Raw genomic sequence first — 887,006 nt, 5'->3', positions numbered from 1 at the left:
CCTCTACGGAACCCCTCCGACCCCGCACGAGATCGAAGACCGACTGCTCGCTCACCTGCAGACGGTCATCTTCACGAAGTTCCGACGCAACGAGAGCTTCGCGTTCCACCTCGAAGCCGTCCCCGGTCGTGGGACCGGACGTCAGTCGCTCTGGCTGAACCCGATGATCCCCCTCCAGTTCTCGTTCTACGGCAGCCGTGCCCCCGAGCTCAACCGTGAGTGGTTGGCCGCGCTCCTCGAGCAGGCCAACAGCGCCAAGGGCATGCGCGTCGTCCCCGAGCCGGCAGCCGGCGCCGCGAAGCGCGTCGAGTCCGCGGCCTAGGTCCGAGCATCCGCTCCGGCGGATCGATCAACGCCACGACGAGCTCCGGCCGTCGGGCATTTGCGAAACACCAGTTGGGGGTGGGACCGTGACGACCTGGACTCCCAGCGCGCCCGACTTTCTCGCCCTGGACGATGCGCGCACCACCGGGCGACTCCTCGACCGCACCGACATCGTCTTCGAGACCTCGCACGTCAGTGCCGAGTCGGGCGGCGGCCTGTCACTCAGCCGGGCAGCCATCGCCCTGGACGTCGACGGCGACACCGTCCACGTCCTGACGCGACACATCGTCGCGTGGACACTCCGAGCAGAGGGTGGACTGATCGTCGTGACCGTCTGGTCCGAGCGACCGACCGCCGTCCACGAGACGACGGTCCTGCCGCGCTTCGCCCGCATCACGTCGTCGGCGATGACCGACGTCCTGGGCGCGGAGCACGGCTTCCTGCAAGGGACCGCCTGACATCGAGTGGACTGCTCCACGTCCGGACGCCCCCGCCGAGGGTGACAGCCCGGCATCGTCGTGAGATTCTATGAGCGATGAGCGAACACACGGGACCCGCCGAGCGGTCCGAGATCGCAGGTCGCGACGTCGATGAGGCCCGCGACCTGTTCGCCGGTGCGTACAACGCCGGCGAGATGGTCATCGAGCCCACGGAATCGGAGTTCACCTTCCGGTACACCGCCATCGGCGACGACGAATTGACCCTGCGCGGCACCCAGTTCGACGGCCATGTCACGGGTACGGTCCTGACACAGGGCGAGTACATCGTCTCGTGGTTGACCGCGGGTAGCGGAGCCACCGACCTCGCCGGCGACCCGGTGCGACTCGTCCATGGGCAGCCGGCGATGTTCGCGAACAACCGGCTGGCCGAATTCGACTTCACGGACTACCGGCAGAACCTCATGCACTTCGACGGGACATTCCTCGAGCGGGTGGCCGGCGAGGTGGAGGGCACGAGCGGCCCGATCCTCTTCGACACGACGGCCCGCCCGACCGGCGAACAACTCCGTCGCTGGGCCGCCTCGGTGACGTCCGTCGCGCGGGTCATCTATGACGACGCGAGTCCAGCGCTCCTGCGGGCCGAGGCGAACCGTGCGGCGGCGGTCGCGCTCCTGGAGACGTTCCCGCACACGGCGCTCCACGCGCCGGTCGAGATCGGGCTGCCGAGCGGTGGCAAGACACGCGCCGCCGTCGAGTTCATGATCGCCAACGCGCACCTCCCCATCCGCACGGAGGACGTGGCCGAAGCGAGCGGCATGAGTCAGCGCAGTCTCCAGAGCGCCTTCCGCAAGGAGCACGACATCACCGCGATCGACTACCTCAGGCGCGTCCGGCTCGACCGGGTGCAGGAGGAGCTTCGCAAAGCCGACCCAGGGCGTGCCACGGTCGCCGAGATCGCCAACCGATGGGGGTTCGCCCACCTCGGACGCTTCTCCGCCTCGTACACCAACCGCTTCGGTGAGTACCCGAGCACGACGCTCGGCTCATAGCCGTCGAGGCCGGTCAGGTCAGAACTCGCCGAACTCGTCGTACTCGTCGAGACCGGACAGGGTTCCCGTCTCGATCGTGGGGACGATCTCCAGGGCACGGTTCGCGAACGACTCCACCGTGATGTGCAGGCCGGGGCTGACGAGCACGTCGATGGTCCGGTCGGAGGAGAGCGGGACGCGGACGAATCGGCCACCGGCTTGGACGGCGGATTCGATCTCGGACATGAGCGTGGGCAGGTCGACACCCGGTTCGATGTCGTAGGTGGCGCGGCCGATGGCGATGCTGTACTGCAGGACCATCACCTCCGAGCTCGGGTTGTTGATGCAAGCGTAGGGAACGGTCCTGAGTACGGCGGTGGGTTGACCAAGTCGGCGACTCATGCAGGGGGGTGTCGCCTCAGTCTTCCTCCTGGGTGGTGAAACTGCGGCGACACCCGCTACCGCGCACGGTCGACGCGCGTCTCCTCCCAGACGGGCTCGTCGGAGGCCTGCACCCGGCCGTCGGAGCCGAAGACGAGGAAGCGGTCGAAGCCTCGCGCGAACCAGCGGTCGTGGGTGACCGCGATCACGGTGCCCTCGAAACCCGCCAGACCCTGCTCGAGCGCCTCCGCCGAGACGAGGTCGAGGTTGTCGGTCGGCTCGTCGAGCAGGAGCAGCGTGGCGCCGGACAGTTCGAGCAGGAGGATCTGCAGGCGCGCCTGTTGCCCGCCGGAGAGGGACTCGAACGGCTGCTCGGCCGCACCCGCCAGCCCGTAGCGGTCGAGCACGCGGCTGGCGGCCTCGCGGGGGAGACCCGACCGGTGCTCGTCGCCGCGGTGCAGGATGTCGAGCAGGGTCCGGCCGACGAGTTCGGGGTGCCGGTGCGACTGTGCGAACCACCCCGGCTGCACGCGCGCGCCGAGCTTGGCGTCGCCGTCGTGCTCGACGGGGACGAGCGCGTCGCCCGCTGCGGCGAGGTGCCCCGCGCCCGGATCGGGATCCGTCCCGCCGCCGGCGAGCAGCCGGAGGAAGTGCGACTTGCCCGAACCGTTCGAACCGAGGACGCCGATGCGCTCGCCGAACCAGATCTCCGCGTCGAACGGCTGCATGAGGCCGGTCAGTTCCAGCCCCGTGCAGACGATCGCGCGGCGGCCCGTGCGTGCGCCGCGGAGGCGCATCGTGACCTGCTGGTCCTTCGGCCGCTCCTCGGGCGGACCGGCCTCCTCGAACTTGGCGAGTCGGGTCTGCGCGGCCCGGTAGCGGGAGGCCATGGAGTCGTTGAACTTGGCCTGCTCGCGCAGACGCAGCACGAGGGCGCGCAGCTTCACGCGGTCCTCGTCCCAGCGCCGGCGGAGTTCGTCGAGTCGGTCGAGGCGGGCGTCGCGGGCCTCGTGGTAGCTGCGGAAGCTCGCGCCGTGGGTCCACGTCGTGCTGCCGGCCGCACCGACCTCGAGGGTGATGATGCGGGTCGCCGCCTGCGCCAGGAGCTCGCGGTCGTGCGAGACGAGGAGGACCGTCTTCCGGGTCTCGGCGAGCATCCCCTCGAGCCAGCGCTTCGTCGGGACGTCGAGGGAGTTGTCGGGCTCGTCGAGGAGGAGGACCTGCTCGGGGCCGCGGAACAGGGCCTCCAGGACGAGCCGCTTCTGCTCGCCGCCGGACAACGTGCCGAGCGTCCGCCACTGCGCGCGGTCGTAGGGCACCCCGAGTGCCGCCTCGCAGCAGCTGTCCCAGAGCACCTCCTGGTCGTACCCGCCGGCGTCGGCGTACTCGGCGAGCGTCGTCGCGTAGGCCATCTGCGTCGCCTCGACGTCGTCCTCCATGAGGGCGAGCTCGGCGCGGTCGACCGCCTCGGCCGCCGCACGCACCCGCGGAGGCGCGACCTGGACGAGGAGGTCACGGACCGTCCGGTCGTCGTCACCGCGACCGACGAACTGGTCCATCACACCGAGACCGCCGTCGATGGAGACGACCCCGGAGTCGGGCTGGAGTTCGCCGCGGATGATCCGCAGGAGCGTCGTCTTCCCGGCGCCGTTCGCTCCGATGAGCGCGGCGATCGCCCCTTCGCCGACGCGGAACGAGACCTCGTCCAGCAGGGTCCGTCCGTCGCTCAGCGTGTAACTGAGGTCGCTGACGTCGATGTAGCCCATGGTGCGCACTCCCCAGGGAGCTGATCGCTCCCGAACGGGCCCGCGCTGGTTCGCGCCGGGCCGCCCACCGCCTGGCGAGCCGACCAGTCTAGCCGCGCCGGTACGGCCGCGCGCAACCGCCGCTGCGCACAACTCCTGCTGGACACGGCAACATGGCCACCTCACCGACGCATCCCCGCGAGGGTGCGTTGCTGGGTCTGCGAGCTGCAGGAGTTATGCGCAGTGACACCTGGTCCGCGCTCAGTCGAGCGAGGCCGCGATGTCACCGATCCACGTGCGCACCGACGCGTCGTGCTCGTCGAACCAGTCGCCCTCGTAGCCGCGCGGGACGCCTTCGACCACCATGACGAGCGCGAGGTACAGGGACCACAGGCGCGCGCGGGTCCGGGTGTCCTCGTCGGGGAGGAGCTCGCGGCCGGAGGTCTCGCGGTAGGCACGGAGGAGTTCCGAGTCGGCGGCGACCGTCTCCGGCACGTCGGTGAAGAGCGCCAGGGAGACGAGGTCGGCGGTGGGGTCGGCCCAGTGCGCGCGCTCATGGTCGATGACGCCGGTCAGTTGGGCGGCCTCCGCCCCGTGCTCGGGCATGACGAGGAGGTTGCCCTCCCAGAGGTCGAAGTGGACGAGCGTCGGCTCCGTCACGGTGTCGAAGGCCGGCAGCGCGGTGTCGATCAGGTGTCGGATCTCGTCCGCCGCGACCGGGAGGTCGACCTCGAACCGCAGGGCGTCGGCGAGGACGGCCTCCACGACGAGTCGGTAGGCGTCGGCGGCGGTCGCCGCCTGGAGCTCCGGGCGGAAGGGGTAGCCGAATCGGTTCCCCTCGGCGAGGCCGGTCGCCGGATCGGTGGACGCGGCCTCCGCCGGGATGTCGACGTCGTCTGGTTCCACGTGGAACGGCGTGCGTCCTGCCTCGTGCAGGCGGGCGAGCGTGCGGCCGAGGACGTCGCGGGCGAGGGGGACGGTCTCGGTGCTGTTCGCCGGCCGGCCGGTGAGCTCGGTCATCACGAGGGCGTCGCGTCCGTCGAGCGTCGCCTCGAAGACGATCTCCGGCTGCGGCACCTCCGCACGGCCGAGGATGCGGAGGGCGAGCGCCTCGGTCGCCATGAGGGACCGCTCGTAGGTGAGGCCGGCCGCGTCCGCGGGGGAGAGCTTCACGATGACGCGCTCGCCGCCGTCGAGTTCGACCGCTGCGACCTCGTTCGCCGTGCCCGCTCCGAGCATCGTGATGGTCGGGCTGCCGGGCTGCATCGCCGGTCGCTCGGCCGCCCAGTGCTCGGCGACCGCGATCATGGTGCCACTGGGGCGAGGGGTTCGGCTCATCCGCCCACGGTAGCGTGCTCGCCGCTCGCCGCTCGCCGCTCGCCGCTGTCCCGGTCACCGAGCACCCCTACCCCGGTCACCGAGCTTGTCGAGGTGCGCAGCCCAGACCGTTCACAACTCCTGCTGGAGTCGCGGGCGGCTCACGCGGGGTGCGGGATCTCCGCGCGGGCGGCGTCGGCGGGCTCATCCTGCAGGAGTTGTGGACGACGACGGGAGCGCTTCGCGGCGGTGGACGCACCGATGATGACGATCAGGCCGAGCAGGGTGATGGCCGCTCCGGCCCAGATCGGCGAGGTGTAGCCGAGGCCGGCGGTGATCGTGACGCCGCCGAGCCAGGCGCCGAGCGCGTTGCCGAGGTTGAACGCGGCGATGTTCGCGCCCGAGGCGAGCGTGGGAGCGGCGTACCGCATGACCCGCATCTGCAGCGCGGGGACGGTCGCGAATCCGAAGCCGCCCATGAGGACGAGGGCGATCACGGTGGCGACGGGCGACTGAGCGGTCGCGGCGAACGCGACCAGGATCACGGTCAGCATCGCGATCACGACGATGAGCGTCCGGTCGATGTTCCGGTCGGCCGCCTTGCCACCCACGATGTTGCCGACCAGGAGTCCGACGCCGAAGAGGATGAGCAGCCACGGCACCGTGGTCGACGCGAAGCCGCTGACTTCCGTGAGCGTGTAGGCGATGTAGGTGAACGCGCCGAACATGCCGCCGTAGCCGAGGACCGTGACAGCGATCGAGAGCCAGACCTGGCCGGAGCGGAACGCGCGCAGCTCGGCGAGGAGCGACGCCGGGGCTTCGTCACGCTTCGGCTTGGGCACGAGTGTCAGGATGCCGACGAAGGCGACGACCCCGATCACCGTGATGGCCCAGAAGGTCGAGCGCCAGCCGAAGTGCTGGCCGAGCAGCGTGCCGAAGGGGACACCGAGCACGTTCGCCGCGGTGAGGCCGGTGAACATGATCGCGATCGCGCCGGCCTGTTTGTGGGCGGGGACCATCGCCGCCGCCAGGACCGAGCCGATGCCGAAGAACGCTCCGTGGCTGAGGGCGGCGATGATGCGGCCGGCGAGCATGACCTGGTAGTCACCGGCGAGTGCGGAGACGAGGTTTCCGGCGATGAAGAGCACCATCAGGGCCAGCAGGACGGGCTTCTTCGGCAGTCGGGTGACCGCCGCGGTGAGGGCGAGCGCCCCGACGACGACGGCCAGGGCGTAGCCGGAGATGAGCCAGCCGGCGGCGGCCTCCGAGACGCCGAAGTCGGCCGCCACCTCGGGCAGCAGCCCCATGATGACGAACTCCGTGAGGCCGATGCCGAAGCCGCCGAGGGCGAGGGCGATGAGACCGAGTGGCATGACGATTCCTGCGATTCCTGGGGGTCGTGGGGTGAGTACTGGTGGCCGGTAGGCCGGACGCGTACGCTGATAGTTGCAGACGCGCGATAGATATCGTTGCACGCGCTAGGTAATAGCGCAAGCAACTATCTGCGTCTGCAATCAATTATTCGATGTTCGAACCGAGGAGTCCCGATGGGCATCGCCGACGACGCTGTTGAGATCCGCGCGCAGGGGTGGCGGACGCTCGCTGCCCTGTACGGGTCGATCGAGTCCGATCTGGAACGTGCGCTGCAGGCCGAGGCCCGGCTCTCGGTGGTCGAGTACACCGTGCTCGACGCCCTGGGGCGCCAGGACGGCTGGCACATGCGCATGCAGCAGCTCGCCCGCGCGACGGCCCTGTCGCCGAGCGCCACCACCCGGCTCGTCAACCGCCTCGAGGACCGCGCGCTCCTCACCCGCGTGCTGTGCGCCGACGATCGCCGAGGGGTCTACACCGAGCTCACGGCGGCCGGGAAGGCGCTGCTCGAGGAGGCCCGACCGGTGCACGACCGCGCCCTCGAGGAGTCGCTCACCACAGCCGAGTCGCTCCCGGAACTCGCGCCGCTCGTGGAGGCGATCCACCGGCTGGAGCCCGTCACCACCACCGCTTGACCCGTTCGCAATTCAGGAAGCCCTCCGGCGTGTCCGTGCTGCGGCGCGGCGGAGCGGGCGAGACACGCGGGTGCGTCCTGAATTGCGAACACGGCGTCGGTGGGTGATGCCAAGCTGAGTCGTCCGACTCGAGGGAGCACGATGAGCGCCGCAGCACCGAACACCCGTGTCACCGCGCTCGTCGCACCAGGGTCCCGCAGGGTGCTGGGCGCCTATCTCGGCGCTGCGCTCATCTGGGGCGCCAGCTTCCTCTTCATGAAGACCGGCCTGACCGGACTCGCTCCGGCGCAGGTCGCGCTGTCCCGCGTGGTGCTCGGTGCCCTGACGCTCTGCATCATCATGCTCGTCACCCGACGCCGCTGGCCGCGGGAGCGTCGGCTCTGGGCGCACCTCGCCGTCGTCTCCGTCTTCCTCTGCGTCGCCCCGTTCCTCCTGTTTTCCTGGGCGGGACAGTTCCTGCCGTCCGGCCTGTCGAGCATCCTCAACGCGACCACGCCGATCATGACGCTCGCCGTCGGCGCGGTGTTCCTCCCGAAGGAACGGCTGAACGGCCTGCAGGTGTTCGGCATCTTCGTCGGCGCCCTCGGCGTCGCGATCGTCGTCGGCCCCTGGCGCGTCCTGGCCGACCCGGCGATCCTCGAGTCCATCCCGGCTCAGCTCGCCTGCCTCGGCGCGACCCTCTGCTACGGCATCGCCTTCGTCTACCTCCGGAAGTTCGTCCTCGGCACCCACAGCTACGACGCGGTCGTCATCTCGGCCGTGGAGATCTCACTCGCCGCCGTCATCATGCTCGTGCTCTCCCCGTTCATCGCGATGCAGCCCGTGTCGCTCGACGCCCCGGTCGTCCTCAGCATGCTCGCGCTGGGAGCACTCGGTACCGGCGTCGCCTACATCTGGATGACGACGATCGTCGACTCCTGGGGCCCGACGGCGGCGTCCACCGTCACGTACCTCACGCCCCTCGTCGGTGTCGTCCTCGGCATCCTCGTGCTCGGTGAGATCCTGCACTGGAATGAGCCGGTGGGCGGCGTGATCGTCGTGCTCGGCATCCTCGTGAGCCAGGGCCGGCTCCGGTTCCGGCGGCGCACGCCCCCACTCTCGGCATAGGGTGGCTGGACGGCCACGCGCCGACGGTCGCGGCCCTTCCCACGGAACGAGGTTTCACATGCGCATCGCATCCGGGCAGTTCTCCGCCGGAACGGACATCGACGAGAACCTCGCCAGCGTGGTCGCCCTGCTCGGTGAGGCAGCGGCGGGCGGCGCCGAACTGCTCGTACTGCCGGAGATGAGCAGCTACGCCACCTCGGAACCGCCGAGCGCGCTCGCCGCGATCGCCCAACCACTCGACGGCCCATTCATCACGGGTGTCGCCGCCGCAGCTGCCGCGCGCTCCCTCCCGACGGTCGTCGGCACCATCGAGGAGAACCCCGGTGGGTTGCCCTACAACACGCTCGTGGCGATCGACGCCGAGGGCAACATCACCGCGACGTACCGGAAGGTGCACCTCTACGACGCCTTCGGATACGCGGAGAGCGACGGCATCTCGGCCGGCGAGCTCACCGAACCGTTCGTCCTCGAGCTCGGCGACCTCCGCATCGGGGCCTTCACCTGCTACGACCTCCGCTTCCCGGAGAGCGCGCGGCGTCTCATCGACGCCGGCGCCAACGTCATCCTGCTGCCCGCGATGTGGATCGTCGGTCCCGGCAAGGAGGACGCCTGGACCACCCTCGTGCGCGCCCGGGCCATCGAGAACACCGCCTACGTCGTGAGCGCCAACCAGACCGGCCCGCTCGCCACCGGCAACTCGATCATCGTCGACCCTGCCGGCGTCGTCATCGCCGCCGCCGGCGAGGCACCAGGGGTCGTCTTCGCCGAGCTCGATCCGGCGCGACTCGACACCGTGCGGGCGCGGGTTCCCTCGCTCGCCAACCGCCGGTTCACCGTGGTCCCGCGGACCGCCGAATGAGCGTGGGCGAGCGCGTGAGCGACCCGGTCGGTCTCTCGGAGGTCGTCTCCATCACGCGCGACCTCATCCGGATCGACACCTCGAACTACGGCGGCGGGCGTGCCGTCGGCGAGTCCCGCGCGGCGGACCTCGTCGAACGCCTCCTTGGTGAGGTCGGGATCGTGTGCGAGCGCTTCGAGGCCGAGCCCGGCAGGACGAACCTCGTCGCGCGGTGGCCAGGTCGCGACCGCACCCTGCCCGGCCTCCTGCTGCACGGGCACCTCGACGTCGTCCCGGTCGACGCGGCCGCATGGACGGTCGACCCGTTCGGTGGCGAGATCGCCGACGGCATGCTGTGGGGCCGCGGCGCCGTCGACATGAAGAACATGGTGGCGATGATCGTCGCGTCGGTCCGGCGCATGGTGACGGCGGGGGAGCAGCCCGAGCGCGACGTCGTCCTGGCGTTCTTCGCCGATGAGGAGGCCGGGTGCGTCCTCGGCTCGCAGTGGATGGTCGAGCACCACCCGGAGCAGTTCGCCGGCGTCCGCGACGCGATCAGCGAGGGCGGCGGGTACAGCGTGACCCTCGGCGAACGAGCCGACACCCGTGCGTATCTGCTCAACACCGGCGAGAAGGGCGTGCTCTGGTTGCGGCTGACCGCCCACGGTGCCGCCGGTCACGCCTCGCTCGCGAGCCAGGATTCGGCGATCGTCAAGCTCGCCGCCGCGGTCGGCCGGATCGGCGCGCTCGACTGGCCGGTGTCGTTCACCGAGACGACGACGCACCTGTTCCAGCGGCTGCGCGAACTGACCGGAGCCTCCTCCGAGCTCTCGCCGTTCGAACTCGCCGCGCTCGTCGGTCCCAGCGCATCGCGGCTGCGCGCCGGCCTGCAGAACGTGGCGAACGTCACCATGATCACCGGCGGGTACAAGGAGAACGTGATCCCCGAATCCGCGACCGCGACGGTCGACGCCCGGTTCCTGCCCGGCCAGCGGGACGAGGTCATCGCGCGCATCCGTGAAGCGGCGGGCGAGGGGGTCGACGTCGAGGTCCAGCTGGAGCTCATCGCGATGGAGTCCCCGAACGACGGCGAGCTGGTCTCGGTGATCGAGGCGGTCATCGAGCGTCACGATCCCGGTGCGACCGTGCTCCCACATCTCATCCCCGGCGGCACCGACGCGAAGGCGCTCAGCCGACTCGGCATCACGGGGTACGGGTTCATCCCGCTCAGGTTGCCGGCGGACTTCGACTTCCCCGGGATGTTCCACGGTGTCGACGAACGCGTGCCGCTCGACGCGCTCGACTTCGGCTGCGCGGTGCTCACGGACATCATCCGCTCGGCCTGACGGGCAGATGACCGGGTGGCCGACCGGTGTTCGGGTTCGCCGATCGGCCACCCGGAGACGGGTGGCACGGTGTTCTGGCGAGCTCGGGGTCCGGGAGTCTCGGCGGTACTAGCGTGCGGGTGGTGCAGGCGGAACGGGCGTCGGTGCCGTCGCGAACGGGCCGGAGAGCCTCGCCCACTGCAGCAGCATGATGGTCTTCGCGTCGATGATGTCGTCGCCGATGCGCGCGATCGCGTCGTCGATGTCGAGTTCGAGGAGTTCGATCTCCTCGCCCTCCTCGGCGAGTCCGCCCCAGTCGCCGCGACGCGCAGCGGGGTCGTACTCCGCCGCGTAGAAGTGCAGGCGCTCGGTCACGGAGCCGGGGCTCATGAACGCGTCGAACACATGCTGGACGGCCTCGACCGCGAACCCCGTCTCCTCGCGGGCCTCGCGGGCGACAGCCGTCTCGGGATCGTCGTCGTCGAGCAGGCCGGCGGCGGTCTCGATGAGCTCGCCGGTCGGGTGTCCGTTGACGTAGGCCGGGTAGCGGAACTGCCTGGTGAGCAGGACCTTCCGGGAGTCACCGTGGTAGAGCAGGATGGTCGCACCGTTGCCGCGGTCGTAGGTCTCGCGCTGCTGCGTCGTCCAGGCGCCTGAGCGGTCCTGGACCCGCAGGGTCGTCCGTCGGAGGACGTGCCAGGCGGCGGCGACCAGTTCCACGTCGGTCACCTGGACACGCGGGTTGCCGGTGAGGTCGAGGCCGGTACGGTGCAGGCCGGTGCGCCCGCGGGCGTCGGGGAGGTCTGCTCCGGGTTGCGGCTCCCGGACCGTCGTGGAATCGGCCATCCATCGAGTGTACGACCGCCTGCGAACGGCATGCCAGCGGGGTGTCCCGGGTGCGCCGCTCGGGTGAGCCCTGCTGCGCGCCGCGCCCGATCGTGAATGGCGACTGATCTTCGGTTTTCGCGGGTTCTGCAACATACTGGTGGGAGCACCGGTCGCGGTCCACGGAGGACCCCCGTCGAAAGGCACTCGATGACGAGCAGCATTCCCGCCAGCAGCCCCGTCGCCAGCGGAGGCACCACGCCTTCAGCGCGGTCGGTCAGCTGGGTCGTGACCACCCAGGACGCACCCTGGCAGGAGCAGGAGCCCCTCGGGTTCGGACGACTCGCGGGGATGCCGAACGTCATGGTCGACGTGACGAACCCGCAGCAGACCGTCGACGGTATCGGCGGATGCTTCAACGAACTCGGCTGGACGGCGCTGGGTCTCCTGCCCGAAGCGGACCGCGAGGGCATCCTGTCCGACCTCTTCACGCCGGGCGCGGGACTGAACCTCTCGCTCTGCCGCATGCCCGTCGGCGCCAACGACTTCTCCACCGACTGGTACTCCTACGACGAGGTCGACGGCGACTTCGACCTCGAGCACTTCAGCATCGACCACGACCGCGCGACGCTCGTCCCCTTCATCCAGGCGGCGCAGCGGTACCAGGGCGACCTGCGTCTCTGGGCGTCGCCGTGGAGCCCGCCCACCTGGATGAAGACGAACGGGCACTACGCGGCCGCGCGCCCCTGGCCGGGGTCCGGCGTCGACAACGGCATCCGCGACGATCAACTCGGTGCCGAGGGGACCGATCTCTTCATCCTCGAAGACCGCTACCTCGAGACCTACGCCCGGTACTTCGCCCGCTTCGTCGAGGCCTACGGCGAGGAGGGTATCCGCGTCGAAATGGTCATGCCGCAGAACGAGTTCAACTCGGCGCAGGTGTTCCCGAGCTGTGTGTGGACGGCCGAGGGGCTCGCTCGGTTCATCGCCGTCCTCGGGCCGGAGATGGACCGTCTCGGAGTGCGGGTCTTCCTCGGCACGCAGGAGCGGCCGCACGACGCGCAGATCGAGACCGTGCTCCGGGATCCGGCGGCCGGTCCCTGGGTCGCCGGAGTCGGATTCCAGTGGGCCGGCAAGGGCGCGATCGCTGCCGTGCATCACGCCCACCCGGACCTCGCGCTGTACCAGACCGAGCAGGAGTGTGGCGACGGACGGAACGACTGGCGCTTCGTGCGGCACACCTGGGGACTCATGCGCCACTTCTTCACACACGGCGCGCAGGCCTACACGTACTGGAACCTCGCGCTCACGGAGGGTGGGGTCAGCCGATGGGGCTGGGCGCAGAACTCCCTCGTCGTCGTGGACCCCGAGGCCCGGACCTTCCGCTACACCCACGAGTACTTCCTCATGCGGCACCTGGGGCACTTCCTGCAGCCGGGTGCGCAGCGGCTCGCGACGATGAGCTGGACCGGGCACGAGAACCTGCTCGCCTTCCGCAACCCGGACGGCGGCGTCGTGCTCGTGATGCAGAACGACCTCGGCGAACCGCTCCCCGTGCAGATCGTGGTGGGCGACGACGTCATCACGCCGACCCTGCCGGCGGACTCCTTCGCGACGCTCGTCATCCCGCCCGCCTGACCGTCGGTGCCGGAGCCGGCCCTTGTGGGCGGTCGCCTCTGCGGCCTAGCCTCTCGCGTACCGGCACTGGCGACGGAGGACACATGGGCAGGCTCATCTATTCGGCGATCAGCTCGCTCGACGGCTACCTCGCCGATGAGGAGGGCCGCTTCGACTGGAGCGCACCGGACGCCGAGGTGCACGCCTTCGTGAACGAGCTCTCCCGGCCGATCGGCACCTACCTGTTCGGCCGACGCATGTACGAGATCATGACGTTCTGGGAGACGGCGGACGAGCTGCCGGACGAGCCTCGCGAGATCGCCGACTTCGCGGCTCTGTGGCTCGCGGCCGACAAGGTCGTGTACTCGACGTCGCTCGATGCGGTCTCGACGGCCCGGACGACGCTCGAGCGATCGTTCGACCCGGAGGCCGTACGCCGGTGGAAGGCGGAATCGGACCGCGACCTCAGCGTCGGCGGCCCGCACCTCGCAGCCGAGGCGATGGCCGCGGGGCTCGTCGACGAGGTGCAGTTGTTCCTCTCACCGGTGATCGTCGGCGGCGGCTTGCGGGCGCTGCCGGCCAACCTCCGGCGACGTCTGGAACTCGTCGACGAGCGTCGCTTCGAGGCCGGTGTCGTCCACCTCCGCTACACCGTCACCGGCGAGCCCGTCTGAGTCGGCAGCGCGGCCAGCTCGCCCCGCGCACAACTCCTGCTCCTCCAAGGCGGTGATCCCCGCCCGTGCGCACAACTCCTGCTTGGAGTCCTGCGGCTCACCCGACACGCCGGGGCGTGAGGCGACGCGGCGCGATCAGCAGGAGTTGCGCACGGGCGGGGATCGGCGCCGAGCGTCCAGCAGGAGTTACGGACGGATCAGACGGCCTCGAGGATGATCGCGGAGCCCTGGCCGCCACCACCGCAGATGCCGGCGGCGCCGATCGAACCCGGGCCGGCGGCGGCGAGACGGCGGGCGAGGTGCCCGACGATCCGGGTGCCGGAGGCGCCGATCGGGTGACCGAGGGCGATCGCGCCGCCGTTCGCGTTGACGATCGCGGGATCCACTCCGAGTTCGTCGGTCGAGTGGACCGACACGGCGGCGAACGCCTCGTTGATCTCGACCGCTGCGAGATCACCCGTGGTGTGGGAGGTCTTCGCGAGTGCGGCGGCGATCGCGTTGGAGGGCTGGGCGTGCAGGCTGACGTCGGGTCCGGCGACGAGCGCGTGCGCGACGACGCGGGCGATCGGGGTGAGTCCCCGGGCCGCAGCGGCTTCCTCGCTCATGAGCACGACCGCGGCCGCTCCGTCGGTGATCTGGGAGGAGTTACCCGCGGTGATCGTGCCCTCGCCGCCGAACGCGGGACGCAGCCCGGCCAGCGACTCGGCGGTGGTGTCGGCGCGGAGTCCGTCGTCGGCGCTCACGACCGTCGGGCCCTTGCGCCCCGGCACCGAGAAGGGTTCGATCTCCTCGGCTTGGACGTCCGCAGCTGCGGCGAGCCGCTGGTGCGAGCCGGCCGCCCAGGCGTCCTGCTCCGGGCGTGCGATGCCGAGTGAGCCGTTGCGCTCCTCGGTGGACGACCCCATCGACCGGTGCTCGAACGCATCGGTCAGGCCGTCGTGGTCGAGGGTGTCGACGAGCTCGATGGCGCCGTAGCGCTTGCCGGCGCGCGAGCCCGACCAGGCGTGCGGGGCGAGGCTCATCGACTCCTGGCCGAGCGCGACGACCACGTCCACCTCGCCGGCGTCGATGAGACGTGTACCGGTGACGATCGCCTCCATGCCGGAGAGGCACACCGCGTTGACGGTGATGGCGGGGACGGTGAAGGGGATGTCGGCCCCGACGGCGGACTGCCGGGCGGGGTTCTGGCCGGTGGCGCCCTGCAACACCTGGCCGGCGATGACCTGCTGCACGTCGGCGGCGTCGACCCCCGCCCGGGACAGGGCCGCGCGGATGGCGTGGGCGCCGAGCTCGGTGGCCGGCACGGACGCGAACGCCCCGTTGAACTTCACGAACGGGGTACGGGCGTACCCGACGATGACGGTGCTCATGCGTGTGCCTCCTGAGGCGTGGCGGGTGCGGTCGGCACCTCGCCGGTGGTGGTGGGGTCGAGTTCGACGGAGAACTCCGCGCCCGTCAGGGTGCGCAGTTCGGCGACGCTCGTGTCGGGCTCGAAGGCCCGGAGGACGAGCGCCCCCTCGACGATATCGAAGACGGCGCGGTCGCTGATGATGCGGTCGACGACACCGACGCCGGTGAGCGGCAGATCGCACCGCTCGACGATCTTCGGGCTGCCGTCCTTCGCGACGTGCTCGGTGACGACCACCACCCGCGGGGTTCCGGCGACGAGGTCCATCGCTCCGCCCATGCCCTTGACGAGCTTGCCTGGGATCGTCCAGTTCGCGAGGTCGCCCGCACCCGAGACCTGGAGCGCGCCGAGGATGGCCAGCTGCACGTGGCCGCCGCGGATCATGCCGAACGACATCGCCGAGTCGAAGTAGCTCCCGCCCTCGAGGAGCGTGACCGTCTGCTTCCCGGCGTTGATGAGGTCGGCGTCCTCCTCGCCCTCGATCGGGAACGGACCCATGCCGAGCAGGCCGTTCTCGCTCTGCAGCGTGACGTGGACGCCCGGCGGGACGTGGTTCGCGACGAGCGTGGGGATGCCGATGCCGAGGTTCACGTACTCGCCGTCGCGGAGTTCGGTCGCCGCGATCGCGGCCATGTCGTCTCTCGTCCACATGATGATCAGGCTCCTGCCGGTGTCGTGGTGGCGGCCGCCGGACGGACGGTGCGCTGTTCGATGTCCTTCACCCGCGGCGTCGCCGTGACGAGGCGCTGGACGAAGATGCCGGGGGTGACGACGGTGTTCGGATCGAGGTAGCCATCCTCGACGACCTCCTCGGCCTCGGCGATCGTCAGCCGGCCGGCGGTCGCGACGATCGGGTTGAAGTTCCGGGCGGTGTGCCGGAAGACGAGGTTGCCCTCGCGGTCGGCGCGGAACGCGTGCACGAGGGCCACGTCGGCGACGATGCCGCGCTCGAGGACGTAGGTCTCCCCGTCGAACACCTCCGTCGGCTTGCCCTCCGCGACCGGGGTGCCGACGCCGGTCTTCGTGTAGAACCCGGCGATACCGGCGCCGCCCGCGCGCAGCCGCTCGGCGAGCGTGCCCTGCGGCGTGAACTCGACCTCGAGCTCGCCGTCGAGGAACTGCTTGGCGAAGAGTTTGTTCTCGCCCACGTACGACGCGACGACCTTCCGCACCTGTCGGTTCTCGAGGAGGATGCCGAGGCCCTTGCCGTCGACGCCCATGTTGTTGGAGACGATCGTGAGGTCGGTGGCACCCGTGTCCCGCAGGGCCTCGATGAGGTCGGTCGGGTTGCCGCTCAGGCCGAACCCGCCGACCGCGATGGTCGCTCCGTCCCGGACGACCTCGTGCAACGCTTCGGCGGCGCTCGACCAGTGTTTCGTCATGTCACTCCCTTGTGGATGGCGGGCCGACCTGACCACATGGTGGCGTAGGCCGTTCGTCTCTCCTGTAGTCAGTCACAGCCGTCGTGCGGTGTCAAAGGTGGCGTGGAGCCCAGTCCCCGATTCACTCATGACGTGGTCCCGGCTGCGGCGTAGGCTCACCATGTGGACAAACCGGGAGTGCGACGTGGCTGAGGGGATGCGTGGCGCCCAGGTCGTCTCGCGCGTGAGCCGGATCCTCAAGATCGTGTCGGAGCACCCCGGTGGTGCGTCGTCTTCGGCGGTGGCCGCGGCCGCCGGGCTCACCCGGCCGACGGCGCACCGCCTGCTCGCCTCGCTCGCCGCCGAGGGCTTCCTCGACCACGACGTCCGCGCCGCCCGGTGGCACCTCGGCCCCGAGCTGTTCCTCCTCGGATCGCTCGCGGCGGAGCGGTACGACGTCGCCGAGCTCGCCCGGGAGAGCGTGCGGATCCTCGCGCACGAAAGTGGCGAGAGCGCCTTCCTGTCGGTGCGTCGCGGGTTCGAGACCGTGTGTCTGCTGCGCGAGGAGGGGAGTTTCCCGGTGCGGTCGTTCGTCCTGACCGAGGGTGTCCGCTTCCCCCTGGGGGTTGCGTCGGCGGGGCTGGCGATCCTCGCGTTCTCGAGCGACGAGGAGATCGACGACTACCTGGGTCGCGCCGACCTCGTCGAGCGATGGGGCGAGGCCCACACCGCCGACCGCGTGCGCGAGCGGATCCGCGAGACGCGCGAGCGCGGGTACGCGGTGAACCCGGCGCTCATCCTCGAGGGCAGCTGGGGCATGGGCGCGGCGGTCTTCGATGCGGCGGGGAAGCCCGCCTGGGCGCTCAGTCTCACCGGGATCGAATCCCGGTTCCGGCCTGAGCGCCAGGCGTTCCTCGGCGGCCTGCTCCTGGAGCAGGCGCACGAGCTGTCGAAGCGGCTCCGCTGAGCCGGGTGGTCGGTCCCTGAGCTGCGCTGCACTTCGACAAGCTCAGTGACCGGGTGGCCGCTCAGTGATCAGCGGTCCGGTCCCTGAGCCTGTCGAAGGGCGGTGGGAGCGTTACTCCGAGACGGCGGACAGCTCCTCGAACTCGTCGTCGGTGAGCTCGATCGTCGCACCCTGCAGGTTGTCCTCGAGGTGCTCGATGCTCGACGTCCCCGGGATCGGGAGCATGACGGGCGAGCGCTTGAGCAGCCAGGCCAGCGCGAGCTGCGACGGGGTCGCGTCGTGTCGCTCGGCGAGGTGCGTGAGCGGGCCGTGCTCCTTGCTGAGGGCGCCGGTCGCCAGCGGGAACCACGGGATGAAGGCGACGCCGTGCTCGGTCGACCAGTCGAGGAGGTCCTCCGAGGAGCGGTCGGTGAGGTTGTAGAGGTTCTGCACCGACGCGATCGGAGCGATCTGCTGGGCCGCTTCGACCTCGGCGACGCTGACCTGGCTGAGGCCGATGTGTCTGATCTTGCCCTCGTCCTGCAGCTTGCGCAGTTCGCCGATCTGGTCCTCGAACGGCACCGTCGGGTCGATCCGGTGCAACTGCAGGAGGTCGATGCGGTCGACGGCGAGACGGCGGAGGCCGAGCTCGACCTGCTGGCGGAGGTAGGCGGGCACGCCGGTGGGCGTCCACTCGCCGGGACCCTGTCGGGTCTGGCCGACCTTCGTCGCGATCACGATGTCGTCGTAGGGGTGCAGCGCTTCGCGGAGGAGGGTGTCGGTGACGTCGGGGCCGTAGGCGTCGGCGCTGTCGAAGAAGTTCACGCCGAGTTCGGCGGCGCGCTTGATCAGGCGGATGGCGCCGTCGCGGTCGTCGGGCTCGCCCCAGACGCCCTCGCCGGTCAGCTGCATCGTGCCGTAGCCGAGTCGGTTGACGGTGAGGTCGCCGCCGAGCGAGAAGGTGCCGGCGGCGGTTGCGGGGCGTGTGGTGGTGTCGGTCATGCGGGTGCTCCTTCGGAGGAATGCGGAAATTCCAGCCAAGCACCGGCGGCTGGGAGGCGCACCCCCCTTGCATTCGGTCCCTGAGCCTGTCGAAGGGTGGTCTCGGCTAGGCCGCTGCGGCCTCGAGGGCGGCGCGGAAGGCGACGATCGCCGGGCGGGTGACGCCGGCCTCGCGCGCGGAGGTGAAGATGGTGCGTCGCGGGAGGTCGGGCAGGTCGACGAGGCGACAGCTGGCCGGCTCGCCCGCCCACTGGAGGTCGGGGATGAGGGCGACCGCGTTGCCGGACTCGATCAACCGGATCTGCGCCTGGAGGTCGGCGGTCTGGTAGCGGACGTCAGGCTCAAACCCGGCGCGGCGGCACAACTGCTCGGCGAAGTGTCGCGACGCCGCTCCGTGCGGCTCCATCACCCAGGGGAGGTCGGCCGCATCCTCGATGCGCAGCACCGGGTGGATCTCGTTCGCGACCGGCGGGCACGCGAGTCGGATCGGGTCGGTGGCGAGCTGGCGGCGGTCGAGTCCGGGGTGCCGCGGGGCGGCGTGGGCGGGGTACTGCTCCGCGACGACGACGTCGAAGTCGCGCGCCCAGGTCTCGGCCAGGGCGGTCTCCGGTTCGTGCTGCACCATCTCGACGCGGACGTCCGGGTGGTCGCGTCGCATGGCGCTGAGGGCAGCCGGCATGAGTGCGAGCGCCGCCGACTGGAACACCGCGACACGGATGGTGCCCGACACGGTCGTGAGGGACGCCCCGAGGTCGGCCTCGGCGCGCTCGAGCGTGTCGAGGAGGGCGTCTGTGTGCCCCACCAGGATCTCGGCCTGCGGGGTGAGCTGCACCCGTCGACCGACCTTCCGCAGGAGCTCGACACCGGTCTCCTGCTCGAGGACGGAGAGCTGCTGCGACACGGAGGAGGGGCTGAAGTTGAGGGCTGCGGCGACCTCGGCGATCGTCCCGCGGATCTTGAGTTCGCGCAGGAGGCGGAGCCGTCGGACGTCCAGCACGGTGCCCTCCAAAACCATCGGCTCAACCGATGAATATCATTCGAAAACCTTCGCTGTATCTTATTGGTCCCGACGCCGATACTGGCACCATGACCGACACTCTTGCATCGACGCAGCAGCTCGACCGCGACGCCCTCGCCACCGAGGCCATCGCCCTCGTCCGCCGCTGGCTCCAGACGGCCTCGACGATCCCCGCCGACGCCTCCGCGCAGCAGCTCGCCGGTGTGTTGAAGGACCCGACCGGCCTCGAGTTCACGGTCGGCTTCGTCGACGGCGTCGTGCGTCCGGAGGACCTCCGCGTCGCGGCCCGCACCCTGCAGACGATCGCCCCGAAGGTGCCCGCGTTCCTGCCCTGGTACTTGAAGGCAGCGGTCCGCTGCGGCGGTGCGTTCGCCCCGATCCTGCCCGGCGTCGTCATCCCGATCTCCCGCAAGGTGCTCCGCAACATGGTCGGCCACCTCGTCGTCGACGCCACCGACAAGAAGCTCGGCCCCGCGATCGCGAAGATCAAGACGCCCGGCACGCGGCTCAACGTCAACCTGCTCGGCGAGGCCGTCCTCGGCACGGGTGAGGCGGCACGTCGTCTCGAGGGCACGCACAAGCTGCTCGCGCGCCCCGACGTCGACTACGTCTCCATCAAGGTGTCGTCGACCGTCAGCCCCCACTCGGTCTGGGCGTTCGACGAAGCCGTCGAGCACGTCGTCACGAGCCTCACCCCGCTGTTCGAGCGTGCCGCCAAGGCGACACCTGCGAAGTTCATCAACCTCGACATGGAGGAGTACAAGGACCTCGACCTCACCATCGCGGTCTTCACCAAGCTCCTCGACCTCCCGCAGTTCCACGACCTCGAGGCCGGCATCGTCCTGCAGGCCTACCTGCCCGACGCGCTCTCCGCGATGATCCGTCTCCAGGAGTGGTCGGCCGGTCGCCGTGCCGCGGGCGGCGCCGGCATCAAGGTGCGCATCGTCAAGGGCGCCAACCTCCCCATGGAGCAGGTCGAGTCGTCCCTCCATGACTGGCCGCTCGCCACCTGGTCGACCAAGCAGGACTCCGACACCAACTACAAGCGCGTCGTCGAGTACGCCCTGCACCCCGACCGCATCGACAACGTGCGCATCGGCGTCGCGGGCCACAACCTCTTCGACATCGCCTTCGCCTGGCTGCTCGCCAAGCAGCGGGGCGTCGAGCGCGGCGTCGAGTTCGAGATGCTGCTCGGCATGGCCCAGGGGCAGGCCGAGGCCGTGAAGCGCGACGTCGGCGAGCTCCTGCTCTACACGCCGGTCGTGCACCCGCAGGAGTTCGACGTCGCCATCGCGTACCTCATCCGCCGCCTGGAGGAGGGCGCGAGCCAGGACAACTTCATGTCCGCCGTGTTCGAGCTGAGCGAGAACGAGACCCTCTTCGCCCGTGAGGAGCAGCGGTTCCTCGCGTCGCTCGCCGAGCTGGACACCACCGTCCCCGCGCCGAACCGGCAGCAGGACCGCACGAAGCCCGCCGAGGCCTCCCCGGTCGACGCGTTCGAGAACACCCCCGACACCGACCCCTCGCTCCCCGCGAACCGGGTGTGGGGACGCGACATCCTCACCCGCGTCACGGAGTCGCGGCTCGGGAACGACACCGTCGCCGCGTCCATCCTCGACAGCGTCGAAGCCCTCGACGCCGTGATCGACGGAGCGACTGCAGCGGGCGCCTCGTGGGGCTCGCTCTCCGGCGCCGAGCGTGCGGTCATCCTGCACCGCGCCGGCGACGTCCTCGAGCAGCGTCGCGCCGACCTCATGGAGGTCATGGCGTCCGAGACCGGGAAGACCCTCGACCAGTCCGACCCCGAGGTGTCCGAGGCGATCGACTTCGCCCACTACTACGCTGAGCGCGCCCGCGAGCTCGACCACGTGGACGGCGCGACGTTCAGCCCCGCGAAGCTCACCGTCGTCACCCCGCCGTGGAACTTCCCCGTCGCCATCCCCGCCGGCTCGACCCTCGCGGCACTCGCCGCCGGGTCGCCCGTCATCATCAAGCCCGCCCGTCAGGCACGCCGCAGCGGTGCCGTCATGATCGAGGCGCTGTGGGAGGCCGGTGTGCCGCGCGAGGTGCTCCGTTTCGCGCAGCTGGCCGACAACTCGCTCGGTGAGCGCCTGATCGCCCACCCGACGGTGGAGCGCGTCATCCTCACCGGTGGCTACGAGACGGCGGAGCTGTTCCGTTCCTTCCGCCCCGAGCTGCCGCTCCTCGCCGAGACGTCCGGCAAGAACGCGATCATCGTCACCCCGAGCGCCGACCTCGACCTCGCGGTGAAGGACGTCGTCGCGTCGGCCTTCGGTCACGCCGGCCAGAAGTGCTCGGCCGCGTCGCTCGTGATCCTCGTCGGATCCGTCGCGTCCTCGCGCCGCTTCCGTCACCAGCTCGTCGACGCCGTCACCTCGCTCAAGGTCGGCTACCCGGTCGACCCGACCACGCAGATGGGCCCGATCATCGAGCCGGCGAAGGGCAAGCTGCTCGGCGGCCTGACGACGCTCGGCTCCGGTGAGTCGTGGCTGGTCGAGCCGAAGCAGCTCGACGACAGCGGCAAGCTGTGGAGCCCCGGCGTGCGTGCCGGCGTCGCCCGCGGTTCCGAGTACCACCTCACCGAATACTTCGGCCCGATCCTTGGGATCATGACGGCCGAGACCCTCGAGGAGGCCATCGCCATCCAGAACGAGATCGACTACGGACTCACCGCCGGGCTGCACTCCCTGAACCCGGCCGAGCTGCGTCTCTGGCTCGACGGCATCCAGGCCGGCAACCTGTACGTGAACCGCGGCATCACCGGCGCGATCGTGCAGCGTCAGCCGTTCGGCGGTTGGAAGAAGTCCGCGGTCGGCGCGGGGACGAAGGCCGGTGGCCCGAACTACCTCATCGGCCTCGGCTCGTGGTCGAGCGCCGAGAGCACGGCTGAGCGCACCGTCGGTCGGTCGGCGGAGCGCCGTGGGCCGAAGCCCGCCGTCGCCTCGTTGCTGCGTGCCGCCGACGCGGTGCTCACCGCCGACGAGTTCGCGTTCCTGCGCCGGTCGGTCGCGAGCGACGCTGCAGCGTGGGCGGACGAGTTCGGGGTCGCGAAGGACGTCTCGAAGCTGACCGCCGAGCGCAACGTGTTCCGGTACGTGCCGCGTGAGGTCCACGTGCGTCTCGTGGACGGCGGTTCGGTCGCGGAACTCCTCCGCGTCGTCGCCGCCGGTGCGACCGCGGGCGCGACCGTGCACGTGTCGTCCGCCGTCGCGCTGCCGCCGAAGCTCGTCCCGGCCGTCGAGGCCATCGCCGGTGGGATCACCGTCGAGAGCGAGGACCGCTGGTACGTCACCGCCGCCTCGCTCGTCGGGACGAAGGCCGGCGCGCGCGTCCGGATCATCGGTGGGACGACCGAGGGTGTCGCCCACGCGACCTCCGGCAGCCCCGACGTCGCGATCTACGCGGGCGACGTCACCGAGGCCGGCCGCATCGAGCTGCTGCCGTTCCTCCAGGAGCAGGCGGTCTCGATCACGGCGCACCGCTTCGGCACGCCGAACCACCTCTCGGACGACCTCATCTGATCCGACTCCGCTCGGTTCGCAACTCAGGAACGCCCCGGCGTGTCATTCCGACACGCCGGGGCGTTCTGCGCGACGCGCCGACGTCCTCCTGAGTTGTGAACCTGTCTCAGGAGAACTCCGGCGGGTCGGGTGGGTGCGGGGGCGACGCGCCGGAGCTGTCCTGAGTCAGGGACAAGGTGAAGGGGGCAGGGGAGGGGTTCTGGCGTCAGCGGAGGGTGCCGTGGACGGCGAACTCGTCGATGCGCGCGAGCTCGGCGTCGTCGAAGTCCAAGCGGTGGATCGCCGCGTAGTTGCCCTCGAGCTGCTCGACCGAGCTGGCACCGATGATCGCGGACGTGACCGTGTCGCGACGCAGCACCCACGAGAGCGCCAGCTGCGCGAGCGTCTGGCCGCGTTCTTCGGCGATCGCCTGCAGGCCGCGGGCGCGCTCGAGGTAGGTGTCCGTGATCGACTCCTCGTTGAGGAAGTGGCTCGTCGCCGCACGCGAGTCCGACGGGACCGTTCCGCCGAGGTAGCGGTCGGTCAGCATGCCCTGCGCGAGCGGGCTGAACACGACGGCACCGAGACCGAGGTCGTCGAGGGTGTCGAGCAGACCGTCCTCGACCTCGCGGGAGAACATCGAGTAGCGCGGCTGGTGCACGAGCAGCGGGACGCCGTGCTCACGAAGCGCGGCCGACGCGGCGATGGTCTGCTCGGGGGAGTAGTTCGAGATGCCGGCGTACAGCGCCTTGCCCTGCTTGACCGCCGTCGCGAGCGCACCCATCGTCTCCTCGATCGGGGTCTCCGGGTCGGGGCGGTGCGAGTAGAAGACGTCGACGTACTCGACGCCGATACGGCCGAGGCTCTGGTCGAGCGAGGACAGCATGGTCTTGCGCGAGCCCCACTCGCCGTAGGGCCCCTGCCACATGTAGTAGCCGGCCTTCGAGGTGATGATGATCTCGTCGCGGTGGGCCGCGAGGTCCTCCGCGAAGATGCGGCCGAAGGCGGTCTCGGCGGAACCCGCGGGCGGGCCGTAGTTGTTGGCGAGGTCGAAGTGGGTGATCCCGAGGTCGAAGGCGCGGCGCACGATGGCCCGCTGGACCTCGATGCTGCGGCCTTCGCCGAAGTTGTGCCAGAGACCGAGGGACAGCGCGGGGAGGCGCAGTCCGCTGCGGCCCACGCGGCGGTAGGTCATGTCGTCGTAACGGGTTTCGGCTGCTTCGTAGGGCATGGTCTGCGCTTTCATCATCGAATCGTCGTGGTGCCGGGAGCAAGCGTACCGTGATCGTTCACGGCCGAGCCGGTGCAGCGTCGAGTAACGTGAGCACGTGTCGTCCACCACGCTTCCACCCGCTGGAGAGCCCATGCCGCACCCGCGCTCCGGATGCGGCGTCGCGATCGTCCGCGAGGGTCGGATCCTCCTGCTCGAGCGCCTCCGCGAGCCCGAGGTCGGTTCCTGGGGCATCCCCGGTGGGAAGGTCGACTGGATGGAGCGCCTCGAGGACGCCGTCCGCAGGGAGGCCCTGGAGGAGACCGGGCTCGAGCTCGGCTCGATCGAGCTCTTGTGCGTCGTCGACCATTTCGAGGAGGCACTGCAGCAGCACTGGATCTCGCCGGTGTACCTCGCGGAGGACACCGTCGGCGAGCCAGAACTCCGAGAGCCGGAGAAGCACGGCGGTCTCCGGTGGTTCCCGCTCGACGCGTTGCCGGAACGGGTGACCGTGTCCACGGTGGCGGCGGTCGAAGCGATCGCGCGGTCTCGCGGATCCAGACGCCCGGACGGCGCCGACTCGTAGACTCGGGCGCGTGACCGATCACCCGTCGTCCGACGCCCGCAACGACTTCGTCACCTTCGACGCGCTCCGGGCGGAGGCCGTCGAGCAGCCGGTCCGACGTGGAGCGGGCGCATGGGGCTTCTTCGGCACGGTGGCGATCGTGATCGGCGCCCTGTTGATCCCGGTCGCGCTCGTCAGCACCTGGGCGGACACGATGCTCCGCGACACCGACGCGTTCGTCGACACCCTCGCCCCACTGGCCACGGACCCCGCCGTCCAAGCCTTCGTGGGGGACCAGGCACTCGCCGCGCTGGAGAGTCAGGTCGACCTCGATGCGGCGGCTGCAGCGCCGGCCGACCTCGCGGCGACCCTCGCGCTCCCGCCGGCGATCTCGGAGGTGCTCGGCGCGATCGGTGGTGACACCGCGGATGCACTGCGCGAGGTCCTGCGTCGGAACGTCGCCGAGTTCGCGGCCTCGCCCGCCTTCGCGACCGCCTGGACCGAAGCCCTCCGCGTCACGCATGAGCAGCTCGTCGCGGGCGTCTCCGGTTCCCAGGGCGCGGTCATCGACGTCTCGGCTGAGCAGGGCCTTGGCGTGCAGTTGGGACCGATCGTCTCCGCGACCCGCACGTGGCTGGTCGACGCGGGGTTCGGCTTCGCGGCCGTCATCCCGGACGTCGACCGCGTGGTCGACGTCGTCCCGGCAGCGCAGGTCGCGCCGGTGCTCGATGGTATCCGCGTGATCGAGACGGCGGCTGGTTGGTCGCCCTGGCTCTCGATCGGGCTCCTCGTGCTCGGGGTGATCCTGCTCTGGCTGGGGCGCCGCAACCCGAGCCGGACCGTCGCCGGAGCCGCGATCGGCGTGCTGCTCGCGGCGGGCCTGACGCTCATCCTGCTCGGCACTGCTCGGCTCGCCCTCGTGTTCGCGGTGTCGGTCGCGATCCCCGGCGGCGTCGGGGACGCGGCGGCGTCACTGCTGCTGGGCCCGCCGACCGATGCAGCCTGGTCCGTGCTCTGGGTGTCGCTCGCCGTGGCCGTACTCGCCTTCGTCAGCGCCGCGTTGCGGCTCCCCGAGCGCATCGGGCAGGGCGTTCGGTCGGCGCGGGGTCCGCTGTCGGGCACGAACGCCTAAGCGCCCGTCGCCGATCCGTCGGCATGGACGGCCCGGCTCGTGCGCGGTGCTGCGAGTCTCCGATGCCACGGCACCTCCACGAGCGTGTGGAGCAGCCAGGACGCGGCGAGGATCGAGCCGAACCAGGCCAGGATGATCGGCGCCCGGAGGAAGAGCGGCATGCCGTCGACGGCGTTCGGCGTGATCGCCTTCGACAGCAGGATGAGTACGAAGACGTGCACGAGGTACGTGGAGAACGAGAGCTGCCCCAGGACGCGCGCGGGGCGACTGCGCAGCACCGCGGTGGAGCGCGGGCTCGCGACCGCCAGGCCTCCGACGATGATCCCCGCGAAGGTGATCGCGGCCCAGGCTCGTGGTGCTCCCGGCTCGAGTGCGATCGCCGCCACCACCAGGCCGGCGGCGCCTCCCGCAGCGACCCATGCCGCTCGCTGGGTGGCCGGGAGGGTCGCCGTCCACTCCGCCACGCAGATGCCGAGCGCGAAACAGCACAGCACTCGGACAGCAGGGGTGGCCATGCCGTTCATGGCCGATGGGGCGAGGGCGGCGGCGATCGTCGTCGTGGAGACGAGCCCGACAGAGAGGGCGATCATCGGGACCGGGCCGCGCATCCGGCCGCGGAAGGCGAGGGCGAACACCGGGAACAGGATGAACGCGAGGAACTGGGCCGACAGTGACCATGCGGGCGGGTTCCACCACAGTGCTTCGCCGAACCACGCGCGGGTGAGGGTGAGTTCGGCGAGGAGGCCGATGGGCGGGAACGCCCCGTCGTCCGTTGGGACACCGACCATCGCCCCGCCGACACAGAGCAGCGCGAAGGCGAGGAGCACGGCCACGTGTGCCGGGTAGAGGCGCGCCACGCGGTTCCGGAGGTAGCGACCGTAGGCAGGCCAGGTCCAGCGCCGATCCAGGTAGGCCCGGGCGATCGTGTACCCGCTCAGGACGAAGAAGACGTCCACGGCGAGTCCGGTGTGGGCCATCGGCGCGAGCCACGAGAGCTCGGGGAGCACGGAGAACAGCCAGTCCGCGGAGTGTGAGCACACCACCCACCAGGCGGCGATGGCGCGGGCACCGGCGAAGGCGGTGTGGTCGATGCGAGGTGCCGGTCGGCGGCCCGGTCCGGTCGCGCGGTTCGCGGGTGACGGCATGATGCTCCTGAGTGGTCGGGCGGCGGTGAACGCCCCGGACTCTCATCCTAAGATGCTTTTGTACCTCATGCTTCTGTACTGTATGGATTGTGGACAAGACATCACGACGCGACGGGACAGCTCGGTGGCGGAGGACCGGAGCGGGAGCCGACCCGACCCCGGAACCCGAACCGACGGCCGTCGAGCCCGAGCCCGAGCCCGATCCCGATCCGGACCCCGAGGCCCCGTCGTCACCACCCGACCCCGACCCCGCGCCGTCGGCGCCGACCGGGAGCGCGGACGCCCAGGCCGCCCCGCCCGTCGAACTCGTGCTCGAAGGTCCCGGAATCGACCCGACCGGCGCCTCCGTCAGCACCACTGCGGTCCTCGCCTGGTTCGCGGCCGTCCCGGCCGGCAGTACCGTGATCGTCCGCGGCGGCGACGTCATCGCCGTGGACGCGACGATCAGGATCGACCGTCGCGTCCATCTCCGCGGGCGCGGCGAGCTGCGGTTCGTCGGAGGTGTCGAGGCGGCCCCGGCGCTGAAGCTCATCGTGTCGGGCAGCTCGGTGACCGGTGTCCGGGTCAGCTACGCGGGCCCGCCGGCGTCGAGCACGGGTGAGCGCAACACCGGGATCAGCATCTGGGCGAGCGAGGTCCTGATCGACGGCGTCATCGTCGACGGGTTCCAGAACGGCATCGCCGTGCAACCGTCAGGCGAGTTCGAGGGCGTCGTCATCTCCGCGTGCCATGTCCTGAACATCGTCGGCTCGGGCGGAGGGCGAGGCTCCGCCTCCTCCGCGGGCGAGGATCGCGGCGACGGCATCACCGTCTGGGGTGCGCGATCGGCGATCGTGGGCAACATCGTCTCGGCCGCCCCCGGCACCGACGCACGGGTCGGCATCCATGCCGAGAACCTGCCCGACTACGCGGTCGACCCCGGGTCCTGGGCCGACTCGATGGTCGCGATCGAGGGCAATGTCGTCACCGGGCCGTTCCGCCGGTCCATCGCCGTCGAGGGCATGGCCCACACCGTCGTGACCGGCAACACCGTGTCCGACGCGACCTGGTGGGGACTCGCCGTCATCGACACCCGATCCGTCGCCCTGGTCGCGAACACGGTGCGCTGGACACGCACGACCGACGACGACCAGGGGTCCGCCTGGGGGCCGAAGCGCTGCCCGGTGATGATCTACCGCGACGCGCAGGGAACCGTGGTCTCCGGGAACGTCATCGAGATCCGCGGCGTCGCGGCGGCGGGCATCATGGCCCAGGCGGCGACACCGCCCCGCGGTTCGACCACCGTCATCGGTGCCGTCGACGCGCTCATCACCGAAAACGTGGTCCGCATCGCCGGCGGCACCTGCCCGATCGGGATCGCGCTCGATCGGACGAGACAACCCGTCGTCTCAGGCAACCGCGTCGCCGTCACGCTCGCATCGGGCTCGGTGGGCGGTGTCGTGTCGTATCTCGCCGAGGATGCGGTGGTCTCCGACAACTCCATCACCGGGGCCGCGACCTCCAACGGGTTCGGGGTGCTCCATCAGGGTGCCGGCTCGATCGTGGTCATGGGGAACCGCATCGACCGCATCCGGGTGGCGGTCGCCGTGAGCAACTGCACCGGTGGCGCGACGATCATCGGCAACACGGGACGCGAATGCGAGTACGGCCTCGACACCTTCGGCACGACCGGGCATTCGGTGGTGCAGGGCAACCGTTGGGAGACGACCAACACGGCGCACGCGAACGCGCAGCCGAACACGAGCTACCTCTCCACGCGCCACATGGGGCTCGCGCGGCCGTACGGCGGTCGCTCCGGCGACATCCTCGTGGGGAACGGACGACTGTGGGTGAACGATCAGGGCACCTGGCGGTCGACCACCCTCAGCTGAACCGACGGGCGGGCGCTCGGGAATCGAGTGCCCGCCCGTCGTGGCGTCGGTGTCGGATCAGCTGCGTGGTGCGTGCGCCGTGTCGGACCCGCTGGCGACGGCTGCCTCGTCGATCGCCGACTGCTCCTCGCCGCCGCGGAACTGCGTGCGGTAGAGCTCGGCGTACGCGCCGTCGACCTCGAGGAGCTGCGCGTGCGAGCCTTGTTCGACGATCCGTCCGTTCTCCATGACGAGGATCGTGTCCGCGTCGCGGATGGTCGACAAGCGGTGGGCGATGACGAACGAGGTGCGGTCGGAGCGCAGTGCGGCCATCGCGTGTTGCACGAGGAGTTCCGTCCGGGTGTCGACGGAGGACGTCGCCTCGTCGAGGATGAGCAGCTTCGGCTTCGCGATGAACGCGCGGGCGATCGTGATGAGCTGGCGTTCACCGGCCGAGACGCTGCCGCCGTCCGCGTCGAGCACGGTGTCGTACCCGTCGGGCAGCTGCCGCACGAAGCGGTCGACCATCGTCGCCTCAGCCGCCTCGACGACCTCAGCGTCGCTCGCGCCCAGTCGGCCGTACCGGATGTTCTCGCGGATCGTCCCCTCGAACAGCCAGGCGTCCTGCAGCACCATCCCGACCTGCGACCGCAGCTCGGCGCGGGTCAGGGCGGTGATGTCGACGCCGTCGAGCAGGATGCGACCGCCGGTGAGTTCGTAGAACCGCATGACGAGGTTCACGAGGGTCGTCTTGCCGGCCCCGGTCGGGCCGACGATCGCGACGGTCTGACCCGGCTGCGCGGAGAAGGAGAGATCCTCGATGAGCGGCTTCTCGGGGTCGTAGCTGAAGGAGACGCCGTCGAACTCGACGTGGCCGTCGGTGTGCTCGGGCAGGTGTGCGTCCGCGGTCTCCGGGTCCTGTTCCTCGGCGTCGAGCAGCTCGAAGGTGCGCTCGGCGGATGCGACGCCCGACTGCAGCTGGTTCGCCATCCCGGCGATCTGGCTGAGCGGCTGCGAGAACTCACGCGAGTACTGGATGAACGCGGTCGCGTCGCCGAGGGTCATCTGGCCGGAGGCGACCCGGAGGCCGCCCACGACGGCGATGAGCACGTAGGACAGGTACGACACGAAGGTCATCGCCGGCATGATCATGCCGGACACGAACTGCGCGCCGAACGCCGCCGTGTAGAGCTTCTCGTTGCGCTCGTCGAACTCGGCGAGCATCTCCTTGTCGCGACCGAAGACCCGCACGAGCTCGAGGCCCGAGAACGACTCCTCGATGTGCCCGTTGAGCGAGCCGGTGTTCTTCCACTGCGCGGTGAAGAGCTTCTGCGAGCGGGAGCCGATGACCCCGGCGATCAGCGCGGACAACGGCAGCGCGATCAGCGCGATGAGTGCGAGCTGCCACGACACGATGAACATCATCGCCGTGATGCCGAGCACCGTGAGGGCCGACTGCACGAGTTGCGAGAACGCCTGTTGGAGGGCGGTCTGGATGTTGTCGACGTCGTTCGTGACGCGCGACATGAGGTCGCCGCGCTGACGGGTGTCGAAGTAGCTCAGGGGGAGGCGGTTGAGCTTGCGCTCGATGTCGCGGCGGAGCGTGTAGACCACGCGCATGACGAGCCCGTTGAGGATGTACCCCTGCGCCCAGTTGAGGATCGACGCGACGATGTACATGCCGAGCACGATGATGATCAGGCGGCCCAGCAGGGTGAAGTCGATGCCCTGACCCGGGGTGATGTCCGACTTCTCGAGCATGTCCGCGTACTGGTCGTTGCCGGCTGCCCGTGCCTGGTCGACGACCTGGTCGAGCGTCGCGCCGGCCGGGAGCTGCGACCCCATCACGCCGTTGAAGATCGCGTCCATCGCGAGACCGAGGATCTTCGGGGCGATGACCGTGAGCACGACCGAGAGCACGACGAGTCCGACGACGATGCTCATCTTGACCTTCTCGGGGGCGAGGAGACCGACGAGTCGCTTCGCGGAGGGCCAGAACTGCTCGGCCTTCTTCGACGGTGTGCCGCCGAACATGTCGCCGTCGGACTCACCCGGGGTGAACTCCGGTGCGAGCGCCTCCTCCTCAACCGCGTTCAGCTCGGGAGCCTGAGCGGTGTCCTTCGAGGCGCCGGAGGAGCGCTTGTCACGTGGTGAACGGGCCATGGTCACGCCACCCCTTCCACAGCGAGCTGCGATTGGACGATCTCGCGATACGTCTCGTTGGATTCCAGGAGTTCGTCGTGGGTGCCGCGGCCGACGATGCCGCCGTCGTTCATGACGATGATGTGGTCGGCCTCGCGGATCGTCGCGATGCGCTGCGCGACGATGATGACGGTCGCGTCGGCGGTGCTGTCGCCGAGGGCTGCCCGGAGTCGGGCGTCGGTGGCGACGTCGAGGGCCGAGAACGAGTCGTCGAAGAGGTAGACCAGGGGCTTCGCGACGAGGGCCCTGGCGATGCACAGGCGCTGACGCTGGCCGCCGGAGACGTTCGTGCCACCCTGGGCGACGCCGTCGTTCAGCATCTTCGGCTTCGCGCGGACGAAGTCCTCAGCCTGCGCGACGTCGAGGGCGCTCCACAGCTCGTCGTCGGTGGCGTCGGGACGTCCGAATCGGAGGTTCGAGGCGATCGTGCCCGAGAACAGGTACGGCTTCTGCGGCACGATCCCGACGACCCCGGCGATCTGCTGCCGGGTGAGCTGCGAGACGGGGACGCCGTCGATGGTGACGTGGCCCTGCTGCGGGTCGTAGAGGCGCGGGATGAGCGAGAGGAGCGTCGTCTTGCCGGAGCCGGTCGAGCCGACGATCGCGGTGGTCTTGCCGGGCTCCGCCGTGAACGTCACGTCCGACAGGACCGGTCGCTCCGCGCCGGGGTAGCCGAAGGTGACGCCGGTGAACTCGACCCGTCCGACCGACGGCACGCGGATGTCGGTGCTCGTCGGCACGGTGAGGCTCGGCTCGGTGTCGAGGACGCTCTGGATGCGCTCGGCGCACACGACCGCGCGAGGGATCATCATGACCATGAAGACGCCCATCATCACCGAGGTGAGGATCTGGAGCAGGTACTGGAGGAACGCGGTGAGTGAACCGATCTGCATCTGTCCGGCGTCCACCCGCTGGCCCCCGAACCAGAGCACGGCAGCCGTCGCCAGGTGCAGGACCATCATGATGACCGGGAACATGAGGACGAAGATGTTGCCGACCTTGATCGACACCCGGGTGAGCGCCTCGTTCGCGCGGTCGTACCGCTCCGACTCGAACGGCTCGCGGACGAACGCCCGGACGACGCGGATGCCGATGATCTGCTCGCGCAGCACGCTGTTGATGCCGTCGATGCGGTCCTGCATCTGGCGGAACAGCGGCATGAGGAGGTAGACCAGGAACCCGACGATGATGAACAGCACCGGCACGGAGACCCACACGAGCCACGACAGCCCCGCGTCCTCGCGGAGCGCCATGATGATGCCGCCGACGCACATGATGGGCGCGGACACCATGAAGTTGAGGGTCATGAGGACGAGCATCTGGACCTGCTGGACGTCGTTCGTGCCGCGCGTGATGAGCGTCGCGCTGCCGAAGCCGCCGATCTCGAGGGCGCCGAGCGAGTCGACCTTCCGGTAGAACTCCCGGCGCAGGTCGCGGCCGATGGCCATGGCGGTGCGTGCGCCGAAGTAGACCCCGCCGATGGCTGCGGCCACCTGGACGAGGCAGACGAGCAGCATGGTTATGCCGGTGGACCAGATGAAGTCCGTGTCGCCCCGGGAGACGCCCTGGTCGATGATCTGGGCGTTCAGGCTGGGGAGGTAGAGGGCTGCGATCGTCGAGACGAGCTGCAGCACGAACACCGCGACCACCCAGGCCGCGTACGGCTTGGCGTGTCGGAGGGCGAGGGCGAGGAGGGCCACGTGAGGTCCTTAGACGGTTCGTGTCCGGCGCGGGGCATCGCGCGGACGGGTGAAGAGGTGGAGCGGGCCTGGCGCGAGACCAGTGCTCCGGTCGGCGGCGCAGCCGGACGGGAGCGTGAGGGACGTGCCCGAGTGACGATACTCCGCGCCGGTGACACGGTGGTGTCCCGGTTCGGAATCGTGATGATCTCGGGTCAGTCGACGCCGACGGAGATGGTGTGCCAGCCCTCCGCGCCGTCGGGGACGACGTCGACGGGGGTCTCGCTCTGCGTCTTCCCGGCGGCATCGGTCGCGCGCACGGCGATGGTGTGGTCGCCGGCCGGGGCGTCCCACTGGAGGACCCACTGCACCCAGGTGTCGTCGGAGATGGCGGTCGCGAGCGTCGTGTCGAGCCAGTCGCCGTCGTCGATCCGGACCTGGACCCGGTTCACGCCCGTGTGCTGCGCCCAGGCGACGCCGGCGATCGCGACGTTCCCCGCCGCGACACGTCCACCGTTGCGCGGCACGTCGATGCGCGACTCCGTCTTGATGGGCCCGCGCTCGGACCAACCGCGGTCGGTCCAATAGGCCCGGGCGTCCGCATAGCGGGTCACTTCCAGCTCGACGACCCACTTCGTGGCGGAGACGTAGCCGTACAGGCCCGGGACGACCATGCGCACCGGGAAGCCGTGCTGCAGGGGGAGGGGTTGTCCGTTCATCCCGACGGCGAGAAGGCTGTCGCGGTCCTCGTCCTGCAGGACCTCGAGCGGAGTGCCGGCGGTGAACCCGTCGATGCTCCGCGACAGGACCATGTCGGCTCCGGCCTTGGGCTTCGCGCGGGCGAGCAACTCGCGGATCGGATACCCGAGCCAGAGCGCATTGCCGATGAGGTCGCCGCCGACGGGGTTCGAGACGCAGGTCAGCGTGATGATCGACTCCTGGAGTGGGAGGGCGAGGAGTTCCTCGAACCCGATCTCGACCTCCTGCTCGACCATGCCGGTGATCTTGAGGCTCCAGGTCGAGGGGTCGATGTTCGGCACCTGGAGGGCGGTGTCGATGCGGTAGAAGGAGTCGTTCGCGGAGACGACCGGGGTGAGTCCGTCGATACCGAGTTCGGCTCCGGCCGGGACCGGCGGTGCGGCGACGGCGGCCGTCGGGAGCTTGAGCGCCTTCCGGATGGTCTCCACGGCGACCGCTCCGGCCGAGGCGACGCGCGCGCCGACGCCGACGACGAGGGCGCCGACCGCGGTGCCGCCGAGCAGGACGAGGAAGGAGCGCCGGGGGAGTTCGGCCCGCGAGGCGCCGACGACCGGCCGGGCTTCGTCCGCGACCGTCGCGTCGTCCCAGGTGCGGAGCCGGGTCACGAGCAGTCGCAGGACGAGGATGCCGACCGCGGTACCGACGACGCTCGGGAACGCCCAGTCGAGGCCCGCGTCGGCGCGGGTGATCGTTGCGACGACTGCGACGACGCCGACGAGCGCGAGCGCGATGCTGCCGACCACCGGTCGACGCTCCTCGAGGATCCCGATCCCGACGGCGAGGGCCGCGACCAGGACGCCGAGCACGATGAGCAGCACGAGCTTGTCGTTGGTGCCGAACAGGGCGATGACGAGGTCCTTCACCCAGCCGGGCACGAGGTCGATCACGAGGGAGCCGACAGCGAGCAGCGGCGAGCTCGCGGGGGCGACGAAGGCCGCGACGGCCTCGGCCGAGCCGAGGGTGGCGACGGCTGCGACGACGCCGGACGCGCCGGCGAGCAGGGTGCGGCGGCGGGGCTCCATGTCCGTCATGCTACGCGCGCCCACTGGGCGTTCCTCCCCGAAGCGGCTCTAGAGGGGCGAGTCGGCCGTCCATCCCCGTACCCTGGGGGGATGACCACAGTCGGGCTCGGAATCCCACGCATCGGGTCGCCGCTCAGGCACATCCCGGACGCTGCCGGGCGCCCCGACGTCGACGGCCTCATCGACCGCTTCGGCCGGGTCGCCCGCGACCTCCGGGTGTCGATCACGGAGAAGTGCTCCCTGCGCTGCACGTACTGCATGCCCGAGCAGGGTCTCCCGGCGATCGCTCGCGACGATTTGTTGACGCCCACCGAGATCGGTCGCCTCGTCGAGATCGCCGTCCGCGACCTCGGCGTGCACGACATCCGCTTCACGGGCGGCGAGCCGCTCATGCGCCCCGACCTCGCGGAGATCATCGCCCGCAGCTCGGCTGTCGCCGGCGACGCCTCGATCTCCATGACGACGAACGGCATCGGACTCGACAAGCGCGTCGACGAGCTCGTGGCCGCCGGGCTCACCCGCGTCAACATCTCCCTCGACACCGTCGACCGCGACCATTTCGCGCGGCTCACGCGTCGCGACCGCCTCCCCGCCGTCCTGGCCGGCATCGAGGCCGCCAAGCGCGCCGGGCTGACGCCGCTGAAGATCAACGCCGTCCTCATGCGCGACACGCTCGACGGCGCGGTCGCCCTCCTGTCCTGGGCGATCGAGAACGGTTGCCGCCTCCGGTTCATCGAGCAGATGCCGCTCGACGCCGACGAGGCCTGGGTGCGCGAGAACATGGTCGACGCGGCCGAATTGCTCGACGTCCTCGGCTCCCGCTTCACGCTCACGGCTCCGCATCGCGAGGACCCGTCCGCTCCCGCCGAGGAGTGGCTCGTCGACGGCGGCCCGGCGACGGTCGGCATCATCGCCTCGGTCACGCGCTCGTTCTGCGACGACTGCGACCGCACGCGGCTCACGGCCGAGGGGACGATCCGCTCCTGCCTCTTCGGCGACGACGAGACCGACCTCCGGGGCATGTTGCGTTCGGGTGTCGAGGACGTCGAGATCGCGGACCGCTGGCGCGCGGCGATGTGGCACAAGCAGGCCGGGCACCGCATCGCGTCGCCCGACTTCGTCCGTCCGGAGCGGAGCATGGGAGCGATCGGTGGCTGAGACGACGACCCTGCAGGTGCTCGTGCGCTACTTCGCCGCTGCCGAGGAGGCCGCCGGCGTCCCCGAGGAGTCCTTGCCGGCGGTCGCGACGGTGGGTGAACTGAAGTCCGTGCTGCTGGAGCGCTACGGCGACGCGATGGCCAAGGTGCTCGCTTCAGGCTCGTTCCTCGTCGACGGCGTCGTCAGTCGCGACGACGCCCGTCCGCTCGGCGCCCGCGTCGACGTCCTCCCACCCTTCGCCGGCGGCTAGGACGGCGACGTCGCCGAGCGACCACGCTCGGCCAGGGCGCGGGTGGCGCGGTGTTGGAACCATCGAACGAGGTCCAGGATGCGATGGCGCCGTGCGTCCGATTCGTCCTCGTGCGACGCCCGGTAGCCGGGGATCGAATCGATCGGGTAGTCGTCGAGGTTCTCGCAGCGCATGGTCCAGTCGGGGAACCGCCGGTACTCGATCTCCTCCTCGACCAGGACCCGTAGCCCGCTGTGTCGGGTGTCCTCGTGCAACCGCTGCAGCACATGGCGAACGACCGCAGGGGGCCCTTCGATCACCTGGAAGAAGTCGTCGCCTCGCACGGCGAGCATGCCGGTGAGGCCCGAGCGTCCGTTGTTGTCGCGGGACTGCCGGAGGATCGCTTCGAGTGCGGTCTGGGTCAGCGGTTCAGCGGACGTGCTCACGTAGGTCACGGAGAGGAACGCGGATTCGGGCTGCGTCATACTCCGTGACCTTACACGTCAGGTGTCGGATAGGTGCTCATCGCGAGGCCTGCCAAGCGCGACGGGCCACCCCGGCCGACCGGAACATCAGGATCAGCGAGGAGATCGCACCGACGGCGGTCGCCAGGAACGCCACGAGTGCGAGCATCTGGAGCAGTTCGCCGATCGACGACGACCGGCCGACGTACGGCGGGATCTCGTCGGACACGGTGTTCCCGACGCCGAAACCGGCGACGAACATGGCGAGGAGACCGAGCCAGACGAGCATGGATCCGAGGGTCGCGACGTGGACCCAGTGCGTGCCGAGCCGTCCGCGCCACCCGAAGGAGGTGAACACCAGGATGGCCGTGAGACCGAGCAGGAACGCGATCGCGACTCCGACGAGCCCGACGGCCAGGGTGGTGGGCGTGAACACCCCGTAGATCGCCTCGAGGCCGTAGGAGTCGTCCGTCATCGCGAGCGGTGCCCAGATGAGTTCCTCGATGGGAGCGAGCACCAGCATCACTGTCGCGGCGACCGCCCAGACGACGACGGCGATGCGCTGGGCGCGGAGGTCACGGTGTGCATCGGTCGTCTGCATGGACTCCACGCTAGGCGCTCGGCGTCGGCGGGATGTCATCCCGCCGACGCGTCCTCCGGTGACGGTGCGGCACCGAGCATCGCCAGTCGCTTCGCCAGGTAGGGCGCGGTGCGGCTGTCGGGGTCTGCGGCGACGGCGTCCGGGGTGCCTGCGGCCACGATGCGCCCACCCGCGTCGCCGCCGGACGGTCCGAGGTCGATCACCCAGTCGGCCGCCGCGACGACGTCCATCTCGTGCTCGACCACGACGACGGTGTCACCGGAGTCGACGAGCGCGTTCAGCTGCGCCAGCAGACGACGGACGTCGGCCGGGTGGAGGCCGGTCGTCGGCTCGTCGAGGAGGTAGAGGGTGTGACCGCGTCGCACCCGCTGGAGTTCCGTCGCGAGCTTGATGCGCTGCGCCTCGCCGCCCGACAGCTCGGTGGCCGGCTGGCCGAGCCGCAGGTATCCCAGGCCGACCTCGAGCAGGGTGCGGAGGCTGCGCGCCGCCGCCGGGACGGCCGCGAGGAACTCGGCCGCCTGCTCGACGGTGAGTGCGAGGACGTCTGCGATCGACTTCCCGTCGTAGGTGACCTCGAGGGTCTCGGCGTTGTACCGAGCGCCGTCACAGGTCGGGCACTTCCCGTAGCTGCCGGGCAGGAACAGCAGCTCGACCGACACGAAGCCCTCACCGAGGCAGGTCTCGCACCGGCCTCCCGCGACGTTGAACGAGAACCGGCCGGCCGTGTAGCCGCGTTCGCGGGCGAGGTCCGTGGCGGCGAAAGCCGCGCGGACGGCGTCGAACAATCCGGTGTAGGTCGCGAGGTTCGACCGCGGCGTTCGACCGATGGGCTTCTGGTCGACCCGGACGAGGCGGTCCACGTGCTCGAGCCCTCGCGCCCGGCGGACGGTGAGCGTGTCCGCGTGGCCGTCCGGCACCGTCGCCTCCGCCAGGCCGGAACCCTCGGTCGCATCCGGATCGGTGGGCACCTCGTCGTCATCGTCTGCGACGTCGTCCGCACCCCGACCGTCTGCCCGCAGGTGATCGCGCACGACGTCGCGGAGGACCCGGCTCACGAGGGTCGACTTGCCGGAACCGGAGACACCGGTGACGGCGACGAAGGTCCCGAGGGGGATCGAGGCGTCGACGCCGGCGAGGTTGTGGAGCGTGATGCCCTCCACCTCGAGCCAGTCGCGCGCCTCACGGAGTGCTCGACGCTCGGGAGCCGGACCGTGCTGTTCGGGGAAGAGGAACGGACGGGTCGCCGAGGCCTCGACCTCGGCGAGACCCTCGACGGCCCCGCTGTAGAGCACGTCGCCGCCACCCTCGCCTGCACCGGGGCCGACGTCGACGATCCAGTCCGCGTTCCGGACGACGTCCATGTTGTGCTCGACGACGTAGACCGAGTTGCCCGAGCGCTTCAGCTGCTCCAGCACCTCGAGGAGGGGCTCCGCATCGGCCGGGTGCAGACCCGCTGACGGTTCGTCGAGGACGTAGACCACGCCGAAGAGCCCGGAGCGCAGCTGGGTCGCGAGCCGGAGCCGTTGCATCTCGCCGGGGGAGAGCGTCGTCGTCACGCGCCCGAGCCCGAGGTAGCCGAGTCCGAGGTCGGTGAGCACGCGGATGCGCGCGAGGAGATCGGTCGTGATGGCGACGGCGACGTCGGTGCGCTCGCCGGAGAGCGTGGTCGGGAGCGCGGGCGCCGCGTCCTTCAGCTCCGTGGTGGGGCGGATGACCTCGGCGAGCTCCGTCATCGGCAAGGCGTTGAGCTCGGCGATGGTGCGGCCGGCGAAGGTGACCGCGAGCGCCTCGCGGCGGAGTCCCGTGCCGTGGCAGAGCGGGCACGGACCCGAGCGCACGAACTGCAGCACCTTGTTCCGCATCATCTGACTCTTCGAGTCGGAGAGGGTGTGGAAGACGTACTGCTTGGCGCTCCAGAACATCCCGTTGTACGGCTTCGCGACGCGGTCTCGTTGCGGCGTGATCTGCACGACCGGCTGCTCCTCGGTGAAGAGGATCCAGTCGCGGTCCTCCTGGTCGAGCTCCCGCCAGGGGCGGTCGACGTCGTATCCGAGGGCGATGGTGATGTCGCGGAGGTTCTTCGCCTGCCAGGCGCCCGGCCACGCGGCGATCGCGCCCTCGCGGATGCTCAGCGAGGGGTCGGGCACGAGGGAGTCCTCGGTGACCGTGTGTGCGACGCCGATGCCGTGGCACTCCGGGCAGGCGCCGACGGCGGTGTTGGGGGAGAAGGCGTCCGAGTCGAGTCGGGTCGTGAACCCCTCGGGGAAGGTGCCGGCGCGCGAGAAGAGCATGCGGAGCGAGTTCGAGAGGGTCGTCACCGTGCCGACGCTGGAGCGCGAGCTGGGGGCGCCGCGTCGCTGCTGCAGGGCGACCGCCGGTGGCAGGCCGGAGATCGAGTCGACGTGCGGGTCGTGACCCTGCTGGATCAACCGTCTGGCGTACGGGGCGACGGACTCGAGGTACCGTCGCTGCGCCTCGGTGAAGATGGTGCCGAACGCGAGCGACGACTTGCCCGAGCCGGAGACACCGGTGAAGGCGACGATCGCATCGCGCGGTACGTCGACGTCCACGTTGCGGAGGTTGTTCTCGTTGGCTCCCCGGACGCGGACGAACGGGTCGGATGCTTCGGGAGCGTGTTCGGGCATCAGATCACCCTACGTCGCCGCGGTCCGGTGGGCGACCGGTTGACGTGCCCCGCCCGATGCGCGATGTCGGTGGTGGACGGCAGGATCAACCTCATGACTCGTGAACGTTCCTGGCACGGCTGTGTCTTCATCGGCGTGAGCCTCGACGGGTTCATCGCGGGGCCCGACGGCGACCTCGGCTGGCTCACGGAGCTCGAGCCGCGGGAGCATGCCGCGGATGCGCCGGGGAAGCACCCGGCGCTCGACTGGGATTCGTTCTTCCCGACGATCGACACCCTCGTGATGGGTCGCACCACCTACGACACCGTCCTCGGCTTCGGTGAGTGGCCGTTCGAGGGCAAGCGCGTCGTCGTGCTGAGCACCACGCTCGAGGCAGGGGACGACCGCATCACGGTCGCCGGGTCGGTCGACGAGGCGGCCGCCCTGCTCGACGAGGCCGGGGCCGGCCGCGTCTACATCGACGGCGGCAGGACCATCCAGGCGTTCCTCGGTGCTGGCCTCGTCGACGAGATCACCGTGTCGGTCGCGCCGGTGCTCATCGGCTCGGGCGCCCGCCTCTTCGGCGACCTCGACGCCGACGTCCGCCTGCGGCTCCGCGGCACCCACGCGACGCCCGAGGACGGACTCGTGCGCATCACCTACGACGTGCTGCCACGCTGACAGCTCGCTTCGCCCCGAATGGTCGCCCACGCTTCGTGCGAGTGACCACTCGGGGCGAACCGAGGGTGGGCCGCTACAGGCCGACCCACTCCGTCTCGCCGTCGGTCAGGTGCTGGCGCTTCCAGATGGGGACGGTGCGCTTGATCTCCTCGACCAGCCGCTCGCAGGCGGCGAACGCCTCGGCCCGGTGCGCAGCGGCGACGGCGGCCACGAGGGCCAGGTCGCCGACGACGAGCGACCCGACGCGGTGCGCTGCTGCCACTCGAAGCCCGGTCTCCGCGGCGACCGTCCGGCAGCAGTCCTCCAGGAACCGTTGGGCGTCGGGGTGGGCCCGGTAGTCGAGGGCGTCGACAGCCTCGCCGTGGTCGTGGTCGCGCACGATGCCTCGGAAGGCGACGAGTGCGCCGTTGGCGGGCGCAGCGACGAAGTCCTCGATCGCATGCGCATCGAGGGGCGACTCGGAGATGAAGGCGAGGACCTCGGGAACCGTCGACTCACTCATGCGAGCCACCTCCGGCGATCTGGGCGACGAGGTGGTCGAGCAGGCCGTCGAGGACCGCGAGTCCGTCCTTCACGCCACCGGTCGACCCGGGCAGGTTCACCACGACGGTGCCGCCGGAGACTCCCGCGAGCCCGCGACTGAGCGCCGCGGTCGGGGTCTTGGTCGACCCGAGGGTGCGGATCGCCTCCGAGATGCCGGGCAGCTCGCGGTCGAGGTGGGGCTGCGTCGCCTCCGGGGTGCGGTCGCTCGGCGAGAGGCCGGTGCCGCCCGTCGTGATGAGCACCGCGGGCGCGGCGTCCAGGGCTGCCGTGATCGCGAGGTGCACGTCGGCGTCGGACACGACCGTCACCGCATCCACCGCGTAGTCGTGCTCGGACAACCAGGCGGAGATGCGCGGCCCCGTGAGGTCTTCGCGCGTGCCCGCCGCGCCGGCGGTCGACGCGACGATGACGGCCGCGGTTCGCGGACGGACCGTTCGCGCCACAGGTGCTTCGATCGGCTCCGACGTCTCCGGCGTCCAGTTCCCGCGCTTGCCGCCGGACTTCTCCAGCAGCCGGATGTCGCAGAGGACCGATGCCGGGTCGACGGCCTTGACCATGTCGTGCAGGGTCAGGCCGGCGATCGACGCGGCCGTCAGGGCCTCCATCTCGACCCCGGTCTGGCCGGTGGTCTTCGCCGTCGCGGTGATGACGATGGAGTCCTCGGTGAAGGCGAAGTCGAGGCTCACGGACGACAGCGCGAGCTGGTGGCAGAGCGGAATGAGTTCGCTCGTCCGCTTGGCTCCCGCGATCCCCGCGATGCGGGCGGTCGCGATGACGTCCGCCTTCGGCAGGCCGTCCGCTTGAACGAGCGCGATCACGTCTGGTCGGGTGGTGAAGGTCGCGGTCGCCGTCGCGACCCGCTTCGTGGTGGCCTTGTCGCCGACATCGACCATGCGTGCGCGGCCGTCGTCGTCGAGGTGTGTGAGCCCGGTCATAGTGCCCATGCTTCCACAGCGTCACCGGCGTCGAGCTCGAGCGTGTCCTCAGGGATCACGATCAGCACGTCGGAGGCCGCGAGCCCGGCGACCAGGTGCGAGCCGGGGCCCGCGACCGGTTCGACCCGACCATCGTCTCGGCGGCGTCCGCGGAGGAACTGGCGCTTGCCGGGCACCGAACGCACGGCGACCGCGAGTCCGGCCGGCACACGCGACGCCTGCGGCAGGCCGGCGACCCGGCGGAGGACCGGAGCGACGAAGACCTCGAACGAGAGCTGAGTGCTCACCGGGTTGCCGGGGAACGCGATGATCGGGACGCCCCGGTGGGCACCGAGCGCCTGTGGTCCGCCGGGCTGCATCGCGACCGAACCGATCCAACCACCCAGCGGCCCGAGGACGTCACGGACGACCTCGTGCTCGCCCATCGAGATCCCGCCGGAGGTGAGGATGAGATCGACCTCGCCGTGGAGGTCGTCGAGCAGGGCGAGCAGGACGCCGGCGTCGTCGACGACGCGCGCACGGGCGGCGACCTCGGCCCCGGCAGCGACGACGGCGGCCGCCAGCGCGGTCCCGTTGGAGTCGAAGGTCTGGCCGAGCGTCGGTGTCTCGCCGGGTTCGACGAGTTCGGCACCGGTCGTGACGATCGCGACCCGCACCCGCCGACGCACCTCGACGGTCGTGATCCCGGCCGCAGCCAACACGGCGAGGTGTCGTGAAGCGAGGCGTACGCCGGCCGGCAGCAGCTCTTCACCGGCGCGGACGTCGCTCCCGCGCTCCCGGACGAACAGTCCCACCGGGCGCTCGCCGCCGTTGCGCGGACGACCGAGGACGACGGTCTCGACACCGTGGGAATCCGTCTCGACCTCGCTCTCCTCGACGGGCACGACGACGTCCGCTCCCGGCGGCACGACCGCGCCGGTCATGATGCGTACCGAGGTCCCCGGTTCGAGCGGCGCGGGGTCGATCGGGCGCGCGGCGATCTCGCCCACCACTCGCAGTCGCGTCTCGTCGCCCGTGAGGTCTGTCGCCCGAACTGCGAAGCCGTCCATCTGCGAGTTGCGGAACAGCGGCAGGTCGACCGGCGACGGCACCGCCACGGCTGTCACCCGAGCTGCGGCCTCGTCGATCGGCACGTGCTCGGCGCCGGTGTCGGTCACGTCGTCGAGGAGGGCGGCGACGTCGGAGGCGTGCTGCTCGACGGTCTTCCGACTCGTGGGCGCTGGCGTCGTCATGGTGGTTCCCGTCGTCGAGGTCGGTCGGTGGGGCTGCACGGGGTGTTCGGAGCCGCGGTCAGTAGCGGGGGACGGACGGATCCACGAGGCGCGACCATGCGTCGATGCCGCCCTCGAGATGGACGGCGGAGTAGCCGCGCTCGAGGAGCAGGCGGAGCGCCGACTCCGACCGGATGCCATGGTGGCAGTAGACGACCACGGGCGTCTCGGGGTCGAGCCCGTGGAGCGTCTCGGGGAGCGAGCCGAGCGGCATCAGGGTCGAACCGGGCAACCGGGCGATCTCCGCCTCCCACGGCTCCCGGACGTCGAGCAGCACGGCTTCGTCCTCGCTCGCCGCGAGCTGCGGTGCGGTGATCGTGCGGCCGCCGTGTCGCGGCTCGTGCGGGGCTGCTGCGGCTGCGGCGCTCGCCGCGTCCCCTCCTGGGGTCCGATGCAGATGCTCATCGAGCGACACCTGCCGGCCCCCCGCGGGGTCGCGCTCGTACCGGAGTTCGCGGAACCCGCCGCTCAGCCCGTCGAACATCGTCACCCGGCCGAGCGAGAGGGTCCCGACCCCGGTGAGCACCTTGATCGCCTCGGTCGCCATGATGGACCCGATGACCCCGACCGTGGTGGGCAGGACGCCGCCGGCCTCGCAGGAGAGCACCGAACCGTCCGTCGGCGGGTGGGGGAAGAGGTCGCGGTAGCGCGGGCCGCGAGACGACCAGCTGAGCCCGGCCTGCCCGCCGTACTGCGAGACGGCACCCCAGACGAGTGGGACGTCGGCGAGCGTCGCGGCGTCGTCGACCAGGTAACGGGTCTCGAAGTTGTCGCTGCCGTCGATGACGAGGTCGATCTCCGCGTCGGCCAGGAGGCCCATGATCTCGCCGGGTCCGAGGCGGAGGCGGTGCCTGAGGATCGTCGCATCGGTGTTGACGGCGAGGGCGCGGTCGGCGGCGGAGTCGACTTTCGGACGGCCGACGTCCGCGGTGCTGTGGACGGTCTGCCGGTGCAGGTTGCTGAGCTCGACCGTGTCGTCGTCCACCAGGTGGATCGCGCCGTCACCGGAACCGACACCGGCAGCGGCGAGCGCCGGGATGACGATGCTGCCGAGGCCGCCGGCGCCGACGATCAGCACCCGCGCGTCGGCGAGGCGCTGCTGCGCCGCTGGTCCGAACCCGGGGAGGGCGAGCTGCCTGGCGTACCGCGCGGTCGAGGACATGCGCCGATTATCCCACCGGCACCGTGCCCGCCGGCCCTCAGACCGGCTTGACCGGCGTGCGCAGGAGGCAGAAGGCGTTGCCCTCGGGATCGGCGAGGACGTGCCACGACTCGTCGCCCGTCTGCCCGATGTCCGTCGGGCGCGCACCGAGGGCCAGCAGGCGTTCGAGCTCGGCGTCCTGGTCGCCGTCGGTCGGGCTGACGTCGATGTGGAGCTTCGACTTCGGCTGCGGCGGGTCGTCGCTGCGGCTGAGGATGATGGTCGGCTGCGATCCACCGAAGCCGTCCCGCGCTCCGATCTCCACCCCGTCCTCGTCTCGGTCGAGCACGACGAAGTCGAGGACCTCGCACCAGAAGCGGGCGAGCGCTTCCGGATCGCGGCAGTCCAGGACGAGTTCACTGATGCGACATGACATGACGGCAATGTACCGGCGCGATCCTCGTGGCGGAAGCCGTTGCGGAGCTACGAGGATGCGCCACCGTTCGTCTCGGCCCAGTTGGTCAGGGTGATCACGAAGCCACGGACGAGGCGGTCGAAGCTGCGGTCGAGGTCTCGGTCGAGGCCGAAGGAGCCCGCCGCCTCGAGCGAGACGAAGCCGTGCAGGGTGGAGCGGAACGCGCGGATCGCGTCGATGGCGTCGTCGCCGCGGAGTTCGTAGGCCGTGAGGACGTCGGAGATGACCTGGATGGTGCCGAGCGACGCCGCCGTGTCCTCCTCGTCCTCCGGCCCGGCGATCCACTGCGCGGCCGTATAGCGTGCCGGGTGCTCCAGTGCCCACTCCCGGTAGGCCCCGGCCATCACCGTGATCGCGTCCGCACCAGAACGGCCGACGGCCGCGCGCAGCAGGACGTCGCCGAGCTCCCCCTTGGCCTGGAGGGAGATGCTCCGGCGGAGTCCGGCGAGCGAGTCGAGGTGCTTGTAGAGCGAGGGCTGCCGGACGCCGAGCCGTTCGGCGAGGGCGGCGAGGGTCAGCCCCTCGAGCCCGACTTCGTCGGCGAGTTCAGCCGCTTCGTCCACCACGCGCGCGCGGCTGAGTCCCGCCCTAGGCACGGTGCAGCGCCGACTGGAGGAAGCCGAGGACGGCCTGCGAGGTGACCTCGGGCTGCTGGGCCTGCGGGTAGTGGCCGGCGTCCTCGACGAGGACGACCTCGGCCTGCAGGGTGTCGCCGATCCAGCGGGCCTCTGCCGCGGGGTCGGGGAAGTCGGGGTCTCTCGTGCCCATGATCACGAGCGTCGGAGCGCTCACGCCGGGGAGCGCAGCCTCGGCCGGGGCGTGGTCGGTCTGTCTCGTCGTCTGCGAGAAGGCCTTGCCGTAGGCGGGTCGACGCAGGCTCGCGAAGACGTCGGCGAGGTGGTCGTCGAAGTCGACCGGCTTCCGGCCCGCGTTCAGCGTGGGGAGGTAAGCCTTCCAGACCCGTGCGATCCACAGCGGAGCCATCATGGCGCGGAAGACCGCCTGCATGACGGCGCCCGCCTTCGGGTTGCGGACGAACGGTCCGACGAGCACGAGACCGGACACGTCGTCGGGGTGCTCTGCAGCGACGATCACGCCCGCGCCGGCAGCGAGGGAGTTGCCGACGATGACGGCCGGGGCGCCCAGGTCGCGGATGAGGGCGTGGACGTCCGAGGCGGTCGCGACGTCGCCGTACGAGGAGAACGTCGTGTCGCTGTCGCCGTGACCACGGAGGTCGGTGGAGGCGACGCGGTACCCAGCCTGGACGAGCGCGGGAGCGAGGAAGCGGTAGGAGGAGCGGAGCTCGCCCATTCCCGGGACGAGGACGACGAGCGGGCCGTCTCCCTGGATCTCGTAGGCGATCTTGCCCTCGGGACGGTCGAGGTAGCGGGTGGCAGGCCCTGTCGATGCCGGGTTCGTGTTCATGAAGCTAGTCTGCATCGCCGTTTGGCTAATGTCAATAGCTTTTACGGGCGAGTGTGGGGGCGTCAGCCGAGGTCCGTCCACCAGCGGACGCCGTCGAGGGTGACGCGCGTGGTCTCCTCGTGATGGAGGACGACGAGCAGGACGTCGTCGCAGTGGCGGCAGCGCACCACCCACGCCTCCGGGGTGCCGAACACCAGCTCCGCGGCGAGGGGTGAGACGTCGCGGCACCCGAGGCACTGCGACATCGTGCCGCTCGGGTCGGTGCCGGTCAGCTCCGACAGGGTTCCGGCGAGGACGTTCCCGTCCAGATGCGAGGTCATCACGCGCCTCCGAACCGTTCGGTCTTGATGCGGGCGGGATCATGGCCGATCGCGACCAGGGTGTCGGCGACCGCCTCGACGAAGCCGGTCGGTCCGCAGACGAACACCGACGGGGCCTCGCCGCCGGTGACCTCGAGCGCCTGCAGGTCGGCCGCGACCAGGCGGCCGGCGGGACGAGGCCAGCCATCGGGCGCTCGCCGGGTGTAGATCCAGGTGACCTCGACTCCGGTCGCCGCAGCGAGCTCATCGGCGAAGAAGGCGTCCTGCGGTGAGCGGACCGAGTACACGAGTCGGAACGGCGTCGTGCTCCCGGCCGCCTCGTGCGCTCGCACCATCGCCATGAGCGGCACGATGCCCGAACCTCCGCCGATCAGGAGGACCGGCTCCGTGTCCTCGGGGCGCCAGACGAACCAGCCGCCCAGTGGGCCACGCACCTCGACCTGGTCGCCGACCTCGATCGCGTCGACGAGGAACGGGGAGACCTCGCCGTCGGGGACCCGGTCGACGGCGATCTCGATGCGGTCACCGGCGTCCGCCGAGGCGATCGAGTAGGAGCGCACCGCCTGGTAGCCGTCGGGCGCCGTGAGGCGGACGTCGGCGTGCTGCCCGGCGAGGTTCCCGCCCCAGCCGGGAGCGTCCAGGATGAGGCTCCGCCCCGATGGGGTCAGCTGCGTCGCCGTGACCACGGTGGCCGCCTTCCAGACGTCGACATGGCCCGTGCGCCTCACGAGTACCGCTGTTCGAGCCAGGGATCACCGTAGGCGTGGTATCCGTTCTGCTCCCAGAACCCCGGTTCGTCGTCCTGCTGCATGACGAGGCCGCGGATCCACTTCGCGCTCTTCCAGAAGTAGAGGTGCGGGATGAGGAGCCTCGCCGGGCCGCCGTGCTCCGCGGCGAGTGGCTCGCCGTCGAAGCCGGTGGCGATCCAGGCCTTGCCGTCCAGGAGGTCGTCGAGTGGGACGTTGGTCGTGTAACCGCCGTAGGAGTGGGCCATCACGAAGTCGTAACCGCTCTCGACCTCGGCGAAGAGCGTGTCGAGGGAGACGCCCTGCCAGCTCGTGCCGAGTTTCGTCCAGCGGGTCACGCAGTGGATGTCGCGGGTGATGTCGTCCTGCTGGAGGGCCTGCATGGCCGCCCAGTCCCAGCGGTGGGTCTCGCCCGTCTCCGTGCGGATCTGGAACTCCCACTCATCGGTGTCGATCCGTGGCGTGGGCCCGGCGGACAGCACCGGGAAGTCCTCGGTGAGGAACTGACCGGGCGGGAGTCGATCGTCCTGCTCCCGTGCCCGTCCTCCGAAACCGCGTGTGAACACCGCCATGTCGACCTCCTCAGGATGGTCATCACCCTAGTGAGCAGGTGTCGGTGAAGCCAGGCCCTCCTGGGGTCACCAAGTGGTTCCGGCCTCGCTCAGCCGGTGATGAGGTTCGACAGCGCGTCGATCGAGTGGACGACGGCGAGGGCGCCGGTGGCCTCCGCCGGTGAGCCGTAGCCCCACTCGACGAGGATCGTCGGGATCCCGTGCGCCGCTGCACCCTCGATGTCGTGGAGGCGGTCGCCGACCAGTACGGTGCGGGACGTGTCGACGCCGGCGGCCGTGAGGCGCCGGAGGGCCTCGCCGACGACGTCGGCCTTGCTGCTGCGGACCTCGTCCTCGGAGGCGCCCGTGACGACGGTGAAGTACTGGCTCAGGCCGAAGTGGTCGAGGATCGTGTTCGCCTGCGACTCGGGCTTCGAGGTCGCGAGCCCGATCGGGATCCCGGCCTCGGAGATGCGCGCGAGCAGCCCGGCGACGCCTGGGAACACCGCGGTGCCGACCTCGGCGCCCTCGATGGCGACCTGGCGACGGTACTCGGTGAGGGCGAGCTGCGACTGCAGGGGGTCCATGTCCGCGAAGTCGCGGAAGGAGTCGAGCAGCGGCGGCCCGACCCAACGCAGCAGCGATTCGTCGGACGGGACGACGGCACCGACGTTCGCCAGGGTCGTCTTCATGCGCGAGATGATGCCGGGCGCCGAGTCCACGATCGTGCCGTCGAGGTCGAACAGCACGCAGGACCAGCTGCGGTGGAAGGACACGGTCGTACTCGCGAGGTAGAGATCGGTCACACGCTACATCCTAGGGCGACCCCTCCCGTCGGGAAGGGTTGTCAACCGGTTGCCAGAGCCGTAGGCTGACAGGGCCGGCAGCCCGACTGTCTGGTTCCCGATGACGAGAACGAACGCGAAGGCGGAAGCGCACGTGAATGCACAACACCCGGTGAGCTGGACCCTGTCGGGCTTCGGCGACGAGATCGACGCCGACCCGACGACGCAGATCGCCGTGCTGGAGGCGCTCGGGGCATCGCACATCGAGGTCCGGAGCGCGTGGGGCGTCAACATCATCGACCTCGACGCCGACCAGCTCGCCCGACTCGGCGCGCAGCTGCAGCGGTCGGGCATGGGCGTGTCCGCCATCGGGTCGCCGATCGGCAAGGTCGACGTGGCTCTCGACGCCGAGCTGGAGGTCGCCCGCCTCGCGCGAGCGATCGCGGCTGCACACGCCCTCGGAACGCCGAACATCCGCATCTTCTCCTTCTTCCGCGGCGAGGGCGTGCCGGTTGAGGCCACCCGCGACGACGTCCTGGTCCGCATGCGCCTGCTCGCCGACCTGGCTGAGCGTGAGGGGGTCGTGCTCCTGCACGAGAACGAGAAGGACATCTACGGCGACGTCCCGGAGCGCATCCTCGACCTCGTCGAGTCGGTCGGATCACCCGCGCTGCGGCTCGCCTGGGACAACGCGAACTTCGTCCAGGTGGGTGTGGCGCCGTTCGACGACGGCTACGCGATGCTGCGCCCGTACCTCGACTACCTGCAGGTCAAGGACGCGGTCGCCGAGAGCGGCCAGGTCGTACCGTCCGGCGAGGGCGACGGGCAACTGCGTGAAACGCTCACGGCGTTGCGCGACGACGGCTACGCCGGGTTCGCCTCGCTCGAGCCGCACCTCGCCGACACCCACGCGCTCGGCGGCTTCTCGGGTCCCGCCTCGTTCGGCGTGGCCGCCCGGGCCTTCCGGAGGCTCACCGACGAGCTGGGGATCGAGCTGCGATGAGCAGGGAGCCGGAGCCCACCATCCGTCGCGTCGCCGTGATCGGGTGCGGCGACATCGCAGCCCTCCACCTCGCGGCTATCGGGACGGTCCCCGGTGCGCAGCTCGTGGCGGTGTGCGACGTCGACGCCGGCCGGCTCGATGCGGCGACGGCTGCGACGGGTGCCCAGGGATTCACCGACCTCGATCGACTGTTCGACGAGGCGCGACCCGACGTCGTCCACATCTGCACCCCGCACCACCTGCACGCCGACCAGGCGATCCGGGCGCTCGAGCGCGGGATCAACGTCATCCTCGAGAAGCCCCTCGCCCACACACGCGAGGAGGCCGAACGGCTCCTGGCTGCGGCCGAGCACAGTCGAGCGAAGATCGCGGTGTGCTTCCAGAACCGCTACAACCAGCCCGCGGAGCGCGCGAAGGAACTGCTCGACTCGGGTGAGCTCGGCGCCGTTCTCGGCGCCTCGGCGGTCGTGCCGTGGCATCGGACGGCGGCCTACTACGAGGATCGCCCGTGGCGCGGCCGCTGGGACACCGGCGGCGGCGGACTCCTCATGAACCAGGCGATCCATACGATCGACCTCGTGCAGTGGTTGGTCGGCGACCCGCTCGAGGCGACGGGGTCGATCGCCACGCGCGCGCTCGCCGAGGTGATCGAGGTCGAGGACACGGCCGAGCTGCGCATCGTGCACGCGGGTGGCGCGACGAGCACGGTCTACGCGACGGTCGCCGGGGTCGCGAACCTGCCGGTGACGATCGACGTCGTCTGCGAGCGGGGCACGCTGAGCCTCGGCGCCGAACTCACCGCACGCTTCGCCGATGGGCGCGTCGAGACCACCGTCGAGCGGGTGACGGCCAGCGGAGCGCGTGCCTACTGGGGCGTGTCCCATGAACGGCTGATCCAGGACTTCTACGCGGGGCTCGACGAGCCGGGCGCCTTCTGGCTCCACCCTGCAGAAGCACGCAAGGCGTTCGACGTGGTCCAGGACGTCTACGACGCGGCGATCCCCGAGCGACGGTCGTCGGTCCTCGCCGCGCAGCTCGGCGGTCGCTGAGCCACGACCGGTCGCGGGAGGCGACGGCTCAGGACGCTGCGGTCTGCCTGACGAGCCGCAGCGCTCCGGCCGGGTCGGGGAACCGCTCCACGTTTCGGACCGCCGCCTCCAGGACGGTGTCGAGGTGCTGGGAGGCCAGGCTGACGCCACCCATCGCCACCGCCTCCGAACCGAGCGAGGAGACGACCACGTCCGGCGGCAGCGGGCAGATCCCACCGAGGGTGCGGATGAAGCGCGGCAGGAAGACGTCCGCGCCCGGAGCGCTTCCGCCGCCGACCACGAGGAGCTCCGGATCGAGTGCGAGGACCATGGCCGCCGCGCCGGTGGCCAGGTCGTCCGCGAACTCGTCCATCGCCGCCAGGGCGATCCGATCACCGGCGCGAGCCGCATCGAAGATCTCCTCGCGGGACGGCCGTGGTGAGCCGAGGACCGACTCGCCGTACCGCTCGTTCAGACGTGACCACCGGAGTTCGGGCATCTCGCCGACGATCCCTGCCGCACCGTGCACGCCGCGATGCACCTTGCCGTCGACGACGGAGGCCGCGCTGGTGCGCACGCCGCAGAGGAGGTAGACGACGTCGCCGTGGCCCTGTGCCGCGCCGACGGTCAGTTCCGCGCGGGCGCCGAGCGCGACGTCGCCCTCCACCAGGACGGCTCCGTCGAACTCCCGCTCGAACCGCGCGCGCAGATTCAGCCCGACCCAGCCCGGGAGCCCCGTCCCGCCGAAGTGCAGCACCTCGCCGTCCCGGCCGATCGCGCCCGGGGATCCCACGGCGACGATCCACACCGACCCGCGGGTGAGGCCGAGGGAGCTGAGCACCGCATCGCCGGTCGCCAGCGCCAGGGTGATGCGCTCGGTCGCGCCCGTGTCCTCGGGCAGGCGAGCCGTGCGCTGGCCCAGGACGGCACCGGCGAGGTCGGTCACGACGGCGTGGATGTGGTTCGCGCCGATGTCGAGCGACAGGAGGTGGCCGAGTCCGGCCCGCACGCTGAAGGCGGTGGCGGGTCTGCCGATCCGGGACGCCGAGGCGCGTTCGGCGGATTCGAGCCAGCCCATCGCGACGAGGTCCGTGACGATCGCGTCGATGGCCGTCCGAGACAGCCCGGACGCGTTCGCCAGCTCCCGCAGGGTGAGCGGCTGCGGGAGCAGGGCGCGCAGCACACCGAGCGAGTTCATCCTCCGGAGCAACGAACGACTGCCCATCGATCCGCCGGACGGCTCCACCATCGCCTCTCGAGGCATTCCCATTCCCCTCTTGCGACTTTTCACGGCACGTTGCAGTATTAACTCCGCCTCCTCGACTCTACCCGCGGCAGCCCCGTGGTGGCAGTCGGGAAACCCGCGTCGATTCCGAGCGCGCACCCACCCAGAGAGAAAGCCGGCCATGCTGCACACCTTCACCTTCGGTGACCTCCGCATCCCCGCGAACCTCGCCGGCGAACCGACGGCCACGAGCACGGGGTTCGTCGTGCCCGCCGGTCCGGTCGCGCTCCTCCACCCCTTCGGCGACACCGGCTTCTACCGGCACGGCTGGAACTCGTGGAGCCCGAGCGGGTGGACCACCACCGACGGCGAGACCATCGGCATCAAGGACAACCCCGACCGGCTGCTCACCGCCGACGACGCGGTCAACGAGACCCCGCACCTCCACTCCGGCAGTGGCGTCGGGGCCATCGAGGGACCGGACGGCACCGTGCTGCTCATCGGGACCCTCGGGCTCGGCAACCCCCGGGTCGGTGCCGACCGCAACACGATCTGGGCGCGGAGCGAGACCGACGAAGCCGAGTGGTTCGTCACGTTCGGACCGGAGCAGCAGGCCTTCGCCGACTACGCGGCGATCCTGTCCGAACGGCTGGGGCGGCGCTCGCAGCGAGCCGGTCGCGTCTGGAGCAGTTGGTACTCCTACTACGAGGGCATCGACGAGGAGCTGGTCGCCCGCACCGTGGCCGACCTCGCCGGGTACCCCTTCGACGTGTTCCAGCTCGACGACGGCTGGGAGCCGATCGTGGGCGATTGGACGGCCGGCCCGGACTTCCCGTCGGGTATGCAGGCGACCGCCGGTCGCATCGCCGAAGCCGGGTTCCGCCCGGGGCTCTGGCTCGCTCCCATGATCGCGCTTCCCGAGTCCACGATCGCGCGGGAGCGCCCCGACCTCCTCGTGCAAGACGACGCCGGGCGCCCGCTGGCGACCGGCTACAACTGGAACTCCCACTACTACTCGCTCGACACCACGCAGCGGGAGGTGCAGGACCACCTCCGCGAGGTCTTCGAGCGCGTCACCGGGTGGGGCTTCAGCTACCTCAAGCTCGACTTCATGTACGCGGGGGCCGTCACCGGTCGGCGGCACCAGGACGTCCACCGCGAGACCGCCTACCGGGATGCGATCTCGTTCATCAGGGAGGTGGTCGGCGACGACGTGTACCTGCTCGGCTGCGGCGTCCCGATGATCCCGTCCATCGGGGTGTTCGACGGCGCGCGCGTGGGGCCGGATGTCGGTCCGTTCTGGGACAACGCCGAACGGGTCGGCGACCCGTCGGGCGTCGGGGCGTGGAACTCCATCGTCGACTCCGTCAACCGCGTCTGGCTCAAGGACGTCTACGAGGTCGACCCCGATGCCGTCTACTTCCGCAGCGCCCGGAACCTCCTCGACCCCGTCGAACGTCGCATGCTCCAGGACGTCGCCGCCATCCTCGAGTTCAAGTCGACCTCCGACCCGGTGGTCTGGCTGCACGAGAGCGAACGCGTCGAACTCCGCCAGTACCTCACGGAGACGCCGACGGTGGAGCAGACGGGGCGGTTCACCTTCCGGCTCGACGGCCGCGAGGTCGACCTGACGGCCGTCGTGGCGGGAGAGGCCCGCTCCGACACCTCGTACATCGGGTGACGCCTGGCGCTCGGTGGCGAACCGGCGTTATCCGATAAACGAACGCCGGCCGCCCGGAAGTGGAGCTTTGGCACAGTCGTGGGATTCTGAGCAGGATGAGCGTGAATGCTGGGCCCGCGGAGCGGTTCGAGGCCGCGGGGGGCGACGTCGACGACGCGCGCGAGCTCTACCGCGAGGCGTACCGGATCGGCGGGATGACCGTCGAGCCGACGGCCGCCGACTTCCGATACCGCTTCACCTCCATCGGCGACGCCGACCTCTCGCTGCGTGCATCGCAGGTCGAGGGCCGCATCACGGGCGCTTCCTTCACCCAGGACGAGTACGTGGTGTCGTGGCTCACGCGCGGTGAGGGTGTCCTCGACCTGCTCGGCTCGCCGATGAAGCTGCACCAGGGCGCACCATCGATGTTCGCGAATGATCGGCCCTCGCAGTTCGACCTGATCGATTATCGGCTCAACATGATGCACTTCGGCGGTGCCTACCTGGAGGGCGTCGCGGCGGAGACCGAGGGGTCGGTGGGTCCGATCCGGTTCGACACGACGTTCCGTCCGTCCGGCGACGCCCTGCGGCGCTGGACCGAGACGGTGGCGACCGTCGCCCGGGTGGTCTACGACGACGGGAGTTCCGCGGTCCTGCGCGCCGAGGCGAACCGAGCGGCCGCGGTCACGCTGCTCGAGGTCTTCCCGCATCTCGCCCTCCAGCCGCGGATCGACCTGGCGGTGTCGGCGGCCGGCAAGACCCGCGCCGCGGTCGAGTTCATGGTCGCGAACGCCCACCGGCCTCTGGGCACCGACGAGGTCGCCGCTGCCGCGGGGATCAGCCTGCGCAGTCTGCAGGCGGCGTTCCGCCGCGAGTACGACGTCACCGCCACCGACTACCTGCGGTCGATCCGGCTCGATCGCGTCCGACAGGAGTTGCGGGACGCGGAACCGGGCCTCGCGACGGTCGCCGAGGTCGCCAGGCGGTGGGGGTTCACCCACCTCGGGCGGTTCGCCGCGTCGTACACGAGCCGCTTCGGTGAGTATCCGAGTGTCACCCTCGCGTCGAGCCGCGGCGGAACCCACAAGCGTTCCCTAGGCTGAGGCCATGACGCGATCCACGGTGAACGACCCGCACGCTCCGAAGCCCGTCGGGCCGTATTCGCACGCCGCGGTCGCCCCGACCGGAGCGCTGTACCTGTCCGGGCAGACGCCCATCGAGCCGGTCACCGGAGCCCTCGTCGACGGTGATGTCGCCGAGCAGACCCGCCGGGTGTTCGCCAACCTCGAGTCGGTGCTGACGGCCGCCGGTCGTGGGTTCGGCGACGTGGTCAAGGTGAACGTCTACCTCGTCGACATGGCCGACTTCGCGTCGATGAACAGCGTCTACGAGACGGTCTTCTCGGCGCCCTATCCTGCGCGCACCACAGTCGCGGTCGTCGGGCTGCCGCTCGGCGCGCGCGTCGAGATCGAACTGGTCGCCTGAGGACCACGCGAGGGGCGGCCCTACTTGTCCCAGGCCGCGGTCGGCGGCAGGCAGCGCGCTGTGCGCTCCTCGTTCAGCAGCTCTTCGATGAGCGGGGACTTCGCCGCCGTGTAGGCGCGGCCGTCGTCGGTCCTGGCGAGCTCCAGCTTGAGCTCCTGGTAGCGGCGCCGAGCGGATGCGTCGTGCAGCAGCTTGTCCCGGAACAGCCGCTGGTTGCAGTGCTCCCACGCGTCTGATCCGAACACGTGGAGGATGTGCGTGCGACGGACTCCCTCCGAACGGACGTACACGGCATGCGTCTTCGGTCCGGCGGCGTTCGGCTCGTACCCGAGCCCGGCCAGGAGCGGGCCGAGGGCGAACGGGTCGCCGGCTGCCGTCGCTCTCGCGGCGAGGTCGATGATCGGCTTGGCGACGAGGCCCGGGACGGCGGTGCTCCCGATGTGCTCGATCGCGTCGACGCGTCCGTGGAGGACGTCCGAGAGCCGCGCCGCCTCGTGTCGGAACGCCGCCGCCCACTCCGTCCGGTGCAGGCTCAGCTCGATCATCGGATCGAGCGTACCCCGCGGTCGGTCCCTGGGCGACGGGCCATCCCGGTCCCCGAGCCTGTCGAAGGGCTGGGCGACGGCGGGGATCAGTCCGTGGGCGGCGGGGCGGTCGACTCGCGCATGATGAGCGTGGTCGCGAGGTCGGTGATGGTCGGGACGTCGGTGCCCCCGAGGTGCGCGAAGAGGGTCTGCACGGCGTAGGAGCCGGAGGCGATGTGCGGGCTGCGGATCGACGTGAGTGCCGGTGTCGTGAAGTCCGAACCGAAGATGTCGTCGAAGCCGATGAGGCTCAGCTGGGTGGGCATCTCGACACCACGTGAGCGCAGCTCCAGCATGATGCCGATGGCCAGGAGGTCGTTGTACGCGAGGACCGCGGTGGCACCCGTCTCGAGCACGGCCGTGGCCGCCGCCCTGCCCGCGGCCATGTCGGGCTGCGTCGACGGCACCCGCACCGTCTCGATGCCGCGCTCCGTGCACAACGCGCGCGTGCGGTCCCAACGATGGCGGGACATCCACGAGCGCGACGGCCCGGAGACGAACGCGAGGCGGCGGTGCCCGAGGGCTGCGAGATGGTCGATCGCCTCGGTGAGGCCGGGGTCGACGTCGGCGACGATGCTGTCGACGTCGTCGACCTGACGGTTGATCACGACGACGGGCTTCTCCTGGCCCAGCGCGCGCACGTCGTCGGGCAGGAGCCTCGAGGTCGCGAGGATGAGACCGTCGACCGACGGCATGAGCCGCCTGGCGGTCAGCAGCTCCATCTCCGCCGACTCCTTGAACTCCGCGAGCACGAGCGTGTAGTTGCGCTCGGCGGCCTCGCGCTCCGCACCGCGGACGACGTCGAAGAACATCGGGTTCGTGATGTCGGCGACGATGAGGCCGAGCGTGCCGGTGCGCCCGGTGGGGAGCGCCCGGGCGGCGGGGTTCGCCACGTAGTTGAGCTGTTTGGCGGCGTCGTGGATCTTCTGCGCCGTCTTCTCGTTGATGCGGCCGGGGCGGCTCAGCGCCCGCGACACGGTCGACGGGTTGACGCCGGCGAGCCGCGCGATGTCGTAGATCGTCGCGGCGCGTTTCGTCTTCACGACCCCGGCCGTGGGTTCGGGCGTCCCGGGCTCGGGAGCGACCATCTCGGCGGATGCGTCAGAGGTGCTCATGGGGCTCGCTCCTCTCGATCGCCGCCCTCGGCGACCTGAGCCATCGTACTGCCGCGGCCTCCGCGGGATGGCTCAGGCCGGCCTGGTCAGCGGGTCGCGACATCGAGCGCGTGGCTGGCCCACTCGTACGACAGGCGGTGCGACTCGTAGACGCTCTCGACGCTCGGGAAGTCGACCTCGATCATGTAGTCGCCGTCGTAGTCCGCGGGCATCGCCGCGACGATCGCGTCGAAGTCGAGCACGCCGAGCCCGGGTTCCGCCCACAGCCGCTTCGTCTGCGACGTCTCGTGGTAGTTCAGCGCGCCGTCCGCCGCGCCGTCGAGGTGATCGGCGTAGACGTCCTTGATGTGGATGCCGCCGACGCGGTCGCGGTAGTCGGTGATCATGGCGACCGGGTCCGCTCCCGCCCAGCGGAGGTGTCCGGTGTCGGGCCCGAACCCGATGAGGTCCGGTCCGAGGGTGTCGAGCAGACTGCGGATCTCGTGCTCGGTCTCGAAGACACCACCGACGTGCGAATGGTGCAGGGGGCGGATCCCCTCGGCGAGCAGGACCTCGCAGGTCCGGCCGGCGTTCTCGATGGCCAGGTCGAGACGCTCCTGGGAGAAGTCGGCGCCGATCGCCGGCGTCGCCATGCGCGCCGGGATCGCCATCGAGGAGATCATCGTGCGGTCGAGTCCGAGGGAGGCCTGCGCCGCCCCGAACGCCTTCGCCGCCTCGAGGACCTCGGCCAGGACGACCGTCTCGTCGAACGCGCTGCTGAACAGGCTGAGCGATGGTGCGAGGCCGTAGCCGCCGATCCACGTGCGGTACTCGTCCGCGGTCATGCCCTCGGGGATGTCGGCCTTCACCGCGGTGAACCCGATGCGCTGGAAGTCGGCGAAGGCCTCCTCGAACACCTCGCGGGTCTTGCCGCGGGCACTCCAGTACGGGATGGGGTTCGCCGCCACCCGGTTCGTCCGCTGCGCGCTCATCGGGCCACCGCCGCAACGGCGTCGAGCCGGACCGGCTGGCCCGTGCGTGCGGATTCGTAGAGCCCGGTGATGATCGAGATCGCCTGGCGGTTCTCGGCCAGCGTCACGCGGAGCGGCTCCTCCCCGCGGATCGCGGCGAGCACGTTCCGGTACTGGTGCAGGTGCGCGTCCGACATCTGTCCGGCGACGCTCGAGCCCGCCTGCGTCTCGTCGGCGAATTGCGCCGCCTGGTTCGTGTCCTTGCCCTGCGAGCCGAAGAAGGCCTCTGCGCGCTCCATCCCCGCGGGGGTGGAGTGGAAGTACGTCAGCTGGTCGTTCTCGATGACCGCCGAGCCGCGGTCGCCGTGGACCTGCAGCCGCGCGACGAGGCCCGGGTAGACGGCCGTCGAGCCGTGGATGACACCGAGCGCGCCGGATGCGAAGCGGACGACACCGACCGCGACGTCCTCGGTCTCGATGCGCTCGTGGGCGAGGAGCGCGGTGTAGCCGAAGACCTCGACGGGGCGTCCGAGGAGCGCGACCAGCAGGTCGACCGTGTGCACGCCCTGGTTCATGAGCGCGCCGCCGCCGTCGAGCGCCCAGGTGCCGCGCCAGTCGCCGGAGTCGTAGTAGCTCTGCCCGCGCCACCAGTCGACCGAGGCGATGCCCGAGGTGATGCGCCCGAGGTCTCCGCGCTCGGCTGCGGCGAGGACGATCTCCGTGGAGGGGTCGAAGCGGTGCTGGGAGATGACGGTCACGACGGTACCGGCGCGCTCCTGCGCGGCGATGATGTCGTCCGTCCGCGAGACGGTGACGTCGGCCGGCTTCTCGATGATGACGTGCTTGCCGGCCTCCAGTGCTTCGATGGCGAGGTCGGCGTGCAGACCGGTGGGGGTGCAGACGACGACGATGTCGGGGTCGGTCTGCGCCAGCGCCTCCGCGAGGGTCGTGAACGCCCGTCCGCCGCGCTCGGCGACGAGGGCCTCCGCCTTCGCGAGCTCCGGGTCGGCGACGGCGACGAGTTCCAACTCGTCGCGCAGCTGGTCGATGACGATGCCGTGCTGCTTCGAGATGATGCCGGCGCCGGCGATGGCGATGCGGTGCGGTCGGGACATGCGGGGGTTCGCTCCAGTTCTGTGCGTGGGGTGGGTCGGTGTCCGTGCCGGCTCAGGCGAGCTGGCGGAGGTGCGCGAGGGCGGCTTCGAGCTCCGGTTCGAAGTCCTCGAAGAGGCACTCGACGGTGATGGGGCCGTCGTAGCCGCCGTCACGCAGGGCCGTGATGAACTCGGTGAGCGGCCAGTCGCCCTGGCCGGGCGGCCGTCGTCCGGCGTCGGCGATGTGGGCGTGTCCGATGCGGGCGCCCAGGGCCTGGACGACGGCGAGTGGCTCCTCCTCCAGCATGATGTGGAAGAGGTCGGCGACGACGGGCACGCGGTCGATCCCGAACTCGTCGAGGAAGGCGACCGTCTCCTCGAGCGAGTTGAGCAGGTTCGTCTCGTCCCGGTTCAACGGCTCGAGGACGATCTGCAGTCCGTTCCGCTCCGCCGTGTCGCGCGTCTCGACGACGACCTCTGCGAACCTCGCACGGGCGGCCGCGACGTCCACCCCGGCGGGGATGGTGCGCGCCGTCCCGCTTCCGAACACGATCTTCGCGCCGGGCTCCGAGACCGAACCGATGATCGGCATGACGGCGTCGAGGTACGCCGTGACGCGTTCCGCCGGGAAGCCGGGGTCGGCGAGCGACAGGTCGCCGGGGAACAGGATGGCGAACGAGCCGCGTCGGACGCTCGCGTCGTAGTCGGGATGGCGCGTCCACCCGGCTCCGTCGGCGACGACGAGGTTGCCGACGATGGTCGGTTCGGCGTAGTCGGCTCCGGACGCGAACGCACCGGGGATGCGTTCGGAGGGGACGATCACGCCGTACCCGGTGAGCGGGTGCCGCTGGGTGGTCGGGTTCGTGTCGGACATGTGGTTCCGTTCCGTCGTCGGTGGAATGGTCATCGCTACTTCAGGCTCCCCGAGATGAGGTCGAGGCGCCAGAACCGCTGGAGGACGAGCACGAAGATCACCACGGGGATGACGGCGACGAGCGCCCCGGCGATGGCGACCGAGTAGAGCACCGGTTCGCTACCGCCACGGTTGAGCATGAGGAACATGGCGACCGTGATGGGCGACAGCTCCGACTTCGACTGCATGATGTACGGCAGCAGGAAGTTGTTCCAGGCGCCGATGAACTGCAACAGGAACACGGTCACGAGACCGGGGAAGAGCAGCGGGAGTCCGATCGAGACGAAGGTGCGTCCCTCGTTCGACCCGTCCACCCGAGCCGCCTCGAGGAGTTCCTGCGGCACCGAGCCTCGCGCGAACACGTAGGAGAGGTAGATCCCGAACGGGGTGATCGAGATCGGGATGAGCACCGCCCAGTAGGTGTTTGTGAGGTTCAGCTGCGCGAAGAGCATGTACTGCGGGATCGCGAGCGTGATCGTCGGGAGCAGCACGCCGGCGAGCAGTCCGACCATGACGGCCTTCTTGCCCGGGAACCGGTAGAGCGCGAGCGCGTAGCCGGCGGCGGCCGAGACGGCGGTCGACAGGAGAGCGCCGCCGATCGAGTAGATGAAGCTGTTGCCCAACCAGCGCGCGAAGGAGCCGTTCTCGTAGGCGAACAGGTCGGTCATGTTGTCGACGAGGCTCGACCCGAAGGTGAACGCGCTTGTGGAGAACAGCTCGCCGGTGCTCTTGGTGGCGGCGAACACGACCCACACCATCGGGAGCAGGAAGTAGAGGACGGCGATCAGGAGGACGATCGTCGGGAGGATCCCGCCGAGCTTGTGGACGAGGCTGACGGATTCCTTCGGCTTGCGGATGCGGCCGCGATCGGCGCGGACGACGGTCTCGCGAGCGCGACGGTCCTCCTCCGCGTGTTCCGCGGTGCGTGCGGTGGTGGTCATGCGTTCCTCCGAGCTGCGAGGCGTTGCCCGCCGAGCACCAGGAGCGACAGCAGCACCGTGGCGAGGGCGAGGATGATGGATGCCGCCGACGCCGAGTTGAGGTCGTCGTGGGCGAAGGCGTCCCGGTACACCCGCATCAGCGGGAAGTAGGTCGAGCTGATGGCCGGGGTGAGGCTCGAGAGCATCTGCGGCTCGCTGTACACCTGGAGGGCGCCGATGATCGAGAAGAGCCCGGTGAGGATCGTGGCCGGCACGATGTGCGGCAGCTTGATGTACCAGGCGATGCGCGGTTCGTTGCAGCCGTCGATCCTGGCGGCGTCGATCTGCTCCTTCGGCAGCGACTGCAGTGAGGTGTACAGGATGATCGTGTTGAAGCCGATCCCGCCCCACAGCACGACGTTGATGATCGCCGTCATGACGAGGTCGCCGCGCAGCAGCGTCGGGAACTGCAGGCCGAAGGTCTCGGCGAGCTGGTAGATCGGGCTGATCTCTGGCACGTACAGGAAGCCCCACATGAGTGCTGCGATGACGCTCGGCACGCCGTACGGCAGGAAGATCGCCATCCGGCTGAAGGCACGGAGGCGGGCTCTCGGGAGGTCGAGCAGCAGCGCGAACAGCATCGCCGTGAGCATCATGATCGGCACGAGGAAGAGTGCATACACGGCGAGGTTGCCGAGGCTCGTCCAGAACGTCGGGTCCTGGAGCACCTTGGTGTAGTTGCCGAGGCCGACGAACACCTCCTCGCGCACGCCGTAGGCGCTCGCGCCGGCCGCGGTGCCCATGAGGCTGAGGCCCCCGGAGTACACGATCGGGATGACGAACACGAAGACGAACAGGACCACCGCGGGGGCGATGAGCACCCAGGCGAACAGGTGGTGCGGGCGGGTCAGCGAGACGCGCCGTCTGGTGGGGACCGCGGTCGGATCGTCCTCCGTCCGACCGCGGTACCGCTCGATGGTCGGCGCGGTCATCAGCCCGCCAGGTCCTTCTCGACGATGTCCTGCACCTTCGGGAGCACGTCGGCCCACGGGCTCGTCCCCTCGATGGCGTTGCCGAGCTCGTCGGTGATGGCGGTGAAGGCCACCTGCGTGTTCGGGCCCCACTGCACGGTGACGAGCTTCGACGCCGCTTCCGTGGCGCTCGGCCAGTAGGTGGTGTCCTCGGGCATGAGCTCCGGCGGCGTGCGGTCGATCTCCTGGCCGTGCAGGGCACCGGTGAACTTGTTGACCTCGACGAGCCCCTCGGCGCCCTCATCGGACGCGTTCAGCCAGGTGATGAACTCGAGCGCCTGATCGTAGTGCGGGCTCTCCTTGAGGATGACGTTGGCCGAACCGCCGCGGGCGAAGACCCGCGGATCGGCGGCGTCCCACTGCGGGATCTGCGCGGCCGACCAGAGCCCGACCGTGTCGGGGTACTGGTTGAGCAGCGGACCGGGAGCCCAGGCGCCGGCGATCGTGCCGAGCACCCGGCCACTCGCGGTCGCCTCGATCTGCTCGGGGCTGCCGGTCTGGTAGGTGCTCACGAGATCGTCCTCGACCATGCCCTGCCAGAAGTCCAGGACCTCCTGCGTCTCGGCGCTGTCGATGTCGACACCCCATTGCTCGTCGGAGTAGTCCCACCACTGGGCGCCGTTCTGCAGGGCGAGCCCCATGAACTGGTCGGCGTCGATCGAGCTGAAGTTGAAGAGGTAGCGGTCACCGTCGAGGGTGCGGACCTGCTCCGCGAGGGCCCGGAAGTCGTCCCAGCTCGCGGCCGGGGTGAGGCCGTACTGCGCGAAGAGGTCGTTCCGGTAGACGAAGAGCGCCGGTCCGAGATCCTGCGGGACGCCGTAGACCGTGTCGTCGAAGGACACGCTCTCGAGCACCGTGGGGGAGTAGGCCTCCTCGAGGTCCTGCTTCGCGCTGTCGAGTGGGGCGAGGACGCCGGCCGACACGTAGGTCGGCAACTGCGTGTACTCGGCCTGCGCGATGTCGGGGCCGTCACCGGCACGTACCGCGCTCAGGACGCGGACCGGCATGTCCGCTCCGCTCGCGGGTTGTGAGATGTTGACCTGGATGTCGGGGTTGGCCTGGTTCCACACCTCGACGCGCTTGTCGATGTTCGAGCCCCAGGCCCAGAACTCGAGCGTCACCGGGCCGTCGGCCGAGTCGTCGCCACCCGGTCCCGAGCACGCGGTCAGTGCGAGGGCGAGGATTCCCGCGGTCGCGATTCCGATACGAACGCTGTTTGCCACTGCAATCTCCTTTGATAGCGGGGTCTGCTCCTCGCGTCGCTGAAGCGTTTCAGTGGTGCTGGACCACGACGGTTCCGGGCGGAAGCGGGATCAGTCTCGCAGACGGTCGTCGTTCTGGCAAGCGATTGCCAGAACGGAGTGGCAATCGGTTGACAGACCGCGGTCCCCCGGTTTCAATGGAGGCGTGCCAATGACGCTGCAGAACGATCCAGACCGCCTCCTCCCCGCCGACCCGGGGACGCGCGACGTCGCCAGGGCGCTCTACCGGTCGGTCGAGGCCCTGCCGATCATCTCGCCGCACGGACACGTGGATCCGGCCATCCTCGTCGAGGACACCCCGTTCGCGAACGCTACCGAGCTGTTCCTCCGGCACGACCACTACGTCACCCGCCTGCTGCACGCCGCCGGGTTCTCCCTCGCGGACGTCGGCGTGCCCGACCTCGCGGAGGGTGGTGCCGTCGCCGCGCCGAGGGACGCCTGGCGACGGTTCTGCGAACACTGGCACCTGTACGCCGGCACCGCCTCCGGGTACTGGCTGAGCTCGATCCTCGGTGAGCAGTTCGGTGTCACGGAGCAGCCGGACGGAGCGAACGCCGACCGGCTCTTCGACACGATCCACGAGGCGCTCCAAGCGCCGGCGTTCCGTCCGCGTGCGCTGTTCGACCGCTTCCGCATCGAGGTGCTCGCGACCACCGACGACCCGATGGACGACCTCGCTGCGCATGCCGCCCTCGCGGCGGACCCAACCTTCAGCGGGCGCGTCCTGCCGACCTTCCGGCCCGACGCGTACCTCGATCCGGCGAAGGCCGGGTGGGCGGAGCGGGTCGCTTCGCTCGCCGCCTGGAACGGGACGCCGGAGGGCAGCTACCGCGGCTACCTCGACGCGCTCGCCGGGCGCCGTCGCCACTTCATCGAACACGGGGCGGTGTCGGCCGACCACGGTGTCCCGCAGCCCCTCACGCTCGAACTCGAGGAGGCGGATGCCGCAGCACTGTTCGACCGGGCGCTGTCGGGGACCGCCGACGCCGCCGACCTCGAACGGTTCGCCGCGCACATGCTGTTCGAGAGCGCGCGGATGAGCGTCGAGGACGGCCTCGTCATGACGGTGCACCCCGGCGTCCACCGCAACCACCACGCGCCGACGCTCGCCCGCTTCGGGCCGGACACTGGGCACGACCTCCCGGTCCGCACCGACTACGTCCGCCCCCTGCGCCCGTTGCTGGAGCGGTTCGGCACGGCTCCGGGGTTCCACCTCGTCCTCTTCAGCGTCGACGAGACGAGCTACTCGCGGGAGATCGCACCGCTCGCCGGATTCTACCCGAGTGTCTTCGTCGGCGCACCGTGGTGGTTCCTCGACGCGCCCGACGCCGTCCTGCGCTTCCGGTCCGCCGTGACGGAGACGGCCGGGTTCTCACGCGGATCGGGCTTCATCGACGACACCCGGGCGTTCCTCTCGATACCCGCCCGACACGACATGTCCCGACGCCTCGACGCGTCCTTCCTCGCGCGACTCGTGCGGGAGGGGCGCATCGACGAGGCGACGGCCGAACGCATCATCCTCGACCTCGTCGTCGACCAGCCGCGACGGGTGTTCAAGCTGTGAGCACCGTGACGGACGTGGCCGGTGCCGCCGCAGGGCCGGGGGAGGATGCGGTCCCGCGTCTGACCCGAGCGCGGCTGCCCGAGTTCCCATCGGCGCCGGTCCGGATCGTCCACCTCGGACTCGGCGCCTTCCACCGCGCCCATCAGGCCTGGTACACCCAGCTCGCCGACCCCGATCACGAGTGGGGCATCGCCGCCTTCACCGGCCGGAGTCCGCAGGCCGCAGTCGACCTGGACGCTCAGGACTGCCTCTACACGGTCGTCGAGCGCTCGGCGGACGGCGACTCGGCCACGATCGTCGGTTCGATCGTCGAAGCGAGGGACGGCGCCGACGTGGCACGGCTCCACGACCTCCTCGCCGCCGAGACGACGGCCATCGTCACGCTCACCGTCACCGAGTCCGGGTACCGGCTCGATGCCGAGGGGAGGCCGGACACGTCGGATCCGACGGTCGAGCACGACATCGCTCTGCTGTCGGACGCCTTGGACGGCGGGGCGGAACTCCGCGATGCCCGACCGACGACGACGCTCGGCAGACTGCTCCTCGGCCTCGAAGCCCGTCGTCGCGCCGGGGCCGGTCCGATCGCGATCGTGCCGTGCGACAACATCGCTGACGGCGGAGCGCTCGTCCGTCGCGCGATGCTCGCCCTCGCCGACCGGGTCCACCCGGAGACCGCTCGGTGGATCGCCGACGAGGTCTCGTTCGTCTCGTCCTCGGTCGACCGCATCACGCCGCGTCCCACGCCTGCCGACGAAGCGACGGCCGCGACGCTCACCGGGTTCGCCGATGCCGCTCCCGTCGTCACCGAGCCCTTCACCGACTGGGTGCTGAGCGGCGACTTCCCCGCCGGGCGACCGGCGTGGGAGTCGGCGGGTGCCTGGTTCGTCGGCGACCTCGAGCCCTACGAGCAACGCAAACTGCGGCTGCTGAACGGCGCCCACAGCCTCCTCGCCTATGCGGGCCCGCTGCGCGGTCATGCGACGGTCGCCGAGGCGGTCGGCGACGATCAGTGCCGGGCCTGGGTCGAGGAGTACTGGGACGAGACGGAGCGCCACCTGCCGGACGACCTCGGGCTGACGGCGTATCGCACCGCGCTCCTGGAGCGCTTCGACAACGCGCGCATCGAGCATCGGCTGCAGCAGATCGCGCTCGAGGGGGTCACCAAGCTGCGCGTGCGGATCGTGTCGACCCTCCTCGCGGAACGGGCCGCCGGTCGGCCGGGAACCGGGTCCCTGCGCGTGATCGCCGCGTGGGCGGCGGCCGTCCAGGGCGACGACCGCCCGGGCGACGCGAGCGGTGCCGCCGTCGCCGAGGCGCTCCGGTTCCAGGGTCGGGAGCGGACCGCGGCGCTCGTACGCCTGATCGATCCCCGCCTCCTCGACTCGGAGCCGGATGACGGTTCCGCGCTCGTCACCGAGCTGGAGCACTTGGTCGACGAGCTGACCGGACGCCCACGGAACCCCTGACACCCGCCACTGCAGCCGACCCGCAGTCCGTCGGAACCACCTCGGCCACATCGGCCGCAACGCACGAAGGAGTAGCACCCATGAACATCGACAAGGCCGAGGTCATCGTCACGAGTCCCGACCGGAACTTCGTGACGTTGAAGCTCACGACCGACGACGGCCTCACCGGCCTGGGCGATGCGACGCTGAACGGGCGCGAGCTCGCGGTGGTGGCGTATCTGACCGAGCACGTCGTGCCGCTGCTGCTCGGGCGCGATGCGTCGCGGATCGAGGACACCTGGCAGTTCCTGTACCGCTCGGCGTACTGGCGGCGGGGTCCCGTGACGATGGCGGCGATCGCGGCGGTCGACATGGCGCTGTGGGACATCAAGGGCAAGGCTGCGGGCATGCCGGTGTACCAGTTGCTGGGCGGGGCGTCCCGGACGGGGCTCCTCGCCTACGGGCACGCGTCGGGGAAGACGAACGAGGAGCTGTTCGACAGCGTGCGCGAGCACCAGGCGCAGGGCTACAAGGCCATCCGTATCCAGACGGCGGTGCCGGGTCTGAAGTCGATCTACGGCATCGCCTCCAACGCGACGTTCGAGGGCAACACCGGTGTCCGGTACGACCACGAGCCGGCGCAGCGCGGTGGCCTGCCGAACGAGGAGGACTGGGACACCCGGTCGTACCTGCGTCACCTGCCGACGGTGTTCGAGGCGGTGCGGAACGAGTTCGGTCCGGAGCTGCCGTTGCTGCACGACGGGCACCACCGGATGACGCCGATCCAGGCCGCGAAGCTCGGCAAGAGCCTCGAACCCTACGACCTGTTCTGGCTCGAGGACTGCACGCCGGCGGAGAACCCGGAGGCGTTGCGTCTCGTGCGGCAGCACACCACGACGCCGCTGGCGATCGGTGAGATCTTCAACACGGTGTGGGACTACCAGCAGATCATCCGCGAGCAGCTCATCGACTACGTCCGCAGTGCGGTCACGCACACCGGCGGGATCACGCATCTGAAGAAGGTCCTCGACTACGCCTCGCAATACCAGATCAAGTCGGGCATGCACGGGCCGACGGACATCTCGCCGGTCGGGATGGCGGCCGCGATGCACCTGGGCTTGTCGATCCACAACTTCGGCATCCAGGAGTACATGAAGCACGGCGAGAAGACCGACGCGGTGTTCCAGCAGTCCTACACCTGGGAGAACGGCATGCTGCACCCGGGAGAAGCACCGGGGCTCGGTGTCGAGTTGGACGTCGACGAGGCGGGGAAGTACCCGTACCAGCGCGCCTACCTGCCCTACAACCGTCTCGCCGACGGCACCGTCCACGACTGGTGATCGCTGCGGCCAGCGCGGTGCGCTGACCCGACCGCGCCCCTGTGGCGTGAGTGCGCCCCTCCGGAGGCCCGCGCTCACGTCACAGCGGCGCGCTCAGGAAACGTGTCGGAGCCAGGTCACCCCGCGAGGAGGGCGACGCCGATCACGACGACGGTCGCCGCGGCGATCCGGCGCACGGGTCGGCCCTCGCGGAGCACGAGCGCACCGAACAGGCTGACGAGGATGACGCTCACCTCGCGCATCGGTGCGACGAGCGCGACCGGTGCCATGGTGATGGCGACGAGCACGAGGATGTACGACATCGGCGAGAGCACTCCGAAGGCGAGGATGCGCGGCCAGTGTGCGCGCAGGACCGCCGGCAGCTCGCGTGCCCGGTGCCCGAGCGATCCCGAGAACAGGACGACCTCGACCGCGGTGCAGCCGACCATGTACGCGACGGGCGAGGCGCCCCACGTGCGGACGGCGTGCGCGTCCCAGATCGTGTAGGCCGCGATCGCGACCCCGGTGAGGAGCCCGAATGCGACTGCGGGGTCGATGCGTCGTCGCGTGGCGCGCACCTCGACGGCGACCGGTGACGGGTCGCTCCCGCGGTCGACGAACCCGATCGCGACGACGCCGACGACGATCGCAGCGACGCCGAGGAGCGCGAGCAGCGATGGGCGCTCGCCGAGGACGAGGACCGCGATGATCACGCTGATCGTCGGGCCGGTGCCGCGCGCCGTGGCGTAGACGGTGGAGAGGCGTCCGCTGGCGTAGCCGCGTTGCAGCACGAGCATGTAGACGTAGTGCAGCACGGCGGAGACGACGACGCCGATGGTGAAGCCGGTGAGGTCGCCCGTACCGAGCCCGCCCGTGAACGGGACGACGATCGCCCACAACACGGTGCTCGCCACCGCGCCCCACCAGAGGAAGGGCATGCCGATCCGGCTGACGCCGTGGGCGATGATGTTCCACGCCGCGTGGCAGACCGCGGCGGCGAGGACGATGGTGACGGCGAGCAGAGACACGTGAGACCCTTCCGATCCTCGCGGGCGCGACGATCAGGGTCCTCCGGGCTTTTGTCCTGTCAGATGACGGTCGCCGGCTGGCCGCCGACCGTGGCGCCGCTCGGACCAGTCGAGCTGTCGCTCCGGAACCCTAGGCGCTATCGCGCACCACGCTACCAGCCTCCGGCGAGGTGTGTTCGTTCGCCCGAAGATGAGCGAACGAACACTCGCTCGCCCGAACTTGGGCGAACGGACGTGCGTCAGTCGACGATGGCGATGGCGTCGATCTCGACGAGCATCTCCTCGCGGGGGAGGCCCGTGAAGACCGTGGTGCGCGACGGCAGGACGCCACCCTTGACGCGCGAGCCGACGAACTCGCCGTAGGCGTCGTTCATGGTCGCGAAGTCCTCGCGCTTCGTGAGGTAGACGCGCAGCATCATGACGTCGTCGAAGGTCGCGCCGCCGGCCGCGAGGATCGCCTCGACGTTCTGGAGCGTGCGGGTGGTCTGCGCGGCGACGTCGCCCGGGAACAGGTACTCGTTCGTCGCGGGGTCGACGGGGCCCTGGCCGGAGACCTGGACGAAGTTGCCCTTGCGGACGCCCTGGGAGAAGGTGTGCGCGGGAGCCGGGGCGTCGGTGGTGGAGATGGCGGTGCGTTCGGTCATGGGGGTGTGTCCTTCGGTTGATGGCCCTTCGACAAGCTCAGGGACCGGATGGTGGGGCTCAGGGGCCGGGGGAGGTAGTCAGGGACCGGGGTTGGTGGGGGCTCAGGAACGGGACGGACGGGAGGTCAGGCGGTGGCGGGGGCCTCAGCGGGCGCCGGCGGCGCGTAGCCGAGTTCGGCGGAGATCGCGGTGGTCGCGGCGAGGAGCTGCGGCAGGAGCGCCCGGACGCCGCTGTGGGGGAGCACCATCGTCGGGACCGAGATCGACACCGCCGCGGTGACCCGGCCGTCGGGCCCGAAGACCGGCGCGGCCACGCAGTTCATGAAGCTCTCGTGCTCCTCGTGGTCCTCGGCCCATCCGCGTTCGGTCGAACGCTCGATCTCGGCGAGCAGGGCGTCGGCGTCGGTGATGGTCTTGTCGGTGTACCGCTCGAACACGATGCCCGTGACGACGCGTCGACGCTCCGCCTCGTCGAGTCCGCCGAGGAGGACCTTCGCGACCCCCGTCGCGTACAGGGAGGCGGGCAGGCCGACGCGCGAGTACATGCGGAGGGGCTGACGGGACTCGACCTTGTCGATGTAGAAGACGGAGCCGCCCTCATAGGCGGCGAGGTGCACCGTCTGGCCTGTGGCCGCTCCGAGCGCCCGGATGTGCGGAGCGGCGACGCCGCGGACGTCCTGGTCGTCGAGCGCGGTCTGGGTCAGCTCGAACATCGCCCGCCCGAGGTGGTACCGGAACGACGCGTCGCGCGTGACGAAGTCGTGCTCCTCGAGCGTGTTGAGCAGGCGCAGCACCGTGGTCTTGTGCACGCCGGCCGTCGCCGCGAGCGCGTCGAGGGAGTTGGTGCCCGAGACGATCTCGCGGAGGAGGTCGAGCGCGCGGGACAGCGATTGACTCATGCGTCGATCATCCCGTGCGCTCCGACGGTGGTCCACGGCAGCGGGTGGTCCGCGGTGATGCGCCACGACGCCCACTCCTCATCGGCCGCCTCGACGATGGTGCTGACGCCCTGCGCGTCGGGTACGAGCTCGGGGCGGTCGCCGTGGCAGATGAGCGTCGACGCCGCGACCGCGTGGCCGAGCCGCGTGCAGGCGGTGTCGGAGCGACCCGAGGCCAGCCCGGCGAGGTAGCCGGCGGCGAACGCGTCTCCGGCGCCGACCGTCTCGACGACGTCGACCGACAACGACCGCACTTCGATGCCCGCCTCGGAGCCGCGGTGGAGGGTGGTCGCGGCGTTCTCCTCGTCCTTGAGCACGATGCGCTGCAGGGTCGGCAGCTCGGCGAAGAGGCGGGCGGCGTCCGTGTGGCCGAAGAACAGCTCAGCTTCGTCGACGCCGAGGAACAGGACGGACGCCTGGTCGAGGAGGCGGTGCAGCGGGGCGGTCGAGCGACGCTCCCAGAGTCGCGGCCGGAAGTTGAGGTCGACGCTCAGGACGGTGTCTCGGGGGAGTGCGTCGCCCAGCTCGCCCACGAGCAGCGCGGTCGAGTCGGAGAGGGCCGGGGTGATGCCGGAGGTGTGCACGATGGCCGAGGCGGTGATGGCCGCCCGGGTCGCCTCATGTCGCAGGGTGTCGGCGCCGAGCTGCGACGCGGCGGACTCGCTGCGGTAGTAGTGCATCCGCGGCCGACGGTCGCCGTCGGCGCTCACGACCGTCTCCTTGACGTAGAGGCCGGTGGGTCGGTGGTCGTCGCGTTCGACGGCGTCGGTGAGGACGCCGTCGTGCCGGGCAGTCTCGAGGATGTAGTCGCCGAACCCGTCGTCGCCGAGGCGCGAGATCCAGTGGGTGGGGACGCCCAGGCGCGCGAGGCTGGAGGCGACGTTGAACTCGGCACCCCCGACGCCCGTCCGGTATTCGCGGGCTTCGGCTACCGGGAGCTGGCCCTCGGGCAGGAGGACGACCATCGCTTCGCCGATCGTGCTCACGGTGGACGGTGACGTCGTCATCACGGTTCCCCTCGCGTCTCGGCCGGGTCCGGTTGACGGCCTGTGGACGCAATGCTAGAACAGACGTAGCGCCGGATGCAATGTACGTTGCAATATGCGCAACGCCGGATGCTCACGACGTCGGCGGGTGCAGCGCTCGATCGCGAAACGAGGAGACGATGACGGACGAGTTCGATGCCGGCGCGCTGGGCGTGCTCGACGGCAGCCTCAAGGGCTTCCCGCCGGCGTCCGTCGGAACCGACGCCGCCACGTTCCTCGCCGGTCGACCGGCGCTCGCCGACTTCACGACGCCGCTCGTCACGCTCGACCGCTCGGCGGTCACCGACAACGTCGAGACCATGCGGCAGTGGTGCGACCGCGCAGGGGTGGGCCTCGCACCGCACGGCAAGACGACGATGAACCGAGCCCTATGGCAGCGTCAGCTCGACGCGGGTGCCTGGGGCATCACCGTCGCGACCCCGTGGCAGCTCTCCGTCGCGCTCGACTGGTCGATCCCCCGCGTGATGCTCGCCAACGCCCTCGTGCAGCCCGAACACCTGCGCGCCGTCGCGCGGTCCCTCGACAGCGGCGACGCCGAGATCGTCGTGTGGGCCGACTCCGTCCGCGCGGTGCAGATCATGTCGCGCGTGCTGGCTGAGCAGCCGCCCCGTCGCCCCCTCCACGTGCTCGTGGAACTCGGTGCGCCGGGCGGCCGCACCGGAGCCCGAGACCGGGCCACCGCGCTCGAGATCGCCGAGGCCGTCGTCGCCTCGCCCGAGCTCGCGCTCGCCGGCGTCAGCGGCTACGAGGGGGCCCTCGCGCACCACGGCGACGACGGTTCGCTGCAGATCGTCCGCGACTACCTGGAGTCGCTCGCAGCTCTCCACGACGAGCTCCTCGCAGGCGGCCGGTACGACGAACGTGTCCGGACGCTCATCGTGACCGCCGGGGGCAGCGCCTACTTCGACGTGGTCGCCGAGGTCCTCGCCGGACTGCGCGACCTCGACGGTGCTCACGGACGCGCCGTCGACGTGCTGCTGCGCTCCGGCGCGTACGTCACCCACGACGACGGCTTCTACCGCGGGATCACCCCGCTCGGCCGCCACGAGGGTACCGGCGACTTCCGCTCCGCGATCCACGGCTGGGCGACGATCGTCTCCCGCCCCGAGCCCGGCCTCGCGCTCGTCGACGGCGGCAAGCGCGACTTCCCCTTCGACGAGGGGCTTCCCGAGGTGCAGGGCGTCCGCCGCGCCGGATCCGCCACCGTCGAACCGCTCCCGGGCGCGACGACCACGGCCATGAACGATCAGCACACCTTCGTCTCCCTGCCGCCCGGTAGCGACGTCGAGGTCGGCGACGTCATCCGCCTGGGCCTCTCGCACCCGTGCACCACCTTCGACAAGTGGCGCGCCCTCGTGGTCATCGACGACGTCCGTCTCGCCGAACCGAGCGCCGTCGACGCCGTCACCACCACCTTCGGCTGAGCCGAACCGAACAGGAGCCCCGCATGACGATCGAGACCCCTCCCTCGACGCCGCACGCCCTCGACGCCCTGTACGCCGACCGCGCCATCGCCGTCGTCCGCGTACCCGTCATCCCCGACCCGGTCGAACTCTGTCGGGCGCTCGCCGCGGGCGGGATCCGCAGTGTCGAGTTCACCTTCACCACGCCGGGCGTCGAAGCCCTGATCCGTGCCGCGGCCGACGCGATCGGCGACCACGGGGCCGTGATCGGCGCGGGGACGGTCGTGGATCGCGACACCGCGCAGCGCGCCATCGACAGCGGTGCGCAGTTCCTGGTCACGCCCGGTCTGAGCGAGGAGGTGGCCGAGGTCGCCACCGCCGCCGGCATCCCGTTCCTGCTCGGTGCGATGACGCCGAGCGAGGTCATGCGCGCCGCGTCGCTCGGTTCCCACGCGGTGAAGATCTTCCCGGCCGCCGCCATGGGGTCCGGCTTCCTCAAGGACCTCAAGGGTCCGTTCCCGGGTCTCCGGCTCGTGCCGTCGGGCGGACTGCACGCCGGCAACGCGCGGGAGTACATCCAGGCCGGCGCGGCTGCCGTGACAGCGGGGTCGAGCGTGGTCGGCGCCGCCGACGTCGCCGCCGCCGACTGGGCCGGGGTCACCGAGCGTGCGACCGCCTTCACCACGGCGGCCCTCCTGCCGTGACATCGCGACCGACGGACGGAGCGCGCGCGGTGGTCATCCGCGGCGCTCGCATCGTCGACGGCACCGGCGGACCGAGCGTGCACGGGTCGCTCCTCATCGACGGGGGCCGCATCATCGCGATCGGGGCGTCCGCCGAGGCCGACGCACCCGCTGACGCCCTGATCATCGACGCCGACGGTCTCGTCGCGTCGCCAGGCTTCATCGACATGCACGCCCACTCCGACCTCGCCGTCCTCCGCGACCACGAGCACCTCGCCAAGGTCTCGCAGGGCGTCACCACGGAGGTCCTCGGACAGGACGGGCTCTCCTACGCCCCGACGGACGACCGCACCATGGCGATCGTCCGGCAGCAGATCGCCGGCTGGAACGGGCAACCCGACGACGTCGACTTCGCGTGGCGGACCGTCGGCGAGTACCTCGACCGGGTCGACCGCGGGGCCGCGCTGAACGTCGCCTACCTGGTGCCGCAGGGCTCCGTCCGGATGCTCGTGGTCGGCACCGAGAATCGGGCTGCGACCGCTGACGAGATCGCTCGCATGCAGGAGCTCGTCGCGGCGGGTCTGCGGGAGGGGGCCGTCGGCATGTCCTCCGGGCTCACCTACGTGCCCGGCATGTTCGCCGACACCGAGGAGCTCGTCGCGCTGTGCCGCACCGTCGCGGAGCACGGCGGCTTCTACGCACCCCACCAGCGCTCGTACGGCAAGGGTGCACTCGAGGCCTACGCGGAGATGATCGACATCAGTCGTCGTTCCGGCTGCGCGCTGCACCTCACGCACGCGACGATGAACTTCGGCGTCAACGCCGGCCGGGCCGCCGAGCTCGTGGCCCTCATCGACGCCGCCATCGCGGACGGGGTCGACATCACGCTCGACACCTACCCGTACCTCCCGGGGTCCACGACGCTGTCGGCGTTGCTGCCGAGCTGGGCGGCGGTCGGCGGGCCGGACGCGACGATCGAGCGTCTGGGCGACGACGACGTCCGTGCGCGGATCCGATACGAGCTCGAGGTGCTCGGGACGGACGGCTGTCACGGTGTCGTCACCGACTGGGCCACGATCGAGATCTCCGGCGTCGCGAACCCCGAGCTCGCCGGCTTCGTCGGGCGGACCGTCGCCGACATCGCCGCCGAGGATGCGGGACACGCGTGGTCGGGCGACCCGACGGCCCTGTTCTTCGCGCTGCTCGAAGCCGACCGGCTCGCGACCGGCATCCTCCAGCACGTCGGCGACGAGGCCAACGTCCGCACGATGATGGTGCACCCGGCCCACACGGGCGGGAGCGACGGGATCCTCATCGGCGCGAAGCCACACCCGCGTGCCTGGGGCACGTTCCCGCGCTACCTCGGCCACTACGTCCGCGAAGAGGGGGTGCTCGGGCTCGAAGACGCCGTCGCTCACCTCACCTCGCGCCCGGCCGCACGTCTCGGTCTCAGCGACCGCGGCGTGCTCCGCGTCGGAGCCGTCGCCGACGTCGTCCTCTTCGACCCCGCGACCATCGCCGACCGCGCGACGTTCGCCGAGCCCCGGCAGCAGGCCGCCGGCATCCCGTGGGTCTTCGTGAACGGTGCCGCCGTCATCGCCGACGGTCGACGCACCGACGCCGTCCCCGGTCGTTCGCTCCGCCGACGCCCGGCCTGATCGCTTCCCCTTCCTCACCGCCGACACAGAAGGTCCTCCCATGCCCATCACCGCCCTCGCGCGCAGCGTCGTCGTCGCCGCACCAGCCCCGAGCGATCCCATCGGATGGCTGCAGCAGACCACCCCCGGCCTGCTCATCCTCTGCGCCGTCGCCATCGCGGTGCTGCTGTTCCTCATCATCCGGGTGAAGCTCGAACCGTTCATCTCGCTCTTCATCGTCGGCATCGGCCTGGCGCTCGCGACGGGGACGAGCATCTACCAGATCGTCGGCGTGGCCGTGCCGGACCCCTTCGACGACGAGCAGATCAAGCCGGGGGCGTCGCTCCTCGAGACCGGCTTCGGCGGCATCCTCGGGCACATCACGATCATCATCGGTCTCGGCACCGTGCTCGGCGCGATCCTCGAGCGCTCCGGCGGTGCTGACGTCCTCATCCGGAAGCTGCTCGGTCGATTCGGGGAACGCGGCGCTCCGATCGCGATGGGGCTCACCGGTCTCATCTTCGGCATCCCCGTGTTCTTCGACGTCGGCATCTTCGTCCTCGCGCCCCTCGTCTACATCACCGCGCGTCGCGGCGGGAAGTCGCTCGTGCTCTACGCGCTCCCGATGCTCGCCGGCCTCTCGATGACGCACGCGTTCCTGCCGCCGCACCCGGGACCGACGGCGCTCGCCGGCACCTTCGAGGTCGGGCTCGGCTGGCTCATCCTCATGGGCTTCCTCTGCGGCATCCCCGCCTTCATCGCGTCGGGCATCGCCTGGCCGCTCTGGATCGGGAAGCGCGTCATGGTCTCGGTTCCCGAGGAGTACGTGCTGGAGCCCGAGGACGACGCCCCCGAGCGCAAGGACGTCTCGCTCTGGAGCGTCGGTCTCATCATCATCACGCCGATCCTGCTGATCCTCGCCGCCACCTTCGGTGCCCTCGCCCTGCCGAACGGCCCGGTCCTCGAAGCGCTCACGCTCATCGGCAACCCGGCGGTCGCGCTCACGATCGCCGTCTGCCTCGCGTACTACGTGCTGGGGGTGCGGCGCGGCATGACGCTCGCCGAGCTGGGCGAGCTCTCCGGTCAGTCGCTCCGGCCGATCGGCATGATCCTGCTCGTCGTCGGTGCGGGTGCGTTCTTCGGCGCGGTCATCTCGGCGACGGGTGTTGGCGCGGCACTGGCCGAGGTGCTCGGTTCGCTCGGCCTGCCGATCATCGTGTCCGCGTACCTCATCAGCTCCGGCCTCCGCATCGCGCAGGGCTCGGCGACCGCGGCCATCGTGATCACGGCGGGGATCCTGCAGCCGGTCGTGCTCGCGGGTGACTACTCCCAGCCGCAGCTGGCGCTCATCGGCATCGCGATCGCCGCGGGTTCGATCACGCTCTCGCACGTCAACGACGGTGGGTTCTGGATCATCGCGAAGTACTTCAACATGTCGGTGAAGCAGACGCTCGCGACCTGGACCGTGCTCGAGACGATCCTCTCGGTCGTCGGCTTCGGGATGGTCGCCCTCATCTGGCTGTTCGTCTAGCCCGAGTCATGACCGTCGGTCCAGTGCCTTTCTCAGGAGTGTCAGGGCGTGTCGGTGCCTGGTGAAGCCGGCGCGCCGGAGGACTCCTGAGAAAGGGAGTCAGTCGACGTCAGAAGAGGCGGGAGTCGCTGTCGTCGAGGCCGCGCATCGCGTCGTAGTCGAGGACGACGCAGCGGATCCCGCGGTCCTGGGCGAGGGTGCGCGCCTGCGGCTTGATCTCCTGTGCGGCGAACACGCCCTGCACGGGGGCGAGGAGCGGGTCGCGGTTCATGAGCTCGAGGTAGCGGGTGAGCTGCTCGACGCCGTCGATGTCGCCGCGGCGCTTCAGCTCGACCGCTACGGACGCCCCGGTGGCGTCGGTGGCGAGGATGTCGACCGGGCCGATCGCGGTCATGTACTCGCGGCGGATGAGTCGGTAGCCGTCGCCGAGGAGTTCGATCTGCTCGGCGAGGAGCTTCTGCAGGTGCGCCTCGACGCCGTCCTTCTGGAGGCCCGGGTCGACGCCGAGTTCGTGCGCGCTGTCGTGGTGGACCTCGTGGATCGACACGATGAGGGCGTCACCGGTCTTCTTGTGCGTGACCTTCCACAGCTCGGTGATCCCGGCCGCCGCCTGCGTCTCGTCGGGCTCGACCGTCGTGAGCACGCAGGGCGGGCTCATCCAGTTGAGCGGCTTGTAGGAGCCGCCGTCGGAGTGGACGAGCAGGCTGCCGTCGTTCTTCACCATGAGCAGTCGCTTGGCGAGCGGCAAGTGAGCCGACAACCGTCCGGCATAGTCGACCGAGCACTCCGCAATCACCAAACGCACGACGACGAGCCTACCCTCCGCGCCTGGCTGTCCGACGCGCACTCGGACCCAGGCGGGTGTGCACAACTCCTGCCGTCCGTTGAGAGCGGCCGCTCCCCTCGCGACAGTTCCGCCCGCAACTCCTGCTGATCTTCCCTCCGTCGGGGCCTGAGTCCCCTGTTCTCGGCTCGACGGGGTTGTAGGTAATGCGAGGAGCAGGAGTTGCGAACCGTGCGTGGGCGGCGGACTGGCCGCAAGCAGGAGTTGTGAACCCTCGCCGGGCGGGGCGTGCCGGCGAACGACCGGGGCTCAGCGCTTGCGGCGGCTGCTCTCGCGGGCGGCCGGCGACGCGAGGCCGGCGAACACGATGAGCACGAGTACGACGAACAGGGCATTCAGCAGACCGATCGCGTCGCCGAGGATGCCGATGAGCGGCGGACCGACGAGGAACGCGCAGTAGCCGATCATCGCGACGGCGCTCACCCGTGCCGCAGCACGCTTGGAGTCGTCGGCCGCGGCGGACATGCCCACCGGGAACCCGAGCGAGGCGCCGAGTCCCCACAGCACGGTTCCGAGGACCATGAGTCCGGTGACCGGCGTGAGGATGAACAGCACGAGTCCGGCGATCGCCGCGCCGGCCGACACCTGCAGCACCGGCACCCGGCCGAAGCGGTCGATGAGCGGCCCGCCGACGATGCGACCGACGGTCATCGCGGTGACGAACACGCCGTAGACGAGCGCGCCGGTCGTGTTGCTCTGCTCATGGCCGTCGACCACGGCGAGTGCGAGCCAGTCGTTGGCGCTGCCCTCGGCGAACGCCATGCCGAGCATGATGACGCCGATGAGGATGAGTCGGCCGTCGGCCCAGACCGAGAGACTCTCGCGGAGACGGTCCTGCCAAGGCGCCTTCGGTGCGTCGTCGAGTTCGTCGGCGACGACCTGCTCTGCCGGGACGAAGCGCACCGCGACGACGGCGACGATCGCGATGACGACCGCCATGACGAGCGCGTGCCAGAAGACCTCGAGGCCGGCTGCGGACGCGAGTGCGCCGAGCCCCGCTCCGGCGACCGTGCCGAAGCTGAAGCACGCGTGCATCAGCGGCATCACCGTCTTGCCGAGCTCTTGCTCGGCCGCGGCGCCCTCGACGTTCATCATGACGTCGAGCGCGCCGTTCCCGAAGCCGAAGATGATGAGCCCGACGAGGACGATGCCCTCGAGCGGCACGAGGCTCGCGCCGACCCCGATGAGGAGCAAGCCGGTCGCGACGAGCCCGAGCGTGAGCTGCATACCGTGTCGCGGGCCGAGACGCGCGAGGAGGTGCTGGGAGGCGACGAGGCCGAGGATCGATCCGATCGACATGCCGAGGATGAGCAGCCCGACGGCGCCGGTGGTCAGTTCGAGGTTGTCGCGGATGGCGGGGATGCGCGCCACCCACGTCGCGATGCTGAGGCCGCTCAGGGCGAAGATCACGAAGATCGCGTTGCGCCAGGCGAGGAGTTCGCGGCGTGGGCGCTGGGCGACGGGGGCGGTGTGCGGGTCGGTCGGCTCTGACACAGGGTCCTCGGGATCGGTGCTGGTGCGCCTGGGCGCTCGGTGCTGGTGCGCCTGGGCGCTCGGTGCTGGTGCGCCTGGGCGCTCGGTGGAGCGGGGTGGTGAGGCCCGTGCATCCGGGTGGATCTAGGGAGAATCGAATCGATTCGATTCCGTCGACTAAGCTAGCAGATCGTGGACCAGGAATCACGCCCCTCGCGACCGACGCTCGCCGATGTCGCCGAGCGCGCGGGGGTGTCGCCGTCGACCGCCTCGCTCGCGTTCAGCGGCGCCGGGCCCGTGTCCGAAGCGACCAAGCAGCGGGTGCTGCAGGCTGCTGCCGACCTCGACTACGCCGGCCCCGACCCCCGGGCCCGCTCCCTCCGCCAGGGACGCAGCGGCATCGTCGGAGCCGTCGTCGCCGGCCGCATCGGGCACTCCTTCCGCGACCCGGTGATGGTCCAGACCCTCGACGGACTCGCCGACGAACTCGGCGCGGTCGGTGCCGGTCTGCTGCTCCTGAACGACGCGCAGGAGGGCACCCTGCAGCTGAGCAACGCGCCGATGGACGGCGTCGTCCTCATCGGCTGCAGCCCGAACCTCGACAGCTCGGTCGCGATCCTCAGCCGACGGGGGATGCCGATCGTCTCGATCGAGGGACTCGCAGCCCTCGGCGTCCCCGACATCGCCGTCGACAACCGCGGCGGTGTGCGTGAGGAGGCGCGACACCTCGCCGACCTCGGCCACGAGCGCGTCGCCGTCGTCACCCTCAACCTCGACCCGACAGAACGCCGCGGCCCGCTCACGCCCGAGTGGGAGCGATCCGCCACGACGGTCCCGGCGATCGAACGCCTGCAGGGCCTCCGCGACGTCTTCCCCGACGCGCAGGGGTTCGTCACCACGGGCTCGTCCCTCGAGGAGGGCCGGGTCGCCGGACACGCCATCCTCGACGTCCCGGCGGATGAACGCCCGACGGCGATCGCCGCACAGAGCGACCTCCTGGCCGCCGGCGTCATCCGCGCAGCCGAGGAACTCGGCATCTCCGTCCCCGCGGAGCTCAGCGTCGTCGGGTTCGACGGCATCCGTGTCGAGGGGCTCGACTACGACCTCACGACGGTGTGGCAGCCCTCCCGGGAGAAGGGGTCGGCCGCCGGCCGGGCGATCGTCGCCATGCTCGACGGCCGCGATCCGGAGTGCGAGCAGTTCGCGGTCCGGTTCCACCCTGGCGCGACCACGGCACCGGCGCGCCGGGCCCGGTGATGCGACCGACCACCCTCTCGTCCATCGCTGACCTGGGGGAGCTGGCCGAGGCGCTCACGGGGTTGCGCGCGGCGGCCGGTGCGCCGTCGTTCGCCGAGCTGGCCCGGCGGGTCGGTGCCCTCCGGCTCAGACGAGGTTCCCGCGACGCCCCCGGCAAGGTGACGGTCTACGACTGCTTCCGCACCGACCGGCATCGGGTCGACGCCGAACTCATCCACGACCTCGTCCTCGCCCTCGGAGCCTCAGCGTCAGCGGCCGCCGAGTGGCGCACCACTGCTGCGCGCCTGAACGGTGCGACGCTCGGGGGCCCGGTGTCCGCCTCCGTCCTACCGGCAGCCGAGGGATCGACGTCCACCGGTGTGGAGCCCGCTGCCGCACCCGTCGTCGTCCTCACCGGGCTCCCCGGGGTCGGCAAAGCCGAGGTCGCGAGGCGGCTCGCCGAGGTCGAACGCCGCCGTACCCCCGGTGCGGTGGTGCTCCTCGTCCGGTTGCACGGATTCGAAGACGGGCAGCGTCCGGCGGAAGCGGACGAGGTGCTGCGTGAACTGGTGCGCGCCGTCGGAGGTCGGTCCGATCGTCGCCTCGACACCGCAGCGCTGCGCGAGACCCTCCGAACGGCGGCGCGCGACCGCCGGATCGTCGTCCTGCTCGAGGACGCGTTCTCCGCAGCGCAGCTCGCTCCACTTCTGATCGCCGACCACGCCCGGGGTCCCGCCGGGTGCGGTCTCCATCTGATCGTGACCTCGCGAGCCCGGCTCGACGGCCTCGAGGCACTGGCGGCTGCGGAGGGACTCGCGGTGGACCGTCGGACCGTCCTGCCGCTCGAGACCGAGGAGACGGTCCGGCGGCTCTCGGCCGCGACCGCCTCGCGGCGTCCGACGTCCTCCTCGGCCGACGACGCGGCGGTCCGCCGGCTCGCGAAGGCGATCAGCGGGATCCGCCTCGACCTCGACCTCGTGCTGCGCTTCATCGAAGACCACCCGGACTGGTCGCTCGCCGATGTGGCCGAGCGCTTCGGCGACCGCCCGCGGCGCGACCACGCGGTGCCGCTCCTGGAACCCTCGGTCGCCGCCGTCGGACCGGCCGCCGCAGCCCTGTTCCGGCGGCTCGGCCTGCTCCGCGGCCCAGTACGGCTGGACGTCGTCGGGACACTGCTGGACGACGCCGGCGCGGGTGCGCCGACCTCGGTGAGCCTGCTCCGTCGCCTGGCGGACATGCACCTGGCCACCGTCTCGGAGCGGACCGTCGAACTGCACCCGCTCGTCCACACCGCGGCCCACCGGCTCGCGGTCGAGCAGGAGCGCCCGTCGGTCCTCGTGGTGCTGGCCGAGCGTGTGTTGGACCGGTTCCGCGAGTTGGTCGGCTCCGTCCGCGTCGACGCGTCCCTCGCCGACGGGCTGGTGGCCGCCGCAGCGCTCGCGGTCGACCAGCGGGCGGGCGACGCACTCGCCGCGCTCGTCTTCGACGTGGTGGAGCCGGTGGGTGATGCTGGCTACTGGAGCCATGCGGCCGAACTCCTCCAGCTCGCCGCGCCGTTCGTGCCGCGGGACCGACGAGGCACGAGCGCGGAGCTCCTCGCCCGCGCCTTCGAGAAGCTCGGTCGGTACGACGACGCCCTCGACCACCTGCATCGGGCGAGTCGTCTCCTCACCGAGGAGCAGCCGGGTCGCACGATGAACGTGATCGCCAATGTGGAACGCCAACTGGGACGGATGGCGGAAGCCGAGCAGTCGTATCTCCGCGCCGCTCGGATCGCGGCCGCGGCCGGCAATCCGATCACGCGAGGGCGCGCGCTCGGCAACCTCGGCAATCTGGCGCGCATCACGAGCCGGTATCGCCGGTCGGAGCGGTTGTTCGATCTGGCCGAGGCGGTGAGCACTCGAGCCGGGGATGACGTCAATCTGACGATCGTCGAGTCGAACCGTGTGCTCCTGCTCCAGGCGCAGGGCCGGTTCGACGAGGCGCTCCGGCGCTGCGCGACCCTGCTCGAGCACGGCGGTGCCGGCGTCAACCGCGGATACCTCCTCACCCAGCGCGCCATGATCCTGCTGGACCTCGACCGTGTGGCCGAGGCGGAGGCGGCCCTGCTCGCGGCAGGGGCGGACGACGGCGGTCCGACGACGTTCGACGAGGACGCCGAGATCGCCATCCAGCTCGCCCAGGTCGCTCGTCGACGCGGAGACCTCGTCGAGGCCGCGCGTCTGGCGGACACCGCCCTGGCCTCGGCCGAGCGTGTCGGCTACCCACTCCTCCGCTCCGACGCTTGCAGCACCCTCGGCGAGATCGCCGCCGATGCCGACGACGCCGGGACCGCCGAGCGCTGGGCGCGATGCTCGCTCGAGCTCGCCGAACTGCTCGGTGACCGGGTCGAGCAGGCGCGGGCGTTCGAGACGATGGGGAGGGCGGCGGTGATCCGCGGCGACCGGGCGGCGGCCGACGCCGCGTACACCGCCGCAGCCGACCTCCTCAGCGCGGTCGGCCACTGGCGAGCCACGGCCGTCCAGACGATGCGCGCGGCTTCCCTCCGACCCTGACGGCGGAAACCCGTGGACACGCGGCAATCGGCGGTCCTCGGCGCCCGGACGTTCGGGCTCGTTCGGGTGACTGGTCCGCGGTCGCCTCGATCCGCCACGATCATGCCGGAGCGAGCCGTGCGGCGAGCCCGAGACAGACCGACATCCGGCCGGACGACGCAGCTCGTCGGCCCATGCCAGCAGAAGGACGAACACCCCATGACGCGACACCGACCATCGACGAACCGGCTCAGACGACTTGCCGCTGGAGGCGGGCTGTTCGTGCTCGCCGCCACCCTCGCAGGGTGCTCCGGAGGTGACGTCTCGGTCGGAGACACGGCGACGGTCACCCTGCCGGCGAAGACCGCGGGGAACGGTGATCAGGACTTCGCCGTCACGGTCGCCTCGGTCGACGAGGCTCCGGCCGAGGTGGCCGATCAGATCGAGGGTGACGAGGACGTCTACTTCGCGTCCATCGAGTTCGCCTACACGGGCGATGCTGCCGCCGAGGTGCTCGCCGTGCCGTGGAACAACGTCTTCGCACGGCTGTCGGACGGGAGCCTCCTCGAGGCCTCGTTCATCGGGCTCACCGAGTGCAGCGGCACACCGGAGGATCCGGTCGCCGCCGCCGACGACCTGGTCGCCGGTGAGACGGTCACCGTCTGCGTGCCACTGTCGTCGACCGACGGTCTGGAGGTGACCGGCGTCTACGTCGGCACCTCCGACGGTGGCTCGGGCGGGACGGTGTGGAAGCGATGACCGGCGTGCGCGAGCCCGGGCGGGAACCTGTGCGCGAACCGGATCGATCCGGCCAGGAGGAGCCGCCATCCCAGTGGTCCGTGGAGGAGTGGGGGAGTTCACCGTTCGGCTGGTTCGTCGGCGCGGGGATCGGTCTCCTCGCTGCGATCCTGTGCTTCACCCCGATCTGGGACGAGGTCGCCGGGCGGAGCACCGGACGCCGCGCCGGGTTCGGTGCGCTGCTCGCGGCGATCGGACCGTTCGGTGTCGCGGCGATCGCCCTGGCGGTCGCGGTCGTGTTCGTCGTGGTCGGCCTCCGGAAGCGTCGCGCCGGCGAACGGAGCTGAGCGGCCGGTTCGACGCGCTCCCGGTGCATCGCGAGCCCCAGGTCGTAGGGTGGAGGAGACGCTCGAAGGAGACCCATGACCGACCAGCCCATCGCCACCGCAGCACTCGTCCAGCAGGAGGCGGCCGCGCTCGCCGTGTCGCTCGCACCGGTGTACCAGGATCTGCACGCGAATCCGGAGCTCTCCTTCGCGGAGCACCGGACGGCCGCCCTGGTCGCGGATCGCATCACCGGCCTCGGGTACGGGGTCGCGACGGGGATCGGCGGCACCGGCGTCGTCGGCGTCCTGGAGAACGGTGAGGGACCGACGGTCCTGCTGCGGGCCGACATGGACGGCCTGCCCGTCCTGGAGGAGACGGGCCTCGACTACGCGAGCGTCGCGCGCGGGGTCGACCCGGAGGGCAACGACGTCCCGGTCATGCACGCCTGCGGCCACGACGTCCACGTCACCTGTCTGCTGGGTGCCGCCGAACTGCTCGCCGCACGGCGCGACACCTGGTCCGGGACGCTCGTCGTCCTGTTCCAGCCGGCCGAGGAGGCCGGGGGCGGCGCGCAGGCGATGATCGACGACGACCTCTACGCACGCGTCCCGAAGCCCGACATCGTGTTCGGCCAGCACGTCGGTCCACTGCCGGCCGGTGTCGTCGGCACGCATGCCGGGCCGTCGTTCGCCGCGACCGACGCCTACCGCGTCACCTTCCACGGCCGCGGCGGGCACGGCTCCCGCCCGCAGTCGACGATCGACCCGATCGTGATGGCGGCGTCGGCGGTCGTCCGCCTCCAGAGCATCGTGTCCCGCGAGGTCGCCGGAACCGACACCGCGGTGCTCACCGTCGGCACGATGCACGCCGGCACCAAGAACAACATCATCCCCGACACCGCGCAGATCGGCGTCAACATCCGCAGCTACGAACCGCACGTGCGCGACCGCGTCGTCGGCTCCATGGAGCGCATCATCCGGGCCGAGGCCGCAGCGTCGGGCGCCGAGCGGGAACCGGTGATCGAACACACCGAGGCCTTCCCGGTGCTCGTGAACGATCCCGCGGCGACCGGCGCGGTGACGGCGGTGTTCGCCGACGCGTTCGGGGCCAACCGCGTCGTCGACCCCGGTCTCGTCACGGGGAGTGAAGACGTCGGCATGCTCGCGACGGCCGCCGACGCTCCCATCGTCTACTGGATCCTCGGTGGCGCCGATCCACAGGCGTTCGCGGCGGCCTACGCCTCGGGCCGCATGGAGCAGGACCTCCCCGGCAACCACTCCTCGAAGTTCGCTCCGCTCATCCACCCCACCCTCGACACCGGCATCGCAGCGCTCTCGCTCGCCGCGCTGTCGCGTCTGACCGGAACGGCGGCCTCCGCATGATCGTCGTGACGACGGACACCGTCGCCGGACACCGCATCGACGCCGTCCTCGGCGAGGTCGTCGGGCTCACCGTGCGGGCTCGCGACTGGGGCTCCTCGATGTCGATCGGCTTCTCGGCGCTCGGCGGCGGCGAGGTCCCGGGGATGACCCAGCTGCTGTTCGAGTCCCGCCAGGAGGTCATGCGACGCCTGGTGGCCGACGCGGAACAGCGCGGCGCGAACGCGGTCCTCGCGATGCGTCTCGAGACCACCGACATCGGCGGTGCGTGGACGCAGCTGACCGCCTACGGCACCGCGGCGTACCTCGTCCCGATCCCCGCCGGGGAGCCCGGAGCCACCGGCCAGTCCGCCTACGCGGCGGAACAGCCGGACGCCCCGAAACCACGCGGCGACGTCTGATCGCGGGCGGGTGACGGTTGCGCTCTGGTTCCGACCTGCGCTGACCTGCCCGACCTGATCCGTCCCACCGCGCCGCCACCGACGGAGTATCCCCATGACCGCTTGGATCGACGAACTCATCACCGAGGTGACGACGGCTGTGCGGGAGCGCAGTGACGAACGGGTTGCCGAGATGTTCGAGCGCTGCTTCGCCGACACGCTGCACAGCACGATGACGCCCATGCCGGACGGCACCGTCTTCATGCTCACTGGCGACATCCCGGCGATGTGGTTGCGCGACTCGAGCGCCCAGCTCGCCCCCTATCTCCATTTCGCAGCCGACCACCCCGAGTTGGCGGAGCTGCTCGTCGCCGTCAACCGCCGACAGCTCGACGCGATCGCGCTCAACCCCTACGCGAACGCGTTCAACGCCGAGCCGAACGGATACGGCCACCGTGACGACCGCACCGACGCGTCGCCCTGGGTGTGGGAACGCAAGTACGAGATCGACTCGCTCTGCTACCCGCTCCAGCTGGCACACGACATCTGGCTGGCGACGGGGCGCCGCGACCACCTGGATGCGCGGTACCGCTCCGCCGTCGTCGCGGCGATGGAGGTCTGGCGCGTCGAGCAGCACCACGAGGAGCGCTCGCCGTACCGGTTCCAGCGGTTCGACGCGCCGCTCTCAGACACGCTCGTCCGCGATGGACTCGGGCCGGAGACGGCGTGGACCGGGCTCTCATGGTCGGGGTTCCGGCCGAGCGACGACGCAGGGCGGTACGGCTACAACGTTCCCGGCAACCTCTTCGCCGCGGTGACGCTCGCCGGGGTCGAATCGATCGCCACCGATGTGCTCGACGACGCGGCACTCGCCGCGGAGGCCGGTGCGCTCCGACGCGAGCTCGAGACCGCGATCGACGCCTACGGTGTCGTGACGACCGATCAGTACGGCGACGTCTACGCCTACGAGGTCGACGGGTTCGGCAATGCGCTCCTGATGGACGACGCCAACGTACCGAGTCTGCTCTCGCTGCCGTTCCTCGGTTGGTGCCCGCCCGACGACGCCCGGTACCTCGCCACCAGACGGTTCCTGCTCAGCGAGGACGACCCGAGCTACTTCGTCGGGTCCGCCGCCCGTGGCATCGGGAGCCCGCACACACCCCACGACCACATCTGGCCGATCGCCCTGTCCATCGAGGGTCTCACCTCGCAGGACGAGCAGGAACGCGCCCGCCTGCTCGACACGCTGCTGCGGACCGACGCCGGCACGGGGGTCATGCACGAGTCGTTCCACAAGGACGACCCCGACACCTTCACCCGCCCCTGGTTCTCCTGGGCGAACGCGATGTTCTGCGAGTTCGTCCTCGACGTGGTGGGTCTGCGCACGCACGTGCGGCGTGCTGTGCCCCGAGGGGACTGAACGGACCCGCCTCCTCGTGCGCCGGCTCAGAGCAGCCGCAGCTCCTGTGCACGGGTGACGGCCCGTGTCCGGTCGGCCACCTCGAGCTTCTCGAACACGTGCAGCAGGTGCGTCTTCACCGTCGACTCCGAGATGAAGAGTGCCGCCGCGATCGCCCGGTTGCTGTTGCCGGCGGCGACGAGCGCGAGGACCTCGAGCTCGCGAGCGCTGAGCTGCGGGCGGGCTGGGGTCCCACCCTGCATGCGGCCGACGAGCGTCGCCGCGATCGTGGGCGCGAGCACCGTCTGACCGGCGACCACCGAACGGATGCCGGCCAGGATCTCCTGCTCGGGCGCCGCCTTCAACAGGTAGCCGCCGGCTCCGGCCTCGATCGCGCCGAGGATGTCGTCGTCGGTCTCGTAGGTCGTCAGCACGAGCACCCGGACGCCTGGCACGCGCTGCACGATGCGCGCCGTCGCCTCCGCGCCGCCGAGGATTGGCATGCGCAGGTCCATGAGCACGAGGTCCGGCCGGTGCTCCTCGGCCGCCGCGACCGCCGCAGCGCCGTCCGCCACCTCGGCGACGACCTCGAGGTCGTCCGCACGCCCGAGTAGCGCGACGATGCCCGACCGCACGATGGGGTGGTCGTCCGCGACGACGATCCTGATCCGTGTCATCGTCCCTCCTCCCTGGTCCCTGAGCTTGTCGAAGGGCCACCGGCCGAGACGCCGTCCGTGGTCCCTGAGCTTGTCGAAGGGCCCGCCTCGATCGTCACCGGTACTCGCACCCGCACGGTCGTCCCCGCTCCGGCGGCACTCGTGAGTTCCACCGTTCCGCCGAGCAGCGTCACCCGGTCGTGCATGCCGTGCAACCCGAAGCCCGCGCCCGGACTGGTCCCGAGCAGTGCGCCGTCCGGGTCCGCGATCCCGACTCCGTCGTCGGAGATCCGCAGTTCGGCCCAGCCGTCGTCGACGGCGAGCACCAGCTCGACGCGGTCGGCGGCGGCGTGTTTCCGGATGTTCGCGAGACCTTCCTGCGCACTCCGGAGCAGCACGACCTCGGGCGCCCGCTGGAACCGTTCGGAGGGAGCGTCGATGTCGACGGACACACCCGTCTCGCGGGCGAACCGCTCGCCCAAGCGGCGGAGGCTGTCACCGAGCGTCGTGTCGGCGGCCGGCATCGCCGCCGTCGTGGCCACGAGGGATCTCGCCTCGCGGAGGGCGTCGCGTGCCGTGCTCTCGATGAGGTCGATGCTGTCGAGGGCGGCGATCGGTCGACCGTCCAGCGGGGAGGCGTCCGGCGTGCCCGCGACGGTCTCGCCGACCTCGGAACGGGCGCGTTGCGCGAGCAGCACCACACTCGTGAGGCTCTGCGCGATGGTGTCGTGGATGTCGCGAGCCATGCGTTCGCGTTCGGCGGCAGCCCCGGCCTCCCGGCTCGCCCGCTCCGATTCGGCCTGAGCGGTCTGCAGACTCACCAGGAGTCGTGCCTTCTCGTCGCCGTGCTCAGCGATCCTGGTGATCCACAGACCGAGGGACAGCGCGAAGACGAGCGAGACGCTCTGGATCGCGAGCCCCTGCAGGATCACGTCGGGGGTGGCGCCCAGCCCGACGATGAAGCCGACGGCCAAGGTCGCTGCGCTCGCGATGTTGAGGACGATCGCGTTCCGCGTCTTCGGCGTCAGCACCCACAGCAGCGGGAACACGAGGCACTGCAGCGTCAGGACGTTCGGGGAGAACGCCGTCCCGACGGCGGTGAGGGCGATGAGGGTGATCGCGAACCAAAGCCCACCCTGCGGACGCTCGAGGGTGCGGCGCCCGGCCGTGTAGTAGACGAGGCAGAGCGCCGCCAGCACGATCCAGACGCCGACGACCCGCTCCGGTGCCCCGGCCGCGCTGACGCTCACGAGCGCGCCCACGATCACGCACCCCGCGCCGAACGCGACATCCCACCACCGTCGTCCGTCCATGTCCCAACCCTCCCATCCCTGCTCGCGAACTGTCACTTCCTGCTCGTTCCGGCGGCGTACACCCACCGGAACTGACAGTTCGCGGGCTAGGAGCGGCGGACCCAGCGGAAGGTGAGGCGGGTGAGGACGAGGCCGACGACCGCCCAGACGACGAGGACGAGCGCGACCATCGGGAGGTCCCAGCCACCGGACGGCTCCTGCGAGGCGAACCCCTCCGGCAGGAAGACGGAACGCATGCCCTGCGCGATCCACTTCAGCGGGAAGACACTCGCGACGCTCTGCAGCCACTCGGGGAGCATCGTGAACGAGAGGTAGACGCCGGAGATGAACTGGAGGACCAGCACGATCGGGATGATGACGGCCGTCGCGCTCTTGCCCGTGCGGGGGAGCGCCGACAGGGCGATGCCGAGGACGGCCGACGTGGCGATGCCGAGCAGGTAGATCCAGGCGAAGGTGAGCCACCGCTCGGGCTCGGTCGGCAGGGCGACGTCGAACAGGAACCGGGCGACGAGCAGCAGCAGCGCGATCTGGAGGACCGAGGTGACGAGGACCTGCCCCATCTTCCCGAGGAAGTAGGAGATGACCGGGAGCGGGCTGCCGCCGAGGCGCTTGAGCGTGCCGTCGCTCTTCTCCGTCGTGATGTCGGTCGCGAGGTTCTGGACGCCCGAGAGGAGGATGCCCGCGGCGATCATGCCGGGGAGGTAGAAGGCGGCCTGGCTGACCCCGCCGGTGCCGTCGGGTGCCTCGCCCACGTTCCCCATCGCGCTGAACGCGGTCGAGAAGATCGCGAGCATCACGACGGGGAAGAGGAAGGTGAAGAACACCTGGTCGCCGGAGCGGAAGTAGATGCGGGTCTCGTAGCCGATCCGGCTCGCTCCGAGCCGGAGGGTGCGTCCGCGGGGGAGTGCCGGGACGAGCGCGTTGGTGGTGCGGTCGATGGTGGTCATGCGCCGACTCCTGTCGTGGTGACCTGTGTGGTCGGTGACGGTGCTGCTGATGGGGTGGTTGACGACGCAGCGCCGTCGGCCGCGTGGACGAGCCCGAGGTAGATGTCCTCGAGGCTCGGACGGATGACCTCCAGGTCGCGCGGCTCTCCGCCCAGCGTCGCGGTGAGATCGGCGACCCGTGCGGCCGGCGCCTCGGTCCGTTCCTCGTGGAGGCCGTGCTCGTCGCGCCAGCGCACCACGGGGATCCGGGCCTCGGCGCCGCCGATCTCGTCGACCGCGCCGATCTCCACGAGTCGACCCGCCGCGATGACGGCGACGCGGTCGGCGAGCTGGGCGGCTTCGTCGAGGTAGTGGGTGGTGAGGAGGATGGTCGTGCCGTCGCGTTTGAGCGAGCGGATGAGTTCCCAGAACTGCCGACGTGCCTCGGGGTCGAACCCGGTCGTCGGCTCGTCGAGGAAGAGGAGGGCTGGGCGGCCGACCACCCCGAGCGCGACGTCCACCCGCCGACGCTGGCCGCCCGAGAGCTTGCCGATGCGCGTGCCCGCCTTGCTCGTGAGCCCGACCGCCTCGATGACCTCGTCCACGTCCCGCGGGTCCGCGTAGTACCGGGCGAACTGCGTGAGCTGCTCCCGGACCGTGACGTTGGCGGCCTCGGCGCTCGACTGGAGGACGATGCCGAGGCGGGCCTTCCAGTCGAGACCACCCTTCGCCGGGTCGACACCGAGGACGCACGCCTCACCGCCGGTGCGGTGCCGGTAGCCCTCGAGGATCTCGATCGTGGTGCTCTTCCCGGCACCGTTCGGGCCGAGGAGGGCGAAGGTCTCGCCCGGGTGGATGTCGAAGGAGACCCCGTCGACGGCGGTGAAGTCGCCGTACTGCTTGCGCAGCCCGCGGACCTCGATGATCGGTCGTGTGCTCATGGTGTCCATGCTCGTCCGCTGCGGCGCGCACCGGTAGCGGTGGAGGGGCTGATCCTCCTATCCACCGATCGGTTGATGCGCGAGCGGCCTGATGCCCCGCCGCTCCGGCTCGGTCTGCCGACACGCACGAACGCCCACCCGCCCGACGAGGGCGGATGGGCGCTGGCGGGACGCTGCGGCGCCCTAGCCGAGTGCTGCGGTGGAGACGACGACGACGAGGTCCTCGACGTTCTCGAACCCGGCGGTCTCCTGGGTGAGCTGGGTGAACGGGATGCCGATGATCGTCAGCCCGTCGAGCGATCCGGTGAACGTACCGGCGGCTTCGGTCACGCTCGCGCCACCGGCCGTCGCGTTCGCGGCCGCTGCGGTGAGGGAGGCAGCGCCGCCGGAGAGGACGGCGTAGCTGCCCGAGGCGGCACCCGCTTCGTAGCTGAGGATGCACACCGTCGGCAGGTCGCCGAGGACCGCGGCCGGAGCGAAGGTGGCCTTCGCGGCGGCGACAGCGGCCGCCGGGACCGCGACGCCGCTGGCTGCGCTGAGCGTGTTGACCTGCTCTTCGGTGCACTTCGTCGCGCCCGATGCCGGCTCTTCCTGGGCAGCGTCCTCCGTGGCCTCGGGCGCGGTCGTGGCGCTCGTCGAGGGTTCGGAGTCTGCCGGTGCGTCGCCACTACTGCAGGCGGCGAGCCCGAAGAGCCCGATGACGGCGACGGCGGTCACCGCGGAGACGCGGAGACGGTGGTGAGCGGAGCGAAGTGACATGGTGGTTCCCCCTGGAATCGTGAGCGTTGACGGATGCTCACCTCCAGGATGGGGGACCGAGGCGGCAGCCTCAATGGGGACAACTCCCCAGTTGTCGGTCAGGCCCCGGTGCGCATCCACGCCGTCGTGCGGGCTCGGAGCCCGAGGGTGGTCGCACGCGCACCGAGGTAGCCGACGAAGAAGGTGAGCGCCAACCAGGTGAGCCCGGTCTGCCCGCCGGGTGCCCAGGCGAGGACCGCGAGCGCGAACGGCAGGAAGACGAGCGTGTTGAGCAGCCCGGTGATCGCGAGGTACTTCGCGTCGCCGGCGCCGATGAGGACGCCGTCGAGGACGAAGACGACGCCACCGAGCGGGGTGGTGACGGCGAGCACGATGATGGCGGGCACGATGAGCGCCGCGAGGTCGGGGTCGCTCGTGAAGAGCAGGCCGATGACCGGGCTCGCGAGCGCGATGACCAGGCCGAGCACGATCCCCGAGCCGACGCCCCACTGCAGGCAGCGGACGAGGACGGCACGCACCCCTGCCACGTCGCCGGCCCCGAGCCCCTTGCCGACGAGCGCCTGCGCGGCGATCGCGAGGGCGTCGAGTGCGAAGGCGAGGGTGGCGAAGAGGGTCATGACGAGCTGGAACCCGGCGAGTTCGTCGGTGCCGAGGTCGGTCGCGACGAACACGGCGATGAGCATCGCGGCGCGGAGGCTGACCGTACGGAGGAACAACCACCCACCGGAACGGGCCGCGCCACCGAGGCCGGCGCGGTGCGGGCGGAGACTCGCTCCCGTCCGACGTACGTGGCGCAGGACGACGACGAGATAGGCGACGACCATGCCCCACTGCGCGATGACGGTGCCGATGGCGGATCCCGCGATGCCGAGTCCGAGGCCGTAGATGAAGAGGAAGTTGAGGCCGATGTTCGCGGCGAACCCGGCGCCGGCGACCACGAGGGGCGTGGTGGTGTCCTGCAGGCCGCGGAGGAGCCCGGTCGCACCGAAGACGAGCAGCATGGCGGGGATGCCGAGCATCGAGATGCCGAGGTAGGTGTCGGCCTGCTGGGCGACGGCGTCGGTCGCGCCGAACAGCCCGACGAGCGTGGGGGAGAGGAACCATCCGGCCGCACCGATCACGACGCCGAGCCCGAGCGACAACCAGAGCCCGTCCACCCCGAGCGACACCGCGCCGCGTTCGTCGCCGTGTCCGAGGCGCCGGGCGACCGCGGGCGTCGTCGCGTAGGCGAGGAACACCATGAGACCGATGACCGTCTGCAGGACCGCGCTCGCAACCCCGAGGCCAGCGAGCGGCACGACGCCGAGGTGGCCGATCATCGCGGAGTCGGCGAGCAGGAACAGCGGCTCCGCCATCAGCGCCCCGAGCGCCGGGACCGCGAGCCGGAGGATGTCGCGATCGACGGGCCGCAGCCGTCGCCTGTCCTGTCCCGTGGTCACCCGCCGAGCCTAGCCGCGGGTGGTGACACGCCGCGTCGCCGTCCGAGGCGGGACGAGTCGACGGCCTACCGCGCGAGCAGCGATCCGCTCAGGCGGGGGAGGTCGCGCAGGCGGATGCCCGTGAGGAAGCCGGCCGCGGCGGCGTAGGCCACCCGCGGTTGGTCGGCGTCCTCGCGGCAGGCGAGGAACAGCGGCACGGCGGTGGCGCCCAGGCGCTCGGCGACGTCGGCGATCTCCGCGAAGCCGAAGAGCGGGTCGACCCGGTGGGCGATGCCGGCCATCGTGCGCACGGCGACGCCGTCGGGCTCGGTGCCGTCCTGTGCCAGCCCGGAAGCAGCGAACGAGACCATGGACGCACTTTCGGACGAGAATCGTCGGCAGGCGTCGGTCAGGGCCTGCTCGACGGCTCGGCTGGTGTGTTCCCCCGACGCTGCACCCACACCCGTTGTCGTTCCGGCGTCGTCCTTCAGCAGCGCGCGCCGGACTGCATCGAGCGCCCACCCGTGCACGATGCCTCCGGCCCCGGGGATCGGCAACCAGGACACCGCCGCGAGCACGGCGCCTGCGGCGTCGGTCACGACGGAGACCCGGACCGCGGCAGTCGGCTCCCGGTCGTCGTCATCGGGGGCGTCGATGCTCGAACCCACGGTGAGACCGAGCTCGGGCACGTGCCGGTCGGACACCCACACCGACGACAGCGCGCGGATCTGGCTGCGGAGCTCCCACGGCAGTTCGCGAGCGGGCAGCAGGATCGAGGTCGTCGGATCCGCGCCGATGGCTCCCGTCGCATCGTCCGGACCAGCGGGTTCTGATGCCTCCGCCCCGCTGAGGTCGAGCACGAGGTCTCGGCCGAGCGGCGACACCCGCCACCCCTCGGGCACGATGCGCGCGTCGCGGGTGGCGAAGACCGCCGGTGTGAGCCCCTCCTGCTCGGCCGCCGTCGCGAACGCCGACACCGCGGCGACTGCACCGCCGGGGTCGCCGATCGGCTCGCCGAGGGCCAGCGCGACGCCGGCATGTTGCTGGTAGGCGACCGCGTGTCCACCGTCGGCGGTGACGAACACCCGGTTCTCGGGGCGGAGCGCCGAGGCCGCCAGCGGTCCGCCGCCGTGTTCGCGCAGCAGCTGCGCCGCCCTGATGCGTGCTCGCCGCGCACCAGGACCGATCGCCCCGGGCAGGCGTCGCCTGGTCTGGTTCGCCGCGACCCGGAACGCGTGGCGCGACAGCACGAGGACCACCGCCTGTCCCACCCACAGGACGCTCGCGGAGATCCAGATGGTCGACGCCACGAGCGGCACCTGGGCCAGCCAGGCGAGGGCGATGAGGGCGAGCGTGACCAGCAGGTTGCCGACGGTGAGCACCATCGCCGCCCACCAGGCCCAGCGATGACCACGACGGAGCCAGTTCGCGATCACCAGGATCGCGACGGTGTCGACCCCGACGTCGAGGATGGAGCCCTGCGTCAGGGCGGTCGAACCGAGCGGCCCGTCGAGCGGCACGAGGGTGACGAGCAGCTGCACCGCACCGATCACGAGCAGCCCGGAAACGGCGAAGAGTCGCCAGTCGCGCATGGTCGGTCGTGGGGTCGACCGGTGCTCGCCGAGGAGGAGGCGGGCCGCGATCACGAAGACGACGGTCGTGATGAAGTGCTCGAGGTCGTCGATCTTCCCGACGTAGAGGAGTGCGATCGACACCCATGACAGGAGCAGCAGCCGCCAGCGCAGCCGGTAGGGGGAACGCATGAACGCGGTCGCGGTCGCGACGCAGGCGAGGATGCCGCAGCTCGGACCGACGTCGAGTGTCGTCACGAGGGACTGCGCCCACGGCCAGTCGAGCCGAGCCAACGCCAAGGCCGCACCGAGGGCTCCCAGGACGCCGATGAGATGGCCGGTCACGAAGATCGCCGACGCCCGCAGCGTGCCGAAACGGACCTCGACCCACCCGCCGAACACGGCCGCGCCGACGATCGCGATGAGGTAGGCGAGCGGGTCGGCGGTGATGAACATGCCCGTCAGGACCGTCCACCAGCGCCCGGCTTCGAGGCTCGGCACCCCGTACGCGAACGCCGGGTACCAGGCGGCCTGGTCGATCGGGCGCCACAGGCCACCGGTCACGACGCCGAGGGCGACGAAGACGGTGACGAAGGCGGTGGTCGCGGGAGTCGTCCGCAGGGCCCAGCGCAGCGGCGTCAGGACGACGGCGATCGCGGCGCGTAGATCGGTGCGGACGGGGGCCGAGCTGGCGGCCCGGGTGGTCGGCGTGTCCATTCGGGCGTCGGCGTCGGTCGTGGCCTGGACCGACCCGGATGGCGACAGCAGTTCGTCGAGCTCCGCCTCGGTCATCGACACGGGCGCGCGATCAGCGGCCGGCTGGGCAGCACGACGACGGATCCGGAACACGACGACCACGGCGATCACGAGCGCCGCGGCACCGGCCAGTGCGAGCGCCGCCCAGGAGAAGCGGTGCAGGAACTCGGTCGCGGCACTCCCCAGGACGGTGACGACCGTCACCACGAGCGAGGCCCAGGCGATGCCACCCGCCGCGTTGGCGACGAGGAAGTGCGGGTACGTCATGCGGAACATGCCCGCGAGCGGTCCGGAGAAGATGCGGAGGACGGCGATGAACCGTCCGACGAACACCGCCCACGGCCCCCACCGCCGCATGAGGTGCACCGCGGCGCCCAGCCGCTTCGGCCCCACATGCTTCGGGAACCTGCGGTTCAGCACCGACAGGAGCCGTCGGCCGTACCGCTTGCCGATCCAGTACCCGATCGAGTCGCCGAGGATCGCACCACCGGCGGCCGCAGCGGCGACGAACACGGGGTTCAGGCCGCTCGACGCGGCGAGGAGGGTCGCCCCGATGAGCACGGTCTCTCCCGGCAACGGCACGCCGAGGCTCTCGACCGCGACGACCAGGAAGACGACGAGGAGCAGGACGCCGGGCGGGAAGTCGGCCAACCAGTCCACGCGGGCTCCTTCCGGCCGGGTGGGTCAACGGTAGTCCCTCGTTCCCCGAAGCGCTCGCGACGCTCCTCCACAGGACTCGGTCCAGAGCGATACGCCCGCTCTGAGAGAACACCCGAGCCGTGGTCAGGTGCCGTCGCTAGGCTGATCCGCATGACTGACGCGCAGCTCGCCTCCGGCATCGACCGCTCCGAACTCGACCCGGCCGTGCGGCCGCAGGACGACCTCTTCCGCCACGTGAACGGCAAGTGGATGGACCGCACCGAGATCCCCGACGACAAAGCTCGCTGGGGCTCCTTCCACCAGCTGGCGGAAGACGCCGAGAACGCCGTCCGCGACATCATCGAAGAGTCGCAGACGAACCCCGACGGCGAGGAGGGCGTGAAGATCGGCGCCCTGTACGCCAGCTTCATGGACGTCGATCGGGCCAACGCCCTCGGAGCGACCCCGCTCGCCGACCAGCTCGCCCGCGTCGCAGCGGTCGACTCCATCGAGTCCTTCCTCCGCCTGTCCGGCGAGTTCGAGGCCGAGGGGGTCGGCGGCTTCCTGCAGCTCTTCGTCGACAACGACCCGGGCAACCCCGAGCGCTACCTCGTCTTCGCCGAACAGGGCGGCATCACGCTGCCCGACGAGTCCTACTTCCGTGAAGACACCTTCGCCGAGATCCGCGAGGCCTACCGCGCACACCTCCAGACGATGTTCGAGCTCGCCGGCATCGACGACGCTGCCGCACGTGCCGACCGCGTGTTCGCCCTCGAGACGGCGATCGCGTCCAAGCACTGGGACAACGTCGCCACCCGCGACAGCGAGAAGACGTACAACCTGTACTCGTGGGACGAAGCGGCGGCGCTCGCCGCGGGCGCCGACCTCGACGGCCCGAACCTCGCCGTCTGGCGCGATGCAATCGGCGCCGCCGACGCGGTGTTCGCCGAGATCGTCGTGCGCGAGCCGAGCTTCCTCGAGGGCCTCGGGGAGCTCCTCGTCGACGAGCAGCTCGAGTCCTGGAAGGACTGGCTGGCCTGGAAGGTCGTCCACGGTGCCGCACCGTACCTCTCCGAGGAGTTCGGTCGCGCCAACTTCGACTTCTACGGCAAGACCCTCACCGGCACGCCGCAGCAGCGCGAGCGCTGGAAGCGCGGCGTCTCGCTCGTCGAGGGCATGCTCGGCGAGGCCGTCGGGCGTATCTACGTCGACCGGCACTTCGGCGCCACGTCGAAGGACGAGATGGACGTCCTCGTCGGCTTCCTCGTCGAGGCGTACCGCGACAGCATCGAGAACCTCGAGTGGATGAGCCCCGAGACCCGCACGCGGGCGTTGGAGAAGCTCGACAAGTTCACGCCCAAGATCGGTTTCCCCGTGAAGTGGCGCGACTACTCGGCGCTGGAGCTCGAGGCCGACGACCTGCTCGGCAACGTCCGTCGTGCCAGCCGGTTCGAGATGGACCGCGAACTGGGCAAGATCGGCAAGCCGCTCGACCGCGACGAGTGGTTCATGACGCCGCAGACGATCAACGCCTACTACAACCCCGGCTTCAACGAGATCGTGTTCCCCGCCGCCATCCTCCAGTACCCGTTCTTCGACGCCGGTCGCGACGCCGCCGCGAACTACGGGGCGATCGGCGCGGTCATCGGTCACGAGATCGGGCACGGCTTCGACGACCAGGGGTCGAAGTTCGACGGCGACGGCCGACTCACCGACTGGTGGACCGAGGCCGACCGCGCGGCGTTCGAGGAGCGCACCGCGTCGCTCATCGAGCAGTACAACGCGCTGGCTCCCGCCCAGGTGCCCGACCACCACGTGAACGGCGCCCTGACGATCGGCGAGAACATCGGCGACCTCGGCGGGCTCGGCATCGCCTGGAAGGCCTACCTGCTGTCGCTCGAAGGCGCCGAGCCGCCGGTCATCGACGGCCTCACCGGCGCGGAGCGGTTCTTCCTCTCCTGGGCGCAGGCTTGGCAGCAGAAGGGACGCGACGCAGAGGTCATCCGACTGCTGTCGATCGACCCGCACTCGCCGAACGAGTTCCGCTGCAACCAGATCGTCCGGAACATCGACGCCTTCTACGAGGCGTTCGGCGTGACCGAGTCCGACGCGGCATGGCTCGCCCCCGAGGAGCGCGTCACCATCTGGTAGCGCCGCGTCTCGCGGAGCCTGTCGCCCCCTGCCGATGACCCCAGTAGTGGGACATGTGGGAGTGCGGTCGACGCTGCGAGAATCACTCTGGAGTCGACGAATCGTCATCCCGATGCACTCGAGAAGCTCATGGCGCGAGACCCGAACAGCGCCTGAGCGGACCTGGTCCGATCCGTCCGGTTCACAGCAGCGTCGCCGTCGATATCGCCACAGCCCCCGCCGTCCCCCGGCCCGGGCGAGGCGGTACCGGCGGCGACGTGCTCCACTCCCCGCGAACCCGTAGAATCGCAGGCGTGTCTAAAGTCTTGAGCAGCCTCCCCGTCGGCGAGCGCGTCGGCATCGCCTTCTCCGGAGGTCTCGACACCTCCGTCGCCGTCGCCTGGATGCGCGAGAAGGGTGCCGTCCCGTGCACCTACACCGCCGACATCGGCCAGGCGGACGAACCGAACATCGGCGCGGTCCCCGACCGCGCCAAGGAGTACGGTGCCGAGATCGCGCGCCTCGTCGACGCGAAGTCGGCGCTCGTCGAGGAGGGCCTCGTCGCCCTCCAGTGCGGTGCGTTCCACATCCGCAACGCCGGCAAGACCTACTTCAACACGACGCCGCTCGGTCGCGCCGTGACGGGCACCATGCTCGTCCGCGCGATGAAGGAGGACGGCGTCGACATCTGGGGCGACGGCTCCACCTACAAGGGCAACGACATCGAGCGGTTCTACCGCTACGGTCTGCTCGCCAACCCGCGCCTGCGCATCTACAAGCCGTGGCTCGACGTCGACTTCGTCAACGAGCTCGGTGGCCGCAAGGAGATGAGCGAGTGGCTCGTCGCCCGCGACTTCCCGTACCGCGACTCCACCGAGAAGGCGTACAGCACCGACGCCAACATCTGGGGCGCCACCCACGAGGCCAAGCGCCTCGAGGAGCTCAGCTCCGGCATGGAACTCGTCGAGCCGATCATGGGCGTGCCGTTCTGGCGTGAAGACGTCGCGATCGCCTCCGAGGTCGTCACCGTCACCTTCGAGGCCGGTCGCCCGGTCGCGCTCAACGGCGTCGAGTACGCCGACGCGGTCGCGCTGGTCCTCGAGGCCAACGCCATCGGTGGTCGTCACGGCCTCGGCATGAGCGACCAGATCGAGAACCGCATCATCGAGGCGAAGAGCCGCGGCATCTACGAGGCCCCCGGTATGGCGCTCCTCCACATCGCGTACGAGCGTCTGCTCAACGCGATCCACAACGAGGACACGGTCGCCAACTACCACAACGAGGGTCGCCGACTCGGCCGCCTCATGTACGAGGGCCGCTGGCTCGACCCGCAGTCGCTCATGCTCCGCGAGTCCATCCAGCGCTGGGTCGGCTCCGCCGTCTCGGGTGAGGTCTCCATCCGTCTGCGCCGTGGCGACGACTACACGATCCTCGACACCTCGGGCCCGGGCCTCAGCTACCACCCCGACAAGCTCTCGATGGAGCGCGTCGGCGACGCGGCGTTCGGCCCCGACGACCGCATCGGTCAGCTCACCATGCGCAACCTCGACATCGCGGACTCGCGCTCGCGGCTCGAGCAGTACGCAGCGGCCGGCATCGTCGGCGGCGCGACCGCGGACCTCGTCGGCAAGCTCGAGCAGGGTGAGGCGCAGGAGATCCTCGGCGGCGAACTCCTCGACCCGACCGCCGACGCCCTCGAGCGCGCGACCGACCTCGCTTCCGAGGGCGCCGCGTTCGACTCCGGCACCGACTAGTCGCACCCCGCAACGCCGAACGCCCGCCGCACTCCAGGAGTGCGGCGGGCGTTTCGCGTCGGCGCTACCTGCCCCAACTCAGGAAGGACGCGGCGTGTCGATCTGCAACCCCGCCGACACGCCGGACGACTCCTGAGTTGGGGACGGCAGGGGTTCACAACTCAGGACCGGTGCGGCGCGTCCCGCCGGACACGCCGGGTGGCCGATGCGACCCGCCGGGGCCGTCCTGAGTTGTGAACCGACCAGGCCTACGCGGGGACGGGCGACTCCGCGTACCGCTCGGGCCGGAAGGTCGCGAGCAGCGGCGAGGGTTCACCGTCGACGATCTCGTCCGCGAGGAGTTCACCGGCGATGAGCCCGAGTGTCGCACCGCTGTGGCTGAAGGCCGTGAAGAGGCCCGGCAGCTGCGGGACCGCACCGAAGACCGGCTCGCCGTCCCCGGGGATCGGCTTGTAGCCGGCCCCGATGTGGTTGAGTTCGAGGGTCGGGTTGCCGGCGAGCACCCGCGATCCCTCGGCCAACAGCCGCTCCACGGTCGAGTCCGAGATGTGCAGCGAGCCGTCGTCGCGGACCTCGATCTCCTCCTCCGACCACGCGGAGTCCAGCGCGAAGCCGCCCTCCCTGGTGCGACGGACGGCCACCTTCGGCGTGTTGAGGACGGCGACGAGCTCGGATGCGACGGGCGTCGTGAACGCGACGAACGCGGCCGGGCTCTGGTCGCCGATCGTGATGCCGAGTGCGGCGAGCTGGGCCGGGACGTCGGGACCCGTGGCCAACAGGACCGCGTCGGCCTCGATGCGGTCGCCGTTCGCGAGCACCGCACCCACGGCACGTCCGCCGGACGAGGCGATCTCGGCGCCGGCGTCCGTCACGATCCGTCCGCCGCGGGCGACGAACTCGCGGGACAGCACCTCGATCACGGACGGCAGCTCGACCCAGCCCTCGCCCGGGTTGAAGATCGCGCCCTCCGCAGCCACGGCGGCCGGATCGACACCCGGCGTGACCGAGGCGACCTCCTCCGGAGCCAGCCACCGGGCGTCGTAGCCGATGCCGCGCTCGTAGGCGAAGGTCTCCGCGTAGGACTCGCCCTCCGGTGCCCACATCAGTCCGCCGTCGAAGCGGAGGAAGTCGGCGCTCGGGATCTGCGCGGCGAAGGTCCGCCAGCGGTCGATCCCGAGGACACGGAGCGCGTGGTACTCGCTCGACCGCTGGGCTGCGGAGTTCAGCCAGGCGAGCGATCGTCCCGAGGCGCCGCTGGCGAGGGAGCGGTCGGTCACGAGGGTCACGTCGGCACCTCGGCGGGCGAGGGCGACGGCGCTGGACGTTCCGAGGATGCCGCCGCCGATCACGACGACGCGTCGGCTGGTCTGGGTGCTGCTGCTCATGCTGTCTGCTCTTTCTGTTCTGGAGTGGTGCGTTCGTGAGGTGCTGCGGCCGCGTGGACGGCCTCGATGATCTCGAGGACGGTGATCGCGTCGGCCGGATCGACCGGTGGAGGACCGCCGTCGTGCAGGGCGGTCGCCAGGAGGCGGGTGAAGGCGGCGTAGTCGCCGTCGGCCATCGGGACGGGCTCCGTGGCGCCGTCGACGCCGATCGAGCCCCAGCCGGACGGGTCGCGCCGGCCGAACCCCTCGTCCCGAGGATCGGCACCGGCTTTGAGCGCGGGTTCCTGGCCGTCGAGTCCCCACGAGGTGTAGCCGCCGGAGGAGCCGAGGATGCGGAACCGTGGGCCGGCCTGAGCGACGAGCGACCCCATCCACAGGTGCGACCGGACCCCCGAACGGTGACGGAACGCCACGAAGGCGTCGTCGTCCGCGACCGCTCCGGGCCGGACGACACCGAGTTCCGCCTGGACGTCCTCGACCTCGCCGAACAGCTGGATGGCCTGATCGATCACGTGCGTGCCGAGGTCGTAGAGGATGCCACCGCCCTCCGCGGCGGTCGCGGCCGTCTTCCACGATGCGGGCGGATCGGGCTTCCACCACTCGAAGCGTGACTCGAAGCGATGGACGTGCCCGAGCGCGCCCTCGTCGAGCAGCCGCCGAACGGTCAGGAAGTCACCGTCCCAGCGGCGGTTCTGGAAGACCGGGACGAGGCGGTCGGCGGCTGCAGCACGATCGACGACCGCCCGGCCCTCGGCCGCGGTGACGGCGAACGGCTTGTCGACCACGACGTGCAGGCCGGCGTCCAGGGCGGCTGTCGCGAGCGCGGCGTGCGTGCCGGACGGCGAGCCGATGACCACGAGGTCGAGTTCGTCGGCTCGGCCGTAGAGCTCCTCGACGGTCGACACCACCTGGACACCCGGGTACCGGCCGAGCGCCTCGGCCCGTCGATCCGGGTCGGAGGTCACGACGAGGTCAAGCGAGTAGTCGGGATCCGCGGCGAGGAACGGCGCGTGGAACACCGCGCCGGAGGTGCCGAAGCCGATGACGCCCGTCCTGATCGTGCCGGACACGCGCGCCGCCATCAGAGGACCTCGGAGAGGAAGCGCTGCAGGCGGGGGCTCTGCGGTGCGTCGAACAGCTGCGACGGGGTCCCCGCCTCGACCACGCGGCCCTCGTCCATGAACACGACCTGGTCGGCGACCTTGCGGGCGAAGCCCATCTCGTGGGTCACGACGAGCATCGTCATGCCGCGCTGCGCCAGGCCGGCCATGAGGTTGAGGACGCCTTTCACGAGTTCGGGGTCGAGGGCGCTCGTGGCCTCGTCGAACAGCATGACCTCGGGCTCCATCGCGAGCGCTCTGGCGATTGCGACGCGCTGCTGCTGGCCGCCCGAGAGGTCGCGGGGTCGGTGGTCCGACCGCTCGCCGAGTCCGACGTCGTCGAGGCGTGCTGCCGCGACCCGCAGCGACTCGCTCTTCGACATGCCCTTCACGTTGCGGAGCGCGAGGGCCACGTTCTCGAGCGCGGTGTGGTCGGGGAAGAGGTTGAAGTGCTGGAAGACGAGGCCGACCCGCGTCCGGAGCCGCTCGGGCTTCATCTTCAGGGCGCTCTCGCCGGCGAGGAGGACGTCGCCGGAGGTGGGCTCGTGCAGGCGGTTCACCCCGCGGAGCAGCGTCGACTTTCCTGAACCGGACGGGCCGATGATGCACGTCGTGGTGCCGGGCTCGACGTCGATGCTCACCTCGCGGATGACCTCGATGTCGCCGTAGGCCATCGAGACGTCGCGCAGCTCCAGGCTCGAGCCGCGGTAGAAGTGTCCGTCGGTGACGGGCAGGGGAGAGGTGTAGGTCATGTGTTGCTCCCGGTGGTGACTGGCAGGGGTGGCTGCACCTCGTCGAGTTCGTCGAGGCCGCTCTTCGGCGGGGTGGCCTTCCGGCGTCCCGTCCGGAAGCGGTTGTCGAAGAAGTTGACGAGGTGGGTGAGGGGCACGGTGATGACGAGGTAGAACAGCCCCGCCATGACGAGCGGCGAGAGGTTGCCGGTGAGGACCGCGGCGTCCTGACCGACCCGGAACAGCTCGCGTTCGCTCACGAGGAGCCCGAGGAAGTAGACGAGGCTCGAGTCCTTCACGATGGCGATGAACTGGTTGACGAGCGCGGGGAGGACCCGGCGGATGCCCTGCGGCACCACGACGAGTCGCATCGCCTTGCCGTAGCTCATGCCGAGCGCCCGGCAGGCCTCGAGCTGGCCGCGGTCGACGCTCTGGATGCCGGCGCGGAAGATCTCGCCGATGTAGGCGGAGGCGATGAGGCTGAGGGCGAGGATGCCCAGCGGATAGGGCGAGGGGCCGAACAGCTGCTGGCTGAAGCGGGCGAAGCCCTGGCCGATGAGGAGGATGGTGAGGATCGCCGGCAGGCCGCGGAACACGTCGGTGTAGATCCGCGCGGGCACTCGGAGCCAGCGTGAGGGCGAGATGCCCATGATGGCGATGATCATGCCGAGGACGACGCCGATCACCGTGGCGGCGATCGAGATGACGAGGGTGTTCACGAGCCCGGTGCCGAGCAGCTGCGGGAACACCTGCCACATCGCGTCGAAGTCGAAGAAGGTCTTGATGATGCTGTCGAGCCAGTCCATGCTGTCTGCTCCTGAGGGGTGGGATGGTGTGGTGCGGGCCGGTGTTCGGCCCGCACCACGAGACGGGGACTACTCGGTCGACGAGGTCGGGCTGGGGCTGGAGGTCTGCTCCGCCTTCGGCAGGTACTGCTCGGGCATCGGGGAGCCCGGGAACCACTTCTGGTAGAGCTTCTTCCAGGTGCCGTCCTCCATCGCCTCGGCGAGGGCCTTGTCGAGGGCCTTCTTGAACTCGGGCTTGTCCTTCGCGATCGCGAACCCGGCCGGTGCGTCGAAGGACGGGATGTCGATGGCGTTCACGAGCCCGTACTGGGCCGCGTACTCCTTCGCCGCTTCGTAGTCGAGGAAGTGGGCGTCGATGCTGCCGCTGTTGACGGCCGAGATCGCCGAGTTGTTGTCGGGGAAGCGCACGAGCTCGGTGTCGGTGAAGTGCTTGACCGCGTAGGCCTCCTGGAGGGTTCCCTGGACGACGCCGAGGCGCTTGCCGGCGAGGCTGTCCGCGTCGGTGATGCCGGAGTCCTTCGCCGCCATGACCGTGAGGTACCCGGCGAGGTAGCCGTCGGAGAAGTCGACCGTCTGCTCGCGCTCCTTGGTGATGCCGATGGCCGCGACACCGACGTCGAACTGTCCGTTCGCGACGGCGGAGAGCAGACCGGAGAAGTCCTGACCGGTGAACACGACGTCGTCGATCCCGATCCGCTTGGCGACGTCGGTGAAGAGCTCGACGTCGAAGCCGGTGAACGTCCCGTCGGCGTCGGTGAAGGTGTACGGCTTCGAGTCGCCGAGGCTGGCGACGCGGATCTGTCCGGGGGTGATGAGTCCGTAGGGGTTGTCCTCGGTGCTGCTCGCGGTTCCGGCACCACCGGAGCACGCGGAGAGGATGAGAGCGGTCGCCGCAGCGACGGCGAGGAGGGCCGTCCTGCGGAGGGTGAAGCGATTCGTCACGGCGAGTCCAATCGTGGGGAGGAGTTCGTGGTGCGTGGAGGGAACCGTCGGCTCGTGTCTTGTGGACGCCGCCAGCTCCATTGCTGTCGTTCTGCTGGTGAGACCGGTCTCAATGTCATAGGTTGAGACCGGTCTCAACAGGTTGTCCAGGACAGTACCCTGGTTCTCGGACAACGTCAACGACGCAGCAGACCCCATCGGAGGGCACATGGCAACGGATCCGGGTACCGGCAGACGCGAGGCGACGGTGTCGGACGTCGCGAAGGCGGCTCGGGTCTCGAAGGCCACGGCGGCCCGCGCGCTCGGTGATTACGGGGCCGTGAGCGACGACGTGCGGGACCGCGTGCAGGCCGCCGCGGAACGCCTCGGTTACCGCCCGAACGCCCTCGCGAAGAGCATGAACACGGGGAAGTCCAACACCATCGGGGTGGTCATCGGTGATATCGAGAACCCGTTCTTCGCTCGCGCGACCCGGGGGATCTCCGACGTCGCGCAGGCCGCCGGATTCGACCTCATCCTCGCCAATTCCGACGAGGAGGTCGACGCCGAGACGGCCGCGATCGAGCTCCTCCTCGACAAGCGCGTGGACGGGTTCATCGTCACGCCGGCCTCCTCGATCGAAACGAGAAGTTTACAAACGGCGCTCGCCGAGGGGCGTCCCGTCGTGCTCCTCGACCGCCGTGCGGCCGGTATGGAGGCCGACACGGTCGTCGCCGACAACACCTCCGGGGCGGCCGTGGCCACCCGGCACCTCCTCGCCGCCGGACACCGTCGGATCGCGTTCATCTCGACGCTCGGGCACGGGGAGCCGTATGCCTCAGGGGACGATGTCGGCTCCTCCTCGGTCGGCGATCGCATCGACGGGTTCACGGATGCCCTCCGTGAGGCCGGCGTCGAGGATCCGGCCGCGTCCGTCCACCTCAACGCGCGTGCGGAGGGGATCGACGTCATCACCCGGAAGGTCCTCGGCGACCCGGACCCCGTGACCGCGATCATCGCCTCCGACAGCCTGGTCGGCTCCGCGGTCTTCCGGACCATCCGCGAACTCGGCCTCGCGATCCCCGACGACGTGTCGCTCATCGCCTTCGACGACGCCGACTGGACGAGCCTCACCACGCCGCCGATCACTGTCGTGTCGCAGCCGATCTACGAACTCGGGGCCGAGTCCGCACGCCGGTTGATCGCCCGGATCGGTGGGGCGGGGGCCGTCGCGGAGGAGTTCGTGCTCGCCCAGACGCTCATCGAGCGCGGCTCCGTGGGTGCGCCCCCGACCCGCTGACCCGCCGACCGCGGTTCGTAACTCAGGACGGCTGCGGCGTGTCGGGCGCGACACGCCGGGCGGACGGCGCGACGCGCCGGGACACTCCTGAGTTAGGGACGGAGGGAAGGCCGTCAGTCCGGGATGCGCGGCGGGTGTTGTTGTGTCCCTAACTCAGGACCGCTGCGGCGTGTCGGGTGCGACACGCCGGCCGGACGGCGCGACGCGCCGAGACGCTCCTGAGTTAGGGACGGCGGCGGAGGACGAGGACGCTGTCGTCGAGCTCGGCGGGCTCGCCGTCTGGCCCGATCGCGGCGCGCGCGACGAGCCCTGCGGTGACGACCTCCCACTCGGTCGCCTCCAGCTCCAGCGAGGCGTGGACCTCGTCGGGCGTCGGGAAGTGCACGTGTGCGATGTGCTCGGTCGCCCAGGGCGGCGGACCGGCGTGGCCGACGACGAGGAGCGTGCCGCCGGGAGCGACCGCGGACGCTGCACGGCGCAGCACGGCCTCCCGGGGGAACTCGACGGGGGAGTGCAGGAAGGTCGCGGTGACGAGATCGAACGACGCCGACGGTTCCCACTCGACGAGGTCGGCCTGCACCCAGGTGATGCGATCGGCGACCCCCGCCTCGCTCGCGGTCGATGCTCCGAGGGCGAGCGCGCTCGGGGAGATGTCGACCGCGGTCACGGACCAGCCCTGCCGGGCGAGCCAGACGGCGTCGGCGCCCTCTCCACTGCCGAGTTCGAGCGCGGTCCCGGGCACCAATCCGCCCACCTCTCGCTCGAGGGCGGCGTTCGGTTTGCCGCTCCACACCTGGCCGCGGCTGCTGTAGCGGTGCTCCCAGAAGGCGGCGGGATCGGTGATGGCGGGCTCGTGCTCGGAGGTCATGGCATCAGCCTGCCGTGACACCGGCTGCGAACAGCCGTTTCTTGCCGGAACGGCAACGGAGGTTGTCACCGGGTGGTCTTCGACGCTTCTACAGGCTCAGTGACCGGATCGCGGCTCAGTGACCGGGTTACGGTTCAGGGAGCGGATCGCGGCTCAGGGACCGGGCGCATCGACGCCGGGTCCGACGCGGCGCAACTCGGGCACAGCCGAGGTGCGCCGCGTCCTGCGTCAGGCGCGGAAGTTGAGCGCCAGGTCGATCAGGAGGCGCGTGCCGTACCCGGTCGCACCCTTCGACCGCCAGGACTCGTCCGACTCCACGAGCATGGTGCCGGCGATGTCGAGGTGCGCCCACGGGATGTCGCCGACGAACTCCGCGAGGAACAGCGCGGCGAGCGTCGAACCGGCGAACCGGCCGCCGATGTTGGCGAGGTCCGCGACGTCCGAGTCGAGCTGCTTCCGGTAGCTGCGTTCGAGCGGCAGCTGCCACAGCTGCTCGTCGGTGGCCTTCGACGACGCGAGCGTCTGGTCGACGATGCCCTGGTCGGTGCCGTGCACGGCCGCCGTCTTCGTGCCGAGCGCCATGATCGCGGCACCGGTCAGCGTCGCGATGTCGACGATCGCGTCGGGCTCCTCCTCGACGGCGAGGCTCAGGCCGTCGGCGAGGACGAGACGACCCTCGGCGTCGGTGTTCTTGATCTCCACGGTGGTGCCGTTGCGGAACGTCAGCACGTCGCCGAGCATCGTGGCCGAGCCCGAGGGCATGTTGTCCGTGCACATGAGGAACGCCGTGACGCTGCTCGTGCAGTGCAACTCCTCCAGCGCCGTCATGGCGGACAGGATCGCTCCGGCGCCCGCCATGTCCATCTTCATCGCCGCGTGGGACGGGTCGGACGGCTTGAGCGAGATGCCGCCCGAGTCGTACATGATGCCCTTGCCGACGAGCGCGAGGTGTCCTGCGGCTTCGATCGGCGAGCCGTCGTCGTCCTTCGGCGTGTACCGGAGCTTGATCATGCGCGGTTCCTCGACGCTGCCGGCGTTGACCCCGAGCAGGCCGCCGAGACCGAGCTCGATGAGCGCGTCCTTGTCGAAGACCTCGACGTCGAGCCCGTTCGCGGCACCGAGCGTCTCGGCCACCTCGGCGAGGTCGGTCGCCGTGAGGTGTCCGGGAGGCGTGTTCGCGAGGTCGCGCGCGAGGTTCGCCGAACGGGCGAGGACCTCGCCACGGTGCGCGCCGGTCGCGGTCTCGGGCAGGTCTTCAGCACCGGCGACGAGGTGGAGCGCGACGAGCGGGGTGCGCTTCGTCTCGCGCTTCAGCTCGGTGTAGCGGTACCGGGCGAGGAGCGCGCCCTCGACGACGAGCTGGCCGGCGGATGCCGGGTCGAGGTCGAACGACCGCGCCACGTCGAGGCCGATGCTGGCGAAGGAGGAGGCCGCACGGGCGAAGGCCGCAGCGATGTCGCGGAGGGCTGCCGGGGTGCGCTTCTCGGGGGCACCGACGCCGACCGCGATGTGCGTCGGGGCGTCCTGGCTGGGGATGACGAGCGTCTGGCCGACCTCACCGGTGAACCCGGCGCGGGTCAGGGCCGCACGGTCGAGTCCGAGCGCGGCGGGGATGTCGTCGCCGGCGCCGTCGGCTGCGGGGGCGACGGCCAGGCCGATCGCCTCGACGCCCTCGGGGAGTTCGATCGCGACGCTCAGCTCGACCGCCTCGGCGTCGAGTGAGGGGGTGCGGGAGAAGGTCGGCGGGATCAGCTTGGTGGGGCGGGATGGCATGCAGCGTCCTTCGTCTCGGAGTCGGGCTGGATCCATCGTATGGGCCTCACCTGGCCGCTGACGCGAGAGGTCTGGCAGGATGCCGGGATGGGTGCATGGGGAACGGCGATCTTCTCGAACGACACGGCGTCGGACATCCGCATCGAGTACCGCGAGTACGTGCAGGACCGGGTGCCGGACGACGAGGCGACGCGACGGACCATCGCGTCGTTCGCCCACCTGGTGGAGCGCGAGGACGGCGAGCTGTGGATCCCGCTCGCGGCCGCGCAGAGCGAGGTCGGCCGGCTCGATGCCGACGTGCGGACGCGGGCGATCGCGGCGATCGATCGCGGTGCCGACCTCGAGCTCTGGGCCGAAGCAGGCCCGGGGGAGGTCGCCAAGCGGACCGCGGCCCTCGATCGCCTCCGCGAGAAGCTCCTCGGCCCGCAGCCCGCACCGAAGCGCCTCCGTCGATCGTGGCGCCACGTGGAGGACGACCTGGCGCCGGGCGACGTCCTCGCGTTCACGGCGCCGAACGGACGTACAGCCCTGTTCCGGGTCGCCGGCATTCATCGGTCCCGATACGGCGACTCACCCGAGCTCGACGTGCTCGACTGGGTGGGCGAGCAGGTCCCCGGGCCGGAGGCCCTGGCGACGCTGCGAGCGAAGCGCGAGCCGGCGTCGTTCAGCCTGCCGGAGCGCCCGGTGGTCTGGCGGCCGGATCGGTTCCGCAAGACGGACCCCGTGTGGCACGAGGTCGGCTTCGTCCGTGTGGCACGTTTCGAGGGGTGGCCGAACCGGCCGGGCCAGACGCCTGGCCACTCCGGCCTCTGGCGTGTGCTCAACCTGGTCGTGACCCGCGACCTCCTCGACGGGACCTGGTGAGATGAGGCGGATCGTCGCTCGCGGGGTGCGCGGGCGACGATCCGCCTCACCTCAGCGGGAGGCGACGAGCGCGCCCCGGACGTCTTCGCGCGTCTCGGCCCCGATCGCCTGCGTGTGCGCCTGGGCGAGCACGTCCGCGATGACCACGCGCTCGCCGGACTCGGCGGACCGCACGGCGGCCTCCACCATCGCGAGGCTCAGCACGTTCGCGTGCACCTCGCCCGACGGGACACGGCCCGTGCGCAGGGCGTCGACGAACTCGACGAGCGAACCGGCGATCTCCTCCGGCACGTCCGGCTCGAGCTCGGCGGTCTCGACCGCCGACGGTGATCCGCCCTGCGGCGCGAGCTGCCGCTGCGGAGCGGAGTCGCCGTCCCAGACGGCCGTGCCGCGCTCGCCGTTCACCCGCCAGCTGCCGTTCCACGAGGTCTCCACGCCGTCCGCACACCAGCTGCCGCTGTAGGTGTAGCGGACTCCTCCGGCGAACTCGAAGACCGCAGTCGCGGCGGCGTCGGCGGAGAACCAGCTCCACCCGGGGTTGTACTCCTCGCAGTACACGGCGATCGGGTCGCTGCCGAGGACGTAGCGGGCGGCGTCGAAGGCATGGATCGCCATGTCGACGAGCAGCACGTGCGCCATCTCCTCGCGGAAGCCGCCGAAGTGCGGTGCCTTGAAGAACTCAGTCGTCGCGGACCCGAGCCGACCGAGCGTGGCGACCTGCTCCCGGAAAGCGGCGATCGACGCGTAGTAGCGACGCGACTGGCTGGTCATGAGCAGTTGCCCGCTGGCCTCGGCAGTCGCCGCCAACGAGAGGGCCTGCGCCACCGTCGGTGCGATCGGCTTCTCGCAGAGCACCGGCAACCCGGCGAAGAGCGCCTCGGTGTTCACCGGGTGGTGCGCGGCGGGCACGGTGACGTTGACGACCGCGTCCGCCCCCGTCGCCTCGGCGACGACCGACACGCTGGTGCCGACGACGACACCCTCGGGGCCCACGCCGAGCCCCGCCTCGGTCACCGCCGACTCCGCGAGGGCCGTGTCGAGGTCGACGACGCCGACGAGTTCCGTGTCCGGGTTCACGAGGATCGTCCGCAACCACGCCCGTCCCATCCCGCCCGCACCGACGAGCACGAGCCGGACCGGCCTGGTGGCGTCCGCGAGCGTCGCGAAGCCACCGTCGACAGGAGCACTCATCGCGCGAGCGCCCCTTCGTATCCGCGGCCGTTGTAGAAGTCCTCGGTCTCGTACCGCAGCAGGACCGGCACCGCGCGTTCCGGACGCAGCGTCTGCGCCCACCGGACGCCGTTCGCGAGGACGCGACGGACGTGCTCGTGGTGGTAGACCGGGTAGTCCTGGTCGCCGGGAGAGAAGAAGAAGATCTTGCCGAAGCCGCGCTTGTAGGTCATGCCGGAACGGAAGACCTCGCCACCGGTGAAGGTCGACAGGAAGACGAGCTCGTCGGGTGCGGGGACGTCGAAGAACTCGCCGTACATCTCCTGGGCCGGGATGATGAACGGGTGCGGGATCCCCTGGGCGATCGGGTGGGTGGGGTCGACGGTCCAGACGATCTCGCGGTCCTCCTCCGACCGCCACCGGAGCGTGCACGAGGTGCCCATGAGCTTGCCGAAGATCTTCGACCAGTGGCCGGAGTGCAGCACGAGCAGACCCATACCGGCGAGTACGTGCTGGTGCACGCGCTCGACGACCTCGTCGGCGACCTCGCCGTGAGCCGCGTGGCCCCACCAGACGAGCACGTCGGTCGCGGCGAGCACCTCCTCGGTGAGCCCGTGCTCCGGTTCGTCGAGCGTGGTCGTGGTGACCACGGCGTCGGCGCCGAGGTGCTCTTCGATGCCCTCCTTGATGGTCGTGTGCATGCCGTCCGGGTAGATGGCGCGGACCTTCTCCTCGATCTGCTCGTGGCGGTTCTCGCCCCAGACGAGGACGCGGATGGGGGTGCTGCTGTCGGACATGGTGGTGCTCCTTCGAGGATGCGTTGCGTGGTCGGAGAGGGTGTCGGAGTGGTCGTCGGTCACTTCACGGCGCCGCCTGTCGCGCCCGCGGCGATGAACCGCTGGGCGATGACGAGCAGCAGGATCGCGGGCAGGGAGGAGAGGACGGCGGTCGCCATCACCGCGCTCCAGTTCGAGACCTGCGAGCCGAGGTACTGGTAGATGCCGAGCGTCACTGGCCGGACGTCCTCCGTCGTCGTCAGCGTCAGCGCGAAGAGGAAGTCGCTCCAGGAGAAGAGGAAGGCGAACAGGCCGGCGGTGATGAGCACGTTGCGGCTCACCGGGAGGACGATCGAGACGAAGGCCCGCACGTGCCCCGCGCCGTCGACCCGTGCCGCCTCCACGATCGACGGCGGGATGGTCTGCATCGACGCCCGCAGGATGAGGATCGCGAACGGGATGGCGTGCGAGGCGTCGGCGAGGATCAGCCCGGGGATCGAGTTGAGCAGGCCGAGGTCGTTGTACGCCGAATAGAGGGCGTTCGCGATCACGATGCCCGGGATCATCTGGGCGATCAGGATCACGAGGAGGGCGATGCTGATCCACCGGAACCGGAACTGCGCGAGGGCGTAGGCCGCCGGGGCCGCGATCGCCAGGGTCAGGACGACGGTCCCGAGTGAGATGGCGAGGCTCGTGACGAGGTGCCCGCCCTGGTCGGCGATCGCCTTCTCGTACCCGGCGAAGCTCGGGTTGACCGGGAAGAAGTCCCCCGTGAGCGTGTTTCCGGAGGGTTGCAGGGACGCGTTCACCATCCAGTAGACGGGGAAGAGCATGATCGCGAGGATGATGACGCCGAGGACGGTGTAACCGAGGTGGCGCCGGTCGCCGCGGTGGCGCCGTGGGCCGACCGGGGCGAAGCGGCGCGTCTGCCGGCCGCCGGTCACGATGCTGGTCGTGGTCATGAGGGTCCGTGTCCTTACTCGTCGACCGCGCGTCGGTTCACGCGCAGGTAGACGATGGCGAAGAGGAGCGAGATGACGATGAGGATGTTGCTGAAGGCCGCACCGACACCGAACTCGAAGTTCACGAACGACTCCTGGTACGACCGCACCGCGAGGGTCTGGGTGGCGTTCGCCGGCCCGCCGTTCGTGAGACCGAGGATGATGTCGAGCACCTTGATCGTGTAGACGACGCCGAGCACGAGCACGACGCTGACCACGGGGCGGAGGTTCGGCCAGGTGATGTGGCGGAACGCCTTCCAGCCGGTCGCGCCGTCGAGCGCTCCCGCCTCGTAGAGCTCGTCGGGGATGTCCTGGAGGCCGCCGTAGAGGATCGTGACGTTGAACGGGATGCCGATCCAGATGTTGACGAGGACGACCGCGAACAGGGCCACCGACGGGCTCGTCAGCCAGGGGACGCCTGACAGGCCGATGGATCCGAGGGCGGCGTTCAGGACGCCGCTGTCCTGGTCGAGGATCGACCGCCAGGTGGCGCTCGACACGATCAGGGGGAGGAGCCAGGGGAGCAGCAGCATCGCGCGGAGGAACGAGCTCAGGGGGAAGCGTCGCTTGAAGAACACGGCGAGCGCGAGCCCGATCACGAACTGCCCGGCGATCGACCCGATCGTGAACAGTGCCGTGTTGAGCAGTGCCGACGTGAACAGCTGGGAGCTGAACACGGTCACGTAGTTCGTGAACCCGACCCACGGCGCCTCGCCCGTGAAGAACGTCTTCGTCGTGTACTCCTGGAAGCTCATCGTGACGTTCTTGACGACCGGATAGCCGAAGAACAGCACGATGTAGAGCGCTGCTGGAAGGACGAAGCCGAGCTTGATCAGGTCTTCCCGGCGGAAGCGTCGGGACCGACGGCCGGCCCCGGCGGGGGTGCGCTTGGTCGGCGCACCCCCGTCGGTGCCGTTGGACCGCTGGTCGGTCTTCCGGTCCTGGAGCGATGCTCCGGCGATGCCACTGCTCATCGGGATCAGCCCGCGGCCGCCTGCTTGAACGCCTCTTCAGGCGTCGCCTGCCCGGTCAGGGCGAGCTGGATGGCGGTGTAGATCTCGGTCGCGGCCTCGGGCCACTCCTCGCCGAGCTCGCCGGTGCGCGAGCGGGCGTTGGCGACCTGCTCCGTGAACGCGGCCATCTCGGGGACCTTGGCGACATACTGCTCGGCCAGGGCCGTCTTCGTCGGGACGGTGAAGCGGGCCTCCGCGAGGGCCAGCTGGTTCTCGTCGCTCGAGATGCACTCGACGAACTTCGCCGCCTTCGCCTGCTTGTCCTTGTCGCCGGTCACGGGGACGGTCCAGACCTCGCCACCGAGCGGGGCGACGGGCGTCTGGCCGGCCTTGTTGACCGGAACCTGCACGCTGCCGTACTTGAGGTTGGTGTCGGCGCTGAGGGCCGGGATCTGCCACGGACCGTTGATCATCATCGCGGCCTTGCCGGCCATGAACTGGTCGTTCACGTCGGCCTGCGACCAGTTGATGACGCTCTTCGACGCCGAACCCGAGTTCACGAGGTCGACCTGCAGCTGGAGGGCCTCCGCGACGGCGGGCGTCGTGAGGTCGGCCTCGTCGCCGCCGTTGGTCCACATGAACGGTAGGAACTGCCAGCTGCCCTCGTAGGTGGCGATGGAGCTGAAGGCCAGCCCGTAGGTGTCGCCCTCGGTCAGGGCAGCGGCGGCCGTCTTGAGTTCGTCCCACGTGGTCGGCGGGGTGATGCCCTTCGCCGCGAGGAGGTCCTCGTTGTAGAAGAGGCCGAGGGTGTTGACCGTCGGCGCCAGGCCGTAGACCTCGCCCTCGTAGCTCGCCGCGTCGAGGATGCCCTTCGCGAAGCCCGAGGTGTCGACGCCGTAGTCGCTGAGTGGCGAGAGCCCGCCGGTCGCGGCGATCTCCTGCACGTCCGGGTTGTCGAGCATGAGGACGTCGGGCAGCGTCTTGGACGACGACTGCTGGAGCACCTTCTGGATGAGGTCCTTGCCGGGGACGGTCTCGCGCTTGATCTTCACGCCGACGTCGTCCGCGCACCGGTCGAGGGCGTCGCCCACGAGGGTCTTGTCGGGTTCGTTGTTGTAGTAGTCGAGGATCGTGAGGGTGCCGGCGTCGCCTCCGGCCGCCGCGCCACCGCCACCGCTGCACGCGGTGAGTGCGAACGGGGTGATCGCGAGGATCGCGAGCGATCCGAGCACGTGCGGCCGACGGATGATGCGTGGCTGGGTGTCGCGGGCGGTCGTGGATCTCATGTCATGGCTCCTTTGCCTGGTGAGTGGTGTTCGTGATGCGGTGGTGATCGTGGTGCGGTGGGTGGTGCGGTCAGTGGTCGAGGGGGATCCAGGCGGCGCCTGCGTCGGCGCTCGCCGAGACCGCGGTGAGCACGCGCTGCACCAGGAGGCCGTCGGCGAAGCCCGGTTCGGGCGCCCGGCCCGCGGCGAGGTCGCGGGCGAGGTCGGCGACCTCGTGGACGAAGGTGTGCTCGTAGCCGAGGCCGTGGCCGGCCGGCCACCAGGCGTCCGCATACGGGTGGCCGGGTTCGGTGACGAGGATGCGCCGGAAGCCCGCCTCCTCGGCCGGGAGGGTGTGGTCGTGGAACTGCAGCTCGTTCATGCGCTCGAAGTCGAAGACGAGCGATCCGTCGGATCCGTCGACCTCGAGCCGCATCGCGTTCTTGCGGCCGGTGGCGAAGCGGGTGGCCTCGAAGGTCGCCAGGGCGCCGCCGTCGGTGCGGGCGATGAACACGACCGCGTCGTCGACGGTCACCCGGCCGGTGAGGGATTCCGCCGCGTCGCCATCCTCAGGATCGTCGCCCGCGGTGGCGCTGAGGCCGCTCGACGAGGTGGGGAGCGGCCGCTCGGTGACGAAGGTCGAGGTCAGGGCGCTCACGCCGGTCAGCTCCTGCCCGGTGACGAACCGTGCGATATCGATGATGTGGGCGCCGAGGTCTCCGAGCGCACCGGAGCCGGCCTGGTCGGCGTCGAGTCGCCAGACGAGCGGGAAGGTGGGATCCGCGATCCAGTCCTGCAGGTACTGGGCCCGGATGTGACGGATGGTCCCGAGGCGGCCATCGGTGACGAGCCGCCGCGCGTAGGCGAGCGCGGGGGTGCGTCGGTAGCTGAAGCCGACCATCGCGCGCACGCCGCGCGCCGCCGCTCGTTCGGCCGCGGCGTTCATCCGCTCGGCCTCCTCCAGCGTGTTCGCGAGCGGCTTCTCGCACAGGACGTGGATACCGGCGTCGAGCGCGGCGATCGCGATCTCGGCGTGGAGGTGGCCCGGGGTGCAGATGTCGATCACGTCGATGTCGCCACGGGTGAGGAGCGCTCGCCAGTGGGTCTCGACGTCGGCGATCCCGAACCGGTCGGCGAACGCGCGGGCGGCGTCGGCATCGCGACCGCTGACGGCGACGAGGTCGACCCCGCGGCCGAGGTCGAAGAAGCGGGGAGCGGTGGTCCAGGCCTGCGCGTGGATGGTGCCCATGAAGCTGTACCCGACGATCGCGACGCGCAGTGGCTGCTCGGACCGGTTGTCGTCCGTGGTCGTCGGTACAGGCATCAGCACGGCTCCTTCGCCGGTCGAGGTCGGATCGCGCAGACCAGAAAGTTAACCGGTTTACTGCGCGCTTCGGAAACCAGCATGCACCGCGTCGCCGGAGTCGTCAAGAAGAAATTTAACCGGTTTACCGAATCGTGATCCGTGAGAGACTGACCGGACAGCACCGCACCTGAACGGGGATCCATGGCAACGATGCGTGACGTCGCGCGACTCGCAGGGGTCTCGGTCGCCACGGTGTCGTTCGTCGTCAACGATTCGAAGCCGGTGTCCCCGGCCACTCGACTGCGGGTGGAGTCGGCGATGGTCGAACTGGACTTCCGCCGGAACGCGGTCGCCCGCGCGCTCGCGAGCCGTCGGACCCGCATCATCGCACTGCTGTTCCCGGTGCTCCAGCATCGACTGTCCGACAATGCTGCCCGCTTCTTCACCGGTGCTGCGGAGGCTGCCGCCGAGCTCGGGTACACCGTCGTCCTCTGGCCGGAACCGAGCGACCCCGAGGCGCTTCGCGAGTTCACCTCCGATGGCCTCATCGACGGCGTCATCCTCATGGAGGTGCGGCTCGACGACCATCGGGTCGACCGTCTGCTCGCGGCCGGGACGCCGCTGACGCTCATCGGTCGGACGCGCGATCCCTCCGGTCTCGACTACGTCGACGTCGACTTCGAGGGGATGGTCGAGCTGTCCATCGACCGCCTGCAGGCCCTCGGTCATCGGGAGTTCGCCCTGCTCGAGGAGGTCGAGCGGGCCGATCTCGACGGTTACGGCCCGGTGGTCCGCGTGCAGGAGACCTTCCACGCCGTGTGCGCGGCCCGTGGACTCCGCGCTCGGACGCTCCAGTGCACTCCCGATCCGGCCGGTGGTCGCGAGATCGCGGCGACCCTCCAGGAGGAGGCGCCCGAGGTGACCGCCGTCCTCGTGCTCAACGATCGGGCGGCCCTCGGTTTCGTGAGCGAGCTCGGCAGGCGCGGCGTCTCGGTCCCCGACGACCTGTCCGTCGTCCTCGTCGCCTCCACACGAGAGGTGTCAGAGGCGGCCGACCCGGCGCTCGCCGTCACGTTGCTTCCCGCCGCCCAGCTCGGCCGGATGGGCGTCGAGACCCTCGTCGGCCGTCTCGACGGCACCCTCGGTGAACTGCGTCACGAACTCGTCATGGGGGCCTTCCTCGAGGGCGCGTCCCTCGCGCCGCCGCCGCGCTGACCGTCGATCGAGCGATCGCCGGAGCCCCGTCCCCGTCACGGTCGTTGGAGGCCGATTCGCGGGTAGAGCGCGCGGAGCGTCTGGTCGAGCCCGCCCGTGAGCGAGCTGGCGCCGTGGTCGCCGCCCGGTATCGCGAAGGTCTGGACCTTCCAGCCGGCCGCCGTCGCGGTGGCTGCGGCGCGCCGCATCATGTCGGTGTAGACCGCGTCCGCCGTCCCGGCGGAGAAGAACGCCTCCGTGTCGGCGTAGTTCGTCTTCGCCATGATGGTCGCCGGTTTGATCGCGTCGTACGCGTTCTGGTCGCCGTTGAACATCACGCGCAGGTTGTCCGCCGGGAGGCCGGCTCCGGGATACTCCTCACCCGAGACACTGACGACGTTGCCGAAGGTCTGCGGGTACTTGGCTCCGTAGTAGATCGCACAGCTGCCGCCGGCCGAGTATCCGGCCACCGTCCAATCCTTCGGCGACTGGAGGATGTGCAGGTTCGCCTTCGCCCACGGGAGGACGTCCTGCGTGACGTACGTCTCCACCTTCCCGTACCGCCCGTCGATGCACAGCGGATCCACGGAAGGGTCGCCGAGCTGATCCACGACGAGCGCGATGGGGGCGAGCCCCTGGTGGTCGGCGGCGATCGCGTCGAGCGCCTCGCCGATCCACTTCGCGTCGGGGTCACCCGGTTGTCCCATCATCATGAGGACGAACGGGAGCGCCGGGGGATCCTTCACGAGCGCGGCGGGTGGGTAGTAGACCTGCGCCGGGCGGGCGTTGAACCCGGAGTTCGTGTTCGGGATCCGGTCGCCCGTGGGAAGCGGGCCGAACCTGCCCGTCTTCGGCAGATCGGCCGGCGGCTTCCACGTCTCGTACAGCGGACGGGCCGGATCGCCGGTGGGCGTGCTCGTCGGCGTCACGAGGGTGATCGGCTTGCGGTTCTGGACGTGGAACATCGACCCGAGGGTGGTCTGGACGCCGTACGCGCCGTTGACGCCCAGCGCCGCGGTCGCGCCGAAGACGAGGATGCACGCGACGGCGATGACGCGCCGCTGCCACGAGACGCGCCAGCAGATCGTGAGGACGGCGAGCGCGAGGCCGGCGAAGGCGCCGATCAACCAGGGCTCCGCGGAGCGGATCAACGGCCCGCCGAAGACGTCGAGCACGTCGAAGACCAGCCACACCGTCCCCAGGGCGAGGAGCGCGCCGGCCAGGAGGGCGATGAGGGCGCTCAGGTACCACAGCAGCCCGGACCGACGGATGACGAGGTACAGCAGGCCGGCGATGCTGAGCCCGTCGAGCACCCAGACGAGTGGGCCGTCGATGACGTCGAGGTTCCACAGCCAGTCCATCGATGCTCCATCCTGCGTACCGCGATGGTTGTCAGGCTAAGCGGCCGCCCTGAGCGGGACAAGGGCTGTTGGGCGTCCTCACGGGCTCGCCCATAGGATTGAGGGGTTCCGGGAGCGGGCGCCAGCCAGGCGTCAGCACCGGAAGGTACCGCCGCGTGGCAAGCGGCACGGAGGATCCACACCCATGGCAGAGCAGTCCCATCTCGAGTCCGTCATCACCCTGGCCCAGCACCGCGGCTTCGTCTTCCCGTCGGGAGACATCTACGGCGGCACGCGGTCTGCGTGGGATTACGGGCCCCTGGGTGTCGAGCTCAAGGAGAACATCAAGCGCCAGTGGTGGAACGCGTTCGTCCGCGGCCGCGGCGACATGGTCGGTCTCGACTCCGCCGTCATCCTGCCCACCCCGGTCTGGGAGGCGTCCGGTCACGTCAAGGTCTTCAGCGACCCGCTGACCGAATCGCTCATCACCCACAAGCGGTACCGGGCCGACCACCTCTTCGAGGCGTACGAGGCCGAGCACGGCCACCCGCCGGAGAACGGCCTCGCCGACATCCCCGACCCCGAGCACCCCTCGAAGGTCGGCCAGTGGACCGAGATCCGCCAGATGTCCGGCCTCCTGAAGACCTTCCTCGGCGTCGTCGACGACGAGTCTGGTCTCCACTACCTGCGTCCCGAGACCGCGCAGGGCATCTTCACGAACTTCGCGAACGTGCTGCAGACGGCCCGCAAGAAGCCGCCGTTCGGCATCGGCCAGATCGGCAAGGCGTTCCGCAACGAGATCACGCCCGGCAACTTCATCTTCCGCACCCGCGAGTTCGAGCAGATGGAGATCGAGTTCTTCGTCGAGCCCGGCACGGACGACGAGTGGCAGCAGACCTGGATGGACCTCTGCTGGGCCTGGTTCATCGACCTCGGCATGACGCCCGACAACATCCGTTGGTTCGAGCACCCGCAGGAGAAGCTGGCGCACTACTCGAAGCGCACCGTCGACATCGAGTACAAGTTCGGCTTCGCCGGCAGCGAGTGGGGCGAGCTCATGGGCGTCGCGAACCGCACCGACTACGACCTCAAGGTGCACGCGGAGCAGTCCGGCAAGGACCTCAGCTACTTCGACCAGGCCAAGAACGAGCGGTACATGCCGTACGTCATCGAGCCCTCGTTCGGTCTGACCCGTGCGCTCATGGCCTTCCTCGTCGACGCGTACGAGGAGCAGGAGCTGCCGCCGAACGCCAAGGGCAAGATCGAGAAGCGCACCGTGCTGCACCTCGACCCGCGTCTCGCGCCCGTCAAGGTCGCCGTGCTGCCGCTGTCCCGCAACGAGGCGCTGTCGCCGCTCGCCCGCCAGATCGGCGACGAGCTGCGCGGCTCGTGGAACATCGACTTCGACGACTCGGGCGCGATCGGCCGCCGCTACCGTCGTCAGGACGAGATCGGCACCCCGTACTGCGTGACGGTCGACTTCGACTCGCTCGAGGACAACGCCGTGACGGTCCGTGACCGCGACAGCATGCAGCAGGAGCGTGTCGCCATCGACGAGCTGTACGCCTACCTCGCCACCCGCCTCAAGGGCGCGTAGGCCTCCGCCGCTCCACCCGAACGCCCGCTCGCCCATGTTTGGGCGAGCGGGCGTTCGTTCGCCCAAAAACGGGCGAACGGACGCGATCGCGCACGTATCCACAACCTCCGACGACTTTGGAATTTCAGATTCCAGCGTTTGTAACATCGAACCCATGCGTGCGATCGACCACACCGTCGCTCCGCCGGACCTCGACCTCCTCGTCGACACGGTCGTCACCATGGGCGATCTCATCGCTGCCGGGGAGCGCGAGTGACTCGCGGCCCGGCCGCTCTCACGGGAGTGGCATGGGCGGTGCTCGCCACCGCGCTCTGGGGCTCGACGTTCCTCGGTCCGGCGCTAGCCGAACCGGTCGGTCCACTGACACTCGTGTTCGGCAGGTACGCGGTGTTCGGCCTGCTGTCCATCGGCGTGCTGATCATGCGCAGGCGAGTGGCCTCGGCGATCGGCACTCGCAGGATCCTCGTCGCGCTGCACCTCGGCGCTGTGGGATACCTCGGGTTCTACCTCTGCTTCTCGCTCGCGGCCGACATCGGCGGCGGGGTCCTCGCGTCGATGGCGACGGGCGTCATGCCCGCAGCCGTCACGGTCGGCGCGAACCTTGTGCACCGGGAGACCCCGTGGCGCCGGCTCATCTGGCCGATCATGATCTCCACGGCCGGCCTCGTCGTCCTGAACTGGCAGCGCCCCGAGGCCGGTCCAGCGGTCGACGGATCCGGGGCGGGGATGATCCCGGCGACCCTCCTGGCGCTCGCGGCCTGCCTGTTGTGGTCCTACTTCGTGGTCACGAACGGCGCGATCCTGCGCCGGAGCGGTGTGGGATCGGTCGACGGCACGTCATGGACCGCACTGCTGGGTCTCGGAGCCTTCATTGCCTCGTTCGTCCTGCCGCCACTGGCGGTGCTGAGCGGCGAGGTCTCGCTCCTGGACGTCGGCGAGGCTCAGCTGATCCGCTTCCTCGTGTTGAGTGTCCTGCTGGCGACGCTCGGGTCGTGGTGCGCGTCCTGGTGCTGGAACCGCGCCTCCGGGCGAGTCTCGACCGTGGTGCTCGGCCAGCTGATCGCGCTCGAGACCCTGTTCGGAGCGGTCTTCAACCTGCTCCTCGAGCAGCGCCCGCCATACGTGAACGAGGCGGTGGGTGCCGTCCTGGTGACCACCGGCGTGCTGCTCTGCGTGCGATCGAGACAGGAAAGGGAAGCCCGCTCGCCCAAGAATGGGCGAGCGGGCGTTCGTTCGCCCGAGGATGGGCGAAGGGATCGGCGTCAGGCGTTGCCGAGTGAGGTGTCGAGGAACGCGAGCGTCTTCACCCAGGCGTCGGCGGCCGCGTCCTCGCGGTAGGTGATCGTGTTGGTGTCGTTGAAGAAGGCGTGACCGGCGTCGGGGTAGACGGTCGCGGTGAACTCGACCCGTGCGTCCTCCATCGTCGTGGTCAGCTCGGGCAGGCTCTGCATGAGGCCCTCGTCCTGGTCGCCGTAGAAGGCGAGGACGGGGCAGGCGATGCTCGTCACGGCCTCGGGCTCGGGCGGGTAGCCGTAGAACGGGACGGCGGCGCGGATGCGGCGGTCGGCCGCGGCGAGCGCGAAGCTGTAGCCGCCACCGAAGCAGAAGCCGACGACGGCGACGCGGCCGTCGATCCCCTCCTCGTCGAACAGGGCGTCGACGGCCTTCCCCAGGTACCCGAGCGCCTCCTCGGCGTACTCGGGCGACTTCGAGACCGAGAGCTTCTCGCGCAGCTTCGGCTGTGCCGCGGTCCTCGTCGCCTCGTCACTGTTGAAGACGAGGCTCTCCAGCTCCGCACCGATCTCGGGCGTGACGCCGGCACCACTCAGGATGTCGGGCGCGATGACGAGGTAGCCCTCCGCGGCGAAGCGATCAGCGACGTCGGTGATGTGCGGGACGAGGCCCCAGATCTCATGGATGAGCACGAGCCCGCCGCGGAGCTCGACGCCCTTCGGCGGGTCGGCGCGGTAGGCGGTCAGGCCCTTGGTCAGCGTGATGGTCGTCATATCGCCAGTGTTCCAGCCGACCCTCCGCTCCGGCTGGGGGTTGCGCCGGCCCCATGAGTTATCCACAGATCGCTTTCCGGAGCACCAACTGATGTACCAGATGACTACAGTCGACCCGTGGCGTGCCTACAGGCCTGCTCGCTTCACTGCGAGCCGGTCCAGGGGCCTCGACACACTCCGCTCGGCGTCATCGACCTGCCGACGTGCCCCCTCGTTCCATCCGCGATCAACACCCTCGGAGGTTCCCTCGTCGTGCCCAATCGACCCCTCGCCATCGTCGGTCTGTCCGCCCGCTTCGGTGGCGCAGCAGACGCACACCAGTACTGGCGCAACATCCTGGCAGCCCGGCGCAGCGGTTCCACCGTCCCCCGGTCGAGATGGGACCACGCCACGTTCTTCGCACCGCACGACCCCCGAGCGGTGCATCACGCCTACTCCGACCAGGGCTCCTTCATCGACGACGTCGAGCGGTTCGCCGCGCGCCACTTCCGCATCCCACCCAGTCGCGCGCACGCGATGGACCCGCAACATCGCCTGCTCCTCGAGGCAGCGCGAGCCGCGTGGATCGACGCCGGGTTCGAACGTCGTCGCATCGACCGGTCGTCCATCGGCGTCTTCGTCGGGATGGCGGCGAACGACTACCGCGAACTCTCCTCGCTCCGCATCCGGGCGCACCTCCTCGGCGACGACTCGGTCCACGCGGAACACGCCGGCCCCGACCTCACGGCGGCGATGGGCGCGCGCGTCGCGGGTGTGCGGCCGTTCCACGCGTTCTCGATGCCGGGATGTCTGCCGAACATGGGGCCGGCACTGGTGAGCAGCACGCTCGACCTGGGTGGCCCGAGCTTCGCCGTCGACGCCGCGTGCTCCAGCAGCCTCGTCGCGCTGCACCAGGCGATCGCCGCCATCCGGTCCGGGCAGTGCTCGGCGGCGCTCGTCGGTGGCGTCAACCTCAGCCTCGTCCCGGACGCGATGGTCGCCTTCTCGCGGATCGGCGCGCTGTCACGGAGCGGGGTGTGCCGGCCGTTCGACGGCGACGCCGACGGATTCCTCCTGGGCGAGGGCGTCGGCATGATCGTCGTCAAACCGCTCGAGGCCGCCATCGACGACCACGACGACGTCTACGCGGTCATCCACGGCTCCGGGGTGTCCAACGACGGCCGGGCCGAAGGGCCGATGACGCCGACGACGGACGGACAGCTGGCGGCGCTCCGCCGGGCCTACGAGGACGCCGCGGCCGACCCCGCCGACCTGGGCGTCGTCGAGGCGCACGGCACGGCCACCCCGGTGGGTGACCGCACCGAGCTGGAATCGCTGGCGGGGCTGCGGCGTCTCGGGGAGCCGCCGAAACGGACCGCCACGGTCACGGCGGTGAAAGCGCTCGTCGGGCACACGATGGCGGCGGCCGGGATCGCCAGCGTCGTCAAAGCGGCACTCATGGCGAGGCATCGGGTCGTCCCCGGGCAGCCCAGCCTGCGTTCGGAAGCGCACACCGAGGCCCTCCGAGACGGCCGCCTGGCGCTCGCCTCCCGCACCATCGACCCGGGCGACGACGGTCTTGGCCTCATCGGCGTCAGCTCGTTCGGGTTCGGCGGCACCAACGCGCACGTGGTGCTCGAATCACCGCCGACGCGAGCAGGTCGAGTCCGTCGGCGTGCCGCTGGGGGACCGGCCGACGAAACGCTCCCGCACCTCCTCGTGTTCTCGGCCGCCGACCCCACGCTGCTCGGCGAGCACCTCCGTGCGGTCCTCGCCGTCCTCGAGGCCGCCGACGCACCGTCCATCGCCGGCCTCGCGCGGACGTTGGGTTCGCGGTCGCTCGCGAGCACCCGGCTGGCGATCGTGTGTCGCACCCCTGCCGAGCTGGTCTCCGGGCTGTCGGCCGCCGTGGAGCAGCTCGCCGACGGCGTCACCGGGGTGATCTCAGCGGACGTCTGCACCGGCGCCCGTGTCGACGGGGCCACTCCGCGGATCGCGTTCGTCTTCCCCGGGCAGGGCAGCCAGACCCCGCGGATGCAGTCGGACCTCCTCGATCGATTCCCCGCCTTCCGTGCAGCGGCCGAGACCTTGAACGAGCAGGTGCTCGACGAGACCGGGGTCGATGTGCTCGCGGCGCTCTCCGCGGCCGACGCCGACACCCCCTCCGGGATCGAACGCCTCACGTCCACGGAGGTCTGCCAACCCGCGCTCGCGGTGACGGCGCTCGCCACCGTGGCGCTGTTGCGGGAGATCGGCGTGGAGCCCGACCTCGTCATCGGGCACAGCGTCGGCGAGCTTCCCGCCATGGCGACGGCGGTCGCGCTCGATGCGCCCGCCGCAGTGCGGCTCGCCGCGGTCCGCGGACACCACATGCGGTCGGCTGCGACGCGATCCGGCGACGGCATGACGGCCCTCGGCTGCGACGCCGAGCAGGCCGCAGCGCTCCTCAGCGGCATCGACGACGCGTGGATCGCGGCCGCCAACGATCCCCGGCAGACGGTGGTGAGTGGAACCGGCGAGGCCCTGCGCACCGTCGCGGAACGGTGCGTCGAGCATGGGGTGTCTACCCAACCGCTGCGCGTCGCCACCGGGTTCCACTCGCCCCTGCTCGAGCCGATCCGGCCGGCCCTCGTGGCGGACCTGTCGCGGTTCCGGCCTCGTGCGCCGCAGGTGCAGCTCGTGTCGACCGTGACGGGCCGCACGGTCGAGACGGGCGAGGAGCTGGGTCGTCAGCTCGAGGAGAACGTCTTCTCCACGGTGCGGTTCCGCGACGCGATCGAGTCGGCGTCCGCATCCGACGTCGGCGTCTACGTCCAGATCGGTGGGGGGTCGGCACTGCTCGGGTCCATCCGACGCTCCCTGGGCGATGCGCCCGACGTGCATGTCATCCCGTGCAGCGCGTCGTCGCCCGACGACGCGGCGACCTTCCTCCGACTCCTCGGTCGGCTGACGGTGCTGGGCGCCGACCTCGACCTGGCATCGCTCGTCCCGCCAGACACCGCGGGTGTGGCGCTGCCGATCGCGCCGCTGCCGACCGAGCCGTACTGGGTCGTCCGACCGGACGCCACCGACCCGACGACACCCCGAGAACCCACATCCGAACCGCACCGACCACCCTCCCCCGTCGAACAGGATCCCCACTCCATGCACCACGACCCCCGCGATCTGCCGTCCTCCCCGCTCGCCGGACGACCGTCGGCAGGACCGTCGATCCAGCCGGGAGCAGCCGACGCCCAGGCCGACCACCTGCCCGGACTGCTCGCCCTCATGAACCGCCAGCTGAGCCTCATCGAGGGTTCCGGGCAGGCCGGACATGCGCCCGCGTCGACGGATCCGTTCCGTTGGTCAACGGAACCCGGCTCGCCGCAGGCGGAGGTGGTCGCCCGGATGGGCCTCGCAGCCTCCCGGTCCCATCGTGCCGAATCCGACGCGGTCATCCTCGGCATGGTGTCGCGCATCAGCGGGTTCCCGCTGGACCTGATCCGGCCCGACATGCACCTCGTCGAGCAGCTCGGATTCGATTCGCTGATGATGCGTGAGCTGATCACCCAGCTGCACACGGAGTGGCCATCGTTGCCGACCCCGGCGCAGCTCGGCGAGCGCTTCGCCGGACGGCCCACGGTGGAGCAGGTGCTGGACGGCGTCGGCTCCCTGCTGCACCCGTTCGCCGCGGAGCCGCAGCACCGGCTTCCGCGGGTCGAGACGAACCCGGTGGCTGCCGCTTCCCCGGCGCCGGCCGACCGCCCGAGCCGATGGACCGAGGCCGACGCCCGCATCGAGTGCTTCCCGGAGGCGGTCGCCATGCGGGAACGCCGGCAGCAGACGGACCGCAACCCCTACTTCCTGCTGCATGAGGGGATCATCGACGCGACGACGACGATCGGCGACGCCCAGCTCGTGAGCTTCTCGAGTTACAACTACCTCGGTGTCACCGGCCACCCCGTGGTCGCCGAGACGATCGCCGACGCCGTGGCCCGATACGGCAGCTCGGTGTCCGCCAGTCGGTTCCTGTCCGGTGAGCGCCCGATCCATGCCGAGCTCGAGCAGGAGCTCGCCGACCTCCTGCAGGTGGAGTCCGCGCTCACCATGGTGAGCGGCCACGCGACGAACGTGAGCGTCATCGGGCACCTGGTGGAACCGGGCGACCTCATCGTCCACGACAGCCTCGCTCACGACAGCATCATTCAGGGGGCGAAGCTCTCCGGAGCCACGCGACGGTCCTTCCCCCACAACGACCTGCGCGCGCTCGACGAGCTCCTCGGTGCGATCCGCGGCGGGTTCCGGCGGGTCCTCATCGTCGTGGAGGGCGTCTACAGCATGGACGGCGACCTCGTACCGCTCCCGCAGCTCATCGACCTGAAGCGACGGCACGGGGCACTGGTCCTCGTCGACGAGGCGCACAGCATCGGAACGGTCGGTGCCACCGGGGGCGGAGTCGGTGAGTTCTTCGGGGTCGACCGCTCGGACATCGACCTCTGGTCCGGCACGATGTCGAAGTCGCTCGCCGGATGCGGCGGTTACGTCGGTGGCACCGCCGCCGCGATCGACTACCTCAAGTACTCCGTGCCCGGGTTCGTGTACAGCGTCGGCATCACCCCGGCGAACGCGGCCGCGTCGCTCGCCGCCCTCCGGCTCATGCGCGATGAGCCCGAGCGCCTCAGCCGCCTGCGGCAGAACGCCGACCGCTTCCGCGAGACGGCCCGGGCCGCCGGCATCGACATCGGCGACAGTGCCGACTCGCCTGTCGTGCCGTGCATCGTCGGCAGCTCGGAACGGGCACTCGCCCTGGCGACGGCGCTCTTCGACCACGGCTTCAGCGTCAACCCGATCCTGTACCCGGCCGTGCCCGACGACCAGGCGCGGCTCCGCTTCTTCATCACCGCGGAGCACACCGCCGAGCAGATCCAGCGGGTCGTGGACATCACGGCATCCGAACTCAACCGCATCACCCACGACATCGAGGTATCCGCATGACGCACCACTCCGGAACGACCCCCAGACGACGGGCGGTGATCACGCTCCTGATCGGCCTGGTGTTCGCGATCGTGGCGGGCATCGCGGGGGCCGACGTCCTCGACAATCTCAAGACGGGCGGGTTCGACGACCCGCAGTCCGACTCCGTGGCAGCAGCGGACGTGCTCACCGACCGGTTCCCCGGCAGCGACCCGAAACTCGTGCTCGTCGTGGACGTCTCCGACGGACTCGACAGCGCCGCAGGCAGGGAGGCGCTCGACGACATCGTCGGCGCTGTGGACCACGTGGACGGCGCCAGCGTCACCGGCTCCTACGCCGATGCGGAGCAGCTGCGGAGCGGCACCGATCGCGGCGTCGTGCTCGTGGCGCTCGCCGGAGACGAGGACACCGTGCAGCGGGCGACCACCGCGCTCCGCGGGACGATCACCGAGGAGGTGACGTCGGCCACGGTGCGGTTCGGCGGCATCGCGGGGATCAACGACGATCTGAACGCGCAGGTCAAGACGGACATCATCGTCGCGGAGACGATCGCCATCCCGATCACCCTCGTGCTCCTGTTCTTCGCGTTCCGTGGCGTGGTGGCCGCACTGCTGCCCGTCGGCGTCGCGGGCGTCACGATCCTCGGCTCCCTCGGTCTGCTGAACGTGGTCGCGCAGCTCACCTCGGTCTCCCTGTTCGCGGTCAACCTGGTCACCGCGTTAGGCCTCGGACTCGCCATCGACTACTGCCTGCTGTTCCTCACCCGCTATCGGGACGAACGCTCGGGCGGATCGACCGACGAGGAGGCGTTGCGGACCGCCCGGCGGACGACCGGCCGGACCATCGTGTTCAGCGGTGTCGTCGTCGCCGCGGCGCTCGCCACGCTGATGCTGTTCGACCAGTACTTCCTGCGCTCGTTCGCCATCGCGGGACTCGTCATCGTGGCCTGCTCCGTGGTGGGCGCGGTCGTCCTGCTCCCCGCCGCCCTCACCCTCCTGGGTCGCCGGATCGACTGGGGCCGACTGCGCTCCCGGCGCCAGGTCGGGGCCGAGGGCCGGTTCTGGTATCGGGTGGGCGACCACGCGTATCGCCGTCCGTGGTTGGCGGTGCCCGTGATCGCGCTCCTCATCGCCATGGCCGCGCCGTTCACGCACGCGGAGTTCGGGGTGCCCGACGAACGAGTGCTCCCCGCCGACGCGGAGAGCCGTGTCGTGGCGGACATCATGCGGTCCGACTTCGACGTCGCCGAGGCGGACGCCGTCTCCGTCGTCACCGAGGACTGGGCGGGGACGGACCGCGAGCTCGACGAGTACGCCGCCGAACTCTCCTCGATCACGGGCGTCGAGGCCGTCACGACGTCCCTCGGCAGCTTCGTCGACGGACGACTCGTCGTCCCGGCCGACGCGCGGACGGAGCAGCACTTCCGCGACGGTTCGGCGCTCTGGCTGCAGGTCGCGACCGACGTCGTCCCGTACTCGCCCGAGGGCTCGGAGTTCGTCCGCGACGTCCGCGCGGTGGACCCGGGAGCCGGCTCGACCGTCCTGGTCGGTGGCCTCGCGGCGCAGATGATCGACATCGGTGACTCCATCTCGGCGCGTCTGCCGTTCGCCGCCGCGGCCATCGCGCTCATGACGCTGATCATCCTCTTCCTGTTCACGGGGAGCGTGCTGCTCCCGATCAAGGCACTGGTGCTGAACGTGGTCGGGCTGGTCGGCATCCTGGGCGTCATCGTGTTCCTCTTCCAGGACGGCAACCTGTCGGACGCGCTCGGCTTCACCCCGTCGCCCATCGCCATCTCGATCCCGATCCTGCTGTTCTGCATCGCCTTCGGGCTCTCGATGGACTACGAGGTGTTCCTCCTCGCTCGGATCCAGGAACGGTTCCGTGCCACGAATGATCTCGCGGAGGCGGTGCGGAGCGGGCTCGGAGCGAGCGGCCCGATCATCACGGCCGCTGCGGCGATCCTCGCGGTGTCGTTCTTCGCCATGGCGACCTCCGGGGTGTCGATCATCAAGATGCTCGGCATCGGTACCGGCATCGCGATCCTCATCGACGCCATCCTGATCCGCGGCGTGCTCGTCCCGGTCTTCATGCGCGTCGCCGGTCGATACAACTGGTGGGCGCCGCGGTGGCTCGCGGCGATCCACCGCCGCATCGGGATCACGGAGGGCTGAATGGACGCACGGTTCAGCGGCCCGTCGGCCGATGACGACCTCTCGGCGCTCGTGTCCGAGGCGGCTCGTGCGGCGAACGCCCACAACACGCAGCCGTGGCTCGTGGACCGTCAGGGCGATGGACTCGTCCTCCGCCGGGATCGCACTCGCACCCTCGGCGCGAGCGATCCGCGAGGACGCGACACGATGCTGTCGTTCGGGGCGTTCGTCGAGTCACTCCTCATCTGCGCGGCGTCGGCCGGTGTCGGACTGCGGTTCGAGGCTTCAACCGGCGGTGACGCGGAGACCGATGAGGTCGGCCGGTTCTCGCGCCACCCGGAGGGCTACCAGACGAGGTTCTCCTCGGCGGACGTCCGTGGACGACGCGTCTGGCGAGGGCGATGGCGGGACGGCACTCCCGGACCGGACCTCCTCCAGGAGGCCGCGGTGGAGGCGGAGCGCATGGGTTTCCGGCTCGTCTCCATGCCGACGCGGGACGCGCGCCCGATCCTCGTGCGAGCCAACCGGTGGTTCTTCGGCGAGCAGGCGATCGTCGCCGAGCTCGATCAGTGGACCAGGCTCTCACCAAGACATCCGCGGTACGACGAGGACGGCCTCAACGACGCGATGCTCGTGCTGTCGACGGTCGAACGAGCCGGCCTGCGGACGCTGATCAGCCCGCGGGTGTTCCGCGCGCTTCGCGGGCTCGGTCTGCCCGGCTTGTTGGCACGGATGTCGGCCACCGCGACCCAGGGCTCCGGTACCGTCCTCGGCGTGGTCGGGCCTGCCGGGACACCACAGGAACTCGCCGCGGGGCGACTGCTCACCCGGCTCTGGCTCGGGTTTCAGCGCCACGGCCTGTACGTGCACCCGCAGAGCGCACCGCTCGACTGCCCGGAGACCAGGGCCATGCTCGACGAACGGTGGCAGGTCGCCCCGGACGAGCAGCTCGTCGCCTGGTTCCGGGTCGGCATCCCCGCCTCCGACCCAGCGGCGCGCGTGGCGTCCCCGCGTCGGTCGGGTGGCTGAATCCGCAGCCGCGGTGGTCGACGCTCTCCGGATACAGGTGCCGCCGGGCGTCGTCGTCTCGGCGTCCGTCGGCACCGCATCCGGGCCGTTCCGGGCCCGTCCGACCTCGGCTGGTCGCAGCGCCGAATCCCGCTCGGCGCGCGACTGCGCCGGGGCGGCACTCGCGATGCTCGGCCAGCGCTCCACGGACATCCCGACGGGGGAGGGCGGGCAACCGGTCTGGCCGAACGGCTTCGTCGGGAGCCTCTCGCACTGCCCGGGTTTCACGGTCGCAGCCGTCGGTCACGTCGGTGTCGCGAGCGCCATCGGGATCGACGTCGAGGTGCACCGGCCCATCCGTCCCGCCGTCGCGGCGACGGTCGTCTGCGGGGATGAGGCGTCCATGCTCACGCGGCTCGTCTCGAGCCATCCGGCCGTCGCGTGGAGCGCCGTGTTGTGGAGCGTCAAGGAGAGCGTCTTCAAGGCGTGGTACCCGCTCACCGGGCGATGGGTCGACTACACGTCATGTGAGGTGGTGATCCACCCGGATCGGGGCTCGTTCGATGCACGGGTCGTCGCGCCGGCTGGCCCGACCACGCCGCGCTCCTTCGCCGGCCGATGGTCGGTGGTGGGCACCCACCTCTGCAGCGTCGTCATCGTCCCGGTCTCGCGGCGACAGGACGGGGATCGGCTGATCCGGTCCACGCGGGTACCGTTGAGGACGATGTCGTAGACCGCAGGAGGAGGGGCCATGCCGGACGAGGATCAGACGACGACGGACTGGCGCGCGCTGGCCGCCGCCCTCGCGAACGACGACACCCGGACGGTGTACGCGCAACTCGTCCTCGGGCAGGAGCCCGACCTCGGCGGCACCCAGCGTGCTGTGCGGCGAGCCGAGCAGAGCGTCCAGACGTTGTCCCGGGCGGGCCTGTTGGATGTTGACGGACGTGCTTCGGGCAGGGTGTTCCGGGACTTCCTCGCAGCCGCCGCACCGCCGAAGCGCGAAGGGATCGACCGCTTCCTGGTCGACGGTCGGATCGTGCGGTACCCGTCGAATCCGGACGAGCGGCAGGCGCTGTTGCAGCGCGTCGCGGCATCAGCGCTCCAGCCGGGTGAGGTGGTCGACGAAACCGAGATCAACGAGCGACTGACTGCCTTCCACGACGACGTGGCCGTGCTCCGGCGGTACCTCGTCGATGCGCAGCTCGTGGAGCGCACGCGCTCGGGGACCGAGTACGCGCTCGTCACCTGAGTCGGCCGCCCTTCGACAGGCTCAGGTGACCGGGTTGGGGGCTCGGGTACCAGGCGGGAGGCTGAGGGACCGACGGGACGCTCCGGGACCGGGCGGCAGGCTCAAGGCCCGCCGCCGGCGTCAGGCGCGGATGTCCTTCGTGAGTTCGGCGACGAGGGCGGCCCGCTGCTCGCGAGTGGACGGTCGACCTTCGGCGTCGGGACGCTCCTGCCACGGGAACGGTCCCGTGGCGCGGCGGTACTCGACCCCGAGGGCGTCGAGGCGGGCGAGGTGCTGCTGCAGCCGCGCCTCGAAGCCGGCGAGGTCGCGCTCGCGGCCGACCCAGGCGACCTCGGCGAGGGCACACAGTCGCGGATACGCCTGGTAGTCGATGACGCGGGCGGAGTCCATGTGCTCGGTCCAGATGTTCGCCTGCACCCCGATGATGTGCTCGGCCTGCGCCTCCGTCAGCTCAGCCGGCACCGGCTCGAAGGTGTACACCTCCGCGACCGTCAGCGGCGGGCCGACCGGGATCGGCTCACCCGGCAGCTCCGACTCGCGGTAGTCGAGGTAGACGCGGTCGTCCGGGCAGGCGATGACGTCGTACCCCTGGCGTGCGGCGGCGACCGCACCGAACTCGCCGCGCCATGAGGCGACGGTCGCGTCCTTCGGCAATCCGCCGCCCTCGAGGATCTCGTCCCAGCCGTACAGGCGCCGGCCTGCGGCGGACAGGTGCGCCTCGAGCTGGCGGATGAACCACGCCTGCAGCGCTTCGACGGAGTCGAGCCCACGCTCGGCCATGAGGGCTTGTGTCCGAGCGCTCGCCGCCCAGCGGGTCTTCTTCGCCTCGTCGCCACCGACGCCGATGAAGGTCGACGGGAAGAGCTCCATGACCTCGTCGAACACGGTGCGGAAGAACGCGACCGTATCCTCGCCCATGTCGAGGATCGCCTCGTTGATGCCCCACCGTGTCCACACCGACGGCTCGTCCACGTCCTGCGCCACGTCCGGCACACCCAGCTCGGGGTACGCGGCGATGATCGCTCGCGCATGGCCGGGCAGGTCGATCTCGGGGACGACCGTGATGGACCGCTCAGCGGCGTAGGCGACGATCTCGCGCAGGTCGTCCTTCGTGTAGAAGCCGCCGTGCGGGCGGCCGTCGCCGGGAGCGTGCCGCGCTGCACCGTGCTGGCTCTCGGTCCGCCACCCGCCGACCTCGGTCAGCTTCGGGAAGGCGTCGATCTGGATGCGCCAGCCCTGGTCGTCGGTGAGGTGGAAGTGGAGGACGTTGAGCTTGTGGCGTGCGGCGAGGTCGATGAACCGCAGCACGTCGGACGTGGGGAGGAAGTGCCGTGCCACGTCGAGCATGACGCCGCGCCAGCCGAAGCGCGGGGCGTCGTCGATGGTCGTCGCCGGGACGGTCCAGTCGACGCCGGGGACGAGCGCACGGCGGTTGACCGCCGGGGGGAGGAGCTGGGTCAGGGTCACCGCACCGGAGAACGCGCCGGAGGCGTCGGCGGCGACGATGCGCACACCGTCCGCGTCCACCACGAGCCGGTAGCCGCCGGCCGCGACGGTGTCGTCGTGGATGAACGCGATGCTGTCGGTCCGCAGGTCGATCCGTGCGTCGAGGTCGAACCCGGTCGACGTCTGCAGCACCCCGCGCAACCAGCGGGTCGCAGCCGTGAAGCGGCGGTCACCGCCGAGCCCGGTCGTCTCGCTCAGCGTGAAGGCGCCGTCGTGCTGCTGGATGGACACGGGCAGTGGAAGCATCGGTGGTTCTCTCCTCGAGTGCTGATGGGCCGTTCTCAGGACATCTGCGGCGCGGCTGGCCGGGAACCCGGTGACACGCCGGAGGACTCCTGAGAACGGTCCCGGATGGTGGAGGTCAGTGCGGGTGGTCGACGAGGGTGGTGAGCCGGTCGGCGATCAGCGTATCCGAGACGACGGTGAGCGGCGACTGTCCGGCCTCGGCGGCGAGCTCGGCGATGCTGCGGCCGACGAGCTCGCGGAGGTCGGGGTGCGACACCTGCGCGATGCGCACGGCCGACCAGTCGACCCGCTCGTCGAACGGCGGCTCGGCGAAGGCGCGTTCGAGTTCGTCGACGACGGCGTCGTCTCGGAGACGGTCGATGACGGCCTCGCCGCCACCGCCGGTCACCCAGGTGGGCAGCAGGGCGGTGAGGGCGGTGCCGCGGAGGACGCCGCCCGGGAGGATGGTGCCGGTGCCGTGATCCATGGGCCGCTCTCCAGTCGTCGGGCGATTGCGCATGTTGCAACGGGGGTTGCGTCAATGTCCGACAACTGTAAAGGGTCCGAACAAACGTGTCAACGGCGTGGAGACGGGGTTGCGGAGGAGGGTTGCTCGGCACTTCGACAGGCTCAGTGACCGGGGAAGGGTGGGCCCAGTGACCGGGGAAGGGTGGGCCCAGTGACCGGGGAAGGGTGGGCCCAGTGACCGGACAAGCGGGCCCGGCGGCCGGGGCGGCTACTCCACGATGCGGAGGCGGACCGCCATGAACTGGCGGCCGGGCAGGTCGACCCGGACGGTACCGGTGTGGGTGCCGGGCAGGGTCTCGACCGTCATGTTCCAGGTGTCGAGCACGTCGACGTGGAACTCGCCCTCGGGGAGGAAGACGTTGCGGAACCGCGGCCGGTTGAAGCCGAAGTAGCCGATGACGTAGCGGCCGGCGACTCCGCCCCACGGCACGTCCCAGTCGCCGGGGAGCGGGTCGAGGACGCCCGTCGGAGACTCCGCCGAGATGCGCTCCAGGAACGCGATGCGATCGGGACTCGAACCGATGAGCGGCCCGCCCTTCGACCAGAACAGCTCCTCCCGGTCGTTGAGGTAGGTCTCGCCGTGGCCGACGTAGCCGCCGCGGATCGCGCCTTCCCAGAACCGTCGCACCATCTCCTCGCCGGTGATGTTGCCCCAGCCCTGGTCGATGTCGCCCTCGTAGGCGCACTCGTCGATGACGATCGGCTTGCCCCACTGCTCGCGCCAGGCGTCGGTGTTCTCCGCGGTCCGGTAGACGTCGACGCGCTGCACGCTGCAGTGCGTGATCCAGGGCTTCGCGTAATCGTAGAACCCCTGGCAGTTGTGGATGGAGTTGAGGTGGCCGTGCGGATCCTCCGCGCCGACGACCGCCGCGAGTCGCTCCCAGTCGTCGTTCGTCTTCGCCCAGAGCAGGTCGTACTCGTTCGCCATCGACCACCACACGTTCGCGAACGCGGCGAGCCGGCGGACGGCGTAGCGGAGGTACCGTTCGTCGACGGCCGGACCGAGGTCCGCGAAGCCCCAGCGGTCGTAGGCGTGGAAGAGGATGAGGTCCGCTTCGATGTCGAGCGCGCCGAGCTGGGTGATGCGCCGCTCGAGGTTCGCCCAGTACGCCGGGTCGAAGCGCTCGTGGTCGAACCCGTCGGCGAGCGAGCCGACGAAGGGGAACGTCTCCGGCTCGTTCGCGTTGTAGAGGTACGACTTCGGGAACACGCACATGCGGATCTTCGTGAACGGCGCGGTCTCCAGGGCGCGCAGCGTCTGCTCCTGCAGCTCCTCGGGCTGGTGCGTCCAGGCGTAGGCGGTCGTGCCGAGCGGGCGGTGGCGGGTGCCGTCGGCGTGGGCGAAGTGGAAGCCGTCGACGCGCACCGGTCCGTGGCTGCCTGTCGCCGCGGCCGACACGGTGAACGCGCCGGCGACGCCGTCGAGTGACCGGGCGGTCGAGCTCGTGGTGAACGACCACTCGCCCTGCTCCTCGGCGAGCAGCCGCACCAGGTACCGGCCGTCGCCGTCGTAGAACCCGCCGACGGTGAGCTCGCGTGCACCGTCCGTGAAGGTCGCGCTCAGCTCGACGTCGACGAAGGGGTTGCCGTGCGACGGCCCGTCCAGCCGGATCTCCACGACGCCGTACTGCGGGACGTCGCCGGAAACCGTCAGGGTCGCCGAGCCGCGCGGGACGTCCTCTCCCTCGTAGTCGGGAGCGGGCTCGATCGCGGCGCCGTAGGGTGCGCGGGCGTCGGGACCGTCGTCGACCTGTGCGAGCGCCGCCCAGAGACGATCCTTCGCCGCGTCGTCCTGCAGTTCCGGCACGATCGCCGACAGCTGCCCGAGACGGATGCTGCGGAACTGTTTGGCCATCGGCGACGCGGCGATGCCGGGCAGGAACTGCTCGAGGACGGTGCGACCCGCGGGGCTCTCGATGACGTCTCCGAAGGCGGAACTGCGGTCGAACATGGATCTCCTGTGATCAGCCGAGCGGGTCGGCGGCGGATGCTACTGGTGCAGGCGGTGCGAGTGTTGCACGTGGAACGGTCGAGTGGGGGTTATCGCGCAACTCCTGGTGCCGGAGTGGCTGCAGCCAGTGCCGCGTCCACCTCGTCGAGCATCGACGGCGGCGTGAACATGAGGAGCTGACGGACGGTCCGGCCTCGACTCCACTGGGTGCCGCGGCGGATGTCGTCGGCCTTGGCCTGATCGTGGGCACCCACCGAGCTGAGGAGGGCGTCGTACGCGGCCGGTCGGTCGATGATCTCGGAGAGTGGCGAGTCGAGGCCGAGCGTGATGTCGTCATCGGCACTCGAGCCGGCGTCCGTGACCTCGACCGTCCAGTCGTGGCGACCGGACCCGACCGTCTCCTCCGGGGCACCCGGCAGTGCGACCGTCGCCGTCGTGTTCGGGGGCACGACCGCCGACACCCGGAGTGACGACCCGTCGCGCCGCCACGCCACCGATGCCTCGCCGTAGGGCGTGACATGTCGGGCCTCGGCGTGGTCGAGTCCGTCGATCGGCCGCGGTGCGATCCGGAGTTCGCGGTAGCCGGGAGCTGCGGGGGCGAGTCCGGCCACGGTGCGGTGCAGCCAGTCGGCGACGGCGCCGAGCGCGTAGTGGTTGAACGAGGTCATCTCGCCCGGGTTGACCGAGCCGTCCTCGAGCAGGCTGTCCCAACGCTCCCAGATCGTGGTCGCGCCCTTGGTGACGGGCGAGAGCCAGGAGGGGTTCTCGGTCTGGAGCATGAGGCGGCCGGCCGCGCGGAGGTGTCCGCCGTCGGCGAGTGCGTCGGTGATGAGCGGCGTCCCCACGAAGCCGGTGCCGATGCGGTAGCCGTCGGCACGGACGAGGTCGGCGAGGCGGTCCGCGAGGCGTTGCCGCAGGGCGGGGTCGTCGACGAGGTCGAACCGCAGGGCGAGGGCGTACGCGGTCGGCGCGTCGGACATCATCCGGCCGGCGGGCGTCACGTACTCGGCGGTGAAGGCCGCCCGACTCCGCTCGGCCAGTTCGCCGTACCGCTCGGCGTCCGCCGTCTCCCCGAGGAGCCCGGCGGTGTCGGCGAGGATCCGGAGGGATCGCGCGTGATAGGCGCTCGCGACGATGTCCGAGTCGACCCTGGCCTTCGCCGGCTGGTCCGGCGGCGCGCTCGGGTCGAGCCAGTCGCCGAGCTGGAAGGTGTTCGACCAGAGACCGTCGGTGCTCACCCGGAGGACGGCCTCCACCCAGGAGCGCATCGACGGATACTGCTCGCGCAGGATCCCGAGGTCGCCGTAGCGCTCGTGGAGCACCCACGGCACGACGGTCGCGGCGTCGCCCCAGGCCGCGGTCGGGCCGCCACCGGCGAATCCGGACAGCGCGGCCGGGACCACCATCGGGACGACACCGTCCTGGTGTCCCTGCTCGAGCGCGAGGTCGCGCAGCCAGGAGTCGAGGAAGGCGGAGCTGTCGTAGAGGAAGCTCGCGGTCGGTGCGAAGACCTGCAGGTCACCCGTCCAGCCGAGCCGCTCGTCGCGCTGCGGGCAGTCGGTCGGGATGCTCAGGAAGTTGCCGCGCATGCCCCAGACGACGTTCTCGTGGAGGCGGTCGAGCAGCGCGTGCGAGGAGGAGAACCAACCCGTGCGCGTGAGGTCGCTGTGGAGGACGACGGCGGTGACCGACGCCGGGTCGAACGCGCCCGGCCAGCCGTCGATCTGCGCGTAGCGGAAGCCGTGGAAGGTGAAGCGGGGCTCGATCGTCTGCTCGCCGTCGCCCGAGAGCGTGACGTGGTCGGTGGCCGCGGCGTTGCGGAGGGGACGCAGGGCGAGTTCGCCCTCGTCGAGGACCTCCGCGTGCCGGAGCGTGAGCGTCGTGCCCCGCGGGCCGGCGACGGTGAGCCGGAGGCGGCCGACGAGGTTCTGGCCGAAGTCGAGGATGGTCGCGCCCGACGGCGAGGTGAGCACCTCCGCCACCGCGCGCTCCTCGATGCGACGGACGGGCGCGGCGATGCGGGCCTCCGGCACCGGGTGCGCAGCGTCGTCGACGAGGGCCGGGGCCCAGGTGGACGCGTCGAACGCCGTCGTCGACCAGCCGGGTTCGGCCAGGGTGGTGTCGATCGCCTCGCCGGCGTAGATGCCGCTGTCGACGAGCTCGGCACCGTCGGCCGCCGACCAGCTCGCATCGGTGACGAGCGTCTCCGTCGTCCCGTCGACGTAGTCGAGCTGCAGCTGGGCGGCGAAGCGTGGCTGGTCGCCGTAGATCCGCTCGGCGAACTGGAAGAACCCGTAGCGCTCGGTGTACCAGGCACCGGCGACGGTCGCGGCGAGGACGTTCTCGCCCGGCTCGACGAGCGCGGTGACGTCGACGGTCTCGTGCACGAGGCGGTCGCCGTAGGCGGTCCAGCCGGGGGAGAGGACGTCCTCCGAGGCAGGAATCCCGTTGAGCTGCGGTTCGGCGGCACCGAGCGCGGTCCAGAACAGCCGGGCGCGACGGATGGGCCGGTCGACGGTGAAGGTGCGGCGCACCCGGATCGGTTGCGCCGGACGCTCGGGCGCCGCGAGACCGATGAAACGGGCGGCCCAGGCTCCGTCGGCCAGGAACGCGGCCTCGACGACGGTCGGCTCGCTCCAGGGTGTCTCCTCACCCGCGGTCGACGCGGCACGGACCTCGACGGTGCGCACCTCGTCCGGCGCGAGCGGCGGGAACGGCCAGGAGACGAGGACGGAGTCGCGGCCCTCGACACGCACCCTGGCGCCACTGCCGTCCCGGAGCTCGGCCCAGGCCTGCGCCCAGTCGGAGCCAGCGGTCTCGACGGTCCAGCTCAACCGAGGCGTCGGCGTCGCGACCGCGGGGCTGTCATCCCGGGTCTCCGCCCGCAGCCGACCGATCCGCGCGACGTGCGCGGTCATCGGGAGGTCCCTGCCGCGATGGTGACGACGTGCTCGTCCGCGAGGTCGACGACGGACGATCCGATCCGGATGGTGACGTCGCCTGGCTCGACCTGCCAGCCGTCCGCCCAGTGGGCGAAGGCGCGGGCCGGCAGCGCGACCTCCCAGGCGACCGATTCGCCGGCGCCCGCGCGGACGACGGCCGATCCGACGAGCCAGCGCACGGGGCGGTCGACCGAGGAGTCCGGTCGCTCCGCGTACACCTGCACGACGTGCTTGCCGGCGCGGTCGCCGGTGTTCGTCGCGGTCCCGGAGACGCGGGCATCACCGGAGGCGACGTCGCCCGAGACCTCGCCACCGTCGATGGACCAGCTCGTGTACCCGAGCCCGTGGCCGAACCAGTAGGCGGGCGTGGCACCCGAGCGGAGCCACGCGCGGTAGCCGATGTGGATGCCCTCCTCGTAGCGGAGCACGCCGTCCACCGGGGTGACGTCGAGCACCGGGACGTCGTCGAGCGCCGCAGCCCAGGTGGTGCTCAGACGGCCACCGGGTTCGGCGACACCGAGGAGCACGTCGGCCAGGGCGTTGCCCATCTCCTGTCCGCCGAACCAGCCGAGGAGCACGGCGGCGACCTCGTCGCTCCAGGGGAGCAGGACCGGGGCGCCGGAGTTGACGATCACGACGGTGCGCGGGTTCACGGTGGCGACAGCCCGGACGAGCTCGTCCTGACGGCCGGGGAGGGTGAGGTCGCTGCGGTCCCAGCCCTCCGATTCGACCTTCGAGTTCGTGCCGACGACCACGACGGCGACATCGGCCGCGCGGGCCGCCTCGGCCGCCTGGGCGATGAGGGCGTCGGGGTCGGAGTCGTCGGGAGCGCGACCGACGGTGACGCTGATCGCGCCGAGACCGTTCTCGCTCGGGGAGAGGTCGAACTCCGCGCGGAGTTCGACGGCGACGTCGGCCTGGGCGGCGAACGCCCCGGTCGCCGACGGCGGGGCGAGCAGCGCCGCGCCGAGGTCGTTCCCGACGACCACGGGTTGCTCGTCGACGAGGAGGACGCCGTCGACGAAGAGCCGGCCGTGGAGCCCCGTGGCGAAGCCGAGTCGCAGCTGCTCGGTGGCCTCCGGTGTGTACGTGGTGGTGAGCACGAGCTGCGACGCCGTGGTGACCGGGGCGTCGCCGCCGAACCAGACGAGCGCGGTGGACCGGCGGTCCTCGGTGAAGAGTTCCGCGCCGTCGGCGTCGAGGAACGTGGCGACGAGACCGGGGTCACCCGTGCGCGGGTTGGTGAGGCGCTCGAGCGGGAGTTCGGCGACGCCCTCCTGCACGATCGCGCCGACGGCGTAGTCGATCGTCGCCTCGGGGAGCGCGAGTCGGAGTCCCTCCAGCGGGCTGACGGTGTGCTCGGGGAGGACCGTCGCACTGCCACCGCCCTGGGTGCGCGAGTCGCGGGCGTTGTGCCCGATGACGGCGACGCGGGTGAGCGCGGCGGCGTCGAGGGGGAGCGTGCCGTCGTTGTCGAGCAGCACGACGCCCTCGGTCTCTGCCTCGCGGGAGAAGGCGACCCCGTCGACCGGGGCCGGCGTCAGCGCCTCGTCACCGAGGGCACCGACACGGACCGCGAGGGCGAGGAGCCGGGCGACCTTGCGGTCGACGTCGGCTTCGGCGACGCGGCCCTCGCGGACGGCCTCGACGAGGGCCGCGCTCCATGCGGGAGCGGGGCCGGGCATCGCTAGGTCCTGCGACGCCGGTGCCGAGCCGAGGCTGCGGACGCCGGTCCAGTCGCTGACGACGATGCCGTCGAAGCCCCACTCCGAGTTGAGCGGCGTCTCCAGGAGGTCGTTCTCGCTCATCGTGACGCCGTCGACGGAGTTGTAGGCGCTCATGATCGCCCAGGTGCCGGCCTCGGTCACCGTGCGCTCGAACGGTGCGAGGTAGAGCTCGCGGAGGGCGCGCTCGCTCGCATGCACGTCGACCGTGAAGCGGTCGGTCTCGGAGTCGTTGGCGACGTAGTGCTTGGGCGTCGCGGCGACACCGTTGTCCTGCAGGCCGCTGACGTAGGCGGCCGCGAGCGAACCGGTCAGTTCCGGATCCTCGCTGAACGCCTCGAAGTGTCGCCCGCCGAGCGGGGAACGGTGGAGGTTGATGGTCGGGCCGAGGACGACGTCGACACCCTTGCGGCGGGCCTCGGCCGCGGCGACTGCGCCGTATCGGTAGGCGAGCGACGGATCCCACGATGACGCCAGAGCGGTCGCTGACGGGAGGTTGATCGACGGCGAGCGCTCGTCCCACAGCGGACCGCGGACGCCGGCCGGGCCGTCGGACAGGACCATGGCGCGGAGACCGATCTTCTCGAGCGGGACCGTGGTCCAGAAGTCGGCGCCGGAGACGAGCGCGACCTTCTCCTCGAGGTCGAGCCGGGCGACGAGGGCGTCGATCGCCGCGGTGTCGACGGACTTCGTGGCGGCGGCGTGCCGGGGAGTGGTGATGGTCATGCGATGTGGGTCCGTTCTGGGGTGGCCCTTCGACAAGCTCAGGGACCGGATGGTGGGTCTCGGGGACCGGATGTGGGTCTCGGGGACCGGATGTTGGCCCTTCGACGAGCTCGGGGACCGATGGTGCGCCCGGCCGGCCAGGTTCCTGGCCCCGGCCGACCGGGCGGTCGAAGCGACGGTCAGGCGGCGGACTCCGCCGCACGCTGCTCGTCGATGAGGCGGCGGCGCTCCACCCGGCGGTCCTCCTGGCGGTCCGGGTCGGGGATCGGTGCCGCCATGAACAGGCGCTGCGTGTAGGGGTGGGCCGGGTGCGCCGTCACCTGATCGCCGTCGCCGGACTCGACGATCTCGCCGTGGTACATGACCGCCACACGGTGGCTGATGTGCCGGACGACCGCGAGGTCGTGCGAGATGAACAGGTAGGCGACGCCCGTCTGTTCCTGGATGTCGATGAAGAGGTCGAGGACCCGCGCCTGCGTCGACAGGTCGAGGGCCGACACGGGCTCGTCGCACACGATGAGCTTCGGATCGAGGGCGAGCGCCCGGGCGATCGCGATGCGCTGCCGCTGCCCGCCCGAGAACTCGCGGGGGAGCCGTGAGGCCGCGCCGGTCGGCAGCTGCACCTGGTCGAGCAGGGATCCGACGCGCTTGCGGGCGTCGGCACCGGAGACGCCGCGGACGGTGAGCGGCTCGGTGAGGATCTGCTCGATGGTGAGCGAGGGGTTGAGCGAGGAGTACGGGTCCTGGAACACGACCTGGATCTCCGAGCTGAGTGCCCGGCGCTCCTTGCGCTTCAGGTGCCCGATCTCCTGGTCGCGGTAGCGGATGCTGCCGCCGGTGACCGGGGCGAGGCCCAGCACGGCGCGACCGAGCGTGGTCTTGCCGGAGCCGGACTCGCCGACGAGGCCGACGGTCTCACCGGGCTTGATGTCGATCGACACGCCCTTGAGGGCCTTGAACGACTGGGCACGGAACCCCTTGCCCGGGTACTCGACTTCGAGGTCCTTCACCTCGAGCAGTGACGACGTCATCGGGTCTCTCCTGTCAGGTTCGTCGCGAGTGCCGGTCGGGCGGGACCCTCGTCGAGGATCGCGCCGAGCAGCGACTGCGTGTACGGGTGCTGTGCGTGGTTGAAGATCGAGCGCACCGGCCCGGTCTCCACGATGAGGCCGTTCTGCATGACCGAGACGCGGTCGCAGAGGTCGGCGACCACACCGAAGTTGTGCGTCACGAGGAGCATCGCCATGTGGCGCTCCGCCTGGAGGTCGCGCAGCAGGTCGAGGACCTCCGCCTGCACGGTCACGTCGAGCGCGGTGGTGGGCTCGTCGGCGATGATGATGTCCGGGTCCGTGGAGACGGCGCCGGCGATGAGCACACGCTGCGCCATACCGCCCGAGACCTCGTGCGGGAACGCGGCGAAGGTGCGCTTGGGGTTCGGGATGCCGACCCGCTCGAGCAGGGCGAGTGCCTTGTCCGTCGCCTCCTTCTTGCTCAGGCCGAGGGTGACGCGCAGGGGTTCGACGAGCTGGCTGCCGATCGTGAACGCCGGGTCGAGGTTCGACATCGGCTCCTGCGGGATGTAGCCGATGCGCTTGCCGCGGATGGCCGTGTACTCGCGCTCCCCGAGGGTGTCGAGTCGGGTGCCCTCGTAGCGGATCGTGCCGTCGGTGACCCGCCCGCCGCGCGGCAGGAGCCCGAGGACGCCCCATGCGGTCTGGGTCTTGCCCGAGCCGGACTCACCGATGAGGCCGTGGACCTCGCCCTTGCGGATGTCGAGGTCGACGCCGTGGACGACCTCGGTGACCCGGCCGCCCTCCTGGTCGTAGCCGACGCGGAGGTCGCGGACGCTGAGAACGAGCTCCTCGGCGCGAGCGGAGGCGCGGGCGTCGTCGTCGTGGCGGATGGGCGGGACACCGACGATCTCGTCCTCGCTGATCCCGGAGGTGCTGATCGACTGCGTGACGATCGTGTTCGAGCCCGTCTTCGACGTCGTCACGATCTTGCGACGGCGCCGACGGACGGACACGGTGCGCTCGAGCTCGTCGCGCATCGCGTTGGCGAGCAGGGTGAGCGCGATGCAGGTGAGTGCGATCGCGAGCGACGGCCAGACCATGAGGATCGGTGCCTTGTAGATGTTCGTGAAGCCGTCGTTGAGCATCGACCCCCAGGTCGGCACCGACAGGTCGCCGAGACCGAGGAACTCGAGGCCGGACTGGATCGCGATGGCGATGCCCGCGATGATCGCCGACTGGATGATGATCGGCGCGCGGACGACGGAGAGGATGTGCTTGCCGATGATGCGCGGGTCGCTGAGGCCGGAGACCCGGGCGGCGTCCACGTAGAGCTCCGAGCGGACGGCCGTGACCGCCGCGTAGACGAGGCGGAAGTAGGAGGGCGAGAGCAGGATGCCGAAGATCGCCATCGAGATCCAGACCGACGGGCCGAGGACGGCGCGGGCGGCGAGCAGGACGACGATGCCGGGCAGGGCCATGATCAGGCCCGTGAACCAGGACGACACGGAGTCGAACCAGCCCTGGTAGTACCCGGCGATCAGCCCGGCGACGACCCCGATGACGATCGCGACGACGAGGGCGAGGAGCGCTGCGGCGACGCTGATCTGGGTGGCGGCGAGCAGGCGGGAGAACACGTCGCGCCCGGCGCTGTCCGCTCAGAGGAGGTGGTCGGCGCTCGGTGGCGCCAGGACCTGCTGCAGGGACGCGAGGTTCGGGTCCTGCGGGGCGATGAGCGGTCCGAAGATCGCGACGACCCCGATGAGCGCGAGGAACACGAGCGACGCGGCGCCGATCGGACGCTTGAGGAGCCGACGCAGGAGGTTGACGCGGACCTGCGGGGTCGGGACGGTGAGCGGGGTTTCGATGGCGGTCATGACAGTCGCACCTTCGGGTTGAGCGCAGCCTGCGCGAGGTCGATGAGCAGGTTGACGACGACGACGATGATGGCCGTCGCGATGACGACCCCCATGACGATGGGGATGTCGCCCTGGGTCGTGGCCTGCACGGCGAGCTGACCGATGCCAGGCAAGGCGAAGATCTGCTCGATGATGACGGCGCCGCCGAGGAGGCCGATGAACTGCACGGCGAGGACGGCGAGGGCCGGGCCGCCGGCGTTCCGCAGCACGTGCTTGTAGATGACGCGGCCCGTGCCGAGCCCGCGACTGCGGAGCGTCCGGACGTAGTCCTTCGACATCGCGTCGACGACGGAACCGCGCACCTGCTGCGAGACCGTCGCGATGGCGCCGATCGCGAGGGCGATGATCGGCAATGTCACCGAGGCGACCCAGCCGGAGAAGGACGTGGTGATCGGGATGTACCCGGTGGCTTTGAACAGGCGCAGGTTGATCGCGAAGGTGATGACGAGCACGAGCGCGATGAGGAAGCTGGGGATCGCGAACCCGATGACGGAGATGAACTGGACGACGTTGTCGATCCATCCACCGCGACGGGCGGCGAGGACACCGAGGATGACGGACACGATCGCGGCGATGATGGTCGCCCCGAGCACGATCGAGAGGGTGACGGCGAGGCGGCCGGTGACGCCGGAGGAGACGAGCTGGCCGGTGAACCACGAGCGGCCGAGGTCGCCCTGGAAGGCGGAGGTGATCCAGTCGAAGTACTGCACCGGAAGCGGGCGGTCGAGGCCGAGTTCGGCGGCCTTCTTCGCGACGGTCTCGGTGGTGGCGCTCTGGCCGAGGATCCGGCGGGCGATGTCGCCGCCGCCGAGGTAGAGGAGGGAGTACGCGATCACGGAGATCACGAAGATGAGGACGACGCCGGACACCAGGCGCCTGAGGATGAATCCGAGCATGGGTCACTCCAGGAAGTGGGTGAGTGAGGGGTGTTGGGGCCGGCCCGTCCGAGCGCTGGGCACTCGGGCGGGCCGGGATCGATACGACACGTGCGACCGGTCGGTTCCGGTCCCTGAGCCTGTCGACGGGCGAACCCCTCGACAGGCTCCGGGATCAGCGGACTACTTCGGCTGGATGTCGTAGATGGACGGGTACGCGTTCGTCGGGATCATCTTGACGGTCGTGTTGGCGTCCGTCGCGAAGCTGCCCTGCACCCGGTAGAAGGGGGCGAACCAGGCCTGCTCGACGATGTAGGCGTTGAGCTCCTTGGCGACCTTGCCCTGCGTCGCCTCGTCGCCGTACTGGATCTGCTTGATGTACTCGTCGACCTTCGGGTCGTCGTACTTGAAGGGGTTGAAGACGGCGTTCGGGGCGATCATGAACTGGATGAGCTGCCAGTCCGGGTTCTGCTCCAGCGCCATGAAGGAGACGGGGAACTTCGGGGCCAGGAGGTCGGCGATGAAGTTGTTGCCCGGGTCCGTGTACTCGGCGGTGATCCCGACGTCGGCCAGCTGCTGCGAGATCAGCGTGTAGGTGGTGGCGCCGAGCACCGTGGAGGACGGCATCGAGAGCGTCAGGCCGTCGGCGTAACCCGCCTCGGCGAGCAGCTCCTTGGCCTTCTCGGGGTCGTAGCCGTAACGGTCGTCGAGCGACTTGTCGTAGGCGGGGGAGTTCTCCGGGAAGACCTGACCCGTGACCGTGCCGTTGTCGTTCTGCAGTGCCTTGAGCAGCGCCGGGCGGTCGAACGCGTAGTTGATGGCCTGGCGGACGCGGACGTCGGCGATCGCCGGGTTCATCGTGCCGGCGCGGTCGAGCAGGAGCATGCCCTGGAAGTCGAGCTCGTTGGCGTTGACGGTCCAGCCGGCACCCTCGACCTCGGCGAGGTTGTCGTTGTTGGCGAGCTTGATGCCGTTGACCTCGCCCGACTTGACCGCGTTGAGGCCGGCGGTCGCGTCCTGGAGGACGTTGATGGTCAGCTTGTCGTAGTGCTGCCAGTCCTTGTTCCAGTAGTCGGGGTTCGCGGTGTAGCTGTAGCTCGTGCCGGTGACGGTCGCGGCCGTGTCGAGCACGTACGGTCCGGAGCCGACCGGGTTGGTGGCGAGGTCGGGGCTGTCGAACGACTCGGCACTGGCGATCAGGCCGGGGTCGCGGGTGAGGTAGTTGAGCATGGCCGGGTCCGGCGCGCTCAGGGTGATGACGACGGTGGTGTCGTCGGGTGCCTCGACGGAGGCGACGCCGGCGAAGTAGCCGGCGTCGGGGGAGGTGCCGGTCTTGAAGCGCTCGAGGTTCTGCTTGACGACGTCGGCGGTGAGCTTCGACTTGTCGGTGAAGGTGACGTCGTCGCGGATCTTGAGCGTCAGGACGGTGTTGTCGTCGTTGTACTCGTAGGAGGTCGCGAGCGACGGGACGATCTCGCCGTCGGCGGTGGCGACGAGCAGGGTGTCGAAGACGGCCTGGTAGAAGGGCGAGCGGTTGCCCCATTCGGAGCCGGCCGGGTCGAACGTGGTGGGGGGAGTGATCGCACCCAGGATCAGGGTGCCACCGGAGCCGCTGTCAGAGCCGGAGGTGCTACCGGAGCATCCGGTGAGCACGAGTGCAGCAGCGGTGACCGCGACGGCTGCGGTCGTCTTCCATCGGAACATCTTTGTCCATTCGCTGTGAGCAATCCCTCATCGGATCGCTGGTGATTGAGGACGCTAGCACGAAAGCCGAGTGGTCACTAGCTTTTTGTTTTCGACCATGTCACAGTTGGATCACGACCAGGCCGCGGCGTTCGAAGGGGAACGCGCTATCGTGAAGCCGTCCGAAGGGGGAGGTCGTCCGATGACATCGGTCAAGACCGGGAACAAGCCGCAGGGGAAGCCCCGCGGTGCATATGCGAAAACCGGTATGAAGCGCGTCGCGATCCTCGACGCCGCGCTCGCCGTCTTCGCCAACGGGGGATATCGCGCGGGTTCGCTTCGGGAGGTGGCCGCGCAGGTGGGGATGAGCGAGGCAGGACTCCTGCACCACTTCCCGAACAAGAGCGCGCTGCTCGCCGCCGTGCTCTCCCACCGCGACGACCTCTCGGCGACGCTCGTGCCGATGGACGGCGACGACCCGATCGAGACGCTCCGGGGGTTGGTCGCACTCGCCCGGTACAACGCTTCCGTGCCCGGCGTGGTCGCGCTCTACTGCACGCTCTCGGCGGAGGCGACCTCGCCCGACCACCCGGCGCACGACTACTTCGTCGAGCGCTACGAGGGCACACGCGCGCGGCTCGAGCGCACCTTCGGGCTGCTCGTCTCCGCAGGACGCGTGCGGGCCGGCTTCCCCACCACCAGCGCGGCCTTCATGACCCTCGCGCTCATGGACGGCCTGCAGGTGCAGTGGCTGCTCGCACCGGAGTCGGTCGACATGGCGGACGAGCTCCACGCCTTCCTGTCGGGGCTCCTCGGCGCCGAGCTGTAGCGGCCGAGCGGCCGGCGCGGTAGGAGATCCGCGCGGTGGCAGGAGCCTCTGGGCGAGTGCGTCCTGCTCCGGCGTTGATCTCCTGCTGTCGCGCTACGGCGTGGTCGTGCGGGCGTCGCGGAGGTCCGCGCCGACGGAGGCGTACGAGACGCCGCGGCGATGCCGGGTGAACGGTATGGAGACGACGGCCGTGGTGACGATGATGAAGCTGAGGATCCCGATGATCCCGACGATCGTCTGCGTGAGGCCGCTGGTGGCGTCGGGTATCTGCGCGGCGGTCGTCGTGGCGATGTACGGCAGGGCCACGACGGACCCGCGGTAGAGGCGGCGTGCCACCGAGCCGCGTCCGTCCGGCCACCGCGGGGCGAGCCAGACGAGGCGTTGCCCGAGCGACGCACCGCTCCCGATGAGCGCCGGCAGCACGATCACGAGGACGACCGTGCCCGCACCGATGCTGAGCACCTCGGGCAGCGTCGGGTCGTTGGCGGTCCCGGTCGCACCCGTGAGCAGGACGCGTGGGACGACGAACACGAGCGACAGCACCGTGATCGACAGGTTCACGGCGAACGCGTCGAGCACCATGCCGAACCAGCGTCGCCAGACGGTGATGGGTCGCGCCCGGTCGCGGGTGGCGCGCAGGGCTCGCGCGCTCGGCATCCACCCGAGGACGATCGGGGCGATGAGTGCTCCGATCGCGGCGCCCGCCGTGTTCGTGATCACGTCGTCGACGTCCGCCACCCGGTAGGCGCATTCGTACAAGCCCCAGATGCCCGTGTACTGCGTCGACTCGATCAGGAGGGAGACGAGCGCCCCGAGCAGGATGGAGACACCGAGCCCGCGGTTCCAGTACCGCCGCGCGATGGCGCCGAACGGGATGAAGAGGATCACGTTCAGGACGACCTGGAGGAACGCGTGGCTCGTCAGGGTGCTCAGCACCGAGAGCCCGGCGGTCTCCCGTGCGATGTCCCCGATCGAATGGCCGGGGATCAGCTCGAGCGCCCCGTGGGCCGTGCTGCAGTTCGCGCGCTCATCGGGCAGCGGCAGCAGGGTGTACGCCACGAGGGCCACCGCGTAGACGCTGACCGCCGCAGCACCGATCACGCGGGGGAGTGACATCTGGCCGTAGCGACGGAGCTGCACGAGCAGGATCGGACCGAGGACGGCGAAGAAGATCACCGTGCCGCCGACGAGTCCGACCCACGCCTGCCATGTCCATCCGCTCATTCCGACAACTGTAGGGCGCTGGCCGCGGCCTTGGCATCAGTCGTCGGACGGACCCCGGTCATCCTGCGGAGGGTGCCGAACGGCTGATCCCGCGTCCGTTGCAGGCGATGATGGAGTGTGCCGACGCTCATCGTGACCACCCATCCCGACCCCGACTCCCTCACCCACCACCTCGCCCAGCGGCTCGCGCAGGAGCTGCGACCGCCCGCCGGCTCGATCAGCGTCGAGGTCGCGGACCTGGCTGCGGAGGGCTTCGACCCGCGGTACACGCTCGCCGACCGCCACACCTACCGCGTCGGCGGGGACTTCACCCCGGACGTGGCCGCCGAGCAGGAGCGGCTCGACCGGGCCACCGACCTCGTGCTCGTGTTCCCGGTGTACTGGTGGTCGGCGCCCGCACTCCTCAAGGGCTGGTTCGACCGCGTGTTCGTCAACGGCTGGGCGTTCGGCCTCGACGCGGACGGCGGGATCGTCCGGAAACTCGACCGCCTGCGCGTGCACCTCGTACCGATCGCGGGCGACGACGCCGGGGTCTACGACCGCCACGGCTACGAGCAGGCGATGCGGACGCAGCTCGAACACGGCATCGTCGACTTCTGCGGCGCTCGCCGCGGCATGACGGCCTTCGTCCACGACTCGGAGGGCGAGGACGCCGCCGCCCGGACGCGTGCTGTCGAGACTGCGGTGGACGCGGTCGTCGGAGCGATCCGCGCCTGACCGCCCTTCGACAAGCTCAGGGACCGGGACTCAGTCACTGACCCGAACCTCCGGCCGCTGAGCCTGTCGAAGTGCTACGCCGTGAGGGTGCGGTTGAGCCGCTCGGTCGCGGTGTCCATGTGGTGCTGCATCGCGGCCGTCGCGGCGGCGGGGTCGCCCGACATGATCGCCTCGTAGACGGCCTCGTGCTCCTCGAAGGCGCGCTGGGCGTCGACGTCCTCGTGGATGCCGCGCTCCACCCAGATGCGGAGCAGCGAGCGGATGCTCTGCAGGAGGTCGGACAGCACGCGGTTCCCGGTGGCTGAGGCGAGCTCCAGGTGGAACTTGAGGTCGGCCTCGATGAACTTGGTGCGGTTGGCACCGGCCTCGCTCATCGCGGTGAGGTGGTTGCGCAGTCGGTTGCGCGCCATGTCGTCCATGCGCGTCGCGGCGAGGCCGGCGGCGAAGACCTCGAGTTGGCCGCGCACCTCGATGAGTTCGCGGGTCCGCGGCTCGCCGAGCATGAGGCCCCAGCTGAGCGTCTCGGGCAGGAGCTCGGAGACGCTGCCGCGGAGGTAGGTGCCGCTGCCCGGGCGGACGTCGACGACGCCGAGGATCTCGAGCGCCGCGAGGGCCTCTCGGACGGCGGACCGCCCGATGCCGAGCGACGCGGCGAGCTGGCGTTCCGGTGGGAGGCGGGTCCCCGGGGCGATCTCACCGCTCGTGAAGTGGTCGAGCAGGCGCTTCGCGACGGCGGAGACGGCGGATCCCACGGCGACCGGTCCGAGGCTGGACGAGATGTCGTCGGTCGGCCGATCCGGGAACGCAGGCATGGGTTCACTGTATCGCGGCGGGTCGGCATGCCCGGAGCCCACTGCTTGAATTGGTCAACCGGTTGATGTATCGTTCATTCCGGTCCGGCCCGGACCACGCCCTGCCCGCGGCATCGATGCCGCCCACCCGAGGAGTCATAGTGGACACCACCGCCCCCGCGGCCAATCCGGCTGTCGAGCGATCAGCCATCCGGAAGGTCTCGATCCGTCTCGTGCCGTTCGTGGCGCTGATGTTCTTCATCAACTACCTGGACCGCACCGCGATCGGCTTCGCCGCCCCCAACGGCATGAACGAGGACCTCGCGCTCTCCGCCGCCCAGTTCGGCTTCGCATCCGGCGTCTTCTTCATCGGCTACATCCTGCTCGAGGTGCCCAGCAACCTCGCGCTCAACAAGTTCGGTGCCCGCCGCTGGCTCGCCCGCATCATGGTCACCTGGGGCATCGTCGCGGTCCTGTTCACCTGGGTCGCCAACTTCGAGCAGCTCGCGATCCTCCGCTTCGTGCTCGGTGTCGCCGAAGCCGGCTTCTTCCCCGGCGCGATCCTCTTCCTGAGCCTCTGGGTCCCGGCCAAGCACCGCAGCAAGATCCTCGCCCTCTTCTACCTGGCGCAGCCGCTCACCACCGTCATCGGCGCACCTCTCGCCGGATGGCTCATCGGCCAGCACGGCGTGTTCTTCGGTCTCGAGGGCTGGCGCTTCATGTTCCTCGGCGTCGGACTCCCGGCCATCCTCATCGGTGTCATCGCCTGGTTCTACCTGAAGGACCGCCCCGCGGACGCCAAGTGGCTCACCACCGAGGAGCAGGTCTGGCTCACGGCGGCCCTCGCACACGAGAAGGCCACCACCGAGCAGAAGCAGGGCCACGTCAGCCTCAAGCACGCGTTCACGAGCGGTCGCGTCTGGATGCTCGCGTTCATCTACTTCGGCTTCATCTACGGCCTCTACGCGCTCGGCTTCTTCCTCCCCACGATCATCGAGGGCTTCCAGGAGACGTTCGGGACCGAGTTCAACGTCATGCAGAAGGGCCTCATCACGGCGATCCCGTACGTGCCGGCCGCCATCGCCCTGTACTTCTGGTCTCGTGACGCGACGCGCCGTGGCCTCAAGACCTGGCATATCGTGATCCCCGCGATCGTCGGTGCCGTGAGCATCCCGCTCGCGCTCTTCGCCAACTCGCCCGCCCTCACCATCGCGATCATCGCGGTCACCGCCATGGCGATCTTCGCCGCGCTGCCCAACTTCTGGACGCTGCCCACGCAGTTCCTCACCGGTGCGGCAGCGGCTGCCGGCATCGCGCTCATCAACACGGTCGGCAACCTCGCCGGGTTCTCGGCGCCGTACATCACGGGTGCCGTCGCGGACCTCACCAAGGTCGGCGACACCCCGCAGTACGTCGTCCCGATGTTCATCGTCGGTGGCTTCATGATGATCTCCGCCACGCTCATGGTCATCCTCTCGAAGCAGCGGAGCTCTCGCGAGCTGCGCGTCTCGCACGACGACCTCACGGGTAAGACCCGATGACGCGCCTCTTCAACGACCCGGCGGACTTCGCCGACGAGATGATCGACGGCTTCGTCGCCGCGAACCGCAACCAGGTCCGGCGCGTGACCGGCGGCGTCGTCCGGAGCACCCGGACGCCCGAGGGCACGGTCGCGCTCGTCGTCGGCGGTGGCTCCGGCCACTACCCGGCGTTCGGCGGCATCGTCGGCCAGGGCCTCGCGCACGGTGCGGCGATGGGCAACCTGTTCGCCTCGCCGTCCGCCCACCAGGTCGAGTCGGTCGCGAAGGCCGCGCAGCGTGGCGGTGGCGTGCTCCTCAGCTACGGCAACTACGCGGGCGACGTGCTCCACTTCACCCAGGCGCAGGACGCGCTGAACGCGGCGGGCATCCCCACCCGCAGCGTCGCCGTCACCGACGACATCTCGAGCGCGCCCCTCGCCGAGAAGCACAAGCGTCGGGGGATCGCCGGTGACCTCACCGTCTTCAAGTCGGCCGCCGCCGCAGCCGAGGCGGGCTACGACCTCGACGAGGTCGTCCGCGTCGCCACCCACGCGAACGAGCGCACCCGGTCCTTCGGCGTCGCGTTCAGCGGCTGCACCCTGCCGGGCGCGACCGAGCCGCTGTTCACCGTGCCCGAGGGGCGCATGGCGGTCGGCATGGGCATCCACGGCGAGCCCGGCATCGACGAGACCGACGTGCCGACGGCCGACGAGCTCGCCACGCTGCTCGTCTCCTCGCTGCTCGCGGAACTGCCCGAGGGCGTCTCCGAAGCGACGGGCGCTCGCGTCGGGGTCATCCTCAACGGGCTCGGCTCCGTGAAGTACGAGGAACTGTTCGTCGTCTACCGTGCGGTCGCCGCGCAGCTCGAGGCCGCAGGGGTGGAGATCGTCGACCCCGAGGTCGGCGAGCTCGTCACGAGCTTCGACATGGCCGGCGTCTCGCTGACCCTCTTCTGGTTGGACGAGGAGCTCGAGGGCTTCTGGGCTGCCGGCGCCGACACCCCCGCCTACCGCAAGGGCGTCGTCGCAGCGGCCGAGCAGCTCGGCCCCTCGGAGCTCGTCGTCGAGACGGCAGCCGAGATCCCCGAGTCCACCGACGAGTCGCGGGCCGCCGCCGCGGTCGTGGTCGAGGCTCTCGACGCGCTCGTCCAGGTCATCGACACGAACGTCGAGGAGCTCGGACGGATCGACGCCGTCGCGGGTGACGGCGACCACGGCATCGGCATGCAGCGCGGTGCTCGTGCCGCCGTCACCGCCGCACACGCCGCCGCCGATGCCGGGGCCGGTGCCCATACCGTCCTGCACCTGGCCGGCGACGCCTGGGCGGACCGCGCTGGCGGCACGTCCGGCGCCCTGTGGGGCCTCGCGCTCCGCTCGGTCGGAACCGCCCTCGGCGACGAGGTCGCACCAGGCCGCACCGCCGTCGCGACCGGCGTGCAGGCCGCGGTCGACGGCATCATGTCGTTCGGCAAGGCCGAGGTCGGACAGAAGACGATGGTCGACGCGCTCGTGCCGTTCACCACCACGTTGCGTGCAGCCGTCGCCGACGGTTCCGACCTCGTCGCCGCCTGGACGACCGCCGCTGCGGCTGCCTCCACCGCTGCCGCTGAGACCGCGGACCTCCTGCCGAAGATGGGCCGCGCCCGTCCGCACGCCGAGAAGAGTCTCGGTACCGTCGACGCCGGTGCCTACTCGTTCGGCCTGATCGTCACGGCGATCGTCCCCGTCCTCGAGCGCGCCGCCGGCACCACCGCACCGGACGGCTCCACCAGCACCACCACCAACGAAGGAGTACACGCATGACCGATCAGCTGCGCATCGTCATCGGCTCGGATGACGCCGGGTTCGACTACAAGGAGATCGTCAAGCGCGACCTCGAGCAGCACGACGGCGTCGCCTCGCTCGTCGACGTGGGCGTGGACGCCGATGGCCACACCGCCTACCCGCGGGTCGCGATCGCCGCCGCGGAACTCGTCGCGTCCGGCCAGGCCGACCGCGCGCTCCTCTTCTGCGGCACCGGCCTGGGCGTCGCGATCGCCGCCAACAAGGTCGCCGGCATCCGCGCCGTCACGGCACACGACAGCTTCTCCGTCGAGCGCGGTGTCCTCAGCAACAACGCGCAGGTCCTGACGATGGGTCAGCGCGTCATCGGCATCGAGCTCGCCCGCCGCCTCGTCCGCGAGTGGCTCACCTACCGCTTCGACGAGACCAGCGCGAGTGCCGAGAAGGTCGCCGTCATCGGTGAGTACGAGGCGACGGGCTCCTGCTGATGACCACCCCGTCCCCGTCGGCCGTGCCCACGTCGACCGCGCCCCGCGTGGTCGGCGTGAGCCTGAAGATGTACTTCGGCCACGCGCAGACCCTCGAGTGGATCGAGCAGGTGGGCGCCTTGGCCCGTCGGCACGAGGCCGTGGTCGACGGTCGCGTGCGACTGTTCGTCATCCCCGGCTACCTCGCGGTCGCGCCGTCGGTGGCGGCCCTCGCCGGGACGGGCGTGCTGGTCGGAGCACAGGACCTCGCGAGCGCGGACCGTGGCGCGTTCACCGGTGAGGTCGGCGGCCCCGAGCTCGCCGAGGTCGGCGTCACCGTGGTCGAGGTCGGCCACGCGGAGCGCCGCTCCCTCTTCGGCGAGACCGACGAGGTCGTCGCAGAGAAGACCGCGGCGGCCCTCCGCAACGGCCTCTCGCCGGTCCTCTGCATCGGCGAGGTCGAGCGCACGACGCCCGAGGCGGCTGCGACGGAGTGCGTGCGCCAGCTGGACTCCGCGCTCGCCGATGCCGTGGCGGGACCGGTGATCGTCGCGTACGAGCCCGTGTGGGCGATCGGTGCGGCTGAACCCGCGTCTGCCGAGTACGTGCGAGCCGTCGGCGCCATCCTGAAGCAATCGATCGCCGAGCGGCCCGACCGGGTCGGCAGTTCCGTCATCTACGGCGGCAGTGCGGGTCCCGGTCTGCTGACCGCCCTCGGTGACGACGTCGACGGCGTGTTCCTCGGACGCTTCGCCCACGACGTCGCGGCGCTCGAGGCCGTGCTCGACGAGGCCCTTCGACAGGCTCAGGGACCGAGGACAGCATGATCGGCTTCGGCACCTACACCTTCTTCTGGGAGGGCTCCGAGCTCGCTCCCGAGCGCTTGAGCGTCATCGGCATGATCGAGCGCACGGCCGACGCCGGCGTCGAGCTCTTCCAGATCTGCGACGATGCCCGCATCGAGTCGATGTCCGACGACGAGCTGCGTGGGATCGCCGAGGTCGCCCGCGAGCGCGGGGTCACCCTCGAACTCGGGACGAAGGGGATCGCGGTCGCGCACCTCGAACGCTTCCTCCACATCGCCACCCTGCTGGGCGCGAAGCTCCTGCGCAGCATGGCCACCTCCGGCGACGACCGGCCCTCCCACGCCGACGCCGTCGATCGACTCCGCGCGGTGCTCCCGGCGTTCGAGGCGGCCGGCGTGACGATCGCGCTCGAGACCTACGAGCAGCTGTCGTCGCAGGAGCTCGTCGACCTCGTGACCGCCGTCGACCACCCGAACCTCGGCATCTGCCTCGACCCGGCCAACACCGTGGCCCGGCTCGAGCACCCGAATGACGTCATCGAGCGCACCGCTCCGTACGTCCGCAACATCCACGTCAAGGACTTCGCGTTCACCCGGCGGGGTGGCTGGGTCGGCTTCACCCTCGAGGGTGCCCCGCTCGGCACCGGCCTGCTCGACTACCCCGCCCTCACCGCCGTCGTCCGACCGGACGAGCGCGGTGTGAACCAGATCATCGAACACTGGCTCCCGCTCGGCGACTCCATCACGGAGACGATCGAGCTCGAGCGCACGTGGACCGCACACAACCTGCAGTACCTGAGAGAAGGAAGATCATGACCGACACCACCACCGTCGCGGACCAGCTCACCATCGCCGTCATCGGCGCGGGCGGCAAGATGGGCATGCGCGTCTCCAACAACCTCGTGAAGACCAGCCACACCGTCTTCTACAGCGAGGTCTCGCCCGCCGGCCAGGAGCGTGTGACCGAGGCCGGTCGCCAGCTCACCGAGACCGACGCGGCCGTCACCGACGCCGACGTCGTCATCCTCGCCGTCCCGGACCTCGCCCTGAAGGCCGTGTCCGCCGGCGTCGTCCCGCTCATGAAGTCGGGCGCCGTGCTCCTCACGCTCGACCCGGCCGCCGCGTACGCGGGTCTGCTGACCCGTCGCGACGACGTCATCCAGGCCGTCACGCACCCCTGCCACCCCTCCGTCTTCGTCGAGCGCCACACGCCCGAGGAGTACGCGGACACCTTCGGTGGCATCGCCGCCCTCCAGGACGCCATCGCGGCGATCGAGTCCGACGACGCTGAGAAGCAGGCGCAGGTCGAGGCCGTCGTCCGGGCGATCTTCGCCCCCGTCGGCGAGGTCCACTGGGTCACGGTCAAGCAGCTCGCGCAGCTCGAGCCGACCCTCGTGGAGACGATCGCCTGCATGATCGGTGCGCTCCTCAAGGAGTCGCTCGACGAGGCCGTCAACACCATGGGCGTGCCGGAGCCGGCCGCTCGTGCGATCCTGCTCGGCCACACGCAGGTCGCCCTCGCGAACTCGCTCAAGGGCGACAACCCGTTCTCCGACGCGTGCCTCATCGCGATGGACTACGGCCGCAGCGCGATCATCAAGGACGACTGGAAGAAGGTCTTCCAGGACGACGAGCTCGACAAGAACCTCGCCGCCATGCTCCACCTCGACAAGATCGAGCGGTAGCCCACTTCCCCAACTGTTCGCAATTCAGGACGTGCCCGGCGCGTCGGCCCGCTCCACCCCCGATCCGGGTCGGCGCGCCGCGGCCGTCCTGAATTGCGAACGCCACATGCGGTCAACCGGTTGTGCCGGATATGCTGCAGACGCCCCGATGCACCACCCACGACAACCACTGCGACACCCGCGACACCACCCCCGCAACACCGCACGAGAGACAGGCGACGATGACTGGACGACTTGCAGGAAAGACCGCGCTCGTGACGGGCGCCGGATCGGGGATCGGACGCTCGGTCGCCGAACGGTTCGCGCGGGAGGACGCCGCCGTCGTCTTCTCCGACCGCGACATCCAGGCCGCCCGCGATGCGGCGGCACCCTTCCCGACCGCCATCGCCGTGCGACTCGACATCGCCGACGAAGCGAGCGTCGAGGCTGCGTTCGCGGTCATGGACGCAGCCGGCAAGACCCCGGACGTCGTCGTCGCGAACGCCGGCGTACAGCTCTTCGGCCAGGACGCGAAGATCGCCGACCTCGACCTCGAGGTCTGGCAGCGCACGGTCGACATCAACCTCACCGGCACCTTCCTCACGACGAAGCACGCCGTCCGCGCCATGCTCGGCCGCGGCGGCTCGATCATCCTCACGGGCAGCCCGACCGGTCTCAACGGCGAGGGCGCCGACTTCACGGCGTACAGCTCCACCAAGGCCGGGATCCACGGCCTCGGCCGGACCGTCGCCGCGGCCTACGCCGATCAGGGGATCCGCGTGAACACCGTCGTCCCCGGCTACACGGAGACCCCGCTCGTCACCGCGATCTCCGGCGACCCCGAGTCCCGCGCCGCGATCGTCGGGCGCATCCCGCTCGGTCGCCCCGGCCAGGCCTCGGACGTCGAGGGCATCATGGTGTACCTCGCCAGCGACGAGTCGAGCTTCGCCACCGGAGCGACCTTCCGGGTCGACGGCGGCATGACGAGCCTCTGAGCCGACGATCATGACCTCGCGTTCGGGAACCGCCTTCCGCGTCGCATCCGACCTCCTGCTCGACCGCGAGCGCGACGCCCTCGCCGTCGGACGGGGGCCCTGGTCGGCCTCGCTTCGCGGCTCGGAGCTGGACGACATCGCCTTCGACGGCGAGCTCGTGCTGCGCAGCATCCGCTTCGTCGTCCGCGACCAGGACTGGAAGACGCTGCCCGTCATCGTCGACGCGGTCGACCACACGACGAGCGGCCTGGCCCTGCGCGGCCGGGTCGGCGACGACGGCGAGGTCGTCGCCTGGTCCTTGTCGGTCGACCTCGGAGCGTCGACACTGCGGGTCGCCGTCCGGGCCGAGGTGACCGCCGCGTTCCGGCGCGCGCGCATCGGTCTCATCGTGCTGCAGTCGCCGGCCCTCGCAGGCACCGAGCTCGTCGTCGGCCACCCGGAGGGGTCCACGACGACCACGCGCCTCCCGGAGCACGTCGCTCCGCATCAGCCGGCGATCCGCATCCAATCCCTCGCCTGGACCGGCGACCGCATCGCGACCACGGCCCGCTTCAGCGGTGACGTGTTCGAGATGGAGGACCAGCGCAACTGGACCGACGCCTCGTTCAAGACCTACTCGACGCCGCTCTCGTTGCCGTTCCCCGTCGCGCTGGCGGTCGGTGACGTCGTGGAGCAGTCCGTCGAGGTCGGCTGTGCGCGGGTCGACGCTGCCGAGCGCGCCGACGCCCCACTGGCGACGCCGCTCACCGTGACCGTCGTGCCCGAGACGAAGCTCGCGGGGCGCGGAGAAGACCCGGTCCCTGAGCCTGTCGACGGGCGGATCGGCGCGCCGCTCGACAGCGTCGTCCCCACGATCTCGACCTCGGTGTCGAGCGACCCGGACGGTGGACGCGCTGGTGCGGTGGTCCCGGACACGATCACCGGGATCCTCGTGGAGATCGACCCGACGAACCCGGACTGGCCGGCCATCCTCGACCGCGCCGTGCACCAGGCCGGCGCCAGGCCCCTCGACCTCCGACTCGTGCTCGGGACGGGTGAGGAGGCCGAGCCGGTGCTGCGACGGCTCCGCGACGCGGCCGTGCCCGTCGTGCGCGTCGGGGCGTTCCATCGCCGCACCCACCTCTCGGAGGTCACGATGCTGACCGCGCTCGGCGAGGTCCTGCGTACCCTGTGGGTTGAGGGCCCGACGCCGCACCCGGAGCTCGTCGGCGGCACGCGCGCGCACTTCACGGAGCTCAACCGCAACCACGCGCGCCTCGAGCGCTGGACGGGCCCCGTGGCCTTCAGCATCACGCCGTTCATGCACGACCGCGGCGGGCACCAGCTCGTCGAGTCGCTCGGGATGCAGGCGGTCGTCGTGGCGGACGCTGTCAGGATCGCCGACGGCCGCCCGCTGCACGTCGGGCCGGTCACGCTCGGCGCCCGCTACAACGCGGTCGCCACCACCCGGGCGAGCGCGGGTGACTCCCGTGACGCGGAACTCCGCGCGGGCTTCGGCGCGGAGCACGTGCCCGGCGCGACGGACGACCGGCAGTCGGCGGAGGCGCTCGGCGCCTGGGTCGTCGGCAGTGTCGCGGCCCTGGCCGTCGCCGGTGTCGAGTCGCTGTCGTACTTCGAGGCGACCGGACCGCGTGGGATCGTCGCGGCCGACGGGACGCTCACGGCCGCGGGCCGGGCGCTCGGGTGGATCGCCGAGCTCAGCGGCCGACAGCGCGTCGCGGTCGAGATCGGCGGGGTGTCGCTCGGTGCCGGGTCGCCCGTCGCCGGGTCGCCCGTCTCGTCGGCCGGTGTGACCGCGATCGCCGCCGTCGATGCCGCAGGCGAGACCGTCGTGATCCTCGGCAACCTCGGCGAGACACCGGTCCGGGTCATCCTGACCGGCGCGTCCGAGCCGCGCGCCGTGGAACTCGCTGCGGGTGCGGTCGCCCGGGTGGTCGTCTCGGGTCCCGTCCCCGGTTCGTAACTCCTGCATCCCGGGCGCGTACCCGGAGCCGGGCCGCTCCTGGGCGGTGTTCTGCCCGACCAGCAGGAGTTGTGCGCAGCGCATCCGGGTCGGAGCTCCTCAGCCGGCAGGATGCCTCGCCGAGCTTCCCGTCGGTTCACAACTCCTGCACTTCGTCGCGGGAGCGCAGCGGCACGCCGGGGCTGAGCCGATCTGCGAATGTGCGACCGATGCGAGCAGGAGTTGTGAACCAGCGGGATGGCTCAGGCGAGCGTGCGGCGCAGGATGGCGAGGTCGAGCCAGCGGCCGAACTTCGTCCCGACCTCCGGCAGCAGGCCGACCTGCTCGAACCCGAGCTTCGTGTGCAGGGCGATCGATGCGGTGTTCTCGGCCTCGATGAGGGCGAGCATGACGTGGTGGCCGTCGGCCGTGGCGCGTTCCAGCAACTCGACCATGAGCGCCTTGCCGAGGCCGCGCCCCTGTGCGTCCGGGTGCACGTACACGGAGTTCTCGACGGTGTGGCGGTACCCGTCCTTCGCGGCGTACGGACCGTAACTGCCGTAGGCGAGGACGTCACCCTCGGGGAGCGCGTCGTCAGGGCCGTCGGCGATGGCGACGAGTGCGACCCGGCCCGGCTCCTGGTGGCGGGCGAGCCATGCCTCGCGCTCGGCGAGGTCGGGTGTGACCTCGGTCCAGATCGCGACACCGTTCGCGACGGCGTCGGTGTGGATGGCGAGGACGCCAGGCAGGTCGGCGGGTTCGGCGAGACGGATGCGCATACATCGATCGTAGAGCGCCCTTCGACGAGCTCAGGGACCGACGGTGTCGGGCTCAGGGGCCTGTTGCCCGCGACGGGTAGATTCGAGGCATGTCCTCCTCCACTCCGCTCCCGATGGAGCAGCTCACCGCCGTCCTGAACGCCGAAGTCGCCCGCTACGCCGCGCGCGGTTGGACGGTGTCGTCGGTGCAGGGCCAGCAGGCCGTGCTGCAGCGGCAGAAGCGCATCGGCTGGTTCTGGAACCTGATCCTGACGCTCATCACCGGCGGGCTCTGGCTCATCGTCGTGATCATCCGCGTCGTGAACCGCAAGGTCGAGTCGCTCATCGTGACGGTCGACGCCTACGGTCGCATCTCCACGCGACGCTGACGAGCATGAGCCAGCGCGGCGAGAGCGATTCCCGGGAGACCGACGCCAGAGCTGCCATCGCCGCCGAGCGCGCCCGCGTCCAGCGGCGGACGCTCACGGTCGTCGTCATCAGCCAGGTCCTCGGCGGCGCCGGTCTCGCCGCCGGGGTGACGGTCGGGGCGCTCCTCGTGCAGGACGTCCTCGGCAGCATGAGCCTCGCGGGCGTCGCAGCCGCGCTCCTGACCCTCGGCTCCGCGCTCACCGCCTTCCTCGTCGGGCGCGTCACCCAGCGGCTCGGCCGGCGCATCGGGCTCGGACTCGGATTCGCGGCGGGTGGCGTCGGCGCGATCGGTGTGGTGGTGGCCGCCACCACCGCCCTGGTGCCGCTCCTCTTCCTGTCGCTCTTCGTCTACGGCGCGGGCACGGCCACGAACCTCCAGGCGCGCTACGCCGGGACCGATCTCGCGACCCCGGCCCGACGTGGTTCGGCGATCAGCGTCGCGATGGTGTCGACCACGCTCGGCGCCGTCGCCGGGCCCAACCTCGTCGAACCGTTGGGAGCGTTCGCGACCGGCCTCGGGCTGCCATCGCTCGCCGGGCCGTTCCTCCTCGCCGCGGTCGCCTACCTGGCGGCCGGGACGGCGTTCCTCGTGCTGCTCCGACCCGACCCGTTCCTCCTCGCCCGCCGTCTCGACGCCGAGCTCGCGCAGCTGGAGGTGGAGCGGACCGCCGCGGAGCAGACCGGCGCGGAGCAGGTGGGGTCGAAGCAGGCATCGCCGGCGACCGCCGCACGCCCACGCCCCGGCGTCGGCGCCTACGTCGGCGCCGCGGTCATGGTGGTCACGCAGATCGCCATGGTGGCGGTGATGACCATGACGCCGGTGCACATGCGGGCCCACCACCACGGCCTCGGCGAGGTCGGGCTCGTGATCGGGATCCACATCGCCGCGATGTACCTCCCCTCGCTCGTGACCGGCGTCCTCGTCGACCGGATCGGCCGCACCCCGATGGCGATCGCCGCCGGCGTGACCCTCCTGCTCGCCGGTGTCACGGGAGCACTCGCGCCGGCGGACTCGCTCGGCCTGCTCATCCTGGCGCTCGCCCTCCTCGGACTCGGCTGGAACTTCGGGCTCATCGCGGGCACCGCGCTCGTCGTCGACCACACCGTGCCCGCCAACCGGGCCCGCACCCAGGGCACGCTCGACGTCCTCATCGCGCTCGCCGGTGCTGGAGCCGGTGTCATGTCCGGCGTCGTGATGGCCGGTGTCGGCTACGGCGCGCTGTCGATCGCGGGCGGTGTGCTCGCCCTCCTGCTCATCCCCGTGCTGCTCTGGGCCCGGCGGGTCACCCCGCGCCCATCGGTGAGCTGAGGGCGCGCGAGCTACTCCGCCGCAGCCGGAACGCGGACGGTGAGGGCACCCGGCTCGATCCAGGTGTTGATCGCAATGGCCTTGCCGAAGCCGTCGCCGTCGAGTTCGATCTCCTCCGGCTTCGACATCCGGGCGACGAACCGCTTCGCCGTGCCGTACTGGAGGTCGTCGTCGTCCTTCTTCTTGCCGGCCAGCGCCCGGCCGGTCTTCGTCCGTCGCAGGACACCGTTCACCCACGCGACCTTCGCCCAGATCCGGATCCAGCCGAGGATCCCACCGGGGCGCATGAACATGAGGTCGAACAGTCCGTCGTCGACGACCGCGTCCGGCAGCAGCAGGATGTTGGCGGGCAGCGAGCCGCAGTTGCCGATGATGACGGTGTGCACGGTGGCGCGGACCTGCGGCTCGTCGTCGATCCGGAACCGCAGGTGCAGCTCGTCCGGATCGCGCAGCGACTTCACGATCGCGTCGACGTAGGCGGCCCAGCCGGCCTTCGCCTTGAGGTCGTCGTCGGTGTTCTTGATCATCTTCGCGTCGATGCCCATGCCGGCCATGACGACGAACACGTGGCGGTCGCGCGAGTGGTCGGCACGCTCGATGTCGATGACACCGAGGTCGATCGCCTTGTCGTCGCCGGTGAACGCCGCGACGACGGATCCGGGCAGGTCGTTGAGGGTGAGGTTCAGGTTGCGCGCGAGCAGGTTGCCGGTGCCGGACGGCAACAACGCGAGGGGGATGTCGCTCCCGCGCATGGCCTCGGAGACCGCACGCACCGTGCCGTCGCCGCCGGCCGCGATGATGAGGTCGACCTTCGCGGCGATCGCCTCGGCGGTGACGCCCTGGCCGACATCCTCCACCGACGTCTCGAACCAGAGCGACTCGCCCCAGCCAGCGTCGGCGGCGGAGCGGTCGACCGACTCCCGGAGTGCGTCGAGGTCGACCTTCACGGGGTTGTAGATGACGGCGGCGGTCTTGGTCGCCGTGGTGTCGCTCGGCGCGGTCGTGCTCTCAGGAGTCGTCATCCGATCAGCATAGGAGCGGAGACGCGGGCGAGGGGGATCCCGCTCACGGGTTGACGCGGCACGTGGGTTCTGTAGGCGGCGGAAGAGTATCGTTGAGTCCTTGCAGGCACCGTCCATGCCCGCCACGAACGCAGTGTCCGCGGCGGCCTCCCCATCATGATTGCGACATCGTGAAGATCCTCTCCATCCAGTCAGCCGTGGCCTACGGGCACGTCGGCAACTCCGCGGCCGTGTTCCCCCTCCAGCGCATCGGCGTCGAGGTGATCCCGGTCAACACGGTGAACTTCTCGAACCACACCGGGTACGGCGCGTGGCGCGGGCCGCTCATCTCGCCCGAGCAGGTCGGCGAGGTCATCACCGGTGTCGAGGAGCGCGGTGCGTTCCCGCAGATCGACGTCGTGCTCTCGGGCTACCAGGGCGGCGTCGGCATCGGCGACGTCATCGTGGACGCGGTGCAGCGGGTCAAGGCGGCGAACCCCGACGCGCTGTACGCGTGCGACCCGGTCATGGGCAACGCGAAGTCCGGGTGCTTCGTCGCCCCGGAGATCCCCGACCTGCTGCGCGACCGCGTCGTGCCGAACGCCGACATCATCACGCCGAACCAGTTCGAGCTGGGCTTCCTCACGGGCACCGAGCCCGCCTCGCTCGAGTCCACGTTGGCGTCGGTCGAACTCGCGCGCGCGATGGGCCCGTCGGTCGTCCTGGTGACGAGCGTCGAGCGTCCCGACCGAGACCCCGAGACGATCGAGATGCTCGTCGTGGACGACGCCGGTCGGTGGATCGTCCAGACGCCGCTGCTGCCGTTCAAGGCGAACGGTTCCGGCGACGTGACGGCCGCCCTGTTCGCCGCGCACTACGGCGAGACCCGCGACGCGAAGCTCGCCCTCGAGCGCACGGCGTCGAGTGTGTTCGACCTCGTCGAGCTCACGTACCGCTCCGGCCAGCGCGAGCTGCAGCTCGTGGAGGCGCAGGACTGCTACGCGAGCCCACGGATGCAGTTCACCGCGACGGCGGTCTGAGCCGCTGAGTCGCCCGGATCCGTTCGGATCCGGGCGATTTCCGTGCAGTTCTGGGCGACGCAGCGACCCACACTCATCGCACGGCGCGGCAGGCCAGGTGGAGCGCGAGGCGCACCTCCGGGTCCGCCATGTCGACGCCGAGGAGCTCCTGCGCGCGGGTGATCCGCGTCGCGACGGTGTTGCGGTGCAGTCCGAGCGCGGCGGCCGTCGGCGCGACCGCGGACTCGTGGTCGAGGTAGGCGGACAGCGTCGTCAGCAGCTCGCCGTTGCCGGTCTGCAACGGTGCGAGGAGCGACCGCGCAGCCGGGACGAAGGTGTCGTTGCCGGTCCAGGCGAGCAGCAGCTGCTCCAGGCCGAGGCCGTCGACTCGCACGAACCAGCCCGTCGTGGACCGGTTCGCGGCGATGCGCACCGCGTCGGACGCCTCGCCGAGCGATGACGTCAAGCCCGCCGATCCGCTCGCCAGCGACCCGACGGCCGTCGCGACGTTGAACGAGCGCCGCGCCTCGACGTGCAGGTCGCGGAGGGCGGCGATGTACCGCTCGACCTGTGGCGGCTCCGGCGGTTCGGCGAAGGTCAGCCAACCGCTCACCCCGCGTCCGCTCGTCGTCGCGTGGGAGTCCACGGCGATCCGCCCGAGCGCGCCGGTCACGAAGCGGAGGAGTTGCAGGGCGTCCACCCGGCTCCGGCCGACGATGCGGAACGCGAGGTGGTAGCCGGTCGTCCGCCAGCCCCGCTCGAGCATGCGGCGTTCGACGTCGGGATCGGGGCGGCCTCGGAGGTCCACGAAGTCCCGCAGGACGCCGGACGACACGGACGCGTCACTGACCTCGGCCACCTCGTCGATGAGGATCCGCGCCGCGACGGCGGGCATGGCGACCTCGGCGGCGACCGCGAGCGCGCTCAGTTGTCGGTCGTCGAGGCCGTCCCCGAAGAACGCGACCCTGAGGCCCTCCCGACTCGGGCTGTCCACCCGGACCGATGCCGCCGCGCCGCGCCCGGCCTTCGTCAGGTCGACCCAGGGGCCGAAGTCGATCGCCGCGTGCACCTCGGACGGCAACCGCCCGCCGGCCTCGAGCAGGACCCCTTCGCTGTCGATGAGGGCGATCCCGTGGCCGATACTCGTCGAGAGGTGGCGGAGGAGGTCGGCCAGGCCCTCGGCGTGGTACTCGATGGACTGCGCGACCTTGCGGACGTACCCGAGGGTCAGGGAGTCGCGGGCCTCGACGAGCTGCCAGCACGCCTTGGCGAGCAGCATCGGTCGGTCGACGTGCAGGAGCGAGAAGCCGAGTCGGTCGGCGAGCGCGCGTGTCCCCGCGCCGAAGCCGTCGGCCTCCGGGATCGCCAGGGCGAGGAAGCCGCGATCCCGGGTGCGACGGACGAGTGCGTCCTGCTGCCACGGCCTCGTGGGCGGGACGCCGGTCACCACGGCGAGTCGACCGGCGCCGTCCTCGGGGAGGGCCGCCTCGTTCGTCTCGACCACCACGCCGGCCCAATTGGCGTCGGCCGGGCCGGCGACGAGCCGCACGCCGCCGTTGTCGGGGTGCGCGAGGAGCGCGCCCAACTGCAGGCGATCGCTCATGCCGGGACCTCGTCGGTTCGGACCTCGTCGAGCTCGTCCAGGCCGTAGGCGGACGGGAGCACATGGCGGAGTCGCTCCGGGGAGCCGGACCACCAGTCCGGACCGTCGACCCGGATGACGGCGACGTGTCTCGCCATCGAGATCGCCGTGACCTCGAGGATGTCCCGGGAGACCGCGTCGACCACGACGATGAGGTCCGGCGCGGCGGCTTCGAGTCGTCCGTCGGTCATGAACGCGAGCGTCTCGGAGCGGGCGACGAGACGGTGCAGCGCGCCACTGCTCCCGTCGATCCCGAAGGTGAGCACGTGCGGGTCCCGTGAGTCCGGTTCGACGCTGCTGACCCGTCCCTCCGCGAGGAGCCGTCCGCCCAGCGACTCGGCCAGGGCGGTCAGCGGGCCGTCGATCCGTGCGAGGAACGCCCCGCCCAGCTCGAGTGCCCGAGCGGCGTTCCCGACGATGGCGTGCGCTCGGAGGTCGCCGACGGTGAAGCCAGCGAACACCATGCCGCCACTGCCGCCGGCCTGCACGATCGCCGCGCGGACGACGCGTTCGATGTCGAGGGCCCGCTCGGTCTCGACGAGTGCGACCCCGCCGGCACCGGTGTCGCAGGTGACGACGATGCCCGGGACCTCGTCCACGAGGATCGACATCTGGTCGAGCGAGGGGACGGCGCGTCCGGTCAGATCGGCGTCGACGATGGTCCTCCCCGCGGCGAACGCGAAGGGGGTGAGCCCGTTGACCCCGCCACCCTCCAACGAACAGATGGCCGGGATGCGGTGTCCGAGCCAGCGTTCCGCAGCTCCGATCAGCCGCCCGAACGGATCAGTGCCGGGGAGGCGCTCGCTGAGCAACATCGTCGAGCCGACGAAGCCGACGGCGAGACACGGCGTCTCCGGGTCGAGGTCGTCGACGCTGTGGAGGTCGAACGGCCAGGCGCGCTCGTCGCGGAGCGCCAGCTCGAGCATCGTCGTCGCGCCGCCACCTCCCGAGCCCAGGATCGCGAACCCCGTCGCCAGGGCGGGGAGGCGATCGCGCTCGAGGAGGGTCGGCATGCCCTCAGCCTAGGCTCGGACCGCCTGACCAGCGGCGAACGCATCCGCGGCTTCCGCGGCCATCGCCTCGCCCTCGACCGGGACGAACGGCTCCGTCAGCCCGAACGCGGTCGGCCCGAAGGCGCGCAGTGCGTCCGGCGTGCGCATGAGTGCCGGCGTCGAGATCCCGAGGACCCGGACCCGTTGGCCGTAGCGGAGGCCCTCCGTGGTGATCGGCTCGGCGGTCTCGTGGTCGACGATGCAGATGAGGTCCGGCACGATCGCGACGACCTCACCGTTCCACCGTGCGATGAGGTTCTCGTTCTGGAACGAGATCTCGAGGCGTTCGGAGCTCGACGGGTCGGCCGACCAGATGACGGCCGTGCCCTTGGCGAAGCCCTCGGTGGTGCGACGCTCCACGTCGGCCACCTTCCCGACGAACAGCTCCCGCACGTGGGAGTAGAGCGTCGTGGAGAGCGTGTCGGCGATGGCGGTGAACGGTGAACGGTGCTCCTCGCGCGCGACCCGGATCGCCCGGCCGAGGGCCAGCGCCATGGAGATCGTCCGCGGCACCGCGGTGCGACGCACGTCCGCCCCGCTCATCGCGTACTCGGCGATGTGGGCGACACCGCCGAGTCGGATCGCGATGCCGCGCGCCAACCACTCCATCTGTCGGTCGTCGTCGCCGGTGTCGATGATCACGCGCTCGCCGCGTTCCCCGGCGATGGCGAGCGGCGAACCGTGCACGCCGTACACCGCGAAGGTCTCCATGGAGAGTTCCGGGAAGGCGCGTCCCATGCCGTCGGCGTCGACGACCGGCAGCCCGGTCTCGGCGGCGACGATGAGCGGGATCATCGAGTTGATGCCACCGCACTCGATGGGCATGGTCGCGTCGGCGGTGCGCCCGAGGTGCTCCTCGAGGGTCCGCAGAGCGAGTGTCGGTTCGAACCCGGCCGGGATCTTCTCGACCATGACCGTCGGAGCGCCCATCTGCGCGGTGGGGATGACGAAGAGGTCGTCGTCCAGGTCGTCGGGGTCGAGGATCGTGATGGATCGGTCGCCGAGCACCTGCTTCACGAGCATCATGCCGATGTACGGGTCGCCGCCGCCGCCGGTCCCGAGGAGCGTGGCGCCTCGGGCGAGGTCGGGCAGGTCGTCCGCGGTCAGGGTCCAGCTCATGCGGCGACCTCCGGCGCGTCCGGCGCAGGCGTCTCGGCCGTGCCGTCGAAGCGGTGCGACGGCACCTCGTACCCGAAGTACCTCGGCCCGACCATCGCGAGCGCCTCGGGGCTGTGCCAGCGGTCGTCGCTCGGCGCCGAGATCACGCGGACGCGCTGTCCGTAGCGGAGCCCCTCGGTGGTGATGGGCTCGCCGGAGTCGTGCTCGAGCACCATGATCAGGTCGGGCGTCGTCACGAGCGTGACGCCGTCGAGCGCCGCCATGAGGTGCTCGTTCTGGAACGACAGCTCGAGGCTCGCGTCGACCCCGTCGATCCGTGCGCGACCTCGGGCGAACCCGGTGGTGGTCGCGCGCTCGACGTCGACGACCTTGCCGGAGAACAGCTCGCGACCGCCGAGCAGCTGCACGGTCCGCTCCACGGGGTCGGCCTTCTCGGCTCGGGCCGCTTCGATGCCGTCGCCGATCTCGCGGCACAGCGACAGCGAGTCGGCGACGAGCGCCTCGCGTGCCTGCGCGCCGGACATCGGGAAGCCGGAGATCATGACCGAGCAGCCCATCTCGACACAGGCGACGCGGGCGATGCGTTCCGTCCAGCTGTTGTCGACGGTCGTGAGGACGCCGGTGTTGCCCTTCTCGTCGCTGAACGCGAGCGGGGAGGCGTCGATGCCGTACAGGGTCGGGAGCACCATCTGCAGCTCGGGGAAGGCCCGCCCCATCCCGTCGGCGTCGATGAGGGGGAGTCCGAGCGCTGCGGCTGCGGCGATCGGGATGGTCGAGTTCACGCCGCCGACCTCGGCGCACGCGATGTGCGTGACCGGGCGACCGAGAGAGGCACTGAGGGCGTGGACCGGTGCGACGACCTCGGTGAGGCTCGGCAGCTTCTCGACCATGACGGTCGGGGCGCCCATCATCGCGACGGTGAGGACGAGCGCGTCGTCGGGGACCTCGTCGAGGGTGACGACGGTGACGTCGCCGTGCTCGCGGAGCGCCTGCGCGGCGAGGAGCGCGCCGATGTACGGGTCACCGCCGCCGCCGGTCCCGAGGACGGCCGCACCGCGGGCGAGGCCGGGGATGAGCTCGGCCGAGATGGTCCAGCTCATCGGAGGCCTCCCATGTCGAGGTCGCCGACGGCCTTCACCCGGATGCGCGTGGCGTTCCCGGGGAGATAGGGGATCGGGACCTCGTCGAAATCGACGATCGCGACCGACGCGGGGGAGGCGCCGGCCGCGATCGCCTTGTCGATCGCCTCGGCACGGACCTCGGCGATCGCCTCCTCACGCCGGCCGGGTTCGATGGCGTAGACCTTATCGATCTCGCCCCCGACCTGCGCGATGGAAGCACCGATGGCATTCGCCACGGCGTAGTTGTCGGGCCGGTGGACGGCGCCGAAGATGGGGAGTTCGTCTGAGAGCAGGATCGACCCGCCGCCGACCGCCACCACGGGGATCGGCTCGGGGGAGGTGCGCATGCGGTCGACGGCCTCGGCGATGCGTTCGCCGATCCGCTCGAGGACGCGCTCCACGAAGACCGGGTCGAGGTGGGCGACCTTCGACGCGTCGCCGATCGACGCGCGACCGGCGGCCACGGCGATGTCCGTCGCGGTGAGGGTGCTGCCGCCGAAGACGAGGGCTTCGGTCATGAGCTTGTACCCGACGGATGCCGGGCCGACCTCGGCGGTCTCCTCGTCGACGATGCTGCCGCCGCCGATGCCGATGGACAGGACGTCGGGCATGCGGAAGTTGGTGCGGATGCCGGCGACCTTGACCTCGTTCGCCGTCTCGCGGGGGAAGCCGTTGATGAGCAGGCCGATGTCCGCCGTCGTGCCGCCGATGTCGACGACCGCGCAGGTCGCCAGTCCGCTCGTCAGTGCCGCCCCGCGCATCGAGTTGGTGGGGCCGGAGGCGAACGTCGCGACGGGGTAGAGGCGCACGTAGTCCTCGTCCATGAGCGTGCCGTCGTTCTGGCTGAGGAAGATGGGCGCCTCGATGCCCTGCTTCCGGACGGCGGCGGTGAGCCCGTCGACGATCTCCGAGGCGAGCTCGCGCAGGGCTGCGTTGATGATCGTCGCGTTCTCGCGTTCCAGGAGGCCGATGCGCCCGATCTCGTGCGAGAGCGAGATGGCGACGTCCGGGCCGAGGACCTCGCCGACGATCCGCGCCGCCTCGACCTCGAGGTCATGGTTGACGGGGCTGAAGACGGAGGAGATCGCGACGGAACGGATGCCGTTCGTACGCATGTCCTCGGCGTGTGCCCGCAGTTCGTCGGGGTCGATCGGCGAGATGGGGCGTCCGTCGAACTCGTAGCCGCCGTGCGCGAGGTAGCTGCGTGCGCTGATCGCCTCGACGAGCTCCGCCGGCCAATCGACGAGCGGCGGCAGTGCGCGGGTCGCCGGGAGGCCGAGGCGCAGTGCCGCGGTGGGTGCGAGCCGCTTGGCCTGCACGAGGGCGTTGATGAAGTGCGTCGTGCCGATCATCACCGCGGTGATCTGGTCGCCGTCGAAGTGGTGTCCGCTCCGCAGTTCGCCGATCGCCTGGACGATCCCGTCGGTCACGTCCGGGGTGGTCGCGTGCTTGACGGCCGCCAGGGTGGTGGTGCCGTCCATGAGCACGGCGTCGGTGTTGGTGCCGCCGACATCGATACCGATGTGCATATGAGGGGTTCGCTTTCTGTTGGTGCGGTGGAGCGGTGTGCGGTGGAACGGTCTGGCGGGACGGAACGGGCGTCCCGCGGATCAGCTCGAGGCGGTGGCGGGGCTGTCCGTCGTCACGTCCGCCTCGATCTGCGAGGTGTGGGCGACGCCGACACCTCGGACCAGGCCGAGCTTGCCGGCGGCGACGTACAGCACCATCGAGAGGATGAGCGACAGGACGGCCGGGATGCCCCAGGTGACGAAGTAGCCGGTGATCGCGGACACGGCCCAGATGATGATGGTCGCCGGGACGATGCGCGGGGCGGTCGTGGGCAGGCGCCCCGAGGCGCGCGTCTCGTCGAGCTCACCGCGCCAGCGCTTCACGATGAAGTACTCGGCGACCATGATGCCGGCGATGGGCGGGAAGGCGACGCCGAGGATGATGAGGAAGCCGGAGAACTGCCCGAGGATGCCGACCGCCGCGAGGATGGAGCCGACCACACCGAGCACGATGGTGGTGGTCACGCGGTTGAGGTTCTTGCCGAACGCGGTCGAGATGAAGTTGACCAGTCCGAGCGTCGACGAGTACAGGTTCCAGTCGTTGATCTTGAGCGTGCCGGTGATGACGATGATGAGGCCGATGAGCCCGACCGACGACGTGACGATCGCGACGACGTTGCCCGAGGCCGCGGCGTGGGCGAGCAGGACGCCCGAGAGGCCGATGACGAACTCACCGAGCGAGACGCCGACGACGGTCTGCTTGATGACGTCGGCGCGGGACCGGTTGAAGCGGGTCATGTCGGCGGTGATGATGGCGCCGACGATGAGGCCGCCCGCGACGATGCCGGTGCCGGCCCAGACGCTCATGGTGGGGCCGGGTGCCGGGCCGGTGACGAGTTCCATGAAGTCGTGCTGGGTGAGTTCGCTGATGATCGACCAGCCGACGAGGATGAGGAACAGCGGGACCGTGATGTTCGCGAGCCACTGCATGCCCTTGAAGCCGTAGGCGACGATGGCGGTGACGGCGAGGCCGAAGATGAGGCTCCAGGCCCACACCGGCATGAAGCCGGGGAGGAGGGCGTCGAGCGACTCGGCGGAGATCGCGCTCTGGATGCCGAACCAGCCGATGAGGCTGATGCCGATCGCGAGTCCGACGAGTGACGCGCCGATCTCGCCGAAGCCGGTCCAGCGGGCGAGGAGCGCGGTGTTGAGGCCCTCCTTCTGGCCGATGATGCCGACGATGCACATGATCACCTCGAGGATGATCGAGCCGAGGAGCAGGGCGAGGAAGGCCTCGCCGAAGGTCATGCTGTAGCCGAGGGTGGCGCCGAGGAGGAACTGGGACAGGGCCGACACCTGTCCGAAGCGCTGGACGGCGATGCCGAACCAGGGCTTCTGTGCGTCGGGACGGACGCGGGACAGGGCGAAGTCGTCTGCGTGTGCCATGCGAGCCATGCTGGTCTCCAGAAGTGGGGGAGGGAGCGGTGCGGGTGGCGGCAACGTTACTGACGGCCCGCCCGCAGCAGAATGTGCATGATGCAGGAATCCGATCCTCGAACCAGCACTCTGCACAAGCGCTCCGGTCCGCTGGCGCTCAGAGCGACGCCTGGATCACCTCGAAGGTCCGTGCTCCGTCAAGCGCCGCCATGTCGTGGCGGATCCCCGGGAACCGCGTGACGGTCCAGCCGAACCGTTCGTAGCGCTCGACGTCGGCTCTCGGAAGGACGAGCTTCGCGTCGTCCGACAGCACCAGCGTCGATGGGACGGTCGGCGCCGACGGCGTCACGGGGTTCGCTGCGACGTCCTGCAGCACCTCCGCGACCATCGAGCGGTCCCACGCGGCATGGGCGGCCTCGGCGAGCGCGACGTTCGCGGGACCCGTCGCGGGGTCCGTGCGGTCGTAGAGCCAGGCCAGGAGCCGTGGTAGCCCCGGGATGGCCCAGAACAGTCGTGCGCCGAGGCCGCGGCCGGGGAGTTTCAGCCCGAACCCGGGATCGAGGTAGATCGCGTGCGCCGGCCGGAGCGGCCCCACGATGTCGATGAGGAGCCGCCCGCCGAGGGAGTGGCCCACGATCGCGTCGAGGCCGGTCGGCAGCGTGTCGACGAGGTCGGCCACGAGTGAGGCGATGTCGTAGCGCTCGCCCCGGGTCCGATCGGCGCGTGGGCTGGAGCCGTGACCGCGCAGGTCGACGAGCAGGAACGTGTACCGCTCCGGGTCGGACGCTGCGACGACGTCGGTCCATGCGGCTCCGTCGGCCAGGAACCCGTGGATGAGGGCGATCCGGACCGGGCCGTGCCCGCGTTCCTCGACGTGCAGTCGCATGGCCCTCCTCCGTCGGTGCTGGGGACGACTCTACGCGGCGACGCCGCGCTGCGAGGCGTGTCGCCCCAGAGAGCAGAATGGAAGGCATGACCGACGCGCCGCCGACCCTGACGGAACGACTGACGCTCGCGCGTCCCACCGAGCGCGATCTGCCGGAGCTCCACGAGCTCCATGCCGACCCCGCGGTCTGGGCGCACCTGCCGTCCGCCCGACACACGGCGCTCGACGAGACCCGCGCGTTGATCGAGCGGTACCAGGCCGGCTGGGAGGCGAACGGACTCGACGTGTGGGTGGCGCGCGACACCGCGACGGGTGCCTTGGTCGGCATCGGTGGCCCGAGCCTGCGGGGAGGGCTCGCCTGGAACCTGTACTACCGTCTGGCGCCCGCGGCCTGGGGGCGCGGATACGCGCAGGAGCTCATCGCGGCCGCGCGAGCCGCGGCGTCGGCGTCGGCACCGGATCTGCCCGTGGTGGCGTTCCTCCTGGAGCACAACGAGGGATCACGACGGGCTGCCGAACGCGCAGGGTTGGAGGTCGTCTGGCGTGGCCCCGACGCGGGCAACCCGGATCCCGATGCCGTGCGCCTCGTGTTCGCCGACCGGGCGCTCAGTGACGAGGCGCTCCGCGTGTTCGTGGGCTGAACGACCGCTGCGCTCGATCTCCGAGCTCGTCGAAGGACGTCGCTTCCGGGCGCGACCGGGTATTTTCGGGCAACCGGCCGCGAAACGCAAGCAGTCTGTTCACCGACGACGTTCCTCGATACGGTTGGAAGATATGTCAGCCACGGTCGAGATGGAACACATGAGTCAGGTAGAACGCGAACGCCCGCTCCTGCGCAAGGGGAGCGAGGCGAGTTTCGTCCGGTGGGCCTTCGACGGTCGCTCCTGGTGTGCCGACCTCGTGAGCGGACAGTACCGAGGCGCGACGAAGACCGGTTGGCTCCTCCAGACCGAGAACGAGCAGCGGGAACTGTCCAATCAGGAGTGGGCTCCCTGCATGGCGTGAGCGTGCCGTCCACATCCACCTGCGCCACGCACCGAGGAGCTCTCGCATGACCGACCGCATCCTGACCACGCACGCCGGGAGCCTGCCGCGCACGCCCGAGTTGACCCGGTTGCTCGTGGCGCGCGACCAGCGGCGGCCGTTCGACGTGGCCGAGCTCGAAGAGGTCACGGCGGATGCGGTGGCAGCGACGGTCGCCGCACAGCTCGCCACCGGTCTCGATCTCATCAACGACGGCGAGGTCCCGCGCGTCGGGTTCTCGACGTACGTCCTCGAACGCATCGAGGGGTTCGGTGGAGCCGGACACCGCAAGCCGACGCTCGACTCCGTGCGATTCCCGGACTACGCAGCGTTCCAGGCGAAGCAGATCGTCGAGGGTGCGGACGTCGCACGGGTGTGGGATCCGCCGATGGCCCAGGGGCAGCTCGTGTACGACCCCACACTGTCCGGCATCACCGCCGATCTGGACGGCTTCGAGCGGGAGCTCGCCGTGCAGGCGGACCAGGGACGCACACCTGCCGGCACCTTCTTCTCCGCGGCGACGCCGGGGATCGTGTCGACGACGCTGCTGCTCGACGCCGCGAACCCTTTCTACGGCGACGACCGGGCGTACGTGTTCGCGCTCGCCGAGCAACTGCGGATCGAGTACGAGGCGATCGTCGCCCGGGGTCACGTCCTGCAGCTCGACGCCCCGGACCTCGCCATGGAGCGGGTCATCCAGTTCGGTGACGCGACGCTCGAGGATTTCCTCGCGGCCGTGGACCTGCACGTCGACGCCCTCAACCACGCCATCCGGAACATCCCCCGCGAGCAGGTCCGGCTCCACGTCTGCTGGGGCAACTGGCAGGGGCCGCACCAGGACGACGTCCCGGTCGACGTGCTCCTCCCGCACCTCTACCGGGCGCGGGTCGGTGCGTTCAGCATCCCGCTCGGCAACCCACGGCACCAGCACGAGGCGCCCGCGTTCCGTGACCACCCGCTCCCCGAGGGGGCGCTCCTCATCCCGGGGGTCGTCGACGTGACCACCAACTACCTGGAGCACCCGCAGGTCATCGCGAACCGCATCGTCGAGGTCGCCGAAGCGGTCGGTGATCCGACGCGCGTCATCGCGGGCACCGACTGCGGGCTCTCCACCTTCGCGAGTTACGAGTTCGTCGCGACCGATGTCGCGTGGGCGAAGCTCGGTGCGCTCGTCGAGGGTGCTGCGATCGCGTCGAAGCGGCTGTTCGGCGCCTGAGTCCTCGGCTGGGCGTCGCGCTCAGACGGTGATCGACGGCTCGTCGCTCACCGAGAGCGTGAGCACGGCCTTGCCGATGAGGTCGTCCTGCTCGAGGTCGCCTTCGAGCCGGCGGAGCTGACGCGCGACGTCGTTCTCGCGGTCGTCCCCGACGAGGTCGACCGACGCGACGAGGAAGAGACGTTCCGGTCCGCTGAACTCGAGGTACAGCGCCGTGACCCGCTCGATCTCCGGGTGCGACAGGAGCGCGGTGATGGTCTGCGCGCGGTAGGCGGGGCTCGGCGAGGCTCCGAGGAGATAGCGCCGGTTGCGGTTGATGAGCAGCAGCGCGACCCCGCCGAGCAGGACGCCGATCGCGATCGAGCCGATCGCATCCCACACCGGGTCGCCGGTCACCTGGTGGAGGCCGATGCCGGCCCCGGCGATGATGAGGCCGAGCAGTGCTGCGGAGTCCTCGAAGAACACCGAGCGGAGCGTCGTGTTGGATCCGTTCACGATGTAGTCGAAGAAGCCGCGGCCGTACTTCTTCGCCGTGCGCCGACCCTCGAGGATCGACTGAGTGAAGGAGAAGCCCTCCAGGAGGAAGGCGACGCCGAGCACGAGGTAGCTGAGGGCGTAGTTCTCCATCGCCTCCGGTGCGGTGAGGCTCTGGATGCCGTGCTGGATCGAGACGACCGCACCGACGGTGAAGATCCCGAAGGCGGCGAACAGCGAGAAGATGTACGCGTCACGGCCATAGCCGAGTGGATGTGCGGCGTCTCGTTGCTTGTCGGCCCGTTTGTCGGCGATGAGGAGGAAGATCTCGTTCCCCGCGTCGGCCCACGAGTGCGCGGCCTCGGCCAGCATCGACGCCGACCCGGTGAGCGCGGCGACGATGGACTTGGCGATGGCGACGATGACGTTGGCCAGGAAGGCGATCACGACGGTCATGCGCCAACGCTACGCCCAGCCGGGGTGCGCCGCGTACGCCCGGACGTCCGGACGACAGCGGTCAGGGCCTCAGGATTTCAGGACGCGTAGCGCGGAGCCCTTGTGTGCGGCCTTCGCGCCGGTCTTCTCGGACTCCACGATGAACGCGGGCTCGTCCTTCGACGCCGTGAAGTGCTGGCCGTCGAACTGGAAGTCCGCGGTCTTCCGCTCGACGACCTTCCCCTGCGTCCGCCCCTGCGAGGTGCCCCAGGACACGCGGTCACCCACTCGTACGTCTGCCATGCTGCCTCCTCGGCGCTCCACGCCGCGCGCGCGACGTGACAGCGACGATGCCAGCGTGTCGGCGGCCGGACAAGCGCTTGCGCCGCGCGAGCGCAGGGGATATCCCCCGAGGCCCAGGGGCTCCGCGGGCATAGCGTGTCCCCATGGCCTCGTTCACTCCGGGAAGACCCCGACTCGCGCTCGGCATCGGCATCGTGGGAGTCGTACTCGGGGTGGCGCTCATCCCGGTCGCCATCGCGAACGCCCACGGCGACTTCGGCTTCCATTTCTGGTGGATCGTCATCGTCCCGATCCTCGCCGGCCTGTACTTCGGTGTGGCCGGAGCCGTCGCCCTCCGCAACCGCCGCTGAGGCCTGCGGCAGCCGCGGGCGCTCCTCGAATCTCGCGTACCGTTGGCGGGATGAGTGACGACGCCGCGACCGATGAGCACCGCAGGACCGCTGCGCACGCCTACAGCGCGCTCGGCTGCCTGCTCCTCGACGCCGGCACCTCCGTCACCGACGTCCGCGACTCCCTGGAGCGCGCCACGGTCGCATCGGGCGACGAGGGCCTGGCCTTCTCGGTGCTGCCGCAGCTCATCATCGTGAACGACGTACGCACCGGCGCGGTGCTCGCTGCCGGCAACACGCACGGCGAGCTGTCGTTCCGCGGGGCTGCCCGGGCGAACCGGCTCATGCGCGAACTCGAGCTCGGACACTGGCCGGTCGGTGACCTGCCGGCCCGTATCCAGTCGATCCGGGAGACGCCACGACCGCATGCGTCGATGCACTGGGTGGTCGGGAACCTGCTGCTCGCCGGAGGGCTCGCGCTGCTGTTCCGCTGCCCATGGTGGGCGATCGTCGCATCCATGCTCGTCGGTGCCTTCGTCGGCCTCGTCATCACCCTGCTGGCGCGGTGGCGGGGAGCGGTCGCGATCGCCCCGTTCGTGACGGCGTTCGTGTCGACGACGCTCGTCGGGACGCTCGCATCGGCGATGGATCTCGGCCCCGTGCCGCTGTTCGCCGTCTGCGCGCCGATCGCGATCCTCGTGCCCGGCGCGCTCATCACCAACGCCCTGCTGGAGTTGACGGCGACGGACATCGTGACGGGCTCGGCGCGCCTGATGTACGGGCTCATCGTGCTCGCCTTCATGGCGGCCGGGATCTCGGCCGGGGCGCTGCTCACCGGCCTGTCGATCGACCCCGACTCGACGGCGCTCGTCGGTCAGGTCGTCCGCGGGAGTTCGGACCTGGTCGGGTGGGAGTCGGTCCCGCCCCTCTGGTTCACGTGGATCGGCGTCGTGATGCTCGCGGCCGGGATCGGGATCGCGTTCGGCTCGGGCCGCTCCCTGACGCTGCTGACCATCTGCGTGATGGCGCTGACCTATGCGGGCATCGTCCTGTTCGCCCCGCTCGTGGGGAACGCGGTCGCGACGGGCCTCACCGCCGGGCTCGTGTTCGTCGTCGCTCGCATCGTCGAGCGGTACTCGGCGGCGGTGCCGTCCAACGTCACGTTCCAGCCGGCCCTGCTCATGCTCGTGCCGGGCACCGTGGGACTGGTCTCCCTCGCGACGCTCGAAGGCTCAGCGGTCACAGCGGCGCTGACGGTCTTCATCAGCCTCTGCGTCGGCGTCAAGACGGCGGCGGTCCTGACGGGGGTCGTCATCCCGCCGGTGCGTGCGACCGCCCGTCCCTGAGTCGCCCGGAATGGTCCGAAACGGTGCCGAGTTCGTGCGGATTCGGGCGACTCAGCGGTTCAGCGCGGCCCGCGCTCGCGCCTTGATCGCGAGGATGACCTCGGTCTTCGCGTCGGCGTAGTCGTTCATGTCGTCCCAGGACCTCCCGAGCAGCTCCCGCTTGGTGCGCTCGTACAGCGCGCGGTCGTCGGCGTCGGAACGCAGGTGGTCGCGGAGGAGGAGGTACTCGTCGATCTCCGGCGCGCCCTGTTCATAGAGGTGCACGTGGACGTCGCGCCCCGGCGTCCGGACCATCCGATGACGGGGTTCGCGGACGCGCAGCACGTAGCCAGCGGCCAGCAGGGGGTCGAGGTAGTCCTCCTCTGCCGTGATGTCCTCCACGGCGACCACGATGTCGACGATCGGCTTCGCCGCGAGTCCGGGCACCGAGGTCGATCCGATGTGCTCGATCGCGACGGCGCTGGGTCCGCCCGCGCTCGTTCCGAGGGCGTCGATGATCCGCTGTCGGTGCTCCCGGTACCGCTCGGGCCACTCCGGGTCGGCGTCGTGCAGCTCGACCCGGACCGGCTCGGGGCCTCCGACCAGCTCGAGTGTCGTGACGTCCGGGCGGTGGGGGCGTCGGCGCAAGCCGTTCTGGATGGCGCGGATGTTGTCTCCGAGCACCCCCGATGCCAGCAGCCCGCTGCCGAGCGGCCCTGACGGATCGGTGCCGAGTGCCGGCAGGAGCCGGAGTGCCGACCGGACCGGGGCACTCACGTGTTCGAGCTGCCAGGCGATCTCGGCCGTGCCTGCTCCGGCCCGGTGCAACTCGGCGGCCTTCGCCGCGTAGGCGGCGGCACCGAGCGCGTGGGCGCCCATGTGCGCGACACCTGCTGCCTGCCCCGCCGACCACGCGGCGGCCTTGGCTGCGGACGAGGGCACTACCTGCGAGGCCCGGTTGGCGACGAAGCGTCGGCGGATCTCACCGGCGGTGTCGAGCTCGCCACTCGCGTATGCCCGCGCGCGGGCGATCGCGTCACGCGGACGATCGTCGTCCGGGGCCTCCGCTTCGAACAGCGGCAGCACCCGCTCGGCGCAATCGGCGGCCCACGAGGCGACGAGACGGCGGTCGGCTTCACTGAGTGACTGCGGCGAGAGCATGCTCCACCCTCGCACACCGGTCATGCGCACCGCGTCGGCTGCCGGGCTAGCGTAGAGGGATGGCCGCCCTGAACCTGCCCGTGATCTCCTGCAGCCTCGATCCGGCGAGCCGGAGCCGGACCCTCGCTTCGGCGAGCAGCGAGCTGCTGCGCGAGCAGGGTCATGACTCGTCCGTCATCGACCTGGCCGAGATGGAACTGCCGCCGTTCGACAACGACCGGGTCTTCGAGAGCCCTGCGTTCCGTCGGCTGCATGCGTCGATCACGGCTGCCGACGGCGTCGTCCTCGCCTTCCCGGTCTACAACTGGGCACCGGCCGCGACGGTGAAGTCGCTCATCGAGGCGACCGGCGCGACCGGTGAGGACGGCAGGCTCGCCGCCTGGTTCGACAAGGTCGTGACCTTCGTCTGCGCCGCCGGCCTGCCGCACAGCTACATGGCGACCGCCGCGCTCGGGCAGTCGCTCATGCTGGACTTCAAGTGCGTCATCAACCCGTACACGGCCTACCTGTCGGAGCGGGACTGGGAGCGTCCCGAGGTGCTGAGGGCAGACCGCGCCGAACGTCTCGCGAAGACGATGAGCGTGCACGCGGAGCTGTCGGCGCTCCTCGCCGAGCGGAGCTACCGCTCGGTCTGGGAGGTGTGAGGGCGGAGCGTCACGGTCCCGCGCCTCACAACCGCACGACGAGCTTGCGGGCTGAGACGCCGCCGTGGAGTCGGTCGAGGGCCGGCTGGATCGCTTCGAGGCCGTCGCCGACCACCTCGGGGGCTGGCGCGCAGACGTGTCGTCCGCCGGCGAGCGCGCCCGGCAGGTAGTCCTCCCACAGCATCGGCCCGACCTCGTTGGTCATGAGCGAGCTGCCCCACACGTACCGCGCCGAGATCCCCGCCCGACGGGCACGGATCTGGAGCGCGACGTTGGCCGCCACGAGCCGGGTCATGGTGCGGACGAACGTCAGACTCGGGCCGGCCCGACGCGGCAACGACCCGAACGACACCGACGGGCTCGCGAGTGCGACGCGGCGTGCCCCGGTGGCGGCGGCGACGGCGACGGCTGGTTCTGCGGAGCCGGTCCCGACGGCGAGGACGCCGACGACCGAGGAGCCGCGGAGGGCGCTGACCAGATCCGTCACGACGGTCGGGCTGCGGTAGTCGAGCACGATGTCGGCGCCGAGCTCGCGCATCCGGTCGTGGTTGTGCGGCGAGGCGGTGGTCGCGACCCGGTGGCCGGAGGCGACCGCGAGCTGGATGGCGTTGCTGCCGACGCTCGTGGCGCCGCCCCAGACGACGACGGTCGTCCCGGTGGGGGTGGGGTGCTCCGAGGGGTGGGGGAGCGCGAGGTGGTCGCGCTGGAAGAGGGCGGTCGCGGCCGTGGAGATCCCGAGCGGCAGGACGACCGCGTCCTCGTCTCGCAGACCGTCCGGGATCGGGGCAGCGAGGTCCGCCCGCGCGACGGTGAACTGCTGGAACCCGCCCTCGGCGTCATGGCGCCGACCGCGCTCCATGCCGACCGCGTAGGCCACGACGCGGTCGCCCACGGCGAAGCGACGGACGTCCCGCCCGACGGCCACGACCTCGCCTGCAACGTCCTCACCGAGCACTGCGGGCGAGGGGAGCCACCGGTACATGAGGTTCCCGGTCTGCTGCTTGACGTCGTCGAGCGGGTTCACCGCGACCGCACGGTTCCGGATGAGGAGTTCGCCCGGGCCGGGTTCGTGCATCGCGGCGGGACCGACGACGAGGTCCGCGCGGGGTGCTGGCAGCCAGGCTGCGGTGTTCGTCGGCATGAGGTCTCCAAGGGTGTTGCGGATTGGCGTGGCGATGATGACACGATGTGCCATCACTCTACACCTGACGACACGACGTGTCATCGGCTATCCTGATCGCATGGCACGCTGGGCACCCGACGCCGCTCTCCGACTCGAGAGCGCTGCGATGGCGCTGTTCGCCGAGCGGGGCTTCACGGCGACGACCGTCCCGGAGATCGCCGAAGCCGCCGGGCTCACCACCCGCACGTTCTTCCGTCACTTCGCCGACAAGCGCGACGTGCTCTTCCTCCGCGAGCGCGAGCTCCCGACCGTGGTCGGACGGCTGGTCGCCGCGGCGCCACCAGGACTCGACGCGCTCGCGCTGGTGATGTCCGGCCTCGAGACCGTGGCCGCCGGTGAACTGCAGCGCTGGCGGGACGACATCGCCGCCCGCCGCGCCGTCGTCCGGTCGGAACCGCAGCTGCGCGAGCGGGAACGGCTGAAGTCGGCGGTCCTCACCGACGCGATGCGCGATGGACTCATGGAGGTTGGTGTCACATCAGCCGACGCGGCGCTCGCCGCGTCCATCGGTTCGGCACTCTTCGACGCCTCCCTCGAGCAGTGGCTCGCCGGACCGGACGACGTGCTCCTCGTCGACGTGCTCCGCGCGATGCGTCAGCGGCTCGGCGACCTAGCGGGGAGCTAAAGCCGATCCCGGCTCCGCGTCTGCTGCTCCGGGAGCCCGACCTGCCACAGGATGAACGCCACCGCGCTGCAGACCGCGAGCGCGGCGCCGATGATCAGTGCAGCCGTGCCGGTGGAGGCGAGCCAGTCGTGGTGGCTGATCCAGCCGGGATCGTCCTGCGGGAAGTCGAGGAACGAAGCGTAGGTCGAGATACTCACGACGCCTGCCCCCAGGAACGCCGCGGCCAAGACTGATGCGCACCAGGACAGGGTCAGCCAGCCTCGGGAACGGGTCGCGTTTCGGGTCATCGGTAGCTCCTCACTCGTGCCGACCGACACCCGGGCAGGCTGGCGCCTGGGCCAGCCACCAGGCTGCGATCGCCCGATCGGCCTCGCTGGGGTCGCGCGGTGGGTCCAGCTCGTCGTCGGCGGTGCCGCACGGCTGGGCCGTGAAGCCGGCGATCCGCGGATTGTCGGCGCTCATCGTGAACGAGATGGCCGTCTCCGAGGTGTTCGCGAGCTTCGTCACCTGCTGGTAGGCCGCCCACTGCGGACTCGCCTGCAGCTCCGCGAGGGGCACTCCTCCGAGTCGCGTGTCCTCGGCGAACGCGACCGCGAGGCGGAGCTCATCGGGCCGGTCGAGGCCGCGATCATGCTGCTCCCCGTACCAGTCGATGGCTGCCACCGAGCCCCCGAGGGGCCCGAGGGCGGCGGTCGTCCCCTCGATCGTCGCGATGGTCTCCAGCACGGATGCCGGCACCGGCAGGCCCCATGCCAGAACGTGCACGCCTGCGGATCCGGGGTCGGGGTTGGTCAACACGAGCGAGATCTCCGCCGACGCCAGCGGCTTCGGGAGCTCTGCCTGGAATCCGCCCACCAGTCGCGCGGCATCCGTCGGCGTCAGCGGGTCGGCGTACAGGAACAACACCTTGAGCTCGGACGATGCCGGCCGGTTCTCTCGGGCGGAGATCGCGATGAGCTCGACCTCGACGGACGCGACCCGGACCGCATCGACCGCGACCGGGTCGGTGTCGGCCGCCCAGTCGCGCCAGGTCGTCACGGTCGCGTCGATCGTCTTTGATGGTGCACCGGTGTCGTAGGTCACCGAACCGCCCACGGCGTCCTCGATGATCACCCCGCCGGATTCCTTGCCGTCGGTCGCCTGGGTGGTCGCCGTCGCGACCCGCGAGTAGGACTCAGGCGGAGCGCCTTCGTCCATTTCGACGGTGATCCTGGCGTTGTAATACGTCTCCAGCCCGCCGCCGTTCGACGCTTCGACCGTTCCGGTGACGTCCGCCACATCGGGGAGGCCCTCGACGGCCTCGATGATCGACGCTCGTGCCGCGTCGGCGCCGGCGCTCGAACCGCATCCGGTGAGCAGGACGGCGGCCGTGACCGCGCCGACTCCGACAGCGATCGCCCGGCGTGCGTTCCGGCGCGCGCGGGTGCCTCGTGATTCCCCCATGCAGGGAGGCTACCGTGACGCCGCGCTCGCCGTCCGGCGGGCGGCGGGGTCTCTGATGGTCGAGGATGGAGCCATGCCGAACCTGGAGTCGTCCACCACCAACCCGTACCGGATGAGTCGACGGCGCATCACGACGTGGACTGGCGCGCTCATCGCCTCCGTGGTGCTGCTCGTCGTCGTCGCGATCGTCTTGGCCGCCATCGGCGGCGACAGCGCAGAGTCCTGGGTCGCGATCGTCCTGTTCGTGGCGTTCGGCGTGCCCGTCGCTGCGGCAGCGGTTCTGGGCGGGTTGGCGATCGCCTCGTGGGGCTGGGTGGCTGGCACGGTGTTCGGTGTGGGGTGGCTGACGCTGCTCGTCGTCGTCGTGAACAACGGTTTCCATCTGCTCTTCGACGGTCAGGCCGTGGGGCCCGTGATCTATGACGAGGCGATCTGGCAGGTCGTCGGGGTCGCCGGCCTGGTCGTTGGCGGGGTGCTGTTCTTCGTCGCCGGCTGGGGGAGTGGGGTGCCGATGTGGATCGGTGGACCGGCAGGCGGCGTCGACGTCTCGCGCCGGAAGCGCTCGGGCGAGGGGGACGCGGTTGTGCCGCCATCGAAGCGCAAGCCGCGCACGAAGCCGAAGCGCCGCTCGAAGCAGCAGCGACGCCGCTGATCAGCCGAGGTGATCACGGAGTCGACCGGTCAGTCGCCTCCGCCTCCGCCGCCCCCGTCTCCACCACCGCCGGAGTCGCCACCGCCGCCACCGTCCCAACCGCCGGAGTCGCTTCCGCCGTGGTGGCCACCACCATGGTGACCGTCGCTGTCGACGATGAACGGCGTGCCGGAGTCAGAGGTCGTACCACCGCGATGCTTCGAGGCGCCGGCACGTCGTCTGGTCTGCACGGTGATCGTGACGACGATGACCGCGACGACGGCGAGGACCACGATCATGATGACGGTTGAGCTGTCCATGGCTCGACCGTAGCGATGTCCGACGGCTGTCGCATCACCCGCGCGACGAGTATCGGCGTCCGACCGGACCTCAGCGCCTCGGGATCGTGGAACCGCGGAGGACGAGGCGGCCCGGCAGGTACTCGACACCCGGCGCGACCTCCGTGCCCTCGATCGCCTCGAAGATGCGGGTGGCGGCGAGCCGGCCGAGCTGTTGCAGGTTGGCGTCGATCGACGACAGTTCCGGGCGCGAGTTGGTGGCCAGGATCTCCCAGTTGTCGAAGCTGACGACCGCGACGTCGCTCGGGACGTCGCGCCCGAGGTCGCGGACGGTGTCGAGGACGCCGCGGGCGATCTGGTCGGAACCGGCGACGATGCCGTCGATCTCCGGGTGCTGTGCGAGCAGCATCGCCGCCGCATCGCGACCCCAGTGCTCCGTCCACTCCGAGAACATCGGCGTGCCGACGAGGTCCAGACCCGCTGCGGCGAGGGCGTTCTGCACGCCCGTCACGCGGTCCCTGGCCGCCGCGTACTGCGGTTCACCCGTGATCATCGCGATCCGGGAACGCCCGCACGCGATCAGGTGCTCGACGGCGAGGCGCCCGCCGTCGCGGTTGTCGGGGGTGATCGACACGTCGGTCGGGTCGTCGGACGGCGCGTAGGCGTAGACGACCGGGACGGGCAGTTTGTGGCCGAGCGAGGGGCGTGGGTCCGTCGTGCGGCCCACCACGATGATGCCGTCGACGCGCCGGGTGAGCAGTGCGTTGAGGTGGTGCTGCTCGCGGATCGCGTCGCCGCGGGCGTCGCAGAGGAACACGTTCACCTGGCCAGCACCGAACGCGTCCTCGGCACCCATGAGGATGGGGATCACGAACCGGCCTTCGAGGTCGCTCGTGAGGAGGCCGACGGTGCCCGTCCGGCCGTTGATGAGGCTGCGGGCGAGTTCGTTGGGGGTGAAGGCGACTTCCTTCGCGGCGTCGAGCACCCGCTGACGGGTCTTCGGTGCGACCTCGCTCCGTCCGTTGATGGCTTTCGAGGCGGTGGCCATCGAGACGCCTGCGATCCGGGCGACGTCGCCCAAGGTCGCCGCTCGGCCGGGGGTACCGGTCACCGAAGCACCGACATCACTGTCTGGCATTGCTCCCCCTCTTCGTTTCCGAAACGTTACCGGACTTCGCTCTTGACGCTACACCGATCCCAGGCTAGCTTTACCGAAAGGCGTTTCGACAGTTTCGAAAACCTCCCATGCACCGCCGGGCCCGACCGGTCCGCTCAACGATGAGTCAGAGGAGTCACCATGCGCAGCACGCACACCAGACGGATGCAGCGGGTCGGAGGGGTGTTGGCCGCCAGCGCCCTCCTCGTCGGCCTCGCCGCCTGTTCCTCCGGGGGCGGCGGGAGTTCCCCACTCGCCAGCGCCGGACCCGAGGGGGTGGACGACGGCTCCGAGCTCACGCTCTGGACCCGCGCCCCGCTCGAGAAGCAGGCGAAGCTCCTCGTCGAGGCCTACAACGCCTCGCACGAGAACCAGGTGAAGCTCACCGTCGTCCCGAACGACGACTACGTCGCGAAGGTCGGTGCGGCGGCCGGCTCCGACAGCCTCCCCGACCTGTTCGCCGCCGACATCGTGTACGTCCCGAACTGGGTCGAACAGGGCCTGTTCCAGGACCTCACCGCGAACATCGACGGGCTCGACTTCAAGGACGAGATCAACCAGGGCCACCTCGCCGCCGGCACCGCGGACGGCAAGGAGCACGTGCTCCCGTTCGTCCTCGACCTCTCGATGCTGTTCTGGAACAAGGAGCTCTACAAGGAAGCCGGGCTCGACCCCGAGCAGGGCCCGACCACGCTGGCCGAGTTCGCCGAGGACGCGAAGGCCGTCCAGGCCCTGAACAAGCCCGACACCTACGGCACCGCGACCGGCCTCAACTGCGGCGGTTGCCTCGTCTTCACCTGGTTCCCCAGTGTCTGGGCCGACGGCGAGCAGGTCATGAACGAGGAGGGCACCGAGTCGCTCCTCGCCGAGGACGGCGCCAAGGAGGTCTACAGCACGTGGGCCGACCTCTGGAAGTCGGGCGCCGTGCTCCCGTCATCGAAGGACGAGGCCGGACCCACCTGGACCGCCGGCTTCACCGAAGGCAAGGTCGGCGTCATGCCGTACCCGGCGACGCTGCTCTCCTCCACCCCGTTCGACGTGGGCGTGTCCGGCATCCCGGGCCCGAAGGGCGGTGACTCGACCTTCGTCGGTGGCGACGGGATCGGCGTCTCGAAGGACAGCAAGAAGGCCGCACAGTCGTGGAACTTCCTCAGCTGGCTGATGTCCGAGGACGCGCAGGTCGGTGTCCTCGCGAAGGACAACGACGTCGTCTCCCGCTCCGACCTCGCCGAGAACGAGTACTCGAGCAAGGACCCGCGCCTCGTCACGATCAACGAGGTCGCCTCGAAGGGCGACACCCCGTACTCGCTGAACTTCCAGGAGGCCTTCAACTCGCCGACCAGCCCGTGGCTGACGCTCGTGCGGAACGCCGTCCTCGAGGGCACCGACACGGTCGACGCCGACAACGACGCCATCACGGACGTGCTCTCGCAGTAGTCCGACCAGCGGGTGCGTCGCCGCTTCCCCCGCTGCGGCGGCGCACCCGCTCCCAACGTCTTGAAAGGTCCACCCATGAGTACCACCCTCGCCAGACGAGGCCCGACGGACTCGGTCGGCGCCCGGAAGCGTCGAGCCGTGCACGCCCGCACCGGCTGGTTGTTCGCGCTCCCCACGGCCGTGTTCGTCATCCTCCTGTTCCTCGTCCCGCTGGGGCTCGTGTTCCAGATGGCGGCCTCCGACTGGCCGCTCCTCGGTGGCAACCAGGGTGTGAACTTCCCCGAGAACTTCCCGAAGGCCATCGACAACCGGTTCTTCCTCGACTCGGTGGTCTTCACGCTCAAGTACACGGCCATCGCGACCGTCCTGCTCATCGGCCTCGGCCTCGGTCTCGCGCTCCTCGTGCAGGAGTCCAGCCGGTGGAAGGGGTTCCTCCGCACCGCGTTCCTCATCCCGAGCGCCCTCGGCCTCGCCTCGGCGTCGCTCCTCTTCTACGTCCTGTACTCGCCGATCGCGGGGCCGTTCGCCGACCTCACGAAGGCCATGGGCTTCACCTTCCTGGGGACCCCGGACGCGGCGCTCTGGTCGACGGTGTTCCTCATCGTCTGGCGCTTCGCCGGCTTCTACATGCTGCTCATGCTCGTGGGCCTGCAGGGCATCCCGGAGGAGGTCTACGAGGCGGCGCGCATCGACGGCGCGTCACGCTGGCAGACCTTCCGTGACATCACCGTCCCGCTGCTGAAGCCGACCCTCGCGCTCACGACGGTGATGTGCGTCACCGGCTCACTCCTCGCGTTCGAGCAGTTCTACATCCTCACCAAGGGCGGGCCTGACAACAGCACGATCACCATCGTCCAGCTCATCTACAACGTGGCGTTCCAGGGCCCGAACAACCTCGGCGTCGCCGGCGCGCTGTCGGTCATCGTGCTCGCCGCGCTCATCGTCATCAACATCGTGCAGATCCGCGCGTTCAGCAAGAAGGTCGAGGACTGAGCATGACCATCACCCGAAAGGAACCGGCCACCGTCACCTCGACGATGCCCGACGTCCGTGGTCACGGACGCACGCGCGGACGCGGACGCGACGGGAAGCCGACGAACTTCTTCGGTATCGCCATCCGGATGCCGTTCTGGATCTTCACCGCGGCGCTCGCCGTGATCTTCCTCTACCCGCTCGTCTGGACCGCCGTCCGCTCGGTGTCGCCGCTCGCCGGTACGAACCAGACCGAGGGGTGGGGGCTCGGCAACTACATCACCCTCGCCGGGTACCAGGACGGCATCCTGCAGTACATCGGCAACTCGCTGTTCGTCTCGCTGCTGACCGTGATCCTCACGCTCGTCATCTCGCTCTTCGGCGGGTACGCGTTCGCGAGGTTCCAGTTCTGCGGCAAGAACGCCCTGTTCCTCGCGACCATCGCTATCCTCATGGTCCCGTACGCGACGCTGCTCATCCCGCTGTACGTGCTCCTCAACCTGGTCGGGCTGTCGAACTCGCTCGTCGGCGTGGCGCTCGTGCTCACCATGTTCCAATTGCCGTTCTCGACCTTCATGATGCGCATCGCGTTCGAGTCGATCCCGAAGGAGCTCGACGAGGCTGCGATGGTCGACGGCTGCACGTCCTGGAGCGTGCTGTGGAAGGTCCTCGTGCCGGCCGTGAAGCCGGGGCTGATCACGGTCGGCCTGTTCGCGTTCCTCGCGGCGTGGAACGACTTCATGGCGCCACTCATCCTCATCAACGACTCGGCGAAGATGACCCTGCCGCTCGCGGTCTCGAACCTGCGCGGCCAGGTCCAGGGCGTCGTCGACTACGGCGCGACCGAAGCCGGCGTCGTGGTCCTCGCGCTGCCGTGCATCCTCCTCTTCCTCATCCTCCAACGTCACTACGTGCGCGGCTTCATGTCCGGCGCCTTCAAGGGGTAACCATGAGCACCACCACCAGGACCACATCCACTACGTCCACGACGCCGACGACGTCGGTGACCGTCGCAGCCCCGGTCGTCCCCACCGCCGGTGCGCTCACACCGCTCGGCCTCGACGAGGTGCGCATCACCGACGGCTTCTGGGCCGACCGTCAGCGGGTCAACGGCACGGCGACGCTGCCGCACGTCGAGCACTGGCTCGAGCGGGAGGGCTGGCTCCGCAACTTCGACCTCGCCGCCGCCGGGACGCTTCCCGAGGGCCGTCGCGGACGCGAGTTCGCCGACTCCGAGGTCTACAAGTACCTCGAGGCCGTCGCGTGGGAGCTCGGACGGCTCGGCGGTGACGAAGCGCTCGAGTCGCGGTTCCGCGCGATCGTCGACCGGGTCGCCGCCGCGCAGGAGGCCGACGGCTACGTCAACACCCGCTTCGGTCGCCCGGGTCAGGGTGAGCGCTGGTCGGACCTCGAGTGGGGGCACGAGCTGTACTGCCTCGGTCATCTCTTCCAGGCGGCCGTCGCCCGGGAGCGGACGAGCCCCGGCTCCGACGACGGGCTCCTCGGGATCGCGACCCGGGCCGCGGACCTCATCTGCGAGGTCTTCGGCACCGACGGCATCCAGTCGGTGTGCGGGCACGCCGAGGTCGAAGTGGGCCTCGCGGAGCTGTCGCGCGTGACGGGCGAGCCGCGCTACCTCGAACTCGCGTCGCTGTTCGTCGAGCGTCGCGGCACCGGCGTGCTCCAGGACATCGAGTGGGGCCGCGCGTACTTCCAGGACGACGTGCCCATCCGCGAGGCGGAGGCGTTGCGGGGCCACGCGGTCCGCGCGAACTACCTCGCGGCCGGCGCCACCGACATCGCGGTGGAGCACGGCGACGCCGGCCTCCTCGACGCCCTCCGCGGCCAGTGGGACCGGACGATCGCGCGCCGCACCTACCTGACCGGCGGACAGGGCTCGCACCACCAGGACGAGGCGTTCGGCGAGGACTTCGAGCTGCCGTCCGACCGCGCGTACTCCGAGACCTGTGCGGGCATCGCATCGATCATGTTCAGTTGGCGGCTGCTGCTCGAGGACCGCGACGTCCGCTACGCCGACCACATCGAGCGCGTCCTCTACAACGTCGTCGCGACCTCGCCGTCGGCCGCCGGCACCGCGTTCTTCTACGCCAACACCCTCCACCAGCGCACGCCGGGGGAGTCGAGCCCAGACGACGAGGTGTCGCCGCGGGCGTCGTCCTCCGAGCGTGCGCCCTGGTTCGACGTGTCCTGCTGTCCACCGAACGTGGCGCGGACGCTCGCGAGCCTGGCGGCGTTCCTCGCCACGAGCGACGACCACGGCGTGCAGATCCATCAGTTCGCATCGGCGGCGATCGACACGGTCATCGGCGGCGAGCACGGCGGGCGGTTCCGGGCCGAGCTCGTGACCGACTACCCGCGCTCCGGTGTCGTCACCATGCGGATCGTGGAGGCGCCGAGTGGACCGGTGACCGTCTCGCTCCGGGTGCCGTCGTGGGCTGATGACGCGGTGGTGACCGTCCGACCCGTCGACGGTGCCTCCGTGGATCGTGCCGTCACCCCTGGCTACGCCGACGTCGAGCGGTCCTTCGTCCCCGGTGACGTCGTGGAGCTCACGTTCAGCGTCCGTCCGCGGGTCACCCTGCCGGATCCCCGCGTGGACGCCATCCGTGGCAGCCTCGCGATCGAGCGCGGACCCGAGGTCTACTGCGTCGAGTCGGTGGACCTCCCGGGCGGCGACGAGGCGATCGCCCGCATCGAGGTGGGGGAGGGTGTCGTCCCCGTCGAGGACGCGGGCGGTCGACTGTCGATCGAGCTGCGCACCCGGAGTCTTGCCGACACCGCCTGGCCGTACGGCGACGCCTTCGTCGCGACGGGTGCCGACGAGACGTTCACCGCGAGCATTGCGCCGTACCATTCCTGGGCCGAGCGCGGACCGTCCACGATGCGTGTCTGGATCCCGATCACCCGGGCGTGAGGGCGGAGCGCGTCATACTGGTGTCTCGTCGACCAGCGATCCGGAAGCAGCCATGACGTATCCTCCGAACCCTCAGGTGCCGAACCCCCAGTCGTCGTACGGCCAGGCTCCCTACGGCCAGTCTCAGTATGGCCAGCCGCAGTACGGCCAGGCCCCCTACGGCCAGCCTCAGTACGGTCAGCTGCAGTACGTCGCGCCCCCTCCCCGGGGCGCCAGCTCACCGGACGACCTGTCCCTCCCGCTCTACGGGGCGACATTCGGCCAAGCCAGGAAGCGCTTCTTCAAGCAGTACGCGAACTTCTCGGGTCGCGCGTCGCTCAGTGAGTACTGGTGGAGTTCCTTGTTCACCACCATCGTCATGCTCGTCCCGACGCTGTTGGTCACCATCGGCGCGATTCTCGTCACGGTCACCGCCACGACGACGGCCGTGCAGCAGCAGGCTCGGTACGACAACGGGTACGTCGGCGAGTTCGACGGGGTCGACCTGGGTGCCACGGGCATCGGCGTCAGCGTGGTCGTCCTCATCATCGGGGTGGTTCTGACGCTCATCGCCTGGGTTGCGCTCTTCGTGCCGAGCCTCGCGATCACGTGGAGGCGCCTGCACGACGCCGGCTTCCCCGGCACCTACTACTTCCTCACCCTCGTGCCGTCGGTGGGCAGCGTGATCCTGCTCGTCCTCGTGCTGTTGCCGTCGAAGCCGGAAGGCCAGCGGTTCGACGTGCCGGCCCAGGTGCCGGCCAAGCGCTGAGCCGCACCTCACGCCGGCAGTTCGGCGGCCTTCCGCAGCAGGACGTCGCGCTCACGGTCGTTCGCTGCGAGGTGCGCGGCGGTCAGGAGTTCCGAGCGGGCCTCCTCGGTGCGCCCCAGCCGTGCGAGCAGTTCGCCGCGGACGCTCGGGACGAGATGCGACCCCCGGAGCGACGCATCGTCGGCGAGGCCGTCGACGATGCGGAGCGCCGTCGCCGGGCCGGTCGCCATCGACACCGCGATCGCGCGGTTGAGTTCGACGACCGGATTGGGGGCGATCCGTCCGAGCGCCTCATAGAGGATCACGATCCCTTCCCAGTCCGTCGCCTCCACGCTGGGCGCGACCGAGTGGCACTGCGCGATGGCCGCCTGGAGCGCGTAAGCGCCGCGTCCCCGGCCGAGGGCGTCGGCGCGGCTGAGTGCCGCCGTCCCACGGACGATCTGCGCCCGATCCCAGCGCTCGCGGTGTTGGTCGGCGAGCAGGATCGCGGAGCCGTCGGGTGCGACGCGCGCGGCGAAGCGTGAGGCCTGGAACTCCATGAGGGCGACGAGCGCGTGCGCCTCCGGTTCGCGGGGGACGAGCGCGACGAGGCGTCGGCCCAGCCGCAGTGCCTCGTTCGCGAGTTCGGCGCGGATCCAGGTCGGCCCGCTCGTCGCCGCGTACCCCTCGGTGAAGAGCAGGTAGACGACGCCGAGGACGGCCGACAGGCGCCGGGGCCACTCGGCCGGGTCCGGCGCCTCGAAGTGGACGTTCGCCGCGGCGAGCGTCTTCTTGGCGCGGGTGATCCTCGCCTGCACCGTCGGCACCGGGACGAGGAGCATCCGGGCGATCTCCTGGGTGGTGAGCCCGCTGACGACCCGCAGCGTCAGCGCCACCTGCGACTCCCGCGACAGCACCGGGTGGCAGGCGGTGAAGACGAGCCGCAGGACGTCGTCCCCGATCGGCTCCCAGTCGAGGTCGCTCGCCTGCTCCAGGTCCCTGGCGAGCGAGCGGTACCGCTCGTCCAATGCCGCCCGGCGTCGCCAGCCGTCGATCGCGCGACGCTTCGCCACCATCGTCAGCCACGCACCCGGGTTGCGCGGCACGCCGTCGCGCGGCCACTGCTCGAGGGCGTCCAGCAGCGCCTCCTGGGCGAGATCCTCCGCCAGACCGAGGTCGCCGGTCAGCTTCGTGAGGGTGGCGACGATCTGCGCGCTCTCGATCCGCCAGACGCCGTCGACCACGCGGCGGGCGGCCTCGTCGCCGTCCGCCGCGCCGCTGTCGGTCAGGTCGGCGTCGGTCATGTCCGTCTCGCGTCGGTCGTGCTCAGGCCGGGTCGGCCGCCGGCTTCGCCACACCTTCCTGCGCCCGCCACTCCTTCTCCTTCTGGAGGTACTCGTTGTCGGCGTGGTCGGCGAAGTCCGTCTCGTCGGTCACGCGGCGCACCTCGATCTTGTTGCCGGGGCCGAGCGGCGCCCGGCCGGCCCATTCGATGGCCTCCTCGCGGGTGGCGACCTCGATGGTCCAGAACCCGTTGAAGAGTTCGTGGAGTTCGCCGTAAGGGCCGTCGGTGACGATCGGGGCCTCGGTCGTGAACTCGACCACGGCTCCCTGTGCGGCGTCGGTGAGGCCATCACCGCCGACCATCACGCCGGCGTTGATCATCGACTCGTTGTAGGCGCCCATCGCGTTGATGACCGCTTCGAAGTCCATGTCCTCGAGCTTCTCGACGGACCCGCTGTTGCGCATGATGAGCATGTATTTCGACATCGTCTTCTCCTGTCGTCAGGGGCGCTGATCGCCCGCCTCACTCTGACGTCGAACGGCGAACACGGAAATCGACATCGCGGTCAGAATATCCTCGGCGGGTGCCCGATGGGGAGGGTGAACGGATCGCGGCGCCCAGGTGACCGGCGGGAGAACAGCGGCGGACGGAAGCCGCGATTCACAGCCCAGGCAACAACTGTGGGTTGATACTGAGTCCATGGCAACTGAGATCGATCACGAAGAGATCATCCGTCAGCTCACTGCGAAGCTGAGCGAGAAGTACTCGGGGGTCGATTCCGCCCGGATCGGCGAGCTCGTGCGCGAAGAGGTCAGCGCGCTCGCCGAACGCCCGGTCCAGGATTACGTGACCGTCCTCGCCGAGCGAGCGGTCAAGAAGTCCCTCAAGCGCTCCGAGAAGTAACGGTCCAGCCACCGGTCGGGCTACGGCCGGTCGGGTCTGCTCGTCAGCGCCTCGACCGAGACCACGATCACGATGCAGATGACGAGCAGGGTGAACACGTTCGGGTTCAGGGTCAGTCCGTAGACGACCACGGCGATCAGGATCAGGACGCCGCTGATGACGATCGCGCGCAGTGGTGATCTCCGCTTCGTCCGGTTCAGGTCTGACATGGAGCCCCCCCGCTCATGACTGATGTGGGGCTCCAGCCTACGCGCGGCCGGTCGCTCGATCCGGGACGCATGTGACCGGCCGACCGACCGGCAGTTGTTCCCTCCTGTCCAGGCACAGTCGATAGACTCACCTCGGGTACTTTTGTCGACGAGTCGACAGAAGCGGTTCCGTGCTGTGGGAGACACGTGCGGAAGCGCCCGTCGGTGCCCGCCCGAAGCTACGAAGGAGTACCCATGAGCGCACCGTCCGTGCAGCTGTACACCGTCCGCGACGCCATCGCCGAGGACCTGCAGGGCGCCGTCGCCCGCATCGCCGAGATCGGTTTCACGAAGGTCGAGCCCTACGCGTTCGTCGAGCGCGCGGCCGAGTTCGAGACCGCCTTCGCCGCCGCTGGTGTCACGGCCCCGTCCGGTCACGCGCCCGTCATCGACGCCGCCGACCCGGCGGTCGCGTTCGACGCGGCGTCGCGGCTCGGGATCGGGACGGTCATCGATCCGTTCATCCCCACCGATCGCTGGCAGACCGCCGACGACGCGGCACGTCTCGCCGAGCGCGTCAACGAGCTCGCCGTCCAGGCAGCGGCGTCCGGTCTGAAGTTCGGTTACCACAACCACAACTGGGAGTTCTCGACCCACGTCGACGGGCGCCCGATCTTCGAGCTCTTCGTCGAGCAGCTGTCGCCCGAGGTCGTCCTCGAGATCGACACCTTCTGGTCGACGGTCGGCGGTGCTGACACCCCGGCGTTCCTCCGTTCGCTCGGGGACCGCGTGCAGTTCCTGCACATCAAGGACGGCATCATCTCCGGTGACATCGCCACCGCACTGCCGAGCAGCGAGAGTGCGCTCGTCGTGCCCGACGCGCTCGCCCAGGCGTTCGCGAACCAGCAGCCCGCGGGCCAGGGCCAGGTCGACATCCCGGCCATCCTCGCTGCCGCACCGCACGCGACCCGCGTCGTGGAGTTCGACGGCTACAGCAAGGAGATCTTCGGCGGCGTCGCCGAGTCCTACGCCTGGCTCGCCGAGAACGACAAGTAGGCGCGCACTTCGACAGGCTCGGTGACCGGGCTGGGCTCGGCGACCGGGGAACTCGGTCGCCGAGCCTGCACGGAAGCTCGGCATCGGCCGTGGGTGCAGGGGCGGCACGCACTCAGAACGGCGGGACCGCTTCCGGTTCCGTGCGGTGTCGCCTGCCGTCAGGTGTGGTCCAGTCGAGGACCCCATCGGGCCGGTGGTCGAGCGACCACCCCGGTAGATGCTTCAGTCGGTGGTGATGTCGGCAGACGCACGCCAGATTGCCGACACTCGTCGTGCCGCCGTCGGCCCAGGCGACGGAATGGTCGAGATCGCAGGCCCGAGCCCGTCTCCCGCAACCCGGTGCGCGACACGTGACGTCGCGGAGACGGACCGCTCGTTGCAGATCCGCCGGCACGCGGTACTGCTGCCGCCCGACCGAGACGACCGCACTCGTCTCCGGGTGGGTGAGCACCCTCGTCATCGAGGGGGCGTTGACCGCGAGCCGCGCCGCGGTCTCGGGGTCGATCGGGCCGTAGCCGTCGAGGATCGCCGGGGCCTCGCTGACCCCCAGGAGGCTGAGCACGGGCACGGTGAGGTTCACCGTGGGCTGGATGTCGTCGAGCACCTCCACCGGCCGGGCGATCGGCGACCGCCGGCCCTGGTGGTCGGTCTGGTCGGCCGTGGTGACGCCGCTGATGCAGAGCGAGCCGAGCGCGTCGGCGCGCAGCTGCTGACAGGTGCGGTCGTCGTCCGTCAGGTGGGCTGCACCGACGAGCGCGTCGAGGCGTTCTCCGATCGCGATGGCGACGGGTGCCGTGGTGAACAGGTGTACCCATGCCATGCCGTCTGCCGCGGGCTCGATCTCCACCCGTCGGTCGGCCTCCGACCGGGCCGCCCGCACGGTGATGGACTCCGGGTGCAGTCGCTCGCGGAGGGTGCGGGCCTGGTGCTGCAGCCGTGCGACGGTCGACTGCTCCGCGATGGGGAGGACCGTCTCGAGGAACGCGGCTCGCCCGTGCGCCGGGATGTCTTGGAGCTGATCGGTGATGGTCCGTGCGTGCCGGCTCGAGATGCGGCCGTCCTCCAGCGAGCGGAGGACATCCGGAGCATCGGCGACGAGTCGTTCGGCATCGCCGGTGGCTCGTTGCAGGGTCGGCTCGGAGGCGCGTGTCGCCATGGCGAGCGTCGCGCAGGTGGAACGACGGATGAGCGCCTTCCGCTGCGCGGGCGTCTCGTCGTGTGACACGAGGCTGTCCGCCATGGCGTCGGCCAGGGCTGCCGACCTGGCGAGGAGACGAGCCTCCCGGGCGTCGAGTGCGGCACGCTCACGCGCGATGCCGGCGAACTCGTCCGACAGTTCCGCGAGACGCTCTTCGAAGACGTCCACCGCGCGCAGCGGGAGCGCGGTGGAGGTCTCGGTCATGACTTTAGTCCATCACGGACCACTGACATTCGAGATGCTCAGTTACCGCGCCTCGACGAACCCGGCGAGCGGTCGGGATGTGGAGCGGGGTCGCACTTCGACAAGCTCAATGACCGGGTGTGTGGCTCAGTGACCGGGATGGCTCAGTGACCGGGTGTGACTCAGTGACCGGGGTATCGGTCCCTGCACTTCGACAGGCTCAATGACCGGGGCGCGGGCGTGCGCAACCCCATGACGATCATTCGACGCTCGGTCAGGATGGAATCATGAGCGAGCAGTCCGACACCACCACCCAGCCCGATCCCGACACCGTACCCGGCATCCCGGACGCGGAGTCGCTGGAACCGACGAAGCGCACCATCGCGATCCTCGGCGCCAACGGCGACCTGGCCAAGCGGCTCCTGATCCCCGGCCTCGGCGAGGTCGTCGACGCCGCCCGCGACATCTCGCTGCAGATCATCGGTGCCGCCCGCACGCCGCAGCCGAACGAGGAGTGGCGTGCGACCGTCCGCGCCAGCCTCGAGGACGCCGGCATCGGGGCCCGGACCGTCGACGCGCTGGTGTCGACGACGGAGTTCATCCCGACCGACGCCTCCGACCCCGACGAACTGCGTGCGCTGCTCGACGCGTGCACCGGCTCGCCGATCCTCTACATCGCGCTCCCGCCGTCCGCCGGGCGCAAGGTCGCCGAGGCGCTCGCGCAGATCGACCTGCCCGACGACCTCCTCATCGCCATCGAGAAGCCCTTCGGTGACGACCTCGCCGACGCCCAGGCGCTCAACGCGGCGCTCGCCGATGTCGTGCCGGAGGAGCGTCTGTGGCGCATCGACCACTTCCTCGGCAACGCGACCGTCCTCGGGATGCTCGGCCTCCGCTTCAGCAACCGACTCCTCGAGGCGGGCTGGAACGCGGAGCAGATCGAGAAGGTGGAGATCCTCTACGACGAGGAGCTGGGGCTCGAGGGGCGTGCAGCGTTCTACGACCAGACCGGCGCGCTCCGCGACATGCTGCAGAGCCACCTGTTGATGGTCCTCGCCCTCACCGCGATGGAGCGGCCGGACGCGGTGACGCCGACCGACGTCCACGACCGCATCGCCGAGGTCCTCGGCGCCGTCCGGCTGTGGAAGGACGACCCGTCGACCGCCCGACGCGCGCGCTACACCGAGGGCCGGGTCGGCGACCGGCTCTTCCCCTCCTATGTGGACGAGCCCGACGTCGACGCCTCCCGCGAGACGGAGACGCTCGCACAGCTCCTGCTCCAGGTCGACACCCCGCGCTGGCAGGGGGTGCCGTTCGTCCTGCGCTCCGGCAAGGGCATCGGCGACCCGCGCCGCGAGGTCGCCGTCCACTTCCGACGCTCGGCCGCGCCGAGGGGGCTCGACGCTCCCGACGGGCACGCCGACACCGTCCTCCGGATGTCGCTCAAGGGCGGTGCGGTGCACCTCGACCTCATCGTGACCGGAGCCGACGACGTCGACGGCCTGCGCCGGGTCGAGCTCGAGGCGGACCCTGGAGCCGCGACCCTCAGCGCCTACGCGCAGGTGCTCGCCGGCCTCCTGCAGGAGAACACGCTGCTGTCGGTGCGCGGTGACATCGCCGAGCAGTGCTGGCGCATCGTCACCCCCGTCGTCACCGCGTGGGCCGCGGGCGAGACGCCGCTCGAGGAGTACGAGGCGGGGAGTGCCGGTCCGACGGACTGGTGACCGGGTCCTGACGCACTGCTGACCGCCTGACACGGAACGACCCGCGCCGAATGATCGGCGCGGGTCGTTTCGTACAGTGGGCAGCTACGCCGACGGCTTCAGGACGACCTTGATGCAGCCGTCCTCCTTCTTCTGGAACGTCTCGTACATCGCCGGTGCCTCGGCGAGCGGCACCCGGTGGGTGGCGAGGTCGAGGACGCCGAGCGGGTCGGTGCTGTCCTCGACGAGGGGGAGCAGCGTCGGGATCCAGCGGGCGACGTTGCACTGACCCATCCGGAGCGACACCTGCTTGTCGAACATCGACTTCATCGGCATGATGTCGGCCTCACCGGCGTAGACGCCGCTCAGGGAAACGACACCGCCGCGGCGCACGAGATCGAGCGCGGTGTGCAGGGCGGCGAGCCGGTCGATGCCGGCGTGCTCCATGGCCGGTCGCGCGATCGCGTCGGGCAGCACGCCGACGGCCGTCTGTGCCGCAGCCGCGATCGGTGAGCCGTGGGCCTCCATGCCGACGGCGTCGACGACCCCGTCCGGGCCGCGTCCACCGGTGGCGTCGCGGAGCTCAGCGACCACGTCGTCCGAGAGGTCGAGGGCTCGGATGCCGTAGCGCTCGGCGAGGGCACGGCGCTCGGGCACCGGGTCCACGGCGAAGACCTCGAGACCGCGGTGCTTGGCGATGCGAGCCGCGAGCTGGCCGACCGGGCCCAGGCCGAGCACGGTGATCGAGCCGCCGTCCGGCACCTCGGCGTACTCGACGCCCTGCCAGGCGGTCGGGAGGATGTCGCTCAGGTAGAGGTAGGACTCGTCGGGCAGGTCGCGACCGACGACGATGCAGTTCGCGTCGGCGAGTCGGACCTGCAGGAACTCGGCCTGTCCGCCCGGCACCTGGCCGTAGAGCTTCGTGTAGCCGTACAGGGAGGCGCCGCTGCCGTGCTCCTTCACCTGGGTCGTCTCGCACTGCGACTGCAGCCCGTTGCGACACATGAAGCACTCGCCGCACGCGATGGTGAACGGGATGACGACCCGGTCGCCGACCGCGACGCGGGTGACCTCGGAGCCGACGGCTTCGACGACACCCATCGTCTCGTGGCCGAGGACGTCGCCGCGGTCGAGGAACGGGCCGAACAGTTCGTAGAGGTGGAGGTCGGAGCCGCAGATGGCTGCCGAGGTGACACGGATGATCGCATCGGTGGGGGCGGTGATCGCGGGGTCCGGGACGGTCTCGACCGACACCGACCGGCGACCCTGGTACGTGAGTGCGCGCATGGATGCTCCTTCGTCGTTGTCCATCCACCCTGCGCCTCCCGGGCGTCGGGCGACTGGGGGTGGACGTCTCGTCGGAGGGCTGATACGAGCTCAGCCTGCCGCGTCGGCGGCCACGCGCTGGAGGCTGGCGAGCACCGACCGGACCGCGGATCGCGCCATCGCCTCCGGTCTCGCCAGGACGTCGACGTGCCGGACGAGGACCGCGCCGGCGACCGGTCGGAGGACCATGCCGTCGACGGCCAACGGTGCCGCCGTGGTGCGCGGCATGACGGCGATCGCAGCCCCGGTGCGGACGACCTGGGCGGCGACCGAGAACTCGTTGATGCGGTGGTCGATCCGCGGCGCCTCGCCGCTCAGCGCTCCCAGGTGGTGGAGGACGCCGGCGAGCGGGAACCCCTCGTGCGTGGAGATCCAGCGTTCGTCGCGCAGATCCTCCGGTCGCAGCTCCGACCGCGCCGCGAGCGGATGCGCCTCGTGCATCGCGATGTCGAGGGGTTCGACGAGCAGCGGTGTCACGACGAGGCGGTCGAGCGGCCACGCCGGTTCGTGCGGGAGGCGGTGGGCGATCACGAGGTCGTAGTCGGCGGTGAGCCCGGCGAACCGGTCCTGCGCGACGTCGGCGTCGGCGAGGAGGAGCCGCGGAACCGGACCGGTCGCATCGGCTCCGGGAATGGGGCCGCTCGCGAGCAGCGGTCCGAAGAACGCCAGCCCCGCGCTGTGGAACGCGGAGACGCTCACGGGGCGCTGCTCGTGTTGGAGGAAGGAGTCCACGGCGTCCCTGGCCTCGGCGAGAGCCTCCTCGACGCGCGCGGCGGCGACCGCGAGGGCTTCGCCGGCCTCCGTGAGGACGAGGCGGCGCCCGTGCTTCTCGGTGAGCGGCACCGGCATGGTGGCCTGCAGTGCGGCGAGCTGCTGCGACACGGCCGAGGCGCTGACGTGCATGGCTGCGGCGACCGCGGCGACGCTGCCACGGTCGCCGAGTTCGCGGAGGAGGCGGAGGCGCGCGGGATCCATAAGCTTTTCCTTCATCGTCGATCCAGACACTGCCTGTTGTTCTGTCGTGTCCGTCTCCAGGAGAGTAGCGGCATGGCCCGCCGCGCACCCTCCGAACTCATCGTCGACGTGCTGCTCGTCGGGGTCGCGGCGGTGTGGGGCGCCAGCTTCCTCGCGGCGAAGGACCTCGCCGCCGTCACCGGCGTGCCGGCCGCGGTCGCCCTGCGGTTCCTGGTGGCGGTGATCGCCATCGGGCTCATCTGTCTCGTGCGACGGGAGCGGCTCCCTCGCGGACGGGGCCTGCTGATCGCGGCGGCACTCGGCTGCTCGCAGGCCGCGATCATCGGCCTCGAGACGTGGGGCGTGCACCTGACCTCGGCGACGAACGCCGGGCTGCTGATCAGCCTCGCGCTCGTCATGACGCCGGTGCTCGACGGTGTCGCGTCGCGGTCCTGGCTCCCGAGGTCCTACTTCGTCGCCGCGGTCGCAGCCGTGGTCGGTGTCGCGCTGCTCGTGTCGGACGGCGGTCTCCGCGCACCCACCGCGGGCGACGCGCTCGTGATCGCCGCCGCCGTCGTCCGCGCGGTGCACGTGACGTCGAGTGCGCACCTGACGCGAGGTCGAACCGACAGCACGCTCGGCGTCGTCTTCGTCCAGATGCTCGTGTGCGCCGGGGCGTTCAGCCTCATCGCCGGTGACGGACTCGCCGCAGCCGTCACCCTGCTCGATCTGCGCGGCTGGCTCGACGTGCTGTTCCTCGGTCTGCTGTGCTCCGTGTTCGCGTTCGTCGTCCAGCTGTGGGCGGTGCGGCGGACCTCGGCCTCGCGCGCGAGCATCCTCATGGGGACGGAACCCGTCTGGGCGCTCCTCGTCGGCGTGCTCATCGCGGGGGAGGCGATCGGCCCGCTGGGTGCGCTCGGTGCGGCGCTGATCATCGTGGCGAGCTATGTCGGCCAGGCGATCGAACGCCGCCACCGCGCGCGGACGACCGGCACGGCACCCACGGTGCAGCAGGAGCCGGCGCCCGTCTGACGGGGTCTACAGCGTGGTCGCCGCGCCCGTGAGCGGCGTTCCCAGCGGTGCTGCGTCTTCGATCCGGCACACGCGGACGTCGATCTCGCGGATCGGCGTCCCCTCCATCGACGTCGCGAGCACCCCGCGGATCGCATCGCCGACGAGACGGAGGGTCGCCGGGACCGGAGCCCCGTCGGTCACGCCGATGGTCACGCCGATCGTCAGCGCACCGTCGGCTCCGCGACGGACGGCGACCTTCGTCGGCTCCTCGTCGTCGCGGCCGACCGCGTCGGCGACGGTCCGCAGGACCGCACGGATCGGCGACCCGGACGCGTAGACCGTCGTGACCCCCGGTGTCGCGGCGACGACGGCGGTGAGCTGCTGCGAGAGTGCGGCATCGGTGTCCATCAGGAGTCCTCCGGCCGGGCGACGCGCTGCGTGTGGATGTCGATGATCGTGACGTCGACGGCGACCACGTTGAGCTCGGTGTGCGTGGCCAGTTCCGCGACGACGCGATCCCGGATGAGCTGCGACAGCCGTTCGAGGTTGTTGCCGAACGCGGCGGAGGCGGTGATCGCCACTGTGATGGGCGCGTCCAGGGTCGTCACATCGCCGTCGAGCCGGACCCGACCGACGATGACCCCGCCGACGCTGTCGCCCACCCCGCGGATCAGGGTGCGGACGGAGCCCTCCGTGATGCGCAGGTGCACCTCGGGGTCCGCGTGCCTGAGCGGGATGTCCCGACCGGCGTGCGCCTCGAGCGAGATGTTCTGGAGGACCGCGTGCATCCAGGAGCGGTCCTGCTCTGAGTGCGTCGCCGCCTCCGACTTGAGCAGCGCCCAGGTCTGGGTGCGCAGCCGGAGCAGGGCGTCGAGGGCGAGTTGGCAACCGGGGGAGGCTTCGATGTCGGGGTCGAGGGGCTCACGGCCGCTGTCCAGGTAGTCGGAGAGCTCGTCGATGGTGTGCCCGTCGAGGTCGGCGCCGGCCAGGCCGTCGAGCATGGACTCGTGGTCGTCGTCGTTCATCGCCACACCTCCATCTCCCGCAGGACGGTCTGTCTGGCCCGCGCGAGCTGGCCGCGCACCGTCGACGTCGGGACCCCGAGCGACTCGGCGATCTCGACGTACGACAGACCGCCCGTCTCCTTGAGCATCCAGCACTCGCGCTGCATGGCGGGGAGTCGGTCGAGGATCGAAGCGAGCGCGCTCATCTGCATGCGCACCTCGACGACCCGTTCCGGGGACTGATGGGACGGCGCGGGGGCATTCCAATCCTCGATCTCGCTGTGTTCGCGGCGGCGTCTGATGCGGTCGATCGCCCGGTTCGAGACCATACGCATCAGCCAGGACTTCACCGCATTCGGGTCGTTCAGTCGGTCCAGCTGGCCCCACGCCTGGATGAGGACGTCCTGCACGACGTCCTCCGCCTCCGACTGGTTCCCCAGCACGCGGACGGCGTAGGCGCGCATGAGGGAACCGTGCCGGAAGACGAGGACCTCGAAGGCGGTGGCGTCTCCGTCGGCTGCGCGCTCGGCGAGGATGCCGTCCGGGAGGACCTCGAGCGAGCGCTTCACGGTGTGGCTAGAGGACGGCGAACGCGGTGAAGGCGACGGCGGTCGCGGACACGATCGCGGACGCGGCGACAGCGGCGACGTACGGAAACTGGAGCGTCTTCGTCGGGCCGTTCTCCACCGCCTCCTTGGCGCGGAGCAGCGAGACGAAGACCCCGAGGTCCTTGCCGGTGCTCGAGGCGGCGACGAAGCGGCCGTCCCGGAACTCGACCATGCCGGCGTACTCGCCGTCGACCGAGGCGACCCAGAGGGTCGCATCCGGCTCAGCCCAGGCGACCGTGGTCCCTGTGCCTCGCTCCAACACCGTGCTCATGACTGCTCCTTGCTCAACGTTCGTGTTGTTAGAGAATCTAGTTATTCATGCGTCTGCATGTACCCCACTTGACATCGCGATCCGGACTCCGCTAGACAATCTCGTTACGAGAACCACTACTGTTGGACTTCATGACCGCCCAAGCCGTTGACGCCCAGCACTACTGGTACGAACAGGACGAGCACGAGCGCGGCCGCCGCATGCTCGAGGCCATGCGTCTGTACCGCGCCGCCGAGGCGGCCATGCGTCGTCGGACGCGCGACGAGATGCACATGGGGGAGAACGACCTCCTCGCGCTGCGGTTCATGCTGCGCGCCAAGCAGGAGCACCGCCTGGTCAGCCCCACGGATCTCGGTGCCTACCTCGGCATCAAGACCTCATCGGTCACGGTCATGCTCGACCGCCTGGAGGCGGCGGGCCACGTCGTCCGTCGGCCGAGCGAGACCGACCGCCGCCGCGTCACCGTCTCGACCACCGACGTCGCCGACTCGGAGGTCCGCAAGACGCTCAGCCACATGCACCACCGCATGATGGAGGCGACCACCGGGATCGAACCGGAGATCGCTGCGGGCATCGTCGACTTCCTCGACCGCATGCGCGAGGCCGTCGACTCGATCGACCGCACCGAGCCCGAGGGGCAGCCGCAGCACTGAGCCGCGGCTCTGAGGCGGCGATGGGCCGGGAGGTCGCTCGGTCTTCCCCACCTGGTCTGAAGGGAAACAGCGAGGCGGGCCGCACGGTCTGATCCGTGTGGCCCGCCTCCGAATGTCTTCGACGATTTCGACCGCGCGCTGCGGGCCCTCCAGGCACCGCTCGAGCCGACTCTCAGAAGTCCCCGACCTTCGATGATCCGATCGTAATCGAGCACGTGTCGGACGGCCGATGCTTGAACGGTCGGATCGCTTGTGCTATTCGGGATCGTGCCGGTTGCCGCGCCTCAGTTGTCGGCGGACAGCTCCGGGTAGTCGGTCTCCGGCATGAGCTCGAGCCCCGCCGGCGTGTAGGTGCGGTCGAGCATGGCCTGCAACCAGGCGCGGTTGAGCGCGACCGGGCGGGAGCCGGTGAACCGGAAGACGATGGGGACGCCGGTCTCGATCCAGATCGCGTAGCGGCCCGAGCCGTGAGCGGGGTCGATGGTCCACGAGAGGAGGAACGCCTCACCCTTGCGGAGCTTGGAGACGACGACCATCTGCACGTGGGCGAGGGTCCGGTCCTCGAGTTCGAGTGCTTCGTTCCCGTACCGCAGCGTTCCCATGTTCCCCAGCCCCCTGTCGTCGTGTGCGCGGTGGATCACCGCGCCGATAATTCTGGCAGCTCCCGTCCACGAGCGGCGAACCCGAGGGGTGGGAGCGCCGGTCAGTCGGCGTCGAGGACGGCGTCGAGGAGGCCCGGGAACCGGGTGTCGAGGTCGTCACGCCGCAGGGTGAGTGTGCGGTGGCGACCGTTCGGCTCGTTCCGGATGACGCCGGCCTCGCGGAGCACCTTCATGAGGTGGGACTTCGTCGACTTCGGGATCGTGGGGTCGAGGGCGGTGCAGTTCGCCGCGTCCATCGGGCCGTCCCGGAGTTGCCGCACCATCTCGAGTCGGTCGGGATCACTGAGCGCGAAGAGCACGGCCGGCAGCTCGATCGCCTCGCGGTCGGGGTGCGTGAGATCGGCGGGTGCGGGCATGGTTCGATAATAGTTGAACAATCGGCGGGAAGCGCGTATCGTCCAATCGTTCGATATTTTTGGAACCAAAGGATGCCGCCCCGTGCAGACGACGACCCCGTCACCCTCGACCCGACCCGTGCCCACCGCGGCCACCGGTGTGCCCGCGATTCCGCGGCGCCCCTTCGGCTTCATCCTCGCGGGGCTCGGCAGCACGCTCATGCTCGCCGGCGCCAGCGCTCCGTCACCGTTCTACCCGGAGCTCCAGGAACGGCTCGGCATCGGCCCGATCGGCGTCACCATCGCCTTCTCGGCCTACGCGCTCGCCCTGCTGGTCGCACTCCTCACGATCGGCTCGGTCTCGGACCACCTCGGACGCCGCCCGGTGATCACCGCAGGGTTCGTCGTGCTCGCCGCGAGCATGCTGCTCCTCTGGCACGTCGACTCCGGAGCACTGCTGTACCTCGCGCGCGTGCTCCAAGGGCTCGCCAGTGGGGCGCTGCTCTCCACACTGTCGGCGACCATCATCGATCTGGCCCCGCCCGAGCGGCCGCGAGCGGCGACCCTGCTGAACGCCATCGCACCGATGATCGGTCTCGCCGCCGGCACGATCCTCGCGGGCGTCCTGCTGCAGACGGTCGCCGATCCGTCGAGCTGGACGTTCCTGCCGCTGGCGGTCGCCTACCTGCTCATCGCGGTGTCCATCTGGATCGTGCCGGAGACCTCCGCCCGCGCTCCCGGATGGGCCCGTGCCATCCGACCCCGCGCAGCCGTCCCCGTCGACGCCCGACGGTTGTTCGTCGTGAGCATCCCGATCGTCCTCGGCGGGTGGGCGACCGGTGGCCTGTTCCTCTCCCTCGGGCCGAGCATCATGCACACGGAACTCGGCGTCGACGGACAGCTCGGGGGTGCGCTGCTCATCGGGCTGCTGCCGGCCGCGGGGGCCGTCGCCGCCGCGGTGCTGCACCGTCGCCGACCCGTCGTCGCGGCCGTCTACGGGGCGTCCGCGCTGTCCGCCGGGACCGTGCTCCTCCTCGTCGCGCTGATCCTCGGGTCGCTCCCGATCGCGGTGGTCGCCGTTGTGATCGCCGGTACCGGGTTCGGCACGGCGTTCATGGGCACGATCGCCTCGCTCGTCCCGCTCGCGCCGGCCGACGAGCGCGCTGAGCTGTTCGCCGCGCTGTACATCGTCGCCTACCTGTCCTTCGGGGTCCCGGCCGTCATCGCGGGTCTCCTCGCTTCGGCCATCGGGCTCCACGCCACGGTCCTCGGCTACGGCACGGTCGTCGCGATCGCCGCGGGCACCGCCGCCGTGGTGCGTGCCCGATCAGCGCACTGACGGCTTCAGCGCACTGACGGCCCCTCGGCGAGGCGATCGAGGAGGGTCGACGCGCGGTAGGGGATGACCTCGATGAGTGAGACCTTCGTGTTCGTCCGGACCACGCCCGGAGCCGCGAGCAGCACCCCGGCGATGCGGTGCAGGTCCTCCGTGTCGTGCGCGACGACCTTCGCGAAGAGGTCGGCGTCGCCGGTGGTCGCGTGCACTTCGACGATCTCCGGGATCGACTCGAGGGCCGCGTAGGCCTCGGTCGCGAGGTCCTGCCGGATGGAGATCTCGATGAACGCGGTGAGGGGGTAGCCCAGCGCCGACAGTCGCACCCGGCGACTCGGGGCGCCGAGTGCGCCGCTCGTCTCGAGTCGACGCAGGCGGGCGTGGACGGTGTTCCTCGCGACGCCGAGGGTGCGTGAGAGGGCGAGCGCCGTCATGGACGGGTCGTCGTCGAGCGCGGTCAGGATGCGCGCGTCGAGGTGGTCGATGGTCGCGGGATGAGGCATGTTGCTCACTCTCGGGCTGGGAATCGAGCACGATGACCACTGCACTCTACTCGTGTTGCGCAAGACGATGAGCTGACGCATCGTTGGCGGAATGAGCACCCAGCAGCCGAGTGCCGCGCCGTCGAGCGCGCAGCAGGCTCCCTCCACACCTGCCCCGGCACCGTCTCCGGTCCGACACGGGGTGGTCGAGGACATCCTCGGCCTGCTCGTCGGCGTCACGGTGGTGTCGTTCGGGCTGTTCATCCTGAAGGCGGGGTCGGCGGTGACCGGCGGGACGGCCGGCTTGTCGCTTCTCGTCAGCTACCTCGCGCCCGTGCCGTTCCCGGTGCTGTTCATCGCGATCAACCTGCCGTTCTTCCTGCTCGCGATCCGCGGCAAGGGCTGGGTGTTCACGTTGCGGAGCGGCGGCGCGATCGTGCTCGTGTCCGTCCTGTCGGGGGTGCACCCGCTGTTCCTGCCGGTCGGGCACATCGACCCGTTCTACGCGGCCGTGGTCGGCAACGTGCTCTGCGGCGTCGGCATCCTCATCCTGTTCCGACACCGAGCCAGTCTCGGTGGGTTCAACATCGTCGCGCTGATCCTCCAGGACCGGTTCGGCATCCGCGCGGGCTACGTCCTCATGGCCGTCGACACCGTGGTGGTGCTCGTGTCGCTCGTGGCCGTGCCGCCGCTCAACGTGCTCGTCTCGGCGCTCGGTGCGGTCCTCCTGAACCTCATCCTCGCGCTGAACCACCGGCCGGGCCGGTACCTGGGGGTGTAGGGCAGGAGATCCGCCCGGCAGCAGGAAACTCCTCTGGAGAATGTCCTGCTACCGCGCTGATGTCGTGCTGTCGAGCGCCTACTGCTTGTAGGAGGACAGGAAGTTGCCGAGACGCTCGATCGCGTCGGTGAGGACGCGCTCCTCCGGCAGGGTGACGACCCGCAGGTGGTCGGGGTCCGGCCAGTTGAAGCCCGTGCCCTGGACGAGCAGGATGTGCTCCGCCACGAGCAGATCGTGGACGAACAGCTCGTCGTCGTGGATCTCGTGGACCTCGGGGTCGAGGCGCGGGAAGGCGTAGAGGGCACCCATGGGCTTGGTGCAGGAGACGCCGGGGATCGAGTTGAGGCCGGCCCAGGTGGCGTCGCGCTGCTCGAGCAGGCGACCACTCGGTGCGATGAGGGCGTCGATCGACTGCACGCCGGAGAGCGCCGCCTGCACGGCGTGCTGCGCCGGCACGTTCGGGCACAGACGCGTGGACGCGAGGAGGTTGATGCCCTCGAGGAAGCCGCGCGCATGGTCACGCGGTCCCGTGATCACGAGCCAGCCGGACCGGTAGCCGGCGACCCGGTAGGTCTTCGACAGGCCGTTGAACGTGAGGCAGAGCAGATCGGGGGCGACGGTCGCCATCGGGATGTGGACGGCGTCGTCGTACAGGATGCGGTCGTAGATCTCGTCGGCGAGCAGGAGGAGCCCGTGTTCGCGCGCGACCCCGGCGATCTGCTCCAGCACCTCGCGGGAGTACACCGCACCCGTGGGGTTGTTCGGGTTGATGACGACGATCGCCTTGGTGTTCGGCGTGATCTTGGAGCGGATGTCCTCGATGTCGGGCGCCCAGTCCGCCTCTTCGTCGCAGCGGTAGTGCACGGGCGTGCCACCCGCGAGGCTCGTCATCGCGGTCCACAGCGGGTAGTCGGGCGCGGGGATGAGGACCTCGTCGCCGTCGTCGAGCAGGGCCTGCATCGTCATCGTGATGAGCTCGGAGACGCCGTTGCCGAGGAACACCCACTCCGGGTCGACCCGGGGGAACCCCTCCATCTCCTCGTAGCGGTAGGAGACGGCCTGGCGCGCGGAGAGGATGCCGCGGCTGTCGCTGTACCCGTGGGAGTGGGGGAGCGCGGCGATCATGTCGCGCACGATCTGGTGCGGTGCCTCGAAGTCGAAGATGGCGGGATTGCCGGTGTTGAGCTTGAGGATGCGGTGCCCGTCGGCCTCGAGTCGCACGGCCTCGACGAGGGCCTTCCCCCGGATCTCATAGAGGACGCTTTTCAGCTTGGAGGACTGGTCGAGGGTGCGGCGGGTGGTCATCCCCACAGGCTACTGCGGCGACCTGCGCGCGTGGCAGTGCCACTGCCAACTGCATGGCTCGTGACGCATTCGCGCGGGATGGTCACGCGTCGCTGGGATCCGAGACCCCCTGCCAGTACAAGGAGTTGCTCGTCACCAAGCGGTGAACCGCGTCCGCGAACGTGGTGTCGTTGCGGACCTGCATGACCATGTGCCCGAGGACGGAGATGACGCCCCACGGTGCGCCGACGAAGTCGCGAGGCCTCACTCCAGGTGCGAACGCTCCGGAGAACAATCGTGGCTGATCCTGTTGGACAGGCCGGTTCCAGATGCGGCTGTGGTGCGCGCACACGTTCCTGAACACGGCAACCGCACGAAGGTTGGACGGGGCCGAAGAGAAGAGCCCGTCGTCGTAACCGAAGCGCTTCGCCACCCGCCGCTGGGTCTCCCGGTCGGCGAGAAGCCCGAACATCCGGGACAGCGTCCCGAACGACATCGCCTCGGTCGCGACCCAGAGCGGTACCGAACCGTCTCCCGTCAAGCGATGATGCCTGACGTGACGCTCCTTCGACCGCGCGATGTCGTCGCGAATGTCTGAGAGTAGTTTCGCTCGGTGGCTTCTTCCGCTGGCATCGGCTCTGTCCGAGTAGATCGTCTCGTGGAGATACCTGGTCCCCAGGCCACCCGGTGTACACAGATTTGCGATCAACGACGCCCGGAGCGCCACTTCGACCTCGGAGATGCCTTCGAGCAGGAGATTCCGAAGCTCAGAGTCGAGGCGGTAGATGTCGAGGACCTCCAAGAACTCCGTTCCATGAAGGAATGCGTTCCTCCCTGCACTCGGATCAATCTGGAAATACCGCCAGTACCCAGAGAGCCGGAAGTAGCCGTGTGTCATGAGTGCACGGGGGAGATGGCCCGCCTCGTCGACGAGTCCCCGGGCTTCGAGCAACCCGACTTGCTCAGAGATCGAAAGTGAGCGCTTACCCCCGCCCGCCGCGTGCGTCGCCAATGGCCCCCCGACCGATACAAAAAGGCCCCCCGACCGATCCCGGCATCCGCTGAAGGACACTGCAGGATCCCCGGGGGGAACTGTTAGAACGATCGTAACAGGCCCATCCCGTGGCGAACATGCTTGTGGACAGTTCGCGATGGCGCTGTCCCGCTGGGCACCCGCTGTCAACAACGGGGACACGATTCGTCCACGTTCAGGGTAGAGGAGTACCGTCAGACGCTGGCGGTCAAGACTGCCTGGTCAGAGGCACGGAGGAATCGTGACCGGAAACGCAACTACCCGATTCGACAATGTGGCCATGTTGTCGGTGGCGAGCACGCTGCCGTCCGCAGTGGTGACCTCGGTCGAGATCGAAGAGGGCCTCGCGGCCGCGATGAAACGCGCCCGCCTCCCGAAGGGCATCCTGCGACGCGTCGCCGGTGTGGTCGAGCGACGACACTGGGGACCCGGCGAGAACTCGGACGACGCCACGGTGTCGGCCGGTCGCCGAGCGCTCGCCGAGGCCGGCATCTCGCCCTCGCAGATCGGGCTCATGATCAACACCTCGGTGACGCGGCAGCACCTCGAGCCCTCCGTCGCCGTCCGCATCCACGACGGCCTCGGCCTGCCGAGCTCGGCCATCAACTTCGACATCGCCAACGCCTGTCTCGGCTTCGTGACCGGCATGACCATGGCGGCCGCGATGATCGAGTCCGGCCAGATCGAGTACGCGCTCATCGTCAACGGCGAGGACGCGAGCGAGGTGCACGCCAACACCATCGAGCGCCTCAGCGGCAGCACCATCGACCGCGACGACTTCATGAGCGAGTTCGCCTCCCTCACCCTCGGCTCCGGGGCCGCCGCCGCCGTCATCGGGCCGGCCGACCGTCACCCCGAGGGACACCGCATCCTCGGTGGCGTCACCCGCGCTGCGACGGAGTTCAACCACCTCTGCGTCGGCAGCGTCGACGGCATGTTCACCGATGCCCGAGCACTCCTCAAGGGCGGGCTCGACCTCGTCGTCTCCGCGTGGAAGGAAGCCGCCGGCGACTCGTGGCGGTGGTCGAAAATGGACCGCTACATCACCCACCAGGTGTCGTCCATCCACACGGACTCCATGGTGAAAGCCGCCTCGCTCGACCGCAGTCGCGTCCCGGTCACCTATCCCTACCTCGGCAACGTCGGACCGGCCTCCATCCCGATCACCCTCGCCGACCAGCAGTCGACCCTGAACAAGGGCGACCGCGTCCTCCTCATGGGCGTCGGCTCGGGGTTGAACACCGGCCTCATGGAACTCGCGTGGTAGCGGGCACGGTCGCCGCGAACGTCGGCCTGCGGACCATGGGCGTGCGCGCCGCCGGTCTGCCCGGCCTGCCTGCGCGGTACTCGCACCGCATCGACGTCCCCGGTCGTCTGGCCGACGACGGCGTGACGAGGAACTGGCACTACCTCGACACCGCCGACGCGCTCAGCGAAGCCGGTGTCGAGCCGGTGGGCACCGTCCTCGCCGTCCACGGCAACCCGACCTGGTCGTACCTCTGGCGCTCGCTCATCACCCGGTCCGTCGAGCAGGCCCACGCCGGCGGGACCGCCTGGCGCGTCGTCGCCGTCGACCAGCTCGAGATGGGCTGGTCCGAGCGGACCGAGGTCACCCGCACGCTCGAACAGCGGATCGCCGACCTCGCAGCCTTCTCCGACGCACTCGGCCTGACCGGTCCCGTCGTCACCCTCGGTCACGACTGGGGCGGCGTCATCTCCCTCGGCTGGGCCACCGAGCACCCTGAGCTCCTCGTCGGGTCGATGCTGCTCAACACGGCCGTGCACCACCCGGAGGGCACCCCGATCCCGGCACCCCTGCGGCTCGCCGGCGCTCGCGGCATGCTCGGCGCCGGCTCGGTGCAGACCACCGCCTTCCTCGACACGACGTTGTCGCTCGCGTCCCCGCCGCTCGACCGCGACGTCCGCGACGCGTACCGCAGCCCGTACTCCGCTCCTGCGCGCCGTCGCGGCATCGGCGCGTTCGTCGCCGACATCCCGGCGACCCCGGAGCACGTCAGCTTCCCGCGTCTCGAGCGCCTCGCCGACGACGTCGCCCAGCTCCGCGTCCCGGCCGTCATGCTGTGGGGTCCGCGCGACCCGATCTTCAGCGACCGCTACCTCGACGACCTCGCCGACCGCCTCCCGCACGCGGAGGTCCACCGCTTCGCCGGCGCGGGTCACCTCGTCATCGAGGACGCCCCGGTCGCCGAGTCGTTGCTCACCTGGCTCGACGACCGGCTGCCGCAGGGCGCGCCGGTCGAGGAGGCGCCGACGGAGTCCGCCGCCGCCGCGACCGAGCAGCCCGACTTCGAACCGCTCTGGCGGCGACTGGACGAGCGACGCACCGACGACAGCGATGCGATCGTCGAACAGCGCGGTTCGGGTGCGGCTCGTCGCGTCAGCTGGCGGCAACTCGACGACCGCGTGACACGCCTGGCCGCCGGCCTGCACCGCATCGGTGTCCGGCGCGGCGACCGCGTCTCGCTGCTCGTCACGCCCGGCGCCACGCTCACCGCCGTGATCTACGCCTGCCTGCGCATCGGTGCGGTCGTGGTCGTCGCCGACGCCGGTCTCGGCGTCAAGGGCCTCCACCGTGCGGTCCGAGGCGCGTGGCCCGCGTACGTCATCGGCGAGACCAAGGGGCTCGCCGCCGCTCGTGCGCTCGGTTGGCCGGGCGTGAAGATCTCCGCCGCCCGCCTCCCCGGCGCGACCGCGACGGCCCTCGGCGTCTCGCACAGCCTCAAGGACCTGCTCGACGCCCGTACGACGCCTGAGCTGCCCGGCGAACCCGGCCCGACCGACCTCGCGGCGATCCTCTACACCTCGGGATCGACCGGCCCGGCGAAGGGCGTGAAGTACACCCACGCTCAGCTGTCGTCGCTGCGCGAAGTCCTCTCCGAGCACTTCGCGATCACCGCCGACTCGGGACTCGTCACCGGGTTCGCGCCGTTCGCGCTGCTCGGCCCGGCGCTCGGAGCCCGTTCCTCGACGCCGGAGATGGACATCTCGGCGCCCCGGACGCTCACCGCCCGAGCGGTCGCTGCCGCCGTGGCCGAGACGGACGCCGACATCGTGTTCCTCTCGCCGGCCGCGATCCTGAACGTGGTCGCGACGGCCGACGCGCTCGACGGTGCGGATCGTCAGGCGCTCCAAGGCGTCAGGACCGTGCTCTCGACGGGCGCGCCCGTCAGCCGACAGCTCCTGACGGCACTCGTGGGCGTCCTGCCCAACGCGTCCGCGCACGCGGTGTACGGCATGACCGAGTGTCTGCTCGTCTCGGACATCACCCTCGACACGCTGCCCGACGAGGACACCGAACACGCGGGTGTGTGCGTCGGGACGCCCATCGGCGGCGTCGACGTGCGCATCAGCCCGCTCGACGAGGCCGGACGCGCCACGGGTGCGCCGACGCAGGACGCGGACCGCCTGGGCGAGGTCATCATCTCGGCCGAGCACCTCAAGTCGCAGTACGACCGGCTCTGGCTGACCGACCGGGCCGCCGTCCGCGAGGTCGCCGATGACGGACGCTGGCACCGCACCGGCGATGTCGGGCATCTCGACGCCGATGGCCGCCTCTGGATCGAGGGCCGTCTGCCGCACGTGATCGCGACCCAGGACGGACCGATCGCTCCGGTCGGACCGGAGCAGGCGATCGAGACGGTGCCGCTCGTTCGCCGCGCCGCCGTCGTGGGCGTCGGCCCCGAGGGCCTCCGCCAGTGCGTCGCGATCGTCGAGACGACCGCGGGCACGAAGCGGGTCCAGCTCGCCGAGGCCCAGCTCGCAGCACAGGTGCGGGACGCCTCACCGCAGCCGCTCGTCGCCGTCTTCGTGGTCCCCGAGCTGCCGACGGACATCCGCCACAACTCCAAGATCGACCGCACCCGCCTGTCGGTGTGGGCGGAAGGCATCCTGGCCGGTGAACGGCTGAGCACCCCGTGACCGTCCTCGTCACCGGCGCGAGCGGCATGCTCGGCCGCGAGGTCGCCCTCGAGCTGCTCCGCGGTGGGCATCGCGTCCGGGTGCTGCAGCGTGGACCGTCGGCACTCACCGACGTCGAGGAGGTGCGCGGATCCATCACCGACGCATCAGTCGTCGAGTCGGCGATGGACGGTGTCGACGCGGTCGTGCATTTGGCCGCGAAGGTCTCGTTGGCGGGTGACCCGGCGGAGTTCGAGCGGGTCAACGTCGCCGGGGCCGAGGTCGTCCTCGACGCGGCCGAGACCGCGGGCGTCTCGCGGTTCGTCCACATCTCCTCGCCGTCCGTCGCGCACGGTGGCTCTGCGCTCGTGGGTGTCGGTGCGGAACCGGCCGATCCCGGCGCGGCTCGCGGTGAGTACGCGCGCACGAAGGCGCAGGGCGAGCTGCTCGCCCTCGCGCGGGACCGCCGCGGCTTCGCGGTCGTCGTCGTACGGCCGCACCTGGTCTGGGGTCCAGGCGATCCGCAGCTCGTCGAGCGCATCGTCGACCGTGCGCGCCGCGGCCGGTTGCCCCTGCTCGACGACGGCACCGCGCTCATCGACAGCACGTACGTCGCGAACGCGGCGTCGGCCATCGCGGCGGCGCTCGAACACGCCGAGACGGCACACGGTCGTGCGTTCGTGGTGACGAACGGTGAGCCGCGTCCGGTCGGCGAGCTGCTGGCAGGCATCTGCCGTGCTGCCGGCGTGAAGCCGCCCGCCTTCAGCGTCCCCGCCGGTGTCGCCCGAGCTGCCGGTGGGCTCGTCGAGCGCCTGTGGAGCATCCGCCCCGGCGCCGATGAGCCGCCGATGACACGCTTCCTCGCGGAGCAGTTGTCGACCGCGCACTGGTTCGACCAGCGACAGACCCGCGCGGCATTGCACTGGACGCCGGCGGTCTCGATCGACGAGGGTCTCGAGCGCCTGGCGGCCCACTACCGCGCCTGAATCAGACGCCGGGCAGGTGTTCCTGCAGTCGGTCGCCGACGCACAGACCCAGCCCCGCCGCAGCGTGCCAGACACCCGAATGCCGACTCAAGCGGCGGCGGGGTCTGGGCCACACCCGGGCGAGGGAGCCCGGTACCGATGATGTTACGCGCCTGATCCGGTCGTTTCGGCGGAACGCCCGATCCGTTCGCAAGATGGCTATCCGAACCTGGGTGTTTGAACCCAGCCCCGCCGCTGCGATCCAGACATTCGGGTGCCGATTCGAGCGGCGGCGGGGTCTGGGCCACAACCGGGCGAGGGAGCCCGGTACCGGCGATGCTACCGGTCGCGACGGGCGGTGTCATCAGTTGACCCGCGCCAATACCCGGCGATGCGGGTGCTGCCAGACTGTGCGCATGGTCGATACGTTCTTGCGTCTGTGGGACGCCGACGACGCGCAATCCCTCCAAGCCGCCTACGTCGAGAACGTCGACCTGGCTCCGCAATTCGGCGACGCGGACCTGTCGACGGTCCAGGACGCCGTCCACTTCATCGAGCGCGCGCTGACCTCTTCCGAGTCCCGACTCAGCTGGGCGATCGTTCGCAACGGTTCGGTGGTCGGCAACGTCGGTGTCTCCGCGATCGACCGTCGGCACTCCACAGCTTGGCTGTCCTACTGGCTGATCACGGGTGCGCGGGGTGGCGGTCTCGCGACGCGAGCGGTCAGGACGGTCGCCGATCACGCATTCCGCGAGGGGCTGTTCCGCTTGGAACTAGGACATCGGGTCAACAACCCTCCCTCCTGCGGGGTCGCGACACGGGCCGGCTTCCTCGCCGAGGGCATCGAACGGCAGAAGCTCGCGTACGGCGCCGATCGCTTCGATGTCGAGCTGCACGCCCGCTTGGCGACGGACCCGGTGCCTGACGGCGATCTGCTTCTTCCGGTTCGTTAGGAGGTCCGGTCTGGCGGCGTCGATCTGCCTGTCGCACGCGTTGCCGCGGCCATGACATCGACGGCGAGGCGGTACACGTCTTCTCGGCTGTCCGTCAGACTCATCGATTCCTCGCCATAGATGTCGAAGGCGATGTCGACGAGGGTTTCCGCAGCGGTGATCCCCAGGTGTCTCACCAGCAAGACGAGGTCGCTGAGATCCTGTTCCCGAGCGCTCGCGAGCTTCATCGCGACGAGCACTTTCGGATCTGCAAGAGCGACGACGAAGCCTTCGGAGTGTGCTTTGACGTCTCCTCGGCCGTCGGGGATGAACGGCCTTGCATTCGAGTTCAACCAGGTCGGCGAAAGTGAATAGCGCTCCGCCAGCCTCGCTGCTTCTTCTCGCACTTCAATGTCTGGCCAGAAGACCGCGTCGACATCGGTCGTCACACGTATGTCGTGATCGTCCGGGTACTGCAAAGCCAGTGCAGCCCCTCCGACCACGTACATTCGTCCGTTCACCTTCCGCTCGGTCAAAGCGCCTTCGAGCTCCCGCATCAACTGGCGGACGAAACCTGGATCCAACTGCGGCTCACGGCTCACGCGCGGCTCAGGCTCTGCTCGTCGATGAAGATGTTGAGGCGCCGCAAGTGCTCCGGCGAGCGGGTGCGCGCACGCTCCCGCAGGCTGTCGAACTGGGAGACGAACCATGGCTCGGGCAGCGGCGTCAGCTCGGGCCATCGTGCGGTGAGCGCATCAGGCAGTGCTCGGCCGTAATGGGCCCGGAACAGGGTGTCCCATCCGGTGTCCGGGAGTTGCTCTGGAGGTCTGGCGAACAGCGGATCAGTCGCAAGGTCGGGCTCGACTGCGACTTTCTGCGCCGCTTGCGTCAGCAGGCGGAGGGCGAAGGTGCGATCTCCCTCGATGAGTGCGTCGCTCATCGCCTGGGAGACCCCGGCGGGCGAGAACCGAGCGGCGGGTGATGAAGACTCGACCGCGTTGATGACGATGTCCTTCCCCAGGGCGCGCAGTGCCCGCTCGAGCGATGCCAGCTTGATCGTCGCGTCCTCCTCGGACTTCAAGAGCTGCGAGATCGCCCCAGGCGTGACGTGCAGGCGCCGAGCCAGTTCGGCCCCGCTCGTCCCCGCAGCGCTCATCGTGTCCCGAATCAGCGTACTCATCGACTCCCCCGATCATTAGCTATAGCTAAATGATACCAGGGCGTCGTGGTCACACACCGTCGCTGCGCATCGTTCATCCCTGTCGGACGTCTGCTCTAGCGTCGAGCGCATGCGTTCGTTCCGGATCCAAGTGCCCGATGCCGACCTCGAAGACCTGCGGCGGCGACTCGACGCGGTTCGCCTCCCCGCCGCGATCGGCGACGCCGGCGAGGAGAGCGCCCTCTCGCTCGACCGGTTGCGGTCGCTCGTCGACCACTGGCGGGACGGCTTCGACTGGCGGCGCATCGAACGCGAACTTCAGGATGTGCCGCAGTTCGAGGCGGAGGTCGACGGGCAGCGGCTGCATGTCGCGCGGCTGATGGCGCCGGACGGCGTCACGGTGACGGTCCCGGTGATCGCGTTCCACGGCTGGCCGTACTCCTTCATCGAGATGCTGCCGCTCGCGAGGGAACTCGCAGGACGCACCGTCGACCTCGGCGACGGCCGGACACTCGGCTTCGAGGTCGTCGTCCCCTCGCTGCCCGGGTACGGGTTCTCGGCGCCTCTCGTGGACCGGCCGTTCACCGGCCCGGTGGTCGCCGAACTCATGCACGTACTCATGACCGAGGTGCTGGGGCACGCGAGCTACCTCACCTACGGCGAGGATGTCGGGTCGACGACGAGCGACTGGCTCGCGGCGCTGTATCCCCAATCGGTCATCGGGCAGTTCGCGACGCACGCCGCCTTCCCGTCGGCGTCCCGAGCGCGCGACCTCACCGCCGAGGAGCAGGACTGGCTCGATCGACACGACCAGGAGTGGGCTCGCGGTCTCGCCTATGCCCGGGTGCAGGCCACCAGGCCCGAGATCCTCGCGACGGCCCTGAACGATTCGCCCGTGGGCCTCGCCGCATGGATCGCGGAGAAGCTCCTCGCGTGGGCGGGCGACGGCACCTGGTGGACCGACGACGCGCTGCTCACCACGGTCTCGCTGTACTGGTTCACGCAGAGCATCGGATCATCGTTCCGGCCGTATCGCGACCATCCGAAGCAGCCCGAACTCCCCTTGATCGAGGTGCCCGTGGCCGTCGCCGTGCAGACGGGCGAACGCGGACTCCCGCGCTCCTACGCGGCACGGGCGTACAGCGACATCCGGAGCTGGACGGAACTGGATCGCGGGGCGCACTTCACGGCCTGGCAGGTCCCGGTCACGGTTGCGGACCGGATCCAGGCCTTCGTCGAGACGCTTCCCATCACCGACTGACGGCTGCTTCAGTGCTCGTCGTCGCGAAGTGATCGGATCATGCTGCGCAGGACGACGAGTGCCTCCCGCTGCTGATCAGCGGTCAGGCCGCTCAGCATCCGGACCTCCACCGATCGCACGGCAGCGGTCGCCTGTGCGAGGTGCTCGCGACCGAGCGGCGTGAGTCGGGTCGGCAGTGCCTTGCCGACGGGAGCCTGTTCGGGGCGGCTGACGAAGCCGTCGCGCTCGAGGGCCTGCAGAAGCACGTTCATCGATTGTCGGGTGACGAAGGCGCCGCGGGCCAGTTCGGAGTTCGACAGCCCAGGTCGCTGGGCGAGGAGTTCGAGGCAGGAGTAGTGCGTGATCGTCATGCCGAGTGGTCGCAACACCGCCTCCATCGCTGAGCGGAGCGCGCTCGACGCCTCCTTCAGGAGATACCCCAACGAGGTGTCCAGTTCGATCCCGTCTTGACTCATGTCAGTATTCTGACATAGGCTGAGCGTGTCAGATAACTGACACGACAGAAATGGACGCACATCATGCCCGTCACCGGACCGGACTTCATCTCCCTCCAGGTCACCGACCTCGACGCCTCGCAGGCCTTCTACGAGCAGTACCTCGGCCTCGTCCGCTCGCCGGCCGGCCCGCCGCACGCGGTCGTCTTCGAGACGACGCCGACCGCCTTCGCCCTGCGCGACATCGTCCCCGGAACCGATCTCGCCTCCGCGCCCCAGCCTGGGATCGGCGCGGCGATCTGGCTGCACGCCACGGACGTCCAGGAGATCCACGACGCCCTCGTCGCCGACGGGCACATGATCGTCTCGGCGCCGATCGACGGCCCGTTCGGTCGCACCTTCACCTTCGCCGACCCGGACGGCTACCAGCTGACCCTCCACGACCGCGCCTGAGCTCGTCCGGGTCCGACCGGTCAGAATGGACGGATGCGACGATCGAGAGTGCACGTGATGGGTGCGAGTGGCAGTGGCGTGACGACGCTCGGGCGGGCGCTCGCCGACCACTGGTCCGTCCCGCATGCCGACGCCGACGACTACTTCTGGGTGCCGACCGACCCGCCCTACGTCACCAAGCGTTCGGACGCGGAGCGGGTGCGGCTCATGCGCGAGCTGTTCGTGCCGCGGGAGGCCTGGGTCCTGTCGGGCTCGATGCCCGGCTGGGGTGACGAGATCGTCGCCGAGTGCGATGCGGTCGTCTTCGTGACCCTCGACCCGGCGGAACGGCTGCGGCGTCTGGAGGCCCGAGAGATCGAGCGGCGGGCAGGCGAGCCGCACGACGACCGTGCGTGGCGGGAGTTCCGTGCCTGGGCGAGCGGCTACGACGACCCCGCGTTCGACGGCCGGAGTCGGGCGTCGCACGAGGCCTGGCTCGCGACCCTGTCGCAGCCGGTCATCCAGGTCGACAGCGGGCTGTCTCGTGCTGAGCTCCTCGAGGTCGTCCTGGCCTGGGAGCCACACTGACGAGGGTTGGCGCCAGGGCCCTGTCAACGGGGTGCCGGCCGCCGGATCGAGGCGCATACTGGAACCGTCAGACTTATCTGACACACGTCGCTTAGTGAGCGACTGCGGCGTGCGGTTCCGACGCTCGAGGAGGATGTCCCACCATGAAGGCACTGCGGTACACGAAGATCGGCTCGGCCCCCGAGGTCGTCGAGATCGAGAAGCCGACACCGGGGCCGGGTGAGATCCTGCTGAAGGTCACCGCCGCCGGTGTCTGCCACTCCGACGACTACGTCATGAGCCTCCCCGACGAGGACTACCTCGCGCAGCAGTACCCGCTGCCGCTCACGCTCGGACACGAGGGCGCCGGCGTCATCGAGTCGTTCGGTGAGGGGGTCGAGACCGGCCTGCAGATCGGAGACGCGGTCGCCGTCTACGGACCGTGGGGCTGTGGTCACTGCCTGAACTGCTCGCAGGGCAAGGAGAACTACTGCACGAACGCCGTCGCCGAGGGGATCCGTCCTCCCGGACTCGGCAGCCAGGGCTCGATGGCCGAGTACATGATCGTCGACGACGTGCGTCATCTGGTGCCGATCGGCGACCTCGACCCCGTGAAGAACGTGTCCCTCACCGATGCCGGCCTCACGCCGTACCACGCGATCAAGCGCAGCCTGCCGAAGCTCGGAGCCGGCACCTTCGCCGTCGTCATCGGATCCGGTGGCCTCGGTCACGTCGGCATCCAGATGCTCAAGGCGCTCTCCGGTGCGACGGTCATCGTCCTCGACGTGAGCGACGAGAAGCTCGAGCTGGCGAAGCACGTCGGCGCCGATGTCACGCTCATCAGCGACGAGTCGGCCGCGGGCAAGATCCGCGAGCTGACCGGTGGCGTCGGGGTCGACGCGGTGTTCGACTTCGTCGGCGCCAACCCGACGATCGCCACGGCCACCGCGGTCGCCGCCATGGAGGCCGACGTGACGATCGTGGGCATCGGCGGCGGATCGGCGACCGTCGGCTTCGGGTCGATCGCGTACGACGCCGCCGTCCGGGTGCCGTACTGGGGTTCGCGGAGCGAGCTCATCGAGGTCTTCGAGCTCGCGAAGGCGGGCAAGGTCGACGTCGAGGTGCAGCCGTACTCGCTCGACGACGCGCCGAAGGCCTACGAGGATCTGCACGCGGGCACGATCCGCGGGCGTGCGGTCATCGTTCCGTAACCACGATTCCCGGAACCGGCGTCCGTCGCACTCGCGGCGGGCGCCGGTTCTGCGTTCCAGCGCACCTCGGCGCAGGGTTCACACCCCGGAAACACTTTCGACACTGCATCGAAACTCCAGCCGCGCATACTTTCAATACAGTATCGAAATGAGTCGCGGCGAGGGCAGCGACGCAACCGGAGGAGCATCCCATGACCGTCGTCGAGACCGTTACCACCGTGGAGTCCGTCCGCGCCCGACTGCAGGAGGCCGGCGTCAAGTACGCGATGGCGAGCTTCGTGGACATGCACGGCAGCATCAAGACCAAGTTCGTCCCGCTGTCGCACCTCGAGCGCATGGCCGGGGGATCGGAGCTCTTCACGGGGGCCGCGCTCGACGGCCTCCCGCAGGCGATCAGCGACGAGGAGCTCTCCGCCCGTCCCGACCTCGACAGCGCCGTGCAGTTGCCGTGGCGGAAGGACGTCGCCTTCTTCGCGAGCGACCTCTACACGAAGGGCGAGCCGTTCGAGGCGGCGTCGCGCAACATCCTCAAGCGCCAGCTCGATGCCGCGGCCGAGATGGGCTTCACCTTCAACCTCGGGATCGAGACCGAGTTCTTCGTCCTCAAGGACACCCCGGAGGGTGTGACCGAGGTCAGCGACCGCGACGACCTCGCGAAGCCCTGCTACACGGCGACCGCCGCGCTCGACAACCTCGATTGGCTCACCGAGCTGGTCGAGGCGATGACCGAGATGGGCTGGGGCGTGTACTCGTTCGACCACGAGGACGCCCCGGGGCAGTTCGAGATCGACTTCAACTACTCCGACGCGCTCACCATGGCGGACCGCGCCGTCTTCTTCCGCCTCATGGCCAACGAGATCGTCCGCAAGCACGGCTACTTCGCGACCTTCATGCCGAAGCCCTTCGCCGACCGGAGCGGCTCGGGTGCGCACTTCAACATGTCGCTCGCCGACATCGAGACCGGTGAGAACCTCTTCGAGACCGATGACGACCCGCGTGGTTGCGGCATCTCGGAGCTCGGCTACAAGTTCATCGCCGGTGTCCTCAAGCACGCGCCGGCACTCTCGGCGGTCATCGCGCCGACGGTCAACAGCTACAAGCGGCTCGTGCGTCAGGGCAGCATGTCGGGCTCCACCTGGGCTCCGGTCTTCGTGAGCTACGGCAACAACAACCGGACGAACATGCTCCGCGTGCCGCTCCAGGGCGGGCGCGTGGAGTGCCGGGCGGCCGACATCAGCTGCAACCCGTACCTCGGGGCGGCGCTCATCCTCGCCGCAGGCCTCGAGGGCATCCGTGAGGACCTCGACCCGGGAGCGCCGCACACCGAGAACATGTACGACTACACCGAGGCGCAGGTCGCGCAGCTCGGCATCGGCATGCTGCCTCGCAGCCTCGGCGAGGCGGTCGACGAATTCGCCAGGGACTCGCTGTCGCGTGCCGTGTTCGGCGAGGCGATGTACGACGCGTTCATCGACTACAAGCGCCAGGAGTGGAACGAGTACCAGGCGCACGTGTCGGACTGGGAGACCGCCCGCTACCTGAAGTTCTTCTGATCCCGATGCACCAGGTCCTCGACCTCGGGAGGTTCGCGCTGGAGTCCGGCGCGGACCTCCCGGAGGCGCGGCTCGCGTACACGACGCAGGGCGCGCTGAACGCCGACGGCGACAACGCCGTCCTGCTTCCGAGCTACTACACCGGGACGCACGCGAGCTACGAGCCGTGGATCGGGCCGGGCCGGGCGCTCGACCCGGCCCGCTGGTTCATCGTCTCGGTGAACCTGTTCGGCAACGGCGTCTCGACGTCACCGTCGAACGCGGCTGAGGAGGTGCGCGGCGCTGTGTTCCCCGAGGTCTCGATCGGCGACGACGTCCGTGCGCAACGGCAGCTCGCCGAGCACCTCGGTGTCCGCCGCTGGCGGCTGATCGCCGGCTGGTCGATGGGCGCGCTGCAGGCGTACGAGTGGGCGGTGCGGTACCCGGAGCTCGTCGAGGCATTCCTCCCCGTCGCCGGTGCCGCGCGGTGTTCCCCCCACAACGCCGTCTTCCTGGCTGGCGTCGAGGCGGCGCTCCGGGCGGATCCGGCGTTCGACGGTGGGCGCTACACGACACCGCCGCGGGCCGGACTCCGCGCATTCGGGACGGTGTACGCAGGGTGGGCCTACTCGCAGGCGTTCTTCCGCGACGGCGCCTACCGCGAGCTCGGGTACACCGACGTCGCAGACCTCCTCGAGGACTGGGCGGCCGACCACGAGCGGTGGGACGCGAACGACCTGCTCGCGATGCTGCGCACCTGGCAGCGGGCGGATCCCGGGCGAGGGGTCGAGGGCGGGTTGGCCGCGGCGCTCGGCGGCGTGCGCGCGCGGAGCATCGTCATGCCGTCGTCGACCGACCTCTACTTCACCGTCGAGGACAACGTCCTGGAGTCGGCGATGATGCCTCGGAGCGAGGTGCGGGTCATCGAGTCCGACCTCGGCCATGTCGCGGGGCGGCCTGGCGTGCGTGCCGCCGAGACCGCCGTGATCGAGGCGGCCATGCGGGAGCTGCTGGGCGAGAGCTGAGCCGTCGTGCCCGCCCGTAGGATTGGCGGAGGTGTCCGCGAGCAGGGAGTGGTGATCGATGGCCGGCCGCACAGGAGCATCGCCCGGTCGTCCTCGCGCGAGCGGGATCGCCGCCGAGGATCCTCGTGAGGAGATCATCCAGGTCGCGACCAGGCTGTTCGCGGAGCGCGGGTACGAGCGCACGAGCATGACGATGCTGGCCGAGGCATGCGGGATGAAGCAGTCCTCGCTCTACTACTGGTTCGCGAACAAGCGCGAGGTGCTGCGGGCGACCGCCGCCTCGAACCGCCAGTCGGTCGGCGCCGCGGAGGCCCTCGGTTCGATCGAGGCTGACGTTCCCACGAAGCTCTACCGCGTCCTCTACGAGGACGGCGTCGCGATCTGCGAGGCGCCCTTCGACTACAACGAGATCGAGCGGCTCGCAGCGGAGCATCCCGACGACCTCGCGTCGTTCTGGGCCGACTACCGCACGCTGTTCACGTTCATCGCCGGACTCATCCGCGATGGGGTGGAGCAGGGATCCCTCGTCCTCGGCGGCAGTGAGACGCCGGAGTGGGCGGCAGCGGCCGCGCTCCACGCCAACGAGGGCATGCAGAAGGCCTACCGCTATGGCTCCGGCGACATCGCCGCCCAGTACCCGCCGGTCGAGGCCGCCGAAGGTGCGAGCGAGGCCGACCGCATCAGGGCCTTCGCGCGGCGCACCGCCTCCGCCACCCTCCACAGCCTCCTTGTCGACCGCGCTGCGCTCGCCGACGTCGAGCGGGCTGCCCTCGCGCTCGACCTCGCGGCCGGCTAACCCGCCGGAGACTCGTCCTCAGATGGGGCGTTCGTCGAGTGGGTCCGACGTCCCGACCGCAGGCTCGATGTGATGACGGTCAGCGCGAGCGAGACCTGCACCAGTGCGAGCACGATCTGGAACCAGTCTCGACTCGTCCCCGACCAGTTCGAGACGATGATCCAGAGTTGCACGGCCACGAGCGCCAAGAAGAGGACGGCCGCCACGAGCCACAGCTTGCGGGAGCGGGTCATTGCCCGTCTCCGGCGTCGGTCCGGGCTGCGTCGATGGATGGGCGTTTCGGGAGCCGCCACGCCTGGACCAACACAACCGCGCCGAGGACGATTTGCGCGGCACCCAGGATGACCCCGAACAGATAGCCCTGACTGTCAGCGCCGGCGGGCAACCTGAACGCGAGTTGCACGACACCGAGGGTCGCCCACGTCCATCCCAGAATCAGCCGTGGCGTCCGGTACTGGGGATCGTTCGCCTTGACCATGCGAGCAGCCTATGCCGTGCCTGCCGGTGCACTCGTGCTCCCGCATACAGTCGAGGAATGTTCGTTCGCTTCCAGAGTGCCGTTCCGAATCGAAACGGCCGGTTCCCCGGTGTGTTCGCCATGGCGAACGGGCTGCACGCGACCGCGCGGTTGTCTGAAGAGGACACCGCATGGTGGCGTCAGAACAACGACCGGCTGAATGCCGCATACGCGAACCCGTCCGTTGCCTCACCGGGTAGTTACGAACACCCTGGCGCACGATCGTGGTTCAAGGAGACGGCGATCGATCTCCTCACGCTCACCGGTGGCTATCTCGCACTCCTCGATCGATACGACATCCCCTGGGTCGAGCTCCGAACGATGACGCCGGGCCGTCTCACCTATGAGGACGACGCACAGGTCGTCGCCGTTCCGTTCCGGTACTCCGACGACTGGCCTCTGTGACGTACATCTCCTTGTCTCGATTGTCGGGTCAGGGAGATGTGTGCCTCGCGACGACCTCTCGGATGAACGACTCCTTGCCGCGGTTGTAGTCGGCACGTTCCGAAACGGTCGCTGCCAATCCTCGTTTGATCCGCTCGTACTCGCGTGCCAGGCCAGGATTCCCTCGAAGAGCGTCTCGGAAGGCGAGGTGTTCCTCGGCCCAGACCGAGCCCATTCCGCAGACGTGGATGTGCACATTCCGTGGGCGTCCCGCGGGCGGTCGCAGGAAGCGGAAGTTCGCACCGCGAGCGCGGAGAACCATCCCCAGTTCTTCCAGGGCGGGTAGGTAGGAGGGTTCATCTGCGATGTCCGGCACTTGGATCTGCATGTCGATGACCGGTTTGGCGGCAAGCCCGGGGACCGCGGTCGAACCGACGTGATCGACGCGGGCTGGGAGGGGGTGGAGCGAGTCCTTGAGCAGGTCTTCCCAGTGTCTGCCGATGTCGGCCCAATCGTCGGATGCGTCGTGGATCTCGACCGCTTCCTCGATCGGCTGATCGAACCACTCAACGTCGACGTCGCCCATCTTTCAAGTCTGCCGAGGGGTAAACGCCGACCGGACTCGACACGCGATCCCGTAACGAACACGAAACGGATTCGATACTGCATTGAAACCGGTCGTCACGACAATTGGATGACCTATTGAAAATGCGGTCGTCCGTTTCGGATCCCGCGCGAACCCTGGAGGTCCGGATGGACACGGCTGCAATCGCGGGCAACACGGCATGGCTCCTGACGGCGGTGGTGGCCGTGGCGCTGATGCTGCCCGGCCTGGCGATGTTCTATGGCGGCATGGTCAGCCGTCGCGTCACCATGAACATGATGATGATGATCTTCGCGTCGTTCTGCCTCGTCGGGATCCTCTGGGTCGCGTTCGGCTACTCGATGGTCTTCGGCGACAGCCTCGGTGGCCTCGGACTCGTCGGCGACCCCACCGAGTACCCGGGCCTCGGTCAGTTGCTCGTCGCCCCCGAGGGAAGCGCGCTCCCGCCGCTGGCGCTCGCCGCACTCCACCTGATGTTCGCCGGTCTCACGATCGGGATCGTCGCCGGAGCGGCCGCCGGTCGGATGAAGTTCAGCGCGTGGATGGTCTTCGCCGGTGTCTGGTCGACGCTCGTCTACTTCCCGGTCGCGCACTGGGTCTTCGCCTTCGACTCCGCTGACGGCAGCGTGCAGGGCGGGTGGCTCGCCAACACGATCGGCTCGATCGACTACGCCGGCAGCACCGCGATCCACGTCAACTCCGGGGTCGCCGCCCTCGCCCTCGCCATCGTCCTCGGCAAGCGCAACGGCTTCCCGTCGCAGCCGAAGGCGCACAGCCTCCCGCTCACGATCCTCGGCGCCGGCCTGCTCTTCGTCGGCTGGATCGGCTTCGACGGCAGCGCCCTCGGTGCCGCCGACAACAACGCCGCCGTCGCCGTCTTCAACACCGTCGCCGCGACCTGCGCGGGCGTCATCGTCTGGCTCGTCGTCGAGAAGCTGCGCGACGGTCACCCCACCACCCTCGGTGCCTGCTCGGGCGCGATCGCCGCACTCGTCGCCATCACGCCGTCCTGCGGTGCGGTCACCCCGCTCGGCTCGCTCGCGATCGGTGCCGCTGCGGCGGTCGTCTGCTACTTCGCGGTCAGCCTCAAGGTCCGCCTCGGTTTCGACGACGCCCTCGACGTCACCGCGCTGCACTTCGTCGGTGGCGTCGTCGGTGGCCTCCTCATCGGCGTCCTCGCGGTGCCGCTCGCGCCGAGTGGTGGAGAGGGGCTCCTCGCGGGTGGCGGCTTCCTGCTCCTGGGCAAGCAGGCGCTCGCGATCGTCGCCGTCTTCGTCTACACCTTCTCCATCACCTGGGTGCTCGCGAAGGTGCTCGACAAGACGATGGGCATCCGAGTCTCGGCCGAGACGGAGGCGCAGGGCCTCGACGTCGTCCTCCACGCCGAGAACGCCTACGAGATCAGCACGCACGAAGCGCTCGCCCCGCGTGGGCACGCCGAACCGAAGGTCCCGGCCGTCGTCGACTAGGACCGGCACCGGCGAGGACCGGCACCGGCGGCGCCGCAGAACACCACCGGGGTAGGGGGTCCGCGATACCCCAGGGTGATGCTGCGGCGCCGTCCGCTTCGTAGCGTCGGAGCATGGACGTCATCAACGAGCTCATCCTCAACGCAGTGACCTCACCGTGGCTGTACGCGGTGATGTTCGCGACCGCCGTCATCGACGGGTTCTTCCCGCCGATCCCGAGCGAGACGGTACTCGTCGCCGCAGCGGCCGTCGCGGTCTCGACCGGCGGATCGAACCTCCTGCTCCTCTGCGCCGTCGCGGCCGTGGGTGCGGCGATCGGCGACAACATCGCCTACCTCATCGGCCGCGGGGTCGGCACGACCCGCTTCGCGTGGATGCGGCGTCCCCGGATCGCGGCGGCCTTCGACCGGGCTGGGCGCACGCTCGGGCGTCGCGGCGCCCCGCTGATCCTCGGGGCGCGGTACATCCCGGTCGGCCGCGTCGTGGTCAACATGTCCGCCGGTGCCCTCCGATACCCGTGGCGACGGTTCCTGCCGCTCAGTGCCATCGGGGGAGCGACCTGGGCCGCCTACAGCGCGATCATCGGCGTCGTCGCCGGCAAGCTCTTCGAGGACCAGCCGTTCCTCAGCTCCGTGCTCGGTGTGGGCGTCGCGCTCGTCCTCGGTCTGGTCGTCGACCGGGTCGCAGCCATCCGTCGTCGTCGCCGTGAGCGGTCCGATGCGGCCGGCGACGGGACGCCGGCGGGATCAGACGCCGAGGAGCACCCGCCGGCCCTGGCGCTGATGGGACAATGACCCTCATGGATCGGACGGCGCGCGGCACCTCCCGCCGCACCGTCGGACTCTTCGTCCTCGCGGGCGTCGGCGTCGTCCTGCTGAGCGTCCTCGTTCCGATCCAGAGCCTCCTCTACGGCACCGTGCTCCCGGCGTCGTTCCTCCTCGGAGCCGCGGTCTGCGGCGCGCCGCTCCTGTCCGTCGTGCTCCCACGCGTCGCGATCGTGCTGTTCTCCGCTGCGGCCTTCGTGCTCCCGCTGGTCGCCTCGCCCGACCACGACCCGGTCTGGCCGTGGCCGTGGTCGGTGCCCGCGCTCATCGCCTTCGCCGTGTTCGTCGGCGTCGTCACCTTCCTTCACGGCTGGCTGCTGGGACTCATCCCGTTGCTCGTCGGCATCGCGGGCTCGCTCGTCGCGGCACTCGTCGTTCCGACCGCCGCCGACGCGACCGCCATGGCCGCGGACCTCATCGTCGCGTCCTCCGTCGCGGGGGTGGCGTACCTCGTGGCGCTGCTCGTCTCGGGACGCGTCCGGGTGGGTGAGGAGCTGACCCGGGAGCGTGAGATCTCCGCCGCCGAGCAGTCCCGGCGCGTGCTCGTCGAGGAGCGCACCCGGATCGCCCGCGAGCTCCACGACGTGGTCGCGCACAGCATGGCCGTGATCCAGGTGCAGGCCTCGACGGCGAAGTACCGCGTGCCCGGCCTCGCCGAGGACGCCGCGGCGGAGTTCGACGACATCGCCGCCACCGCTCGGGGCTCGCTCGTCGAGATGCGGCGTCTGCTCGGCGTCCTGCGCACCGAGGACCAGGTCGCAGAACTCGCTCCGCAACAGGGCCTGGACGACCTCCCTGCGCTCGCCGACGGCCTGCGCCGCGTGGGTGCCGACATCACCCTCTCGATGGACCGCGGCGACGAGGGCGCCCTGCCCGTCCCGCCGACCGTGCAGATCGCGGCGTTCCGCATCGTGCAGGAGGCGATGAGCAACGCCGTCCGACACGCACCGGGCGCGCCCATCGTCGTCGACGTCCGGGTCGACGCGACCGCGGTGCAGCTGCGTATCCACAACGGCCCTGCGCAGAGCCCCGGGGAGCACGGCGCCGGACACGGCCTCCGCGGCATGCTCGAACGCGCCGCCCTCCTCGACGGCACCCTCGACGCCGGCCCCGACGGTGTCGGCGGTTGGCTCGTGACGGCCGTATTGCCCACCGGCGAGCCGACCTCGACGCCATCCCGCCCCCGATCCAGCTCGACGAAGGACCGCCAATGACCATCGACGTCCTCATCGCCGACGACCAGGCCATGGTCCGAGCCGGGTTCGCCGCGCTCCTCGACGCCCACGACGGGATCCGGGTGACGGGGCAGGCCGCGAACGGAGCCGAAGCGGTCACGCTGTCGGCGCGGCTCGACCCCGACGTCATCCTCATGGACGTCCGCATGCCCGAGCTCGACGGTATCGAGGCGGCGAAGCGCATCCTCGGCCCGGGCTACCCGGCGGCGAAGGTCCCTCGCATCATCATGCTCACCACCTTCGACATCGACGACTACGTCTACGACGCCCTGCAGGCCGGGGCGAGCGGCTTCCTCCTCAAGGACGCGCTGCCCGAGGACCTCGTGCACGCCGTGCGGGTGGTGGCGGCCGGTGACGCACTGCTGGCCCCGAGCGTCACCCGGCGGATGATCGCGCAGTTCGCCGCACAGAAGCCCCGTGCTTCGCATGGCGCCGCGCGCCTGGCGGAGCTCACCGAGCGCGAGCGCGAGGTGCTCGTCCTCATCGGCCATGGGCGGTCGAACAGCGAGATCGCCGCGACCCTGTTCATCGCGGAACAAACCGTGAAGACCCATGTCGGCAAGGTCCTCGCCAAGGTCGGGGCGCGCGACCGCGTGCAGGCCGTCATCTTCGCCTACGACACCGGAATCGTCGCCCCGTCCTGACTCGGACTCCGCACGTCGGCGCCTCACCCCTGGGTACGGGGCGCGACGACCCCGCCGGGTGATGTGCCCTCGGGTGCCGCGTTCGTAACCTCCTCGGACATCACCGAGGAGGACCGTCATGGCCATCACCCACGCAGCACCGATCGACGCCAGAACCGATCGCGCCAGACCGGTCCGCACCGGGCCCGATCGCACCCGGGGCGAACGCGACCGCGGCATCGACCTCGTGCGTGCCTGCTGCATCGTCGGGGTCGTCGTCCTGCACGCGATGATGGTCGGCGTGACGGTGACCTCCGCCGGTCCCGTGTTCGAGAACGCGAGTGACGGCACCGCCTGGATCGCCCCGCTCAGCTGGATCCTGCAGGTCATGCCGCTGTTCTTCGTCATCGGCGGGTTCGCCGGCCTGCTCGCGTATCGACGCCACCGGTCGAACGGTGCGCCGGCCTCGGCGTTCGTCGCCGCGCGGCTCCATCGCCTGTTGCTCCCCGCGATCGTCACCATCAGCTGTGTGGGTGCTGCCCTCACGATGCTGACCGTGGCCGGTGTCCCCGCCGACCTCGTCGCCATGGCCGGCTTCCGGTTCGGCCAGCCACTCTGGTTCCTCGGCGTCTTCCTGCTCTGCCAGGCACTGCTGCCTGCGCTCGCCGCCGCCCACGAGCGCGCACCGCTCCGGTCGATCGTGTCGCTCGCCACCGCGGCCGTGCTGGTCGACGTCCTGCGTGCGACCACCGGTGTCGACGCCCTCGGATTCATCAACCTCGTCCTCGTCTGGACCGCGCTCCAGCAACTCGGGTTCTTCCTGGCGGACGGCTCGATCGGCGCGCTCAGCAGGCGTGTCCGGGCGCTCGCCGGTCTCGGGGCGGTCGTCGTCCTCGTGCTCACCTGGTGGGCCGGCGTCTACTCCAGCGACCTCATCGCGAACATCAACCCGCCCACCGCGGCGCTGCTCCTCGTCGGCGTCGCCCACACGGCACTGCTGTCGCTCGTCCGCGAACGACTCACTCGGCTGAGCGCGCGTCGCCGGGTCGCGTTCGTGACCGACTTCGTCACCCGTCGCGCCATGACGATCTACCTCTGGCACATGCCGGTACTCCTCGCCATGGCCGGTGCGTCCGCCGTGTTCGCGCTTCTGACCGGCATCGCCCTCCCCGCGCCGGACAGCCTCGGGTGGTGGTTCGGACGGCCCCTCTGGCTGGCGGTGGCACTGACACTGACCGCACTGGTCGCGATGGTGTTCGCCCGTGTCGAGGCGGTTCCGCCTCCGGTCGCGACCGGTGCACGACGGCGACTCGCGATCGCCGTCCTACTGGGGCTGGGCGCGATCGCGGCGCTCCTCGTGATCGGTACGACGGTGCTCAGCGCGGCACTCGCCGTGGTGTTGATCCTCGCCGCGCTACTCCTGAGCGCAGAGACCGTCGCGGATCGTCGCAGCCAGTGCCGCGCGCCGGCGCTGGTGCACCTCGGGTGAGTCGGCGGACGTGGCGACGACCGTCATGGACGCCTGGGCCCACGTCGCCGCGGTCGAGATGAGCAGTGCCCACACGTCGGTCGGGTCGAGGTCGGCGCGGATCGACCCGGCTCGTTGCTCGGCCTCGATGTCTTGGAGGTGGCGGAGGTCGTGGTCCTCGAGGCCGCTGTAGAGGTACCCGGTGCTCTCGCGCTCGAGCCGCTTCCACATGACGAGGCGGGCGAGCGCGGGATCGGCGAGGTAGTCGTCGTACAGCCGGGCCGCGTACTCGGGGAGCTCGGCCGCCGTGAACGGCACGCGATCGCCGTTGCCGATGACATGCGCGTCGAAGACGGCGTCGAACAGCTGGTCCTTGGCGCCGTAATAGGCGTAGATCATCGGCTTGCTCATGCCTGAGCGCTGGGCGATCCTGTCCACCCGCGCACCGGCGATGCCGTGCGTGGCGAACTCCTCGGTCGCGGCGTCGAGGATGCGCTGACGAGTCTGTTCTGCGGTGTTCATCGATCGAGTGTATCGATACTACCAACTAGTAGGTAGTATCGACCGCATGCGCACAACCGCCCTCATGTCCACGGCCGCCCCTCGGTCGCTCCAGCAGACCGTCATCGAACGCCGCGAGCTCCGACCGGACGACGTCGATGTCCGCGTCACGCACTGCGGCGTCTGTCACAGCGACCTGCACGCGCTCGCCTCCGCGGGCCCGGAGGCGGGACTCGTGCCCGGTCACGAGTTCGTCGGCGAAGTCGTCGCCGTCGGCTCGGACGTGACGTCCTTCGCGCCCGGCGACGCCGTCGCCGTTGGCAACATCGTGGACTCGTGCGGAACCTGCACGATGTGTCTGCGCGACCAGGAGAACTTCTGCGTCGAGTTCCCGACGCTCACGTATGCCGGCCGCGACCGCGTCGACGGCAGCACGACGCTCGGCGGGTACTCCGGGCGCTACGTCGTGCGCGACAGCTTCGTCTACCACCGCCCGACCTCCCTCGACCCGGCCGGTGTCGCACCCCTGATGTGTGCGGGCATCACCGTCTGGGAGCCACTCCGCACCAACGGCGTCGGGGAGGGGACGCGACTCGGCGTCGTCGGCCTCGGCGGTCTCGGTCATCTCGCCGTCCGGCTCGGTCATGCGCTCGGTGCCGAGGTCACCGTCTTCACCACGTCCGAGGGCAAGGCGACCGACGCGCTGCGGCTCGGGGCGTCCCGAGTGGTGGTCTCGACCGATGCCGACGCCATGGCTGCGGCGGCCGGCAGCCTCGACCTCGTCATCGACACGGTCTCGGTGGAACACGATCTCGCGCCGTATCTCCGCGTCCTCGACCTCGACGGGACGCTCTGCTCGCTCGGTTACCTCGGCCCGATCGACATCCAGACCATGGACCTGCTCCTCGGCCGGAAGCGTCTCACGTCGGCCGGGAGCGGTGGTCGCCGGTGGACGCAGGACCTCCTCGACTTCTGCGGCACCCACGGCGTGACGGCGGACGTCGAGGTGGTCTCGGCTGCGGACGTGGACGTCGCGCTCGATCGGCTGGCCCGCAACGACGTCCGCTACCGCTTCGTGCTGGACCTCGCCGACATCGACGCCGAGCTCGCCTGACGATCAGGCGTTCGCGGTCGTCGCCTGCCGTCCCATCGCGCCGTCGAAGAACGCCGCGAGCTCCGCGGTGGCCGTGAGTGGGAGCACGTGGGCGACGTACTGGTCCGGACGCACGACGACGACGGCACCCGCTCGGTCGATGCCGCGCTCGGCGAAGATGTCGACGTCGGGATGGCGGGCGTAGACCTTCTCGTAGTCGACGAGGTCGAACGGGCCGACGCGCGGCAGGAACACCGGCGGAACGGTGCCGAGGTCGATGTCGGTGTGGCGTTGCTGGTAGACGATCTTCACGTCGAACCAGTCGTCGGCCCGCACGCCGTCGGGCACCACGCGGAGCGGTGACTCCGGTGCGTCCTGCAGCCAGGCCGCGAGCTCCGCCGATCGGCCCGATGCCGGCGAAGCGGCATCCGCGAAGACGTAGATCCGCCAGCGCCCGTCAGCCGTTGCGTGGTGTCCGAGATGGATGTGGTTGGCGTCCGCGACGCGCGAGGTGAGGGCGGACTTGAACCGCTTGCCGATCGGGAAGCCGCTCGCGAGGTGCTGGTGGGTCGCCTCGCCGACGATCGCCGACGGGCTGTACTCCGTCATGAAGCCGGCCGGGAACTCCGCCGTCCGCACGTAGAAGTCGGCGAGCTCGGAGGGGTCCTCGAACTCCTCCGGCCGCTTGGCCATGAGGCTCGACCACTCGCGGTCGAAGTCGATGAGCTCCCGGGCGACGACCTGACGCTCGGCCGAATACGTCGCCAGCAGGCTCTCGGGGCTCCGGCCCTCGAGCACGTGGCCGAGCTTCCACGCCAGGTTGAAGCCGTCCTGCATCGACACGTTCATCCCCTGCCCGGCCTTCGCGCTGTGGGTGTGGCAGGCGTCACCGGTGATGAAGACGCGCGGCGTGCGCGAGCCGAGTTCGTCGATCGGGACGTCGTCGAAGCGGTCCGTCAGGCGATGGCCGACCTCGTAGACGCTGTGCCAGGCGACGTGCTTCACGTCGAGCCGATAGGGACTCAGGATGGTGTTCGCGTGGTCGATGATCTGCTCGATCGAGGTCGACCGCACGGCTTCGCTTCCGCCCGACGGCACCTCGCCGAGATCGACGTACATGCGGAAGAGGTGTCCACCCTCGCGGGGGATGAGCAGGATGCTGCCGCCGGAACCCGACTGGATGGCGCACTTCGTGCGGATGTCGGGGAAGTCGGTGACGGCGAGGGCGTCCATGACGCCCCATGCGTGGTTCGCCTGGTCACCGGCCAAGGTGCAGCCGATCGCCTGGCGGACGGCACTCCGGGCGCCGTCGGCTCCGATGACGTACTTCGCGCGGACGGTCCTGGTCTCTCCTGAGGGCTCGTCACTCGTGTCGAGCAGCGTGACCGCGACGGGGTACTCCGCGTCGTCGTCGATCTCGAGTCCCTGGAACGCCCACCCGTAGTCGGGGCGCATCCGGGTCGGGGCGTTCGCCATGTACTCGGCGAAGTAGTCGAGCACGCGGGCCTGGTTCACGATGAGGTGCGGGTACTCGCTGACGCCCGTGGTGTCGTCGAGTGGCCGGGCGCCGCGGACGATCCGGCCCGGGTCCTCGGCGTCGGGCTGCCAGAACGCCATCTCGGTGATGCGATACGCCTCGGCGGTGATGCGCTCGGCGAAGCCGAAGGCGTCGAAGGTCTCGACACTGCGGGCCTGGATGCCGTCCGCCTGACCGATCGCGAGGCGTCCCGGTCGGCGCTCGACGATACGGGTGGTGATGGTCGCGAAGCGGGACAGCTGGGCGGCCGCGATCATGCCGGCCGGCCCGCTGCCGACGATGAGCACGTCCATCTCGTCCGGGAGGTCGTCGGGCCGATCGACCCCGACACCTGCTGCGGGCAGGACCCGCGGATCACCGGAGACATAGCCGTGGTGGTGGAACTGCATCGATTCCTCACTTCATCGTCAAGAATTCGATAATGGAACACGCTGTTCGCTTATCGCACGGCAGACACTACCCTGCACCGGCGCACGGTGGAAGACCGTTCGCCGGTGCAGGTGCAGCGCGAGTCGCGGGAGCTCAGTCCTTCGTCGCCCAGGTGCCGAGGTCCTTGACCTCGACGGCCGTCGGCAGGGCGTCCTTGTCGCCGAGGAAGGCCTGGCAGGCGACGAGCGGGGCGTCGGGGGACACCCCGGCCGTCGCGTTGCCGTCCGGAGTGCAGTCGAACTGCCCCAGGACCTTGATGGGCTGGTAGGTGCCCGTGCCGCTGAGCTTCCATTCGTCCGTCGTCGGCACGGGGAGTGCGGAGCGGTCGGCGTCCTTGATGTCGCCGTCCGTCAGCGTGACCGAGTAGGTGACGAAGTACGGGGTCTTCCCCTCGTCCGACGGCGTCGACTGCACGCCCATCTCGGCGAGGTCGCTGAGCTTCCCCTCCCGGACGTCGTCGATGGCGAACGACATCTCGACGCCCGTCCCGACCTCGACGGCCACACCTGTGCCGAGTGCCAGGGCGTCGTCGGGTGCCTGCTGCGGGCTCGAGCACCCGGTCAGCGCGATCCCGGCGGTCGCTGCGACGAGGGCGGTCAGGGCGAGGGTGCGGTGCATGCGGATCATGTCATCGACGGTATCGGGGACTGCCGCCCGAGGCCTACGGGGACAACTCCCCATCTGTCGGGGAAGAAGCTCGACTCGCCGTCGTCCAGTGCCCCGGTCGGTCGAGCGCGGTCGGCAGAAGCGCCGCCTCGTCACCTCGTGCCGCGTCGAGCTGCATCTGGGTGAGGAACAGGGCGTCCGAGAGGTCGGCCCCGTCGAGTCGTGCGCCGCGGAGATCGGCACCGAGCAGGTCCACGCCTGCCAGGTCCGCTCCGCGGAGGTCCGCGCCGATCAGGATCGCCCCGCGTAGATCGGCTCCGCACAGTCGACGGGCGCGCAGGTCGCGTCCGGCGAGGTCCGCCGAGGAGTGGAGGTCGTCGTCCGGCGCGGTGTCGGCGCCGGCCAGGTACCCGCCCCGCGCCTCCTCGCTGACGTCGATCAGCACACTTCGGATGTCAGCGCGGAGGGACTCGACGTCGCAGGCGAGGATCTGGGAGGTGCCGCTGTCGAGGATCCGCTGGATCCCGGTGCGGAGTCGGCCGATGTGCACCACCAGGTCTGACGCGGCCGTCCGCTCGGCGGCTTCGACGAGGTACCAGCGCATCTCCTGCAGTTGGCGCACCACGGAGAACGTGGCGAACATCTCGGCGCTCGTCTCGGGGCGTTCCCGCCAGCTCGTGCCGCCGAAGAGCTCCTGCGAGACGAGTTGGCCCGCGCCGAAGCAGTCGAAGACGGTGCATCCGCGGAACCCTCGCGGGCGCAGGGATTCATGGATGGTGCAAGAGAAGTCGTCTGCGAGATTGAGGCAGGGCGTGCCTGCCGGTTTGTCGATCGGGAAGTCGGTCGATCGTTGGAACCCGAAGGCGGTGCAGCAGAGCGCGAAGCAGTCAGCGCAGTTCGCGCGAAGAGCCGAGCGGTCGTCGGACGGGGTGGAGGAAGCGTCGATGGACGTCATGCGTGGGTGTTCTTTCCGGAGTGGTTTCGAGTGGGGGCCGGGGTGCAGGGGAACTCCGCAGGGAGCTCCCGTTCCGGGCGCACGAAATCACCGCCCCTCGTGGGAGGAGCGAACGGGTGTCGCTGAAAGGCCTCTGGGTCACAGAGCGAAAGAACGGTTCACTGCCCTCAGGGTATCGCGCAGGTCCGAAGCTGCTCTAGGTGCGTCTGCGTCGTGCCGATCATGTCAGGGGCCTCTCTTACGGTAATGCCGTGAAGATCCTCCTGCTCTCCCGTCAACCGGGTGCCATGGTCCCCTTCCTTGCCGAGTCGATCGATGCGGCGGGTCGTCGGCTGCGACTCGGGTACATCGACGACGCGCAGGTGGCGTTCGCCGAGGCGCCCTTCGTCCGCGCCGAACGCGAGTCGGTGGAGGCCCTCGGACACGAGGTCGTGCGGATCACCGTCCGCGACATCGCCCCTGCAGACCTCGACCGCATGCTGGCGGACCTCGATGGAGTGTATGTCGCAAGCGGGAGCACCTTCGCCCTGCTCGAGGCGTTGCGGAGCTCCGGGAACGACACGGTGATCACCAGGCACGTGCAGGCGGGCCTGCCGTACATCGGTTCCAGCGCTGGATCGATCATCGCCGGACCGGACGCCACCCCCGCTTCACTCCTGGACGACCCTGCAGACGGCCCGACGCTCACCGGCTTCGCCGGCCTCGCGCTGGTCGACCGAACGGTGATCCCGCACGCCGACGGCCAGTTGCCTCCGTACCCGCCGGAGCTCATCAGCCGGACGGTCGAGCGGTACGCCGACGACTATCCGCTGGTCCCGCTCCGCGACGATCAGGCCCTGCTGATCGACGGCGCGACAGCGACGGTGATCCCGTCCAGCCCGTGAGGGTATCGCGCGGCGTCGGATCGGCATGCTTGATCGGGTTGCCCTGAGAACTCAAGCATTCTAAAATGAGGTGGTGGAGAACACCTGGGACATTCGACTTTGGCCTGACGTGGAGGCGCAGATCCTTGCTTTGGCCGAGTCCGATCCTGATCTCTGCGATCAGATCATCGCTCGTATCGACATGCTGTCCGAATATGGCCCGTCGCTGGGGCGTCCCATCGTGGATCGGATCAAGGGCAGCACGATCCACAACATGAAGGAGCTTCGCGCGGATTCGATTCGGATCCTCTTCGTGTTCGATCCGAAGAGTCGTGGGATTCTCTTGGTGATGGGTGACAAGCGCGGCGACTGGAGAGGCTGGTATCCGCCAGCGATCAAGACCGCAGAACAGCGATTTCGTGAATGGCAGAAGGGTGATGACGATGAGTGAGAAGCCAGTGAGTTGGGGGAGCGCGCGCGCGAAGTTGGGCCGAGATCCGGAGCGCGTCGCCGCCGCTCGCCATGCCGCCGAGTCAGAAATCCTCGCTTATCAACTGGTCACGCTGCGGAAGGAAGCTGATCTGACGCAGACGGAGCTCAGTAAGACGATGGGCGTATCGCAGCGTCGTGTGTCGGCCATCGAACACGGGCAGCTTGAGTCGTTCGAACTCGACACCATCAGGAAGTACGTCGCCGCGTTGGGTGGTCAGGTCCGGGTTGTCGCCGACTTCGGGGATCGCAGCGTCACCCTTGCGAGTTGACCTTCTCGCAGGCCCGTGATCGCATCGAGCAGATGAGTATGCGTCCATTGGTGCTCTCGGGTGGTCCTGCGGTCGGGAAGTCGACCTGCGGCAGGCGCCTGGCCGAAGAGCGTGAACGAGCGGCGTTCATCGATGCGGATGACGTTCGGCAGTTGATCGTGGCCGGTGACGCGACGCTCTGGAGCGGTCCGGAGGGGCGAGCACAGCACCTGCTCGCGGTCCGGAACGCGGCGGCGCTCGCCCGCAATCTCGCTGCCGCCGGCTTCGACGTGGTCATCGCGGATGTCGTGCCGGCTGACGCGCTCGCGACCTACCGTGCCGAACTCCCCGACTGCCTCGTGGTCCAGCTCGCACTCCCGGTGGAGGAAGCGCGAGCACGTGCCGCGACGCGCCCCGCGTATCTGACGGACGCCGAGTTCGATCTGTTGCACGACCTGCTTGCGTCGTCACCGGAGGTCGACGTCGTCCTGGACGTCTCCGGCTTCACGATCGACCGACAGCTCGAAGCGATCCGCGACGTGTGGTCGGTGTCCCGCTGACCCCGCCGGGAGTTCAGTCCCGGATGAGCTGGTTCAGTGCGGCCCAGCCGAGCGTGGGCGGTGATGGGGGAGCTGCATCGGGCGTCTCGAGCATCGCCGTCGCCCACTGCTGCGCGAGGCTGTAGGCGGCCTCCGCGATCGACGAACCCGCGCTGATACGACTCGCGCCGGCTCTCGCGAGCTCACTGATCGTCAGCGTTCCCGGACCGAAGGCGACGTTGAGCGGCAGGGTCGCATCGGCGAGCCGCTCGATCGTGTCGGCTCGGAGGGCACCGAGCACGAAGATCCCGCTCGCGCCGGCCCGTGCATATGCAGCGGCACGCGTCACCGTCTCCTCGAACCAACGGTCGCCTCCGATGTCGCCGAGTCGATGCGTGTCGATCCGGGCGTTGATGAAGAGGGGGATCCCGGCGTCGTCAGCGGCAGACCGTGCTGCCGCGATCCGTCGTTCCTGTTCCGCGATCGGGCGGAGGGAGTCCTCGAGGTTCACCCCGGAGGCGCCCGCGTCGATGCAGGAGGCGATCGTGCCGGCGACCTCGTCCGGTGTCTCTCCGTAGCCGCCCTCGATGTCCGCGGTGAGCGGGACGGGCACCGACGATGCGATCCGTCGGACGGTATCGAGGGCGACGTCGCGAGTCAGCTCGTTCCCGTCGCGGTGCCCGAGCGACCAGGCGACCCCGGCACTCGTCGTCGCGATGGCGCGGGCGCCGGACGCGAGGACGGTGCGGGCGGAGGCGACGTCCCAGGCGTTCGGCAGGATCAGCGGGTCTCCGGGTACGTGCATCGCCTGCAGGGCGAGCGCGCGTTCGAGCGGTGTGGTCATCAGACAAGTCCAGCACATCTCGCCTGGCCGTTCGACCGCGTGGGTGGCTGAGACCCAGGGGGTCAGCGGACGGAAGGCGTGAGGGCTGAGCTCAAGCGGGACATCGGGATCGCGCCGGGGAACGGCTCGCGCTTCGGCTCCCAGCCCGGTTCGGTGAGACGCCGCTCGGTGACGTTCTTCGTCTGCCCGTCCCAGATCCTTGTGAGGACATTGCCGGTGCGCCGGCTCAACATCGTGATGATCAGGTTGAGCGGCGAGATCGGGACGGGCATCTCGACGTCGAGCAGAATGCAGAGCCGACCCGAGTACAAAAACTTCGGATCGTGGTTCACGAACCACCCGCCCCCGGCGATCCGCAGGTAGGTCTCGCCGATGTATCGCGTGGCACCGTCGTTGAAATCGGTGTCCTGCTCCTGCGCGAAGGCGTGGCGGTCCGGCCAACGGTGGAGGATGAGCCGCTCGAGGGAGACGAGCGAGTCCCGCGAGTAATCGGTGACGACCTCGCGCGGTGTGAGGAAGTCCTCGAATCGTGCGAGGCGCGGGTGCATGATCTCCAGCCACTCGATCAGCAGCTTGTCCTGCTCCGGTGCGTGTGGTTGCTCACCGGTCTCGGTGCGTCCGTCGTCGTCCATCCCTCGAACGTACGCGGTGCGCGACGGGCAGGGAATGGGGACATCTCCCCTCGGTGTGGTTGGCTGGGCCGCACCTGATTGAATTCGTCACCCTAGGAGGTAGCCGTGCGTGTCTTCGGTGTCTTTGCCCTCGTGCTCGCCGCCGTCGGCCTCGTGGTCGCTTCGCTGGTCGTGATCGGCAATCCGGATCTGGCCGCACCCGGTCCGCAACTCCTGCCGTACCAGGCGTACGACTCCTGGCGCTTCACCCTCGGGCTCCTGCTCTGGGGTGCGGGTGTCTGGCTCGCGGTCGGCATCCTCGCGGTGTCGCGTCAGCCGGGGCTCGCCTGGCTCGTGCTGCTGGCGTTCATCCCGCTGCTCGTGGTCGACCTCATCGGCGGTGGGCTGATGCCGAGCTTCGTCCTGGCGCTCCTCGCTGTCGTCGTCCTCGGGCTGGTCGTCCCGGTGATCGTCGGGATCGTCGGCGTCGCGATCGGCGGGGCTGTCCGCCGTCGGAAGCTGCGGACGGCACCGACGGCCTGAACCGCTCGGCCGGCGCTTCCGCTACCGCGCACCCTCGAAGGTCTGGGTGCCGAGGACGGCGAGGAGCTTGAGCTTGCCTGCGGCCTCGGTGTGCGGTGCGGCCGTGAGGACGAGGAGCGCCTGCGATTGGTCCTCGGTGAACAGCGCCTGGCAGTCCAGCTCGATGGGGCCGATCTCGGGGTGGATGAGCACCTTGTGGTCCTCGAACCGCCGCCCGACCTCGTGCGTCGCCCACAGTCGCCGGAACTCCTCACTGTGCCCGGTGAGCGCCTCGACGATCTCGCCCGCCGGCGACTGCGCCCCCAGCGAGCCGTAGGCCGCACGGAGCGACGCGACCTGCGCTCGGCTCTGCCGGTCCCGGTCCTCGGCCGGGTATCGCTCGCGCTCCTCCGGGTGCAGGAACCAGCGGTAGATCGCGCTGCGCTCCAGGCCCCGGTAGCGGCTCGCATCACCGAAGAGCGCCCGGGCAGGATCGTTCTGGACGAGCGTCTCGCCGAGCGCCGAGAGGATGAGCGCGGGCGCGTCGGTGAGCCGGTCGAGGACGCGCAGAAGCGCCGGCGCGACGTAGTCGGTCGCTGCGAGGCGGGTCGGCGCGTTGTGCCCGGCGATCCGATACAGGTAGTCGCGTTCCTCGGTACTCAGCCGGAGCGCCCGCGCGAGTGAACCCAGCATCTGCGTGCTCGGCTGCGGACCCCGCTGCTGCTCGAGCCGCGCGTAGTAGTCGGTCGACATCGCTGCGAGCTGTGCGACCTCCTCGCGTCGGAGCCCCGCCGTCCGTCGCCGAGGTCCGCTGCTCAGACCGACGTCCGCGGGCTGCAACGTCGATCGGTGTCGGAGGAGGAAGTCGGCGAGCGCTGGGCGATCCATCCCGCCAGTATCCGCCTCCACGGCCAGGCGATCCAGGGATCGCGGATCCATGGATCGCCGGACCCTGGTGCGGCCGTCGTCACCGACGGAGACTCGATGCATGCAGATCACCGGAAACACCGTCTTCATCCCCGGCGCGACGAGCGGCATCGGCCTCGCTCTCGCACGACGCCTCCACGCAGCCGGCAACACCGTCATCATCGGCGGGCGACGCACCGAACTCCTCGAGTCGATCGCCGCCGACGAGCCCGGTCTCCACACCGTGCGGATCGACACAGCCGATCCTGCGAGCATCGAAGCCGCGGCGAAGCAGGTCATCGCGGAGCACCCGGAGCTGAACGTGCTCATCACGATGGCCGGCGTCATGCGCGGGGAGGACTGGACCGGTTCCGACTTCGTCGCGACCGCTGAGGAGATCATCACGACGAACGTCCTCGGGCCCATCCGGCTCATCGGCGCGTTCCTCGAGCAGCTCCGCAGCCGGCCGGACGCGACGATCATGACCGTCTCGTCCGGGCTCGCCTTCACCCCGCTGCGGGTGACGCCGACCTACAACGCGAGCAAGGCTGCCATCCACATGCTGAGCGAGTCGATCCGACTCCAGCTGGCGGCCACGGGCGTCCGCGTCGTCGAGCTCGTCCCGCCGGCCGTCCGCACCTCGCTCATGCCCGGCCAGGAGGAGAGCGACTTCGCGATGCCACTCGACGCGTTCGCCGACGAGGTCATGGGCCTCATCGAGTCGCAGCCCGACGCCACGGAGATCCAGGTCGAGAACGTCAAGTTCCTGCGCTACGCCGAGGTCCGCGGCGAGTACGACCAGACGGTCGCGATGCTCAACCGCCTCGACCCGCACTAGGCGCGCTCATCCGCCCGGATCTGCACGATCTCCGCCTGATCCCGTGCAGATCCGGGCGACTCAGCCGAGGTCAGACGCACGGATGATCCGGGCAAGTGCGGGGAGGACCCGCGTCATACTGTGCTCGTGCGCCTCGATCGTATTGTCCGTGACGGCGTCCTCGACGATGACGACGTCGTACCCGAGGTCGTACGCCTGGCGCGCCGTCGACTCGACGCCGAAGCTCGTCGCGATACCGACGATGACGACCTCGGTGATGCCGACCTCTCGGAGTTCGTGGTCGACGTCGGGCGCAGCGAGGGCGCTCCAGCTGCGGCGGACGAGGTGGCGGTCACCATCCTGGGCGCCGAGGCCGTCGACCAGCTGCGCGAATCCGTCGGGGAACATCCGTCCACCGGCTCCGTGGCTCGTGCGTCCCGCAGGCGTGCCGTCGACGGTGGCCCACACCACCGGCAGGCCGCGGGACCGGAAGAGGTCGGCGAGTTCACGGACCCGTGGCACGATCTCGTCGATCGCGTGCGCCTTCGGCCCCACTGTGGTGCCGAGCTGGAGATCGAGGACGACCAGGGCGGAGCGGCTCGTGGTTCGCGCGTCGGTGCTCACTCCGCATCGCCGAACGTCACGACGACCTTGTCCGCGGCACCCGGGGTCGTCGCGAGGGCGATCGCCTCGGCGACGCGCTCGAACGGCACCAGGTCGCTGATGATGCGGCCGTAGCGCTCCCAGGCGGTGACGATGTCGTCGGTGACCTCGAAGATCTCCGTCGGGTACCCCATCGCCATCGTGATGGTGAGCTCCGTCGACAGCAGTGCTCCGAAGTCCACCTCGACCGGCCGCTTGTGCACCGCGACGATGCTGAGTCGCGCACCACGCTTCGCGAGCCGTTGGACGGATTCGATGACCGCGCCGACACCGGCGGCGTCGATGTAGACGTCCGAGCCGGGACGCGAATCGCCGGGCCGGAGCGGCGCGTCACCGTGGAGCTCGATGAGTCGGGCGGCGACGTCCTCCTGCGACGAGTCGATGACCGCGTCGGCGCCGATCTCGAGTGCCTTCTGCAGTCGGCCCGGTTGCACGTCGACCACGACGACGCTTGCGACGCCGCGCAGGGTCAGGTCGATGAGGGCGCCGAGGCCGATGGGCCCGGCGCCGAAGATGACGACGCGGTCCTGCGGTCGCGGGTCCGCGCGGTTCACTGCGTGGCGGGCGACGGCCATCGGTTCGTTGAGGGCCGCGACCTCGAAGGGGATGTGGGGTGGGACGACCGCGAGGCTCGTGCCGAGGACGGCCTCCTCGATGAGCAGGTACTCGGAGAGCCCGCCCGTCGCGCCGCCGTTGCCGATGATGCCGGTCGGTGCCGCCATGGGGTTCACGACGACGTGGTCGCCCACGGCGATCCCCCTGACCTCGGATCCGACCTCGGCGACCTCACCGGCGACCTCGTGCCCGAGCGGGGTCGCGCCCTGTCGAGGCGGAATGCCCCCGATCGACACGTAGAAGCCGTCGGATCCGCAGATGCCGCACGCGCGCACGTGCACAAGGACGTCCCGTGGGCCGGGCGTCGGGCGGTCGATCGTCTGTACCTCGTACGCCCCGGGCCCGGTCACCACGACCGATTGCATCTCCACCATCTCGTCTCCTTCATCGACCGCGGTCGTTCGCCGCGACATCGTGTCCGACCCACTCGGGTCGATGAGAACAAACTAGCCGATCGGCTACTTAGTGCAACACCAGCCGGCGAATTCTCGGCTACCGTCGAGGGACGAGCTCTCGACCGGACCCGGAGGTGGACCATGGCGGCTCCGAGTGATGCGGACGGCTCCGCGCCCCCTCCGCGCCGTCGCTCACCCCGGGGGCAGGGGCGTGCGCGACTCCTCGACGCGGCGACAGGCCTGTTCGCCGAGCAGGGGGTGAGCGCGACGTCGCTGCAGGCGATCGCGGACCGTCTCGGGGTCACGAAAGCGGCGGTCTACCACCAGTTCTCTTCGAAGGAGGCGATCGTCCTCGCGGTCGCCGAGCCGATCATCGAGCGACTGCGATCCATCGCCGACCGGGCGGAGGCGCTCGATGAGCCGGCGTCCGTGGCCGCGGTCATCGAGGGGCTGGTCGATTTGGTGATCGACGAGCGCGGTATCGCCGCCGTCGTCCGGCTCGATCCGGCGATGGTCCGTACGCTCGACGACCACGAGCCCTACCGACGGCAGATCGCGCGGATCGACCGCCTCCTGCTGGGGCCCGATCCGACCGTCGGGCGTCGCATCGCCTTCGGCTTCGCGGGTGGCGGCATCATGGCGGCCGGGTCCCTCGCCGCGCTCGACGAGGTGCCCACCGATGTGCTGCGCGCCGAACTCATCGACGCCATGACCCGCGCACTGAACCTCGACGACGGCTCGGCGGCGTCCTGAGGTCCGCGATGACGCGGTATCAGCAGGTCGCCGCTTCGAGGTCGACGACGACGTCGTCGAGGCCGGCACCGCTCACCGTCACCGTGATGGCGCCGGCCCCGCTCGGCCGGACGATCGCCAGCGCCCGTCCGTCGAAGGTGGTGCGCGTGGTCGCGTCGAAGCGCTCGGTCGTCTTCGGGGTGCCGCTTCCGAAGCCCGCGAGCCGACCCGCCCCCGCGACGCTGACCGAGACCTCGCGGTCGGGGCCGGTGACCAGGACGCCGGCCGCATCACGCAGCTCGATCGCGATGAAGGCGAGATCGGTGTCGTCGGCGCGGAGCGTGGTCCGGTCGGCGGTCACCACGAGCCTGGTCGGGCCGGTGGCGGAGTCGAGCGCAGTGCGGCCGACCTCCGCGCCCGAGCGGAACGCGACCGCCTCGAGCGTGCCCGGCCGGTAGACGGTCTCGAACTCGGCGAGCTTCGGCCGGCGTCCACCTACCGGCCCGCGCGCCACCTCGACACCGTCGAGCAGCAGGGCCACTTCGTCGGCGTCGGCGGCCACCTCGACCGTCACCGGCGCGCCCTCGAAGCCGGGCCACGTCCAGGAGTCGACCGAGTCGCTCCATGCCCACGGCGACTGCATCGTGATCGTGTGCCCGTGGTGTTCCGGTCGGAGCACCGCGATCGCCGGCTCGCACCGCAGGCCGAAGACGATCTCCCGGTAGTACGACACCGGCCGCCGCCAGCCGGTGATGTCGAAGTCGCCGCACCACGCGGTGAGGTACGGGAACTCGCGCTCGAGTGCACCGTTCGCCTCCGGGTCTTCAGCGTAAGAGGTCGCACCGATGCCGACCTCGCCGAGGTAGTCCCAGCCGGTCCAGGTGAAGTCGCCGATCACGTTCGGGTTCGCCTCGACGAGCGGCCAGAGGTCGCCGATCTGGGTCGGGAAGGTCTCCGAGCCGACGATCACGCGGTGCGGGAACCGCTCGGCATCGCTCGCGTAGCGGCCGTCCGCGTAGTTGAGACCCAGGACGTCGAGCGCCGCACTGGACTCCTCCGTCCTCGTCGTGACGGCGTCGGAGGAACCGATGAGGCTCATCATGTTCGCGCCCGCTTCGCCCATCAGCTCGTTCAACCCCTGGTCCGACGCCATGATGCCGTCCAGATCGTCGAGCACGGCCAGGGTCGCGTTCACGCCGTTCGTCACGAGTCGTGTCGGATCCAACGAGCGCACGTGCTCGGCGAGTTCCCGCGCCTGGATCGCACCGTGAGGGGTGCCGACCTCGACGATCTCGTTGCCGATCGAGTACATGATCACGCTCGGATGGTTCATGTCCTTCGCCACCATCGACTCCAGATCGGCCCGCCACCACTGCGCGAAGTCGAGGGAGTAGTCGTTGTCCGTCTTGCCCCGGCCCCACATGTCGAAGGCCTCGTCCATGACGAGCATGCCGATGCGGTCGCAGGCGTCGAGCATGGCGGGCGACGCCGGATTGTGGGCCGCGCGGATCGCGTTGAAGCCGGCGTCCTTGAGGAGCTGGACACGCCGTTCCTCGGCGCGCGCGATCGACGCTGCGCCGAGCGGACCGTTGTCGCTGTGAATGCAGGCCCCGCGCAGGAGTACCGGCTCACCGTTGATGCGGAGACCCTTGCGCGGGTCGACGGTGACCGTGCGGATGCCGTGGACCGTGTGGACGACGGCTGTCTCGTCGGCGGGTCGGTCGTCGACCTCGAGCGAGGTTCTCGCCGAGTACAGCGCCGGTGAGTCGACGCTCCACAGGGCTGCGTCCGGCACGTACAGGCGCTGGCGGATGAGCGCGCTACCGCCTGGCGCGACGGTGACCGGCGTGCGCTCGCCCTCGACCACGCTCCCGTCAGGGCCGGCGAGTTCCGTCGCGAGGATGCGTGCACTCCTGGTGAGACCCCGGTTGACGACGGTCGTCGCCACCTCGAGCACCGCCTGGTCGTCCTCGACCCGGATCGTCGTGATGCGGACACCGTCGGGCTCGACGTGCGTGGGTTCGTCGACGTGCAGGAGGACCGGCCGGTGCAGGCCGGCTCCGGCGTACCAGCGGGAGTCCTGCCCTGCGCGGGTCTCGATGCGCAGCGTGTTCGTCTCGCCGAAGCGGAGGAACGGGGTGAGCTCGACGAAGAAGCGCGCGAAGCCGTCGGCACGATTGCCGGCGAACTCGTCGTTGAGATACACCATCGCGTGTCGGAACACGCCCTGGATCTCGAGCCGGACGATGCGACCGGACCACTCGGCGGGGACTTCGAAGGTCTTCACCTGGCTGAACGCGCCGGCGGGGAAGTAGGCGGCCCCGCCCTTGGCGACTGCATTCGGCGAACGTTCGGCATCGCGCAGGGCGTCGTGCGGGAGGGTCACGGCTCGCGAGTCGTCCACACCGCCCTGGACGGCGGCGAACGGGCCTCGGGGTGCGCGGACGATCCAGTCGCCGGTGAACGGGATGGTGGTCATGACGTGCTCCAGTGCAGATCGGGGTGGCGAAAGTCTTTCGGCGTCGTGCGCCGCGATCCCGAAGGTAAGCGAGGCAACGGGACGTCGTCAACGCGTCGTCTCGAAACTGTTTCGCTAGGCTGGGCGCGACCGACGGCTGCCCGCTGCGGGACGAGGGAGGGGACTCCATGGCACGAACGCCGATGACTGGTCCGACGCTGGCGTCGATCGCAGAGCGCGCCGGAGTCTCGATCGCGACCGTCTCGAAGGTGGTCAACGGTCGATCGGGCATGTCCGAGGCGACCCGTGCCCGGGTCGAGACGGCCGTGCGCGAGCTCGGGTACCGCCCGACATCCCGGTCGATCCCCGGTGCTCCGCGAACCATCCACGTCGTGTTCGACACCCTGCACAGCGTCTACTCCCTCCGTGTCCTCGACGGCATGGTCGCAGCGGCACAGCGGTCGGACATCGACCTCGTGACGCGGGTGCTGTCGCCCGGCTCCGGCTTCGGTTCCACGGATGCGACCGGAGACGAAGTGGCGCTCGACCGCAGCTTCGTCGACGGCGTCGCGGCGCGAGGTGCGATCGGCATGATCGTCGTCACGACCCCCATCGCCGCCGACGTCGTCGACGCCTGCCTCGACGCGGGCATCGCGCTCGTCGCGGTCGACTCGCCTGATCCGCTCGACCGCTCGGTCGCGAGTATCGGCTCGAGCCACGCCGCCGGCGGGCAGCAGGCGGTCGAGCACCTGCTCGATCTCGGCCACCGGCGGATCGCCTTCGTCGGAGGGAACCCGGCGAATCCAGGCCTGCGGGCGCGCGCCGTCGGCTACCGCGAAGCACTTCGCGGGGCCGGTATCCCGCTCGATCCGGACCTCGTCTCCGAGGAGGGGATGGGTACTGCCGGGGACGCCGTCGCGCGCATGCTGGCCAGCGCGGATTCACCGACCGCCGTGTTCGCGACCAACGACGCCGACGCCTTCGCGGTCGTGCGCACCGTCCTGCGGGCCGGGCTTCGCGTCCCCGAGGACGTGAGCGTCGTCGGCTACGACGACACCTATTCGGCCATGCTGACCGTTCCCCGCCTCACCACGGTCCACACGTCCATGCACGACATCGGACGCGCAGCGGTCGACACCCTGCTGCGGCTGCACGCGGGGGAGAAGCCCTTCTCGCACCACCTCGAGCTCGCGACCACACTCATCGAACGTGAGTCGACGGGGCCGCGCCCCACAGTCGGCGCCTGATCAGGGGAACCTCCGCAGGTCGGCCAGGGTGAACCGACCGACGGGGAGCGCGGCGCGGATCCGGGACTCGTCGAAGCGGCGTGACGGACGGAGGTCCGCAGGGAGTTCCGGTGCCGGTGGGGCCGCCTCGCTCACTCCTTCCGCCAGCATCTGCGCCTGCGCCTTCGCCACGAGCGGCGTCTTCATGAGGCGTTCCGTCGCGCGCGCGAGCAGGCGGATCGTCCACACGGGGACCGGGACGTACAGCGGGCGGCGTCCGGCCACGTGCGCGATCCGGCGCACGGCCGCACCCAGCTCGAGTTCCTCAGCGCCCATGACCGCGACGGTCGGCTCCGACACCCGGCCCTCGAGTGCTGCGACGAGGACGTCGACGGCGTCCGCGACCGGCACCGGACGCACGCGGCGCTCGCGGTAGCCGACGGTCGCGAACACCGGGAAGGTGCGGACGGCCTTGGTGACGTGATCGACCATGTGGTCGCCGGCGCCGTAGATCATGCCGAACTTGAGGACGGTGTGCGCGATGCCCGAGCCCCGCACGATCTCCTCGGCAGCCCACTTCGTCTCGTGGTACCCGGAGCCGCAGTCGGGGCGAGCGCGGAGGAAGCTGACCAGCACGATGCGACCGACACCGGCGCGGCGGGCCGCATCCACGACCGCCCGGGTGCCGTCGACGTGCACACGCTGGAAGGTCTGATCACCGAGCTCGCGGTTGATCCCGGCGCAGTGCGCGACCGCGTCGCAGTCGGCGAACGCGGCGGCCAACGCTTCGACATCGTCGATCTCCACGCCGGTTCGTCGGGAGACGACGACGATCTCGTGTCCGTCGTGCTGCAGCCGCTCGGCGAGGTGCCGTCCGACGAACCCGGTCCCACCGGTGATGGCCACTCGCATGCTGTCTCCTTCGCTTGTTAGCAATATAGCGAAACTGTATATCGCAATTGTGCTAGATTGCAAACATGGCAGATACAGCGTCGGACATCTTCGCCGCGCTCGCTCATCCGACGCGGCGGCAGATCCTGCAGGACCTCAAAGACGGCGAGCTCGCCGCGGGGGAGATCGCCGCACGCTTCGACGCCACCGGTCCGACCATCTCGCGGCACCTGAGCGTGCTGCGCCAGGCCGGCCTCGTCTCCGAGCGCCGCGACGCGAACCGCATCCTCTACTCACTCGTCGGTGAGCGCCTCGCGCTGTCGGTGGGCGACTTCCTGTCCACCGTCTGTCCGGAGCAGATGGTCCTGCGTGAGGTCCGCAAGCGCCGGACCTCGTAGCTCGATCTCGATCCGGCCCTGAGCCGCCCGAACGTGTTCGATTCCGCCGCGATCTCGAGCCGTTTCGGGCGACTCAGCGCAGCCCGCGCGTGACGCTGCGGACGATCGTCTGCGTGGCGGCCTGTCCGGCGCGGGTCGGCAGCAGTGCCCAGACGTGGAACTGTCCGGTGCCCTCGTGGTAGTCGACCGTGACGCCGGCCGCTTCGGCTCGTTCGACGTGCAACTCGGCGTCGGGGTTGAGGACGTCGCGGGTCCCGCTCAAGACCGTGAGCGGCCCGAGCCCGGCGAAGTCGCCGAAGAGTGGGCTCACCACCGGATCGGTGATGTCCAGGTCGCCGCGCCAGTGCTCCGCGAACACGCGTCCGCCCGGCGTCGCCAGCCAGGGGTCACTCGGCTGCACGAGGGGGATCCGTGGGTTGCTCCAGGTGAGGTCGAGTGCTGGTGACAGCAGGGTGGTCATCGGCAGGACGACGCCCTCGTCCCTGAGTCGGAGCGCGGCCGACAGGGCGATCTGACCGCCGGCCGAGTCGCCCGCGAGGACGGTCTGCCCGTGCCGCTCGATGCTGCGCCGGACCAGCTCGACGACGCCGTTCTGCGCCACGGCCGCGGTGCCGTAGGGCACGAGCGGGTAGATCGGCAGCGTGACCACGGCGCCGGTCTCCACCGCGAGGGTGGCGGCCAGTGTCCAGTGCTGCGGTGCGATCTCGCCGACCCAGCCGCCGCCGTGCGCGTACACGACCCCGCCGATCGCCGGTCGTCGCGTGGGGGACACGGTGTACACAGGCCAGTCTCCGAAACGTTCGACGTCGACCCGGACGTCGCTGCGGAGGGTGCCGGGCGGACCGTAGGACACCGGCCGGAGGGTGCGCTCCCGGATCCGGCGGCGAGCGCCGGCCTCGCTGACGAAGGCGCGGTTCGCGCGGATGAGTCGGAGCGCGGGGCCGACGACGACGCCTGGGATGGTGAGCACGGTGCCTCCGCGGTTGACGGGTTCCTGGGGCTCGCCACGCTAGCAGCGCAGGCTGGGCAGGAGTCCCCATCGCCCGGTCTCCTCCGCACCGCCATACTGACGGCATGACCCGTCGCCGCCTGCTGCCCATCGGTGCCCTCGTGGCGCTCCCCGCTTCGCTCCTGCTCGCCGGTTGCAGTTTCAGCGCCAGTGCCAGTGCCAGCCTCACGGTGCCGGCCTCGGACATCGAGGACACGGCCGCCGGCGCGCTGGAGGAGCAGGTCGGTACCCGTCCCGACCTCGACTGCGGCGACGAGCGCGTGAAGCTCATCGACGACACCACCGTCGACTGCACGCTGACCGATCCGTCGAGCGGCTCCGAGTACGACGCCGTCGTCACGATCAGCGACGTCGAGGGCACGAAGTACCACGTGGCGGTCCAGGTCGCCGACACCGCGAACTGATCCCGGTCGGTGCGCTCGGACCCTTCCTTGACGGCTCGGGCGACCGTTCGTCGTGGGACACTGGCAGACGGTGTCGACGTGCCGATCGCGCCGCAGCAGCCCGTCCAGAAGGAACCGCATGCCCGAGCTGAACCCCGTCGTCATCGAGCGAGTCGCCTGGGACGACGAGCGGGCCGTGCGGCTCCGCGCCGCGATGGACGAGGAGATGGACGCCCGGTACGCGTCGGCCTGGGAGGACTGGGACCCGGCGGACGCCGAGCGGGCGCTGACCGCGTTCACCGTCGATCCAGCCGACATCAGCGCGACCTTCCTCGCCCTCATCGACGGCGAGCCGGTCGGCCACGCGGCCCTGCGCCGACTGCACGGCGAATGGGAGCTCAAGCGCGTCGTCACCCTCCCGAGCCACCGCGGCCGGGGCGTCTCGAAGCAGCTGATCTCAGCCGTCGAGGACACCGCACGTGCCGAGGGGGCGTCCCGCCTCATCCTGCAGACCGGCGACCGCCAGCCCGAGGCCGTGCGGCTCTACGAGTGGCTCGGGTACGAACCCATCCCGATCTACTCGCCGTACGAGGTCATCCCGATGTCGCTCTGCTACGCCCGCCCGCTCCGCTGACGCTCGGCAGCGCGGCTGTCTCCGCTAGTGGGCAGCTTTCGCGGGCTGGTTCCGTGACCGCAGGCGCGAGATCCCGGTCACGATCGCGACGACGATCAGGCCGAGGACGAGTCCGAACACGGCGGACATCGCGGTGTCGGCGATCCAGACGACGACCGGTCCGGCGGCCTCGATCGCGTGGGTGACGACGTGCAGGAGGTCGTACGGGCCGTGCCAGAACGTCTCGGCGAGGTTCGCGATCACGAGGTGGCCGCCGACCCAGAGCATCGCGACCGTGCCGACGATGCTGATGACGCGGAAGACCGCGGGCATCGACGCGACGATCCGTGCGCCGGTGCGGCGGACGCCGCGTGACGGGTTCTTCATGAGCCGGAGTCCGATGTCGTCGATCTTCACGAGCAGGGCGACCGCGCCGTAGACGACCGCGGTCATGACGAGGCCGATGACCAGGAGGGCGCCCAGCGTCATCCAGATGCCGAGCCCCGAGTCGAGGCTGGCGAGGGAGATGAGCATGATCTCCGTGCTGAGGATGAGGTCGGTGCGGACGGCCCCGGAGACGAGCTTCTTCTCGTCGCGGACGTCCTGCTCCGCCTCGGCGTGGTGCATGCCGAACCACTCCATGACCTTCTCCGCGCCCTCGAAGCAGAGGTAGGTGCCTCCGATGATGAGGAGGAACGGCAGCACCCAGGGGGCGAACGCCGTGAGCAGCAGGGCGATCGGGATGATGATGACGAACTTGTTGATGAGGCTGCCGCGGGCGATCCGCCACACGACCGGCAGCTCCCGAGCGGGGGTGAGCCCCTGCACGTACTGCGGGGTGACGGCCGCATCGTCGATGACGACGCCGGCGGTCTTCGCACTCGCCTTGAGGGCTGCGCTGAGGATGTCATCGACAACGGCGAGCAGGCCGACCGACATGTGCTTCTCCTTGGCTCGGGGTCACACCGCTGCGGGCTCGGCGGGGACGGAGTCCACAGTACTGTCGCGATCGCCGAAGGGTGTACTGCTGGACACTCCCTCGCCGACGTGCACGGCCGTAGCGTCGTCCGTATGCAGATCCAACCGAAACCCGCGACGATCAAGAACCCCGCCGAGCAGTTCACCGGCGACGTCTACCTCGACCTGCTGGCCGCGCCACAGCAGGACGGCCAGCACATGATGGTCGCGAAGGTGCGGTTCCTCCCCGGCGCCCGCACCGCATGGCACTCCCATGCCAACGGGCAGACCCTCCACGTCACCGAGGGAGTCGCCCTCATGGGCACGCGCGACGGCGCCGTTCTCGTCGTCCGGCCGGGTCAGACGGTCTACACCCCACCCGGCGAGGAGCACTGGCACGGAGCCACGCCCGACGACTACATGGAGCACCTCGCGATGTTCGAACAGGCGGACGACCCGGCGATGAGCACCACCTGGCTCGAGCACGTCGCCGAAGCCGACTACCACCGCCCCTGACCGACTGCCCGACCGCGACCCCGCTTCTCCGCTGTGGAGAAGCGGGAGTCCTCCCCAGAGGTAGGGAGGCCTCCCTTCCACGAGGTTGCCACCCCGGTACTGTTGGCACTCACGACAGATTGGGGATTTCGAATGGTCGAGACCACACCGCGCCGCTCACGGTCGGCCGTGCTCGCGCTGACCTTGACGATCGGAACGCTCGTCGCGGCGGCGATCATCGGCGGATACTTCATCATCGTCGGCGATCAGGCCGACATCGCCGGGCGGGTCTGGCTCACGCTGCTGCTGCTCGCGGCCTTCGTCGGTGCCGTGTCGCTCGACGCCGCAGCCGGCCACGGACCCAACAAGTGGTACCTCGCGGTGTCGACGTTGGTGAACATCTTCCTCGTCACCGTCGGCCTCCTGAAGCTGTGGAACGGATGGCTCCAGCCGCCGAACACCTCCGACGGGTTCGTCTGGTCCACGCAGATCATGCTGTTCCTCGGCATCCTCATCATCGTGCGTCTGGCGCTCATCATCATCCAGGTGTACTTCCTCCACTTCGTCACCCGCGCCACGTCCACCGTGGTCAGGGCCACCGGCATCGTGACGATCGCGCTCATCATCGCCACGGTCCTTGTGCTCGTGCTGCCCATGGCGTTCCCCGAGGGCACCTGGGCGGACTGGTGGTGGCGCATCGCCGCGGCCACGACACTCGCTGCGGCGATCTCCGCCGTGATCCCCGTAATCGTGCGGGCGTTCTCGCCGAAGCCGGAGGGTGAGCGGGTGTCCTACGGGCAGCAGCCGTACCGTCCGGAGGTCTACCAGCAGGCCGCACCCGGCTACCCGGTTCAGAGCTTCCCAGGGCAGCAGGGCTACCCGGGACAGCAGAGCTACCCGGGACAGCAGAGCTACCCGGGACAGCAACCGCAGCAGCCCTACCAGGGGCAGCCGTACCCGCAGCAGCCGCACCAGGGGCAGCAGCAGCCGTATGGCGGCCAGCTGAACCCCGGCCAGCTGAACCCCGGCCAGCTGAACCCCGGCCAGTATGGGCAGGGGCACCCCGGGCAGGGCTACCAGGGGCAGCCGTACCAGGGGCAGCCCGCCCCGCAGCAGCCGGGCCAGCAGTGGCCCACGCCGTCCTGGCAGGGCTCCGCGCCCGGGCAGCCTGCTCCGGCACAGCCCGCGCCGCAGCAGTGGGGGCCTCCGCAGCCGCAGGTCCCGTCGTCGCCGGTTCCGCCCGTGCCTCAACAGCAGGACCAGCAGCGTCCGCAGGAGTCCCGTCCTCCGCAGGAACCGAAGCAGCCGACGGAGCCGCAGCAGCCGCAGAGCCCGCCGCCCGCCGAGTAGACGAACCGACCACGAGCCGGCTGGAAGTCGACCGCTTCCAGCCGGCTCCGTCGTCGGTCGCACTCGAAGCCTCGCTTCGCTTGCGCACAACTGCGTAGCCACGTCGGGGACGTCCTCGCCCAGCGGCGGATGTGGCGATGCGCTCGCTCCGTGAGTATGGAATCGGCGCGGTGCGACCGCCCGCCGCCGACTCCTCACGATGGGTGACGATGCGCAAGCTCCTGAAGGTTCCACTGATCTCGATCGCCACGATCGCCGGCCTCGTCGCGGCGGCCCTCGCGACGACGACCATCGTGAACGCCGTCGCGAGTTCGTCGGAAGCGAGCGAACTGCAGCCCTACGGGCAGTTGGTCGACGTCGACGGCAAGGACATGAACGTCGTCATCAGTGGTTCCGGCGCCGAGACGATCGTCCTGCTGCCCGGGCAGGGAACCGCGGCACCCGGCCTCGACTTCGAGCCGCTCGTCGACGAGCTCCGCGACCAGTACCGGGTGGTGGTCGTCGAGCCGTTCGGCTACGGCCTCAGCGATCAGACGGACGTGCCCCGGACCTCGGCCAACATCGCCGGCGAGGTGCACGCCGCCCTGCAGCACCTCGGCATCGACCGTTACGTCCTCGCCGGACACTCGATCGCCGGCATCTACGCCCTCGAGTATCTGGAGCGGTTCCGCGCCGAGGTGACGGCGTTCATCGGGATCGACACGAGCGTCCCGACCCAGCCCGGAAGCGACGAGCCGACGCCGACCGACGGCGTCGACACGCTGAAGGCGCTCGGCATCCTCCGCCTCCTCACCGCCATCGCGCCCGGCCCGTACGAGTGCCTCCCGTACGACGACGCCACGAAGCGCCAACTCGCGATCCTGACGAACCGCAACGCGATGTCGCCGACGCTGCTCGACGAGATCGCCCACACGCCCGGCAACTTCCAGACGGCCCGGTCCCAAGCGTTCCCGGCCGACCTGCCGATCCTCATGTTCGTCGTCGGCGACGACCCGGAACTCTCCGACTGGGTGCCCCTCCACGAGGAGCAGCTCGCCGGAGTCGACCGGGGTGAACTCGTCCGCCTCGACGGCGGCCACTACCTGCACCACACCGAGGCGACGGTGATGGGCGAGGACATCAAGCGGTTCCTCGCCGACACGCCGGGAGACTGAATCCCCGGCCGATCCGGGCTGGCGTGTCGTCGGATGTCGGGTTAGGCTCACTCTCTATCGAACGTATGTTCGAACGATGGGAGGCCACGCATGTTGATCACGAGCACCGAGATCGCGGTCTGGACGACGCCGGCAGGCGTGCCGGAGCGACTGTTCTGGGATGGAGCCCGGTACCTCGTCACCGACACCCCGACCCCGCTCGAGCCGAACGTCTCGTTCGTCACCCATCCGCCCGCGGCGACCCCCGCCTGGCGGTTCCAGGCGACCGCTGCAGACGGCCGGTCCTTCGTCTTCGACATCCGACTCGACGCCGCGCGCGGACGCTGGCAGCTCCTCCGAGCGTACGAATGAGCCGCTCAGACCATCGCCCGGGCCGACGTCGCTCCGGCTGTCAGGCGGCCGGCTGCAACCGTACGACGATCGCCTTCGAGACCGGGGTGTTGCTGCGGTCGGCCGTCGAGTCGAGCGGGACGAGGACGTTCGCCTCGGGGAAGTACGCCGCGGCGCATCCACGAGCGGTCGGGTAGGAGACGACGCGGAAACCGCGGAGCTCCCGATCCGGCTGCCCGGCCCACTCGCTGAAGACGTCCACCGTCTGCCCGTCCTCCAAGCCGAGGTCGCGGAGGTCGTCCGGGTTGACGAAGACGACGTTCCGGCCTTTCTTGATGCCGCGGTACCGGTCGTTCAGGCTGTAGATCGTCGTGTTGAACTGGTCGTGTGAGCGCAGGGTCTGCAGGAGCAGCCGACCGGGCGGGCAGTGGATCGGTTCGAGCTCGTTGACCGTCAGCAGGGCGCGACCCTCGGGGTTCGTGAACGTGCGGGAGTCCCGCGGTCCGTTCGGCAGGACGAAGCCGTCCTCGCGGCGGATCTGCTCGTTGTACCCCTCGCAGCCCGGCACGACCCGTCCGATGTGTTCGCGGATCGTGTCGTAGTCGTCCTCGAACGCCTGCCAGGCGATGCCCGAGTCCTCACCGAGCGTCGCACGCGCGAGTCGGGTGATGATGGCGACCTCGGAGAGCAGACCGGGCGCTGCCGGCGGGATGCGGCCGTGCGAGGCGTGGACCGCGCACACCGAGTCCTCCACGCTGACCATCTGCGGTCCGCTCACCTGCAGGTCGATCTCGGTCCGCCCGAGGGTCGGCAGGATGATCGCCGCCTCGCCCGTGACCGCGTGTGAGCGGTTGAGCTTCGTGGAGATCTGCACGGACAGCTGCGTTCCGCGGATCGCGGCCTCGGCGGCGGCGGTGTCGGAGATCGCCGCGACGAAGTTGCCGCCGAGCGAGATCCAGGTGCGGACCTCGCCCCGCTGCATCGCTCGGATCGCGTTCACCGCGTCGACCCCGTGCTCCCGCGGCATCGGGACCGCGAACTCGCGCTCCATTGCAGCGAGGAAGGATTCGGGCATCTGCTCCCAGATACCCATCGTCCGGTCGCCCTGCACGTTGCTGTGCCCGCGGATCGGCGACGCACCGGCGCCCGGCTTGCCGATGTTCCCGCGGAGGAGGAGCAGGTTGATGATCTCCTTGATCCCGTTGACCGCCGCCTTGTGCTGGGTCAGACCCATCGCCCAGGTGACGATCGTCGCGTTCGACGCGATGTAGCGCTCGGCGAGTTCGTCGATCTGCTCGCTCGAGAGGCCGGTCGCCTCGAGCACCGCCGCCTCGTCGAGGTCGGCCAGGTGGGCCGTCAGCTCCTCGAGTCCGAGGCAGTGCTCGGCGAGGAACGCGTGGTCGAGGATCGTCCCCGGAGCTGCCGCCTCGGCCTCCAGGACCCGCTTCGAGACCGCCTGCAGCAGCGCCATGTCGCCGCCGAGCCGGATCTGCAGGAACTGGTCGGAGATGACCGTGCCGCGCCCGACCATGCCACGGACCGTCTGCGGGTTCTTGTACCGCTCGAGCGCCGCCTCGGGGAGCGGGTTCACCGAGACGATCGTCGCGCCCGCCTGCTTCGCGTCCTCGAGCGCCGTGAGCATGCGCGGATGGTTCGTGCCCGGGTTCTGGCCCATGACGATGATGAGGTCGGCCTGCTCGAAGTCCTCGTACCGGATGGTCGACTTCCCGACCCCGATGACCTCGCCGAGCGCCGTGCCGGTGGACTCGTGGCACATGTTCGAACAGTCGGGGAGGTTGTTGGTCCCGAAGGCGCGAACGAAGAGCTGGTAGACGAAGGCCGCCTCGTTCGACGCGCGGCCGCTCGTGTAGAAGACGGCTTCGTCAGGGGACTCCTGACCGCGCAGCTGCTCGCCGACGATGGCGAACGCCTCGTCCCAGCTCACCGGCCGGTAGTGGTCCGAACCGGCCGGCTTGTAGACGGGTTCCGACAGCCGACCCTGCATGCCGAGCCAGTACTCCGACTTGTCGGCGAGATCGGTGAGCGAATGTTCGGCCCAGAAGGCGCTCGGGATGACGACCGGCGTCGCCTCCCAGATGACGGCCTTCGCGCCGTTCTCGCAGAACTCGAGCTTCTTGCGGTCGTCCGGGTCGGGCCAGGCGCAGCTCATGCAGTCGAAGCCGCCGCGCTGGTTGATCGAGGTGAACAGCTCCGCGGTCCGCTTCGGCCCGAGTTGCCGGAGGGCGGGCTCCATCGAATGCAGGATGCCGGGCAGGCCGACGGCGACGTGCTTCGGGTGGGTGACCTCGATGTCGGCGTCCGTGACGTCCTCGACGGGCGGTTCGGCGCTCATGCGCTCGCTCCGGTCCGGAGTGCTGCTGGTGCCGAGCCTTCGGCCGGGTCGTCAAGGCGATGCGCTCCGCTGTAGACGACCATCGAGTCGCCACGGAGGAAGCCGACGAGCGTCATCCCGAGTTCGGTGGCCAGTTCGGCGGCGAGCGACGACGGCGCGGAGACGGCGGCGAGCATCGGGATGCCGGCCATCGAGGCCTTCTGCGTGAGCTCGAAACTCGCGCGCCCCGACACCATCAGGACCATGGAGCGGAGCGGGAGCAACCCCTCCTTCGCCGCCCATCCGACCACCTTGTCGACGGCGTTGTGTCGGCCGACATCCTCGCGGAGCACGAGCATCTCGCCGGTGCGTGCATCGAACAGGCCGGCCGCGTGCAGACCGCCGGTGCGCTCGAAGACCGCCTGCCGTGCGCGGAGGCGGTCGGGGAAGGTCACGAGGAGCGCCGGGTCGAGGCGGAAGTCGTCGTCCGCGACGGAGTACCGCGAACTCGTCCGGACGGCGTCGATGCTCGCCTTGCCGCAGAGGCCGCACGAGCTGGTGGTGAAGAAGTTCCGTTCCAGGCTCGGATCCGGGGCGGGGACGCCGGGCGACAGGGCGACGTCGAGCACGTTGTAGGTGTTGACGCCCTCGTCCGTCGCGCCGGCGCAGTACCGCGCGGTCCGGACGTCGTCACCCCGACCGATGACGCCCTCCGAGACGAGGAAGCCGATCGCGAGGTCGACGTCGTGGCCGGGCGTCCGCATCGTGATGGCGAGCGAACGACCACCGACGCGGATCTCGAGCGGCTCCTCGACGGCGAGGACGTCCTCGCGGGTGCGTGCGGGCTGTCCCACCGTGATGCGGGTGACGCGTCTACGCGCCGTGATGCGAGTCATGGCTCATGGCTATCACCACCATCGGACGAGGGCAAGGTGCCTCACCGGATCCGCAGCCGCCTCGGGGGCTGGATCGCGGCTTAGGCTGGTGCCATGTCCGTCGACGCGATCATCCTCGCGGGAGGGCGGTCCTCCCGCCTCGGCGGCGTCGCGAAGGCGTCGTTGCTCCGCGACGGCCGGACGCTCCTCCAGCTCGCGATCGATGCTGCGCGGGCGGCCGGCGGCCGTGTCGTCGTGGTCGGCCCCGAGGTCCGGACGACCGCTCCGGTCCGCTTCGTCCGCGAGCGCCCCGTCTTCGGTGGCCCTGCCGCGGCCATCGCCGCGGGCCTGGACGCCCTGCGTGATGGCGTCGCGGCCGAGGGTCCCACGCAGGTCGCCGTCCTCGCCTGCGATATGCCGGATGCCGCGCCGGCGCTCGCCGTGGTGCTCGACGCAGCGACAGACACCGCCACAGCCACAGCCGGGACCGACACCGACGGCTGGGTCGCGGTGGACGACTCCGGTCGTGAGCAGTCGCTGCTCGCCGTGTACCGCCGGGAGGCCCTGGAAGGCCGGGTCGCCGCACTCCGGGCGTCACAACCGAGCGGTGACCTCGCGGGGGTCTCCGTCCGCCAGCTGCTCGCCGGACTCGTCCTCCGCCAGGTGCCCGTACCCGAGGGCGGTTCCGCCGACGTCGATACCTGGGCCGACGCCACCGAACTCGGGGTCGTCACCGCCGTCGAGTCGACGGCGCCGACCGCGTCCACCACGCCGACCGCCGACCCTGAGGAGCGTCTCCCATGACCGATGACCTGCATGCCGTCCTCGCCGACTGGACCGACCGGGTGTCCGCCGAGCTGGAGCTCGGCGACGTCGCGGTCGACATCGACGCCGTCCTCGGACTCGCGGGCACGGCCGCGCACGCCGTGCTGCGTCCGGCCGCCCCGCTGACCACCTACCTCGTCGGCATCGCCGTCGGGAAGGCGCTCGCGAGCGGGGCGGATCCGGTCGCCGCCGCCGAGGCTGCGACCGCGGCCGTCGAGCGGCTGGTCGCCTCGGACCAGACCGCATGACGAGGTCCTCCTGGTCGGACGCCCGCAGCATCGCGCATGCGGCGGGTGCCACGCAGCGATCCGACGTCGCCGACACGCTCGCGCTCACCGAGGCCCTCGGACACGTCCTCGCGGCGCCGCTCGTCTCGCCCATAGCGATCCCGCACTACGCCTCCTCGGCGATGGACGGCTGGGCGGTGGCCGGGAGCGGCCCGTGGACCCTGCTGACCGGCGGCGACGCCGAATGCGCACGGTCGGTCGGACTCGGCGACGGTGTCGCGGTCGACGTCCTGACCGGAGGGCTGATCCCGGCGGGCGCCGAGGCGGTCCTCCAGCTCGAGCACGGCGTGGTCGAGCGCGGCTCGGGATCAGCTCGCCTCCACCTCGCACCGTCCGCTCCGAGCGGTGAGCCGCGGTCGGGGCGGCACATCCGACCCGCCGGAACCGAGTCACCCGCGGGGTCGACCGTCCTCGACGCCGGCACGCGTCTCGGTCCCGTCCACCTCGCGGTCGCCGCCGGCGCCGGCTTCGACCGCGTGTTCGTCGTACCGACCCCGCGCGTCCGCCTGGTCCTCACGGGCGACGAGGTCGTCACGAGCGGCGTGCCCGGCCCGGGGTTCGTCCGCGACAGCTTCGGTCCATCGCTCCCGGGAGTGATCGCCTCGCTCGGCGGCGTCGTCACGTCCAGTGTCCGTGTCGGCGATGACGCGTCCACCACGGCGGACGCCCTCGGGCTGACGAGTGCGGTCGGCGCTCCTGCCCGCCAGCAGCGGGACCTCGTCGTGACCACGGGTGGTACCGGCGACTCCCGCGCCGATCATGTCCGAGCGCTGCTCCGCGACGCCGGAGCGGACTTCCTCGTGGACGGCGTCGACGTCCGCCCGGGTGGCCCTGCGCTGCTCGCGCGGCTGCCGGACGGCCGCCTGTTCGTCGGGCTGCCCGGCAACCCGCTCGCCGCACTGCTCAGCGTCCTCACGCTCGTGCACCCGGTGCTCGCCGGCCTCCAGGGACTCGAGCTCCCGGCCCTGCGACCGGCGGTGCTCGCCTCGCCCGTCGACGGGGTCCGTTCCGGGACGGTCCTGCGTCCGTACCGCTCGGTGCACGATCCCGACTCGGCCACGGCGCATGCGGAGCCGACGCCATGGCACGGGGCAGCCATGCTCCGCGGGCTCGCCGACGCCGACGGCGTGCTCGTGTGCCCGGGCTCCGGCGCGGCCGCGGGCGGCCTGGTACCGAGTCTCGACCTGCCCTGGTGATCGGGCCTCGGGTCAGCGGCCCCGGACGGCTGCCGCCGTCATCAGCTGCAGCAGTTCCTCGCCGGCGAGGATGCCGCGCCGCTCGGTGACCGTCAGCGTGTCGATCGTGAAGCCCTCGTCGTCGAGCTCGCCATGTGCAGGCCGGAACGCGAGGTCGGCGGTCTCCAGCATCGACTGGTCGAGGAGCGAGTCGCCGGCCGCGAGCACGAGTGGGCCGTCGAGGCGGCGGGCTACCTCACTGACGGCATCGTGCTTCGTGAGCGTCCGGGGTACGCAGTAGAGCTTGCGTCCCTGCAGGGAGACCGTCCACCCGAGCCGTTCGCACTCCTGCTCGACCTGTTCGAGCCAGCCCGCCGGGATCGCGTCGCGCTCGACGATCGAGTAGAAGAACAGCGCGTCCGCGACGTTCGTCTTGAGGATCCAGGTCGGCGACGCCAACTCCTCGAAGCGCGCGAGTGCCTCGTCGAGCGGAGCGGTGTGGTCGGTGAGGTGCGCTCGCACCCGGTCGCGCCAGTCGGCGTCCGGGACGCCGTCGACGAGGATCTCGCCGCCGTTGCTCGTGATCGCGTACGCGGGTGCGCCGCCCGGCAGCTGGACCCGCTGATACTGCGCCACCGTGCGCGTCGTGACCGGCATGAACACGGCCTGCGAGCGCAGCTCGATCAGCAGGCGCTCCGACTCGCGCGTCATGAACGAGATCGGCACACCGTTCCAGAGCTCCGAGACGATGATCGACGGCGCCTCGGGGTCTGGCGTCTCGAGCCAGAACGCCTTCGGTGAGTAGATGAGGGTGCGGTCGAGGTCGCAGGCGACGAGGGCGCTCACTGGGCGTCTCCCGCCGCGGCGTCGCTCAACGGGTTGATGAGCCCGACACAGCTGTAGGGCAACCCGGGCACGACCTCGACCGGCACACCGCGCTGCTCGGCGAGCAGGAGCACGTGCGCGACGTCGTCGAGGGCGTCCGGCGACACGAGCACCTTCCACGGCACCCGGCGGAGCAGGACGCGGGTGGTCTCGCCGACACCGGGCTTCACGAGGTTCACGGTCGGGATGTCGTACTGTTCCCGGATCCGCTCGACGGCCTCCCAGCCGATCCAGCTCGGTTCGCGATCGGCCGCCGAGGCCTCCTCCACACCCGCGGCGACGTCGTCGACCACCTCGGCGAAGCGGCTGGAGACCGCGTCGAGGAAGGCGCCGGAGACGTCGTGACTGCTCAGCTCGCGGTAGAACTTGGCGCCGTGGAACTGGTCGTCGGAGAGCAGCTCGCGGTTGTACACCGTGCGGGACACGAGGCCGGAGACGGTGGAGTTCAGGCACGCGGAGGGGATGAGGTAGTCGTCGCGGGTGCCGTAGACGGGCACACAGTGTCCGGGGTCGGCGAGGACCGCCAGCTCGTCGGAGAAGCGGATGCCGTCGGTCTCGGCGAAGAGTTCCAGCGCCGCCGTCAGTTCGCGCGCGATGGCGCCCTTACCGGTCCAGCCGTCGACGAACGCGATCTGCTCCGGGTCGTGGTGCGCCGCAAGGTAGCGCAGCGCGGTCCCGTCGACGCCGACCCCACGCACGATGCTCATCGTGTAGTGCGGCACGTCGATCCCACGGACCTCCTTCGCCCAGCGACGCATGAGGATCCCGATGGGTGTTCCGGCGCGGGCGAGGGAGACCAGCACCGGCCGGTTCGCGCGGGAGGCCAGGACGAGGTCGGTGACGACGCCGACGGCCACCGCGAGGCGTCGGCTCGAGCGCGCGAGGGCGTCGCGGTAGAGCTCCTCGTACTCGGGGGAGGGCAGGTACTCGATGGGCAGCGACTCGGCGTAGTGCGCGCGACCGCTCTGGATCGCGGCCTCGCGTTCGGAGGCGTCGGCCTCGAGGCGGGTGTCGCCGAGGTCGGTCAGGAGCCAGCGCACCTCCGAGGCGTCGTAGGACCCGAAGTCCGGTCCGGTGAGCGGCTCGGGGAGGGCGGCGGCGTCGATGGTCACGGTGCGGGGTTCCATTCGGCTGGGGTCGGGACGGATTCGGAGAGGAGGACGACGATGACGTGGTCGGTGGCGGTCCGCAGCGCCTCGACGACGCCGTCGGGCCGGAGCAGGAGCTCGCGGTCGGCGCCCGGCTCCGGGAACAGGACCACCGCCGCGAACCGTGAGCCACCGCGGGAGAGGTTGTAGGCGAAGCGGGGTCCGAAGCCGTCGATCGTGCGGTCGTGGCTGGTGAAGGACACCGCGCTCGCGATGGCGTAGTCGTCACGGTCGATGACGGCGATGGGGGATCGCGTGGTGGTGGAGAAGCGCGTCGCTCCGCGCGTGCGGTCGAGGTGGTCGGCGACGGCCAGCGGTACCGCGATGAACTCCTCGGAGCCGAGCACCACGACCTCGCCGTCCGGCAGCTCCGGAAGGACCCGGTCGGCGATCGCGGCGGTCACCGCGTCGTCCAGGCGTCCTGGCGCACCGAAGCGCGCGCTCCGCACGGGCGGCAGGCCGGAGGCGTCCACGACGACGACGTCGCCGGCAGCGGTCGATCCCGCGACCGATGCGGCCGGTGCAGCGTCGATGACCGCTCGCGCGCGGGCGAGGACGTCCTCCGGAAGGTCGACGGCACCCACGCCGAGCGCCACGACGGTGATCCGCGTGCCGAGGCGGTCGGCGAGGTCGTCGAAGCGCTGCCGGTCCGCATCCGAACGGAGGTCGATGAGGCCCGCGACCACCCAGTGCGCCTGCGGCGTGGTGGCGTGCAGCGCGGTGATCGTGTTGCGCACGGTGCGTCCGGTGCTCAGCTCGTCGTCGACGAGCACCGTGGTGCCGCCGACCATGGCCCACGCGGGGTCGCTCGGGTACAGGCGGTGGTCGCTCGCGTGCGAGTGCTCTTCCTCGAACGGCGTGAAGGGCACGTCCGCCTCGTGCCTCGTGGAGTGGAGGTAGGGCGAGCCGAGCGCGTCGGCGACGATGTGGCCGAGCCCGGTCGCCGTCTCGGCATAACCGACGGTCACGAGCTCCGGGCCGGCCGCTGGGGCTGCATCGCGGAGCTGGGCGAGGTGCTCGCGCACGGCGGTGAGGGCGACAAGACCCTCAGCATCCGGCCGTTCCCGACGGGCCAGGAGCTGCGCCACCGTGTCGAACGGAGCCGTCTCCGGATCGCTGCCGTCGAGCGCGCTCCGCACCAGCAGTCCGAGCAGTTCGCCGGCGGCGAGTGCCAGTCCGGGCACGGTCGGCACGTGTTTGGCGAGGACGGTCGACACGAGCAGCTGCGCGCGTTTGGGGTTGTCGCGGAGCGCCAGACCGACGAGGTCCTCCACCGGGATCAGGCTCCGGGACGCGTCCGAGCGCAGGCCGATGCCGACGGCGTTGCGCACGAAACCGCCTGTCCATGCGCCTGTCCATACGGTCACCGCATGCTCGTCTCGAGGAGGTCGACGAAGGTCGTCTCCTCCGCAGCCACCCCGAAGGCATCCGCGCGGAGCAGGGTCTTGCGCGCCCACGCCTGGTGCGGTTTCATCTCGTTCATCTTGTTCCGGTAGGGGGAGGCGTTGGCGCCACCGCCCACGTCGCCGACGACCGAGAGGGCGTCGACGTACTCCTCGTGGCTCACGACCGACATCGCGTGGACGACCGGTACGTGGCTCGGGTGGATGACCGTCTTGCCGAGCAGTCCGTTCGCCTGGTCGAGCGCGATCTCGCGGATGAGGCCGTCGAGTCCCTTGAGGAGGAGCTTCTGACGCAGCTGCGCCTCGTTCGCGTCCTGGAACGGCGTCATGCGCAGCTGCGGGCGCATGAGCCGCTCCGCGTTGTGGAAGTGTTCCCAGACCGTGCCGGTGATGACGAAGTCGTCGCCCGGTCGACCGAAGACGTTGACGACGTCGGCGATGACCGAGGAGACGAGTTTCACGTCGTACACGGTGAGGTCGCGGGAGCGCCGGAGCGAGAAGGCGCTCGAGAGGTCGGTGGCGCCGATCCGGACCGCCAGGACGTCCTCGCGGTGGGCCTTGGTGACGTCGACGATCCCGGAGAGGGTGTCGTCGCGGGTCTCGCGGTGGATCATCCGCGGCGACTCGAGGATCGGCATGACCCGGAGGCGACGCGCGCCGTTCGACCCGTCCTGCCCGTAGTCGCGCTGCACGCGGCCGAGTGCTTCGAAGAAGCGGTCCGCCACCCCGTCGCTGTTCTCGTACTTGGGGATGACGAAGCCGCTCAGGAGGTCGAGTCCCGGACCGAGGAGCCCGGCGACCCGCTCGAGCTGCTCGGGCGTGCGGACGCGGATGAAGAGCAGCGGCAGCACGGGCCGTTTGGACCCCGAGCTCTTGGTGGCGAGCTGCTGCATCGCCTCCGCGACGTTCGTCTCGGCGAACTCGACCGCGTCGTCGGGGACCGAGTCCTCGAGGCACAGCACCATGCTCAGGCAGCCGTGCTTCGCCTGCTTCACGACGTCCTTCGCGAGCGTCGGGCGCGTGCCGGGACTGTAGAGCGTCGCGCCGAGTGCCGCCGCCACGTGTTCGGGTGGGGAGTCGATGCTGATGGGGCTCGGGAGCTTGTGGAACAACCGCGACGCGCGCTTGTCGTCGACGTAACTGAAGTGGCGCATGGTCATCGTCTCCGGGGTTCGCGGGCGACGACGTACGGCGTCGGCTCGAAGCCGAACTGCTGCAAGAGCGTCTGGAGGGGGATCTCGGCGGGAAGGGGTTCGAGGCGGAGTTCGAGTCTCGACCCGATGCGCAGCAGCGAGACGACCGGCGGTGCGCCGGTGTCGTCAGCGGCGGCGAAGCTCTCGCCGTCGAAGAGCTGCACCGTCAGCGGGTGACCGGCTGTGCCGACGAACAACGCCCGCCGGATGAGGTGCACGTGCCGGAGCGCGAGGATCGCGTCGCCGCCGTCGAAGCCGAGCAGCGGCCGGTTGCCGGGCGTCGTCACCGGCGTGCCGTCGACACCGTCGGCGGTCGCGACCCCCGTCACGAGTTCGACGGTCTCCCACGCGATCGCCGTCGCTCCGCCGACGATGAGACTGCCGATCGCGGACTGACGCGGGTCGAGCCGGACCAGCGGGGTCTCGTCGTCGAGGACGCGGACCTCCTCGGCCGTCGGGGCGGGGAAGGGCTGTGGGGTGCTGGGCGTCGACGGGGGCGGCGACGCCGCGTTCACCGAGGGGGTCACCACGGCGGGCGTCGAGGGCCCGCCAAGCGTGAGTCCCGTCGACGGTGCCGACGGTGCCGACGGTGCCGACGGTGCCGACGGTGCCGACGGTGCCGACGGTGCCGACGGCGCTGCCGATGCCACCGGGGCAGGGCGTGCGGCGGCGGGCGTCGACGGCCCGCCCAGCGTGAGTCCTGTCGACGGTGCTGGCGACGCGGCGGGCGCCGCGGGGGCAGGCGCCGCAGGGGTGCTCGCCACCGGCTCGACCTGCGCGACCGGCTCAGGCCTCGGCTTCACCCGACGACGGAGGTAGTCGATGTCCCGTCGCACCGGGGAGGTGTTGAGCGGCACGGCTCAGAGGTCGATTCTGAAGTCGCGTGCCACGCCGGCGAGCCCGCCGGCGTACCCCTGCCCGAGGGCACGGAACTTCCAGTCCGAGCGGTGCCGGTACAGCTCGGCGAGGAGCAGCGCCTGGCTGCTGCGGACCTCGGCGATCGGCACGTCGAAGCGCACGAGCTCCCGACCGTCGGGCGTAGCGACGCGGACGAACGCCGAGCGCACGGGCGAGAAGTCGCCGGGGCCGCGGACGTCGGGGTCGATGTAGAGCAGGAAGGCGATCTTCGACACGGCGTCCGGCACGCGCGACAGCTCGACGTCGATCTCCTCGTCGTCGGCCTCGGACGAGAAGGTGACCGCGCCGTCCTGGCTCTCGACCTGGTTGAAGAACACGAGGTGGTCGTCGGACAGCGCCTTGCCGTCGTCGCCGCACATGATCGCCAGCGGCACGGGTTCGCTCTGCGGCCCACGGCTCGCGATGACGTCCCAGCCGAACCCGATGAGCACCGCGTCGAGACCGGGGTTCTCGGCGGTGAGCGCGGCGTTCGCGCCCGCGATCAGTGACGCCATCAGTGCGCACCCAGCACGAGACCGGCGTCGGGCTCCTGGAACTTGTCGGAGAGGAACCGACCGTGCGTCGAGAGTTCGGCGATCGCGCCGATGCGGATCTGGTTGAGGAGGTCGCGGATGGTCTCCTCGATGAGCTCCAGCTGACGTGCGAAGACGATCGTGCTGCGGGAGTCGTCGGTGCGGTCCGCGGCCGGCAGTGCGAGGAAGGAGCGCAGTGGGCTCGGGAGGTAGTCCGTCACCATCGCGGCGAGGAGCACGCGCTGCTCGGTCGACGCACCCTGGTCGGCGATCGTCGCGACGACGAGGCGCAACTGGTCGTCGATCTGTCGGAGCTGCGAGGTGAGCAGCGTGGGGAGGTCGCGCCCCACGGAGCGTACCGAGTCGCGGAGTTCGTCGAGGTGCCGGGCCGTCTGCTCGTCCTCGGTCTCACCGACGGGCGCCGGCGTGGCGTCGACGACGCCGAGCGGCTCGGCCCCGCCGGTCCGCAGTGCGTTCAGCAGTCGTCCGAATGCCATCCCTCGTCCCCTTCGTCCTCAGCGACCCGTGCGCCCGGTCACCCGAGCGTGAGGCTACCGCAGTTCGCGCTGCTCGGCCTGACGGCTGCGCTCGAGGTACGGCTTCGCCTTCTCGAGGCCCGACTCGAGCGCGTTGACGGTGCCCTCCATGTTCTTGGCGGCTTCGGCACGGAAGGTGTCGATCGCGTCCATGGTCTGGAAGACGTTGTCGAACGCGCGCTGCAGGGTCTCGACGCTGACACCCGCTGTGGAGGCCTGCTGGTGGATGCGCGTGGTCTGGTCCTTCAGCATCTCGCTCGTCTGCAGGATCATGTTGTTCGTCGTGGTGTTGATCGCGTCGATCTGGTCGAGGACCATCTTCTGGTTCGCGAGGGCCTGCGCGACGACGACGGCGGTCCGCAGGGCGGCGATCGTCGTGGTGCGAGCGCGGTCGACGCCCTTGATGAGCTCGAGGTTGTTCTTGCGGATGAGGTCCATCGCGAGATAGCCCTGCACCGAGACGGCGAGCTGCGTGAGGATGTCCTGGTGGCGCTGGCGCACGGGGAAGAGGACGTCGGCCTCGAGCTTCTGGGCTTCCTCGATGCGTCCGGAGGAGCGGGCTTCGTCGATCTTGGCGACGCAGGCGGCGTCGAGCGCCTTCGCGAAGACGGCGTACTCACTGAGCGCCTGCATCGTCTCCCAGAGCTGGACCTTCTCGCCGGCGAGGGCGGCGTTGTCCTTCAGGAGTTCGTCCTGGCCGGCCATGAGCGACTTGATGATCTTGTCGAGCTGGGTCTGCGCGGACTCGTACTTCTGGAAGTACTTGGCGAGCTTGTTGCCGCCCGGGATGAACCCGAGGATCTTGCGGCCGACGCCGAGGTCCGCCTGGTTCGGCGTGAGGTCCTCGACGGTGCTGCGGAGGTCGCCGAGCGTGGTCGCGACCTTGATCTGCGCGCTGTCACCCGAACGCTTCGCGCCGGCGACCGAGGTCGACGAGCGGTCGAGCATGCGGGAGGAGTACCCGCTCGACTGCACCATCTCCTTGCCGCCGATCTGGGAGATGCCCTCGATCTTCTGCGTGAACTCGGGCGAGCGCGGGTCGAGCGTCGCGACCTCCGTCACGAAGGAGCGGGCCTGCTGCTGGATCTCCGTCTGGCGCTCTGCCGGGACCGGGACCATGCCCGGTGCCTCTTCGGCCTGCACGACGTCCGGTGCATCCGGAGCGTGCAGCACGAGGGAGGCTGCTGCCTGTTCGTTGGCGTCTGGCGGAGTGAGTGGCGTGCTCATGCGGTCGACCTTGCTCTCGTGTGTGGCTTGCTCGTGGTGGAGGCGTCGGTGCTCAGCCGAGCGGGACGCCGAAGTCGCCGGCGATGCCGGCGAGACCGGTGGTGTAGCCCTGGCCGACGGCCTTGAACTTCCACTCGGATCCGTTGCGGTAGAGCTCCGAGAACAGCATGGCGGTCTCGGGGGCGGCGTCCTCGCTGAGGTCGAAGCGGACGATCTCGGTGCCGTCCTGGTCGACGATGCGGCAGTACGCTCCGCGGACCTGGCCGAAGTTCTGGCGTCGCTCGTCGGCCTTGTCGATCGACACGGCGATGATCACGCGCTCGACGTCTGCCCCGACCGCGTTCAGATCGACCGAGATCTGCTCGTCGTCGCCCTCGCCGTCGCCGGTGCGGTTGTCGCCGAGGTGCTTGACGGAGCCGTCCGCTGAGGCGGGCTGGTTGTAGAAGATGAAGTCGGCGGAGGAGCGCACCTTGCCGTTCGCGCCGACGAGCAGTGCCGAGGCGTCGAGGTCGAACGCCTCACCGCTCGTGGTGCGCGGGTCCCACCCGAGACCGACCGTCGCGACGGTCAGGCCGGGGCTGGTCTTCGTGAGCGAGAGGTTGTTGCCCTTTTCGAGGGTGAGTCCTGCCATGGTGATCGCTTCTCCTTCGGAACTGCGCTGTCGCGCGGGGGACTGCTGCGGGTGGTGCTCAGAGCGCCTGGGCGGCCGGGCCGAGGAGGTCCATGACGGAACGCCCGTTGGCGCGCTCGCCGATCGCCTTGAAGGTCCAGCCGTTGCCCTCGCGTGAGACCTTCGACATGATCATCGCGGTGTGCGGACCGGAGTCGGTGAGCTGGTAGCGGGCGACCTCGGGGGAGCCCGGGGTCGAGTCGTCGATGATCCGGCTGAAGGCGTTCTGCACGGTGTCGAAGGTCTGGCGGCTGTAGCTGCTGATCACGAAGACGATCTGCTGGACGGACGGGGCGACCTTCGAGAGGTCGACGAGGATCGTCTCGTCATCACCGTCGCCGGCGCCCGTGAGGTTGTCGCCGGTGTGGCTGGCCGAGCCGTCCTTGCTCGCGAGCTGCTGGAACCAGATGGTGTCGAGCACCTTGCCGGTGGCGTCGAAGAAGATCGCCGAGGCGTCCAGGTCGATGTCGGGTGCGGACGAGCGGCCGAAGAAGCCGCGCTTCACCGGTGCGACGCCGTCCCAGCCGAGGCCGAGGCGGATCCGCGTGAGCGAACCGCCGTCCTGCTTCGTCAGCGAGAGCGACTGGCCCTTTTCCAGACTCAGACCCATGGTTCCGTCTCCTAGATGCTTCGTCGTGTTGCTGGTGGTGAGGTGTGGGACGTGCGCCCCCGGCCGAAGCTGGGAGCGCACGTCCACGTTATCGGTTCAGCCGGGCGAGCGCCCGGATTCCCGGTCCGTTCAGAGCAGGCCGCGTGAGTCGGAGCTCTTCGCCTGCAGCTCGTGGGCCCGGGCGAGCAGCCGCTGGAGCTCCTCGTCGTCGGCCGCTTTCGCCTGGTGCTTGGGCTTCAGGTTCGCGAACGACTTCTGGCGCTCGACCATGCGGGTGTAGCTCGTCTCGAGTTCGACCTCGTCCACGTGGTGACCGTCCGGGATGTCCTCCGGGGAGTCGGCGTGGTCGACGATCTTCTTCGCCTGGGTGCGGGCGTCGCTGATGATCGTGTGCGCACGACCGGCCGGGCTGAGGAGCGAGGCGAGGACCGTGACGGTCAGGATGCCGATGATGACGATGAGCGACAGACCCGTGCTGATCTCGAACACCGGGATGTGCTCGCCACCGTTGAGGAACGGCAGGGTGTTCTCGTGCAGCGCGTGCAGGACGAGCTTCACACCGATGAATCCGAGGATCGCCGCCAGGCCGTAGCTCAGGAAGATGAGGCGGTCGAGCAGGCCGTCGATGAGGAAGTAGAGCTGACGGAGGCCGAGCAGCGAGAACGCCGTCGCGGTGAAGACGATGTACGGGTTCTGCGTGAGGCCGAAGATCGCGGGGATCGAGTCGAGTGCGAAGAGCAGGTCGGTGCCGCCGATGGCGACCATGACGAGCAGCATCGGCGTGAGGACCTTCTTGCCGTTCTCGATGGTGACGAGCTTGTCGCCGTCGTAGCGGTCGGTCGTCTTGAAGAGCCGCTTGGCGAGACGGATGACGAAGTTGTTCGCGTCGTCGCTCTCCTCCTCCGGGCGGAGGAGCTTGATCGCCGTGAAGATGAGGAACGCGCCGAAGATGTAGAACAGCCAGGACCAGGCGTTGACCGCGGCGGCACCGAGGAAGATGAAGCCGGTGCGGGCGATCAGGGCGAAGACGATGCCGAAGAGGAGCACCTTCTGCTGGTCGGCCCGCGGCACGCGGAAGCTCGACATGATGATGAGGAAGACGAAGAGGTTGTCGACCGACAGGGCCTTCTCCGTGATGTAGCCGGCGAAGTACTCGGATCCGAGTGTGCCACCGCCGAAGAAGAGGACGCCGAGGCCGAAGACGATGGCGATACCGACGTAGAGGGCCGACCACTTCGCGGCTTCCGGCAGCGTCGGCTCGTGGGCCTTGCGCACGTGGAAGATGAAGTCGAAGGCGAGGAGGGCCAGAATGCCGACGATCGTCAGCAGCCAGACGTATCCGGGGATTTCCATGGGCTGTGTTCTCCGCAGCGCTCGAGGTGGGGGACGGGTGATGTTTAGTTGGTGCCGTCCCACTATATAGTTGGTATGGTCGAACCAACACCCGAACGCACGTATTCAGAAAGAATTCAGCTATGAGCGATGACGTCGACCCCGCCGAGGCGGGAGCCGTCATCCAGGCGTCCCTCGCGACGGTGCTCCGCTGGTCCACCAGGGCCGACAACCGGCGGTCGCTGCACGATGCCGAAGGTGCCGCCCTCACCGCCACTGACGCGTGGCTCCTCGAGTACGTCATCACCGCCGGACCGATCCGCATGTCCACGGTCGCGGGCTGGATGGACGTCGACAAGTCGACCGCGACGGCCGAGGTGCGCCGTCTCGAGGAGGGTGGTCTCGTCGTCCGGGAGACGGATCCGAGTGATCGCCGCGCGGTGCTCGTGAGCGCGACGGAGGAGGGACGGACCGCCCTCGAACGACACCGGCAGGCGGCGCAGCAGGTCTACAACACGCTCGTCGGCAAGTGGAGCGAGCGCGATCGAGCGGAACTCGCCCGGCTGCTCTCGCGGTTCGTCGACGAGTTCTCCTGGGTCAGCGACGCCGTCTCGCAGCACAACGCGAGTCGCTGACCGGACGGCCTCACGGGTCGACGCGCACCGGGATCGGTCCAGTCCGCTCCGCCCGCGGCCCGTACACCCAGAAGCGGTAGAGCACGAAGCGGAACGCGGAACCGAGCGCCAGCCCGACGATGTTCGCAGACACGTTGTCCGCCAGCGGCGTCGTCAGGTGCATCGCGTCGTGGGAGACCCAGAGGCAGGCCAGGGCGATCGCGCCGCCCGCGAGACTCACCAGACCGAACTCGAGCGCTTCGCGGGCGACGTCCGAGCGCCGATGCGCGCGGAAGGTGAGGAGCCGGTTGCCCACCCAGTTGGCCACGATGGCGAGTGTCGTTGAGATGCCCTTCGCCACGAGCAGCCCGGAGGTGCCGGTGTGGAGGAACACGGTGTACGCGAGCAGGTTGAAGACCCCGACGTCGACGAGGAAGCCGGCGCCGCCGACGAGGCCGAAGGCGGCGACCTCGCGGACGATCGGTCGCCGGAGCAGTGCGCGCGGGTCGGGAAGAGGTCGGATCACCACCGCGTCACGACCTGACCAGCTCGAAGACGATGCTGCGGTGGACGGGGATCCGCTGCTCGACGTGGTAGCCGAGCGCCTCCAGATCCGCCACGTTCGGAGAGGTGCTCGAGCCCTCGACGACCCAGACGGTGTCGTGGCCGATGAGCCGGTCGTGGATCTCCGACAGCGGCGCGGCCAGGTCCCAGAGCTCGGGGCGGTCGCGGTAGCTCGTCTCGAGCGCCACGTCGTCGAGGCCGGCGAAAGCCTGCGGGTAGAGGTCGATCGCGAGCCGTGACTTCCGCGAGGGCTTCACCGACTGGTCGAAGACGACCGCGTCGCCTGGCGAGGCATGGGCCTGGACGACCTCCGCGGTCTGCCGGAGGTCGCTGCCGTCGTCCTTCGCGAACGGGCCGCGCTGTTCCGCGAGGACCGGGATCGCGAGCGCCAGCACGAGCGCGACACCGACCGCGGTCGCCACCGCGCGGTCCACCTGCGTCGGCAGGAGGTCGACGATCGTCCGGAGTCCGAGCGCCATCATGATGGCGACGGCCGGGACGCAGAAGGTGACGTAGCGGAGGTTGTACATCGGCGTCACGAGGGTGTTGCCGATGATGAGCAGCGCGGTCGGTGCGAGCGCCCAGACGGCGATCATCGCGAGGGCGCGACGCTGCCGGGACGATCGGCGCACCACGAGGACGCCGATGGGGGCGAGCACGATGAGCAGCCACGCGAGGACGGCGAAGGCCGGCGTCTGGAACCACTGGCCGACGAGTACCGATTCCGGCGTCGCGTAGTCCCGCCTACCGAGGAACGCGATCTGCTCGCGCTGCGCGATGCCCGCGATCACGATCGGAGCGCCGAGGACCAGTGCGCCGACGAGGGACCAGCCCCACGCTCGCATCACTCGCCGCCCGGGGCGTTGGAGCACCATCCACGTGGCGTGCACGAGGAGGAGCATCGCGAGGTACAGGAACAGGTACATCGAGGCGGCGCTCGCGATGGCGAAGAGTGCCCAGCTGCGGCGTGATGTGGAACGGCGCCGCACGAGCGACACGAACCAGACCGTCAGCCACACGACCGCGGCCATGCCCAGCGCATAGGAGCGCGTCTCGGCGCCCATCCTCGTGACCTGGGGGATGACGGCGAACACGAGGCCCGCCGTGATGCCGATCGCCGGGGTGAAGATGGACCGCGCGAGCACGACCGTGCCGGCCGCGGCCAGACCGACGCCGATCGCGCTCGGGAACCGTGTGACGGCCTCGGCGGTCCCGAAGGCGCCGGTCCAGACGTGCAGGAACGCGTAGTACAGGCCGTGGACGGCGTCGATGTGGCCGACCATCCCGAACAGGACGGGGAGGGGGCGTTCGGCGGCGAGGACGCTCGCCGCCTCGTCACCCCAGTACGACGGCGTGCCGATGCCGATGAGCGAGACGACGGTGGCGAACAGGCCGACGACCCATGGTGCGGCGCGGCCGCCGAGGAGGGTGTGGAGGGCGTCCCACCGACGGCGCGAGGGCGCGGTCGGGACGGTGATCGTCGCAGTCATGGGTTCCCCTCGGACGCGACAACCTGGCGCGTCGTCTCATCGTCCGCCGCTCGGATGAACGCCAGCAGAGAGATTCCTGAGAGGGCGCGGGGGATCCCGCCCGGACCCGACGGCAGGTGGCCGGCCGCCCCGGTGGGGAGTTGTCCCCATCGCGCGGCAACGGCGCGCGGGACAGACTGCTGGAGTCCGCCGCCGAAAGGAATCCCGATGCAGCTCTCCCGCGTCACCGCCCTGATCACCGTCCCCGTTGCAGCCATGCTCGTGCTGGCCGGGTGCTCCACGCCGTCGGCCCCCGACGCGAAGCCGACGGAGAAGGCCTCATCGTCCGCGACGTCGAAGCCGACCTCGACCGGATCGGCTGACGGTGAGGTCACCGAGCCTGGAGCGCAGGTCGGGATCGATGAGCCGATCGTCTACGAGTCGCAGGGCACCGACGGCGTCACCGCGCTCATCAGCGCGAAGCTGACCGAGGTCACCCCCGCGACGGCCGACCAGGTCGCGTTCCTCAAGACGCAGTTCGACGGCGGGGAGCTCGACGGCTACGACATCACGCTCATCCGGCTCGAGATGAGCAAGGTGTCGGGCGACCCGGTGGCGTTCAACAGCGACGCGACCTCCTTCTCGCCTGTCGACGCCGATGGTGAGAAGGTCCAGGAGGCCACGCTCATCGGGTGGGACGAGTGCGGATCCGAGTCGTTCACCGAGGAGTTCGACGCTGGCGCGCCGATCACGCAGTGCTACGTCGCGGCGGCTCCCGCCGGTGGCAAGGCTCCAGCCGGCCTCATGTACGACGGCGGCTTCACCGACCCGAACCCGTACGACTCCTTCGACGGCGACCCGATCCTGCTCATCAAGGACTAGCTGTACTGCAGGCCTGAGTGCCCTTCGACAGGCTCAGGGGCCGAGGGAGGTCCACCGGGTTGGCGGGGTTTCTCCGTGTGCCCTTCGACAGGCTCAGGGGCCGGGGGAGGGAGGTCAGGGACCGGGGGAGGTGAGCCGCGTCGGCGTCACTGCGGACAGACGAACGCCGGTGACCCGAGCGGGTCACCGGCGTTCGTGTGATCAGGAGGTCAGTTCTTGAACGCGTCCTTCACGTTCTCACCGGCCTGCTTCACGTCGGACTTGGCCTGGTCGGCCTTGCCCTCCGCGACGAGCTTGTCGTTGTCGGTCGCCTTGCCGACGGCCTCTTTGGCCTTGCCCGCGAGGTCTTCGGCGGCGTTCTTGATCTTGTCTGCTGCGCTCATATGGTGCTCCTCACATGTTCTTCGGGCTGTCGATCCGCATTGATCGAATCCGACAGGGCGACCTGGTGGACGCCCTTCACTTCTACACCCGCGACCTCCACGTCCGCACGGGGTCCAGCAGACTCCCAGAGAACTCGGGTGCCGATGACGCTCAGTGGATAGGATGGAGGCTGGTGCGCCGGGAAGTCTGGTCGGCGGGCGATCGATCGGGATCGCTCTGCTGCTCGACCGAACCCTCCCCCGAAGGATCCGTATGCCCGACGCTCACCGCTCCCACGACCTGCCGGCCGACCAGGCCCCGCACTCGATCTGGCGTGGCATCCACCAGACGCTCCAACAGGACACCGTCGGTGGTGCCCTCCTCGTCGTCGCCACCGCACTCGCGCTCGTGCTCGCCAACACCGGTGCCTCCGAGTTCTACCTGAGCGTCCGCGACTTCACGTTCGGTCCGGAGGCGCTCCATCTGAACCTCTCCGTCGGTGCCTGGGCGGCCGACGGGCTCCTCGCGATCTTCTTCTTCGTCGTCGGTCTGGAGCTCAAGGAGGAGTTCGTCGCCGGCAAGCTCCGGAACCCCAAGACCGCGGTACTCCCCATCGCCGCTGCGGTCGGCGGAGTGGCCGTGCCCGCCGTCATCTACGTCCTCATGAACCTGAGCGCAGGGCCCGACGCGCTGCAGGGATGGGCGATCCCGGCCGCCACGGACATCGCGTTCGCCGTCGCCGTGATCGCGGTGGTCGGCAAGTTCCTGCCGCCGGCACTGCGGACCTTCCTGCTCACACTCGCCGTGGTGGACGACCTCATCGCCATCAGCATCATCGCGATCTTCTACACCGACCACATCGAGTTCCTGCCGCTGGCGCTCGCCGCGGTGCCGCTCGTCGTCTTCGCTGTGCTCGTCCAGCGTGGCGTGCGGGCCTGGTGGGTGCTCATCCCGCTCGGTCTGTGCACCTGGGCGCTCATCCACGCGTCCGGTATCCACGCCACGGTGGCCGGCGTGCTGCTCGGCTTCATGGTGCCGGTCATCGCGACGAAGCGCGCGCGCGTGCAGGTGGGGACCACCGCTGAGGGACGACCGGTCTACGACGGGCTCGCCGCGCACTTCGCCGACCGCTGGAGCGTCGTGTCGACGGCTGTCGCGGTCCCGATCTTCGCGTTCTTCTCCGCGGGCGTGGTCATCGGCGGGATCTCGGGGCTCGTCGAGTCGTTCCAGGACACCATCGCACTCGGGATCATCGCCGGGCTCGTCCTCGGCAAGCCGATCGGCATCACGGTGACGACGTTCCTCGTCACGCGCCTGCCCGGGCTCAGGCTCGACCCCTCGATCCGCTGGGTCGACCTCGTCGGCATGGCGTTCGTCGCGGGCATCGGCTTCACCGTCTCGCTCCTCGTCGGTGAGCTGTCCTTCGGTGTCGGCAGCGCGTCCGACGACCACGTCAAGGTCGGTGTGCTCGCCGGCTCACTCATCGCCGCCACCATCGGTGCCGCGATCCTCGCCGCCCGCAACCGCGTCTACCGGCGCGCGGTCACGGCTGGAAGTAGTACGCCGAGTGGAGGCGGCAGCCCGGATTGAACCGGGCCTCGCAGTTCGGACACGCGTCGACCTGCAGATAGCGGTCGATCGTCAGTTCCGTCGAGCACACGCCGCACAGGATCGCCTCGCGGTCGCGCTGCTCGCGCGGCCACTGCTCGGCTGGGTGGTCGGCGCACTCCGCGTGGCACAGGTGGCACGGGTAGTACTCACCGCAGCAGGCGAAGCGGATCGCGATGACGTCGAGCGGGGTCGCGTAGTGCACGCAGCGCGTCTCGTCGTCGACCGTCTTGCCGAGGACGCGCACGGTGTCGCCGCCGCTCACCGGACGCCCCGGGCGGTGAGGGCCTCACCGAGCTCGTCGGCGTGCTTCAGCGACACCACGAGGAACGGCACGACGAAGGTCACGAGGTTCGACCCGGCCCCACGCGCCCGCTGCGCTTCCCGGACGCTCGTCGCCAGGCGGGCGAGGACCGGCACCGTGTTGATCGCGACGGCGAGCATCAGGGCGATGCGCGAGGGGTCGACACCGAAGCGACCCAGGGGCTGGAGGACGCGCTCGAAGGCGTCGAGCAGGTCGGCGACCCGCGTGCTCAGCACGAGGAGCGCCGCGAGCAGGATGGCGGCGACGATGCGGGAGGTGTTCGACACGGCGGACTCGACGTCGAGGAACAGCAGTTGGCCGGCCACCGTGATGGTGATGATCCAGCGGATGAGCAGGAGCTGCCGTCCGAGCTCGCCGAGGCCGAGGCCCGAGACGAGGTAGGCGAGGACGGTCACCGTGGTGGCGATGCCCGCGGTCCACCAACTCGTCGGCAGGAGCGAGATCGCGAGCACCACGATGAGGATGCCGAGCGCCTTCGGGCCGGCCGGCGCGCGATGGAGCCAGCCGGAGCCAGGGCGGTAGAGGGTGATCACGCCGTCACGACCGCAGGCTCGCGCGGTAGGCCGCGACCACGTCGTCCGGTGCACCCTGGGCGACGACCCGCCCGCCGTCGAAGAGCAACGCGGTGTCGCAGCGGGCGGCGAGCTCCAGGTCGTGGGTGACGAGGAGGAGCTGATGGCCCGCCTCGGGGTGCAGGAGGTGGTCGGCGACGGCGGCGCTGTTGCGGGCGTCGAGGTAGGCGGTGGGTTCATCGGCGATGAGCAGCGCCGGCCGCCGGATCACGGCCCCGCAGAGCGCCAACAGCTGCTTCTGGCCACCGGAGAGTTCGTAGGCGGACCGGTCGGCGAGCGTCGTCAGACCGAACTCGTCGAGCGCGTCGGCGACCTGGGCGGCGATGTCGGCCTTCGACGCCTTCGTGCCCCGGAGGGAGAACGCGACGTCCTCCGCCACCGTCGGCATGACGATCTGTGCGTCCGGGTTGCTGAACACGATGCTGACGAGCCGTCGAAGGGTCGCCGTGTCCTTGGCTGCATCGACCCCGTGGACCTGGACACTGCCGGCGGTCGCTCGCGTGAGGCCGCCGACGAGCCGGGCGAAGGTGGACTTGCCAGAGCCGTTCGCGCCGATGACCGCGATGCGCGCGTCGTCGAGGTGGAGCGTCACGTCGTCGAGTGCGACGGTGTCGCCGAGACGTGCGGTGACGCGGTCGAGACGGATGGCGGATGACTGGTCGATGTCCCCGATCATCGCACGACCTCGAACACCGCGGCGACGCCGAGACCGCCGCCGACCGAGGCCGCCGCCACCCCGATCGTGCCCGCCGGAGCGCCGCCGCGGACGAGCCGCGAGAACAGGCGGACCACGGCGACCGCACCGCTCGCGCCCCACGGGTGACCGAGCGCGAGGGCGCCGCCGTCGGCGCAGAGACGTTCGTCGTCCTCGGCGACACCGAGTCGGTCGAGCACGGCGAGCGTCTGGGCCGCGAACGCCTCCACGATCTCGAACGCGGCGACCTGCGCGAGGTCCACGCCGGCCCGATCGAGGGCGTCGAGGATCGCCGGCGCGGCCCCGATCCCCGGCAGTGCCGGGTCGCAGCCGACGACGGCGTGCGCCCGGACGGCGAGACCGGGCGTCGCACTCCCGTGGGCGGGCCCGCCGGGTCCGCCAGGTCCGCCGGGCACGACGAGCACGGCAGCCGCACCGTCGCTCACCCGGCAGGTGTTGCCTGCGGTGAGGGAGCCGTCGGTGAAGAGCGGCGTGAACCGGGGGAGCAGACGCTCGATCCCGCGGCGCGGCGCCTCGTCCTGCTCCGCCGCCCCGACCAGCGGCACGAGCTCGTCGGTGAACCGTCCGGCGGCGACGGCGCTCGCCGCACGGTGCGTGCTCCGCGCCGCGTAGGCGTCCTGGCGTTCGCGGGAGATCCCGTCGTGCGCGGCGAGGTCCTCCGCGGCGCGGGTCATGTCGGGGTCGTTCCAACCCGCCGGCGCGAACGGTGCGCGTGCGTAGGCGACGCCGTCGACGGAACGGGTCGGCGCGGTCGAAGCGCTCTCGACCCCGCCGGCGATCCGTGGCCGATGGTCGCCGGCGCTGATCGCCGTGGACGCCTCGATGATCGCCGCGAGGCCGCTGCCGCACTGCCGATCGACGGTGAGCCCGGGCACGGTGAAGCCGAGTCCGGCCCCGAGTGCCGCGACACGGGCCGGGTTGCCGCCAGGCCCCATGCAGTTGCCGAGGACGACGTCCGCGACCACCGGCGGCAGACCCAGTACGTGCGTCGCGTCGTCGTGCACGGCGCGGACGACGGGGACCGCCAGTTGCTCGACCGTGAGCGCGGCGAGGGCGCGCCCGCGCGTCGCGATCGGTGTCCGGCGGGCCGCGACGATGCGCGGGAGGGCGTGCGACTCAGTCAAGGGACGCCACCGTCCCTGCCGCGAGACGGTCGGCGAGCTCCGCGCGGGCGGCCTTGCCGGTGACGGTGCGGGGCAGCTCGTCGACGACGAACCAGCGTCGGGGCCGATGGGTCGGCGACAACAGCGGTGCGAGGGCGTCGCGGAGCATCGCGCGGGTCGGACGCGCGCCCGGGTGCAGTTCCAAGACGGCCGTCACGAGCGATCCGACCCCGGCGTTCGGCAGGCCGAGCACGACGGCGTCGTCCACCTCGTCGAGTCGGCGCAGGGCCCCCTCGACGTCGGCGGGGATGACGGTCGCCGCGGCCGTGAGGATCGCGTCGTCGGATCGGCCGAGGAGCGTGACGATCCCGTCATCGATCCGTGCGCGGTCGCCGACGGTGGACCAGTCGCCGTCGCGTCGGAGCGGTCCCGAGCCCCCGAGGTACCCGGTCGCGACGAACGGCGATCGGACCCAGAGGACGTCGTCGTCCCGGACCTCGAGCTCGACGCCGGGGAAGGCACGGAGGCCCGGTCGATCCGGATCGTCGCCGTCGTCGACCGCCACGAAGGAGAGCTCGGCGGCACCGTAGTAGGACACGACACGGATGCCGAGGTCCTCCGCCCTGGTGCGGAGCCCGGGGTCGAGTGCGGCGCCGCCGATCAACGCCACCCGCAGGCGGGGCGGCACCTCGCCGTCGAGCAGTGCCCGGAGGCTGTTCGGGGTCCCGTGGAACCGCGTCGCGTCACGGGCGTCGTCGGGGGTGAGCGCGTGGGTGGTCGGGAGGGCGAGCGAGCAACCGACGGCGGCCGCATGGGCGACCGAGAACAGGGACAGCGACGACGCGGGCGGCGACGACAGCGCGAGGACGTCGTCCGGCCCGAGGTCGAGCAGCGCGCCGACGGCCGGGAAGGAGTCCACCCACGACTCTGCGGTCCTGAGCACGATGCGCGGCTCGCCGGTGGTGCCGGAGGTCAGCGTCGCCCAGCCCTGGGCCGGCTGTGGACCGGCCGCGGTGGTGCGGTCGCGGACGGAACGCCAGTACGACTCGCTCCACCGGTCGTCGCCGATCAGTGGCACGCCGCCGGCCGCCCGCACCTCGAGCGCCCGGCGGACGAGGTCGGTCGGCGCCCCGCCGCGCAGCGGGACGAGGTGCCCTGCACGCACGGTCATCCGATCCGGGCGGGCTCGCCGGGACGCGTGGAGCCGGCGCCGGCCGCGTTGCGGAACGCGCGTGGGTAGGCGCGGGCGAGCGTCATCGTGATCACCGTCGCGAGCACGACCTTCACGAGGTCGCCCGGTACGAAGACGAGACTCTGCAGGGCGGTCTCGCCGAGCGACAGGCGCGTGACGAGCGACTGCACCGGGATGCCGAACGCGTAGATGACGCCGATGCCGCCGACGAACACCCCGAGCGCGGTGCGCCACCAACGCAGCCGACGCCCACCGGCGTGCACGATGAGCCCGATGACGAAGACGCCGACGATCCAGCCGAGGAGGTACCCCCCGCTCGGTCCGACGAAGACACCGATCCCGCCGCGACCGCCGGACAGGAGAGGCAGGCCGATGGCGACGAGGGCCAGCAGCACCAGCATGGAGAGCATGCCGCGCCACGGGCCGAGGATCGCGCCGGCGAGCATGACGCCGAGGGTCTGCGCCGTGATGGGCACCGCGCCGAGCACCGAGAACGCGCCGGGCAGGCCGAGGGCGGCCACGATGGCGGCGAACACGGCGATGCGTGCGATGTCGGTCGCGTCGATCCGGAGTCTGCTCATGCTGGGTCCTTCGTCGGGATGGTCGGTTCGCCTAGGGCGGATGGATCGCACCTGAACGGTGTTCACTTGAACAGCGTTCACTATAGTGGTGCTCATGTCCGGTCCCGCAACAGCGCGCCATCGGCGCGACGACGTCGCTCAGGTGGCCCTTCGCATCCTCGACGATCACGGCCTGGCCGACCTCACGATGCGCCGCCTCGCCGCGTCGCTCGACGTCCAGCCGAGCGCGCTGTACTGGCACTTCGAGAACAAGCAGACCCTCATCGCCGAGCTCGCCGACCGGATCGTCGACGCCCACCCGGCACCGGTCGATGCCGTGTCCGAGGCCGGTTCCGACTGGCGCGAGCGGACGCGCGTGGAGGCGGAGGCGCTGCGTGACGCCCTCCTCGCCTATCGAGACGGCGCCGAGGTGGTGTCGAGCACCTACGCGCTCGGGCTCGGTTCCGGACGTGCGCTCACCCGGCTGACGGACGCGGTGTCGGTGGCCGGGTTCGACGAGGCCACGAGTCGACGTGCGGGCACGGTGCTGCTCCACTTCATCCTCGGGCACGTGTCGCACGAGCAGCAACGGATGCAGTACGACAGCGTCGGTGTGCTGGCCGACGGTGCGACGGATCCGCTCGGCCAGGAGGACCAGGCACAGGCGTTCGCCTTCGGGGTCGGTCTGCTCGTCGACGGCCTGGCGGCGCTCTCCGTCCGCTGACGGCCCTGGTTCCATCGACCGCTCCGGGTCCGCCGATAGCACAGCGTCGATGGAACCGCCCACCGTCTGGATCGGTGGCAGCCCACGGTAGCGTTGGTGCAGGCAGGACGTGAGGGAGGCCGGTGATGGCGAAGGGTGATGACGACGACGTCGACATCGTCATCGACGCCTGGGCGAACGCACTGCCCGACGTGGACTTCGCACCGCTCGACGTGGTGTCCCGTCTCCGTCGGCTCGTGCCGCACCTCCAGGAGGTCCGACGACTGTCGTTCGCCGCGAGCAACCTGCGGCCGTGGGAGTTCGAGTTCCTCTCCATCCTCCGCCAGCACGGAGCGGACGGGCTGACGCCGTCCATGCTCGCCACCCGACTGGGTATCACGAGCGGCAACCTCGCGAGTCAGCTCGATCGCCTGGCCGCTCGCTCGCTCGTCGCCCGACAGAAGAACGAGGCCGACGGCCGGAGCAAGATCGTCGTCCTGACGACCCTCGGTCAGCAGCGGGTCGACGAGGCGATGCGTCGGCTGGTGGACGACGAGAACGCGATGCTCGCCGACCTCAGCCACGAGCAGGTGGCCGTGCTCATCGAGAGCCTGCGGGTCATCGGCGCGGCGCTCGAGCGTCGGTAGGGCTCTGTTCCCCTGCCCTCCGACAGGTTCAGGGACCGGAGCCGCCTCAGAACCGCAGGTCGGACGGGTCGCTCAGCTCGATCCAGGTGTCGGTGTCGGGGCGCACCGTCGCGGGAGCCGGCTCGAGGACGTCGGCGGAGGCGAGGGCACCGAAGTCGAGACCGGTGAGGCCCGCGAGGTCGAGGATCGGCAGCTGGAAGGTCCGGAACGGGCCGAGTGGGGGCACGGCGGTGGCGTTTTGCGTGTCATCGATCGCACTGGACCGGCCGAGGTCGATGTCGTCGAGCTGCGCCGACTGGTCGAGGAGGTAGCCGCTCGCCGCGAGCGCTCCGCCGTTCGACCACGCCGCCACCTTCCAGAACCGCCGCGGGATCTGTACGCCGCGGTACAGCGGGTCCGTGTCGGCGAACACCGGCCCGGTGAAGACCGACAGCCGCCGACGTCCGGCCGAGGCGTACTCGAGGACGAGGTCCTCCAGGCCGTTCCAGAGCTCGAGTGACTGGTTGAAGTCCGCAGCCTGCGGTGCGGCGTTCGTGTAGCAGAAGGTGTCGACGTTGGCCTGCCGGGCGATCTCGACGGGCCCCCAGACCGGGTCCCTCCGGCGCACGAGGTGGCCGCGGTCGAGGTCGTTGCGGGCGTAGAGCTCAGGGCCGGCCTGCTCCTCGTCCGGCACGCGGTCGTCGAGGTGCCAATCGTCTCCGCGCCCGAGGTCGAGGAGGGCGGCGCCGTCGATGTCGACGGCGGTGGCGGCTGCCAGCCGACGATCGGGGTCGAGCAGCACGGAGAAGTGCGTGTAGTCGAGGGCCCGGAGTCGCGCATTGGCCGTCGGGTCGGCTGGAGCGGGGATGGCGAGTGGATCGGCGAGGCCGAGGAAGCCTGAATCGAAGCCAGTCATGAACATGAGTCGATCATGGTTTTGGGTCGAAAGAAAGTGCGGAGCGATGGCGCGTTCGTCGTCGACATGGAAGCTACCGTTCTCATACTTCTGTTTCAGTATGAAGTTTGATATATTACAACCATGACCACGATCTACCAGAACCCGCACCGAACCAGCGACGCCCGCATCCTCGCGGCGCTCGTGTCGGCGACCTTCCTCGTCGACGCCCTGATCGTGTTCGGCATCGGATTCCTCCCCGGCGTCTCGGGGATGGACGGCGGAGCCACCGTGGCGACGGCGACGATCCTGACCGCGGTCCTCTTCGCGGTGCAGGTCGTGGTCGTCGTCGTGCTCGCGCGCCTCGCACGAGCATCCATCGCCTGACCCGACTCAGAAGCGGATCTGTGTCTTCGGTCCGCCGCCGGGCGCGCGGGGGAGGCCTGCGGTCAACACCCGTGGCACGTCGTCCAGGCCGATGACCGTGCCGATCAATCGCCGGACCGTGTCACCCATGGAGGCGAAGCGTCGCGCCGCCTCATCGATGCAGTCGGATCCGCCGAGCACCGCGTGGAGTGTGGCGTCGAGGGCGATGAGTCTGCCTGAGGGCAGCCCCACGTCGCCGCCGGGCACGCCGAGCAGGGCGATGCGGGCGCCGGCGGTGGCGTTGTCGAGGAGGCGACGTGTGACCTCGGCCGAACCCGTCGCCTCGATGATCACGTCGAAGCGCTCGTCACCGAGGTCGGCCGGATCGCGCGTGGCCAGGCCGAACTCCGCGGCGAACCGCCGATCGGACTCGCGGCGGGCCACGACGGTGACGGATGCCCCGGAATCCGCGGCGAAGAGCGCGGCGAACATGCCGAGGGTTCCGGCGCCCCAGACGAGCACACGGTCGCCGGGCCCCACCGCCGTGAGTCGGACGCCACGGAGTGAACAGGAGGCGGGCTCGACCATCGCGCCGAGGTCCGCGTCGACCCCGGCCGGGAGGCGATGGACCGCGCGTTCGGGGACGACGAGGAGTTCTGCGAGGGCGCCGTCCAGTTGCCCGAGGACGCCGAGTTCGAGATGGTCGGGACAGAGGTGGTGTCGGCCCGAGGTGCAGAGCGTGCAGACGCCGCACCCGATGAAGGTGTCGCCGGTGACGAGGTCTCCCGCTGCAGTCGAGGTGACACCCTCGCCCACCGAGGCCACCCGACCGGCCCACTCGTGGCCGGGTTGGAGCGGCAGGGTCGTGCGTCCGTCGGCGAGGTACGGCATGGTGCCTCGGAAGAGCGCGACATCCGTGCCGCAGAGTCCTGCGCGTTCGATGTGGATGAGGACCTCACCCGGTCCGGCCTGTGGATCCGGTCGATCGAGGACGGTGGCCTCGTTCGGTGCGGTGATGCGTACGGCTCTCATCCGGTCTCCTCGTCGTGACGGCGCTGGTCGGAGCGTCGTGGGGGTATGCCGCCGTCTCAGCTCACCAGGACGACTTGCCTCCGCCTGCGACGACCGCGCTGGGCCGCTGCACCTCGGTGAGACGGGAGGTCCGGAGCGGCGTCGTCTCCCACCAGGCGTCGAAGGTGCCGGCAGCCGGGTCGATCTCGACGTGCATGCGGTGGGGGGTCTCGATGAAGATCGCGTCGACGCGGAGAACCCGAGCTCCGTCTTCGCCGCCGGTGCCCCAGGCGGCACTCGCCGTGATCGGTCCGTGCGTCCGCCAGGCGCCGACGCCGGGGATGATCTCCACCCGGTCGTCGCCCTCGTGCACGACCAGCACGGTGTCGTCACCCTCGCCCGCCGTCATCTCGAGCGCCGTCAGCTGCGCCAGGCCGGTATCGGCCGCAGCAGCGAACGTCCGCCCGGCGAGCTCGCGCAGTGACCCGGACGAGTCGGTCTCGTCCGACGCGTCGAGCGGTGGCAGGGCGAGCCCTGCCAGGCGTTCGAGCAACGCCTGATCAGCGGTTGTGCTCGCACCGCGCTCCGCGTCGGAGACCTCGCCGGTCCCGAACGCCGGCAGCAGGTGCTCCCACGCGGCGTTCAGCACGGCCTGCATGTCGAGACTCTGACCCGTGATCGCCAGGACGACGTCGTGCTTCGGCAGGACGACGCAGTACTGACCGTAGGCGCCGTCGCCACGGAATCCGTGCCGGGCCATCCAGAACTGGAACCCGTACCCCTGCGCCCAGTCCGACTCCGGGTCGTCGCCGTTCGCGATGTGCGATCGTGTCGCCTCGGCGACCCACTCCGACGGCAGGAGCTGCCGCCCCTCCCACTCGCCACCCTGCAGATAGAGCTGCCCGAGTGCGGCGATCGCCTCCGTCGTCGCGTGCAGCCCGCTGTACCCGAGCTCGAAGCCCTCGTCGTCACGCTGCCAGTCGAACTCGCCGATACCCAGCGGCTCGAGCAACCGCGGTCGCAGGTAGTCGGTGAGCGTCCCGCCCGTGACGCGCTGGACGATCGCCGCGGCCGTGTACGTGCAGGGCTGGTTGTACGCGAAAACGGTTCCCGGGTCCTCGTCGGGCGGGAGGAGCAGGAAGCCGCGGACGAGGTTCGTCGGGTCGATCGCAGCGGCCCGCATGATCGTCTCCTCGCGGTGGCCGCTCGCCATCGCGAGCACGTGTCGCACGCGCATGGCGCGGCTGCGGGGGTCGGTGATCTCGGCGTCGAGCTCCGGGAAGTGGCTGATGATCGTGTCGTCGAGTCCGAGCAGACCCTCCTCGACGGCGAAGCCGACGGCGGTCGAGGTGAAGCTCTTGCTCAGCGAGTACAGCAGGTGCACCCGATCGGCCGAGTACGGCGCCCACCAGCCCTCGGCGACGACGTTCCCGCCGCGCAGGAGCATCAGGCTGTGTGGTTCGACGTTCGGCGTGTGCTCGAGGGCCGTGATGAACGCCTCGATCCCGGCGGCGTCGACGTGCTGGGCGGACGGAGTGCTTCGCTGCAGGCTCATCCCTCCATGCTGCCACCTGCCGGCGGTCGGATCGACCCGACCCTCAGTCCTGGTCGGCGTCGAGCTGGTCGCGGAGCCCCTGGTTGATGTCCTCGAGGTCCAGCACGCGAGCGATACCGGCGAGGTTGACGCCGTCGTCGCGGAGATCGGTGACGCGCTTGAGTCGCTCGATGTCGTCCTCGCTGTAGCGACGGGTGCCACCTTCGGTCCGGGACGGGGTGAGGAGGCCTTTGCTCTCGAAGAGCCGCAGGGAAGCCTCCGGGACGCCGGCGAGCTGGGCCGCGACGGCGATGCCGTACACGGGTGTCGTGCCGTCACGTTCGGCCATGCTTGAGATTTCCTTTGAACGGGTTGCACTGGATCAGGTTTCGGATGTATAAAAAATCTACACCACGAAGTACAGATCCGAAGCCCCGGATCTGAAACTTCCGGGCACTGACAATCGATGAGCCCGATCCGTCATCGGGCGACAGGGAAGGAGAACACCCATGGCAATGACCCTCGATCCCATCAGCCAGCTCGACCGCTTCGCGGCCTCCGTACTGGACTCCGTGCGCGCACCCCGGCCCATGCCGGTGGACCTCTTCCGCGACGGCGACCGGTACATGATGGTCGCCGACCTCCCCGGCATCGACCCCGGATCCATCGACGTCGACGTCGACGGTGGTCAGCTCACCATCCGTGCCCAGCGCACGGCCGACAGCCGCGAGGGTGTCCGCTGGCTCGCACGCGAGCGCGGTGGCGGCCACTTCCTGCGGCAGTTCACCCTCGGCGAGGGAGTCGACCTCGACGGCATCACCGCGTCCTATGACAGCGGTGTGCTCTCCGTGATCATCCCGGTGAGCGAGCGTGCGAAGCCGCGGAAGATCACCGTCGACTCCACGACCGACCACCCGCAGTCGATCAACGCCTGAACCGGGATGAACGCCTGAGCCGCGATCCACACTCGTCCGAATCGAACGAACCGAACGCCCCGCCCACGATCCGTGGGTGGGGCGTTCGCCTGTGGGCGACCGGCGGTCGGCATACTGGGGGCATGTCCCGCGTCCAACGCATCCTCGTAGCGTCTGCCCTGCTCGTGATCGCCGCGTTCGGGCTCTTGGTCGCGGCGACGCAGACCACGATGATCTGGTACCAGGCGCCGGGCGCTGACGGCATCGCGACCGAGCAGGTCGCGGTGTTCGAACCGGCGGTGGTCGGCACCGTCATCGCCGCCGTGGCGGTGCTGGCGCTCCTGGTCCACCTGATCCTCGTGATCCGCCGCGCGGTGCCCCGGTTGCAGTGGGTCGTCGCCGTCGCGCTCACGGTCGCCACCGTGATCGCCGCGGTCCTCGTGTCCATCGCGGACCGGCCGGTGTTCTAGCGCACGTCGACCTCAGCCGAGCAGCTCGGCCAGCAGGGCCTGAGTGCTCTCCTCGCTCGCCCCGGGGGCCTGCAGACGCACCCAGTCGTCGCCACGTCGAGCGTGCGCCGAGTGCTCGCCCGCATCCACGGCGCCGGCCGGACTGTCCTCGCGAAGCACCCACGCGCCTCCAGGGAGCACCGTGAACCCGACCAGCTCGCGGGAGTCCGCGGACAGCAGTCGGCAGTCGAGTCCGCCGACCCGCTGGAGTGAGTCCTGCACGAGGTGGTAGCTCGGTGTCGCGGTGCTCACGTAGCTCGCGCCGGTGGCGGCTGCGCCGAGGTGTGCCGCCGCGGTGTCCACCGGCAGCGCCGTGGCGCAGGAGCGCGAGGCGGGTGCCGACGACGACGGGGGCGCGGCGGGCGCCGGAACCGGGGCTGCCGCAAGCGCCGTCCGAGCCAGTTCCTCCGTGCGCGTCCCAGCCGGGTCGTCGATCCCTGCCGCATCGACCTCGATGAACCGCTCGCCGTCGAGGGCGTGGACGGAGCAGGCGCCGTCCGAGCACATCGTCCCGTTGATCTCGCCGACGCTGTCGCTCCAGTCGGTGTGCTCGTACCAGTGGTTGAAGGTGGCCCAGTGGTCGACGCCGTCTCCGACGAGTCGGACGGTCAGCGAGGTGCCGGCCGCCTCGTCGGCCCAGGCGCAGACGGTCCCGCCGTCCTGCAGGACCGGGGCGTCGTCGACGGTGAGCGGTTGCGGCGCGGCTGCGGCGCCCAGGAACGATGCGACGCTCGCGGGTGGGACGAGCGCGTCGCAGGCGAGCCCCGGGAAGGCGGACGTCGGCGAGGGTGGGAGCGCCGCCGACGCATTCGGTGCGGATCCGGCCGGAGTCTCGGTGGGCACCCCCGACAGTGGCACGCTACACGCTGTGAGGACGCCCAGCAGCGCGGCGATCGAGAGGACGCGCGCGCCACGTGCGATCGCGGGCACCGTTCGACTCAGCCCACTGCTCATCGTCGCCGGAACAGCCCTCGCTTGCGGCGGTGGAACGGCGGGACACTGGTCAGGAGATGCTTCGCACCCGGTGCCACGTACATGACGTCGATCGGCACGCTGGCCGAGTACGTCGCGAGGGCCCGTGCGAGGGGCCCGCTGATCGTCTCACGGGCGGTCGGGGCGCCGACGATGACGAGGAGGTAGCACTCGTCGAACGTCCCACCCTCCTGCGGGGTGACCTTCCAGCCCAACACCGCTTCGTCGACCTCGCTGTGCTCGGCGAGGACCGCCGTCAGCGTCTCGGTCATCCCCGGTGGGATGCGAGCCGGCTGTCCCACCATGACCTCGGTCTCGCGCTCGACGACGCGTGGTGTGAGCACCGCCTCGCCGTCGAGCAGTTGGGCGATCTCGCCGGGGAGGAACTCCTTGCCGTGCGTGGAATGCGGGTTCAGGACCAGCCTCGCGCCTCGGGTCATCTGCCACAGGACGCGGCAGGGGAGGGCGAGGAGGTGCTGCTCGAACGACGGGACGACCTGGAGCGTCTCCTGGAAGCGCGCCTTCGAGGTGTAGAACGGCTGCACCGAGCTGCCGTCCGAGTCGAGGAGGTCCGCCAGGGTCGCCAGGCCGTCGTCGGTCACGGTCCCCGCCACGATCACGGTGCTCTCGAGGAGCGCTGTCAGGAACGCGGGTGCGTTCGAGCGGTCGTTCGCGGCTGCGGCGAGGAGGGCTTCGATCTCGGGAGCGTCGGGTGCGTCATCGGCGGCAGGCATGCCAGCAGCGTATCCCGGCCATGTGGGAGGGTGCGCGCGCTCAGCAGCAGTCGCAGGTGTCCGTGTTCTCCGAGGTGAGCGATGAGACCGGCCGCTTGCACGAGTCTCCACGCCAGGCTTCGACGCCCTCACGGACCGCGAAGCCGGCGATGACGAGGGCGGCGACGCCGTCCGCCCAGGCCCAACCGAGGGTGCTGTTGAGGACCAGCCCGATGAGGACCGCGGCCGACAGGTAGGAGCAGATGAGCGTCTGCTTCGAGTCGGCGACGGCGGAGGCGGATCCGAGCTCCTTCCCGGTCCGGCGCTCGAAGAGCGAGAACGCCGGCATGATCACGACGCTGACCGCCGCGAGGACGATGCCGACGGTCGAGTGCTGGACCTCGGCGAACCCGAGCAGCGAGCGGGCGGCGTCGACGCTCACGAACGCGGCGAGGCCGAAGAACGACAGGGCGATGACCCGGAGGGCGACCCGTTCCCGGCGATGGGGATCGGGGCTCGAGAACTGCCAGGCGACCGCGGCGGCGGACAGGACCTCGACGATCGAGTCGAGACCGAAGCCGACGAGGGCCGCTGATGAGGCGACGGTCCCGGCCGAGAGGGCGATGATGGCCTCGACGACGTTGTAGGCGATGGTCGCCGCGACGATCCAGCGGATGCGGCGCTGCAGCGTCGCGCGTCTGGCGGGGCTCAGCCCTGCGCGGAGGCGGGGGCTCGGCAGGCCGACGGTGCTCATGCGCAGGTGCAGCTCTCACCCGAGCAGCAGGCGGGATCGACGACCAGGACGAGCCGGAGGAGGTCGTCGAGCGCCGGCGCCAGGTGGCTGTCCGCCAGGCGGTACCAGGTGTTGCGTCCTTCCTTGACGCCTTCGACGAGGCCGCAGCCGCGGAGACAGGCGAGCTGGTTCGACATGACCTGTCGGGAGACGCCGAGTGCGTCCGCGAGGTCGGAGGGGAAGGCCGGTGCCTCGCGCAGGGTCAGGAGGATCCGGGCCCGGGTCTCGTCCGACAGGGCGTGTCCCAGCCTCGCGAGCGCAGCGGTGTGCGTCAGGGTCGCGGTCGGCGTCATGGTGTCGGTCACGCGAACGACAGTACACGAAACGCTGTATCGAGCAAGCCTCGCGGTCGCCCGAACAGCCGCGTTAGGCGAGGCGAAACGCTGGCAATCGGGCGTCTCGGCTTGCCGCCGCCGCACCGCGCTGGCAACGTTGACGGGTCCTCGCGGCACGGCGCCCGAACGCATCTCCGCGTCCAGGACGCATCACAGGAAGACCTCGCGACATGACGTTCTGGCCGCTGCTCCTCATCGCGCTCGGCGTCTCCGCCGACGCCTTCGCCGTCGCCCTCACCAAGGGCTTGCACATGCGGCGGTTCAACGTGCGTCACGCGCTCGTGATCGCCGGCACCTTCGGACTGTTCCAAGCGGTCATGCCGCTCATCGGCTGGTTCCTCGGCACGCAGTTCGCGCGGTACATCACGGAGGTCGACCACTGGGTCGCCTTCGGCCTGCTCGCCCTCGTCGGCGGCAAGATGCTCTGGGAGGCGTTCTCGAGCCACGAGGACACCGAGGTCGACTCCGACCGCCTCGACGTCCGGCGACTCCTCATCCTCGCGCTCGCCACGAGCATCGACGCGCTGGCCATCGGCATCACGCTCGCGTTCCTGCCCGGCTCCATCGTCGAAGCCGTCGTCCTCATCGGACTGACGACGTTCGTGCTCGCGTTCCTGGGCGTCTTCATCGGCCGTCGCGTCGGTCAGCGTTTCGGCAAGCCGGCGGAGATCGCCGGTGGAGTCATCCTGATCCTCATCGGTGTCAAGATCCTCATCGACCACCTCACCGGCTAGTCGGAGGTCACCGCTTCCGGGTGAAGATGGCGCCGGTCGACACGTCCTCGCCGAGCGCCTCGAGGCTCCGCCCACGCGTCTCGGGCACCTGGGTGGCGACGAACAGGAGCGCGAGCGCGCCGACACCCGCGAACACGAAGAAGGTCCCGGTGATGCCGAGGCCGTCGACCAGGGACGGGAAGTACAGCGCCAGGAACCCGTTGGCGACCCAGAGCATGAAGATCGAGACCCCCATGCCGAGGCCGCGCATCTGGAGCGGGAAGACCTCGGCGAGGTAGACCCAGACCGCCACGTTGAGGAACGTCTGCATGGAGCCGACGAACACGACCACGAGGACCAGGATGACCCAGGGACGCATCGGGTCGCCGGGTTCGAGCACCATCGACGAGAAGCCGATGAGCAGATGGCACGCGGTCGTGAGCGAGAAGCCGATGACGAACGTCTTCCGTCGGTCGAGTCGGTCCATGTAGGTGAGGGCGATGAAGCCGCCGACGACGGCGATGATGCCGGGCGCGATGTTGGCGATGAGTGCGGCACTCTCGTCGAAGCCCGACTCCACGAGCACGGTCTGCCCGTAATACATGATCGAGTTGATCCCGGTGAGCTGCTGGGCGATCCCGACGCCGACACCGACGAGCAGGATGCGCACGAGCCACGGGTTGCGGAGGACGGCCCCGAGTCCGATCCGGTGTTCGTCGCGCTGCGCGGTGATGGACGCCTCCACCTCCGCGAGTTCGGCGACGGCGCGGTCCTCGGAGCGGACGGTCCGCAGCACGTCGAGGGCGTCATCTCGGCGACCGTGGTCGACGAGCCAGCGCGGTGACTCGGGCATCCGCAGCATGCCGACGAACAGCGCGACCGCGGGCAGGGCGCAGACGGCGAACATGATGCGCCACACGCTCGTGTGCTCGCTGAACACGTTGCCGATGACCGCGTTGATCACGAACGCCGACAACTGTCCGAGGACGATCGCGACCTCGTTCCGGCCGGTGATCGACCCTCGGATCTCGTACGGGGCGAGTTCCGCCAGGTAGACCGGGACGACGGCGGAGGCACCGCCGACGGCCAGTCCGAGCAGCACGCGACCGGCCACGAGCAGCTCGACGTTCGGTGAGCAGACGACCACGAGCGTCCCGACGAAGAAGAGCACCGCCAGCAGGATGATGCTCCGACGCCGACCCCACGCGTCCGACACCCGGCCGCCGAGCAGTGCACCGACGGCGGCCGCGAAGACGAGGGAACTCGTGACGATGCCCTCGGTGAACGGGGTGAGCCCGAGTTCGGCGGTCATCGGACGCAGCGCCCCGTTGATCACGCCGGTGTCGTAGCCGAAGAGCAATCCGCCGAAACAGGCGACGATCGAGATCAGGCCGAGGTGGCGGCGGTGCGGCCCGGACGTGAGAGTCGGCAGCGCGCTCGCCGTCTGTCGGGCTGTGGGGGATCCGGCCATCGCACTTCCTCGTCTGCTGGGCCCGCGCGCCGGACGGCGTCGTGGACAGGACGACAGTACCGGTTCAGTCGTCGGCGCCCGGCTGCAGCAGGCCGCTCTCGTACGCGAGGATGACGAGCTGGGCGCGGTCATGGGCGGCGACCTTGGTCATGATGCGGTTCACGTGGGTCTTCGAGGTGTGCGGTGAGATCACGAGGTCGTCGGCGATCTGCTGGTTGGAGCGTCCGCGGGCCACGAGGAGCAGCACCTCGAGTTCCCGCTCGGTGAGCAGCGCGAGCTCGGTGGGGACCGCGCGTGGACTCGTCGGTTCATCCGCAGCGACGACGTACTTCGTGATGAGACTCCGGGTCGCCGCGGGGGACAGGAGTGCGTCGCCGGCGTGCACCGCGCGTACGGCGCGGACGATCTCCTCGGGCTCCGAGCCCTTGCCGATGAAGCCGCTCGCGCCGGCTCGCAGGGTCGCGATGAGGTTCTCGTCCTCCTCGAACGTGGTGAGGATGAGGACCCGCGTGTCCGCGAGGTCGGGGTCGGCGCAGATCGCCGAGGTTGCACCGATGCCGTCGAGCACGGGCATGCGGATGTCCATGAGCACGACGTCCGGTCGCAACTCGCGGGCGAGCGACACCGCCTGCGCGCCGTCGACGGCTTCGCCCACGACCTCGAGGTCGGCCTCGGACGAGAGGATGTCGGCGACGGCCTGGCGGATGAGTGACTGGTCGTCGACGACGAGCACGGTGGTCATGCGGGGGACTCCTCGGGGTGCGTCGGGGTGCGGTGTGTCGGACCGGAGTGTGTCGGCGCGCCGGTCGGGAGGCTCGCGGACAGCCGCCAGCCGCCCGGGGTCGCGCCGACGTCGACGGTCCCGCGGACGGCGGCGACGCGCTCACGGATGCCAAGGAGTCCGTGCCCGGTGGTCGGTGGCGCGTCGGCCTGCTCACGCGGGACGCCGGGTGCCGTCGGATTGCTCACGCTGACGACGATCCTCCCGTCGCCGCCCTCGACGAGCACGTGCGCGCGACGCTCGGGACCGTGCTTCAGTGCGTTCGTCAGCCCCTCCTGGACGACGCGGTACGCGACCATGTCCGTGGCGGTCGACAGCTCCGGTGCGTCGGGGTCGATCCGTGTCGTGATGTCGAGGCCTGCGGCGGTGAACTCGGCGATCAATGCGTCGAGTCGGTCGAGTCCCGGCTGCGGCAGCGTTCCCCGGGAGCCCGCGCCGGCGCCGTCGCTGTCGCTGCGCAGGACCTCGAGCAGATCGCCGATCTCGCCGAGCACCGTCCGCGACGCCCGGCGGATCGAGACGAGCGCCTCCTTCGCCTTCTCCGGCCGCGACTCCAGGGAGCTCGACGCCACCCCGGCGTTCAGGCTGATCACCGAGATCTGATGGGCGACGGTGTCGTGGAGGTCGCGCGCGATCCGGAGCCGCTCCTCGGTCACCCGACGCCTCGCCTCGGCCTCGCGGGTCTGCTCGGCCCGTTCCGCGCGTTCGGTGATCGCGAGGATGTACGCGCGGCGGGACCGCGTCCCGTCTCCGGCTGCGGCGGCGAACGCGATCAGCACCGCGAACTGGACCGTGCGCGGATCGAAGCTGCCGATCGACGCGAGGAGGCTGAGGAGGGCGACGGCGACCATCGTCGCGACGGCCGTGATGAGGGTCGTCCTCCGCGCGGAGCGCACGGCCACCCCGAACATCGCGATGGCGGCCGCGATCACGACGCCGGGAGCGAGGGTCCCCGTGATCGCCGCCGCGCCGTAACAGGCGATGGCGGCCGCGAGCACCGGGATGGGCCAGCGTCGGCGGAGCGGGAGCAGGAGCGCGGGCGCGACGACCAGGGCGACGACGAGCGGGCTGCCGGGCCGGAACTCCGCATTGGGGAAGGGTATGAACGCCGAGGCGATGATGAGGACCGCGGCGACCACATCGCCCACCCACGCCGGGGGTCTCGGATGCGGATCGCGCACCCGGTGATCCTGCGTCGCGGAGGTCATGGGCCCAGTCTGCCGGGAACCCGCGCCCGGCGACTCCTCCGCACGTGGCATTCCGCGGTACCACGGACGCGGTACACGGGTGTCCGCCGGTGGGGGACGCGTCGGACGGTCGTCGCCGCGAGTCTGGACTGGTGCCGGAGCACCCGGCCCCAGACGAGGAGACACCATGCAGAGCACCACAGCGCCGCCGATCATCTCGGTCCGGGACGTCCGGCGTTCCTACGGTCGCGGTCAGAACCGGTTCGACGCGCTGAAAGGGGTGAGCTTCGACATCCACGCCGGCGAGAGCGTCGCGATCGTCGGGAAGAGCGGCTCCGGCAAGTCCACGCTCATGCACGTGCTCGCGCTCCTCGACGCACCGAGTTCCGGCACCGTCGAGCTCGAGGGGGTCGACACGAGCACCCTCCGTGGTCGCCGTCTCAACACGACCAGGAACAAGACCTTCGGGTTCGTGTTCCAGCAGTTCTTCCTCACCGCCAACGCGACGGTGCTCGAGAACGTCCTGCTCCCGATGAAGATCGCCGGCGTCCGCCGAGGTGACCGACGTCGCCGGGCGCTCGCCGCACTCGCGCAGCTCCAGCTCGAGGACAAGGCGCGGAACCGCGCGGTGAACCTCTCGGGCGGGCAGAAGCAGCGGACGGTCATCGCCCGCGCGCTCGTCAACAACCCGCGGATCATCTTCGCCGACGAACCGACCGGCAACCTCGACACGGCGACCGGCGCCGTTGTGGAGGACATCCTGTTCTCCCTCAACCGGGAGAGCGGCATCACCCTCATCGTCGTCACACACGACGAGGAGCTGGCGGCACGCTGCGATCGGCGGATCCTCATCCGCGACGGACTGCTCGTCGAGGACGAGGCGGTGGCCGCATGAGAACCGTCGACCTCATCGGGACCGCCGTCGCGAACACGTTCCGGTCCAAGACCCGCACCATCCTGACCATCCTGGCGATCTTCGTCGGAGCGTTCACCCTCACGCTGACGAACGGGCTCGGCACCGGCATCAACGCCTACATCGACGACACGGTGTCGAGCGTCGGCGCGTCCGACACGATGACCGTCACCAAGACGGCCGACACCGGCGGCGGGTTGGGTGCGGCGACGAGCGGGCCGAAGGAGTACGACCCGGACGCGGTCGCCTCCACCGGTGCCGGCGCGCCGGGATCGACCGTCGTCGCCCTGACACCGACCGATCTCGACGAGCTCGGTGGGATCGACGGCGTCCTCGACGTGCAGGCCGTGAAGTCGATCTCGACCGACTACATCGAGGCGGGCGGCGGCACGAAGTACGTCGTCGGTGTCGGTGGACTCATCTCCGGACAGAGCGTCACGCTGTTGGACGGTGCACAGCCCGACGACGACACCGACACGCTCCAGCTCGTGCTCCCCACGTCCTATGTGGAACCGCTCGGCTTCGGAAGCGACGCCGACGCGGTCGGGCAGACGGTCACGGTCGCGATCACTGATGCGCAGCGCACGCAGCACACCGTGGACGCGACCGTCGTCGGAGTCGCCGAGGAGAGCCTCGCTTCGCCCACCGGCGCCTCGATCGTGCCGAACGCCGCGCTCACCGACCTCCTGTACGAGACGCAGAACATCGGCGTACCGTCCGACCAGGTCGAGCGGTACGCGCAGGCGTCCATCCGGTTCAGCGCGGACGCCACCGACGAGCAGATCACGGCGTTGAAGGACCGACTGGCCGACGCGGGCTACACCGGCACGACCGTCGCGGACCAGCTCGGCACCATCAAGACGGTGATCGACGGGATCGTCCTCGTCCTCAACGCCTTCGCGATCATCGCGCTCCTCGCGGCCAGCTTCGGGATCGTGAACACGCTGCTCATGTCCGTGCAGGAGCGCACCCGCGAGATCGGTCTGATGAAGGCCATGGGGATGGGTAGCGGGAAGGTCTTCGGGTTGTTCAGCCTCGAGGCCGCGTTCATCGGCTTCCTCGGCAGTGCGATCGGCGTCGGTATCGCGGTGCTCGCCGGCACCGGCATCAGTGCCGCGCTGTCGGGATCGCTCCTCGCCGACCTGCCGGGCCTCGACCTCATCGCGTTCGACCCGGTGTCACTCGGGATCATCGTGCTGGTCGTCATGGTGATCGCGTTCCTCGCCGGCACGCTGCCCGCCGCCCGTGCCGCCAAGGCCGATCCGGTGGAGTCGCTCCGCTACGAGTGAGGTGCAGCGGAAGGTCCGTGGTGGCGGCTGTGGGGCGCGGCGGAAGCGGCGCCCCACAGCCGCGCCGGCGCCAGGTTGAGGAGCAGCGCCGGCGCAGACGCTCAGGTCGCGTCTGCGGCGTCCACGTTACGACAAGCGGCCGTCCCGTCGTCGGAGGTTGAGGCTCCGTACCTGCTCTTCTGCGCTTCGCGCTCGCGCTTCTCCGCTTCGCGCTGTGGGGTGGTGACGTGCTCGGGCCTGAGCCCGATCCCGATGAACCTCGCCGCAAGCGGTCGGATGACGGGTCCGCCGAGCCGCATGAGGCGGATCACCCACCGCGGCGCGATGTGGGCGCCGGTGGTCGTGCGGGAGATCACCCGATGCCCCGCTCGCTGGATGCGCTGCATGATCCTGACCGGCCGCTCACGTCGACGTTGGACGGCCGCGAGGACCCCGGACGGTGCGTCCCCCGCGGCGAGGTGGCCGGCGATCGCGTTGGACAGGGCGACCGCGTCCTGGATCGCGTAGTTGACCCCGACGCCGAACATCGGTGACATCGCGTGCGCGGCGTCGCCGATGGCGATGAAGCCCGGGCGGTGCCAGCGGTCGAGGCGGTTGAGCTGGACCGAGAGGAGTTTGACCTGGTCCCAGTCGGTCAGGGTGTCGACCACCGGACGCAGGACGGGCGCGGCATCCACGATCCTCTGGCGGAGCGCCGGCAAGCCCTCGGCTTGGAGCTGCTCCGCGCCGCCCTTCCGAATGACCATGCCTGACTGGTACCGGTCACCCCGGTCGATCGTGAGGACCATGCCGCGCGGCGAGAGGTAGGCGAGGGTCGGGGGTGGAGGGTCGGCCGGCTTCGGCAGGCTGAACCACAGGACGTCGATCGGGACGCCGCTCTCGTCGGGGATGAGTCCGGCCGCGTCGCGGAGGGCAGAGGTGCGTCCGTCCGCCGCGACCGTGAGGGTGGCTCGGATCTCGATGTCGGTGGAGGAGCTGGTCGCCGGGTCGATGTCGGTCGCTGGGTCGTCGGCGGTCGTCGTGGTCGCGTGCAGGCCACGCACCCGGCCCTGCTCCACGATCAGGCTGGTCGCCTCGGTGCGGAGACGCAGCTCGAAGTTCTGCAGCGCGGCGGCCTCCTCGGCGAGGAAGTTCAGGAAGTCCCACTGTGGCGCGAGGACGAGGAAGCGGTCGGGTGCTGGCAGGGTGCGGAAGTCGACCATCGTCATCCGCATGCCGTCGATCACGGCGTCCATCGTCTGCAGCCGGTTGAGCGGCAGCCGGAGGAACCGCTCGCGCAGGCCGAGCTCACCGAGCAACGTGATGGTCGACGGGTGGATCGTGTCGCCGCGGAAGTCCCGGAAGAAGTCGGCGTGTTTCTCGAGCACGGTCACGCGGAGGCCGGCCCGGGCGAGAAGGTAGCCGAGCACCATGCCGGCCGGGCCGCCACCCGCGATGACGCAGTCGCGGTCGGCGGTGTGGTCGGCGGTGTGGTCGCCGTGATCACTGTCGGTGCGGGTCGTCGGTTTCATCGCGCTGCTCCCGTCGGTCTCTTCCGGACACTACTCCGGAACCCATATCGTCGACATCATGCGTGTGTTGCAGCGGACAGGACTGCCGCTTCTCGTCTCCGGAACGATCGTGCTCGCGCTGGCGGCGTGCACTGGTGGGAGTGGGCCCGGCGGTGGCTCCGCCGGCAGTGCGTCGCCCGCTGCGTCGGTGTCGGCGGAGACGTCGAGCGGGGGCTCGGGAGACGGATCGTCCCTGCAGGTCGACTGCGCGGCGGTGGAGGCGGCCGTCGCGCCGTACATCGACGGACTCGTCGCGCGGGAGGACAACGGGGCGGACGAGTACGGGACCATCTGCGGCTGGGAGGCGCCGGAGGGGACGATCGATGCGGCGGACATCCGGTCGGTGGAGGTCGTCGTCTCGCCCGAGTCGAGCGAGGCGCTGTCGGCCGATGAGCTCGCCGCCGCCGGGCTCACGCCGATCCCGGATGCGACCATCGAGGCTGCCGGAGGGACCGCTTACAGCGCGACGGTCGAGACCCGTGTCGCCGCGGTGATCGTCACGACGGTGGTGCTGCCGGAGACGGAGATATCCGTCACCGGTGGGCAGTGGGCGGGCCATCCGTCGCTCGACGGGCCGGCCGCGGTCGAGGTCGTGAAGGCGCTCATGGGCCGGTGAGTGCCCTGGGAGCTGCGGAGCCCCCCCCGTCCCTGAGTAACCCTCTCCGGTCCCTGAGCCTGTCGAAGGGCGCTCGAGGAGACTTCCACATCGGAGACCACTCAGCATCTGGAATGTCAGTGGTTCATGGTGGACTTGTTCCATGACCGAGACCACCGCCTCCGCAGTTCGAGCTGGTGACGAATACGCCGCGCAGCTCGCGGAGTTCTCGGACCACTATGCGGACATCCAGCGTCGGCGTGCTGCTCTGGCCGCCGAGGAGGCCCGGCTGCTCGCCCGCTCTGCAGCGTACGCGGACGCCTTCGCAGACGTCACGGTCCCGGTGATCTTCCCGCCGGCTGAACGTCAGGCCCTCTCCCGCCGGTCGACCTGTGCGGCGCTCGCGATGGCGACACGGACGCCGGAACGGACGGTTCAGCGTGCGACCAACGATGCCGAACTGCTCGTGAACGAAGCGCCGGCTGTGCTTGCCTCACTTGAGGCCGGTCGTATCTCCGCCCGGCATGCGCAGACCATCACGGACCAGCTCTGCGACATCCCGACCGCAGGGCGAGCGGTGTTCCTCGCCGAGGTCCTGCCGGTCGCCGAACAATCCACCAATGCGTACCTCCGGAAGCGTGCCCGCGTTCTGCGCGAGCGCCTCCACCCGGAATCGATCACCGCACGCGCAACCCGTTCGGAGGCTGACCGTCGGGTCGAGTTCGAACCTGCCGCCGATGGCATGGCGTGGGTGCACCTGTTCACGACGGCACCGATCGCGCAAGGCATCATCGAGCGGGTCGAGATGGCCGCCGCGGAATCGCGCAACGCCGGTGACACCCGCACCTGCGCACAACTCCAGGCGGACGCCCTCGCGGCGCTCGCGCTCACCGGCGTAACCCCGGAAGACGTCATGTCCAGCCCAGTCCTCCCGCACCCGATCGAGGTGCAGGAGCACATCACGCCGACCGTGCAGATCACCGTCCCGGCACTCACCATGGCCGGCGTCTCCGACGCACCCGGCATGCTCGATGGCTACGGCCCGATCGACCCGGAGACCGCAGCCCGTATCGCCGTGAACGCCCCAAGCTTGACCCGGATCCTCGTCCAGCCGGAAACCGGCGCGGTCCTTTCCGTCGGGCGCAATCAGTACCGGGTTCCGGCCGACCTGCAGCGCGCGGTGCGGCTTCGGGACGGCACCTGTCGGGCGCCCGGTTGCGGTCGACGCGCCAGGGCTTGTGACCTCGACCATTCGGTCGCGTGGGAAGACGGCGGCACGACGGATGTCGGCAATCTCGCCTGCCTGTGCCGACATCACCACCGGATGAAGCACCTCCCCGGATGGAACCTCGACCACGGGCCCGGCGGGGTCCTCGAGTGGACAACGCCCGACGGCAAACACCATCGGACTGAACCCGATCCCGCGCCGTTCTGACCATTTGCGGTCACTGCGCTGTGCCTATCGACGTGTCGGAAGGGTTCCTCGTGGGCACTTCGACAGGCTCAGTGACCGGGAGAGGTCCACCCGTATGGACCCGGTCCCTGAGCCTGTCGAAGGGCTTCCGGGACCGCCCCCGCACCTCGCCGGGTAGGCTCCAAACGTGGGCACCGACGAAGACCAGATGCTGTCACTCGTGTACGCGAGCACGGCGACACAGCCGTTCAGCGACGACGACCTCACCACCCTGCTCGCCGTCTGCCGCGACAACAACGCCCGCGCACAGCTCACCGGCATGCTCGTCCATCGCGACGGCCGGTTCCTCCAGGTCCTTGAGGGCCCCGAGGCCGCCGTCCGCGAGCTGATGGTCACCCTCGCCGCCGACCCACGCCACACCGGCATCCGCGTGATGTTCGAGGAGCCCATCCGCGAACGCCAGTTCGCCGCCTGGACGATGGGCTTCGAACGCGCCGACACCGGCTCCGCCGCAGACCTCGACGGGTACCGCGACACCTTCGACGACCTCGACCGCGACGACCCGACCGCCACCATGCGCGCCCTGCAGGAACTCGCCCGCTGGTTCCGCAGCCGCGTCACGCGGAGCTGAGCCGCGCTCAAGCCCGCGGTCCAACCCGCGCTCAAGCCCGCGCTCACGCCCGCAGTCAGCCTGCGAGCTTGCCGATCGGGCTGTCCGCGAGGTTCGCGAGCAGCTCGGCGACGTCGCCGTAGACCGCGACCGCACCGGCGTCACGGAGCTCCTGCTCGCCGAACCCGCCGCTTCGCACGCCGATGCACTCCACACCGGCCCGCGCGGCCGCCTCGATGTCCCAGACGGCATCGCCGACCATGACGGCCCGCGACGCCGGCACGCCCGCACGATCGAGCGCGACCTCGACGATGTCGGGCTCCGGCTTGGCGGTCTCGACGTCACCGGAGGAGGTCGCTGCGAAGATCGCATCGTCGACGTCGAGCAGGTCGCGCAGGATCTCGAGTTCGTTCTCCGGAGCCGAAGTCGCCAGGACGACCGCGATCCCACGCCCCGCTAACTCGCCGAGCAGCTCGCGCGCACCACCGATCACCCGCAATCGTGAGGTGTTCTGGAGGTAGTACTCGCTGTGCAACTCTTTCGCCCGCTCGCCGTACTGCTCGACCTCGTCGGACCCGTCCAGGAGCGATTCGAGCAGCTCGCCGCCGTCCTTGCCGATCGAGCGATGGATGCGCCACGCGTCGACCGGCCTGCCGGCATCGGCGAACGCGCGATCCCACGCGTCGACGTGCAGGTAGTTCGAGTCGACGAGCGTTCCGTCGATGTCGAAGAGCACCGCGATGCGGTCGTCGGAGTTCTCGGGGACGTTGGTGTCAGCTGGTTCGGACATGCGTCCAGTCAAACCCGCGAGCCCGCGATTGTGAAGCGGTGGTCATTCGCCGCAGAACGTGCGAGCCCGCGGACGCGGCAGCGCGCCCGCTACTGGAACCGGCTGGTGAGGATCACCGAGCTGGTCGCGTCGTCGAGGAACACCTGTGTCACGCGGCCGTCCTGCGAGAAGGTGTCGTCGAGCGCAGACGAACGCACGAACGGTCCCGGCGGGAGTGCGTCGTCGAGTCCGGCGTCGAGGTCCGGAAGCTCCGCCTCCGCGTCCGAGCCCGCCTCCCCTGGAGCGAGTGCCCGCAGTTCCGTGTAGCCGGCCTCATCCAGGACGACGACCGCGTCGATCCAGTACGTGCTCGGGCCTGGAACCCGCTCGTCGCCCATGGTCCCCGACATCCAGGTCGCCGAGATCGCGCTGGCAAGTTGTGGGAATCGGTCGGTGAGTGGGCCGAGCTCGTGCCGGATCTCACCGGTGCCCGAGCGGGTGGCGGAGTCCGATGCCGATGTGGATGCCGCTGTCGTCCGGTCCGGCGCGGGTGATGACGCGCAGCCGGCGAGCAGGCCGGCGACCACCGTGACCGCCGTGGCCACGACGGTCGCGCGCGGCGCGAGACGGTGACGTCGATCATGCATCCGAGCAGTCGTGTCCATGCCAGCAGCCTAGAGGTCGTCGATCACTGTCCGTTCGGCCAGCCCGGGACTGTGCGGCAGGCGGGGGTGCCCGGCGCGGCTTGCGCCGAGGCTGGAGCCATGAACCTCTCCACCGCCCATCCCATCGAGGCTCGCGGGCTCCGCAAGACCTTCCACGGTCGCCCGCGCGTCGATGACGTGTCCTTCACCGTCGACCCCGGCCGGGTCGTCGGACTCCTCGGCCCCAACGGTGCCGGGAAGACCACCACCATCCGTCTGCTGCTGGGACTCGCCCGTCCCGACGCGGGGGACGGCCTCATCCTCGGCCGCCCGTACCGCGAGCTCGAGCAGCCGGCGCGCACCGTCGGCGCCGTCCTCGACGCGGGCGGACTCCACCCGGCCCGCACCGGGCGGCAGCACCTCCGCATCGCCGCCGCGCGGGTCGGGGTCGACGCAGCCCGGATCGACGCGGTCCTCACCGAGGTCGGCATGGCACGCGACGCCGACCGCCCCGCCGGTGGGTACTCGCTCGGGATGCGTCAGCGCATCGCGATCGCCGCCGCCCTCCTCGGCGAGCCGGCCGTGCTCATCCTCGACGAGCCGTCGAACGGCCTGGACCCGGCAGGCATGCAGTGGCTGCGACTCCGGCTGCGTGCGTTCGCCGACGCGGGTGGAACGGTGCTGCTCTCGTCCCATCTGCTCTCCGACGTCCAGGACATCGCGGACGACGTGGTCGTCATCACCGACGGGCGCGTGCTGGCCCAGTCGTCGATGGGCGACATCCTCGCCGCATCGGGCGGCGACCTCGAGGCGTACTACCTCCAGGTCACCGGAACCGCCCAGCTCATCGAGAACAGGGAGGTGCGCTGATGTTCCGCGCTGAACTCATCGGGCTCGTCACCACGACCGCGACGAAGGTCACCGCGGCGGTCGCCGTCGTGGGACTCATCGTCACGCAACTCGCCTTCGTCACCCTCATGCCGGCCCTCGCCGACGGCGACATCGGTCCTGGACTCGACGCTCTCGGCAGCGACTTCCCCGTCCTGGACCTCGCCACCCGCGCCGTCCAACTCGACGCGCTCAACCCCCTCGGTGCGTCGATGGGCAGCGGCTCCATCGGCGTCGCACTCCTGGCGATCACTTTGCTCGGTGTGCTCGCCGGCACGAGTGACGACCGCTACGGCGGCATCGTCGGCGCCGTCCTCGCCTCGCCGAAGCGGTTCCGCATCGTCGTCGCCAAGGCGGGCGCCGTCGCACTCGTCGGCGCAGCCCTCGGTGTCGTGCTCGCCCTCGTCAGCCTGGTCACGCTCGTGATCACCCTGGCAGCCACCGGGACGCCGTTCGTACTCGGTCTCCCGGACCTCGCAGCCCGGTTCGGGCTCGGTGTCCTCGCGGTCACCGCCCTGTCGGTCATCGGTCTCGCGGTCGGACTCATCGTCCGCACCCAGCTCGCCGGCGTCCTGACGATGATCGGGATCCTCATCCTCGAACCGATCGTCGTCTCTTCGATCCAGCTGATCACCGGCGGCATCGTGCCGGCCTGGACCCAGTTCCTGCCCGTCGCCCTCGCCCAGGGCGTCATCCACGGCGGAACGGACGGGCTCGGACCGTCCGTCGTCATCCTCGCCCTCGTGGCCCTCACCGCCGCCCTCACTGCGGCCGCATCCGCTGCGCTCGCGCGCCGCGACATCTGAAAGGAATCACCCACATGAACGACCAGACCCAGACCGAGACCAAGACGCAGCACCAGACCCGTCACCGCACGATCATCGCCGTCTCGGCCGCCGCCGCGCTGCTCGCCGGGACCGTCTCCCTCAGCGCCTGTTCCAGCGCCACGGAGCAGACCGCTGGGCCCGGCTCCGAATCCGGCCCGCTGCAGGACCGGATGCAGTCGCTCGTCGACGCCGGCTACCCCGCGGCACTCGCCTCGGTGATCGGACCGGACGGCGAGGCGATCGACGTCGCGGCCGGCATCGGCGACCTCGCGACCGACGAGCCGGCCCCGGTCGACGGCGAGGTGCGGATCGCGAGCAACACGAAGATGTTCGTCTCGACCGTCGTCCTGCAGCTCGTCCAGGAGGGGAAGGTCGCGCTCGATACCCCGATCGACACCTACCTCCCTGGGCTCATCACCAGCGACGGCATCGACGGCGCCCGCATCACGGTCCGTCAGCTGCTCCAGCACACGGCGGGGCTCCCTGAGTACGCCGACCAGATCGCCGCCGACGCGTTCGCGGCACAGGAGCGCTACACCTCGCCCCGCGACATGCTCGACATCGCCCTCGCCAAGCCGGCCGTGTTCGCGCCGGGGGAGCGGTGGGCGTACAGCAACACGAACTACCTCGTGCTGGGGCTCATGGTCGAGAGCGTCACCGATCGGGCACTCGCCCAGCAGATCGACGAGCGCATCGTCAAGCCGCTCGACCTCGAGCACACGTACTTCCCGGCGCCGGGCGAACGCGAGCTGCGCGGTGAGCACCCGCACGGGTACCACGCGAAGACCGTCGGCGACCTTCTGGACATCACGGCCCTCGACACCTCGTTCGCCTGGTCCGCCGGTGCGCTTGTCTCGACGCCGCACGAGCTCAACGTCTTCATGAAGGCCCTGCTCGACGGCGAACTCCTGAACGAGGAGACCCTCGCCGAGATGCAGACCACGGTTCCGGCTGGTGACGAGCTGTGGCCGGGAGCGGGCTACGGGCTGGGCCTGCAGAGCTACCCGCTGAGCTGCGGCGGTGTGGCGTGGGGCCATGGCGGCGACATCCCCGGAACCCAGACGCGCAACGCGGTCGGCCCCGACGGCACGGCCGTCACCATCGCCGTCACGTCGCTGCCGTGGGCGGTCGTGTCGCCCGACGACAACGAGCGGTTGATGAAGCAGTACCGGATCGTCGTCGACGCCCTCGACGCGACCCTCTGCGAGCGATGATCACTTCCCACCGGACGCCGAGCGCCGGCCCCATCCGGGGTCGGCGCTCGGCGTGGTTGACTCGACCCATGTCCTCTCCCGCACGGCCCGCCCCTGTCGCGGCCCGTCTGCGCTCGGCGCTCCCGCCGGTCCTGGTCCTCGCCGGTTCGGTGGGGTACCTCGGGGTCGTCCCGTGGGTCGACGAGCTGCACGCCGTGCCTGGTCGGATCCCGCCGTGGGTGCACGCGGCCCTGGTCGTGCTTCAGGCCGTCGCACTGCTGCTGCGGGTCCGGTACCCGGTGGTCGTGTTCGGGGTCGTGGTCACGCTCGACCTCGTGATCCTCGGCAGCACCGGCGGTGAGCTCGGGATCGGCTCGTTCGGGGTGATCCTCGCCACCTACGCGCTCGCTCGTCGCGCGGAGCGGCGGACGGTCATCCGCGCGCTGGTGGCCGGCGCGGTCGCGACGACGGTCATCGGCGGCATCGCGATGGCCTTCGGGTCATCCGAGCAGCCGCTCATCCTCGTGTTCGCGGCCGTCGCGCGCATCGTGCTGCAGTACGTGCTCCCGGCCGGTGTCGCCGAGTACGCCAGGGGTCGCGAGCGCTTGCTGTCGGCGATCGAGGACCAGGCGCGCATGGCCGAGAACGAGCGTCGGATCAGTGTGCAGAACGACCTGCGCGCGGAACGCACCGCCCTCGCGCGGGAGCTGCATGACATCGCCGGACATCACCTGTCGGGGATCATCGTCAGTGCGCAGGCGGCCAGCGCTCTGGTGGAGCGCGACCCGGAACGTGCTCGGGAGATGCTCCAGACGGTGCAGTCGGACGCACGGACGACGCTCGTGGACCTGCGTCGGACGGTCGGCTTGCTGCGCAGCGACGACGCGGACGCCCAGGGTGGTGGAGGCGGATCGACGCTCGGGCCGGCGACCACTCCGACGATCGCGGCGATCCCGGAACTCGTCGAGGCGGCGCGTTCGCGGGGGCAGCACGTCGCGTACACCGTGACCGGTGAGCCTCGTGTGCTGGGTCCGTTGGCGGAGACGGCCGCGTATCGGACCGTCCAGGAGTCGCTGGCGAACGCCGCCCGGCACGCGCCCGGAGCCGTCTGCCGCGTGGTGGTGCGGTTCGAGGCGGACGCGATCGAGCTCACTGTGACCAACGCAGCGTCGTCGCAGCGGCCTGCTTCGCCGTCGCGCGACGGCTACGGTCTCTGGGGCATGCGCGAGCGCGCCGAGCTCATCGGAGCGCGTTTGACCGCGGGGCCGACGGACGACGGCGGGTGGCGGAACCGTCTCACCATCCCCGACGAGCACCGACCCGACCAGCAGGGTCCCGACCAGCATCGGAGTGACGCATGATCCGCCTTCTCATCGCCGACGACCAGGCGGTCGTCCGCGCCGGCCTCTCGGTGATCCTCGGTGCCGAGCCCGACATCGAGGTCGTCGGTGAGGCGATCGACGGTGCCGACGCGGTGCGGTTGGCGAAAGAACTGCGACCGGACCTGATCTGCATGGACATCCGGATGCCGGGCACAGACGGGATCGCGGCGACCCGCACGATCACGGCGGACCCGGAACTCGACGCCGACGTCCTCATCCTGACGACCTTCGACGTCGACGCGGACGTGTTCGCCGCCCTCGAGGCCGGTGCGGCAGGCTTCCTCCTCAAGGGTGCCGATGAGGCGACGCTGCTCGCCGCGATCCGTTCCGTCGCAGCGGGGGAGGGGACGCTCGACCAACGCCTCACCCGTCGCATCCTCCGCGAGTTCTCGGAGCGCCGACGCGAGGCCCCGGTTGTGACGTCAGCGGTCGAGTCGCCGCTCACTGATCGCGAATTCGAGGTCCTGGACCTGCTGGCGCAGGGACTCTCCAACGCGGAGATCGCCGACCGCCTGTTCGTCGAACCCACGACGGTGAAGTACCACCTCGCCGGTCTGCTGCAGAAGACGGGAGCGCGCGACCGCCTGCAGGCCGTGCTCTGGGGCATCCGCGCGGGACTCGTCGACCCGCGCTAATCCGAGTGCAAACGAAATGATATATATTATTGGCTCTTCTTCTACGTGTGTTTTTGAGCCCTACACGGCATGCGATGTTGGACGCGAAGGGACCGGATGGCTGTCGCTACCCAGCGGACGTGTCGTTACACGCGTTCCTTGCTGGAGCTCGTGGAGCGAAGAGCGGACGTGGGTGGGCCGACCTGGGCAGACTGCGCTGCCTGCGGGCTCGAAGCGCCGGAAGCCCTGGGGGCCATCGGGCACGCGGGGGACTGTCTCGTCGTGCTGATGCCCGGCTGATCTCGTCGCAAGGGTGGTCGTCGGGACGTGCTCGGGCGCCGCGCTCTATCGGTGGCGACACCGATCGTCTTGCTCCACAAGGTGCGTTGGCCGCACACGGACACCGGTCGACACATCGTGACGCCGCACGCGTCGACGTCGCCGATAGAGTGCGGTGACGGGTCGCGGACCGGTCTGAGCCTAGGGAGCGCCGATGGTGGTTCGTGTTGAGTGCTCTCCAACGACTGGCCAGGCTCCATGGCTGACCGCTTGCTGTCCTGTGGAACGAGCAGGACATCACTGCAGGTTCATCCAAAAGCATAATATTGCCTTTATTGGCAAACTCTCAGGATATTGCTATCTTCCGCGCCAGGTCGCCGATCTTTGGGGCCGGTGTTGAATGATCGAGGAGGTTGAGCGGTTGCGAGAATGCGACTTGGGGACGAAGCCTAAAGTGTCCCCGCAGATGAATTTTGTAGTAATGACGAAAATCGGGATGGACTGATATGGGTTGGCAGAAGAAGCAAATTTTGCGAGACATCTTGATTGGTTCGGCTTCTGTGATTGTCTGCGTGGGGATATCGTTCCTTCTCGTCTCTAGCTGGCTTCCGGGGCTTCCGATAGGGGTGCTGCTGGGATTGGTGCTACAGCTGATCTTTAGGTACCGGTCGACGAAAAAGTCCCAGCGGTCAGAATAGTTCACACTCAAAGGAGAATGTTGTGTTCACAACTCTGAAAGGCAAGCTCGCGGGATTCGCGCTCGTTGCCGCTCTTGGCGTAGCTGCACCCGTCGCCGTGGCTTCATCTGCCTCGGCAGAAGACTGTGATCCTGGCGCCCGACACGACATCTGGGCGACTCCTGATGCCGCGTACGATGCTGTCACGCTCAACGCATGCTCGGCTCGAATCCTCTCCGATGAGTACGGGGCGAGCAGCGGCTACACGGGAGTCGTGGGGCTCATCACTTCATGGATTCCGGGGATCCCTGCGAAGACGGCCTCCGGACTCTTCGGCGTCAAGTCTGTCTCTGATTTCTTCGTCGGGAACGGGCTCGCTTCCTGCTCGAACAATTTCACGACGACTGTCAAGGTGACATTCGCAAATGGCTCGTTTGCCGGCTGTGAAGCTGGTTCTCTGGGCAATGGTGGCGGGATGCGGTAGATATCACCGGACTGGAAATGTTGTCTCTGCCGTAACTGAGCTTCTCAGAGGGGCGTCGTGGAATCTCCGCGGCGTCCCTCCAGCTTTGTTCAGGTCGCCCAGCAAGCGAGGCGTTGCGTTGCTCGAGGTAGCGGTCGATCGAGTTTCGACTGAACGAGCCGATGGGGGCTCGGTCGTTGAGTTCGGGCCAAGCGTTCGGGTTCGTAGCAGCGATCTCGTGGAGACCTTTACGTACGGACAACTCGTCGAGCACCCGACGCAACCATGAAGTCATCGTCCGCGGCGAGCATGGCGAAGATCTCTTCTGGGGGGCTCGCGAGAAGTCAGGTTCCAGCGGACGCTGGGGTCTGGGTCGCGCGCTTGGCGGCGCCACTCTTCAAGTTGCTCTGGGTTAGTCATACTTCGCGCTTTCAGAAGGAACGTACTGGGTCTGCAATTACTTCGATGATGCGCCGTCCGGAAGTGTCTCGCGCACTTTCCCTTCCATGAGCTGCCGAAGCGACGCGATCTCGGTCGTGAGTGCTTCGATGTGCGCAGTGGTGATCGCTTCGGATACGGCCTCCCTTTGCTCGACGCGTTCGACGATCCATGAGGCAAGGGTGGCAGTGACGACACCGATAAGGGCGATCCCGCCGATCATGACTCCGACGGCAACGAGCTGTCCGGTGTACGTCACGGGGAAGTAGTCGCCGTAGCCGACGGTGGTGATGGTGACGAATGCCCACCAGAGGGCTTGGCCAAGTGTCTGGATCGAGCCGTCGCCGCCGCGTTCAGCATCAAGGACCGCAAGACCTGCGACGTACACCAGGAGCGTGGATGCGCCGGCGGCATAGATGATGACCCGTCCTCGGAAGGCGGCGCCGGCGGTCCGGTTCAGGATCGCCAGGAGCGTGACGAGCCGGAGCAGGCGCAACGGCCGGAGCATCGGGAGGACGACGATCGCGAGGTCGAGAAGGTGGGTGTAGAACCATCGCCATCGCGGCCTCGCGAGCACGAGATTGACGACGTAGTCGGCCACGAAGACAACCCACGTCGCCGCGATGATGGCCTCGGCGACGCTTCCGCCGGGTTCGGCGATCACCTCGTATGAGTACGCCGCGAGGAAGACGACCGCAGCGATCGCGAGGGGCCATTCAGTGAGCTTCTGCCAACGTGCCTGGGTCATGCCGTGAGCGTATCTGGAGTAGCGGTCGGCGTTGAGGTGTCCGGCGGACTGTACTGGCGCCGAGCCTTCTTGATAGCGCGCCCGCTGAAGGCTCTCTCACCGGGACAGACGAAGAGTGAGCGGTAGCCGGTTATCGCTAACGGGTCGGCTTCGTCCACACGAGCGCATACCTCCACAGCGGCAGCCGTCGCCATGTTGCTCCCGGCAGGACTCGGGCGGCGCTCCTTCGTACGTCGGCGTAGGTATGCAGTGGTGGTGCAGTCGGCGCGGAGTGTTCCCAGACGCCGAACCGTCGAGCGAGACGTCGATGCTGAATGAGTCCCGCAATGTCGTAAGCATGGTCGAGCAGCCGGGATGATCGGGCCAGACCGATGACAGCGACGGTGCCACCCGGGGCGGTGAGTTCGGCGAGCCGAGTCAGTGTTCTATCGAGGTCGGGCAGGTGGTGGATCGTCGCGACGGAAGCCACCACGTCGAACGAAGCGGGCGTGAGCGGATAGGTCATGACGTCACCCTCGACCCAGGTGACGTCCGACTGCTGGCGACGAGCTGATTCGAGTACCTGAGCGTCAGGATCGATCCCGGTCACCTGAGGCACGAGCTCACGCAGCTCCATCGCCAGGAGTCCGTCTCCGGTACCGACGTCGAGCGCGATGCGTGCTCCGTCCGGCACGACGTCGAGGATGTGCCGGTGGTAGTGGATGTTGTGGTTCCAGCGGACCGCCGGCTCATCTTCCATCGGTCAAGACTGCCCGGTCTCCAGCGACGGCTGCAATCGGTCATTTACCGTGGAAGCCATGTGGTGGTCGGATGGCGAATGGGATGCGCTGACGGCGGCCGAGCAATGCGGCATGTGTGCGGACGCACACTTGCCGACGAACGAGCACAGTGCCCTCATCGCGACAACCGGCACGAGTCACGTACGGCTCGCTCGAAATCAACATCACGCCGGATACAGCCTCGTGATCCTTCGAGAACATGTCGTCGACATGTCGGAACTCCCTCCAGACCAACTCGCGAGGTTTTGGGCAGATGTGCGACGTGCGGCACGAGTCATCGATGAGGTCTCCCGACCGAAGAAGATCGACTATCTCGTCATGGGCCACCGGATGCCCCACCTGCACTGTCACCTGCTCCCTCAGCACGCGCACGACGATCCCCTCAGGAATGTGAACATCGCAGACGGCCCGACGTACCTTTCTCCGGAGGCGTTCGATGCCACGATCGCCGCGCTCCAGCGAGCGTGGGAGTCGTCGGAACCTCCACTCGGTAGATAGCCCTCGACTGCCGCATAACATCGTGGAGTGATCGTTGCGGTTGAGGGTCCGAGTGCTGCCGGCAAGACGACCTGGTGTCGAGCGGCAGCGACGGAGTTCGTCGCTGAGTACCTGCCCACGGGCGACGAACCTGATGGACACGACCCGGAGGCCCAAGCGAGGTACTGGACCGGAGTGAACTGGGATCGCTGGTCGCAAGCGATCGCTCTCGAGCGCCGAGCCGGAGTGGCTCTGTGTGACAGCGATCCCCTCAAGCTGCACTACTCATGGTGCCTGGCTCGCATCGGCGAGGCTTCCGCTACGCGCTTCCTCGCTGAATTGGGTGCTGTCCGTGAGGCGATGCGGCGGCGACAGATCGGATTCGCTGACGCCGTCTTCCTGACCCTTCCTGAGGAAGGAGTCTTGCGGCGCCAGAAGGACAGCGACACGACACGGTCCCGGCGCACCTTCGAGCTGCATGTCCGGCTACGCGGGCCCCTCGAGGAGTGGTATCGCACGGTGGACTACCTCCGTCCCGGCAGCGTGGTCTGGGAGCTACCGCCAACTGGGGTGGCGGATCTCGTGCCAGCGCTGCAGCCCGACGACCGCTACGACGTTGACCTGCTCGATGCGCTCGCATCCCGACTGCCGCAGACCGGCTGACAGCAGACCCTAGTTTCCGATTGTCGATCGTCGCTCGGTGAGCGCGGCCGTCCGATGAGTCGACCGGCGGTGACCGGTCGACGATTCGCGCCTCCAGTCAGGTAAGGCTATCCTTCCTAGGTCCCACCCCCTCGAATGAAGGAGACGACGTGCACCAGCGCGCCGCCATCAGCCTCGTCCTCGCCGCGGCGCTCGCCGTCGGACTGTCCGCCTGCGGCGCGTCCGAAGCGGTGGAGCCCGAATCGACCGCTGCCGCAGGGCAGGGCGCGACCGAATACCCGCTCACGCTCGACAACTGCGGCACCGAGGTCACGATCGACGCCGCACCACAGCGGGTCGTCTCCCTCGACCAGAACTCGACCGAGATCCTGCTGTCCCTCGGTCTCGAGGACCGCATCGTCGGCACCGCCTCCTGGACGGACCCCGTCCTCGACTCACTCGCCGACGCGAACGCCGACGTCCCGCGCCTGGCCGACAACGCGCCCACCTACGAGGTCGTCCTCGGAGCCGACCCGGACTTCGTCACCGCCTCGTTCGGCCGTCACTTCAACGAGGGCGGCGTCGCACCACGCGAGCGGTTCGCCGAGACCGGTGTCGCCAGCTACCTCTCGCCCACCGACTGCGACAACGGGACGAGCATCAACGGTGGCGGAACGCGCACGACGCCGCTCACCATCGACGCGCTCTACCAGGAGATCACCGAGATGGGAGAGGTCTTCGACGTCTCCGACCGTGCTGCCGCGCTCGTCGCCGAGCTGCAGGGTCGCGCCGCGAAGGCGACCGAGGGTGTCGACTTCGACGGCACAACGGTCGCGTTCTGGTTCGCCGACACGAAGACCCCGTACGTCGGCGGCGGGCTCGGATCCGCCGCGCTGCTCGCCTCGACCACCGGGCTCGACAACGTCTTCGGCGAGCTCGAGGACGACTGGCCGGCCACCACCTGGGAGGACCTGGTCGACCGCGACCCGCAGGTCCTCATCCTCGGCGACCTGCAGCGCGACCGGTTCCCCGGCGACCGCCTCGACGACAAGGTCGCGTTCCTGGAGTCCGACCCGCTCACGAAGACCATGGACGCGGTCCGCAACCAGCGGTACATCGCCCTGCACGGCGCCGAGCTGAACCCCTCCATCCGCTTCGTCGACGGCCTCGAGAAGATCAAGGCGTGGTGGGTCGAGCACGAGGACGAGCTCTGAACCCCGACACGGTGACGAGCTCCGAACCGGCGACGAACGGCGACACGGCGCGGCGACCCGCCTCACGCGCACGCCGCGCGACGATCACCGGCCTGCTCGTCCTCGCCGGCGTGGTCCTGCTCCTCGTCTCGGTCGGCGTGGCGATCACGCTCGGACCCGCGGACATCCTGCTCGTGAACGTCCGGGACATCGTCGCGAACCACCTCGGTCTCACCGACATCCCGGTGAAGCTGTCGAAGGACGCGATCGTCTGGGAGGAACGCCTGCCGCGAGCCTTCGTCGCGGCCGCCTGCGGTGCCGGGCTCGGACTCTGCGGCGTCATCATGCAGTCGCTCCTCCGCAATCCGCTGGCCGATCCCTTCATCCTCGGCATCTCCTCCGGTGCGTCGACCGGTGCCGTCGCGATCGGGATCCTCGGACTCGGCGGTGCGTCGATCGGGCTCTCCGGCGGCGCGTTCATCGGCGCGCTCGTCGCCTTCGGACTCGTGCTCCTGCTCTCCCGTCTGTCGGGCGGCGGGACCGACCGGGTCGTGCTGGCGGGCGTCGCCAGCACGCAACTCTTCTCCGCGCTGACCTCGCTGATCATCTTCGCGTTCGCCGACTCGGACGAGACGCGCGGCGTGATGTTCTGGCTGCTCGGCTCGCTCGAGGGCGTGCGCTGGGACGACGTGGCACTCTGTGCGATCGTCGTCGTCGCCGGGTCGGTCCTGTGCCTGCGGTACGCCCATGCGCTCGACGCGTTCGCCTTCGGTGAGGACGTCGCGGCATCGCTCGGCATCCACGTCGCAAGGACGCGGGCGATCCTGCTCATCGCGACGGCGCTCATCACGGCGACGCTGGTGAGCGTCGCGGGGGCGATCGGCTTCGTCGGACTCGTGCTGCCCCACGCCGCCCGCCTGCTCGTCGGGCCCCGTCACGGTCGGCTCATCCCGGCCACGGCGATCATCGGTGCGATCTTCATGGTCTGGGTGGATGCCGGCTCGCGCGTCGCGTTCTCACCGACGCCGCTGCCGGTCGGCGTCGGGACCGCGCTCGTCGGGGTGCCGGTCTTCATCGCACTGCTGGCCCGGAGGAGGAAACGGGCATGAGGTGTTGTAGTGCGGCGGCGCGACGGAACCAGGTCGAGACGTGTGGGAGGCGGGCATGACACTTCACGCCGAGAACGTGTCCTGGAACCGCGGCGGCGCGCTCGTCGTCGACGGCGTGACGCTGCACCCCGAACCGGGACAGACCGTCGGTCTCCTCGGACCGAACGGGTCGGGCAAGTCGTCGCTCCTGCGGGTGCTCCACGGCCTCGTGAAGCCGACCGCCGGACTCGTGACGCTCGACGGTGTCGACCTGGCGTCGGTCGGTCGGCGGCGGATCGCGCGTTCGGTCGCGTCGGTGACGCAGCACGCCGACACCGACGTCGACATCACGGTGCGCGACATCGTTCGCCTCGGCCGGATCCCGCACCGCTCGGGACTCGGCGGTGACACCGCAGCCGACGAGACCGCCGTCGACCGCACCCTCGCCCATGTCGGCCTGCTCGACCAGGCCGGCCGCCTCTGGCGCACCCTCTCCGGAGGCGAACGTCAGCGGGCACAGATCGCGCGGGCCCTCGCTCAGGAGCCACGCGAGCTCCTCCTCGACGAACCGACCAACCACCTCGACATCAGACACCAGCTGGAGCTGCTGGATCTCGTCTGCGCGCTCCCGGTCACGACCGTGATCGCCATCCACGACCTCAACCTCGCCGCGATGTACTGCGACACGGTCGTCGTACTGGGCGCCGGTCGGGTGGTGGCTGCCGGGGCGCCGAGCGAGGTGCTGACCGCGGCGCTCATCGCAGACGTCTACGGCGTGGCGGCCGAGGTGACGCTGGACCCCCGTCGTGGGCATCCCGTCGTCACGTTCACGCGATGATCCCACCCGCTCTGGGCGCCACCTGGCCCGAGCACCGCGGGCTCCCTCACTCCGAGCGCTCGAGCGTCCCGATCTCCGTGCCGCTCTCGTCGAGGACGACGAGGCTCGTGTCGGTCCAGGTGCCGGACGCTCCGCCCGACAACCAGGTGTCGACCCCCTCGCAGGCCATCCGCGTGGACACCAGCGGCGCGAACTCGACCGTGTCGCCGTCGGCCGTCCACGAGCCCATGAGACGGTTGCAGCCGTCGGTCCCCGTCACCTTGCCGTCCTCCGCGAACACCAGTGACGGGGTGTTCTGTGCGTCGGCGTCTCCCCAGACGCCGACGATGCCGACCGCGTCGCCCGACTCGGTGCCAGGCGTGGTGGTCGAGGCGTCGACGCCGCTCTCGGTTCCGGATGCACATCCCGAGAAGGTGAGCGCGAGCACCGCTGCGCCGATGGCAGCGAGGGCCGCGGCGCGCCCCCGGTTCGACCCGTTGCCTGTGAACATGTCCATCCCCTCCGGTGGCCGCCCGGCCGCGACTGGCTCGATGCTAGCGTGTCGGCTCGGGACCGGCGATGGCCGTTTCCCGTGTGGCCGCGTTTAAGCATTAATTTATGAAAGTCCTTGACGGCCGGTGTCCCCGGCCGCGATCCTGGGGTCGCCGCCCTCCGACGACGCAGGGCGAAAGGGAGATGAACATGACATCGCACACCCGTAGGACGCGCATCGCATTGGGCGCCGCACTCGTCCTCGGCCTCGTCGGCTCGGCCGTCGCGCAACCGGTGGACGCCGAGGCGTTCCCGGCGAAGAACAAGGCCACGGTGATCCAATACCTCAAGACGATCGCGGGCACGAGCATCGTTTCGGGCCAACACAACAAGGAACCGGCGAGCCTGCCGGGTCAGTACACCCAGCAGGTGAAGGACATCACCGGACAGTATCCCGGGCTCTGGGGCGGTGACCTCATGTTCCGCGGCCAGGACGCCGCGAACCGCCAGCGCGTGGTCGACCAGGCGAAGACGGAGTGGGCGAACGGTTCGCTCGTCGCCCTCACCTGGCACGCCTGCTCACCGACCGGACCCTCCACCTGCGAGTTCGACGGCGGGGTGAAGACCCAGATCTCGAACGCCCAGTTCACCCAGATCGTGACCGGAGGCACCGCGCTCAACACGACCTGGCGGCAGCGGATGGCCGAGGTGGTGCCCTACCTGCGGCAGCTCAAGGACGCCGGGATCCCCGTCCTCTTCCGTCCCTTCCACGAGATGAACGAGACCTGGAACTGGTGGGGTGGCCGCTCAGGCGCGAACGGTGGCGCGAAGATCTTCCAGCAGATGCGCGACTACTTCGACGCCCAAGGCCTCGACAACCTCATCTGGGTCTGGAACGTCCAGGACAACCCGCAGGGAGGGTGGTCGGGCTACTACCCCGGGAACTCCTACGTCGATGTCGTCTCGCTCGACGTCTGGTACAAGAACTACCCGAGCACCGCCGACTACCAGCAGCTGCAGGCGATCGCCGGGACGAAGCCGATCGCCATCGCGGAGATGGGCAAGGTGCCCGACGCGAACCTGTTGCAGTCCCAGACGCGCTGGTCGTACTTCATGATCTGGTCCGAGCAGTTGCGCGGCAACAACTCGAACACCGAGATCCAGAACACGTACTTCCACCCACGGGTGCTCAACCAGGGCGAGGTGGTGCTGCCCTAGTCGGCGGCGGCGCGAGAAGCTGTCCTGAGTGGGGTGCGGGCGGGTCCGACGATCCGCCCGCATCAGCCGATCGGGCGGGCGGTCCCCGTCACGGTGATGCCGCCGGTTGCCGGGACGTCGACCGTCAGCAGGCTGGGTGCACCGACGTGGTGGCCCTGCCGGATGAGGATCCGAGCCGGCGGGGCGAGGAGACCGAGCGCCCGCAGGTAGCCGCCGAGGGAAGCGGCTGCTGAGCCGGTCGCCGGATCCTCGGTGATGGCACCGACGGGGAAGAGGTTGCGGGCCTCGACGAGCAGGTGGCCGTCCGCGTCGAGGCCGTGATCGTGCACGACCGTGGCGGTCCCCGCCCAACCCTGCTCGTCCATCAGCGTGCGCAGGGCGGTCGGGTCGAAGGTGAAGGCGTCGAAGACCTCCTGCTCCCGGACCGCGACGACCGGGTGCCGGTTACCGGCGAACGACTCACGGAGCGGCCACCGCTCGTCGAGGTCGGAACGCTCGAGCCCGAGCAGTGACAGCAGGCGATCGGCGACCTCGGCGTCGAGCTCGCGCACGGTGGGTTCGACGCTCGTGAACGACGCGGTGATCGAGCGGGTGCCGCCGTTCGTGTCGGCGTCGGCGTCCGCGTCGGACGCGGTCTCGACGACGAGGGGGCCGACGTTCGTCTCCAGCGTGAAGCGTCCGACGCCACGGCGCTCGGCGAGGGCGACGGCTGTCGCGATGGTCGCGTGACCGCAGAACGGCACCTCGGCACCGGGGGAGAAGTAGCGCAGGCGCACGTGGCGGTCGTCGCCACCGATGCCCGGGTCGACCACGAACGCCGTCTCCGGATACGCGACCTCGGTGGCGATCGCCTGCATCTCGGCGTCGGTGAGCGCAGAAGCGTCGAGGACGACACCCGCGGGATTGCCGCCTCCGGGTTCGGCGGCGAAGGCCGTGAGGCGGAGGATCTCGAGAGGTCGCGTGTTCGACATCCGACGATGCTATCCCGCGAGGTCGTCTTCGCCGACGGCGGTGACCTCGACCATCCACGTACGTTCCGGGTGGGACGAAGGGGTCTGGAGACCGGCATGGAGGAGCGACCTGCCGGACGCGACGACGCCGGTCCAGCCCGCGAGCGGACCGTCGACGTCGTCCTCGCCACCGAACCAGGCGGGGACGGTGCGACCACCGGCCGGTTCGCCGATGTGCAGCGGTCGCACCCGGTAGCGGCGCTCCGGGTCGAGACCGCGCAGGGTGAACCGTCCGATCCTGGCCACGTCCGAGCGCCCGAGGAAGGCGAGCGCGTAGAGGGCGCTCGAGCCGTCCGCGGCGACCACGCCGGTGATCTGCAGCGCGTCGTCGACCACGTCCTCACGGATGAGGCGTCCCGTATGCAGCAGCGCGCGCGTCGACCGGTACAGGACGAACCACTCGCGCAGCTCATCGATCTCCGCCGGGGACGCCTGCCGCAGGTCCCACTCGACCCCGAGGTGTCCGAACAGCGCCGTCGCGGCACGGAACGACAGCTCGTGGGACCGGCCCGTCGTGTGCGACCGTCCGGACGCGATGTGCGCACCGAGCCGTTCGAGCGGGACGAGCTGGGCGGTCCAACGGTTGATCTGCTGCCGTTCGAGCGGGTCGCTGCAATCGGAGGCCCAGACCCGGTGGGTCCGTTCGAGGACGCCGAGGTCGACCCGCGAGCCGCCCGAGGAGCATGACTCGATCTCGAGCCCGGGGAAGCGGTTCGCGAGTTCGTCCATCAACCGGTACACGGCCGCGGTCTGGCGATGCACGCCGGCCTGGCCGCCGGGCGCGGAGCCGGCGTCGACGAGGTCGCGGTTCTGGTCCCACTTGACGTAGGCGATGTCGACCTCGCGGAGGATCGCCGTCATCCGCTCCAGGACGTACGCGAACGCCTCGGGCCGACCGAGGTCGAGGACGTACTGGTTCCTGGCTGGGACCGGCAGCCGACCGCCGGTCCGCATGACCCAGTCCGGGTGTTCCCGAGCGAGGTCGGAGTCGAGGTTGACCATCTCCGGTTCGAACCACAGACCGAACTCCATCCCGAGTGCGCGGACCCGATCAACGAGCGGTTGCAACCCATCAGGCCACACTTCCTCGTCGACGAACCAGTCACCGAGCCCGGCCCGGTCGTGCCGTCGACCGCGGAACCAGCCGTCGTCGAGGACGAATCGCTCGATCCCGAGCGACGCGGCGACCTCCGCCAACTCGGTCAGGGCTGCGGCGTCGTGATCGAAGTAGACCGCCTCCCACACGTTGAGGGTGATGGGGCGATCCCGGACCGGATGGCTCGGCAGCGCGCGCAGGTGCTCGTGGAAGAGCGCGGCCTGCGCGTCCAACCCGTCACCGTACGCGCCGTACACCCACGGGCTCGTGTAGGTCTCGCCCGGACCGAGGCGTACCTCGTCGGGCAGGAGCAACTCGCCGCCCCCGATCACCTGGTCGCCGGTCGAGAGCCGTTCCGCGAGGTGCCGCTGGTTGCCACTCCACCCCACGTGGACGCCCCACACCTCACCGCTGGCGAAGCCGAACCCGGGGACGCCCACGTTCAGGACGAGCGGCGCGTCGGGGCCGGTCCGTCCGCGTCGGTCCTCGCGCACCCAGGCGCCGACCCGGAGCGGCGAGCGCTGCGGCGTCCGCTCCTTCCCCCACCTGCCGGCGAGGTCGAGGACCTCGCGGGCGCGAGCCGGTATCGGCAGGGCGAGATGCAGGTCGTCGAGCCGGTAGACGCCGTCGGCGACGTTGCGGAGCGTCGCTCGGACGCGCAGCAGACCGGCCTCGCTCAGCTCGAACTCGATCCGGATCGCCAGTCCCGCCTCGGCGTCCTCGCCGTCGACGGTGACCGTGCGCGAGGTCACCCGTGCCGGCTCCATCGTGAACAGCGGCGACCAGTCGCGTCCATCGCGGCTGCCGGTGATGCCCGGTCGGCCGAGCCAGGCCTCGCTCTGCTCCGGGAGGACCGCGAGGCGGGTCGGGCGGTCGGGTGCGTTCTCCGTGACGAACCGCTCCGCTCCGCGCACGACATCGGCGAGCTCTACATCGTCGAGCGGACCGAGGTCGGCTCCCCAGTGCGCGATCGACGGCAGGTGGCCCTCGCGCAGGTCGATCACGACGCTCACGGCGCGCGATCGCAGGTGGATCAGGTCGTCGGTGGTCATCGTCCGACCTCCGTGTGCGAAGCGGGGCCGAGTCGCAGCGCGTGCACCCCGGCCACCGTCGGGTCCCGTTGCACGAGGCGGATGCGGAAGACGGCGGACCCCCAGACCTCGTGGAGCTTCGGGTCATCGATGTCGATCCGGTCCACCGCCACGTCGAACGCGGGGTCGGTCTCCAGGCGGGCGTCGCCGACCAGGACACCGCGACCATCGGCGACCGGCTCGGTGGCCGTGAGGAACGTCAGCGTCATCCGCAGCGGTTCGGTGAACGCCCAGCGGTCTTCGACGCGGACGGCACCGGCCGCACGGTCGAGCGTCACCGTGCGGTCCAGAGCCGTGAGGTGGGCCTCGGGCGGATACGCACCCAGAAGGGACGTGGTCAGGGCGGAGCGGTCGCCCTCGTCGGAGAACCGTGTCCCGCTCGCCGTGAAGGCACGACCATAGGGTTGCTCGACCCCGGCAGGGAGCGGGACGTTGTGGAAGGCGCTCCGCATGGTCCAGATGCCGTAGCGGGTGTCCGGCATGAAGGTGTCGCGGTGGTACACCCCGACGCCCACGTCGATGAGGACGGGGTCGCCGTCGAGCGAGACGATGACCCCGCCGACGTCGTTGTGGTTGTGGCTGACGTCGTTGTGACCGCCCTTCGCCGCGACCGCCCAGCCGTCCACGCGCCCGGCGTGCTCACGGAACACCGCCACCTCCGTGCCCGGCGCGTACCAGGAGGATGGCATCCCGGGCCGGGCATCACCGGCCGCGGTCCACGCCGGGTCGAGCAGCTCCGCGAGCGTGCGGCGGAACAACGGAGCCAACTGCCCTGAGAAGCCGAGCGGATGCGAGCGTCCCATCCAACGAGCGTGCGCCGCCACCTCGTCGTCGCCCACGCGCTCGCCGAAGCGGGCGAGCAGGTTCCAGGTCGCGTTCGCCGGCAGGCTCGCGGATCCGTCCGAGAAGTTGACCTGCGACGTGGCCGACAGCTGCATGACCATCGGGAACCGGGCCATCGCAGCGATCGGTGGGACCGCGAAGCCGTCGAAGGCACCGTCGGTGAGGTCGCCGAGCAGGTCGAGGGCCTCGAACAGGGTCGCGCCCGCCCACCACCAGTACGTCGCACCCTCGTCGCAGCTCCCGTCCTCGGCGTATCCGGCTCGGAAGCGGTCCAGGACTGCGACCGCTCGGTCCACCGACGCCGCCAGCTCGAGCCGATCGGTCTCGACCACGGCGGAGCACACGAGCACGTTCGAGACGATCCACGGGGCCCAGTTGTTCGGCGGCCCGTCGAGCCCGTGCCAGAAGTCCACCTCGTCGCGCCAGGGGTCCAGGACCCGCCGACGGATCTCGGCATGCACCCGCGCGCGCAGTCCCGGGACGGCGCGCTCCAGGCGCTCCCCGGCGATCGTGTCGATCGCGGCGAGCATCCCGCCGATGTAGGCGTCGGAGAGGTCGAGCACGTCACGGCCGGGGATCGGGAGGAAGGGGCGTTCGCCGGACTCGGGCAGCGCGTAGTGCGAGGGCAGACACCAGGCCGTCAGTTCGCAGAGCCGCCAGACGCGATCACCGAGCTCGCCGACCCAGGCATCGTCTCCGGTGGCGCCGAGCGCGAGCGCCGAGGCTGCGACCGACCCGAGGAGGGCCTGCTGCGCCGTCTCGTACGGGGTCCGGTCGCCCTCCGCGCTATACCTGGCCCAGAGCGACAGGGTCGGCGGGTTGCGGTCCGCCTCCGCGCACCAGCGGTGGGCCGCGTCGACGAGAGACAGGCGGTCGCGCTCAGCGACGCGGCCCCAGGCCTCACGATCGTCGACCGAGGGTCCGACGCTCCAATCCCCGACCCGTAGGGCGCGGCGGGCTCGGTCGTCGAATCGCCCGGCGAAGCTCGTCGTCGGCGTGCTGCGGTCTGTCTCGAGGGTCATGGTCTGGCCTCTGGTGCTCGGGGGTCGGTTCACGCCTGCAGCGCAAGGGCGGCGAGGGTGATCGGTCGCTGGAAGGTGCCGAACCGGACGAAGTGCAGAGCCTCGTCGACCGCGTTGGCGGCGAGACGCGCGAGCTCATTCCCGGCCGAGCCGGCGATGTGCGGCGTGATGACCGTGTTGGGGGTCGACCACAGCCGTGAGGAGCGCGGCAGGATCTCCGGCGAGGTGACGTCGAGGATCGCGACCAGGTCGCCGCGGTCGAGTCGGTCGGCGAGCGCGTCGTGGTCGATGAGGTCGCCTCGGGCGGTGTTGATGACCGTGGTCCCGGGCCGCATCAGCTGGAGGAGGGACCGGTCGACGAGGTGCCTGGTGGAGGGGAGCGCCGGGGCGTGGAGCGTGACGATGTCGCTGTGCGCTGCCAGCTCGTCGAGCGTGACGCAGGGCACCCCGAGGGCCGCCTGTTCCTCGTGGTCGAGGGTCGGATCGGCGACGAGCACCCGGACGTCCAGGGAGGCGAGGCGGTCGACGACGAGTCGGCCGATCCGGGAGGCGCCGACGACGCCCACCGTGATCCCGTGGTTGCCGACCGTCGGCCATGCGCGCTCCGCGTCGACGGGGGCCCGAGAGGTTCGGAGCGTCTCCGCGGCCCAGAACGTGCGCTTCGCCGCGAGGATCACCATCGCGATGGTGAACTCGGCGACCGGGACCGCGTTGGCCGTCGCACTGGAGGTGAGGGCGATCCGGCGTTCGAGGAGGGCGTCGGTGACGATGCCGCGCATACTGCCCGCCGAGTGCGCCACGGCCCGCAGTGACGGCAGGGATCGCAGGAGCGTCTCGTCGAGCAGGGGGGAGCCCCAGCCCGTCACGAGCACCTCGACCGCGGCCAGCCGGGCCCGGTCCTCGGCGCGCTCGAGCCGGAGCGGCCGGTCCGACGGAAGCCTGGCGTGCGGCTCCGACCGCAGCCGGGCGAGGTCCGGCTTGGAGAACACCCGGTCGAAGGTGCCGTCCGGCATGAGGAAGCCGATCGTGCCCGTCGGGGCGCTCTCGCTCTGCGGCATCGTCGCCTCCTGGTCGTCTCGGCAGCAGGCTCAATCCCAATCGGAGCCGCCCGATCGTGTCAAGCACGTCCGTTCAAACGAACAGGAATCGAACAGTGCGCCTATCGCGGTGGCGCGGTGGACTCGCGGAGGCTCAGGCTCGGCCGCAGGCTCATGTGGCGTGCGGAGAAGCCCTGCTGGGCCGCGGCCGAGATGCGCTCGAAGCACATCGTCGCCGCGAACCGGCCGATGTCCCGCTTGGGCGGTGCGACCGCCGTGAGCGGCACCCGGGCGAGCCCGGCCACCTCGTCGTCGTACGCCACGATCGACAGATCGTCGGGGATCGAGAGCCCGAAGTCGAGCGCCGCGTCCGCGAACTCGACGGCGTAGTGGTCCGAGTGCATGAACACCGCGGTCGTCCCGGACGCCACGCATGCCTCGAGGTACCGCCTCGTCTGCTCGCCGACGCCGTGCTGGTCGTCGATGATCGCGGTGCTGGCATCATCGCGGAGCCCGAGCTGGCGCACGGCGCGCTCGTAGCCAAGACGCAGCGACGGCGTCGTCGGCGTGTCGAAGGCCGCCATGCCGATGCGTTCGTGACCGAGCTCGGACAGGTGCCGGAGGGCCATGACCGCTCCCGCCGCATGGTCCGTGCGCACGAACTCGAGGCCGTCACCGACCTGGGATTCCGCGACCGAGCGCTCCACGAGGACGACGGGGACCGGTGCGCGCTCGAGGAGTTCGAGCGTCGCGAAGGCGTCGAGGACCGAGGTGGTCACGAGGAGGCCGTCCACGCCGCCGGCCAGCAACCGCTCGATCTGGTCGCGTTCGCGGGCCGGGTCGTAGCGCGAGACGCCGAGCACGATCCGACCGCCGAGCGACTGGGCTCGCTCCACCGCACCGGCCACGATCGTGGGGAAGTAGTAGCTCGGATCGGGGACGACGAACCCGAAGGTGAACAGGGTGTCGGCCGCACCAGGGGCCGGCGTGGGGCGGGCACCCGGCCGGTGCGGGATGCCCGTGGTCGGCTGCGTGTCGATCGAGACGGCACCGCCGTGCACCCGACGGAGGCGGCCCTGCTCCCCGAGCTCGCGGAGGTCTCGCCGGACGGTCATCGCGGAGATGCCCATACGCTCGGCGAAGTCGGCCGCGGAGAGGCTGCCGTGGATCCGCAGTTCGGCGAGGATGCGGTCGTGTCGTTGCGAGAGCTCCATGATCGACTCCGATGTTCGATATCTGTTCGGATGATTGGATGATCTTGACTTTACTCAACGGCCCCGCGAAAGATTGCCAACGTTCGAGAGAACGACGCGGAAGCACCCGACGGGGCTTCCGCTGCGAGCAAGGGAGCTGCTGTGAGCGCGACGACGACCGATCGGCCGGAGACCATCCGACCACCGATCGCCCCAGCGGGGTCCGGAGGCCAGCCGACGAGGCGGAAGGTGCCCTTCCGGATGCAGTTCCGCCGTGACTCCCCACTGCTGATCATGGTGACCCCGGCGGTCGTGCTCCTGCTCCTGTTCGTGTACATCCCGTTGCTCGGGAACGTCATCGCGTTCATGGATTACCAGCCTTACATCCCGATCCCGGACAGCCCGTGGGTGGGCTTCGCCAACTTCACGGCGCTCTTCGGTGATCCGGCGTTCTGGAACGCGGTCTCCAACACCCTCCAGATCACGTTCATCCAGCTGATCCTCTTCTTCCCCGTCCCCATCGCGCTGGCCATCTTCATCCACTCGTTGACCTGGCCATGGCTGCGCTCCATCGTGCAGTCGGTGCTCTACCTGCCGCACTTCCTCTCCTGGGTCATCGTCGTCGGCTTCTTCCAGCAGAGCCTCGGCTCCGGAGGGGTGCTCAACACCTGGCTGCGGCAGCTCGACCTCGGCACGATCTCCGTCATGTCGGACCCGGCCACCTTCAAGCTCCTGCTGTCCTCGCAGGTGATCTGGAAGGACGCCGGCTGGGGCACGATCATCTTCCTCGCGGCACTCGCGGCGATCGACGATTCGCTCTACGAGGCTGCCGCCATCGACGGCGCGGGCGCGTGGAGTCGGTTCTGGCACATCACCCTGCCCGGGATCAGACCCATCATCGTGCTCCTGCTGATCCTCCGATTGGGTGAGGCGCTGTCCGTCGGCTTCGAGCAGATCATCCTGCAACGCAACGCCGTCGGCCCCGGAGCCGCTGAAGTGCTCGACACCTACGTCTACTACCACGGCGTCATCGACGGGAACTGGAGCACCGGCATCGCCGCCGGCCTCATCAAGGGTCTCGTCGGTCTCATCCTCATCCTCGTCGCCAATAAGGCGGCGCACATGCTCGGCGAGCAGGGAGTGTATTCCAAATCATGAGCACCATCGTCCGACCGGTCTGGGCTGGGAAACCGAAGCCCGTCGTCCTCGCCCTCAAGGCACTCGCGATCGTCATGATCCTCGCCGTCATCCTGTTCCCGTTCCTCATCGTGGTCTCCACGAGCGTCTCGACCGCCGAGGACGTCACGGCCGCCGGTGGCTACGTCGTGTGGCCTAAGTCCTTCACGCTCGATGCGTACCAGCAGATCCTCGCCGGGGGCGTGGTCACCCGCGCGATCCTGGTGACGCTGTTCGTGACCGTCGTCGGCACGCTCATCAGCCTCGTCTGCACCGTGTCGGCGGCTTGGGCCCTCAGTCGGCGCTCCTTCTTCCAGCGCCCCGTGCTCATGATCGTGCTCGCCACGTTCCTCTTCACCCCGGGGCTCATCCCGCTGTACCTGATGGTGAAGCAGCTCGGTCTGCTCGACAACGTCTGGGCGCTCATCCTGCCCGGTGCGTTCAGCGTGTTCAACATGGTGGTCGTCCGCGGCTTCATGATGGGCATCCCGCAGGAGCTCATCGACAGTGCGAAGATCGACGGCGCCGGGGAGTTCCGAATCCTCGGGACGATCGTCCTGCCGCTATCCCGCGCGGTGATCGCCGTCGTCGCCCTCTTCTACGCGGTCGGGTACTGGAACGCGTTCTTCAACGCGCTGCTCTACATCAACGACACCTCCAAGTGGACACTTCAGCTCGTCCTGCGCACCTACGTGCTGCAAGGGTCCTCGCTCGTCGGGGGAGCCTCGGACGCCTCGGTGCTGCCGCCGGCCGAGTCCCTGCAGATGGCCGTCGTGCTCATCGCCATCGTCCCGATCCTCATCGCCTACCCACTCGTACAACGCCACCTCACGAAGGGCGTGCTGACCGGCGCCGTCAAGGGCTGACCGGTCCACGCACCCGCACCCGGCACCGTCGCCGGGCCTCACTCGCGCCCCTGGCGCCCGCCCCACCTCGAAGGAGATCACGATGAACGACACCACCCCCGGCCTGTCACGCCGCACCTTCCTCACCGCGGCCGGCGTCGGCCTCGCCGTCCTCGGCCTCGGTTCCGCGCTCGCCGGCTGCACGCCAGGCGGCGCGACGTCCGGTGCCGCGGGTTCCGGAGCCCTCGTCCCGCTGCCCACGTACGTGCCGATCACGAAGGGGCCGACGCCCGACCTCGCCGGCTCGGCGACGGTCCAGCCCGTCTACCTCTCGGCACCGAAGGAGGCCGAGCTCTTCACCTCGGTGTCGGGGAAGGCCGCCGTGAGCGGGACGGTGTCGGGCTTCGTCATCTCGTACAGCCCGCCGGCCCCGGCGTCGAACAGCTACCTCCAGGCGGCCGAACAGGAACTCGGCTGCAAGCTCGACCTGCAGGTGGTCCCCGCCGACTCCTTCGCACCGAAGTTCGCCACGGTCATGGCCGGCGGCAGTGTGCCCGACCTCGTCGAGTTCCTCGCGTTCCAGCTGCCGCCGTCCTACCCGCAGCTGCTGAAGGCCCAGTTCGCGGACCTGTCCGACCACCTCGCGGGCGACAACGTGAAGACCTACCCGAACCTCGCGAACCTGCCCACCCCGTCCTGGGAGGGCTGCAGGATCAACGGTCGCATCTACGGCGTCCCGGTGAACCGCCCGCCGTTCGGCAACATGCTCATCTCCCGACCGGACGTCATCAAGGACCTCACCGGGGCGGAACCGGCTCCCAAGACGAAGGACGAGTTCACCGAGCTGTGCAAGGCAGTCACCGACGCCAAGCGCAACCGGTACGCGATCAGCGGGCAGAGCAACGGCGACAGCGTCGACTGGGGTTACGACTTCATGGGCGCGATGTTCGGGGTGCCGAACGGTTGGGAGCTGAAGGGCTCGAAACTCGTCCACAAGTGGGAGTCGGATCGCTGGCTCGAGACACTGTCGTACATCAAGGAGTTGAAGGACGCCGGGTACTACCACCCGGACACCCCGAGCATCTCCGGCTCCCAGGCGAAGACCTACATGGCCAACGGCACGGTCTTGATGCACCAGGACGGCATCTCGGCGATCATCGACCCCAGTGCCCCCGAGGGCGTGGTCTACGACGCGATCCTGCCGTTCGCGGCGGACGGCGGCGCCGGCATCGTCTACCAGGGCTCGTCGATGTTCTCCTTCACCGCCATCAAGCAGGCGGACGACGTTCGGGTGAAGGAACTGCTGACGCTGCTCAACCACCTCGCGGCGCCCTACGGCAGCACCGAGGGGTTCTTCCTCCAGTACGGCCGGGCCGGCGAGCACCACACGCGTGAAGCGGACGGTCGCGTCGTCCTGACCGAGGCGGGATCGGCACAGATCGGCCCCACCTCGTTGAACCGACTCGCCGCTGCACCGCAGATCCTCGCGAGCGCGGTGCCGATGGAGGAACGGCTGCGTCGCTCGCACGCGTGGCAGGAGCAGGCCTCCCCGATGCTGCAGAAGAGCCCGATCACCGGGCTGTACTCGGAGACCGCCGGCAAGACGTCGTCGGCGACGAACGCCCTGTCGTCGACGATGAACGAGTACATCCTCGGCCGCACCGGTTTCGACGCCGTGAAGTCGGGCATCGCCTCGTGGAAGAAATCGACGAACGACAAGGTCCGGGCCGAGTACCAGGAGCAGCTCGAGAAGCTGTCCTGACGGCGGACGGCGGTCAGGCGCGCGGCCTGGCCCACATGGCGATGATGTACCGGGCGAGGATGGCCACGAGGCCGGCGACCAGCGCGCCGAGTACGAGGTCGCCGAACGGGTCGTCGCCCGCGACGCCGTTCAGGGTCCAGACGCCGAGCACGACCGCCGCGATGAACGTCGCCGGGGTCAGCCAGCGCACCGCATCGCGGAACGGCCCCGGTTTCGGGGCCCGGCGCCGGGCTGTCCCGAGGGTGCCGATCACGGAACCGAGGATGGCCAGCCCGGCCAAGCCCGCCGTGAGGAGCCCCGGTGCTTGCGCCGCCGTCCGAGCCCAGGCTGCGGCATCGGCGTCGGTCCCGGCGACCGTCCCGGCCGGGAGGTCGAGGACCACACCGAGGTCGTCGCCGCGGACGTCGAGTGACCACCGGCCGTCGTCGTCCGGCGCGAGGACGAGCTGCGCCGTCGAGCGGCCGGAACCGTCCTCGGATGCCGCCGGTCGCCAAGCCCCTGCCTCGGCGGGAGTCCACCCGGCGTCGACAGCATCGTCGAGGAGCTCGTCGTCGGCAGTGAAGCTGAGTCGGAACGGTTCGGGCGGGGAATCGCGGTCCCACGGGACGCTGTTCGACCAGCCGTCGAGGAGCGCGACCCACCTGACCTGGTCGACGTCCCGACCATCGACGGACGTGGCGACGGCCGGCCTTGTGGCGGTCGTCTCGATCACGACGTCGTGCAGGCCGGTGCGCACGTCGGCGAAGGTCGTGCGGAGCAGCAGCCGACCCTCCGCGCGTTCCGTCGTGAAGGGTGCGTCATCACCGTCGATCGTCACCCGGTCGACGGTGAGGCCCAGGTCCTGGCCGTCGACCACGGCCGGCCATTCGCGCACGACCTGTGCGGGCACCGAGCCCTCGTTGGAGAAGTCCACACCGAGGCGTTCGGTCACGCTCAGTCGTGCACCGTCGCCGTCGGTCCGCGTGAGCTCCGCGTCGAGGTCGGCTGTCGCGATCGTCGTGAGGGTCGATCCGGGGATGTCGCCCGTGTAGGAACGGGGTGTCTCGGACTCCAGCGACGGTGCCGGGAGGACGTTCACAGCGACGATCGCGCCGACGACGAGCAGCACGGCGAGCACCCGGACGGCGATGCGCGGACCGGTCAGGAAGCCCGCTCTCGACCCGTCGGCGCGCGAGGCGCGATCGGCCGCGGCTGCCGGCATCGTGATCTCCGGCGCGATCAGGTCCGCCACCTGCCGGCCGGTCGCCCGAGGTGGGGCGCCGAGCACGGCATAGGGCAGGAGGCGATCGCGCAGGGTGGCGCGATCGAGCAGCTGCGTCCGCTCGGCGAACACCCGGATGCCGAGCAGGTGCTGCTTCACGAGCGCACCCTTGCGGGTCAGCGGCCGGGCGGTCAGGGCGATCGCGAGCACGATGACGGCGAAGACGGTCGAGAGGGCGACGAAGGCGAGCGGCCACCACACCACCGCGAGCACGGTCTGGTGGGAGAGCTGCCGGACGATGCCCCACTGGAGAAGCGTCAGCGCGATCGGCGCGGCGATGAACCAGTCGCGGACGAAGCCTTTCGGCACGCGGCGGAGGCCCGCCTGGATCTGACCGGCGCGTTCCGGTCCGGTCAGGTATCGCCGCAGAGCACGGGGTCGGTCGCCCAGACGGCCGGCCCGCTTGGCGGCACCCGCCGCCGCGATCAGGCGCGCCTGTCGCTTCGCCTGCTGCTTCGTGCCGCTGATCGCGGCGTCCTTGAGGCGTTCGGCGAGCTCCATCGTCGCGGGCGACCGGAGGATGTGGGCGGCAGTGCGCGGCGTGACACCCTTCGGTGGGTCCCATTGGGCGACGTACCACGGGCGTCCACGGGCGTCACCCCAGGCGACCGCACGGGCCGCGAACGACAGCAGGAGCGTCGCAGCGAGGACGAGCATCGGCAGGACGGGCCCGAAGGTCTGGACCCAGAAGATCCAGGACTGCGGGGGCATCGTGATCGAGCCCGGCTCGAACGGCATGGCGAACCGCGCCTGCGCGTGCGGTGGGGCCGCGTCCTCGCTCGTGAACGCATAGGCGACCTCGCCGGGAGGCGAGTCGGGCTCCGGGCTGAGCCACTGCCCGGCACCGATGAGGGTCCAGGCGAGGGAGCCGTACGGCTGCCGGACGAGGCGGTCGTCGAGCTCCTGCGGGATGGTCACCCGTACGTCGAGCTTCGCCACGGCCTGCTGCAGGTCGGGCCCGAAGACGTCCCAGCGGAGGAGGTCGACGGGTCGCCCGGTCGCCGGGTCGGTGTTGACGTAGGCGAGATCGGAGAGCCGGTAGCGGATGACGAGCTCGTGGTCGCCCGTGAGCTGCTCGCCGGGATCGACGACGAGCCTGAGGAAGACCGCGGCCCGCTCCCGGGTCACGTCCTGCTTCACGCCGTCCAACGTCACCGTGATCCCCGACGGGTCGAGGGCGTGCCCCTGGTACTCGGTCGCGAGCACCCGCTCGATGGTCCGGTCGTCGAGGTCCTTCGGGAAGAACGCGTCGATGCGTTCCTCGACGTCGGTGACGAGCCGGCCGTCCTCATCCGTCGTCACGCGGTAGTCGGCATCGAAGGAGCGGGCGATCCAGGTGTCGGTGACGTCGGATGCCTCGTCGGTGAGGTCGTCGAGGGTGAGGGGCGGGTTGATGACCGGACCGACGAGGAGGAGGATCCCGCCGACGGCGACGAGCCCCCAGAGCTGCCACAGCCCACCACGGAGGCGGGAGCCGCCGCGCGATTGCAGCCATCGCTCGACCCGCAGGAGCCAGGCGGAGAGGACGGTCCACAGCGGCGTGTGCCGTGGTGCGGGGTCCGGGATGCGGGTGTCCGGTTCGACGGCGTCTGTTCCGCTCGCCTCGTCCGATCCGATCACGTCGTCGAGTGTAATCGTGTGGCGTCGCGCTGCTGAGCGCCAGCCGTCGCTCAGCGTTGCCGGGAGCTCAGCGTCGCCGAGAACTGAAGGCGACCGCCTGGTGACCCGTCTCGGTGACGTCGCGTTCCGCCGCGGCCCGCTCTCGGCCCAGGTCGAGCGACCGTGAGAGGAGCACATAGGCGATCGCGGAGGCGGCGAGACCGATGAACAGGGCCAGGTCCGCCCCGCCGAGCAGCTGGGCGATCGGGCCGGTGAACCACACCGTCACGACGAACGGGATCATGGCGACGATCCCGATCGCGTAGGCGAGGAGGCCACGCCAGCCCCACGCGCCGTAGACGCCGTTCGGGGTGAAGATGTCGCGGACGACGTAGTGGCCCTTCCGCACGAGGTAGTAGTCGACGAGGTTGATCGACGTCCACGGCACGAGGACGTAGAGCAGGACGACGAGGAAGCTGCTGAAGTTCGCCAGGAACTCGCCGGTGCTCAGCAGCGAGCCGATGACGGCGGCCGTGGCGATCGCGAGGCAGGTGACGACCCGCAGGGTGCGCGTCGGCCGGACCGGTCGGATGGAGTCGATGATCGTGATCGTCTCGATCGACGCCGCGTAGATGTTGACGGTGATGACGCTGATCAACCCGGGCAACGCGGCCACGAGCAGCCAGGTCCCGGAACCCGGCAGGATCGCGTCGGCGGCGTCACGGACGCCCTCGAGCGGGTCGGCGCCCTGGAACGCGCTGGCGACGAACGCACCGAGCCCCATCAGCCAGACCGCGCCGACGAACACGCCGCCGTAGGTGTAGAAGAGGGCCCGCCCGGGGTTCGTCTGCGGCGGGAGGTACCGCGAGTAGTCGGAGACGTACGGTGCCCAACCGAGCGCGTAGGCCGCGGCGCCACCGAACTGCACGAGGAACGCGACCCAGCTGAAGTTCGCGAGCGACAGCGCGTCGGCCGGCAGCGGCACGACGAAGGGGACGACGACCGTGAACAGTCCGAAGGTGATGAGGAACAGCGCGGTGAGCCACGACTGCGTCCGGTGGATCCAGGAGTAGCCGAAGATCGCGAGGAGGACGGCGACACCGCTGATGAGCACGTACCAGCCCGCACCGGCGTCGACTCCGGTCGTCATGGTGAGGACGTCCGCGCCGAGCATCTGGTTGAACATGTTGAAGCCCACGAGGCTGAAGACGACGATCGCGCAGATGAGGACCACGCCGCGGTAGCCGAACTGGGCGCGCGACTGGATCATCTGCGGGAGTCCCAGCTGCGGCCCCTGCGCCGAGTGGAAGGCCGTGAACACGGTGCCGACGGCCACGCCGAGGACGATCGCGAGGAGGGACGTCGCGAGGTTCGCTCCGAGCGCCGCGCCGAGCATGCCGGTCGCCAGGGTCGTCACCTGCGCGTTCGACATGAACCAGAGCGAGAACAGCGACCGTGGGCGACCGTGACGCTCGTCGAGCGGGACCCAGTCGATGGAGCGGGATTCGACGAGGGACGGCTGGGTGTCACCCGCTCCGGCGGCGGAACCGGACGGGGACGTGGGGGCGGCGGGTGTCGCCATGGCTGGCCTCCAGGGCTCGGGCGGTCGACGAGTGCGACGGGCAGCGGGGGTCTGCCTCGGATCGGGGACTCGCTCGTGCCGACGACGGTATCCGCAGGCCACGGACGGGCACAATCGGCCATGCCCCGATCCCAGCCATCGGGGAACACGATGGTCCCGTCTGCGAGGGCTTCGTATGATCGCTGGATGACCAGCACCGACCCCACGGGGGCCATCGACCACAGCGACCCCGACGCGCGGAGCATCCGGGTCCGTGCCCAGGAACTCGCCCCCGTCCTCGGCGACCTCGACGGCAACCTGCGCACGATCGAGGCGGCCATCCGGGACGCCGTCGCCGACGGGGTGCAGCTCCTCGTGCTGCCCGAACTCGCGACGAGCGGTTACTACCTGGGCAGCCCGGAGGCGGCCCGCGCGGTCGCGCTCCCGAGCGACGCGTCGGTGTTCAGTGACTGGGCGTCGCTGCTCCCCGAGGACGCCGTGGCGGTCGTCGGGTTCTGCGAGCTGGACGGCGAGGAGATCCGCAACAGCGCCCTCGTCCTCGGCGCCTCGGGTGTGCTCGGTGTCTACCGGAAGGTGCACCTGTGGGACGAGGAGCAGTCCGTCTTCGTGGCGGGTCGCGAGACCCAGCCGGTGGTCGATACGCCGCTCGGCCGGCTCGGCGTCCTCGTCTGCTACGACCTCGAGTTCCCCGAGGTGCCGCGGGGGCTGGCGCTCCGGGGCGCGGACCTCCTCGTCGTCCCGACGAACTGGCCGCTGGTCGAGCGGCCGGACGGCGAGCGAGCACCCGAGGTCGTCCAGGCGATGGCGGCGGCGCGCGCGTCCGCGATCCCGATCGTCTGCTGCGACCGCTCCGGCACCGAGGCTGGCAAGCCGTGGACCGAGGGGACCACGATCATCCCGGCCGACGGCTGGCCCGTCGGGCGGAAGGACGAGCGCGGGCGGGTGGACGCGACCGTCCGCATCGACCGGGGCGCGACCCGGATCGGTCCGCGCAACGACGTGCTCGCCGACCGGCGGCCCGAGCTGTACGGTGCGGTGACGGGAGAACGCTCCTCGCTAGGCTGACCGCATGACCCTCGCGCAACTCCGCGCCTTCCTCGCCGCCTATGAGAGCGGGTCCTTCACCGCCGCGGCCGCCGAACTCGACAGCAGCCAGGCCTCCGTGTCCGAGCTCGTCAGCCGTCTCGAACGCGAGATCGGCCTGCAGTTGTTCGCCCGCGGTGCGCGTCGGCTCGTCCCGACGGCTGCCGCCGAAGAGCTCCGTGAACACGCCAGGCGAGCGGTCGCCGCGATCGACGGCGGACTCGACGCGCTGTCCGCGATCACCTCGCTCGACGGCGGCGTGTGCACCTTCGGCGTCCTCCGCAACGCCGCCTACTACGAGCTCTCAGACCTCGTGCAGCGCTTCCACCAGCGCTACCCCAACGTGCGCGTGCGACTCGTGGGGCTGAACTCGGCACTCGTCGCGGACTCCGTGGCGAGCGGCGAGATCGAGGCAGGGCTCGTCGTCCTCCCGGTGCCCCTCGGGGGCCTCGCCATCAGGCCCCTCTTCCGCGACGAGGTCTTCTACGCCTCCACCACCAGGGATCCCGCCGCGGGCCCGGTCGGGATCGACGAGTTCGCGGACGCCAAGCTCGTGCTCTACGACGCCTACGCCGGGTGGCGGGACCCCACGCGGCTCCAACTGCTGGAGCGCGCTCGCCTGCAGGGGCGGTCGATCGAACCGGCCGTCGAGGTCGAGCACGTGGAGACCGCCCTGAGCCTCGCCGCGACCGGGGCCGCGGACACGATCGTCTCCGGCACGGTCGCCCGCACCGGCGGATTCCCGGAGCAGTTGACGCTCACCCCCTTCGCCGAGCCGCTCTACGACACGATCGCGCTCGTGCAGCGCGAGGGCGCCTACCTGTCGCCGGCCACCGCGCGGATCGCCGAACTCGCCGAGCACACCCTGCTCGCGGCGGCGGAGCCCGACCAGGTGATCGCGACCACCCCGAGACGCTGAGCGTCGCCCGCGGACCGGCGTATCGGGTGACCCGATGGCTCGCGCAGGCACGTCCCCCGTTGTCGCCCCCGCGCCGCATTCGTACGCTCGCACCATGCGATTCAGCCCTCCCGTGCTCCAGTCCCTCGACGGCTCCTTCCGTCACCTCAAGACCCCGCTCGTCGACGCTCCTCCGGCGCAGCGCGACCCGGCCGTCATCGAGACCGTCTCCGCGATGCTCCTCGACATCGAGCGGCGCGGCATGGACGCCGTGCTCGACGCCGCGCGACGGCTCGACCGGTACGAGGGCGGCGACGTCGAGCTGACGCCCGAGCAGATCGCGACCAGCGGCGACCGCCTCCCCGCGGACCTCCGCGCAGCCATCGACCTCGGTGGCGAGCGCACCCGTGCTTTCGCCCAGGAGCAGCGCTCCCACCTGCAGGACTTCGAGACCGAGCTCGTGCCCGGACTCGTCACGGGGGTGAAGTACGTGCCCGTCTCCCGCGTGGGCGCCTACCTCCCGGCCGGTCGTTTCCCGCTCACCGCCAGTGCGTTCATGACGGTCGGCGTCGCCAAGCAGGCCGGTGTGCCGACGGTCATCGCGTGCACCCCGCCGCAGCCGAACGGGGGTGCGAACGACGCGGTCGTCTACGCCGCGCACGTCTCCGGTGTCGACCGGGTCTTCGTCCTCGGCGGTGTCCAGGCGCTCGCCGCCATGGCCTACGGTCTGCTCGGCGAGCTGCCGATCGACATGCTCGTCGGTGCGGGCAACGCCTTCGTCGCCGAGGCGAAGCGACAGTTGTTCGGCACGGTCGCGATCGACCTCCTCGCCGGTCCGTCCGAGGTGGCCGTCCTCGCGGACGAGACCGCGGACCCGATCCTGGTGGCCGCGGACCTGCTCGGCCAGGCCGAGCACGGTCCGAACTCGCCGGCCGCGCTCGTGACGACGTCGGAGGAGCTCGGCCGCGCGGTCATCGCCGAGGTCGAACGCCAACTCCCGACGCTCTCGACCGAGTCGATCTGCGGGCCGGCCTGGCGCGACTATGGCTCCGTGACCGTGGCCGACGACCGCGAGACCGCCGCGGCGCTGATGGACGACCTCGCCCCGGAGCACCTCGAGGTCATCACGGCCGACGACGCCTGGTACCACGAGCGGTTGCTCAACTACGGGTCGATCTTCCTCGGCGCGTGGAGCACCGTCGCCTACTCGGACAAGGGCATGGCCGGGACGAACCACGTCCTCCCGACCGCCGGCGGCGCCAAGCACAGCGCCGGGCTCTCGGTGTCGCGCTTCCTGAAGCCGCTCACCTACCAGCGGATCGCCGAGTCGGCGACACCCGAGCTCGCCGACGCGGTGCAGGTCATCTCCGATTCGGAGGGCATGGCGGCGCACAGCGCGACCGCGTCGCTCCGCACGGCCCGGCTCAGCTGAGTCAGGCCCGGCCCCTTCTGGTCAGGAGGCGCTCGGCGCACGCGCTTCGTCAGTCACCGCGGAGCGCGTGCTGTGCCTCCTGCATCGCCTCGTCGAAGTCCGTCTCGGGGTCGTGGAGGATCCTGGCGGTCGCGCGAGCGTGCGCACGGGCCTCTCGCTCGAACGCCTCGGATGCGGCCGTCTGCTCGACGGGTTCGATCGAGGGCTCGCCGATCGTGGCGAACGCACGGGTGAGGCTGAGCTGCACCTCGCGGTCGCCGCGGCCGAACTGCTTCGCCAGCAGCTCCGCGAGCGCCGACGCCTCGCGCTCCGGGACGACCCCTGCGGCGGTGCGCCAGGCGGCTCGGGCGACCTGATCCTCCTCGTCCTCCAGCAGCGCCAGGGTGATGGCCGACCAGGTGCGTGGGTCTCCGGTCTTGGAGAGGGTGTGCAGCGCCTGGCTGCGAGCCTGTGGGAAGACCGACCCGAGTTCCTCCATCAGGCGAGGGACGGTCACCTCGGGGTCGTGCCGCACGAGCGCCCAGGTGAGCATGTCGCGCACGAAGAAGTCGGGCTCGACGGCGCAGCGGTCGACGAGGACCTCGATGTAGGTGGTCTTCGGGCTGGTGCCCGCCGCGAGTGCGGCCTGGAGCCGGTCCGAGGGCACGGGCGCGCGGAGGGCGATCGCCAGACCGTTCGCCGCAGCGGCGTCGTGTTCCCGGCTCATCGCGTGACCTCCCAGGGCTGTGTCGGTTCCCATCCAGCGTAAGCGCACGGCGCCGGCGGGGTTCCCCGAAGCGGGCGGGAGTCGTTCCGCCCGCGACGCATCGATGCGCTGTCAGCGGGTGAGTGCCGGCCCGTGTCCTGGTGCGATGGTGCCCTGCAGGACGAGTGATGCGGCACCGATCGCGGCCGCATCGCGCGGGTTGGCGGAGAGCTCGACCATGATCGGGTGGGCCCGTCGCGCGAAGAACCGTTGGTCGAGGCGTTCGCGGATCGCACGCGCATAGAGCGAACCGGCGACCGCCATCCCGGGGCCGGCGAGGACGAGTCGATCGAGGTCGAGCAGGTTCGCGAGCGTCACCGTGGCGGCAGCGACGCGGTCGGCGGAGAACCGGATGAGGTCGAGCGCCACCTCATGACCGCTGACAGCGGCTCGGGCGAGCTGGTCGAAGTCGCGACTGAGTGTGTCCGGTGCGAAACCGAGGCCCAGGTCGCCGAGTCGGTCCCGTGCAGCCGCTGCCGCCGCCATCACGGCTGCCGGTGCGGCGTAGCGCTCCAAGCACCCGCGGTTGCCGCAGTGGCAGGGGACACCGTCGACCTCGATGCTGATGTGGCCGAGTTCCCCGGCGTTCGAGCTCGCCCCACGGTAGAGCGCGCCACCCAGCACCATGCCCGCCCCGATCCCGGTGCCCATGTAGACGCAGGCGAAGGACTCCGTGCGCGACACCTGGCGACTCCAGAACTCGCCGACGGCCGCTGCGGCGGCGTCGTTGTCGACGACCACCGGCACGTCGAGGCTGTCCTGCAACGCCTGCTGCAGTGGGAAGTCGTCCCACCGGACGAGCGTCGGCGGTCCGAGCAGCACGCCGCCGAGTTGGGCGATCGGGCCGGGAGCGACGACGGCGACGCCCGCGATCGACGGGGCCGCGAGACCGACGCCGGCGACGAAGTCACGATAGAGCGTGACGAGTCGGTCGGTCACCTGCTCCGGGGTGGCCGAACCCGCCCCGTCGACGAGCTGCCGGCCGACCACACCACCACGGACGTCGGTTGCGACGAGCGTGATCGACTCGAACCCGAGCTGGATCCCGACGCCGTACTTGGCGCTCGCGTTGATCTCGAGGAGGGTCCGTGGCTTGCCACCCCGGGGTGCCGCCCGTCCGGTCTCGCGGACGAGTCCGTCCTCGATGAGCCGACGCACGATGTTGGAGATCGAGGGCTGGGTGAGGCCGGTCGCCTCCGTGAGCTCGGTGCGGCTGATCGTGCCCGCGGAGCGGATGAGGTCGACGATGAGCGCCTGGCTCCCGGGGCCCGACTGCACGGACTCTCGTCTGGCCAACTGTCCCTCCCGACGATGTTCGAGCGCGTAGTGTGAGGGCCACACAACCACTCCTCACGAAAGGCCGCGTCCCGATGGGTCTCGACGCCGAACAGACTATCGCGCAGCCCCGGCCGATCGGCCTCACGCTGTTCCGGGCCTCGGAGATCTACGGCGCGGAGCCGTTCTACCACGAGCTCATCGCCGGCATCGATCGTGTCGTCCGCCCGCACGGTCTGTCCGTCTTGCTCCGAGTCCTGCCGACGCGGGAGGAGGAGCTGCTGCAGCTCGGACGCTGGCAGCAGGACGGCACGGTGAGCGCCGTCATCCTGGTGGACCTCATCGACGACGACGAGCGGGTGGCCTTCGTCGAGCGGTCCGGGATCCCGGCGATCGTGATCGGCGCACCGACGACGGCGCAGGGTCTCCCGGCGGTCTGGACCAACGACGCGGTCACGATGCACGAGGCCGTCGACCACCTCGTCTCGCTCGGGCACCGTCGGCTCGCACACGTCACGGGTCCGCGCGAACTCACCCACACGCTGTCCCGGATGGAGGCGTTCACCCTCGCCTCCGACCGGCCCGACGTGGAGACGGTGTCGATCGGCGGCGACTACTCCCGGGCGTCCGGCCTCCAGGCCATGCAGGTGTTGCTCGCGCGCGACCCCAGGCCGACGGCGGTCGTCTTCGACAGCGACGTGATGGCGCTCGGCGGGCTGCAGGCGGTGCAGGAAGCGGGGCTGCGCGTCCCCGGCGACCTCTCGATCGTGGCCTGGGACGATTCGGCGCAGTGCCAGCTGTCGGACCCGCCGATGTCGGCGCTGAGCCACGACGTGCAACGCATCGGCGAGATGGCGGGCGAGGAGCTGCTCGAGCTGTTGGCGGGTCGCCCAGGCGCCACCCGGGAAGCGCCGCACGCCGTGGTCATCGAGCGCTCCACCTCTGGTCCCGTCCCCGTCGCCTGAGGCTTCGAGGGTGACCGGAGGCGGATTTCCTGTGACCGATTTGTTATATAAATTAATAATGTTTACTCTTGACGGGTGCTGGGCGGCAGACGATGCTGGACAGCGAGCGACGAGGCGACCCGGCCCTTCGCCCCCCGAACGAAGGAGTTCCCATGTCCCGGAGACCGATCATCGGCCTCGCCGCAACGGCTGCGGCCGCGGCACTCGTCCTCAGTGGCTGCTCCGGCGGAGCCGCCAACGACGACGGCGACCCGAGCGGCGAGATCACCGTCCTCACGAACCGCACCGACCTCGTCGACACCACCTTCAAGGACTACGCGACCGAGTTCGAGAAGCAGTACCCCGGCACCACCGTGAAGTTCGAGGCCCTGACCGACTACGAGGGCGACGCCAAGATCCGCCTCAACTCGAAGGACTACGGCGACGTGCTGCTCATCCCGTCCTCGAACGTCACCAAGGACCAGTACGCGAACTTCTTCGAGCCGCTCGGCAGCACCGAGGAGCAGTCCAAGACCTACCGCTTCGCGAACGAGGCCTCCTTCGACGGCACGGCCTATGGCGTCTCGACCTTCGGTTCCGCCATGGGCTACGTCTTCAACCGCGACGTGTGGACTAAAGCCGGGATCACCGAGCCTCCGGCCACCGAGGAGGAGTACCTCGCCGCACTCGAGAAGATCAAGGCGACCGGTTCGATCCCGTACTACACGAACTACAAGGACGGCTGGCCGCTCGCGACGCTCGAGGGCAACCTCGGAGCCGTGCAGGGCCCGAAGGTGCGCACCGAGATGATCGCGACCGACAGCCCGTGGACCGAGGGCAACGACCAGTACAACATCGACGGTCTCCTCTTCGACACCGTCGCCGCCGGCCTGAGCGAGCCCGACCCCACCACCACCAACTGGGAGGAGTCGAAGAACCTCCTCGCCTCCGGTGAGATCAGCTCGATGGTGCTCGGCTCCTGGGCCGTCTCGCAGATGCAGGACGCCGCCGAGAAGGCCGGCGAGTCCCGCGACGTGATCGGCTTCTGGCCGATGCCGTGGAAGACCGACGACGGCTTCACCTCCGTCACCGCCTCCGACAAGTTCCTGGCGGTCAGCAAGTACTCGAAGAACAAGGCGACCGCGAAGGCCTGGATCGACTGGTTCACGAACGAGTCCGGGTTCGCCGCGAGCCAGGGTGCCATCAGCCCCGTCATCAGCGACCCGGCGCCCGACACGCTGGCCGACTTCTCCGACCTCGGCGTCACCTACCTGGAGCTCGCTCCGGACCCGGTGGGCAAGGAGGCCGTGATCAACGACATCGCGAACGCCGCTGAGATCGACCTCTTCGGCAACACCTACCGCCAGAAGCTCATCGACATCGCCCGCGGCGCAGCCGACGGCGACAAGGAGAGCGCCTTCGCCGACCTCAACGAGCGCTGGGCAGCCGCCCGCGCCGACGTCGCCGAGTAGCACCCATCCGATCGACACCCGGGCCCGTCCCCACGGCGGGCCCGGGTGTCCTCCACCCCGCGCAGCGAAGAAGGCAACCAGCATGGTCACAGTCCAGGGAGCGTCACCCGCCACCCGAGCGGTGGTGACGAACCATCCACGCCCTCCGCGCACCCTGCGCCCCGGCAGGCCCCCGAAGGCCACCGGGTCGCGTGTCACCCCCTGGCTCTTCCTCGTGGTGCCGCTCGCCTTCCTGATCGTGCTCACCTACGTGCCGGTCGCGAACATGTTCTGGTACAGCCTCACCTCGTGGGACGGACTGGAGCCCGAGCAGGAGTTCATCGGCATCGACAACTTCGTGCAGATCTTCACGAAGCCGGAGATCTTCCAGGTCTTCTTCGTGAGCCTGTACTACCTCGTCGGGGCCGTCGCCCAGCTCGTCCTGGCGCTGTACCTCGCCACGCTGCTGAGCTTCCGCACCCGCTTCAAGAACCTCTTCAAGGGCGTCATCTTCTTCCCCTACCTCATCAACGGGGTCGCGATCGGGCTCGTCTTCCTCTATTTCCTCCGCCCCGGCGGCACCCTCGACGCCCTGCTCGCGGCGGTCGGCGTGCAGGACACCCCGCAGTGGCTGGGTGATCCGTCCTTCGTGAACGCGTCCCTCGCCGCCACGTCCGTCTGGCGGTACATGGGCCTCAACTTCGTCCTGTTCCTCGGCGCGATCCAGTCGGTCCCGTCCGAGCAGTACGAGGCCGCGGACCTCGACGGTGCCAACTCGTGGCACAAGTTCCGGTTCATCATCCTGCCGAGCATCCGGCGCATCCTCGGCCTCTCGTTCATCCTGGCCATCGCCGGAGCACTGTCCGCCTTCGAGATGCCGTACGTCATGACCGGCGGTGCCAACGGCTCCGAGACCTTCGTGATCCAGACCGTGAACACGGCGTTCAAGTTCTCGAAGGTGGGTCTGGCGTCCGCGATGGCCGTCGTCCTGCTGCTGATCGTCCTGATCATCACCTTCGTCCAACGCCGGGTCTTCCCCGACGAGAAGGGAGGCGAATCGTGACCGCCACCGCCGACCGACCGGTCTCCGCTGCCACCCCCGAGCCCCGACGCGCACTGCGACGGACGCGGCGCGGGCCGAAGCGTCCGCAGGGCGCCGCCGCCCTCACTGCGACGACGATCAAGTACGCCTCGCTCATCATCGCGAGCCTCTTCGCCGTCGTGCCCCTCGCCACGATCTTCATGCTCGCGTTCAAGACCGACCGCGAGCAGCGGACGACCGGTCCGCTCACCCCGCCGTCGAACTGGTTCAATTTCGACAACTTCGTCGTCGCGTTCGATCAGGGCGGCATGGTCACCGGCTTCCTGAACACCGCGATCATCCTGCTCGTGTCCGTCGCCGGGACGATCCTGATCGGCACCATGTCGGCCTACGCACTCGACCGGTTCCGGTTCCGCGGCCGGAAGCTCGTCATGGGCCTGTTCCTGCTCGCGACGCTCGTGCCGTCGGTCACGACCCAGGTGGCCACGTTCCAGGTGGTGTCCGCACTCGAGCTGTTCAACACCCGTGGCGCCGCGATCCTCCTCTTCATGGGGACCGACATCGTCGCGATCTACATCTTCCTGCAGTTCATGCAGTCGATCCCCGTCTCCCTCGACGAGGCCGCGATGCTCGACGGCGCGAACCGCTTCACGATCTACTGGCGCATCATCCTCCCGCTGCTGAAGCCCGCCGTCGCGACGGTGGTCATCATCAAGGGCATCGCCATCTACAACGAGTTCTACATCCCCTTCCTGTACATGCCGTCGCAGGACCTGGGGGTGATCTCCACCTCGCTGTTCCGGTTCATGGGACCGTTCGGCGCCCAGTGGCAGATCATCGCGGCCGGGACGATCCTCGTGATCATCCCGACGCTCGTCGCCTTCCTCTTCCTGCAGCGATACATCTACAACGGCCTGACCTCTGGAGCAACCAAGTGAGCATCATCGACACCGCCACCGTCCGTCCCCTGACCACCCGCCTCCTGCACGAGGGGTGGAGTCTGCGTGCGGTCGGCGGTGCCGTCCCCGAGGCCTTCGTCGGGACGAGCGTCCCCGCGACGGTGCCCGGCCTCGTGCACACGGACCTCCTCGACGCCGGGCTCATCCCCGACCCCTTCCTCGACCGCAACGAACACCTCGTGACGTGGATAGGATCGACGGACTGGGAGTACCGCACCACCTTCACGTGGGAGCCGGACGGCCACGAGCGGCACGACCTCGTGTTCGAGGGACTCGACACCGTGGCGACGGTGACCGTGAACGGCTCGGTCGTCGCGACCACGCGGAACCAGCACCGCACGTACCGCATCGACGTCGGTGCCGTCCTGCGCGAGGGCGAGAACGAACTCGTCGTCCACTTCGCCTCGCCCGTCGCCGCGGCGGACCTGGCCAGCCTCGAGATCGGCTATCGCCCCCACACCTACTCCCACCCGTTCAACGCCATCCGCAAAGCCGCCTGCAACTTCGGCTGGGACTGGGGACTCGACGCCGCCTCGTCGGGACTCTGGAAGCCCGTGAGTCTGCAGTCCTGGTCGACGGCCCGGCTCGCCTCGGTGCGTCCGGTCGTGACCGTCGACGGCGGCGAGGGCCGGGTCGCGGTGCACGTCGACGTGGAACGCGCCGGCGACGGTGACGTCGCCCTGGCGCTCTCGGCCACGGTCGCCGGCGCGAACGCCGACCTCGTGTTCCCGGCCGGCGCGGACTCCGCCGTGGTCGAGCTCGCCGTGCCGGACGTCGGACTCTGGTGGCCTCGCGGGTACGGCGAGCAGCCGCTGTACGACCTCGACGTCGTGCTCGGGCAGGACCAGGCACGCCTCGGCGAATGGTCGAAGCGGATCGGGTTCCGGACCGTCGCCGTCGAACTCGAACCAGACGCGGAGGGCACCTCGTTCCGTTTCGTCGTGAACGGTGAGGCCGTCTGGGTGCGCGGCGCCAACTGGATCCCCGACGACGCCTTCGTGACCCGCGTCGACCGCGCCCGGCTCGCGCGCCGGATGGACCAGGCCGAGTTCGCGAACCTCAACCTGCTCCGCATCTGGGGTGGCGGCTACTACGAGTCCGACGACTTCTACGAGCTCTGCGATGAGCGCGGGATCATGGTGTGGCAGGACTTCCTCTTCGCCTGCGCGGCCTATGCCGAGGAGGAGCCGCTGTGGAGCGAGGTCGAGGCTGAGGCGCGCGACAACATCACGCGCATCATGCCGCACGCGAGCCTCGTGCTCTGGAACGGCAACAACGAGAACATCTGGGGCTTCGAGGAGTGGGGCTGGGAGAAGCGCGTCCAGGGCCGTACCTGGGGCATGGGCTACTACCTCGACCTGCTGCCTCGGCTCGTCGCCGAGCTCGACCCGGCCGGCAACTACACCGCGGGCAGCCCCTGGTCGGGCACGCCGGACATCCCGGCCAACGACCCGGACCACGGATCCGTGCACCTCTGGGAGCTGTGGAACCGCGTCGACTACCCCGCCTACCGCGAGGTCTCGCCGCGCTTCGTGGCCGAATTCGGTTGGCAGGGCCCGGCGACGTGGTCGACGATCGACCGCGCCATCTCGGACTCCCCGCTCACGCCGGAGTCGCCCGGCATGATCCACCACCAGAAGGCGACGGACGGGAACGACAAGCTGACCGACGGACTCGTCGCGCACCTGCCGCTGCCGGACGACACCGAGGACTGGCACTGGGCGATGTCACTCAACCAGGCGAACGCGGTGACCGTCGCGATCGAGCACTTCCGGTCGTGGAGCCCACGCTGCATGGGGTCGATCGTCTGGCAGCTGAACGACTGCTGGCCCGTCACCTCCTGGGCGGCCGTCGACGGCGACGAGCTCGCGAAGCCGCTGCTCTACGCCCTGCGGCACGTCTACGCCGACCGGCTCGTGACCGTCCAGCCGCGTGGGGAGTCCCTCGTGGTCGCCGTACTCAACGACGGCCCGGACGCCTGGGCGGACGACCTCGTCATCCGACGCCTCCGGTTCGACGGGGCCGAACTCGCCGCAGTCCGCGTCCCGGTCGACCTGGACCGACGCTCCTCGACGCTCGTCGACATCCCCGAAGCGGTCGCGGTCGCGGGCTCGGCGCCCGACGAGGTGCTCGTCGCCACGCTCGGGGCGGAACGCGGCTTCTGGTCCTTCACCGAGGCACGTGATTCGACGATCCCCGCCCCGCGGTTCAGTGCCGAGGTCGCCCGCGAGGAGGACGGTTACGCCGTGACCATCACGGCCGAGTCGTTCCTCCGCGACCTCACGCTGCTCGTCGACAAGCTGGACCCGGCGGCCGTCGTCGACGACCAGCTCGTGACCCTGCTGCCGGGAGAGCGCGTGACGTTCCACGTGCGGACCGAGGCCGAACTCGGCGAGGACGAGCTCCGGTCGACCCGGGTCGTGCGCACCGCGAACCAACTGGTCGAGGACTGGGCGCGGTGACCCTGGCGGACCTGACCGGGAGGCAGGACCCGTCGAGGTCGATCGCGCTCGCGGTCGACCTCGGTGGCACCAAGGTGGAGGCGGCGCTCGTCACGGCCGAAGGCGTCGTGGTCGAGGGCAGCGCGCATCGGGCGCCGACGGGGCCCGAGGCCGGGCGCCGTGCACTGGAGGACGCCGTCGACCGAGTGGTCCTCGCTTCGGTCGCACACCTGCCGGACGGTTCCGCGCTCGTCGGCGTCGGCATCGGTTCCGCGGGTCCCGTCGACCTCGGCCGCGGCACCGTGAGCCCGAAGAACCTCCCGCGACTGCACGGCTTCGACCTCCGGACCCATGTCGCGCGGCTGTTGCCGGACGCCCCGGTGGTGGTCCGTCTCGACGGTACCTGCATCGCGCTCGCGGAGCACTGGCTCGGAGCGACCCGCGGCACCGAGAACTCGATGGCGATGATCGTCTCGACCGGTATCGGCGGTGGTGTCATCCTGCACGGCCGGTTGATCGCCGGCCGGAGCGGGAACGCCGGCCACATCGGTCAGGTGCAGATCGCCTCGCGCGTGCCGGGGGAGTCGGCCGACGACGCGACGCTCGAGCGCATCGCCTCCGGACCACGGAGCGTCGCCTGGGCGCGGGCCCGCGGCTGGGACGGGCACACCGGCGAGGCGCTCGCCGTCGACGCCGCGGCAGGGGATCCGGTCGCACGGTCCGCCGTCGTCCGTTCGGCCACCGCGGTCGGCCAGGCGATCGCGAGCGCCGCGACCCTCCTCGACCTCGAAGCGGTCGCCGTCGGCGGTGGGTTCACCGCCGTCAGCACCGACTACCTCGACCTCGTCCGTGCCGCCGTGCAGGACGCCATCGTCCTCGACTACGCGGCCGGCGTGGTCGTCACCGGTTCCGCGCTCGACGGCGCAGGTCCGATCCTCGGCGCCGCAGCACTCATCCACCGACCGGAGGCACTCGGCCTCCCACCGCTCGACCCGATGCACCATCCCAGACGAAGGAGCCTGGCACGATGAATCGCACCCCCGATCCCCGCCCATCGCACCGCGACACGAGCGGCCGTCTCGCCGCCGGTATGCTCGCGGCGGCCGTCACCGTCACACTGCTCCCGGCGCTTGCGACACCGGCGGCCGCCGCCCCGGCCGACTGGACCTCGCTCAACACCTCGTTCGTCGAGCGTGACGGCTCCCGCCTCGTGCTCGACGGCGAGACCTTCCGCTTCAGCGGCCCGAACATCTACTGGCTCGGTCTGGACGAGAACGTGGGCGGGGTCGACTACCCGACGGCCTTCCGCATCGCCGACACCCTCGACGCGGCGGCCCGGATGGGTTCGACCGTCGTCCGGACGCACATGATGACCTCGACGGGCCAGGACGGCGCGAACCCCCTGGCCATCATGCCGAGCATCGGGCAGCTGAACGAGGAGGCGTTCGCGACGATCGACTTCGCCGTCGCGTACGCCGGCGAGCTCGGCATCCGGCTGGTGCTCCCGCTCACCGACGAGTGGGAGTACTACCACGGCGGGCATCGCGACTTCACGACCCCGTACGGGCTGACGTCGGCCGACTTCACCACCGACGAGCGGCCGATCGCCGCCTACCAGGCCTACGTCGACGCGATTCTCCAGCGGACGAACGCGCTCACCGGCGTCCGGTACACCGAGGACCCGACGATCATGGCGTGGGAGCTCGGGAACGAGTTGGAGGGGATGACCGCCCCGTGGATCGACCGGCAGGTCGCGTTCATCAAGGAACGCGCCCCGCAGCAGCTCGTCGCGGCCGGTCGTCGATTCGACATCGACCCGGACACGCTCTCGGCACCGGGGCTCGACATCGTCGACGTGCACTACTACCCGCCCACCGCCGCACGCGTGTCCGCGGATGCGGCCACCGTCACCGCCGCGGGCAAGGTCTACCTGGCCGGCGAGTACGCCTCCACGGCTGCGAGCCCGGCGCTGCTCGAACCGCTCGTCGCCGACCCGAACGTGACCGGCATGCTGTTCTGGTCGCTGTTCGGCAACGACGACCGTGGTGGGCTCGTCCCGCACGACGACGGGTTCACGATCCATGCACCCGGTGCGACCGACGCCGAGCGCGCCCGGGTCTCCGCGATCACCGCCTATGCCGCCGCGATCGGTGCCGTGCCGGCTGCTCCCGCCGTCGGGACACCGCTCATCACGGCGGTCGACCGCGCGGACGGCATCAACACCGTCCGGTGGCGCGGGGCCGGCGGTGCGGTCTCGTATCGGCTCGAACGCTCGCTCGACGGGACCTCGTGGACCGCGGTCGACACCGGCGCGCTCCGGGCCGATGCCGGGTCCGCGACGGACTTCGCCTCGCCGACGGGAGCGGTCTACCGCGTCGTCGCGATCGACGGGGCCGGGGCCGACGCAGCGTCGTCGGACCCGGTCATGACCGAGACCGACACCCGCGTACTCGTCGACCCGCTCGAGTCCTGGCTGCTCACCGAGGCACACGACGGTGCGACGATCGCGCCACGCGCGGACGGGACGAGCGTGGTCGCCGCCTCCGATGGAGCCAGCGTCACCTGGAAGCAGGACCGACTCTCGGCGGCGTCGTTCATCGTCTCCGGATCGGTCGTGGTCGAGTCCAGCGCTGACGGTTCAGGCTGGGTGACCGCCGCGTCCGAGGTCGGACCCGGCGGCACGGTGAACGCACGCGATCTGACGGGGCCGTACCTCCGGGTGACCCTCGCCGCCGACGCGACCGTGTCGCGGGCCACCATCTGGTCGGCGGTGGACGCTCCGAGCGGGCCGCCGGCGGCGTTCGCATCCGTCTCGCCGGCGCCCGGCACCGTCGATGTGACCGCGACGCCGACCTTCACCTGGGAGTCGGCGGCCGGCGCGGCCTACTACCGCTTCACGCTCGCCGCGCAGGCCGACCTCGGAAACCCGGTCGTGGTCGTCGACGGTGTCGGAACCCCCTCGGTCACCCCGACGGTCTCCCTCACGCCGGGACAGCGGTACTGGTGGTCGGTCACCGCGGTCAACGGAGCCGGGACGACCGCCTCGAGCACGGGAGCGGCGGACTTCCTCATGAAGGCGCTGCCGAGCGAACCGCTCGTCGTCGAGGACTTCGAGTCGTACGCCGATGACACCGCCTTGCAGGCCGCCTACGTGCGGAACACCGGGGGCGGTGCCGTGACACCGACGCTCACGCCGAACCCCGACACCGGCACGAACGCGATGTCGGCCGCGTACGATCTCGCCGGTCCCGGCTATGCCGGCGTCGTCCGCACCTTCCAGACGCCGCAGGACTGGTGGGGCTACACCGGGCTCCAGCTCTGGGTGCAGGGGACACCGGGCGACGACGTCACCGTCCAGTTCGTGACACGTGGGACGTACTGGGAGACGGTCGCGCCCATCGAGGGCGAGGGCTGGCAGCTGATCGAGATCCCGTTCTCCGCCTTCGCCCCACCGGCCTGGGCCGGCGAGGCGGCGTTCGACCCGACCTCCGTCACCCAGATCGGGTTCTACCTCGGCGGTGAGGGGGCAGGCACCCTGCTGGTCGACGACGTGGTCACGACAGTCGCGGCGGTGGAGCCGGAACCGGGCACGGGACAGCCAGGCACGGGACAGCCGGGCACGGGACAGCCTGGAGGGTCGGGCGGCACCGACCCGGGGGCGCCGACGGACGACCTCGCCCGCACCGGGTGGGAGGCCACACCCTGGATCGTCGGCGCGCTCACGCTGCTCGCGATGGGTGGCCTGCTGCTGGTCCGCGGTCGACGGTGTGCCCGCTGATGGCGCTGCACCGCATCACCAGCGACCCGAAGCGGTACGCCTGGGGGTCGACGACGGTCATCCCGGAGCTGCTGGGGGTGCCCGCCGACGGTTCGCCCCAGGCTGAGCTCTGGCTCGGTGCACACCCCGGCAGCCTGACCGAGTTCGTCGATCGGGATGGCGGTCTTCCGGAGAGTCTCAACGAGTGGATCGTGTCGGACCCCGACGCGGCTCTCGGCGGGCGCTCCAGGATGCCGTTCCTGGTGAAGCTGTTGGCCGCCGCGAGGCCGCTCTCCCTCCAGGTCCACCCCACGCCCGACCGGGCCAGAGCGGGGTTCGCCGATGAGGACCGACGCGGCGTACCGCTCGACGCACCGCATCGGAACTACAAGGACGCGTGGCACAAGCCGGAGATCATCGTCGCCCTGCGGGACGGGTTCCGTGCCCTCTGCGGCTTCCGTGCGGTCGAGGAGTCGCACGCGCTGCTGGGGCATCTCGCCGGACGCATCGTCGGCCCGGACCGGCGGGCGCTGGACGAGCTGGCGGTGCGGCTGCTCGACGCCGGGCTGGAACCGACGGTGCAAGCCGTGCTCGAACGACGCACACCTGGCGTGGTCGCCGCCCTCGTCGCAGCCGCCGGTGTCGGCACCGACGGTGGAGCGGCCCCGGACGCCGACGGTCGATCGCGCTGGACGGCCGAGCGGGAACTCATCCTGCAGCTCGCCGAGGAGTACCCGGGGGACCCCGGCATCGTCGTCGCGGCGCTCCTCAACCTCGTCACGCTGCGGGAAGGCGAGGCGTTGTTCCTGCCCGCGGGGAACATCCACGCCTACCTCTCCGGATTCGGGGTCGAGGTCATGGCGTCGAGCGACAACGTCCTGCGTGGCGGGCTGACGCCGAAACACGTCGACGTGCCGGAACTGCTCGCCGTCCTCGAGATCGCTCCGATGCCGGTCCCGTTCGTGGAGCCGGTGGCGCGTGTCGGTGGCGGGGTCGTCTACCCGGTGCCGGTCGACGACTTCCAACTCGTCCAGGTCGACCGGGGGACGGCGAGCGACCTCGCTCGCGGCGGGGCGGCCGTCATCATCGTGACCGCCGGTACCGCGCGCGTGGAACAGGGCCCGGACACGGTGGTGCTGGAGCGCGGTGCCGCGGTGTTCGTCTCGCCGGGTCCGGAACCGGTTACCGTGTCCACGGACGGGAAGGTGTTCGTCGCCACCGGGTGAACGGCCAGACTGGACCCATGATCACCATCCACCTCCGCTACCAGATCGACCCCGAGCAGCTCGACACCTTCACCGAGTACGGGCGGCGCTGGATCCGCCTCGTGAACCGGCTCGGTGGCGACCACCACGGCTACTTCCTCCCAGCGGAGGGCGACAACGACGAGGCGTTCGCGCTGTTCAGCTTCCCGTCGCTCGCCGCCTACGAGCAGTACCGCATCGCCGCGACGACGGATCCGGAGTGCATCGAGGCCTACGAGCTCGTACGGGGCACCGGCTGCATCGTGCGCTTCGAGCGTCGGTTCCAGACACCGCTCTTCGGCGACGAGGCGGTCGCGGAGGAACGCGCATGACCGTCCCGACCGTCGACACCTCGAAGCTCGCGGAACTCGACACCCTCGTGACGCCGAGGCTCCGGCTGGTCCCGCTCGGCTCCGCGCACCTCGAACCGACGCTGCGCGGCCTGGCCGACCCGGAGACGCTGCGTCTCACGGGCACGCGTGGCCCGATTCCGCGTGAGGCGGTCGAGCATCACCTCGCGACCATCGGCGGGCAGGACGACCGGGCCGACTGGGCCGTCACCGCGATCGATTCGGGGGAGTACCTCGGCGAGGTGGTGCTCAACGAGCTCGACGAGGACAACGCGTCGATGAACTTCAGGATCGCGCTGGCCCCCGGGTGGACCGGACAGGGCTTCGGGACGGAGGCCACGACGGCGGTCCTCGACCACGCGTTCTCCGTGCTCGGCCTGCACCGGGTCGTCCTGGACGTCTACTCGTTCAATCCGAGGGCGGAACGGTCCTACGTCAAAGCCGGGTTCGTCGTCGAAGGGCGTCAGCGTCACACGCTCCACTGGGACGGCGCATGGGTCGACTCGATCCTGATGTCCGTGCTCTCCACCGACGACCGCCACTCGTGAGCGGACGAACCGCGCCTCAGTAGGGCGCGCGGAACGTCAGGGTGAACCGGGTCGGCGCGTCCTCGGTGAGGAGGGACCCGTTCAGGAGTTCGGCGCGTTCGCTCAAGCCGACGAGGCCGTGGCCCGCGGACGACCACGAGCTGTCCGACGCGCGTGCGGGGCGGGTGTTTCGGATGACCACGGTGACCTCGTCGGCGGAGGCTTCGGCGCGCACGTCGACCGCGGCGCCCGGCGCATGCTTCCGAGCGTTCGTCAGCCCCTCCTGAACCGTCCGGTAGATCGCACGCTGCAACGGTGCGGGGAGGCCGTCCGGCAACTCGATGGCGGAGGTGACGGCGATGCCGCTCTCCGCGATCAACCGGTCGAGGTCGTCGACCGTCGGTTGCGGGGCCAGCGGCGCGTGTCCGGTCTCCGCGCGCAGCAGCGTCACCATGTCCCGCAGCTCGTCGAGCGTGCGCGACGCGAGCGAACGGATCGTCACCGCCATCCGCTTCGTCCCGGGTTCCTCGGTCTGCACCTGGATCGCGCCGGCCTGGACGGCGATCAGACTGACCTGGTGGGAGACGACGTCGTGCATCTCCCGGGCGATGCGCGTGCGCTCCTCGACGAGGACGTCGGAGGCGATGCGCGCCCGCTCGCTGCGTCGGATCTGTTCGAGGTCGCGGATGCGGTCGAACAGCTCGCGGCGGGTGCGCACGAGCAGGCCGAAGGCGATCGGTGCCGCCGCGTAGAGCGCGGCGTACACCATGGAGAGGATCGTGTAGTTAGGCGACGTCCACCCCCACCACGGCACCGCGGCGAGGACGAAGACCACGGCGCCCGTCGTGACGAGCCGCCAGCGTCGCCGTTCCCGCACCGCGACGGAGAAGAGCGATGCCAACCCGGCGAGGGTCGCGAGGTTGAGGGTGAAGGCCGGCACAGCCAGGAGGAGCGACAGCCACGGCCAGCGTCGCCGGAAGACGAGGCCGACGGCAGCGGCGATCGCCAGGCCGGACTCCCAGGGGGTCGCCCACTCGAGCGTCGTCAGGCTCTCGACGGCCGCCGCCGCGATGAGGGCGAGTTCCAGGAGGACCGACCAGAGCCGGGAGCGCGGCTTCACCGCGGGGCCGCCTCGTCGCCGCGGGCCCCGGCACGCTCGGCGATGATGGCGGCTTCGAGCCGGGTCGTCACCTCGAGTTTGCCGAGGATCGCACTCACGTGGTCCTTCACGGTCGCGCGGCTGAGGTGCAGTGCCTCGCCGATCTCGGAGTTGGACGCACCGGTGCGGAGCGCCGCGAGCACGTCCTGTTCGCGGCCCGTCAGCCCGGACAGTCGTTTCGCCGCCTCGCGGTCGGCGGTGCGCGCGAATCCGCCGACGAGCGTCCGGGACACCTGCGGGGACAGCACGATGCCGCCCGCAGAGAGGGATCGGAGCAGCATGGGGAGCTGTTCCGGGTCCGTGTCCTTCACGAGGAACCCCGCGGCGCCACTGCGGAGGGCGCGTGCGATGTAGTCGTCGGAGTCGAAGGTGGTCAGGATCGCGACGACGGGCGGGTCGTCCCAGGTCTGCAGTTCGTCGAGGATGTCGAGCCCGTTGCGCCCTGGCATGCGGACGTCCAGGAGCACGACGTCGGGACGGCTCGAGCGGATCGCCTCCACGGCGTCGATCCCGTCGACCGAGGCGACGACCTCGATGTCCTCGACGGCACCCAGGATGAGTTCGAATCCGGACCGTACCAACGCCTCGTCGTCGACGATGGCCACTCCGATCACGGTGTCCTCCTCAGCTCGACTCTCACCCTACGAGTCCCGGGAACCGGGCGGCGACGGCCGGGAGGCTGAACCCGCCAGGTGGCGGGGGTGGAATAGCCCGCAGCAGGATGTGGACGGATCGCCACGCCGTCGATACTGAGTCAACCGGGTCGGTCGACGCTGCCCGGCGCGTCGGGGTCGAGGATGCCGACGTGGAGCCAGGGGAATCTGCATGGGGGACCACACGTGAGACCAGGACGAGACAACGGTGCGCGGCGTCGCTCGTCCGCCGACCAGCTTCCCACGGTCGGCATCGGGATCATTGCGACCGTCATCATCGTCGCGGCCGTCGTCCTCGTCGTCGGCTTCATCGTCGTCCTCGCACTGGGTGGCCGTTGACGGCGATCGCCCGATGACGGCCGCGCGATCTCGCCGTGGAGGAGGCCCACCATGCCTCGCGTGGCGTCGACTGGCTGGAGTGCGCGATGCGCACGTCGATCTGACGAGTCTCCGCCGTGTCAGCCCGCCCGCACCTGTCGGCCCCGCGAGTCGATGTCGGGCACCGTGGCGGCGGCGGCGGCGCGCGAGCCGAGGACGGTGAGCGCAAGCTCGACCGCCTCCCGCACGCTCAAGCCGGTCGCCGTGAGGGTGTTCAGCTGCGCGAGGGCCTCGGGATCCACGATGACGACCGAGACGGGCGATTCGGGCCCCGCCTCGCCCACGGCGGACCCGGCGCGAGCCCGACGGGTGGCGAGCCCGCGAGCGATCCACGCCCGGTTCCGCTCGACGTCGATCTTCAACAACCGTTTGTTGTTCCGGACCCGTTCGGCGACGAGTCTGCCCTCGTGGATGTCGGAGTACACCTGCCAGCGCGGGTAGAGGAGCCGGGTCGCGAGGTCGGTCGGTCGCAGGGGGACCGGGAGGTCGTCGATGAAGTCCTGCAGCACCGCGTCGGCGAGCGCCTCGCGGAGCGTTCGCCGCTGCAGGGTGTCGTCGGGCGAAGCTGGGAACGGCAGGGTCATGGGGATCCGGTGGTCAGAGGTCGGGTATGGTCCAGTGTCACTCCGGGTCCTGCGCCCCGGGTGGACTTCACCTGGAAACCACCCCGGAACCAACCCCTGCAAGCCGTTGACCGTGCAGGTGCCGGTCTCACCGCACGGACCTGATCGGCAGCACGGCGAGTCCGCCCAGGACGGCGAACACGATCGCCGCGAGATACAGCGCGTGATAGTTCTCCCCGCCACCGAGCGCGAGCAGGGGGACGGCGACGATCGGCACGAGCAGCTGCGGGAGCTGGTAGGACAGCGAGACGATGCCGAGGTCCTTGCCGGCCTCGTCGAACGACGGCAACACCTCCGTCATGAGGGCGATGTCGACGGACACGTAGGCCCCCTGAGCCGCCCCGACGATGAAGATGCCGACGAGGAACACGGTGACGTCGGGGGAGACGATCGCGACCCCGAGCCCGACGGCGCTCAGCAGGCTGGAGACGAGCACGATCGGTTTCCGTCGCCCGGTCCGGTCGGAGATCCAGCCGAACAGCACCGTCATGACGATGTTCCCGACCGTGAAGATGATGAGCGCGTTCGCCTGGACCCCCGAGGCCTGCTCCTTCGGGATGCCCAACTGGTCGATGATGAAGAACAACAGGTAGATCGACACCGAGACGATCGACATCGTCACGAGCAGCCGGCAGGCCCACGCCCAGAAGAAGTCGCGATAGCGCACGGGGTTCAGCCAGTAGGTGGACAGGACGTCGGCGAGGCGTAGCGGCGGAGCAGGGACCGTCCGCACGATGTCCCGGAGCCCGAACACGAGCGCGGTGCTCAGGACGCCGCCGATCAGGCCCGGCACGACGAACCAGGTCCACCGCGCATCATTGGGGAGGGCGGCGACGATCTGCGCACCGACGATCAGGGCGAGGCCGCCCGAGACACTGGCGGCGGCTGCGACACGCGCCCGGATCCGTGCCGGGATCTGATCGGCGAGCAGTGCGTGCACCGCCATGTTCGTCGCGCCGAAGCCGAGCTGCACGATGCTCCACCCCAGGATCGTCACCGCGAGACTGTCACCCGTCGCCAGGATCGCGACCCCACCGAGCGCCACGATCGCGCCGCCGAGCATCCACGGTCGCCGCATCCCGAAGCGCGAACGTGATCGGTCGGACAGCCGGCCGAACAGCGGCGTGATGATCATGATGACGATGCCACCGACCGCCGCGACGATCGAGAGGTTCGTCCCCTTCGTCGCGTCGTCGAGGAAGGCGAGGGCCTTCGGGATCGACGCCCCGCTGATGGTGCCGAGCGCCAGCGTGACCCCGAACCAGGCCAGGACGAACAGCGGCAGGAAGCCGCGCGCCTGCGGGGACCCGGGGACGGCGTCCGGATCGACCGCCGCGACGGGGACGGCATCACCGATGCGCGGCTCCGGCTCGGCTGGCCCCGTGGACGGACCGGTGGGTGGGGTGTGAGCTGACATCATCGTCTCCTCGGCTGGATCGGCTCTGGCGTGAGCGGGTTCGTCCCGTAGGCCTCACGGAGCGCGGTGGCCTGGACCGTCTGCCACTCCCTCGCCCCCGCCATGACGGCCGTGAGACCACCCGATGCATGGACGTGGCCGCGCCCGATCCACGTCATCGTCGGGACCCCCGCCTCCACGAGTCGGCGTCCGTACGCCAGACCCGCGTCGCGGAGCGGGTCGTGCTCGGCGACCTGGATCAGTGTGGGCGGCAGGCCCGAGAGGTCGTCGGCCTCGAGCGGGGAGGCGTAGGCGTCCGCCGCCCGCGGACCGCCGAGGTAGAGCGGCACGAGTGCCTCCGCGTCGTCCAGCCCGAACCCGCGCGCGTACCGTGTGGCGGAGTCGCCCGACGGGGTCAGCGACACCGCGGGGACCTCGAGCGCCTGATGCACGAGGGGGAGGCCACCCGAGTCACGCAGGTGGAGGACGGCGCTCGCCGCGATCCCGCCGCCCGCCGAGTTGCCGGCGATGCCCAGGCGGCCTGGGTCGACGTCGAAACGGCTCGGGCCCGCTTCGGTCGTCAGGACCCGCAGGGCGTGGACGGTGTCGTCGACGGCGGCCGGATAGGGATGCTCGGGCGCGAGCCGGTACCCGAGCGCGACGATCTGGATCCCGGCGGCGAGGGCCCGGGCTGCAAGGAGTCGGTCGTTCAGGAGCTCGTGGACGGTGCCGGACGTGAAGCCGCCGCCGTGCAGCGCGAGCTGGGTCGGCGCCGGAGACGGGAGTCCCTCCGGGCGGTATCGGCGGAGCTCGAGCGGTCCGGCCGGTCCGTCGATCCAGCTCGTGGTGATCTCGACCGACGGCGGCGCGGGTTCGGTGAACTCCTCCGCCAGGAGGTCGGAGAGCTTCAGCGCCGCCTGTCGCCGGAGCGCGAGGTCCGAGGATCGGAGTGCCGGCAGCTGCTCCGCGTGCTGCTCGATCCGCGCAGCCCAGGCGAGGATGCCCGGGTCCAGCCGCAGCTCCTCCACGGACGTCACCGCGAGGCCTCCGCCGGCTCGCGGAGCGGCGCGCCGTAGCTCACCGGGTCCTCGTGCAGCGTCCGCAGGGTCGTGATGACGTCGCGATGCAGGTGGTCTGCCGCCGGGACGTGACCGGTCAGTCCGCCGGAGGTGTGCGTCTGCCCGATGTACCGGACGCAGCTCACCGGCACGCCGGCCTCACTCAGCACGCGGGCGTAGGCCTCGCCGTCTCCGCGGAGCGGGTCCATCTCCGCCGTGTAGACGACGGCCGGCGGCAGATCCCGGTGGTCGGTCGCGAGGAGCGGCGACGCGTACGGTTCGCGCTGCGTCGCCCGGTCCGGCCCCAGGTACTGGAGCACGAGCTGGCGCGCGAGGCGACGCAGGATGGCACCCGGGACCTGCGTGATCCCCCGGGCGTCGAGGTGTCCGCGGGTCAGGTCGAGCGACGGCGCCTCGAGCAGCTGCAGCCGGATCGGTCGCTTGGCGCGGTCGCGGTTCATGAGGGTCACGGCGGCGGCGAGGTTCGCGCCCGATGATGCACCGCCGATCGCGAGCCGGTCGGGGTCGCCGCCGAGTGAACGTGCGTGCTCGGCCGCCCACTCGAACACGGACCAGCACTGCTCCGGTTGCGCGGGGTACCGGACCTCCGGCGCCAATGAGTACTCGCCGGCGACGATGATGACGCCGGCCTCCCTGGCGCGGCGACGGAACCCGGCGTCCCAACCGATCCAGTCGATCCCGGCGATCGTGAAGCCACCGCCGAAGAAGTACACGAGGACGGGCCGACCACCGGACGCACCGTCGGCGAGGGCGGGGAGTCGCTGCTGGTCGGGCCAGTAGACGCGGAGCCGTGCGTCCGGGTGGCCGGGCACGTGGACGGTGTGGTCCTCGGTCGCTGCCACGAGGGTCTCGGTGCCGAGCGCCTCGGAGGACACCCGGTCGAAGGCGGCCGCGTGCGCACGCCGGCCGACGGGATCCTTCGGCTCGGGCGTCTGCTGCAGTGCTGCCAGACGCCCCGAGACCGCCGTGACGAATGCGTCGACGGTGGGCTTGCTCCGAGCCATGGTGTTCCTCCGATCCCGGCATCGATGCCGTGTCCGGTTCGAGTATCCGCTATCGAAGAACTTCGATCAAAGGACTTTTCACGAGCTAGGATCGTCGGAGGAGGTGCGCCATGGACGAGCGACCGCAGAAGGCGACGATCTACGCGGTGGCCAAGCGTGCCGGCGTGAGCATCTCCACCGTCTCCCTGGCCATCAACCATCCGCAGCGGGTGAACGAAGCGACGCGACGATCGGTCATCGCCGCGGCGACGGAGCTCGGCTACCGAGGTGGCGCCGCCGCGAGCGGCGCTCAGCGGATCGCGGTCGCGGCACCGTTCTCGAGTTACGCCTCCTACTACCGGCGACTGTCGGGGATCATGGAGCGCGCCGCGACGGACTCCGTCGAGATCGTCGTGCACGACCTCCCTTCGGCGGCGGGGAGCGACAGTCCCGTCCTCGACGCGCTCCCCATGCGTGCGGGGATCGACGGCATCATCGTGATGGGCGTGCCGCTGTCACCGGCCGCGTTGGAGTCGAAGGCGCTCCCCGGCCCACCCGTCGTCCTCGTCGACGTCCCGGACGGCGCCCAGCGACGGCTCGGACTGCCCTCAGTCCTGATCGACGACGAGCGGGGTGGTGAACTCATCGCCCGACATCTCTCGGAGCTCGGACACGAACGCGTGGTGTTCCTCCACGAACCGCAACGCTCCGAGGAGTACGTGTCGGCCGGCATGCTGCGGGCGCGCGGCCTGGGTCACCTGCTCACCATCTCCGAGGCCGTGGCCGACGTCGCCGCGACGGACCTCGTCGAAGCCGTCGGTGCCGCGCTCGAGCAGGCGTTCCGGGCCGACCCGGAAGCGACCGCCGTGGTCGCCAACCACGACGAGCTGGCCGCCGCCGCGCATCGGGCGTTCCGCGTCACCGGCGCGCACCTGCCCGAGGGTCGCTCGCTCGTCGGCTACGACGACGGACCACTGGCGTCGGCACTCGACCTCACGACCGTCCGCCAGCCGTTCGAGGAGTCCGGGTACGCGGCGCTCGATCTCCTGCTCGGTCGGCTCTCGGGTGAGCACGCCCGCGTCTCATCGGTCCAGCTCGCACCCGACCTGGTCGTCCGAGGCACCACCTTCCGCGTCTGACCCCGACGCCGCGAGCGCCCGCCGCAGCGACGCTGTTACCCTCGACGCACGAACACCACCGTTGAGGGAGGAATCGTCATGGGCAACGACGCCGGACGACAGGACCGAGCACGCGCAGGATCGAAGCGGGACGGAGCGCTGCAGCCCGCGGGTGGCGGGGAGGCCGAACCCGTCCTGGTCCAGGATCCGGAGCTGCCGCCCACGGCGGTCGACGAGGCCGACCTCGCCCCGAGATGGACCCCGGCGAAGGTGATCCTGTGGGTCGCCATCGCCCTCCTCGGCGGTCTCGCCTGGACGATGCTCGCCCTCGTCCGCGGTGAGACGGTCAATGCGATCTGGTTCGTCTTCGCGGCGGTCTGCACCTACCTCATCGCCTACCGCTTCTACTCGAAGCTCATCGAACGCAAGCTGCTGCGCCCCGACGACCGGCGGGCGACCCCGGCCGAGTACCTCGCCAACGGCAAGGACTTCGTCCCCACCGACCGCCGGGTGCTCTACGGTCACCACTTCGCGGCGATCGCCGGTGCCGGTCCACTCGTCGGCCCGGTGCTCGCGGCACAGATGGGCTACCTGCCCGGCACCATCTGGATCATCATCGGGGTGATCCTGGCGGGTGCCGTGCAGGACTACCTCGTCCTCTTCTTCTCGATGCGCCGTGGCGGACGTTCCCTCGGCCAGATGGCGCGTGACGAGCTCGGTGTGATCGGCGGGACGGCGGCGATCATCGCGACGCTCGCGATCATGGTCATCATCGTCGCGATCCTCGCCCTCGTCGTCGTCAACGCGCTCGGCGAGAGCCCGTGGGGTGTCTTCAGTGTCTCGATGACGATCCCGATCGCACTCTTCATGGGCGTGTACCTGCGGTTCATCCGGCCGGGCAAGATCACCGAGATCTCGATCATCGGCTTCGTCCTGCTCATGTTCGCGATCGTCGCCGGCGGCTGGGTCGCCGAGACCGAGTGGGGTGCCGCGGCGTTCACCCTCGACCGCACGGTCATCGCCGTCGGGATCATCGTCTACGGTTTCGTCGCCGCGATCCTGCCGGTGTGGCTGCTCCTCGCACCACGCGACTACCTCTCCACGTTCATGAAGATCGGCACGATCGTCATGCTCGCGGGAGCGATCGTCCTCGTCCGCCCGGAGATCACGGTCCCGGCGTTCAGCGAGTTCGCCGGTGGCGACGCCGGCCCTGTCGTGAGCGGCTCGCTCTTCCCGTTCCTCTTCGTCACGATCGCGTGCGGCGCCCTCTCCGGCTTCCACGCGCTCATCGCCTCCGGTACCACGCCGAAGCTGATCGAGAAGGAGCGCCAGACCCGCTTCATCGGATACGGCGGCATGCTCATGGAGTCGTTCGTCGCGATCATGGCCCTCGTCGCGGCACTGTCGATCGACCGCGGCATCTACTTCGCGATGAACTCCTCGGCAGCGGCCACGGGCGGGACCGTCGAGGGGGCGGTCGCCTTCGTGAACTCGCTCGGCCTCGCCGGGGTGAACCTCACGCCCGACGTGCTCACGCAGACGGCGGCGAACGTGGGGGAGGAGTCGATCGTCTCCCGGACCGGCGGTGCGCCGACGCTCGCCCTCGGCCTTGCGCACATCATGCAGCAACTCATCGGCGGCACGTCGCTCATGTCGTTCTGGTACCACTTCGCGATCATGTTCGAGGCGCTGTTCATCCTCACGGCCGTCGACGCCGGGACGCGCGTGGCGCGCTTCATGCTGCAGGACACCTTCGGCAACATCATCCCCAAGTTCCGCGATCCGGACTGGCGGGTCGGAGCGTGGATCTGCACCGCGGTGATGGTGGCGGCGTGGGGAGCGATCCTCATCATGGGCGTCACCGATCCGCTCGGCGGCATCAACACCCTCTTCCCGCTGTTCGGCATCGCGAACCAACTGCTCGCCGCCATCGCGCTCGCCGTGTGCATGGCGATCGTGGCGAAACGCGGGAACTTCCGCTGGCTGTGGATCGTCGCCGTCCCGCTGGCCTTCACCGCCGTGGTGACGATCACCGCGTCGATGTTCAAGATCTTCTCGCCGGTGCCGGCCGTCGGCTACTGGGCGCAGAACGCGGCGTTCCGTGAGGCGCTCGCGGCGGGCGAGGACAGCTTCGGCAATGCACCGACGCGGGCGGCGATGGAGGCGGTCGTGCGGAATACCACCGTGCAGGGGGTGCTCTCGATCCTGTTCGTGACCCTCGCGATCATCGTCATCTTCTTCGCGATCCTCCACACGGTGCGGTCGTTCCGTTCGGGCGGCGGGCCGAGTTCGGAGGATCCGGCGCGGCCGTCGCGACGGTACGCGCCGTCGGGGCTCATCGCCACGAAGGCGGAGAAGGCGCTCGAGCGCGAGTGGTCGACCGTGGACGCCGACAAGCGACCCGCGCGGTCGGGGCACTGATGGCCGGCATACGACGGGGCTGGGCCGCGCTGCGGTGGTTCGTCACCTCGCTGATGGGCGACACCGCCTACGCCACTTATGTGGATCACCAGCGTCGCGTCCATCCCGACGCAGCCGTCCCGGACGAGCGCACGTTCTGGCGGGAGCGCTTCGCGGAGCAGGACCGGACGCCGGGCTCCCGCTGCTGCTGACGAGCCGCGGTCGTCGAAGCGGCTCAGGCTTGCGCGCGCTGCTTCCAACCGGTGAGTCGCTGGAAGCGTCTGCCGTCGATCGGAACCGAGCGGTCGGGCAACGCGAATGAGGCCTGGTGGGTTCCGCCGACGGCCCTGGTGGTTTGCTCGGTGGCGGCAGCGACGCGCTGGGCGACCATGCCGACCGTCCCGGCTTCCCCTCGAAAGCCCCACACCGTGGTCGTGTACAGGACGGAGCCGTGCTCGGTCGGCCGGACGGCGACGGGCACCGCGCATCGCGCGAACGGCCGACGCACGCCGAACAACGAGAGGAGCGGCGCGATCTCCAGGGCGAACCCGCTCCAGTTCGAGGCCGCGTCATTCCCGATGACGGCGTAACGGATGGCCCAGGGGCCGTCGGAGTACTCCTCGGGAGCCAAGGCGAAACCGTCCGTCTGCAGCGCCGAGAGCAGTGCCGTCATGGTGTCGGCCGGCGGGAGCGGGGAAACGACCTCATGGACGCGCACCATCGATCCGATGGCGAACGCGTGGCCACTCATGCCGGTGTCCCTACTGGTCCACGGCGTGGACGGAGAGGACGACCTGCTCCTCCGGCACGAGCGCCTCGAGGGCCTTGCGAGCGCTCGGGTAGTCGCGGCCCTCGGCCTCGATGGTGCGGGTCGCCGTCGGTCGGAAGACCGCGGTGCCGACGAGGTCGCCGTTCACCCGGCCACCGCCGTGCAGCCCGGCGAGGGCGTGCCCGGGAGGGGTGGAGGCGAGGACGGCGGCCCGCAGTGAGGCGACGTCGGGTGCGGAGGCTTCGGTGGTGATGGTCGCGCGGTCGCGGACGGTGGCGATGAGCTTCACCCTTCAAGCCTACGGAACGGCGCGTTCCGGGACGAACCCGTTCCGGTCCCTGCCGAGGGACCTCCCGAATCCGGTGGTCCTTTCCCGGTCCCTGAGTCTGTCGAAGGGCACACGAGCAACTTCCGCAACCGGTGCGACTCGGCATCTGGAATGTCAGTGGTCCATGGTGGACTGGTTCCATGACCGAGACCACCCGCACCGCGACCCGCGTCGGCGACGAATACGCCGCGCAGCTGGCGGAGTTCTCGGACGAGTGGGCGGAGATCCACCGGCAGCAGGCCGTCTTGGACGCACGCAAGGCGCGTCTGCTCGCCCGCTCCGCCGCCTATGCGGACGCGTTCGCGGACGTCACGGTCCCGGCGATCTTCCCGCCGGCCGAGCGTCAGGCGCTGTCCCGTCGGTCGACGTGTGCGGCTCTCGCGATGGCGACCCGGATACCGGAACGGACGATCCAACGTGCGACCAACGACGCCGAGCGCCTCGTGAACGACGCGCCGGCTGTGCTCGCGTCGCTGGAGGCCGGACGTATCTCGGCGCGGCATGCACAGGTGATCACCGACCAACTCAGCGACGTCCCGGACGCAGGGCGGGCTGTTTTCCTGGACCAGGTCCTTCCGGTAGCCGAGAGCGCGACCGTCTCGCACCTCCGGCAACGCGCTCGCGTGCTGCGCGAGCGACTCCACCCCGAGTCCATCACGGCTCGAGCGGCCCGCTCGGAAGCAGACCGCCGGGTCGAGTTCGAACCCGCGGCCGACGGCATGGCCTGGGTGCACCTGTTCACCACCGCGCCCATCGCGCAGGGCATCATCGAGCGAGTCGAAGCGGCGGCGGCGGAGTCACGCAAGGTCGGTGACACCCGCACCCGCACCTGCGCCCAGCTGCAGGCAGACGCCCTCGCAGCCCTCGCCCTCACCGGCGTGACCCCGGAAGACGTGATGACGAGCCCTGTCCTCCCGCACCCGATCGAGGTGCAGGAGCACATCAAGCCGACCGTGCAGATCACGGTGCCGGCGCTGAGCATGGCCGGCGTCTCGGATGCCCCGGCCGCCCTCGATGGCTACGGTCCGATCGACCCGGAGACCGCCGCACGTATCGCGGTGAACGCCCCCAGCTTCACCCGGATCCTCGTCCAGCCGGAAACGGGATCCGTGCTGTCGGTCGGGCGGAGCCAGTACCGCGTCCCGGCCGACCTCCAGCGCGCAGTCCGCCTCCGAGACGGCACCTGTCGGGCACCGGGCTGCGGTAGGCGAGCCAGGGCCTGCGACCTCGACCATTCGGTCGCGTGGGAAAACGGCGGGACGACGGATGTCGGGAACCTCGCCTGTCTCTGTCGACATCACCACCGGATGAAACACCTCCCCGGGTGGAACCTCGACCACGGGCCCGGCGGGGTCCTCGACTGGACGACACCCGACGGGAAGCGCCACCGGACCGAGCCTGATCCCGCACCGTTCTGACTTGCCTCGACGTACTCGGATCGAAGGGTTCCTCGTGGGCACTTCGACAAGCTCAGTGACCGGGATGGGTGTGCCCGCGTAGCTTCGGCCGTGAGCCTGTCGAAGGTTTTTCGTGCGACGTCGTCTGGTCCTGGCCGCCGGCCGACCTGGCTCAGGATCGCTGAACGGAGGGCCCGCCAGACGATTCCGGCCGTGCCGATCCACTCGCAGAGCGTCCCGGACGCGGGTCGTCGCCTCCGAAGGCGACGACCCGGTCCCACAACCAGTCGGTGAGGCTCGCGGCCACCTCTTCGTCGTCACGTCCGGCGGCACGACGAACGAGCCGTCCGCCGGAACCCTCGATGAGGTAGGCGCCTGCATCGTCGGTGAAGAGCTGCGTGTAGTAGTCGCGCTCGGCATCCCACTGCGGCCACGCCGACGGGTCCTGCTCGATCGCCTCGTCCATCTCGCCGATCTCGGCGCCGCTCATGAGACGGAACGGGCTGCCGTCGCCCCAGCGCCCGCCGGTGCCGGGGAACTGCCCGTCGTGCCAGGCGAGCACCTTGTCGTCACCGCCGCTCGCGCTCGCGGCATCGAGGTCGAGCGGTGGGCGCAGCGAGGCCGCCAGCTCCTCCGGGAGCAGTGGGTCCAGAGCGGCCAATGCGTCGGCGAGCCCGGCCTCGAAGAGCTTGTCGCGCAGGATCCGCCAGGCGATCTCGCCCATGCCGGCCCGGCGCAGGTCGTCCATCGTCCCGACGCCACGCTCGATGGGATCGAGGAACGCTCGCGCGACGATCATCCCGCCCTGGGCGACCTCGTCCATCGGGTCCTCACGCAGGACCCGGGCGAAGAGTTCCAGGGCCTCCTGCGGACGGTAATCGTAGAGATAGGCGAAGGCCAGTGCCGTCGAGAGTGTCGTCTCGCTCGGATCCGCCTCGATCGCCTGCTGCGCGGCGACGAGGAACCGGCCAGGTGGAGTGCCCGTCGACAGGAAGTGCACGGCTCGGAGTCCGAGCGCGCCGGCGTACGCCTCCGGGGCGGTCCGACCGGCCAGCTCGACCGCGTCGTCGATCAGCGCCCACCCTCGCTGGGGATCGGCGGCCATCGCGACGGCGGCCGCGTGGTCCATGTGGTCGAACCAGTCCGCCTCCGGGTCCTCGCGGAGGACGAGTTCGCCGAGCCGCATCGCCTCCGCGAAGTCGCCCTCGGACCCTTCGAGATCGCGCAGGCGACGCAGCGCACCGAGGAACTGTCGGTCGCGTCGGCCGAGCAACTCCCGGAGGAGGCGTCTGGCCTCATCGACGTCGCCGCACGCCTGTCGGTGCATGGAGAGCAGGATGATCATCCCGGTGAACTGCGGCGCCCGGGCGAGGACGCTCATCGCCAGCTCGGGGATCCGTGGGTGTTCGGGCTGGAAGTCGTAGAGCTCCCAGGCGAGGTCGCGGTCGTGTTCGATGGCCTCGCGCTCGGCACCGACAGGGTCACTCATCGGAGCCCGTGCTGCACGCGGTACGCCCGGAGCTGGGCGAAGGTGCCGTCGTCGACGCCGTACTCGAGCACCGGTGCGACCTGGTCGAACCATGATGCCGTCGAGGGGATGAGCCCGGCGGCGGCGTCGAGCAAGGCCTGCGTCGTGACCGGCACGATCGCCCCCGCCTGCATCGACGCCGTGAGCGACTGCTGCAGTGCGACCCGCGACACCTGTGCGATGTCGGCCCCGGAGAAGCCCTCGGTCGCTGCGGCCACGGCGATGACGTCGACACCGTCGGCCGGCTTGCCTTCGAGGTCACCCTGCAGGATCGCAGCGCGCGCGACCGCGTCCGGAGGCAGGACGAGGACGGTCTTGTCGATGCGGCCGGGGCGCCGCAGCGCCGGATCGATGTCCCATGGGCGGTTGGTCGCCGCGAGGAAGTAGACGCCGTCGTTCTCGTCCGCCACGCCGTCGAGCTCCTCGAGGAGCTGCGTCACGATCGTGCGCATCGACTGCGATCCGCCCCCGGACGTGCGGCGGCCACCGAGTGCGTCGAACTCGTCGAAGAAGATGACGCACGGAGCGGCGGCCCGAGCATCGTGGAAGACGCTCTGGATCGCCTTCTCGCTGTCACCCAGCCACTTGCTCAGCAGGTCGGCGAGGGTGACGTGGATGAAGGACGCCCCGAGGTCACCGGCGATCGCCTTGGCGATGAACGTCTTGCCGCAGCCGGGCGGGCCGTACATGAGCAGTGAACCGCCGGGCTTCTGCCCGAACGCTGCGGCGAGCTCCGGGTTGCGGAGTGGCGCGAGGAACGTCGAGTCGAGGTGCTGCTTCACGTCGGCGAGTCCCGCCACGTCCGCGAGCGTGACGGCCGGTCGTTCCGCGTCCCAGAGGCTGGGCTGGTCGATCGGCATGGTGGCGGTTTCGGCTGCCGACGGGGCGGGGACCGCCGAGCGGTCGGGCTCGGTCGAGGTGTCGGCCGCCGGCCCGCGGAGTCGCGCCGCCATCACGCGGGCGCGCAGCAGCCGGACCCGCGCCGGGTCGCCCCCGAGTCGCTCGAAGGTCGTCACCTCCTGCGCGGCGCGGTCGACGTCGTGCTGCAACAGCAGGGTGACGAAGTCCTCGCGGAGCGCGGTGTTCTGCGGATCCTGCGCGACCTCCGCCGCGATCACCTCGAGGAAGTCCTCGTCCTGCGTCATGTCGTCCCCCCGGTCGATGTGCGATTCCGTCCATCCTGGCAGCGCCAGCGCGATGGGCGACAGGTGTTCGCCAGCATTGGTCGCGCGTGGGGATGGGCAGTGCTCCCCATCCCGCGGAGCGGCTGGTGTAGCGTCGAACGCAGGGCTGAACCTGAAGGTCGCTTGAGGTCGCATCCCGGAAGGTCAGGTGAGGCGCCGTGCACAGCCCCGACGAGTTGCTCAGTGTCGGTGAGATGAGTCGTCGCACCGGCGTGGCGGTGTCGGCGCTGCACTACTACGAGCGGCTCGGGCTCATCGGCTCCGAGCGCACGACCGGGAACCAGCGGCGCTACCCCCGACACATGCTGCGTCGCGTCGCGCTCATCTCGGTCGCGAAGCGACTCGGTATCCCGCTCGAAGACGTGGCGGAGGCGTTCGCCGACGTGCCACTCTCCAGCACCCCGAGTCACGAGGACTGGCAGCGCGCGTCTCGCCGCTGGCAGAAGGTCCTCGAACAGCGGCGGCGCGGGATCGAGCAACTCGAACGCGAGCTCACCGGCTGCATCGGTTGTGGCTGCCTCTCGATGAAGGCGTGCACGCTCCTCAACCCCGACGACGAGCTCGGCGACACCGGCACCGGCGCGAGGCGCATCCCGGTCTGAGTGCACTGCCTGCCCGGTGTTCAGCCGTCGCGGCGTTGTCCGAACGTGGCGGGATCGACCGGGCGCAGCCGCTTCGGCAGCCCCTCGACGACGAGCAGGTACGACTCCGTGACGAGGTCGTCGACGAACGCCGGCTCGAGCTCGCCGTCCGGCTTGAGCGAGATCCAGTGCCGTTTGTTCATGTGATAGCCGGGGATGATGTCGGGGAAGGCCTCGCGCAGGCTGTGGCTGTCCTCGGGCCTCGCCTTCAGGGTGACGATGGGTTCGCCGGTCGCCCCCGTCTGCAGCATGAAGACCTTGCCGCGGACCTTGTAGACGTCCCACTCCTCGCCGAACGGGTGCGTCAGCTCCGCACCGGGGAGTTCGTCGGCGCGGCGTGCCGCCCGGTCCTGCAACTCCGAGCCGTGCATCGTGGTCCTCCTCGGCGTCGGCGTCAGCCCTGGGTGTCCGTGGGCCTGAGGCCCGCCAGGTTCTGCAGCGGGCACCAGGCGCCGAGGCGCGGGTAGTCGATGGTCACGCCGACGACCCCGTGCTCGCCGAAGGACCGGACCCAGTCGATCGCCGCAGGCATCGGGACCGCGAGCAGCGACACCGTGGCATCCGGCGGGACCAGCCCGTTCGCGTACGCGGCCTCCTGCGCTCGCGTCCCGCTGCTGTAGATGCCGACCAGGTTCCCCGGTTGCGCTGCGAGCGCGTACGGCCGCGGGTTGTCCTCCGGACCACGGTTGATGAAGACCCACCGGTCGAGTGCGGCGACCGCCCGCCAGAGTCGGATCTGCGCGTCGATGTCGTCCGGCGCCGCACGGCAGGCCTCGTTCAACGCGTCGAGCTCGGTCAGTACCTCGGGAGCCGGTTCGAGGGTGCGGCCCTGGTTCGGCTGCTCCGGGGCGTCTGTCCGCTCGGGGTTCGTGCTGTCATCGTTCGGGCTGCCGTCGTTGGGGCGGCCGTCGCGGCGGAACGGGTTCTTCATGGTCACTTCCTCGTGGCTCGGGATCCGGGTTCGGGGACGCGACCAACGCTATCGCAGGGGTCCGACGGGCGGTCGGATGCTCAGAACGCACTCCCGAAGGCGAGGGCTTCCGCCGCCGCCTGCGCGGGCGAGCCGAAGAACGCCGGGCCGTGCCCGGGCAACACGACGGAGGCTGGGAGCCCGGCCAGCGTGGTCAACGACTGGCGAGCGCGCTGCAGGTCGCCGTGGAACATCTCGGGGAGCAACTGCGGGCCGTCGTGGGGGCTGGTGGGGTGGGCGGTGACGAGGGCGTCGCCCGCGACGAGGACGCCGTGCTCGACGAGGAGGAATCCGAGGTGCCCGCGCGTGTGGCCGGGGAGGGGGAGCGGGCGGACCGCGAGCCCGAGGGTCGCCCGGAGCTCGGGCACGTCCTCGATCGCGGTGACCGACGTCGGCGGGACGACCTCGAGTCCGCCGGCCTCGACGGCGTGGCTGACCCAGGCGGCGACACCGGGACGCTCGAGGTGGGGTTGGACGTCGGCGAGTCCGACCTGCTCGAGCACCTCCCGGCGGACGTTCGGGATCTCGTCGCGGGACGCGAGGATGTCGCACTCCGCCAACCCGGCGATGAACGCCGCGTTGCCGATGTGGTCGCTGTGTCCGTGGGTGAGCAGGATCGCGTGCACGTCCTCGACGGCGTAGCCGAGCGCGCCGAGGGTCGCGGTGACGGCCGCGCCGTCGCCGGGGTATCCGGTGTCGATGAGGACCGGCCCGAGGTCGCCCTCGACGATGATCCAGTTGACGGACGGGCCCTGCACGAGGTGCACCCGGTCCGCGACCGTGGTGCTGCGGGTGGTGCCGTTCGGCACGGCGTCGATCTGGGACATGGGCGTCCTTCCGATTGCGGAGACGGGTTCGGGGGGGGGGGGGGGGCTCGGGGGAGGTCAGTGCTCGGTCGGCCCGGCGACGAGCTCATGAGCGGCCGCTGCGGCGGTCGTCGTGGCTGCGGCGCCGGCGGGATCGACGGTCGCGAGGATCGGCCGGATCAGGGTGATCAGTCGCTCGCTCAGCTCGGCCGCATCGTCGTCGCCCACCGTCGTGGTGACGAGTCCGAAGCAGGCGTCGAGCAGGACGTCTGCGACGCCGTCGAGGTCGGGGAGGTCGAGATCGTGCGCTGCGGCCTCCATGCGGAGGTTCGTGCGGGTGTAGGCCCGCCAGTCGAACACCGTGTAGACCGGGTCGTCCATTCGTGGCAGTTCGTGCAGGAGCCGGATGGCGCCCATCGCGATGGGGGACCGCTGCGCTTCCTGCGCGGAGGCGAGGATCATCGTCACCCAACGGAGCGCGCCGTAGGGCACGCCGATCCGTGCGTCCGCCGCCTGCCACCGTTCGTCCTGCTCCGCGATCACCGCGTGCGCGAGGCTCCGTTTCGACGGGAACAGGTGGTAGCCGATGACCGACTTCGGCTTACCCATGACGGACGCGATACCGGAGAACGAGGTCCCGGCGTAGCCGTTCCTGCCGAACTCGAGTCCGGCGGCGTCGATGATCTCATCGCGGACCTGGTTCATCGCGTACTGTCGCAGACCGCTCACCGGCGCTCCTTCGAGATGGAGGGCCCGTCGAACGGGCCGCTAGACGATCGTCTGAGTCAGACGCTCGTCTAGCTTAGACGAGCGTCTGTGAGGAAGCTGAGGGCGCATCGGACGACCGGCGGTCAGCCGGGGAGCTCTTCGCCGGTTCCGCAGTCGCCCGATACATTTGAGCGTCGATTCCCCCGCCGATTGGAAGGCAACAGCGTATGCGCGTCACCCCTCGTGTCTGGATCGGCCTGGCGATCTACGTCGGCTACGTGGCCGTCATCTTCGTCGTGTCGAAGCTCAGCGGGGTGGCGTACACCGAGATCGGGACGTCCGCGGAGTTCACGTGGCGAGGGGCGGTCGTCGACCTGGCGGTCGGCGCGGTGCTGCTGGCCATCACCACGTGGCTGTTGGGGTGGTGGAGGCCTGCCCTGTTCGAGCGGAGACGCTCGCACCACAAGTGGCCGATCTTCGTCCCCGCGCTCATGCTGGTCGTCGCCGTCGCGAACCTGGTCAACACCGACTGGTCGAAGTTCGACCCGTCGTTCCTCCTCTCCCTGCTCGCGCTGGGCCTGGCGGTCGGGTTCTGTGAGGAGCTGATGTCGCGCGGCCTGCTCCTGACGGCGTTCCGCTCACGCCTCGCCGAAGTGTGGGTGTGGCTGCTGACCTCCCTGCTTTTCGGAGCCATGCATCTCGTCAATGCAGCACTCGGCGCTCCATTCCTCAACACGCTCGGACAAGTGGTCCTCGCCGCGATGTCGGGCACCTGCTTCTACATCGTGCGGCGCGTCACCGGCTCCCTCATCTGGGCGATGGCGTTGCACGGCATCTGGGACGTCGCCGCGTTCTCGGTGGGCTTCGCCCCGTTCGGCACGCCCTGGGCGGCCTACCTGACGCCGGTCATCGGCATCCTCGCCGTCGCGGTCGTGTACTGGGTGATCAAGGGGACGGACGAGCGGCAGGTCGGATCCCGAGCGGGCGCGACACCCGCCCTGAGCTGACACTCAGGCCGGGAGCGGTTCGATGAGGTGCGGGCCCGTGTTGCGGACGTTGTTCACGTCGCGCGTGACCTCGTAGTGGGTGAGATCGTGGGCGACCGCGAAGGACTCCCGGTCGAGCAGCTGCAACAGCTGGTCGGTGTCGAGGTGGTCGCCGAGCCAGTCGTCGTAGCCGTCGGGGGTCAGACAGGCGGGCATGCGGTCGTGGACCTCGCCCGGTGAGACGTGCGCGTCCCGCGTGATGATCGCCATCGACAGACGCCACTTGTCCGGGTCGTCCTCCGCCTTGCCCGGGTCGGGCCAGGCACTGATGATGCCCGCCATCGCGAGCTCGGCCTCGGGGTCGTGGATGAAATGCGGCTGCTTGCCGGTCTCGGTGACCACCCACTCGTAGTAACCGGTCGCCGGCACGATGCACCGTGCTGACGCGAACGCCTTCCGGAACATGGAGGCGGTCGCGACCGTCTCCATTCGCGCGTTGATGGGTTGCGGGCGCTGCTTCGCGAAGTCCTTGGCCCAGCCGGGGACGAAGCCCCAGCGGGCGCTGGTCGTGGTCCGTTCATCGTGCCGGGTGCGGACCACGGTCACCTCGGTGGTGGGTGCGACGTTGTAGTCGGGCGCAGGCGCTTCGAACTCGGCCACGAGGTCCGCGAGGAGGGTGGACGTGGAATCGGTGACGACGAAGCGACCGCACATGCGCTCAGCTTAGGAGCGGGGAATCGTGAGGTCGAGGCCTGGACACGGCCTCGGGACCGGGTCAGACCCGACGCCTCGGCCGTCGTCGGAGGAGCAGCAGGGCCCCGCCCCCGGTGAGCGCCACGGCGATGACGACGGCGCTGAGCAGGCTCGTGGCCGACAAGCCGGTCGGAGGGAGGACGTCGATCGCCGCTGCCCCGGCGTCTGCGGTGGGCACAGGCGGCGTCGGCACCGCGAGCGCGGCGAGGCTCGCGCGGACGTCGATCAGGCCCGCGCCGACCGAACGTTCGGTCGGGATGGAGGGGTCCCAGGGGATGGTGATGGTGTCGAGACGGGCGTGGTCGGTGAGCGCTGCTCGCACCTGGTCCGGGGTGAGCTCCGGCCGGAGTTGACGGACGAGCGCTGCCGCGGCAGCGACGGTGGGGGCGGCCGCCGATGTGCCTCGGAAGTTGCCGGAGCCGGTGAGGACGGTGGTCGAGACGGGGAGGTCGTCGATGCCGGCCGCAGTCGGGCCGGGGACCGTCACCGGGGTGGGGACGCCGAAGAGGATGGTCGACGGCCCGAGGGAGGAGTAGGTCTCCAGGGTGGAGTCCGCTGCGTCGACGGCGGCGACCCGGAACGCCGCCGGGTATGCCTGATGGCCGAAGAGCGCCGAGCCGACGGTGTCCGTCGCGGTCGAGCGGAAGTACTCCTGCGCGATCAGCTCGGGTCGTCCGGGAACGGGGAGCCAGGTCAGGGCCACCGGAGGGGTCGCCGCGGTGGACGTCACGTGCCGCACGACACTGACCTGGACCTCCGACGCCTCGGTGTCCGACAGGTTCTGGAGCGGTGCCGCGCCGGTCGCGAGCTCCGGATCGCCCGGGGTGAACGGGATCGTCCGGTCAGCCAGTGACAGGACGTATTCGAACCTCGTGGCGACGGCTCCGTCGGGTTCGGCCCAGTCCAGTGCGCCGACCATCACCGAGGCCGGCGGCAGGGTGACGCCCAGCGTCGCGTCGGCCGATTCCCCCGGGTCGAAGTCGAGGCAGTCGATCGCTTCGTCGGTGAAGAGGTCCGCGACGTTCTGCGGGCAGTCGGTGGGGCGATAGCGGTCGGTCGCCCACGAGCCGATCGGGAACCCGGCGCTGGGGAACCCCGCCGCGCCAGGGACGCCGAAGTTGCCGGCTGCGGTGGCGTAGAACACGCCCGTGTCCACCGCGCGCTGGATGGCGGCCTCACCAGGACCGGTCCGATAGCGGCGGTCGCCACTGCCCTGCACGTCGTCGACGATGATCGACGCACCGGCCGCCACGAGACGGTCGACGGCCCCGGGGAAGTCGGAGGTCCCCGAGGCGAAGAGGATCTCCGCTCCCGGCGCGATCCCGTGCACCAGCTGCGCCATCGCCCGACCCTCGTCGTCATCGTCGCCCGGCGGATCGTCCACCAGCGTGACCGGTGTCTCGTACCCGCACGGATTGCCGGGCCCGGGCAGGAGTCCCGCGCTGATGTCGGCTGCGACGGCCGCTTCTCCGGCGTTCCCGAAGGACCCGGAGATGATCCCCACCCGGACGCCGGAGCCGTCGACGCCGAACCCCGTCTCGGCATCGCCGGCGTTCAGGAGTTCGACGGCGGGTGCCAGGAGCGAGCGGCAGGCGGCCGCGGTCGCGGCGGGGACAGCCGCTACCGGGAGGGTGCCGGCTCCGACGAAACCGCAGGCGAGGACGATCGCCAGCACACCGGACACTCTGCCGCGAAGCACACCCATCGTCACTCCTCATCGCGACGGCCGCCCCCACGGCGGCCGGCCTGAGGAGATCGTGACAGAGGATCTCCTCAGGCCGACGGTTCTTGCGGAAAACGGATCACCGGTGCCGCGAGCAGGACCGTCGTGGACTACCGCTCGAGGCCGGCCCGCGCGTCGCGGCGGGTCTTCGCGAGCGAGGCGACCGTCGCCACGGTGATGGTCGCGGCGATGAAGAGCAGTGAGAACCAGATCGGGATGTCGGGGATCCAGTCGATGTGCTGACCGCCGTTGATGAACGGCAGCTCGTTCACGTGGAGGGCGTGGAACACGAGCTTCACACCGATGAAGGCGAGGATGACGGCGAGACCCTGGGCGAGGTAGACGAGACGTTCCAGCAGGCCACCGATGAGGAAGAACAGCTGGCGGAGGCCCATGAGGGCGAACGCGTTCGCGGTGAACACGATGTACGCCTGCTCGGTGAGGCCGTAGATCGCGGGGATCGAGTCGACCGCGAACACGAGGTCGACGAACCCGATCGCGACGATCGTCAGCAGCATCGGCGTGAAGAAGCGCTTGCCGTCGATCTTCACCGAGAGTCGGTCGCCGTGGTAGGTGTCGGTGATCGGGAGGATGCGGCGGGCGAATCCCACGACCTTGCCGTTGGCCGGGTCGCTCTCGTGGCTGCCGAACGCCTGGCGGTACGCGAGGAACAGCAGCAGCGCGCCCATCAGGTAGAAGATCCAGGAGTAGTTCTCGATGAGTGCGGCGCCGACGGCGATGAACGCGCCGCGCATGATGAGCGCGATGATGATGCCGATCATCAGCACCTTCTGCTGGTACGCCTTCGGGACGGCGAACCCGGCCATCACGATGAGGAAGACGAACAGGTTGTCGATCGACAGCGCCTTCTCGGTCAGGTACCCGGCGAAGTACTCGCCGCCGTACGTCCAGCCGGAGACGAGGCCGATGCCGACGCCGAACAGCAGGGCGAGGCTGACGTAGAAGATCGACCAGCGTGCCGACTCGGCGATGGTCGGTTCGTGGGGCTTCCGCACGTGCGCGAAGAACTCGTAGACGAAGAAGAGGATCGTGACACCGATGGTGATGATCCAGATCAGCGGGGTGACGGCCATGGTGGCTCCAGGGGCTCGAGGACGGGACTCCGACGCGATGGTCGGAACACGGTCTTCTCCACTCTCGATGAGAGCCGACACCCCGGGATCCGATGGCGGATCCGTACTGACGAGCATGTCGCGAAGGAGTACTCCCCCTGCTCCGACAAGTGTAGGTCAGGGGGTGGACGGGGTACCTGGGAATTCGCCCTTCGACAGGCTCAGGGACCGGGTGAGGCTCAGGCACCGGGTGGGGCAGGGACCGGGTGAGGGTCAGGGGCTGGAGACGCTCAGGGGACGTCGACGCTGCGCCTCGCCAAGCGCTCGGCGTTCGCCGTCGCCGTGGAGTCGCGCAGGATCAGCTCCGGTACCGAGGGCGGCACCGCTCCCGGGGGTTCTCCATTGACGTGGTCGAGCAGGGTCGCGAGCAGGGTCCGGCCGACCTGTTCGAAGTCCTGCCGCACGGTGGTGAGCGGCGGAGAGAGGTGCTCCGCCTCGGGGATGTCGTCGAACCCCACGACGCTGAAGTCGAGCGGGACCCGGAGGCCGCGCTCCGTGAGGGCGTGCATGAGGCCGAGCGCCATCTGGTCGTTGGCGGCGAACACCGCGGTGACCTCGTCGTCCAGCTGTCGCCCGAGGGAGTATCCGGACGTCGGCGTCCAGTCGCCGGTCCCGACGACCTGCGCGACGAGACCCGCGGAGGCGAGTTCGTCCCGCCAGCCACGCTCGCGCTCGCGGGCGTCGATCGCGTCCGGTGGTCCGCCGAGGTGTCCGATGCGCCGGTGGCCGAGCCCGATGAGGTGGGCGGTCGCCGCACGCGCGCCGGCGTACTGGTCGACGCCGACGGTCACCATGCCCGCGCGTGGCGTTGCGTGCAGGGCGACGAGCGGCACGCTGAGTTCCATCCCCGCCACGATGTCGGTGACCCCCTCGCGTGCGCTGATGACGGCGATGCCCTCGACGTTCTGGCGCAGGAACCCCTCGACCGCTGCGCGCGCGGAACCCGGGTCGCTGTCCACCATGTTCGCGGTGAAGACCGACCAGCGTGCGTCACGGGCCGCCGCGTTGAAGTGCAGGACCGAGGACGAGGGCCCGAACTCGGTGCCGCCGGTGGCGATGAGGCCGATGGTCCGGGATCGCTTCGTGACGAGCGTCCGGGCGGCAGGGGAGGGGACGTAGCGCAGCTGTTTGATCGCTTCGTCGACCCGCGCCTTCGTCGCCGGGCGCACGTTCGGGAGGTCGTTGAGCACCCGTGACACGGTCTGATGCGAGACCCCCGCGAGCCGCGCGACGTCGAAGATCGTCGCATGACGGGACGGCTCACCCACGTGGTCCCCTCTCGCCGTCGGCGGTCGTGATCGGTTCCGGCGGGGCCTCGTCCGGCCCCTCCGAGATCGCGGCCAGCAGCTTCGAGACGGTGAGGTCGTAGTTCGGGAGGTCGGCGACCTTCCGTCGGTCGCGCAGCACGGCGATCCGGTGGCTGATGCGCAGGACCTCCTCGAGTTCGGCTGAGATGAACACGACCGACAGACCGTTCTCGGCGAGTCGGGTCACGAGCTTCTGGATCTCGGCCTTGGCGCCGATGTCGATGCCTCGGGTCGGTTCATCGAGCACGAGCAGCCGAGGAGCGAGCGCGAGCCACCTCGCCAAGAGTACCTTCTGCTGATTCCCGCCTGAGAGCTCCTTCATGAGCGCATCGGGATTCGCCGGTTTGATGCCCATCGCCTGGATGTAGCTCTCGGCCAGTTCGTTCTGCCGACGCAGCGGGATCCGCCTGAACCACCCGAGGTCCGCCTGGAGGGCCAGCGCGATGTTGTCGCGCAGGCTGAGGTCGCCGATGATCCCCTCGGTGCGACGGTTCTCCGACGCATAGACGATCCGTTGCTTGAGGGCGCGACGCGGGGATCCGAGGCGGGTGGCCCTCCCGGCCACCTCCACCGAGCCGGTGTCGGCCCGGTCGACACCGGTCAGAAGTCTGGCGAGCTCCGTCCGTCCTGAGCCGAGCAGGCCGGCGATGCCGACGATCTCACCCTCGTAGACCTTCAGGTCGATCGGTTCGATCGCACCCTGGCGCCCGAGCCCGATCGCCGCGACGAACGGGTCCTCACCGTCCAGGGCGTCGCCCTCGTCGGAGGTGTCGAGCCCGCGTCTGATCTCGTCGAAGGTCGCGAGCTCCTTGCCGATCATCTTGTGGACGAGGTCGATCCGGAGCAGTTCGTGCGGGAGGTATTCACCGACGAGTCGGCCTTCGCGCAGCACGGTGAGTCGGTCGGAGATCTCGTAGACCTGGTCGAGGAAGTGCGAGATGAAGAGGATCGCGACGCCCTCGGCCTTGAGGATCGAGATGACCCGGAAGAGTTCGGTGACCTCGTCGTTGTCGAGGCTCGAGGTCGGTTCGTCGAGGACGAGAACCTTGGTGCGCACGGCGATCGCCCGGACGATCGCGACGAGCTGCTGGATCGCCGGCGGGTGGGCGGAGAGCTGCGAGGTCGGGTCGATGTCGAGTCCGACGACGGCGAGCAGTTCGTGGGCGCGCTCCCGCATACGCCTCCCCGAGATCCCTCCCCAGGCATGGCGTGGTTCGCGGCCCAGGAGGATGTTCTCGGCGACGGTCAGGTTGGGGAGGAGGTTGACCTCCTGGTAGACGGTGCTGATCCCGTGCGCCTGGGCGTCGGCGACGCTCGAGAACGAGACCTCGCGTCCGTCGAGGAGGATGCTCCCGCTGTCGATCCGATGGACCCCGGTCAGCGACTTGATCAGGGTCGACTTCCCCGCTCCGTTCTCGCCCATGAGGGAGTGGACCTCGCCAGGGAACAGTCGGAGGTCGACGTCGTCGAGCGCTTTGACGCCGGGGAAGCTCACCGAGACACCGCGCAGCTGCACGAGTGGCGTGGGCGAGGTCATCTGCAGCTCTCCATCGAGGTGGTCGCGGCCGGGGTGTCCGCTGATCACCTGACTCTAGCGCGCGCGACGGCGCCGCCGGGAGGCCGCTCCGCAGGAATTGTGAGGGCTAACATTGCCTGTTGACAACCACTTCGAGCCGTGGCTAATGTTCAGCACAACGCAGATGTGATCGCTAACAATCACCGACCACCTGCGTCACCGCAGCACCACGCACGTCACATTCACGCCGCACCCATCGTCGGGACCGCGGGTCTCAAAGAGGAGAACAATGTTCAAGACAACACGTGTCCGCGCACTCGCGGGCCTCGCCCTGGTCGGTGCTCTCGCCTTCAGCGCGACCGCCTGCTCCAGCGGTTCCGGAAGCTCCGACGGCGACGCCGGTTCAGACGGCGAACTCACCACCATCGGCTTCGTGGCCGTCGGCCCCGAGGGCGGATGGCGCACCGCGAACGAGAAGAACATCCAGGACTCGTTCTCGAAGGAGAACGGCTTCGACCTCAAGTACGCACCGGCGACGAACGGCGACCAGAACTCGCAGATCACCGCCTTCACCTCGTTCATCGACGAGGGCGTCGACGCCATCCTGCTGTCCGCCACCGAGGCGACCGGCTGGGAGAGCGTCCTGGAGCGCGCGAAGGAGGCCGAGATCCCCGTGGTCCTGCTCGACCGCGGCATCGAGCCGAACGACACCGAGCTCTACACGAGCCGCATCGCCCCCGACAACGTCGGCATCAGCGCCTCGGCCGCCGAGTGGGCGAACGGTCAGTTCCCCGACGGCGCCAAGTACGTCGTCCTCGAGGGCCCTCCCGGCCTCTCCGTCGTCAACGACCGCAACAAGGGCTGGGACGACACCATCGACCCGAACTTCACCAAGCTCGAGTCGCAGTCGGCCAACTGGTCCACCGAAGAGGCGAAGAGCGTCTTCGAGACCATCCTCAAGGCGAACAACAACGACGTCCAGCTCGTCTTCGCGCAGAACGACGAGATGGGCCTCGGCGCTGCACTCGCCGTCGAGGAGGCCGGCCTGAAGCCCGGCACCGACGTCAAGATCATCACGATCGACGGCACCAAGGCAGCACTCGAAGCACTCGCCGCCGGCCGCCTGAGCTTCGTCGCCGAGTACAACCCGCTGTTCGGTGAGACCGCGATCGACATCGTCAAGAAGGCACTCGCCGGCGACTCGGTCGAGTCGGACATCGTGGTGCCGAGCGTCACGTTCGACTCGCCGGACGCCGCGACGGCGGCATTGCCCGAACGCGCCTACTGATCCGACCCGGTCGCCCGGCAGCCAGCTCCATCGCTGCCGGGCGACCGCCCACCCGCTTCCCGGGGACCAGACTCCCCGGCGACGACGCCGGATCGACCGGCAGAACGACCAGGCAGACATGGCAATCACCGAGCCGATCGTCGAGATGCAGCACATCTCCATCGAGTTCCCGGGCGTCAAAGCCCTGCAAGACGTGGACTTCCGGCTCTTCCCCGGCGAGGTCCACACGCTCATGGGCGAGAACGGCGCCGGCAAGTCGACGCTCATCAAGGCGCTCACCGGGGTGTACAAGATCGACTCCGGCACGATCCTGGTCGCCGGAGGTCCCCGTTCCTTCTCCGGAACGGCGGACGCGCAGAGCGCCGGCATCTCGACCGTCTATCAAGAGGTGAACCTCTGCGACAACCTCACCGTCGGCGAGAACGTGATGCTCGGCCACGAGGTCCGCGGTCCCTTCGGCATCAACTGGCGCCGCACCCACGAAGCCGCACACGAAGCGCTCGTCGGTCTCGGCCTCGGGCACATCGACCCCAAGCAGCCGCTCTCGAGCATCTCGCTCGCGCTGCAACAGCTCGTCGCGATCAGCCGGGCCATGGTCACCAAGTCGAAGGTGCTCATCCTCGACGAACCGACCTCCAGCCTCGACGCCAACGAGGTGGAGGGCCTCTTCCAGGTCATGCGCCGACTACGCGACCAGGGCGTCGCGATCCTCTTCGTCTCCCACTTCCTCGACCAGGTCTACGCGATCAGCGACCGCCTCACGGTGCTCCGCAACGGCGAGTTCGTCGGGGAGTACCGCACCGCGGACCTCAACCGCACCGAGCTCATCTCCAAGATGATCGGCAAGGACTACGGCACGCTCGCCGCCCTCGGTTCCAACCGTGGCCGGACCGGCACCGCCGACACCCCGGCGTTCTACAGCGCCAAGGACCTCGGGCGGAAGGGCTCGATCGACCCCGTCGACATCGAGGTCCACGCCGGCGAGGTCGTCGGTCTCGCGGGGCTCCTCGGGTCGGGCCGCACCGAGCTGGGTCGGCTCATCTACGGTGCCGACCGTCCCGACTCCGGCACGGTCACGATCGACGGCGCGACCGCCGAGGTCCATACGCCCATGGCCGGCCTGTCGAAGCAGATCGCCTTCTCCACCGAGAACCGACGCGACGAAGGCATCATCGGCGACCTGACTGTGCGCGAGAACCTCATCCTCGCCGTCCAGGCCCGCAGGGGCTGGGCGCGCCCGCTCTCCCGACGCGAGCAGAACGAGCTCTGCGACAAGTACCTGCTCGAACTCAACGTCCGGCCCTCCGACCCGGAACGCCCCATCAAGAACCTCTCCGGTGGCAACCAGCAGAAGGTGCTCCTCGGCCGATGGTTGGCGACGAAGCCGCAGCTCATCGTGCTCGACGAGCCGACCCGTGGCATCGACGTCGGCGCCAAGGCCGAGATCCAGGAGGCGATCGCCGCGCTCGCCGAGGACGGGATGTCCGTCGTGTTCATCTCCTCCGAGCTCGAGGAGGTCGTGCGCTTGAGCGAGCGGATCGTCGTGCTGAAGGATCACCGTAAGATCGGCGAGATCGTCAACGGACCCGAGGTCACCGCAGACACCATCGTCGACCTGATCGCCACCGAAGGGAGCGCCACGTGAGCGCCACCAGTCAGGGGCCGGCCCGTTCCGGTTCCTCCGCACGCGGAGGCCAGGGCTCGGCCCGCGGCGTCGTCAGCACCATCGTCCACCAGCCCTACATCTGGGCGATCGTGACGTTGCTGCTCCTGCTCGTCATCAACCTCGTCAAGGACCCCGGCTACCTGGGCGTCTCCGTCAACGGCGCGACCGGCAACCTGTCGGGCAACCCGATCGACATCCTGCGCGCGAGCGCCCCGATCATGATGATCGCGGTCGGGATGACGCTCGTGATCGCCACCCGCGGCATCGACCTCTCGGTCGGTTCCGTCATGGCGGTCTCCGGCGCCGTGTCGATGGAGTTCATGAGCAACCAGAGCGGCGGGGACGCGGGTTCGGCCATCGTCGCAGCGCTGCTCGCGCTCGCCGTGAGCGCCTTCCTCGGCACCGTCAACGGGGTGCTCGTCTCGATCGTCGGCCTGCAGCCGTTCATCACCACGCTGATCACGATGCTCGCCGGTCGCGGCCTCGCGAAGGTCATCACCTCGGGGCAGAACACCTCGGCCACGAACGAGCCCTTCCGCTGGCTCGCCAACGGCACCGTGTTCGGATTCCCCGTCGTCTTCATCATCGCCGGTGTCATCGTCGCGATCGTCGCGTTCCTCGTCCGGCGCACCGCGCTCGGCCTGATGATCGAGTCCATCGGCATCAACCCGCGCGCCGCCCGGATGGCGGGTATCCGCCCCATCGGCATCCTCATCGCCGTCTACATCGTGAGCGCCGTCCTCGCGGGTGTCGCCGGGATCTTCAGCACCGCCAGCGTCATGACGGTCGAGGTGGCGAAGACCGGCTTGAACGCGGAGATGGACGCCATCCTCGCGGTCGTCATCGGCGGCACCTCGCTCGCCGGTGGCAAGTTCTCCCTCACCGGCAGCGTGATCGGCGCGCTCCTCATCGCGACCCTCGACAAGACGATCGTGTTCCTCTCCATCCCCTCCTCGGCGACGCCGGCGTTCAAGGCCGTCGTGATCGTGATCATCTGCCTCCTCCAGTCACAGCGCGTGAGAGCCCTGTTCGCCCGGCGGAAGTCCCGGACGACGCCCACGGCGTCGGTCCCCACGCGAAAGGAAACGGTGTCAGCATGAGCACCCTCACCGACCGACCGGCGCCCGACGCTCCGGTGCTCCCGCGGCGCTCGCTGCTGTCCCGGCTGACGCCCAACCTCGAGACCCTGCCCACCCTGGCGGCCGTCGTCATCTTCATCGGCATGGTCGTCTACGGTGAGATCGCCTACGGACGGATCGTCCAGGCCAGCACGATCTCGAACCTGCTCATCAACAACGCCTACCTGATCATCCTCGCCGTCGGGCTCACCTTCGTGATCCTCACGGGCGGCGTGGACCTCTCCGTCGGTGCGATCATCGCCATCAGCAGTCTGATCGGGGTGATGCTCGCGAACTCGGGCTGGAACCCGATCGCGGTCATGGTGATCATGATCCTGATCGGCTCCGCGTTCGGCGTGTTCTCGGGCGTGCTCGTGCAGTACTTCAACGTGCAACCGTTCATCGCCACCCTCGCGATGATGTTCCTCGGGCGCGGTCTCGCCTCGATGCTCAGCACCACCCCGGAGCGTCTCGCCGACGACTCGCCGATCCGTTCGCTCTCCACCGAGTGGAAAGTGATCGACGGCCCGAAGATCAACGACCTCATCACCACCCCGAACGTCCTGATCGCCCTGCTCGTCGTCGCCGCGGCGTTCGTGGTGCTCCACAAGACCCGCCTCGGCCGGACCGTCTACGCGATCGGCGGCTCGGAGCAGTCGGCCCTCCTCATGGGCCTGCCCGTGGTCCGCACGAAGCTCATGGTCTACATCATCAGCGGCACCCTGGCCGGCCTCGCGGCCGTCGTCTACACCTCGAAGCTCGGCATCGCCCAGAACATCACGGGTGTCGGCTGGGAGCTCGACGCCATCGCGGCCGTGATCATCGGCGGCACGCTGCTGACCGGTGGAGCCGGGTTCGTCCTCGGGTCCGTCGTCGGTGCGCTCGTTCTCGGGCTCATGAACGTCCTCATCACCCGAGACGGGAGCATCCCGCCGGAGGCGACGACCATCATCACCGGCGGCATCCTGCTGGTCTTCGTCCTCCTCCAGCGACTCGTGGTCTCGCGCAAACGCAAGACCTGACGCCCGCCCCCCGCAGCACCACCCGTTCCATCCCGCTCGACAACGACGCCGAACCAGGAGAACCAACCCCCATGAGACAACTGCGCCTCAAAACGGTCGTCGCGACCTCCATCGCGGCCCTGATCCTGCCGCTCGTCGGTGCCTCCGGCGCCGCCGCAGCGGTGTCGCCGGGGACCGCCCCGGCAGCGACATCCCAGTCGAGCTTCCGAGCCGCCCCCACGGCGCAGGAGGATCTGGACGCCGCCGCTGCGGCCCTGTCGATCGCGAACGTCGACGACGTGCGCGGCAATCTGACCCTGCCCGGAGCGCCCGAGGGGATCGACATCGCCTGGGCGTCGTCGGACCCCGCCGTGATCGCCACCGACGGTGTCGTGACGCGGCCCGCCACGGACGCCACCGTCACCCTGACCGCCACGCTGAGCCAGGGCGAGGCGACCGCGACGCGCGGGTTCACGGCGACCGTCCGCGCCGCGATCGCGACCCCCGACTACGAGGGCTACGCGTTCGCCTACTTCACCGGCAACTCGCTCGCCGGCGAGAACATCTACTTCGCCGCCAGTGAGGGCAACAACGCGCTCGACTGGAACGAACTCAACGCCGGACGCCCGGTCCTCACCTCGGACGAGGGCACGAAGGGGCTGCGCGACCCGTTCCTCATCCGATCTCCCGAGGGTGACACCTTCTACCTCATCGCCACCGACCTCTCGATCGGCAGCGGCACGTCCTGGGGTGACTCGGTCCGCACGGGCAGCCACCACCTCGAGGTGTGGGAGTCCCACGACCTCGTGACCTGGTCCGACCAGCGGCACATCGAGGTCGCACCGGAGAACGCGGGCAACACCTGGGCACCCGAGGCGTACTACGACGACACCATCGGCGCGTACGTGGTCTTCTGGGCTTCGTCGCTCTACGGCTCCGACGACCCGGACCACACCGGGAACAGTTACCACCGCATGATGTACGCGACCACCCGCGACTTCACGACGTTCAGCGAGCCGCAGGTCTGGCAGGACCAGGGCGTCTCGCGGATCGACTCCACGGTGATCAAGTCGAGCGACACCTACTACCGCTTCACCAAGGACGAGGGCGCCGGTGGCACCGGGTGCGCCGACATCATCCAGGAGTCCTCGACGGACCTGCGGGCCACGCTCGAGTCCTGGACGGTGCTCGACACCTGCATCGGTCGCGATGCCGGCACCAGCGCGGTCGAGGGGCCGACGGCGTTCGCCGCCAACCCGGGCGACGTCAACGGTGACAAGTTCTACCTCTTCGTCGACGAGTACGGCGGACGCGGCTACATCCCGCTCGAGACCGAGGACATCGCGAACCCCGACTGGCAGGTCGCGAAGGACTACGACCTGCCCGCGAGCCCACGCCACGGCACGGTGCTCCCGGTCACGGCTGCAGAATTGCAGTTGCTCCAGGACAGCCTCGGCGGAGCACCCGAGCCGGCGCCCGCGAACGAGGACGGCGAGATCGTCCGTTACGACTTCGCCGGCTCCGCGGGCTCGACGCTCAGCGACGTGTCCGGCAACGGCCTCGACGCGACGGTCGAAGGCGGTGCGACCTTCTCCGACGGTGCGCTGCAGCTGGACGGCGGCGACTACGTCAAGCTGCCGGACAACCTGCTCGCCGGCGTGAAGGACGTCACGGTGGAGGCGGAGGTCTGGATCGACCCGACGCAGGCCAACCCGTACTTCATCTACGGGCTCGGCAACACCACCGGTGGCGCCGGCGACGGCTACCTGTTCAGCACCGGCAACGCCTATCGGACGAGCCTCGCGACCGGCAACTGGAGCACGGAGCAGACGGTGTCGCAGGGCAAGGACCTGACGCGCGGTCGCTGGGCGAAGCTGACGTACACGTTGCAGGGCACCACGGCCACGATCTACCTCGACGGCATCGCCGTCGGCACCGGAACCGTGACGTCGGATCCGGGCGACATCGGCGGCGGGTGGACGAGCGCCAACTACCTGGGCCGTTCGAACTACGACGCCGACAACCGCCTGAAGGGCGCGTTCCGCGAGTTCGCGATCTACAACCGCGCGCTCTCAGCGGACGAGGTGCTCGCCGGCTCCGGGAACACCGCGGCGCTGACCGACATCGGCCTCGAGGAGGACGTGCTGAAGACCGCTCCGATCGTCGACAACGACCGCCACGAGGTCGTCTTCCCGGTCCAGCCTGGGACGGACCGCACCGCCTTGAGCCCGACCTTCACGACCGCGGCCGGTGTCACGGCGAGCCCCGCCTCGGGGACCGCCGTCGACCTCAGCAGCCCGGTGACCGTGACGTTGACGCCGACCTCGGGTGACGCCGTGACGTGGACGATGCGGGCCGTCGAGATGAAGAGCCCGGTCATCCCCGGTCTCTACGCCGACCCGAACGTCTTCGTCTGGGGCGACACCTACTACATCTATGCGACTACTGACGGCTTCGCCGGCTGGGGTGGCAAGGAGTTCTTCGTCTGGTCGTCGAAGGACCTCGTCGACTGGGAGCGTTCGGCGGAGCCGATCCTCACGCTCGACGGCGCGAACGGGAACGTGCCGTGGGCGACCGGCAACGCCTGGGCGCCGACGATCGGGGAGAAGGACGGGAAGTTCTTCTTCTACTTCAGCGGCCACAACGCCTCCGTCGACCGGAAGACCATCGGCGTCGCCGTCGCGGACAGCCCGGCCGGTCCGTTCACGGCTCAGCCGAATGCGATGATCCTCAACGACGAAGCGGTGACCTCCGGACAGGCGATCGACCCGGCCACGTTCACCGACCCGGTGACGGGGAAGAGCTACCTGTTGTGGGGCAACGGCTCGCCGGTGTACGCCGAGCTGTCGGACGACATGCTGTCGATCAAGGCCGACACGCTCAAGCGCATCGACGGCCTGACCGACTTCCGCGAGGGTGCCTTCGTCAACTACCGGGACGGGATCTACCACCTGACGTACTCGATCGACGACACCGGTTCGGAGAACTACCGGGTCGGGTACGCGACGGCGACGAGTGTGGACGGCCCGTGGACGTACCGCGGTGTAATCCTGCAGAAGCAGCCCGAACTCGGCATCCTCGCCACCGGTCACAGCTCGATCCTCAACGTGCCGGGCACCGACGACTGGTACATCGTCTACCACCGGTTCGCCATCCCGGGTGGTGACGGCCAGCACCGCGAGACGACGATCGACCGGCTGACGTTCGACCCGGAGACGGGCCTCATGAACCCGGTCGTCCCGACCCTCGAGAGCGTCGGTCCGCAGCGGATCGCGGTGCCCGGTGCCGAGGGCACGCTGACGGTCGACCAGCCGTCGGTGCGGGTGGGTGAGTCGTTCTCGGTGTCCGGGTCCGGCTTCGCCGCGGGGGAGCAGGTGCGGTTCACGCTGTTCTCCACCCCGACCGACCTCGGGACCGTCGTCGCGGACGCTTCGGGTGCGTTCGTGGCGACGCTGCGGGTGCCCGCTTCGGTGGTGCCGGGCGCGCACACGCTGCAGGCGTTGGGTGCGGACTCCGGCATCACGGCCGAGGCGGCGCTGACCGTCCTGGCCGCGGATGCCGCGGCTCCCGGCGCTGCGGGCTCCGGTCCTGGTGCGCTGTCGACCACCGGTGTCTCGGTCGTCGGATTCGTCGGCCTGGCCGGGCTGCTCCTCGCAGCCGGCGCCTGGCTGGTCGTCCGTCGCCGACGCGTCGCGTCGTAGCCCGCGCCGACACAGCACCGATCCCGTCCGAGGTGACCATCGTCACCTCGGGCGGGATCGCTGCTGTTCAGCGGCGGGCTTCGAGGAGTGACACGAACTCGTCCGCCATCGCGAGCTGCTGCTGCAGCTTGGCGCGTCGCTCGGCCGCATCGGTGATGAACCCATCGAGGATCGCGCGCGTGTCGTCGTCGGGTGCGGTGTCCATGGCGTCGATCACCCGGAGGAGTTCGGCCATCTCTTCGAGCGAGAAGCCGAGGGGTTTCATGCGCCGGATGAGGATGAGGCGGTCGTAGTCGTCCTGCGTGTACAAGCGGAATCCGCCCTCGGTGCGCGCGGAGGCTGAGACCAGACCGACGTCGTCGTAGTGCCGCAGTGTGCGGAGCGAGAGTCCGGTGCGCTCGGCGAGTTCGCCGATGTGCATGGTGGTCGGTTCGCTCGTCACAGTCGCCTCACTTCAAATCAACCCTTACGTTAGGGTAGAGTTATCGATGGCGGCCGATCGGGCCGCATCTCCCCACCATTCTCCCGCGCGTGACGCCCCCGCGCGGTCGGTGGCGTGCGCACCGCAGCGCCGGACCCCGACATTCCCATCCGGTCCTCACGCTGAGGACCCCGACTCCGACAGGAGCACCCATGGCCATCGGCCTCACATCCGCCGCACCGGACGCCACCGTCCTCTCCGCCCTCCGCAGCCCCCGCATCCTCACCAGAGAGGTGCTGGCGGGCCTCGTCGTCGCCATGGCGCTCATCCCGGAGGCGATCTCCTTCTCGATCATCGCGGGTGTCGACCCACAGGTCGGGCTGTTCTCCTCGTTCGTCATGGCCGTGGCGATCGCCTTCCTCGGCGGGCGTCCGGCGATGATCACGGCGGCCACGGGAGCGATCGCCCTGGTCATCGCTCCGGTCGCCCGCGAACACGGCCTCGACTACTTCATCGCCACGGTCATCCTCGGCGGTGTCTTCCAGGTGGTCCTCGGTCTTCTCGGCGTCGCGAAGCTCATGCGCTTCATCCCGCGCAGCGTCATGGTCGGGTTCGTCAACGCCCTGGCGATCCTGATCTTCACCGCGCAGCTGCCGAACCTCATCGGCGTGCCGTGGCTCGTGTACCCGCTCGTCGCGGTCGGCATCGTGGTCATGGTCGTCATGCCCCGCCTCACGAGTGTCGTGCCGGCGCCGCTCGTCGCGATCGTGCTCATCACCGCGGCGACCGTGGTCGCCGGACTGAACGTGCCGACCGTCGGCGACCAGGGCGAACTGCCGCGCAGCCTGCCGACCCTGTTCATCCCGAACGTGCCGTTCACACTGGAGACGTTCACGATCATCGCCCCGTATGCGGCCGCGATGGCGTTGGTCGGGCTCCTCGAATCGCTCATGACGGCGAAGCTCGTCGATGACGTCACCGACACCCCGTCGGGCAAGACCCGCGAGTCGCTGGGCCAGGGGATCGCGAACGTGCTCTCCGGGTGCTTCGGCGGCATGGGTGGCTGCGCGATGATCGGCCAGACCATGATCAACGTGAAGGCCTCTGGCGCGCGGACGCGGATCTCGACCTTCCTCGCCGGGGTGTTCCTGCTGGTCCTGGTCGTCGCGCTAGGCGACGTGGTCGCGGTGATCCCCATGGCCGCCCTCGTCGCGGTGATGATCATGGTGTCCGTCGCGACCTTCGACTGGCACAGCATCAACCCGAGGACCCTGCGCGCCATGCCTCTCGGCGAGACCGTCGTCATGGTCGCCACGGTCGTCGTGGTGGTCCTCACGCACAACCTTGCGGTCGGCGTCGTCGTCGGTGTGGTCGCGGCGATGGTGGTCTTCGCCAAGCGGGTAGCCCACTTCGCCTCCGTCGAACGCACGGTCGACCGGTCCGCCGCGACGCCCACCGCCCGGTACACCGTCACCGGAGAGCTGTTCTTCGCCTCGAGCAACGACCTGACGACGCAGTTCGCCTACGCCGACGACCCGGAGCAGGTCGTCATCGACCTCTCGCAGTCGCACGTCTGGGACGCGTCGACCGTCGCCGCCCTCGACGCGATCACCACGAAGTACGAGCGTCGCGGGAAGCGGGTCGTCATCGAGGGGATGAACGACGCGAGCACCCGGATCCACAGCCGACTGGCCGGCAAGCTGACCGGCGGTCACTGACCGCCGGTCGTGCCGGCGCCTGCGTGAGGCTCAGTCGAGTGGGACGCCGAAGTCGCCCGCGATGCCTGCCAAGCCGGTGGTGTAGCCCTGGCCGACGGCTCGGAACTTCCACTCCGAGTTGTACCGGTAGATCTCGGCGAACAGCATCGCCGTCTCCTGCGAGGCGTCCTCGGTGAGGTCGTAGCGGACGATCTCCTGCTGGTCCTGGTCCATCACCCGGCAGAAGGCGTCGCGGACCTGACCGAAGTTCTGGCGGCGGTTGTCGGCGTCGTGGATCGAGACCGCGATGACGATGCGCGAGACGTCGGGCTCCACGGCGCGGAGGTCGATCGTGATCTGCTCGTCGTCGCCGTCACCCTCACCGGTGCGGTTGTCGCCCTGGTGCACGACCGAGCCGTCGGGCGTCGACATCTGGTTGTAGAAGATGAAGTCCGCGGGGGTTCGGATCTTGCCGTTCTCGGCGACGAGGATGGCGGAGGCGTCGAGGTCGAACGCGACGCCGACGGTGGTGCGCGGGTCCCACCCGAGACCGACCGTGGCGATGGTCAGCCCTGGGCTGGTCTTCGTGAGCGAGAGGTTGTTGCCTTTGGAGAGGCTGAGGCCTGCCATGGGTGTGTTCCTTCGAGAGTGCTCGGTGATGTTCGAACCTCCATCCTGCCCTGTTCCGGCTGAGTTTGGAGTGGGTTGTGGAGGATCGACCGGCTACCCCATGGTCGGTGCAGGGCGGCGGTCAGGCCTCGTCGGGCTCGGGTGAGCCGGTCCCCGTGACCTCGTCGAGCGGCACTTCCTCGCGCGCGACCGCGGCGGCGACATCACCGAGCCGCCGCTGGCGGGTGCGTGCGTACTGCCGGATCATCCCGAACGCCGTGTCCATGTCGACACCCGCTGCACGGGCCAGATACCCCTTCGCCTGTTCGATGGCGATCCGGCTGTCGAGTGCGCGCTGGAGTTGCTCGGTGGCGAGCGTCGCGTTCTCGATCGTCCGCTGCTGGAGGAGGCTGATCGTCGCGACATCGGCCAGCGCCTGGGCGGCGCGGGCGTCGGCGCCGTTGAGAGCGCCCTCGGTCTCGCGGAACAGGTTCAGTGACCCGACGGTCGTGTCGCGGAGCCGCATGGGGATCGCGTGCACGCCCGCGTATCCGCGTTCCTTCGAGGCCTCCGCGAACCTCGGCCAATGCTCCTGGAGCTCCGCGGCGCTCTCCGCCGTCACCAGTCGACCCGACGTCACCGCCGCGATGCACGGGCCCTCGCCCGCGTTGAGTTGGAGCAGGCCGATGAACTCGCTCCGTTCGCTCGTGGAAGCGACGACCCGCAGGACGTCGTCGCGGTCGGCCAGATGGATCGCCCCGGCTGCGGCGTCGAACAATTCGACCGCCCGGTCGACCAGTGTCTGCAGCACGTCGACGACGTCGTAGTCGGCGACGAGGCTGTCGGTGAGGGTCACGAACGTCTCGATGAGCCGTGCTTCGCGCGTGTCGTCCATGGCGGTCTCAGTCCTCATCTGTTGATCAGCGGATCAACCGTAACCGAGGCCGGAGGTCGTCCATGACCGCCGCGGTCGAGACGCGCTCAGGCGGATTTGCGTCGGGTCGCGGGGCCGTTCTACGCTGAACGAGCGCTGCCCCAGACCCCGGTTGCCGGAATGTTCGTCCTTTCTGATGATGCCCAGGAGCCTCATGAGTTCGCACCCCGTCGGCCTTGTTCTCGCGCGCCGTCGGCGACCCACGTGGTCGACGAGACAGCCCGTCCCACCGGCGGAGTGCGCCCGATGACGGTCGAACGCAGCAGCGGGTTCCGGAAGACCGGACCCAGCGGGAGAACGCGGGCTGGTGGTACCTCGAGCTACTCCGCGATCCTCGCCGAGGTGAAGTCGGCCGGCCTGCTCCGACGGCGCTACGGCTTCTACTGGACGCTGTTCGCCGTCCTGGTGCTGGCCACCGCCGGCTGCTGGGTCGCCTTCGCGTTCCTCGGCGACTCCTGGCTGCAGCTGTTGGTGGCGGCGGCGCTGGGCGTACTGTTCACCCAGTTCGCCTTCCTGTCCCACGAGGCCGCGCACCGGCAGGTGTTCGAGTCCCGTGCGTGGAACGACTGGGCCGGTCGCTTCCTCGGGACCTTCCTCGTCGGACTGAGCTACTCATGGTGGATGAACAAGCACACCCGCCACCACGGCAACCCGAACACGGTGGGCAAGGACCCCGACATCGAACCCGACACGATCCGCTTCCTGCCGGAGGACGTCGACACCGTGCGGAACCGGGCGGCGAGGATCTTCTACCGCCACCAGGGTTGGCTGTTCTTCCCTCTCCTCACCCTCGAAGGCCTCAACCTGCACTGGCTCGCGATCCGCTCCGTCGTCGGCGGTGTCGGGACGCGGGCCGACGTGCGCGACCGGGTGATCGAGGGCGTGATGCTCGTCGCACGCTTCGGGATCATCCTCACCGTCGTGTTCTGGTTCCTGCCGTTCGGCATGGCGTGCGCGTTCCTCGGTGTGCAGCTCGCGGTGTTCGGCGTCATGATGGGTGCCTCCTTCGCCCCGAACCACAAGGGGATGCCGACGATCGCCCATGATGCGAACGTGGACTTCTTCTCCCGGCAGGTCCTGACGTCGCGGAACGTCGTCGGTGGATGGTGGGTGTCGTTCCTCATGGGCGGCCTGAACTACCAGGTCGAGCACCATCTGTTCCCCTCGATGCCGCGTCCCGCACTCAAAGAGGCTCGACGACTCGTCCGCGACCACTGCGCCGCACTCGACGTCCCGTACACCGAGACCACCCTGCTGCGCTCGTACGGCATCGTCATCCGCTACCTCAACCGCGTCGGTCTCGGCGCTCGCGATCCGTTCGCGTGCCCGCTCGTCGCCGAGCTCCGCATACACTGAGCCACCTCACCAACCACCATCACCCACGGAATCAGGAACCCAAGCCATGCAGATCATCATCGTGCTCCTCGTCATCTGGGCGATCCTCTCCATCGTCGGCTTCGCGCTGAAGGGCCTGCTGTGGCTCGGGATCATCGGCATCGTCCTCATCATCGGCACGATCGTCTTCGGCGCCATCCGACGCGCTGCCAGCAAGCGCTAACTCGCAGTCGGAAGCCGCACGGTCGGTTCGGGTACGCTCTGCCAGATGCGGAATCTGGACTGGGACGGCCTGCGCAACCTCAGGGATCTCGGCGGCCTGCCGACACCGCTGTCGTCCACCGGCCTGACAGCGCGCGGGCGGATCGCGCGGGGTCCCCGACGCGAGCTCCTCACCGCTGCAGGGTGGGACGCCGCGATGCGATGGGGGCTGCGGTCCGTGGTCGATCTCCGCAGCGCCGATGAGACCGGAGCGCGCGAAACCGACCCTGGTGTCCGGCCACCAGCCGAGCTGGTGATGACGCTCGCGCCGACCGAGGATCAGACCCATCCGGAGTTCCGCGAGGTGTGTCTTCCGATCCTCGACTCCCCGGAGTACTGGCAGCACAACGTGCGCATCCTGCCGGAGCTCGTCCGCGGTGCGCTCGAAGCGGTCGCCTCATCCGAACCCGGGATCCTGGTGCACTGCGCAGCCGGCAGGGACCGCACCGGCATGATCAGTGCGCTGCTCCTCGCTAACACCAGCGTCACCGTTGACGCCATCGTCGACGACTACGCGACATCGGTGCGTGCCATGGCCGGAACAGCGCCCCACGGCGGCCCGACCCACGACCGCCAGGCGTCGTGGACGTCGGAGCAGGTCGACGCCTTCCTCGACGACGTGACGCCGCACGTGCGGGCGTTCGTCGCCGATGCGGACGGTGTCTTCGAAACACTCGGCGTCGACGAGGCGGCCCGAAGGGAATTGCGTCTGCTGTTGCTACCGTGACGGGCGATGCCCGGCTCCTCGCGGGAGAATGAGCCATGCAGACGCGCTCAAAGATCCTCAAGCGGCTCGGTCTCGCCCAGCAGACCTCCACGATCGTGAAGCTGAACCGGGTGTCCGCCCCGGACGAGACCCTCGATGGGTTCGTCGTCGCCATCGGTCACAAGTGGGTGCTCGTCGCACCGATAGCCACAGGAGGGTTCTTCGACGGCTACACGGTCATCCGCGTCCGTGAGATCGCCGGCGTCCGGTTCGATCGATCGTTCCAACGTCGTTTTTCCGAAACTCGACCCGAGTGGCCCGTGAACCCTCCGCCTGGTCGGCCGACGCCCGATCTGGACTCGACCCGCGGCATGTTGCGGTCGTTCCTCGTGGGGGGAGTTCTCTGCGCCCTCGAACGCCGGAACAAACCCGACCTCCTGTGGGTCGGTGTGCCCGACGAACTGAGACGTCGCTGGTTGTATCTGCTCGAGGTTCGACCTGATGCGACGTGGCACGCAGGTCCGTTGGGCTATCGACTCCGGACCATCACCCTCGTCCGCATGGGTGACCAGTACTTGCGAGCGCTGGCCACCGTGGCTGGGCCCGCGCCCGTCGAAGCCGGCTCGTCCTGGTGGTCTCCTCCCGAGCAGGGGTGACCGGACCGGACGAGCGTGAGCGGACGGTCCTCATAAGGGCGGTTCCCGGTCCGCGCCGAGGCACGCGCGCCCGCTGGCCTCAGGGCTCGTCGTCCCAGGGGACCGGCGTCGTCGTGCCCGACTGCACGTCGCTGCGGAGGATCGCGTAGGCGACCGATGCGAGCGGCTGTCCGCCGACCACGGGCCAGCCCTCGCGGTAGTGGGCCTCCTTCACCCAGCCGGCCCGACGGAAGGCACGACGCATGGCGACGTTGTCCTCGCGGGTCTGCCCCTCGAGCTTGCGGACGGACGGGAACCGCCCGAAGACCTCGGCGACGATGACCGGCAGGATCGCCGTGCCGATCCCGCGCCCTCGCGCGTTTTCGGCGAGCCGCAGGTCGATCAACGCCGTGTCGTCCTCCAGGTCCTCGAGGGTGACGATTCCCACCACCTCTCCGTCTGCGAGTACCCAACATCCGAAGGCGCCGGGCCCGTCGACGATGCCGGAGGTCAGGCGTTTGCGAGCCTCCTCCGTGGTCGGTCGCGGCTGCATGTGGAACGGGAACTCGTGTGCGCTCAGGAACTCGACGAACGCGTCGTCGTCCCGTGGACGTTCGACGGGGCGGAGGGTCAACGCTGGCATCCCTTCAGTATCGCAACGCGGCGCATCGTCGCAGGACACGCCGGCTCATCCCGCAGCCAGGGTGCGGAGGTCGGCGAGCTCGCGTTCCAGGTCCACGTCGTCGAGTGCTCCCGCCATGGCTGCGATCGACAGTCCTTCGAGGCGCCTGACGATCTGCCGGGCGAGGAACGCCCGATCGTCGGCGCCGGAGACCTCGCCGAGCATCCCGACCACCACCCCTTCGGCCTGCCGGAACTGCTCCGCGAGGAGAGCGCGACGATGGTCGGCAGGCAGGCCGAGGACGTATTCGTAGACGATCGGGCGGAGGGTCGCGTCGATGTCGTGGAGCGCGGTCGCCTGTTCGGCGAGGAAACCCTCGAGGTCGTTCGCCTCGTCCCCTGAGCGCTCGTGCGCAAGCGCGTCGAGCAGGATCTCCTCGGTGTTGGCGTATTGGTAGTACAGGCCTCCGCGCGAGACGTCCGCCGCCAGTCGGACGTGATCCATCGTCGTCCGCCAGAAGCCGCGTTCCCGGAACTCGGCGACAGCGGCCTGCCGCAGGTGTTCGCGGGCGCGTGACGACGTCGGGCTGAGCGCGTTCACGAGGCGAGGGCGTCCCGCGCGCGACCGAGGTCGCGGGTGAACCCGGGGACGGGGACAGCCGATTCGGTGGCCGACACGTGGACTTCCGACATGAGCGCCAGGATATCGTCCGTGTTGTGGTGCAGCTCCATGATGCGCCGACTGAGGACGTCCTTCCGGAACATGAGGACCATGACGCGCGCGGCGAGCGCCTTCGGCAGGAGCGTGAACGGCGCGATGTCCCGCAGGTGGTGACGGAGCCGGACCCCGCGGGCCTGCACGACCCGGAGGCATTCACGGATGTTGCCGATGCCCCGAGTGAGGGTTCGCGGGCTCGCCAGCGCTCGTGAGACGACGTCGCCGATCTCGTCGCCCGGGCGGAATTCGGAGGCGATCGCGGAGATGATCCCGGCGTTGACCGCTTGGTGCACCCAGAGCCACTCGAGCATGCGAGGCGACCGCTCCGCCGTCAGTCCGGCGTCATGGAACGCCTGCGAGGCCGCTGCATGAAGTGCGGTGGTGTGAGCGGACGCCGGCGCCAACCGGACGCTGTCGAAGAGGACGCTCTCGACGAGTTCCGCGTCACGTCGGCCGCCGGCGATCGGGTAGCCGAGGAGGTGGTCGTCGTGGCCCACGAGCGCCTGCAGCTCCTCGCGGGACCCCCAGAACCCGCCCATGAGCAGGAGGCGTCGATCGAGTCCGCGGCGACGGAGCGACTCGATCGCACCGGCGAGTGCCTCGGCCGGAACGGAGACGAGGACGAGGTCGACCGTCTCCGGATCGAACGTCACCGGGGTGAGCGGATACCGGAACGAGCGGTCGACCGGTGGCTGCTCGCGTCCGTCGAGGAGGTCGACCGTGGTGGTCGCCGGCCGGGCCTGCGGGTCGGCGTCACGAAGGAGGTGCTGGACCTCGTGTCCGGCTTCGCGCAGGACGCAGCCGTAGGTCACCCCGATGACACCTCGACCCATGATGACGATGCGCATGTGCTCTCCGTTGCTGACTGGTGTGCATAATCCGACATAGGTGTCGGTTTTTTGAGTCTACACGGACACGCCTGTCCAAAGAACGCAACGGGCCACGTGCCGTCTCGCCCCGTCATTACGCTGATGCCCGACAGGACCCTTTCGCCCTGTCGGGGTTCCCGGCCGGCTTCCCCTCGATTCCGGCCGGGACCCGCTTCACCGCCAAGCGGACGTCAGAGTCAGTCGGTGTGTCCGGCGCTCGCCGCGAGCAATCCGCTCGCTCCGGCGACCATCGCGGCCTCGGTCCGGGTCGCCACACCGAGCTTCCGCAGGATGGCCGAGACGTGGACGCTCGCGGTCTTCGCGCTGATGAACAGGCGCTCGCCGATCTGTCGGTTGCTCAGGCCCTCCGCGATGAGCTGCAGCACTTGGCGCTCCCGAGCGGTCAACTCGATGGAGCCGCTCGTGCCGCGCGCTCGGGGGCGGCCGTCGAGGTTCAGCGACGCTCGCTCCGCCAACGCCCGCGCACCGTCGAGCACGAGGCCGGCACCGAGCGTCGTCGCCTCGGCGACCGCGACGACGAGCGTGTCCTGTGCGCCGGAGCGATCACCGGCGGCCACGCGCGCCTCGGCCAATCGGAGCGCCGTGTAGGGCGCGAGCGCTGCCGGTGAGAACGGACGCTCGGCCATCGCACGAGCCGCCTCCCACGCACCGACGTCGTCACCGGTGCCGTCCGGCCCGCCGAGTTCGGCGTCGACCAGCGCGCTCCACAGCGGTGCGGTCGGCCAGAACCGCTCCTCGGCGAGCAGTGCCCGCCAGCGTTCCTCCAGTTGCCGGAGCTGGTCGTCGTCGACACCCGCGAAGGGCCCGGACGCCACGTCGAGGGTGCCGGTGGCCAGCGCGACGCGGACCCGGGCCAGGACGCGGGCCGCGTCCGCCAGTGCCGGGAGGTCGTACGCCGGCATCGGGCGGTGGTCCGGGGCCTCGAACACGCCGACGCCGGCCGGTGACCAGGCCCCGCCGAGGTCGCCGGCCGCCAGCCCGACCTGCATCACGACGCGGGCGACGCCGAACCGCGTCTGCACCTCCAGGCCGGACAGGGAGAGCATCCCCTTCCGCCACCGGCGGTACAGGGTCGCCGCGGTCTCGGCGTCGCCACGCCAGAGCGTCAGCAGGATCAGCGACTGGCGCAGGTACACCGAGAACGCGAGCGGCGGCTGCAGTGCCAGAGCCCGGTGCACCCGTTCCTCCGCCTCGTCCCAGCGTCCGAGCGCCACCAGCGGGTCGACCGCGTTCGACGACAGGATGAGCCCCGAGCTGCGCTCGACGCCCAGCTCCTTGGCTCGCGCGACACCTTCCAGCGCAGACGCGAGCGCCTCCTCGTACGAGCCGAGCAGGTTCGCCATGTCGGACGCGTTCACCCGGTACCGGAGCAGGGCGCTGCCGTCGCCGTCCGCCAGCGGCTCAGCGCTCGCGAGCATGCTGCTGCCGCTCTCCAGGTCACCGTGGTGGATGCGCGCGATCCCACCGATGTTCGCGGCGACCGAGGCGTTCCGCGCGGAACCGGTGCGGACGGCCTCCCGGGCGGCCTCGTCGGCGTACTCGATCGCCCGCTCCAGCCGCCCGATGATCATGTGCCGCGCGCCGAGACTCGTCAGCAGCACACCACGCAGATCGCCGGGGGTGCCCGGCGGGACCCGGTCGAGCGCTTGTTCGAGGAGGTCCACCGAGCCCGGTCGCCCGAGGTTGGCGAGGTAGAAGGCCTTGTCGCGGAGGAGCTTGGCCTGGTCGAGGTCGTCGCGGTCCTCCGGCGTCGCGAGCACCTCGTCGACCATGGCGATCGCCCGGTCCGTCCAGCCGGCGTTCCGCAACGCGCTCGCCGTCCGTCGCATGAGTTCCGAACGCGAGCGCCCGACGAGCGCCGCGGCATCGGGGACCTGATCCCAGATCTCCAGGAGACGCTCGCCGAGCTGTGCCTCCGTGCTGTACGCGTATGCCGCGTGAGCCTGCTCCATGGCGCGGACGGTCGCGGGGAAGGCCCGTCCGAAGTCGCGGGCGAGCATCCAGTGGTGCGACACCGCTGCAGCGACCGGCTCACCACCGACGCCTGCCTCCAGCGCCTCGGCGAAGCCCGCATGAAATCGGCTCCGTTCGCCGGGCAGCAGATCGTCGTGGATCGCCTCCCGGACCAGTGCGTGTCGGAACTCGTACGTGGTCGCGTCCGCGACGAGGACGTTCGACCCGATCGCCTCCCGCACACCGGTGTCGAGAGCATCGGGCCCGCCCGCGAACACCCGCTCCAGGAGGGCGTGCTCGACGCAGACGCCGCCGGCCGAGATCACGCGCAGCAACTGCTGGGTCGCGGGCGCGAGTCGCTCGTAGCGCGCAAGCAGGAGTTCGCGGAGGGTGTCCGGGAGCTCGTCGCCCTCGCCGTCGCGGTCCTGGTCGAGACCGAGCAGCTCCTCGACGAAGAACGGGACGCCCTCGCTCCGGGCATACACGCTGTCGATCGAGACCGTGTCGAGCGACGTGCCCCGGATGGCGATCGCCTGGCGGAGCACGTCGCTGCGGCTCAACCGTTCGAGGCTGTGCCGCTCGACGCGCCGCGTGCGGTCGAGCTCGGCGAGGAACCCGCGCAACGGGTGTCCGCGGGAGACGTCCTCGCTCCGGAAGGTGAGCACGATCATCACGCGATCGCAGGTGAGGGCTCGGACGAGGAACGCGAGCAGGCTGAGCGTCGCGCCGTCGGCCCAGTGGACGTCCTCGACGGCGACCACGACGGGCTGGTCGCGGGAGAGCGCCTCGAACAGCACGGCGACCGTCTCGTGGAGCCGCCCGACGCCGCCCTCCCGCTGATCCTCCGCGTCGGGACCGAGTGTCGGCAGCAGCGTCGCGAGGGAGGCCTTGCCCGGGCCCGCAGCCTCCAGCACCGCGTCGCGCCCGCGCTGCGCGACGAGGTCCTTCATGAGGCCGAGGACTGGTGCGTAGGGCGCGGCGACGTCACCGAGGTCCACGCACTGGCCGGTGATCACGAGCGCCGAGGACCGGACCGACCGCGTGAACTCGCTGAGCAGGCGCGTCTTGCCGATACCGGCCTCGCCGCTCAGGACCACACTGCGTGACTCACCGGCGGCGACGGCGTCGAACACGGCCTGCAGCGCTCGGAGGTCGGAGGCGCGCCCGATCATCGTCGGGCTGGTGGTGGGCAGGCTCACCACTCCATGGTCCCACCCTCGTCGCCATCGGCCGCGGCCTCCGCGAGTCGTTGCTCCTCGAGTCGTCGTTCCCGGCGGCGACGCTCTCGCTCGAGATCCCGCTGGAGTTCCTGCTCGATGAACCGTCTCGTCTCGACGGATGTGAACGGGCTGTAGCTCGCACTCGTGATCAACATGGTTCCTCCGCTGTGCACGGTGCTGGTGTCCGTGCTCGACCACTCACGTTCCTCGCTGAGGCCCCATGCCTACCTCGGGCATCTGCCCTAGTTCCGCGATGGAAGCTGGTGAGGTCCCGGCCACCGCTGCGATGGGGAGCGCTCCCCATCGCCCTCCTGGTGCGGGCGCTCGTAGGGTCGGTATCGGCCCGGAGCGGGCCAGGACCGGAAGGCTGCAGTGAGCACCACCACGATCGACCGCACGTACCTCAACCGCGCGGTGCGAGGACGCACCGTCCTGGTGGTCACCCTCGTCTTCCTCACAGCTGTCGCGGGGTTCATCGGGTTCGGGAACGTCAGAGACCTCGCCGCCGACCTCACGGCGAGCTACACGACGACCACCGGGCAGGTGGTTGACGAGGGGACGGAGCGGGTGCTCGAAGGGTCCCGCCGCAGCAAGCACTGGGAGGAGTACCGCACCGTCACGGTGACGTACGACGTCCCGGGTACGGTCGGGTCCGACGAGATCCGCAGCGACACGGTCCAGGTCGGCGACACGCTCGACGTGTGGGTGCGCGACCAGACCGGCGAGGTGGCGCTGGAGGCGCCGGCCGGACCCGACTTCTGGCAGTGGTTCTGGGCGGTCACGATGTCGCTCCTGACCCTGCTGCTCGCCCGGTGGCTGCTCGTCGCCGTGCGCAACAGCGTGCGTCTGCTCGCATTCCGTCCCGACACCCGGCGGCCCGACTTCGTGTTCTCGCTCAGTGGCGTCTCGGCGAGTACCTCCGGCCGGAACGGCAAGCGGCAGCTCCTGGAACTGTCCGGCCTGATCGAGTCGAGCGCTGACGGCGAACGGGTCGGCCAGCGCGCCCAGCTCATGGCACCGGAGCAGCACACCCCCGCGGTGCCCGGCTTCCCGCCGCGGATCCTCGGCTACCGCGTGAGCCAGGGGGCGGTCGACGGGATCGTCGTCCTGCACCTGCCCGACGCCGACGCGTGGTGGGTGGCGACGCTGACCTTCCCCGCAGACCGCCAGGCGCAACCGGTCGCGGGCTGAGCGCCGCTCGGCGCCTGAAGGAGGCTCAGGGGCGGACGCGGACGCTGCGCCCCTCGAGTGAGACGACGTCGTCGAGCTGCAACTGCCGGCCGCGTCGGCGATCGATCTCGCCGTTGACCCGCACCGCGCCGTCGGCGATCGCCGCCTTCACGTCTCCGCCGGAGTCGAGCAGACCGGCGAACTTCAGGAACTGCCCGAGTCGGATGCCCTCGCCGCCGATCGGGACGTCGGTGATCTGTGTCGGGTTCGTCATCCCCGAATGCTAACAAGGATGCGGCGGCTGGACCGGCGGACAGGATGTGGCTGTACCCTCAGCGGTACCGGGTCATCGTGACTCGCAAAGGAGCACCATCATGGGCGAGAAGTCAGCACGGAAAGAAGGCGGCAAGACCGCACCGGCGAAGACGCTGAAGGAGAAGCGCACCGCCAAGGCCGACAAGAAGGCCGGCAACGCGCGTTCGGAGAACACCGACGCAGTCACGCGGGTCAAGAACCGCTAGTCCTGATCAGCGGCCCGTCGCGGCCGGTGATGCGCTCAGGCGTCTGTCCCCTCACGGAGACGGGCGCCTGTTCTGGTCTTCGCCGTCAGCGCCGCGACCCACCCAGGTGCCGACCTCGACGGGCCGGCAGTGGGGAGCAGTCCCCATTGAGCGTCGTCGTGGCGTGCCCCAAGCTGGACCCTGAGACCAACAACCGTCGATCAGGGGGAGCATCACCATGGGGCACACATCCCGGCAGCGCATCATCCGCACCTCGGCAGCAGCCTTGGCCGTTCCGGCACTGCTGCTCCTGAGCGCATGCGGGAGCTCGGGCGGCGAGATCGGCGACGAGGTCCGGATCACCGACGGCACCATGACGGTCACGGCGATCGAGGAGCGCACCGCTGACGACCTCGGCGACCTCGAACTCGACGAGCTCGCCGGCCAGACGCCCTACTTCGTGTCCTACGAGGTGGTGTTCAACGACGGCAAGAGCGACCTCAACGAGAACTTCTGGAAGGCCAAGGCGTCGAGCGGCGAGGCTTCGCCCATCAACGTCCTGGACTTCGGTGGGGACTTCGACTGCACCGGTCTCGGCGAGGTGTCCGACGGCAAGGCGGAAGGGTGCCAGCTCATCATGGTGCCGGAGGGTGCGACGCTCGAGTCGGTGTCCTTCGGTGGGGCGGGCACATGGCGCGCGCCGAAGGCGGAGTGACGCCCCGGCGCTGACCACTCATGTGCGGGCCGCACATCCCGCTATCGTCGTGGCATGTCCGACCTCAGCCCCGGCGACGACGCACTCGAGCTCGCCCGCCTGCTCATCTCGATCGACTCCGTCAGTCCGAGCCTCGTCCCAGGGGGTCCCGGGGAGGGCCGGATCGCGGCGGTGATCGCGCAGCGACTCGAGAGAGCCGGCTTCGCCGTCGACCTCGTTCCCGCGCTGGAGGACCCGCAGCGCGTCAGCGTCGTGGCCGTGCACGCGGGATCGCAGCCGGGTCCGACGGTCGTGTTCAACGGCCATCTCGACACCGTCGGGGTCGAGGGCATGGTCGACCCCTTCAATCCGCGGATCGCGGACGGCAAGCTCTTCGGGCGCGGCGCCAGCGACATGAAGTCCGGCCTCGCCGGACTGATCGTCGCCGCGGAGCGACTCGCCGCGGCGGACCACCCCGGCACGGTCGTCTTCACGGGTGTCGCCGATGAAGAGGACGCGAGCGTGGGCGCCGCAGCCGTTCTCCGACACCTCGCCGAACGTAGTGTGACGGCGGACGTGTGCCTCATCGCCGAGCCCACCTGGCTGGACCGCATAGCGGCGCACCGGGGGTACGCGGTCGTCGAGGTCACGCTGCAGGGGACGGCCGCGCACTCGTCACAGCCCGGTCTGGCCGTCGATGCGATCCGCGCCGTCAGCGCGCTGCTGCAGGAGGTGGAGCGGGCCGACGACGAGCTCCATCGGCGACCGGCGCACCCGTTGCTCGACCACGGTTCGTTCACCACGACGGTGGTCCGGGCCGGGAGCGCCCCGTTCACGATCGCCGCCGACGCGAGCCTCGTCATCGAGCGACGCACCCTGCCGGGTGAACGCGCTGAGGACGCTCTGGTCGAGGTCCAGGCGATGCTCGACGCGGTCGCCGCCCGGATGCCTGGTCTCCGCACGGGCGCACGGCTGACCCATCAGCGCGAGGCCTGGGAGGCGGACGAGCATGGGCCGGCTGCGCGGTTCGCCGACATCCTCGCCGCCGAGCTCTTCCGGGACGCCGAGGCCGTACCGGCGGCGGTCGGAGCGCCGTACTGGATGGAGTCGGCGCTGTGGCAGGCGGCGGGGATCCCGACCGTCGTGTGCGGTCCTGCGGGTGGCGGACTGCACGCGGCCGAGGAATGGGTCGACCTCGACCAGCTCCGGCGGTTCCCTGAAGCGGTCATCGCCGCGACCCGCGACGCCCTGTCCGGATCGAGCGAGGCGTGACGCCCGGGGGCCCCGACCGCGTCGCGGTGATCGGGCCTGGCGCGATCGGCACCGTGGTCGCCGCAGCGCTCCACGAACAGGGACGGACGCCGTTCATCGCGGGGCGGTCGAAGCGGCCGGAACTCCAGCTCCAGGTCGATGACGAGACGGTGACGGTCCCCGGGCCGGTCCACACCGATCCGACGGAGTCTCCGGGCGCCGTGGACCTCGTCTTCCTGGCGGTCAAAGCGACTCAGACGGCTGCCGCTGCGGACTGGCTCGCCGCGTTGTGCGGCCCGGACACGGTCGTGTGCGTCCTGCAGAACGGGGTCGAGCAACGCGAGATGGTGGAGCCCCTCGTCCGGGCGGGAACGGTCGTCCCCGCGGTCGTGTGGTTCCCGGCCACCCGCGAGCCAGGCGGCCCGGTCACCCTGCTGAGCCCGCCGCGCCTGTCCCTGCCGGAGGCACCCGGTGCCGCCGTGGTGGCGGACGTGCTGCGCGGCTCCCGCTGCACCGTCGAGGTCTCGACCGACTTCGCGACCCTCGCCTGGCGCAAGCTCCTGCAGAACGCCGCCGCCGGACTCATGGCGTTGAACGGACGCCGATCCGGCATGTACCGGCGCGACGACATCGGCCGCTTGATGCTCGACTACCTCGAGGAGTGCGCGGACGTCGCGCGCGCGGAGGGTGCGCGGTTGACCGACGACGAACCTCGACGGCTCCTCGACCAGTTCCGAGCCGCCCCGGTCGACCGCGGGACGTCGATCCTCGCCGACCGCGAACAGGGGCGACCGCTCGAATGGGACGTCCGCAACGCGGTGATCCAACGGCGGGGGAGCGTGCACGGCATCCCCACGCCGATGAGCGACGTCATCGTGCCGTTGCTCGCCGCGGCGAGCGATGGACCCGGCTGAACGGCGGTGGTGGGATCGAGCGCTTCGATAGGGTCGAAGGCATGCTTCGTCTGATCGCCTTCGCGGCTCTCGGTGCTCTGCTCGGCGGCGTCATCGTGATCACCGTCGGTCCGCCCGACGTCGGGTACGCAGTCGCCGGTGTCGCACTCCCCGTCTTCATCATGACCTCGGTGCTCACGCTCGTGGCCCGGTCGGTGGGGAACGCCGTCGGTGCTTCGCCACAGGCCGTCCAGCAGGCCAAGGACGCGAGACGGATCGGTATCGCCCGCATCGACGGCCTGCGTCAGACCGGCACCCAGATCAACGACCAGCCACTGTGCGAGCTCGACCTGACCGTCCAGCCCCTCCACGGAGCGGCGTTCGCGAGCACGATGCGCTCCGTCGTCCCGCTGACCGCCATCCCGATGTTCCGACCGGGCACCGAGCGTGACGTCGCCATCCTGCTCGACGGCGGGCCGGAGGTCGCGTTCATCGACGCTGGCGAGCTCTCGGCCGACGAGCGTGCGCGGTTGCGCGTCCCGGCTCGGGCGTCCGTCCCGTTCCTCCCCGTCGAGCCGCACCGGCGCATCGTCGACGGACGGCGACGCGGACCGTTGCTCGGCGTCGGCCGGGCCGGTCGTCCTGGCCGCTTCGCCCTGTTCGCGATCGTCGCCATCGCGGCGGCGGCCATCGTGGTCGTGCCGTACCACCAGTCCGTCGCGCAGGCGATCGTGGCCCTCGAGGACGGACGCCTCCGACCCGACCTCCGTCGTCCGGAGGCGCTCGCGGAGGCGCAACGGGCGCTCCAGGAGGCGATCGGTCATGACCGTGTGGTGTCGATCACGGTCGCCGCCGATTTCGTCATCGTCCAGGCGCCGCTCACCGTGGGGGATACGAAGACCGACCGGTGGGAGTACCGGTACGGTCAGGTCACCAACGACGGCGCGGCGAGCATCCAACCCGAATCGGCGGCCGAGCAGTTCTCCTGGTCGGACGTCGCGCTCGACCGCGTCTGGGCGCGGATGCAGGACGGTGCCGAGCAGGTCGGCCTGCCCGTGGGTGACGCGCTCGCATACGTCGTCCGGTCGACCGACACCGACGTCGACAGCCCCACGTTCGCCCGTTCGGCCGGACCGCCGCAGATCACCTTCAGTGTCGGGGACGACTACGGTTCCACCTCGTTCGTCGCCGATGCGGACGGCTCGGGCCTCACGGCGCGGTGAGCGGCATACTGTCCTCATGAACCGTGCGCCGCAGTCCTTCCCTCCACTCGTCGTCGGATCGGCCCCGGTCCGGACAGAGCGGGTGACCCGCCCGGCGTTCGTGTTCATGTTGATCGCAGCGGCGCTGATCCCGGTGCTCGGGATGCTCCTCGCCGTGCTGACCACGACCACCGGCGGGTTCGCCCTCGGCATGCTGGCCGGACTGTCCTTCAGCATCGTCTCCTGGCTCATGCTGTTCGCGGTGGTGCAGTTCGCGACGGTCCGTGGAGCGCAGTCAGTGGCTCGCACGGTGCTCACGCTCGACGCCGACGGCCTCCGCGGCAGCATCCCGCAGGGCGAGGTCTTCCTCCCGTGGGGAGCGATCGAGCGCATCTCGGTCCGCTCACGCGGCAAGTGGCGGATCCTGACCTTCCACCTCGTGCCCGGTCTCACCGCGCAGTCTCCGGGCGTCTCGACGACCCTCCCGCCAAGGTCCTTCGCCGCGCTCGGCAAGCTCGGGTTCCAGGTCGGCGAAGTGGCGATCGACACACCCGTCGACACCGTCCTCGCCGCGACGAACGCGTTGACCGGAGGCCGTCTGCGCTGAGCCAGGGTCGACGGGTCTGTCGGATGGTCTGGCACGATCGGATGTATGGACTCCGCACACGCCGCCAGCCCGGTCGCCGCCCCCGATGTCGATGCCGCGAGGACGATGTGGCAGGCGTACGCCGAGCATCGCGGCGGCGCGGGACTGGACGACGCCGATTACACGGTCGAGCACTTCGGCGACACAGCCGGGCTGGCCGACGAGCTGCTCGACATCGTCCTGACCGGGCGGAAGCGGGCCACCGCCGAACTCGTCTCGGAGTTGGCGCACCGCGGGGACCCGCTCCCGCGGATCGGGTCGCACTGGATCGCGTGCGACAGTACCGGGGCCCCGCGGATCATCATCCGCAGCACCGCGCTGCGCATCGGACCGTTCGGGAGTGCAGACGCCGCGTTCGCGTTCGCCGAAGGTGAGGACGACCGCACGCTCGAGAGCTGGCAGCGCGAACACCGACGCTACTGGGAGCGGACCAGCGCCGCCCGGGGTGCGGCGTGGTCGGAGTCCGAGGACATCGTCTTCGAGTACTTCGCCGTGGTGTGGCCGCCGGAGCACGCCGACTGACACGTTCCGGTCAGACCGGTTCCGTAGACTCCCCGCATGCCGATGTCCGACTACGTCGCCTCGATCCGCGCCCACATCGGGACCGGGTTCCTCATGCTCCCAGGGGTCACCGCGGTGATCAGGGACGGGGACCGGTTCCTCCTCGGTCGCCATCACCACTCCGGCTTGTGGAGTCTGATCGGCGGCGGTGTCGAGCCAGGTGAGGAGCCCGCCGACGCACTGCTCCGTGAGGTCCTCGAGGAGACCGGCGCCCGGGTTCGCATCCGTGGCATCGTCGGGGTGTACGGCGGTGAACCGATGATGGTGCGCTACCCGAACGGCGACCACGTCGGGTACGTCACCACCGCCTACGACTGCGAGCTCCTCAGTGAGGCGACCGCAGACCCTGAGGAGCTCCTTGAACTCGGCTGGTTCGCTCGGGACGAGATCCCGACGCTGCCGCGACGCGACTGGATCGATCGCGTCATCGCCGACGCCCCTGGAGATGAGTCGGCGGGTAGCGAGGAACGGGTCGGGTCGTGATCAGCGTCGTCCTGTTCGACCTCGACGGCGTGATCCGACACTTCGATCCGGCACCGGTGTCCGACATCGAGGTCAGGTACGGGCTGCAGCCCGGTGCGCTCGCCGGGATCGCCTTCGCGGCGCCGCTCATCGACGAGGTCACCACCGGCCGGATCACGAGAGCCGAATGGGTCAGCCGGATCGGACACCTCGTCGGTGACCAGGCGGCAGCTGAGGAATGGGGTGCTCAGACGTGGTCGGTCGACGACGCGCTGCTGGAGCTGTCCGACGAGATCCGATCCGCGGGCTTGACGACTGCGGTGCTCACGAACGGCACGGACACCATCGCTGCTGAACTCGCAGCCTCGGGCATCGCCGACCACTTCGACGCGATCTTCAACTCGGCGGACATCGGCTTCGCGAAACCCGACGTCCGAGCGTTCCAGCACGTGCTCGATGCGCTGCAGGTGCGGGGCGAGGACGTCTTCTTCACCGATGACTCGGCAGCGAAGCTCGCCGGAGCAGCACGCCTGTCGATGTCCACGCACCGGTTCACGACGGTCGACGACCTTCGGGGTCGCCTGCACGCCGCGGGAGTACCGGTTCGCGGTGCGCAGGCGCCCGAGCGCTCAGGCCGAGGCGAGCTCTCGGGCGGTGAGGACGCCGGTCTCGAGCGCTGAGAGCGCCACGACCTTGTAGCCCTCGGCGTCGAAGAAGATGGTGACGCGGTCGGGCTCGACGCCCATCACGGTGCCTGGACCGAACTCTTCGTGTTGCACCGCCTGGTCGACGTGCAACGGCGAGGCGTCGCTGGCGCTGTCCGTCCCGGCGTGCTGCTGTGCCCGCTCCTGCTCCTGATGCGCTTCGTGCCGTTCGCAGCCGTCGCAGTTTCCGCACCACTCCGGGGCCTCGACACCGAAGTACTCCAGCAGGACCCGCCGACGGCAGTGCGACGTCTCGGCGTAGGCGCGCATCATGGCCAGCCGTGACTCCGCGATCCGCTCGCGTGACTCGAGCGTCTCCCGAACGGCGCCGATCGCGCGCTTCGGACCCACCTCGTCGATGGCGCGGACGCCGTCGGCGGTGTCGACGAGCCCGGCGTCCGCGAAGTCGTTGACCAGGCGGGCGACCGTGCGCCGCGGCCGATCGAGATGCTCGGCCAGATCGCCGACGGTCGCGCCCGGGGTCGCGCGGACGGCCCGCCACACGGCGCGCAACGCCGACTCCGACACCGACCGCTTGGTGAAGAAGCGGCGGAGCCCGAGATCCTCCGCCCGGTAGTGCAGCGCGGTGGTCGCCGGCTCACCGTCCCGCCCCGCGCGGCCAACCTCCTGGTAGTAGGCGTCGAGGGACTCGGTGGTCGTGGCGTGCAGGACGAAGCGCACGTCGGCGCGGTCGATCCCCATCCCGAACGCCGAGGTCGCGACGACGACGTCGAGTTCGCCGGCGCGCCAGCGATCGTGGACGGTACGACGTTCTGAGGTCTTCAGGCCGGCGTGGTAGGCGGCCACCCGGCGTCCCTCGGCCGCGATCTCCTCGGCGTAGCGTTCCGTGTCACGACGCGTCGCCACGTAGACCAGCCCGGGCGCGGTCCAGGCGCGGGCTTCGTCGACGACCGCGGCTCGTTTCTCCGCTTCGCTCTCGTGTCGGTGCACGACGAGCCGGATCTCCGGACGGTCGACGCCGTGCACCTGGACGTCCGGATCGTGCATGCGCAGGCGTTCGATGATCTCGGCGCGGACGGGGCCGGAGGCGGTCGCCGTCATGGCGAGGACCGGAGGGTCGCCGAGTTCGTGACGGACGTCGGCGAGGCGCAGGTAGTCGGGACGGAAGTCGGTTCCCCACGAGGACACGCAGTGCGCCTCGTCGACGACCATGAGTGAGACACCGGCCGTGCTGAGGCGGGCGACGGTCTCCTCGTTCGCGAGCTGTTCCGGAGCCAGCAGCACGTAGACGGGCCCGTCCTCGTCGATGCGTTCCCAGGCCTCCGCGATCGCATGCAGCCCGAGCGAGGCGTTGAGCGCAACGGCCGGAGGGGCCGCCGGCGCCGCCTCGATCGAGGCGAGTTGATCGGCCTGCAGTGCGACCAGCGGGGAGATCACCAGGGTCACGCCACCGCGCTGGGCGCCGGCGACCTGGTAGACCGCCGACTTCCCGCCGCCCGTGGCGAGGACGAGGAGCGTATCGCGCCCCGCGACGGCCGACTGGATCGCCTCCCGCTGTCCTGGCAGGAACGTCTCCCAACCGAAGTCATCGCGAGCGATGCGATCGACGGAACCGGAGGACGTACGAGAGGAACCCATGTCCGTGACGGTACCTCCGCCCACCGACCTCCCGAGCCCGCTTGACGGCTGCCCCGGGCTCTGCAACACCAGCACGGCGACCGGTGTCGGTGGCTCGTTCTAGCGTGGGACCCGGTCGACGTCGCATCCCCAGCTGACAGTCCTCGGGCCTCACCGGTGAGGCTTGAGCGAGACATCTTCGCGACGTCGGCCCGCCTTCGCTCGCGCTTGCGCCGACCCTGCGGACGCGACCGCGATCAGGACGAGGACCATGAGCGTCGGCATCGCGGCCTCGACGCCTCCCTGCGCGACGAGCACGCCGGTGAGCGCGGCGCTCGCCGCGATACCCGCGGCGGAAGCCGAGTTGATCCAGGTGAACCCCTGCGTCAGTTCCCGTGGGACGACCGTCGCCTGCACGATCTGCGAGGACGAGGCGAGCAGCGGTGCGATCGCGGTCCCGCCGACGAGGAGCATGATCGCCAACCCGAGCAGGGTCGGCCAGACGGCGCCGACGAGGACGGCGAGCGTGAGGACGACGGACGCGATCAGCTGTACGGTCTGGGGCCGCGGGGTCGATCGCAGCGCACCGTACAGCGCGCCGGCGACGATGCTCGCAGCGCTGGAGAGCGCGAGGACGAGTCCGATGAACGGTTGCCGTCCCTCCGTGGTCGCCGCCGCCGTGACGAGGAGCGGTACCGCACCGAAGAAGCACCCCAGCCCGAGGTTCACCCCGAGCGCCGCGAGGAACGGCGGGGCGAGGAGGGTAGATCGGTGGGTGTCCGCCCCGCGCTCCGGTCGACGTCGCGGTAGCGGTGCGGTGGAGCGTTGGAGGGCGAGTGCGACACAGCCGGCCGCCAAGAGGATCGCCGCCACCACGGACCCGGCCCACGGTGCCAGGAGCGTGTTCGCCAGGGTGGCGAGGATCGGTCCCGACAGGAACACGACGTCGTTCACGTTCGCCTCGAGGGAGAAGGCGGTCCGGAGCGCTGCGGGCTCTGGAAGCAGATGCGACCAGCGTGCCGCCGACAGGGCGCCGGGCTGCGGGATCGCGGCGCCCGCGACGACGACGATCGCCAGGGTGATGCCGATCGGCGCATGTCCTGCAGTGGTGATCGCGACGACGACTGCACCGACGTGCACGAGCACGGCCACCGGCACGGTCGCCGTCTGGCCCCACCGGTCGATGAGTCGTGCGATCTGCGGACCGACCACCGCCTCGGCGAGCGCGAACGCCCCTGTCGCCGCCCCTGCGGCCGCGAACGAATCCGTCGCGCGCTGGATCGAGAAGAGCAGACCGAGCCCGGTCATGGCGACGCCGAGCCGGGCGAGGGCCGCAGCGAGGAAGAACTGCGGCGCCCGCGGCCGGGCGAGGACACCGCGGTACCGGCTGGCGGCCGAGCGGAAGGGGCCGAGGATGGAGGGCGGGAATGAGCGAGCAGTCGTCATGGACGATGCCTCCGAGGCGGAGCGGGGGATCGGTCGGCAGACAAGTCGGCCTGGGCTTCGACGATCACCACGACACCGCGGTACCCGTCCATCGTGCCCGCCAGGCCTGTGGGGCGCAAGCGACGCGAGCCGTCCGTGGTGGATGGTCCGCGTCAGGTGTGGGTGGTTGGTGCGGTGGGGTTCGGTTTTCCGTGCTCCGCGGGCGGTCCTGGCGCTGGTATCTTACGGATGGCGCCGACACCACCGGGGTGTGACTCCGGGTGCGACGGCGGGTGACGAGGTATCGATGCGAACAGTCGGCGTACTGGACAGTGACGACCGCGCCCGCGCGTCGGCCGTGTCGTGGCTCGGCTCCCACGCGCCTGATCTGCAGGTGACGATCGCGGCGTCGTCCTGGGGCGAGATGCTCACGGACGACCGGTTCCCACCGAGCGCCGTCGTGTTGTGCCCGCGAGCTGGGGACCGCGTCGACATCGCGTACAAGGCGCGTGTCTGTCGCATCCTCGACATCGACGTGGTCGTGCTCTCCGACGCTCCGCAGCAGGAGATCCGGTCCGGGCACCGGAGCGTCGGCGCCACGTTCGTCTCGACCGTCGAAGCGGCGGCGGGAGTGCTCCGCGCCGGAAGCTGACCCGCGCCCGCAGCCGGGCTCAGCCCGTGGTGTCGGTGAGGAGCGAGGACACGGAGGCCGCGATGCGGTCGGCACCCTCATGGTCCTCGGCCGTGATGGCGACCACGGCGTCGCCGGCGAAGATGACGAGCTGCCCGTATGCGCCGTGGAGTCGCCAGGCCGCGCCCGGACCATCCCATCCGGCGAGCGCATATCGCTCGTAGCCGATGCCGGTTCCGGAGGATACCCAGTCGGTGTGCATGGCGTCGATCCACTCCGGTGACAGGAGTTGTTCGCCTGCCCACCGGCCACGGTCGCGGATGAGGCGGCCGATGCGCGCGAGTTCCGTGGTGCGAAGCTGCAGCCCGCCGCCGGATGCGATGAATCCGCGGGGGCATCGCTCCCAGGGTGCGTCGTGGATGCCGAGCGGCGCGAGGACTCGCTGCTCGAGGTAGTCGCCGACGTCACCGACCCGGGTCTCGAGTGCGCGCATCGCCGTGTAGGTGCTGGCGTTCGAGTACTGGAAGACGCGACCACGGGACGGCCTGCTCAGGAACTCGAGGGTCAGGTCCGGCCAGTCGGACAGCAGGGTCGGCGACCAGGGGAGGTCGACGCCGCTCGTCATGTTCAACAGGTGCCGGAGGGTGACGTCGGCGGTGCCCTCGCCGAACTCGGCTTCCGGGAAGACGGTGCCCAGCGTGGTGTCCATCGTGATGAGGCCGTCGTCGATGGCGAGGCCGGCGGCGAGCACGCAGACGCCCTTCGCTGCGGAGTGGATGTCCTCACGGACGTCCTCGGTCCAGCGATGCCCTGCTTCGTCGTCACCGGCGAGCACGTGCAGGCCGTGCGCGCCGAAGCCTTGCTCGGCGACCTGCTGGACGATGCGGTCGCGGAGGAGGGCTGCTCGGGTCGTGTCGGCTCGGGTCACGGCTCAAGTCTGCCCGACCGGCGCACAGCGCGCGGACGCCGTTCATCGCAGGGTTCACCGTGACGACGTCGAGGCTCGCCGGGCGACCTCGCGTACGGCGCGGCCCACCCGCCCGTCGCCCAATGGAGCGCCGGTAGGAGGACCCACGTGAGGGACGCGACGAGGACGGTCGCATTGGCGACGACCGTGGCCAGGCGTGGCCAGCCGTTGGTGAGCGGGCCGAGGCCGATGTTCAACGCGATGCTCATCGGCAGGACCCCGGCGAGGGTGACGACGGCCTGCCGCCAGGATCCGCGACGGAATCGGCGCTGATTCACGCGAAGAACCCATCGCGCCAGCTCGGGTACCGCAACGTGAGACCTGCCGCTCTGGCGGCGGCGTTCGACACCGGACGGCCGATGTCGCCTGAGGTCGATGCCGTCGGCGGCGGCGCGCCGACTGCAGCGGCGAACCGCGGCACCCACTCGTGGCCATTGGCGGGTTCGTCGTCGACGACGTTCCACGTCCCGCCACCCCATCCGAGTGCGAGCAGGAGTGCCGCGGCGGCATCGGAGGTGTGCACGAACGAGGTGACGGTCTCCGTGGCCGGGAGCTCGCCCGCACGGGCGGCATCACCGAAGCGTCCGGTGGTCGAATACCAGGTTCCGGGCCCGTAGAGCTGGCCGAACCGGAGGACCCCGCCGTCGTCGAGCTCCTGCACGGCGCCCTCGAGGGCACGCACCGCTGCGATCGTCGTCTGTCGGGGCGCCGGTGCGTCCAGATCGAGCAGATCGGACTCCGTCGCGAGATCGCGACCGGGGGAGTGGATCCAGGAGATGCTCTCCGCGACCATCCGCGTCGTTCCGGCCTCGTGGGCCGCGTCGACGAGGTGACGGGTGCCCGCAGTGCGCAATCGTGCGTTGCTCCCCGAGTCTCCCGCGGTCAGATCGGTCAGGAGGTGCACGATCGCGTCCGGCCGGGTCTCGACCACCGCCCGCACCGTCGCGGTCCGGTCGAGGACGTCCAGCAGGAACGGTGTGGCCCCGGTATCCGTGACGCCCGCGAACTTCGAGTGCGACCGGGTCGTCGCGATCACCTCGTGACCTGCTGTCCTGAGCAGTGGGATGAGCGCGCGCCCGAGCACGCCCGAACCACCCGCGATGAACACCCGCATGAGCACGTCCTTCCAGAAGATACGGTTCGACCCTATTCCGGCGGTGGACCGATGATGAGTGCCAGAACGAGCCGCATATCCTGGTCCAGTGGACCTGATGCTCCAGCTGGACCCGACGTTGCCGAAGACCCGTGCCGTCGAACACGCCATCCGTGCCGCGATCGCCGATGGACGGGCTCGACCCGGTATGCGATTGCCATCGTCCCGGGAACTCGCGCTCGAGCTCGGGGTGGCTCGCAACACGATCGTGGCCGTCACCGACGACCTCGTCGCCGAAGGTGTGCTCGAGGCCAGAGCCCGCGAGGGCACGTTCGTCGCGCGCAGCGTCGCGCCACTCCACAGCGCAAGCCGGACGGCAGCGAGTGCCGGACCGGAGTTCGACCTCAGGCCGGGGCGACCTGAGGCGGGGTCCTTTCCGACCGCGCGTTGGCTCACCGCCATCCGGCGTGCCGGCGCCGCAGCTGCCGACGTCGACTCCGACGGTGCCGGCAGCATGGCGCTGCGCTCCGAACTCGCCTCCTACCTCGCCCGGGCTCGGGGTGTGGAGACGACCGCCGACGCCATCGTGATCTGCGCCGGCTACCGGTCTGCGAGCACGCTCCTCGCGGCAGCGCTCGCGGCAGGCGGAGCGTCGTCGGTCGCGATCGAGGACCCGTCGCTGTTCGGCATCGAACGCCCATGGTCGACGTCGGGGCTGACCGTGTCCGACCTCGTCGTGGACGAGGACGGCGCGGACATCGGTCGGCTCGATGCGCGCACGGACGCCGTCGTGCTGACGCCGTCGCACCAGTTCCCACTGGGTGGGGCGTTGGCCCCGGCGCGACGTCGACTCGTCGTGGATTGGGCGATGGCGAACGGAGGCCTCATCGTCGAAGACGACTACGACGGCGAGTTCCGCTTCGACCGCCGCCCGGTCGCCGCGTTGCAACGGTCGGCACCGGAGCGCGTGGTCTACGCCGGCAGCGTGAGCAAGACCCTCGCACCAGACCTCCGCCTCGGGTGGCTCGTGTTGCCGCGCGACCTCGTGCGTCCGGTCGTCGACGCGTCCGAAGCGCTCACGGGCGGCGCGCCGATGCTGAACCAACTGGCTCTCGCCGACCTCATCAGGACCGGCGAGTACGAGCGTCACATCCGCCGTCAGCGCCGCGAGTACGCCCGCCGTCGCACCCATCTCCAGCAGGCGCTGCGCAGCGTCGGTCTCGAGGTCCCCGGTCTTGCCGCCGGGCTGCACGGCCTCATTCCGCTTGGCGATGCCGCCCCGACGGTGCTGTCCCGGCTCGAGTCCCAACCCGATCGTGTCGGCGTCCATCGCCTCGCGCGCTACACCCGGAGCCACGACCGCCCTGAGGCCCTGGTCGTCGGGTTCGCCACGCCGTCGCGAGCGCGGTTCGAGCCGGCGGTCGCGGCCCTCATGTCGCTGCTGGCAGCTCGCGACTCCCGACCCCCGCGCTGAACGCGGTCAGCAGTCGCCGGCCCTCCGGCCAGGCGCCGAGTCCACTGGCGGAGTTCACGTGGCCCTGCCGCCCGATGCTGATCCGAGGCACGCCCCACGTTGCGGCGAACCCGGCCGCGCGTGCCTCCGAACAGTACGGGTCGTCGTCACTGGTCACGAGCACTGCGGGTACGGATGGCCGGACGTCGAGATCCTCGGCGAACGCAGCGGCGACCGTCGGGAACCGCGGCTCGTCGGGATCGGGGGCGGCGACGAGGAACAGCCCGGCGACCCGTGCAGGGTTCGCCGCCGCCCAGCGGACGGCCAGCAGACACGAGAGGCTGTGGGCCACCAGGATCGCCGGTTCATCCCCCACCGCGCGGTCGAGGGCGGCGGACCAGTCGTCGAGGTCCGGCTCGTCCCAGGAGGCCGGCGCGAACCGTCGGATCGCGGGTGTCTCGCGCTCCCAGAGGGACTGCCAGTGGGCCTCGTCGGATCCACCGATCCCGGGCATGGTGATGATCGACATGGGATTCCTTCGTCGTGGTCGGGCGATCTACCCTCAGCGTGCCAGCTGAACCATCGGTGTCAGCAGCTGGAGCGTCATCATCCGTTGTTTACTAAGCAGATGACGGACGATGCTTCGCTTTCCTTCGATCGAACGGATCAGACGATCCTCGACGTGCTCCAGGTCGACGGGCGAACCACGATGACCGACCTCGCCCGGCTCGTGCATCTGTCCCAGCCGGCGGTGTCGGCGCGGGTCCGCAAGCTCGAGCTCGCCGGCTACATCACCGGCTACGGGGCTCGGGTGTCGCCGCAGAAGCTCGGGCTCACGACGCACGCCGTCGTCCGACTCCGGACGACCCACGCGCAGATCCAGGCGTCGCTGACCCAGTTCGACGAGCTGCCGGAGATCCACCGGATCTACCGCGTGACCGGCGAGGACTGCTTCGTCCTCGACGTGCACGCCCCCTCGCCGGAACGCCTCGAGCAGATCATCGACGCCATCGGCCGGTTCGGTCCCGTCAGCACGGCCCTGGTGCTGCGCGAGTACCCGGCCCACCCCATCGCCAGCCGCTGAGTCTCAGTCAGCGGTACCACTCCTCGTCGATCGCATCGGGGTGGTCGAGTGCGCCCGGCGGCGACTACCGTTGACGGGTGTTCACCGTGATCAACCTCGCCGACGGAATCGACATGCGGCCCTTGGAACTCGGCGACGCGCGGGAACTCGCCGCGGCATACGTGCGGAACCGCGACCATCTGGCCCCGTGGGAGCCGGCCCGATCCGAGGAGTTCTTCACCGAAGCGGCGCAGGCGGCGGACCTCACCAGCAAGCTCGCGTCGAGTGCCGCCGGGAGCGGGTACTCGTTCGGCTTGTTCGACGGCTCGATGGTCGTGGGCCGCTTCAACTTGTCCGGTATCGCCCGCGGCCCGTTCCAGAACGCCGCGCTCGGCTACTGGGTGGACGCGGAGTACGCGGGCAAGGGCCTCGCGACGGCCGCTGTGCAGGCGATCGTCCGGGTGGCACGCGACGATCTCGGCCTGCATCGGGTCGAGGCGAGCACCCTGCTGCACAACCACGGTTCGCAACGGGTGCTCCGCAAAGCCGGGTTCGAGCACATCGGCATGGCGCCGTCGTATCTGCGGATCGCCGGCACCTGGCAGGACCACAACCTGTACCAGGTGATCCTGCACCGCTGAGTGTCTTGGACCGGGCGCCGGGACACGAGTATCGGGGACTTCCGTCGATCCTGTTCCCCCGTGCACACTGGGGTGATGACAAACGCCCGTGTCGTCTCGGTCAGCAGCGACGAGGAGCACCGTTTCTCCAAGCCGCGACGGGACGCGATCACGCTCGTCGCCGGGCTGGGTGTCGAGGGGGACGCGCATTCCGGTGCGACGGTGCAGCACCGGTCCCGCGTGAGACGAGACCCCTCGCAGCCCAATCTCCGGCAGGTCCACCTCATCCACCGGGAGCTGTTCGCGGAGGTGGACGCCGACCTCACTCCGGGTGAGCTGGGCGAGAACATCACCACCGAGGGGTTGGACCTCCTCGACCTCCCCGCGGGTGCAGTGCTCCGACTCGGAACGGACGCCGTCGTCGAGGTGACTGGGCTACGGAACCCGTGTGTCCAGATCGACCGCCACGAACCTGGCCTGCTCAAGCAGGTTGTCGGTACGGACGCCGAGGGCCGCACCGTCCGCAAGACGGGAGTCATGGGTGTCGTACTGGTCGGTGGCGTCGTGCAGCCCGGTGACCCGATCACCGTGGAGCTTCCGGACGGAGCCCGCGAACCCCTCGCGCCGGTCTAGACAGCGCTGAGATGGTCACCCCGGGATCACTCGACCGGCACTCCCACGGCGATGTTCGCCAGTGCGGCGAGGTGCGCTTCGAGCGCGGTCGATCCGGTCGGCGTGAGCGTGACCCAGGTGAGTCGCCGCGAGTCGGTTCGGGCGCTCGACCGTTCCTTGCGCAGTGAGACCAGGCCGGCGTCGGCCAGTACCTTGAGGTGCTTCGAGAGCTTCGCATCGTCGATGGCGAGTGCATCACGCACGACGGAGAACTCCAGTTCGTCGACGCTTCGGAGGAGTCCGCAGATCCGTAGTCGCAGGGGCGCGTGGATCAGCTCGTTGAAGGCGGGTGCGGGACTGCTCATCAGGCAGGCGAGGTTCTCGGGGCCGCGATCTCCTGGCGGAGGGCGTCGTCGTATCGTCGTCCCAGCACGACGGTTGCCACGAACGTCACGCCTGCCGGGATGAGTGCCCACCACGGCGAGACGTCGAGGAACTTGAACGCCAGGCTGCATGACATGGCCGCGACGAGCACGACGAGTGTCGCGATCAGCAGGCGCCGGCTGCGTGGACCGGCCGGCTTCGTGACGACGACCCCGGAGACACGCGCGTACGTCGTGGTCAGGACAGGGAGCGCCATGATTCCCAGGGCGATCCCGGCGATCGGCCAAACCCCGGGGAGGGCGTGGGCGCCGGCGAAGACCGCGGTGATGAGGCCGAGAGCCGGGTGGTACCACCACGGCGTGATGATCCGAGTGGCGAGTCGCTCGCGGTCGCGCGTGATGTCATCGAGCGTGGTCTGAGCCTGCGTCCGCGATGCCCGATGCGATCCCGATGATGCATCTGTCGGATGGTCCTCAAAGTCGCTTTCCATGATCGCAACTCTACGAGATGACTTGCGGGTGTCGCAACTGAACTCGAGTGTCGAGCTGGGGTCCTGTCGCTCATTCGTGCCGACTTCAGGCCTACCGGAGCGCCAGCCGCGTCTGCGTGTGGGTCGCGCCGCCATCGTTCTTCATGCTGCGGAGGAGGCGGTCGAGGGCGGCGGTGCCGGCGACGCGGATGTGGACGAGATAGTCGTAGGCGCCGGTGACGTGCACCGCGTCTCTGATCTCGGGGATCCGTCGGGTCCACTCCAGGAACTCCTCCGACTTGCGCGCAGGGTCGAGTCGGACGTCGATGAACGCCTCCAGGCCGTCCTCGGCGACCGGGGCATCAGAGCCGAGGATCGCGCGGTACCCGGTGATGACACCACTTCGCTCCAGACGACGGACACGGGCCGCCGTCGCATTCGTGCTCAAGCCGATCTGGCGACCGAGCTCACTGAACGATATCCTCGCGTTCACCTGGAGCACGTCGATGATTTCACTGTCGAGATCGTCCATGCGACACAGTATGCCGTCTCACTGCCAGAACGCACCGTCGGGACCGGTGCGCTGCACCAGAGTCGTCGGCATGGATGTTCTCCTCGCCCTCCTCGCCGGGTCCGTCGCCGGCCTCGCTCTGGCCGCGCCGCTCGGCGCGATCGGGATCCTGCTCCTCCAGGAGGGCATCACGCGCGGGCTGCGCCGTGGGCTGCCTGCTGCCGCCGCCGTGGCGACGGTGGACGTGTCGTACTGCACGGTCGCCGTCGCTGCCGGTGCGCTCGCCGGTCCCATCGTGAGCGGCTGGTCTCCCTGGCCGCAGCTCCTCGGTGGTGTCGCCGTCATCGCGCTTGGAGCGCACGGTCTTCTGCAGGGCCTCCGTGCGAAGCCGTCAGCCAGGGAATCGCCCGCTGATCGCTCGGGCACCTCGCGTCAGCGCTACCTGATCTTCCTCGGCCTGACGGCGCTCAACCCGGCCACCCTGGTGTACTTCGCGGCGATCTTGACCGGGCTGGCCGAGTTCACGGAGTCAGGGCCGACGGCGGTAGCGTTCATCGTGGGTGTCGGGCTCGCATCCTTCGGCTGGCAGGTGCTGCTGGTGGCGCTCGGAGCCGGACTCCGGCGGAGGACGGGCGGGTCCTTTCGGAGGTGGACGGCCGTCGTCGGCAACGGCTTGATCGTCGCATTCGGTGTCGCCCTCATCGTCCAGGCGGTGTGACCGTTCAGGTCTGCGAGGAAATCGGCGATTCCCAACGGACCTCGCCATCTTCGATGCCTTCACGATCGATGTTCTGGCTGTCTCGTCGCGGAGAGCACGTCGGCGACGCGGTCGGCGAACCCCTTCTGATGCCCGTCGCGGTTGACAGCTCGTCGGTCGGGGCGTTCCCTGGAGGAAGTCACAACGCCGTGACCAACAGCTGAACGGAAAGGGGTCTTCGATGGATACGGGACTGAGGCGGGCTGACACCCGGTCGTTCATCGCGGCCGTGGCGTTGTTCCTCATCGCGATCGCGTGGTGGTCCGGCCTCTTCGGGCCGAACAACGCACCGGTGCCCGGTGGGTTCGGGACGTTGTTCGCGGTGGTCGCCTTCATCTGCCTGGTGGCGGGGGTGTTCGCCCGTCGGCGTCGGTTGCATGATGCACGCGCAGGAGATCGCGCTCCGCGCTAGCGGTGTCGGCCGCCGACCTCCTGACCGGCGACCGCGATCGCCAGCTGGTCAGGCTCGGTGGTCGCGCGGGCTCGTTGCGTTCACAGGTTGATCATGTGGCCCATGAGCCCGTGGAATCCCTCCTGCAGTGCCTCGCCGAGCGTGGGGTGCGTGTGCACGTTGCGAGCGAGTTCGGCGGCGGTCAGGTCCCACTTCTGGGCGAGGGTGAGCTCGGGAAGGAGCTCCGCGACGTCGGCTCCGATGAGGTGTCCGCCGAGGAGTTCGCCGTACTCGGCGTCGGCGATCAGCTTCACGAAACCGCTCGGATCGCCGAGTCCCTGTGCCTTGCCGTTCGCGACGAACGGGAACTTCGCCACCCTGATGTCGTGGCCCTCGTCGCGCGCCTGCTGCTCGGTGAGCCCGAACGAGGCGACCTGCGGCTGACTGAAGGTGGCGCGCGGCATCATCCGGTAGTCGCCGAGTGGCATGGTCTCCACGCCGGCGATGGTCTCGGCAGCGACGACCCCCTGGGCTTCGGCGACGTGTGCGAGCTGGAGCTTGGCCGTGACGTCGCCGATCGCATACAGGTGCGGCACGCTCGTGCGCATGAACTCGTCGATGGCGATCGCGCCGCGCTCCGTGAGTTCGACGCCGGTGCGCTCGAGGCCGTACCCCGTCACGCGTGGCGCGAACCCGACGGACATGAGGACCTTGTCGGCGCGCGCACTCGTCACGTCGCCCGAGGGGGAGCTGTACGTGACCGTCACGCCGCTGCCGTCGTCGACGACGGTCTCGACCTTCGTGGACGTCAGGATCTCGACGCCGAGCTTCTTGTGCTGGCGGGCGATCTCCTTGGAGACCTCCACGTCCTCGTTGGGCAGGGCGCGGTCGAGGTACTCGATGATCGTGACGCGCACGCCGTAGTTCACGAGGACGTAGGCGAACTCCATGCCGATGGCTCCGGCGCCGATGATGACGATCGACTCCGGGAGCTCGCGCGAGAGGATGTGCGATTCGTAGGTGACGACGCGGTCACTGAGGGCGACGCCGGGGAGCAGCCGGACGGTCGAACCGGTCGCGATGATGGCGTCGTCGAACGTGACGCTCTCCGACCCGCCACCGGTGAGGGCGATGTCGATCGTGCCGGCGTCGCGGAACGTGCCGCGCCCGTCGAACTCGGCGATGCCGTTCTTCTTGATCAGGAAATGGACGCCCTTGACCCGTCCGTCCGCCACCGAGCGGCTGCGATCGAACGCGACGCCGTAGTCGAACGTCACATCGCCGACGATGCCGAACTGCTCGGCCTGGTGTGTGAACGTGTGCGCCAGCTCCGCGTTCCGGAGCAACGCCTTCGACGGGATGCACCCGACGTTGAGGCAGACGCCACCCCAGTATCGCTCCTCGATCACGGCGACCGACTTGCCGAGTTGGGCGGCGCGCACCGCGGCGACGTACCCGCCGGGTCCGGCGCCGAGGATGACGAGGTCGAAGTGGATGCTCATGTAGTGCTCCTTCGGGGCGTGGTGTGGTCGGGGAGGTCGGGCGTCGGGATCGCTGCAAGCGCGCCTTGACAAAATAACTGAGTGAACTCATGATTGAGTTTACTCGGGCTAAGCCGGGAAATCGACCCGGAAGGAGCCCCACCCATGAGAGCGTTCACCATCTCGAGCTACGCGTCCCCACTGCACGAGACCGAGGTGCCCGAGCCCGTCGTCGGTGCCGGCGACGTCCTCGTGCAGGTACAGGCCGCCGGCCTCAACCAACTCGACGAGAAGATCCGTCTCGGCGAGTTCAAGAAGATCCTGCCGTACCAGTTGCCGATCATCCTCGGCCATGACGTCGCCGGGACCGTCATCCGCGTCGGTGCGCAGGTCCGCGGCTTCAAGCCCGGCGACGAGGTCTACGCGCGTCCTCGTGATCACCGCATCGGCACCTTCGCGGAGCGCATCGCCGTCGCAGAGGCGGATGTCGCGCTCAAGCCGGCGTCCATCAGCATGGTGGAGGCAGGATCCCTGCCGCTCGTCGCACTGACCGCCTGGCAGGCCCTCGTCGAGTTCGGCGACGTGCAGCCCGGTCAGAAGGTCCTCATCCACGCCGGTGCGGGCGGGGTCGGGTCGATCGCGATCCAACTCGCCAAGCAGCTCGGTGCGAAGGTCGCGACGACGGCCAGCGCCTCCAACGCGGACTTCGTGCGCGAACTCGGCGCGGACACCGTGATCGACTACCGCGCCGAGGATTTCGAGCAGCTCCTCCAGGGGTACGACTTCGTGCTCGACAGCCTCGGCGGCGAGAACCTCGAGAAGTCGCTCCGCATCCTCAAGCGCGGCGGAACGGCCGTCGGCATCGCCGGACCGCCCACCCCGGACTTCGCCCACTCCGCCGGCCTCAACGCGGTGCTCCGGCTCGCGATCTCAGCACTCAGCGGCAAGATCCGCAGGCAGGCCAAGCGGCTCGGCGTGAGCTACCGGTTCCTCCTCATGCGGGCGAGTGGTGACCAGCTGCGCGAGATCACCGCCCTCATCGACAGCGGGGCGATCCGTCCCGTCGTCGGACGGGTGTTCCCCTTCGACGACACGGTGGAGGCCCTCGGCTCGCTCACTGGCGGCGGCATCCGCGGCAAAGCCGTCATCGCCAACCCCTGACCCCTGATCCACCATTCCCGAGGAGCATCATCATGAGCAGCACCGGCAACGAACCCGTCATCACCTCATACGCGCAGGCTCCGGCCAAGACCATCAGCACCCGCGGCGTCACGTACGCCTACCGTGAGCTCGGGCCGAAGGGCGGCATCCCCGTCGTCTTCTTCGTCCACCTCGCGGCAACGCTCGACAACTGGGATCCCCGCATCATCGACCCCATCGCCGAGCACCGCCATGTCATCACCTTCGACCAGCGCGGCGTGGGCGCCTCGAGTGGGTCCGTGCCGGGAACGCTCGAGGAGGCCGCCGACGACGCCTACGCTTTCATCACGGCGCTCGGGTACGAGCTGATCGACGTGTTCTCCTTCTCCATGGGCGGCATGATCGCCCAGGACCTCGTCGTCAAGCACCCGGATCTCGTCCGTCGGCTCGTCCTCACGGGCACCGGCCCGCGCGGCGGGAAGGACATGGACAAGGTCGTCGGCACCACCTACTGGGACATCCTGCGCGCGACGCTGACGCGCTCCGACCTGAAGGAGTTCCTCTTCTTCAACCGTGATGCCGAGGGCAAGCGCGCAGCGAAGGCGTTCGTCAAGCGACTCTCGGAGCGCACGGTCGACCGCGACAAGGCCATCGGCACGAAGGCGTTCCAGACGCAGCTCAAGGCCATCCAGTGCTTCGGCCGCTCGGCCCCGTCCGACCTGTCGAAGATCACCCAGCCGACCCTCATCGCGAACGGCGACAACGACCGCATGGTCCCGTCGGTGCTCTCGAACGACCTGCACCGCCGGATCGCCGGATCGGAACTGATCATCTACCCGAACTCCGGCCATGGCAGCATCTTCCAGTACTGGGAGCGGTTCGCGCCGGTCGCGGTGCAGTTCCTCGCGGAGTAGCCCGCGGGTCGCCCGAGCGGTCGTCGACGCCGGTCAGAACGCGCTCACCCGCTGACGTCGGGCCGAGCTCAGGGCCGCATCCGCTGACGACATGGTGACCCGATCACGGCGCGGTCGCGCTCAGCGCGTGTGGCAGGCCTTGAGGTAACTCAGAAACGACGCCTGCAACCCTGTGACGTGGGTCTCGTGCAGCATCTCGCTGGAGAGTTCCGCGGACCGTCCCGCGCCGTGCAACCGATCCAGGACATCGAGGACGTTCCGTGCGATCCGCCGATAGATCGGCATGTCGCCCAGCACTTCCAGCTCGTTCAACGTCACATGCAGACGCTGCGCCGCCGTGCCGGGCGCTGGCATCGCCTCGAGGAGCGCGAACACCTGACTGTCGGGGCTCGCGACTCCCGGCGTACCCGCGCCGACGGACGCGAAGACGGGCGCTGCCCGCAGCCAGGCGTACAGCGCGAAGAGTCCGCCGTACGAGTAGCCGAACAGGCCGTGTCCGGTGTCGTCGACCCGCCACTGCGACTGCAGCCGCGGGTGCAGCTCGGTCGTCAGGAAATCGAGGAACCGGTCCGCCTGGGTGTCGGCGAGTTCGGCGAGATAGGCGTCCGCCTGCTCGTCGGTCATCGCGCCGGTCTCGCGGGCGGAGGTGACGGCGGCGATCATCTCCTCGCTCACGGGCTCGCCCGGCGGCACGAGGTCACGATTGCGCAGGTGAGCCCATGCGGCGGCCTCGTCGCCCGCGTACCCGACGCTGACCTGGATGTACGGCGCGATCTCGAGGAACGGGTCCGCTTGGGTCACGATCAGCGGTGCGGTCAGGCCGATCGCCCAGTTGCCGTCCACCACGTAGACGAGCGGCAGCGGATCCGCGTTCTCCGCATATCCCGGCGGCGTCGTCACCCACACCCCGTACCGATGTCCCGTCGAAGCGGTCATCTCGAAGTAGTCCGTGTCCGGCAAGCAGCCGTTCAGTATCGCGCTCATGACATCCCCCTGCAATGAAGCGGTCGTCCCCGTGCCCTCAATTCTTCCGGATGGTGGCCACGGGCGCCTCCCCCGAGCGGAGGAACGGGCCTCCCCGCGGACGGCGAAAGCGCCCAAAACGCTCCCGAACGCGATGTTCGGGAGCGTTCCGTGCGCTCTCGGAGGGTCAGCTGCGCACTGCGGCGAGCTGCGGGTAGACCGCCTCGAGTGGGGCGCTGAGCCCGGCCTTGAGCTGCACCGAGGTGTCGTCCGCGAGGACTTCGTACTCGCCGGCCTCCGTCGCGTCGAGCACCTTCGTCACGAGGACGGCGGGGTCGAGCTTCGGGTCGGTCGCACCGGCGGCCATCGCTGTGTCCACGTAGCCGACATGCACGCCGACGACGTGCACGCCCGCGGGGGCGAGCTCGAGGCGCAGCGAGTTTGTCGCCGACCAGAGCGCGGCCTTCGTGGCGCTGTAGATGCCCGCGACGGCGTACCAGCTGAGGGCGGAGTGGATGTCGATGATCGCGGATCCGGTGTTGGCGGCGAGGATCGGTGCGAACGCGCGAGCGAGGAAGAGCGGGCCGAGGAAGTTGGTCTCCACGTTGGTGCGGATCTCCTCGTCGGTGTGCGACAGGATGCCGGGCGTCGACGCGTTCGTGCCGGCGTTGTTGATGAGGATCGTGACGTCGGGGGCTGCCGCGACGGCGGCGGCGATCGACGCGGGGTCGGTGACGTCGAGCGCGAGCGGGACGACACGCTCGTCGTCCCAGGTGCGCGGGTTCCGAGCCGTGGCGTAGACCTTGCTGGCGCCGCGTTCGAGGGCGTCGCGGACGAAGTTGGTCCCGATGCCGCCGTTCGCGCCGGTGACGAGGACGACTGCTCCGTTGAGTGAGGGCATGTGGTTGACCGTTCTGTTCGAATGAGTGGTTCCGAAGTGGCCGTGGAACAATGAGCGACATCCAGTGATGTCGCGATCCAGTGACTATGCTCACAACTGAGCGCAATCATCTTGTATTCCCGAAGGACACCCATGACCGTCGAATCCCGACCGCTCGGTCGCCGCGAGCGCAACAAGCTCGACAAACTCGAACGCATCACCGCAGCAGCCGGCGAGCTGTTCGCCGAGCACGGGGTCGACGACGTGACCACGCAGCAGATCGCCGACCGGGCCGACATCGGCACCGGCACGCTCTTCCTCTATGCGAAGACGAAGGGTGAGCTCCTGCTGCTCGTGCAGAACTCCACCTACGCGGATGCACTCGTCCGCGGGGTGGCCGACGCCGACGCTGCAGCCGACCCGCTCGATGCGGTCATGGCGATCATCCGTCCGGTCGTGGAGTGCAATCGGAAGCAGGTCGACAACGGCCGCACCTACCTCCGGGAGATCGTCTTCGGCGATCCCGACGAGCCGTATCACCGCGCCGCGCTCGCCCTCACCGTGCAGACCGAGGAGGCGATCGCCGCGGTGTTGCGACGAGACGACGTCATGACCGCCGAGCGTGCCGCGACGACGGCGCACATCGTGTCCGCGATCATGTTCGTCAGCATGGCGGCGACGATCAACGCCGGGAACATCATCGACGAGATCGTCGCCGAGATCGAAGCACAGGTGCGGGTGATCCTCCCGAGCTGAACCGGGAGCCGTCGCGCAGGTGACTCCCAACGTGGACCGCGGGCGGGTTTCAGACCGCGAAGTCGCTCGGCCACCCGTGGTCGGCGAGCGACCGGCGGACCCGCTCCACATCCTCGTCGCTCGGCAGCTCCGCGGTGACCCGAGCGATCGCAGTGGCGACGTCGACCCGACTGAGCGACGTGTCACCCTCGGCAGCGAGGCGCGCACCCACCTCGGCCACCTCGGCGTCACTCAGCCGCCGGCGGAGGAGCGCCACGAGCGGGACGAAGTCCTGGTCGGGGAATCCCGCAGGGTACCCGGCTCGGAGCCAGCGCACGATGCGGGCGACCAGCCCTCCGCGTTCCTCGAGGAGGTTCGCGCGCGCCTCTCCGTCAGCAGCGGCTTGGTCGGCCGCCACCGCTCGGACGTCGTCCGGGTTCCCGAGCGGCCACCCCGCGCTCGCGAGCCGGGCGGAGACGCGGACGAGGTCCTCGGGGAGCGCCGGACCGAGGAGGAGCTGTTCGACACGCGCCCGCAGGCGATCGTGGCCGACCGGCTCGCCCGAGGCGTCGGCGTTCTCCGCCTCGACGAGCAGTCCGTCGACGACCTGGTCCAGCTCCTCGGGCGTGAGGCTCCGTCGGAGGATGCCGAGCAGCGGCACGTAGTCGTGCTCGGGCACGCCCGTCGGGTATCCGGCGCGGAGCCAACCGACGACGCGCGCCACCACGCCGGACCCGCTGCCAGCGACATCGACGCCGGCCACGTCTGCGCCGGTCGCGTCCACACCGTTCTCGTGCGACACGATCAGTCCTTCGGGGCGAAGGTCGGGATCACGTGTTCGAAGCTGACCTCCTGCCCCAGACCGGTGGCCACGATGATCGTGAGACCGACCAGCACCGCGGCGACGACGACGGCGAAGCACAGCACGCCGATGGCACGGAGGAGCGCCGACGGGAGCGTCGGCGTGGCCGGCGCGCTCCGGTCTTCGGAACCGGCACCTCCGGCGACCGCGAACGAGCGGACGCCCAGCGCGAAGAGCGCGGGTAGCCCCGCGCCGAGCACGAGCGCGATGACGGCCACCTGGGCGGCGGCTTCGAGGAAGAGCATGAACATGTCCGACGTCCTTACGCTGCGGTCTTCTGCGACGAGCGGGCGGGGGCGTCCTGCCAGTCGTCGTTCACGTTGTGGGATCCGATGCTGTCGCGGCGCGAGCGGAGGTAGATGGCGAGCGCGACACCCACGAGGATCGCGACCATGAGCATTCCGCCGATCGCCCCGCCCACGAGGTGACCGAGCCACCACATGACCGCGCCCATGAGGGCGGCAGCCGGGAGGGTGATGACCCAGGCGACGACCATCCGGAGGGCCACCCGCCAGCGCACCTGCGCCCCCGGCCGTCCGACCCCGGAGCCGAGGATCGATCCGGTCGCGACGTGCGTGGTGCTGAGGGCGAAGCCGAGGTGGCTCGAGGCGAGGATGACCGCGGCGGAGGAACTCTCGGCCGCCATGCCCTGCGGCGTGTTCAACTCCACGATGCCCTTGCCGACGGTGCGGATGATCCGCCACCCGCCGATGTACGTGCCGAGCGAGATCGCGAGGGCACACGCGAGCTTCACCCACAGCGGAACCGACTCGGTGTCGTCCCAACCGCCGGCCGCGATGAGCGCGAGGGTGATGACGCCCATCGTCTTCTGGGCGTCGTTCGTGCCGTGGGCGAGCGAGACGAGCGACGCGCTGCCGATCTGCCCGATCCGGAAGCCGCGGTGGAGACGCCCCTGGGCGAGGTTGCCGATGACCCGGAAGACGAGCCAGGTGCCGATCGCAGCCACCGCGCCGGCGAGCACCGGCGACATGAGGGCCGGGAGGATGACCTTGCCGACGACACCGTCGAGCTTCGAGCCGTCACCGGCCCAGTTCACACCGTTCATGCCGAGGCCCGCGAGCGTCGAGCCGATGAGACCGCCGAAGAGTGCGTGCGACGAGCTCGACGGCAGACCGAGCAGCCAGGTGAGGAGGTTCCAGATGATGCCGCCGATGAGCCCGGCGAGCACGATCAGCAGGAGCGCCGAACCGCCGCCCTCGAGGAGCGCCGGATCGGGAGCTCCCGACGAGTCCTGGATCTTCACGACCGCGTTCGTGACGGTGAGCGCGACTTCGATGCTGAGGAACGCACCCACGAGGTTCAGCACCGCCGAGAGCGTGACCGCGACCTTCGGCGGCAGCGCACCGGTGGCGATGGAGGTCGCCATCGCATTCGCCGTGTCGTGGAATCCGTTCGTGAAGTCGAAGGCGAGCGCCGTGATCACGACGAGCGAGAGCAGGATGATGGGGTCCACGGCGACGAGCTTGCTCCTCGATCGCGGGATCGACAACGGGTGAGCGGGCGGATTCACCCGTTGTTCACGTCGGGAGGGGCGAGAGTGGGCGAGCCCGGCGCGTCAGTCGCCCGGACCCGTCAGTCCACCTTGGCGAGCCCGACCCGCTCGAACGCCGTCGAGGTCAATGCGTGCCGATACAGTGTGAGGCGGCGCCTCCGAGCACTGCGGACCGGGGGCGAACTGGCGGCTGGCGGGGGCTCATGGGCGAACGGCGACATCTCGGACTGCACCTCGACCACCGGGTCCACGAATTCAGCCTCCTCCTCCAGGACCCACCGTTCGACGACATCGAACCCGAGACGCGAGCATGGCTCCGGGCCCGGTACGCCGAGATCGTTCCCGTCGTCCTCCCGGCCGCATTGCGTGCCGTGGAGCGCGGCGGACCCATCTCGCCCAGGTGTCTCACCGAGCTGAGAGGTGTGGCGATCCGTTCGGCGAACGAGCCGGGGGCGACCTTCTCCACGGCCCTACGGGGGTCGTATCCGGCGCTGGCGGTGTTCTCAGCCGTCATGTTTGAACTCCAGCCCGCCCGACCCTCGCAGGTCGTGCTCGCCATGACGCGCGCTACCTGGGTGGCTCACGAGCTCGGATCCTGCTGGCTCGAGAGTTGGAACCAGGAGCGGGCACGGCTCGATCGCGCCCAGGGATCGCTGGTGCCGGTCGGAGCGGTCGTCGCCGAGGGCGTCGTCGAAGCGCCGGTCGAACTGATCGCCACCGGTCCGGAGCTCGACGAGACCGAACAGCACATGCTGACGCTCACCGCGTACGGGCTCTCGAACGATGACATCGCCAAGCAGACGAACTACAGCCGACAGGCGGTCAGCTGGCACCTCGGCAAGCTCATGAAGGCCTGGAACGTGCAGAACCGGACCGCGCTCGTGGCGGCGGCGTTCGTCCGCGGTGTGCTCGCCGCCAGATTCCGCCGCCGTCCGTCGACTCCGGCGCAGCTCGAAGCGGCGCATCGTCATCCCGAGGTCGCCCTGGCGCAGCCCAGCGAGCGCGAGGACGACGACCAGCACGCATGACGACCACGGTGGCCCGCGCCTCTATCACGCATTCGTCGACCCCCGCGGCTCTTTAGGCGATCGCCTCAGCATCCGCCGCTTCCGTTGTCGAGCCCGAGTCGTTGGCGGCATGCTGACGACACGTCGGAACGACCGGCGGGGAACAGCGACAGGAACGTACGGCGAAAGGACGGAACCATGAACACCGAGACCACGACCACACACGTGAACGCCACTCGATTCAGCGGAGGTCGGAAGCGGAACCTTCTGGCCGCCGGGTCACTGCTCGCGCTCACCGGGGCGCTGATCGCCGGAGGTCCCGCATCCGCCGACGAGGACCCCTACAACGACGACATGCTGATGAAGACCTGCAACGGGGAGCCGGCGTCGACGGGTGCCATGGAGGGCTCGTGCACCTTCGAGGTGCAGGGCGAGACCCCACTCCCGCTCGAATGGGTGCGCTACGGCGAGCCGCTGTCCAACTGCAACGACGGCGCGGTCAGCGACCTCAAGCTCACGCTGGGTGACGTGAAGTCCTTCGCCCAGTCGTGGACCACCGGCGGGGGCGTCTCCCTCAACATCAAGGACGTCGTGAGCATCGAGGCCAGCGGTGGTTACACGGAGACCAAGACCACGACCAACGAACGCCGGGCCGAGGTGACGGCGGTTCCGGGCTACAAGAACGCGGTGACGGCGGGAACCCAGTACGTCGAGCAGACCGGCCGGATCCGCGTCGACATCACCGTGTACGAATTCCAGGGTGGAGACGGCTACTCGCAGAGCACCGAGACCCACTACATCGACGACGTCAAGCGCAAGGCGCCGACGGGGCACTTCGAGACCGGGCAGGACAACGTCCCCTGCAGCGAGGACTTCCAGGTCCCGGTGGGGTGACACCGTGCACGCGACGCGCTGACGACGGGGTCGCCGAGGTGGTTGCCCTTCGCGGCCCCCGATGTCGGCGGCCCGTCGTAGGTTCGGCTCGTGCCGGAACGTGTGGAAGCGTGGTGGGCCCGCCGTCAGTGGTCGAAGGGTCTCGAGACGCCGTACCCGGTGGGCGCCTACCGGCAGGCCTGGGCGTCGTTCCCCGCGCTGTGGCGTCAGTACCACGCCGATCTCAACGCCGGCATCGTCCTCAGTCAGGTGCCGCCGGCCGCCGACGTCCTGCTGCAGTGGCAGTGCGATCGGGGTCACCGGTTCGTCGCGACGCCGGCTGAGCAGCGCTCGCGGCCCGGACGCGAGCGTCGCCGCAGTGCGTGGTGCCCGGAGTGTTCCGATGAGGCCGATCCATCGAGGGTCGTCGCGTTGCCGATGCGGGAGTCGGTGACCGATCCGGTGCCCGCGGTCGCCGGGCTCATCCGGGAGCGTCGTGCGCGCCCGAAGCCGTCGCTGTGCGAGAAGACCCCGGACCTGCCGGTGGGGGAGGCCTTCACGTCCGTGTGCGCGCCGAAACCGGCGTCCGCCGTCGAGGCTCAGCTGCGCGCGGACGTCCATCAACGGCTGGCGCTGACCGAGGGACTGAACGCCGTGCGGGTGCAGCGTCCGTTCTTCCAGCACCTGGAGGTGTGGCCCGACTTGGTCTACCCGGAACTGCGCATCGCCATCGAGTACGACAGCATCGGCCGGCACGGACTCGAGCACGTCGGGCGCCGCGAGGAGGTCGACCGACGGAAGGACCGCGCGCTGCGGTCCGCCGGATGGGAGGTCGTCCGCCTCCGCACCGGGAAGCTCGAGCCCCTTGGCCCCCACGATCTCCAGCTCTCCTCATGGAACCGCCGTGCGCTTGACCGGCTGGTCGACACGCTCAGGGCGATCCGAGGCCCGTTCATGGTCGACGCGTATCTGCGGTGATCCGCAGGTGCCACGACAGGCCGATGATGCGTTACCCTCGTCGCAGAGGGAAAAATCCCGTCGTGCTTCGGCCGGCGGAAACGCACAAGCGTCTCGTGGGAGTCGCCACTTCTTCATCGAAGGAGTGCGCCCATGCTCGAACCCTCAACCTCCACGGCTGTCGAAGACTCGCCGCCACGCCTCCGCGACGCGTGGGTCGCGCTTGCCGGTCTCTCGGCCGTGTTCCTGTTCGAGATGCTCGACAACTCCGTCCTGAACGTCGCGCTCCCGACCATCGGCCGTGACCTCACCGCTTCCACCGCATCACTGCAGTGGGTGTCGGGGGCGTACTCGGTCGCCTTCGGTGGACTCATGCTGCTCTTCGGTGCGGTCGCCGACCGGTTCGGCCGGCGTCGGGTCATGCTGATCGGCCTGACGCTGCTCGCCGTCGTCAGCGTGCTGACCGTGTTCGTCGCCTCGGTGGAGCAGTTGATCGCCGTGCGCGCGCTCATGGGTGTCGCTGCGGCGATGACGACTCCGGGATCGATGGCGTTGGCGTTCCGCCTGTTCGACCGGGACGACCTGCGTGTCCGTGCGCTGACGGTCATCTCGACCGCCGGGCTGGTCGGCCTCGCCGCCGGGCCGACGATCGGCGGCTTCGTGCTCGCCGTGGCGCCGTGGCAGGTGCTCATCGTCGCCAACGCGCCGATCGCGGTGATCGCCTGGATCGGGATCCGTGCCGGGATCGGTGCCGACGAGCGGTCGCACCTGCACCGGGACCGGATCGACGTGCTCGGAGCCGTCCTCGGGACCGCGACCGTCGTGGGCGTCCTCCTCACCCCGACCCTGTTCGTCGCCGACACCGACGTCGCTGCGGGCTGGGGTGCGGCGGCGGCAACGGTGACCGCCGCGATCGGCTTCGTGGTCAGGGAGCGCACCGCCCGCCACCCGTTGCTGGATCTCCGTCTCGTGGCTCAGCCGCTCGTGGCCTCCGGCTTGGCGTACAAGGCCGCCGCCGGGCTGGCGATGGCCGGGCTGTCGTACCTGGCGACCCTGCAGCTGCAGTTCGCCTGGGGGTGGCCGCCGGCCCTGGCCGCTGTCGCGATGCTCCCGCAGGTCGTGGTGCTGTTGGCGAGCGGTCGCTTCGTCGGTCCGTTCGTGCACCGCGTCGGTCTCGATCGGGCGGCCTGGATGAGCGCCGCCGCCGTCGTCTCTGGGCTCGCCGTGTTCGCGCTCCTGAGCCGGTTCGGCTACCCGTGGGTGCTCGTCGCCCTTGTCCTCGTCGCCGCCGGGATGCGGGTGGTCGGAGTCGTCGCCGGCAACAACGTCCTCCGCGGGCTCCCGGCGGACCGCACGTCCATCGGTGCGGCCCTGGTCGACACCGCGAGCGAGATCGCCACTGCGGTCGGCATCGCCGCGACCGGGACGATCCTCGCTGCGGTCGTCGGCGGCGGCATCGCGACCGAGTACTTCACCCCGGCCCTCGTCGCGTCGTTCCAGCAAGCGGTCCTCATTGCGGGATCGACCATCACCGCCATCGCTGCAGCCCTGGTGGTTGTCGGTGTCATCCGTTCACATCACCTCCCATCTCAGCCCGCAACCCAGGAGCCTTCCCATGTCTGACCTCATGCCCCGTCCCCCGTTCGATCCCGAACTCACCCCCTTCCTCGCCGCGCTTGATGCGCGCGGGCCGTTCACCCTGACGACCGAGATGCTGCCGAGGATGCGCGGCCTCGACACGACCGAGGAGGCCCTCGACGAACGGCTGCGCTCGCGGGGGTTCGAGCGGCGTTCGCTCACGGTGCCCGGCCATCTCAGGGAGCCGATCACGCTCGCGCTCATCCAGCGGATCGGACGGACGCGGCCCACGGCCGCGGTCTACACGATCCACGGCGGCGGGATGATGTTCGGCCATCACCTCGGCAACCTCGAGTCCTACGACGACTGGCTCCTGAACGACCACGACGTGGTGCTCATCAGCGTCGACTACCGCCTCGCCCCCGAGCACCCCGACCCGTACCCGGTCGAGGACTGTTACGCCGGGCTCGTCTGGGTCGCGGAGCACGCGGATGAGCTCGGCATCGACCCGGACCGCATCGTGATCGCGGGCCAGAGTGCGGGTGCAGGGCTCGCCGCGGGGACCGCCCTGCTCGCCCGGGACCGCCGTGGGCCGGCCCTGTTCGGGCAGATCCTCGTCTCGCCGATGCTCGACGACCGCGATGCCACCGTGTCGACGATGCAGATCGATGGGGTCGGGGTCGCGGATCGGCAGATGACCCGGTTCGGCTGGGATGCCTACCTCGGACCCCGCCGTGCCGGTGAGGACGTGTCGATCTCCGCCGCACCGGCGCGGGCGACCGACCTCGCCGGGCTTCCGCGCACCTACATCGACTGTGGCAGTGCCGAGGTGTTCCGTGACGAGACGGTCGCCTACGCCAGCGCGATGTGGGCTGCGGGTGGCGACGCGGAACTGCACGTCTGGCCGGGGGCGTTCCACGGCTTCACGAGCATGGTGCCGAGTGCCGCCGTCTCGCGGGCCGCCATCGCGGCCCTGGCCGACTGGACGAGGCGACTGCTCGGAACACCCGCCGGCGAGGTCGCTCTGCCGGGTGCATCATGAACCGGTGAACTGCACCACGGTGTCCCAGGCGAGCTTCACGATGAGGATGGACAGGGTCACCAGGAACACGATCCGCACGAAGCCGCTTCCGCGTTTCGTCGCCATACGGGCGCCGATGAACCCGCCGGTGATGTTCATCACGGCCATGGCGAGACCGAGCGCGAGCAGGACCTCGCCGTGTACCCCGTACACGACGAGGGCAGCGAGGTTCGTGGTGAGGTTGGCGATCTTCGCGTTGACGCTGGCTTGCAGGAAGCCGTACCCCAGCACGCCGACGATGAGGATGACGAAGAACGAACCCGTTCCCGGTCCGAGGATGCCGTCGTAGAAGCCCACCAGCAGGCCGATCAGCGCCGCCCGCCAGGCGACAGCGGTGGCGCGGTCATGGCGGGGTTCGTGGTGCAGGCCCATGGTCGGCTTGAAGAGGGTGTACAGCGCCACGGCGATCACGGCCACGAGCACGATGGGCGTCAACACGTCGCGAGGGACGTACCGCGATAAGGCGGCACCGACGGTCGACCCGGCGTAGGCCCCGGCGACGAGAGGAGCCAGCAACACGAGCTGCACCCTGATCTTGCGCAGGTACACCCAGCTCGCCGACAGGGTGCCGAAGAAGGACGACAGCTTGTTCGTGCCCAGGATGAACGGGGTCGCGACGTCGCTCGGAACGGCGATGACGAGCGCGGGCAACTGAATCAGTCCGCCGCCGCCGACGACCGCGTCGACCCAGCCGGCCACTCCCGCCGCGACGAGCAGGAGGACGAGCGCGGCCACCGAGACGGGGAGCCATTCGGCGATCAGCGGTCCATCGAGCACAGTCGCCCAGCCTAATCGTCGGGGTGATGATCCGTCGTGCGGACGTCGGGAGGGGTCTTCGAGGATTCGGGCGATCCTGATGCATTCACATCTGCTTATATGTACAGATGAACGAGGATCTCGAACCTGCTGCCGAGTTGTTCAAGGCACTGTCCTCCTCCTCGCGGTTGCGGTTGCTGCGCATCTTGGCAGGCGGCACGTCCACGGTCGGTCAGCTCGCCGAACAGAGCCAGTTGTCGCAGCCGTTGGTCTCGCAGCACCTGCGGACGCTGCGATCAGCCGGCCTCGTCTCCGTGCAGCGGATCGGTCGAGAGGCCCACTACGACGTCGCTGACGTGCACGTCTCGCACATCGTCGACGATGCCGTGCAGCACGCGCTCGAGGGATAGCGAGAACCACTATCGATTAGCTGCATGTATTGCAATTCGCTTATAAATGAGATGTACTGATGACGCGTCGCCGCCCGTCGCGACACCCGATCTCTTCCTTCGAAAGGCAACCATGAGCACGACTGACATCCACGCCGGGCACTCCGTCACCGAGCACGAGCACGGAACGGACTGCGGCCACGAGGCCGTCCAGCACGACGACCACACCGACTACGTGCACGGCACCCACCACCACGCTCTGCACGACGGTCACTACGACGAGCACGAGAGCGTCGCTGAGCACACCGTCGCCGACCACGAGCACGGTGCGGCGTGCGGCCACGACGCGGTCGAGCACGACGGTCACGTCGACTACGTGCACGACGGCCACCAGCACGCGGCGCACGGCGAGCACTACGACGAGCACTGATTGCTCGTCGTCGCACGACGCACGAGGGGGCCGGCTTTCGAGTCGGCCCCCTCGTGCTGTCCGGGGGAGGTGTTCGGCCCGCCAGGCGTTGTTCCTCGGTGGCCGTTACGCTCGCTCCATGGAATCGGACTGGATCGAACATCGGCGGTCGGAGGACCGAGAGCGACTGGGGTGGATGAAGCCTGTCGGTGAGGGGTTCGTCGTCATCGATCTCCTGGGGCGTCAGCGAACCGATGCGCTGGATTGGTTCCATGCCGAGGAGGCGCTCGACGAGATCGGCATGGGCTATCTCGCCGACCCGCACGAGCTTCGTCTGGAGGACGGCTCCTGGTTGCGGGTCCGGATCGCCGAGGTTTCGACCGCCGGGATCCGGGTGAAGAAGGACGACTGGGGCGACATGACCGCCACGCAGCTGTACTACGAGGTCTCCTTCCCCGTGACCGAGGATCAGCTGCGACCGTTGCCGCGCTGAGCGGCGTGGTGGCCCGCACGCTCCGGGCCACCACGGCCGGATGTCGGGATCGCCGACGGCGGGGCATGGAGCAGCGTTGTCAGTTGCTGATCCGGAGCTCCTGCTGGGCGTATCGCAGGTCATCGGCCTGGGCGAGCATGAACCGGGCGAGGTCGGTGCGAGCGATGCGCAAACGGACCCGGTCGCCGGATCCGCTCGCGGTGCGCACCCTGACCGTTCCCGTTCCGGGCTTGTCGTGAGGCATCGTGACGACCACGGTCGTCCAGTCGCGATCAGAGCCGCGAATGGCCTCGCCCACCTCGGTGGACTCGGGCCCCAACCTGAGCAGGGCGTAGCTCGCTCTGCTCAATGCCCGCATCAGCGGGCTGCGGGGGATCAGAATGCTCGGCCCCCAACTGAAGACGAGCCGGCGGACCCCGTGCGTGCGCATCGCGGCCACGATGTTGCGCGTTCCGGCTGCGACGGGCATGCCCTTGGACCCGCCGACGATCTGCGGAGTCAGGGTGGCCAGGACGGCGTCGGCACCGCGGACGACGTCTTCAACGGCGACCGCGTCGGTCAGCTCGCCCTGCACGACCCGTAGTCGGTCGTGGCGCAGGTCGAGCTTCGCCGGATTGCGGATGTACGCCACCACGTCATGCCCGGCGGCGAGTGCCTGTTCGACCAGGTGGATACCGGTGCGCCCGGTGGCGCCGAAGATGATCAGCTTCATGACGTCTCCCTCGCGAAGCCTGCGGGTCAGCCGTTGTAGGCGACGTAGTGCAGCTCGGCCTGCTGACGCTCGTCGTGCAGCTGCGCCAGGGCCTCCGCGATGACCTCGGGCTCGGCGTCGGGGTGGCCGCCTCCGATGAGTGCGGTGATGCCCAGGTGCGCCACGTAGACGCCCTTCGATTGCAGTGCGTTGTGCAGGTTGAGGGCCCAGTTGCGAAGTCCCGCCGCGGCGATGTTCACGTTGCCGAGGAAGGGCATGGGGCTGATGGAGCCGCCGCCGGTCGTGATGAGGACGGTCCCCTTGCCTGCTGCGATCATGTCCGGCAGCACTGCCCCGACGGCGGCGAGCGCGCCCCCGAGATAGAAGTCGATCTGTGGTTGCAGGTTCTCCATCGTCACCTCGAGGACGTCGACGGGCGTGAGGGACGGGTCCGCGGGCGAGAACTCGAGCACGTCGATCGGGCCGAGCGTGTCCGTGATCGAACGGAGGGCGGCGGTGACGGTGTCCGGTCGGCTGATGTCGGCGGCGAACCCGTGAGCGGTGATGCCTTCGCCCGCGAGGGTCTGGGCGAGCGAGTCGAGCTTGGACTGCGTTCGAGCGACCAGCGCGACGTCGAAGCCTCTGCGTCCGAATGCGCGGGCGATCTCGAGGCCGAGGCCTGGGCCGGCTCCGATGATGGTGATGAGCGGCATGACATGTCCTTTCGAATCCCACAGGTTCGTGGGGTGTTGCGTCGTTGAGCTAAGTTGAGGGTGTCCTCAAACAAGCTCGAGCATAACTTGAGACCATCCTCAATATCCATAGGAGCCAGCATGACCGCGGAGCGGAGTTTGCGTCGCGATGCTCAGTCGAACGTCGAGAAACTGCACGCGGCGGCGCTGACGGTGTTCTCGGATCGAGGTCTGTCCGCTCCGTTGGAGGACATCGCGAAAGCAGCCGGCGTGAGCATCGGCACGCTCTACAACCGAGTGGGGTCGCGCGAGCAGTTGATCGATGCCGTCATCCCCGCCGTCGTGGGTGAGAAGCTCCTCGCGCTCAAAGAACGGACCATGGCGGAGCCGACTCCGCGAGCGCGGCTGGAGAGGTTCGTCACCTGCATGATCGACCTGCAGCTCAGCGATCCGGCCCTCAACGACGCGATGCTCCGGCGGTTCCCCGACGCAACGGCGCTCATCAACGCCTGCGATCGGTCAACGGCCCTCGGGGCGGAACTCATCGAGGATGCGCACGCCGCCGGTGTCCTCTCCCAGGACTTCACGACCGAGGACCTCATGGCCGTGCTGTGGATGGCGGGCACGGCGAGTCACGACCCGAGAGCGCCGTCCGGATGGCGACGACTCGTCGAGCGTGGTGTCGCTGCCGCCTGGATCGAGTAGATCCGGCGGCTGCGCTGCTCGAGCTGCTTCGCATCGGATGACTCTTGACGTCGTCGACCATCCTCGTCATCATTCGAAAACGATCGACGGCAACGAGCCGCCGGCACCCTCGAGAGAGACGGCACCGATGTCCACCATGATCTTCGTCAACCTGCCCGTCAGCGACCTGCACCGGTCACGGGTGTTCTTCGAGGCACTCGGGTACTCGATCAACGAGGGGTTCAGTGACGAGAACGCGATCAGCGTCGTCATCAGCGACACCATCACGGCGATGCTGCTCACGCGGGAGTTCTTCGCGGAGTTCACGAGCAAGTCGATCATCGACGCCACCACCTCCACCGAAGTGCAGCTCGCTCTCAGCGCTGAGAGCAAGGGCGACGTCGATGCGATCGTTGAGCAGGCCATCGCGAGCGGGGCTACCCCTGCCGGCGAACAGGACCATGGCTTCATGTACTCGAAGAGCTTCGACGACCTCGACGGCCACCACTGGGACTTCGTCTGGATGGACCCGGAGGCGGCCGCCGGCGGCGCGCCGGCGCTGACCGTCGAGGAGATGCGGGCGAACACGACGCACAGCTGAGCGCGGCGATGAGAGGATCGTCCAGCAGAGACGTCTGGCACGGATGCTCGAACGAACACCGGAGAGGCCGCTCATGACCACCACACGCAGGCGCATGCTGCAGCGGCGGATCGCCGCTTGGATCACTGTCCTCGGACTGCTGCCAGCGTTCCTCGTTTCAGTCACTACGGCCATGGGGGAGGCAGCGCCGGAGGCTACATCCTCAGTGCGGTGTTCTTCGTGATCGGCCTCGCCGGGCTCATCTGGTGGGTCATCCTCCGACGCTTGCAAGGCTGACGCGATCTCGTCGAGTCCGCCGGCTCAAGCCCTGCAGGTGTTGGCGTCCCGTGGGCGACTCGTGTCAACCTGGCATGAGATGGAGAGGGTGGGCGACATGTCGAAGCGTTTCGGGAAAGCTCGATGACGGGTGGGTTGGAGCCTGCGTCGAGCATGGGCGATCGGGCGCAGTTGAAGATACGTCGGGCCGTCCCGACGGACGCAGGTGCGGTGCTGGCACTCTTCGATGCAGCAATCGCCTGGTTCGTGCGGATCGGCAACACACGGCAGTGGGGTACCGAACCTGCATCTGGGCAGGAGCGCTGGATCACGCGTGTCGAGCAGTGGTGTGCCTCATCCGATGCCTGGGTCGCCGAGCATCCCACGGTCGGCGTCTGCGGAGCGCTCGTGCTGGGCGAGGCGCTCGAGTATGTGCCGGCCGCCACCGAGCCGGAGGTTTACGTCCGTGTGTTGATCGGCTCGCGTGACCCACGGGTGAAGGGCACCGGTCGCCGATTGCTGGCATTCGCCGAGGAGCGCGCCCAGGCCGCCGGGGTCGGTCGCATGCGGGTCGACTGCTACGCGGGTGGAACGGGAGATCTCGTCCGCTTCTATGAGGCTGCTGGCTATGAGCGTGATGTGACGTTCACGGTCGGCGACGGGACTGACGCGTGGCCGGGCCAGGTGTTGTCACGGCGAGTCGATGTGGAGAACGACCTGGCGGGATGAGGTCTGGAGTGCCGGGGAACGGAGGAGGCGCGTGACACCTGCCGGGTAGAAGGGGAGATCGGTCTCGCTGATCGACACCCACCGAACAGGACTTCCCTCGTCCAGGACGTGCAGTCGGGCGTCGAGCGGGATGGCATCGATCTCGGCGGACTCGATGGCGAAGATGTGGGCGATCTCATGGCCTGGCTCACCCTCGTACTCGAAGATGTTCTCCGCGACGTCGAGCAGGGTGACGGGGCCCAGCGTGACGCCGAGCTCCTCGACGAACTCGCGGCGCAGAGCGGCTTCCGCGGATTCGCCGAACTCGATGCCGCCCCCGATCCCGCGGTGGAATGCCTCGTTCTTCGCGGTGTTCCAACTGTGTACGAGCGTTGCTTGGTTGCTGAAACGGGCGAACTACTTCGGTAACGCCGAACGTGCTGTCCACTCGAACGCGAACTTCGTCGTGCCGGAGTTGTTCGCTCGCAGTGAGGGCGTACCGTGGTGATCGATGTTGATTGACGTTGAGGGCGACCGCTTCTCTGTAGAGGTGCGCCTAGGCCCAGACGGGCGTCGAGTCTATGACTTCTCATGGATCAACGGACCTGGTGAGCCTCCTTACGGTTTCTCTATCGGGTCGACGTCTTCATCCAGTGAGTTCTCGACGGAAGAGCTGGAGGCGAGAGTCACAGCTTTTGTCCACCACTTCTCTGCCCCAGGCGGGATAGGGCCGGTCGATTTTCCGGAGTTTGTGGCATCCAGAAATCGTCAATGAACTGGAAACTGCCCGCCTAGTCGATCGCTTACATCTCGACGCGCCAGACGTTGTTCGTGCGATGCACGATGAGTCCTGGCCAGCCAGCTCGATGACCAGCGGCAAACGCCAACGCATCGTGAGGCAGACGAGCCTGAACGCATGTGGAAGCTGGCTGCCTGGGCTATCGGTGAAGATCGCTCGCACTCGCAACGCAATCAAACTGGTGAGTAAACAGTGAGGTGGGCAAGCAGTCCGATGTCGGCTAGTGCATCGAACTTTAACTCTGACCGGGGATTTGGAGCGGATGACGGGAATCGAACCCGCGCTATCAGCTTGGGAAGCTGAAGTTACCAATTGTCGGCTAACTGGGGCTCCCTGGAGCGAAGTTTTGCGCGATCCCGGGGAAATATGAGACGTGGTTGGATCTGGTGAGCTCGAATTTAGGGTGAGAAAAGTGTGAGTAGCGCGTTGGCGGACAGAGCGCCGTGTGTATGGCGTGCGCCATTGATCCCGCAGGAAGGCAGCGTCGTTAGATTTCCGCTCGAGTCGGCGGATCTGCGCCCGCCCTCGACGCCGTGATGCCTGCGACGCGAGCCGCCCAGTGCCCGATCACCCGGAGCGAAGGCTCATCGAGCAGCATGCCCTTCGGCGCGCCCAGTCCCTGACGGAATGCTCCGTCGAGGATTGCTCCCATCGCGGAGTCGCCTGCGCCAATCGTGTCCACCACGTCGACTCGTGCGGCGGGCACGGCCACTCGGGCGACGGCGGAGGCGAGCAGGAGTCCGTCGCTCCCGCGGGTCACGACGGCCAGTTGTGATCGGAGAGCGAGGAGGCGGGTGAGGACATCATCGAGCTGCATCGTGGGGTACAGCCAGTCGGCATCCTCGTCACTGAGCTTCACGATGTCGCAGGCAGCCGCGACGCGCTCGAAGCGCGCGAGGACGTCGCGATGATCGCCCGCGAGCGCGGGTCGGATGTTGGCGTCGACGCTCCTGGTGACGTTTGCCGGGAGTGCCTCGAGGAGCTCGATCACGGTGGAGCTGCCCGGCTCCACGTAGGTGGCGATGGAACCGGTGTGCAGGTGATCGGCTGTCACCGGGCGCGCGGTCGGAGGGTTCCAGGTGAGGTCGAAGGCGTAAGCGGCGGAGCCGTCTTCGTGCAGCGTCGCGCGCGCGGTCGAGGTGCGCTCTGAGTCGCCGTGCAGTACCTCCACACCGGAGGCTCGCAAGTGCTCCGTGATGCGCAGGCCGCGGGCATCGTCGGCGATGTCGGTCATGAGTGTGGAGTCGTGGCCGAGTCGGCCGAGGGCCAGCGCCACATTGGCAGGTGATCCGCCCACATGCTCGGTGCGTACATCGTCACGCTCGATGATGTCGATCAGCGCTTCACCGACAACCAGCACTCGACGCGCCCTGTCGGTGTGACGTCCGTTCGAGTCGGTGTGGTGGATATCGATCTCAGCCGACACTGGACGTCCCTTCGGTAGTGGTGATCCATCGCACCAGGTGCGCGTCAGACCGCCACGCATGAGGCGGCGCTCTCCAGGTGCCTGCGCTTGATGACCATCGAGACATCTGATGCGCAGGCACCTCTGGCGTTGGTTGGTGAATCAGCGCCGCTCGTAGAGTTGCTGTCGGCGGAGGTGATCGACGGCTACGGCGCAGACGAGGATGGCGCCGACGACGATGTTGTTGAACTGGGGTGGGATGCGGGAGACGATGAGGGCGTTGTCGATGAGTGAGAGCAGCACGGCGCCGATGGCGACGCCGGTGATGTTCCCAAGTCCGCCGAGCAGGCTCACTCCTCCGATGAGTACGGCGGTGACGACGACGAGCGTCGTCGCTGAGCCTCCAGCCTCAACCTGCCCGGCACCCACGCGCGCTGAGTACAGCAGGCCGGCGATCCCTCCGGTGACCGCCGCAATGGCGTAGAGCGCAAGGTCGAGTTTCTTGACGTGGAGGCCGTTGGCGACAGCCGCCGCACGGTTGCCTCCAAGCGCACGTATGTTGACACCGAAGCGGGTGTGCTCGAGCGCGAACCAGGTGACGACCCCCACGACGACAGCACGTCGCAAGCCGCTAGTGGTCGGCCTCATCCTCAGTTGAAGGTGCGCTCGATTGGCTTGGAGTCGACAGCGGAGACGATTGGCCACCGCAGATCATCGACCGGATTCGGTCGACCGGCACTTTAGGAGTACGGTCGGCGCGAAGGAGCCCGTTCGTCTCCTGGTCTGTGTCGGTGAGCTGCGTATAGCAGGAGCCGGCCAGGAACGAGCTGGATCGGACCCCGTCGTAGAGAGCGCCGAGACGCTCCAGGAAGTCGTCGGCGTCCGAAGCGCTCGTGTATCCCCAGCCATCGGATCGACGGGTGTCAGGCTGGTAGTCGATCCCGCCGAACTCGGTCAGCATGACCGGCTGACCCGAGTCGCTCGCTCCACCGACGAGCTGCGCGCGCCCGCTGGGTGCGAACCCTTCGACGAGGCGTCGCCGTGCGGATTCATCGGCGTAGGTCTGCTGCAATACTCTTCCGTCGCCCTCGTAGTCGTGGACGGTGAGAATGTCCGTGTTCTGTTGCTCCCAGCCGTCGTTCGCCACCACTGGCCGTGAGGGGTCGAGCGCCCGAGTGAGGTCGGTGAGTGCCCGGACGAATGCCTGCTCGCTGGGGTCATCTGCGACGTTCTGGACCCCCCAGGATTCGTTGAACGGTACCCAGGTCACGATCGATGGATGCGACAGGTCGCGATCGACTGCGGCCATCCATTCGGCGGTGAGGCGTTGGACCGCCTTCGCTGAGAACTCATATGCCCCGGGCATCTCGCCCCAGACGAGTAGTCCGAGTTTGTCTGCCCAGAATAGGAAGCGCGGATCCTCGATCTTCTGATGAACCCGGCATGCGTTGAAGCCGAGTTCCTTGATGAGTTCCGCTTCTCGTCGGAGAGCGAGAGCGTTGGGCGCGGCCAGGTGTGACTCGGGCCAGAACCCTTGGCTCAGGACGCTTCGCACGTCGTAGGGCCGGCCGTTCAACGTGAACCGTCCGTGTCTCACGCCGACGGTGCGTAGTCCGTAGTAGCTCTCGACTGTGTCGAGGACCGCGCCGTGTTCATCGAGCAGTTCGATCCGTGCATCGATGAGTCGGGGGTGATCTGGGGTCCACGTGAGCTCGTCGGCGGCTTGTCCGTTTCGTTGCCGGGCGATGGGTACGGACACCTCCACCGCGGTCTGATTGCGCGGCACTGAGCACTTGACCGTGCCCAGGACCTCGTCTCGCGGTGAGTAGCGTGACGTGACGCGAACGGTGGCGGTGTCGGCGGGTGTTCCGGCGAGACGGACCGTCAGCTGCATCCCGTGCGTCCCGGGTGCCCAATGGAGGTTGGCGATGCGGGTGGACGGTACCGCCTCGAGCCAGACCGGTTGCCAGATGCCCGTCGTGCGTCGGTACCAGATCACGTGCGAGTCTTCGTGCCAATCCTGTTTCCCACGGGGCTGTGTCACGTCGTGAGGATCGTCCTCCGCGCGAACGATGAGCAGGTGCGGGCTGTCACCAGAGAGTGCACTGGTGATGTCAAATGCGAAGGGGGTGTGCCCGCCTTCATGCTGGCCGACGAGGTTGCCGTTCACCCAGATGCTCGCGCGGTAATCGACGGCGCCGAAATGAAGCAGCAGTCGGGAGTTGTGCGTGCCGAATCCTGCGTCTTGGAACTGCTCCGTGGTGATGTGGCGCTGGTACCAGACAACGGGATGGAAACGCGTGTCACCGATACCCGAGGCAGCCGATTCCGGGGGGTAGGGAACCTCGATCGGACAAAGGGACTCGAACCCGTTCCTCCATCCGGCATCGAGACCGATGTTGGCGTCGTCGTGACTGAACTCCCACGTGCCTTCGAGGCTGGCCCAGTTCGAACGCAGAAGCTGTGGCCGAGGATAGGTGCCGTCTTGTTCGCTGGCGTTGATCTGTCGCTGGGTGGCTGTGACGGTCACAGGGCCTTCTCCGTATCCGTGGGCTGTTCGATGTGCAGGTGCTCCGACAGCGTCGACGATGGGAGTACCTCGAGATGGGACCAAGGCGCACTGGGGAAGACCAATTCGCTGATCACGGCTTCGCCGGAACCTGCGAAGACCTCGATGCTCATGGCATCGATGAAGATGTCCACGTCGAGGGCGCCACCGGTCAGTTCGATCGGAGCACGCGTCGGGGAATCGAACCCAGAAGAGTCGTTCCACCCCGAATTCGCTCGATCCAAGAACACGCAGCGCTGCGAATTGTCGTAACCGATTACGACAGACTCGAGCGCGGTCGAGACGACTCGGACGGCCGCCTGCGCCTCCCCGGCATGCAGGACCGCGCGAATGCGCAACGGGCCGCCGGACGGCGTCCGGAGATCGATCACTCCGTTGCCGTTCGAGGTGTCGACGACACGCTCGTCGACGACTGCATCGGCCTCGCGCACGATGCGGCTGACCAGACGCGGCACGCCCTGGACCGTGCGGAGTGTGAGTTCACGGGGAATGGTCATGATGCCGCGCCAGGGTTTGGTGGGAGCTGGGAAGCGGTGGCCCATCCAGCCGATCATGATCCGACGGTCGCCGGTGTCGTTGAATGTGACCGCGGCGTAGTTGTCACGACCGAAGTCGGTGAGGTGATACCGAAGGTCCTGTGGGACACCCGCGTCCTCGGCGAAGCGACGCCCGTCGAAGTCGCCGACGAGGTAGACCTGGTTCGGTCCACTCGTGCTGAGGGAGAGCACCCAGCGCTCGTCTGTGCCGTCGAGCAGGAGCGGGAAGAGGTCGGGGCATTCCCAGAAGCTCGGCACGGACGCCGATTCGAACGTCGAGCTCTCGGTCCAGTGTTTGAGGTCGGGTGAGGTGTTGATGACGAGTCTCGACCGATCTGCCTCGACGGCGACCATGACCCACGCGCCGGTTTCCCGGTCACCATGCCAGAACACCTTCGGGTCGCGGTAGTCGGGACGATCGCGGTCGTCCACGGGGTTGTCATCGAACGGCGACCAGGTGACCCCACCGTCCGTGCTGAACGCGACCGATTGAGCCTGTTTGGTGCCGTGGACGGGGTGGTCGACGTAGTGGCTGGTGTAGATCGCGACCAGCGGTGCCGCATCGGTGCCGAACCCGGAGGTGTTGTGGACATCGTGGACGACCGAACCGGAGAAGATCATCTCGTGTGGTTCCGCGGGGATGGCGATCGGGAGCTCAGTCCAGTGCAGGAGATCGGTCGACGTCGCGTGACCCCAGCCGATGTTGCCCCATTCGAGTCCGTCCGGGTTGTGCTGGAAGAAGAGATGGTACGTGCCGTCGACCAGGATCAGCCCGTTCGGGTCGTTCATCCACCCCCGGCGAGGGGAGAAGTGGAGCGCCGGTCGGTGCTGTTCGCGGTCCAGAACTCTGTCGCTCATTTGATTGATCCGACCGTGACGCCTCTGACGAGGGACCGCTGGAACACGAGGAAGAGGATCAGGGTGGGGATGAGCGAGAGCAGTGATCCAGCCGCAGTCATTGTCGGATTCAGGAAGCGCTCTCCTTGGAGTGAAGCGAGCGCGATGGGGATGGTCTGCGTGTCTGCAGAGGTGAGGAACAGGATCGGAATGAAGAACTCGTTCCAGGACCAGATGAACACGAAGATGAACAGCACCCCGAGGGTCGGGCGGATCACTGGCACGACCACCTGCCAGAGCACGCGCCACCGGCTGGCCCCGTCGACCTCTGCCGCTTCGATCAGCGCGCGCGGGAAGGTGCCGAGCACCGAGGCGAGGAGGTAGATCCCGAACGAGGAGTGCAGCACCGTCAAGATGACAATGATCGGGAGGAGACTGTTGGATCCGTTCACGGCCTGGACGCCGGCGAACAGCGGATAGATCAGCGCCTCCTGCGGGAGGATGTTGGCGATGAGGAGGATGGCGAGGATGGCGACGCGACCGCGGACGCGGCCGACACCGATCGCGTAGGCGCTGATCAAGGAGAGCGCAACCGTTCCGAGGGCGACGCAGCTCGAGATGATGAGGGAGTTCACCAGCTTCTGCCCGAAGTTAACGGTCGTGACATAGCGGATGAGTCCGTCGATCTCGAACGACGAGGGCCACGAGAGCGGACCGTTGGACGAGTAGTCGCTCTGGGACTTGAAGGCGTTCAGCAGCGTCAGGAAGAACGGGCCCAGGATCAGGATCGCGAGGAGTGCCAGCCCCGCCAGGATGATCCACGCGGTGGTCGAAGGTCGCTTCCGCTTCGGCTTCGGCGCCTCGATGCGGTCCATGCGGGTGCGGATGCGGTTGGAGAGCGGCGTGCTCATTCGTCGTCCTTTCGGGCGGTGCGGGTCTGCCAGACGATCATGAAGATCGCGAGCACGACGGTCAGGAGCGTCAGGACGTTGGCGATTGCCGCTCCGTAGCCGACACGGGAGAGGGTGAAGAACGCGACGTAGGAGTAGTACGACGGGACGTAGGTGGAGCCTTCGGGACCGCCACTGGTGAGGACGAAGATCGGACCGAACACCTTGAGGGCGCCGATCGTGGCAGTGAGGCTGACCACGAAGATCTCGGGCCGGATCTGCGGAATGGTGATGGCTTTGAACCGCGCAATCCAGTTCGCTCCGTCCAGTTCTGCGGCCTCGTACAACTCGGGATCCACCCGTTGCAAGGCACCCATGAACACGACGACGGGGAAACCGATCTGGCCCCAGATGAGCACGAGCATGATGGAGGGCAGAGCCCACTCCGGCGTGCCGAGCCAGTTGGGCGGGTCGGTCATCCCGAGTCCGCGGAGTACGACGTTGACTGCGCCATCATCCGCCTGGAGGATCCAGTTCCACACGATTCCCGCGACCGCGATGGGCAGGATCTGCGGCAGATAGTAGGTCGCTCGGAAGAAACTTGCTGCGCGTGAACCGAACTCACGGCCGACGTAGTCGAACAGGACGGCGGCAATGAGGACGCCGATGACCGTGGGCACGATGACGAGCGCCAGGATCATCGCGCCGACGTTGCGGAAGGACAGCCAGAAGACCTCGTCAGAGAGGAGCGCGACGTAATTGTCGAGGCCGACGAACGTCGGGATCGACAGGCCGCCCTTCCAGTTGAGGAGGCTGTAGTAGATGTTCATGCCGAACGGGATGAACACGATCACGGTGAACGCAATGAGCGCCGGGATCAAGTAGAGGTAGAAGGTTCGGCCGGCACGACGTTGGCTGGACCGGCGCTTGACAACGCGCGCCGGCTCGGCTTGGGCGGGGATGGTTGATGGGAGCACGATTCTCCAGTGGTGGGGCGACCAGCGGTCGCCCCACCGGATCAAGGGAGTGGGACTACTTACCGGCCGTGGAGTTCTTCAAGCCGTCCTCGTAGAACTTCTGGACGATGTCGACGATCTCCTCCGGCGTCTTCGAGCCGTTGGCGACCGACTGGGAGTCCTTCAGCAACTCCTCGAAGTAGCCTGGGAACGGGAAGTCGGGGTAGAGCGCGAGTCGGTTGCTGTTGGCGAGCTCCTGGAAGGTGGTCGTGAATTTCGCGGTGCGCTCGTCGGTGATTGCTGACGGGTCTCCCGCGATCGGGAGGCCGCCGTTCTCACCCAAGATGTTTTGGATCTCGGGGCGCAGGGTGATGTCGATGAACTCGTATGCGAGGTCCTTGTTCTTCGCCTTCGTCGGGACCACCCAGAGGTTCCCGACCGACCCCTGATTGAGGTTCTGCTCGGGCCAGGCGAACGCATCCCAGTCGAACTTCGCCTCGCTCTTCAGCCGACCGAACCACCACGACCCGGAGGTCATCAACGGGCTCTTGCCGCTGAGGAAGTTGACGCCCATCTGTTCGTGGGTGATGCCCGTGATGTTCGGCGACGTATAGCCGTCCTTCACCAGGTTCTCGGCTGCGGCCGTGCCCTCGCTCCAGTACGGTGCATCGAAGTCCACCTTGCACTCCAACAGCTGGTAGCAGTTCACCCAGTCGGCCGGAGCATCCTGGAGGACGTACTGGAACCAGGTGTGGATGTAAGGGAACTCCTTCGCGGAGGCCGCGACGGGAGTCACGCCAAGGCCCTTGATGTCGGCGAGCAGCTGGTCGAGTTCTGCGCGGGTGGTCGGCACCTGCAGTCCGTGCTCGGCGAAGAAGTCCTTGTTGTAGTACCACAGGATGTACTCGCCGTAGTTGGGGATCCCGTACCAGTCGCCGTCTCCTGGAACACCATCGGTCGTGTAGCGGGAGAGCTGCTGGAGGCTCGGGCTCGCGAGGGTCTTGTCCCAGCCGTACTTCTCCACCGCGTCGGTCAGTGGTGAGATGAGCCCCTGCGAGGCGAGCTGGCCGGCGCCCGCAGCTCCCTTATTGAACTCCATGACGTCGGGGACGTCGTTGCCGGACAGCAGCACCTGCGCGTTCGTCTTCGTGGAGGTGAACGCCTGCTGGGCGAACTTCACCTTCACATCGGGGTGCTCTTCCTTGAAGACCTCGACAGCGCGCTTCCACGCTTGACCCATCGCTGAACTCTCGTCCTCATAGTTCCAGATGACGAGCGACTTGCCGTCCTCCGCCGTGGGCCCGGAGGCGCAACCGGACAGGGCGGCCAGCAGAGCGCTGGCCGCGAACGCGATGATTCCTAACCTCTTCAACTTCATTGGTGAATTCCTTGGCTGTGGAGCCGCCGGGCAAGGGTGCCCGCGGCGAATGAGAACCTAACTCGTGTCAGGCAGGGACAATAGTGCGCCTGACGCGTGTCAGGTGTCAAGTACTACTTTCGCGCGAGACGCAGATGGGCCGGGGGGCCAGCCAAGGAGCGGCGCTCAACGACGTTGCACGGAATGGTGATGACAGCGGGGGACTGCTGATTGGCGCTCGCGCCAATGGTTTCCAGCAGACTTCGCGCCGCTGCATCGCCCATTTCGCGGTGCGGCAGGCCGATGGTGGTCAGCCCGGGAGTGAAGTCCGAGGCGAAGAACTGCTCATCGTCGAACCCGATGACGGAGAGGTCTTCCGGCACCGACAATCCGAGCTGCGCAGCGGCGAGCACCACGCCCGAGGCACCTCGATCGTTCGCGCACAAGATCGCGGTCGGTCGGTCGGGTCCAGCGAGCAGATCGAGCGCCACCTCATGATGACTCCGCATGGAGTAGGCGCCGGCGCGGATGGACATCGCCGCCTCGGGCAATCCCGCAGCCGCGAGTTCTGCTTTGAACCCGAGACGACGCTCGGTCGTGGCTCGAGCGTCGTCGTCCCCCGTGATGAAGCAGATCCGTGTGTGTCCCGCCTCAAGGGCGAGGCGCGCGGCGGCTCGCTCGCCACCGCGATCATCGGGCACGAAGCACTGCGCACGCCCGCCGGAGTCGATCGCGTTGGCAAGGACCAGCGGCAACGCATATGCGCTCGGCGGGAGTTCGAGCTCGCGGACACTCGCGGCGGCGAAGATGATCCCGTCGACATCTCGCGCACGGAGCGTCTCGACTGCGCCGGCGATGTAGTCATCATGGAATGCGGTGTCGATGGTCAGGATCATGAATCCCGCCTGCATGGCCGCTGTCGTCGCCCCGTCGATGAGCTGGCCGGCGAACGGAGCACTGGCGATCTCATCGGTGATCAGCCCGATGGTCGCGGTGCTCTGACGCTGGAGATTGACTGCCGCGGCATTCGGGACGTAACCCAGCTCAGCCGCGGTCTGGCGGATGAGTTCCTGCTTGACCGGGTCGATTTCGCCGTCCGCCCGATTGTTGAGCACCAGCGAGACGGCTGTCCGCGAGACACCGACAGCCAGCGCCACGTCCTTCGAGGTCACACGACGGTTCACACTGCACGCTTTCGTTCGGCCGGTGAAAACAAGCATAGTCGCGACTTCCCGAGCGACCTAGCACGTGTTAGGTTTCCCATGACAGAGGAGAAGAACGTGGTCTGGGAACAGTATTTCAGCGCTCCAACGGGCGTCCGGAGTCGATCCATCAATGCCGAGAACCCGACCGGAGAGCCCGGCCAAGCCGCACAAGCGGCATCCGCTCTGGGTGTTGGGCGGAAAGGGCGGCCGGCGATCTCGCTTGTGGCGGGAGCCACAGCGACCCTCGCCGAGATTGATGGCCCCGGAGTGATCCGGCACATCTGGATGACCGTGCCGGACGCGACCAGCGCTGGACCATGGGTGCTGCGGGATCTTGTGCTCCGCATCACGTGGGAGCGGGCCGGAAGTCCGGCCGTAGAAGTGCCGCTCGGGGACTTCTTCTGCAACGGCTTTGGAGCGCGGACACCGGTGAACTCGGCCGCGATCGTCGTCGCGTCAACGGGCGGTATGAATTGCTACTTCGCGATGCCATTCGCCGAGCACGCGAAGGTCGAGATCGTCAACCAGCACCCAGGTGACGTGTCCGGGATCTACTACCAGATTGACTACACGGTTGGCGACGAACTCCCCGCTGAGCTGGCACGGTTCCACGCCCAATGGCGACGATCGAACGGCACCACCCGGCCTGGCGAGGATCATGTGATCCTCGACGGTGTGGAGGGCTCCGGCCAGTACGTTGGCACCTACATCGGACTCACCGCCCTGGAGCGGTACTGGTGGGGCGAGGGCGAGACGAAATTCTTCATCGACGACGACACGACCTTCCCCAGCCAGACCAGCACGGGGCTCGAAGACTACGCCGGCGGCGCCTGGGCCTTCCAGGACCGTCTCGCCAACGATGGGCCGATCTCCCCCGTCCTTTTCTCTGCGCCCTACTCGGGCTATCCCTACTACTCTGCCGAGGACACGAGCGGCCATTCTCCATTCCTCCGTGCGACGCCGCAGTCGCACGGGATGTATCGATGGCATCTGCCGGATCCGGTCATCTTCTCGGCGCAGTTGCGTGTCACGCTGCAACAGATCGGCGCATGGGACCACGGTCACTTCGAGCGGAGTGACGACATCTCGTCCGTCGCGTACTGGTACCAGACCGGCCTGACGCCCGCGCGATCGCTCGACAGCGCTGCCGAGCGACGGCCACGCTGAGCTGGCATGGAGCGGACGTGAAGCGAGTTCTCTGGTGGTAGTTTCGGCACCGGGCTCGCCTCCAAATCGGATCTCGTCGACCGCATCTCGGGCTGACCATCGGTGACGCCTCACGAGACAACACCAAAAGAGCCGTCAGGCGTTACCTGGTCGAAGGAAAACAATGCAGCAACACAGTCCGACTGGTGCCTAGAGCGACCGGTTCGCTACTGTTCTTATGACGCGATCGACGTGGTGCCGTTCGGCTACCTTCCGCGAGTCCTGAACGGGTGCTTCCATGCCTGCTCCTGCTGTTCCCCTTCGTTCCCTCGCCGGTGAGTACGTGATTGCCCGGTTCCCCGTCGAGACTGACCTCGGTCCGGCGCTGGCCGGTCTCCTCGGGTCGGCGTCGTTGATGTCCGTCACACGAACCGACCAAGAGATCTCAATCGTCTGCGACACCAATTTCACCCCGGGAGGAGCGGAACTCGACGGCCCGTGGCGGGCGCTCTACGCGGGAGGACCGATCCCGTTCGGGCTGACCGGAGTCGTTGCGTCGCTAGTCGACCCGCTCGCAGCGATTGGCTGCCCGGTCTTCGTCGTCTCCACCTTCGATGGGGATGTTCTGATGACCCCGAGCGACCGGCATGGAGCGGCAGTGGCAGCGCTTCTGGACGCGGGACACACGATCGACGTGGGGGCAGCTCGTGGCTGAGCGGAGCATCTCGGTCGGCTAGCGAGTCTGCTTCATCGGCGACTCGTACGTCGCCGGCGGGGGAGACCCTGCGATGCTCGGCTGGGTCGGACGCGTCGCAGCAGCCGCGGCCTCGGCCGCTGACGGGCTCCCAGTCACCTCCTACAACCTCGGCGCCCGTGGGCAGACCGGACCGCAGATCGCGACGCGCGTCAGCTTGCCATTGTCCTCTTCTCCGCGCCGTACTCGGGATGCTCGTTCTACTCAGCCCAGGACACCAGCGGACATTTCCCGTTTCTGCGCGCCACGGCTCAGTCTCACGGCATGTACCGCTGGCATCTGCCAGATCCGGTCATCGTCCGTTCACGATTGCGCGTCACGTTGCAACAGATCGGCGCATGGGATCACGGACACTTCGAACGGAGGGATGCCATTTCCTCCGTGGCCTACTGGTGTCAGACTGGGCTCACGCCGGCGTTGCCATTCGGCGGCCCATCAAACCAACGATCACGCTGAGCCGACGCTGCACCCCAGTCATGTCGAGAATCTGTCTCCCTGTGGCGCACCCGAGGCGGTAGCGGCGGTTTTGTCAGTTCGGCATTGCGGTCGGTGGAACTGAATATTGATTGGTCCCATCACTCGCGGTCCTGCGCAGGCAGTGCAAGTTCGAAGCGACTGCCCTTGCCGAGGGTGCTCTGTGCGTTGAGCGTGCCGCCCAACGCTTCAGCGAGGCCGCGGGCGATCGAGAGACCGAGGCCGGTGCTCTGCCCGGCGCGGACCCGAGACGGCTCGCCGCGCCAGAGCCGGTCGAAGACCCGCGGTAGGTCTGCCGGGGCGATGCCCTCGCCGGTGTCGACGACCGCGATCCGCACCAGGTCGTCAGCGGTCACCGCTTCGAGGTCGACACGACCGCCCGGCGGCGTGTGGCGCAGTGCGTTCGAGAGCAGATTGTCGAGGATCTGCCGGAGTCGGGCAGGATCGGTCTCGAGCGGCAACGGCCCCGAGAGCTCGACGTGCAGCGCGATGTCCGTGCTCGCCGCCTGCGCTCGGTACGCTTCGCCGAGCTCTCGCACGATCACCGCCGCGTCGCACGCCCTGCGCTCCAGCACGAGGTCGCCGGCCTCCGCGAGCGCGAGGAGCTGCAGGTCCCCGGTGATCCGCTCCATGCGCCCGGCCTCGTCGAGCACGAGCCGGCGGAGGGCCGCCTCATCGAGACCGAGACCGTCGTCCGCCGCCTCGACCCATCCGCGGATGTTCGTGAGCGGGCTGCGCAGTTCGTGGGCGATGTCGCCGAGCAGCCGTCGGCGTGATGCTTCGTGTCCGGCGATCTCACCGGACATGCGGTCGAACGCGGCGCCGACGCCGGCGAGGTCGTCGCGAGCGGGCAACGCCGCGCGGGCCTCGCGATCGCCCGCGCTGAAGCGATCGACCGCGGTCTCGAGTCGGCGCGCGCTCCGGAGGGTCGGCACGACGATGAGCGCCGCGGCCACCGCCAGGAGTGCGAGCAGCACCACGACGAACACGCCCACGCGGGCGATCGATCCAGGACTCGCGTCGAGTGGGCCCTGCGCGTCACCTCGCTGGTCGGTGAGCACCACGTTCACGGCAGGCGCCGTCGTCGCCCGGGCCTGGTCGATGCGCGCTTGCAGCAGGCACCCGTCAGCCTCGTCGTCGCCGGTCGGGACGGTGCGCAACGCGAGCTGCGCGGGGGCGCTCGACGGCGACAGATCGAGTTCGACGTCGGTCACCAGCGGCGCGTTCGCGGCGAGCAGGCAGGCGTTCGTGCGATCACGGAGCTCGTCGAGGGCGACCCGCTCGCTCGGCAGCGGTGTATTCAAGGCGGCACGGCCACAGTCCGGTGCATCGTCGTATCCGTTGACCACGGGGCGGCCGCTCCCCCACACGCCGGTGTCGACGACCGCATCGCCCAGGCACTCCACCACTGCGGCGGCCTGCCCGGTGAGCTGGTCACGTTGCGCATCGTCGAGCGAGAACGGCCCGCTGATGCCGTCGGGCAGACGCAGTTCGGATGTCACCGGGTCCCCGAGGGGTTCGAGCGGGTCGAGCAATCGGGTGGAGGTCGCCGGACGGGGCAGCTCGGGCGCCGTGTCGGCGATCACCGTTCCGACACCGTCGACCACGGCGATGCGACGCCCGGTCTCCTGGCTGAGCAGCAGCAGCGTGGACCCGACGTCGCTCCAGTCGTCGTGGCGTCCGGCCCACGTCCTGAGCGCATCCAGCACCTGCTCGTCTCGCACGAGATCGGCGCCGGACGCCTGCTCGTCGTACCGGTACTCCGAGGTCTGGGCCAGCCAGACCGTACCGCCCGCCGAGGCGAGCACGAGCAGCAGTCCAGCCGCGAGGTAGCGCGCGAGCAGCCGGGGCACGCGTCGGGGCCCAGCGGTGCCCGCTCTTCTGCTGTTGCTCATGTCGTCGGCCATGCTCTCATCACTTTCCGTCCCGGCCCGCATCCGCGCACCCGCGCACCGTCGGACCCGCTCAGGTCGCGGCGAGCGCCGCGGTCGGCGACTGGCGGGCGGCGCGGATGGACGGCGCGAGTCCGGCGACGGCGCCCGTCACCAGCGCGGCGCTCATGCCGGACAGGATCGTCTCCACCGGAACGACCAGCGGCCAACCTTGCAGACCGCTCCAGGCCGCGGTTCCGAGGAGACCGAGCACGACTCCGGATACGCCGCCCAGCGCGCAGAGCAGGATGGCCTCCACGAGGAACTGCGCCTGGATCTGACCGCGGTGGGCGCCGAGCGCTCGTCGCAATCCGATCTCCCGGCGACGCTCGAGCACGGAGACGAACATCGTGTTCGCGATACCGATGCCTCCGATCACCAGTGCGACTGCGGCGAGCGCGAGGAAGAGTCCATCAAAGCTTGATCGGGCAGCAGCCTTCGCGGCGAGCACGGCTGACGGCTGGCTCACCTGCACGAGTCCGCTCGCTCCCGGGGAGAGGGTTGCTGCGACGACCGGTCTTAAGGCGTCGATCGACGCCTCGACACCCGTGACGTAGGCGACCGTCGGAGCGCCGTCGAAGCTCAGCCAGCGCCGCGCGGCAGCATCGTCGACGAGGACCGCCGACTGCACGTCGGCGGAGAGCGGCGTCGCTGCGAGCACGCCGATCACGGTGAACGCGACGCCGTCGACGTCGATCGTGACCGGCCGATCGGGGAGCTGCGACAGGCCGAGCCGATCAGCGGCGTCGATGCCGAGCACGGCCGTCGGCAGGTCGCTCCCGTCGAGCCAGCGGCCGGAGGTCACGTCCGTTCGCAGCACCTCGCGAAGATCACCGCGGACCGCGAGTGTGGTCAGCCCGGTCTCCGGGTATCCGCGGAGCTCATTGCTGCGGACGGGGGCGTGGGCGTTGCCGACCGTCGCGGCATCCTTCACGGTTCCGATGCGCTGCAGCATGCCGAGTGCCTCGGCCGGAAGCGGCACGGGGGTTCCGTCTGCGCCGGCACGAGGGTCGGCTCGCAGCAGGTCCGCTCCGAGCGCCGTGAGCTGTTCATCGAGCGCGGCCTGGGAGGACGCAGGCACGGCGGTGACGGTCACCAGGGTCGCGATGCCGATGGCGATCCCGATGGTCGAGAGCACGGCGCGAAGCGGTCGGGTGCGAAGCCCGACCGTGCCGACGGCGAGCAGATCCCGGGGGTCGAGACGTCTGCGACGCTCACGCATGCGCCACCGCCCTGGTGTCGGTCCGGGTGTCGGCGATGATGCGGCCGTCCCGCAGCTCGATGCGTCGTGGCAGTCGTGCGGCGAGCTCGACGTCGTGGGTGATGACGACGACGGTGGTGCCCTCGTCGTGCAACCGCTCGAGCAAGCTGAGCACGCGTTCGCCGTTCGCCGTGTCGAGTGCGCCGGTGGGTTCGTCGGCGAGGACGACGAGCGGGTCGGTCACGATCGCCCGGGCGATGGCGACCCGCTGTCGTTCACCGCCGGAGAGGTCCTGCGCCGCGTGCCCGATGCGGTGCTCGAGTCCCACGCGCTCGAGTGCCGCGCGGGCGAGGTCACGGCGCTCCCGCCTCGGAACGCCGCTGTAGAGCAGCGCCATCGCGACGTTCTGTTCTGCGGTCACGCCCTCGGTCAGATGGAAGCCCTGGAAGACGAACCCGATCGAGCTCCCGCGCAAGGTGGACAGCGCGCGATCCGTGAGGTCACGGGTGTCGGTGCCGCCGATGCGGACCACGCCGGCCGTGGGACGGTCGAGGGTGCCGAGGACGTTGAGCAACGTCGACTTGCCGGCGCCGGAACGTCCGACGATCGCGGTGAGTTCACCCGGGTCGACCTGCAACGAGACGTTGTCGAGTGCAGCGACTCCGCCGGGGTGGACGCGGCTGACGTGCTCGAGCTCGAGTGCCGGCGTCGTCATCGTGCAGACACCACCGTCATGCCGGCCTCGATCCCTGCACCGCTGACCTCGACCCGGTCGTCTGCGATGAGGCCGATCTCGACACCGTGGAGTCGGCCGCGGTCGTCCTGCAGCGCGTAGCCGCCTTCGGCGAGCGCCACGAGCGCGGCGACGGGCACGATCAGCACGTCCGGCACGGATCTCGTGACGACCCGAACGGTCACGGCGGCAGCGTCGACGCCAGCGAGTGCAGCCTGATCGTCGATCGCGACGAGCGCGCGGACCTTCGCGTCGGCTCCTTCCCCGGTCGTGGTCACCGTGACGATGGACCCGCTGACAGCGCGCCCGTCGGGCAGTTCGATCGTCGCTTTCGCGCCGGCCCCGATGATCCCCGCGTCCTGCTCAGGGACCGACGCATCGACGACGCGTGTCGTGGGGGTGACCGAGAACGGCTGACCGCCCGCCGCGTCACCGAGGCGTGCCGTCACTGCGGCGATGCGACTCGGCGCACTCAAGACGACCACGTCGGCGGGGGCCAGCGTGCCGGTGCACTCCAGGCCGAGCGATTCCTGCCAGTCCCTGACGGCCTCCGTGAACTCCCACCCGGTCTCGAAGGTCTCCGGATCACTACGGCTGAGATGTCCGAGGTCCATCAGGTTCGAAGCGACCATGCTCACATCCGCCCCCTCCATCCCCGAGCCGTCGATCGCCCGATAGAGCGGAAGCGCTCCGATCAGCACCGGCACCGGTCGCTCGTTCGCACGCAGTGCCACGGATCCCCGATCGAGTGTCGCGCCGACGTCTGGCAACCCGGTGATGATGCCGTCGGCCTTCGTCGTCACGGGCACCGCGGCACCGAAGCCGACGGCGCCGTCGAGGCGAGCGGTCTGCACGAGCTCACCTCGCTCGACGACCACGGTGGCCGGTGCGGCGGTCTGCTCGACCGGGGCAGCGTCGGCCACGGGCCGGAGGAACAGGACAGCTCCTCCGGCCCCCACCGCGAGGACGGCACACAGCACGAGCGAACCGACGAGTGCGGTGCGGCGACGCGAGCGGGTCATTCGGTGCTCCCATCCGATGCGGACACCATGCAGGCGTCCACGTACTGCATCCCCAGTGAGATCGAGGCGGCGTCGTTGGCATCGCCACCGAAGGCGAGGTTGATCTGGCCGAACGCATCCGGCTCGGTGATCTCGACCTCGCGGACACCGCGTTCGTGCAGGCAGTCCACCACGCGCTGCGCGAACTGCAGGGCATCCGGGTTCTGAGCGTCGAGCTCCCACGGCGGCAAGGGTGCCACGCGCTGGCAGAGCGCCTCTGCCTCGGCAGACTTCGCCGGGTCCCCGCCGGAACTTGCACTGACGTCGTCTCCGCCGTCGTTCCCAGGAGTGCCCTGCTCTGCGGAGGTGTGGTCCGCGAGACAGCGATCCCGTGGCTTCCACGCGTCGGCCTCCTCCTCATCCGACATGTCGAGACGCAGACGCACGGGCTCGCCGTACTTCGCGACGAGTGGGTCGGCGGCCGCGGTGGGCGTCGGAGCAGCGGTCTCCAACGTGGCGATGCCTCCGTCTCCTCCCTGATCGGAGGAGGGTGCGGCGCAAGCGGTGAGTGCCGCCAGGAGCGCCAGGGCGCCCGCGGCGGCGGTCAGGGATCGGTGCATGATGCGTGTCACGGTTCCTCCTCGTGTGGTGAGCGGCTGTGACCCACGCTCGCCGAAGGATGTGAAGGACTTGTGAGCGATCGGTCCGGAGCCCGACCGCGCGCCGAGCCCGTGCCTAGGATCGGATCGTGACCAGAGTCTTGATCGTCGAGGACGATGCCCTGCAGTCGGAGCTCGTCCGCCGCTACCTCGAACGGGAGGGGCACGACGTGACCGTCCTGGCCGACGGTGCCGAAGCGCTCTCCGAGGTGCGTCGCTCCGCGCCCGACCTGCTCGTCCTCGACGTCATGCTCCCCGGGGCCGACGGCCTCACGGTCTGCCGCACGCTTCGCGAGGAGCAGTTCGACCTCCCGATCCTGCTCCTCACCGCACGCTCCGCCGAGAACGACCTGCTACTCGGGCTCGAACTCGGTGCCGACGATTACCTCGCGAAGCCCTACAGCCCCCGCGAACTCGTCGCCCGGGTCCGAGCGCTGTTGCGACGAGCCCGCCGCACGGTGCCGGCCTCGACGGTCATCACCGCCGGAGACCTCGAGATCGACCCGGACCGGCATCGAGCCACCCTCGCGGATCGGCTGCTCGACCTCACGCGTGCTGAGTTCGACCTCCTCGAGGAGTTCGCTCTGCATCCCGGCATCGTCCTCAGCCGTGCCCGCCTGCTCGATCGTCTCCACGGGACCGACCGCTGGATCGGAGGCCGCACCATCGACACCCACGTGAAGAACCTCCGGGCCAAGATCGAGTCCGACCCGCAGCAGCCCACCCGCCTCGTCACCGTCTACGGGGTCGGGTACACCCTCCACGCAGGCTGAGCGAGGAACGGACGCCGGCGGAAGCGATTCTTAAGGCAATATTTCCCAGTGTCATATCGGGGACAGTCTCACTGGTGGCCGAGAAAAGCCCCGCGGGCAGCTAGCGGGCGATGACTGCCGAAGGTCACGATCCCTACTCCGCCGCTGTACTCCGGCAAGCCTGGCCGGTCGGTTGGCCGCGTGCAAGAGCGCTATAGGAAATCGGCACCCTGAGGGCTGCAGGTGGTCGACAGGGCTGGCTTCTATCGATCTCGTAGTGGATGCGGCGCGGGGTTTCTTGCGGTCTCAAGCGTGGGTAGAGCCGCGGCGGTTGCTGGTGTCCGGTGGTCTTTCGTAGCTCCCAGTCGACGCGAGCTCTCACGTTCCACGAGCTGGGGTGTGAACCGTATCTGGCGTGGTATCGCGGCCGCCTCGAATTGCTCGAGAACGAGTTCCACTGCAGCTGTGCCGAATTCTTCGTGGGGGTGATGCACCGACGACAGCTTGGAGATCCCGAGAATGTCGGCGGCCATGTCGTTGTAACCGACCACCGCGACATCCTCGGGGACTCGTAGGTCTGTCTCCGTGAGGGCTTCCAATACTCCGGCGGCGATGGAGTCGTTGACGGCGAAGATACCGTCGACGGGCATTCCAGAGGCGAGGAGACGAGCGACTGCTTCTCGGCCCGCTGAAGCGTCGCGGCGGACGGTATCGACAACGACGAGGGCGCAGTCCGGTGTATTGGCCGCGGCCGTTGAGGCTCCCTTGCGTCGCAGAGCCACCTGCGGGATGTCGACCGTACCTCCGACGACTGCGATTCGCCTGCACCCCTGACTGAGCAGATGTTCGACCGCGAGGCGTCCGCCTGCGGCGTTGTCTACACCCACGCTCGACCACAGATCCGATGATTCATCCTGGTCGATGAGCACCGTGGGGATCCCACGAGCCGTGAGGCGACCTACCTGACTGTTGGTCGCGTCCACGGGCGCAAGTATGACGCCGCGTACCCGGTGTTCCTCGAACAGGGACACGTAGTCGTTCTCCGAGTCCGCATCACCGTTGGTGTCGGCGAGCACGAGACTAAGCCCTGCTTCGCGTGCACGATTCTGGGCGCCGCGGGCCACCGAGGCAAAGAACGGATCGCTGACGTCGAATGCGATGAAAGCGAGCATCTTGCTCATGCCAGACCGCAACTGACGTGCGGTCTGATTCGGTATGAAGCCCAGCTGTTCGATGGCGGAGGAGATCTTTGTCGCGCTTTTGCTGCCGACACTGTCGGGGCGATTGATGTAGCTCGACACCAGCGAGACGGACACGCCTGCAACTTCAGCGACGTCTCGCAGACGCGGTTGACGGTTCACGCGATCCTCCCGTTTCCCTCCCTGAATGGTTGCAGATTCGGGCTTGCTTTGCCACCCACACTCACTATATTGTCGCTGTCAGCAGGATCTGTAACGTTACAGACTTCGGGGCTACGCATCCGCCAGAGCCCTCGCGTAATGACTCACTGAGGAGCCGCCATGCACCGATACCTGACTCGAGCCCTGAGTATCGGGACAGCTTCTCTGTTGGCCTTGGCGATTACCCCGGCATCACCGGCTGCTGCCGAACCGGTTGTGTACTACGTCAACAGCTCTTCGGCGACTTGCGACGACGCTGGAGATGGTGTGAGCGCTGACTCACCGTGGTGCTCGCTCGACGCGGCGAGTCGCACCTACTCGCCCGGTGATCAACTTCTCATCGCGCGCGGATCGACCTACGCCGGAGAGTTCCTCACGGTCAGCGGTCAGGGGACCGCGAACGCCCGCATCCTCATCGGCGCCTACGGCGAAGGCGCTGCGCCCCATCTCGACGGAGAACAGGAGGAGGGAAGGGCCCTCGTCCTCCTTCAGAACCCCAGCTATGTGACGGTTCGCGACCTCGAACTAAGCCACGCGGGAGCGGGGGCTCTCGCACAGTACCGTGGCGACTTCCCCGGACCGGTAACTGGAAACTCCTCCATCGTCTTCGAGGATCTATACGTCCACCACATCGCGGGGCTTTTCGTCTCCACCATCCCGGGCGGTCCTGCCGACTTTTTCTGCAAGTCCAACGATCTTGATCTTTGGCAGTCTGCCGGAGCAGGTGTCACCGGCGACTACTACGAGGACGTGCCAAGTGATTCCTACTTCGTCTCCGGAGTGACGTTCGAGCGAATCGTCGGCCACGACAACCTCAACGTGATCAACGTCGACATGTGTGACGGTCGAGTCGGAGAACCCAACTCACCTGGGCCCGCGGCGCCGCACCTTGTTCGCGATGTTACGGTCAACAACGTCCACGCCTACGACGGCAACGGCGCCGGATACGCGCAGCAGTGCAACGAGGGCATGCGGTTCGACGCAGTAACCGGGCTGACGGTGATGAATTCTCGCTTCGAGAGTCTTGGAGCGTGCTATGTGCCGACTGGCACAGCTGGATTCATTTTGGTCTCTGTAGACGACGTGACCTTCAAAAACAATGTCCTGTCCGATACGCCCAACACTGGATCGAACGACCAAACAGCAATCGACAACGAGTTGTACGTGAACGATGTCACGCTCCGTAACAATCTCATCGCCCGCAATGCGGGACCTGGTGTCGAGTTTCTCTCCCTCCGACCGCAGATCGCGGACTACAACACCAACCACCGTATCGAGGGGAACAGCTTCTACGGCAATGGAGGCGGCTCCCTATATCGGCTTGGAAATGCCCCCTTCACTGGCAGCATCGCGAACAACCTCAGCGCTGACAGCCGATTTGTCTACCCGGAAGCGGATTTCGCTCCACTCATTGGCAACAACACGAAGAACACCACCGCAGCCACGGGGACGGTGCCCTTCTACGCTGCAGATCACTTCGGCGATGGCATCGCTGGCGACCCCTGGTCCTATCGAGTGGGAATCGATGCCCAAGACGTCCTGACGTGGGACGCCGCGGGATATACCGCCAATGCCCACATTGAGGGAGTCTGGGGCGATGGCGCGCAACGTCAGATCTCAGCCTTCGAGCAGACGCCCGGCACCGCTCGCGTCTGGACGGCTCCCTCTTCTGGTGACATCTCGCTCCGCAGTCTTGCATTCAAGACTGAGGCGGGCGGCGGCAGTGCGACGGCGACAGTCTTGCTCAACGGAACCCCTATCCGCAGTGAGTCCATTAGCGGCAACAACACAGAGGGGCTGTCGGTCGATGCCGATATCTCGGTCAGTGAAGGCGATACTCTCGCCTTCGCCATAACGGGCGCCGCCGACGGGACTGACTGGACGAGTTGGGTGCCGTCCGTCATGTATGTCGCAACGCCCACCGACAGCCCCGACGGCGTCGTTCGTGCCGGTTCCTTTGAGGCACCCGTCACGGGAGGATTCGAGTACTCACCGCGAAACGATGCGTGGTCATTCATCTCCGACTTCGACAATGGTGCTGGTGCCGGCATCGTACGCAACAACGGCCCATTCGGAAATCTCTCTTCCCCCGAAGGCAGCCAGGCTGGCTTCATCCAGGGTCAGGGATCAATGGCCCAATCGATTGCCGATCTCCGGCCAGGTGTGGACTACTCCGTCGAACTCGATGTCGCTAGCCGAGGCGCGGAGGCCGGTCAGAGCGTGGAGGTCCTGTGGGATGAGGAGGTCATTGCGACTATCCCCGCATCGGCTCCACAATTCGTCGCTCATAGCGTTGCGCTGCCCGCAATCACGAGTGGCAGTCACCTTTTGACACTGCGCGGCACAGTCGCAGCGGACAGGACCGCCTTCGTCGACGATGTCCGGATTACTTACCAGGCCGAGACCGCGACGGCGCAGTTTGCAGACAGTAGCTTTGAAACGCCGGCGGCCAGCGGGATCAACTACGCGGTAACGGGCTCGCCCTGGAGTTACAGTCCGGTGGAGAACGGCAACGGCAGCGGAACGGCGTCCAACGGATCGGGGTTCGGTCAGCCGAATGCACCCGACGGCGCGCAGGTCGCCTTCGTGCAGAGGGGTGGCTCATTCCAGCAGACAACATCTGGTTTCGAGGTCGGGGCGTCGTACACCATCGAAGTTCAAGCTGCTCAACGAGGCTCGGAGAGCCAGCAGATCGAGGTATTGATCGATGGGGTCTCCATCGGCGTGATCGTGCCGCAGAGTTCCGCCTGGGCCTCGTACCGCACCCCGATCTTCACGGCCACGGCTACCGAGCACGTCATCACCTTCCGCGGTCTCGCCTCGGCGGACTACACCGCATTACTGGACACACCGACCTTGCTCGAGGTGTCCACCGCCGGCGTCGGTGATGCAGCAAGCACCGCTAATACCGGGCGCCTCCCCGATCTCAAGCAGGGAGAAACACATGGCTGAAACACTCACATCGACACCGCTACCGGCCGCAGACAGGCCCCCGGCCGGCCGCCAACGGACCACCGCGCCGCCACCGCCCCGCCCCAAGCGTGCTCGGGCCGCGATCTACCTCGCGCTCGTACCTCTACTGGTCATCATCGGTCTCTTCGCGTACTACCCCGCGGCGTCCGGTGTGTTCTGGTCATTCTTCGACTGGAATCCAGCGTCGCAGTCGTTCTTCACCGGCGTTGAGCACTACCTCGCGATGTTCAACGACGAGATCTGGTGGACTTCATTCCGCAATCTCGGCATCATCTTCCTTTTTGGGATCGTGGCCTGGGTCCTCCCTCTAATCGCCGCCGAACTGCTGATCACACTCCGTAGTCCCAGATGGCAGTTCGTGACGCGGACCCTTCTCATCCTGCCGATGGCGTTTCCCGGCGTCGTGACGGCACTCATCTGGGGGTTCCTCTACGAACCAAACCAGGGCGTCATCAACCGTTTCCTCGAAGCGATTGGGCTCGGCGACCTCGCTCACAACTGGACGGGCATGCCAGACACCGCCCTGCTGGCGCTCCTCTTCGTCGGTTTTCCGTTCATTGCCGGCTTACCGTTCCTCATCTTCTACGCAAGTCTCCAGAACATCCCTCCAGCGGTTCTCGAAGCAGCGCAGCTCGACGGGGTAGGGAGGCTGCGCAGATTCTGGTCTATCGACCTTCCCCTGATGGCAAGTCAAGTTCGTCTGCTGCTCTTCCTCGCCGTAGTAGCTGCCCTCCAGTACGGCTTCGTCGCCTATGTGCTCACGTCAGGCGGTCCGGACAACGCCACGATGGTTCCTGTTCTGCGCATGATCAACGTTGCGTTCGCGGGATCCGATTGGGGCTACGCCGCAGCGCTTTCTACCACGCTGTTTGTCATCACGCTCGTGCTCAGCTCAGTGGTCGTCTTCTCCGGTCGACGCGAGAGCGCGCACACAGACGGGGGGTCAATGTGACTACGGTGCTTGAAAAGCGACCGAGCGTCCGTGACCGTTCCGGTCGGCAGATCGGGGTCAAGGCGGCGCTAATTCTGTTGATCACTATCAGCTTGCTGCCGTATGTCCTCATGGTGGTGACGTCGTTCAAGACGAACGAGCAGTTTGCGTCGAGCTTCTGGGGCATCGAGCTGCCGTTGCACTTCGAGAATTACGGACGCGCCTGGAACCAGGTTGCGCCCTATCTGTGGAACACAATCTTTATTGCGGCCATCACGATAGTTCTTGTTCTCATTGTTTCTTCGATCGCGGGTTTTGTGCTTGCCCGCTACCGGTTCCGCGGCCGGAACTTCATCTACGGTCTCGTGCTGTTGATGATGATGATTCCTGGCATCGCAAATCTCATTCCACTCTTTGTCATGATGCGCGATCTAGGGCTGCTGAACACCTACACGGTTCTTGTTATCCCCTACGTAACGGGCGGAGTCGTGCTCGGCACGGTTCTGTTCCGGAACTTTGTTGAAGGAGTGCCACAATCGATCTTTGACGCGGCGCGAGTCGACGGAGCCACGGACTTCCGCATGTACATCTCAATTATGTTGCCGCTCTCGCGTCCAGTGCTGGGAACCATTGCGTTGATGACAGTTACAACCGTATGGAACGACTTCTTCTGGCCGTTGCTGGTGCTCAGCGATGACAGCCTCCGGACGGTATCTGTCGGATTGCAGTTTTTCCAGGGACAGAACGCCACTGAGGTCGGTCCTCTCATGGCGGGATATTTTATCGCCAGTCTTCCGCTCGTTATCCTATTCGGCTTCCTCTCCAAGTACTTCCTGGCGGGGGTACAAGGAGGTATGCCGGGCTCACATTGAGTTCAAGCTTCTACCATCGACGCCCGCATTCCGCTGGCGCACCACATTCGAAAGGCCAACTCATGCAGTCACGCAGCCGCTCCCGCATCGTCGCGGGTGCCGCAATCTCAGGAATAGCTATCTCGACGCTCGTCGGCTGCGCCGGCGGGTCCGCCTCAGATAAAACGACCATCACCCTCGCCGGCCCGAACCAGTTCACGAGCGACACCGATTCATTCGGTAGCGCCTGGGACGATCTCATCGCGGCATTCGAGGCTGACAACCCTGACATCGAGGTGAAGACGACCGTGCTGCCGTTGTCTTCCTGGGCCCAGACGTCGTCCGCTCAGTTGACGGCGGGCACGGCTCCCGAGCTGATTTTCGCGCAAACCCCGCACCAACCCGACCAGGTGGCATCGTTGAGCGAACAGCTCGCCGAACCGAACCCCTTCTCTCAGACCAGCCGGCCATGGATCGAAGATTTCAAAGGTGACTACTTCGGCGGCCCCAACAAGCTCGGTACCAATGCCGATGGAGAGTACGAGGCCATTCCTTTCAACCTCGTCGCAGCCGGGCTGTATTACAACGAGGACGCGCTGAAGAGCGCCGGAGTGGAACTCGAAGACCTCGCGACGTTCTCGGGCTTTATTGACGCCTGTGGAGATTTGCGCGAAGCGGGGTACTCGCCCGTCGGCTTGGATAATTCCGGCCTGTACCCGGCATGGACGGTGGTCGCGCTCGGTTCGATGTTGCTGCAGAGCGAGTACGAAGACCTCAACCAGTTCGACGCAAATGGTGAGGCAGGTGAGTCCATGCCGGTCACGGTCAAGAGCCTGGCCCACGCGCTCCTGACTGGTGAAGTGGACATGACCGGTCCCGCGTTCCAGGACACGCTCGGGCTTCTCAAGACCTTCGTCGACGAGTGCGGCACGGAGAACTGGTCCGGTGTGCCCGCGCAAGGGTCGTTGTCTGGGGGAACGGAATTCGCCGGCGGCCAGGCCGCCATGGCGTGGGGTACCAACTTCTCTGGCGCCGGCCTGGGCGACGTCGACTTCACCTGGGGCACATTGCCATTCCCGACAGTCGAGAAGACTGACTCCACATTCGCGAGCGGGTCCGACGCTCAGTTCGGAGTCAACAACGGTGGCACGGCCTACATGATCCCGGCCTACGTTCAGGGTGCGAAGCGAGACGCGGCCATCACCTTCCTCCAGTACGTCTCGAGTCCCAAGGTCAAGGACTGGCTCGACGCCACCAGTAGCATCTCTGCGCTTGTCGACGTCGAGGACCCCTCGTCGCTCGCCGCACTGACGCAGGGATCCTGGGCACAGCTACCGCTATCCGGACAAGCGGGGGGACTGTTCCAGTTCCCGGCGGCGGAGGCGGGGCAGAACATATTTGAGGGCTACCTCATCGGGTCCGGCGACGCGAAGAGCTCTCTCAAGCAGATCCAATCCAGCTCGACTGAGTGGGCCCGGGAGCAGGCAGCTCAGGCGAACTGGACTGAGGACTGGGCCCAGTAATAGCGGCACCCCGGTCAGCTCGGCTTTGGTTCACCCACCCGGGCTGGCTGGGGTGACCTCAACCCAATCCATTGTCGTCTTGGAAGGCCTCACATGACAGTTCGTACCATCGCCAGGATGGACGCGTACGACAGCGTCCCTGTTCTCACACACGGCGAACCGGAGTTTGGTGATCAGCACAACGCCCGCGACGTGTGGGTGTTTGAGCACGACGGTCTATTTTTTATGCACTACGACGCGGCTGGTGCTGATGGCTGGCTCTCAGCCCTCGCGACCAGCGTCGACGGGAAGCAATGGACCAAGCACGGTCCCATTTTGCAACTCGGATCTGTGGATTCGCAGGATTCTGCGTCCGCAAGTTACGGCACAACGTTCTACGACGGAGATCGTTGGCATATGTTCTATCTCGGAACGCCAAACGTCACCGACGACGAGCTGAAAACGCCAAGCTTTCCTTACATGACGATGAAAGCCGAAGCGTCGAACCCCGCTGGTCCATGGCGGAAACGTCCGGATATTGTCCCATTTGTGGCTGAGGCGGGATCTTGGTATTCCGACACGGCCAGTCCGGGGTGTGTCGTACGGTACGACGGGGAATTCATCATGCTGTTCAGCGCGGCGACCACGGCCCAGGACGGTCGTATCTTGCGCACCCTCGGGGTGGCCCGAACCCGTGACCTGGACAGCACATGGCAAGTCGATCCTGAACCGCTTCTGCCTTTGGACGAGCAGATCGAGAATTCTTCGCTCTACTACGAACCGGCGAATGGCCTATGGTTCCTCTTTACCAATCACATCGGCGACGAAAGTGGTTGGGACCCTGTGCCGCCACAGAATACCTCGGAGTTCACCGATTCAATCCTGGTCTACTGGTCGGCTGATCCGACGAAGTTCGATGCCGAGCGAAAGGCCGTTGTTGTCGACGCCCAGAACGCCGAGTGGACGCCCCGTATCGTCGGACTGCCTAGCGTGCTCCCGATCGGCGACCGTCTAGCCGTTTACTTCGACGGAGCCCTCAACGACACCATCGAGCATGGCGGCCGAGACATCGGCGTCGCATACCTCGACCTCCCTCTCGAGCCTCCCGTCTGATGGTGAGGGATATCGAAGATGTCCCGCGAGGGTTGGAGCTCGCGGCGAACGATCCGGCCGACATCGTCACCGCCCCCGGGACGTATGGTCGCCCGGCCGCAACGCTGCATCTCGACCGAGATGAGAGCGCATTCTCGACGCTGTTCTGGTTGAACAACGACGCCCAAGACGTCGACCACCATGCCGGCTTCCGCGGGCAGGTTGAGATCCTGAACGGTGGAGTGTATTCGTTGCGTTTCCAGGCGGTGTCGGTGTTCCGTATGTGGGTCGACGACGAACTCGTTGCACACGGACCTGTTCGCTATGTTCCTGCGGTGCCAGAGTTCACCGCGGTGACAATCGACCTCGCCCCTGGAGAGCACGTCCTGCACTTTGAGGCGCACGCCGAGGGCGTCATGACGAGGACGACGCCACCGGTAGCTCCTTTCGTATGGGCAGAGCTGGTGAGCGCCCAGGATCACCGCCTGCCTATCCAGTGGGTCGGAATGTCCCTTGCTGATGCGTACCCGGCGACGGGGCGACGAGTAAGCCCGTTGCTCGGTTGGATTGAGCATCAAGATTTGCGGGTTTCGGACTGGCGATCGCTTAGCGGAGACGACCCACGGTGGGAGCCCGTCAGCACGTCGCCAACTGCGCGTGAGCAGCTCGGAACCCCGCTTGCACATGCTGCGGCCTGCCCCGTCGGTAGGGCCTCTGCGATGCGGTTGACCGAAACGGGCCGATACATCGACACCTACGCAGGTTACGTCCTCGACGACCCGGCTGTTCAGTTTCTTCTCGCTGACCCCAGTCCGTCCCAGAGCGACACACCCGACGGTGTGTGGCATCGGTACGACCTTGGTCGCATACGTATCGGGGCGGTGGAGTTGGATGTCGAAACTGAAGTCGAGTCCATTGTGACCATCGCGTATGCAGACCGACTCACTCCGGACGGGAGGCCGTCACCTGTGCACGCGCTGTCACTCGGCTCGACGGCGTTCCTGCAACGGTTCACCGTTCCCGCCGGCATAACCGAAATCCGTCCTTTGCAGACCTTGGGCGGCCGTTACATCGAGGTGCGTGTCGAGAGCCAAGGGAGCGTTCACGTGCGCTCGGCACGGTTCCGCGACCGAGATCTTCTCGGTGAACCCGTCGGCGCTTTCAGCTCGCCGGATGTTCTCCTGAACCGTATATGGCAGGTGGGAATAGAGACGCAGCGCTCGGCGGCCGAAGACTCTCTGGTGGACTCGGTGCGTGAGCGTGGAGAATGGCTCGGTGACGTAGTCACGGCCTCGCTCGGGATTCTGCAGTCGGGATGGGGAAGTTCTGACTTGGCGCGTAGAGCGGTCGTGCACGCGGCCTCCGCTGCACGCTCGGACGGTCTGGTCGCCGGATGCGGGCCCGGCGAGCTCATCTACTTGGGCACCTACGCTGCGCAGTGGACGGCGGCATGTCTCGCGATTGCGCGGATGGAACAGTCAGACGATTTGCTCCATCAACTGGTCGACGTTGCACGCGCGAACGCTCACGCGGTCGCATCGGCCATCCACGACGATGGGTCGAACAGCCTCCCGTGGGGGTTTGTCGACTGGGGGTACGAGATTGGAGCCCCTGGCGCGGATGTCGCTGTTCTGGCCCACGCCTTGATGTGCCTGCAAGCCTTGGTTCAGTGGCTGCTCATCCTCGATCGAGCAGAGGAGGCGGCGGAGTGGACTGAAGAAGTTGACCGCCTGACAAATCTGGTCCGCCAACACCTGCCGACCTCGCGGTCGCCGTACCAGTCGCAGACCTTAGCCGCACGGGCTGGGGTTATTGCGCCCTCGGAGGCCGCTACAACCATCCTTCGAAGCGTCCGTCGGGGGTTTCCGTTCCGGCCTGAAGCATCCCGCTTGAAGAATCCAACGACGTGGGTCGATGATGCGGTAACTCCGTATTTTATGAACTACGCGGGCATGGTCCTTCTCGACGCGGGGTTCGGTGAAGAGCTTCGCGACATCTGGAGGACAGGGTGGGGCTGGATGCTGGAAGCGGGAGCCACCACATGGTGGGAGGTTTTCGACGACCGATGGAGCCGGTGCCACGCGTGGAGCGGATCTCCTACTTGGCAGATCTCGCAAAGGGTCCTGGGGCTTCAGCCCGCGGAATCGCTGCGTGGATGGGCTATCCAGGTGAATACCCTCGGCCTGGATCAGGCGTCCGGGACTGTCCCAACGCCACACGCCGTAGTTCGCGTCGAATGGACGAGAGTAGGTGACGAGGTGCGTTGGCGGGCTGAGTCCGACCGGCCCATCCAGTTCGTAGGAGAGCCCGAGCCGGTGACAAATCTCGCACGCACGCTACATCTTCATCACGGAGATCTCTTTCGATGACCTCGTTCACGCATCACTACATCGCCGACAGTGCGGACCTCGGGCTCAGCGGGGCGCTCGACCTTGTTCGCACACGAGATGGATTTCGACCGCGCCGACTGCCGCACGCAGCGTGGGAGCAGGTTCCCCATGCCTTCATGCGCACGATGGTCGAGTGTCCGGCCGGGGTGCGGCTGAGGTTCATGACCGAAGCGCGCAATATCGCCGTCGTCTTGGTCACGCGAGCCCTATACCTACTGGACACGGACCAGCGGTTCAGTGCGGCCGTCGACCTCGTCGTCGACGGGTCGGTGATCGCGTCACAAATGGTGGGACGGCACCACGTGCGAATCGGGCCAGGTGCGGATCGGGCAGTACTTGAGGCCGCGGAACCTGAAACGGTGGAGTTCGCGGGCCTGCGGGTGGGCCCAAAGCTAGTTGAGATTTGGCTGCCGCACTCCGCCGTTGTCGATCTGGTTAAGGTTATGACGGATGGGCCCGTCGTGCCCGCCCCCTCGCAGCAGATGAGGTGGGTGCACTATGGTTCATCCATCAGCCACTGTCTCGAGGCATCCGTACCGACCCGAACCTGGCCCGCGCTGGTTGCTAGGGGACTCGACCTCGACCTCGTAGATCTTGGCCTCGCCGGCAGCGCGCTACTGGACCCGTTTGTCGCGCGAGCAATTCGCGACACTGACGCAGATCTCATCACGGTCAAGGTCGGTATCAATCTCGTCAATCTCGGCGTGGCGCACGAAAGGATGTTCGCGCCGCTCATGAACGGGTTTCTCGACACCATTCGCGAGGGACACCCCACAACGCCCATCGTCGTCATTTCACCCGTCACCTGCCCCGCCCACGAGCACACTCCCGGCCCCACAGGTGTGGGCGTCGACGGTGTCGCTATCAGCCTCAATCAGGAACCATTGAGGCCCGGTGCCCTGACACTGACGGATGTTCGACGCATTCTTTCCGACATCGTTACGCTCCGTAGCGCGACGGATGCCCATGTGAGCTATATCGCAGGCGATCAGCTCTTCCGAGACGCTGACGTCACAGCCGGTCGGCTACCGGACGGTTTGCATCCGGACGAGCGTGGATACCAGCTGATTGCTTCGCGCGTCGAGCCCATGCTGGGGGTCGTCATCGAGGACAGGAGGTGAGCTTGACAGGGAGTCATTCGCCGTCGCGCTTGACCTCACCCACTACGAGGTCACCCGCGACGTGAACAGCGTCCGCAACAACGGTCCCCAACAGATTGAGCCTTTGCCTTGACCCTAGAGATCACCTACAAGCGAGGCTCGGCTCCAGACGGCGAGCCGCACGACGCGCTGGTGCAGTTCGGCGGTGCTCGGCTCCGCGCGGACGCGGTGGAGGGCGGTCTGTATCTGGCTCACGTCGAGACTCCGGAGGAGCTGCAGCGCACCGGCATCGCCTCTGCGTTGTTCGCACGTCTCCACCAGGAGACGATGCTCAACATGTCCAAGGCGACGGTGATGGCCTGGGCGAAAGCGGATCGGGTGCCGGCCTATCGGGTAGGCCGGTCGTGGACCGGCTCAGGGCGGAACTCGTGGCCTGGCTCGAATCCACCAGCACGGCCCCGCGGCCCGGCACGGGGGTGAGCGTCGATCCCCTCGTGGGACTGCCGCCGCTGTTGACGACGAACGACGTAGCGCAGCTCCTCCATGTGTTGACGGCCACCGTCGCAGTTCTTATGTCGACGGGGGCGCTCGCGTCTCTCGATCTTGGGACGACTGCGCGCATCCCGCAGGCAGCCCTACGAGAGTTCCTGTCGACGGCACGGAATGACGCGGCACACGTCGCGGACGACGCGCACGCGCCGCTCTAGGGTGTGGCCATGACCGCCCCCGCTCCGCTCGAGCTGCTGAATGTTCTCGTCGACGTCGACGCCGAAAGCGTGACGACCACGTTCGACCTCGGGGAGCCGTTCGACCTCGACGTGCCGGCGCAAGGGCCCGTGCGGTGCGGGCCTGACGCTCTTGCCCCTCGGCCCATTCGGTGTCAGGGTCACTGGAATCCCCTGCCCGAAGGGCGCTGTCCTCCGCTGTGCGGGCGGCTTCGTGGACGGCGGTGACGAGGATGGTGCGGGCGTCGTCTTCCGCTCATATGGACAAAACAATCCTGCCAAAAACCGCACCAGAGTCCATTCGTCGATGAGCCTCGGCCGCCTCAGCCAGCGAGAGCACTCCTTCAACAGCCGGCGTCAAAGTGTTCCGAACAACCTTCTGGAACATCTCGGTACGAACAGTGTCTAGACGCTCTGGATTGATTGAGTCGAGACTGAGGGTCCCGAAGGTCAGCGACTTCTGGAATGCCTGCAGAAGGTGAGTTCCGAAGCCTGGATCAGGCCATCCCGCGATTGCTCCGGCAAGCACGTATCGACCGTTCGGCGAGAGGCGTTCGAGGAACTTCTGTACGTCTTCGCCGCCCACTAGATCGAGGACGACGTCGTAGCCATCCGGACCTCTGCCCTCGCCGTTCCGGTCGACGACGTGCGAGGCTCCAAGTTCCCGAAGCCTTTGACCGCGCGCCGACGACCCGGTCGTGACGGTGACAGCGCAACCGGCTTGACGTGCAAGCTCAACCGCAGCAATACCGATACTCCCTGATGCTCCACGGATGAGTACCTGATCTCCGGATCGCAGATGTGCCTGCTCGAGTGCGAAGTACGCCACCGGGGCGGACACCCCGATAGCCACCGCATCCATCGAAGAAAGGTCGTCTTCGAGCGGCACGACGGCGCTCGATGCCACAGCTACCTGCTCCGCATACCCGCCCCCTACGCCCGTGAATGCCCACACTCGCCGTCCGAGCAAGGCAGGGTTCACATGCGCTCCGACGGACTCGACGGTGCCTGCAACCTCAATGCCCGGCACGTGGCCGGTGCGCACACCGGGGTAGGCGAGAGCACCGCTGCGTACAAGCGTGTCGAACCCCGAGACGCCAGCTACGTCAACCCGAACAAGCACTTCGTCAAGGCCCGGGGTTGGCTCTGGGATTTCGGCCAGCGCAAGTCCGTCGGGGGAACCGAATGAAGTGATGGTCACGGCGCGCATGAGGTCTCCTGAACGTACGAGAGTGAACTGATGAAGCTCGACCCTAACGATCGCCAGGGCTCGCTGAAGTAAACTGAGATGCATGCGGCAAAAAGTGGCTCAATTGCGATCCGACGCTCGCGTAAACCGCGAGCAAATGCTGCACGCCGCGCGAGAATTGTTCAGCAGACACGGACTCGAGGTGACGACCCGGCAAATCGCGCGTCATGCCAACGTTGGGACCGCGACCCTATACCGCCACTTTCCCTCTCGGCAGGAACTCGTCGAAGCAGCATTTGCAGATGAGCACGATATCTGCGAAGCCATCGTCCGTCAGGCCTTGGCGTTAGAGAATCCGCGGGACGGAATCCGCTTGCTCATTGAGCACACCTTAGAATTCAATGCTCGCAATCGGGGCTTCGTCGAGTCGGCCATCGCGCAAGGAAAAACGTCACCACGCAGCGCAGGGCGTCGAAACGAGCTCCTTCGCACCCTCACAACGCTAATCACTCAGGCCAGGCGCTCAGGACGGCTGCGGGCAGACCTCACGCTCGATGACCTGATACTCGTCTTCTCGGCGGGACGCGGCATTGAAGGGGAGACAGAGCGCGACCGCGTTGCTGCTGCGCGACGCTTCTCGCAACTTACCCTTGACGCTCTCCGTGCGAGCGGTTCCGTGCCCGACTCATGGGTGTGACAGTCGACGGGGCTGCCGAAGCCCTGATGCGAGTCCTTCCGAAAAACGCAGGGTGACGTCCACGAACGACCGTTTACGGTCGACCAGTGGTGAGCGGGTCGCGGTACTCCGGCAACACCTGCCTCGTCGGTGTCCAGCAGCGAGCGCCGGTTCGCACCTGGGGTCGGGCGGGATGTCACCGACCCCAGGTGCGGCTCATCCGGCCGCGGGTACCTCGCCGGTCTGCCAGTCCGCGCCGCAGGAGGTGCAGCGCTCGCCGTCGAAGACGCGCGAGGCATTCTCGGCCTGGCACCAGGCGACGTCGCCGCGATTCTGCCCCGCAGCGGCCGCAGATGGCTCGGTCGCGGCCTCCGGCTCGTAGATCGGCTCATCGTTCAGCGAGATCCGTAGGACGGGCCCTGCGGGCGATTCGAGGTCACCCTCGGTGTCCACGGTGACGAGCGGGAGACCGACGCTCGCCGAGGACCACCCGGCCCAGATCGTGAACGGCAGCCGCTCACCCTCCGGGGTGGTGAAGGAGACCTCGTCGCCGTCGACGTGCGGGGTGAACATGCCGCCGCCCTCGCCGTCGACGGCCTTCCGCTGGCTCTCGGTCGTGACCGCCCGGTACTGCGCCTCGAGGGCGGCGAAATTCTCCCGCTCCCCGACGAAGTCATCGGGGTGGGGGTTGGACCCGATCGTCTCGCGCAGCTCGACGATCTGCTCGAGAAGCTCGGCGGCGCTCACGCGGCACCATCCTCGCCCTGTGCGGCCCAGAACTCGACGACGTCGGGGAGGTCGAACGGGTTGGGGCGCGGGGTGAAGTGGAACTGCTCCATGCCCATCCGCTCGTACCGGTCCTCGAAGGTGATGGACTGCTCGGTCTTCCGGCTGCCGTGGCCATTCGCCCAGGGCAGCGGGTCAGCCTCGGTCTCGTCCTCGGCCTTCCATACGCTGCGGGCGATGTGCTCAGCGACCTCGGGGCGGCCGAGGCTGGCCAACAGGTCGGACAGGATCATCCCCTCGGCGACGTTTATCGTGCCGTAGACGCTGCGGTCCCATTCGAGGAACATGTCGCAAGCCTGGCCGAGGGTGTCGGGGCTGGTGGGCTCGGGGTGGGTGTTGGTCTTGGTCATGGATGCTCCTCTGATTGATAAATCTGACGTTTATAACGTCATCCGGTTTGGAGTGGATGAGCAACCAGGTTTTCCTCGTTGTCCCATACTCTCGAGAGACTGCACGATTCCGGGGGGAATGCACATGGGAGCAGAGTGCCGAACGATGCAACAAGAGGGGGTGGGCGCGCGGCCCGTGCTCATCAACACGAGTGGATCGGGGTGGATCGCGACTTATGGTGTCGCCCTTGTCATCGCAATCGCCGCAGGGCTTGTGAGGCTGCTCGCGAGAGACGTTCCGTCGCAGCCGCGACATGCCCTTGCGCCGAAGCTAGAGGTCAAGGCCAATGCGGCCTCGATTGCACTCATGGGTGCATCCGCTGCCTGGTTTGTCTGGGCGCAGAGGTCGATGCTGGATGGAAGCAGCAGCATCCTGATCGACGGGATCGACGCGATTGACGCACCAGATCGACCCGTGCTAACGATTGTAGGGAGTTGCTTTCTGATTTCGGTCGGCTGGCGGTTTGTTCTTCGTCGACGGCTGGAATACACGAACCAGTGGTGGTTGGGGGAAGTCGCACATCGAGTTGCTGAAAAGTACGACGTGGAGTGGTCCCGTATCGCCCAAGCCACCCGGTATCGCCCCATGGCATCGGGTGAACGCTGGTACAAGCCATGGCATCACCGCGCATACCGACTGAAAGTTGCAAAGGAATGGTGGGGTCAGTCGCGTGTGTTCTTTGAACTGGTGGTTCCAGTGAAGGAAGGGCGTCCCATTGCGGTGCGAGAGTGGCATCACGGCCAGATGAGGGTCATCTGTCCTCGGGGTGGAACTTCTGGAGGTAGCTCGAATTCTTGAACGCGTGGGCACCGTAGGAGCCGAGCGTAGATAGATGCTCTCAGTCGAGGGCCTCCAGACTCGCGCGCCTTCCGCGAGTATCGGGCACCGCCGGGCACCTCGACCGCCTGCACGGGCGACGGCTCGTCGAGCATGAGGAATTGCTCATGGGCTCTCAGCCCATCCCCCGTATCGGGAACCTTATCCTCGGAGCTGTCGGCGACGACGGCCGCTTTACCATCATCGGTACCATCTCGGTGGGCGAGACGTACACGGTGGTCCATTCAGTCGGGGTACTCACCTGGGCCGAGCAGGGAAACCACCTAATCGGCAACGTGCTCGCAGACCCCACCAGTGCTTGGTTGGTGGGCCAGCGTTCCTCGGAGAACTCCAGCAGTGGCACTGTCGCGATCGACGGAACGGATCTCGCCTGGACTGGTGCCCTGCCTATCGGTAGTTCGGTGGAGGTCCTTCGTTCTATGAGACGGATTTCAGCGCGAATCATGATGCGACCTTTCCCACCTCCGAGAGACTGTCTCGTGCTTTGGTAAGGGCGGGTGCTCGCGAGCGGTACCGCTTCGAAGCGCATGCCGGAGGCGGGCCTCGACGGCTGGGCAAGGCACTCGATCGAGACCAGCCTCCTTGCGTCAGTCTCACGGTGCGTCGGGACTTTCACGATGTCGCGCTCGGCGCGATACGAGGATTCGCTGTCGCCGGTTCCTTCGGCGCTGCAGCTTCCCGCGCAGAAGGGCGCTTCTAGAGTTGCAGACCCTCGCCGGACACGGATCGACGCGGCGGATGAGCGTCGTGGTGGGTATCGGCCGAGCGAGGTTGGAGGGCTGTCCTCGAAAGCTTCCGAGCCAGGTCCGTGAACCGTCCGTTCGATTTGATACGTGGCTCGTCTGGGGTGAGATCGGGCCCACCCGACTCCTGCGCGCGTTGACGACTGGCGCGGAGCTCCCGGAGGTACTCTGCGGCTGGGTCCTCGTCTGGAGTCCAGTCGATGAGACGGGGTGGCTCTCGCCAGCTCGAAGCGGTAATCGACGGTGCGGTTTCTGGGGCCGCAGGCACAGTGCCCACAGCTGTTTCGCGAACCTCATCCAAGGGCAGGTACAAGTCCGGGCGCCAGAGCGGCCCTCCGGTCTGCGAGAGGACCTGGTCGATGCTCTCCAGTTGTTCGTCGATCCCGGCATCTCGACCATTCCACTGGCCTGCCAAGACGTAGAACGTATCGAGCCAGGAATCGGGGTCGGGGTCGACGTCGAAGTAGGACGCCCCAGTGAACCGCAGCAGCAGATCCAGCTGTGCCTTGACAACTCTGCGTTGAATATCCTCCTCAGCCTGACGTGAGTCGCTGTGGGCGTCCAGGTAGAACGGGCGGAGATCTCCGAGTCGCATCCCATAGCGATAGGCCCTCACCCACCCATGCTGATCCTGGCTCAAGTCCGACGAGGGGTCGGTCTGTTCTTCGCTCATCCTGCAAGTCCCTCGCTCGAGTCGGTCAGGCTGGCTCGGCGTCGCATGACACGACGAACGACGAAGGGCGAGGCCCCGAGGAGCATCGTGGCAGCAGCAGCGCCGGCGGCGAGCGTGGCGCCGTCGTAGCCGGTGCTCGCGAGCTTCTGTCCGGGGCGGTCGAGGAAGAGGGTCTGCTCACCCTCCTGCCCACAGACACCTTCGCTGAGGAGCACCTGCTTTGTGTCGTCGGCGTAGGTGCGTTCGAGCCAGTTGACCCCGGTGCCCATGTCGCGGGTGGCAGTGAATGTCGGCCCGGGGACATCGGTGCGGCCGTTGACCAGGATCGGCGCCGACTCCGGCAGGTATTCGGTTGTGGCATCGCAGACGGGCTGGCCGTCGGTGATGCGGTAGGCGGTGAAGGTCTGCACCGCGGTGTCGGGGTAGAGGGCGACGTCTTCGTGGTGGGCGGTGTCGCCGTACTGCTCTCCCTCCATCACCGACGGCACGGCTTTTGTCGTGACACGGGGGATGACCGTGGTCTCGTCGGGCAGCCCGAACGCGTCGTGCCACGGTCCCTGCAGAACGGGCTTGGTTGTCGCCGGCTGCTTCTCGAGGTCGAGTGACCAGACGGCGGTGATCGGCCCGTCAACTTCTTCGGGTCGGGGGAAGCTGGCCTCCATGACGTCGCCGACCCCGTCACAGGTGGCGGTGGCCGTGCCGAGCGCCGCCCGCCCTTCCGGGACCTTAGGGAGGCTGTCCTCGCCGGGGAGCTTGGCGTAGATCGCGACGTCCCAGGTGACTTCGACGCCGTCGCCGTCTTGGTTGCGTCGCCAGGCGGTGCTGGTGCTGTCGGGGGAGAGGTCGCAGGTGGCGTGGTCGATTATGGTGCCGCCGACGGGGACGAGGGTCTGCTGCATCTCGCTCGTCACGATCGGCTGGAAGACCGTCGAGGCGGTGGTGCTGGCTTCGGAGGTGAACGGGATAGGGGAGCGGTTCTCGCTGCCGCGGGCGAGGCGCTGTTGGCCGGGCGTCTCGTACATCCAGGCCTCGGAGGCGTAGCCGCCGGGCGTGCTCCAGGAACCGTCGGCGCGGATGTCGTAGTCCGCGATGCCGTCGGCGGGATCGCCGGTGATGTCGATGCGGGATCCATTGCCGACGGCCACCGAGGTCGCGCCGGTGCTGGTCTGGTGCGCGCCGGTGAGGGTGAGCGTGCCGGCAGCGGCGGCGGGGTCGACGGTTACGTCGATGTATCCGGTGGTGCTGTCGGTCATCGTGATGGCTGTGGTCGCCGTGTTCGAGCCGGCTGCGGCAGCCCAGTTCTCGCCGACCCATGCCCAGATGCTGTTGAACGCTGCGGTCACGGTGGCGTCGTGGCCGTCGGCTTTCTGGCTGATGTAGTGGATGGCGCCGTCGTAGCCGGGGTGGTTCTGCGAGGTGAAGGCGTAGACGAACGCGGCGACGGCTGCTGCGGTGTCGTTGTCCGTGGTCTGCCCGAACTGGGAGAGGCCCGCGTTGAGCATTGCGAGTTCCGTGCCGCCGACGTCGCGCGTCCCGGCTGTTGCTCCGATCCCGCCGACGAGCGTTCCGCCGCCGGTCGCACCTGATGGCCAGTCGGCTTGGACGTCGATGCAGTACGCAAAAGAGCCGTCCGGGGTGACGTAGTTCACGAGCTGGCCCCAGCCATAGGCGGTGGTGGCTCGAGGGGATGGAGCGGTGCTGTCCGCAGCGGCCGACGTGTCCTCCGCGGCGGGAACCGAAGCGCTCGCCGAAAGGGCAGGCAAGCTCAGCGTGGTGGCAAGCAGAATCGATGCGCCGGCCGCGGTCAGGATACGGCGGCTCATGCGGCGTCCTCCGCCCGAGCTCGGCTTCGTCGGCTCCGCAAGGCGAGGGCCACCCCCGCGGCGATCGCGAGCAGGCCTCCCGCAGCGCCGGCTATGAGGAGTTCTTCGTTCGCGCCGGTGACGGCGAGCTGTGGACGCTTGGTCCCGATGCTCCCGCCAGAGCGATCTGCGACGACATCGATCGATGTGCCGCCGACCTCGTCCTCATCTTCGACGGGTGGCTCGGTCTCGTCGCCGTCCTCCGGGTCGACGACGGCCGGCTCGGTGACATCGACGACGGACGACTCATGGATGATCAGGTCGAGACCTTCCGGATCGTTTGGGTTGTCGAGCGTCCAGGCGTAACCGCCAGCGGCCCAGACGCTCACGCAGTCGCCGTCGTAATTCCACTCAGAGCCTGTCCACGTCGCGGAGAACGAGCCGGCCGTCGCTGCGTCGGCGATCGAGCCGACCGGAGGCCAGCCCTCGTAGGGCCCGGTGAGCGCCGCGGTGATCGGTTCGACCGCGATGCCATCCTGGGTGCCAGAGACGTCGAGTGCGAAGCCGACGCAGTCGCCCACTTCCGCTACCGAGGGGCTTGCGGAACCCGAGGCTGTGACGATGGCTGCGGGTGCTGGCGCGTCGAGTGGGATCGTCGAACCGGTCGTACCGAGCGCGGTCGCACTCAACGCGGTCGCTGCGAGCTGCAGTGAGAGGGGCAGGGCCATGGTGTCCTTCCGTCGCTTGCGCGAGTTGAGGTGAGCGCTGGTGCGCCACCTCCTGCTCTTGTGGGCGTCCCGACAATCAGGCGGACGCGTCCTGCGACTTTGGCCCGCTGTTCGGCGTCGGCCACTCCCCGCCCCAACACCATCGAGGCAGGCGGTGCGCGGGCACATCTCCGGTCCCGCATTCGGGCTGCCGCGCCTCGCTCCGCTCGCCTTGCCCTCGAATGGCCGACATGGCTCAGAGTGTTGGCACCAATTGACTAGCGACGGGCATCGATGACGGGGCTACCAACGATGGAGGGGCGGGGGGGGGGGGGATGCCGCCGACCCGGAGCCGGAGGCGACAGGGACAGGGGTGCCGAGTCAGGGATGCACGCAGGCACCGGGGTGGCCACGTCCGCGCCGGCTGTCCACCAGCGGCAAGAGCTAGTGAGGCAGAACGACCGCCTTTGGCAGGGAGGCACTCGTGCGCGGCGGCATGGTCAGGTGGAAGCGGGGTATCGCTTCGCAAGGACTCCGGCAGGCCGTCGACTACGCGCTCGGTGGGTCCTGCGATGCAACTGTCGGCACGCCCGCTGGCGTCGCACGAGCGCTCGGCTACGCACCCGAGACCGTCACCCGCTTCATCGTCGAGAACGAACAGATCACCTCCGATCAGCTCGACCGACAGAAACTCGCCGCTTGGGTCGCTGGCCGTGATCCCGACACCGAGGTCATGCGAGGCATCCGGAACCCCTCACCTCGAGCAGATCTGCTCCTCGACGCCACCATCAACGCGTCGAAATCGTTCTCCATTGCTGCGATCCTCGATCCGGAGGTCGCGGCAGCGTACGACGCACTCCAGGATCGCCTCCGCGAACGCATAATCCTCGCCTGGCAGCTTGAGCTCAATGCGCGTCGTGGGAAAGCCGGCCACCGCCGCATGCCGCTGACGCGTATCGAGATCGTAGAACTCCGCCACGCGCGGTCGCGCGCACTTGATCCCCACCAGCACCGGCACCTGTGGCTCAACATCAAGGTGCTGGGAGAGGACGGGCGCTGGAGCAACATCGACTCCCGAGTGGCGCTGCGTTTCCAGACCGTCATCAACGCGGAGGGCGACCTCGCCGCGAGGACGGACCCGGAATGGATCGCCACCCTCGCCAGGAGGGGTTTCAGTATCGGCGATGACGGCGAGATCGAGCAGCTCGCTCACATCGTGCGGCCGTTGTCGAAGCGGTCGCGTCAGATCGAGCGGAACCGCGCCAACCGGCTCGATGAGTGGCGGCTCGAACACCCCGGCGCTGAACCATCGCCGCAGGACCTGACCGCCATCGACCAGTGGGCCTACGCATACGCGCGCCCCGCGAAGCCTCCCGCAATCGACGAAGCGGACTGGCTGAACCTGGTCCGGGACGAGATCATCGAACTCGACCCGAAACTGGCCGAGAAGCGAGCGCCAGCGGCATCGGTGGCGAGCAACCTCGATGATCTCGACGTCGATCTGCTCGCGAGGCGGGCGGTCGTCGATGCTGACCGACGCTCGACGCCGAGTGGAGGACGATTCAGCCGATTCGACGTCCGCGCCGGAGCGCTCCGGGCACTCGCCACAACGGGAATTGTCGCTGAACGCTCCCAGCTCGAACCACTCGTCGAGCAGGTGCTTCAGCGCGCCGTCGACAAGGGCTGCACGGACCTGCTCGGCGCCGACGAAGTACCTCCGCAAGTGAAGGGCTACCTCTCCAACCACACCGCGACGCTGAAGCGGGACGTCCAGGGCCGCATGGTCGCACTCACGTCCCCAGGACGGTCTCTGACCGAAGAGGCGGTCTCCCGCGCCGAGCGCGCGTCCCTTCCAACCGGTCGCTCGCTCGATAATGGGCAACGAGCCGCCGCCGCAGTGTTGGCGGGCACTGATCGGCTCGTCACCGTGACCGGCCCTGCAGGAACAGGCAAGACGACCATGCTGCGCGTCGCGTGCGACCTGCTCCGCCGCAACGGCCGTCGCCCGCTCCTGCTTGCACCGACGCGGAAGGCCGCACAGGTCGCCTGTGCCGAGACGGGCGCCGATGCAACGAGCGTGCACGAGATGCTTCGAGCGCATGGCTGGACCTGGAAGACAGATGACGCCGGCCGCGATGTCTGGACCTGGGAACGTCCAGCCAACCCGATCCCTCGCCGCTACCGACTCCGCCGCACGGACCGCGTCATCGTCGACGAGGCCGGCATGCTCGACCTTGAGGCCGCACGCGCGCTCTGCATCACCGCAGAGCACACCGGCATCGACCTGGCCTTTGTCGGCGACCCGATGCAGTCGCGCCCAGTTGGACACTCTGGAGCGATGCTGTTGGCGACCGAGGCCGCGACGGCACGCGTCGATCTCGAGGACGTCCACCGCTTCCGCAAGCCAGACGGGGCGATCGACCGCGAGTACGCGCAGCTCACGATTGCCCTGCGCGATGCAGGGAGCGAAGATGATCGGCTTGCCGTGGCAGATCGTCTCATCGCCGGCGGCCATCTCGTCGAACTGGAGCCCGGTCAGGATCCGACGGCCTACCTCGCCGAACGGTATCTCGCAGACACTGCGGCAGGGTTACGTGTTGCGTTGGTGACGGCGACGAACGAGGAAGCGCAGCGGATCAATGACACGATCCAGCGACTCCGACTCTCGCGAGGCGAGCTGCAGCCGTGTTCCGTGCTCTTCGCGCAGGACTCGCAACCCGTCTACGAGGGGGACCTCGTCCAGAGCCGAGCCAACGAGAAGAACCTGGGCGTGAGCAACCGTCAGCTCTGGCGAGTCCGCAGCATCGCCGGTGAGCACGCCTCCCTCGAATCCGTCTCGGCCCCAAGCCGCGTCCGGAACGTGCCCGCGAGCTACATCGCTGAGCACGTTCACCTGGCTTACGCATCCACGGCGCATGGCGCCCAGGGGGAGACCGCTGACGTCAGCTACACGTCGGGTGCAGTGAACGGCGCGGCCGTCTACGTCGGTCTCACTCGCGGAAAGCTCCAGAACACACTGGTACTCCCGCCGAAGGTCTTCGACCTCCGCGAGCAGATCGCCGAGTTGCTTGCGCTCGGCGCTACGGAAGCGACCGAGAGTGCCACACGGCACGCGGCGCGGGTCGACCTTGAGCGCGCGGCCCGGATGACGGCCGCGGCCGAAGTGAGCATCTGACGCTTCCGGGGGCCGCGGATCGCGGGGGTGGGAGATGGGTTCGTCCGTTGTCGCCGACACGACGTACACTCGCTTAATCGAACACGTGTTCGAATATCGGAGGTGTGGCATGGCGACGATCGTTGACGAAGCAGTAGATGTTGATCTCGCGGCGGACGGTGATCCGCTGGCGTTCGTGTGGAAACGGTTCGAACACCGGGTCATCGGCCAGCCGCAAGCGCTGTTCTCCCGCCAAGCCTGGTGGACAGGCGACTCCTCGCCAGCCCGCATCGATATCGAGACCTGGCGGGTCGACGCAGCGCGAGGCGACGAGGAGCCCACCCGCTACGACCTCCGCCGCGACACCACCGGCAGATGGACCCTCGCGGTCGCCTGGACGTGAGCTTCTCCCACCTCCACGTCGCCTCCCACCTCTCCGCACACTATGGCGTCACGTCGAGCGCCGCGTTGGCCGGTCTTGCAGCGGAAGACGGGGCATCGTTCCTCGCCCTGACCGACCGCGACGGGCTCTACGGAGGACCGAAACACGTCGGAGCGTGCCTGGCTGCGGGCATCTCGCCGGGGCTTGGGGCCGACCTCGCCGTCCTCGATGAACATCAGGAACCGATCGGCCGAATCGTCCTGCTCGCGCATGGTCAGAATCGTGGAGCTGGGTTCGCTCAACTGTGTCGGACGGTCAGTGCGGCGCATGGTCGCCGCGAGAAACCGGCGATCCTTCGCGATGAACTCGCCGCGATCCTCGCCGACGATCCCGCGCTGACGGTAATGCTCGGCCCTGAGTCGGATGTCGGGCAAGCGATCGAGCACCGGGATCACGCCGGCGCCGGTGCGGCTCTCGATCGGTGGCGGGAACGGCTACCAGCGCGTCATCTTGTGATCGAGGTCGTCTGTCATCTCACTGATCAAGGGGTGCGGGGCAATGTCGCGGCCGCGACTCGGATGCTCAGCCTCGCGGAGTCCGCCGGCATCCCTGCGGTGCTCACCAACGCCGTTCGATACGGGCTTCCGGACGAGGCCGCCACCGCAGACTTGGCGGACGCCGCGAGATTTTTGCGTCCGCTGGCAGAGCTCGACGACGTGAACGACCTGCAGGTGAACGGACAGGCCTGGTTGAAGCCCGCAAAACAGATGCGTCAGATCGCCAGGATGATCGTCGGCGCCGGTACACACGATGACGGGGCTGTGCAACGACTACTGACCGAGACTGAGCGCCTCGCCGAACGGTGCGGCCTCGACCCCGAGTCCGACGTCGGCTGGAAGCAGCCGCGCATGCCGGAGGCCTCGGTGATTGGCATCAGCGGAGATCCTCATCAGGCGCTCTGGGAGCGGGCGCGTGCTGGCGTCGATGAACGGTACACGCGGCCGGGGATGCCTTCACTGGAAGACGCGCACCGGGCGCTCGAACACGAAATGCGGATCGTGGAGCAGCTCGGCATGCCGTCCTACTTCTTGACGGTCGCCAAGGTCGCCGACATCATCCGCGAGATGGGGATTCGGATTCAGGCACGTGGGTCGGGCGTCGGGTCCGTCCTCAACTACGCCCTTCACACGTCGTCGGTCGAGCCCATCAGCAACGGGCTTATCTTCGAACGCTTCCTCTCGGCCGAACGCACCAACCTGCCCGACATCGACCTCGACGTCGAGTCCGCCCGCCGACACGACGTCTACCGCGAGGTGTTCGCTCGCTTCGGCTCAGACCGCGTCACGCTCATGTCGATGACCAACGCCTACCGCTCGCGTGGAGCCGTCCGCGACGCGGGTCTCGCTCTCGGTATGGACGAGTCGATGATCGACATGATCGCCAAGCAGATGTGGCGGTTCAACGCCCGCGAGTTCCGCGACGCCCTCCGCGACAAGCCAGAGCTGGCCGACCTCGCCGACGCGGTTCGCGAGTCCCGCGAACTCGACCTGCTCGTGGACGTCACCGAGCGTCTCGATCGTCTGCCGCGCCACATCAGCGTCCACCCCTGCGGTGTCATTCTGTCCGATACGTCCCTGCTCAACCGCACGCCGACGCAGCTGTCGGGCATGGGCCTTCCGATGTCGCAGTACGACAAGCACGACATGGACAACATGGGCCTCATCAAGCTCGACATCCTCGGCGTGCGGATGCAGTCAGCCATGGCCCACGCTGTCAGCGAGCACGAACGGCTGACCGGCGAGACCATCGAACTCGACGCCCTGCCGCTCGACGATGAACCCACGTATGAACTGCTCCGTTCAACGCGTACGCTCGGTGTCTTCCAGCTCGAGTCTCCCGGCCAGATGGAACTGGTCGGCAAACTGCAGCCGGAGGTCTTCAACGACCTCACCGTGGAGATTTCGCTCTTCCGTCCCGGACCGATGCAGAACAACATGCCGCTGCAATATCTGCAGGTGCGACACGGCGAGACGATGCCCGACTACATCGACCCGAGACTCCGGCCCATACTGCAAGAGACGCGCGGCGTGGTCGTGTTCCATGAGCAGGTCATGCGGATCATCGACGAACTCACCGGCTGCGGTCTCGGGCCCGCCGACGTCATCCGCCGGCAGCTTGCGGACCGCGGGCGACTCGCAGGAATCGAGACCTTCGTGCGCGACCGTGCGACGGCACGTGGATTCCGGCCGGCCGTGATCGACAAGGCCTGGACGATCCTCGCCGGCTTCGGGTCCTTCGGCTTCGCGAAGGCGCATGGAGCGGCCTTCGCGTTGCCGACGTTCCAGTCGGCCTGGTTGAAGCGGCATCACCCGGCCGAGTTCATGGCCGGTCTCCTCACTCATGACCCGGGGATGTGGCCGAAGGATCTCATCCTCGCGGAAGCGCGCCACCTCGGCGTGCCGGTCCTGCCGATCGATGTTCAGCGCTCAGGGTTTGAGTACGTCGTCGAGATAGCGCCCGACGGCCGACTCGGCGTGCGAATGTCGCTCGTCGAGATGAAGGGGAGCACCGAGAAGGAACGAGCCCGCATCGCGCGGCACCAGCCATTCTCATCGCTTCAGGACTTCCGTGACCGAGTCCGTCCACGCCGCCGCACATTTGAGGCGCTGGCGCGCGTTGGAGCGCTCGACGCCTTCATCGACTACATCCCCAGACGACGTCACGAACTTCTCGCCCACCTCGCCGGAGTGACGACGAGCGCCCAATTCATCGCCGACGAACAGCTCGCGTTCGAGCTCGATCTGCCCGTACCCGAACGCAGCACTATCACGTCGCTTGAGCTGCGGGGCAGGACCCAGACTGACCTCGAGCTGCAGGAGATGCGCTTGGCGGTGAACCGCCACCAGATGGAACGGTTCTACCCGCTCTTCCGGGAGCTGGGCGTCACGCCGGCGCGTGACCTCGTGGACCTGCCGGGTGGTACCGAAGTACTCATCGCTGGCGTCCGTCGGGCGACGAACACCCCGCCGATGCGTGGCGGCAAGCGCGTCGTCTTCGTCTCCCTTGACGATGGCACCGGTCCGGTCTCCAACGTCGTGTTCTTCCACGATGCTCAAGAACAGATCGGTTCGGGCGTCTTCCAGACCCACTACATGGTTGTCCGCGGAATTACGCGCCGCTCGGGCACTCGCGGTGTTTCGGTGACGGGGGCTGACGCTTGGGACCTGCTGGATGCGCACCGGACGGCTGATGCAGCACTAGAGGATTCCGCCGGGTTAGCGTCTCCGGACGTCAGCAGGCCGCGCCAGCGAGTCGTGTAACACGGTCGACGGCTCTCCATGGTCAGTAGGTCGGCGGCGCGGAGAGCGCGGACTGTCTGACCGGAACTTCCGCTCGTAATCTCTTCAGGAGGCCTTGGATCATTGCGCGGTGCCAGGGCGGCGAGAAGGGGGAAACCACAACCTCAGTGACTAGGGAGGCGATGTCTACGTCGATCTTGCGAACCGCCGGCGGTCGAGCGAGATCGGCGCCAGTCATTGGTGAGCTCAGGACAGCGCGAACCTCGCGCTCGGCTCCGAACTCGCGGCGCTTCTTGTACAGATAGTCGTCGATCGTGGGTGAGTACTCGTCAGGATGACTGAAATCGATGTAGGAGACCAGAGCGATGTCCGCCTGGCCGACGAGAGCCGTCTCGAGCTTCTCAATATCTGTGCGAACTGCCACACCCTGGTGTCCGTAGGCGTTCCACATCACCGTGGACTCGTACTCTTGCGCGTGCCAACATGACACGTGCCGATGGCCCGGACGCTGGCGGGCGAGAGCGGCTACAGATTCGTCCAGGTCGGAACTCCATCCGGCGTTCCGCCTGGAGCCGGCCGGCACAGCGCCCTCCCAGTCGTCTCCGAGTGTATCGGCACGCGAAAATACAAGAGCAGACTCGACGAACATCGAATTGAACCGCGCCAGATCCATGTAACGCCAGAGTAAGGTCCCGCGCGGAACTCGAGGCCGCGATGACCGCAGAACCTGACGGAGATAATCGTCGCTGTCAAACGGGGGCACGCGACGAGCCTATACGCATCGTGCGCAGCCATGGTCGAACGCCTGGCATGGAGTGCTTTACAGAAGTCCCCGTCGATGTGTAATCTAAGGGCGAAGTACATTGCCGCGCTGTTAGAATAAATGGCAATTCACTCGCCTTTATCTGGCGCTCTGCGCTGCCTCAAAGCGAGAGATGCTCGTTCAAATCGAGCCAGCGCACGTGACGTTGATATTGAGTCGTAGTCGTGCGGCATCGGATTTCAAGAAGCTAGCTGGTCAGAACAACCACTTCCTCGTAACCATTCTTGTGGGTCTCGATGAGGTTCGGTCTGGCAGGGCCGAGAGAAAACCTGAGTTCTCCACGACCTGGGATCCGAAGGACGTGGTGCAATCTGCGGACCGCAGTCGCATGTACGCAACCCGCACTGCACTTCTATGGATCGTTGAGGCCTTCGAGGGATATGCAGCCTCAATTAGGAAGACGGCGGGGGTTTTTTCGGAGCCTGAGCAAGCGCTGATCAGGGGTGAGAGTGGCGATGGAAAATCCCGGAGACTAGTTCGACTCAATGAAGTTCTGGGCGAGCCAGATTCTGCTGAGTTGGCCTTGGTTCGAGCGGCGATGGATTGGCGCAATCGAATCGCGCACTTCGCGACTACTGGAAATCTTGACGGCGAGGTCAAGGGTCAACTCCGGAAGTTTGCCGATGAGATTTCGGGAGCATACAGGCATTTAGAGGTGGATAGACTTATTCAGAGCATTTCCAACGGTGCGGCTCCGAGCTTCAAGGAGGTAGCTTCAATCATCGAAGCGACACATAAACTTGTCAGGCGCCTTGATGAAGCTGTTGGTCCTCGTATGAACAGTGTCCAATTCGCGGAGCAGGCTATTCGTGATTATGTGGAGGCGTTGAGCGTGGACCGATGGAAGCAGGTCACGCAATCGATCTGGCAGGGAAATGAGCAACGTTCGGTGTCAAAGCTGGCTAGCATATTGCGACAAGTGGGGTTCGTCCAGGTGGAATCAGATGACGTCGAATCCCCTGTTGATGAGTACATCAAGTCACTCGCGCAAATATCTGTGGAGGAGGCGCGACTAACATTCAGATCGGCATAGATTGCGTGCAGGCTCACAGCTCTTAGGGGGCCGCGCAGACTAAACGGCCGACAATTGATGGCCACATGGACACCCGAGGGAGCGTAGGCTGATGGTCACGACGGGCTGGTCACCAGAACGTTGTTCGCCGGATGCCCCGCTTCGCGGGGCTTTCGTGCTTAAGGGCGCCAGACCCAGACGTGGACGACTGCCGGCTCGATCGCGGCCCACAAGCGCTCCGCGGACCGGCGTGCACGCGCGTCCCCTTCCGGGTGTCCATCCAGCCGGTGGTACAGGTAGGCGATGAGGTCTGCTGCCTGGATGCCAGGAGTGCCTCGCGACGCTCTGAAGCTCAGCGGCAGTTCGATACCGGTGAGCGTCGATGAGGCATAGCCTGGCGTCCCGATGTCGCGGAATCGGTGCACGAGTGCGTGCAGGGCGGCCTGGTCGGGCAGTTCATCAGCGACGACGGTAAGCCACGTGCCTCGGGCAACAGCATGGTCGCTGAGCTCCTCGAGGATGTGCTGCAGGACGACCTCGTGCGGCCGGCGCGGATACCGGTACCGCGCGTGCAACCTTGCAACGTCGAGTCCCCGGACGAAGACCTCGACCGGAACCTCGATGAGCAATTCGAGCGCTCGACGGTAGATGGTCGCGACCGCTCTGTGGCGACCACGTAGAGGTGACCATGCGCCTTTGCCCGCTGTCATCTCGTGTGCGTGCAGTTCGACGTCACGGGGGAGACCGAACGCCTCGGCAATGCCCGCCGCGCGCACGATCGCCTCTCGGAGCCGGTCCTCGTGCTCCGCATCGATGACCACGGCAGCGATGTAGTAGTAGTCACGTGTGTAGGACTCATCGAGGTAGGCGATCAGCATGTGCTGTCTGTCTGTCGATCAAGGCAGTCAATGAGATAGCCGCCTGCCCGTCCGTGCGTCATTCCGTCTGTCATGACGGATTGCGGCAAAGGCGGTCGCGAATTGCCTCGTCGAGGAAGTCGACGATGCTGATGTCGTGGATCGCGAGGTAGCGGTCGAGGTCGTCCCGGAGGGAGATCTCGATCTTCGATGAGAACGGTTCCATCCGACGGCGACCGCGTGGTCGGCCCGGTCCTGGACGACGGGATGCGAGGTCACCGGACGGTGCCACGCCGCCTGAGCGACCTGCCGGCGAGGTCAGCGCTGTGAGGTCATCGACTGTCGGTGCCTTCCTCAGTGCTGGGCGACGGTCGTCTGCGCTCATGCTGCCACTCCGTGCAGCGCCGCTGTGAGTGCAGCGAATCGCTCGGTCAGCACCAGTGCACCGGGAGTCGTCAACGTGCTGAGCGGCCGACGACGGCTCTCCGCATCTTGCATCGCCGTGCGTTCTGGCAGGAACGGGCGGAGCAAGACTTCGCCGTAGGTGGCCTCGAGTTCCTCCAAACGGTAGCGGTGCTCTGAGGTCAGTCGGGGTGTGACTCGGTTGACGACGATGCCGGCGAATCGCAGGGAGGGGTTCAGGTGGGGGAGCGCCCGGACCTTCGCCACCGTGTCGAGGTACTGTCCAACGCCGGTGAGGCCGAAGGCTGTGGGGTCGGTGACGACGATGGTGCTGTCCGCCCAGAGCAGCGCATTGAGCGTGAGTCGTCCGAGCGCTGGTGGCGTGTCGATCAGGACGTCGTCGTAGGCGTCGAGTTGCGCGCTTCCCCAGGCGGACGTCTTGAGCCGCAACTCCGGCGTCAGGAGTGATTCCGACTCAATCCGCGCGAGATCCGGGGATCCGGCGATGAGGTCGACGTTCTTCCAATCGGTCGGAGCCGCCGCTGCACCGAGCGTTCCTGCGTCACCCGCGTAGAGGACGTCGAAGACGGTGTATTCACCGTGTCTCCCGAGGACGGTTGTCGCATCGGACTGCGGGTCGAGGTCGATGACGAGGACCTTTCGCCCCTCTTGGGCGAGGGCGTCTGCTCGACCAAGGACGACGGTTGTCTTGCCGACACCACCCTTGCGGGAGCCGATGGCTTCTTTGTGAGGCATGTGTTGACGTCCATTCGTATGGTTTGTCGGAAGGGTGGATGGTGTGACGGGCGGCCATCCTTCAATACGTCATGACGTATTGACCGGATGAACCGCCGCGCTTGGAGGCGGCGTGCGCGTCAGCCGGCGCCGAGCTGTGTTTGCCGGACGTGGATCAAGCCATCGAGGGCGGCGTCGTCTGAGTCGTATCTGCCTGCCGGGAGCGCGAGGAGTGCGCCACTGCAGAACGTCAGCACGAGGAACGCGAGATATCGAGGCCGGTCAGGGCGATGCGGATTCTCGCGCACGGGCTCCTCGTGAACGTGTTCGAGAATCCGTTCGACGTGGTCCAGATTGATCCACTGCCACTCGGCCGCTGCCTCGGATGGCAGCCCGGTTCCGTCGAAGCTGGTGAGCATCATGCGGGTGAAGCGAGTCATTCGGTGTCCTGTCCGTCGTTGTTTCGAACGTAGGGACAGCGGCACCGGCCGCGGGGCGACAGGTGTCTGCCTGTGGATAACTTTTTCGTCCAAGCACTGTGGCGCCCGAAGATTATTGCCAGGCAAGAAGAATCGCTGTCCAGCGGCATGTCCACGTCGGGATCGGGAAGGATCAGTTGCTCCACGGAGCACAAGGCCAGATGGTGCAACTCACCCTTCGCTCGGTATTCTCGGGGAATGCATAGTTCAGCTTTCATCGCCGCAAGTGTCCGCTGGCCGCATCTCCGTCCTCAGGAGCAGGCGGCGTGTTTCATTGCCGAAAGTGTGCTTGATGTAACCGCGTGGGAGCTCGATATACCGGGCGCTGCACCGCGGACACCTGACGCTGAACTGAGGTACACCGATGGGAGGAAGGCCGCCTTCGAGGTGATGACCCATGCTCGTGACCAAGCGATGCGCCTCGAGGCGCATGTCGCAAAAGAACAGACGTGGGGAACGGGCAGCAAGCGCACCTGGCTGCTGCAATTCGCTTCATTTGCGGAATACCAGGCGTTGAAGCCAGATTATGAACACATCATCTCAGTGTGTGACTCGCATGCCGTGCGGATGCCGGAGAAGCTCCCGGCCGAGGTCGTCTGGGCTGACGAAATTCTTCGCCGATTCGTATTTGGCTCCTCCGGCACTCTCTTGGGTTTCGAAACTCTGCCAGGCGAGGAGCCGCATGTCAATCTGGTGCTGCCGGGCACTGGAGGGGTCGTGAAACACTCGCATGAGGGGCTCTACAATGCTCTGCAAGATGCATATGCGACCTCTCACTTCGAGAAGCATTTCGAGAAACTGGCGAATTCAGGCTATGACGAGCGCCACCTATTCGTGCCCATTCACTACACCGCCTTTGACTTCGAAGTGATCGATGGGCTACAGAGATCTGCGCAGGTCCCCACCAGCCCACCACCAGCGCGTCCAGAGATCACACACCTCTGGCTCGTAGCGCAATATGGTTCCGTCGTCTGGCTCTGGAGTGACAAAGAAGGCTGGAGCAGACACAAATTGCCGGTTTAGAGAGCTTCCGGCAGTCGCCGCTTCCCCTGGGGTCCATGCCTGAGAACACCTGATTGTCAAGCGCTGAACCGCGAATGGGCTGCTTTCCAGCTGACGTAAGCTGCCTCAGCTCATCGCCGGACCGTTCCGACCCCGGCTAGCTCGGCGAGCGAGGTGCTCGGCCTCCCGGCGCTTCTCCGCTTCGATGGCCAGCTGGAGTGCGCGTGCACGGGTCATTCCGACTGGGGTGACCTTCCCTCGCTTGTACGGTCCGGTCGTCGGCGTGGGTCGCATTGCGGGGTCGATCCGTGAGCGGGACTCGAAGATCCTCTGGCGTTCTTCGGCCGTCGGGCGGCCTGGCTCCGGATGGAGGAGCCTCCATAGCTGTTCGCCACCACGTCGCTCCTGGTAGAGCGCCTCAAGCCGGGCCGGGCTTGCCCGACTCAATGCGGAGAAGAAGGTCTTGGCGCGCTGCTCCGCGAGTCGCTGTTCCGCAGGCGTTGTCTCGTGGAGTCGGGGTGGCGGGAGTAGTACCCGCGTTGGCAGCGGCACGTAGTTCCGCTTCGCGTCCTCGCGGTAGAGGCCGAGCAACGACTGGGTGCGCTGTTTCGCGAGGGCCTTCTCCCTTCCGTACCCGAGCCCACGCGCTTCGCGGATGTGCTCACGGGCGATCCAGTCGCGAGACTCCCACAGCACGAAGCTGAGCTTGGCGTCATATTCGCCCTCATTCAGCAGTGCTTGCAGACGTTCGGGGCTTGCCTGCTTCAGCCCCTTGAAGAACGCCTTCGCTTCGGCCTGGTAGTCGAGAGTCTTGGGAGCCGCGACGAGCATCAGGGGACCGTCCCGTCTCGGTCGGCGCGGGCGATGCGCGCGCGGAGCTCAGGTCCTGCCGGCATGGTCCGGCTCGCCGTTTCCAGGTGTCCGTTCGCGCAGCCCTCGGGCTTGTAGTGGCGAAGGCGGGAGCGGAAGTACTCGAATCGCTCGTGCCAGCCGAGGGGACCGTGCCCGCCGCTGTCGGCTTCTTCGAACGACACCTCCCAGCTGCTGAACAGTGCGGAGAGTTCCTCCACAATGCCGTCGTGGAGATACCAGCAGTCCGGGATGAGCCGGGCCGGGATTGTGTACCGGGTGCAAAGCCAGGAGACCCATTCTGCGAGCAGCCGCCAGACCTCTGGCTCGCGTTCGTCCGGCAAGGACCGCCAGTTGATGACGCCGAAGTACTCGGGCTCGGGCAGCGCTGGCCAGGTGTCGAATCCATCGCCGACCTCGTCCGCGTCGTCCAGCGCGAACGGAGCCCGGAACTCACGCTCCGCGGCCTGACGCCATCCGCCAATCTCAGCCATGCGTCTTCCGCCGGGCTTCGGACTGCTCGGTGAAGACTTGCCGCTGGGCAGCCTCGGTCGCTCGCTTGCCCGCGACGATCTCGCGAGCGTCGCGTCGTGTGGTCCATCCCTCGACGTCGAGGAGGACGCCTCGTCGGTTTCGGTAACTCAGCAGGCCCATGCCTTCCGGAAGCCGGCGGAGTTCATCGACCGTCAGTACCGGCTCGAGCTGTCGCTGCTCGGAGCGGGTCGTGCCCGTCTCGCTGCGACTGACGGACCCATGGTTCACCTGTCGTTGGCCGAGCATGCTCGACACGTCTTGCAGGTGCTTGATGTTGGACGACCCGCCGAGCATCAGCTTGGCGATGGCAGAGTTCCAGATCGTGTCAGCCTCGCTCTCCGACCAGGCGGACTTCGCCTGCGACAGCGACTGGAGCACGACCATCGTCGAGATCCCGATACCGCCACCATCCGAGAGGATCGTCGGCAGCTGCGGCCAGGCGAACATGTTCGCGATCTCGTCGAGGATCAGCCCGAGCGGAGGATCGAGACGGTTCCCGGGCGAGGCCAGCGCCTTGCGTCGGGCGGTTTCGACGATGTCGTCCAGCACGGCACCGAGAAACCCACCGACTGCTCCCGCGCCGGTTCCAGTGCCGATGAGGTAGATCGTGTTCGAGTCCGCGAGAAACTCGTCGACGTCGAGCGCCTCGTCGGATCCAGGGTTCATCGCGTCGAAGACGGACGGGATCGCGAGCGGTCGCAGGGCCTCGGCGACGCCGAACCACTTCGATCCCAGTAGCTTCGCGTCACCTTCGATCACATCTGCGAGACCCATCGCCCACCCCGGCGCGCCTGCGTCGGCGAGCACATCGACTGCACGCCCCGCCAACACCGGGCTCATGCCCCAGTCCCGGAGCGCTGTGGTGCCACCGCCACTGAGCGCTGCCGCGTGCAACAGAGCAGCAAGGAGCGTCCCCGAGGCGCCGGCCCATTCTTGGTTGGTGGAGGAGCGTCCGAGTGCACTGCCTGCGATGATCGTCCGGGCTCGTTGCTCGGCGACGAGAGGATCAGCGCATCCAGTCACCGGCGAGATCCGGAGGGCGGAGCGAACGCCCGAGAGCTGTTGCGGGTCGAAGACCGTGACGGTTCCGTGTTGCGCGCGGTGAGCCATCGTCACGGCGAGGTTGTCGTTCCGGGTGGAGGTCGTGACCAGCGGGCCGTTCCAGTCGAGGATGGCGGAGATGATGACTCGCCAGCCCTTGCCGGAGCGAGGCGGGCCATCGAGGAGGAGGGAGTCTTCGATCGAGACGTAGACGTCGAGGCCACGCGAGGTGCCGATCCGCCAGCCGACATCATCGGCGGTGGGATCCGGGAGCGTCGGACGAAGGGTTCCCGCCCTTCGAAGGAGCGCCCGCTCGGAGACCTGTCGCCGCACCTCGCTGCGTCCCGCCAAGCCGTTGCGCCGCAGGAGCTGTGACCGGAACCAGCGGTCGGATTCACGGAACGACAACCACCCGGCAAGACACAGCGCGGCGACGATCGTGAGCAGGACCACTACGCCGATGACCGTCCAACGGGCGCCATCTGTGGAGACGATGCAGCCCCCACCCGGTGTTGCGGGAACCGAACCGCTGGCGACCAGCAGCCCAGCCGCGGCGAACGGACCGAGTCCAGCCGGCACCTCTCCGCAGGTCAGCAGCACGAAGACCACCACTACTGCGCGCGCTATGCCGATTGCGGTTGCCGCGATGGCGATGATGCCCAGCACAACGAGAACGAGTCGGTCGGTCATCGGGGTGCCGCTCCGGGTCCGTCGGTGCGGAAGACAGCCAGTTCGCCAGGTGTGCAGTCGTTGCGGACCTTGGCTACCCGCTCCGGCCCGATCTGCCAGAAGCCTTCGCCACGGCGGAGTTTGCGGACGAGCTCGGTCTGCGTCCGGTTCCATCCGAGGACCTGCGAACTGCGCTCGAGCTCTCCCGTGTGCTGCGCGTAGTTGACGCGGGTGTCGCAGTCCGCCAAGAGCCCGAGGGCTTGGGCGTGCAAGGCGGACCCTCGATCGCCAAGCGCGTCAAAGTCGTTGATGCGGTGGATGAGGTAGCAGTTCGACCGCCTCTTGTGACGAGCGGTCTTTTCGTCGCTCACTCGTCCGACGAGATTGCCACCGCCCGCGACTTCGTTGAGCAGCGCGACGGCTGCCTCCTCGTGCACGATCAACCGCGCCTGGCCAGGACCGGCAGGGGTACCTCGCTCGATCCAGTCGGTCGTCGCCAGGCGCAAAAGCGCTTTCGTCTCCGCACTCGCGCGCAGGAGCTCTGAGGTGTCGACCGTCAGCATCGGTGTGCTCGCGTCGAAAGCAACCGTCGACGGGCGGTCCATGAGATCGGCGAGATCGCCGACCGTCACGCGACGAAGGGTGTGGGCGAGCATCTGGCCGCCCGCGCCGATCTCCTCGGCGATGTGGGACTCAGGGTGACGCAGCGCTTCCCACACCATCGGCACGAGCACGGTCGAATTCGACCGGTGCACCTGCTCAAGCGCGAGATCGATAGCTGTGTGCTCGATCTCGCTGAGCTCCGTCGTGTTCCGGAGGATGGCGACCATGGCGCGGACCTTGGCCCGCTGAAACTGCAGGACTTCCTGCGTCCAGTCGGCATCGCTGACGTCGGCGCGGCGGGGTCCCGGATCGAGCGGGTTGATCCGGGCGGTCTGACCGGGGCCCAGGCGCATCGTCACACCACCCACGTAGGCGGCGACGCGCGTCCACTCGCCGTTCGGATCGTGCGGCACCGCGACCTTCCGGCCCAGCCGACACAGCCGAGTACTGAGCGCCTTCGCGAGCACGGACTTGCCGCTGCCCTTCACCCCGAAGATCGCCATCGAGTGCGAGCGGACGACACCCGCGGCGTAGGCCTCCCACGGGTCGAAGCAGAACGTGGATCGCGACAGCAGGTTCGGGCCGATGTAGGCGCCGGCCATGGGTTCGCCGCTCTCGGCAAGGAAGGGCAGCGCGGCGCCGAGGGTACGTGACGAGGCGCGATGGACCGGCGCGACGACACCCGCCGGTGCGCGGAGGTTGTGCGGTGTCTTCCGTCCGCCGGCGGGCATCGAACTTGTCGGGAGCGCGTCCTCAGCGAGGCTGTCGCGCCACGCATCCAAACGGGTCAGTGTTCCAGGACGACGCCGGCTCATCGCTTGCCCACCGGAGTAGGGAGCGCGGTCGACATGAACGCAGCCGCCTGTTGGAAGTACATCGCAGCGAGGGTGACCCGGGCCGGCTGCGCTGCTTGCAGGATCGAGGCCGATGCGCGGGTGAGGCCGTCGATGTCGGCGGCCGAGATGGTCACGAACCCGCGGAACTCCATGTCGGTGAACCCGTCGACGATGTCGTCTTCGCGCTCGCTGAGATCCTCGTATTCGCGATCCTGCTCACGGGTGGTGATCATCCCGCGTCGCTGACGCAAGCCTCGTGCGACCTCGAGGTCGACCTTCGCTCGCCCCACCTGACTCAGGGCCTTGTGGGCCGGTACCGGCCGCACGCTGAGGGTGAGTACCCGCGTCGCTTCGCCTGAGTAGAGCAACTTGTCCAGGAACCCCACGCTGATTTCGGAGCGAGGCCACTCAGCGATCCAGTACGTGCGGTGGAGCGAACCATCGATCTGCACGTGATCCCAGCGCTCCTCGATGCCCATGACCGGAGCAAGTCCGTTCGGGCCGTCATTCCGCGACTCTGCTGCGAAGCTCGTCGGGTTCATGGCGAGTGCGAGCATCTCGTCGATCGCTTCGATGTCGAGCCAGTTTCGGAGCTCGACACCGATGGCTTCGAGCGAGTCACGCATCTGCTCGACAAGGTCGGTAACGATGGCAGCGATGCCGACGAGGCCGCCCCCAGAGTGCTTGATCGCCGATCGGAGCGAGCGCAGATCGCAGGAGACGGTCACCGTGTTGGTGAACTGCATCGATCGATCGGCACCCGCGGTGATCAGTGTGTCGTACTCCGCTCGGACCGCTGGGCTGACGGTCGACGGATCGGTTCGATCGCGTTCCGCTGCGTAGCGCGCGAGCTCGTCGGCGGGTTTGGCATCGACGCGGATACGCGCCGTCGCATCGACCAGCCCAGGGACCGCCTCGAGCCCGCTCATCCATCCGACGAAGCCGTCGTATGCCGCTTGCTGGACGCCTTCATCGAGCAGCGGCCACGCGGAACTCAGAACGTCGACCGAGAACGAGACGAGCGATCGTTTCGGGTCCAGGAGGAATCCGCCCCGACCTGGGACCTGGACGAAGCGCAGCGATCCGTGCGCGCCGGGGAGGCGATAGCGATAGACCTCGCGTGGGCCTCCAGTCCCGCGCCGCTTCGTTCCGATCTTCATAGGTTCGTCCTTTCGTGAGTCCCACACGTCGCGCCTGAAGCTCGTCTGGAGGCGATGCCGTCGGGCGGCGTACGTGAGCACGCGCCAGATGAGCGCAAGACCGGACTCCCGATGCCAAGTCCAGCTCCCTACGGCGATCGAGAGCGCCGCCGGCCAGATCCCGATGCGCCAGTAGCCGCCCCAATCGACCAGGAGCCACATGACGGAGGCCGCAGCCGTGGCACAGATGACGGTGAGCTGGGGCCAGCTCAGACCGAGGAACGCGCCGCGTCGCTCGCGCTGTGCAAAACGGACGCGGGGGAGGATCGGCGAGTTGGTCATTTCGCGAGAATCCGTCCGAGGACGCGCATGGCGTTCTGGGCCTTGCCTGAGACATGCGGCCGGGGCTGCAGGGAGTTACGGACCTCGTCCCCGGCGAACGACACCAGGCGGACCGCCCACAGGGGAGCGAAGGCTGCCGCGAAGACCACCCCAGCGGCGACGATCACGACGCCGAGGTCGGTGGAATTCGTGACCAGCTGTATCGAGAGGACCAGGATCGCCGCCGCCAACGGTTCGGCGATGACGAGCCCGATCGTCAGATTCGCCCACCTCGTCGCCCAGACAGCGAATTTCGGCTGCCCGATCATCATGAGGCCGATCGGTGCCGTCGCGGCGAGGGCTACGAGTGAGAAGGAGCGGATGGACATCGAGACGTAGAGGAAGAGCGCGGCCAGCGCCATGATGGCGAGGATGAGCAGGACCACGGTGTACTGGCCGATGACCGCGTTCGGGGCGAGCTTGGCGGTGGTCATCGCCTGGGCGATCGCGCCATCGTCGGCCGGGACGGAGACATCAGCGACCACGCGGTATCCGAACATGCGGAGCAGCGCGTTGCCGAGGCTCTGGTCCTGGACGGTTGCGACGAGTGCATCGGTCGTCTCACCGCCGTAGGTCACGAACTGCCTCATCACGTACACAGCGGCGACGCTGGACGGCACTGCGACAACGAGGCCGACTGCGACCTGCGCGATCCGCCGGCCGTCTCGCATGATCGCCGCCGGCGCGAGCTGGAAGCAGGCGACGATGGAGATGACGAGTCCCATCGTCGCGACCCAGAACCAGAACTGTCCGTCGGCGATGGTCCAGCTGGACTCGCCGGGACGGCTACCGATGAAGGCGTTTGCGAGCATGTCGGTCATGAAGTCGCCGAGGCCGATGATGCCGCCGCCGATGAAGCGGGCAGCCGACTCCTGAGCCATGCATGGGATGTCGGCTGGCCCGCAGCCGAACTGGGGCACGCCGAAGTCGTCAGTCCGGAAGCCGCTCATACGATCTGCAGCCCGATGCCGAAGTTGATGAGTGCGGTGGTGCCAGCCGCGATTGCGGCAGCGGCGACCGAGCAGAGAACCCCCGCGATCCCGACGGACTTCAGTGCGCCGTTCTTGATGAGCCAACCGAGCGCGATGCAGGCGGCAGCTAGGAGCACCCCGATGCCGCAGAGGATGAGGACGACGAAGAGGATGTTGCCCGCAAGGTCCTGGATGGCTTTCGATCCAGGACCAGCCTTCGGCGTGATGTCGGGGATCGTCTTCAGGAGAAACCCGCCGAGGTTCGTGGCCCATACGGACGTGATGATGGATCCGCCCACGGTCTTCACTCCGCGTGGACCGGGACGGAGAGAGTCAGCGGGTCACGCTGCGAGGGAACATCGACGACAAGATCCAGCGCAGATACACCGAACGGCACGTAGTACGCGAGCGCGAAGCTCGTGCTCAGGTGGTTCGGCAGAGACCAGTCACGACCGCGCCCCTGCGCGCCGGCCGGTCCCCACGGGACGCCTGCGCTTGCGACGAAGTCCGGTCCTTCGTTAGTGTCCAGTTCGGCCAGGTCGCCGAGCCCGGCCCAGCTCGTCTCCCGAACGGTGAGGCCGCTGAGGTCGAGTTCACCGAAGGGGACGAACCCGTCGAGCGAGACCTGGATGACCATCACGAAGCTGCCGGTCGGAAAGCGGTCCGTTCCGCCGGGCTGGCGGAGGAGGCCCGAGTCCTGGGCCGTCACGTAGCTGCCGAGCTCGTAGACGGCGACGCCGAGGTCAGAGGTGGCCGCGCGAGCGACTGGCTCTCGATCCGGGGCGGCGGGGGAGCGGTCTGTTTGGCCTGTGGATGAGGCTTTGTCCTGGGGTGCAGTGTCGGCGTCGACACACCCGGTCAGAGTGATGGCCCCGACGGCCAGCAGTCCTACAAGCAGCGGTCGCCGCATCGATCCTCCCGAGAGTTCGCGAGGACGTGTGCGTCCTCGATCGCTCTTGGCGTGATGCGGGCAGACCTGCGGACTTAGTTCCGGCGGCGGTAGGGAGTGAGGTCGAAGGATGTACCGGATGCGACCTGGACAGTGCGCTGCCGCCGAGCGACGTGTCTGATGTAGAGCGTCGCGTTCGCGGCAGCAGCAGCCCAAATGACGGCGAGAACCAACGCACGTGTCGCGGGATCCTGATGTGCGTCGTGCAGCAGAACCGTGGTTCCGAACAACGAGACGACGATCTGGCTGATGACCCAGCCGCCCCAACGGCTGAGGATCACCACTACGAGCACGATCGCCAGAAGCGGGAGTGGGAGCAGGAACATCCAGCCGCACAGCTTCATCGGTTCGCCCAGGTCATGCAGTCGACGCTAGGCGGGGGAGAGGGGCCACTTCGGGCGAGGACTGGCGTCTGTGGATAACTTCCCGACTACTTGGACGCTGGTCGAGTCCGGCCCAGGCCCAGTTCGACGCCGAGATCCCGGTAGCGCTCGGAAACGACCTGCTTGAGGACGACGTACTCGTATCGGTGTCGCTTCCCGTCAGGCTCTTGGATCGGGTGGGCCTCGATAACTCCCAGTTCACGCAGTGTTTCCAGGTGATCCTGCACCGTGACCCGGTTCACCTCGACGAGCTCGGCGATGCGTCCGCGCGTGAGCGGGCCCTCCGCTAGCAGTCTCGAGAGGATCGCGAAGTTCACCGGTTCGCCGAGGGTCGCGAGCGCACTCATCGCATCGTCGGAGAGCTTGGGGCGAGCGACGCGGGGCATGAGGTCATTGTGCACGGTTCCTCGAACGGGCATGATTTGCGAACGGTTAAACCATTCGTGAATGAATCGAGGGCGTATGACGGCAGAGGCGAAGGTCACAGGCACAGTCGACGGGGAACTGTTCTGTTCGACCGTCGGGGAGGTGACGACAGTTTCGTTCGTCCTCGCGGATCATCAGCGAGCCCTGCAGCCGAACGGGCTCATCATCGACACTCGAGTGGCCTGGTGTCAGGTTCTCTGCCGCACCCAGGAACTGATCGAGTCTGTCGCGGCGCTCAAGCCGGGAGACTGGGTGACAGTTCGTGGCGCACTTAGTGTCCTCCGCCCAGCGCTTGCCGGGAGTCAGTGCGACCTGGTGTTGGTATCGCTTGTTGCGGAGGATGTCGAGATTTGCTTGCCGTCATAGGCGGAAGTGACGGTGACCGCGCGCATGCTCAGCGTCGCCGGAAGGGCCTTCACAGCAACCGAAGACTCCAACAACACTCTCCAGCGGCGAGCTCTCCTCCGTGGTCGGGGTGCGTGACGCGAGGCGACAATTGGTGCGAACGTCACTTCTCCCTTAACTGCTCGGGAGCTACCTCGCGCTCGATGCTAATAGGCTCGCCCGTCCTGGCGTGGTCGACGTAGTAGGACTCGTCGCAGCCGGGGGAATCTCGCCGCTGGCGGCGCTACGGACAAGCGATGCCTCAGGAACTTCAGGAAGGACTCGGCATCGCTCAAGAGGGTCCGGCATGGGATTGCTGTTTAGCCAAGGTCCGCCGTGCTTTGCGGCGATTGACCCGTATTCGTCAGCGGTGCAGCTGTCAGAGCGCTCTGCATTTGTTCGTGAAGTTCAACAAGCGCTTCTTTCGCCCCTTCGGATAGCCGGAGTTTGTCCTGGTCTCCGATGAGAATCGACGCCACCGTAGTTTTTCCAGGGGCCTTGATGCCCGCAGCCTTGCACCAGTCCGCGATGGCCTTGCTGATTGGCTGCTCCTGATCGAGATCATCGAGGGCGACAGACCCGAGGTTGGCGTTCGAGGAGATGAGGGCGTTGATCACCTCGAGGTAGCGATCTGGGTGGACGTAGTCTTCGGTGGCCCATCCTGCTCGCAGTTCGAAGATTCTGCCCCCTGGGATGCCGATCTCCTTCAACCAATTGGCATGTTTCGCGCCTCCCGTGTCGCCGTCAACGAGGTAGACGACCCGTGCGGCTGTCTCTTCGAGCTCCAAACCAGAGCCGCGGTAGTTTGCCAAGCCGGGCGCTACTTGATAGGAGAGGTCGCTCGCGCCAGTAGCCAGCCGGATGAGGCTGGGGAGCAGGATCATGTCGGCAGGACCCTCTGCGAGGACGGCCCGTCGAAAGGCGGAGAAGGCCGCAGCACCGGCTCCCATCGCGAAGAGAAGAGGCGTGAAACCTGGGCGTTCATTAGTCCAGAAGTCATTTCGCAGCTCGCTCGCGTCCCGACGTCCTTTGCGGGGCGAAACGAGCCGCACCCCAGTGCCCAGATCCCGAGGGAGACACCCAGGTGAGTGTGTCGTGTAGAAGACCTGGGTCGCGTCCACGTCTGCGGCGAGCACCTCCAGTAGGTCAGCTTGGGCGTCATAGTGGAGGTGGGTTTCTGCCTCATCGATGAGAAGGATCGGAGGGACTTCGAAGCTATGCCAAGCCAGAAACGCGACCAGAGCGACAAACATTCTCAGTCCGTCGCTCCGCTCGTTGATGGGCGTGTTCGCGCCGCCCTCACCGGCCTCAACTATCAGGATTCGCAGCAAAGACCCATCGACCTTGAACTGCACATCGATGGACTCTTGCCGCCACTTCGGGCCGAGCGCAGCCTGCAGACGTTCGTTTGCGCGACGCTCGGTGGTGAACGCGGCACCACTATCCGCCTCCGTGATCTGCTCCCACAACCGGTTCAGATCGAGCTCTGCTACACCCAACAAATTGGCCAGGGCCTGCGGAGGGTCATCACGGACAGTCGGATCCGCGATGTCATATGAATCTTGCAGCGTTCGGTCATCTTCCGTGAACAGTGCGAAGTCGGGTGCGCGCTCCCAGAGGATGCGTCTCGCGACCTGCGAAGGGTGTTCGGCCTGGAGGATGTCTCTCATTCTGACGAGTAGTTCGGCTAGGCGGAGGTCATCTGGATCGGTTTCTGATTCGCCAGGTTGTGGCTCGTCGTTGGTGGCTTCGTCGGCCACCGGCTCACGCAGCCACTCGACAAGAGCATCAAAGAGTTCGTCGTTCTCTTCCTTCCAAGCCTCGTCGGGCTCCTCGGCGAGTGAGGCAGCCAGAGCAACGCCTGCGGTGATCACCGGAGAGAGGTCAGTCTGCGACAGGTCTGGCCGTCGTTGAAGTTCACCGCGGACCGCGTCAAAGGGGCCACGTTCGCGAATCAAGTCCGGTTTGGTTCCAGTGCGAAGCACGCCGTCTGCGTAGCGGGCCACGACGAAGCGAAGCGCGCGATCCTCGAACGCGAGGTGTCCGATTGCCTCGCGATCCTCGTCGGTGAGAGCGAAGGTTGCACGAACAATGGCATCGGTTGCGGCGGTGGCGCTCAACGAGCGGTTCCGGAGCCGGCTCGGCAACGGCTCCTCGGCGTTCGTCAACCAATCGAGTCCCTCGAGCACGCTGCTCTTTCCAGCTTCATTTGGTCCGAGGAAAGCAATCAGTTTGCCGTCGGTGTTGCACGACGTGTCAGCTAGCCGCTTGAAGCCGTGGAATTCAATTTTGATACAGCGCATAGCGGCGGTCCCTCCCCGGTGACACCAGAATCGTACCCAGAATGTAGATAAATCGACCACCGCACACTGATCCAGCCCGTCTTCGGCTACCAAAGCGGCACCGGCCGCTGGGGAAGGCGGATTCTGGTTGCTCCACGTCAGTATGCCGCCGCGCGAGCGAGGCGCCGGTGCGTCCAGGAAACCCTCGTTCGGTCTGCGCCGATCCGCGCACTCGCCGAGGCAGGTCCCGCTCCAGGGGCGGGATGTAGTGCGTGGTGTAGGCGACCATGATGATGCACGCGTCAGCGAATACGAGGTCGTGCAGACATCGGCACGCTGCAGGCACGATGGAAACTAGCGACTCGTTGTCGCCCCGCGATGCCCAGTTGGGCCCGCATGGTGTCCTGCCTGGTGGTTCCTGGAGACGGCGCTTTAGCATCACTCGACAGCAGGTCTTCAAGGAGGCCGCGCCCGTAGCCGTGCGCTCCTCATCAGGCGCACGCAGCTGGGCCACCGCGCTGGGGATGCCTACCAGCGGGTTGCAACAGGGTACCCAGTGGACTCACGCATTGCTCATTGCGGACTTCGAGTGGTCGGCGACTGCGCCGCGAACCACCCGCTGTCCGGTGTGTCTGCAGGCGGAACCCGGTCGCCTGCGTTCTAGGTGCCGTGTGCATAGCATCCGGGAAGGCGCCTGGGCCCGCACCGCCGTCGTGGCGTTGATACAGTATCGCGGGGAAGGCTCTGGGCTGCAACTCCTTTCAGCGGCCAGAGATCATCTGGATGTCGACTACGTGGGCCCGCAGGGTGGAGCGTGTCGCTAGCATCCCCATATGGCAACTTTTGCTCAACGGATGGGTTTCAAAGAGACCCGCTCTCTCATGCAGCTCGAAGACCTTGATACTGAGACTAGAACTGAGCTGTGGAATCTCATGGTTCTTCTCCGCGAGGAGCTCAACCGGGGCATCGTTGATCCTCAGCAGGAGAAGGTGCTGAGCGCCGTATGGGAGGGGCACCTCAAGCGTGCCCGGGATGAACGACCTGGTGCTACAACAATCTGGGGTTACCTCAAGCAGATAATCCTTAAAGGCGAATGGTATGACGTTCTCGACCTCATTGAAGCGGTTGTGAAGTATTTGGAGCGCTATCCAAGCGGTTACTCGCGGGACCGAGCAAGTATGATTGTCCGTGCGTTCAACAACCGATTTGAGCACTATCTGGTTGGCTACCGGTTCATTGGACTTGAGCTGACGCCCGTAGGTTCAACTTTGGAGGCAAGCGCAGTCTCTACCGCGTTCGACAGCGCAGCCGATTTGGCTGGAGTGCGGCACCACCTGGACCGGGCTACTGAATTGCTCTCGGATCGGCAGGCACCTGATTATCCCAACTCGATAAAGGAGTCGATCTCTGCGGTCGAGGCGGTAGTGAAGATAGTCACGGCTGAGGGCACATTGGGGAAAGGTCTCAGCAAGCTGGAAGCTTCGGGCTTAGTGCTCCACGGCGCGTTGAAGGCTTCCTGGAGTCAGATGTACGGATGGGTCTCTGACGACGACGGAATCCGTCATGGCGGGATCGATCCTGCGAAGGCTGATCAGGGCCTTGCGCGCTACGTACTGGTTACGTGTGCGGCCTTCGTTTCGTATCTGATCGAGGAAGGGCGAAAGCTGGACTTGATCTGATGTTGAGCCACTATGCGGGACGCCATTCCTTCTGGACTCATCCGTTGCCTGGGTTAATGGCATAGCGAACGCCACGTCAATATGGACGTGGTTGCATGAGTCTTCGAACTGATCAAAGTGGATGAACGAACTATCCTCTCTGCAATTGGACTGTCCGGTTCGCGATCCGGGCATTACGAGAGTATCCAGTATTGCGAGCATCCGAAGCGAAAGCTCGTCACCGCCGGTCACTGGACTGCCGTTCAGGGCGTAGATGTCTACCGCCATCCCTCCACCGTCGCGATAGTGAGACGAGTTCTCGCCAGCACCCTCAAGGGAGCTGGTGCAGCGGCGGTTGAGGTCCGACACAGCGACCTGCTCGAAGGTGTTCAGCGCGATGAGCAGAATCTGCATGATGCGGGAATCGACCCCGCAGTCTGCGTGCGCCGTGCCGTTCGCGACGTCGCGCAGCTGCTGGAGATAGTCGCTACCGACGAGCCGTCCCTCGTCCATCGCTGCGACGAGACGAAGCGCGAGCTCACGGTTGTCGCCGTCGACGGGCAGGTAGTTGCAAGACTTCCCGACGGTGAGGTCCTCCGGGGGGAGTCCGGGCTCAACATTCGTGAGCGCGTTGCGCGCGGCGGTCTCGGCTGCTGAGACGGTGGGCCCCTCGACATGAATGCCGATGGTGGACAGCCACCATCCGGCCGGCTCGTCGATCCAGGATGGCTCTGCCATGATTCCGGGACGATTCGGTCCAGCGCCTCCGAGAATCAACTTGGTTGCAGCCGCAGGATCCTGCAGCTCTTCCGCAGAACCCCACCCGCCCCGAATCGTCCGGCGATACACACCGAGCGGCGTGTCATCGGTAATCGTGGCGGGGTCGGCGCGCGTCATGTTCGACGCCGCGTAGGCGGCTGTCAGCGCAGCGAGCTTCGCCTTCGGTTCGGGGTTCATCGCCGCGACTGCACCGACGATCTCGCGGACCAGTATCTCCTCGGCGACTGGGAGCGGCGCGGTCGGTTGGCTGGCAGGCGCGCTGCCGGGCGCCATGCAGTACGCCTGCCGCAATGCGTTGCCGGCGGGAACGAACATCGAAATCGCGAGGGCGGGCAGAGCAGCGGCCGCAATCACGATCCCGAGCAGCGCGATGAGCACGACAGCCAGGATCTTTCGCGGTCCGATCGCAACCACCACCTTGACGGCCAGCAGCGGAGCAGCCATCAGATGGTCTCCCCGTCGAGGATGCGAGAGGCGAGAACAAGGAGTTTCCTGACATGCGCGATCCTGCTGTGAACGCGGTGTTTGCTCAGTCCGGTGATAGAAGCTACGCCGGCGGCATCTCGCAGCATCGCAGGTTCGAAGACGGCGATCGAGCGTAGGCCGTCCGCCTCGGGGATGCACTCGACCGCGGTCTGTCTTGTGTTTGGGTAGCCCCGGTCGGCCAAACGGAGCGCCGCCCGAGTTGTCCACGCCGCCGCGGTGATGTTCTCGCGCGCCGTTCGAATCGCTCTAGGCGAAACGTTGAGCCGCTCCACGACATCGTCGCGTGCCTCATCGGTCAGCATCAACTCCAGTCCGATCAACCAGTCCCGCTCAGACACCGTCTCGCGGACCCAGGTGATACAACGCCTCATCTCGAAACGGTGGACGAGCAAGTCCAGGGGATCGCTACCGGCCGCTGGGCGGTCGGTGTCGATGTCGATGGTGAACCGCCCGCAGCGAACGGCGGACTCGCGTCGGATCGCGAGAACGACCTTGGCCGCGATGCCCTGTGCGTACCGCCCGAATGACCCGCGAGTCGGCTCGAAGCTCTCGGCGCGACGCCATGCGATGACGCGGATCTCTTGCATAGCGGTATCGATCTCGCCGGGTAGGCCATGCTGGTTGAGGACCCGAACGACGTACCCGCGTGTCGACTCGACGGCTGCGAGAAAGACGTCCAGACCGATGCGATCGATCGCGTCCGACGACTGGAGCAGTAGCTCCCGATCGACGACATCGCAGTTCTCCGACGGCATCGATTCAACATCATGCTGAGTCACGATCACGGTCCTCCCGCCATCCCGGGCGTTCCTCGCCACAGGTGCTGCACATCTCTCGGAACGTGCCGATGAAACGATGCCCGCGAGCGCCGCACTCGGCGGCCGTTGGTGGGCGACTGCCGAGGCGGCGAGGGCCAGGCGAGGTTTCCATCTCGACCGACACTTCGTCCTCAGAGGATCGCTCGAGCCACCGCATCGGTTCACGCTCGATCGAACGGCCGACGTACGCGACAGGGTCACCGATCGGTCGGGCAGCTGCGTGGATGACATCGACACTGGCAGCGAGGAGGTCCAGTCGTGCCGGTTCGATCGAAGGCGCATTCCGAGCAAGCCACGATCGCAACCGCGCGAGGCTGAGCCCTGGGTGCAACGCTTGGAGGGCGAGCTCCAGACTCGAGACCGAAGAAGAATGGTCTTCTAGAGATTGGTCTTCATTAAGCGGCGGGGCAGCCGTCGTTGGTTGAGCCTCGGAGGAAGACCCGACGTGGTTCGCGGCAGGTACAGCGGGCGACGGTTGCCGCATCGGCATGCTCGTCGGTGTCGCCTCGGCGACAACTGCACCGGCACTCTGAACCCTTGGCGGATGATCCGCCGAGGCCAGAGGCACACGCTCTACCGCCGCGTCCGGCTGTGGGGGGTCCATCAGGATCAGCAGGACCCTTCGGTGCCCCGCGATCGAGTTGCCGTGAGCGTCGACCGTGCCGGCCGGGTGCCGATGCTCCTCGACCCGCAGGTACCCTGCGGCTTCCAGCTTCTTCCGTGCCGCGCGGAATGCATCCTTGCCGAGCCCGAGGTCAGATTGGGCGCGTGACTGGGTGATCCTGTAGGTGCGCTGATGGGTGACGAGGTAGAGCAGGAGCGAGAACGGGTTGCCGACGATTCTCTGGTCTCGGGCCCACCAGTTCCGGTACTGACCGTACTCGCGCTCGAACGCGAACTGCGGACGGATGAACTCAGCTTCGGTGAGCGGGAAGCTGTTGGCAGGCGGGGACTGCTGCTCGGCGCTCACTCGCTTGCACCTTCCGTCTCGTCGGAGTGTTTCGCAGCGCAGGGGGTGATTCTCGTCGCCAACCAGGCGTCGAGATCCGCGGGGTAGTAGACGGTCTTCCGTCCATGTTTGAAAGCGGGCGGGCCTTGTCGCTTCGACTGCAGGTTGTACATCGTGCCTCGGGACAGCCCGCAGTAGACGGCGGCGTGGGATGTATCGAGAACCATGCCCGAGCGGCTCTCGGAGTCGACCAGCGTGCGAATGTCAGAAACCACGATCGCCTCCAGCTGAACGCCGATCTGCGGGGAGCATTTCTGACCTCCGGCACCCTAGTGCCGTGGCGATTCGGTCGAGCTCATCCACGGTGAAGTCCAGCTCGCCGGCGAGCTTCAGCTGGAGATGGCCCGGTGGGATGTCAGCGACATTCGCGGTGTCGTCCTGAGAGAGATCGTGAGTCCACAACATGCGTTGGACATGTTCGGCAGTGCGCCGAGTGAGGGTCTTGGTAGCCATTCGGTCACCATAGGAACCGAACGGCAACTCTGTCAAATATTAGATTTGTACCTGTGTATATTTGTTTGCTACGGTCTCCGCATGGCTACTCCCGGTCGATTCAACGCGGCGGTCGCGACTGCGCTTCGCGATGCGAGGACCGCCCGAGGGGTGACGATCGACGATCTCGTTCGAACGTCTGGGATGGTGCGCGCGACCGTGCTGCGGTACCTCAACAATCAGCGGGAGATTCCGATCTCGGCGCTCTACACCCTGGCCGGCGCGCTCGGCGTCGAAGCACATGCGATGGTCGCGGCCGCAGAGACGGCCTGCATGGTCGACGCCGAGGACGAGAATCGAACGCCCCCACCGCCCATCGAAGTTGCTCGGCGTATCCGCCTCCTGGTCACAGCTCAGTCTCGCGGACGTGGTTCTTTGGACGGGTACGCGGAAGTCTCGACTGCGCTGGCTGATCGGGGAGTTGTCATGACACGCGAGACATGGGCTGGCCTCCTCGCAGGCAACGAGACGGAAGCTCCGTCGACGGTTCTCCAGGACCTCGCGGAGGTGCTCGGTGTCGACCCGGTTTATCTCCGCGGAAGTCGCGCAGACAGTCGAGTGGACGCCATCGACGCGCAGCTCGAGTTTGCCCGCGCCGCCCACGATGCGGGCATTGACGCGATCGCCGCTCGCGCGATATCGGACGTCAGTGCTCAAACACTGAGGGCTGTGACCGCTGAACTCGACGCGGCTCGAACGTAGACGGCAACTGCAGCAAAGGACCACGACGGGGAATCGTGAAGCACACACTAGGGGACATGCCGCGTCAGCTGCGGGCAGAGGAGGCCTATCGCAGCGATGCCTGCGCTTCCGTCACTTCGCTCGAAGAAGCTATCCGCCACGTCGAACGTGTTCGAAGTCTCTCCATACGCACCAGGCCGCTGCGGGCGTTAGGCGATACCTCGGTGTGTGGTCTCCTCCTCGTGGAGGGGCAGCGGTGCACGATCTTCCACGCGCCGGCGTCCTCAGCTATTCATCGACTGCAGTGTCTCCTGCACGAGCTGGGGCACCTCCTCCTGAGGCACGACCTGTTGGCGCAGAGCACGCCGACACTGGCTCGGTTTCTCCCGGACGTGCGGCTCGAGGTGGGCGATCGCTTGTTCGGCCGTGCCGATCTGTCGGACGGGGACGAGATCGAAGCCGAACGGTTGGCTGATCTTCTTGCGGCGGGAATTCGTCAGCGACCGCAGCACCCGATCGGTCTCGAGGAGTTCCTCGGATGAGCGCGGCGGTCATCGCCGGTGCGATGTGGTCGTTGTCCATCGTGCTTCTACTCACGGCCCGCCGTAGGCGGAGCCAGCGCATTCTCGTCGCGGCGTGCCTGATCGCCGTGGCTCAGACTCTGAACGTAGACGGCGTCTACTTTGCCGCCGATGCCTTGATGGGGTCGCGGAACTGGATGATGCTGCCGGCCAACCTCCTCCAGGTGTGTGGGGTGGCCGTGCTGTCTACGGCGATCCAGGGATCGGTCGGCGCGGCGTCGTCGGCGAACCGGCGCTGGACATACGCACTGCTCGCGCTGACGGCTTGGGTGATGGTCGGGTCCTTCGCCTGCATCAGCACGACGACGACGACCGGCTCGTTCATGCGCGAGTACGGTGCTCAACCTGCAGCTGCCGTCTTCAACGGTGTCGAGATGGCGTTCATCGGCGCGGTTCTCGGGCATGCGGGCTGGGCGCTGGTTCGGTTCCTCCCCGCAGTCTCGGACCGAATGTTCGCGGTCGGAGTCTGGTTACTGATTCTGGGGTCTGTCTTCGCCGTGGGCTTCAGTGCCGCGGCCCTCGTTATGGACATCGCTCATGTCGTGGGAGACGCGCGGACGATGGATCTCGGACGACGTCTCTACGGGTCGCTGATGACGGCTTCGGTCCTGCTGTTGTGCGGAGGCTTCTCGCTGATGCCGCTCGCGCGTCGATCTGAGGGGTGGCGTCGCAGCAGACGGGTGAACCGGCTGATGGCAGGGATCGAGCATGTCTGGGAGCGTGTCACGCCCTCGGATGTACAGCGCCGACAAGGGTTCGAATACTGGAGCTCGGAGATGAGGCTGCATCGCCAGGTCATCGAAATCGAAGACGCACTCCTCGCGTCCCCAGGGGAACATGTGCTGAGTCGACGGGACTCTTGTCTCATGCGCTCGGCCCAGGCCTGGCTCGCCCGACTGGCGCAGTTGGAAGTCGATCGATGATCGCAGGTATCCGCGTCGTGGCAGCTGGGGCCGCTTCAATTCTCATCGCGCGCAGGGTCAAGTTTCGATTCGATCGGGCCATCGCCGACTTGTTGAGGACGGTCGCAGAGGACTCGCCTCATGCCAGCTGGTAGACCGCCGCTCCCGCTCGAAACCTGGGGCAGGATCTCTCGGAAGCGCCTGAATGGCGTGCCAACTGCGGTCGCCAGTGTTCGGGATTCCGATGGGAAGACTCGGCGTGTGCAACGGTCGGGCAAGACCCTAGCCGACGCGGAACGCCGACTCCTTGAAGTGTTGCGGGATCGTCTGACACCTACGTACGAGGTCATCACGCGAGACTCGCGCCTCGACGAGTTGGCTGACAAGTGGTTGGAGGATCTGGCAAGGGAGCAGAAGGCGATCGCCACTGAGCGGAAGTACCGAACTGCCGTCGACCGTTTTGTTCGGCCGATTGGTCAGGTGCGTCTGGCTGAACTGACAGTGCCTCGGGTGCAGCGACTGGTGAACCGCGTGGCAGACGACAACGGTCCGTCGCAGGCCCGGATTCTGCTGGTCGTCCTGAGCGGCATCGTCTCGCTCGGAGTCAGATACGGTGCCATCCCGACCAATCTTGTCGCGTCGGTCAAGGCGCCGGCTGCGGCCAAAGCGACCGTGCGGGCGCCGACTCCGTTGGAGGTGCAAGAACTCCGAGCAGCACTAGCGAGGCATGACAGACGGGAAGCGCGGAGCGACTCAGTTCGCGACCTCGCTGACGTCGGCGACATGCTCCTCGGAACCGGCGCCCGGATCGGCGAAGTGCTGGCGCTGCGGTGGGCCGACATCGACTTCCCCGAGCGCGCGGTGTCGATCACTGCCACCGTCGTGCGCGGTGACGACGGGCTGATGAGACAAGAGACGCCCAAGTCTGCGAGCTCCAATCGACGGTTGAAGCTTCCGGACTTCACGCTGCACATGCTGGAGCGCCGACATCAGACCGCTGAACACGAGTGGGTCTTTCCCTCATCCGAAGGGACGCCACAGTGGCCCGAGAACATTCGCCGTCGATGGGCGGAGGCTGTCGCGGGGACGGGTGTTGGGTGGACGACGACGAAGTCTTGCCGAAAAGCAGTTGGAACGCTTCTCGGCGCAGCTGGTGGGAAGGACCAGCTGGGACACCATGACGAATCGGTGACGCGAAAGCACTATGTGCAGCAGTCGATTGACAGGCCGGATCAATCCGACACCATTCAACAGCTCGGGCGCTAGGGGCAGACCCTCCTGGTTCACCCGCGGATCAGCTCCTGCCCATCTATGCGCAGGAGGGTCAAATATCGATACCGGAATTCTCTCTCCACGCCGCGTTGCTATCGTTGATTTACATTGAGCGCTACATCCCCCGCCTGACCCATCGCCGCCGAATTCGGTGCTGATGGGTCTGTAGGCGCTCAGAACACAATGGAAGATTGGATCCCCCATGGCACAGAAGGTTGTTACAACACTCGTCGATGATCTCGACGGCTCCGAACTGAAGCAAGGTGAAGGCAAGACGGTGGCCTTCGCGCTGGACGGCTCGACCTACGAAATCGACCTGTCTGAGAAGAACGAGAAGGCGCTGCGCGAGGCGCTCGAACCTTACTTGAAGGCGGCCCGTAGCACTTCGCGCGCGAAGGCTTCTAGTTCCGCGAGCTCCGCTCGCAGCAACAAGGAGGAGCTGGCCGCGGCTCGCAGCTGGCTCCGGGCCAACGGTCACGACGTTTCTGACCGCGGTCGGATTCCGAGTGCACTTCTCGAGAAGTTCCGCGCAGCTGCGAAGTAGCCATTCGCGCCGGTGATGGATGCCGAGCTAATTGAGGCTTGGCATCCATCACGGCAAGACCGTGTCCAGTGCTTTTGCAGTCGCGCATTCCTCGCCAGTTTCTCAGGGAAGTGAGTGGCATGAGGATGCGCGGAGGTCGTCTCCCAGCTCCGTCGTCTGACCGAGGCCGCGGCGCCCTCAGCTCAATCCACTTGCGACGCCGGCTCGATGATGAACGTGAGACCCATCCGTCGGGCGAGCCGAGACAACTGTGTTGAGTGCCGCGGGCGTTCGAGAACCATGTCCGCGGCGATCTGAGCCCGGAGCAACATCGCGAGGTTCATGCCGAGCCAGTTCACCTCGAGCTCGTTCTCTGGGTTTCCCCGAAGCACCAAACCCCACGGATTCTCAACTGAGGTCTCGACGACCTCCGTAAACGCATCAGCGAGCGTGTTCGACGGATGGCAGAGCGAACTGATCGCCCTGTACATTAGGTAGACCTCGGAGCCGCCAGCAAGGGCATCGCAGCGTGATTTGATGGACCGACCGGAACCAGTCGACTTGTCGCCCAGATATTCGAGCGTGTCCTCGATTTGCTCGAGCGCGTCTGCGGCGTCGAATCCGCGTTGGACGATTCCTTCGAGAAGCGATTTTCGTTCTTTTGCAGAGGCATTAAGGAGGTTGGGGGTCCTGTCCGGATATACAGCAAGCCAGGATGCCGTCACAGCGAGTTCCATAACGGATCGGACGAGCGGCAGCGCCTCGAAGGCCAACCCCGCCCGGTAGAGAAGCACGACGGCAGCACTGAGGCTATTTGCCTGGCTGACGAATGCGCTGATGAGCGCCACGTTGGTGCCATGACGCGTACTGTCGACCCGCCAGGGGCGGTCTGAGTGCTTCGTCCATAGGCCGGTGAGCTTGTCTAGTTCGAGAATCACCTGAGCCTCATCCCGCAGCCAGCTCTGTTTAAACGCCCCGATTAGTGGCGTGGTCTGCTCGTTGTTCACACAGTCAGTATCCGGCCTTGAGCTGATGTCGACTCCCGACAGCGGCCATTTGAAGTGAATTGCACTGCCAGTTCGACAGATCGAGCCGCCGCCACGCAGTCGTCAGCCATCAAAGCCTGGGCGCAATTAGTTCAGGCCGCCCGATTTGGGCGCGCGTTCGCTCCCGCGCGTCCCTTGCGCAACGGGCGTGAGGATGGCCCGCGGCTCCCGAGCACTCCAAGGGGAGTAACTGCGCTCGGCACCTCTTCCGTCGCGTTCCACGTCGAAATAACGACGAATAAACTGCGAAACTGGCGAAACAAGCAGCTACACACTCCCGTGTGTCTGAGTCGAGATTTGGCCATTGACCAGGTATTTGGAGCGGATGACGGGAATCGAACCCGCGCTATCAGCTTGGGAAGCTGAAGTTCTACCATTGAACTACATCCGCGTGGCGCCGGAGCGTCCTGAGTAATCGTACATGACCCGGCGGGCCTCCGTTCGGTCCCTGAGCTTGTCGAAGGGCGGGGTGTGGTCGTGTGCCCTTCGACAAGCTCAGGGACCGGGGCTCGGCTCAGGGACCGGGGTTCGGCTCAGGGACCGAGGTTTGGCTCAGGGACCAGGGATAGCTCAGCGAGCGGGGTCGGCTCGGTGAGCCGGGTGCCCGGAGCTAGGCTGGTTCACCGTTCCCCGAGCGGGACGGGATCGAGGGTGTGACGTGAAGCGCAGCGCAGGTGTCGTCGTGGCCGGCCTCGCCGCCGTTGCCGTCGCCGGGTTCGGGGTCGCGAGCGCCATGGTCGCCCGACGCGTCATCGGGGCCGGACGAGTTCACTACAGCGAGGTGTTGCCGACCTCGTCGCCGATGACCGTGCGGCTCGAACGGAACGCGGCCACCGTGCTGCCGGGACGATACGGGCTCGAGTTCGACGACGGCTCGCGCGTCATCGTCGGGCCGGTGATCGGTCGCGAGACGGCGGATGGCTCCGTGATGCGAGCTGTGGTCAGCGGCCGTGTTCCCGCAGCAGCAACCCGTGCGCGGTTCACCGGCGCGGCCGTGACACCCGCGGACCTCGGGGTGGACGAGGCGCGCGTGCCGAGGACACGGTCAGGGGCGTGGCGATTCGATGGCGATGACAGCGAGGCCAGCGACGGCACCTGGGTTGTGCACACCCACGGACTCGGGGCATCGCCGCTGGCCACGCTTCGCTCGGTGCAGGCCGTGCAGCGCGCGGGACTACCGTCGCTCGTCACCTGCCTCGGGTCTGCGTTCGCCGAGCGTCGCTCCGGGGCTGACGCCACGGACGTCGACCGCGTCATCGCTGCCATCGACGACGCCGTGGCGCTCGGTGCGCGACGGGTCATCGTCTGCGGGTGGTCCTACGGCGCCGCCCTGAGCCTCGCGGCGGCACGCGAGCGACCCGAGGTGGTGCAGGGCGCGATCCTCATCTCGCCGATGCTCGGCCTCAGTGAGACGGTCCTGCATGCGGCTGCGGTCGCCGGGGTGCCACGGGTGCTCGTGCACTCGGCGCTCGCCGTACTCTCGACGCCGGTGCTGGCGCGATCCGCCGGGGTGCGCGGCGCGGTTCCGGTCCGCGCGCTGTCCGCCGGGCCGATCGACGGTCTGCCGACGCTCGCTATCCACTCGCCCGGCGACACGACGATCCCCGTGGAGCTCACGCGGGCCGTCGCTCGCCGTTCACCCTCGTTCGAGCTCGTCGAGGTCGACGCGGCGCCGCACGGCTTGGAGTGGAACGTCGCGCCGGAAGCGTTCGAAGCGGCTGTGCGGGAGTGGCTCGAAGCGCGCTGATCGGGCGCTCCGCGGTCCCTGAGCTCGTCGAAGGGCGGGGTGTGTCCGTATGCCCTTCGACAGGCTCAGGGACCGGTGCCCTCGACAGCCTCCGGGACCGGCGGGGCCGGACCTACTTCGCGTAGCGGTAGCGGGCCCCGGTGTGCTCGTCGGGGAGGCGGTCGCCACGGCCGTGGAGCTTGTGGCGGAGGCTGCCCTCGACGTACTCCTCGGGGTAGGCACCACGACGACGCAGCTCGGGGATGACGAACTCGACGATGTCCTCGAAGGTGCCGGGCGTGATGGCGTAGGCGAGGTTGAAGCCGTCGACGTCGGTCTCCTCCACCCACTCCTGCAGGGTGTCGGCGATCTCCGACGCACTGCCGACGATCCGCGGACCGAGCCCACCGATCGCCCCCATGCGCGCGATGTCCTTCACCTTGAACTCGCCACCCTCCTCGTTGGCCGCCTGGTAGTTGGCGACCGCCGACTGGATGGCGTTGCTCTTCACGTTGCCGATCGGCTCCTCCGGGTCGTACTGCGACAGGTCGATGCCCATCCAGCCCGACATGAACACGAGCGCACCCTCCTGCGACGCGTACTGCAGGTAGTCCTCGTGCTTCGCCTGGGCCTTCTCGCTCGTCTCGTCGGTGATGATCGTCAGCAGCGTGTAGATCTTCGCCGAGTACCGGTCGCGACCGGCGGCCTCGAGGGCGTCGCGGATGCGTCCGACCGTCGCCTTCAACCCCGCCTTCGTCGACGCACCGACGAAGATCGCCTCCGCGTTGCCCGCCGCGAACTGGATGCCGCGCGGCGACGCACCGGCCTGGTAGATCACCGGCGTCCGCTGTGTGGAGGGCTCGGACAGGTGGATGCCGGGCACCGTGTAGTGCTTGCCGAAGTGGCCGATCTCGTGGACCTTCGTCGGGTCGGTGAACACGCCCGTCTCGCGGTCGCGCACGACGGCGTCGTCCTCCCATGAGCCCTCCCACAGCTTGTAGAGGACCTCGAGGTACTCGTCGGCGACGTCGTACCGCTCGTCGTGCTCGAGCTGGTCGTCGTGCCCCATGTTGCGCGCCGCACTCGGCAGGTAGCCGGTGACGACGTTCCAGCCGACCCGCCCCTTCGTCAGGTGGTCGAGCGTCGACATGCGCCGCGCGAACGGGTACGGGTGTTCATAGGCGGTGCCGGCCGTGACGCCGAAGCCGAGGTGCTTGGTCACCGCGGCCATCGCCGACACGAGCAGGATCGGGTCGTTCACCGGCACCTGTGCGCCGTTGCGGATCGCCGCCTCGTTGCTGTCGCCGTAGACGTCGTAGGTGCCGAGGACGTCGGCGATGAAGATGCCGTCGAAGTTGCCTCGCTCCAGCAGCTGCGCCAGGTCCGTCCAGTAGGAGAGGTCCTTGTAAGTGCTCGAGCGGTCGTCGGGGTGACGCCACATCCCCGACGCCTGGTGGGCGACGCAGTTCATGTCGAAGGCGTTGAATCGGATCTGTCGGGTCATACGCACGATCCTGCATCACGAGTCCCGGACGTCGCCTGGCAATCGGCCTCGCCCGTAACAGGGCGTCATCTCGGTCCCGGACATCACCTCTGCGAGGTGTCCTCCGCCGCGATCGCCTCGGCATACTCCGCGTCGCTGAGCGCGCCGACCGTCGAGTGCCGCCGCCCGTACCCGAGGTAGAGCGCCGCGCCGACGAGCATCCAGATGAGGAACACGATCCAGGTCGTCCCGCCGAGCGACACCATCAGCCCGAGGCACATGACGATACCGAGCGCGGGGACCACCGGGAACAGCGGGACGGAGTAGCTGCGGTCGAGGTCGGGACGCAGGCGACGCAGGAGGATGACCGACAGGTTCACGAGGGCGAACGCGAACAGCGTGCCGATGCTCGTGGTGTCGGCGAGCTCGCCGAGGGGGATGAGGGCGGCGACCACGGCGACGACCGCTCCGACGATGACGGTCCCGGCGACGGGTGTCCCACTGCGGCGACCGACGCGCGAGAACACCCGCGGCACCATGCCGTCCTGCGCCATCCGGTACAGGATGCGCGTCTGCCCGTAGTAGACGGTGAGCACCACGCTCGCGATCGCGATGACCGCGCCGATGGAGAAGAAGAGCGCGACGATCGGCTGTCCGGTGATCTCGGTGAGGATGCCGACGAACGCGGACTCGTCGTCGGCGAACTCGGTCCACGGGCGGGCACCGATCGCGGCGATGGCGACGAGGATGTAGACGGCGGTGACGATCACCATCGACAGGATGATCGCGCGCGGCAGGTCGCGGCGCGGGTTCGTCGCCTCATCGCCGGCGGTCGACGCCGCATCGAAGCCGATGTAGGAGAAGAACAGGCGGCTTGAGGCTGCCGCGACACCGGCGACCCCCATGGGCGCGAGCGGTTCGAAGTTGCCGAGCGAGAACGCCGAGAACGCGATGACGACGAAGACGAGCAGCACGGCGAGCTTCACGAACACCATGATCGTGTTCGCCCAGGCGCTGTCCTTCGCACCGCGGACGAGCAGCAGCATCGCGAGCAGGACGAGGGCCGCGGCCGGCAGGTTGATCAGTCCGTCGGCGACGCCGATCGGGTTCGCGAGTGCCGGCGGCAGTCCCAGGCCGAACACCGCGAGCGCCTCGTTCACGTACTGCCCGGCGCCGACGGCGACCGCCGCGACGGAGACCCCGTACTCGAGCACGAGGCACCACCCGCACACCCAGGCGACGCCCTCACCCATGGTCGCGTAGGCGTAGGAGTAGCTGGATCCGGAGACCGGCACCGAACCGGCCATCTCGGCGTAGGACAGGGCCGACAGGAGTGCTGCGAGCCCGGCGACCGCGAACGCGATCCAGACGGCGGGTCCGGCGAGCGGAACTGCGGTGCCGAGCACGACGAAGATGCCCGTGCCGAGCGTCGCACCGACGCTGATCATCGTGAGCTGCCAGACACCGAGCGAACGGCGGAGCGACGTCCCCGGGTCGGCGGGATCCGTCCCGAGTCGGACGAGCGGCATGCGCCGGCGCAGCTGCGCGAGGAGCGGGAGTCGGCGATCAGTCACAGGGATCCATCGTAACCGTGGGTGCGAGGAGCGTCGGGCGCGCTCGCACTCACCCGGTCTCGGCGAGCTCCGGTCTGGTCTCGTGTCGTCGGCCGTCGGGTGTGGTCCAGGTGAGGATGCCGCCGGGACGGTGTTCGAGGTTCCAACCCGGCAGGTGTTTCAGCCGGTGATGATGTCGGCAGAGACAGGCCAGGTTGTCGACCGCTGTCGTGCCGCCGTCCTGCCAGGCGACCGAGTGGTCGAGGTCGCAGTTCCGGGCCGCTCGTCCGCAGCCCGGAGCCCGACACGTGGTGTCTCGCAGGCGGACGGCGCGCGCGAGGTCTGCCGGTACCCGGTACTGCTCGCGCCCGACGGACACGACGGCTCCCGTTTCCGGTTGGGTGAGGATGCGGGTCATCGAGGGCGCGGTGACCGCGAGTCGGGCAGCGGTGTCGGGGTCGATCGGGCCGTAGCCGTCGAGCACGCCGGGTTCTTCGGTGACGCCGAGGGTGGACAGCGCTGGGACGGTCATCTGGACGGTGGCCCTGATGCGGGCCTCGATGCCGACGGGCTCGGCGAGCAGGGGGTCGGCCCCGGCGGCGACCGCCTCTTCGGCGATCCTGGCGGCGTCGTCGAGCGGCGCGGAACCGGGGAGCCACGTGAACGTCCCGGTCGTCTCCGGGTCGACCGGGATGGGACCGACGTCGTCGCGCACCGTGCCGGCGACGGCGAGCGACGCGAGGGCATCGGCGCGCAGCTGCGCGAGCGTGCGGGTGTCGCCGGCGATCCGCGCCGTCACCGCGACGGCGTCGAGGCGGTTCCTGATCGCGTGCGCCAGCGGGGCCGTGGTGAACAGGTGCAGCCAGGCCATGCCGTCGGCCGCGGCCTCGAGCTCGACACGGCGGTCGGTGATCGAGCGCGTGCGCCGGGCGGTGATCGATTCGGGGTGCAGCCGCTCCCGCACGACCCTCGCGCGCTGACGCAGGCGTGCGGTCGTCGATCGGAGGGCGACGGGCAACACCTGCTCCACGAACACCGCGCGGCCCTCCACCGGGACGTCGCGCAGCTGGTCGGTGATCGCGCGGGCGTGACCGCCGCTGATGGAACCCTCCGCGAGGGCCTCGAGCACGGTGGGTGCGTGGTGGACGAGCGCCTCCGCGTCGCCGACCCGCGCCTGGAGCGTCGGCTCGGACATCCTCGTGGCGATCGCGAGCGACGCGCACATCGAGCGCCTCGCGAGGTCGCGTGCGTCGGTGGAGGTGGTGCTCGCGGAGACGAGCGCTGACGCGGTGGCATCGGCGTAGGAGAAGGCCTCGGCCAGCAGCCGCGCCTCCTCGGCTTCGAGCGCCGCGCGCCGCCGGGCGAGGTCGACGAAGCGGTCGGTGAACGACGCCATCCGAGCCGCGAACGCATCGCTCGGGTGTTCCGGGTGCTCCGGATACCCCGAGCGCTCGTGCACCTCGGGGCCCTCGAACGTGGCGGTCTCGGTCATGACTCCAGTCCAACATGGACCACTGACATTCGAGATGATCACCAGGATCCGAGCCGCTCGGACCCGCCCATCGCCTCGCACAGACGACCGCCGAACACCAGGGCGAGCCCGCCGTCACCGGTGGCTCGTACGATGAGCGGGTGGGTATGCGTTCGCTGCTGAGTCAGCTGGCCGGGGGAGTCCGAGGAGCGGCGCCGGAGGGCGTCGACGAGCAGGCGGTCGTCCGCCTCAACGCCGAACGGCCCGTGCGCGAGGTGCTCGAGTTGGCCGGCCGGATCGGCGAGTCGATGCTGGCACTCGGAGCCGCAGCGGCCGAGGTCACCGACGCCATCCGCCGGGTGTGCCGCGCGTTCGACCTCGAATGCCAGGTCGACCTCACCTTCACCTCCATCCTCATCGCGCACGACGGGTCCGAGCTGTCACCGGGCGTCACCGTGCTCCGCGTAGTCCGCTCGCCCTCCGCCGACTTCGACCGCCTCGCCAAGGTCGTCGTGGTCGCCGAGGGCATCACCAACCGATCCGAACCGATCATGACGGTCACCGACGTCGCCCGCGACGACGAGGCCGACCTCCGCGACGAACTGCACGCCCGCCTCGGCGCCGCCCACCGCGACCTCGACCGCATCCTCACCGCACGTCGCACCTACCGTCGCGGCTTCATCACCGTGCTGCTGTCGACCATGGCGGCGGCCGTCGCGGTCCTCCTCGGCGGTGGCGTGGTCTCGATGCTGCTCGCCGCAGCCACCACGGCACTCATCGACAGCGCGTTCCGGGCCCTGAACGTCTGGAAGCTGCCCGTCTTCTTCCTTCAACTCACCGGGGCGGCCATCGCCACGACCGTCGCCGTCCTCATCTCGATCCTCAGCCCCTACGTCCCGGACGACCTCTCCGCCCTGCCGCCCGCCCTCATCGTCGCGTCGGGCATCGTCGTCCTCCTCGCCGGGGCATCCCTGGTGGGAGCGGCCGACGACGCGATCAACGGGTTCCCGGTCACCGCGAGCGGACGCCTCGTCGAAGTGATGCTCCTCACCATCGGGATCGTCGTCGGCATCGGTGGCGTCCTCGACCTCGCCCGGCGCCTCGGCATCTCCCTGGTCCTCTTCGACCTCCCGGTGAGCCCGTGGCCCGTCGCCGTGCAGATCGTCGGCGCGGCTGTGGCCTCCGCCGCCTGGGCGATGGCTTCGCAGGCGGCCCTCCGTGCAGCGTTCTTCGCCGGGGTCACCGGCGCGATCGCGTTCTCCGTCTTCGTGTTCGTCTCCGGCAGTGGCGTCGCGCCCGCCGCAGCCAGTGCGCTCGCCGCGCTCATCATCGGCTTCGCCGCGGAGGCGCTCGGCCCGCGGCTGCGGATCCCCGCGATCATCCTCACCATCTGCGGGATCGTGCCGCTGCTGCCCGGGCTCGCGATCTACCGCGGCATGCTCGCGCTCGTGAACGGCGAGCAGGGTTCCGAGGGGGTCGAACAGCTGCTGCAGGCGGGCCTCACCGGCCTCGCGCTCGCCGCCGGCGTCACCCTCGGCGAGATACTCGCGCGCCGCACGGGCGTCTCCGGCCGCGTGCTGCTGCCCGGGTACATCCGGCGCTCCAAGCGGCACCCGCGCTGAGCAGCCCCGGCCGCTGAGCGGCTCCGGTCACTGAGCTTGTCGAAGCGCGCCCTTCGACAGGTTCAGGGACCGGAGTTCGACTCAGGGACCGGCTGGCGAGGCCGTCCGCTGCCGCTCCTGGGGCTTCGCCGCGGACGTCAGGAACGATGCCAGGACGACGACGGCGAGCACCACGATCATCGCGCCGCGCAGACCGAAGTGCTCCCCGAGGAATCCGAGCAGCGGCGGACCGACGAGGAACGCGACGTAGCCGGCCGAGGCGACGGCGCCGACGGTCGTCGTCGGATCGTCGCTCTCACCTGCCGCCGAGAGGGTCACCGGGAAGCCGAGCGCCGCACCGAGCCCCCACAGCAGGACCGCGAGCCCCGCGACGAGGACACTGTCGGAGAACACGACGAGCGCGATCCCGACCGCCGACACCAGTGCGCTCACCCGCAGCACGTTGGCCTTGCCGAAGCGGGCGAGGAGCGGTTCACCCGCGAATCGACCGATCGTCATGGCGAGTGCGAACCCGGCGAAGACGATCGATCCGACGGCGGCCGTGGTGCCGTGCCCGTCGACCATGATGAGCGGCAACCAGTCACCGGCGGCGCCCTCGGCCAGCGCGAGGGCGAGCACGATGAGCCCGAGGAAGATCACGCGCTGCTGCCGCCAGACCGCGAGCTGCGCACGGATCCCGGGGGAGCCGGCACCCGTGTCCGACTGTCGTCCGGTCTCGGCGGGGATCTTCGGGATCGCCCACAGCAGCGCCGCCAGAGCGACGGCCGCGACGATCAGCAGATGGATCGTCACCGGGAAGGCGATCGCCGTGAGCGCGATGCCGGCCACGGAGCCGATGACGGATCCGAGGCTGTAGCAGCCGTGGAGCACGGGCAGGATGGACCGCCCGGACAGCTGCTCGATCATCGCGCCCTCGATGTTGATCGCGATCTCGGCGAGGCCGAAGCCCAGGCCGATGCCGATCAGCCCGAGGAAGACGCCGACGCCCTGGCCAGCACCCGCCATGAGAGCGAGCAGGGCGAGCCCGATGACGAAGGCCGCCCCGCCGATGACGATCGGGCGACGCGCACCGAACCGGCGGACGAGCGCCGCGGACGACAGGATGCCCGTCATCGAGCCGACGGAGATCCCGAAGAGGATGAGTCCCATCTCGGCGGTGCTCGCGTGCACGAGGTCGCGGACCGCGGGCGTCCGGACGATGAACGACGACAGGCCCACGCCGACGGTGAGCATGAAGACGAAGATCGCCCCGCGCCGCCGCCGAAGAGGGGCGGACAGCGCGGGGCGGGGGTTCGCCTGGCCGGCGCGAGCACTCATGCTCCGAGCCTAGAGGCGGTGATGCGGTGTGACGGGCGTGTTGCTAGCCCGACGGGTTCTCGACGGGGTCGCCCTGGGCGTCGGTCCCCGTCTCGGGGTCGACCTCCTCGGGCTTCGTCACGGCCTGCTCGATGTCGTCGTCGTGCGCGCGCTGCGCATCCGACTGGGGTCCGTTACTGGACATCGCCACGCCATCCCTGTCCGGTCTGGCCCTCGGATTCGACGAGCTTCTTGAAGTTGCCGAGGTCCTTCTTGACCGCGTGGCCGGCCACACCGACGGCGGAGCCGAGGTGCTCGAGGAGGCCCTTGGGCTCCCAGTCCAGCTGCACGGTGACACGCGTCTTGGCGTCCTCGAGGCGGTGGAAGGTGACGACGCCGGCGTGGTCCGCCTCGCCGCCGGTGCTGTTCCAGGCGACGCGCTCGTCGGGGTGCTGCTCGGTGATCTCCGCCTCGAAGGTGCGGGTCTGTCCGGCGACGCTGACCGTCCACTCCGTGAGGGTGTCGGTGACCTGCGTGATCGAGTCGACCTCGTCGAGGAACTTGGGGAAGTCCTCGAAGCGGGTCCACTGGTTGTAGGCGACGGAGACGGGAACGTCGACGTCGATGGTTTCGATGACCTGGGTCATGAGCGCCATCCTCTCTGGTTCTGCGGTACCTGCATGGGTCTCGTCCGGAAAGCCCGGACGCGACTGCGACGGTACGCGTGCAAGCTGCGATTCCGGGGGCATGGCCTCGGGCGCTGCAACCTGTTACCCTGCCCGTCGCGACGCGAGCGCTCGCTCAGAGCTGGAAGCGGTACCCCATGCCGGCCTCGGTGAGCAGGTGGCGGGGAGTGGCCGGCTCAGGTTCGAGCTTCTTCCGCAGCTGCGCGATGTAGAGGCGCAGGTAGCCGGTGTCGGTCACGTGCGTCGGACCCCAGATCTCCGTGAGCAGCATCTGTCGGGTCACGAGCTTGCCGGCGTTCCGGATGAGCAGCTCGAGCACCTGCCACTCCGTCGGTGTCAGGCGGACGGTGGCCGGGGACGCACCAGGGGTCTGCCTGGTGACCTGCTTCGCGGCGAGGTCGACCACGATGTCGCCGAACCGCACGGTGGGTTCGGCCTCGGCGCCGGGGACCCGCCGGGTGAGCGCGCGGATCCTGGCGAGCAGTTCGTCGATCGCGAAGGGCTTCGTCACGTAGTCGTCGGCTCCGGCGTCGAGCGCCTCGACCTTGTCCGTCGAGCCGGCACGACCGGACACCACGAGGATGGGCGCGTCGGTCCAGCCGCGGAGCCCCTCGATCACCTGCCGTCCGTCGAGCCCCGGCATGCCGAGGTCGAGCAGGTACAGGTCGGGCCGGTGCGTCGTCGCGGCGTTGAGCGCAGCGGTGCCGTCCTCGGCCGTGATGATCTCGTACCCGCGGGCGGTGAGCGTGATGCGCAGGGCCCGGAGGATCTGCGGGTCGTCGTCGGCGATCAGGATCTTCATCGAGCGCTCCCCTCCTGATCACGTGCCGCCGGCAGTGACACCACCATGGTGAGGCCCCCACCCGGCGTGTCCTCCGGTTCGAGTGTGCCACCCATCCCCTCGACGAAGCCCTTCGACAGCGCGAGTCCCAGGCCGAGACCGGTGAGGTTGTCGGTGTCGCCGAGCCGCTGGAAGGGGACGAACACGTCCTCGCGTCGGTCGGGCGCGATGCCCGGGCCGTGATCCACGATGCGGATCTCGACGGCGTCGCGGAACCCGCTCGTCGCGATCCGGACGGGGGTGTCGTCCGGGCTGAAACGCTGCGCGTTCGTCAGGAGGTTCACGATGACGCGCTGGAGGAGGCCGGCGTCGGCGAGGACGGGCGGGAGGTCGGGTGCGAGGTCGAGTTCGGCGTCGTGCGGCCCGATGCCGAGCTCGTCGAAGGTCGGCAGGATCGCGTCCTCGACGTCGATCGGCGCGACGGTCACGGCGAGGACACCGGCCTGGAGACGACTGACGTCGAGCAGATTGGTGACGAGGGCCGCGAGCGTGCGCAGGCTGTCGTCCGCGGTCTCGAGGAGGTCCCTGCGGTCAGCCGTGGTGAGCTCGACGTCGGTCGCGCGCAGGCCGGTGACGGCGGCGGTCGCGGCGGCGAGGGGGCGCCGGAGGTCGTGACTGACCGCCGAGAGCAGCGCGCTCCGCACCCGGTCGGTCGCGGCCAGCGGGCCGACCTCCTGGGCGGTGGCGCGCAGATCGGTGTGTTCGAGCGAGGCGTCGAGCTGCGCCGCGATGACGGCGAGCAAGCGGCGGTCGGACGCGGCGAGCACGCCACCGTGCAGTTCGAGCACCGCGCGGGTGCCGATCGGGATGCTCGTGAAGTCGCCTCCGCGGGTCGGTTCGCCGTCGACCGCGAGGACCTGCTCACCCGCGACGAGGCGCACCCCGGCGAGCGAGAAGGACTCACGGGTGCGGCTGACGAGCGCCTGCAGGGCGCCTTCGCCGCGGAGCACGCTGCCCGCGACCGTCGCGAGCAGCTCGGACTCCGCCGCCGCGCGCCTCGCCGTGCGAGCCCGCCGCGCCGAGAGGTCGACGACGCCGCTCACGATCACCGCGATGACGACGTAGAGCACGAGCGCGACGAGGTGCGCCGGGTCGTCGATGGTCACGGTGTAGAGCGGTTGGACGAAGACGAAGTCGAGCGTGACCCCCGACAGGACGGCGGCGAACACCGCCGGCCAGAACCCGCCCACGAGCGCGACGAGCACGACGAGGAGCTGGTAGGACAGCACCTCGCTCGTGATCGACTCCTCGGTACGGGCGAGGTGGAGGAGCCAGGTGACGAGCGGCCCGCCGATGAGCGCGAGCGCGAAGCCCGCGATGTGGCGCCGTGCGCTCAGAGCACCGCCGAGCTTCGGCAGTCGGAACCGACCGCCCGCCGCCTCGTGGTTGACGATGTGGACGTCGATGTTGCCCGACTCGCGGATGACCGTGTTGCCGATGCCGGGCCCCGTCACGGCGGCGGACAGGCGACTGCGCCGGCTGACACCGATGACGAGCTGCGTCGCGTTCGCCGCTTTCGCGAAGTCCACGAGCGCGCGCGGCACGTCGTCGCCGACCACCTGGTGGAAGGTGCCGCCGAGGGTGTCGACGAGCGCCCGCTGCTGCGCGAGTGCGCCGGGGTTCGCGGTGCGGAGGCCGTCCTGTGTCGTCACGTGCACCGCGATGAGCTCGCCACCGGAGGAGCGGGCTGCGATCCGGGCGCCGCGTCGGAGCAGGGTCTCGCCCTCCGGGCCGCCGGTGAGGGCGACGACGACCCGCTCGCGCGCCTCCCAGGTGCTGTCGATGCCGTGTTCGGCACGGTAGTCGCGGAGGGCGGAGTCGACCTCGTCCGCCAGCCACAGCAGCGCCAACTCGCGCAGTGCCGTGAGGTTGCCGAGGCGGAAGTAGTTGGACAGGGCGGCGTCGATCCGCTCGGCCGGGTAGACCCGGCCGCCGGCGAGCCGGTCGCGGAGGGCCTGTGGAGCGAGGTCGATGAGTTCGATCTGGTCGGCCGCCCGCAGCACGGCGTCGGGGATCGTCTCCCGCTGCGGCGCCCCGGTGATCTGCCGGACGACGTCGTTCAGCGACTCGATGTGCTGGATGTTCACCGTCGAAAGGACTGAGACACCGGCGGCGAGCAGAGCTTCGACGTCCTGCCAGCGCTTCTCGTTCGTGGAGCCGGGGGCGTTCGTGTGGGCCAGTTCGTCGACGAGCGCGAGTCCGGGGCGGCGTGCGAGAACGGCCTCGAGGTCCATCTCGTCGAGCGTCACGCCCCGGTGCTCGACGCCCCGACGCGGGAGGGTCTCGAGCCCCTCGGTCAGGGCGGCCGTCGCGGCCCGACCGTGGGTCTCGACGACCGCGACGACCACGTCGACACCCTCCGAAGCGAGGCGGTGGCCCTCCTCGAGCATGGCGTAGGTCTTGCCGACCCCGGGGGCCGCGCCGAGGAGCACCCGGAGTCGTCCGCGCTGCATGGTGTTCAGCTCTCCTGGAGCAGGGCGCTCTGCCTGCCGACCCCTGGGGTCGCGCTGTGTCGTCCGCGCTGCATGGTGTTATCCGTTCAGTCCGGCCACGGCGAGGTTGAGCTGCAGGACGTTGACCGTGGACTCCCCAAGGTAGCCGAGGTCTGGGCCCTGCGTCAGGCGCTCGACGAGGGCACGGACCTCGCCCTCGTCGAGGCCGCGCTCGGCGGCGACGCGGGGCACCTGCAGCAGCGCGTAGGCCGGGCTGATGTGCGGGTCGAGGCCGGACGCGGAGGCCGTCAGCGCATCGGCGGGGATGCTCGACGGATCGACGTCTTCGAAGGCGGCGATGGCCGCGCGGCGCTCCTCGATCGAGGCGACGAGGTCGGTGTTCTCCGGCCCGAGGTTGCTGCCGCTCGACGCCCCACCGTCGTAGCCGTCGCCGGCCGCCGACGGACGCGACTGGAACCACTGCGGCAGCGGCTTGCCGTCGGCGTCGGTGAACGACTGCCCGATGAGCGCCGAGCCGACCGTCTCGCCACCCTCAGTGACGGCGGATCCGTTCGCCTGCCAGGACATCGTCGCCTGCCCGATGCCGGTGACGACGAGGGGGTAGCCGACGCCCAGGACGACGGTGAGGGCGAGCATGGCCCTGATGGCGACCCAGTACTGGGCGATGCCGCTGCGGGATGCACTCATGATGATCTGTCTGCTTTCGTGTGCTGGGTGGGGCTAGAAGCCGGGGATCAGGGTGACGACGAGGTCGATGAGCTTGATGCCGATGAACGGCGCGATGACGCCACCGAGCCCGTAGACCAACAGGTTCCGGCTGAGGACCTTCGAAGCGCTGAGCGGTCGGTACTTCACGCCGCGGAGGGCCAGCGGGATCAGGATCACGATGATGATCGCGTTGAAGATGATCGCCGAGAGGATCGCCGACGCGGGGGAGTGCAGCTGCATGATGTTGAGCAGTGCGAGCCCCGGGAACACCCCGGCGAACATGGCCGGGATGATCGCGAAGTACTTGGCGACGTCGTTCGCGATCGAGAACGTCGTGAGGGCGCCTCGGGTGATGAGCAGCTGCTTGCCGATCCGGACGATGTCGATGAGCTTCGTCGGGTCGGAGTCGAGGTCGACCATGTTGCCGGCCTCCTTCGCAGCGGAGGTGCCCGTGTTCATCGCGACACCGACGTCGGCCTGTGCGAGCGCCGGAGCGTCGTTCGTACCGTCACCGGTCATCGCGACGAGGTTGCCACCCTCCTGCTCCTTGCGGATGAGCTCGAGCTTCTGCTCGGGCGTCGCCTCGGCCAGGAAGTCGTCGACTCCGGCCTCGGCGGCGATCGCCTTGGCGGTGAGCGGGTTGTCACCCGTGATCATGACCGTGCGGATGCCCATGGCGCGCAGCTCGGCGAACCGCTCCGCGATGCCGGCCTTCACGACGTCCTTCAGGCGGACGACGCCGAGCACCCGCGCGGTGCCGGTGGTGTCGGTCTGCGCGACGACGAGCGGGGTGCCGCCGCCGGCGGACACCGCCTCGACGTGCTCCTGGAGCTCGGCGCGGGTCGCCTCGGCAAGGGATCCGAACGACTCCACCCAGGCCAGTACGGCCGAGCCGGCACCCTTGCGGATCTGTGCGCCGTCCGGCTGGTCGAGGCCGCTCATGCGGGTCTGCGCGGTGAACGGGACGATCTCGCCAGCCCCGGACCCGTCCAGGTGGATGCCACGCTCGGCCGCGAGGTCGACGATCGACTTGCCCTCGGGCGTCGGGTCGCTGAGCGAGGACCGGGCGGCTGCCTGCGCGAGCTCTTCCGGCGTGACACCGCGGAGGGCGATGAACTCGACCGCCTGGCGGTTGCCGTAGGTGATGGTGCCGGTCTTGTCGAGCAGCAGGGTCGTGACGTCGCCGGCGGCCTCGACCGCGCGGCCGGACATCGCGAGCACGTTGCGCTGCACGAGTCGGTCCATGCCGGCGATGCCGATGGCCGAGAGCAGGGCGCCGATGGTCGTCGGGATGAGGCAGACGAGGAGGGCGATGAGGACCGGGACGCTGACGGGAGCCGCCGCATAGGAGGCGATCGGGTTGAGCGTCAGCGCGACGACCACGAACACGATCGACAGGCTCGCGAGCAGGATGTTGAGCGCGATCTCGTTCGGCGTCTTCTGCCGCGCCGCACCCTCGACGAGGCCGATCATGCGGTCGACGAAGGTCTCGCCGGGCTTCGAGGTGATGCGGACGACGATGCGGTCGGACAGCACGCGGGTGCCGCCCGTGACGGCGCTGCGGTCACCGCCGGACTCGCGGACGACCGGGGCCGACTCGCCCGTGATCGCCGACTCGTCGACCGAGGCGATGCCCCAGACGATGTCGCCGTCGCCCGGGACGAGCTCGCCGGCGGTCACCACGACGACGTCGCCGAGGGTGAGGTCCGCCGAGGAGACCTGGCCGATGGCGGCGTGCTCCGCGGACGGGTCCGCCGAGGCGTCGTAGGTCGTGACCTGGTTCGCCATGGTCGAGGTGCGCGTCTTGCGGAGGCTGTCGGCCTGCGCCTTGCCGCGTCCCTCGGCCACGGACTCAGCGAGGTTCGCGAAGACGACCGTGAGCCACAGCCAGATGGCGATGCCCCAGGTGAACGACGCCGGCACGGCCGACCCGCCGGACTCCTGCGCGCCACCGAGGAACGGTTCGGCGATCGCGAGGACGGTCGTCAGTGCAGCCCCGACCTCGACGATGAACATGACCGGGTTCTTGACCATCAGCCGCGGGTCGAGTTTGCGGAAGGCGCCCGGGGTCGCGGCGAGCAACTGCGCCGGACCGAACGCGGCCTTCGCGGGCTCGTGGTGGTGGTCCTGCTCCTGCTCGGGTTCCGCCGGGGCGGGAAGCGTGTGCGTGGTGGACATGGTTTATGACAGCCCTTCCGCCAGGGGACCTGGCGCGAGTACGGGGAAGGAGGTGGGTGCGGTGATGATCACGCGGTGTGCGTCGTGGACGTGGCTCATGACAGCCCTTCCGCCAGGGGACCTGGCGCGAGTACGGGGAAGGAGGTGGGTGCGGTGATGATCACGCGGTGTGCGTCGTGGACGTGGCTCATGACAGCCCTTCCGCCAGGGGACCTGGCGCGAGTACGGGGAAGGAGGTGCGTGCGGTGATGATCACGCGGTGTGCGTCGTGGACGTGGCTCATGACAGCCCTTCCGCCAGGGGACCCAGCGCGAGGACGGGGAAGTAGGTGAGTGCGGTGATGATCACTGCGACACCGGTGAGGAGGCCGACGAACTGCGGCCGGTTGGTCGGGAGCGTTCCGGCCGTCGAGGGGACCCGGTCCTGCGCGGCCAGCGAACCGGCGAGCGCGAGGACGAGCACGATCGGGATGAAGCGACCGAGGAGCATCGCGACACCGAGGGCCGTGTTGAACCACGGGGTGTTCGCCGTGAGGCCGGCGAACGCGGAACCGTTGTTGTTCGCGGCGGAGGTGAAGGCGTAGAGGACCTCGGACAGGCCGTGGAGGCCCGGGTTCCAGATCGACGTCGTCTCCACGTCCGAGCGGACGCCGGGGATGGCGAAGCTCAGTGCGGTGCCGGCGAGCACGAGGGTCGGCGTCACGAGGATGTACAGGCTCGCGAGCTTGATCTCCCGCGGGCCGATCTTCTTACCGAGGTACTCCGGGGTCCGGCCGACGAGCAGCCCACCGATGAACACGGCGATGACGGCGAGCACGAGCATGCCGTACAGGCCTGAGCCGACGCCGCCGGGGGCGATCTCGCCGAGCATCATGTTGATCATCGGCATCATGCCGCCGAGTGCCGTGTAGGAGTCGTGCATCGAGTTGACGGCACCCGTCGAGGTGAGCGTCGAGGTCGAGCCGAACAGCGTCGAGGCGAAGACACCGAAACGCTGCTCCTTGCCCTCCATCGCGCCGCCGGCGGCCAGCGGTGCTGCACCGAGGCCGCGGGCTTCGAGCGCCGTGAGGATCGAGAACGAGGCGAGGAAGATGACGCCCATGACCGCGAGGATCGTGTAGCCCTGCTTGTGGTCGCCGACCATGCGGCCGAAGGTGCGCGGCAGGGAGAACGGGATCGCGAGCATGAGGATGTTCTGGACGAGACTCGTCCAGGCGGTCGGGTTCTCGAAGGGGTGCGCGGAGTTCGCGTTGAAGAACCCGCCGCCGTTCGTGCCGAGGAGCTTGATGGCCTCCTGGGAGGCGACCGGTCCGCCGGGGATGGTCTGCGTCGCGCCGGTGATGGTCGTCACGTCGGTGAAGCCGTTGAGGTTCTGGATGGTCCCGCCCGCGATGAGCACGACCGCCATGACGACGGAGAGCGGCAGCAGCACGCGGAGGGTGCCGCGGGTGAGGTCGACCCAGAAGTTGCCGATGGTGCCGCTGCGGCGACTCGCGAAGCCGCGGACGAGGGCGATGGCGACGGCGATGCCGACGGCGGCGGAGACGAAGTTCTGCACCGCGAGGCCCGTGAGCTGCACGGTGTAGCCCATCGTGACCTCGGGGGAGTACGACTGCCAGTTGGTGTTGGCGACGAACGACGCGGCCGTGTTGAACGACAGTCCCTCGGGGACGGCGGGGAGGCCGAGTGCGAAGGGGAGGACGGCCTGCGCACGCTGGAGGGCGTAGACGAGGAGGACGCCGACGAGCGAGAAGGCGAGCACCCCGCGGAGGTAGGCCTGCCAGGTCTGCTCGGAGCGGGCGTCGACACCGATCACGCGGTAGAAGCCGCGTTCGACGGCGAAGTCCTTGCTGGAGGTGTAGACCCGGGCGAGGTACTCACCGAGCGGACGGTAGAGCAGCACGAGAACCAGGACGAGGGTCGAGACCTGGAGGATCGCGAAGAGGGTCTGCATCAGAACCTCTCGGGTTTCACGAGCGCGTACACGAGGTACACGACGGCGGCGACGGCCAGGACGGCGGCGAGGAGTTCGAAGACGATCACAGTCTCTCCACTCCCCGGGCGACGAGGCCGACCAGAGCGAACACGGCGATGACGCCGAGCACGTAGACGAGGTCGAGCAAGAGGACTCCAGTGGGTGCGTGGTGCGGGTGCGTGGTGCTGTGTCCCGTTCGGGACAGCTCAGAGCCAACACCCGTCAGCGACCTCCGACGGCGGTCCTCACGGTTTCCATACGCCTTCCGCGTGGATCCTCACGACCTCCCTACGGTGCGTGGTGCGCGGGGCTGGAACGCCCACGCGCGGGCGGGGTTGTCGCGGGTGATCGTCGACACCGCTTCCACGCCGAGGGCCCTCGCCAACTGCGGTGCGACGGTCGTCAGGAGCGCCGCCGGACCGTACTCGTCCGGCCGCGCGCGGGAGGCGGACGTGGTCGTGTCGGCGCCGAGGAGCAGTGCGGGCAGGTGCCCGTCGTCGATGAGGGCTTCGAGGATCCGCGCCAGTCGAGCGGGGTCCATCGGATGAGCCGGCGATGGCGTGTCGAGGCACACCCACGCGCCGGAACGCGCGGCATCGAGGATCTGCTCGACGTGAGTGTTCCGACCGAGATGTCCGAGGACGATGGACCTCGGGTCCACCTCGTCGGCGTCCAGCGCCGCCAGGACGAGCCCGGCCGCCGCTCCCTGCTCGAGGTGCACCGCGATCGGCGCACCGGTGGCGTGATGCGCCACTGCGGCGGCCCGCAACGCGTCCCGCTCGTCCTCGGCGAGGCGGTCGAGGCCGACACCGATCTTGATCAGTCCGCACCCGTGCCGGTCGACGTCGTCGATGAACGCCGCTGCGAGCTCGTCGGCCGAGCGCGCGGGTTCCGCAGCGCCGTCGGGGTAGACGCGTCGCAGATGACGTCCGGTCGCCGCCACGACGCGGACCCCCGTCGACGCACTGATCCGCCGGAGCGCCGGGAGGCCGCGTCCGAGACCTCGAGGCGTCCACTGGACGACGGTCCTGCCGCCCACCGCTGCGAAGCGCTCGACCGCGGTCGTGGCGTCAGGCTCGTCGACCAGGTCCTCACCGGCCAGGACCGGTGTCCGGAGGAAGAGGTGGTCGTGCGAGTCGACCACGCCCGCCGTGGCCGGGTCGATGTCACCGAGCACCGTGCGGATCACCCGGGTCATCGCGTGTCGGCATCCACGCCGGTCGCCGCTTCGGGCAGGAGTCGCAGGGCCGCCATCACGCGGGGCAGACCGACATACGGCACGAGGTGGACGAGCGCCTCGGCGAGCTCCGTCCGGGTCATCCCGATCCGGACCGACGTCGCGAGGTGACCGCTGAGTTGCGGGTCGACGCCGCCGAGCGCGGTCAGCGCACCGATGATGAGCAGTTGTCGGTCGCGCGGCGTCAGGCCGTCGCGTTGGTAGGTCCCACCGAACACGGCGCCGACGATCCACTCGTCGAAGCCCGGCGCCGCCGCATCGACCGTCGCGCGCCAGGCAGCGGTCGTCGTCTCGTCCTGCAGCTCCGCCAGTCGTTCGCGGCCGGCCGCCACATCGAACACCTCGTGCATCGTCGCTCCCTGCATCGTCGCTCCCTCGCTCGTCCTGCTCTCACCGATCGCCGTTGTAACGGTTGACACGTTACACTCGAACTATGACGACCGAGACCGACTTCCGCTTCGACGGCGGAGCCACCTGGCTGAACCTGCTCGCCACGCAGGGGCAGAGCTTCGGAACGCGGCCGGTGGAGCGGATCGGGACGCCCGAGGCGGGGCGGCGGTGGCTCGGCCTGGTCGGGTTCGGGGTGGATGGCGAGCTGAGCGCCGACGACCTCGACCGGCTCGTGCGGTTGCGGGAAGCGCTCCGCGAGATGGCGATGGCGTCGGTGGCGAAGCGCGAGCCGGATCCGGAAGCACTGGCGCAGGTGCGTGAGCACGCGTCGAGGTCGGCCGGAGCGCTGTGGAGCGGTCCCGCTCCCGACGGCGTCCCGCTCGACGCGGCGCTCGCCGGAATCGCCGTCCAGGCGCTGGTGATGCTGCAGGGGCCGGACCGGGAGCTGTTGCGTCAGTGCGCCGAGGTCGACTGCCGCTGGGTGTTCCTCGACACCTCCGGCAGGCGGCACTGGTGTCCGTCGCCGGCCTGTGCCAGCCGGGGCCGGGTCCGCGCCCACCGTGCGCGACAGGGCGCTCCGAGCGCCGACTGATCCGGGTCGTCCCGTCAGCGCGTCGGTTCAGCCCCCGAGGGTGTGGGCGTGATCCGGCACGTACCGGTACCGTTCGCGCGCGGGTCGGTCGTACCCGTCGGCGCCCGGCCGCTCGGGGATGTCGATCGGCTCGGGGGCGCGCTGCTCGTAGGGGATCTGAGAGAGCAGGTGCGAGATCGCGTTCAACCGGGACGCCCGCTTGTCGTCGCTCTCGATCGTCCACCAGGGTGCATCCGCGTGGTCCGTGGCCTCGAACATCTCGTCCTTGGCGCGCGAGTAGTCCTCCCAGCGGGTGATCGACTGGAGGTCCGTGTCGGACAGCTTCCAGCGGCGCATCGGGTCGTCGAGACGCGAGCGGAACCGCTGCTCCTGGACGTCGTCGGAGACCGAGAACCAGTACTTGATGAGGATGATGCCGTCCTCGACGAGCATCCGCTCGAACACGGGAGTCTGGCGGAGGAATCGCCGGTACTGCTCAGGGGTGCAGTAGTCCATCACCCGTTCGACGCCGGCTCGGTTGTACCAGGAGCGGTCGAACAGCACGATCTCGCCCGCCGTGGGCAGGTGCTGGATGTAGCGCTGGAAATACCACTGGCCGCGCTCCTGCTCACCAGGGGTCGGCAGGGCGGCGACCCGTGCCGAACGCGGGTTCAGATATTGGACGATGCGCTTGATCGCGCCGCCCTTGCCTGCGGCGTCTCGGCCCTCGAAGACCACGACGACCCGTGCGCCGGTCTCGATCACCCAGCGCTGCATGGCGACCAGTTCGATCTGGAGTCGTTCCAGTTCCGCTTCGTAGCGGTCCTTCCGGATGCGTTTGGGTGGTTTGTTCCGGTTCGGAGCCTTCGACATGCTGCGTGTTCCCGCCCGTCCCCGCGAGGACTGGTTCGACGCCTGATCGGCGCATTGGTGCAGTGCTCGGTGCCCGCCCCGGCGGGGCGGGCACCGGTGGTCGCTATTTCAGCGGACCGAAGGTCGCGTCGATGTCGGCGAGCTCCATCTCCGCCGTCGCCTGGATGAGCGCGAGGAGGTCCTTGTCGGCTCCGGGGGAGAACTCCTCGAACCGCTCGGGTGCGATCGTCGAGGGCACGCCCTCCGGAGCCTGCTCGCTCGCGTCCAGCTCGGTGCCGTCGTTGGACGGCGACATGCCCTGGAAGATGCGGCCGGCCTCGGACTGCCCGGCGAGGTCGAAGGAGAACTGCTTGCTCTGCAGCCCCTGGTCCACCAGCAGCTTGACCTCGGGGAACTGCTCGGCGTTGGTCTTCGGGATCGGAAGGGAGTTCTTCCAATTGACCCCGAGGGTCTCGAGCGCCTTCGCGTAGGCGTTCTCGTGCGCCTGATCGCGGACGATCAGGTAGGCGATCGTCGAACGGGCCGTCTTGTTCGACGTCATCTCGTACAGCCGGCACTTCTGCAGGCGACCGGTCGACTCGAGCATGAGGTTGTACATCAGGTCGAGGACGAGGTTGCCGGAGTTGTAGACCCAGCTCCCGTTCCACGGGTTGCCGGCCGCGTCCACCGGCATCGCACCCTGCGCGGCGACGAGGTAATGGTGCGTGTTGACCTCCGACAGGGCGATCGACAGGGGTGTCGCGCCGCCGGCCCCCGGCTGGTCCACCGGGTCGGTCTGCTTGCCCTGGTACGCGGGCGAACCGTCGAGGAGGCGGGAGATCGTGGTGCCGATGAGCTCGACGTGGCTGATCTCCTCGGTGCCGATGCCCTGGATGAGGTCGCGGTAGGGCTTGCCGCTCGGGCCGCGGAAGTTCATGGCCTGGAAGAGGTACTGCATCATGGTGCGCATCTCGCCGAACTGGCCGCCGAGTCCCTCCTGCAGCGCCGCAGCCGCTGCGGGGTCCGGCTCGTCTTCGGCGATCTCGTTGATGAACCGCTGCACGTGGAAGTACATGGTGTTCCCCTTTGATCGGAGTTCCCCGTCGCCGTTCGGCCCGGGCACTCGCGCCCAGCCTGCGCCTGCCGACCGATTCCCGTGGGGTGTGTCATCCGGGCGCCGACAGGCGTATAGTCACGCGCGCGCTGCGATCAGTCCGGGGGCACGATGCCGTCGCGGAGGGCGACGAGGTGGGCGCGGCTGCGGTCGAACGCCGCGGTGGCATCGCGATCCGCGACCGCCTGCACGATGTGCTCGTGGACGAACTGGTCGTGGTCCGTCCCCGGCTCGCCGCTGAGGCGGAGCATCTGGATCATCGCCTCGCGGCTGCGCTCGGCGAAGGTGTCGAACAGTTCGGTCAAGATCTCGTTCCCGCTCGCGGCGACGATGCTGCGATGGAGTGCCGTGTCGGCGTCGACCCGCCCCTCGATGGTCGCGCGATCGGCGTTCCGATGGGCCAGCGCCCCGCGGATGGCGGCCAGGTCGGACGCCGTGTGGCGTTGCGCGGCAAGGGCCGCCGCCTCGCACTCGATGGCGATGCGTGCCTCGACGACCGAGCCGATCGCGGTCCGCAGGACGAGCGCGTCCCAATCCTGGACCGGCGTGCGCGCCTGGAGGAAGTTCCCCGATCCCTGCCGGGTCGAGAGCACGCCTTGGCCGGCCAGCTGGCGGATCGCCTCGCGCATGGTCGACCGGCCCACGCCGAGCTGCGGTGCCAGGGTCGTCTCGCCGGGCAGCTTCTGGCCGATCTCCCACTCGCCGGCCTGGATGCGCTGCAGCAGCAAGCGTGCGACCTGGTCGGAGAGCGATTCGCGGTGCACCGTGTCCATGACTCGATCATAGTCCTCAGCTTGTCTGACAAGTTGTGTTAGCGTAGCCGCGTGATCCCCGCAGACTCCCGACTCTCCACACCCGCCGGTCCTGTCCCGTCCTCCGCGCCGAGCTGGAACCGACAGCGGCACTCCCAGATGCCGTCCCATCGCTACCAGGACCTGTACTCGCGGGTGGACGTCCCCCTCCTCGACCGCACCTGGCCGTCGAGACGACTGACCGAGGCGCCGCTCTGGGTGCCGGTGGACCTGCGCGACGGGAACCAGGCGCTCGCCGAACCCATGGACCCCGAGCGGAAACGGGCCTTCTTCGAGCTGATGGTCACGATGGGGTACAAGGAGATCGAGGTCGGCTACCCCTCCGCCTCGCAGACCGACTACGACTTCGTCCGCCTGATCGCCGAGACCGACATCGCTCCCGAGGACGTCACGATCGTGGTCTTCACGCCGGCCCGCCGCGACCTGATCGAGCGCACCGTCGAGTCGATCCGTGGGATCCGGAACCCGGTCGTCATCCACCTGTACACCGCGACGGCGCTGCTCTGGCGGGAGGTCGTCCTCGGACACGACCGCGACTCGCTCCGCGCGCTCATCCTCGCCGGCGGCGCCGACGTCCTCGAGTTCGCCGGCGACCTCGACGGGGTGCGGTTCGAGTTCTCCCCGGAGGTCTTCAACCTGACGGAGCCGGACTATGCCCTCGAACTCTGCGATGCGATGACGACCCTCTGGGACGCCTCGACGGACCGACCGGTGATCCTCAACCTGCCCGCGACCGTCGAAGCGGCGAGCCCGAACGTCTACGCCGACCAGATCGAGTACATGCACCGGAACCTCGACCGGCGCGACGCCGTCATCCTGTCGGTCCACCCCCACAACGACCGCGGCACCGGGATCGCGTGCGCTGAACTCGCGGTCCTCGCGGGCGCTCAACGCGTCGAAGGGTGCATCTTCGGCAACGGCGAGCGGACCGGCAATGTCGACCTCGCGACCCTCGCGCTCAACCTGCACGCCCAGGGCGTCGACCCGATGATCGACTTCTCCGACATCGACCACATCCGGCGGGTCGTCGAGCACAGCAACCGCATCGAGATCCACCCGCGCCACCCCTACGTCGGCGACCTCGTGCACACCGCCTTCTCGGGGACGCATCAGGATGCGATCAAGAAGGGCTTCGCCGAACACCGGGTTCGGGCCGAGGCCACCGGCAGCCGTCCGGAGGACCTCCCGTGGCGCGTGCCCTACCTGCCGGTCGACCCGGCGGACCTCGGCCGGAGCTACGAGGCGGTCATCCGCGTGAACTCGCAGTCCGGCAAGGGCGGCATCGCCTACCTGCTCGAACGCGACTACGGCATCGAGATGCCCCGTCGTCTCCAAGTGGACTTCTCGCGTCGCGTCCAGCAGCAGGCGGACGAGACCGGTCGCGAGCTGGACGCCGAGGCGCTGCTCTCGGTGTTCGAGCGCAGCTACCTGTCGGCGACGCCGTCTCGGGTCGAGCTGCTCGAAGTCGATGTGACGACGACCGGCGAGACCTCGCGGACGACGATCGGTCTCGTGATCGACGGGGATCGCCATGAGGCCACCTTCGCCGACGTCGGTCCGGTCGAGGCGGCGACCCGCCTCCTCGCCGACCACGGCATCCACGTCGAGATCGTCTCCCTGCATCAGACCTCGCTCAGTGCCGGGAGTGGCGCAGAGGCCCTGACCCTCCTGGAGATCCGCCGCGGGGCGGAGACGGTGTGGGCAGCCGGGCGCCATCGCTCCGTGCTCGAGGCGTCGGTCCGCGCCGTCGTCAACGCTGCGAGCCGGTAGTCACCCTGCCCTACGCTGGGAGGCTGAGGGCGTCGAGGGGATCTGGATCAGTGGAACTGCGGTGGCTGACGGCGCCCGAACACGAGGTCGCCGCGGCGATGGCGGACGAGCGTCGTTCTGGTCGGTCCAAATGGGCGCCCACCGGGCGGAGAGTGCTCTTCCACCTCTATTTCAGCCTCGTCCTCTGGTACCTCGCGATCGCCCTCGTCTCGGTCGGCGTCAGCGTCGACGAGTATCACGACCGTCGCGTCGAGGCCGATGACGTCGTCGGCCTGATCGTCGCCGTGCTCGTCCTCATCGGGCTGCTCGTCGGTGCGTGGCTCCTGTACCGCTGGTCGCGCCGTCCGCCGTCCCCGAAGGCGCGCCTCGCCGAATGGCGGCGCCACCTGACCGCGGTGGCCAACGGCTTCGAGGAGGAGTCGAAAGGACGGGCGATGTTCTCCTCGCTCATCACCACGACGGGGAAGTACAACAACGCCTTCATCACCACGCCGGGACCACAGGTGTATTCCCACCCGCGATTCGTCGGCGACCGGGTCGAGTTCGGCAACCTGGTCGACGACGTGAAGCGGTCGCGGGACTGGCATTACCTGACCGTGCAGCTGCCGGCTCCGCTCCCGCACCTCCTGCTCGACGCGACGACGAACGACACCGTCCGCAGCGACCTGCCGCCGGGCCTCGACCGGGGTCTGCGGATCTCCCTCGAGGGCGACTTCGACCGCTGGTTCCGCGTCTACGCGCCGTCCGGCTACGGGACGGACGCGCGATACGTGCTGACCCCCGACGTCATGTCGTCGCTCGTCAGCACCGCGGCGTACTACAACGTGGAGATGGTCGACGATCGGGTCGTCTTCTTCAGCAGACCGGCCGCCGACTTCTCGTACGCCGCCCCCTGGGTCGCCGTCGACGCGATCCTCACCGACCTCGTGCCGCGGCTCATCACGAGGGCCGAGCGATACCGCGACGAACGGGTGGCGGGACAGGACGCTGAGAGCGTCCTCGAGGCGGCACGGGACGCCATGGAGGCTGAGCAGGTCTGGACCCGGAAGGAGACGGTCGTCGGCGAGGAGGGCCGTCGCCTCACGGTGCGGGCGCGCTTCCATGCGATCTGGGTGGCTGTCGGAGCGGTCAGCTGGCTCGTGACCCGCACGCTGCTGTACATCATCCCGGGTGCCTTCGCCTTCGCGGGGTTCATGTCGGTGGTCGACGGGCGCTAGCCGCGACTGAGTCGCCCGAATCTGCTCGGATCGCCGCCGGAATCGGACAGATCCGGGCGACTCAGCGGGCAGTCGGGCGGAACATCCGGCGACGTGATCGCGTTCGCATCGGTGTGACCCTCACCGCGACCCCTCCAGCGTCGACGATCGACACCTTCGACCGCGCGCTCGCGAGCCTGGAGTGGACGATCCACGGCACCGACCGCGACCGCCTCGCCGCGGGTGTCCCGCTGCGGCGACCGCACACGGCGTCCGGCTTCGTCTACCTCTCCAGCGGGCGCGTCCGCCTCACCGCCGCCGACGGTACCCGCGACCTCGACGCCGGCGACCTCGTCTTCTTTCCGCGCGCCCACGCCACGACGGTGCTCGCACTCGAGGACGCCGAGCTCCTCGACGTCGCCTTCACCCCGCCGGGTCAGCGCCAACAGGTGGCGGAGACGCTGCCCGAGCACCTGTACGTCGCCGACTTCGCAGGGCAGGAGCCCTCGATGGTGGCGCTCATCGCAGGCATGGGCTGCCCTCAGGCGGCTGGTCGTCCGCGGCCGGGCGACACCGTCATCTGCAGCCGCATCGCGACCACGATCGTGTCGGCCGCGCTCCGCACGTGGAACGAGGCCGGCTGTGCGCCGGACCGCTGGCTGCAGCGCATCGGCGACCCGCACATCGGCGCGGTCCTCGACGCCCTGCACGCCGAACCGGGGCGACCATGGACCTTCGAGACGCTCGCCCGCATCGCCATGATGTCGCGGTCGGCGTTCGCCGAGCGGTTCCGCGAGGTCGTCGGGCACACGCCGCGCGCCTACCTCACGACCGTTCGCATGGAGACGGCGAAGGGGCTCATCCTCACGGGCGGCGCGTCCGTTGCTGAGCTCGCCGGTGCACTCGGCTACGTGTCGGAAGACGGGTTCGCGCGCGCCTTCCAGCGCTACACGGGCCTGACCCCGGCTCGCTGGCGTGTCGAGGCGGCGCAGGCCGCGTAGGTGCTCGGTCGGACCGCCCTCGGCATCACCGCGCCGTGCGCGCCGACCCGAAGACGATGCCACCCACGATCGCGGAGATCGCCGCGACCGTGAGGGCCGGGACGATGCCGACCGCGTCGACGAGCAGTCCACCCGCTCCGGCACCGACGGTGATCGCGAGCTGGAACCCCGCGACGACGAGTCCACCACCGGACTCCATGCGGTCGGGGACGAGCCGCCCCATCCACGTGCTGAGGGTCGTGAGCCAGGCACCGAAGCCCATGCCCCAGGTGGTGATCGCGATGGTCACGATCCACGGCTGCCCCGGGAACAGGGTCACGAGCGCGATCGAGATGCCGATGAACGCCGGGACGACGTAGCGCAGGGCCGCCAGGTGGCGGTCGACGAGGAGCCCGATCACGAAGTTGCCGACCACGCCGCCGAGACCGAACGCGGCGAGCAGGACCGCGACACCGGCCGCGTCGAGGTCGGGCACCCGCTCGATCGCGAGCCGGATGTACGTGAAGGCGATGAAGTGCCCGAGGACGGTCAGGATGTGTCCCGTCAGACCGACGCGGATGCCGGGGACCCGGAGCGTGTCGACGAGCGACCGCAGACCGCCGCTCGACGGTGCCGGTGCGACGGGCGGGAGCACGAGCCGCAGCGCTACGGCCACCACCGCGGTGATGACCGCGACACCGGCGAAGATGAGGCGCCAGTCCATGACCGAACCGAGGTAGGTGCCGACCGGGACACCGGCGACCGTCGCGACGGTGGTGCCGGTGTTCACGAGCATGATCGCCCGACCGAGGTGGTGCGGAGCGGACAACCGGGCGGCGATCGCGATCGACATCGCCCAGAAGGCGCCGAGGGCCGCACCGAGCAGGAGTCGGGCGATGAGCAGCATCACGAAGTCGGCGGAGATCGCGACGAGCGCGCTCGACGCCGCGGCGGCCGCTGCGAGCAGGACGAGCAGGAGGCGACGGTCGAGTCGCGGGACGAGGATCCCGATCGTCGGCGCGGTGAGGAAGCCGATGAACGCCGTCGCGGTGACGGCCTGGCCGGCCTGGCCCTCGGTGATCCCGAGCGACGCGGCCATCGACGGCAGCAGGCTCGGCGGCAGGAACTCGGCGAGCACGAGCACGAAGCTCGTCGCCATCATGACGGCGACGGCCGCCCATGCGGTCCGCGTGCGCGGGACGTCGGACGCGGCTGTGTTCGTCGTGGGGACCGAGCCCGTTCGTGGAGCGTCGAGCTTCTCGTCTGTCGTCATGGCTCAAGCCTGCCCGAGACGAGGCGGTCGCATCCGACCTCCCGTCCACTCGACCCGACCGCTAGTCCACCGGAGGCGCCATGCCCTGCCGAGAGTCGCCTGGGACCATGGTCAACAAGTTGCACTGAGTGCATCGGTGCACGTAGTGTACCCACGTGTCCACCACCGCCCCCGCCGAGGATCGACGCGCCGCCCTCCGCGCGCGCCACCATCGCGCGATCCTCGACGCAGCCCGCGTCATGATCGCGGAGCAGGGCATCGCCGGGTTCAATGTCGACGTCATCGCCGAGCGCGCCGACGTCTCGCGCCGCACGGTGTTCAACCACTTCTCATCGATCGACGACCTCGTCACCACCTCCTGCACCGAGGAGCTGGCCGTCGTGATCGAGAGCTTCCGGTCCGCCGTCAACGCACGACCGGCAGGCCCGGGGTCGCGTGTCTCGATGTTCGAGGACGTCGCCGCGGCCCTCCGCACGACCGACATCCCCCGCGTCATCGCCTTCCTCTGGAACGCGCTCGGCGGCTTCGCACCCGACGACTCGCGCCCGCAGCAGCTGTTCCAGGCCACCTTCTCCCGCACCACCCAGGAACTCGCCCACGAACTGGCCGAGCGGAACACCGACGTCGACGAACTCGAGGCCGGCTTCCTGGTGTCCTCCCTCATGCACGGTGTCGAAGTGCTCGCCCATCACTGGATCGCGAGTACCGGCGCCACCACGGACGATGAAGCCCGTGCCCTCTGGACCGACCTGCTGGAACGGCTCATCGCGAGCGTCCGCACCGGCTACGCGTCCACGCACTGATCCGCTTCCCGCTCCGTCCCCGCACACGTCACCAGCACCACCTCCCGAAGAATCGAGACTCCCTTGGCTGAACTGCTGTATCGCCTCGGACGCTTCTCCGCGCGTCGCGCGTGGGCCGTCCTCATCTCCTGGATCGTGATCCTCGGCATCTCGGTGGGTGCGTTCCTCGCCTTCGGCGGCACCCTCTCGAGCGCCGTCACCATCCCGGGCACGCCGACCGCGAAGGTCACCGACCAGCTCGAGGAGTCGTTCCCGAGCGCCTCCGGCGGCACCGGGGCGATGGTGTTCCACACGAAGGACGGCGACGCCTTCACAGACAGCCAGAAGACCGCGATCGGCGAGCTGCTCGACGAGACGGCCGACCTCAAGGGTGTCGACTCCACGGTCAACCCCTTCGAGACGCAGGAGACGATCGCCGACCAGGCGAAGCAGATCTCCGACGGCAAGACGCAGATCGACGACGGCCGCACCCAGCTGACCGACGGCCAGACGCAGCTCGACGCCGGGCAGCAGCAGCTGACCGACGCGCAGACCCAGCTGAGCGCCGCGCTCGCCCAGGCGCAGCAGGCCGCCGGCGGCACGCTCCCGGCCGCCGCGCAGGCCCAGTTCGACGCCCAGCAGACCGCCATCACGCAGCAGCAGACGGCGCTCGACGCCCAGCAGGCCACCATCACCGAGAACCTCGCGAAGCTCGACGAGCAGAGCACGAAGCTCGAGCTCTCCTCCCAGCTCCTCGACCTCTCCTCGGGCATCCGCACCGTCTCGACCGACGACACCACCGCGGTCGCGAACGTCGTCTTCGACAAGCGTCAGCAGGAGGTCACGCCGGAGACGAAGCAGTCGGTCATCGACCAGGTCAAGGAGGACGTCCCGTCGGGCGTCGAGGTCGAGTTCTCGAACGAGCTCGCGCAGAGCCTGCCGCAGCTGTTCGGCGTGGGTGAGGCGATCGGCCTCATCATCGCGGCGATCACGCTGCTCGTGATGCTCGGCACGGTCATCGCCGCATCGCTCCCGCTCGTCTCGGCGATCGTCGGCGTCGGTGTCGGCGTCACCGCGTCGCTCTCCCTTTCCGGCGTCGTCGACATGCTCTCGATCACGCCGGTGCTCGGCGTCATGCTCGGGCTCGCGGTCGGCATCGACTACTCGCTGTTCATCCTGAACCGGCACCGCAAGCAGCTGCTCGCGGGCGTCGAACTGCACGAGTCCATCGGCCTCGCGAACGGCACCTCGGGCAACGCGGTCGTGTCCGCCGGATCGACCGTCCTCGTCGCGCTGCTGGCGCTCAACGTCACGGGGATCCCCTTCCTCGGTCTGATGGGCACCGTCGGCGCGATCTGCGTCGCCGTCGCGATCCTGCTCGCGGTAACCCTGACGCCCGCGCTGCTGTCGTTGCTCGGCCTCCGGATCCTCAGCCGGAAGGCACGCGGCACCATCGGTACGCCGCGCCCGGACGCCGTCCCGACCAAGCCCATGGGCACCCTGCGCGCCGTCGGCACGCTCGTCGCCGGACTCGTCGTGCTCGGTGTCGTCGCGATCCCCGCGCTCGACATGCGCCTCGGCCTGCCGGACGGCAGCTCGGAGGCCGTCGACTCGACGCAGTACCAGTCCTACACGCTCATCGAGGACAAGTTCGGTGCCGGCGTCAACGGTCCGCTGCTCGTCGTCGCCACGCTGCCCGACGCCGCCACCGACGAGGAGGTCCTCGAGGAGCAGGTGCGGATCGGCCAGGAGATCGCCGACCAGGACGACGTGAAGGCCGTCGCGCCGGTGGGCGCCTCGGACGACAACTCCGTCCTCGCCTTCCAGGTGATCCCGAAGGAGGGCCCGAACGCGGTCTCCACGGAGCAGCTCGTCCGCGACCTGCGCGACCTCTCGCCGCTGTCGGGCGACGTCGAGCTCGGGGTGGCCGGCAGCGCGAGCGGCAACATCGACGTCTCGAAGCAGCTCTCCGACGCCCTCCCGCTCTACCTGGCGCTCGTGGTGGGCCTGTCGCTGATCATCATGATCCTCGTGTTCCGATCGATCCTCGTGCCGCTCACGGCGACGCTCGGCTTCATGCTGTCGCTCGCGGCGACCTTCGGCGGCATCACGGCGATCTTCCAGTGGGGCTGGCTCGGACCGGTGTTCGGCGTGCACGACCCGGGACCCATCCTGAGCTTCCTGCCGACGATCCTCATCGGCATCCTCTTCGGACTCGCGATGGACTACCAGCTGTTCCTCGTGTCCGGCATGCGCGAGGCGTTCGCCCACGGTGCCCCGGCGCGCCTGGCGGTCCAGCGCGGGCTGCACGCCGGCCGGACGGTCGTCGTGGCGGCGGCGATCATCATGATCTCCGTCTTCGGCGGGTTCATCTTCTCCCACTCGGCGATGATCCGGTCGATCGGGTTCGGTCTGGCGTTCGGTGTGCTCGTCGACGCGTTCATCGTCCGTATGCTCCTCATCCCGGCGGTCATGCACCTGCTCGGAAAGAGCGCCTGGTGGATCCCGAAGTGGCTCGACCGCATCCTGCCGAACGTCGACGTCGAGGGTGCCGCGCTCGAGCGCAGCCACCCGCATGACACGGCTTCGGTCGCGACCGCCCCGTCGAGCGCCGAGCCGCGGAACGCGGTCGACGGCGCGGAGACGGCTGCCCTCGGCGCCGGCGTGACCGCGGGCACGGCGGCGCACGTGGCCACACCGTCGAGTGAGCTGACCCGTCGGGAGGCGGCGGCCGCCGCCGAGCGGACGCACCCGGCGCACGTGCTCACGACCGACCCAGACCCGGCCGACCAGCAGGTCTCACGGGTGGAGCCCGGGCTCGACGTCATCGTGCACCCGGCGACCGCCGGTGTGCAGCGCGTGGCCGTCGGTGCCTACGTCATCGCGGTCGACGCCGACAACGGCACCGCGGTCGTCGAGCCGCCCGTCGGTGGCGTCGTGGTCGTCCGCGCGCCGAGGTAGCGCGAGCGGGGAGGCGGCCGGTGGTCGCCTCTCCGTTACGGCTGCAGGCGGTCCACGATCCAGCCGCCGTCGGCCGCGAGATAGCGGAGGCGCCGGTGCATGCGGTCGCGGCTGGCGTGCCAGAACTCGACCATGTCGGGGACGAGCCGGAACCCGACCCACGTGGCCGGCCGTGGGACGTCGTCGCCCTCGCGCTCGAGCAGCTCGTTCGCCTGCGCGATGAGGGCGTCGAGGGTCTCCTCCGGGCCGTCGCGGAACGGCGTCGACTGGTGGGCGACCGCCGTCGCCGCTCGTGACTTGGGCGAGCGGTCGGCGAACAGCGCGTCGGACTCCTCGTCACTCAACTGCTCGACGCGGCCCTCGAAGCGGAGCTGCTGCATCGTCTCGCGCCAGTACACCTGGAGGGCGGCGCTCGGGTTCTCGGCGAGCTGCCCGCCCTTGCGGCTCTCGGTCGACGAGCCGAAGATCAGGCCGCGATCATCGAGGGTCTTCACATCGACGGTGCGCGCGCTGACGACACCGACCGAGGTGGCCGTCGCGAGGGTCATCGAACGGGGTTCGCTGACGTCCCGCTCGATCGCTGCGGCGAGCCACTGCTGAGCGAGCAGCATGGGTTCGGCGGGCGGGGCGTCGAACTCGGGCAGCTGCAGGGTGTCGTCTCCGGAGAGGGGTTCGGCGCTCATGTCGCGAGCCTACCCGCGTTGCCCTCGGTCCTGATGGTTGGGGCGGCGGCACAGTCGCCCCCGGAACCGTGGTGTCCTGACACATGGTGCCCGGCCGGGCCGCGGGCTAGCCTCGGAACGCCCACCAGGGAGCAGGTTCGAGGAGAGTGGACACCGCATGCCGTACACCGACACCGACGACGTCTCGATCTACTACGAGGTGGAGGGTGACCCCGCCGATCCGGCGATCGTGCTCATCGCGGGCGGCGGCGCGCAGCTGCTCACCTGGCGCGACCCGTTCCGGAAGATGCTCGTGGACGAGCGTTTCCGCGTCGTGCGGTTCGACAACCGCGACGTCGGCTTCTCGCAGCGGTTCGGTGGTGAGACCGACCTCGACGGCGGGTACTCGCTCGGCGACATGGGCGACGACGTCCTGCGGGTGCTCGATCATCTCGGGGTCGGGCAGGCGCACCTCGTCGGCCACTCGATGGGCGGCATGATGGCGCAGATGGTCGCGCTCGACCACCCGGAGCGCGTGCTGAGCCTCGGCCTGCTGTCCACGATCCCCGGCCAGGACCCGCGCTACATCCTGCACGGCGAGCGGCCCGAGCTGCTCGTCTCGCCCGTGCGGTACACCCGGGAGGAGTCCGTCGCCGCGATGGCGGAGCTCGCCGCACCCGTGCCCGGCGCGCGCTACCAGCCCGACACCGCCTGGGAGGTGTGGGCGACGGGCGAGGCCTACGACCGCGGGTACGCGCCCGAAGGGTTCAGCCGGCAGTGGGCGGCGCTGCTGCGTGCGCCGGAGCGACTCGAGCGGCTGCGCGACGTGACCGTCCCGACCCTCGTGCTCCACGGTCGCGAGGACGACGTGCTGCACTGGACCTCCGCCGTGGACATCGCCCAGGCGATGCCGGAGGCCGAGCTCCACATCCTTCCTGGCATGGGGCACCTCATCCCCGCCGAGCTCTGGCCGACGCTCGCCGCGGGCATCGTCCGGGTGGCGAGGCAAGCGGCGTCCCAGGGCTGAGCGGGCACCGCTCGGCTACGGCATGCCGATGAGCCGCACCCGGCAGGCGAGTTCCGCGGCGAAGCGGACGTCCGGGTCGGCGAGGTCGAGTTCGAGCGACTGCTCGATGCGCCGGATCCGGTAGTTCACCGCGTTCGGATGCAGGTTCAGCTCGGCCCCGGCACGCGCCAGCGAGTTCCGATGGCTGAGGTACGCGAGCAGCGTCCGCACCGAGATCGTGGCCCGCTCCGGCCCGAGGGCGTCGAGCGGCGAGAGGATGTCGTCGAGCAGTGTCCGGCTGAGCGGTGAGGCGTAGAAGTCGAGCAGCACCCGCCGCAACCCGGTGACGTCCGTCGCCTCCATGGTGCCGAAACGACCACCCGCGATGGCCGCTTCAGCCGCGACCCGCGCCTCGGTCGCCGACTGCCGGAGCCCCGCCGCCCCGCTCTGCGGCGTCCCGAGCCCGACGGTGAACGTCCACTCCGGCCCCGCGATCGTCGCAGCGTGCGCGACGATCCGCTCCATCACGTCGCGCAGTCGCCGCTGGTGGTCGGGTGCGCCGAGCTCCTCCGACGCGATGACCACGATCTCGTCGCGCCGCATCGCGAGGTGCCACTGCTCCTCGCGCTGGTCGACGAGTTGCAGCGCGAAGAGCTCGACGGAGGGCGCGAGGACCGTGGGTGCCCGGCGGTCCGGGTCGCTCGCGTGCTTCGGGGTCAGCCACGCCACCGCATGCGACAGCTGCAGCGGCAGGCCGGCGCGGACCGCGTCCATCGCGAAGCCGTCGATGCGGGACGACTCCGCGAAGATCAGCTCGATGATGAGTTCCGCCCGCGAGCGAACCGAACCGAACCGGCCGTGCAGCTCCCGTTGCAGGGCGCGCGAGAGGACGGAGGCGATGACCGGGAGGGCGATCGCCGCGGCCGGGTCGTCGCGCTCGGCGTGGACCCGGCCGATCGGGATCTCACCGATGCACACCGCGTCGGGTTCGAGCCAGCTGGCGCTCGCGTCCTCGACGAGGGTGACCGGCACCCCGAGCGTCGTGCTGGCGACCTCGAGGATCGCCTCCCGCACGCCGACACCCGACGCCTGCTCCGCTTCGGCCGCGGACGCGCTGATCACCCGTTGGATCGCGAACTCGGCGCGTGACATCGCCTCCTCGGCTCCACCGCGGATCGTGCGGTCCATCAGCACGGCGAGGTCGGAGGCGATGCCCTCGCTCATGATGACCGGCAGGCCACCGCGGTCCGCGAGGGCCCGCGAGGTCTCGGCGACGGGGAACGCACCGACGAACACGAGGCCGGCGCAGCCCGCGGCGATGGCCCGGCGGATGGCGATGTCGACCTGGTACGGCCTCGGGACGGCGCCGTCGGGGGTCGTCACGATGGCGATGGAGTGCTCGGTCGCGTCGTTCAGCTCGTCGAGCGCGAGGATCTCGACGCCGGTGACCGGGACGCCTGCAGGGGCGCCGGCGACGCAGCGGGCGCCGAGATGCTCGGCTTGGAGGATGACGTCCGCGACGGTGACTTGGGCCATGAGCACATTCTGCCCCGATTGTGTGGGCCGCGGGAACATTGTCGTGCTTCCCGACCCTGCCTACGCTCGGTACATGTCAACGAACCACCCCGCTGCACGCTCCGCAGCGTCGGCCACGCCGATCACCAGCATCACCCTGGCCGACGTGCCGGCGCTCGCCGCAGGATGCGCCATCTTCGGCACCGGCGGCGGCGGCGCGGTGCAGACCCCGCAGCTCGGCGTCGAGATCGCCCTGGAGCAGTTCGGTCCGGTCCCCGTCAAACAGGTCGCCGACCTCGACGCGGACGACGTGGTCGTCGCCATGTCCGGCATCGGCGCCCCGTCGGTGGGCTTCGAGATGCTCGGCGCGAGCGGCCAGGCCGAGATCATCGTCGAGGAGATCGAGCGCCTCACCGGCAAGCGCATCACCACGATCATGGCGACGGAGATCGGCGGCAGCAACGGCGTCGGACCCGTCGGCTGGGCCGCGAGCCTCGGCCTCAGCATCCTCGACGCCGACGGCATGGGACGTGCCTTCCCGGAAGCGCCGATGACCGCGATGAACGTCGCGAACCTCCCGCCCGGGTACGCGGTCCTGAGCGACGTGATCGGCAACGTCTCGATCCTGCGGCCTGTCAGCCTCGCCTGGCTCGAGCGCCACGCCCGCGCACTCACCGTGGCCAGCGGTGCGATCTCGATCGGCGCCAACTACGTCATGGACCGCGACACCGTCCGCGGCGCGGTCATCGAGGGCAGCGTCAGCCGCGCCGTGCAGGTCGGGCGCCGGCTCCTCACCGCCACCGACCCCGTCGGCGCGCTCACGGACGAACTCGGCGCGTCCCTCATCACGGGCGGCAAGGTCGTCGACATCGAGCGCCGCACCGAGGGCGGGTTCACCCGCGGCTCCGTCACGGTCGAGGGGATCGGCGAGCACCGCGGTCGCCTCACCCGCGTGGAGATCCAGAACGAGAACCTCGTCGTCATGGAGGACGGAGCGGTCATCGTCAGCGTCCCCGACCTCGTCACGATCGTCGACTCCGAGACGGGCGACGCGATCTCCACCGAGATGCTGCGCTTCGGGCAGCGGGTGAGCGTCCTCGCCTGGGCGTGCGATCCACTGTGGCGCACCGAGCGCGGCCTCGAACTCGCCGGCCCGCGCGCGTTCGGCTACGACCTCGACTACGAGCCCTTCGGCGTGAGCGCCGACGAGACCATTGGAGCGACCCGATGAGCGCCGGCGCCAGCACCGTCACCGACACCTCGGGCGAACTCGCGATCGGCATCGACGTCGGCGGGACCAACACCGACGCCGTCGCGCTCTCGGGCACGGGTGAGGTCGTCTCGTGGACGAAGCAGCCCACCACCCGCGACGTCACCGGCGGCATCCGGGCGGCGCTCGCCGAGGTCCTCGACCAGCTCGGCGACGACCGGGGCCTCGTCACCCGCGTCATGCTCGGCACCACCCACGCGACCAACGCGATCGTCAACCGCCGCGACCTCGGTCGTGTCGTCGTCATCCGGCTCGGCTCGCCCGCAGCCACCTCGCTCCCGCCGCTCGCCGGCTGGCCGCGGGAACTGCGCGACGTCGTCCTCGCGGGGAGCATCCTCGCCGGCGGCGGCCATCTCGTCGACGGCTACCCGATCGCCCCGCTCGACCGCGACCTCATCCGCCGGGAGCTCGACGCCCTGGCCGGTACCTTCGACGCGGTCGCCGTCTGCGGCATCTTCAGCCCGTCGTTCCCCGAGCAGGAGCTCGAGGTCGAGGCGCTCGTCCAGGATCACGTCGGGGTCGACATCCCGGTGTCGCTCAGTCACGAGATCGGCGCGCTCGGGTTGTTGGAGCGTGAGAACGCGACCGTCCTCAACGCGTCCCTCTACGCCGTCGCCCGCGACGTCACGAACGCGCTCACGACCGTCGTCGCCGAGGAGCGACTCGACGCGACGACCTACTTCGCCCAGAACGACGGCACACTCATGGCCGTCGAGTACGCGGCCCGTTACCCGGTGCTCACGATCGGTTCCGGGCCGGCGAACTCCATCCGCGGCGCCGCCTTCCTCTCCGGTGCCGACAACGCGATCATCATCGACGTCGGCGGCACGACGAGCGACCTCGGCGTGCTCGTCGACCGGTTCCCCCGCGAGTCGACCCTGCCCCGCGAGGTCGGTGGCGTGCGGACGAACTTCCGCATGCCCGACATCCTGAGTGTCGGCCTCGGTGGCGGCACGATCGTCGACACCGCGACCGGCGTCCCGCGGCACGACTCGGTCGGCTACCGGCTCACCGAGGAGGCGCTGCTGTTCGGCGGCACCACCCCGACCCTCACCGACGCGGCCTCGCTCCAGTTCGGCATCGCCGACCGCGAGCTGCCGCCCCTCGACCGCGCGACCCGCCAGGCGCTCGAGCACGCGCTCGGCGTCGCCCACGAACGCATCGAGTCCGCCGTCGAGCGCATGTCGCTCGGCCGCACCGGCCTCCCGCTCGTCGTCGTCGGCGGCGGAGGATTCCTCGTCCCGGACGCCGTCCTCGGCGCGAGCGAGGTCCTGCGCCCGGCGCGCGGCAACGTCGCCAACGCCGTGGGCGCGGCCATCGCGCTCGCCGGTGGGCGCTCCGATCAGCTCTGCGACTTCGCCGACCGCGCAGCCGCCATCGAGGAGGCAGGACGCTCCGCGATCGAGAAGGCGATCCAGGCCGGCGCAGACCCGCGCTCGGTCGAGATCGTCGACGTGCTCGAGACCCCCGTCTCGTACGCGACCCGCCCCACCCTGAAGGTCTCCGTGAAGGCGGCGGGGCCCCTCGCCCGCATCGGCACGGCGACCCGACAGCGCATCTGACGCACCACAGCACCAGCACCGCTCTCCACCAGCACCAGCACGGCACCTCTCACCCCATCTGATCCGGCCACCCGCGCACCACGGCCACCCGAGTACGAAGGATCCAGCATGAACAGCAAGCGGAAAGCCGCGGCGGCACTCGCCACCGCGGCCCTCACCGCGGTGGCCCTCACCGCGTGCACCTCCTCGCAATCCTCCGATTCCTCCGGCGAGTACGTCTCCGGCGGCACCTTCGTCACCGCCATGAGCGGCGACCCGGGGAGCCTCGTCCCCATGACGGGCATCAGCCTCGAGGCCCGCGAGATCATCAGCTTCCACTACGAGTCGCTCGTGTACGTCAACGCCGACGGCGAGCTCCTGCCCTGGCTGGCCGAGAGCTGGGAGGAGGACGCGAGCTCCACCTCCATCACCTACACGCTCAAGGACGGCATCACCTGCGCGGACGGCACCCCGTTCACCGCGGAGACCGCCGCGGCGAACATCACCTACAACGCCGACCCGGCCAACGCGACCTTCTATTACGGCGCGCAGGTCTCCGAGCGGATGACCGCGACCGCCGACGGCAACCAGCTCACCGTCACGAGCACGACGCCCGACCCGTTCATCCTCGCCAACACCGGCACCGTCGAGATGGTCTGCCAGGCCGGCCTCGACGACCCTGACTCCCTCGTCGAGACGATGAACGGCACCGGCCTCTTCACCCTCGACAAGGCGACCCCGGGCTCCAGCTACACCTTCACGAAGCGCGACGACTACACCTGGGGTCCCGAGGACGTCACGAGCGACACCAAGGGCCTGCCGGACACCTTCGAGGTCCGCGTCGTCACCGACCCCGGGACCGCCGCGAACCTGCTGCTCTCCGGTGACGTGAACGCCGCGAGCATCGGCGGTGCCGACCAGGACCGCGTCGAGGCCGCCGGTCTCGGCAGCGAGGGCGTGCGCAACCCGATCGGCGAGATGCTCTTCAACGAGCGTCCTGAGCGCCCCACCTCCGACCCGCTCGTCCGTGAGGCCCTCGTCACCGCGATCGACCGCGAGCAGGTCGGTGAGGTCGTCACCGACGGCACCGCCGAGGAGTCCAAGTCGCTCGTCGTGAAGAGCCCCTACCTCTGCGTCGCCGACGGTCCGCAGTGGACGCTCCCCGAGACGGACGTCGAGAAGTCCGGCGAGCTGCTCGACGAGGCGGGCTGGACGCTCGGTTCCGACGGCAAGCGCTCGAAGGACGGTGAGCCGCTGACGATCAAGTTCATCTACGACGCGGCCACCCCGAGCCACGCGGCAGCGGCCGAGCTCGTGCAGCAGACCTGGGACGAGCTGGGCGTCACGACGGAGCTCTCGGGCAACGACGCGAACGCCTGGTCCGAGCAGCTGTTCTCGACCTTCGACTGGGACACCGGCTTCGTGCAGATCGCTCCGGGCGGACCGGTCATCGTGAACACCTTCTTCGGTGGCGAGACCCCGGACAAGGGCGGCAACAACTTCATGTTCGTCGACAACCCGGAGTACGACGCGCTCGCCGAGCAGGCCAAGACGGCCAGCCCGGAGGAGACCTGCGACCTCTGGCAGCAGGCCGAGGCGAAGCTCATCGAGCGGACGGACGTGTTCCCGATCGCCGACGCGCAGGACTTCCTGTACCTGAACGGCGCCGAGGTCGAGCGTCCGAACTTCATCCGCCCGACGAGCATCCGGATGGTCGGCTGATCATGACGATCCCCTCGACCGTGACCACCGAGCAGGCCACCGAGCAGGCCCAGGGCCCCGGCGGCCCGGCGGTCGCGCGTCGAGGGGGTCGCGGCGTCCTCGGCGGACTCTCCCCGCGGACCTCGTTCATCCTCCGACGACTCGGCCGGGTGCTCGTCTCCCTCGCCATCGTCATCGTCGCGACGTTCCTGATCGTGCAGCTCGTGCCGGGCGACCCGGTGCGGGCTGCGCTCGGGAACAGTGCGACCCCGGAACTCGTCGAGCGGACGCGCGCCGACCTCGGCCTGAACGTGCCGGTGCCGGAGCAGTTCGTCAACTACGTCAGCGGGCTGTTCCGCGGCGACTTCGGCACGGCGATCGGCTCGCAGCGGCCGGTCGCCGACACGATCGCGCAGCGCTTCCCGGTGACGCTCACCCTCGCGGTCGCGTCCTTCCTCGTCGCGGCGATCGGCGCCTTCCCCATCGGTGTCGCGACCGCGGTGTCCTCGCGCACCGGCCGCCGCCGCCTCGCCGACCTCGGCGTCTCGGGTCTGCTCGGCGTGCTCATCGCCATCCCGAGCCTGCTGCTCGCCGTCGGTCTCATCGCGGTGTTCAGCATCGGGCTCAAGGTGCTCCCGGCTGCCGGCTGGGGAGGCTTCGACCAGGCGATCCTGCCGGTGGTGGCCCTCGCGGTCGGTCCGATGGCCTACCTGGCCCGCATCGTGCACGTGGAGATGCTGGCCGTCCTCGAGATGCCGTACATGACCACGGCACGGAGCAAGCGCCTCCCGACGCACCTCGTCTACCTGCGGCACGCGCTGCCGAACATGGTGACGTCCACGCTCACGATCGGCGGCATCATCCTCACGGGCATGGTCGCCGGCACCGTGCTCATCGAGACGGTCTTCGCCATCCCCGGTCTCGGGACGAGCATCGTCTCGTCGATCACCTCGAAGGACTACCCGATGATCCAGGGCATCGTGCTCGTGTACGCGATCCTCGTCCTCGGCCTCAACCTCCTCATCGACATCGCGCTCGCGACGATCGATCCGCGCTCCTCGATCACGGAGGGCTGAGCTCATGCGTGCATCCACCCGCTCGAACCGGTCCCCGGTGCTCGACCGCCTCCGCACCCCGCGCGGCCTGACCGGCGCGATCGGGGCGCTCCTCATCATCGTGGTCGCGGTCGTCGGCCCGACCGTCTGGGGGTCCGCCGCCGACACGACGTCCGTGGCCGACCGCCTCGCCGGTGCGAGCCTCGCCCACCCCTTCGGCACCGACGAGCTCGGCCGCGACGTCTTCGCCCGGGTCATGGTCGCCACGCGGGTGTCCGTGCTGCTGACCCTCGGCGCGACGGCGATCTCCGTCATCGGCGGCGTCCTGCTCGGGGCCGTCGCGACGGTCCTGCCTCGACCGCTCCGCCGACTCGTGACCGCACTCATCGACATCCTGCTGTCGTTCCCCTGGCTCCTCATGGCGCTGTTCTTCTCGGTGATCTGGGGCGCGAGCGCCACCGGCGCGATGCTCGCCGTCGGGTTCGCCGGCGTGCCGACCTTCGCCCGCCTCACGTACACGCTCGCCTCGTCCCTCATCGGTCGCGACTACGTGAAGGCCGCGCGGATCGCCGGCGTCGGGCAGGCGGAGGTGCTCGTCCGGCACGTCATGCCGAACATGCTCCCGCCGATGCTCGTGAACGCGGCGGTCTCCGCCTCCGGCACGCTGCTCGCCTTCGCCGGCCTGTCCTTCCTCGGTCTCGGGGTGCAGGCGCCCGAGTACGACTGGGGTCGCCTCCTCGGCCTCGGTATCGCCCGCATCTACGGGAACCCGATGGCGGCGATCGGTCCCGGCATCGCGCTCGTCGTGTGCGGCGTCATCTTCACGCAGCTCGGCGAGCTCTGGAACGAGTCGTCGAAGCGGCTGCTCGGCCTGCCCGCGCCGGCGCGTCGTCGCACCGCGGCTCCCACGACCGCCTCGGCTGCGGCTGCGACGCCGGCCGACCAGGAGCCCGTCGTGCAGGTGCGCGACCTCCGCGTCGCCTTCCCGGACCGCGACGGCCGACTCGTCGAGCGCGTCCACGGCATCAGCCTCACGATCATGCCCGGCGAGGTCGTGGGTGTCGTCGGCGAGTCCGGATCGGGTAAGTCGGTGAGTGCGATGGCGATCGCCGCCCTCCTCGGGCCCGACTCCTCGGTACAGGCCTCGGAGCTGAGCTTCCGCGGGATCGACATGACCGCACCGCTCACGAAGGCCGAGCGCAGCCGCCTCGGCCTCGAGCTCGCCATGGTCTTCCAGGACCCGCTCACCTCGCTCAACCCCTCGCTCACGATCGGCAAGCAGCTCCGCGAGACCGTCGAGGTCCACGAGGGACTGTCGGCGGCCGAGTCGACGAAGCGTGCCGAGGCCGCGCTCGAGTCGGTGCGGATCCCGCTTCCGGCCAAGCGCCTGAAGCAGTTCCCGCACGAGCTGTCCGGCGGCATGCGGCAACGGGCCATGATCGGTATGGGGCTCATGGGCCGCCCGAAGCTGCTCATCGCCGACGAGCCCACGACGGCGCTCGACGTGACGGTGCAGCGCCAGGTCCTCCGGGTCCTCCACGAGGCGCAGGAGCAGACGGGCGCTGCGATCCTGCTCATCTCGCACGACATCGCGCTCGTCAGCGGGTTCTGCGACCGCATCCTCGTCATGAAGGACGGCCGCATCGTCGAATCGCTCGACGCCGACCGCCTCCACGAGGCGCGGCACCCGTACACCCGTGGGCTCATCGCCTGCGTCCCCGACATGACCTCCGACCGCACCATGCCGCTCCCGGTCATCGGTGCGATCGACGAGGACGACCTGGCCGATCGGGACCAGCCCATCACCACCGAAGGACAGCGCGCATGACCGGTCTCGAGTTCTCCGGCCTCACGGTCCGCTACGGCCACGGCGCGTCCGCGCACACCGCGGTCGACGGCTTCGACCTCACGGTCCGCCCGGGCACGTCCCACGGCCTCGTGGGGGAGTCCGGCTCGGGCAAGTCGACGGTCGCCGCGGCCGCCGTCGGCCTCGTCATCCCGAGCGCCGGCGGCATCCGACTGAACGGTGCCGACATCGTCGGGCGCTCGTCCGCTGCCCGTCGTGCGCGTCGACGCGTGCAACTCGTCTTCCAGGACCCGTACTCCGCGCTCGACCCGCGCATGCCGATCGGGCTGTCGATCGCCGAGGGGTCCCGGGCGACGGGGCGCTCCTGGAGTCGCTCGGAGCAGCGGTCCCGGGTGGGCGAGCTGCTCGAGCGCGTGCACATCGACCCGGACCGGGCTGGTGACCTGCCGTCGGCGTTCTCGGGCGGTCAGCGGCAGCGCATCACGATCGCCCGGGCGCTCGCGGCCGAACCGGAGGTCCTCATCGCCGACGAGATCACCTCGGCGCTCGACGTGTCGGTGCAGGGCGTCGTCCTCAACCTGCTGCGCGAGCTGCAGCGCGAGCTCGAACTCACGGTGCTGTTCATCTCCCACAACCTCGCCGTCGTGAACTACATGTGTGACACGGTGAGCGTCATGCAGGCCGGCCGGGTCGTCGAGGCGGGCCCCACGGCCACCGTCCTCGCTGCTCCCGAGGACGCCTACACCCGTGAGCTCCTGGCCTCGGTGCCCGTGATGGGCCGCCGCATGACCTGGGACGAGGAGTAGCCAGGGACCGGGGTTCACCGGGTCGGCCTCTTCCGGTCACTGAGCTCACCTCCGCCGGTCACTGAGCGCACCTCCGCCGGTCACTGAGCTTGTCGAAGTGCCCACGGGTGACGTCGCCCTTCGGGCGGATCCTGAGCCTGTCGAAGGGCGGGGACCGGGGGAACAGGTCAGCCGCGCTGCTTGCGCGGCAGGGTCTCCGGGAGGAACGCGATCCCGACGATGCCGATCGCGCTGAGCACCAGCAGGTACGCCGCCACCAACCACGGCGCGCCACCGCTCGCGGCGACGAGCGCGGTCGCGACGAGCGGGACCGTCCCGCCGACGAGGGCGGCCGGGATCTCACGGGAGAGTGCGATGCCACTCCAGCGCATCGAGGTCGGGAAGATCTCGGCGAGCAGCGCTCCCGAGGTGCCGATGGTGGCACCCTGGATGACCGCGAGGCCCAGGATGAGGCCCAGGGCGACGAGGGCCGACTGCTCCGTGTCGTAGAGCAGGAACATCGGGAACGCGTAGACCACGCCGAAGATCGCGGCGCCCATGAGGACGGGCTTCCGACCGATGCGGTCGGCGAGGCGACCGAACAGCAGCGCCGTCGGGATGGTCAGGACCTCGGCGACGATGAGGCCAATGAGCGCCTCCGTCGGGTTCACGCTCAGCGTGCCCGTCACGTACGACAGCGAGAACACCTGCACGACGTAGACCCACGGCAGTGCGAACGCGAAGAGCCCCATGCCGCAGAGGATCACCCGCCAGTGCGAGCGGATGGCGCCGACCAGCGGTGCCGAGGTGACCGCGCCGCGCTCCTCGGCGCTCTCGAACGCCTTCGTCTCCTTGACCCGCAGACGGAAGTACAGCGCGAACGCGACGATGACGACGCTCGCGAGGAACGGGATCCGCCAACCCCAGCTCTGGAACTGCTCGATCGGCAGCGTACTCACCACGGCGAAGACGGTGGTCGCGAGCGCCATGCCCACGTAGACGGAGGCGCCGGGGAACGACGCGGCGAACGCGCGGTGCTTCACGTCGGCGGACTCGCTCGCCATCGTGATCGCGCCGGCGAACTCGGCACCCGAGCCCATGCCCTGGAAGATCCGCAGCACGATGAGCAGGATCGGAGCCCAGATGCCGATGGCGTCGGCGGTGGGGAGGAGGCCGATGAAGGTGGTCGCGACGCCCATGAAGAGGAGCGTGATGAGCAACGTCGGTTTGCGCCCGAGCTTGTCGCCGTAGTGGGCGAAGATCAGGCCGCCGATCGGGCGGGCACCGAAGCCGACCGCGAAGCCGGCGAACGCGCCGAGCAGGCCGGCAAGGTCGCCGGCGCCGGGGAAGAACAGCGGCGCGAACACGAGCGCGGAGGCCAGCCCGTAGAGGGTGAAGTCGTACCACTCGATGACGGTGCCGACCGAGCTGGCGAGGATGGCGCGGCGACGCTGCACCCGGGAGTCGAGGCCGTCGCGATCGATGTCGCTCTGGCCGACGGCGGTGGTGTCGGATCCGCGTGTTTCGCTCTCGCGCGCGCTCTGGATGGCCATGGCACTCCTTCGTGTTGGGCGCACCCGGACGGCCGGGACGCCTGACGAGGCTACCGGCCGTCTGGAGGCTCAGCCCATGTGCGGTCGGCACACTCCGGAGCCGATCCGGTGCGTCGGGAGCACACGGGGTGGGGTGCGCACGAGCGGCGCGCCCCACCCCACCCAACCCCGTCTCGCTACAGCGCCTTCGACTCGCGGAGGATCCCGGCGAGGGTCTCCATCTGCTTCGCCTGCGACGTGTAGTCGAGGGCGGCGGTGTTCCAGGAGTGGATCTGACCGGCGACGAGTGCCGGGTGCGAGGCGAAGGTCGCCTGCGCCTCGAGGTCGCTCTGCTGGAAGCCCTCGACGTTGACGAGCAGGACGTCACCGGTCATCGCCTGGCCCGCGTTCTCCCAGCTGTAGATGTCCCAGTAGTAGTAGCCGTCCGGGTTGGCGTTCGTGTACTTCACGCCGAGTTCGCTGTACAGCTCCGTCTCCGGCTCGTCCTGCGGCTTGACGACGTAGATGCCGCTCGCGTCCGCATACATCTGCGTGACCTCGAGGTCGGTCTCCTTCGCCGCGGCGGTCAGGTCTGCTGCAGCCGCGTCGTACTTCTCCTTCGCCGCGGCGATGGTGTCCTCGTCTGCTCCGAGCGCCTCGGACAGCTTGTTGAGCGAGGCGATGACGTCGGCACCCTTGCCGCCGACCTTGATGGCGACGACCGGAGCGATCTTCTCCAGCTGCTCCTGCTGCTCGACGTCGGCGACGCCGTAGTACGGACCCTTGAGGTCGAGCGTGCCGTCGCGGTCGGTCGGGTAGATCCCGGTCACGATGAGGTCGGGTGCCGCCTCGGCGAGTGCCTCGAGGTCGATCTCGCCGTAGCTGTTGCCGACGATGGCCGTGTCGCCGAGGTCGTAGTCCGAGAACCGCTTGTCGGTGGCGACGTCGACGCGACCGAAGACCGCGACGGGGTCGATGCCGTTGCCGTGCAGGCCGAGCGCGTAGTCGGCGAAGCTCGCGACGCGCTTGGGCTGCTCGTCGAGCTTGACCGTGGTGCCGGTGTCGTCGGTGTAGCTCCAGGCGCCGCTGCTGTCGGCGTCGGATGCGGCGGTGGGGGAGCAGCCGGCGAGGCCGACCAGGGCGAGCGCCGGCACGAGTACGAGTGCGGCGCGGCGGAGGCGTGAAGAGATCGTCATGATACTTAGGGTAGCCGAACCTAAGTCACGAAACGATATCGGAATGCCCGATCGCCCGGATCACTCCGCGTCGAGGGCGATCGCGTCGTCGGGGTCGACGGGCACGATGAGTGGCGAACCGCTGCTCGGGTCGGGGATGACGATCGCGTCGAGGTCGAACGCCTCGCGGAGCACGGCCGGGGTGAGGACCTCCCAGGGAGTGCCATCGGCGATGACCCGGCCGCCGCCCACGACGACGAGGCGGTCGGAGTACCGGCCGGCGAGGGTGAGGTCGTGCAGGACCATGACGACCGTCGCGCCGCGCTCGCGGTTGATCGACCGCACGAGTCGGAGGACGTCGAGCTGGTGGCTGAGGTCGAGAAAGGTCGTCGGCTCGTCGAGCAGGATCGTGGGGGCCCGCTGCGCGAGGACCAGGGCGATCCAGGCCCGCTGCAGCTGGCCGCCCGACAGGGAGGCCGTGTCGCGGTCGGCGAGGGTCTCGAGACCGGTGGCGGCGAGCGCTTCGTCGACCGCGATCGTATCGGCGGGCGTCCAGGGCTTGAGGAGGCTCTGGTGCGGGTGTCGCCCTCGAGAGACGAGGTCGCGGACGGTCGTCGCCGACGGCGTCAGCGGCTTCTGCGGCAGGATCGCCAGGCGGCGCGCGACCTCGCGGGTCGGGATCGAGCGCACACCGCGACCGTCGAGTTCGACCGTGCCGGCGGTCGGGGTGAGCAGGCGACCGAACGCCTTGAGCAGCGTCGACTTGCCGCAACCGTTGGCGCCGATGAGGGTCGTGACCTCGCCAGTCTCGATGCGGAGGTCGAGCCCCTCGAAGACCACCGTCTGGTCGTAGGCCAGGGAGACGCCCCGAGCCTCGAGGGCGGGCGTCGGGCGTTCCTTCACGAGGGATGCGGTCGTGGCGGGGTCGGTCATGCGGAGGTCTCCCGTTCCTTGCGGCGCGTCAGCAACCAGATGAGATAGGGCGCGCCGACGATCGCGGTGATGATGCCCACCGGGATCTCGCCCGGCAGGACGCCACGGACGAGTGCGTCGCCGCCCGTGACGATGACGGCTCCGAGCAGCGCGGAGGCGAGCAGGGGTGGACGGCCGGTGCGGGCGAGGCGGCGGGCGATCTGTGGTGCGACGAAGGCGACGAACTCGATCGGCCCTGCGGCGGACACGGCTGCGGCGACGAGCAGGACCGCGCACGCGATGACGACGATCCGATGCCGCTGGACCGCGACGCCGAGGCCGGTCGACAACTCGTCGCCGAGCTGGCTGATGTCGAGGCTGCTCGTCTGCAGGACCGCGATCGGCGTCAGGATCACCAGCGCGACGAGCACCGGCCACACGCTCGACCAGGAGATGCCCGAGAGGCTGCCGACGAGCCACTGCGCCGCCGCTGCCGCCTCGGTGATCTGCGCCCGGGCGATGAGGTAGCTCGTGATGCCGCCGAGCGTCGCGGTGGCGCCGATGCCGATGAGGATGAGTCGGAAGCTGTCGACCCCGCCGCGCCAGGACAGCGCATAGACGGCGGCTGAGGTGACGAGCGCGCCGATCGCGGCCATGGCGGGCAGGCCGAGACTGAGCGCGCCGGCCCCGACGGAGTAGCTGCCGCCGACGAGGACGATCGCGGCCACGGCCCCGAGCGCGGCACCCGAGGTGACACCGAGGATGTCCGGGGTGGCGAGCGGGTTGCGTGCGAACGTCTGGGTGAGCGCCCCGGCGAGTCCGAGGGACGCACCGACGAGGAGTCCGCCGACGACGCGGGGGAGGCGGAGCTCGAACACGATGAGTTCCTGACCACCGGTCCCGCCGCCGAGCAGGGTGGTGATCACGTCGGGGATCGTCAGGGACGACGAACCGGCGACGATCCCGAGCAGGGCGAACGCCAGCGCGACGACGAGGCAGGCGATCGTGACGCCGACGACCCGCCCTCGCCACAGGCGACCGAAGAAGCGGCTGCCCTCCTGCACGGCGCTCACAGTTCCGCCATCCGTCCGCGGCGCACGATGGCGATGAAGGCGACCCCACCCGCGACGGTGAGGACGACGCCCACGGGCACCTCGGCGGTGCCGCCGATGAGGCGACCGATCACGTCGCACGCGAGCAGCACGCTCCCGCCGACGAGCCCCGAGGCGGGGAGCAGCCAGCCGTGATGCCCGCCCACGAGGGTGCGGGCGATGTGCGGCGCGGTGAGTCCGACGAAGGCGATCGGGCCGGTCAGGGCGACGGCGGCGGCCGTGAGCAGGGTGATCGCGGCGAGCCCCACGAGTCGCGCGCGGATGAGGTTCTCGCCGAGGCCGTTCGCGAGTTCGGTCCCGAGCGCCAGGGCGTTCAACGAGCGGATGTTGGCGACCGCGAACACGAGGCCGAGCCCGGCGAAGACGAGGGCCGCGTCGACGCCCGTGAGCGATCGGCCGGACAGCGAACCGACCACCCAGATGCGATAGGCGGCGAGGGTCGTCTCGTCGGAGAGGACGAGGTACGAGGTCAGGGCGACGAGGAGGGCCGAGACGGCGGTGCCGGCGATCGCGAGCGGGACGGGACTCGACAGTCCGCGGCCGAGCGCGGCGACGGAGAACACGACGACGCTGGCGACGGTGGCGCCGAGCAGGGCGAGCCAGAGGGTCGTGACCACCGAGCTCGTGCCGAGCACGTAGACCCCGACGACGACCGCGAGACTCGCGCCGGCGGAGACGCCGAACAGGCCGGGGTCGGCGAGCGGGTTGCGGGTCTGCCCCTGCATGACGGCACCGGCGATCCCGAGGCAGACGCCGACGAGGACGCCGAGCACCGTGCGCGGCACCCGCGACCCCCAGACGACGGCGCCGGTGTCCTGGGTGGGGTCGAACAGAGCGGTGAGGACGGCCACGGGACTGATGAGGTTGCTGCCGAGCATCAGGCTCGCGAGGGCGATGACGAGGAGCGCGGCTGTCAGTGTGCCGACGGCGAGCGCGCGTCTCGATCGGAGGAGGGTCGCGCTGCGCATGGAGTTAGCCTAGCCTCACCTATCCCCGTCGTGATGCACACCCGTCGTCGTCGGTGACGGACGGGCGGTCCATGGATCGGCGCCGGAGGTGTGGGGTTCACCCATGGGAGAGGCTTCCATCGCCCGATACCGTTGACCGGTACGGAGTACAGCGATCAGGAGGACACGCATGGCCGAGCAGCCGTCGACCGGAGCCGACACCGAAGCGGTCCTCGCCGCCACGGAACGACTCGCCGTCCCGCCCGGCTCGCTCGAGGGCGTCGTGGTCCTCGACCTCTCCCGCGTCCTCGCCGGCCCCTACGCGGCGTCGATGCTCGCCGACCTCGGCGCGACCGTCATCAAGATCGAGAACCCGAACGACCCCGACGTCTCCCGGGGCTTCCCGCCCTACCTGCGTGACGGCGACGAGGAGTTCAGCGGCTACTACGGCCAGTACAACCGCGGCAAGTTCGGCCTGGCGCTCGACCTCGCGAGCGACGCGGGCAAGGAGGTGCTACGCGACCTCGTCGCGAGCGCCGACATCCTCGTCGAGAACTTCCGACCAGGGACGATGGCGAAGCTCGGTCTGTCGTATGAGGCGCTCGCCGCCATCAACCCGAAGCTCGTGTACACCGCGATCTCCGGCTACGGGCAGACGGGTTCACGGAGCCGCCGTCCGGCGTTCGACAACACGGCCCAGGCCGCCGGCGGGCTCTGGTCCATGAACGGCTACGCGGACCAGCCGCCCGTGCGCGTCGGCGTCACGATCGGCGACCTCTCCGCCACGATGTTCGGCGTCATCGGCACCCTCGCCGCGCTCCGGCACGCCGAGCGCACCGGCGTCGGGCAGCTCGTCGACGTCGCCCAGGTCGACAGCATCATCGCGATGACCGAGACCGCCGTCGTCGACTACACCGTCGACGGCACCGTCGCCTCGCCCTCCGGCAACGAACACGCCTGGGTCCGGCCCTACGAGCTGTTCCCCTGTGCCGACGGACAGGTGTTCTTCGGCGCGTACACCGACAAGCTCTGGAAGGCGAGCTGCGAGCTGTTCGGCACGCCCGAGGCGATCGCCGACCCCGAGATCGACACCATGCGCAAGCGCTTCGACGAGGAGGTCTACGCCCGACGCGTCAAGCCGCTCGTCGTCTCCTGGTTCGCAGACCGCACCCGCGCCGAGCTCGAGGAGCTGGCCGGCGACGTCGTCCCGCTCACCGCAGTGAAGACCATCGGCGAGGTCGTCGAGGACCCGGGGACCGCCGAACGCGACATGGTCGTCGAGACCGACTACGGCTCCTTCGGCACCCTCCGCTCCTTCGGCCAGCCGATCAAACTGAGCGCGACCCCCGCGACCACCGACCGTCCCGCGAACCACATGGGCGAACACGCGGACGACGTGCTCACGGCGCTCGCCGGGTACGACGCCGACCGCATCGCGGCGCTGCGTTCCGACGGGGTGATCTAGTGGACCGCGAGGAGACCCTCGATCTCGGTCCCGCCTCCTGGTACCGCAGCACCTTCGCGACCGCGGCACCGGAACCGCTCCTGGGTGAGGAGCTCCCCGCCGGCTGGGAGGGCGTCCACTTCCCGTTCGAGACACCGTTCGCGCAGCTCCGCGAGGACGGCTCCCCGGCGGAGGACGGCGTGCTGCCCACCATCGACCTGCCGCGCCGCATGTACGCGGGGGAGGACACGGAGTTCCTGGCGCCGCTCCGCCACGGCGACGTGGTGACGCAGCGCACGAGCCTCGGCTCGCTCGTCGAGAAGCAGGGGCGGGCGGGCCGCCTGGTCTTCGCCGACCTCGTGCGTGAGTACCTCGTCGACGGTGAGGTCGCCGTCCGCAGCACCTGGCACGACGTGTTCCTCGAGGCGCAGCCCGCGGTGCCCTCCCCACGGACGGCTGCGCCCGAGGTGGCCGCCGAGGAGGTCGATCCCGACGCCGGAGCCGACTGGGCCGTGACCCGGTCACTCGACTCCCGCCAGCTGTTCCGCTTCTCGGCCGTGACGGGCAACACGCACCGCATCCACTACGACCGCCAGTGGGCGCGTGAGGTCGAGGGGCTCGACGACCTCCTCGTGCACGGCCCGCTCACCCGCATCCTGGTGCTCGACGCCCTCACCGCGAACGCCGGTGGTCGTCGACTCGCGTCGGTCCGCTTCCGGGCGAAGGCGCCGGTGCTCGTCGACACGGCGTTCCGCATCGCGGGGACGGCCGGCCCGGAGGGCACCTCGGTCGTCGTGCGTGCCGCCGACGGTACGGTCCTGGCCTCGGCGGACGCCACCTGGCGCCCCTGAGTCGCCCGGCGCCGATGCTGTCGCAGTGTCGCCCCGCCTACGCGTCGATCACGAGCGTCGGCGTCAGCGAACGCGACACACATGGGTACATGATCATCGACGCGTCGTCGGTCGTCAGGGAGTCGCGATGCTCCGGCGTCCCGTCCACCACCTGCACGGCACAGGAGCCGCAGACGCCGCGCATGCACGACCCGGCGACACCGACCCGCGCGGCCTGCATCGCCTGCAGCATCGTCTGTCCGGCGGGAACCTCGACGGTCCGCTCCGACCTCGCGCACTCGACGGTGAACGCCGTGTTCGGCAGGTAGGCGCGGGGCTTCGGCTCGAACCGCTCGAGGTGCAACCGGCAGTCCTCGGGCAGCGTCTCGGCCAGGTTCGTGAGGGTGTCCGTGAACCCGCGCGGCCCGCAGGCCGACACGTCGGTGCCCGGCTCGAGTCCCGCGAGGAGACCGGCCAGGTCGAGTCGGCCGCTCTCCGCGCTGACGTGGATCCGCACGTGGTCGCCCAGGGCTTCGAGTTCCGGCGCGAACGCGATGTCCTCCCGCGTGCGCACCGCGTAGACGAGGGTCCAGTCGGCGTCGCCCGCAGCCAACCGCCGGGCCATCGAGAGCAGCGGCGTGATCCCGATGCCGGCAGCGAGCAGCAGGTGCCGCTTCGCGTCCGAGAGTGGGAACAGGTTCCTTGGTGGCCGGATGAACACCTTCCGACCGACCTTGAGGAAGTTGTGGATGTAGTGCGACGCTCCCCGCGAGTGCTCCTCCCGCAGGACGGCGATCCGGTACCGGTCTTCGTCCGCCGGGTCACCGCAGAGGGAGTACTGCCGTTCGTGGCGGGTGATGAGCTGCAGGTCGATGTGCGCTCCGGGGTCCCACGGCGGGAGCAGGCGACCCTCCGGATCGGCGAGCACGACGCTGACGATGGTCGGCGTCTCGCGCACGATCTCCTGGACGATGAGCGGGGTCATGCCCGCGCGATTGCGCATCAGGAATTCCTCCTGCTTCCAGTCGTCAGTACAGGCTCTTCGCTTCCAGCCATCAGTACAGGCTCTGGTTCCCGACGGCGACCGCCTCGTCGATGGCGTCGCCGACCTCGGTGCTGAAACCCGACATGCTCGCCCAGATCCGGCCCGCACTCGGCACCTCGGCCGCGAGCTCCTGCATCTCGGCGTCCCACAGCCCGCCGCGGAGGAGTGCCCGCCCGCAGTGCAGGTAGACCTCCTCGGTGCGCACGACGATCGCGAGCTGCGGCGTCACGTGGTCCTGCTCGAGCATCGCCATGAGCGCCGGGTCGTCGGTGACGGTGGCCCTGCCGTTGATCCGGAGGGTCTCGCTCATGCCGGGGACGAAGCACAGCATGCCGATGTGGCCGTTCTGGACGATGTTCTGCAGGGAGTCGGCCAGCCGGTTGCCGAGGCGCTCCGGGATCACGAGTGTGCGGGTGTCGAGCGCCCGGACGAACCCCGGGTAGTCCCCGCGCGGGGAGTTGTCGCACCGGCCGTCGGCGTCGGACGTCGCGATGGTGCAGAACGGCGAGTGGGCGAGGAAGGCGAGGCAGTTCTCGTCGAGCTCGTCCATGATCTTGGCCGTCGCCGCGGGATCCGGTTCGCCGAGGGAGCGACGGATGGTGTCGACGTCGATCGACGCGAACGCGCTGGCCTGCATGGCGGACCCCTTCTCTGTCCCTCCGACCCTACGGTCGTCCCTCGCACGCCTCAATGGGCTGTCGGCACACGGTTCGCGGGTGTCCTGTGCCACCGACCCAGCCGCAGTGATCATTCCGCCCCGGTTCATCGGCCGAACGAGCGGCGGAACATCGCCTTCGCGCGCGCCGCGGTGTCGGCTCGATGGGAATCGGGGATGCGGGTGAGCGTCGCTCCCACCATCGAGATCGCCATGAGGATGTCGTCGGGCTCGACGTGGTCGGCGATGCGGTGCGCAGCCAGTTCCTTCGCATGCAGGGCGTGCGCGAGGCGGTCGAGGCGGGTGCCGAGCTCGATGACGCGCGGGTCGTCGCCCTCGCCCAGGATCGCCTCGACGAAGGGCGAGGTGACGAGGGCCTGGTCGATCACGACGTCGAGCAGGGTGTCGAGGGTCGCATCGGGTCGCCCGGTGTGCTCCTCCAGCTCGCCGACGTTCTCGTCGAGCACCGCGAGCGCGAGGGAGAGTCGGTCGGGGAAGTGCCGGTACAGGCTGCCCTGTCCGACGCCCGCCCGCTTCGCGACCGCACTGAGGGGAGCGCTGAAGCCGTCCGCGGCGAAGACCTGACGCGCTGCGGCGACGAGCGCCCGGCGGTTCTCGGGTCCCGCGCTCGGGCCTCGGTTCGGCTTCGGGGGCGTGGGCGACATCCCGGTAGCGTAACGCCGCGCGGCCGGTCCTGAGCACCCGGCTGGGAGCCGACCGTGAGGGCTGGTGGCCATGACCTGGACGGCGTAACGTGTACCGGACAATGATGTCCGGTATGGATCGAGGCCCATGCGATCCCGCCGCTCATCGCCCTCCCGAGAACGAAGGAACCCCATGAGCGCCCTCACCGCCAACACCCCGATCGCCGCGTGGCTCGCCGACCCCACCGGTGGACCGCTCATCCGCGGCCTCCTCACCCAGCTGGGCACCGAGGAATCGCAGCTCGCCCCGATCTCGGGCCTCCCGCTCCAGCAGCTCGTCGCCCTGAGCCAGGGCAAGCTGCCCCAGTCGCTCATCGACGACCTCGTGCTCGCCGCGAACGACGGCGTCGCACCCGTCGACGACGCGCCCCAGGGGTGGCAGGAGCGCATCACCATCGGCCGGTTCGTCGGGAAGACCGTGATCGTCACCGGGGCTGCTTCCGGCATCGGCCGTGCCACGGCATCCCGCGTCGCGCGCGAAGGCGGTCGGGTCGTGGCCGTCGACCTCTTCGAGGACAAGCTCGCCGACCTCGCCGCGAGCCTGCCGGACGCCGACCTCGTCACGGTCGCCGGCGACATCACGAAGCAGGACGACATCGACGCGATCGTCGCCGCGGCAGGGGATCGGATCGACGCGCTCGCCAACGTCGCCGGCATCAACGACGACTTCTCCCCGCTCCACGAGACCTCCGACGCGACCTGGGAACGGGTGATGGGCGTGAACGTCACCGGCGCCTTCAAGCTGACCCGCGCGGTCCTGCCGTCGATGGTCGCGGCCGGATCCGGTTCGGTCGTCAACATCGCGTCCGAGGCCGGGCTTCGCGGCAACGCCTCGGGGAACGCCTACACGACCTCGAAGCACGCGGTCGTCGGCATGACCAAGAGCGCCGCCTTCATGTACGGACCGCACGGCGTCCGGGTCAACGCCGTCGCCCCGGGCGGTGTCGCCACGGGGATCCCGTTCCCGCCGAACGTCTCCGAGGCCGGCTCGGCGCGGCTCGGACCGTTCCAGGCGGCGATCCCGACGATCGCGACCGCGGAGCAGCTCGCGGCGTCCATCACCTTCCTGCTGAGCGACGACGGCGTCAACGTCAACGGCGTCATCCTGCCGTCCGACGGCGGATGGTCGGTGCAGTAGCCGCGCTCGCGCAGAACTTCAGCAATCGATAAGAACCACGATTCTTAACACCCGTTGGGGGCGGGATGAACCCGTTTCTGCTGAGAATCTTGAAGCACACGGGCCGCTCTGCGTCGCCCGTCCCCTGCGAACGGTCTGAACGAGTACGGCCGGAACGACCGTTCGCACTGCGGTGACACCGCTCACAGGGCCCCACCGATCTTGGCGGAAGGTGGGGCCCTGCGCCGTGTCCGGGCTGAGATGCCCCGTGTCCGGGCCGCCCTGCGCCGTGTGTAGGCCGCTCAGCTCGGGATCGCAGCGGCGAAGCGCCACGGCTGGGAGCGGATCGTCGCGACCGCTCGCGTGATCGCGCCCAGGGCGACGACGTCCGCGCCGAGTCGCGAGGCCCGCACGATCGGCGTCGGGGCGTAGGTTCCCTCGTCGAGCCAGGTCTGAGCCGCGGCGATGACGGGGGAGGCGACGCGGGCCACGCCGCCTGCCACGACGACCTCGTCCACATCGAGCAGGCTGCCGAGCAGGACGCACACCCGCCCGAGACGCTCGCCGAGGCGTTCGACGAGCCTGCCGGCGTAGGCGTCGCCCGAGGCGGCGGCGTCGATGATGCGGCCGACGTCGAGCGTGCCGATCGGCATCCGGGCGAGCGGGGAGGCCGCCGGCACCGCGCCGGATCGCTGGTCCTCCTCCAGCCACGACCGTGCCGCACCGTCGAGGCCCTCCGGTGAACCGACGCCCTCGACCATCCCGAGCACCCGGAGTTCGCCCGCACCGCCGGCCCCGCCGTGCAGCAGCACACCGTCGACGATGAGTCCCGCGCCGAAGCTCGCCTCGGCCAGGAGGACGGCGATGGACTCGCGCGCCACCTCCCCGAGGGCGCGTTCGGCGGTGGCCGCGAGGTTGGCGTCGTTCTCGAGCACGACGTCGCCCCAGGGGCCGAGGCGGCTCGCGAAGTCGGGGTTCATCCGGGCCCAGTAGTCGTGATCGCCGCGCGGGGAGCGGCCGTGCGCGTCCACCGGAGCCGGGACGCCGACGGCGGTCACGAGCACCTGTCCTGGGGTCGCGCCGGCCTGCGCGGTCGCCTCCTCGACGACGGTCCGTGCGGTCGCGAGGCGGAGGTCTGGGTCCTCGTCCCCACCCACGATGGGGCGTTCGGCCCGGCCGACGACCTCGCCACGGAGCGTCGCGACGAGTGCCGCGACCCGGTGCTGGCCCACGTCGAGTCCGACGACGAACGCGATGTCAGCGGCGAGTTCGTAGCGCCTGGCGGGTCGTCCTCGCCGGTAGTCGCCGGCGGCCCGGGCGTCGTCGAGCTCACGGATCCAGCCGCGGTCGGCGAGGGCGTCGCAGGCGTTCAGCACGGTGGCGCGGGTCAGGCCGGTCCCGTCCATGACGTCGCTCGCCGTGAACGCACCGTGGTCGAAGGCGTAGGCGGCGACAAGTTCGACGCTCGCCCTGCCCGTCTCGATCCCCGGTTCCGCCATGGGGTGACTGTAGCAGGGTTGCATTACTAGATATGGCCGCTATATTTAGTGGCGAAGGTCGACCACCGCCGGTCACGACAGTGCTCGGCTCCGCACCCCGAAAGGAACCGTCCGAGCATGAGCACCAGTACCGCCCCGACATCATCAGACGCTTCGGACCTCCGGGTCGGCGTCATCGGCCTCGGCTTCGCCGGGACCACGCACCTGGACGCCTTCACCGCGCTCCCCGGTGCCACCGTCGTCGCCCTGTCCGGCCAGGAACCGGCGCGCCTCGCCGAGCTGGCTGAGAGCCGCGGGGTCCCCGAGACCTACGCCGACTGGGAGGACCTCGTCGCTCGGGACGACCTCGACATCGTCTCGATCGGCGTGCCGAACGCCCTGCACCACCCGATCGCCGTGGCCGCGCTCCGCAGCGGCAAGCACGTCTTCTGCGAGAAGCCACTCGCCACGACCGCCGACCTCGCGGCCGAGATGGTGGAGGCGGCGACCGCCGCCGACCGCGTCCTCGAGGTCGCCTACAACCACCGCCGTCGTGCCGACGTCGCCTACCTCGCGCGCTACCTCGCCGAAGAGCCGATCGGTCGCGTCTACCACTCGCGTGCCTCCTGGCTGCGTCGCCAGGGTGTGCCCGGCATCGACTCCTGGTTCACGAACAAGGCTGCGGCCGGTGGCGGGCCGCTCATCGACCTCGGCTCCCACGTGCTCGACATCGCGCTGTCGCTCCTCGGCGAACCGCGCGTGACGCACGTCTCGGCCGTCGCGTACAACGAGCTCGGCCGCGCCGGTCGCGGTGGCTCCTCCGGCGGCGGTCCGGTCTCGAGCCGGTCCACCCACGCCTTCGACGTCGAGGACTTCGCGTCCGCGCTCCTGCGGTTCGAGGACGGCGGCAGCCTGCACCTCGAGGCGTCGTGGGCGTCCTACTCGAAGGCGCACGAGGACATCTCGGTCGAGCTCCTCGGCTCGGAGGGCGGCGTCCGCCTCCACGTCGACAACTACAACACCGAGGGCACGGTCACGATCTACCGCGACGTCGCCGGTGCACCGACGATCGAGCGACCCGCCGTGCAGGTCCCGGCCGGTCACCACCAGTCGGTCATCGCCGAGTTCCTCGACACCATCCGCGCGGGCGAGACCGCCGGCGGTGAACTCCGGTTCGCCGGTCACCACGGCGAGTACGCACTGCACCGCAGCCGCGTCATCGACGCCGCCTATGCCTCGGCCGCTGCCGGGCACGAACTGGAGGTCCCCGCATGAGCACCACGACACCGATCCGCATCCGCGTCTGGAACGAGTTCGTCCACGAGTCCCGCGGTGACGCCGTGGTGCTCGGGCACTACCCCGACGGCATCCATGCCGTGATCGCGGCGGGCCTCGAGGAGTCGCTCGGCGACGCCGTGTCCGTCTCGACCGCGACCCTCCAGGATCCCGAGCACGGTCTCACCGAGGAGGTCCTCGCGAACACCGACGTCCTCTTCTGGTGGGGGCACATCGCCCACGACCAGGTCTCCGACGAGGTCGTGGAGCGGGTCGTCCGGCACGTCCACGCCGGCATGGGCATCGTCGTGCTGCACTCCGGTCACTACTCGCGGGTCTTCCAGCGCCTCATGGGGACGAGCTGCGCGCTCAAGTGGCGCAACGACGGCGAGCGCGAACTCGTCTGGACGGTGCTCCCGGACCACCCGATCGCGCAGGGCGTCCCGCACCCCATCGTCATCGACCGCCAGGAGATGTACGGGGAGCACTTCGACATCCCGCGCCCCGACGAGGAGGTGTTCCTCTCCACCTTCGCCGGCGGCGAGGTCTTCCGGTCCGGCGTCGCCTACCACCGGGGACGCGGGCGCGTGTTCTACTTCTCACCCGGCGACCAGGAATACCCGGTCTACCACCACCCCGACATCCGCCGAGTGCTGGCGAACGCGGCCGAGTGGGCGCGCCCGACGATCGAGCGCACGCCGCCGACCGCGGATCAGCACCCGAGGGACTGGTTCCTGAACGCGCAGGGGTAGTCTGCCCGCAGATCATCTGGAGGGACGACATGCCTGACGAACAGAACCCGTCACTGAAGGACCCCGAGCTCTACGAGAAGCTCCGCGACGACGGCGCGTCGAAGGGCAAGGCCGCTCGGATCTCGAACGCCGCGGCGAAGCAGGGACGCTCGACGATCGGGGAGAAGGGCGGCGAGGCCGGGTCCTACGAGGACTGGACCGTCGCGCGGCTCCGGGATCGCGCGAAGGAGATCGGCCTGACCGGCTACTCCGACAAGCGGAAGAGCGAACTCATCACGATGCTCCGGGACAGCTGAGCAGGCGGCGCCGCCGCCCGGGCTACTTCGCCTGGGCGGTCGCGTCGTCGCCGGTCGTCGCGTGCACGACGACCTCTCCGGTGTTCGCCTCGTGCATGAAGCCTTCGAGCAGAGCGCGGTCCATCTCGCCGACCTCGTCGGTGTCGAAGGAGAACTGCAGGGCGATCGCCGGGTGCAGCCAGAGCGTCGTGCGTCCGTCGGTGGTCGTGTCCTGTCGGACCGTGAGCGCGAACGACTCGTTCCGTCGCAGCTTCATGAGCGCGATCGTCTTGACGTGGGCGAGCGTGCGGTCGTCGAGCCGCACACGCGCGTCGCCAGTGCCGTACACCAGTTGTCCCATGGGAATCCTCGACTTCCGACCCCGGAGATGGCCGTCGACGCCAGCGGCCGACAGCTGTGCGCATCCCGACGGGGTCCGGGTCGATGAAGCGCTCTCTCAGGATACGAGACATTCGGGGAGCTCGCCCGATTATCCACAATGCGGTGACCGATCGCCGACGCGCACGCGCATTGTCCGCTGCCCGGGCCGTCCGCGCAATGGCCCCGACGACCCGATCATGCCGCGCTAGCGTGGCATGCCTGAGAAGGGAGCTGACGATGGGATTCCTCCGCCTCGGTGCGCTCCGATCGCAGGTCGACGATCAGACGCTCGCCCAACTGGAACGCGTGATCCTCACACGGATGCAAGGCGAGCGTTCGTTCCGACTGCAGCTCCACCGCGGGCGCTTCCAATCGTCGGAGCCGGTCACCGTGTCGCCCGAGCAGCCGATCATCTTCGCGTTCGACGCCGAGTTCGAGCCACCGATCGACGAGCGCATGGCCGCCGAGATGCTCGAGGAGATCGAGATCACCGGCGGATTGCACGTCGTCGTCGCCTGATCAGCATCAGATCAACACCAGCACCACACCGAGACCACCACCACAGGAAGCAGGAGCGACATGAGTGACTTCACCGGAGCAGACGCATTGGGTACCGACCCGGACATGGTCGCGGGCACCCCGCCCACCGAGATCCCGGACGAGTCGACGGACGAGGACACGGCGGACGAGCCGGACGTGCTCGAGCAGCCGGACACGGACGCTCGCTGAGTCCATCGCACGCGGAAGCGCCGCCGACCCTCGGGTCGGCGGCGCTTCGTCGTGCAGCGGGCGGGGCTCAGCCCTGCTCGGTGTCCTCGGGATCCGCGCCCGGGCGCACCGCCGCGTCGTCGCGGATGTCGATGCGGGTGACGCCGTCGCCCTGGTCGGTGACGTCGATGCGGGGAGCCGCGTCGGCTTCGGTCGCGTTCGGGGCGGTCGTCAGCTGGTCGTGCCGGTTCTCGTCGTGCGTGTTGGGAGTCTGGTCGCTGTCGGTCATGCCCAGACGATAGCGCACGGGCAGCCGGTGCCTCCCGGTATACCCTCCGGGTTGCGGATGCAAGGTCTGACGGCCCGACCGCTTCGGTTCCCAGAATGGTCGTATGAGGAAGTTGCACTACGCCGGCGGGTACCTGCTGATGGCCGACCAGACCTGCAAGGCGCTGCTCCGGTATGCGCGGGCTCTCGCCCAGACCGGCGAGTCCGACATCGCGGTGGTGCCGACCATCTCCGACGGCGGCAGCCTCGGGTACGCCCACCTCCTCGTCGGACCCGCGAGCCAGCTGTTCTCGACGCCCGTGGAGAACGCCTCGAAGGAGCCCTTCGACGAGGAGATCATCGCCGAGCTCGAACGGCGGACCGCGGCGCTCCAGCCGGCCCGGCCGGAGTGGGAGACCGAACTCACCGACGTGGACGATCTGGAGTTCGACGAACGCTCGATGTGAGTGCAGATCAGGCTGCGATCACGACCGCGAGGTGCGCGCGACCGTGAGGCTCAGGTGCGCGGACCCGGCTCCGGCACGAGGACGAGACCCTGGTTCGAGTCGGCGCTGACCGCGAGCGCATCGAGCCAGGCACGATTGAGTTCGACCGGGACGCTGCCCGCGTACTTGAACCGGAGGGACATCGACGGATGCAGCCAGATCGTGGTCCGGCCGTCGCCCGACCGAGGGTCGTCCTTCCACCCGAAGTAGAACGCCTCGCCGCGGCGGAGTTTCGCGCCGATGACCTGTTGCAGGTGGGCGAGGACGCGATCGTCGAACGTCACCGACACGTCTGCGTCGTAGATCATCTTGCCCATGGGTTCTCCTGCTCCGTTCTCCGGTTTCCACCGTAATCCCGGTCCTGCGGAAGCGCCACGCTGCCCAAGGGGGTTGCGAACCGGTGCGGGCGTTCCGACCAGGACCGGTCGGTGGATCGGGTCTCCGGACCCGACGCGCCGAAGCGGCACCGGCGCGATGCCGGTGCCGCTTCGCGGTCATGCGCGATCGCTCAGACGCTGATCGGCAGTGCCTCCGCGATCGAGGTGCGGTGCAGGACGTCCCAACGGCTGGTGTAGCTGCGCTCGGGGAGTGAGCGGAGCGCCTCGACCAGGTGGGTCGGGAGCAGGTCGCGGCGGGCCTCACGCGTCAGGTCGCTGGGGCGGCAGGGGTACTCCATGCCACGTAGGAATTCGTCGAGCTCGGTGAACACGAGCATCTCCTCTCTGGGCGCGTCGTGGCACCCGATGTCAGGCGGGCCGGCTGCGTCGACCGGTCGTCAGACCGCCGTGCCCTCCTTCGAGTGTCCATCCCGTCCGGCCGCTCGGCGCGCTCTTGTCTTTCCATCGTCGAGCTGCTACGCGGCCGGAGTGAGGTGCATCGTCAGAGCTCGAGGCGCCGCTCCACGATGTCGCGGGCGACGTCGGCCAGGGCACGACGTCCGCCGCGAGCGTGCTTCCTGATGCGCTCGAAGGCCTCTTCGACCGAGATCGCGGCGGTGTAGGCGACGACGCCCTTCGCCTGCTCGATGACGACCCTGGACTGCAGCGCGGACTCCAGCTGTTCGCGGGTCGCGTCACTCTCACGGAGGGTGCGCTCGTGCAGGATGCCGATGGTCGCGACGTCGGCCATCGCCTGTGCGGCCTGCGACTCGAACCGGTCGAGGGCTTCCGGTGTCGTGCGGAACAGGTTGAGGGTGCCGATGGTCGTCCGGCGGAGCCGCAGCGGGAAGGCATGAGCCGACCGGAACCCAGCGGTCGCCGCGACCTCGGCGAATCTCGGCCAGTCTGCTGCGACCGCGGCGATCTCCGGGATCGACACCGGCATGGCCCCGCGGAAGCTGTCGATGCAGGGGCCCTCGTCCGCGCTCAGCTGGATGAGTTCGACGAGCTTCCCGGACTCGCTGGTCGACGTGATCAGTTCGAGGTCACCGTGCGGGTCCGCCAGGAGGATGCCCGAGGCCTGGACGTCGAGGAGGTCGACGGTGGCGTCGACCAGGGCCTGGAGCAGGTCGACGACGTCGTAGTCGTCCACCAGGGTGTCGGCGAGCGTCGCGAACACGTCGAGCAGGGCGGTCGAGTGACGGAGCTCGGAACCGGTCCCGTCGTCGCCGCGCGCGCTCATCGCTCGTCTTCGATCGTGTCGTCGCGCAGCACGTAGCCGGTGCGACGTTCGAGGATGTCCTCGGCGACGTCCGACATCGAGCGGTTCTGGGCGAAGGCCTGAGCCTGGATCAGCAGGTGGGCGTCGTCGGGCGTGAGGCCGAGTTGCGCGATCACGAACCCGGTCGCCTGATGGATCCGGCGTCGGGCGTGGGGCTTCAGCTGCGTCGTGTCGGGGAGGCTCGCGAGTTCGAGGGTGCGTCGGAGCACGTACCGGCTGAGCGGGCGGGTGAGGGACATCATGTCCTCGACCGCCTGGGTGTCCAGCGTGCGCTCCTCGGCGTCGTACAGCTCGACCGCGCCCACCTGGAGTGGCCCGACGCGGAGCGGGAAGGCGAAGATGGAGCCGACCGCGTGGTCGCGGATCGCCTCGGTGAACGACGGCCAGGAGTCGTAGCCGTTCCGCTTGACGGCCTCCTCGAGCACCGGGCGGCCGCTGCCGACGGCGTCCCAGCACGGGCCTTCGGAGAGGTCGAACTGGAGTTCGTCGATCAACGCGATCTGCTCGTCGCTCGCGGCGATCGTCTCGGGGCTCAGGGTGTCGCCGAGTGTCGCGATCGAGACGCCGCTGAGGGGCATGAGCCGCAGGATCGGTTCCACCAGCTGGTCGTCCTCGTCGACCCGGTCGAGTGCGCTGTACACGATGGCGAAGGTGTCGCTCATGTCTGCATTCCTTCCGGGCTCAAGGGTGGTCTCCGCTCATCGTACGGCTATCCCGCAATGATCGCCGGGCGATGATCCGTCCTGGCTGGGAAAGCAAGGGGCCGCCCTGGCGGCGTGGATTCGCCTAACGTGGCGTCATGCCTCTGACGACGACAACCCCACCGCGCCCCTCCGCCAACCGGTCCGCAGCAACCGATCGGTCGGCACGATGAGCCGCGGGGTCGCCGTCGTCACCGGCGGAACCGCGGGGCTCGGTCGCGCGACCGTCCGTGAGCTCGCCGCCCGTGGCTGGGACGTCGCTGTCCTGGCCCGCGGTGAGGACGGACTCGCCGCCACCGTTGCCGAGGTCGAACAGGCCGGGCGTCGCGGGCTGGGCGTCCCGACGGACGTCGCCGACCGGGAGGCCGTCGAGCAGGCGGCGGACCGGGTCGAGGCGGAACTCGGACCGATCGAACTCTGGGTGAACTGCGCCATGGTCGGCGTCTTCGGGGACTTCCTCACGACCGAACCGGCGGACTTCGAGCGCGCTGTAGCCGTCAACTTCTTCGGCTTCGTCAACGGCACCAGGGCCGCCCTCTCGCGCATGGTCCCGCGTGACCGTGGGCACGTGATCCAGGTCGGATCCGCCCTCGCCCACCGCGGCATCCCGCTGCAGGCCGCCTACTGCGGGTCGAAGTTCGGCGCTCGCGGGTTCACAGAGTCGGTGACCGCCGAACTGCTCCACGACGGCAGCAACGTCAAGCTCTCGACCGTGGACATGCCGGCGCTCAACACCATCCAGTTCAGCTGGGTGAAGTCGCAGCTGCCCGAGCACCCGCAGCCGGTGCCGCCGATCTACCAACCCGAGGTCGGCGCGACCGCCATCGCCGACGTCGCGGACCGGCCGCGGCGACGCACCTGGGTGGGGGAGTCCACCGTCGGCACGATCCTCGGAGACCGCTTCGCCGGCGGATTCCTCGACTGGTTCCTCGCCAGGACCGGATACTCCGGACAGCTCGCGCCGGACAAGCACGACCCGCGCATGCCCGACAACGTCTACACGCCCGCCCCCGGCGACCACGGCGCTCGCGGCGTGTTCAGCGACAAGGCCCACTCGTGGAGCCCGCAGACCTGGGCGATCCGCCACCGGCGGGCCGTGTACGCGACCGCCGCCGGCACCCTCGCAGCGGGTGTCGCCCTGGTGGCCGGCGCGGCGAAGCGGCGCTGAGCACGATGGCGCGGCGCGAGCAGTTCGACGCGGTGGTCGTCGGCGCGGGCCCCAACGGGCTCGCGGCCGCGGTGACCCTTGCCAGGGCCGGCCTGCACGTGCAGGTGGTCGAGCGGGGCGACACGATCGGTGGTGGTGCCAGGACCGCCGAGCTGACGCTGCCCGGCTTCCACCACGACATCTGCTCCGCGGTCCACCCGATGGCGCTCGCCTCCGGGTTCTTCCGGTCCTTCGGCCTCGAGCGCCGCATCGACCTCGTCGTTCCGGAGATCTCCTACGCCCACCCGCTCGACGGTGGACGGGCCGGGATCGCCTACCGCGACATCGACCGCACCGCCGACGCCCTCGGACGTGACGGCGCGGCCTGGCGCTCGCTCATGGGTCCGCTCGCCGCCGACGCCGACCGCGTCTCGCAGTTCACCGGCGGCAAGCTCCTGCAGGTGCCGCGCCACCCGGTCACGGTCGCACGCTTCGGCCTCCGCGCCCTCGAGCAGGGGAGCCCGGCCTGGAACCTCCGGTTCCGCGAGGAGACGGCCCCGGCCATGCTCAGCGGTGTCGCCGCCCACTCCATCCGGCCGATGCCGAGCCTGTCCACCTCGGCCGCCGCCCTGTCGCTCGGCGCGTATGCGCACGCCCGCGGTTGGCCCATCCCCGTCGGCGGCAGCCAGGCGATCGTCGACGCGCTCGCGGCCGACCTGCTGGCCCACGGCGGTGAGATCGTCACCGGAACCGAGGTGCGATCCATGGACGAGCTGCCGTCCGCCCGCGCCGTCCTGTTCGACACGACGCCGAAGGCGCTCGCCGAGATCGCGGGCAGCCGACTGCCCGACGCGTACCTCCGTCGTCTCTCCCGGTTCCGGTACGGGGACGGCGTGGCCAAGGTCGACTTCGCGCTCTCGGGTCCCGTCCCGTGGACGAACCCGGAACTGGCCCGGGCCGGCACGCTCCATCTCGGTGGTACCCGCCCGGAGATCGCCGCCGCCGAGCGCGACGTCGCCCGTGGTCGGCACAGCGAGTCGCCCTACGTCCTCGTCTCGCAGCCCGACGTCGGCGACCCGGGACGGGCGCCCGGGGACGCCCAGGTCCTCTGGGCGTACACGCACGTGCCGAGCGGGTCCGGTCTCGACCAGACCGAGGCGATCATCCGGCAGATCGAGCGCTTCGCCCCCGGGTTCCGCGACGTGATCCTGACGTCGGCGTCGATGACCGCCCGTGACATGGCGCGGTACAACCCGAACTACGTCCTCGGCGACATCGCCGCAGGTGCCGCGAGCTTCGCGCAGCTCGTCGCGCGTCCCGTGCTCTCGAACGACCCGTGGCGGACGCCGACGCCGGGGATCTTCCTCTGCTCCTCGTCGACCCCGCCCGGCCCGGGCGTCCATGGTCTCGCCGGCTGGCACGCCGCCCGCAGCGCCCTCCGCTCGGTCTTCGGCCGCGATCGCATGCCGTCACTCGCGCCCGATCGACCGCGTCCGACCTCCTGACCTCGTCCCTGCTCCAGCGAAAGGAACACCACCGTGTCCCACACCACTCGGATCCTCGACTGCCCGCCCGACCGTGTCTTCGCCGTCCTCGCCGACGGCTGGCTCTTCCCTGCGTGGGTGGTCGGCGCGTCCCGCATGCGCGACGTCGGTGACCGGTGGCCGCACGTGGGCGGGAAGCTGCACCACTCCTTCGGTGTGTGGCCGGCGGTGCTGAACGACGAGACGACCGTGCTCCAGTGGGACGCGCCGCACCGGTTCGTCATCCAGCCGAAGGGGTGGCCGCTCGGAGAGGCCCGCGTGGCGGTCGAGGTGGAACCGCATGAGCGTGGCTGCCTCGTCCACCTGCATGAGCACGCGGTGGCTGGACCGGGCGCGCTCATCCCCGTCTGGATCCTCGACATCGGGCTGCACATCCGCAACATCGAGACCCTGCGCCGACTCGCCCACCTCGCTGAGGGCGGCGCCGGCGGCACCCACCTGGTGGAGGCGGCCGAACCGACCGCAGACGATCGGAAGCGCGCCGAGTTCCCGAAGCGGTCGTTGTTCGCGCGGGTGGCGTCGGTCCTCGTCGTCGCCGTGCCGGTGGTCGCGGTGGCGCGCAAGCTCGCCCGTCACTGACGTCGACCCGACGCCGACGCACAACCGCGCCGGGATAGCAAGCACGGGGCGGGGTTCCACAGCTGCCGTACCGTTGCGCGGATGACCTCGACCGACACCACCAGGGCTGATCCTCCGTCCACGCTCAAACGCGACATCTCCGGCAAGATGCTCTACCTGTTCATCCTCGGGGACGTGCTGGGCGCGGGCATCTACGCCCTGATCGGCCAGATCGCCGGGGAGGTCGGCGGGGTCACCTGGGTCCCGATGATCGTCGCGCTGCTGCTCGCGCTGCTCACCGCCGCGTCCTACGCGGAGCTCGTGACGAAGTACCCGAAGGCGGGTGGTTCGGCCGTGTTCGCCGAGCGCGCCTACAAGCGGCCGATCGTCTCGTTCCTCGTCGGCTACTGCATGCTCGCGGCGGGCGTCGTGAGTGCGTCCGGGCTGGCGCTGGCCTTCGCCGGTGACTACCTCGCGACCTTCATCGACCTGCCGCCGGTCCTCGGCGCCGTGCTGTTCCTCCTGGTGATCGCGCTGATCAACGCCCGCGGCATCAAGGAGTCCGTCCGGGCGAACCTCGTCATGACGATGATCGAGACCACCGGCCTCGTCCTCGTCGTGGTGGCGGTCGCGATGATGCTCGGCGGAGGCCGGGGCGACCTCGGTCGTGCGACGCAGTTCGCTGAGGGTGGCAGCCCCGTCATCGCCGTCTTCGGTGCGGCTCTGCTCGCCTACTACTCCTTCGTCGGGTTCGAGACGAGTGCGAACGTCATCGAAGAGGTCAAGGATCCGTCGCGGGTCTACCCGAAGGCGCTCTTCGGTGCCCTCGCGACCGCCGGAGTGCTGTACGTCCTCGTCGGCACCGCGGCCTCGATCGCCGTGCCCTCCGACGAGCTCGGCGAATCGACCGGTCCGCTGCTGACCGTGATCCAGGCGACCGGCGTCGGCATCCCCGCGTGGTTGTTCAGCATCATCGCGCTCGTGGCGGTCGCGAACGGTGCGCTGCTCACGATGATCATGTCGAGCCGCCTCGCCTACGGCATGGGCTCGCAGGGGCTGCTGCCGAGCGTCTTCACGAAGGTGTTGCCGAAGCGCGGTACGCCGTGGGTCGCGATCATCGTGACCACGGGTGTCGCGATGGTCCTCACGGCCACCGGCAGCATCGCGACGCTCGCCGAGACGGTCGTGCTACTCCTGCTCATCGTCTTCCTCAGCACGAACATCGCGGTGCTCGTCCTGCGGCGCGAGCGCGTCGAGCATGCCCACTTCCGTGCGTGGACGGTCCTGCCGGTCCTCGCGGTCCTGTCCTGCATCGTCCTCCTCACGCAGCAGAGCGCCGAGGTCTGGTTGCGTGGCGGCATCATCGTCGCGGTCGGCGTCGTGCTCTACGCGATCACGCGTGTGGTCCGGCGCCGGAAGGGGTGACACGCGCGGCGCCGATCGATGACCGGAGCCGTCGATGTGACCCTGACAATGGACTGATGTCCGACACCTGCACCTTCTGCCGCATCCTGCGTGACGAGCCCGACGACATCACCTGGGTGGAGCGCGAGGACGAGGCGGTCGCCTTCCGGCCGTTGCCCGAGTCGGAGCTCGCGCCCGGACACACCCTGGTCGTGCCGCGGGCGCACAGCGTCGGCCTGCTCGACGCCGATCCGCGAGCCCTACAGGCGACGACCGCCCTCGCTCAGCGGGTGGGACGCGCGATGCGGGCGGCGCTCGGGGCGACCGGCGTCGTCGTGCTGAGTGCGTCCGGTGCCGACGCCGGGCAGAGCGTCCCCCACCTCCATCTCCACGTCGTCCCGTGCTGGGATGACGACGGGGTCACGTTCTGGCCCGAGGGCCGCTCGAAGCACCGGGTCGACGGCGACCCGCACGCGCTCCTCGCGGAGATGTTCGAGTAGCCGGAGATCACTGCTCCTTGAGTTGACCTCAAGACCGATTGAGGTTCTACGGTTGAAGCATGACCATTCCCACCACGCCGTCCGCTGATCCCGATGCCCTCGCCCGCGCCGCGACCGTCGACGGGTTCAAGACGGCGTTCCGTGACCACCCGGCGGGCGTCGCGCTGATCAGTGCCTCGACCGATCGGGGAGACGTCGGGCTGACGGCGTCATCGGTCGCGTCGGTGGCCGTCGACCCGCCGATGCTGTCCTTCTCGGTCACGCGGGCCACGGGGTCCGCGGGCGGACTGCTCAGTGCGGGAACGGTCGTCGTCCACCTCCTGGCGGATCACCACCTGGAGGTCGCGAAGGCGTTCGCCAAGACGGGGGAGCCGCGCTTCACCCCGGAACAGCACTGGGAGCGACTCGCGACCGGCGAGCCCTACCTGCCGAGTGCCCGTGCGGCACTGCGCTGCCGGATCGTGCAGACGGTCCCGGCCGGCAGCTCGATGCTCGTCATCGCCGAGGTGCTGGAGGTCATCCCGCCCGGCACGGACGCGCCGGCGCTCGTCTACCAGAACCGCAACTTCCACCGCCTGGAGTCCGACCCGCTCGGTTGATCAGGCGAGGAGCGCGATCGGGCCGATGTCAGCGATCGCCTCGATGACCCGCTCGGGGTGCTCGGCGATCCGGTTGAGGACGTAGAGCCACCACTCGGGTCCGTAGACGAGGTACTCGCGCGTCGTGAACCCGCGGCGGCGGAGGTCGTCGAGCAGTTCGGTGCCGAGTCCCTGCAGCATCTCGAACTCCACGTGCGGCTGACGGAGGTCGTCGCCGAGCGCGCCCTCGAGTGCGGCGACGAGGTTCGCGTCGTGGGTGGCGACGTTGACGCGGTGACCCGACCCCACGAGTCGCGTGACCATGCTGATGTAGGCGGCGGTCATCGGCGCCGAGTCGCGGGGGTGGGCCACCTCGGTCGATTCGAGGAAGGCGCCCTTGACGACGCGGATCGGCCCGGGCCGATGCAGCACGCGGTCGAGGTCCGCGGAGGTACGGTGCAGTCTCGCCTGCAGGGTGATGCCGGTCTCCGGGAACCGGTCGGCGATCTGCTCGTAGATCGACAACACGAGGTCCGTGCGGTCGGAACCCTCGGCGGAGATCATGAGCGAGGTCCCGGCGTCCCGGGCCGCCTGTGCGAGCGCCAGGCCGTTGCGCAGGCCGAGCTCGGGGGAGACGACGGAACCGATGTGGGAGAGGTCGAGCGAGATCGTCGCGGTCTGGTCGGATTCGCTGATCCGGCGGGCGAGGTCGATGAACTCCGCGGTCTGTTCGTCGGCGACACGTGCGTCGCGGACGGACTCGCCGACGAGCTCGATGCTCCAGCGGTGTCCACGATCGGCGTTCGCTTCGAGGAGCCGCAACGCCGACGCCGCGTCCTCGCCGGCGATGTATCGCAGGGCGGCCCGCTTGGCCACGGCGGCGGCCTCCGGGTGGGCGAGGACTCGCGCTTTGAGGTCCTCGTCGAGGGCCCAGGCTCGCAGGGTGTCGGCGGCGCGCGACAGCGTCTCGTCGTTCATCAGCATGCTTCGACCCTATCCAGTCCCGGGTGACGGTCCGGACGGCACCGGGGTCTGGGCCGCGTCGCCCGTGCGCGCTACGCTCGCTCACGTGGCGAGCTTCGAGGAGAAACCGATCCTGGACCTCACGCTCGATGAGTGGGAGGCCTACCTCGCCGGCGCGCCGAGCGACGCGGGTGTTCGGTTGAAGCTGCGGAAGAAGACCTCGAAGGCGTCGGGGATCACCTGGTCGGAGGCGCTCGACGTCGCCCTCTGTTACGGATGGATCGACGGACAGAGCAAACGGTTCGACGACGACTACACGCTGCAGGCGTTCACGCCGCGGCGGAAGAGCAGCCCGTGGTCGCAGATCAACCGGGAGCACGTCGCCCGCCTCATCGAGGAGGGGCGGATGCGTCCCGGTGGGCTCGCGGAGATCGAACGTGCCAAGGCCGACGGGCGGTGGGACGTGGCGTACCGGCAGAAGGACGCCGTCGCTCCGGATGATCTCCAGGCTGCGCTCGATGCGAACCCCGAGGCGGCGGCGTACTTCGCGACGCTCGGCCGCACCGACCGATTCCGTGTCTTCTTCCGCCTGAGCAACATCAAGACGCCCGCGATCAGGGCCGCCCGCATCGCGGACGTGGTCGAGAAGGCCGCCCGGGGCGAGCAGCACTACCGCTGATGGTGGGTGGATCGGCACGGATGAGGGTCTCGCCAGGGACCGTCTGGCCGGTCGTCCACGAGGAACGTCGGCGGCTCGTCGCGGACCTGTCGGTACTGGGCGACGACCAGTGGGGGACGCCGTCGCTGTGCACGGGATGGGACGTGCACGACGTCGTGGCCCATCTCGTCGACTCGGCGCAGACCACGCGGCTGGGATTCGTCCGACGACTCATCGCGGCGCGGTTCGATTTCGACCTCGACAACGCACGCGGGGTCGAGCGGGAGCGGAGGAACGATCCACAGGAGACGCTCCGCGCTCTGGCGGACGCCGCCGAGCTGACATGCACGCCGCCGGCGAACCTCGCGACCAGGCTCGTCGAGGCCATCGTGCATGGTGAGGACGCCCGTCGGCCGCTCGGCATCAGCGCGGACTACCCGACAGCCGCGGTCCTCGTGGCGTTGGAGTACCAGCTCCGGACCGGCGTCTCGATGGGCGGTGGCAAGCAACGCGCCCGGGGCGTCCGGCTCGTCGCCGAGGACGCCGGGACGAGCTGGGGTGAGGGCGACGAGGTCCGGGGATCGGCGCTCGACCTCTTGCTCGCGGTGTCAGGTAGGCTGACCGGGCTAACTCTGCGTGGGCGGTGAGGGACGGGCTGGAAGTCACCCGGGCGTGCCTCTTCCGCGTGTCGAGGTGTCGCGGCCGCCCTTCGACAAGCTCAGGGACGGAAACGTTCCGGGCACACTTCTCCCGGTCGCTGAGCCTGTCGAAGGGCGCACGAGGACGCCTCATCGTCCCGGGCACGCCTCTTCCGGTCACTGAGCTTGTCGAAGTGCCCACGAGGAACCCTTCGACACGTCGACAGGCTCAGAATGGGGCGGGTTCGGGTTCCGTCCGGTGGTGTTTCCCGTCGGGTGTCGTCCAGTCGAGGACCCCGCCGGGCCCGTGTTCGAGGTTCCACCCGGGCAGGTGTTTCATGCGGTGGTGATGTCGACACAGGCAGGCGAGATTGCCGACATCCGTCGTCCCGCCGTCGTCCCACGCGACCGAATGATCGAGATCACACGCCCGGGCTCGTCTGCCGCAGCCCGGTGCGCGACAGGTGCCGTCTCGCAGCCGGACCGCGCGTTGCAGGTCGGCCGGGACCCGGTATTGATTCCGGCCGACGGACAGGACTGCGCCGGTTTCCGGCTGGACGAGGATTCGGGTGAAGCTTGGCGCGTTCACCGCGATACGTGCGGCGGTTGCGGGATCGATGGGCCCGTACCCGTCGAGCGTGGCCGGGGCGTCAGAGACACCGGCCATGCTCAAGGCGGGGACGGTGATCTGCACGGTCGGTTCGATGTGCTCTTGCACCTCGATCGGGTGCGGAAGGACCGGGCTCGACATGACGTCGTCGGGCGTGACTCCGGTGAGCGCGAGCGCCGCCAGGGCGTCGGCCTGGAGTTGTGCGCAGGTGCGGGTGTCACCTGCGTTGCGCGATTCCGCGGCGGCCGCTTCGACCCGCTCGATGATGCCCTGGGCGATGGGCGCGGTGGTGAAGAGGTGCACCCAGGCCATGCCGTCGGCGGCGGGTTCGAACTCGACGCGGCGGTCGGCCTCGGATCGCCGGGCGCGTGCGGTGATGGACTCGGGGTGGAGTCGCTCGCGGAGCGTGCGGGCGCGCTTGCGGAGGTTCGCGTTGGTCGTCTGCTCGGCGACAGGCAGGACTTCCGCGAGGAACGCTGCCCGCCCAGCGACCGGCACGTCACTGAGTTGGTCGATGATCGTCTGCGCGTGCCGGGCCGAGATGCGCCCGGCCTCGAGCGACTCGAGCACTGCCGGGGCTTCGTTGACGAGCCGCTCGGCGTCGTTCGTCGCCCGCTGGACCGTCTGCTCGGGCGTGCGCGTCGCCATCGCGAGTGCAGCGCAGGTGGAGCGGCGAGAGAGCGCCAGGCGCTCGGCCGGCGGGAAGACGGCTGGAACGACCGAGTCGGCGAGCGCGTCGGCGTAGGCGGCGGAACGGGCCAGGAGGCGCGCTTTCCGCGCGTCCAGGACGGCTTGCTGCCGGTGGAGCTCTGCCCACTCGTCCGAGAACTCCACCAGGCGCGCGGCGTACTCGTCGCCGACGCGGATCGCGGTGAGGGTGGTCTCGGTCATGGGACAAGTCCACCATGGACCACTGACATTCCAGATGCCGAGTCGAGTCGGTTGTGGAAGTTGCTCGTGTGCCCTTCGACAAGTTCAGGGACCGGTGGAGGGGTGCCCGATTCATGTGCCCTTCGGCAGGCTCAGGGAGCGGAGGAGGATCGTCCATGGGCGACCGGCCCAGCGACCGGACGGGGTCAGACAGCCCGCGCGAGCAGGTCCGCGACACGCTTCGCGACGGCGTCGTTCCACGCGGTGACCCCGAACGCGGTCGGCCACAGGTCGCCGTCGTCGAGCTTCGCGGAGTCGTTGAACCCGATGGTCGCGTAGCGCGCCTTGAACTTCGCCGCCGCCTGGAAGAACACGACCGCCTTGCCGTCGGCACCGACGTAGGCGGGCATGCCGTACCAGGTCTTGGCTGCGAGGCCGGAGTCGCCACCCACGATCAGCTCATGCAACGGCTCGGCGATCGCGCGGTCGGCGTCTTCCATGTCCGCGATCGCGTCGACGACGGCCTGCAGTGCCTCCTCGCGACTCGCGGCCGCCTTCAGCTCCTTGGCGCGCTCCTTCATCGCCGCGCGTTCCTCGGCGCTGAATCCGCTCTTCGTGCTCGACTGCTTCTCGGCCATGTCGACGTCCTTCCGTTCGGGGCTGTGGTCCGCCTCTCACGGTAGCCCTGCGAGCCCCACGGCGCTTCTCGAATCCTGCTCGGCCCACTGAGTCGCCCGGAATTGCTCGAAAACAGCCGGAAAACGGACCGATTCGGGCGACTCAGCCGTCCAGCGCGCCCGGCCCGAGCACCGACTCGACGATCACCCGGATCGCGTACTCGCTGGTCTCGGCGAGGTCGACGTCCGCAGGGTCGATGAGCCACTGCACCTGCAGGCCGTCCATGACCGCCAGGATCGACGCCGCCGCACGGTGGATCGTCTCGGGCGCATCCACGCCCCGCTCGGCGCACACCACCTCGAACGCCTCCGCGATCTCACGCCGGAGGGTTCGGTAGCGGTCGTCGAAGTAGTGCCTGGCCGGGTGGTCCTCGGTCACCGACTCCGCCGACAGGACGACGAACGCCTGCACGATCCCGGCACGCTGCGCGTTCGCGGCGGCGGTGCGGATCAGGTGTTTGAACAGGTCGATACCGCCGGGGATGTGCTGGTCGTCGAGGTCCTGCACATCCGTCGCGTCGCGGTAGCTGAGCACCTCGAGGAGGAGCTGGTCCTTCGAACCGAAGTGGTGCAGGATGCCCGCCGGCGTCATGTCGACGAGCTCGGCGATGTCGATGAGGGTGCCGTTCGCGTACCCCTTGGCGCCGAAGACGTCCAGCGCGGAGCGGACGACCTCGGCTCGCCTCGCCACGGTCGCCGGGCGTGGCTGGGCCGGTCGTTTCGCCGTGTTCTGTCGTTTCACCGTGCTCATGGTGTCCGTTCCGCGGGGGCCTCGATGCGCCCGACACTACCGCGCTTGCCAACTTACTGAATGGTCAGTAAGTTATCACCGAATCCCGACTTGCGCCGCACTGCCGCAGCGCACACCCAAGAGGAGAAAGCGATGAAGCTGAGAACCCCACTGCTGGCCGCGTTCGCGGCCACAGCCCTGCTGCTCACCGGATGCACCGGTGGCGGCGGGTCGAGCGACGGCCCCGAGAGCGGCGCCGCCCTGACGATCGCGAAGCCGGACGGCTCGATCGCCACCGAATCCAACAACCCCTACGTCGGCGACTCGTCCGCCATGAAGCTCGGCTATATCAACGCGATCCTGGAGCCGCTCGCGATCGTCAACCTCGTCGACCCGAGCGCCGAGGTGAAGCCCTGGCTCGCCTCCGAGATCGCCTGGTCCGACGACTACACCTCCGTCGCGCTGACCGCGCGCGAGGGCGTCACCTGGAACGACGGCGAGGCGTTCAGCGCCGACGACATCGCGTTCACCTTCCAGCAGTTCATCGACCACCCGGAGCTCGACAACTCGGCCCTCGGCCTCACCGCGGTGGCGACCGAAGGCGACACCGTCACCCTGTCGTTCACGAACCCCATGTTCGTGAAGCAGGACAAGGTGCTCCTGAAGCAGATCGTCCCGAAGCACGTGTGGGAGTCCGTCGACGACCCCGCCACCTTCGAGAACCCGGAGCCCGTCGGCACCGGTCCGTACACGCTCACGAGCTTCAGCACCGAGAGCGTCGAACTCTCCGCCCGCGACGACTACTGGGGTGAGCAGCCGGCCGTGCCGACGCTCTACTACGTGTCGTACAACGACAACACGGCCCTCACCACCGCCCTCGCGAACGGCGACGCCGACTGGGCACAGGCCTTCATCCCGAACGTGCAGTCCGCGTACCTCGACAAGGACAAGGAACACAACGTCTACTGGGCGGCCGCCGGTCTCGCCGTCGACGCGATGTTCGTGAACACGCAGACGAAGCCGTTCAACGACCCCGCGTTCCGCCAGGCGGTGAACCTCGTCATCGACCGCGAGCAGCACCAGCAGATCGCCCGTGAGGGCGGCGTCCCCGAGCTCAGCTCGGTGACCGGTCTCCCGACCCCGGCGGGCGACGCGTTCATCGCCTCCGAGTTCGAGGGCGAGGACTACACCGTCGACGCGAAGGCCGCGAAGCAGGTCCTGACCGACGCCGGCTACACCTGGGAGGACGACGTCCTCACCGACCCGTCCGGCGAGGCCGTCACCTTCACGCTGTCGGTGCCGCAGGGCTGGAACGACTACGTGACCGGCATCAGCCTCATCGCCGACTCGGTCAAGACGCTGGGCGTCACCGCCACGGTCGACACCCCCGACCAGGACACCTGGTGGGCGGCGAAGTCGGACGGCGACTTCCAGGCCATCCTGCACTGGACCGACACCGGCGCGACGCCGTACGACCTGTACTCCGACATCATGGACGGCCGCTGGCTCGTCGCCGAGGGCGAGGCGGCCGACTTCAACTTCGGTCGGTACGACAGCCCGGAGGCCACCGCGGCGCTCGCCGCCTACGCCAACGCGACGGACGACGCGACGCGGGCAGCCGCGCTCGAGACCGTGCAGAAGCTGTTCGTCTCCGACGTCCCGGCCATGCCGATCGGCACGCGCCCGTTCATCGGTTCGTACAACACGCGGAACTACACCGGATGGCCGAGCGAGGACGACCCCTACGCGCCCGCCGACCCGACGCAGCCGACCGCGGTCTACATCCTCACGCAGCTCAAGGCCGCGAAGTAGACACGGGCACCACACCGACGGGCGGGGCGCTCATCCGCCCCGCCCGTCACCTCCCGCATGCGCAACGGCATGCACCGCGACCAGCACAGAACGGACTCATGCAGTGACCAACGACGACCTGCTGACGGTGTCCTCCTTCAGCGTCACCTACGACGTGGAACCACCCGTCGAAGCCGTGCGCGACGTCTCGCTCACCCTCCGCCGTGGCGAGATCCTCGGCCTGGCCGGCGAGTCCGGCTGCGGCAAGACCACCCTCGCCTACGGCCTGCAACGGCTCCTCAAACCACCGGCGGTCATCACGGGCGGGACCGCCGTCTTCCACGACGAGTCCGGTGAGGACATCGACCTCGGCCGGCTCGGCGAGGAGGAGATGCGCGCATTCCGCTGGGACAAGGCCTCCATGGTGTTCCAGGGTGCCATGAACGCCCTCAACCCGGTCACCTCGATCGGGCGGCAGCTCGACGACGTCTTCACCACGCACCGCCGGGGCATGTCACGCGCCGAACGCCGCGAGGAGGCGGGCAAGCTGCTCGACATCGTCGGGGTCGGCCGCGACCGCCTGAAGTCCTACCCCCACGAGCTCTCCGGCGGCATGCGCCAGCGCGTCATGATCGCGATGGCGCTCGCCCTGAAACCGCAGCTGATGATCATGGACGAGCCGACCACCGCGCTCGACGTGCTCGTGCAGCGCGAGATCCTCCAACAGATCTCCGAGCTCCGCACCGAGTTCGGCTTCTCGGTCATCTTCATCACCCACGACCTCCCGCTGCTCCTCGAGATCTCCGACCGCATCGCCGTCATGCGTGCCGGCCGGCTCGTCGAGATCGACACGGCGGAACGCATCTACCGACAGGCGAAGGACCCGTACACGCGGAAGCTGCTCGCGTCCTTCCCGAGCCTCACCGGCGAGCGCGGCGACTTCGTCCGCGGGACCGGTGCCGCCACGTCGGCCACCCAGGCAGGAGTGACCGCATGACCACCCTCGAGTTCTCGCACGTCTCGAAGCGCTACCGGGTCCGTGGTTCCGGTCACATGCTCGCGCTCGACGACGTCAGTTTCACCCTGCGGTCCGGCCAGACGCTCGCCCTCGTCGGACAGTCCGGCAGTGGCAAGTCGACCATCGCGAAGATCCTCACCCAGCTGGAGCGGGCGACGAGCGGCGACATCCTGCTCGACGGCAAGGCCATCCCGCGTCGTGGTCGTGCACTCCGCCGCTACCGACAGCAGGTCCGCATGGTCTTCCAGGACCCGTTCGCCTCGCTGAACCCGTCGCACACGATCCGCCACCACCTGGAGCGACCGCTGCGCCTCGACCACGTCGTCCCCGAGGCCGAGGTCGAGGACGAGGTGCACCGCCTCCTCGAGCGCGTGCAGCTCGACCCGGCCGGCACCATCGACCGCCGGCCCCACGAACTGTCCGGCGGTCAGCGCCAGCGGGTCGCCATCGCGCGTGCGCTCGCGTCGCGTCCGTCCCTCCTCATCGCCGACGAGCCCGTCTCGATGCTCGACGTCTCCATCCGACTGGGCGTCCTCAACCTCCTGGCCGAGCTGCAGCGCGAGTCGCAACTCGGTGTGCTCTACATCACGCACGATCTCGCGACCGCGCGGCACTTCAGCGACGAGATCATGGTCCTGCACCACGGCGAGGTGGTCGAGCGAGGCCCGGCCGACGACGTGATCCTCCGCCCGCAGCATCCCTACACGCTCGCCCTCCGCAACGCGTCGCCCGACCCCGACCGCCACTTCGCGGGAACGGAGACCATCGCATGACCTTCTTCCTCCGTCGCGCCGCCTTCTACGCGTTCACCGCGTGGGCCGCGATCACGATCAACTTCTTCCTGCCGCGGATGCTCAAGGGCGATCCGGTCTCGGCGTACATCGCGAAGAACCAGGGCCGCATCAGCCCGGAGGCAGCGGATTCGCTGCGCACCCTGTTCGGGCTCGACGCCGACAAGTCGATGCTCGAGCAGTACCTCGACTACTGGCGGCTCCTGTTCTCTGGTGACCTCGGACGGTCCTTCTCGAAAGGCCTCGCTCCCGTCACCGACGTGATCGCCGCCGCTCTGCCGTGGACCGTGGGACTCGTCGGGATCGCGACGATCCTGTCGTTCGTCCTCGGCACCTCCATCGGCGCCCTCATCGGCTGGCGACGCGGCAGCAAAGCGGACTTCATCGTCCCGCTGTCCACCTTCTTCTCGACGGTGCCGTACTTCTGGATGGGCCTCATCGCGATCGCGGTGTTCTCCACCCTGCTCGGCTGGTTCCCCGCCTCCCACGCCTACGGCAAGGGGTCGAGGCCGGAGTTCTCGCTCGACTTCATCGGGCAGGTGATCGCGCACGGGTTCCTCCCGGCGGCGACGATCGTGCTCGCCTCGCTCGGCGGCTGGATCCTCGGCATGCGCAACATGATGGTCACCGTCCTCGACGAGGACTACGTGACCGTCGCCCAGGCGAAGGGCCTGCCGACCCGCCGGGTGCTCGTCGACTACGCCGCACGCAACGCGATGCTGCCGCAGCTGTCGAGCTTCGCCCTGTCGCTCGGCTTCATCGTCGGCGGCACGATCGTCATGGAGATGGTCTTCTCCTACCCGGGCGTCGGCAAGCTGCTGCTCGACGCCACGACGGCGAAGGACTACCCGCTCATGCAGGGGCTCTTCCTCGTCATCACGCTCACCGTCCTCGTCGCGAACATCCTGGCCGACGTCGCCTACGCGGTGCTCGACCCCCGCACCCGCCAGATGGAGTCCTGACATGACCATCCCCACCACCGAGGCCCTCGCCACCGCTGAGGCGCCCAAGCCGACGCCCGCGGGCCGCTCGTTCGCCGCCCGCTTCGCGTCGTCGTTCGCGATGTTCCGGAACGGCAAGTCGATCGCGGGGCTCTGCATCCTCGGGTTCTTCGTCCTCGTCGCGGTCTTCGGCGACCTCATCGCGCCGTACGGCCCGCTCGAGAAGGACTTCACCGCGCTGCGCCAGGCACCGTCCGCCGCGCATCTGCTCGGTACCACGCACATGGGTGAGGACGTCCTGAGCCAGCTGATCTACGGCACCCGGGGTGTACTCCTCGTCGGCTTCCTGGCCGGAATCTTCGCGACGATCATCGCCGTCGCCATCGGGGTCACCGCCGGGTACGTCTCCGGGTTCACGAGCGAGTCGCTGTCCGCGCTGACGAACGTCTTCCTCGTCATCCCGGGGCTGCCGCTCATGATCATCGTGGCGTCCCAGTACGACAACCCGAGCCTGTTCCTCATCGCCGGTGTCCTGGCGCTCACCGGGTGGGCGTGGGGCGGCCGGGTGCTCCGCGCGCAGACGATGTCGCTGCGGAACCGCGACTTCATCCAGGCGGCGAAGGCGAACGGGGAGTCCCTCTTCCGGATCATCACCGTCGAGATGCTGCCGAACCTCACCGCCATCATCGCCTCCAGCTTCGTGGGCACGGTCACCGCTGCAGTGCTCGGGCTCACCACGCTCGCGTTCATCGGCGTCATCCCCATCACGAACCTCAACTGGGGCACCATCCTGTTCTGGGCGCAGCAGAACGGCGCCTTCCCCGACTTCTGGTGGTGGTACGTGCCCGCCGGTGTCTGCATCGCCCTGCTCGGTGTCGCGCTGTCGCTCATCAACTTCGGGATCGACGAGTACGTGAACCCGAGGCTCCGCTCGGCGGGTGAACGCGCCAGGGCCCTCCGCAAGCGCGGGATCAAGCCCGGGGCGAGCGTCACCGCTGTCCGTACCGACACGGCCGGGCCGTCCACGATCACCGCCACGACCCACACCGAACGCGCTGGAGCCACCGAACGATGAAGACCGACACCGCCCGCCACCTCGAGGACGCCCGCTACCTCGACCCCGCGCTGCCGATCGCGGCCCGCGTCGACGACCTCGTCGAGCGGATGACCGTCCGCGAGAAGGTCGGGCAGATGATGCAGCTCGACGCCCGCGACGACATCGAGGCGCACGTGCTCGAGACGCACGTCGGCTCGGTCCTGCACGCCTCGCCGGAGCGCCTCGCGCTCGCCCATGAACTCGTCGGGCGGACGCGACTGCGGATCCCGCTGATCGTGGGGGAGGACTGCATCCACGGTCACTCCTTCCACCTCGGCGCGACGATCTTCCCCACGCAACTGGCGATGGCCGCGAGCTGGGACGCCGAGCTGCTCGAACAGGTCGCCAGGGCCACGGCCGTGGAGGTCGCTGCCACGGGTGTCCACTGGACGTTCTCGCCGGTGCTCTGCATCGCCCGCGACCTCCGCTGGGGGCGCGTCGGCGAGACCTTCGGTGAGGACCCCTTCCTCATCGGCGAGCTGGCCTCCGCGATGGTGCGCGGCTACCAGGGCGACGGCCTGTCCGACCCGACCGCCATCCTCGCGACGGCCAAGCACTTCGCCGGCTACTCCGAGACGCAGGGTGGCCGCGACGCGAGCGAGGCCGACATCTCCCCGCGCAAGCTGCGGTCATGGTTCCTCCCGCCGTTCGAGCGGGTCGCCCGCGAGGGCTGCGCCAGCTTCATGCTCGGCTACCAGTCGATCGACGGGGTGCCGATCACGGTCAACGAGTGGCTACTCAACGACGTCCTCCGTGGTGAGTGGGGGTACGAGGGGACGCTCATCACCGACTGGGACAACGTGGGCCGCATGGTGTGGGAGCAGCACGTCAGTCCGGACTACGTGCACGCCTCTGCCGCGGCGATCCGCGCCGGCAACGACATGGTGATGACCACGCCCGGCTTCTTCGAAGGTGCCCTGGAGGCGCTCGAGCGCGGGCTGCTCGAGGAGGCCGACCTCGACCGGGCGGTCCGTCGCATCCTCACCCTGAAGTTCGCGCTCGGCCTGTTCGAGCGCCCGCGGCACCCGGACGCCGCCGAGCAGCTCGCGGTGATCGGCTCGCCGGAGCACACCGAGCTCAACCTCGAGACTGCGCGGCGTTCCCTCGTCCTGCTCCGCAACGAGGGCGTGCTGCCGCTCGCCGGCGGCTATCGGGCGGACGAGGCAGGCAGGGCGATCGCGACGTCCGAGGCCGGGCCGCAGCGCATCGCCGTCGTGGGTCCGCTCGCGGACGACGCGCAGATGCAGCTCGGCGACTGGGCGGGCAACTCCGGCCAGGCCGGTTGGTTGCCTGACGGCCAGCCGCGCGAGATGATCACCACCGTGGTCGACGGCCTGCGTGCGGTCGCACCCGCCGGAAGCACGGTCACGACCGCGTTCGGTGCGGACATCCTCACGCTCTCACCCGATCCCGCGGGGGCGACCTTCCCCGATGGACAGCCGCGTCCGCCGCTCGTCACGCCCGCGCGACCCGACGAGGCGCTCATCGCGGAAGCCGTCTCGTTGGCCGAGGACGCCGACGTGGTCGTCGCCGTGGTGGGCGACCGCATCGAACTCGTGGGGGAGGGCCGCTCCACCGCGACGCTCGAGCTCATCGGCGGACAGGTGGCACTGCTCGACGCCCTGGCCGCCACCGGCAAGCCGCTCGTCGTCGTCCTGCTCGCTTCGAAGCCGCTCGTGCTGCCGCCGTCCGCGCTGCACGCCGACGCGATCGTGTGGGCGGCGAGCCCCGGCATGCAGGGCGGTCGGGCGATCGCGGAACTCCTGCTCGGTCTCATCGAGCCGACCGGTCGTCTGCCGATCTCCTTCGCGCGGCACGCCGGCCAGCAGCCGACGTACTACAACCAGATCCGCGGCCAGCACGGCGACCGCTATGCCGACCTCACGCAGGAGCCCGCGTTCGCGTTCGGCGACGGACTGTCCTACTCGAGCGTCGAGTACGGGGAGCCGCGCCTCGACCAGGCCGTCTACGGACGTGACGCCACCGTGCGCGCCGAGGTCGAGGTGCGCAACAGCGGTTCGCGCCCCGTCCTCGAGACGGTGCAGGCGTACGTCAGCGACCTCGTCACCTCAGTGAGCTGGGCCGATCAGGAGCTGAGGACGTTCCGCCAGGTCGCGATCCAACCGGGCGACACGGCGACGGTCACGATCGAACTGCCCGTCGCCGACTGCTCCATCGTCGACGCCAGGGGACGACGGGTCGTCGAAGCGGGCGAGTTCGAGCTGCGGGTGGGCGGCTCGTCACGGGCCGATGCGCTGCACGCGGTCCGCTTCACGATCGCCGACTGAGCCGTCGGCCGGCGGGACCCTCACGGGGCCGCACGAAGTCCCTCCTGTTTCGTGCGGTGCCCGTGAGAGCTCGCGACGACTACGCCAGTTCGTCCGCGTCAGCGCGGACGGTGACCTCGCCGCCGTTGGCGCCGTGCATGAGGTCCTCCAGCAGGGGCCGGTCCATCTCGAACGTCTCGTCCGAATCGAAGCTGAACTGCAGCGGGATCGACGGGTGCAGCCAGAGCGTGACGCGGCCGCGTTCCGTCGAGGTGTCGCGCAGCGTCACCGAGAACGACTCGTTCCGGCGGAGCTTCATGAGGGTGATGGTCTTGACGTGAGCCAGCATCCGGTCCTCGAGGTGGAACCGGTTCTCGCCCGTTCCGTATACGATCGCGCCCATGTGCTGTGCCCTTCTCCGGACCTCCGACGATCGACACGGCGAGATGCGCCGGTGTCGAGCGGCCAGCCTGGAGACCCACTTCAACGTCCGCCGAACAAGTCTAGAAAACCTGAAATCCTCGCCCTCAACTGTTGATTTCGAGGTGTCGGCTGCGCTATGCGCTTCGACGCGGAGGTCAGGACAGCAGGTCGGGGTCCTGCCCCTGGGGGAGTGCTGAGGACGGGGTGTCCTGGGACGGGCCGTCCGGTGTGCCCATCGCGATGCCGATCCCGGGGCCGATCAGGAGGGTGATGGGTTCCAGCTGGCCCTCGCCGCGGTCGACCTGCAGCCAGCGGTACTCTCCCGCGGAGATGCTCTCGAGCACCTCGGCGCGGAACTCGTCCGGATCCTCGACGGCGATCGAGTACGGAAGTCCCTGGTAGACGATCTCCATGCGGCTCATGCGACTTGTCCTGTCCGGCTCGGAGCGGGCTCCGCGATGACCGAGAGGCCGTGGGCGGAGTTCGCCGTGACGTTCAGCGCGTCGATCCACGCGCGGTTGAGGTCGATCGGGACGCTGCCCGAGTACTTGAAACGCAACGGCACCGAGGGGTGGATCCAGATGACGCTGCGTCCGTCACCGGCGCGCGGGTCGTCCTTCCAACCGAAGTAGAAAGCCTCGTTCCGGCGGAGCTTCGCACCGATCACGAACTGCAGGTGCGCAAGCAGCCGGTCCTCGAAGGTGATCGAGACCTCAGAACCGTAGATCAGTTTTCCCATGGCGGGCCGTGCTCTCCTCGTTGTGCGTCACGCGGTGTCTATCGCGGTGTCGCTTCACCTTAAGACTCTCGGCTCCGAAAACCCAGCTGACGGCCGCGCGGGCGCGAATGGGATGCTTCGGCGTCGATGTCAAGGGCCCCGGGATCGACAGGTACGGTGCGTAACCTGCGGTGCAGGAGGTGCCAACCATGGCAACAGCAGAGAAGACCAGCAAGACCGAGAGCACGACCCGATCGGCTCCCGGAGGATCCGGGCCGAAGCCCACCCGTCGGCAGAACGCCGAGAAGGGCTTCGTCGCGTCGAAGGAACTCGACGCCAACATGCAGGCCGTCCTCGTCGACCTCATCGAGCTGTCGATCCAGGGCAAGCAGGCGCACTGGAACGTCATCGGACGCAACTTCCGCGACACGCACCTGCAGCTCGACGAGATCATCGACGCCGCGCGCGAGTTCAGCGACACCGTCGCGGAGCGCATGCGTGCCCTGCACGCCGTGCCGGACGGACGCAGCGACATCGTCGCCGAGACCACGACGCTGCCCGAGTACCCGCAGGGCGAGATCGACACCTCGGAGACGATCGACCTGATCACCGTCCGACTCGAGGCGGTCGTCGGCACGATGCGTCGGGTCCACGACGACGTCGACGAGGAAGACCCGACGAGCGCGGACATCCTCCACGCGATCATCCAGCAGCTGGAGCAGTTCGCGTGGATGATCAGCGCGGAGAACCGGACGGCGACCCGCAGTCGCTGACCCGGGGCGGCGTCCGACGGCGACTCGTCGTCGGCGCCGCCACCCGTCGGGGTCGGATGTCGGTTCGGCGACTACTCGTCGTCGGCGCCGCCGCCCGACGCCGTGTCCTCACCGTCGGTCGACTCGGAACCGTCGGAGCCCGATCCGTCGGGGATCTCCTCCGCGTCGGGACGTGAGGATGATGCAGATGCGTTCGTCATGTTCGCTTCCTTCCTGGTTGTCGCCATCGGAGATGACCAGACCAACGCTAGGCCGCCGAGCTGATCGGCGCGTGGGGGTTGACGCTTCGACAGGGCCAGACCACCATGGCGGCTGTGATGAGCGGCGATGAGGTGACCGGGCGCACGACCGCCACAGGGAGCATCCGCACGCCGAAACAGCGGGTCGGCGCGTGGATCATGCCCGCGCTGCGTCCGTGGCGCCTCATGCTCGCGCTCAAGGTGGCCATCGCGGCCACCGCGGCCTGGTTCCTCGGCAGCCTGCTCCCGGGCGAGCTCGGCGACTTCTCCTACTACGCCCCGCTCGGCGCCCTCGTGAGCCTCACGCCGACGCTCATGGACTCGGTGCGCTCGAGCCTGCAGACCCTCATCGGTCTGGGCCTCGGCATCGGACTCGCGTGGCTGCTCATCGTCTCGCCCGCGCCCGGCTGGGTGTCCGTCTCGCTGTCGGTCGGTCTCGGCACGCTGCTCGCCGGCCTCCCGGGGCTCGGACAGGGCCGTGACTACGTCCCCATCGCGGCGCTCTTCGTCATCATCATCGGCGGGGCGAACGCCAACGACTTCTCCCTCGGGTACCTCGTGCAGATGGCCCTCGGCGTGCTCGTCGGGCTCCTCGTGAACCTGCTCATCATGCCGCCGCTGTTCGTCCGCGAGTCTGCGGCCGGGATCTCGGCCGCGAGGTCGCGGATGGTCGGTGCGCTCCGGAGCATGTCGGACACCCTCCGATCCGAGTCGGCACCGACCCCGGACGACCCGCCGTCCTGGGACAGCTCGCTGCTCGCCATCCGGCACGACGTCGACGCGGCCCGCGGGCTGATGAGAGACGCCGCGGAGAGCCGCCGGGCCAATCCGCGCACGCGGTGGAACCGACACGACTTCCGCGGGGATGAGGGGGCGCTCGCCGCCCTCGAGCGGATCGCGCCGGTGGTCGTGGAGATCGGTGACGCCCTGCGTGCGGCGCTCTGGGGGATCCCGGTGCCGGTCGAACTCGACGAGGGCGTCCGAAGTGCACTCGCCGATGCGATCGACGCCTCGGCCGACCTCGTCGAGGCGGCGATCGACGACGAGCGTCTCTCCGATGCGCTGCGTGCCTCCGACCGGGCGCTGACGATGCTACGTCGGGCGGTGCGCTCGGCCCACGCGGGCGCGAGCGGTGCGGCCGGTCGGGAGCCGGACGACGACGACCCGGCGGAGGATGCGGGTGGCGAGAACCTGCTGTTCGCGCTGCGCCGCATCCACGCCGAGATCGAACGCTCGGAGCGGTCGCCCGACGCCTGAGCGGCGCCCGGCGCGCCGGTCCTCAGAGGATCGGCTTGCCGCCGGTCACCGCGATGACGGCGCCCGAGATGTAGCTCCCCTCGTCCGAGGCGAGCAGTACGTAGGGCGGAGCGACCTCGGCAGGCTGGCCCGGACGCCCGAGCGGGGTGTCCGTCCCGAACGACTCGACCGTCTCGGGCGGCATCGTCGACGGGATCAGGGGCGTCCAGATCGGACCGGGGGCGACCGCGTTCACGCGGATGCCGTCGCCGCCGAGCATCTGGGCGAGCGAAGCGGTCATGCTCGCGAGCCCAGCCTTGGTCATGGCATAGGGCATGAGCTGCGGCGACGGCGAGTCGGCCTGCACCGAGCTCGTCGCGATGATCGAGGAACCCGGAGCCATATGTGGGACGGCTGCCTTGCTCAGGTGGAAGAACGCGCTCAGGTTCGTGGCGAGCGTGTGGTCCCACTCCTCGTCCGGGATCTCGGCCAGGCTCTCCCGGGTCATCTGGTACGCGGCGTTGCTCACGAGGATGTCGACCTTCCCGAAGCGTTCGACCGTCGTGCGGACGATCTCGCGACAGTGCTCGGGGCTCGTCAGGTCGCCACCGATGCTGAGGGCGGTCCGGCCGGCCTCCTCGACCCAGCGGACCGTGTCGGCCGCGTCCTCGTCCTCGTCGAGGTAGCTGACGACGACGTCCGCCCCTTCGCGGGCGTAGGCGATCGCGACGGCCTTCCCGATGCCGCTGTCGCCGCCGGTGATGATGGCGACCTTGCCCTCGAGCTTGCCCGAACCCCGGTAGCTGGTCTCGCCGTGGTCGGCCTGCGGCGTGAGCGCTCCCTCGGTCCCGGGCGGCTGCTGCTGCTGAGCGGGCTGGTTCATGGTGTTCCTTCCCTGTGCTGCTGTGCGTGCCAGCATGCTGTGGTTGCGGTCCGTTCAGCCAAGCCGATCCGGGCGATCCGCCTCCAGGGGTTGACGCCCGCCCGGCACCAGGCGTCCCGCGCTAGCAGCCGCGTGCCGGGGCCGCCAGCCCCGGCGATTCCGAGGCGCGGCTCGTAGGGTGAAGCGCATGACCGCAGCTGGCGAGGATCTCCGTTCGTACGCACCGATCGGGGACGGCCGCACCGTCGCCCTCATCGGACTCCGTGGCCAGGTCGACTGGCTGCCGATCCCCGACCTCGGCTCCATGCCGGTGTTCGCCCGGCTGCTCGACGACGACTCCGGCGGGTGCATCGAGCTCGAGCCGGTCGGCGAGTACACCGTCACGCGACGCTACGTGTCCGGCACCAACGTGCTGCGCACGACCTTCACGACCGAGCACGGGCGTGCGACGATCACGGACGCACTCGTCACGGGCATCGCGGGTCGCCTGCCTTGGGCTGAACTCGCGCGCCGGATCGACGGGGTGTCGGGCAGTGTCGAGTTCACCTGGCGCGTCCGGCCCGGGACCGCACTGGGGACGGCCTCGCCCTGGATCGAGGACAGCACGCGCGGCCCCATCATCCGCTCCGGCGCGACGACGATCGCGGTCGTCGGCGACGAGTACGGGCCGGAGGAGGTCGAGGTCGACGGGGCCATGCCGACGGAGCTCTCCGGTCGGTTCACGACCACCGAGAACTCCCGTCACCTGCTGATCATCGTCGCCACCCACGGTGAGCCGATCCATCTGCCGGTCCCGGCGAACGTCGATGTCGGCATCGATCGGACGATCGACAACTGGCGCGCCTGGTCCCGGGCCTTCTCCTACGAAGGCCCCTGGGCGGATCAGGTGCAGCGCAGCGCGCTCGCGCTCAAACTCCTGATCTTCAGCCCCACCGGTGCCATCGCGGCCGCGGCGACCACCTCGCTCCCGGAGAACCCGCGCGGGGCCAAGAACTGGGACTACCGCTTCGCCTGGGTGCGCGACCTCGCGTACACCGCGCACGCGCTCGTCCGCTTCGGTCTCCGCGAGGAGACGCACGCGGCCGTGTCCTGGTTGCTGCGCACCATCCGCGAGAACGGGCCGGAGCTGCACATCTTCTACGGACTCGAGGGCGGTGTGCCCGATGGTGTGGTCGAGCACGACGTCGCCGGGTGGCGCTGCATCGGTCCGGTGGTCAGCGGGAACCCTGCCCAGGGGCAGCTGCAGCTCGGCGTCTACGGCGACCTCTTCGCGATCTGCCGCACCTACGTCGACGCCGGCAACGTGCTCGACGTGGAGACCGGCCGCCTGCTCGCCGAGGTCGCCGACCGCACCTGCGACCTCTGGCGGAACCGTGACGCCGGCATGTGGGAGCTGCCCCAGGAGGAGCACTACGTGTCGTCGAAGATGGGCTGCTGGCAGGCGCTCGGCGATGCGGTGCACCTGGCGGAGCTCGGGCAGGTCGCCGGCAGTGCCGACCGCTGGCGCACCGAGCAGACCCGCATCCGGGAGTGGATCGACGAGCACGGGTGGAACGAGGAGAGCGGCGCGTACGTCATGTTCCCCGGGAGCGACGACCTCGACGCCTCCGTACTGCTGCACGCGATGAGCGGGTTCGACCGCGGTGACAGGATGTCCTCGACGATCGACGCGCTGACGGCCGAACTCGGCGAGGGGGCGCTGCTGTACCGGTACTCGGGCGTGCAGCAGGAGGAGTACACCTTCGTCGCCTGTGCGTTCTGGCGGGCCTCCGCGCTCGCCTGCGTCGGTCGTCACGACGAGGCGATCGCGGCCATGGACGAGCTCGTCGGCATGACCAACGACGTCGGGATCCTCGCCGAGATGATCGACCCGGCCGACGGTGCGCACTGGGGCAACCTGCCGCAGGCGCTGAGCCACCTCGCGCTCATCAACGCGGCCCTCACGATCAAGGAGCTCACCGAGGAGGATTGACGTCCCCGGTCCCTGAGCTGCGGCGCACTGAGCCTGTCGAAGTGTCGAAGGGCACGCACGCGGGTACCCGCCGGATGCTGGGAAAGCAAGCCCCGCGGGCACACCCGTCCGGGTCCGTACCGTGGAGGTGATGGATGTTCACCCACAGGTCTTCCGAGACACCCCCGCGATCCTCGTCGAGAGCATCTGGTGGGACGCGCGCACCGACGAGGTCGTCTGGGTCGACATCACCGCGGGCACCCTCCATCGTGGGCCGATCGACGGTGCCGTCGACGGGCGCGACGACCGCGTCACCGAACTTCCTCCGCCGCTGAGCGCCGTTCAGCCGCGTGCGGCCGGCGGGTACATCGCCGCCCTCGGCGATCGGATCGCCACCCTGGACGACGACGGGCTCATCGACGAGACCCTCGCGAAACTCGACCACGCCCACTCGGGCATGCGCAGCAACGAGGCGAAGGTCGACCCGCTCGGTCGGTTCCTGGTCGGCTCGATGGACGACGCCTCGGACGACCCCGCCGCCGCGCTCTACCTGCTCGACGACGCCGGTCTGCGTACCCTCCTCGGTGGCTTCGGCGTCACCAACGGCTTCGAATGGTCGGATGACGGGCGAACGGTCTACGTGACCGACACGGCCGAACAGACCGTCTACCGTGCGGCCTACGACGACGACGGCGGTATCGGTGCGCTCGAGCCGTTCCTCGTCGGTCACGACTCCGACGGCCTCGCGCTCGACACGGAGGGCCGGTTCTGGAACGGCGTCTCGGGTGACGGGAGCGTCTTGCGTTGGGGCGCCGACGGTGCGGTCGAGGACCGGCTCACGGTCCCGGCACCAGCTGTCACCTCCGTCGCGTTCGTCGGTCCCGCGCTCGACACGCTGCTCGTCGGCACCGCCCGGGAAGGGCTCACCGAGGAACAGCTGCAGGACGCACCGCTCAGCGGCGGCATCTTCCGATTCGACGGGCTCGCGACCGGCCGACCCGTGGGCGTCTACGGCAACCGATCGCCCTCGGCGCGCACCGACGACGTCGACCCCATCTGACCTGCACGACTCCGATCTGTCCGACCACGACCAACCACTGAACGAGAGGACCATCACCATGGCCGACGACCAGTACACCTTCACCGACCCGGCGAAGCTCTACGCCCATATCACCGCCGAGAAGCAGCACCAGCCCGAGCCGGGTCTCGACGCGAAGCTCGACCCCAAGGCCGACCTCGGCGAGGAGAGCTACCGCGGTTCGGGTCGCCTCACCGGCCGCAAGGCGCTCATCACCGGCGGCGACTCCGGCATCGGTGCCGCCACGGCGATCGCCTTCGCCCGCGAGGGTGCCTCCGTCGCGCTGTCCTACCTGCCGGAGGAGGAAGAGGACGCACAGCGCATCGCCGGCATCGTCCGCGAGGCAGGCGTCACCGTCCTCACCCTGCCGGGCGATCTGCGGGACCCGTCCTACTGCCGCGACCTCGTCGCGCAGACGGTCGAGGGTCTCGGAGGACTCGACATCCTCGTGAACAACGGCGGCAAGCAGACGTTCAACGAGGACCTCACCACCCTCACGGACGAGCAGTTCGACGACACCTTCAAGACCAACGTCTACGCGATGTTCTGGCTCTCGAAGGCCGCGCTCCCGCACCTCCCGGCCGGCTCGTCGATCATCAACACGACGTCGATCCAGGCGTACTCGCCCTCCGACATCCTCGTGGACTACGCGTCGACCAAGGCGACCATCAACGCCTTCACGAAGGCGCTGGCGCAGCAGCTCGCGCCAAAGGGCATCCGCGTCAACGCGGTCGCGCCCGGCCCGATCTGGACGCCGCTCCAGGTGTCGGACGGTCAGCCGCAGGACAAGATCGCCGAGTTCGGCGAGGACACCCCGCTCGGCCGTATGGGCCAGCCGGCCGAGCTCGCGCCCGCCTACGTGTTCCTCGCGTCGGCGGAGTCGAGCTATGTGCTCGGTGAGACCCTGAACGTCAACGGCGGTATGCCCACGCCGTAACCCCGTCCCACCCCACAGCAGCCCGCGAACTGTCAGTTCCGGCTAGTCGGACCACCATCCGACTAGCTTGTTCTGACAGTTCGCGGGCTGTTTGGGTCAGTCCGTGCGGTCCGCTGCACGCCGGACCCGACGGCCCTCGAGGGCGTCCTTCGCGTCGCGGTCGGCGAGCGCCTTGATCGCGGCGTCCGAGCGCAGCGGCAGCTGCAGCTCCTGCTCCGCGGCGACACCCGAGGCGAGCTGGCGGCCACGCTGGATCTCGATGTCGAGCTGGGCGCCGAACAGCAGTGCGAGGTTCGCGATCCAGATCCACAGCAGGAAGATGATGATGCCGGCGAGCGAGCCGTAGGTGGCGTCGTAGTTGCTGAAGTTCGCGATGTAGAACCCAAACCCGACCGAGGCGATGAGCAGGATCAGGAGCGCGGCGAGCGCACCGATGCTGATCCAACGGAACTTCTCCGGCTTGATGTTCGGCGTCGCGGTGTACAGCACGGCGATGACGAAGACGAGCGCGGCGGCCATGACCGGCCACTTCGCGATCGACCAGACCGTGAGGCCCGTCTCACCGAGACCGACCGCCTGTCCGATGGCCTGGGCGACCGGGCCGGACACGATGAGTGCGAGGGCGATCACCGAGATGACGAGCAGGACGACGAGGGTCACGCCGAGCTGCGTCGGACGCAGGGACCAGATCTTGCGACCCTCCTCGACCCCGTACATGCGGTTGAGTGCGCGCCCGAAGCCGCCCACGTAGCCGGATGCCGACCACACGGCACCGCCGATACCGGCGATGAGCGCGAAGCCGATCGCGGGTGACTCGACGAACTGGTTCACCGCGTCGGTCAGGAAGCCGAGGCTGTCGCCCGGTGCGAGGTTGCCGACGATCTCGAGGAGGGCGTCGGTGCCGTTGCGGCTCTGTCCGAAGAGGCCGAGGATCGAGACGAGCGCGAGGACGGCCGGGAACAGCGACAGGATCGCGAAGTAGGTGAGGCCCGCGGCGAGGTCGGTGCACTGGTTCGAGGTGAAGGAGTGCAGCGTCCGCTTCAGGACGTAGCCCCAGGGGACGGGGACGCGCTGGGGGTTCATCGTCTCTTCCGCGTGGTCCGCATCGCGGTTCCGCGGATCGTCCGGCGTGCTGCGCTCGAGGCGGTCCTCCTTGGTGGGCTCAGACACGGTGCCCTCGGTTCGCACGCCACAGCAGGACGCCGGCGCCGACGACCGCGACCGAGGCGACGACGATGGCGGTGGTGCGCAAGTGGTACGCGACCGCGGTGCGGACGTCGAACTTTTGGGAGAGGAGGTCGAGCGTCTGCGCGAGGTGCTCACGCGTCTGCTCGACGTCGAGCTGCAGGGTGTTCAGTCCGGCGCCCTCGGGGGGAGTGGGGCGGGCGAGATCCTGGTCGCTCATGCTGCGGCCTCCTTGGTGTCGTGCTTCGAGTCGTGCTGCTGGTGCTCTGCGAGGTGGTCGCCGGTGAGGGCTTCGACACTGCGCTCGGGAACGGGCTTGGCGCCGGCCTTGAGCTTCTTGACGCCGACGAGCGCCAGGATCCCGGCGACGAGGATGAGGACGACGCCGACGATGAGGGCGGCGAGCCAGGCGGGGAGCACGGTGGCGAGTCCGAGGACGGCGGCCGCGATGAGCGTCCCGAAGCCGAAGAGCACGAGCACGAGGGCGACGACGAGCATCCCCGCGCCGATCCCGAGGTCCTTGGCCTTCTTCGTCATCTCCGCCTTGAACAGGGCGATCTCGCCCGTGACGAGGCGGACGACGTCCTCGCGGAGGTCGGTGAGGAGGGTCTTCATGGGAGGAAGTCCGCGGCGACTCCGTCTGCGGTCGGCCGCGCTGCTGGCATCGGTCATGTGAGCACTCTTCTCGTTGTGGTCCTCCAGCCCACACCCCTCGCGCGCGCGAGACAAGGGCTTGACAGGCGTGTCGGCCGATCGCGGAATAGGACGACCCTCAATTGGTTACATCTACAAGTAAACGGGGTAGCCTGTACCGACCTCACCACCCGATCGGAGACCGAATGTCCGCTGTGCTCGACGAGCGTCTGCTCGCCCCTGAGACGTCGATGGGCGCGGTCACACTCCGTGTCGGCGACCTCGACCTCATGTCCGGTTACTACGCCAACGCCTTCGCGATGGAGCCGCTCGAGGAGCGCAGCCGCGACCGCGAGGTGCACCGGGTGCTCGGTCGTGGCGACACCCCGCTCGTGCGGCTCGTGCACACGCCCGACCTGCCGGCCGTCGACCGGCGGCAGGCCGGCCTGTTCCACACGGCGTTCCTGTTCGAGGACGAGTCGAGTCTCTCGGCGACGGTCTATCGGGCGGCGCAGGATCCCCGCGGACAGTTCGTCGGGTCGAGCGACCACTTCGTGAGCGAGGCGTTCTACTTCACCGACCCGGAGGGCAACGGCGTCGAGCTGTACACGGACCGCCCGCGCAGCAGCTGGGTGCGCTCGGGCGACCAGATCGCCATGACCACCACGTACCTCGACCCGAACGCCTACCTGCAGCGTCATCTCACGGAGGACGCCCTCGGCGCCGGGCCGTCGCTGGCCGGTGCCGTCGGGCACGTGCACCTGCAGGTCGGCGACCTCGCCACCGCCCGAGCCTTCTACGTCGACGCCCTCGGGTTCGAGACGACGCAGACCGAGTACCCCGGCGCGATCTTCGCCTCCGCCGGCGGGTACCACCACCACATCGCGATGAACGTCTGGAACAGCCAGGGCGCCGGTCCTCGCGCGGCCGCCCTCGGCCTCGGCGACGTGTCGATCACCGTCCCCGACCTCGCGAACCTCGATACGCTGGCCGCGAGGCTGCGCGCCCGCACGATCCCCTTCGACGCGGACGGTCGTTCCGTGACCGCCTCCGACCCGTGGGGGACCCGCGTGACCGTGGCCCTGCCCGACCTGTCGACCGAGGAGCTGCTGTCCCGATGACCACCGCACTGCGCGACGTCCGTTCCGCCGACTGGGCCGATGCCGCGTCGTCCGCTCCCACCGTCGCGCTGCTCCTCCACGGCTACGGCTCGAACGAGCACGACCTCACCGGCCTCGTCGGGCCCCTCGCGCTCGACATGCCCTGGGTGTCGCTGCGTGCGCCGCTCGAGATGGGCCACGGCGGGGCGGCCTGGTTCGAGATCACGACGCCGGGCAACCCTGACCCGGAGCCGATCGCCCGCGCCACGGACGCCGTCTGGGACTGGATCGACGAGCACGTGTCGGCCGAGACGCGCATCGTGCCCATCGGATTCTCGCAGGGCGGCTTCATGGCCTCGCAGCTGCTGCGCACGCGGCCCGAGCGGGTCGTGGCGCCGGTCATCCTCGCCGGGTTCGTGCTGAGTGCGCCGCAGCCCGGCGACGAGGTGCTGGCCGCGACGAAGCCCGCGGTGTTCTGGGGGCGCGGGCTCGAGGACCGGGTCATCGCCGCGCCGGCCGTCGCGCGCGCCGCAGCGTGGTTGCCGCTGCACACGACCCTCACCGAGCGCACCTACCCGGGGCTCGCCCACGGGATCCACCAGGCCGAGATCGACGACGTGCGCACGTTCCTCGGCGAGCACGTCGGCTGATCTGTCACCAACAGCCGCTCAGGTCGTCGTCTCCGCAGGCATCACCACGTGCGGTCGCACGTGCTCGTAGACGACGCTCGTCCGGACGTCGGCGACCTCCTCGCGCTCGGTGAGCTTGTCGATGACGAAGGCGTAGAGCGCGTCGTTGTCGGTGACGGCGACCTGGAGCAGGAAGTCCTCGTTCCCGGAGACGACGAACACGCCGATGGTCTCCGGGAGGGTGATCGCCCAGCTGCGGAACGCGTCGATGTTGACGCGCGACGGCGGTCGGATCCGGATCGCGATGAGCGCCTGGACGGAGCGACCGAGCGACGGCAGGTCGACGTCGAGTCGCGCGCCGCGGATGACGCCCCGGCGGTACAGACCGCGGGTGCGGTCGAGTGCGGTGGTGGGGGAGACGCCGACCGCGGCCGCGATGTCGCGGTTGGTGCGCCGGGCGTCGCGTTGCAGTTCGCGCAGGATCGCCGTATCAAGTTCGTCCATGCGGTCGATTGTGCCAGTTCGGCCGGACGATGTACGGGCTCGGAACGACTATGGGTTCATTCGACGTAGCCTGAGGGTCGATCCGCGTACGACATCAGGGAGAGACATGACGGAAGAGCAGCTCGTCGGCTTCGCGCCGGAGGAGATCGACACGGCGGCGCCCACGCGGTCCGCCCGGCTGAAGTGGGTCGTCGTCGTGCAGCAGGACCTCCCGGCCGGTCGAGCCGTGAACGCGGCGGCCTGCGTCGCGGCGGCGGTCGGAGCACGGGTGCAGGGACTCCTCGGACCGGACGCCGTCGATGCCGACGGCTCGGCTCATCCCGGACTGCCGTGGGCCGGGTGCAGCGTGTTGGCCGCTCCGGTCGAGCAGCTGGCGGCGATCCGGGCCAAGGCGGCGGGCTCGGACGGTGTGCTCGTCGTCGACATGCCGGAGGCGGCCCAGCTCACCCGGGTCTACGACGAGTACCTCGCGGCGGTGGCGGAGACCGCGTCGGATGCGCTCGCCCCGCTGGCCGTCGCCCTGGTCGGGCCGCGCAACCGGGTGGACCGGATCGTCGGGCGACTGCCGCTGTTGGCCTGAAAGCGCATGCGTCAGGGCTTGAGGGAGATGGGGTGTGGCGGGCTGGCTAGGGTTGGCGGGTGAGCACCACCGTCCATCCCACGCAGGTCGCGCCGTCCGCAGTCGTCGTCACCGCCAGCCGTGTGGTCTACCTCCTGATCGCTGTGATCATCGCGATCTCGCTCGTCATCCAGATCGTCCTCGTCATCACCGGCGGCGCCGACGCCCGCTCGGGTGGCGTCGACATGTCCGTCGGCCTCGCCACCCGCTTCGCACGCATCTTCAGTGCGTTCACGATCCTCAGCAACCTCATCGTGCTCACGGTGTCCGTCCTGCTGGCGATCGACCCTCTGCGTGACGGCCGGCTTTGGCGGGTGGCACGGCTCGACGCCCTGCTCAGCATCGTCATCACCGGCATCGTCTACGCGGTCGTCCTCGCGCCGCAGGTGAACCTCACGGGGTGGGCGCTCGTCATCACGATCGGGTTCCACTACCTGTCCCCGTGGCTCACGCTCGGCGCCTGGCTCGTCTTCGGTCCGCGTCCGCGCTTCACCTGGAGCACCGTCGCCTGGGCGTTCCTCTGGCCGCTCGCCTGGGTGGTCTTCACCTTCATCCGTGGCGGTATCACCGGCTGGTACCCGTACCCCTTCCTCGATGCGACGCAGCTCGGCTTCGACGGCGCCGTCCGGAACGCGCTCATGGTGCTCGTCGTCGCGATCGTGTTCGCCGTGCTGCTCAAGCTCGTCGACCGGGTGTTGCCCGCCGCGCTCCGTCGCTGAGGTGAGGCGCCTGGTCGCCCGGCGGCGTTCCGGGTGACCATCTGCCTCACTTCGGGGCCGTGTCAGGATGGGGCATGCCCGTCGTCGAATCCCGCTGCACCGTGCCCGTCCCGCCCGACGTCGCGTTCGCGATCTCCCAGACCACCGGCGAGACCCGGATGCGCTGGGATCCGTTCATCCGGCGGCAGTACTTCCTCGACGGCGCGAAGGAGGCCGCCAAGGGCGTCCGCACCTTCACCGTCCAGCGGTTCGGGTTCCGGATGGTCAGCGAGTACGTCTCGTACCACCCGCCGACCAACGTCGGTATGAAGATGACCAAGGGCTCATGGTTCTTCGAGCGGCTCGCGGGCGGCTGGCGCTTCAGCCCGGTGGAGGGCGACGACCAGTGCACCCTCGCCGTGTGGCGCTACAACTTCACGTGCAAGCCGAAATGGTTGGCGCCGATCGCCGAGCGCATCGGTGCGATCGTCCTGCAGCGCGACATCGACCGCCGCATCCGAGGCTTCGCGCGCGGCTGCGAGGATCCCGCCGTGCTCGCCGCGGTCGCAGCAGCGGACTGATCCGGCACTCAGCGGGCGAGGAACGAGCCGATGCCGAATCGGGCGGTCACGCCGGGGCTGAAGAGCACCGAGTCGGGCTCGTGCTCGACGACACCCGGGAGGCCCGCCGCCGCGCAGAGCTCGTCCCGTAACGAGGTGACGCGCGCCGGGTGCAGGACCCAGGGTTCGTGCTCGTTCGGCAACCACTGCGTCCGACCGAAGCGGCTCTGGAAGAGCCCCCACCGCGCCGTCAGGAACTGTGACAGCTCGTCGCCGACGGTCGTCGCCCGGTCGACGTCGACGCCGAGCTGGAAGCCCGGACCCCGTGTCGTCGGCGACGTGGTGATCCGTCGCGACGCGTACTCCCAGCCGTCGTCCGTCGGCCGTTGCGCGGTCCGCGCCCACTGGTAAGGCAGGCCGAACATCGCGCGAGCCGCGAGGACCGCCGGCAGGCTCGACGCCTCGAGCGACCGGAACACGACGCCGCGACGCCCCTCGCTGTCGACCCCGTACAGCCGGACGTTCACCTCGGTGAAGGAACCGCCGACCGGCGACGGCGGCAGGGGGCCGATGCGGGCGTCGCCCAACTGGAAAGCGATGAGCCCGACCCACGTGGAGCCGTCGAAGACGTCGGGGACCACCCCGGGCGGGAGCAGCGGCGCGACGGCGCTCGCCGGGACGCGCCAGTGGACGAACGCCAGGTCCCGCCATTCCTGCGCGGCGACCACCGCGCCGGACAGTGCCGGTGCGCTCGAGGCGATCGGCCGGGGCTCGCCGGTCATGCCAGGTGCTCGTACTCGGGCAGGTCGATCTTGTCGGCCGGCGGGGAGAACAACTGCGCACCGACGAGCTTCGCCGGCTTCGACCCGGCCACGCGGAGTGCGGTGCGGAACGCCGCGACGCCGGCCTTCGACGTCGGATTGGCGAGCTGCGGCGTGCCCGGCGGCAACGACTGGGCCTGCTCGACGTAGGGGCGCATGATGCGTTCGTACCCGCGGAAGGCGTCCCGGTGGTGCACGTGCGCGGCCAGCTCGCCGGCCAGCACGTAGGCGCCGACGATCGACAGGCTCGTACCCATGCCGCTGACGGGCGACGCGCACCAGGCCGCGTCGCCGAGCAGTGCGACCCGCCCGGATGCCCAGCGGGGCGTCCTGACCTGGCCGATGGACTCGTAGTAGACGTCGTCGCTGTCGTCGAGGTGCTCGAGGATCCGGTTCGCCTGCCAGGGGAGTCCGACGAACCGGTTCCTGAGATGCCGTCGCTGCGCGTCGAGGTCGCGGCGCGCGGGGACGACGCCGTCGCCGCGGTCGGACGTGACCTCCGTCAACACCGCACGGGTGGTGCCGTGCCGGTCGGGTCGGAGCGTGACGCTGCGGCCACCGACGCCCGAGTACCACTGCCACCACGGCACGTCGGCGTCGTCGCGAGGGATCGTGAGGTACGTCATCTCGAGGCCGAGGGACCGGGTCACCGCCTCGCCGGGGAAGGCCAGCTCACGGGTCGACGATCGGATGCCGTCCGCCGCGATCACGAGGTCGAACGCTTCGTCAGCTCCATGTGCGAAGGACACGAGGACCCGTTCGCCGTCGTCGTCGAGTCCGGTGATGTGGTCGCCGTACCGATAGGTGGTGGTGCCGTCCGTCGCGTCGATGAAGATGCGGGCCAGGTCACCACGGAGGATCTCGACCTCGGCGGTCGCGCCGTCGGTCTCCGAGTCCGACACCGGGAACTCGGCGATCGTCTCACCGGCGTCACCGACGAACCGGGTGCCGCGCTCGCCGGTGGTCGCCGCGCGTGCGGCGTCCTCGAGCCCCGCGCGTCGCAGGACCTCCCGAGCAGCGCCCCGCACGTCGATGTTCTGGCCGCCGTCGCGGAACGCCGGCGCGCGCTCGACGACCGTCGTCTCCCAGCCGTAGCGGTTCAGCCAGAACGCCAGGCCGGGGCCGGCGATGCTGGCTCCGGAGATCAGGACGCGGGGAACGGTCATCGTGGTGCCACCTCTCGGGGAGCGTGGGATTGCCGCTCCGGTTGCCTCCATCATCGCGCTCGCCGATCCGAATCCCGCATGGTTGACAGCTCCGGCGGTGCAGGCGCCGGCCGCTTGTACGCTTGGGGCATGTCGAGGATCGAACGCAAGCGTCGCAAGCGGAGTGTGCGGGTCGATCGCGTGTACGACGGCGACGTCTACGTCCGCGTCAACTCCGTGGGATCCAGCGGCGATCGCTCCTTCATCCTCATCCCGGGCATCGGCGTCTCATCCACGTACTTCGAGCGCCTCGCGCCACACCTCAACGAGTTCGGGCCGGTGCACGCGCTCGACCTCCCCGGCTTCGGCGGGGTGCCGCACCCCTCGTCGACGCTCACGATCCGCGAGTACGCGGACCTCGTCGGTCGGGTCATCGACGAGCTCGATCTCAAGGACCCGATCATCGTCGGCCACTCGATGGGCAGCCAGGTGGTCAGCGACCTCGTCTCCCGTCGCCCCGAGTTGTCGACCCTCATCCTCATCGGCCCGGTCGTCGTGCCGGGTCAGCGCCGGGTGCTCACCCAGGCGGTCCGGTTCCTGCAGTCGAGCTGGCACGAGCCGCTCACGGTGAAGGTGCTCGCCGTCAGCGCGTACGTCTTCTGCGGCTTCAAGTGGTTCTCGCGGGTCCTGCCGGAGATGCTGACCTACCCGATCGAGGAGGCCCTGCCGAAGGTGCAGGCGCACACGCTCGTGATCCGTGGCGAGTACGACGCCGTCGCACCGCGCGAGTGGGTGGAGCGGGTCGGCGAACTCCTGCCCTCCTCACGCCTCTGGGAGATCCCAGGTGCTGCGCACTCCGTCATGTACGCGCACGCCGAGGAGGTCGCGAAGCTCTGCGTCGACCACGCCAGGCGCACGGTGGCGGACGGCGACGACGACCGGCTCCAGGTCTACCCCGAGGACTCGGACGGGAGCGACGACAAGGAGCCGGAGGCACCGCAGCCAGCGGCCATCGTCCAGGCCGTCGGAGGTCGGATCGAGGAGACGATCGGTATCGTCACCGACGACGACGACCGCGTGGCCGAGGGGAAGTCGCAGGTGGCCGACGCGGTCGCCTCCATCGACCACGACTGAGCGCTCGCTGGGATGCGGCGGTTCGTCGCTCAGCCGCGGGCCGGGCGACGAACCACCTCACCTCACCTCACCGTGTCGGCCCGCCGAACCAGCGCCGGATGGCCGGTTCGAGCGGCTCCCGCCCGTCGGCCAGCCAGACCACGTGACCATCCGGGCGCAGGAGCACCGCCGTGACCGCGAGCTCCGGGGTCGTGGTGACGACCCGGTCGACGCGTTCCGCCCACCCGGTGACGCTGTGGGTCCCGGTCTGGTCGAGCAGGAGCCCGCGACCCTCGTGGAGGAGGGTGAACAGGCGCCCGCCGTCGGCCAGGGGGAGGTCGTGGAGCCGTCGACCGAGCAGCGACCCGTCGTCCGAGCCGCGGTCCACTGCTGCGCCGGGACCTCCGACGTCGTATCGGACGCCGGTGGACGCGATCCGCTCGCCCAGGAAACGGGCCACGTCGTCGAGCCGCATCAGCTCCGAGAACAGCCGATGCACCGCCTGCGGGCCGGGGTCGGGGGACAGGAGGACGCTCTGTGCGCGGGCGAGCGTGAGGACGTCGTCGGCGACCGGGCGGCGCTCCGTCGCGTAGGTGTCGAGGAGGTCGGCCGGGGCCCACCCGGCGAGCTCGGCTGCCAGCTTCCATCCGAGGTTGAACGCGTCCTGGACCCCGAGGTTGAGGCCCTGCCCGCCGAGGGGCGGGTGCACGTGGGCGGCATCACCGGCGATGAGTACCCGGCCGACCCGGTAGCGCTCGGCGAGTCTCGTCGCATCGGTGAAGCGCGACAGCCAGCGCGGGGAATGTGCGCCGAAGTCGGTCCCGGCGAAGCGCTCGAGCCGGGCCCGGAACTCCTCGATCGTGGGAGTCGCCAGGCGTTCGTCGGCGGGGGCGTCGGCGGGCGCCACCGCGCGGAAGAACCCGTCGGACACCGGTCCGATGCCGAAGCCACGGTGCGTCTTCCGGACCTCCTCGGCGATGGCGGCGACCTCGTCGGCCGGGAGGGCGACCTGGATCTCCCCGAGGATCCACTCGGTCTGCGCGGCCTCGCCGGGGAAGCCGATGCCGAGGATCTTCCGAACGGTGCTCCGCCCGCCGTCGCATCCGACGAGCCACCGTGCCCGCAGGCGCTCACCGTCGTCCAGCTCGACGGTGACGCCGTCGTCGTCCTGTTCGAGGCCGACGAGTCCGCTCCCGCGACGCAGCTCGGCGCCGAGCTCGACCGCGCGTTCGGTCAGCAGCCGATCGGTCACCGGCTGCGGGAGACCGAGGACGTAGTCATGCTCGGTGTCGAGCGGGGCGGGTCGCGGCGGGACGATGCCGGCGAAGTGGCCGGTGGCCCCCGGGTACTGCGTGCCCTCGGCGAGGAACCGGTCGAGGATGCCGCGCTGGTCGAGGATCTCGATGCTTCGCGGGTGGAGGCCCAACGACCGCACGGCAGGGCTCGGCTCGGCGTCACGCTCGAGGATGAGGACGTCGACGCCGTGGAGCCGGAGTTCGGCGGCCAGCATCATGCCGGTCGGGCCGCCACCGCTGATGATGACGTCATGCATGAGGACCCCGTTCTCGTGGTCGGAGGCGACCGCGGCCACCCATTCTGGAGGCCGATGGGGGTCTTGCGGCAAGCCCCGGTGCCCGGCGTACTCTGGAACTGCGAGGAGACGCGGGCCCCTGCATCGATCACCCAGCCCGCCCCACCCGAGACGTCACATGCGGGTGGCGAGGATCGCTCCGTGCGGTCGCTGATCGAGGCTCGTCCTGGTGTGCGTCTCGGTGACCTCGAACCCCGCCCGGCGCACGTGCTCGGCCAGCTCCGTGATCGGCCAGCGATAGGCCGTCACGACGGCGTGGTCGAACGGCTCGACGGTCGGCCCCTCGAAACAGCCGATCAGGAGTCCGCCTCCCGGCCGGAGCACGCGAGCGAACTCCGCGAGTGAGGTGTCGATCGTGTCGGGACGGTGGTGGATCAGTGAGTACCAGGCGAGGACGCCGCCCACCGAGCCGGTCTCCGCGTCGAGGGTGTCGAGGCTGCCGAGGTCGAACCGGGTCTCCGGGTGCTCGGCGCGGGCGTGCGCGATGAACTCGGGGACCAGATCGATGCCGCGGATGTCGAGCCCGCGCGAGGCGAGGTACGCCGTCCAGTGCCCCGGGCCGCAGCCGGCGTCCAGCGCGGGACCGGCGATCCGGTCGGCCCAGGAGGTCACGAGCTGCCGGTCCGACGGGTGCACTGACGCCATCGTGCCCAGCAGCGTCGCATACTCGGTGGACCGTCGGGCGTAGGCGTCTCGGACGGTGCTCATGCTCTCACCGTACCGATGGGCCCGGATCACGCCTGCGGTGAGTCGTCCCCGGTGGACGCCTCACCCGTCGTTAGCCTGGCGAGCGCCGCCGCGACGAGGACGATGACGGCTGCCGCCGCGCAGATACCGACGACCGCGGTGGGCGCACCGGCCGCTTGGATGAGGACGCCGGCGATCGCACTGCCCGCTGCCGCACCGATGTTGTGTCCCGTGTTCACCCAGGTCGTCGCGGCGTTCTGCTGGTACCGCCCACCGGCTGCGTGCGCGGCGACGTAGGAGACGATCATGATCGGCGAGAAGAACAGCCCGGCGACCGCGAGGACGACGCTGACGGCGACGAAGCCGGTCACCGCGGCGATGAGCGATGCCGAGACGAGGAGCGCCCCCGCGAGTGCGACCAGCTGGCGGACGGCCGACCCTGGGACCGAGAGCGCTCCGTAGAGCAGCCCGCCGAGGGCGCTCCCGCCGGCGAAGAGCCCGAGGGCGATGCCCGCGGCGGCCGCACCACCGTGTTCCGCGAGCACGACCGGTGCGGCGACACTGATCGTGCCCGAGACCGCCCCGGCGACCAGCACCGGCAGGAGGATGGCGATGAAGCGGGCGTCGAGCAGGAGTGACCGCCCACGGTCGTGACGCGGGACGCTGCGATCCTGCGGAGCCATGCTGCCGACGGTCGACGTGCTCACGAAGAGGAGTCCGCCGATGAGGACGAACCCGGCGGGCACGAGGAGCGCCGTCCCCGGGGCGATGACGGCGAGGGCCAACCCGGCCGCCGCGGGTCCCGCGAGGTAGAGGAGCTCCTCGATGACCGCATCCAGGCTGAGTGCCTTGCGCAGGAGTTCCCCGTCGGGCGTGAGCCGACCCCAGGCGACACGCATCGTCGGCCCGAGTGGGGGAGCGAACGCGCCCGCCAGTCCCGCGAGCGTGATCAGCAGTGCTCCGGGAGCGGCGGTGAGCGACGCGACGGCCAGGGCCGCGATGGCGCCACCGAAGACGAGGATCAGGATGGCCAGGATGCGACGCGCGCCGTGGCGGTCGATGAACCAGGCCCGAAGCGGTGCGAGGAGGCTCGCCGTGGCGCCGTAGACGGCCACCGCGCCACCTGCGAGGGCGATCGAACCAGTCGCTTCGGAGACCGCGTAGAGCAGAGGCAGCAGCACCAGCGCGTAGGCGGATCTGCCGACGAGTGCGGACCCGAAGGTCAGCGGGACATGGGGAAGTGCGAGCACGTCGAGATAACGTGCTGTCCGGGTGGACGACATGAGAGGAACTCCAGTGAAACAGGGCGCGCTCGACGGCGCGCGGGGTGATCAGGATCGGGACGATGAGCGTCGGGGACGACGCGCGGGCCGATCAATCACGAACTGGAGACATGTGGGGCAGCCTATCGGCAACGACGAGCGTCGCGCTGCCGTCCGCTACAGCGTCGCCAGGAACGCCCGGATGTCGTCCGCGAGGAGCTCGGGCTCCTCGTGCGGGGCGAAATGGCCGCCTCGTGGCATGGTCGTGAACCGTCGCACGTCGTAGCTCCGCTCGGCCCAGCTGCGCGGCGGGCTCGCGAGGTCGTGCGGGAAGAGCGCGACCGCGGTCGGCACCTCGACCCGATCGACACGCGTCGTGATCCCGGTCGCGGACTCGTAGTACGGGCGGAGCGAGGTGCCGATCGCGTTCGAGAACCAGTAGACGGAGGCGAGCGTCGCGAGGTAGTCGTCGCTGAAGCGGGACGAGACGTCGCCGTCGCAGTCGCTCCACGCCCGATGCTTCTCGAGGATCCACGAGAGCAGGCCGACGGGGGAGTCGGACAGTGCGGGAGCGAGCGTGAGCGGACGCGTGTGGTGCTGATGCTCGTACGCACCCTCCTCGGCGTCCCAGGCCTCGACCCGGGCGAGATGCGCCTGCTCCTCCTCGGTGAGCGTCTCGGCGTCGACCTCGAGGGGCGCGGCGACTGCGAGGAGGTGGATGCCGGCGACCGCCTCGGGGTGCGCCTGCGCGAGCCGAGAGGTGATCCCGGCCCCGAGGTCGCCTCCATGGGCGGCGTACCGGGTGAAGCCGAGGTGATCGTGCATCAGCGTGTGCCACAGCTCGTGCGTCTGGTCGCCGAAGGTCGGCCGTTGCGGCGAGAACGGCAGTCCGGGCAGCGCGGGCACGATGACGGTGACGGCGCTCGCCGGGTCTCCGCCGTAGTGGGACGGCGTCGCGAGGCGCTTGGCGAGTCCGACCAGTTCGAGGGCGGTGCTCGGCCATCCGTTCGTGAGGACGACGGGGATGCCGCCCGGGGCCTCGGCGTCGAAGCGGAGGTAGGTGATGGTGGCGCCATCGATCTCGGCCCGGTGCCACGGCAGGGCGTTGATGTCCCGCTGCTGTGCCGCCCAGTCGAAGTCGTCCGCCCAGTAGGTGACGAGCCGCCGCAGCTCGTCCTGGTCGGTGCCGGCCTCCCAACCGACGTTCGGCCACCGTTCCGGCCAGCGGGTGTCGTGGAGTCTCCGACGGAGGTCGGCGAGGTCGTCGTCGCCGACGTCGATGACGGTCCGGCCTGCTGGCGACCGGGTCACCCGGTAGCGGCGTTCGATGCCCGCGGTCGCGCGTCCCCACTCGCTGGACGCGACGCGGGCCTGGTGTGCTGCGAACGACTCGTCGTCCTCGAAGACCTCGGCGACGTCCCAGACGAGTGGGTCGTCCGTCGGCGTCACCTCGAACGACACGCACCCCGGTTCGGCGCGGGTGAGAGCGACATGCTCCGGCAGATGGGTTTCGACGATCGCCACGTCGGTCGCTGTCGCGCAGATCAACTGGCCGGTCAGGTGCACGGTGGTCATGGTCTCACCGTAGCGAGGGTCGGCCCTCCGGCTGCTTCGTCCCGAGCTCCGCGCCGCGTTTCCAGAGCCACTCGACGGGGCCGAGTGCGAATCGCCGGAGCCAGAGGTGGGCGAAGCCGGTCACGAGCGCGGCGATGACGACGAACGCGGCGACGGTGACCGGGACACGCCACGCGCTCGTGAGTTCGGCGAGCCCGAGCCCCCATCCGTAGAAGAGCGCGCCGCCGAGGAGGTTTTGGAGCAGGTATGCGCTCAAGGCGACCTTCCCCAGCTCGCGGAGACGTGAGGCGATCCAGCCGTCAGTGCCGAAGCGGCGACAGAGCTCGACGGTGGCACCGAGGATGCCGAGCGCCACGAGGGGCGCGGCCAGGTAGCGTTCGGCGAGGAGTCCCCCGGTGCCGCCGGCGATCCCCAGGAGCAGGTCGACCGGGAGCGCGCAGGCACCGATGATCATCAGGCGCCGACGGAGGCGGCCGCCGGTCTCACCGAAGACCCCGGCCTGGAAGAGGTGTGCGCCGGCGAGGAACATCGCAAGCGTGAGGAATCCGATCAGCACGGGCTCTGCGCGGAAGACCCCCACGTTGTCGAGCCGGAAGACCGCCAGACCGAGGAACGAGTCAGTGGCATACGGGCTCGGGCCTGCGGGAAGCGCGAGGTCGCCGGACGCCGACGGTGTCGTGGCGATGAATGCGACGATCGCGCTGATGAGGAGGACGTGGAGTGCGCCGAAGACGGCGATCATGGCGCGCTGGGCGCGGGGCCTCGTGAGCAGGAGCCAGGCGACGATGGCGCCGGTGACCGCATAGCCCATGAGGACGTCGAACTCCGCGATGAGGACGTAGTTCACGGCGCCGTCGATGAGGAGCAGGGTGGCGCGCCACAGGTACCGGCCCGGCCAGCGCTGCTCGCGTCGGCGAGCGGTGGCGTGCTGGATCGCGAGTCCCGCGCCGAACATCAGGGTCAGGAGCGCGAGGAACTTGCCCTGCGTGAGGGCCATGAGGGCGAGCTGGATCGTGCCCGCCGCGGGGCCGGTCTCCGGCGTCACCGGGGCCGAGAGCATCCCGAGCAGACCCCAGGGGTGCGAGAACACCCAGATGTTGGTGCCGAGCGTGCCGAGGATCGCGAGTCCGCGGACGACGTCGAGTGCGGCGATGCGTCGGGAGGTCGGCGGCGACGGCGGCAATACGCTCGTATTGGTCATGTGAAGACCGTACCCTGTCGAGTGGGCGATGGCGAAAGCGGAGGCGATGACCGAGCAGGACACGAACAGGGATCGGATCCTCGATGCACTGCTGCGGATCATGGCGTCGCGCGGAGCCGATGCGCTGACGATCCGCACGGTCGCGAGCGAGGCCGGTGTCTCCGTCGGCGCGGTCCAGCATCACTTCCCGACGAAGGACCGACTGGTCGTCGCGGCGATGACCGAGGTCAACGAGCGGTTCCGTCAGCGCGTGGCGGCGCGGCTCGAGGCTGTGGCGTCCGAGGAGGAACGACTTCGGATCTTCTGTCGTGAGATCGCCTGCATTGAGGGTGACGACCTGACCGACGGGATCGTCTGGGTCGCCTTCGCAGCTCGGGCGAGCACGGAGACCGAGGTGCGCGCGATCCATGCCGTCGACTGGGCCCGCACGGAGGAGGTCCTGCTGCGGCTGCTCGTCGCAGCGTTCCCCGACGGCGGCTTGGTCGCGGACGATGCGGCACTCCTGCTCGCAGTGCTCGACGGCATCGCGGTCGCGCGAGCGGCGGAGCAGTCGGACCGGATGACACCGGAGCGCGCCGAACGGCTGATCGACGCGACGCTGCGGGGACTGCGCCGAGCGGACTGAGCCACGCCGGTCCGGCTCAGTCGACGTCCAGGTCGAGTTCGACGAGATAGCCGACCAGTCGTGGTTCGACCTCGCCCGGTGGTGGTGGGTCCGTCGTCTGCGCCGCTCGGGCGGCCGCTTCCGCCGCCTGCGCCGCTGCGCGTGCCGCGGCCGCCGCTGCCTCTGCCCCTGCCTGGGCGTCGGGGTGATCGATCCCGCGCGTGAGTGGGATCCGCGGTGTCTCCTCGACGACGGGTGGTCCGGGGACGGTCTCGTGGTCGGTGACGTAGTCGGAGACCGCTGCGCCGATGCCGATGTACACGCCGCTGCCTGGTGGGCCGACGAGGCGCCTCGCCGCGGGCAGAGCTCCAAGCGGCAACGGTGGTCGCTTGGTGTGGATGAGGCGCGAGGGGATCGAAACCCTCGACAGCTTCGCCAGCCTGCCCGTCAGCCGCTCCGGTGCGGCGTCCTCCTCGTGGTGCATCTCGACGCCGTCGATCCGCGCCGTCAGATCCGCCCCGATCTCCTCGGTCAGCCAGGTCCGCTGGCCGTCGTCGACGGGCCAGACGGAGAAGGTCGCCCGTTGGCCGGCTTCCAACGGTCCACCGCAACAATCCCACTCCCAGGAGCTGAGCCAGATGGTCCGCCGGGTCCTCCGTGCCGACTCCGGGGTGGCGGAACGCAGGCGCGACACCAGCTCGGTCGTGGGTGTGGTCAGGACGCGGAGGGCGATCGCGTCGCCGGGCATCGGTACACGGCCGAGCTCGCTGAGTCCCCAGCTGCGGTACATCGCTGCCGCCTCGGTCGCGCGCTCGTAGACGCCGATGACCGTCTGTGTCTCGGAGCGGTCCTGCAGGACGGCGGCCAGGCAGCCGCGGGCGATTCCACGTCCGCGCTGATCCTCCGCGACGGCGAGTTCGTGGACCACGACGGCGTCTGTCGGACGCGCGAGGGCGGCCGTAGCCGTGCTGCTGGAGTCGGCCAGCTGCGCCAGGATGCCGAGCCAGGCCGGGTCGGCGTCGAGGCCGTGGGCGAGCGCGAAGCCCACGATCCGGCCGTCGACCGTGGCGATGACGAGGCGTCCGCCACGGTGGCCGAGATGCTCCGGGCCCCACTGTCGGATGGTCGCGAGGTCGATCGCGTCCTCGTTGTACGGCTCGGCGGTGAACGCCGCGACGAACAGCTGCGTGACCTCACCCCACACGCCGTCGGGTGCGGATCCGGTGAACGAGGTGTAGCCGACCGGGCTCATCATCCAGCCAGCATAGGGAAGTGGCGCGAGCATCGAGCCCGCGAAGTGAGGCAGATCATCGTCAGAGAGGTGAGCGTGCGACCGTTCGACTCAACTCAGTGCGTCAGCCCGGAGTTCCGTGCTCAGGGCGGCGCGTTCAGCTGCGTCCAGCGGGACGAGTGGATAACGGCTCGCGTCCTCGCGGAACTCATAGCCGTCGCCGGTGGCACGCGGAATGACGTGGAGGTGGGCGTGGGGGATGCCCTGGTCCGCAGCCGCGCCGTTCGACATCAGCAGATTCGTCCCTTCGACGGCTTCTCCGAAGATCTTCCGAATCGCTCGATCCGCGCGCTGCGCGACGACAGCCATCTCGGTAATCTCCTCCTGATGCAGCGCCGCGAGATCCGCTGCGTGACGTGTCGGCAGGACGAGCACATGGCCACGATTGATCGGGTGGCGGTCGAGGACAGCGATGACACCGGTTCCCCGAGCGACCACGTCGAACGTGCCCTCCGTGATGTTCGTGCAGAAGTCACAAGCGTCGTCCGCGTTCATGGAGCTGACCCTAATCGATCGTGACTTCTCACGGACGTGTGTCCGCGGTCGGCGATTGACCCGTTGCTGTGTGGACACTTCGGCGCGTTGCGGTCATGTACAGACCAGACGCACCGACAGACTGCGAGGGACGACATGGACGATGACCAGCTGACCGAACTGCTCCGCGAGAGCGGTCCGCCCACCCGGGTGCCCTTGGCGCTGGCCGACCACCGTCGACGCATCGTGACTGCTGGATCGCGCGCGAGGACCATGCGTCGGCGGAACTGGTTCGTCGGCAGTTCCGTGGTGATCGTCCTACTCGCCGGTGGGGGAGCTGCCACCGCTGGATCCGATCTGGTCACGCCGTGGGGGTGGACCGCCGAGAACACCTTCGCGCGAGTGGACGATCGAGGAGCCTCGTGTTACGCCGGCGTGCGGGTCGAACCCGAAGGAGTGGCTGACGACGCACCGATCATGATCGCCGCGCGGGAGATCGCCTCCGGTATCTCGCTCGATGACCTGGACACCTCGGCCGCCGAGCGTCGCATCGTCGCCGAGAACGCCGATGCCACGGGCGATGGGCCTCGCGCTATCGGCCCGAGTCAGCTCCGGCGAGAAGCGCTTGATGCGGTGGTTGCGGAGACCGTGTTCGAAGGCCTCCGGGAGCAGGGCTTTCCGACAGATCCTGTGCCGGTGAGCGTCTACATTCGCGAGCGTTGTGGAGCCGGCGAATGAGGTTGACGAATGTGGAGGTCGAGCAGCGGCTGGCCGCCAACGATGCCGATCTCCTTCGCTATCTGCAGCGACGCCTCATCGACCGGGAGGACGCAGCTGATGCCTTCTCGGAGGTACTCCTCGTTGCGTGGAAGCAGCGTCGCAAGATGCCCGTCGATCACGAGCAGGCTCGGATGTGGTTGTTCGGGATCGCCCGCAACGTCTTGCGGTCGACACGGCGGGCTGGAGCCAGACGAACGGCCGCCACACAGCTGTTGATCGACGCGACACTGACCGATAGGACGGCGCCCGACGAGGCATCCGCGGTGCGCGACGCGATCGCCAGCTTGCCTGAAGAGCAGGCGGAACTCATCAGACTGACCTACTGGGATGGGTTCAGTTCGATCGAGGCAGGGGAGATGCTCGGCATCTCAGCCTCGGCCGTTCGCTCGCGCCTCGTCGGAGCACGCTTTGCGGTGCGCGCACTCCTCGCAGGTGACGCCTCGACGCACGGCGCTGGCCGGGGCAGCTTCACCACGTGATCGTCAGACGGATATGGGGTCATCCCGCTTCCGCAGAGTCGGTCGAGCGCCTGAGAATCGGGAGGTGCCCCTGAACTTCGTCGCCATCGACTTCGAGACCGCCAACTTCGATCGCGCATCCGTCTGCGCGGTCGGCCTGACCAAAGTCGTCGACGATCGAGTGGTCGCAACCGACTCCTGGTTCGTGCGACCGCCGACCGGCCTCGACTTCACGAACACCTACCTGCACGGCATCGGACCCGCCCACGTGGCATCGGCGCCGTCGTGGACTGAGACGCTGCAACGCATCGCCGGGGTGACGGCCGGAGTGCCGCTGGTCGCATACAGCCCGTTCGACAAGGGCGTCTACAACGCGGCCAACACGCTCACGGGCAGCACTCCCAGCGGATTCGACTTCCTCGATGCGCTCGCCGTCGTCAGGCACCACTGTCAGTTGCCCAGTCACCGGCTGCCCCTCGTCGTCGCCCACTTCGGGTTGCCGGACTTCGACCACCACGAGGCCGGCGCCGACTCGCTCGCGTGTGCACTCATCACGCTGCGCATCGCGGAGGAACGCGGTGCGAGTTCGCTCGAGGAGCTGTGGTCCTCCATCCCGACGCGCCCACGCACCAGAGCGGCCCGTTCGTACACGAGACAGGCCGACTTGCCTCAAGCCAGCCTCGAGGCGGATCCGGGTCATCCGCTCTTCGGCGAGGTTGTCTGCTTCTCGGGTGACCTCGACAGCTACACCAGGCCGGAAGCGCAGAAGATCGTGGCATCGTTCGGGGCGACCGTCTCCGCAAACGTGACGAAGAAGACATCTCTGGTCGTCATGGGCGGCTTCGATCCGGCGACGCTTCGTCCCGGGACGAAGCTCAGCACGAAGATCCAACGGGCACAGGAGCTGGCAGCCGGCGGTCAGTCCGTGGAGATCGTCACCGAGCAGACGTTCCTCGAGATCCTGAGCGTCTGACGACGTGTTCATTCGCCCATGTTTGGGCGAACGGACACTGCGTCGCCCAAAGATGGGCGAATGAACTGAGGCCTAGAGGGTGTTGCCGAGCTTGAAGCCCTGGGCTTCGTCGCCCTTGCGGGTGTAGGAGAAGCCGTCGGCACCGATGGTGACCTCGAGCTCGGAGTCGTCGGTCCTGGAGACCACCGGCTTCGGCTCGCCGTCGAGGTCGAGCACGAGCGACGCGTCCGTGTACCAACTCGGCACGACGGCGTTGCCCCACCAGTCGCGACGCTGGTTGTCGTGCACGTCCCACGTGACCACCGGGTTGTCGGGGTCGCCCGTGTAGTAGTCCTGGGTGTAGATCTCGATCCGGTGGCCGTCGGGGTCGCGGATGTACAGGTAGAACGCGTTCGAGACGCCGTGCCGGCCGGGGCCGCGCTCGATGACGTCCGACATCCGCAGCGCGCCGAGCTTGTCGCAGATCGCGATGATGTTGTGCTTCTCGTGCGTCGCGAACGCCACGTGGTGCATGCGCGGTCCGTCGCCGCCCGTCATCGCCGTGTCGTGCACGGTCGGCTTCCGCCGCATCCAGGCCGCGTACGTCGTCCCGGCCTCGTCCTGGATGTCCTCCGTGACGCGGAACCCGAGGTCTTCCATGTACGCGACCGCCCGCGGCACGTCGGGCGTCACCTGGTTGAAGTGGTCGAGCCGCACGAGCGCGCCCGGCGTGTACAGGTCGTAGCGCCAGGCCAACCGCTCGACGTGCTCCACGTCGTAGAAGAACTCGACGGGGAACCCGAGTGGATCCTCGACGCGCACCGAGTCGCCGATGCCTTTCACATACCCCTCGGCCCGACGCTCCACCCGGCACCCGAGCTCCGTGTAGAAGGCGACCGCGCGGTCGAGGTCCTCAGGGCTCCGCACCCGGTAGCTGAACGCCGCGACGGCCGCCACCGGCCCCTGCCGCAGCACGAGGTTGTGATGGATGAACTCCTCGAAGCTCCGCAGGTAGACGGTCGTCTCGTCCTCCTCCGTGACCACGAGGTCGAGGACGTCGACATAGAACTTCCGGCTCGCGGCGAGATCCGTGACGACGATCTCCATGTACGCACAGCGGAGGATGTCCGGCGGGGAGGCGGCGGGCGTCGGGATCCGGTTCACCGGTGCGGGGATCGGGTCGGCTTCGGTCACGACGGGCTCGGCCGACGACGGGGTGATGGGGTTCGACATTGATCTGCGTCCTTGCTGATCTCGTTTGCTGGGTGGAGGTCGACCGGGAGCGGTCAGTGCGCGGCCTGCAGCGGCCCGCCGGTCCCGAAGCGCGGGGAGTGCGCCTGGTTCAGCGTGATGTGCACCGCCTGCTGGTCGGTGTAGAAGTCGATCGAGCGGTATCCGCCCTCGTGCCCGAGGCCCGAGGCCTTGACCCCGCCGAACGGCGTGCGGAGGTCGCGCACGTTGTTCGAGTTCAGCCACACCATCCCGGCCTGCACGTTCTGGGAGAAGGAGTGGGCCCGCTTGAGGTCGTTCGTCCAGATGTACGCGGCGAGCCCGTACTTCGTGTCGTTCGCGAGCGCGAGCGCCTCCTCGTCGGAGTCGAAGGGGGTGATGGCCACGACCGGCCCGAAGATCTCCTCCTGGAAGATGCGGGCGGTCGGCGGGACGTCGGCGAAGACCGTCGGCGCGACGTAGTTGCCGGTCGGGAACCCCTCGGGGCGACCACCACCGGCGACGAGGCGACTCTCGGTCTTGCCGATCTCGACGTACCCCATGACCTTCTCGTAGTGCTCCGGGTGCACGAGCGCGCCGACCTCAGTGGTCGGGTCGTTCGGGTGCCCGACGACGATGTTGCGGGCCCGCTCGGCGTAGCGCTCGACGAAGTCGTCGTAGACACTCCGCTCGACGAGGATGCGGCTGCCGGCGGTGCAGCGCTCGCCGTTCAACGAGAACACCCCGAACACCGTCGCGTCGAGGGCGTCGTCGAGGTCGGCGTCGGCGAACACGACGGCCGGCGACTTGCCGCCGAGCTCCATCGAGAGCCCCTTCAGGAACGGCGCGGCGTTCGCGAAGATGAGCTGGCCGGTGCTGCTCTCGCCGGTGAACGAGATGAGCGGCACGTCCGGGTGCTTCACGAGGGCGTCGCCGGCGTCCTCGCCGAGCCCGTTCACGAGGTTGAACACGCCGTCGGGCACGCCGGCGTCGCGGAAGATGTCCGCCCACAGGCTCGCCGAGAGCGGGGTGAACTCCGCCGGCTTCAGGACGACCGTGTTCCCGGTCGCGAGAGCCGGAGCAAGTTTCCAGCTCTCGAGCATGAACGGTGTGTTCCACGGCGTGATGAGCCCCGCGACGCCGATGGGCTTGCGGTTGACGTAGTTCACCTGCCGCCCGGGCACCTTGTAGGTGTCGTCGTGCTGGGCGACGATCAGGTCGGCGAAGAACCGGAAGTTCTCGGCGGCCCGCTTCGCCTGACCGAGCGCCTGCGTGATCGGCAGTCCGGTGTCGAAGCTCTCCAGCTCCGCGAGGCGGGCGTCCTGCGCCTCGACGGCGTCGGCGACCCGGTGGAGGATCCGGCTGCGCTCGCGGGGGAGGAGCCGCGGCCACGGACCCTCGTCGAAGGCGCGCTTGGCGGCGGCGACGGCGAGGTCGATGTCGGCCTGCTTGCCGGCGGCGGCCTGGACGTAGGTCTCGTTCGACACCGGGTCGAGGACGTCGAAGGTGTCGCCGTCGACCGAGTCGACGAACGCGCCGTCGATGTAATGCCGGATACGGTCGGGCAACGCTGCCGGAACGTGCTGGGTCATGGGTGGTTCCTCCGGTCGGTGGTGGACGGCGGTGACGACGGCGGGCGGGCCGTCGTGGGCGGCTGGTGCTCCGCCTGGTACGCGAGCATGGCGTCGAGGGTCGCGGTGCGGTGGTCACGGGCGGCGATCTCGATCTCGAGCGGCTGCGCGCCGGCGGCGATGAGTTCGAGGATGCCGTCGTGCTCGGCGACCGACTCCCGCGCGCGGCCGGGCACGAAGCTGAACGTGGAATCGCGGAGCGCGTTCAGCCGCCGCCAGCCGCGGTGGACGAGGTCGAGGACGTGCGGGTTCGGGCACTCCTCGAAGAGGACCGTGTGGAACTCCAGGTTCAGCGCCGTGAACGCGTGCGGGTCGAAGTCGTCGAGGGTGCGGCGCATCCGCTCGTTGATCTCGCGGGCGCGGGCCAGGTGGTCGTCGGTCAGGTAGGCGGCGCTCATCGAGGTCGCTGCGCCCTCGACGAGGGCGAGCGTCTGCATCGTGAAGAGGTACTCGGTCTCGTGCAGCATCGCGACCTGCGCGCCGACGTTGCGCTCGAACGTCACGAGCCCCTCGGCCTCCAGGCGACGGATCGCCTCGCGCACCGGAACCACGCTGATGTCGAGCTCACCGGCGATCTGGCCGAGCACGAGCCGGTACCCGGGGACGAAGCGCCCCTCGTCGATGGCCTCGCGGATGAACCGGTAGGCGCGCTCGGACTTGCTGAGCGACGCCTCCTGCCCGGTGGTCGGGTGTGGTCCGCTCATCGTCCCTGCTCGCTCTCGTATCGCGCCCGCCACTCGGCGTTCAGCGGGAAGAGGCCGTCGACGGCGGCACCGCCACGGACCTGCTCGGCGATCCAGGCGTCCTCCGCCTCCTGCACGACCGCCTCCGCGGCGACCTCGGCGGCGAACGCCCGGGGGATCGCGATGACGCCGTCACCGTCCCCGACGATCACGTCGCCGGGCAGGACCGTCGCCCCGCCGCAGGTGATCGCGACATCGGTCTCCCACGGCACATGGCGGCGCCCGAGGACGGACGGGTGCGGACCCTGCGAGAAGGTCGGCAGGTCGAACGCCGCGACCTGCTCGGCATCGCGGATGCCGCCGTCGGTGACGACCCCGGCCGCTCCCCGCTGCTGTGCCCGAAGCGCGAGGACGTCGCCGACGGTGCCCGTGCCGCGCTCGCCGCGTGCCTCGATCACGATGACCTCGCCGGACTCGACGGTGTCGAAGATGCGCTTCTGCGCGTTGAAACCGTTGCCGCACTCGGCGAAGAGGTCGGGCCGGTAGGCGACGAAGCGGAGGGTGCGGGCCACACCGACCATGCGCGTACCCGGTCGTGAGGCGTGGACGCCCTCGACGAAGACCTCGGTGTACCCGCGGGCCCGGAGCTTGGCGCTGAGCGTCGCCGTCGAGACCGAGGCGAGCTGTTCGGCGACCGCCGCGTCGAGCGGTTCGGCGGGTGATGCAGTGGTGGGAGGCTCAGCCGGTGCAGGCAGACCCGCCGCCGTAGCTTCCCCCCAGGCTTCGATGCGCTGACGGTCGTCGACGGCCGGCTTCGCGCCGAACCCGCCGAAGGGTTCGGTGCCCTCGACGACCGTCGTCACGAGTCGACCGCTCGTCGGGGTGCCGGGTGCGGTCGGTGCGTCGACCTCGACCTCGACGACGTCGCCGGGCACGACGACGGAGGAGCCGGCGGGTGTGCCGGTGAGGATGACGTCGCCGGGCTCGAGCGTCGCGAGCTGCGAGAGGTCGGCGATGAGCTGGGCGAAGGGGAAGAGCAGCGTGTCGCTCGTGTCGTCCTGGACCACGACGCCGTTGACCCAGGTGCGCACGCGGAGGGCGGCCGGATCGATCTGCTCGGCGGAGATGACGGACGGGCCGAGCGGCGTGTAGCCGTCGCCGCCCTTCGAGCGCAGGTTCGACCCCTTGTCGGCACTGCGGAGGTCGTAGAGCCCGAAGTCGTTCGCCGCGGTGACGCCCGAGACGTGCTGCCAGGCGTCCTCGACGCGGACGCGGCGGGCCGCGGTACCGATGATGATCGCGATCTCGCCCTCGAAGGCGAGCAGTTCCGCGCCGGCCGGGCGCTCGATGGTGCCGCCCGTGCTCGAGACGGAGGACCACGGCTTGAGGAAGTACGAGGGGTGCTCCGGCGTGCGGCCGCGCTGGGCCGCTCGCGACGGGTAGTTGAGGTGGACGGCGATGACCTTGCCGCCCCCGCTGTTCGGGAGGCCTTCGATGCCCTGGTGGCTGCTCATCACACGTCCTCGTTGTCGGTATCCAGAATCGTATACGATCCGGACGCAGTGGGAAAGGGTCAGTACCCGTCGCTGCGGGTAGCGTCGCTCCGGCCGTCGATGAAGCGCTCGGCCAACTGCTCGGATGCGCGGGCGAGGAGCGACACGTCCGCACCGACGAGGACGAAGGACGCCCCGCGGTCGAGGTAATGCTCGGCCATGACGGGGTCGAAGGCGTTCACGCCGGCCGGCTTCCCCGCGGCGGCGGCGGCATCGAGCACCCGCTCGACAGCGCTGACCACGGTGGGGTGCCCCTGCTGGCCGAGCAGGCCGAGCGACGCCGAGAGGTCGGCCGGACCGACGAACACCGCATCCACGCCGTCGACCGCCAGGATCTCGTCCGCCTGCTCCACAGCCTCCGCCGACTCGATCTGCACCGTGAGCGACACCGAGTCGTTCGCCTGCGCGAGGTAGTCGTCGATCCGGTTCCAGCGGGAGGACCTCGCGAGCGCGCTGCCGACCCCACGGACGCCCTGCGGCGGGTACCGCACGGCCTGCACGAGCGCCGCCGCCTGCTCGGCCGACGACACCATGGGCACGATGAGGTTCTGCGCCCCGAGGTCGAGCACCTGCTTGAGGGCGACCGCGTCGCCGAACGGCACCCGCACCAGCGGACACACCGGGAAGGCGGCCACCACCTGCAGCTGTAGCTGGATGCTCTCCAGGGTGTTCGCCGAGTGCTCGCCGTCGATGAGGAGCAGGTCGAGCCCGCTGCCCGCCGCGATCTCCGCCGCGATCGGGCTGCCGGACACCACCCACATCCCGACGAGGGGACGGTCCGCGGTGCGCAGGCGCTCGCCGAAGGTCGGCGGCAGGGTCATTCGAATCGGCATGTCACGGCTCCCAGCCCCTGGTATTCGGCGTGGACGGTGTCGCCCCGTTCGACCCACATCGGTCTCGTGAACGATCCCGACAGGATGATCTCCCCGGCGGCGAGACTCCCGCCGTGCTGGGCGAGCTTGCCGGCGAGCCACGCGACGCCGAGTGCCGGGTGCCCGAGGACGGCGCCGGCGACGCCCGACTCCTCGATGGTCTGGTTGCGGTACAGCAGGGCCGAGACCCAGCGCGGGTCGATCGCGTCGGGGCGGACGGGCGTTCCGCCGAGCACCATGGCACCGAGTGCCGCGTTGTCGGCGATGGTGTCGACGATCGTGCGGCCGGCGAGTTCGATGTGGGAGTCGAGGACCTCGAGCGCCGGCACGATGTGGTCGGTCGCGTCGAGCACCTCGAAGATCGTGCATTGCGGGCCCTGCAGCGGGCGACCGAGGACGAACGCCAGCTCGACCTCCACGCGGACGTTGGAGAAGGCGTCGAAGTCGAGCGTCGCGCCCGAGTCGAAGACCTGGTCGTCGAGGATGACCCCGTAGTCGGGTTCGGTGATCCCGGTGGCCTGCTGCATCGCCTTCGAGGTGAGGCCGATCTTGTGGCCGACGACGCGCTGACCGGCGGCGATGCGGCGTTCGGCCCAGAGCGCCTGCACGGCGTAGGAGTCCTCGATGGTCATGTCGGGGTGCCGGGCGGTGAGGAGGGGGATGACGCTCCGCTCCTCGTGCGCCGCCGCCAACTCGTCGGCGATCGCCTGTCGTTCGTGATCCTGCATCGCGTCCCGTCCTCATCTGCATCGACTGCGGCTTGCGATCACGATACGGTGCGTCGTCATCGACTGCCTCTTGCGCGGTGACCACGATTGTATACGATGTGGTGTACATTCTGGCGGTCCAATGACGGGCCGCGACGGACAAAGGGGTCTCGAGACAATGACAACCGCATCACTGGCGCGAGCGACGACGCCCGCGGAACTCCGGCGCGTGGCCTTCGCCACCGTCATCGGCACCACGGTCGAGTGGTACGACTTCTTCCTCTACGCGAGCGCCGCCGGCCTCGTCTTCTCGCAGCTCTTCTTCCAGCCGGCAGGGCCGCAGGCCGCGCTGCTGCTGTCGTTCGCGACTGTCGGCGTCAGCTTCCTGTTCCGGCCGCTCGGCGCGTTCGTCGCCGGGCACTTCGGCGACCGCATCGGACGGAAGAAGATGCTCGTCATCACGCTCTTCCTCATGGGCGCCGCCACGACGCTCATCGGTCTGCTGCCGACGTACGACCAGATCGGGATCATCGCCCCGGCACTGCTCGTGTTCCTCCGCATCCTGCAGGGTCTCTCGACCGGCGGGGAGTGGGGTGGCGCCGTCCTCATGGCCGTCGAGCACGCGCCCACCGGTCGCCGCGGTCGTTTCGGTGCCTTCCCGCAGATCGGTGTCCCGATCGGATTGCTCCTCGCCTCGGGCATGCTCGCCCTCATGACGGGCGTGATCTCGCCCGGCGCCGCGTTCCTCGAGTGGGGTTGGCGGATCCCGTTCCTGCTGAGCTTCGTCCTGATCATCGTCGGCTACGTCGTGCGCCGGAAGGTCGACGAGAGCCCCGTCTTCGTCGCCCTCGCCCGGAACAAGGAGCGTCGCCGGGTCCCGATCGTCGAGCTGTTCCGCCACCACTGGCTGCTCGTGCTGCTCGCGGCGCTCACCTTCGCCGGCAACAACGCCGCCGGCTACATGACCACGGGCGGCTACATCCAGAACTACGCGACGACGCCGCTCGCCGACGGTGGCCTGGTGGGCATGGAGCGGACGCCCGTCCTGCTCGCGGTGACCGGGTCGGCCATCGTCTGGCTGATCGTCACGTGGTTCGCGGGCTCGCTCTCCGACCGGATCGGCCGACGCAACACCTACATCATCGGTTGGGTCGCGTTCCTGGCCACCGTCTTCGTGCTCTTCCCGCTCGTGAACACCGGCAACCCGTGGTTGTTGTTCCTCGGGCTCGCGTTGTTCACGATCGGCAACGGCTTCACCTACGGGCCGCAGGCGGCGTACTTCGCCGAGCTGTTCCCCGCCTCGATCCGGTACACGGGTGTGTCGGTCACCTACGCGATCGGTGCCATCCTCGGCGGCGCGTTCGCGCCGACGATCGCGACCTGGCTGGTGCAGGTAACGGGGTCGTCGACGAGCGTCGCGTTCTACATCGCCGGCATGATCGTCATCGCCTTCGCGGCGACCCTCCTCCTCCGTGACCGCACGGGCATCCCGCTCGGTGGCGAGGCGGAGGACGAGCAGAGCCGTGGTCAGATCTACGGCGCGCGGAGGTAGCCGCGGTCAGATCGACGACGCGATGGTCGCGGCCCCCTCAATGAGGCGGGCCGCGATCTCGGTCTCGGGGCGGCTGCTGGAGACGTAGACGACCGCGAGGGCGGCTGCCGGCGAGCCGTGCGCGGCGAGCGGTACGGCGACGGCGCGGAGGCCGGTGATGACCTCGTCGTGGCTCGACGCCCAGCCCTGTTCGCGGACCACGGCCAGCTCCGCGCGGTGATCGTCGTCGAGGGCGTCCGGCCACTGCGCTTCCGACAGACGGGACGCGATCGCCTTGCCGGGCGCACCGACACCGACCGGGTGCCGGGTGCCTGGCCGCTGCGCGATCGACCCCATCGTGTGCCGTGGCTCGACGCTGACGAGCGTGACGATCTCATCGCCGTCCAGCACGGTGAGGAAGCAGGTCATGCCGAGTTCGTTCGCGATCGCCGTCAGCTCGGGCAGGGCGGCGGCCTGCAGATCGTGGGAGACACCGGCGGCGAGGGCTGCCAGGCGCGATCCGAGTGCGATCCGTCCCGCACCGTCGCGGACGACCAGGCGGTGGTCTTCGAGCGTCCGCAGGAGCCGGTAGGTGACGCTGCGGTGCAGACCGAGCGTCGCGCTCAGGGCGTCGATCGTGAGCGGGGTGCGCGCGTCGGCCAGGACCTCGAGGATCCGGATGCCGCGCGAGAGCGTCTGGGAGTGGGCGCTGCTGGCATCGGTCACGACTCGACCCTATCGACGAGCCCCGCGAGTTGCCCTGATCGGTGCGATTCTTCGCCGATACCGTGCAGAGCCGGGCGACTCAGCGGGTGATCGGGTAGGCGACGAAGGCGAACCGTGAGCTGTCCGGGGACCAGCTGTTCACGTTGAGCGTGCCTTGCCCGCCGAACAGCGGGTAGCGGCGGAGCGGGGTCGCCCAGTCGTCGGTCGAGACGAGCCGGACCTCGACGTCGAGGTCGGCCGGGTGTCCGATCGTGCCGGCGGGGAAGGCGATGTACGAGGCCAGTCGGGCGTCGGGGGAGAGGTGCGGGAACCAGTCGACGGTGTCGCTCATGACAAGTTGCTCGAGCTCACCGCCGCCGTCCGGGATCCGCGCGAGTTGCGCGTGGCCCGGGGCTGTGCCGAAGTGCTCCGTGTTGCAGAGTAGCCACCGGCCGTCGGGCGACCACTCCGGGCCGTCGAGGTGGCCGTCGCCCGTGTCGAGGACGGTGACGGGGCCGCCGCCCTCGACCGCCGGAGCGATCGCGAGCCGACCGGGGTGCTCGAAGCCCTCGAGCTCGACGTACGCGATCCGCGTGCCGTCGGGCGAGACGCCGTGGAGGAAGTGCCACCGGTCGTCGTCGGCGGTGAGCTTCGTGACCGGCCCGCCGGAGAGCGCGCCGCGGTGGATGTGCCCGTCCATCGCCGAAAGGAGGATGTGTTCGCCGTCGGGGTCGAGGACGTGATCGTTGTTGAGCTCCGGGAGGCCGTGGAACTCGATCGGCGTGAGCCCCGCGGTCGGGTCGTCGACCGCGAGCGCCCAGAGTCGCCCGTTGCCGTTGAGGTACAGCGTCCGGCCGTCGAGGGACCAGTTCGGCGCTTCGACGAGGAGCTCGTCGGTCTCGAAGAGGAGCACGGGCGCGTCATCGTGCGGCCCGCCGAGCAGGACGCTGGAACGCTGGCCGGGGGTGAGGGCGCGGAAGGTCATGCGCCCATCGTCCTCCAGTCCGTCGTGATCCGGGAGGACCGTTCCTCCCGGATCACGATCCGACGACTACTTGACGAGCGCGAACCCCGCGGTCCAGGAGATCTTCTCCGACGCCGCCAGCGTGAGCTGCAGGAAGCCGATCGCCTCGAGTTCGTGGGCGCGCTTCAGGGATCCTGCGTCGACGGCCTCGAGGCCACCGGCGGTCACGAGCTGCTGCAGTGCCGCCTTGGCGTCGGCGTCGTCCCCGGCGATGAGGACCGTGGTGGCAGCGTCGCCGACCTGCTTCGCGGCGAGGGTCGCGGCGAAGTTCGTGTTGAAGGCCTTGAGGACGTGGGAGCTCGGGAGCTTCGCCTGCAGTTCCGCTGCAGCCGAGCTGCCGGCGGGGACGGTGAGGGCGTCGAAGGTCGAGAAGTCGAGGGGGTTGGTGATGTCGACGACGACCTTGCCCGCGAGCTGGTCGGCGTACTGCTCGACGATCGTCGCGAGGGCCGGGTAGGGGACCGCGAGGACGACGATGTCGCCGGTGATCGTGCCGGTCTCGGCCGATCCGAGGTGGTCGACGGAGGCGCCGCCTGCTGCGAGGACACCGGCGATGGCGCTGCCCATGTTGCCGGTTCCGAAGATGGTGACGTTCGTCATGACGATGCTCCTTCTCGTGGCCGCCTGGTCACGGGTCAATTGGTTGTTGATACAACTAACGTAACACCGGTTAGTTGTAGGCGCAACTATTGCTACGCTGAAGTCATGACCGAGACGCGATGGCTGAGTGCGGACGAGCAACGCTCCTGGGTGCGCTTCGCAGCGGTGCTCGAACTCCTGCCGGCCGCGCTCGACCTCCAGCTCACGCGGGACGAGCACCTGACGCATTTCGACTACTTCACGCTCGCGATGCTGTCCGAGACGCCGGACCGCACGCTGCGCACCTCGGCGCTCGCGGCCCGGACGAACGCGACGCTGCCCCGCTTGTCGCGGGTGCTGACGCGCTTGGAGGAGGCCGGCTTCGTGGCGCGGACGCCGTGCCCGGAGGACCGACGTGCGACGAACGTGACGCTCACCGATGCGGGCTGGGACAAGGTCGTCCAGGCTGCGCCTGGCCACGTCGAGCACGTGCGATCCCTGGTCCTCGACGCACTGACGCCGGCGCAGATCGAGCAGCTCGGCGAGATCTCGGCCGCCCTCCTGACGAAGCTCGACCCCGACGGCCGGATGTTCGTCAGCGAGGCCTGATCTCCGTCACCGGGGGGATTTGCGGCGCTCGCGGGCTGCGTAGCGTGGGGCTCGACGTCGTGGACACCACCGAGCGCGACGCGGATCGGAGCGAATGATGGCCGGATCGACGCAGCCCGAACCTGCACCACACGGGGACGAGGTGCCCCAGGGCGGTCCCGCCGCGGCGGAGCCCGAGTCGACGCCACCGCCCACGTCGATGAACGGCGGGACGACCTCCGTCTGGTACTTCGTCGGCGCCACGTTCCTCTTCGCCGGACCCTTGATCTTCGGCGACCACGACTTCGGGTTCTTCCGGATCATCACCCTCGTCCTCGGCGCGGTGCTCATGGTCGCCGGGTTCGTCGTGCTGCGACGCGAGAGCGGCAAGCGGTCCTGAGGTCACTGTCGCCGGGTCGGCCCGCCAGCCGTTCAGCCCGCGAGCCGGTCAGCCCGCCAACCGTTCAGGCGGCGAGCCGTTCAACCGGCGAGGAAGGCCCTGATGCCGTCGAGCAGGCGGTCGACGTCTTCGTCCGAGGTGTACGGGGCGACGCCGACGCGGAGGCCTCCGACGTCGTCGAGGCCCAGCGCCGCGAACGGCTCGACCGCGTAGAACGAGCCTGCTGGTGCGAGGACGTCGCGTGCGGCGAGGAAGGCGGCCGCGTCGGCTGAACGCCTGCCCGGGAACGTCATGAACAAGGTCGCCGTGCGCTCGGCGGCTCGCGAGTGCAGTTCGACGAGCGGGCCGAGCTCCGCGAGGGCGTCCTCGATGCGGGTGCGCAGCGCGAGTTCGCGCTCGTGGACGGCTGCGGCGGAGGCGACCAGACGGTCGCGTCTCGTCGTGGCGTCACCGGGGTCGATCGACGCGAGCACGCCGATGGCCGCCGTCACGCCGGCCATGAGCTCGTAGGGCAGCGTGCCGAACTCGAAGCGCTCCGGCACCACGTTCGTCGACGGCAGCAGCTTGTCGGGGTGGATCGACTCGAGTAGCGCTGGCGACGCGGCGAGGACACCGCAGTGCGGCCCGAAGAACTTGTACGGCGAGCAGACGAAGAAGTCGGCACCGAGGGCCTCGACGTCGACGACGTGGTGGGCCGTGTAGTGGACGCCGTCGACCCAGACGAGCGCGCCGACCGCGTGCGCCCGGTCGGCGATCGTCCGCACCGGCGGGATGGTGCCGAGGAGGTTCGACGCGGCGGTCACGGCGACGAGTCTCGTCTGCTCGGTGACGAGGGCGTCGAGGTCCGCGAGGTCGAGCTCGCCCGTCGCCGGGTCCAGATCGATCCAGCGCACGGTCGCACCCGCGCGTTCCGCCGCCTGCACCCACGGACGGACGTTCGCGTCGTGGTCGAGTCGGGACAGGACGATCTCGTCGCCGGGGATCCAGCCGCGCGACAGATGCCTGGAGAAGTCGTAGGTGAGCTGGGTCGCGCTGCGGCCGTAGACGATGCCTCGCTCATCGGCGGCGAGCAGGTCGGCGCACGCGGCACGGAAGGCGGTCACGGCGTCGTCCGCCCGGCGCTCGGAGGCGACCGACGAGCCCCGGTTGGACAGCGGCCCGGTGAGGGTGTCGAGGATGGCCTGGCCGACGGCGAGCGGCGTCTGGGTGCCGCCGGGCCCGTCGAAGTGGGCGATGCCCGAGGCGAGGGAGGGGAACGCGGTGCGGAGGAGGGCGACGTCGAGGGTCATGCGTCCATCCTCCCGCGCCGGGAGCCGGAACGTGCGGACCGGGGGAGCGAGCGCGCCATCGCTTGATACAGTGCCTGTGTGTCCAAGCTCATCGCTCCGCCCCGTGTCGGGCGTCTGGAGGTCGTCGGCGTCCGCAACGCCGGCCCGAGAGAGCAGTGCACCCGGTCGACCACCTCGCCCACCCGGTGAGGACGTCGGCCTCGTCCATCGCGCTCGTCCGAGCGACGTCGACGGGGCCGCGCACCCTGACGTACCCACCGCAGCGCACCGACCCGCGGAGGGTCTCTCCGCCGTCTCAACGACGGCCCAGCCGAAACCGGTGAACCCATGATCCCCCTGAACGAATCCCAGATCCGAGCCTCCTTCGTCAACGCGTCGCGCAAGGAGGTCAATGACGTGAGCCTTCCCGTCGACTTCGACACGCTCGACTTCGAGGTGCGTGACTTCCTCGGGTGGCGCGACAAGAAGCTGCCGCGACGCGCGTACGTGGTCACGATCGTCGACGGCGAACTCGTCGGCATCCTGCTCCGGCAGGCCGACGCGATGCCCCGCACCCGGCCGCAGTGCGCGTGGTGCCAGGACATCACGCTCAGCAACGACGTCGTGTTCTACAGCGCGAAGCGGGCCGGACAGGCCGGCAAGAACGGCGACACCGTCGGCACGCTCGTCTGCGCCGACTTCCAGTGCTCGGCCAACGTGCGGAAGCTGCCGCCGCTCGCCTACGTCGGTTTCGACGCGGAGGCGGCTCGTCAGGAGCGCATCGCGACGCTCAGCGTCCGCGCCGCCTCATTCGCCTCCTCGGTCCTGAACGGCGTCGGCTGACCCACTGAGCCGCCCGGATCTGCACGAATTCCAGTGATGTTCGCGCAGATTCGGGCGACTCAGGAGGGCGGCGCGGTCAGGGACGAGGCTCGGACCTGTAGCTCGGGCAGGACCTGGGTGCGCTGCGTGGGACGACGACGGCCCTCGGACAGGCGGGCGACCATCGTCTCGACGGCCATCCGACCGATGTGCTGCTTCGGTGGGCGCAGCGCGGTGATGGGCGGCTCGCCGTTCTCCGCCACCTCGTCGTCGTAGGCGACGATCGCGAGATCCTCGGGGATCCGCACGCCGCGGTCGAGGCAGTGGTGCTCCAGCAGGATCGCCTGCGGGTCGGCGTGCACGAACAGCGCGGTGGTCCCCGTGGCGAGGCACTCGTCGACAAGCGCACCCAGCCGGGCATCCCTGGCCCCGTTCTCGACGTCGTCGATCTCGGCGTTCACCGTCAGGCCCGTGTCCAGCCCGAGGTCCGCGGACGCCCTCGCCCACCCGCGCCGCAGGTGGTCGGAGGTGGGGGAGTGCCGCGCCGCGGCGATGCCGATGCGGCGGTGCCCCTGCTCGTACAGGTGGCGGACGGCGAGCACCGCGCCGAACTCGTGGTCCGTCGTCACCCACTCCAATGAGCGCAGCGCGAGCGATGACGGCGCGCGACGCTCGGCCAGCACGACCGGGATCGGCAGCGCATCGAGCCAGGCGAGGAGGGCGTACCCGTCCTGGCCCGCGGTGTCGGGCGCGGCGATGAGCCCGTGGATCCCACCCGTCTCGACGAGCGCGGCCATCTGCCGGCGCTGGTCGGCCGGGTCGTAGGACGAGCCGCGGAGCACGAGCTGCGAGCGGCTGAGGGCGGCCGTGGCGCGGGCGCCGTTGACGATCTGCGGCCAGTAGTAGCTGAGCGACGGCACGACCATGCCGATGCGGTACCTGGCGGGGCCGGCGGCGTCGGCGGATCGCGCGACCGTCTGATCGAGGGAGCTCCGGGCGGTGGCGCCACCGTGGACCCGCGTGACGAGCCCGAGGTCGGCGAGCGCCGTGATGTCGCGTCGGATCGTCAGCTCCGTGACGCCGAGGATGACGGCGAGTTCGCGGACGACGACGGAACCGTTGCGTCGGACCTCGTCCATGATCCGTTCGCGGCGCTCGATGCCGAAGACCTGTGAGGGTCCGGCACCGGCCGGTGCTCCCCGGTCGTCGTCGTCGGTCATCGTGCGGCCTCCACGGTGACGAGCAGACGATCCGTATCGGGACGCGGCAGCAGCCGCACGCGGGTGATCGTCTCGCCCCAGGATGACCGCATCATCGGGTCGTCGAGCCGGACGACCTCGATCGCGACCTCGGCCGCGTCGTGCTGGAGCATCACGTCCCGGGCGTCGGCGACCAGTCGACGCACGAGCAGGGTCACCGGATCGACCTCGGTCACGTCGCCCCACAGCATGAGGGTGACGGCCGTGCCCGCCGGGTCGTCGAGCGTCCAGACGTCCTCGATCACGACCCGCGACGCCGTGCGGTCGAGCGTCGCGGTCCGGCGCCAGTGTTCGTGCTCCGCCAGCCCGTAGGCCGCAGCGAGGTCCATCGACCAGCTCGCCGGCCCGCCCTGGTCTCCGCCCCGGCGATCGCGCGCCGCGAACTCCGGTCCGTCCTGCTGCAGGAGACCGCGCGGTGCCGGGACGCTGTGCCAGTCGCTGCGCATGCACCAGATGTCGTAGCGGTGCGGGCCGAAGGTCCGCGCGTCGTAGGTGGGCCGCCCGGGATCGATGACCGCGGGGACGCCGTCGAGTGCGACGATCACGCTGCCGAGGTCGTTGTGGTTGTGGTTCTCGTCGTTGTGGCCGCCCTTGAGGCTGACCGCGAGTCCGTCGGATCGCCCGTCGTGCTCACGGGCGAGGCTGACACCGATCGACGGCAGGTCGACCGACGCCGGCAGCGGCAACGTCGCGTTCCGGGCGTCCGCGCCCGCCCACTCACGATCGAGACAGACGCGGACGAGCCGCCCGATTCCCGCCCGGTCCGTGGCGACGGGGGCGTCGCGATCGCGATGTGCCGTTGCGTACGTGACGACGTCCGGCAGCTCGAGTCGCCGACCCCAGCGATGCAGGAGATCGTACGGGAGCGAGCGGTCACCGCGTGCTCGGGCATCCGCGACGTTCACGTACCAGTCGGCGGACAGCTGCATCCGCAGCGGGAAGCGGAGTGACTCGGGCAGCAGGTCGAGGGCGTCGAGCGCCAGGCGACCTCCGGCGAGACGATCGAGGGTCTCGACCGCCTCGAGGGCGCGAGCCGCCCCGTTCCACCAGTACTCCCAGCCCTCGTCGATCGCGCCGTCCTGTGGGAGGCCCGCCAGGTAGCGGTCGATGCCGTCAACCGCTCGGTCGATGACGGGCTCAGCGCGGTCGGGGCTGCAGAGCACCGCCGCCGCCGCGATCGTGTTGCCGAGGATCCAGGGGTTCCAGTTGTGGAGGACGACCGGCTCGCCGCCAGGGTCGACATCGAGGCCGAGCCAGTGCCAGTCGTCGCGGTCGAGGAACGGCCGGAACACCCGTTGCTCGGCCTCGGCTCGCAGCCGGTCGGTGAGGCCCGGGTAGCGCTCGTCGAGCTCGTCGCCGAGGACGGCGATCGCCCAGGCGACGGCCGCGACCGCCTCGCCGGCACCGAGGTCGAGGAACGGTTCGTCGAGCGACGGCGTCACCGTCCCGAAGCGGCGGAACGCGTCGTCGTGGGCCGCCCAGCACCAGGTCGTCTGCTCCGCGAGGAGCCACAGGCCGTCGGCGACCTCGGCGAGCGGGTCGTGCGGTGCGGCCACCGCGACACCGGCTGCAGACGCGGCGGCGAGGATCACGGCACGGGAGAGGCGTGCGAGTCGGTCACCGACCGCCGTCTCGTAGGAGAGGCGCTCCCCGGCGAGTGGGTAGGCGCTGTACTGCGAGAAGAGCGGCTGGGGCCAGGGCGCCGCGGAACGGCCGGTGGTCGCGGACTCACGCGTCGCCTGGGCGACGAAGGCGTCGAGCAGCCGTCGGTCGATCGAGCTCCAGTCGCCGTCCGGCACGATGGACCGGAGTGCGGTCGCCGGGCGCTGTGACCACGCCGTCACCAACGGGCCGTGCGACCGACGTCGCTCATCGGTGGCGGGTGTGGCGGGTGCGGTCTGCGAGGGTGGATTCACGACGTCTCCATGATCATCTTCGATCGAGCTTGTTCGTTTGTGATCGACTGTTTTGACTCCGATCGGATTGGAGTATTCACTACCTGACAACCGCATGCAACCGCGGCCCACTCGAAGGAGAGCACCAGATGTCGAACGCCGCGCGCCCCGCAGCCCTGGTCGCCATGTGGCCCGACGTGTTCTCGACGCTCTTCGACGACGCCCGTCTGGCCCGGCTCCACGCGCTGTGCGAGGTCCGCGACGACGAGACCACCGGCGACCTCGACGACCCGGCGCTCGCCGCACGGCTCGCGGAGGTCGAGGTGCTCATCACCTCGTGGGGCACCCCGCCGCTCACTGCGGAGCGGCTCGACCGCATGCCTCGGCTGCGCGCGGTCTTCCACTGCGCCGGCACGGTCCGCTCACTCGTGACCGACGCGGTCTGGGAGCGCGGCATCGTCGTCACCACGGCCGCCGAAGCGAACGCCATCCCGGTCGCCGAGTTCACCTTCGCCTCGATCGTGCTCGCCGGCAAGCGGGCACAGGTCTTCGCCCGCGACCCTCGGGCGCACCGTCGCGAGTGGCGCACCCTGCTCGAGACCACGAACCTGTCCAACCTCGGACGCCGCGTGGGCGTCGTCGGCTTCTCGCGCATCGGCCGTCGCGTCGTCGCGCTGCTCCAGCAGCTCGACGCGGTCGAAGTGCTCGTCGCCGACCCCTACGCCGACGCCACAGCCGTCGCCGCGGCCGGAGCCCGCCTCGTCCCGCTCGACGAGCTCCTGCCGAACGTCGACGTGCTCTCGCTGCACGCCCCGGAGCTCCCGGAGACGAAGCGCATGATCGGGGCTGCTCAGCTCGCAGCGCTCCCGGACGGCGCCACGGTGATCAACACGGCCCGCGGGAGCCTGCTCGACACCGACGCCCTCGCGGCGGAGTGCGCGAGTGGACGCCTCGACGCGATCCTCGACGTCACCGACCCGGAACCGCTGCCCGTGCACTCGCCGCTACTCGACCTCCCGAACGTCTCGATCACCCCGCACATCGCGGGCTCCCTCGGCCGGGAGACGCTGCGCATGACGGACGCGGCGCTCGACGACCTCGAGCGGTTCCTCAACGGCGAGGACCCGCGCGAAGCCGTCCGGGTCGCCGACCTGGGGGTGAGCGCCTGATGGTCGCGCTCCTGACCGCCCCGGCGTCGGAGACACTCGCCCTGGACCGCACCCTGTCACCGTCGACCGGCTGGACGCGCAGGCACTGGGAGGACCTCGCGGACCGGCTGCTCGGCGGTGCCGAACCCTTCACCTCGCCCGGTCGTGCCCGCATCCTGTTCCCGGGTGCGCCGGGCGGCTACGGCTCCGACATCGACGGGCTGGAGGGGTTCGCGCGGACGTTCATGCTTGCCGCCTTCCGGATCGCCGGTGATCCCGCGCGGACGGGCAACCTCGTCGAGCGCTACGCCGCGGGCCTCGCAGCGGGCACCGATCCGGACTCGCCGGAGCGGTGGCCGCGGCCGGACGAGGTCGACCAGGCCAAGGTCGAGGCCGCAGCCATCGCGATCGGACTCCACCTCACCCGTGCCGAACTCTGGGACCGTCTCGACGACCGGACCAAGCGCACGACGATCGACTGGCTCGCCACCGTCATCGGCCAGCCGTACCCGCCCATCAACTGGGTGTGGTTCCGCATCGTCGTCGAGGAGTTCCTGCGGACAGTCGGCGGCCCGTTCTCGGAAGCGGACCTCGAGGAGGACCTCGCGATCGCGGACGGTTTCTTCCGCGAGGACGGCTGGTTCGCCGACGGCGGCACGCGGGCCTACGACCACTACACCGGGTGGGCGCTCCACCTCTATCCGGTCCTGTGGCGCACGATGCTCGCGCCCGGGCATCCGAATCAGGCGCGCCTCGACCGCTACGACGCCCACCTCGACCGCTACCTGGAGGACGCCGTCGCGCTCGTCGGCGCGAACGGTTCGCCGCTCGTCCAGGGGCGGAGTCTCATCTACCGCTTCGCCGCCGCCGCACCATTCTGGGCCGGTGCGATGGCCGGGTCCACCGCGCTCTCGCCGGGACTCGTCCGTCGGGCGGCCAGCGGTGTCGTGTCGCACTTCGACGCGGCCGGCGCCCCCGACGTCCGCGGGATCCTGACGCTCGGCTGGCACCACGAGTGGCGGCAGCTCGCACAGTCCTACTCCGGCCCCGGTTCGCCCTACTGGGCGTCCAAAGGCATGCTCGGGCTCGCGCTCCCGGCCGAACACCCGGTGTGGACGGCGATCGAGGAACCACTGCCGATCGAGCGGGGCGACGTCTTCCGCACCGTCGTCGCCCCGGGCTGGATCGTCAGCGGGACGACCGCCGACGGTGTCGTCCGCGTCGTCAACCATGGGACGGACCACGCGAACGACGGCGTCGCCCAACGCGATGCGCCGCTGTACGCGCGTCTCGGCTATTCGACGGCGAACGCGCCCGTGCTTTCGGCCGATGCCCGCGACCCGTTCGACGGATCGGTCGTGCTCCTGGACGCCGAGGGGGTCCCGAGTCACCGTTCCGGGTTCACCAGAGGTGCGTTGACGACGCTGCCGACCTCCGACGGATCGTCCACCGGTTGGGCGACGTCCTCCGGTCTCGCCCGATGGATCGACGCCGATGCCGACGGCCCGGACCACGGCCACGGTCACGCTGCGGACCGGATCCGCACCGGCGCGCGGATCGACCTCTGTTCAGCCGTCCGTGGTCCCTGGGAGGTGCGGTTCGTCCGCGTCGTCCCGGGCGCGGGCGACGAGGTCCCGATCGGCGCGCTGCGTGTCGGCGGGTGGACCGTCAGCGGTCGTGACCTGGCCGTCGCCACCGACCCGACCTCGGCGGTCGCCGTCGCCGACGGGGTGCGTTCGGCCGTCGTCGAGCTCCCGCACGACCACGACCAGGTCCCGACCGCCGCGCGCCGGTTCGGCGTCCGCGAGCTCGACGACGCCACGCCGCTCGGACCCCGTTCGGGCACGCCGTGGTGCGAGACCGACGCACCCGTTCGCCCGGACCACTGGCACGCGTTCGCGCTCCTCCTCGACGGCGCCACGCAGCCGGGCGTCGTCGCCCCGGCGGTCGCGGGCGACGCCGGGTCCACCGGCCGCACCATCACCTGGCCGGACGGGGCGACGACCTCGCTCGACCTGCCCGCGTCGCACTGACGCCCACCGACCTCTCCATCCCGCAGCATCCCTGTTCCACCTGCACCGCCACCAGCACCGCCATCACCACCGACAGCACCACTACTCACCGAGGAGCATCCGCAATGAAGCGACCCATCCTGACCATCTCCGCGATCGCCGCAGCAGCCGGCCTCGCCCTCACCGGCTGCTCGGGTGGCGGCTCCGCCCAGCAGGACGAGGACGGCCCCGTCACGCTCAGCGTCTCCGTCTGGAACTACGACCAGACGCCCGAGTTCAAGGCGCTCTTCGACGCCTTCGAGGCCGAGCACCCCGACATCACGATCGAGCCCGTCGACATCCTCGCCGACGACTACTCGGACAAGGTCACGACGATGCTCGCGGGCGGCGACAAGACCGACGTCCTCACCATGAAGAACGTGACCGACTACGCGCGCTACGCGAACCGTGGCCAGCTCGTCGACGTGGGCGACGTCGTCGACGACATCGGTGCAGACAAGCTCGCCGGGATCGAGCCGTTCGCGCTCGACGACACCTACTACGCGGCGCCGTACCGCCAGGACTTCTGGCTGCTGTACTACAACAAGGCCATCTTCGACGCGGCCGGCATCGAGCACCCCGACAACCTCACCTGGGACGAGTACGCGGACATCGCGGCGAAGCTCACCTCGGGCGACGGCGATTCCAAGGTCTACGGCACCTACAACCACTACTGGCGCTCCGTCGTCCAGTCGATCGCCGCAGCCCAGACCGGCGGCGACCTCATCAGCGGCGACTACGGCTTCATGCAGGACCAGTACGACCTCACCCTCGACCTGCAGGAGAAGGGCTACGCGCTCGACTACGGCACGGCGAAGACCCAGCAGATCAGCTACCGCACCATGTTCGAGACCGGCAAGGCCGCGATGATGCCGATGGGCACCTGGTACATCGCGGGCATCGCGCAGTCGATCGAGAGCGGCGCGACCGACGTCGACTGGGGTGTCGCGCAGATGCCGCAGCTCAAGGCCGGTGAGGAGACGGTGACCTTCGGTTCGCCGACCGCGTTCGCCGTCAACAAGAACTCCACGCACCAGGCCGCCGCGAAGACCTTCCTCGAGTTCGCCGCGAGTGAGGCCGGTGCCAAGGCCATCGCCGCGATCGGGGTCGTCCCCGCGTACCAGTCCGACGACGTCACCGCGGCGTTCACGGCCCTCCCGACCGACGACCTCTCGGTCAAGGCGTTCCAGGAGCCGAAGGACGTCGTCCTCGAGATGCCCGTGAGCGAGTACTCCTCCGACGTCAGCTCGATCCTCGACGAGGAGCACGACCTCATCATGGTCGGCGAGTCCGACGTCGACGACGCCATCACGAAGATGCAGGACCGCGTCAAGAACGACGTCCTCGTCGACTAGCCGCGATCGCGGGGCCGGCACGCCCGGCCCCGCGATCCCCGCGTCCGCCCGGCGCGTCCCCACCGACCCCGCACCACCGTCCTCGAAAGGCTCGTCATGGCGATCGCAGCCCCACCGCAACGCACCCGCTCCAGCAGCCGCGTCCGCAGGAATGCGCTCGTCGGCTGGAGCTTCATCCTGCCGAACTTCATCGGCTTCGCGCTCCTGACCCTCATCCCGATGTGCGCGGCGTTCGTCATCGCGTTCATGAAGTGGGACTCGTACTCACCGCCCGAGTGGGTCGGGTTCGCGAACTTCGCCCGCATGATGCGTGACGAGTCCTTCTGGATCGCGCTCGGCAACACCGCCTACTACGCGGCCGGCCACATCCCGCTCACGATCCTCGCGTCGCTCGGCCTGGCACTGCTCCTCAACCGCAAGCTCCGCGGCCTCGGCTTCTTCCGCACCGCGATGTTCTTCCCGTACATCACCTCGCTCGTCGCCGTCGCCGTCGTGTGGAACATGCTCTTCAACCCCACCGCCGGCCCGATCAACCAGTTCCTGGAGCTCATCGGTGTCGCCGACCCGCCCGGTTGGACGACGAGCTCCGCGTGGGCGATGCCCGCCGTGATCATCACTAGCGTGTGGCGCGACATGGGCTACTACATGGTGCTCTACCTCGCCGGCCTCCAGGCGATCCCGCAGGAGTACTACGAGGCCGCCGAGGTCGACGGTGCGAACGCCTGGCAGCGGTTCTGGAACATCACCATCCCGTCGCTCCGTCCGACGACGTTCTTCGTCCTCATCATGGTGACGATCGCGAGCTTCAAGGTGTTCGACCTCATCGTCGTCATGACGGGAGGCGGCCCAGGCCGGTCCACGCTCGTCCTCTCGCAGCTCATCTACCGCGAGGGCATCACCGAGAACCGCTTCGGATACTCCTCGGCGATCTCGCTCGTGCTGTTCGTCATCGTGCTCGTCTTCACCGTCGTCCAGTTCAAGCTGCAGCAGAGGAAGGAACGCTGATGTCGACCAGCGCCACCACGCGTGCCTCGTCCACGGTCCCGTCGTCGGCGGAGGTCGCGATCGCCGAGGTCACCGACGCCATCACCCCACCCGTGCTGCCCGGGGCTGGAGGCAAGCGCACCCGGGTGCGCCGCCACGGTCCGATCTCGCCGCTGCGCCGCGTGCTCATCTACGTGATGCTCACCGTGCTGACCGCGATCATCTTCGTCCCGTTCTTCTGGATGGTCTCGTCGTCCCTCAAACAGAACAACGAGGTGTTCTCGATCCCCGTCCAGTGGATCCCCACCGAGTTCGTCTGGCAGAACTACGTCGACATCTGGACCCGCATCCCGATGCTGACCTACCTCAAGAACTCGCTGTTCCTATCGGTTACCATCACGATCCTGCAGGTGCTCACCGGGAGCTTCGCCGCCTACGGCTTCTCGAAGATGCACTTCAAGGGACGTGACGTCCTGTTCGTCGCCTACATCGCGACGATCGCGGTGCCGTGGCAGGCCTACATGATCCCGCAGTACATCATGATGCAGAACGCCGGCCTCGTGAACACGCACCTCTCGATCATCCTGCTGCAGGCGTTCGGCGCCTTCGGGGTGTTCCTCATGCGGCAGTATTACCTGACCATTCCCGACGAACTGAGCGAGGCCGCCCGCATCGACGGCCTCAACGAGTACGCGATCTGGTGGCGGATCATCCTGCCGCTCACGAAGCCGGCGCTCGCGAGTCTCGCGCTGCTGACCTTCGTCTCCACCTGGAACGACTACATGGGTCCGTTCATCTACCTGACGAGCAACGACCTCTGGACGGTGCAGCTCGGTCTGCGCTCCTTCGTCGGGCAGTACGACGCCGAGTACGCGCTCATCATGGCCGGGTCCGTCGTCTCCGTCATCCCGATCGTGCTGATCTTCCTCCTCGGCCAGCGCTACTTCATCCAGGGCATCGCGACGAGCGGGATGAAGGGATGAGCGCGGTGACCGAGCGGCGCGCGGACAACCGTGCCGGCGGCGTGCGCGGGTTGCTGCAGCCGCGCCGAGAGGCCTTCGAGTCGGTGTTCGGCGTCGTGTACCGCTCGCTCATGGTCGGCGTCGGCGTCGGGATCGGCGCGCTCCCGTTGGCGGCCGCGATCGTCCTCGTCGCCGAGCCACTCGCGAGCTGGCCGTTCCTGCTGCTGTGCTCGCTCCCGCTCGGCCCCGCCTTCGCCGCCGGCTGCTGGTCGTTCCAGCGGTCGCGCGACGCCGCCGATGCCGGGCCGCTGCGGGAGGTCGGGATCGGCCTCCTGCGGACCTGGCGTCCGGCGCTCGCCGCGTGGTCGCTCGTGTGCGCGCTCACGTTCGTCGTCGTGATCGACCTCGTCGCCGTGTGGGGGACGCCGTTCGCGATGCTGCTCGGGCCGCTGCTCGTCGTCGTGCTGCTGCTCGCGGTCGTCGCAGCCTTCGGCGTCTTCGCCGGGCTGGCGGCCGCTCCGGGCCTGCGGTTCCGGGCGCAGCTGCTCGGCGGGCTCGTCCGGACCGTCCGTCGGCCGGGCACCTCGCTCCTGTCGCTCGTGCTCCTGGCCGCGTGGACCCTCATCGTCCTCGCGCAACCGGTGCTCGGGCTCCTCGCCCTCGGCGGTTTCGTCCTCTACGCGGTCTGGAGCAACGCCGCGGCGGCGCTCGCCGACTGACCTCCCGGATTGTCCGACGCTCGGGCCCGTTGAGTGGTTGGATCGACGCATGGGCGAGCACAGAGGTCAGCGGACACTCACCACCAGCGGATGGCACGACTTCTGGGCGAAGGGCGGCATCGGGCGGGCGTTCCTGCTGGCCATCGTCTACCTCGCCCTGTACCTCGGGGCCGGCTGGGTCGTCGGGCAGCTCTTCGGCTCGCAGATCGGTGAGGACCTCTTCGCGACCCCGCAGAGCGTGTTCTTCGGGCTCATGCTGCCGCTGATCATCGGATCCGTCCTTCTGGCCGGCTTCGTCCTCTCGGTCGGCTGGTTCCGGGAGCTCTTCGCGAAGCAGCCGATCCGCGGACGCTGGTGGATGTGGGCCGCGCCGATCGTGATCCTCGCCGCGGTCGTCCTGCGGTTGCTCGGCATCGACTACGGGAGCTACGAGGGTTCCGTGGTCGTGGTCGCGATGCTGTCCGGCGTGTTCATCGGGTTCGCCGAGGAGATCCTGACCCGCGGACTGGTCGCGAAGATGCTGCGTGACGCCGGAAGTTCGGAATGGATCGTGATGGTGATCTCCTCGCTGGTCTTCGCGCTGCTGCACGCGTCCAACCTCCTGTCGGGCCAGCCGGTCACGACCGTGCTCGTGACCGTCGTCTACACCTTCGGATTCGGCGTGTGCATGTACCTGACGCTCCGGGTGACCGGCAACCTCATCTGGCCGATCCTGATCCACGGACTCTACGACCCGACGCTCTTCCTCTCGACCGGTGGGATCGACCACGCGGGAGCGGCCGCCGGCCAGAGCGTGTTCCTGGCGATCGCCGGTCCGGCCAACCTGCTCATCATGCTCGTCGCCGTGATCGGTCTGATCTTCGTCCGTGGGCACGTGCAGGCCCACCCGGTCGACGACGTGCTGCGGCCGTAGCCGACCGACCCCTCCGGCGCACCGGCCGGGTACGCTCGGACGGATGACCACCGCGCGGCAGTACCCGGCGACGATCGCCGCGCCGGTCGAGCACGAACTCGTGATCAAGAAGTCGCGGTTCCTCGGCCTCGCGCATCCGGTCGCCTCCCCGGAGGACGCCGAAGCGGTCATTGCGCGGGTGAAGAAGCAGGCGTGGGATGCGCGACACCACTGCGTCGCGATGGTCACCGGGCTGCTCGGCGACCAGGCCCGCTCGTCCGATGACGGTGAACCGTCCGGCACGGCGGGGATGCCGATCCTCGAGGTCATCCGGCGGCGCGAACTGACCGACGTGGTCGTCGTCGTCACGCGGTATTTCGGTGGCGTCAAGCTCGGGGCGGGCGGGCTCGTCCGTGCGTACTCCTCGGCGGCCTCCGAGACGCTCGACCTCGCCGCGCTCGTGCGCCGTGAGACGCTGACCCGCGCGACCCTCGTCGTCCCGCACGCCGACGCCGGGCGCTACGACAACCTGCTGCGCGATTGGGCCGGTAGCCACGGCGCGACGCTCGGCGATCAGACCTACAGGGCGCAGGCGGAGCTGGAACTGTGGGTGCCACCTGCGGAGCTGGAGCGGCTCCAGGCCGACGTGGCGTCGGCTTCCAACGGTTCGCTCGCCGTGGCCGTCGGGGAGGAACGCGTCGTCGACGTCCCGGCGCTTCGCTGAGCTGCCCGGATCTGCGCGGAATCAGCCGGATGCAGAGCAGATCCGGGCGACTCAGGGGAACCTGCGATCCCGATAGGGTCGGACCATGCACACCGACGTGACCCGCATCGACGGGCTTCCCGACCTCGCCTGGACCTCGACCCGCGGAATCGCATCGTTCGACGCCGATGCCGGAGCGCTCACCCTCACCTCCGCCGCCGGCGTCGACTGGAGTAACAGCTCGCTCGGTGGGCCGCGTGAGTTGCGTGCCACGGCGCTCGCCTTCGACGCACCCGACCACTTCACACTCTCGGCGCGGGTCGCGGTCGTGGGCGAGCGCAGTACTTTCGACGCCGGTGCCCTCGCACTCTGGATCGACGACGAGCACTGGGCCAAGCTCTGCTTCGAGCAGTCGCCGCAAGGGCAGGCGATGGTGGTGAGCGTCGTGACGAACACCTGGTCGGACGACGTGAACTCGACGCACGTCCTGGCCGACCACGTGTGGATGCGCGTCAGTCGTCTCGGCGAGGCATGGGCATTCCACAGCTCGACCGACGGTGTCACGTGGGACTTCGTCCGGGTCTTCCGTCTGCACAGCGACGCCCCGGTGCGCGTCGGCTTCCTCTCGCAGGCGCCGCTCGGTCCGCCCTGCGAGGCGCGATTCGACGAGATCGCATTCGGCGCTGCACCCCCGAGGGACCTCCGCGACGGGAGCTGACCCCCGCTGAGTTGCCCGGAATAGCGCGGAAACCGGCGGTACGTGTGCAGTTCCGGGCGACTCAGCGCGAGGGCAGCTTGACGTATCGGAACCTATCTTCCTAGAGTGGTCGCATGGCACGCAGACGACCCGGCACGCTCTTCCCGCTCGAGCTCGACATCCTCGACGTCGGCACCGTGTTGCAGGCGACCGAGGGGAGCTTCTACGGCTTCGCCCTCGCCAAGCAGCTCGCCGAAGCAGGAGACGCCGCCCTCACCGCGCACGGCACGCTCTACAAGGCCCTGTCGCGGATGGCCGACGCCGGCCTGATCGAGGCGAGCTGGGAGGACCCGGAGGTCGCGGAGGCGGAGGGTCGCCCCCGCCGGCGGCTGTACCGGATCACCGGCGAAGGCGCGACGGCCCGGGATCGCGAGCATGCGAGGATCGCCGGTGAGCAGGCCACCTCGGCGAGGCCGGCGGGTGCGGCGTGGACGCAGGGGGCGATCGCGTGACCGCCATCCGGACGCCGGAGTACCGCACAGCCGCCCACCGGGTCCTGAACTGGTGCGGGTGGTACACCCGCGACCTCTCGCCCGACGTCGCCGGGGAGCGGCGCGACGAGATCGCATCCGACCTGCACGAGCACGCCGTCTGGGCCCAGGAGGCGGGCGTCACGCCGCAACGGCTCCGGCGCGACATCATGCTGCGTGCCATCCGTGGGATCCCGCACGACCTCTCATGGCGCTCCGGGCAGTTGCGCGCGGGACACGGCCTCGATCCGATGCCGCTCGGCATGCGGCGGACCGGTGACGTCCTCGCAGCCCTCGTGGTGACCGGCGGTGTCCTGGTCACCGGAGCAGCCCTGTTCCTCCTCGTCCGGATCGTCCGTGCGCTCGTCATCGGCGACGTCGTCGAGGCGCCGGCGGGTGCGGTCGGTGTGGCGGTCGCCGCGGTCCTGGGCGTCGTGGGGCTCGTGCTGTCGTTGCGGCGACGCAGTCGATGGCTCGGCGCGGGGCTCCTGGCGCCCGCAGCGGTCCTCATCGGCGTGCTCGCGGGCGACATCATGTACCGCGTCAGCGCGACCGGCGTGCTCGTCGTGTCGCGCCTGAGCTCGCACGGCGCCGGGCTCGAACCGTGGTGGGTGATGAGCGTGGCGATCGGCGTGGGCGCTGCGCTCGGGTTCATCGGAGCCGCGGTGTGGTGGTGGCCTGGGGGTCGCCGAACGACGGAACGGGACGCAGCGGCATCGGTGCAGGGGGAGACGGCATGAGCGGAGACGAGATCCACGACGGGCCGGATGCGGCGCAGGAGACGGCACCCGTCCGCCGGAGTCCCGGAACGCTCCGTCGACGGATCGGGCTCGGCATCGCGATGAGCGGGGTGCTCGCAGTGGCAGCGGGCGGCGTGTTCATCGGGGTGTCGAACGCCCAGGCGGCCGCTGACGACGCACGATCCCTCGAAGCGGTCGCCGACGCCGCCGCGTCGCTCGACGACCTCCCGCCCGTCGAACCCGTGGTGCCCGCGGATCCCGCAGCGACGCCGGACGCTGGCGAACCCGTCTCGCCGGCGTCCGGCGTCGACAACTCGCAGACACCGGAGGGCTGGTACGACGCGACCACCGACCCGGCTTCGATCGTGCCCAGCACCGACTCGTACCTCAGCGACGGGATCTGGGAGGCACAGCAGCAGATCATCGCGAAGTGCATGGCTGATCAGGGCTTCTGGTACGCCTGGACGAACGACCGCTCCAAGATCCTCGATCCGCTCTTCGGCATGGTCATGTCGGAGTCCTCCGATGCGGCGTTCCTGGCCCGGTGGGGGACGAACCCTGACGATCAACCGTACGACTGGAAGCTCGCCGGCTGCCACGGCTACGCCGTCCACGTCACGGGGATGGACGACGCCCACTGACGCCGTCGGTCGACGGTGCCGTCGTCGGGCGCCGGTGCTAGCGTCGCCCGCATGAGAATCCTGTTGATCGGTGCCAGTGGACAAGTCGGACGAGCGGCGCAGGACGCCCTCGCGGAGCGTCACGAGGTGATCGCGGTGTCGCGCTCGACGGCGCCCGCCGTCGACACCACGGACGAGGCGTCGATCGAGGCGCTGTTCGCCGAGGTGGGCGAGGTCGACGCGGTGATCGTCGCCGTCGGATCCGTCCCGTTCAAGCCCGTGGAGGAGCTGACCCGCGACGACTATCGCGCGGCCTTCCTCGGCAAGGTGCTCAGCCAGCTCGACGTCGTGCGGATCGGGACCCCGTTCGTCCGCGACGGCGGCTCCTTCACGCTCACGACGGGCATCCTCGCCCGCGAGCCGATCGCGACGGGCGCTGCGGCCTCGATGGCCAACGGAGCGGTCGAGTCCTTCGTGATCGGTGCCGCCCCGGAACTTCCGCGCGGCATCCGCATCAACGCCGTCAGCCCCACGGTGCTGGCCGAGGCAACCGGCTACCACGACGCGTTCCCGGGCTTCGCGCCGGTCGCGTCCGACGTGGTGGGCCTCGCGTTCGTCCGTGCCGTGGAGGGTGTCGGCACCGGTCGGGTACTCGCGCTCGACTGAGCTGCCCCGACACCCTCCTGAGGTGAGGCGGATCGTCGCCCGGTCGCCCGCGAAGCGACGATCCGCCTCCGCTCAGCCGCGCTCTCGACGCGGTCGATGCCCCAGCGCTAGGGTCGGCACATGACCCGCTTCCTGCTCAGCATCGCCGTCAGTCTGCTGTCCTCGGCGATCGGGCTGCTCGTCGCCGACTGGGTCGTGCCCGGCGTCGGCCTGTCGCTCGGCGGCTTCATCTTCGCCGTCGTCGTCTTCACGGTCGCGCAGGGCGTCCTCGGACCCTTCATCCTCCGGCTCGCGCGGCGCTACGCCTCGGCGATCCTCGGCGGCATCGGACTCGTGACGACGCTCGTGTCGCTCTTCGTCGCGTCGATCCTCCCCGGCGGCCTCCACATCCGCGGTGTCCTGGCCTGGGTGCTCGCACCGCTGGTGGTGTGGCTGGTCGCGGCGCTCGGGAGCTGGATCCTCGGCTGGGCCCTCATCACGCGACGGTTCGGCGACCGGGATCGCGACCGGGGCCGCGCGAGCTCGAAGCGGTAGTCGCGCGGCGCCCGGACAGGATCAGCGGCTGGCGGCCAGGGCGGCCGCCAGCTCGACGCGGCTCGCGACGCCGAGCTTCCGCAGGACGTTCGCGATGTGGAACTTGACGGTGTTCTCGCTGATGGTGAGGGTCTCGGCGATCGCCCGGTTCCGTGCCCCACCGGCGGCCAGCTCGGCCACGCTCCATTCGCGCTCGGTGAGCGCGGCGGCCGAGTCGGAGCGGGTCTGCGTCGCGGGCGGCGGGTCGAGCGGCAGTGTCACGTGCAGCTCCGAGCCCCACCCGGGCGTCGCCTGGACATCGAGACTGCCGCGGAGAGCGGCGACGCGAGCGCCGAGCTGCTGCACGCTCGGGGTGTCGACGGTCAACTCGCCGGGGCCGTCGTCGCGGATGCCGATGAGCAGGTTGCTGCCGTCGCAGTCCCACTGCACCCGGACCCGCCCGACCGAGGACTGCTCGACGAGCGCGAGGACCGTCCCGCGGACGATCGCCCGTCCCGCATGCGCCACCTCGCCGGGCAGGGCCCGACCGTCGACGGGCGGCTCGATGAACTGGACCTCGGGGCCGCCGAAGCGGGCCAGCGGGCGGAGGTCCTCGCGGAGTCTGGCGAAGGCGCGCGCGACCGGTTCCTCGGCCAGTTGGCGGTCGCGGTCGGACACCGCCCGCAGCTCGACCATCGCGGCCGAGGCGATCTCGGTCACCGCCGCTCGGGCGTCATCCGCCGACGTCTGACGCGACCGGGTGACCGCGAGGATCGACTCCAGCGTCGTCGCATGGGCGTCGGTGAGCTCCGCGATCGCGCCGGCCCGCTCGCTCGACGCGGCCCGGGAGTCGCGGAGGTAGTCGGGGGCCGCCGTCGCGACCTGCTGTCGGATACCGGCCGCGACGACCTCCCAGAGGGCGCCGACGAGCCGGTCGTCGATCGGTCCCTCCGGGTCGGTCAGGACGAGGAGGGCGCCGGTGTCGGCCAGCCAGGCCGCGATCGGACGTTCCGCTCCTGCGATCACTGCCGACGTCGGCCGGTCGGCGTGGGGGGCGGCACCGGCGGTCACAGGGGTGACCGGGCCGCGGGGGGTGCGCTGCCGGACGGCGTCGAGCTCGGCGATCGCGACGCCCTCGACGATCGCGGGGTCGCCGGCCTTCTTCCGGGGGCGGCCGGTGCAGTCCTCGGTGAAGATCACGAGCGCGGAATGGGCGACGACGGGCTGGAGGACTTCCCGGAACGCACCGGCGATGCGCAACAGCGAGCTGGATGCGACGGCGGCCAGGCCGTCGAGCAGCTCGACCGGGTAGGTGACAGTGCGTTCGATCATGTCCGCACCCTATCCCATCGATCCACACCCACCCGTTCGGGTAGGTGGAACCGTTCGGGCGAGCAGCGGTGCACCTACCCGATCACGCCCAGGATGGAGGGATGTCGAACCCCACCGTCCCTCCATCCACGTCGGTGACGCCCGCGACCTCGACGGTCCAGGGGGCGCTCGCCGCGATCGACGCCGAGCTGCATCGCACCGTGTCGAGCCTGCTGGAGGCCGATCCGGCCCCGTTCGCCGGAGCACTCGAGCGCCTGCGAACGGCGGACCGCGTGTTCGTGTCCGGCGCAGGTCGTTCCGGTCTCGCGCTCCGGATGACCGCGATGCGCCTCATGCACCTCGGGCTCACCGTGCACGTCGTCGGCGAGACGACGACCCCCGCGATCGTCGCCGGTGACGTCCTGCTCGTCGCCAGCGGCTCCGGCACGACGACGGGTGTGGTGCGTGCCGCGGACACGGCCGTCTCCGTCGGTGCCCAGGTGATCGCCATCACGACCGACCCCGCATCCCCGCTCGCCGAGTTGGCCGCCGAGACGATCGTCGTCCCCGCCGCGCAGAAGACCGACCACGGCGGCACGCGTTCCGTGCAGTACTCGGGGAGCCTCTTCGAGCAGGCGGTCATGCTGCTCGGTGACGCGTTCTTCCACGCGCTCTGGCAGTCCGCCGGCGTCGGCGCTGAGGAACTGTGGCCGCGCCACGCGAACCTCGAGTAGTCGCCCCGATCCCTTCCAACGCGCCCGGCAGACGTCGGACGCATCCCATCACGACAGAAAGCAGCACCACATGAAGCTCCAGGTAGCCATGGACGTCCTCACCACCGAGGCAGCCCTCGAACTCGCCGGGAAGGTCGCGCCCTACGTCGACATCCTCGAGCTCGGCACGCCCCTCATCAAGAGCGAGGGCCTGCGTGCCGTCACCGCGGTCAAGGACGCCCACCCCGACAAGATCGTGTTCGCCGACCTCAAGACCATGGACGCCGGTGAGCTCGAAGCCGACATCGCCTTCTCCGCCGGTGCGGACATCGTCACCGTCCTCGGGACCGCCGGTGACAGCACGATCGTCGGCGCTGTGAAGGCCGCGAAGGCGCACGGCAAGTCCGTCGTCGTCGACCTCATCGGGGTCGCCGACAAGGTGCAGCGCGCCAAGGAGGTCACCGCTCTCGGTGCCGCATTCGTCGAGATGCACGCCGGTCTCGACGAGCAGGCGGAGGAGGGCTTCACCTTCCAGACGCTCCTGTCCGACGGTAAAGCGGCCGCCGTGCCGTTCTCGGTCGCCGGTGGCGTGAACGTGTCGACGATCGCGTCGGTGCAGCAGGCGGGCGCGCAGGTCGCGGTCGCCGGTGGTGCGATCTACTCGGCCGACGACCCGGCAGCCTCCGCGGCAGCCCTCCGCGCGGCAATCGTCGCGTAACCCACTGCCAACCCCGCACCCGTCGGGTTGGCCAGCGCGGTGCGCTGACGCGAGCGCGGTGCATCGGACGTGAGCGCGGGTCTCCAGAGACCCGCGCGCACGGCTCCGGGGCGCGCCCGGGTCAGCGCACCGCGCTGGCGCATCGGGTGGGTCGGCTGGGTGAAGTCCGAACATCGAACGGGATTCGAAGACGACACGGCATACTGGGCGGATCACCACGCGACGCTCGTCGGATGAGCGCGCAGCCGAGTACCCGGAGGATCCGCCGATGACGACCGATTCCAGCCCAGAGCAGCCCATTGCACAGACGACCTCGGGAGCGGTCCGCGGGACGCGCCGCGCCGTCGGATCGGTCGCCTTCCTCGGCATCCCGTTCGCCGAGCCGCCGACCGGAGCGAGACGGTTCCAGGCCCCGGAGCCCAAGGCCCCCTGGGACGGCCTCCTCGACGCGACCGCCTACGGCGCGACACCGCAGCGGAAGGCCATGGCCGAGATCACGACGATCCCGGAACCGTCGATCCCCGGCGACTCGACGCTCAACGTCAACGTCTTCACGCCCGACCCGACACCCGCCGCAGACAGTGCCGGTCTACCCGTCCTCGTCTGGATCCACGGCGGCGGCTTCATCGCCGGGTCGCCCGCAAGCCCCTGGTACGACGGCCGGGCCTTCAACCGCGACGGCGTCGTCACGGTCTCGGTGTCCTACCGCCTCGGCTTCGACGGGTTCGGCTGGCTGCCCGACGCCCCCGCCAACCGTGGCGTGCTCGACTGGATCCTCGCGCTCGAGTGGGTCCGCGACAACATCGCGGCGTTCGGCGGCGACCCGCAGCGCGTCACGATCGCCGGCCAGTCCGCGGGCGGCGGGTCCGTCATGACCCTGCTCACGGTCCCGTCCGCGCAACACCTGTTCCAGCGGGCGATCTCCGTGTCCGGAGTCCCCGGTGATGTCCCGCTCGTCGAGGCGCAGGCCCTGACCGCTCGACTCGCCGGGCACCTCGGGGTGCCCGCGACCCTGGCCGGTTTCGCGAGCGTCCCGGAGTACACGTTGATCGAGGCCCAGGGCTTTGAGGTCGTCCCCGGTGGGGCGACCGATCCGGAGTCCGTGCTCCGAGGGATGACGACGATGAACGGCCGCCTCGGCCTCGGGCCGGTCGTCGACGGCGAGCTGGTCGTCGACACCGTCGAAGCCGGCATGATCGCGGGACGAGGCGCGGACAAGCCGTTGCTCGTCAGCGCGACCCGAGAGGAGTTCGCCGGGTTCTTCACCGGCCGGCTCGACGATTTCGACGCCGTGGCGCCGACGCGTGCCCTCGAGCTCATGGGTGTGCCGGAGCCGCTCGCCGAGGCGTACGTCGCGACCCAGCCCGGCGAACGCACCGGACTCGTCGCGGGGCGCTTCGTGAGCGACGTCATGTTCCGAGAGCGCGTGATCCGCTGGCTGGCGCTGCGGGACGACGCCGAGACCTGGGTCTCCGACTTCGTATGGCGCTCGGCGGTGAGCGGGATCGCGGAGCACTGCCTCGACGTCCCGTTCATCTTCGACGTGCTCGACGACCCGGACGTCACCCGGGTGGCGGGCCCGCACGCGCCGCAGGAGCTCGCGGATCGGATCCATGGTGCGGTCGTGGCGTTCGTCCGAGACGGGTCGCCGGGCTGGTCGCGGTCCGACCGTGACGCCTCCGGGATCGAGGTGTTCGACGCGGCCGAGGCGTCGACGGTCGAGCCGTTCGCGAGTGCACGCGTGCTCGCAGCGGCGAAGCGACTCGCGGAAGCGTCGTCGACGACGGCATCGACACCGGTCTGACGGGCCCGGGCACTCGGCTCGTAGGACGAACCGGGCCGTTCTGCCAGGGGGTGTGGCTGTGAGGCGTCCCGCGTTACCGTCGGGACACGAGGAAAGGAAATGAGCATGAGCGACCCACGAGACGAGATGGACGACCCGATCGGCGACACCCAGGAGGCCATCTCCCGAGCGCTGCCCGACAACGCTCCCGAGAGCGACGATCCGATGGCGGCGCCGACGGTCGACGACCCGGGCTCCGAGCCAGGTGACGGCGACCCTGCCGACCAGCCAGGGCTCCTCTAGCGCGGCTCGCCCGGGACGGACTTCAGCTCGGGAATCCCTGGTCAGCGCGGTGCTGCCGACCGAGCTGTACTGAATCGGTGCCAGCGCGGTGCGCTGGTCCGAACCCCCGGGATCAGGCTTCAGCGCGACCCGTGCGCGTGAGCGCGACCCTCCGGAGACCCGCGCTCACGCGTGTGGCCCGCGCTCGCGTCAGCGCACCGCGCTGGCGCAAGCCGACACGGCGGACGGCGGAGGTGTGCAACGCGGGGGCGCTCCGCGCGCGTAGCGGAACGACTCCGGACGATGTCAACCCCCGCGACGGAATGGTCAGGCCCCCATACGGTGGACGGAGTTCTGCGAAAGGAGCTTCACCATGAACATCCTGCTCATCATCGTCATCGTCGTTGCCATCGTTCTCGCCATCACCGGTGGGTTCGTCCAGTCCCTCAACTTCCTGCTGTGGGTCGGCCTCGTGCTGCTCGCGATCGCGATCATCGCGTTCCTGATCAGGACGATCACGGGTCGCAAGGCCCTCTAACTCGAACTCGAGTTCACGAAGCGGTCGGTCCCTCCGGGGGCCGGCCGCTTCGCTGCGTCCGGGGCACGATCCGAGTCCTACCGCAGCGACGGATCGACGCTCGTCCGCCGGAGCACCGCATCGGCGAAGGCCCCGAACAACCGCTCGCCGGCCTCGCGCATCGGCCCCGCCACCGCGGCGACCTCGGACCGCAGCCGGTCGGCCGCCTCCTCCGCGGTCCCGGCGATGAACGGCAGGTCGCGGAGCATGAGCGGTTCCGTGAGCCACCGGTCGAGCATCGGCGGGTCGACCTCGAGGTGGAACTGCGTCGCGAAGATCCGGTCCTCGATTCGGAACGCCTGGTTCGGCGTCGACGGCGACGATGCGAGGACCGTCGCTCCATATGGAGCCTCGACGACGTCGCCGTGCCAGTGCAGCACCGGCAGTCGCTCGCCACGCATGCCGAGTTCGCTCTCGGTCAGGAGCTCGACGTCGCCGACACCCACTTCGTGCGCGGCCGCCGAGTGGAGGGTGGCTCCGAGGGCCGTCGCGATGAGCTGATGCCCGAGACAGACTCCGAACACCGGGATGCCGAGCACCGCCGCATCGCGCACGAGCTGCGCTTCGAGCCCGAGACCCGGGTGCTCCTCCACGTCGAGCGCGCCCATCGGGCCGCCGAGGAGGACGAGCCCGTCGAACCCGGTGATCTCGCGCGCCGGCGGCAGCTCACGGCGCTCGACGATCGTGTCGAGCGTCCAGTCGATCCCCGACGCCGTCAGCACCTCGCCGAGCACCGCCGGTCGCTCCCAGGGGACGTGCTGCAGGACGAGGACGTGCGGTCTGGTCATCGGAGGCCTCCAGGTCGCTGGGGCGGCGCGACCGGTCTCCGCCGGGTCGCGGAGGTCGTCACCGTGCGAGCATCGTAGCGAATCCGGGCGTCATCACCGGCCCGAGGCTTCGGGCTCCCGGCCGATACACTGTCACCGTGCTGCTCTCGGACCGTGACATCAAAGCCGAACTCGACGCCTCCCGCATCGCGCTCGACCCCTACTCGCCGGAGATGATCCAGCCGTCGTCCATCGACGTGCGCCTCGATCGCTTCTTCCGCCTCTTCGACAACCACAAGTACCCCTTCATCGATCCCGCGGAGGATCAGCCCGAGTTGACGCGCCTCATCGAGACGCTGCCGAACGAGCCGTTCATCCTGCACCCCGGCGAGTTCGTCCTGGGGTCCACGTACGAGCGGGTGTCCCTCCCGGACGACGTCGCCGCACGCCTCGAGGGCAAGAGTTCGCTCGGTCGTCTCGGTCTCCTCACGCACTCCACCGCCGGCTTCATCGACCCGGGCTTCACGGGCCACGTCACCCTCGAGCTCAGCAACGTCGCGACGCTGCCGATCAAGCTCTGGCCGGGGATGAAGATCGGTCAGATGTGCTTCTTCCGGCTCACGTCACCGGCCGAGCGCCCGTACGGGTCGAGCGAGTACAGTTCCAGGTATCAGGGACAGCGTGGACCCACCGCCTCCCGTTCCTTCCAGAACTTCCACCGGACCGACGTCGGCGAGACGCAGCGCTGACGCAGGACTGAGGCGGGCGTCCCGACGACGGGCGAGCAGGTGGACCAGCAGAAAGGCCCCGCCATGAGCACGTCAGAGCGACCCGACTTCGCCCGCGCGATCACCGCCGACGGGCCGACGCCGCTCTACCCGCGTCGCATGGTCCGGTTCGGTCAGTTCGTCGGATCCTGGGACGTCCACTCGAAGCGCCTCGACGACGAGAGTGGCGAGTGGGTCGAGTCCGACTTCCGCTGGATCGTGTCGTACATCCTCGAGGGGCGTGCCGTGCAGGACGTCCAGCTCGTCGCGAACGACGCGGAGCCGTCGGGCTGGGAGACGGTCAGCACGGCTCTCCGTGTCTACGACCGGTTGATGGGTGCCTGGCGCGTGAACTACGTCGAGCCACGGCGCGGGGAGTTCTGCCAGCTCGTCGCGACGCCGCACCGCGCCGACGGCATCCGCCAGGACGGCACGCGGAACGACGACAAGCTCATCCGGTGGAACTTCAGCGGCATCACCGAGGACTCGTACACCTGGGAGAGCTGGGTGTCCGACGACGAGGGCGCGACCTGGTGGCTGCAGGAGCACAACGAGGGTCGCCGCATCGCCTGAGCGGATCCGTCCCCACCGCGACGATCAGGGGTCGGCGCGAGCCAGGCGCTCCAGGAAGGCCGCCAGCTGCTCGCGCTCGGCGGGGGAGAAGCCGTGGAGGACACGCTCCTCGGCGGCGAGGTGATCGGGCAGGGCTGCTTCGACGAGGCGCTTGCCGGCCGGGGTGAGGGCGACGACCGTGCCGCGCCCGTCCTGCTCACTCGGACGGCGCGTCACGAGACCGCGCTCGACGAGCTTGTTCACGCGCTGGGCGATCGCGCTCGACGTCACCATCGACCAGTGGGCGAGGTCCTTCGGCGCGAGCTCGTGCGGTGAGCCGGCGCGGAGCAGGGTGGCGAGCACGTCGAACGAGGCGCTGTCGAGACCGTGCTCGGCGAAGGTCGAGGAGAGGCGTGCGTCGACCGCCGTCGCCGCTCGCGACAGTCGTCCGATGACGGCCATGGGCGAGACGTCGAGATCGGGTCGCTCGGTCCGCCACTGGCCCAGGATGTCGTCGACGCGCGTGCTCATCCAGCCAGCGTAGCAATTCACTTAGTGCTGAGCTATTGTTGCTCAGTGCTTAGCAATCAACTCCGCATCGCCGCCGTCACCGCCATCGCTCCGATCAGCTGGGGGACGACCTACCTCGTCACGAGCGAACTGCTCCCGCCGGGACGGCCGCTGCTGGCAGCCGTGCTCCGGGCGTTGCCCGCCGGACTCCTGCTCCTCGCGATCACGCGGACCCTCCCGGTCGGTGGCTGGTGGTGGCGATCGCTCGTGCTCGGCACGCTCAACATCGGTGCCTTCTTCGCGTTCCTCTTCCTCGCCGCCTACCGACTGCCCGGCGGGGTCGCCGCGACCATGGGGGCGATCGGGCCCGTGCTCGTCGCCGTGCTCGCGAGCCTGCTGGTGGGGGAGGTGTTGACCGTCCGCCGCGTCGTCGCCGGGTTCGCCGGAGTGGCTGGCGTCGCGCTGATCGTGCTGCAGGCCGACGCGCGTCTCGACGTGATCGGCGTCGTCGCCGCGCTCGCCGGTGCTGCGTCGATGTCGCTCGGATCGGTGCTGAGCAAGCGGTGGGGGAGACCGGAGGTCGGCCGCCGGATCGGCGCGCGCCGGCGCACGAGCCCGGACCCTGTCCCGAACGCCGGCAGCGGCGCACCGGTCTCCGGCCTCGCGCTGACCGCCTGGCAGCTCGTCGACGGCGGTCTCGTCCTCGTGCCGGTGCTGCTCCTCGTCGAGGGACTTCCGTCGGACGCTCCGGACGCAGCGGCGATCGGCGGGTACGCCTACCTCTCCCTCATCGGTACGGCCCTCGCCTACGCCCTGTGGTTCCGTGGCATCGCCGCGCTGCCCGTCGGGTCCGTGTCGTTCCTCGGCCTCCTGAGTCCCGTTGTCGCCGTGCTGGCAGGCCTCGTGGTCCTCGGCGAGGCGCTGAGCCTCGGACAGCTTCTCGGGATCGCGGTCGTCGCCGGCTCCCTCATCCTGGTCTTCACCGCGAGACGGCCCCGGGTCATACTGAGCGCATGAGATTCCGCACCGTCATCGAACTCCAGGGCGACAACACCGGCATCCTCGTCCCCGACGCCGTCGTCGAGGGCCTGGACCGGGGCAAGCGCGTGCCCGTCGTCGTCACCGTCGGTGCGACCACCTACCGCAGCACCATCACCCCGATGGGCGGCCGGTACCTGATCGCGCTGAGCGCCGCCAACCGCGCCGCCGCCGGGGTTGCGGGAGGCGACGAGGTCGACGTGGACCTCGAGGTCGACGACGCACCGCGCGTGTTCCCGTTGCCGCCCGAGCTCGAGACGGCGCTCGCGGGAGACGAGCCGGCGCTCGCCGCCTACGGAGCCCTGTCGTTCAGCCGACAGCGCGCGCTGGCCGAGCCGGTCGCGTTGGCGAAGACGGATGCGACGCGCGACAAGCGGATTGCCGCGGCCGTCGAAGCGCTCCGCGGAACCTGACCTCGATCAGTCGCCTGAATCTGTTCGGAAACCGGCTCGATCCGCGCAGATCCGGGCGCCTCAGCGGGCCGCGGACTCCGCGAGCAGCGGCACGACGAGTGGCAGCTGGAGCGTCAGCCAGGGGCTGAACGCGAAGGGCGCCTGCTCGACGGACGCCAGGAGCGATTCGGGCTCGGCCCAGGCCCACTCCATGACCTCGTCGGGGTTCGGCTCGGGCGTCGCGTCCGTGTAGGCGACGTAGACCGGGCAGATCTCGTACTCGACCACGCCCGAGGCGTCGACGGCGCGATACCGGAAGTCGGGCAGCACCAGTTCCGGCGCGGAGATCGGCAGGCCCAGCTCGGCACTCGCCCGACGCAGCACGGCGTCCACGCTGTCCTCGTCCGGGCCGGGGTGTCCGCAGAACGAGTTCGTCCAGACGCCCGGCCATGTGAGCTTCGAGAGCGCGCGCCGGGTCACGAGGATGCGTCCGTCGGGCCCGATGACGTGGCAGGAGAACGCGAGGTGGAGTGGCGTCTCCAGCGTGTGGACGGTCGCCTTCGGCGTGGTGCCGATGCGGGTGCCGTCCTCGGCGAGCAGGACGACGAGTTCTTCGGGTACCGACATGCGTCCATTCTCCCCGACGATCGGGGCGAACGCGAATGGACAGCTAGCGTACTAATCTCACCGCTCCGTGAAGTAGCCTCGTGATATGGAGACCCACCACGTCGTCGACGTGCCCTATCGACAACAGCATCAGGTCGAGGATGCCCTCGAGCGTTTCCTCGAACTGGCGAAGACACAGGCGGTGTCGTTCGGCGGCGCCGGCTACCTACGGCTCTGGGAGACCATCGAGCGCAGCATGGCCGGCGGCAAGCGGTTCCGTCCCCGGATGGTCATGACGGCGTATGAGGCGCTGGGTGGCGAGGACATCGTCGCGGCCGCCCACGTCGCCGCCGCCTACGAGCTCCTGCACACCGCGCTGATCGTCCACGACGACGTGATCGACCGCGACTTCGTCCGGCGCGGCAGCCCCAACGTCTCCGGCAGCTACCGCGACATCGCGCAGACCGCGGGCATCCCGCTGCCGCTCGCCGAGCACCGCGGCATGTCCGTCGCCGTCATCGCGGGCGACCTCGCCCTGTCCGCGTCCTACCGTCTGATCGACCGCGCCGGGAGCGCCGACTCGGTCCGCACCCGCCTGCGCGAGATCCTCGACGACGCCATCTCCGCTTCGGCAGCCGGTGAGCTCGCCGACGTCGACTTCACGGTCGGCGGCGTCGTCCCGACGGTCGACGACATCATCCGCATGGAGCGCCTGAAGACCGCCTACTACTCGTTCGAGGCGCCACTGCAGTCGGGCGGCGTCCTAGCCGGTGCTCCGGAGGCGACGATCGACGCGCTCGGGGCCTTCGGACAGCAGATCGGCATCGCCTACCAGATCATCGACGACGTCCTCGGCGTCTTCGGCGACTCGAAGACGACCGGCAAGACGACGATCGGCGACCTCCGCGAGGGCAAGTTGACGGTCATGGTGGCGTTCGCGGCGGAGCAGCCCGAGTGGCACGCCGTCGAGCACCTCTTCGGCGACCCGGACCTCGACGAGGAGGGTGCCGCCGTCCTGCGCGACGTCCTCACGACGACGGGCGCCCGCCAGCACGCGACCCTGCTCGCCGGTGACTACGCCAACCGCGCCTGGGAGCAGCTGGCCTCGCCGAGCATCCCGGCGCAGCTCCGCGACGAGCTCCGCCCCATCGTCGCCACCGTGCTCGAGCGGTCGCGATGACCGCAGCAGGGGACGGGACCGCGCGACCGGCCGACGACGCCTCGGCGGTCGGCGACGCACGACAGCTCTACGACCGGGTAGCCCAGGAGACCGCGAGCATCGTCATCCGTCGGTACTCCACGTCCTTCGGCCTGGCGGCCAGACTGCTGGGTGGCGACATCCGCCAGGACGTCGAGAACGTGTACGCGCTCGTGCGCATCGCCGACGAGATCGTCGACGGCGTGGCCGCGGCAGCCGGGCTCGACCCCGAGCGGGTCCTCCGCATGCTCGACGCCCTCGAGCAGGACACCGAGGACGCGATGGAGACGGGGTACAGCAGCAACCTCGTCGTGCACGCCTTCGCCATCTCGGCGCGGTCGGCGGGGATCGAGGTCGACCTCACCCGTCCGTTCTTCGCGTCCATGCGCGCGGACCTCTCGCGTACCGTCCACACCCCGGAGACGTTCCGCGACTACGTGTACGGCTCCGCCGAGGTCGTCGGGCTCATGTGCCTGCGGATCTTCCTGCGCGGCCACGACGTCGACGACGCCCAGCGCGCCGCGTTCGTCGTCGGCGCCAGGAGTCTCGGTGCCGCCTTCCAGAAGGTGAACTTCCTCCGCGACCTCTCGGCCGACCACGACGAGCTCGGCCGCAGCTACTTCCCGGGTGTCGCCGTCGACGAGCTCACCGAGGCGCAGAAGCACAGCCTGCTCGACGACATCGAAGCCGATCTCGACCGTTCGGCAGCGGTCCTCGGGCAGCTGCCGAAGTCGAGCCGTCGCGCGGTCGCCCTCGCCCAGGAGCTCTTCTCGGAACTCGCCCGACGCATCCGGACGACGCCGGCCTCGGCGCTCGTCCGCACGCGTGTCCGGGTGCCCGACCCGGTCAAGCTCCGCATCGCCGCCGGCGCGCTCGCCGGTCGCACACCGGCCACGACCGGCACCACCGCCTCCATCCCGACGATCGACGAGAGTTCGCAGTCATGACCACCTCCCACAACCGGACCGTCGTCATCGGCGGCGGCATCAGCGGTCTCGCCACCGCAGCCCTCCTCGCCCGCGACGGCCAGCGGGTCACGCTGCTCGAACGACGCGAGGTGCTCGGCGGCCGCGCCGGCACCTGGGAGCAGGACGGCTTCACCTTCGACACCGGCCCGAGCTGGTACCTCATGCCGGAGGTCTTCGACCACTTCTACCGGCTCCTCGGCACCTCCGCGGCAGAGCAGCTCGACCTCGGACGACTCGACCCGGCCTACCGCGTCTACTCGGAGGGCCGCGACGGGCACCTCGACCTCGCCGCCGACCGGGCCGGCAACCTCGCCCTGTTCGAGTCGGTCGAGCCCGGTGCCGGCGCGAAGATGGACGAGTACCTCCGCAGCGCGAAGGAGACGTACGAGATCGCCATCCGGAGCTTCCTGTACACGACGTTCGAGTCGTACCGGACGCTCGCGAGCCGTGAGGTCCTCGCCCGGATGCCGAAGCTCGCGAAGCTCCTCACGGAGGACCTCGACACCCTGGCCGCGCGCACCGTCTCCGACGTCCGGTTGCAGCAGATCCTCGGCTACCCGGCCGTGTTCCTCGGCTCCTCGCCCTTCGAGGCGCCGAGCATGTACCACCTCATGAGCTACCTCGACCTCGAGGACGGCGTGCTCTACCCGCAGGGCGGCTTCTCGCGGATCATCGACACGATCGCCGAGCTCGCCCGCGCCGAGGGCGTGGAGATCATCACGGGCGCCGAGGTCACCGGCATCACCACGATGCCCGCCGGCCGCCGCGCCAGGGTCGACGGCGTCAACTACCTCGACGCCGACGGTCGTCGGCAGCTGCTCCGCGCCGACCGGGTCGTGTCCGCCGCCGACCTGCACCACACCGAGACGACGCTGCTGCCCCGCGAACTCCAGACCTACCCGGCCGAGTACTGGGAGAAGCGCACCGCCGGTCCCGGAGCCGTGCTCGTGATGCTCGGCGTCCGCGGCGAGCTCCCGGAACTCCTGCACCACAGCCTGTTCTTCACGGCCGACTGGCGCGACAACTTCGGCCGCATCTTCGGCGAGGAGACGAGCGTGCCCGACCCCGCGTCGCTGTACGTCTGCCGCCCGAGCGCGACCGATGCCGGCGTCGCACCGGACGGCCACGAGAACCTGTTCATCCTGGTGCCGGTCCCGGCCGATCCGTCCATCGGTGGCGGTGGAGACGCCCGGGTCGCGGAGATCGGCGACGCCGCCATCGCGCAGATCGCCGAGTGGGCCGGTGTCCCCGACCTCGCCGAGCGCATCGTGGTGCGTCGCGACGTCGGCCCGGCCGATTTCGCGACCGACCTCAACGTCTGGAAGGGCACCGCCCTCGGGCCGGCGCACATCCTCTCGCAGAGCGCGATGTTCCGGAGTGGCAACGTCAGCAAGAAGGTCGACGGCCTGTTCTACACGGGTGGCTCGACCATCCCGGGCATCGGCCTGCCGATGTGCCTCATCAGCGCGGAGCTCGTCGTGAAGCGCATGCGCGGCGACATCACCACCGGACCGATGGTGGAGCCGTTGCGCGCTCGCGCCGAGGCGACCGGCTGATGGGTCTGCTGTACCTGCTGGCGCTGCTCGTCTCGATCACCGGGATGGTCATGCTCGACCGGCGGTTCCGGCTGTTCTTCTGGGCCGACCGACGGCGGGCCGCGATCATCCTGCCGATCGGCGTCGTGTTCTTCCTCGTGTGGGACCTGCTCGGTATCGGCACCGGCATCTTCTTCCGCGGTGAGACCTCGTTCATGACCGGGCTGCAGGTCGCGCCCGAGCTGCCGATCGAGGAGGTCTTCTTCCTGACGCTGCTCTGCTACCTCACGATGAACCTGTTCGGTGCGGCGCGACACACGCTCGGCCGGGTGTCCCGCCGGACGGCCGGCGCCGCCGAGATGAGCGGACGATGACCTACTGGGCCCTCAACGCATGGTTCCTCGCCGTCGTGGCGGTCGTCGCCCTGCTCGCGGTCGTGCGGCTCGATCGACGCCGTGCAAGCGGACCGCGATCCACCGGTCTGACGGCGGGCACCTGGCTGCTCGCGGTGGGCGGTGGGCTCGTCGTCCTCCTGCTCATGACCGCGCTGTTCGACAACATCATGATCGGCATCGGGCTCGTCGGCTACGACCCGGCACTCATCTCCGGCGCCTTCATCGGCATCGCGCCCCTCGAGGACTTCGCCTACGCCATCGCCGCGGCCGTCCTGCTCCCGTCGCTCTGGGTGCTCCTCGAGCGCCGAACCCCGTCTCCCGTCTCCCCATCCCCGTCCCAGGAGGACCCGGCATGAACCGACTCGGCCAGCTCGTGCTGTCCTCCCGACCGCTGTCGTGGATCAACACCGCGTACCCGTTCGCAGCGGCGTACCTGCTGACCACGCGCGAGCTCGACCTCACCTTCTGGCTCGGGACGCTGTACTTCCTCATCCCGTACAACCTCGCGATGTACGGCATCAACGACGTCTTCGACTACGAGTCCGACCTGCGGAACCCGCGCAAGGGCGGCGTCGAGGGCGCGGTCCTGGACCGCCGGATGCACCGGTTGACGATCTTCGCGGCGATCGTGACGAACGTCCCGTTCCTCGTCTACCTCGTCGTCATCGGGTCGCCGCTGTCGTGGCTCGTCCTCGCGATCAGCGTGTTCGCGCTCATCGCATACAGCGCACCCGGCCTGCGGTTCAAGGAGCGGCCGTTCATCGACTCGCTCACCTCGAGCACGCACTTCGTGAGCCCGGCGGTCTACGGCCTCGTCCTCGCCGGCGCGGTCTTCACCCCCGCGCTCTGGGCGCTGCTCGTCGGCTACTTCCTCTGGGGGATCGCCAGCCACGCCTTCGGTGCGGTGCAGGACATCATCGCCGACCGGGAGGGCGGGATCGGCTCGATCGCGACGGTGATCGGTGCGGCGGCGACCGTCCGGTTCGCCTTCGTCGCCTACCTGGCCGGCGGTGCGCTCATGCTCGTGACCCCGTGGCCCATCCCGCTGGCCGGCCTGCTCGCGCTGCCCTACGCCGCGAGTGTGCTGCCGTTCTGGAACCTCCGCGAGGAGGACGCCGAGCGGGCCAACGCGGGCTGGAAGCGGTTCCTCCGCCTCAACTTCCTGACGGGCTTCCTCATCACGATGCTCATCATCTGGTACTGGTTCCTGACGTCCTGACCGGAACCCGCGACCCTGTCTCAGGAGTCCCCGGGCGCGCCGCCGAGGTCACTTGGCGCCACGCCCGGATCCTCCTGAGAACGGGTCGTCAGTCGAGGCTCAGAGCTCGAAGGAGAAGCCGAGGTCCTCGGGGTACTCGCCGAGCTCGGTGAGGCCGGTCGCCGCACGCTGGAGGGCGGCGAGGGTCAGGCCGAGGGTGCCGGGGCCGAAGCTGACGCGTGAGACGCCGAGTTCGGCGAGGCGCTTGAGCGGGACCGCGCCGGGGTAGCCGATGACGGAGATGCGTCCGTGCACCTGCTCGATCGCCTTGGCGACGAGCTCCTCTGTGCCGAGTCCGAGGAAGAAGACGACGTCCGCACCGGCCTCGAGGTAGGCGTTGGCGCGCGCGACGGCCTCGTCCCACGCCTCGGGGTCGCCGGCGAGGGTGTCGACCCGGGCGTTGATGACGAGCGGGATGCCCGCGTCGTCGGCTCCGGCGCGAGCGGCGGCGACGCGTGCCGCGGCCTCCTCGATCGGGAACTGCGGGGCCTTCGCGGCACCGACGGAGTCCTCGAGGTTGATCCCGACGGCACCCGACTCGACGATGAGGCGGCGGACGTTCTCACGAACTCCGGCCGCGTCGGACGCGTACCCCTTCTCGAAGTCGATCGTCACCGGCAGGTCGACGGCGCCCACGATGATCTTCGCGGCGGCGATCGCCTCGTCGACGTCGAGACCACCGCCGTCTTCGAGCCCACGGACGTTCGACACCGAGTGGCTCGCCGAGGCGAGGGCGACGACACCGGGGGCCTCGGAGACGACCTTCGCGGTGATGGCGTCCCAGACGTTGGTGACGATGAGCGGGGAACCCGGCTCGTGGAGGGAGTTGAGGAGGACGGCTTTGGCATGCTGATCAGTCATGTCCGCAGTCTGCCAGCGGACGTCGGCCGCCCAGCCGACAAGCGTCGAGAATTCAGGGAACGTTCGGGTTGGCTGCGGTTCCCGGCTCCTGCGGGTTGCTCCCGTGACGCAAGACGAGGGCGCTCCGCGCGGCATCCCACGCCGCCGGTGGACCGGGCGGGCAGGATGCCGTGCGTATCATTGGTGGCCGAAGGAAGGCGTTCCCATGACGAAACCGCCGACGGTCTACGACGTCGCGCACCACGCCGGCGTCTCCATCGCGACGGTCTCACGGGTGCTCAGCCGCCCCGACGACGTGAAACCGGCCACGCGAGACCGCGTGCTCGCCTCGGTCGGTGAACTCGGGTACGTCCCGAGTGGAGCCGCGCGGGGGCTCGCCGCGCGCCGCACCGGCGTCATCGGCCTGTTCTTCCAGGGGCTCGACGCGATGGACGACCTCGGGGACATCGCCCTCGAGGGCGACGAGGCGGCGGCCGGAGGAGCACGCATCGTCCGCGACATCCCGGAGCGGACCGACACACGGACGCTCAACCTCTACTTCGACGAGGTGCTGCGCGGCTGCGAGCTGGAGTCCTGGCGGAGCGGGTTCGCGCTGCTCGTCGGTGTCGGACGCGGATCCACGGCGACGCAGACCGTGCGCGACATGGCGGGTCGGGTGGACGGCCTCATGGTGCTGGCCGGGAGCGCGAGCGAGGAGGAGCTCGCGCGCCTGTCACGTCACGTCCCGATCGTCGTGATGGCGGGGCCCCGGCGCGGCGACGACCTCGATCACGTCTCGGTGAGCAACGCCGAGGGGATGCGCACGCTCACGGCGCACCTCATCGACGACCTCGGCGCCCGAGAGCTCGAGTACGTGGCCGGAAGCCTCGGCTCGCCCGATGACGCGGAGCGCTGGAGCGGGTTCCGCGCGGCCCTCGCGGACCGGTCGCTCGACGCCCCGGAGGAGCCGACCCTCCGCGGCGACTTCACCCGCGAGGGCGGGCGACGGGTCGGTCGGGAGTTGTTCCGACGCGACGGGCTGCCGCGGGCCGTCGTGTGCGCCAACGACCAGATGGCGCTCGGCGTGATCGACGCCGCCAGGATCGCGGGGGTCGCGGTCCCGGATGAGCTCATCGTCACCGGATTCGACGGCATCGACGCCGGCCGCCTGTCCGCTCCGCGGCTCACGACGGTCCGGCAGCCGATGGAGACGCTCGGCCGGGTCTCCGTCCAGGCGCTCGCCCGTCGCCTCGCCGAGCCGAAGCTGCCCGCGATGTCCGTCCGACTCCCCGTCGAGGTCGTCCTCCGCGAGAGCTCCGAGTCGATCACGTCCTGATCATCGCCTCCCCTCGCGTTCACAATTCAGGAAGCCCGCGGCGTGCCGCGACGCGTCCGTCCGCCGCGAGGCCGCCACGCCGAGGCTCTCCTGAATTGCGAACAGAGGCGGATGTCCGACACGGGTTGCGCCGGGCAATGTATGCGCTTACACTCAACCGGTACAGACTTCAGCAAGGACGGTGGCGATGACGCACACGACGCACGAGCGGACCAAGGTCCGCAGGCGCAGACGACTCGGAGCAGCGGCGATGATCGCCGCGGCGGCCCTGCTCGTCTCCGGCTGCAGCATCCAGATCAAGAGCGAGCCGGATCCCTCGATCCCCGCCGACACGATGCTGCTGGCCTCCGACAAGGGCACCCCGATGCTCGAGCGGAACTTCAACCCCTACCTCGTGAACAAGCGCTCGGCCTCGAGCTACATCTACGAGCCGCTCGTGATCATCAACGTGCTCGACGGCAAGGAGACGCCGTGGCTCGCCGAGAAGGTCGACCTTCCGGACGCCCGCACGATCGACTACACGATCCGCGACGGCGCCACCTGGTCCGACGGCGAGGCCTTCACCCCTGAGGACGTGAAGTTCACCTTCGACCTCATCAAGCAGTACCCGACGCTCGACCAGAAGGGCGCCTGGCAACACATCGACACGATCGAGGTGAAGGGCCAGCACGTCATCATGCACCTGCTCGACGACGACGCCCCCGCGGCCGACATCGTCTCGCAGACGCTCATCGTCCCGGAGCACATCTGGAAGGACGTCAAGAGCCCCGACACCTGGCGGAACCCGAACCCGGTCGGCACCGGTCCGTACGTCCTGGGCAACTACACCTCGCAGCAGTACACGATGGACAAGAACGAGACGTACTGGCAGGCCGACAAGATCGAGGTCAACCACCTCGTGATCCCCGCGGCCACCGGCGAACTCGACATCGTGACCAAGGGCTTCGACTGGGCGTACTCGTTCCTGTCGAACGTCGAAGGCACCTGGGGTGCGGCCAACGACCACAACAAGTTCTGGTTCCCACCGGGAGGCGTGATCGGGCTCGTGCCCAACATGGACGTCGCCCCGTTCGACAACGTCGACGTCCGTCGCGGCATCGCACTGGCGCTCGACCGCGACAAGATCGCCGACGCAGCGACCGAGGGCTACCTCGGTGCAGCCGGCCAGTCGAGCCTCATGCTGCCCAACCAGGAGGACGAACTCGACCCCACCCTGCCGAACCAGGGCATGATCACCCAGGACACGGCCGGCGCCCTCGCGGCCTTCGCGGCCGCCGGGTACACCCAGCAGGGTGGCAAGCTCGTCGACGCGGCGGGTAAGCAGTTCAGCTTCTCGATCACGACCGCCAACGGCTACGCGGACTGGCTCCGCGCGGTCCAGGAGGTCCGCAAGGAGCTCGGCGCCCTCGGCATCGACGTGCAGATCAAGCAGCCGCAGCCGCCGGGGTACCAGCAGGCGATCCAGAGCGGTGCCTTCGAGGTCGCCATGGGTGGCATGGGCAACGGCATCATGTTCCAGGGCTTCAACAACAGCTTCAACAGCGAGTTCGCGAAGCCGATCGGCGAGACGACGTCCAGCAACTTCGGTCGCTACCGCAACCCGCAGATGGACCAGCTGCTCGCCCAATACAAGGAGACGACCGACGAGGCCACTCGCCTGGGGCTGAGCCACCAGATGCAGCAGATCGTCTACAGCGACTTCCCGGTCATCGGCATGTACTACGGCGGACTCTGGGGTCTCTACAACGACAAGAAGTTCACCGGCTGGCCCGATGCGGACAACCCGTACGCGCCGCTCCAGACCTACGACCAGACCCCGCTCCTCGTGTTCACGCACCTCAAGCTCCGGAAGGACGGTGAGTGACCGTGTACATGGTGCGCAAACTCGGCCTCTTCGTCCTCACCCTGTGGGCGGCGGTCACGCTGAACTTCCTCCTGCCGCGGCTCATGCCCGGCTCCCCGACCGACGCCGCGATCGCGAAGCTCGCGCAGAACGGCCCGGTCTCCGCGGCCACGCGTGCGGCGATCGAGGCCCAACTCGGTGTCCCCGGCGGCAACCTCTGGGAGCAGTACGTCACCTACCTCCACCAGGTCGTCACGCTCGACTTCGGGGTCTCGTACACGTTCTTCCCGCAGTCGGTCGGCGAGCTCATCTGGCAGGCGTTCCCGTACACGATCATCCTGCTCGGGATCGTGACGATCGTGGCCTTCATCCTCGGCACCCTCATCGGCGTGCTCGCGGCCTGGCGCCGGAACACCTGGCTCGACGCCCTGCCGACGCTCAGCGGAACCTTCGCCAGCACGTTCCCGTACTTCTGGACCGCACTGCTCCTGCTGTTCTTCGCCGGCTACGTGCTCCACTGGTTCCCGACCTCGGGTGCCTTCGGCCCGACGGCGACGCCTGCCTTCACCTGGGACTTCATCGTCGACGTCGCGTACCACGCGGTGCTGCCGGCGCTCACGATCCTCGTGACGAGCCTCGGTGGCTGGATCATCGGCATGCGCAACGCGATGATCAACACCCTCGGTGACGACTACGTGACCTTCGCCGAGGCGAACGGTCTCCGCGGTCGCACGGTCGCCATCAAGTACGCGGCCCGCAACGCGATCCTCCCGAACCTCACCGGCTTCGGGCTCGCGCTCGGCGGTGTGGTCGGCGGCTCGATCCTCGTGGAGCAGGTCTTCGGGTACCCGGGCATCGGCTTCCTCCTGTTCAACGCGGTGATCGGACAGGACTACCCGCTCATGCAGGCGCTCTTCCTGCTCATCACCGTGAGCGTGCTCATCGCCAACTTCCTCGTCGACATCCTGTACGGCGTACTCGACCCAAGGACCCGCCGATGACCACCACACAGCACGTCAAGACACTGCAGTCCGACCAGGCCGTGCGTCCGCCGAGGAAGTTCGCCTTCATCGGTCGATCGGCGGCGACGCTCTGGGCCAACTGGAAGTCCCGCCTCGGGCTCATCATCCTCGCGTTCTTCATCCTCGTCGCGATCTTCGCCCCGGTGCTCGCACCATACGGCGCGAGCCAGGACGGGTTCCCCCGGAACGCCGACTCGAGCCCCGAGCACTGGTTCGGGACGACGGCGGCGGGCGAGGACGTCCTCAGCCAGCTCATCTACGGCTCGCAGATCAGCGTCACGGTCGGTTTCATCGCCGGCATCCTGTCGACGATCGTCGCGGTCCTGATCGGCCTCAGCTGGGGCTACATCAAGGGCTTCGGCGCCGAGGTCGTGAACTTCATCGTCAACCTGTTCCTCGTGGTGCCCGGCCTGCCGCTCATGATCGTCATCGCCGCGTACCTCCAGAACGGTGGGCTCGTGATGATCGTCGCGGTCATCGTGATCACCGGGTGGGCGTGGGGTGCCCGCGTGCTCCGCAGCCAGACGCAGTCGCTGCGTTCGCGTGACTTCGTGACCGCGGCCCGCTTCTCCGGCGACCGACCGTTCCGCATCGTGTTCAACGAGATCCTGCCGAACATGACGTCCCTCATCGCGGGTGGCTTCTTCGGCGCCGCGACGAGTGCGATCCTCGCGGAGGCCGGCCTCGAGTTCCTCGGCCTCGGCGACTCGTCGATCGTCAGCTGGGGCACCATCCTCTACTGGGCGCAGAACTCCAACGCCCTGCTCACCGGTCAGTGGATCCTCCTCTTCGCCCCCGGTCTCTGCATCGCGCTCCTCGCGATGAGCCTCACCCTCATCAACTTCGGTGTCGACGCGATCAGCAACCCGCGCCTCCGTGAAGGGAAGTCACGATGAACGCCGTCAACCTCCAGGCCGAGAGCGCATCCGCGCCGGCAGCCGGGACCGGAGCGCTCCTCGAGGTCCGCGACCTGTCCGTCGTCTACGAGTCCGTCGGCGCCGCGCCGGTCCAGGCGGTCGACCACGTGTCGTTCTCCGTCGGCGCCGGTGAGTTCATCGGGCTCGTCGGCGAGTCCGGCTCCGGGAAGTCCACGCTCGGCTTCGCGGCCACCCGCCTGCAGAAGCCGCCGGCCCGCATCAACGGCGGGCAGATCCTCTTCGGTGGCAAGGACATCCGCGAGCTCGGCGACGAGGCGCTCCGCGAGCAGCGTCAGGGCGGGTTCGCCATGGTGCTGCAGTCGGGCATGAACGCACTCAACCCGGTCCGCACGATCCGCAACCACTTCGTCGACATCTTCAAGGCGCACGGGCACGTCTCCCGCGACCGCTGGGACGCCCGGATGGCCGAGTTGGTCGGCAAGGTCGGGCTGACGCCGCAGGTGCTCGCCCGTTTCCCCGGTGAGCTGTCCGGCGGCATGCGTCAGCGCGTGTCCATCGCGCTGGCCCTGTCGCTCGAGCCTCGCCTCATGGTGTTCGACGAGCCGACCACCGCGCTCGACGTGCTGGTGCAGCACGCGATCATGGACACGATCACCGAGCTGCAGCAGGCCGAGGGGTTCACCGCCATCCTCATCAGCCACGACCTCGGTGTCGTGCTCGAGGCGACGCAGCGCGTGCTCGTCATGCACGAGGGCCGCATCGTCGAGGACGCCCCGAGCCGCGACATCCTCGAGCGTCCGCAGGACCCGTACACGCGGATGCTGCTCAGCCACTACGCGGACCCACGCGCCGCGGTCGTCGAGCTGCCTGGCTTCCCCTCGCGGGCGAACCGGGGGACTGCTCCGGTGTCCGGCACCACGACGAGCGTCCCGACCGCGACGAGCGCGAGCTCCGAGTCGGGCAAGGCCTCGTCGCGCGCCGGTCGCTCGGCCGAGTCGGCGGTCATCGTCGACGCCGTCTCGAAGGTCTACCCGCCGCCGCGCCGCGGTGAGTCCGCGGTGACGGCCGTCGACGACGTGTCGTTCACGCTCGAACCCGGCCAGTCGCTCGCGCTCGTCGGGGCCTCGGGCTCCGGCAAGTCGACCATCGCGAAGCTCATCACGGGCATCGAGAAGCCGACCTCCGGCGCCGTCCGCTTCGGTGACCTCGACGTCGCCCAGCTGAACCGCAAGGGCATCCGGAACCTGCACAAGAACGTGCAGATGATCTTCCAGGACCCGTACGCGGCCCTCAACCCGCTGCACACGGTCGAGTACACGCTCACCCGTCCGGTGGTGAACTTCACCGGGCTGAAGGGCGACGCGGTGCGCAAGCGCGTGCTCGAACTCCTCGAGACGGTGGGCCTCTCGCCCGTCGAGCAGTTCGCGGCGAAGCTGCCCCACCAGCTCTCCGGCGGGCAGCGGCAGCGCGTCGTGATCGCCCGAGCGCTTGCGAGCGACCCGCAGGTGCTCATCGCCGACGAGCCCGTGTCGATGCTCGACGTGTCGCTGCGTGCCGGTGTGCTCGCACTGCTCGAGGACCTGCGCGAGCAGTGGGGCGTCTCGATGCTCTACATCACGCACGACCTGCTGTCGGCGCGACTCGTGACCGACAACATCATGGTCCTCAACCAGGGTCGCGTCGTCGAGCGAGGCGAGACCGCGCACGTCCTGCAGCACCCGCAGGATCCGTACACGATCCAGCTGCTCGACGCCGTCCCCAACCCGGCCCGCGCCAAGCGCTGACGCCCGTCCGGTCCCTGCGTTTTCCCCGGTCCCTGCGCCCACCCCTCCCGGTCCCTGAGCTTGTCGAAGGGCCACACCCAACATGAAACAGGAGCAACACCCGTGCTGACCTTCCCCGACGGCTTCCTCTGGGGCGCCGCCACCGCTGCCCACCAGATCGAGGGCAACAACATCAACAGCAACTGGTGGGTGCACGAGCACGAAGCCGGGACTAACATCGTCGAGCCTTCGGGCGACGCGATGGACAGCTACCACCGCTACCGCGAGGACATGCAGCTGCTCGCCGACGCCGGGCTCAACACCTACCGGTTCAGCATCGAGTGGGCGCGGATCGAGCCCGAGCGCGGCATCGTCTCGCGTGCCGAGATCGACCACTACCGACGCATGGTCGACACCGCGCACGAGCTGGGACTCAACCCGGTCGTCACGCTCATGCACTTCACGGTGCCGCGCTGGTTCGAGCGCGACGGGTTCTGGCGGGCGAAGGACGCCGCCGACCTCTTCGCGCGGTACACCGAGCTGACCCTGCCGATCGTCGGTGAGGGCGTCGACCACGTCTGCACCATCAACGAGCCGAACATCGCCGCGATGCTCGCCGGTGGTGAGGACGCGGCGAACCTCGTCGCGTACGGCCTGCCGAACCCGGACCTCTTCGTGGCCGACGCGCTCCTCGAGTCGCACAAGCGTTCGCGCGAGGTGCTCTCGCAGGTGTCCGGCCTGAAGTCCGGCTGGACCATCGCGACGCAGGCATTCCGGTCGAACGGTGAGCCGGGTTCCGACGAGATGCTGCGCGAGTACGGATACCCACGTGACGACTGGTACCTCGAGCAGTCCGCCGGCGACGACTTCCTCGGTGTCCAGGCGTACACGCGCACGTTCATCGGGCCGAAGGGTCCGCTGCCCGTCGAGGACGGCGTCGAGACGACGCTCACCGGTTGGGAGTTCTACCCGCCGGCCGCCGCCGAGGGTGTGCGGAGCGCCTGGGAGCTGTCGGGCGGGGTGCCGATCATGATCACCGAGAACGGCATCGCGACCTCAGACGACACGCGCCGGATCGACTACACGGACGGCGCCCTGCGCGAGCTGCACGCCTGCATCCAGGACGGGATCCAGCTCGAGGGCTACCTCCACTGGAGCGCGCTCGACAACTACGAGTGGGCGAGCGGCTTCCGGCCGACCTTCGGCCTCATCGCCGTCGACCGCGAGACCTTCGTGCGCACGCCGAAGCCGAGCCTCGCGTGGCTCGGGAACGTCGCGAAGGCGAACGGCCTCACGGAGTAGCGGAGGTTCGCAATTCAGGACGTCTCCGGCGTGTCCGTCCCCGGAACCCGCTGACGAGTCGCGCCACGCGACGGGTCTCCTGAGTTGTGAACGGAGGGACCGCAGCTTGTGTGTGTCCGCAATTCAGGACGCCTCCGGCGCGGCGCCCCCGATTGCGGTCCGGTTGGCCGCGACGCGCGGTACTGGTCCTGAGTTGTGAACGGAGAGAGCCCCGGGCAGCGATTGCTGCCCGGGGCTCTGTGCATGGTGGTCGGCTGGGGTCCGCATGGGCGGAAGACGCCGGCGGCCGGTCAGCGCTCGCTGCGGGGGCCGCGACCGAAGCGACCGCGTGGGCCGTGCTCGTGCGCCGTGTGCTCGTCCCGGCCGAAGGCTCGGGCGATGCTCTCGAGGCTGGCGAGCGTCGTCGCGAGGTCCTCGGGTGAGACGGCGTCGGCGACGGTCTGGCGGACCGCGTCGACCTTGGTGCGGAGCGCGTCGTGCGCCTCGCGACCGGTGTCGGTCAGGGTGATGCCGTCGGCGTCGACGATGACCCAGCCGCGTGCGGCGAAGTCCATGACGATATCCGCGGTCGAGCGACGAGGACCGCGGTGGTGGCCGTGGCCAGGGCCGAACGGTGCGCCGCCGGAACGGTGATCACGACCGAAGTCGGGACCGGACTCGCGGCCGCGGCCGAAGGCTCGGTCGTGAGCGGGGTGGCCGTGCTCGTGGCCGCTGGGACGCTCGGCAGAGTCGGCGTCAGCCGTCGCCTCGGCGGTGCGGTCGGGGTGACCGAAGCCGCGACCGGGGCCGAACCCGCCGCGGCGGCCGAACCGTTCGGGGCCGCGCGGTCCGCGGCGGTGTGGCGGGAGCGCGGCGTCGATCTCCTCGATGCTCGACGCGCCGGAGGCGATGAGCTCGAGCGTGCGCCAGCTGCGACGGCCGAGGCCGTCCTCGGCGAGCACCTCGTGCATCGAGTGCTTGACCGCGTGATCGACGGTGCGGAGCCAGAAGCCGAGCGGGCGCTCGGCGGACTGGGTGGTGGACTGCTCTGGGGAAGTCGTGGGGGTGTTCATGGGTGGTCTCCTTATTTGCATGCTTTGTTACATGTAAATGTACAATGACATGTATGTCCGATGATCGTCAAGCGCAGCCCAGCGAACCCACAGCAACCGACCCGGTGGAGATGATCGAGCAGGCCCTCGTCCAGATCCGACGGGACCAGTCAGGCCGTCGCTTCGGCGGACGCGGTGGGCGCGGTGGGCCCGGTCATCACCACCACGATGAGCACGGGGGCGGCCATCGGCACGACGCCGACGGCGGCGCTGAGGACGAACGCGGACGTGGGCGCGGTCCGGGCTTCGGGCCCGGCTTCGGTGGGCCCTGGGGTCCCGGCGGTGGCGCCCGTCACCCGCGCGAGCAGGCGATCGCCCAGGCGGCTCGGTTCCGGATGCTGGACGCGCTCGCTCGTGACGAGGCGGCCGGTGGCATGGGGATCAGTGCGCTCGCGGAGTCGATCGGCGTCGACCAGCCCCGCGCGAGCCGGCTCGTGGCCGAAGCGACGAAGCGGGGAGAGGTCGCTCGCGCGGTCGACCCGAACGACGGTCGACGCAGCGTGGTGCAGCTGAGCGCCGCCGGCCGCGCGGTCCTGCAGGAAGCGCACCGGGGTCGACGCGACGCGGTCACGACCGCGCTCTCGGGGTTCACGCCCGAGGAGGCGGCGCAGTTCGCGGCGTACCTCGAGCGGTTCGTCGCCGCGTGGCCGCGCCCCGACACCGACCGGTAGCTCGCCCGCCTGATCCTCGACTCCGTGTTCGCAATTCAGGAGCGTCCCGGTGGGTCGAGCCGGATCATCCCCTCGGTGGCCGGACGCGCCGGCGTGCGCCTGAGTTCTGCACGATCGGACCCGGCCGGTCCATGCGGTTCGCAATTCAGGAGGAGTCAGGCGTGTCGGCCTGGGGATGGCCGTCTCACGGGAGAACCGCCGGGGCGCTCCTGAGTTGTGAACCGTGAGGCGGCACCGGGACCCCGCCCTCGCTACTCGGGGCGGAGGCGGAGCTCCTGCATCCCGCCGTCGACGGCGATCGAGGTGCCGGTCGTCGAGCCTGATCGCGGGCTCGCCAGGTAGGCGACGGCACCGGCGACCTCGGTCGCGGCGACGAGTCGGCCATGCGGCTGGCGTGCCTCGAGCGCGGCGCGCTCGGCGGCCGGGTCCGGCGCGCTGTCGAGCAGCCGGCCCACCCACGGGGTGTCGGCCGTGCCCGGGTTCACGCAGTTGATCCGGATGCCCTCGCGCAGGTGGTCGGCGGCCATCGCTCGCGTCAACGACAGCACGGCCCCCTTCGTCGCGGTGTAGAGCGCGCGCTGGGGGAGCCCCGCCGTCGCGGCGATCGACGCGGTGTTCACGATCGCGGCCGACGGCGACTCGCGCAGGTGGGGGAGGGCCGCGCGCGTCACGCGAGCCATACCGACGACGTTGATGTCGAAGACGCGGTGCCACTCGTCGTCGTCGTTCGACTCGACGGTCCCCTGCGCGCCGATACCGGCGTTGTTCACGACGATGTCGAGGCGGCCGAACCGTTCGACGACGGCGTCGATCGCAGCACGGACCGACGCATCGTCGGCGACGTTCGCCCGCACCGACAGGCGGGTGGCGGAGTCCTCGTCGGGCGAGGGGTTCAGATCGAGGATCGCGACGCTCGCCCCATCGGCGGCGAGGCGTTCGACGATGGCGGCACCGATCCCCGAAGCGCCGCCGGTGACGATCGCGACGAGTCCGTCGAACTCGCCGGTGTCTGCGGCGCTCATGCGCGGGCTCCGAGTGCCTCGGCAGGCTTGGCAGCCGGCGCGATACCAGGGACCGGGTCGACGAACCGCTGTCGCTGGCGGCCGAGGCCCTCGATCTCGACCTCGCAGACGTCGCCCGGTGCGAGGTAGGGGAAGCGGCCGGAGAGCGCGACGCCCTCGGGTGTGCCGGTCAGGACGAGGTCGCCGGGTTCGAGCTGCAGGTACTGGCTCAGGTGCCAGATGACCGTGGCGACGTCGAAGATGAGGTCGGCCGTGCTCGAGTCCTGACGCGGTTCCCCGTTGACCCAGCTGCGGAGTCGCAGGGCGCCGGCGTCGACCTCGTCCGGCGTCACGAGCCACGGGCCGGTCGGGTTGAAGCCCGGAGCGCACTTGCCCTTCGACCACTGCCCGCCACTCGCCGCCATCTGGAAGTCGCGCTCCGACACGTCGTTCGCGGTGACGAAGCCGGCGATGCGGCCGAGGGCGTCCTCAGGGCTGTCGAGGTAGGAGGTGCGCTCGCCGATGACGACGCCCAGCTCGACCTCCCAGTCGGTCTTCGTGCTGCCTCGCGGGATGCGGACGTCGTCGTTCGGGCCGACGACCGTGTTGGGCGTCTTCAGGAACATGATGGGGATCTCCGGAGGGGCGGACCCGGACTCCGCCGCATGCGCCGCGTAGTTCATCCCGATGCAGACGACCGCACTCGGCCGGGCGATCGGAGCGCCGATCCGGAGTTCGTCGGCGCCGTCGAGGGCGGGGAGCGCACCCGACTCGAGGGCGGCGCGGACGCGGGCGACGCCGCCGCCGGCGAGGAACGCTCCGTCGATGTCGGGGGTGATCGATCGGAGGTCGTAGGCGGTGTCGCCCGCGAACACGACGGGGGTCTCCCCGTCCACGGGGCCGAGTCTGGCGAAGCGCATGCTGGTCCTTCCGGTTCCGCCGGTGCCCGCGTACGGACCCGGCTCCGTAGCCGATAACGTCTGAACTCTACCGCCCGATCCGACCGTTGCAACAGATGATTCGGTCCGCGCTGGGCGCATTGACAGCCCAGACATCGGATGTCTAAGCTCGGTGGCACCAGCCCGAAGGAGCATGCCGACGTGAGTACCATCATCGGATTCGAGACGCACGACGTCCGGTTCCCGACCTCGACCACCCTCGACGGCTCGGACGCCATGAACCCCGACCCCGACTACTCCGCCGCCTACCTGCGGCTCGTGACGGACGCGGACGACGGCCACGAGGGCCACGGCTTCGTCTTCACCATCGGACGCGGCAACGACGTCGAAGTCGCAGCCATCCACGCCCTCCGGGAGCACCTCCTCGGTCGCGAGGTCGAGCCCGTGCTCGACGCCCTCGGAGCCTTCTGGCGCGAACTCGTCTACGACTCCCAGCTCCGGTGGCTCGGCCCCGAGAAGGGCGTCATGCACATGGCGATCGGCGCCGTCGTCAACGCGCTCTGGGACCTCAAGGCCAAACGTGCCGGCCTGCCCCTCTGGCGGCTGCTCGCCACGATGACGCCGGAGGAGCTCGTCGAGCTCGTCGACTTCCGCTACCTGAGCGACGTCCTCACCCCGGACGACGCGCTCACGATCCTCCGACGCGCCGAACCGGGACGGGAGGCCAGGATCGAGGCCCTCCTCGCAGCCGGGTACCCCGCCTACACGACGACGCCCGGATGGCTCGGCTACTCCGACGAGAAGCTCGACCGCCTGTGTCGCGAAGCGGTCGCGGACGGATTCGCGCAGGTCAAACTCAAGGTGGGCGGGAACGTGGAAGACGACGTCCGTCGCCTCGCCATCGCCCGGAACGCGGTGGGACCCGACATCCGGATCGCCGTCGACGCCAACCAGCGGTGGGACGTCGCGGAGGCGATCGACTGGATGTCCCGACTCGCCCCCTACGACATCGCCTGGATCGAGGAGCCGACGAGCCCCGACGACATCCTCGGCCACGCGGCGATCGCGCGCGGCGTCGCCCCGATCCCGGTCGCGACCGGCGAGCACATGGCCAACCGCATCATGTTCAAGCAGTTCCTGCAGGCCGACGCCCTCCAGGTGCTCCAGATCGACTCCACGCGGGTCGCCGGCGTGAACGAGAACATCACGATCCTCCTCCTGGCCGCGAAGTTCGGTGTCCCGGTCTGCCCGCACGCCGGTGGCGTCGGGCTGTGCGAAGCGGTGCAGCACCTCTCGATGTTCGACTTCATCGCCGTGTCCGGGAGCGAGGATGGACGCATGATCGAATTCGTCGACCACCTGCACGAGCACTTCGTCGAGCCCGTCGAGATCGTCGCCGGCCGGTACCGCGCGCCGCTCGCCCCCGGCGGCGGCTCGGAGATGCTCGCGACGTCGATCGCCGAGTTCACCTTCCGGGGCGCCGGTGCCTGACCTGCTCGTCCCGCGGCTCGCGTACGGCGCCGCCAACCTCGGCAACCTCTACCGCGAGCTCAGCGAGGAGGAGGCCTGGGCGATCCTCGACGCGGCCTGGGAACACGGCGTCCGCTTCTACGACACGGCTCCGCACTACGGCCTCGGTCTCTCCGAGCGTCGGCTCGGCGCCTTCCTGCGGACGAAGCCCCGCGACGAGTACGTCCTGTCCACCAAGGTCGGCCGCCTCCTCGTGCCGAACCCCGCGGGGGAGGGTGCGCTCGACACGGACAACGACTTCGTCGTCCCGGCGACCTTGCGGCGCGAGTGGGACGCGAGTGAGTCGGGCGTGCGGCGCTCGCTCGACGAGTCCCTCGAACGACTCGGACTCGACCACGTCGACGTGCTCTACCTCCACGACCCGGAACGCAACGATCCGGAGTCCGGGATATCCGAGGGGATCCCGGCGCTCGCCGCCCTCCGCGACGAAGGACTCGTCGGGGCGGTCGGGATCGGGTCGATGGACGTCGCCGCTCTGCTCGCCGCGGTGCGCACGGGCCTGACCGATCTCATCATGATCGCCGGTCGGTACACGCTCGCCGAGCAACCAGCGGGCGCGGAGGTGCTGCCCGCCTGCCTGGAACACGGCGTCGGTGTGGTCGCCGCCTCGGTGTTCAACTCCGGCCTGCTGGCCCGTGCCGTCCCCGACCGCGACGGACGCTACGAGTACGGTGCCGTCCCGCCGCAGGTCTTCGACCGCGCCGTCGACATCGCCGAGATCTGCCGTCGGTTCGAGGTCGAACTGCCCGCGGCCGCCCTCCAGTTCCCGCTCCGTCACCCCGCCGTGCGGACGGTCGCCGTCGGTGCCTCGCGGCCGGAGCAGATGATCCAGAACGTGGAGCGCTTCGAGGCGCCGATCCCCGAGACCTTCTGGACGGAGCTGCGCACCAGAGGGCTGCTCGGCTGATGCGGACGATCGACGCGCACCTCCACCTGTGGAATCGCGCCGACGGGTATCACTGGCTCGCTTCGGCCGACGAAGCGCTTCGCGAGGACTTCACGCCGGAGCGTGCGGCCGCAGAGCTGCAGGCGGCCGGCGTCGATGCGGCGATCCTCGTCCAGGCCGACGACACCGAGCTCGACACGATGTCGATGCTCAGTGCATCGGACGCTTTCGATTGGGTGGCCGGCGTCGTCGGCTGGGTCCCGATCGACGATGCGAAGCGGGCCGAGGCCCTGCTCGACCGTTGGGGCGCGCATCCACGGTTCAGCGGCGTTCGTCAGCTGCTGCACGACGACCCCCGGGACGGCCTGCTCCTGGCTGCCCCCGCGCGCCGGATGGCGGCGGTCCTCGCGGATCGCGGGCTTCCGCTCGACCTCCCGAACGCCTTCCCTCGGCTGCTCCGCGACGCCTCTGGACTCGCGCGGCTGGAGGAGGGGCTGACGATCGTCGTCGACCACCTCGCGAAGCCCCCGCGCGACGATCAGGCCTTCGCGCAGTGGGCGACCGAGCTGGCCGCGGCGGCGGCGTCACCGAACGTGGTCGCGAAGGTGTCCGGCCTCAACCGGGCCGGTCGGCCGTTCGTGGCGGCCGACGTGCGTCGGGCCTGGGACACCGCACTCGCCTGCTTCGGGCCCGAGCGGTTGATGCTCGGCGGCGACTGGCCGATGACCGTCACGAGCGGCGGCTACGGTGCGGTCTGGCACGAGCTGTCCGGTCTCGTCGACGAGTTGTCACCGGCGGAACGCGATGCACTGCGTGGCGGGACAGCGACGCGCGTCTACCGGCTCGACCCCCGCGGGCCGGTCGGCGTCGACGGACTGACATGATCGGGCAGACGGATGGACACGGAACCATGACGAGGAGGTCACCATGCTGACAGGGATCGACCCGGTGCTGAGCGGCGAACTGCTGCTGCACCTGGATGCGATGGGACATTCGGACGCGGTGGTGATCGCCGACGCGCACTTCCCGGCCGCCCGGCTCGGCGAACGCGTCGTCGTGCTGCCGACGCTGTCGACGCCGGAGGTCCTCCGAGCGGTGCGCACGGTGATCCCGCTCGACGACGAGCCCGTGCTCGACCTCATGACGAGTGCCGACGGTACGGTGCTCGACGTCCAGCGCGAACTCATCGCCGCCGCCGGCACGACCGAGGACGCCGTGCGCTTCGTCGACCGGTTCGCCTACTACGACGAGGCCGCCACGGCGTTCCTCATCATCCGCACGGGCGAGACCAGGAAATACGGGAACGTCACCCTGCGGAAGGGCCTCGTGCTCCCGGGCGCCTGACCTGCCCGTGGGCTGCGGTCGCTCACCAGCAGAGCGCGACGATCGCGGCACCGACGACGGCGTAGATCCCCGAGAGGACCTGCCGACCGCGGGTGCGGGGTTCGACCGCGGTCTCGACCGTCGCCCCGTGCTCGTCGAGTGATCGCTTCGGCTTGGGTGCGTGCCAGGGGAGTGAGCGCCAGCGCAGGGCGGCTCCGGCGAGTCCGAAGCCGACGATCGCGACGGCGATGACCCACGCCCAGGACCAGATGCCGACCGGCGCGGCGAGGGCACGGACGAGGGCGAGGATCACGATGCTGTCGACCGCGTCAACGACCAGTCGGTAGCGCTCGGTCGCCGCCCAGCGTCCCGTACTCCACGCGTGGACGACCTGCAGTGCGAGGATCCACGCGACGACGAGGGCGACGATGGTGGGGATCAGGATCTCGATCATCGTGCTGCTCCGATCTGCTCGAGGAGGGCGACACCGGCCGCATCGACCGACTCCTGGGTCGCTGAGACGAGGACCACTGTGGTGCCGGTCGCCGGGACGACGCCGACGAAGGACGCGAAGCCGCCCGTGGCACCGTTGTGCCAGACGAGGTCCTCACCGTCGATCGCCTTCCGATCGGTGATCCAGGCCCAGCCGATCTCGCGATCGCCGAACGCCGCCTGTGGGTCGAGTGCCTCGATGCCCGGCGCGCTGCCGTCGGCCAGTCGTTCCGCGAAACGGGCGAGATCCTCCGTGTCTGACCGGATGCCACCGGCGGGCCCGATCGCTGTGCCGGTCCATGCGGCGGCGGTCCGTCCGCCGGCGGTCTCACCGAGGAGGTCCCGGTCGCCGAGGTCTGCTGCATCGCTCACGGGGCTGGTCGACTCGAGTCCCATCGGACCGGTGATCCGCTCCTCGAGAAGGTCGGCGTAGCTGGTGCCGGCGGCCGAGCCGAGGGCGGCACCGAGCAGTTCGAAACCGAGGTTGGAGTAGGTGCCCTTCGGGGTGTCGAGGGACGCGGACCGCGCCTGCTCGAGCAGCTGGTCGAGGTCCTCGCCGTACGGGTTCGCCGTCGTGAGCGCGAACCACGTCGAGGAGAGGATCGTCGAGAGGTCGATCGGCAGCCGGGGCAGGCCGGAGGTGTGGGTGGCGAGCTGCGCGAGGGTGACGTCCGCCGCTGGCGCGTCGCCCAGTTCGAGGAGGTCACCGAGCCTGGTGTCCGGGGTGACCTCGCCGCGCTCGATCGCGTCGGCGAGCAACAGTCCCGTGAAGGCCTTGCTCACCGACCCGATCTCGAACCGGGTGTCCGGCTGGGCGCCGATCGTCGCGGTGCGGGTACCGTCCGGGGTGACGACGACGGCCAGCAGGGCCTTGCGGTCGGGGCCGGCGAGCTCGCGGACGGTCGCCGCGAGTTCGGCGTCGCCGGTGGCCTCGGGGGGAAGCGTCGAGGGCCCTGGCCGGAAGGCGAGCCCGACCGCGAGGGCGACAGCGGTGCTGACGGCGGCGATGGCCCAGACCCGTCTGGGTCGGGACGTGCTGCGTGGTGTGGCGGTCATGCGGGGTCCTTTCTGGGGTCGGAGGTCATTCCATGGCGGCGACGGCGACGAGCAGCGGGACGAGTCGCATGGGTGGGACCGCGACCCGTCCGCGGCCGGCGGGTTGCAGCCAGCCGGCTGCCGTCAGGACGCGGACGTGGTGGTAGACCTGGCCGGTCGTCCCGATGCCGTCGAGTTCGCCGAGGTCCGCGAGTGCGGAGGTGCCGTCGGCGACGGCCAGGAGCAGCTGCAGTCGGACGGGGGAGCCGATGGCCGCGAGTCGCGATGCCGCCGTCGCGAGTGGACCGGAGCCTGCTGATTCCGCGGCGTCGGGGTCGTCACTGAGCGCGAGGAGGTCGTCGGTCGCTCTGGCGTACTGCCACTGCACGGGTCCGCCGCCCGCGACGACCGATCCGGTGAAGAGGACCGCCCCGTGCTCGAGCGCCGCCGTGCGCTGTTCGAGCCCACGGAGCGCCCAGAAGGTGTCGTCGGCATCGCCGGTGGCGGCTGCGGACGGAACGTCATCCGGTCGCCCGGCGGTCGAGTCGTCGTCGGCCGGTCGGGCGAACACGGCGGCTTCGAGGCGCGCCAGACGTGCCTCGTGATCGCCGGGGTCGATGGTCGTCATGACCCAAGTGTACAAATATCGTAATTACGAAATCAAGCTAGAAGGTCCTCTGGCCCGAGCGGTGGCGGCGTCACACCCGCGAGGCGAGCCGCCCCTGCTTCGCGTGCACCGGGATCAGCAGTCCGAGGCCGATGAGCAGCACGAGCACGATCCCGAGGATCCCCCAGAACTGCGCCCCACCGAGCGTGACGAACAGTGCGAAGGCCGTCGGTGCGAGGAAGGACACGGCGCGGCCGGTCGTGGCGTAGAGGCCGAAGACCTCACCCTCGCGGCCCTCCGGGATGATGCGCGCCAGGAACGAGCGACTCGCCGACTGCGCCGGGCCGACGAACAGGCACAGCATGAGCCCGAAGATCCAGAAGATCGTCGCGCCGCCCTCGTGGAGGAAGAACACGGCGCTTCCCGCGATGACGAGGCCGATGAGCGACGCGACGATGACGGGTTTCGGGCCCACCTTGTCGTCCAGCAGGCCGATCGTGATCGTCGCGACGCCGGCGACGACGTTGGCGGCGATCGCGAAGATGATCACCTCGCCGGGTGAGAAGCCGAAGGTCCCCGCGGCCAGGACGCCACCGAAGGTGAAGACGCCGGCGAGCCCGTCCCGGAACACGGCGCTCGCGAGCAGGAAGTAGAGCGTCTGTCGGCTGTCGCGCCAGAGTTCCGCGATGCTCTTGGCGAGCACCCCGTAGGAGGCGAAGAACCCGACGTGCGGCCGGGCGACGGCCTGCGGTGCGTGGTACTCGGGCACCGCGAAGAGCACGGGCAGGGCGAAGATCCCGAACCACGCCGCGGAGACGAGCATCGCGACGCGGACGTCCATGCCGTCCTCGCCGGTGACGCCGAAGAGTCCGACCTCGGGGGAGATGAAGCCGAAGTACACGATGAGCAGCAGCACGATGCCGCCGATGTACCCCATGCCCCAGCCGAGACCGGAGACCTTGCCGATGGAGGTGGGCGTCGACACCTGGGCGAGCATCGCGTTGTAGTTGACGCCGGCGAACTCGAACACGATGTTGCCGACCGCGAGGAGGACGAGGCCCAGCCAGAGGAAGTTCGGATCGGGGGCGACGAAGAAGAGGAGCGCGGTGATCGCGACGACGACGTAGGTGTTGAAGCCGAGCCAGAACTTCCGTCGCCCGGCGGAGTCCGACCGTTGGCCGACGACCGGCGCGAGGATCGCGATCAGCAGTCCGGCGGCGGCGAGCGCCCACCCGAGGGACGCCGACACCGCGGCCTCCTCGCCGAAGGAGTCGCTCGTCAGATAGACGGTGAACACGAAGGTGGTGACGACGGCGTTGAACGACGCCGAGCCCCAGTCCCACAGGCTCCACGCGAAGATGCGACCCTTACGACCCGCCTGCGCCTTCACTGCGGCGACCTGCGAGGTGTCGAGGTCGACGGTGGCTGCTGCGGCGTCGGGGGTGACGAGCGGTGGTGGCGGGAAGTTGCGGGGCCGGGATCCGAGACGCGGGGCCTCGTCGCCGGGCCCACCTGTCCGGCCGGTGTCGTCGGTGCCACCTGGGGGAGTCGTGCTCATGCACTGAGGCTAGTGCCGCCTGGTGAACGGGCGGTAGCGCGCGTCCCGCAGCGCGATGGCTGAGGGTTCGCTGGGACGCGGATCGTTGTCGGGAATAGCTTCGGGCGCCCCGCGTTGGACTTGAGCGTACGACACTCAAGTTTGAATCCAGGAGGTTCACGTGCCCGAAGACTTCACCCAGGGCGGCGCAGCAGCAGACGGCGGATCGTCGTCGTTCGACGACTTCCTCGCCCGATACCTCGAGGGCGAGCGGGCGCGTTCGGCGCGGACCATCGATCTCAGCCGCTTCCTCACCGCACGGACGCAGGAGATCCTGCAGCGCGCCGGCCGGTTCGCGCTCGAGCGCGGCCAGAACGAGCTCGACGCGCTGCACATCCTGCGCGTCATCGTGAGCGAAGAGCCCGCCAAGGACGCCGTCGCGCGCCTCGGCGTCGACCCGAAGGCCATCGCCAAGGCCGCCGAGCAGCGCTTGCCGCAGGCGTCCTCGCCGAGCGTCAAGGACCCGGCCATCACGCCGTCGGCCCAGCGCGCGCTGTTCCACGCCTACCAGGTGGCCCGCGCCGCCGGATCGACGTACGTCGACCCCGAGCACCTCTTCTTCGCGCTCGTCATCAACCAGGACTCGCCCTCCGGTGAGGTCCTCGCCCGCGCCGGCGTCACGGCGGAGGCGCTGACCCAGGGCATGCGCCAGACCGTCGGTGACCCCGGCGTCGCCACCGAGGACCAGGACGACCGCGATGCCGACGACCTCGACTCGGACACCCCGATGCTCGACCGCTTCGGCACCGACCTCACGGCGCTCGCCGCAGGTGGGTCGCTCGACCCCGTCATCGGACGTTCCGAGGAGATCGAGCAGACCATCGAGATCCTCTCCCGCCGCACCAAGAACAACCCCGTCCTCGTCGGCGAGGCCGGCGTCGGCAAGACCGCGGTCGTCGAGGGGCTCGCCCAGGCGATCGTCGACGGCGGCGTCCCGGAGCAGTTGCGCGGCAAGCGCGTCGTCTCGCTCGACCTGCCGGCCATGGTCGCCGGAACCCGCTACCGCGGCGACTTCGAGGAGCGCCTCACCGGCCTGCTCGACGAGATCGCAGCCAACCGCTCCGAGCTGATCGTCTTCATCGACGAGGTCCACACCGTCGTCGGCGCCGGAGGTTCCGGCGAGGGCGGCATGGACGCCGGGAACATGCTCAAGCCGCGTCTCGCTCGCGGTGAGCTGCACCTCATCGGTGCGACCACGCTCCGTGAGTACCGCGGGATCGAGAAGGACCCGGCACTCGAACGCCGCTTCCAGCCCGTGCGCGTCGGCGAGCCGTCGATCGAGGACGCCGTCCGCATCCTCGATGGTCTCCGTCCGGCGTACGAGGAGCACCACGACGTCCGCTTCACCGACGACGCCCTCCGTGCCGCCGTCGAGCTCTCGGCCCGCTACCTGCCCGACCGCGTCCTGCCCGACAAGGCCATCGACCTCGTCGACCAGGCCGGAGCCCGGCTGCGGTTGCGGCTCGGGAAGGCGGTCGACGTGAGTGCCCTCGTCGAGGAGCTCGCGACACTCGAGGCGTCGAAGAACGCTGCCGTGTCGGCCGAGCACTACGAGGAGGCCTCGCGCATCCGCGATGAGATCACCGCCGTGCAGGCGAAGCTCGACGCCGCCTCCAACGGCCCCGGCGCGCGCACCGACCGCGACGCCGTCGTCGACGAGGCCCAGATCGCCGGCGTCGTGTCCCGCGCCACCGGCATCCCGGTCAGTCGGCTCACGGAGGGCGAGCGGGAACGTCTCGCCGGCCTCGAGGACGAACTGCACGCTCGCGTCATCGGCCAGCACGACGCCGTGACCGCGGTGTCGAAGGCCGTCCGTCGCAACCGCACGGGCATGGGGGATGCGAACCGACCCGTCGGCAGCTTCCTGTTCCTCGGCCCCACCGGCGTGGGTAAGACGGAGCTCGCGAAGGCGCTCGCCGGATCCCTCTTCGCTGACGAGCACTCGGTGATCCGCTTCGACATGAGCGAGTTCGGCGAACGCCACACGGTGTCGCGACTCGTCGGCGCCCCTCCCGGGTACGTCGGGTTCGACGAGGCGGGCCAGCTCACCGAGCGCGTCCGCCGGAACCCCTACTCGATCGTGCTGTTCGACGAGATCGAGAAGGCGCACCCGGACGTGTTCAACCTGCTCCTGCAGGTCCTCGACGACGGTCGCCTGACCGACGGCCAGGGGCGGACGATCGACTTCCGCAACACCGTCGTCGTCATGACCTCGAACCTCGGCTCCGAGTTTCTGGCCTCGCGGTCCGGTGCAATGGGCTTCGTGGCCGGTGGCGCCGACGACCCGACGGGCTTCGGCTCCGAGGAGGCACTGCGTGCCCGGGTCATGGGCAAGCTGCGCGAGGCGATGCGTCCGGAGTTCCTCAACCGCATCGACGAGATCGTCCTCTTCCGCAAGCTCGACCAGCAGCAGCTGCAGGAGATCGTCGGACTGATGCTCGGCCGCACGACCGAACGGTTGGCCGCGCGCGGTGCGTCACTCGAGACGACGACCGAGGCGCTCGCGCTCCTCGCGGAGCTCGGCTACGAGCCGGAGTACGGTGCGCGACCCTTGCGTCGCCTCATCCAGCGTGAGGTCGACGACCGCATCGCCGAGCTCGTGGTGGGCGGTGGCGCCGGCGACGGCTCGATCGTCCACGTCGATGCCGTCGGCGGGAAGGTCGTCGTCACCGAGCGCTCCGCGGTGGTGGCGGAAGCCGCCTAGGCCGGGAGATCGATCGACAGGCTCAGGGACCGGTGCGCCGGACCCTGAGCCTGTCGTCGTCTGTGCGCGGGTACCTCGACAGGCTCGGTGACCGGAGCGGCCCGGAGGGTTCCTACTCCTGAAGTCCTTGCACCGAATCCAGCAGGCTCGGCGCGCTCACGTAGAAGAGTTGCCCGTCCTGCCACACGAAGCCACCGGAGAGGTTGCCGCCCGGGTCGGTCGGCTCGAGGAGGAACGGGAGTCCGGACTCGTCGCTCTCGACGAATCCGGCGGCCTCGAGCTCGGCCTGCTTGGCAGCCCAGGCCGTCTCGTCGAATGGTGCCTGCGCGACCGTCGCCGAGATGTCGGTCTGCGGCTTCGTCCAGGTGCACGCGACGCCACCGGCGTCGACGAGGAACGTCAGGTCGGTCCGTGTGACCTGGTACGCCCGCGGTTCCATCTGGGTCTGCGCGAGGTCCGCATATCCCTGCTCAGTGAGGATCGTGTCGCACGTCGCAGCTGTGGCCGTCTCGGTCGCCTCGGCGGAGGGCGTCGAGGTGGGGGTGGCGCTCGGAGTGCTCATGGTCGTGGAGCTCGGCGACGGCGCTCCGGATCCGCACCCGGCGAGGGCGAGGGCTCCGATCGTTGCGACGAGGGCGGTCAGGAGACGAGGGGAGTGGCGGCGCGACATCCCCCAAGCCTAGGAGTCGTGCCGAGTCCGGCGGATCAGGGGCAGCACGGGGATCGCGCAAACTGGCCATCCGCTGGGAGTTGAGCCAGGCGGACTCAACTTTCTTGACGTCGAAACCGGGCCTCGGTAGCATTGAGTCATCGGGACTCAAGTCTCGACGTCACACCAGCATCACCCCATCAACCAGCTCGGTGCCGAGCTCGTCGAGTCGGCCGGACGCCCACAGCATGCCGCCCGAGTCGACGAGTTCCGAACCGGCAGTCAACACAAGGAGAACCAACACATGGCACGTGCAGTAGGCATCGACCTCGGTACCACCAACTCGGTGGTCGCCGTCCTCGAAGGTGGAGAACCCACCGTCATCGCCAACGCCGAGGGCTTCCGCACCACCCCCTCCGTCGTCGCATTCACCAAGGACGGCGAGGTGCTCGTCGGCGAGACCGCGAAGCGCCAGGCCGTCACCAACGTCGACCGCACCATCGCGAGCGTCAAGCGCCACATGGGCACCGACTGGAAGTTCGACGTCGACGGCAAGAAGTACACGCCGCAGGAGCTGTCCGCTCGCATCCTCGCGAAGCTGAAGCGCGACGCCGAGCAGTACCTGGGCGACACCGTGACCGACGCGGTCATCACCGTCCCCGCCTACTTCAACGACGCCGAGCGTCAGGCCACGAAGGAGGCCGGTGAGGTCGCAGGCCTCAACGTGCTCCGCATCATCAACGAGCCGACCGCCGCTGCCCTCGCCTACGGCCTCGACCGCGGCAAGGAGGACGAGCTCATCCTCGTCTTCGACCTCGGTGGCGGTACCTTCGACGTCTCGCTGCTCGAAGTGGGCAAGGACGACGACTTCTCCACCATCCAGGTCCGCTCCACCTCGGGTGACAACCGCCTCGGTGGAGACGACTGGGACCAGCGCGTCGTCGACTACCTGATCAAGCGCTTCAAGGACTCGACCGGTGTCGACGTCTCGGGTGACAAGATCGCGAAGCAGCGCCTCAAGGAAGCCGCCGAGCAGGCGAAGAAGGAGCTCAGCTCCTCGATGTCGACCTCGATCCAGCTCCCGTACCTCTCCCTCACGGAGAACGGCCCGGCGAACCTCGACGAGACGCTCAGCCGCGCGAAGTTCGAGGAACTCACCAACGACCTCCTCGAGCGCACCCGCAAGCCGTTCAACGACGTCATCGCCGAGGCCGGCGTGAAGGTCTCCGACATCGCGCACGTCGTGCTCGTCGGTGGATCGACCCGTATGCCCGCCGTCGCCGAGCTCGTCAAGAAGCTCACCGGTGGTCAGGAGCCCAACAAGGGCGTCAACCCTGACGAGGTCGTCGCCGTCGGCGCCGCCCTCCAGGCCGGCGTGCTGAAGGGTGAGCGCAAGGACGTGCTGCTCATCGACGTCACCCCCCTGTCGCTCGGTATCGAGACCAAGGGTGGCATCATGACGAAGCTCATCGAGCGCAACACCGCGATCCCCACGAAGCGGAGCGAGACCTTCACCACGGCCGACGACAACCAGCCGTCCGTCGCGATCCAGGTCTTCCAGGGCGAGCGCGAGTTCACCCGCGACAACAAGAACCTCGGCACCTTCGAGCTGACCGGCATCGCGCCGGCTCCGCGCGGTGTGCCGCAGGTCGAGGTCACCTTCGACATCGACGCCAACGGCATCGTGCACGTGTCCGCCAAGGACAAGGGCACCGGCAAGGAGCAGTCGATGACCATCACCGGTGGCTCGTCCCTCGGCAAGGAGGACATCGAGCGCATGGTCCGCGAGGCCGAGGAGCACGCTGCGGACGACAAGGCCCGCCGCGAGCAGGCCGAGGTCCGCAACAGCGCCGAGCAGCTCGCCTACTCGATCGACAAGCTCATCAAGGAGAACGACGACAAGCTGCCCGAGGACGTCAAGACCGACGTCCAGGCCGATGTCGACGCCCTGAAGAGCGCGCTCGCCGGTGAGGACGAGGACGCGGTGAAGACCGCGTTCGACAAGCTCAACGAGAGCCAGGTCAAGCTCGGCGAGGCGATCTACGCCCAGGCGCAGGCCTCCGAGTCCGCCGCAGGAACCGAGGCCCCGGCTGAGGAGGCGACCTCCGATGAGGACGTCGTCGACGCCGAGGTCGTCGAGGACGAAGACGACAAGGACAAGAAGTAACCATGACTGACGAGAACCAGAACCAGAACCAGGACGATCCCATCATCCGTGACAAGCGGCGGATCGACCCGGAGACCGGCGAGGTTCGTCAGCCTGGCACCGAGGGGGTTGACGCCGACGCGTCGGCCCCCTCGGGCGCACCTGCCGAATCCGCCGGCGCCGACGCACCGGCCGCCGACGACGAGCTGACCGTCGAGGACATCCTCAACGCGGCTCCCGAGGAGCCCATGCAGGGCGGCGACCTCTCCCCGGCCGAGCAGCTCGCTGCAGAACGCCTCGGCGACCTGCAGCGCGTCACGGCCGAGTACGCGAACTACCGGAAGCGCACCGAGGCCGGCCGCGAGGTGGAGCGCGAGCGCACCACCGGCGAGGTCGCCAAGGTCCTGCTCCCGGTGCTCGACGACCTCGACCGCGCTGACAAGCACGGCGACCTCGAGGGCGACGCCCCCTTCACGCAGATCGCGGCCAAGCTCCGCGGCGCTGCCGAGAAGCTCGGGCTGAAGCCGTTCGGAGCGGTCGGCGAGACCTTCGACCCCAACGTGCACGAGGCCATCTTCCAGCAGCCCACGCCGGGCGCCGAGGGCGAGACCGTCCTCGACGTCGTGGAGACCGGGTACCACCTGGGCTCCACCCTGCTGCGCGCCGCGAAGGTGGTCGTCGCGGTCCCGGCGAGCTAGCCATGGCGAGTCAGGACTGGTTCGACAAGGACTTTTACAAGGTCCTCGGCGTCAAGAAGGACGTGACGCCGGCGGAACTGAAGAAGGTCTACCGGAAGCTCGCCCGGCAGTACCACCCGGACTCCAACCCGGGTGATGCGAAGGCCGAAGCGAAGTTCAAGGAGATCAGCGAGGCCCACTCGGTCCTCGGCGACCCCGAGCAGCGCAAGGAGTACGACGCCGTTCGTGCCATGGGCGGTGGAGCACGCTTCACCGCCCCGGGTGCCGGCGGCGGCCAGGGCGGCTTCGAGGACGTCTTCGGGACGATGTTCGGTGGAGGCGGTGGTGGAGGCGGTCGCCAGAGCTACAGCTACCAGCAGGCGCCTCCCGGGTACGAGGACATCCTCGGCGGCATGTTCGGCCAGGGTGGCTTCGGCCAGACCTCCGGTGGCTTCCGCGGCTACGGCGGACCCACGCCGGGCCGCGACATCACCGCGCACACGACGATCGACTTCATCACGGCCACGCAGGGCGACACCATCTCCCTGCAGACCTCCGAGGGACGCACCATCAAGGTGAAGATCCCGGCGGGTGTGTCGGATGGACAGAAGATCCGCCTGCGCGGCAAGGGGCAGCCGAGTCCGGACGGCGGCGAAGCCGGCGATATCGTGGTCACCGTGAGTGTCCGCAAGCATCCCGTGTTCGAACGCGACGGCCTGAACCTCCGCGTCACCGTGCCGGTCACCTTCGTGGAGGCCGCGCTCGGCGCCACGATCGAGGTTCCGACGCTCGGCGGCGACCCCGTCAAGCTGCGCGTCGCCCCCGGTACGCCGAGCGGCCGCGTCCTCCGCGTCAAGGGCCGTGGTGTCGCGACGACGAAGGGCACCGGCGACCTCCTGGCCGTCGTGCAGATCGTCGTCCCGGCGCATCTCGGCGGCGAGGCCAAGGAAGCACTCGAACGGTTCCACGAGCTGGAGCCGAAGGACAACCCCCGCGACGAGCTCATCGCTCGGGCTCGGGGCTAGTAGCCAGCAGCACACGGAAGGGCAGGAAGCATGGACGAGCATTCGCCGGTCTTCGCGATCGCGATGGCTGCCGAGCTCGCCGGCATGCACCCGCAGACCCTTCGGCAGTACGACCGGCTCGGGCTCGTGTCGCCGACGCGGACCGCGGGGAAGTCACGCAGGTACTCGATGCGCGACATCGCCCAGCTCCGTGAGGTGTCCAGGCTCAGTGCCGAGGGCGTCAGCCTCGAGGGCATCTCCCGCATCCTGACCCTGGAGAACGAGGTCAGCTCGCTCCAGGGTCGGGTGCGGGAGCTCGAGCACGCGCTCGCCAACGCCCTGCTGCGAACCCCGGGCAACCGGGTGTTCGCCGCCGGCATGGAGGGGAGCGTCGTCCCGATGCGAAGCGGTACCCGCACCCGCCGCCGGACCGAGGTCGTCGTCTGGCGGCCGTCGCTCTCCGAGTAGTCGACGAAAGCGCACTCGTGGTCGTCATCTCGCACGGATGACGACCACGAGTGCGCTTTCGTGTACGCGTAGGGTTGGGGCATGAGCGCTCAGCCCGTGGTGACGAAGCCGGACCCGGCGCAGACGGCACCCGCGACGGCCCGGAGGCGGCGCGGCGCCCGGCTGACCGGACTGACCGCCTACCCGCTCATGTACTTCGGCGTCATCGCGGGCGTGCTTCCGCTGCTGACGCTCGTCGTGATCGGCGCCCCGATCCTCGTCGGCGTCCTGCTCGGTGCGGGCGAGGCCGAATGGGTCGACGGCTTCTCGCGCGTGTTCGGGTTCATCCTGCTCTTCCTGACACCGCCGTTCGGTGCCTGGGTGTGGGGGTACGTCGCGCTCGGGGTCGTCGCCTTCCTCGGTGGCATCGCACTCAGCCTGCGGATCCTGCGGCGTCACGGCGTGCGTCGCGCAGGAGCCGTCACGCATTGGGGCATGTGGGCCACCGTCCCGCTGCAGCTCATCTTCGCGGTCATCAGCCTCGTGATCGTGTTCGGTGCGATCGCGTCCGTCCGCGCCGAGGACGCCAGCGGCCTCGAGACCGTGCGAGCCTTCGGCCAGGGCGTCGCAATCGCCACGGTCGTCAACCTCTTCGTCTCCGCTGGGCTCGGTGTCCTCGTCTTCCCGGCCGTCCTCCGAGCCGTGAAGGCGGAGAAGCCGGCTCGACGCGCGCGCCGGCGCGGCTGACCACTGGACGGTGTCGGTCCCCGGGAGCAGAATCGCTGCATCAGCCGGTCCTGGCTGTGTCACCGCTCCAGAAGGGAAGCAGCCATGTCCACGCCGCCGATCGCCGTCGATCCGCCCTCCATGTACACGAGCCCCGCCTTCGCGCAGGGCATGATCCTCCCGGCCGGCCCGACGCTGTTCATCGGCGGGCAGAACGGCGTCGACGCCGAGGGCGCACTCCTCGACGGCCTCGGTCCGCAGACGGAACAGGCGCTCCGGAACGTCCTCACGGTGCTCGCCGAGGCCGGTTCCGGGCCCGAACACGTCGCGAAGCTCACCATCTACCTCGCGCCAGGGATCGATCCGTCCGACGGCTACGCGGCGACCGCGGCGGTCTGGGGTGGTCGCCGGACCGCGGTGACGGTCGTCTCCGTCGCCCCGGCACGCCCGGGAGCGCTCGTCGAGATCGACGCGGTGGCGGCGGTCCCCGCGTCCTGACCGCGCGAACCCGTGCGGACGGCCCGCCGGTACGCTGAGGGGATGCCCGAGTTCTCCTTCGACGCGCTGCGCCGGTTCCCCGATCACGAGGCACCCAACCTCTTCGCCGTCGACGCGACCGACCGGCTGTTGCTCGACGAAGCGGCCGCGGCGCTGAACGGTCACGTGCCGACATCCGGGGAGATCGTCGTGGTCGGCGACGCCTACGGGGCGCTCACCCTCGGGGCCATCGCGCTCCTCGGGGCGACGGACGTCCGGGTCCACCAGGACGCGGCGGTCGGCGAACGCGCGCTCGCCGCCAACGCCGAACGCCTCGGCGTCGACGGCGGATTCCGCAACCTGCCGCTCGGCGAGGAGCTGTTCACGGGTGCATCACTCGTCCTCCTCCAACTCCCGAAGCACCTCGAAGCCCTGCACGAGATCGCCGCCGCCGTGGCCCGTTGGAGCGCCGCCGACGTCCGTCTCCTGGCCGGTGGCCGGGTGAAGCACCTCACGCCCGCGATGAACGAGGTCCTCGGTCGGAGCTTCTCGACCGTCACCGCGAGCCTCGCCCGTCAGAAGTCCCGGGTGCTCCGCGCGAGCGACCCGGCGACCGACGCCGTCGAGGGCGAGCGTGAGGAGGGCGACTCCACGGCCTCGACCGCGCTGCGCACCGAGCACCATGCCGACATCGGTCTGACCATCGCCGCCGCCGGCGCGGCGTTCGCCGGCACGAAGCTCGACATCGGCACCCGCTTCCTGCTCGAGGCGCTGCCGGAGATCGCGCCCGACGCCCGGACGGCCGTCGACCTCGGCTGCGGCACCGGCGTCCTCGCGGTGTCGCTCGCCATCGCCCGGCCCGAGCTCGCGGTCATCGCGACCGACCAGTCCGCTGCAGCGGTCGCCTCGACCACCGCGACCATCGCCGCCAACGACGACGCCGACCGCCGACTGGCCGAGCGCATCACGGTGCTCCGCGACGACGGCCTGTCGATGCAGCCGGACGCGTCAGTCGACCTCATCGTCCTGAACCCGCCGTTCCACAGCGGGACCACCGTCCACACGGGCGTCGCCCATGACCTGTTCGCCGAGGCCGCCCGTGTCCTGCAGCCGGGTGGCACCCTCGCCGTCGTGTGGAACTCGCACCTCGGCTACCGGGCTGCCCTCGAACGGCTCGTCGGTCCGACGACGCAGTTCGCGCGCAACCAGAAGTTCACGGTGACGGTCTCGCGCGCCCGGGTCGCCGGCGAGCCGCGTCCGTAACTCCTGCTGCTTGGACCGCTCGACGAGCACCGGCCGCTCGGGCACCGGCATCGTCGACGGTCCGGACGGGTGTTGCAGGAGTCGTGGACGTCAGGCGGCGTTCCAGAGGCGCTCGATGCGCTCGCGGAGCGCGGTCTCCTCCGGGGACTCGTCGGCGTACTCGGAGGCGTCGATCGTGATGGTGTCGATCGCGTCGAACCACCACGTCCCCCGTTCGCCGTCGACGCCGATCCTCGTCCAGGTCCCCGGCGCGATGCCGGCCTTGACGAGCCCGATCGCCGCCCCGAGTGTCGCGTCGTCCGCCGCGCGGACGTCCACCTGCAGGCGGCCGGCGCTGCCCTCGAACGAGGCCAGCGAGCCCGATGCGGCCAGCTGCTCGACCAGGGTGAACAGCGATGCGGCCTCCGCGCGAGAGCCGCTCACCGAGAACGTGCCAGGGCCGCCGTTCGCGACAGGGCCACCGACCCGGAGCGATTCGACGATCGACGCCGCCGGCAGCGCATCGAGGGCGTCGAGGGAGGCGCGACCCGCCGCCGGATCCGACACGGTGATCCCGAGGCGGTCACTCGACGCCGCGATCGCGGTCACGCCGGGCACCGCGCCGAGAGCCTGGACGACCGGCAGCATGTCCGCCGACTGGACGCCGTCATCCCAGGTGACGATGCCGCCCTGGATCTCCACTGCGACGTTCGCCGGAACCGCACCCGTCGCCACCGCGGTCGCGGCGGCCACGTCGTCGACGCTCGCGATGCGGAGGTCGAGGGTGTCCGGGGTCAGCGTGGCGCCGATGACCTCGAACTGCTCGGCGACGGCCAGGTAGGCGGCACGGGTCGTACCGGGGTCGCCGCTGACCGTCGCGTCGTCGTCGACGCCTGAGGAGATGGAGAACCGCGCGTCCCCGTCCCAGTTGGGGAAGCCGGGGGCCGCATCGTCGGCATCGTCCTCGTCGGGTTCGGCCGGGTCGACACCGTCGTCGCTGCGGCCGCTGACGACCGCGGCGGCATAGGCGGGTGTCGCGTCGGCGGTCGCCCTGGCCAGGTCGTAGGCGGCGAGGAAGTCCTCTCCGGGACGCGCCACGAGGGTGAGCGAGGACGCACGCGCACCGTCGGTTCCAGCGGAGGCGAGCTGCAGCTCGCCTCCCGGCACGCCCTCGTCCTCGAGCGAGGCGAGCAGCTCCAGCTGGGTCGCGTTGTCGGCTCGTCGGTCGAGGACGGACAGGGTGAACTCACGGACGGTGAGGTCGACGCCCTCCCACGTCGCTCCGCCGCTCCGCTTCGCCTGCTCGTTCAGGAATCCACCGATGCGGTCCACGATCCCGCTCAGTCGATCGTCGGTGACGTCGTCGTCCATGAGCACCGACGCCGATGCCGTTCCGCTCCACGGCAGGGTGTTGCTCCCGGTCGTGTCGACATCGGCCACCTCCGGGACGCCGTCCAGGAGCTGCTCGAAGTCCCGCCCGGCGGCGGAAGCCGCGTTCACGTCGCCACAGCCCGAGAGGCCGAGGACGGCTGCCATGGCGAACAGCGCCGTGGCGGCGGTCCGGATCGTGCGGTTCTGCGGCATGAACCCACCCTAGGAGCTGCGCGCCGCAGCCCGCGTCGGGGTGCTCCCGACGTCTCAGGTGCGGCGCCGAGTGTGCCCGTATGCTGGCCCGATGTCCGAGCCGTCCACCCCTGCAGACGGAGCACCTCGCGGCTCGCGCCGCCGAGATCAGCACGATCTCACCGCGGTCGAGCGCTGGATCGACGACCGGGCCAACCGGCTCCTGCGCGACGCCCCCGATGGCGGTGCGCGGGCGAAGGCCGTCGAGTTCCTCGTCTTCGGGGCGAAACAGGCGTGGGCGTGCATCTTCGGCGCAGCGATGCTCGCGGTCATCGTCGCCGCCCGCCTCTGGTACCCGGACGACGTCTGGCTCGCCCGGAACGACGCGCTCGTCGTCGCTGCCATCGTCATCCAGGTGGTCATGATCGTCACCAGGCTCGAGACGGGCCGCGAGCTCTGGGTGATCGTCCTGTTCCACGTCGTCGGGACGGGCATGGAACTGTTCAAGACCGGGGTCGGATCGTGGGAGTACGACGGCGGCGGGGTCCTGCACCTCGGCGCCGTGCCCTTGTACACCGGGTTCATGTACGCGGCCGTCGGGTCGTACATGGTCCGCGTGTACCGGCTCTTCGACCTCCGGTTCGACCGCTATCCACGGGTGTGGCTCACGACGATCATCGCCGCCGGCATCTACGTCAACTTCTTCAGCCAGCACTACGTCGTCGATCTGCGATGGGTGCTGCTCGCGGCCGTCCTCGTCGTGTTCGCGCGGACGATGATGCACTTCCGCGTGTTCCGTCGGACGCACCGCATGCCCGTGCTGGTGGCGTTCCTGCTCGTGGCCTGCTTCATCTGGATCGCCGAGAACATCGGGACGATCACGGGCGCCTGGCTGTACCCGAATCAGGAGGACGGCTGGCAGCTCGTCCCGCTCACCAAGCTGGTGTCGTGGTTCCTCCTCATGATGATCTCGGTGGTGATGGTCACCTGGGTGTACCCGCCGAAGCGCCCCGATCGCCTCCCGACCTGAGCCGCCTGCTGTCAACGGTTGCTGAAGGCTGTCCCCGCACCGGGTAGGGTTCGGGAGTGAGCGACCCGATCCCGGTGATCGCTCGTCCCCTCCGGAGAGCAGCCATGGCCCAGCGTCAGCCCCAGGACCCACGATTCCGTGATCGTGGCGGCGCTCGGCCAGCCCCCACGCAGTCGGGTCCCGTTCAGCCGGGCCCGGCCCGGCCCGGCCCGGGTCGACCTGCCGCCGCTCCACGGCCCGCACCACCGACCGTCGGCATCGCAGTCCCGGCCGCGGCTGCCGCACCCCTGCCGCGGACCAACCACCTCTTCGCCGGTGCGCAGTTCGCGTTCATCGCCTCGATCCTGATGCTCGGGCTGTACATCGGGCTGACCTCGACCTGGACCCTGCTGGAACCCGACTTCCTCATCGGGCTCTCCCTGACGGCGGCGGCGACGTCCCTGCTCTTCGCCGTGCCACCGTCCGGCGCGCTCCGTGGTCTGCTCGTGCTCGTACCGACCATCGACATCCTCGCCGTCGGGTTCTTCCGCGACACCCTGCCGAACCTGCCGACGTCGGGCCTCCTCATCGTCATCCCGGTGCTCTGGCTCGCGGGTGGGTTCGGGGTCTCGGCACTGCCCGTCCCGGTGTTCGGGGCGATCTTCGTCTCCCTCATCCCGGTGGCGCGCGCCGGAGCATGGCCGACGACGCCGGGCGGGTGGGGTGCGATCTGCATCCTGCCGGCTCTCGTCCTCATCATCTCCGTCACCGTGCACCTCGCCGCCCGTCAACTCCGTGCCCATGAGGGACGCGCGCGCATCGCGCTCGCCGCGGCGACGGAGGCGGCGGCCGTCGCGACGACGGTCTCGGAGTCCGTCGACGCCGCCGTCGCCTTCTTCCGACCGGACGGCACGGCCGCGCTCCGCAACCAGGCGACGTACGAACAGGCCGAGCTGGCGGGCTTCGACCGGAAGACCCGTGCCGGCGTGCACGTCTACGGACCGGACCGGAAGACCCGGCTGCTTCCCGAGGAGCAGGTCATCAACCGGGCGCTGCGCGGAGAGAGCTTCCGTGGCGAACTGTACTGGGTGGGGGAGCCGGGAAACCAGCGCGCCATCATCGGGAACGCGCGACAGGTGCACACCGACGACGGGACGTTCGTCGGTACCATCACCGTCGGTCACGACGTCACCGACCTCGCCGACGCGGTGGCGCTGCGCGAAGCGTTCCTCATCGACGTCTCCCACGAACTCCGCACCCCGCTGACGTCGATCATCGGCTACCTCGACCTCCTCACCGAGGGGCACGACCTGCGGCAGCTCGGACTGGAGCGGGAGGTCTCGACGATCCAGCGCAACGCGGAGCAGTTGTACGCGATCATCGGCGACCTGCTCGCGGCGGGCGACGCCGAGATGCGGGTGCGGATCGCGCACACCGACATCGCCGACATCGCCCGGGCGAGCGTGGGCGCGATCCTGCCGCAGGCGTCGGAGGCCGGTGTCATCGTCCGAGCCGAGATCCCTCCGCACGTGGAACTGGAGGGCGACGGCGGCCGGCTCCGCCAGGTCCTCGACAACCTGCTCTCGAACGCGGTGAAGTACACCCCGCGAGGTGGGCGCGTCGTCCTGACCGTCGCGGTGGAGGGGAAGACCTGCACCGTGAACGTCGCGGACACCGGCATCGGCATCTCGCCCGACGACCAGCGGCAGCTCTTCGACCGCTTCTTCCGGGCCAGGGAGGTCCGCGACGAGGCCCGGCCCGGTGTCGGCCTCGGGCTGTCGATCGTGAAGTCCATCACCGAGGCGCATCACGGCTGGATCACCGTGTCCAGCCGCCCGGGCCGCGGCTCCACCTTCACCGTCACGCTGCCACTCCGCCAGCCGCGCGCCGGCGCACCGTCCGCTTCCTGAGTCGGACGCCGTCAGGGAGGCGCTGCGGCACGCATCGTGGGAGGCTTGGAGGATGGCGCAGATCCTCGACCAGCCGATCGTCGACGAGGCGACCCTCACCATGCAACCGTGGGTCACCATCGTGTGGAACGACCCGGTGAACCTCATGTCCTACGTCTCCCTCGTGTTCCGCAGCTACTTCGGCTACACCCACGAGGAGGCGGAGCGACTCATGCTCGCCGTGCACCACGAGGGCCGCGCTGTCGTCGCCACCGGTAACCGCGAGGAGATGGAGCGCCACGTCGAGGCCATGCACGGGTACGGGCTCTGGGCCTCGCTCGCGAAGGCCGACGCATGAGCGCGTTCGTCCGTCCGCCCGTCGGACCCGTCGTGCTCCGCCTCGACGAGCAGGAGGCCTCGATCCTCAAGCAGTTGGCGAGCCAGCTCGTCGACATGCTCGAGGACGCGACCCGCGCCGGGCTGGCGACGGCCGTGGAGCTCGACCCCGCCATGGCGCGACTGGTGCCGGAGGGGTACCGCGACGACCCCGAGGCCGCCGCGGAGTTCCGACGCTTCACCGCCGACGACCTCGTCGGCGGCAAGGTGGCCGCGGCGCGGACCGTCCTGGCGGCGCTCACCGCCGACGCGTCCGACGCGGCTCAGCCGACGGACGTCCCGGTCGGGCACGAGGACGGTGCAGCCGTGACCCTCGAGGGCGAGACGGCCTGGACCTGGCTGCGGTTCCTCAACGACACCCGGCTCACCATCGCGGCTCGACTCGGCATCGAGGAGGACGACGCGGAGCCGTTCGACCCGGCTCCGACGACCTCGGACGACGAGCAGGATCCGCAGCTCATGATGGCGATCTACGCCTGGCTCGGGTACCTGCAGGAGTCGATCGTCGCCGTCCTCGACGAAGCCTGAGTCGCGGCGCCGGACACCTGCGACCCGGATGCCACGGGTAGCCTTGGTGACCATGCACATCCTCGTCTTCAGCGACCAGCACCCCGAGTCGTCCGGCGGGGCCCAGGTCTCGATCCGGCTGCAGCGGCGCTTCCTGGAGGCCGCGGGGCACACCGTCACGGTGTGCTCGCCGCGGATGCACCAGGCGCACGACGACGACCCGCACTATCTCGACACCCCCTCGATCCCCATCACGCTCGACCGCGAGTACTCGATGACCGTGCCAGGACGGCTCACCGACCGCTGGCTCGACGCACGTCTGGCGGAGCTGCCCCCGGTCGACGTCGTCCACGTGCAGGCCGACTTCTGGCAGGCGCTCACGGCCTACCGCTACGCCGAACGTCACGGGATCCCGGCCCTCCACACGATGCACAACCGCATGGACGTCGGCATCGAACAGACCATGCCTGCGCCGGGCCTCGTCGTCGGAGCCCTGTCCTGGTGGCAGCGCCGGGTCCTCCGGCCGCGGCTCTCGACCCTGCCGACCGGCGTCTGGTCCTACCTGCAGGAGTTCGCCAAGCGTGCGTCCGTCGTCATCGCGCCATCGCATCACTTCGCGCGCGTCCTCCGCGAGCAGGGGGTGACCGCCCACGCCGAGGTCCTGTCGACGGGCGTCGACGACGCGGTGCTCGACGAGATCCTCGACGAACGCGCGACCACGCTCCACGTGCCGCACCGCCTGCCGTCGTTCGTGTGGATCGGCCGCTTCAGCCAGGAGAAGCGGCTCATGGAGTTCCTCGAGGCGGTCCGGCTCGCGGACGTCGACGCGGTGTTCCGCCTGTACGGGGCCGGACTCCTGCTCGCGAAGGCCCAGGCGTTCGTCGCCGAACACGATCTCGCCGACCACGTCGTCTTCGCCGGTCGTGTCTCGTATCCCGACTCGCTGCGCGCGATCGCCGACGCCGACGCCCTCGTGCAGACGTCGATCGGGTTCGAGACGCAGGGCATGACCGTGTTCGAGGCGGCCGCACTCGGCACACCGTCGATCATCAGCGACCCGAACATCGCGGCGGAGCTCCCGGCCGACTCGATGTGGCAGCCGACGGACGGCGGGGTCGAGGCGCTCGCCGAAGCGATCCGTCGTGCCGTCGCCGACATCGAGGCGGGTACCGCGCCTGTCGTCGCACCGGGCCTCGCCCGCACCCTACGCCAGTCGACGCAGACCACCCGCCTCATCGCCCTGTACGAGGCAGCCCTGGCGCCGGAGGCCGCGCGCTAGCATCGGCTCATGCGCAGGACATCGAAGCAACAGCCCGGGCCGGACGGCGGCGAGCGCGTCCTGATCCTGTCGGCCGGTGTCGGGTCCGGACACAACAGCGCCGCCGCCGCCGTGGAACAGGCGTGCGCCGGGCGTCCCGACGTCGTCGAGGTCGAGGTGCTGGACGTCCTGCAGGCGAGCACCTCCCTGTACCGCGACGTCCTCGGCAAGGGGTACTTCGTGCTCGTCGAGGAGACGCCCTGGCTCGTGGAGTGGGGCTACGACCTGAGCGACGCGCCGTTCCGTCGTCGCGGCCCGCTCGACCCCTGGACGCGGGCGAACGCGATGCCGGTGGTCAGCGCGATCAAACGCTTCAGACCCACGGCGATCATCTGCACCCACTTCCTCCCGGCCCAGTTGCTGGCCTCGCTCATCCTCCGCGGCGCCGTCGACGCCAGGACCGCGATCGTCACCACGGACTACGACTTCCAGGGGCTGTGGCTGACGAGCGCCTTCCACGCGCTCTTCCTCGCCCGGGAGGAGGGACGGGTCCAGCTGACGGCCCTCGGTCTTCCGCCCGACCGGGTCGTGGCTTCGGGGATCCCCATCGCCGCTCAGCCGAGCGCCCCGGCCGAACGCGACCCGGCGGCGCCGCCCATGCTGCTCATCTCGGCCGGCGCGTCCGGCGGTGACTACGCGCTCGCGGTCGTCCGACAGACGCTGCACCTCCGGTCGCCGTTCACCGCCACGATCGTGTGCGGGCGGAACGAGGCGCTGCGGCGGAGCGTCGAGGACCTCATCGCGCCCGGCGACGACCGCTACACCGTGCTCGGCTTCACCGACGAGATGCCGCAGCTCCTGCGCCGAGCCGACCTGTTCATCGGCAAGCCCGGAGGACTGTCGGCGTCGGAGTGCATGGCCGCCGGGCTGCCGATGGTGCTCGTGAACCCCATCCCCGGGCAGGAGGTCCGCAACGGCGACTACCTCATGGAGCAGGGTGCGGCCGTCCGGTGCAACACCGCGACGACGATCGGGTGGAAGATCGACGGGATCCTCGGCGAGCCGGGTCGTCTGGCGCGGATGCAGGCCGCAGCCCGACGGGTCGGTCGCCCCGACGCGGCCCGCGACGTCGTCGACCGGCTGCTCGACGGTCCGGCACGACCGTTCGTCGTGACCCGGGCAGCGCAGAAGACGATCTTCGACGCGAGCGCCCGACGGGTGGTCGCGAGCGAGCTCGAGGGCGAGTCGGCCCTCGTGCGTCTCGTCGACCCGGCGGCCTCCAGCACGGTGGCGCTGCTCCGGGCCGGTGAGCTGGACGACCTGCAGCAGCGCTACACCGGGCCGGACGGCACCCTCGTGCTGCGACGCGACGACGCCGTGCTCTCCGTCCGGCGCGACACGCAGCGCCTCCTCCGCGCCGTCCTCGGACGGGACGACGAGCTCGCCGTGCGGGTCGAGGGCCTCGCCGACCTCGAGTCGGCCGGCCCGAGCTGATCGGCTCGGGTCAGCCGGCTGTGTCCGGCAGTCGGGTGGGGTCGTCGTCGAGGTCGCTGTCACCGATCCGCAGCGGGGTCGCGTCCGCCCACGTCGACGGGCTGTGCTGGGCGGCCTGCAGGGCCCAGTCGCCGGTGCGGGGCGACCAGCGGCGGGTGGCCGGGTCGCGTTCGAGCGTCGGTGTCGGATCGAGGACGATCCGGACGATGCGTTCCTCGCCCGGCTGCAGGGTCACCTTCCGGAACCCGAGGAGCTGTGCGACCGGTCGATCGAGTGCGGTGTCGGCGGCGTAGAGCTGGACGACGGTCGACCCCTCGCGGTGACCGGTGTTCGTCACGAGGACCTCGGCGGTCCCACCGGTGTCGTCGAACCGGTGCCCGAGCAGGCGGTGGTCGATCGTCGTGTACCCGAGGCCGAAGCCGAACGGGAAGGCCGGTGTGTGGCCCTCCTCGTCCAACCGCCGCTGACCCCAGCGGTCGTCGTACACGACGGCCTTCGCCTCGCGGTCGAACGGCGGCAGGTGTGAGGGATCGGTCGGGATCACGAAGGGCAGTCGCCCGCCGGGCTCGACCACACCGGTCAGGACGTCGGCGAGGGCACGACCGCCCTCCATCCCGCCGTACCAGGCGAGGACCAGGGCCGGGACGCGGTCACGCCAGGCTTCGGTCAGGATGGCGCTTCCGCCGATGAGCACGACCACCGTGCGCGGGTTCGCGGCGGCGACGGCCAGGATGAGGCGTTCGTCCGAGGGCCGGAGGCGGAGCGAGGTGCGGTCGCCGCCGCGCACGAACCGCGACGCCAGGTGCGCGACACCGGTGATGGCGCTGCGGAGTCGACCCGAGTCCAGGGCCGCCCCGAGGACGCCGACGTCGACGCCGCCGGTGACGACCGACTCGCCCTCGTCGTGCTGGTCGAAGCCGACGACGACGATGGCCGTGTCGGCGGCCGCCGCCGCAGCGACCGCGGCCCGCACGTTCCCGGCCGGGGTGGTCGTGATGTCCGCGTCGGGGAGTGCCTCACGGAGCCCCTGCAGCGGCGAGACGGTGGTCGGCGGACGGACGCGCGACGAGCCGTGGTCGCCGAGGTTCGCCCGATCCGCGAGACGACCGACCACCGCGATCCGACGGGTCGTCGCCGACAGGGGGAGGAGCGGGACGCCGTCGCCGACCGGGCGGTTGCCGAGGAGCACGATCGACTCCTCGGCGACGTGTCGGGCGAGCGCGCGATGGGCCGAGCCGGCGACGACGTCCGCCGAGGGCTGCGGTTCGGTGCGGGTCGCGGCGTGCAGGAGGGCCGTCCGCAGGATGCGCCGGGCCGAGCGCAGGACGGTGGCGTGGTGGAGGGTGCCGGCCCGCAGGGCGGCGGGCAACTCGTGCGCCCGTCGCAGGCGGAGCGGCATCTCCACGTCCATCCCGGCTTCCAGGCTGCCGACGGCGTCGTGCGTCCCGAAGACCCAGTCGCTCGTCACGAAGCCTGTGAAGCCCCACTCCTCCCGCAGCACCTCGGTGAGCAGCGGACGGTTGACGTCCATGTACTCGCCCCGCACCCGGTTGTAGGCGCTCATGACCGAGTCCGCGCCGGCGTCGATCACGGCTTTGAAGTGCGGCAGGTAGACCTCGTGCAGTGCGTGGTCGTCCACGGAGACGTCGACCTCGAACCGCTCGTCCTCCATGGAGTTGAGCGCGAAGTGCTTCACGCACGCCATCGTGTGGACGCGGACGCCGCGGGTCATTGCCGACCCCATCCGGCCTGTCAGCACCGGATCCTCGCCGTAGCACTCCTGTGCGCGGCCCCACGCGGGATGGCGAAGGAGGTTGACGCAGACGGACGCCGAGTAGTTCGCGCCGCGGATCCGTGTCTCCGCACCGATCGCCTCACCCACCTGCTCCTCGAGCACCGGGTCCCAGGTGGCCGCCCGCGCCATGGTCACGGGGAACGCGGTGGACTCGCCGATGACGACACCGCGGGCGCCGTCACTGAACCGGATCCCCGGGATCCCGAGCCTGGGGACGGCTCCGGCCACGAACGGACGCCGGTGGAGCAGCACGGGGATCAGCGGGAGGAGTCGGCGCGGGGAGTCGCCGTCGAGCAGACCGAGGAGCTCCGCGTCGGTCAGCCGCTCGATCAGTCGTTCGGCGCCTGCGTCGGCGTCGAGGCGTCCGGCGCGGATCTCCCGCACGACCTCGTCGTAGGCGTCGCCCTCGGGTGGTCCGCCTGCGCGGCGCTGCTTCGGCGGACGCGCGTTCCGGCGCCCGGTGACGATTCCCATGCTCTGCATTCTGCACCCTCGACCGACGTGCTGAGCCCCGACGCCCGACCGCGCGATCCGCCGCACGGTGGAGGACACCTCGGCGGACGCCTGCGAGGATGGGACGATGTCGGGACACGAGGGGGAGTCGGTTGCCGCGATGCAGCCGCTGATCGAGGCGGACGGCGTCGGAGCGGTGATCGACGGGGAGACTCTGCTGGCGCCGACGGACATCCGGGTCGAGCGGGGGATGGCGCTCGCCGTCCGAGGCCGCAACGGGTCGGGCAAGACGACCCTGCTGCGGATCCTCAGCGGACGGCTGCGCCCGTCGAGCGGGACGGCGACGATCGGCGGCCGGACCATCGACGACCGCGACCGCACGGTGCGTCGCTCCGTCTCGGCCCTCATCGGCACCCCGGCCTACGCGCCGGACCTGACGCTGCGCGAACACCTGCGTTACATCTCGACGACGTGGGGTGTGACCGGCCAAGCGGCGGACGACGCCGCCGACGAGCTGCTCGCGGCCCTGCGCATCGACACGCTCGCGCGCCGCTTCGCCACCGAGCTGTCCTCGGGTCAGTCGCAGTTGTTCGCCCTGGCGACGGCGCTCGTCCGGCCCTTCGACGTCCTCGTGCTCGACGAACCGGAGCAGCGCCTGGACGCCGAGCGGCGCGGCCTCGTCGCCGACCGCATCCTGCTCGCGAAGGAGCGCGGGGCGGCGATCGTCTTCGCGAGCCACGACGCAGGGCTCGTCGAACGGGTCGCCGACGAGGCGATCACGGTCGAAGCCCCGTGAGCACCGACGCCGGGCGCATCTCGCGCGACGACCGTCGGATCCTCCGCGCCGGACGGGCGGTGCTCGCCGCGCGCGACGGGCGTCCGCGGGTCGCCGACGTCGCGTTCGTCGTCTACGCCGCGTTGCTCGTCACACTCATCGTGGGTGCTCCGCTCGTGCGGTTCGCAGTCCTCGGACTGATCGAGCCGGATGCCGCGGGCGTCGTGGCGGCCGTCCGGCCCGGGGCGGTCGCGCTGCTCTCGGCGATCGCGACGATCGTCGTCGTGCTCGGTGGTCGGACGAGGGGACCGGTCGTGCCGAGGCCCGCGGCGGTGCAGTTCCTCGCCGATTCGCCACTGCCGCGTCGGCTCACGCTGCGTCGTCCCTTCGTCGCCTCCGCGCTCGCACTCGCAGGGCTCTCGGTCCTCGTGGCCGGGGTGGTCGGCTTGTCGCGACTCCTGGTGCCGGGGGAGCGAGCCGCCGTCTCGATCGGCGTGGCCGCCGACACGGCCTCGGTGATCGGCATGACCGGACCGACCGTGCCCGCCGCCGTGGTGGCGTTCGTGATCGGTGCCGTGGGCTTCTCGCTGCTCCTCGCGGTGGCATGGCTGCTCGGTCAGCACGGTTCGCGACGGACGGTCGCCGCCGTGGTCATCGTCGCCGGTGTGGGCGGAGTGCTCGGTCTCCTCGTCCCCGGCATGCTGCTCGTCTCCCCGTGGGGGTGGCTGGGGCTCCTCTGGTCGCCGGTCGCGGGCGGCATCGAGGCCATGGTGCTCGGCATTGCACTCGCGACGAGGGACTGGGCGGGGCTCTTCACCTGGGGTGGCGGCGGTGGCTGGTTCGCGTCGGTGGGGGTGCCGGTGTCGTGGTGGCCGGCGGTGGCGCTCGTCCTGCTCGGGGCTGTCTCCCTCCTGCTCGTCCCGAGGGCGCTGGACGGGCTGCGGAGCGGACCCCTCCTCGATCAGGCGCTGCGCTGGCAGCGGGTCGGGATGATGCTGCAGAGCGGCGATGCCTCGGGTGCCGTCGGCGGGCTGCGAGCCTCCCCGACGACCGGTCGCCGTGTCGCGCTGCGGATGACCGGGCCGTTCTGGCTCGTCGTCCTCCGGCGGTCGATCGTCGGCGCTCGGCGGACACCCGGGCGGGTCGCCCTCGGTTCGCTGATCCTGGCGGCGTCCGGTGCGGCGGTCGGTCTCTCCTTCGGGCTCCCGGACGGTGTGCGGTGGATGCTCGCCGTCCCCGCGGCGTTCCTCGCCTACCTCGCGGTGGGCGTCTGGTGCGACGCGGTGCGGCACGGGGTCGAGAGCGCCGGGACGCCGACGCTCTACGGTCGGAGCCCGCGCTCGCTCGTGCTCGCCGGAGCCGTCGCCCCGCTGTTGGCCGCGGTCGTGATCGGTGGGATCGGTGCTCTGCTCGGGGTGCTCGCCTCCGCGGCACCGGGCGGGATGGCGCTCCTCCAGCCGCTCGGGTGGTGGCTGCTGCTCGCGGTCTGGATCGTCGTGCTCCGCACGTTCGACGCCGCGAAGGGACCACTGCCGATCCTGCTGCTCATGCCCGTCCCGACGCCGTTCGGCGATGCGTCGTCGCTGAACGTCCTGCTCTGGCAGTCGGACGCCGTCCTGCTGGCGCTGCTCGTCGGCGGTGGGTTGACGGCGCTGGCACCGGTGGCGCCGGGTGCGGCCGTCGTCCTGCTCGTCGTGGCGCTCGTGATCGTCGCGGCGATGGGGTTCGCGCGGTTGCTGAAGCTGTCCCGGCCGGCCTGAGCCCGAGCGGCCGCCGGCAGGCATGAGAGCCGGAGAACAGCGCGAGAGCCGGACGGAATACGCGATTCCGTCCGGCTCTCGCGCGGATCTCCTGCTGTGGTGCTGGTGGGGTGGACCCTACTTCGCGACCTTGGCGGCGGCCTCGGCGAGCTTCGGGACGAGCTGCTCGAGGACGACGGGGATGCTCAGCACGGACGCCGCGCTGTAGGCCTGCGTGAGCTCGTCGGTGGGGTCGAGGACGATCGCGCGACCGTCCTGCACCACGGGGAGGCTCGCGAGGAGCGGGTCGGCGGTGGTGTCCGCTGCGCTGAACCCGATCGGGAGGAGGACGGCGACGTCGGCGTCGAACGCTGACACCTGCTCGGCGGAGACCGCCGCGTAGAAACCGGAGGCCTCAAGATCGAGGACGGCCGGGTTCTGCTGGAAGCCGAGGTCGGCGAGGATGTCGAAGCGACCGTCACCCTCGAGGTAGGCGCCGTAGGCGTCGCCGAACTTCGTCGCGGCGACGGTGGTGAGCCCGGCGAACTCCTGGTGGAGGTCGGCGGCCTCGTTGATCGACTGCTTCGTGGCGGAGACGAGCGCGTCGCCCTCCTGGGTCTTGCCGAGTGCGGCGGCGACCTGCTCGAGCTGGACGTCCCACGGGGTCGCGAACGCGGCGGTCCCCTTGGGCGCGAACACGGTCGGGGCGATCTCGGAGAGTCGCTCGTACTGCTTCTCGTCGCCGGCGGAACGGGTGTTGAGGATGAGGTCGGGTTCGAGCGCCTGGATCTGCTCGTAGTTGACGGTGTCGCCGCTGTCCTCGATGATCTCGGGGGTCACGTCGCCGAACAGGTCGGTGGCCCACGGGCCGACGGCCTTGTTGTCGGCGCCGAAGGACTGCCAGTCGTACACGCCGACGGGCACCACGCCGAGGGAGAGCGCCATCTCCGCGTCGGACCAGCCGAGGGCGACGACGGTGAGGTCGCCGGCGGGCTCCGGGACGGTCACCTCGCCGAACATGGTGTCGACGGTGCCGAGCGTGCCGGTGGAGGCGTCGTCGGTGGAGGGACCGGCGGTGCAGCCGGCGAGGGCGAGGCCGGCGACCGCGAGGGCGGCGACGGCGGTGAGGGTGCGGGGCATGCGGCGCATGTTCTGCTTTCCGTTGAAGACGTGGGGTATGAGGTAAGCCTAAGCTTCCCAAGTCACGTCCCGATAACGCTTGTGCTTCGGCCAGCGCGGTGCGCTGACGTGAGCGCGGGTCACCGACGCGAGCGCGCCCCTCCGGAGGCCCGCGCTCACGTCCCCTGGGGTGCGCTCACGTCAGCGCACCGCGCTGGCACACGGACCACTTGTGCGACATATGTCCGTGTAGGCATATCTGCTCTGTGGATAACCCTGGGCGGGAGTCTGAGCGCGCTTAGCGTCGAGGGATGCCAAAGACCCTGCTGCCTCGAACCGTTTCCACGCTGGCCTGCGTGTCAGGACTCCTCGGCCTGGTGGCCTGCACCGGCCCAGCGCCAGCCCTGTCGCCGACGAGCACACCTCCGGTCTTCGAGAACGAGGAGGACGCTCTTGCGGCGGTGACAGAGAGCTACCAGCAGTTCCTCGACATCTCGAACACCATCCTCCATGAGGGAGGCGTCAATCCGGAGCGCATCGATGTGATCGCGTCCGCCGACGTCGCGGCGATCGAATACGAGGCCTACTCCCGAATGCGTGATGGCGGCTACAGCACGCGAGGAGATATAACTCTGTCCGGTGTCCAGATTCGCGAGTTCTACAACTCGCCCGACTCAGTCGGAGTTGTCGCTCGAGCATTCGCATGCGAGATCGTCGGCTCCGTTGAGATCTTGGATGCGAACGGTCAACCCCAACCGCAACCTGACCGCCTGCCCGCCATCGGATTCGAGCTATCCCTCGGCGTTGACCCGGCAAGCTCCGGCCGCTTCCTCATCACGTCGAAGGATGCGGAAGAAGGTGCTTCATCATGCGCCTGAAGACGGCAATTACAACGCTCGCCATGGCTCTCGTCGCGGGAGTGACGATCACACTGGCCGCTCCTGGAACTGCGAGGGCCGCGAGTTGCGGGTCCGCAGATGCGATCTGGGGATGCGCTGGCAACGGCTCGGTCGACGTCGGGGGCACCATCGAGCAGCCCGGTTCGGGTGGAGGCGGTGGGTCCGGCGGCGGAACGGGCGGAGGCGACGACGAAGGAGGCGGCTCGGCCGAGCTGCCGCCCGGTGTGACCGACGGGCCCAACGGGGAGCGGACGGTCTGCAGTCTCATGCGGCCTGACGAGTGCTACACCTTCACGCCCGGCGATCTCGGCACCGACCTCGGAGCAGCACCAGTAGCGCAACCCGTCACGATTCACGACGTCGCGAGCTTCGCACCCGCCGCACCCACCGTCACGACCGAACCCGCCGCCTGGGGTGTGCGTGGGCTCCACACCAACGTCATCGCCGCCGCTTCCGGTCACACCCGCACCGGCACGCTCCTCGGCCAGGTCGCGGAGGTGAACTTCATCCCCGTCGGCTTCACCTTCGACTACGGCGACGGCGACACGACCACCACCCGGACCGGCGGATCCACCTGGGCCACCCTCGGACTGGCCGAGTTCTCCAAGACCCCGACGAGTCACCGCTACACGACGGTCGGGACCAAGACCATCACCGTCGAGGTCGAGTACGCCGCCGAGTACCGCATCGGCGACAGCGGGTGGCTTCCCGTCGTCGGAACCCTGTCGATCCCGACCGAAGAACCCCACACGGTGCAGATCGTCCGGAACTCGACCGTCGGCGTCGACAAGCCCTGCCGACCCGGCACACCCGCCATCGGTTGCTGACACCGGCACGCGTCCACCTCGTGAGCGCGCCCCACCGGCGTGAGCGCACCCCTCCGGAGGCCCGCGCTCACGTCACCGGGGCGCGCCCACGCCGACAAACCCGCGCTCGCGCCAGCGCACCGCGCTGACGCCGGCCAGAACCACGGGTCAGTGCGCGCCCATCAGCGGGATGACGAGCGGTGTGTGCGACTCGGGGTCGTCGATGATCCGGCAGCGGAGCCCGAAGACCTCCTCGACGAGCTCGGCCGTCACGATGTCCGCCGGCGCACCCTGCGCGACCACGTGTCCGTCCCGCATCGCGATCAGGTGCGTCGCGTACCGTGCCGCCTGGTTGAGGTCGTGCAGGACTGCGACGAGGGTGCGGCCACCCTCCTGGTTGAGCCGGGTGAAGAGGTCGAGCAGCTCCACCTGATGCGTGATGTCGAGGAAGGTCGTCGGCTCGTCGAGCAGCAGCAATGGCGTCTCCTGCGCGAGGGCCATCGCCACCCACACCCGCTGGCGCTGGCCGCCGGACAGTTCGTCGACGAGGCGACCGGACAGCTCCGTGACGTTCGTCGCCTCCATCGCCGCGAGCACCGCCGCCTCATCGGCCGCCGACCAGCGTCGGAGGATCGACTGGTGCGGATATCGGCCACGCGACACGAGGTCGATCACCGAGATACCGTCGGGCGCGATCGACGTCTGCGGCAGCAGCCCGATGCGCTTCGCGACCTCCTTCGACGGGTAGCGCGTGATCTCCTGACCGTCGAGCACGACGTGCCCCTGGGTCGGCTTCAGCAGCCGGGCGAGGGCACGCAGGAGCGTCGACTTGCCGCAGGCGTTCGGGCCGACGATGACCGTGAACGAGTCGTCGGGAATCGCGATGTCCAGTTCATGGATGATGGTCCGCTGGTCGTAGCCGACGCGGAGGGCTGTTCCGGCGAGTCTGGTGGTGGGGCTGTCGGTCTTCATGTCAGCGCTTTCCCGCCTGCGTGATGAGCAGGGCGATGAGGTAGATGCCACCGAGGGTCACGGTCACCGCACCGACCGGCAGGGCGGCCGGGGCGATGATCCGCTGGGCCACGACGTCGCTCACGAGGAGCAACGCCGCACCCATGGCGGCCGAGGGGACGAGGGTGATGCCGGCGGACTTCGTCAGGCGCCGGGCGAGTTGGGGTGCGGCGAGCGCGACGAAGATGATCGGGCCGGCGACCGCGGTGACGGTCGCGGTGAGGGCGACGCCGATCACGAGCAGCAGCAGCCGCGTGCGTTCGACCGGGATGCCGAGGGCGCTCGCGATGTCGTCGCCGAACTCCAGCATGCCGAGTCGGCGGGACATGAGCGCGAGGAGGGGGACGAGGACCGCGACCGCGATCGTCACGGGCACGACGTCCTGCCACCCGAGGTCGGCGAGCGAACCCATGCCCCAGCTGGCAGCAGCGATGGCGGCGTTGAGGTCCGCCCGCAGCTGCAGGTAGTCGTTGAACGCGTTGAGGACGGCGCTGATCGCGATGCCGATCACGATGAGCCGGAACCCCTGGACGCCCCGAGACCACGCGAGAAGGTAGACGACGAGGGCCGTCGCGAGCCCGCCGATCAACGCGCCGGACACCGTCGCCGCGTAGTTCCCGCCGACGACGAGGGTGACGATGAGCGCGCCGGTGAACGCGCCGGAGTTGAACCCGATGATGTCGGGACTGCCGAGCGGGTTCCGGGTGATCGACTGGAAGATCGCGCCAGAGAGCCCGAGCGCGATCCCGCCGACGACGGCGACCACGACCCGCGGCAGGCGCCACTCCAACACGATGCGGAGGACGCTCTCCGAACCCGTGCCGGTGAACGCGGCGAGCAGTTTGTCGAGCGGAATGCGGTACTCGCCTTGGGTGAGCGCGAAGGCGCCGACCCCGACGACGACGGCGACCAGGGCGCCGACGACGACGAGCTCACGCCGGTGGACCACCCAGCTGACCCGACCGATCCGCACGGTGCGCCGGCCCGGTTCGGCGACCGCGGTCACAGCCCCTGCGCCTTCGAACGGCGGATGAGCACGATGAGGAGCGGGGCGCCGACGAACGCCGTGACGATCCCGACCGGCATCTCACCGGGGACGGCGACCCGCCCGACGAGGTCGGACAGCAGGAAGATGATCGGCGCGAACACCATCGTGAACGGCAGTACCCAGCGCTGGTCCGGTCCGACGATGGCCCGGGCGAGGTAGGGCGACATCAGTCCGAGGAAGGCGATCGGTCCGGCCGCCGCGGTGGCAGAACCGCACAACAGGGTGATCGCGACGACCGAGAGCACCCGCGTCCGGAGCACCTTCGTGCCGAGTGAGGTCGCGAGGTCGTCTCCGAGGGCGACGGCGTTGAGCGACCGGGAGACGACGAGGGCGAGGACGACCCCGACGATGAGGAACGGCAGCACCCCGAGGAACACGTCCATCTGGCGGTTCTGCAGCGAGCCGGCCTGCCAGAAGCGGATCTTGTCGAAGATGTCGGGGTTGCGGATCGTGATGGCGAAGGTCACCCCCTGGAGTGCTGCGGAGAGCGCGACGCCGGCGAGGACGAGCCGGACCGGGGTCGCCCCGGCGCGGCCCCGGGAGCCGATCACGTACACGATGACGGAGGCGAGACCAGCGCCGGCGAAGGACCACCACACGTAGGAGCTCAGGTCGGCGGTGCCGGCGATGGCGACGGCGAGCACGACCGCGATGTACGCCCCGGCGTTGACGCCGAGGATGCCGGGGTCGGCGAGCGGGTTCCGCGTGACGGCCTGCATCATCGCTCCGGCGAGGCCGAGCGCCGCACCGACGCCGATGGCCAGGAGCATGCGCGGCACCCGGAACCCGGTGACGAGGATCGCGTTGGTGTCGTCGCCGCCCTGTGACAGCGCCCGCCAGACCTCGGCGGCGCTGATCGTCCCCGAGCCGATGAAGAGGCTGCCCGCGGCGATGGCGGCGAGCACGACGAGCGCGGCGACGAGCAGCAGCCAGCGCGAGGCGGTCGATCGGGCGATGCCGGTCGACGCCTCTCGTGCGCGGGCGGCCGCGGTCGGGAGCCGCAGGCTGTCGAGGTCGGCGCTCACCGGCTCATCGGTTGTCTTCGGCCTTGCCGTGTCGCCAGTAGCCCATGAACGCGACCGACTTGCGGTCGACGCCGCACCCGGAGACGAGGTGCCGACGGAGCGTCTTGATGGCCGACGCCTCTCCGGCGAGCCACGCGTAGAGCGGTGCGCTCTCGAGGACGGGGCCTCCGGTCGCGTTGACCGGCGCTTCCCAGAGCAGCTCGGTGTCGACGTCGACGTCCTCGAGTGCCGGCTGCGTGGCGATCGTGGCGGTGTCGACGCTCGGCGCGAGGCGGCTCGCGATGCGCTCGACCTCGGGGATGAGCAGGGTGCCCACGGGCTGGTCGCCGCGGGGGAGGACGACGACCTCGACCCCGTCGGGCTTCGTGGACAGGGCGGCGATGTCGTCCTCGTGCGGCAGCTCGACGACGGCGATCCCGCGCGCGGTGCTCGGCAGACGCTCGAGGATCCCGGCGATCCCGGGCAGGGCCGTCTCGTCCCCGGCGAGGAGCACCTGGTCGACGGTGGCCGGCGCGTGCCAGTCGATGCCGCCGGCCGGGACGGCCGACCGGGCGTTCGGGACGTTGACGACGAGCTCGTCGCCGACCTTCGCGTCCATCGCCCAGGTGGACGCGGGGCCGACGCGGCCGTGCAGGGCGATGTCGACGTCGAACTCGGCGAGCTCGGGCCGGACCTCGCGGATCGTGTACGTGCGCATCGGGTGACGTTTGTCGTTGGGCAGGAGCCGCCAGGCCTGGTACCAGTCGTCGTGCATCGGCAGCTCGTCGAAACCGGTGTCGGGCAGCGGGAAGAGCAGCTTGATGCGCTGGTCGTGACGGTTGTCCGCGATGTGCTGGACCTCGGGACCGGTGAAGGTGAACCGCCGATAGCTCGGGCTCACCTGCTCGATGCGCCGGACGACGGCTGCGAGGAGGATGAAGATCGAGTCGGGGGTCTGTTCACTGAGGCGAGGCATCGATAGGTAAGCCTACCCTTCAATGCGTTGGGGGTCACCTGCCGATCGCACCTTGTCGGTAGGGAGTGGCGGTGGTAAACTTGAGTCAGATTCACTCAAGTTTTGAACAGGAGACCGTACCCATGCCAGCAGGCCAGACGCCTCAGCAAGAGGATCAGCGCAGTGCGCTCGAGCAGTACGGCGTCAACCTGACCGAGATCGCCGCCTCCGGCAAGCTCGATCCGGTCATCGGCCGTGACGCCGAGATCCGTCGCGTGAGCCAGGTGCTCACGCGACGCACCAAGAACAACCCCGTCCTCATCGGCGAGCCCGGCGTCGGCAAGACCGCCGTCGTCGAAGGCCTCGCCCAGCGCATCGTCGCGGGCGACGTCGCCGAGAGCCTCAAGGGCAAGCAGCTCATCTCCCTCGACCTCTCCGCGCTCGTGGCGGGTGCCATGTACCGCGGGCAGTTCGAGGAACGCCTCAAGGCGGTGCTCAAGGAGATCGACGAGTCCGACGGACAGATCATCACCTTCATCGACGAGCTCCACGTGCTCATGGGTGCCGGCGGCGGCGAGGGGTCCGTCGCGGCGGCCAACATGCTGAAGCCCATGCTCGCCCGCGGCGAGCTGCGGCTGATCGGCGCGACCACGCTCGACGAGTACCGCGAGTTCATCGAGAAGGACGCCGCCATGGAGCGTCGCTTCCAGCAGGTGTTCGTGGGGGAGCCGAGCGTCGAGGACACGGTCGCCATCCTCCGTGGCCTCAAGGAGCGGTACGAGGCGCACCACAAGGTGGCCATCGCCGACAACGCGCTCGTCGCGGCGGCCGCCCTGTCCAACCGCTACATCACGTCGCGGCAGCTGCCCGACAAGGCGATCGACCTCATCGACGAGGCGGCCAGCCGACTGCGCATGGAGATCGACTCGGCCCCCGTCGAGATCGACGAGCTCCGACGCAGCGTCGACCGCCTGAAGCTCGAGGAACTCGCCCTCAAGAAGGAGAAGGACGACGCCTCCAAGGAGCGCCTCGCCCGCCTCCGGGAGGACCTCGCGACCCGCCAGGCCGCGCTCGGCGAACTGCAGGCGCGCTGGGAGCGCGAGCGCGCGAGCCTCAACCGGGTCGGCGACCTCAAGAAGCAGCTCGACGCCGCCCGGAGCAAGGCCGAACGCGCCCAGCGCGAGGGCAAGCTCGAACAGGCGTCCAAGCTGCTCTACGCCGACATCCCGCAGCTCGAACGCGAACTCGCGCTCGCGGAGTCGGCCGAGCAGGACACTGACGGCGAACCCAGGATGGTCAACGACCAGGTGACCGCCGAGGACATCGCCGCCGTCATCGCCGCCTGGACCGGCATCCCCGTCGGTCGCCTGTTGCAGGGTGAGACGGAGAAGCTGCTGCACCTCGAGCAGGAGCTGTCCCGCCGACTCATCGGGCAGCACCGTGCGGTCGCCGCCGTGTCCGACGCCGTCCGGCGCACCCGGGCCGGCATCTCCGACCCCGACCGCCCGACCGGTTCGTTCATGTTCCTCGGCCCCACCGGCGTCGGCAAGACCGAGCTGGCGAAGGCGCTCGCCGAGTTCCTCTTCGACGACGAGAAGGCCATGGTCCGCATCGACATGTCCGAGTACGGCGAGAAGCACTCGGTCTCCCGGCTCGTCGGTGCACCTCCGGGGTACGTCGGTTACGAGCAGGGCGGGCAGCTCACCGAGGCCGTTCGTCGACGCCCGTACTCCGTCGTGTTGCTCGACGAGGTCGAGAAGGCGCACCCCGAGGTGTTCGACATCCTCCTGCAGGTGCTCGACGACGGTCGCCTGACCGACGGCCAGGGGCGCACGGTCGACTTCCGGAACGTCATCCTCGTGCTGACCTCCAACCTCGGCTCGCAGTACCTCATGGACGCGTCGCTCTCCCTCGAGCAGAAGGAGGAGGCCGTCCAGCAGCTCGTGCGCCAGGCCTTCAAGCCGGAGTTCGTCAACCGTCTCGACGACATCGTCGTGTTCCAGCCGCTCAGCGAGGCGGAGCTCGGCCAGATCGTCGAGCTCTACATCGATCGCCTGCAGCGTCGACTGGGCGAGCGTCGGCTGCACCTCGCCGTCACGCCCGACGCCCGTGCCTGGCTCGCGGAGCGCGGATACGACCCCATGTACGGCGCGCGTCCGCTGCGTCGACTCATGCAGCGGGAGATCGACGACCGCCTCGCGCGGGCGATCCTCGACGGCTCGATCCGCGACGGCGACACCGTCCACGTCGGGCTCGCGAGCGACGGCGACGGCCTCACGGTCGAGCGAGCGGTGGTCCCGGCCTAGCCCGGCTGCTTGCGGCCAGCGCGGTGCGCTGACGCGAGCGCGACCCACCGACGTGAGCGCGCCCCTCTGGAGGGGCGCGCTCACGCGTGTGCCCCGCGCTCGCGCGACAGCACCGCGCTGGCAGTGACCCCCGAGCGGGGGAGGAAACCCCTGGTGCGCGACGGTTGCCGCGCACTAGCGTGATCCTCGCGGTGGGCCCGATCGGCGCGCCCTGAGAGGACCCGATGTCACACGCAGCCCCGAGCACGACGCCTGAGACCAGCGACACCGCCGTGCCCCTCTGGCGTCACGCACACGCCCCCGCCTGGTTCTTCTTCGGCGGCCTGGCGCTCTGGCTGTTCCTGCTGCTGGTGCCGCACGTCCTCCTCGGCAACCCGGCGGTGATCCCCGCGTGGATCCTGCTCGGCTCAGGTCTGGCCGCCTCCACCCTGCTGCTCATCATGGCCCGACGTCTCCAGTCGGGCGACGGCGTCACGACGGCGACGCTCCTCTGGGCGGTCCTGGTCGGAGGCTTCATCGCCATCACGCTCGGCAGCACCTTCGACTCCCTCATCGGCGTCGCCGCGACCGATGCCGGCGAGAACCCGCACGACATCGGGTTGTTCTTCGCCGGGGTCGCCGAGGAACTCGCGAAGATCATCGCCGTCGTGATCGTGGCGTGGCGGCTGCCGGTGAAGACAGCCCGTGGTGGTCTCTTCGTCGGCGGCGCCGTCGGGATCGGCTTCGCCGTCCTCGAGAACCTCTGGTACATCGGGCAAGGGTGGGCGAACGGGGTCGAGGCCTCGCAGAAGCTCGCCGCCGGCTCACCACCCCTCGAGATGATCCTCTCGCACCCGGCGTTCCAGGCGGCCGGAGCCGCGTTCGCCCGGACGATCTTCGACCCGGTCGGGCACCCCCTGTGGACGGCGCTGTTCGCCGCGGCGCTGTTCGCGGCTGCACGCAACGGCCGGTTCCGGATCACCGTGGGCGTGCTCCTGACCTACCTGCTCGTCGCGGTCATGCACGGCCTGTGGGACGGCAACACCGTGCTCTGGGGGCTGCTGTTCCCGAGCATGCCGGTGCTCAAGGCGCTCGTGGTGCCGGCCATGGTCGTGCTCGTCGTCGCGTTCGCGCTCATCTGGCGGGCGCGGGTCCGTCGCATCAACCGCGACGCCGGCGTCGTGTCGCTCCACGTCCCGCGTCGCGAGCGGAAGCAGGCCTGACCACCGAACGCGCGAGGCCTGCTGTGATCCGGGCATGCCGGGGAGTAGCGTGAAGCGCACCTGATCCGCGACGCCGAGGAGACACCCATGCTGGGACGCAAGACCTTCGAACAGCGAGAGGTCGACCAGGCGAAGACGATGATCGCCGCGCTCGTCGCCGGACGCGAGACGCTGGCCGAGGCCGGAGCGGACCCCGCAGCGCTGGCCGTGGTCGACCCCGAGTTCTTCACCGGCCTCACCCTCGTGCTCGATCGGCCGTTCGTCCACCGGGTGCGCTCGGTGCTCGGGAAAGGTCCCGGGGCCCTCAACGAGCTCGAACTCATCGTCGCGTCGATCCTCGACCACGACCGGGTGTTCACGGTGGGGACCGTCCTGCAGTACTCCGAGGGGACGTCGTTCACCGGTCTCGTCCCGGGTGAGACGATCCGGCTGAGCGCCGAGCAGTTCGAGCGCCTCGCCGTCGGCGTCTTCGCCGAGTTGGAGGAGTTGTTCGTCGAAGCGGTGTGAGGTGCGGCGTCGGCCGCGAGCCTGCGTCACGCGCTCCGCGGACGGTGCCACGATCAGCTCGTGAGCTCATCGACGTCCGGAACGATCATGGTGCGGCACGGAGCGAAGCTCCGGTTGACCGTCTCCGCCCTCGTCGGTGTCGCCGTGGGCGTGATCGTCGGCCTGAACTGGTTCTGGGCGGGTGCGATCCTCGCCGGTTGGGGGACCACGTGCGTGGTCTTCGTCGGTTCCCTCTGGATCCGCATCTGGCGGATGGGCCCGGAGCGGACGCGCGAACACGCGACCTCGGAGGAGCCCGGGCGGACGACCAGCGAGGTGCTCATCGTGCTCGCGAGTGTCGGGAGCCTCGTCGCCCTGAGTGTCGTCATCCTGCAGGCGAGGGCGTCCTCCGGGGTCGAGCAGGGCGTGCTCGCCGGGTTCGCGGTCGTGAGCGTGGCGCTCTCCTGGGCGCTCATCCACACGATCTACACCCTGCGGTACGCGCGCATGTACTTCGCGGCGCCGGAGGGCGGCATCGACTTCAACCAGGAGGAGGCGCCGCAGTACAGCGACTTCGCCTACCTCTCGTTCGACCTCGGCATGACCTACCAGGTCTCCGACACGACGCTGCGGTCCAGCGAGCTGCGCCGCACCGTCCTCAAGCACACCCTGCTGTCGTACCTCTTCGGCTCCGTGATCCTCGCGACCGTCATCAACCTCGTCGCGGGGCTGTAGCGGCGCCCTAGGTCCCGCGAACGACGACTGCGCAGCCCGGCGGACCGGACTGCGCAGCATGGTGGTGCAGGAACCGAGCGGACTACTCCTGGACGATCACGAGGTCGGCGAGGGGACGACGCTCACGCGGAGCGGTCTCGCGGTCGCGGAGCATACCCTCGGGCAGGAGCTCGGGGTCGCCGAGCTCACCGAGAGCGGTGACGGTGAACGGCACGAGGCCGTCCGGCAGCGAGAACGCCTCCCGGATGCCGTCGGCGGAGAAGCCGGCCATCTGGTGTGCGAAGAGACCGTCGCTGTGGGCCTGGATGCTCAGGTGCGCCATCGCCTGGCCGAGGTCGTAGATGGCCCAGGGACGCTCGTTGCCCTCGTCGTCGAGGGTCTCGGCGACGGCGACGATGAGCGCGCCGGCCTGCGCTGCCCAACCGCGGTTGAAGGCCACCAGCTGCTCAGCGATCGTGTCGAACGTGGCGGTGCCCTTGGTGCCGACGATGAACCGCCAGGGCTGCACGTTGTTGGCGCTCGGCGACCAACGCGCGGCTTCGAGGGCCGAGGCCATCTTCGCGGTGGAGACGGGCTCGCTCACGAAGGCGCGGGGGCTCCAGCGGTCGGCGAGGACGTCGAGGATGGGGGCGTCGGTCTGGGCGGTACGGGTGACGATGGACATGCGGTCTCCAAGCGAAACAAGGGAACTGGACAGAGGTTGCGTCGCCGTTGACGATGGATGCAACTGCATCGATCGGGGCGCTATTCCCGGGCTCGAGGGGTCCGTGCAGCAGTGACGATCTCGGCGATCCGGTGCGGGGCCGCTTCGTCCTGCAGCGACGTCGTGTCGCCGAGGGGCCGCTGGTCGACGATGTCGCCGAGCAGACGCCGCATGATCTTCCCCGAGCGGGTCTTCGGGAGGTCTGGGACCACGAAGACGTCGCGGGGCTTCGCGATCGGGCCGATCTCGTTCGCCACGTGGGAGCGCAGCGCCTCGCGGAGTGCCGCGGAGCGCTCCAACCAGTACGCCTCGCCGTCGGCCTCCGGACCGTGGGATCGCGAGGACGGGATGACGAACGCGGCGATCGCGCTCCCCGTGATCGGGTCGTGCACGCCGACCACGCCGGCCTCGCCCACGTGGGGATGCGACACGAGGGCCGACTCGATCTCGATGGTCGACAGGCGGTGGCCCGAGACGTTGATGACGTCGTCGACGCGCCCGAGGACCCAGATGTCGCCGTCCTCGTCCCACTTCGCGCCGTCGCCGGAGAAGAAGTAGCCCTGCCTCCAGTACTTCGCCCAGTACGAGTCGCGGTAGCGCTCCGGGTTGCCCCAGACCGTGCGCGCGAGCGACGGCCCGAAGCGGCTGACGACCAGATACCCGCCGGATCCGTACGGCACCGTCTCGCCGTCCTCGTCGACGACCAGCGCCTCCAGGCCGGGGAGTGCGCGACTGCCGGAACCAGGCTTGATCGTGGTCGCACCGGGGAGCGGCGCGATGACGGCCGACCCCGTCTCCGACTGCCACCAGGTGTCGACGACCGGGGTCTCACCGCGCCCGATGCGCTCGCGGAACCACATCCAGGCCTCGGGGTTGATCGCCTCACCGACGGTACCGAGGAGCCGGAGGGTCGAGAGGTCGTACTCGGCGGGCGGCCCCTCGGGGAACCACGTCATGAGGGTCCGGATGAGCGTGGGCGCCGTATAGTACGTCGTCACGCCGTAGCGCTCGATGATCTCGAAGTGCCGCGCCTGGTGCGGGGTGTTCGGCGTGCCCTCGTAGATCACCTGGGTGAGCCCGTTCGACAGCGGACCGTAGATCTCATAGGTGTGTGCCGTGACCCAGGCGAGGTCGGCGGTGCACCAGTGGACGTCGTCGTCCTTGGCGTCGAAGATCGCCCAGTGGGTCCAGGACGCCTGGGTGAGATAGCCACCTGACGTGTGGACGAGTCCCTTGGGCTTCCCGGTGGTGCCGCTCGTGTAGATGATGAAGAGCGGGTTCTCCGCATCGAACGCCTCAGCCTCGTGGGTGTCGGCGGCGAGACCCACGGTGTCGTGCCACCAGACGTCGCGACCGGGGGTCCAGGGCACGTTCGGCGTCTCGTCGCCCGTGCGTGCGACGACGAGCACGTGCTCGATGGACGGCACACCGTCGACGGCGGCGTCGGCGTTCTGCTTGACCGGCACGGCGGTACCCCGGCGGTACTGGCCGTCGGTGGTGATGAGCAGCTTCGCCTCGGTGTCCTCCACCCGGAAGCGCAGCGCCTCGGCCGAGAACCCACCGAACACGAGGGAGTGGATGGCGCCGATGCGGGCGACGGCGAGGGTGGCGATGACCGTCTCAGGGATGACCGGCAGATAGATGACGACGCGGTCGCCCTGGCCGATGCCGAGTGCCGTCAGGGCGTTGGCCGCCTTCGCGACCTCGCGCTGCAACTCGGCGTAAGTGATGGAGCGGCGGTCGCCCGGCTCTCCCTCGAAGTGGAGGGCCACTTTGTCGCCTCGTCCGGCGTCGACGTGCCGGTCGACGCAGTTGACCGCCACGTTGAGCCTTCCCCCGGCGAACCAGGTGGCGGCGGGGACGGTGAGTTCGGGCTCGGGGTCCGACGGGTCGGACCCTTCGACCGGCCGAGCCGGGTCCCAGGTGTGCGCCGTCTGCCACGGGGTGACCCAGTCGAGGCGTCGGGCCTGCTCCTCCCAGAACGCCACCGGGTCGGCGGCCGCGCGAGCCCACTCCTCCGGGCCGACGTTCGCCCTCTGGGCGAGGTCGGCCGGTGGGGCGTAGCTGCGGGTCTCGGCGAGGAGGTTCGCGATGGTGGCGGCGGGCGCTGCGGACGTCGATCCATCAGTGGGAGGCATGCTGCAACGCTACGCGGGAGGCCGGTGTCGGTGCCATCCGCGGGTCATGCGGCGTCACGGTCCGGCGGTTCCGAGGGGCTGTGGAGGAGCGTCGGGAGTAGCCTCGGAGGGCCGCCGCGATGCGTGGCGGAGGTCGATCAGGGGTGCGCAGGCGCATCTCGGGAAGGGAACGACATGGCGACCGTCATCCAGTACCAGGAGCTCGGCTCGGCCGACGTCCTCGAGCTCGTCGAGGTGCCGACGCCTCAGGCGGGCCCCGGCGAACTCGTCGTCGAGGTGCGCGCCGCGGGCGTGAACCCGATCGACTGGAAGCTCCGCAGCGGTGTCCGCGGCGGCGAGCTGCAGGGCACCCGACGCGTCGGGAGTGACGGCGCCGGCGTCGTCGCCGAGGTCGGCGACGGGGTCGAGGGCTGGTCGATCGGCGACGAGGTCGTCGTCGTCAACGCCTCCGGGACGTACGCGACCCATGTCGTCGTCACGCCCGACCAGATCATCCGCAAACCGGTGGCCATCTCCTTCGAGGCGGCGGCGGCGATCGGCATCCCCGTGAGCACTGCCTACCAGGCGCTCCGGTCGCTCGGCGTGACCGAGGGGACGACCCTCCTGATCCACGGCGGATCGGGCTCGGTGGGGCACGCCGCCGTGCAGTTCGCCGTGGCGTGGGGAGCGACCGTCGTCGCCACCGCGAGCGAGGGGAACCACGCACGGCTGCGGGAGCTCGGGGCGATCCCCGTCGCCTACGGTCCCGGGCTCGTCGAGCGCGTGCAGCAGGCGGTCCCGCAGGGTGTCGACCGCGTGCTCGACGCCGTCGGCACCGACGAGGCGCTCGAGGCCTCGTTCGAGCTGGTCGAGGACCGGCAGCACATCGGCACGATCGTCGTCGGTGCGAAGGCCGCCGACCTTGGGATCCAGGCATGGTCCGGCGGCAACCCGCTCCCGCTCACGGCGCAGGAGCAGGCCTGGCGGGCGGAGGCGATTCCGGCGGTCGCGTCCCTCGTCGAACAGGGACGCTTCAGCTTCGAGCTCGGGACGGTCCGGCCCCTCGCCGAGGCCGCCGATGCGCACCGCGAGAGCGAGTCGGGCCACCCGAGCGGGAAGCTCATCCTCGTCCCCTGAGTGCCCTTCGACAGGCTCGGGGACCGGAGTGACGTGAGCGGGAGCGCCCTTCGACAGGTTCAGGGACCGGAGCGCTACTCCGGGCCCTCGCCGAAGCTGTCACCGACGGGAGCGCGGTCGGCGAGGTCGTCCTGGTCGTCGAGGTCCTCGACGGCGTCCTCGGTGTCCGCATCGTCGTCCAGACCCGCATCGCCGACGACGTCGTCACCACCGACGCCGTCGCCGGCGTTGCTCAGGCCGCCGTCACCGGGGGCCGCGTCGTCGGCCGAGCGGTCGACCGCACCGCCGTCGGGCACGACACCGCCGACCGAGCTGTCGGTCTGGTCCTCGCCGGGCACGTGTGCCTGGGCACCCGGGCCGCCGTGGGCGAGGGCGTCGCGTTGGGCGTCTGCTGCTGCTGGATCCATGGGATTGCTCATGACGGCAGCGTAGGCCGGACGCCGAGACGTCGCTGGGGCTTGGCTCAGGGACGCCGGACGCCTATCCTCCGTGCTCCCCGCCGGACCCGACGCGGTGTCGACAGCGCGTGCCCGTCGACGGGCTCAGGGACCGGGGAGGGTCAGCGGCCGGTGTGCTGCGCGATGATCGCCTTGATGCGGTCGACGTCGGCCGGCACGATCTCGAAGCGCTGCTCGAGCCCCTCGATGCCCTCGAACGCCTCGGGACGCTCCGGCTCCTCGCCGAGCGCCTCGCGGACGATCTCGGCGAACTTCGCCGGAAGCGCGGTCTCGAGCACGAGCATCGGGACGCCCTCGCGCAGGTGGCGACGGGCGACCGTGACGCCGTCGGCGGTGTGCGGGTCGATCGTGACGCCGTAGCGCTCGTGGACGTCGCGGATGGTGGCGACGCGGTCGGCGTGCGTGCTGCGACCGGAGACGAAGCCGAACTCGCTGATCCGCTCGAACTCGGGCGTCCCGGAGAGGTCGAACCCGCCCTCCTCGTCGAGGGACCGGAACAGCTCACCGAGGCGGGTCGCGTCCTGGCCGACGAGGTCGTAGAGGAAGCGCTCGAAATTCGACGCCTTCGAGATGTCCATGCTCGGGCTGGAGGTGTGGTGCGTCTCGGCCGCCGAGCGCGGGCGGTACACGCCCGTGCGGAAGAACTCGTCGAGGACGTCGTTCTCGTTCGTCGCAACGACGAGCTGGTCGATCGGGAGCCCCATGGAGCGGGCGATGTGCCCGGCGCAGACGTTGCCGAAGTTGCCTGACGGCACCGAGAACGACACCTTCTGGCCCGGACCGTCGGTCGCGAGCAGCCAGCCGTGCACGTAGTACACGACCTGCGCGACGACGCGGGCCCAGTTGATCGAGTTGACCGTACCGACGGCGTGGAGCGCCTTGAACGGGGCGTCCTTCGAGACGGCCTTCACGATGTCCTGGCAGTCGTCGAAGTTGCCCTCGACGGCGAGGTTCACGATGTTGTCGTCCTGGAGGCTGAACATCTGCGCGCGCTGGAAGCTGCTCATGCGGCCGTGCGGGCTCAGCATGACGACCCGGATGCCGGTCTTGCCGCGCATGGCGTGCTCGGCCGCGCTCCCGGTGTCGCCGGACGTCGCGCCGAGGATGTTGAGCTCGTCGCCGCTCTTCGCGAGTGTGTACTCGAAGAGGTTGCCGAGCAACTGCATCGCCATGTCCTTGAAGGCGAGCGTCGGGCCGTTCGAGAGGCCGAGGAGCTGCAGCTCGGTGCCGCCCTCCTCGCCGAGGGTGCGCAGCGGGGTGATGAGTGAGGCATCGTCGCCGGCGCGGCCGTTCGAGTACACCTCGGCGGTGTAGGTGCGACGGGTGATGTCCTGGAGGTCGGCTGCGGGGATGTCGTCGGCGAACTTCGACAGCACGGCGAACGCGAGGTCGGCATAGGACAGCTCGCGCCACGACTCGAGCTCGTCAGCGGTCAGCTGCGGGTACTCGGCCGGGAGGTACAGGCCGCCGTCCGGGGCGAGCCCGCCGAGGAGGATGTCCGAGAAGTGCTGGGGCAGATCGTGGCCCCGCGTCGACTGATAGTGCATGACCGTCTCTCTCATCCGGTTGGAAGCCCGATCTCCAACCTTGCCATATCGGGGGTCGACGCGCAGAGGCCTGCCGTCATCGTGACCGGCCGCTACGCGCGGGCGAGTTCCTCGCGGATCGCGGCGACGAACGCGTCGATGTCGTCCTCCGTGGTGTCGAACGAGCACATCCAGCGCACCTCGCCCTTCGCCGCGTCCCAGTCGTAGAAGCGGAAGCGTTCGCGCAAGCGGTCTGGGACGCCCGCTGGCAGGGTCGCGAACACCGCGTTGGCCTGGGTCGGCTGGCTGAAGCCGAGTCCCGGTGCCTCCCCGGCGGCGATGAGGGCCTCGAGGGAGGTGCGGAGGCGCGCGGCCATCGCGTTCGCGTGGGTCGCGGAGCGGAGCCAGAGCCCGTCGCCACCGTCGGCCGCCGGCTCGAGCAGGGCGATGAGCTGCGCCGCACCGAAGCGCATCTTGGACGCCAGCTGCATGTTGAGCTTCCGCAGGTAGACGAGGCCCTCCGACGCCGACGGTTCGAGGACGACGATGGCCTCGCCGAACATGAGTCCGTTCTTCGTCCCACCGAAGGACAGCACGTCGACGCCGGCATCGGCGGTGAACGCGCGCAGTGGGACGCCGAGGGCTGCGGCGGCGTTGGCGATGCGGGCGCCGTCGAGGTGCAGCTTCATGCCGTGGCCGTGCGCGTGGTCGGCGATCGCGCGGATCTCCTCGGGCGTGTACAGGGTGCCGAGTTCGGTGGTCTGCGTGATCGAGACGACGAGCGGCTGTGCACGGTGCTCGTCGCCCCAGCCCCACGCCTCGCGGTCGATGAGGTCGGGCGTGAGCTTCCCGTCGGGGGCGTCGACCGTCAGGAGCTTGATGCCACCGACCCGCTCCGGCGCGCCACCCTCGTCGGAATTGATGTGCGCGGTCGACGCCGAGATGACGGCGCCCCAGCGCGGGAGCATGGACTGCAGACCGACGACGTTCGCTCCGGTGCCGTTGAAGACGGGGAACACGGCGACGTCGCGGCCGAAGTGATCGGCGAAGACCTCGTGCAGCCGACGGGTGTAGTCGTCCTCGCCGTAGGCGATCTGGTGGCCGCCGTTGGCCGCCGCGAGAGCGTCGAGGATCTCGGGGTGGACGCCGGAGTAGTTGTCGGAGGCGAAGCCACGGATGCTGGTGTCATGCAGAGAGTCGGTCACTGATCCATCCTCGCGCATGCCACACGCAGCTTCCGTGCATCACGGGCCGACTTCCTGCGTGCTCGGGTCGCCGTCGAGCATGTTCACAATTCAGGAGCGCCCGGGCGTGGCGCCCCCGCACCTTGCGTGTCGGCGGGGACGCGCCGAGGCGCTCCTGAATCGTGAACCGAGAGACGAGGTCAGTCGGCGGCGTGACGCGGGCCGTCGGAGGAGGGGACGACCTCCTCGGGCACGGCGTCGATCGCGGCGTCGACGTCGGCGTGTGCACCGGGCTCCGGTTCCGCGTCCGGGGTCTCCTGTGCGAGCGCGTGCTCGTAGGCGAGCGCGTGCACGGCGATCGAGGAGGCGACTGCGGCCTGCTGCTCGTCCTCGGCGGAGGGCTGAGCCGGCTGTTCGGCCGCCAGCGCGGCGGCCTGCTCGGGCGTCAGCCGGGCGTCCTGGTCCTCCTCGTCCTCGTCCACGAGGTCGAGCACGATGGGCTCGTCGCCGTAGATGTCGCCGGCCGGATCGCCCGCGAGCGGGGCCGGCGCGGGGAGGCGCTGCTCGGCGTCGAGGAACTGCTTGGCCTCGAAGGCACCCGGGTTGAAGACCTCGTCGATCCCGCCGAGCCCGCTCATGCCTTGAGCGCTTCCGAGAGTTTGACCCGACCACCCATCTTCAGCAGCGAGTTCTCGTAGATCCGCGAGCCGACGAGGATGACGAGCGCCGCGGTGACCGCGAGGATCAGCAGGGACAGGATCGGCTCCCACCACTGCGCCGAGCCGACGAAGAGACGGACGGGCATGCCCACGGCTGCCGAGAACGGCACGTAGGACATGATCGTCATCACCACCGGGTTGTCGTTGAAGAAGATGACGGCGAAGTACGGGATCATGATCAGCATCGTAATCGGGGTCGTCGTCGAACCGATGTCCTCTTGACGTGAGACCAGCGATCCAGCAGCGGCGAACAGTGCCGCCAGCAGGATGAAGCCGAGCACGAAAAACACCACGAACCAGACGACCGGGGTCCCGAGGCCGGCGAGCAGCTCCGTCTGGCCCGTCACCGTCAGCCCGATCACCGACAGCGCCGCGATCGCCAGGATCTGCCCGAACGCCAGGATGCTGTTGCCGAGCACCTTGCCCGCGAGGAGCGCCTTCACCGGGATGGCGGACATGAGGATCTCGACGACGCGGGTCTGCTTCTCCTCGACGACGCTCTGCGCGATCGACGCCCCGAAGGTGGTGGCGGAGACGAAGAACACGAGACCGAACCCGAGCGACACGATGTAGAGCAGGAAGCCCGCGGAGCCGTCCGCGTCGGGATCGAGGATGGTGACCTGCGGCTGCGCGCTCAGTTGCATGATGAGCGTGCTGGAGGCCTCGGAGTCGAAGATGACCTGGACGCCGGTGGGGTTGTCGTCGGTGGCCGGTGCGATCGCCGCCTCGACGTCACCCGACTTCACCAGGGCCTCAGCTGCGGCGACGTCGGCCGCCTCCGTCACGTCGAAGGTCTTGCCGTCGACGAGTCCCGCACCCGCGTCGCCCACGACCGCGACCTTCGTGGTCTCCGAGGCGGTGTTCTTCGCGAGGAACCCACCGACGACGATGCCGGCGAGGATCACGAGGAGCAGGATGCCCGTCGAGATGAGGAACGTCTTGCTCCGCAGACGCATCTTGACCTCGCGCTCGGCGACGAGACCGATGCTCTGCACGAGGCTGGGGGAGGCCGGGCCGGAGCGACGACGACCGGCGGGCTGGATCGGGGACTCGGTTGCCGTGGTCACTGGATGACCTCCTTGAAGATCTGGGCGAGGGTGGGTCGGAGGGGGGCGAAGCTCGTGACGTCGCCCTGGGTCAGCGCCTCACGGAGAACGGCCTGCGCCGCCTGGGCGTGGTCGGCGTCGAAGAGGGCGTAGCCGCCGTCGAAGTCGACGACGGAGATGCCCGGACGCTCGCGCAGCCAGCCGGTGTCGGCCGCGGTGAGCAGCTCGTAGCGGTTGCCGGTGTGGGCTTCGCGGAGGGACTCGCGCGAGCCGGAGGCGCGGATCCTGCCACCGGCGATGATCACGAGGTCGTCGCAGAGGCGCTCCACGATGTCGAGCTGGTGGCTCGAGAACAGGACGGGGGAGCCGTCTGCGGCGAACTCGCTGAGCACCCCGACGACCACGTCGACCGCCATCGGGTCGAGGCCGGAGAACGGCTCGTCGAGGACGAGGACGTCGGGGTCGTGGACGAGCGCCGCGGCGATCTGCGCCCGCTGCTGGTTGCCGAGCGACAGGCTCTCGAGGGCGTCGTTCCGGCGCTCGCCGAGGCCGAGGCGCTCGAGCAGTTCGCCGGCGTTGCGCTTGGCGGCGTGGGTCGTGAACCCGTGGAGGCGGGCCAGGTAGACGAGTTGTTCCTCGACCCGCATCTTCGGGTAGAGGCCGCGCTCCTCCGGCATGTAGCCGAACCGGCGGCGGTCCTCCGGGGTGAGCGGGGTGCCGTCGAGGGTGACGGTTCCGGCGTTCGCGGCGAGGACACCGAGCAGGATGCGCATCGTCGTCGTCTTGCCGGCGCCGTTCCCGCCGACGAACCCGGTCATGCGGCCGGGGGCGACCTGGAAGCTGACATCGTCGAGCACCTTCCGCTCGCCGTACGACTTGTCGATGTGGCTGAGTTCGAGCATCGGCCGCCTCCTGTGATCTGCGTGCTGGACCGAGTGTCCTGCGTCCGGTTCTCCCGGTATGGCGATCACGCTACGCGGCGTGGTGTGCCACCGGCATCCGCCGTAGGACGGGTTGACGCGACGACGCCCGGTCCCCTTCTCCGTCGAGTGGGGGATACCGGGCGTCGTGGACCAGCAGAGCGCTGGATCAGGCGGGGCGGGACTCCGGGGAGACCGTCTTCGAGGGGTCGGTCTCGGCGACGGAGCCGATGGCCTCGTCGATGCGGGCGATGACCGCGTCGTCGAGCTTCACACCGGCCGCGGCGGCGTTCGCGGTGACCTGCTCGGGACGCGAGGCCCCGACGATCGCACCGGCGATGTTGTCGTTGTGCAGCACCCAGGCGAGCGCCAGCTGCGCCATGGTGAGATCGAGTTCGTCGGCGATGGGCTTCAGCTGCTGGACGGCCGTGAGCACCTCGTCGTCGAGGAAGCGCTTGATGGTGTCTGCGCCGCCCTTCTCGTCGGTGGCCCGGCTACCCTGCGGGAGCTCTGCACCCGGGAGGTACTTGCCGCTGAGGACGCCCTGCGCCACCGGCGACCAGACGATCTGGGAGATGCCGAGTTCGCGCGAGGTCGGGACGACCTCCTCCTCGATGACCCGCCACAGCATCGAGTACTGCGGCTGGTTCGAGATGAGCTGGAAGCCCAGCTCCTTGGACAGGGCGTGGCCGGCGCGCAGCTGCTCGGCGTTCCACTCGCTCACGCCGATGTAGAGCGCCTTGCCCGCCCGGACGACGTCGGCGAAGGCCTGCATCGTCTCCTCGAGGGGCGTCTCGCTGTCGTAGCGGTGGGCCTGGTACAGGTCGACGTAGTCGGTGCCGAGACGCGTGAGCGAACCGTCGATCGACTCCATGATGTGCTTGCGCGACAGCCCGACGTCGTTGTGCCCCTTCGGGCCGGTGGGCCAGTAGACCTTCGTGAAGATCTCCAGGCTCGCGCGTCGTTCGTCCTTGAGGGCGTCGCCGAGCACCTGTTCAGCCGCCGTGTTCGCGTAGGCGTCGGCCGTGTCGAAGGTGGTGATGCCGGCGTCGAGGGCGGCGCGAACGCTCGCCGTGGCGACGTCGTTCTCCACCTGCGAGGCGTGGGTCAGCCAGTTGCCGAAGATGATCTCTGAGATCTTGAGTCCGCTGTTGCCGAGGTATCGAAATTCCATGGTCGTCACGCTACTCCTCGCATCCGACCGACCGACGGGGTTGCGCGGAGACGGAGCGAACCCTCAGCTGCGCGGCGACGCCAGCCCGTGCTCGTAGGTGTAGATGACCGCCTGGATGCGATCGCGGAGGGCGAGCTTCTGCAGCACCTTCGAGACGTGCGACTTCACGGTCGCCTCGCCGACGAAGAGCGTGGTCGCGATCTCCTGGTTGGACAGGCCCTGGGCGACCAGCTGCAGGACCTCGCGCTCGCGCTCCGTCAGCTGCTCATAGTCGGCGCCGGTCGTCGGCCCGGCCGGGACGGCGGGGTCCTGCGCGGCGTCCTCGACGACGGGGCTCTGCCGGGTGAACCCCTCGATGACCCGGCGGGTGACCGCCGGCGAGAGGAGGGCCTCCCCGCCCGCGATCACCGAGACCGCTGCGACGAGTTCCTCCGGCGAGGAGTTCTTCAGGAGGAACCCGCTCGCGCCGGCACGGAGCGCCTCGGCCAGGTAGTCGTCGCGGTCGAAGGTGGTGAGGATGAGGACCGCGGCGTTGGTGTCCGGATCCGCGACGATCCGACGGGTGGCCTCGAGGCCGTCCATGCCCGGCATCTGGACGTCCATGCAGATCACGTCCGGCGCGAGCGTCGTCGCGAGCGCGACGGCCTCGGCGCCGTCCGACGCCTCACCGACGATCTCGATCCCGGGCTGCGAGCCCAGGATGATGCGGAAGCCGGCACGCAGCAGCTCCTGGTCGTCGACGAGGAGGATGCGGGTGGGCTGCTCGGTCATGCCTGGTCCTTCGTGGTGGTGGTCTGGGGTCGTCCTGCGGCGGCGGAGGCGAGGCGGGCGTCGGCGATGGACGCGGCGACGGGCTCCATCGCCTGGTCGCCCGGCCGGCCGAGCGGGATGGCGGCCCGGACGAGGAAGCCGCCGCGGGCTCGTGCCCCGACCTCGAGGACGCCACCGGACGACGCCACGCGCTCCCGCATCCCGATGAGTCCGAGCCCACCGCGCCGGGCCACCGTCGGGACGGTCCCCGTGTTCGTGACCTCGAGCTCGACCGCGTCGTCCAGATAGCGGAGCCTGAGTTCGGCCGTCGCCGTGGTACCGCCGTACTTGCGGGCGTTCGTGAGCGCCTCCTGCGCGATCCGGTACAGGTTGAACGACACGACGGCCGGGATCGGGACCGGTGTGCCCACGAGTTCGAACCTCGTCGGCAGCCCGTTCGCCGTCGACTCGTCGGCGAGCCGGCCCAGCTGGCCGACGCCGACGGTCGACGGGCTGCTCTCCTCGTCGGTCGGTTCGCCGTGCGCGCGGAGGGTGCCGAGCATCTTGCGCAGCTCGTCGATCGCGCTCCGTGCGCCGAGCTCGACGTTCGTGAGCGCATCCCGCGCGGCGGCCGGGTCGGCATCGAGCACGGTGCGCGCGGCGCCGGCCTGGACCCCCATGACCGAGACGTGGTGGGCGACGACGTCGTGCAGCTCGCGCGCGATCCGCACCCGCTCGAGGGCGACCGCCTGGCGGGCGGACCGGGCGCGCTCCGCCTCGAGCTCGGCCGTGCGCTGCTCGAGCGCCGCCCGCTCCCGGGAGGACTGGTACACGCGCTCGCCGAAGAAGTACGCGGCTCCGAAGTAGAGGATGTTCGTCAGGATCTGGATGAGGATGAACGCCACGAGGGGCGAGAAGAGCCCCACCCGGGAGAGGCTGGGCAGCGCGTCGGGGTCGGTCGCCTGGATGAACATGGAGACGAGCAGCCAGACGAACATGGCGACGATGATGAGCACGCGGACGAGCGCGGCGCGACGTCGGTTCGGAACCCATGCCCCGACCGTGTAGATCGCGAGGAACAGCGCGATGTTCGTGAAGAGGACCTCGGGTACGAGCACCGTGCCGCCCACGATGAACATGACGGCGACGACGATCGAGACGGAGCACGGGAAGCGGCGACGGAACGCGAGCGGCGCGGTGATGCCGATCGCCCAGAGGACGGACGCCCACATCGGTGCGGGCTCGGGGTAGAACCCGGCGATCGTGTACAGCGTCAGGCTGAGGAGGGTGCCGACGCCGAGGGCGATGGCGAGGATGATGTCGGACCGCTGTTCCGACGGCGTCGCGGCCGGACGCCGCCACTCGGCGTCGTAGGGGTCGACCGGGCGTTCCTCCTGCTGGTCGACGGCGGGCTCGCTCATGCCGTCCACGCTAGCGCGACGCCCCGCCGGGGACATCCGTCGAGCGACGGAGCGCGGCGGTACGGTGCTCGAACAAGAGCCCGGAGCGGCACTCAGGAGAGTGCTGCTCCGGGCTCCTCCGCGGCACGGTCGGGTCAGGCCGCGGATCGTCCCGTGATCCCGGCGGTCGACGTGATGACGTCCGTCATCTTCTTGCCGAGCGCCTCATAGAACATCGACAGGGGGAACTCGTCGTCGAGGACCGCGTCGGTGAGCCCGCGCGGCGGTCCGCTGAGGATCTCGTCGGACAGCCCACGCGCCCACTGCGACGCGGGGTGCGGCGTCAGCGTCGTCCGGACGAGCTCGTACGCGGCGAGCCAGTGCGCGGTCTTCGGACGGTCGATCGATCGCCAGTACAGCTCGTCGATGCTCTCGCCGAGCCGCACGACCACGTCGGGGACCTCGTCCCAGTCGATCGTGAGCCTGGTGTCGGTCCAGTGCAGCACGCCGTGCTGGTGCATCCACGCGAACAGCAGCTGGCCGCCGACGCCGTCGTAGTTCCGGACGCGTGAGCCGGTGATGGCGAACCGGAAGATGCGGTCGAAGATGATCGCGTACTGGACGAGCTTCGCGTGCTCGAGGATCGCCACGTCCGCCTCGTCGAGCGTCTCGGTCTCCGCGCGGGCCGTCAGCGTGCGCTCCAGCCGGACCGACTCGCGGAACGCCGTGAGGTCGCAGCGCAGCTCCTCGAGGGAGTACAGGAAGAACGGCATCCGCTGCTTGATCATGAACGGGTCGAACGGGAGGTCACCGCGCATGTGCGTGCGGTCGTGGATGAGGTCCCACATCACGAAGGTCTCCTCGGCCAGCTGCTGGTCGTCCAGGAGGGACGCGGCGTCGGCCGGGAGCTCCAGCTTGGTGATCTCGGCCGCCGCTCGGACGACCCGACGGTACCGGGCCGCCTCGCGGTCCTGGAAGATCGCGCCCCAGGTGAACGCCGGGATCGCGCGCATCGCGACCGTCTCGGGGAAGAGGACCGCGGAGTTCGTGTCGTACCCCGGCGTGAAGTCGAGGAAGCGGATCGGCACGAAGAGTGCGTTCGTGTAGTCGCCGGCCTCGAGCGCGGCGATGAACTCGGGCCAGATGACCTCGACGAGCACGGCCTCGATGTGGCGGTCGGTCGAACCGTTCTGCGTGACCATCGGGAACACGACGAGGTGGCCCAGACCGTCCACGCGGTGCCGCTCGGGGTGGAACGCGACGAGCGAGTCGAGGAAGTCCGGGACGCCGAAGCCGTCGCGCTCCCAGCGGTCGAAGTCGGCGACGAGGGCGTCGAGGTACTCGGCGTCGTGCGGGAAGTTCGGAGCCAGGGTGCGGACGCTCGCGACGATCGTGGCGACGTGCCCTGCCGCCGACTCGTGGTCGCTCGACTCGGGGATCGAGCCGTCCTTCACCTGGACGGCCTGCAGCGCGGTCGCGGCGGCCTTGAGGTCCGTCCAGGCCGGCTGCCCGACGAGCGCGGCGGCGTCTTCGACGACCTCCGGCTCTCCGACGATGCTCTTCGTGTGGGTGGTGGCGACGTTCGACATGGTGAACCTCCTTCCGCGTGCGCAGGCGTCGCCCGGGGTGGGTGACGATTCCTTCGAGCGTAGGGGCGGAGGGGGTGCGGATTTCTTGCGTCAGGAGCGACTTCGCTGCAACATTCGGCCGTTCGCGCTGGGGAACTGCACGGCCGGCCGCGGCAGGCTGCTAGCTCCAGCGGCGCTTGATCCAGCGGTCGAGGACCCCGACGAGCGCATCGGTGATCGCGCCGAGCAGCGCGAGCACGATGATGACGAAGAAGATGCGGTCGACCCGGCCGTTGTTCTGCGAGTCCACCAGGCGGAATCCGAGTCCCATGGACGAGGCGATGAGCTCCGCCGCCACGAGGAACAGCCACGACTGCGCGAGCGCGAGCCGGAGGCCGGAGACGACCGAGGGCGTCACGGCGGGCAGCTGCACCGTCCGGAACAGCGCGACACCGTTCAGCCCGAACGCGCGGCCGGCCTCGACCAGGTGCTTGTCGACGTGGCGGAGCGCGGCGGAGACCGTCGTGTACACCGGGAAGAACGCGCCGATCGCGATGAGCGTGATCTTCGACTCCTCACCGATCTTCAGCCAGAGGATGAGCAGCGGTACCCACGCGAGCGACGGGACGGCGCGGATCGCCGCGAAGGTCGTCGACAGCAGGATGTCGCCGAGGCGCGAGAGCCCCACGACCGCGCCGAGGACGAGGCCGAGGACAGCACCGATGAGGAAGCCGATGAGGACCCGCTGTACCGAGATGGCGACGTCCTGCTGCAGCCAGCCGCGTTGCGCGAGATCCACGCCGGCCGCCCAGACCTCGGCCGGTGCCGGGAGTTGCGAGGCGGGGACGAGGCCGAACGCGGTGACGAGCTGCCAGGCCCCGAGGACGACGACGGGGACGAGGAAGCCGCCGAGGACGACGACGATCCTGCGGGACCCGAGGACGGCGCGCGCGTCGCGGCCGGACTGGGTCGCCTGGGCACCCGCGGCTGCGGTGGTGCCGAGACCGGCGAACTCGGTCATGGGTTCCTCTCGGGACGGTTCAGGGGCCGGACTACTTCGTACCGATGGCGGACGGGTCCGCGTCGTCCACGAAGCTCGGGTTGAAGAGGTCGGCCAGGGCGTCGTCGACCTTGTCCTGCGACGACACGTCGCCGGACTCCACGAAGATCGGGCCGATGATCGACAGGACCTGCTCCTGCGCCTTGCCCGGGGCCGGGTCGACGTCGAGGTTCGAGCGCTCCGTGATCACCTTCGTCGCCACGGCGAGGTCGAGGCCCGCCGCGTCCGCGAGGATCTGCGCCGTCTCGTCGGGGTTCGACGCAGCCCACTCACGAGCGTGCTCGTAGGCGTTCACGACGGTCTGCGCGACGTCCGGACGCTCGTCGATGAAGGACTCGGTCGCGGCCAGGATGCCGTAGCTGTTGAAGTCGACGTTGCGGTAGATGAGCTTCGCGCCCGCTTCCTCGGCGCCGGCCATGATCGGGTCGAGACCGGCCCAGGCGTCGACGGAGCCGTTCTGCAGGGCCGCCCAGCCGTCGGCGTGCTGGAGGTTCTCGATCGTGACGTCGGACGCGGACAGGCCGGCCTCCTCCAGCGCCTGCAGGAGGAAGAAATAAGGGTCGGTGCCCTTCGTCGCGGCGACCTTCTTGCCCTTGAGCTCGGCGACGTCCGTGATCGTGGAGCCCTCGCCGACGACGATCGCCGACCACTCGGGCTGTGAGAAGACGTCGATCGCCTGGATGGCCGATCCGTTCGCCCGGTTCAGGAGCGCGGCGGACCCGGCGGTGGACCCGACGTCGATCGCGTCGGCCCGCAGCGCCTCGTTCGCCTTGTTGGAGCCGGCCGACTGGACCCAGTTGACGGTGATGTCCTGGTCGTCGAGTGCGTCCTCGAGCCAGCCCTGGTCCTTGATGATGAGGGAGAGCGGATTGTAGGTCGCGAAGTCGATGTTGAGCGTGCCGCCCTCGGTGGTGCCGGCGGTGCTGTCGCCGCCGGCCGCGGGAGCGTTCTCGCCCGCGACGCAGCCGCTGAGGAGGAGCGCTGCGGCGGCGGTCGCGGCGACGAGGGCGGCACGCCCGGCGCGGGAGGTGGTGAAGCGGCGTCGTGAGGTCATGCGTTGGTCCTTGCTGTGGATCGGTGCGGGATGACGGCGGAGGTGGTGGGTGGCTCAGTACGGGAAGTGCGGGATGGACGGCAGTCGTTGGTCGCCGCGGGCGAGACCGTGGCGGTCGATGCCGAGTCCGTCGAGGAGGCGGCCGCGCAGTTCGGCGAGCTCTGCCGACCCGCGGTCGCGCGGGCGGTTGCCGGGGACGGTCACGGTCTGTGCGATGGTCGAACCGGGCTGTCCCTCCTCGCGACCCAGGAGGATGACCCGGTCGGCGAGCTGGAGGGCCTCGTCGACGTCGTGCGTCACGAGCAGGATGGTGGTGGGCGCGGCGAGGTGGATGGCGAGCAGCAGGTCCTGCATCTTCAGCCGGGTGAGGGCGTCGAGGGCGCCGAACGGCTCGTCGAGGAGCAGGACGCCCGGCCGGCGGGCGAGGGCCCTGGCGAGTGAGGCGCGTTGCGCCATGCCGCCGGAGACCTCCCGTGGGCGGTGCTCGGCGAAGTCCGCGAGCCCGACGAGTTCGAGCAGCTCGGCGACGCGGGCACGTCCATCGGCTGCGGGTGTCCGCTTGGGCAGACCGAGTGCGACGTTCGCCGCGATGGTGCGCCAGGGGAGGAGTCGAGGCTCCTGGAAGCCGAAGGCCGTGCGCGGGTCGATGCCGGCGACGGGTGTGCCGTCGATGAGCACGGAGCCGGCGGTCGGGTGGTCGAGACCGGCCGCGATCCGCAGCAGGGTGGACTTGCCGCAGCCGCTCGTGCCGAGGATCGCCACGACCTCGCCGGCCTCGGCGGTGATCGTGACGTCGCGCAGCACGGGCCGCGGGGCGTCGGCGCGTTTGCCGGCACCGCTCGCGAAGGTGCGGCCGACCCCGGAGAACGCGACTGTGGAGGCTCGATCCGCCGAGCCGACGGGGACGGCGTCGCGGGTGACCGGCGAGCTCGCGGCGAGCGGGCTTGGGGCAGCGTTCGTCATGGGTCTCGGGCTCCAGGGGTGGGGTGCCCGCCATGCTACGCGAGGGTGACGGACCGCTCTCGGCCGCCGAAACAGAGCGTCACATTGGCGTCCGCCGGTGACATCCGGAGGGTTCCGGTGTTATGCGTCCACTACCAGCTGCCGACCTGCGTGAGGGCGACGTCGAGGATGGCGACGGCCTCCTCCCGGTTGACCCGGGCGAGCAGCAGCGCGCTGACCGACAACGACGTGAGCTGCCGTGCGGCCGCGGCGAGTTCGTCCGCGTCCACCTCGGGACGGGCGAGGGCGAGGGCGTCCGAGACCGCGGTGGTGAGCTCGGCCCGGTAGCCGTCGACGACCTCGCGCAGTGCATCGTCGTGGGCCGCGAGGCCGGCCGCGCTGTTGAGGAGGAGGCAGCCGCGGCGAGGGGAGTCGTCGGGCAGGGTCGCGATGACCGTCTGCACGCCGGAGAAGTAGGTGGTGAGCCCGGCTCTGCCGTCCGTCGCCCGCGCGAGGACCGAGAGGCGCGGTCGGATGACGGTGTCGAGGTAGTCCTGCACGGCGGCGTCGAACAGCCCGCGCTTGCTGTCGAAGGCGTGGTAGAGGCTCGACCGCCGCAGACCGGTGGCCGCTTCGAGGTCGGCGAGCGAGGTCGCCTCGTACCCGCGGTCCCAGAAGACGTCGCGCGCCGCCTGGACGACGGCGACGGTGTCGAACTCCTGCGTGCGTCCCATGGGTGCCTCCTCCTGGCTCGGCCGGCCCTTCGGACAGGCGGGTTGTGTACCGAGCGTTCTACTATTATAGTAGACCCATCGGTACAGAATGTCGCTCCACCCGGACGACTCGACGCCGATCTCCCGGAAGGCCCGTCCCATGCTCGTCGTCAGTCTCGTCCTCGTCGGCATCGCCGCCCTCCTGCACGTCTACATCTTCGTGCTCGAGTCGCTGCGCTGGACCGAGCCGGCAACGCGCAAGACCTTCGGCACCACGGAGCTGGAGGCGGAGACCACCCGCGGTCTCGCGTACAACCAGGGCTTCTACAACCTGTTCCTCGCCATCGGCACCATCGTCGGCATCGTCTTCCTGATCGCCGGCTCGACCGGCGTCGGGGCGGCGCTCGTGTTCGCCTCGGCGGGTTCGATGTTGCTCGCCTCCCTCGTCCTCATCACCTCGGACCGCACGAAGGCCCGCGCCGCGATCGTCCAGGGGACGGCCCCGCTGCTCGGACTCATCGCACTCGTCATCGCGCTGGCCGTCTGACACCTCCCCGACGCCTCGGGCGTCACCCCGTCCGCAACCCGACGACGTGCTGCGCCCACCCACCGAAGCATCGAATCACTGCACCAAGGAAAGGCACCACATGAACACCCCCGCGCTCAGCACCCAGATCCAGCTCGTCTCGCGACCGGTCGGCTGGCCGACCGAGTCCGACTTCCGGACCGTGTCCGTCGAACTCCCGGAGCTCGCGCCCGGCCAGCTCCGAGTTCAGAACCTCTTCCTCTCCGTCGACCCCTACATGCGCGGCCGCATGAACGACGCCCGCTCCTACGTCGCGCCGTACCAGCTCGGTGAGACGATGACCGGCGGAGCCATCGGCCGGGTCGTCGAGTCGGCCGCCGAGGGCTTCTCCGTCGGCGACGTCGTCCTGCACCAGTTCGGCTGGCGCGACCTCGTCCAGGAGGACGCCAGCGGGTTCCGCGTCGTCCCTGAGCTCCCCGGCGTCCCGCTGTCCGCCTACCTCGGCGTCCTCGGCATGACGGCCCTCACCGCCTACGTCGGTCTGCTCGAGGTCGCGAAGTTCCGCGAGGGCGACACGGTGTTCGTGTCCGGTGCGGCAGGCGCCGTCGGCACGATGGTCGGCCAGATCGCCCGTCTCAAGGGCGCGAAGCGCGTCATCGGTTCGGCCGGATCGGCCGAGAAGGTCGCGCTGCTGACGGAGAAGTACGGCTACGACGCCGCCTTCAACTACAAGGACGGCCCCGTCACCGAGCAGCTCGCGGCCGCGGCACCCGACGGCATCGACGTGTACTTCGACAACGTCGGCGGTGAGCACCTCGAAGCGGCGATCGACGCCTTCAACGACGGCGGACGCGCAGCGCTCTGCGGCGTCATCTCGCAGATCAACGACACCGAGCGTGCCGAGGGCCCGCGCAACCTGTCGAACATCGTGACCCGCGGGCTCACCCTCACGGGCTTCACCGTCGGCAACTACACGCAGCACTTCCCGGCGTTCTCCGGTGAGATGGGTGCCTGGTTGCAGAACGGTGACGTCGTCTTCGACGAGACCGTCTACGAGGGCCTCGACCACACGCTCGACGCGTTCCTCGCCCTCATGCGCGGCGCCAACACCGGGAAGATGGTCGTCAAGCTCTGACGCGATCCCTCGACTTCGCCTGACACTGGCGACCGACGGCCCGTCCACCCGCTCCGGGTGGACGGGCCGTTCGTCGTCGTCAGACCGCTGCGAGGACCCCGCCGGCCGCATCGATGCGGGCCATCGCGAGGCGTTCGGCGGCGACGAGCGTCGTGACGCCCTCCGCTGCGGCGTCCCGGTAGATCGACTGCACGGTCCGCCCGATCGCCGACACCCGCTGCTCGATGGCCGCGGCATCGGCGCCCGGTTCCGACGCCATGGCGAGGTAGATCACGCCGCCGGCGTTCGCCACGAAGTCCGGCGCCCACAGGATTCCGCGTTCCTCGAGGGCCACCGCGTCGGCCCGGGAGGCGAGCTGGTTGTTCGCCGCTCCGACCACGGCGCGACACCGCAGCTGCCCGATCACCCGGGCGTTCAGGGCACCGCCGACACCGCACGGCACGAAGAGGTCCGTCTCCACGAGGTGCTCGTCGCCCGGTTCGATCCAGCTGGCGCCGATCTCCTCGGCGAGGGCGCGCTTCCGCGGGTCGACGTCGGTGACGATGAGGCGAGCCCCCTCGGCCGCGAGCCGCCGGGCCAGACGGCCGCCGACCTGACCGAGCCCGGAGATCGTCGCCCGGTGGCCCGCGACGAGCGGGGTGCCGAAGACCGTCTCGAGTGTCGCGGTGATGGCCGCGTGCACGCCGGCCGCCGTCGCCTCGCTCGGTTCGCCGACACCACCGCGATCCGCCGGCAGCCCGCTGACGTGGTCGGTCCGCTCGGCGACGACGGCCATGTCCTCGGCGGTCGTGCCGACGTCCTCCGCGGTGCGATAGGCGCCGCCGAGTGCTTCGACCGCGTCGCCGAGGTCGAGCATCGCGTCGCGGCGCTCCGCGGGGTCGAGGGTCGTGCCCACGGGTAGGTGGATGACGGACTTGCCGCCGCCGTGCGCGAGACCGGCGGCCGCGTTCTTCATCGTCATCCCCGCAGCGAGGCGGAGGGAGTCGTCGACGGCCTCGAGCCAGGACCCGTAGCGCCAGAGTCGCGCGCCGCCGAGGGCCGGTCCCAGGGCGGTGGAGTGCAGGGCGACGCTGATGGTCAGCCCGGAGCGCGGTCCGCGGCTGATGGAGAGGCGTTCGTGGGGGAGGCTGGTGCTGTGCATCGCGTCGCTGGACGCGATCGGGTCGAATGACGTCATCGTCGGATCTCCTCGTGGGTGATTGGTGCGGGCTCCTGGTGGGAGCGGATCACTGGGCGATGGTGGTGCCCGGCTCTCCTCCCCAGATTCTCCACGCCGACCGCCCGCTCCACAACCGTCGGCTCGACCGGGCCGCCGGACGGGCTGCACCTAGGCTGGACGGCATGGGTGGAGTGCTGACGGGGTTCGCGATCATCGGCACCGTCATCCTCGTCGGCTACCTCGCCGGGCGTCTCGAGGTCGGGGGGCCGACGACCGGGCACGTGCTCAACCGGGTGGCGTTCTTCGTCACCAACCCGGCGCTGCTGTTCACCGTGCTCGCCACGGCCGACCTGCACGAGGTGTTCAGCAGTTTCATCTGGGTCGCCCTCGCGAGTGCCCTGTCGGCCGCCGCACTCTTCGTGCTGCTGAACGCCGTGTGGCTGCGCAAGGACCTCTCCGTCGCGACGATCGGCGCACTCGGCTCGGGATACGTCAACGCCAACAACATCGGCATCCCGGTCGCGGTCTACGTCCTCGGCGAGGCCGGGTACGTCGCCCCGGTCATCCTGCTGCAGCTCCTCGTCTTCGCCCCGATCGCGCTCACCATCCTCGATGTCAGACAGCGCGGCTCCGTCTCCTTCCTCGGCATCGTGACGCAACCCTTCCGCAACCCGATGATCGTCGCGTCGATCATCGGAGTCGTGCTCAACCTGTTCGGCGTCCGGCTCCCCGAGCCCGTCATGGCTCCGTTCGAGCTCCTCGGCGGCGCGGCCGTGCCGCTCATCCTCATGGCGTTCGGGATGTCGCTGCACGGCATGCGGCCGTTGCAGGCCGGCAGCGGACGTCGGGAGATCTTCGTGGCGACGGCGATCAAATCGGTCGTGATGCCCGGGTTCGCCTACCTCATCGCGCACTTCGGCTTCGGGCTGAGCGGCACGCCGTTGTTCGCTTCGGTCGTGCTCGCGGCCCTCCCGGCGGCCCAGAACGTCTACAACTTCGCCAGCCGCTACGAGCAGGGTGTCACGCTCGCCCGCGACACGGTCCTGCTGACGACGATCCTCTCTGTGCCGGTCCTCGTCGTCGTCGCCGCCCTGCTCGCCTGAGCCCCGGAACCGGTCTGTTCCGAGCGCTGCTGTCCTCCGAAGAATGGACAGCGATGGCCGGAAATGCCGAACGTTCGCGACTACTCTTGGGCGGGCACGACTGAGATATACCACCGTCCAGTCCGGCGGAGCGCCGTCGGACCCGACCCGATGGGACGACATGACCGAAGGCACGACCCCACGACACGAACGTTCCGGAGACTGGGCCGAATCCCGCGAGACCGTCGGCGACGAGATGCTCGCCGTGCAGGACTTCTCCGGCGAGGAGGAGGGGTACCACAAGACCCTCAAGCCGCGGCAGATCCAGATGATCGCGATCGGCGGCGCGATCGGCACGGGGCTCTTCCTCGGTGCGGGCGGGCGCCTGAACAGCTCCGGCCCGGCGCTCATCCTCGTGTACGCGCTCTGCGGGTTCTTCGCCTTCCTCATCCTCCGCGCTCTGGGTGAACTCGTCCTCCACCGTCCGTCCTCGGGCTCGTTCATCTCCTACGCTCGGGAGTTCTACGGCGAGAAGATGGCGTTCGGCGCGGGGTGGTTGTACTTCCTCAACTGGGCGATGACCTCGATCGTCGACGTCACCGCGGCCGCGCTCTACATCAAGACCTTCGGCAAGCTCTTCGGCTGGAAGGAGCTCGAGGACTTCCCGCAGTGGGTCTTCGCGCTCGCCGCCCTGGTGGTCGTGCTGGCGCTCAACCTCGTCTCCGTCAAGCTGTTCGGAGAGATGGAGTTCTGGTTCGCGCTCATCAAGGTGTCGGCGCTCGTGATCTTCCTCATCGTCGGCGTCTGCTTCATCGTCTTCGGCGGACGCACCGACATCGGTGCCGTCGGATTCTCGGTCATCGGCGACAACGGCGGGCTGTTCCCGGTCGGCGCCTTCGCCCCGATGATCGCGATCTCCGGTGTGGTCTTCGCCTACGCGGCCATCGAGCTCGTGGGCACGGCGGCCGGTGAGACGGCCGAACCGAAGAAGATCATGCCGAAGGCCGTCAACACGGTCATCTTCCGCATCGCGATCTTCTACGTCGGCTCGGTGCTGCTCCTCTCACTACTGCTCCCGTACACGGCCTACCAGGCCGGCGAGAGCCCGTTCGTCACCTTCTTCTCGCACATCGGGTCGGAGCAGGCCGGGGCGATCTCGGCGTCCGTCATGAACTTCGTGGTCCTGACCGCGGCGCTGTCGAGCCTCAACGCGGGCCTCTACTCGACCGGTCGCATCCTCCGCTCGATGGCCGTCAACGGTTCGGCTCCCGCGTTCACGGGCAAGATGAGCAAGAACGGCGTCCCGTTCGGTGGCATCCTGCTCACCGCAGCGCTCACCCTGCTGGGTGTCGGCCTCAATGCGCTCGTGCCGTCGAAGGCGTTCGAGATCGTGCTCGAGATCTCGGCCATCGGCATCATCGGCGGGTGGGCGACGATCATCCTCTGCCAGATCCAGCTGCAACGCTGGGCGAAGCAGGGCAAGGTCGAGCGGCCGTCGTTCCGCCTGTTCGGGGCGCCGTTCACGTCGTATCTGACCTTGGCCTTCCTCGCCTTCGTCCTCGTGACCATGGGCTTCTCGGAGACCGGCCGCTGGGTCCTCGCCTCACTCGTCGTCCTCATCCCGCTGCTCATCGTCGGATGGTTCGCCGCCAAGCCGGGGATCCTCGCCGCTGCGGCCGCACGCGAGGGGCACACGGGCACCTGGCCGGTGGTCGCGGAGCGTCCCGCCATCGATGCGAACAAGCGGAAGCGCGGGGGCGCACCTCGCTCATAGGGCGAGCGGAGACGGCGACGAGTCAGTGCTTCGTGGTGAATCGCTAAGCGATAGTGATCACTTCGGGTTGGTTTCGAGCATTCCCTTGCACCTCGGGTGTCGGTTCAGCAGGATGTGGGCAACCTCTTCCGTGCACCACCGGACCCCGCTGGAGTTCCCGTGAACCGTCGTCTCCGTCTCGTCGCCGTGCTCGCCGCGTGCGGCATCGTCGTCGCCACACCGCTGAGCGCTGCGGCGCAAGCACCTGCCCCGACCCCGGCCGACACGGTCGCCTACGAGCCGAGCGATGCGATCATCGCGAATCCCGAGCGCGGCTTCGACCACACGAACAACACCCACTACTACCCCGAGGGGACCGAGGGCGGGCCGGGGTACACGCCGCTCGACGTCGCCACCCTGGCGGCCTACCGCGAGGAGGGCATCACCGAACTCGTCCGCGTCTTCTACATGGAACGATTCGTGGCCGAGCCGACCCTCGACCCGGCCTGGCTCGCACTCGTCCAGGCTGACTTCGACGCGGCTCGCACCGCCGGCATCTCGATCATCCCCCGCTTCGCGTACCTCGCCGGCGGCGACTGGCCCTACACGCCGCCCTACGGCGACGCACCGCTCGACATCGTGCTCACCCACATCGAGCAGCTCACGCCGATCTTCCAGGACAACGCCGACGTCATCTCCGTCGTCCAAGCCGGCTTCGTCGGCCTCTGGGGTGAGGGCTACTACACGGACCACTTCGCCGCGGACCCGGCGAACCCCGGTGTCCTCACGGACGAGGACTGGGCGAAGCGTCGCGCGGTCGTCGAGGCGCTCCTCGAGGCGGTTCCGGCCGACCGCTCCATCCAGGTGCGGACCATGAACATGAAGCAGAACATCCTCGGGGTGCCGTCCGGGACCGCTGGGGCCATCACCGAGGCGCAGGCGTTCGACGGCAGCGCCATCTCGCGCATCGGTCACCACAACGACTGCTTCCTCGCGGCACCCGACGACTGGGGCACCTACCTGTCCGACCCGATCTCCCTCGATCAGGACTACCTCGCGCAGGAGAGCGACTGGGTGCCGGTCGGCGGCGAGACCTGCAACGTGAACCCGCCGCGGTCGGAGTGGGCGACCGCCTCGGCCGAGATGGAGCGATACAACTTCAGCTACCTCAACTGGGACTACCTGCAGGACGTCCTGCAGTCCTGGGGCCAGGAGAACCTCGACACCACCGCGAAGCGACTCGGCTACCGCTTCGTGATGACCGAGAGCTCGGTCGTGGACGGCACGCTCTCGCTCACGGTCCGGAACGACGGTTGGGCGGCTCCGTACAACAGCCGGCCCGCCTACCTCGTGCTGTCGAACGCCGAGCGCACGGTGCGCGTCCCGTTCGGTTCGGACGCCCGCACCTGGGGTGCGGGCGAGACCGTCACGCTCCAGGCCTCACTCGCCGACGTCCCGGCCGGTCGCTATGACACCGCGCTGTCGCTGCCGGCCACGCACGAGTCGGTCGCGGCGAACCCGCTCTACGCCGTCCAGACCGCGAACGTCGGCACCTGGGACGCGGCGACCGGCGTGAACAGCCTGCAGCGTCAGGTGACCGTCGGCGCCGACGGGGTCGTCATGGCCGAACCGGTGGCCGGTGCTGCGGCCAGGCTGCCCGACACGGGCGTCGCCTCAATCGCGCCCGCGTGGCTGGGTGGCAGCGTGATCGCCCTCGGTGCCCTCGCGCTGGTCCTCTCCCGCCGCCGCCGGGTCTCCTCGCCCGCGTCCTGATCGGGGGCTGGGCACAACTCCTGCTTGATTCGGGGCGACTACCGTCTCCGGCCTGGAACAGGGCAGCAGAGGCGTGACCTGCAGGAGTTGCGAACGTGCGGCGGACGGTCGGGTGAGGCGGGGTCGGTGGGCACCCCGTCCGGTGCCGAGGCCGTCTGCCGTGTTCACAACTCCTGCTGAGTGCTCGTTCTCGGCGTCTGGGATCCCCGTCGAGCGCCGGTGTGCTCTGACAGCAGGAGTTGTGGACAGTGCGGGCGGGTGTCAGCCGAAGATCATGGGGGAGTCGTCTTCATCCTCGTCGGAGAGGGTGAAGTCGAGGTCGACGACGACGGGAACGTGGTCGCTCGGACTGTCGCCCTTGCGCTCGTTGCGGTGGATCGACGCTTCGACGACGTGGTCCGCGAACGCCTGCGAGCCGTAGATGAAGTCGATCCGGAGACCCTCGTTCCGTGGGAACCGGAGCTGCTTGTAGTCCCAGAAGGTGTAGCCCTCGGGGACGAACGGGCGGACGGTGTCCTGGAGTCCCGCGTCGACGAAGGCGGCGAGGGCGGCGCGCTCCGGCGCGGAGATGTGGGTCGAGCCAGGGCCGAAGCTCGGGTCGCCGACGTCGGAGTCCAGCGGCGCGACGTTCCAGTCGCCCATGAGCGCGAGCGGCAGTTCGGGGTTCTCGGCGAGCCAGGAGCGGGTGTCGGCTTCGAGCGCGGCGAGCCAACGGAGCTTGTAGTCGTAGTGTGGGTCGCCGACCGCGCGGCCGTTCGGGACGTACAGGCTCCAGAGACGGACACCGTCGACCGTCGCGCCGATGGCTCGCGCTTCGAGCGGCAGGCCGTCGGCGTCGAAGCCGGGACCGTCCAGCGCGAGGCTCGCTGGCGGCTTGCCGAAGCCGGGCATGTCGGGGAAGCCGATCTGCACGTCCTCCATCGGGAGGCGGCTGGCGATGCCGACACCGTTCCACTGGCTGAGCCCGTGGAGCTCCACCTGGTAGCCGGCCTTCGTGAAGGCCTCCATCGGGAACTGCTCGGGCTTGCACTTGAGCTCCTGCATGGCGAGGACGTCGACGTCCTCACGGACGAGCCAGTCGACCACGCGGCCGACGCGGGTACGGATCGAGTTGACGTTCCAGGTGGCAATGCGCATGCCCCAACGCTATCGAACCTGTTCGCAACTCAGGACGGCTGCGGAGTGTCGGGGCCGGGGCAGGCGACGAGCGGTCGGCACGCCGAAGGCGTCCTGAATTGCGAACCGACGGGTGGGGGATTGAGCGGAGGTTCCCAGGGATGGCGAGCGGGTGTCGCGTAGCGTCGAGGGTATGACGACGTCCACCGCCGCCACGTTCAGCCTGTCCGCCGCCTCGACCGGAGGGGACAGTGCCCTCGGAGGGGTCGCTGACTGGGCGGTCGACCTCATGGAGACGTTGGGTGGTCCGGGAGCCGGGCTCGCCATCGCCCTCGAGAACCTCTTCCCGCCGTTGCCGAGCGAGATCATCCTGCCGCTCGCCGGATTCGCCGCCAGCCAGGGCAAGCTCGGCCTCGTCGAGGTCCTCATCTGGACGACGGCCGGTTCCGTGATCGGCGCGCTGGCCCTCTACGCGATCGGCGCCGTCCTCGGACGTGACCGCATGCGCCGCCTCGCTGAGCGCGTGCCGCTCGTGCACGTCGAGGACGTCGACCGCGTGGAGGCCTGGTTCCAGAAACACGGCTCGAAGGCGGTGTTCTTCGGGCGGATGCTCCCGATCTTCCGGAGCCTCATCTCCGTCCCCGCCGGCGTCGAACGGATGCCGGTCCTGCGGTTCACGCTGCTCACCTTCGCGGGCAGTGCCATCTGGAACACCATCTTCGTCCTCGCCGGCTTCTTCCTCGGCGAGCAGTGGCACATCGTCGAGGAGTACGCGGGCATCCTGCAGAAGGTGGTCATCGCGGGTGTCGTGATCGCCGTCGGCGTCGCGGTCTGGCGCGGCGTGCAGCGGTACCGTCGGGAGCGCACCGGCGCCGACGCGCAGACGGATTCCTGAGCGCGGTCCTGCGGCTCACACCCAGCGGGGCGTGGTGAGTTCCTCGGGCTCCGGCGCGGTGTGCGAGGCGGCGACCGACTGCGCCTCCACGCGGATCGCGTCGAGGACCGTCCGCACCGCCAGGCGTTCGGCGCGGTCGGGACGCGACAGTGCGACGATCCGACGGGTCGCGTCGAGCCCCGCGAGCGGACGGAGGACGATGCCGCGCTCCGGACCGCTGGCCGTGTACCGCGGGAGGAGCCCGATGCCGAGGCCGGCCGCGACCATCGCCTCCGCGATGCGGTTGTCGCTCACCCGCTGCACCACTCGGAGCTCGCCGCCCGATTCGGCCTCGATGCTGCGGAGCAGGCGGTCGAGCGGATAGCCGACCGGCACACCGATCCAGGACTCGTCCGCGAGGTCCGCCGGGGTCAGGACGGTCTGGCCGCTGAGGCGATGCCCGACCGGCAGCACGACGTCGAGCGGCTCGGAGAGCAGCTGCGTGATGCGGAGACCGCGACGGACCCAGTTGCGCTCGCCGCTGATCGCCTGCGCGATGACGATGTCGAAGTCGGCCGCCAGATCGGGGAAGTCCTCGAGGTCGGGGTCTCGGTCGCTCACGACGACCCGCAGGCCGGGCACCGCTTCGAGCCTGCGGAGCACGGCAGGGACGACCATCTGCCCGAAGGTGGGGAAGGTCGCGACCGTGACGGTGCCGATCGGACGGTTGCGGTACTCGTCCCACACGCTCGTCGCCCGCTCGATCGCGACGGCGACGTCCGTGGCGCTGGCCGCGAGTGCCCGGCCGGCGTCAGTGAGGACGAGCCCGCGACCACGCCGTTCGGTGAGCGGCAGGCCTGCCTCGCGCTCGAGGACCTTGAGCTGTTGGGAGACCGCGGACGGGGTGCGATGCGTGGCTTCGGCGACGGCGTGCACGGTGCCGCGCTCGGCGAGTTCGCGGAGCAGGTCGAGTCGGCGGACATCCATGTAGCGATGCTACCGAGTAACGTCAATATTGTTCGCTTGTCCTTCACGCCCAACAGGCGTTTCATTGGACCATGACCATCTATCTCGGCATCATCGCCCTCCTCGCTGCGAGTGCAGCCGTCGGATCGGTCGTCGTCGTCAAGCGCGACGGCTACCGTGCCATCCCGGCCCGCACCTACCCGAAGTCCTTCTAGGACCTCGCACCCGCCGGCCCGACCGGCGCATCCGACCTCCTCGCGACTCGTCGCCGGGAGGTCGTTCCATGTCCGCGCCGCGACAGGCGTTCAGGCGAGGAAGCCGCGCAGGAGCGCCTCGGAGCCGGCGACGTGCTCGGCCATCGCCTGCGCCGCCTCCTCGGGGTGACCGCGCAGGATCGCCTTGACGATGCGCTCGTGCTGCTCGTCGGAGTGCGCGATGTTCACGGCCAGCAGCGGGATGCCGTTCAGGAGTTCGTTGACGCGCATGCGCGACTCGGCGACGAGCGGCAGCAGGCTGGGGGCACCCACGAGTTCCGCGATGAGCAGGTGGAGGCGGGAGTCGTGGCGGCGGTAGTCGGCGGGCGCCGCGTCCCGGCAGTCTCCGAGCGCCTGCCACAGGCGTTCGCGGTCCGCCCCGGAGAGTTTGCACTGCGCCGCCTCGCGCGCCGCACCGACCTCGAGGATGCCGCGGAGCGTGAGCGTGTCCTCGATCTCCGCCGCCGAGATCGTGACCCTGCCGACCTCGGGGGAGTCGGCCGCGCTGATCGCTTCGTCGTCGGGCAGCTCGTCCATGACGAACGTCCCGCCGTAGCGCCCGCGCCGCGAGGTCAGGTAACCGGCCTCGGTGAGCGCGGCGATCGCATCCCGCACGGTGTCGCGGCTGACCCCTTGCATCGTCGCGAGTTCGCGCTCGGCCGGCAGACGACCGCCCGGCTCGATGAGCCCGAGACGGATGGACTGCAGGAGCCGCTGGACGGTCTCCTCGAAGGCGTTCCCGGCGCGGCCCGGACGCAGGAGGAGCTCGGCGCTGAGCACCTCGGTCGCCTCGTCGCCCTTCCGCGTCTCGCTCATCGGATCAGTCTATTTCCCCGGGGTCGCGTCCCCCGCCCGGGCATGTCGTCAGCTCATTCCGGTGTCACGTAGGCGGAGGAGATACCACCGTCGACGAGGAACGTCGACCCGGTGATGAACGACGAGTCGTCGCTCGCGAGGAAGGCGACGGAGGCGGCCAACTCCTCGGGCTCCGCGAACCGACCGAGGGGGATGTGCACGAGTCGCCGCTGGGCGCGCACCGGGTCCTTCGCGAAGAGCTCCTGCAGCAGCGCGGTGTTGACGGGACCCGGGCAGAGCGCGTTGACGCGGATGCCCTGCCGCGCGAACTGCACGCCGAGCTCGCGGCTCATCGCGAGCACCCCGCCCTTGGACGCCGTGTACGAGATCTGCGAGGTGGCCGAACCGAGGACGGCGACGAACGACGCGGTGTTGATGATCGAGCCCTTCCCCTGCCGCACCATGTGGCGGATGGCGGCGCGCGAGCACAGGTAGACCGACTTGAGGTTCACGTCCTGCACCCGCTCCCAGGCCGGGAGCTCGGTCGTCTCGATCGAGTCGTCGTCGGGCGGGGAGATGCCGGCGTTGTTGAAGGCGATGTCGACCGAGCCGTAGGTCTCGGCCGCCGTGTCGAACAGGTGGTCGACCTGCGCTTGGTCGGTCACGTCCACCTGGACGAAGAGCCCACCGACGAGCTCGGCCGCCGCCTGGCCGGTCGTGGGGTCGAGGTCGCCGATGACGACGGTCGCGCCCTCCGCGGCGAACCGCTTCGCGGTGGCGAGGCCGATGCCGCTCGCGCCGCCGGTGATCACGGCGACCTTCCCGGCGAGCCGCTGGGTGAGGTCGATGGGGGTGATGGTCATGTGGTGCTCCTGTGGTTCTGGGTCGGTCGGTGCGGGTCGTTCAGTCGACGGCGAGGAAGACGTTCTTCGTCTCGGTGAAGGCGAGCGGGGCGTCGGGACCGAGCTCGCGCCCGAGACCCGACTGCTTGAACCCGCCGAAGGGGGTGGAGTAGCGGACGGAGGAGTGGGAGTTGACGGACAGGTTGCCCGACTCCACCGCTCGAGCGGCCCGCATCGCACGGCCGACGTCGCGGGTCCAGATCGAGCCGGAGAGGCCGTACTCCGTGTCGTTCGCGAGGGTGAGGGCGTCGGCCTCGTCCTCGAAGGGCAGGACGGCGACGACGGGACCGAAGATCTCCTCCCGGACGGTGCGGTCGTCGCGGCCGGGCGTCAGCACGGTCGGAGCGAACCAGTACCCCGGGCCGTCCGGGGCGCTCCCGGTGAAGGCGATCGGGGCACCCTCGGGCACGTACGAGCGCACGGCGGCCAGATGCGGAGCAGAGACGAGCGGTCCCATCTCGGTGGCCTCGTCGTTCGGATCGCCGACGACCACGCCCTGCACGGCCGGCTCCAGCAGCTCCATGAACCGCTCGTACACGCTCCGTTGGACGAGGATCCGGCTCCGGGCGCAGCAGTCCTGGCCAGCGTTCTCGAAGACGCCGTACGGGGCGGCGGCCGCCGCGCGTTCGAGGTCGGCGTCCGCGAACACGATGTTGGCGCTCTTGCCGCCGAGTTCCAGGGTGACCCGCTTCACCTGCTCGGCCGCGCCGGCCATGATGCGCTTGCCGACGGCGGTCGACCCGGTGAAGACGACCTTCCGGACGGTCTCGTTCGTGACGAAGCGCTCGCCGACGACCGACCCGCGGCCCGGCAACACCTGGAACAGGCCCTCGGGCAGTCCGGACTCGAGGGCGAGTTCGCCGAGGCGGATGCTCGTCAGCGGCGTCCACTCCGCGGGCTTCAGGACCACCGCGTTCCCCGCCGCGAGCGCCGGTGCGAACCCCCAGGCGGCGATCGTCATCGGGAAGTTCCACGGGGTGATGATGCCGACGACGCCGAGCGGTTCGTGGAAGGTCAGGTCGATGCCCCCGGCGACGGGGATCTGCTGACCGAAGAGCCGTTCGGGTGACGCGGAGTAGTACTCGAGCACGTCGCGGACGTGACCGGCCTCCCACCGTGCCTGGGTGATGGGGTGGCCCGAATTGACGACCTCGAGGCTCGCGAGGTGCTCGCGGTCGGCGTCGACCGATGCGGCGAACCGGCGGAGCGCCTGGGCGCGGTCGGCGGGGCTGACGGCCGCCCAGGCCCGCTGGGCGACGGCGGCGCGGGCGATGGCGGCGTCGGTCTCGGCGAGGTCGAGGTGCTCGACGGTCGTGACGACGTGTTCGTTCGCCGGATTGAGGATCGTGTAGCTCACGGTGCGGTGCTCCTGCTCTCGGTGCCGGGTGTGGTGCTGGTGCTGAGTCCTGCGGTGGTCCCGGCGTCGCGGTGTCGACGCGCGGCGTCCACGAGCCCGGCGAAGAGACGCCGGTCGGCCGTCTCCTCCTCGGGGTGCCACTGCACGGCGAGACCGAAGGGGACCGTCGGCAGCTCGACCGCCTCGATGACGCCCTCCTCGGTGCGGGCGGTGACGACGAGTCCGTCGGCGACGCGGTCGATCGACTGGTGGTGGTAGACGTGCACGTCGAGCTCGTCGTCGTCCTGCCGGAGCAGCGCGGCCAGCCGCGAGTCGGCGTCGATCGCGACGGTCTTCGGCCCGAAGACGCCCTCGCCGGGCTGGAAGGAGTCGTCGCCGACGAGGTCGGGGAGGTGCTGGACGAGCGTCCCGCCGAGCGCGACGTTCAGCAGTTGCGCGCCACGGCAGATGCCGAGGAACGGCAGCTCGGCGTCGATCGCCGCCGTGAGCAGCGCCTCCTCCCAGGCGTCCCGGTCGGTCCGTGGCCGACCCGTGCGCGGGTGGGCGGCCTGCCCGTACAGGCCGGGGTCGACGTCGGCGCCACCCGAGACGATGAGTCCGTCGAGGCGGGCCAGCACGGATGCGGCCACCGCTCGGGTGACCGGCTGGGGTGGGAGGAGGACCGCAATCCCACCCGCATCCGTCACGGCGTCGAGGTACACCTTCGGCAGGAAGGACGCCGGGACGTCCCACACGCCGGTCTGGGCCTGCTCGAGGTAGGTCGTGATGCCGATGAGCGGAGCGCTCGAGACGGGCGGGTCGGTCGCTGGGACGTTCGGGTCAGAGGCGTTCAAAGCCGCGCACCCGCTCCCAGTCCGTGACCGCGGCGTCGAAGGCGGCGAGTTCCACCTTCGCGAAGTTCAGGTAGTGGTCGACGACCTCGTCGCCGAAGGCCTCGCGGGCGATCGTCGACTGCGAGAAGAGCTCGGCCGCCTCCCGGAGTGACGTCGGGACGCGGGGCGCACCGCCCGTGTAGGCGTTGCCGCTGGTCGGGTCCTCGAGCTCCAGTTCGTTCTCGATGCCGTGCAGTCCGGCGGCGATGAGCGCGGCGACGGCGAGGTACTGGTTGACGTCGCCACCCGGCACCCGGTTCTCGACGCGCATGCCGAGCCCCCTGCCGACGACCCGGAGTGAGCACGTGCGGTTGTCGTGTCCCCAGGCGACGGCCGTCGGGGCGAAGCTGCCGTCGACGTAGCGCTTGTAGGAGTTGATGTTCGGGGCGAAGAACATCGTCAGCTCGCGCATCGCGGCGAGCTGCCCGGCCAGGAAGTGCCGGAAGAGCTTCGACATGCCGTCGGGCGCGTCGGGGTCCGCGAACACGGCCGAACCGTCCTCGCCGCGGAGGCTGATGTGGATGTGGCAGCTGTTGCCCTCGCGTTCGTCGAACTTCGCCATGAACGTGAGGCTCTTGCCGTGGGCGTCGGCGATCTCCTTCGCCCCGTTCTTGTAGATCGAGTGGTTGTCGCAGGTGACGAGGGCGTGGTCGTAGCGGAACGCGATCTCCTGCTGCCCGAGGTTGCACTCGCCCTTGACACCCTCGCAGTACATGCCGGCGCCGTCCATGGCGTTGCGGATGTCGCGCAGCAGCGGCTCCATGCGGGTCGAGGCGAGGATCGCGTAATCGATGTTGTAGTCGGTGGCGGGGGTCAGCTTCGTGTAGTCCTTCGCCCAGGCCTCCCGGAAGGTGTCGTCGAAGACGAGGAACTCGAGCTCCGTGCCGACGAACGGGACGAGGCCGCGTTCGGCGAGCCGCTCGAGCTGGGCGATGAGGATCTGACGGGGTGAAGCGACCACCGGGGCGTCGTCGAGCCACTGGAGGTCCGCGGTGACGAGGGCCGTGCCCGGCAGCCAGGGCACGCGGCGGAGCGTGGAGAAGTCGGGGATCATCGCCATGTCGCCGTAGCCGCGTTCCCAACTCGACATCGCGTAGCCGTCGACCGTGTTCATCTCGACGTCGACCGCGAGCAGGTAGTTGCAGCACTCCGCCCCGTGCTCGGCGACGTCCTCGACGAAGAGGCGGGCCGAGACGCGCTTGCCGACGAGTCGGCCCTGCATGTCGGTGAACGCGAGGATCACGGTGTCGATCTCGCGCGCGGCGACGGCCGTCGTGAGCTCCTCGAGCGTCAGGTTTCCTGAGCGTGGGTGCATGGCAGCTCCTCGTTGATCCGGGGGACCCGTCGTCGGCGTTCTGCCTCGATGGAGAACTGAAAGGTCGCGAACCCGACCATTACATCACAGCACCTCCGGCTGATCGAAGCATTTCCAAGATGGATTTCCCCACAAAGGTATGTACACGCGACCATTGCAGGTCCTAGAGTCGGGCCAACCGAATCTGAGGACGTTGTGCGAGCCCGACGAGCGCGCAACCCGAGCGACAGGACGCATCGATGGCTGACGACACGCGCAAGATCTCCGGGGTGACCTACACCGCGGCCGGCGAGGGGTACTTCGAGAAACGCAGCCTGAAGCGGTCCGCCGGGGTGTGGGGCCTCTGGGGCCTCGCAGTCGCGGCGGTCATCTCCGGCGACTTCTCCGGCTGGAACTTCGGCATCGACTTCGCCGGGTTCGGCGGCATGCTCATCGCCTTCGTCATCCTCGTCGCGATGTACTACGGCATGATCTTCTCGATCGGGGAGATGGCCGCGGCGATGCCGCACACCGGCGGGGCCTATTCCTTCGCGAGAGCGGCGATGGGACCGCTCGGCGGGTTCGTGACCGGCCTCGCGGAGACCATCGAGTACGTCGCGACCACGGCCGTGATCGTGTACTTCTCGGCCTCCTACGCCGACGCCATCACGAGCGAGCTGCTCGGCTTCTCCATGCCGTCGCCCGTGTGGTGGGCGATCCTGTACGTCGCGTTCATCGCGCTCAACTCCGCCGGCGCGAGCATCTCCTTCCGCTTCGCGATCGTCGTCTCGATCATCTCCATCGGCATCCTGCTCGTCTTCTCCGCGATGGCGATCTTCTCCGGCCAGTTCGCCTGGGCCAACCTGTTCGACATCGCCCCCGACGCGGGCCAGACCGAGTTCCTGCCGCACGGCGTCCTCCCGATCCTGTTCGCCCTGCCCTTCGCGATGTGGTTCTTCCTCGGCATCGAGGAGCTGCCGCTCGCGGCGGAGGAGTCCCACAACCCGGTGCGCGACATCCCGAAGGCCGGGTTCTGGGCTCGTGGAACCCTGATCGTCACCGGTCTGCTCGTGCTGTTCCTCAACACCGGCGTCATCGGTGCCGAGGCGACCGGGACGGCAGGGGAGCCCCTGCTCGACGGCTTCCGGGCCATCGTCGGTGACGGTGCGGCGGCGGTCCTCGCCCTCTTCGCCCTCATCGGGCTCCTCGCCTCGCTGCAGGGCATCATGTTCGCCTACGGTCGCAACATGTACTCGCTGTCCCGCGCCGGGTACTACCCGCGGTTCCTCTCCCTCACCGGCAAGCGGCAGACGCCGTGGGTGGCCCTCGTGGCCGGGGCGATCATCGGGTTCATCGCGTTGCTCATCGTCGACGCGGCCGGCGGATCGGGCGGCGTCGCCGGGGCGATCGTGCTGAACATCGCGGTCTGGGGTGCGGTGCTCGCGTACCTCATGCAGATGATCGCGTTCCTGCTGCTGCGGAAGAAGTTCCCGAACGCCAAGCGGCCTTACCGCAGCCCCTGGGGTGTGCCGGGGGCGGTCATCGCGGCCGTCATCGCCGCGCTCATCTTCGTCGGCTTCCTGCTCAACCCGACGTTCCTCCCGGCGATCATCGCGATCGTCGTCGTCTACGTCGTCATGCTGGTCGCCTTCGCGGTCTGGGGTCGCCACCGGCTCGTCATGTCACCCGAGGAGGAGTACGCGGTCTCCGGCGGCCTGCACGGCGACCCGGAGACGGACGGCTACGGCGGCGCGACCGAGGCGGAGCTGCTCGCAGCCGACCGTCCCGAGGACCCGGGCTCCGGCACCGCGCGTTGACCCCCGGACGCAGCCGCCCCGACGCAGACCGGTGGCGGCGTCGCGTCCCCGAGCCCCGGCGAGTCGTGCCCGACACGCCGGGGCTCTCCTGCGTCGGAGATGCGGACCGCCCCCATCCGGGCGACTGCGGCGATGGGGGTCACAGCTTGTAGACTCGTCGACGTGACGGACGCACGAGCTCAGCTCATTGACCACATCTCGGCGGAAGCCGTGTTCCACGGTGACTTCACCCTGACGAGCGGCAAGAAAGCGACGTACTACGTCGACCTCCGCAAGGTGAGCCTCGACCACCGCGTCGCGCCCCTCATCGGGCAGGTCATGATCGACCTCATCGCCGACGTCCCCGACGTCTTCGCGGTCGGTGGCCTCACCATGGGTGCCGACCCGGTGGCCGCCGCGATCCTGCACCAGGGTGCCGCTCGCGGACTCACGTACGACGCGTTCGTCGTCCGCAAGGAGCCGAAGGACCACGGCCGCGGCAAGCAGGTCGAGGGCCCCGACCTCCAGGGCAAGCGCGTGATCGTGCTGGAAGACACCTCGACCACCGGCGGTTCACCGCTCAAGGCGGCCGAAGCGCTCGAGAAGGTCGGAGCCGAGGTGGTCGCCGTCGCCGTCGTCGTCGACCGCGCGACCGGCGCCCGCGAGATCATCGAGGCCGCGGGCTACCAGTACCTGGCCGCGATCGGCCTGGAAGACCTGGGACTCGTCTGATGTCCGGCGACGGAACCGGACGCGGCGGGCCCGGGCTGCCGGACGAACCCGCGGACGGAACCGATTGGCTGCTCTCGCAGCTCGACGCCGACGACACGGAGGCGATCGAGACTCAGCCCGACACCGACGCGGTCGACGAGCAGCCGTCGGCAGCCGTCGCTCCGGTGCCCGACGACGACGACGACCGGACGCGCGTCCTCCCGGTCGTCGGCGACTCCGATGCCCAGGCCGCTGCTTCGCCGGTGACCGCGCCGGTCCCGGCAGAGCCCCAGTGGTCCGTCCCGTCCGTGCCGGATGCGCCCGTGGCTCCACCGGCCGCTGAGCCGACGCGGGCTCCGGTCGAGCCGCTGCCCGCACCCGTCGAACAGGCGCCCGCTGCCGTCGAGCCGACCCCCGCCGCCCCGGCCTCTGCTCCCGGTGAATTCGCGAGCGAGACCGAACTCCTCGCCTGGTGGCAGAGCCAGGTGCCGAACCCGGCCGACGACACCACACCGGTCTCGGCGCCGCCGACGCCGGATGCACCCAGCGCGGAGCCAGCAGCACCCGCCACGCCTGCAGCCCCGGCCGACCCGATGCCCGAGGCTGCTCCCGTCCGGTCGGAGGGTCTGCGTCACCCGAACGCCCTCGAACTCCCGGTCGTCCCGCCGACCCCTGCGCCGGCATCGCCGGTCCCGCCCGCCCGCAACGAGCTGACGGTCGACACCGACTCCGTCCTCCAGCACGCGCCCGCCGGCACCTTCCGGCCCGCGCCCACGAACCCGGTCGTCCTGCCACCGGTCGACGACGAGCCCTGGAGCCTCGGCGGCAGCGACGACACCGACGCCGCTCCAGTGGCCGCGGAGGACGTCTCGACGGCCGTCCTGCCCACGGCCCGAGCGCTCGCAGCCGACGACCCGGCGGCCTGGGCCGCGGTCGAAGCGGAAGAGACCGCCGCGACGACCTCCACCTCGACGCCCGCCGGCGGCACTCCCGCCGCACCGCAGCCGCCCACCACCCCGCCGGTGACGCCGACGCCCGCCGCCGCGGACCGCGACGTGCCGTCCGGCTCCGCGACGACACCCGACACCGAGGTGCAGGACGACGATCTCCCGGAGGGCTCCTGGAGCCTCTCCGAGACGTTCGGCGACGACGTCCTCGGTGGCGAGACCGTCGAGGTCCGTGACACGACGATCGACGCTTCGGCGCCCACCGCCGCGCGACCCGACGAAACCCCGGCCGACGAAGCAGCTGCCGATGAAGCAGCTGCCGACGACGTCTGGACCGCCGAGCCGGCGACTGCCGAGGCCTCCGCACCGCGCACGGATCCGCTGGCCTGGTTGACGGAACCGTTCGGTGAGACGTTCGGCGCCGCGCCGGCGGCACCGGACGAGCAGCCGTCCGAGGACCCGCAGGCGGAGCCGGTCGAGGAGGCGCCCCAGCAGGTCGACACCGCGGACGAGTCCGTCGCCGTCGTCGCCACCGATGAGGCGACGTCTCCGGCCGCGAGCGAGCCGGTCGAGCCGACCGCCGACTCGGACCCCGAGCCCGCGTCCGACGGCATCGTCGCCTCCGAGCCGATCACCCCCGCGGCACCGTTCCGCTGGGACACGGTCGCGGCGGCGTCGCCCGCGAGTGCAGCGGAGCCGACCTCACCAGCCGACGTCCCGTGGCCCGAGACGGTCCCCGACGTCGACGCCGAGCCGCTCGATGAGACGCGGCCGTTCGACAGCCTCGGCGGTCCGGGCTTCTCTGCCCTGGCGGGTGCCGCAGCCGCAGCAGCAGCCGCAGCCGTTCCTCCGGCGCCGACACCCGACACCGACACGGACGCCGAGCTCGGCCGTGACGATGCGCCGGTCGACGACGACGCGACGGACACCGCCGACGTCCCCCCGGCCTTCGGCCCGCCGACCCCGAAGGCCGAGCGTTCCATCACGGAGCTCATCTCTCTCGACGGCGTGCAACCCGAGCCCACGGTCAGCCCCTTCGGCACCGCACCGTTCGTGTGGGACCTCGCGCCGAACGACGCCCTCGACCCGCTCGTGCACGCGGCTCCCACGACCCAGCCCATCCCGGTCCCGCCGGTGGAGTGGGAGGGCGCCGAGTCGTCAGCCGTGAGTGCGGAGTCCCCCTCGGAGCTCGCGCTCGAGGGCGAGGTGCCCGATGCCGCGTTCATCGCCGGCGACGTCCAGCCCTTCGCTCCGGGCCTCGCCGCCGTCACGCTCGGTCGTCCGCTCGTCGACGGACCCGGTGACGAGTTCGCCAGCTGGACCGACGACGCGACCCAGACCGACAGCTCCGCGCCGGACGCCGCACCGATCGTCCCCGCCGCGAACGACACGGTCGACCTCTTCCCGACGCTGTCGCTCGGTGGGTTCGACGCAGCCGTCGCGGCCGGTGGCCTCGCCGCTGCAGGGGCCGCGACCGCTGCCGGTGCCGCTTCAGGCCCCGGCTCGGGCGACGACTCCGACGACTCGGAGACCTCGGACGACCGCGACGCCGACTCCGCTCCCGAGACGGCACCGACCCCCGTCACCGGGACTCCCGCTTCCGAGACCCCGGCGTTCGCCGTCGACCCGGAGGAGCTCGACGACGAGTTCGACGAGGAGATCGTCGAGTTCGACGCCGTCCCACTCGCTGCGGCGGGCGTCACACCGCTGCCGTCGTTCGTGCCGGACGGCGCAGTCGCTGACGGTGCGACCGAACCCACCACGGATCCCGCCGCGTCCGATGCCCCACTCGACGACGAGGGCTCGACCGACTTCGAGCCGGTCGGCGAGCCCGAGCCGGTCAGCGAGGAACTGCGGCTCGAGTCGCTGTTCGACCTCGGACCCGAGACGGACGCGGTCCAGGTCGCCCCGGCCGATGACGCCGCGACCGACGGTGAGCCGGCTGCCACGCCGCCCGCCGACACCGAGCGGGCCGACGGCTCGGCCACGGTCGCCCCGTCGGAGCCGTCCGATCAGCCAGACGCCACCACGGCCGAGGCGGCCTCGGCACGGTCGCTCGCCGACGCCTTCGCCGCCGAGGGCGGCTGGTCGCTCCAGGCCGACGCGATCGCCGACCCTGATCTCCCGCTCGCCCCCAACCCGGGCCTCGTCGCAGCCGACGGTACCGATGTCGACGGCACGGACCCCGACGACGTCACCGGCGGGTCACGACGAAACGGGGCCCACGCTGCCGGAGACGACGACAGCGCTTCGCACACCTCCTCGGATGCCGAGCCCGACCTCGCCTCGAACACCGCGCCCACACCCGTGGTCCCCGCCTCGGTGTCCGTCTTCGGCGCACACGCCGCCGCCGTCCCCTCGCAGGGGCCGGTCGCGAACGTGCCGCAGACGGCCCCGGCCGCGCTCCCCGGCGAGACGGTCGCGTTCCCGGAACTCGACGGCGCGAGCGCGCTCACGACCCCGGCCGCGGCCGCGGGCATCGTCGGTGCCACCTTGCCGCCTCAGGCCACGCAGTCCGCTCCCGACCGCGACCTCCCCGAATACCGCGGAGAGCACGCGGATCAGGGCATCCCGAAGGCGCTGCTCTGGGCGGTCGTCGGCCTGGGCGCAGCCGTGCTGCTCCTGCTCGCGTTCTATTTCGGAACGCTCGTCGGTGCCGCGAACGCGGCCGGCGCGGCTGCGGACGCCACGCCGCCGAGCGCCTCCGCAGGATGGTCGACGGCCGGAGCCCCGGACACCCTCTGACGACGCACCTGACGCCGACGCGGGTCAGGCGACGTCGATGACGGTCACACCCGTCGAGCGGTCGCCGGACGCCAGGGCGACGAGTGCTGCCGGTGCCTCGTCGAGGCCGATGCGGTGTTCGATGAGGTCCTGCGGGCGCAGCGCGCCGCTCGCGACGAGGTCGAGCAGCTCCGAGTAGTCGGACGCCGGCATGCCGTGGCTGCCGTGGAGCGACAGCTCCTGCGAGATGATGCGCGGCAGCGGGAGTGTCGGTTCGCTCGAGAACAGCCCGATCTGCACCTGACGGCCCATCGGTGCCAGCGCGAGGAGGCTGAGGCGCATCGTGGACTCGCGCCCGAGGGCTTCGACCGACACCTGCACGCCCGCCGGCGCGGCTTCGGCGATGCGCGCGAGGACGGCGGCCTCGTCGAGCCCGCTCGAATCGATCGTGTACGTGACGCCGATCGACGCCGCACGCGCGAGGGCCGAGGCGTCGATGTCGACTGCGATGACCTCGGCACCGAGCGCGACGCCGATCATGGCCGCGCTCAGCCCGACGCCGCCGCAGCCGACGACGAGCAGGCGCTCCCCGCTGCGGAGCCCGGCGCGGTGGACGAGCCCGCGGAAGGCCGTCGCAAAGCGGCACCCGAGGAGGGCGGCGGCGCCGGCGTCGAGGGACTCGGGCACCGGGATGAGGTTGACGTCCGCATCGTGCAGGGCGACGAGCTCCGCGTAGGAACCCCAGTGCGTGAAGCCCGGCTGCGTCTGGTTCGGGCAGACCTGCCCGTTGCCTGCGAGGCACTGGGCGCAGCGTCCGCACGCGCACACGAACGGCACCGTGACGCGGTCGCCCACGCGGAACCGCTCGACGGCTGGGCCGACGGCGTGGATGCGCCCGACGAGTTCGTGGCCGGGCACGTGGGGGAGGGCGATCCCGTCGTCGTGCCCGAGCCAGCCGTGCGCATCGCTCCGGCAGAGCCCTGTGGTCTCCACCCGCACCACGACGCCGGCGTCGGACGGCGCCGGATCCGCGACGTCGCGGACCTCGGGCTCGGCGGTGAACTGGTCGTAGACGACGGCGCGCATGGAAGTCCTCGGTGCGTGGCGGGGCGGAATGGATCGGTGGGGCTGGTGGTGGCGGGAGGGCCTAGATCTCGACCTCGACGGGCTCCGTCTTCACGAGGTCGATGACGCCGCTCAGGATCTCGTTCGGACGGAACGGGTAGCGGTTGATCTCTGCCTCGTCGCTGATGCCCGTGAGCACGAGGATCGTGTGGAGACCGGCCTCGATGCCCGCGACGATGTCGGTGTCCATGCGGTCGCCGATCATGCCGGTGTTCTCCGAGTGGGCGCCGATCTTGTTGAGCGCCGATCGGAACATCATCGGGTTCGGCTTGCCGACGACGTACGGCTCCATGCCGGTGGCCTTCGTGATGAGGGCCGCGATGGCGCCGGTCGCGGGAAGCGGGCCGTCCTTGCTCGGTCCGGTCGCGTCCGGGTTCGTCACGATGAAGCGTGCGCCGCCGGCGATGAGGCGGATCGCCTTGGTGATCGCCTCGAACGAGTAGTTGCGGGTCTCGCCGACGACCACGTAGTCGGGGTTCGTCTCCGTCATGGTGAAGCCGGCCTCGTGGATGGCCGTGGTGATCCCGGCCTCCCCGATGACGAACGCCGAGCCGCCCGGCTCCTGCTCGGCCAGGAAGGCGGCCGTCGCGAGCGCGGAGGTCCAGATGAACTCCTCGGGCACGTCGAGCCCGGAAGCGCGCAGTCGGGCGCTCAGGTCGCGCGGGGTGAAGATCGAGTTGTTGGTGAGCACCAGGAAGGGCGTCCGCTGGTCCTGCCACTGCTGCAGGAGCGCGGCGGCACCCGGGAGGGCGTGGTTCTCATGGACGAGCACGCCGTCCATGTCGGTGAGCCAGCATTCGACCTCGTCGCGTCGTGACATGCGTTCCTCCAGGTGCTCCGTGCGGGCTGCGCGAGCGCTGCGCCGCGGGGGTGGCGCGGCGTCGGGCCCGGACCTCCAGTGTGGCACGGCGCGGGTAGGGTTGGCTGGTGCCAGAGACCCCGCTCCACCCGGACGACCCGGTCGTCGGCCCCGATCAGGCCGAGAGCCCGATGGCCGGCGTCGGTCCATGGCAGGGGGAGTGGCCGGACGACCCCTGGTACGACCCCGAGCTGCTGCGCGACGGCGACACCCGGAATGTCGTCGACCGCTACCGCTACTGGTCGATGGAGGCAATCGTCGCCGACATCGACGACCACCGCCACCCGTTCCACGTCGCCATCGAGAACTGGCAGCACGACATGAACATCGGGTCGATCGTGCGCACCGCCAACGCGTTCGCCGCCGACACCGTCCACATCGTCGGACGCCGTCGCTGGAACAAGCGCGGAGCCATGGTGACCGACCGCTACCAGCACGTCGAGCACCACGTCGACGTCGCGGCGCTCGTCGCCTGGGCGTCGGCGGCCGAGCTGCCGATCATCGCGATCGACAACGTGCCGGGGTCGGTCCCGATCGAGACGTTCAGGCTCCCCGAGCGGTGCCTCCTGCTCTTCGGACAAGAGGGGCCGGGGCTCTCACCGGAGGCGCTCGCCGCGGCCGACGCAGTGCTCGAGATCACCCAGTTCGGGTCGACGAGGTCGATCAACGCCTCCGCGGCGGCAGCCGTCGCGATGCATGCCTGGGTCATGCAGCACGTCTCCTTCGACGCCTCCTGATCGGGTTGGCCCCCGTCCGCGGGTGGTTTCGAACGGCACGCCTGCGCGTACCTCAGGAACACCTCAAGATTCCCTCAATTGACCCCGTGGTCCCCCAAAGTGCCGACACTGCCCGGCATACTGTCTAGCGGAGCAACACTCCACCGCTGAACCCGAATCCCTCCGGCACCCGAAGCCACCGAGGGCCACCGCACGGACCCGAATCCGTGCGGTGCGAATCGGCGGTCACCCGAAGGATGAATCGAAGATGAAGCACCGCTCTGCCCTGGGAGTCTCGCCCGAACGAGGAACCCACCCGTCCAAGGTCCGTGGCGTCGCCGCGCTCGCCGTCCCCGCAGCCCTCGCGGTCGCCCTCATCGTCGGCGTCGCCGCGCCGGCTCAGGCCGACGCCCGGGTCGACGAGGCGTCGAGCTCGATCAGTGCGACGCAGACCGGCTCGAGCGAGCTCATCGCTCCGGCCGGTGCGTTGTTCGCCTCGCTCCTCATCTGGGGGGCCGGAGCCGCTTTCGCGACTCGTCGTCGGATGCTCGCCGAACAGCGCGAGGAGGCGTCGCTGCTCTCCAGCTGATCAGCGCGTTGCACCCGCACCTGATCGCCGTGGCCCGAACCACGACGCTCAGCTGCTCCAGACGGAACGCGCCCGTTCCGTCGCACCGGTGGCCGCCGGGAGTCCCCCCACTCCCGGCGGCCTCCGGTGTTTCCGGGGTGCGACGGCGGGGTCTCCGCCGCGCACGAACGCCGGTCCTTCGGGTGGCCCGACGACGTTTCGGAGAATCTGCCGCGTTCCGCGTCATGATCGCGCCTCCGGACGATCACTCAAGGGAGTGCAACGCTGTCGGGCGGACCCGAACCCGGATCGACGCGGCGCTCAGACGCCGACGTCGAACGATGCCCGACCCGAATGGGCGTCGCGCGCAGCAGGCGGACCACACGCGCCGGAGCGTCGTCCCACCCGAGGACGACGCTCCTGCGCGGGCTCCTGCGCGCTCGACCGGTGCCTAGCCGATGAGGCTCGGCCGGAGGTCGCGGAGCGTCCTGGCGTGCGTCATCCGCGTCACGCCGATCGCCGAGAGGCTCAGCGCGATCGCCAGCCAGGCGAGCAGGACCCCGGCGTCCTGCAGCGCGGCGTCCATCCGTCCGCCGTACATCAACTGGCGCATGCCGTCGACCGCGTAGGACATCGGGAGCACGTGATGCAGGGCCGCGAGCGGCGCCGGGAGCGTCTGCCACGGGAACGTCCCGCCGGCGGTGACGAGCTGGGCGACCATGAGCACGAGGCCGAGGAACTGCCCGACGCTGCCGAACCACACGTTGAGTGTCAGGATGATCGCCGCGAAGGTGAGCGACGCGAGCGCCATCATCCCGTAGGTCGCGAGCGGGTTGTGGACCTCGAAGTGCAGGGCGCCGGCGAGGATCCCGAACAGCGCGACCATCTGGATCGTCCCGAGGAGGCCCGGCGTGAGCCAACCGGCGACGGTCACCTTGATAGGGCTGTGGAGCGCCGTGATCGCACGCCGCGACACCGGCTTGACGATGAGGAAGAGCGCGTAGATGCCGATCCAGGCGGCGAGGCTGACGAAGAACGGGGCGAGTCCTGCGCCGTAGGTGCCCGCGCTCGTCACCGAGGAGTTGGTCAGTTTGACCGGATCGGCGATCGTCTTGGCCTGGAGTTCGCGGGAGTCCGCCGTGGTCGCGGGGATGGCGTCCGCGCCGGACTGCAGACCGTCGCGGAGGGTGACGATGCCGTCACGGAGGGTGCCGAGGCCCGTCTGCAGGCTCGTGAGGCCGGTCTGCAGCGATGCGGCACCGTCGGCGGCCTGCTGCGTCCCCGAGGCGAGCGCGGGCATGGCGTCGCTCAGGGTCCGGGCGCCCCCGGCGACCTGCTGGGCACCACTGTTGAGCTGGTCGACCTGCGAGACGACGGTCTGGACGCGCTCGTTCGCCGTCGTGGCGTCGGCGGCCACCGGGTCGAGCAGTGCCAGCACCTGGGCGATCTGCTCGGGGGTGAAGCCGTTCTCCGCGAGCGTCTGGGAGATCTGCGCGCGGGCCGTGGGGATCGAGTCGACGAGTCGCTGGGCGGCTGCTCCGACCTCGTCACCCTTGCCGGCGAGGGTCGACGTCCCGGACGCGACCTGCTCGGCACCCGAGGCCAGCTGATCGGTCTGCGAGGGCAGGCTGGCCGTCCCTGCGGCGATCTGCGCGGTGCCGGACGCGAGGGTCGCCGCTCCCGCCTGGGCGGTCCCGGCGCCGTCGAAGGCCTGCTGTGCACCGTCGGCCAGCTGCGTCGCGCCTGAGGTGGCGTCGACGAGCTTCGTCTTGATCGTGTCGAGCGCGATGAGGAACCGGCCCGCTGCCTGGCGGTTGACCGTCTGCACGATGGTCGCCTTGATCTGCTTGACGGCCTGCTCGCCGATCGTCGTCGCCAGGTAGCTGTTGGCGTCGTTCGTCGTGAGCTGGACCGTCGCCTGCTGCGGGGCGTCGCCCGACGCGGAGGTGAGGGAGGTCGAGAAGTCGGCGGGGATCGTCACGCTGAAGTCGAAGGTCCCGTCGTTCACGCCCCGGGCGGCGTCGGCCGCGCTGACCTCGTGCCAGGCGAACGAGCCGTCCTCGATGAGCTGGTCGGCGATGTCGTCGCCGTAGTTCTCCGTCTCGCCGGTCGCGTCGCCGGTCGTGTCGTCGGTCGCCGGCGCACCGGTGTCCTCGACGACGAGCGCGACGGGCACCTGGTCGAGCTTGGCGTACGGGTCCTGATTCGCCCAGAGGTACAGGCCGCCGTAGAGCAGCGGGACGCACATGAGGGCGATGAGGGCGAGCCGCGACATGGGCGTGGCCCACAGGCGGGACAGTTCGGCGCGGATCATCGCGAAGATCTTCACAGGAGGTCCTTCTGGGGACGGGTGGTGCGGGATGAGGGGAGGGCTGGACGGTCGTGATGCACGGTGTGCGTCACGACCAGTCCTGCTGGAAGAGGGGGACGAGTTCGTCCGTGGCGTTCTCGGACACCGGGGCATCGGCGGTGGCGTTGATGGCGGTCGCCGAAGCGTCGCCGGCGATCACGAGGACGCCGTAGCCGCGGGCGGCGAGCTTGCGGGCGAGGTTCCACCACTCGAGCGGGTCGCCGCCGTGGCGGTCGGGGGAGACGAGGACGAGCGCGGTGACGTCCTCCCGGAGGACCGCGAGCTCGGTGAGGAGCCGCACGCGGTCGGTCGGCGCGACGGTCGAGATCGGCTGCTTCGCGAGGTGCGCGAGGTCGAGCGACTCGAGGAACCGCGCGACGGCGAAGGGGTGGCTCGCCCGGCCGGCGAACATGAGCTCCTCGGCGACGACGCCGGAGACCGCGACGCCGCTGGCCGGTTCGGAGACGTCGGGCGCGTCGATGAGGGCGATCGCGCGGCGCATCGTCTTGCGGTCGGTCGCTCCGTCGACGAGGACGGTCCCGGTGTCGGGCTTCATCCGGCCGGAGGCGATGAGGCCGAGGACGGTCGGCCGCTGCTCGGTCTCGGCGCGGGCGAAGGTCGCCTCGCCCGTCCGGAAGGAGAGGGAGGTCGGCTCGAGGACGATGCCGCCCTTGCCCTTGGAGACGCCGTCGAGTTCAACGCGCATGGGAGGACTCCTCGTTCGTACCGGTGCCGGTGGTGTGGCGGTGGGTGTCTGCGTGTCCGGTGTCGGCGCGGTCGGCGACCGCCGTGGCGTCCTGCCACGACAGGCCGACCGCCCCGAGGGTGGCGAGCATGACGAGGCGGCGTCCGGCGCTCGTCGAGAGGCCGGACCGGGTCGCCTCTTCGAGCACCCCGACGGCCGTGCTCTCGACGAGTCGGGCGAGGACGCCGGCGTCGATGTCGGGGCGGATGGAGCCGTCCGCGACACCGGCCTCGACGGTGCGGAGGAGGAGGGTCCGAACGGGTTCGAGGGCTGCTGCCGTGACCGCGCGGAGTGGCCCGCGGACGGCGAGCGGCGCCATGATGCGGACGTGGTCCACCTGGGCCCAGAGGACGTCGCCGATGAGCGCGATGGTGGTGAGCGGGTCCTCGCCTCGGACGGCCGTGATCGACGAGGCGACGCGCTCGGCCCCCGCCACGACGACGGCGTTCACGAGCTCGTCGCGCGTGGCGAAGTGTCCGTACACCGAACGGCGGGTGAGGCCGGCGGCCGCCGCGATGGTCTCGAGGCTGGCGTCGGGGTCGCTGCGGAGCGCCAGGCGGGCGGCTTCGAGCAGCGCGACCCGGTTCTCGGCGGCGTCGCGACGAGGGGCGCGCGACCCGCTCGCAGGCGCTTGGGTGGTGGTCATGACAGCGATCGTACTATCTTGCACAGCGGTGTGCAATATCGATGTTGGCGGATGCGGCGAGCTCTCAGCGAGGGCTGCCAGCTTCCTCCCACGCCAGGGCCTGGGAACGGAGCTATGGTTGAACGATGACCGGTGAGAATCTGATGGCAACCCCTCCGACACTGCTGCCGGACGACAGCGCCACCGATGCCGAGTTCCACGCGGCCGTCGGTTCGATCGAGGCGCTGGCGGACCTCCTCGCGGCCCACCCCCGCTCCTCGCTCGGCTGGGCACTCCTCGCCGATGCGGTCCACGACCCCCAGTCGCCGATCCCCGGCTACGCGGCCGCTCGGGTCGGGTACCACCGCGGCCTGGACTCGCTCCGTGCCGCCGGCTGGCGCGGTCAGGGCCCGATCCCGTGGTCGCACGCGCCGAACCGCGGTGTGCTGCGCTCGCTCTACGCGCTCCGCCGCTCCGCGAAGGCGATCGGCGAGACCGAAGAGGTCGAGCGTCTCGACACCTTCCTGCGCGAGGCCGACCCCACCGCGTCCGAGGAGATCGAGTACCTCGTCGCGGCGGCGGCCCCGCCGACCTCCGCGATCGTCATCCTCGGTTCCGACTAGCCCTTCGACAGGCTCAGGGACCGGGGCGCGGCTCAGCGGCCACCGACGCCCTACAGTCCGAGCGACTCCAGGTACGCCGCGGTGTCCTGCCAGCCGTGGACGGCCACCGACGGCACCCCGAGCGCGAGGACCGGGTAGTCGTTGCCGCCCTCGTCGAGACGGTCGCCGACGAAGACCATCTCGTCCAGCGGGATGCCCGTGTGCTCGGCGAGCCGCGTCATGCCGAACGCCTTGTCGACGCCCGCCATGGTGATGTCGACGGAGGTCGAGCCGCCGGATCGGACCTCGAGGTCGGGGAGCAGCGCCTGTACGGCGGCGCGCAGCGACTCCTTCTTCGCGCCGTCGGGGTCCCAGGCGGTCTTCTCGGCGACCGGCGCGGCCTGCCCGAGGGCGGAGAAGGTGATCTGCGAGCCGCGGTCCTCGAGGATCGGTCCCCAGGTCTCGTCGGCCCAGAGACCGAGTCGCTTGGCCTCGGTCTCGAGCGCGCCCATGGCGCGGGCCTTCTGGTCGTCGGTGAGGTCGTGCTTGTAGACGGTGACCCACGCGGTGCCGTCGAAGCGGTCGTACCGGGTGCCGCAGGTGGGCATGAGGTGCAGTCGGCCGAGGGCCTCGGGCGACGCGGCTCCGAGCCGGTCGAGCACCTGGTTCTGGAACTGCACGATCTGGCCGCCCGAGATGATGCACACCGAGGTGCGTTCGAGGAGCGCGACGAACAGTTCGGCCATGCGAGGGTCGAGCGCGGACTTCGACGGGGCGAGGGTGTCGTCGAGGTCGAAGGCGACGAGGCGCGGCAGGGAGGTCATGGGTTCCGTTCGGTCGGTCGAGAGGACGGTCGTCGAGGGCGATCGGCAGGCAGGACGGCCGCCCGAGGCCTGAACATCCCCTCATGGTATCGAGCGCAGCCTGGGACTCGGTGCCCGTGACCCTCCTCCGGTACGATGGAGGGGTGCGTGCACGAGACGCCCGCCCGCAGAGGGTGGGCGTCCGGCCTGTCAGGGCGTGGTTCCCCAGCGGATCCGCCGGGCACACGAGAATCCGGAAGGGGCGGCATCCAGATGCCAGCAATCGTGATCGTCGGCGCCCAGTGGGGCGACGAAGGCAAGGGGAAGGCCACCGACCTGCTCGGTGACCGCATCGACTACGTCGTGAAGTTCAACGGCGGCAACAACGCGGGGCACACGGTCGTCATCGGTGACGAGAAGTACGCGCTCCACCTCCTGCCGTCCGGCATCCTGACGAGCGGCGTCGTCCCCGTCATCTCCAACGGTGTCGTCATCGACATCGAGGTGCTGTTCCACGAGCTCGAGGCGCTCCAGGCCCGCGGCATCGATGTCTCACGGCTCCTCGTGAGCGCCAACGCGCACGTCATCACCCAGTACCACCGCACCATCGACAAGGTGACGGAGCGCTTCCTCGGCAAGCGCCAGATCGGTACCACCGGCCGTGGCATCGGCCCGGCTTACGCCGACAAGATCAACCGCGTCGGCATCCGCATCCAGGACCTCTTCGACGAGAACATCCTGCGCCAGAAGGTCGAAGGCGCCCTCGACCAGAAGAACCACCTGCTGGTCAAGGTCTTCAACCGCCGCGCCATCACGGTCGACGAGATCGTGGCCGACCTCCTCGCCTACGCCGAGCGGCTCCGCCCGATGGTGGCGGACACCGCGCTCGTGCTGAACGAGGCGCTCGATGACGGCAAGATCGTCCTCTTCGAGGGTGGCCAGGCCACGATGCTCGACGTCGACCACGGCACCTACCCCTTCGTCACCTCCTCCAACGCGACCTCGGGTGGTGCGGCCACCGGCTCCGGTGTCGCCCCGAACCGCCTCGACCGCGTCATCGGCATCGTCAAGGCCTACACGACCCGCGTCGGCGCCGGCCCGTTCCCGACCGAGCTGTTCGACGAGTCCGGCGACTACCTCCGCTCGAAGGGCTTCGAGTTCGGCACGACGACCGGCCGGCCGCGTCGCGTCGGCTGGTACGACGCCCCGATCGCCCGGTACGCGGCGCGCATCAACGGCGTCACCGACTTCGTCCTGACGAAGCTCGACATCCTCGACGACCTCGCCACCATCCCGGTGTGCGTCGCCTACGAGGTCGACGGTGTCCGGGTCGACGAGGTGCCGGTCTCGCAGACCGACTTCCACCACGCCGTCCCGATCTACGAGGAGTTCCCCGGCTGGCAGGAGGACATCACCGGTGTCCGCCGCTTCGAGGACCTGCCGAAGAACGCCCAGGACTACGTGCTGGCGCTCGAGGCGATGAGCGGTTCGCGCATCTCCGCGATCGGCGTCGGTCCCGGCCGCGACGCGATCGTCGTGCGTCACGACCTCGTCGACTGACCCGAGTAGTGAACGATGAGCGTCGAACGCGCCATGGTGGACGAATCCAGTCAGCCGTCCCTGCCCGGGCTGCCACCGGTCGAGGAGCTCACGAGCGGTGAGGTCAGGCCTCGGCCGGCGGTGCGTGCCCAGCGCGACGCCGGTGCGCTCGACCCTCGGGTCCGGCGCGCTCTGGCGACCCTCGACGACGATCCCGACCTCTCGTTGGTCACCCTCGCGAACGCCCTCGGCATCACCCGCGCGACGCTCATCCGGATCGTGCGTGAGGCGATCGGCATGACCCCGAAGGAGTACGCGGCCGGCGTCCGCGCCCGCCGCATCTCCTGAGCGGGCGCCGGGGTGAGACGGCGCAGGTGGGAGACTGTGGGGGTGAGCGACGACAACCCCTACCTCCTGCTCGGTTCCTACACCTCGGAGGCCGACGGCACCGGTGCCGGCATCAGCCTGCTGCGCCAGGACGAGGCGGGCACCCTCCGCCTCGTGCAGTCGTCGGAGGCGCAGTCGCCGTCCTTCCTGACCCTGCACCCGACGCTGCCGATCGTCTACGCCGCCAGCGAGTCGACCGGCGCCGTCGAAGCGTTCAAACGTTCCGGAGAGTTCGGGCTCGCCCCGTTCGGCAAGCCCATCGAAGCCGGCGACTCGGTGTGCCACGTCGCGACGGTCCCCGGTGCTGACATGCTCATCGCGAGTTGCTACGGCGACGGTCGGGTCGTGACCGTCCCGCTCGCGGAGAACGCGGCGTTCGCCGGCGACCCGCGTCTCGGCGAGGCGTCCGTCGACCCCTGGGCGTCGCCCACCGCGGTCGCTGCGGAGTCCGCGGACGCGGGCGAGGACGCGCTCACGCTGCTCGCGCTGGAGGCCGCTGTCGGCGAGGCCCTGCCGTCCCGACCGTCGCGCGCGCACGCCTCGGCGCTCCTCCCGGACGGCCGCATCGCGACCACCGACCTCGGCCACGACACGGTCCGCATCTGGCAGCTCCGTGGGTCGCGGTTGGTGCTCGACCACACCGTCGTGTTCCCGCGCGGCACGGGTCCGCGACACCTCGTCGTCCACCCGAGCGGGCACCTCCACGTCATCACCGAGTACTCGGTCGAGGTCTTCACGCTCGGTGTGGACGGCACCGACGGGCACTGGCACATCCTCGCGGCGACCGTCGCGACCTCGGAGGGCGTGTCCGAGGGGGACACGGGTGCCGAGATCAGCCTCGCCGCCTCGCGCGAGCAGCTGCACGTCGGCGTCCGCGGGAGCGACCGCATCACGACGTTGCGCGTCACCGGCGACGGTTCGCGGGTCGAGGCCGTGGCCGACGTCGAGTGTGGCGGGACGATGCCGCGCCACCACCGGGAGTCGGGTCGCTTCCTGCACGTCGCGAACCAGCTGTCGAACTCCATCGCGAGCTTCCGGCTCGACGAGCGCACGGGCGTCCCGACGACGCTCCTCGGGACGCTCGACGCCGGTTCGCCCACCTGCCTCATCCTCGCCTGACCGCGAGACCGGTCCTCGCGCGACGCCCGTCACCGGATACGGTGGAACGGTGACCGCACGACGCCCTGAGCCCCGCCCCATCGACGGCCGGACCATCCGCCTCGAACCGCTGGACCGCGCGCACTATCCGGAGCTGTTCACGGCGATCGCGCACCCGGAGGTGTTCGCCGGCGGCTACGGCGGCGGGCCTGCGGGGTTGCCGGCGACGCAGGCCGAGTTCGACGCCTTCGCCGACGCCTACTTCACGACCGGCGTGCGCAACACCTACGTCATCCGGCTCGTCGGCGGCGAACACGACGGGCTCCTCGTCGGCACGTCCACGCTCGGCGACTTCGACGAGCCGGGGGAGGCCGCCCACCTCGGTTGGACCGCGTACGACCCGCGCGTCTGGGGCACCGCCGTCAACGCCGAGACAAAGCTGCTGCTGCTCGGACTCGCCTTCGACGCGGGCTTCGGCCGGGTGAAGATCCAGGCCGACGAGCGCAATGAGCGCTCACGCAGCGCGATCCTGCGCCTCGGGGCCACGTTCGAGGGCCTCATCCGCCGGGACAAGCAGCGGGCGGACGGCACGTGGCGGACCACCGCGCTGTTCTCCGTGATCGCCGAGGAGTGGCCGGAGGTCCGGTCCGGTCTCGAGGAGCGCCTCGCCAGGAGCCCCGGCCCCGTCGCCCTCCGCGGCTGACGCGGCCGCGGAGCCCCCCGCCCGGTCCCTCAGCCCCCGCCCGGTCCCTGAGCCTCCCGCCCGGTCCCTGAGCTTGTCGAAGGGCACTGTTCACCTGCGCGACACCGGCAGGCCCCGATCGCGCTACGTCGCGACCCTAGCTTGTCCTCCAGACGACGGACGCGGTATCCGACGGCCCGACAGCACGGGCGGCCGCCGACGTCACTGGAGGAACCGTGAACACCAGGCGTATGACCGCCCTCGCCATCGTCGCGCTCGCAGCGACCGCGCTCACCGCATGCTCCGCCGGAGCGGACACCGGAGCCGGCTCCGACGTCGACGCCAAGCAGGCGACCTCCGCCGAGGACTTCGGCGGGATGGACGCGCTCGTCGAGGCGGCGAAGGCCGAGGGCCAGCTGAACGTCATCGCCCTCCCCGACACCTGGGCGAACTACGGGAAGATCATCTCCGCGTTCGAGGACAAGTACGACATCACCGTCAACTCGGCCGACCCCGACGTCTCGAGCGCCGAGGAGATCACCGCTGCCAAGAACCAGAAGGGCCAGGACACCGCTCCCGACGTCTTCGACCTCGGCTCCGCCGTCGCCCTCGACAACCTCGACCAGTTCGCGCCGTACCAGGTCGCCAACTGGGACGACATCCCGGAGGGCTCGAAGGAGAAGACCGGCCTGTGGGTCTACGACTACACCGGCCTCGTCTCCATCGGCTACGACGCGGACGCCGTCCCGGCACCGAAGTCGCTCGACGACCTCCTCGGCTCCGAGTTCGCGGGCAAGGTCGCGCTGAACGGCGACCCGACCCAGGCCGGTGCCGCCGCAGCCGGCGTCTACCTCGCCGCCCTGCAGTCCGGTGGTTCGGCCGACGACATCCAGCCCGGTGTCGACTTCTTCCAGAAGCTCAACCAGGCGGGCAACTTCCTGCCCCTCGACCCGACCCCCGCGACCATCGCCTCGGGTGAGACCCCCGTCGTGATCGACTGGAGCTACAACAACCTCGCCGCCGCGACCGAGAACGAGGGCCAGCGCAACTGGAAGACCACCGTCCTCCCGGGCTCGGCCGTCGGCAGCTACTACAACCAGGCCATCAACGTGGACGCCCCGCACCCCGCGGCCGCGCGACTCTGGCAGGAGTTCATCTTCAGCCCCGAGGCGCAGAACCTGTACCTCGCCGCCGGCGCGTACCCGTCGACCCTCGCCGCGATGGTCGAGGCCGACACCGTCGACCAGAAGGCCCTCGACGCCGTGGGCGAGATGCCCGCCGACCTCGTGCAGTTCACGCCCGAGCAGACCGAGCAGGCCACCTCGCTGCTCGCCGAGAAGTGGGCGGCAGCGATCTCCTGATGAGTGCCTCCGCCACCCGGCGGAGTGAGGCGGGGTCGGCACACGCCGGCCCCGCCGTCTCGCTCCCGCCGACCGACGCATCGGACGCTCCGGCCGAACCCGCCACGGCGCGCGCACGCCGCCGTCCGCGCTGGGCACTCCTCGGCCTGACGCCGTTCGCCCTGTACGCTCTGCTCTTCCTCGCGGTTCCGACGTTCCTCGCCCTCGCCACCGGGTTCTTCGACGGCGACGGCGCGTTCACGCTCGACAACCTCACGGCGCTCGCCGAACCGGCGGTCCTCGGGGCCTTCGCCAGCTCCTTCTGGGTCTCCGCCGTCACCGCGGTCGCCGGAGCCGTCATCGGCGCCCTCGTCTGCTACGCGCTCCTCGCGGTCCGACCCGACGGGCTCATCCGCACCTTCGTCGACGCGGCCTCGAGCGTCCTCGCCCAGTTCGGTGGCGTCATGCTCGCCTTCGCCTTCATCGCGACCATCGGCATCCAGGGCCTCGTGACGGTGTTCCTCAAGGACCGCCTCGGGGTCGACCTCTTCGCCGACGGCGTCTGGCTCTACCAGGTCCCCGGCCTCCTGCTGCCGTACCTGTACTTCCAGGTGCCGCTCATGGTCATCACCCTCATGCCCGCGATGGAGGGGTTGAAGCGGACCTGGTCCGAGGCGAACGCGACCCTCGGCGGCACCCGCTTCACCTACTGGACCCGGATCGCGATGCCGATCCTCGCCCCCTCCTTCCTCGGGTCGCTCCTGCTGTTGTTCGCGAACGCGTTCTCGAGCTATGCGACCGCCGCCGCGCTCATCAGCCAGGGGGCGCAGATCGTGCCGCTGCAGATCCGCGGTGCCCTCATCAGCGAGACCGTCCTCGGCCGGGAGAACCTCGCCGGTTCGCTCGCGATCGGGATGATCGTCGTGATGGTCGTCATGATGACGGCCTACTCCGCCCTCCAGGCGCGGACGGAACGGTGGCAACGATGAGCGCCGTCCGCGACTCGGCCACGCCGTCGAAGCTCACGAGCCGCATCATCCTCGTCGTCGTCGCGGTGGTGTTCGCCGTCCCGATCCTGTCGATGGTCGAGTTCACCCTGCGCGCCGGGATCGACGGCGGCCACGACCTCGGCCACTGGGCCGCGATCCTCGACCCGGAGAACTCGCGGAAGTACCGGGTGCTCTTCCAGGGCATCGGCAACTCCGTCGTGCTCGCCGCGGTGACCGTGCTGATCGTCGTGGTGCTCCTGCTGCCGACGATGATCCTCGTGAAGCTCCGCTTCCCGAAGCTGCAGCGCGTCCTCGAGTTCGTCTGCATCATCCCGATCACCGTCCCGGCCATCGTGCTCGTCGTCGGACTCGCACCGGTCTACTCGGTCGTCGCCAGGCTGCTCGGCAGCGCGCCGTGGACGCTCGCGTTCGCGTACGGGATCACGGTGCTGCCGTACGCCTACCGGGCGATCGCCGCGAACCTGCAGTCGGTCGACGTCGGCACCCTCGCCGAGGCCGCGCGCACGCTCGGCGCCGGCTGGGGGACCGTCCTCGTCCGCGTCCTGCTGCCCAACCTGCGTCGCGGCGTGCTGACGGCGTCGGTCATCTCGGTCGCCGTCGTCCTCGGTGAGTACACGATCGCCTCGCTCCTCGGACGCAACACGCTGCAGACCTCGCTCGTGCAGGTGTCGAAGAGCGACCCCTTCGTCGCGGTGGCCTTCGCCCTGCTGGCGCTCGCCTTCGCCTTCGTCCTGCTGTTCATCATCGGCCGCGTCGGATCGATCCGACGCATCAGGGAGACACCATGACCACCATCGACCAGTCGGCACCCGCAGCGACGCCCGGAGACGGACGCCCGGCCGGCGCAGCGGTGCGGTTCGATCGCGTCGTGAAGGACTACGGCTCGGGTGCCCGCGCCCTCGACGGCGTGAGCCTCGACCTCGCGCCCGGTGAGTTCGTCGCGCTGCTGGGGCCGTCGGGGTGCGGGAAGACGACCGCGCTCCGCAGCCTGGCGGGACTCGAGGACATCACCTCGGGGAGCGTGCTCATCGACGGCGTCGACGTCGTGTCCGTGCCCACCAACCGGCGCGACCTCGGCATGGTGTTCCAGTCGTACTCGCTGTTCCCACACCTCACGGTGCTCGAGAACGTCGAGTTCGGCCTGCGCATGCGGAAGGTACCCGCGGCCGAGCGACGGACGCGTGCCGCCGAGAGCCTCGACCTCGTCGGCCTCGGCCACCTCGCAACCCGCTACGCCCACCAGCTCTCGGGCGGGCAGCAGCAGCGCGTCGCCCTCGCCCGGGCGTTGGTCACGCGTCCTCGGGTCCTCCTCCTCGACGAGCCGCTCAGCGCCCTCGACGCCAAGGTGCGCGTCCAGCTGCGCGACGAGATCCGTCGGATCCAGTCGGAGCTGCAGATCACGACCCTCTTCGTCACGCACGACCAGGAGGAGGCGCTCGCCGTCGCCGACCGGGTCGCCGTCATGCGTGCCGGCGTCATCGAGCAGATCGGGACGCCGGAGGAGCTCTACTCGCGGCCGTCGTCGCCGTTCGTCGCGGAGTTCATCGGCCTGAGCAACCGGATCCCGGGGGAGCTCGTGCCCGGTGGCATCGAGGTGCTCGGGCAGGTGCTGCCGGTGATCGGCGAGCAGCCGGGGGACGGGGCCGTCGTCGCGCTCGTCCGGCCTGAGGACGTCGTGTTCACCGACGCGACGGAGCCCGCGGTCGGGTCCGCTGCGGTCGTGCTCACGTCCAGCTTCCTCGGCCCGGTGCGTCGGACGACCGTCGAGCTGCCGGACGGCACGCTGGTCGCGGTGCAGCACGGTGCGACGGAACGACTGGAGGCGGGGGAGTCCGTCCGCATCCGCTTCGCCGGTCGTCCTGTCCCGGTGCAGACGGCCTGAGGGGGCTACGCCTTCGCGTTCTGCCGTGGCACGACGACCTGCTTGATGATCAGCAGGATCGACGCCGTCACCGGGATGGAGACGAGGGCGCCGAGCAGCCCGATGAGCGAACCGCCGACCATCGCGCCGATGACGACGAGGGCGCCGGGCACCGCGACCGCCTTGTTCATGACCCGCGGGGTCAGCACGTACGACTCGATCTGCATGTAGACCAGGTAGTAGACGATGACGATGAGGGCCGTCGTCGGTGAGTCGAACAGCCCGACGGTCGCGACGACGACGGTCGCGATGATCGAGCCGACGAGCGGGATGAGCGTCACGAAGAAGATGACGACGGCGAGGATCCCGGCGTACGGCACCCCGACGATGAGCATCATGATGAGCCCGAGGACGGCGTTGATCCCGGCCAGCACCACCATGCCGCTCACGTACCCGCCGATCGAGGCGGTGATCTGGTCGGTGATCGACACGACGCGCGGCCGGGAGCGACGGGGCACGAGGGAGTAGAACGCGCTCTTCATCGCCTGCATGGACGCGAGGAAGTAGAGCGCGAGGACGAGGGCGATGAAGCCGCCGAAGAAGCCGTTCGCGATGCCGACGCCGAGGTTGAGGGCGCCGCCGGCCAGGACGACCCACGTCTTCGGGTCGGCGGCCACCCCGTAGAGCCAGTCGAGCGCGCCCTGGAGGTCGACGCCCGGACCGAGGTAGTCGCTCAGGGACCGGAACCACTCCTGGTCCTGGATGCCGGTCAGGAAGGTCGGGGCGTTGCTCACGAGCTCGACGGCCTGCCGGGTGACGACGGGGATGACGAGGGCCAGGAGGAGCGCGAGCAGGACGGCGAAGACGGCGAAGACGATCGCGATCGCGAACGGGCGCTTGATGCCGCGTGCCTCGAGCCGGACGACGACCGGGTCGAGGCCGAGCGCGATGAAGAGGCCGACCGCGATGGAGACGAGGATGGTCGACAGTGAGCCGAGGGTGAGGACGAGCAGGATGGCCGCGAGGGCGCCGAGTGCTCCGACGAAGCCGATCGCGAAGGGGCGCTGGAGGGTCGTCCTGACGGTGGTCGTCACCTCGGCGGGGCGCTGGGCGCGGAACCGGACCCGCTGCTGACGCGCCGCCGGACGGAGCGGCTGGTGGCGATGGGGTGCACTCGTCATGCCGCAAGCGTATTGCCCACCGCCCGTTTGCCCGACAGCGGTCGTGGTACCGGAGGATGAGACAGGGTCCTGCAGGATCACCCGACTGCGGGATGTGCCGGGTGCTCGGGTTCAGGACGATGGGAACATGTCATCGATCACCCGCTCGCACGCCGTCCACACCCGGGTCACCGCACCGCTGCGGGCGGTCCCGCTGACGGAGCCGATGCCGAGCCGGCGCGACGAGGCCGCGGAGCAGGGAGTGGTCGCCGAGCGCGTCAGCGCAACTGCACACGTCGCCGCGGGCGCTGCCGGGGTCGACCTCACCGCCTCGGTCGAGCCGGCGCAGGCGCCCGCGGCCGGAACCGACGGGACCGACGCCGGAACAGGCCTCCGGTTCCTCGGCGCGGGCTGGGCAGCCGACGCGGCGGTCTTCGCCCAGTACCGCCGCCGCGGCAACTGACCGCGAGGTCCACGTCGGGTCCACCTCGCGGATGACCCGGGCGGCGGAGCTTGCATCGCCCGGCCGACGCGCCGAGGGACACCTGCCGCCGACGATGGGAGCATGAACACTTCGATCCTCTCCGCTCGCGGACTCACGAAACAGTACGGGCCGACCGTCGCCCTCGCCGGCGTCGACCTCGACATCCTCCCCGGTGAGTCGGTCGCCATCATGGGTGCCTCCGGCTCCGGCAAGACCACGCTCATGCATGCGCTCGCCGGGATCGTCACCCCCGACACCGGCTCGATCGCCTTCAACACCCCGACGGGTGTCGTCCGCGTCGACCAGCTCGACGAACGCCACCGCTCGCAACTGCGGCGCGAGTCCTTCGGCTTCGTCTTCCAGCAGGGCCTGCTCATCCCCGAGCTGACCGCCGTCGAGAACGTCGCCATCGCACTGATGCTCGGCGGGACACCGCGGATCGCCGCTGAAACGAGCGCGGCGGCGTGGCTCGCCGCCCTCGGACTGGCAGGCATGGAGACCCGACGGATCGGCGAACTGAGCGGTGGTCAGGCGCAGCGCGTCGCGATCGCCCGCGCCCAGGTGACCGGTGCCCCGATCGTCTTCGCCGACGAGCCGACCGGCGCGCTCGACTCCCGGACCTCGGCCGACGTCATGGGAGCCCTGCTCCACGCGACGACCGGGCAGGGACGCACGCTCGTCCTCGTGACGCACGACGAGACGGTCGCCGCCCGGTGCTCGCGGATCGTCCGCCTGGCCGACGGTCGGATCGTCGGGCAGCCGGGCGGGGTCGGCGCGCCGACCCCGACGCAGCAGTTCGCGACCGGACAGGCACCCGTGCCGCAGCAGGTGCAGCAGCCGTACCCGCCGCAGCAGCCCCCGTATCAGCAGCAGCCCGCCGGGCAGCCGTTCCCGCAGCAGCCGTACGCCCAGCCCGCTGCGCAGCCGTACCCGCCGCAGGCCTACCCGGGTCAGGCGACCGGCGTCGTCCAGAACGGAGCCCGACCGTGACCGCCGCACTCGGGGTCGCACCGACCCGGATCCCGGTCCCCGCCGGCAGCGGTCGGAGTCCCATCGTCCGTCTCACCTGGATGCTCGCCCGCCCCGGCGCGCAGAGCCCTGCGACGATCGTGCTCCCGGCGGTCGCGTTCGCCGTGACCACCGCACTGGTACTCACGGTGCTCGGCGGCGCGATGATGTTCTGGCGGTGGACCGGTGAGACGGCCTTCATCTACCAGGTGCTCAGTGTGCTGGCACTGGCCCTGCTGCTCGTCCCGCTCGGCTCGCTCGGCGGGGCGGCCGCGCGGCTCTCCGCCCGGCGCCGCGACGACCGCCTCGCCACCCTCCGACTCCTCGGCGCGACACCCGGCACGGTCACGGCGATGACCGTCCTCGAGTCGGCCGGGGTCGCCCTCCTCGGAGCGTTCGCCGGGATCCTGCTGTACCTCGGCATGCTACCGCTCGTCGGGTTCATCCCGTTCGGCGGTTCCCCGATCGGGGTCGAGGGCGTCTGGGTCGGTGTCCCGATCATCGCCGCGGTGGTCCTCGGTGTCGTGCTGCTCGCAGCAGCGAGTGCCGCCATCGGGCTCCGCGCGGTGAACGTGAGTCCGCTCGGCGTCCGCACGAAACAGCAGGCGCCGACCGTGCACTGGCTCCGCATCGTCGTCGGTGCCGTCGTCGTGATCGTCGCCTACGGCATGCTCTCCGTCGTGACGGGGCTGCAGGAGGTCGCGGCCATCGTCGCCGTGCTCGGGGTGGGGTTCGCCGCCGGCGTCGGGGTGCTCGGGTTGATCGGCCCCTGGGTGGTCGGGGTGATCGGCCGTGGGTCGGCCAAGCGCGCCAAGACGCCGGAGCGACTGCTCGCTGCCCGCACGATCCTGGAGTCGCCGAAGGCGGCGTGGCGTCAGGTCAGCGGGGTCGCGATGACGAGCTTCGTCGCGGTGGTCGCGGGCACCGGTGTGGCGCTCATGGACGCCGCCGGCGGCTCCGACCTCGATCGCGAGAGCGCCATCCTCATCGACGACATCCGCACCGGCGTGATCATCACGCTCGTCGCGTCGTTCCTCATGGTCGCGTGCTCCGTCGGGGTGAACCAGGCGTCGGCGGTCCTCGACCGACGCGACCTGTACGTCAGCCTCGACCGCCTGGGGGTGCCGCGGGACGTCATGGAACGGGCTCGTGGTCGGGCGGTCATGCTGCCCCTGCGGGTGGTCGCACTGGGCTCGGCCGGGCTCGGCGTCCTGCTCGTCCTGCCGATGGCCAGCATCAGCGTCATCCTCGCTCCGCTGTCGGTCCTCGTCATCGTCGGGTGTTTCGCCGGAGGTATCGGGCTCGTGTGGGCTGCCCTGCGCGCGACCCGTCCGGTCGTCTCCGGGGTGCTCCGAGCGCCCGAGCGCGTCTGACCGCCCGGCCCACACGACGAACGTGCCCGTTCCGTCCCCCTGCATGACGCGGGGAGGACGGAACGGGCGCTCTCGGTGCGGTCGGGTCAGCCCGTGACGACCGCGATCTCGTTCGGGACGCCGGGCAGCTCACCCGTCGTGATGTCGCCCGACGCGAGATCCACGGCGTGGATCGACTTCGTCGCCGGGTCGGTCACGTAGGCGACACCGTCCTGGACGACGAGCGCCGGGTGGGCGTCCTGCCACTCGGCCGGCGGCTCCCAGGCGTCGATGACCTCGATGGTGTCGGTGACGGCACCCGTCTGCTCATCGAGGATGTGCAGCGACCCGTCGTTGCCGAGCACGATGACCTCGTCGTTCGGCCCTCGGGCGACGTCGCGCCAGGTGTAGCCGACGCCCTCCGGCAGGTCGACGATCTTCGTCGTCTTCGCGACCGTGTCGGTGAACGCGAGCTGGCGGAGGTCGTAGCCCTCGGCATCGGGGTCGCTGTTGTAGTCGCCGACCGCGATGGAGGACGTCTCGCTGACGTACTGGTTCCCGGTTCGGCCGTAGGCGTCCGGCGCCTGGATCTTCGTGAAGACGCCGCTGTCGTAGACGAGCACGCCGTCGCTGCAGCCGAACACGACGACCTCGTCCTTGACGGTGCCTTCACCGTGCACCGACGGGCACTGCTCGTTGCGGGCGATCTCGGTGCGCGAGTCGTCGAGCACGCGGACACCGGTCCGGGCGTCCGGGGTGCCGATCGTGGACAGCACGGTGCCGTCCTCGAGCTCGATGGCGACACCGTGGTGCGCGGCCTCCGACGGGATCGTCTCGGTCTCGGGCAGCTCGTCGGTGGCTTCGAGGAGGTCAGTGCTGTCGAAGATCGTCGTGTCGCCGGAGCCGTCGGCGAACAGGACGGTCTTGTCGGCGTGACGGACGACGTGGCCCGCGGTGTCGGCGGGGAAGACGAGGTCGGTCAGGACCGGGTCGGCCTGCTTCGAGGTGCCGTCCTCGTCCGTCCACGTCCCGGTGTCGAGGACCTGGAAGCCCTTCGTCGTGGTGACGAGCACGTGCCGCCCGTCGCCGGCGGCGTTCACCCGGTTGAAGCCGTCGAGGGGGAGGTCGCCGACCACCTCGAGGGAGGCGGCGTCGAGGACGAGGAGGCCGCCGTCGTAGGTCAGGGTGATCCGACTCTGCGGGTCGGCGGAGGTCGACGCAGTCGCGTCGGGCGCGGAGCCGCTCGCGGTCGAGCATCCGGTGAGGAGGAGGGCCGCGGCGGTGCCGACGGCGAGGAACGGGGCCCGGCCGCGCTTCAGGCGCGGAGCCAGGGGACTGCGGTGGTGCTGCTGCATGGTTTCCTATCGGTTCGTGGACGCCCGCTCAGGGCGAGAGTCCGGTGGCGATGCGCTCGGTGTTCGCGCGCATCATGGTGAGGTAGGTGGGGGCGTCGCCCGACTCGGCGGTCAACGACTCGGTGAACAACGGGACGACGGCGACGTCGACGTCCGCCTCGTCGGCGAGCACCTGCACGAGCCGATCGGGTTGCGAGGAGTCGGCGAAGATCGTCCGGACGCCGGCCTCCTCGATCGCGGTCGACAGTTCGTCGAGGTCCGAGGCGCTGGGGGCCGCGAGGGTGGTGCCGCTCGGGATGACGGCGCCGATGACCTGGAAGTCGTAGCGGGCGGCGAGATACCCGAACACGTGATGGTTGGTGACGAGCTTCCGCTGCTCGGCCGGGATGGCGGCGAACGCGTCGGCCATCTCGGCGTCGAGCGCCTCGAGCTCGGCCGTGTACGTGGCGGCGTTCGCCTGCAGCTCGGCCGCGTCGAGCGTGGGGATCTCCTCGAGCAACGCCTCGGTGACCCCGTCCACGACCGACGTCATCTGCGTCGGGTCGGTCCAGAAGTGCGGATCGGTCGCGCCCGACGCGGTCTCGAGGGCGTCGACGAGCGAGCCGGCCTCGACGATCGGCACCCCCTCGTCGGCCGCGGTCTCCAAGTGCTGGGTGAGTCCCTCCTCGAGTCCCAGGCCGTTCGACACGAGCAGCTGCGCACCGGTGATGCGCGCCGCCTGCCGCGCGGAGATCTCGAAGGAGTGCGGATCGGCGTCGGGCGGCATGAGGGTCATGACCTCGGCCTGGTCACCGACGAGTCCACCGACGACGTCGCCGAGGATGTTCGTGGTCACCACGACGAGCGGGCGGTCGTCGGCGCTCGCCGCACAGCTCGTCAGACCGGTCCCCAGCACGAGGCCGGTCGCGAGGACCGCGGTCGTGCGCAGGAGGGCGGTCGTGCGGGGGATGGTCGCTCGCATGGTCAGCGTCCCGTCTCGGCGAGGAACGCCGGTGCCGTGTCGAAGGTGAAGGTGCGGGCGATCCGCGCGGCGTCGCCGTAGTCGATCTCGGAGACGGTGCGGGTGCCCGGGGTGTTCAGGTAGGCGCGGTTCTGATCGACCTCCAGCTGGACGCCGGTGGCGAGGTCGGCTGCGCTGACGAGCGCGGACGCGGTCCCCGTCACGGCGCCGGTGGCACCGTCGAGGACGAGGAGGTCGCCGGTCGTCGTGAGGCCGACGACGTGCTGGTCGCGGTCGTCGACGGCGGTGACCAGCTGCAGGGGTGCAGGGGTCGGCAGCAGCGCCCAGCTGCGCTCGCGGGTGTCGAGCAGCCAGGCGCCGGAGGTGCCGGCGACGGCGGCGACCGTCGGACGGCCCGGACGCGCATGGAAGGACGTCGCGCGGTCGGCGGCGGCGACAGCCTGCGGATAGGGGATCGCCTCGAACGTGGGCACCGGGTCGGCGTCGCTCGAACCACGGTCGACGACGGCGAGGAGCGCACCCTCCGCGCAGCCGATGACGACGCCGACGTTGGTCGTGATGCTGCCGGCCGGATCGGTGCACCCGGCGAGCACGGCGTCGGCAGCGGTCACGGACGCCGACGAGGGGTCGAGGAGGTCGCCGTCGATGCCGTGGAGATGCAGCTTGCCGGTCCCGTCGGTCGCGACGACCGTCTCACCGATCGGCACGGTGATTCCGGGAGCACCGGGCGAGGTCCGGATCCGACCGGACTGCGTGATGTCGCCCGTGCCGAGTGCGGCGGTGTCGAGGAGGAGTGTCTCGCCCGAGCCGGCGAACCGCACGGCGGTGGTCGTCGAACCGGCGGTGATCGTCGCTGGTCCGTCGCCCTCGATCTCGCCGACGACCCGCGCCTCGGCGCGGTAGTAGTGCTGGTGGTCCTCGTGGTCGACCGTCCACACGCCGGTGTCGATGATCGTCACGGTGCCGGCGGGCTCGGACTGCGCGGCGACGAACCGGCCGTCGCCCGTGAGCGCCGAGATCGGGCCGAGCTCGGCGAGCCTCGCGCGCTCCTCGCTGAGCAGGTCGGTCAGCTCGACGGTGCCGTCGACATCGGCGGTCGCGAGGTGCAGTTGCGGCTCGGGGAGCTCACTCGCGCCCTCGACGTAGCCGTGTCCGCGAGGTTCGTCCGAGGCCGTCGCGGTGGGTGATGCCGACCCCTGCGTCGCGCAGGCGCTGAGCGTCAGTGCGAGGGCGCCGAGAGCGAGCGCGGTGCGTGTGGCGCGGGGGAGCCGGTCGTCGGTCGGGCGGATGCCGCCTGGTCGGATGGTCGGTCGGAGGATTCGGTGCACGGTGCGCTTTCCAGGTGGGTCGGTTCGGTGAGGTGGTCGTCGGGGTGGTCGAGATGGCGGTCGGTGGGCCGCCGGAGCCGTCCGACGAGCGCCCGGGCGCCCCACGACACCGTGGCGAGCAGGATCGAGCAGGCGGCGATGGACGCTCCGGCCGCGGTGTCGCCGTACCAGGAGAGGAGCAGGCCGAGCAGCACGGCCAGGCCGCCGAAACCCGTGGCGAGCAGCATGATGAGCGGGATGCGACGCGCCCAGTGGGCCGCGGCGACGGCCGGCCCGAGGAGGAGGGCCACGACGAGCAGGGTGCCGACGGCGCTGTACGAGGCGACGACCGCGAGCGTCACGAGGCCGACGAGCATCGCGTGGGCGAGTCGCGGCCGGAGGCCCATGGTCTGAGCGACCCGGCGGTCGAAGGCGAGCGCGACGAACGGGCGATGGAAGGCGACCGCGACGCCCACGGTGACGAGGAGGGCGATGGCGAGGCCCACCAGGTCCGCGGGCCGGATGGCGAGGATGTCGCCGAAGAGGATCGCCGTGAGGTCCGTGGCGAACGATCTGCTCGACGACACGATGATGACCCCGAGGGCCAGCATGCCGACGAAGAGGAGACCGATCGAGGTGTCGTGGGACAGCCTGCCGCGCCGCGAGACGAGGCTGACGCCCGCGGTCATGACGACCGCGCTGACGGCCGCGCCGGCGACCGGCGGCAGGCCGAGGAGTGCCGCGGTGGCGACGCCGGGCAGCATGCCGTGGGCCATCGCCTCCCCGAGGAACGCGAGGCCGCGGAGGACGACCCAGGTGCCGACGACGCCGCACACGGCCGCCACCAGCAGACCGCCGACGAGGGCGCGCAGGAGGAAGGCCGCGGTGAACGGCTCGGTGATCCAGGTCATGGTCGAGCACTCTACATGAAAATGATTCTCAGTATTGATAGGGTGATGGCATGCGATCCGCGACGAGCACCCCTCGCCCTCCGATGTCGGGACGGCCCGCCGTGTCCGGCATCCGACTCCGCGACGTGTCGGCCGAGTATGACGGCGCGCGCGTCCTGCACGGGATCTCAGTCGAGGTCGGGGCGGCCGCCATCACCGTCGTCACCGGGGCGAACGGCGCGGGGAAGTCGACGCTGCTCGCGGTGATCGCGGGCCTCCACCGACCGACCTCGGGCGGCGTCGACGGCCTCGACGGTCGGTCGGCCGCCTACGTCCCGCAACGCAGTGCCGTGCCTGAGCGCTTCCCGGTCACGGTGCGCGACGTCGCGTCGATGGGACGCTGGCCGACGCTGCGTCGCTGGTGGGGTCGACTCGGGGCTGGGGACCGACGCATCGTCGACGAGAGCCTCGCCCGCCTCGACGTCCTGCACCTCGCCGGGCGCTCCTTCGGTGAGCTGTCGGGCGGGCAGCGTCAGCGGGTCCTCGTCGCGCAGGCGCTCGCGCGTGAGGCCGACCTCCTGCTGCTCGACGAGCCGACCGTCGGCCTCGACCGTGCTGCCGGGCTGGCGATCCGCGAGGTGCTCCGGGCGGAGGCCGACCGTGGCGCGACGGTGGTGGAGGTGACGCATGATCCGGTCGCGGTCGCGGAGGCCGACGCGCGGGTGCACCTCGAGGCGGGATGTCTCGTCGAGGATCCGCGGTGAACCGGCTGGGGGATCGCCCGGCGACCCGTCTCCGGCCCCTGGCGCGTTGCTAGAGTTTTCGCATGAGCCAGGCCGAGCAGCAACCCGAACCCACGACCGGCGCCGCTGCGGCGGACGCCCAGGCGGCCACCGAGCGATTGGGCCGCCTGCGGAGCAGCATCGACAACATCGACGCGGCACTCGTCCACCTGCTGGCCGAGCGGTTCAAGTGCACGCAGGAGGTCGGTCGCCTGAAGGCCGAGCACGACATGCCTGCGAGCGACCCGGCGCGCGAGCAGCGGCAGATCACCCGTCTTCGGGCGCTCGCCGAGGAGTCGCACCTCGATCCGGCCTTCGCCGAGAAGTGGTTCAACTTCGTCGTCGCCGAGGTCATCCACCACCACGAGCGTCTCGCCAACCAGCACTGATCCCTCAGATTCCGCCAGCGCGGTGCGCTGACGCGAGCGCGGGTCTGTGGCGTGAGCGCGGGTCTCCGGAGGGTCGCGCCCACGCGTGTGGCCCGCGGTCACGCCCGTTCGTGTGCGGTCAGGCCTGTTCGTCCGCGCTCGGCCCGGTTCGCGTGCGCCCACGTCGGCGCACCGCGCTGGCACTTCGGGTGAACCAGGACAAGGAGTGACGCCTCTTCGGGCGGCGTCCAGCGTCCTGCGCCATCATGAGTCCATGACCTGGAACGCCGAATCCCTGCCCGATCAGACCGGACGCGTCGTCCTCGTCACGGGAGCGAACGCCGGCCTCGGCTTCTGGACGAGCCTCGGGCTCGCGCGAGCCGGCGCGGAGGTCCTTCTCGCGTCACGGAGTGCGACCAAGGCGCAGGCGGCGATGCGGGCGATCCGGGTGAAGGTGCCCGATGCCCGACTCAGCCATCTCCCGTTCGACACCTCCTCGCTCGACTCGGTGCGTTCGGCGGGCGAACGACTCGCGGACCTCGACCGTCTCGACGCCCTCGTCGCGAACGCCGGCATGGTGCACATGCCGAAGGAGCGGCAGGAGACGGCCGACGGCATCGAGCTGGTCTTCGCGACGAACGTCGTCGGCCACGCCGCCCTGCTCGCCGAGGCCATGCCGGTGTTGCAGCGCACGGCGGATGCGCACGATTCCGCGCCGCGCGTCGTGCTCCTCGGAAGCCTCTCCACGCTGCTCGTCCGGTTCCACGGCGACGACCTGCAACTTCGGGACGGGTACAGCGGCTGGCAGGCGTACGCCCAGTCGAAGATCGCCCTCTCGTCGCTCGGCTTCGAGCTCGACCGTCGGCTCGCGGCGTCGCACAGCACCGTCCGGGCGCTCGTCGCGCACCCCGGCTACTCGGTCAACGGACTCGACCGTCGCGTCCCCGGCGTCAACGAGCCGACCCGAGGACGTCGTTTCTCCGACACCCTGCAGTCCGTCTACGCGCAGAGCAAGCAGCGTGGTGCCGAGCCGACGCTCCGAGCGGTCACCGACGAGTCAGCCGACGGTGGTTGGTTCTTCGGTCCCCGGTGGCTCACGAAGGGCGATGCCGTGCGGCAGACCCCTGCCGCGATCACGACCGACCGCGACGTCGCGGCGGCGCTGTGGACCGACGTCGAGCGGCTCATCGGCACGCCCATCCTCCCGACCTCCTGAGCACAGACGTCAGCGCACCGCGCTGGCACGAGCGCGGGGGAATCGGCCCCAGCGCGGTGCGCTCGCGTGACTGCGCCTCAACCGGCGTGACCGCAGGGCATGGCGCTGAGCGCACCCCTCCGGAGACCCGCGCTCGCGCCACAGACCCGCGCTGACGTCAGCGCACCGCGCTGGCGCGAACCGACCTCAGTCCGCGGGGGTGGCCGGCGGTTGGAGGACGCGCAACCACTCCTCGGTCTGCGCGACGTGCGCCGACGCCGCTCCGGCCGCCCCGACGGGATCGCGCGAGATGATCGCCTCGGTCATCGCCCGGTGTCCGCGGTTGCTGACCCGACGCAGCTCGTCGCCGTCGGGCAGGCTGAAGACGTCGTAGGCCCGCGAGCGCGACCGGAAGACCTGCAGCAGGGCCGTCAGCGTGGCGTTCCCGGCGGTCCGTGCGATGAGTTCGTGGAACCGGTGGTCCAGCTCGCTCGACTCGGCGGGGTCGGTCGTCCGCTCCATCGCCTCCACGAGTTCTGCGAGTTCGGCGCGCACCTCGTCGCTCGCGCGAGCAGCCGCCTGCGAGGTGGCATGGGTCTCGAGCACCCGCCGCAGCTCGTACATCTGCAGGAGACCGTCGAGGGGGAGGAGGTCGACCGTGAGCGACAGGCTGCCGATGATCTCCTCGGGCCGGAGCATCGACACGTAGGTGCCCGAGCCGTGCCGGGACTCGATGATCCCGAGGGCGGCCAGCATGCGGACGGCCTCACGCAGGGACCCGCGGGACACGCCGAGTTCGTCGCAGAGCTCGTTCTCGGCCGGGAAGCGCTGCCCCGCCACGAGCCGTCCCGACGCGATCATGTGTCGCAGGCCGTGGAACGCGGTGTCGACTGCGGACATGCGGCTCCTCCTCAGGGGTCGTCCCGCCATCGTAGCGGCCCCTCGCCGGTGATCCGCGAGCCGCCGCGGACCATGAGACGTCCGATGACTCCACCCTCAGAGACCAAGTCATCCGATGAGTCGATCCCGAAACGACCTGAGCGATCACTTGTAACACGACAGAAACCCAAGTCATCAAACGTTGCCCCTATGGTTATCGGACAATCCACTGCATAATCGACTCGGAGGAACGTCACTGTGGACACTCGCACCATCGCACGGCCAGCGCCGCTCACGCTCGGCGACGGCCGACCGGCAACGGCCGGGTGGACGCTGGATCCGACCAAGCGTCACATCAACCACGGATCCTTCGGGGCCGTCCCGATCGTCGCGCAGGAGCACCAGCAGGCCCTCCGCCGCGAGATGGAGGCCGCACCCCTCACCTGGTTCCCGGCCCTCCCGGCCAAGGTCGGCGCGGCCCGTGTCGGGATCGCCGAGTTCCTCGGGGCGTCGGTCGACCAGCTCGCCATGGTTCCGAACGCGAGTGCCGGAGCGAGCGTCGTCTTCTCCAGCCTCCCCGTGCAGCGCGGCCTCGAGATCATCGTCACCGACCACGGCTACGGCGCCGTCACGATGGGTGCCGAGCGCCTTGCGCGTCGCTGGGGCGGCACCGTCCGGACCGCCCGCATCCCGCTCGACGCCGACGCGCAGACCGCCCACGACGCCGTCGTCGCCGAGTTCAGCGACCGCACGGCCCTCATCGTGATGGACCAGATCACCTCGCCGACCGCTCGACTCCTGCCGGTCCAGCAGATCGCCGCCACCGCCCGTGCCGCCGGCATCCCCACGCTTGTCGACGCCGCCCACGTCCCCGGCCTCTACGCCGACCCCATGCGCGACCTCGACTGCGACTTCTGGGTCGGCAACCTGCACAAGTTCGGGTGCGCCCCTCGCGGTGCCGCCGTCCTCGTCGCCCGCAGCCCGCTCGCGCAGGAGCTCTACCCGCTCATCGACTCCTGGGGTTCCCCGTACCCGTTCCCGCAGCGCTTCGACACCCAGGGCACGGTCGACGTCACGAGCTACCTCGCCGCGGCGACGTCGCTCGGGTTCATCGAGGACAGGTGGGGCTGGTCGGCCGCCAGGGACTACATGACCGAGCTCGCCGACTACGCCGTCGAGGTGGTCGCCGACGCCGTGACCGCCGTCACCGGCGAGGACAGCCACGTCGACGTGGGCATGCCCGTCAACGCCCTCAGGCTCGTCAAGCTCCCGACCGGCCTCGCGACGACCCACGCGACCGCCGACGGGCTCCGCGACCGCGTGTCCGCCGAGCTCGGCGTCGAGGGCGCGTTCACGAGCCTCGACGGGATCGGCTACGTCCGACTCTCCACCCACGTCTACAACACCCCCGAGGACTTCGAACACTTCGCCGAGCACGCCGTCCCGGTGCTTGCGCGATGGGCCGAGGAGGAGCGCGCGGCCACGAGCTGAGCGCGGAACCGCCCGACCCGACACCACCACACCCGCACCACCGCACCGGCACCACAGCACCCACCCCCGCAGCACCCCCACCAGCACCACTCAAAGGAGAAGCGAGCATGAGGAAGTCACGCGCAACGGCAGCCATCGGCCTGTCCGTCGTCACCGGCCTCGCCCTGTCGGCCTGTGCCGGCGGCGCGAGCGACGGCACCGTCACCCTGCAGATGGTCGAGAGCCTGACCAACCCCGCCCGGACCGAGGTCCTGAAGTCGCTCATCGCGGACTTCGAGGCCGACAACCCGAAGATCAAGGTCGAGCTCATCTCGCCGCCGACTGACCAGGCCGACCAGAAGATCACCCAGATGCTGCAGTCCGGCTCCGGCGTCGACGTACTCGAGGTCCGCGACATCACCGTCGGCCCCTTCTCCACCAACGGCTGGCTCGACGACATGAGCGGCGAGCTCGAGGACTGGAAGGGCTGGGACGACCTCACCGACAACGCGACGAAGTACGCGAAGGGCGAGGACGGCAAGGTCTACTACGTGCCCTACGGCTTCTACGGGCTGAGCCTGTTCTACCGCACCGACCTCATCAAGGAGGCCGGCTTCGACGGGCCCCCGACGAGCTGGGACGACCTCCTCGAGCAGGCCTCGGCGATCCAGGACCCCTCGAAGAACCAGTTCGGCTACGCCTTCCGGGGTGGCACCAATGCGAACAGCAACGTCGTCGCGGCCATCGAGGCCTACGTCGCCGACGACCTCGACACCGAGAACGCGTTCAAGCTGACCAACGGCGACACGATCTTCTCCGCACCGGAGGCGCTCGACGCCGTCAACACCTACTTCGACCTCTTCAAGGAGGCTTCGCCGCCGTCGTCCGTCGCGTGGGGCTACCCCGAGATGGTCGAAGGCTTCTCGAACGGTTCGACCGCGTTCCTCCTGCAGGACCCGGAGGTCATCGCGACCGTCGAGCAGTCCGAGGCGATCACGGCCGAGCAGTGGAGCACCGCTCCGCTGTTGACCGGTCCGACCGGCAAGGCCGCGCAGCCCATGGCGACCGCGGGCTGGGGCACGGCGGCGTCGAGCGAGCACAAGGCCGAGGCCGCGAAGCTCATCGAGTTCCTCTCCGAGGACAAGCAGGCCACCACCTTCGCCCAGGAGAACAGCCTCGTCCCGATCGTCAAGAGCGCGGCGGACAGCGACTTCTACAAGACCGGCCCGTGGGCCAGCTACGTCACGATGAACGAGAACCCGGACACCTACCTGAGCGTCACGCAGCCGCGCGGCTCGTCATGGTGGACCGAGTGGATCCAGAAGTCCGACTCGGAGATCCAGCAGGTCCTCATCGGCCAGCTGACGCCGGAGAAGCTCCTCGCGGGCTGGGACGAGTACTGGACCGAGAAGTGGAAGAGCGAGTAACCGTCCATGACGACCACCACTGACGAAGCGGGTCGCACGCAGCAGCGTGCGACCCCGACACCCCCGGCCGGTCCCTCGCGGACCGCCGGCGGGCGTCGGCGGCGCACCTTCACAGTGCGCCGCGGCTTCGGCCTCCTCGCCTTCCTCGCCCCCGCGTTCATCTTCGTGGCGATCTTCATCTACTACCCGATGATCGCCGGCTCGCAGATGGCGTTCCGCAACTGGAACCTCGCCAACCTCACCGACACCTCCTGGGTGGGCTTCGCCAACTTCCTGGCCGTCTTCGCCGACCCGGCCTTCGGCAAGGTCGTCGCGAACACCGTGCTCTGGGTGGTGGCCTCGATTGTCCCGCAGTTCGTCATCGGCTTCGGCATCGCCCTGTGGCTGCGCCGGAAGTTCCGCTTCCGCGGTCTCTACCAGGCGATGATCTTCTTCCCGTGGGCCATTTCGGGCTTCCTCATCGGCATCCTGTTCCGCTGGATGTTCAACAGCGAGTTCGGCGTGATCAACGACCTGCTCCAGAAGGTGGGGCTGATCGACACCCCGATCCCGTGGCTGGCCGACCCAAACACCGCGATGTTCGCCGTCATCGTCGCGAACGTCTGGTACGGCGTCACCTTCTTCGCGATCATGATCCTCGCCGCCCTGCAGTCGGTGCCGGAGGACCTCTTCGAGGCCGCCGCGCTCGACGGCGCGGGCAAGGCGCGCATGCTCTTCCAGATCACCATCCCGTACATCCGCACGACGCTCGCGCTCACCGTGCTGCTCCGGGTCATCTGGATCTTCAACTTCCCCGACATCATCTACGGCATGACGGGCGGTGGTCCGGCGAACCAGACCCACATCCTGACGACCTGGATGATCGCGACCACCCAGCGCGGCGACTACGGCCGGGCCTCCGCGATCGGCCTCATCGTCGTCGCGATCCTGCTGGTGTTCACCGCGTTCTACCTGCTGTCCATGCGCGAGAAGAAGGTGAAGGCATGATCGACCAGGAGACCCGGACGGCGAAGGTCGTCAAGTTCCTCTTCCTCGGGCTGTGGCTCGTCATCACGGTGTTCCCGCTGTACTGGATCGTCGTCACCTCGTTCAAGAAGCCGGGCGCGATCTTCTCCTACCCGCTGACGTACTGGCCGGAGGTGTTCTCGATCGAGAACTACCTCGGTCTGTTCAGCAAGGCGCAGTTCGGCACCTACGTCGTCAACAGCCTCATCGTGGCGACGATCGCGGCGGTCGTCGCGACGTTCATCTCGATGCTGTCCGCCTACGTGCTGGCACGGTTCGAGTTCCGCAGCAAGGGGGCGATCCTGCTGGCGTTCCTTGCGACGCAGATGATCCCGTCCTTCATCGCGCTCGGCCCGCTCTACCTGCTGATGACGCAGCTCAAGCTCGTCGACAACCGGTTCGGGCTCATCCTCATCTACATCGCGGTGTGCATCCCGTTCTGCACCGTCATGCTCCGCGGGTTCTTCGAGAACATCCCCGATGCGCTCGAAGAGGCGGCCATGATCGACGGCTGCTCGCGGTTCGGCGCGCTCTTCCGGGTGCTCGTCCCGGTGCTGAAGCCCGGGATCGTCGCGGCGTTCATCTTCAACTTCGTGAACTGTTGGAACGAGCTGTTCCTCTCGGTGACGCTCATCAACAGTGACGCGAACAAGACGATCCCGACGGCGCTCAACGGCTTCATCACGAGCTACAACATCGACTGGGGTTCCATGTCGGCGGCAGCCGTGCTGACCATCATCCCGACGATGGTGCTGTTCGCCTTCGCGAGCCGGTACATCGTGCAGGGCCTGACGGCCGGAGCGGTCAAGGGCTGAGCTGCGGCGGCGGTCAGTCTCCTGCAGCGTCGAGCGCGGCGTCGATGGCCCGTCTCAGGTCGTCGGCGCTGTTCGGCGTGGTCTGGACGCCGTCGATGAAGAGGCTCGGGGTTCCGCGGACGCCGAGTGCCGCTCCGTCGTCGAGGTCCTCCTGGACGGCGGCTCGCGTGGCCGGGTCGGCGACGGCCGCATCCCAGGCTGCGAGGTCGAGGTCGAGGGATTCGGCGATGACCCGGAAGGTCTGCACGGCTTCGTCTGCGCTGAGCTCGGACCAGGCCGCCTGCTGTTCGAAGACCGCGCTGAAGTAGTCGTCGAACGCCCCCTGCTGTGCGGCCGCCTCGCCGGCGATCGCAGCGGACATCGCGTTGTCATGCATCGGGAGTGGGTAGTTGCGGGCGACGAAGTCGACCTGTCCGGCGTAGTCGTCGGCGAGTTGCTCGAGGACGGGGGCGAGTCGACCGCAGGGCGGGCACTGGAAGTCGAAGAACTCCACGACCGTGACCGTCGCGGTGTCGGTGGGCCCCTGGAGGTAGGACGGCGATGAGCCGAGCGCGGTCTGGGCGCTCGCCGCGGGAGGAAGTGTCGGCGTCGGTGTCGATGTCGAAGTGGCCGGTGAGGCGCAGGCTCCGAGGGAGAGGACGAGGGCGGCGGCGAGCAGAGCTGACCTGCGGACGGGAACGGTTCGGCGAGGTGGCATCCCGTCATTCTAGACAGAACTGCTGATGTTTCACTGGATGACAGTAATCGATCCTCCGAACCTGCAAGCTGGCTGATAGTTGGATCGTCTAGCGACATCCGGCGGGATGATGAACCATGTTCGGTTCGAAGCAGACGACGAGGTCACTCCGCTACGCCCGCTACGGCGGGCCCGACGTACTCGAGTTCATCGAGTCCGAGATGCCGCATCCCAGATGGGGCGAGGTCGTGGTCGACGTCCTCGCGAGCGGCATCAACCACATCGAGGCGTTCGTCCGCGAGGGTCACCTCGCCGAGACGGTGCCGATCGAGCTGCCGACGGGGCAGGGGAGCGACTTCGCCGGGCTCGTCCGCGAGATCGGCACCGGGGTGGAGGGCTGGAAGCGGGGCGATGAGGTCATCGGCCACGCCGTCCGTGGCGCGCACGCCACCCAGGTCGTCGTCCCGGCGTCATCCCTCGTCCGAAAGCCGAAGCGCGTGAGCTGGGAGGAGGCCGGTGGGCTGTACCTCGCTGGACTCACGGCCCTCGACACCCTCGACGGGCTGCACCTCAAGCAGGGAGACACCCTCGTCATCTCCGCGGCGGCCGGCGGCGTCGGGAACATCGAGGCGCAGCTGGCGAAGTTCGCGGGCGTGCGGGTCATCGGCACGTGCGGTGAGCGGAACCACGACTTCCTCCGTGAACAGGGCGTCAAACCGGTCGTCTACGGCGAGGGCATGGCCGATCGGATCCGGAAGCTCGCGCCCGACGGCGTAACGGCGTTCATCGACAACTTCGGTCAGGACGGGCAGGAGCTCGCGTTCGAACTCGGCGTCGCACCGGAGAAGTACCGTTCGAGCGAGGACCGGAAGGCGATCGAGCTCTCGGCACTCGACCCCGATGAGGAGTTCGCCGCCCACGCCACGAAGCAGTTGCAGCGCCTTGCGGAGTACGCCGCCGACCACGCGCTGAAGGTCGTCGTCTCGGCGTTCTACCCGTTCGACCTCATCATCGACGCGTTCGAGGATCTCGAGCGGCTGCATGCGCGGGGCAAGATCATCGTCGGGATGCGCCCGGCGAACCCGGACCGCATCGTGAAGCAGCGCGACCTGCACGACGCCAGACCCTGACGACGGCCAGCGCGGTGCGCTGACCCGAGACGTCTGGTTCCGGCGCCAGCGCGGTGCGCTGACCCGAGATGCTCCGTTCTGGCGTGGGCGCGGGTCCGGGGCGTGAGCGCGACCCTCCGGAGGCCCGCGCTCGCGCGTGTGGGGTGCGCCCGCGTCAGCGCACCGCGCTGGCGACCGGGCAGGGAGGGAGGTCGGCTAGTTGAAGATGAAGCCGAGGACGGTCGCGCCGCCTCCACCGAGGACGAGCGCGACGACGAGGACCCAGGCGATGAGCCGCTGACGACGCTTGCGCTGCTCGCCCCATTCGGCCAGTTCCCGGTCTTCGCTGCTGCTCATCACCCCAGCCTACCGGCGGGGTTCTCGCCCGGCATCAGGCGACGGCCGGGACGAGGGCCTTCACCGAGGTGGTCCTCGCCCGCGCGATCGCGAACGTCGTCGCGGCGAGCGACCCGAGGAGCCAGAGGACGAGGCCGACGACGCCGGCCGCTGCTCCCGTGTCACCGATCGCGATCGCCTGCAGACCACCGAGCGCGGGTGCGATCGGCAGGAAGGCGAGGATCTGGTCCAGCACCTGCGGAGCGGTCGCGATGATCCCGGTCGCCAGACCGATGAGCGCGACGATCATCGAGATGAACCGGCCCGCACCGCCGAACAGGGCGTTCAGCGCCTGGTTGGCGGCGGCGAACACGAGTCCCGCGAGGACGGCGATCCCGGCGAAGCCGAGCCAGCCGCCCGCGTCGAGGTCCAGCAGTGGCGCGGTGATGACGGCGACGAGCAGGCCCTGCAGCATCCCGATCGCGCCGGCCGGGACGAAGGCCCCGAGCGCGAGCCGCAGCGATGAGCGGGTGGACCCGAACGCCCGCGTGGGCACCGGTCGCAGCACGAGGAAGCTCGCGAGCGCACCCAGCCAGAGGGCGAGGACCGCGTAGAAGGGAGCGCTGTTCGTGCCGAAGGACACGGTCGCCGAATCGCCTGCCGAGACCGGGTCGGCGACGACGTCCGCGAGCGTCTGTCGGTCGGAGCTCGTGTAGGTCGGGAGACTGTCGACCGCGCCCTGCAGACCGGACGCGAGCGAGGTGATCCCGCCGGACAGGGTCCCTGCCCCCGACGCGAGCTGGTTCGACGCGTCGGCGAGCTGGGTCGTGCCGGTCGCCGACTGCGCCGCGCCGTCGGCGAGTGCGGACGCCCCCGTCTGCAACTGCGCCGTCCCGGAGGCGGCCTTGGAAGCGCCGTCGGCAAGGCCTGCTGCACCCGCGGCGATCTGTGCCGCCGCGGTGTTGATCTGCGCGATGCCGTCGACGAGTGATGGCATCTGGGCCGAGAACGTCTTGGTCGTCGTCGCCAGGGAGGCGGTGCCGGGGTACCCGGTCGAGGTGTCGCCGTCGGTGAGGGCGGTGGCCGTGCCGAAGGTCGTGAGGATGTCCTCGCAAAGCGTCGGGTCGATCGCCGTCAGCGCCGCCGCCTTCACCGGGTCCAGGCAGCGAGCCGCCACGGACGTCGCCGCGGCCTTCGTCGCATCGGCGACGCGGGAGGTTCCGACCGCCGCCTCGGCGAGCCCAGCCGCTCCGCCGACCAGCCCCGGGTTCTTGGCGCTCCCGTCACCCTGCGTCCCGGCGTACAGCGTCGCCGCTCCACTCGCGAGCTGGCTCGCTCCGCCGCTGAGCTGCGTCGCACCGGACGACAGTTGCGTGGCGCCCTCGGCCAGCGCGCCCACCCCGTCGCTCAGCTGCGTCGCACCTGACGAGAGCTGCGTCGCGCCCGTCGCCAGCTGCGTGGTGCCGTTCGCGAGTTGCTGTGCACCCTGCGCGAGCGAGAGTCCGCCCGTCGAGAGCTGCTTCGCACCGTCGGCGGCGTCACCGAGCTGGTCGTGGAGGGTGTTGAACCCGACGTAGACGTTCTCGAGGTAGGTGGTGGTGAGCTGTCGACCGAGGAGCGAGGCCGCGGTCTGCGTGATGGTCTGCGAGATGGCGTCGTCGACGAGTTTGCTGCGGTCGCTCGTCATGACGTCGAGGCGGGCGCGCTCGGCGTCGGCAGCGTCACCCGAGAAGGACGTCGCGGCCTTCGAGAAGTTCTCGGGGATGGTCACGACGGCCGTGTACGACCCGTCGGCGAGTCCCGCCTTCGCGTCGGACGCGTCGGTGATGACCCAGGTGTAGTTGGTCTCCTGGTCGCCGTCGACGAGGCCTGCGGAGAGCTGGCGTCCGAGCGGCACGGTCTGGCCGTCGACGGTCACCGGCTCGTCGTCGTTCACGATGGCGGCGGTCACCTGACCGAGTCGTTCCGCCGGGTTCCACAGCGCCCAGACGAGTCCGCCCGCGATGACGAGCGGCACGAGGATGAGGCCGATGATCGAGACGATCGTGACGCCCTTGCCGGAGCGGGCCCGTTCGAGGCGGTTCAGGATGGTGCTCATGCGTCGACCTTCGATTCAGCGATGGCGGTGGGGGAGGAGGCGGTGCGGTCGAGGTCGAGTACCTCGGCGGCCGTGGTCGGCAGGACGTCGGCGAGCGAGGACGCGTCCGCGGTTCCGACCACGATCGTGAGCGGCCGACGTGTGCGCTCCGCGGCTCTGGTCGCCGTCAGGAGGCGCTCGTACAGTCCGCGTCTCGTGTCGACGTCCGGCACGGTGTCGACCCCGTCGAGGACGATGACGGCGGGGCGTTCGGCCAGCGCCGAGGCGAGCGTCTGAAGGGGTTCACCGTGGTCCAGGCGGACGTACGCGACGCGGGACCGGACGGCCCCGGCGCGGACCGGGAGGACCAGCCCGGCGACCTTGAGTCGGCCGTGGTCGGGTTCGAGACGACCGGCCAGCGTCAGCAGGAGGGCGGTGACCGAGACCGGGCGCGCGCCCTGCACCGCGAGCACGCCGCCGGCGGCGACCGTCGTGTCGACGTCCTCGTACAGCGGTCCGTCCGCGCCGGCGAGCGTGACCCCGGCGGCGGCGATCGCGACCTCGTCACCGCTGCGCCACTCGCGGAGCTCGAGTTCGCGCTGCAGCCCCTCACCCTCGACGTCGAAGGACGGCAGGACGCGGTCGAGCCACTTCGGCAGGTACCAGGCGTGGTCGCCGAGGAGCGCGAGCACCGCCGGCACGAGGGTCATGCGCACGATGAACGCGTCGACGAAGACCCCGACCGCGAGCCCGAGGGCGATGGGTTTGATGTTCGTGTCACCCTCCGGCACGAACGCGGCGAACACCGCGAACATGATGACGGCTGCGGCGGTGACGACCTTCGCCGAGCCGAGGAAACCGGTCTCGACGGATCGCTTCGCGAGTCCCGAGTGGACGAAGTCCTCGCGCATCCGGGAGACGAGGAAGACCTCATAGTCCATCGCGAGCCCGAAGAGGACACCCATGAGGATGATCGGCATGAAGCTGATCACGGGACCGGTCCTTGCGACGTGGAGCGCCTCGGCGAACACGCCGTGCTCGAAGACGAGGGCCACGACGCCGAACGACGCGGCGACCGACAGCAGGTAGCCGAGGGTCGCCTTGATCGGGACCCAGATGGAGCGGAAGACCATCGTCAGGAGCACGAGCGACAGGCCGACGACGATCAGGCCGAAGGGGAGGAGGGCGCCGCCGAGGCGGTCGGAGATGTCGATGCCGATGGCGGTGAACCCGGTGACCTGGAGGTCGACGTCGTACTCGTCCTGGAAGTACTGGTGGAGCCCGCGGATCTCGGCGACGAGGTCCTTCGTCGCCTGGGAGTCGGGGCTGCCGCTCGGGATGACCTGGATGATGCCGGTGTCGGCAGTCGCGTTCGGGGTGGCGAGTGGGACGGCCGCGACTCCGTCGAGTCCTTCGATCTCCTGCTTGAGGTCGGCCATGAGTGTGAGCGGGTCGGTGCTGCCGACGATGCTTCCGGTGACGACGAGTGGGCCGTTGAACCCCTCCCCGAAGTGTTCGGACACAAGGTCGTAGGTGGTCCGTGCGCTGTCGCCCTCCGGAAGGGAACCGGCGTCGGGCAGGGCGAGTCGCAGCGACAGGGCGGGGATGGCGAGGGCCCCCAGGACGCCGACGACGGCGATGATCGTGACGATGGGGAGTCGGGTGACGCCGCGTACCCAGCCGAGGAAGAAGCGGTTGGGGTGCCCTTCGACAGACTCAGAGACCGGGTGTTGTGGCTCAGGGACCGACCGACGGGGCTGGGCCTGCTGCTTGACGCGCCTCGTCTTCGGGCGAAGTCGGTCGCCGGCGAAGCCGAGCATGGCCGGGATGAGGGTGAGCGAGATGACCACCGCGATCGCGACGCCGACCGCCGCGGCGACACCCATCGTCGTGAGGAACGGGATGTTCGCGACGGCGAGCCCGAGCAGGGCGATGATCACGGTGAGTCCGGCGAAGATGACCGCTGAGCCGGCCGTGGCGGTCGCACGCGCTGTGGACTCCTCCGGATCGAGGCCGGAGCGCAGGCCGTCCTGGTGCCTCGAGATGATGAAGAGGGCGTAGTCGATGCCCACGGCGAGACCGAGCATGAGCGCGAGCATCGGAGTGGTCGAGGAGATCGGCCCGAAGACCGTCGCGACGAAGATGAGGGCCATCGAGATGCCGACGCCGAGTAGCGCGGTGATGAGGGGCATGCCGGCGGCGAGGAAGGAGCCGAAGGTGAGGACGAGGACGACGAGGGCGACGACGACGCCGATGAGCTCGATGAGGCTCAGGGTGGGCAGGCTGTTGCTGAACAGCTGACCGCCGAGCGATGACTGCGCGCCGGCCGGCAGGCTCTCGGCGAGGGTCGCCTCTGCTCGCTCGAGGCCGGAGACCGTGCCGGCGGTGATGTCCGACTGGGCGCTGTCGAACTGGATCGAGATGAGGGCGGCCCGCTGGTCGTCGGAGACGGCGCCGGTGATGTTCTCGTCGAAGGGTGAGACCGCCTGCTCGACCTGGTCGATCCGACCGAGCGAGGTGACGGCGTCGTCGATGGCGGACCGGACGTCGGCGTCGTCGACGGTGTCGCCGGCGGGTGCGACGACGACGATCTGAGCGGATGCGCCGCTCACCTGCGGGAAGGTGTGCTCCAGGGAGTCGAGGGCCTCCTGGGACTCCGTGCCGGGGATGGAGAAGGCGTTGTCGGTTCCCTGGTTGAACAGCAGTGCGCCACCGCCCGCGACGGCGAGCACGGCGATCCACAGGATCAGCACGAGCTTCCGCGCGCGGAACGCCCGACGGCCGAGGGTGTACAGCAGAGAGGACACGCGTCGCTCCTAGTGGTGTCGGCACGCTGCCCGCAGTCGGGCCGACCGAGGTTCGGACAGATTCGATACAGCGGTGTATCCGATACACGACTGTATTCGATACAATCGTGTATCGGCAAGGGGCCGGACGAGCTGTCAGTAAGGTGTCAGGATGCACGTGCGCGAAGGAGTCGAGTCCCAGAACGACGAGGCCCCGGTCGAATCGGCCCGTCGGCAACGCACCAGGGAGCGACTCGTCGACGCCGCCTACGAGGTCTTCGCCGAGTTCGGCGTGCACGCGGCCTCGGTCGAACAGATCAGCGAGCGCGCCGGATTCACCCGAGGGGCCTTCTACTCCAACTTCGACTCGAAGGAGGAGCTGTTCTTCGCCCTGGAGTCGCGCGAGAACCAGCTGCGCCTCGACCGCCTGGAGGCCGGACTGCAGGCCGTCAGCCCGTCGCTCCTCGACGCGGCCGGTCGCTACACCGAGGGATCGCTCGAGGCCCTCATCCGGGCCTTCCTCGAACTGCAGCCTGACGACCGCCGGTGGTGTCTCGTGCAATCGGAGTTCCGCATGTTGGCGATGCGCGATGCCGACGTGGCCGCCCGCTACCTCCAGCACCAGGAGAGCGCGGGCCGACAGCTCGCCGCGTGGCTCGACCAGGCGGCGGGGCTCGCGCACGTCCGGTTCACGATCCCCACACCCGACATCGCGAACATCGTCGTCGCCCTCTACGAGTCGGCCATCCAGACCGCCGTGCTCATGGACCCGGACGGCGACGAGGGCTCACCGCGCGAGCTGGCGATGCGCACCCTCCCGGCCATCGTGCGCGCCCTCACCGAGTCGATCGACGACTGAGGTCAGGCCGACTCGTCGACTCCCTGCGGTTGCATCGCCTGGGCGAACATGACGATGATGCCGCTCGGACCGCGGACGTAGCTGAGCCGGTAGACGCCCTGATAGTCGGCGACACCGCGGAGCGGGTGGCAGTCATGCCTGGCGGCGATGGCCAGCGCCTCGTCGATGTCGTCGACGGCGAACGCTACCCGGTGCATGCCGATCTCGTTCGGCAGGGTCGGTTCCGTCTCGATCGCGGCCGGGTGGAGGTACTCGAAGAGTTCGAGGCGACTGCGACCGTCCGGCGTCTGCAGCAGGGCGATCTTCGCGTGGTTGCCGTCGAGGCCCACGGCCGTGTCCGCCCACTCGCCGCTCACCGTGTCGCGGCCGACCACGCTCAGCCCCAGGTCCGTGAAGAAGGCGATGGTCGCCTCGAGGTCGCGGACCGCGATCCCGACGTTCTCGAGTCTGATGTCCATGCGGTGAACGATATCGCGGTCGCTCAGGCCGGGTGGCCCGACACCCGTGGGTGCCGGGCCACCGGGCCTCACCGTCTCACCCGCTCAGCGCGCTGGTCGGCGGCGTCAGGGACGCGCGGATCGCCGGGTACAGGCCGGCGATCGCGCCGATGACCAGCGTCGCCCCGATCCCTCCGCCGACGACGCCCAGCGGCAAGGAGACCGGCCACCCGTTCATGGTCGCGAAGGCGGCGGTCACCACGGCTCCCAGCGCGGCACCGGCCGCACCGCCGAGGGCCGACAGGAGGAGCGCTTCGGTCAGGAACTGCGCCCGGATGTGTCCGCGCGTCGCTCCCAGCGCGCGCCGGAGTCCGATCTCCCGCTTCCGTTCGAGGACCGAGATCACCATGGTGTTCGCCACACCGATGCCGCCGACGAGCAGCGCGACCGAGCCGAGGCCGAGGAGCAGGCCGGTGAACGCCTGATCGGCCGCGTTCTTGGCGGCGAGGGCGTCCGAGGGGCGGGACACCTCCACCTCGTTCGGAGCCTCCGGCGAGACGGTTCCGGGCAACAGGCTGCGCACGGCGTCGACGTCCTCGTCCGCGGAACGTTCGTAGACGGTGGTCGGGCGGCCCTCGTAGCCGAAGAACTCGGCCGCGACCGCCTCGCCGATCAGCGCCGCCGTGTCGATCTCGGGCGCGAGCCCGACGGGCGCCAGCACCCCGACGACCGTGAAGAGCCTGCCGTCGAGCCAGACGAGCGTCCCGGCCTCGGTCACGCCGAGCCGTTCGGCGGCCGTCGATCCGAGGACGACGGTCGGGTAGGTCGCGGTGGCCGCGTTCAACCAGTCGCCGTCGACGATCGACGCGTCGAGGACGTCGAGCAGCTCCGGTGACGCGGCGCGGACGTCGAGTCCGCTGCTGCGGTTCGGGTCGATGAGCCTCGATCGGTAGACGGAGCGGTCGGGGAGTGTCGCGGCACCCGCGACCTGTTCGACGCCGGGGATCCGGCCGACGCGGTCGATGCTCGACGCCGGCAGCTCGGTCGGCTCTCCGGTCATCGTCTTGCCGGCCTCCACCCGGAGGAGGTTCGTGCCGAGGGTGTCGAGTTCGGCGGCCAGCTTCGCCTGGCTGGAGGTCGAGATGCCGACGACGGCGATCATCGCGGCGATGCCGATCGCGATCCCGAGCGCGGACAGCACGGCCCGGGCCGGCCGGGCTCGCAGTCCGGTCGTTCCGAGCCGTAGGACGTCGCTCCCGAGGAGTCGGGACCGCCGGCGGGGGTCCACGGCGTCGTGTGCGGACGGATCGCGGTTCATGCCGCGACCCCGGAGTCGGAGACGAGGTGGCCGTCGCGGATCGCGACGCGACGGGGTAGTCGTTCGGCGAGTTCGACGTCGTGGGTGATGACGACGATGGTCGTCCCCGCGAGGTTCAACTCGTGCAGCAGCTCGACGACGCTGTCGCCGGAGCTCGTGTCCAGGTTGCCGGTCGGTTCGTCGGCCAGGAGGAGGGGCGGGTCACCGACCACGGCACGCGCGATCGCGACGCGTTGCCGCTCACCGCCGGACATCTGGTTCGGTTTGTGGTCGAGTCGATGTCCGAGCCCGACACGCAGGAGCGCTGCCCGGGCCCGGCGTCGTCGTTCCGCGCGGCCGACGCCGGCGTACACGAGCCCGTCCGCGACGTTGTCCACCGCGGAGAAGCCCTCGGCGAGGTGGAACTGCTGGAACACGAAACCGATGCGGTACGCCCGAAGGGCGGACAGCTCGGTGTCGGACATCTGTTGGACGTCCAAGCCGTCGATCCGGGCGGTGCCCGAACTCGGACGGTCGAGGGTGCCGATGAGGTTCAGCATCGTGGACTTGCCGCTTCCGCTCGGACCGACGATCGCGACGAATTCGCCCCGTGACACGGTGAGGTCGACGCCCGCGAGGGCGAGAGTGGGCGGTGAGCCGTAGCTGCGGGTGACCTGCTCGAGTCCGATGATCTCGTCGTTCATCGGGGGACCACCACCTTGAGGCCGGCCTTGAGGCCGTCACCGGCGATCTCGACGAGTCCTCCGGCGAAGAGTCCGGTGGTGACCGGCACCTTCCGATGGGTCCCGTCGGCTTCGACGACCTCGACGCCGAACGTCTGCTCGTCGAGGGCGATGAGGGCCTCGACCGGGACCGAGAGGACGTTCTCCCGTCGTTCCGAGGGGAAGCTGACCGTGACGCTCGCGCGCTGCAGTTCTCCGGTCACCGCCGGGTCGTCGAGCGCGATGCCCACGGGGATGACCACCTCCGGCTTCCCGTTCGAGTCGTCCCGCTCGGTCGGGACACCGACCTCGGTCACGGTCCCCGTCGTCGTGGAGCCGTCCGGCAACCGCACCCCCACCGCTGCGCCGATGACGGCGAGTTGCTGGTCGTTGGGCTTGAGCGAGACGTCGATCCGCTTGGTGGTCGCCGTGACCGTGATGATGTCGGGGCTCGCCGGGGTGCCGACCGGGGCGTCGACTGCGCCGACCCGGACGTCGCCGGGCTGGAAGACGACCGAACCGAGCGGCAGCTCGCCGGTCTCGGGGACGCCGAGCGCATGCTGCCACCGCTCGATGGCGGCTCGCGTGCTCCAGGCGAACTCGGTGTCGGGCACCCGGTCGAAGTAGCCGAGCGCGGCGAGGCTCATCTCCAGGGCGAGGACGTCCGGACCGTCGCTCATGCCGCTCGCGAAGCCGCGCCAGGCGGGGAGTGGCCCGTGCAACAGCGGGACGGGCACGTTGTCGACGGCGAAGAGCGATTGGCCGAGCCCGATCACCGCACCAGGTACCGGCACCTGGGTGATGGTCCCGCCGAGGGCGCTCCCGAGCTTGCGTTTGTCGGTGTAGTCGAGGGTGCCGGACGCCTCGGAGGTGCCGGCGAGTTCTCCTTGGGCGATGGGGACGGTGGCGGCCGCGGGCTGGTCTCCCTCGGTGGTGGATGCGCTCGATCCGCTGTTGGCGGAGACGAGGAAGACGGCTGCTCCGGCGACGGCCACGACCGAGGCGATGGCGAGGACGACGATGGTGGCGCGGCGCCGTCTCGGTCGGTCGGGTGGGACGAGCTCGTCGTCGTCGGCCTGACGGGTGGCGGTCGCGGAAACGGGGGTGGTGCTCATGGAGTGGACTCCTCGGGTTCAGGGGCTGAGCACGGCGGTCGTGCCGTGCTCAGCCGTTGCGATGGACGACGGACGGATCAGTCCTCGCGGGAGATACTGGGTGCGCTGCCCCCGCCACCCGTGCTCTGGAACGTCGCCAGGCACTTCTCGGACACGTCGTCGGGAACGTCGTCCGGCACCTGGAGACCGGTGTCGCGGGTCGGGTCGGGGACGTCGAAGCCGTGGTCGCGCAGGCACTCGGCGGCCTCCAAGGTCTGCTTCATCGACTGCTCCTCCGTCGTGCCGCCTTCCGAGCTGGCCGGCGGTGGGCCGACCTCCTCCTGACACTGCGGTGCGGCGGCCTCGTACGCGTCCATGTCGATCTCGTTGACGTTGATGTTCATGGAGCCGTCCGCCTTCGGGTCGGGCATGTCGACGCCCTTCTCGCGCAGGCAGTCGCTGAACTTGAGCTGCCAGTCCTCGAAGCTCACCGGCGCGGCGGAGGCCGATTCGGTGGAGGCCTCGCCGCTGCACGCGCTCAGCCCGAGGAGGAGTCCCGGGACGGCGAGGAGGGCGGTGAGGGCGATCATCGGGCGGCGTGAGGTGGTCGTCATGGTGGTCCTTTCGTCAGACGAGCCGGAGCAGTGTCGGCACCGGCATCGGGATCAGTCCACCCGGACCGGTGTTGCGACGGCGTTAACACCAACATTGATGTCGCTTTTATGCAGCATGTGTATGCTGATATTCCACATTCCCGAGTGATGGAGGATCCATGCGCGTGCTCATCGCCGAAGACGAACGATTCCTGGCCGAGGCGATCCGCGACGGCCTCGCCCTCGAGGCCATCGCCTCCGACGTCGTCGGCGACGGCGCCAGGGTGCTCGAGGCGGTGTCGATCAACGAGTACGACGCGGTCGTCCTCGATCGCGACCTCCCGACGGTGCACGGCGACGAGGTCTGCCGGGTGCTCGTCCGCGAACACCCGGAGGTGCGCATCCTGATGCTCACCGCAGCCCGCCGACTGGACGACACCGTCAGCGGATTCGGGCTCGGCGCCGACGACTACCTGACGAAACCGTTCGAGTTCCCCGAGCTGGTCGCGCGTCTGCGGGCACTCGCGCGACGGAACATCGAGGCGAGGCCGCCGATCCTGGAGCTCGCCGGTGTCCGGCTCGACCCGTTCCGGCGCGAGGTCTACCGGGACGGACGGCTGGTACGCCTCTCGCGGAAGGAGTTCGCCGTCCTCGAACAGCTCATGATCGCGGACGGTGGGGTGATCAGCGCAGAGGCGCTCCTCGAGAAGGCCTGGGACGAGAACGTCGACCCCTTCACGAACACGATCCGGGTCACCGTCTCGAACCTCCGACGTCGCCTCGGCGCACCATGGGTGATCCAGACGGTTCCGGGTAGTGGGTACCGGATCGAGGCGCTCCCATGACCGAGGAAGGGTCCGCGCGCCGGCGACGTCGGCTGCCTGCTCGAGCGCGACTCACCCTCACCTCGTCGGCGCTCGTGACGGCGGCCGGGGCGGTGATGGTCGTCGTCATATACGCCTTCATGCGCTTCGTGCCGACCTACGCGTTGGCCACGGTTGCGGAACCCGGACAGGCGTCGACGGCCACTTCGACGGCGCCCCCCGGTGTCGGCTCGCTCCCGGACACGATCGGCGTCACGCTCGACGGTGCGCCGGCCGCGCTCCTGATCCGCGACCAGGCCGACATCCTGAGCACCCTCCTCGTGGCGTCCGTCGTGATCCTCGTCCTGCTCGCCGGCGTCACCTCCTGGGTCAGCTGGATCATCGCCGGGCGGATCCTCCGACCGCTGCAGGAGATCACCGAGGCGGCCCAGCGCGCGGCGTCCGGGTCGTTCGACCACCGAGTCGGGCTGGACGGTCCACCGGACGAGATCACCGAGCTCGCCCGGACGTTCGACGACATGCTCGGTCGACTGGACCGCTCCTTCCACGCCTACCAGCGGTTCGCGGCCAACGCCTCCCATGAACTCCGGACCCCGCTCGCCACCATGCAGGCGATGCTCGACGTCGCGGCGCACGGTGCGGCCGCCGGTGCGCCCGGCACCAGGGAACTGCTCGCGAAGCTCCGACAGACGAACGACCGCAGCGTCCGCACCGTCGACGCGATCCTGGACCTCGCGGACGCCGGCCAGACGGAGCCGGACCGCCGGGCGACCGATCTCGAGGAGATCGTGGCCGACGCGATCGACGAGGTCCGCCCGATCGCGTCGGCTCGACGGATCGCTATCGAGAACCATCGCGCTGGCGGGACCATCGTGTCGGCCGACGGGCGGATGCTCGAGCACGCCGTGGGCAATCTGCTGCGCAACGCGGTGCGGCACAACGTCGACGGTGGTCGCGTCTCGGTCACCGTCGGTCGCGCCGAGGACGCCTCGCCGGTGTTGGTCGTCGAGAACACCGGCGCCTCTCTCGCCGAGACCGACGTCGCCCGGTTCACCGAGCCGTTCTTCCGCGGATCCGGGCGGATCGACGACGGCGGAGCCTCGCGAGGACTCGGGCTCGCGATCGTCGAGGCGATCGCCGAGGCTCACGGTGCGGCGCTCGAGCTCGAACCGCGCGCCGACGGTGGTCTGCGGGTCGTGCTCCGGTTCGTGGAGCCGGCGGTGGTGACGGCGTGAGCGTGGAGCGGACCCGCGTCCTCAGCCCGCGTCGTCAGCCTGCGGCGACCAGGCGCTCGCCCCGTGCCCAGACGAAGAAGCCCGCGAGGGTGAACGCCCCGTAGAACAGGTACATCGACGCCGACACCCAGTACCCCGCGCCGAACAGCAGTGGCACGCCGACGAGGTCGACCGCGACCCAGATGAGCCAGAACTCCACCCAGCGTTTCGCCATCCCCCAGGTCGCGAGTAGGGAACCCATGAAGATCCAGGCGTCGGCCCAGACCGGTTCGTAGGAGCCGAGCGCCCGGAACACCGGGATCAGGAGCAGTGTGCCGCCGATGAGGAGTCCGACGAGGATGAGCCGCACCCGCCATCCGGCCCAGCGGGGTCGGATCACGGCGACCGGACCGGTCGTCGCCTCGACCCGCTCGGCCCGTCGCCACTGCACCCAGCCGTAGACTGACACGACGATGAACATGAGCTGGCGGCCCGCCTGCCCGAGGAGGTTGGTCGGGTTGGGCGTGTGGAAGACGGCGCCGAGGAACACGGTCAGCAGGAGCGCGTTCCCGATGATGCCGACGGGCCAGGCCCAGGCCCGGCGACGCATACCGCCCAGGGCGCTCGCCAGGCCGAAGAGGTTGCCGACGACCTCCCGCCAGAGGACCACCTGGTCGCCGACTCGGAAGGTCGCATCGAAGAGCCAGAGAAGGATCCCCACTGCAGTCCTCCGATCGGGTCCGTCGCCAGCTGATGCGCGGTCACACGACCGACGGTCCACCGTACAACGTGCAGAGCCGCCTCCCGATCGGGAGGCGGCTCTGTGACGTTCCGCTGTTCGACAGCGTTCACCGGCTAGCTCGCGGCGGGCAGTCCTCCGCCGGCGGCGATGACCTGCTCGAGGAAGGCGTCGGTGGCGGCGGCCTGCTTCCGCATCACGCGCTCGGCGTCCTCGGCACTGCGTGCCTCGGCGGCCGCGACCAACCCGGTGACATAGGCGGCGAAGATGTCCCACTGGAAGAAGTCGATCGTCGGCAGCGAGGTGTAGGTCACCCGGGTGTTCATCTGACGGGCGACCTGTTGCAGCAGGGAGTTGCCCGAGCGCTCGACCATGAAGTCGGCGAAGGCGGAGGACGACCGGAGGACGTGCTTGTCACGCGCCTCGATGTCCGCGAGCACAGCGTCACCGAGCTCGCGGAACGCCGCGACGTCCTCGTCGGTGAACTGCGGGATGCTCCACCGCGCGCTGAGCTCGTGGAAGCCGTTCAGGAGACGTAGTGCCTCCGCGTACTGCTGGGGCGTGGGCTTCGCGACCCGGGTGTACCGCTGCGGTGCGGTCTCGACGAGGCCGATGTCGGCCAGCTTGCTGATCGCCTCGCGGATCGGGGTCCGGGACACGCCGAGCCACTTCTCGAGCTCCTCATCGTTGAGGCGCTCGCCCGGCTCGAGGGTGCCGTCCTCGATGGCGGTCAGGAGCTGCTCGAAGACGATGTCGCGCAGGAGCTTCCGAGGGCTCGTCTCGACGGTTTTGGGAACAGGCATGGGACTCCGATCGTCGAGCTGGGATATGACCAGTTCAGAATACCGATATCCAAGGTGTGTTGGATAGGTTTGTGCTTCATGTGTTGTAGAACATGCCGGAAGCACAGGTGTGGTCGGGGACGTCGCAGCTTGCTATCCTGACGCGCACGGGCGGGGTCCGATGACGCAGGAGGGTGGACGTATGTCGGCTGATTCGACTGCCAGGACACCGCGACATCGGCGGATCCACCTGTTCCAGACGCTCGGAGCCCTGCTGGGCGGTGTGACGAGGGTGACCGTCCCGGTCCTCGAGGACGCCGACCGCGCGGCACTCGTCGCCGAACTGGACGAGGTGACGCGGTTGATCGGCTTGCAGGACCCGGTCGCGTACGCCGACGCCTCGTGGCCGCTCATGGATCATCTCGTCGCCCTCTGCCCGAACCGCATCCTGGTCACGACCGCTCGCGATGCGCTCGCGCTGCTGGCGCCGCAACTCGTGGTCACCGCCGACACCGACTGGCTCGATTGGCCGTCGCTCGCGGTGGACTTCCCGATCCTCCGGGACGCGGTTGCGGAGGGGGATGCCATCCGCGCGGAACTGGCCGTCGAGCGCCTGTGGGGGATGGCCGCCACGCTTCCGTGAAGCATTCCAAATGCTGATATGCTGAAGTCGTCGCTTGCGACACCACCGCCGGAGACGCCGGTCAGGACATTCGGGTTCCTGGCCTGAGCGCCCGGTGGTGAGCCGGGTGGGTGGGTTTCGGGTATCCGCCCACCCGGCGTCTCGAACCTCACCCAGCAACGACACAGCCCCCACGCCGTCAGGCGCAGGGGCTGTGTGGAGGCGGCTCGCTCAGCCGATGACCGGGCCGAACCGCTCGGGGAGCACACTCTTCGAGACGCGACGGAGTTCGGACACCGGGATGGTCAGGACGTCCTGGATCTCGAGGGCGGGCTCGGTCGCGTCGCCGACGGCCGAGGCGTCGGTCACGCCGATGCGGAGCACCGGGTAGCCGCGGCCTTCGCACAGACCCTGGAACTTGACGTCGTCCTCGCGCGGCACCGAGACGATGACGCGTCCGGTGGACTCGGAGAAGAGCGCCGTCGTGAGGTCGACGCCGTCGCGGGTGAGCAGCTCACCGAGGAAGACCCGGGCGCCGACGCCGAAGCGCATGACGCTCTCGGCCAGCGCCTGGGCCAAACCACCGTCGGAGAGGTCATGGGCGGAGGACACGAGGCCCTCCTTCGCTGCGGCGTGCAGTAGCTCGGCCAGCGTCTTCTCGCCGGCGAGGTCGACCTTGGGCGGCAGCCCGCCGAGGTGGTCGTGGATCGTGCCGGCCCACGCGGAGCCGTCGAGTTCGAGTGCGGTGGTGCCGAGGAGGTAGAGGTTGTCGCCCTCGTCCTGCCAGCCGCTCGGGATGCGGCGCGCGACGTCGTCGATCACGCCGAGGACGCCGACGACCGGCGTCGGGAAGATCGGGACGTCGCCCGTCTGGTTGTAGAACGACACGTTGCCGCCGGTGACGGGGACGCCGAGCTCGAGGCAGGCGTCCGACAGGCCGGCGACGGCCTCGGAGAACTGCCACATGACCTCGGGGTTCTCCGGAGAGCCGAAGTTCAGGCAGTCGGTGACGGCCGCCGGGACGGCGCCGGTGACGGCGACGTTGCGGTAGGCCTCCGCGAGCGCGAGCTGCGCACCCTGGCGCGGGTCGAGCTGGCAGTAGCGGCCGTTCGCGTCGGTCGCGATGGCGAACCCGAGGCCGGACTCCTCGTCGACGCGGATCATGCCGCCGTCGTCGGGGAAGGACAGCGCCGTGTTGCCCATGACGTAGTAGTCGTACTGGTTGGTGATCCAGCTCTTGTCGGCGAGGTTCGCCGAGCCGAGGAGCGAGCGGAACTGCTGCTCCAGCTCGGCAGGGGTGTCCGTGCGGGGGAGGACCGACGCGGAGTCGGCCTGCAGGGCGTCGATCCAGGTGGGGTAGGCGACGGGGCGCTCGTAGACCGGGCCGTCGACCGCGACGGTCGAGGGGTCGACGTTCACGATCTCCTCGCCGTGCCAGTTGATGACGAGGCGGCCGGTGTCGGTCACCTCACCGAGCACGGAGGTCTCGACGTCCCACTTGTCGGTGACGGCGAGGAAGGCGTCGAGCTTGGCCGGCTCGACGACCGCCATCATGCGCTCCTGCGACTCCGACATGAGGATCTCCTCGGGCGTCAGCGAGGGGTCGCGCAGCAGCACGTGCGACAGCTCGACGAACATGCCGCCGTCGCCGTTGGCCGCGAGCTCGCTCGTGGCGCAGGAGATGCCGGCGGCCCCGAGGTCCTGGATGCCCTCGACGAGGCTGTCGCGGTAGAGCTCGAGGCAGCACTCGATGAGCACCTTCTCGGCGAACGGGTCGCCGACCTGGACGGCCGGACGCTTCGTCGGGCCGTTCGCGTCGAAGGAGTCGGACGCGAGGATGGACGCGCCGCCGATGCCGTCGCCACCGGTGCGGGCACCGAAGAGGACGATCTTGTTGCCGACGCCCGAGGCGTTGGCGAGGCGGAGGTCCTCGTGACGCAGGACGCCGACCGACAGGGCGTTGACGAGCGGGTTGCCCTGGTACACCTTGTCGAAGTAGGTCTCGCCGCCGATGTTCGGCAGGCCCAGGCAGTTGCCGTAGGAGGAGATGCCGGCGGTGACGCCGTGCACGACGCGCGCGGTGTCGGGGTGGTCGATGTCGCCGAAGCGGAGCTGGTCCATGATGGCGACCGGCCGGGCGCCCATCGAGATGATGTCGCGGACGATGCCGCCGACGCCCGTGGCCGCACCCTGGAAGGGCTCGATGTAGGAGGGGTGGTTGTGGCTCTCGACCTTGAAGGTCACGGCCCAGCCCTCGCCGACGTCGATGACGCCGGCGTTCTCGCCCATGCCGACCATGAGGTTCTTCTTCATGTCGTCGGTGACCTTCTGGCCGAACTGGCGCAGGTAGATCTTGCTGGACTTGTAGGAGCAGTGCTCGCTCCACATGACCGAGTACATGGCGAGCTCGCCGCTCGTGGGACGACGACCGAGGATCTCGCGGATCTTCGCGTACTCGTCGGCCTTCAGGCCGAGGGCGCCGTAGGGCTGCTCGCGGTCCGGTGTCGCGACGGCGTTCTCGACGGTGTCGGCGACGGCGGAGCTGGTGGGGGTGGTGGTCGTCACGAGGGCAGGACTCCAAAGGAAGTGGTGGGATGCCGGACCCACCAATCTTAGCGGCGCGCGGCGACGAACAGATCATCGGATGGGCGTCGGCGGTCGAGGCCGATTCGTCACGGTGCGGTGCAGGATTCGGGGTCTGTTCACGAGCTTCGAGATCGACCGTGACGATCGGTGCGATGGTTGCGTCCTATCACCAACGAAGCGATCAACCGCTCGCTCGAGACGAACCAGGAAGGGCAACACCATGTCGAACACCACCAACTCCCCGAAGCCCACCGTCACGAAGGGTGTCGTCGGCGAGAACAACGCCGCCACGCAGACGAACACCCACGGCAAGACGGTCATCGACAACGGCGTGGTCGCGAAGATCGCCGGCATCGCAGCCCGCGAGGTCCGCGGCGTGCACGCCCTCGGTGGCGGAGCGGCCCGTGCCTTCGGCGCCATCCGCGACGCCATCGGCTCCTCCGACCTGTCGCAGGGTATCCGCGTCGAGGTCGGCGAGACCCAGGTCGCCGTCGACGTCGTGATCGTCGCCGACTACCCGGTGGACCTGCAGGCCGTCGCGAGCGAGGTCCGTGCCTCCGTCATCCGCGCGATCGAGCAGTTCGTCGGTATGGAGGTCACCGAGGTCAACGTGACCGTCAGCGACGTCTTCATCCCGTCGGACGACGAGGACCAGAACGCTGAGGCGCGAGTCCAGTGACCGCCACCAACACCGGCATCCTGATCGGCGCCGTCCTCGCCCTCAGCTGGGTGGCCTTCGGGTTCTGGGCGTTCGTGTTCGTCGCGGTCGCGATGGGGATCGGGGCCCTCGTGGCCCGCATCGTCACCGGCCAGACCGACCTGAACGCGATCGTCGACGCCGTCCGCGGGAAGCGCGTCTCGTCATGACCACCGCCGTCCTCGACCGGGATGTCACCCCGGTCGCCGAAGCGCCCGTCGTGCACCCGCATGGCGGGCCGGGCCGGACGCGGATCACCGCGAAGGCCCTCGAGCACGTCGCTGTGAACATCGCGGCCGAATCGCTCGGGGTCCCGGCGGGACGCGTGAAGGTCGAACTGGCCGACGACCGGGGCGCACTCGCGCTCATCGTCACCTCGCCGATGCGTGCGATCCCACTTTCGCGCGTCTCGACCGCCCCCGACGCGCTCCAGCGCTCAGGGGGCTCCATCGTCGAGCGCGTCTCGGCCGCCACCGCTGCCATCGCCGCTCGCGTCGAGCAACTGTCCGGTTCGAGCGTCTCGCGCGTCTCCATCCGCGTGAGCGGACTCGAGATCGACCAGGAAGGACGGGTCTCATGATCGCCACCGCAGCCACGACCCCGGTCACCGGCCCGCCGAGGGTGCTCCGGCGCCTGGCTCGCCGCGAACTGCACTCGCCGCGCTCGACCGCCGCGATCCTCCTCGCGGTCCTGCTCGTGCTCGTCGCGCTCTGGATCGCCGTGGAGACGGTGCTCGCCCTCATCGGCGTCCGCCCGCTCCTCGTCGCCCCGGGTGAGATCCCGGGAGCCGCGGCCAGCCTGCCGACGACGCAGCCCGTCATCCTCGGCGTCGCGGGCGCACTCGTACTCCTGCTCGGGGTGATCCTCATCGGGATCGCGCTCGGACCGGGACGTCGGCACCGCCACCTGTTGTCGACGGGGCGCGTGCTCGCGGTCGTCGACGACGAGGTCATCGCGTCGGCGCTCGCGCAACGTGCCTCGACGACGGCCGCCACGCACCCGGACGGCACCTCGGTGGCCGTCGGCCGGCGGACCGCCGCGATCCGGATCACCCCGGCCAGCGGCATGCCCGTCGACCGGTCCGAAGTCGACCGCGCCGTCGCCGCAGACCTCGACGCGTTCGGCCTGCAGCCGTCGCTCCGGGTGACCACCTCCATCTCGTCGAACGGGAAGGTCGGACAGTGAACTCCACCAACCGCGGACTGAACCGTCTGCTCATCCTCCTGATTGGACTCGTGTTCGTCGTGCTCGGGGCGGCGGCGCTCGCCGTCGTCACCGTGCCCGTCGTCGCCGACTGGTGGCGCGACAACCGGTCGGCCGTGCTCGACACGATCGACGGCTGGTTCGCCTGGAACCCGTTCGCCGCTGCGCCCGGCGCGGACGCCGGTCAGACGGCCCCGGTCCTCGTCCCGGTCGTCGGGATCGTGCTGCTCGTGCTCGTCGCGGCCCTGCTCATCTCGTTCGTCCTGCGTCAGGGTCGTGGCCGTTCCGGCGTCGTGCATCGCGCTACCGTCGAGCACGGCGACATCGTGCTCGAGACGGACGTCGCGGCCAACGCGCTCGGCGATGCGCTCGACGACACCGAAGCGTTCTCGTCCGTCCGCGTGTCCGCCTGGGACGTGAAGCGGGCGCAGGCGCTCAAGGTGGCCGTCACCTGCCGGCGAGGCGTCTCGCCCCGCACGGCGGTGGAGACCGTCAGTACGGCGGTGGAGTCGCTCGACCGTCTGCTCGGCGTCGAGCTCCCCGTCCTCGTGGAGGTCGGTGGGGGCTTCCGCGCCGCCAAGCCGAAGCGAGTCCTCCAGTGACCGTCACTGATCCGGACGTGCCGGTGCAATTGCAAGCCCCCGTCCGAATCGGCTGATCCGCAGCCGCGCGTCGCAGAATGCCAGTGTCGCGGGATGAACCATCGGGACACATCAACGCCCCACGGCGATCCGTGGGAGAGGGAGCAACACCATGGGTAAGAAGATCCTCCTCATCATCGTCGGCCTCATCGCCTTCGGTGCCTACACGCTCGGCGCGAAGGCCGGACGCACCCGGTACCGCGAGATCAAGCACGCCGCGGAAGAGTTCTGGAACGACCCTCGCGTCGAGAAGGCGCGCAAGAAGGCCGTGAAGAACGCGAAGAAGGCCACGGCGAAGGCCCAGAAGGAAGTCCAGAAGAAGCTCCACTGAGCCCCTTCGCCCGCCCGTCCTCGGGTGGAACGCCGCCCGCTCGCCCCAGTCCGGGGGAGCGGGCGGCGTTCGTGCTCACAACACCTTCGAGAGGAACGCCCGCGTTCTGGCGTGCTGCGGGTCGGCGAGCACCTCGCGAGGTGCTCCCGTCTCCACGACGACGCCGCCGTCCATGAACACGAGCGAGTCGGCCACCTCCCGGGCGAACCCCATCTCGTGCGTGACGACGATCATCGTCATGCCGTCCTTCGCGAGTCCCTTCATGACGTCGAGGACTTCACCGACGAGCTCCGGATCGAGCGCCGAGGTCGGCTCGTCGAACAGCATGAGCTTCGGGTCCATCGCGAGGGCCCGCGCGATCGCGACCCGCTGCTGCTGACCGCCCGACAGGTGACCGGGGTATGCGGCCGCCTTGTCGCTCAGACCGACCCGGTCCAGGAGTTCCCGACCACGCTGCTCGGCGACCGCGCGCCGCTGGCCCTTCACCTGCATGGGCGCCTCGATGATGTTCTCGAGTGCCGTCATGTGGGGGAACAGGTTGAACCGCTGGAACACCATGCCGATGTCGCGCCGCTGCTTCGCCGCCTCCTTGGGCTTCAACTCGTAGAGCTTGTCGCCCCGCTCGCGGTAGCCGATGAGGTCTCCCTCGACGAGCAACCGTCCGCCGTCGACCCGCTCCAGGTGGTTGATGCAGCGCAGGAAGGTCGACTTGCCGGAGCCGGACGGCCCGACCAGGCACATCACCTCGCCGCGTCGTACCGTCAGCGAGATGTCCTTGAGGACCGTGTTCGAGCCGAAGGACTTCACCACGCCCTCGGCGCGGACCATGTCGGTCGTGTCCGTGATCGTCATCGTCGTTCTCCGCTCTCGCCGTCCACCGGGCTCTGCTTCGCTCGTGCCGCCTCGGCCTCCTGGACCTGGATGGCCTCGGTGGTGACCGGTGCCCCTGCGTCGATGCGGGTGAGCCCCCGCGCGAACCGCTTCTCCAGGAAGTACTGACCCACCATCAGGATCGAAGTGAACAGCAGGTACCAGAGCGACGCGACGATGAGCAGCGGGATCGGGTTGAACGTCTCGGACGAGATGTCCCTCGACCTCGTGTAGAGCTCCTGCGTGAACGGGACGGCCGTCACGAGCGAAGTGGTCTTGAGCATCGAGATCACCTCGTTGCCGGTCGGCGGGATGATGATCCGCATGGACTGCGGCAGGATGACCCGCCGCATCGTCTGCGCCCAGCTCATCCCGAGCGCCGTCGACGCCTCCTCCTGTCCGCGGTCCACCGACAGCAGACCGGCGCGCACGATCTCCGACATGTAGGCGGCCTCGTTGAGCGCCAGCCCGATGACGGCGATCCAGAAGGTGTTCAGCGCGGCGTCCGTCGGCAGCTGCGCGATCGGCGGGAGGAAGGGCAGTCCGATGTTGAGCGTCGGATAGATCGTCGCGAGCAGGCCCCAGAAGACCAGCTGCACGTAGACCGGCGTCCCGCGGAACAGCCAGACGAAGCCCCATGCGATGGCCTTGAGCACCGGGTTCGGAGACAGCCGCATGATCGCGAGCACGACGCCGAGGACGATGGCGCCGATCATCGAGTACACCGTCAGCTGCAGCGTGATGAGCGCTGCCATGGTGATCCGCCGGTCGAAGACGTACTTGCCGACGGCCGGCCAGTCGTACGCCGGCCGCGTCGCCGCGTCGACCACGAAGGCGACGAGCAAGAGCACGATGATGACGGCGAACACGTTCCGCCAGGGATGGCGGAGCTTGACGACCTTCAACGGCACCGGGGACGCGGACGCCGTTCCGGTGGTTCTGGAGTCGCTCATGGTCAGCTCGTCGCGCCGTTGATGTCGATCTTGTCGATGGCGCCGGACTCGACGCCCCACTTGCTCAGGATCGAGCCGTAGGTGCCGTCGTCCATGAGGGACTGCAGGGCGGCCTGGAGGGCCTTGCCGAGGTCGCCACGGTCCTTCGCGATCGGCATGCCGTAGAGGAACGTGGAGTAGACGTCGCCGGAGAGTTCGAGCTTCCCGTCGCTCTGCTGGACGGCGTACTGCACGACCGGTGAGTCGGCGGTCATCGCGTCGGCGCGGCCGAGCGTGACCGCGGCCGTCGCCTCGTCCTGCGTGTCGTAGCCGAGGGCCTCGATCGCGGGCTTGCCGGCGTCCGTGCAGGCCTGCGACTTGGCGGGGACGTCGTCGAGGGCCTCCGTCGTGCCGTTCTGGACGGCGACCTTGAGTCCGCAGGCGTTGTCGGGGTCGACGGACTTGCCCGCGAGGGTCGCCCACTGGATCCCGGCCGTGAAGTAGTCGACCATGTCGACCTGCTGCTGGCGCTCCTTGGTGTCGAAGAAGGACGACAGCCCGACGTCGTACTTGCCACCGGTGATGCTCGGGATGATGTTGTCGAACTTCGCCACCTGGTAGTCGGTGGTGAGGCCGAGCTTGCCGGCCATCGCGTCGGCGAGCTCGATCTCCCACCCGATCGGGTCGCCGTTCGCGTCCTTGAACTCGTTGGGCGCGTAGGTCGCGTCGGTGCCGAGGATGAGCTTGCCGGCCTGACGGATGTCGTCGGGGAGCAGGGCCTCGGCGGCCTTGTCGACGGTCACCGCGGCCGTGGAGCCGGTGGCGTCGGGTGTGGCGACCTCGTTGTTGACGCAGCCGGTGAGCAGCAGCGCGGCGGCGGCCGTGAGTGCGGCCGGGAGCAGGTATCGGTTCTTCATGTCAGGTTCCTTGCTCGGTTGATGTGGTGGTGGAGGTGAAGACGCGGCGTCCGGCGATCCAGGTCCCGACGGTCCTGGTGTGCGCGATCTCGGTGGTGGGGCCGGCGAACGGGTCACGATCGACGAGGACGAGGTCTGCGACGGCTCCGACCTCGATCACTCCGGTGTCGTCGCGGTGGTCGATCCGGTTGGACCCGTGCGTGTACGCGGCGATCGCCGCCCCGAGCGTCAGCGACTGTCCGGGGTTCAGCGGTTCGGGGTGGTGATCGGGATCGTCGGCCGGGAGCATCCGGTTGACGGCTACATGCAGGGCCTGCCACGGGTCGGGGGTCGTGACGGGCCAGTCCGATCCTGCGCAGAGCAGGGTGCCGAGTCGTGCCGCATCGCCGAACGGGTACTGCCACGAGGCACGTTCGTCGCCGAGCAGGGGCAGGTTCAACTCGAGCATCTGGGGCTCCCACGTGGCCCAGAGCGCCTGCATGTTCATCGTGACGCCGAGTCGGGCGAACCGCGGCAGGTCGTCGGGGTGGACGATCTGCACGTGCGCGATGTGGTGCCGGTTGTCGCTCTCGCCGTTGCGGTCCCGCGCGGCCTCCAGTGCGTCGAGGCACTCGCGGACCGCCCGGTCGCCGATCGCGTGGAAGTGGACCTGGAATCCGGCGGCGTCCAGCCTCGTGACCGCCTCGACGAGGATCGCGGGCTCCAGGAAGGAGATGCCGTGCTCGGGCGCGGTGTCACCGCAGTGGCAGGTGCGGAGGTAGGGGTCGATCATCGCGGCGGTCCGGTTCTCGGGGATGCCGTCCTGCATGATCTTGACGGTGCCCGCGGTGAAGCGCCCGGTCGTCGTCCCGATGGCTGCGGCGCGGCGTTCGATCGCGTCTCGGCGTGCGACGAGCTCGTCGATCTGCTCGAGTCCCCGATCCCGGTCCCACCAGAGCGCCCCCACGACGTCGCTGGTGAGCGACCCGTCCGCCATCGCCTGCAGGTACGCGTCGCTCGTGTCGGTGTGGCTGCCGTAGTCGCCGACGATCGCGTCCTGCCAGCCGGTGACGCCGAAGCCGTGGAGGGTCTGCTGGGCTGCGATGAGGGCGGCCGCGACGTCCTCGTCGGTGTCGACGGGGACGAACCGGGACACGAGCGAGCGGGCACCCTCGTGGAGCATGCCGTTCGGGGTGCCGTCCGCGTCCCGCTCGATCCGGCCGTCCGTGGGGTCGGGCGTGGTGTGGTCGATGCCGGCGAGGCGGAGTGCCGCGGTGTTCACCCAGGCACCGTGGTGGTCGCGGTTCTGGAGGAAGACGGGCCGGTCCGGCACCACTCGGTCGAGGTCCGCGGCGAGCGGGGTGCCGCCGGGGAAGGCGGCCTGCTGCCAGCCGCCGCCGACGATCCACGGGAGCTCGGGCTGGGCCTCGGCGTAGGCGGCGATCGTGGCGAGGTACCCCTCGGGGGTGCGCTCGGCCGACAGGTCGCATGCGAGTTGTTCGAGTCCGGCCTCGACGGGGTGGACGTGTGCGTCGACGAAGCCGGGGAGCAGGAGACCGCCTCGGAGGTCCACGATCTCGGTGTCGGGACCGATCGCCGCGTGTGCGTCGGCGTCGAGGGCGACGATCCGGCCGTCGGCGACGGCGACGGCACCGGTCTGCGGCGTGAGCAGGGCGTTCCGGAAGACGGTGCCTCCGGTGAAGACCGTGTCCGCGTTGCTCGTCATATCACCTGCTCGAAGCGTCGGTGGTGCCGTCTGGCCGGCGCGTCATCCTCGGCGCGCTAGCGGTATCGAGAGCATAACCCGGATCGAGGTGACGGATTCGTGCGTCGGATCGCGTTTCTGCAACGGATTCCTCCACCCGTGGCGTCAGCGCACGCGAACGGGCCCGGAGCATGTGCTCCGGGCCCGGCTGATTGCAGGAGGTGTGGACGTGGCTCAGGCGACGAGCGTGCGCAGCCCGTCGACCAGGGGCGTCGTCGGACGCCCGATGAGGCGACCCAGGTCGCCGCTCGTGTCGGCGAGGAGCCCGTCACGCGTGTTGCCGTCGAGGGCGACGACGAATCCCGCGGTGCCCTCGTCGAGACCGGCGGCCAACAGCGCCTTCAGGTGGTCCTCGGGGGAGAGGTCCTGGTAGACGACCTCGCGGCCGACGACCTCGCCGATCGCCTGTGCCAGCTCGGGGTGCGACCACGCGACGTCGCCGGCGAGCTCGTAGGCCTTGCCCTCGTGGCCGTCGGTGGTGAGGACGACTGCGGCCGCCTCCGCGTAGTCGGTGCGCGACGCGCTCGACACGAGACCGTCGCCGACGCTCCCGACGAACGATCCGGTCGCCTTGGCCTGGTCGACGGACTGGCCGTAGTTCTCGGTGTACCAGCCGTTGCGGAGGATGGTGAACGGGAGGCCGGACGCGTGGATGAGCTCCTCGGTCGCCTTGTGCTCGGGGGCGAGGATCAGCGGGGAGGTGTCGGCCCGGAGCGCGCTCGTGTAGACGAGGCGGGCGACGCCGGCGCGCTTGGCGGCGTCGATGACGGCGGCGTGCTGGGCGACGCGCTGGCCGACCTCGCTCCCGGAGACGAGCAGCAGGGTGTCGCCGGCCTCGAGGGCGGCGTCGAGGGTGGCCGGGTCGGTGAAGTCGACCTTCGCGGTGCGAACGCCCTGTGCGGCGAGATCGGCCAGTGCCTCGGTCCGGCGGCCGGTGGCGACGATGGTGGCGGGGTCGGTGCCGCGGGCGAGCAGGTGCTCGACGACGAGGTGGCCGAGGTGGCCGGTGGCTCCGGTGACGACGAGAGACATGTGAGGGTCCTTTCGATGGGGTTCGCTGAGGAGGAACCCGCTTTCGATCACATTACTTCCCGATCTGCAGTACCCACTTTGAGGTAAGCTACTGTCCGATAAGTAAGGAATGAGCCATGACGAGCGTGGACACGCAGCTGGGAAGACGCCCAGGATTCACCGACGGCATCCTGCCTGCCGCCTGCCCCTCGCGCACGGTGCTCGACCACGTGACCAGCAAGTGGGGCGTCCTCGTCCTCCTGGCGCTGTCCGACGGCACCCATCGCTGGGGTGAACTGCGACGGGTGGTCCAGGGCATCAGCGAGAAGATGCTGGCCCAGACACTCCGCACGCTCGAGGAGGACGGCCTCGTCGTCCGCGTCGCGCACCCCGAGATCCCGCCCCGTGTCGAGTACAGCCTGAGCGACCGCGGTCGCGACCTCAACGAGCACCTGATGCCCTTGATGGCGTGGATCGACCACAACGCGTCGGAGATCCTCGGACGCTAGGCGCTCCGCCCGACTGCGGCGAGCACGTCCATGAGCGTCGACGGGTCGCCGACATTGCCAGGGACGACCACGTAGAGCTTCTCCTCGCCTTCGGGCGTCACCACGCTCCACACCGAGACCCCGGGCAGCACCTGCCCGAGGACGCGTGCGCGCCTGGCGCCGAGTCCGACCCGGGCGACCTCGGCGGAGGTGATGCCGCCCTTCGACACGACGACCTCCACCGATCGTCGGAGCGCAGCGGTCGCCGATGTCAGTGCGATCATCACCCGCTCGCCATGGTCGAGCGTGTTGTGCGAGGCGTCCCGTTCCCGCTCGGACGAGATCGCGGCGAACCCCGTCGCGGTGAGTCTCGCTCGAGCGGCCTCCGCCACGGCCCGCCCGGTGGCGACGGCATCCTGGAGGGCGTCGCTCGTGGGGACGATCTCGGCGGGGCCGAACGCCGCCTCGACGGGCGCGAGCTGTCGCGTCGCACCGATGGTGTGGGAGCCGCAGACGAGGAGCGCGGCGACCGGCTCCGCGACGAGCGGCGAGGGGAGGAGGCCGTCGCTCTCGACGCCCGCGATGGCCGCAGCGAGGGGTGACGCTGACCGGACGACCACGTCGGCTCCGTCGGCCCAGGCCGTCGTGATGGCCTGCGCGATGATCCGGACGTCGTCTCCCGTCTCCGCGTCCGGAAGGAGCACGGTTCCGGGAACGGCATCACGGAGCGCTGCACGGAACTCGGCGGCGCCGTCGCGGAGACCCGCCAGACCGAAGTGGGCGGCTTCCCGCCCGGACTGTTCGCGCACGTAGTCCGGCAGGTGCCCCGAGCGGAACGGGAACACGGGGTCCTGGGCATACTCCGTCTCATGGGCCGGCAGCGTCTCGTCACCGATCCGGACGTAATGGGTGCCGTCGATCGTCGTGCGCCCGCCCTCCGGGAAGGCCGGAACGAACACGATGACGCTGCGGTCCCCGGTGAAGACGGCGGTCTCGGGGAACACGTGCCCGCGCAGGGTCGAGTCGCCTCGGAGGACGACGTGGATGCGTTCTCCGAGACGACGGCCGGCCTCCGTCGCCTGCTCGCGGGTGCGTTCCAGGAGCGCGACGGCCTCGTCCTCCGGGACGGCGCGGGTGTTGGTGAGCAGGTAGACCGCGTCGGCTCCACCGAGCGCCTGCTCGATGAGGTCGGCGTCCCACTCCAGCAGGACGTCGACGCCGGAGGCCGACTGCGTGCCGGTGGGGTCGTCGTCGAGGATGAGGGTCTTCATGCGTGGGGCTCCTGGTAGGTCTCGATCACCCGGGAGTCGTCGCGTGCGCCGAGTCCGGACGCCGCAGCGGCGAGGAAGCGTTCGCGCGCGGCATCGAGGACGGGGGTCGCGGCTCCGGCGGCGCTCGCCGCATCGGCGACGAGGCCGGTGTCCTTGACGAAGATGTCGACACGGCTCATCACCGGGGCGTCGGTGTCCTGCAGCATGCGGGGTCCGCGGTCTGACAGCATCCAGGATGCGGCTGCACCGGATTCGACGAGGGGGAGGACGGCCGTCGGGTCGAGGCCGAGTGAGGACGCGAGGGCGAGGGCTTCGGCGGCAGCGGCGATGTGCACGGCGCAGAGGTGCTGGTTGACGACCTTGATCGCCTGGCCGTCGCCGACGGCTTCGCCGACGATCCTGGCGGTGCCGAGGGCGGCGAGCGGCTCCGTTGCGGCGGCGGTCGCGGTGGGGGATCCGGATACGAACATGGTGAGCTCGCCGGTGCTGGCGCGTGCCACGCCGCCGGTGACCGGGGCGTCGACGACCGCTGCTCCCGCGGCTTCGAGACGGGCGGCCTGCTCGACGACGGAGGCGGGGCCGACGGTGCTCATGATGATCCAGGTCTGGCCGGCGGGATCGGTGTCAGCGAGGGCGAGGGTGACGAGTTCGGCGAGCTGGTCGGGCGTCGCGACCATGACCACGACGGTGTCGGCTTGCGGTGCCTCGGCGATCGACTCGACCGCGCTGATGCCGGCGGCGGCCGCGCGTTCCCGTGCGGCGGGGAAGGGGTCGACGCCTGTGACCCGGTGGCCGGCCGCGGCGAGCTGGGTGGCCATCGGCAGGCCGATCGCGCCGATGCCGACGAAGGTGATGGTGTGTGCGGGCTGTGGCGTCGATGCCATGGCGTCCTCCGGGGGATTGGTTGGACCAATCGTAGCTGCCGGTGTCGACGCGGGCAACCGCCCGGTGGTGGACGCCCGGCTGCCCGTCGACAGGCTCAGGGACCGGGGTATTGGGGCAGGCCTCTCCTGGTCACCGAGCGTGTCGAGGTGCCGGAGTGGCTTTCGACACTTGACGGGCTCAGTGCGGTGCAGCTCAGAGATCGAGGGTGATGCGGGCGATGCCAGCCCGATGACCGAGGTGGCGCGGCTCGGCTGCCCTTCGACAGGCTCGGGGACCGAAAAGCGTGCGAGCACAGTCCAGCACGGTCACTGAGCCTGTCGAAGTGCCCACGAGGAACCCTTCGACAGGCTCCGGCACCGGAGCTGTTCAGAACGGTGCAGGGTCAGGTTCGGTCCGGTGGTGTTTCCCGTCGGGTGTCGTCCACTCGAGTACCCCGCCGGGCCTGTGGTCGAGGTTCCAGCCGGGGAGGTGCTTCATCCGGTGGTGATGTCGGCAGAGGCACGCGAGGTTCCCGACATCTGTCGTCCCGCCGTCGTCCCACGCGACTGAATGGTCGAGGTCGCAGGCTCTGGCGCGTCGCCGGCAGCCCGGTGCCCGACAGGTGCCGTCCCGTAGGCGGACCGCGCGCTGGAGGTCGGCCGGAACGCGGTACTGGTTCCGCCCGACGGAGAGGACCGCGCCGGTTTCCGGTTGGACGAGGATCCGGGTGAAGCTGGGGGCGTTCACCGCGATGCGTGCGGCGGTCTCGGGGTCGATCGGACCGTAGCCGTCGAGCATGCCGGGTGCGTCGGAGACGCCGGCCATGGTGAGCGCCGGGACGGTGATCTGCACGGTCGGCTTGATGTGCTCCTGCACCTCGAGGGGGTGCGGGAGGACCGGGCTCGACATGACATCTTCCGGGGTCACGCCGGTGAGCGCGAGCGCCGCAAGGGCGTCTGCCTGCAGCTGGGCGCACGTGCGAGTGTCGCCCGCTGAGCGCGAGTCCGCGGCGGCCGCCTCGACGCGCTCGAGGATGCCCTGCGCGATCGGCGCTGTGGTGAACAGGTGCACCCACGCCATGCCGTCTGCGGCGGGCTCGAACTCGACCCGACGGTCGGCCTCCGAGCGGACCGCTCTGGCGGTGATCGATTCCGGGGTGGAGGCGCTCGCGCAGGACGCGGGCGCGCTTGCGGAGGTTCGCGTTGGTGGACTCTTCCGCAACCGGCAGTACCTCAGCGAGGAACACCGCTCGCCCTGCGGTCGGCACATCACTGAGTTGGTCGATGATCGTCTGCGCGTGCCGGACCGAGATGCGGCCGGCCTCGAGCGACGCGAGCACGGCTGGGGCTTCGTTCACGAGGCGCTCGGCGTCGTTCGTCGCCCGTTGAACGGTCCGCTCGGGCGTGCGGGTCGCCATCGCGAGGGCTGCGCAGGTCGACCGGCGCGAGAGCGCCTGCCGTTCCGCGGGCGGGAAGACGGCCGGGACCGTGACGTCTGCGAAGGCGTCCGCGTAGGCGGCAGATCGAGCAAGCAGCCGGGCCTCACGTGCATCGAGAGCCGCCCGCAGCCGTTGGATTTCCGCGTACTCGTCCGAGAACTCCGCGAGCTGCGCGGCGTATTCATCGCCGACGCGGATCGCGGTGAGGGTGGTCTCGGTCATGAACCAAGTCCACCACGAACCACTGACATTCCAGATGCTGAGTGGGGGCGGTTGTGGAAGTGTCCTCGTGGACCCTTCGACAGGCTCAGGGGCCGGTTGAGCTTGCCCGGACGGCGTGGCGGCCGCGACGCGTCAGCTCGCGCCGTCGTCGGCTTCGAGCTGCAACCAGTCCTCGAAGTGCTGGCGCATCGCGCGTCGAGCGCCCTCGGCGTCTCGAGCGGCCAGGGCGTCGACGACGGCGTAGTGCACGCTGTCGGTACGCCGCACGCCGCGGTCGTCCGGCTGCTCCACCTCGATCGCGCGGAGTCGACGCTGCCGGATCGTCTCGCGCAGCACGTGACTGAAGCCCTCGTGCATGAGCCGGAAGATCGGATCGTCGACGATGGCGTTCAGTCGGCTGTGGAAGTCGACGTCGGCCTCGAGCGCCGCATCGTGATCCCCGGCGAGCGTCGCGGCGATCATGCGGTCGACGTCGTCGCGCAACACCGCGACCGCCTCGTCGGTGACGAGCCCGGCGGCCGCCTCGGCGACGGTCTCCTCCAGCATCATGCGCGAGCGGGCGAACTGATCGTCGGACAGGTAGCCCAGCTGACGGGAGATGGTGAACCAACTGCGGACGAAGTCGTCGCCCGGGGCGTCAATGGAGGTGCCCCGACCCTGGGTGCGGTGGAGGAAGCCGAGCCGTTCGAGGACCGCGAGCTGTTCGCGAAGGGCGCCGCGGCTCATCTGCAGTGCCTCGCCGAGCTCGCGTTCCGGAGGCAGTCGCCGCGCGGTGGTGCCGGGCTCCGGCGTGGCCAGTTCGACGAGCCTCGCCACGAGCGCTTCGAGCGGCTCCGCCATGCTGCCCCCTCGATTGGTCCGACCAGTGTCGATGGTAGCCGGTGGCGCGGGACGCCCTTCGACAAGCTCAGGGACCGGATTGAGGCTCAGGGGCCGGAATGGGGCTCTGGAATCGGGGTGGGGCTCAGGGACCGGGGCGGCGCTGCGGGATCCATCCACCGACGCAACACGCCCGCCCCGACGGATCGGGACGGGCGTGGAGACGATGTGTGCTGGCTAGACCGCCTGGAGGGCCTGCACGGCGCTCGTGAAGAAGGCGAGACCGTCGACACCGGAGCGCATCGCGAGCGGGGTGTCGGGACCGAAGCCCGGCTCGATCGCGTGCTCGGGGTGCGGCATGAGCCCGACGACGTTGCCGGCCGGGTTCGTGAGGCCGGCGATGTCGTCGAGCGAGCCGTTCGGGTTCACGCCCGCGTAGCGGAAGGCGACCAGGCCCTCGCCCTCGACGCGTGCCAAGGTCTCGGCGTCGGCGATGTAACCGCCGTCGGCGTTCTTGAGCGGGATGGTGATCTCCTGCCCCTTCGAGAACTGGTGGGTCCAGGCGGTGTCGGCGTTCTCGACCGTGAGCAGCTGGTCGCGACGGATGAACTGCTGGTGGGCGTTCCGGATGAGGCCGCCGGGCAGCAGGTGCGCCTCGACGAGCATCTGGAAGCCGTTGCAGATCCCGAGGATCGGCATGCCCTTGCCGGCGGCGTCCTTCAGCTCGGTCATGATCGGCGAGACCGCGGCGATCGCGCCGGCACGGAGGTAGTCGCCGTAGCTGAAGCCACCCGGCAGGATGACGGCGTCGACGCCCTGGAGGTCGTGGTCGCCGTGCCAGAGCGCGACGGGCTCGGCACCCGCCATGCGGACCGCGCGCTGGGCGTCGCGGTCGTCGAGCGAACCGGGGAAGGTGATGACACCGATACGGGTCGTCATGCCTCGGAGCCCTCGGGGTAGTGGATGGCTACGACGTCCTCGATCACGGCGTTCGAGAGGATGTCGTCGGCGATCTGCTGCACCGTGGCGCGCGTGGCGTCGGTGATGGGGCCGTCGACCGTGAGCTCGAAGCGCTTGCCGATGCGGACATCGGTGAACTCGCTCTTGCCGAGACGCGCGAGGGCGCCGGCGACGGCCTTGCCCTGGGGGTCCAGCAGTTCGGCTTTCGGCATGACTTCTACGACGATGGTCGGCACGGAGGTCTCTTTCGTTGCGACGCGGCGGGGATGCGAACAGTCTAGCGCCGAGCGCACGACGCCCGTCCGACGGCGGAGCGTCGGACGGGCGTCGAGGTCATCCGGTCATTCGGGGAGGGCGGCGTCCGCTTCGTTCGCGTCGCCGGCGATGCCGCGGGCGAGCGTCTTGTTGCGGAAGAAGTCCGGTCGGAGCTTCGCCTGGATGAGCATGATGACGATGCCCGCCACGATGATGATCATGCCGAGGATGAACACGAGCCCGACACCGCCGATGTTCGAGCCGCTGCCGTAGTCGGGGTCCGCGCTCTCGATGATCGTGGTGAAGAACAGCACACCCAGGATGAGACCGCCGACGAGCGGGGAGAAGAACTGGAAGAAGAAGTTCCGTGCGCTCGAGAACCACTGCTTCCGGAAGTACCAGACGCACGCGAACGCCGTCAGGCCGTAGTAGAAGCAGATCATCATGCCGAGGGTCGTGATCGTGTCCCAGAGCACGTCCTCGGAGATGAAGCGCATGACCGCGTAGAACACCGACGCGACGACACTGGAGACGATCGTCGCGTAGCCGGGCGTGAAGAACTTCGGGTGCACCTTCGAGAACTTCGGCGACAGCGCGCCGTAGTGTCCCATGGCGAGCAGGGTCCGCGCAGGGGAGACGAACGTCGACTGCAGCGAGGCGGCCGAGGACGACAGCACCGCGATCGACACGAGGATCGCGAGCGGACCGAGGATGGGCCCTGCGAGCGAGAAGAACACGTTGCCCTGGATGTCCTCGTTGCCGAGCCCGAACTCGCCGTCGCCGACGCCCGCGTAGTTGATGAGCGCGACCGACAGGAACAGGTAGAGGACGACGATGATGACGACCGTGGCCGTGGCGGCCTTGCCGGGCGTCGAGCTCGACCCCTTCGTCTCCTCGCTCATCGTCAGCGTGACGTCCCAACCCCAGAAGATGAAGATGGAGAGCGACAGGCCGGCGGCAAAGGCGCTGAACGAGCCGACGGCGAACGGGTTGAACCAGTCGAGCGAGATCGGGAGGGCGTCGAACGCGTCACCGCCCGCGACGTGCGCGAAGGCGACGATGCCGAACAGCACCATCACGAGCAACTGGAAGCCCACGAGCACGTACTGCAGCTTCTGCGTCGTCTGCATGTCGCGGTAGGAGATGAGCGTCGCCCCGAGCATGAACGCCAGACAGGTGATGACGTTGATGAACGGGTTCGACGTGAGGCCCGCGATGTCGGGGTTCTGGAAGATCTGCGACAGCATCAGGTAGAAGAAGTCGACCGCGATGCCCGCGAGGTTCGAGAGCACGACGATGGTCGCGGCGATGAGGCCCCAACCGGCCATCCAACCGACCCACGGACCGAACGCGCGCGTCGCCCAGGTGAACGAGGTGCCGGAGTCCGGCATGCGGCTGTTGAGCTCCCGGTAGCCGAAGGCGACCAGCAGCATCGGGATGAAGCCGACGAGGAAGATGGCCGGCACGTGGGTGCCGACCTCCGCGACGGTCGGACCGAGGGCACCGGTCAGGGTGTACGCCGGGGCGATGCACGAGATGCCGATGACGATCGCGCCGACGAGGCCGACGGTGCCGGCGCCGAGGCCCTTCTTGGAGAGGGCGCCCGTCGCGGTCGTCTCGGGGTGGGCGACGTCGCGAGGCGGGGTGGTTTCGGGAGGAGTCATGTCGGGTCTCCGAGGGTCAGCACGGAGTCGCGGGGCACGACCACCATGGGTACGGGGAGCTCACGCAGCATCTTCGCTGCCGTGGAGCCGAGGAAGAGGTGCTTGGGGGTGGCGAGTCGGCTGGAACCGACGAGCACGATCTCCGCGGGCTTCCATTCGAGGTGCGAGACGGCGTCCTCGATGCGGGTGCCCGAGGCGATCTCGGTGGTCACGGCGATGTCCTTCGGCAGGTGCTCGGTCGCGTAGGCGAGGACTTCCGCCGCGTGCGACTCGGCCCGGGCGGTCGCCTCGGGGTGCTCGGCACCCTCGGGCTGGTCGAGCGCGACGAGCGAGACCAGGCGGAGCGGGATGACCGCGTTCTTGGCGACGACGATCGCCGCGTCGAGCAGCTGGTGCGCGCCGGCACGGGTGCCGATCGCGCAGGTGATGCGGCTGACCGTGCCGCCGGTCGGCTGGGCCTCGAGGAGGTCGCGGCTGCCGACCGGAGCGAGGGCGACCGGGACGACCGCCGAGTGCAGGAGCGTGTTCGCGACGCTGCCGAGCGTGAACCGGCCGAGGAGTCCGCCGCGCGCCGCACCGATGATGATGAGCCCGCCCTCGAGGATGCGGGAGGCCTCCAAGAGGCCCTCCGCGAACGACTCGTCGTACACGAGGTGCGTCTTGGCCGTGATGTCGGCGGGGACCGCGTCGAGCGCCTCGGCGAGCCAGCGGTCGGCCGTCTCGCGGAGGAACCGTTCGTACCCGGGATCGGCCGGCGTGATCGTCGGGCGTTCCTCGTTCGCGAGCACGAGGACGATGTCGAGCCGGGCTCCGGTGGTCCGAGCGATCCGGATGCCGAGCGCGAGCGCGTCGCGTCCCGCCGGCGTATCGGTGTAGCCAACGATGTATCTCATCTGGTGTTCGCTTTCGATCGGGTGCGAAGGTGCCGGACTGCACGGCGGTGTGCGGGTGTTTCGTTGGTGCAGGGTATCGACGGGGGTGGGCGCTCGACAAGGGCGGGGAGGGGAGGAGCGCCCTTCGACACGCGGTTCCTGAGCTTGTCGAAGGGCAGGGACCGAGGCCCTTCGACAGGCTCAGGAACCGGGAGACGCTTACGCCTGGTGGCGGGCGATGATCGCCTCAGCGGTGTCGGCGCCCTTGCGGATCGCGCCGTCCACGTGCTGGTAGCCCTCGGCGGCGAGGTCGCTCGTCGACCAGAAGATCGGACCGACCGGCGTCGACTGCATGGCGCCGTAGCGCGAGAGGCCACCGAGGTCGAAGCTCGCCGCGTACGCGCCTCGCGTCCACTCCTCGCTGCCCCAGTCGCTCTCGTAGTAGACGACGGGGGAGAGGGCCTGCTCGCCGTAGTAGTGGGACAGCGAGGTGAGGATCCGCTCGCGACGCTCCTCCGCACTCAGCTTGAAGACCTCGTCGGCGCGCTCGTCCGAGACGAACCCGACGAGCGTGCCGCGCGGGTCCTCGTGGTTCGTGTTGTCGTAGGCCTCGTGGACGAGCTCGTACGGGCTGAATGCGGTGGCCGAGAGGCCGTCCTCGCGCCAGAACGGCGTCTCGTACACGGCGTGGACCTTGATGACGAGCCCGAGCGACATGTGCTGGTGCATCTGGTGGCTGAGGCGCGGCAGCGGCGGCTGGAAATCGATGCGGGAGTACAGGTTCGGCGGGACGGCCACGATCGCGTACCGCGCGTTGACCGTCACGCTGTCCGCCTCGGCCGAGACGCCGGCGTCGGACCACTCGAGGCGACGCACGGGCGAGGACAGGTGGACGTCGTCGCCGAGGGCCTCGGCGAGCTTGATCGGAACCTGCTGCAGGCCGCCGACGACGCGCTTGTCGAGGATGAAGTCGGCCTCGACGAGGTGGGTGAAGCTGCCGGCGGACGCCGCCATGAGGAGCGCCTGCAGGAGCGAGAAGGAGTGGGAGGGCTTCGTGAGCATCGCGGCGGCGATGAAGAGGGCGATGTTGTCGCGCGCCTCGACGTCGTCCGTCTGCTCGGCGAGCCAGGCGCTCCACGAGATGCGGTCGTACTCCTTCGCCCGGGCGTGCGCCCACGGCTCGGTGACGCCGACCTCCTCGACGAGCTCGTCGAGGAGGGTGATGAGTCGCTCCATCTCGGCTGCGGTCGACTCGGCGACGGGGAAGATGTCGCCCGTGAAGCGGGTGCGCACGCCCTCGGCGTTGACGTAGACGCTGTCGCCCTCGCGGTAGCGGGAGTAGGTGTCGAGCCCGAGCTCCTCGAGCGTGGCGAGCAGCGCGGTCTGGTCGGGGGAGACCCACTGGCCGCCCAGCTCGAGCATGGCTCCGTCGATGTGGTTCGTCCAGAGGCGACCACCGACGCGGTCGCGCGCCTCGAGGACGGCGACGGACAGGCCCGCCGCGCGGAGCTTGGTGGCGGCCGTGAGCCCGGAGGCCCCGGCGCCGATGATGACGACGTCGCGTTCGATAGCGCTCATGAGGTGTCTTCCTGTTCGTGGCCCTTCGACAAGCTCAGGGACCGGGGTGGAGCTCGGGTGACCGGGGTGGTGCTCGGGTGACCGGGGTGGTGCTCGGGTGATGCTCGGGACCGGCGTCGATAGTCGAGTATGGCGGATCCGGCGGTCGGATGGAACCGAGGATGGCGAGGTCGCCGGTCGAAACGACGATCAGCGACGGTTTCCGTCGCTTCGACCGACGCGTGTCAGCCGATGGGCGTCATGGTGTACTTCGTGTACAGGTACTCGTGGATGCCCTCGAGTCCGCCCTCGCGACCGATGCCCGACTGCTTGACACCACCGAACGGCGCGGCGGCGTTCGAGATGACGCCGACGTTGAGGCCCATCATGCCGGTCTGCAGACGGCCGATCATGCGCTGTCCGCGGGCGAGGTCGGTGGTGAACACGTAGGAGACGAGCCCGTACTCGGTGTCGTTCGCGAGCCGCACGGCCTCGTCCTCGTCGTCGAACGGCACGATCGCGAGGACCGGGCCGAAGATCTCCTCGCGGAGGATGTCGGACCCCGGCACGACCCCGGTGACGACCGTCGGCTGGAAGAAGGTGCCCGGTCCGTCGACGGCCTCGCCGCCGGTGAGGACCTCGGCGCCGCGCTCGACGGCGTCGCCCACGAGGGTCTTCGCCTTCGTGACCGCGCGGTCGTCGATGAGCGGGCCGATCGTCACGCCGTCCTCGGTGCCGCGGCCGATGCGGAACGCGTTGACCTTCTCGGTGACGCGCTTCGCGAATTCGCCCGCGACGTCGCGGTGGACGATGAAGCGGTTCGCCGCGGTGCACGCCTGTCCGATGTTGCGGAACTTGGCGGCCATCGCGCCCTCCACGGCCTTGTCGAGGTCGGCGTCCTCGAACACGACGAACGGGGCGTTGCCACCGAGCTCCATCGAGGTGCGGAGGACGTTCTTCGCGGACTGTTCGATGAGCTTCTGACCGACGGCCGTCGAGCCCGTGAAGCTCAGCTTGCGGAGCCGCGGGTCGGCGATGATCGGGCCGGAGACCGCGGAGGAGCTGGAGGTGGTGATGACGTTCACGACGCCTGCGGGGAGACCGGCGTCCTCGAGCAGCTTCACGAAGTACAGGGTCGTGAGCGGCGTGAGCTCGGCGGGCTTGACGACGACCGTGCAGCCGGCGGCGAGCGCCGGGGCGATCTTGCGGGTCGCCATCGCGAGGGGGAAGTTCCACGGGGTGATGAGGAAGCACGGACCGACGGGGTGCTGCGAGACGGTCATCATGCCGGTGCCCTCGGGGTTCGACCCGTAGCGTCCGGAGATGCGGACGGCCTCCTCGGAGAACCAGCGGAGGAACTCACCACCGTAAGTGACCTCGCCGTTCGCCTCGGCGAGCGGCTTGCCCATCTCGAGCGTCATGAGGAGGGCGAACTCCTCGCGACGCTCCTGGAGGAGGTCGAAGGCCTTCCGGAGGATGTTCGAGCGGGTGCGGGGAGCGGTCGCCGCCCACTCGTCCTGGGCGGCGACCGCGGCGTCGAGGGCCGCCGTGCCGTCGGCGACCGAGGCGTCCGCGATCGTCTTGATGACGTCGCCGGTGGACGGGTCGCTCACGTCGAGCGTCGCGCCCTCCGTCGCGTCGCGCCAGACGCCTCCGATGAACAGGCCGTTCGGGACCTTGGCGAGCAGATCGGTTTCACGTGCGTCGGTCATGGGTGGAGCTCCTTGGTGGTGTCGGTGCCGTCGGTCACAGTGTTTCAGCGTGCATGCCCCTCGACAAGCTCGGGGACGACTACATCGGTCCCTGAGCTTGTCGAAGGGCGGGGCGTCAGTTCGCGGCGAGCGCCTCGAGGACGACGTCGAGTCCTTCGTCGAGCAGCTCGAGGGGGATGGTCAGCGGCGGGAGGAAGCGGACCACGTTGCCGTAGGTGCCGCAGGTCAGGACGATGACGCCGGCCTGGTGGGCGGCCTTGGCGACGCGTGCCGTGAGGGCGGCGTCGGGCTCGCCGGTGGCTGGGTCGACGAACTCGACCGCCATCATGGCGCCGCGTCCGCGGATGTCGCCGATGCGGGGGTCGGAGACCTGCGCCGCGGTGAAGCGGTCGACGATGCGGGTTTCGATCGCCCGGGCCGAGGCTGCGAGGTCCTCCTCCTCGTACGCTTCGATCGCCGCCAGGGCGGCGACACAGGCGAGCGGGTTGCCGCCGTAGGTGCCGCCGAGGCCGCCGGCGTGCGGGGCGTCCATGATCTCCGCGCGTCCGGTGACGGCGGAGAGTGGCAGGCCGCCCGCGATGCCCTTGGCGGTGATGATGAGGTCGGGCACGATGTCGAAGTGCTCGGACGCGAACATCGCACCCGTGCGGGCGAAGCCGGTCTGCACCTCGTCGGCGATGAAGACGACGTCATTCGCGCGGGCCCAGTCGAGCAGTGTCGGCAGGAAGCCGTCCGCCGGGACGATGAAGCCGCCCTCGCCCTGGATGGGTTCGATGATGATCGCCGCGAGGTTGTCTGCGCCGATCTGCTTCTCGATCTGGGTGATCGCGCGCTGTGCCGCCTCGGCGCCGGTGAGCCCGCCGTCGCGGAAGGGGTAGGACAGCGGTGCACGGTACACCTCGGAGGCGAAGGGGCCGAAGCCGCTCTTGTAGGGCATGGACTTGGCGGTGAGGGCCATCGTCAGGTTCGTGCGGCCGTGGTACGCGTGGTCGAAGGCGACGACCGCCTGCTTCTTCGTGTGGCTGCGGGCGATCTTCACCGCGTTCTCGACCGCTTCGGCGCCCGAGTTGAACAGTGCCGTGCGCTTGGTGTGGTCGCCGGGGGTGAGGCGGTTGAGCGCCTCGGCGACCTCGACGTAGGAGTCGTAGGGGGTGATGGTGAAGCAGGTGTGGGTGAACTCCTGCAGCTGTCGGGTGACGGCCTCGACGACGCGCGGGTTGCTGTTGCCCACGCCGGTCACGGCGATGCCGGACCCGAGGTCGATCAGGGAGTTGCCGTCGACGTCGACGAGGACGCCACCGCCCGCGCCGGCCGCGAACACCGGCATCGTGGTGCCGACGCCGGACGCGACCGCGGCGTGCTTCCGGGCCATGAGTTCCTCGGAGATCGGTCCGGGGATGGCGGTGACGAGGCGACGTTCCTGCGGGAGCGAGGGGCCGCCGAGGATGGAGGGCGCTGGGGCTGCGGTGCTGCTCGTCATCGGTACTCCTTCGGCTGCCGCGTCCGGCGGGGGCGCCGAGGTCGTCCGCGAGCAGTGCCACCAGGCTAGGCAGCGGTTCGCGTCGAGGCAGTCGACATTCTGTCCATTCAAAGCGCATCGGTTGGACGATCCGGCATCCGTGCGTAGACTCACGCCATGGCACCGACGCTGCAGGACCTCCTCGACCACCGTGCGCTCGGCCTGAAGCTCGTGGTGGCCGGGACCGAGGGCGCGCTCGACCGGCAGGTCGCCTGGGTCTCCGGGTCGGATCTGCCGGACCCCACGCCCTTCCTCCTCGCCGACCAGGTGCTGCTCACGACGGGCACGCAGTTCGGGACCGCGGTGTCGACGACGCAGGTCGAGGCGTACGTCGCCCGTCTCGCCGACGCCGGTGTCGCCGGACTGGGGTTCGGTACTGAGGTAATCACGGCCGGGACGCCGCCGGAACTCGCCGAGGCCTGCGCGGCGCACGGGATGCCGCTCATCGAGGTCCCGTACCGCACGCCGTTCATCGCCGTCATCCGGTACGCGGCCGACCTCCTCACCGAGGCGGCGCGGGCGAGGGACGCCTGGGCCCTGGGCGCCCAGCGCGCCATCGCGTTCGCCGCGCTCCGCCCCGACGCGACGGCCGCCGTCGTCACCGAACTCGCGCGGTCCCTCGGTGCCTGGGTCGTGCTCTTCGACGCGCATGCGACGCCGGTGGCGATCGCGGGCGACGGGCCCACCGCCGGTCCCGAGACCGAGCGCCTCCTGGAGCGGGTGGCCGGCGAGGCCACCATGCTCCTGAGCCGCGGACAGCGGTCGGGTGCGACGCTCGCGAGCCGCACCCGCACGGTCTCGCTGCAGACCCTCGGTCGGCGCGGGGACCTCCGGGGCGTGCTCGCCATCGCCGGGACCGACGGCCCGTTGGACGCCGCGGCCCAGAGCGTCGTGACCTCCGTCGTCGCCATCGCCGGGCTCACCCTCGAGCAGGGCGGTGCGCTCGGACGGGCGGGGCGCTCGCTGCGCACCGGTGTCTGGCAGCTGCTCCGCGCCGGACAGACCACCGCGGCGCGCGAGGTCGCCGAACAGCTCGGTACGCCGTTGCCGACCGGAGCGGTTCGTGTCGGCGTCTGCTCCGGGCCGACCGAAGCGCGCGAGGCGCTCCTCGCCGAGCTGGAACGGGCCGAGACGCTCAGTCCAGGTTCGCTCTTCGTCGCCGAACAGGACGGACGGCCCGTCCTCCTCCTCGCAGCGGCCGAGGGGGACACCGAGACGAACGTCGATCGGGCGGTCGAGGCGGTGATCGCGGCGGCCCCCGCTCGGCGGCTCGGCCTCTCCCGAGCCGTCGCGCTCGCCGAACTGACGACGGGGATCGAGCAGGCGGTCTCCGCACACGAGCACGCGGTCTCCGCCGGCGAGGCTGTCGTTCGGTTCGGGGCGCTCGCCGCAGCGGGGATGGCCGGGTTGCTCGACCCCGTCCGCGCCGCCGCCGTGGCCGAGGAACTGCTCGAGCCCGTGCTCCGCGTCGACCGCGAGGAGGGCTCCGACCTCGTGCCGAGCCTCCGCGGCTGGCTCGAGGCGAACGGTCAGTGGGAGCCCGCCGCGCGGCGACTCGGGATCCATCGACACACGCTCCGCAACCGCATCACCCGGGTCGAACAGGTGCTCGGGCGACCCCTCGACCCCTTCGCCGCCCGGGCCGAACTCTGGCTCGCGCTGGTCAGCCTGCCGGACGCCGATGCGTTGCGGTCCCGCGCGGCCGTTCTGTAGCCTCGACCGCACGGCGCGCGTGTGCTCCGTGGAGCCACGAAGGGGGCAGCGCGCATGAGGATCCGAACGGTGGTCGCCCGGGTGCCGGTCACGATCGTCCTGGTGCTGATCGTCCTCGTCGTGGGTGTCGTCGGGCGTGGCCTCTGGGAGTCGACGACGGCGCAACCGTGGTGGGACGCGGTCGCCTACGGCCTGCCCGCCTTCGAGGCGGGACGCTGGTGGACTCCTGTCACCGGGACGTTCCTCGTCGTGGAGCCGTGGGCCTACGTGTTCGCGGTGATCGGGTTCGCCTGGGTTGGCCTGCTGGAGTGGTGGCGGGGATCGAAGGTGGCGCTCATCACCTTCGCCGCCGGTCAGCTCGTCGCCGTCCTCGCCACCGCCGGGTTCCTCTGGGCCGCGAGTCAGCTGCCCTGGCCCTGGGCGACGAGCCTCGCCGGGATGCTCGACGTCGGTCCGTCCGGCGGGACGATGGCCTGCTTCGCCGCGTGTGTGTCGCTCTTCGCCTCTCCGTGGCGGCAGCGGGGCTGGATCATCGTCGCGTCCTACGCTGCGATCGGGGTCCTCTTCATCGGCTCGCTCGCGGACCTCGAGCACGCCTTCGCGGTGCTCTTCGTCCTCGCGGTGAACCGTTCCTTCCGCATCCAGCGGGCCAGCGTGCGCGAGCGCCGACTGCTCGCGTTCACGACGAGCGTGGCCCTCGGTGTCGTCCAGATCGTCGCCCTGCTCGTGCCGACCAACGGTCCGTTCGGTCCGACCGCTCCGGCGGAGGGGCCGTGGCTGGACGTCGCGCTCGACACGGTCGTGATCATCGTCGTCGCCAACGGCCTGCGGCTCGGTCGCCGCTGGGCGTGGGTGCTGAGCGTCGTCTGGGCGATCCTCAACGTCCTGGTCGCGGTGCTGTACCTGGCGCTGTCGCCGCTCGATCCCGCCGACCTCCCGATCGACTGGGGCGACACCGACGTGTTCCTGGCGACGTCGGTGCTCTGGCTCGCCTTCCTCGTCTACCTCGTCGCGACCCGCAGCGCGTTCTCGTCCCACCGACGCCGGCAGCTCGGCGTCGGGCGGAAGCAGCAGCAGCAGGACCTGCCGTCGGCGGACGACGCCCGCGCGCTCATCCGGACCGAGGGCGGCGGCTCGCTCTCCTGGATGGCCACATGGGACGGCATGGAGTACTTCCGCACCTCGGTGGGCCTCGTGCCCTACCAGAAGCACGCCGGCGTCGCGATCGTGCTCGCCGATCCGCTCGGCCCGCCGGAGCACCTCCAGGCCAGCGTCGAGGAGTTCGTCCAGGCGGCCGAGCGTGACTCCCTCATCCCGTGCTTCTTCAGTTCCAGCCAGTCGACGAAGGACGCGATGCCCGAGGGATGGCGCGACCTCATCATCGCCGACGACACGATCGTCGACCTCCCCGGTCTCGCGTTCACCGGCAAGGCCTGGTCGAACATCCGCACGGCGCTCAACAAGGCGGAGCGCGAGGGGATGGTCTTCCGCATGAGCACCTACGCCGCCGAGACCTGGGGCGTCCGACAGCAGATCCGCGCCATCTCCGAGGGCTGGGTCGGCGACAAGGGTCTGCCCGAGATGCGGTTCACCCTCGGGACCCTGCAGGAGGCCGACGACCCCGAGGTCCGCCTGGCACTCGCGATCTCACCGGACGGTGACGTCGACGGATTCCTCAGCTGGCTCCCGGTCTTCGGTCCCGACGGCGAGCACCGCGGGTGGACGCTCGACCTCATGCGGCGACGCGAGGAGGGCTTCGGTTCGGTCATGGAGTTCCTCATCGCCTCCTCGGCCAAGGTCTTCGCCGAGGAAGGCGCTCAGATCCTCTCGCTCTCGGGTGCGCCGCTCGCGCACCGGGTGGAGGACGACGAGGGGCGCATCGCGCACCTGCTCGGTCAGCTCAGCGGCATCCTGGAGCCCGTCTACGGCTTCTCGTCCCTCCACCGGTTCAAGCAGAAGTTCAACCCGCGATCGGAGCCGATCTACCTCCTGTACCGCGACGAGGGCGACCTCACACGGATCGCCGCGGCGCTCACCCGCGCGTTCCTGCCGGACGCGACCCTCCGGCAGTTCGCCGGTGCCGGCATCGACATGCTCAAGCGCGACTGAGCGGAGGCCGACCCTCAGGCGGTGTCACCGCCCGGGAGTCCCGCGGCGCCGAGGTGCGTCGCCCCGCGGGACCGCGCACGCTGTTCGGCGAGGGCGGCGGCGAACTCCGTCTCCCAGTCGGAAGCGACCTCGATGCCGAGGCGCTCGGCCTCCTCGATGGTCAGCTCCTTCGGGAAGCCGTTCGTGTCGGACAGCCGGAACACGTCGTGACCCGTCATGACCCGTCCGGCGTACCCCTGGACCATCTGGAGCCCTGCGCCCAGCGTGCGTCGGAACGACTGCTCCTCCTTGACGAGGACGGCGACGACCTCATCGCGGGCGGCGGCCACCTCCGGGTAGTCGTCGGCGTACAGTCCGGCGATGACGGGCACGATCTCGCCGAAGAAGTTCTCGTGGAGGTCGAGCGAGAGCGCGAGCCGGATCGCCCGTCGGAGCAGCCGCCGCATGACGTAGCCCTGCTCCTTGTTCGACGGACGCACGCCGTCCACCGCCAGGAAGGTCGCACCCCGCAGGTGGTCGGCGATGATGCGCATCGCGGCGGTCTCGTCCTCGTAGCGTTTCCCGGTGAGCTCCTGGAGTCGCTCGACGATGGGCCACAGGAGCGAGATGCGGAAGACGTCGTCGGAGTCGATCGACGCGGCGGCGATGCGTTCGAGGCCGCCGCCGAAGTCCACGTTGCGCCTGGCGAGTTCCTCGAACGAGCCGTCCTCGCGTCGGCGGTACTGCATGAAGACCTGGTTGCCGATCTCCATGAACCGTCCGCCGTCGCTCGCGGGATGGGCGAGGCCGTAGGACGGATCCTGGAACTCGGGGCCGAAGTCGTAGAACACCTCGCTGTCGGGGCCGCACGGGTCGCCGATCGGGGTGCCCTCGAGTGACCCGCCGCGGGACCACCAGTTCTCGCCGCCGTCGTAGAAGAAGATCCGCTCACCGGGCCGCACCCCGCGGGCGTCGCCGTCGGCCTGTGAACCGATCTCCGCGATCCCGTTGGAGACCCCGCGCTCGGCGAACACCGACGCCCAGATCGACGCGGCCTCGTCGTCGCGCGGGATGCCGTTCGCGGGATCGCCGATGAAGCAGGTGACGGAGATCCGCTCCGGATCCAGCCCGACGATGTCGACCAGGAAGGTGAAGAACTGCCGGATCTGCGTCTCCTTGAAGTAGTCGCCGAGCGACCAGTTGCCGAGCATCTCGAAGAAGGTGGTGTGCCGGTTGTCGCCGACGTCCTCGATGTCCTGGGCCCGGACGCACGGCTGGCTGTCGGTCAGCCGCCGACCGTCGGGGTGCTCCTCACCGAGGAGGTACGGCAGGAGTGCCTGCATCCCGCTGCCGTTGAACAGGGTGCTCGTGTCGCCACGCGGGACGAGCGGTGCCCGCTTGATCAGCGCGTGGCCGTTCCGTTCGAGGAAGTCGAGGTAGGCGTTGCGGATCTCGTGGGCGTCCATGCCGACACGATTCCAGTTTTCGAGCCCGAGGGGAAGCCGGTCGGCGCGGCGACCGGCTCAGTCTGTGTCGTGGAGTGATCGCAGGGCGGTCACGACGTCGTCGTGCCAGCGGCGGGCCGCGGGGAGCACGCCGCCGAAGATGGGGGTGTCGTGCGTCGCGCCCAGGTACATCGTCCCGCTCGCGTCGACGCCGTCGGCCCGGAGCGCGGCGAGGTAGGCCGCCCCGTCGCCGCGGAGCGGGTCGTACTCCGCCGTGAGGATCACGGCGCGGGGGAGGTCGGCGTGCGATCGGGCGAGGAGGGGCGAGGCGTGCGGCTCCTTCGCCTGACGTCGATCCAGGAGGTAGGTCTTCGCGACGGAGCGCAGCTCCTTGATCGCGAAGATCCTCGGGATGCCCATCTCCCGCACGGGACGGAGGTCGATGTGGCCGCCGGTGAGGTCCGTGACCGGCACCTCGAGCAGCTGGAGTCGGATGGGCAGCCGGCCGCGTTCGCGGTTCACGAGCGTGAGCGCCGCCGCGATACTGCCGCCGGCGGACACCCCGGCGACGGCGATCCGCCCCGCGTCGATCCCGAGCGTCGTGGCCTGGGCGAACAGCCACTCGAGCGCCGCGTGGGCCTGCTCCAGCTGGGTCGGGTACCGGTGCTCGGGAGCGAGCGCGTAGTCGACGGCCGCGATGACCACGCCGGCGTCGGCCGCCCGACGACGGAACCCCGCGTCGGTCGTCGGGTAGTCGATCCCGCCGATGCGGAACGCCCCACCGAAGAAGGACAGGACCGCGGGCACCGCCTGGTCTCCGTCGGCCGTGGGCGGGTGGTAGAGCCGGATCCGGACGTCGGGGAAGCCGACGACCGGGATCGTGTGCTCCTCGATGCGCAGCTCCGGGCCCGGGACGCCGACGGTCGCGAGCTCCTTCTTGTCCCAGTTCCGCGCGGCCTTGCGGTGCTGTGCGCGTGTCTTCTTGCGGCGGGGTGCGGCGGTGGTGGCCTTCGCCGTCGGGCTCGAGGGCTTCGCCTTCGGTCCGGCGGCCTTCGGGGAGGTCGCCGTCGGGTCCGCCGCGGGAGCGGGCTTCGGGCGCGCGACGGTGGTCGTCTTCGGCCGCAGGAAGAAGGCCTTCGCCTGCTCGAGTGCGGTCGAGATGAGGTAGGCGCGGTGCGTCCGCGCTCGTTCGACGAAGATCGGGTCGAGGGGCAAACGACTCACCTGCCTTGCTGCTCGGATGGGCGGATTCCAGCAGTCTAGGCGGGCTCGGCAGACGACGACCGTGGCTTGCCTGATCGATCCTTCCGCGCGGCTTCACCTCCTGTTCACCGGGAGGCCCGGCCCTGTTCGGGTGCCGCTCGTAGCGTGATCACACGTACGGCACACAGCAGTGCCCGCGTCGGTCACTCGCGGTTCCGCTCCACCGGAGCCACGCGCGGAGCGGGCGGGTGCATCGGTCCTTCTGAAAGGTACGTCCCAGCACATGAAGCTCTCCCTCACCCGCGTCGCTGCGCTCGGCGCCGCCGCCCTCCTCTCGATCGGCCTGGCCGCCTGCTCGAGCGCCAGCGCCAGCGACACCGGTTCCGCCGCGGCCGGGACCTTCGCGGTCGACGACCAGACCCTCGTCTTCGGCGTCGTCCCCGACTCGGTCGACACGCAGACCAACTACCAGCCGCTCATGGACTACATCGCCCAGGAGACCGGCAAGAAGGTCGAATACCACGAGTCGACCGACTACGCGGCCCTCATCGAGGCGGCCGTGGCCGGCAAGATCGACGTCGCCTCCTTCTCCGGCTTCACCTACGTGACCGCGCTCAACAACGGGGCCAAGATCACGCCGATCTCGTCGATCATCACCGTCAAGGGGCAGGAGCCGGGCTACTACTCCGAGGCGATCGTCCCGAAGGACTCGCCGATCACCAAGATCGAGGAGTTCAAGGGCAAGAAGGTCTGCTTCGTCGACCCGTCCTCGACGTCCGGGTACCTCTTCCCGAGCTACAACCTGCTCGAGGCCGGCATCGACCCCGAGAAGGACATCACCCCGGTCTTCGCCGGTAAGCACGACGTCTCGGTGACGAAGACCGCCGAGGGCGTCGAGTGCGAGGCGGGCTTCGCCGAGGACTCCGAGGTCGAGAAGAACGACGGCGTGAAGGTCATCGACCGCACGATGGTCCCCGGTGCGCCGATCGTCGAATCCGACTCGCTGCCCGCCGACGTGAAGGAGAAGCTCGAGAAGGCCCTGTCCGAGGTCACGATCGACCAGATCATCGACTCCGGCGTGAAGAGCGCCGACAGCGACGCCTTCCGCGCGACCTTCTACGGCACCTCACCGGTCGACGACGCGTACTACGACACCATCCGCGACATCTGCAAGAAGACCAACGCCAAGCAGTGCCAGGCCTGATCTGAGGCTCTGCACGTCGACAGGCTCAGTGACCGGTGCTCCGGTACCCGGTCACCGAGCCTGTCGAGGTGCGACATCCGCATCACCACCAACCTCACGAGAGGCAGCAGCCATGAGCGTCACCGAGCAGCAGGCGCGTCGCACCGCACCCGACGGAGCGGAACCGCTCGTGCGTCTCCGCGGGGTCACGAAGCGCTTCGACCGGACGGTCGCCCTGCAGCGCGTCGACCTCGACATCCGTCGTGGTGAGATCGTCGTCCTGCTCGGTCTGTCGGGCTCCGGCAAGTCGACGCTCCTCCGTCACCTGGACGGTCTCGAGCGGCCCACCTCCGGGTCCGTCTCGGTCCTCGGCGACGAGGTGCCGGCCCTCGGGCAGCGCGCCCTGCGCCGGCTCCGCGCCCGCGTCGGGTTCGTCTTCCAGCAGTTCGAGCTGGTCCCGTCGCTCACCGTCCTCGAGAACGTCCTGACCGGTTCGCTGGCGGGCGTCCGCGGACCGCGTCTCGGTATCTTCGGCTACGGCCGCACCCTGAAACTCAAGGCCCTCGGCCACCTCGACCGCGTCGGCCTCCTCGAGCGCGCCTACCAGCGCGCCGACACCCTCTCCGGCGGACAGCAGCAGCGCGTCGCCATCGCCAGAGCGCTCATGCAGGACCCCGAGATCCTCCTCGCCGACGAGCCCGTCGCCTCCCTCGACCCGGAGTCGAGCGAGCAGGTGATGGCCCTCATCCGCGAGATCGCGATCGACCGCGGACTCACCGTCGTGTGCAGCCTGCACCAGGTGGACCTCGCGCTCTCCTGGGGCGACCGCATCGTCGGTCTCCGCCACGGCGAGGTGGTCCTCGACACCACGACCGACGGCCTGTCGAAGACCGAGGTGATGGAGATCTACGGCCGGGTCGCGACGAGTACCCGTGAGCTGCAGGCGATCGCGGTTGAGTTGGAGACCGACGAGCTGCTCGGCGACCCCGACGACGACCTCCGCGGCCTGCTCGGGGTCGAGGAGCGCGTGGGCGAGGACGAACTGCCCGACGACCCGGAGTGGGAGTTCGACGCCGACGTCGACGGCCGCGAGCCCGACGAGCTCCGTCGACCTGGCAGGACCCGCTGATGGTCGTCACCGCGCCCGCGAAGACGGCACCGCCCGCCGGCCGCCCGCCAGGACTCTCCGGACCCGTTCCGGTCGGTCGGCTCCGCCCGCAGACGATCGCCGCCGTGCTCACGCTCGTCGCGCTGCTCGCGTTCTCGGTCTACTCGCTCCTCGAGGTCGGGATCTCGATCCCGAACATGGTGGCGAGCTGGGGCAACGCGGTCAACTTCTTCAACCGGGTGGGCACGATCACGTTCCCGCCGCCCGGGGAACTCCTGTCGCTCACCGCCCTCACCCTGGGGATCGTGATCTCCGGCACCGTCCTCGCGGCGGTGCTCTCGATCCCGGTCGCGTACCTCGCAGCCGCCAACACGACCCCGGGACCGGCCTGGCGCGCGGTCGGTCGGTTCGTCGGCGTGCTCAGCCGTGCCGTGCCCGACGTCGTCATCGCGATGATCCTCGTGCTCATGTTCTCGCTCGGCTCGCTGCCCGGCATCATCGCGATCGGGCTGCACTCCGTCGGCATGATCTCGAAGCTCTTCGCGGACGCGATCGAGCAGGTCGACGAGGGACCGCGACTCGCGATCCGGGCAGCCGGCGGCTCGAAGCTGCAGGAGTTCACCTCGGGAGTCTTGCCGCAGGTCCTCCCGTCCTGGGTGGCCACGGTCCTCCACCGCGGCGACATCAACCTGCGCGGTTCGGTCCTCCTCGGCTACGTCGGCGTCCTCGGCCTCGGCCGTGAACTGTCGCTCGCGTTCAAGTCACTCGACTACTCGCTCGGCATCGGACTCGCTATCGTCATCTTCGCCTTGTGCGTCGTCATGGAGATCGTGTCGAGCACCGTGCGGACCGTGATGCTCGGCGTGCAGCCGACCGGACGCGGACTCGGTGACCGCGTCGTGCGTCGGGTGGCCGCGGGCCGGGAGGCACGTCGCGTGGCGGGTGGGAGCAGCCGGACGGTCGCCACTCCGAGCGCCGAGTCCCGGATCGCCGCTGCAGCGAAGCGTCCGTGGACGCCCGCCCGCGTCCGCGACACCCTCGGTGCCTGGCTCGCCGTGGCGGTCGTGGTCTGGGGCGTCGTCGTGTCCGACATCCAGTGGGGGGACCTCGTGACGTTCTGGGCGAAGGCCCCCGACGTCCTCGTCCGACTCTGGCCCCCGTCGTTCGGCATGCGCACGACGGAGCAGATGGTCGAGGCGATGTTCGAGACCGTCGCGATCGCCTTCGCGGCGACCCTCATCGCCCTCGTCTGCTCGATCGTCATCGGGTCGCTCGCCGCACGGAACGTCGCCCCGAACCGCGGTGTCCGCACCGGCGCCCGGTTCGCACTCGTCGGCATCCGCGGCATTCCGGAACTCATCCTCGCGATCCTCCTGATCGTGGTCACCGGGCTCGGAGCCCAAGCGGGGACGCTCGCGCTCGGCATCTGCGGGATCGGCCTCCTCGGCAAGCTCATCGCCGACTCCTTCGAGGAGGTCGCGCCCGGACCGGAACGCGCCTTGACCGCCGTCGGTGCGACGCGCCCACAGGTCTACGCCGCCGCGACGCTCCCGCAGGGCGCCCGCGCACTGGTCGGGCACACCTTCTACACGCTCGACACGAACATCCGCGCCGCGACCATGCTCGGCATCGTCGGCGGAGGCGGCATCGGCTACTACCTGATCCAGGCGGACCAGGGCGGGAACTACGACCAGGTCACGGCCATCGTGCTGATGATCCTCGCGGTCGTCCTCGTCGTCGAGGGCATCGCCATGTGGATGCGGAGGGTGTTCTCGTGAGCGGACGACGGATGAGCGGCGGGGTCTCGGCGGCACGGGTCGGCCTCGGTGTCGGCTCGCTCGGTGCTTCGGCCGATCGCGCGGACGTCGTGATCGTGGGGGCCGGCATCGTCGGACTGTCCGCGGCGCTCGCCGCCGTGGACGCCGGTGCCGAGGTCGTGGTCGTCGAACGTTCGGCCGAAGCCCAGGGTGCGTCGGTCCGCAACTTCGGCCATCTGGCCGCGACGCCGCAGTCCGGGCTCGCCGCTCGCCTCGCCGCACGTTCGGCCGAGATCTGGCAGCGACTCGAACAGGACGCGGGACTGTGGGTCCGGCGCTCGGGCACGCACGTGGTCGCCCGGCACCTCGACGAGCTGCGCGTCCTCGAGGACTTCGCGGCGTCCCGTGCCCAGGCGGGAGCCGCGGCCGACGTCCGCCTGTACGACGCGGCCGAGTTCCTGCAGCAGGTGCCGATCAGTGCCGACGACGTGGTGGGCGGCGCCTGGCTGCCACGCGACCTCCAGGTGAACCCGCGTCAGGCCCTGGGCGCCGTCACGGCGTACCTGGAACGCCGCGGTGTCGAGTTCCGACGCCGGACGACCGTGACGGGACTGCGCTCCGGCTTCGTCGACACCAGCCGTGGCGTCATCGCCGCAGGCCTCACCGTGGTCGCGGTGAACCACGACATCGACACGCTCCTCCCCGAGCTGGCCGAGCGGGAGGCTGTCCGTCGATGCGCGCTCGACATGGTCCGGGTGCGCGGCGAGCTGCCGATGCCGATGCCGGCGCCGCTCCTGACCGGGTGGTCGCTCCTGCGCTACGCGGGATTCGCCGACTCGCCCGCCATCCCGGCCCTCCGGGAGCGACTGCAGCAGGATTACCCCGGGCTCGCCTCGCTCGACGTCAACCTCATGGCGACCCAGTTGCCGGACGGCTCGATCATCCTCGGCGACACCCACAGCCGCGGCGAGGCGGTCTCCCCGTTCCAGTCCGAGCACGCCTTCGACGAACTCCTGCGGGCAGGAAGCGCGCTGTTCGGGACGAGGCTCGACGTCCTCGAACGCTGGCAGGGCGTCTACGCCACCGCCCCGGAGGAGTTGCTCATCGACGAACCGACCCCGGGCGTCCGCGTGGTCGCCGCGACGACGGGCATCGGGATGACGACCGGACCCGCGCTCGGCGAGCTGGCCGTCGCCGAGCACCTCGGCCCGACCTTCTCGCCGGCGCAGCCGACCAGCATCCGTGCCGCATCAGCCCACCTTCAGAAAGGCCTCTCGTGACCAGCATCGATCGACCCCAGCAGGACAGCACCACGGCTCCCGACCTCGTCGACGACGTGGAGACCGACCTCGACGACCTCGACGAGCTGGAGGACGGGTTCGACGACGCACACGAGGACGACCTCCTGCTCGAACTGGTGGTCCTCGACCTCGCCGGGACGACGGTCTCGGACGACGGCGTCGTCGAGGACGCCTTCCGCGTCGCCGCCGAGACGATCGGCATCGACACCGAGGACGCGCTCGACGCGGCCATCGAGCTCGTCCGCGACACGATGGGCCAGTCGAAGCTCGACGTGTTCCTCATGCTCACCGACGGCGACGAGGCTCGCGCCGCCTCCGGCAACGCCGCCTTCGAAGAGGCCTACGAGCGCCTCGTCGTCGAGGGGCGCGTTGAGGCGATCCCCGGAGCAGAGGACACGGTCCGGCGGCTCCGCGAGCTCGGCGTGGGGGTCGTGTTCACCACCGGGTTCGCCCCGGCCACACGCGACGCACTCCTCGCGAGCCTCGGGTGGTCCGAGCTCGCCGACGACGCCCTGTCACCCGCCGACGCCGGCCGAGGGCGTCCAGCACCGGACCTGCCGCTGACGGCGCTCCTCCGGTTCGGCGCGAGCGCCGTCGACACCGTCGTCGTCGTCGGCGACACGGCCAGCGACATGCTGTCCGGGGTGAACGCCGGCGCGGGGCTCGTCGTCGGGGTGCTCACCGGAGCGCACGACGAGGAGACGCTGCTCGCGGCGGGCGCCGACGAGATCATCACGAGCATCGCCGAGCTGCCTGCGCTCCTCGGTCTCGACTGAACGACCGACCGGGGGAACCATGCACACGACGCTCACCGCGCACGCGGGCAACGACGTCTTCATCAGACCGTCGCCGATCGCGATGGTCTGGCAGGGGCCTGGGCACCCGCACCAGGCGATGGCGGTGCCCGGGGTGACGCTCGGGCCGGGGGACGTCCTCGTCGAGGTGGAACTGGCGACCGTGTGCGGCTCCGACGTGCACACCGTCCTCGGGCACCGTGACGCCGCCACACCGCTCGTCCTCGGGCACGAACAGGTGGGACGCGTCGTGGCGGTCGGGGGACCGGTCACGGCGGTGGACGGGACCGTCCTCGTCGCGGGGATGCGGGTCGTGTGGTCGGTCGTCGTGAGCTGCGGCGTCTGCGACCGCTGCTCCGCCGGCCTGGAGCAGAAGTGCCGCCGGCTCGCGAAGTACGGGCACGACCGGGTGCACCGCGGGTGGGAGTTGAGCGGTGGGTTCGCGACCCACGTCGAACTCCTCGAGGGCACGGCCATCGTCATCGTGGGGGAGACGCCGCCCGCCGCCGTCTTCGCGCCGGCGTCCTGCGCGACGGCCACCGCGATCGCCGCACTGGATGCGGCCGGGCACGACCTGCCCGGCACAGCGGTGCTCGTGACCGGCGCCGGGATGCTCGGGCTGACGGTCGCGGCCATCGCGACCGACGCCGGCGCGCGCGTCGTCGTGAGCGATCCGGACCCAGCCCGCCGGTTGCTCGCCGGTCGTTTCGGTGCCATCGCGACGGTCGACCCCACGATCGGCGACGCCGAGCACCTCGATGCCGCCCACCTCGCGGCGGGCGTCGAGGGCTTCCCGGTGGCCATCGAGATGTCCGGCGACGCCCGTGCCGTGGACGCCGCCATCGCGTCGCTGTCGATCGGCGGAACAGCTGTCCTCGTCGGCAGTGTGTCGCCCGGTGCGCCGCTCGGCATCGACGCCGAACGCATCGTCCGACGCCTCCTCACGGTGCGCGGGGCACACAACTACCGACCGCGGGATCTGGCGCGCGCGGTCGACTTCCTGACCGGTGCGTGGCGTCGATATCCGTTCGCCGAACTCGTCGGTCCGGAGTTCCCGCTGCAGGACGTCGACGACGCGCTCGTCGCAGCTGCATCGGGCGCGTTCCCGCGCGTCGGGGTCCGACCCTGAACGGACGACGGGGTGTGCTTCGTCCAGGCGCGGATCGTCCGACGAGCCCGGCGGGGTTCGGCCGACGGCTCGGCGATGGCACCCAGGGCGGCGTGACCCCTTCGAGCGCCCCCATTCCGGGGGCCATCGCCGTCGATCCGCCGCGGATTTCCGCCGATCTCTGCTCGTGAATCCCGCCGCATGACCCACCTTGTGGGGTATCCTCGGGCCATGACGGTCACGACTCGCCACCCCGGGGTGGTCCGTGTCGGTGGTCGCCTCATGGTCGTGGATCCCTTCGCGGAACGAGGCGAGCTCACCGAGGGTCAGCAGCGCGGTCACCAGCTGCGGCGGAGGATCACCCTCCTGCTCGGTGCCTTCCTCCTGCTCACGGGCTTCGTCGTCGGTGCGACGGTGGGTGTGGTCGTCGAGTGGTCGCTCGTCCACGACGGACGCTCGTCCGTGTCGCTCCCCGGCTTCGACCCGGAGTGGGCGCCCGGACTCGACGTCGTCGGCGCCTTGCTCGGTGCGATCCTCGTCGCCGTCCTCCTGCTCGTGTCCGCCGAGCGACGCAACCGGCGCCGTCGCCTGGACGGCGGGCACCAGCCGTCGCGGTGGATCGACCCGCTCAACGACCACCTCATCGGGCTGAGCGACGACCTCCCGTGGACCTCGCTCTGGACGCTCACGCGCATGTACGCCACCGCGGAGCGGCTGCAGCGCGAGCTGGTGGAACGCAGCGCAGCCCTCGGCGAGGTGGGCAGTGATGCTCAGTGCGATCTGGTCGAGGCGCGGTTCGCGGCCGACGATGCACGCGACGCGCTCGAGAAGACGGCCACGCTCATGGGTGTCATCGTGCCGGAGGGGCCGCTGCCCGATGCGCAGGCCATCCTGGCCGACAGTGCTCGGCTCCGTGCCCGTCGGAAGACGAGCTGACCTGCACCTCGGTCAGCGACCGGTGCCGGTGAGGCGCTCGAGGAGTTCGCGGTAGCGAGCGGCCGTCTGCGTGACGATCTCGGCAGGCAGCGTCGGTGGTGTGGGCGTCGAGGCGTCGTCCTGGTCCCAGTTGTGGGCCAACCAGTTGCGGACGATCTGCTTGTCGAAGCTCGCCATCCGTGCGGTGGGGTCGTCGCTCGTCAGGTAGACGTCGCGGTCCCAGTACCGGCTGGAGTCGGAGGTGAGCACCTCGTCGCCGAGCGTGATGACACCGGTCGAGGGGTTGCGGCCGAACTCGAACTTCGTGTCGGCGAGGATGACGCCGTGGCGCTCCGCCGTCAGTGACGCCGTCTCGTAGATGCCGAGTGACAGGTCCTTCAGCGCGACCGCGTCATCCTCGCCGATGAGTTCGACCATGCGGGAGAACGAGATGTTCTCGTCGTGCTCGCCGAGCGGCGCCTTGTACGCGGGGGTGAACAGCGGCTCGGGCAGGCGATCGCCGTCGCGCAGGCCGTCGGGCAGCGGAATGCCGCAGACGGTGCGGTTCGCGACGTACTCCTTCCAGCCGGAGCCGGTGAGGTAGCCGCGGACGACGCACTCGACGGGGAACATGTCGAGCTTCCGGACGAGCATCGCGCGACCGGCGAACTCCGCCGGGATGCTGGACACCGCGACGCCCGCGGCGTCGAGCTCGTGATCGGGCACGAGGTGGTTCGGCACGTCGCGGAGCTGGTCGAACCACCAGAGGCTCAGGCTGGTGAGCAGATCGCCCTTGCCGGGGATGCCCGGCTCGAGCACGTGGTCGAAGGCGCTCACCCGGTCGCTCGCGACGACGAGCAACAGGTCGTCGGGCCCGGCGGCCGGCTCGTACAGGTCGCGGACCTTGCCCGAGTAGACGTGGTTCCAGGCGTTGGTCTCCGAGGGTGCGCTCACTCGTTCATTATCGTGCATCGGCGGTGGCCGGGTCGGTCGCCAGGGCTTGCGACCTTGCGGCGGTACACGTATATTCCACATGGAATAGTTCGTGCGGAGTGATGGGACGGTCATGGGAACGGTCAAGCCGCTCGGCATGCTCGCCGTCGCCGCGCTCGGATACCTGGCCGAGCGCCCCATGCACCCCTACGAGATGTACCAACTCGCGCTCCACCGCCAGGAGGACCGCGTCGTCAAGGTGAGCCCTGGCTCGTTGTATCGGGCCGTCTATGCACTCGAGGCCGACGGCCTCGTGGTCGCGTCAGGAGTCGACCGCGAGGGTGCCCGGCCCGAGCGGACCACGTTCGAGATCACCGAACGCGGTCGACACCTGCACGAGGAGCGGCTGCGCGAGCTGCTCAGCACCCCCACGAACGAGTACCCGGAGTTCGGGCTCGCGCTGTCCGAGGCGCACGAGCTGGACGCCGAGGAGGTGCGGATGCTGCTCGAGACCCGCATCCTCCGGCAGCGGGCCGAACTCGCCGACCTCGAGCGCCGCATGACCTGGGCACTGGAGCGCGAGATCCCGCGCGTGTATTGGATGAACGTCCCCTACTCGGCCGCCATGCTGCGTGCCGAGATCGCCCACCTCGAGTCCCTGCTCGCCGAGATCGCCGACGGCGCACTCGTCTGGCACGTGCCGGGGACCCGTGCCCCGCTCCACGAGCAGGCGGCGACCCCGCCGGTGTCCACTCGGACGACACCCTCCACCTGATCCTTCGGGACCGACGACCCGTCCGGTCGCGTTCTCGCTCAGCCTCGCGTTCCGAACGCGAACCGTCCTCCATGCAGAAAGGGACATCATGTCCACCACCCCCACCACGCCTCCCCAGGGCGTCTCCGGTCCGACACCCGGGGCCGTGCGCCCCTGGCCTGCGCTCTGGTCGCTCGTCATCGGATTCTTCATGATCCTCATCGACACGACCATCGTGTCCGTGGCCAACCCCGCGATCATGCGCGGCCTCGACACCGGCATCAACAACGTCATCTGGGTGACGAGCGCCTACCTGCTCGCCTACGCCGTGCCGCTCCTCATCACCGGCCGCCTCGGCGACCGCTTCGGCCCGAAGAACCTCTACCTCATCGGCCTCGTCGTCTTCACGCTCGCCTCACTCTGGTGCGGCCTGTCGGGCTCCATCGAGATGCTCATCGTCGCCCGCGTCGTGCAGGGTCTCGGCGCCGCGCTCATGACCCCGCAGACGATGGCCGTCATCACCCGCATCTTCCCTCCGGACCGCCGCGGTGCGGCCATGGGCCTCTGGGGAGCGACCGCTGGTGTCGCGACACTCGTCGGCCCGATCCTCGGTGGGGTACTCGTCGACGGCTTCGGGTGGGAGTGGATCTTCTTCATCAACGTGCCCGTCGGTGTCATCGGCTTCATCATGGTCTGGCGGAACGTCCCCGCGCTCGCCACGCACCCGCACAAGTTCGACGTGCTCGGGGTCGTCCTGAGCGGGCTCGGGATGTTCCTCCTCGTGTTCGGCATCCAGGAGGGCCAGAGCTACGACTGGGGCACGATCACCGGTCCGATCACCGTGTGGAGTCTCATCATCGCCGGTGTCGTCGTCCTCGGCCTGTTCGTCGTGTGGCAGGCCGTCATGAAGGGTGAGCCGCTGCTCCCGCTGGCGTTGTTCCGCGATCGCAACTTCTCGGTCGGCAACCTCGCGATCTCGACGATCGGGTTCACGATCACGAGCATGTCGCTGCCGCTCGTCTTCTTCTACCAGACCGTCCGCGGCCTGACCCCGACGCAGTCCGCGCTCATGCTCGTCCCGATGGCCGTACTCTCCGCCGGGCTCGCGCCCGTGGTCGGGCGGGCGATCGACCGCGTGAACCCGAAGTGGTTCGCTCTCGCAGGGCTCCTCCTGCTGGCCCTCGCGCTCGGCTGGTACTCGATCCTCCTCACGCCGGAGCAGCCGATCCTCATGCTGCTCCTCCCGAGCGCCGTCCTCGGTCTCGCCAACGGCTTCATGTGGGGACCAGTGTCCAACCTCACCACCCGGGGCCTCCCGCAGCACCAGGCCGGCGCCGGCTCAGGCGTGTTCAACACGACGCGTCAGATCGGAGCCGTCCTCGGCAGCGCGGCCATCGCCGCGCTCATCCAGGGGCGCCTCGCGGCCGAGCTGCCCGCTGCACCCGGAGGGGCGGCCGGCGGCGTGAGCGAGGTGACGGGTGGCGAGCTGCCCGAGTTCCTGCACGCCGGGTTCACCACCGCCATGGCCCAGTCGTTGCTCCTCCCGGCAGCCCTCGCGCTCGTGGGCGCGGTCGTCGTCCTGTTCTTCCAGAAACCGAAGGCGGCCGCCTGGTCGACCCCGGAGACCCAGCACGGACAGGCCGCCGCGGTCGCCGCCACCGCCCGGTCCGAAGCCGAGTAGCGGCTCCGCCGACAGGGCGACACCGGACGGTCACGGACTGAGGAGGTCCGTGACCGTCCTGGTGTCGCCGTTCCAGAACCGGACCCCGGTGACGAGCCCGGACGGGAGCTCGCCGAGCGACCGGAGCCCGTCGAGTGCCGCCGCGGTCTGCTCGCCGGCGACGCGTCGGGAGAGCGTCACATGGGGTGTCCAGGCGCCAGGCCGGGTGTGCTCGAACGCACCGGTGACGTCTCCGGCCACACGTCCGTGCAACTCCAGCAGCTCGTGCGTGGGGATCACCGTGAGTGCGAGGACGGCGCCCGAGCGACGCGGGAACAACAGCGGAGCCCCGAGCCGGACGTCGAACGGTCGGAAGGCCGGCCGCCCGGTGAGCTCGAGGTCCTCGCCGGCCGACAGCGTGACGTGAGGACGGTTGCTGGCGCCGCGATGCGTGGCGAGACTGCTGATGCCGAGGTCGAGGAGCGCTTGCCAGCGGTCGCGGACGGCGGCCTCGAGGGCCTCATCGAACGTCAGATCGACGCTGCGCACCGGTCAGCCGATCGGGAAGAAGCCGTGTACGGCGGCGGCGAAGGATCGCGGCTGCTCCACCCAGGGGTAGTGTCCGCACCCGTCGAGCACGATGGCCTGGCCGAGCGGGAACCGCTTCGCGAGGTCGACGACGGGCGCGAGTCCCGTCAGGCCGTCTTCGGAGCCCGCGACCACGAGGACGGGAGCCGTCACGGTGCGCAGGGCGTCGCGGATGTCCTCGACCTCGTCGATCGTGGGGGTGTGCACGAACGCGTCCTGCGCGGCCGGGTGCCAGGCGCCCAGACGCTCGTGTTCGCGGGCGGTGTCGTCCCATTCGCCCCAGGCGATGGGCGCCACCGCCGGGAACAAGCGGTTCCCCGACGCGGAGTCCGGCGCCGCGAGCAGCGCGGGCAGCGCCTCGAGGAAGCCGGGGTACCAGTCCTCCGCCGCGTGCCGGGCGATGATCTCCGCGCTGTCGTCGTCCGTGTCGACGAGCCAGGTGGCGGGCGGCGTGATGAGGCACAGGCGGTCGAGCCGGTGCGGGTAGCGTGCGGCGTAGCTCACGGCGACGCGGGTACCGGCGGAGTGCCCGAGGAGTTCGAGGCGGTCGACGTCCAGCCAGCGACGCACGGCCTCGACGTCCTCGGCGAGTTCCGGCCAGCTCGCCGCAGCGGTCGACGATCCGCTCTCGGACCGTCCCACCCCGCGTTGGTGCAGCACGATGAGGCGACGCCTGGTGCTCAGGCCGCCGAGATCACCGAGGTAGACCGGGTGACGTGCCGGACCGCCGGCGAGGACGACGAGGGGCGGCAGGGCGTCGTCGCCGATCACGTCCACGTGCAGTCTGGTGCCGTCGTGACTCTCGACGACGGCCGATGACCCGGTTCCCGCTGCGGCGCTCATCCGGGCCGCGATCAGGAGACGCGTGCGGCGATGTCGGTGCGGTACTGACCGCCCTCGAGTTCGATGCGCGACAGCGCCTCGTACGCACGTCCGCGCGCCTCGGGGAACGTGGATCCGAGGGCCACGACGTTGAGGACGCGGCCGCCGGTGGCGACCAGGCCACCGTCGACGTCGGCCGTCGCGGCGTGGACGAGGTGGACCCCCTCGACGGCGACGGCGGCGTCGAGGCCGGTGATGCTCCGGCCGGTGACGGGCGTCTCGGGGTAGTTCTGGCTCGCGAGCACCACGGTCACCGCGCTCGCCTCGGCGAACGCGGGACGCGGCTGCTCGCCGAGCGTTCCGGTGGCCGAGCCGAGCAGGAGCGCCGACAGCGGGGTGACGAGCCGGGGGAGGACGACCTGCGTCTCCGGGTCGCCGAAGCGCGCGTTGAACTCGATCACGCGGATCCCGCGTTCGGTGAGGATGAGTCCGGCGTAGAGGAGGCCCTGGAACGGGTTGCCCTCCGACGCCAGCTGCCGCACGACGGGGACGGCGACGGTCTCGAGGACCTCGTCGACGAAGGCCGTCTCGCTGCCGAAGCGGTTGTCGAGCCACGGCAGCGGGGAGTAGGCGCCCATGCCGCCGGTGTTCGGGCCGGCGTCGCCGTCGAGCAGCCGCTTGTAGTCCTGCGCGGGGGAGAGCGGGAGCACCGTCTCGCCGTCGGTGATGAAGAAGAGGGAGACCTCCTGGCCGTCGAGGAACTCCTCGACGAGGACGCCGCCGTAGCCGAGCCAGTTGGTGGCGTGCTGGATGGCCGCATCGCGGTCGTGGGTGACGAGGACGCCCTTGCCCGCCGCGAGGCCGTCGGCCTTGACGACGTACGGGGCACCGAAGTCGTCGAGCGCGGCGATCGCTGCGTCGAGGTCCTCGGCGCGGACCGCGCGACCGGTGGGTACGCCGGCTTCGTCCATGATCCGCTTCGCGAAGGACTTCGAGCCCTCGAGTGCGGCCGCTGAGCGGTTGGGGCCGAAGACCGGGATGCCGGCGGCGCGCAGCTTGTCGGCCACGCCGGCGACGAGCGGGGCCTCGGGCCCGATGACGACGAGGTCGACCGCTTCGTCCCGGGCGAAGTCGCGCACGATCGAGGGGTTCTCCTGGTCGATGCCGACCACGGTCACGTCGCCCGCGATGCCCGCGTTGCCGGGGGCGGCGATGATGTGGTGCCCGGCCTCTTCGGAGAGGAGAGCCTTGATGATGGCGTGCTCGCGAGCACCGGAACCGAGGACGAGGATCTTCACCCGTCTAGCTTAAGGCGCAATGGCCTAGCCTCGAATGCATGGCCAGACCCAGGATCACGGACGCCGTCGGTCGCGCTGCCCTGGAGCAGGCGCTCGGGGACGCACCGGCGTCGCGCACGGACACGGCGACGGCGGTCCGCTACCTGTTGGAGCTCCTCGTCGAGCGGGCGCCCGGCAACACCGTCGAGGTGCGGGTGCCGCCGTTCGGTGCGGTGCAGTGCATCGAGGGCCCCCGCCACACCCGCGGCACGCCGCCGAACGTCATCGAGATGGACGCACCGACCTGGCTCGCGCTCGCCTCCGGCCGCATCGACTGGACCACGGCGATGGCCGGCGGCACGGTGCACGCGTCCGGCCAGCGGGCCGACCTCACGGGCCTCGTGCCGCTGCTCCTGCCGCGCTGACCGTTCGGCGGGATTCCACGTGCTGCCGCGAGCGAACCGGGGTGGTGCATCACCGCCTCGTGCGCTGTGATGGAGGCATGAGCACGAATCGGCTGTTGGTCCTGGGCGGGACGGAGTTCGTGGGGCGAGCGGTCGTCGACGAGGCCGTCGCCGCCGGCTGGGAGGTCAGCGTCTTCCATCGCGGTACGAACCGTTCCTCGCCGTCGGATGCGGTCACCGTGCTGCACGGCGACCGGACGATGCCCGGCGGACTCGACGCGCTCCGGGCCGGGTCGTGGGACGTCGTCGTCGACACCTGGTCGTGGGCTCCGGTCGCCGTCCGCGACGCGGCCGCGCTGCTGGCGGACCGGGTCGGGAGCTACGTGTACGTCTCGAGTCGTTCGGTCTACGCCGACCCGCTCCCCGCCGGCGCCGCCGAGGACGCGCCGGTCGTCGACGGGTCGGCGCACGACGACGGCTTCGCGGACTACGCCCGTGCCAAGCGCGGCGGTGAGTTGGCCGCCGTGCAGGCGTTCGGCGATCGAGCGGTCCTGGCGCGAGCCGGCCTCATCCTCGGTCCGCACGAGAACATCGGGCGGCTTCCCTGGTGGCTGGACCGGATCGCCGAGGGAGGCGAGGTGCTCGCCCCCGGCGCCGCTTCCGACCCCATCCAGTACATCGATGCGCGGGATCTCGCGGCCTTCCTCCTCACCGCCGGTTCGACGGGCGCGAGTGGTGCGTTCAACGTCGTGAGCGAGCCGCGGGCGACGACGCTGGGGGAGCTGCTCGACGCCTGCATCGCCGCGACCGGGTCGGCTGCGACCCTCCGCTGGGTGGATCAGGAGCGGGTGCTCGCGGCCGGGATCCAACCTTGGACCCAGCTACCCGTCTGGATCCCCAGCGGACCGGACGCCGACGCGATGCATCACGGCGACGTCTCGCGTGCGATGGCGGCGGGTCTCCGTCGTCGTCCCCTCGCCGAGACCGTCGCCGACACCTGGAGTTGGCTGCAGGCTCTCGGCGGCGTGGCGCCGCAGCGTCCGGACCGGCCCGTCGTCGGACTGGACCGCGCCGTCGAGCGGGCCGTGCTCGCCGGGAGCTGACGGCTGTCAGCGGATCTCGCGGAGGAGGGCGAGCCGGCTGCGCGTCCTCACCGCGTCGCGGGCGAAGCCGCCCGGACCGAGGGCGGGATCGGTCATGAAGGTCTCCTGGTCGGTGGCGGCCACGACGTGGAGTTCGATGCCGAGATCGCACAGGGCGTCGACGAGGTGGACGAATCGGGCGCGGGCCTCCCGGGTGAGGGCGTGGGACTCGGGCAGTGCGTCGAGGACCCACCGGTCGTAGTTCGCCGCCCAGGCGAGGTAGTCGCCGACCGAGGTCGGACGCTCGATGAGTTCGGCGCTGGCGAACCAGAGGACGCCGTCGCGCGCTGCGGCTGCATGGAACGTGTGGCCACTGATCGTCAGCGTCGTCGCCTCGCCCGGCCCCGGACGGTGGAGGCCGAGTGCCGCGAGGTGGGCGTCCACGGCCTCGCCGACGACGGACCAGCTGCCACGGGCGAAGCCGTCGCGGTGCCTGACCGGGGAGCTGCGACGGTGGTCGGTCGAGCCGGCGAGTTCGAGCACCTGCATGTTCGCCTCGATCAGGGCGATGCCGGGCTCGAAGATGTGGTGGTAAGCCGGGTCGGGCAGCAGGTCCTGCGGTCGGGAGTTCGAGCTGGTCAAGAGGGTCACCTGTCGGGCGAAGAGCGCGTCGAGCAGTCGGATCATGAGCGCGCCGTCGCCGGGATCGTGCACCTGGAACTCGTCGAAGAGCACGACATCCACCTCGTCCAGCAGTTCGTCGACGGCTTGCTCGACCGCGTTCGTCACCGCTCCGGCCGCCGCGCGGGACCCGGCGCCCGGCTCGCCCGTCGCCCGGGCGGCGTCGGCGGCCTCCGTGCGGACCCGGTGGATCGCGGCGTGCAGCCCACGGAAGAAGGAGTGGAAGTGGACGCGGCGCCTCCGATGCGTCGGGAGCGCTGCGAAGAACGCGTCGAGGAGCCAGGTCTTGCCCCGCCCGGCCGCACCCCACAGGTACAGGTGCGCGGGTCGATCCTCGGCGATCCGGAGTGACGCCAGACGCCTCGCCACCTCCAGCTGCTCCGGCTCGAGCGTGAACCCGGCGTCGGCGGCGGCGGACTCGACCGCCGAGAGCAGGGTGTCGTCGGGAGGGATCGGAGCGGGATCGGTCGTCTCGGTCCCCGTCGTGTCCACCGCTCGATCGTACCCGTCGGCATCTCGATCGCGGCCGTTCACCATCGGTTCACGATGCCCAGGATCGTGGGGGAGAATGGAGGCATGACAGACGCCACCGGGCAGCCAGCACCGGAAGCTCAGCACCCATCCGAACCGACCGGTCCGACGCCCTCGACCGAGCCCGACACCGAGGTCGCGACCGTGTACTCCTCCGGTTCGGTCTCGGTGCGCCGGTCGCCCCGCTACTGGCGGTTCCTCGTCATCGGTGCCTTCGTCGGGATCATCGCCGCACTCATCCTCACCTTCGCGTTCCCGGGGAGCGCCGACTACTCGCTCACCCAGGTGTTCGGCTTCCTCCTGCTCGTGTGCGTCGTGGTCTTCGGCGCGATCGCCCTCGTCATCGGTCTCCTCATCGACCGCTCCATGGCGCGACGGACGCGGATCGTCGCAGCGGATAGAGTTGACGTGCATCCAGCCGGGACCCCCGCGGCCGACGCGGAACCGAACGGTTCCGCCAGTGCCGAGCCAGGTGAGTCCGGCCCCCCGAATCCACCCATCGCAGAAGGTTCAGGACGGTCATGACCTCATCCACCAGCTACCGGGAGGCCGGTGTCGACACGGCAGCCGGTGACCGCGCCGTCGAGCTCATGAAGGCCGCCGTCGCGAAGACGCACGGTCCGGAGGTCTTCGGCGGCTTCGGCGGGTTCGCCGGCCTGTTCGACGCCTCGGCGCTGACGGCCTTCCGTCGGCCCCTGCTGGCGACGTCGACCGACGGCGTCGGCACGAAGGTCGCGATCGCCCAGGCCATCGACAAGCACGACACCATCGGCCAGGACCTCGTCGGCATGGTCGTCGACGACATCGTCGTGGTCGGGGCGAAGCCGCTCTTCATGACCGACTACATCGCCTGCGGCAAGGTCCACCCGGAGCGCATCGCCTCCATCGTCGCGGGCATCGCCCGGGCCTGCTCCGACACCGGGACGGCGCTCATCGGCGGCGAGACCGCGGAGCACCCCGGACTCCTCGGGGTCGACGACTACGACGTCGCCGGCGCCTGCACCGGCGTGGTCGAGGCGGACGCCATCCTCGGTGAGCACCGCGTCGAGGACGGCGACGTCGTCCTCGCGCTCGCGTCCTCGGGCCTGCACTCGAACGGGTTCTCGCTCGTACGGCACATCCTCGCCCAGGCGGGCGTCGGCTACGCCGACCACAGCGACGACCTCGGCACGACGTTCGGCGAGGCCCTCCTCGAGCCGACGCGGCTCTACACCCTGCCCCTCCTGCGGCTGCTCGACGCCCCGGCCTTCGCGGGTGGCGTCCACTCGCTCAGCCACGTCACCGGAGGCGGGATCGCCGCCAACCTCGCGCGCGTCCTGCCCAAGGGGTCCTGGGCCGAGGTCGACCGCTCCACGTGGAGCCCGTCGCCGGTGTTCCGGACGCTGAGCGAATTGGCCGGATCCTCGCTCGAGTCGAGCGAGGGCACCTGGAACCTGGGCGTCGGATTCTTCGCCGTCGTCTCGCCGGCGGTCGCCGAGGGCGTCACGGCCGCCCTCGAGGCCGACGGGATCGCGACCTGGCAGGTCGGCACCGTGCACCTCGGCGACGACGCCGCAGACCTCAGTGCGTTCGAACAGGGTGCCAAGGGGGTCGACGGCGGTGCCGTCCGCCTCGTCGGCGCCTACCGCGACTAGTCGCAGCGCACCGGCCCACTTCCTCCGTTCCGTCACTCGCCCAGCACGAACCCCAAGGAGTCCCCACGCATGTGCGGCATCGTCGGCATCGTCTCAACCGAGCCTGCCAACCAGCAGGTCTACGACAGCCTCCTGCTCCTCCAGCACCGCGGTCAGGACTCCACCGGCATCGCCACCGCCGACGGCAGCACCTTCCACATGGTCAAGGCCAAGGGGCAGGTGCGTGAAGCCTTCCGCACCCGCGACATGCGCTCGCTCCTCGGCAACATGGGCCTCGGCCACGTGCGCTACGCGACGAAGGGCGATGCCGCCAACGAGAGCGAGGCGCAGCCGTTCTACGTGAACGCGCCCTACGGCATCACGCTCATCCACAACGGCAACCTCACGAACACCCGCGAGCTCAGCAAGGACCTGTTCCACGTCGACCGTCGTCATGTGAACTCCACGAGCGACACCGAGCTGCTGCTCAACGTCCTCGCGACGGAGCTGCAGGGACAGATCAGCGGCCTCGACCTCGATCCCGACCAGGTGTTCAACGCCGTCGAGAACGTGCACGAGCGCGTCGAGGGCTCCTACGCGACGATCGCCCTCATCGCCGGTCACGGCCTGCTCGCCTTCCGCGACCCGTTCGGCATCCGTCCGCTCATCCTCGGCAAGCGCCAGACGGGCCTGGTCGGCAACGACTGGGTGGTCGCCTCGGAGTCGCTCGTCCTCGAAGCCGGCGGCTACGAGATCGTCCGCGAGATCGCCCCGGGCGAGGCCGTCTTCATCACCGCGTCAGGTGAGCTGTACTCGCGGCAATGCGCGAAGAACCCGCGGCTCGTGCCGTGCTCCTTCGAGTACGTGTACCTCGCGCGCCCCGACTCCGTCATGAACGGCATCTCGGTCTACGAGGCACGACTGCGTCTCGGCAACCGGCTCGCCGACACCATCGCCGAGTACACGCCGATGGGCGACATCGACGTCGTCATGCCGATCCCGGACTCCTCCCGCCCGGCGGCCATGCAGGTCGCCCAAAAGCTCGGCATCGAGTACCGCGAGGGCTTCTACAAGAACCGGTACGTCGGGCGCACCTTCATCATGCCGGGCCAGGCGCAGCGCAAGAAGAGCGTCCGCCAGAAGCTCAACGCGATGGGCTCGGAGTTCAAGGGCAAGAACATCCTCATCGTCGACGACTCGATCGTCCGCGGGACGACGTCGAAGGAGATCGTCGACATGGCGCGTCTCGCCGGTGCCAACAAGGTGACCTTCACCTCCGCCGCACCGCCGGTCCGCTACCCCCACGTGTACGGCATCAACATGCCGTCCCGCCAGGAGCTCGTCGCGCACGGCAAGAAGATCCCCGACATCGCCCGCGAGCTGGGCGCCGACAACCTCATCTACCAGGAGGTCGCCGACATGAAGGCCGCCATCCTCGAGGGCTCGGGCATCAGCGACCTCGAGATGAGCTGCTTCACCGGCGAGTACGTCACCGGTACCGTCTCCGAGGAGTACCTCGAGTGGGTGGAGCGCTCACAGCTCTCCTGAGCCCCGCCTGAGCGACGAAGCGCGCGAGCCCCGAGGGGCTCGCGCGCTTCGTCGTTCAGGAACCGACTGCTACTCCGGCGTACCGGGCTGCTCGAGCGGCGCCGGCGCGGCCGCGGGGGCCGCCTTCGGCTTCGTCGTGCGCGGCTTCGCCGGTGCCTTCGCGGTGGCCGGCTTCGCTGCGGCGCCCGTCGTCTTCGTCGTCGGTGCCTTCGTGGCTGCGGCCTTCGGCGTCGTGGTCTTGGCTGCTGCGGCCTTCGGCGTCGTCGAACCGGTGGTGGCGCGCGTCGAACTCGTCTTGCGGACGGTGGTCCCCGCGGCCGTCGCCGCCGTGGTCGTCTTGGCGGCGGGCTTCCGGGCCGTCGTCGAACGCGTCGTCGTCGACCGGCTGGTCGAGGTGCGGGGCGCGCTCACGGCCGCGGCCGGTGCGGCGGCCGACACGGTCTCGTCGCGTCCGGTCTCGTCGCTCGCGAGGCGCGCCTCGGTCTCGTCGGCGGCGGCTGCGACGGTCTCGGCGTCGCCGGTCGACGTCGACTCCAGGACGATCGACTCGGCCGGTTCGGCGGACGTGTTCGGCGCGGCTGCGGCCTCGGGCGCGCGGTCGGTGCCGGAGAAGACCGCGGCGAACTGCTCGGTCGGGGTGGGCTCGGCGGCGCGCACCCAGTCCGAGGTGGGCTCCGCTGCAGGAGCCTCGGAGGCCGGAGCCTCGGCCGACGGGGCCTGGTAGGCGCCGTACTGCTGCGTGGCCTGGGCGCCCTGGGTCTGCTGCGTGCCGTAGCCGCCGGTCTGGCCACCCGCGTACTGCGAGGTGTCGTAGGCGGCCGTCTGTCCGTACTGTGCGGGGTCGTACACCGGCGCCTGGCCGGTCTGACCCGCCTGGTACGGGTGCTGCTCGTAACCGCTCTGACCGGCGTACGGTGCCTGCGCGGGGTTCGGCTGCGAGGCGGCCTCGCGAGCGGCAGCGCGCTGCTGCTGCTGGTTCACGAGGCGCGCGACCTCGGCGTCGATGGCGTCCTCGGTGATGTGCTTGGACGGACCGTAGGCGTCGAGTCCGACGAAGACCAGGGCGATGCCCATCACGAAGATCGGCCAGATCGGCCAGAAGTATCCCCAGGCACCGGTGAGGAGCCAGATGACGATCAGGAGGACGGAGACCGCACCCCAGACGGCGAGAAACTGCTTGAAATCGTGCTGCGCCTTCAGGCGCTTCTTGGCGGCAACGCGGAGTTCGTCGGTGTTCATCCGTCCAGGCTAGTCTCCGCCCAGCGAGAACTCCATTTGCCGACACTCGTCTGAGAGATCACCCAGCCGTGAGGTGCTGGAGCGACGGCGAACCGCCGATGCAGGCGCGCGCCGGAACGGTGGGAAGGGCGCGCCTACGCGCCCTTCGCCTCACCGTCGGCGTACTTCTCGGCGTATTCAGCCCACTTGGCGATCTCGTCGTCGTAGCTCTCGTCGACGCCCGTGCCCGGGTGGTCGACGGAGTGCCCCGTGAGCTCGCGCTCGAGCGCGTTGTAGTTCACGTCCGGGCTGAACGACTTGAGCTCACGAGCGATCTTCGTGTGCTTTGCCTTTTGACGGCCACGACCCATGCGAGACCCCCTCATGATTTTCTGACCGGCCGCGCTTGCGGGGCGTCCGGGGCTTTCGCCTACCAGGGAACGATAAAGACTAGCGTTGAGCTTACCATGCCGCCCGTGGACGGGGCGCTCGTACGGGGACGGTCTGCCGGGCACCGATGCCGACACCGCGACGGAACGGGGCTGGGCCAGGACGCCGAGTGGTGGGACGATGGACCCATGACCGGAACCCTGCACATCACCGGAGATGCGGACGCCGACCGCCTGTTGTCGACCGACCCGCTCGCCCTCCTCGTCGGCATGCTGCTCGATCAGCAGGTGCCGATGGAGACCGCGTTCGCCGGACCGCTGAAGATCAGCGACCGCCTCGGTTCCTTCGACGCGGCCACCATCGCGCGGGAAGAACCCGAGGCGTTCGCCTCCCTCTTCAAGACGAGTCCGGCCGTGCACCGGTTCCCGGGTTCCATGGCCGGCCGGGTGCAGGGGCTCTGCGCCGCGATCGTCGACGACTGGGACGGCGACGCGGAGGCGATCTGGACGCGCGACGCGCCCGACGGCCCGGAGATCCTGAAGCGCCTGCTCGCCCTGCCGGGGTTCGGTGAGCAGAAGGCGAAGATCTTCCTCGCGCTCCTCGGCAAGCAGTACGGGCTCGACGCGGCCGACTGGCGGGAAGTGTCGGCGCCCTATGGCGAGGACGGCAGTCTCCGGTCCGTCGCCGACATCGTCGACCCGGAGTCGCTCGCGCAGGTGCGGGCGGCGAAGCAGGCGGCCAAGGCCGCCGCGAAGCGCGCGAAGGGGGAGTGACGACATGAGCGGAGAACAGCGGGCCACCGCGATCGTGGTCGGAGTCACACCGGGGCAACCCGACACCGTGCTCGTCGAGGCGGCGTCGTTCGCGCGGGCCTTCGCCTGCCGGCTCGTCCTCGCCTACGTCGACGCGAGTCGGTTCGTCGTGGTCGAGAACGTCGACGGCACCGTCACGTCGTTGCCGTTCGACGCCGATCTGCACGACTTCGACCCGGAGCCCGCCGATCCCGGCCTGGAGGCGACGGCGCATCGTCTCCTCGACGACACCGGCGTCGTGTGGGAGCTGACCCAGCTCGCCGGTGACCCGGCTCGTGCCCTCGGTCGGCTCGCCGATTCGGTGTCCGCCCGGGCGATCATCGTCGGGACCCGGGAGCGGGGCCTCCGCAAGGGCATCCTCGAGTTCTTCAACGGTTCCGTCGCCGCGACGCTGGCCCATCGGCAGGCGCGTCCGGTGATCGTGGTCCCACTCGCGCCGAGCGCCACCGACGAACCGCTCTGGGACGCCTCCGCCGGCGACCTGCGGTGACGGCGGCTCCGACGGGGACACGGGCTCCGCACCTCCAACCCGCCACGATCGCGATGGTCGCGCTCGGTGGCGCGCTCGGGACGGGCGCCCGCGAGGCGATCTCCCTCGCGGTCCCGCCGATCGGTGGTGTCCCGGTGGCCATCCTCGGCATCAACGTCGTCGGCGCCTTCCTGCTCGGTCTCCTCCTCGAGTCGCTGCTCCGACGCGGGCCCGACGTAGGCCGTCGACGCGATCTCCGCCTGTTCTTCGGCACCGGCGTCCTCGGCGGCTTCACGACGTACAGCGCGCTCGCGGCCGACAGCAGTGTCCTCCTCATCGAGGGGAGGGCGCTCGTGGGAGTGCTGTACGCGGTGGGGAGCGTCGTGCTGGGCGTCCTCGCGAGCTGGGGCGGCATCGTCCTCGCTCGACGGATCGGCGGTGGCCGCTCATGACCCCCTGGCTGTTCCTCGCGATCGCGGCGGCCGGCGGTGTCGGCGCCGCTGCCCGCTTCGTCGTCGACGGCCTCGTCCGTTCCCGCGTGGGTGGTGCGTACCCCTGGGGCACGACCGTCATCAACGTCAGCGGGTCGCTGCTGCTCGGCCTCGTCACGGCGCTGGCCCTCGGCGGGGGCGTCGACGAGGCGTGGCGGCTCGTCCTCGGGGGTGGCCTGCTCGGTGGGTACACGACGTTCAGCACCGCGAGTATCGAGACCGTCCGGCTGCTCCACGACGGACGTTCCCGGGCCGGACTGACGAACGCGTTGGGCATGCTCGTCGCGTCGGTCGTCGCAGCCCTGGTCGGCTACGGGCTCGGTTCGCTCCTCGCCTGACCGCCCGTTCGCCCGAAGATGGGCGAACGAACATGGCGGCTATGCCTCGAAGCGGCGGTTGTGCCGGAGGTTCAGCACGATCGGGATCCCGAGGGCGACGACGAGCAGCAGGATGCTCCAGAAGCCGATCTCCGACCACAGCAGGAAGACCCCGAAGACGCCGAGTCCGCCCGACAGCCCGCGCAGGATGATCGTGAACTGCGGGAGCCGCTGCGGGCGGCCCTGCCACATCGGCAGCGGCGAGTCGGGGTTCGCGGCGATGAGGCGGACCATCGACAGCGTCCCGAAGACGGCCGCGAGGAACAGCAGCGAGAGACCCCAGGTGAACATGTCCCCAGTCTGTCAGTCTGCGACAACTCCCTCACGCCGTCGCCGGAGCGCGTGGCCGATCAGGAGCGGGGCTGCCCCGTGTTGCGGTCGATGTGCGGTTTCCGCTCGATCGGCTTCTTGACGCGGACGATCTCGCCACGTCGTTCCTGGCCGGGCAGCGGCCGTGACCGACGTCCGTAGATGAGCTCCGAGGAGTCGAGCAGCCAGGGCACGAGGGCGACGGTCACGCCGTGGACGAGCATGATCTGGTTGCGGATCCGCGACGCCCGCCGGTTGTGGAGGAGGCTCTCCCACCAGTGCCCGACGATGTACTGCGGCATGTAGACCGTCACGACCTCGGCGCCGTGCTCTGCACGGTGCGCCTTGATGTACTTCGCGAGCGGCATCGCGAACTCGCGGTACGGCGACTCGAGGATGACGAGCGGAACGTGGATGTTCTGTTCGATCCACTGCTGCTCGAGCAGCTTCGTGGCCTCCGGATCGATCGACATGTGGACCGCTTCGAGGCTGTCGTGCTTGGCGGCGATCGCATAGTCCAGCGCCTTGAGGATCGGCTTCTGCATCTTGCCGACGAGGACGATCGCGTGGTCTCCGGTCGCGCCGAAGGTCGTGGTCGGGTCGACCTCGACCTCCTTCTCGACGTCGCGGTAGTAGCGGTTCACACCGAGCATGAGGACGAAGAGGATCGGCATGAGCACGAAGACGAGCCAGGCGCCGTGGGTGAACTTCGTGATCGTCACGACGATGAGGACGCTCGCCGTGAGCAGGGCGCCGAACGCGTTGATCGCGAGGCCCCGGTAGACGGAGCCGCGGTTGTCGCAGCCCTCCCGCAGCATCCGCAGCCAGTGCTTCACCATGCCCGTCTGGCCGAGGGTGAACGACACGAACACCCCGATGATATACAGCTGGATGAGCTGGGTGAGGTTCGCCTGGTAGACGACGAGGATCGCGCACGCGGCGAGGCCCAGGATGATCATGCCGTTCGAGAACACGAGGCGGTCGCCACGGGTGTTGAGTGACTTGGGGGCGTAGGAGTCGCGTGCGAGGACGGCGCCGAGCAGCGGGAAGCCGTTGAACGCGGTGTTGGCCGCAAGAAGCAGGACGCACGCGGTCGCCGCCTGGATGAGGAAGAACGGGATGCTGTTCGCGCCGAAGACCGCGGTCGCGACCTGGGCCATGAGGCTCGGCTGCGGCGTCGTCGCGCAGTCCGCGAACCCTTCGAGGTGACAGGCGTTCTCGGCGTAGTGCACGCGTGAGATGAGGGCGAGCGCGGTGAGGCCGACGAACAGCACGATCGCGGTGCCGCCCATGAGGACCAGCGTCTTCTGGGCGTTCTTGATCTGCGGGCGACGGAACGCCGGGACGCCGTTCGAGACCGCTTCGACACCGGTGAGTGCGGAGCAACCAGAGGAGAAGGCGCGGAGGAGGAGCAGGATGAACGCCGCCTGGGTGAGGCTCTCACCCTGCACGGTGAACTCGGCGCTCGACGCGACCGGGGCGTCGCCCATGAACGTGCGGGCGAGTCCGGCGACGATCATGACGAGCACGCTCGCGATGAAGAAGTAGGTGGGGATCGCGAAGGCCTTGCTCGACTCCCGCACGCCACGGAGGTTCACGGCCATGAGGACGAGGACGAATCCGACGGCCAGCTCGACGCGCCACGGGTTCAGCCCGGGGATCGCGGAGATGATGTTGTCGACGCCCGAGGCCACCGAGACGGCGACCGTGAGGACGTAGTCCACCAGGAGAGCGGAGGCGACCACGAGGCCGGCCTTCTCGCCGAGGTTCCGGTGGGCGACCTCGTAGTCGCCACCACCCGACGGGTACGCCTTGATGAGCTGCCGGTAGCTCGCGACGACCACGACGAGGAGGATCACGACGCACGCCGCGACCCACGGCGCGAAGCTCAGGAAGGCGAGCCCGCCGAGCGTCAGGATCATGAGGAGTTCCTGCGGCGCGTACGCCACACTCGACAGTGCGTCGCTCGCGAAGATCGGCAGTGCGAGCCGTTTGGGGAGGAGCTGGCCCTCCAGGTTCTCGGTCGGCAGCGGGTCCCCGATCAACCAGCGTTTTGCCGATCGTGGTTCTGTCCCGGGCTCTCGACCCTCAGTTGTCACGAGCGGCGATATTACTCCTTCGGGAACCGGAGTCAAGCGGGGATGAGCTGGATGGACAGGCATCGTCACCCGACCGTGACGCAGTGTTCATCGAGCGGGGGAGTGGCGGACCAGGATGGTCGACCAATATCCTGATCGACGGCTGTTGCCTGGCTGTGAGCCCGGACAGTCGCTCGTGATCGACCACCCACCTCAAGGACCCTCATCGTGACCGCTCGCCGTCGTCTCCTCCCGCTCGCTCTCGCCGCCCTCGCCGCGGCCTTGACGCTCTCCGGTTGCAGTGTCGTGGAGGGCATCCTCCCGAAGCCAGCCGAGACCCGGGACGCGCAGTCCGGCGAGATCGTCGGTGGAGGCACGACGGACGTCTTCACCCTCTCGGTCGGCGACTGCCTGAACGACGAGTCGTCGTCGGACGAGGTCACGGAGGTGCCGACCGTGCCCTGTTCGGAGCCCCACCAGTACGAGGTGTACGGCGAGGTCACGCTGACCGGCGACGAGTGGCCCGGCGAGGAGGCCGTCACGCAGCAGGCCGACGACGGTTGCTACGCGCAGTTCCAGGCGTTCGTCGGGATCGTCTACGAGGACTCCAGCCTCGAGTTCAACTACTACACGCCGACCGAGGCCAGCTGGAACGGGGTGGACGACCGGCTCGTCACCTGTGTGATCTACGACTCCGCGGCGACCACGGGCTCGCTGGCCGGCGCGGCACGGTAGGTAGACCGCACGCGCAGCACCGACGGGACCGCCCGACTCCCGTGAGGGGTCGGGCGGTTCCGTGTCTCTGCCTTCGTGTCGCGGCGCTCAGCCCTGCAGGCGCTCCCGCAGGCGGTCGCGGACGGCGACGAGGTCGGCACGCAGGGCCGAGACGGTGTCGTCGTCGAGCGCGCCTCCACGGGCGACGTGCTCGCGGAGTTCGGCTCGGACCGCCTGGCGGAACTCGTTGATCGACACGTCGGTCTCGTGGAGCGCCAGGCGACCCTGCACCTTCTGATCGGCGCTCTCCTCGGCGGTCGACGTCCAGCTCGGACCGGGCTTCGCGGACTGCTTCGCCTCGCGCGCGGCTGAGGCGAGATCGGCCCGGAGGCTCTTCATGGCCGCCGTGACCCCGCTGCGGACCTCGTCCGCGATACGGCGGACGGAATCGGTGAGTTGATCCTCGATGCCGTCGAGCTCGCCCGCCCGTGCTGCGAGCTCCGCCCGTCCCGCCTCGGTGATCTCGTAGACGGTCTTCCGGCCGTCGCTCGTCTTCGTGACGAGTCCCTCCTCTTCCAACTTCGCGAGGCGCGGGTAGATGGTGCCGGCGCTCGGGCTGTAGGTGCCACCGCTCCGGTCGGTGAGTGCCTGGATGAGTTCGTAGCCGTGCTTCGGCGACTCCTCGAGCAGGCTCAGGAGGTACAACCGCAGGCTGCCGTGGGCGAAGACGGGGCTCATGCGCCTGCCTCGCTCCCTGCGGTGGTGGCCGCGCCCGCCGGCTCGGCGGCCGGGCGGCGGAGGACGGTCACCGCGCCGCCGACGGTGTTCATGCGCACCTCGGCGAACTGTCCCGACAGGGCGCCGGTGTGCGAGTTGTACCCGCCACCGCGCAGTCCCTTGAGGACGACGCCGTCGATCGCCAGGCGGCCGCCGACCGAGTTCGCCGTGTAGCGTGCGGCGAGTTCCTCGTCGAGACGGACCGTGATCGCGCCGCTCACGGTGTTCAGGTCGAGCTGCTCGCACGCACCGTGGATGTCGAGGAGCAGGTCGGAGGAGACGCCGTCGATAGAGGCGCGCGTGATGTCGCCGGAGACGGTGACGTCGCCCGAGACCGTGTGCGCCTGGATGCGACCCGTGTGGTTCTGGACAGTGAGCTCGCCGCTCACGGAGTTGAGGTCGAGTCGTCCGGTCATCCGGTCGGCCACGAGGTCGCCGGACACCGTGTTGAGCTTGGCGTCTGCGGTGAGGCCTGCGACCAGTCCGCTGGCGCTGACCACGCCGAACGTCAGGGCGATGTCGCGGGGGACGAGCACGCTGACCTGGGCCGTGGCGCGATTGGCGCCGAAGTTCGAGAACACTTCGAGGAAGTTGTCCCAGCGCAGCTGCGGGTGGTCGATCTCGGCGACGTCGCCGTCGATGGTGATCTTGAGGTCCTTGCCGGTGACGGCCCCCACCTCGATGCGGGCGCCGGGCTCGTCGTGTCCGATGATGTCGACCTGGCCGCCGATGAGGCCGACCTTGAGTCGTCTCACGAGTTCGAGGTCGATGATGCGGCTCTCGCCGGGAGCGATGATCCACTTCTCCTGTGCCATGGTGCGGTTCCTTCCGAGTGATCGCGATATATCGCGTTGAACTGGAATTCACGATATATCGCGTTTCGGCGCGAGGCAACCCCCGGAACCTCCGGGATCACCCTGAGTCGACCCTGGGATCGGCGGCCGGACGGCGCCGCTTCAGTACCAGCGCGCGATGTTGAGTTCGTCCGGCAGCGTGACGTTCTCCGGTGCCGGTGCGTCCTCGCCCGCCGCCGGTGCGGTCTCGAGGCAGCTCTCGCCCGGCTCCACGGGGGTCGTCGGCCGCCACGGGTTCGGGTCCTCCTCGTGGAACGGGGCGTACGCCGTGAGGTCCGACAATCTTAGGGAGACGTGGGACTCCATCGCCGCGGTGAAGTCGCCGAGCTCCTTGACGGCGAACACCCTCGCCGCGCCGAGCTCTCCCGTGCGGTCGAACGAGCAGCCGACGGCGATCGGCGTCCACCCGGCGTCCCGGACAGCTGCGAGCAGCGAACGGGCCTCCTCCAAGGTCGCCCCCGGTGCCACCGAACCATCGTCAGCGAGGGGCACATCCCACGGATCGGCGCGCGTCACGAGACCTCGCTGCACGGTCACGTTGGCGGAGGTGTCGGGCGAGCGCGCACCCGTGGCAGCGCCCCCGACGAGCAGGGGATCCGCTGCCAGGCGCTCGAGGCGGGCGTCGTCCACGGCGTCCGGGTGCACCGCCGGGCGCCCGAGACCGCAGCCCGAGCAGACCCCGGCGATCACCACGAGGGCGACGGCGGAACGCACGAGACGTCCGACGGCGCTGCTGCGTTGCATCATGTCGTCTCCCCCGTCGTCGCTCCGGCCGATGTCTGCCACGGTAACCGACGCCGTGGGTGCACCGCTGGCCGGGTCCGCCCGGAAGCATGGGGAGAGCTGCCCATCGCCGTGCGGCCCCGATCGGTCCACCCTGATGACGTGGGTCGCCGACGAGCGACCGGGGGAGGATGACCGATGAGTGGGGATCTGCGGGTCGATGCGGCGGGGCTCGCCGCCGTCATCCAGACGGTCGCGCAGCGGCCGGACAGGCCAGGTCAGCGAGGACATCCTCCTGAACGGCTCGGATGTGCCGGTGGACGAACTCGGACGCTGGTTCCAGGTCTACGCCGTGATGAACCCGAGCTGAGCCCTTCGACAAGCTCATGGACCGGGTGGGGTGGCTCAGGGATCAGGTGAGAGTGGCCCAGGGACCGGGGCGGTGGAGAGCGACGTCCGCTCAGCGCCAGCGGTACTCGAGCTCCGGGCGCCCCGGGGTGCCGTAGCGCGGCGACCGCTCGACGGCGCCCGTCTCGGCGAGGTACTCGAGGTAGCGCCTGGCCGTCACCCGCGACAGGGACCCGGCGGCTGCCGCTTCGCTCGCGGAGAGCGGTCCGGTCGCCTGCCGGAGGAGGTCCGAGACCAGACGCAGGGTGTCCTCCGAGAGCCCCTTCGCCAACTGCGGACGGGAGGACGGCGCTCGCAGCGTGGCGAGCGTCAGGTCCACCTCGTGTTGGCTCGCGACCGAGCCCTCCGCCGACATCGTGTGCCGGAAGGAGCGGTACGCCTCCAGCTTGTCGGCGAACGCGGGGAACGCGAACGGTTTGATGAGGTACTGGACGATCCCCGCCGAGACCGCCGCTCGGACGATCCGGAGATCACGGGCCGCGGTGATGGCGATGACGTCGACGTCGATACCCGCTGTACGGATGCGTCGGCAGAGCTCGAGACCGTGCGCGTCCGGCAGGTTGAGGTCGAGCAGGACGAGGTCGATCCGGTCGTCGGGGGAGCGGTGGGCCGTAGCTGCCCGCAGCGCCTGCATCGCGGTGGCCGCATCGCCCGCCACGGCGGCGAGTTCGAAGCCCTCGACGCGGCGCAGGTAGGACGCATGGGCCTGCTGGGCGATCGGTTCGTCCTCGACGACCAGGACCCGGATGCGCTCGCTCATGTGCCTGCCTCGTCCCGGACCCCGACCGCGGCCGGCAGCGTCACGACGAACGCCGAAGACGGCTCGCGGACGACCTCGATCGTGCCGCCGAGCCGTGTCACGGCCTGCTGGACCAACGCGAGACCGAACCCCCGACCGTAGCGGCCGGGCTCCTTCGTCGACCAGCCGCGCACGAACGCGAGGTTGAGCGCCTCCGGGGGCAGGCCTGGTCCGCTGTCGGTCACCTGGATCACGAGCTCCGTCGTCTCGGCGTCGGCGGACCGCCCGGCGCCGAGCTCGTCCGGCAGCCCCTGCCCGAGGTAGACCTCCACCCAGGGGCGATCGCCGGACGCCGCGTCGATCGCGTTGTCGATGAGGTTGCCGAGGATGGTGACGATCACGGCCGGGTCGACGCGCACGCGCCCGAGCGCCGGGTCGCTCTCGAGGTGCAGCTCGACGCCCTGCTCGGCCGCCTGCGCCGTCTTGCCGAGCAGCAGGGCCGAGATCACCGGCTCCTGCTCCGCCGCGAGCACGCGGTCGGTCAACCGCTGACTCGCTCCGAGTCCCTGCGCCGCGAGGTCGAGCGCCTCCCCCCGCCGGTCGAGTTCGATGAGTGAGACGATCGTGTGCAGTCGGTTCGCGAACTCGTGGGTCTGCGAGCGCAGGGCGTCGCTCATCGTCCGCATCGACGCCAGCTCGCCGCTCAGGTGTTCGATCTCGGTGTGGTCGCGGAGCGTCATCACCCACCCACGCGGGTGCGGTCCTGCCGTCTCGCCCGGACCGACCGCCGACTCCTGGTTCACGACGAGCACGTGGTCGCGCGTGAGGTGGATCTCGTCGACGGCCTGGCGTCCGCTCGCGAGGAGCTCCCGCAGGCCGGCGTCGATCGGCAGGTCGTCGACCGGTACCGTTCCCGGCGAGCGCTCGCCGAGGGGCAGCCCCAGCAGTTCGGCAGCCTGGTCGTTGACGAGCACGAGACGGCGGTGGCGGTCCACGAGGACGAGCCCCTCCCGCACCGAGTGGAGCACCGACTCGTAGTAGTCGAACATCCTGGCGAGGTCCTCCGGTCCGCGCGACCCGGTGACCCGTGCGAGGTAGCGGCGGAGCGTCCAGGAGCCGATCGCGCCGATGACGAGCACGAGGAGGGCCGTCCCGAGTAGCCACGGCACCCGGGTCTCGAAGGTCTCGGACACGTTGCTGACCGTGACCCCCGCGGCGACGAGGGCGACGACCTCGCCGGCCTCGTCACGGATGGGCGCGACGGCGCGGACCGAGGGGCCGAGCGTGCCCGTGTACGTCTCGGTGAAGGTCCGTCCCTCGAGCGCCGGTCCGATCGTGCCGATGAACGGCTTGCCGATCTGGTCGCGCTCGCGGTGCGTGTACCGGGTGCGATCCGGAGCCATGATCGTCACGAAGTCGACGCCGGTGTCGCGCATGAGTGCCTCGGCGTAGGGCTGGAGCGCGTCCGACGGCCGATCCGAGCCGAGCTGCGCGACGACGTAGGGGTTGTCCGCGACGCCGTTCGCGACGTCGAGGCACTTCGCGACCGCGCGGTCCTCGGTCTCGGTGCGGGCCTGGAACCAGAGCAGGACACCGGCGACGAGCGTCATCGCGACGACCGCGACGAGCTGCACGAGGAAGAGCCTCGAGGCGATGCTCCTGGACCGACCGGCCATCGCGTCACCTCCGTCTGCTCCGTCGCGTCGACCCCTCAAGTATCGGTGGTGACGAGGGCGTCAGGTGTCGCCGACCGCGACCAGTACGACCAGAAGCGGCCACTACGACCACAACCCGGTCGATCCGCTGGGGTGGTCGCAGCATGGGGCGATCGACCACCCGCTGCCGCACTGACGCGGCCGACGAAACGGATCCGGAATGGCAATGACGCTCTCCTCCCTGAAACGGCTGGACAAGACCCACTACCTCTACCTCGCGGTGATCGTCGCGGTGCTCGCCGGCATCGTCGTCGGCCTCGCCGCCCCGGAGTTCGCGAAGGGACTCAAACCCATCGGCGACGCCTTCGTGGCGCTGATCAAGATGATGATCGCCCCGGTCATCTTCTGCACCATCGTGATCGGCGTCGGGTCGATCGCGAAGGCCGCGACCGTCGGCAAGGTCGGCGGGCTCGCGCTGCTGTACTTCATCGTGATGTCGACCTTCGCCCTCGCGATCGGCCTCGTCGTCGGCAACCTCATCCAGCCGGGCGCCGGCTTGAACCTCGCCGAGACGAGCTACCAGGTCGAGGGGGAGGCCAAGAGCACGACCGAGTTCATCCTCGGCATCATCCCCACGACGCTCGTCTCCTCGCTGACCGGCGGCAACATCCTGCAGGTCCTCTTCGTCGCCCTGCTCGTCGGCTTCGGGCTGCAGAAGATGGGGACGACGGGTGAACCGATCCTGCGCGGCATCAAGCTCATCCAGGCGCTCGTGTTCCGGGTGCTCGCGATGATCATGTGGATCGCACCCGTCGGTGCCTTCGGCGCGATCGCCGCCGTGACCGGGTCCGCCGGCGCGAGCGCGCTCGTCGGGCTCGCCACGCTCATGATCGCGTTCTACATCACCTGCGCGTTGTTCATCGTCGTCGTGCTCGGCGGGGTCTTGCGCCTCGCCACGGGCTTCAACATCTTCAAGCTCATGAAGTACCTCGGCCGTGAGTACCTCCTCATCGTCGGCACCTCCTCCTCCGAGGCTGCGCTGCCGCGACTCATCGCGAAGATGGAGCACCTCGGTGTCTCCAAGCCGGTCGTCGGCATCACCGTCCCGACGGGCTACTCCTTCAACCTCGACGGCACCGCGATCTACCTCACCATGGCGTCGATCTTCATCGCCGACGTCATGGGTGTCCCGATGAACCTCGGGGAGCAGATCTCGCTCCTCGTGTTCATGATCATCGCGTCGAAGGGCGCCGCGGGCGTCACCGGCGCCGGTCTCGCGACGCTCGCCGGCGGGCTGCAGGCCAACCGACCCGACCTCGTCGACGGGGTCGGCCTCATCGTCGGCATCGACCGCTTCATGTCGGAGGCGCGTGCGCTCACGAACTTCACCGGCAACGCGGTCGCCACGATCATCATCGGCACGTGGGTGAAGGAGGTCGACCGGGTGCAGGTCGGCGAGGTCCTCTCCGGTCGCTCGCGGTTCGACGAGGCGACGATGAGCGTCGACGATCACACGGGCGCAGTCGCGGTGGCGAAGCGCTGATCAGCAGGCCCTTCGACAGGCTCAGGGACCGGACATCCGGTCCCTGAGCCTGTCGAAGGGCGGCTTCAGTTGGCCGGTGAGTCGACGATCGGCTTCGACGGCGGGGTGTCGCCCTCGAGCACCGCCTCGTCCACGGCGGTGGTCGAGCGTTCCGTCCGAGGAACGATCCGGAACAACGGGATCGTGTAGCCGCAGATCGGGCCGATGAGCACGGCGAAGACCACCGTTCCGATGCCGACGTTCCCGCCCAGCAGCCACCCGATGCCGAGGACGACGAGCTCGACGCCCGTGCGCCCGACCCAGATCGGCCACCCGGTGACACGGTGGATGCCGGTCATGAGGCCGTCTCGCGGGCCGGGGCCGAAGTTGCCGCCGATGTAGAGGCCCGAGGCGACGCCGAGGAGGAGCAGTCCGCCGGCGAACAGCAGGATGCGCGCCCACAGGTCGAGGTCCGCGGGGATGAACGCCAGCCCGATGTCGGCCGAGGGCCCCACGAGGAGGACGTTCAGGACGGTGCCGACGCCCGGTCGCTGCTTGAGCGGGATCCAGGCGAGGAGCACGAGCCCGCCGACGATGATCGTGATGAGTCCGAAGCTCAGGCCGGTCCGCAGGTTCAGTCCCTGGGTGAGGACGTCCCACGGGGCGACCCCGACGGCACCGCGCACGATCATCGCGATGGCGATGCCGTACAGGAAGAGGCCGATGAGGAGTTGGAGCACACGACGGGTCATGGTGGACAATCCAATTGCACGATTGGCTTTGGCGCTAGAGGCCAATCTGGGTATCGTGGTTCAATGGCTTCCATCACCCTGAGTGCCCGATCGCTCGCCGCCCTGCTCGGGCAGTGGAAGACCGCTGCGCCCGCGTACCGCGGTCTCGCCGACCGAATCCGACTCCTCGTCCTCGACGGACGCATCCCGGTCGGCACCCGTCTGCCGGCCGAGCGGGAACTGGCCGACCGGCTCGCGCTGAGCCGCACCACGGTCACCGCGGCGTACCGCGAACTGCGCGAGGCGGGCTACCTCCGCAGCATCCGCGGTTCTGGCAGCGTCACCCTCCTGCCGTCGGCACCCACTGCGCTGGCACCAGTGCCACAGGGCGGGTTCCTCGACTTCAGTAAGGCGGCCGTCCCGCCGTGCCCCGAGATCATCGACGCCGTCGCCACCGCCGCCGCAGAGCTGCCGCGGTATATGCACGACTTCGACTACGACCTCGTCGGCATGCCCGAGCTCCGGCAGGCCATCGCCGACCGCTACACCGCGCGCGGCTTGCCCACCGACCCCGACGAGATCATGGTGACCGTCGGGGCCCAACACGCGATCGCGCTCATCGCCCGCACCCTGCTCAGCCGAGGTGACCGCGTCCTCGTCGAGATGCCGAGCTATCCCCACGCCTACGAGGCACTCCGGGCGGCCGGGGCCAGGCTCGGCGCGGCGACCGTCTCCTCGGAGACCGGCTGGGACGTCCGCGAACTCGAGCAGTGGTTCGAGCGCACGAGCCCAGCGATGGCGTACCTCATGCCGGACTTCCACAACCCGACCGGGGCGTCGATGCCGCTCGAGACCCGCCGACGGGTCGCCGCAGCCGCCGAGCGGCACGGGACGGTGCTCGTGATCGACGAGACCACGGCGGAACTCGACATCGACCGGCCGACGGACCAGGGGCTCGACGGCACGCCGTTCGCCGCTCTCGAGGGTGCGCCGGCGTCGATCATCACGATCGGTTCGGTGGGCAAGACGATCTGGGGCGGGCTCCGCATCGGGTGGATCCGGGCCGAGCGCGGCACGATCAGGAAGCTCGTCTCGGCACGCTCGCTTGGCGACCTCGGCACGCCGATCCTCGACCAGCTAACCGTCCAGCAGTTGATGCCGGCGATGGACGGCATCGTCGCCCGGCGCGGTGTCGCACTCGGCGAGACCCGCGACCGGCTCGTCGACCTCCTGGCCGACCGCCTCCCCGAGTGGACCGTGCCGCGGGTCGACGGCGGGATCGCCACCTGGGTGAACCTCGGCGAGGCCGCGTCATCGCAGCTCTCGCTCGCGGCGAGGAGTCACGGGCTCGTGATCGTCGCCGGGCCGCGGTTCGGGATCGACGGGGCCTTCGAGCGTTACCTGCGCATCCCGATCAGCTATCCGTGGGCCCAGACGGAGCAGGCGGTCGAGCTGCTGACGCAGACGTGGCACTCCGCGATGTTCGGGCACGTGCCGGCCCTGGACTACCTCGAAGACGTCGTCTGAGGTCGTCGCCGACGAGCGTGACACCGCTCCACACGCAGTGCTTGTGCGTGCCGTGTCCAGCCTCCGCGCGAGACCGCCGTCGGACGGGTGTGCGGTGACATAATTACAGCGTCCGCACCTCTCGCAACAACCGAAAGCGGCTCCGTGCACCTGCTCTCCGTCCTCAGCATGAAGAACCGCGCGTTGATCGCGCTCGTCACCATCGTGGCAGCCGTGTTCGGCGTCCTGGCGGTGGGCGGCCTCAAGCAGGAGCTCATCCCGTCGGTCCAGTTCCCGCAGCTCGCGATCATCACGAGCTACCCGGGGGCGGCGCCAGAGGTCGTCAACGACGACGTCTCGACCCCGATCGAGACCGCGATCCAGGGCGTGCCCGGTATCGAGTCCACCTCGGCGACGTCGAGCACGAACTCGAGCCTCATCAGCGCGACCTTCACCTACGGCACGGACCTCGCGACCGCCGAGCAGAAGATCACCCAGGCGATCAACCGCATCAAATCGACCCTGCCCGACACCGTCGACCCGCAGGTGGTCAGCGGCAGCATCGACGACCTCCCCGTGATCCAGATCGCCGTGTCCGGTGCGGCCGACCAGGACTCCCTGGCCGAGGTGCTCTCGAGCTCCGTGGTCCCCGACATCAAGGACGTCGACGGCGTCCGCGACGCGGCGATCGTCGGTGAGGTGGGCAAGCGGGTCACGATCACCCCCGACGACGCCAAACTGGCCCTCGCCGGGCAGACCAGCCGGGTCATCGGGACGACGCTGCAGCAGAACGGCTCCCTGCAGCCCGCTGGCGACATCACCGAAGGCGACAAGACGTTCTCCGTGCAGACGGGAACGAAGCTCACCTCGGTCGACGACATCGCCGCCCTGCCGATCACGGGCGCCTTCGCCGCCGACGGCTCGGTCCTGACCATCGGCGACGTCGCGACGGTCGCCCTGAGCGACGACCCGATCACGTCGATCTCGCGCGTCGACGGCGAGCCGGCGCTCACCATCGCCGTCACCAAACTGCCCGCGGCGAACACCGTCGAGGTCTCGCAGGGTGTGCGCGACATCCTCCCCGAGCTCGAGCGCACCATCGGGTCCGACGCCAAACTCACCGTTGTCTTCGATCAGGCGCCCTACATCGAGCAGTCCATCGAGGCCCTGACGACCGAGGGCCTGCTCGGCCTCGTCTTCGCGGTCCTCATCATCCTCGTCTTCCTCCTCGACGTCCGCGCCACGCTCGTGACGGCGATCTCCATCCCGACGTCCGTGCTCATCACCTTCATCGGCCTCCAGGTCGCCGAGTACTCACTCAACATCCTCACGCTGGGCGCGCTGACGATCGCCATCGGCCGCGTCGTCGACGACTCCATCGTCGTCATCGAGAACATCAAGCGGCACCTCTCGTTCGGCGACAATCGCACGGGTGCGCAGCGCGCCGGGTCGATCCTGAGCGCCGTGCAGGAGGTCGCGGGCGCGATCACCGCCTCGACCATCACCACGGTGGCCGTGTTCCTGCCCATCGCGTTCGTCGGCGACGTCACCGGCGAACTCTTCCGACCCTTCGCCCTCACCGTCACGATCGCCCTGCTCGCGTCGCTCCTCGTCGCGCTCACCATCGTGCCCGTGCTCGCCTACTGGTTCCTCCGCGCCCCGAAGGCCCAGCGGCTCGCGGCCGAAACCGCGGCGGAGGAAGCGCCGTCCGACGCGACGACCGGACCGGTCCGAAGCCGACGCGAGCGCCGGGTGAGCGTGCAGGACGAAGACGACCTCGAGAAGCCGTCACGGCTCCAGAAGGCGTACCTCCCGATCATCCACTGGACCCTCAAGCACTCGGTCACCACCCTGCTGCTGTCGGTGCTCGTGCTCGCCGGCACCATCGTGCTGATCCCTTCGATGAAGACCAACTTCCTTGGCGACTCCGGCCAGAACACGCTCACGGTCACGCAGACCCTGCCGGTCGGCACGAGCCTCGACGCCCAGGACGCGGCGGCTAAACAGGTCGAGACGAAGCTGCGCGACATCGACGGCATCGACACCGTCCAGCTCTCGATCGGGTCGAGCGGAAGCTCCCTGCGCGACGCGTTCTCGGGCGGCGGTGGCGGAGCCATCACCTACTCGATCACCACGAGCGAAGACGCCGACCAGACGGCACTCCAGAAGACGGTCCGGAAGGACCTGTCCGGGCTCGACGACGTCGGCGAGATCGAGGTCGCCGCGTCCGCGGGCTTCGGCGGGTCGAGCGACATCGAGATCGACATCACCTCCGCACGGCAGAGCGATCTCGCGAAGGCCGCCGACGCGATCCAGCAGGCCGTCACCGGCCTCGACGGCATCGACCAGGTCACGAGCAACCTCAGCGAATCGCGACCCTACGTCCAGGTGGCCGTCGACCGCGACGCCGCTGCCGCAGCAGGGTTCAGCGAGGTCGCGCTCGGTGCGTACGTCTCGCAGCTCATGCAGCCGACGACGGTGGGTTCCATCGTCATCGACGACACCACGCTCACCATCTACGTCGACGCCCAGGACCCGCCGACCACCGTCGACGCCCTCGCGGCGACGCAGGTCCCGACCGCCACCGGCCCGAGACGCCTCGACACCCTCGCGACGGTCTCCCAGGTCGACGGACCCGCGACGATCTCGACCGTCAAGGGGCTTCGCTCGGCCACGATCAGCGCGACTCCGGGCAGCGACAACCTCGGTACCGCCAGCGCCGAGGTGCAGACGGCGATCGACGACGTCAAGCTGCCCGCCGGCACCACGGCGACCCTCGGCGGTGTCACGGCGTCGCAGAGTGACGCCTTCGGGCAGCTGGGCCTCGCGCTCCTTGCAGCGATCCTCATCGTCTACGTCATCATGGTCGCGACGTTCCGCTCGCTGCGGCAGCCCCTCCTACTGCTGGTGTCGGTGCCGTTCGCCGCGACCGGCGCGATCGGACTCCAGGTGGTCACCGGTGTCCCGCTCGGTGTCCCGTCCATCATCGGCGCACTGATGCTCATCGGCATCGTCGTGACGAACGCGATCGTCCTGGTCGACCTCGTGAACCAGTACCGGCGCCGCGGCATGACGGTCATCGAGGCGGTCGAGCACGGTGCCGCACGCCGGCTCCGCCCGATCCTCATGACGGCGCTCGCGACGATCTTCGCCCTCACCCCGATGGCACTCGGCATCACCGGACACGGCGGCTTCATCTCCCAGCCGCTCGCGATCATCGTCATCGGCGGGCTCGTCTCCTCCACCGTGCTGACGCTCGTCGTCCTGCCGTCCCTCTACAACCTCGTCGAGGGGTTCCGGGAACGTCGCGAGCAGCGGCGGGCTGCAGCCGAGCCGAAGCCGACGCCACGCACGGTCGCCGCGATCGAGGGGCCGCGGGCCGCGACGGTCCCCGCTGAGGAGCCGGCGCTCGTCGGCGCCGGAGGCGGAAGCGCTGCACCCGCGCCGAGCGCGCCTGATGCATCCGTTCCGTCGGCCTCGGCGGACGTGGCTCCGGCGGACGCGGCTCCAGACGGCGCCGCTCCTGCTGACGCGGAACCGGCGGAGGAGGCCCCGATCGATTCGGTTGGTGCCGACGCCGATCCTGCCGATGCGGCTCCCACGGAATCGGATGCGGCACCCGAGCCGCAGGTCGCTGCGCCGAGTGAGCCGACGGTGGATCGACCGATGACGCGGCCCGCCGCGCACGAGGTGCACGAAGCCCACGAGGTGCACGGGGCGCATGTGGCGACAGGTGACGAGCTGCCGCGCACCGAGGCGATCACCCTTCCCGACGCGGTCTCCGAAGCCCCTGGGGACGAGGTCGTGCATTCCGGCGAGCACGCCGCCCCTGCGGTGCAGCCTGAGCCGGAAGTGAAGGCTGAGCCGGTCGCCGAGCCTGAGCCGGTCCTGGAGACGGAGCCGGTCGGAGAGGCTGAGCCGGCGGCGGAGTCCGAGCTCCCTGCTGACTCCAGCCCGACGAGCGACATTGCGCCGACGCCTGACACTGAGCCGAAGCCCGACGCCGACACGGCACCCGGGACCGAGCCGTCGTCGGGCACCGAACGACCGAAGCGTCGCCGCGCGCAGTGGCCGTGATCGATCACCTGCCGCTCGGTCGCTGAGCTGAGGCTCGAGCCGTTCGACACGAAGCCCTCGGGAACGCCGTCACCGGCGCCCGAGGGCTTCGTCGTGTGACGCCCGACTCAGCGGAGATCGCCGACCGCGCCGGCGACCGCCCGCACGACCTCGCCTGACTGCACCAGCGCGGTGGTGGCCTCGATCTCGGGGGAGAGGAACCGGTCGGGACCGGGACCCGTGACCTGCTCACGCACCCGGCGGAGCACCGCCCCGGTGCCGATGGCCGGCTCGAGCGGGCCGCGCAGGTCGAGGCCCCGGGCTGCCGTCATGACCTCGATCGCCAGCACCCGGCTGAGACCGTCGATCGCCCGACGGAGCTTCCGCGCCGCCGCCCAGCCCATCGAGACGTGGTCCTCCTGCATCGCGGAGGACGGGATCGAGTCGACGGACGCCGGGTGTGCCAGGCGTTTCAGCTCGCTCACGATGCCGGCCGCCGTGTACTGGGCGATCATGAGGCCCGAGTCGACACCGACCTCGTGTGCGAGGAACGGCGGGAGGCCGTTGTTCCGGCTCCGGTCCAGGAAACGGTCGGTGCGGCGCTCCGACATGGACGCGACATCGGCGACGGCGATCGCGAGGAAGTCGAGCACGTAGGCGACCGGGGCGCCGTGGAAGTTCCCGTTCGACTCGACGCGTCCGTCCAGCGTGAGGACCGGATTGTCGACAGCACTCGCGAGCTCCCGCTCGGCGACCGTCGCGGCGTGGTCGACGGTGTCCCTGGCCGCACCGTGCACCTGCGGGGCGCAGCGCAGTGAGTAGGCGTCCTGCACCCGGGTGCACTCGGGACCCCGGTGGCTCGCGACGATCGGGGAGCCGTCGAGCAGCAACCGCAGGTTCGCGGCGCTCTCGGCTTGACCCGACTGCGGGCGCAGGGCCTGCAGGTCCGCGGCGAACACCGCGTCCGTGCCGAGCAGGCCCTCGACGCTCATCGCCGCAGCGACGTCGGCGGTGCGCAAGAGCATCCGCAGGTCGTCCACGGCGAGCGCGAGCATCCCCAGCATGCCGTCGGTGCCGTTGATGAGCGCGAGCCCCTCCTTCTCGGCGAGTTGTACCGGGACGAGGCCGGCGTCGGCGAGGGCGTCGGCTGCAGGACGACGGCGTCCGTGCGCGTCGGTCACCTCGCCTTCACCCATCACTGCGAGTGCGCAGTGCGCGAGGGGCGCGAGGTCGCCGGAGCAGCCGAGCGACCCGTACTCGCGCACGACCGGGGTGATGTCGGCGTTCAGCATCGCCGCGTACGCACGGACCGTCTCCACCCGCACCCCGGTGCGGCCCGTCATGAGCGTCGAGAGGCGCAGCGTCATCAGGGAACGCACGACCTCCCGCTCGACGACCTCGCCGCTGCCGGCGGCGTGCGAGCGGACGAGACTCGCCTGCAACTGCGCGCGGCGCGTCGGCTCGATGAACGTGGTCGCGAGCGCACCGAACCCGGTCGAGATCCCGTAGTGGGGCTCGGGGTCGGAGGCGAGCGCCTCGATGATCCGGCGGGATGCGGCGACACCGTCGAGGGCCGCGCCGTCGAGGTCGATCCGCGCGCCGTGTCGGGCGACGGCGACGACCTCGTCGATCGACAGCGGTCCGGTGTCCAGGACGACCGAGGTCGGGCCGACGGGCTCGGGATGCGAGCGACCGGAGGTCGTCGGGTCGCTGGTGGTCGGGGTCGCGCCGGGCTGGATGTCCATGTTCCGATCGAACACCCGGACGCCGACCGTGGCGGTGAGCGTAGAGTCGTCCGTGTCTGGGATGACAGACATGGACGACCAGGCGGCCGCGTCCGAGCCGCGGAGACGAGGTCAACGGTGAGTCAGGTCCCCGCAGCCGACGCCACCCTTCGCGTGCTGAGCCATCTCGCCGGCGCCCGCGGCCCGCTTCCAGCAGCGGCCATCGCCTCGGCACTCGACCTGCCGAGATCGACGGTCTACCACCTCCTCAGCGTGCTGCAGGAGCACGGCTTCGTGGTCCACCTGCCCGAAGCCCGTCGCTACGGGCTCGGGGTCGCCGCCTTCGAACTCTCCGGTGGGTACGCCCGGCAGGAGCCGCTCAGCATGCTCGGGCGCCCCTTGCTCGCCGAGCTGGTCGACCGGGTGGGCGAGAGCGCGCATCTCGCGGTGCTGCACGGCCGGGACGTGCTCTACATCGTGGACGAGCGGGCCCCGCGTCGGCCGCACCTCGTCACCGACGTCGGTGTGCGCCTCCCGGCTCACCTGACCGCCAGCGGCTGCGCGATCCTCGCCGCGCTCCCGGCCGGTCAACTGCGCGCCCTGTTCCCCGACCAGGCGGCGTTCGTCGACCGCACCGGCCACGGGCCGAAGCGGTACCGGGAGCTCCGACAGGTCTTGGCCCAGACGACCGAGGACGGCTATGCGCGCGAGGCGGGTGGGGTGACGCTCGGTCTCGCGAGTGTCGGGGTGGTCGTCCGCGACCACACGGGGTGGCCGGCGGCGGCGATCGCGGTCACCTACGACGCCGATGCCGGGCTCGACCCGGCGTGGTTGGCCCGCGAGATCCACCCGGCGGCGGCCGAGTTGTCGCGCCGCATCCGGGGTCGCTGAGCGCTCGGCGGTGCGTGCGGACGGTGCGTGCGGGCGGTGCGGCGGCTCCGGACGGGTGGTCAGGCGACCGAGCGCAGGATGAGCTCGAGCAGCGCGGTCGCGTAGGCGTCGGGTGCCGTCGCGGCGCTGAACCGCCGGAGCTCGCCGCCGAGCTCGACCACGACGGTGTACGCCTCGGCGTCGCCGAGCGACAGGAGGACGTCGAGTTCGTCGTCGAGCGTCGGCTCGCTGTCGGTCGGCGCAGCCGGGGACACCGCGCGTTCGAGCGACCGGAACGAGCCGCGCAGCAGGGCCCGAAGCTGGTGTTCCGACGGCAGCCAGAGCGTCTCCTCCTGGTCGACGGAGTCCAACGCCCACTCGGTCGTGCCGTTGAAGCCGAAGCTGCGGCCACCCGGGTGCTCGTGCACCTCGACGGTCATCTCGCTGACCGTGAACACGTCGCCGGCGAGCTCGCCGCCGTCGATGGTGAAGCGGTCGCCGGGTTCGGGGGTCCAGCGCAGGCCGGCGGTGCGGAGCGCTCGGGCGAGGTCAGCGGAGATCATCAGTCCAGTATCGCCGACCACCGTGCGATGCGGCTGGCAACCCCTCGATTCGGACGGAACCCTGTGCGAGGGTGGATGAACTCTTCGAAGGGTCCGATGATGCCCGCACCTGATGATGGCCTATCCGGTCGGTTCCCTGTGCGCGGCCGCGTGACCACACGACGGTTCGAGGGGACGACCGGGATGCAGGAGGCGTCGGGCGCGCTGCGATTCGTGGACGTGGACCCCGAACGGTTCTCGATGACCGTCGACTCGGTCGTGCTCGGCGAGTACGTCCTCCATCGCAACACGGTCGGGCCCGGGACGTTCGACGTCCTCGCCGACGCCTACGGGCTCGATGAGCCGGTCGCGACGATCGTGATGCTCATCGAGGGTGCGGCCAGCCTGGTCCACGGCCGACAACAACTCGACCTGCTCCCCGGGTCCGGAACGCTCACGGAGGGCGCCAAGACGTATCGGACGACGATCCACGACCACGCGACCTATCTGTACGTGTTCGTGCCGATGCGTGCGCTCCGCCGCCTCGGCATCGCCCCGACGAGCGCCCTCGGTCCGTTGGCGCCGTCGCCCCTGTTGCGGGGGAGCGCCGCGTTCCTCGTGGAGGTCATCTCCGCGTTCGAGCCGATCGGCGGCGCCGCGCAGCTCAGACTCTGCCGCGTGATCGACACGATGCTCGCGACGCTCTACGCGGAGAACGACCTCTTCCGGGCTGAGGGTGAGGCCGGACGGGTTCCGCTCCGGCTCCGGATCATCGAGCACATCGCCGCGTCCTTCGCCGAGCGGGAGCTGCGACCGGAGACGCTGGCGCGTCGCTTCAACATGTCGACCAGGTCCCTGCAACGGGTGTTCGAAGGCTCGGGCACGAGCGCCGCGGGCGAGATCGCCGAGCGACGGGTGCAGCTCGCGCTCGCCCTCCTCTCGGACCCCGATCACCGGGGCCTGTCGATCGCCGAGGTCGCGGCCCGCTGCGGCTACCACTCGCAGGCGCACCTCCGTCGAGCGGTCGTCGCGCACACCGGTCTCAGCCCGAGTCAGTTCCGGGAGCAGACGAAGGTGGAGGACGCCTGACGTCGCAGCGTCGTCAGGCCGCGGGGTCAGCCTGCGCTACGCCTGCTCCGACGCGGGGCCGTCAACCACGGACGCAGCAGCCTCGTGACGAGCGGCAGGAGCCAGTAGGTCATGATCGGCGTCAGGATGAGCGTCGAGATGAGCACGTGGAGGAACACGCCGAGCGGTTCCCAACCGGGCACGAGCGCCGTGACGAGGAGGGTGAAGACGAGGTTGAGCGGGAAGAAGCCCAGCCAGATGCTCACCGCCTGCTTCCAGCGCGGCGGTGCCGGCGGGATCGGGTCCGGGTCGCCGGAGAGCTCGGCCTCCTCGACGCGGAGGATGCCGTCCGGTGCGTCGAACCACCCCTCGATCCCGCTGCGCCGTTCGACGCGGGACTGCTCCATGAACTCACGGCCGCTCGAGAGCCACCAGGCGCGTTCCTTCGACTCCTCCCAGTCGGTGAGCGTCTGTTCGTCCGCGAAGCGGTACAGCATGTACCAGACGTCGCTCTCGGCACCCGCGCGCACCCAGCCGGAGCCGAGGAAGCCGGGGTACCGGTTCGCCAGGTTGATGCCCGCCTGGACCCAGATGGTGGCCTCGGAGATCGACGCAGGGTTGACGCGTCGCTCGATCGAGACGGTGATGGGATCGTGTTCCATACGCCCAGTAGACCGCACTCGTGTTTCGATCTCGTGTCCCGATGCCGCCCCGTAGAGTCGAGGCATGGCGACTCCTGACTTCGTACTGGCCCTCCGCGAGCGGATCGGGCATGCGCCCCTGTGGTTGACGGGGGTGACCGCGGTCGTCCTGCGCGGTCTCGGGACGTCCGAGGCCGAAGTCCTGCTCGTCCGGCGACAGGACAACGGGGCGTGGACGCCGGTCACGGGCATCATCGACCCGGGCGAGGAGCCCGCGGTGGCGGCGGAGCGCGAGGTCCTCGAGGAGGCTGCCGTGGTCGCGGTCGCCGAGCGTCTCGCCCAGGTGCAGGTGCTCCCGCAGAACGTCTACGACAACGGCGACATCACGCAGTACATCGACCTCGTGTTCCGATGCCGCTACGAGTCGGGCGAGCCGTATCCGGCGGACGGCGAGAACTCCGAGGCGCGGTGGTTCCCGCTCGACGCCCTACCCGAGCAGGTCTCGCAGAACTTCCGTACGCGCATCGCGCTCGCCGCCTCCGACGAGCGCGAGGCCCGCTTCACCCGCTGACGTCCCTCCACCTGCCCGCGAACTGTCACTTGAGGCTCGTTCCGGGGCCTTGGACTAGCCGTTGGTGACAGTTCGCGGGCTGGAGGGGGTGGCGGTGGCTGCGGCGATGGCGTCGGCGGCTCGGACGAGGGTGAGGTGCGAGAGCGCCTGCGGGGTGTTGCCGACCTGCCGCGCCTGCTGCACGTCGTACTCCTCGGACAGCAGGCCCAGGTCGTTGCGGAAGGACAGCAGCCGGTCCATCAGCTCGCGGGCGTCGTCGAGTCGGCCCGAGGCCGCGTACTGCTGCACGAGCCAGAACGAGCACGCGAGGAACGGGTGCTCGTCGCCCGGCAAGCCGTCGACCCCGCTCGTGGTGCGGTAGCGCAGGAGCAGACCGTCCTGGAGGAGGTCCTCCTCGATCGCGGCCACCGTCGCGAGCATGCGCGGGTCGTCGGGCGCCACGTAGCCGATCTGCGCGAGGACGAGCAGCGACGCGTCGACCTCGGTCGTCCCGGCGTGCTGGACGTAGCACCCGCGTGCGTGGTCGACGTTCTCGCGCTCGATCGTCTCGCGGAGGGTCTCGCGCAGGGCCTCCCAACGTTCGACGGGACCGTCCAGGCCGTGCTCGCGGACCGCTCGGACGCCGCGGTCGAGCGCCGCCCAGATCATGGCGCGCGAGTGGGTGAAGTGCTGCTCGTCGCCCCGCACCTCCCAGATGCCGCGGTCGGGACGGTTCCAGTGCTCCTCGAGGACGCCGAGCAGCGCGCGCTGGAGGCTCCACGAGAAGTCGTCGTCCGCGAGACCGACCGAGCGCGCCTCGTCGAGGGCGATCATCACGGAACCGAAGACGTCGCCCTGGTACTGCGTGTAGGCGCCGTTGCCGACGCGCACGGGGGCGGCACCGAGGTAGCCGGGGAGGCTGTCGAGCTCCTCCTCCACGAGGTGGCGTTCGCCCGCGAGGCCGTACATGATCTGCAGGTCGTTCGGATCACCGGCGATCGCCCGGAGGAGCCACCTGCGCCAGTCGTGCGCCTCCTCGGTGAAGCCGTGCTGCATGAGGGCTTCGAGGGTCAGCGATGCGTCACGCAGCCAGACGTAGCGGTAGTCCCAGTTGCGGACGCCCCCGAACGACTCCGGCAGGCTCGTGGTCGCGGCGGCGACGATGCCCCCGGTGTCCTCGTGCGTGAGTGCACGGAGGACGAGCAGCGACCGCACGACCGCTTCCTCGTACTCGGCCGCGGGATCGCAGCGGGACGCCCAGTCGCGCCACCAGGCGATCGTGTGGTCGATGCGCGGGCCGACGTCGACCGGGTCGGGCACCTCGCGGTGCGAGGGGTACCAGGTGAGGGTGAGGTCGACGGTGTCGCCCGCGGAGACCTCGACGGTCGCCGAGTGGGCGTGATCGGACGCCGTCAGGTGCACGCCGCGGACCACGACGGCGTCAGGGCCGGCGACCGCGACGATCCCGGAGCCGTCCGGGAGCTGCCGCACCCACGGGATCGCGTCGGCGTACCCGAAGCGGAGGCGAACCTCGACGTCGACCGCGACGGTGCCGCTGAGTCCTTCGACCCGGCGGACAACATCCGCCCGGCGGTCGCCGTGGGGCATGAGGTCCGTCACGCGCACCTGGCCGTCGGGCGTCGTCCAGACGGTCTCGAGGACGAAGGTGTCGTCGAGGTAGGCGCGGCTCGCTGTCGCCCGAGCGTCGGCGGGCCGGACCGTCCAGCATCCGTGGTCCTCGGTGCCGAGCAGCGCGCCGAACATCGACGGCGAGTCGAACCGGGGGAGGCACAGCCAGTCGATGCTGCCTTCCGACGAGACGAGCGCGGCGGTGTGGCAATCACCGATGAGGGCGTAATCCTCGATGGGGCTGGGCATGCACCCATGCTGCCACGCCGCCGCGCGCCTGCCTGGGAGTGATGCTCCGTGACTTCTCAGGGTGGATCGGGTAACGTAGGTGAGTCGGCTCTAGACACCGCGTTTGTACCGCGGAGGGTTATGTCAGTCTGGTGGGCCGGTTTCGTCGGAGAGAACTCCGCGAACACACACATGATGTGGACGGCCCCGGCCAGTGATCGCCCGGGTATGAGCATGCCGCAGCGCAGCCGAGGTTTCGGATGGCGCTGTGTGAGTCATGCAGGTTGTTCATGCGAACGAGTTATAACCCGGAAAGCATTTCTCCATGCCCAAGAACAACACCCCCGCCGGCAAACGCCCGGCCAAGAACTTCGACCCCAAGTCCAAGTACGGCGAGAACAAGCGGCCCTTCGGCTCACGCCCCGGCGCGAAGTCCGGCAGCAAGAGCGAAGGCCACCGCGGCTACCGTCCCGACGCCGGTGGAGCGCCGCAGAAGTCTCGCTGGAACGCAGACGAGCGTGCCGAGCGCGCCGCCCGCTTCGAGTCGGAGGAGCGCGGCGACCGCGCACCCCGCGGCGACCGCAACGAGCGTCCTGCGTACAACCGTGGTGGCGACCGCAACGAGCGTCCCGCGTACAACCGTGGTGGCGACCGCAACGAGCGTCCCGCGTACAACCGTGGTGGCGACCGCAACGAGCGCCCCGCCTACAACCGTGGCGAGCGGACTGAGCGTCCTTCGTACGGTGACCGGAACGAGCGTCCTGCGTACAACCGCGGTGGCGAGCGGAACGAGCGTCCTGCGTACAACCGTGGTGAGCGGTCCGAGCGTCCGTCCTACGGCGACCGGAACGAGCGCCCGTCGTACAACCGCGGCGAGCGGTCCGAGCGTCCGTCCTACGGCGACCGGAACGACCGTCCCGCGTACAACCGTGGTGAGCGGACGGAGCGTCCGTCCTACGGCGACCGCAACGAGCGTCCTGCGTACAACCGTGGTGGCGACCGCAACGAGCGTCCGGCGTACAACCGTGGTGAGCGGACGGAGCGTCCGTCCTACGGCGACCGCAACGAGCGTCCTGCGTACAACCGTGGTGG

859 protein-coding genes, 1 tRNA gene and 5 pseudogenes (1 of these 865 only partly in view) are annotated in these 887,006 nt (G+C 69.6%); 424 read left to right on the top strand and 441 right to left on the bottom strand.

What is annotated here, in order from left to right; translation table 11 throughout:
• The 3 genes from ITJ62_RS05065 to ITJ62_RS05055 all read left to right on the top strand — a co-directional run.
• Positions 1–322: the 3' portion of a hypothetical protein gene (locus tag ITJ62_RS05065; RefSeq protein WP_079706140.1), read on the top strand. Its footprint begins 11 nt before the window's first position; only the last 322 of its 333 coding nucleotides appear in the window; the start codon falls outside the window, past its left edge; the stop codon is at positions 320–322.
• Positions 323–410: 88 nt separating this feature from the next.
• The gene (locus ITJ62_RS05060; protein ID WP_194599939.1) at positions 411–782 is read left to right on the top strand and encodes a hypothetical protein; all 372 of its coding nucleotides are present in this window, start codon (positions 411–413) and stop codon (positions 780–782) included.
• A 77-nt stretch (positions 783–859) separates the two neighbouring features.
• Positions 860–1,813, top strand: coding sequence for a helix-turn-helix transcriptional regulator (locus tag ITJ62_RS05055; RefSeq protein WP_194599938.1), 954 nt, complete (start codon positions 860–862; stop codon positions 1,811–1,813).
• An 18-nt stretch (positions 1,814–1,831) separates the two neighbouring features.
• On the opposite strand, the gene ITJ62_RS05050 is transcribed toward ITJ62_RS05055, so the two are convergent.
• From ITJ62_RS05050 to ITJ62_RS05035, 4 genes are all read right to left on the bottom strand, one after another.
• Positions 1,832–2,113 carry a hypothetical protein gene (locus tag ITJ62_RS05050; RefSeq protein WP_194599937.1) on the bottom strand — a complete coding sequence of 94 codons (282 nt, stop codon included), beginning with the start codon at positions 2,111–2,113 and terminating at the stop codon, positions 1,832–1,834.
• Positions 2,114–2,250: 137 nt separating this feature from the next.
• Positions 2,251–3,939, bottom strand: coding sequence for an ABC-F family ATP-binding cassette domain-containing protein (locus tag ITJ62_RS05045; RefSeq protein ID WP_192004050.1), 1,689 nt, complete (start codon positions 3,937–3,939; stop codon positions 2,251–2,253).
• Between the two features lie 240 nt (positions 3,940–4,179).
• A complete protein-coding gene (locus ITJ62_RS05040) occupies positions 4,180–5,256 on the bottom strand; it encodes a phosphotransferase family protein (RefSeq protein ID WP_194599936.1) in 1,077 nt (358 codons plus the stop codon).
• Positions 5,257–5,396: 140 nt separating this feature from the next.
• Positions 5,397–6,608 (bottom strand): MFS transporter, encoded by a 1,212-nt coding sequence (locus ITJ62_RS05035; RefSeq protein WP_194599935.1) that lies wholly within the window; start codon positions 6,606–6,608, stop codon positions 5,397–5,399.
• Between the two features lie 174 nt (positions 6,609–6,782).
• On the opposite strand from ITJ62_RS05035, the gene ITJ62_RS05030 reads away from it, so the two are divergent.
• From ITJ62_RS05030 to ITJ62_RS05015, 4 genes are all read left to right on the top strand, one after another.
• Positions 6,783–7,241: a MarR family winged helix-turn-helix transcriptional regulator gene (locus ITJ62_RS05030; RefSeq protein ID WP_194599934.1), complete on the top strand. Its 459-nt coding sequence runs from the start codon at positions 6,783–6,785 to the stop codon at positions 7,239–7,241.
• A 141-nt stretch (positions 7,242–7,382) separates the two neighbouring features.
• Positions 7,383–8,348: a DMT family transporter gene (locus ITJ62_RS05025; RefSeq protein WP_194599933.1), complete on the top strand. Its 966-nt coding sequence runs from the start codon at positions 7,383–7,385 to the stop codon at positions 8,346–8,348.
• Between the two features lie 58 nt (positions 8,349–8,406).
• Positions 8,407–9,207, top strand: coding sequence for a carbon-nitrogen hydrolase family protein (locus tag ITJ62_RS05020; protein ID WP_121292916.1), 801 nt, complete (start codon positions 8,407–8,409; stop codon positions 9,205–9,207).
• A gap of 14 nt (positions 9,208–9,221) precedes the next feature.
• Positions 9,222–10,532: a M20/M25/M40 family metallo-hydrolase gene (locus ITJ62_RS05015; RefSeq protein ID WP_370581825.1), complete on the top strand. Its 1,311-nt coding sequence runs from the start codon at positions 9,222–9,224 to the stop codon at positions 10,530–10,532.
• 108 nt (positions 10,533–10,640) lie between these two features.
• Here the strand turns inward: ITJ62_RS05015 and ITJ62_RS05010 are convergent, their stop codons facing one another.
• Positions 10,641–11,357 (bottom strand): NUDIX domain-containing protein, encoded by a 717-nt coding sequence (locus ITJ62_RS05010; RefSeq protein ID WP_194599931.1) that lies wholly within the window; start codon positions 11,355–11,357, stop codon positions 10,641–10,643.
• A gap of 189 nt (positions 11,358–11,546) precedes the next feature.
• On the opposite strand from ITJ62_RS05010, the gene ITJ62_RS05005 reads away from it, so the two are divergent.
• Positions 11,547–12,974: a glycoside hydrolase family 30 beta sandwich domain-containing protein gene (locus tag ITJ62_RS05005; protein WP_194599930.1), complete on the top strand. Its 1,428-nt coding sequence runs from the start codon at positions 11,547–11,549 to the stop codon at positions 12,972–12,974.
• An 83-nt stretch (positions 12,975–13,057) separates the two neighbouring features.
• A complete protein-coding gene (locus ITJ62_RS05000; RefSeq protein WP_079000480.1) occupies positions 13,058–13,627 on the top strand; it encodes a dihydrofolate reductase family protein in 570 nt (189 codons plus the stop codon).
• A 197-nt stretch (positions 13,628–13,824) separates the two neighbouring features.
• Here the strand turns inward: ITJ62_RS05000 and ITJ62_RS04995 are convergent, their stop codons facing one another.
• From ITJ62_RS04995 to ITJ62_RS04985, 3 genes are read right to left on the bottom strand one after another with little or no spacing between them, the layout of a single operon-like run.
• Complete coding sequence (locus ITJ62_RS04995) at positions 13,825–14,997, bottom strand: acetyl-CoA C-acyltransferase (RefSeq protein WP_194599929.1); 1,173 nt, start codon at positions 14,995–14,997, stop codon at positions 13,825–13,827.
• Entirely contained in the window at positions 14,994–15,686 is a 693-nt protein-coding gene (locus tag ITJ62_RS04990) for a 3-oxoacid CoA-transferase subunit B (protein ID WP_194599928.1), read from the bottom strand. The genes ITJ62_RS04995 and ITJ62_RS04990 overlap by 4 nt, the downstream gene beginning before the upstream one ends.
• Before the next feature lie 5 nt (positions 15,687–15,691).
• Complete coding sequence (locus ITJ62_RS04985; protein ID WP_085511404.1) at positions 15,692–16,417, bottom strand: CoA transferase subunit A; 726 nt, start codon at positions 16,415–16,417, stop codon at positions 15,692–15,694.
• 196 nt (positions 16,418–16,613) lie between these two features.
• Here ITJ62_RS04985 and ITJ62_RS04980 point away from each other — a divergent pair, with 196 nt between their 5' ends.
• Positions 16,614–17,363, top strand: a complete 750-nt coding sequence (locus tag ITJ62_RS04980; RefSeq protein WP_194599927.1) for an IclR family transcriptional regulator — start codon at positions 16,614–16,616, stop codon at positions 17,361–17,363.
• 111 nt (positions 17,364–17,474) lie between these two features.
• Here ITJ62_RS04980 and ITJ62_RS04975 read toward each other — a convergent pair whose 3' ends face one another.
• Together ITJ62_RS04975 and ITJ62_RS04970 are read right to left on the bottom strand one after the other, a co-directional pair.
• Complete coding sequence (locus tag ITJ62_RS04975) at positions 17,475–18,344, bottom strand: aldo/keto reductase (protein WP_194599926.1); 870 nt, start codon at positions 18,342–18,344, stop codon at positions 17,475–17,477.
• Between the two features lie 106 nt (positions 18,345–18,450).
• Positions 18,451–19,341 carry a LysR family transcriptional regulator gene (locus tag ITJ62_RS04970; protein ID WP_194599925.1) on the bottom strand — a complete coding sequence of 297 codons (891 nt, stop codon included), beginning with the start codon at positions 19,339–19,341 and terminating at the stop codon, positions 18,451–18,453.
• A gap of 89 nt (positions 19,342–19,430) precedes the next feature.
• Here ITJ62_RS04970 and ITJ62_RS04965 point away from each other — a divergent pair, with 89 nt between their 5' ends.
• Positions 19,431–22,904, top strand: a complete 3,474-nt coding sequence (locus tag ITJ62_RS04965) for a bifunctional proline dehydrogenase/L-glutamate gamma-semialdehyde dehydrogenase (RefSeq protein WP_194599924.1) — start codon at positions 19,431–19,433, stop codon at positions 22,902–22,904.
• Between the two features lie 205 nt (positions 22,905–23,109).
• Here the strand turns inward: ITJ62_RS04965 and ITJ62_RS04960 are convergent, their stop codons facing one another.
• Positions 23,110–24,114: an aldo/keto reductase gene (locus ITJ62_RS04960; protein WP_194600284.1), complete on the bottom strand. Its 1,005-nt coding sequence runs from the start codon at positions 24,112–24,114 to the stop codon at positions 23,110–23,112.
• Between the two features lie 97 nt (positions 24,115–24,211).
• Between ITJ62_RS04960 and ITJ62_RS04955 the strand changes: the two genes are divergently transcribed.
• Complete coding sequence (locus ITJ62_RS04955) at positions 24,212–24,679, top strand: NUDIX domain-containing protein (RefSeq protein WP_370581824.1); 468 nt, start codon at positions 24,212–24,214, stop codon at positions 24,677–24,679.
• Between the two features lie 10 nt (positions 24,680–24,689).
• The gene (locus ITJ62_RS04950) at positions 24,690–25,790 is read left to right on the top strand and encodes a hypothetical protein (RefSeq protein WP_194599923.1); all 1,101 of its coding nucleotides are present in this window, start codon (positions 24,690–24,692) and stop codon (positions 25,788–25,790) included.
• Here the strand turns inward: ITJ62_RS04950 and ITJ62_RS04945 are convergent.
• A complete protein-coding gene (locus tag ITJ62_RS04945) occupies positions 25,787–26,935 on the bottom strand; it encodes an acyltransferase (protein WP_194599922.1) in 1,149 nt (382 codons plus the stop codon). The two genes, ITJ62_RS04950 and ITJ62_RS04945, sit on opposite strands and share 4 nt — an antisense overlap.
• 89 nt (positions 26,936–27,024) lie before the next feature.
• Here ITJ62_RS04945 and ITJ62_RS19290 point away from each other — a divergent pair, with 89 nt between their 5' ends.
• Positions 27,025–28,806 carry a right-handed parallel beta-helix repeat-containing protein gene (locus tag ITJ62_RS19290; RefSeq protein WP_194599921.1) on the top strand — a complete coding sequence of 594 codons (1,782 nt, stop codon included), beginning with the start codon at positions 27,025–27,027 and terminating at the stop codon, positions 28,804–28,806.
• Positions 28,807–28,863: 57 nt separating this feature from the next.
• Here the strand turns inward: ITJ62_RS19290 and ITJ62_RS04935 are convergent, their stop codons facing one another.
• The 3 genes from ITJ62_RS04935 to ITJ62_RS04925 form a co-directional block, all read right to left on the bottom strand.
• Entirely contained in the window at positions 28,864–30,948 is a 2,085-nt protein-coding gene (locus ITJ62_RS04935; RefSeq protein ID WP_370581822.1) for an ABC transporter ATP-binding protein, read from the bottom strand.
• A 2-nt stretch (positions 30,949–30,950) separates the two neighbouring features.
• Complete coding sequence (locus ITJ62_RS04930) at positions 30,951–32,687, bottom strand: ABC transporter ATP-binding protein (RefSeq protein ID WP_194599920.1); 1,737 nt, start codon at positions 32,685–32,687, stop codon at positions 30,951–30,953.
• A 194-nt stretch (positions 32,688–32,881) separates the two neighbouring features.
• Positions 32,882–34,447 carry a molybdopterin-dependent oxidoreductase gene (locus ITJ62_RS04925; RefSeq protein WP_194599919.1) on the bottom strand — a complete coding sequence of 522 codons (1,566 nt, stop codon included), beginning with the start codon at positions 34,445–34,447 and terminating at the stop codon, positions 32,882–32,884.
• Between the two features lie 90 nt (positions 34,448–34,537).
• Here ITJ62_RS04925 and moaA point away from each other — a divergent pair, with 90 nt between their 5' ends.
• Positions 34,538–35,605, top strand: coding sequence for a GTP 3',8-cyclase MoaA (gene moaA, locus ITJ62_RS04920; RefSeq protein WP_064293946.1), 1,068 nt, complete (start codon positions 34,538–34,540; stop codon positions 35,603–35,605).
• Positions 35,598–35,855 (top strand): MoaD/ThiS family protein, encoded by a 258-nt coding sequence (locus ITJ62_RS04915; RefSeq protein ID WP_064293945.1) that lies wholly within the window; start codon positions 35,598–35,600, stop codon positions 35,853–35,855. Before moaA ends, ITJ62_RS04915 begins: the two co-directional genes overlap by 8 nt.
• On the opposite strand, the gene ITJ62_RS04910 is transcribed toward ITJ62_RS04915, so the two are convergent.
• From ITJ62_RS04910 to ITJ62_RS04900, 3 genes are read right to left on the bottom strand one after another with little or no spacing between them, the layout of a single operon-like run.
• Positions 35,852–36,319: a BLUF domain-containing protein gene (locus tag ITJ62_RS04910; protein ID WP_194599918.1), complete on the bottom strand. Its 468-nt coding sequence runs from the start codon at positions 36,317–36,319 to the stop codon at positions 35,852–35,854. The genes ITJ62_RS04915 and ITJ62_RS04910 overlap by 4 nt on opposite strands.
• A 37-nt stretch (positions 36,320–36,356) precedes the next feature.
• Positions 36,357–36,899 (bottom strand): hypothetical protein, encoded by a 543-nt coding sequence (locus tag ITJ62_RS04905; RefSeq protein WP_194599917.1) that lies wholly within the window; start codon positions 36,897–36,899, stop codon positions 36,357–36,359.
• A gap of 35 nt (positions 36,900–36,934) precedes the next feature.
• Entirely contained in the window at positions 36,935–39,544 is a 2,610-nt protein-coding gene (locus ITJ62_RS04900; RefSeq protein WP_194599916.1) for an excinuclease ABC subunit UvrA, read from the bottom strand.
• Positions 39,545–39,637: 93 nt separating this feature from the next.
• On the opposite strand from ITJ62_RS04900, the gene ITJ62_RS04895 reads away from it, so the two are divergent.
• Positions 39,638–40,204 (top strand): dihydrofolate reductase family protein, encoded by a 567-nt coding sequence (locus tag ITJ62_RS04895; RefSeq protein ID WP_194599915.1) that lies wholly within the window; start codon positions 39,638–39,640, stop codon positions 40,202–40,204.
• Between the two features lie 73 nt (positions 40,205–40,277).
• Here ITJ62_RS04895 and ITJ62_RS04890 read toward each other — a convergent pair whose 3' ends face one another.
• From ITJ62_RS04890 to ITJ62_RS04840, 11 genes are all read right to left on the bottom strand, one after another.
• A complete protein-coding gene (locus tag ITJ62_RS04890) occupies positions 40,278–40,706 on the bottom strand; it encodes a molybdenum cofactor biosynthesis protein MoaE (protein WP_194599914.1) in 429 nt (142 codons plus the stop codon).
• On the bottom strand, positions 40,699–41,682 hold the full coding sequence (gene moaCB, locus ITJ62_RS04885) for a bifunctional molybdenum cofactor biosynthesis protein MoaC/MoaB (protein ID WP_194599913.1): 984 nt from the start codon (positions 41,680–41,682) through the stop codon (positions 40,699–40,701). The genes ITJ62_RS04890 and moaCB overlap by 8 nt, the downstream gene beginning before the upstream one ends.
• Positions 41,679–42,914 carry a gephyrin-like molybdotransferase Glp gene (glp, locus tag ITJ62_RS04880; RefSeq protein WP_194599912.1) on the bottom strand — a complete coding sequence of 412 codons (1,236 nt, stop codon included), beginning with the start codon at positions 42,912–42,914 and terminating at the stop codon, positions 41,679–41,681. Before glp ends, moaCB begins: the two co-directional genes overlap by 4 nt.
• A 58-nt stretch (positions 42,915–42,972) precedes the next feature.
• Complete coding sequence (locus ITJ62_RS04875; protein WP_194599911.1) at positions 42,973–44,115, bottom strand: ThiF family adenylyltransferase; 1,143 nt, start codon at positions 44,113–44,115, stop codon at positions 42,973–42,975.
• 37 nt (positions 44,116–44,152) lie between these two features.
• Positions 44,153–44,530: a VOC family protein gene (locus ITJ62_RS04870; RefSeq protein WP_071261898.1), complete on the bottom strand. Its 378-nt coding sequence runs from the start codon at positions 44,528–44,530 to the stop codon at positions 44,153–44,155.
• Between the two features lie 47 nt (positions 44,531–44,577).
• Positions 44,578–45,135 (bottom strand): TetR/AcrR family transcriptional regulator, encoded by a 558-nt coding sequence (locus ITJ62_RS19285; protein ID WP_370581821.1) that lies wholly within the window; start codon positions 45,133–45,135, stop codon positions 44,578–44,580.
• A gap of 22 nt (positions 45,136–45,157) precedes the next feature.
• Positions 45,158–45,994 (bottom strand): alpha/beta fold hydrolase, encoded by an 837-nt coding sequence (locus tag ITJ62_RS04860; RefSeq protein WP_194599909.1) that lies wholly within the window; start codon positions 45,992–45,994, stop codon positions 45,158–45,160.
• 62 nt (positions 45,995–46,056) lie between these two features.
• Positions 46,057–46,314: a DUF6510 family protein gene (locus ITJ62_RS04855; RefSeq protein ID WP_194599908.1), complete on the bottom strand. Its 258-nt coding sequence runs from the start codon at positions 46,312–46,314 to the stop codon at positions 46,057–46,059.
• Positions 46,314–47,042, bottom strand: coding sequence for a ferredoxin reductase (locus tag ITJ62_RS04850; RefSeq protein ID WP_370581820.1), 729 nt, complete (start codon positions 47,040–47,042; stop codon positions 46,314–46,316). Before ITJ62_RS04850 ends, ITJ62_RS04855 begins: the two co-directional genes overlap by 1 nt.
• A complete protein-coding gene (locus ITJ62_RS04845; protein WP_086472594.1) occupies positions 47,039–47,632 on the bottom strand; it encodes a sulfite oxidase-like oxidoreductase in 594 nt (197 codons plus the stop codon). The genes ITJ62_RS04850 and ITJ62_RS04845 overlap by 4 nt, the downstream gene beginning before the upstream one ends.
• 89 nt (positions 47,633–47,721) lie before the next feature.
• A complete protein-coding gene (locus tag ITJ62_RS04840) occupies positions 47,722–48,417 on the bottom strand; it encodes an HAD hydrolase-like protein (protein WP_194599907.1) in 696 nt (231 codons plus the stop codon).
• A 100-nt stretch (positions 48,418–48,517) separates the two neighbouring features.
• Between ITJ62_RS04840 and ITJ62_RS04835 the strand changes: the two genes are divergently transcribed.
• A complete protein-coding gene (locus tag ITJ62_RS04835; RefSeq protein ID WP_194599906.1) occupies positions 48,518–49,399 on the top strand; it encodes a TIM barrel protein in 882 nt (293 codons plus the stop codon).
• Positions 49,396–50,448: a Gfo/Idh/MocA family protein gene (locus ITJ62_RS04830; RefSeq protein WP_194599905.1), complete on the top strand. Its 1,053-nt coding sequence runs from the start codon at positions 49,396–49,398 to the stop codon at positions 50,446–50,448. Before ITJ62_RS04835 ends, ITJ62_RS04830 begins: the two co-directional genes overlap by 4 nt.
• Positions 50,449–50,476: 28 nt before the next feature.
• Here the strand turns inward: ITJ62_RS04830 and ITJ62_RS04825 are convergent, their stop codons facing one another.
• Positions 50,477–51,691 (bottom strand): ROK family transcriptional regulator, encoded by a 1,215-nt coding sequence (locus ITJ62_RS04825; protein WP_228497818.1) that lies wholly within the window; start codon positions 51,689–51,691, stop codon positions 50,477–50,479.
• Positions 51,692–51,833: 142 nt separating this feature from the next.
• Between ITJ62_RS04825 and ITJ62_RS04820 the strand changes: the two genes are divergently transcribed.
• The 3 genes from ITJ62_RS04820 (at position 51,834) to ITJ62_RS04810 (ending at position 54,797) form a co-directional block, all read left to right on the top strand.
• The gene (locus ITJ62_RS04820) at positions 51,834–53,333 is read left to right on the top strand and encodes a glycoside hydrolase family 36 protein (RefSeq protein ID WP_194599904.1); all 1,500 of its coding nucleotides are present in this window, start codon (positions 51,834–51,836) and stop codon (positions 53,331–53,333) included.
• A gap of 95 nt (positions 53,334–53,428) precedes the next feature.
• On the top strand, positions 53,429–54,415 hold the full coding sequence (locus ITJ62_RS04815; protein WP_194599903.1) for a helix-turn-helix transcriptional regulator: 987 nt from the start codon (positions 53,429–53,431) through the stop codon (positions 54,413–54,415).
• Positions 54,416–54,419: 4 nt separating this feature from the next.
• Entirely contained in the window at positions 54,420–54,797 is a 378-nt protein-coding gene (locus ITJ62_RS04810) for a Rid family detoxifying hydrolase (protein WP_194599902.1), read from the top strand.
• Between the two features lie 20 nt (positions 54,798–54,817).
• Here ITJ62_RS04810 and ITJ62_RS04805 read toward each other — a convergent pair whose 3' ends face one another.
• From ITJ62_RS04805 to ITJ62_RS04770, 8 genes are all read right to left on the bottom strand, one after another.
• Positions 54,818–55,342, bottom strand: coding sequence for a GrpB family protein (locus tag ITJ62_RS04805; RefSeq protein WP_194599901.1), 525 nt, complete (start codon positions 55,340–55,342; stop codon positions 54,818–54,820).
• 86 nt (positions 55,343–55,428) lie between these two features.
• Positions 55,429–56,496, bottom strand: a complete 1,068-nt coding sequence (locus tag ITJ62_RS04800; protein ID WP_228497817.1) for a LacI family DNA-binding transcriptional regulator — start codon at positions 56,494–56,496, stop codon at positions 55,429–55,431.
• Between the two features lie 86 nt (positions 56,497–56,582).
• Complete coding sequence (locus tag ITJ62_RS04795; RefSeq protein ID WP_194599900.1) at positions 56,583–57,467, bottom strand: sugar phosphate isomerase/epimerase; 885 nt, start codon at positions 57,465–57,467, stop codon at positions 56,583–56,585.
• On the bottom strand, positions 57,464–58,561 hold the full coding sequence (locus ITJ62_RS04790) for a Gfo/Idh/MocA family protein (RefSeq protein WP_194599899.1): 1,098 nt from the start codon (positions 58,559–58,561) through the stop codon (positions 57,464–57,466). The genes ITJ62_RS04795 and ITJ62_RS04790 overlap by 4 nt, the downstream gene beginning before the upstream one ends.
• A gap of 52 nt (positions 58,562–58,613) precedes the next feature.
• On the bottom strand, positions 58,614–59,414 hold the full coding sequence (locus ITJ62_RS04785; RefSeq protein ID WP_194599898.1) for a sugar phosphate isomerase/epimerase: 801 nt from the start codon (positions 59,412–59,414) through the stop codon (positions 58,614–58,616).
• Between the two features lie 35 nt (positions 59,415–59,449).
• Entirely contained in the window at positions 59,450–60,394 is a 945-nt protein-coding gene (locus ITJ62_RS04780; protein WP_194599897.1) for a carbohydrate ABC transporter permease, read from the bottom strand.
• Positions 60,391–61,365: a carbohydrate ABC transporter permease gene (locus tag ITJ62_RS04775; RefSeq protein WP_194599896.1), complete on the bottom strand. Its 975-nt coding sequence runs from the start codon at positions 61,363–61,365 to the stop codon at positions 60,391–60,393. Before ITJ62_RS04775 ends, ITJ62_RS04780 begins: the two co-directional genes overlap by 4 nt.
• Complete coding sequence (locus ITJ62_RS04770; protein ID WP_168223364.1) at positions 61,365–62,627, bottom strand: ABC transporter substrate-binding protein; 1,263 nt, start codon at positions 62,625–62,627, stop codon at positions 61,365–61,367. The genes ITJ62_RS04775 and ITJ62_RS04770 overlap by 1 nt, the downstream gene beginning before the upstream one ends.
• Positions 62,628–62,817: 190 nt before the next feature.
• On the opposite strand from ITJ62_RS04770, the gene uxaC reads away from it, so the two are divergent.
• From uxaC to manD, 3 genes are all read left to right on the top strand, one after another.
• Entirely contained in the window at positions 62,818–64,230 is a 1,413-nt protein-coding gene (uxaC, locus tag ITJ62_RS04765) for a glucuronate isomerase (protein WP_194599895.1), read from the top strand.
• The gene (locus ITJ62_RS04760; protein ID WP_370581819.1) at positions 64,227–65,696 is read left to right on the top strand and encodes a mannitol dehydrogenase family protein; all 1,470 of its coding nucleotides are present in this window, start codon (positions 64,227–64,229) and stop codon (positions 65,694–65,696) included. The genes uxaC and ITJ62_RS04760 overlap by 4 nt, the downstream gene beginning before the upstream one ends.
• Positions 65,697–65,776: 80 nt before the next feature.
• The gene (gene manD / locus ITJ62_RS04755) at positions 65,777–67,015 is read left to right on the top strand and encodes a D-mannonate dehydratase ManD (RefSeq protein ID WP_194599894.1); all 1,239 of its coding nucleotides are present in this window, start codon (positions 65,777–65,779) and stop codon (positions 67,013–67,015) included.
• Positions 67,016–67,131: 116 nt separating this feature from the next.
• Here manD and ITJ62_RS04750 read toward each other — a convergent pair whose 3' ends face one another.
• The 4 genes from ITJ62_RS04750 to ITJ62_RS04735 form a co-directional block, all read right to left on the bottom strand.
• The gene (locus tag ITJ62_RS04750) at positions 67,132–68,022 is read right to left on the bottom strand and encodes an EamA family transporter (protein WP_194599893.1); all 891 of its coding nucleotides are present in this window, start codon (positions 68,020–68,022) and stop codon (positions 67,132–67,134) included.
• 239 nt (positions 68,023–68,261) lie between these two features.
• The gene (locus ITJ62_RS04745) at positions 68,262–68,666 is read right to left on the bottom strand and encodes a RidA family protein (protein ID WP_194599892.1); all 405 of its coding nucleotides are present in this window, start codon (positions 68,664–68,666) and stop codon (positions 68,262–68,264) included.
• 125 nt (positions 68,667–68,791) lie between these two features.
• Complete coding sequence (locus tag ITJ62_RS04740; RefSeq protein ID WP_194599891.1) at positions 68,792–69,565, bottom strand: IclR family transcriptional regulator; 774 nt, start codon at positions 69,563–69,565, stop codon at positions 68,792–68,794.
• Complete coding sequence (locus ITJ62_RS04735) at positions 69,562–70,611, bottom strand: sugar kinase (protein ID WP_194599890.1); 1,050 nt, start codon at positions 70,609–70,611, stop codon at positions 69,562–69,564. The genes ITJ62_RS04740 and ITJ62_RS04735 overlap by 4 nt, the downstream gene beginning before the upstream one ends.
• 158 nt (positions 70,612–70,769) lie before the next feature.
• Between ITJ62_RS04735 and ITJ62_RS04730 the strand changes: the two genes are divergently transcribed.
• Genes ITJ62_RS04730 through ITJ62_RS04715 form a run of 4 tightly spaced genes read left to right on the top strand, consistent with a single transcriptional unit; the run spans position 70,770 to position 75,904 of the window.
• Positions 70,770–72,074 carry an amino acid deaminase gene (locus ITJ62_RS04730; protein WP_194599889.1) on the top strand — a complete coding sequence of 435 codons (1,305 nt, stop codon included), beginning with the start codon at positions 70,770–70,772 and terminating at the stop codon, positions 72,072–72,074.
• A gap of 23 nt (positions 72,075–72,097) precedes the next feature.
• The gene (locus ITJ62_RS04725; RefSeq protein WP_194599888.1) at positions 72,098–72,757 is read left to right on the top strand and encodes a bifunctional 4-hydroxy-2-oxoglutarate aldolase/2-dehydro-3-deoxy-phosphogluconate aldolase; all 660 of its coding nucleotides are present in this window, start codon (positions 72,098–72,100) and stop codon (positions 72,755–72,757) included.
• Positions 72,754–74,394, top strand: a complete 1,641-nt coding sequence (locus ITJ62_RS04720; protein WP_194599887.1) for a D-aminoacylase — start codon at positions 72,754–72,756, stop codon at positions 74,392–74,394. The genes ITJ62_RS04725 and ITJ62_RS04720 overlap by 4 nt, the downstream gene beginning before the upstream one ends.
• A gap of 40 nt (positions 74,395–74,434) precedes the next feature.
• Complete coding sequence (locus ITJ62_RS04715) at positions 74,435–75,904, top strand: GntP family permease (RefSeq protein WP_194599886.1); 1,470 nt, start codon at positions 74,435–74,437, stop codon at positions 75,902–75,904.
• A gap of 109 nt (positions 75,905–76,013) precedes the next feature.
• Here ITJ62_RS04715 and nucS read toward each other — a convergent pair whose 3' ends face one another.
• Together nucS and ITJ62_RS04705 are read right to left on the bottom strand one after the other, a co-directional pair.
• The gene (gene nucS / locus ITJ62_RS04710) at positions 76,014–76,709 is read right to left on the bottom strand and encodes an endonuclease NucS (protein WP_064294112.1); all 696 of its coding nucleotides are present in this window, start codon (positions 76,707–76,709) and stop codon (positions 76,014–76,016) included.
• A 288-nt stretch (positions 76,710–76,997) separates the two neighbouring features.
• A complete protein-coding gene (locus ITJ62_RS04705) occupies positions 76,998–78,242 on the bottom strand; it encodes an MFS transporter (protein ID WP_194599885.1) in 1,245 nt (414 codons plus the stop codon).
• A 171-nt stretch (positions 78,243–78,413) separates the two neighbouring features.
• On the opposite strand from ITJ62_RS04705, the gene ITJ62_RS04700 reads away from it, so the two are divergent.
• The 7 genes from ITJ62_RS04700 (at position 78,414) to ITJ62_RS04670 (ending at position 86,235) form a co-directional block, all read left to right on the top strand.
• Positions 78,414–79,478, top strand: a complete 1,065-nt coding sequence (locus ITJ62_RS04700; protein ID WP_370581818.1) for a LacI family DNA-binding transcriptional regulator — start codon at positions 78,414–78,416, stop codon at positions 79,476–79,478.
• The gene (locus ITJ62_RS04695; protein ID WP_194599884.1) at positions 79,478–82,012 is read left to right on the top strand and encodes a hypothetical protein; all 2,535 of its coding nucleotides are present in this window, start codon (positions 79,478–79,480) and stop codon (positions 82,010–82,012) included. The genes ITJ62_RS04700 and ITJ62_RS04695 overlap by 1 nt, the downstream gene beginning before the upstream one ends.
• A gap of 198 nt (positions 82,013–82,210) precedes the next feature.
• The gene (locus ITJ62_RS04690) at positions 82,211–82,750 is read left to right on the top strand and encodes a hypothetical protein (RefSeq protein ID WP_194599883.1); all 540 of its coding nucleotides are present in this window, start codon (positions 82,211–82,213) and stop codon (positions 82,748–82,750) included.
• Positions 82,747–83,076: a hypothetical protein gene (locus tag ITJ62_RS04685; protein WP_194599882.1), complete on the top strand. Its 330-nt coding sequence runs from the start codon at positions 82,747–82,749 to the stop codon at positions 83,074–83,076. Before ITJ62_RS04690 ends, ITJ62_RS04685 begins: the two co-directional genes overlap by 4 nt.
• Positions 83,077–83,151: 75 nt before the next feature.
• A complete protein-coding gene (locus tag ITJ62_RS04680) occupies positions 83,152–84,438 on the top strand; it encodes an amidohydrolase (RefSeq protein WP_194599881.1) in 1,287 nt (428 codons plus the stop codon).
• Entirely contained in the window at positions 84,435–84,836 is a 402-nt protein-coding gene (locus tag ITJ62_RS04675; RefSeq protein WP_079704464.1) for a YbjQ family protein, read from the top strand. The genes ITJ62_RS04680 and ITJ62_RS04675 overlap by 4 nt, the downstream gene beginning before the upstream one ends.
• A gap of 94 nt (positions 84,837–84,930) precedes the next feature.
• Positions 84,931–86,235 carry a glycoside hydrolase family 125 protein gene (locus ITJ62_RS04670; protein WP_194599880.1) on the top strand — a complete coding sequence of 435 codons (1,305 nt, stop codon included), beginning with the start codon at positions 84,931–84,933 and terminating at the stop codon, positions 86,233–86,235.
• A gap of 26 nt (positions 86,236–86,261) precedes the next feature.
• Here the strand turns inward: ITJ62_RS04670 and ITJ62_RS04665 are convergent, their stop codons facing one another.
• From ITJ62_RS04665 to ITJ62_RS04635, 7 genes are all read right to left on the bottom strand, one after another.
• Positions 86,262–86,891, bottom strand: coding sequence for a response regulator transcription factor (locus ITJ62_RS04665; protein WP_194599879.1), 630 nt, complete (start codon positions 86,889–86,891; stop codon positions 86,262–86,264).
• A complete protein-coding gene (locus tag ITJ62_RS04660; protein ID WP_194599878.1) occupies positions 86,888–88,183 on the bottom strand; it encodes a sensor histidine kinase in 1,296 nt (431 codons plus the stop codon). Before ITJ62_RS04660 ends, ITJ62_RS04665 begins: the two co-directional genes overlap by 4 nt.
• 86 nt (positions 88,184–88,269) lie before the next feature.
• Positions 88,270–89,130 carry an ABC transporter permease gene (locus ITJ62_RS04655; RefSeq protein WP_194599877.1) on the bottom strand — a complete coding sequence of 287 codons (861 nt, stop codon included), beginning with the start codon at positions 89,128–89,130 and terminating at the stop codon, positions 88,270–88,272.
• A complete protein-coding gene (locus ITJ62_RS04650; protein WP_194599876.1) occupies positions 89,127–90,050 on the bottom strand; it encodes an ABC transporter ATP-binding protein in 924 nt (307 codons plus the stop codon). Before ITJ62_RS04650 ends, ITJ62_RS04655 begins: the two co-directional genes overlap by 4 nt.
• Before the next feature lie 183 nt (positions 90,051–90,233).
• Positions 90,234–90,809, bottom strand: coding sequence for a hypothetical protein (locus ITJ62_RS04645; protein ID WP_137242804.1), 576 nt, complete (start codon positions 90,807–90,809; stop codon positions 90,234–90,236).
• Between the two features lie 98 nt (positions 90,810–90,907).
• Positions 90,908–92,248, bottom strand: a complete 1,341-nt coding sequence (locus ITJ62_RS04640) for an MATE family efflux transporter (protein ID WP_370581816.1) — start codon at positions 92,246–92,248, stop codon at positions 90,908–90,910.
• Positions 92,249–92,313: 65 nt separating this feature from the next.
• Positions 92,314–95,214 carry a VTT domain-containing protein gene (locus ITJ62_RS04635; protein ID WP_194599875.1) on the bottom strand — a complete coding sequence of 967 codons (2,901 nt, stop codon included), beginning with the start codon at positions 95,212–95,214 and terminating at the stop codon, positions 92,314–92,316.
• A gap of 150 nt (positions 95,215–95,364) precedes the next feature.
• On the opposite strand from ITJ62_RS04635, the gene ITJ62_RS04630 reads away from it, so the two are divergent.
• Positions 95,365–97,344 carry a M13 family metallopeptidase gene (locus ITJ62_RS04630; protein WP_194599874.1) on the top strand — a complete coding sequence of 660 codons (1,980 nt, stop codon included), beginning with the start codon at positions 95,365–95,367 and terminating at the stop codon, positions 97,342–97,344.
• A 293-nt stretch (positions 97,345–97,637) separates the two neighbouring features.
• The gene (gene argG, locus ITJ62_RS04625; protein ID WP_071261487.1) at positions 97,638–99,077 is read left to right on the top strand and encodes an argininosuccinate synthase; all 1,440 of its coding nucleotides are present in this window, start codon (positions 97,638–97,640) and stop codon (positions 99,075–99,077) included.
• 248 nt (positions 99,078–99,325) lie between these two features.
• Here the strand turns inward: argG and ITJ62_RS04620 are convergent, their stop codons facing one another.
• From ITJ62_RS04620 to ITJ62_RS04600, 5 genes are all read right to left on the bottom strand, one after another.
• Positions 99,326–100,462 (bottom strand): FAD-binding oxidoreductase, encoded by a 1,137-nt coding sequence (locus ITJ62_RS04620; RefSeq protein ID WP_194599873.1) that lies wholly within the window; start codon positions 100,460–100,462, stop codon positions 99,326–99,328.
• Entirely contained in the window at positions 100,459–101,532 is a 1,074-nt protein-coding gene (locus ITJ62_RS04615; RefSeq protein WP_370581815.1) for a Gfo/Idh/MocA family oxidoreductase, read from the bottom strand. Before ITJ62_RS04615 ends, ITJ62_RS04620 begins: the two co-directional genes overlap by 4 nt.
• A gap of 11 nt (positions 101,533–101,543) precedes the next feature.
• Positions 101,544–102,314, bottom strand: a complete 771-nt coding sequence (locus ITJ62_RS04610) for an amino acid ABC transporter ATP-binding protein (RefSeq protein ID WP_064293895.1) — start codon at positions 102,312–102,314, stop codon at positions 101,544–101,546.
• Entirely contained in the window at positions 102,311–103,099 is a 789-nt protein-coding gene (locus tag ITJ62_RS04605; RefSeq protein ID WP_064293894.1) for an amino acid ABC transporter permease, read from the bottom strand. Before ITJ62_RS04605 ends, ITJ62_RS04610 begins: the two co-directional genes overlap by 4 nt.
• A gap of 69 nt (positions 103,100–103,168) precedes the next feature.
• On the bottom strand, positions 103,169–104,041 hold the full coding sequence (locus ITJ62_RS04600) for an ABC transporter substrate-binding protein (RefSeq protein WP_071261542.1): 873 nt from the start codon (positions 104,039–104,041) through the stop codon (positions 103,169–103,171).
• A gap of 208 nt (positions 104,042–104,249) precedes the next feature.
• On the opposite strand from ITJ62_RS04600, the gene ITJ62_RS04595 reads away from it, so the two are divergent.
• A complete protein-coding gene (locus tag ITJ62_RS04595) occupies positions 104,250–105,320 on the top strand; it encodes a LacI family DNA-binding transcriptional regulator (RefSeq protein ID WP_194599871.1) in 1,071 nt (356 codons plus the stop codon).
• Between the two features lie 223 nt (positions 105,321–105,543).
• Here ITJ62_RS04595 and ITJ62_RS04590 read toward each other — a convergent pair whose 3' ends face one another.
• Together ITJ62_RS04590 and ITJ62_RS04585 are read right to left on the bottom strand one after the other, a co-directional pair.
• Positions 105,544–106,188 carry a cyclopropane-fatty-acyl-phospholipid synthase family protein gene (locus tag ITJ62_RS04590; protein ID WP_194599870.1) on the bottom strand — a complete coding sequence of 215 codons (645 nt, stop codon included), beginning with the start codon at positions 106,186–106,188 and terminating at the stop codon, positions 105,544–105,546.
• A 228-nt stretch (positions 106,189–106,416) separates the two neighbouring features.
• Positions 106,417–107,961: a leucyl aminopeptidase gene (locus tag ITJ62_RS04585; RefSeq protein ID WP_194599869.1), complete on the bottom strand. Its 1,545-nt coding sequence runs from the start codon at positions 107,959–107,961 to the stop codon at positions 106,417–106,419.
• Between the two features lie 87 nt (positions 107,962–108,048).
• Here ITJ62_RS04585 and ITJ62_RS04580 point away from each other — a divergent pair, with 87 nt between their 5' ends.
• Entirely contained in the window at positions 108,049–108,825 is a 777-nt protein-coding gene (locus ITJ62_RS04580) for a hypothetical protein (RefSeq protein WP_194599868.1), read from the top strand.
• A gap of 51 nt (positions 108,826–108,876) precedes the next feature.
• On the opposite strand, the gene ITJ62_RS04575 is transcribed toward ITJ62_RS04580, so the two are convergent.
• The 6 genes from ITJ62_RS04575 to ITJ62_RS04550 form a co-directional block, all read right to left on the bottom strand.
• Positions 108,877–110,016 (bottom strand): Gfo/Idh/MocA family protein, encoded by a 1,140-nt coding sequence (locus ITJ62_RS04575; RefSeq protein ID WP_194599867.1) that lies wholly within the window; start codon positions 110,014–110,016, stop codon positions 108,877–108,879.
• Positions 110,013–110,792 (bottom strand): ThuA domain-containing protein, encoded by a 780-nt coding sequence (locus ITJ62_RS04570; RefSeq protein WP_064295429.1) that lies wholly within the window; start codon positions 110,790–110,792, stop codon positions 110,013–110,015. The genes ITJ62_RS04575 and ITJ62_RS04570 overlap by 4 nt, the downstream gene beginning before the upstream one ends.
• Positions 110,793–110,851: 59 nt before the next feature.
• Entirely contained in the window at positions 110,852–111,733 is an 882-nt protein-coding gene (locus ITJ62_RS04565) for a carbohydrate ABC transporter permease (RefSeq protein WP_194599866.1), read from the bottom strand.
• 14 nt (positions 111,734–111,747) lie between these two features.
• On the bottom strand, positions 111,748–112,746 hold the full coding sequence (locus ITJ62_RS04560) for a carbohydrate ABC transporter permease (RefSeq protein WP_194599865.1): 999 nt from the start codon (positions 112,744–112,746) through the stop codon (positions 111,748–111,750).
• Between the two features lie 5 nt (positions 112,747–112,751).
• Entirely contained in the window at positions 112,752–114,011 is a 1,260-nt protein-coding gene (locus ITJ62_RS04555) for an ABC transporter substrate-binding protein (RefSeq protein ID WP_194599864.1), read from the bottom strand.
• 70 nt (positions 114,012–114,081) lie between these two features.
• Positions 114,082–115,314, bottom strand: coding sequence for a Gfo/Idh/MocA family protein (locus ITJ62_RS04550; protein WP_194599863.1), 1,233 nt, complete (start codon positions 115,312–115,314; stop codon positions 114,082–114,084).
• Between the two features lie 183 nt (positions 115,315–115,497).
• Here ITJ62_RS04550 and ITJ62_RS04545 point away from each other — a divergent pair, with 183 nt between their 5' ends.
• A complete protein-coding gene (locus tag ITJ62_RS04545; protein WP_228497815.1) occupies positions 115,498–116,511 on the top strand; it encodes a LacI family DNA-binding transcriptional regulator in 1,014 nt (337 codons plus the stop codon).
• A gap of 35 nt (positions 116,512–116,546) precedes the next feature.
• Here ITJ62_RS04545 and ITJ62_RS04540 read toward each other — a convergent pair whose 3' ends face one another.
• Positions 116,547–117,851, bottom strand: a complete 1,305-nt coding sequence (locus tag ITJ62_RS04540; protein WP_194599862.1) for an esterase family protein — start codon at positions 117,849–117,851, stop codon at positions 116,547–116,549.
• A 184-nt stretch (positions 117,852–118,035) separates the two neighbouring features.
• Here ITJ62_RS04540 and ITJ62_RS04535 point away from each other — a divergent pair, with 184 nt between their 5' ends.
• Positions 118,036–119,427, top strand: a complete 1,392-nt coding sequence (locus ITJ62_RS04535; RefSeq protein WP_064295424.1) for a glycine--tRNA ligase — start codon at positions 118,036–118,038, stop codon at positions 119,425–119,427.
• A gap of 252 nt (positions 119,428–119,679) precedes the next feature.
• Positions 119,680–120,765: a DMT family transporter gene (locus ITJ62_RS19280; RefSeq protein ID WP_194599861.1), complete on the top strand. Its 1,086-nt coding sequence runs from the start codon at positions 119,680–119,682 to the stop codon at positions 120,763–120,765.
• On the opposite strand, the gene ITJ62_RS04525 is transcribed toward ITJ62_RS19280, so the two are convergent.
• Complete coding sequence (locus ITJ62_RS04525) at positions 120,690–121,433, bottom strand: dienelactone hydrolase family protein (protein ID WP_194599860.1); 744 nt, start codon at positions 121,431–121,433, stop codon at positions 120,690–120,692. The genes ITJ62_RS19280 and ITJ62_RS04525 overlap by 76 nt on opposite strands.
• Positions 121,434–121,685: 252 nt before the next feature.
• Between ITJ62_RS04525 and ITJ62_RS04520 the strand changes: the two genes are divergently transcribed.
• The 5 genes from ITJ62_RS04520 to ITJ62_RS04500 are packed head-to-tail and all read left to right on the top strand — an operon-like array spanning position 121,686 to position 130,778.
• The gene (locus ITJ62_RS04520) at positions 121,686–126,386 is read left to right on the top strand and encodes a type I polyketide synthase (RefSeq protein ID WP_194599859.1); all 4,701 of its coding nucleotides are present in this window, start codon (positions 121,686–121,688) and stop codon (positions 126,384–126,386) included.
• On the top strand, positions 126,383–128,539 hold the full coding sequence (locus ITJ62_RS04515) for an MMPL family transporter (protein ID WP_194599858.1): 2,157 nt from the start codon (positions 126,383–126,385) through the stop codon (positions 128,537–128,539). Before ITJ62_RS04520 ends, ITJ62_RS04515 begins: the two co-directional genes overlap by 4 nt.
• Entirely contained in the window at positions 128,540–129,547 is a 1,008-nt protein-coding gene (locus tag ITJ62_RS04510) for a hypothetical protein (RefSeq protein ID WP_194599857.1), read from the top strand.
• Positions 129,540–130,259 (top strand): 4'-phosphopantetheinyl transferase superfamily protein, encoded by a 720-nt coding sequence (locus ITJ62_RS04505; protein ID WP_194599856.1) that lies wholly within the window; start codon positions 129,540–129,542, stop codon positions 130,257–130,259. The genes ITJ62_RS04510 and ITJ62_RS04505 overlap by 8 nt, the downstream gene beginning before the upstream one ends.
• An 18-nt stretch (positions 130,260–130,277) precedes the next feature.
• Positions 130,278–130,778: a DUF2087 domain-containing protein gene (locus tag ITJ62_RS04500; protein WP_194599855.1), complete on the top strand. Its 501-nt coding sequence runs from the start codon at positions 130,278–130,280 to the stop codon at positions 130,776–130,778.
• Positions 130,779–130,898: 120 nt separating this feature from the next.
• Here the strand turns inward: ITJ62_RS04500 and ITJ62_RS04495 are convergent, their stop codons facing one another.
• From ITJ62_RS04495 to ITJ62_RS04455, 10 genes are all read right to left on the bottom strand, one after another.
• Positions 130,899–132,530: a beta-N-acetylhexosaminidase gene (locus ITJ62_RS04495; RefSeq protein ID WP_194599854.1), complete on the bottom strand. Its 1,632-nt coding sequence runs from the start codon at positions 132,528–132,530 to the stop codon at positions 130,899–130,901.
• Positions 132,531–132,645: 115 nt separating this feature from the next.
• Positions 132,646–132,996: a hypothetical protein gene (locus ITJ62_RS04490; protein ID WP_194599853.1), complete on the bottom strand. Its 351-nt coding sequence runs from the start codon at positions 132,994–132,996 to the stop codon at positions 132,646–132,648.
• A 249-nt stretch (positions 132,997–133,245) separates the two neighbouring features.
• Positions 133,246–134,988, bottom strand: a complete 1,743-nt coding sequence (locus tag ITJ62_RS04485; protein WP_194599852.1) for a DUF5605 domain-containing protein — start codon at positions 134,986–134,988, stop codon at positions 133,246–133,248.
• Between the two features lie 89 nt (positions 134,989–135,077).
• The gene (locus ITJ62_RS04480) at positions 135,078–137,906 is read right to left on the bottom strand and encodes a family 78 glycoside hydrolase catalytic domain (RefSeq protein ID WP_194599851.1); all 2,829 of its coding nucleotides are present in this window, start codon (positions 137,904–137,906) and stop codon (positions 135,078–135,080) included.
• The gene (locus ITJ62_RS04475) at positions 137,903–140,380 is read right to left on the bottom strand and encodes a beta-glucosidase (RefSeq protein ID WP_194599850.1); all 2,478 of its coding nucleotides are present in this window, start codon (positions 140,378–140,380) and stop codon (positions 137,903–137,905) included. The genes ITJ62_RS04480 and ITJ62_RS04475 overlap by 4 nt, the downstream gene beginning before the upstream one ends.
• Positions 140,381–140,559: 179 nt before the next feature.
• Positions 140,560–141,411 carry an ATP-binding cassette domain-containing protein gene (locus ITJ62_RS04470; RefSeq protein ID WP_064295413.1) on the bottom strand — a complete coding sequence of 284 codons (852 nt, stop codon included), beginning with the start codon at positions 141,409–141,411 and terminating at the stop codon, positions 140,560–140,562.
• Positions 141,408–143,027, bottom strand: coding sequence for a dipeptide/oligopeptide/nickel ABC transporter permease/ATP-binding protein (locus ITJ62_RS04465; protein ID WP_370581813.1), 1,620 nt, complete (start codon positions 143,025–143,027; stop codon positions 141,408–141,410). Before ITJ62_RS04465 ends, ITJ62_RS04470 begins: the two co-directional genes overlap by 4 nt.
• Before the next feature lie 21 nt (positions 143,028–143,048).
• Positions 143,049–143,267 (bottom strand): hypothetical protein, encoded by a 219-nt coding sequence (locus ITJ62_RS18920; RefSeq protein WP_228497814.1) that lies wholly within the window; start codon positions 143,265–143,267, stop codon positions 143,049–143,051.
• Positions 143,264–144,205: an ABC transporter permease gene (locus ITJ62_RS04460; protein ID WP_079704501.1), complete on the bottom strand. Its 942-nt coding sequence runs from the start codon at positions 144,203–144,205 to the stop codon at positions 143,264–143,266. The genes ITJ62_RS18920 and ITJ62_RS04460 overlap by 4 nt, the downstream gene beginning before the upstream one ends.
• Before the next feature lie 162 nt (positions 144,206–144,367).
• A complete protein-coding gene (locus ITJ62_RS04455) occupies positions 144,368–145,888 on the bottom strand; it encodes an ABC transporter substrate-binding protein (RefSeq protein WP_085511321.1) in 1,521 nt (506 codons plus the stop codon).
• Positions 145,889–146,069: 181 nt separating this feature from the next.
• Between ITJ62_RS04455 and ITJ62_RS04450 the strand changes: the two genes are divergently transcribed.
• Positions 146,070–146,696, top strand: a complete 627-nt coding sequence (locus ITJ62_RS04450) for a TetR/AcrR family transcriptional regulator (RefSeq protein ID WP_194599849.1) — start codon at positions 146,070–146,072, stop codon at positions 146,694–146,696.
• A 93-nt stretch (positions 146,697–146,789) separates the two neighbouring features.
• On the opposite strand, the gene ITJ62_RS04445 is transcribed toward ITJ62_RS04450, so the two are convergent.
• Positions 146,790–147,920, bottom strand: a complete 1,131-nt coding sequence (locus ITJ62_RS04445; RefSeq protein ID WP_194599848.1) for a VanZ family protein — start codon at positions 147,918–147,920, stop codon at positions 146,790–146,792.
• A 117-nt stretch (positions 147,921–148,037) separates the two neighbouring features.
• On the opposite strand from ITJ62_RS04445, the gene ITJ62_RS04440 reads away from it, so the two are divergent.
• A complete protein-coding gene (locus tag ITJ62_RS04440) occupies positions 148,038–148,637 on the top strand; it encodes an NAD(P)H-dependent oxidoreductase (protein ID WP_194599847.1) in 600 nt (199 codons plus the stop codon).
• A 74-nt stretch (positions 148,638–148,711) separates the two neighbouring features.
• On the opposite strand, the gene ITJ62_RS04435 is transcribed toward ITJ62_RS04440, so the two are convergent.
• Positions 148,712–149,449: a FadR/GntR family transcriptional regulator gene (locus ITJ62_RS04435; protein WP_064295407.1), complete on the bottom strand. Its 738-nt coding sequence runs from the start codon at positions 149,447–149,449 to the stop codon at positions 148,712–148,714.
• Positions 149,450–149,589: 140 nt separating this feature from the next.
• Between ITJ62_RS04435 and ITJ62_RS04430 the strand changes: the two genes are divergently transcribed.
• From ITJ62_RS04430 to ITJ62_RS04395, 8 genes are all read left to right on the top strand, one after another.
• Complete coding sequence (locus ITJ62_RS04430) at positions 149,590–150,969, top strand: MFS transporter (protein ID WP_229940051.1); 1,380 nt, start codon at positions 149,590–149,592, stop codon at positions 150,967–150,969.
• Positions 150,966–152,750, top strand: coding sequence for a dihydroxyacetone kinase family protein (locus tag ITJ62_RS04425; protein WP_194599846.1), 1,785 nt, complete (start codon positions 150,966–150,968; stop codon positions 152,748–152,750). Before ITJ62_RS04430 ends, ITJ62_RS04425 begins: the two co-directional genes overlap by 4 nt.
• On the top strand, positions 152,747–153,217 hold the full coding sequence (locus tag ITJ62_RS04420; protein WP_064295405.1) for a ribose-5-phosphate isomerase: 471 nt from the start codon (positions 152,747–152,749) through the stop codon (positions 153,215–153,217). Before ITJ62_RS04425 ends, ITJ62_RS04420 begins: the two co-directional genes overlap by 4 nt.
• On the top strand, positions 153,217–154,023 hold the full coding sequence (locus ITJ62_RS04415; RefSeq protein WP_194599845.1) for a triose-phosphate isomerase family protein: 807 nt from the start codon (positions 153,217–153,219) through the stop codon (positions 154,021–154,023). Before ITJ62_RS04420 ends, ITJ62_RS04415 begins: the two co-directional genes overlap by 1 nt.
• Positions 154,020–154,817: a sugar phosphate isomerase/epimerase gene (locus tag ITJ62_RS04410; protein ID WP_194599844.1), complete on the top strand. Its 798-nt coding sequence runs from the start codon at positions 154,020–154,022 to the stop codon at positions 154,815–154,817. Before ITJ62_RS04415 ends, ITJ62_RS04410 begins: the two co-directional genes overlap by 4 nt.
• Positions 154,814–155,686: a phosphogluconate dehydrogenase C-terminal domain-containing protein gene (locus ITJ62_RS04405; RefSeq protein WP_194599843.1), complete on the top strand. Its 873-nt coding sequence runs from the start codon at positions 154,814–154,816 to the stop codon at positions 155,684–155,686. The genes ITJ62_RS04410 and ITJ62_RS04405 overlap by 4 nt, the downstream gene beginning before the upstream one ends.
• Before the next feature lie 221 nt (positions 155,687–155,907).
• Positions 155,908–156,660 carry an SDR family NAD(P)-dependent oxidoreductase gene (locus ITJ62_RS04400; protein ID WP_064295403.1) on the top strand — a complete coding sequence of 251 codons (753 nt, stop codon included), beginning with the start codon at positions 155,908–155,910 and terminating at the stop codon, positions 156,658–156,660.
• A 10-nt stretch (positions 156,661–156,670) separates the two neighbouring features.
• The gene (locus ITJ62_RS04395; RefSeq protein ID WP_194599842.1) at positions 156,671–158,623 is read left to right on the top strand and encodes a hypothetical protein; all 1,953 of its coding nucleotides are present in this window, start codon (positions 156,671–156,673) and stop codon (positions 158,621–158,623) included.
• Between the two features lie 242 nt (positions 158,624–158,865).
• On the opposite strand, the gene ITJ62_RS04390 is transcribed toward ITJ62_RS04395, so the two are convergent.
• Positions 158,866–159,381 carry a GNAT family N-acetyltransferase gene (locus ITJ62_RS04390; protein ID WP_079704517.1) on the bottom strand — a complete coding sequence of 172 codons (516 nt, stop codon included), beginning with the start codon at positions 159,379–159,381 and terminating at the stop codon, positions 158,866–158,868.
• An 89-nt stretch (positions 159,382–159,470) separates the two neighbouring features.
• Between ITJ62_RS04390 and ITJ62_RS04385 the strand changes: the two genes are divergently transcribed.
• Together ITJ62_RS04385 and ITJ62_RS04380 are read left to right on the top strand one after the other, a co-directional pair.
• Positions 159,471–159,749 carry a hypothetical protein gene (locus tag ITJ62_RS04385; protein WP_138945899.1) on the top strand — a complete coding sequence of 93 codons (279 nt, stop codon included), beginning with the start codon at positions 159,471–159,473 and terminating at the stop codon, positions 159,747–159,749.
• A gap of 5 nt (positions 159,750–159,754) precedes the next feature.
• A complete protein-coding gene (locus ITJ62_RS04380; RefSeq protein WP_194599841.1) occupies positions 159,755–161,098 on the top strand; it encodes an MFS transporter in 1,344 nt (447 codons plus the stop codon).
• Between the two features lie 11 nt (positions 161,099–161,109).
• Here the strand turns inward: ITJ62_RS04380 and ITJ62_RS04375 are convergent, their stop codons facing one another.
• Positions 161,110–162,120: a diacylglycerol kinase family protein gene (locus ITJ62_RS04375; RefSeq protein ID WP_194599840.1), complete on the bottom strand. Its 1,011-nt coding sequence runs from the start codon at positions 162,118–162,120 to the stop codon at positions 161,110–161,112.
• 170 nt (positions 162,121–162,290) lie between these two features.
• Here ITJ62_RS04375 and pdxY point away from each other — a divergent pair, with 170 nt between their 5' ends.
• Positions 162,291–163,139, top strand: a complete 849-nt coding sequence (pdxY, locus tag ITJ62_RS04370) for a pyridoxal kinase PdxY (protein ID WP_194599839.1) — start codon at positions 162,291–162,293, stop codon at positions 163,137–163,139.
• 73 nt (positions 163,140–163,212) lie between these two features.
• Here pdxY and ITJ62_RS04365 read toward each other — a convergent pair whose 3' ends face one another.
• The 7 genes from ITJ62_RS04365 to ITJ62_RS04335 all read right to left on the bottom strand — a co-directional run bounded on the left by ITJ62_RS04365 (position 163,213) and on the right by ITJ62_RS04335 (position 171,883).
• The gene (locus ITJ62_RS04365) at positions 163,213–164,721 is read right to left on the bottom strand and encodes a CdaR family transcriptional regulator (protein ID WP_064295396.1); all 1,509 of its coding nucleotides are present in this window, start codon (positions 164,719–164,721) and stop codon (positions 163,213–163,215) included.
• A complete protein-coding gene (locus ITJ62_RS04360) occupies positions 164,718–165,773 on the bottom strand; it encodes a DUF917 domain-containing protein (protein WP_194599838.1) in 1,056 nt (351 codons plus the stop codon). The genes ITJ62_RS04365 and ITJ62_RS04360 overlap by 4 nt, the downstream gene beginning before the upstream one ends.
• Positions 165,774–165,782: 9 nt before the next feature.
• Positions 165,783–166,931, bottom strand: a complete 1,149-nt coding sequence (locus ITJ62_RS04355) for a DUF917 domain-containing protein (RefSeq protein ID WP_194599837.1) — start codon at positions 166,929–166,931, stop codon at positions 165,783–165,785.
• Positions 166,928–168,031 (bottom strand): DUF917 domain-containing protein, encoded by a 1,104-nt coding sequence (locus ITJ62_RS04350; protein WP_194599836.1) that lies wholly within the window; start codon positions 168,029–168,031, stop codon positions 166,928–166,930. Before ITJ62_RS04350 ends, ITJ62_RS04355 begins: the two co-directional genes overlap by 4 nt.
• Positions 168,028–169,581: a hydantoinase/oxoprolinase N-terminal domain-containing protein gene (locus ITJ62_RS04345; RefSeq protein ID WP_194599835.1), complete on the bottom strand. Its 1,554-nt coding sequence runs from the start codon at positions 169,579–169,581 to the stop codon at positions 168,028–168,030. The genes ITJ62_RS04350 and ITJ62_RS04345 overlap by 4 nt, the downstream gene beginning before the upstream one ends.
• Positions 169,582–169,662: 81 nt before the next feature.
• The gene (locus ITJ62_RS04340) at positions 169,663–171,015 is read right to left on the bottom strand and encodes a cytosine permease (RefSeq protein ID WP_194599834.1); all 1,353 of its coding nucleotides are present in this window, start codon (positions 171,013–171,015) and stop codon (positions 169,663–169,665) included.
• Positions 171,016–171,154: 139 nt separating this feature from the next.
• Entirely contained in the window at positions 171,155–171,883 is a 729-nt protein-coding gene (locus ITJ62_RS04335; protein WP_194599833.1) for an alpha/beta fold hydrolase, read from the bottom strand.
• Positions 171,884–171,969: 86 nt separating this feature from the next.
• Here ITJ62_RS04335 and ITJ62_RS04330 point away from each other — a divergent pair, with 86 nt between their 5' ends.
• The 3 genes from ITJ62_RS04330 (at position 171,970) to ITJ62_RS04320 (ending at position 174,122) form a co-directional block, all read left to right on the top strand.
• Positions 171,970–172,524 carry a GNAT family N-acetyltransferase gene (locus ITJ62_RS04330; RefSeq protein ID WP_194599832.1) on the top strand — a complete coding sequence of 185 codons (555 nt, stop codon included), beginning with the start codon at positions 171,970–171,972 and terminating at the stop codon, positions 172,522–172,524.
• Between the two features lie 160 nt (positions 172,525–172,684).
• Positions 172,685–172,888, top strand: a complete 204-nt coding sequence (locus ITJ62_RS04325; RefSeq protein ID WP_124768057.1) for a hypothetical protein — start codon at positions 172,685–172,687, stop codon at positions 172,886–172,888.
• A 46-nt stretch (positions 172,889–172,934) separates the two neighbouring features.
• The gene (locus tag ITJ62_RS04320) at positions 172,935–174,122 is read left to right on the top strand and encodes a methionine synthase (protein ID WP_194599831.1); all 1,188 of its coding nucleotides are present in this window, start codon (positions 172,935–172,937) and stop codon (positions 174,120–174,122) included.
• Between the two features lie 21 nt (positions 174,123–174,143).
• Here the strand turns inward: ITJ62_RS04320 and ITJ62_RS04315 are convergent, their stop codons facing one another.
• Both ITJ62_RS04315 and ITJ62_RS04310 read right to left on the bottom strand, forming a co-directional pair.
• Complete coding sequence (locus ITJ62_RS04315) at positions 174,144–175,052, bottom strand: cation diffusion facilitator family transporter (RefSeq protein ID WP_194599830.1); 909 nt, start codon at positions 175,050–175,052, stop codon at positions 174,144–174,146.
• A gap of 69 nt (positions 175,053–175,121) precedes the next feature.
• Positions 175,122–175,334 (bottom strand): DUF2945 domain-containing protein, encoded by a 213-nt coding sequence (locus tag ITJ62_RS04310; protein WP_064295385.1) that lies wholly within the window; start codon positions 175,332–175,334, stop codon positions 175,122–175,124.
• Between the two features lie 143 nt (positions 175,335–175,477).
• Between ITJ62_RS04310 and ITJ62_RS04305 the strand changes: the two genes are divergently transcribed.
• Together ITJ62_RS04305 and ITJ62_RS04300 are read left to right on the top strand one after the other, a co-directional pair.
• The gene (locus tag ITJ62_RS04305; RefSeq protein ID WP_191940085.1) at positions 175,478–175,684 is read left to right on the top strand and encodes a hypothetical protein; all 207 of its coding nucleotides are present in this window, start codon (positions 175,478–175,480) and stop codon (positions 175,682–175,684) included.
• A gap of 50 nt (positions 175,685–175,734) precedes the next feature.
• Positions 175,735–177,009 carry a threonine/serine exporter ThrE family protein gene (locus tag ITJ62_RS04300; protein ID WP_191940086.1) on the top strand — a complete coding sequence of 425 codons (1,275 nt, stop codon included), beginning with the start codon at positions 175,735–175,737 and terminating at the stop codon, positions 177,007–177,009.
• A gap of 51 nt (positions 177,010–177,060) precedes the next feature.
• On the opposite strand, the gene ITJ62_RS19275 is transcribed toward ITJ62_RS04300, so the two are convergent.
• Positions 177,061–178,173, bottom strand: a complete 1,113-nt coding sequence (locus ITJ62_RS19275; RefSeq protein WP_370581812.1) for a GrpB family protein — start codon at positions 178,171–178,173, stop codon at positions 177,061–177,063.
• A gap of 35 nt (positions 178,174–178,208) precedes the next feature.
• On the opposite strand from ITJ62_RS19275, the gene ITJ62_RS04290 reads away from it, so the two are divergent.
• On the top strand, positions 178,209–178,793 hold the full coding sequence (locus tag ITJ62_RS04290) for an NADPH-dependent FMN reductase (protein ID WP_194599829.1): 585 nt from the start codon (positions 178,209–178,211) through the stop codon (positions 178,791–178,793).
• A 25-nt stretch (positions 178,794–178,818) separates the two neighbouring features.
• On the opposite strand, the gene ITJ62_RS04285 is transcribed toward ITJ62_RS04290, so the two are convergent.
• A complete protein-coding gene (locus ITJ62_RS04285; protein ID WP_370581811.1) occupies positions 178,819–179,988 on the bottom strand; it encodes a zinc-binding alcohol dehydrogenase family protein in 1,170 nt (389 codons plus the stop codon).
• Positions 179,989–180,034: 46 nt separating this feature from the next.
• Here ITJ62_RS04285 and ITJ62_RS04280 point away from each other — a divergent pair, with 46 nt between their 5' ends.
• Positions 180,035–180,601 (top strand): TetR family transcriptional regulator, encoded by a 567-nt coding sequence (locus ITJ62_RS04280; RefSeq protein WP_194599828.1) that lies wholly within the window; start codon positions 180,035–180,037, stop codon positions 180,599–180,601.
• On the opposite strand, the gene ITJ62_RS04275 is transcribed toward ITJ62_RS04280, so the two are convergent.
• Positions 180,598–180,888, bottom strand: coding sequence for a hypothetical protein (locus ITJ62_RS04275; protein WP_194599827.1), 291 nt, complete (start codon positions 180,886–180,888; stop codon positions 180,598–180,600). The two genes, ITJ62_RS04280 and ITJ62_RS04275, sit on opposite strands and share 4 nt — an antisense overlap.
• Positions 180,889–180,898: 10 nt before the next feature.
• A complete protein-coding gene (locus ITJ62_RS04270; RefSeq protein WP_194599826.1) occupies positions 180,899–182,044 on the bottom strand; it encodes a hypothetical protein in 1,146 nt (381 codons plus the stop codon).
• A 73-nt stretch (positions 182,045–182,117) separates the two neighbouring features.
• Here ITJ62_RS04270 and ITJ62_RS04265 point away from each other — a divergent pair, with 73 nt between their 5' ends.
• Positions 182,118–182,696 (top strand): hypothetical protein, encoded by a 579-nt coding sequence (locus ITJ62_RS04265; RefSeq protein WP_194599825.1) that lies wholly within the window; start codon positions 182,118–182,120, stop codon positions 182,694–182,696.
• Positions 182,697–182,725: 29 nt separating this feature from the next.
• On the opposite strand, the gene ITJ62_RS04260 is transcribed toward ITJ62_RS04265, so the two are convergent.
• Positions 182,726–182,995, bottom strand: a complete 270-nt coding sequence (locus ITJ62_RS04260) for a hypothetical protein (protein WP_194599824.1) — start codon at positions 182,993–182,995, stop codon at positions 182,726–182,728.
• A 70-nt stretch (positions 182,996–183,065) separates the two neighbouring features.
• The gene (locus tag ITJ62_RS04255; RefSeq protein WP_194599823.1) at positions 183,066–184,112 is read right to left on the bottom strand and encodes a LacI family DNA-binding transcriptional regulator; all 1,047 of its coding nucleotides are present in this window, start codon (positions 184,110–184,112) and stop codon (positions 183,066–183,068) included.
• Positions 184,113–184,271: 159 nt separating this feature from the next.
• On the opposite strand from ITJ62_RS04255, the gene ITJ62_RS04250 reads away from it, so the two are divergent.
• The 5 genes from ITJ62_RS04250 to ITJ62_RS04230 all read left to right on the top strand — a co-directional run bounded on the left by ITJ62_RS04250 (position 184,272) and on the right by ITJ62_RS04230 (position 190,222).
• Positions 184,272–185,567, top strand: coding sequence for a sugar ABC transporter substrate-binding protein (locus ITJ62_RS04250; RefSeq protein WP_194599822.1), 1,296 nt, complete (start codon positions 184,272–184,274; stop codon positions 185,565–185,567).
• A gap of 75 nt (positions 185,568–185,642) precedes the next feature.
• Positions 185,643–186,560 carry a carbohydrate ABC transporter permease gene (locus tag ITJ62_RS04245; RefSeq protein WP_085511262.1) on the top strand — a complete coding sequence of 306 codons (918 nt, stop codon included), beginning with the start codon at positions 185,643–185,645 and terminating at the stop codon, positions 186,558–186,560.
• A 2-nt stretch (positions 186,561–186,562) separates the two neighbouring features.
• Entirely contained in the window at positions 186,563–187,486 is a 924-nt protein-coding gene (locus tag ITJ62_RS04240; protein ID WP_370581810.1) for a carbohydrate ABC transporter permease, read from the top strand.
• Between the two features lie 2 nt (positions 187,487–187,488).
• Positions 187,489–189,474, top strand: coding sequence for a glycoside hydrolase family 127 protein (locus tag ITJ62_RS04235; protein ID WP_194599821.1), 1,986 nt, complete (start codon positions 187,489–187,491; stop codon positions 189,472–189,474).
• 52 nt (positions 189,475–189,526) lie between these two features.
• Positions 189,527–190,222 carry a DUF805 domain-containing protein gene (locus ITJ62_RS04230; RefSeq protein WP_194599820.1) on the top strand — a complete coding sequence of 232 codons (696 nt, stop codon included), beginning with the start codon at positions 189,527–189,529 and terminating at the stop codon, positions 190,220–190,222.
• 8 nt (positions 190,223–190,230) lie between these two features.
• Here ITJ62_RS04230 and ITJ62_RS04225 read toward each other — a convergent pair whose 3' ends face one another.
• Both ITJ62_RS04225 and ITJ62_RS04220 read right to left on the bottom strand, forming a co-directional pair.
• Positions 190,231–191,505 carry an RNA polymerase sigma factor gene (locus ITJ62_RS04225; RefSeq protein ID WP_194599819.1) on the bottom strand — a complete coding sequence of 425 codons (1,275 nt, stop codon included), beginning with the start codon at positions 191,503–191,505 and terminating at the stop codon, positions 190,231–190,233.
• 22 nt (positions 191,506–191,527) lie between these two features.
• On the bottom strand, positions 191,528–191,971 hold the full coding sequence (locus ITJ62_RS04220) for a YciI family protein (protein WP_137242729.1): 444 nt from the start codon (positions 191,969–191,971) through the stop codon (positions 191,528–191,530).
• Between the two features lie 214 nt (positions 191,972–192,185).
• Here ITJ62_RS04220 and ITJ62_RS04215 point away from each other — a divergent pair, with 214 nt between their 5' ends.
• Entirely contained in the window at positions 192,186–192,389 is a 204-nt protein-coding gene (locus tag ITJ62_RS04215; protein WP_064295795.1) for a three-helix bundle dimerization domain-containing protein, read from the top strand.
• Between the two features lie 20 nt (positions 192,390–192,409).
• On the opposite strand, the gene ITJ62_RS04210 is transcribed toward ITJ62_RS04215, so the two are convergent.
• Positions 192,410–192,598: a hypothetical protein gene (locus tag ITJ62_RS04210; RefSeq protein WP_194599818.1), complete on the bottom strand. Its 189-nt coding sequence runs from the start codon at positions 192,596–192,598 to the stop codon at positions 192,410–192,412.
• A 234-nt stretch (positions 192,599–192,832) separates the two neighbouring features.
• Between ITJ62_RS04210 and ITJ62_RS04205 the strand changes: the two genes are divergently transcribed.
• Positions 192,833–193,633, top strand: a complete 801-nt coding sequence (locus tag ITJ62_RS04205) for a sugar phosphate isomerase/epimerase (protein WP_079704551.1) — start codon at positions 192,833–192,835, stop codon at positions 193,631–193,633.
• A gap of 112 nt (positions 193,634–193,745) precedes the next feature.
• On the opposite strand, the gene ITJ62_RS04200 is transcribed toward ITJ62_RS04205, so the two are convergent.
• Positions 193,746–195,035, bottom strand: coding sequence for an HNH endonuclease signature motif containing protein (locus ITJ62_RS04200; protein ID WP_194599817.1), 1,290 nt, complete (start codon positions 195,033–195,035; stop codon positions 193,746–193,748).
• Between the two features lie 266 nt (positions 195,036–195,301).
• Here ITJ62_RS04200 and ITJ62_RS04195 point away from each other — a divergent pair, with 266 nt between their 5' ends.
• A complete protein-coding gene (locus tag ITJ62_RS04195; RefSeq protein WP_194599816.1) occupies positions 195,302–196,738 on the top strand; it encodes a glucose-6-phosphate dehydrogenase in 1,437 nt (478 codons plus the stop codon).
• Between the two features lie 84 nt (positions 196,739–196,822).
• Here ITJ62_RS04195 and ITJ62_RS04190 read toward each other — a convergent pair whose 3' ends face one another.
• Entirely contained in the window at positions 196,823–198,004 is a 1,182-nt protein-coding gene (locus tag ITJ62_RS04190) for an alcohol dehydrogenase catalytic domain-containing protein (protein ID WP_194599815.1), read from the bottom strand.
• 90 nt (positions 198,005–198,094) lie between these two features.
• Positions 198,095–199,018 carry a LysR family transcriptional regulator gene (locus tag ITJ62_RS04185; protein ID WP_194599814.1) on the bottom strand — a complete coding sequence of 308 codons (924 nt, stop codon included), beginning with the start codon at positions 199,016–199,018 and terminating at the stop codon, positions 198,095–198,097.
• A 72-nt stretch (positions 199,019–199,090) separates the two neighbouring features.
• Here ITJ62_RS04185 and ITJ62_RS04180 point away from each other — a divergent pair, with 72 nt between their 5' ends.
• A complete protein-coding gene (locus tag ITJ62_RS04180) occupies positions 199,091–200,029 on the top strand; it encodes a DMT family transporter (protein WP_194599813.1) in 939 nt (312 codons plus the stop codon).
• Between the two features lie 6 nt (positions 200,030–200,035).
• Here ITJ62_RS04180 and ITJ62_RS04175 read toward each other — a convergent pair whose 3' ends face one another.
• The 4 genes from ITJ62_RS04175 to ITJ62_RS18910 are packed head-to-tail and all read right to left on the bottom strand — an operon-like array spanning position 200,036 to position 201,894.
• Positions 200,036–200,419 carry a hypothetical protein gene (locus ITJ62_RS04175; protein WP_194599812.1) on the bottom strand — a complete coding sequence of 128 codons (384 nt, stop codon included), beginning with the start codon at positions 200,417–200,419 and terminating at the stop codon, positions 200,036–200,038.
• Positions 200,419–201,036, bottom strand: a complete 618-nt coding sequence (locus ITJ62_RS04170) for a hypothetical protein (protein WP_194599811.1) — start codon at positions 201,034–201,036, stop codon at positions 200,419–200,421. The genes ITJ62_RS04175 and ITJ62_RS04170 overlap by 1 nt, the downstream gene beginning before the upstream one ends.
• Entirely contained in the window at positions 201,033–201,584 is a 552-nt protein-coding gene (locus ITJ62_RS04165; RefSeq protein WP_370581809.1) for an RNA polymerase sigma factor, read from the bottom strand. Before ITJ62_RS04165 ends, ITJ62_RS04170 begins: the two co-directional genes overlap by 4 nt.
• A 7-nt stretch (positions 201,585–201,591) precedes the next feature.
• Positions 201,592–201,894: a hypothetical protein gene (locus tag ITJ62_RS18910; RefSeq protein ID WP_228498088.1), complete on the bottom strand. Its 303-nt coding sequence runs from the start codon at positions 201,892–201,894 to the stop codon at positions 201,592–201,594.
• Between the two features lie 131 nt (positions 201,895–202,025).
• On the opposite strand from ITJ62_RS18910, the gene ITJ62_RS04160 reads away from it, so the two are divergent.
• A complete protein-coding gene (locus ITJ62_RS04160) occupies positions 202,026–202,547 on the top strand; it encodes a MarR family winged helix-turn-helix transcriptional regulator (protein WP_194599809.1) in 522 nt (173 codons plus the stop codon).
• Between the two features lie 284 nt (positions 202,548–202,831).
• Here the strand turns inward: ITJ62_RS04160 and ITJ62_RS04155 are convergent, their stop codons facing one another.
• On the bottom strand, positions 202,832–203,149 hold the full coding sequence (locus tag ITJ62_RS04155; RefSeq protein WP_191940097.1) for a hypothetical protein: 318 nt from the start codon (positions 203,147–203,149) through the stop codon (positions 202,832–202,834).
• A gap of 101 nt (positions 203,150–203,250) precedes the next feature.
• Complete coding sequence (locus tag ITJ62_RS04150) at positions 203,251–203,565, bottom strand: helix-turn-helix transcriptional regulator (RefSeq protein WP_064295809.1); 315 nt, start codon at positions 203,563–203,565, stop codon at positions 203,251–203,253.
• Positions 203,566–203,647: 82 nt separating this feature from the next.
• On the opposite strand from ITJ62_RS04150, the gene ITJ62_RS04145 reads away from it, so the two are divergent.
• Positions 203,648–204,883 (top strand): MFS transporter, encoded by a 1,236-nt coding sequence (locus tag ITJ62_RS04145; RefSeq protein WP_370581808.1) that lies wholly within the window; start codon positions 203,648–203,650, stop codon positions 204,881–204,883.
• Positions 204,884–204,888: 5 nt separating this feature from the next.
• Here ITJ62_RS04145 and ITJ62_RS04140 read toward each other — a convergent pair whose 3' ends face one another.
• On the bottom strand, positions 204,889–205,380 hold the full coding sequence (locus ITJ62_RS04140) for an Lrp/AsnC family transcriptional regulator (RefSeq protein WP_194599808.1): 492 nt from the start codon (positions 205,378–205,380) through the stop codon (positions 204,889–204,891).
• 91 nt (positions 205,381–205,471) lie between these two features.
• On the opposite strand from ITJ62_RS04140, the gene ITJ62_RS04135 reads away from it, so the two are divergent.
• A complete protein-coding gene (locus ITJ62_RS04135) occupies positions 205,472–206,140 on the top strand; it encodes a YitT family protein (RefSeq protein ID WP_194599807.1) in 669 nt (222 codons plus the stop codon).
• 78 nt (positions 206,141–206,218) lie between these two features.
• Here the strand turns inward: ITJ62_RS04135 and ITJ62_RS04130 are convergent, their stop codons facing one another.
• A complete protein-coding gene (locus ITJ62_RS04130; RefSeq protein ID WP_194599806.1) occupies positions 206,219–207,445 on the bottom strand; it encodes a pyridoxal phosphate-dependent aminotransferase in 1,227 nt (408 codons plus the stop codon).
• Positions 207,446–207,527: 82 nt separating this feature from the next.
• The gene (locus ITJ62_RS04125; RefSeq protein ID WP_194599805.1) at positions 207,528–208,376 is read right to left on the bottom strand and encodes an Abi family protein; all 849 of its coding nucleotides are present in this window, start codon (positions 208,374–208,376) and stop codon (positions 207,528–207,530) included.
• Positions 208,377–208,737: 361 nt separating this feature from the next.
• Here ITJ62_RS04125 and ITJ62_RS04120 point away from each other — a divergent pair, with 361 nt between their 5' ends.
• From ITJ62_RS04120 to ITJ62_RS04105, 4 genes are all read left to right on the top strand, one after another.
• Positions 208,738–209,724 carry a 3-oxoacyl-ACP synthase III gene (locus tag ITJ62_RS04120; RefSeq protein WP_194718740.1) on the top strand — a complete coding sequence of 329 codons (987 nt, stop codon included), beginning with the start codon at positions 208,738–208,740 and terminating at the stop codon, positions 209,722–209,724.
• A complete protein-coding gene (locus tag ITJ62_RS04115) occupies positions 209,718–212,396 on the top strand; it encodes an alpha/beta fold hydrolase (RefSeq protein ID WP_370581807.1) in 2,679 nt (892 codons plus the stop codon). Before ITJ62_RS04120 ends, ITJ62_RS04115 begins: the two co-directional genes overlap by 7 nt.
• Complete coding sequence (locus ITJ62_RS04110; protein ID WP_194599804.1) at positions 212,393–213,361, top strand: NAD-dependent epimerase/dehydratase family protein; 969 nt, start codon at positions 212,393–212,395, stop codon at positions 213,359–213,361. Before ITJ62_RS04115 ends, ITJ62_RS04110 begins: the two co-directional genes overlap by 4 nt.
• A gap of 395 nt (positions 213,362–213,756) precedes the next feature.
• Positions 213,757–214,293 carry a GNAT family N-acetyltransferase gene (locus ITJ62_RS04105; protein ID WP_194599803.1) on the top strand — a complete coding sequence of 179 codons (537 nt, stop codon included), beginning with the start codon at positions 213,757–213,759 and terminating at the stop codon, positions 214,291–214,293.
• Here ITJ62_RS04105 and ITJ62_RS04100 read toward each other — a convergent pair.
• Complete coding sequence (locus ITJ62_RS04100; RefSeq protein WP_194599802.1) at positions 214,290–214,874, bottom strand: hypothetical protein; 585 nt, start codon at positions 214,872–214,874, stop codon at positions 214,290–214,292. The two genes, ITJ62_RS04105 and ITJ62_RS04100, sit on opposite strands and share 4 nt — an antisense overlap.
• Positions 214,871–215,452 (bottom strand): helix-turn-helix transcriptional regulator, encoded by a 582-nt coding sequence (locus tag ITJ62_RS04095; RefSeq protein ID WP_194599801.1) that lies wholly within the window; start codon positions 215,450–215,452, stop codon positions 214,871–214,873. Before ITJ62_RS04095 ends, ITJ62_RS04100 begins: the two co-directional genes overlap by 4 nt.
• Before the next feature lie 109 nt (positions 215,453–215,561).
• Here ITJ62_RS04095 and ITJ62_RS04090 point away from each other — a divergent pair, with 109 nt between their 5' ends.
• Positions 215,562–216,692 carry an epoxide hydrolase gene (locus ITJ62_RS04090; protein WP_194599800.1) on the top strand — a complete coding sequence of 377 codons (1,131 nt, stop codon included), beginning with the start codon at positions 215,562–215,564 and terminating at the stop codon, positions 216,690–216,692.
• A gap of 8 nt (positions 216,693–216,700) precedes the next feature.
• Here ITJ62_RS04090 and ITJ62_RS04085 read toward each other — a convergent pair whose 3' ends face one another.
• Positions 216,701–217,147, bottom strand: coding sequence for a MarR family winged helix-turn-helix transcriptional regulator (locus ITJ62_RS04085; protein ID WP_194599799.1), 447 nt, complete (start codon positions 217,145–217,147; stop codon positions 216,701–216,703).
• A gap of 63 nt (positions 217,148–217,210) precedes the next feature.
• Here ITJ62_RS04085 and ITJ62_RS04080 point away from each other — a divergent pair, with 63 nt between their 5' ends.
• The 6 genes from ITJ62_RS04080 (at position 217,211) to ITJ62_RS04055 (ending at position 222,689) form a co-directional block, all read left to right on the top strand.
• On the top strand, positions 217,211–217,579 hold the full coding sequence (locus ITJ62_RS04080) for a VOC family protein (RefSeq protein WP_194599798.1): 369 nt from the start codon (positions 217,211–217,213) through the stop codon (positions 217,577–217,579).
• A 33-nt stretch (positions 217,580–217,612) separates the two neighbouring features.
• Positions 217,613–218,146 carry an AAA family ATPase gene (locus ITJ62_RS04075; protein ID WP_194599797.1) on the top strand — a complete coding sequence of 178 codons (534 nt, stop codon included), beginning with the start codon at positions 217,613–217,615 and terminating at the stop codon, positions 218,144–218,146.
• A gap of 143 nt (positions 218,147–218,289) precedes the next feature.
• Complete coding sequence (locus ITJ62_RS04070) at positions 218,290–219,336, top strand: NAD(P)-dependent alcohol dehydrogenase (protein WP_194599796.1); 1,047 nt, start codon at positions 218,290–218,292, stop codon at positions 219,334–219,336.
• 191 nt (positions 219,337–219,527) lie between these two features.
• Positions 219,528–220,889: a type III glutamate--ammonia ligase gene (glnT, locus tag ITJ62_RS04065; protein WP_194599795.1), complete on the top strand. Its 1,362-nt coding sequence runs from the start codon at positions 219,528–219,530 to the stop codon at positions 220,887–220,889.
• Between the two features lie 5 nt (positions 220,890–220,894).
• Complete coding sequence (locus ITJ62_RS04060; RefSeq protein WP_194599794.1) at positions 220,895–221,893, top strand: alpha/beta fold hydrolase; 999 nt, start codon at positions 220,895–220,897, stop codon at positions 221,891–221,893.
• A 58-nt stretch (positions 221,894–221,951) separates the two neighbouring features.
• Complete coding sequence (locus ITJ62_RS04055) at positions 221,952–222,689, top strand: TetR/AcrR family transcriptional regulator (RefSeq protein ID WP_194599793.1); 738 nt, start codon at positions 221,952–221,954, stop codon at positions 222,687–222,689.
• On the opposite strand, the gene ITJ62_RS04050 is transcribed toward ITJ62_RS04055, so the two are convergent.
• On the bottom strand, positions 222,686–222,922 hold the full coding sequence (locus tag ITJ62_RS04050) for a hypothetical protein (RefSeq protein ID WP_194599792.1): 237 nt from the start codon (positions 222,920–222,922) through the stop codon (positions 222,686–222,688). The two genes, ITJ62_RS04055 and ITJ62_RS04050, sit on opposite strands and share 4 nt — an antisense overlap.
• Positions 222,919–223,167, bottom strand: coding sequence for a hypothetical protein (locus tag ITJ62_RS04045; RefSeq protein WP_194599791.1), 249 nt, complete (start codon positions 223,165–223,167; stop codon positions 222,919–222,921). The genes ITJ62_RS04050 and ITJ62_RS04045 overlap by 4 nt, the downstream gene beginning before the upstream one ends.
• A 57-nt stretch (positions 223,168–223,224) precedes the next feature.
• Between ITJ62_RS04045 and ITJ62_RS04040 the strand changes: the two genes are divergently transcribed.
• Positions 223,225–223,611, top strand: coding sequence for a hypothetical protein (locus tag ITJ62_RS04040; RefSeq protein WP_194599790.1), 387 nt, complete (start codon positions 223,225–223,227; stop codon positions 223,609–223,611).
• Between the two features lie 28 nt (positions 223,612–223,639).
• On the opposite strand, the gene ITJ62_RS04035 is transcribed toward ITJ62_RS04040, so the two are convergent.
• Positions 223,640–224,176, bottom strand: coding sequence for a GrpB family protein (locus ITJ62_RS04035; protein WP_194599789.1), 537 nt, complete (start codon positions 224,174–224,176; stop codon positions 223,640–223,642).
• Positions 224,177–224,343: 167 nt separating this feature from the next.
• On the opposite strand from ITJ62_RS04035, the gene ITJ62_RS04030 reads away from it, so the two are divergent.
• The 5 genes from ITJ62_RS04030 (at position 224,344) to ITJ62_RS04010 (ending at position 229,834) form a co-directional block, all read left to right on the top strand.
• The gene (locus tag ITJ62_RS04030) at positions 224,344–225,663 is read left to right on the top strand and encodes an ammonium transporter (RefSeq protein ID WP_194599788.1); all 1,320 of its coding nucleotides are present in this window, start codon (positions 224,344–224,346) and stop codon (positions 225,661–225,663) included.
• A gap of 113 nt (positions 225,664–225,776) precedes the next feature.
• On the top strand, positions 225,777–226,457 hold the full coding sequence (locus ITJ62_RS04025) for a DedA family protein (protein ID WP_194599787.1): 681 nt from the start codon (positions 225,777–225,779) through the stop codon (positions 226,455–226,457).
• Positions 226,458–226,462: 5 nt separating this feature from the next.
• Positions 226,463–227,701, top strand: a complete 1,239-nt coding sequence (locus ITJ62_RS04020) for a sensor histidine kinase (protein ID WP_228497812.1) — start codon at positions 226,463–226,465, stop codon at positions 227,699–227,701.
• Complete coding sequence (locus tag ITJ62_RS04015) at positions 227,698–228,366, top strand: response regulator transcription factor (RefSeq protein WP_194599785.1); 669 nt, start codon at positions 227,698–227,700, stop codon at positions 228,364–228,366. Before ITJ62_RS04020 ends, ITJ62_RS04015 begins: the two co-directional genes overlap by 4 nt.
• 118 nt (positions 228,367–228,484) lie before the next feature.
• Positions 228,485–229,834, top strand: coding sequence for an acyltransferase (locus ITJ62_RS04010; protein ID WP_194599784.1), 1,350 nt, complete (start codon positions 228,485–228,487; stop codon positions 229,832–229,834).
• Here ITJ62_RS04010 and ITJ62_RS04005 read toward each other — a convergent pair.
• Entirely contained in the window at positions 229,760–230,335 is a 576-nt protein-coding gene (locus tag ITJ62_RS04005; protein ID WP_194599783.1) for a TetR family transcriptional regulator, read from the bottom strand. The two genes, ITJ62_RS04010 and ITJ62_RS04005, sit on opposite strands and share 75 nt — an antisense overlap.
• 46 nt (positions 230,336–230,381) lie before the next feature.
• On the opposite strand from ITJ62_RS04005, the gene ITJ62_RS04000 reads away from it, so the two are divergent.
• A complete protein-coding gene (locus ITJ62_RS04000) occupies positions 230,382–231,428 on the top strand; it encodes an NAD(P)-dependent alcohol dehydrogenase (RefSeq protein ID WP_194599782.1) in 1,047 nt (348 codons plus the stop codon).
• A 3-nt stretch (positions 231,429–231,431) separates the two neighbouring features.
• On the opposite strand, the gene ITJ62_RS03995 is transcribed toward ITJ62_RS04000, so the two are convergent.
• The 3 genes from ITJ62_RS03995 to ITJ62_RS03985 form a co-directional block, all read right to left on the bottom strand.
• Complete coding sequence (locus ITJ62_RS03995; RefSeq protein WP_194599781.1) at positions 231,432–233,333, bottom strand: FAD-binding monooxygenase; 1,902 nt, start codon at positions 233,331–233,333, stop codon at positions 231,432–231,434.
• Positions 233,334–233,466: 133 nt separating this feature from the next.
• Positions 233,467–234,000, bottom strand: coding sequence for a hypothetical protein (locus ITJ62_RS03990; RefSeq protein WP_194599780.1), 534 nt, complete (start codon positions 233,998–234,000; stop codon positions 233,467–233,469).
• A gap of 34 nt (positions 234,001–234,034) precedes the next feature.
• Entirely contained in the window at positions 234,035–234,934 is a 900-nt protein-coding gene (locus ITJ62_RS03985) for a pentapeptide repeat-containing protein (protein WP_194599779.1), read from the bottom strand.
• Between the two features lie 251 nt (positions 234,935–235,185).
• Here ITJ62_RS03985 and ITJ62_RS03980 point away from each other — a divergent pair, with 251 nt between their 5' ends.
• From ITJ62_RS03980 to ITJ62_RS03965, 4 genes are all read left to right on the top strand, one after another.
• Positions 235,186–235,818 (top strand): Type 1 glutamine amidotransferase-like domain-containing protein, encoded by a 633-nt coding sequence (locus ITJ62_RS03980; protein WP_370581806.1) that lies wholly within the window; start codon positions 235,186–235,188, stop codon positions 235,816–235,818.
• A gap of 73 nt (positions 235,819–235,891) precedes the next feature.
• Positions 235,892–236,248 (top strand): type II toxin-antitoxin system RelE/ParE family toxin, encoded by a 357-nt coding sequence (locus ITJ62_RS03975; RefSeq protein WP_194599778.1) that lies wholly within the window; start codon positions 235,892–235,894, stop codon positions 236,246–236,248.
• On the top strand, positions 236,241–236,558 hold the full coding sequence (locus ITJ62_RS03970; RefSeq protein WP_194599777.1) for an XRE family transcriptional regulator: 318 nt from the start codon (positions 236,241–236,243) through the stop codon (positions 236,556–236,558). The genes ITJ62_RS03975 and ITJ62_RS03970 overlap by 8 nt, the downstream gene beginning before the upstream one ends.
• Positions 236,555–237,097, top strand: coding sequence for a hypothetical protein (locus ITJ62_RS03965; RefSeq protein ID WP_194599776.1), 543 nt, complete (start codon positions 236,555–236,557; stop codon positions 237,095–237,097). Before ITJ62_RS03970 ends, ITJ62_RS03965 begins: the two co-directional genes overlap by 4 nt.
• A 13-nt stretch (positions 237,098–237,110) precedes the next feature.
• Here the strand turns inward: ITJ62_RS03965 and ITJ62_RS03960 are convergent, their stop codons facing one another.
• On the bottom strand, positions 237,111–237,920 hold the full coding sequence (locus tag ITJ62_RS03960; protein WP_194599775.1) for an isocitrate lyase/phosphoenolpyruvate mutase family protein: 810 nt from the start codon (positions 237,918–237,920) through the stop codon (positions 237,111–237,113).
• A 62-nt stretch (positions 237,921–237,982) separates the two neighbouring features.
• On the bottom strand, positions 237,983–238,552 hold the full coding sequence (locus ITJ62_RS03955) for a hypothetical protein (protein WP_194599774.1): 570 nt from the start codon (positions 238,550–238,552) through the stop codon (positions 237,983–237,985).
• Between the two features lie 105 nt (positions 238,553–238,657).
• On the opposite strand from ITJ62_RS03955, the gene ITJ62_RS03950 reads away from it, so the two are divergent.
• Positions 238,658–239,074 carry a hypothetical protein gene (locus ITJ62_RS03950; protein WP_194599773.1) on the top strand — a complete coding sequence of 139 codons (417 nt, stop codon included), beginning with the start codon at positions 238,658–238,660 and terminating at the stop codon, positions 239,072–239,074.
• 21 nt (positions 239,075–239,095) lie between these two features.
• On the opposite strand, the gene ITJ62_RS03945 is transcribed toward ITJ62_RS03950, so the two are convergent.
• Complete coding sequence (locus ITJ62_RS03945; protein WP_194599772.1) at positions 239,096–239,941, bottom strand: helix-turn-helix transcriptional regulator; 846 nt, start codon at positions 239,939–239,941, stop codon at positions 239,096–239,098.
• A gap of 100 nt (positions 239,942–240,041) precedes the next feature.
• Here ITJ62_RS03945 and ITJ62_RS03940 point away from each other — a divergent pair, with 100 nt between their 5' ends.
• The gene (locus ITJ62_RS03940; protein WP_194599771.1) at positions 240,042–240,797 is read left to right on the top strand and encodes an SDR family oxidoreductase; all 756 of its coding nucleotides are present in this window, start codon (positions 240,042–240,044) and stop codon (positions 240,795–240,797) included.
• A 60-nt stretch (positions 240,798–240,857) separates the two neighbouring features.
• On the opposite strand, the gene ITJ62_RS03935 is transcribed toward ITJ62_RS03940, so the two are convergent.
• Together ITJ62_RS03935 and ITJ62_RS03930 are read right to left on the bottom strand one after the other, a co-directional pair.
• Complete coding sequence (locus ITJ62_RS03935; RefSeq protein ID WP_194599770.1) at positions 240,858–241,400, bottom strand: cysteine hydrolase; 543 nt, start codon at positions 241,398–241,400, stop codon at positions 240,858–240,860.
• Positions 241,397–242,428, bottom strand: a complete 1,032-nt coding sequence (locus ITJ62_RS03930) for a zinc-binding dehydrogenase (protein ID WP_228497811.1) — start codon at positions 242,426–242,428, stop codon at positions 241,397–241,399. Before ITJ62_RS03930 ends, ITJ62_RS03935 begins: the two co-directional genes overlap by 4 nt.
• 162 nt (positions 242,429–242,590) lie before the next feature.
• Between ITJ62_RS03930 and ITJ62_RS03925 the strand changes: the two genes are divergently transcribed.
• Positions 242,591–243,202 carry a TetR/AcrR family transcriptional regulator gene (locus ITJ62_RS03925; RefSeq protein ID WP_194599769.1) on the top strand — a complete coding sequence of 204 codons (612 nt, stop codon included), beginning with the start codon at positions 242,591–242,593 and terminating at the stop codon, positions 243,200–243,202.
• Positions 243,203–243,221: 19 nt separating this feature from the next.
• Here the strand turns inward: ITJ62_RS03925 and ITJ62_RS03920 are convergent, their stop codons facing one another.
• On the bottom strand, positions 243,222–245,660 hold the full coding sequence (locus ITJ62_RS03920; protein ID WP_194599768.1) for a glycoside hydrolase family 2 TIM barrel-domain containing protein: 2,439 nt from the start codon (positions 245,658–245,660) through the stop codon (positions 243,222–243,224).
• Positions 245,661–245,842: 182 nt separating this feature from the next.
• On the opposite strand from ITJ62_RS03920, the gene ITJ62_RS03915 reads away from it, so the two are divergent.
• Entirely contained in the window at positions 245,843–246,886 is a 1,044-nt protein-coding gene (locus ITJ62_RS03915) for a LacI family DNA-binding transcriptional regulator (protein WP_194599767.1), read from the top strand.
• On the opposite strand, the gene ITJ62_RS03910 is transcribed toward ITJ62_RS03915, so the two are convergent.
• Positions 246,887–247,777, bottom strand: a complete 891-nt coding sequence (locus ITJ62_RS03910; RefSeq protein WP_194599766.1) for an NAD-dependent epimerase/dehydratase family protein — start codon at positions 247,775–247,777, stop codon at positions 246,887–246,889.
• A 65-nt stretch (positions 247,778–247,842) separates the two neighbouring features.
• Between ITJ62_RS03910 and ITJ62_RS03905 the strand changes: the two genes are divergently transcribed.
• Positions 247,843–248,154: a metalloregulator ArsR/SmtB family transcription factor gene (locus ITJ62_RS03905; RefSeq protein ID WP_194599765.1), complete on the top strand. Its 312-nt coding sequence runs from the start codon at positions 247,843–247,845 to the stop codon at positions 248,152–248,154.
• Between the two features lie 73 nt (positions 248,155–248,227).
• Here the strand turns inward: ITJ62_RS03905 and ITJ62_RS03900 are convergent, their stop codons facing one another.
• The gene (locus ITJ62_RS03900) at positions 248,228–249,124 is read right to left on the bottom strand and encodes an alpha/beta hydrolase fold domain-containing protein (protein WP_194599764.1); all 897 of its coding nucleotides are present in this window, start codon (positions 249,122–249,124) and stop codon (positions 248,228–248,230) included.
• 104 nt (positions 249,125–249,228) lie between these two features.
• Between ITJ62_RS03900 and ITJ62_RS03895 the strand changes: the two genes are divergently transcribed.
• Positions 249,229–249,567 (top strand): DUF4333 domain-containing protein, encoded by a 339-nt coding sequence (locus ITJ62_RS03895; protein WP_194599763.1) that lies wholly within the window; start codon positions 249,229–249,231, stop codon positions 249,565–249,567.
• A 118-nt stretch (positions 249,568–249,685) separates the two neighbouring features.
• A complete protein-coding gene (locus tag ITJ62_RS03890) occupies positions 249,686–250,180 on the top strand; it encodes a GNAT family N-acetyltransferase (RefSeq protein ID WP_194599762.1) in 495 nt (164 codons plus the stop codon).
• Positions 250,181–250,204: 24 nt separating this feature from the next.
• Here ITJ62_RS03890 and ITJ62_RS03885 read toward each other — a convergent pair whose 3' ends face one another.
• Positions 250,205–251,098, bottom strand: a complete 894-nt coding sequence (locus ITJ62_RS03885) for a DUF808 domain-containing protein (protein ID WP_194599761.1) — start codon at positions 251,096–251,098, stop codon at positions 250,205–250,207.
• A gap of 132 nt (positions 251,099–251,230) precedes the next feature.
• On the opposite strand from ITJ62_RS03885, the gene ITJ62_RS03880 reads away from it, so the two are divergent.
• The 4 genes from ITJ62_RS03880 to ITJ62_RS03865 all read left to right on the top strand — a co-directional run bounded on the left by ITJ62_RS03880 (position 251,231) and on the right by ITJ62_RS03865 (position 254,466).
• Positions 251,231–251,632, top strand: coding sequence for a cupin domain-containing protein (locus tag ITJ62_RS03880; RefSeq protein ID WP_194599760.1), 402 nt, complete (start codon positions 251,231–251,233; stop codon positions 251,630–251,632).
• Between the two features lie 132 nt (positions 251,633–251,764).
• The gene (locus tag ITJ62_RS03875; protein WP_194599759.1) at positions 251,765–252,961 is read left to right on the top strand and encodes a hypothetical protein; all 1,197 of its coding nucleotides are present in this window, start codon (positions 251,765–251,767) and stop codon (positions 252,959–252,961) included.
• 209 nt (positions 252,962–253,170) lie between these two features.
• Complete coding sequence (locus ITJ62_RS03870; RefSeq protein ID WP_194599758.1) at positions 253,171–254,115, top strand: alpha/beta fold hydrolase; 945 nt, start codon at positions 253,171–253,173, stop codon at positions 254,113–254,115.
• Positions 254,116–254,205: 90 nt separating this feature from the next.
• Positions 254,206–254,466, top strand: coding sequence for a hypothetical protein (locus tag ITJ62_RS03865; RefSeq protein ID WP_064295852.1), 261 nt, complete (start codon positions 254,206–254,208; stop codon positions 254,464–254,466).
• Between the two features lie 40 nt (positions 254,467–254,506).
• Here the strand turns inward: ITJ62_RS03865 and ITJ62_RS03860 are convergent, their stop codons facing one another.
• Both ITJ62_RS03860 and fdhD read right to left on the bottom strand, forming a co-directional pair.
• The gene (locus ITJ62_RS03860; RefSeq protein WP_194599757.1) at positions 254,507–256,798 is read right to left on the bottom strand and encodes an FdhF/YdeP family oxidoreductase; all 2,292 of its coding nucleotides are present in this window, start codon (positions 256,796–256,798) and stop codon (positions 254,507–254,509) included.
• Positions 256,795–257,673: a formate dehydrogenase accessory sulfurtransferase FdhD gene (gene fdhD / locus ITJ62_RS03855; RefSeq protein WP_194599756.1), complete on the bottom strand. Its 879-nt coding sequence runs from the start codon at positions 257,671–257,673 to the stop codon at positions 256,795–256,797. The genes ITJ62_RS03860 and fdhD overlap by 4 nt, the downstream gene beginning before the upstream one ends.
• A 93-nt stretch (positions 257,674–257,766) precedes the next feature.
• Between fdhD and ITJ62_RS03850 the strand changes: the two genes are divergently transcribed.
• The 3 genes from ITJ62_RS03850 to ITJ62_RS03840 are packed head-to-tail and all read left to right on the top strand — an operon-like array spanning position 257,767 to position 259,960.
• Positions 257,767–258,456, top strand: a complete 690-nt coding sequence (locus ITJ62_RS03850; protein ID WP_194599755.1) for a molybdenum cofactor guanylyltransferase — start codon at positions 257,767–257,769, stop codon at positions 258,454–258,456.
• Entirely contained in the window at positions 258,453–258,725 is a 273-nt protein-coding gene (locus ITJ62_RS03845) for a DUF6457 domain-containing protein (RefSeq protein WP_194599754.1), read from the top strand. The genes ITJ62_RS03850 and ITJ62_RS03845 overlap by 4 nt, the downstream gene beginning before the upstream one ends.
• Positions 258,722–259,960, top strand: a complete 1,239-nt coding sequence (locus ITJ62_RS03840; RefSeq protein ID WP_194599753.1) for a molybdopterin molybdotransferase MoeA — start codon at positions 258,722–258,724, stop codon at positions 259,958–259,960. Before ITJ62_RS03845 ends, ITJ62_RS03840 begins: the two co-directional genes overlap by 4 nt.
• A gap of 12 nt (positions 259,961–259,972) precedes the next feature.
• Here ITJ62_RS03840 and ITJ62_RS03835 read toward each other — a convergent pair whose 3' ends face one another.
• The 5 genes from ITJ62_RS03835 to ITJ62_RS03815 are packed head-to-tail and all read right to left on the bottom strand — an operon-like array spanning position 259,973 to position 265,098.
• Positions 259,973–260,785, bottom strand: a complete 813-nt coding sequence (locus ITJ62_RS03835) for an HAD family hydrolase (RefSeq protein ID WP_121293203.1) — start codon at positions 260,783–260,785, stop codon at positions 259,973–259,975.
• Positions 260,782–261,936, bottom strand: coding sequence for a cysteine protease StiP family protein (locus ITJ62_RS03830; RefSeq protein WP_159453338.1), 1,155 nt, complete (start codon positions 261,934–261,936; stop codon positions 260,782–260,784). Before ITJ62_RS03830 ends, ITJ62_RS03835 begins: the two co-directional genes overlap by 4 nt.
• Positions 261,933–263,303: a phosphoribosyltransferase domain-containing protein gene (locus tag ITJ62_RS03825; RefSeq protein WP_194599752.1), complete on the bottom strand. Its 1,371-nt coding sequence runs from the start codon at positions 263,301–263,303 to the stop codon at positions 261,933–261,935. Before ITJ62_RS03825 ends, ITJ62_RS03830 begins: the two co-directional genes overlap by 4 nt.
• A gap of 32 nt (positions 263,304–263,335) precedes the next feature.
• Positions 263,336–264,529: an HpcH/HpaI aldolase/citrate lyase family protein gene (locus ITJ62_RS03820; protein WP_194599751.1), complete on the bottom strand. Its 1,194-nt coding sequence runs from the start codon at positions 264,527–264,529 to the stop codon at positions 263,336–263,338.
• A 2-nt stretch (positions 264,530–264,531) separates the two neighbouring features.
• Complete coding sequence (locus tag ITJ62_RS03815; RefSeq protein WP_194599750.1) at positions 264,532–265,098, bottom strand: hypothetical protein; 567 nt, start codon at positions 265,096–265,098, stop codon at positions 264,532–264,534.
• Positions 265,099–265,123: 25 nt separating this feature from the next.
• Between ITJ62_RS03815 and ITJ62_RS03810 the strand changes: the two genes are divergently transcribed.
• Entirely contained in the window at positions 265,124–265,387 is a 264-nt protein-coding gene (locus ITJ62_RS03810) for a hypothetical protein (protein ID WP_194599749.1), read from the top strand.
• 41 nt (positions 265,388–265,428) lie between these two features.
• On the opposite strand, the gene ITJ62_RS03805 is transcribed toward ITJ62_RS03810, so the two are convergent.
• The 6 genes from ITJ62_RS03805 to ITJ62_RS03780 all read right to left on the bottom strand — a co-directional run bounded on the left by ITJ62_RS03805 (position 265,429) and on the right by ITJ62_RS03780 (position 270,394).
• Positions 265,429–265,980, bottom strand: a complete 552-nt coding sequence (locus ITJ62_RS03805; RefSeq protein ID WP_064295863.1) for a TerD family protein — start codon at positions 265,978–265,980, stop codon at positions 265,429–265,431.
• The gene (locus ITJ62_RS03800) at positions 265,980–266,495 is read right to left on the bottom strand and encodes a hypothetical protein (protein WP_079704609.1); all 516 of its coding nucleotides are present in this window, start codon (positions 266,493–266,495) and stop codon (positions 265,980–265,982) included. The genes ITJ62_RS03805 and ITJ62_RS03800 overlap by 1 nt, the downstream gene beginning before the upstream one ends.
• Positions 266,496–266,549: 54 nt before the next feature.
• Entirely contained in the window at positions 266,550–267,761 is a 1,212-nt protein-coding gene (locus tag ITJ62_RS03795; RefSeq protein ID WP_079704610.1) for a toxic anion resistance protein, read from the bottom strand.
• A gap of 52 nt (positions 267,762–267,813) precedes the next feature.
• On the bottom strand, positions 267,814–268,392 hold the full coding sequence (locus ITJ62_RS03790) for a TerD family protein (RefSeq protein WP_079704611.1): 579 nt from the start codon (positions 268,390–268,392) through the stop codon (positions 267,814–267,816).
• Between the two features lie 58 nt (positions 268,393–268,450).
• Positions 268,451–269,041, bottom strand: a complete 591-nt coding sequence (locus ITJ62_RS03785) for a TerD family protein (protein ID WP_138945985.1) — start codon at positions 269,039–269,041, stop codon at positions 268,451–268,453.
• Positions 269,042–269,170: 129 nt separating this feature from the next.
• A complete protein-coding gene (locus ITJ62_RS03780) occupies positions 269,171–270,394 on the bottom strand; it encodes a TerC family protein (protein ID WP_079704613.1) in 1,224 nt (407 codons plus the stop codon).
• 122 nt (positions 270,395–270,516) lie between these two features.
• On the opposite strand from ITJ62_RS03780, the gene ITJ62_RS19160 reads away from it, so the two are divergent.
• Positions 270,517–271,008: a MarR family winged helix-turn-helix transcriptional regulator gene (locus ITJ62_RS19160; RefSeq protein WP_194599748.1), complete on the top strand. Its 492-nt coding sequence runs from the start codon at positions 270,517–270,519 to the stop codon at positions 271,006–271,008.
• Positions 271,009–271,018: 10 nt separating this feature from the next.
• On the opposite strand, the gene ITJ62_RS03770 is transcribed toward ITJ62_RS19160, so the two are convergent.
• Together ITJ62_RS03770 and ITJ62_RS03765 are read right to left on the bottom strand one after the other, a co-directional pair.
• Positions 271,019–271,516 carry a GtrA family protein gene (locus ITJ62_RS03770; RefSeq protein WP_370581804.1) on the bottom strand — a complete coding sequence of 166 codons (498 nt, stop codon included), beginning with the start codon at positions 271,514–271,516 and terminating at the stop codon, positions 271,019–271,021.
• 4 nt (positions 271,517–271,520) lie between these two features.
• The gene (locus ITJ62_RS03765) at positions 271,521–273,041 is read right to left on the bottom strand and encodes a glycosyltransferase family 39 protein (protein ID WP_194599747.1); all 1,521 of its coding nucleotides are present in this window, start codon (positions 273,039–273,041) and stop codon (positions 271,521–271,523) included.
• 207 nt (positions 273,042–273,248) lie between these two features.
• Between ITJ62_RS03765 and ITJ62_RS03760 the strand changes: the two genes are divergently transcribed.
• Complete coding sequence (locus ITJ62_RS03760) at positions 273,249–273,902, top strand: hypothetical protein (protein ID WP_194599746.1); 654 nt, start codon at positions 273,249–273,251, stop codon at positions 273,900–273,902.
• 209 nt (positions 273,903–274,111) lie between these two features.
• Here ITJ62_RS03760 and ITJ62_RS03755 read toward each other — a convergent pair whose 3' ends face one another.
• Entirely contained in the window at positions 274,112–274,285 is a 174-nt protein-coding gene (locus ITJ62_RS03755) for a CsbD family protein (RefSeq protein ID WP_086472763.1), read from the bottom strand.
• Positions 274,286–274,538: 253 nt separating this feature from the next.
• Here ITJ62_RS03755 and nhaA point away from each other — a divergent pair, with 253 nt between their 5' ends.
• A complete protein-coding gene (gene nhaA / locus ITJ62_RS03750; protein WP_194599745.1) occupies positions 274,539–275,855 on the top strand; it encodes a Na+/H+ antiporter NhaA in 1,317 nt (438 codons plus the stop codon).
• Here nhaA and ITJ62_RS03745 read toward each other — a convergent pair.
• Genes ITJ62_RS03745 through ITJ62_RS03720 form a run of 6 tightly spaced genes read right to left on the bottom strand, consistent with a single transcriptional unit; the run spans position 275,809 to position 280,361 of the window.
• Complete coding sequence (locus ITJ62_RS03745; protein ID WP_194599744.1) at positions 275,809–276,138, bottom strand: CHY zinc finger protein; 330 nt, start codon at positions 276,136–276,138, stop codon at positions 275,809–275,811. The genes nhaA and ITJ62_RS03745 overlap by 47 nt on opposite strands.
• Positions 276,135–276,731 carry an energy-coupling factor transporter transmembrane protein EcfT gene (locus tag ITJ62_RS03740; RefSeq protein ID WP_086472768.1) on the bottom strand — a complete coding sequence of 199 codons (597 nt, stop codon included), beginning with the start codon at positions 276,729–276,731 and terminating at the stop codon, positions 276,135–276,137. Before ITJ62_RS03740 ends, ITJ62_RS03745 begins: the two co-directional genes overlap by 4 nt.
• 4 nt (positions 276,732–276,735) lie before the next feature.
• Positions 276,736–277,446, bottom strand: a complete 711-nt coding sequence (locus ITJ62_RS03735; protein ID WP_194599743.1) for an energy-coupling factor ABC transporter ATP-binding protein — start codon at positions 277,444–277,446, stop codon at positions 276,736–276,738.
• On the bottom strand, positions 277,443–278,609 hold the full coding sequence (locus ITJ62_RS03730; protein WP_194599742.1) for a thiolase family protein: 1,167 nt from the start codon (positions 278,607–278,609) through the stop codon (positions 277,443–277,445). Before ITJ62_RS03730 ends, ITJ62_RS03735 begins: the two co-directional genes overlap by 4 nt.
• Entirely contained in the window at positions 278,602–279,759 is a 1,158-nt protein-coding gene (locus ITJ62_RS03725; protein ID WP_194599741.1) for a class I adenylate-forming enzyme family protein, read from the bottom strand. The genes ITJ62_RS03730 and ITJ62_RS03725 overlap by 8 nt, the downstream gene beginning before the upstream one ends.
• A complete protein-coding gene (locus tag ITJ62_RS03720; protein WP_194599740.1) occupies positions 279,756–280,361 on the bottom strand; it encodes a biotin transporter BioY in 606 nt (201 codons plus the stop codon). The genes ITJ62_RS03725 and ITJ62_RS03720 overlap by 4 nt, the downstream gene beginning before the upstream one ends.
• A 94-nt stretch (positions 280,362–280,455) precedes the next feature.
• On the opposite strand from ITJ62_RS03720, the gene ITJ62_RS03715 reads away from it, so the two are divergent.
• The gene (locus tag ITJ62_RS03715) at positions 280,456–281,064 is read left to right on the top strand and encodes a TetR/AcrR family transcriptional regulator C-terminal domain-containing protein (protein ID WP_194599739.1); all 609 of its coding nucleotides are present in this window, start codon (positions 280,456–280,458) and stop codon (positions 281,062–281,064) included.
• A 125-nt stretch (positions 281,065–281,189) separates the two neighbouring features.
• A complete protein-coding gene (locus ITJ62_RS03710; protein WP_071261330.1) occupies positions 281,190–281,690 on the top strand; it encodes a MarR family winged helix-turn-helix transcriptional regulator in 501 nt (166 codons plus the stop codon).
• A gap of 46 nt (positions 281,691–281,736) precedes the next feature.
• Here the strand turns inward: ITJ62_RS03710 and ITJ62_RS03705 are convergent, their stop codons facing one another.
• Positions 281,737–282,585 (bottom strand): DNA/RNA non-specific endonuclease, encoded by an 849-nt coding sequence (locus ITJ62_RS03705; RefSeq protein WP_194599738.1) that lies wholly within the window; start codon positions 282,583–282,585, stop codon positions 281,737–281,739.
• Positions 282,586–282,708: 123 nt separating this feature from the next.
• Here ITJ62_RS03705 and ITJ62_RS03700 point away from each other — a divergent pair, with 123 nt between their 5' ends.
• A complete protein-coding gene (locus ITJ62_RS03700; RefSeq protein WP_194599737.1) occupies positions 282,709–282,951 on the top strand; it encodes a hypothetical protein in 243 nt (80 codons plus the stop codon).
• Between the two features lie 6 nt (positions 282,952–282,957).
• Here the strand turns inward: ITJ62_RS03700 and ITJ62_RS03695 are convergent, their stop codons facing one another.
• The 3 genes from ITJ62_RS03695 to ITJ62_RS03685 all read right to left on the bottom strand — a co-directional run bounded on the left by ITJ62_RS03695 (position 282,958) and on the right by ITJ62_RS03685 (position 285,824).
• Entirely contained in the window at positions 282,958–283,962 is a 1,005-nt protein-coding gene (locus tag ITJ62_RS03695; RefSeq protein WP_194599736.1) for a zinc-binding dehydrogenase, read from the bottom strand.
• A 61-nt stretch (positions 283,963–284,023) separates the two neighbouring features.
• The gene (locus tag ITJ62_RS03690; protein ID WP_194599735.1) at positions 284,024–285,496 is read right to left on the bottom strand and encodes a serine hydrolase; all 1,473 of its coding nucleotides are present in this window, start codon (positions 285,494–285,496) and stop codon (positions 284,024–284,026) included.
• 43 nt (positions 285,497–285,539) lie between these two features.
• Positions 285,540–285,824, bottom strand: a complete 285-nt coding sequence (locus tag ITJ62_RS03685) for a MerR family transcriptional regulator (RefSeq protein ID WP_194599734.1) — start codon at positions 285,822–285,824, stop codon at positions 285,540–285,542.
• Between the two features lie 160 nt (positions 285,825–285,984).
• Here ITJ62_RS03685 and ITJ62_RS03680 point away from each other — a divergent pair, with 160 nt between their 5' ends.
• Entirely contained in the window at positions 285,985–286,410 is a 426-nt protein-coding gene (locus tag ITJ62_RS03680; RefSeq protein WP_071261327.1) for an Hsp20/alpha crystallin family protein, read from the top strand.
• A 122-nt stretch (positions 286,411–286,532) separates the two neighbouring features.
• A complete protein-coding gene (locus ITJ62_RS03675) occupies positions 286,533–286,859 on the top strand; it encodes a hypothetical protein (protein ID WP_194599733.1) in 327 nt (108 codons plus the stop codon).
• A gap of 12 nt (positions 286,860–286,871) precedes the next feature.
• Here ITJ62_RS03675 and ITJ62_RS03670 read toward each other — a convergent pair whose 3' ends face one another.
• The 4 genes from ITJ62_RS03670 to ITJ62_RS03655 are packed head-to-tail and all read right to left on the bottom strand — an operon-like array spanning position 286,872 to position 289,669.
• Positions 286,872–287,828, bottom strand: a complete 957-nt coding sequence (locus ITJ62_RS03670) for a hypothetical protein (RefSeq protein ID WP_228497809.1) — start codon at positions 287,826–287,828, stop codon at positions 286,872–286,874.
• A gap of 20 nt (positions 287,829–287,848) precedes the next feature.
• Positions 287,849–288,604, bottom strand: a complete 756-nt coding sequence (locus ITJ62_RS03665; protein ID WP_194599731.1) for an enhanced serine sensitivity protein SseB C-terminal domain-containing protein — start codon at positions 288,602–288,604, stop codon at positions 287,849–287,851.
• Positions 288,605–288,644: 40 nt separating this feature from the next.
• Positions 288,645–289,337: a cation diffusion facilitator family transporter gene (locus tag ITJ62_RS03660; RefSeq protein ID WP_194599730.1), complete on the bottom strand. Its 693-nt coding sequence runs from the start codon at positions 289,335–289,337 to the stop codon at positions 288,645–288,647.
• Positions 289,334–289,669 carry a helix-turn-helix transcriptional regulator gene (locus ITJ62_RS03655; protein WP_085511700.1) on the bottom strand — a complete coding sequence of 112 codons (336 nt, stop codon included), beginning with the start codon at positions 289,667–289,669 and terminating at the stop codon, positions 289,334–289,336. Before ITJ62_RS03655 ends, ITJ62_RS03660 begins: the two co-directional genes overlap by 4 nt.
• A 212-nt stretch (positions 289,670–289,881) precedes the next feature.
• Between ITJ62_RS03655 and ITJ62_RS03650 the strand changes: the two genes are divergently transcribed.
• Entirely contained in the window at positions 289,882–290,445 is a 564-nt protein-coding gene (locus tag ITJ62_RS03650) for a manganese efflux pump MntP family protein (RefSeq protein WP_194599729.1), read from the top strand.
• Positions 290,446–290,452: 7 nt separating this feature from the next.
• On the opposite strand, the gene ITJ62_RS03645 is transcribed toward ITJ62_RS03650, so the two are convergent.
• The 3 genes from ITJ62_RS03645 to ITJ62_RS03635 all read right to left on the bottom strand — a co-directional run bounded on the left by ITJ62_RS03645 (position 290,453) and on the right by ITJ62_RS03635 (position 293,884).
• Positions 290,453–291,895 (bottom strand): sugar porter family MFS transporter, encoded by a 1,443-nt coding sequence (locus ITJ62_RS03645; RefSeq protein ID WP_194599728.1) that lies wholly within the window; start codon positions 291,893–291,895, stop codon positions 290,453–290,455.
• Between the two features lie 64 nt (positions 291,896–291,959).
• Positions 291,960–292,637: a response regulator transcription factor gene (locus ITJ62_RS03640; protein ID WP_194599727.1), complete on the bottom strand. Its 678-nt coding sequence runs from the start codon at positions 292,635–292,637 to the stop codon at positions 291,960–291,962.
• Positions 292,634–293,884: a sensor histidine kinase gene (locus tag ITJ62_RS03635; RefSeq protein ID WP_194599726.1), complete on the bottom strand. Its 1,251-nt coding sequence runs from the start codon at positions 293,882–293,884 to the stop codon at positions 292,634–292,636. The genes ITJ62_RS03640 and ITJ62_RS03635 overlap by 4 nt, the downstream gene beginning before the upstream one ends.
• A gap of 166 nt (positions 293,885–294,050) precedes the next feature.
• Here ITJ62_RS03635 and ITJ62_RS03630 point away from each other — a divergent pair, with 166 nt between their 5' ends.
• A complete protein-coding gene (locus ITJ62_RS03630) occupies positions 294,051–294,758 on the top strand; it encodes an ABC transporter ATP-binding protein (protein ID WP_085511157.1) in 708 nt (235 codons plus the stop codon).
• Complete coding sequence (locus tag ITJ62_RS03625; protein WP_194599725.1) at positions 294,755–296,065, top strand: ABC transporter permease; 1,311 nt, start codon at positions 294,755–294,757, stop codon at positions 296,063–296,065. The genes ITJ62_RS03630 and ITJ62_RS03625 overlap by 4 nt, the downstream gene beginning before the upstream one ends.
• 101 nt (positions 296,066–296,166) lie before the next feature.
• Here the strand turns inward: ITJ62_RS03625 and ITJ62_RS03620 are convergent, their stop codons facing one another.
• A complete protein-coding gene (locus tag ITJ62_RS03620; protein ID WP_194599724.1) occupies positions 296,167–297,576 on the bottom strand; it encodes an FAD-dependent oxidoreductase in 1,410 nt (469 codons plus the stop codon).
• Positions 297,577–297,634: 58 nt separating this feature from the next.
• Here ITJ62_RS03620 and ITJ62_RS03615 point away from each other — a divergent pair, with 58 nt between their 5' ends.
• The 3 genes from ITJ62_RS03615 to ITJ62_RS03605 all read left to right on the top strand — a co-directional run bounded on the left by ITJ62_RS03615 (position 297,635) and on the right by ITJ62_RS03605 (position 300,255).
• Positions 297,635–298,231 carry a hypothetical protein gene (locus ITJ62_RS03615; protein WP_194599723.1) on the top strand — a complete coding sequence of 199 codons (597 nt, stop codon included), beginning with the start codon at positions 297,635–297,637 and terminating at the stop codon, positions 298,229–298,231.
• Between the two features lie 142 nt (positions 298,232–298,373).
• Positions 298,374–299,645 carry an HNH endonuclease signature motif containing protein gene (locus ITJ62_RS03610; protein ID WP_194599722.1) on the top strand — a complete coding sequence of 424 codons (1,272 nt, stop codon included), beginning with the start codon at positions 298,374–298,376 and terminating at the stop codon, positions 299,643–299,645.
• A 166-nt stretch (positions 299,646–299,811) separates the two neighbouring features.
• Complete coding sequence (locus tag ITJ62_RS03605) at positions 299,812–300,255, top strand: BLUF domain-containing protein (protein WP_370581801.1); 444 nt, start codon at positions 299,812–299,814, stop codon at positions 300,253–300,255.
• Between the two features lie 55 nt (positions 300,256–300,310).
• On the opposite strand, the gene ITJ62_RS03600 is transcribed toward ITJ62_RS03605, so the two are convergent.
• Positions 300,311–301,024, bottom strand: a complete 714-nt coding sequence (locus ITJ62_RS03600) for an HAD family hydrolase (RefSeq protein WP_194599721.1) — start codon at positions 301,022–301,024, stop codon at positions 300,311–300,313.
• An 89-nt stretch (positions 301,025–301,113) separates the two neighbouring features.
• Complete coding sequence (locus ITJ62_RS03595; RefSeq protein WP_194599720.1) at positions 301,114–301,668, bottom strand: hypothetical protein; 555 nt, start codon at positions 301,666–301,668, stop codon at positions 301,114–301,116.
• Positions 301,669–301,767: 99 nt separating this feature from the next.
• Between ITJ62_RS03595 and ITJ62_RS03590 the strand changes: the two genes are divergently transcribed.
• The 6 genes from ITJ62_RS03590 (at position 301,768) to ITJ62_RS03565 (ending at position 307,991) form a co-directional block, all read left to right on the top strand.
• Positions 301,768–302,517: an ABC transporter ATP-binding protein gene (locus ITJ62_RS03590; RefSeq protein WP_194599719.1), complete on the top strand. Its 750-nt coding sequence runs from the start codon at positions 301,768–301,770 to the stop codon at positions 302,515–302,517.
• Positions 302,517–303,341, top strand: coding sequence for a hypothetical protein (locus tag ITJ62_RS03585; RefSeq protein WP_194599718.1), 825 nt, complete (start codon positions 302,517–302,519; stop codon positions 303,339–303,341). The genes ITJ62_RS03590 and ITJ62_RS03585 overlap by 1 nt, the downstream gene beginning before the upstream one ends.
• Before the next feature lie 14 nt (positions 303,342–303,355).
• Positions 303,356–304,576: a serine hydrolase gene (locus tag ITJ62_RS03580; RefSeq protein WP_194599717.1), complete on the top strand. Its 1,221-nt coding sequence runs from the start codon at positions 303,356–303,358 to the stop codon at positions 304,574–304,576.
• 68 nt (positions 304,577–304,644) lie between these two features.
• The gene (locus ITJ62_RS03575; RefSeq protein WP_194599716.1) at positions 304,645–305,916 is read left to right on the top strand and encodes a sensor histidine kinase; all 1,272 of its coding nucleotides are present in this window, start codon (positions 304,645–304,647) and stop codon (positions 305,914–305,916) included.
• Positions 305,913–306,572: a response regulator transcription factor gene (locus tag ITJ62_RS03570; protein WP_194599715.1), complete on the top strand. Its 660-nt coding sequence runs from the start codon at positions 305,913–305,915 to the stop codon at positions 306,570–306,572. Before ITJ62_RS03575 ends, ITJ62_RS03570 begins: the two co-directional genes overlap by 4 nt.
• 978 nt (positions 306,573–307,550) lie before the next feature.
• Positions 307,551–307,991 (top strand): hypothetical protein, encoded by a 441-nt coding sequence (locus tag ITJ62_RS03565; RefSeq protein WP_159877064.1) that lies wholly within the window; start codon positions 307,551–307,553, stop codon positions 307,989–307,991.
• Positions 307,992–308,427: 436 nt separating this feature from the next.
• Here the strand turns inward: ITJ62_RS03565 and ITJ62_RS03560 are convergent, their stop codons facing one another.
• Together ITJ62_RS03560 and ITJ62_RS03555 are read right to left on the bottom strand one after the other, a co-directional pair.
• A complete protein-coding gene (locus tag ITJ62_RS03560; RefSeq protein WP_194599714.1) occupies positions 308,428–309,156 on the bottom strand; it encodes a potassium channel family protein in 729 nt (242 codons plus the stop codon).
• Between the two features lie 136 nt (positions 309,157–309,292).
• Positions 309,293–309,895, bottom strand: coding sequence for a bifunctional 2-polyprenyl-6-hydroxyphenol methylase/3-demethylubiquinol 3-O-methyltransferase UbiG (locus ITJ62_RS03555; protein ID WP_194599713.1), 603 nt, complete (start codon positions 309,893–309,895; stop codon positions 309,293–309,295).
• On the opposite strand from ITJ62_RS03555, the gene ITJ62_RS19270 reads away from it, so the two are divergent.
• The 5 genes from ITJ62_RS19270 to ITJ62_RS03530 all read left to right on the top strand — a co-directional run bounded on the left by ITJ62_RS19270 (position 309,858) and on the right by ITJ62_RS03530 (position 314,173).
• The gene (locus tag ITJ62_RS19270; protein ID WP_370581800.1) at positions 309,858–310,433 is read left to right on the top strand and encodes an HIT family protein; all 576 of its coding nucleotides are present in this window, start codon (positions 309,858–309,860) and stop codon (positions 310,431–310,433) included. The two genes, ITJ62_RS03555 and ITJ62_RS19270, sit on opposite strands and share 38 nt — an antisense overlap.
• Positions 310,434–310,460: 27 nt before the next feature.
• Positions 310,461–311,075, top strand: coding sequence for a hypothetical protein (locus ITJ62_RS03545; RefSeq protein WP_194599711.1), 615 nt, complete (start codon positions 310,461–310,463; stop codon positions 311,073–311,075).
• Between the two features lie 149 nt (positions 311,076–311,224).
• Positions 311,225–312,268, top strand: coding sequence for an ABC transporter substrate-binding protein (locus tag ITJ62_RS03540; protein ID WP_370581799.1), 1,044 nt, complete (start codon positions 311,225–311,227; stop codon positions 312,266–312,268).
• An 11-nt stretch (positions 312,269–312,279) separates the two neighbouring features.
• Positions 312,280–313,356 carry a FecCD family ABC transporter permease gene (locus tag ITJ62_RS03535; protein WP_370581798.1) on the top strand — a complete coding sequence of 359 codons (1,077 nt, stop codon included), beginning with the start codon at positions 312,280–312,282 and terminating at the stop codon, positions 313,354–313,356.
• A 55-nt stretch (positions 313,357–313,411) separates the two neighbouring features.
• Entirely contained in the window at positions 313,412–314,173 is a 762-nt protein-coding gene (locus ITJ62_RS03530) for an ABC transporter ATP-binding protein (protein ID WP_194599710.1), read from the top strand.
• Between the two features lie 46 nt (positions 314,174–314,219).
• Here the strand turns inward: ITJ62_RS03530 and ITJ62_RS03525 are convergent, their stop codons facing one another.
• The gene (locus ITJ62_RS03525) at positions 314,220–314,663 is read right to left on the bottom strand and encodes an META domain-containing protein (protein ID WP_194599709.1); all 444 of its coding nucleotides are present in this window, start codon (positions 314,661–314,663) and stop codon (positions 314,220–314,222) included.
• Positions 314,664–314,854: 191 nt separating this feature from the next.
• Between ITJ62_RS03525 and ITJ62_RS03520 the strand changes: the two genes are divergently transcribed.
• On the top strand, positions 314,855–315,862 hold the full coding sequence (locus tag ITJ62_RS03520) for a glycosyl hydrolase (RefSeq protein WP_194599708.1): 1,008 nt from the start codon (positions 314,855–314,857) through the stop codon (positions 315,860–315,862).
• 62 nt (positions 315,863–315,924) lie between these two features.
• Here ITJ62_RS03520 and ITJ62_RS03515 read toward each other — a convergent pair whose 3' ends face one another.
• The 5 genes from ITJ62_RS03515 to ITJ62_RS03495 all read right to left on the bottom strand — a co-directional run bounded on the left by ITJ62_RS03515 (position 315,925) and on the right by ITJ62_RS03495 (position 323,175).
• Positions 315,925–316,833 (bottom strand): PhzF family phenazine biosynthesis protein, encoded by a 909-nt coding sequence (locus ITJ62_RS03515; RefSeq protein WP_194599707.1) that lies wholly within the window; start codon positions 316,831–316,833, stop codon positions 315,925–315,927.
• 9 nt (positions 316,834–316,842) lie between these two features.
• Complete coding sequence (locus ITJ62_RS03510) at positions 316,843–319,020, bottom strand: alpha-galactosidase (protein ID WP_194599706.1); 2,178 nt, start codon at positions 319,018–319,020, stop codon at positions 316,843–316,845.
• Positions 319,017–320,924 carry a heparinase II/III family protein gene (locus ITJ62_RS03505; RefSeq protein WP_194599705.1) on the bottom strand — a complete coding sequence of 636 codons (1,908 nt, stop codon included), beginning with the start codon at positions 320,922–320,924 and terminating at the stop codon, positions 319,017–319,019. The genes ITJ62_RS03510 and ITJ62_RS03505 overlap by 4 nt, the downstream gene beginning before the upstream one ends.
• A gap of 29 nt (positions 320,925–320,953) precedes the next feature.
• Positions 320,954–321,982, bottom strand: a complete 1,029-nt coding sequence (locus tag ITJ62_RS03500) for a hydroxyacid dehydrogenase (protein WP_194599704.1) — start codon at positions 321,980–321,982, stop codon at positions 320,954–320,956.
• Between the two features lie 101 nt (positions 321,983–322,083).
• Positions 322,084–323,175: a substrate-binding domain-containing protein gene (locus ITJ62_RS03495; RefSeq protein ID WP_194599703.1), complete on the bottom strand. Its 1,092-nt coding sequence runs from the start codon at positions 323,173–323,175 to the stop codon at positions 322,084–322,086.
• Between the two features lie 141 nt (positions 323,176–323,316).
• On the opposite strand from ITJ62_RS03495, the gene ITJ62_RS03490 reads away from it, so the two are divergent.
• The 3 genes from ITJ62_RS03490 to ITJ62_RS03480 all read left to right on the top strand — a co-directional run bounded on the left by ITJ62_RS03490 (position 323,317) and on the right by ITJ62_RS03480 (position 326,937).
• A complete protein-coding gene (locus tag ITJ62_RS03490; protein WP_370581797.1) occupies positions 323,317–324,312 on the top strand; it encodes an ABC transporter permease in 996 nt (331 codons plus the stop codon).
• Complete coding sequence (locus tag ITJ62_RS03485) at positions 324,309–325,196, top strand: carbohydrate ABC transporter permease (RefSeq protein WP_079704680.1); 888 nt, start codon at positions 324,309–324,311, stop codon at positions 325,194–325,196. The genes ITJ62_RS03490 and ITJ62_RS03485 overlap by 4 nt, the downstream gene beginning before the upstream one ends.
• Positions 325,197–325,278: 82 nt before the next feature.
• Positions 325,279–326,937 (top strand): extracellular solute-binding protein, encoded by a 1,659-nt coding sequence (locus tag ITJ62_RS03480; protein WP_194599702.1) that lies wholly within the window; start codon positions 325,279–325,281, stop codon positions 326,935–326,937.
• 13 nt (positions 326,938–326,950) lie between these two features.
• Here the strand turns inward: ITJ62_RS03480 and ITJ62_RS03475 are convergent, their stop codons facing one another.
• A complete protein-coding gene (locus tag ITJ62_RS03475; RefSeq protein ID WP_194599701.1) occupies positions 326,951–329,818 on the bottom strand; it encodes a hypothetical protein in 2,868 nt (955 codons plus the stop codon).
• A 67-nt stretch (positions 329,819–329,885) separates the two neighbouring features.
• Positions 329,886–331,379 (bottom strand): cytosine permease, encoded by a 1,494-nt coding sequence (locus tag ITJ62_RS03470; RefSeq protein ID WP_194599700.1) that lies wholly within the window; start codon positions 331,377–331,379, stop codon positions 329,886–329,888.
• 186 nt (positions 331,380–331,565) lie between these two features.
• Between ITJ62_RS03470 and ITJ62_RS03465 the strand changes: the two genes are divergently transcribed.
• The 3 genes from ITJ62_RS03465 to hisD all read left to right on the top strand — a co-directional run bounded on the left by ITJ62_RS03465 (position 331,566) and on the right by hisD (position 334,792).
• Positions 331,566–332,444, top strand: coding sequence for a nitrilase-related carbon-nitrogen hydrolase (locus ITJ62_RS03465; protein ID WP_194599699.1), 879 nt, complete (start codon positions 331,566–331,568; stop codon positions 332,442–332,444).
• A 4-nt stretch (positions 332,445–332,448) separates the two neighbouring features.
• Complete coding sequence (locus ITJ62_RS03460) at positions 332,449–333,381, top strand: LysR family transcriptional regulator (protein ID WP_194599698.1); 933 nt, start codon at positions 332,449–332,451, stop codon at positions 333,379–333,381.
• A 94-nt stretch (positions 333,382–333,475) separates the two neighbouring features.
• The gene (hisD, locus tag ITJ62_RS03455) at positions 333,476–334,792 is read left to right on the top strand and encodes a histidinol dehydrogenase (RefSeq protein ID WP_194599697.1); all 1,317 of its coding nucleotides are present in this window, start codon (positions 333,476–333,478) and stop codon (positions 334,790–334,792) included.
• 49 nt (positions 334,793–334,841) lie between these two features.
• Here hisD and ITJ62_RS03450 read toward each other — a convergent pair whose 3' ends face one another.
• Together ITJ62_RS03450 and ITJ62_RS03445 are read right to left on the bottom strand one after the other, a co-directional pair.
• Positions 334,842–335,498, bottom strand: coding sequence for a HEAT repeat domain-containing protein (locus tag ITJ62_RS03450; RefSeq protein WP_228497807.1), 657 nt, complete (start codon positions 335,496–335,498; stop codon positions 334,842–334,844).
• A 111-nt stretch (positions 335,499–335,609) separates the two neighbouring features.
• Positions 335,610–336,815, bottom strand: a complete 1,206-nt coding sequence (locus ITJ62_RS03445; protein WP_370581796.1) for an ROK family protein — start codon at positions 336,813–336,815, stop codon at positions 335,610–335,612.
• 92 nt (positions 336,816–336,907) lie between these two features.
• On the opposite strand from ITJ62_RS03445, the gene ITJ62_RS03440 reads away from it, so the two are divergent.
• The 10 genes from ITJ62_RS03440 (at position 336,908) to ITJ62_RS03395 (ending at position 349,548) form a co-directional block, all read left to right on the top strand.
• Entirely contained in the window at positions 336,908–337,777 is an 870-nt protein-coding gene (locus ITJ62_RS03440; protein ID WP_194599695.1) for a LacI family DNA-binding transcriptional regulator, read from the top strand.
• Between the two features lie 152 nt (positions 337,778–337,929).
• A complete protein-coding gene (locus ITJ62_RS03435) occupies positions 337,930–339,228 on the top strand; it encodes an ABC transporter substrate-binding protein (protein ID WP_194599694.1) in 1,299 nt (432 codons plus the stop codon).
• Between the two features lie 82 nt (positions 339,229–339,310).
• Positions 339,311–340,270 carry a carbohydrate ABC transporter permease gene (locus ITJ62_RS03430; protein ID WP_194599693.1) on the top strand — a complete coding sequence of 320 codons (960 nt, stop codon included), beginning with the start codon at positions 339,311–339,313 and terminating at the stop codon, positions 340,268–340,270.
• A complete protein-coding gene (locus tag ITJ62_RS03425) occupies positions 340,267–341,187 on the top strand; it encodes a carbohydrate ABC transporter permease (RefSeq protein ID WP_236555343.1) in 921 nt (306 codons plus the stop codon). The genes ITJ62_RS03430 and ITJ62_RS03425 overlap by 4 nt, the downstream gene beginning before the upstream one ends.
• Entirely contained in the window at positions 341,184–343,670 is a 2,487-nt protein-coding gene (locus ITJ62_RS03420) for a glycoside hydrolase family 2 protein (RefSeq protein WP_370581795.1), read from the top strand. The genes ITJ62_RS03425 and ITJ62_RS03420 overlap by 4 nt, the downstream gene beginning before the upstream one ends.
• Positions 343,667–344,680, top strand: coding sequence for an ROK family protein (locus ITJ62_RS03415; RefSeq protein ID WP_370581794.1), 1,014 nt, complete (start codon positions 343,667–343,669; stop codon positions 344,678–344,680). The genes ITJ62_RS03420 and ITJ62_RS03415 overlap by 4 nt, the downstream gene beginning before the upstream one ends.
• Positions 344,677–347,427, top strand: coding sequence for a CIA30 family protein (locus tag ITJ62_RS03410; protein WP_194599692.1), 2,751 nt, complete (start codon positions 344,677–344,679; stop codon positions 347,425–347,427). The genes ITJ62_RS03415 and ITJ62_RS03410 overlap by 4 nt, the downstream gene beginning before the upstream one ends.
• Positions 347,427–348,632, top strand: coding sequence for a mannose-6-phosphate isomerase, class I (gene manA / locus ITJ62_RS03405; RefSeq protein WP_194599691.1), 1,206 nt, complete (start codon positions 347,427–347,429; stop codon positions 348,630–348,632). Before ITJ62_RS03410 ends, manA begins: the two co-directional genes overlap by 1 nt.
• A gap of 17 nt (positions 348,633–348,649) precedes the next feature.
• Positions 348,650–348,982 carry an NIPSNAP family protein gene (locus tag ITJ62_RS03400; RefSeq protein WP_194599690.1) on the top strand — a complete coding sequence of 111 codons (333 nt, stop codon included), beginning with the start codon at positions 348,650–348,652 and terminating at the stop codon, positions 348,980–348,982.
• Positions 348,979–349,548 carry a GNAT family N-acetyltransferase gene (locus ITJ62_RS03395; protein WP_194599689.1) on the top strand — a complete coding sequence of 190 codons (570 nt, stop codon included), beginning with the start codon at positions 348,979–348,981 and terminating at the stop codon, positions 349,546–349,548. Before ITJ62_RS03400 ends, ITJ62_RS03395 begins: the two co-directional genes overlap by 4 nt.
• A 16-nt stretch (positions 349,549–349,564) precedes the next feature.
• On the opposite strand, the gene ITJ62_RS03390 is transcribed toward ITJ62_RS03395, so the two are convergent.
• Entirely contained in the window at positions 349,565–350,647 is a 1,083-nt protein-coding gene (locus ITJ62_RS03390; RefSeq protein WP_194599688.1) for a histidine kinase, read from the bottom strand.
• A complete protein-coding gene (locus ITJ62_RS03385; protein ID WP_194599687.1) occupies positions 350,644–351,300 on the bottom strand; it encodes a response regulator transcription factor in 657 nt (218 codons plus the stop codon). Before ITJ62_RS03385 ends, ITJ62_RS03390 begins: the two co-directional genes overlap by 4 nt.
• 225 nt (positions 351,301–351,525) lie before the next feature.
• On the opposite strand from ITJ62_RS03385, the gene ITJ62_RS03380 reads away from it, so the two are divergent.
• The gene (locus ITJ62_RS03380; RefSeq protein WP_194599686.1) at positions 351,526–351,678 is read left to right on the top strand and encodes a hypothetical protein; all 153 of its coding nucleotides are present in this window, start codon (positions 351,526–351,528) and stop codon (positions 351,676–351,678) included.
• 119 nt (positions 351,679–351,797) lie between these two features.
• On the opposite strand, the gene ITJ62_RS03375 is transcribed toward ITJ62_RS03380, so the two are convergent.
• The 4 genes from ITJ62_RS03375 to ITJ62_RS03360 all read right to left on the bottom strand — a co-directional run bounded on the left by ITJ62_RS03375 (position 351,798) and on the right by ITJ62_RS03360 (position 355,819).
• Positions 351,798–352,301 (bottom strand): hypothetical protein, encoded by a 504-nt coding sequence (locus ITJ62_RS03375; RefSeq protein ID WP_194599685.1) that lies wholly within the window; start codon positions 352,299–352,301, stop codon positions 351,798–351,800.
• 127 nt (positions 352,302–352,428) lie between these two features.
• Complete coding sequence (locus tag ITJ62_RS03370) at positions 352,429–353,757, bottom strand: MFS transporter (protein WP_194599684.1); 1,329 nt, start codon at positions 353,755–353,757, stop codon at positions 352,429–352,431.
• Positions 353,757–354,773 carry an alpha/beta hydrolase gene (locus ITJ62_RS03365; protein WP_194599683.1) on the bottom strand — a complete coding sequence of 339 codons (1,017 nt, stop codon included), beginning with the start codon at positions 354,771–354,773 and terminating at the stop codon, positions 353,757–353,759. Before ITJ62_RS03365 ends, ITJ62_RS03370 begins: the two co-directional genes overlap by 1 nt.
• Entirely contained in the window at positions 354,770–355,819 is a 1,050-nt protein-coding gene (locus ITJ62_RS03360; RefSeq protein WP_194599682.1) for an alpha/beta hydrolase, read from the bottom strand. Before ITJ62_RS03360 ends, ITJ62_RS03365 begins: the two co-directional genes overlap by 4 nt.
• 110 nt (positions 355,820–355,929) lie before the next feature.
• On the opposite strand from ITJ62_RS03360, the gene ITJ62_RS03355 reads away from it, so the two are divergent.
• The 3 genes from ITJ62_RS03355 to ITJ62_RS03345 all read left to right on the top strand — a co-directional run bounded on the left by ITJ62_RS03355 (position 355,930) and on the right by ITJ62_RS03345 (position 359,528).
• Positions 355,930–356,937 (top strand): LacI family DNA-binding transcriptional regulator, encoded by a 1,008-nt coding sequence (locus ITJ62_RS03355; protein WP_194599681.1) that lies wholly within the window; start codon positions 355,930–355,932, stop codon positions 356,935–356,937.
• A 78-nt stretch (positions 356,938–357,015) separates the two neighbouring features.
• Positions 357,016–359,337, top strand: coding sequence for a carbon starvation CstA family protein (locus tag ITJ62_RS03350; protein ID WP_194599680.1), 2,322 nt, complete (start codon positions 357,016–357,018; stop codon positions 359,335–359,337).
• The gene (locus ITJ62_RS03345; RefSeq protein ID WP_064295968.1) at positions 359,337–359,528 is read left to right on the top strand and encodes a YbdD/YjiX family protein; all 192 of its coding nucleotides are present in this window, start codon (positions 359,337–359,339) and stop codon (positions 359,526–359,528) included. Before ITJ62_RS03350 ends, ITJ62_RS03345 begins: the two co-directional genes overlap by 1 nt.
• 23 nt (positions 359,529–359,551) lie before the next feature.
• On the opposite strand, the gene ITJ62_RS03340 is transcribed toward ITJ62_RS03345, so the two are convergent.
• Both ITJ62_RS03340 and ITJ62_RS03335 read right to left on the bottom strand, forming a co-directional pair.
• Entirely contained in the window at positions 359,552–360,067 is a 516-nt protein-coding gene (locus ITJ62_RS03340) for a hypothetical protein (protein WP_194599679.1), read from the bottom strand.
• A 10-nt stretch (positions 360,068–360,077) separates the two neighbouring features.
• A complete protein-coding gene (locus tag ITJ62_RS03335; protein ID WP_194600333.1) occupies positions 360,078–360,374 on the bottom strand; it encodes a hypothetical protein in 297 nt (98 codons plus the stop codon).
• A gap of 179 nt (positions 360,375–360,553) precedes the next feature.
• Between ITJ62_RS03335 and ITJ62_RS03330 the strand changes: the two genes are divergently transcribed.
• Positions 360,554–361,831, top strand: coding sequence for an HNH endonuclease signature motif containing protein (locus ITJ62_RS03330; RefSeq protein ID WP_194599678.1), 1,278 nt, complete (start codon positions 360,554–360,556; stop codon positions 361,829–361,831).
• 151 nt (positions 361,832–361,982) lie between these two features.
• On the opposite strand, the gene ITJ62_RS03325 is transcribed toward ITJ62_RS03330, so the two are convergent.
• Both ITJ62_RS03325 and ITJ62_RS03320 read right to left on the bottom strand, forming a co-directional pair.
• The gene (locus ITJ62_RS03325) at positions 361,983–363,299 is read right to left on the bottom strand and encodes a tetratricopeptide repeat protein (protein WP_194599677.1); all 1,317 of its coding nucleotides are present in this window, start codon (positions 363,297–363,299) and stop codon (positions 361,983–361,985) included.
• Entirely contained in the window at positions 363,296–364,483 is a 1,188-nt protein-coding gene (locus ITJ62_RS03320; protein ID WP_194599676.1) for a 26S protease regulatory subunit, read from the bottom strand. The genes ITJ62_RS03325 and ITJ62_RS03320 overlap by 4 nt, the downstream gene beginning before the upstream one ends.
• 197 nt (positions 364,484–364,680) lie before the next feature.
• Between ITJ62_RS03320 and soxR the strand changes: the two genes are divergently transcribed.
• The gene (gene soxR / locus ITJ62_RS03315) at positions 364,681–365,124 is read left to right on the top strand and encodes a redox-sensitive transcriptional activator SoxR (protein WP_255376695.1); all 444 of its coding nucleotides are present in this window, start codon (positions 364,681–364,683) and stop codon (positions 365,122–365,124) included.
• A 20-nt stretch (positions 365,125–365,144) separates the two neighbouring features.
• Here the strand turns inward: soxR and ITJ62_RS03310 are convergent, their stop codons facing one another.
• The 4 genes from ITJ62_RS03310 to ITJ62_RS03295 all read right to left on the bottom strand — a co-directional run bounded on the left by ITJ62_RS03310 (position 365,145) and on the right by ITJ62_RS03295 (position 367,668).
• Complete coding sequence (locus ITJ62_RS03310) at positions 365,145–365,534, bottom strand: MmcQ/YjbR family DNA-binding protein (RefSeq protein ID WP_079704704.1); 390 nt, start codon at positions 365,532–365,534, stop codon at positions 365,145–365,147.
• Between the two features lie 23 nt (positions 365,535–365,557).
• On the bottom strand, positions 365,558–366,094 hold the full coding sequence (locus ITJ62_RS03305) for a hypothetical protein (protein WP_228497805.1): 537 nt from the start codon (positions 366,092–366,094) through the stop codon (positions 365,558–365,560).
• Between the two features lie 80 nt (positions 366,095–366,174).
• Positions 366,175–366,960: an MBL fold metallo-hydrolase gene (locus ITJ62_RS03300; RefSeq protein WP_194599675.1), complete on the bottom strand. Its 786-nt coding sequence runs from the start codon at positions 366,958–366,960 to the stop codon at positions 366,175–366,177.
• Between the two features lie 57 nt (positions 366,961–367,017).
• Positions 367,018–367,668 (bottom strand): TetR/AcrR family transcriptional regulator, encoded by a 651-nt coding sequence (locus ITJ62_RS03295; RefSeq protein ID WP_194599674.1) that lies wholly within the window; start codon positions 367,666–367,668, stop codon positions 367,018–367,020.
• 206 nt (positions 367,669–367,874) lie between these two features.
• Between ITJ62_RS03295 and ITJ62_RS03290 the strand changes: the two genes are divergently transcribed.
• The gene (locus ITJ62_RS03290) at positions 367,875–368,654 is read left to right on the top strand and encodes a CPBP family intramembrane glutamic endopeptidase (protein ID WP_228497803.1); all 780 of its coding nucleotides are present in this window, start codon (positions 367,875–367,877) and stop codon (positions 368,652–368,654) included.
• A gap of 3 nt (positions 368,655–368,657) precedes the next feature.
• Here ITJ62_RS03290 and ITJ62_RS03285 read toward each other — a convergent pair whose 3' ends face one another.
• The 5 genes from ITJ62_RS03285 to ITJ62_RS03265 all read right to left on the bottom strand — a co-directional run bounded on the left by ITJ62_RS03285 (position 368,658) and on the right by ITJ62_RS03265 (position 375,086).
• Positions 368,658–369,347, bottom strand: a complete 690-nt coding sequence (locus tag ITJ62_RS03285; RefSeq protein WP_194599673.1) for an SOS response-associated peptidase — start codon at positions 369,345–369,347, stop codon at positions 368,658–368,660.
• A 61-nt stretch (positions 369,348–369,408) separates the two neighbouring features.
• Positions 369,409–371,091, bottom strand: coding sequence for a S8 family serine peptidase (locus tag ITJ62_RS03280; RefSeq protein ID WP_194599672.1), 1,683 nt, complete (start codon positions 371,089–371,091; stop codon positions 369,409–369,411).
• Between the two features lie 128 nt (positions 371,092–371,219).
• Complete coding sequence (locus ITJ62_RS03275; RefSeq protein ID WP_191940224.1) at positions 371,220–372,203, bottom strand: TerC family protein; 984 nt, start codon at positions 372,201–372,203, stop codon at positions 371,220–371,222.
• A 269-nt stretch (positions 372,204–372,472) separates the two neighbouring features.
• A complete protein-coding gene (locus ITJ62_RS03270; protein ID WP_194599671.1) occupies positions 372,473–373,510 on the bottom strand; it encodes a LacI family DNA-binding transcriptional regulator in 1,038 nt (345 codons plus the stop codon).
• Positions 373,503–375,086: a sugar ABC transporter ATP-binding protein gene (locus tag ITJ62_RS03265; protein WP_194599670.1), complete on the bottom strand. Its 1,584-nt coding sequence runs from the start codon at positions 375,084–375,086 to the stop codon at positions 373,503–373,505. The genes ITJ62_RS03270 and ITJ62_RS03265 overlap by 8 nt, the downstream gene beginning before the upstream one ends.
• 268 nt (positions 375,087–375,354) lie before the next feature.
• On the opposite strand from ITJ62_RS03265, the gene ITJ62_RS03260 reads away from it, so the two are divergent.
• The 5 genes from ITJ62_RS03260 (at position 375,355) to ITJ62_RS03240 (ending at position 383,839) form a co-directional block, all read left to right on the top strand.
• Entirely contained in the window at positions 375,355–376,353 is a 999-nt protein-coding gene (locus ITJ62_RS03260) for an ABC transporter substrate-binding protein (protein WP_194599669.1), read from the top strand.
• A gap of 118 nt (positions 376,354–376,471) precedes the next feature.
• The gene (locus tag ITJ62_RS03255; RefSeq protein ID WP_194599668.1) at positions 376,472–377,998 is read left to right on the top strand and encodes a sugar ABC transporter ATP-binding protein; all 1,527 of its coding nucleotides are present in this window, start codon (positions 376,472–376,474) and stop codon (positions 377,996–377,998) included.
• A complete protein-coding gene (locus ITJ62_RS03250) occupies positions 377,995–379,119 on the top strand; it encodes an ABC transporter permease (RefSeq protein ID WP_370581793.1) in 1,125 nt (374 codons plus the stop codon). Before ITJ62_RS03255 ends, ITJ62_RS03250 begins: the two co-directional genes overlap by 4 nt.
• Positions 379,116–380,159: an ABC transporter permease gene (locus ITJ62_RS03245; protein ID WP_086472838.1), complete on the top strand. Its 1,044-nt coding sequence runs from the start codon at positions 379,116–379,118 to the stop codon at positions 380,157–380,159. Before ITJ62_RS03250 ends, ITJ62_RS03245 begins: the two co-directional genes overlap by 4 nt.
• A gap of 71 nt (positions 380,160–380,230) precedes the next feature.
• Positions 380,231–383,839, top strand: a complete 3,609-nt coding sequence (locus ITJ62_RS03240) for a family 43 glycosylhydrolase (protein WP_194599667.1) — start codon at positions 380,231–380,233, stop codon at positions 383,837–383,839.
• Positions 383,840–383,906: 67 nt separating this feature from the next.
• On the opposite strand, the gene ITJ62_RS03235 is transcribed toward ITJ62_RS03240, so the two are convergent.
• The gene (locus tag ITJ62_RS03235; protein WP_121291167.1) at positions 383,907–384,260 is read right to left on the bottom strand and encodes a MerR family transcriptional regulator; all 354 of its coding nucleotides are present in this window, start codon (positions 384,258–384,260) and stop codon (positions 383,907–383,909) included.
• A 212-nt stretch (positions 384,261–384,472) separates the two neighbouring features.
• On the opposite strand from ITJ62_RS03235, the gene ITJ62_RS03230 reads away from it, so the two are divergent.
• Entirely contained in the window at positions 384,473–385,978 is a 1,506-nt protein-coding gene (locus ITJ62_RS03230) for a SulP family inorganic anion transporter (protein WP_194599666.1), read from the top strand.
• A gap of 30 nt (positions 385,979–386,008) precedes the next feature.
• Here the strand turns inward: ITJ62_RS03230 and ITJ62_RS03225 are convergent, their stop codons facing one another.
• Both ITJ62_RS03225 and ITJ62_RS03220 read right to left on the bottom strand, forming a co-directional pair.
• On the bottom strand, positions 386,009–386,587 hold the full coding sequence (locus ITJ62_RS03225) for a TerD family protein (protein ID WP_064295082.1): 579 nt from the start codon (positions 386,585–386,587) through the stop codon (positions 386,009–386,011).
• Between the two features lie 121 nt (positions 386,588–386,708).
• Positions 386,709–387,479 (bottom strand): GAF and ANTAR domain-containing protein, encoded by a 771-nt coding sequence (locus ITJ62_RS03220; RefSeq protein WP_228497802.1) that lies wholly within the window; start codon positions 387,477–387,479, stop codon positions 386,709–386,711.
• Positions 387,480–387,746: 267 nt separating this feature from the next.
• Between ITJ62_RS03220 and ITJ62_RS03215 the strand changes: the two genes are divergently transcribed.
• From ITJ62_RS03215 to ITJ62_RS03200, 4 genes are read left to right on the top strand one after another with little or no spacing between them, the layout of a single operon-like run.
• Positions 387,747–388,856, top strand: a complete 1,110-nt coding sequence (locus ITJ62_RS03215) for an acyl-CoA desaturase (RefSeq protein WP_194599665.1) — start codon at positions 387,747–387,749, stop codon at positions 388,854–388,856.
• 46 nt (positions 388,857–388,902) lie between these two features.
• Positions 388,903–389,058, top strand: coding sequence for a hypothetical protein (locus ITJ62_RS03210; protein ID WP_162852293.1), 156 nt, complete (start codon positions 388,903–388,905; stop codon positions 389,056–389,058).
• A 45-nt stretch (positions 389,059–389,103) separates the two neighbouring features.
• Positions 389,104–389,823, top strand: a complete 720-nt coding sequence (locus tag ITJ62_RS03205) for a tyrosine-protein phosphatase (protein WP_194599664.1) — start codon at positions 389,104–389,106, stop codon at positions 389,821–389,823.
• A gap of 35 nt (positions 389,824–389,858) precedes the next feature.
• Positions 389,859–390,458 (top strand): hypothetical protein, encoded by a 600-nt coding sequence (locus tag ITJ62_RS03200; protein ID WP_194599663.1) that lies wholly within the window; start codon positions 389,859–389,861, stop codon positions 390,456–390,458.
• Positions 390,459–390,537: 79 nt separating this feature from the next.
• Here ITJ62_RS03200 and ITJ62_RS03195 read toward each other — a convergent pair whose 3' ends face one another.
• The 5 genes from ITJ62_RS03195 to ITJ62_RS03175 all read right to left on the bottom strand — a co-directional run bounded on the left by ITJ62_RS03195 (position 390,538) and on the right by ITJ62_RS03175 (position 395,994).
• Complete coding sequence (locus ITJ62_RS03195) at positions 390,538–391,080, bottom strand: GNAT family N-acetyltransferase (RefSeq protein ID WP_194599662.1); 543 nt, start codon at positions 391,078–391,080, stop codon at positions 390,538–390,540.
• A 45-nt stretch (positions 391,081–391,125) separates the two neighbouring features.
• Complete coding sequence (locus ITJ62_RS03190) at positions 391,126–391,659, bottom strand: TetR family transcriptional regulator (RefSeq protein WP_194599661.1); 534 nt, start codon at positions 391,657–391,659, stop codon at positions 391,126–391,128.
• Positions 391,656–392,624, bottom strand: a complete 969-nt coding sequence (locus ITJ62_RS03185) for a ketopantoate reductase family protein (RefSeq protein WP_194599660.1) — start codon at positions 392,622–392,624, stop codon at positions 391,656–391,658. Before ITJ62_RS03185 ends, ITJ62_RS03190 begins: the two co-directional genes overlap by 4 nt.
• Before the next feature lie 218 nt (positions 392,625–392,842).
• The gene (locus ITJ62_RS19225) at positions 392,843–395,818 is read right to left on the bottom strand and encodes a helix-turn-helix transcriptional regulator (RefSeq protein ID WP_194599659.1); all 2,976 of its coding nucleotides are present in this window, start codon (positions 395,816–395,818) and stop codon (positions 392,843–392,845) included.
• The gene (locus tag ITJ62_RS03175) at positions 395,815–395,994 is read right to left on the bottom strand and encodes a hypothetical protein (protein WP_194599658.1); all 180 of its coding nucleotides are present in this window, start codon (positions 395,992–395,994) and stop codon (positions 395,815–395,817) included. The genes ITJ62_RS19225 and ITJ62_RS03175 overlap by 4 nt, the downstream gene beginning before the upstream one ends.
• A gap of 217 nt (positions 395,995–396,211) precedes the next feature.
• On the opposite strand from ITJ62_RS03175, the gene ITJ62_RS03170 reads away from it, so the two are divergent.
• Entirely contained in the window at positions 396,212–397,030 is an 819-nt protein-coding gene (locus ITJ62_RS03170; protein ID WP_194599657.1) for a hypothetical protein, read from the top strand.
• A gap of 25 nt (positions 397,031–397,055) precedes the next feature.
• On the opposite strand, the gene ITJ62_RS03165 is transcribed toward ITJ62_RS03170, so the two are convergent.
• Complete coding sequence (locus tag ITJ62_RS03165) at positions 397,056–397,283, bottom strand: RNA-binding S4 domain-containing protein (protein WP_064295072.1); 228 nt, start codon at positions 397,281–397,283, stop codon at positions 397,056–397,058.
• 100 nt (positions 397,284–397,383) lie between these two features.
• On the opposite strand from ITJ62_RS03165, the gene ITJ62_RS03160 reads away from it, so the two are divergent.
• From ITJ62_RS03160 to ITJ62_RS03120, 9 genes are all read left to right on the top strand, one after another.
• Positions 397,384–397,530, top strand: a complete 147-nt coding sequence (locus tag ITJ62_RS03160) for a hypothetical protein (protein WP_157579891.1) — start codon at positions 397,384–397,386, stop codon at positions 397,528–397,530.
• A 217-nt stretch (positions 397,531–397,747) separates the two neighbouring features.
• On the top strand, positions 397,748–398,224 hold the full coding sequence (locus ITJ62_RS03155; RefSeq protein ID WP_194599656.1) for a hypothetical protein: 477 nt from the start codon (positions 397,748–397,750) through the stop codon (positions 398,222–398,224).
• A 54-nt stretch (positions 398,225–398,278) separates the two neighbouring features.
• Positions 398,279–399,475 carry a M20/M25/M40 family metallo-hydrolase gene (locus tag ITJ62_RS03150; RefSeq protein ID WP_194599655.1) on the top strand — a complete coding sequence of 399 codons (1,197 nt, stop codon included), beginning with the start codon at positions 398,279–398,281 and terminating at the stop codon, positions 399,473–399,475.
• Positions 399,472–400,368 carry an oxidoreductase gene (locus tag ITJ62_RS03145; RefSeq protein ID WP_194599654.1) on the top strand — a complete coding sequence of 299 codons (897 nt, stop codon included), beginning with the start codon at positions 399,472–399,474 and terminating at the stop codon, positions 400,366–400,368. Before ITJ62_RS03150 ends, ITJ62_RS03145 begins: the two co-directional genes overlap by 4 nt.
• Before the next feature lie 41 nt (positions 400,369–400,409).
• Positions 400,410–401,570: a hypothetical protein gene (locus tag ITJ62_RS03140; RefSeq protein ID WP_194599653.1), complete on the top strand. Its 1,161-nt coding sequence runs from the start codon at positions 400,410–400,412 to the stop codon at positions 401,568–401,570.
• Between the two features lie 16 nt (positions 401,571–401,586).
• A complete protein-coding gene (locus ITJ62_RS03135) occupies positions 401,587–402,156 on the top strand; it encodes a hypothetical protein (protein ID WP_194599652.1) in 570 nt (189 codons plus the stop codon).
• A 45-nt stretch (positions 402,157–402,201) separates the two neighbouring features.
• On the top strand, positions 402,202–402,717 hold the full coding sequence (locus tag ITJ62_RS03130) for an ASCH domain-containing protein (protein ID WP_194599651.1): 516 nt from the start codon (positions 402,202–402,204) through the stop codon (positions 402,715–402,717).
• Between the two features lie 36 nt (positions 402,718–402,753).
• Positions 402,754–403,239, top strand: a complete 486-nt coding sequence (locus ITJ62_RS03125) for an NUDIX domain-containing protein (protein ID WP_228497800.1) — start codon at positions 402,754–402,756, stop codon at positions 403,237–403,239.
• Complete coding sequence (locus ITJ62_RS03120) at positions 403,236–403,898, top strand: HAD-IA family hydrolase (RefSeq protein WP_194599650.1); 663 nt, start codon at positions 403,236–403,238, stop codon at positions 403,896–403,898. Before ITJ62_RS03125 ends, ITJ62_RS03120 begins: the two co-directional genes overlap by 4 nt.
• Here ITJ62_RS03120 and ITJ62_RS03115 read toward each other — a convergent pair.
• Positions 403,848–405,521 (bottom strand): RecQ family ATP-dependent DNA helicase, encoded by a 1,674-nt coding sequence (locus ITJ62_RS03115; protein ID WP_194599649.1) that lies wholly within the window; start codon positions 405,519–405,521, stop codon positions 403,848–403,850. The genes ITJ62_RS03120 and ITJ62_RS03115 overlap by 51 nt on opposite strands.
• Positions 405,522–405,671: 150 nt before the next feature.
• Entirely contained in the window at positions 405,672–406,946 is a 1,275-nt protein-coding gene (locus ITJ62_RS03110; protein WP_194599648.1) for an MFS transporter, read from the bottom strand.
• A gap of 286 nt (positions 406,947–407,232) precedes the next feature.
• On the opposite strand from ITJ62_RS03110, the gene ITJ62_RS03105 reads away from it, so the two are divergent.
• Complete coding sequence (locus tag ITJ62_RS03105; RefSeq protein ID WP_194599647.1) at positions 407,233–407,577, top strand: hypothetical protein; 345 nt, start codon at positions 407,233–407,235, stop codon at positions 407,575–407,577.
• Positions 407,578–407,596: 19 nt separating this feature from the next.
• Here ITJ62_RS03105 and ITJ62_RS03100 read toward each other — a convergent pair whose 3' ends face one another.
• Genes ITJ62_RS03100 through ITJ62_RS03090 form a run of 3 tightly spaced genes read right to left on the bottom strand, consistent with a single transcriptional unit; the run spans position 407,597 to position 409,637 of the window.
• Complete coding sequence (locus ITJ62_RS03100) at positions 407,597–408,484, bottom strand: serine hydrolase (protein ID WP_194599646.1); 888 nt, start codon at positions 408,482–408,484, stop codon at positions 407,597–407,599.
• Positions 408,481–408,801 carry a hypothetical protein gene (locus tag ITJ62_RS03095; RefSeq protein WP_194599645.1) on the bottom strand — a complete coding sequence of 107 codons (321 nt, stop codon included), beginning with the start codon at positions 408,799–408,801 and terminating at the stop codon, positions 408,481–408,483. The genes ITJ62_RS03100 and ITJ62_RS03095 overlap by 4 nt, the downstream gene beginning before the upstream one ends.
• Positions 408,798–409,637 carry an NAD(P)-dependent oxidoreductase gene (locus tag ITJ62_RS03090; RefSeq protein WP_194599644.1) on the bottom strand — a complete coding sequence of 280 codons (840 nt, stop codon included), beginning with the start codon at positions 409,635–409,637 and terminating at the stop codon, positions 408,798–408,800. Before ITJ62_RS03090 ends, ITJ62_RS03095 begins: the two co-directional genes overlap by 4 nt.
• A gap of 97 nt (positions 409,638–409,734) precedes the next feature.
• Between ITJ62_RS03090 and ITJ62_RS03085 the strand changes: the two genes are divergently transcribed.
• Positions 409,735–411,090 (top strand): PLP-dependent aminotransferase family protein, encoded by a 1,356-nt coding sequence (locus ITJ62_RS03085; RefSeq protein WP_194600230.1) that lies wholly within the window; start codon positions 409,735–409,737, stop codon positions 411,088–411,090.
• Here the strand turns inward: ITJ62_RS03085 and ITJ62_RS03080 are convergent.
• On the bottom strand, positions 411,047–411,598 hold the full coding sequence (locus ITJ62_RS03080) for an alpha/beta hydrolase (protein ID WP_194599643.1): 552 nt from the start codon (positions 411,596–411,598) through the stop codon (positions 411,047–411,049). The two genes, ITJ62_RS03085 and ITJ62_RS03080, sit on opposite strands and share 44 nt — an antisense overlap.
• A 99-nt stretch (positions 411,599–411,697) precedes the next feature.
• Here ITJ62_RS03080 and ITJ62_RS03075 point away from each other — a divergent pair, with 99 nt between their 5' ends.
• From ITJ62_RS03075 to ITJ62_RS03065, 3 genes are all read left to right on the top strand, one after another.
• On the top strand, positions 411,698–412,153 hold the full coding sequence (locus ITJ62_RS03075) for an Lrp/AsnC family transcriptional regulator (RefSeq protein WP_192019422.1): 456 nt from the start codon (positions 411,698–411,700) through the stop codon (positions 412,151–412,153).
• 113 nt (positions 412,154–412,266) lie between these two features.
• Positions 412,267–412,773: a GNAT family N-acetyltransferase gene (locus ITJ62_RS03070; protein ID WP_194600228.1), complete on the top strand. Its 507-nt coding sequence runs from the start codon at positions 412,267–412,269 to the stop codon at positions 412,771–412,773.
• A gap of 75 nt (positions 412,774–412,848) precedes the next feature.
• Positions 412,849–413,385 carry an MOSC domain-containing protein gene (locus ITJ62_RS03065; RefSeq protein ID WP_194599642.1) on the top strand — a complete coding sequence of 179 codons (537 nt, stop codon included), beginning with the start codon at positions 412,849–412,851 and terminating at the stop codon, positions 413,383–413,385.
• A 26-nt stretch (positions 413,386–413,411) separates the two neighbouring features.
• On the opposite strand, the gene ITJ62_RS03060 is transcribed toward ITJ62_RS03065, so the two are convergent.
• From ITJ62_RS03060 to ITJ62_RS03050, 3 genes are all read right to left on the bottom strand, one after another.
• The gene (locus tag ITJ62_RS03060) at positions 413,412–413,729 is read right to left on the bottom strand and encodes a transcriptional regulator (protein ID WP_194599641.1); all 318 of its coding nucleotides are present in this window, start codon (positions 413,727–413,729) and stop codon (positions 413,412–413,414) included.
• A complete protein-coding gene (locus ITJ62_RS03055) occupies positions 413,729–414,238 on the bottom strand; it encodes a hypothetical protein (RefSeq protein ID WP_194599640.1) in 510 nt (169 codons plus the stop codon). The genes ITJ62_RS03060 and ITJ62_RS03055 overlap by 1 nt, the downstream gene beginning before the upstream one ends.
• Before the next feature lie 91 nt (positions 414,239–414,329).
• Positions 414,330–414,749 (bottom strand): Lrp/AsnC family transcriptional regulator, encoded by a 420-nt coding sequence (locus ITJ62_RS03050; protein ID WP_194599639.1) that lies wholly within the window; start codon positions 414,747–414,749, stop codon positions 414,330–414,332.
• 70 nt (positions 414,750–414,819) lie between these two features.
• Between ITJ62_RS03050 and ITJ62_RS03045 the strand changes: the two genes are divergently transcribed.
• Entirely contained in the window at positions 414,820–415,446 is a 627-nt protein-coding gene (locus tag ITJ62_RS03045) for a LysE family transporter (protein ID WP_194599638.1), read from the top strand.
• 220 nt (positions 415,447–415,666) lie between these two features.
• On the top strand, positions 415,667–415,897 hold the full coding sequence (locus tag ITJ62_RS03040) for a hypothetical protein (RefSeq protein WP_194599637.1): 231 nt from the start codon (positions 415,667–415,669) through the stop codon (positions 415,895–415,897).
• An 80-nt stretch (positions 415,898–415,977) separates the two neighbouring features.
• Here the strand turns inward: ITJ62_RS03040 and lpdA are convergent, their stop codons facing one another.
• Positions 415,978–417,378: a dihydrolipoyl dehydrogenase gene (lpdA, locus tag ITJ62_RS03035; RefSeq protein ID WP_194599636.1), complete on the bottom strand. Its 1,401-nt coding sequence runs from the start codon at positions 417,376–417,378 to the stop codon at positions 415,978–415,980.
• Positions 417,379–417,522: 144 nt separating this feature from the next.
• Between lpdA and ITJ62_RS03030 the strand changes: the two genes are divergently transcribed.
• Together ITJ62_RS03030 and ITJ62_RS03025 are read left to right on the top strand one after the other, a co-directional pair.
• Positions 417,523–418,518: an NADP-dependent oxidoreductase gene (locus ITJ62_RS03030; RefSeq protein WP_194599635.1), complete on the top strand. Its 996-nt coding sequence runs from the start codon at positions 417,523–417,525 to the stop codon at positions 418,516–418,518.
• 32 nt (positions 418,519–418,550) lie between these two features.
• Positions 418,551–419,411 carry an alpha/beta fold hydrolase gene (locus ITJ62_RS03025; RefSeq protein WP_194599634.1) on the top strand — a complete coding sequence of 287 codons (861 nt, stop codon included), beginning with the start codon at positions 418,551–418,553 and terminating at the stop codon, positions 419,409–419,411.
• A 120-nt stretch (positions 419,412–419,531) separates the two neighbouring features.
• On the opposite strand, the gene ITJ62_RS03020 is transcribed toward ITJ62_RS03025, so the two are convergent.
• Together ITJ62_RS03020 and ITJ62_RS03015 are read right to left on the bottom strand one after the other, a co-directional pair.
• Positions 419,532–420,395 carry an alpha/beta hydrolase gene (locus tag ITJ62_RS03020; RefSeq protein ID WP_194599633.1) on the bottom strand — a complete coding sequence of 288 codons (864 nt, stop codon included), beginning with the start codon at positions 420,393–420,395 and terminating at the stop codon, positions 419,532–419,534.
• A 166-nt stretch (positions 420,396–420,561) separates the two neighbouring features.
• The gene (locus tag ITJ62_RS03015; RefSeq protein ID WP_194599632.1) at positions 420,562–421,275 is read right to left on the bottom strand and encodes an SDR family oxidoreductase; all 714 of its coding nucleotides are present in this window, start codon (positions 421,273–421,275) and stop codon (positions 420,562–420,564) included.
• Positions 421,276–421,407: 132 nt separating this feature from the next.
• Here ITJ62_RS03015 and ITJ62_RS03010 point away from each other — a divergent pair, with 132 nt between their 5' ends.
• Positions 421,408–422,010, top strand: a complete 603-nt coding sequence (locus ITJ62_RS03010) for a TetR/AcrR family transcriptional regulator (protein ID WP_194599631.1) — start codon at positions 421,408–421,410, stop codon at positions 422,008–422,010.
• Between the two features lie 49 nt (positions 422,011–422,059).
• On the opposite strand, the gene ITJ62_RS03005 is transcribed toward ITJ62_RS03010, so the two are convergent.
• Genes ITJ62_RS03005 through ITJ62_RS02995 form a run of 3 tightly spaced genes read right to left on the bottom strand, consistent with a single transcriptional unit; the run spans position 422,060 to position 424,325 of the window.
• Positions 422,060–422,791, bottom strand: coding sequence for a DUF3349 domain-containing protein (locus ITJ62_RS03005; protein ID WP_370581792.1), 732 nt, complete (start codon positions 422,789–422,791; stop codon positions 422,060–422,062).
• Between the two features lie 2 nt (positions 422,792–422,793).
• Positions 422,794–423,102 carry a hypothetical protein gene (locus ITJ62_RS03000; protein ID WP_194599630.1) on the bottom strand — a complete coding sequence of 103 codons (309 nt, stop codon included), beginning with the start codon at positions 423,100–423,102 and terminating at the stop codon, positions 422,794–422,796.
• Between the two features lie 11 nt (positions 423,103–423,113).
• A complete protein-coding gene (locus ITJ62_RS02995) occupies positions 423,114–424,325 on the bottom strand; it encodes an inorganic phosphate transporter (protein ID WP_194599629.1) in 1,212 nt (403 codons plus the stop codon).
• Between the two features lie 242 nt (positions 424,326–424,567).
• Between ITJ62_RS02995 and ITJ62_RS02990 the strand changes: the two genes are divergently transcribed.
• The 5 genes from ITJ62_RS02990 (at position 424,568) to ITJ62_RS02970 (ending at position 429,821) form a co-directional block, all read left to right on the top strand.
• Complete coding sequence (locus ITJ62_RS02990) at positions 424,568–425,392, top strand: helix-turn-helix domain-containing protein (protein WP_194599628.1); 825 nt, start codon at positions 424,568–424,570, stop codon at positions 425,390–425,392.
• A gap of 177 nt (positions 425,393–425,569) precedes the next feature.
• Entirely contained in the window at positions 425,570–426,265 is a 696-nt protein-coding gene (locus ITJ62_RS02985; RefSeq protein WP_159877217.1) for a hypothetical protein, read from the top strand.
• 90 nt (positions 426,266–426,355) lie between these two features.
• Positions 426,356–427,222 (top strand): hypothetical protein, encoded by an 867-nt coding sequence (locus ITJ62_RS02980; RefSeq protein ID WP_194599627.1) that lies wholly within the window; start codon positions 426,356–426,358, stop codon positions 427,220–427,222.
• Positions 427,223–427,354: 132 nt separating this feature from the next.
• Positions 427,355–428,824 (top strand): MFS transporter, encoded by a 1,470-nt coding sequence (locus tag ITJ62_RS02975; RefSeq protein WP_194599626.1) that lies wholly within the window; start codon positions 427,355–427,357, stop codon positions 428,822–428,824.
• Complete coding sequence (locus tag ITJ62_RS02970) at positions 428,817–429,821, top strand: alpha/beta hydrolase (RefSeq protein ID WP_194599625.1); 1,005 nt, start codon at positions 428,817–428,819, stop codon at positions 429,819–429,821. The genes ITJ62_RS02975 and ITJ62_RS02970 overlap by 8 nt, the downstream gene beginning before the upstream one ends.
• Here the strand turns inward: ITJ62_RS02970 and ITJ62_RS02965 are convergent.
• On the bottom strand, positions 429,816–430,637 hold the full coding sequence (locus ITJ62_RS02965) for a TSUP family transporter (RefSeq protein ID WP_194599624.1): 822 nt from the start codon (positions 430,635–430,637) through the stop codon (positions 429,816–429,818). The genes ITJ62_RS02970 and ITJ62_RS02965 overlap by 6 nt on opposite strands.
• 107 nt (positions 430,638–430,744) lie before the next feature.
• Here ITJ62_RS02965 and ITJ62_RS02960 point away from each other — a divergent pair, with 107 nt between their 5' ends.
• The 3 genes from ITJ62_RS02960 to ITJ62_RS02950 all read left to right on the top strand — a co-directional run bounded on the left by ITJ62_RS02960 (position 430,745) and on the right by ITJ62_RS02950 (position 431,907).
• A complete protein-coding gene (locus ITJ62_RS02960) occupies positions 430,745–431,026 on the top strand; it encodes a helix-turn-helix transcriptional regulator (RefSeq protein WP_064295041.1) in 282 nt (93 codons plus the stop codon).
• 112 nt (positions 431,027–431,138) lie between these two features.
• Complete coding sequence (locus ITJ62_RS02955; protein WP_194599623.1) at positions 431,139–431,435, top strand: hypothetical protein; 297 nt, start codon at positions 431,139–431,141, stop codon at positions 431,433–431,435.
• A 118-nt stretch (positions 431,436–431,553) separates the two neighbouring features.
• Positions 431,554–431,907 (top strand): hypothetical protein, encoded by a 354-nt coding sequence (locus ITJ62_RS02950; protein ID WP_194599622.1) that lies wholly within the window; start codon positions 431,554–431,556, stop codon positions 431,905–431,907.
• A gap of 79 nt (positions 431,908–431,986) precedes the next feature.
• Here the strand turns inward: ITJ62_RS02950 and ITJ62_RS02945 are convergent, their stop codons facing one another.
• Both ITJ62_RS02945 and ITJ62_RS02940 read right to left on the bottom strand, forming a co-directional pair.
• Positions 431,987–432,619 carry an NAD(P)-dependent oxidoreductase gene (locus ITJ62_RS02945; protein ID WP_194599621.1) on the bottom strand — a complete coding sequence of 211 codons (633 nt, stop codon included), beginning with the start codon at positions 432,617–432,619 and terminating at the stop codon, positions 431,987–431,989.
• Positions 432,620–432,645: 26 nt separating this feature from the next.
• On the bottom strand, positions 432,646–433,311 hold the full coding sequence (locus tag ITJ62_RS02940; protein ID WP_194599620.1) for an SDR family oxidoreductase: 666 nt from the start codon (positions 433,309–433,311) through the stop codon (positions 432,646–432,648).
• 120 nt (positions 433,312–433,431) lie between these two features.
• Here ITJ62_RS02940 and ITJ62_RS02935 point away from each other — a divergent pair, with 120 nt between their 5' ends.
• From ITJ62_RS02935 to ITJ62_RS02925, 3 genes are all read left to right on the top strand, one after another.
• Positions 433,432–433,995 carry a TetR/AcrR family transcriptional regulator gene (locus ITJ62_RS02935; RefSeq protein WP_194599619.1) on the top strand — a complete coding sequence of 188 codons (564 nt, stop codon included), beginning with the start codon at positions 433,432–433,434 and terminating at the stop codon, positions 433,993–433,995.
• A gap of 127 nt (positions 433,996–434,122) precedes the next feature.
• Complete coding sequence (locus ITJ62_RS02930) at positions 434,123–434,575, top strand: VOC family protein (RefSeq protein ID WP_194599618.1); 453 nt, start codon at positions 434,123–434,125, stop codon at positions 434,573–434,575.
• A gap of 486 nt (positions 434,576–435,061) precedes the next feature.
• Entirely contained in the window at positions 435,062–435,559 is a 498-nt protein-coding gene (locus ITJ62_RS02925; protein WP_370581791.1) for a GNAT family N-acetyltransferase, read from the top strand.
• Here ITJ62_RS02925 and ITJ62_RS02920 read toward each other — a convergent pair.
• The 9 genes from ITJ62_RS02920 to ITJ62_RS02880 all read right to left on the bottom strand — a co-directional run bounded on the left by ITJ62_RS02920 (position 435,521) and on the right by ITJ62_RS02880 (position 446,059).
• Complete coding sequence (locus ITJ62_RS02920) at positions 435,521–435,880, bottom strand: NUDIX domain-containing protein (RefSeq protein ID WP_370581852.1); 360 nt, start codon at positions 435,878–435,880, stop codon at positions 435,521–435,523. The genes ITJ62_RS02925 and ITJ62_RS02920 overlap by 39 nt on opposite strands.
• Before the next feature lie 944 nt (positions 435,881–436,824).
• Entirely contained in the window at positions 436,825–437,823 is a 999-nt protein-coding gene (locus ITJ62_RS02915) for a carbohydrate kinase (protein WP_194599616.1), read from the bottom strand.
• 81 nt (positions 437,824–437,904) lie between these two features.
• Positions 437,905–438,369 carry an ABC transporter permease gene (locus tag ITJ62_RS02910; protein WP_194599615.1) on the bottom strand — a complete coding sequence of 155 codons (465 nt, stop codon included), beginning with the start codon at positions 438,367–438,369 and terminating at the stop codon, positions 437,905–437,907.
• 4 nt (positions 438,370–438,373) lie between these two features.
• The gene (locus ITJ62_RS02905; protein WP_194599614.1) at positions 438,374–440,272 is read right to left on the bottom strand and encodes a sugar-binding domain-containing protein; all 1,899 of its coding nucleotides are present in this window, start codon (positions 440,270–440,272) and stop codon (positions 438,374–438,376) included.
• On the bottom strand, positions 440,269–441,705 hold the full coding sequence (locus ITJ62_RS02900; RefSeq protein ID WP_194599613.1) for a glycoside hydrolase family 32 protein: 1,437 nt from the start codon (positions 441,703–441,705) through the stop codon (positions 440,269–440,271). The genes ITJ62_RS02905 and ITJ62_RS02900 overlap by 4 nt, the downstream gene beginning before the upstream one ends.
• Positions 441,702–442,595 (bottom strand): carbohydrate ABC transporter permease, encoded by an 894-nt coding sequence (locus tag ITJ62_RS02895; protein ID WP_071261626.1) that lies wholly within the window; start codon positions 442,593–442,595, stop codon positions 441,702–441,704. The genes ITJ62_RS02900 and ITJ62_RS02895 overlap by 4 nt, the downstream gene beginning before the upstream one ends.
• Entirely contained in the window at positions 442,592–443,551 is a 960-nt protein-coding gene (locus ITJ62_RS02890; RefSeq protein WP_254773623.1) for a carbohydrate ABC transporter permease, read from the bottom strand. Before ITJ62_RS02890 ends, ITJ62_RS02895 begins: the two co-directional genes overlap by 4 nt.
• A gap of 55 nt (positions 443,552–443,606) precedes the next feature.
• Positions 443,607–444,908 carry an ABC transporter substrate-binding protein gene (locus ITJ62_RS02885; RefSeq protein WP_194599612.1) on the bottom strand — a complete coding sequence of 434 codons (1,302 nt, stop codon included), beginning with the start codon at positions 444,906–444,908 and terminating at the stop codon, positions 443,607–443,609.
• Positions 444,909–445,021: 113 nt separating this feature from the next.
• A complete protein-coding gene (locus tag ITJ62_RS02880) occupies positions 445,022–446,059 on the bottom strand; it encodes a LacI family DNA-binding transcriptional regulator (protein WP_194599611.1) in 1,038 nt (345 codons plus the stop codon).
• Positions 446,060–446,149: 90 nt separating this feature from the next.
• Here ITJ62_RS02880 and ITJ62_RS02875 point away from each other — a divergent pair, with 90 nt between their 5' ends.
• From ITJ62_RS02875 to ITJ62_RS19265, 3 genes are all read left to right on the top strand, one after another.
• A complete protein-coding gene (locus ITJ62_RS02875) occupies positions 446,150–447,259 on the top strand; it encodes a glycoside hydrolase family 172 protein (protein WP_194599610.1) in 1,110 nt (369 codons plus the stop codon).
• A gap of 277 nt (positions 447,260–447,536) precedes the next feature.
• Positions 447,537–447,953 (top strand): ACT domain-containing protein, encoded by a 417-nt coding sequence (locus tag ITJ62_RS02870; protein ID WP_194599609.1) that lies wholly within the window; start codon positions 447,537–447,539, stop codon positions 447,951–447,953.
• A gap of 201 nt (positions 447,954–448,154) precedes the next feature.
• Positions 448,155–448,448 (top strand): DUF2961 domain-containing protein, encoded by a 294-nt coding sequence (locus ITJ62_RS19265; protein WP_194600224.1) that lies wholly within the window; start codon positions 448,155–448,157, stop codon positions 448,446–448,448.
• Positions 448,449–448,567: 119 nt separating this feature from the next.
• Here ITJ62_RS19265 and ITJ62_RS02860 read toward each other — a convergent pair whose 3' ends face one another.
• The 5 genes from ITJ62_RS02860 to ITJ62_RS02840 form a co-directional block, all read right to left on the bottom strand.
• Positions 448,568–450,361, bottom strand: coding sequence for a cell wall metabolism sensor histidine kinase WalK (locus ITJ62_RS02860; RefSeq protein WP_194599608.1), 1,794 nt, complete (start codon positions 450,359–450,361; stop codon positions 448,568–448,570).
• 70 nt (positions 450,362–450,431) lie between these two features.
• On the bottom strand, positions 450,432–451,619 hold the full coding sequence (locus tag ITJ62_RS02855) for an ABC transporter permease (protein WP_194599607.1): 1,188 nt from the start codon (positions 451,617–451,619) through the stop codon (positions 450,432–450,434).
• On the bottom strand, positions 451,612–452,313 hold the full coding sequence (locus ITJ62_RS02850; RefSeq protein WP_194599606.1) for an ABC transporter ATP-binding protein: 702 nt from the start codon (positions 452,311–452,313) through the stop codon (positions 451,612–451,614). Before ITJ62_RS02850 ends, ITJ62_RS02855 begins: the two co-directional genes overlap by 8 nt.
• Positions 452,310–453,353, bottom strand: a complete 1,044-nt coding sequence (locus ITJ62_RS02845; RefSeq protein ID WP_194599605.1) for a hypothetical protein — start codon at positions 453,351–453,353, stop codon at positions 452,310–452,312. The genes ITJ62_RS02850 and ITJ62_RS02845 overlap by 4 nt, the downstream gene beginning before the upstream one ends.
• Complete coding sequence (locus tag ITJ62_RS02840) at positions 453,350–453,952, bottom strand: hypothetical protein (RefSeq protein ID WP_228497796.1); 603 nt, start codon at positions 453,950–453,952, stop codon at positions 453,350–453,352. The genes ITJ62_RS02845 and ITJ62_RS02840 overlap by 4 nt, the downstream gene beginning before the upstream one ends.
• Positions 453,953–454,080: 128 nt before the next feature.
• Between ITJ62_RS02840 and ITJ62_RS02835 the strand changes: the two genes are divergently transcribed.
• On the top strand, positions 454,081–454,764 hold the full coding sequence (locus ITJ62_RS02835) for a response regulator transcription factor (RefSeq protein WP_370581790.1): 684 nt from the start codon (positions 454,081–454,083) through the stop codon (positions 454,762–454,764).
• Between the two features lie 242 nt (positions 454,765–455,006).
• Here the strand turns inward: ITJ62_RS02835 and ITJ62_RS02830 are convergent, their stop codons facing one another.
• The gene (locus ITJ62_RS02830) at positions 455,007–456,104 is read right to left on the bottom strand and encodes a LacI family DNA-binding transcriptional regulator (RefSeq protein ID WP_194599603.1); all 1,098 of its coding nucleotides are present in this window, start codon (positions 456,102–456,104) and stop codon (positions 455,007–455,009) included.
• Positions 456,105–456,263: 159 nt separating this feature from the next.
• On the opposite strand from ITJ62_RS02830, the gene ITJ62_RS02825 reads away from it, so the two are divergent.
• From ITJ62_RS02825 to ITJ62_RS02795, 7 genes are all read left to right on the top strand, one after another.
• A complete protein-coding gene (locus ITJ62_RS02825) occupies positions 456,264–459,095 on the top strand; it encodes a right-handed parallel beta-helix repeat-containing protein (protein WP_194599602.1) in 2,832 nt (943 codons plus the stop codon).
• Positions 459,088–460,068, top strand: a complete 981-nt coding sequence (locus ITJ62_RS02820) for a carbohydrate ABC transporter permease (RefSeq protein ID WP_194599601.1) — start codon at positions 459,088–459,090, stop codon at positions 460,066–460,068. Before ITJ62_RS02825 ends, ITJ62_RS02820 begins: the two co-directional genes overlap by 8 nt.
• A gap of 5 nt (positions 460,069–460,073) precedes the next feature.
• Positions 460,074–460,919 (top strand): carbohydrate ABC transporter permease, encoded by an 846-nt coding sequence (locus ITJ62_RS02815; RefSeq protein WP_370581789.1) that lies wholly within the window; start codon positions 460,074–460,076, stop codon positions 460,917–460,919.
• A gap of 62 nt (positions 460,920–460,981) precedes the next feature.
• Complete coding sequence (locus ITJ62_RS02810) at positions 460,982–462,421, top strand: ABC transporter substrate-binding protein (protein ID WP_194599600.1); 1,440 nt, start codon at positions 460,982–460,984, stop codon at positions 462,419–462,421.
• A gap of 117 nt (positions 462,422–462,538) precedes the next feature.
• A complete protein-coding gene (locus tag ITJ62_RS02805) occupies positions 462,539–463,513 on the top strand; it encodes a hypothetical protein (protein WP_194599599.1) in 975 nt (324 codons plus the stop codon).
• Positions 463,513–465,861: a hypothetical protein gene (locus ITJ62_RS02800; RefSeq protein WP_194599598.1), complete on the top strand. Its 2,349-nt coding sequence runs from the start codon at positions 463,513–463,515 to the stop codon at positions 465,859–465,861. Before ITJ62_RS02805 ends, ITJ62_RS02800 begins: the two co-directional genes overlap by 1 nt.
• Positions 465,858–467,003 carry an SGNH/GDSL hydrolase family protein gene (locus ITJ62_RS02795; protein WP_194599597.1) on the top strand — a complete coding sequence of 382 codons (1,146 nt, stop codon included), beginning with the start codon at positions 465,858–465,860 and terminating at the stop codon, positions 467,001–467,003. Before ITJ62_RS02800 ends, ITJ62_RS02795 begins: the two co-directional genes overlap by 4 nt.
• Before the next feature lie 960 nt (positions 467,004–467,963).
• Here the strand turns inward: ITJ62_RS02795 and ITJ62_RS02790 are convergent.
• Positions 467,964–468,917, bottom strand: a complete 954-nt coding sequence (locus tag ITJ62_RS02790; protein ID WP_194599596.1) for a zinc-binding dehydrogenase — start codon at positions 468,915–468,917, stop codon at positions 467,964–467,966.
• 82 nt (positions 468,918–468,999) lie between these two features.
• On the opposite strand from ITJ62_RS02790, the gene ITJ62_RS02785 reads away from it, so the two are divergent.
• Positions 469,000–469,593 (top strand): TetR/AcrR family transcriptional regulator, encoded by a 594-nt coding sequence (locus ITJ62_RS02785; RefSeq protein ID WP_194599595.1) that lies wholly within the window; start codon positions 469,000–469,002, stop codon positions 469,591–469,593.
• A gap of 195 nt (positions 469,594–469,788) precedes the next feature.
• Here ITJ62_RS02785 and ITJ62_RS02780 read toward each other — a convergent pair whose 3' ends face one another.
• Together ITJ62_RS02780 and ITJ62_RS02775 are read right to left on the bottom strand one after the other, a co-directional pair.
• Positions 469,789–470,319, bottom strand: a complete 531-nt coding sequence (locus ITJ62_RS02780) for a hypothetical protein (protein WP_194599594.1) — start codon at positions 470,317–470,319, stop codon at positions 469,789–469,791.
• Complete coding sequence (locus ITJ62_RS02775; RefSeq protein ID WP_194599593.1) at positions 470,316–470,708, bottom strand: hypothetical protein; 393 nt, start codon at positions 470,706–470,708, stop codon at positions 470,316–470,318. Before ITJ62_RS02775 ends, ITJ62_RS02780 begins: the two co-directional genes overlap by 4 nt.
• A gap of 145 nt (positions 470,709–470,853) precedes the next feature.
• Here ITJ62_RS02775 and ITJ62_RS02770 point away from each other — a divergent pair, with 145 nt between their 5' ends.
• Positions 470,854–471,546 (top strand): hypothetical protein, encoded by a 693-nt coding sequence (locus ITJ62_RS02770; protein WP_194599592.1) that lies wholly within the window; start codon positions 470,854–470,856, stop codon positions 471,544–471,546.
• Between the two features lie 735 nt (positions 471,547–472,281).
• Here ITJ62_RS02770 and ITJ62_RS02765 read toward each other — a convergent pair.
• Genes ITJ62_RS02765 through ITJ62_RS02755 form a run of 3 tightly spaced genes read right to left on the bottom strand, consistent with a single transcriptional unit; the run spans position 472,282 to position 475,531 of the window.
• Entirely contained in the window at positions 472,282–473,001 is a 720-nt protein-coding gene (locus ITJ62_RS02765; RefSeq protein WP_194599591.1) for a hypothetical protein, read from the bottom strand.
• Entirely contained in the window at positions 472,998–474,824 is a 1,827-nt protein-coding gene (locus tag ITJ62_RS02760) for a hypothetical protein (RefSeq protein ID WP_194599590.1), read from the bottom strand. Before ITJ62_RS02760 ends, ITJ62_RS02765 begins: the two co-directional genes overlap by 4 nt.
• Entirely contained in the window at positions 474,821–475,531 is a 711-nt protein-coding gene (locus ITJ62_RS02755) for a hypothetical protein (RefSeq protein WP_194599589.1), read from the bottom strand. The genes ITJ62_RS02760 and ITJ62_RS02755 overlap by 4 nt, the downstream gene beginning before the upstream one ends.
• 475 nt (positions 475,532–476,006) lie before the next feature.
• Between ITJ62_RS02755 and ITJ62_RS19260 the strand changes: the two are divergent.
• The 4 genes and pseudogenes from ITJ62_RS19260 to dnaE all read left to right on the top strand — a co-directional run.
• Positions 476,007–476,861: pseudogene (locus ITJ62_RS19260) on the top strand (relaxase domain-containing protein); the annotation flags it as partial.
• 372 nt (positions 476,862–477,233) lie between these two features.
• On the top strand, positions 477,234–478,685 hold the full coding sequence (locus ITJ62_RS18875; RefSeq protein WP_370581851.1) for an ATP-dependent RecD-like DNA helicase: 1,452 nt from the start codon (positions 477,234–477,236) through the stop codon (positions 478,683–478,685).
• A 109-nt stretch (positions 478,686–478,794) separates the two neighbouring features.
• A complete protein-coding gene (locus ITJ62_RS02745) occupies positions 478,795–479,067 on the top strand; it encodes a hypothetical protein (RefSeq protein WP_079003036.1) in 273 nt (90 codons plus the stop codon).
• Positions 479,064–482,366 (top strand): DNA polymerase III subunit alpha, encoded by a 3,303-nt coding sequence (dnaE, locus tag ITJ62_RS02740; RefSeq protein WP_194599587.1) that lies wholly within the window; start codon positions 479,064–479,066, stop codon positions 482,364–482,366. Before ITJ62_RS02745 ends, dnaE begins: the two co-directional genes overlap by 4 nt.
• A gap of 22 nt (positions 482,367–482,388) precedes the next feature.
• On the opposite strand, the gene ITJ62_RS02735 is transcribed toward dnaE, so the two are convergent.
• Complete coding sequence (locus ITJ62_RS02735; RefSeq protein ID WP_228497790.1) at positions 482,389–482,799, bottom strand: DUF2971 domain-containing protein; 411 nt, start codon at positions 482,797–482,799, stop codon at positions 482,389–482,391.
• Between the two features lie 508 nt (positions 482,800–483,307).
• Between ITJ62_RS02735 and ITJ62_RS02730 the strand changes: the two genes are divergently transcribed.
• A complete protein-coding gene (locus tag ITJ62_RS02730; protein WP_194599585.1) occupies positions 483,308–484,201 on the top strand; it encodes a hypothetical protein in 894 nt (297 codons plus the stop codon).
• 158 nt (positions 484,202–484,359) lie between these two features.
• Here the strand turns inward: ITJ62_RS02730 and ITJ62_RS02725 are convergent, their stop codons facing one another.
• The 4 genes from ITJ62_RS02725 to ITJ62_RS02710 form a co-directional block, all read right to left on the bottom strand.
• Positions 484,360–485,058, bottom strand: coding sequence for a DUF3800 domain-containing protein (locus ITJ62_RS02725; RefSeq protein WP_194599584.1), 699 nt, complete (start codon positions 485,056–485,058; stop codon positions 484,360–484,362).
• A 70-nt stretch (positions 485,059–485,128) separates the two neighbouring features.
• Positions 485,129–485,263, bottom strand: coding sequence for a hypothetical protein (locus tag ITJ62_RS19155; protein WP_255515178.1), 135 nt, complete (start codon positions 485,261–485,263; stop codon positions 485,129–485,131).
• Between the two features lie 155 nt (positions 485,264–485,418).
• Positions 485,419–486,195, bottom strand: coding sequence for a ParA family protein (locus tag ITJ62_RS02715; protein WP_194599582.1), 777 nt, complete (start codon positions 486,193–486,195; stop codon positions 485,419–485,421).
• A gap of 119 nt (positions 486,196–486,314) precedes the next feature.
• Complete coding sequence (locus ITJ62_RS02710; RefSeq protein WP_194599581.1) at positions 486,315–486,614, bottom strand: hypothetical protein; 300 nt, start codon at positions 486,612–486,614, stop codon at positions 486,315–486,317.
• A gap of 237 nt (positions 486,615–486,851) precedes the next feature.
• Between ITJ62_RS02710 and ITJ62_RS02705 the strand changes: the two genes are divergently transcribed.
• Positions 486,852–487,676, top strand: coding sequence for a hypothetical protein (locus tag ITJ62_RS02705; RefSeq protein WP_194599580.1), 825 nt, complete (start codon positions 486,852–486,854; stop codon positions 487,674–487,676).
• A 105-nt stretch (positions 487,677–487,781) separates the two neighbouring features.
• Here ITJ62_RS02705 and ITJ62_RS02700 read toward each other — a convergent pair whose 3' ends face one another.
• The 11 genes from ITJ62_RS02700 to ITJ62_RS02650 all read right to left on the bottom strand — a co-directional run bounded on the left by ITJ62_RS02700 (position 487,782) and on the right by ITJ62_RS02650 (position 499,123).
• A complete protein-coding gene (locus ITJ62_RS02700; protein WP_194599579.1) occupies positions 487,782–488,486 on the bottom strand; it encodes a hypothetical protein in 705 nt (234 codons plus the stop codon).
• Positions 488,486–488,998 (bottom strand): hypothetical protein, encoded by a 513-nt coding sequence (locus ITJ62_RS02695; protein WP_194599578.1) that lies wholly within the window; start codon positions 488,996–488,998, stop codon positions 488,486–488,488. The genes ITJ62_RS02700 and ITJ62_RS02695 overlap by 1 nt, the downstream gene beginning before the upstream one ends.
• Positions 488,991–490,769 carry a type IV secretory system conjugative DNA transfer family protein gene (locus tag ITJ62_RS02690; RefSeq protein ID WP_194599577.1) on the bottom strand — a complete coding sequence of 593 codons (1,779 nt, stop codon included), beginning with the start codon at positions 490,767–490,769 and terminating at the stop codon, positions 488,991–488,993. Before ITJ62_RS02690 ends, ITJ62_RS02695 begins: the two co-directional genes overlap by 8 nt.
• On the bottom strand, positions 490,766–491,818 hold the full coding sequence (locus ITJ62_RS02685; RefSeq protein ID WP_194599576.1) for a hypothetical protein: 1,053 nt from the start codon (positions 491,816–491,818) through the stop codon (positions 490,766–490,768). Before ITJ62_RS02685 ends, ITJ62_RS02690 begins: the two co-directional genes overlap by 4 nt.
• Before the next feature lie 344 nt (positions 491,819–492,162).
• A complete protein-coding gene (locus tag ITJ62_RS02680) occupies positions 492,163–493,668 on the bottom strand; it encodes an SCO6880 family protein (protein WP_194599575.1) in 1,506 nt (501 codons plus the stop codon).
• Positions 493,665–494,588, bottom strand: coding sequence for a hypothetical protein (locus ITJ62_RS02675; RefSeq protein ID WP_194599574.1), 924 nt, complete (start codon positions 494,586–494,588; stop codon positions 493,665–493,667). The genes ITJ62_RS02680 and ITJ62_RS02675 overlap by 4 nt, the downstream gene beginning before the upstream one ends.
• Positions 494,589–494,653: 65 nt before the next feature.
• Positions 494,654–494,977, bottom strand: a complete 324-nt coding sequence (locus tag ITJ62_RS02670) for a hypothetical protein (protein ID WP_194599573.1) — start codon at positions 494,975–494,977, stop codon at positions 494,654–494,656.
• Positions 494,978–494,982: 5 nt separating this feature from the next.
• On the bottom strand, positions 494,983–495,588 hold the full coding sequence (locus ITJ62_RS02665) for a hypothetical protein (protein ID WP_194599572.1): 606 nt from the start codon (positions 495,586–495,588) through the stop codon (positions 494,983–494,985).
• Between the two features lie 74 nt (positions 495,589–495,662).
• Entirely contained in the window at positions 495,663–495,953 is a 291-nt protein-coding gene (locus ITJ62_RS02660; RefSeq protein ID WP_228497788.1) for a hypothetical protein, read from the bottom strand.
• Positions 495,954–496,057: 104 nt separating this feature from the next.
• Positions 496,058–496,396 (bottom strand): helix-turn-helix transcriptional regulator, encoded by a 339-nt coding sequence (locus ITJ62_RS02655; protein ID WP_194599570.1) that lies wholly within the window; start codon positions 496,394–496,396, stop codon positions 496,058–496,060.
• 744 nt (positions 496,397–497,140) lie between these two features.
• Positions 497,141–499,123, bottom strand: a complete 1,983-nt coding sequence (locus ITJ62_RS02650; protein ID WP_194599569.1) for an AAA family ATPase — start codon at positions 499,121–499,123, stop codon at positions 497,141–497,143.
• A gap of 812 nt (positions 499,124–499,935) precedes the next feature.
• Here ITJ62_RS02650 and ITJ62_RS18870 point away from each other — a divergent pair.
• Positions 499,936–500,391: pseudogene (locus ITJ62_RS18870) on the top strand (AbiJ-NTD4 domain-containing protein); the annotation flags it as partial.
• Positions 500,392–500,589: 198 nt separating this feature from the next.
• Here ITJ62_RS18870 and ITJ62_RS18865 read toward each other — a convergent pair.
• Genes ITJ62_RS18865 through ITJ62_RS19255 form a run of 4 tightly spaced genes read right to left on the bottom strand, consistent with a single transcriptional unit; the run spans position 500,590 to position 504,020 of the window.
• Positions 500,590–501,984, bottom strand: coding sequence for a hypothetical protein (locus ITJ62_RS18865; protein ID WP_228497786.1), 1,395 nt, complete (start codon positions 501,982–501,984; stop codon positions 500,590–500,592).
• Complete coding sequence (locus tag ITJ62_RS02640) at positions 501,984–502,805, bottom strand: sigma-70 family RNA polymerase sigma factor (RefSeq protein WP_194599567.1); 822 nt, start codon at positions 502,803–502,805, stop codon at positions 501,984–501,986. Before ITJ62_RS02640 ends, ITJ62_RS18865 begins: the two co-directional genes overlap by 1 nt.
• Positions 502,792–503,814: a hypothetical protein gene (locus ITJ62_RS02635; protein WP_194599566.1), complete on the bottom strand. Its 1,023-nt coding sequence runs from the start codon at positions 503,812–503,814 to the stop codon at positions 502,792–502,794. The genes ITJ62_RS02640 and ITJ62_RS02635 overlap by 14 nt, the downstream gene beginning before the upstream one ends.
• Positions 503,811–504,020, bottom strand: coding sequence for a helix-turn-helix transcriptional regulator (locus ITJ62_RS19255; RefSeq protein ID WP_370581850.1), 210 nt, complete (start codon positions 504,018–504,020; stop codon positions 503,811–503,813). The genes ITJ62_RS02635 and ITJ62_RS19255 overlap by 4 nt, the downstream gene beginning before the upstream one ends.
• A 367-nt stretch (positions 504,021–504,387) precedes the next feature.
• On the opposite strand from ITJ62_RS19255, the gene ITJ62_RS02625 reads away from it, so the two are divergent.
• From ITJ62_RS02625 to ITJ62_RS02605, 5 genes are all read left to right on the top strand, one after another.
• Positions 504,388–505,047: a helix-turn-helix transcriptional regulator gene (locus tag ITJ62_RS02625; RefSeq protein ID WP_194599564.1), complete on the top strand. Its 660-nt coding sequence runs from the start codon at positions 504,388–504,390 to the stop codon at positions 505,045–505,047.
• A gap of 56 nt (positions 505,048–505,103) precedes the next feature.
• Complete coding sequence (locus ITJ62_RS02620; protein ID WP_194599563.1) at positions 505,104–505,568, top strand: hypothetical protein; 465 nt, start codon at positions 505,104–505,106, stop codon at positions 505,566–505,568.
• Positions 505,565–506,530, top strand: coding sequence for a hypothetical protein (locus tag ITJ62_RS02615; protein ID WP_194599562.1), 966 nt, complete (start codon positions 505,565–505,567; stop codon positions 506,528–506,530). Before ITJ62_RS02620 ends, ITJ62_RS02615 begins: the two co-directional genes overlap by 4 nt.
• Before the next feature lie 240 nt (positions 506,531–506,770).
• A complete protein-coding gene (locus ITJ62_RS02610; RefSeq protein ID WP_194599561.1) occupies positions 506,771–507,775 on the top strand; it encodes a site-specific integrase in 1,005 nt (334 codons plus the stop codon).
• 208 nt (positions 507,776–507,983) lie between these two features.
• Positions 507,984–508,325 carry an Lsr2 family protein gene (locus ITJ62_RS02605; protein WP_194599560.1) on the top strand — a complete coding sequence of 114 codons (342 nt, stop codon included), beginning with the start codon at positions 507,984–507,986 and terminating at the stop codon, positions 508,323–508,325.
• Between the two features lie 182 nt (positions 508,326–508,507).
• On the opposite strand, the gene ITJ62_RS02600 is transcribed toward ITJ62_RS02605, so the two are convergent.
• Entirely contained in the window at positions 508,508–509,311 is an 804-nt protein-coding gene (locus ITJ62_RS02600; protein ID WP_194599559.1) for a DUF5677 domain-containing protein, read from the bottom strand.
• Positions 509,312–509,667: 356 nt separating this feature from the next.
• Positions 509,668–509,741, bottom strand: a tRNA-Gly gene (locus ITJ62_RS02595).
• A 267-nt stretch (positions 509,742–510,008) separates the two neighbouring features.
• Between ITJ62_RS02595 and ITJ62_RS02590 the strand changes: the two genes are divergently transcribed.
• Complete coding sequence (locus ITJ62_RS02590) at positions 510,009–511,097, top strand: alpha/beta fold hydrolase (protein ID WP_194599558.1); 1,089 nt, start codon at positions 510,009–510,011, stop codon at positions 511,095–511,097.
• A gap of 112 nt (positions 511,098–511,209) precedes the next feature.
• Here ITJ62_RS02590 and ITJ62_RS02585 read toward each other — a convergent pair whose 3' ends face one another.
• The 3 genes from ITJ62_RS02585 to ITJ62_RS18860 all read right to left on the bottom strand — a co-directional run bounded on the left by ITJ62_RS02585 (position 511,210) and on the right by ITJ62_RS18860 (position 515,604).
• Positions 511,210–512,580: an LLM class flavin-dependent oxidoreductase gene (locus ITJ62_RS02585; protein ID WP_138946129.1), complete on the bottom strand. Its 1,371-nt coding sequence runs from the start codon at positions 512,578–512,580 to the stop codon at positions 511,210–511,212.
• Between the two features lie 83 nt (positions 512,581–512,663).
• Entirely contained in the window at positions 512,664–514,088 is a 1,425-nt protein-coding gene (locus tag ITJ62_RS02580; protein WP_194600218.1) for an APC family permease, read from the bottom strand.
• Between the two features lie 94 nt (positions 514,089–514,182).
• Positions 514,183–515,604 (bottom strand): HNH endonuclease signature motif containing protein, encoded by a 1,422-nt coding sequence (locus tag ITJ62_RS18860; protein WP_228497782.1) that lies wholly within the window; start codon positions 515,602–515,604, stop codon positions 514,183–514,185.
• Positions 515,605–515,750: 146 nt separating this feature from the next.
• Between ITJ62_RS18860 and ITJ62_RS02570 the strand changes: the two genes are divergently transcribed.
• Complete coding sequence (locus tag ITJ62_RS02570) at positions 515,751–517,205, top strand: threonine/serine exporter ThrE family protein (RefSeq protein ID WP_228497932.1); 1,455 nt, start codon at positions 515,751–515,753, stop codon at positions 517,203–517,205.
• 81 nt (positions 517,206–517,286) lie between these two features.
• On the opposite strand, the gene ITJ62_RS02565 is transcribed toward ITJ62_RS02570, so the two are convergent.
• The 11 genes from ITJ62_RS02565 to ITJ62_RS02515 form a co-directional block, all read right to left on the bottom strand.
• A complete protein-coding gene (locus tag ITJ62_RS02565; RefSeq protein WP_194599556.1) occupies positions 517,287–518,522 on the bottom strand; it encodes an MFS transporter in 1,236 nt (411 codons plus the stop codon).
• A gap of 43 nt (positions 518,523–518,565) precedes the next feature.
• Positions 518,566–518,706, bottom strand: coding sequence for a hypothetical protein (locus ITJ62_RS02560; protein ID WP_194599555.1), 141 nt, complete (start codon positions 518,704–518,706; stop codon positions 518,566–518,568).
• On the bottom strand, positions 518,696–519,148 hold the full coding sequence (locus tag ITJ62_RS02555; protein ID WP_194599554.1) for an SRPBCC family protein: 453 nt from the start codon (positions 519,146–519,148) through the stop codon (positions 518,696–518,698). The genes ITJ62_RS02560 and ITJ62_RS02555 overlap by 11 nt, the downstream gene beginning before the upstream one ends.
• Before the next feature lie 154 nt (positions 519,149–519,302).
• On the bottom strand, positions 519,303–519,989 hold the full coding sequence (locus tag ITJ62_RS02550) for a response regulator (RefSeq protein ID WP_159877263.1): 687 nt from the start codon (positions 519,987–519,989) through the stop codon (positions 519,303–519,305).
• The gene (locus ITJ62_RS02545; RefSeq protein WP_194599553.1) at positions 519,986–522,481 is read right to left on the bottom strand and encodes a DUF4118 domain-containing protein; all 2,496 of its coding nucleotides are present in this window, start codon (positions 522,479–522,481) and stop codon (positions 519,986–519,988) included. The genes ITJ62_RS02550 and ITJ62_RS02545 overlap by 4 nt, the downstream gene beginning before the upstream one ends.
• A 78-nt stretch (positions 522,482–522,559) precedes the next feature.
• Complete coding sequence (gene kdpC, locus ITJ62_RS02540; protein WP_194599552.1) at positions 522,560–523,168, bottom strand: potassium-transporting ATPase subunit KdpC; 609 nt, start codon at positions 523,166–523,168, stop codon at positions 522,560–522,562.
• Positions 523,169–523,201: 33 nt separating this feature from the next.
• A complete protein-coding gene (gene kdpB, locus ITJ62_RS02535) occupies positions 523,202–525,367 on the bottom strand; it encodes a potassium-transporting ATPase subunit KdpB (RefSeq protein ID WP_194599551.1) in 2,166 nt (721 codons plus the stop codon).
• 279 nt (positions 525,368–525,646) lie between these two features.
• Positions 525,647–527,320, bottom strand: a complete 1,674-nt coding sequence (kdpA, locus tag ITJ62_RS02530; RefSeq protein ID WP_194599550.1) for a potassium-transporting ATPase subunit KdpA — start codon at positions 527,318–527,320, stop codon at positions 525,647–525,649.
• On the bottom strand, positions 527,320–527,409 hold the full coding sequence (kdpF, locus tag ITJ62_RS02525; protein WP_056009336.1) for a K(+)-transporting ATPase subunit F: 90 nt from the start codon (positions 527,407–527,409) through the stop codon (positions 527,320–527,322). The genes kdpA and kdpF overlap by 1 nt, the downstream gene beginning before the upstream one ends.
• A 209-nt stretch (positions 527,410–527,618) precedes the next feature.
• Complete coding sequence (locus ITJ62_RS02520; RefSeq protein ID WP_194599549.1) at positions 527,619–528,539, bottom strand: phosphotriesterase; 921 nt, start codon at positions 528,537–528,539, stop codon at positions 527,619–527,621.
• Positions 528,536–528,997, bottom strand: coding sequence for a carboxymuconolactone decarboxylase family protein (locus ITJ62_RS02515; RefSeq protein WP_370581788.1), 462 nt, complete (start codon positions 528,995–528,997; stop codon positions 528,536–528,538). Before ITJ62_RS02515 ends, ITJ62_RS02520 begins: the two co-directional genes overlap by 4 nt.
• 14 nt (positions 528,998–529,011) lie before the next feature.
• Here ITJ62_RS02515 and ITJ62_RS02510 point away from each other — a divergent pair, with 14 nt between their 5' ends.
• Positions 529,012–529,560: an ABATE domain-containing protein gene (locus ITJ62_RS02510; protein ID WP_194599548.1), complete on the top strand. Its 549-nt coding sequence runs from the start codon at positions 529,012–529,014 to the stop codon at positions 529,558–529,560.
• A 27-nt stretch (positions 529,561–529,587) separates the two neighbouring features.
• Here ITJ62_RS02510 and ppk2 read toward each other — a convergent pair whose 3' ends face one another.
• From ppk2 to ITJ62_RS02495, 3 genes are all read right to left on the bottom strand, one after another.
• Positions 529,588–530,412, bottom strand: coding sequence for a polyphosphate kinase 2 (gene ppk2, locus ITJ62_RS02505; protein ID WP_194599547.1), 825 nt, complete (start codon positions 530,410–530,412; stop codon positions 529,588–529,590).
• Positions 530,413–530,515: 103 nt separating this feature from the next.
• The gene (locus tag ITJ62_RS02500; RefSeq protein WP_194599546.1) at positions 530,516–531,466 is read right to left on the bottom strand and encodes a manganese catalase family protein; all 951 of its coding nucleotides are present in this window, start codon (positions 531,464–531,466) and stop codon (positions 530,516–530,518) included.
• 134 nt (positions 531,467–531,600) lie between these two features.
• On the bottom strand, positions 531,601–532,278 hold the full coding sequence (locus ITJ62_RS02495; RefSeq protein WP_194599545.1) for a FadR/GntR family transcriptional regulator: 678 nt from the start codon (positions 532,276–532,278) through the stop codon (positions 531,601–531,603).
• A gap of 138 nt (positions 532,279–532,416) precedes the next feature.
• Between ITJ62_RS02495 and ITJ62_RS02490 the strand changes: the two genes are divergently transcribed.
• From ITJ62_RS02490 to ITJ62_RS19250, 3 genes are all read left to right on the top strand, one after another.
• Positions 532,417–534,087: a 2-isopropylmalate synthase gene (locus ITJ62_RS02490; RefSeq protein ID WP_194600212.1), complete on the top strand. Its 1,671-nt coding sequence runs from the start codon at positions 532,417–532,419 to the stop codon at positions 534,085–534,087.
• Positions 534,088–534,137: 50 nt separating this feature from the next.
• A complete protein-coding gene (locus ITJ62_RS02485) occupies positions 534,138–535,304 on the top strand; it encodes a hypothetical protein (protein ID WP_194599544.1) in 1,167 nt (388 codons plus the stop codon).
• Positions 535,305–535,417: 113 nt separating this feature from the next.
• Complete coding sequence (locus tag ITJ62_RS19250) at positions 535,418–536,284, top strand: AraC family transcriptional regulator (RefSeq protein WP_370581787.1); 867 nt, start codon at positions 535,418–535,420, stop codon at positions 536,282–536,284.
• A gap of 25 nt (positions 536,285–536,309) precedes the next feature.
• On the opposite strand, the gene ITJ62_RS02475 is transcribed toward ITJ62_RS19250, so the two are convergent.
• Positions 536,310–537,536, bottom strand: a complete 1,227-nt coding sequence (locus tag ITJ62_RS02475) for an MFS transporter (RefSeq protein WP_194599543.1) — start codon at positions 537,534–537,536, stop codon at positions 536,310–536,312.
• Positions 537,537–537,691: 155 nt separating this feature from the next.
• On the opposite strand from ITJ62_RS02475, the gene ITJ62_RS02470 reads away from it, so the two are divergent.
• Together ITJ62_RS02470 and ITJ62_RS02465 are read left to right on the top strand one after the other, a co-directional pair.
• Positions 537,692–538,339, top strand: a complete 648-nt coding sequence (locus ITJ62_RS02470; protein WP_064296018.1) for a TetR/AcrR family transcriptional regulator — start codon at positions 537,692–537,694, stop codon at positions 538,337–538,339.
• Positions 538,340–538,402: 63 nt separating this feature from the next.
• Positions 538,403–541,279 (top strand): MMPL family transporter, encoded by a 2,877-nt coding sequence (locus ITJ62_RS02465; protein ID WP_194599542.1) that lies wholly within the window; start codon positions 538,403–538,405, stop codon positions 541,277–541,279.
• 35 nt (positions 541,280–541,314) lie between these two features.
• Here ITJ62_RS02465 and ITJ62_RS02460 read toward each other — a convergent pair whose 3' ends face one another.
• A complete protein-coding gene (locus tag ITJ62_RS02460; protein ID WP_194599541.1) occupies positions 541,315–541,962 on the bottom strand; it encodes a pyridoxal 5'-phosphate synthase in 648 nt (215 codons plus the stop codon).
• 157 nt (positions 541,963–542,119) lie between these two features.
• On the opposite strand from ITJ62_RS02460, the gene ITJ62_RS02455 reads away from it, so the two are divergent.
• Positions 542,120–542,968: an alpha/beta fold hydrolase gene (locus ITJ62_RS02455; RefSeq protein ID WP_194599540.1), complete on the top strand. Its 849-nt coding sequence runs from the start codon at positions 542,120–542,122 to the stop codon at positions 542,966–542,968.
• Between the two features lie 15 nt (positions 542,969–542,983).
• Here ITJ62_RS02455 and ITJ62_RS02450 read toward each other — a convergent pair whose 3' ends face one another.
• The gene (locus tag ITJ62_RS02450) at positions 542,984–544,483 is read right to left on the bottom strand and encodes a CdaR family transcriptional regulator (RefSeq protein WP_064296015.1); all 1,500 of its coding nucleotides are present in this window, start codon (positions 544,481–544,483) and stop codon (positions 542,984–542,986) included.
• A 73-nt stretch (positions 544,484–544,556) separates the two neighbouring features.
• Between ITJ62_RS02450 and ITJ62_RS02445 the strand changes: the two genes are divergently transcribed.
• The 6 genes from ITJ62_RS02445 to ITJ62_RS02420 all read left to right on the top strand — a co-directional run bounded on the left by ITJ62_RS02445 (position 544,557) and on the right by ITJ62_RS02420 (position 552,642).
• Positions 544,557–545,693, top strand: coding sequence for a DUF917 domain-containing protein (locus tag ITJ62_RS02445; protein WP_085512084.1), 1,137 nt, complete (start codon positions 544,557–544,559; stop codon positions 545,691–545,693).
• Complete coding sequence (locus ITJ62_RS02440) at positions 545,690–547,294, top strand: hydantoinase/oxoprolinase N-terminal domain-containing protein (RefSeq protein ID WP_194599539.1); 1,605 nt, start codon at positions 545,690–545,692, stop codon at positions 547,292–547,294. Before ITJ62_RS02445 ends, ITJ62_RS02440 begins: the two co-directional genes overlap by 4 nt.
• Before the next feature lie 108 nt (positions 547,295–547,402).
• Positions 547,403–548,995: an ABC transporter substrate-binding protein gene (locus ITJ62_RS02435; RefSeq protein WP_194599538.1), complete on the top strand. Its 1,593-nt coding sequence runs from the start codon at positions 547,403–547,405 to the stop codon at positions 548,993–548,995.
• Positions 548,996–548,997: 2 nt separating this feature from the next.
• Positions 548,998–550,050, top strand: coding sequence for an ABC transporter permease (locus ITJ62_RS02430; RefSeq protein WP_194599537.1), 1,053 nt, complete (start codon positions 548,998–549,000; stop codon positions 550,048–550,050).
• A gap of 4 nt (positions 550,051–550,054) precedes the next feature.
• Positions 550,055–551,857, top strand: coding sequence for a dipeptide/oligopeptide/nickel ABC transporter permease/ATP-binding protein (locus ITJ62_RS02425; RefSeq protein ID WP_194599536.1), 1,803 nt, complete (start codon positions 550,055–550,057; stop codon positions 551,855–551,857).
• A complete protein-coding gene (locus ITJ62_RS02420) occupies positions 551,854–552,642 on the top strand; it encodes an ABC transporter ATP-binding protein (protein ID WP_079704789.1) in 789 nt (262 codons plus the stop codon). Before ITJ62_RS02425 ends, ITJ62_RS02420 begins: the two co-directional genes overlap by 4 nt.
• Before the next feature lie 167 nt (positions 552,643–552,809).
• Here ITJ62_RS02420 and ITJ62_RS02415 read toward each other — a convergent pair whose 3' ends face one another.
• The 5 genes from ITJ62_RS02415 to ITJ62_RS02395 all read right to left on the bottom strand — a co-directional run bounded on the left by ITJ62_RS02415 (position 552,810) and on the right by ITJ62_RS02395 (position 558,320).
• Positions 552,810–554,174 (bottom strand): MFS transporter, encoded by a 1,365-nt coding sequence (locus tag ITJ62_RS02415; RefSeq protein WP_194599535.1) that lies wholly within the window; start codon positions 554,172–554,174, stop codon positions 552,810–552,812.
• 176 nt (positions 554,175–554,350) lie between these two features.
• On the bottom strand, positions 554,351–555,349 hold the full coding sequence (locus ITJ62_RS02410) for an ABC transporter substrate-binding protein (RefSeq protein ID WP_194599534.1): 999 nt from the start codon (positions 555,347–555,349) through the stop codon (positions 554,351–554,353).
• A gap of 60 nt (positions 555,350–555,409) precedes the next feature.
• A complete protein-coding gene (locus ITJ62_RS02405; RefSeq protein ID WP_194599533.1) occupies positions 555,410–556,261 on the bottom strand; it encodes an ABC transporter ATP-binding protein in 852 nt (283 codons plus the stop codon).
• Positions 556,258–557,313 carry a FecCD family ABC transporter permease gene (locus tag ITJ62_RS02400; protein ID WP_370581786.1) on the bottom strand — a complete coding sequence of 352 codons (1,056 nt, stop codon included), beginning with the start codon at positions 557,311–557,313 and terminating at the stop codon, positions 556,258–556,260. The genes ITJ62_RS02405 and ITJ62_RS02400 overlap by 4 nt, the downstream gene beginning before the upstream one ends.
• Positions 557,310–558,320 carry an iron ABC transporter permease gene (locus ITJ62_RS02395; RefSeq protein WP_194599532.1) on the bottom strand — a complete coding sequence of 337 codons (1,011 nt, stop codon included), beginning with the start codon at positions 558,318–558,320 and terminating at the stop codon, positions 557,310–557,312. The genes ITJ62_RS02400 and ITJ62_RS02395 overlap by 4 nt, the downstream gene beginning before the upstream one ends.
• 169 nt (positions 558,321–558,489) lie before the next feature.
• Between ITJ62_RS02395 and ITJ62_RS02390 the strand changes: the two genes are divergently transcribed.
• Entirely contained in the window at positions 558,490–559,764 is a 1,275-nt protein-coding gene (locus ITJ62_RS02390) for a CaiB/BaiF CoA-transferase family protein (protein WP_194599531.1), read from the top strand.
• Positions 559,764–560,594, top strand: a complete 831-nt coding sequence (locus tag ITJ62_RS02385) for a MaoC family dehydratase N-terminal domain-containing protein (protein WP_194599530.1) — start codon at positions 559,764–559,766, stop codon at positions 560,592–560,594. Before ITJ62_RS02390 ends, ITJ62_RS02385 begins: the two co-directional genes overlap by 1 nt.
• Positions 560,595–560,631: 37 nt before the next feature.
• On the opposite strand, the gene ITJ62_RS02380 is transcribed toward ITJ62_RS02385, so the two are convergent.
• The 3 genes from ITJ62_RS02380 to ITJ62_RS02370 all read right to left on the bottom strand — a co-directional run bounded on the left by ITJ62_RS02380 (position 560,632) and on the right by ITJ62_RS02370 (position 562,938).
• Positions 560,632–561,576, bottom strand: coding sequence for a PDR/VanB family oxidoreductase (locus tag ITJ62_RS02380; RefSeq protein WP_228497780.1), 945 nt, complete (start codon positions 561,574–561,576; stop codon positions 560,632–560,634).
• A gap of 52 nt (positions 561,577–561,628) precedes the next feature.
• Positions 561,629–562,255: an MSMEG_1061 family FMN-dependent PPOX-type flavoprotein gene (locus ITJ62_RS02375; protein WP_194599529.1), complete on the bottom strand. Its 627-nt coding sequence runs from the start codon at positions 562,253–562,255 to the stop codon at positions 561,629–561,631.
• A gap of 125 nt (positions 562,256–562,380) precedes the next feature.
• Complete coding sequence (locus tag ITJ62_RS02370) at positions 562,381–562,938, bottom strand: TetR/AcrR family transcriptional regulator (protein WP_228497778.1); 558 nt, start codon at positions 562,936–562,938, stop codon at positions 562,381–562,383.
• Positions 562,939–563,110: 172 nt separating this feature from the next.
• Between ITJ62_RS02370 and ITJ62_RS02365 the strand changes: the two genes are divergently transcribed.
• Positions 563,111–564,115: an SDR family NAD(P)-dependent oxidoreductase gene (locus tag ITJ62_RS02365; RefSeq protein WP_194599527.1), complete on the top strand. Its 1,005-nt coding sequence runs from the start codon at positions 563,111–563,113 to the stop codon at positions 564,113–564,115.
• A gap of 281 nt (positions 564,116–564,396) precedes the next feature.
• On the opposite strand, the gene ITJ62_RS02360 is transcribed toward ITJ62_RS02365, so the two are convergent.
• Positions 564,397–565,593, bottom strand: a complete 1,197-nt coding sequence (locus ITJ62_RS02360; protein ID WP_194599526.1) for an ROK family transcriptional regulator — start codon at positions 565,591–565,593, stop codon at positions 564,397–564,399.
• Between the two features lie 117 nt (positions 565,594–565,710).
• Between ITJ62_RS02360 and ITJ62_RS02355 the strand changes: the two genes are divergently transcribed.
• From ITJ62_RS02355 to ITJ62_RS02345, 3 genes are read left to right on the top strand one after another with little or no spacing between them, the layout of a single operon-like run.
• On the top strand, positions 565,711–566,847 hold the full coding sequence (locus ITJ62_RS02355; protein ID WP_085512072.1) for a Gfo/Idh/MocA family protein: 1,137 nt from the start codon (positions 565,711–565,713) through the stop codon (positions 566,845–566,847).
• Positions 566,844–567,599 (top strand): ThuA domain-containing protein, encoded by a 756-nt coding sequence (locus ITJ62_RS02350; RefSeq protein WP_194599525.1) that lies wholly within the window; start codon positions 566,844–566,846, stop codon positions 567,597–567,599. Before ITJ62_RS02355 ends, ITJ62_RS02350 begins: the two co-directional genes overlap by 4 nt.
• Before the next feature lie 29 nt (positions 567,600–567,628).
• Positions 567,629–567,895 carry a Rho termination factor N-terminal domain-containing protein gene (locus ITJ62_RS02345; protein ID WP_194599524.1) on the top strand — a complete coding sequence of 89 codons (267 nt, stop codon included), beginning with the start codon at positions 567,629–567,631 and terminating at the stop codon, positions 567,893–567,895.
• A 22-nt stretch (positions 567,896–567,917) separates the two neighbouring features.
• Here ITJ62_RS02345 and ITJ62_RS02340 read toward each other — a convergent pair whose 3' ends face one another.
• A complete protein-coding gene (locus ITJ62_RS02340; protein ID WP_194599523.1) occupies positions 567,918–568,235 on the bottom strand; it encodes a hypothetical protein in 318 nt (105 codons plus the stop codon).
• A gap of 257 nt (positions 568,236–568,492) precedes the next feature.
• Between ITJ62_RS02340 and ITJ62_RS02335 the strand changes: the two genes are divergently transcribed.
• Positions 568,493–568,774 carry a hypothetical protein gene (locus ITJ62_RS02335; protein WP_194599522.1) on the top strand — a complete coding sequence of 94 codons (282 nt, stop codon included), beginning with the start codon at positions 568,493–568,495 and terminating at the stop codon, positions 568,772–568,774.
• A gap of 60 nt (positions 568,775–568,834) precedes the next feature.
• Complete coding sequence (locus ITJ62_RS02330; protein WP_194599521.1) at positions 568,835–568,984, top strand: hypothetical protein; 150 nt, start codon at positions 568,835–568,837, stop codon at positions 568,982–568,984.
• Between the two features lie 67 nt (positions 568,985–569,051).
• Here the strand turns inward: ITJ62_RS02330 and ITJ62_RS02325 are convergent, their stop codons facing one another.
• Positions 569,052–569,252 carry a hypothetical protein gene (locus ITJ62_RS02325; protein WP_085512068.1) on the bottom strand — a complete coding sequence of 67 codons (201 nt, stop codon included), beginning with the start codon at positions 569,250–569,252 and terminating at the stop codon, positions 569,052–569,054.
• Positions 569,253–569,355: 103 nt separating this feature from the next.
• Here ITJ62_RS02325 and ITJ62_RS02320 point away from each other — a divergent pair, with 103 nt between their 5' ends.
• Entirely contained in the window at positions 569,356–569,697 is a 342-nt protein-coding gene (locus ITJ62_RS02320) for a hypothetical protein (RefSeq protein ID WP_194599520.1), read from the top strand.
• Between the two features lie 50 nt (positions 569,698–569,747).
• Here ITJ62_RS02320 and ITJ62_RS02315 read toward each other — a convergent pair whose 3' ends face one another.
• The 4 genes from ITJ62_RS02315 to ITJ62_RS02300 all read right to left on the bottom strand — a co-directional run bounded on the left by ITJ62_RS02315 (position 569,748) and on the right by ITJ62_RS02300 (position 572,057).
• Complete coding sequence (locus tag ITJ62_RS02315) at positions 569,748–570,053, bottom strand: ATP-dependent DNA ligase (protein WP_194599519.1); 306 nt, start codon at positions 570,051–570,053, stop codon at positions 569,748–569,750.
• A gap of 191 nt (positions 570,054–570,244) precedes the next feature.
• Entirely contained in the window at positions 570,245–570,445 is a 201-nt protein-coding gene (locus ITJ62_RS02310; RefSeq protein ID WP_158596586.1) for a DUF2795 domain-containing protein, read from the bottom strand.
• Between the two features lie 170 nt (positions 570,446–570,615).
• Positions 570,616–571,356, bottom strand: coding sequence for a GAF and ANTAR domain-containing protein (locus ITJ62_RS02305; protein ID WP_194599518.1), 741 nt, complete (start codon positions 571,354–571,356; stop codon positions 570,616–570,618).
• The gene (locus ITJ62_RS02300) at positions 571,353–572,057 is read right to left on the bottom strand and encodes a GAF and ANTAR domain-containing protein (protein WP_194599517.1); all 705 of its coding nucleotides are present in this window, start codon (positions 572,055–572,057) and stop codon (positions 571,353–571,355) included. Before ITJ62_RS02300 ends, ITJ62_RS02305 begins: the two co-directional genes overlap by 4 nt.
• A gap of 208 nt (positions 572,058–572,265) precedes the next feature.
• Between ITJ62_RS02300 and ITJ62_RS02295 the strand changes: the two genes are divergently transcribed.
• The 6 genes from ITJ62_RS02295 to ITJ62_RS02270 all read left to right on the top strand — a co-directional run bounded on the left by ITJ62_RS02295 (position 572,266) and on the right by ITJ62_RS02270 (position 577,848).
• A complete protein-coding gene (locus ITJ62_RS02295; RefSeq protein ID WP_194599516.1) occupies positions 572,266–573,264 on the top strand; it encodes an SDR family oxidoreductase in 999 nt (332 codons plus the stop codon).
• Positions 573,265–573,269: 5 nt separating this feature from the next.
• Positions 573,270–574,748, top strand: coding sequence for an NAD(P)/FAD-dependent oxidoreductase (locus ITJ62_RS02290; protein WP_194599515.1), 1,479 nt, complete (start codon positions 573,270–573,272; stop codon positions 574,746–574,748).
• Between the two features lie 33 nt (positions 574,749–574,781).
• Complete coding sequence (locus tag ITJ62_RS02285) at positions 574,782–575,366, top strand: SRPBCC family protein (RefSeq protein ID WP_194599514.1); 585 nt, start codon at positions 574,782–574,784, stop codon at positions 575,364–575,366.
• Between the two features lie 81 nt (positions 575,367–575,447).
• Positions 575,448–576,770 (top strand): APC family permease, encoded by a 1,323-nt coding sequence (locus ITJ62_RS02280; RefSeq protein WP_194599513.1) that lies wholly within the window; start codon positions 575,448–575,450, stop codon positions 576,768–576,770.
• 56 nt (positions 576,771–576,826) lie between these two features.
• A complete protein-coding gene (locus tag ITJ62_RS02275) occupies positions 576,827–577,249 on the top strand; it encodes an HIT family protein (protein WP_194599512.1) in 423 nt (140 codons plus the stop codon).
• Positions 577,250–577,308: 59 nt separating this feature from the next.
• Positions 577,309–577,848, top strand: a complete 540-nt coding sequence (locus ITJ62_RS02270) for a flavin reductase family protein (protein ID WP_082916284.1) — start codon at positions 577,309–577,311, stop codon at positions 577,846–577,848.
• On the opposite strand, the gene ITJ62_RS02265 is transcribed toward ITJ62_RS02270, so the two are convergent.
• The gene (locus ITJ62_RS02265; protein ID WP_228497776.1) at positions 577,849–578,811 is read right to left on the bottom strand and encodes a proline dehydrogenase family protein; all 963 of its coding nucleotides are present in this window, start codon (positions 578,809–578,811) and stop codon (positions 577,849–577,851) included.
• 85 nt (positions 578,812–578,896) lie between these two features.
• On the opposite strand from ITJ62_RS02265, the gene ITJ62_RS02260 reads away from it, so the two are divergent.
• Both ITJ62_RS02260 and ITJ62_RS02255 read left to right on the top strand, forming a co-directional pair.
• On the top strand, positions 578,897–579,469 hold the full coding sequence (locus ITJ62_RS02260) for a YdeI family protein (protein ID WP_191940326.1): 573 nt from the start codon (positions 578,897–578,899) through the stop codon (positions 579,467–579,469).
• A 20-nt stretch (positions 579,470–579,489) separates the two neighbouring features.
• Positions 579,490–580,095 carry a maleylpyruvate isomerase family mycothiol-dependent enzyme gene (locus ITJ62_RS02255; protein ID WP_194599511.1) on the top strand — a complete coding sequence of 202 codons (606 nt, stop codon included), beginning with the start codon at positions 579,490–579,492 and terminating at the stop codon, positions 580,093–580,095.
• A 220-nt stretch (positions 580,096–580,315) separates the two neighbouring features.
• On the opposite strand, the gene ITJ62_RS02250 is transcribed toward ITJ62_RS02255, so the two are convergent.
• From ITJ62_RS02250 to ITJ62_RS02240, 3 genes are all read right to left on the bottom strand, one after another.
• Positions 580,316–581,587 carry an HNH endonuclease signature motif containing protein gene (locus ITJ62_RS02250; protein ID WP_194599510.1) on the bottom strand — a complete coding sequence of 424 codons (1,272 nt, stop codon included), beginning with the start codon at positions 581,585–581,587 and terminating at the stop codon, positions 580,316–580,318.
• Between the two features lie 185 nt (positions 581,588–581,772).
• Positions 581,773–582,204, bottom strand: a complete 432-nt coding sequence (locus ITJ62_RS02245) for a hypothetical protein (protein WP_194599509.1) — start codon at positions 582,202–582,204, stop codon at positions 581,773–581,775.
• 142 nt (positions 582,205–582,346) lie between these two features.
• On the bottom strand, positions 582,347–582,994 hold the full coding sequence (locus ITJ62_RS02240) for a TetR/AcrR family transcriptional regulator (protein WP_079704852.1): 648 nt from the start codon (positions 582,992–582,994) through the stop codon (positions 582,347–582,349).
• Between the two features lie 132 nt (positions 582,995–583,126).
• Here ITJ62_RS02240 and ITJ62_RS02235 point away from each other — a divergent pair, with 132 nt between their 5' ends.
• The 6 genes from ITJ62_RS02235 (at position 583,127) to ITJ62_RS02210 (ending at position 590,898) form a co-directional block, all read left to right on the top strand.
• Entirely contained in the window at positions 583,127–584,785 is a 1,659-nt protein-coding gene (locus tag ITJ62_RS02235; protein WP_194599508.1) for an ABC transporter substrate-binding protein, read from the top strand.
• Positions 584,786–584,888: 103 nt separating this feature from the next.
• Positions 584,889–585,761, top strand: coding sequence for an ABC transporter ATP-binding protein (locus ITJ62_RS02230; protein ID WP_138946183.1), 873 nt, complete (start codon positions 584,889–584,891; stop codon positions 585,759–585,761).
• Positions 585,758–586,555 (top strand): ABC transporter ATP-binding protein, encoded by a 798-nt coding sequence (locus ITJ62_RS02225; protein ID WP_056009243.1) that lies wholly within the window; start codon positions 585,758–585,760, stop codon positions 586,553–586,555. The genes ITJ62_RS02230 and ITJ62_RS02225 overlap by 4 nt, the downstream gene beginning before the upstream one ends.
• Positions 586,552–587,535 (top strand): ABC transporter permease, encoded by a 984-nt coding sequence (locus ITJ62_RS02220; RefSeq protein ID WP_064297072.1) that lies wholly within the window; start codon positions 586,552–586,554, stop codon positions 587,533–587,535. The genes ITJ62_RS02225 and ITJ62_RS02220 overlap by 4 nt, the downstream gene beginning before the upstream one ends.
• Before the next feature lies 1 nt (position 587,536).
• Entirely contained in the window at positions 587,537–588,589 is a 1,053-nt protein-coding gene (locus ITJ62_RS02215; protein ID WP_194599507.1) for an ABC transporter permease, read from the top strand.
• Positions 588,586–590,898, top strand: coding sequence for a glycoside hydrolase family 3 N-terminal domain-containing protein (locus ITJ62_RS02210; protein WP_194599506.1), 2,313 nt, complete (start codon positions 588,586–588,588; stop codon positions 590,896–590,898). Before ITJ62_RS02215 ends, ITJ62_RS02210 begins: the two co-directional genes overlap by 4 nt.
• Positions 590,899–590,977: 79 nt before the next feature.
• Here ITJ62_RS02210 and ITJ62_RS02205 read toward each other — a convergent pair whose 3' ends face one another.
• From ITJ62_RS02205 to ITJ62_RS02195, 3 genes are all read right to left on the bottom strand, one after another.
• On the bottom strand, positions 590,978–591,280 hold the full coding sequence (locus ITJ62_RS02205; protein WP_085512050.1) for a hypothetical protein: 303 nt from the start codon (positions 591,278–591,280) through the stop codon (positions 590,978–590,980).
• A gap of 175 nt (positions 591,281–591,455) precedes the next feature.
• On the bottom strand, positions 591,456–591,722 hold the full coding sequence (locus ITJ62_RS02200; protein ID WP_194599505.1) for a hypothetical protein: 267 nt from the start codon (positions 591,720–591,722) through the stop codon (positions 591,456–591,458).
• Entirely contained in the window at positions 591,719–592,039 is a 321-nt protein-coding gene (locus ITJ62_RS02195; protein ID WP_064297077.1) for a hypothetical protein, read from the bottom strand. The genes ITJ62_RS02200 and ITJ62_RS02195 overlap by 4 nt, the downstream gene beginning before the upstream one ends.
• Before the next feature lie 188 nt (positions 592,040–592,227).
• On the opposite strand from ITJ62_RS02195, the gene ITJ62_RS02190 reads away from it, so the two are divergent.
• Positions 592,228–592,791 (top strand): Dps family protein, encoded by a 564-nt coding sequence (locus tag ITJ62_RS02190; RefSeq protein ID WP_138946186.1) that lies wholly within the window; start codon positions 592,228–592,230, stop codon positions 592,789–592,791.
• Between the two features lie 71 nt (positions 592,792–592,862).
• Here the strand turns inward: ITJ62_RS02190 and ITJ62_RS19150 are convergent, their stop codons facing one another.
• On the bottom strand, positions 592,863–592,991 hold the full coding sequence (locus tag ITJ62_RS19150) for a hypothetical protein (RefSeq protein WP_255376699.1): 129 nt from the start codon (positions 592,989–592,991) through the stop codon (positions 592,863–592,865).
• A 117-nt stretch (positions 592,992–593,108) separates the two neighbouring features.
• On the opposite strand from ITJ62_RS19150, the gene ITJ62_RS02185 reads away from it, so the two are divergent.
• Complete coding sequence (locus tag ITJ62_RS02185) at positions 593,109–594,287, top strand: FUSC family protein (protein WP_194599504.1); 1,179 nt, start codon at positions 593,109–593,111, stop codon at positions 594,285–594,287.
• Positions 594,288–594,309: 22 nt separating this feature from the next.
• Here the strand turns inward: ITJ62_RS02185 and ITJ62_RS02180 are convergent, their stop codons facing one another.
• Positions 594,310–595,149: an SDR family oxidoreductase gene (locus tag ITJ62_RS02180; RefSeq protein WP_159877347.1), complete on the bottom strand. Its 840-nt coding sequence runs from the start codon at positions 595,147–595,149 to the stop codon at positions 594,310–594,312.
• A gap of 187 nt (positions 595,150–595,336) precedes the next feature.
• Here ITJ62_RS02180 and ITJ62_RS02175 point away from each other — a divergent pair, with 187 nt between their 5' ends.
• The 3 genes from ITJ62_RS02175 to ITJ62_RS02165 all read left to right on the top strand — a co-directional run bounded on the left by ITJ62_RS02175 (position 595,337) and on the right by ITJ62_RS02165 (position 599,115).
• Complete coding sequence (locus ITJ62_RS02175) at positions 595,337–597,121, top strand: glycoside hydrolase family 15 protein (protein WP_194599503.1); 1,785 nt, start codon at positions 595,337–595,339, stop codon at positions 597,119–597,121.
• A 130-nt stretch (positions 597,122–597,251) separates the two neighbouring features.
• Entirely contained in the window at positions 597,252–598,160 is a 909-nt protein-coding gene (locus ITJ62_RS02170) for an SMP-30/gluconolactonase/LRE family protein (protein WP_194599502.1), read from the top strand.
• A gap of 58 nt (positions 598,161–598,218) precedes the next feature.
• Positions 598,219–599,115, top strand: a complete 897-nt coding sequence (locus ITJ62_RS02165) for an SDR family oxidoreductase (protein ID WP_194599501.1) — start codon at positions 598,219–598,221, stop codon at positions 599,113–599,115.
• A gap of 96 nt (positions 599,116–599,211) precedes the next feature.
• On the opposite strand, the gene ITJ62_RS02160 is transcribed toward ITJ62_RS02165, so the two are convergent.
• From ITJ62_RS02160 to ITJ62_RS02150, 3 genes are read right to left on the bottom strand one after another with little or no spacing between them, the layout of a single operon-like run.
• Positions 599,212–600,285 (bottom strand): YihY/virulence factor BrkB family protein, encoded by a 1,074-nt coding sequence (locus ITJ62_RS02160; protein ID WP_370581785.1) that lies wholly within the window; start codon positions 600,283–600,285, stop codon positions 599,212–599,214.
• On the bottom strand, positions 600,278–600,520 hold the full coding sequence (locus ITJ62_RS02155) for a DUF3618 domain-containing protein (RefSeq protein ID WP_194599500.1): 243 nt from the start codon (positions 600,518–600,520) through the stop codon (positions 600,278–600,280). Before ITJ62_RS02155 ends, ITJ62_RS02160 begins: the two co-directional genes overlap by 8 nt.
• Positions 600,517–600,972: a phage holin family protein gene (locus tag ITJ62_RS02150; protein WP_071261765.1), complete on the bottom strand. Its 456-nt coding sequence runs from the start codon at positions 600,970–600,972 to the stop codon at positions 600,517–600,519. Before ITJ62_RS02150 ends, ITJ62_RS02155 begins: the two co-directional genes overlap by 4 nt.
• A 167-nt stretch (positions 600,973–601,139) precedes the next feature.
• On the opposite strand from ITJ62_RS02150, the gene ITJ62_RS02145 reads away from it, so the two are divergent.
• Together ITJ62_RS02145 and ITJ62_RS02140 are read left to right on the top strand one after the other, a co-directional pair.
• Positions 601,140–602,054 (top strand): VOC family protein, encoded by a 915-nt coding sequence (locus tag ITJ62_RS02145; protein WP_194599499.1) that lies wholly within the window; start codon positions 601,140–601,142, stop codon positions 602,052–602,054.
• On the top strand, positions 602,051–602,683 hold the full coding sequence (locus ITJ62_RS02140) for an alpha/beta hydrolase (protein WP_194599498.1): 633 nt from the start codon (positions 602,051–602,053) through the stop codon (positions 602,681–602,683). Before ITJ62_RS02145 ends, ITJ62_RS02140 begins: the two co-directional genes overlap by 4 nt.
• A gap of 18 nt (positions 602,684–602,701) precedes the next feature.
• On the opposite strand, the gene ITJ62_RS02135 is transcribed toward ITJ62_RS02140, so the two are convergent.
• Positions 602,702–603,166 carry an Lrp/AsnC family transcriptional regulator gene (locus ITJ62_RS02135; RefSeq protein ID WP_194599497.1) on the bottom strand — a complete coding sequence of 155 codons (465 nt, stop codon included), beginning with the start codon at positions 603,164–603,166 and terminating at the stop codon, positions 602,702–602,704.
• A gap of 106 nt (positions 603,167–603,272) precedes the next feature.
• Here ITJ62_RS02135 and ITJ62_RS02130 point away from each other — a divergent pair, with 106 nt between their 5' ends.
• From ITJ62_RS02130 to ITJ62_RS02120, 3 genes are all read left to right on the top strand, one after another.
• A complete protein-coding gene (locus ITJ62_RS02130; RefSeq protein WP_194599496.1) occupies positions 603,273–603,746 on the top strand; it encodes a DUF2000 domain-containing protein in 474 nt (157 codons plus the stop codon).
• A 59-nt stretch (positions 603,747–603,805) separates the two neighbouring features.
• Positions 603,806–604,504, top strand: coding sequence for a Pr6Pr family membrane protein (locus ITJ62_RS02125; protein ID WP_194599495.1), 699 nt, complete (start codon positions 603,806–603,808; stop codon positions 604,502–604,504).
• A 74-nt stretch (positions 604,505–604,578) separates the two neighbouring features.
• The gene (locus ITJ62_RS02120; protein ID WP_194599494.1) at positions 604,579–605,064 is read left to right on the top strand and encodes an SRPBCC family protein; all 486 of its coding nucleotides are present in this window, start codon (positions 604,579–604,581) and stop codon (positions 605,062–605,064) included.
• A gap of 8 nt (positions 605,065–605,072) precedes the next feature.
• Here ITJ62_RS02120 and ITJ62_RS02115 read toward each other — a convergent pair whose 3' ends face one another.
• Both ITJ62_RS02115 and ITJ62_RS02110 read right to left on the bottom strand, forming a co-directional pair.
• Positions 605,073–605,825 (bottom strand): YqjF family protein, encoded by a 753-nt coding sequence (locus ITJ62_RS02115; protein ID WP_194599493.1) that lies wholly within the window; start codon positions 605,823–605,825, stop codon positions 605,073–605,075.
• A complete protein-coding gene (locus ITJ62_RS02110) occupies positions 605,822–607,030 on the bottom strand; it encodes an FAD-dependent monooxygenase (RefSeq protein WP_194599492.1) in 1,209 nt (402 codons plus the stop codon). Before ITJ62_RS02110 ends, ITJ62_RS02115 begins: the two co-directional genes overlap by 4 nt.
• 129 nt (positions 607,031–607,159) lie before the next feature.
• On the opposite strand from ITJ62_RS02110, the gene ITJ62_RS02105 reads away from it, so the two are divergent.
• Entirely contained in the window at positions 607,160–608,143 is a 984-nt protein-coding gene (locus ITJ62_RS02105) for an alpha/beta fold hydrolase (protein ID WP_194599491.1), read from the top strand.
• Between the two features lie 67 nt (positions 608,144–608,210).
• Here ITJ62_RS02105 and ITJ62_RS02100 read toward each other — a convergent pair whose 3' ends face one another.
• From ITJ62_RS02100 to ITJ62_RS02080, 5 genes are all read right to left on the bottom strand, one after another.
• Positions 608,211–609,674 carry an FAD-dependent monooxygenase gene (locus tag ITJ62_RS02100; protein ID WP_194599490.1) on the bottom strand — a complete coding sequence of 488 codons (1,464 nt, stop codon included), beginning with the start codon at positions 609,672–609,674 and terminating at the stop codon, positions 608,211–608,213.
• 153 nt (positions 609,675–609,827) lie between these two features.
• Complete coding sequence (locus ITJ62_RS02095; protein WP_194599489.1) at positions 609,828–610,421, bottom strand: class I SAM-dependent methyltransferase; 594 nt, start codon at positions 610,419–610,421, stop codon at positions 609,828–609,830.
• Between the two features lie 26 nt (positions 610,422–610,447).
• The gene (locus ITJ62_RS02090) at positions 610,448–611,650 is read right to left on the bottom strand and encodes an MFS transporter (protein WP_194599488.1); all 1,203 of its coding nucleotides are present in this window, start codon (positions 611,648–611,650) and stop codon (positions 610,448–610,450) included.
• Between the two features lie 189 nt (positions 611,651–611,839).
• Entirely contained in the window at positions 611,840–613,237 is a 1,398-nt protein-coding gene (locus ITJ62_RS02085; protein ID WP_194599487.1) for an alpha/beta fold hydrolase, read from the bottom strand.
• Positions 613,238–613,241: 4 nt separating this feature from the next.
• On the bottom strand, positions 613,242–614,438 hold the full coding sequence (locus tag ITJ62_RS02080; protein ID WP_194599486.1) for a DUF418 domain-containing protein: 1,197 nt from the start codon (positions 614,436–614,438) through the stop codon (positions 613,242–613,244).
• 46 nt (positions 614,439–614,484) lie between these two features.
• Between ITJ62_RS02080 and ITJ62_RS02075 the strand changes: the two genes are divergently transcribed.
• Positions 614,485–615,063 carry a TetR/AcrR family transcriptional regulator gene (locus ITJ62_RS02075; RefSeq protein WP_194599485.1) on the top strand — a complete coding sequence of 193 codons (579 nt, stop codon included), beginning with the start codon at positions 614,485–614,487 and terminating at the stop codon, positions 615,061–615,063.
• Between the two features lie 16 nt (positions 615,064–615,079).
• Here ITJ62_RS02075 and ITJ62_RS02070 read toward each other — a convergent pair whose 3' ends face one another.
• Together ITJ62_RS02070 and ITJ62_RS02065 are read right to left on the bottom strand one after the other, a co-directional pair.
• Positions 615,080–616,297: a GNAT family N-acetyltransferase gene (locus ITJ62_RS02070; RefSeq protein ID WP_194599484.1), complete on the bottom strand. Its 1,218-nt coding sequence runs from the start codon at positions 616,295–616,297 to the stop codon at positions 615,080–615,082.
• Positions 616,298–616,384: 87 nt separating this feature from the next.
• A complete protein-coding gene (locus tag ITJ62_RS02065) occupies positions 616,385–616,828 on the bottom strand; it encodes an HIT family protein (RefSeq protein ID WP_138946212.1) in 444 nt (147 codons plus the stop codon).
• A 435-nt stretch (positions 616,829–617,263) separates the two neighbouring features.
• Between ITJ62_RS02065 and ITJ62_RS18855 the strand changes: the two genes are divergently transcribed.
• The 3 genes from ITJ62_RS18855 to ITJ62_RS02050 all read left to right on the top strand — a co-directional run bounded on the left by ITJ62_RS18855 (position 617,264) and on the right by ITJ62_RS02050 (position 619,018).
• Positions 617,264–617,545: a hypothetical protein gene (locus tag ITJ62_RS18855; RefSeq protein ID WP_138946213.1), complete on the top strand. Its 282-nt coding sequence runs from the start codon at positions 617,264–617,266 to the stop codon at positions 617,543–617,545.
• Positions 617,546–617,556: 11 nt separating this feature from the next.
• Positions 617,557–618,066 (top strand): sigma-70 family RNA polymerase sigma factor, encoded by a 510-nt coding sequence (locus ITJ62_RS02055; protein ID WP_194599482.1) that lies wholly within the window; start codon positions 617,557–617,559, stop codon positions 618,064–618,066.
• 64 nt (positions 618,067–618,130) lie between these two features.
• A complete protein-coding gene (locus ITJ62_RS02050; protein WP_194599481.1) occupies positions 618,131–619,018 on the top strand; it encodes an exonuclease domain-containing protein in 888 nt (295 codons plus the stop codon).
• Positions 619,019–619,090: 72 nt separating this feature from the next.
• Here ITJ62_RS02050 and hpaD read toward each other — a convergent pair whose 3' ends face one another.
• Genes hpaD through ITJ62_RS02020 form a run of 6 tightly spaced genes read right to left on the bottom strand, consistent with a single transcriptional unit; the run spans position 619,091 to position 625,673 of the window.
• Positions 619,091–620,230, bottom strand: a complete 1,140-nt coding sequence (gene hpaD, locus ITJ62_RS02045) for a 3,4-dihydroxyphenylacetate 2,3-dioxygenase (protein WP_194599480.1) — start codon at positions 620,228–620,230, stop codon at positions 619,091–619,093.
• Between the two features lie 53 nt (positions 620,231–620,283).
• A complete protein-coding gene (gene hpaE / locus ITJ62_RS02040) occupies positions 620,284–621,798 on the bottom strand; it encodes a 5-carboxymethyl-2-hydroxymuconate semialdehyde dehydrogenase (protein ID WP_194599479.1) in 1,515 nt (504 codons plus the stop codon).
• Complete coding sequence (locus ITJ62_RS02035) at positions 621,795–622,541, bottom strand: GntR family transcriptional regulator (protein WP_071261785.1); 747 nt, start codon at positions 622,539–622,541, stop codon at positions 621,795–621,797. Before ITJ62_RS02035 ends, hpaE begins: the two co-directional genes overlap by 4 nt.
• The gene (locus ITJ62_RS02030) at positions 622,538–624,034 is read right to left on the bottom strand and encodes a fumarylacetoacetate hydrolase family protein (RefSeq protein ID WP_194599478.1); all 1,497 of its coding nucleotides are present in this window, start codon (positions 624,032–624,034) and stop codon (positions 622,538–622,540) included. Before ITJ62_RS02030 ends, ITJ62_RS02035 begins: the two co-directional genes overlap by 4 nt.
• A 59-nt stretch (positions 624,035–624,093) precedes the next feature.
• Positions 624,094–624,906 (bottom strand): HpcH/HpaI aldolase/citrate lyase family protein, encoded by an 813-nt coding sequence (locus tag ITJ62_RS02025; protein ID WP_194599477.1) that lies wholly within the window; start codon positions 624,904–624,906, stop codon positions 624,094–624,096.
• Positions 624,891–625,673 carry a 2-keto-4-pentenoate hydratase gene (locus ITJ62_RS02020; RefSeq protein WP_194599476.1) on the bottom strand — a complete coding sequence of 261 codons (783 nt, stop codon included), beginning with the start codon at positions 625,671–625,673 and terminating at the stop codon, positions 624,891–624,893. Before ITJ62_RS02020 ends, ITJ62_RS02025 begins: the two co-directional genes overlap by 16 nt.
• Before the next feature lie 157 nt (positions 625,674–625,830).
• Here ITJ62_RS02020 and ITJ62_RS02015 point away from each other — a divergent pair, with 157 nt between their 5' ends.
• The gene (locus ITJ62_RS02015) at positions 625,831–627,204 is read left to right on the top strand and encodes an MFS transporter (protein ID WP_079704892.1); all 1,374 of its coding nucleotides are present in this window, start codon (positions 625,831–625,833) and stop codon (positions 627,202–627,204) included.
• A gap of 6 nt (positions 627,205–627,210) precedes the next feature.
• Here ITJ62_RS02015 and ITJ62_RS02010 read toward each other — a convergent pair whose 3' ends face one another.
• From ITJ62_RS02010 to ITJ62_RS02000, 3 genes are all read right to left on the bottom strand, one after another.
• On the bottom strand, positions 627,211–627,909 hold the full coding sequence (locus ITJ62_RS02010; protein WP_194599475.1) for an IclR family transcriptional regulator: 699 nt from the start codon (positions 627,907–627,909) through the stop codon (positions 627,211–627,213).
• 79 nt (positions 627,910–627,988) lie between these two features.
• Positions 627,989–628,873, bottom strand: a complete 885-nt coding sequence (locus ITJ62_RS02005) for a PD40 domain-containing protein (RefSeq protein ID WP_194599474.1) — start codon at positions 628,871–628,873, stop codon at positions 627,989–627,991.
• A gap of 66 nt (positions 628,874–628,939) precedes the next feature.
• Complete coding sequence (locus ITJ62_RS02000; RefSeq protein ID WP_194599473.1) at positions 628,940–629,512, bottom strand: NADPH-dependent F420 reductase; 573 nt, start codon at positions 629,510–629,512, stop codon at positions 628,940–628,942.
• A gap of 105 nt (positions 629,513–629,617) precedes the next feature.
• On the opposite strand from ITJ62_RS02000, the gene ITJ62_RS01995 reads away from it, so the two are divergent.
• Together ITJ62_RS01995 and ITJ62_RS18850 are read left to right on the top strand one after the other, a co-directional pair.
• A complete protein-coding gene (locus ITJ62_RS01995) occupies positions 629,618–630,100 on the top strand; it encodes a MarR family winged helix-turn-helix transcriptional regulator (RefSeq protein WP_194599472.1) in 483 nt (160 codons plus the stop codon).
• A 97-nt stretch (positions 630,101–630,197) separates the two neighbouring features.
• The gene (locus tag ITJ62_RS18850) at positions 630,198–630,479 is read left to right on the top strand and encodes a hypothetical protein (RefSeq protein WP_228497774.1); all 282 of its coding nucleotides are present in this window, start codon (positions 630,198–630,200) and stop codon (positions 630,477–630,479) included.
• A gap of 80 nt (positions 630,480–630,559) precedes the next feature.
• Here the strand turns inward: ITJ62_RS18850 and ITJ62_RS01985 are convergent, their stop codons facing one another.
• Positions 630,560–631,768 carry a cysteine desulfurase-like protein gene (locus tag ITJ62_RS01985; protein ID WP_194599471.1) on the bottom strand — a complete coding sequence of 403 codons (1,209 nt, stop codon included), beginning with the start codon at positions 631,766–631,768 and terminating at the stop codon, positions 630,560–630,562.
• 327 nt (positions 631,769–632,095) lie between these two features.
• On the opposite strand from ITJ62_RS01985, the gene ITJ62_RS01980 reads away from it, so the two are divergent.
• The gene (locus tag ITJ62_RS01980) at positions 632,096–632,590 is read left to right on the top strand and encodes an FBP domain-containing protein (RefSeq protein WP_194599470.1); all 495 of its coding nucleotides are present in this window, start codon (positions 632,096–632,098) and stop codon (positions 632,588–632,590) included.
• Positions 632,591–632,649: 59 nt separating this feature from the next.
• On the opposite strand, the gene ITJ62_RS01975 is transcribed toward ITJ62_RS01980, so the two are convergent.
• Together ITJ62_RS01975 and ITJ62_RS19245 are read right to left on the bottom strand one after the other, a co-directional pair.
• Positions 632,650–633,789: a substrate-binding domain-containing protein gene (locus ITJ62_RS01975; protein ID WP_228497772.1), complete on the bottom strand. Its 1,140-nt coding sequence runs from the start codon at positions 633,787–633,789 to the stop codon at positions 632,650–632,652.
• Positions 633,786–635,672, bottom strand: coding sequence for a heparinase II/III family protein (locus ITJ62_RS19245; RefSeq protein ID WP_370581784.1), 1,887 nt, complete (start codon positions 635,670–635,672; stop codon positions 633,786–633,788). The genes ITJ62_RS01975 and ITJ62_RS19245 overlap by 4 nt, the downstream gene beginning before the upstream one ends.
• Before the next feature lie 200 nt (positions 635,673–635,872).
• Between ITJ62_RS19245 and ITJ62_RS01965 the strand changes: the two genes are divergently transcribed.
• From ITJ62_RS01965 to ITJ62_RS01900, 14 genes are all read left to right on the top strand, one after another.
• A complete protein-coding gene (locus tag ITJ62_RS01965) occupies positions 635,873–636,892 on the top strand; it encodes a hydroxyacid dehydrogenase (RefSeq protein ID WP_200811395.1) in 1,020 nt (339 codons plus the stop codon).
• Positions 636,892–638,904, top strand: a complete 2,013-nt coding sequence (locus ITJ62_RS01960; protein ID WP_194599468.1) for a DUF2264 domain-containing protein — start codon at positions 636,892–636,894, stop codon at positions 638,902–638,904. The genes ITJ62_RS01965 and ITJ62_RS01960 overlap by 1 nt, the downstream gene beginning before the upstream one ends.
• Positions 638,905–639,008: 104 nt before the next feature.
• Positions 639,009–640,277, top strand: a complete 1,269-nt coding sequence (locus tag ITJ62_RS01955) for an ABC transporter substrate-binding protein (protein ID WP_194599467.1) — start codon at positions 639,009–639,011, stop codon at positions 640,275–640,277.
• 96 nt (positions 640,278–640,373) lie between these two features.
• Positions 640,374–641,282: a carbohydrate ABC transporter permease gene (locus ITJ62_RS01950; RefSeq protein ID WP_124768540.1), complete on the top strand. Its 909-nt coding sequence runs from the start codon at positions 640,374–640,376 to the stop codon at positions 641,280–641,282.
• Complete coding sequence (locus ITJ62_RS01945; protein WP_137242439.1) at positions 641,282–642,244, top strand: carbohydrate ABC transporter permease; 963 nt, start codon at positions 641,282–641,284, stop codon at positions 642,242–642,244. Before ITJ62_RS01950 ends, ITJ62_RS01945 begins: the two co-directional genes overlap by 1 nt.
• Positions 642,241–642,942 carry a hypothetical protein gene (locus ITJ62_RS01940; protein WP_194599466.1) on the top strand — a complete coding sequence of 234 codons (702 nt, stop codon included), beginning with the start codon at positions 642,241–642,243 and terminating at the stop codon, positions 642,940–642,942. The genes ITJ62_RS01945 and ITJ62_RS01940 overlap by 4 nt, the downstream gene beginning before the upstream one ends.
• Positions 642,943–642,991: 49 nt before the next feature.
• Positions 642,992–643,855, top strand: coding sequence for a CPBP family intramembrane glutamic endopeptidase (locus tag ITJ62_RS01935; protein WP_194599465.1), 864 nt, complete (start codon positions 642,992–642,994; stop codon positions 643,853–643,855).
• Positions 643,856–643,898: 43 nt separating this feature from the next.
• Positions 643,899–644,558 carry a YigZ family protein gene (locus tag ITJ62_RS01930; RefSeq protein ID WP_194599464.1) on the top strand — a complete coding sequence of 220 codons (660 nt, stop codon included), beginning with the start codon at positions 643,899–643,901 and terminating at the stop codon, positions 644,556–644,558.
• A gap of 85 nt (positions 644,559–644,643) precedes the next feature.
• A complete protein-coding gene (locus ITJ62_RS01925) occupies positions 644,644–645,255 on the top strand; it encodes a DUF1349 domain-containing protein (RefSeq protein ID WP_194599463.1) in 612 nt (203 codons plus the stop codon).
• A gap of 113 nt (positions 645,256–645,368) precedes the next feature.
• The gene (locus ITJ62_RS01920) at positions 645,369–645,746 is read left to right on the top strand and encodes a PadR family transcriptional regulator (RefSeq protein WP_194599462.1); all 378 of its coding nucleotides are present in this window, start codon (positions 645,369–645,371) and stop codon (positions 645,744–645,746) included.
• Positions 645,743–646,504 carry a hypothetical protein gene (locus ITJ62_RS01915; RefSeq protein ID WP_194599461.1) on the top strand — a complete coding sequence of 254 codons (762 nt, stop codon included), beginning with the start codon at positions 645,743–645,745 and terminating at the stop codon, positions 646,502–646,504. Before ITJ62_RS01920 ends, ITJ62_RS01915 begins: the two co-directional genes overlap by 4 nt.
• The gene (locus ITJ62_RS01910; protein ID WP_194599460.1) at positions 646,501–647,145 is read left to right on the top strand and encodes a hypothetical protein; all 645 of its coding nucleotides are present in this window, start codon (positions 646,501–646,503) and stop codon (positions 647,143–647,145) included. The genes ITJ62_RS01915 and ITJ62_RS01910 overlap by 4 nt, the downstream gene beginning before the upstream one ends.
• A gap of 51 nt (positions 647,146–647,196) precedes the next feature.
• Positions 647,197–647,790 carry a short chain dehydrogenase gene (locus tag ITJ62_RS01905; protein WP_194599459.1) on the top strand — a complete coding sequence of 198 codons (594 nt, stop codon included), beginning with the start codon at positions 647,197–647,199 and terminating at the stop codon, positions 647,788–647,790.
• Positions 647,791–647,910: 120 nt separating this feature from the next.
• Positions 647,911–648,324: a phage holin family protein gene (locus tag ITJ62_RS01900; protein ID WP_194599458.1), complete on the top strand. Its 414-nt coding sequence runs from the start codon at positions 647,911–647,913 to the stop codon at positions 648,322–648,324.
• A 21-nt stretch (positions 648,325–648,345) separates the two neighbouring features.
• On the opposite strand, the gene ITJ62_RS01895 is transcribed toward ITJ62_RS01900, so the two are convergent.
• Complete coding sequence (locus ITJ62_RS01895) at positions 648,346–649,635, bottom strand: LuxR C-terminal-related transcriptional regulator (protein WP_194599457.1); 1,290 nt, start codon at positions 649,633–649,635, stop codon at positions 648,346–648,348.
• A gap of 101 nt (positions 649,636–649,736) precedes the next feature.
• Between ITJ62_RS01895 and hxlB the strand changes: the two genes are divergently transcribed.
• The 5 genes from hxlB to ITJ62_RS01870 all read left to right on the top strand — a co-directional run bounded on the left by hxlB (position 649,737) and on the right by ITJ62_RS01870 (position 653,648).
• Positions 649,737–650,348 carry a 6-phospho-3-hexuloisomerase gene (gene hxlB, locus ITJ62_RS01890; protein WP_194599456.1) on the top strand — a complete coding sequence of 204 codons (612 nt, stop codon included), beginning with the start codon at positions 649,737–649,739 and terminating at the stop codon, positions 650,346–650,348.
• A 70-nt stretch (positions 650,349–650,418) separates the two neighbouring features.
• A complete protein-coding gene (gene hxlA / locus ITJ62_RS01885; RefSeq protein ID WP_194599455.1) occupies positions 650,419–651,045 on the top strand; it encodes a 3-hexulose-6-phosphate synthase in 627 nt (208 codons plus the stop codon).
• Positions 651,046–651,313: 268 nt separating this feature from the next.
• Positions 651,314–652,849: a carboxylesterase/lipase family protein gene (locus ITJ62_RS01880; RefSeq protein ID WP_194599454.1), complete on the top strand. Its 1,536-nt coding sequence runs from the start codon at positions 651,314–651,316 to the stop codon at positions 652,847–652,849.
• Positions 652,850–652,954: 105 nt separating this feature from the next.
• Positions 652,955–653,131 (top strand): hypothetical protein, encoded by a 177-nt coding sequence (locus ITJ62_RS01875; protein ID WP_194599453.1) that lies wholly within the window; start codon positions 652,955–652,957, stop codon positions 653,129–653,131.
• 352 nt (positions 653,132–653,483) lie between these two features.
• Positions 653,484–653,648: a hypothetical protein gene (locus ITJ62_RS01870; RefSeq protein WP_162852292.1), complete on the top strand. Its 165-nt coding sequence runs from the start codon at positions 653,484–653,486 to the stop codon at positions 653,646–653,648.
• A 77-nt stretch (positions 653,649–653,725) separates the two neighbouring features.
• On the opposite strand, the gene ITJ62_RS01865 is transcribed toward ITJ62_RS01870, so the two are convergent.
• A complete protein-coding gene (locus ITJ62_RS01865; protein ID WP_194599452.1) occupies positions 653,726–654,475 on the bottom strand; it encodes a type 1 glutamine amidotransferase in 750 nt (249 codons plus the stop codon).
• A gap of 137 nt (positions 654,476–654,612) precedes the next feature.
• Between ITJ62_RS01865 and dcd the strand changes: the two genes are divergently transcribed.
• Both dcd and ITJ62_RS01855 read left to right on the top strand, forming a co-directional pair.
• Positions 654,613–655,203, top strand: a complete 591-nt coding sequence (gene dcd / locus ITJ62_RS01860) for a dCTP deaminase (RefSeq protein ID WP_056009122.1) — start codon at positions 654,613–654,615, stop codon at positions 655,201–655,203.
• Positions 655,204–655,266: 63 nt separating this feature from the next.
• On the top strand, positions 655,267–655,794 hold the full coding sequence (locus tag ITJ62_RS01855) for a hypothetical protein (RefSeq protein ID WP_137242427.1): 528 nt from the start codon (positions 655,267–655,269) through the stop codon (positions 655,792–655,794).
• 24 nt (positions 655,795–655,818) lie between these two features.
• Here ITJ62_RS01855 and ITJ62_RS01850 read toward each other — a convergent pair whose 3' ends face one another.
• Positions 655,819–656,304, bottom strand: a complete 486-nt coding sequence (locus tag ITJ62_RS01850) for a MarR family winged helix-turn-helix transcriptional regulator (RefSeq protein WP_194599451.1) — start codon at positions 656,302–656,304, stop codon at positions 655,819–655,821.
• Between the two features lie 45 nt (positions 656,305–656,349).
• Here ITJ62_RS01850 and ITJ62_RS01845 point away from each other — a divergent pair, with 45 nt between their 5' ends.
• Positions 656,350–657,300 carry an EamA family transporter gene (locus ITJ62_RS01845; protein WP_194599450.1) on the top strand — a complete coding sequence of 317 codons (951 nt, stop codon included), beginning with the start codon at positions 656,350–656,352 and terminating at the stop codon, positions 657,298–657,300.
• Entirely contained in the window at positions 657,297–657,734 is a 438-nt protein-coding gene (locus ITJ62_RS01840) for a YdeI/OmpD-associated family protein (protein WP_194599449.1), read from the top strand. The genes ITJ62_RS01845 and ITJ62_RS01840 overlap by 4 nt, the downstream gene beginning before the upstream one ends.
• Positions 657,735–657,794: 60 nt before the next feature.
• Here the strand turns inward: ITJ62_RS01840 and idi are convergent, their stop codons facing one another.
• Positions 657,795–658,340: an isopentenyl-diphosphate Delta-isomerase gene (idi, locus tag ITJ62_RS01835; RefSeq protein WP_079704925.1), complete on the bottom strand. Its 546-nt coding sequence runs from the start codon at positions 658,338–658,340 to the stop codon at positions 657,795–657,797.
• 85 nt (positions 658,341–658,425) lie between these two features.
• On the opposite strand from idi, the gene ITJ62_RS01830 reads away from it, so the two are divergent.
• Genes ITJ62_RS01830 through ITJ62_RS01805 form a run of 6 tightly spaced genes read left to right on the top strand, consistent with a single transcriptional unit; the run spans position 658,426 to position 663,634 of the window.
• Positions 658,426–659,499 (top strand): polyprenyl synthetase family protein, encoded by a 1,074-nt coding sequence (locus tag ITJ62_RS01830; RefSeq protein ID WP_079001229.1) that lies wholly within the window; start codon positions 658,426–658,428, stop codon positions 659,497–659,499.
• The gene (locus ITJ62_RS01825; protein ID WP_194599448.1) at positions 659,496–660,464 is read left to right on the top strand and encodes a squalene/phytoene synthase family protein; all 969 of its coding nucleotides are present in this window, start codon (positions 659,496–659,498) and stop codon (positions 660,462–660,464) included. Before ITJ62_RS01830 ends, ITJ62_RS01825 begins: the two co-directional genes overlap by 4 nt.
• On the top strand, positions 660,461–662,041 hold the full coding sequence (crtI, locus tag ITJ62_RS01820) for a phytoene desaturase family protein (protein ID WP_194599447.1): 1,581 nt from the start codon (positions 660,461–660,463) through the stop codon (positions 662,039–662,041). The genes ITJ62_RS01825 and crtI overlap by 4 nt, the downstream gene beginning before the upstream one ends.
• Positions 662,041–662,394, top strand: coding sequence for a lycopene cyclase domain-containing protein (locus ITJ62_RS01815; RefSeq protein ID WP_194599446.1), 354 nt, complete (start codon positions 662,041–662,043; stop codon positions 662,392–662,394). Before crtI ends, ITJ62_RS01815 begins: the two co-directional genes overlap by 1 nt.
• Complete coding sequence (locus tag ITJ62_RS01810) at positions 662,391–662,771, top strand: lycopene cyclase (protein ID WP_194599445.1); 381 nt, start codon at positions 662,391–662,393, stop codon at positions 662,769–662,771. Before ITJ62_RS01815 ends, ITJ62_RS01810 begins: the two co-directional genes overlap by 4 nt.
• Complete coding sequence (locus tag ITJ62_RS01805; RefSeq protein ID WP_064297137.1) at positions 662,768–663,634, top strand: prenyltransferase; 867 nt, start codon at positions 662,768–662,770, stop codon at positions 663,632–663,634. Before ITJ62_RS01810 ends, ITJ62_RS01805 begins: the two co-directional genes overlap by 4 nt.
• Positions 663,635–663,733: 99 nt before the next feature.
• On the opposite strand, the gene ITJ62_RS01800 is transcribed toward ITJ62_RS01805, so the two are convergent.
• Positions 663,734–664,534: an isocitrate lyase/phosphoenolpyruvate mutase family protein gene (locus tag ITJ62_RS01800; RefSeq protein ID WP_194599444.1), complete on the bottom strand. Its 801-nt coding sequence runs from the start codon at positions 664,532–664,534 to the stop codon at positions 663,734–663,736.
• A gap of 205 nt (positions 664,535–664,739) precedes the next feature.
• Here ITJ62_RS01800 and ITJ62_RS01795 point away from each other — a divergent pair, with 205 nt between their 5' ends.
• From ITJ62_RS01795 to ITJ62_RS01770, 6 genes are all read left to right on the top strand, one after another.
• Positions 664,740–665,849: a LacI family DNA-binding transcriptional regulator gene (locus ITJ62_RS01795; RefSeq protein ID WP_137242419.1), complete on the top strand. Its 1,110-nt coding sequence runs from the start codon at positions 664,740–664,742 to the stop codon at positions 665,847–665,849.
• A gap of 187 nt (positions 665,850–666,036) precedes the next feature.
• Positions 666,037–667,713, top strand: coding sequence for an ABC transporter substrate-binding protein (locus ITJ62_RS01790; protein WP_194599443.1), 1,677 nt, complete (start codon positions 666,037–666,039; stop codon positions 667,711–667,713).
• Positions 667,714–667,721: 8 nt separating this feature from the next.
• The gene (locus ITJ62_RS01785; RefSeq protein WP_138947296.1) at positions 667,722–668,693 is read left to right on the top strand and encodes an ABC transporter permease; all 972 of its coding nucleotides are present in this window, start codon (positions 667,722–667,724) and stop codon (positions 668,691–668,693) included.
• On the top strand, positions 668,690–669,610 hold the full coding sequence (locus ITJ62_RS01780) for an ABC transporter permease (RefSeq protein WP_064297140.1): 921 nt from the start codon (positions 668,690–668,692) through the stop codon (positions 669,608–669,610). The genes ITJ62_RS01785 and ITJ62_RS01780 overlap by 4 nt, the downstream gene beginning before the upstream one ends.
• The gene (locus ITJ62_RS01775; protein ID WP_071261828.1) at positions 669,607–671,376 is read left to right on the top strand and encodes an ABC transporter ATP-binding protein; all 1,770 of its coding nucleotides are present in this window, start codon (positions 669,607–669,609) and stop codon (positions 671,374–671,376) included. Before ITJ62_RS01780 ends, ITJ62_RS01775 begins: the two co-directional genes overlap by 4 nt.
• Before the next feature lie 102 nt (positions 671,377–671,478).
• Positions 671,479–672,657 carry a family 1 glycosylhydrolase gene (locus ITJ62_RS01770; protein ID WP_194599442.1) on the top strand — a complete coding sequence of 393 codons (1,179 nt, stop codon included), beginning with the start codon at positions 671,479–671,481 and terminating at the stop codon, positions 672,655–672,657.
• A gap of 290 nt (positions 672,658–672,947) precedes the next feature.
• Here ITJ62_RS01770 and ITJ62_RS01765 read toward each other — a convergent pair whose 3' ends face one another.
• Positions 672,948–673,709: a hypothetical protein gene (locus ITJ62_RS01765; protein ID WP_194599441.1), complete on the bottom strand. Its 762-nt coding sequence runs from the start codon at positions 673,707–673,709 to the stop codon at positions 672,948–672,950.
• Positions 673,710–673,762: 53 nt separating this feature from the next.
• On the opposite strand from ITJ62_RS01765, the gene ITJ62_RS01760 reads away from it, so the two are divergent.
• A complete protein-coding gene (locus ITJ62_RS01760) occupies positions 673,763–674,419 on the top strand; it encodes a MarR family winged helix-turn-helix transcriptional regulator (protein WP_228497770.1) in 657 nt (218 codons plus the stop codon).
• Positions 674,420–674,670: 251 nt separating this feature from the next.
• On the opposite strand, the gene ITJ62_RS01755 is transcribed toward ITJ62_RS01760, so the two are convergent.
• Entirely contained in the window at positions 674,671–675,441 is a 771-nt protein-coding gene (locus ITJ62_RS01755) for an SDR family NAD(P)-dependent oxidoreductase (protein WP_194599440.1), read from the bottom strand.
• Complete coding sequence (locus tag ITJ62_RS01750) at positions 675,438–676,340, bottom strand: fumarylacetoacetate hydrolase family protein (protein WP_194599439.1); 903 nt, start codon at positions 676,338–676,340, stop codon at positions 675,438–675,440. The genes ITJ62_RS01755 and ITJ62_RS01750 overlap by 4 nt, the downstream gene beginning before the upstream one ends.
• 180 nt (positions 676,341–676,520) lie before the next feature.
• Between ITJ62_RS01750 and ITJ62_RS01745 the strand changes: the two genes are divergently transcribed.
• The 4 genes from ITJ62_RS01745 to ITJ62_RS01730 are packed head-to-tail and all read left to right on the top strand — an operon-like array spanning position 676,521 to position 680,079.
• Positions 676,521–677,810, top strand: a complete 1,290-nt coding sequence (locus ITJ62_RS01745; RefSeq protein WP_194599438.1) for an L-fuconate dehydratase — start codon at positions 676,521–676,523, stop codon at positions 677,808–677,810.
• Positions 677,803–678,756, top strand: a complete 954-nt coding sequence (locus ITJ62_RS01740) for an aldo/keto reductase (protein ID WP_194599437.1) — start codon at positions 677,803–677,805, stop codon at positions 678,754–678,756. The genes ITJ62_RS01745 and ITJ62_RS01740 overlap by 8 nt, the downstream gene beginning before the upstream one ends.
• A complete protein-coding gene (locus tag ITJ62_RS01735; protein WP_194599436.1) occupies positions 678,756–679,619 on the top strand; it encodes an amidohydrolase in 864 nt (287 codons plus the stop codon). Before ITJ62_RS01740 ends, ITJ62_RS01735 begins: the two co-directional genes overlap by 1 nt.
• Before the next feature lie 43 nt (positions 679,620–679,662).
• On the top strand, positions 679,663–680,079 hold the full coding sequence (locus ITJ62_RS01730) for an RbsD/FucU family protein (protein ID WP_085511960.1): 417 nt from the start codon (positions 679,663–679,665) through the stop codon (positions 680,077–680,079).
• Positions 680,080–680,101: 22 nt separating this feature from the next.
• On the opposite strand, the gene ITJ62_RS01725 is transcribed toward ITJ62_RS01730, so the two are convergent.
• The 4 genes from ITJ62_RS01725 to ITJ62_RS01710 form a co-directional block, all read right to left on the bottom strand.
• Positions 680,102–680,512 (bottom strand): hypothetical protein, encoded by a 411-nt coding sequence (locus ITJ62_RS01725; protein ID WP_194599435.1) that lies wholly within the window; start codon positions 680,510–680,512, stop codon positions 680,102–680,104.
• A complete protein-coding gene (locus ITJ62_RS01720; RefSeq protein ID WP_194599434.1) occupies positions 680,509–681,606 on the bottom strand; it encodes a serine hydrolase in 1,098 nt (365 codons plus the stop codon). Before ITJ62_RS01720 ends, ITJ62_RS01725 begins: the two co-directional genes overlap by 4 nt.
• A gap of 25 nt (positions 681,607–681,631) precedes the next feature.
• A complete protein-coding gene (locus ITJ62_RS01715) occupies positions 681,632–682,213 on the bottom strand; it encodes a winged helix-turn-helix domain-containing protein (protein ID WP_194599433.1) in 582 nt (193 codons plus the stop codon).
• Positions 682,214–682,283: 70 nt separating this feature from the next.
• Positions 682,284–683,750 carry an MFS transporter gene (locus ITJ62_RS01710; protein ID WP_194599432.1) on the bottom strand — a complete coding sequence of 489 codons (1,467 nt, stop codon included), beginning with the start codon at positions 683,748–683,750 and terminating at the stop codon, positions 682,284–682,286.
• Positions 683,751–683,910: 160 nt separating this feature from the next.
• Between ITJ62_RS01710 and ITJ62_RS01705 the strand changes: the two genes are divergently transcribed.
• Complete coding sequence (locus tag ITJ62_RS01705; RefSeq protein ID WP_194599431.1) at positions 683,911–686,493, top strand: ATP-dependent Clp protease ATP-binding subunit; 2,583 nt, start codon at positions 683,911–683,913, stop codon at positions 686,491–686,493.
• Positions 686,494–686,605: 112 nt separating this feature from the next.
• Here the strand turns inward: ITJ62_RS01705 and ITJ62_RS01700 are convergent, their stop codons facing one another.
• Positions 686,606–687,163, bottom strand: coding sequence for a hypothetical protein (locus ITJ62_RS01700; protein ID WP_194599430.1), 558 nt, complete (start codon positions 687,161–687,163; stop codon positions 686,606–686,608).
• Between the two features lie 283 nt (positions 687,164–687,446).
• Here ITJ62_RS01700 and dnaK point away from each other — a divergent pair, with 283 nt between their 5' ends.
• The 7 genes from dnaK (at position 687,447) to ITJ62_RS01665 (ending at position 693,882) form a co-directional block, all read left to right on the top strand.
• Positions 687,447–689,309: a molecular chaperone DnaK gene (dnaK, locus tag ITJ62_RS01695; protein WP_085511953.1), complete on the top strand. Its 1,863-nt coding sequence runs from the start codon at positions 687,447–687,449 to the stop codon at positions 689,307–689,309.
• A gap of 2 nt (positions 689,310–689,311) precedes the next feature.
• Complete coding sequence (locus ITJ62_RS01690; RefSeq protein ID WP_194599429.1) at positions 689,312–689,986, top strand: nucleotide exchange factor GrpE; 675 nt, start codon at positions 689,312–689,314, stop codon at positions 689,984–689,986.
• A 2-nt stretch (positions 689,987–689,988) separates the two neighbouring features.
• Entirely contained in the window at positions 689,989–690,990 is a 1,002-nt protein-coding gene (locus tag ITJ62_RS01685; RefSeq protein WP_194599428.1) for a DnaJ C-terminal domain-containing protein, read from the top strand.
• A gap of 30 nt (positions 690,991–691,020) precedes the next feature.
• Positions 691,021–691,437: a heat shock protein transcriptional repressor HspR gene (locus ITJ62_RS01680; protein ID WP_064297156.1), complete on the top strand. Its 417-nt coding sequence runs from the start codon at positions 691,021–691,023 to the stop codon at positions 691,435–691,437.
• Positions 691,438–691,518: 81 nt separating this feature from the next.
• Positions 691,519–692,163: a hypothetical protein gene (locus ITJ62_RS01675; protein WP_194599427.1), complete on the top strand. Its 645-nt coding sequence runs from the start codon at positions 691,519–691,521 to the stop codon at positions 692,161–692,163.
• An 84-nt stretch (positions 692,164–692,247) separates the two neighbouring features.
• Positions 692,248–692,640 (top strand): RidA family protein, encoded by a 393-nt coding sequence (locus ITJ62_RS01670; protein ID WP_085511950.1) that lies wholly within the window; start codon positions 692,248–692,250, stop codon positions 692,638–692,640.
• Between the two features lie 42 nt (positions 692,641–692,682).
• Entirely contained in the window at positions 692,683–693,882 is a 1,200-nt protein-coding gene (locus tag ITJ62_RS01665) for a methyltransferase (protein ID WP_194599426.1), read from the top strand.
• Between the two features lie 90 nt (positions 693,883–693,972).
• On the opposite strand, the gene ITJ62_RS01660 is transcribed toward ITJ62_RS01665, so the two are convergent.
• Positions 693,973–695,445, bottom strand: coding sequence for a hypothetical protein (locus ITJ62_RS01660; RefSeq protein WP_194599425.1), 1,473 nt, complete (start codon positions 695,443–695,445; stop codon positions 693,973–693,975).
• Positions 695,446–695,536: 91 nt separating this feature from the next.
• On the opposite strand from ITJ62_RS01660, the gene ITJ62_RS01655 reads away from it, so the two are divergent.
• From ITJ62_RS01655 to ITJ62_RS01630, 6 genes are read left to right on the top strand one after another with little or no spacing between them, the layout of a single operon-like run.
• Positions 695,537–696,454 (top strand): DUF817 domain-containing protein, encoded by a 918-nt coding sequence (locus tag ITJ62_RS01655; RefSeq protein WP_194599424.1) that lies wholly within the window; start codon positions 695,537–695,539, stop codon positions 696,452–696,454.
• A 56-nt stretch (positions 696,455–696,510) separates the two neighbouring features.
• Positions 696,511–698,343 carry a HAMP domain-containing sensor histidine kinase gene (locus tag ITJ62_RS01650; RefSeq protein WP_194599423.1) on the top strand — a complete coding sequence of 611 codons (1,833 nt, stop codon included), beginning with the start codon at positions 696,511–696,513 and terminating at the stop codon, positions 698,341–698,343.
• 52 nt (positions 698,344–698,395) lie between these two features.
• Positions 698,396–698,680, top strand: coding sequence for an ATP-dependent Clp protease adapter ClpS (clpS, locus tag ITJ62_RS01645; protein WP_056009029.1), 285 nt, complete (start codon positions 698,396–698,398; stop codon positions 698,678–698,680).
• Positions 698,677–699,246 (top strand): DUF2017 family protein, encoded by a 570-nt coding sequence (locus ITJ62_RS01640; RefSeq protein WP_194599422.1) that lies wholly within the window; start codon positions 698,677–698,679, stop codon positions 699,244–699,246. The genes clpS and ITJ62_RS01640 overlap by 4 nt, the downstream gene beginning before the upstream one ends.
• Positions 699,247–699,298: 52 nt before the next feature.
• A complete protein-coding gene (locus ITJ62_RS01635; RefSeq protein ID WP_194599421.1) occupies positions 699,299–700,504 on the top strand; it encodes a glycosyltransferase in 1,206 nt (401 codons plus the stop codon).
• 9 nt (positions 700,505–700,513) lie between these two features.
• Positions 700,514–701,977 (top strand): glycosyltransferase, encoded by a 1,464-nt coding sequence (locus ITJ62_RS01630; RefSeq protein WP_194599420.1) that lies wholly within the window; start codon positions 700,514–700,516, stop codon positions 701,975–701,977.
• Between the two features lie 10 nt (positions 701,978–701,987).
• Here ITJ62_RS01630 and ITJ62_RS01625 read toward each other — a convergent pair whose 3' ends face one another.
• A complete protein-coding gene (locus tag ITJ62_RS01625; protein ID WP_194599419.1) occupies positions 701,988–704,246 on the bottom strand; it encodes a beta-glucosidase in 2,259 nt (752 codons plus the stop codon).
• Between the two features lie 106 nt (positions 704,247–704,352).
• Between ITJ62_RS01625 and ITJ62_RS01620 the strand changes: the two genes are divergently transcribed.
• Both ITJ62_RS01620 and ITJ62_RS01615 read left to right on the top strand, forming a co-directional pair.
• Positions 704,353–705,021: an ABC transporter ATP-binding protein gene (locus ITJ62_RS01620; RefSeq protein WP_228497768.1), complete on the top strand. Its 669-nt coding sequence runs from the start codon at positions 704,353–704,355 to the stop codon at positions 705,019–705,021.
• On the top strand, positions 705,018–706,760 hold the full coding sequence (locus ITJ62_RS01615; protein WP_194599418.1) for a hypothetical protein: 1,743 nt from the start codon (positions 705,018–705,020) through the stop codon (positions 706,758–706,760). The genes ITJ62_RS01620 and ITJ62_RS01615 overlap by 4 nt, the downstream gene beginning before the upstream one ends.
• A gap of 117 nt (positions 706,761–706,877) precedes the next feature.
• Here the strand turns inward: ITJ62_RS01615 and ITJ62_RS01610 are convergent, their stop codons facing one another.
• Positions 706,878–707,879 carry an ABC transporter substrate-binding protein gene (locus ITJ62_RS01610; RefSeq protein WP_194599417.1) on the bottom strand — a complete coding sequence of 334 codons (1,002 nt, stop codon included), beginning with the start codon at positions 707,877–707,879 and terminating at the stop codon, positions 706,878–706,880.
• 290 nt (positions 707,880–708,169) lie between these two features.
• Here ITJ62_RS01610 and ITJ62_RS01605 point away from each other — a divergent pair, with 290 nt between their 5' ends.
• Together ITJ62_RS01605 and ITJ62_RS01600 are read left to right on the top strand one after the other, a co-directional pair.
• Positions 708,170–708,736, top strand: a complete 567-nt coding sequence (locus tag ITJ62_RS01605; protein ID WP_194599416.1) for a hypothetical protein — start codon at positions 708,170–708,172, stop codon at positions 708,734–708,736.
• Positions 708,727–709,584, top strand: coding sequence for a hypothetical protein (locus tag ITJ62_RS01600; protein WP_194599415.1), 858 nt, complete (start codon positions 708,727–708,729; stop codon positions 709,582–709,584). Before ITJ62_RS01605 ends, ITJ62_RS01600 begins: the two co-directional genes overlap by 10 nt.
• A 147-nt stretch (positions 709,585–709,731) precedes the next feature.
• Here the strand turns inward: ITJ62_RS01600 and ITJ62_RS01595 are convergent, their stop codons facing one another.
• Genes ITJ62_RS01595 through ITJ62_RS01580 form a run of 4 tightly spaced genes read right to left on the bottom strand, consistent with a single transcriptional unit; the run spans position 709,732 to position 713,602 of the window.
• A complete protein-coding gene (locus ITJ62_RS01595; protein ID WP_137242394.1) occupies positions 709,732–710,535 on the bottom strand; it encodes an ABC transporter ATP-binding protein in 804 nt (267 codons plus the stop codon).
• 1 nt (position 710,536) lies between these two features.
• Positions 710,537–711,580, bottom strand: coding sequence for an iron chelate uptake ABC transporter family permease subunit (locus ITJ62_RS01590; protein ID WP_194599414.1), 1,044 nt, complete (start codon positions 711,578–711,580; stop codon positions 710,537–710,539).
• Positions 711,577–712,647, bottom strand: coding sequence for an iron chelate uptake ABC transporter family permease subunit (locus tag ITJ62_RS01585; RefSeq protein WP_079704968.1), 1,071 nt, complete (start codon positions 712,645–712,647; stop codon positions 711,577–711,579). The genes ITJ62_RS01590 and ITJ62_RS01585 overlap by 4 nt, the downstream gene beginning before the upstream one ends.
• Before the next feature lie 4 nt (positions 712,648–712,651).
• On the bottom strand, positions 712,652–713,602 hold the full coding sequence (locus ITJ62_RS01580) for a siderophore-interacting protein (protein WP_124768591.1): 951 nt from the start codon (positions 713,600–713,602) through the stop codon (positions 712,652–712,654).
• Positions 713,603–713,724: 122 nt separating this feature from the next.
• Here ITJ62_RS01580 and ITJ62_RS01575 point away from each other — a divergent pair, with 122 nt between their 5' ends.
• From ITJ62_RS01575 to ITJ62_RS01560, 4 genes are all read left to right on the top strand, one after another.
• On the top strand, positions 713,725–715,887 hold the full coding sequence (locus ITJ62_RS01575) for an ATP-dependent Clp protease ATP-binding subunit (protein ID WP_194599413.1): 2,163 nt from the start codon (positions 713,725–713,727) through the stop codon (positions 715,885–715,887).
• A 224-nt stretch (positions 715,888–716,111) separates the two neighbouring features.
• Positions 716,112–717,089 carry a PrsW family glutamic-type intramembrane protease gene (locus ITJ62_RS01570; protein ID WP_194599412.1) on the top strand — a complete coding sequence of 326 codons (978 nt, stop codon included), beginning with the start codon at positions 716,112–716,114 and terminating at the stop codon, positions 717,087–717,089.
• 87 nt (positions 717,090–717,176) lie between these two features.
• Positions 717,177–717,596, top strand: a complete 420-nt coding sequence (locus ITJ62_RS01565; protein WP_194599411.1) for a hypothetical protein — start codon at positions 717,177–717,179, stop codon at positions 717,594–717,596.
• Between the two features lie 60 nt (positions 717,597–717,656).
• A complete protein-coding gene (locus ITJ62_RS01560) occupies positions 717,657–718,310 on the top strand; it encodes a DUF1345 domain-containing protein (protein ID WP_229940487.1) in 654 nt (217 codons plus the stop codon).
• 82 nt (positions 718,311–718,392) lie between these two features.
• Here ITJ62_RS01560 and ITJ62_RS01555 read toward each other — a convergent pair whose 3' ends face one another.
• On the bottom strand, positions 718,393–718,974 hold the full coding sequence (locus ITJ62_RS01555; protein ID WP_194599410.1) for a nitroreductase family protein: 582 nt from the start codon (positions 718,972–718,974) through the stop codon (positions 718,393–718,395).
• An 80-nt stretch (positions 718,975–719,054) separates the two neighbouring features.
• Positions 719,055–721,151 (bottom strand): acetate--CoA ligase, encoded by a 2,097-nt coding sequence (gene acs, locus ITJ62_RS01550; protein WP_194599409.1) that lies wholly within the window; start codon positions 721,149–721,151, stop codon positions 719,055–719,057.
• 174 nt (positions 721,152–721,325) lie between these two features.
• On the opposite strand from acs, the gene ITJ62_RS01545 reads away from it, so the two are divergent.
• Entirely contained in the window at positions 721,326–722,267 is a 942-nt protein-coding gene (locus tag ITJ62_RS01545; protein WP_194599408.1) for an NADP-dependent oxidoreductase, read from the top strand.
• 74 nt (positions 722,268–722,341) lie between these two features.
• Here the strand turns inward: ITJ62_RS01545 and ITJ62_RS01540 are convergent, their stop codons facing one another.
• The 14 genes from ITJ62_RS01540 to ITJ62_RS01475 form a co-directional block, all read right to left on the bottom strand.
• Positions 722,342–722,686: a hypothetical protein gene (locus ITJ62_RS01540; RefSeq protein ID WP_194599407.1), complete on the bottom strand. Its 345-nt coding sequence runs from the start codon at positions 722,684–722,686 to the stop codon at positions 722,342–722,344.
• Between the two features lie 140 nt (positions 722,687–722,826).
• Positions 722,827–724,272, bottom strand: coding sequence for a threonine synthase (thrC, locus tag ITJ62_RS01535; RefSeq protein WP_194599406.1), 1,446 nt, complete (start codon positions 724,270–724,272; stop codon positions 722,827–722,829).
• 92 nt (positions 724,273–724,364) lie between these two features.
• Positions 724,365–725,474: a low specificity L-threonine aldolase gene (locus ITJ62_RS01530; protein ID WP_175116455.1), complete on the bottom strand. Its 1,110-nt coding sequence runs from the start codon at positions 725,472–725,474 to the stop codon at positions 724,365–724,367.
• A 161-nt stretch (positions 725,475–725,635) separates the two neighbouring features.
• Positions 725,636–726,073: a hypothetical protein gene (locus tag ITJ62_RS01525; RefSeq protein WP_079704981.1), complete on the bottom strand. Its 438-nt coding sequence runs from the start codon at positions 726,071–726,073 to the stop codon at positions 725,636–725,638.
• The gene (locus tag ITJ62_RS01520) at positions 726,070–727,221 is read right to left on the bottom strand and encodes an ABC transporter permease (protein WP_370581783.1); all 1,152 of its coding nucleotides are present in this window, start codon (positions 727,219–727,221) and stop codon (positions 726,070–726,072) included. Before ITJ62_RS01520 ends, ITJ62_RS01525 begins: the two co-directional genes overlap by 4 nt.
• Positions 727,218–728,102: an ABC transporter ATP-binding protein gene (locus ITJ62_RS01515; protein WP_194599405.1), complete on the bottom strand. Its 885-nt coding sequence runs from the start codon at positions 728,100–728,102 to the stop codon at positions 727,218–727,220. The genes ITJ62_RS01520 and ITJ62_RS01515 overlap by 4 nt, the downstream gene beginning before the upstream one ends.
• A gap of 187 nt (positions 728,103–728,289) precedes the next feature.
• Positions 728,290–729,294, bottom strand: a complete 1,005-nt coding sequence (locus ITJ62_RS01510) for an aldo/keto reductase family protein (RefSeq protein ID WP_064295523.1) — start codon at positions 729,292–729,294, stop codon at positions 728,290–728,292.
• Positions 729,295–729,357: 63 nt separating this feature from the next.
• Positions 729,358–730,065 carry a response regulator transcription factor gene (locus ITJ62_RS01505; RefSeq protein WP_192004472.1) on the bottom strand — a complete coding sequence of 236 codons (708 nt, stop codon included), beginning with the start codon at positions 730,063–730,065 and terminating at the stop codon, positions 729,358–729,360.
• A complete protein-coding gene (locus tag ITJ62_RS01500) occupies positions 730,062–731,465 on the bottom strand; it encodes a sensor histidine kinase (protein ID WP_191940433.1) in 1,404 nt (467 codons plus the stop codon). Before ITJ62_RS01500 ends, ITJ62_RS01505 begins: the two co-directional genes overlap by 4 nt.
• A 134-nt stretch (positions 731,466–731,599) precedes the next feature.
• Positions 731,600–733,033, bottom strand: coding sequence for a DUF6421 family protein (locus ITJ62_RS01495; RefSeq protein WP_194599404.1), 1,434 nt, complete (start codon positions 733,031–733,033; stop codon positions 731,600–731,602).
• Between the two features lie 160 nt (positions 733,034–733,193).
• Positions 733,194–734,033 (bottom strand): ABC transporter permease, encoded by an 840-nt coding sequence (locus ITJ62_RS01490; protein WP_194599403.1) that lies wholly within the window; start codon positions 734,031–734,033, stop codon positions 733,194–733,196.
• A 31-nt stretch (positions 734,034–734,064) separates the two neighbouring features.
• Positions 734,065–735,126: an aliphatic sulfonate ABC transporter substrate-binding protein gene (locus ITJ62_RS01485; protein ID WP_194599402.1), complete on the bottom strand. Its 1,062-nt coding sequence runs from the start codon at positions 735,124–735,126 to the stop codon at positions 734,065–734,067.
• Positions 735,127–735,180: 54 nt separating this feature from the next.
• Entirely contained in the window at positions 735,181–736,089 is a 909-nt protein-coding gene (locus ITJ62_RS01480; protein ID WP_194599401.1) for an ABC transporter ATP-binding protein, read from the bottom strand.
• 131 nt (positions 736,090–736,220) lie between these two features.
• The gene (locus ITJ62_RS01475) at positions 736,221–736,802 is read right to left on the bottom strand and encodes a TetR/AcrR family transcriptional regulator (protein ID WP_194599400.1); all 582 of its coding nucleotides are present in this window, start codon (positions 736,800–736,802) and stop codon (positions 736,221–736,223) included.
• 139 nt (positions 736,803–736,941) lie between these two features.
• Here ITJ62_RS01475 and ITJ62_RS01470 point away from each other — a divergent pair, with 139 nt between their 5' ends.
• Both ITJ62_RS01470 and ITJ62_RS01465 read left to right on the top strand, forming a co-directional pair.
• The gene (locus ITJ62_RS01470; RefSeq protein WP_194599399.1) at positions 736,942–737,328 is read left to right on the top strand and encodes a DUF1304 domain-containing protein; all 387 of its coding nucleotides are present in this window, start codon (positions 736,942–736,944) and stop codon (positions 737,326–737,328) included.
• Positions 737,329–737,428: 100 nt separating this feature from the next.
• Entirely contained in the window at positions 737,429–738,442 is a 1,014-nt protein-coding gene (locus tag ITJ62_RS01465; RefSeq protein ID WP_085511912.1) for an NADP-dependent oxidoreductase, read from the top strand.
• 79 nt (positions 738,443–738,521) lie between these two features.
• On the opposite strand, the gene ITJ62_RS01460 is transcribed toward ITJ62_RS01465, so the two are convergent.
• Positions 738,522–739,619: a Glu/Leu/Phe/Val dehydrogenase family protein gene (locus ITJ62_RS01460; RefSeq protein WP_228497766.1), complete on the bottom strand. Its 1,098-nt coding sequence runs from the start codon at positions 739,617–739,619 to the stop codon at positions 738,522–738,524.
• A 164-nt stretch (positions 739,620–739,783) separates the two neighbouring features.
• Here ITJ62_RS01460 and ITJ62_RS01455 point away from each other — a divergent pair, with 164 nt between their 5' ends.
• The 3 genes from ITJ62_RS01455 to ITJ62_RS01445 all read left to right on the top strand — a co-directional run bounded on the left by ITJ62_RS01455 (position 739,784) and on the right by ITJ62_RS01445 (position 744,209).
• The gene (locus tag ITJ62_RS01455) at positions 739,784–740,704 is read left to right on the top strand and encodes an AEC family transporter (protein WP_194599398.1); all 921 of its coding nucleotides are present in this window, start codon (positions 739,784–739,786) and stop codon (positions 740,702–740,704) included.
• A 160-nt stretch (positions 740,705–740,864) separates the two neighbouring features.
• A complete protein-coding gene (locus tag ITJ62_RS01450; RefSeq protein WP_194599397.1) occupies positions 740,865–742,457 on the top strand; it encodes an amino acid permease in 1,593 nt (530 codons plus the stop codon).
• A 159-nt stretch (positions 742,458–742,616) separates the two neighbouring features.
• On the top strand, positions 742,617–744,209 hold the full coding sequence (locus ITJ62_RS01445; RefSeq protein ID WP_194599396.1) for a DUF4832 domain-containing protein: 1,593 nt from the start codon (positions 742,617–742,619) through the stop codon (positions 744,207–744,209).
• A gap of 261 nt (positions 744,210–744,470) precedes the next feature.
• On the opposite strand, the gene ITJ62_RS01440 is transcribed toward ITJ62_RS01445, so the two are convergent.
• A complete protein-coding gene (locus tag ITJ62_RS01440) occupies positions 744,471–745,346 on the bottom strand; it encodes an exodeoxyribonuclease III (RefSeq protein WP_194599395.1) in 876 nt (291 codons plus the stop codon).
• 172 nt (positions 745,347–745,518) lie between these two features.
• Here ITJ62_RS01440 and ITJ62_RS01435 point away from each other — a divergent pair, with 172 nt between their 5' ends.
• Positions 745,519–746,220 carry a DedA family protein gene (locus ITJ62_RS01435; RefSeq protein WP_194599394.1) on the top strand — a complete coding sequence of 234 codons (702 nt, stop codon included), beginning with the start codon at positions 745,519–745,521 and terminating at the stop codon, positions 746,218–746,220.
• Positions 746,221–746,235: 15 nt separating this feature from the next.
• On the opposite strand, the gene ITJ62_RS01430 is transcribed toward ITJ62_RS01435, so the two are convergent.
• A complete protein-coding gene (locus ITJ62_RS01430; RefSeq protein ID WP_194599393.1) occupies positions 746,236–747,186 on the bottom strand; it encodes a LysR family transcriptional regulator in 951 nt (316 codons plus the stop codon).
• Positions 747,187–747,257: 71 nt separating this feature from the next.
• On the opposite strand from ITJ62_RS01430, the gene ITJ62_RS19145 reads away from it, so the two are divergent.
• Positions 747,258–747,380 (top strand): hypothetical protein, encoded by a 123-nt coding sequence (locus ITJ62_RS19145; RefSeq protein ID WP_255376692.1) that lies wholly within the window; start codon positions 747,258–747,260, stop codon positions 747,378–747,380.
• Between the two features lie 90 nt (positions 747,381–747,470).
• Here ITJ62_RS19145 and ITJ62_RS01425 read toward each other — a convergent pair whose 3' ends face one another.
• From ITJ62_RS01425 to ITJ62_RS01405, 5 genes are read right to left on the bottom strand one after another with little or no spacing between them, the layout of a single operon-like run.
• On the bottom strand, positions 747,471–748,235 hold the full coding sequence (locus ITJ62_RS01425; protein WP_194599392.1) for a FadR/GntR family transcriptional regulator: 765 nt from the start codon (positions 748,233–748,235) through the stop codon (positions 747,471–747,473).
• Positions 748,236–748,288: 53 nt separating this feature from the next.
• Positions 748,289–749,077: a 3-oxoacyl-ACP reductase gene (locus ITJ62_RS01420; protein ID WP_194718745.1), complete on the bottom strand. Its 789-nt coding sequence runs from the start codon at positions 749,075–749,077 to the stop codon at positions 748,289–748,291.
• Positions 749,078–749,117: 40 nt separating this feature from the next.
• Positions 749,118–750,473, bottom strand: a complete 1,356-nt coding sequence (locus tag ITJ62_RS01415; protein ID WP_194599391.1) for an aldehyde dehydrogenase family protein — start codon at positions 750,471–750,473, stop codon at positions 749,118–749,120.
• Positions 750,470–751,306, bottom strand: a complete 837-nt coding sequence (locus tag ITJ62_RS01410) for a gamma-glutamyl-gamma-aminobutyrate hydrolase family protein (protein ID WP_194599390.1) — start codon at positions 751,304–751,306, stop codon at positions 750,470–750,472. Before ITJ62_RS01410 ends, ITJ62_RS01415 begins: the two co-directional genes overlap by 4 nt.
• Complete coding sequence (locus ITJ62_RS01405; RefSeq protein WP_079704999.1) at positions 751,293–752,660, bottom strand: glutamine synthetase family protein; 1,368 nt, start codon at positions 752,658–752,660, stop codon at positions 751,293–751,295. Before ITJ62_RS01405 ends, ITJ62_RS01410 begins: the two co-directional genes overlap by 14 nt.
• A gap of 239 nt (positions 752,661–752,899) precedes the next feature.
• On the opposite strand from ITJ62_RS01405, the gene ITJ62_RS01400 reads away from it, so the two are divergent.
• The 3 genes from ITJ62_RS01400 (at position 752,900) to ITJ62_RS01390 (ending at position 758,838) form a co-directional block, all read left to right on the top strand.
• On the top strand, positions 752,900–754,456 hold the full coding sequence (locus ITJ62_RS01400; RefSeq protein WP_079705000.1) for an amino acid permease: 1,557 nt from the start codon (positions 752,900–752,902) through the stop codon (positions 754,454–754,456).
• A 162-nt stretch (positions 754,457–754,618) separates the two neighbouring features.
• Positions 754,619–755,167, top strand: coding sequence for an orotate phosphoribosyltransferase (gene pyrE / locus ITJ62_RS01395; RefSeq protein ID WP_175116436.1), 549 nt, complete (start codon positions 754,619–754,621; stop codon positions 755,165–755,167).
• Positions 755,167–758,838, top strand: a complete 3,672-nt coding sequence (locus tag ITJ62_RS01390) for a hypothetical protein (RefSeq protein ID WP_194599389.1) — start codon at positions 755,167–755,169, stop codon at positions 758,836–758,838. Before pyrE ends, ITJ62_RS01390 begins: the two co-directional genes overlap by 1 nt.
• A gap of 24 nt (positions 758,839–758,862) precedes the next feature.
• Here the strand turns inward: ITJ62_RS01390 and ITJ62_RS01385 are convergent, their stop codons facing one another.
• On the bottom strand, positions 758,863–759,903 hold the full coding sequence (locus ITJ62_RS01385) for a zinc-dependent alcohol dehydrogenase family protein (protein ID WP_194599388.1): 1,041 nt from the start codon (positions 759,901–759,903) through the stop codon (positions 758,863–758,865).
• A 61-nt stretch (positions 759,904–759,964) separates the two neighbouring features.
• Entirely contained in the window at positions 759,965–760,762 is a 798-nt protein-coding gene (locus ITJ62_RS01380; RefSeq protein ID WP_079705004.1) for an HAD-IIA family hydrolase, read from the bottom strand.
• A gap of 170 nt (positions 760,763–760,932) precedes the next feature.
• Here ITJ62_RS01380 and ITJ62_RS01375 point away from each other — a divergent pair, with 170 nt between their 5' ends.
• Positions 760,933–761,538 carry a TrmH family RNA methyltransferase gene (locus ITJ62_RS01375; protein WP_137243139.1) on the top strand — a complete coding sequence of 202 codons (606 nt, stop codon included), beginning with the start codon at positions 760,933–760,935 and terminating at the stop codon, positions 761,536–761,538.
• A 247-nt stretch (positions 761,539–761,785) separates the two neighbouring features.
• The gene (locus ITJ62_RS01370) at positions 761,786–762,106 is read left to right on the top strand and encodes a hypothetical protein (RefSeq protein ID WP_194599387.1); all 321 of its coding nucleotides are present in this window, start codon (positions 761,786–761,788) and stop codon (positions 762,104–762,106) included.
• Positions 762,107–762,536: 430 nt separating this feature from the next.
• Here ITJ62_RS01370 and ITJ62_RS01365 read toward each other — a convergent pair whose 3' ends face one another.
• From ITJ62_RS01365 to ITJ62_RS01355, 3 genes are all read right to left on the bottom strand, one after another.
• A complete protein-coding gene (locus tag ITJ62_RS01365; RefSeq protein ID WP_194599386.1) occupies positions 762,537–764,414 on the bottom strand; it encodes a YhgE/Pip domain-containing protein in 1,878 nt (625 codons plus the stop codon).
• 70 nt (positions 764,415–764,484) lie between these two features.
• On the bottom strand, positions 764,485–765,141 hold the full coding sequence (locus ITJ62_RS01360) for a hypothetical protein (RefSeq protein ID WP_194599385.1): 657 nt from the start codon (positions 765,139–765,141) through the stop codon (positions 764,485–764,487).
• On the bottom strand, positions 765,131–765,826 hold the full coding sequence (locus ITJ62_RS01355) for a TetR/AcrR family transcriptional regulator (RefSeq protein ID WP_194599384.1): 696 nt from the start codon (positions 765,824–765,826) through the stop codon (positions 765,131–765,133). The genes ITJ62_RS01360 and ITJ62_RS01355 overlap by 11 nt, the downstream gene beginning before the upstream one ends.
• Before the next feature lie 143 nt (positions 765,827–765,969).
• On the opposite strand from ITJ62_RS01355, the gene ITJ62_RS01350 reads away from it, so the two are divergent.
• Positions 765,970–766,428 carry a DUF3151 domain-containing protein gene (locus ITJ62_RS01350; RefSeq protein ID WP_338000141.1) on the top strand — a complete coding sequence of 153 codons (459 nt, stop codon included), beginning with the start codon at positions 765,970–765,972 and terminating at the stop codon, positions 766,426–766,428.
• A 50-nt stretch (positions 766,429–766,478) separates the two neighbouring features.
• On the opposite strand, the gene ITJ62_RS01345 is transcribed toward ITJ62_RS01350, so the two are convergent.
• Positions 766,479–767,231: an HAD-IIB family hydrolase gene (locus ITJ62_RS01345; protein WP_121291558.1), complete on the bottom strand. Its 753-nt coding sequence runs from the start codon at positions 767,229–767,231 to the stop codon at positions 766,479–766,481.
• Between the two features lie 252 nt (positions 767,232–767,483).
• On the opposite strand from ITJ62_RS01345, the gene ITJ62_RS01340 reads away from it, so the two are divergent.
• From ITJ62_RS01340 to ITJ62_RS01305, 8 genes are all read left to right on the top strand, one after another.
• Positions 767,484–768,770: an adenylosuccinate synthase gene (locus ITJ62_RS01340; protein ID WP_064295554.1), complete on the top strand. Its 1,287-nt coding sequence runs from the start codon at positions 767,484–767,486 to the stop codon at positions 768,768–768,770.
• A 15-nt stretch (positions 768,771–768,785) separates the two neighbouring features.
• A complete protein-coding gene (locus tag ITJ62_RS01335) occupies positions 768,786–769,097 on the top strand; it encodes a winged helix-turn-helix transcriptional regulator (RefSeq protein ID WP_194599383.1) in 312 nt (103 codons plus the stop codon).
• Between the two features lie 42 nt (positions 769,098–769,139).
• Entirely contained in the window at positions 769,140–770,255 is a 1,116-nt protein-coding gene (locus ITJ62_RS01330; RefSeq protein WP_194599382.1) for a beta-propeller fold lactonase family protein, read from the top strand.
• Positions 770,256–770,304: 49 nt separating this feature from the next.
• Positions 770,305–770,937, top strand: a complete 633-nt coding sequence (locus ITJ62_RS01325) for a GNAT family N-acetyltransferase (RefSeq protein WP_194599381.1) — start codon at positions 770,305–770,307, stop codon at positions 770,935–770,937.
• A 230-nt stretch (positions 770,938–771,167) separates the two neighbouring features.
• Positions 771,168–772,277 carry an ABC transporter substrate-binding protein gene (locus ITJ62_RS01320; RefSeq protein ID WP_159880163.1) on the top strand — a complete coding sequence of 370 codons (1,110 nt, stop codon included), beginning with the start codon at positions 771,168–771,170 and terminating at the stop codon, positions 772,275–772,277.
• Complete coding sequence (locus tag ITJ62_RS01315; RefSeq protein ID WP_228497765.1) at positions 772,277–773,245, top strand: ABC transporter permease subunit; 969 nt, start codon at positions 772,277–772,279, stop codon at positions 773,243–773,245. The genes ITJ62_RS01320 and ITJ62_RS01315 overlap by 1 nt, the downstream gene beginning before the upstream one ends.
• Positions 773,242–774,054, top strand: coding sequence for an ABC transporter permease (locus tag ITJ62_RS01310; RefSeq protein WP_085512186.1), 813 nt, complete (start codon positions 773,242–773,244; stop codon positions 774,052–774,054). The genes ITJ62_RS01315 and ITJ62_RS01310 overlap by 4 nt, the downstream gene beginning before the upstream one ends.
• Positions 774,051–775,148, top strand: a complete 1,098-nt coding sequence (locus ITJ62_RS01305; protein WP_194599380.1) for an ABC transporter ATP-binding protein — start codon at positions 774,051–774,053, stop codon at positions 775,146–775,148. The genes ITJ62_RS01310 and ITJ62_RS01305 overlap by 4 nt, the downstream gene beginning before the upstream one ends.
• 5 nt (positions 775,149–775,153) lie before the next feature.
• On the opposite strand, the gene ITJ62_RS01300 is transcribed toward ITJ62_RS01305, so the two are convergent.
• Positions 775,154–776,308: an AI-2E family transporter gene (locus tag ITJ62_RS01300; protein ID WP_194599379.1), complete on the bottom strand. Its 1,155-nt coding sequence runs from the start codon at positions 776,306–776,308 to the stop codon at positions 775,154–775,156.
• 127 nt (positions 776,309–776,435) lie between these two features.
• Between ITJ62_RS01300 and ITJ62_RS01295 the strand changes: the two genes are divergently transcribed.
• The 3 genes and pseudogenes from ITJ62_RS01295 to ITJ62_RS01285 all read left to right on the top strand — a co-directional run bounded on the left by ITJ62_RS01295 (position 776,436) and on the right by ITJ62_RS01285 (position 779,152).
• Positions 776,436–776,750 (top strand): hypothetical protein, encoded by a 315-nt coding sequence (locus tag ITJ62_RS01295; RefSeq protein WP_121291565.1) that lies wholly within the window; start codon positions 776,436–776,438, stop codon positions 776,748–776,750.
• 102 nt (positions 776,751–776,852) lie between these two features.
• Positions 776,853–777,530: pseudogene (locus ITJ62_RS01290) on the top strand (ABC transporter ATP-binding protein); the annotation flags it as partial.
• Positions 777,531–777,757: 227 nt separating this feature from the next.
• Complete coding sequence (locus ITJ62_RS01285) at positions 777,758–779,152, top strand: FtsX-like permease family protein (protein ID WP_370581782.1); 1,395 nt, start codon at positions 777,758–777,760, stop codon at positions 779,150–779,152.
• An 86-nt stretch (positions 779,153–779,238) separates the two neighbouring features.
• On the opposite strand, the gene aztD is transcribed toward ITJ62_RS01285, so the two are convergent.
• Genes aztD through aztB form a run of 4 tightly spaced genes read right to left on the bottom strand, consistent with a single transcriptional unit; the run spans position 779,239 to position 783,665 of the window.
• On the bottom strand, positions 779,239–780,486 hold the full coding sequence (gene aztD / locus ITJ62_RS01280; RefSeq protein ID WP_194599377.1) for a zinc metallochaperone AztD: 1,248 nt from the start codon (positions 780,484–780,486) through the stop codon (positions 779,239–779,241).
• Between the two features lie 28 nt (positions 780,487–780,514).
• A complete protein-coding gene (aztC, locus tag ITJ62_RS01275; protein ID WP_194599376.1) occupies positions 780,515–781,447 on the bottom strand; it encodes a zinc ABC transporter substrate-binding protein AztC in 933 nt (310 codons plus the stop codon).
• Positions 781,448–781,449: 2 nt separating this feature from the next.
• Positions 781,450–782,775 carry a hypothetical protein gene (locus ITJ62_RS01270; protein WP_370581781.1) on the bottom strand — a complete coding sequence of 442 codons (1,326 nt, stop codon included), beginning with the start codon at positions 782,773–782,775 and terminating at the stop codon, positions 781,450–781,452.
• On the bottom strand, positions 782,667–783,665 hold the full coding sequence (gene aztB, locus ITJ62_RS01265; RefSeq protein WP_194599375.1) for a zinc ABC transporter permease AztB: 999 nt from the start codon (positions 783,663–783,665) through the stop codon (positions 782,667–782,669). The genes ITJ62_RS01270 and aztB overlap by 109 nt, the downstream gene beginning before the upstream one ends.
• Before the next feature lie 50 nt (positions 783,666–783,715).
• On the opposite strand from aztB, the gene aztA reads away from it, so the two are divergent.
• The 3 genes from aztA (at position 783,716) to ITJ62_RS01250 (ending at position 786,010) form a co-directional block, all read left to right on the top strand.
• Complete coding sequence (gene aztA, locus ITJ62_RS01260; protein ID WP_228497764.1) at positions 783,716–784,408, top strand: zinc ABC transporter ATP-binding protein AztA; 693 nt, start codon at positions 783,716–783,718, stop codon at positions 784,406–784,408.
• A gap of 62 nt (positions 784,409–784,470) precedes the next feature.
• The gene (locus ITJ62_RS01255) at positions 784,471–784,815 is read left to right on the top strand and encodes a chorismate mutase (RefSeq protein WP_064296108.1); all 345 of its coding nucleotides are present in this window, start codon (positions 784,471–784,473) and stop codon (positions 784,813–784,815) included.
• 253 nt (positions 784,816–785,068) lie between these two features.
• Complete coding sequence (locus tag ITJ62_RS01250) at positions 785,069–786,010, top strand: SDR family NAD(P)-dependent oxidoreductase (RefSeq protein ID WP_194599374.1); 942 nt, start codon at positions 785,069–785,071, stop codon at positions 786,008–786,010.
• Between the two features lie 186 nt (positions 786,011–786,196).
• Here the strand turns inward: ITJ62_RS01250 and ITJ62_RS01245 are convergent, their stop codons facing one another.
• Complete coding sequence (locus ITJ62_RS01245) at positions 786,197–786,889, bottom strand: FadR/GntR family transcriptional regulator (RefSeq protein WP_194599373.1); 693 nt, start codon at positions 786,887–786,889, stop codon at positions 786,197–786,199.
• A gap of 237 nt (positions 786,890–787,126) precedes the next feature.
• Here ITJ62_RS01245 and ITJ62_RS01240 point away from each other — a divergent pair, with 237 nt between their 5' ends.
• From ITJ62_RS01240 to ITJ62_RS01225, 4 genes are all read left to right on the top strand, one after another.
• Complete coding sequence (locus ITJ62_RS01240) at positions 787,127–788,359, top strand: aminotransferase class V-fold PLP-dependent enzyme (RefSeq protein ID WP_194599372.1); 1,233 nt, start codon at positions 787,127–787,129, stop codon at positions 788,357–788,359.
• Positions 788,360–788,466: 107 nt separating this feature from the next.
• Complete coding sequence (locus ITJ62_RS01235) at positions 788,467–789,765, top strand: sugar ABC transporter substrate-binding protein (protein ID WP_064294151.1); 1,299 nt, start codon at positions 788,467–788,469, stop codon at positions 789,763–789,765.
• Between the two features lie 6 nt (positions 789,766–789,771).
• The gene (locus tag ITJ62_RS01230; RefSeq protein ID WP_079705023.1) at positions 789,772–790,752 is read left to right on the top strand and encodes a carbohydrate ABC transporter permease; all 981 of its coding nucleotides are present in this window, start codon (positions 789,772–789,774) and stop codon (positions 790,750–790,752) included.
• Positions 790,749–791,585, top strand: a complete 837-nt coding sequence (locus ITJ62_RS01225; protein WP_085511878.1) for a carbohydrate ABC transporter permease — start codon at positions 790,749–790,751, stop codon at positions 791,583–791,585. The genes ITJ62_RS01230 and ITJ62_RS01225 overlap by 4 nt, the downstream gene beginning before the upstream one ends.
• 13 nt (positions 791,586–791,598) lie before the next feature.
• Here ITJ62_RS01225 and ITJ62_RS01220 read toward each other — a convergent pair whose 3' ends face one another.
• Positions 791,599–792,282 (bottom strand): thioredoxin domain-containing protein, encoded by a 684-nt coding sequence (locus tag ITJ62_RS01220; RefSeq protein WP_194599371.1) that lies wholly within the window; start codon positions 792,280–792,282, stop codon positions 791,599–791,601.
• A gap of 116 nt (positions 792,283–792,398) precedes the next feature.
• Between ITJ62_RS01220 and ITJ62_RS01215 the strand changes: the two genes are divergently transcribed.
• Positions 792,399–793,391 carry an NADP-dependent oxidoreductase gene (locus ITJ62_RS01215; protein ID WP_194599370.1) on the top strand — a complete coding sequence of 331 codons (993 nt, stop codon included), beginning with the start codon at positions 792,399–792,401 and terminating at the stop codon, positions 793,389–793,391.
• A gap of 195 nt (positions 793,392–793,586) precedes the next feature.
• Here ITJ62_RS01215 and ITJ62_RS01210 read toward each other — a convergent pair whose 3' ends face one another.
• The 3 genes from ITJ62_RS01210 to ITJ62_RS01200 are packed head-to-tail and all read right to left on the bottom strand — an operon-like array spanning position 793,587 to position 798,590.
• A complete protein-coding gene (locus tag ITJ62_RS01210) occupies positions 793,587–793,727 on the bottom strand; it encodes a hypothetical protein (protein WP_162852291.1) in 141 nt (46 codons plus the stop codon).
• A 34-nt stretch (positions 793,728–793,761) separates the two neighbouring features.
• A complete protein-coding gene (locus ITJ62_RS01205; protein WP_194599369.1) occupies positions 793,762–795,804 on the bottom strand; it encodes a YhgE/Pip domain-containing protein in 2,043 nt (680 codons plus the stop codon).
• Entirely contained in the window at positions 795,801–798,590 is a 2,790-nt protein-coding gene (locus tag ITJ62_RS01200; RefSeq protein ID WP_194599368.1) for an MMPL family transporter, read from the bottom strand. Before ITJ62_RS01200 ends, ITJ62_RS01205 begins: the two co-directional genes overlap by 4 nt.
• Before the next feature lie 157 nt (positions 798,591–798,747).
• On the opposite strand from ITJ62_RS01200, the gene ITJ62_RS01195 reads away from it, so the two are divergent.
• Positions 798,748–799,428, top strand: a complete 681-nt coding sequence (locus tag ITJ62_RS01195; protein ID WP_168223396.1) for a TetR/AcrR family transcriptional regulator — start codon at positions 798,748–798,750, stop codon at positions 799,426–799,428.
• Positions 799,429–799,430: 2 nt separating this feature from the next.
• Here ITJ62_RS01195 and ITJ62_RS01190 read toward each other — a convergent pair whose 3' ends face one another.
• The 5 genes from ITJ62_RS01190 to ITJ62_RS01170 all read right to left on the bottom strand — a co-directional run bounded on the left by ITJ62_RS01190 (position 799,431) and on the right by ITJ62_RS01170 (position 803,592).
• Positions 799,431–799,886 carry a VOC family protein gene (locus tag ITJ62_RS01190; RefSeq protein ID WP_194599367.1) on the bottom strand — a complete coding sequence of 152 codons (456 nt, stop codon included), beginning with the start codon at positions 799,884–799,886 and terminating at the stop codon, positions 799,431–799,433.
• Positions 799,887–799,962: 76 nt separating this feature from the next.
• Positions 799,963–801,183 carry an ABC transporter permease gene (locus ITJ62_RS01185; RefSeq protein ID WP_194599366.1) on the bottom strand — a complete coding sequence of 407 codons (1,221 nt, stop codon included), beginning with the start codon at positions 801,181–801,183 and terminating at the stop codon, positions 799,963–799,965.
• Complete coding sequence (locus ITJ62_RS01180; RefSeq protein ID WP_194599365.1) at positions 801,180–801,866, bottom strand: ABC transporter ATP-binding protein; 687 nt, start codon at positions 801,864–801,866, stop codon at positions 801,180–801,182. Before ITJ62_RS01180 ends, ITJ62_RS01185 begins: the two co-directional genes overlap by 4 nt.
• Entirely contained in the window at positions 801,863–802,999 is a 1,137-nt protein-coding gene (locus tag ITJ62_RS01175) for a peptidoglycan-binding protein (RefSeq protein ID WP_194599364.1), read from the bottom strand. Before ITJ62_RS01175 ends, ITJ62_RS01180 begins: the two co-directional genes overlap by 4 nt.
• A 77-nt stretch (positions 803,000–803,076) precedes the next feature.
• On the bottom strand, positions 803,077–803,592 hold the full coding sequence (locus tag ITJ62_RS01170; protein WP_194599363.1) for a hypothetical protein: 516 nt from the start codon (positions 803,590–803,592) through the stop codon (positions 803,077–803,079).
• 158 nt (positions 803,593–803,750) lie between these two features.
• On the opposite strand from ITJ62_RS01170, the gene ITJ62_RS01165 reads away from it, so the two are divergent.
• Positions 803,751–804,416, top strand: coding sequence for a response regulator transcription factor (locus ITJ62_RS01165; RefSeq protein WP_194599362.1), 666 nt, complete (start codon positions 803,751–803,753; stop codon positions 804,414–804,416).
• Positions 804,413–805,630, top strand: a complete 1,218-nt coding sequence (locus tag ITJ62_RS01160) for a HAMP domain-containing sensor histidine kinase (RefSeq protein WP_194599361.1) — start codon at positions 804,413–804,415, stop codon at positions 805,628–805,630. Before ITJ62_RS01165 ends, ITJ62_RS01160 begins: the two co-directional genes overlap by 4 nt.
• Before the next feature lie 34 nt (positions 805,631–805,664).
• On the opposite strand, the gene pnuC is transcribed toward ITJ62_RS01160, so the two are convergent.
• Together pnuC and ITJ62_RS01150 are read right to left on the bottom strand one after the other, a co-directional pair.
• Positions 805,665–806,330 (bottom strand): nicotinamide riboside transporter PnuC, encoded by a 666-nt coding sequence (gene pnuC, locus ITJ62_RS01155; protein WP_194599360.1) that lies wholly within the window; start codon positions 806,328–806,330, stop codon positions 805,665–805,667.
• A gap of 134 nt (positions 806,331–806,464) precedes the next feature.
• Entirely contained in the window at positions 806,465–807,151 is a 687-nt protein-coding gene (locus tag ITJ62_RS01150) for a GntR family transcriptional regulator (protein ID WP_138946344.1), read from the bottom strand.
• A gap of 181 nt (positions 807,152–807,332) precedes the next feature.
• On the opposite strand from ITJ62_RS01150, the gene ITJ62_RS01145 reads away from it, so the two are divergent.
• The gene (locus ITJ62_RS01145) at positions 807,333–807,773 is read left to right on the top strand and encodes an FCD domain-containing protein (protein ID WP_194599359.1); all 441 of its coding nucleotides are present in this window, start codon (positions 807,333–807,335) and stop codon (positions 807,771–807,773) included.
• Between the two features lie 210 nt (positions 807,774–807,983).
• On the opposite strand, the gene purL is transcribed toward ITJ62_RS01145, so the two are convergent.
• The gene (gene purL / locus ITJ62_RS01140; protein WP_194599358.1) at positions 807,984–810,317 is read right to left on the bottom strand and encodes a phosphoribosylformylglycinamidine synthase subunit PurL; all 2,334 of its coding nucleotides are present in this window, start codon (positions 810,315–810,317) and stop codon (positions 807,984–807,986) included.
• A 241-nt stretch (positions 810,318–810,558) separates the two neighbouring features.
• Between purL and ITJ62_RS01135 the strand changes: the two genes are divergently transcribed.
• The 6 genes from ITJ62_RS01135 (at position 810,559) to ITJ62_RS01110 (ending at position 813,210) form a co-directional block, all read left to right on the top strand.
• The gene (locus ITJ62_RS01135; protein WP_064294168.1) at positions 810,559–811,017 is read left to right on the top strand and encodes an Asp23/Gls24 family envelope stress response protein; all 459 of its coding nucleotides are present in this window, start codon (positions 810,559–810,561) and stop codon (positions 811,015–811,017) included.
• Positions 811,014–811,205 (top strand): DUF2273 domain-containing protein, encoded by a 192-nt coding sequence (locus ITJ62_RS01130; RefSeq protein WP_056008790.1) that lies wholly within the window; start codon positions 811,014–811,016, stop codon positions 811,203–811,205. Before ITJ62_RS01135 ends, ITJ62_RS01130 begins: the two co-directional genes overlap by 4 nt.
• Positions 811,202–811,615 carry a hypothetical protein gene (locus tag ITJ62_RS01125; RefSeq protein ID WP_194599357.1) on the top strand — a complete coding sequence of 138 codons (414 nt, stop codon included), beginning with the start codon at positions 811,202–811,204 and terminating at the stop codon, positions 811,613–811,615. Before ITJ62_RS01130 ends, ITJ62_RS01125 begins: the two co-directional genes overlap by 4 nt.
• Entirely contained in the window at positions 811,612–812,220 is a 609-nt protein-coding gene (locus tag ITJ62_RS01120) for a DUF6286 domain-containing protein (protein ID WP_194599356.1), read from the top strand. Before ITJ62_RS01125 ends, ITJ62_RS01120 begins: the two co-directional genes overlap by 4 nt.
• Complete coding sequence (locus ITJ62_RS01115) at positions 812,217–812,840, top strand: hypothetical protein (protein ID WP_194599355.1); 624 nt, start codon at positions 812,217–812,219, stop codon at positions 812,838–812,840. Before ITJ62_RS01120 ends, ITJ62_RS01115 begins: the two co-directional genes overlap by 4 nt.
• Positions 812,841–812,991: 151 nt before the next feature.
• On the top strand, positions 812,992–813,210 hold the full coding sequence (locus ITJ62_RS01110) for a hypothetical protein (protein ID WP_064294172.1): 219 nt from the start codon (positions 812,992–812,994) through the stop codon (positions 813,208–813,210).
• Between the two features lie 75 nt (positions 813,211–813,285).
• On the opposite strand, the gene ITJ62_RS01105 is transcribed toward ITJ62_RS01110, so the two are convergent.
• The 5 genes from ITJ62_RS01105 to ITJ62_RS01085 form a co-directional block, all read right to left on the bottom strand.
• Positions 813,286–814,062 carry an amino acid ABC transporter ATP-binding protein gene (locus ITJ62_RS01105; RefSeq protein WP_085511859.1) on the bottom strand — a complete coding sequence of 259 codons (777 nt, stop codon included), beginning with the start codon at positions 814,060–814,062 and terminating at the stop codon, positions 813,286–813,288.
• The gene (locus tag ITJ62_RS01100) at positions 814,059–815,033 is read right to left on the bottom strand and encodes an amino acid ABC transporter permease (RefSeq protein WP_194599354.1); all 975 of its coding nucleotides are present in this window, start codon (positions 815,031–815,033) and stop codon (positions 814,059–814,061) included. Before ITJ62_RS01100 ends, ITJ62_RS01105 begins: the two co-directional genes overlap by 4 nt.
• Before the next feature lie 2 nt (positions 815,034–815,035).
• Positions 815,036–815,929, bottom strand: a complete 894-nt coding sequence (locus tag ITJ62_RS01095) for an ABC transporter substrate-binding protein (protein WP_194599353.1) — start codon at positions 815,927–815,929, stop codon at positions 815,036–815,038.
• A gap of 1 nt (position 815,930) precedes the next feature.
• Positions 815,931–817,634 (bottom strand): amidohydrolase, encoded by a 1,704-nt coding sequence (locus ITJ62_RS01090; RefSeq protein ID WP_194599352.1) that lies wholly within the window; start codon positions 817,632–817,634, stop codon positions 815,931–815,933.
• Positions 817,635–817,847: 213 nt separating this feature from the next.
• A complete protein-coding gene (locus tag ITJ62_RS01085) occupies positions 817,848–818,705 on the bottom strand; it encodes an SDR family oxidoreductase (RefSeq protein WP_194599351.1) in 858 nt (285 codons plus the stop codon).
• A gap of 116 nt (positions 818,706–818,821) precedes the next feature.
• Between ITJ62_RS01085 and ITJ62_RS01080 the strand changes: the two genes are divergently transcribed.
• Positions 818,822–819,193 carry a helix-turn-helix domain-containing protein gene (locus ITJ62_RS01080; protein ID WP_064294176.1) on the top strand — a complete coding sequence of 124 codons (372 nt, stop codon included), beginning with the start codon at positions 818,822–818,824 and terminating at the stop codon, positions 819,191–819,193.
• Here the strand turns inward: ITJ62_RS01080 and ITJ62_RS01075 are convergent.
• The 12 genes and pseudogenes from ITJ62_RS01075 to gabT all read right to left on the bottom strand — a co-directional run bounded on the left by ITJ62_RS01075 (position 819,190) and on the right by gabT (position 832,286).
• On the bottom strand, positions 819,190–820,443 hold the full coding sequence (locus tag ITJ62_RS01075; protein ID WP_194599350.1) for a four-carbon acid sugar kinase family protein: 1,254 nt from the start codon (positions 820,441–820,443) through the stop codon (positions 819,190–819,192). The two genes, ITJ62_RS01080 and ITJ62_RS01075, sit on opposite strands and share 4 nt — an antisense overlap.
• The gene (locus ITJ62_RS01070) at positions 820,440–821,327 is read right to left on the bottom strand and encodes an NAD(P)-dependent oxidoreductase (protein ID WP_194599349.1); all 888 of its coding nucleotides are present in this window, start codon (positions 821,325–821,327) and stop codon (positions 820,440–820,442) included. The genes ITJ62_RS01075 and ITJ62_RS01070 overlap by 4 nt, the downstream gene beginning before the upstream one ends.
• Before the next feature lie 367 nt (positions 821,328–821,694).
• Entirely contained in the window at positions 821,695–822,576 is an 882-nt protein-coding gene (locus ITJ62_RS01065) for an HNH endonuclease signature motif containing protein (protein ID WP_255515177.1), read from the bottom strand.
• Positions 822,461–822,967, bottom strand: a pseudogene (locus tag ITJ62_RS19240) (DUF222 domain-containing protein); the annotation flags it as partial. The gene ITJ62_RS01065 and the pseudogene ITJ62_RS19240, both read right to left, overlap by 116 nt.
• A gap of 132 nt (positions 822,968–823,099) precedes the next feature.
• Positions 823,100–823,807, bottom strand: coding sequence for a FadR/GntR family transcriptional regulator (locus ITJ62_RS01055; protein ID WP_194599347.1), 708 nt, complete (start codon positions 823,805–823,807; stop codon positions 823,100–823,102).
• Positions 823,808–824,023: 216 nt separating this feature from the next.
• Positions 824,024–824,725 carry a phosphoribosylformylglycinamidine synthase subunit PurQ gene (gene purQ, locus ITJ62_RS01050; RefSeq protein ID WP_064294181.1) on the bottom strand — a complete coding sequence of 234 codons (702 nt, stop codon included), beginning with the start codon at positions 824,723–824,725 and terminating at the stop codon, positions 824,024–824,026.
• A complete protein-coding gene (gene purS, locus ITJ62_RS01045; protein ID WP_064294182.1) occupies positions 824,722–824,982 on the bottom strand; it encodes a phosphoribosylformylglycinamidine synthase subunit PurS in 261 nt (86 codons plus the stop codon). Before purS ends, purQ begins: the two co-directional genes overlap by 4 nt.
• A gap of 105 nt (positions 824,983–825,087) precedes the next feature.
• Positions 825,088–826,665: an APC family permease gene (locus ITJ62_RS01040; RefSeq protein WP_079705048.1), complete on the bottom strand. Its 1,578-nt coding sequence runs from the start codon at positions 826,663–826,665 to the stop codon at positions 825,088–825,090.
• Complete coding sequence (locus ITJ62_RS01035; RefSeq protein ID WP_194599346.1) at positions 826,662–827,558, bottom strand: universal stress protein; 897 nt, start codon at positions 827,556–827,558, stop codon at positions 826,662–826,664. Before ITJ62_RS01035 ends, ITJ62_RS01040 begins: the two co-directional genes overlap by 4 nt.
• A gap of 198 nt (positions 827,559–827,756) precedes the next feature.
• Positions 827,757–829,115: an NAD(P)/FAD-dependent oxidoreductase gene (locus ITJ62_RS01030; RefSeq protein ID WP_137242332.1), complete on the bottom strand. Its 1,359-nt coding sequence runs from the start codon at positions 829,113–829,115 to the stop codon at positions 827,757–827,759.
• Positions 829,116–829,339: 224 nt separating this feature from the next.
• Positions 829,340–830,806 carry an NAD-dependent succinate-semialdehyde dehydrogenase gene (locus tag ITJ62_RS01025; protein WP_194599345.1) on the bottom strand — a complete coding sequence of 489 codons (1,467 nt, stop codon included), beginning with the start codon at positions 830,804–830,806 and terminating at the stop codon, positions 829,340–829,342.
• Between the two features lie 115 nt (positions 830,807–830,921).
• Positions 830,922–832,286: a 4-aminobutyrate--2-oxoglutarate transaminase gene (gabT, locus tag ITJ62_RS01020; protein ID WP_194599344.1), complete on the bottom strand. Its 1,365-nt coding sequence runs from the start codon at positions 832,284–832,286 to the stop codon at positions 830,922–830,924.
• A 156-nt stretch (positions 832,287–832,442) separates the two neighbouring features.
• Between gabT and ITJ62_RS01015 the strand changes: the two genes are divergently transcribed.
• Both ITJ62_RS01015 and ITJ62_RS01010 read left to right on the top strand, forming a co-directional pair.
• The gene (locus tag ITJ62_RS01015) at positions 832,443–834,038 is read left to right on the top strand and encodes a PucR family transcriptional regulator (protein ID WP_194599343.1); all 1,596 of its coding nucleotides are present in this window, start codon (positions 832,443–832,445) and stop codon (positions 834,036–834,038) included.
• Between the two features lie 54 nt (positions 834,039–834,092).
• Positions 834,093–836,147, top strand: a complete 2,055-nt coding sequence (locus ITJ62_RS01010) for a bifunctional lysylphosphatidylglycerol flippase/synthetase MprF (protein WP_194599342.1) — start codon at positions 834,093–834,095, stop codon at positions 836,145–836,147.
• 14 nt (positions 836,148–836,161) lie between these two features.
• Here ITJ62_RS01010 and ITJ62_RS01005 read toward each other — a convergent pair whose 3' ends face one another.
• Positions 836,162–837,592 (bottom strand): alanine--tRNA ligase-related protein, encoded by a 1,431-nt coding sequence (locus ITJ62_RS01005; RefSeq protein WP_194599341.1) that lies wholly within the window; start codon positions 837,590–837,592, stop codon positions 836,162–836,164.
• A gap of 57 nt (positions 837,593–837,649) precedes the next feature.
• Entirely contained in the window at positions 837,650–838,795 is a 1,146-nt protein-coding gene (locus ITJ62_RS01000; RefSeq protein WP_370581780.1) for an alpha/beta hydrolase fold domain-containing protein, read from the bottom strand.
• A gap of 262 nt (positions 838,796–839,057) precedes the next feature.
• Between ITJ62_RS01000 and ITJ62_RS00995 the strand changes: the two genes are divergently transcribed.
• From ITJ62_RS00995 to ITJ62_RS00965, 7 genes are all read left to right on the top strand, one after another.
• Entirely contained in the window at positions 839,058–839,978 is a 921-nt protein-coding gene (locus ITJ62_RS00995; protein WP_194599340.1) for a phosphate/phosphite/phosphonate ABC transporter substrate-binding protein, read from the top strand.
• 112 nt (positions 839,979–840,090) lie between these two features.
• On the top strand, positions 840,091–841,086 hold the full coding sequence (gene phnC, locus ITJ62_RS00990) for a phosphonate ABC transporter ATP-binding protein (protein WP_194599339.1): 996 nt from the start codon (positions 840,091–840,093) through the stop codon (positions 841,084–841,086).
• Positions 841,086–842,843, top strand: coding sequence for a phosphonate ABC transporter, permease protein PhnE (gene phnE, locus ITJ62_RS00985; RefSeq protein WP_194599338.1), 1,758 nt, complete (start codon positions 841,086–841,088; stop codon positions 842,841–842,843). Before phnC ends, phnE begins: the two co-directional genes overlap by 1 nt.
• Positions 842,840–844,102 (top strand): TIGR03364 family FAD-dependent oxidoreductase, encoded by a 1,263-nt coding sequence (locus ITJ62_RS00980; RefSeq protein ID WP_370581779.1) that lies wholly within the window; start codon positions 842,840–842,842, stop codon positions 844,100–844,102. Before phnE ends, ITJ62_RS00980 begins: the two co-directional genes overlap by 4 nt.
• Positions 844,099–844,899, top strand: a complete 801-nt coding sequence (locus ITJ62_RS00975; protein ID WP_370581778.1) for an HAD family hydrolase — start codon at positions 844,099–844,101, stop codon at positions 844,897–844,899. The genes ITJ62_RS00980 and ITJ62_RS00975 overlap by 4 nt, the downstream gene beginning before the upstream one ends.
• Positions 844,900–844,918: 19 nt before the next feature.
• Positions 844,919–846,046, top strand: coding sequence for a zinc-binding dehydrogenase (locus ITJ62_RS00970; protein WP_194599337.1), 1,128 nt, complete (start codon positions 844,919–844,921; stop codon positions 846,044–846,046).
• Positions 846,047–846,256: 210 nt separating this feature from the next.
• Positions 846,257–846,961 (top strand): hypothetical protein, encoded by a 705-nt coding sequence (locus tag ITJ62_RS00965; protein ID WP_194599336.1) that lies wholly within the window; start codon positions 846,257–846,259, stop codon positions 846,959–846,961.
• Positions 846,962–846,973: 12 nt separating this feature from the next.
• Here ITJ62_RS00965 and ITJ62_RS00960 read toward each other — a convergent pair whose 3' ends face one another.
• On the bottom strand, positions 846,974–847,912 hold the full coding sequence (locus tag ITJ62_RS00960; RefSeq protein ID WP_194599335.1) for a phosphoribosylaminoimidazolesuccinocarboxamide synthase: 939 nt from the start codon (positions 847,910–847,912) through the stop codon (positions 846,974–846,976).
• 94 nt (positions 847,913–848,006) lie between these two features.
• Between ITJ62_RS00960 and ITJ62_RS00955 the strand changes: the two genes are divergently transcribed.
• Together ITJ62_RS00955 and ITJ62_RS00950 are read left to right on the top strand one after the other, a co-directional pair.
• Complete coding sequence (locus ITJ62_RS00955; RefSeq protein WP_194599334.1) at positions 848,007–848,648, top strand: PadR family transcriptional regulator; 642 nt, start codon at positions 848,007–848,009, stop codon at positions 848,646–848,648.
• An 88-nt stretch (positions 848,649–848,736) separates the two neighbouring features.
• Positions 848,737–850,308, top strand: coding sequence for a DHA2 family efflux MFS transporter permease subunit (locus ITJ62_RS00950; protein ID WP_194599333.1), 1,572 nt, complete (start codon positions 848,737–848,739; stop codon positions 850,306–850,308).
• Positions 850,309–850,338: 30 nt separating this feature from the next.
• On the opposite strand, the gene ITJ62_RS00945 is transcribed toward ITJ62_RS00950, so the two are convergent.
• The 3 genes from ITJ62_RS00945 to purD are packed head-to-tail and all read right to left on the bottom strand — an operon-like array spanning position 850,339 to position 852,995.
• Positions 850,339–850,836: a 2'-5' RNA ligase family protein gene (locus ITJ62_RS00945; protein ID WP_194599332.1), complete on the bottom strand. Its 498-nt coding sequence runs from the start codon at positions 850,834–850,836 to the stop codon at positions 850,339–850,341.
• A 3-nt stretch (positions 850,837–850,839) separates the two neighbouring features.
• Positions 850,840–851,718, bottom strand: a complete 879-nt coding sequence (locus ITJ62_RS00940; protein ID WP_079705067.1) for an alpha/beta fold hydrolase — start codon at positions 851,716–851,718, stop codon at positions 850,840–850,842.
• Positions 851,719–851,729: 11 nt separating this feature from the next.
• Positions 851,730–852,995: a phosphoribosylamine--glycine ligase gene (gene purD, locus ITJ62_RS00935; RefSeq protein WP_194599331.1), complete on the bottom strand. Its 1,266-nt coding sequence runs from the start codon at positions 852,993–852,995 to the stop codon at positions 851,730–851,732.
• A 38-nt stretch (positions 852,996–853,033) separates the two neighbouring features.
• Here purD and ITJ62_RS00930 point away from each other — a divergent pair, with 38 nt between their 5' ends.
• Entirely contained in the window at positions 853,034–853,399 is a 366-nt protein-coding gene (locus ITJ62_RS00930; RefSeq protein WP_064294203.1) for a sterol carrier family protein, read from the top strand.
• A 77-nt stretch (positions 853,400–853,476) separates the two neighbouring features.
• On the top strand, positions 853,477–854,481 hold the full coding sequence (locus tag ITJ62_RS00925) for an NAD-dependent epimerase/dehydratase family protein (protein WP_194599330.1): 1,005 nt from the start codon (positions 853,477–853,479) through the stop codon (positions 854,479–854,481).
• Positions 854,482–854,487: 6 nt separating this feature from the next.
• On the opposite strand, the gene zapE is transcribed toward ITJ62_RS00925, so the two are convergent.
• Positions 854,488–855,633, bottom strand: coding sequence for a cell division protein ZapE (gene zapE, locus ITJ62_RS00920; RefSeq protein ID WP_194599329.1), 1,146 nt, complete (start codon positions 855,631–855,633; stop codon positions 854,488–854,490).
• 84 nt (positions 855,634–855,717) lie between these two features.
• Between zapE and ITJ62_RS00915 the strand changes: the two genes are divergently transcribed.
• The 3 genes from ITJ62_RS00915 to purF all read left to right on the top strand — a co-directional run bounded on the left by ITJ62_RS00915 (position 855,718) and on the right by purF (position 858,833).
• A complete protein-coding gene (locus ITJ62_RS00915; protein WP_194599328.1) occupies positions 855,718–856,197 on the top strand; it encodes a DUF2273 domain-containing protein in 480 nt (159 codons plus the stop codon).
• Positions 856,194–857,306, top strand: coding sequence for a phosphoribosylformylglycinamidine cyclo-ligase (purM, locus tag ITJ62_RS00910; protein WP_194599327.1), 1,113 nt, complete (start codon positions 856,194–856,196; stop codon positions 857,304–857,306). The genes ITJ62_RS00915 and purM overlap by 4 nt, the downstream gene beginning before the upstream one ends.
• 69 nt (positions 857,307–857,375) lie before the next feature.
• Positions 857,376–858,833 carry an amidophosphoribosyltransferase gene (gene purF, locus ITJ62_RS00905; RefSeq protein ID WP_085511828.1) on the top strand — a complete coding sequence of 486 codons (1,458 nt, stop codon included), beginning with the start codon at positions 857,376–857,378 and terminating at the stop codon, positions 858,831–858,833.
• A gap of 69 nt (positions 858,834–858,902) precedes the next feature.
• Here purF and ITJ62_RS00900 read toward each other — a convergent pair whose 3' ends face one another.
• Positions 858,903–860,072 (bottom strand): 2TM domain-containing protein, encoded by a 1,170-nt coding sequence (locus tag ITJ62_RS00900; protein WP_194599326.1) that lies wholly within the window; start codon positions 860,070–860,072, stop codon positions 858,903–858,905.
• A gap of 134 nt (positions 860,073–860,206) precedes the next feature.
• Positions 860,207–860,422 carry a DUF3073 domain-containing protein gene (locus ITJ62_RS00895; protein ID WP_064294210.1) on the bottom strand — a complete coding sequence of 72 codons (216 nt, stop codon included), beginning with the start codon at positions 860,420–860,422 and terminating at the stop codon, positions 860,207–860,209.
• 207 nt (positions 860,423–860,629) lie between these two features.
• Here ITJ62_RS00895 and ITJ62_RS00890 point away from each other — a divergent pair, with 207 nt between their 5' ends.
• The 4 genes from ITJ62_RS00890 to ITJ62_RS00875 are packed head-to-tail and all read left to right on the top strand — an operon-like array spanning position 860,630 to position 862,551.
• Positions 860,630–861,214: an HhH-GPD-type base excision DNA repair protein gene (locus ITJ62_RS00890; RefSeq protein ID WP_194599325.1), complete on the top strand. Its 585-nt coding sequence runs from the start codon at positions 860,630–860,632 to the stop codon at positions 861,212–861,214.
• Positions 861,215–861,218: 4 nt separating this feature from the next.
• Positions 861,219–861,743: a universal stress protein gene (locus tag ITJ62_RS00885; RefSeq protein ID WP_194599324.1), complete on the top strand. Its 525-nt coding sequence runs from the start codon at positions 861,219–861,221 to the stop codon at positions 861,741–861,743.
• Positions 861,744–861,796: 53 nt separating this feature from the next.
• The gene (locus ITJ62_RS00880; protein ID WP_194599323.1) at positions 861,797–862,174 is read left to right on the top strand and encodes a CrcB family protein; all 378 of its coding nucleotides are present in this window, start codon (positions 861,797–861,799) and stop codon (positions 862,172–862,174) included.
• A complete protein-coding gene (locus tag ITJ62_RS00875) occupies positions 862,171–862,551 on the top strand; it encodes a CrcB family protein (RefSeq protein WP_194599322.1) in 381 nt (126 codons plus the stop codon). The genes ITJ62_RS00880 and ITJ62_RS00875 overlap by 4 nt, the downstream gene beginning before the upstream one ends.
• A 39-nt stretch (positions 862,552–862,590) precedes the next feature.
• Here the strand turns inward: ITJ62_RS00875 and ITJ62_RS00870 are convergent, their stop codons facing one another.
• Positions 862,591–862,881 (bottom strand): hypothetical protein, encoded by a 291-nt coding sequence (locus tag ITJ62_RS00870; RefSeq protein ID WP_079001460.1) that lies wholly within the window; start codon positions 862,879–862,881, stop codon positions 862,591–862,593.
• 59 nt (positions 862,882–862,940) lie between these two features.
• Positions 862,941–864,944, bottom strand: a complete 2,004-nt coding sequence (locus ITJ62_RS00865) for an APC family permease (RefSeq protein WP_085511822.1) — start codon at positions 864,942–864,944, stop codon at positions 862,941–862,943.
• A 261-nt stretch (positions 864,945–865,205) separates the two neighbouring features.
• On the opposite strand from ITJ62_RS00865, the gene ITJ62_RS00860 reads away from it, so the two are divergent.
• The gene (locus tag ITJ62_RS00860; protein WP_229940073.1) at positions 865,206–865,712 is read left to right on the top strand and encodes a septum formation family protein; all 507 of its coding nucleotides are present in this window, start codon (positions 865,206–865,208) and stop codon (positions 865,710–865,712) included.
• A gap of 87 nt (positions 865,713–865,799) precedes the next feature.
• On the opposite strand, the gene ITJ62_RS00855 is transcribed toward ITJ62_RS00860, so the two are convergent.
• From ITJ62_RS00855 to ITJ62_RS00835, 5 genes are all read right to left on the bottom strand, one after another.
• On the bottom strand, positions 865,800–866,429 hold the full coding sequence (locus tag ITJ62_RS00855; protein ID WP_194599321.1) for a PadR family transcriptional regulator: 630 nt from the start codon (positions 866,427–866,429) through the stop codon (positions 865,800–865,802).
• Positions 866,426–867,283 carry a DUF4097 family beta strand repeat-containing protein gene (locus tag ITJ62_RS00850; RefSeq protein ID WP_137242313.1) on the bottom strand — a complete coding sequence of 286 codons (858 nt, stop codon included), beginning with the start codon at positions 867,281–867,283 and terminating at the stop codon, positions 866,426–866,428. Before ITJ62_RS00850 ends, ITJ62_RS00855 begins: the two co-directional genes overlap by 4 nt.
• Positions 867,284–867,424: 141 nt before the next feature.
• Positions 867,425–868,069, bottom strand: a complete 645-nt coding sequence (locus ITJ62_RS00845) for a hypothetical protein (protein WP_194599320.1) — start codon at positions 868,067–868,069, stop codon at positions 867,425–867,427.
• 436 nt (positions 868,070–868,505) lie between these two features.
• Entirely contained in the window at positions 868,506–869,213 is a 708-nt protein-coding gene (locus ITJ62_RS00840) for a response regulator (protein ID WP_194599319.1), read from the bottom strand.
• Entirely contained in the window at positions 869,210–870,868 is a 1,659-nt protein-coding gene (locus ITJ62_RS00835; RefSeq protein ID WP_194599318.1) for a sensor histidine kinase, read from the bottom strand. Before ITJ62_RS00835 ends, ITJ62_RS00840 begins: the two co-directional genes overlap by 4 nt.
• 199 nt (positions 870,869–871,067) lie before the next feature.
• Between ITJ62_RS00835 and ITJ62_RS00830 the strand changes: the two genes are divergently transcribed.
• A complete protein-coding gene (locus tag ITJ62_RS00830) occupies positions 871,068–872,390 on the top strand; it encodes a cation:dicarboxylate symporter family transporter (protein WP_194599317.1) in 1,323 nt (440 codons plus the stop codon).
• A 65-nt stretch (positions 872,391–872,455) separates the two neighbouring features.
• Here ITJ62_RS00830 and ITJ62_RS00825 read toward each other — a convergent pair whose 3' ends face one another.
• Entirely contained in the window at positions 872,456–873,121 is a 666-nt protein-coding gene (locus ITJ62_RS00825) for a YitT family protein (protein WP_194599316.1), read from the bottom strand.
• A gap of 63 nt (positions 873,122–873,184) precedes the next feature.
• Between ITJ62_RS00825 and ITJ62_RS00820 the strand changes: the two genes are divergently transcribed.
• Positions 873,185–874,627 carry a PLP-dependent aminotransferase family protein gene (locus tag ITJ62_RS00820; protein ID WP_121291631.1) on the top strand — a complete coding sequence of 481 codons (1,443 nt, stop codon included), beginning with the start codon at positions 873,185–873,187 and terminating at the stop codon, positions 874,625–874,627.
• A gap of 144 nt (positions 874,628–874,771) precedes the next feature.
• A complete protein-coding gene (locus ITJ62_RS00815) occupies positions 874,772–878,683 on the top strand; it encodes an efflux RND transporter permease subunit (protein ID WP_194599315.1) in 3,912 nt (1,303 codons plus the stop codon).
• Positions 878,684–878,790: 107 nt separating this feature from the next.
• On the opposite strand, the gene hutH is transcribed toward ITJ62_RS00815, so the two are convergent.
• Positions 878,791–880,407 carry a histidine ammonia-lyase gene (hutH, locus tag ITJ62_RS00810; RefSeq protein ID WP_194599314.1) on the bottom strand — a complete coding sequence of 539 codons (1,617 nt, stop codon included), beginning with the start codon at positions 880,405–880,407 and terminating at the stop codon, positions 878,791–878,793.
• A 117-nt stretch (positions 880,408–880,524) separates the two neighbouring features.
• Between hutH and ITJ62_RS00805 the strand changes: the two genes are divergently transcribed.
• Entirely contained in the window at positions 880,525–881,277 is a 753-nt protein-coding gene (locus ITJ62_RS00805; protein WP_370581777.1) for an IclR family transcriptional regulator, read from the top strand.
• A gap of 59 nt (positions 881,278–881,336) precedes the next feature.
• Here the strand turns inward: ITJ62_RS00805 and ITJ62_RS00800 are convergent, their stop codons facing one another.
• Entirely contained in the window at positions 881,337–881,819 is a 483-nt protein-coding gene (locus ITJ62_RS00800; protein ID WP_194599312.1) for a pilus assembly protein CpaE, read from the bottom strand.
• 150 nt (positions 881,820–881,969) lie between these two features.
• On the opposite strand from ITJ62_RS00800, the gene ITJ62_RS19235 reads away from it, so the two are divergent.
• The gene (locus tag ITJ62_RS19235; RefSeq protein WP_194599311.1) at positions 881,970–882,887 is read left to right on the top strand and encodes an AraC family transcriptional regulator; all 918 of its coding nucleotides are present in this window, start codon (positions 881,970–881,972) and stop codon (positions 882,885–882,887) included.
• Positions 882,888–882,913: 26 nt separating this feature from the next.
• On the opposite strand, the gene ITJ62_RS00790 is transcribed toward ITJ62_RS19235, so the two are convergent.
• Positions 882,914–883,528, bottom strand: a complete 615-nt coding sequence (locus tag ITJ62_RS00790) for an antibiotic biosynthesis monooxygenase (protein WP_194599310.1) — start codon at positions 883,526–883,528, stop codon at positions 882,914–882,916.
• A 64-nt stretch (positions 883,529–883,592) separates the two neighbouring features.
• Here ITJ62_RS00790 and ITJ62_RS00785 point away from each other — a divergent pair, with 64 nt between their 5' ends.
• Positions 883,593–884,078 (top strand): NUDIX domain-containing protein, encoded by a 486-nt coding sequence (locus ITJ62_RS00785; RefSeq protein ID WP_194599309.1) that lies wholly within the window; start codon positions 883,593–883,595, stop codon positions 884,076–884,078.
• A 54-nt stretch (positions 884,079–884,132) separates the two neighbouring features.
• Here ITJ62_RS00785 and ITJ62_RS00780 read toward each other — a convergent pair whose 3' ends face one another.
• Positions 884,133–885,995, bottom strand: a complete 1,863-nt coding sequence (locus tag ITJ62_RS00780) for a glycoside hydrolase family 15 protein (RefSeq protein ID WP_228497877.1) — start codon at positions 885,993–885,995, stop codon at positions 884,133–884,135.
• Between the two features lie 244 nt (positions 885,996–886,239).
• Between ITJ62_RS00780 and ITJ62_RS00775 the strand changes: the two are divergent.
• Positions 886,240–887,006 (top strand): annotated as a pseudogene (locus ITJ62_RS00775) (ATP-dependent helicase); the annotation flags it as partial.

It is taken from the genome of Plantibacter sp. VKM Ac-2876, assembly GCF_015350715.1.
Classification (GTDB): Bacteria; Actinomycetota; Actinomycetes; order Actinomycetales; family Microbacteriaceae; genus Plantibacter; species Plantibacter auratus.
The sequence above is the reverse complement of the archived record's forward strand: the minus strand, read 5'-3'. Positions and strand labels throughout refer to the sequence as shown.

Excerpts from the sequence above, each read along its gene's own strand:
- ITJ62_RS03620 (WP_194599724.1), bottom strand. The coding sequence starts at position 297,576 with ATGAAACCGACGACCCGCACCGACAGTGATCACGGCGACCACACCGCC.
- ITJ62_RS02800 (WP_194599598.1), top strand. The coding sequence starts at position 463,513 with ATGGTGAGGGATATCGAAGATGTCCCGCGAGGGTTGGAGCTCGCGGCG.
- ITJ62_RS04555 (WP_194599864.1), bottom strand. The coding sequence starts at position 114,011 with ATGAGATCCACGACCGCCCGCGACACCCAGCCACGCATCATCCGTCGG.
- purF (WP_085511828.1), top strand. The coding sequence starts at position 857,376 with ATGTGCGGCATCGTCGGCATCGTCTCAACCGAGCCTGCCAACCAGCAG.
- ITJ62_RS02145 (WP_194599499.1), top strand. The coding sequence starts at position 601,140 with ATGTCCGCTGTGCTCGACGAGCGTCTGCTCGCCCCTGAGACGTCGATG.
- ITJ62_RS03360 (WP_194599682.1), bottom strand. The coding sequence starts at position 355,819 with ATGGCTCGGAGCAAGCCCACCGTCGACGCATTCGTCACGGCGGTCTCG.
- ITJ62_RS03150 (WP_194599655.1), top strand. The coding sequence starts at position 398,279 with ATGTCCGACCTCAGCCCCGGCGACGACGCACTCGAGCTCGCCCGCCTG.
- ITJ62_RS00840 (WP_194599319.1), bottom strand. The coding sequence starts at position 869,213 with ATGAGCGAGCGCATCCGGGTCCTGGTCGTCGAGGACGAACCGATCGCC.
- ITJ62_RS03805 (WP_064295863.1), bottom strand. The coding sequence starts at position 265,980 with ATGGCGTCACTGATCGCGGGCGCGAACGCCGCGCTCACCGCCGAGAAC.
- ITJ62_RS01680 (WP_064297156.1), top strand. The coding sequence starts at position 691,021 with ATGGACGAGCATTCGCCGGTCTTCGCGATCGCGATGGCTGCCGAGCTC.
- ITJ62_RS02860 (WP_194599608.1), bottom strand. The coding sequence starts at position 450,361 with ATGAGCAACAGCAGAAGAGCGGGCACCGCTGGGCCCCGACGCGTGCCC.
- ITJ62_RS02510 (WP_194599548.1), top strand. The coding sequence starts at position 529,012 with ATGACGACCGAGACCGACTTCCGCTTCGACGGCGGAGCCACCTGGCTG.
- ITJ62_RS04575 (WP_194599867.1), bottom strand. The coding sequence starts at position 110,016 with ATGAGTGCTCCTGTCGACGGTGGCTTCGCGACGCTCGCGGACGCCACC.
- ITJ62_RS02580 (WP_194600218.1), bottom strand. The coding sequence starts at position 514,088 with ATGCCGCTCGTCCGACTCGGGACGGATCCCGCCGACCCGGGGACGTCG.
- ITJ62_RS04910 (WP_194599918.1), bottom strand. The coding sequence starts at position 36,319 with ATGACGCAGCCCGAATCCGCGTTCCTCTCCGTGACCTACGTGAGCACG.
- ITJ62_RS04560 (WP_194599865.1), bottom strand. The coding sequence starts at position 112,746 with ATGAGCAGTGGCATCGCCGGAGCATCGCTCCAGGACCGGAAGACCGAC.
- ITJ62_RS03000 (WP_194599630.1), bottom strand. The coding sequence starts at position 423,102 with ATGTTCATGCTCTTCCTCGAAGCCGCCGCCCAGGTGGCCGTCATCGCG.
- ITJ62_RS04350 (WP_194599836.1), bottom strand. The coding sequence starts at position 168,031 with ATGAGCTGGACCATCTCGGCCGAGCTCATCCCCGGCCTCGCCCGCGGT.
- ITJ62_RS01435 (WP_194599394.1), top strand. The coding sequence starts at position 745,519 with ATGACGACGTCCACCGCCGCCACGTTCAGCCTGTCCGCCGCCTCGACC.
- ITJ62_RS02420 (WP_079704789.1), top strand. The coding sequence starts at position 551,854 with ATGACCGGTCTCGAGTTCTCCGGCCTCACGGTCCGCTACGGCCACGGC.
- ITJ62_RS01320 (WP_159880163.1), top strand. The coding sequence starts at position 771,168 with ATGACCGCCCTCGCCATCGTCGCGCTCGCAGCGACCGCGCTCACCGCA.
- gabT (WP_194599344.1), bottom strand. The coding sequence starts at position 832,286 with ATGACGAGCAGCACCGCAGCCCCAGCGCCCTCCATCCTCGGCGGCCCC.
- ITJ62_RS02135 (WP_194599497.1), bottom strand. The coding sequence starts at position 603,166 with ATGGACGAACTTGATACGGCGATCCTGCGCGAACTGCAACGCGACGCC.
- ITJ62_RS02935 (WP_194599619.1), top strand. The coding sequence starts at position 433,432 with ATGACCGCGGAGCGGAGTTTGCGTCGCGATGCTCAGTCGAACGTCGAG.
- ITJ62_RS03155 (WP_194599656.1), top strand. The coding sequence starts at position 397,748 with ATGGGGCACACATCCCGGCAGCGCATCATCCGCACCTCGGCAGCAGCC.
- kdpC (WP_194599552.1), bottom strand. The coding sequence starts at position 523,168 with ATGAGTGCATCCCGCAGCGGCATCGCCCAGTACTGGGTCGCCATCAGG.
- ITJ62_RS01895 (WP_194599457.1), bottom strand. The coding sequence starts at position 649,635 with ATGATCGAACGCACTGTCACCTACCCGGTCGAGCTGCTCGACGGCCTG.
- ITJ62_RS02330 (WP_194599521.1), top strand. The coding sequence starts at position 568,835 with ATGAGTGACTTCACCGGAGCAGACGCATTGGGTACCGACCCGGACATG.
- ITJ62_RS03495 (WP_194599703.1), bottom strand. The coding sequence starts at position 323,175 with ATGGAGCTCTCGCAACGACACGACCGCATCCTCGCCGAACTGCGGATC.
- ITJ62_RS03440 (WP_194599695.1), top strand. The coding sequence starts at position 336,908 with ATGGGTCTCGACGCCGAACAGACTATCGCGCAGCCCCGGCCGATCGGC.
- ITJ62_RS01785 (WP_138947296.1), top strand. The coding sequence starts at position 667,722 with ATGGTGCGCAAACTCGGCCTCTTCGTCCTCACCCTGTGGGCGGCGGTC.
- ITJ62_RS03940 (WP_194599771.1), top strand. The coding sequence starts at position 240,042 with ATGCAGATCACCGGAAACACCGTCTTCATCCCCGGCGCGACGAGCGGC.
- ITJ62_RS19255 (WP_370581850.1), bottom strand. The coding sequence starts at position 504,020 with ATGGTTCTCGATACATCCCACGCCGCCGTCTACTGCGGGCTGTCCCGA.
- ITJ62_RS04160 (WP_194599809.1), top strand. The coding sequence starts at position 202,026 with ATGACCGCCCAAGCCGTTGACGCCCAGCACTACTGGTACGAACAGGAC.
- ITJ62_RS03090 (WP_194599644.1), bottom strand. The coding sequence starts at position 409,637 with ATGCGGGTGTTCATCGCGGGTGGTTCGGGCGTGCTCGGGCGCGCGCTC.
- ITJ62_RS01780 (WP_064297140.1), top strand. The coding sequence starts at position 668,690 with ATGACCACCACACAGCACGTCAAGACACTGCAGTCCGACCAGGCCGTG.
- ITJ62_RS03395 (WP_194599689.1), top strand. The coding sequence starts at position 348,979 with ATGACCGTCCCGACCGTCGACACCTCGAAGCTCGCGGAACTCGACACC.
- ITJ62_RS01865 (WP_194599452.1), bottom strand. The coding sequence starts at position 654,475 with ATGACCAGACCGCACGTCCTCGTCCTGCAGCACGTCCCCTGGGAGCGA.
- ITJ62_RS00965 (WP_194599336.1), top strand. The coding sequence starts at position 846,257 with ATGACGGTCACGACTCGCCACCCCGGGGTGGTCCGTGTCGGTGGTCGC.
- ITJ62_RS01425 (WP_194599392.1), bottom strand. The coding sequence starts at position 748,235 with ATGAGCGAGACGCGGAAGGGCGACGAGGCGACCGAGGTGCTCAGCGCC.
- ITJ62_RS03375 (WP_194599685.1), bottom strand. The coding sequence starts at position 352,301 with ATGACCCTGCCGTTCCCAGCTTCGCCCGACGACACCCTGCAGCGGCGA.
- ITJ62_RS03860 (WP_194599757.1), bottom strand. The coding sequence starts at position 256,798 with ATGAGCGCCGAACCGCCCGTCGAGGACGTCACGGACGCCGACATCGAG.
- ITJ62_RS04985 (WP_085511404.1), bottom strand. The coding sequence starts at position 16,417 with ATGACGAAACACTGGTCGAGCGCCGCCGAAGCGTTGCACGAGGTCGTC.
- ITJ62_RS04075 (WP_194599797.1), top strand. The coding sequence starts at position 217,613 with ATGCGACGATCGAGAGTGCACGTGATGGGTGCGAGTGGCAGTGGCGTG.
- ITJ62_RS03875 (WP_194599759.1), top strand. The coding sequence starts at position 251,765 with ATGGTCGAGACCACACCGCGCCGCTCACGGTCGGCCGTGCTCGCGCTG.
- ITJ62_RS04685 (WP_194599882.1), top strand. The coding sequence starts at position 82,747 with ATGACCGGCGTGCGCGAGCCCGGGCGGGAACCTGTGCGCGAACCGGAT.
- ITJ62_RS03635 (WP_194599726.1), bottom strand. The coding sequence starts at position 293,884 with ATGACCTCCGCGACGCAGGATCACCGGGTGCGCGATCCGCATCCGAGA.
- ITJ62_RS01570 (WP_194599412.1), top strand. The coding sequence starts at position 716,112 with ATGTCACACGCAGCCCCGAGCACGACGCCTGAGACCAGCGACACCGCC.
- ITJ62_RS02805 (WP_194599599.1), top strand. The coding sequence starts at position 462,539 with ATGGACGCGTACGACAGCGTCCCTGTTCTCACACACGGCGAACCGGAG.
- ITJ62_RS04855 (WP_194599908.1), bottom strand. The coding sequence starts at position 46,314 with ATGACCTCGCATCTGGACGGGAACGTCCTCGCCGGAACCCTGTCGGAG.
- ITJ62_RS03710 (WP_071261330.1), top strand. The coding sequence starts at position 281,190 with ATGGCGAAGGGTGATGACGACGACGTCGACATCGTCATCGACGCCTGG.
- ITJ62_RS01980 (WP_194599470.1), top strand. The coding sequence starts at position 632,096 with ATGATCCCCCTGAACGAATCCCAGATCCGAGCCTCCTTCGTCAACGCG.
- ITJ62_RS04695 (WP_194599884.1), top strand. The coding sequence starts at position 79,478 with ATGCGACCGACCACCCTCTCGTCCATCGCTGACCTGGGGGAGCTGGCC.
- ITJ62_RS01975 (WP_228497772.1), bottom strand. The coding sequence starts at position 633,789 with ATGACCGACGACGACGACCGGGGAGCACCGGCCGGTGCCGGACCCTCA.
- ITJ62_RS01070 (WP_194599349.1), bottom strand. The coding sequence starts at position 821,327 with ATGGCATCGACGCCACAGCCCGCACACACCATCACCTTCGTCGGCATC.
- ITJ62_RS02615 (WP_194599562.1), top strand. The coding sequence starts at position 505,565 with ATGAGCGCGGCGGTCATCGCCGGTGCGATGTGGTCGTTGTCCATCGTG.
- ITJ62_RS01035 (WP_194599346.1), bottom strand. The coding sequence starts at position 827,558 with ATGAGATACATCGTTGGCTACACCGATACGCCGGCGGGACGCGACGCG.
- ITJ62_RS01790 (WP_194599443.1), top strand. The coding sequence starts at position 666,037 with ATGACGCACACGACGCACGAGCGGACCAAGGTCCGCAGGCGCAGACGA.
- ITJ62_RS03785 (WP_138945985.1), bottom strand. The coding sequence starts at position 269,041 with ATGGGTCTGAGTCTGGAAAAGGGCCAGTCGCTCTCGCTGACGAAGCAG.
- acs (WP_194599409.1), bottom strand. The coding sequence starts at position 721,151 with ATGCCTCCCACTGATGGATCGACGTCCGCAGCGCCCGCCGCCACCATC.
- ITJ62_RS01370 (WP_194599387.1), top strand. The coding sequence starts at position 761,786 with ATGAAGCACCGCTCTGCCCTGGGAGTCTCGCCCGAACGAGGAACCCAC.
- ITJ62_RS03845 (WP_194599754.1), top strand. The coding sequence starts at position 258,453 with ATGACCGATGACCTGCATGCCGTCCTCGCCGACTGGACCGACCGGGTG.
- ITJ62_RS03220 (WP_228497802.1), bottom strand. The coding sequence starts at position 387,479 with ATGAGGACTGAGACCGCCATGGACGACACGCGCGAAGCACGGCTCATC.
- ITJ62_RS04045 (WP_194599791.1), bottom strand. The coding sequence starts at position 223,167 with ATGGTCAAGGCGAACGATCCCCAGTACCGGACGCCACGGCTGATTCTG.
- ITJ62_RS18860 (WP_228497782.1), bottom strand. The coding sequence starts at position 515,604 with ATGACCGAGACCGCCACGTTCGAGGGCCCCGAGGTGCACGAGCGCTCG.
- ITJ62_RS02605 (WP_194599560.1), top strand. The coding sequence starts at position 507,984 with ATGGCACAGAAGGTTGTTACAACACTCGTCGATGATCTCGACGGCTCC.
- ITJ62_RS02395 (WP_194599532.1), bottom strand. The coding sequence starts at position 558,320 with ATGCGCAGCGCGACCCTCCTCCGATCGAGACGCGCGCTCGCCGTCGGC.
- ITJ62_RS00950 (WP_194599333.1), top strand. The coding sequence starts at position 848,737 with ATGTCCACCACCCCCACCACGCCTCCCCAGGGCGTCTCCGGTCCGACA.
- ITJ62_RS02140 (WP_194599498.1), top strand. The coding sequence starts at position 602,051 with ATGACCACCGCACTGCGCGACGTCCGTTCCGCCGACTGGGCCGATGCC.
- ITJ62_RS04250 (WP_194599822.1), top strand. The coding sequence starts at position 184,272 with ATGCGCAGCACGCACACCAGACGGATGCAGCGGGTCGGAGGGGTGTTG.
- ITJ62_RS01775 (WP_071261828.1), top strand. The coding sequence starts at position 669,607 with ATGAACGCCGTCAACCTCCAGGCCGAGAGCGCATCCGCGCCGGCAGCC.
- ITJ62_RS05020 (WP_121292916.1), top strand. The coding sequence starts at position 8,407 with ATGCGCATCGCATCCGGGCAGTTCTCCGCCGGAACGGACATCGACGAG.
- ITJ62_RS00890 (WP_194599325.1), top strand. The coding sequence starts at position 860,630 with ATGACCGGAACCCTGCACATCACCGGAGATGCGGACGCCGACCGCCTG.
- ITJ62_RS04085 (WP_194599799.1), bottom strand. The coding sequence starts at position 217,147 with ATGAGTCAAGACGGGATCGAACTGGACACCTCGTTGGGGTATCTCCTG.
- ITJ62_RS03470 (WP_194599700.1), bottom strand. The coding sequence starts at position 331,379 with ATGGCGACACCCGCCGCCCCCACGTCCCCGTCCGGTTCCGCCGCCGGA.
- ITJ62_RS04485 (WP_194599852.1), bottom strand. The coding sequence starts at position 134,988 with ATGTTCGACCGCAGTTCCGCCTTCGGAGACGTCATCGAGAGCCCCGCG.
- ITJ62_RS00900 (WP_194599326.1), bottom strand. The coding sequence starts at position 860,072 with ATGAACACCGACGAACTCCGCGTTGCCGCCAAGAAGCGCCTGAAGGCG.
- ITJ62_RS01460 (WP_228497766.1), bottom strand. The coding sequence starts at position 739,619 with ATGACGTCATTCGACCCGATCGCGTCCAGCGACGCGATGCACAGCACC.
- ITJ62_RS03945 (WP_194599772.1), bottom strand. The coding sequence starts at position 239,941 with ATGGATCGCCCAGCGCTCGCCGACTTCCTCCTCCGACACCGATCGACG.
- ITJ62_RS01015 (WP_194599343.1), top strand. The coding sequence starts at position 832,443 with ATGGCACCGACGCTGCAGGACCTCCTCGACCACCGTGCGCTCGGCCTG.
- ITJ62_RS04300 (WP_191940086.1), top strand. The coding sequence starts at position 175,735 with ATGAGTGACGACGCCGCGACCGATGAGCACCGCAGGACCGCTGCGCAC.
- ITJ62_RS04315 (WP_194599830.1), bottom strand. The coding sequence starts at position 175,052 with ATGACCGTCGTGATCGCCTTCCTGGCCAACGTCATCGTCGCCATCGCC.
- ITJ62_RS04660 (WP_194599878.1), bottom strand. The coding sequence starts at position 88,183 with ATGGACGGACGACGGTGGTGGGATGTCGCGTTCGGCGCGGGGTGCGTG.
- ITJ62_RS03340 (WP_194599679.1), bottom strand. The coding sequence starts at position 360,067 with ATGAGTGGCCACGCGTTCGCCATCGGATCGATGGTGCGCGTCCATGAG.
- ITJ62_RS04095 (WP_194599801.1), bottom strand. The coding sequence starts at position 215,452 with ATGAGTACGCTGATTCGGGACACGATGAGCGCTGCGGGGACGAGCGGG.
- ITJ62_RS02970 (WP_194599625.1), top strand. The coding sequence starts at position 428,817 with ATGTCTGACCTCATGCCCCGTCCCCCGTTCGATCCCGAACTCACCCCC.
- ITJ62_RS03245 (WP_086472838.1), top strand. The coding sequence starts at position 379,116 with ATGAGCACCCTCACCGACCGACCGGCGCCCGACGCTCCGGTGCTCCCG.
- ITJ62_RS04875 (WP_194599911.1), bottom strand. The coding sequence starts at position 44,115 with ATGTCCTCGACCGCGCGGTACGCCAGGCAGCTCGCCCTCCCCGGGTTC.
- ITJ62_RS02195 (WP_064297077.1), bottom strand. The coding sequence starts at position 592,039 with ATGGGAAAACTGATCTACGGTTCTGAGGTCTCGATCACCTTCGAGGAC.
- ITJ62_RS04495 (WP_194599854.1), bottom strand. The coding sequence starts at position 132,530 with ATGCTTCCACTGCCCGTGTCCATCCAGCAGCACGACGGCGCCTTCACG.
- ITJ62_RS02315 (WP_194599519.1), bottom strand. The coding sequence starts at position 570,053 with ATGGGCAAGATGATCTACGACGCAGACGTGTCGGTGACGTTCGACGAT.
- ITJ62_RS02810 (WP_194599600.1), top strand. The coding sequence starts at position 460,982 with ATGCAGTCACGCAGCCGCTCCCGCATCGTCGCGGGTGCCGCAATCTCA.
- ITJ62_RS04570 (WP_064295429.1), bottom strand. The coding sequence starts at position 110,792 with ATGTCCGACAGCAGCACCCCCATCCGCGTCCTCGTCTGGGGCGAGAAC.
- ITJ62_RS01310 (WP_085512186.1), top strand. The coding sequence starts at position 773,242 with ATGAGCGCCGTCCGCGACTCGGCCACGCCGTCGAAGCTCACGAGCCGC.
- ITJ62_RS02340 (WP_194599523.1), bottom strand. The coding sequence starts at position 568,235 with ATGGGACAACTGGTGTACGGCACTGGCGACGCGCGTGTGCGGCTCGAC.
- ITJ62_RS03320 (WP_194599676.1), bottom strand. The coding sequence starts at position 364,483 with ATGACGCAGGACGAGGACTTCCTCGAGGTGATCGCGGCGGAGGTCGCG.
- ITJ62_RS04475 (WP_194599850.1), bottom strand. The coding sequence starts at position 140,380 with ATGACCATCACCACTCCCCGGCACGCCGCCGCCACGAAGTCCGTCGAC.
- ITJ62_RS01235 (WP_064294151.1), top strand. The coding sequence starts at position 788,467 with ATGAGGAAGTCACGCGCAACGGCAGCCATCGGCCTGTCCGTCGTCACC.
- ITJ62_RS01390 (WP_194599389.1), top strand. The coding sequence starts at position 755,167 with ATGTCCGGCGACGGAACCGGACGCGGCGGGCCCGGGCTGCCGGACGAA.
- ITJ62_RS01920 (WP_194599462.1), top strand. The coding sequence starts at position 645,369 with ATGGCACGCAGACGACCCGGCACGCTCTTCCCGCTCGAGCTCGACATC.
- glp (WP_194599912.1), bottom strand. The coding sequence starts at position 42,914 with ATGACGACGCCAGCGCCCACGAGTCGGAAGACCGTCGAGCAGCACGCC.
- ITJ62_RS01810 (WP_194599445.1), top strand. The coding sequence starts at position 662,391 with ATGACCTACTGGGCCCTCAACGCATGGTTCCTCGCCGTCGTGGCGGTC.
- ITJ62_RS03325 (WP_194599677.1), bottom strand. The coding sequence starts at position 363,299 with ATGAGTGACCCTGTCGGTGCCGAGCGCGAGGCCATCGAACACGACCGC.
- ITJ62_RS03570 (WP_194599715.1), top strand. The coding sequence starts at position 305,913 with ATGATCCGCCTTCTCATCGCCGACGACCAGGCGGTCGTCCGCGCCGGC.
- ITJ62_RS04900 (WP_194599916.1), bottom strand. The coding sequence starts at position 39,544 with ATGCCCGAACACGCTCCCGAAGCATCCGACCCGTTCGTCCGCGTCCGG.
- ITJ62_RS01665 (WP_194599426.1), top strand. The coding sequence starts at position 692,683 with ATGCCCGAGTTCTCCTTCGACGCGCTGCGCCGGTTCCCCGATCACGAG.
- crtI (WP_194599447.1), top strand. The coding sequence starts at position 660,461 with ATGACCACCTCCCACAACCGGACCGTCGTCATCGGCGGCGGCATCAGC.
- ITJ62_RS00960 (WP_194599335.1), bottom strand. The coding sequence starts at position 847,912 with ATGCACGATAATGAACGAGTGAGCGCACCCTCGGAGACCAACGCCTGG.
- ITJ62_RS04805 (WP_194599901.1), bottom strand. The coding sequence starts at position 55,342 with ATGATCGAGCTGAGCCTGCACCGGACGGAGTGGGCGGCGGCGTTCCGA.
- ITJ62_RS02390 (WP_194599531.1), top strand. The coding sequence starts at position 558,490 with ATGGCCGAGCAGCCGTCGACCGGAGCCGACACCGAAGCGGTCCTCGCC.
- ITJ62_RS04055 (WP_194599793.1), top strand. The coding sequence starts at position 221,952 with ATGGCCGGCCGCACAGGAGCATCGCCCGGTCGTCCTCGCGCGAGCGGG.
- ITJ62_RS04960 (WP_194600284.1), bottom strand. The coding sequence starts at position 24,114 with ATGCCCTACGAAGCAGCCGAAACCCGTTACGACGACATGACCTACCGC.
- ITJ62_RS02205 (WP_085512050.1), bottom strand. The coding sequence starts at position 591,280 with ATGGGCGCGATCGTATACGGAACGGGCGAGAACCGGTTCCACCTCGAG.
- ITJ62_RS02035 (WP_071261785.1), bottom strand. The coding sequence starts at position 622,541 with ATGAGCGGACCACACCCGACCACCGGGCAGGAGGCGTCGCTCAGCAAG.
- ITJ62_RS03890 (WP_194599762.1), top strand. The coding sequence starts at position 249,686 with ATGCCCGAGCTGAACCCCGTCGTCATCGAGCGAGTCGCCTGGGACGAC.
- ITJ62_RS02275 (WP_194599512.1), top strand. The coding sequence starts at position 576,827 with ATGTCCGACACCTGCACCTTCTGCCGCATCCTGCGTGACGAGCCCGAC.
- ITJ62_RS03505 (WP_194599705.1), bottom strand. The coding sequence starts at position 320,924 with ATGACCCTCGAGACAGACCGCAGCACGCCGACGACGAGCTTCGCCGGG.
- ITJ62_RS02225 (WP_056009243.1), top strand. The coding sequence starts at position 585,758 with ATGACCACCCTCGAGTTCTCGCACGTCTCGAAGCGCTACCGGGTCCGT.
- clpS (WP_056009029.1), top strand. The coding sequence starts at position 698,396 with ATGGCGCAGATCCTCGACCAGCCGATCGTCGACGAGGCGACCCTCACC.
- ITJ62_RS01080 (WP_064294176.1), top strand. The coding sequence starts at position 818,822 with ATGACGAGCGTGGACACGCAGCTGGGAAGACGCCCAGGATTCACCGAC.
- ITJ62_RS00880 (WP_194599323.1), top strand. The coding sequence starts at position 861,797 with ATGGTCGCGCTCGGTGGCGCGCTCGGGACGGGCGCCCGCGAGGCGATC.
- ITJ62_RS01965 (WP_200811395.1), top strand. The coding sequence starts at position 635,873 with ATGTCGAACGCCGCGCGCCCCGCAGCCCTGGTCGCCATGTGGCCCGAC.
- ITJ62_RS03085 (WP_194600230.1), top strand. The coding sequence starts at position 409,735 with ATGCTCCAGCTGGACCCGACGTTGCCGAAGACCCGTGCCGTCGAACAC.
- ITJ62_RS01490 (WP_194599403.1), bottom strand. The coding sequence starts at position 734,033 with ATGACCGAGTTCGCCGGTCTCGGCACCACCGCAGCCGCGGGTGCCCAG.
- ITJ62_RS01540 (WP_194599407.1), bottom strand. The coding sequence starts at position 722,686 with ATGAGCAATCCCATGGATCCAGCAGCAGCAGACGCCCAACGCGACGCC.
- ITJ62_RS03665 (WP_194599731.1), bottom strand. The coding sequence starts at position 288,604 with ATGCCTGCCGCCGATGACGCACCCGACGCTCCCGAGATCGAAGCCCTC.
- purQ (WP_064294181.1), bottom strand. The coding sequence starts at position 824,725 with ATGACGACCCGTATCGGTGTCATCACCTTCCCCGGTTCGCTCGACGAC.
- ITJ62_RS04780 (WP_194599897.1), bottom strand. The coding sequence starts at position 60,394 with ATGACCACCACCGCACGCACCGCGGAACACGCGGAGGAGGACCGTCGC.
- ITJ62_RS02875 (WP_194599610.1), top strand. The coding sequence starts at position 446,150 with ATGACAGAGGAGAAGAACGTGGTCTGGGAACAGTATTTCAGCGCTCCA.
- ITJ62_RS02280 (WP_194599513.1), top strand. The coding sequence starts at position 575,448 with ATGACCTCGACCGACACCACCAGGGCTGATCCTCCGTCCACGCTCAAA.
- phnE (WP_194599338.1), top strand. The coding sequence starts at position 841,086 with ATGGTCGTCACCGCGCCCGCGAAGACGGCACCGCCCGCCGGCCGCCCG.
- ITJ62_RS03210 (WP_162852293.1), top strand. The coding sequence starts at position 388,903 with ATGCAGATCATCATCGTGCTCCTCGTCATCTGGGCGATCCTCTCCATC.
- ITJ62_RS04375 (WP_194599840.1), bottom strand. The coding sequence starts at position 162,120 with ATGACGACTCCTGAGAGCACGACCGCGCCGAGCGACACCACGGCGACC.
- ITJ62_RS03650 (WP_194599729.1), top strand. The coding sequence starts at position 289,882 with ATGACGTTCTGGCCGCTGCTCCTCATCGCGCTCGGCGTCTCCGCCGAC.
- ITJ62_RS02895 (WP_071261626.1), bottom strand. The coding sequence starts at position 442,595 with ATGAGCACGCCGCTCTCCAACCGCATCCGCACCCGCATGGACCGCATC.
- ITJ62_RS04420 (WP_064295405.1), top strand. The coding sequence starts at position 152,747 with ATGACCGATCAGCTGCGCATCGTCATCGGCTCGGATGACGCCGGGTTC.
- ITJ62_RS04000 (WP_194599782.1), top strand. The coding sequence starts at position 230,382 with ATGCGCACAACCGCCCTCATGTCCACGGCCGCCCCTCGGTCGCTCCAG.
- ITJ62_RS01655 (WP_194599424.1), top strand. The coding sequence starts at position 695,537 with ATGTCCGAGCCGTCCACCCCTGCAGACGGAGCACCTCGCGGCTCGCGC.
- ITJ62_RS02585 (WP_138946129.1), bottom strand. The coding sequence starts at position 512,580 with ATGACCCGACAGATCCGATTCAACGCCTTCGACATGAACTGCGTCGCC.
- ITJ62_RS02170 (WP_194599502.1), top strand. The coding sequence starts at position 597,252 with ATGGATGTTCACCCACAGGTCTTCCGAGACACCCCCGCGATCCTCGTC.
- ITJ62_RS04455 (WP_085511321.1), bottom strand. The coding sequence starts at position 145,888 with ATGTTCCGATGGAAGACGACCGCAGCCGTCGCGGTCACCGCTGCTGCA.
- ITJ62_RS01495 (WP_194599404.1), bottom strand. The coding sequence starts at position 733,033 with ATGTCGAACGTCGCCACCACCCACACGAAGAGCATCGTCGGAGAGCCG.
- ITJ62_RS02820 (WP_194599601.1), top strand. The coding sequence starts at position 459,088 with ATGGCTGAAACACTCACATCGACACCGCTACCGGCCGCAGACAGGCCC.
- purM (WP_194599327.1), top strand. The coding sequence starts at position 856,194 with ATGACCTCATCCACCAGCTACCGGGAGGCCGGTGTCGACACGGCAGCC.
- ITJ62_RS01500 (WP_191940433.1), bottom strand. The coding sequence starts at position 731,465 with ATGAGCGAGCCCGCCGTCGACCAGCAGGAGGAACGCCCGGTCGACCCC.
- ITJ62_RS03345 (WP_064295968.1), top strand. The coding sequence starts at position 359,337 with ATGGCCGGCATACGACGGGGCTGGGCCGCGCTGCGGTGGTTCGTCACC.
- hisD (WP_194599697.1), top strand. The coding sequence starts at position 333,476 with ATGCGATTCAGCCCTCCCGTGCTCCAGTCCCTCGACGGCTCCTTCCGT.
- ITJ62_RS02180 (WP_159877347.1), bottom strand. The coding sequence starts at position 595,149 with ATGAACCAGCCCGCTCAGCAGCAGCAGCCGCCCGGGACCGAGGGAGCG.
- ITJ62_RS01255 (WP_064296108.1), top strand. The coding sequence starts at position 784,471 with ATGAGCCAGGCCGAGCAGCAACCCGAACCCACGACCGGCGCCGCTGCG.
- ITJ62_RS03920 (WP_194599768.1), bottom strand. The coding sequence starts at position 245,660 with ATGACCACCATCCCGTTCACCGGCGACTGGATCGTCCGCGCACCCCGA.
- ITJ62_RS03755 (WP_086472763.1), bottom strand. The coding sequence starts at position 274,285 with ATGAGCGCAGCAGACAAGATCAAGAACGCCGCCGAAGACCTCGCGGGC.
- ITJ62_RS01565 (WP_194599411.1), top strand. The coding sequence starts at position 717,177 with ATGCTGGGACGCAAGACCTTCGAACAGCGAGAGGTCGACCAGGCGAAG.
- ITJ62_RS04620 (WP_194599873.1), bottom strand. The coding sequence starts at position 100,462 with ATGAGCAGCAGCACCCAGACCAGCCGACGCGTCGTCGTGATCGGCGGC.
- ITJ62_RS02405 (WP_194599533.1), bottom strand. The coding sequence starts at position 556,261 with ATGACCGACCCCGCCACGACCGCATCCCTCGTGAAGGAACGCCCGACG.
- ITJ62_RS00825 (WP_194599316.1), bottom strand. The coding sequence starts at position 873,121 with ATGACCCGTCGTGTGCTCCAACTCCTCATCGGCCTCTTCCTGTACGGC.
- ITJ62_RS02745 (WP_079003036.1), top strand. The coding sequence starts at position 478,795 with ATGGCGACGATCGTTGACGAAGCAGTAGATGTTGATCTCGCGGCGGAC.
- ITJ62_RS04395 (WP_194599842.1), top strand. The coding sequence starts at position 156,671 with ATGACCTCGCGTTCGGGAACCGCCTTCCGCGTCGCATCCGACCTCCTG.
- ITJ62_RS04020 (WP_228497812.1), top strand. The coding sequence starts at position 226,463 with ATGGATCGGACGGCGCGCGGCACCTCCCGCCGCACCGTCGGACTCTTC.
- ITJ62_RS03885 (WP_194599761.1), bottom strand. The coding sequence starts at position 251,098 with ATGTCGGTCGGCCTGCTCGCCGTTGTCGATGACATCCTCAGCGCAGCC.
- ITJ62_RS04405 (WP_194599843.1), top strand. The coding sequence starts at position 154,814 with ATGACCGACACCACCACCGTCGCGGACCAGCTCACCATCGCCGTCATC.
- moaCB (WP_194599913.1), bottom strand. The coding sequence starts at position 41,682 with ATGACCGGGCTCACACACCTCGACGACGACGGCCGCGCACGCATGGTC.
- ITJ62_RS18865 (WP_228497786.1), bottom strand. The coding sequence starts at position 501,984 with ATGGCTGCTCCGCTGCTGGCCGTCAAGGTGGTGGTTGCGATCGGACCG.
- ITJ62_RS03240 (WP_194599667.1), top strand. The coding sequence starts at position 380,231 with ATGAGACAACTGCGCCTCAAAACGGTCGTCGCGACCTCCATCGCGGCC.
- ITJ62_RS02625 (WP_194599564.1), top strand. The coding sequence starts at position 504,388 with ATGGCTACTCCCGGTCGATTCAACGCGGCGGTCGCGACTGCGCTTCGC.
- ITJ62_RS04310 (WP_064295385.1), bottom strand. The coding sequence starts at position 175,334 with ATGGCAGACGTACGAGTGGGTGACCGCGTGTCCTGGGGCACCTCGCAG.
- ITJ62_RS01190 (WP_194599367.1), bottom strand. The coding sequence starts at position 799,886 with ATGGACATCAGACTCGAGAACGTCGGGATCGCGGTCCGCGACCTCGAG.
- ITJ62_RS01955 (WP_194599467.1), top strand. The coding sequence starts at position 639,009 with ATGAAGCGACCCATCCTGACCATCTCCGCGATCGCCGCAGCAGCCGGC.
- ITJ62_RS03305 (WP_228497805.1), bottom strand. The coding sequence starts at position 366,094 with ATGAAGAACCCGTTCCGCCGCGACGGCCGCCCCAACGACGGCAGCCCG.
- ITJ62_RS02460 (WP_194599541.1), bottom strand. The coding sequence starts at position 541,962 with ATGAGCGCCGAACCCCTCTCCGGAGACGACACCCTGCAGCTGCCCGAG.
- ITJ62_RS04280 (WP_194599828.1), top strand. The coding sequence starts at position 180,035 with ATGGCACGCTGGGCACCCGACGCCGCTCTCCGACTCGAGAGCGCTGCG.
- ITJ62_RS03435 (WP_194599694.1), top strand. The coding sequence starts at position 337,930 with ATGTCCCGGAGACCGATCATCGGCCTCGCCGCAACGGCTGCGGCCGCG.
- ITJ62_RS03530 (WP_194599710.1), top strand. The coding sequence starts at position 313,412 with ATGACACTTCACGCCGAGAACGTGTCCTGGAACCGCGGCGGCGCGCTC.
- ITJ62_RS03930 (WP_228497811.1), bottom strand. The coding sequence starts at position 242,428 with ATGGTGGAGATGCAATCGGTCGTGGTGACCGGGCCCGGGGCGTACGAG.
- ITJ62_RS02115 (WP_194599493.1), bottom strand. The coding sequence starts at position 605,825 with ATGACCGGCGAGCCCCGGCCGATCGCCTCGAGCGCACCGGCACTGTCC.
- ITJ62_RS02680 (WP_194599575.1), bottom strand. The coding sequence starts at position 493,668 with ATGACCAACTCGCCGATCCTCCCCCGCGTCCGTTTTGCACAGCGCGAG.
- ITJ62_RS04270 (WP_194599826.1), bottom strand. The coding sequence starts at position 182,044 with ATGGGGGAATCACGAGGCACCCGCGCGCGCCGGAACGCACGCCGGGCG.
- ITJ62_RS01765 (WP_194599441.1), bottom strand. The coding sequence starts at position 673,709 with ATGAACACCCCCACGACTTCCCCAGAGCAGTCCACCACCCAGTCCGCC.
- ITJ62_RS01355 (WP_194599384.1), bottom strand. The coding sequence starts at position 765,826 with ATGACCACCACCCAAGCGCCTGCGAGCGGGTCGCGCGCCCCTCGTCGC.
- ITJ62_RS01405 (WP_079704999.1), bottom strand. The coding sequence starts at position 752,660 with ATGCACCCACGCTCAGGAAACCTGACGCTCGAGGAGCTCACGACGGCC.
- ITJ62_RS02320 (WP_194599520.1), top strand. The coding sequence starts at position 569,356 with ATGAGGAAGTTGCACTACGCCGGCGGGTACCTGCTGATGGCCGACCAG.
- ITJ62_RS02270 (WP_082916284.1), top strand. The coding sequence starts at position 577,309 with ATGACCATTCCCACCACGCCGTCCGCTGATCCCGATGCCCTCGCCCGC.
- ITJ62_RS02715 (WP_194599582.1), bottom strand. The coding sequence starts at position 486,195 with ATGCCTCACAAAGAAGCCATCGGCTCCCGCAAGGGTGGTGTCGGCAAG.
- ITJ62_RS04215 (WP_064295795.1), top strand. The coding sequence starts at position 192,186 with ATGGCAACTGAGATCGATCACGAAGAGATCATCCGTCAGCTCACTGCG.
- ITJ62_RS03160 (WP_157579891.1), top strand. The coding sequence starts at position 397,384 with ATGGGCGAGAAGTCAGCACGGAAAGAAGGCGGCAAGACCGCACCGGCG.
- ITJ62_RS04735 (WP_194599890.1), bottom strand. The coding sequence starts at position 70,611 with ATGACGACGTCACCGTCCACCGTGAGCACGATCGGCGAAGCGATGGTC.
- ITJ62_RS02950 (WP_194599622.1), top strand. The coding sequence starts at position 431,554 with ATGGAATCGGACTGGATCGAACATCGGCGGTCGGAGGACCGAGAGCGA.
- idi (WP_079704925.1), bottom strand. The coding sequence starts at position 658,340 with ATGTCGGTACCCGAAGAACTCGTCGTCCTGCTCGCCGAGGACGGCACC.
- ITJ62_RS01175 (WP_194599364.1), bottom strand. The coding sequence starts at position 802,999 with ATGAGCACCACCCCCGTTTCCGCGACCGCCACCCGTCAGGCCGACGAC.
- ITJ62_RS01900 (WP_194599458.1), top strand. The coding sequence starts at position 647,911 with ATGACCCGCTTCCTGCTCAGCATCGCCGTCAGTCTGCTGTCCTCGGCG.
- ITJ62_RS02380 (WP_228497780.1), bottom strand. The coding sequence starts at position 561,576 with ATGCGCAATCGCGCGGGCATGACCCCGCTCATCGTCCAGGAGATCGTG.
- ITJ62_RS01165 (WP_194599362.1), top strand. The coding sequence starts at position 803,751 with ATGCGCGTGCTCATCGCCGAAGACGAACGATTCCTGGCCGAGGCGATC.
- ITJ62_RS01145 (WP_194599359.1), top strand. The coding sequence starts at position 807,333 with ATGTCGGCTGATTCGACTGCCAGGACACCGCGACATCGGCGGATCCAC.
- ITJ62_RS03955 (WP_194599774.1), bottom strand. The coding sequence starts at position 238,552 with ATGGACGACGACGGACGCACCGAGACCGGTGAGCAACCACACGCACCG.
- ITJ62_RS01340 (WP_064295554.1), top strand. The coding sequence starts at position 767,484 with ATGCCAGCAATCGTGATCGTCGGCGCCCAGTGGGGCGACGAAGGCAAG.
- ITJ62_RS03265 (WP_194599670.1), bottom strand. The coding sequence starts at position 375,086 with ATGACCTCGCCCACGCCACTCGTGCAGCTGCGCGGTGTCTCGGTGAGC.
- ITJ62_RS04650 (WP_194599876.1), bottom strand. The coding sequence starts at position 90,050 with ATGAGCACACGACCGATCATCGAGGTCCGCGGGCTGCGCAAGCAGTAC.
- ITJ62_RS03275 (WP_191940224.1), bottom strand. The coding sequence starts at position 372,203 with ATGGCCGTCACCCCGCTGATCTGGATCATCACCATCGGTGTCACGATC.
- ITJ62_RS01485 (WP_194599402.1), bottom strand. The coding sequence starts at position 735,126 with ATGACCTCACGACGCCGCTTCACCACCTCCCGCGCCGGGCGTGCCGCC.
- ITJ62_RS01660 (WP_194599425.1), bottom strand. The coding sequence starts at position 695,445 with ATGCCGCAGAACCGCACGATCCGGACCGCCGCCACGGCGCTGTTCGCC.
- ITJ62_RS04935 (WP_370581822.1), bottom strand. The coding sequence starts at position 30,948 with ATGGCCCGTTCACCACGTGACAAGCGCTCCTCCGGCGCCTCGAAGGAC.
- ITJ62_RS02150 (WP_071261765.1), bottom strand. The coding sequence starts at position 600,972 with ATGACCGATGCCAGCAGCGCGGCCGACCGCAGACGGAGTCGCCGCGGA.
- ITJ62_RS02825 (WP_194599602.1), top strand. The coding sequence starts at position 456,264 with ATGCACCGATACCTGACTCGAGCCCTGAGTATCGGGACAGCTTCTCTG.
- fdhD (WP_194599756.1), bottom strand. The coding sequence starts at position 257,673 with ATGACTCGCATCACGGCGCGTAGACGCGTCACCCGCATCACGGTGGGA.
- ITJ62_RS04235 (WP_194599821.1), top strand. The coding sequence starts at position 187,489 with ATGAGCACCACCACCAGGACCACATCCACTACGTCCACGACGCCGACG.
- glnT (WP_194599795.1), top strand. The coding sequence starts at position 219,528 with ATGACCGTCGTCGAGACCGTTACCACCGTGGAGTCCGTCCGCGCCCGA.
- ITJ62_RS03460 (WP_194599698.1), top strand. The coding sequence starts at position 332,449 with ATGACCCTCGCGCAACTCCGCGCCTTCCTCGCCGCCTATGAGAGCGGG.
- ITJ62_RS02710 (WP_194599581.1), bottom strand. The coding sequence starts at position 486,614 with ATGACTCGCTTCACCCGCATGATGCTCACCAGCTTCGACGGAACCGGG.
- ITJ62_RS02065 (WP_138946212.1), bottom strand. The coding sequence starts at position 616,828 with ATGAACGCGGACGACGCTTGTGACTTCTGCACGAACATCACGGAGGGC.
- ITJ62_RS00845 (WP_194599320.1), bottom strand. The coding sequence starts at position 868,069 with ATGATGCAACGCAGCAGCGCCGTCGGACGTCTCGTGCGTTCCGCCGTC.
- ITJ62_RS02650 (WP_194599569.1), bottom strand. The coding sequence starts at position 499,123 with ATGCGCTGTATCAAAATTGAATTCCACGGCTTCAAGCGGCTAGCTGAC.
- ITJ62_RS02350 (WP_194599525.1), top strand. The coding sequence starts at position 566,844 with ATGAGCACCACGACACCGATCCGCATCCGCGTCTGGAACGAGTTCGTC.
- ITJ62_RS03660 (WP_194599730.1), bottom strand. The coding sequence starts at position 289,337 with ATGAGCACCGTCGGCCTGCCGAGCCCCCGCCTCCGCGCAGGGCTGAGC.
- ITJ62_RS04070 (WP_194599796.1), top strand. The coding sequence starts at position 218,290 with ATGAAGGCACTGCGGTACACGAAGATCGGCTCGGCCCCCGAGGTCGTC.
- ITJ62_RS03310 (WP_079704704.1), bottom strand. The coding sequence starts at position 365,534 with ATGCACGGCTCGGAGTTGCAGGACCGGGCGGCACGCCGCGCCGACGAA.
- kdpA (WP_194599550.1), bottom strand. The coding sequence starts at position 527,320 with ATGCAGACCCTCTTCGCGATCCTCCAGGTCTCGACCCTCGTCCTGGTT.
- ITJ62_RS04080 (WP_194599798.1), top strand. The coding sequence starts at position 217,211 with ATGCCCGTCACCGGACCGGACTTCATCTCCCTCCAGGTCACCGACCTC.
- ITJ62_RS02030 (WP_194599478.1), bottom strand. The coding sequence starts at position 624,034 with ATGAGCAGCCACCAGGGCATCGAAGGCCTCCCGAACAGCGGGGGCGGC.
- ppk2 (WP_194599547.1), bottom strand. The coding sequence starts at position 530,412 with ATGTCGAAGGCTCCGAACCGGAACAAACCACCCAAACGCATCCGGAAG.
- ITJ62_RS03585 (WP_194599718.1), top strand. The coding sequence starts at position 302,517 with ATGTTCCGCGCTGAACTCATCGGGCTCGTCACCACGACCGCGACGAAG.
- ITJ62_RS01870 (WP_162852292.1), top strand. The coding sequence starts at position 653,484 with ATGAACATCCTGCTCATCATCGTCATCGTCGTTGCCATCGTTCTCGCC.
- ITJ62_RS04830 (WP_194599905.1), top strand. The coding sequence starts at position 49,396 with ATGAGCAGGGAGCCGGAGCCCACCATCCGTCGCGTCGCCGTGATCGGG.
- ITJ62_RS02445 (WP_085512084.1), top strand. The coding sequence starts at position 544,557 with ATGTCAACGAACCACCCCGCTGCACGCTCCGCAGCGTCGGCCACGCCG.
- ITJ62_RS04590 (WP_194599870.1), bottom strand. The coding sequence starts at position 106,188 with ATGACCTCCGAGCACGAGCCCGCCATCACCGATCCCGCCGCCTTCTGG.
- ITJ62_RS03865 (WP_064295852.1), top strand. The coding sequence starts at position 254,206 with ATGTTGATCACGAGCACCGAGATCGCGGTCTGGACGACGCCGGCAGGC.
- ITJ62_RS03800 (WP_079704609.1), bottom strand. The coding sequence starts at position 266,495 with ATGGCATTCGGACGACTGCTGAACGCACTGCGGACCGGCGGGGCCGAG.
- ITJ62_RS03370 (WP_194599684.1), bottom strand. The coding sequence starts at position 353,757 with ATGTCAGCTCACACCCCACCCACCGGTCCGTCCACGGGGCCAGCCGAG.
- hxlB (WP_194599456.1), top strand. The coding sequence starts at position 649,737 with ATGTCGAACCCCACCGTCCCTCCATCCACGTCGGTGACGCCCGCGACC.
- ITJ62_RS04995 (WP_194599929.1), bottom strand. The coding sequence starts at position 14,997 with ATGAGCACCGTCATCGTCGGGTACGCCCGTACCCCGTTCGTGAAGTTC.
- ITJ62_RS01910 (WP_194599460.1), top strand. The coding sequence starts at position 646,501 with ATGAGCGGAGACGAGATCCACGACGGGCCGGATGCGGCGCAGGAGACG.
- ITJ62_RS01110 (WP_064294172.1), top strand. The coding sequence starts at position 812,992 with ATGGGTAAGAAGATCCTCCTCATCATCGTCGGCCTCATCGCCTTCGGT.
- ITJ62_RS04665 (WP_194599879.1), bottom strand. The coding sequence starts at position 86,891 with ATGACACGGATCAGGATCGTCGTCGCGGACGACCACCCCATCGTGCGG.
- ITJ62_RS02075 (WP_194599485.1), top strand. The coding sequence starts at position 614,485 with ATGACCGAGCAGGACACGAACAGGGATCGGATCCTCGATGCACTGCTG.
- ITJ62_RS01505 (WP_192004472.1), bottom strand. The coding sequence starts at position 730,065 with ATGACCGAGCAGCCCACCCGCATCCTCCTCGTCGACGACCAGGAGCTG.
- ITJ62_RS04040 (WP_194599790.1), top strand. The coding sequence starts at position 223,225 with ATGTTCGTTCGCTTCCAGAGTGCCGTTCCGAATCGAAACGGCCGGTTC.
- ITJ62_RS01025 (WP_194599345.1), bottom strand. The coding sequence starts at position 830,806 with ATGACCGACGCACGTGAAACCGATCTGCTCGCCAAGGTCCCGAACGGC.
- ITJ62_RS03350 (WP_194599680.1), top strand. The coding sequence starts at position 357,016 with ATGGGCAACGACGCCGGACGACAGGACCGAGCACGCGCAGGATCGAAG.
- ITJ62_RS01475 (WP_194599400.1), bottom strand. The coding sequence starts at position 736,802 with ATGGGACGCACGCAGGAGTTCGACACCGTCGCCGTCGTCCAGGCGGCG.
- ITJ62_RS03705 (WP_194599738.1), bottom strand. The coding sequence starts at position 282,585 with ATGACTGGCTTCGATTCAGGCTTCCTCGGCCTCGCCGATCCACTCGCC.
- ITJ62_RS00955 (WP_194599334.1), top strand. The coding sequence starts at position 848,007 with ATGGGAACGGTCAAGCCGCTCGGCATGCTCGCCGTCGCCGCGCTCGGA.
- ITJ62_RS04975 (WP_194599926.1), bottom strand. The coding sequence starts at position 18,344 with ATGACCGACACCACCACACGCCCCGCAACCGCCGCCGGCACCTTCTCG.
- ITJ62_RS00885 (WP_194599324.1), top strand. The coding sequence starts at position 861,219 with ATGAGCGGAGAACAGCGGGCCACCGCGATCGTGGTCGGAGTCACACCG.
- ITJ62_RS02005 (WP_194599474.1), bottom strand. The coding sequence starts at position 628,873 with ATGACCTTCCGCGCCCTCACCCCCGGCCAGCGTTCCAGCGTCCTGCTC.
- ITJ62_RS03115 (WP_194599649.1), bottom strand. The coding sequence starts at position 405,521 with ATGGGTTCCTCTCGTACGTCCTCCGGTTCCGTCGATCGCATCGCTCGC.
- ITJ62_RS01335 (WP_194599383.1), top strand. The coding sequence starts at position 768,786 with ATGAGCGTCGAACGCGCCATGGTGGACGAATCCAGTCAGCCGTCCCTG.
- ITJ62_RS02475 (WP_194599543.1), bottom strand. The coding sequence starts at position 537,536 with ATGACGACAGACGAGAAGCTCGACGCTCCACGAACGGGCTCGGTCCCC.
- ITJ62_RS02365 (WP_194599527.1), top strand. The coding sequence starts at position 563,111 with ATGAGCGCCCTCACCGCCAACACCCCGATCGCCGCGTGGCTCGCCGAC.
- ITJ62_RS01930 (WP_194599464.1), top strand. The coding sequence starts at position 643,899 with ATGACCACCGCGCGGCAGTACCCGGCGACGATCGCCGCGCCGGTCGAG.
- ITJ62_RS02155 (WP_194599500.1), bottom strand. The coding sequence starts at position 600,520 with ATGAGCGACCAGGATCTCGCCCGCCCCACTCCCCCCGAGGGCGCCGGA.
- ITJ62_RS01480 (WP_194599401.1), bottom strand. The coding sequence starts at position 736,089 with ATGACGAACGCTGCCCCAAGCCCGCTCGCCGCGAGCTCGCCGGTCACC.
- ITJ62_RS02570 (WP_228497932.1), top strand. The coding sequence starts at position 515,751 with ATGCGTTCGCTGCTGAGTCAGCTGGCCGGGGGAGTCCGAGGAGCGGCG.
- ITJ62_RS01215 (WP_194599370.1), top strand. The coding sequence starts at position 792,399 with ATGTTCGGTTCGAAGCAGACGACGAGGTCACTCCGCTACGCCCGCTAC.
- ITJ62_RS03255 (WP_194599668.1), top strand. The coding sequence starts at position 376,472 with ATGGCAATCACCGAGCCGATCGTCGAGATGCAGCACATCTCCATCGAG.
- ITJ62_RS04205 (WP_079704551.1), top strand. The coding sequence starts at position 192,833 with ATGAGCGCACCGTCCGTGCAGCTGTACACCGTCCGCGACGCCATCGCC.
- ITJ62_RS02675 (WP_194599574.1), bottom strand. The coding sequence starts at position 494,588 with ATGGCTCAGGAGTCGGCTGCCCGCTTCATCGGCGGCGGCATCATCGGC.
- ITJ62_RS01125 (WP_194599357.1), top strand. The coding sequence starts at position 811,202 with ATGACCACCGCCGTCCTCGACCGGGATGTCACCCCGGTCGCCGAAGCG.
- ITJ62_RS02655 (WP_194599570.1), bottom strand. The coding sequence starts at position 496,396 with ATGCCCCGCGTCGCTCGCCCCAAGCTCTCCGACGATGCGATGAGTGCG.
- ITJ62_RS04380 (WP_194599841.1), top strand. The coding sequence starts at position 159,755 with ATGAGCCAGCGCGGCGAGAGCGATTCCCGGGAGACCGACGCCAGAGCT.
- ITJ62_RS02845 (WP_194599605.1), bottom strand. The coding sequence starts at position 453,353 with ATGACCCGCTCGCGTCGCCGCACCGCACTCGTCGGTTCGCTCGTGCTG.
- ITJ62_RS04245 (WP_085511262.1), top strand. The coding sequence starts at position 185,643 with ATGAGTACCACCCTCGCCAGACGAGGCCCGACGGACTCGGTCGGCGCC.
- ITJ62_RS01995 (WP_194599472.1), top strand. The coding sequence starts at position 629,618 with ATGACCGAGACGCGATGGCTGAGTGCGGACGAGCAACGCTCCTGGGTG.
- ITJ62_RS04355 (WP_194599837.1), bottom strand. The coding sequence starts at position 166,931 with ATGAGCTGGACCCTGACCGCGGACGACCTGCCCGACCTCGCCCGAGGC.
- ITJ62_RS04180 (WP_194599813.1), top strand. The coding sequence starts at position 199,091 with ATGGCCCGCCGCGCACCCTCCGAACTCATCGTCGACGTGCTGCTCGTC.
- ITJ62_RS02440 (WP_194599539.1), top strand. The coding sequence starts at position 545,690 with ATGAGCGCCGGCGCCAGCACCGTCACCGACACCTCGGGCGAACTCGCG.
- kdpB (WP_194599551.1), bottom strand. The coding sequence starts at position 525,367 with ATGTCCACCACGCACACGCTTCCCGCCCCGGCGGAACCCGAGCAGGAG.
- ITJ62_RS04675 (WP_079704464.1), top strand. The coding sequence starts at position 84,435 with ATGATCGTCGTGACGACGGACACCGTCGCCGGACACCGCATCGACGCC.
- ITJ62_RS03410 (WP_194599692.1), top strand. The coding sequence starts at position 344,677 with ATGAATCGCACCCCCGATCCCCGCCCATCGCACCGCGACACGAGCGGC.
- ITJ62_RS03600 (WP_194599721.1), bottom strand. The coding sequence starts at position 301,024 with ATGTCCGAACCAGCTGACACCAACGTCCCCGAGAACTCCGACGACCGC.
- ITJ62_RS04360 (WP_194599838.1), bottom strand. The coding sequence starts at position 165,773 with ATGCCGACCCTCCTCGAGCGCGATCGCCTCCCCGCCCTGGCGACGGGG.
- ITJ62_RS04425 (WP_194599846.1), top strand. The coding sequence starts at position 150,966 with ATGACGCGCCTCTTCAACGACCCGGCGGACTTCGCCGACGAGATGATC.
- ITJ62_RS03880 (WP_194599760.1), top strand. The coding sequence starts at position 251,231 with ATGCAGATCCAACCGAAACCCGCGACGATCAAGAACCCCGCCGAGCAG.
- ITJ62_RS04190 (WP_194599815.1), bottom strand. The coding sequence starts at position 198,004 with ATGCGCGCACTCACGTACCAGGGTCGCCGGTCGGTGTCGGTCGAGACC.
- ITJ62_RS03110 (WP_194599648.1), bottom strand. The coding sequence starts at position 406,946 with ATGACGACTGCTCGCTCATTCCCGCCCTCCATCCTCGGCCCCTTCCGC.
- ITJ62_RS04630 (WP_194599874.1), top strand. The coding sequence starts at position 95,365 with ATGACTGACGCGCAGCTCGCCTCCGGCATCGACCGCTCCGAACTCGAC.
- ITJ62_RS00785 (WP_194599309.1), top strand. The coding sequence starts at position 883,593 with ATGGCGACTCCTGACTTCGTACTGGCCCTCCGCGAGCGGATCGGGCAT.
- ITJ62_RS02665 (WP_194599572.1), bottom strand. The coding sequence starts at position 495,588 with ATGCGGCGACCGCTGCTTGTAGGACTGCTGGCCGTCGGGGCCATCACT.
- ITJ62_RS02250 (WP_194599510.1), bottom strand. The coding sequence starts at position 581,587 with ATGACCGAGACCACCCTCACCGCGATCCGCGTCGGCGACGAGTACGCC.
- ITJ62_RS03515 (WP_194599707.1), bottom strand. The coding sequence starts at position 316,833 with ATGTCGAACACGCGACCTCTCGAGATCCTCCGCCTCACGGCCTTCGCC.
- ITJ62_RS02545 (WP_194599553.1), bottom strand. The coding sequence starts at position 522,481 with ATGCAGCGCGGACGACTCCGGGTGCTCCTCGGCGCGGCCCCCGGGGTC.
- ITJ62_RS03525 (WP_194599709.1), bottom strand. The coding sequence starts at position 314,663 with ATGTTCACAGGCAACGGGTCGAACCGGGGGCGCGCCGCGGCCCTCGCT.
- ITJ62_RS04010 (WP_194599784.1), top strand. The coding sequence starts at position 228,485 with ATGGCCATCACCCACGCAGCACCGATCGACGCCAGAACCGATCGCGCC.
- ITJ62_RS02785 (WP_194599595.1), top strand. The coding sequence starts at position 469,000 with ATGCGGCAAAAAGTGGCTCAATTGCGATCCGACGCTCGCGTAAACCGC.
- ITJ62_RS03685 (WP_194599734.1), bottom strand. The coding sequence starts at position 285,824 with ATGGCCGAACGTGACGGCACGACACCCGTGTACGGCATCGCCGTCGCG.
- ITJ62_RS04400 (WP_064295403.1), top strand. The coding sequence starts at position 155,908 with ATGACTGGACGACTTGCAGGAAAGACCGCGCTCGTGACGGGCGCCGGA.
- ITJ62_RS02435 (WP_194599538.1), top strand. The coding sequence starts at position 547,403 with ATGAACAGCAAGCGGAAAGCCGCGGCGGCACTCGCCACCGCGGCCCTC.
- ITJ62_RS04005 (WP_194599783.1), bottom strand. The coding sequence starts at position 230,335 with ATGAACACCGCAGAACAGACTCGTCAGCGCATCCTCGACGCCGCGACC.
- ITJ62_RS02620 (WP_194599563.1), top strand. The coding sequence starts at position 505,104 with ATGCCGCGTCAGCTGCGGGCAGAGGAGGCCTATCGCAGCGATGCCTGC.
- ITJ62_RS04925 (WP_194599919.1), bottom strand. The coding sequence starts at position 34,447 with ATGGAGCCCCGCCGCCGCACCCTGCTCGCCGGCGCGTCCGGCGTCGTC.
- ITJ62_RS01030 (WP_137242332.1), bottom strand. The coding sequence starts at position 829,115 with ATGAGCGCTATCGAACGCGACGTCGTCATCATCGGCGCCGGGGCCTCC.
- ITJ62_RS03260 (WP_194599669.1), top strand. The coding sequence starts at position 375,355 with ATGTTCAAGACAACACGTGTCCGCGCACTCGCGGGCCTCGCCCTGGTC.
- ITJ62_RS01700 (WP_194599430.1), bottom strand. The coding sequence starts at position 687,163 with ATGTCGCGCCGCCACTCCCCTCGTCTCCTGACCGCCCTCGTCGCAACG.
- ITJ62_RS01610 (WP_194599417.1), bottom strand. The coding sequence starts at position 707,879 with ATGCCCCGCACCCTCACCGCCGTCGCCGCCCTCGCGGTCGCCGGCCTC.
- ITJ62_RS04260 (WP_194599824.1), bottom strand. The coding sequence starts at position 182,995 with ATGGACAGCTCAACCGTCATCATGATCGTGGTCCTCGCCGTCGTCGCG.
- ITJ62_RS03590 (WP_194599719.1), top strand. The coding sequence starts at position 301,768 with ATGAACCTCTCCACCGCCCATCCCATCGAGGCTCGCGGGCTCCGCAAG.
- aztD (WP_194599377.1), bottom strand. The coding sequence starts at position 780,486 with ATGCAGCAGCACCACCGCAGTCCCCTGGCTCCGCGCCTGAAGCGCGGC.
- ITJ62_RS02900 (WP_194599613.1), bottom strand. The coding sequence starts at position 441,705 with ATGAGCGACAGAGTTCTGGACCGCGAACAGCACCGACCGGCGCTCCAC.
- ITJ62_RS01905 (WP_194599459.1), top strand. The coding sequence starts at position 647,197 with ATGAGAATCCTGTTGATCGGTGCCAGTGGACAAGTCGGACGAGCGGCG.
- ITJ62_RS04795 (WP_194599900.1), bottom strand. The coding sequence starts at position 57,467 with ATGAGCGCGCAGCGGACGAACCGGGTGGCGGCGAACCCCATCCCGTAC.
- ITJ62_RS03060 (WP_194599641.1), bottom strand. The coding sequence starts at position 413,729 with ATGAGCAGTCCCGCACCCGCCTTCAACGAGCTGATCCACGCGCCCCTG.
- ITJ62_RS02325 (WP_085512068.1), bottom strand. The coding sequence starts at position 569,252 with ATGACCGACAGCGACCAGACTCCCAACACGCACGACGAGAACCGGCAC.
- ITJ62_RS04730 (WP_194599889.1), top strand. The coding sequence starts at position 70,770 with ATGACGGACGAGTTCGATGCCGGCGCGCTGGGCGTGCTCGACGGCAGC.
- ITJ62_RS02355 (WP_085512072.1), top strand. The coding sequence starts at position 565,711 with ATGAGCACCAGTACCGCCCCGACATCATCAGACGCTTCGGACCTCCGG.
- ITJ62_RS03820 (WP_194599751.1), bottom strand. The coding sequence starts at position 264,529 with ATGCGCCACTTCAGTTACGTCGACGACAAGCGCGCGTCGCGGTTGTTC.
- ITJ62_RS04225 (WP_194599819.1), bottom strand. The coding sequence starts at position 191,505 with ATGACCGACGCCGACCTGACCGACAGCGGCGCGGCGGACGGCGACGAG.
- ITJ62_RS18850 (WP_228497774.1), top strand. The coding sequence starts at position 630,198 with ATGGCCGGATCGACGCAGCCCGAACCTGCACCACACGGGGACGAGGTG.
- ITJ62_RS04470 (WP_064295413.1), bottom strand. The coding sequence starts at position 141,411 with ATGACGTCGTCACTGCTCGAGGTGAAGGACCTCGAAGTCGAGTACCCG.
- manD (WP_194599894.1), top strand. The coding sequence starts at position 65,777 with ATGAACATCGACAAGGCCGAGGTCATCGTCACGAGTCCCGACCGGAAC.
- ITJ62_RS02700 (WP_194599579.1), bottom strand. The coding sequence starts at position 488,486 with ATGCTCGTCGCGGCTCCCAAGACTCTCGACTACCAGGCCGAAGCGAAG.
- ITJ62_RS04870 (WP_071261898.1), bottom strand. The coding sequence starts at position 44,530 with ATGTCATGTCGCATCAGTGAACTCGTCCTGGACTGCCGCGATCCGGAA.
- ITJ62_RS01085 (WP_194599351.1), bottom strand. The coding sequence starts at position 818,705 with ATGTCTCTCGTCGTCACCGGAGCCACCGGCCACCTCGGCCACCTCGTC.
- ITJ62_RS03850 (WP_194599755.1), top strand. The coding sequence starts at position 257,767 with ATGTCCGTCGACGCGATCATCCTCGCGGGAGGGCGGTCCTCCCGCCTC.
- ITJ62_RS02775 (WP_194599593.1), bottom strand. The coding sequence starts at position 470,708 with ATGACCAAGACCAACACCCACCCCGAGCCCACCAGCCCCGACACCCTC.
- ITJ62_RS01430 (WP_194599393.1), bottom strand. The coding sequence starts at position 747,186 with ATGGATGTCCGCCGACTCGACCTGCTCCGCGAACTCGCCGAGCGCGGC.
- ITJ62_RS02360 (WP_194599526.1), bottom strand. The coding sequence starts at position 565,593 with ATGGCGGAACCGGGGATCGAGACGGGCAGGGCGAGCGTCGAACTTGTC.
- ITJ62_RS03780 (WP_079704613.1), bottom strand. The coding sequence starts at position 270,394 with ATGGAAATCCCCGGATACGTCTGGCTGCTGACGATCGTCGGCATTCTG.
- ITJ62_RS03615 (WP_194599723.1), top strand. The coding sequence starts at position 297,635 with ATGCGTGTGTTGCAGCGGACAGGACTGCCGCTTCTCGTCTCCGGAACG.
- ITJ62_RS01985 (WP_194599471.1), bottom strand. The coding sequence starts at position 631,768 with ATGACCCTCGACGTCGCCCTCCTCCGCACCGCGTTCCCCTCCCTCGCC.
- ITJ62_RS19145 (WP_255376692.1), top strand. The coding sequence starts at position 747,258 with ATGACCATCTATCTCGGCATCATCGCCCTCCTCGCTGCGAGTGCAGCC.
- ITJ62_RS00995 (WP_194599340.1), top strand. The coding sequence starts at position 839,058 with ATGAAGCTCTCCCTCACCCGCGTCGCTGCGCTCGGCGCCGCCGCCCTC.
- ITJ62_RS04490 (WP_194599853.1), bottom strand. The coding sequence starts at position 132,996 with ATGGATCACGGCACCGGCACCATCCTCCCGGGCGGCGTCCTCCGCGGC.
- ITJ62_RS03450 (WP_228497807.1), bottom strand. The coding sequence starts at position 335,498 with ATGAGCCGGGAACACGACGCCGCTGCGGCGAACGGTCTGGCGATCGCC.
- ITJ62_RS04255 (WP_194599823.1), bottom strand. The coding sequence starts at position 184,112 with ATGCCAGACAGTGATGTCGGTGCTTCGGTGACCGGTACCCCCGGCCGA.
- ITJ62_RS04150 (WP_064295809.1), bottom strand. The coding sequence starts at position 203,565 with ATGCCCGCACCCGCCGATCTCACGCACCCCGACCGCGAGGCGATCGAG.
- ITJ62_RS04275 (WP_194599827.1), bottom strand. The coding sequence starts at position 180,888 with ATGACCCGAAACGCGACCCGTTCCCGAGGCTGGCTGACCCTGTCCTGG.
- ITJ62_RS03915 (WP_194599767.1), top strand. The coding sequence starts at position 245,843 with ATGACTGGTCCGACGCTGGCGTCGATCGCAGAGCGCGCCGGAGTCTCG.
- ITJ62_RS02990 (WP_194599628.1), top strand. The coding sequence starts at position 424,568 with ATGGGCGAACGGCGACATCTCGGACTGCACCTCGACCACCGGGTCCAC.
- ITJ62_RS02000 (WP_194599473.1), bottom strand. The coding sequence starts at position 629,512 with ATGACGAACGTCACCATCTTCGGAACCGGCAACATGGGCAGCGCCATC.
- ITJ62_RS02695 (WP_194599578.1), bottom strand. The coding sequence starts at position 488,998 with ATGGCTGAGATTGGCGGATGGCGTCAGGCCGCGGAGCGTGAGTTCCGG.
- ITJ62_RS01815 (WP_194599446.1), top strand. The coding sequence starts at position 662,041 with ATGGGTCTGCTGTACCTGCTGGCGCTGCTCGTCTCGATCACCGGGATG.
- ITJ62_RS04135 (WP_194599807.1), top strand. The coding sequence starts at position 205,472 with ATGAGCACCCAGCAGCCGAGTGCCGCGCCGTCGAGCGCGCAGCAGGCT.
- ITJ62_RS01360 (WP_194599385.1), bottom strand. The coding sequence starts at position 765,141 with ATGCGCGTTGAACTCGACGGCGTCTCCAAGGGCAAGGGCGGCATCGTC.
- ITJ62_RS01455 (WP_194599398.1), top strand. The coding sequence starts at position 739,784 with ATGGGTGGAGTGCTGACGGGGTTCGCGATCATCGGCACCGTCATCCTC.
- ITJ62_RS03195 (WP_194599662.1), bottom strand. The coding sequence starts at position 391,080 with ATGCCAGCGTTGACCCTCCGCCCCGTCGAACGTCCACGGGACGACGAC.
- ITJ62_RS05055 (WP_194599938.1), top strand. The coding sequence starts at position 860 with ATGAGCGAACACACGGGACCCGCCGAGCGGTCCGAGATCGCAGGTCGC.
- ITJ62_RS04510 (WP_194599857.1), top strand. The coding sequence starts at position 128,540 with ATGGACGCACGGTTCAGCGGCCCGTCGGCCGATGACGACCTCTCGGCG.
- ITJ62_RS01925 (WP_194599463.1), top strand. The coding sequence starts at position 644,644 with ATGCACACCGACGTGACCCGCATCGACGGGCTTCCCGACCTCGCCTGG.
- ITJ62_RS02520 (WP_194599549.1), bottom strand. The coding sequence starts at position 528,539 with ATGACCCGGGTGATCCGCACGGTGCTCGGTGACATCGACCCGGCCACG.
- ITJ62_RS03215 (WP_194599665.1), top strand. The coding sequence starts at position 387,747 with ATGACGGTCGAACGCAGCAGCGGGTTCCGGAAGACCGGACCCAGCGGG.
- ITJ62_RS01250 (WP_194599374.1), top strand. The coding sequence starts at position 785,069 with ATGACCTGGAACGCCGAATCCCTGCCCGATCAGACCGGACGCGTCGTC.
- ITJ62_RS03610 (WP_194599722.1), top strand. The coding sequence starts at position 298,374 with ATGACCGAGACCACCGCCTCCGCAGTTCGAGCTGGTGACGAATACGCC.
- ITJ62_RS01635 (WP_194599421.1), top strand. The coding sequence starts at position 699,299 with ATGCACATCCTCGTCTTCAGCGACCAGCACCCCGAGTCGTCCGGCGGG.
- ITJ62_RS03045 (WP_194599638.1), top strand. The coding sequence starts at position 414,820 with ATGGATGTTCTCCTCGCCCTCCTCGCCGGGTCCGTCGCCGGCCTCGCT.
- ITJ62_RS02430 (WP_194599537.1), top strand. The coding sequence starts at position 548,998 with ATGACGATCCCCTCGACCGTGACCACCGAGCAGGCCACCGAGCAGGCC.
- ITJ62_RS02245 (WP_194599509.1), bottom strand. The coding sequence starts at position 582,204 with ATGGCCGAGAAGCAGTCGAGCACGAAGAGCGGATTCAGCGCCGAGGAA.
- ITJ62_RS00820 (WP_121291631.1), top strand. The coding sequence starts at position 873,185 with ATGGCTTCCATCACCCTGAGTGCCCGATCGCTCGCCGCCCTGCTCGGG.
- ITJ62_RS02290 (WP_194599515.1), top strand. The coding sequence starts at position 573,270 with ATGGCGCGGCGCGAGCAGTTCGACGCGGTGGTCGTCGGCGCGGGCCCC.
- ITJ62_RS04645 (WP_137242804.1), bottom strand. The coding sequence starts at position 90,809 with ATGTCACTTCGCTCCGCTCACCACCGTCTCCGCGTCTCCGCGGTGACC.
- ITJ62_RS03280 (WP_194599672.1), bottom strand. The coding sequence starts at position 371,091 with ATGGGTGTGCTTCGCGGCAGAGTGTCCGGTGTGCTGGCGATCGTCCTC.
- ITJ62_RS01675 (WP_194599427.1), top strand. The coding sequence starts at position 691,519 with ATGAGCGCTCAGCCCGTGGTGACGAAGCCGGACCCGGCGCAGACGGCA.
- ITJ62_RS03465 (WP_194599699.1), top strand. The coding sequence starts at position 331,566 with ATGACCAGCACCGACCCCACGGGGGCCATCGACCACAGCGACCCCGAC.
- ITJ62_RS04410 (WP_194599844.1), top strand. The coding sequence starts at position 154,020 with ATGATCGGCTTCGGCACCTACACCTTCTTCTGGGAGGGCTCCGAGCTC.
- ITJ62_RS03075 (WP_192019422.1), top strand. The coding sequence starts at position 411,698 with ATGACGGACGATGCTTCGCTTTCCTTCGATCGAACGGATCAGACGATC.
- ITJ62_RS02450 (WP_064296015.1), bottom strand. The coding sequence starts at position 544,483 with ATGGCCCAAGTCACCGTCGCGGACGTCATCCTCCAAGCCGAGCATCTC.
- ITJ62_RS04785 (WP_194599898.1), bottom strand. The coding sequence starts at position 59,414 with ATGTCCGACACGAACCCGACCACCCAGCGGCACCCGCTCACCGGGTAC.
- ITJ62_RS03895 (WP_194599763.1), top strand. The coding sequence starts at position 249,229 with ATGACCCGTCGCCGCCTGCTGCCCATCGGTGCCCTCGTGGCGCTCCCC.
- ITJ62_RS03065 (WP_194599642.1), top strand. The coding sequence starts at position 412,849 with ATGACAAACGCCCGTGTCGTCTCGGTCAGCAGCGACGAGGAGCACCGT.
- ITJ62_RS04545 (WP_228497815.1), top strand. The coding sequence starts at position 115,498 with ATGGCAACGATGCGTGACGTCGCGCGACTCGCAGGGGTCTCGGTCGCC.
- ITJ62_RS01545 (WP_194599408.1), top strand. The coding sequence starts at position 721,326 with ATGGCGACCGTCATCCAGTACCAGGAGCTCGGCTCGGCCGACGTCCTC.
- ITJ62_RS01685 (WP_194599428.1), top strand. The coding sequence starts at position 689,989 with ATGGCGAGTCAGGACTGGTTCGACAAGGACTTTTACAAGGTCCTCGGC.
- ITJ62_RS01420 (WP_194718745.1), bottom strand. The coding sequence starts at position 749,077 with ATGACCATCACCCCCATCGACCTCACCCAGCGGCTCGCCGGGAAGGTC.
- ITJ62_RS02235 (WP_194599508.1), top strand. The coding sequence starts at position 583,127 with ATGAAGCTGAGAACCCCACTGCTGGCCGCGTTCGCGGCCACAGCCCTG.
- ITJ62_RS01315 (WP_228497765.1), top strand. The coding sequence starts at position 772,277 with ATGAGTGCCTCCGCCACCCGGCGGAGTGAGGCGGGGTCGGCACACGCC.
- ITJ62_RS01510 (WP_064295523.1), bottom strand. The coding sequence starts at position 729,294 with ATGGAATTTCGATACCTCGGCAACAGCGGACTCAAGATCTCAGAGATC.
- ITJ62_RS02550 (WP_159877263.1), bottom strand. The coding sequence starts at position 519,989 with ATGAAGATCCTGATCGCCGACGACGACCCGCAGATCCTCCGGGCCCTG.
- ITJ62_RS05010 (WP_194599931.1), bottom strand. The coding sequence starts at position 11,357 with ATGGCCGATTCCACGACGGTCCGGGAGCCGCAACCCGGAGCAGACCTC.
- ITJ62_RS04550 (WP_194599863.1), bottom strand. The coding sequence starts at position 115,314 with ATGCCTGTACCGACGACCACGGACGACAACCGGTCCGAGCAGCCACTG.
- ITJ62_RS01220 (WP_194599371.1), bottom strand. The coding sequence starts at position 792,282 with ATGCCACCTCGCCGAACCGTTCCCGTCCGCAGGTCAGCTCTGCTCGCC.
- ITJ62_RS02215 (WP_194599507.1), top strand. The coding sequence starts at position 587,537 with ATGACCATCCCCACCACCGAGGCCCTCGCCACCGCTGAGGCGCCCAAG.
- ITJ62_RS02410 (WP_194599534.1), bottom strand. The coding sequence starts at position 555,349 with ATGACGATCTCTTCACGCCTCCGCCGCGCCGCACTCGTACTCGTGCCG.
- ITJ62_RS04390 (WP_079704517.1), bottom strand. The coding sequence starts at position 159,381 with ATGCGCATCCGTCTCGCCGAACCCGCCGACCTGCCTGGCGTCCTCGCC.
- ITJ62_RS01735 (WP_194599436.1), top strand. The coding sequence starts at position 678,756 with ATGCGGACGATCGACGCGCACCTCCACCTGTGGAATCGCGCCGACGGG.
- ITJ62_RS03015 (WP_194599632.1), bottom strand. The coding sequence starts at position 421,275 with ATGCCCTCACTCAACGGAGCAGTCGTCCTCGTCACCGGCGCGAACGGC.
- ITJ62_RS02760 (WP_194599590.1), bottom strand. The coding sequence starts at position 474,824 with ATGAGCCGCCGTATCCTGACCGCGGCCGGCGCATCGATTCTGCTTGCC.
- ITJ62_RS04025 (WP_194599787.1), top strand. The coding sequence starts at position 225,777 with ATGGACGTCATCAACGAGCTCATCCTCAACGCAGTGACCTCACCGTGG.
- thrC (WP_194599406.1), bottom strand. The coding sequence starts at position 724,272 with ATGCACTATCAGTCGACGCGGGGCCACGATCTGCCCCAGCACTTCTCG.
- ITJ62_RS03640 (WP_194599727.1), bottom strand. The coding sequence starts at position 292,637 with ATGACCACCGTGCTCGTCGTCGACGACCAGTCACTCATCCGCCAGGCC.
- ITJ62_RS03430 (WP_194599693.1), top strand. The coding sequence starts at position 339,311 with ATGGTCACAGTCCAGGGAGCGTCACCCGCCACCCGAGCGGTGGTGACG.
- ITJ62_RS00790 (WP_194599310.1), bottom strand. The coding sequence starts at position 883,528 with ATGGAACACGATCCCATCACCGTCTCGATCGAGCGACGCGTCAACCCT.
- ITJ62_RS02300 (WP_194599517.1), bottom strand. The coding sequence starts at position 572,057 with ATGAGCGACACCTTCGCCATCGTGTACAGCGCACTCGACCGGGTCGAC.
- ITJ62_RS04905 (WP_194599917.1), bottom strand. The coding sequence starts at position 36,899 with ATGCAGACGACCGATGCACACCGTGACCTCCGCGCCCAGCGCATCGCC.
- ITJ62_RS01935 (WP_194599465.1), top strand. The coding sequence starts at position 642,992 with ATGGGCGAGCACAGAGGTCAGCGGACACTCACCACCAGCGGATGGCAC.
- ITJ62_RS03185 (WP_194599660.1), bottom strand. The coding sequence starts at position 392,624 with ATGCGCATCGTCATCATGGGTCGAGGTGTCATCGGGGTGACCTACGGC.
- ITJ62_RS03760 (WP_194599746.1), top strand. The coding sequence starts at position 273,249 with ATGCAGCTCTCCCGCGTCACCGCCCTGATCACCGTCCCCGTTGCAGCC.
- ITJ62_RS04050 (WP_194599792.1), bottom strand. The coding sequence starts at position 222,922 with ATGACCCGCTCCCGCAAGCTGTGGCTCGTGGCGGCCGTCCTCTTCTTG.
- ITJ62_RS03300 (WP_194599675.1), bottom strand. The coding sequence starts at position 366,960 with ATGTCCCAGATCGACGCCGTGCCGAACGGCACCACCCGCAGCACCACG.
- ITJ62_RS04535 (WP_064295424.1), top strand. The coding sequence starts at position 118,036 with ATGGCAGAGCAGTCCCATCTCGAGTCCGTCATCACCCTGGCCCAGCAC.
- ITJ62_RS03970 (WP_194599777.1), top strand. The coding sequence starts at position 236,241 with ATGAGTGAGAAGCCAGTGAGTTGGGGGAGCGCGCGCGCGAAGTTGGGC.
- ITJ62_RS04230 (WP_194599820.1), top strand. The coding sequence starts at position 189,527 with ATGACGTATCCTCCGAACCCTCAGGTGCCGAACCCCCAGTCGTCGTAC.
- ITJ62_RS05040 (WP_194599936.1), bottom strand. The coding sequence starts at position 5,256 with ATGAGCCGAACCCCTCGCCCCAGTGGCACCATGATCGCGGTCGCCGAG.
- ITJ62_RS03795 (WP_079704610.1), bottom strand. The coding sequence starts at position 267,761 with ATGAGCACGCCACTCACTCCGCCAGACGCCAACGAACAGGCAGCAGCC.
- ITJ62_RS01950 (WP_124768540.1), top strand. The coding sequence starts at position 640,374 with ATGGCGATCGCAGCCCCACCGCAACGCACCCGCTCCAGCAGCCGCGTC.
- ITJ62_RS19160 (WP_194599748.1), top strand. The coding sequence starts at position 270,517 with ATGAGCGATGACGTCGACCCCGCCGAGGCGGGAGCCGTCATCCAGGCG.
- ITJ62_RS04820 (WP_194599904.1), top strand. The coding sequence starts at position 51,834 with ATGCTGCACACCTTCACCTTCGGTGACCTCCGCATCCCCGCGAACCTC.
- ITJ62_RS02560 (WP_194599555.1), bottom strand. The coding sequence starts at position 518,706 with ATGTCCAGTAACGGACCCCAGTCGGATGCGCAGCGCGCGCACGACGAC.
- ITJ62_RS03070 (WP_194600228.1), top strand. The coding sequence starts at position 412,267 with ATGCGGCCCTTGGAACTCGGCGACGCGCGGGAACTCGCCGCGGCATAC.
- ITJ62_RS03510 (WP_194599706.1), bottom strand. The coding sequence starts at position 319,020 with ATGACCACCGACGACCTGATCCACCTGCGATCGCGCGCCGTGAGCGTC.
- ITJ62_RS02375 (WP_194599529.1), bottom strand. The coding sequence starts at position 562,255 with ATGCAGGCCAGCGCGTTCGCGTCGATCGACGTCGACACCATCCGTCGC.
- ITJ62_RS01730 (WP_085511960.1), top strand. The coding sequence starts at position 679,663 with ATGCTGACAGGGATCGACCCGGTGCTGAGCGGCGAACTGCTGCTGCAC.
- ITJ62_RS01345 (WP_121291558.1), bottom strand. The coding sequence starts at position 767,231 with ATGACCTCCCTGCCGCGCCTCGTCGCCTTCGACCTCGACGACACCCTC.
- ITJ62_RS04240 (WP_370581810.1), top strand. The coding sequence starts at position 186,563 with ATGACCATCACCCGAAAGGAACCGGCCACCGTCACCTCGACGATGCCC.
- ITJ62_RS02015 (WP_079704892.1), top strand. The coding sequence starts at position 625,831 with ATGACAACCGCATCACTGGCGCGAGCGACGACGCCCGCGGAACTCCGG.
- ITJ62_RS04525 (WP_194599860.1), bottom strand. The coding sequence starts at position 121,433 with ATGACGACCATCACGCTGACCAAGGGCCTGACCGCCTACCGCGCCGAC.
- ITJ62_RS04035 (WP_194599789.1), bottom strand. The coding sequence starts at position 224,176 with ATGGGCGACGTCGACGTTGAGTGGTTCGATCAGCCGATCGAGGAAGCG.
- ITJ62_RS04445 (WP_194599848.1), bottom strand. The coding sequence starts at position 147,920 with ATGAGCGGATGGACATGGCAGGCGTGGGTCGGACTCGTCGGCGGCACG.
- ITJ62_RS01120 (WP_194599356.1), top strand. The coding sequence starts at position 811,612 with ATGATCGCCACCGCAGCCACGACCCCGGTCACCGGCCCGCCGAGGGTG.
- ITJ62_RS02565 (WP_194599556.1), bottom strand. The coding sequence starts at position 518,522 with ATGAGTGCTCGCGCCGGCCAGGCGAACCCCCGCCCCGCGCTGTCCGCC.
- ITJ62_RS01300 (WP_194599379.1), bottom strand. The coding sequence starts at position 776,308 with ATGACGAGTGCACCCCATCGCCACCAGCCGCTCCGTCCGGCGGCGCGT.
- ITJ62_RS02770 (WP_194599592.1), top strand. The coding sequence starts at position 470,854 with ATGCAACAAGAGGGGGTGGGCGCGCGGCCCGTGCTCATCAACACGAGT.
- ITJ62_RS03995 (WP_194599781.1), bottom strand. The coding sequence starts at position 233,333 with ATGCAGTTCCACCACCACGGCTATGTCTCCGGTGATCCGCGGGTCCTG.
- ITJ62_RS01840 (WP_194599449.1), top strand. The coding sequence starts at position 657,297 with ATGAGATTCCGCACCGTCATCGAACTCCAGGGCGACAACACCGGCATC.
- ITJ62_RS03765 (WP_194599747.1), bottom strand. The coding sequence starts at position 273,041 with ATGACTGCGACGATCACCGTCCCGACCGCGCCCTCGCGCCGTCGGTGG.
- hpaD (WP_194599480.1), bottom strand. The coding sequence starts at position 620,230 with ATGTCGAACCCCATCACCCCGTCGTCGGCCGAGCCCGTCGTGACCGAA.
- ITJ62_RS01170 (WP_194599363.1), bottom strand. The coding sequence starts at position 803,592 with ATGACGACCACCTCACGCCGCCCGATGATCGCCCTCACCGCCCTCCTC.
- ITJ62_RS02940 (WP_194599620.1), bottom strand. The coding sequence starts at position 433,311 with ATGCCGCTCATCACCATCATCGGAGCCGGCCCAGGCCTCGGCCTCGAG.
- ITJ62_RS02455 (WP_194599540.1), top strand. The coding sequence starts at position 542,120 with ATGCCGTACACCGACACCGACGACGTCTCGATCTACTACGAGGTGGAG.
- ITJ62_RS03555 (WP_194599713.1), bottom strand. The coding sequence starts at position 309,895 with ATGGAAGATGAGCCGGCGGTCCGCTGGAACCACAACATCCACTACCAC.
- ITJ62_RS03040 (WP_194599637.1), top strand. The coding sequence starts at position 415,667 with ATGGATACGGGACTGAGGCGGGCTGACACCCGGTCGTTCATCGCGGCC.
- ITJ62_RS01630 (WP_194599420.1), top strand. The coding sequence starts at position 700,514 with ATGCGCAGGACATCGAAGCAACAGCCCGGGCCGGACGGCGGCGAGCGC.
- hpaE (WP_194599479.1), bottom strand. The coding sequence starts at position 621,798 with ATGACCCAGCACGTTCCGGCAGCGTTGCCCGACCGTATCCGGCATTAC.
- ITJ62_RS05030 (WP_194599934.1), top strand. The coding sequence starts at position 6,783 with ATGGGCATCGCCGACGACGCTGTTGAGATCCGCGCGCAGGGGTGGCGG.
- ITJ62_RS18920 (WP_228497814.1), bottom strand. The coding sequence starts at position 143,267 with ATGACCGCCATCGAAACCCCGCTCACCGTCCCGACCCCGCAGGTCCGC.
- ITJ62_RS04325 (WP_124768057.1), top strand. The coding sequence starts at position 172,685 with ATGAGTCAGGTAGAACGCGAACGCCCGCTCCTGCGCAAGGGGAGCGAG.
- ITJ62_RS00915 (WP_194599328.1), top strand. The coding sequence starts at position 855,718 with ATGACAGACGCCACCGGGCAGCCAGCACCGGAAGCTCAGCACCCATCC.
- ITJ62_RS00925 (WP_194599330.1), top strand. The coding sequence starts at position 853,477 with ATGAGCACGAATCGGCTGTTGGTCCTGGGCGGGACGGAGTTCGTGGGG.
- ITJ62_RS01010 (WP_194599342.1), top strand. The coding sequence starts at position 834,093 with ATGAGGATCCGAACGGTGGTCGCCCGGGTGCCGGTCACGATCGTCCTG.
- ITJ62_RS01720 (WP_194599434.1), bottom strand. The coding sequence starts at position 681,606 with ATGACCGCCACACCACGCAGCACGTCCCGACCCAGACGGGTCTGGGCC.
- ITJ62_RS04745 (WP_194599892.1), bottom strand. The coding sequence starts at position 68,666 with ATGACCGAACGCACCGCCATCTCCACCACCGACGCCCCGGCTCCCGCG.
- ITJ62_RS05035 (WP_194599935.1), bottom strand. The coding sequence starts at position 6,608 with ATGCCACTCGGTCTCATCGCCCTCGCCCTCGGCGGCTTCGGCATCGGC.
- ITJ62_RS03870 (WP_194599758.1), top strand. The coding sequence starts at position 253,171 with ATGCGCAAGCTCCTGAAGGTTCCACTGATCTCGATCGCCACGATCGCC.
- lpdA (WP_194599636.1), bottom strand. The coding sequence starts at position 417,378 with ATGAGCATCCACTTCGACCTCGTCATCCTCGGCGCCGGACCCGGCGGG.
- ITJ62_RS03700 (WP_194599737.1), top strand. The coding sequence starts at position 282,709 with ATGACCACGATCTACCAGAACCCGCACCGAACCAGCGACGCCCGCATC.
- ITJ62_RS01350 (WP_338000141.1), top strand. The coding sequence starts at position 765,970 with ATGGCAACCCCTCCGACACTGCTGCCGGACGACAGCGCCACCGATGCC.
- ITJ62_RS02220 (WP_064297072.1), top strand. The coding sequence starts at position 586,552 with ATGACCTTCTTCCTCCGTCGCGCCGCCTTCTACGCGTTCACCGCGTGG.
- ITJ62_RS02705 (WP_194599580.1), top strand. The coding sequence starts at position 486,852 with ATGCATAGTTCAGCTTTCATCGCCGCAAGTGTCCGCTGGCCGCATCTC.
- ITJ62_RS04680 (WP_194599881.1), top strand. The coding sequence starts at position 83,152 with ATGACCGACCAGCCCATCGCCACCGCAGCACTCGTCCAGCAGGAGGCG.
- ITJ62_RS02200 (WP_194599505.1), bottom strand. The coding sequence starts at position 591,722 with ATGAGCCGCATGGAGATCGTCTACCAGGGACTTCCGTACTCGATCGCC.
- ITJ62_RS03130 (WP_194599651.1), top strand. The coding sequence starts at position 402,202 with ATGGACTCCGCACACGCCGCCAGCCCGGTCGCCGCCCCCGATGTCGAT.
- ITJ62_RS00870 (WP_079001460.1), bottom strand. The coding sequence starts at position 862,881 with ATGTTCACCTGGGGTCTCTCGCTGCTGTTCCTCGCGGCCGTCTTCGGG.
- ITJ62_RS04945 (WP_194599922.1), bottom strand. The coding sequence starts at position 26,935 with ATGCCGTCACCCGCGAACCGCGCGACCGGACCGGGCCGCCGACCGGCA.
- ITJ62_RS01750 (WP_194599439.1), bottom strand. The coding sequence starts at position 676,340 with ATGCGCTTCGCCAGACTCGGCCCCGTGGACGGGGAGACCCCCGTCGTG.
- ITJ62_RS01180 (WP_194599365.1), bottom strand. The coding sequence starts at position 801,866 with ATGAACGACGAGATCATCGGACTCGAGCAGGTCACCCGCAGCTACGGC.
- ITJ62_RS02765 (WP_194599591.1), bottom strand. The coding sequence starts at position 473,001 with ATGAGCGAAGAACAGACCGACCCCTCGTCGGACTTGAGCCAGGATCAG.
- ITJ62_RS00850 (WP_137242313.1), bottom strand. The coding sequence starts at position 867,283 with ATGGCACAGGAGAAGTGGATCATCGCTCCCGGCGAGAGCCGCATCATC.
- ITJ62_RS01625 (WP_194599419.1), bottom strand. The coding sequence starts at position 704,246 with ATGGGAATCGTCACCGGGCGCCGGAACGCGCGTCCGCCGAAGCAGCGC.
- ITJ62_RS03690 (WP_194599735.1), bottom strand. The coding sequence starts at position 285,496 with ATGAGCCTGCAGCGAAGCACTCCGTCCGCCCAGCACGTCGACGCCGCC.
- ITJ62_RS01825 (WP_194599448.1), top strand. The coding sequence starts at position 659,496 with ATGACCGCAGCAGGGGACGGGACCGCGCGACCGGCCGACGACGCCTCG.
- ITJ62_RS01470 (WP_194599399.1), top strand. The coding sequence starts at position 736,942 with ATGCTCGTCGTCAGTCTCGTCCTCGTCGGCATCGCCGCCCTCCTGCAC.
- ITJ62_RS02070 (WP_194599484.1), bottom strand. The coding sequence starts at position 616,297 with ATGATGAGCCCGGTCGGCTACACCTCGTTCACCGGATCCGCACCCGAC.
- ITJ62_RS03960 (WP_194599775.1), bottom strand. The coding sequence starts at position 237,920 with ATGACCACACCGCTCGAACGCGCGCTCGCCCTGCAGGCGATGCACGTA.
- ITJ62_RS02850 (WP_194599606.1), bottom strand. The coding sequence starts at position 452,313 with ATGACGACGCCGGCACTCGAGCTCGAGCACGTCAGCCGCGTCCACCCC.
- ITJ62_RS04460 (WP_079704501.1), bottom strand. The coding sequence starts at position 144,205 with ATGCTCGGATTCATCCTCAGGCGCCTGGTGTCCGGCGTCGTCCTCATC.
- nhaA (WP_194599745.1), top strand. The coding sequence starts at position 274,539 with ATGCCCGACGCTCACCGCTCCCACGACCTGCCGGCCGACCAGGCCCCG.
- ITJ62_RS03990 (WP_194599780.1), bottom strand. The coding sequence starts at position 234,000 with ATGATCCGCATGCACCGCACCCTCGCCCTGACCGCCCTCGTCGCAGCG.
- ITJ62_RS19275 (WP_370581812.1), bottom strand. The coding sequence starts at position 178,173 with ATGACCGGTGTGCGAGGGTGGAGCATGCTCTCGCCGCAGTCACTCAGT.
- ITJ62_RS03165 (WP_064295072.1), bottom strand. The coding sequence starts at position 397,283 with ATGACGAACCCGACACAGATCACCGACGTCCCGATCGGCGGCGAGGGC.
- ITJ62_RS03200 (WP_194599663.1), top strand. The coding sequence starts at position 389,859 with ATGCAGACGCGCTCAAAGATCCTCAAGCGGCTCGGTCTCGCCCAGCAG.
- ITJ62_RS03500 (WP_194599704.1), bottom strand. The coding sequence starts at position 321,982 with ATGCCGCAGAGCGAGAGCGCCCCGACGGGCACGATCGGCTTCCTCATG.
- ITJ62_RS03105 (WP_194599647.1), top strand. The coding sequence starts at position 407,233 with ATGCGAACAGTCGGCGTACTGGACAGTGACGACCGCGCCCGCGCGTCG.
- ITJ62_RS04365 (WP_064295396.1), bottom strand. The coding sequence starts at position 164,721 with ATGAGCGATCGCCTGCAGTTGGGCGCGCTCCTCGCGCACCCCGACAAC.
- ITJ62_RS01830 (WP_079001229.1), top strand. The coding sequence starts at position 658,426 with ATGGAGACCCACCACGTCGTCGACGTGCCCTATCGACAACAGCATCAG.
- ITJ62_RS04305 (WP_191940085.1), top strand. The coding sequence starts at position 175,478 with ATGGCCTCGTTCACTCCGGGAAGACCCCGACTCGCGCTCGGCATCGGC.
- ITJ62_RS01760 (WP_228497770.1), top strand. The coding sequence starts at position 673,763 with ATGTCCGATGATCGTCAAGCGCAGCCCAGCGAACCCACAGCAACCGAC.
- ITJ62_RS01210 (WP_162852291.1), bottom strand. The coding sequence starts at position 793,727 with ATGAGCAGCAGCGAAGACCGGGAACTGGCCGAATGGGGCGAGCAGCGC.
- ITJ62_RS04170 (WP_194599811.1), bottom strand. The coding sequence starts at position 201,036 with ATGAACGACGACGACCACGAGTCCATGCTCGACGGCCTGGCCGGCGCC.
- ITJ62_RS01850 (WP_194599451.1), bottom strand. The coding sequence starts at position 656,304 with ATGAGCACGCGCGTCGACGACATCCTGGGCCAGTGGCGGACCGAGCGA.
- ITJ62_RS03790 (WP_079704611.1), bottom strand. The coding sequence starts at position 268,392 with ATGGCAGGACTCACCCTCGAAAAGGGCAACAACCTCTCGCTCACGAAG.
- dnaK (WP_085511953.1), top strand. The coding sequence starts at position 687,447 with ATGGCACGTGCAGTAGGCATCGACCTCGGTACCACCAACTCGGTGGTC.
- ITJ62_RS04725 (WP_194599888.1), top strand. The coding sequence starts at position 72,098 with ATGACGATCGAGACCCCTCCCTCGACGCCGCACGCCCTCGACGCCCTG.
- ITJ62_RS04655 (WP_194599877.1), bottom strand. The coding sequence starts at position 89,130 with ATGACCACCATCGACCGCACCACCAACGCGCTCGTCCCGGCACTCCCC.
- ITJ62_RS04090 (WP_194599800.1), top strand. The coding sequence starts at position 215,562 with ATGCGTTCGTTCCGGATCCAAGTGCCCGATGCCGACCTCGAAGACCTG.
- ITJ62_RS03735 (WP_194599743.1), bottom strand. The coding sequence starts at position 277,446 with ATGATCGGGGACATCGACCAGTCATCCGCCATCCGTCTCGACCGCGTC.
- ITJ62_RS04185 (WP_194599814.1), bottom strand. The coding sequence starts at position 199,018 with ATGGATCCCGCGCGCCTCCGCCTCCTCCGCGAACTCGGCGACCGTGGC.
- ITJ62_RS01150 (WP_138946344.1), bottom strand. The coding sequence starts at position 807,151 with ATGCCTGTTCCCAAAACCGTCGAGACGAGCCCTCGGAAGCTCCTGCGC.
- ITJ62_RS04140 (WP_194599808.1), bottom strand. The coding sequence starts at position 205,380 with ATGCCTCATCCCGCGACCATCGACCACCTCGACGCGCGCATCCTGACC.
- ITJ62_RS04500 (WP_194599855.1), top strand. The coding sequence starts at position 130,278 with ATGCCGGACGAGGATCAGACGACGACGGACTGGCGCGCGCTGGCCGCC.
- ITJ62_RS03290 (WP_228497803.1), top strand. The coding sequence starts at position 367,875 with ATGCGCGTCACCCCTCGTGTCTGGATCGGCCTGGCGATCTACGTCGGC.
- ITJ62_RS01105 (WP_085511859.1), bottom strand. The coding sequence starts at position 814,062 with ATGACGATCACGGACACGACCGACATGGTCCGCGCCGAGGGCGTGGTG.
- ITJ62_RS01185 (WP_194599366.1), bottom strand. The coding sequence starts at position 801,183 with ATGAACCGCGATCCGTCCGCACACGACGCCGTGGACCCCCGCCGGCGG.
- ITJ62_RS04340 (WP_194599834.1), bottom strand. The coding sequence starts at position 171,015 with ATGGCTCGCATGGCACACGCAGACGACTTCGCCCTGTCCCGCGTCCGT.
- ITJ62_RS04585 (WP_194599869.1), bottom strand. The coding sequence starts at position 107,961 with ATGCCATCCCGCCCCACCAAGCTGATCCCGCCGACCTTCTCCCGCACC.
- ITJ62_RS01075 (WP_194599350.1), bottom strand. The coding sequence starts at position 820,443 with ATGAAGACCCTCATCCTCGACGACGACCCCACCGGCACGCAGTCGGCC.
- ITJ62_RS05050 (WP_194599937.1), bottom strand. The coding sequence starts at position 2,113 with ATGGTCCTGCAGTACAGCATCGCCATCGGCCGCGCCACCTACGACATC.
- ITJ62_RS01960 (WP_194599468.1), top strand. The coding sequence starts at position 636,892 with ATGGTCGCGCTCCTGACCGCCCCGGCGTCGGAGACACTCGCCCTGGAC.
- ITJ62_RS04155 (WP_191940097.1), bottom strand. The coding sequence starts at position 203,149 with ATGGGAACGCTGCGGTACGGGAACGAAGCACTCGAACTCGAGGACCGG.
- ITJ62_RS04320 (WP_194599831.1), top strand. The coding sequence starts at position 172,935 with ATGACCGACCGCATCCTGACCACGCACGCCGGGAGCCTGCCGCGCACG.
- ITJ62_RS02975 (WP_194599626.1), top strand. The coding sequence starts at position 427,355 with ATGCTCGAACCCTCAACCTCCACGGCTGTCGAAGACTCGCCGCCACGC.
- ITJ62_RS03030 (WP_194599635.1), top strand. The coding sequence starts at position 417,523 with ATGAGAGCGTTCACCATCTCGAGCTACGCGTCCCCACTGCACGAGACC.
- ITJ62_RS02495 (WP_194599545.1), bottom strand. The coding sequence starts at position 532,278 with ATGGACACGGTGCACCGCGAATCGCTCTCCGACCAGGTCGCACGCTTG.
- ITJ62_RS04290 (WP_194599829.1), top strand. The coding sequence starts at position 178,209 with ATGGCCGCCCTGAACCTGCCCGTGATCTCCTGCAGCCTCGATCCGGCG.
- ITJ62_RS02130 (WP_194599496.1), top strand. The coding sequence starts at position 603,273 with ATGACGGAAGAGCAGCTCGTCGGCTTCGCGCCGGAGGAGATCGACACG.
- ITJ62_RS02690 (WP_194599577.1), bottom strand. The coding sequence starts at position 490,769 with ATGACCGACCGACTCGTTCTCGTTGTGCTGGGCATCATCGCCATCGCG.
- ITJ62_RS00940 (WP_079705067.1), bottom strand. The coding sequence starts at position 851,718 with ATGAGCGCCGCAGCGGGAACCGGGTCATCGGCCGTCGTCGAGAGTCAC.
- ITJ62_RS05045 (WP_192004050.1), bottom strand. The coding sequence starts at position 3,939 with ATGGGCTACATCGACGTCAGCGACCTCAGTTACACGCTGAGCGACGGA.
- ITJ62_RS04015 (WP_194599785.1), top strand. The coding sequence starts at position 227,698 with ATGACCATCGACGTCCTCATCGCCGACGACCAGGCCATGGTCCGAGCC.
- ITJ62_RS01640 (WP_194599422.1), top strand. The coding sequence starts at position 698,677 with ATGAGCGCGTTCGTCCGTCCGCCCGTCGGACCCGTCGTGCTCCGCCTC.
- ITJ62_RS02930 (WP_194599618.1), top strand. The coding sequence starts at position 434,123 with ATGTCCACCATGATCTTCGTCAACCTGCCCGTCAGCGACCTGCACCGG.
- ITJ62_RS04670 (WP_194599880.1), top strand. The coding sequence starts at position 84,931 with ATGACCGCTTGGATCGACGAACTCATCACCGAGGTGACGACGGCTGTG.
- ITJ62_RS03645 (WP_194599728.1), bottom strand. The coding sequence starts at position 291,895 with ATGGCCGGATCCCCCACAGCCCGACAGACGGCGAGCGCGCTGCCGACT.
- ITJ62_RS03025 (WP_194599634.1), top strand. The coding sequence starts at position 418,551 with ATGAGCAGCACCGGCAACGAACCCGTCATCACCTCATACGCGCAGGCT.
- manA (WP_194599691.1), top strand. The coding sequence starts at position 347,427 with ATGGCGCTGCACCGCATCACCAGCGACCCGAAGCGGTACGCCTGGGGG.
- ITJ62_RS02335 (WP_194599522.1), top strand. The coding sequence starts at position 568,493 with ATGGGATTCCTCCGCCTCGGTGCGCTCCGATCGCAGGTCGACGATCAG.
- ITJ62_RS04435 (WP_064295407.1), bottom strand. The coding sequence starts at position 149,449 with ATGCCTGCGTTCCCGGATCGGCCGACCGACGACATCTCGTCCAGCCTC.
- ITJ62_RS03055 (WP_194599640.1), bottom strand. The coding sequence starts at position 414,238 with ATGGAAAGCGACTTTGAGGACCATCCGACAGATGCATCATCGGGATCG.
- ITJ62_RS02855 (WP_194599607.1), bottom strand. The coding sequence starts at position 451,619 with ATGCGTGAGCGTCGCAGACGTCTCGACCCCCGGGATCTGCTCGCCGTC.
- ITJ62_RS04200 (WP_194599817.1), bottom strand. The coding sequence starts at position 195,035 with ATGACCGAGACCTCCACCGCGCTCCCGCTGCGCGCGGTGGACGTCTTC.
- ITJ62_RS04335 (WP_194599833.1), bottom strand. The coding sequence starts at position 171,883 with ATGCGACTGCACGTCGAGGAACGCGGGCACGGCCCGGTCCGGATCGCC.
- ITJ62_RS02555 (WP_194599554.1), bottom strand. The coding sequence starts at position 519,148 with ATGACCCAGGTCATCGAAACCATCGACGTCGACGTTCCCGTCTCCGTC.
- ITJ62_RS04330 (WP_194599832.1), top strand. The coding sequence starts at position 171,970 with ATGACCGACGCGCCGCCGACCCTGACGGAACGACTGACGCTCGCGCGT.
- ITJ62_RS01230 (WP_079705023.1), top strand. The coding sequence starts at position 789,772 with ATGACGACCACCACTGACGAAGCGGGTCGCACGCAGCAGCGTGCGACC.
- moaA (WP_064293946.1), top strand. The coding sequence starts at position 34,538 with ATGACCACAGTCGGGCTCGGAATCCCACGCATCGGGTCGCCGCTCAGG.
- ITJ62_RS04540 (WP_194599862.1), bottom strand. The coding sequence starts at position 117,851 with ATGGACTGGCTGTGGAACCTCGACGTCATCGACGGCCCACTCGTCTGG.
- ITJ62_RS03520 (WP_194599708.1), top strand. The coding sequence starts at position 314,855 with ATGACATCGCACACCCGTAGGACGCGCATCGCATTGGGCGCCGCACTC.
- ITJ62_RS03485 (WP_079704680.1), top strand. The coding sequence starts at position 324,309 with ATGAGCACCATCGTCCGACCGGTCTGGGCTGGGAAACCGAAGCCCGTC.
- ITJ62_RS01205 (WP_194599369.1), bottom strand. The coding sequence starts at position 795,804 with ATGAGCACCATCCTGAACCGCCTCGAACGGGCCCGCTCCGGCAAGGGC.
- ITJ62_RS01725 (WP_194599435.1), bottom strand. The coding sequence starts at position 680,512 with ATGATCGAGATCCTGATCCCCACCATCGTCGCCCTCGTCGTCGCGTGG.
- ITJ62_RS04130 (WP_194599806.1), bottom strand. The coding sequence starts at position 207,445 with ATGACCACCCGCCGCACCCTCGACCAGTCCTCCAAGCTGAAAAGCGTC.
- ITJ62_RS02120 (WP_194599494.1), top strand. The coding sequence starts at position 604,579 with ATGCCCGTCGTCGAATCCCGCTGCACCGTGCCCGTCCCGCCCGACGTC.
- aztB (WP_194599375.1), bottom strand. The coding sequence starts at position 783,665 with ATGACCTGGATCACCGAGCCGTTCACCGCGGCCTTCCTCCTGCGCGCC.
- ITJ62_RS04990 (WP_194599928.1), bottom strand. The coding sequence starts at position 15,686 with ATGTGGACGAGAGACGACATGGCCGCGATCGCGGCGACCGAACTCCGC.
- ITJ62_RS01450 (WP_194599397.1), top strand. The coding sequence starts at position 740,865 with ATGACCGAAGGCACGACCCCACGACACGAACGTTCCGGAGACTGGGCC.
- ITJ62_RS01040 (WP_079705048.1), bottom strand. The coding sequence starts at position 826,665 with ATGACTCCTCCCGAAACCACCCCGCCTCGCGACGTCGCCCACCCCGAG.
- ITJ62_RS04285 (WP_370581811.1), bottom strand. The coding sequence starts at position 179,988 with ATGGCACATCGTGTCATCATCGCCACGCCAATCCGCAACACCCTTGGA.
- ITJ62_RS02100 (WP_194599490.1), bottom strand. The coding sequence starts at position 609,674 with ATGCATGACGTCATCATCAGCGGTGGCGGCCCGACCGGCATGATGCTG.
- ITJ62_RS01245 (WP_194599373.1), bottom strand. The coding sequence starts at position 786,889 with ATGTCCGCAGTCGACACCGCGTTCCACGGCCTGCGACACATGATCGCG.
- ITJ62_RS02490 (WP_194600212.1), top strand. The coding sequence starts at position 532,417 with ATGCCGTCCCATCGCTACCAGGACCTGTACTCGCGGGTGGACGTCCCC.
- ITJ62_RS02210 (WP_194599506.1), top strand. The coding sequence starts at position 588,586 with ATGAAGACCGACACCGCCCGCCACCTCGAGGACGCCCGCTACCTCGAC.
- ITJ62_RS03125 (WP_228497800.1), top strand. The coding sequence starts at position 402,754 with ATGCCGATGTCCGACTACGTCGCCTCGATCCGCGCCCACATCGGGACC.
- ITJ62_RS01090 (WP_194599352.1), bottom strand. The coding sequence starts at position 817,634 with ATGACGAGCAACGCGGACACGGTCTTCACCGGAGGCACCGTCTTCCGG.
- ITJ62_RS03985 (WP_194599779.1), bottom strand. The coding sequence starts at position 234,934 with ATGACGTCCATCGACGCTTCCTCCACCCCGTCCGACGACCGCTCGGCT.
- ITJ62_RS01160 (WP_194599361.1), top strand. The coding sequence starts at position 804,413 with ATGACCGAGGAAGGGTCCGCGCGCCGGCGACGTCGGCTGCCTGCTCGA.
- ITJ62_RS02105 (WP_194599491.1), top strand. The coding sequence starts at position 607,160 with ATGTCGAGGATCGAACGCAAGCGTCGCAAGCGGAGTGTGCGGGTCGAT.
- aztC (WP_194599376.1), bottom strand. The coding sequence starts at position 781,447 with ATGCGAGCGACCATCCCCCGCACGACCGCCCTCCTGCGCACGACCGCG.
- ITJ62_RS03675 (WP_194599733.1), top strand. The coding sequence starts at position 286,533 with ATGTCCCGCGTCCAACGCATCCTCGTAGCGTCTGCCCTGCTCGTGATC.
- ITJ62_RS01620 (WP_228497768.1), top strand. The coding sequence starts at position 704,353 with ATGTCGGGACACGAGGGGGAGTCGGTTGCCGCGATGCAGCCGCTGATC.
- ITJ62_RS03355 (WP_194599681.1), top strand. The coding sequence starts at position 355,930 with ATGGACGAGCGACCGCAGAAGGCGACGATCTACGCGGTGGCCAAGCGT.
- ITJ62_RS01855 (WP_137242427.1), top strand. The coding sequence starts at position 655,267 with ATGAGCACGTCAGAGCGACCCGACTTCGCCCGCGCGATCACCGCCGAC.
- ITJ62_RS03925 (WP_194599769.1), top strand. The coding sequence starts at position 242,591 with ATGGCGGCTCCGAGTGATGCGGACGGCTCCGCGCCCCCTCCGCGCCGT.
- ITJ62_RS01530 (WP_175116455.1), bottom strand. The coding sequence starts at position 725,474 with ATGCGCGAGGATGGATCAGTGACCGACTCTCTGCATGACACCAGCATC.
- ITJ62_RS02085 (WP_194599487.1), bottom strand. The coding sequence starts at position 613,237 with ATGACCACCGTGCACCTGACCGGCCAGTTGATCTGCGCGACAGCGACC.
- ITJ62_RS03140 (WP_194599653.1), top strand. The coding sequence starts at position 400,410 with ATGCTTCGTCTGATCGCCTTCGCGGCTCTCGGTGCTCTGCTCGGCGGC.
- ITJ62_RS04210 (WP_194599818.1), bottom strand. The coding sequence starts at position 192,598 with ATGTCAGACCTGAACCGGACGAAGCGGAGATCACCACTGCGCGCGATC.
- ITJ62_RS03175 (WP_194599658.1), bottom strand. The coding sequence starts at position 395,994 with ATGTTGATCACGAGTGCGAGCTACAGCCCGTTCACATCCGTCGAGACG.
- ITJ62_RS01940 (WP_194599466.1), top strand. The coding sequence starts at position 642,241 with ATGAGCGCGGTGACCGAGCGGCGCGCGGACAACCGTGCCGGCGGCGTG.
- ITJ62_RS04605 (WP_064293894.1), bottom strand. The coding sequence starts at position 103,099 with ATGGACTGGCTCGACAGCATCATCAAGACCTTCTTCGACTTCGACGCG.
- ITJ62_RS01305 (WP_194599380.1), top strand. The coding sequence starts at position 774,051 with ATGACCACCATCGACCAGTCGGCACCCGCAGCGACGCCCGGAGACGGA.
- ITJ62_RS03720 (WP_194599740.1), bottom strand. The coding sequence starts at position 280,361 with ATGAGCAGACTCCGGATCGACGCGACCGACATCGCACGCATCGCCGTG.
- ITJ62_RS02095 (WP_194599489.1), bottom strand. The coding sequence starts at position 610,421 with ATGAGCACCGTCCGAGACGCCTACGCCCGACGGTCCACCGAGTATGCG.
- ITJ62_RS01380 (WP_079705004.1), bottom strand. The coding sequence starts at position 760,762 with ATGTCACGACGCGACGAGGTCGAATGCTGGCTCACCGACATGGACGGC.
- ITJ62_RS03580 (WP_194599717.1), top strand. The coding sequence starts at position 303,356 with ATGAACGACCAGACCCAGACCGAGACCAAGACGCAGCACCAGACCCGT.
- ITJ62_RS00830 (WP_194599317.1), top strand. The coding sequence starts at position 871,068 with ATGGCAATGACGCTCTCCTCCCTGAAACGGCTGGACAAGACCCACTAC.
- ITJ62_RS03080 (WP_194599643.1), bottom strand. The coding sequence starts at position 411,598 with ATGTCGATCATCACCATGCCCGGGATCGGTGGATCCGACGAGGCCCAC.
- ITJ62_RS02175 (WP_194599503.1), top strand. The coding sequence starts at position 595,337 with ATGACCGCAGCTGGCGAGGATCTCCGTTCGTACGCACCGATCGGGGAC.
- ITJ62_RS02985 (WP_159877217.1), top strand. The coding sequence starts at position 425,570 with ATGAACACCGAGACCACGACCACACACGTGAACGCCACTCGATTCAGC.
- ITJ62_RS02185 (WP_194599504.1), top strand. The coding sequence starts at position 593,109 with ATGAGCGGCGATGAGGTGACCGGGCGCACGACCGCCACAGGGAGCATC.
- ITJ62_RS03480 (WP_194599702.1), top strand. The coding sequence starts at position 325,279 with ATGAACGACACCACCCCCGGCCTGTCACGCCGCACCTTCCTCACCGCG.
- ITJ62_RS02500 (WP_194599546.1), bottom strand. The coding sequence starts at position 531,466 with ATGTACTTCCACGTGCAGCGGTTCATCAACGAGATCGCCGAAGACGAG.
- ITJ62_RS03595 (WP_194599720.1), bottom strand. The coding sequence starts at position 301,668 with ATGGACACGACTGCTCGGATGCATGATCGACGTCACCGTCTCGCGCCG.
- ITJ62_RS04825 (WP_228497818.1), bottom strand. The coding sequence starts at position 51,691 with ATGCCTCGAGAGGCGATGGTGGAGCCGTCCGGCGGATCGATGGGCAGT.
- ITJ62_RS01400 (WP_079705000.1), top strand. The coding sequence starts at position 752,900 with ATGGCTGACGACACGCGCAAGATCTCCGGGGTGACCTACACCGCGGCC.
- ITJ62_RS05025 (WP_194599933.1), top strand. The coding sequence starts at position 7,383 with ATGAGCGCCGCAGCACCGAACACCCGTGTCACCGCGCTCGTCGCACCA.
- ITJ62_RS02025 (WP_194599477.1), bottom strand. The coding sequence starts at position 624,906 with ATGCCGATTCGAATGACCCTGCCGCCGACCTTCGGCGAGCGCCTGCGC.
- ITJ62_RS00855 (WP_194599321.1), bottom strand. The coding sequence starts at position 866,429 with ATGAGCCCCGTCTTCGCCCACGGCAGCCTGCGGTTGTACCTCCTGAGC.
- ITJ62_RS01795 (WP_137242419.1), top strand. The coding sequence starts at position 664,740 with ATGACGAAACCGCCGACGGTCTACGACGTCGCGCACCACGCCGGCGTC.
- ITJ62_RS03400 (WP_194599690.1), top strand. The coding sequence starts at position 348,650 with ATGATCACCATCCACCTCCGCTACCAGATCGACCCCGAGCAGCTCGAC.
- ITJ62_RS04740 (WP_194599891.1), bottom strand. The coding sequence starts at position 69,565 with ATGAGTCAATCGCTGTCCCGCGCGCTCGACCTCCTCCGCGAGATCGTC.
- ITJ62_RS02725 (WP_194599584.1), bottom strand. The coding sequence starts at position 485,058 with ATGCTGATCGCCTACCTCGATGAGTCCTACACACGTGACTACTACTAC.
- ITJ62_RS02885 (WP_194599612.1), bottom strand. The coding sequence starts at position 444,908 with ATGAAGTTGAAGAGGTTAGGAATCATCGCGTTCGCGGCCAGCGCTCTG.
- ITJ62_RS05000 (WP_079000480.1), top strand. The coding sequence starts at position 13,058 with ATGGGCAGGCTCATCTATTCGGCGATCAGCTCGCTCGACGGCTACCTC.
- ITJ62_RS02080 (WP_194599486.1), bottom strand. The coding sequence starts at position 614,438 with ATGACCAATACGAGCGTATTGCCGCCGTCGCCGCCGACCTCCCGACGC.
- ITJ62_RS03910 (WP_194599766.1), bottom strand. The coding sequence starts at position 247,777 with ATGCGAGTGGCCATCACCGGTGGGACCGGGTTCGTCGGACGGCACCTC.
- ITJ62_RS04105 (WP_194599803.1), top strand. The coding sequence starts at position 213,757 with ATGGTCGATACGTTCTTGCGTCTGTGGGACGCCGACGACGCGCAATCC.
- ITJ62_RS02190 (WP_138946186.1), top strand. The coding sequence starts at position 592,228 with ATGGCAACAGCAGAGAAGACCAGCAAGACCGAGAGCACGACCCGATCG.
- ITJ62_RS02165 (WP_194599501.1), top strand. The coding sequence starts at position 598,219 with ATGGCCGACGACCAGTACACCTTCACCGACCCGGCGAAGCTCTACGCC.
- ITJ62_RS01605 (WP_194599416.1), top strand. The coding sequence starts at position 708,170 with ATGCCAAAGACCCTGCTGCCTCGAACCGTTTCCACGCTGGCCTGCGTG.
- ITJ62_RS02840 (WP_228497796.1), bottom strand. The coding sequence starts at position 453,952 with ATGCACCGATCCCTGACCGCCGCCGCGGGCGCCCTGGCGCTCCTGGCG.
- ITJ62_RS19155 (WP_255515178.1), bottom strand. The coding sequence starts at position 485,263 with ATGGAACCGTTCTCATCGAAGATCGAGATCTCCCTCCGGGACGACCTC.
- ITJ62_RS01580 (WP_124768591.1), bottom strand. The coding sequence starts at position 713,602 with ATGCCTCGCCTCAGTGAACAGACCCCCGACTCGATCTTCATCCTCCTC.
- ITJ62_RS04565 (WP_194599866.1), bottom strand. The coding sequence starts at position 111,733 with ATGACCACGACCAGCATCGTGACCGGCGGCCGGCAGACGCGCCGCTTC.
- ITJ62_RS04030 (WP_194599788.1), top strand. The coding sequence starts at position 224,344 with ATGGACACGGCTGCAATCGCGGGCAACACGGCATGGCTCCTGACGGCG.
- ITJ62_RS02240 (WP_079704852.1), bottom strand. The coding sequence starts at position 582,994 with ATGAGCACGGTGAAACGACAGAACACGGCGAAACGACCGGCCCAGCCA.
- ITJ62_RS00835 (WP_194599318.1), bottom strand. The coding sequence starts at position 870,868 with ATGGCCGGTCGGTCCAGGAGCATCGCCTCGAGGCTCTTCCTCGTGCAG.
- ITJ62_RS03840 (WP_194599753.1), top strand. The coding sequence starts at position 258,722 with ATGACGAGGTCCTCCTGGTCGGACGCCCGCAGCATCGCGCATGCGGCG.
- ITJ62_RS04195 (WP_194599816.1), top strand. The coding sequence starts at position 195,302 with ATGAGCGAGCAGTCCGACACCACCACCCAGCCCGATCCCGACACCGTA.
- ITJ62_RS04800 (WP_228497817.1), bottom strand. The coding sequence starts at position 56,496 with ATGAGCACCTCTGACGCATCCGCCGAGATGGTCGCTCCCGAGCCCGGG.
- ITJ62_RS03715 (WP_194599739.1), top strand. The coding sequence starts at position 280,456 with ATGTCCGGTCCCGCAACAGCGCGCCATCGGCGCGACGACGTCGCTCAG.
- ITJ62_RS04790 (WP_194599899.1), bottom strand. The coding sequence starts at position 58,561 with ATGTCCCGACCGCACCGCATCGCCATCGCCGGCGCCGGCATCATCTCG.
- ITJ62_RS03695 (WP_194599736.1), bottom strand. The coding sequence starts at position 283,962 with ATGAGAGCCGTACGCATCACCGCACCGAACGAGGCCACCGTCCTCGAT.
- ITJ62_RS03050 (WP_194599639.1), bottom strand. The coding sequence starts at position 414,749 with ATGGACGATCTCGACAGTGAAATCATCGACGTGCTCCAGGTGAACGCG.
- ITJ62_RS03625 (WP_194599725.1), top strand. The coding sequence starts at position 294,755 with ATGAGAACCGTCGACCTCATCGGGACCGCCGTCGCGAACACGTTCCGG.
- ITJ62_RS19150 (WP_255376699.1), bottom strand. The coding sequence starts at position 592,991 with ATGACGAACGCATCTGCATCATCCTCACGTCCCGACGCGGAGGAGATC.
- ITJ62_RS02305 (WP_194599518.1), bottom strand. The coding sequence starts at position 571,356 with ATGAGCGCGCGCGGCGACGACGGGACCGGTTCCGAGCTCCGTCACTCG.
- ITJ62_RS00895 (WP_064294210.1), bottom strand. The coding sequence starts at position 860,422 with ATGGGTCGTGGCCGTCAAAAGGCAAAGCACACGAAGATCGCTCGTGAG.
- ITJ62_RS04835 (WP_194599906.1), top strand. The coding sequence starts at position 48,518 with ATGACGAGAACGAACGCGAAGGCGGAAGCGCACGTGAATGCACAACAC.
- ITJ62_RS05005 (WP_194599930.1), top strand. The coding sequence starts at position 11,547 with ATGACGAGCAGCATTCCCGCCAGCAGCCCCGTCGCCAGCGGAGGCACC.
- hxlA (WP_194599455.1), top strand. The coding sequence starts at position 650,419 with ATGAAGCTCCAGGTAGCCATGGACGTCCTCACCACCGAGGCAGCCCTC.
- ITJ62_RS02755 (WP_194599589.1), bottom strand. The coding sequence starts at position 475,531 with ATGGCCCTGCCCCTCTCACTGCAGCTCGCAGCGACCGCGTTGAGTGCG.
- ITJ62_RS02915 (WP_194599616.1), bottom strand. The coding sequence starts at position 437,823 with ATGCGTGGCGGTCTGACGCGCACCTGGTGCGATGGATCACCACTACCG.
- ITJ62_RS01135 (WP_064294168.1), top strand. The coding sequence starts at position 810,559 with ATGTCGAACACCACCAACTCCCCGAAGCCCACCGTCACGAAGGGTGTC.
- ITJ62_RS04845 (WP_086472594.1), bottom strand. The coding sequence starts at position 47,632 with ATGGCGGTGTTCACACGCGGTTTCGGAGGACGGGCACGGGAGCAGGAC.
- ITJ62_RS03905 (WP_194599765.1), top strand. The coding sequence starts at position 247,843 with ATGGCAGATACAGCGTCGGACATCTTCGCCGCGCTCGCTCATCCGACG.
- ITJ62_RS01715 (WP_194599433.1), bottom strand. The coding sequence starts at position 682,213 with ATGACGACCATCGACCCCGGCGATCACGAGGCACGTCTGGCGCGCCTC.
- ITJ62_RS03630 (WP_085511157.1), top strand. The coding sequence starts at position 294,051 with ATGCAGAGCACCACAGCGCCGCCGATCATCTCGGTCCGGGACGTCCGG.
- ITJ62_RS04595 (WP_194599871.1), top strand. The coding sequence starts at position 104,250 with ATGGCAACGGATCCGGGTACCGGCAGACGCGAGGCGACGGTGTCGGAC.
- ITJ62_RS04450 (WP_194599849.1), top strand. The coding sequence starts at position 146,070 with ATGACATCGGTCAAGACCGGGAACAAGCCGCAGGGGAAGCCCCGCGGT.
- ITJ62_RS04060 (WP_194599794.1), top strand. The coding sequence starts at position 220,895 with ATGCACCAGGTCCTCGACCTCGGGAGGTTCGCGCTGGAGTCCGGCGCG.
- ITJ62_RS01710 (WP_194599432.1), bottom strand. The coding sequence starts at position 683,750 with ATGAGCACGACTCCCCCAGGTGGCACCGACGACACCGGCCGGACAGGT.
- ITJ62_RS02255 (WP_194599511.1), top strand. The coding sequence starts at position 579,490 with ATGAGGGTCTCGCCAGGGACCGTCTGGCCGGTCGTCCACGAGGAACGT.
- ITJ62_RS03010 (WP_194599631.1), top strand. The coding sequence starts at position 421,408 with ATGACCGTCGAATCCCGACCGCTCGGTCGCCGCGAGCGCAACAAGCTC.
- ITJ62_RS04965 (WP_194599924.1), top strand. The coding sequence starts at position 19,431 with ATGACCGACACTCTTGCATCGACGCAGCAGCTCGACCGCGACGCCCTC.
- ITJ62_RS01055 (WP_194599347.1), bottom strand. The coding sequence starts at position 823,807 with ATGGCGGAGCCGCTCGAAGCGCTCGTGGCGAGGCTCGTCGAACTGGCC.
- ITJ62_RS00930 (WP_064294203.1), top strand. The coding sequence starts at position 853,034 with ATGGCCAGACCCAGGATCACGGACGCCGTCGGTCGCGCTGCCCTGGAG.
- ITJ62_RS04980 (WP_194599927.1), top strand. The coding sequence starts at position 16,614 with ATGCGTGGCGCCCAGGTCGTCTCGCGCGTGAGCCGGATCCTCAAGATC.
- ITJ62_RS02795 (WP_194599597.1), top strand. The coding sequence starts at position 465,858 with ATGACCTCGTTCACGCATCACTACATCGCCGACAGTGCGGACCTCGGG.
- ITJ62_RS02870 (WP_194599609.1), top strand. The coding sequence starts at position 447,537 with ATGCCTGCTCCTGCTGTTCCCCTTCGTTCCCTCGCCGGTGAGTACGTG.
- ITJ62_RS01065 (WP_255515177.1), bottom strand. The coding sequence starts at position 822,576 with ATGTGCCGACCGCAGGGCGAGCGGTGTTCCTCGCTGAGGTACTGCCGG.
- aztA (WP_228497764.1), top strand. The coding sequence starts at position 783,716 with ATGCGATCCGCGACGAGCACCCCTCGCCCTCCGATGTCGGGACGGCCC.
- ITJ62_RS02295 (WP_194599516.1), top strand. The coding sequence starts at position 572,266 with ATGAGCCGCGGGGTCGCCGTCGTCACCGGCGGAACCGCGGGGCTCGGT.
- ITJ62_RS19270 (WP_370581800.1), top strand. The coding sequence starts at position 309,858 with ATGTTGTGGTTCCAGCGGACCGCCGGCTCATCTTCCATCGGTCAAGAC.
- ITJ62_RS04580 (WP_194599868.1), top strand. The coding sequence starts at position 108,049 with ATGGGTGCATGGGGAACGGCGATCTTCTCGAACGACACGGCGTCGGAC.
- ITJ62_RS02020 (WP_194599476.1), bottom strand. The coding sequence starts at position 625,673 with ATGCAGGATCACGAACGACAGGCGATCGCCGACGAGTTGGCGGCGGCG.
- ITJ62_RS02425 (WP_194599536.1), top strand. The coding sequence starts at position 550,055 with ATGCGTGCATCCACCCGCTCGAACCGGTCCCCGGTGCTCGACCGCCTC.
- ITJ62_RS04345 (WP_194599835.1), bottom strand. The coding sequence starts at position 169,581 with ATGCACATCGGTATCGATGTCGGCGGCACCAACACCGACGCCGTGCTC.
- ITJ62_RS02110 (WP_194599492.1), bottom strand. The coding sequence starts at position 607,030 with ATGACCGTTCCCCGCGTCCTGATCTCCGGAGCCAGCATCGCCGGCCCC.
- ITJ62_RS01600 (WP_194599415.1), top strand. The coding sequence starts at position 708,727 with ATGCGCCTGAAGACGGCAATTACAACGCTCGCCATGGCTCTCGTCGCG.
- ITJ62_RS01525 (WP_079704981.1), bottom strand. The coding sequence starts at position 726,073 with ATGAGCGGGCTCGGCGGGATCGACGAGGTCTTCAACCCGGGTGCCTTC.
- ITJ62_RS01755 (WP_194599440.1), bottom strand. The coding sequence starts at position 675,441 with ATGAGCGCCGCAGACACCGGCGAGTTCGACGGACTCGTCGCGATCGTC.
- ITJ62_RS03020 (WP_194599633.1), bottom strand. The coding sequence starts at position 420,395 with ATGAGCGCGATACTGAACGGCTGCTTGCCGGACACGGACTACTTCGAG.
- phnC (WP_194599339.1), top strand. The coding sequence starts at position 840,091 with ATGAGCGTCACCGAGCAGCAGGCGCGTCGCACCGCACCCGACGGAGCG.
- ITJ62_RS04415 (WP_194599845.1), top strand. The coding sequence starts at position 153,217 with ATGACCACCCCGTCCCCGTCGGCCGTGCCCACGTCGACCGCGCCCCGC.
- ITJ62_RS03330 (WP_194599678.1), top strand. The coding sequence starts at position 360,554 with ATGACCGAGACCACCCGCACCGCGACCCGCGTCGGCGACGAATACGCC.
- ITJ62_RS03680 (WP_071261327.1), top strand. The coding sequence starts at position 285,985 with ATGGCAATGACCCTCGATCCCATCAGCCAGCTCGACCGCTTCGCGGCC.
- ITJ62_RS04690 (WP_194599883.1), top strand. The coding sequence starts at position 82,211 with ATGACGCGACACCGACCATCGACGAACCGGCTCAGACGACTTGCCGCT.
- ITJ62_RS01875 (WP_194599453.1), top strand. The coding sequence starts at position 652,955 with ATGAGCGACCCACGAGACGAGATGGACGACCCGATCGGCGACACCCAG.
- ITJ62_RS02345 (WP_194599524.1), top strand. The coding sequence starts at position 567,629 with ATGCCTGACGAACAGAACCCGTCACTGAAGGACCCCGAGCTCTACGAG.
- ITJ62_RS04220 (WP_137242729.1), bottom strand. The coding sequence starts at position 191,971 with ATGTCGAAATACATGCTCATCATGCGCAACAGCGGGTCCGTCGAGAAG.
- ITJ62_RS03725 (WP_194599741.1), bottom strand. The coding sequence starts at position 279,759 with ATGACCGTGCGTGCAGGGCACCTCGTCCCGCTGCGCGGCGGGGCGCCG.
- ITJ62_RS03285 (WP_194599673.1), bottom strand. The coding sequence starts at position 369,347 with ATGTGCGGTCGCTTCGTCGTCACCGATTCCACGTCCACCCTCCTCGCG.
- ITJ62_RS03135 (WP_194599652.1), top strand. The coding sequence starts at position 401,587 with ATGAACCGTGCGCCGCAGTCCTTCCCTCCACTCGTCGTCGGATCGGCC.
- ITJ62_RS01005 (WP_194599341.1), bottom strand. The coding sequence starts at position 837,592 with ATGGACGCCCACGAGATCCGCAACGCCTACCTCGACTTCCTCGAACGG.
- ITJ62_RS04815 (WP_194599903.1), top strand. The coding sequence starts at position 53,429 with ATGAGCGTGAATGCTGGGCCCGCGGAGCGGTTCGAGGCCGCGGGGGGC.
- ITJ62_RS01805 (WP_064297137.1), top strand. The coding sequence starts at position 662,768 with ATGAACCGACTCGGCCAGCTCGTGCTGTCCTCCCGACCGCTGTCGTGG.
- ITJ62_RS01375 (WP_137243139.1), top strand. The coding sequence starts at position 760,933 with ATGGCCGGCGTCGGTCCATGGCAGGGGGAGTGGCCGGACGACCCCTGG.
- ITJ62_RS04860 (WP_194599909.1), bottom strand. The coding sequence starts at position 45,994 with ATGAACACGAACCCGGCATCGACAGGGCCTGCCACCCGCTACCTCGAC.
- ITJ62_RS02415 (WP_194599535.1), bottom strand. The coding sequence starts at position 554,174 with ATGGCCATCCAGAGCGCGCGCGAGAGCGAAACACGCGGATCCGACACC.
- ITJ62_RS02955 (WP_194599623.1), top strand. The coding sequence starts at position 431,139 with ATGAGCACGACTGACATCCACGCCGGGCACTCCGTCACCGAGCACGAG.
- ITJ62_RS03205 (WP_194599664.1), top strand. The coding sequence starts at position 389,104 with ATGCGGAATCTGGACTGGGACGGCCTGCGCAACCTCAGGGATCTCGGC.
- ITJ62_RS04610 (WP_064293895.1), bottom strand. The coding sequence starts at position 102,314 with ATGACCTACACCTCTCCCCTGCCCGTCACCGACGGACACTTCTACCGC.
- ITJ62_RS04175 (WP_194599812.1), bottom strand. The coding sequence starts at position 200,419 with ATGGACACCGATGCCGCACTCTCGCAGCAGCTCACCGCCGTCGTCGCC.
- ITJ62_RS02370 (WP_228497778.1), bottom strand. The coding sequence starts at position 562,938 with ATGTCGCCCACGCCCCCGAAGCCGAACCGAGGCCCGAGCGCGGGACCC.
- ITJ62_RS00970 (WP_194599337.1), top strand. The coding sequence starts at position 844,919 with ATGCACACGACGCTCACCGCGCACGCGGGCAACGACGTCTTCATCAGA.
- ITJ62_RS01225 (WP_085511878.1), top strand. The coding sequence starts at position 790,749 with ATGATCGACCAGGAGACCCGGACGGCGAAGGTCGTCAAGTTCCTCTTC.
- ITJ62_RS04715 (WP_194599886.1), top strand. The coding sequence starts at position 74,435 with ATGCCCATCACCGCCCTCGCGCGCAGCGTCGTCGTCGCCGCACCAGCC.
- ITJ62_RS03235 (WP_121291167.1), bottom strand. The coding sequence starts at position 384,260 with ATGCACATCGGCGAACTCGCCGAGCGCACCGGACTCTCGCTCCGCACA.
- ITJ62_RS03560 (WP_194599714.1), bottom strand. The coding sequence starts at position 309,156 with ATGACCCAGGCACGTTGGCAGAAGCTCACTGAATGGCCCCTCGCGATC.
- ITJ62_RS02660 (WP_228497788.1), bottom strand. The coding sequence starts at position 495,953 with ATGTTCCTGCTCCCACTCCCGCTTCTGGCGATCGTGCTCGTAGTGGTG.
- ITJ62_RS02790 (WP_194599596.1), bottom strand. The coding sequence starts at position 468,917 with ATGCGCGCCGTGACCATCACTTCATTCGGTTCCCCCGACGGACTTGCG.
- ITJ62_RS01945 (WP_137242439.1), top strand. The coding sequence starts at position 641,282 with ATGTCGACCAGCGCCACCACGCGTGCCTCGTCCACGGTCCCGTCGTCG.
- ITJ62_RS02265 (WP_228497776.1), bottom strand. The coding sequence starts at position 578,811 with ATGCTGATGAACGACGAGACGCTGTCGCGCGCCGCCGACACCCTGCGA.
- ITJ62_RS01800 (WP_194599444.1), bottom strand. The coding sequence starts at position 664,534 with ATGACTGATCAGCATGCCAAAGCCGTCCTCCTCAACTCCCTCCACGAG.
- ITJ62_RS01555 (WP_194599410.1), bottom strand. The coding sequence starts at position 718,974 with ATGTCCATCGTCACCCGTACCGCCCAGACCGACGCCCCCATCCTCGAC.
- ITJ62_RS01595 (WP_137242394.1), bottom strand. The coding sequence starts at position 710,535 with ATGAAGACCGACAGCCCCACCACCAGACTCGCCGGAACAGCCCTCCGC.
- ITJ62_RS04895 (WP_194599915.1), top strand. The coding sequence starts at position 39,638 with ATGACTCGTGAACGTTCCTGGCACGGCTGTGTCTTCATCGGCGTGAGC.
- hutH (WP_194599314.1), bottom strand. The coding sequence starts at position 880,407 with ATGGACATCCAGCCCGGCGCGACCCCGACCACCAGCGACCCGACGACC.
- ITJ62_RS03655 (WP_085511700.1), bottom strand. The coding sequence starts at position 289,669 with ATGACGCCGACCGCGACCCTGACGCACACCGCTGCGCTCGCGAGGCTG.
- ITJ62_RS01440 (WP_194599395.1), bottom strand. The coding sequence starts at position 745,346 with ATGCGCATTGCCACCTGGAACGTCAACTCGATCCGTACCCGCGTCGGC.
- ITJ62_RS01880 (WP_194599454.1), top strand. The coding sequence starts at position 651,314 with ATGACGACCGATTCCAGCCCAGAGCAGCCCATTGCACAGACGACCTCG.
- ITJ62_RS03230 (WP_194599666.1), top strand. The coding sequence starts at position 384,473 with ATGGCCATCGGCCTCACATCCGCCGCACCGGACGCCACCGTCCTCTCC.
- ITJ62_RS02945 (WP_194599621.1), bottom strand. The coding sequence starts at position 432,619 with ATGAAGCTGATCATCTTCGGCGCCACCGGGCGCACCGGTATCCACCTG.
- ITJ62_RS01670 (WP_085511950.1), top strand. The coding sequence starts at position 692,248 with ATGTCCACGCCGCCGATCGCCGTCGATCCGCCCTCCATGTACACGAGC.
- ITJ62_RS04775 (WP_194599896.1), bottom strand. The coding sequence starts at position 61,365 with ATGACCGCGCCGACCATCGAGCGGTACCGCGGTCGGACGGAGGACGAT.
- ITJ62_RS04265 (WP_194599825.1), top strand. The coding sequence starts at position 182,118 with ATGCCGAACCTGGAGTCGTCCACCACCAACCCGTACCGGATGAGTCGA.
- ITJ62_RS04480 (WP_194599851.1), bottom strand. The coding sequence starts at position 137,906 with ATGACCGCGCACGTCGCGCGGATCGGTCGGCTGCGGGCGGAGACCCGG.
- ITJ62_RS00875 (WP_194599322.1), top strand. The coding sequence starts at position 862,171 with ATGACCCCCTGGCTGTTCCTCGCGATCGCGGCGGCCGGCGGTGTCGGC.
- ITJ62_RS04120 (WP_194718740.1), top strand. The coding sequence starts at position 208,738 with ATGTTGTCGGTGGCGAGCACGCTGCCGTCCGCAGTGGTGACCTCGGTC.
- ITJ62_RS04515 (WP_194599858.1), top strand. The coding sequence starts at position 126,383 with ATGACGCACCACTCCGGAACGACCCCCAGACGACGGGCGGTGATCACG.
- ITJ62_RS04385 (WP_138945899.1), top strand. The coding sequence starts at position 159,471 with ATGTCCTCCTCCACTCCGCTCCCGATGGAGCAGCTCACCGCCGTCCTG.
- ITJ62_RS02960 (WP_064295041.1), top strand. The coding sequence starts at position 430,745 with ATGAACGAGGATCTCGAACCTGCTGCCGAGTTGTTCAAGGCACTGTCC.
- ITJ62_RS01575 (WP_194599413.1), top strand. The coding sequence starts at position 713,725 with ATGCCAGCAGGCCAGACGCCTCAGCAAGAGGATCAGCGCAGTGCGCTC.
- ITJ62_RS01465 (WP_085511912.1), top strand. The coding sequence starts at position 737,429 with ATGAACACCCCCGCGCTCAGCACCCAGATCCAGCTCGTCTCGCGACCG.
- ITJ62_RS01515 (WP_194599405.1), bottom strand. The coding sequence starts at position 728,102 with ATGCTCGAACTCAGCCACATCGACAAGTCGTACGGCGAGCGGAAGGTG.
- ITJ62_RS01095 (WP_194599353.1), bottom strand. The coding sequence starts at position 815,929 with ATGAAGAACCGATACCTGCTCCCGGCCGCACTCACGGCCGCCGCCGCG.
- ITJ62_RS03575 (WP_194599716.1), top strand. The coding sequence starts at position 304,645 with ATGTCCTCTCCCGCACGGCCCGCCCCTGTCGCGGCCCGTCTGCGCTCG.
- ITJ62_RS03225 (WP_064295082.1), bottom strand. The coding sequence starts at position 386,587 with ATGGCAGGCCTCAGCCTCTCCAAAGGCAACAACCTCTCGCTCACGAAG.
- ITJ62_RS01100 (WP_194599354.1), bottom strand. The coding sequence starts at position 815,033 with ATGAGCGACTCCAGAACCACCGGAACGGCGTCCGCGTCCCCGGTGCCG.
- ITJ62_RS00800 (WP_194599312.1), bottom strand. The coding sequence starts at position 881,819 with ATGATCTCCGCTGACCTCGCCCGAGCGCTCCGCACCGCCGGCCTGCGC.
- ITJ62_RS04890 (WP_194599914.1), bottom strand. The coding sequence starts at position 40,706 with ATGAGTGAGTCGACGGTTCCCGAGGTCCTCGCCTTCATCTCCGAGTCG.
- ITJ62_RS01385 (WP_194599388.1), bottom strand. The coding sequence starts at position 759,903 with ATGCGCGCCGTCGTCTACGACCAGTTCACCGCCGAGCCCGAGGTCCGC.
- ITJ62_RS01295 (WP_121291565.1), top strand. The coding sequence starts at position 776,436 with ATGTCATCGATCACCCGCTCGCACGCCGTCCACACCCGGGTCACCGCA.
- uxaC (WP_194599895.1), top strand. The coding sequence starts at position 62,818 with ATGACGCTGCAGAACGATCCAGACCGCCTCCTCCCCGCCGACCCGGGG.
- ITJ62_RS18910 (WP_228498088.1), bottom strand. The coding sequence starts at position 201,894 with ATGAGCACGGTGTTGGAGCGAGGCACAGGGACCACGGTCGCCTGGGCT.
- ITJ62_RS04810 (WP_194599902.1), top strand. The coding sequence starts at position 54,420 with ATGACGCGATCCACGGTGAACGACCCGCACGCTCCGAAGCCCGTCGGG.
- ITJ62_RS01690 (WP_194599429.1), top strand. The coding sequence starts at position 689,312 with ATGACTGACGAGAACCAGAACCAGAACCAGGACGATCCCATCATCCGT.